The 922746-nt window shown below is 55.6% G+C and carries 846 protein-coding genes, 13 tRNA genes, 13 rRNA genes, 1 other RNA gene, 14 pseudogenes, 2 riboswitches and 1 other annotated feature (2 of these 890 cut by a window edge); of the genes and pseudogenes, 411 read left to right on the plus strand and 476 right to left on the minus strand.

Annotated elements, in window-relative coordinates; all coding sequences use genetic code 11:
• The 5 genes and pseudogenes from DBR02_RS06600 to DBR02_RS06620 all read right to left on the minus strand — a co-directional run.
• Window positions 1-654 (minus strand): annotated as a pseudogene (locus DBR02_RS06600) (IS3 family transposase) (its annotated part extends 35 nt beyond the left edge of the window); the annotation flags it as partial.
• A gap of 90 nt (window positions 655-744) precedes the next feature.
• Entirely contained in the window at window positions 745-1173 is a 429-nt protein-coding gene (locus DBR02_RS06605) for a hypothetical protein (protein WP_017384060.1), read from the minus strand.
• A 3-nt stretch (window positions 1174-1176) separates the two neighbouring features.
• A complete protein-coding gene (locus DBR02_RS06610; protein WP_017384059.1) occupies window positions 1177-3294 on the minus strand; it encodes a hypothetical protein in 2118 nt (705 codons plus the stop codon).
• The gene (locus DBR02_RS06615; protein ID WP_032607906.1) at window positions 3282-5048 is read right to left on the minus strand and encodes a hypothetical protein; all 1767 of its coding nucleotides are present in this window, start codon (window positions 5046-5048) and stop codon (window positions 3282-3284) included. Before DBR02_RS06615 ends, DBR02_RS06610 begins: the two co-directional genes overlap by 13 nt.
• Window positions 5035-6282: a tyrosine-type recombinase/integrase gene (locus DBR02_RS06620; protein ID WP_007897923.1), complete on the minus strand. Its 1248-nt coding sequence runs from the start codon at window positions 6280-6282 to the stop codon at window positions 5035-5037. The genes DBR02_RS06615 and DBR02_RS06620 overlap by 14 nt, the downstream gene beginning before the upstream one ends.
• A gap of 589 nt (window positions 6283-6871) precedes the next feature.
• On the opposite strand from DBR02_RS06620, the gene DBR02_RS06625 reads away from it, so the two are divergent.
• Window positions 6872-7531, plus strand: coding sequence for a hypothetical protein (locus tag DBR02_RS06625; protein WP_223861955.1), 660 nt, complete (start codon window positions 6872-6874; stop codon window positions 7529-7531).
• 135 nt (window positions 7532-7666) lie between these two features.
• On the opposite strand, the pseudogene DBR02_RS06630 reads toward DBR02_RS06625, so the two are convergent.
• From DBR02_RS06630 to parC, 4 genes and pseudogenes are all read right to left on the minus strand, one after another.
• Window positions 7667-8842: pseudogene (locus tag DBR02_RS06630) on the minus strand (YgiQ family radical SAM protein); the annotation flags it as partial.
• A gap of 151 nt (window positions 8843-8993) precedes the next feature.
• Window positions 8994-10406, minus strand: coding sequence for a cell division protein FtsP (gene ftsP, locus DBR02_RS06635; protein ID WP_063867761.1), 1413 nt, complete (start codon window positions 10404-10406; stop codon window positions 8994-8996).
• Between the two features lie 60 nt (window positions 10407-10466).
• A complete protein-coding gene (plsC, locus tag DBR02_RS06640) occupies window positions 10467-11204 on the minus strand; it encodes a 1-acylglycerol-3-phosphate O-acyltransferase (protein WP_063451180.1) in 738 nt (245 codons plus the stop codon).
• 162 nt (window positions 11205-11366) lie between these two features.
• Window positions 11367-13625 carry a DNA topoisomerase IV subunit A gene (gene parC, locus DBR02_RS06645; protein ID WP_063867757.1) on the minus strand — a complete coding sequence of 753 codons (2259 nt, stop codon included), beginning with the start codon at window positions 13623-13625 and terminating at the stop codon, window positions 11367-11369.
• A gap of 277 nt (window positions 13626-13902) precedes the next feature.
• Between parC and tssD the strand changes: the two genes are divergently transcribed.
• Genes tssD through DBR02_RS06660 form a run of 3 tightly spaced genes read left to right on the plus strand, consistent with a single transcriptional unit; the run spans window position 13903 to window position 17252 of the window.
• Window positions 13903-15888 carry a type VI secretion system tube protein TssD gene (gene tssD / locus DBR02_RS06650; protein ID WP_107533801.1) on the plus strand — a complete coding sequence of 662 codons (1986 nt, stop codon included), beginning with the start codon at window positions 13903-13905 and terminating at the stop codon, window positions 15886-15888.
• On the plus strand, window positions 15885-16562 hold the full coding sequence (locus tag DBR02_RS06655; RefSeq protein ID WP_107533803.1) for a DUF2931 family protein: 678 nt from the start codon (window positions 15885-15887) through the stop codon (window positions 16560-16562). Before tssD ends, DBR02_RS06655 begins: the two co-directional genes overlap by 4 nt.
• 12 nt (window positions 16563-16574) lie before the next feature.
• Window positions 16575-17252, plus strand: a complete 678-nt coding sequence (locus DBR02_RS06660; RefSeq protein WP_107533805.1) for a DUF2931 family protein — start codon at window positions 16575-16577, stop codon at window positions 17250-17252.
• 58 nt (window positions 17253-17310) lie between these two features.
• Here DBR02_RS06660 and DBR02_RS06665 read toward each other — a convergent pair whose 3' ends face one another.
• Entirely contained in the window at window positions 17311-17712 is a 402-nt protein-coding gene (locus DBR02_RS06665; protein WP_063867755.1) for a YgiW/YdeI family stress tolerance OB fold protein, read from the minus strand.
• A 139-nt stretch (window positions 17713-17851) separates the two neighbouring features.
• On the opposite strand from DBR02_RS06665, the gene qseB reads away from it, so the two are divergent.
• The 6 genes from qseB to DBR02_RS06695 all read left to right on the plus strand — a co-directional run bounded on the left by qseB (window position 17852) and on the right by DBR02_RS06695 (window position 22047).
• The gene (qseB, locus tag DBR02_RS06670) at window positions 17852-18511 is read left to right on the plus strand and encodes a quorum sensing response regulator transcription factor QseB (RefSeq protein ID WP_063867753.1); all 660 of its coding nucleotides are present in this window, start codon (window positions 17852-17854) and stop codon (window positions 18509-18511) included.
• The gene (gene qseC / locus DBR02_RS06675) at window positions 18508-19857 is read left to right on the plus strand and encodes a quorum sensing histidine kinase QseC (protein ID WP_107533807.1); all 1350 of its coding nucleotides are present in this window, start codon (window positions 18508-18510) and stop codon (window positions 19855-19857) included. Before qseB ends, qseC begins: the two co-directional genes overlap by 4 nt.
• Window positions 19858-19960: 103 nt before the next feature.
• On the plus strand, window positions 19961-20542 hold the full coding sequence (locus tag DBR02_RS06680; RefSeq protein WP_063451173.1) for an NAD(P)H-dependent oxidoreductase: 582 nt from the start codon (window positions 19961-19963) through the stop codon (window positions 20540-20542).
• A gap of 30 nt (window positions 20543-20572) precedes the next feature.
• A complete protein-coding gene (locus tag DBR02_RS06685; RefSeq protein ID WP_008502984.1) occupies window positions 20573-20887 on the plus strand; it encodes a putative quinol monooxygenase in 315 nt (104 codons plus the stop codon).
• Between the two features lie 152 nt (window positions 20888-21039).
• On the plus strand, window positions 21040-21480 hold the full coding sequence (lysM, locus tag DBR02_RS06690; protein ID WP_003862507.1) for a peptidoglycan-binding protein LysM: 441 nt from the start codon (window positions 21040-21042) through the stop codon (window positions 21478-21480).
• 39 nt (window positions 21481-21519) lie between these two features.
• Window positions 21520-22047: a hypothetical protein gene (locus DBR02_RS06695; RefSeq protein ID WP_064909951.1), complete on the plus strand. Its 528-nt coding sequence runs from the start codon at window positions 21520-21522 to the stop codon at window positions 22045-22047.
• 12 nt (window positions 22048-22059) lie between these two features.
• On the opposite strand, the gene DBR02_RS06700 is transcribed toward DBR02_RS06695, so the two are convergent.
• Genes DBR02_RS06700 through DBR02_RS06710 form a run of 3 tightly spaced genes read right to left on the minus strand, consistent with a single transcriptional unit; the run spans window position 22060 to window position 26386 of the window.
• Window positions 22060-23247: a glycoside hydrolase family 88 protein gene (locus DBR02_RS06700; protein WP_107533810.1), complete on the minus strand. Its 1188-nt coding sequence runs from the start codon at window positions 23245-23247 to the stop codon at window positions 22060-22062.
• A 27-nt stretch (window positions 23248-23274) separates the two neighbouring features.
• Window positions 23275-24540, minus strand: coding sequence for an oligosaccharide MFS transporter (locus DBR02_RS06705; RefSeq protein WP_107533812.1), 1266 nt, complete (start codon window positions 24538-24540; stop codon window positions 23275-23277).
• 31 nt (window positions 24541-24571) lie between these two features.
• The gene (locus tag DBR02_RS06710) at window positions 24572-26386 is read right to left on the minus strand and encodes a DUF2264 domain-containing protein (protein ID WP_107533813.1); all 1815 of its coding nucleotides are present in this window, start codon (window positions 26384-26386) and stop codon (window positions 24572-24574) included.
• A gap of 166 nt (window positions 26387-26552) precedes the next feature.
• On the opposite strand from DBR02_RS06710, the gene DBR02_RS06715 reads away from it, so the two are divergent.
• Window positions 26553-27392, plus strand: coding sequence for a helix-turn-helix transcriptional regulator (locus DBR02_RS06715; protein WP_063867740.1), 840 nt, complete (start codon window positions 26553-26555; stop codon window positions 27390-27392).
• A 52-nt stretch (window positions 27393-27444) separates the two neighbouring features.
• Here the strand turns inward: DBR02_RS06715 and DBR02_RS06720 are convergent, their stop codons facing one another.
• The 5 genes from DBR02_RS06720 to DBR02_RS06740 are packed head-to-tail and all read right to left on the minus strand — an operon-like array spanning window position 27445 to window position 32106.
• Window positions 27445-28320, minus strand: coding sequence for a MurR/RpiR family transcriptional regulator (locus DBR02_RS06720; RefSeq protein WP_063451166.1), 876 nt, complete (start codon window positions 28318-28320; stop codon window positions 27445-27447).
• Window positions 28317-29267: an iron-siderophore ABC transporter substrate-binding protein gene (locus tag DBR02_RS06725; RefSeq protein ID WP_107533815.1), complete on the minus strand. Its 951-nt coding sequence runs from the start codon at window positions 29265-29267 to the stop codon at window positions 28317-28319. Before DBR02_RS06725 ends, DBR02_RS06720 begins: the two co-directional genes overlap by 4 nt.
• A 9-nt stretch (window positions 29268-29276) precedes the next feature.
• Window positions 29277-30317 (minus strand): FecCD family ABC transporter permease, encoded by a 1041-nt coding sequence (locus DBR02_RS06730; protein ID WP_107533817.1) that lies wholly within the window; start codon window positions 30315-30317, stop codon window positions 29277-29279.
• A complete protein-coding gene (locus tag DBR02_RS06735; protein WP_107533818.1) occupies window positions 30314-31297 on the minus strand; it encodes a FecCD family ABC transporter permease in 984 nt (327 codons plus the stop codon). The genes DBR02_RS06730 and DBR02_RS06735 overlap by 4 nt, the downstream gene beginning before the upstream one ends.
• Window positions 31294-32106 carry an ABC transporter ATP-binding protein gene (locus DBR02_RS06740; RefSeq protein ID WP_063451162.1) on the minus strand — a complete coding sequence of 271 codons (813 nt, stop codon included), beginning with the start codon at window positions 32104-32106 and terminating at the stop codon, window positions 31294-31296. Before DBR02_RS06740 ends, DBR02_RS06735 begins: the two co-directional genes overlap by 4 nt.
• A gap of 368 nt (window positions 32107-32474) precedes the next feature.
• On the opposite strand from DBR02_RS06740, the gene DBR02_RS06745 reads away from it, so the two are divergent.
• The 5 genes from DBR02_RS06745 to DBR02_RS06765 all read left to right on the plus strand — a co-directional run bounded on the left by DBR02_RS06745 (window position 32475) and on the right by DBR02_RS06765 (window position 41382).
• Window positions 32475-34604 (plus strand): TonB-dependent siderophore receptor, encoded by a 2130-nt coding sequence (locus DBR02_RS06745; RefSeq protein WP_107533820.1) that lies wholly within the window; start codon window positions 32475-32477, stop codon window positions 34602-34604.
• Between the two features lie 265 nt (window positions 34605-34869).
• Window positions 34870-35505, plus strand: coding sequence for a response regulator transcription factor (locus DBR02_RS06750; protein WP_107533822.1), 636 nt, complete (start codon window positions 34870-34872; stop codon window positions 35503-35505).
• The gene (locus DBR02_RS06755) at window positions 35492-38644 is read left to right on the plus strand and encodes an ATP-binding protein (protein ID WP_107533824.1); all 3153 of its coding nucleotides are present in this window, start codon (window positions 35492-35494) and stop codon (window positions 38642-38644) included. The genes DBR02_RS06750 and DBR02_RS06755 overlap by 14 nt, the downstream gene beginning before the upstream one ends.
• Window positions 38645-38770: 126 nt before the next feature.
• A complete protein-coding gene (locus DBR02_RS06760) occupies window positions 38771-39205 on the plus strand; it encodes a DUF1090 domain-containing protein (protein ID WP_063451158.1) in 435 nt (144 codons plus the stop codon).
• A gap of 41 nt (window positions 39206-39246) precedes the next feature.
• On the plus strand, window positions 39247-41382 hold the full coding sequence (locus DBR02_RS06765; RefSeq protein WP_233157761.1) for a fimbria/pilus outer membrane usher protein: 2136 nt from the start codon (window positions 39247-39249) through the stop codon (window positions 41380-41382).
• A 69-nt stretch (window positions 41383-41451) separates the two neighbouring features.
• Here DBR02_RS06765 and parE read toward each other — a convergent pair whose 3' ends face one another.
• From parE to nudF, 5 genes are read right to left on the minus strand one after another with little or no spacing between them, the layout of a single operon-like run.
• Window positions 41452-43344, minus strand: coding sequence for a DNA topoisomerase IV subunit B (gene parE, locus DBR02_RS06770; protein WP_107533826.1), 1893 nt, complete (start codon window positions 43342-43344; stop codon window positions 41452-41454).
• A gap of 28 nt (window positions 43345-43372) precedes the next feature.
• The gene (gene yqiA, locus DBR02_RS06775; protein WP_023306967.1) at window positions 43373-43954 is read right to left on the minus strand and encodes an esterase YqiA; all 582 of its coding nucleotides are present in this window, start codon (window positions 43952-43954) and stop codon (window positions 43373-43375) included.
• Window positions 43954-44781, minus strand: coding sequence for a 3',5'-cyclic-AMP phosphodiesterase (gene cpdA, locus DBR02_RS06780; RefSeq protein WP_063867725.1), 828 nt, complete (start codon window positions 44779-44781; stop codon window positions 43954-43956). Before cpdA ends, yqiA begins: the two co-directional genes overlap by 1 nt.
• Window positions 44782-44808: 27 nt before the next feature.
• Window positions 44809-45231: a DUF1249 family protein gene (locus tag DBR02_RS06785; RefSeq protein WP_063451153.1), complete on the minus strand. Its 423-nt coding sequence runs from the start codon at window positions 45229-45231 to the stop codon at window positions 44809-44811.
• Window positions 45228-45860, minus strand: coding sequence for an ADP-ribose diphosphatase (gene nudF, locus DBR02_RS06790; RefSeq protein WP_102751121.1), 633 nt, complete (start codon window positions 45858-45860; stop codon window positions 45228-45230). Before nudF ends, DBR02_RS06785 begins: the two co-directional genes overlap by 4 nt.
• A gap of 203 nt (window positions 45861-46063) precedes the next feature.
• Here nudF and tolC point away from each other — a divergent pair, with 203 nt between their 5' ends.
• A complete protein-coding gene (gene tolC / locus DBR02_RS06795; RefSeq protein ID WP_063867721.1) occupies window positions 46064-47542 on the plus strand; it encodes an outer membrane channel protein TolC in 1479 nt (492 codons plus the stop codon).
• A gap of 114 nt (window positions 47543-47656) precedes the next feature.
• Here the strand turns inward: tolC and DBR02_RS06800 are convergent, their stop codons facing one another.
• Entirely contained in the window at window positions 47657-48814 is a 1158-nt protein-coding gene (locus tag DBR02_RS06800) for a DDE-type integrase/transposase/recombinase (RefSeq protein WP_107533827.1), read from the minus strand.
• 219 nt (window positions 48815-49033) lie between these two features.
• Between DBR02_RS06800 and DBR02_RS06805 the strand changes: the two genes are divergently transcribed.
• Both DBR02_RS06805 and DBR02_RS06810 read left to right on the plus strand, forming a co-directional pair.
• A complete protein-coding gene (locus DBR02_RS06805) occupies window positions 49034-49699 on the plus strand; it encodes a DUF1190 family protein (RefSeq protein ID WP_063867719.1) in 666 nt (221 codons plus the stop codon).
• A 2-nt stretch (window positions 49700-49701) separates the two neighbouring features.
• Window positions 49702-50862, plus strand: a complete 1161-nt coding sequence (locus tag DBR02_RS06810; RefSeq protein ID WP_107533828.1) for a glutathionylspermidine synthase family protein — start codon at window positions 49702-49704, stop codon at window positions 50860-50862.
• A gap of 82 nt (window positions 50863-50944) precedes the next feature.
• Here the strand turns inward: DBR02_RS06810 and ygiD are convergent, their stop codons facing one another.
• Window positions 50945-51733: a 4,5-DOPA dioxygenase extradiol gene (gene ygiD / locus DBR02_RS06815; RefSeq protein ID WP_107533829.1), complete on the minus strand. Its 789-nt coding sequence runs from the start codon at window positions 51731-51733 to the stop codon at window positions 50945-50947.
• 130 nt (window positions 51734-51863) lie between these two features.
• Between ygiD and zupT the strand changes: the two genes are divergently transcribed.
• The 5 genes from zupT (at window position 51864) to DBR02_RS06840 (ending at window position 57867) form a co-directional block, all read left to right on the plus strand.
• Window positions 51864-52637 (plus strand): zinc transporter ZupT, encoded by a 774-nt coding sequence (zupT, locus tag DBR02_RS06820; RefSeq protein ID WP_063867714.1) that lies wholly within the window; start codon window positions 51864-51866, stop codon window positions 52635-52637.
• 333 nt (window positions 52638-52970) lie between these two features.
• Window positions 52971-53531, plus strand: coding sequence for a fimbrial protein (locus tag DBR02_RS06825; RefSeq protein ID WP_063867712.1), 561 nt, complete (start codon window positions 52971-52973; stop codon window positions 53529-53531).
• 75 nt (window positions 53532-53606) lie between these two features.
• Window positions 53607-56054, plus strand: a complete 2448-nt coding sequence (locus DBR02_RS06830) for a fimbria/pilus outer membrane usher protein (protein WP_173937189.1) — start codon at window positions 53607-53609, stop codon at window positions 56052-56054.
• A gap of 9 nt (window positions 56055-56063) precedes the next feature.
• Window positions 56064-56825 carry a fimbrial biogenesis chaperone gene (locus tag DBR02_RS06835; protein WP_107533831.1) on the plus strand — a complete coding sequence of 254 codons (762 nt, stop codon included), beginning with the start codon at window positions 56064-56066 and terminating at the stop codon, window positions 56823-56825.
• Window positions 56809-57867 (plus strand): hypothetical protein, encoded by a 1059-nt coding sequence (locus DBR02_RS06840; RefSeq protein ID WP_107533832.1) that lies wholly within the window; start codon window positions 56809-56811, stop codon window positions 57865-57867. The genes DBR02_RS06835 and DBR02_RS06840 overlap by 17 nt, the downstream gene beginning before the upstream one ends.
• 44 nt (window positions 57868-57911) lie before the next feature.
• On the opposite strand, the gene ribB is transcribed toward DBR02_RS06840, so the two are convergent.
• Window positions 57912-58565, minus strand: a complete 654-nt coding sequence (ribB, locus tag DBR02_RS06845; RefSeq protein WP_107533833.1) for a 3,4-dihydroxy-2-butanone-4-phosphate synthase — start codon at window positions 58563-58565, stop codon at window positions 57912-57914.
• Window positions 58566-58670: 105 nt separating this feature from the next.
• Window positions 58671-58821: riboswitch (FMN riboswitch) on the minus strand.
• A gap of 120 nt (window positions 58822-58941) precedes the next feature.
• On the opposite strand from ribB, the gene ubiK reads away from it, so the two are divergent.
• Complete coding sequence (ubiK, locus tag DBR02_RS06850) at window positions 58942-59238, plus strand: ubiquinone biosynthesis accessory factor UbiK (RefSeq protein WP_063451141.1); 297 nt, start codon at window positions 58942-58944, stop codon at window positions 59236-59238.
• Window positions 59239-59354: 116 nt separating this feature from the next.
• On the opposite strand, the gene hldE is transcribed toward ubiK, so the two are convergent.
• From hldE to DBR02_RS06865, 3 genes are read right to left on the minus strand one after another with little or no spacing between them, the layout of a single operon-like run.
• Window positions 59355-60785 (minus strand): bifunctional D-glycero-beta-D-manno-heptose-7-phosphate kinase/D-glycero-beta-D-manno-heptose 1-phosphate adenylyltransferase HldE, encoded by a 1431-nt coding sequence (gene hldE, locus DBR02_RS06855; protein ID WP_063867704.1) that lies wholly within the window; start codon window positions 60783-60785, stop codon window positions 59355-59357.
• 40 nt (window positions 60786-60825) lie between these two features.
• Complete coding sequence (gene glnE / locus DBR02_RS06860; RefSeq protein WP_107533834.1) at window positions 60826-63681, minus strand: bifunctional [glutamate--ammonia ligase]-adenylyl-L-tyrosine phosphorylase/[glutamate--ammonia-ligase] adenylyltransferase; 2856 nt, start codon at window positions 63679-63681, stop codon at window positions 60826-60828.
• A gap of 21 nt (window positions 63682-63702) precedes the next feature.
• Window positions 63703-65004 (minus strand): CYTH domain-containing protein, encoded by a 1302-nt coding sequence (locus tag DBR02_RS06865; protein WP_107533836.1) that lies wholly within the window; start codon window positions 65002-65004, stop codon window positions 63703-63705.
• Window positions 65005-65241: 237 nt separating this feature from the next.
• On the opposite strand from DBR02_RS06865, the gene DBR02_RS06870 reads away from it, so the two are divergent.
• Together DBR02_RS06870 and DBR02_RS06875 are read left to right on the plus strand one after the other, a co-directional pair.
• Complete coding sequence (locus DBR02_RS06870; RefSeq protein ID WP_001303390.1) at window positions 65242-65862, plus strand: TIGR04211 family SH3 domain-containing protein; 621 nt, start codon at window positions 65242-65244, stop codon at window positions 65860-65862.
• Between the two features lie 61 nt (window positions 65863-65923).
• Window positions 65924-67165: a multifunctional CCA addition/repair protein gene (locus tag DBR02_RS06875; protein WP_102751127.1), complete on the plus strand. Its 1242-nt coding sequence runs from the start codon at window positions 65924-65926 to the stop codon at window positions 67163-67165.
• 13 nt (window positions 67166-67178) lie between these two features.
• On the opposite strand, the gene bacA is transcribed toward DBR02_RS06875, so the two are convergent.
• The gene (bacA, locus tag DBR02_RS06880) at window positions 67179-68000 is read right to left on the minus strand and encodes an undecaprenyl-diphosphate phosphatase (protein WP_063867696.1); all 822 of its coding nucleotides are present in this window, start codon (window positions 67998-68000) and stop codon (window positions 67179-67181) included.
• A gap of 107 nt (window positions 68001-68107) precedes the next feature.
• A complete protein-coding gene (folB, locus tag DBR02_RS06885; RefSeq protein ID WP_063451134.1) occupies window positions 68108-68476 on the minus strand; it encodes a bifunctional dihydroneopterin aldolase/7,8-dihydroneopterin epimerase in 369 nt (122 codons plus the stop codon).
• A gap of 107 nt (window positions 68477-68583) precedes the next feature.
• Between folB and plsY the strand changes: the two genes are divergently transcribed.
• From plsY to ureG, 10 genes are all read left to right on the plus strand, one after another.
• Complete coding sequence (plsY, locus tag DBR02_RS06890) at window positions 68584-69198, plus strand: glycerol-3-phosphate 1-O-acyltransferase PlsY (RefSeq protein ID WP_022649440.1); 615 nt, start codon at window positions 68584-68586, stop codon at window positions 69196-69198.
• Between the two features lie 92 nt (window positions 69199-69290).
• Window positions 69291-70757, plus strand: a complete 1467-nt coding sequence (locus DBR02_RS06895) for an MFS transporter (RefSeq protein ID WP_107533838.1) — start codon at window positions 69291-69293, stop codon at window positions 70755-70757.
• A gap of 249 nt (window positions 70758-71006) precedes the next feature.
• Entirely contained in the window at window positions 71007-71834 is an 828-nt protein-coding gene (locus tag DBR02_RS06900; protein WP_107533840.1) for an urease accessory protein UreD, read from the plus strand.
• 10 nt (window positions 71835-71844) lie between these two features.
• Window positions 71845-72147: an urease subunit gamma gene (locus tag DBR02_RS06905; protein WP_107533842.1), complete on the plus strand. Its 303-nt coding sequence runs from the start codon at window positions 71845-71847 to the stop codon at window positions 72145-72147.
• 10 nt (window positions 72148-72157) lie between these two features.
• The gene (locus DBR02_RS06910) at window positions 72158-72472 is read left to right on the plus strand and encodes an urease subunit beta (RefSeq protein ID WP_063451131.1); all 315 of its coding nucleotides are present in this window, start codon (window positions 72158-72160) and stop codon (window positions 72470-72472) included.
• Window positions 72465-74168, plus strand: a complete 1704-nt coding sequence (gene ureC, locus DBR02_RS06915) for an urease subunit alpha (protein WP_107533844.1) — start codon at window positions 72465-72467, stop codon at window positions 74166-74168. Before DBR02_RS06910 ends, ureC begins: the two co-directional genes overlap by 8 nt.
• Before the next feature lie 9 nt (window positions 74169-74177).
• Window positions 74178-74642 (plus strand): urease accessory protein UreE, encoded by a 465-nt coding sequence (gene ureE, locus DBR02_RS06920; RefSeq protein ID WP_107533846.1) that lies wholly within the window; start codon window positions 74178-74180, stop codon window positions 74640-74642.
• A gap of 9 nt (window positions 74643-74651) precedes the next feature.
• Window positions 74652-75191, plus strand: coding sequence for a HupE/UreJ family protein (locus DBR02_RS06925; RefSeq protein ID WP_107533847.1), 540 nt, complete (start codon window positions 74652-74654; stop codon window positions 75189-75191).
• On the plus strand, window positions 75191-75865 hold the full coding sequence (locus tag DBR02_RS06930; protein ID WP_107533848.1) for an urease accessory protein UreF: 675 nt from the start codon (window positions 75191-75193) through the stop codon (window positions 75863-75865). The genes DBR02_RS06925 and DBR02_RS06930 overlap by 1 nt, the downstream gene beginning before the upstream one ends.
• Window positions 75866-75874: 9 nt before the next feature.
• On the plus strand, window positions 75875-76492 hold the full coding sequence (gene ureG, locus DBR02_RS06935; RefSeq protein ID WP_063867682.1) for an urease accessory protein UreG: 618 nt from the start codon (window positions 75875-75877) through the stop codon (window positions 76490-76492).
• 85 nt (window positions 76493-76577) lie between these two features.
• Here ureG and tsaD read toward each other — a convergent pair whose 3' ends face one another.
• The gene (gene tsaD / locus DBR02_RS06940; RefSeq protein ID WP_063451126.1) at window positions 76578-77591 is read right to left on the minus strand and encodes a tRNA (adenosine(37)-N6)-threonylcarbamoyltransferase complex transferase subunit TsaD; all 1014 of its coding nucleotides are present in this window, start codon (window positions 77589-77591) and stop codon (window positions 76578-76580) included.
• Window positions 77592-77827: 236 nt separating this feature from the next.
• Between tsaD and rpsU the strand changes: the two genes are divergently transcribed.
• The 3 genes from rpsU to rpoD all read left to right on the plus strand — a co-directional run bounded on the left by rpsU (window position 77828) and on the right by rpoD (window position 81896).
• A complete protein-coding gene (rpsU, locus tag DBR02_RS06945; RefSeq protein ID WP_001144069.1) occupies window positions 77828-78043 on the plus strand; it encodes a 30S ribosomal protein S21 in 216 nt (71 codons plus the stop codon).
• A gap of 115 nt (window positions 78044-78158) precedes the next feature.
• Window positions 78159-79901: a DNA primase gene (gene dnaG, locus DBR02_RS06950; RefSeq protein ID WP_107533849.1), complete on the plus strand. Its 1743-nt coding sequence runs from the start codon at window positions 78159-78161 to the stop codon at window positions 79899-79901.
• A 150-nt stretch (window positions 79902-80051) separates the two neighbouring features.
• Window positions 80052-81896, plus strand: coding sequence for an RNA polymerase sigma factor RpoD (rpoD, locus tag DBR02_RS06960; protein ID WP_006812010.1), 1845 nt, complete (start codon window positions 80052-80054; stop codon window positions 81894-81896).
• 102 nt (window positions 81897-81998) lie between these two features.
• Here the strand turns inward: rpoD and mug are convergent, their stop codons facing one another.
• Window positions 81999-82505 carry a G/U mismatch-specific DNA glycosylase gene (gene mug, locus DBR02_RS06965; RefSeq protein WP_063451124.1) on the minus strand — a complete coding sequence of 169 codons (507 nt, stop codon included), beginning with the start codon at window positions 82503-82505 and terminating at the stop codon, window positions 81999-82001.
• Between the two features lie 124 nt (window positions 82506-82629).
• On the opposite strand from mug, the gene DBR02_RS06970 reads away from it, so the two are divergent.
• The 6 genes from DBR02_RS06970 to DBR02_RS06995 all read left to right on the plus strand — a co-directional run bounded on the left by DBR02_RS06970 (window position 82630) and on the right by DBR02_RS06995 (window position 88738).
• A tRNA-Ile gene (locus DBR02_RS06970) sits at window positions 82630-82705 on the plus strand.
• A gap of 129 nt (window positions 82706-82834) precedes the next feature.
• Window positions 82835-83575, plus strand: a complete 741-nt coding sequence (locus DBR02_RS06975) for a hypothetical protein (protein ID WP_129741607.1) — start codon at window positions 82835-82837, stop codon at window positions 83573-83575.
• A 74-nt stretch (window positions 83576-83649) separates the two neighbouring features.
• The gene (locus DBR02_RS06980) at window positions 83650-83874 is read left to right on the plus strand and encodes a helix-turn-helix transcriptional regulator (protein WP_107533851.1); all 225 of its coding nucleotides are present in this window, start codon (window positions 83650-83652) and stop codon (window positions 83872-83874) included.
• A gap of 34 nt (window positions 83875-83908) precedes the next feature.
• Complete coding sequence (locus DBR02_RS27140; protein WP_371412348.1) at window positions 83909-84076, plus strand: helix-turn-helix transcriptional regulator; 168 nt, start codon at window positions 83909-83911, stop codon at window positions 84074-84076.
• Between the two features lie 145 nt (window positions 84077-84221).
• Window positions 84222-84869 carry a YagK/YfjJ domain-containing protein gene (locus tag DBR02_RS06990; RefSeq protein WP_107533854.1) on the plus strand — a complete coding sequence of 216 codons (648 nt, stop codon included), beginning with the start codon at window positions 84222-84224 and terminating at the stop codon, window positions 84867-84869.
• An 851-nt stretch (window positions 84870-85720) separates the two neighbouring features.
• Window positions 85721-88738, plus strand: coding sequence for a YadA-like family protein (locus tag DBR02_RS06995; protein ID WP_157959551.1), 3018 nt, complete (start codon window positions 85721-85723; stop codon window positions 88736-88738).
• A gap of 274 nt (window positions 88739-89012) precedes the next feature.
• Here DBR02_RS06995 and DBR02_RS07000 read toward each other — a convergent pair whose 3' ends face one another.
• The gene (locus tag DBR02_RS07000) at window positions 89013-89303 is read right to left on the minus strand and encodes a hypothetical protein (protein WP_107533857.1); all 291 of its coding nucleotides are present in this window, start codon (window positions 89301-89303) and stop codon (window positions 89013-89015) included.
• A gap of 521 nt (window positions 89304-89824) precedes the next feature.
• On the opposite strand from DBR02_RS07000, the gene DBR02_RS07010 reads away from it, so the two are divergent.
• A complete protein-coding gene (locus DBR02_RS07010) occupies window positions 89825-90796 on the plus strand; it encodes an AAA family ATPase (protein ID WP_107533861.1) in 972 nt (323 codons plus the stop codon).
• 21 nt (window positions 90797-90817) lie between these two features.
• Window positions 90818-93418 carry a S8 family peptidase gene (locus DBR02_RS07015; protein WP_107533863.1) on the plus strand — a complete coding sequence of 867 codons (2601 nt, stop codon included), beginning with the start codon at window positions 90818-90820 and terminating at the stop codon, window positions 93416-93418.
• Window positions 93419-93732: 314 nt separating this feature from the next.
• Here DBR02_RS07015 and DBR02_RS07020 read toward each other — a convergent pair whose 3' ends face one another.
• Window positions 93733-94527, minus strand: a complete 795-nt coding sequence (locus DBR02_RS07020) for an AraC family transcriptional regulator (protein WP_107533865.1) — start codon at window positions 94525-94527, stop codon at window positions 93733-93735.
• An 85-nt stretch (window positions 94528-94612) separates the two neighbouring features.
• Here DBR02_RS07020 and DBR02_RS07025 point away from each other — a divergent pair, with 85 nt between their 5' ends.
• Both DBR02_RS07025 and DBR02_RS07030 read left to right on the plus strand, forming a co-directional pair.
• Window positions 94613-95803, plus strand: a complete 1191-nt coding sequence (locus tag DBR02_RS07025; RefSeq protein ID WP_107533866.1) for an MFS transporter — start codon at window positions 94613-94615, stop codon at window positions 95801-95803.
• A 73-nt stretch (window positions 95804-95876) separates the two neighbouring features.
• Window positions 95877-96458: an NAD(P)H-dependent oxidoreductase gene (locus tag DBR02_RS07030; protein WP_107533867.1), complete on the plus strand. Its 582-nt coding sequence runs from the start codon at window positions 95877-95879 to the stop codon at window positions 96456-96458.
• A gap of 126 nt (window positions 96459-96584) precedes the next feature.
• Here the strand turns inward: DBR02_RS07030 and DBR02_RS07035 are convergent, their stop codons facing one another.
• A complete protein-coding gene (locus DBR02_RS07035; RefSeq protein WP_107533868.1) occupies window positions 96585-97490 on the minus strand; it encodes a LysR family transcriptional regulator in 906 nt (301 codons plus the stop codon).
• A gap of 133 nt (window positions 97491-97623) precedes the next feature.
• Here DBR02_RS07035 and DBR02_RS07040 point away from each other — a divergent pair, with 133 nt between their 5' ends.
• The 4 genes and pseudogenes from DBR02_RS07040 to DBR02_RS07055 all read left to right on the plus strand — a co-directional run bounded on the left by DBR02_RS07040 (window position 97624) and on the right by DBR02_RS07055 (window position 101351).
• The gene (locus DBR02_RS07040) at window positions 97624-99021 is read left to right on the plus strand and encodes an amidohydrolase family protein (protein WP_107535624.1); all 1398 of its coding nucleotides are present in this window, start codon (window positions 97624-97626) and stop codon (window positions 99019-99021) included.
• A 14-nt stretch (window positions 99022-99035) separates the two neighbouring features.
• Window positions 99036-99509 carry a DMT family transporter gene (locus DBR02_RS07045; RefSeq protein WP_107533869.1) on the plus strand — a complete coding sequence of 158 codons (474 nt, stop codon included), beginning with the start codon at window positions 99036-99038 and terminating at the stop codon, window positions 99507-99509.
• A 77-nt stretch (window positions 99510-99586) separates the two neighbouring features.
• Window positions 99587-100443: pseudogene (locus tag DBR02_RS07050) on the plus strand (SMP-30/gluconolactonase/LRE family protein).
• 398 nt (window positions 100444-100841) lie between these two features.
• The gene (locus tag DBR02_RS07055; protein ID WP_157959552.1) at window positions 100842-101351 is read left to right on the plus strand and encodes a YgjV family protein; all 510 of its coding nucleotides are present in this window, start codon (window positions 100842-100844) and stop codon (window positions 101349-101351) included.
• Between the two features lie 141 nt (window positions 101352-101492).
• On the opposite strand, the gene DBR02_RS07060 is transcribed toward DBR02_RS07055, so the two are convergent.
• The 13 genes and pseudogenes from DBR02_RS07060 to DBR02_RS07110 form a co-directional block, all read right to left on the minus strand.
• Entirely contained in the window at window positions 101493-101966 is a 474-nt protein-coding gene (locus tag DBR02_RS07060) for a hypothetical protein (protein WP_045910008.1), read from the minus strand.
• 2 nt (window positions 101967-101968) lie between these two features.
• Window positions 101969-102241 (minus strand): annotated as a pseudogene (locus DBR02_RS26955) (TonB family protein); the annotation flags it as partial.
• 205 nt (window positions 102242-102446) lie between these two features.
• Window positions 102447-102659: a DUF3955 domain-containing protein gene (locus DBR02_RS07070; protein ID WP_129741625.1), complete on the minus strand. Its 213-nt coding sequence runs from the start codon at window positions 102657-102659 to the stop codon at window positions 102447-102449.
• Between the two features lie 39 nt (window positions 102660-102698).
• On the minus strand, window positions 102699-102833 hold the full coding sequence (locus DBR02_RS27110; RefSeq protein ID WP_256134841.1) for a hypothetical protein: 135 nt from the start codon (window positions 102831-102833) through the stop codon (window positions 102699-102701).
• A gap of 74 nt (window positions 102834-102907) precedes the next feature.
• On the minus strand, window positions 102908-103297 hold the full coding sequence (locus tag DBR02_RS07075; RefSeq protein WP_107533874.1) for a hypothetical protein: 390 nt from the start codon (window positions 103295-103297) through the stop codon (window positions 102908-102910).
• Between the two features lie 453 nt (window positions 103298-103750).
• Window positions 103751-104122 carry a hypothetical protein gene (locus tag DBR02_RS07080; protein ID WP_107533876.1) on the minus strand — a complete coding sequence of 124 codons (372 nt, stop codon included), beginning with the start codon at window positions 104120-104122 and terminating at the stop codon, window positions 103751-103753.
• A 156-nt stretch (window positions 104123-104278) separates the two neighbouring features.
• On the minus strand, window positions 104279-104482 hold the full coding sequence (locus DBR02_RS07085) for a hypothetical protein (protein ID WP_107533878.1): 204 nt from the start codon (window positions 104480-104482) through the stop codon (window positions 104279-104281).
• A 182-nt stretch (window positions 104483-104664) separates the two neighbouring features.
• Window positions 104665-104799: a hypothetical protein gene (locus tag DBR02_RS27115; protein ID WP_256134842.1), complete on the minus strand. Its 135-nt coding sequence runs from the start codon at window positions 104797-104799 to the stop codon at window positions 104665-104667.
• 2 nt (window positions 104800-104801) lie between these two features.
• Window positions 104802-105116, minus strand: coding sequence for a helix-turn-helix transcriptional regulator (locus DBR02_RS07090; RefSeq protein WP_233157704.1), 315 nt, complete (start codon window positions 105114-105116; stop codon window positions 104802-104804).
• On the minus strand, window positions 105116-105379 hold the full coding sequence (locus DBR02_RS07095) for a hypothetical protein (RefSeq protein WP_107533882.1): 264 nt from the start codon (window positions 105377-105379) through the stop codon (window positions 105116-105118). Before DBR02_RS07095 ends, DBR02_RS07090 begins: the two co-directional genes overlap by 1 nt.
• Window positions 105376-105972, minus strand: a complete 597-nt coding sequence (locus DBR02_RS07100; RefSeq protein ID WP_045910015.1) for a hypothetical protein — start codon at window positions 105970-105972, stop codon at window positions 105376-105378. Before DBR02_RS07100 ends, DBR02_RS07095 begins: the two co-directional genes overlap by 4 nt.
• Window positions 105969-107300 carry an HNH endonuclease gene (locus tag DBR02_RS26960; RefSeq protein WP_233157705.1) on the minus strand — a complete coding sequence of 444 codons (1332 nt, stop codon included), beginning with the start codon at window positions 107298-107300 and terminating at the stop codon, window positions 105969-105971. The genes DBR02_RS07100 and DBR02_RS26960 overlap by 4 nt, the downstream gene beginning before the upstream one ends.
• A 31-nt stretch (window positions 107301-107331) precedes the next feature.
• Window positions 107332-107460 (minus strand): annotated as a pseudogene (locus tag DBR02_RS07110) (Fic family protein); the annotation flags it as partial.
• Between the two features lie 135 nt (window positions 107461-107595).
• Between DBR02_RS07110 and DBR02_RS07115 the strand changes: the two are divergent.
• Complete coding sequence (locus tag DBR02_RS07115) at window positions 107596-107982, plus strand: HigA family addiction module antitoxin (RefSeq protein ID WP_107533884.1); 387 nt, start codon at window positions 107596-107598, stop codon at window positions 107980-107982.
• A gap of 913 nt (window positions 107983-108895) precedes the next feature.
• Here DBR02_RS07115 and DBR02_RS07125 read toward each other — a convergent pair.
• Window positions 108896-110212, minus strand: coding sequence for a tyrosine-type recombinase/integrase (locus DBR02_RS07125; protein ID WP_107533888.1), 1317 nt, complete (start codon window positions 110210-110212; stop codon window positions 108896-108898).
• A 456-nt stretch (window positions 110213-110668) separates the two neighbouring features.
• Here DBR02_RS07125 and DBR02_RS07130 point away from each other — a divergent pair, with 456 nt between their 5' ends.
• Both DBR02_RS07130 and DBR02_RS07135 read left to right on the plus strand, forming a co-directional pair.
• Complete coding sequence (locus DBR02_RS07130; protein WP_107533890.1) at window positions 110669-111241, plus strand: serine acetyltransferase; 573 nt, start codon at window positions 110669-110671, stop codon at window positions 111239-111241.
• A 212-nt stretch (window positions 111242-111453) separates the two neighbouring features.
• Window positions 111454-112623, plus strand: a complete 1170-nt coding sequence (locus DBR02_RS07135) for a DNA repair protein (RefSeq protein ID WP_107533891.1) — start codon at window positions 111454-111456, stop codon at window positions 112621-112623.
• Here DBR02_RS07135 and DBR02_RS07140 read toward each other — a convergent pair whose 3' ends face one another.
• Window positions 112624-113388, minus strand: coding sequence for a siderophore-interacting protein (locus DBR02_RS07140; protein ID WP_107533892.1), 765 nt, complete (start codon window positions 113386-113388; stop codon window positions 112624-112626).
• 145 nt (window positions 113389-113533) lie between these two features.
• Between DBR02_RS07140 and DBR02_RS07145 the strand changes: the two genes are divergently transcribed.
• Window positions 113534-114028, plus strand: a complete 495-nt coding sequence (locus tag DBR02_RS07145; RefSeq protein ID WP_107533893.1) for a PadR family transcriptional regulator — start codon at window positions 113534-113536, stop codon at window positions 114026-114028.
• On the opposite strand, the gene DBR02_RS07150 is transcribed toward DBR02_RS07145, so the two are convergent.
• Window positions 114025-115584: a methyl-accepting chemotaxis protein gene (locus DBR02_RS07150; protein ID WP_107533894.1), complete on the minus strand. Its 1560-nt coding sequence runs from the start codon at window positions 115582-115584 to the stop codon at window positions 114025-114027. The two genes, DBR02_RS07145 and DBR02_RS07150, sit on opposite strands and share 4 nt — an antisense overlap.
• Window positions 115585-115825: 241 nt before the next feature.
• Entirely contained in the window at window positions 115826-117346 is a 1521-nt protein-coding gene (locus DBR02_RS07155) for a methyl-accepting chemotaxis protein (protein WP_107533895.1), read from the minus strand.
• A gap of 422 nt (window positions 117347-117768) precedes the next feature.
• On the opposite strand from DBR02_RS07155, the gene ygjG reads away from it, so the two are divergent.
• The 9 genes from ygjG to DBR02_RS07200 all read left to right on the plus strand — a co-directional run bounded on the left by ygjG (window position 117769) and on the right by DBR02_RS07200 (window position 127158).
• Window positions 117769-119148, plus strand: a complete 1380-nt coding sequence (gene ygjG / locus DBR02_RS07160) for a putrescine aminotransferase (protein ID WP_173937190.1) — start codon at window positions 117769-117771, stop codon at window positions 119146-119148.
• A gap of 485 nt (window positions 119149-119633) precedes the next feature.
• Window positions 119634-120176, plus strand: a complete 543-nt coding sequence (locus DBR02_RS07165; protein ID WP_107533897.1) for a fimbrial protein BcfA — start codon at window positions 119634-119636, stop codon at window positions 120174-120176.
• A 153-nt stretch (window positions 120177-120329) separates the two neighbouring features.
• Window positions 120330-121037: a fimbria/pilus periplasmic chaperone gene (locus DBR02_RS07170; RefSeq protein WP_107533898.1), complete on the plus strand. Its 708-nt coding sequence runs from the start codon at window positions 120330-120332 to the stop codon at window positions 121035-121037.
• Between the two features lie 49 nt (window positions 121038-121086).
• Window positions 121087-123705, plus strand: a complete 2619-nt coding sequence (locus DBR02_RS07175; protein ID WP_107533899.1) for a fimbrial biogenesis usher protein — start codon at window positions 121087-121089, stop codon at window positions 123703-123705.
• Window positions 123706-124722, plus strand: coding sequence for a fimbrial protein (locus DBR02_RS07180; RefSeq protein ID WP_162301175.1), 1017 nt, complete (start codon window positions 123706-123708; stop codon window positions 124720-124722).
• Window positions 124723-124731: 9 nt separating this feature from the next.
• The gene (locus DBR02_RS07185; protein WP_107533900.1) at window positions 124732-125268 is read left to right on the plus strand and encodes a fimbrial protein; all 537 of its coding nucleotides are present in this window, start codon (window positions 124732-124734) and stop codon (window positions 125266-125268) included.
• Window positions 125269-125277: 9 nt separating this feature from the next.
• Window positions 125278-125808 carry a fimbrial protein gene (locus tag DBR02_RS07190; RefSeq protein WP_107533901.1) on the plus strand — a complete coding sequence of 177 codons (531 nt, stop codon included), beginning with the start codon at window positions 125278-125280 and terminating at the stop codon, window positions 125806-125808.
• Entirely contained in the window at window positions 125774-126526 is a 753-nt protein-coding gene (locus DBR02_RS07195) for a fimbrial biogenesis chaperone (protein WP_233157706.1), read from the plus strand. Before DBR02_RS07190 ends, DBR02_RS07195 begins: the two co-directional genes overlap by 35 nt.
• Before the next feature lie 5 nt (window positions 126527-126531).
• The gene (locus DBR02_RS07200) at window positions 126532-127158 is read left to right on the plus strand and encodes a hypothetical protein (protein WP_107533903.1); all 627 of its coding nucleotides are present in this window, start codon (window positions 126532-126534) and stop codon (window positions 127156-127158) included.
• A 46-nt stretch (window positions 127159-127204) separates the two neighbouring features.
• Here the strand turns inward: DBR02_RS07200 and lsrG are convergent, their stop codons facing one another.
• Genes lsrG through lsrA form a run of 6 tightly spaced genes read right to left on the minus strand, consistent with a single transcriptional unit; the run spans window position 127205 to window position 132890 of the window.
• Window positions 127205-127498, minus strand: a complete 294-nt coding sequence (lsrG, locus tag DBR02_RS07205; RefSeq protein WP_047355093.1) for a (4S)-4-hydroxy-5-phosphonooxypentane-2,3-dione isomerase — start codon at window positions 127496-127498, stop codon at window positions 127205-127207.
• Window positions 127495-128382, minus strand: coding sequence for a 3-hydroxy-5-phosphonooxypentane-2,4-dione thiolase (gene lsrF / locus DBR02_RS07210; RefSeq protein ID WP_107533904.1), 888 nt, complete (start codon window positions 128380-128382; stop codon window positions 127495-127497). Before lsrF ends, lsrG begins: the two co-directional genes overlap by 4 nt.
• Before the next feature lie 11 nt (window positions 128383-128393).
• Entirely contained in the window at window positions 128394-129395 is a 1002-nt protein-coding gene (gene lsrB, locus DBR02_RS07215) for an autoinducer 2 ABC transporter substrate-binding protein LsrB (RefSeq protein ID WP_107533906.1), read from the minus strand.
• Window position 129396: 1 nt separating this feature from the next.
• Window positions 129397-130374 carry an autoinducer 2 ABC transporter permease LsrD gene (gene lsrD, locus DBR02_RS07220; RefSeq protein ID WP_107533908.1) on the minus strand — a complete coding sequence of 326 codons (978 nt, stop codon included), beginning with the start codon at window positions 130372-130374 and terminating at the stop codon, window positions 129397-129399.
• A complete protein-coding gene (gene lsrC / locus DBR02_RS07225; RefSeq protein WP_048958740.1) occupies window positions 130375-131406 on the minus strand; it encodes an autoinducer 2 ABC transporter permease LsrC in 1032 nt (343 codons plus the stop codon).
• The gene (gene lsrA, locus DBR02_RS07230) at window positions 131403-132890 is read right to left on the minus strand and encodes an autoinducer 2 ABC transporter ATP-binding protein LsrA (RefSeq protein WP_107533910.1); all 1488 of its coding nucleotides are present in this window, start codon (window positions 132888-132890) and stop codon (window positions 131403-131405) included. Before lsrA ends, lsrC begins: the two co-directional genes overlap by 4 nt.
• A 215-nt stretch (window positions 132891-133105) precedes the next feature.
• Here lsrA and lsrR point away from each other — a divergent pair, with 215 nt between their 5' ends.
• The 3 genes from lsrR (at window position 133106) to DBR02_RS07250 (ending at window position 137897) form a co-directional block, all read left to right on the plus strand.
• Window positions 133106-134077: a transcriptional regulator LsrR gene (gene lsrR, locus DBR02_RS07235; RefSeq protein ID WP_063867652.1), complete on the plus strand. Its 972-nt coding sequence runs from the start codon at window positions 133106-133108 to the stop codon at window positions 134075-134077.
• A 32-nt stretch (window positions 134078-134109) separates the two neighbouring features.
• A complete protein-coding gene (gene lsrK / locus DBR02_RS07240) occupies window positions 134110-135690 on the plus strand; it encodes an autoinducer-2 kinase (protein ID WP_107533912.1) in 1581 nt (526 codons plus the stop codon).
• Window positions 135691-135875: 185 nt separating this feature from the next.
• Window positions 135876-137897, plus strand: a complete 2022-nt coding sequence (locus tag DBR02_RS07250) for an oxidoreductase (protein WP_107533914.1) — start codon at window positions 135876-135878, stop codon at window positions 137895-137897.
• Window positions 137898-137979: 82 nt separating this feature from the next.
• Here the strand turns inward: DBR02_RS07250 and rlmG are convergent, their stop codons facing one another.
• Window positions 137980-139116 (minus strand): 23S rRNA (guanine(1835)-N(2))-methyltransferase RlmG, encoded by a 1137-nt coding sequence (gene rlmG / locus DBR02_RS07255; RefSeq protein ID WP_107533916.1) that lies wholly within the window; start codon window positions 139114-139116, stop codon window positions 137980-137982.
• Between the two features lie 83 nt (window positions 139117-139199).
• Between rlmG and DBR02_RS07260 the strand changes: the two genes are divergently transcribed.
• From DBR02_RS07260 to sstT, 4 genes are all read left to right on the plus strand, one after another.
• The gene (locus DBR02_RS07260) at window positions 139200-139703 is read left to right on the plus strand and encodes a YgjP-like metallopeptidase domain-containing protein (protein WP_063451100.1); all 504 of its coding nucleotides are present in this window, start codon (window positions 139200-139202) and stop codon (window positions 139701-139703) included.
• 70 nt (window positions 139704-139773) lie between these two features.
• Window positions 139774-140772: a Gfo/Idh/MocA family protein gene (locus DBR02_RS07265; protein ID WP_107533917.1), complete on the plus strand. Its 999-nt coding sequence runs from the start codon at window positions 139774-139776 to the stop codon at window positions 140770-140772.
• 252 nt (window positions 140773-141024) lie between these two features.
• Window positions 141025-141990, plus strand: coding sequence for a TerC family protein (locus DBR02_RS07270; RefSeq protein WP_107533919.1), 966 nt, complete (start codon window positions 141025-141027; stop codon window positions 141988-141990).
• Between the two features lie 258 nt (window positions 141991-142248).
• Window positions 142249-143490 (plus strand): serine/threonine transporter SstT, encoded by a 1242-nt coding sequence (gene sstT / locus DBR02_RS07275; protein WP_107533921.1) that lies wholly within the window; start codon window positions 142249-142251, stop codon window positions 143488-143490.
• 86 nt (window positions 143491-143576) lie between these two features.
• Here the strand turns inward: sstT and DBR02_RS07280 are convergent, their stop codons facing one another.
• Both DBR02_RS07280 and uxaC read right to left on the minus strand, forming a co-directional pair.
• Window positions 143577-145064, minus strand: a complete 1488-nt coding sequence (locus tag DBR02_RS07280) for a UxaA family hydrolase (RefSeq protein ID WP_107533923.1) — start codon at window positions 145062-145064, stop codon at window positions 143577-143579.
• A gap of 16 nt (window positions 145065-145080) precedes the next feature.
• Complete coding sequence (gene uxaC, locus DBR02_RS07285; protein WP_107533925.1) at window positions 145081-146493, minus strand: glucuronate isomerase; 1413 nt, start codon at window positions 146491-146493, stop codon at window positions 145081-145083.
• Between the two features lie 475 nt (window positions 146494-146968).
• Here uxaC and DBR02_RS07290 point away from each other — a divergent pair, with 475 nt between their 5' ends.
• The 11 genes from DBR02_RS07290 to DBR02_RS07340 all read left to right on the plus strand — a co-directional run bounded on the left by DBR02_RS07290 (window position 146969) and on the right by DBR02_RS07340 (window position 154331).
• A complete protein-coding gene (locus DBR02_RS07290) occupies window positions 146969-148267 on the plus strand; it encodes an MFS transporter (protein WP_107533927.1) in 1299 nt (432 codons plus the stop codon).
• A gap of 180 nt (window positions 148268-148447) precedes the next feature.
• On the plus strand, window positions 148448-149224 hold the full coding sequence (gene exuR, locus DBR02_RS07295; RefSeq protein ID WP_063451093.1) for a transcriptional regulator ExuR: 777 nt from the start codon (window positions 148448-148450) through the stop codon (window positions 149222-149224).
• Between the two features lie 341 nt (window positions 149225-149565).
• Window positions 149566-150228, plus strand: coding sequence for a DedA family general envelope maintenance protein YqjA (gene yqjA, locus DBR02_RS07300; RefSeq protein WP_022649475.1), 663 nt, complete (start codon window positions 149566-149568; stop codon window positions 150226-150228).
• Window positions 150229-150230: 2 nt separating this feature from the next.
• Window positions 150231-150614, plus strand: a complete 384-nt coding sequence (gene mzrA, locus DBR02_RS07305; protein ID WP_063867631.1) for an EnvZ/OmpR regulon moderator MzrA — start codon at window positions 150231-150233, stop codon at window positions 150612-150614.
• A 143-nt stretch (window positions 150615-150757) separates the two neighbouring features.
• Window positions 150758-151126, plus strand: coding sequence for a DUF1090 domain-containing protein (locus DBR02_RS07310; RefSeq protein WP_107533929.1), 369 nt, complete (start codon window positions 150758-150760; stop codon window positions 151124-151126).
• A gap of 29 nt (window positions 151127-151155) precedes the next feature.
• Complete coding sequence (locus DBR02_RS07315) at window positions 151156-151461, plus strand: DUF883 family protein (RefSeq protein WP_003862645.1); 306 nt, start codon at window positions 151156-151158, stop codon at window positions 151459-151461.
• Between the two features lie 2 nt (window positions 151462-151463).
• On the plus strand, window positions 151464-151862 hold the full coding sequence (locus DBR02_RS07320; RefSeq protein WP_003862647.1) for a phage holin family protein: 399 nt from the start codon (window positions 151464-151466) through the stop codon (window positions 151860-151862).
• Window positions 151859-152155 carry a YqjK-like family protein gene (locus DBR02_RS07325; protein WP_003862649.1) on the plus strand — a complete coding sequence of 99 codons (297 nt, stop codon included), beginning with the start codon at window positions 151859-151861 and terminating at the stop codon, window positions 152153-152155. Before DBR02_RS07320 ends, DBR02_RS07325 begins: the two co-directional genes overlap by 4 nt.
• A 253-nt stretch (window positions 152156-152408) precedes the next feature.
• Window positions 152409-152801: a DoxX family protein gene (locus tag DBR02_RS07330; protein ID WP_063867629.1), complete on the plus strand. Its 393-nt coding sequence runs from the start codon at window positions 152409-152411 to the stop codon at window positions 152799-152801.
• 72 nt (window positions 152802-152873) lie between these two features.
• Window positions 152874-153860, plus strand: coding sequence for a glutathione S-transferase family protein (locus DBR02_RS07335; RefSeq protein WP_107533931.1), 987 nt, complete (start codon window positions 152874-152876; stop codon window positions 153858-153860).
• 105 nt (window positions 153861-153965) lie between these two features.
• The gene (locus DBR02_RS07340) at window positions 153966-154331 is read left to right on the plus strand and encodes a DUF805 domain-containing protein (protein ID WP_063451088.1); all 366 of its coding nucleotides are present in this window, start codon (window positions 153966-153968) and stop codon (window positions 154329-154331) included.
• A gap of 40 nt (window positions 154332-154371) precedes the next feature.
• Here the strand turns inward: DBR02_RS07340 and yhaJ are convergent, their stop codons facing one another.
• A complete protein-coding gene (yhaJ, locus tag DBR02_RS07345) occupies window positions 154372-155274 on the minus strand; it encodes a DNA-binding transcriptional regulator YhaJ (protein WP_003862655.1) in 903 nt (300 codons plus the stop codon).
• A gap of 104 nt (window positions 155275-155378) precedes the next feature.
• Between yhaJ and DBR02_RS07350 the strand changes: the two genes are divergently transcribed.
• Window positions 155379-156080, plus strand: coding sequence for a pirin family protein (locus DBR02_RS07350; RefSeq protein ID WP_063451087.1), 702 nt, complete (start codon window positions 155379-155381; stop codon window positions 156078-156080).
• 47 nt (window positions 156081-156127) lie between these two features.
• On the opposite strand, the gene DBR02_RS07355 is transcribed toward DBR02_RS07350, so the two are convergent.
• From DBR02_RS07355 to garL, 11 genes are all read right to left on the minus strand, one after another.
• Window positions 156128-157429: an L-cysteine desulfidase family protein gene (locus tag DBR02_RS07355; protein ID WP_107533933.1), complete on the minus strand. Its 1302-nt coding sequence runs from the start codon at window positions 157427-157429 to the stop codon at window positions 156128-156130.
• 20 nt (window positions 157430-157449) lie between these two features.
• Complete coding sequence (locus DBR02_RS07360) at window positions 157450-158781, minus strand: amino acid permease (RefSeq protein WP_107533935.1); 1332 nt, start codon at window positions 158779-158781, stop codon at window positions 157450-157452.
• A 272-nt stretch (window positions 158782-159053) separates the two neighbouring features.
• Window positions 159054-161348 carry a formate C-acetyltransferase gene (gene pflB / locus DBR02_RS07365; RefSeq protein WP_107533937.1) on the minus strand — a complete coding sequence of 765 codons (2295 nt, stop codon included), beginning with the start codon at window positions 161346-161348 and terminating at the stop codon, window positions 159054-159056.
• Between the two features lie 15 nt (window positions 161349-161363).
• Window positions 161364-162572 (minus strand): propionate kinase, encoded by a 1209-nt coding sequence (gene tdcD / locus DBR02_RS07370; protein ID WP_107533939.1) that lies wholly within the window; start codon window positions 162570-162572, stop codon window positions 161364-161366.
• A gap of 29 nt (window positions 162573-162601) precedes the next feature.
• Window positions 162602-163933, minus strand: a complete 1332-nt coding sequence (gene tdcC / locus DBR02_RS07375; protein WP_063867614.1) for a threonine/serine transporter TdcC — start codon at window positions 163931-163933, stop codon at window positions 162602-162604.
• Window positions 163934-163943: 10 nt separating this feature from the next.
• Window positions 163944-164933 carry a bifunctional threonine ammonia-lyase/L-serine ammonia-lyase TdcB gene (gene tdcB, locus DBR02_RS07380; RefSeq protein WP_063867937.1) on the minus strand — a complete coding sequence of 330 codons (990 nt, stop codon included), beginning with the start codon at window positions 164931-164933 and terminating at the stop codon, window positions 163944-163946.
• Window positions 164934-165029: 96 nt separating this feature from the next.
• Window positions 165030-165950: a transcriptional regulator TdcA gene (tdcA, locus tag DBR02_RS07385; RefSeq protein WP_107535627.1), complete on the minus strand. Its 921-nt coding sequence runs from the start codon at window positions 165948-165950 to the stop codon at window positions 165030-165032.
• 672 nt (window positions 165951-166622) lie between these two features.
• An RNA gene (rnpB, locus tag DBR02_RS07390) (RNase P RNA component class A) lies at window positions 166623-166999 on the minus strand.
• 32 nt (window positions 167000-167031) lie between these two features.
• On the minus strand, window positions 167032-168177 hold the full coding sequence (garK, locus tag DBR02_RS07395; RefSeq protein WP_107533941.1) for a glycerate 2-kinase: 1146 nt from the start codon (window positions 168175-168177) through the stop codon (window positions 167032-167034).
• 56 nt (window positions 168178-168233) lie between these two features.
• Complete coding sequence (gene garR, locus DBR02_RS07400; protein WP_107533943.1) at window positions 168234-169124, minus strand: 2-hydroxy-3-oxopropionate reductase; 891 nt, start codon at window positions 169122-169124, stop codon at window positions 168234-168236.
• 21 nt (window positions 169125-169145) lie between these two features.
• The gene (gene garL, locus DBR02_RS07405) at window positions 169146-169916 is read right to left on the minus strand and encodes a 2-dehydro-3-deoxyglucarate aldolase (protein WP_063867607.1); all 771 of its coding nucleotides are present in this window, start codon (window positions 169914-169916) and stop codon (window positions 169146-169148) included.
• A 365-nt stretch (window positions 169917-170281) separates the two neighbouring features.
• Here garL and garD point away from each other — a divergent pair, with 365 nt between their 5' ends.
• Complete coding sequence (gene garD, locus DBR02_RS07410) at window positions 170282-171853, plus strand: galactarate dehydratase (protein WP_063451078.1); 1572 nt, start codon at window positions 170282-170284, stop codon at window positions 171851-171853.
• A 58-nt stretch (window positions 171854-171911) separates the two neighbouring features.
• Here garD and DBR02_RS07415 read toward each other — a convergent pair whose 3' ends face one another.
• Window positions 171912-172715 (minus strand): DeoR family transcriptional regulator, encoded by an 804-nt coding sequence (locus DBR02_RS07415; RefSeq protein ID WP_063867605.1) that lies wholly within the window; start codon window positions 172713-172715, stop codon window positions 171912-171914.
• A gap of 239 nt (window positions 172716-172954) precedes the next feature.
• Here DBR02_RS07415 and kbaZ point away from each other — a divergent pair, with 239 nt between their 5' ends.
• The 11 genes from kbaZ to DBR02_RS07470 all read left to right on the plus strand — a co-directional run bounded on the left by kbaZ (window position 172955) and on the right by DBR02_RS07470 (window position 185050).
• Window positions 172955-174262, plus strand: a complete 1308-nt coding sequence (kbaZ, locus tag DBR02_RS07420) for a tagatose-bisphosphate aldolase subunit KbaZ (RefSeq protein WP_107533945.1) — start codon at window positions 172955-172957, stop codon at window positions 174260-174262.
• A gap of 19 nt (window positions 174263-174281) precedes the next feature.
• On the plus strand, window positions 174282-174755 hold the full coding sequence (gene agaV, locus DBR02_RS07425) for a PTS N-acetylgalactosamine transporter subunit IIB (protein ID WP_028014524.1): 474 nt from the start codon (window positions 174282-174284) through the stop codon (window positions 174753-174755).
• Window positions 174756-174765: 10 nt separating this feature from the next.
• Entirely contained in the window at window positions 174766-175545 is a 780-nt protein-coding gene (agaW, locus tag DBR02_RS07430) for a PTS N-acetylgalactosamine transporter subunit IIC (RefSeq protein WP_028014525.1), read from the plus strand.
• Window positions 175535-176413 carry a PTS N-acetylgalactosamine transporter subunit IID gene (agaE, locus tag DBR02_RS07435; RefSeq protein ID WP_063451074.1) on the plus strand — a complete coding sequence of 293 codons (879 nt, stop codon included), beginning with the start codon at window positions 175535-175537 and terminating at the stop codon, window positions 176411-176413. The genes agaW and agaE overlap by 11 nt, the downstream gene beginning before the upstream one ends.
• 16 nt (window positions 176414-176429) lie before the next feature.
• A complete protein-coding gene (gene agaF / locus DBR02_RS07440) occupies window positions 176430-176864 on the plus strand; it encodes a PTS galactosamine/N-acetylgalactosamine transporter subunit IIA (protein WP_063867601.1) in 435 nt (144 codons plus the stop codon).
• The gene (gene nagA / locus DBR02_RS07445) at window positions 176861-177994 is read left to right on the plus strand and encodes an N-acetylglucosamine-6-phosphate deacetylase (RefSeq protein WP_107533947.1); all 1134 of its coding nucleotides are present in this window, start codon (window positions 176861-176863) and stop codon (window positions 177992-177994) included. Before agaF ends, nagA begins: the two co-directional genes overlap by 4 nt.
• Before the next feature lie 246 nt (window positions 177995-178240).
• Complete coding sequence (locus DBR02_RS07450; RefSeq protein ID WP_107533949.1) at window positions 178241-179386, plus strand: SIS domain-containing protein; 1146 nt, start codon at window positions 178241-178243, stop codon at window positions 179384-179386.
• A 12-nt stretch (window positions 179387-179398) separates the two neighbouring features.
• Entirely contained in the window at window positions 179399-180271 is an 873-nt protein-coding gene (gene kbaY / locus DBR02_RS07455) for a tagatose-bisphosphate aldolase subunit KbaY (protein ID WP_107533950.1), read from the plus strand.
• Window positions 180272-180388: 117 nt separating this feature from the next.
• On the plus strand, window positions 180389-181960 hold the full coding sequence (malX, locus tag DBR02_RS07460) for a maltose/glucose-specific PTS transporter subunit IIBC (RefSeq protein ID WP_107533952.1): 1572 nt from the start codon (window positions 180389-180391) through the stop codon (window positions 181958-181960).
• Between the two features lie 12 nt (window positions 181961-181972).
• Complete coding sequence (locus tag DBR02_RS07465) at window positions 181973-183145, plus strand: MalY/PatB family protein (protein WP_107533954.1); 1173 nt, start codon at window positions 181973-181975, stop codon at window positions 183143-183145.
• Window positions 183146-183160: 15 nt separating this feature from the next.
• Window positions 183161-185050 (plus strand): enterotoxin, encoded by a 1890-nt coding sequence (locus tag DBR02_RS07470; RefSeq protein ID WP_107533956.1) that lies wholly within the window; start codon window positions 183161-183163, stop codon window positions 185048-185050.
• Between the two features lie 19 nt (window positions 185051-185069).
• Here DBR02_RS07470 and DBR02_RS07475 read toward each other — a convergent pair whose 3' ends face one another.
• Together DBR02_RS07475 and rsmI are read right to left on the minus strand one after the other, a co-directional pair.
• Complete coding sequence (locus tag DBR02_RS07475) at window positions 185070-186050, minus strand: Fic family protein (protein WP_107533958.1); 981 nt, start codon at window positions 186048-186050, stop codon at window positions 185070-185072.
• A gap of 5 nt (window positions 186051-186055) precedes the next feature.
• Window positions 186056-186919: a 16S rRNA (cytidine(1402)-2'-O)-methyltransferase gene (gene rsmI, locus DBR02_RS07480; protein WP_000809144.1), complete on the minus strand. Its 864-nt coding sequence runs from the start codon at window positions 186917-186919 to the stop codon at window positions 186056-186058.
• Between the two features lie 61 nt (window positions 186920-186980).
• On the opposite strand from rsmI, the gene DBR02_RS07485 reads away from it, so the two are divergent.
• The 4 genes from DBR02_RS07485 to dolP are packed head-to-tail and all read left to right on the plus strand — an operon-like array spanning window position 186981 to window position 190654.
• Window positions 186981-189104 carry a penicillin-binding protein activator gene (locus DBR02_RS07485; RefSeq protein WP_107533960.1) on the plus strand — a complete coding sequence of 708 codons (2124 nt, stop codon included), beginning with the start codon at window positions 186981-186983 and terminating at the stop codon, window positions 189102-189104.
• Entirely contained in the window at window positions 189062-189457 is a 396-nt protein-coding gene (locus DBR02_RS07490) for a YraN family protein (protein WP_107533962.1), read from the plus strand. Before DBR02_RS07485 ends, DBR02_RS07490 begins: the two co-directional genes overlap by 43 nt.
• A 21-nt stretch (window positions 189458-189478) precedes the next feature.
• Window positions 189479-190069 carry a DnaA initiator-associating protein DiaA gene (diaA, locus tag DBR02_RS07495; protein ID WP_003861754.1) on the plus strand — a complete coding sequence of 197 codons (591 nt, stop codon included), beginning with the start codon at window positions 189479-189481 and terminating at the stop codon, window positions 190067-190069.
• Between the two features lie 9 nt (window positions 190070-190078).
• Window positions 190079-190654 carry a division/outer membrane stress-associated lipid-binding lipoprotein gene (dolP, locus tag DBR02_RS07500; protein ID WP_006812102.1) on the plus strand — a complete coding sequence of 192 codons (576 nt, stop codon included), beginning with the start codon at window positions 190079-190081 and terminating at the stop codon, window positions 190652-190654.
• Window positions 190655-190704: 50 nt separating this feature from the next.
• Here dolP and DBR02_RS07505 read toward each other — a convergent pair whose 3' ends face one another.
• Both DBR02_RS07505 and DBR02_RS07510 read right to left on the minus strand, forming a co-directional pair.
• Complete coding sequence (locus DBR02_RS07505) at window positions 190705-191742, minus strand: permease (protein WP_107533964.1); 1038 nt, start codon at window positions 191740-191742, stop codon at window positions 190705-190707.
• Window positions 191743-191782: 40 nt separating this feature from the next.
• Window positions 191783-192427, minus strand: coding sequence for an NAD(P)H-binding protein (locus DBR02_RS07510; protein WP_139158020.1), 645 nt, complete (start codon window positions 192425-192427; stop codon window positions 191783-191785).
• A gap of 128 nt (window positions 192428-192555) precedes the next feature.
• Between DBR02_RS07510 and DBR02_RS07515 the strand changes: the two genes are divergently transcribed.
• Window positions 192556-193074, plus strand: a complete 519-nt coding sequence (locus tag DBR02_RS07515; protein WP_028014537.1) for a type 1 glutamine amidotransferase domain-containing protein — start codon at window positions 192556-192558, stop codon at window positions 193072-193074.
• On the opposite strand, the gene DBR02_RS07520 is transcribed toward DBR02_RS07515, so the two are convergent.
• Window positions 193054-193488 carry a YhbP family protein gene (locus DBR02_RS07520; RefSeq protein WP_063451060.1) on the minus strand — a complete coding sequence of 145 codons (435 nt, stop codon included), beginning with the start codon at window positions 193486-193488 and terminating at the stop codon, window positions 193054-193056. The two genes, DBR02_RS07515 and DBR02_RS07520, sit on opposite strands and share 21 nt — an antisense overlap.
• Window positions 193489-193502: 14 nt before the next feature.
• Between DBR02_RS07520 and DBR02_RS07525 the strand changes: the two genes are divergently transcribed.
• Window positions 193503-193832, plus strand: coding sequence for a GIY-YIG nuclease family protein (locus DBR02_RS07525; RefSeq protein ID WP_107533965.1), 330 nt, complete (start codon window positions 193503-193505; stop codon window positions 193830-193832).
• Here DBR02_RS07525 and DBR02_RS07530 read toward each other — a convergent pair.
• Window positions 193819-194322 (minus strand): GNAT family N-acetyltransferase, encoded by a 504-nt coding sequence (locus tag DBR02_RS07530; protein WP_064909991.1) that lies wholly within the window; start codon window positions 194320-194322, stop codon window positions 193819-193821. The two genes, DBR02_RS07525 and DBR02_RS07530, sit on opposite strands and share 14 nt — an antisense overlap.
• Window positions 194316-194840 carry a ubiquinone anaerobic biosynthesis accessory factor UbiT gene (gene ubiT, locus DBR02_RS07535; RefSeq protein WP_107533966.1) on the minus strand — a complete coding sequence of 175 codons (525 nt, stop codon included), beginning with the start codon at window positions 194838-194840 and terminating at the stop codon, window positions 194316-194318. The genes DBR02_RS07530 and ubiT overlap by 7 nt, the downstream gene beginning before the upstream one ends.
• Window positions 194841-195061: 221 nt before the next feature.
• On the opposite strand from ubiT, the gene ubiU reads away from it, so the two are divergent.
• From ubiU to DBR02_RS07550, 3 genes are all read left to right on the plus strand, one after another.
• Complete coding sequence (gene ubiU, locus DBR02_RS07540) at window positions 195062-196057, plus strand: ubiquinone anaerobic biosynthesis protein UbiU (protein WP_063451056.1); 996 nt, start codon at window positions 195062-195064, stop codon at window positions 196055-196057.
• Window positions 196058-196064: 7 nt separating this feature from the next.
• Window positions 196065-196943 (plus strand): U32 family peptidase, encoded by an 879-nt coding sequence (locus DBR02_RS07545; RefSeq protein ID WP_107533967.1) that lies wholly within the window; start codon window positions 196065-196067, stop codon window positions 196941-196943.
• 78 nt (window positions 196944-197021) lie between these two features.
• The gene (locus tag DBR02_RS07550) at window positions 197022-198029 is read left to right on the plus strand and encodes a luciferase-like monooxygenase (RefSeq protein ID WP_107533968.1); all 1008 of its coding nucleotides are present in this window, start codon (window positions 197022-197024) and stop codon (window positions 198027-198029) included.
• An 84-nt stretch (window positions 198030-198113) separates the two neighbouring features.
• On the opposite strand, the gene mtr is transcribed toward DBR02_RS07550, so the two are convergent.
• The 12 genes from mtr to DBR02_RS07610 form a co-directional block, all read right to left on the minus strand.
• Window positions 198114-199358, minus strand: a complete 1245-nt coding sequence (mtr, locus tag DBR02_RS07555; protein ID WP_064909999.1) for a tryptophan permease — start codon at window positions 199356-199358, stop codon at window positions 198114-198116.
• A 142-nt stretch (window positions 199359-199500) separates the two neighbouring features.
• Complete coding sequence (locus DBR02_RS07560) at window positions 199501-201396, minus strand: DEAD/DEAH family ATP-dependent RNA helicase (protein WP_063451052.1); 1896 nt, start codon at window positions 201394-201396, stop codon at window positions 199501-199503.
• Complete coding sequence (yrbN, locus tag DBR02_RS07565) at window positions 201389-201469, minus strand: protein YrbN (protein ID WP_097397692.1); 81 nt, start codon at window positions 201467-201469, stop codon at window positions 201389-201391. Before yrbN ends, DBR02_RS07560 begins: the two co-directional genes overlap by 8 nt.
• 108 nt (window positions 201470-201577) lie before the next feature.
• Window positions 201578-202462 carry a lipoprotein NlpI gene (gene nlpI, locus DBR02_RS07570; RefSeq protein ID WP_063451051.1) on the minus strand — a complete coding sequence of 295 codons (885 nt, stop codon included), beginning with the start codon at window positions 202460-202462 and terminating at the stop codon, window positions 201578-201580.
• Window positions 202463-202572: 110 nt separating this feature from the next.
• On the minus strand, window positions 202573-204711 hold the full coding sequence (pnp, locus tag DBR02_RS07575) for a polyribonucleotide nucleotidyltransferase (protein ID WP_063451050.1): 2139 nt from the start codon (window positions 204709-204711) through the stop codon (window positions 202573-202575).
• A 242-nt stretch (window positions 204712-204953) separates the two neighbouring features.
• Window positions 204954-205223 carry a 30S ribosomal protein S15 gene (gene rpsO, locus DBR02_RS07580; protein WP_003861789.1) on the minus strand — a complete coding sequence of 90 codons (270 nt, stop codon included), beginning with the start codon at window positions 205221-205223 and terminating at the stop codon, window positions 204954-204956.
• Window positions 205224-205377: 154 nt separating this feature from the next.
• The gene (gene truB / locus DBR02_RS07585) at window positions 205378-206328 is read right to left on the minus strand and encodes a tRNA pseudouridine(55) synthase TruB (protein ID WP_107533969.1); all 951 of its coding nucleotides are present in this window, start codon (window positions 206326-206328) and stop codon (window positions 205378-205380) included.
• Complete coding sequence (gene rbfA, locus DBR02_RS07590) at window positions 206328-206732, minus strand: 30S ribosome-binding factor RbfA (protein WP_003861793.1); 405 nt, start codon at window positions 206730-206732, stop codon at window positions 206328-206330. Before rbfA ends, truB begins: the two co-directional genes overlap by 1 nt.
• A gap of 106 nt (window positions 206733-206838) precedes the next feature.
• Entirely contained in the window at window positions 206839-209526 is a 2688-nt protein-coding gene (gene infB, locus DBR02_RS07595) for a translation initiation factor IF-2 (protein WP_063451047.1), read from the minus strand.
• Between the two features lie 24 nt (window positions 209527-209550).
• On the minus strand, window positions 209551-211053 hold the full coding sequence (gene nusA / locus DBR02_RS07600) for a transcription termination factor NusA (RefSeq protein ID WP_014885374.1): 1503 nt from the start codon (window positions 211051-211053) through the stop codon (window positions 209551-209553).
• A 28-nt stretch (window positions 211054-211081) separates the two neighbouring features.
• On the minus strand, window positions 211082-211534 hold the full coding sequence (gene rimP / locus DBR02_RS07605) for a ribosome maturation factor RimP (RefSeq protein WP_014833432.1): 453 nt from the start codon (window positions 211532-211534) through the stop codon (window positions 211082-211084).
• A 207-nt stretch (window positions 211535-211741) separates the two neighbouring features.
• Window positions 211742-211818 (minus strand) — tRNA-Met (locus DBR02_RS07610).
• Between the two features lie 287 nt (window positions 211819-212105).
• Here DBR02_RS07610 and argG point away from each other — a divergent pair.
• Window positions 212106-213452 carry an argininosuccinate synthase gene (gene argG / locus DBR02_RS07615; protein WP_107533970.1) on the plus strand — a complete coding sequence of 449 codons (1347 nt, stop codon included), beginning with the start codon at window positions 212106-212108 and terminating at the stop codon, window positions 213450-213452.
• A gap of 153 nt (window positions 213453-213605) precedes the next feature.
• Here argG and DBR02_RS07620 read toward each other — a convergent pair.
• The 6 genes from DBR02_RS07620 to rlmE form a co-directional block, all read right to left on the minus strand.
• A tRNA-Leu gene (locus DBR02_RS07620) sits at window positions 213606-213692 on the minus strand.
• A gap of 9 nt (window positions 213693-213701) precedes the next feature.
• Window positions 213702-214034 (minus strand): preprotein translocase subunit SecG, encoded by a 333-nt coding sequence (gene secG, locus DBR02_RS07625; protein WP_003861803.1) that lies wholly within the window; start codon window positions 214032-214034, stop codon window positions 213702-213704.
• A 222-nt stretch (window positions 214035-214256) separates the two neighbouring features.
• On the minus strand, window positions 214257-215594 hold the full coding sequence (gene glmM, locus DBR02_RS07630) for a phosphoglucosamine mutase (RefSeq protein ID WP_006812119.1): 1338 nt from the start codon (window positions 215592-215594) through the stop codon (window positions 214257-214259).
• Window positions 215587-216435, minus strand: coding sequence for a dihydropteroate synthase (gene folP / locus DBR02_RS07635; RefSeq protein WP_063451045.1), 849 nt, complete (start codon window positions 216433-216435; stop codon window positions 215587-215589). The genes glmM and folP overlap by 8 nt, the downstream gene beginning before the upstream one ends.
• A 99-nt stretch (window positions 216436-216534) precedes the next feature.
• Window positions 216535-218469: an ATP-dependent zinc metalloprotease FtsH gene (gene ftsH / locus DBR02_RS07640; RefSeq protein ID WP_003861810.1), complete on the minus strand. Its 1935-nt coding sequence runs from the start codon at window positions 218467-218469 to the stop codon at window positions 216535-216537.
• 102 nt (window positions 218470-218571) lie between these two features.
• The gene (gene rlmE / locus DBR02_RS07645; protein WP_003861812.1) at window positions 218572-219198 is read right to left on the minus strand and encodes a 23S rRNA (uridine(2552)-2'-O)-methyltransferase RlmE; all 627 of its coding nucleotides are present in this window, start codon (window positions 219196-219198) and stop codon (window positions 218572-218574) included.
• A gap of 127 nt (window positions 219199-219325) precedes the next feature.
• Between rlmE and yhbY the strand changes: the two genes are divergently transcribed.
• Window positions 219326-219619: a ribosome assembly RNA-binding protein YhbY gene (gene yhbY, locus DBR02_RS07650; protein ID WP_003861814.1), complete on the plus strand. Its 294-nt coding sequence runs from the start codon at window positions 219326-219328 to the stop codon at window positions 219617-219619.
• A gap of 151 nt (window positions 219620-219770) precedes the next feature.
• Here the strand turns inward: yhbY and greA are convergent, their stop codons facing one another.
• Window positions 219771-220247 carry a transcription elongation factor GreA gene (greA, locus tag DBR02_RS07655; protein WP_014171793.1) on the minus strand — a complete coding sequence of 159 codons (477 nt, stop codon included), beginning with the start codon at window positions 220245-220247 and terminating at the stop codon, window positions 219771-219773.
• A gap of 228 nt (window positions 220248-220475) precedes the next feature.
• Here greA and dacB point away from each other — a divergent pair, with 228 nt between their 5' ends.
• The 3 genes from dacB to pmrB are packed head-to-tail and all read left to right on the plus strand — an operon-like array spanning window position 220476 to window position 223614.
• Window positions 220476-221909 (plus strand): serine-type D-Ala-D-Ala carboxypeptidase, encoded by a 1434-nt coding sequence (dacB, locus tag DBR02_RS07660; RefSeq protein WP_107533972.1) that lies wholly within the window; start codon window positions 220476-220478, stop codon window positions 221907-221909.
• A gap of 2 nt (window positions 221910-221911) precedes the next feature.
• Window positions 221912-222574: a two-component system response regulator PmrA gene (pmrA, locus tag DBR02_RS07665; RefSeq protein WP_063451041.1), complete on the plus strand. Its 663-nt coding sequence runs from the start codon at window positions 221912-221914 to the stop codon at window positions 222572-222574.
• On the plus strand, window positions 222571-223614 hold the full coding sequence (gene pmrB, locus DBR02_RS07670) for a two-component system sensor histidine kinase PmrB (protein WP_063867566.1): 1044 nt from the start codon (window positions 222571-222573) through the stop codon (window positions 223612-223614). Before pmrA ends, pmrB begins: the two co-directional genes overlap by 4 nt.
• Window positions 223615-223645: 31 nt before the next feature.
• On the opposite strand, the gene cgtA is transcribed toward pmrB, so the two are convergent.
• The 4 genes from cgtA to rplU all read right to left on the minus strand — a co-directional run bounded on the left by cgtA (window position 223646) and on the right by rplU (window position 226486).
• Complete coding sequence (cgtA, locus tag DBR02_RS07675) at window positions 223646-224821, minus strand: Obg family GTPase CgtA (RefSeq protein ID WP_107533974.1); 1176 nt, start codon at window positions 224819-224821, stop codon at window positions 223646-223648.
• Window positions 224822-224836: 15 nt separating this feature from the next.
• On the minus strand, window positions 224837-225802 hold the full coding sequence (locus DBR02_RS07680; protein WP_107533976.1) for a DMT family transporter: 966 nt from the start codon (window positions 225800-225802) through the stop codon (window positions 224837-224839).
• A gap of 95 nt (window positions 225803-225897) precedes the next feature.
• On the minus strand, window positions 225898-226155 hold the full coding sequence (gene rpmA, locus DBR02_RS07685; RefSeq protein ID WP_003861831.1) for a 50S ribosomal protein L27: 258 nt from the start codon (window positions 226153-226155) through the stop codon (window positions 225898-225900).
• Between the two features lie 19 nt (window positions 226156-226174).
• Window positions 226175-226486, minus strand: a complete 312-nt coding sequence (gene rplU, locus DBR02_RS07690) for a 50S ribosomal protein L21 (RefSeq protein ID WP_003025032.1) — start codon at window positions 226484-226486, stop codon at window positions 226175-226177.
• 257 nt (window positions 226487-226743) lie between these two features.
• On the opposite strand from rplU, the gene ispB reads away from it, so the two are divergent.
• Window positions 226744-227715 (plus strand): octaprenyl diphosphate synthase, encoded by a 972-nt coding sequence (gene ispB, locus DBR02_RS07695; RefSeq protein ID WP_063451038.1) that lies wholly within the window; start codon window positions 226744-226746, stop codon window positions 227713-227715.
• Between the two features lie 228 nt (window positions 227716-227943).
• On the plus strand, window positions 227944-228231 hold the full coding sequence (sfsB, locus tag DBR02_RS07700; RefSeq protein ID WP_063451240.1) for a DNA-binding transcriptional regulator SfsB: 288 nt from the start codon (window positions 227944-227946) through the stop codon (window positions 228229-228231).
• A gap of 63 nt (window positions 228232-228294) precedes the next feature.
• Here the strand turns inward: sfsB and murA are convergent, their stop codons facing one another.
• The 7 genes from murA to mlaF form a co-directional block, all read right to left on the minus strand.
• A complete protein-coding gene (gene murA / locus DBR02_RS07705; RefSeq protein ID WP_107533978.1) occupies window positions 228295-229554 on the minus strand; it encodes a UDP-N-acetylglucosamine 1-carboxyvinyltransferase in 1260 nt (419 codons plus the stop codon).
• A 50-nt stretch (window positions 229555-229604) separates the two neighbouring features.
• Window positions 229605-229859 carry a BolA family iron metabolism protein IbaG gene (gene ibaG, locus DBR02_RS07710; RefSeq protein WP_003861840.1) on the minus strand — a complete coding sequence of 85 codons (255 nt, stop codon included), beginning with the start codon at window positions 229857-229859 and terminating at the stop codon, window positions 229605-229607.
• A 126-nt stretch (window positions 229860-229985) separates the two neighbouring features.
• Window positions 229986-230279, minus strand: coding sequence for a lipid asymmetry maintenance protein MlaB (gene mlaB, locus DBR02_RS07715; RefSeq protein ID WP_063451037.1), 294 nt, complete (start codon window positions 230277-230279; stop codon window positions 229986-229988).
• Window positions 230279-230914 carry a phospholipid-binding protein MlaC gene (gene mlaC, locus DBR02_RS07720; RefSeq protein WP_063451036.1) on the minus strand — a complete coding sequence of 212 codons (636 nt, stop codon included), beginning with the start codon at window positions 230912-230914 and terminating at the stop codon, window positions 230279-230281. Before mlaC ends, mlaB begins: the two co-directional genes overlap by 1 nt.
• Window positions 230915-230932: 18 nt before the next feature.
• Window positions 230933-231481 (minus strand): outer membrane lipid asymmetry maintenance protein MlaD, encoded by a 549-nt coding sequence (gene mlaD, locus DBR02_RS07725; RefSeq protein WP_063451035.1) that lies wholly within the window; start codon window positions 231479-231481, stop codon window positions 230933-230935.
• Between the two features lie 4 nt (window positions 231482-231485).
• Window positions 231486-232268, minus strand: a complete 783-nt coding sequence (gene mlaE, locus DBR02_RS07730; RefSeq protein WP_003861848.1) for a lipid asymmetry maintenance ABC transporter permease subunit MlaE — start codon at window positions 232266-232268, stop codon at window positions 231486-231488.
• A gap of 7 nt (window positions 232269-232275) precedes the next feature.
• Entirely contained in the window at window positions 232276-233088 is an 813-nt protein-coding gene (gene mlaF / locus DBR02_RS07735) for a phospholipid ABC transporter ATP-binding protein MlaF (protein ID WP_063867565.1), read from the minus strand.
• A 227-nt stretch (window positions 233089-233315) separates the two neighbouring features.
• Between mlaF and DBR02_RS07745 the strand changes: the two genes are divergently transcribed.
• The 11 genes from DBR02_RS07745 (at window position 233316) to npr (ending at window position 241235) form a co-directional block, all read left to right on the plus strand.
• Window positions 233316-234293 (plus strand): calcium/sodium antiporter, encoded by a 978-nt coding sequence (locus DBR02_RS07745; protein WP_107533981.1) that lies wholly within the window; start codon window positions 233316-233318, stop codon window positions 234291-234293.
• A gap of 13 nt (window positions 234294-234306) precedes the next feature.
• Window positions 234307-235293: an arabinose-5-phosphate isomerase KdsD gene (gene kdsD / locus DBR02_RS07750; protein ID WP_003861853.1), complete on the plus strand. Its 987-nt coding sequence runs from the start codon at window positions 234307-234309 to the stop codon at window positions 235291-235293.
• Between the two features lie 14 nt (window positions 235294-235307).
• Complete coding sequence (gene kdsC / locus DBR02_RS07755; protein ID WP_063867563.1) at window positions 235308-235874, plus strand: 3-deoxy-manno-octulosonate-8-phosphatase KdsC; 567 nt, start codon at window positions 235308-235310, stop codon at window positions 235872-235874.
• Window positions 235871-236446: an LPS export ABC transporter periplasmic protein LptC gene (gene lptC / locus DBR02_RS07760; protein WP_063451031.1), complete on the plus strand. Its 576-nt coding sequence runs from the start codon at window positions 235871-235873 to the stop codon at window positions 236444-236446. The genes kdsC and lptC overlap by 4 nt, the downstream gene beginning before the upstream one ends.
• Window positions 236415-236969, plus strand: coding sequence for a lipopolysaccharide ABC transporter substrate-binding protein LptA (gene lptA, locus DBR02_RS07765; RefSeq protein ID WP_063451030.1), 555 nt, complete (start codon window positions 236415-236417; stop codon window positions 236967-236969). Before lptC ends, lptA begins: the two co-directional genes overlap by 32 nt.
• A gap of 6 nt (window positions 236970-236975) precedes the next feature.
• Window positions 236976-237701 (plus strand): LPS export ABC transporter ATP-binding protein, encoded by a 726-nt coding sequence (gene lptB, locus DBR02_RS07770; RefSeq protein ID WP_003861862.1) that lies wholly within the window; start codon window positions 236976-236978, stop codon window positions 237699-237701.
• Window positions 237702-237748: 47 nt separating this feature from the next.
• Window positions 237749-239182, plus strand: a complete 1434-nt coding sequence (gene rpoN, locus DBR02_RS07775; protein WP_063451029.1) for an RNA polymerase factor sigma-54 — start codon at window positions 237749-237751, stop codon at window positions 239180-239182.
• Window positions 239183-239204: 22 nt separating this feature from the next.
• Window positions 239205-239492 (plus strand): ribosome hibernation promoting factor, encoded by a 288-nt coding sequence (hpf, locus tag DBR02_RS07780; RefSeq protein WP_003861866.1) that lies wholly within the window; start codon window positions 239205-239207, stop codon window positions 239490-239492.
• Between the two features lie 82 nt (window positions 239493-239574).
• Window positions 239575-240066 carry a PTS IIA-like nitrogen regulatory protein PtsN gene (gene ptsN, locus DBR02_RS07785; RefSeq protein ID WP_003861869.1) on the plus strand — a complete coding sequence of 164 codons (492 nt, stop codon included), beginning with the start codon at window positions 239575-239577 and terminating at the stop codon, window positions 240064-240066.
• Between the two features lie 45 nt (window positions 240067-240111).
• Window positions 240112-240966: an RNase adapter RapZ gene (rapZ, locus tag DBR02_RS07790; protein ID WP_063451028.1), complete on the plus strand. Its 855-nt coding sequence runs from the start codon at window positions 240112-240114 to the stop codon at window positions 240964-240966.
• Complete coding sequence (npr, locus tag DBR02_RS07795; RefSeq protein WP_003861872.1) at window positions 240963-241235, plus strand: PTS phosphocarrier protein NPr; 273 nt, start codon at window positions 240963-240965, stop codon at window positions 241233-241235. Before rapZ ends, npr begins: the two co-directional genes overlap by 4 nt.
• A gap of 39 nt (window positions 241236-241274) precedes the next feature.
• Here npr and mtgA read toward each other — a convergent pair whose 3' ends face one another.
• The 5 genes from mtgA to lptF all read right to left on the minus strand — a co-directional run bounded on the left by mtgA (window position 241275) and on the right by lptF (window position 247536).
• Window positions 241275-242000 (minus strand): monofunctional biosynthetic peptidoglycan transglycosylase, encoded by a 726-nt coding sequence (gene mtgA, locus DBR02_RS07800; protein WP_107533983.1) that lies wholly within the window; start codon window positions 241998-242000, stop codon window positions 241275-241277.
• Window positions 241997-242650 carry an isoprenoid biosynthesis glyoxalase ElbB gene (elbB, locus tag DBR02_RS07805; protein WP_063451026.1) on the minus strand — a complete coding sequence of 218 codons (654 nt, stop codon included), beginning with the start codon at window positions 242648-242650 and terminating at the stop codon, window positions 241997-241999. The genes mtgA and elbB overlap by 4 nt, the downstream gene beginning before the upstream one ends.
• 232 nt (window positions 242651-242882) lie before the next feature.
• Window positions 242883-245216: an aerobic respiration two-component sensor histidine kinase ArcB gene (gene arcB / locus DBR02_RS07810; RefSeq protein WP_063451025.1), complete on the minus strand. Its 2334-nt coding sequence runs from the start codon at window positions 245214-245216 to the stop codon at window positions 242883-242885.
• A 137-nt stretch (window positions 245217-245353) separates the two neighbouring features.
• A complete protein-coding gene (gene lptG, locus DBR02_RS07815) occupies window positions 245354-246436 on the minus strand; it encodes an LPS export ABC transporter permease LptG (protein WP_107533985.1) in 1083 nt (360 codons plus the stop codon).
• Window positions 246436-247536 carry an LPS export ABC transporter permease LptF gene (lptF, locus tag DBR02_RS07820; protein ID WP_063451023.1) on the minus strand — a complete coding sequence of 367 codons (1101 nt, stop codon included), beginning with the start codon at window positions 247534-247536 and terminating at the stop codon, window positions 246436-246438. The genes lptG and lptF overlap by 1 nt, the downstream gene beginning before the upstream one ends.
• Before the next feature lie 265 nt (window positions 247537-247801).
• Here lptF and pepA point away from each other — a divergent pair, with 265 nt between their 5' ends.
• The 3 genes from pepA to DBR02_RS07835 all read left to right on the plus strand — a co-directional run bounded on the left by pepA (window position 247802) and on the right by DBR02_RS07835 (window position 252729).
• Window positions 247802-249313: a leucyl aminopeptidase gene (gene pepA, locus DBR02_RS07825; RefSeq protein ID WP_063451022.1), complete on the plus strand. Its 1512-nt coding sequence runs from the start codon at window positions 247802-247804 to the stop codon at window positions 249311-249313.
• 117 nt (window positions 249314-249430) lie between these two features.
• Window positions 249431-249874 (plus strand): DNA polymerase III subunit chi, encoded by a 444-nt coding sequence (gene holC, locus DBR02_RS07830; RefSeq protein WP_003861884.1) that lies wholly within the window; start codon window positions 249431-249433, stop codon window positions 249872-249874.
• A complete protein-coding gene (locus DBR02_RS07835) occupies window positions 249874-252729 on the plus strand; it encodes a valine--tRNA ligase (protein WP_063867560.1) in 2856 nt (951 codons plus the stop codon). Before holC ends, DBR02_RS07835 begins: the two co-directional genes overlap by 1 nt.
• 39 nt (window positions 252730-252768) lie before the next feature.
• On the opposite strand, the gene DBR02_RS07840 is transcribed toward DBR02_RS07835, so the two are convergent.
• Window positions 252769-253287: a DUF943 family protein gene (locus tag DBR02_RS07840; protein WP_107533987.1), complete on the minus strand. Its 519-nt coding sequence runs from the start codon at window positions 253285-253287 to the stop codon at window positions 252769-252771.
• A complete protein-coding gene (locus DBR02_RS07845) occupies window positions 253284-254135 on the minus strand; it encodes a DUF3289 family protein (RefSeq protein ID WP_107533988.1) in 852 nt (283 codons plus the stop codon). Before DBR02_RS07845 ends, DBR02_RS07840 begins: the two co-directional genes overlap by 4 nt.
• A 205-nt stretch (window positions 254136-254340) precedes the next feature.
• Here DBR02_RS07845 and DBR02_RS07850 point away from each other — a divergent pair, with 205 nt between their 5' ends.
• Both DBR02_RS07850 and ahr read left to right on the plus strand, forming a co-directional pair.
• Entirely contained in the window at window positions 254341-254841 is a 501-nt protein-coding gene (locus DBR02_RS07850) for a GNAT family N-acetyltransferase (protein WP_107533989.1), read from the plus strand.
• 83 nt (window positions 254842-254924) lie between these two features.
• Window positions 254925-255944 carry an NADPH-dependent aldehyde reductase Ahr gene (ahr, locus tag DBR02_RS07855; RefSeq protein WP_063867558.1) on the plus strand — a complete coding sequence of 340 codons (1020 nt, stop codon included), beginning with the start codon at window positions 254925-254927 and terminating at the stop codon, window positions 255942-255944.
• Window positions 255945-255990: 46 nt separating this feature from the next.
• Here ahr and DBR02_RS07860 read toward each other — a convergent pair whose 3' ends face one another.
• Window positions 255991-257628, minus strand: a complete 1638-nt coding sequence (locus tag DBR02_RS07860; protein WP_107533991.1) for a dihydroxyacetone kinase subunit DhaK — start codon at window positions 257626-257628, stop codon at window positions 255991-255993.
• A 137-nt stretch (window positions 257629-257765) separates the two neighbouring features.
• Here DBR02_RS07860 and DBR02_RS07865 point away from each other — a divergent pair, with 137 nt between their 5' ends.
• Window positions 257766-259268: a helicase HerA-like C-terminal domain-containing protein gene (locus tag DBR02_RS07865; RefSeq protein WP_107533993.1), complete on the plus strand. Its 1503-nt coding sequence runs from the start codon at window positions 257766-257768 to the stop codon at window positions 259266-259268.
• Here DBR02_RS07865 and DBR02_RS07870 read toward each other — a convergent pair.
• Window positions 259248-260189, minus strand: a complete 942-nt coding sequence (locus DBR02_RS07870; RefSeq protein ID WP_107535629.1) for a TIGR01212 family radical SAM protein — start codon at window positions 260187-260189, stop codon at window positions 259248-259250. The genes DBR02_RS07865 and DBR02_RS07870 overlap by 21 nt on opposite strands.
• A 687-nt stretch (window positions 260190-260876) precedes the next feature.
• On the opposite strand from DBR02_RS07870, the gene gltB reads away from it, so the two are divergent.
• The 4 genes from gltB (at window position 260877) to codA (ending at window position 269472) form a co-directional block, all read left to right on the plus strand.
• Window positions 260877-265337: a glutamate synthase large subunit gene (gltB, locus tag DBR02_RS07880; protein ID WP_063867554.1), complete on the plus strand. Its 4461-nt coding sequence runs from the start codon at window positions 260877-260879 to the stop codon at window positions 265335-265337.
• A 9-nt stretch (window positions 265338-265346) separates the two neighbouring features.
• Window positions 265347-266765, plus strand: a complete 1419-nt coding sequence (gene gltD, locus DBR02_RS07885; RefSeq protein ID WP_063451012.1) for a glutamate synthase subunit GltD — start codon at window positions 265347-265349, stop codon at window positions 266763-266765.
• Window positions 266766-266951: 186 nt separating this feature from the next.
• Entirely contained in the window at window positions 266952-268202 is a 1251-nt protein-coding gene (codB, locus tag DBR02_RS07890; protein ID WP_107533994.1) for a cytosine permease, read from the plus strand.
• Window positions 268192-269472 carry a cytosine/isoguanine deaminase gene (codA, locus tag DBR02_RS07895; protein WP_107533996.1) on the plus strand — a complete coding sequence of 427 codons (1281 nt, stop codon included), beginning with the start codon at window positions 268192-268194 and terminating at the stop codon, window positions 269470-269472. Before codB ends, codA begins: the two co-directional genes overlap by 11 nt.
• 93 nt (window positions 269473-269565) lie before the next feature.
• On the opposite strand, the pseudogene DBR02_RS07905 reads toward codA, so the two are convergent.
• From DBR02_RS07905 to zapE, 6 genes and pseudogenes are all read right to left on the minus strand, one after another.
• Window positions 269566-269988, minus strand: a pseudogene (locus DBR02_RS07905) (MFS transporter); the annotation flags it as partial.
• A 148-nt stretch (window positions 269989-270136) separates the two neighbouring features.
• Complete coding sequence (gene sspB / locus DBR02_RS07910) at window positions 270137-270637, minus strand: ClpXP protease specificity-enhancing factor (protein ID WP_063867931.1); 501 nt, start codon at window positions 270635-270637, stop codon at window positions 270137-270139.
• Between the two features lie 5 nt (window positions 270638-270642).
• A complete protein-coding gene (gene sspA / locus DBR02_RS07915; protein WP_107533998.1) occupies window positions 270643-271281 on the minus strand; it encodes a stringent starvation protein SspA in 639 nt (212 codons plus the stop codon).
• Between the two features lie 307 nt (window positions 271282-271588).
• On the minus strand, window positions 271589-271981 hold the full coding sequence (gene rpsI / locus DBR02_RS07925; protein ID WP_003860436.1) for a 30S ribosomal protein S9: 393 nt from the start codon (window positions 271979-271981) through the stop codon (window positions 271589-271591).
• A gap of 15 nt (window positions 271982-271996) precedes the next feature.
• A complete protein-coding gene (rplM, locus tag DBR02_RS07930) occupies window positions 271997-272425 on the minus strand; it encodes a 50S ribosomal protein L13 (RefSeq protein WP_006178824.1) in 429 nt (142 codons plus the stop codon).
• Window positions 272426-272724: 299 nt separating this feature from the next.
• Window positions 272725-273849: a cell division protein ZapE gene (gene zapE, locus DBR02_RS07935; RefSeq protein WP_107533999.1), complete on the minus strand. Its 1125-nt coding sequence runs from the start codon at window positions 273847-273849 to the stop codon at window positions 272725-272727.
• 189 nt (window positions 273850-274038) lie between these two features.
• Between zapE and zapG the strand changes: the two genes are divergently transcribed.
• The 3 genes from zapG to degS all read left to right on the plus strand — a co-directional run bounded on the left by zapG (window position 274039) and on the right by degS (window position 277135).
• On the plus strand, window positions 274039-274437 hold the full coding sequence (gene zapG, locus DBR02_RS07940; protein ID WP_003860432.1) for a Z-ring associated protein ZapG: 399 nt from the start codon (window positions 274039-274041) through the stop codon (window positions 274435-274437).
• Between the two features lie 170 nt (window positions 274438-274607).
• Window positions 274608-275975, plus strand: coding sequence for a serine endoprotease DegQ (degQ, locus tag DBR02_RS07945; protein WP_107534001.1), 1368 nt, complete (start codon window positions 274608-274610; stop codon window positions 275973-275975).
• 92 nt (window positions 275976-276067) lie between these two features.
• Window positions 276068-277135 (plus strand): outer membrane-stress sensor serine endopeptidase DegS, encoded by a 1068-nt coding sequence (degS, locus tag DBR02_RS07950; protein ID WP_003860430.1) that lies wholly within the window; start codon window positions 276068-276070, stop codon window positions 277133-277135.
• A gap of 87 nt (window positions 277136-277222) precedes the next feature.
• Here degS and mdh read toward each other — a convergent pair whose 3' ends face one another.
• The gene (gene mdh / locus DBR02_RS07955; protein WP_107534002.1) at window positions 277223-278161 is read right to left on the minus strand and encodes a malate dehydrogenase; all 939 of its coding nucleotides are present in this window, start codon (window positions 278159-278161) and stop codon (window positions 277223-277225) included.
• Window positions 278162-278558: 397 nt separating this feature from the next.
• Here mdh and argR point away from each other — a divergent pair, with 397 nt between their 5' ends.
• The gene (gene argR / locus DBR02_RS07960) at window positions 278559-279029 is read left to right on the plus strand and encodes a transcriptional regulator ArgR (RefSeq protein ID WP_003860428.1); all 471 of its coding nucleotides are present in this window, start codon (window positions 278559-278561) and stop codon (window positions 279027-279029) included.
• Window positions 279030-279407: 378 nt separating this feature from the next.
• The gene (gene yhcN, locus DBR02_RS07965) at window positions 279408-279671 is read left to right on the plus strand and encodes a peroxide/acid stress response protein YhcN (protein WP_063451005.1); all 264 of its coding nucleotides are present in this window, start codon (window positions 279408-279410) and stop codon (window positions 279669-279671) included.
• A gap of 56 nt (window positions 279672-279727) precedes the next feature.
• On the opposite strand, the gene DBR02_RS07970 is transcribed toward yhcN, so the two are convergent.
• The 5 genes from DBR02_RS07970 to aaeX all read right to left on the minus strand — a co-directional run bounded on the left by DBR02_RS07970 (window position 279728) and on the right by aaeX (window position 284706).
• Window positions 279728-280003, minus strand: a complete 276-nt coding sequence (locus DBR02_RS07970; RefSeq protein WP_107534003.1) for a barstar family protein — start codon at window positions 280001-280003, stop codon at window positions 279728-279730.
• A gap of 45 nt (window positions 280004-280048) precedes the next feature.
• Window positions 280049-281503, minus strand: a complete 1455-nt coding sequence (locus tag DBR02_RS07975; RefSeq protein ID WP_107534004.1) for an NAD-dependent succinate-semialdehyde dehydrogenase — start codon at window positions 281501-281503, stop codon at window positions 280049-280051.
• An 86-nt stretch (window positions 281504-281589) separates the two neighbouring features.
• The gene (gene aaeB, locus DBR02_RS07980; RefSeq protein ID WP_102751339.1) at window positions 281590-283557 is read right to left on the minus strand and encodes a p-hydroxybenzoic acid efflux pump subunit AaeB; all 1968 of its coding nucleotides are present in this window, start codon (window positions 283555-283557) and stop codon (window positions 281590-281592) included.
• Window positions 283558-283562: 5 nt separating this feature from the next.
• Window positions 283563-284495, minus strand: a complete 933-nt coding sequence (aaeA, locus tag DBR02_RS07985) for a p-hydroxybenzoic acid efflux pump subunit AaeA (protein WP_107535630.1) — start codon at window positions 284493-284495, stop codon at window positions 283563-283565.
• 7 nt (window positions 284496-284502) lie between these two features.
• Complete coding sequence (aaeX, locus tag DBR02_RS07990; RefSeq protein ID WP_003860416.1) at window positions 284503-284706, minus strand: p-hydroxybenzoic acid efflux pump operon protein AaeX; 204 nt, start codon at window positions 284704-284706, stop codon at window positions 284503-284505.
• A 179-nt stretch (window positions 284707-284885) separates the two neighbouring features.
• On the opposite strand from aaeX, the gene aaeR reads away from it, so the two are divergent.
• Entirely contained in the window at window positions 284886-285812 is a 927-nt protein-coding gene (gene aaeR / locus DBR02_RS07995; protein ID WP_063451001.1) for an HTH-type transcriptional activator AaeR, read from the plus strand.
• A 66-nt stretch (window positions 285813-285878) separates the two neighbouring features.
• Here the strand turns inward: aaeR and tldD are convergent, their stop codons facing one another.
• The 8 genes and pseudogenes from tldD to csrD form a co-directional block, all read right to left on the minus strand.
• Window positions 285879-287324 carry a metalloprotease TldD gene (gene tldD, locus DBR02_RS08000; protein ID WP_063867539.1) on the minus strand — a complete coding sequence of 482 codons (1446 nt, stop codon included), beginning with the start codon at window positions 287322-287324 and terminating at the stop codon, window positions 285879-285881.
• Between the two features lie 84 nt (window positions 287325-287408).
• Complete coding sequence (gene yhdP / locus DBR02_RS08005) at window positions 287409-291206, minus strand: AsmA2 domain-containing protein YhdP (RefSeq protein WP_107534005.1); 3798 nt, start codon at window positions 291204-291206, stop codon at window positions 287409-287411.
• Between the two features lie 42 nt (window positions 291207-291248).
• Window positions 291249-292718 (minus strand): ribonuclease G, encoded by a 1470-nt coding sequence (gene rng, locus DBR02_RS08010; RefSeq protein WP_063450998.1) that lies wholly within the window; start codon window positions 292716-292718, stop codon window positions 291249-291251.
• A complete protein-coding gene (locus tag DBR02_RS08015) occupies window positions 292708-293301 on the minus strand; it encodes a Maf family protein (RefSeq protein ID WP_063450997.1) in 594 nt (197 codons plus the stop codon). Before DBR02_RS08015 ends, rng begins: the two co-directional genes overlap by 11 nt.
• Window positions 293302-293310: 9 nt before the next feature.
• The gene (mreD, locus tag DBR02_RS08020; protein WP_003860402.1) at window positions 293311-293799 is read right to left on the minus strand and encodes a rod shape-determining protein MreD; all 489 of its coding nucleotides are present in this window, start codon (window positions 293797-293799) and stop codon (window positions 293311-293313) included.
• Entirely contained in the window at window positions 293799-294815 is a 1017-nt protein-coding gene (gene mreC / locus DBR02_RS08025) for a rod shape-determining protein MreC (protein WP_003860400.1), read from the minus strand. Before mreC ends, mreD begins: the two co-directional genes overlap by 1 nt.
• Before the next feature lie 62 nt (window positions 294816-294877).
• Window positions 294878-295921, minus strand: a complete 1044-nt coding sequence (gene mreB / locus DBR02_RS08030) for a rod shape-determining protein MreB (RefSeq protein ID WP_000913396.1) — start codon at window positions 295919-295921, stop codon at window positions 294878-294880.
• A gap of 282 nt (window positions 295922-296203) precedes the next feature.
• Window positions 296204-298140 (minus strand): annotated as a pseudogene (gene csrD / locus DBR02_RS08035) (RNase E specificity factor CsrD).
• Window positions 298141-298323: 183 nt separating this feature from the next.
• Here csrD and acuI point away from each other — a divergent pair.
• The 14 genes from acuI to DBR02_RS08115 all read left to right on the plus strand — a co-directional run bounded on the left by acuI (window position 298324) and on the right by DBR02_RS08115 (window position 311253).
• Window positions 298324-299298, plus strand: coding sequence for an acrylyl-CoA reductase (NADPH) (acuI, locus tag DBR02_RS08040; RefSeq protein WP_107534006.1), 975 nt, complete (start codon window positions 298324-298326; stop codon window positions 299296-299298).
• Between the two features lie 77 nt (window positions 299299-299375).
• A complete protein-coding gene (gene msrP, locus DBR02_RS08045) occupies window positions 299376-300377 on the plus strand; it encodes a protein-methionine-sulfoxide reductase catalytic subunit MsrP (protein ID WP_063450993.1) in 1002 nt (333 codons plus the stop codon).
• Window positions 300378-300977, plus strand: coding sequence for a protein-methionine-sulfoxide reductase heme-binding subunit MsrQ (msrQ, locus tag DBR02_RS08050; protein ID WP_107534007.1), 600 nt, complete (start codon window positions 300378-300380; stop codon window positions 300975-300977).
• Between the two features lie 234 nt (window positions 300978-301211).
• Window positions 301212-301664, plus strand: a complete 453-nt coding sequence (gene aroQ, locus DBR02_RS08060; RefSeq protein ID WP_022649568.1) for a type II 3-dehydroquinate dehydratase — start codon at window positions 301212-301214, stop codon at window positions 301662-301664.
• Between the two features lie 21 nt (window positions 301665-301685).
• Complete coding sequence (gene accB, locus DBR02_RS08070) at window positions 301686-302150, plus strand: acetyl-CoA carboxylase biotin carboxyl carrier protein (RefSeq protein WP_063450991.1); 465 nt, start codon at window positions 301686-301688, stop codon at window positions 302148-302150.
• A gap of 10 nt (window positions 302151-302160) precedes the next feature.
• Complete coding sequence (gene accC, locus DBR02_RS08075) at window positions 302161-303510, plus strand: acetyl-CoA carboxylase biotin carboxylase subunit (RefSeq protein ID WP_003860388.1); 1350 nt, start codon at window positions 302161-302163, stop codon at window positions 303508-303510.
• Window positions 303511-303618: 108 nt separating this feature from the next.
• The gene (locus tag DBR02_RS08080) at window positions 303619-303861 is read left to right on the plus strand and encodes a YhdT family protein (RefSeq protein ID WP_022649569.1); all 243 of its coding nucleotides are present in this window, start codon (window positions 303619-303621) and stop codon (window positions 303859-303861) included.
• A complete protein-coding gene (gene panF / locus DBR02_RS08085) occupies window positions 303851-305302 on the plus strand; it encodes a sodium/pantothenate symporter (protein ID WP_063867532.1) in 1452 nt (483 codons plus the stop codon). The genes DBR02_RS08080 and panF overlap by 11 nt, the downstream gene beginning before the upstream one ends.
• An 11-nt stretch (window positions 305303-305313) precedes the next feature.
• Entirely contained in the window at window positions 305314-306195 is an 882-nt protein-coding gene (gene prmA, locus DBR02_RS08090; protein ID WP_017382703.1) for a 50S ribosomal protein L11 methyltransferase, read from the plus strand.
• Window positions 306196-306332: 137 nt separating this feature from the next.
• Window positions 306333-307073, plus strand: coding sequence for a carbonic anhydrase (locus DBR02_RS08095; RefSeq protein WP_063867530.1), 741 nt, complete (start codon window positions 306333-306335; stop codon window positions 307071-307073).
• A 328-nt stretch (window positions 307074-307401) separates the two neighbouring features.
• The gene (gene dusB / locus DBR02_RS08100) at window positions 307402-308367 is read left to right on the plus strand and encodes a tRNA dihydrouridine synthase DusB (RefSeq protein WP_107534009.1); all 966 of its coding nucleotides are present in this window, start codon (window positions 307402-307404) and stop codon (window positions 308365-308367) included.
• A gap of 23 nt (window positions 308368-308390) precedes the next feature.
• The gene (gene fis, locus DBR02_RS08105) at window positions 308391-308687 is read left to right on the plus strand and encodes a DNA-binding transcriptional regulator Fis (RefSeq protein WP_000462905.1); all 297 of its coding nucleotides are present in this window, start codon (window positions 308391-308393) and stop codon (window positions 308685-308687) included.
• Between the two features lie 177 nt (window positions 308688-308864).
• Window positions 308865-309029 (plus strand): DUF2556 family protein, encoded by a 165-nt coding sequence (locus DBR02_RS08110; protein WP_063450987.1) that lies wholly within the window; start codon window positions 308865-308867, stop codon window positions 309027-309029.
• A gap of 139 nt (window positions 309030-309168) precedes the next feature.
• Complete coding sequence (locus DBR02_RS08115; RefSeq protein ID WP_107534011.1) at window positions 309169-311253, plus strand: putative bifunctional diguanylate cyclase/phosphodiesterase; 2085 nt, start codon at window positions 309169-309171, stop codon at window positions 311251-311253.
• Here DBR02_RS08115 and envR read toward each other — a convergent pair.
• Window positions 311248-311895 carry an acrEF/envCD operon transcriptional regulator gene (envR, locus tag DBR02_RS08120; protein ID WP_107534013.1) on the minus strand — a complete coding sequence of 216 codons (648 nt, stop codon included), beginning with the start codon at window positions 311893-311895 and terminating at the stop codon, window positions 311248-311250. The genes DBR02_RS08115 and envR overlap by 6 nt on opposite strands.
• Before the next feature lie 395 nt (window positions 311896-312290).
• On the opposite strand from envR, the gene DBR02_RS08125 reads away from it, so the two are divergent.
• From DBR02_RS08125 to DBR02_RS08135, 3 genes are all read left to right on the plus strand, one after another.
• A complete protein-coding gene (locus DBR02_RS08125; protein ID WP_107534014.1) occupies window positions 312291-313427 on the plus strand; it encodes an efflux RND transporter periplasmic adaptor subunit in 1137 nt (378 codons plus the stop codon).
• Between the two features lie 11 nt (window positions 313428-313438).
• Window positions 313439-316552: an efflux RND transporter permease subunit gene (locus DBR02_RS08130; protein WP_107534015.1), complete on the plus strand. Its 3114-nt coding sequence runs from the start codon at window positions 313439-313441 to the stop codon at window positions 316550-316552.
• A 248-nt stretch (window positions 316553-316800) separates the two neighbouring features.
• Window positions 316801-317022 (plus strand): lipoprotein, encoded by a 222-nt coding sequence (locus tag DBR02_RS08135; protein ID WP_003860364.1) that lies wholly within the window; start codon window positions 316801-316803, stop codon window positions 317020-317022.
• A gap of 319 nt (window positions 317023-317341) precedes the next feature.
• Here DBR02_RS08135 and rrf (DBR02_RS08140) read toward each other — a convergent pair.
• The 6 genes from rrf (DBR02_RS08140) to DBR02_RS08165 all read right to left on the minus strand — a co-directional run bounded on the left by rrf (DBR02_RS08140) (window position 317342) and on the right by DBR02_RS08165 (window position 322559).
• Window positions 317342-317457 (minus strand): 5S ribosomal RNA (gene rrf, locus DBR02_RS08140).
• 43 nt (window positions 317458-317500) lie between these two features.
• Window positions 317501-317576: transfer RNA gene (locus tag DBR02_RS08145), tRNA-Thr, on the minus strand.
• Between the two features lie 14 nt (window positions 317577-317590).
• Window positions 317591-317706 (minus strand): 5S ribosomal RNA (gene rrf / locus DBR02_RS08150).
• 65 nt (window positions 317707-317771) lie between these two features.
• Window positions 317772-320675, minus strand: a 23S ribosomal RNA gene (locus DBR02_RS08155).
• 182 nt (window positions 320676-320857) lie between these two features.
• A tRNA-Glu gene (locus DBR02_RS08160) sits at window positions 320858-320933 on the minus strand.
• Window positions 320934-321017: 84 nt separating this feature from the next.
• Window positions 321018-322559 (minus strand): 16S ribosomal RNA (locus tag DBR02_RS08165).
• The 16S, 23S and 5S rRNA genes sit together here with 2 tRNA genes alongside, the layout of an rRNA operon.
• Before the next feature lie 476 nt (window positions 322560-323035).
• Here DBR02_RS08165 and DBR02_RS08180 point away from each other — a divergent pair.
• Window positions 323036-323590 (plus strand): gamma carbonic anhydrase family protein, encoded by a 555-nt coding sequence (locus DBR02_RS08180; RefSeq protein ID WP_063450574.1) that lies wholly within the window; start codon window positions 323036-323038, stop codon window positions 323588-323590.
• Here the strand turns inward: DBR02_RS08180 and DBR02_RS08185 are convergent.
• The 6 genes from DBR02_RS08185 to dprA are packed head-to-tail and all read right to left on the minus strand — an operon-like array spanning window position 323557 to window position 327349.
• On the minus strand, window positions 323557-323814 hold the full coding sequence (locus DBR02_RS08185; protein ID WP_107534016.1) for a DUF1488 domain-containing protein: 258 nt from the start codon (window positions 323812-323814) through the stop codon (window positions 323557-323559). The genes DBR02_RS08180 and DBR02_RS08185 overlap by 34 nt on opposite strands.
• On the minus strand, window positions 323811-324629 hold the full coding sequence (gene aroE / locus DBR02_RS08190; protein WP_064910970.1) for a shikimate dehydrogenase: 819 nt from the start codon (window positions 324627-324629) through the stop codon (window positions 323811-323813). The genes DBR02_RS08185 and aroE overlap by 4 nt, the downstream gene beginning before the upstream one ends.
• A gap of 10 nt (window positions 324630-324639) precedes the next feature.
• Window positions 324640-325206: an L-threonylcarbamoyladenylate synthase type 1 TsaC gene (tsaC, locus tag DBR02_RS08195; protein ID WP_107534017.1), complete on the minus strand. Its 567-nt coding sequence runs from the start codon at window positions 325204-325206 to the stop codon at window positions 324640-324642.
• Window positions 325196-325753, minus strand: coding sequence for a DNA topoisomerase family protein (locus DBR02_RS08200; RefSeq protein WP_107534018.1), 558 nt, complete (start codon window positions 325751-325753; stop codon window positions 325196-325198). The genes tsaC and DBR02_RS08200 overlap by 11 nt, the downstream gene beginning before the upstream one ends.
• A 26-nt stretch (window positions 325754-325779) precedes the next feature.
• On the minus strand, window positions 325780-326253 hold the full coding sequence (smg, locus tag DBR02_RS08205; RefSeq protein WP_000460665.1) for a DUF494 family protein Smg: 474 nt from the start codon (window positions 326251-326253) through the stop codon (window positions 325780-325782).
• The gene (gene dprA / locus DBR02_RS08210; protein ID WP_107534019.1) at window positions 326225-327349 is read right to left on the minus strand and encodes a DNA-protecting protein DprA; all 1125 of its coding nucleotides are present in this window, start codon (window positions 327347-327349) and stop codon (window positions 326225-326227) included. Before dprA ends, smg begins: the two co-directional genes overlap by 29 nt.
• A 127-nt stretch (window positions 327350-327476) precedes the next feature.
• Here dprA and def point away from each other — a divergent pair, with 127 nt between their 5' ends.
• The 5 genes from def (at window position 327477) to mscL (ending at window position 332256) form a co-directional block, all read left to right on the plus strand.
• Complete coding sequence (gene def, locus DBR02_RS08215) at window positions 327477-327986, plus strand: peptide deformylase (protein WP_006812188.1); 510 nt, start codon at window positions 327477-327479, stop codon at window positions 327984-327986.
• 24 nt (window positions 327987-328010) lie between these two features.
• The gene (gene fmt / locus DBR02_RS08220) at window positions 328011-328958 is read left to right on the plus strand and encodes a methionyl-tRNA formyltransferase (RefSeq protein ID WP_107534020.1); all 948 of its coding nucleotides are present in this window, start codon (window positions 328011-328013) and stop codon (window positions 328956-328958) included.
• A 52-nt stretch (window positions 328959-329010) separates the two neighbouring features.
• Window positions 329011-330297: a 16S rRNA (cytosine(967)-C(5))-methyltransferase RsmB gene (gene rsmB / locus DBR02_RS08225; protein WP_107534022.1), complete on the plus strand. Its 1287-nt coding sequence runs from the start codon at window positions 329011-329013 to the stop codon at window positions 330295-330297.
• A 22-nt stretch (window positions 330298-330319) separates the two neighbouring features.
• On the plus strand, window positions 330320-331696 hold the full coding sequence (trkA, locus tag DBR02_RS08230; RefSeq protein WP_003863337.1) for a Trk system potassium transporter TrkA: 1377 nt from the start codon (window positions 330320-330322) through the stop codon (window positions 331694-331696).
• A 146-nt stretch (window positions 331697-331842) separates the two neighbouring features.
• Window positions 331843-332256: a large-conductance mechanosensitive channel protein MscL gene (gene mscL, locus DBR02_RS08235; protein WP_003863335.1), complete on the plus strand. Its 414-nt coding sequence runs from the start codon at window positions 331843-331845 to the stop codon at window positions 332254-332256.
• Here the strand turns inward: mscL and DBR02_RS08240 are convergent, their stop codons facing one another.
• From DBR02_RS08240 to rpsJ, 31 genes are all read right to left on the minus strand, one after another.
• Window positions 332257-332472 (minus strand): alternative ribosome-rescue factor A, encoded by a 216-nt coding sequence (locus DBR02_RS08240; protein WP_022649585.1) that lies wholly within the window; start codon window positions 332470-332472, stop codon window positions 332257-332259. It abuts the gene before it with no gap.
• Window positions 332473-332529: 57 nt separating this feature from the next.
• Complete coding sequence (zntR, locus tag DBR02_RS08245) at window positions 332530-332955, minus strand: Zn(2+)-responsive transcriptional regulator (protein ID WP_107534024.1); 426 nt, start codon at window positions 332953-332955, stop codon at window positions 332530-332532.
• 2 nt (window positions 332956-332957) lie between these two features.
• On the minus strand, window positions 332958-333326 hold the full coding sequence (locus DBR02_RS08250; RefSeq protein ID WP_107534026.1) for a DUF1992 domain-containing protein: 369 nt from the start codon (window positions 333324-333326) through the stop codon (window positions 332958-332960).
• A 107-nt stretch (window positions 333327-333433) separates the two neighbouring features.
• The gene (gene rplQ, locus DBR02_RS08255; protein WP_001216368.1) at window positions 333434-333817 is read right to left on the minus strand and encodes a 50S ribosomal protein L17; all 384 of its coding nucleotides are present in this window, start codon (window positions 333815-333817) and stop codon (window positions 333434-333436) included.
• A 40-nt stretch (window positions 333818-333857) separates the two neighbouring features.
• Window positions 333858-334847 (minus strand): DNA-directed RNA polymerase subunit alpha, encoded by a 990-nt coding sequence (locus DBR02_RS08260; protein WP_002919219.1) that lies wholly within the window; start codon window positions 334845-334847, stop codon window positions 333858-333860.
• Window positions 334848-334872: 25 nt separating this feature from the next.
• Window positions 334873-335493 (minus strand): 30S ribosomal protein S4, encoded by a 621-nt coding sequence (rpsD, locus tag DBR02_RS08265; protein WP_003863314.1) that lies wholly within the window; start codon window positions 335491-335493, stop codon window positions 334873-334875.
• A gap of 32 nt (window positions 335494-335525) precedes the next feature.
• Complete coding sequence (gene rpsK / locus DBR02_RS08270) at window positions 335526-335915, minus strand: 30S ribosomal protein S11 (protein ID WP_003863312.1); 390 nt, start codon at window positions 335913-335915, stop codon at window positions 335526-335528.
• A 16-nt stretch (window positions 335916-335931) separates the two neighbouring features.
• Window positions 335932-336288 carry a 30S ribosomal protein S13 gene (rpsM, locus tag DBR02_RS08275; RefSeq protein ID WP_003863308.1) on the minus strand — a complete coding sequence of 119 codons (357 nt, stop codon included), beginning with the start codon at window positions 336286-336288 and terminating at the stop codon, window positions 335932-335934.
• A gap of 146 nt (window positions 336289-336434) precedes the next feature.
• Window positions 336435-336551, minus strand: coding sequence for a 50S ribosomal protein L36 (gene rpmJ / locus DBR02_RS08280; RefSeq protein ID WP_000868187.1), 117 nt, complete (start codon window positions 336549-336551; stop codon window positions 336435-336437).
• A gap of 31 nt (window positions 336552-336582) precedes the next feature.
• The gene (gene secY / locus DBR02_RS08285; protein WP_003863305.1) at window positions 336583-337914 is read right to left on the minus strand and encodes a preprotein translocase subunit SecY; all 1332 of its coding nucleotides are present in this window, start codon (window positions 337912-337914) and stop codon (window positions 336583-336585) included.
• A 7-nt stretch (window positions 337915-337921) separates the two neighbouring features.
• Window positions 337922-338356, minus strand: coding sequence for a 50S ribosomal protein L15 (gene rplO, locus DBR02_RS08290; RefSeq protein WP_003863304.1), 435 nt, complete (start codon window positions 338354-338356; stop codon window positions 337922-337924).
• Window positions 338357-338359: 3 nt separating this feature from the next.
• Window positions 338360-338539, minus strand: a complete 180-nt coding sequence (gene rpmD, locus DBR02_RS08295) for a 50S ribosomal protein L30 (RefSeq protein WP_003863301.1) — start codon at window positions 338537-338539, stop codon at window positions 338360-338362.
• 6 nt (window positions 338540-338545) lie between these two features.
• Window positions 338546-339046 (minus strand): 30S ribosomal protein S5, encoded by a 501-nt coding sequence (gene rpsE, locus DBR02_RS08300; RefSeq protein ID WP_003863299.1) that lies wholly within the window; start codon window positions 339044-339046, stop codon window positions 338546-338548.
• A 14-nt stretch (window positions 339047-339060) separates the two neighbouring features.
• Entirely contained in the window at window positions 339061-339414 is a 354-nt protein-coding gene (gene rplR / locus DBR02_RS08305) for a 50S ribosomal protein L18 (protein ID WP_003863297.1), read from the minus strand.
• A gap of 9 nt (window positions 339415-339423) precedes the next feature.
• Window positions 339424-339957: a 50S ribosomal protein L6 gene (gene rplF, locus DBR02_RS08310; protein ID WP_003863296.1), complete on the minus strand. Its 534-nt coding sequence runs from the start codon at window positions 339955-339957 to the stop codon at window positions 339424-339426.
• A 12-nt stretch (window positions 339958-339969) separates the two neighbouring features.
• Window positions 339970-340362, minus strand: coding sequence for a 30S ribosomal protein S8 (gene rpsH / locus DBR02_RS08315; RefSeq protein WP_006178918.1), 393 nt, complete (start codon window positions 340360-340362; stop codon window positions 339970-339972).
• A 30-nt stretch (window positions 340363-340392) separates the two neighbouring features.
• Window positions 340393-340698 (minus strand): 30S ribosomal protein S14, encoded by a 306-nt coding sequence (gene rpsN, locus DBR02_RS08320; protein WP_003863291.1) that lies wholly within the window; start codon window positions 340696-340698, stop codon window positions 340393-340395.
• A 14-nt stretch (window positions 340699-340712) separates the two neighbouring features.
• Entirely contained in the window at window positions 340713-341252 is a 540-nt protein-coding gene (gene rplE / locus DBR02_RS08325) for a 50S ribosomal protein L5 (protein WP_022649589.1), read from the minus strand.
• Between the two features lie 14 nt (window positions 341253-341266).
• The gene (gene rplX / locus DBR02_RS08330; protein WP_003863287.1) at window positions 341267-341581 is read right to left on the minus strand and encodes a 50S ribosomal protein L24; all 315 of its coding nucleotides are present in this window, start codon (window positions 341579-341581) and stop codon (window positions 341267-341269) included.
• Between the two features lie 10 nt (window positions 341582-341591).
• Entirely contained in the window at window positions 341592-341963 is a 372-nt protein-coding gene (gene rplN / locus DBR02_RS08335; protein WP_002919748.1) for a 50S ribosomal protein L14, read from the minus strand.
• Window positions 341964-342129: 166 nt separating this feature from the next.
• Window positions 342130-342384 carry a 30S ribosomal protein S17 gene (gene rpsQ, locus DBR02_RS08340; protein ID WP_002438707.1) on the minus strand — a complete coding sequence of 85 codons (255 nt, stop codon included), beginning with the start codon at window positions 342382-342384 and terminating at the stop codon, window positions 342130-342132.
• Window positions 342384-342575 carry a 50S ribosomal protein L29 gene (gene rpmC, locus DBR02_RS08345; RefSeq protein ID WP_003863282.1) on the minus strand — a complete coding sequence of 64 codons (192 nt, stop codon included), beginning with the start codon at window positions 342573-342575 and terminating at the stop codon, window positions 342384-342386. Before rpmC ends, rpsQ begins: the two co-directional genes overlap by 1 nt.
• Window positions 342575-342985, minus strand: coding sequence for a 50S ribosomal protein L16 (gene rplP, locus DBR02_RS08350; RefSeq protein ID WP_002919759.1), 411 nt, complete (start codon window positions 342983-342985; stop codon window positions 342575-342577). The genes rpmC and rplP overlap by 1 nt, the downstream gene beginning before the upstream one ends.
• Window positions 342986-342997: 12 nt before the next feature.
• The gene (rpsC, locus tag DBR02_RS08355; protein ID WP_000529945.1) at window positions 342998-343699 is read right to left on the minus strand and encodes a 30S ribosomal protein S3; all 702 of its coding nucleotides are present in this window, start codon (window positions 343697-343699) and stop codon (window positions 342998-343000) included.
• A 17-nt stretch (window positions 343700-343716) separates the two neighbouring features.
• Window positions 343717-344049, minus strand: coding sequence for a 50S ribosomal protein L22 (gene rplV / locus DBR02_RS08360; RefSeq protein ID WP_002919773.1), 333 nt, complete (start codon window positions 344047-344049; stop codon window positions 343717-343719).
• A 14-nt stretch (window positions 344050-344063) separates the two neighbouring features.
• On the minus strand, window positions 344064-344342 hold the full coding sequence (rpsS, locus tag DBR02_RS08365) for a 30S ribosomal protein S19 (protein WP_001138117.1): 279 nt from the start codon (window positions 344340-344342) through the stop codon (window positions 344064-344066).
• Window positions 344343-344358: 16 nt separating this feature from the next.
• Window positions 344359-345180: a 50S ribosomal protein L2 gene (rplB, locus tag DBR02_RS08370; RefSeq protein WP_000301859.1), complete on the minus strand. Its 822-nt coding sequence runs from the start codon at window positions 345178-345180 to the stop codon at window positions 344359-344361.
• 17 nt (window positions 345181-345197) lie between these two features.
• A complete protein-coding gene (gene rplW, locus DBR02_RS08375; protein ID WP_000617546.1) occupies window positions 345198-345500 on the minus strand; it encodes a 50S ribosomal protein L23 in 303 nt (100 codons plus the stop codon).
• On the minus strand, window positions 345497-346102 hold the full coding sequence (gene rplD / locus DBR02_RS08380) for a 50S ribosomal protein L4 (protein WP_000424395.1): 606 nt from the start codon (window positions 346100-346102) through the stop codon (window positions 345497-345499). Before rplD ends, rplW begins: the two co-directional genes overlap by 4 nt.
• Window positions 346103-346112: 10 nt before the next feature.
• Window positions 346113-346742, minus strand: a complete 630-nt coding sequence (gene rplC / locus DBR02_RS08385) for a 50S ribosomal protein L3 (RefSeq protein ID WP_003863274.1) — start codon at window positions 346740-346742, stop codon at window positions 346113-346115.
• A gap of 32 nt (window positions 346743-346774) precedes the next feature.
• Window positions 346775-347086, minus strand: a complete 312-nt coding sequence (gene rpsJ, locus DBR02_RS08390) for a 30S ribosomal protein S10 (RefSeq protein WP_001181005.1) — start codon at window positions 347084-347086, stop codon at window positions 346775-346777.
• A gap of 380 nt (window positions 347087-347466) precedes the next feature.
• Between rpsJ and DBR02_RS08395 the strand changes: the two genes are divergently transcribed.
• A complete protein-coding gene (locus DBR02_RS08395) occupies window positions 347467-347940 on the plus strand; it encodes a prepilin peptidase (protein WP_107535631.1) in 474 nt (157 codons plus the stop codon).
• Here DBR02_RS08395 and bfr read toward each other — a convergent pair.
• The 11 genes from bfr to fkpA form a co-directional block, all read right to left on the minus strand.
• Complete coding sequence (gene bfr, locus DBR02_RS08400) at window positions 347924-348400, minus strand: bacterioferritin (RefSeq protein WP_003863270.1); 477 nt, start codon at window positions 348398-348400, stop codon at window positions 347924-347926. The two genes, DBR02_RS08395 and bfr, sit on opposite strands and share 17 nt — an antisense overlap.
• Before the next feature lie 72 nt (window positions 348401-348472).
• The gene (bfd, locus tag DBR02_RS08405) at window positions 348473-348667 is read right to left on the minus strand and encodes a bacterioferritin-associated ferredoxin (protein WP_003863268.1); all 195 of its coding nucleotides are present in this window, start codon (window positions 348665-348667) and stop codon (window positions 348473-348475) included.
• Between the two features lie 176 nt (window positions 348668-348843).
• Window positions 348844-350028 (minus strand): elongation factor Tu, encoded by a 1185-nt coding sequence (gene tuf, locus DBR02_RS08410; RefSeq protein WP_022651945.1) that lies wholly within the window; start codon window positions 350026-350028, stop codon window positions 348844-348846.
• A 69-nt stretch (window positions 350029-350097) separates the two neighbouring features.
• Window positions 350098-352212 carry an elongation factor G gene (fusA, locus tag DBR02_RS08415; protein ID WP_063449470.1) on the minus strand — a complete coding sequence of 705 codons (2115 nt, stop codon included), beginning with the start codon at window positions 352210-352212 and terminating at the stop codon, window positions 350098-350100.
• Window positions 352213-352308: 96 nt separating this feature from the next.
• Entirely contained in the window at window positions 352309-352779 is a 471-nt protein-coding gene (gene rpsG / locus DBR02_RS08420) for a 30S ribosomal protein S7 (RefSeq protein ID WP_003861706.1), read from the minus strand.
• A 96-nt stretch (window positions 352780-352875) separates the two neighbouring features.
• The gene (gene rpsL / locus DBR02_RS08425; protein WP_000246815.1) at window positions 352876-353250 is read right to left on the minus strand and encodes a 30S ribosomal protein S12; all 375 of its coding nucleotides are present in this window, start codon (window positions 353248-353250) and stop codon (window positions 352876-352878) included.
• Between the two features lie 124 nt (window positions 353251-353374).
• Entirely contained in the window at window positions 353375-353662 is a 288-nt protein-coding gene (gene tusB / locus DBR02_RS08430; RefSeq protein ID WP_063449471.1) for a sulfurtransferase complex subunit TusB, read from the minus strand.
• A gap of 7 nt (window positions 353663-353669) precedes the next feature.
• Window positions 353670-354029, minus strand: coding sequence for a sulfurtransferase complex subunit TusC (tusC, locus tag DBR02_RS08435; protein WP_107534028.1), 360 nt, complete (start codon window positions 354027-354029; stop codon window positions 353670-353672).
• Window positions 354029-354415: a sulfurtransferase complex subunit TusD gene (gene tusD / locus DBR02_RS08440; RefSeq protein WP_107534030.1), complete on the minus strand. Its 387-nt coding sequence runs from the start codon at window positions 354413-354415 to the stop codon at window positions 354029-354031. Before tusD ends, tusC begins: the two co-directional genes overlap by 1 nt.
• Complete coding sequence (locus tag DBR02_RS08445) at window positions 354415-355137, minus strand: helix-turn-helix transcriptional regulator (protein ID WP_023333674.1); 723 nt, start codon at window positions 355135-355137, stop codon at window positions 354415-354417. The genes tusD and DBR02_RS08445 overlap by 1 nt, the downstream gene beginning before the upstream one ends.
• A 166-nt stretch (window positions 355138-355303) precedes the next feature.
• Window positions 355304-356122 carry an FKBP-type peptidyl-prolyl cis-trans isomerase gene (gene fkpA / locus DBR02_RS08450; RefSeq protein WP_107534032.1) on the minus strand — a complete coding sequence of 273 codons (819 nt, stop codon included), beginning with the start codon at window positions 356120-356122 and terminating at the stop codon, window positions 355304-355306.
• Between the two features lie 238 nt (window positions 356123-356360).
• Here fkpA and DBR02_RS08455 point away from each other — a divergent pair, with 238 nt between their 5' ends.
• Window positions 356361-356579, plus strand: coding sequence for a protein SlyX (locus DBR02_RS08455; RefSeq protein WP_063449475.1), 219 nt, complete (start codon window positions 356361-356363; stop codon window positions 356577-356579).
• A gap of 51 nt (window positions 356580-356630) precedes the next feature.
• Here the strand turns inward: DBR02_RS08455 and slyD are convergent, their stop codons facing one another.
• The 4 genes from slyD to kefG form a co-directional block, all read right to left on the minus strand.
• Window positions 356631-357221 carry a peptidylprolyl isomerase gene (gene slyD, locus DBR02_RS08460; RefSeq protein WP_014885491.1) on the minus strand — a complete coding sequence of 197 codons (591 nt, stop codon included), beginning with the start codon at window positions 357219-357221 and terminating at the stop codon, window positions 356631-356633.
• A 94-nt stretch (window positions 357222-357315) separates the two neighbouring features.
• Window positions 357316-357516, minus strand: coding sequence for a YheV family putative zinc ribbon protein (locus tag DBR02_RS08465; protein ID WP_003861689.1), 201 nt, complete (start codon window positions 357514-357516; stop codon window positions 357316-357318).
• A gap of 13 nt (window positions 357517-357529) precedes the next feature.
• Window positions 357530-359335, minus strand: a complete 1806-nt coding sequence (gene kefB / locus DBR02_RS08470) for a glutathione-regulated potassium-efflux system protein KefB (RefSeq protein WP_063865786.1) — start codon at window positions 359333-359335, stop codon at window positions 357530-357532.
• The gene (kefG, locus tag DBR02_RS08475; protein ID WP_074160922.1) at window positions 359335-359886 is read right to left on the minus strand and encodes a glutathione-regulated potassium-efflux system ancillary protein KefG; all 552 of its coding nucleotides are present in this window, start codon (window positions 359884-359886) and stop codon (window positions 359335-359337) included. The genes kefB and kefG overlap by 1 nt, the downstream gene beginning before the upstream one ends.
• A gap of 132 nt (window positions 359887-360018) precedes the next feature.
• Here kefG and DBR02_RS08485 point away from each other — a divergent pair, with 132 nt between their 5' ends.
• On the plus strand, window positions 360019-361923 hold the full coding sequence (locus DBR02_RS08485; RefSeq protein WP_107534034.1) for an ABC transporter ATP-binding protein: 1905 nt from the start codon (window positions 360019-360021) through the stop codon (window positions 361921-361923).
• 15 nt (window positions 361924-361938) lie between these two features.
• Window positions 361939-362871, plus strand: coding sequence for a LysR substrate-binding domain-containing protein (locus DBR02_RS08490; RefSeq protein WP_063865781.1), 933 nt, complete (start codon window positions 361939-361941; stop codon window positions 362869-362871).
• A gap of 85 nt (window positions 362872-362956) precedes the next feature.
• Here the strand turns inward: DBR02_RS08490 and mdcH are convergent, their stop codons facing one another.
• The 8 genes from mdcH to mdcA form a co-directional block, all read right to left on the minus strand.
• Entirely contained in the window at window positions 362957-363853 is an 897-nt protein-coding gene (gene mdcH, locus DBR02_RS08495; RefSeq protein ID WP_107534036.1) for a malonate decarboxylase subunit epsilon, read from the minus strand.
• Complete coding sequence (locus DBR02_RS08500) at window positions 363853-364470, minus strand: malonate decarboxylase holo-ACP synthase (protein ID WP_107534038.1); 618 nt, start codon at window positions 364468-364470, stop codon at window positions 363853-363855. The genes mdcH and DBR02_RS08500 overlap by 1 nt, the downstream gene beginning before the upstream one ends.
• Window positions 364471-364472: 2 nt before the next feature.
• A complete protein-coding gene (locus DBR02_RS08505) occupies window positions 364473-365432 on the minus strand; it encodes an AEC family transporter (protein ID WP_063449483.1) in 960 nt (319 codons plus the stop codon).
• Window positions 365433-365555: 123 nt separating this feature from the next.
• On the minus strand, window positions 365556-366356 hold the full coding sequence (mdcE, locus tag DBR02_RS08510) for a biotin-independent malonate decarboxylase subunit gamma (protein ID WP_063449484.1): 801 nt from the start codon (window positions 366354-366356) through the stop codon (window positions 365556-365558).
• Window positions 366356-367189: a biotin-independent malonate decarboxylase subunit beta gene (locus tag DBR02_RS08515; protein ID WP_063865774.1), complete on the minus strand. Its 834-nt coding sequence runs from the start codon at window positions 367187-367189 to the stop codon at window positions 366356-366358. The genes mdcE and DBR02_RS08515 overlap by 1 nt, the downstream gene beginning before the upstream one ends.
• Window positions 367182-367481, minus strand: a complete 300-nt coding sequence (gene mdcC / locus DBR02_RS08520; protein WP_015571419.1) for a malonate decarboxylase acyl carrier protein — start codon at window positions 367479-367481, stop codon at window positions 367182-367184. The genes DBR02_RS08515 and mdcC overlap by 8 nt, the downstream gene beginning before the upstream one ends.
• Before the next feature lie 9 nt (window positions 367482-367490).
• Complete coding sequence (locus DBR02_RS08525; protein WP_107534040.1) at window positions 367491-368348, minus strand: triphosphoribosyl-dephospho-CoA synthase; 858 nt, start codon at window positions 368346-368348, stop codon at window positions 367491-367493.
• Window positions 368348-370003 carry a malonate decarboxylase subunit alpha gene (mdcA, locus tag DBR02_RS08530; RefSeq protein ID WP_063449487.1) on the minus strand — a complete coding sequence of 552 codons (1656 nt, stop codon included), beginning with the start codon at window positions 370001-370003 and terminating at the stop codon, window positions 368348-368350. The genes DBR02_RS08525 and mdcA overlap by 1 nt, the downstream gene beginning before the upstream one ends.
• Before the next feature lie 228 nt (window positions 370004-370231).
• On the opposite strand from mdcA, the gene DBR02_RS08540 reads away from it, so the two are divergent.
• Genes DBR02_RS08540 through DBR02_RS08550 form a run of 3 tightly spaced genes read left to right on the plus strand, consistent with a single transcriptional unit; the run spans window position 370232 to window position 372369 of the window.
• Entirely contained in the window at window positions 370232-371254 is a 1023-nt protein-coding gene (locus tag DBR02_RS08540; RefSeq protein WP_063449488.1) for a hydrolase, read from the plus strand.
• Complete coding sequence (locus DBR02_RS08545) at window positions 371251-371469, plus strand: YheU family protein (protein WP_003861664.1); 219 nt, start codon at window positions 371251-371253, stop codon at window positions 371467-371469. The genes DBR02_RS08540 and DBR02_RS08545 overlap by 4 nt, the downstream gene beginning before the upstream one ends.
• 30 nt (window positions 371470-371499) lie before the next feature.
• Window positions 371500-372369 carry a phosphoribulokinase gene (locus tag DBR02_RS08550; protein WP_063449489.1) on the plus strand — a complete coding sequence of 290 codons (870 nt, stop codon included), beginning with the start codon at window positions 371500-371502 and terminating at the stop codon, window positions 372367-372369.
• Between the two features lie 85 nt (window positions 372370-372454).
• Here the strand turns inward: DBR02_RS08550 and DBR02_RS08555 are convergent, their stop codons facing one another.
• Window positions 372455-372859 (minus strand): OsmC family protein, encoded by a 405-nt coding sequence (locus DBR02_RS08555; protein ID WP_107534042.1) that lies wholly within the window; start codon window positions 372857-372859, stop codon window positions 372455-372457.
• Between the two features lie 311 nt (window positions 372860-373170).
• Between DBR02_RS08555 and crp the strand changes: the two genes are divergently transcribed.
• Together crp and DBR02_RS08565 are read left to right on the plus strand one after the other, a co-directional pair.
• Window positions 373171-373803, plus strand: a complete 633-nt coding sequence (crp, locus tag DBR02_RS08560) for a cAMP-activated global transcriptional regulator CRP (RefSeq protein ID WP_000242758.1) — start codon at window positions 373171-373173, stop codon at window positions 373801-373803.
• Window positions 373804-373860: 57 nt separating this feature from the next.
• Window positions 373861-375948, plus strand: a complete 2088-nt coding sequence (locus tag DBR02_RS08565; protein WP_107534044.1) for a YccS/YhfK family putative transporter — start codon at window positions 373861-373863, stop codon at window positions 375946-375948.
• Here DBR02_RS08565 and argD read toward each other — a convergent pair.
• From argD to ppiA, 4 genes are all read right to left on the minus strand, one after another.
• Entirely contained in the window at window positions 375945-377165 is a 1221-nt protein-coding gene (gene argD, locus DBR02_RS08570) for a bifunctional acetylornithine/succinyldiaminopimelate transaminase (protein ID WP_173937191.1), read from the minus strand. The two genes, DBR02_RS08565 and argD, sit on opposite strands and share 4 nt — an antisense overlap.
• Before the next feature lie 88 nt (window positions 377166-377253).
• The gene (pabA, locus tag DBR02_RS08575; protein ID WP_107534049.1) at window positions 377254-377817 is read right to left on the minus strand and encodes an aminodeoxychorismate synthase component 2; all 564 of its coding nucleotides are present in this window, start codon (window positions 377815-377817) and stop codon (window positions 377254-377256) included.
• A 30-nt stretch (window positions 377818-377847) separates the two neighbouring features.
• Window positions 377848-378432: a putative adenosine monophosphate-protein transferase Fic gene (locus tag DBR02_RS08580; RefSeq protein WP_107534050.1), complete on the minus strand. Its 585-nt coding sequence runs from the start codon at window positions 378430-378432 to the stop codon at window positions 377848-377850.
• A 105-nt stretch (window positions 378433-378537) separates the two neighbouring features.
• Window positions 378538-379110 carry a peptidylprolyl isomerase A gene (gene ppiA / locus DBR02_RS08585; protein ID WP_022649614.1) on the minus strand — a complete coding sequence of 191 codons (573 nt, stop codon included), beginning with the start codon at window positions 379108-379110 and terminating at the stop codon, window positions 378538-378540.
• A gap of 278 nt (window positions 379111-379388) precedes the next feature.
• On the opposite strand from ppiA, the gene tsgA reads away from it, so the two are divergent.
• The 5 genes from tsgA to DBR02_RS08615 all read left to right on the plus strand — a co-directional run bounded on the left by tsgA (window position 379389) and on the right by DBR02_RS08615 (window position 385521).
• Entirely contained in the window at window positions 379389-380573 is a 1185-nt protein-coding gene (tsgA, locus tag DBR02_RS08595) for an MFS transporter TsgA (RefSeq protein WP_063449495.1), read from the plus strand.
• 259 nt (window positions 380574-380832) lie between these two features.
• Complete coding sequence (gene nirB, locus DBR02_RS08600; protein ID WP_107534052.1) at window positions 380833-383376, plus strand: nitrite reductase large subunit NirB; 2544 nt, start codon at window positions 380833-380835, stop codon at window positions 383374-383376.
• The gene (nirD, locus tag DBR02_RS08605) at window positions 383373-383699 is read left to right on the plus strand and encodes a nitrite reductase small subunit NirD (RefSeq protein ID WP_063449497.1); all 327 of its coding nucleotides are present in this window, start codon (window positions 383373-383375) and stop codon (window positions 383697-383699) included. The genes nirB and nirD overlap by 4 nt, the downstream gene beginning before the upstream one ends.
• A 134-nt stretch (window positions 383700-383833) precedes the next feature.
• Complete coding sequence (gene cysG / locus DBR02_RS08610) at window positions 383834-385207, plus strand: siroheme synthase CysG (RefSeq protein WP_107534054.1); 1374 nt, start codon at window positions 383834-383836, stop codon at window positions 385205-385207.
• 143 nt (window positions 385208-385350) lie between these two features.
• Window positions 385351-385521: a YhfL family protein gene (locus tag DBR02_RS08615; protein ID WP_008503029.1), complete on the plus strand. Its 171-nt coding sequence runs from the start codon at window positions 385351-385353 to the stop codon at window positions 385519-385521.
• 72 nt (window positions 385522-385593) lie between these two features.
• Here DBR02_RS08615 and trpS read toward each other — a convergent pair whose 3' ends face one another.
• The 12 genes from trpS to pilM all read right to left on the minus strand — a co-directional run bounded on the left by trpS (window position 385594) and on the right by pilM (window position 395554).
• Window positions 385594-386598 (minus strand): tryptophan--tRNA ligase, encoded by a 1005-nt coding sequence (trpS, locus tag DBR02_RS08620; RefSeq protein WP_107534056.1) that lies wholly within the window; start codon window positions 386596-386598, stop codon window positions 385594-385596.
• A complete protein-coding gene (gene gph / locus DBR02_RS08625) occupies window positions 386591-387352 on the minus strand; it encodes a phosphoglycolate phosphatase (protein ID WP_107534058.1) in 762 nt (253 codons plus the stop codon). Before gph ends, trpS begins: the two co-directional genes overlap by 8 nt.
• Complete coding sequence (gene rpe, locus DBR02_RS08630) at window positions 387345-388022, minus strand: ribulose-phosphate 3-epimerase (protein WP_003861634.1); 678 nt, start codon at window positions 388020-388022, stop codon at window positions 387345-387347. Before rpe ends, gph begins: the two co-directional genes overlap by 8 nt.
• Before the next feature lie 39 nt (window positions 388023-388061).
• Entirely contained in the window at window positions 388062-388874 is an 813-nt protein-coding gene (dam, locus tag DBR02_RS08635; protein WP_063449500.1) for an adenine-specific DNA-methyltransferase, read from the minus strand.
• 67 nt (window positions 388875-388941) lie between these two features.
• Entirely contained in the window at window positions 388942-390240 is a 1299-nt protein-coding gene (gene damX / locus DBR02_RS08640; RefSeq protein WP_107534060.1) for a cell division protein DamX, read from the minus strand.
• 92 nt (window positions 390241-390332) lie between these two features.
• The gene (aroB, locus tag DBR02_RS08645) at window positions 390333-391421 is read right to left on the minus strand and encodes a 3-dehydroquinate synthase (RefSeq protein ID WP_063865743.1); all 1089 of its coding nucleotides are present in this window, start codon (window positions 391419-391421) and stop codon (window positions 390333-390335) included.
• Between the two features lie 57 nt (window positions 391422-391478).
• Window positions 391479-392000, minus strand: coding sequence for a shikimate kinase AroK (gene aroK / locus DBR02_RS08650; RefSeq protein WP_003861630.1), 522 nt, complete (start codon window positions 391998-392000; stop codon window positions 391479-391481).
• Between the two features lie 286 nt (window positions 392001-392286).
• The gene (hofQ, locus tag DBR02_RS08660) at window positions 392287-393525 is read right to left on the minus strand and encodes a DNA uptake porin HofQ (protein ID WP_107534062.1); all 1239 of its coding nucleotides are present in this window, start codon (window positions 393523-393525) and stop codon (window positions 392287-392289) included.
• Window positions 393437-393841, minus strand: coding sequence for a HofP DNA utilization family protein (locus tag DBR02_RS08665; RefSeq protein WP_107534064.1), 405 nt, complete (start codon window positions 393839-393841; stop codon window positions 393437-393439). Before DBR02_RS08665 ends, hofQ begins: the two co-directional genes overlap by 89 nt.
• On the minus strand, window positions 393831-394283 hold the full coding sequence (locus tag DBR02_RS08670) for a HofO family protein (RefSeq protein WP_107534065.1): 453 nt from the start codon (window positions 394281-394283) through the stop codon (window positions 393831-393833). The genes DBR02_RS08665 and DBR02_RS08670 overlap by 11 nt, the downstream gene beginning before the upstream one ends.
• A 3-nt stretch (window positions 394284-394286) precedes the next feature.
• Window positions 394287-394781: a PilN domain-containing protein gene (locus tag DBR02_RS08675; RefSeq protein WP_107534067.1), complete on the minus strand. Its 495-nt coding sequence runs from the start codon at window positions 394779-394781 to the stop codon at window positions 394287-394289.
• Entirely contained in the window at window positions 394781-395554 is a 774-nt protein-coding gene (gene pilM / locus DBR02_RS08680) for a pilus assembly protein PilM (protein ID WP_107534069.1), read from the minus strand. The genes DBR02_RS08675 and pilM overlap by 1 nt, the downstream gene beginning before the upstream one ends.
• 120 nt (window positions 395555-395674) lie before the next feature.
• Here pilM and mrcA point away from each other — a divergent pair, with 120 nt between their 5' ends.
• Complete coding sequence (gene mrcA / locus DBR02_RS08685) at window positions 395675-398227, plus strand: peptidoglycan glycosyltransferase/peptidoglycan DD-transpeptidase MrcA (protein WP_063865728.1); 2553 nt, start codon at window positions 395675-395677, stop codon at window positions 398225-398227.
• A gap of 93 nt (window positions 398228-398320) precedes the next feature.
• Here the strand turns inward: mrcA and nudE are convergent, their stop codons facing one another.
• Window positions 398321-398881, minus strand: coding sequence for an ADP compounds hydrolase NudE (nudE, locus tag DBR02_RS08690; protein ID WP_063449510.1), 561 nt, complete (start codon window positions 398879-398881; stop codon window positions 398321-398323).
• 327 nt (window positions 398882-399208) lie between these two features.
• Here nudE and DBR02_RS08700 point away from each other — a divergent pair, with 327 nt between their 5' ends.
• From DBR02_RS08700 to hslO, 4 genes are all read left to right on the plus strand, one after another.
• Window positions 399209-401347, plus strand: a complete 2139-nt coding sequence (locus DBR02_RS08700; protein ID WP_063865725.1) for an intracellular growth attenuator family protein — start codon at window positions 399209-399211, stop codon at window positions 401345-401347.
• 64 nt (window positions 401348-401411) lie between these two features.
• The gene (yrfG, locus tag DBR02_RS08705; protein ID WP_006812237.1) at window positions 401412-402095 is read left to right on the plus strand and encodes a GMP/IMP nucleotidase; all 684 of its coding nucleotides are present in this window, start codon (window positions 401412-401414) and stop codon (window positions 402093-402095) included.
• The gene (hslR, locus tag DBR02_RS08710; protein WP_063449514.1) at window positions 402092-402493 is read left to right on the plus strand and encodes a ribosome-associated heat shock protein Hsp15; all 402 of its coding nucleotides are present in this window, start codon (window positions 402092-402094) and stop codon (window positions 402491-402493) included. The genes yrfG and hslR overlap by 4 nt, the downstream gene beginning before the upstream one ends.
• Before the next feature lie 18 nt (window positions 402494-402511).
• Window positions 402512-403396 carry an Hsp33 family molecular chaperone HslO gene (gene hslO, locus DBR02_RS08715; protein ID WP_006812239.1) on the plus strand — a complete coding sequence of 295 codons (885 nt, stop codon included), beginning with the start codon at window positions 402512-402514 and terminating at the stop codon, window positions 403394-403396.
• A 122-nt stretch (window positions 403397-403518) separates the two neighbouring features.
• Here hslO and DBR02_RS08720 read toward each other — a convergent pair whose 3' ends face one another.
• Entirely contained in the window at window positions 403519-405276 is a 1758-nt protein-coding gene (locus DBR02_RS08720) for a DUF4153 domain-containing protein (protein ID WP_107534071.1), read from the minus strand.
• A gap of 375 nt (window positions 405277-405651) precedes the next feature.
• Between DBR02_RS08720 and pckA the strand changes: the two genes are divergently transcribed.
• Window positions 405652-407271 carry a phosphoenolpyruvate carboxykinase (ATP) gene (gene pckA, locus DBR02_RS08725; protein WP_107534073.1) on the plus strand — a complete coding sequence of 540 codons (1620 nt, stop codon included), beginning with the start codon at window positions 405652-405654 and terminating at the stop codon, window positions 407269-407271.
• 108 nt (window positions 407272-407379) lie between these two features.
• Here the strand turns inward: pckA and envZ are convergent, their stop codons facing one another.
• Both envZ and ompR read right to left on the minus strand, forming a co-directional pair.
• Window positions 407380-408726 (minus strand): two-component system sensor histidine kinase EnvZ, encoded by a 1347-nt coding sequence (gene envZ, locus DBR02_RS08730; protein WP_003861615.1) that lies wholly within the window; start codon window positions 408724-408726, stop codon window positions 407380-407382.
• Window positions 408723-409442 carry an osmolarity response regulator transcription factor OmpR gene (gene ompR, locus DBR02_RS08735; RefSeq protein WP_001157751.1) on the minus strand — a complete coding sequence of 240 codons (720 nt, stop codon included), beginning with the start codon at window positions 409440-409442 and terminating at the stop codon, window positions 408723-408725. Before ompR ends, envZ begins: the two co-directional genes overlap by 4 nt.
• Before the next feature lie 228 nt (window positions 409443-409670).
• Here ompR and greB point away from each other — a divergent pair, with 228 nt between their 5' ends.
• The 5 genes from greB (at window position 409671) to feoC (ending at window position 415706) form a co-directional block, all read left to right on the plus strand.
• A complete protein-coding gene (gene greB, locus DBR02_RS08740; RefSeq protein ID WP_014072116.1) occupies window positions 409671-410144 on the plus strand; it encodes a transcription elongation factor GreB in 474 nt (157 codons plus the stop codon).
• An 87-nt stretch (window positions 410145-410231) separates the two neighbouring features.
• Window positions 410232-412562, plus strand: a complete 2331-nt coding sequence (locus DBR02_RS08745; RefSeq protein WP_107534075.1) for a Tex family protein — start codon at window positions 410232-410234, stop codon at window positions 412560-412562.
• Window positions 412563-412881: 319 nt separating this feature from the next.
• Window positions 412882-413109, plus strand: coding sequence for a ferrous iron transporter A (feoA, locus tag DBR02_RS08750; protein ID WP_006812243.1), 228 nt, complete (start codon window positions 412882-412884; stop codon window positions 413107-413109).
• Between the two features lie 30 nt (window positions 413110-413139).
• Complete coding sequence (gene feoB / locus DBR02_RS08755) at window positions 413140-415458, plus strand: Fe(2+) transporter permease subunit FeoB (protein ID WP_107534077.1); 2319 nt, start codon at window positions 413140-413142, stop codon at window positions 415456-415458.
• Between the two features lie 11 nt (window positions 415459-415469).
• Entirely contained in the window at window positions 415470-415706 is a 237-nt protein-coding gene (feoC, locus tag DBR02_RS08760; RefSeq protein ID WP_107534079.1) for a [Fe-S]-dependent transcriptional repressor FeoC, read from the plus strand.
• Here feoC and bioH read toward each other — a convergent pair.
• Window positions 415681-416463, minus strand: coding sequence for a pimeloyl-ACP methyl ester esterase BioH (bioH, locus tag DBR02_RS08765; protein ID WP_063865711.1), 783 nt, complete (start codon window positions 416461-416463; stop codon window positions 415681-415683). The two genes, feoC and bioH, sit on opposite strands and share 26 nt — an antisense overlap.
• Before the next feature lie 36 nt (window positions 416464-416499).
• On the opposite strand from bioH, the gene gntX reads away from it, so the two are divergent.
• The 3 genes from gntX (at window position 416500) to gntT (ending at window position 419497) form a co-directional block, all read left to right on the plus strand.
• Window positions 416500-417180 carry a DNA utilization protein GntX gene (gene gntX, locus DBR02_RS08770; protein WP_107534081.1) on the plus strand — a complete coding sequence of 227 codons (681 nt, stop codon included), beginning with the start codon at window positions 416500-416502 and terminating at the stop codon, window positions 417178-417180.
• Between the two features lie 61 nt (window positions 417181-417241).
• Window positions 417242-417817, plus strand: a complete 576-nt coding sequence (gene nfuA / locus DBR02_RS08775; protein ID WP_063449522.1) for a Fe-S biogenesis protein NfuA — start codon at window positions 417242-417244, stop codon at window positions 417815-417817.
• A 363-nt stretch (window positions 417818-418180) separates the two neighbouring features.
• Window positions 418181-419497 carry a gluconate transporter gene (gene gntT, locus DBR02_RS08780; protein WP_063449523.1) on the plus strand — a complete coding sequence of 439 codons (1317 nt, stop codon included), beginning with the start codon at window positions 418181-418183 and terminating at the stop codon, window positions 419495-419497.
• Window positions 419498-419584: 87 nt separating this feature from the next.
• On the opposite strand, the gene malQ is transcribed toward gntT, so the two are convergent.
• Both malQ and malP read right to left on the minus strand, forming a co-directional pair.
• Window positions 419585-421663, minus strand: a complete 2079-nt coding sequence (gene malQ, locus DBR02_RS08785; protein ID WP_063449524.1) for a 4-alpha-glucanotransferase — start codon at window positions 421661-421663, stop codon at window positions 419585-419587.
• 9 nt (window positions 421664-421672) lie between these two features.
• Window positions 421673-424066, minus strand: coding sequence for a maltodextrin phosphorylase (malP, locus tag DBR02_RS08790; protein WP_107534083.1), 2394 nt, complete (start codon window positions 424064-424066; stop codon window positions 421673-421675).
• Window positions 424067-424638: 572 nt separating this feature from the next.
• Between malP and malT the strand changes: the two genes are divergently transcribed.
• The gene (gene malT / locus DBR02_RS08795) at window positions 424639-427344 is read left to right on the plus strand and encodes an HTH-type transcriptional regulator MalT (protein WP_063865394.1); all 2706 of its coding nucleotides are present in this window, start codon (window positions 424639-424641) and stop codon (window positions 427342-427344) included.
• 81 nt (window positions 427345-427425) lie between these two features.
• Here the strand turns inward: malT and DBR02_RS08800 are convergent, their stop codons facing one another.
• The 3 genes from DBR02_RS08800 to glpE are packed head-to-tail and all read right to left on the minus strand — an operon-like array spanning window position 427426 to window position 429411.
• Entirely contained in the window at window positions 427426-428184 is a 759-nt protein-coding gene (locus DBR02_RS08800) for a DeoR/GlpR family transcriptional regulator (protein ID WP_063865393.1), read from the minus strand.
• Between the two features lie 16 nt (window positions 428185-428200).
• Window positions 428201-429031, minus strand: coding sequence for a rhomboid family intramembrane serine protease GlpG (gene glpG / locus DBR02_RS08805; RefSeq protein ID WP_107534085.1), 831 nt, complete (start codon window positions 429029-429031; stop codon window positions 428201-428203).
• A gap of 47 nt (window positions 429032-429078) precedes the next feature.
• A complete protein-coding gene (gene glpE, locus DBR02_RS08810; protein ID WP_107534087.1) occupies window positions 429079-429411 on the minus strand; it encodes a thiosulfate sulfurtransferase GlpE in 333 nt (110 codons plus the stop codon).
• Window positions 429412-429599: 188 nt separating this feature from the next.
• Here glpE and glpD point away from each other — a divergent pair, with 188 nt between their 5' ends.
• Window positions 429600-431108: a glycerol-3-phosphate dehydrogenase gene (gene glpD, locus DBR02_RS08820; protein ID WP_107534091.1), complete on the plus strand. Its 1509-nt coding sequence runs from the start codon at window positions 429600-429602 to the stop codon at window positions 431106-431108.
• A 126-nt stretch (window positions 431109-431234) separates the two neighbouring features.
• Here the strand turns inward: glpD and DBR02_RS08825 are convergent, their stop codons facing one another.
• The 7 genes from DBR02_RS08825 to asd all read right to left on the minus strand — a co-directional run bounded on the left by DBR02_RS08825 (window position 431235) and on the right by asd (window position 443208).
• Entirely contained in the window at window positions 431235-432392 is a 1158-nt protein-coding gene (locus DBR02_RS08825) for a DDE-type integrase/transposase/recombinase (protein ID WP_107533827.1), read from the minus strand.
• A 104-nt stretch (window positions 432393-432496) separates the two neighbouring features.
• The gene (gene glgP / locus DBR02_RS08830) at window positions 432497-434944 is read right to left on the minus strand and encodes a glycogen phosphorylase (RefSeq protein WP_107534093.1); all 2448 of its coding nucleotides are present in this window, start codon (window positions 434942-434944) and stop codon (window positions 432497-432499) included.
• An 18-nt stretch (window positions 434945-434962) separates the two neighbouring features.
• Window positions 434963-436396 carry a glycogen synthase GlgA gene (glgA, locus tag DBR02_RS08835; RefSeq protein ID WP_063865387.1) on the minus strand — a complete coding sequence of 478 codons (1434 nt, stop codon included), beginning with the start codon at window positions 436394-436396 and terminating at the stop codon, window positions 434963-434965.
• Entirely contained in the window at window positions 436396-437691 is a 1296-nt protein-coding gene (glgC, locus tag DBR02_RS08840; protein ID WP_063449532.1) for a glucose-1-phosphate adenylyltransferase, read from the minus strand. Before glgC ends, glgA begins: the two co-directional genes overlap by 1 nt.
• Window positions 437692-437708: 17 nt before the next feature.
• Window positions 437709-439682, minus strand: coding sequence for a glycogen debranching protein GlgX (glgX, locus tag DBR02_RS08845; protein ID WP_107534095.1), 1974 nt, complete (start codon window positions 439680-439682; stop codon window positions 437709-437711).
• The gene (gene glgB / locus DBR02_RS08850) at window positions 439679-441865 is read right to left on the minus strand and encodes a 1,4-alpha-glucan branching enzyme (protein ID WP_063449534.1); all 2187 of its coding nucleotides are present in this window, start codon (window positions 441863-441865) and stop codon (window positions 439679-439681) included. Before glgB ends, glgX begins: the two co-directional genes overlap by 4 nt.
• Window positions 441866-442104: 239 nt before the next feature.
• Window positions 442105-443208: an aspartate-semialdehyde dehydrogenase gene (asd, locus tag DBR02_RS08855; protein ID WP_107534097.1), complete on the minus strand. Its 1104-nt coding sequence runs from the start codon at window positions 443206-443208 to the stop codon at window positions 442105-442107.
• Between the two features lie 178 nt (window positions 443209-443386).
• Between asd and yhgN the strand changes: the two genes are divergently transcribed.
• Window positions 443387-443980 carry an NAAT family transporter YhgN gene (gene yhgN, locus DBR02_RS08860; protein WP_003861574.1) on the plus strand — a complete coding sequence of 198 codons (594 nt, stop codon included), beginning with the start codon at window positions 443387-443389 and terminating at the stop codon, window positions 443978-443980.
• 279 nt (window positions 443981-444259) lie between these two features.
• The gene (locus DBR02_RS08865; RefSeq protein WP_107534099.1) at window positions 444260-444454 is read left to right on the plus strand and encodes a hypothetical protein; all 195 of its coding nucleotides are present in this window, start codon (window positions 444260-444262) and stop codon (window positions 444452-444454) included.
• Window positions 444455-444497: 43 nt separating this feature from the next.
• On the opposite strand, the gene gntU is transcribed toward DBR02_RS08865, so the two are convergent.
• The 5 genes from gntU to DBR02_RS08890 form a co-directional block, all read right to left on the minus strand.
• Window positions 444498-445838 (minus strand): gluconate transporter, encoded by a 1341-nt coding sequence (gene gntU / locus DBR02_RS08870; RefSeq protein WP_023295539.1) that lies wholly within the window; start codon window positions 445836-445838, stop codon window positions 444498-444500.
• Window positions 445839-445841: 3 nt separating this feature from the next.
• A complete protein-coding gene (gene gntK, locus DBR02_RS08875) occupies window positions 445842-446369 on the minus strand; it encodes a gluconokinase (RefSeq protein WP_003861569.1) in 528 nt (175 codons plus the stop codon).
• Between the two features lie 126 nt (window positions 446370-446495).
• Window positions 446496-447491 carry a gluconate operon transcriptional repressor GntR gene (gntR, locus tag DBR02_RS08880; protein WP_063865382.1) on the minus strand — a complete coding sequence of 332 codons (996 nt, stop codon included), beginning with the start codon at window positions 447489-447491 and terminating at the stop codon, window positions 446496-446498.
• 91 nt (window positions 447492-447582) lie between these two features.
• The gene (locus DBR02_RS08885; RefSeq protein WP_000639796.1) at window positions 447583-448278 is read right to left on the minus strand and encodes a pirin family protein; all 696 of its coding nucleotides are present in this window, start codon (window positions 448276-448278) and stop codon (window positions 447583-447585) included.
• Between the two features lie 123 nt (window positions 448279-448401).
• Entirely contained in the window at window positions 448402-449439 is a 1038-nt protein-coding gene (locus tag DBR02_RS08890) for an oxidoreductase (protein ID WP_107534101.1), read from the minus strand.
• Between the two features lie 256 nt (window positions 449440-449695).
• On the opposite strand from DBR02_RS08890, the gene yhhY reads away from it, so the two are divergent.
• The gene (gene yhhY / locus DBR02_RS08900) at window positions 449696-450184 is read left to right on the plus strand and encodes an N-acetyltransferase (protein WP_107534103.1); all 489 of its coding nucleotides are present in this window, start codon (window positions 449696-449698) and stop codon (window positions 450182-450184) included.
• A gap of 40 nt (window positions 450185-450224) precedes the next feature.
• On the opposite strand, the gene ggt is transcribed toward yhhY, so the two are convergent.
• The gene (ggt, locus tag DBR02_RS08905; protein WP_173937192.1) at window positions 450225-451970 is read right to left on the minus strand and encodes a gamma-glutamyltransferase; all 1746 of its coding nucleotides are present in this window, start codon (window positions 451968-451970) and stop codon (window positions 450225-450227) included.
• Between the two features lie 122 nt (window positions 451971-452092).
• On the opposite strand from ggt, the gene DBR02_RS08910 reads away from it, so the two are divergent.
• Window positions 452093-452464 (plus strand): DUF2756 family protein, encoded by a 372-nt coding sequence (locus DBR02_RS08910; protein ID WP_063449537.1) that lies wholly within the window; start codon window positions 452093-452095, stop codon window positions 452462-452464.
• On the opposite strand, the gene ugpQ is transcribed toward DBR02_RS08910, so the two are convergent.
• The 10 genes from ugpQ to livK all read right to left on the minus strand — a co-directional run bounded on the left by ugpQ (window position 452454) and on the right by livK (window position 462496).
• Window positions 452454-453194, minus strand: coding sequence for a glycerophosphodiester phosphodiesterase (gene ugpQ, locus DBR02_RS08915; RefSeq protein ID WP_107534105.1), 741 nt, complete (start codon window positions 453192-453194; stop codon window positions 452454-452456). The two genes, DBR02_RS08910 and ugpQ, sit on opposite strands and share 11 nt — an antisense overlap.
• Window positions 453191-454261, minus strand: a complete 1071-nt coding sequence (locus DBR02_RS08920; protein ID WP_107534107.1) for a sn-glycerol-3-phosphate import ATP-binding protein UgpC — start codon at window positions 454259-454261, stop codon at window positions 453191-453193. Before DBR02_RS08920 ends, ugpQ begins: the two co-directional genes overlap by 4 nt.
• A 1-nt stretch (window position 454262) precedes the next feature.
• A complete protein-coding gene (gene ugpE / locus DBR02_RS08925) occupies window positions 454263-455108 on the minus strand; it encodes a sn-glycerol-3-phosphate ABC transporter permease UgpE (RefSeq protein WP_107534109.1) in 846 nt (281 codons plus the stop codon).
• A complete protein-coding gene (gene ugpA / locus DBR02_RS08930) occupies window positions 455105-455992 on the minus strand; it encodes a sn-glycerol-3-phosphate ABC transporter permease UgpA (RefSeq protein ID WP_107534111.1) in 888 nt (295 codons plus the stop codon). Before ugpA ends, ugpE begins: the two co-directional genes overlap by 4 nt.
• Before the next feature lie 106 nt (window positions 455993-456098).
• The gene (ugpB, locus tag DBR02_RS08935; RefSeq protein WP_063449542.1) at window positions 456099-457415 is read right to left on the minus strand and encodes a sn-glycerol-3-phosphate ABC transporter substrate-binding protein UgpB; all 1317 of its coding nucleotides are present in this window, start codon (window positions 457413-457415) and stop codon (window positions 456099-456101) included.
• Between the two features lie 245 nt (window positions 457416-457660).
• Complete coding sequence (gene livF, locus DBR02_RS08940) at window positions 457661-458374, minus strand: high-affinity branched-chain amino acid ABC transporter ATP-binding protein LivF (protein WP_074177582.1); 714 nt, start codon at window positions 458372-458374, stop codon at window positions 457661-457663.
• A 1-nt stretch (window position 458375) separates the two neighbouring features.
• Window positions 458376-459143: a high-affinity branched-chain amino acid ABC transporter ATP-binding protein LivG gene (gene livG / locus DBR02_RS08945; RefSeq protein ID WP_006812274.1), complete on the minus strand. Its 768-nt coding sequence runs from the start codon at window positions 459141-459143 to the stop codon at window positions 458376-458378.
• Window positions 459140-460417, minus strand: coding sequence for a high-affinity branched-chain amino acid ABC transporter permease LivM (locus tag DBR02_RS08950; protein WP_063865377.1), 1278 nt, complete (start codon window positions 460415-460417; stop codon window positions 459140-459142). The genes livG and DBR02_RS08950 overlap by 4 nt, the downstream gene beginning before the upstream one ends.
• Window positions 460414-461340, minus strand: a complete 927-nt coding sequence (gene livH / locus DBR02_RS08955; RefSeq protein WP_063449544.1) for a high-affinity branched-chain amino acid ABC transporter permease LivH — start codon at window positions 461338-461340, stop codon at window positions 460414-460416. The genes DBR02_RS08950 and livH overlap by 4 nt, the downstream gene beginning before the upstream one ends.
• Before the next feature lie 46 nt (window positions 461341-461386).
• Window positions 461387-462496: a high-affinity branched-chain amino acid ABC transporter substrate-binding protein LivK gene (gene livK, locus DBR02_RS08960; RefSeq protein ID WP_107534113.1), complete on the minus strand. Its 1110-nt coding sequence runs from the start codon at window positions 462494-462496 to the stop codon at window positions 461387-461389.
• Window positions 462497-462920: 424 nt separating this feature from the next.
• On the opposite strand from livK, the gene panM reads away from it, so the two are divergent.
• Window positions 462921-463304: an aspartate 1-decarboxylase autocleavage activator PanM gene (gene panM / locus DBR02_RS08965; protein WP_063449547.1), complete on the plus strand. Its 384-nt coding sequence runs from the start codon at window positions 462921-462923 to the stop codon at window positions 463302-463304.
• Window positions 463305-463342: 38 nt separating this feature from the next.
• On the opposite strand, the gene DBR02_RS08970 is transcribed toward panM, so the two are convergent.
• From DBR02_RS08970 to ftsY, 15 genes are all read right to left on the minus strand, one after another.
• A complete protein-coding gene (locus DBR02_RS08970) occupies window positions 463343-464881 on the minus strand; it encodes a 2-isopropylmalate synthase (protein WP_107534114.1) in 1539 nt (512 codons plus the stop codon).
• Complete coding sequence (locus DBR02_RS08975; RefSeq protein WP_107534115.1) at window positions 464878-466149, minus strand: MFS transporter; 1272 nt, start codon at window positions 466147-466149, stop codon at window positions 464878-464880. Before DBR02_RS08975 ends, DBR02_RS08970 begins: the two co-directional genes overlap by 4 nt.
• Window positions 466149-466763 carry a cysteine hydrolase family protein gene (locus DBR02_RS08980; protein ID WP_107534116.1) on the minus strand — a complete coding sequence of 205 codons (615 nt, stop codon included), beginning with the start codon at window positions 466761-466763 and terminating at the stop codon, window positions 466149-466151. Before DBR02_RS08980 ends, DBR02_RS08975 begins: the two co-directional genes overlap by 1 nt.
• A 5-nt stretch (window positions 466764-466768) precedes the next feature.
• On the minus strand, window positions 466769-468640 hold the full coding sequence (locus DBR02_RS08985; RefSeq protein WP_107534117.1) for an FAD/NAD(P)-binding protein: 1872 nt from the start codon (window positions 468638-468640) through the stop codon (window positions 466769-466771).
• Complete coding sequence (locus DBR02_RS08990) at window positions 468637-469839, minus strand: pyridoxal phosphate-dependent aminotransferase (RefSeq protein ID WP_107534118.1); 1203 nt, start codon at window positions 469837-469839, stop codon at window positions 468637-468639. The genes DBR02_RS08985 and DBR02_RS08990 overlap by 4 nt, the downstream gene beginning before the upstream one ends.
• Before the next feature lie 44 nt (window positions 469840-469883).
• Window positions 469884-470891 carry a TauD/TfdA family dioxygenase gene (locus tag DBR02_RS08995; RefSeq protein ID WP_107534119.1) on the minus strand — a complete coding sequence of 336 codons (1008 nt, stop codon included), beginning with the start codon at window positions 470889-470891 and terminating at the stop codon, window positions 469884-469886.
• 44 nt (window positions 470892-470935) lie between these two features.
• A complete protein-coding gene (locus DBR02_RS09000) occupies window positions 470936-472870 on the minus strand; it encodes an aconitase family protein (protein WP_107534120.1) in 1935 nt (644 codons plus the stop codon).
• Window positions 472867-473244 (minus strand): cupin domain-containing protein, encoded by a 378-nt coding sequence (locus DBR02_RS09005; RefSeq protein ID WP_107534122.1) that lies wholly within the window; start codon window positions 473242-473244, stop codon window positions 472867-472869. The genes DBR02_RS09000 and DBR02_RS09005 overlap by 4 nt, the downstream gene beginning before the upstream one ends.
• Window positions 473245-473273: 29 nt before the next feature.
• Entirely contained in the window at window positions 473274-473825 is a 552-nt protein-coding gene (locus DBR02_RS09010) for a TetR/AcrR family transcriptional regulator (RefSeq protein ID WP_107534124.1), read from the minus strand.
• Window positions 473826-474236: 411 nt separating this feature from the next.
• Window positions 474237-475337: a branched chain amino acid ABC transporter substrate-binding protein LivJ gene (gene livJ, locus DBR02_RS09015; RefSeq protein WP_015571474.1), complete on the minus strand. Its 1101-nt coding sequence runs from the start codon at window positions 475335-475337 to the stop codon at window positions 474237-474239.
• A gap of 197 nt (window positions 475338-475534) precedes the next feature.
• Window positions 475535-476800, minus strand: a complete 1266-nt coding sequence (locus DBR02_RS09020; RefSeq protein ID WP_102750273.1) for a 4-aminobutyrate--2-oxoglutarate transaminase — start codon at window positions 476798-476800, stop codon at window positions 475535-475537.
• Between the two features lie 260 nt (window positions 476801-477060).
• Window positions 477061-477918, minus strand: coding sequence for an RNA polymerase sigma factor RpoH (gene rpoH / locus DBR02_RS09030; RefSeq protein ID WP_000159624.1), 858 nt, complete (start codon window positions 477916-477918; stop codon window positions 477061-477063).
• 250 nt (window positions 477919-478168) lie between these two features.
• Complete coding sequence (ftsX, locus tag DBR02_RS09035) at window positions 478169-479224, minus strand: permease-like cell division protein FtsX (RefSeq protein WP_063449549.1); 1056 nt, start codon at window positions 479222-479224, stop codon at window positions 478169-478171.
• A complete protein-coding gene (gene ftsE, locus DBR02_RS09040; RefSeq protein ID WP_063449550.1) occupies window positions 479217-479882 on the minus strand; it encodes a cell division ATP-binding protein FtsE in 666 nt (221 codons plus the stop codon). Before ftsE ends, ftsX begins: the two co-directional genes overlap by 8 nt.
• A gap of 2 nt (window positions 479883-479884) precedes the next feature.
• Window positions 479885-481345, minus strand: a complete 1461-nt coding sequence (gene ftsY, locus DBR02_RS09045; protein WP_107534128.1) for a signal recognition particle-docking protein FtsY — start codon at window positions 481343-481345, stop codon at window positions 479885-479887.
• Window positions 481346-481471: 126 nt separating this feature from the next.
• Here ftsY and rsmD point away from each other — a divergent pair, with 126 nt between their 5' ends.
• Window positions 481472-482074, plus strand: coding sequence for a 16S rRNA (guanine(966)-N(2))-methyltransferase (gene rsmD / locus DBR02_RS09050; RefSeq protein ID WP_063865372.1), 603 nt, complete (start codon window positions 481472-481474; stop codon window positions 482072-482074).
• Window positions 482058-482339, plus strand: coding sequence for a DUF1145 family protein (locus DBR02_RS09055; protein ID WP_063449553.1), 282 nt, complete (start codon window positions 482058-482060; stop codon window positions 482337-482339). The genes rsmD and DBR02_RS09055 overlap by 17 nt, the downstream gene beginning before the upstream one ends.
• A 52-nt stretch (window positions 482340-482391) precedes the next feature.
• Here the strand turns inward: DBR02_RS09055 and DBR02_RS09060 are convergent, their stop codons facing one another.
• From DBR02_RS09060 to DBR02_RS09090, 9 genes are all read right to left on the minus strand, one after another.
• A complete protein-coding gene (locus tag DBR02_RS09060) occupies window positions 482392-482967 on the minus strand; it encodes a DUF1240 domain-containing protein (protein ID WP_233157698.1) in 576 nt (191 codons plus the stop codon).
• A 171-nt stretch (window positions 482968-483138) separates the two neighbouring features.
• Window positions 483139-483645, minus strand: a complete 507-nt coding sequence (locus DBR02_RS09065) for a DUF1240 domain-containing protein (protein ID WP_254058666.1) — start codon at window positions 483643-483645, stop codon at window positions 483139-483141.
• Window positions 483642-483872 carry a hypothetical protein gene (locus DBR02_RS26575; RefSeq protein WP_129741621.1) on the minus strand — a complete coding sequence of 77 codons (231 nt, stop codon included), beginning with the start codon at window positions 483870-483872 and terminating at the stop codon, window positions 483642-483644. The genes DBR02_RS09065 and DBR02_RS26575 overlap by 4 nt, the downstream gene beginning before the upstream one ends.
• A gap of 14 nt (window positions 483873-483886) precedes the next feature.
• Window positions 483887-484462 (minus strand): DUF1240 domain-containing protein, encoded by a 576-nt coding sequence (locus DBR02_RS09070; protein ID WP_233157700.1) that lies wholly within the window; start codon window positions 484460-484462, stop codon window positions 483887-483889.
• Complete coding sequence (locus DBR02_RS26580) at window positions 484459-484620, minus strand: hypothetical protein (RefSeq protein WP_157959553.1); 162 nt, start codon at window positions 484618-484620, stop codon at window positions 484459-484461. The genes DBR02_RS09070 and DBR02_RS26580 overlap by 4 nt, the downstream gene beginning before the upstream one ends.
• Before the next feature lie 14 nt (window positions 484621-484634).
• Complete coding sequence (locus DBR02_RS09075) at window positions 484635-485141, minus strand: DUF1240 domain-containing protein (protein ID WP_107534130.1); 507 nt, start codon at window positions 485139-485141, stop codon at window positions 484635-484637.
• 1 nt (window position 485142) lies between these two features.
• The gene (locus tag DBR02_RS09080) at window positions 485143-486021 is read right to left on the minus strand and encodes a hypothetical protein (RefSeq protein WP_107534132.1); all 879 of its coding nucleotides are present in this window, start codon (window positions 486019-486021) and stop codon (window positions 485143-485145) included.
• A gap of 9 nt (window positions 486022-486030) precedes the next feature.
• Complete coding sequence (locus tag DBR02_RS09085; protein ID WP_107534134.1) at window positions 486031-486510, minus strand: Hcp family type VI secretion system effector; 480 nt, start codon at window positions 486508-486510, stop codon at window positions 486031-486033.
• 236 nt (window positions 486511-486746) lie between these two features.
• Complete coding sequence (locus tag DBR02_RS09090; RefSeq protein WP_063865367.1) at window positions 486747-487106, minus strand: DUF2500 domain-containing protein; 360 nt, start codon at window positions 487104-487106, stop codon at window positions 486747-486749.
• 129 nt (window positions 487107-487235) lie between these two features.
• On the opposite strand from DBR02_RS09090, the gene DBR02_RS09095 reads away from it, so the two are divergent.
• Both DBR02_RS09095 and zntA read left to right on the plus strand, forming a co-directional pair.
• Complete coding sequence (locus tag DBR02_RS09095; protein ID WP_063865366.1) at window positions 487236-487862, plus strand: lysoplasmalogenase; 627 nt, start codon at window positions 487236-487238, stop codon at window positions 487860-487862.
• A 76-nt stretch (window positions 487863-487938) separates the two neighbouring features.
• A complete protein-coding gene (zntA, locus tag DBR02_RS09100; RefSeq protein ID WP_107534136.1) occupies window positions 487939-490110 on the plus strand; it encodes a Zn(II)/Cd(II)/Pb(II) translocating P-type ATPase ZntA in 2172 nt (723 codons plus the stop codon).
• Window positions 490111-490203: 93 nt separating this feature from the next.
• Here the strand turns inward: zntA and DBR02_RS09105 are convergent, their stop codons facing one another.
• The 4 genes from DBR02_RS09105 to tusA form a co-directional block, all read right to left on the minus strand.
• Window positions 490204-491490 carry a TRAP transporter large permease gene (locus DBR02_RS09105; protein ID WP_063449991.1) on the minus strand — a complete coding sequence of 429 codons (1287 nt, stop codon included), beginning with the start codon at window positions 491488-491490 and terminating at the stop codon, window positions 490204-490206.
• 10 nt (window positions 491491-491500) lie between these two features.
• Window positions 491501-492010 carry a TRAP transporter small permease gene (locus DBR02_RS09110; protein ID WP_063865364.1) on the minus strand — a complete coding sequence of 170 codons (510 nt, stop codon included), beginning with the start codon at window positions 492008-492010 and terminating at the stop codon, window positions 491501-491503.
• A gap of 12 nt (window positions 492011-492022) precedes the next feature.
• Window positions 492023-492994 carry a TRAP transporter substrate-binding protein gene (locus tag DBR02_RS09115; protein ID WP_107534138.1) on the minus strand — a complete coding sequence of 324 codons (972 nt, stop codon included), beginning with the start codon at window positions 492992-492994 and terminating at the stop codon, window positions 492023-492025.
• Between the two features lie 233 nt (window positions 492995-493227).
• Entirely contained in the window at window positions 493228-493470 is a 243-nt protein-coding gene (tusA, locus tag DBR02_RS09120; protein WP_023307136.1) for a sulfurtransferase TusA, read from the minus strand.
• A gap of 169 nt (window positions 493471-493639) precedes the next feature.
• Here tusA and DBR02_RS09125 point away from each other — a divergent pair, with 169 nt between their 5' ends.
• From DBR02_RS09125 to acpT, 5 genes and pseudogenes are all read left to right on the plus strand, one after another.
• Window positions 493640-494305, plus strand: a complete 666-nt coding sequence (locus DBR02_RS09125) for a 7-cyano-7-deazaguanine/7-aminomethyl-7-deazaguanine transporter (RefSeq protein ID WP_063449994.1) — start codon at window positions 493640-493642, stop codon at window positions 494303-494305.
• Between the two features lie 72 nt (window positions 494306-494377).
• Window positions 494378-494935, plus strand: a complete 558-nt coding sequence (locus DBR02_RS09130) for a DcrB family lipoprotein (RefSeq protein ID WP_063865362.1) — start codon at window positions 494378-494380, stop codon at window positions 494933-494935.
• Between the two features lie 135 nt (window positions 494936-495070).
• Window positions 495071-496120: an AI-2E family transporter gene (locus tag DBR02_RS09135; RefSeq protein ID WP_063865361.1), complete on the plus strand. Its 1050-nt coding sequence runs from the start codon at window positions 495071-495073 to the stop codon at window positions 496118-496120.
• A pseudogene (locus DBR02_RS26970) lies at window positions 496121-496252 on the plus strand (beta-ketoacyl-ACP synthase); the annotation flags it as partial. It lies immediately after the preceding gene.
• Between the two features lie 2 nt (window positions 496253-496254).
• Complete coding sequence (gene acpT, locus DBR02_RS09140) at window positions 496255-496848, plus strand: 4'-phosphopantetheinyl transferase AcpT (protein WP_063865360.1); 594 nt, start codon at window positions 496255-496257, stop codon at window positions 496846-496848.
• Between the two features lie 60 nt (window positions 496849-496908).
• Here acpT and DBR02_RS09145 read toward each other — a convergent pair whose 3' ends face one another.
• Window positions 496909-497415 carry a phenolic acid decarboxylase gene (locus tag DBR02_RS09145; RefSeq protein WP_063449998.1) on the minus strand — a complete coding sequence of 169 codons (507 nt, stop codon included), beginning with the start codon at window positions 497413-497415 and terminating at the stop codon, window positions 496909-496911.
• A 99-nt stretch (window positions 497416-497514) separates the two neighbouring features.
• Between DBR02_RS09145 and DBR02_RS09150 the strand changes: the two genes are divergently transcribed.
• The 3 genes from DBR02_RS09150 to DBR02_RS09160 all read left to right on the plus strand — a co-directional run bounded on the left by DBR02_RS09150 (window position 497515) and on the right by DBR02_RS09160 (window position 499989).
• Window positions 497515-498396, plus strand: a complete 882-nt coding sequence (locus DBR02_RS09150) for a LysR family transcriptional regulator (RefSeq protein WP_107534139.1) — start codon at window positions 497515-497517, stop codon at window positions 498394-498396.
• Window positions 498397-498428: 32 nt separating this feature from the next.
• On the plus strand, window positions 498429-499223 hold the full coding sequence (locus DBR02_RS09155; RefSeq protein WP_107534141.1) for an SDR family NAD(P)-dependent oxidoreductase: 795 nt from the start codon (window positions 498429-498431) through the stop codon (window positions 499221-499223).
• 106 nt (window positions 499224-499329) lie between these two features.
• Window positions 499330-499989: an HAD family hydrolase gene (locus DBR02_RS09160; RefSeq protein ID WP_074177577.1), complete on the plus strand. Its 660-nt coding sequence runs from the start codon at window positions 499330-499332 to the stop codon at window positions 499987-499989.
• 83 nt (window positions 499990-500072) lie between these two features.
• On the opposite strand, the gene DBR02_RS09165 is transcribed toward DBR02_RS09160, so the two are convergent.
• Entirely contained in the window at window positions 500073-501098 is a 1026-nt protein-coding gene (locus DBR02_RS09165; RefSeq protein ID WP_023298822.1) for a TerC/Alx family metal homeostasis membrane protein, read from the minus strand.
• A 328-nt stretch (window positions 501099-501426) separates the two neighbouring features.
• Here DBR02_RS09165 and DBR02_RS09170 point away from each other — a divergent pair, with 328 nt between their 5' ends.
• Complete coding sequence (locus tag DBR02_RS09170; RefSeq protein ID WP_107534143.1) at window positions 501427-502761, plus strand: MFS transporter; 1335 nt, start codon at window positions 501427-501429, stop codon at window positions 502759-502761.
• 35 nt (window positions 502762-502796) lie between these two features.
• On the opposite strand, the gene DBR02_RS09175 is transcribed toward DBR02_RS09170, so the two are convergent.
• Complete coding sequence (locus DBR02_RS09175) at window positions 502797-503534, minus strand: IclR family transcriptional regulator (RefSeq protein ID WP_107534145.1); 738 nt, start codon at window positions 503532-503534, stop codon at window positions 502797-502799.
• 169 nt (window positions 503535-503703) lie between these two features.
• Here DBR02_RS09175 and DBR02_RS09180 point away from each other — a divergent pair, with 169 nt between their 5' ends.
• Together DBR02_RS09180 and DBR02_RS09185 are read left to right on the plus strand one after the other, a co-directional pair.
• Window positions 503704-504396 (plus strand): RraA family protein, encoded by a 693-nt coding sequence (locus tag DBR02_RS09180; RefSeq protein ID WP_107534147.1) that lies wholly within the window; start codon window positions 503704-503706, stop codon window positions 504394-504396.
• Complete coding sequence (locus tag DBR02_RS09185; RefSeq protein ID WP_107534149.1) at window positions 504396-505343, plus strand: hydroxyacid dehydrogenase; 948 nt, start codon at window positions 504396-504398, stop codon at window positions 505341-505343. The genes DBR02_RS09180 and DBR02_RS09185 overlap by 1 nt, the downstream gene beginning before the upstream one ends.
• Window positions 505344-505373: 30 nt before the next feature.
• Here DBR02_RS09185 and DBR02_RS09190 read toward each other — a convergent pair whose 3' ends face one another.
• Window positions 505374-506570, minus strand: a complete 1197-nt coding sequence (locus tag DBR02_RS09190) for an NAD(P)/FAD-dependent oxidoreductase (RefSeq protein ID WP_107534150.1) — start codon at window positions 506568-506570, stop codon at window positions 505374-505376.
• Between the two features lie 228 nt (window positions 506571-506798).
• Between DBR02_RS09190 and pitA the strand changes: the two genes are divergently transcribed.
• Window positions 506799-508298 (plus strand): inorganic phosphate transporter PitA, encoded by a 1500-nt coding sequence (gene pitA, locus DBR02_RS09195; RefSeq protein WP_063450006.1) that lies wholly within the window; start codon window positions 506799-506801, stop codon window positions 508296-508298.
• 54 nt (window positions 508299-508352) lie between these two features.
• On the opposite strand, the gene uspB is transcribed toward pitA, so the two are convergent.
• Window positions 508353-508688 (minus strand): universal stress protein UspB, encoded by a 336-nt coding sequence (gene uspB / locus DBR02_RS09200; RefSeq protein WP_003861224.1) that lies wholly within the window; start codon window positions 508686-508688, stop codon window positions 508353-508355.
• Between the two features lie 282 nt (window positions 508689-508970).
• On the opposite strand from uspB, the gene uspA reads away from it, so the two are divergent.
• Window positions 508971-509408 carry a universal stress protein UspA gene (gene uspA / locus DBR02_RS09205; RefSeq protein ID WP_003861223.1) on the plus strand — a complete coding sequence of 146 codons (438 nt, stop codon included), beginning with the start codon at window positions 508971-508973 and terminating at the stop codon, window positions 509406-509408.
• 60 nt (window positions 509409-509468) lie between these two features.
• On the opposite strand, the gene rsmJ is transcribed toward uspA, so the two are convergent.
• Complete coding sequence (gene rsmJ, locus DBR02_RS09210) at window positions 509469-510221, minus strand: 16S rRNA (guanine(1516)-N(2))-methyltransferase RsmJ (RefSeq protein ID WP_107534151.1); 753 nt, start codon at window positions 510219-510221, stop codon at window positions 509469-509471.
• Window positions 510222-510228: 7 nt separating this feature from the next.
• Complete coding sequence (gene prlC / locus DBR02_RS09215; protein WP_063865349.1) at window positions 510229-512271, minus strand: oligopeptidase A; 2043 nt, start codon at window positions 512269-512271, stop codon at window positions 510229-510231.
• A gap of 206 nt (window positions 512272-512477) precedes the next feature.
• Here prlC and DBR02_RS09220 point away from each other — a divergent pair, with 206 nt between their 5' ends.
• The 8 genes from DBR02_RS09220 to DBR02_RS26585 all read left to right on the plus strand — a co-directional run bounded on the left by DBR02_RS09220 (window position 512478) and on the right by DBR02_RS26585 (window position 522495).
• Window positions 512478-513320: a 23S rRNA (adenine(2030)-N(6))-methyltransferase RlmJ gene (locus tag DBR02_RS09220; RefSeq protein WP_006808562.1), complete on the plus strand. Its 843-nt coding sequence runs from the start codon at window positions 512478-512480 to the stop codon at window positions 513318-513320.
• 71 nt (window positions 513321-513391) lie between these two features.
• Window positions 513392-514747, plus strand: a complete 1356-nt coding sequence (gorA, locus tag DBR02_RS09225) for a glutathione-disulfide reductase (protein ID WP_107534152.1) — start codon at window positions 513392-513394, stop codon at window positions 514745-514747.
• Between the two features lie 423 nt (window positions 514748-515170).
• The gene (locus tag DBR02_RS09230) at window positions 515171-515365 is read left to right on the plus strand and encodes an MbcA/ParS/Xre antitoxin family protein (RefSeq protein ID WP_072058704.1); all 195 of its coding nucleotides are present in this window, start codon (window positions 515171-515173) and stop codon (window positions 515363-515365) included.
• 1111 nt (window positions 515366-516476) lie between these two features.
• Window positions 516477-517850 (plus strand): site-specific integrase, encoded by a 1374-nt coding sequence (locus tag DBR02_RS09235; RefSeq protein WP_197711248.1) that lies wholly within the window; start codon window positions 516477-516479, stop codon window positions 517848-517850.
• A 4-nt stretch (window positions 517851-517854) separates the two neighbouring features.
• Window positions 517855-519591, plus strand: coding sequence for a hypothetical protein (locus DBR02_RS09240; RefSeq protein ID WP_047719981.1), 1737 nt, complete (start codon window positions 517855-517857; stop codon window positions 519589-519591).
• Between the two features lie 8 nt (window positions 519592-519599).
• Window positions 519600-521720 carry a hypothetical protein gene (locus DBR02_RS09245; RefSeq protein ID WP_047719980.1) on the plus strand — a complete coding sequence of 707 codons (2121 nt, stop codon included), beginning with the start codon at window positions 519600-519602 and terminating at the stop codon, window positions 521718-521720.
• A complete protein-coding gene (locus tag DBR02_RS09250; RefSeq protein WP_047719979.1) occupies window positions 521717-522157 on the plus strand; it encodes a hypothetical protein in 441 nt (146 codons plus the stop codon). Before DBR02_RS09245 ends, DBR02_RS09250 begins: the two co-directional genes overlap by 4 nt.
• 119 nt (window positions 522158-522276) lie before the next feature.
• A complete protein-coding gene (locus tag DBR02_RS26585) occupies window positions 522277-522495 on the plus strand; it encodes a hypothetical protein (protein ID WP_125387088.1) in 219 nt (72 codons plus the stop codon).
• A 56-nt stretch (window positions 522496-522551) separates the two neighbouring features.
• Here the strand turns inward: DBR02_RS26585 and DBR02_RS09255 are convergent, their stop codons facing one another.
• Window positions 522552-523940: a DEAD/DEAH box helicase gene (locus tag DBR02_RS09255; RefSeq protein ID WP_047719978.1), complete on the minus strand. Its 1389-nt coding sequence runs from the start codon at window positions 523938-523940 to the stop codon at window positions 522552-522554.
• Window positions 523934-524611 (minus strand): hypothetical protein, encoded by a 678-nt coding sequence (locus DBR02_RS09260; RefSeq protein WP_052951195.1) that lies wholly within the window; start codon window positions 524609-524611, stop codon window positions 523934-523936. Before DBR02_RS09260 ends, DBR02_RS09255 begins: the two co-directional genes overlap by 7 nt.
• Between DBR02_RS09260 and DBR02_RS09265 the strand changes: the two genes are divergently transcribed.
• Window positions 524603-524914 (plus strand): helix-turn-helix domain-containing protein, encoded by a 312-nt coding sequence (locus DBR02_RS09265; protein ID WP_032667974.1) that lies wholly within the window; start codon window positions 524603-524605, stop codon window positions 524912-524914. The genes DBR02_RS09260 and DBR02_RS09265 overlap by 9 nt on opposite strands.
• 192 nt (window positions 524915-525106) lie before the next feature.
• Here DBR02_RS09265 and DBR02_RS09270 read toward each other — a convergent pair.
• The 3 genes and pseudogenes from DBR02_RS09270 to DBR02_RS09280 all read right to left on the minus strand — a co-directional run.
• Window positions 525107-525331: pseudogene (locus DBR02_RS09270) on the minus strand (YgiW/YdeI family stress tolerance OB fold protein); the annotation flags it as partial.
• Window positions 525294-525506 carry a hypothetical protein gene (locus DBR02_RS09275; RefSeq protein WP_080344768.1) on the minus strand — a complete coding sequence of 71 codons (213 nt, stop codon included), beginning with the start codon at window positions 525504-525506 and terminating at the stop codon, window positions 525294-525296. The gene DBR02_RS09275 and the pseudogene DBR02_RS09270, both read right to left, overlap by 38 nt.
• Before the next feature lie 82 nt (window positions 525507-525588).
• Complete coding sequence (locus DBR02_RS09280) at window positions 525589-525927, minus strand: hypothetical protein (RefSeq protein ID WP_226867112.1); 339 nt, start codon at window positions 525925-525927, stop codon at window positions 525589-525591.
• A 295-nt stretch (window positions 525928-526222) separates the two neighbouring features.
• Between DBR02_RS09280 and DBR02_RS09285 the strand changes: the two genes are divergently transcribed.
• The 8 genes from DBR02_RS09285 to DBR02_RS09320 all read left to right on the plus strand — a co-directional run bounded on the left by DBR02_RS09285 (window position 526223) and on the right by DBR02_RS09320 (window position 536943).
• Window positions 526223-526519: a helix-turn-helix domain-containing protein gene (locus tag DBR02_RS09285; RefSeq protein ID WP_023309569.1), complete on the plus strand. Its 297-nt coding sequence runs from the start codon at window positions 526223-526225 to the stop codon at window positions 526517-526519.
• Window positions 526520-526969: 450 nt separating this feature from the next.
• Window positions 526970-528040 carry a CBASS cGAMP-activated phospholipase gene (locus tag DBR02_RS09290; protein ID WP_047058653.1) on the plus strand — a complete coding sequence of 357 codons (1071 nt, stop codon included), beginning with the start codon at window positions 526970-526972 and terminating at the stop codon, window positions 528038-528040.
• Entirely contained in the window at window positions 528040-529341 is a 1302-nt protein-coding gene (locus DBR02_RS09295; protein ID WP_047058651.1) for a CBASS cGAMP synthase, read from the plus strand. Before DBR02_RS09290 ends, DBR02_RS09295 begins: the two co-directional genes overlap by 1 nt.
• A gap of 23 nt (window positions 529342-529364) precedes the next feature.
• Complete coding sequence (locus tag DBR02_RS09300; protein WP_233158396.1) at window positions 529365-531110, plus strand: E2/UBC family protein; 1746 nt, start codon at window positions 529365-529367, stop codon at window positions 531108-531110.
• The gene (gene cap3 / locus DBR02_RS09305) at window positions 531097-531567 is read left to right on the plus strand and encodes a CBASS system CD-NTase/cGAS isopeptidase Cap3 (RefSeq protein WP_023309573.1); all 471 of its coding nucleotides are present in this window, start codon (window positions 531097-531099) and stop codon (window positions 531565-531567) included. Before DBR02_RS09300 ends, cap3 begins: the two co-directional genes overlap by 14 nt.
• 335 nt (window positions 531568-531902) lie before the next feature.
• Window positions 531903-533126 (plus strand): nucleotidyltransferase domain-containing protein, encoded by a 1224-nt coding sequence (locus tag DBR02_RS09310; RefSeq protein WP_047719976.1) that lies wholly within the window; start codon window positions 531903-531905, stop codon window positions 533124-533126.
• A gap of 498 nt (window positions 533127-533624) precedes the next feature.
• Window positions 533625-534731 carry a hypothetical protein gene (locus DBR02_RS09315; RefSeq protein ID WP_047058647.1) on the plus strand — a complete coding sequence of 369 codons (1107 nt, stop codon included), beginning with the start codon at window positions 533625-533627 and terminating at the stop codon, window positions 534729-534731.
• 562 nt (window positions 534732-535293) lie between these two features.
• Window positions 535294-536943 carry an alpha,alpha-trehalase gene (locus tag DBR02_RS09320; protein WP_063865347.1) on the plus strand — a complete coding sequence of 550 codons (1650 nt, stop codon included), beginning with the start codon at window positions 535294-535296 and terminating at the stop codon, window positions 536941-536943.
• A gap of 31 nt (window positions 536944-536974) precedes the next feature.
• On the opposite strand, the pseudogene DBR02_RS09325 reads toward DBR02_RS09320, so the two are convergent.
• Window positions 536975-538557 (minus strand): annotated as a pseudogene (locus tag DBR02_RS09325) (STY4199 family HEPN domain-containing protein).
• Between the two features lie 149 nt (window positions 538558-538706).
• On the opposite strand from DBR02_RS09325, the gene DBR02_RS09330 reads away from it, so the two are divergent.
• Window positions 538707-539246 (plus strand): GNAT family N-acetyltransferase, encoded by a 540-nt coding sequence (locus tag DBR02_RS09330; protein WP_107534154.1) that lies wholly within the window; start codon window positions 538707-538709, stop codon window positions 539244-539246.
• A gap of 71 nt (window positions 539247-539317) precedes the next feature.
• Complete coding sequence (locus DBR02_RS09335) at window positions 539318-539656, plus strand: lysozyme (RefSeq protein WP_107534155.1); 339 nt, start codon at window positions 539318-539320, stop codon at window positions 539654-539656.
• On the opposite strand, the gene DBR02_RS09340 is transcribed toward DBR02_RS09335, so the two are convergent.
• Both DBR02_RS09340 and DBR02_RS09345 read right to left on the minus strand, forming a co-directional pair.
• On the minus strand, window positions 539635-540237 hold the full coding sequence (locus DBR02_RS09340; protein WP_107534157.1) for a response regulator transcription factor: 603 nt from the start codon (window positions 540235-540237) through the stop codon (window positions 539635-539637). The genes DBR02_RS09335 and DBR02_RS09340 overlap by 22 nt on opposite strands.
• Window positions 540238-540410: 173 nt before the next feature.
• The gene (locus DBR02_RS09345) at window positions 540411-541169 is read right to left on the minus strand and encodes an SDR family NAD(P)-dependent oxidoreductase (RefSeq protein ID WP_107534159.1); all 759 of its coding nucleotides are present in this window, start codon (window positions 541167-541169) and stop codon (window positions 540411-540413) included.
• A 118-nt stretch (window positions 541170-541287) separates the two neighbouring features.
• Between DBR02_RS09345 and DBR02_RS09350 the strand changes: the two genes are divergently transcribed.
• From DBR02_RS09350 to DBR02_RS09360, 3 genes are all read left to right on the plus strand, one after another.
• On the plus strand, window positions 541288-542187 hold the full coding sequence (locus DBR02_RS09350; protein WP_107534161.1) for a LysR family transcriptional regulator: 900 nt from the start codon (window positions 541288-541290) through the stop codon (window positions 542185-542187).
• 50 nt (window positions 542188-542237) lie between these two features.
• Window positions 542238-543263, plus strand: a complete 1026-nt coding sequence (gene yhjD, locus DBR02_RS09355) for an inner membrane protein YhjD (protein ID WP_107535635.1) — start codon at window positions 542238-542240, stop codon at window positions 543261-543263.
• A gap of 260 nt (window positions 543264-543523) precedes the next feature.
• A complete protein-coding gene (locus tag DBR02_RS09360; RefSeq protein ID WP_107534163.1) occupies window positions 543524-544846 on the plus strand; it encodes an MFS transporter in 1323 nt (440 codons plus the stop codon).
• A 93-nt stretch (window positions 544847-544939) separates the two neighbouring features.
• Here the strand turns inward: DBR02_RS09360 and DBR02_RS09365 are convergent, their stop codons facing one another.
• Both DBR02_RS09365 and pdeH read right to left on the minus strand, forming a co-directional pair.
• Window positions 544940-546982, minus strand: coding sequence for an AsmA family protein (locus DBR02_RS09365; protein ID WP_063450021.1), 2043 nt, complete (start codon window positions 546980-546982; stop codon window positions 544940-544942).
• A 65-nt stretch (window positions 546983-547047) separates the two neighbouring features.
• Window positions 547048-547821, minus strand: coding sequence for a cyclic-guanylate-specific phosphodiesterase (pdeH, locus tag DBR02_RS09370; RefSeq protein WP_063450022.1), 774 nt, complete (start codon window positions 547819-547821; stop codon window positions 547048-547050).
• 230 nt (window positions 547822-548051) lie between these two features.
• Between pdeH and DBR02_RS09375 the strand changes: the two genes are divergently transcribed.
• On the plus strand, window positions 548052-548981 hold the full coding sequence (locus tag DBR02_RS09375; protein WP_107534165.1) for a sugar kinase: 930 nt from the start codon (window positions 548052-548054) through the stop codon (window positions 548979-548981).
• Between the two features lie 62 nt (window positions 548982-549043).
• Here DBR02_RS09375 and DBR02_RS09380 read toward each other — a convergent pair whose 3' ends face one another.
• From DBR02_RS09380 to bcsR, 9 genes are all read right to left on the minus strand, one after another.
• A complete protein-coding gene (locus tag DBR02_RS09380) occupies window positions 549044-550534 on the minus strand; it encodes a M16 family metallopeptidase (protein WP_063450024.1) in 1491 nt (496 codons plus the stop codon).
• 222 nt (window positions 550535-550756) lie between these two features.
• Complete coding sequence (dctA, locus tag DBR02_RS09385; protein ID WP_063450025.1) at window positions 550757-552043, minus strand: C4-dicarboxylate transporter DctC; 1287 nt, start codon at window positions 552041-552043, stop codon at window positions 550757-550759.
• Window positions 552044-552202: 159 nt separating this feature from the next.
• Window positions 552203-554209, minus strand: coding sequence for a biofilm formation regulator HmsP (hmsP, locus tag DBR02_RS09390; RefSeq protein WP_107534167.1), 2007 nt, complete (start codon window positions 554207-554209; stop codon window positions 552203-552205).
• 120 nt (window positions 554210-554329) lie between these two features.
• A complete protein-coding gene (gene bcsC / locus DBR02_RS09395; RefSeq protein WP_107534169.1) occupies window positions 554330-557812 on the minus strand; it encodes a cellulose synthase complex outer membrane protein BcsC in 3483 nt (1160 codons plus the stop codon).
• Window positions 557794-558900: a cellulose synthase complex periplasmic endoglucanase BcsZ gene (gene bcsZ / locus DBR02_RS09400; protein ID WP_063450028.1), complete on the minus strand. Its 1107-nt coding sequence runs from the start codon at window positions 558898-558900 to the stop codon at window positions 557794-557796. Before bcsZ ends, bcsC begins: the two co-directional genes overlap by 19 nt.
• Before the next feature lie 6 nt (window positions 558901-558906).
• Window positions 558907-561330 (minus strand): cellulose biosynthesis cyclic di-GMP-binding regulatory protein BcsB, encoded by a 2424-nt coding sequence (bcsB, locus tag DBR02_RS09405; RefSeq protein ID WP_107534170.1) that lies wholly within the window; start codon window positions 561328-561330, stop codon window positions 558907-558909.
• 10 nt (window positions 561331-561340) lie between these two features.
• The gene (bcsA, locus tag DBR02_RS09410) at window positions 561341-563956 is read right to left on the minus strand and encodes a UDP-forming cellulose synthase catalytic subunit (RefSeq protein ID WP_107534172.1); all 2616 of its coding nucleotides are present in this window, start codon (window positions 563954-563956) and stop codon (window positions 561341-561343) included.
• Window positions 563953-564705 carry a cellulose biosynthesis protein BcsQ gene (gene bcsQ / locus DBR02_RS09415; RefSeq protein ID WP_107534174.1) on the minus strand — a complete coding sequence of 251 codons (753 nt, stop codon included), beginning with the start codon at window positions 564703-564705 and terminating at the stop codon, window positions 563953-563955. The genes bcsA and bcsQ overlap by 4 nt, the downstream gene beginning before the upstream one ends.
• 11 nt (window positions 564706-564716) lie before the next feature.
• Window positions 564717-564905 (minus strand): cellulose biosynthesis protein BcsR, encoded by a 189-nt coding sequence (gene bcsR, locus DBR02_RS09420; protein WP_003861175.1) that lies wholly within the window; start codon window positions 564903-564905, stop codon window positions 564717-564719.
• A gap of 173 nt (window positions 564906-565078) precedes the next feature.
• On the opposite strand from bcsR, the gene bcsE reads away from it, so the two are divergent.
• From bcsE to bcsG, 3 genes are read left to right on the plus strand one after another with little or no spacing between them, the layout of a single operon-like run.
• Window positions 565079-566641, plus strand: a complete 1563-nt coding sequence (bcsE, locus tag DBR02_RS09425) for a cellulose biosynthesis c-di-GMP-binding protein BcsE (protein ID WP_107534176.1) — start codon at window positions 565079-565081, stop codon at window positions 566639-566641.
• Entirely contained in the window at window positions 566638-566832 is a 195-nt protein-coding gene (gene bcsF, locus DBR02_RS09430; RefSeq protein WP_006808586.1) for a cellulose biosynthesis protein BcsF, read from the plus strand. The genes bcsE and bcsF overlap by 4 nt, the downstream gene beginning before the upstream one ends.
• Window positions 566825-568504: a cellulose biosynthesis protein BcsG gene (gene bcsG / locus DBR02_RS09435; RefSeq protein WP_063865332.1), complete on the plus strand. Its 1680-nt coding sequence runs from the start codon at window positions 566825-566827 to the stop codon at window positions 568502-568504. The genes bcsF and bcsG overlap by 8 nt, the downstream gene beginning before the upstream one ends.
• Window positions 568505-568538: 34 nt before the next feature.
• On the opposite strand, the gene birA is transcribed toward bcsG, so the two are convergent.
• The 11 genes from birA to pepQ all read right to left on the minus strand — a co-directional run bounded on the left by birA (window position 568539) and on the right by pepQ (window position 580067).
• Entirely contained in the window at window positions 568539-569501 is a 963-nt protein-coding gene (gene birA / locus DBR02_RS09440) for a bifunctional biotin--[acetyl-CoA-carboxylase] ligase/biotin operon repressor BirA (RefSeq protein ID WP_063865331.1), read from the minus strand.
• Complete coding sequence (gene murB, locus DBR02_RS09445; protein ID WP_107534178.1) at window positions 569498-570526, minus strand: UDP-N-acetylmuramate dehydrogenase; 1029 nt, start codon at window positions 570524-570526, stop codon at window positions 569498-569500. The genes birA and murB overlap by 4 nt, the downstream gene beginning before the upstream one ends.
• 134 nt (window positions 570527-570660) lie before the next feature.
• Window positions 570661-570776, minus strand: a 5S ribosomal RNA gene (rrf, locus tag DBR02_RS09450).
• A 64-nt stretch (window positions 570777-570840) separates the two neighbouring features.
• Window positions 570841-573744, minus strand: a 23S ribosomal RNA gene (locus DBR02_RS09455).
• 170 nt (window positions 573745-573914) lie between these two features.
• Window positions 573915-573990: transfer RNA gene (locus tag DBR02_RS09460), tRNA-Ala, on the minus strand.
• Between the two features lie 38 nt (window positions 573991-574028).
• Window positions 574029-574105, minus strand: a tRNA-Ile gene (locus tag DBR02_RS09465).
• A gap of 70 nt (window positions 574106-574175) precedes the next feature.
• Window positions 574176-575717 (minus strand): 16S ribosomal RNA (locus DBR02_RS09470).
• A 355-nt stretch (window positions 575718-576072) separates the two neighbouring features.
• On the minus strand, window positions 576073-576618 hold the full coding sequence (gene hemG, locus DBR02_RS09475; protein ID WP_063865809.1) for a menaquinone-dependent protoporphyrinogen IX dehydrogenase: 546 nt from the start codon (window positions 576616-576618) through the stop codon (window positions 576073-576075).
• A gap of 10 nt (window positions 576619-576628) precedes the next feature.
• Window positions 576629-578080, minus strand: coding sequence for a Trk system potassium transporter TrkH (trkH, locus tag DBR02_RS09480; RefSeq protein ID WP_063865811.1), 1452 nt, complete (start codon window positions 578078-578080; stop codon window positions 576629-576631).
• A gap of 41 nt (window positions 578081-578121) precedes the next feature.
• Window positions 578122-578736, minus strand: coding sequence for an IMPACT family protein (locus DBR02_RS09485; protein ID WP_064910954.1), 615 nt, complete (start codon window positions 578734-578736; stop codon window positions 578122-578124).
• On the minus strand, window positions 578736-580067 hold the full coding sequence (gene pepQ, locus DBR02_RS09490; RefSeq protein ID WP_107534180.1) for a Xaa-Pro dipeptidase: 1332 nt from the start codon (window positions 580065-580067) through the stop codon (window positions 578736-578738). The genes DBR02_RS09485 and pepQ overlap by 1 nt, the downstream gene beginning before the upstream one ends.
• Before the next feature lie 190 nt (window positions 580068-580257).
• On the opposite strand from pepQ, the gene fadB reads away from it, so the two are divergent.
• Window positions 580258-582447, plus strand: a complete 2190-nt coding sequence (fadB, locus tag DBR02_RS09500) for a fatty acid oxidation complex subunit alpha FadB (protein WP_107534181.1) — start codon at window positions 580258-580260, stop codon at window positions 582445-582447.
• A 9-nt stretch (window positions 582448-582456) separates the two neighbouring features.
• A complete protein-coding gene (gene fadA / locus DBR02_RS09505; RefSeq protein ID WP_063865822.1) occupies window positions 582457-583620 on the plus strand; it encodes an acetyl-CoA C-acyltransferase FadA in 1164 nt (387 codons plus the stop codon).
• 162 nt (window positions 583621-583782) lie between these two features.
• Here the strand turns inward: fadA and glyS are convergent, their stop codons facing one another.
• The 3 genes from glyS to DBR02_RS09520 form a co-directional block, all read right to left on the minus strand.
• Window positions 583783-585852 carry a glycine--tRNA ligase subunit beta gene (gene glyS, locus DBR02_RS09510; RefSeq protein ID WP_063449957.1) on the minus strand — a complete coding sequence of 690 codons (2070 nt, stop codon included), beginning with the start codon at window positions 585850-585852 and terminating at the stop codon, window positions 583783-583785.
• 9 nt (window positions 585853-585861) lie between these two features.
• The gene (gene glyQ / locus DBR02_RS09515; protein ID WP_003860141.1) at window positions 585862-586773 is read right to left on the minus strand and encodes a glycine--tRNA ligase subunit alpha; all 912 of its coding nucleotides are present in this window, start codon (window positions 586771-586773) and stop codon (window positions 585862-585864) included.
• Between the two features lie 160 nt (window positions 586774-586933).
• A complete protein-coding gene (locus tag DBR02_RS09520) occupies window positions 586934-587239 on the minus strand; it encodes a YsaB family lipoprotein (RefSeq protein ID WP_063865825.1) in 306 nt (101 codons plus the stop codon).
• Window positions 587240-587423: 184 nt separating this feature from the next.
• Here DBR02_RS09520 and DBR02_RS09525 point away from each other — a divergent pair, with 184 nt between their 5' ends.
• Window positions 587424-588419 carry an acyltransferase gene (locus DBR02_RS09525; RefSeq protein ID WP_107534183.1) on the plus strand — a complete coding sequence of 332 codons (996 nt, stop codon included), beginning with the start codon at window positions 587424-587426 and terminating at the stop codon, window positions 588417-588419.
• A gap of 54 nt (window positions 588420-588473) precedes the next feature.
• Here the strand turns inward: DBR02_RS09525 and xylB are convergent, their stop codons facing one another.
• Both xylB and xylA read right to left on the minus strand, forming a co-directional pair.
• Window positions 588474-589928: a xylulokinase gene (gene xylB / locus DBR02_RS09530; RefSeq protein ID WP_107534185.1), complete on the minus strand. Its 1455-nt coding sequence runs from the start codon at window positions 589926-589928 to the stop codon at window positions 588474-588476.
• 60 nt (window positions 589929-589988) lie between these two features.
• Window positions 589989-591311 carry a xylose isomerase gene (gene xylA, locus DBR02_RS09535; protein WP_107534187.1) on the minus strand — a complete coding sequence of 441 codons (1323 nt, stop codon included), beginning with the start codon at window positions 591309-591311 and terminating at the stop codon, window positions 589989-589991.
• Window positions 591312-591682: 371 nt separating this feature from the next.
• Here xylA and xylF point away from each other — a divergent pair, with 371 nt between their 5' ends.
• From xylF to xylR, 4 genes are all read left to right on the plus strand, one after another.
• Window positions 591683-592675, plus strand: coding sequence for a D-xylose ABC transporter substrate-binding protein (xylF, locus tag DBR02_RS09545; RefSeq protein WP_063865834.1), 993 nt, complete (start codon window positions 591683-591685; stop codon window positions 592673-592675).
• Between the two features lie 72 nt (window positions 592676-592747).
• Complete coding sequence (locus DBR02_RS09550) at window positions 592748-594289, plus strand: xylose ABC transporter ATP-binding protein (RefSeq protein ID WP_107534189.1); 1542 nt, start codon at window positions 592748-592750, stop codon at window positions 594287-594289.
• Window positions 594267-595448 (plus strand): xylose ABC transporter permease XylH, encoded by a 1182-nt coding sequence (gene xylH, locus DBR02_RS09555; RefSeq protein ID WP_003860151.1) that lies wholly within the window; start codon window positions 594267-594269, stop codon window positions 595446-595448. Before DBR02_RS09550 ends, xylH begins: the two co-directional genes overlap by 23 nt.
• 34 nt (window positions 595449-595482) lie before the next feature.
• Complete coding sequence (gene xylR, locus DBR02_RS09560; protein ID WP_063449964.1) at window positions 595483-596661, plus strand: D-xylose utilization transcriptional activator XylR; 1179 nt, start codon at window positions 595483-595485, stop codon at window positions 596659-596661.
• A 35-nt stretch (window positions 596662-596696) separates the two neighbouring features.
• Here xylR and DBR02_RS09565 read toward each other — a convergent pair whose 3' ends face one another.
• On the minus strand, window positions 596697-597521 hold the full coding sequence (locus tag DBR02_RS09565; RefSeq protein WP_071888809.1) for a protein bax: 825 nt from the start codon (window positions 597519-597521) through the stop codon (window positions 596697-596699).
• Between the two features lie 313 nt (window positions 597522-597834).
• On the opposite strand from DBR02_RS09565, the gene DBR02_RS09570 reads away from it, so the two are divergent.
• Both DBR02_RS09570 and avtA read left to right on the plus strand, forming a co-directional pair.
• Complete coding sequence (locus DBR02_RS09570; protein WP_107534191.1) at window positions 597835-599865, plus strand: alpha-amylase; 2031 nt, start codon at window positions 597835-597837, stop codon at window positions 599863-599865.
• A 130-nt stretch (window positions 599866-599995) separates the two neighbouring features.
• Window positions 599996-601249: a valine--pyruvate transaminase gene (gene avtA, locus DBR02_RS09575; protein ID WP_063865841.1), complete on the plus strand. Its 1254-nt coding sequence runs from the start codon at window positions 599996-599998 to the stop codon at window positions 601247-601249.
• 7 nt (window positions 601250-601256) lie between these two features.
• On the opposite strand, the gene DBR02_RS09580 is transcribed toward avtA, so the two are convergent.
• The 4 genes from DBR02_RS09580 to aldB all read right to left on the minus strand — a co-directional run bounded on the left by DBR02_RS09580 (window position 601257) and on the right by aldB (window position 604309).
• Entirely contained in the window at window positions 601257-601712 is a 456-nt protein-coding gene (locus DBR02_RS09580) for a 4Fe-4S dicluster domain-containing protein (RefSeq protein ID WP_063865843.1), read from the minus strand.
• A 209-nt stretch (window positions 601713-601921) separates the two neighbouring features.
• A complete protein-coding gene (locus DBR02_RS09585) occupies window positions 601922-602326 on the minus strand; it encodes a type II toxin-antitoxin system HicB family antitoxin (RefSeq protein WP_063865844.1) in 405 nt (134 codons plus the stop codon).
• Between the two features lie 14 nt (window positions 602327-602340).
• Window positions 602341-602526 carry a type II toxin-antitoxin system HicA family toxin gene (locus DBR02_RS09590; RefSeq protein ID WP_057979982.1) on the minus strand — a complete coding sequence of 62 codons (186 nt, stop codon included), beginning with the start codon at window positions 602524-602526 and terminating at the stop codon, window positions 602341-602343.
• A gap of 244 nt (window positions 602527-602770) precedes the next feature.
• Window positions 602771-604309 (minus strand): aldehyde dehydrogenase AldB, encoded by a 1539-nt coding sequence (gene aldB, locus DBR02_RS09595; RefSeq protein WP_063865846.1) that lies wholly within the window; start codon window positions 604307-604309, stop codon window positions 602771-602773.
• Between the two features lie 166 nt (window positions 604310-604475).
• Here aldB and DBR02_RS09600 point away from each other — a divergent pair, with 166 nt between their 5' ends.
• Complete coding sequence (locus DBR02_RS09600) at window positions 604476-605360, plus strand: ROK family protein (RefSeq protein ID WP_107534193.1); 885 nt, start codon at window positions 604476-604478, stop codon at window positions 605358-605360.
• Between the two features lie 3 nt (window positions 605361-605363).
• On the opposite strand, the gene selB is transcribed toward DBR02_RS09600, so the two are convergent.
• The 3 genes from selB to DBR02_RS09615 all read right to left on the minus strand — a co-directional run bounded on the left by selB (window position 605364) and on the right by DBR02_RS09615 (window position 609296).
• Complete coding sequence (gene selB, locus DBR02_RS09605; RefSeq protein WP_107534195.1) at window positions 605364-607202, minus strand: selenocysteine-specific translation elongation factor; 1839 nt, start codon at window positions 607200-607202, stop codon at window positions 605364-605366.
• The gene (gene selA / locus DBR02_RS09610) at window positions 607199-608584 is read right to left on the minus strand and encodes an L-seryl-tRNA(Sec) selenium transferase (protein ID WP_107534197.1); all 1386 of its coding nucleotides are present in this window, start codon (window positions 608582-608584) and stop codon (window positions 607199-607201) included. The genes selB and selA overlap by 4 nt, the downstream gene beginning before the upstream one ends.
• Before the next feature lie 103 nt (window positions 608585-608687).
• Window positions 608688-609296 (minus strand): glutathione S-transferase, encoded by a 609-nt coding sequence (locus DBR02_RS09615; RefSeq protein WP_107534198.1) that lies wholly within the window; start codon window positions 609294-609296, stop codon window positions 608688-608690.
• A 436-nt stretch (window positions 609297-609732) separates the two neighbouring features.
• Here DBR02_RS09615 and DBR02_RS09620 point away from each other — a divergent pair, with 436 nt between their 5' ends.
• The 4 genes from DBR02_RS09620 (at window position 609733) to DBR02_RS09635 (ending at window position 613899) form a co-directional block, all read left to right on the plus strand.
• Window positions 609733-611640, plus strand: a complete 1908-nt coding sequence (locus tag DBR02_RS09620) for a PTS mannitol transporter subunit IICBA (RefSeq protein WP_107534199.1) — start codon at window positions 609733-609735, stop codon at window positions 611638-611640.
• A gap of 102 nt (window positions 611641-611742) precedes the next feature.
• Complete coding sequence (mtlD, locus tag DBR02_RS09625) at window positions 611743-612891, plus strand: mannitol-1-phosphate 5-dehydrogenase (protein WP_107534200.1); 1149 nt, start codon at window positions 611743-611745, stop codon at window positions 612889-612891.
• Entirely contained in the window at window positions 612888-613478 is a 591-nt protein-coding gene (gene mtlR / locus DBR02_RS09630; RefSeq protein WP_063865860.1) for a mannitol operon repressor MtlR, read from the plus strand. The genes mtlD and mtlR overlap by 4 nt, the downstream gene beginning before the upstream one ends.
• A gap of 58 nt (window positions 613479-613536) precedes the next feature.
• A complete protein-coding gene (locus DBR02_RS09635) occupies window positions 613537-613899 on the plus strand; it encodes a YibL family ribosome-associated protein (RefSeq protein WP_063449976.1) in 363 nt (120 codons plus the stop codon).
• 32 nt (window positions 613900-613931) lie between these two features.
• Here the strand turns inward: DBR02_RS09635 and DBR02_RS09640 are convergent, their stop codons facing one another.
• From DBR02_RS09640 to DBR02_RS09655, 4 genes are read right to left on the minus strand one after another with little or no spacing between them, the layout of a single operon-like run.
• The gene (locus DBR02_RS09640; RefSeq protein ID WP_063865862.1) at window positions 613932-615026 is read right to left on the minus strand and encodes a fimbrial protein; all 1095 of its coding nucleotides are present in this window, start codon (window positions 615024-615026) and stop codon (window positions 613932-613934) included.
• A 9-nt stretch (window positions 615027-615035) separates the two neighbouring features.
• The gene (locus DBR02_RS09645) at window positions 615036-617555 is read right to left on the minus strand and encodes a fimbria/pilus outer membrane usher protein (RefSeq protein ID WP_254058667.1); all 2520 of its coding nucleotides are present in this window, start codon (window positions 617553-617555) and stop codon (window positions 615036-615038) included.
• Window positions 617521-618195 (minus strand): fimbrial biogenesis chaperone, encoded by a 675-nt coding sequence (locus DBR02_RS09650; protein WP_107534202.1) that lies wholly within the window; start codon window positions 618193-618195, stop codon window positions 617521-617523. The genes DBR02_RS09645 and DBR02_RS09650 overlap by 35 nt, the downstream gene beginning before the upstream one ends.
• Window positions 618196-618225: 30 nt before the next feature.
• Entirely contained in the window at window positions 618226-618807 is a 582-nt protein-coding gene (locus DBR02_RS09655; protein WP_107534203.1) for a fimbrial protein, read from the minus strand.
• A gap of 1097 nt (window positions 618808-619904) precedes the next feature.
• Here DBR02_RS09655 and lldP point away from each other — a divergent pair.
• The 5 genes from lldP (at window position 619905) to trmL (ending at window position 625556) form a co-directional block, all read left to right on the plus strand.
• A complete protein-coding gene (gene lldP, locus DBR02_RS09660; protein ID WP_003860175.1) occupies window positions 619905-621560 on the plus strand; it encodes an L-lactate permease in 1656 nt (551 codons plus the stop codon).
• Window positions 621557-622330, plus strand: coding sequence for a transcriptional regulator LldR (gene lldR / locus DBR02_RS09665; protein ID WP_063865871.1), 774 nt, complete (start codon window positions 621557-621559; stop codon window positions 622328-622330). The genes lldP and lldR overlap by 4 nt, the downstream gene beginning before the upstream one ends.
• Window positions 622327-623514, plus strand: coding sequence for an FMN-dependent L-lactate dehydrogenase LldD (gene lldD / locus DBR02_RS09670; protein ID WP_063865875.1), 1188 nt, complete (start codon window positions 622327-622329; stop codon window positions 623512-623514). The genes lldR and lldD overlap by 4 nt, the downstream gene beginning before the upstream one ends.
• A gap of 181 nt (window positions 623515-623695) precedes the next feature.
• Window positions 623696-625036, plus strand: a complete 1341-nt coding sequence (locus DBR02_RS09675; RefSeq protein WP_063865877.1) for an MFS transporter — start codon at window positions 623696-623698, stop codon at window positions 625034-625036.
• A 46-nt stretch (window positions 625037-625082) separates the two neighbouring features.
• On the plus strand, window positions 625083-625556 hold the full coding sequence (gene trmL, locus DBR02_RS09680; protein WP_022649772.1) for a tRNA (uridine(34)/cytosine(34)/5-carboxymethylaminomethyluridine(34)-2'-O)-methyltransferase TrmL: 474 nt from the start codon (window positions 625083-625085) through the stop codon (window positions 625554-625556).
• A gap of 38 nt (window positions 625557-625594) precedes the next feature.
• Here the strand turns inward: trmL and ilvC are convergent, their stop codons facing one another.
• Window positions 625595-627070, minus strand: a complete 1476-nt coding sequence (ilvC, locus tag DBR02_RS09685; RefSeq protein ID WP_063865878.1) for a ketol-acid reductoisomerase — start codon at window positions 627068-627070, stop codon at window positions 625595-625597.
• 152 nt (window positions 627071-627222) lie between these two features.
• Here ilvC and ilvY point away from each other — a divergent pair, with 152 nt between their 5' ends.
• Complete coding sequence (gene ilvY, locus DBR02_RS09690) at window positions 627223-628113, plus strand: HTH-type transcriptional activator IlvY (protein ID WP_063449990.1); 891 nt, start codon at window positions 627223-627225, stop codon at window positions 628111-628113.
• Here the strand turns inward: ilvY and ilvA are convergent.
• The 7 genes from ilvA to ilvL all read right to left on the minus strand — a co-directional run bounded on the left by ilvA (window position 628110) and on the right by ilvL (window position 634660).
• Entirely contained in the window at window positions 628110-629654 is a 1545-nt protein-coding gene (ilvA, locus tag DBR02_RS09695) for a threonine ammonia-lyase, biosynthetic (protein ID WP_107535636.1), read from the minus strand. The genes ilvY and ilvA overlap by 4 nt on opposite strands.
• A 2-nt stretch (window positions 629655-629656) precedes the next feature.
• Window positions 629657-631507, minus strand: a complete 1851-nt coding sequence (gene ilvD / locus DBR02_RS09700; protein WP_028014820.1) for a dihydroxy-acid dehydratase — start codon at window positions 631505-631507, stop codon at window positions 629657-629659.
• A 60-nt stretch (window positions 631508-631567) separates the two neighbouring features.
• Window positions 631568-632497, minus strand: coding sequence for a branched-chain-amino-acid transaminase (ilvE, locus tag DBR02_RS09705; protein ID WP_003860182.1), 930 nt, complete (start codon window positions 632495-632497; stop codon window positions 631568-631570).
• Window positions 632498-632515: 18 nt separating this feature from the next.
• Complete coding sequence (gene ilvM / locus DBR02_RS09710) at window positions 632516-632779, minus strand: acetolactate synthase 2 small subunit (RefSeq protein ID WP_003860184.1); 264 nt, start codon at window positions 632777-632779, stop codon at window positions 632516-632518.
• Window positions 632776-634422 carry an acetolactate synthase 2 catalytic subunit gene (gene ilvG / locus DBR02_RS09715; RefSeq protein ID WP_107534204.1) on the minus strand — a complete coding sequence of 549 codons (1647 nt, stop codon included), beginning with the start codon at window positions 634420-634422 and terminating at the stop codon, window positions 632776-632778. The genes ilvM and ilvG overlap by 4 nt, the downstream gene beginning before the upstream one ends.
• Window positions 634423-634424: 2 nt before the next feature.
• The gene (gene ilvX, locus DBR02_RS26870; protein ID WP_166792073.1) at window positions 634425-634475 is read right to left on the minus strand and encodes a peptide IlvX; all 51 of its coding nucleotides are present in this window, start codon (window positions 634473-634475) and stop codon (window positions 634425-634427) included.
• Between the two features lie 86 nt (window positions 634476-634561).
• Window positions 634562-634660, minus strand: coding sequence for an ilv operon leader peptide (gene ilvL / locus DBR02_RS09720; protein WP_001311244.1), 99 nt, complete (start codon window positions 634658-634660; stop codon window positions 634562-634564).
• Window positions 634661-634998: 338 nt separating this feature from the next.
• Here ilvL and DBR02_RS09725 point away from each other — a divergent pair, with 338 nt between their 5' ends.
• Window positions 634999-636519 carry a YifB family Mg chelatase-like AAA ATPase gene (locus DBR02_RS09725; RefSeq protein ID WP_107534206.1) on the plus strand — a complete coding sequence of 507 codons (1521 nt, stop codon included), beginning with the start codon at window positions 634999-635001 and terminating at the stop codon, window positions 636517-636519.
• Window positions 636520-636546: 27 nt separating this feature from the next.
• Here the strand turns inward: DBR02_RS09725 and DBR02_RS09730 are convergent, their stop codons facing one another.
• The gene (locus DBR02_RS09730) at window positions 636547-636885 is read right to left on the minus strand and encodes a DUF413 domain-containing protein (protein WP_006808641.1); all 339 of its coding nucleotides are present in this window, start codon (window positions 636883-636885) and stop codon (window positions 636547-636549) included.
• 118 nt (window positions 636886-637003) lie between these two features.
• On the opposite strand from DBR02_RS09730, the gene hdfR reads away from it, so the two are divergent.
• Complete coding sequence (gene hdfR, locus DBR02_RS09735; RefSeq protein ID WP_063449988.1) at window positions 637004-637825, plus strand: HTH-type transcriptional regulator HdfR; 822 nt, start codon at window positions 637004-637006, stop codon at window positions 637823-637825.
• Window positions 637826-637924: 99 nt separating this feature from the next.
• On the opposite strand, the gene DBR02_RS09740 is transcribed toward hdfR, so the two are convergent.
• The 9 genes from DBR02_RS09740 to btuB form a co-directional block, all read right to left on the minus strand.
• Window positions 637925-638000 (minus strand) — tRNA-Trp (locus tag DBR02_RS09740).
• A 53-nt stretch (window positions 638001-638053) separates the two neighbouring features.
• Window positions 638054-638130, minus strand: a tRNA-Asp gene (locus tag DBR02_RS09745).
• A 55-nt stretch (window positions 638131-638185) separates the two neighbouring features.
• A 5S ribosomal RNA gene (gene rrf, locus DBR02_RS09750) occupies window positions 638186-638301 on the minus strand.
• 64 nt (window positions 638302-638365) lie between these two features.
• A 23S ribosomal RNA gene (locus DBR02_RS09755) occupies window positions 638366-641269 on the minus strand.
• Between the two features lie 170 nt (window positions 641270-641439).
• Window positions 641440-641515: transfer RNA gene (locus DBR02_RS09760), tRNA-Ala, on the minus strand.
• Between the two features lie 38 nt (window positions 641516-641553).
• Window positions 641554-641630 (minus strand) — tRNA-Ile (locus tag DBR02_RS09765).
• 70 nt (window positions 641631-641700) lie between these two features.
• Window positions 641701-643242, minus strand: a 16S ribosomal RNA gene (locus DBR02_RS09770).
• A 386-nt stretch (window positions 643243-643628) separates the two neighbouring features.
• A complete protein-coding gene (gene murI, locus DBR02_RS09780; protein WP_107534208.1) occupies window positions 643629-644480 on the minus strand; it encodes a glutamate racemase in 852 nt (283 codons plus the stop codon).
• Window positions 644425-646275 (minus strand): TonB-dependent vitamin B12 receptor BtuB, encoded by a 1851-nt coding sequence (btuB, locus tag DBR02_RS09785; protein WP_107534210.1) that lies wholly within the window; start codon window positions 646273-646275, stop codon window positions 644425-644427. Before btuB ends, murI begins: the two co-directional genes overlap by 56 nt.
• Window positions 646276-646341: 66 nt before the next feature.
• Window positions 646342-646516, minus strand: a riboswitch (cobalamin riboswitch).
• A gap of 104 nt (window positions 646517-646620) precedes the next feature.
• Here btuB and trmA point away from each other — a divergent pair.
• Complete coding sequence (trmA, locus tag DBR02_RS09790; RefSeq protein WP_063865469.1) at window positions 646621-647721, plus strand: tRNA (uridine(54)-C5)-methyltransferase TrmA; 1101 nt, start codon at window positions 646621-646623, stop codon at window positions 647719-647721.
• Between the two features lie 90 nt (window positions 647722-647811).
• Here the strand turns inward: trmA and DBR02_RS09795 are convergent, their stop codons facing one another.
• Window positions 647812-648171, minus strand: coding sequence for a YijD family membrane protein (locus DBR02_RS09795; RefSeq protein ID WP_006808647.1), 360 nt, complete (start codon window positions 648169-648171; stop codon window positions 647812-647814).
• Between the two features lie 9 nt (window positions 648172-648180).
• Complete coding sequence (gene fabR, locus DBR02_RS09800; protein ID WP_003862059.1) at window positions 648181-648819, minus strand: HTH-type transcriptional repressor FabR; 639 nt, start codon at window positions 648817-648819, stop codon at window positions 648181-648183.
• Between the two features lie 196 nt (window positions 648820-649015).
• Between fabR and sthA the strand changes: the two genes are divergently transcribed.
• On the plus strand, window positions 649016-650416 hold the full coding sequence (sthA, locus tag DBR02_RS09805) for a Si-specific NAD(P)(+) transhydrogenase (protein WP_003862057.1): 1401 nt from the start codon (window positions 649016-649018) through the stop codon (window positions 650414-650416).
• Here the strand turns inward: sthA and oxyR are convergent.
• From oxyR to argC, 4 genes are all read right to left on the minus strand, one after another.
• Complete coding sequence (oxyR, locus tag DBR02_RS09810; RefSeq protein WP_003862055.1) at window positions 650399-651316, minus strand: DNA-binding transcriptional regulator OxyR; 918 nt, start codon at window positions 651314-651316, stop codon at window positions 650399-650401. The genes sthA and oxyR overlap by 18 nt on opposite strands.
• A 293-nt stretch (window positions 651317-651609) precedes the next feature.
• Window positions 651610-652983: an argininosuccinate lyase gene (argH, locus tag DBR02_RS09815; protein WP_063865468.1), complete on the minus strand. Its 1374-nt coding sequence runs from the start codon at window positions 652981-652983 to the stop codon at window positions 651610-651612.
• Window positions 652984-653088: 105 nt separating this feature from the next.
• The gene (gene argB, locus DBR02_RS09820; protein ID WP_107534212.1) at window positions 653089-653865 is read right to left on the minus strand and encodes an acetylglutamate kinase; all 777 of its coding nucleotides are present in this window, start codon (window positions 653863-653865) and stop codon (window positions 653089-653091) included.
• A gap of 6 nt (window positions 653866-653871) precedes the next feature.
• Window positions 653872-654876 (minus strand): N-acetyl-gamma-glutamyl-phosphate reductase, encoded by a 1005-nt coding sequence (argC, locus tag DBR02_RS09825; protein ID WP_063865466.1) that lies wholly within the window; start codon window positions 654874-654876, stop codon window positions 653872-653874.
• An 88-nt stretch (window positions 654877-654964) separates the two neighbouring features.
• Between argC and argE the strand changes: the two genes are divergently transcribed.
• The 4 genes and pseudogenes from argE to gldA all read left to right on the plus strand — a co-directional run bounded on the left by argE (window position 654965) and on the right by gldA (window position 660306).
• Window positions 654965-656116: an acetylornithine deacetylase gene (gene argE, locus DBR02_RS09830; RefSeq protein ID WP_023295619.1), complete on the plus strand. Its 1152-nt coding sequence runs from the start codon at window positions 654965-654967 to the stop codon at window positions 656114-656116.
• Between the two features lie 247 nt (window positions 656117-656363).
• Window positions 656364-659015, plus strand: a complete 2652-nt coding sequence (gene ppc, locus DBR02_RS09835) for a phosphoenolpyruvate carboxylase (RefSeq protein ID WP_107534213.1) — start codon at window positions 656364-656366, stop codon at window positions 659013-659015.
• Between the two features lie 67 nt (window positions 659016-659082).
• Window positions 659083-659190: pseudogene (locus tag DBR02_RS26975) on the plus strand (fructose-bisphosphate aldolase); the annotation flags it as partial.
• A gap of 12 nt (window positions 659191-659202) precedes the next feature.
• Window positions 659203-660306 (plus strand): bifunctional L-1,2-propanediol dehydrogenase/glycerol dehydrogenase, encoded by a 1104-nt coding sequence (gene gldA, locus DBR02_RS09845; protein ID WP_063449728.1) that lies wholly within the window; start codon window positions 659203-659205, stop codon window positions 660304-660306.
• 91 nt (window positions 660307-660397) lie between these two features.
• Here the strand turns inward: gldA and katG are convergent, their stop codons facing one another.
• The 4 genes from katG to metB form a co-directional block, all read right to left on the minus strand.
• Window positions 660398-662578, minus strand: a complete 2181-nt coding sequence (gene katG / locus DBR02_RS09850; RefSeq protein ID WP_107534215.1) for a catalase/peroxidase HPI — start codon at window positions 662576-662578, stop codon at window positions 660398-660400.
• A gap of 144 nt (window positions 662579-662722) precedes the next feature.
• Window positions 662723-663613, minus strand: coding sequence for a methylenetetrahydrofolate reductase (gene metF / locus DBR02_RS09855; RefSeq protein WP_063449726.1), 891 nt, complete (start codon window positions 663611-663613; stop codon window positions 662723-662725).
• A 225-nt stretch (window positions 663614-663838) separates the two neighbouring features.
• Window positions 663839-666271, minus strand: a complete 2433-nt coding sequence (locus DBR02_RS09860; RefSeq protein WP_063865463.1) for a bifunctional aspartate kinase/homoserine dehydrogenase II — start codon at window positions 666269-666271, stop codon at window positions 663839-663841.
• 2 nt (window positions 666272-666273) lie between these two features.
• Complete coding sequence (gene metB / locus DBR02_RS09865) at window positions 666274-667434, minus strand: cystathionine gamma-synthase (RefSeq protein ID WP_063449724.1); 1161 nt, start codon at window positions 667432-667434, stop codon at window positions 666274-666276.
• A gap of 277 nt (window positions 667435-667711) precedes the next feature.
• Between metB and metJ the strand changes: the two genes are divergently transcribed.
• Window positions 667712-668029 (plus strand): met regulon transcriptional regulator MetJ, encoded by a 318-nt coding sequence (metJ, locus tag DBR02_RS09870; RefSeq protein WP_015966498.1) that lies wholly within the window; start codon window positions 667712-667714, stop codon window positions 668027-668029.
• A gap of 48 nt (window positions 668030-668077) precedes the next feature.
• On the opposite strand, the gene rpmE is transcribed toward metJ, so the two are convergent.
• Window positions 668078-668290 carry a 50S ribosomal protein L31 gene (gene rpmE, locus DBR02_RS09875; RefSeq protein WP_003862040.1) on the minus strand — a complete coding sequence of 71 codons (213 nt, stop codon included), beginning with the start codon at window positions 668288-668290 and terminating at the stop codon, window positions 668078-668080.
• Window positions 668291-668490: 200 nt separating this feature from the next.
• On the opposite strand from rpmE, the gene priA reads away from it, so the two are divergent.
• From priA to rraA, 7 genes are all read left to right on the plus strand, one after another.
• The gene (gene priA / locus DBR02_RS09880) at window positions 668491-670686 is read left to right on the plus strand and encodes a primosomal protein N' (RefSeq protein ID WP_107534216.1); all 2196 of its coding nucleotides are present in this window, start codon (window positions 668491-668493) and stop codon (window positions 670684-670686) included.
• A 119-nt stretch (window positions 670687-670805) separates the two neighbouring features.
• Entirely contained in the window at window positions 670806-671831 is a 1026-nt protein-coding gene (gene cytR, locus DBR02_RS09885) for a DNA-binding transcriptional regulator CytR (protein WP_107534218.1), read from the plus strand.
• Window positions 671832-671923: 92 nt separating this feature from the next.
• Complete coding sequence (gene ftsN, locus DBR02_RS09890) at window positions 671924-672892, plus strand: cell division protein FtsN (RefSeq protein WP_064910923.1); 969 nt, start codon at window positions 671924-671926, stop codon at window positions 672890-672892.
• Between the two features lie 94 nt (window positions 672893-672986).
• Window positions 672987-673517 carry an ATP-dependent protease subunit HslV gene (gene hslV, locus DBR02_RS09895; protein ID WP_022649795.1) on the plus strand — a complete coding sequence of 177 codons (531 nt, stop codon included), beginning with the start codon at window positions 672987-672989 and terminating at the stop codon, window positions 673515-673517.
• 9 nt (window positions 673518-673526) lie between these two features.
• On the plus strand, window positions 673527-674858 hold the full coding sequence (hslU, locus tag DBR02_RS09900; protein ID WP_063449721.1) for an HslU--HslV peptidase ATPase subunit: 1332 nt from the start codon (window positions 673527-673529) through the stop codon (window positions 674856-674858).
• Between the two features lie 63 nt (window positions 674859-674921).
• Entirely contained in the window at window positions 674922-675848 is a 927-nt protein-coding gene (gene menA / locus DBR02_RS09905; protein WP_107534220.1) for a 1,4-dihydroxy-2-naphthoate polyprenyltransferase, read from the plus strand.
• 92 nt (window positions 675849-675940) lie between these two features.
• Window positions 675941-676426 carry a ribonuclease E activity regulator RraA gene (gene rraA, locus DBR02_RS09910; RefSeq protein ID WP_003862032.1) on the plus strand — a complete coding sequence of 162 codons (486 nt, stop codon included), beginning with the start codon at window positions 675941-675943 and terminating at the stop codon, window positions 676424-676426.
• A gap of 82 nt (window positions 676427-676508) precedes the next feature.
• Here rraA and zapB read toward each other — a convergent pair whose 3' ends face one another.
• The gene (gene zapB, locus DBR02_RS09915) at window positions 676509-676748 is read right to left on the minus strand and encodes a septal ring assembly protein ZapB (RefSeq protein ID WP_022649799.1); all 240 of its coding nucleotides are present in this window, start codon (window positions 676746-676748) and stop codon (window positions 676509-676511) included.
• A gap of 399 nt (window positions 676749-677147) precedes the next feature.
• On the opposite strand from zapB, the gene DBR02_RS09920 reads away from it, so the two are divergent.
• The 4 genes from DBR02_RS09920 (at window position 677148) to fpr (ending at window position 681500) form a co-directional block, all read left to right on the plus strand.
• On the plus strand, window positions 677148-677993 hold the full coding sequence (locus tag DBR02_RS09920) for an MIP/aquaporin family protein (RefSeq protein WP_107534221.1): 846 nt from the start codon (window positions 677148-677150) through the stop codon (window positions 677991-677993).
• A 21-nt stretch (window positions 677994-678014) separates the two neighbouring features.
• Window positions 678015-679523: a glycerol kinase GlpK gene (glpK, locus tag DBR02_RS09925; protein ID WP_063449719.1), complete on the plus strand. Its 1509-nt coding sequence runs from the start codon at window positions 678015-678017 to the stop codon at window positions 679521-679523.
• Between the two features lie 123 nt (window positions 679524-679646).
• Window positions 679647-680657, plus strand: a complete 1011-nt coding sequence (gene glpX, locus DBR02_RS09930) for a class II fructose-bisphosphatase (protein ID WP_107534222.1) — start codon at window positions 679647-679649, stop codon at window positions 680655-680657.
• Between the two features lie 96 nt (window positions 680658-680753).
• Window positions 680754-681500 carry a ferredoxin--NADP(+) reductase gene (fpr, locus tag DBR02_RS09935; protein ID WP_107534223.1) on the plus strand — a complete coding sequence of 249 codons (747 nt, stop codon included), beginning with the start codon at window positions 680754-680756 and terminating at the stop codon, window positions 681498-681500.
• Here fpr and DBR02_RS09940 read toward each other — a convergent pair whose 3' ends face one another.
• Window positions 681501-681920: a DUF805 domain-containing protein gene (locus tag DBR02_RS09940; RefSeq protein ID WP_063865457.1), complete on the minus strand. Its 420-nt coding sequence runs from the start codon at window positions 681918-681920 to the stop codon at window positions 681501-681503. It abuts the gene before it with no gap.
• Window positions 681921-682032: 112 nt separating this feature from the next.
• On the opposite strand from DBR02_RS09940, the gene DBR02_RS09945 reads away from it, so the two are divergent.
• The gene (locus DBR02_RS09945; RefSeq protein WP_107534224.1) at window positions 682033-682629 is read left to right on the plus strand and encodes a DUF1454 family protein; all 597 of its coding nucleotides are present in this window, start codon (window positions 682033-682035) and stop codon (window positions 682627-682629) included.
• A 111-nt stretch (window positions 682630-682740) separates the two neighbouring features.
• Window positions 682741-683508 carry a triose-phosphate isomerase gene (gene tpiA / locus DBR02_RS09950; RefSeq protein WP_006808674.1) on the plus strand — a complete coding sequence of 256 codons (768 nt, stop codon included), beginning with the start codon at window positions 682741-682743 and terminating at the stop codon, window positions 683506-683508.
• An 81-nt stretch (window positions 683509-683589) separates the two neighbouring features.
• Here the strand turns inward: tpiA and DBR02_RS09955 are convergent, their stop codons facing one another.
• The 6 genes from DBR02_RS09955 to cpxP all read right to left on the minus strand — a co-directional run bounded on the left by DBR02_RS09955 (window position 683590) and on the right by cpxP (window position 689717).
• Window positions 683590-684894 (minus strand): SLC13 family permease, encoded by a 1305-nt coding sequence (locus DBR02_RS09955; RefSeq protein ID WP_107534225.1) that lies wholly within the window; start codon window positions 684892-684894, stop codon window positions 683590-683592.
• Between the two features lie 73 nt (window positions 684895-684967).
• Window positions 684968-685711, minus strand: a complete 744-nt coding sequence (locus DBR02_RS09960; RefSeq protein WP_064910929.1) for a CDP-diacylglycerol diphosphatase — start codon at window positions 685709-685711, stop codon at window positions 684968-684970.
• Between the two features lie 111 nt (window positions 685712-685822).
• Window positions 685823-686812, minus strand: a complete 990-nt coding sequence (locus DBR02_RS09965; protein WP_063865454.1) for a sulfate ABC transporter substrate-binding protein — start codon at window positions 686810-686812, stop codon at window positions 685823-685825.
• 213 nt (window positions 686813-687025) lie between these two features.
• Window positions 687026-687988 carry a 6-phosphofructokinase gene (gene pfkA / locus DBR02_RS09970; protein ID WP_003862009.1) on the minus strand — a complete coding sequence of 321 codons (963 nt, stop codon included), beginning with the start codon at window positions 687986-687988 and terminating at the stop codon, window positions 687026-687028.
• Between the two features lie 184 nt (window positions 687989-688172).
• Window positions 688173-689057, minus strand: a complete 885-nt coding sequence (fieF, locus tag DBR02_RS09975; RefSeq protein WP_107534226.1) for a CDF family cation-efflux transporter FieF — start codon at window positions 689055-689057, stop codon at window positions 688173-688175.
• Between the two features lie 153 nt (window positions 689058-689210).
• Window positions 689211-689717, minus strand: coding sequence for a cell-envelope stress modulator CpxP (gene cpxP / locus DBR02_RS09980; RefSeq protein WP_064910931.1), 507 nt, complete (start codon window positions 689715-689717; stop codon window positions 689211-689213).
• Window positions 689718-689867: 150 nt separating this feature from the next.
• On the opposite strand from cpxP, the gene cpxR reads away from it, so the two are divergent.
• Both cpxR and cpxA read left to right on the plus strand, forming a co-directional pair.
• A complete protein-coding gene (cpxR, locus tag DBR02_RS09985; RefSeq protein ID WP_003862004.1) occupies window positions 689868-690566 on the plus strand; it encodes an envelope stress response regulator transcription factor CpxR in 699 nt (232 codons plus the stop codon).
• Complete coding sequence (cpxA, locus tag DBR02_RS09990) at window positions 690563-691936, plus strand: envelope stress sensor histidine kinase CpxA (RefSeq protein ID WP_015569937.1); 1374 nt, start codon at window positions 690563-690565, stop codon at window positions 691934-691936. Before cpxR ends, cpxA begins: the two co-directional genes overlap by 4 nt.
• A 51-nt stretch (window positions 691937-691987) precedes the next feature.
• Here cpxA and yiiM read toward each other — a convergent pair whose 3' ends face one another.
• The gene (yiiM, locus tag DBR02_RS09995) at window positions 691988-692662 is read right to left on the minus strand and encodes a 6-hydroxyaminopurine reductase (protein WP_063865451.1); all 675 of its coding nucleotides are present in this window, start codon (window positions 692660-692662) and stop codon (window positions 691988-691990) included.
• 71 nt (window positions 692663-692733) lie between these two features.
• Window positions 692734-693354 carry a superoxide dismutase [Mn] gene (gene sodA / locus DBR02_RS10000; RefSeq protein WP_003861999.1) on the minus strand — a complete coding sequence of 207 codons (621 nt, stop codon included), beginning with the start codon at window positions 693352-693354 and terminating at the stop codon, window positions 692734-692736.
• A 288-nt stretch (window positions 693355-693642) separates the two neighbouring features.
• On the opposite strand from sodA, the gene rhaT reads away from it, so the two are divergent.
• Complete coding sequence (gene rhaT / locus DBR02_RS10005) at window positions 693643-694677, plus strand: L-rhamnose/proton symporter RhaT (protein WP_107534227.1); 1035 nt, start codon at window positions 693643-693645, stop codon at window positions 694675-694677.
• Here the strand turns inward: rhaT and rhaR are convergent, their stop codons facing one another.
• Together rhaR and rhaS (DBR02_RS10015) are read right to left on the minus strand one after the other, a co-directional pair.
• Window positions 694678-695526 (minus strand): HTH-type transcriptional activator RhaR, encoded by an 849-nt coding sequence (rhaR, locus tag DBR02_RS10010; protein ID WP_107534229.1) that lies wholly within the window; start codon window positions 695524-695526, stop codon window positions 694678-694680.
• A gap of 73 nt (window positions 695527-695599) precedes the next feature.
• The gene (rhaS, locus tag DBR02_RS10015) at window positions 695600-696436 is read right to left on the minus strand and encodes an HTH-type transcriptional activator RhaS (RefSeq protein ID WP_063449704.1); all 837 of its coding nucleotides are present in this window, start codon (window positions 696434-696436) and stop codon (window positions 695600-695602) included.
• 301 nt (window positions 696437-696737) lie between these two features.
• Here rhaS (DBR02_RS10015) and rhaB point away from each other — a divergent pair, with 301 nt between their 5' ends.
• From rhaB to rhaM, 9 genes are all read left to right on the plus strand, one after another.
• Window positions 696738-698207, plus strand: a complete 1470-nt coding sequence (gene rhaB, locus DBR02_RS10025; protein ID WP_107534231.1) for a rhamnulokinase — start codon at window positions 696738-696740, stop codon at window positions 698205-698207.
• Window positions 698204-699463: an L-rhamnose isomerase gene (gene rhaA / locus DBR02_RS10030; protein WP_102750828.1), complete on the plus strand. Its 1260-nt coding sequence runs from the start codon at window positions 698204-698206 to the stop codon at window positions 699461-699463. Before rhaB ends, rhaA begins: the two co-directional genes overlap by 4 nt.
• A 96-nt stretch (window positions 699464-699559) precedes the next feature.
• Window positions 699560-700390 carry a rhamnulose-1-phosphate aldolase gene (rhaD, locus tag DBR02_RS10035; RefSeq protein ID WP_063865445.1) on the plus strand — a complete coding sequence of 277 codons (831 nt, stop codon included), beginning with the start codon at window positions 699560-699562 and terminating at the stop codon, window positions 700388-700390.
• An 82-nt stretch (window positions 700391-700472) separates the two neighbouring features.
• Window positions 700473-701459 (plus strand): rhamnose ABC transporter substrate-binding protein, encoded by a 987-nt coding sequence (gene rhaS / locus DBR02_RS10040; protein ID WP_063865444.1) that lies wholly within the window; start codon window positions 700473-700475, stop codon window positions 701457-701459.
• Window positions 701460-701558: 99 nt separating this feature from the next.
• Window positions 701559-703061, plus strand: a complete 1503-nt coding sequence (locus DBR02_RS10045; RefSeq protein ID WP_107534233.1) for a sugar ABC transporter ATP-binding protein — start codon at window positions 701559-701561, stop codon at window positions 703059-703061.
• Window positions 703062-704066 (plus strand): ABC transporter permease, encoded by a 1005-nt coding sequence (locus DBR02_RS10050; RefSeq protein WP_107534235.1) that lies wholly within the window; start codon window positions 703062-703064, stop codon window positions 704064-704066. It begins immediately after the preceding gene.
• On the plus strand, window positions 704063-705067 hold the full coding sequence (locus DBR02_RS10055) for an ABC transporter permease (RefSeq protein WP_107534237.1): 1005 nt from the start codon (window positions 704063-704065) through the stop codon (window positions 705065-705067). Before DBR02_RS10050 ends, DBR02_RS10055 begins: the two co-directional genes overlap by 4 nt.
• Before the next feature lie 97 nt (window positions 705068-705164).
• The gene (fucO, locus tag DBR02_RS10060) at window positions 705165-706313 is read left to right on the plus strand and encodes a lactaldehyde reductase (protein ID WP_107534238.1); all 1149 of its coding nucleotides are present in this window, start codon (window positions 705165-705167) and stop codon (window positions 706311-706313) included.
• Complete coding sequence (gene rhaM / locus DBR02_RS10065) at window positions 706310-706624, plus strand: L-rhamnose mutarotase (RefSeq protein ID WP_107534240.1); 315 nt, start codon at window positions 706310-706312, stop codon at window positions 706622-706624. Before fucO ends, rhaM begins: the two co-directional genes overlap by 4 nt.
• On the opposite strand, the gene DBR02_RS10070 is transcribed toward rhaM, so the two are convergent.
• The 4 genes from DBR02_RS10070 to DBR02_RS10085 all read right to left on the minus strand — a co-directional run bounded on the left by DBR02_RS10070 (window position 706612) and on the right by DBR02_RS10085 (window position 711723).
• On the minus strand, window positions 706612-707889 hold the full coding sequence (locus DBR02_RS10070) for an MFS transporter (RefSeq protein WP_107534241.1): 1278 nt from the start codon (window positions 707887-707889) through the stop codon (window positions 706612-706614). The two genes, rhaM and DBR02_RS10070, sit on opposite strands and share 13 nt — an antisense overlap.
• 44 nt (window positions 707890-707933) lie before the next feature.
• A complete protein-coding gene (locus DBR02_RS10075) occupies window positions 707934-710057 on the minus strand; it encodes an alpha-galactosidase (protein ID WP_107534243.1) in 2124 nt (707 codons plus the stop codon).
• 104 nt (window positions 710058-710161) lie between these two features.
• Entirely contained in the window at window positions 710162-711157 is a 996-nt protein-coding gene (locus tag DBR02_RS10080; RefSeq protein WP_107534245.1) for a LacI family DNA-binding transcriptional regulator, read from the minus strand.
• 17 nt (window positions 711158-711174) lie between these two features.
• A complete protein-coding gene (locus DBR02_RS10085) occupies window positions 711175-711723 on the minus strand; it encodes a helix-turn-helix domain-containing protein (protein WP_003861973.1) in 549 nt (182 codons plus the stop codon).
• Between the two features lie 103 nt (window positions 711724-711826).
• On the opposite strand from DBR02_RS10085, the gene DBR02_RS10090 reads away from it, so the two are divergent.
• Entirely contained in the window at window positions 711827-712486 is a 660-nt protein-coding gene (locus DBR02_RS10090; protein ID WP_063449690.1) for an AzlC family ABC transporter permease, read from the plus strand.
• Window positions 712486-712809: an AzlD domain-containing protein gene (locus DBR02_RS10095; protein ID WP_006808703.1), complete on the plus strand. Its 324-nt coding sequence runs from the start codon at window positions 712486-712488 to the stop codon at window positions 712807-712809. The genes DBR02_RS10090 and DBR02_RS10095 overlap by 1 nt, the downstream gene beginning before the upstream one ends.
• 43 nt (window positions 712810-712852) lie before the next feature.
• Here DBR02_RS10095 and DBR02_RS10100 read toward each other — a convergent pair whose 3' ends face one another.
• From DBR02_RS10100 to fdhD, 6 genes are all read right to left on the minus strand, one after another.
• Window positions 712853-713452 carry a hypothetical protein gene (locus DBR02_RS10100; protein ID WP_107534247.1) on the minus strand — a complete coding sequence of 200 codons (600 nt, stop codon included), beginning with the start codon at window positions 713450-713452 and terminating at the stop codon, window positions 712853-712855.
• Window positions 713443-715866 (minus strand): fimbrial biogenesis usher protein, encoded by a 2424-nt coding sequence (locus DBR02_RS10105; RefSeq protein WP_107534249.1) that lies wholly within the window; start codon window positions 715864-715866, stop codon window positions 713443-713445. The genes DBR02_RS10100 and DBR02_RS10105 overlap by 10 nt, the downstream gene beginning before the upstream one ends.
• 29 nt (window positions 715867-715895) lie before the next feature.
• Window positions 715896-716579: a fimbria/pilus chaperone family protein gene (locus DBR02_RS10110; protein WP_107534251.1), complete on the minus strand. Its 684-nt coding sequence runs from the start codon at window positions 716577-716579 to the stop codon at window positions 715896-715898.
• 66 nt (window positions 716580-716645) lie between these two features.
• Complete coding sequence (locus DBR02_RS10115; RefSeq protein WP_107534253.1) at window positions 716646-717362, minus strand: DUF1120 domain-containing protein; 717 nt, start codon at window positions 717360-717362, stop codon at window positions 716646-716648.
• A 448-nt stretch (window positions 717363-717810) separates the two neighbouring features.
• Window positions 717811-718023, minus strand: coding sequence for a DUF1471 domain-containing protein (locus DBR02_RS10120; RefSeq protein WP_003861966.1), 213 nt, complete (start codon window positions 718021-718023; stop codon window positions 717811-717813).
• A 114-nt stretch (window positions 718024-718137) separates the two neighbouring features.
• Window positions 718138-718974: a formate dehydrogenase accessory sulfurtransferase FdhD gene (fdhD, locus tag DBR02_RS10125; RefSeq protein WP_107534255.1), complete on the minus strand. Its 837-nt coding sequence runs from the start codon at window positions 718972-718974 to the stop codon at window positions 718138-718140.
• 371 nt (window positions 718975-719345) lie between these two features.
• Here fdhD and fdnG point away from each other — a divergent pair, with 371 nt between their 5' ends.
• From fdnG to fdhE, 4 genes are read left to right on the plus strand one after another with little or no spacing between them, the layout of a single operon-like run.
• Window positions 719346-722396 carry a formate dehydrogenase-N subunit alpha gene (gene fdnG, locus DBR02_RS10135; RefSeq protein WP_139158019.1) on the plus strand — a complete coding sequence of 1017 codons (3051 nt, stop codon included), beginning with the start codon at window positions 719346-719348 and terminating at the stop codon, window positions 722394-722396.
• A gap of 12 nt (window positions 722397-722408) precedes the next feature.
• Window positions 722409-723311 (plus strand): formate dehydrogenase subunit beta, encoded by a 903-nt coding sequence (gene fdxH / locus DBR02_RS10140; protein ID WP_003861960.1) that lies wholly within the window; start codon window positions 722409-722411, stop codon window positions 723309-723311.
• On the plus strand, window positions 723308-723943 hold the full coding sequence (gene fdoI / locus DBR02_RS10145; protein WP_015569914.1) for a formate dehydrogenase cytochrome b556 subunit: 636 nt from the start codon (window positions 723308-723310) through the stop codon (window positions 723941-723943). Before fdxH ends, fdoI begins: the two co-directional genes overlap by 4 nt.
• Window positions 723940-724869, plus strand: coding sequence for a formate dehydrogenase accessory protein FdhE (gene fdhE, locus DBR02_RS10150; protein WP_003861956.1), 930 nt, complete (start codon window positions 723940-723942; stop codon window positions 724867-724869). Before fdoI ends, fdhE begins: the two co-directional genes overlap by 4 nt.
• A gap of 39 nt (window positions 724870-724908) precedes the next feature.
• On the opposite strand, the gene DBR02_RS10155 is transcribed toward fdhE, so the two are convergent.
• Together DBR02_RS10155 and DBR02_RS10160 are read right to left on the minus strand one after the other, a co-directional pair.
• Window positions 724909-725280 (minus strand): type II toxin-antitoxin system VapC family toxin, encoded by a 372-nt coding sequence (locus DBR02_RS10155; RefSeq protein WP_077221056.1) that lies wholly within the window; start codon window positions 725278-725280, stop codon window positions 724909-724911.
• A gap of 2 nt (window positions 725281-725282) precedes the next feature.
• Window positions 725283-725525 (minus strand): CopG family transcriptional regulator, encoded by a 243-nt coding sequence (locus tag DBR02_RS10160; RefSeq protein ID WP_063449683.1) that lies wholly within the window; start codon window positions 725523-725525, stop codon window positions 725283-725285.
• A gap of 198 nt (window positions 725526-725723) precedes the next feature.
• Between DBR02_RS10160 and DBR02_RS10165 the strand changes: the two genes are divergently transcribed.
• Complete coding sequence (locus DBR02_RS10165; protein WP_107534259.1) at window positions 725724-726644, plus strand: alpha/beta hydrolase; 921 nt, start codon at window positions 725724-725726, stop codon at window positions 726642-726644.
• Between the two features lie 8 nt (window positions 726645-726652).
• Here the strand turns inward: DBR02_RS10165 and fabY are convergent, their stop codons facing one another.
• The 6 genes from fabY to DBR02_RS10195 all read right to left on the minus strand — a co-directional run bounded on the left by fabY (window position 726653) and on the right by DBR02_RS10195 (window position 731397).
• Window positions 726653-727594 (minus strand): fatty acid biosynthesis protein FabY, encoded by a 942-nt coding sequence (gene fabY / locus DBR02_RS10170; protein ID WP_063449681.1) that lies wholly within the window; start codon window positions 727592-727594, stop codon window positions 726653-726655.
• Between the two features lie 44 nt (window positions 727595-727638).
• Window positions 727639-728076: a D-aminoacyl-tRNA deacylase gene (gene dtd, locus DBR02_RS10175; protein WP_063449680.1), complete on the minus strand. Its 438-nt coding sequence runs from the start codon at window positions 728074-728076 to the stop codon at window positions 727639-727641.
• Window positions 728073-728954: a virulence factor BrkB family protein gene (locus DBR02_RS10180; RefSeq protein WP_063449679.1), complete on the minus strand. Its 882-nt coding sequence runs from the start codon at window positions 728952-728954 to the stop codon at window positions 728073-728075. Before DBR02_RS10180 ends, dtd begins: the two co-directional genes overlap by 4 nt.
• Window positions 728948-729547 carry a glucose-1-phosphatase gene (gene yihX / locus DBR02_RS10185; protein WP_107534261.1) on the minus strand — a complete coding sequence of 200 codons (600 nt, stop codon included), beginning with the start codon at window positions 729545-729547 and terminating at the stop codon, window positions 728948-728950. Before yihX ends, DBR02_RS10180 begins: the two co-directional genes overlap by 7 nt.
• A gap of 118 nt (window positions 729548-729665) precedes the next feature.
• On the minus strand, window positions 729666-730466 hold the full coding sequence (locus DBR02_RS10190) for a DeoR/GlpR family DNA-binding transcription regulator (RefSeq protein ID WP_107534263.1): 801 nt from the start codon (window positions 730464-730466) through the stop codon (window positions 729666-729668).
• 34 nt (window positions 730467-730500) lie between these two features.
• Window positions 730501-731397, minus strand: coding sequence for a sugar kinase (locus DBR02_RS10195; protein WP_107534264.1), 897 nt, complete (start codon window positions 731395-731397; stop codon window positions 730501-730503).
• A 155-nt stretch (window positions 731398-731552) separates the two neighbouring features.
• Between DBR02_RS10195 and yihU the strand changes: the two genes are divergently transcribed.
• From yihU to ompL, 7 genes are all read left to right on the plus strand, one after another.
• Window positions 731553-732443 (plus strand): sulfolactaldehyde 3-reductase, encoded by an 891-nt coding sequence (gene yihU / locus DBR02_RS10200; RefSeq protein WP_041911769.1) that lies wholly within the window; start codon window positions 731553-731555, stop codon window positions 732441-732443.
• Between the two features lie 17 nt (window positions 732444-732460).
• Entirely contained in the window at window positions 732461-733336 is an 876-nt protein-coding gene (yihT, locus tag DBR02_RS10205; protein WP_045260226.1) for a sulfofructosephosphate aldolase, read from the plus strand.
• A 14-nt stretch (window positions 733337-733350) separates the two neighbouring features.
• Entirely contained in the window at window positions 733351-734592 is a 1242-nt protein-coding gene (gene yihS / locus DBR02_RS10210) for a sulfoquinovose isomerase (RefSeq protein ID WP_107534266.1), read from the plus strand.
• Window positions 734593-734608: 16 nt separating this feature from the next.
• On the plus strand, window positions 734609-736633 hold the full coding sequence (locus DBR02_RS10215) for an alpha-glucosidase (protein ID WP_107534268.1): 2025 nt from the start codon (window positions 734609-734611) through the stop codon (window positions 736631-736633).
• A 45-nt stretch (window positions 736634-736678) separates the two neighbouring features.
• The gene (locus tag DBR02_RS10220; RefSeq protein WP_022649848.1) at window positions 736679-738061 is read left to right on the plus strand and encodes an MFS transporter; all 1383 of its coding nucleotides are present in this window, start codon (window positions 736679-736681) and stop codon (window positions 738059-738061) included.
• A gap of 43 nt (window positions 738062-738104) precedes the next feature.
• On the plus strand, window positions 738105-739529 hold the full coding sequence (locus DBR02_RS10225) for an MFS transporter (protein ID WP_107534270.1): 1425 nt from the start codon (window positions 738105-738107) through the stop codon (window positions 739527-739529).
• 74 nt (window positions 739530-739603) lie between these two features.
• Window positions 739604-740290: a porin OmpL gene (ompL, locus tag DBR02_RS10230; protein ID WP_063865415.1), complete on the plus strand. Its 687-nt coding sequence runs from the start codon at window positions 739604-739606 to the stop codon at window positions 740288-740290.
• A gap of 79 nt (window positions 740291-740369) precedes the next feature.
• Here the strand turns inward: ompL and typA are convergent, their stop codons facing one another.
• Window positions 740370-742193, minus strand: coding sequence for a ribosome-dependent GTPase TypA (typA, locus tag DBR02_RS10235; RefSeq protein WP_107534271.1), 1824 nt, complete (start codon window positions 742191-742193; stop codon window positions 740370-740372).
• Between the two features lie 377 nt (window positions 742194-742570).
• Between typA and glnA the strand changes: the two genes are divergently transcribed.
• The 4 genes from glnA (at window position 742571) to DBR02_RS10260 (ending at window position 746841) form a co-directional block, all read left to right on the plus strand.
• Window positions 742571-743980, plus strand: a complete 1410-nt coding sequence (gene glnA / locus DBR02_RS10245) for a glutamate--ammonia ligase (RefSeq protein WP_003861925.1) — start codon at window positions 742571-742573, stop codon at window positions 743978-743980.
• Window positions 743981-744147: 167 nt separating this feature from the next.
• The gene (gene glnL, locus DBR02_RS10250) at window positions 744148-745197 is read left to right on the plus strand and encodes a nitrogen regulation protein NR(II) (protein WP_003861923.1); all 1050 of its coding nucleotides are present in this window, start codon (window positions 744148-744150) and stop codon (window positions 745195-745197) included.
• Window positions 745198-745208: 11 nt separating this feature from the next.
• Complete coding sequence (glnG, locus tag DBR02_RS10255) at window positions 745209-746621, plus strand: nitrogen regulation protein NR(I) (protein WP_063449670.1); 1413 nt, start codon at window positions 745209-745211, stop codon at window positions 746619-746621.
• Between the two features lie 109 nt (window positions 746622-746730).
• Window positions 746731-746841 (plus strand): YshB family small membrane protein, encoded by a 111-nt coding sequence (locus tag DBR02_RS10260; RefSeq protein ID WP_017382667.1) that lies wholly within the window; start codon window positions 746731-746733, stop codon window positions 746839-746841.
• 100 nt (window positions 746842-746941) lie between these two features.
• Here the strand turns inward: DBR02_RS10260 and hemN are convergent, their stop codons facing one another.
• From hemN to DBR02_RS27145, 3 genes and pseudogenes are all read right to left on the minus strand, one after another.
• Window positions 746942-748315 carry an oxygen-independent coproporphyrinogen III oxidase gene (hemN, locus tag DBR02_RS10265; RefSeq protein ID WP_063865412.1) on the minus strand — a complete coding sequence of 458 codons (1374 nt, stop codon included), beginning with the start codon at window positions 748313-748315 and terminating at the stop codon, window positions 746942-746944.
• Window positions 748316-748503: 188 nt separating this feature from the next.
• On the minus strand, window positions 748504-749019 hold the full coding sequence (yihI, locus tag DBR02_RS10270) for a Der GTPase-activating protein YihI (protein WP_006808729.1): 516 nt from the start codon (window positions 749017-749019) through the stop codon (window positions 748504-748506).
• Window positions 749020-749213: 194 nt separating this feature from the next.
• A pseudogene (locus DBR02_RS27145) lies at window positions 749214-749300 on the minus strand (hypothetical protein); the annotation flags it as partial.
• A gap of 299 nt (window positions 749301-749599) precedes the next feature.
• Between DBR02_RS27145 and yihA the strand changes: the two are divergent.
• The gene (gene yihA / locus DBR02_RS10280; RefSeq protein WP_003861913.1) at window positions 749600-750229 is read left to right on the plus strand and encodes a ribosome biogenesis GTP-binding protein YihA/YsxC; all 630 of its coding nucleotides are present in this window, start codon (window positions 749600-749602) and stop codon (window positions 750227-750229) included.
• Between the two features lie 98 nt (window positions 750230-750327).
• On the opposite strand, the gene DBR02_RS27245 is transcribed toward yihA, so the two are convergent.
• Both DBR02_RS27245 and polA read right to left on the minus strand, forming a co-directional pair.
• Window positions 750328-750375, minus strand: coding sequence for a spot 42 RNA, inhibition of DNA synthesis (locus DBR02_RS27245; RefSeq protein ID WP_071892919.1), 48 nt, complete (start codon window positions 750373-750375; stop codon window positions 750328-750330).
• A gap of 166 nt (window positions 750376-750541) precedes the next feature.
• On the minus strand, window positions 750542-753334 hold the full coding sequence (polA, locus tag DBR02_RS10285; RefSeq protein WP_107534273.1) for a DNA polymerase I: 2793 nt from the start codon (window positions 753332-753334) through the stop codon (window positions 750542-750544).
• 439 nt (window positions 753335-753773) lie between these two features.
• Between polA and DBR02_RS10290 the strand changes: the two genes are divergently transcribed.
• Window positions 753774-754682, plus strand: coding sequence for an acyltransferase (locus tag DBR02_RS10290; protein ID WP_064910942.1), 909 nt, complete (start codon window positions 753774-753776; stop codon window positions 754680-754682).
• A gap of 22 nt (window positions 754683-754704) precedes the next feature.
• Here DBR02_RS10290 and dsbA read toward each other — a convergent pair whose 3' ends face one another.
• The 3 genes from dsbA to DBR02_RS10305 all read right to left on the minus strand — a co-directional run bounded on the left by dsbA (window position 754705) and on the right by DBR02_RS10305 (window position 756687).
• Window positions 754705-755328, minus strand: coding sequence for a thiol:disulfide interchange protein DsbA (gene dsbA, locus DBR02_RS10295; RefSeq protein ID WP_063449666.1), 624 nt, complete (start codon window positions 755326-755328; stop codon window positions 754705-754707).
• A gap of 27 nt (window positions 755329-755355) precedes the next feature.
• Entirely contained in the window at window positions 755356-756342 is a 987-nt protein-coding gene (locus DBR02_RS10300; RefSeq protein ID WP_107534275.1) for a serine/threonine protein kinase, read from the minus strand.
• A 75-nt stretch (window positions 756343-756417) separates the two neighbouring features.
• Complete coding sequence (locus DBR02_RS10305) at window positions 756418-756687, minus strand: YihD family protein (RefSeq protein WP_003861904.1); 270 nt, start codon at window positions 756685-756687, stop codon at window positions 756418-756420.
• Window positions 756688-756755: 68 nt separating this feature from the next.
• Here DBR02_RS10305 and mobA point away from each other — a divergent pair, with 68 nt between their 5' ends.
• Together mobA and mobB are read left to right on the plus strand one after the other, a co-directional pair.
• The gene (gene mobA, locus DBR02_RS10310) at window positions 756756-757340 is read left to right on the plus strand and encodes a molybdenum cofactor guanylyltransferase MobA (protein ID WP_107534277.1); all 585 of its coding nucleotides are present in this window, start codon (window positions 756756-756758) and stop codon (window positions 757338-757340) included.
• Complete coding sequence (mobB, locus tag DBR02_RS10315; protein ID WP_107534279.1) at window positions 757337-757840, plus strand: molybdopterin-guanine dinucleotide biosynthesis protein MobB; 504 nt, start codon at window positions 757337-757339, stop codon at window positions 757838-757840. Before mobA ends, mobB begins: the two co-directional genes overlap by 4 nt.
• A gap of 99 nt (window positions 757841-757939) precedes the next feature.
• Here mobB and rrf (DBR02_RS10320) read toward each other — a convergent pair.
• The 4 genes from rrf (DBR02_RS10320) to DBR02_RS10335 form a co-directional block, all read right to left on the minus strand.
• Window positions 757940-758055: ribosomal RNA gene (gene rrf, locus DBR02_RS10320) — 5S ribosomal RNA — on the minus strand.
• Between the two features lie 64 nt (window positions 758056-758119).
• Window positions 758120-761023: ribosomal RNA gene (locus DBR02_RS10325) — 23S ribosomal RNA — on the minus strand.
• Window positions 761024-761205: 182 nt separating this feature from the next.
• Window positions 761206-761281: transfer RNA gene (locus DBR02_RS10330), tRNA-Glu, on the minus strand.
• Between the two features lie 84 nt (window positions 761282-761365).
• Window positions 761366-762907: ribosomal RNA gene (locus DBR02_RS10335) — 16S ribosomal RNA — on the minus strand.
• A gap of 455 nt (window positions 762908-763362) precedes the next feature.
• Between DBR02_RS10335 and DBR02_RS10340 the strand changes: the two genes are divergently transcribed.
• Together DBR02_RS10340 and mdtD are read left to right on the plus strand one after the other, a co-directional pair.
• A complete protein-coding gene (locus tag DBR02_RS10340; RefSeq protein WP_064910073.1) occupies window positions 763363-764070 on the plus strand; it encodes a FadR/GntR family transcriptional regulator in 708 nt (235 codons plus the stop codon).
• Complete coding sequence (gene mdtD, locus DBR02_RS10345; RefSeq protein WP_063452027.1) at window positions 764067-765500, plus strand: multidrug transporter subunit MdtD; 1434 nt, start codon at window positions 764067-764069, stop codon at window positions 765498-765500. The genes DBR02_RS10340 and mdtD overlap by 4 nt, the downstream gene beginning before the upstream one ends.
• On the opposite strand, the gene rbsR is transcribed toward mdtD, so the two are convergent.
• The 7 genes from rbsR to kup all read right to left on the minus strand — a co-directional run bounded on the left by rbsR (window position 765466) and on the right by kup (window position 773385).
• Entirely contained in the window at window positions 765466-766458 is a 993-nt protein-coding gene (gene rbsR, locus DBR02_RS10350; RefSeq protein WP_107534281.1) for a ribose operon transcriptional repressor RbsR, read from the minus strand. The two genes, mdtD and rbsR, sit on opposite strands and share 35 nt — an antisense overlap.
• A gap of 3 nt (window positions 766459-766461) precedes the next feature.
• Window positions 766462-767391 carry a ribokinase gene (rbsK, locus tag DBR02_RS10355; RefSeq protein WP_107534283.1) on the minus strand — a complete coding sequence of 310 codons (930 nt, stop codon included), beginning with the start codon at window positions 767389-767391 and terminating at the stop codon, window positions 766462-766464.
• Window positions 767392-767499: 108 nt separating this feature from the next.
• Window positions 767500-768390: a ribose ABC transporter substrate-binding protein RbsB gene (gene rbsB / locus DBR02_RS10360; protein ID WP_003862397.1), complete on the minus strand. Its 891-nt coding sequence runs from the start codon at window positions 768388-768390 to the stop codon at window positions 767500-767502.
• A 27-nt stretch (window positions 768391-768417) separates the two neighbouring features.
• Window positions 768418-769383, minus strand: a complete 966-nt coding sequence (gene rbsC / locus DBR02_RS10365; RefSeq protein WP_107534285.1) for a ribose ABC transporter permease — start codon at window positions 769381-769383, stop codon at window positions 768418-768420.
• A gap of 4 nt (window positions 769384-769387) precedes the next feature.
• Window positions 769388-770893 (minus strand): ribose ABC transporter ATP-binding protein RbsA, encoded by a 1506-nt coding sequence (gene rbsA / locus DBR02_RS10370; RefSeq protein ID WP_107534287.1) that lies wholly within the window; start codon window positions 770891-770893, stop codon window positions 769388-769390.
• A gap of 7 nt (window positions 770894-770900) precedes the next feature.
• Window positions 770901-771320, minus strand: a complete 420-nt coding sequence (gene rbsD, locus DBR02_RS10375; RefSeq protein ID WP_107534289.1) for a D-ribose pyranase — start codon at window positions 771318-771320, stop codon at window positions 770901-770903.
• 196 nt (window positions 771321-771516) lie between these two features.
• Complete coding sequence (gene kup, locus DBR02_RS10380; protein ID WP_006808744.1) at window positions 771517-773385, minus strand: low affinity potassium transporter Kup; 1869 nt, start codon at window positions 773383-773385, stop codon at window positions 771517-771519.
• A gap of 222 nt (window positions 773386-773607) precedes the next feature.
• Between kup and ravA the strand changes: the two genes are divergently transcribed.
• Together ravA and viaA are read left to right on the plus strand one after the other, a co-directional pair.
• Window positions 773608-775104, plus strand: a complete 1497-nt coding sequence (gene ravA, locus DBR02_RS10385) for an ATPase RavA (protein ID WP_107534291.1) — start codon at window positions 773608-773610, stop codon at window positions 775102-775104.
• Window positions 775098-776549 (plus strand): ATPase RavA stimulator ViaA, encoded by a 1452-nt coding sequence (gene viaA / locus DBR02_RS10390; protein ID WP_107534293.1) that lies wholly within the window; start codon window positions 775098-775100, stop codon window positions 776547-776549. Before ravA ends, viaA begins: the two co-directional genes overlap by 7 nt.
• Here viaA and asnA read toward each other — a convergent pair whose 3' ends face one another.
• Window positions 776550-777542 (minus strand): aspartate--ammonia ligase, encoded by a 993-nt coding sequence (asnA, locus tag DBR02_RS10395; protein ID WP_107534295.1) that lies wholly within the window; start codon window positions 777540-777542, stop codon window positions 776550-776552.
• Between the two features lie 151 nt (window positions 777543-777693).
• Here asnA and asnC point away from each other — a divergent pair, with 151 nt between their 5' ends.
• From asnC to phoU, 24 genes are all read left to right on the plus strand, one after another.
• Window positions 777694-778152, plus strand: coding sequence for a transcriptional regulator AsnC (asnC, locus tag DBR02_RS10400; protein ID WP_003862383.1), 459 nt, complete (start codon window positions 777694-777696; stop codon window positions 778150-778152).
• 90 nt (window positions 778153-778242) lie between these two features.
• Entirely contained in the window at window positions 778243-778692 is a 450-nt protein-coding gene (mioC, locus tag DBR02_RS10405) for an FMN-binding protein MioC (protein ID WP_063452035.1), read from the plus strand.
• A gap of 374 nt (window positions 778693-779066) precedes the next feature.
• Window positions 779067-780956, plus strand: coding sequence for a tRNA uridine-5-carboxymethylaminomethyl(34) synthesis enzyme MnmG (gene mnmG / locus DBR02_RS10410; RefSeq protein WP_107534297.1), 1890 nt, complete (start codon window positions 779067-779069; stop codon window positions 780954-780956).
• 106 nt (window positions 780957-781062) lie between these two features.
• Window positions 781063-781686, plus strand: coding sequence for a 16S rRNA (guanine(527)-N(7))-methyltransferase RsmG (gene rsmG / locus DBR02_RS10415; RefSeq protein ID WP_063452037.1), 624 nt, complete (start codon window positions 781063-781065; stop codon window positions 781684-781686).
• Window positions 781687-782302: 616 nt separating this feature from the next.
• Window positions 782303-782683, plus strand: a complete 381-nt coding sequence (gene atpI / locus DBR02_RS10420; RefSeq protein ID WP_003862375.1) for a F0F1 ATP synthase subunit I — start codon at window positions 782303-782305, stop codon at window positions 782681-782683.
• Window positions 782684-782691: 8 nt separating this feature from the next.
• Entirely contained in the window at window positions 782692-783507 is an 816-nt protein-coding gene (gene atpB / locus DBR02_RS10425; RefSeq protein ID WP_028014916.1) for a F0F1 ATP synthase subunit A, read from the plus strand.
• 49 nt (window positions 783508-783556) lie between these two features.
• Window positions 783557-783796, plus strand: coding sequence for a F0F1 ATP synthase subunit C (atpE, locus tag DBR02_RS10430; RefSeq protein ID WP_000429386.1), 240 nt, complete (start codon window positions 783557-783559; stop codon window positions 783794-783796).
• 48 nt (window positions 783797-783844) lie between these two features.
• A complete protein-coding gene (gene atpF / locus DBR02_RS10435; protein WP_003862370.1) occupies window positions 783845-784315 on the plus strand; it encodes a F0F1 ATP synthase subunit B in 471 nt (156 codons plus the stop codon).
• Window positions 784316-784329: 14 nt separating this feature from the next.
• A complete protein-coding gene (atpH, locus tag DBR02_RS10440; protein WP_003862369.1) occupies window positions 784330-784863 on the plus strand; it encodes a F0F1 ATP synthase subunit delta in 534 nt (177 codons plus the stop codon).
• A gap of 12 nt (window positions 784864-784875) precedes the next feature.
• Window positions 784876-786417, plus strand: a complete 1542-nt coding sequence (gene atpA, locus DBR02_RS10445) for a F0F1 ATP synthase subunit alpha (RefSeq protein WP_063452038.1) — start codon at window positions 784876-784878, stop codon at window positions 786415-786417.
• Window positions 786418-786468: 51 nt separating this feature from the next.
• Window positions 786469-787332: a F0F1 ATP synthase subunit gamma gene (gene atpG / locus DBR02_RS10450; protein WP_063452039.1), complete on the plus strand. Its 864-nt coding sequence runs from the start codon at window positions 786469-786471 to the stop codon at window positions 787330-787332.
• Between the two features lie 31 nt (window positions 787333-787363).
• A complete protein-coding gene (gene atpD / locus DBR02_RS10455) occupies window positions 787364-788746 on the plus strand; it encodes a F0F1 ATP synthase subunit beta (protein WP_015570150.1) in 1383 nt (460 codons plus the stop codon).
• Window positions 788747-788766: 20 nt separating this feature from the next.
• Entirely contained in the window at window positions 788767-789186 is a 420-nt protein-coding gene (locus DBR02_RS10460) for a F0F1 ATP synthase subunit epsilon (protein WP_003862360.1), read from the plus strand.
• A gap of 138 nt (window positions 789187-789324) precedes the next feature.
• The gene (gene glmU / locus DBR02_RS10465; protein WP_063868585.1) at window positions 789325-790695 is read left to right on the plus strand and encodes a bifunctional UDP-N-acetylglucosamine diphosphorylase/glucosamine-1-phosphate N-acetyltransferase GlmU; all 1371 of its coding nucleotides are present in this window, start codon (window positions 789325-789327) and stop codon (window positions 790693-790695) included.
• A gap of 348 nt (window positions 790696-791043) precedes the next feature.
• A complete protein-coding gene (gene glmS / locus DBR02_RS10475; RefSeq protein WP_063452041.1) occupies window positions 791044-792873 on the plus strand; it encodes a glutamine--fructose-6-phosphate transaminase (isomerizing) in 1830 nt (609 codons plus the stop codon).
• A gap of 443 nt (window positions 792874-793316) precedes the next feature.
• A complete protein-coding gene (locus DBR02_RS10480; RefSeq protein ID WP_107534301.1) occupies window positions 793317-793898 on the plus strand; it encodes a chaperone-usher fimbrial major subunit in 582 nt (193 codons plus the stop codon).
• A gap of 68 nt (window positions 793899-793966) precedes the next feature.
• Window positions 793967-794653, plus strand: coding sequence for a fimbrial chaperone (locus DBR02_RS10485; RefSeq protein WP_107534303.1), 687 nt, complete (start codon window positions 793967-793969; stop codon window positions 794651-794653).
• A gap of 17 nt (window positions 794654-794670) precedes the next feature.
• On the plus strand, window positions 794671-797193 hold the full coding sequence (locus DBR02_RS10490) for a fimbria/pilus outer membrane usher protein (RefSeq protein ID WP_107535637.1): 2523 nt from the start codon (window positions 794671-794673) through the stop codon (window positions 797191-797193).
• 9 nt (window positions 797194-797202) lie between these two features.
• Window positions 797203-798276, plus strand: coding sequence for a fimbrial protein StgD (stgD, locus tag DBR02_RS10495; protein WP_233157737.1), 1074 nt, complete (start codon window positions 797203-797205; stop codon window positions 798274-798276).
• 245 nt (window positions 798277-798521) lie between these two features.
• Complete coding sequence (gene pstS, locus DBR02_RS10500) at window positions 798522-799562, plus strand: phosphate ABC transporter substrate-binding protein PstS (RefSeq protein WP_063452042.1); 1041 nt, start codon at window positions 798522-798524, stop codon at window positions 799560-799562.
• A 127-nt stretch (window positions 799563-799689) separates the two neighbouring features.
• On the plus strand, window positions 799690-800649 hold the full coding sequence (gene pstC / locus DBR02_RS10505; RefSeq protein WP_022649877.1) for a phosphate ABC transporter permease PstC: 960 nt from the start codon (window positions 799690-799692) through the stop codon (window positions 800647-800649).
• On the plus strand, window positions 800649-801539 hold the full coding sequence (gene pstA, locus DBR02_RS10510; protein ID WP_003861156.1) for a phosphate ABC transporter permease PstA: 891 nt from the start codon (window positions 800649-800651) through the stop codon (window positions 801537-801539). The genes pstC and pstA overlap by 1 nt, the downstream gene beginning before the upstream one ends.
• 47 nt (window positions 801540-801586) lie before the next feature.
• Window positions 801587-802360: a phosphate ABC transporter ATP-binding protein PstB gene (gene pstB / locus DBR02_RS10515; protein ID WP_003861154.1), complete on the plus strand. Its 774-nt coding sequence runs from the start codon at window positions 801587-801589 to the stop codon at window positions 802358-802360.
• 26 nt (window positions 802361-802386) lie between these two features.
• Window positions 802387-803112, plus strand: a complete 726-nt coding sequence (gene phoU, locus DBR02_RS10520; protein WP_003861153.1) for a phosphate signaling complex protein PhoU — start codon at window positions 802387-802389, stop codon at window positions 803110-803112.
• Window positions 803113-803156: 44 nt separating this feature from the next.
• Here phoU and yieH read toward each other — a convergent pair whose 3' ends face one another.
• Window positions 803157-803822 (minus strand): 6-phosphogluconate phosphatase, encoded by a 666-nt coding sequence (gene yieH, locus DBR02_RS10525; RefSeq protein WP_102749952.1) that lies wholly within the window; start codon window positions 803820-803822, stop codon window positions 803157-803159.
• A 165-nt stretch (window positions 803823-803987) separates the two neighbouring features.
• On the opposite strand from yieH, the gene adeP reads away from it, so the two are divergent.
• Window positions 803988-805325: an adenine permease AdeP gene (gene adeP / locus DBR02_RS10530; protein ID WP_139158018.1), complete on the plus strand. Its 1338-nt coding sequence runs from the start codon at window positions 803988-803990 to the stop codon at window positions 805323-805325.
• A 91-nt stretch (window positions 805326-805416) separates the two neighbouring features.
• Here the strand turns inward: adeP and DBR02_RS10535 are convergent, their stop codons facing one another.
• The 9 genes from DBR02_RS10535 to rpmH all read right to left on the minus strand — a co-directional run bounded on the left by DBR02_RS10535 (window position 805417) and on the right by rpmH (window position 812937).
• Window positions 805417-805983: an NADPH-dependent FMN reductase gene (locus DBR02_RS10535; RefSeq protein ID WP_003861147.1), complete on the minus strand. Its 567-nt coding sequence runs from the start codon at window positions 805981-805983 to the stop codon at window positions 805417-805419.
• 36 nt (window positions 805984-806019) lie between these two features.
• Complete coding sequence (locus tag DBR02_RS10540) at window positions 806020-806766, minus strand: 4'-phosphopantetheinyl transferase family protein (protein WP_063868604.1); 747 nt, start codon at window positions 806764-806766, stop codon at window positions 806020-806022.
• A 122-nt stretch (window positions 806767-806888) separates the two neighbouring features.
• Entirely contained in the window at window positions 806889-807860 is a 972-nt protein-coding gene (yidZ, locus tag DBR02_RS10545; protein WP_063868605.1) for an HTH-type transcriptional regulator YidZ, read from the minus strand.
• On the minus strand, window positions 807829-809004 hold the full coding sequence (locus DBR02_RS10550; RefSeq protein ID WP_063868608.1) for an MFS transporter: 1176 nt from the start codon (window positions 809002-809004) through the stop codon (window positions 807829-807831). Before DBR02_RS10550 ends, yidZ begins: the two co-directional genes overlap by 32 nt.
• Before the next feature lie 112 nt (window positions 809005-809116).
• A complete protein-coding gene (gene mnmE / locus DBR02_RS10555) occupies window positions 809117-810481 on the minus strand; it encodes a tRNA uridine-5-carboxymethylaminomethyl(34) synthesis GTPase MnmE (RefSeq protein WP_107534309.1) in 1365 nt (454 codons plus the stop codon).
• Window positions 810482-810553: 72 nt separating this feature from the next.
• A complete protein-coding gene (yidC, locus tag DBR02_RS10560; protein ID WP_003861138.1) occupies window positions 810554-812197 on the minus strand; it encodes a membrane protein insertase YidC in 1644 nt (547 codons plus the stop codon).
• Between the two features lie 2 nt (window positions 812198-812199).
• Window positions 812200-812457, minus strand: a complete 258-nt coding sequence (gene yidD / locus DBR02_RS10565; RefSeq protein ID WP_001307474.1) for a membrane protein insertion efficiency factor YidD — start codon at window positions 812455-812457, stop codon at window positions 812200-812202.
• Window positions 812421-812780, minus strand: a complete 360-nt coding sequence (gene rnpA / locus DBR02_RS10570) for a ribonuclease P protein component (RefSeq protein ID WP_006808764.1) — start codon at window positions 812778-812780, stop codon at window positions 812421-812423. Before rnpA ends, yidD begins: the two co-directional genes overlap by 37 nt.
• A 16-nt stretch (window positions 812781-812796) precedes the next feature.
• A complete protein-coding gene (rpmH, locus tag DBR02_RS10575; RefSeq protein WP_000831330.1) occupies window positions 812797-812937 on the minus strand; it encodes a 50S ribosomal protein L34 in 141 nt (46 codons plus the stop codon).
• Window positions 812938-813574: 637 nt separating this feature from the next.
• Here rpmH and dnaA point away from each other — a divergent pair.
• From dnaA to gyrB, 4 genes are read left to right on the plus strand one after another with little or no spacing between them, the layout of a single operon-like run.
• Window positions 813575-814969: a chromosomal replication initiator protein DnaA gene (gene dnaA, locus DBR02_RS10585; protein ID WP_003861124.1), complete on the plus strand. Its 1395-nt coding sequence runs from the start codon at window positions 813575-813577 to the stop codon at window positions 814967-814969.
• A gap of 4 nt (window positions 814970-814973) precedes the next feature.
• Entirely contained in the window at window positions 814974-816074 is a 1101-nt protein-coding gene (dnaN, locus tag DBR02_RS10590; protein ID WP_003861122.1) for a DNA polymerase III subunit beta, read from the plus strand.
• On the plus strand, window positions 816074-817147 hold the full coding sequence (recF, locus tag DBR02_RS10595; protein ID WP_107534311.1) for a DNA replication/repair protein RecF: 1074 nt from the start codon (window positions 816074-816076) through the stop codon (window positions 817145-817147). The genes dnaN and recF overlap by 1 nt, the downstream gene beginning before the upstream one ends.
• A gap of 28 nt (window positions 817148-817175) precedes the next feature.
• Window positions 817176-819587 carry a DNA topoisomerase (ATP-hydrolyzing) subunit B gene (gyrB, locus tag DBR02_RS10600; RefSeq protein ID WP_063452049.1) on the plus strand — a complete coding sequence of 804 codons (2412 nt, stop codon included), beginning with the start codon at window positions 817176-817178 and terminating at the stop codon, window positions 819585-819587.
• A 33-nt stretch (window positions 819588-819620) separates the two neighbouring features.
• On the opposite strand, the gene DBR02_RS10605 is transcribed toward gyrB, so the two are convergent.
• Entirely contained in the window at window positions 819621-820556 is a 936-nt protein-coding gene (locus tag DBR02_RS10605; RefSeq protein ID WP_107534313.1) for a LysR family transcriptional regulator, read from the minus strand.
• 113 nt (window positions 820557-820669) lie between these two features.
• On the opposite strand from DBR02_RS10605, the gene DBR02_RS10610 reads away from it, so the two are divergent.
• From DBR02_RS10610 to DBR02_RS10645, 8 genes are all read left to right on the plus strand, one after another.
• On the plus strand, window positions 820670-821695 hold the full coding sequence (locus DBR02_RS10610) for a zinc-dependent alcohol dehydrogenase family protein (protein WP_107534315.1): 1026 nt from the start codon (window positions 820670-820672) through the stop codon (window positions 821693-821695).
• Window positions 821696-821808: 113 nt separating this feature from the next.
• Window positions 821809-822621 carry a sugar-phosphatase gene (gene yidA, locus DBR02_RS10615; protein WP_045308263.1) on the plus strand — a complete coding sequence of 271 codons (813 nt, stop codon included), beginning with the start codon at window positions 821809-821811 and terminating at the stop codon, window positions 822619-822621.
• 225 nt (window positions 822622-822846) lie between these two features.
• Window positions 822847-823536 carry a D-galactonate utilization transcriptional regulator DgoR gene (dgoR, locus tag DBR02_RS10620; RefSeq protein ID WP_003861109.1) on the plus strand — a complete coding sequence of 230 codons (690 nt, stop codon included), beginning with the start codon at window positions 822847-822849 and terminating at the stop codon, window positions 823534-823536.
• Window positions 823533-824411 carry a 2-dehydro-3-deoxygalactonokinase gene (locus tag DBR02_RS10625; RefSeq protein WP_107534317.1) on the plus strand — a complete coding sequence of 293 codons (879 nt, stop codon included), beginning with the start codon at window positions 823533-823535 and terminating at the stop codon, window positions 824409-824411. Before dgoR ends, DBR02_RS10625 begins: the two co-directional genes overlap by 4 nt.
• The gene (locus tag DBR02_RS10630) at window positions 824395-825012 is read left to right on the plus strand and encodes a 2-dehydro-3-deoxy-6-phosphogalactonate aldolase (RefSeq protein WP_107534319.1); all 618 of its coding nucleotides are present in this window, start codon (window positions 824395-824397) and stop codon (window positions 825010-825012) included. Before DBR02_RS10625 ends, DBR02_RS10630 begins: the two co-directional genes overlap by 17 nt.
• Complete coding sequence (dgoD, locus tag DBR02_RS10635) at window positions 825009-826157, plus strand: galactonate dehydratase (protein WP_063868621.1); 1149 nt, start codon at window positions 825009-825011, stop codon at window positions 826155-826157. Before DBR02_RS10630 ends, dgoD begins: the two co-directional genes overlap by 4 nt.
• 113 nt (window positions 826158-826270) lie before the next feature.
• A complete protein-coding gene (locus DBR02_RS10640) occupies window positions 826271-827608 on the plus strand; it encodes an MFS transporter (RefSeq protein WP_107534320.1) in 1338 nt (445 codons plus the stop codon).
• 51 nt (window positions 827609-827659) lie between these two features.
• Window positions 827660-828889, plus strand: coding sequence for a DUF3748 domain-containing protein (locus tag DBR02_RS10645; protein ID WP_173937193.1), 1230 nt, complete (start codon window positions 827660-827662; stop codon window positions 828887-828889).
• Here DBR02_RS10645 and DBR02_RS10650 read toward each other — a convergent pair.
• Window positions 828886-829218, minus strand: a complete 333-nt coding sequence (locus tag DBR02_RS10650) for a YceK/YidQ family lipoprotein (RefSeq protein ID WP_063868628.1) — start codon at window positions 829216-829218, stop codon at window positions 828886-828888. The two genes, DBR02_RS10645 and DBR02_RS10650, sit on opposite strands and share 4 nt — an antisense overlap.
• Before the next feature lie 248 nt (window positions 829219-829466).
• Window positions 829467-829540: a sequence feature (ROSE (Repression Of Heat Shock gene Expression) occurs in the 5'-region of heat shock genes and acts as an RNA thermometer to modulate expression.), on the plus strand.
• Here DBR02_RS10650 and ibpA point away from each other — a divergent pair.
• The 5 genes from ibpA to DBR02_RS10680 all read left to right on the plus strand — a co-directional run bounded on the left by ibpA (window position 829534) and on the right by DBR02_RS10680 (window position 833148).
• Window positions 829534-829944 (plus strand): small heat shock chaperone IbpA, encoded by a 411-nt coding sequence (ibpA, locus tag DBR02_RS10660; RefSeq protein WP_003861094.1) that lies wholly within the window; start codon window positions 829534-829536, stop codon window positions 829942-829944. Its footprint overlaps the feature before it by 7 nt.
• Window positions 829945-830080: 136 nt before the next feature.
• The gene (gene ibpB, locus DBR02_RS10665) at window positions 830081-830509 is read left to right on the plus strand and encodes a small heat shock chaperone IbpB (RefSeq protein WP_006808781.1); all 429 of its coding nucleotides are present in this window, start codon (window positions 830081-830083) and stop codon (window positions 830507-830509) included.
• Window positions 830510-830709: 200 nt separating this feature from the next.
• A complete protein-coding gene (locus tag DBR02_RS10670) occupies window positions 830710-832371 on the plus strand; it encodes a putative transporter (protein ID WP_032608144.1) in 1662 nt (553 codons plus the stop codon).
• A gap of 92 nt (window positions 832372-832463) precedes the next feature.
• Window positions 832464-832811: a YidH family protein gene (locus DBR02_RS10675; RefSeq protein ID WP_063452060.1), complete on the plus strand. Its 348-nt coding sequence runs from the start codon at window positions 832464-832466 to the stop codon at window positions 832809-832811.
• A complete protein-coding gene (locus DBR02_RS10680; RefSeq protein WP_107534323.1) occupies window positions 832801-833148 on the plus strand; it encodes a DUF202 domain-containing protein in 348 nt (115 codons plus the stop codon). The genes DBR02_RS10675 and DBR02_RS10680 overlap by 11 nt, the downstream gene beginning before the upstream one ends.
• Window positions 833149-833180: 32 nt before the next feature.
• Here DBR02_RS10680 and dsdA read toward each other — a convergent pair whose 3' ends face one another.
• A complete protein-coding gene (gene dsdA / locus DBR02_RS10685; RefSeq protein ID WP_107534324.1) occupies window positions 833181-834467 on the minus strand; it encodes a D-serine ammonia-lyase in 1287 nt (428 codons plus the stop codon).
• A gap of 121 nt (window positions 834468-834588) precedes the next feature.
• On the opposite strand from dsdA, the gene dsdC reads away from it, so the two are divergent.
• The gene (dsdC, locus tag DBR02_RS10690) at window positions 834589-835503 is read left to right on the plus strand and encodes a DNA-binding transcriptional regulator DsdC (RefSeq protein ID WP_233157736.1); all 915 of its coding nucleotides are present in this window, start codon (window positions 834589-834591) and stop codon (window positions 835501-835503) included.
• Between the two features lie 84 nt (window positions 835504-835587).
• On the plus strand, window positions 835588-836676 hold the full coding sequence (locus tag DBR02_RS10695) for a cellulase family glycosylhydrolase (RefSeq protein WP_063868639.1): 1089 nt from the start codon (window positions 835588-835590) through the stop codon (window positions 836674-836676).
• Here the strand turns inward: DBR02_RS10695 and emrD are convergent.
• The 4 genes from emrD to tisB form a co-directional block, all read right to left on the minus strand.
• Window positions 836579-837763, minus strand: a complete 1185-nt coding sequence (gene emrD, locus DBR02_RS10700) for a multidrug efflux MFS transporter EmrD (RefSeq protein WP_107535638.1) — start codon at window positions 837761-837763, stop codon at window positions 836579-836581. The genes DBR02_RS10695 and emrD overlap by 98 nt on opposite strands.
• Window positions 837764-837938: 175 nt before the next feature.
• Complete coding sequence (locus DBR02_RS10705; RefSeq protein ID WP_107534326.1) at window positions 837939-838772, minus strand: DMT family transporter; 834 nt, start codon at window positions 838770-838772, stop codon at window positions 837939-837941.
• A 62-nt stretch (window positions 838773-838834) separates the two neighbouring features.
• Window positions 838835-839281 carry a GNAT family N-acetyltransferase gene (locus DBR02_RS10710; RefSeq protein ID WP_107534328.1) on the minus strand — a complete coding sequence of 149 codons (447 nt, stop codon included), beginning with the start codon at window positions 839279-839281 and terminating at the stop codon, window positions 838835-838837.
• Window positions 839282-839345: 64 nt separating this feature from the next.
• The gene (gene tisB, locus DBR02_RS27150) at window positions 839346-839435 is read right to left on the minus strand and encodes a type I toxin-antitoxin system toxin TisB (RefSeq protein WP_017383683.1); all 90 of its coding nucleotides are present in this window, start codon (window positions 839433-839435) and stop codon (window positions 839346-839348) included.
• A gap of 487 nt (window positions 839436-839922) precedes the next feature.
• Here tisB and DBR02_RS10720 point away from each other — a divergent pair, with 487 nt between their 5' ends.
• The 10 genes from DBR02_RS10720 (at window position 839923) to DBR02_RS10765 (ending at window position 849198) form a co-directional block, all read left to right on the plus strand.
• Window positions 839923-840237: a type II toxin-antitoxin system HigB family toxin gene (locus DBR02_RS10720; RefSeq protein ID WP_107534330.1), complete on the plus strand. Its 315-nt coding sequence runs from the start codon at window positions 839923-839925 to the stop codon at window positions 840235-840237.
• The gene (locus DBR02_RS10725; RefSeq protein WP_063452214.1) at window positions 840237-840653 is read left to right on the plus strand and encodes a helix-turn-helix domain-containing protein; all 417 of its coding nucleotides are present in this window, start codon (window positions 840237-840239) and stop codon (window positions 840651-840653) included. Before DBR02_RS10720 ends, DBR02_RS10725 begins: the two co-directional genes overlap by 1 nt.
• A gap of 146 nt (window positions 840654-840799) precedes the next feature.
• Window positions 840800-840898, plus strand: a complete 99-nt coding sequence (ivbL, locus tag DBR02_RS10730) for an ilvB operon leader peptide IvbL (protein ID WP_057979964.1) — start codon at window positions 840800-840802, stop codon at window positions 840896-840898.
• 106 nt (window positions 840899-841004) lie between these two features.
• Window positions 841005-842693 (plus strand): acetolactate synthase large subunit, encoded by a 1689-nt coding sequence (gene ilvB / locus DBR02_RS10735; RefSeq protein ID WP_107534332.1) that lies wholly within the window; start codon window positions 841005-841007, stop codon window positions 842691-842693.
• Between the two features lie 3 nt (window positions 842694-842696).
• Window positions 842697-842984: an acetolactate synthase small subunit gene (gene ilvN / locus DBR02_RS10740; protein WP_010426528.1), complete on the plus strand. Its 288-nt coding sequence runs from the start codon at window positions 842697-842699 to the stop codon at window positions 842982-842984.
• A 123-nt stretch (window positions 842985-843107) separates the two neighbouring features.
• Window positions 843108-843701, plus strand: coding sequence for a transcriptional regulator UhpA (gene uhpA, locus DBR02_RS10745; protein WP_003861054.1), 594 nt, complete (start codon window positions 843108-843110; stop codon window positions 843699-843701).
• Window positions 843698-845203, plus strand: a complete 1506-nt coding sequence (uhpB, locus tag DBR02_RS10750) for a signal transduction histidine-protein kinase/phosphatase UhpB (protein WP_107534333.1) — start codon at window positions 843698-843700, stop codon at window positions 845201-845203. Before uhpA ends, uhpB begins: the two co-directional genes overlap by 4 nt.
• Window positions 845196-846506, plus strand: coding sequence for an MFS transporter (locus tag DBR02_RS10755; protein WP_107534335.1), 1311 nt, complete (start codon window positions 845196-845198; stop codon window positions 846504-846506). Before uhpB ends, DBR02_RS10755 begins: the two co-directional genes overlap by 8 nt.
• A gap of 132 nt (window positions 846507-846638) precedes the next feature.
• Entirely contained in the window at window positions 846639-848030 is a 1392-nt protein-coding gene (gene uhpT / locus DBR02_RS10760; protein WP_107534337.1) for a hexose-6-phosphate:phosphate antiporter, read from the plus strand.
• A gap of 163 nt (window positions 848031-848193) precedes the next feature.
• Window positions 848194-849198: an alpha/beta fold hydrolase gene (locus DBR02_RS10765; protein ID WP_107534339.1), complete on the plus strand. Its 1005-nt coding sequence runs from the start codon at window positions 848194-848196 to the stop codon at window positions 849196-849198.
• On the opposite strand, the gene DBR02_RS10770 is transcribed toward DBR02_RS10765, so the two are convergent.
• Window positions 849186-850088, minus strand: coding sequence for a LysR family transcriptional regulator (locus DBR02_RS10770; protein WP_107534340.1), 903 nt, complete (start codon window positions 850086-850088; stop codon window positions 849186-849188). The genes DBR02_RS10765 and DBR02_RS10770 overlap by 13 nt on opposite strands.
• A 99-nt stretch (window positions 850089-850187) precedes the next feature.
• Here DBR02_RS10770 and DBR02_RS10775 point away from each other — a divergent pair, with 99 nt between their 5' ends.
• The 5 genes from DBR02_RS10775 to DBR02_RS10795 all read left to right on the plus strand — a co-directional run bounded on the left by DBR02_RS10775 (window position 850188) and on the right by DBR02_RS10795 (window position 853091).
• Complete coding sequence (locus DBR02_RS10775) at window positions 850188-850640, plus strand: DUF1198 domain-containing protein (RefSeq protein ID WP_063452074.1); 453 nt, start codon at window positions 850188-850190, stop codon at window positions 850638-850640.
• A gap of 97 nt (window positions 850641-850737) precedes the next feature.
• Window positions 850738-851265, plus strand: a complete 528-nt coding sequence (locus DBR02_RS10780) for an SRPBCC domain-containing protein (RefSeq protein WP_107534341.1) — start codon at window positions 850738-850740, stop codon at window positions 851263-851265.
• Window positions 851266-851330: 65 nt separating this feature from the next.
• Window positions 851331-852521, plus strand: coding sequence for a purine ribonucleoside efflux pump NepI (gene nepI / locus DBR02_RS10785; protein ID WP_107534342.1), 1191 nt, complete (start codon window positions 851331-851333; stop codon window positions 852519-852521).
• Between the two features lie 56 nt (window positions 852522-852577).
• On the plus strand, window positions 852578-852850 hold the full coding sequence (locus DBR02_RS10790) for a type II toxin-antitoxin system Phd/YefM family antitoxin (protein WP_107534343.1): 273 nt from the start codon (window positions 852578-852580) through the stop codon (window positions 852848-852850).
• Window positions 852825-853091 (plus strand): Txe/YoeB family addiction module toxin, encoded by a 267-nt coding sequence (locus DBR02_RS10795; protein WP_041911701.1) that lies wholly within the window; start codon window positions 852825-852827, stop codon window positions 853089-853091. The genes DBR02_RS10790 and DBR02_RS10795 overlap by 26 nt, the downstream gene beginning before the upstream one ends.
• Before the next feature lies 1 nt (window position 853092).
• Here the strand turns inward: DBR02_RS10795 and DBR02_RS10800 are convergent, their stop codons facing one another.
• The 6 genes from DBR02_RS10800 to DBR02_RS10825 form a co-directional block, all read right to left on the minus strand.
• Entirely contained in the window at window positions 853093-853998 is a 906-nt protein-coding gene (locus DBR02_RS10800; protein ID WP_107534344.1) for an EamA family transporter, read from the minus strand.
• A gap of 135 nt (window positions 853999-854133) precedes the next feature.
• Window positions 854134-855513, minus strand: a complete 1380-nt coding sequence (locus DBR02_RS10805) for a carbohydrate porin (RefSeq protein ID WP_063868667.1) — start codon at window positions 855511-855513, stop codon at window positions 854134-854136.
• Window positions 855514-855649: 136 nt separating this feature from the next.
• Window positions 855650-855952, minus strand: a complete 303-nt coding sequence (locus tag DBR02_RS10810) for a PTS lactose/cellobiose transporter subunit IIA (RefSeq protein WP_014168006.1) — start codon at window positions 855950-855952, stop codon at window positions 855650-855652.
• A gap of 5 nt (window positions 855953-855957) precedes the next feature.
• Window positions 855958-857334 carry a glycoside hydrolase family 1 protein gene (locus DBR02_RS10815; RefSeq protein WP_107534345.1) on the minus strand — a complete coding sequence of 459 codons (1377 nt, stop codon included), beginning with the start codon at window positions 857332-857334 and terminating at the stop codon, window positions 855958-855960.
• A gap of 17 nt (window positions 857335-857351) precedes the next feature.
• A complete protein-coding gene (locus DBR02_RS10820; protein ID WP_003861036.1) occupies window positions 857352-858680 on the minus strand; it encodes a PTS cellobiose transporter subunit IIC in 1329 nt (442 codons plus the stop codon).
• An 11-nt stretch (window positions 858681-858691) separates the two neighbouring features.
• Window positions 858692-859006: a PTS sugar transporter subunit IIB gene (locus DBR02_RS10825; RefSeq protein ID WP_045336018.1), complete on the minus strand. Its 315-nt coding sequence runs from the start codon at window positions 859004-859006 to the stop codon at window positions 858692-858694.
• A 293-nt stretch (window positions 859007-859299) separates the two neighbouring features.
• Between DBR02_RS10825 and DBR02_RS10830 the strand changes: the two genes are divergently transcribed.
• Window positions 859300-860250: a LacI family DNA-binding transcriptional regulator gene (locus DBR02_RS10830; protein ID WP_063452081.1), complete on the plus strand. Its 951-nt coding sequence runs from the start codon at window positions 859300-859302 to the stop codon at window positions 860248-860250.
• Window positions 860251-860359: 109 nt separating this feature from the next.
• Here DBR02_RS10830 and DBR02_RS10835 read toward each other — a convergent pair whose 3' ends face one another.
• From DBR02_RS10835 to DBR02_RS10850, 4 genes are all read right to left on the minus strand, one after another.
• On the minus strand, window positions 860360-861724 hold the full coding sequence (locus DBR02_RS10835; protein ID WP_107534346.1) for an efflux transporter outer membrane subunit: 1365 nt from the start codon (window positions 861722-861724) through the stop codon (window positions 860360-860362).
• Complete coding sequence (locus DBR02_RS10840; RefSeq protein ID WP_107534348.1) at window positions 861724-864834, minus strand: efflux RND transporter permease subunit; 3111 nt, start codon at window positions 864832-864834, stop codon at window positions 861724-861726. Before DBR02_RS10840 ends, DBR02_RS10835 begins: the two co-directional genes overlap by 1 nt.
• Window positions 864834-865955 (minus strand): efflux RND transporter periplasmic adaptor subunit, encoded by a 1122-nt coding sequence (locus DBR02_RS10845; protein WP_107534350.1) that lies wholly within the window; start codon window positions 865953-865955, stop codon window positions 864834-864836. The genes DBR02_RS10840 and DBR02_RS10845 overlap by 1 nt, the downstream gene beginning before the upstream one ends.
• Window positions 865956-866102: 147 nt before the next feature.
• On the minus strand, window positions 866103-866672 hold the full coding sequence (locus DBR02_RS10850) for a TetR/AcrR family transcriptional regulator (RefSeq protein WP_022646570.1): 570 nt from the start codon (window positions 866670-866672) through the stop codon (window positions 866103-866105).
• A gap of 186 nt (window positions 866673-866858) precedes the next feature.
• On the opposite strand from DBR02_RS10850, the gene DBR02_RS10855 reads away from it, so the two are divergent.
• Window positions 866859-867278, plus strand: a complete 420-nt coding sequence (locus DBR02_RS10855; RefSeq protein WP_063452086.1) for a GNAT family N-acetyltransferase — start codon at window positions 866859-866861, stop codon at window positions 867276-867278.
• Here DBR02_RS10855 and DBR02_RS10860 read toward each other — a convergent pair.
• Window positions 867275-867922: a TetR/AcrR family transcriptional regulator gene (locus tag DBR02_RS10860; RefSeq protein ID WP_107534352.1), complete on the minus strand. Its 648-nt coding sequence runs from the start codon at window positions 867920-867922 to the stop codon at window positions 867275-867277. The genes DBR02_RS10855 and DBR02_RS10860 overlap by 4 nt on opposite strands.
• Before the next feature lie 79 nt (window positions 867923-868001).
• On the opposite strand from DBR02_RS10860, the gene DBR02_RS10865 reads away from it, so the two are divergent.
• The 4 genes from DBR02_RS10865 (at window position 868002) to nlpA (ending at window position 871271) form a co-directional block, all read left to right on the plus strand.
• On the plus strand, window positions 868002-869501 hold the full coding sequence (locus DBR02_RS10865; RefSeq protein ID WP_063868676.1) for an MDR family MFS transporter: 1500 nt from the start codon (window positions 868002-868004) through the stop codon (window positions 869499-869501).
• Between the two features lie 117 nt (window positions 869502-869618).
• Window positions 869619-869879, plus strand: coding sequence for an antitoxin (locus DBR02_RS10870; RefSeq protein WP_107534354.1), 261 nt, complete (start codon window positions 869619-869621; stop codon window positions 869877-869879).
• Between the two features lie 3 nt (window positions 869880-869882).
• Window positions 869883-870281 carry a type II toxin-antitoxin system VapC family toxin gene (locus DBR02_RS10875; RefSeq protein ID WP_107534356.1) on the plus strand — a complete coding sequence of 133 codons (399 nt, stop codon included), beginning with the start codon at window positions 869883-869885 and terminating at the stop codon, window positions 870279-870281.
• A gap of 189 nt (window positions 870282-870470) precedes the next feature.
• Complete coding sequence (nlpA, locus tag DBR02_RS10880; RefSeq protein WP_107534357.1) at window positions 870471-871271, plus strand: lipoprotein NlpA; 801 nt, start codon at window positions 870471-870473, stop codon at window positions 871269-871271.
• An 18-nt stretch (window positions 871272-871289) separates the two neighbouring features.
• Here nlpA and DBR02_RS10885 read toward each other — a convergent pair whose 3' ends face one another.
• Both DBR02_RS10885 and DBR02_RS10890 read right to left on the minus strand, forming a co-directional pair.
• A complete protein-coding gene (locus tag DBR02_RS10885) occupies window positions 871290-871970 on the minus strand; it encodes an EAL domain-containing protein (RefSeq protein WP_107534359.1) in 681 nt (226 codons plus the stop codon).
• A 74-nt stretch (window positions 871971-872044) separates the two neighbouring features.
• On the minus strand, window positions 872045-872665 hold the full coding sequence (locus tag DBR02_RS10890) for a LuxR C-terminal-related transcriptional regulator (protein ID WP_063868682.1): 621 nt from the start codon (window positions 872663-872665) through the stop codon (window positions 872045-872047).
• 574 nt (window positions 872666-873239) lie between these two features.
• Here DBR02_RS10890 and DBR02_RS10895 point away from each other — a divergent pair.
• Window positions 873240-873875 (plus strand): LuxR C-terminal-related transcriptional regulator, encoded by a 636-nt coding sequence (locus DBR02_RS10895; RefSeq protein WP_107534361.1) that lies wholly within the window; start codon window positions 873240-873242, stop codon window positions 873873-873875.
• Window positions 873876-873881: 6 nt separating this feature from the next.
• Here DBR02_RS10895 and DBR02_RS10900 read toward each other — a convergent pair whose 3' ends face one another.
• The 4 genes from DBR02_RS10900 to DBR02_RS10915 are packed head-to-tail and all read right to left on the minus strand — an operon-like array spanning window position 873882 to window position 878799.
• A complete protein-coding gene (locus tag DBR02_RS10900; protein ID WP_107534363.1) occupies window positions 873882-874946 on the minus strand; it encodes a fimbrial protein in 1065 nt (354 codons plus the stop codon).
• A 15-nt stretch (window positions 874947-874961) separates the two neighbouring features.
• Window positions 874962-877454, minus strand: a complete 2493-nt coding sequence (locus DBR02_RS10905; protein ID WP_107534365.1) for a fimbria/pilus outer membrane usher protein — start codon at window positions 877452-877454, stop codon at window positions 874962-874964.
• A gap of 15 nt (window positions 877455-877469) precedes the next feature.
• A complete protein-coding gene (locus tag DBR02_RS10910) occupies window positions 877470-878162 on the minus strand; it encodes a fimbrial biogenesis chaperone (RefSeq protein WP_107534367.1) in 693 nt (230 codons plus the stop codon).
• A gap of 52 nt (window positions 878163-878214) precedes the next feature.
• Window positions 878215-878799, minus strand: a complete 585-nt coding sequence (locus DBR02_RS10915; RefSeq protein WP_107534369.1) for a fimbrial protein — start codon at window positions 878797-878799, stop codon at window positions 878215-878217.
• A 374-nt stretch (window positions 878800-879173) separates the two neighbouring features.
• On the opposite strand from DBR02_RS10915, the gene DBR02_RS10920 reads away from it, so the two are divergent.
• The 14 genes and pseudogenes from DBR02_RS10920 to DBR02_RS26855 form a co-directional block, all read left to right on the plus strand.
• Window positions 879174-879986, plus strand: coding sequence for a winged helix-turn-helix domain-containing protein (locus DBR02_RS10920; protein WP_063868696.1), 813 nt, complete (start codon window positions 879174-879176; stop codon window positions 879984-879986).
• Window positions 879987-880004: 18 nt separating this feature from the next.
• On the plus strand, window positions 880005-880475 hold the full coding sequence (locus DBR02_RS10925; RefSeq protein ID WP_063868698.1) for a hypothetical protein: 471 nt from the start codon (window positions 880005-880007) through the stop codon (window positions 880473-880475).
• Window positions 880476-880702: 227 nt separating this feature from the next.
• Window positions 880703-881326: a common pilus major fimbrillin subunit EcpA gene (locus DBR02_RS10930; protein WP_063452098.1), complete on the plus strand. Its 624-nt coding sequence runs from the start codon at window positions 880703-880705 to the stop codon at window positions 881324-881326.
• Between the two features lie 45 nt (window positions 881327-881371).
• Window positions 881372-882049, plus strand: a complete 678-nt coding sequence (locus tag DBR02_RS10935; protein WP_063452099.1) for a fimbria/pilus periplasmic chaperone — start codon at window positions 881372-881374, stop codon at window positions 882047-882049.
• A 6-nt stretch (window positions 882050-882055) separates the two neighbouring features.
• On the plus strand, window positions 882056-884650 hold the full coding sequence (locus tag DBR02_RS10940; protein ID WP_107534371.1) for a CS1-pili formation C-terminal domain-containing protein: 2595 nt from the start codon (window positions 882056-882058) through the stop codon (window positions 884648-884650).
• Complete coding sequence (locus tag DBR02_RS10945) at window positions 884628-886217, plus strand: receptor (protein ID WP_107534373.1); 1590 nt, start codon at window positions 884628-884630, stop codon at window positions 886215-886217. The genes DBR02_RS10940 and DBR02_RS10945 overlap by 23 nt, the downstream gene beginning before the upstream one ends.
• Entirely contained in the window at window positions 886195-886878 is a 684-nt protein-coding gene (locus tag DBR02_RS10950) for a hypothetical protein (RefSeq protein WP_226847971.1), read from the plus strand. Before DBR02_RS10945 ends, DBR02_RS10950 begins: the two co-directional genes overlap by 23 nt.
• Window positions 886879-886951: 73 nt before the next feature.
• On the plus strand, window positions 886952-887149 hold the full coding sequence (locus DBR02_RS10955; protein ID WP_063452103.1) for a hypothetical protein: 198 nt from the start codon (window positions 886952-886954) through the stop codon (window positions 887147-887149).
• Window positions 887150-887173: 24 nt separating this feature from the next.
• Window positions 887174-887359 carry a hypothetical protein gene (locus tag DBR02_RS10960; RefSeq protein WP_063452104.1) on the plus strand — a complete coding sequence of 62 codons (186 nt, stop codon included), beginning with the start codon at window positions 887174-887176 and terminating at the stop codon, window positions 887357-887359.
• 66 nt (window positions 887360-887425) lie between these two features.
• A complete protein-coding gene (locus DBR02_RS10965; RefSeq protein ID WP_063452105.1) occupies window positions 887426-889522 on the plus strand; it encodes a peptidase domain-containing ABC transporter in 2097 nt (698 codons plus the stop codon).
• Window positions 889519-890268 (plus strand): hypothetical protein, encoded by a 750-nt coding sequence (locus DBR02_RS10970; protein WP_107534375.1) that lies wholly within the window; start codon window positions 889519-889521, stop codon window positions 890266-890268. Before DBR02_RS10965 ends, DBR02_RS10970 begins: the two co-directional genes overlap by 4 nt.
• Before the next feature lie 6 nt (window positions 890269-890274).
• Entirely contained in the window at window positions 890275-891525 is a 1251-nt protein-coding gene (locus DBR02_RS10975) for an HlyD family secretion protein (RefSeq protein WP_023298992.1), read from the plus strand.
• An 89-nt stretch (window positions 891526-891614) separates the two neighbouring features.
• Window positions 891615-891803 (plus strand): annotated as a pseudogene (locus DBR02_RS26980) (MBL fold metallo-hydrolase); the annotation flags it as partial.
• A pseudogene (locus tag DBR02_RS26855) lies at window positions 891777-891926 on the plus strand (AraC family transcriptional regulator); the annotation flags it as partial. The pseudogenes DBR02_RS26980 and DBR02_RS26855, both read left to right, overlap by 27 nt.
• Window positions 891927-891954: 28 nt before the next feature.
• Here DBR02_RS26855 and DBR02_RS10985 read toward each other — a convergent pair.
• The 4 genes from DBR02_RS10985 to DBR02_RS11000 form a co-directional block, all read right to left on the minus strand.
• Complete coding sequence (locus DBR02_RS10985; RefSeq protein ID WP_046621824.1) at window positions 891955-893043, minus strand: AAA family ATPase; 1089 nt, start codon at window positions 893041-893043, stop codon at window positions 891955-891957.
• 147 nt (window positions 893044-893190) lie between these two features.
• The gene (locus DBR02_RS10990) at window positions 893191-894150 is read right to left on the minus strand and encodes a YbgA family protein (protein WP_107534379.1); all 960 of its coding nucleotides are present in this window, start codon (window positions 894148-894150) and stop codon (window positions 893191-893193) included.
• Window positions 894151-894252: 102 nt separating this feature from the next.
• Window positions 894253-894663 carry a hydroxyisourate hydrolase gene (gene uraH / locus DBR02_RS10995; RefSeq protein WP_063868718.1) on the minus strand — a complete coding sequence of 137 codons (411 nt, stop codon included), beginning with the start codon at window positions 894661-894663 and terminating at the stop codon, window positions 894253-894255.
• Between the two features lie 99 nt (window positions 894664-894762).
• Complete coding sequence (locus DBR02_RS11000) at window positions 894763-895488, minus strand: MerR family transcriptional regulator (protein ID WP_063868720.1); 726 nt, start codon at window positions 895486-895488, stop codon at window positions 894763-894765.
• 117 nt (window positions 895489-895605) lie between these two features.
• On the opposite strand from DBR02_RS11000, the gene DBR02_RS11005 reads away from it, so the two are divergent.
• Entirely contained in the window at window positions 895606-896130 is a 525-nt protein-coding gene (locus tag DBR02_RS11005) for a lipocalin family protein (protein WP_063452111.1), read from the plus strand.
• Window position 896131: 1 nt separating this feature from the next.
• Here DBR02_RS11005 and DBR02_RS11010 read toward each other — a convergent pair whose 3' ends face one another.
• The 6 genes from DBR02_RS11010 to DBR02_RS11035 are packed head-to-tail and all read right to left on the minus strand — an operon-like array spanning window position 896132 to window position 902167.
• Entirely contained in the window at window positions 896132-897139 is a 1008-nt protein-coding gene (locus DBR02_RS11010; protein ID WP_107534380.1) for a fimbrial protein, read from the minus strand.
• Entirely contained in the window at window positions 897139-897657 is a 519-nt protein-coding gene (locus tag DBR02_RS11015; RefSeq protein ID WP_107534382.1) for a fimbrial protein, read from the minus strand. Before DBR02_RS11015 ends, DBR02_RS11010 begins: the two co-directional genes overlap by 1 nt.
• A complete protein-coding gene (locus tag DBR02_RS11020) occupies window positions 897648-900173 on the minus strand; it encodes a fimbria/pilus outer membrane usher protein (protein WP_107534383.1) in 2526 nt (841 codons plus the stop codon). The genes DBR02_RS11015 and DBR02_RS11020 overlap by 10 nt, the downstream gene beginning before the upstream one ends.
• Window positions 900174-900196: 23 nt before the next feature.
• Window positions 900197-900874: a fimbrial biogenesis chaperone gene (locus tag DBR02_RS11025; RefSeq protein WP_064910046.1), complete on the minus strand. Its 678-nt coding sequence runs from the start codon at window positions 900872-900874 to the stop codon at window positions 900197-900199.
• Window positions 900875-900926: 52 nt separating this feature from the next.
• Window positions 900927-901511: a fimbrial protein gene (locus DBR02_RS11030; RefSeq protein WP_107534384.1), complete on the minus strand. Its 585-nt coding sequence runs from the start codon at window positions 901509-901511 to the stop codon at window positions 900927-900929.
• A 53-nt stretch (window positions 901512-901564) separates the two neighbouring features.
• Window positions 901565-902167, minus strand: coding sequence for a helix-turn-helix transcriptional regulator (locus tag DBR02_RS11035; protein WP_063868730.1), 603 nt, complete (start codon window positions 902165-902167; stop codon window positions 901565-901567).
• Between the two features lie 835 nt (window positions 902168-903002).
• Here DBR02_RS11035 and DBR02_RS11040 point away from each other — a divergent pair.
• From DBR02_RS11040 to DBR02_RS11055, 4 genes are all read left to right on the plus strand, one after another.
• Complete coding sequence (locus tag DBR02_RS11040; RefSeq protein WP_107534385.1) at window positions 903003-903791, plus strand: winged helix-turn-helix domain-containing protein; 789 nt, start codon at window positions 903003-903005, stop codon at window positions 903789-903791.
• A 1-nt stretch (window position 903792) separates the two neighbouring features.
• Window positions 903793-904272, plus strand: a complete 480-nt coding sequence (locus DBR02_RS11045) for a hypothetical protein (protein WP_064910040.1) — start codon at window positions 903793-903795, stop codon at window positions 904270-904272.
• Between the two features lie 353 nt (window positions 904273-904625).
• Entirely contained in the window at window positions 904626-905396 is a 771-nt protein-coding gene (locus DBR02_RS11050; protein WP_226842352.1) for a GlxA family transcriptional regulator, read from the plus strand.
• A 48-nt stretch (window positions 905397-905444) separates the two neighbouring features.
• Window positions 905445-905900, plus strand: coding sequence for an acetyltransferase (locus DBR02_RS11055; protein WP_107534387.1), 456 nt, complete (start codon window positions 905445-905447; stop codon window positions 905898-905900).
• Here the strand turns inward: DBR02_RS11055 and DBR02_RS11060 are convergent.
• Both DBR02_RS11060 and DBR02_RS11065 read right to left on the minus strand, forming a co-directional pair.
• Window positions 905890-906927 (minus strand): virulence RhuM family protein, encoded by a 1038-nt coding sequence (locus tag DBR02_RS11060; RefSeq protein ID WP_107534388.1) that lies wholly within the window; start codon window positions 906925-906927, stop codon window positions 905890-905892. The genes DBR02_RS11055 and DBR02_RS11060 overlap by 11 nt on opposite strands.
• 50 nt (window positions 906928-906977) lie before the next feature.
• A complete protein-coding gene (locus tag DBR02_RS11065) occupies window positions 906978-907319 on the minus strand; it encodes a SymE family type I addiction module toxin (RefSeq protein ID WP_107534389.1) in 342 nt (113 codons plus the stop codon).
• Window positions 907320-907447: 128 nt separating this feature from the next.
• On the opposite strand from DBR02_RS11065, the gene DBR02_RS11070 reads away from it, so the two are divergent.
• Window positions 907448-907609, plus strand: coding sequence for a YlcI/YnfO family protein (locus DBR02_RS11070; protein WP_064720300.1), 162 nt, complete (start codon window positions 907448-907450; stop codon window positions 907607-907609).
• Between the two features lie 111 nt (window positions 907610-907720).
• Here DBR02_RS11070 and DBR02_RS11075 read toward each other — a convergent pair whose 3' ends face one another.
• Together DBR02_RS11075 and DBR02_RS11080 are read right to left on the minus strand one after the other, a co-directional pair.
• On the minus strand, window positions 907721-907927 hold the full coding sequence (locus DBR02_RS11075) for a hypothetical protein (protein WP_107534390.1): 207 nt from the start codon (window positions 907925-907927) through the stop codon (window positions 907721-907723).
• A 146-nt stretch (window positions 907928-908073) separates the two neighbouring features.
• A tRNA-Sec gene (locus DBR02_RS11080) sits at window positions 908074-908168 on the minus strand.
• A gap of 286 nt (window positions 908169-908454) precedes the next feature.
• On the opposite strand from DBR02_RS11080, the gene DBR02_RS11085 reads away from it, so the two are divergent.
• Window positions 908455-909846, plus strand: coding sequence for a glycoside-pentoside-hexuronide family transporter (locus DBR02_RS11085; protein ID WP_107534391.1), 1392 nt, complete (start codon window positions 908455-908457; stop codon window positions 909844-909846).
• Window positions 909847-909858: 12 nt separating this feature from the next.
• Window positions 909859-912177 carry an alpha-xylosidase gene (yicI, locus tag DBR02_RS11090; RefSeq protein WP_107534392.1) on the plus strand — a complete coding sequence of 773 codons (2319 nt, stop codon included), beginning with the start codon at window positions 909859-909861 and terminating at the stop codon, window positions 912175-912177.
• An 84-nt stretch (window positions 912178-912261) separates the two neighbouring features.
• On the opposite strand, the gene DBR02_RS11095 is transcribed toward yicI, so the two are convergent.
• Together DBR02_RS11095 and DBR02_RS11100 are read right to left on the minus strand one after the other, a co-directional pair.
• Window positions 912262-913956, minus strand: a complete 1695-nt coding sequence (locus DBR02_RS11095; protein ID WP_107534393.1) for an AsmA family protein — start codon at window positions 913954-913956, stop codon at window positions 912262-912264.
• Between the two features lie 119 nt (window positions 913957-914075).
• On the minus strand, window positions 914076-915467 hold the full coding sequence (locus DBR02_RS11100; RefSeq protein WP_107534394.1) for a nucleobase:cation symporter-2 family protein: 1392 nt from the start codon (window positions 915465-915467) through the stop codon (window positions 914076-914078).
• A gap of 225 nt (window positions 915468-915692) precedes the next feature.
• Between DBR02_RS11100 and gltS the strand changes: the two genes are divergently transcribed.
• Window positions 915693-916895, plus strand: coding sequence for a sodium/glutamate symporter (gene gltS / locus DBR02_RS11105; RefSeq protein WP_006812438.1), 1203 nt, complete (start codon window positions 915693-915695; stop codon window positions 916893-916895).
• A gap of 3 nt (window positions 916896-916898) precedes the next feature.
• Here the strand turns inward: gltS and recG are convergent, their stop codons facing one another.
• The 5 genes in view from recG to gmk are tightly spaced (at most 54 nt apart) and all read right to left on the minus strand, a layout consistent with a single transcriptional unit that may run on beyond the window.
• Window positions 916899-918980 carry an ATP-dependent DNA helicase RecG gene (gene recG / locus DBR02_RS11110; protein WP_064910024.1) on the minus strand — a complete coding sequence of 694 codons (2082 nt, stop codon included), beginning with the start codon at window positions 918978-918980 and terminating at the stop codon, window positions 916899-916901.
• Between the two features lie 3 nt (window positions 918981-918983).
• On the minus strand, window positions 918984-919673 hold the full coding sequence (gene trmH / locus DBR02_RS26860; RefSeq protein WP_063868761.1) for a tRNA (guanosine(18)-2'-O)-methyltransferase TrmH: 690 nt from the start codon (window positions 919671-919673) through the stop codon (window positions 918984-918986).
• Between the two features lie 4 nt (window positions 919674-919677).
• On the minus strand, window positions 919678-921792 hold the full coding sequence (spoT, locus tag DBR02_RS11115) for a bifunctional GTP diphosphokinase/guanosine-3',5'-bis pyrophosphate 3'-pyrophosphohydrolase (protein ID WP_022646616.1): 2115 nt from the start codon (window positions 921790-921792) through the stop codon (window positions 919678-919680).
• A gap of 19 nt (window positions 921793-921811) precedes the next feature.
• Window positions 921812-922087 carry a DNA-directed RNA polymerase subunit omega gene (rpoZ, locus tag DBR02_RS11120; protein WP_000135058.1) on the minus strand — a complete coding sequence of 92 codons (276 nt, stop codon included), beginning with the start codon at window positions 922085-922087 and terminating at the stop codon, window positions 921812-921814.
• A 54-nt stretch (window positions 922088-922141) separates the two neighbouring features.
• Window positions 922142-922746, minus strand: partial view of a guanylate kinase gene (gene gmk, locus DBR02_RS11125; RefSeq protein ID WP_006177710.1) — the 3' portion only. The gene runs 19 nt beyond the window's last position; 605 of the gene's 624 nt are visible here — the last part of the coding sequence; its start codon lies beyond the right edge, outside the window; it ends in the stop codon at window positions 922142-922144.

Genomic DNA, 922746 nt, shown 5'->3' on the forward strand with positions numbered 1-922746 from the left:
CATCCGGAGCATCCGGATTGAACTGTCGCTGGAGCTTGTTGGGCGACACGATACTGGCCTCGCCTTTACATGCCCTCGGGCTCCGGTATCCGACCTGAGCCTTTATCCCGACACGTTTCATCAGTCGCCAGACTCTGTTCACTCCGCACTGTTGCCCGCTGTCCCGCAGATCCAGATGGATTTTGCGATAACCATAGACGCATCCCGATTCCAGCCAGAACTGTTTAATCTGTCCTGTCAGTCTCAGGTCTGCCTGATGGCGTTGTGAATGCGGCTGCTGAAGCCAGGCGTAAAAACCACTGGGATGTTCATCCAGCACCCGACAGAGCAGGCGAACAGGCCAGCAATAGGTGTTGTCACGAATAAAGGCGTACCTCAGTCGGACAGCTTTGCGAAGTACGCCGCGGCTTTTTTTAATATGTCCCGTTCGTCGGTAACCCGCTTCAGCTCTTTCTGAAGACGGCGGATCTCGGCCTGAGCATCTGACTGTTCTTTATTAGTGGAAGAATCCGGACCGTAGTTCTTTATCCAGGCGTAAAGGCTGTGGGTGGTGATATCGAGACGCGTTGCAACGCTGGCAACAGAATAACCGCGATCAACAACCTGTTTGACTGCTTCAATTTTAAACTCTTCAGGATAACGCTTACCGCTCATGGGCACCTCTCTTTAAGTCATCTTAAATGACTCTGAGGTGTCTGTTAAACCTGTGGCGATTCACCTCGCGTCCTTCCGTTCAGTATAGCCTCAGTCCCTGACACCACCCGAGAACGGAATGACGTCCCCTTTCTCCCTCCCGGTGTTGCGTTCAAGCTCCCTGACATACTGCTGTAAAAGTATAAGGTTATGTAACAGCTCTACATTTTCAGCCATCATCTTTTTGATTTCTTCCCTCAGCTCATTTCTCTGACGGCGATACTTTTCTTTCAGCTTGATCTGCTGCTCAATGCCCTGCTCATCAACCGGCGCGGTGCCCTGGCACGTTTTTTTCAGACTGCGGATAGCCTCCCTGACCTGCCTGTACTCAGGACAGTTATAATTCAGGGTGCCGTTTGCCAGCCCCGCTCGTTTTTCCACAGCATACTGGCTGATACGCTCCCCTGATAACATCAGTTCCCTCAGGGCCTGCTCTGCTCTTGCCTGTGTTTTTTTAACCCCCGACTGTTCGTTCGTCATGCTCTATTCATCCTTTTCAAAAAAACGGACAGCATCTGCATAAAAATCTCTCTCAAGCATCAGAAAATCCCTGTCAGCCTGAGGAGCATTATTTCGCACGGCAATCTCCAGAAGGTTGTCATAATGAGCCATCCTGCGTTTCCACACGGGAACAGAATCAGCTCCGGCCAGCATGTTCTCACATCCCGGATTGCAGGACGCTGACTGAACAACCGCCTTAAACTCGCAGTCATGGCCATTCATGCAATAAAAACCGTTTCCAAGAGATACCAGTTTTTGCCCGCCTCGTTTAGCCATGCTCATCGCTTTTTTCAGTGTAGGAAACGTCATCTGATGTAAGTGCCCACCTCTCTGGGACATCAGTAACTTCCCGCCTTCGCCATAAAGCAGGCCTTCATGCTGATAAGAAACAGCCCTGGAAGCTGAGAGTTCGGTATCAACCCTCTCAATCTCGGCAGCGAATGCCTGAGGGATCGCCCGGCTAAAATGCGAAGCGTTGAGTGCACCGGACATATACCACTCCGTCATGCCTCTGATTAAGTGCTTAAACTGCCGGATAAGATCATTAGTAGAAATCAGATCAAGACGCCTGAGGTGTACAGCAAGTGAACGGCGAAACTGATGGGTTCGCAATGGCCAGAAAGCCCCCTCCCGAATCTCCATCGCAACGCGTTCATCATCACGTATGTTTGGATTTAAAAGCCTGAACTCATCAATATGGTCACGTCGGATGAACAGATGGTGTCTTTTCACAAATTTCTTTGCCCACTCAGTCTGGCGCTGCGTCCCCATAAAAGAGAGTTTTTGCTCCGAGAACCACGACCTGATATTTAAAGACAATGGAACATTGTCCAGCGTCTTCCCGTCCAGGCCTGTCATGATTTGATTAATTCTGCGTAAATGCTGAAAAGGCTTTTCCACATAGCGACAAACAACCCAGTCTTCGTGACTTCCACCTTCCGGGGCGAACTTATGCAACACCGAACGAAGTCCCAGGATATCACCATCATAAATCAGTGAACCGTGCATCACGCCAAGCACTTCGCTGTGTCTCATCCCCGACATGGCCTGTATCACATTCATGACTTTTAACGTCAGCTCAAAATGCCAGGTGTTCAGCTTTATGTGATCAACGCCAATAAAATCAGATCTCCAGCGCTTATTTTTATGTACCGAGAACCAGCCCTGCATCCCGGGGCCAAGTGTCGCGAAAAGCGCCCGAATTTCCCCGGCAACAATATTGTAGTAATACGCGGCCCGGTAATCCGGTATGCTTTTTGCTGTCCCTCTTTTACGGGCTTCCAGCATCGACGTATAGTAAGGCGAATCATAAAAACCGTTTATGATAGCGCACAGCCGGGAAAACCCGTCAAAATCGAAATCACTGATTTCAGCATCCAGTTCAGTAATCAGCCCTTCCCAGACAGACATCATAAGACTGAAAGGCATACAATATGTCTGGTTTGAATCATCCACACTGTTGTAACTGTCGAAGCTAATATCAGGAAAGTAACCGTATTTTCGAAGACGGGTATGACCTGTCAGCGAGATATCCGCCAGGTCCATAAAGTAATTACGTAATGTTCTTTCAGAACGCTTCCTGCCGTGCTCATCCTCCTCCTTCATCTTTACAATGAAAGCATTCCGGACAAGCGGAAAACGAAGCTGAAACAGACTGCGATACCCCATAGACTCAATAATACGGGCTCCCGCCACAATGTTTGCACATTTCCGGATCAGGGACTGCGTCTTCGCGGTCCTGCCGACAATCCAGAGCAGGCTGGCTGAGATGATTTTGGCTTCAAGACGCAGTTCAGGATCCCGTATGCCTGAAAAATTAACGGTTCTTAACGTTTCACCAATATGGGTTCTGACATAGCGATTGGTCCAGACATCATCCCTGAAATAAATATTCAGCGTCTCCTCATTGATAAAACGCATATCATGTTCATCTGAGCTGGCGATAACCAGGCAGTTATTCAGACGTTCAAAGCTTTTGTTTTCTAGTGCCTCACAGATGATATCCTCAGTCGGAAACTCATCCCCTGAACGAAGCGGCGTTCCGGCAGGAAACTCCGCCATTCGACTACGGCTTACCTCTTTTTTCTTCAAATCTGCCATACCGGAGCCACACCTTCTCGCTGAAGTTTAACGCGCGCTTTTTTCAGGATCGCCTCATCTACCAGCCCAAGCCGTAAATCAATCTTCAGGAGTAACGTTTCATAACGCTCCACAGCATTGACCGAACCGATGTACAACGGTTTTCCATACTCGATAGCATGCCTGAATGACAGCAGGAGCCATACAGACTCCAGCGTTTCCACAACGCAACTTTTTGAACATTCGACACAATGAGAAAAATCCGCACAAGCCTTTGGTGTCCGGCCAAATCGTTTTTGCTTTTTTATAAAGCGCAATTCAATATCTGTAGGCGGCTCCTGCGATCGACATCCCAGGCCATTCAATAAAAGATCCACACCCTCATCGCTTCCACGCAGATCGATCCCCAGCTCATCAGCAACTTTTACCCGCTCGGATAACGCACGTGTCGCAATCCCCTGATTCATAAGCGTATCAAGTGCAGCACTGAAGTTTTCCTTCGCCCCCTGTGGGTTACCTGCAGCATAATTCCGCCTGTAAGTGCCCCAGTTATGCTGTGCTTTTTCCGCCGTAATCAGACCATTCTTTAATGTTCTGTCCGTATACTGCTCAGACGTTTTGCGCAAGCCAGAAACGGTAATTGATGGAAGCGAGGGATTAAGCTGCCGCATCGTGGCCCACGCCCCCTCAGAGTTAGAAAATTTAGTCAGATGACTGGGATTAAGAGAATAAAGCTTACGGAATTTCACCTGCGGCTCACTCAGAAACAGCGCCTGTACCGGAGGGAAGTTATCTGCGGAAACCAGATAGTTAACGATGTCGTCCCTGAGCCTGATAAAAGACAGAAACCAGTAATAGCCCGCACGTTTGGTCACATACTCCGATTTACCTATCGTCAGACGTATATACTTATTCGCTCTCCCCTTATAAACATAATCAGTGCTGATACCCTTTTCATCCAGATGTATATCATCCCGCGTCAGACCCAGAACCTGAGAGGTGTTTCCCCATGTGTGGTAACAGAACAGAAAAAAAGAAGTAAGAAAGTAATTTTCCAGAACGTCCCTGATGATGATCTCTGCCCTGCTGACCCCGTTCTCTCCCGGATACCGGAAATACGCTTCATAAACAGGTGCCAGCAAAGACGGTGAGAAATGCCGCACCCCTTTTTCCGATTTAGCGATATGCTCCCGGATACATCCCGCAAGGAACTCATTCATGGATGACAACTGCCTCAGGATCTCGGAAAGTTCATTCCTGGTATAGCTATCCCTTCCCTGCTGCTGATACGTTCCTTTCGGTAAGAATTCATATTCATACCGCCTCTGAATCTGCCCGCCCGTAAGCAAAAACCGGTTGACCACGGACAAGTAGTGTCTTGCCATCCTGACTGAAATTTTTCGCCGACGAATATCGTTCATGAGATGTTTAATATACATTTCAACGCCTTCAGCCGTGCCATAGTCATACTGATTGACTGACTGCCATATAAAAAACATATTGAGATAACGGAAAATGGTTAACCTTCCGGCGGGACGGTAAGACAGAAGAAATCGTTTCAGAGAGGCAATAAAATCGCGTTTTTCAGGGCGGGCAAGATGCGAATGTTCACTAAACCATCCGGGGAGCAACACATAATCTGAAAAATGAGCCTGAAGATAAACGTCAAGTAAATAATATCGGTTCAGATCCCGCTGAGTGATGTGTCCGCTGACCGTCTCCCATGACAGCACATTTTCGGCCATCCACGTTATCTGCGTTTCACTCCGGCTCATATATGGCTCCATCGCGACCTGCAGCACCGTCAATCAATGCGTCCATGACCCCGGCGACTGCATCAGAAATCTGGTTTTGCTGAAGAAAGACGATGTATTTCATCGTCGTATTTTCGCTTTTATGGCCCATCCAGTATTTTACTGTACCCAGCGCATTTGCGGCCTGATCGGGATAGCAACTCAGTGCCGAGCGTAAAAAATGGGTCGCAAACGTTGCCCGCAAATCATGGGGTTTATGTCTGAACACATTTCCCGGAGCAGACCGGGCCAGGCGATGGCGAAAACTGTACCAGCGGGAGTAAAAGGCTTTTTCAGACATCCGTTTCCCGTTTGCCATTAAAAATAAAGGCTCGTGCCGCCCTTCCCCACCCTGTCGTGCACGCCATTTTTGGATCTTCTTTTCATACTCCTCATCCGCCAGATAATCCAGAACCTGCTCGTACAATCGTCTGGTGATGAAGAGTTCTCGCGTCATCCCAAACTTCGTATGAACTCCGCATCTCGGACCAATATGAAGCCCCCTGATGGTCAACTCAGATACAGGGACACTGGCAAGGTACTCTTCAGTAAAGAGTGACGACGGCAGGGTCAGCATTTCATCCAGCCGTAACCCACAATTTTTCATCAGCACAATCATTAAACTGAACAACCCGGACTCAGATTTCAGTGCCTCATCCAGGATATGAACCTCTGCATCATTCAGTGGGTTGATTGTCCTTTTTGTTGTGCTGGTTATCCTGATGGCAAGATCCGAACTTATCACCTTGCGTCGCCCGTCAACGACTTTTTCGACCAACGTAAAAAATGAGCTGGCAGCCAGCTCACCACACTTGCCCAGAAATACGTAAAACCGTCGGATAACGCTGATGTACACCGCCGCGGTGGATGAGGCGATGCGCCCCTGCCTTACGGCCCCCAGAAGATACTCCCTGAAGCCATATGTAGGGCTTTGGTATTTCAACGTTCCCGGGGTGAAAGGGTCAAGTCCGTTATCCTCCAGCCACCTTATCCAGCGTAAAAATGCCCGGGCTAAAGGCTTTAAATCCCTGGCCTGCAGGATAGCTTTATCCATAAGATAAAAGTGTACATATCGGCTCAGTTTTCGATTCTGGATGCCGCTAATATAAGGTATTTCAGCATACAGAAATCCGGGTTCAAATTTCAGTTTCGGCTCTGTTGCATCCAGTTTGCTGACACGCCCATAACGCGCATGAATGTTAGTGATTATCCTCACAGTCTGTCGCCCTGAAACGCCACCTCATGCCTACACTATAAATCCGGAAGAAGAAAAAACAAACAACCAGGTTGCCGGGAGTGAATATGCAAATCAGGAGGAAAGTAAAAGATGTAACGACACCATCACGATGCAATACATTGACCTCAACACGTTACCCGGACCATACGTGATAAACATCACAAATCCTTTGAGTGAAGAACTTAAGATGTGATTTTCATTTCCCGGCACAAACCGTGCCCTTAAAAAACAGGCAACGGATACATCTTAATGCCAGAAGTAAACCTTAATTGATTGAATACAGCCTGAGTCCATTGCAAAAATAACACACAGGGTAAATTCGCATATACAGAACCCAACGAAAAGCAAAAGAAACCTGTAACACATTTCGTTTACCTGTCACTTTCAATTGTAAAAGCCAGCAGAAAAAGCGCATATAACTATATTTATCCCTGCGGGGACTTTTGTTTGTGCTATATATTTTTTACAGAGAACCGCAACGCGTCCAAACACAAGAATATATTTACCTCTGGAAAATGGTCTGACTCCCTTTCACGTGGTTGTAGTGACCTGTTCTGTGATTCATGTAATGTCTTTTCTGGATGAGGAAAATATGTCATCACTGATATTTTATACAGACGAAGCACAAGCACTGATTGTAACAGATACCCTTGCCGTCACCGATAATGGGGAGCCGTTATCTTTTGTTTCCAAAGCAGGTTACATCCCCCAGCTAAGAACCATCATAGCAGGTACGGGGGCAGGTGGATTTTCTAACACCTGGTTGCTTGAAGCATCAACCAGAATGGTCGTATCAGGTATACAAAATCTCAATTATCATACATCGGCCTGTCTAAGGAGGCTGTGGAAACAATACAAGCATGACCATGCAATTCCCTCTTCTTCAACGGTGACAACCAGTGTTTATCAGTTCGCAATTTGCGAGGAAACAGGAAATATCGTTTCGTTCGCCTATCGCTCAGTCCATGATTTCGAATCAGAGCAATTACAATACGGAACAGGAGTAAAACCTGAGTGCCAAATCCTGGATGGGGATTTGTTGCAGACAATTCCTGTAATGATGAATGAACAAAGGGCTATACAGGCGACATACTCACACCCGGAACGGATCCATATTGGCGGTGAGATGATTGCGCATTATCTGACATCATCTATGTATCAATGCTTTAAGATTGGGGAATTTGAGGATTTCAGAACTCAGGGAGAGTATATATTGAGCAGGATTTAGGCAAAACGCGGTTCAGATAAAGTGCTTTTAACAGGCTTGCTGAACATTAAAAGGATATCTCTCAATTACGATGAATAGCTTGAATTCTAAAAATAGAAAAGTAGAGTTTAACTCTAAATACATAAAAACAAGAGTAAAGGAGCACCCGCCAAAGCAGCCGCGCATGATATTGACCGAGAAGCGGATCATCTCGTACGCCGGAATACGACTGTTGCCGTATGACGGATGCGGCACGCGCTTGTACGGCAGGGCAAAGACGCTGTCCATCTCTTCGGTAGAAAGCGGGATCGCCGGCGGGTTAACCCAGATATAGCGCTCACCGTGCTTTTGCATCAGCGCTCGGGCGCAGCCCGGGTTGGTTTCGTGGTGCAGAATACGCGACGCGTGGGCGTAGAGCACCTTATCGCTTTTCACCTTCTCGTAAGACGGCAGCAGCACGTAGGTCTTCTCCCACGGCTTCGGACGCGGCGGCTGCACCACCACGGCCTTTGCTTCCGCTTTCTTCGGTTCAACCGGTTTGTTATCCGCGCACGGCAGATCGTCACCGTACGGATGTGGGATAGGGTCGATTTTGCCCGGCATATCGATAATGCGGGAATCCACCCCGCTCCAGCCCGGCAGCGCCTCTTTCACCATGATCGCGGTGTTGCGCACGTCGCGGATCTCGCTGACCGCTTCGCCCTGCGCCAGACGGTGCGCCACTTCCACCAGCGGACGCTCACCGTTACCGAAGATCAGCATATCGGCTTTCGAATCCACCAGCACCGAGCGGCGCACGGTGTCAGACCAGTAGTCGTAGTGCGCGGTACGGCGCAGGCTCGCCTCGATGCCGCCCAGGATCACCGGCACGTCTTTCCATGCTTCTTTGCATCGCTGGGTGTAAACGAGGGTCGCGCGATCAGGACGTTTACCCGCCACGTTGTCTGCCGTATAAGCATCGTCATGGCGCAGCTTACGATCAGCGGTATAGCGGTTGATCATCGAGTCCATGTTGCCCGCGGTCACGCCGAAGAACAGGTTTGGCTTGCCCAGACGCATGAAGTCGTCTTTGCTGTTCCAGTCAGGCTGGGAGATGATCCCTACGCGGAAGCCCTGGGCTTCAAGCATACGGCCACAGATCGCCATGCCGAAGCTCGGGTGATCGACATACGCATCACCCGTCACCAGAATGATATCGCAGCTGTCCCAGCCCAGTTGATCCATCTCTTCCCGGGACATCGGCAGAAACGGCGCCGGTCCAAAGCAGGCCGCCCAGTACTGGGGCCAGGAGAAGAGGTCGCGATCCGGCTGGATCAGGGAAATAGCGCTCATAATGCTTCCGAAGAAAAAATAGACAAAAGGAGCGGGATTATACGCTGGAACATTGTGGGAAATGAAGGGGTATTTATTGCCCGGTAGCGCTACGCTTACCGGGCCTGCGCGCCTGTAGGTCGGGTAAGGCGAAGCCGCCACCCGACACGTTTTACGGCGCCGGATTGACCAGCATCTGCCCTACCGAGCCCCTGTCCATCATCTCCAGCGTCTGGCTGTGGAACAGGAACGGGAAGTGCGGCCACGACGGTTGACCATAGTAGACCAGCAGTTCTACCTGTCCATCCACCCAGACGGTATCTTTCCAGCCTCTGTCTTCCGGGAACGGCATCGCCCCGTTGACGTTGCGGATCAGGAACGACACCCCTTCAATATGGAACGACTGCGGCATCTCCGAGCGAACGGTCCAGCGCTCCCAGGTTCCCTGCTGGGCGGTGATATCAATGCGGTTAACGTCCCACAGCGCGCCGTTGATGCCCGGGTCATCGCCCAGGCTGATATCGCGACTGCGCACTGCCGGCCCGGTCACGATTTCCTGCGGCAGCAGGCGCATCGGCAGGCTGTCGGTCACCAGCGGCAGCAGGCCGGTCGGGCGCAGCGTCAGCACCAGCGTGGAGACCAGAACGCTCGACGGCTCAAAGAACCCGCGTATGCGGTCAACAATGCTTGCCGCTTCGCCGCAGGTCACGGACACTTCATCCCCGTTGGTCATATCAACGAGGATTTCACGACGTTCGCCCGGCGCCAGCGCCAGCTGTTTCACCGATACCGGTGCGGGTAATAATCCCTGATCGCCTGAAATAACATGCAGCGCACGGCCGTCGCTCATCTGCAACTGGTAACGGCGCGAGTTGGAGGCGTTCAGCAGACGCAGGCGCACCCAGCCACGTGACACTTCCACAAACGGGCTTTGCGCGCCGTTAACCAGCAGCGTATCGCCCACAAAGCCACCGCTGCCCGGCTCGCTGTACTCCGGCGTGCCAAAGTTATCCAGGCGCTTGTCCTGGATGATGACCGGGAAATCGTCCACGCCGTAGTGATTTGGGATCGGCAGCGTTTTACTGACCTCATCCTCAATCAGCCACATCCCGGCCAGGCCGTTGTAGACCTGCTGGGCGGTGCGGTTTGGGGTATTGGCGTGATACCAGAGTGTCGCCGCGCTCTGACGAATCGGGAGCACGGGCGCCCAGTCGGCATTCGGCGACATCATGCGCGCCGCGCCGCCAATCAGCGGCCCCGGCACCTGCAATCCACTGACGGTCATCGCGACATTTTCAGTCGTCCGGTTACTGTAGATGAGCTTAACGTCATCGCCATTCCACACGCGAATGGTCGGCCCAAGGTAGCGTCCATTAATGCCCCATACCTGCGCGCGCGTTCCCTGGGTAAAAGACCAGTGGCTACGCTGAAGCGTGAGGAATAGCGGTTGCCCGCGACGGGATTCAATCAACGGCGGAATGGGCAGCGGCTGTTGCTGCCCGGCGGCGCTGGCTGTCCGCGGCATCGCACCCGCACAAAGGGCGATACCCGAAGCCTGAATAAACTGACGCCGACTGAGTGACATATAAGCTCCATCTGAAACGACTAACAACGCGGGAATTCGTTTTCCCTTAAACGACGCCGATTAAATCTTACCGGCGGCTTCTCGCTCTGCAACTTCTTTATCGAGCTGCGCAATATGCTGAGCCATCAGCTCACGACAGTGCGTGGCCAGCTCGCGCACCTGGTCTTTACCGTATTTGGAGGTATCCACCGGCGGCAGCATTTCGACAATCACCAGTCCGTTATTCAGACGGTTAAGATTAATCTTATTCGATGTATTGGAAACACACACGGGAATAATTGGAACACCTGCCGCAATTGCAGCATGAAACGCGCCGGTCTTGAACGGCAGCAGGCCGCGACCGCGGCTGCGCGTCCCTTCCGGGAACATCCAGATTGAGATCCGGCGCTTTTTAAACTGATCCACCACTTCCGCAATGGTGCCATGCGCCTTGGCGCGGTTGTTACGGTCAATCAGCAAGTTACCGGTGAGCCAGTACAGCTGGCCGAAAAACGGGATCCACAGCAGGCTCTTTTTACCCACGGTTACGGTCGGCGGAAGAACAATATTTGAGGCCGTCACCATATCGAAGTTGTTCTGATGGTTAGCGATATAGATGGCGTTACCGAAATTCTCCGCCCCTTCAGGCAGACGCTTCTCAACCTTCAGGCCAAACAGCGGCGCAAGACGGCCAAACATGTGGCCAAACGTCGCGACATGCTTTGGGTTACGCGGGCTGAACAGGCAGTAAATCGATCCGAAAATACAGACCAGAATGCAGTAAATAACGGTAAGAATGAGACGAACAATGTATAGCATAGCGACCTCTGAAGCCCTGACAGCTGACAATTATACTTCACCTGTGGCCAGGTAAGGACTTTATTACGAGCGCGTATTGTTAATCGCAACGCACGAATTAACAACGTTTTTACGGGAAATTTTACGGTAATACCCCCTCCGGACAGAGGGGGATGAAACAGGTTACTCTTCGCTGTCGTCCGCTTTGCTGCGCACCGGCGAGTCGATCTCCACGCGGTCGATTCGCTGGAGGCCGCGCATCAGTGAGCCGCGACGTCCGCGCTCACCCACCACCTTCTGCAACTCTTCCGGACGCAGTTTGATCTTACGTTTGCCGACGTGAATGGTCAGCGTGCTCTGCGGCGGCAGCAGGAAGAGATGCGCCAGGCCATCTTCGCCTTTTGCCGCTTCCGCTGACGGGATACTGATGATCTTGTTGCCCTTCCCTTTCGACAGCTCCGGCAGATCGCTGACCGGGAACATCAGCATACGTCCGGCAGAGGTGATCGCCAGCAGCATGTCGCTTTCGTTCTCGATGATCAGCGGCGGCATTACGTGTGCGTTATCCGGCAGGCTGATCAGCGCTTTACCGGCACGGTTACGCGACACCAGATCGTTAAAGGTACAGATAAAGCCGTAGCCCGCATCGGAGGCCATCAGCAGCTTCTGGTCGTCGGCTTCCATCAGCATATGGTCAACCGTGGCGCCCGGCGGCAGCGTAAGCTTGCCGGTCAGAGGCTCGCCCTGCCCGCGCGCGGACGGCAGGGTGATGGGGTCAATGGCGTAGCTGCGGCCCGTGGAGTCGATAAACGCCACCGGCTGGTTGCTCTTGCCTTTCACCGCCGCCTTAAAGCTGTCGCCGGACTTGTAGCTCAGGCCCGGCGCGTCGATATCGTGGCCTTTGGCGCTACGCACCCAGCCGCTCTGGGACAGCACGATGGTTACCGGCTCGGACGGCAGCATGTCGTGCTCGTTCATCGCCTTCGCTTCTTCGCGCTCATGCAGCGGAGAACGACGGTCATCGCCAAAGGCGTCGGCGTCGGCCTGCAACTCTTTCTTCAGCAGGGTGTTCATCTTGCGCTCGGACGCCAGAATTGCCTGAAGCTGATCGCGCTCTTTTTCCAGCTCGTCCTGCTCGCCGCGGATCTTCATCTCTTCCAGCTTAGCGAGATGGCGCAGCTTCAGTTCGAGGATCGCTTCGGCCTGGGTTTCACTGATGCCAAAGCGCGACATCAGGGCGGGCTTAGGTTCGTCCTCGGTACGAATGATCTCGATCACGTCGTCAATGTTGAGGAACGCCACCAGCAAACCTTCAAGGATATGCAGGCGCTTAAGCACTTTTTCCAGACGATGGTTAAGACGACGGCGCACCGTATCGCGGCGGAAGGCCAGCCATTCGGTGAGGATCTCCAGCAGGTTTTTCACCGCCGGACGACCGTCCAGACCAATCATGTTCAGGTTGATGCGATAGCTTTTTTCCAGATCGGTAGTGGCGAACAGGTGGTTCATTACCTGCTCCATGTCCACGCGGTTAGAGCGCGGCACAATTACCAGACGGGTCGGGTTTTCGTGATCCGATTCGTCGCGCAGGTCGTCCACCATCGGCAGCTTTTTATTGCGCATCTGGGTGGCGATCTGCTCCAGCACTTTGGCCCCGGAAACCTGGTGCGGCAGCGCGGTGATCACCACGGCGCCATCCTCTTTGGTCCAAACCGCGCGCATGCGCACGGAGCCGCGACCGTTCTGGTAGATTTTGCGGATTTCAGCACGCGAGGTGATGATTTCGGCTTCGGTCGGATAATCCGGCCCCTGCACGATATCCAGCAGATCGTCCAGCGAGGTTTTCGGCTGCTCAATCAGGGTGATGGCGGCTTTCGCCACTTCACGCAGGTTGTGCGGCGGAATGTCCGTCGCCATGCCCACGGCGATACCGGTCGTGCCGTTCAGCAGGATGTTCGGCAGGCGGGCAGGCAGCATTTTCGGCTCCTGCATCGTACCGTCGAAGTTTGGCACCCAGTCAACCGTACCCTGCCCCAGCTCGCCCAGCAGGACTTCGGCATATTTAGACAGACGGGATTCGGTGTAACGCATCGCCGCGAAGGATTTCGGATCGTCCGGTGCCCCCCAGTTCCCCTGGCCATCCACCAGCGGATAGCGATAAGAGAACGGCTGGGCCATCAGCACCATCGCTTCATAGCAGGCGCTGTCGCCGTGCGGATGGTATTTACCCAGCACGTCACCAACGGTACGGGCGGATTTCTTGAACTTGGCGGTGGCATTCAGCCCCAGTTCGGACATCGCATAGACGATGCGGCGCTGAACGGGCTTCAGGCCATCCCCGATAAACGGCAACGCCCTGTCCATGATGACGTACATGGAGTAGTTCAGGTAGGCGTTTTCCGTGAATTCATGTAGCGCGAGGCGCTCTGCCATATCGCTCATTACGTGTGATTCCTCAACTCAGAAACCGATGGGTTTCAGGCAATATTGCCGCAGATACTACCTCATCTGGCGAGTTGAGTCACAAAGAAAAAGGGCCGGATGAGGGTGTGAGACCCCGCTGTTATCGGCGCGTTTTATTGCTCTCTAATTAAATAAGCTTTCCTTTAACACGTCATTATTTTTCCGTGATAACCATTTATTGTGATAAATAGCAGGTTAATTATTTCAACAAGCCACTACATTTGTTTCTGGAAAAAATTACGCTCAGGGAAAAGAGATGAGCCCTATTATTTATTTAACCCTTGAGGGCAATATTCAGGGACAGATTTCCGCTGGCTGTGGGTCAGTGGCCTCTATCGGCAACCTCTACCAGCTGGGGCACGAGGACGAGATTCAGGTATTGAGCCTGAAGCAGACAGCGCGCGACTCACGGGGCTGCACGGGCCATCACAGTCTGGATTTTTGCAAACGCCTGGATAAAAGCTCGCCGCTGCTTAGCAACGCCATTAATAATAATGAATACCTTAAACTTACGTTTGATATCTATCGCATAAATAAATTTGGCCGGCTGGAGAGGTTTTATCTTATCGAACTTCGCGGCGCTACGCTGCAATCCATCCATCAGACGTTTACGGCCAGTCATCCAGACTATGAATATATATCGGTGCGCTACGATTATATTCTTTGCCGTCATCTGATCGCCCAAACCGAATTCGATTACTTGCTGACGCCGGACAATTTCAACCGTCTTTTTCCGGTCGTGCAGAAAACGCTGCTTTCACCGGAGCCACCGCCGCGTAAGGTGACGCTGGTACTGGGCGTATTTTTCGACGGCACGGGCAACAACGCGGTGAACACGCAAAACATGTTAAAGACCCTCACGGCGCAGCACTATGATATTGATAACCCCAACGCTGAAAGCATACTTGCCAGAAATACGTCAGAGAAAATGGGGATCAGCGGCATAGGGGCGGGCAGCTACCTTGGATACTATACGAATATTCATTGGCTGAATGAATTATACGAGCAAAACTTCCCACCAGACGGCAGATACACCCAAGGTTTTGTCTATGTTGAAGGAATCGGCACTCGGGCAGGCGAACCCGATGACCCGATCGGGCTGGGGCTCGGCACCGCAGAAACGGGGATTATTGCCAAAACGGACGACGCGGTGGCGCAGCTGGCTAAAACGATAGATGCCACCTTAGCTTCACTGAAGGGGAAGTTTGTCGTCGATAATCTGCTGTTTGATATCTTCGGTTTCAGCAGGGGCGCAGCGGCGGCCCGGCACTTTGCAAACCGTGTTCAGACAAACGATCACAGCATTCAGGATGCCATAACGACAGGTATGCGAAAATTTACCTATCGCGGCACGCCGACCGGTAATACCCGCTTTCTCGGCATTATGGACACCGTAGCCGCAGTCGGCACGGTGACGAACGGCCTCAACCCGCATAGCGCCGATACGGGCAGCGTCAATATCGCACTGCATCCCGGCGTCGCGCAGAAGGTGTTTCACATCACCGCCGGACACGAATGCCGCTATAACTTTGCCCTCAACAGCGTCGCTCCCGCCTGGCCGGAACTGGAACTTCCCGGCGCCCATTCTGATATCGGCGGCGGTTATCTGCCGCAGCTTCGCGAGGATCTCTACCTTACCCGCCCTCAGGTTGAAACGCTGCCCCAGAGCAAACCCGGAACAGCGTCCCGCGTATACCAGCAGACCCTGGCGCAGCTTGAGGAGCTGGCGCACACGCCGGTCATTATGCCCATCACTCATTCTCACACCATCTCTCCCGAAGTCTGGGAGGACGATTATGCGCCTGCCGATCGCTACAGCCAGCCGCAGAAACGTACCTTTGCGGCCCTGACGCTACGCCATCGCATCGTGAGATATGACTGGTCGAAGGTGGTATTACGGGTGATGGTCGATGCGGCGACAGATGCGGGGGCGGTGTTTATGGATCTGGAGAAGATGAATGAGCATCGTATTCCGGAAGAACTAAAACCGTTTTGTGAACGCGCGCGGAGTATGGGGAAAGCGGTTCGTCAGCATACGACGGCGTCCGGTTTTACACCTGAAGAGGTAGACGCGATTGCAAGCAACTATATCCACTGCTCAGCGCACTGGAACGCGGTGCAACTCAATCTGTCCGGCGAATTACAGGGCGGCGCTTCCGCTTCTGAAACGGTCAGCTTTGTGAACAGGCCGGACACCAACTGGAGGAGAACGATTTACACTATGGACGGAAATAAACGATGAAACTACGCAACCTGTTTGCCGTTGTTCTGCTGCTGACAGCCGCTGGCTGCGGCCCCCAAAAAACCTACCCGTTGCAGTCCAGGCAGGCCGCCAGCGGCGACTGGACACTGCCCTACGGCGAATGGAGCTTTTCCTTCATCACGCCAAAGGATTTGATCGCTGAAACTACCCATGCCCGGGTCATCGATACGGATGGTTATCTTTATACCTTTAACTCGCTCGATCAGACTTCTCAAAGTCCAGATTCTACAGAGAAATGGTCTTCGGCCGTGCATGGCGGAGGAGTATATTTCAACAAAGTCAAAAAACCGCCGCAGTACATCGTCTTCTGCTGGGATTCCTATGCCGATCAGAAAACCTACCAGACCAGCGCTATGTTCGGGCCGGAAACCTGGCAAAGAATGAAAACGCCTGCCGACCATATCTGGAGTAATGGTGATTTAGTCTGGTATGACAGAATGGTGTTTGGCCTGTCACCCGGCGGAAAGGTCAAAATCTGGTTTTCGGATGTTGCCGGACGCCCCAGCATCCCCGTTAAGCCCAGAACGCTGGTGACCCGCTCCGGCAAGGGTCTGACCCTCTGCAAAGACTTCGAGACCCCCGTTGAAAACTACGTTCAGTCTATTGAAGAGATCGGCAAAGGCAGGACCTACCCCTACGGAAACTGGGATTAACAGGGATAAAAAATGAAGATAAAAGACGGCCTTATTCTCGCTGTGTTAGTCGCCCTCGCTGGCTGTGCGACGCAAAAAACCTACCCATTGCAGTCCAGGCAGGCCGCCAGCGGCGACTGGACACTGCCCTACGGCGAATGGAGCTTTTCCTTCATCACGCCAAAGGATTTGATCGCTGAAACTACCCATGCCCGGGTCATCGATACGGATGGTTATCTTTATACCTTTAACTCGCTCGATCAGACTTCTCAAAGTCCAGATTCTACAGAGAAATGGTCTTCGGCCGTGCATGGCGGAGGAGTATATTTCAACAAAGTCAAAAAACCGCCGCAGTACATCGTCTTCTGCTGGGATTCCTATGCCGATCAGAAAACCTACCAGACCAGCGCTATGTTCGGGCCGGAAACCTGGCAAAGAATGAAAACGCCTGCCGACCATATCTGGAGTAATGGTGATTTAGTCTGGTATGACAGAATGGTGTTTGGCCTGTCACCCGGCGGAAAGGTCAAAATCTGGTTTTCGGATGTTGCCGGACGCCCCAGCATCCCCGTTAAGCCCAGAACGCTGGTGACCCGCTCCGGCAAGGATCTGACTCTCTGCAAAGACTTCGAGACCCCCGTTGAAAACTACGTTCAGTCTATTGAGGAGATTGGCAAAGGCAGAATCTACCCCTACGGAAACTGGGATTAACACACATAAAAAATGCCGTTCGTTGACCGAGCGGCATTTTTTTCACATCAATCAGGCATTATTTGTTCAGCTTGATAACCTGCTTCACGTCGATTTCAAACTCGTTCCAGTCTTTATCGATTTTCCCCTGAAGCTCGACTTTATCCTGTGGCGTTACCGTCACGCCGTTCCAGCGCTTGTGATCGATCTCAACCACCACCGTGCCGCTTTCGTCGCGGAAGGTGTAACGGTCATCGGACAGGCGCTCGGTGATATTACCGCGCAGTTTCACCCAGCTGTCGTCCTTCATGTCTTTCACTTTAGCCGCGGTGGTGAGGTTGGCGTTGTTATCGACAAAGCCGCCCTGCTGGGTTTGCGTCTGGGTCTGTGTTGCAGATGGGCCCGTGAAGCCGCCCTGTGCAGCAAAAACAGGGGCAGTGGTCATCATCATGATGGCAGCAATTGCAGCGTATTTTTTCATCTTTATCTCTCCCTTTAATGTCGTTTCACAATCCATTAAACAGGGTAAACCTTAACAACTTCTTAAGGGGAAAATTTATTTATTTTTACTGTACAGCATGCGCGTGCAGAAGGTTTACTGACGGCATCAAGGAGGGACAATGCGCATTTTACTGGTAGAAGACGACAAGCTTATCGGCGATGGCATCAAAGCGGGCTTAAGCAAAATGGGCTTTAACGTGGACTGGTTTACCGACGGTAAAACCGGGCAGGCGGCCCTGTACACCGCGCCGTACGATGCCGTGGTGCTGGACCTGACGCTGCCGGAGATCGACGGCCTTGAGATCCTGCGCGCCTGGCGCGAAAGCGGTAAGAGCGAGCCAGTGCTGATCCTGACGGCGCGGGATGCGCTGAACCAGCGCGTGGAAGGCTTACGCCTGGGGGCGGATGATTACCTGTGTAAACCGTTCGCGCTGATTGAAGTGGCAGCCCGCCTCGAAGCGCTGGTGCGCCGCAGTCACGGGCAGGCGCGCAGCGAGCTGCGTCACGGCAAGGTCACGCTCGACCCGACAAGCCTTGTCGCCACGCTGGACGGCGAAACGCTGGTGCTTAAACCAAAAGAGTTCGCCCTGCTGGAACTGCTGATGCGCAACGCGGGCCGCGTGCTGCCGCGCAAGGCTATCGAAGAGAAACTCTACAACTGGGATGATGACGTCTCCAGCAACGCCGTCGAAGTCCATGTACATCATTTACGCCGCAAGCTCGGCAGCGAATTTATCCGCACCGTGCACGGCATCGGTTATACCCTGGGTGACGCATGAAACTGACCCAACGCCTGAGCCTGAAGCTGCGCCTGACGCTGCTCTTTTTGCTGCTTTCCCTGGCGGCCTGGTTTGCCGCAAGCGTGGTCGCCTGGCACCAGACGACCGACAAGCTCGATAAACTGTTCGATACCCAGCAGATGCTGTTTGCCAAACGGCTGCTGACGATGGACGTGGACGAACTCCGCGCGCCGGAACGCATGCGCGAGGTGCCGAAAAAAGCGAAACACGGCCATCTTGACGACGACGCGCTGGCCTTCGCGATCTTCACCGCCGACGGCAGCATGGTGCTTAACGACGGCGAGAACGGGCGCGACATCCCCTATCACTACCGCCGGGACGGGTTTGATGACGGTCGGTTGCAGGATGACAGCGACGAATGGCGTTTCCTGTGGCTAACCTCCCCGGACGGGAAATACCGCGTGGTGGTCGGTCAGGAGTGGGAGTACCGACAGGATATGGCGCTGGACGTGGTCAGTTCGCAGCTGACGCCGTGGCTGGTGGCCCTGCCCGTGATGCTGCTGTTGCTGATTGTCCTGCTGAGCCGGGAACTGAAGCCGCTGAAAAACCTGGCGCAGACCCTGCGCTCGCGCTCGCCGGATGCGACCGATACGCTGCCCACCCACGGCGTGCCGACGGAGGTTCGCCCCCTGCTTGATGCGCTTAACCATCTGTTTGCCCGTACGCAGGAGATGATGGCCCGCGAGCGCCGCTTCACCTCGGACGCCGCCCACGAGCTGCGCAGCCCGCTGGCCGCGCTGAAGGTGCAAACCGACGTGGCGCAGCTTTCCCACGACGATCCCGAGGCGCAGTCTAAAGCGCTGGGGCAACTGCATGCGGGCATCGACCGCGCCTCCCGGCTGGTGGACCAGCTTCTTACCCTGTCGCGCCTGGATTCACTGGATAACCTTGATGACGTCGAACCCGTGGCGATGGCTGATTTGCTGCAATCCGCGGTGCTGGACATCTGGCATCCGGCGCAGCAGGCGGGCATTGATGTTCGGCTCAACGTTAATGCGCCCGAGGTGATGCGTCATGGGCAGCCGCTGCTGCTGAGCCTGCTGGCGCGTAACCTGCTGGACAACGCCGTTCGTTACAGCCCGCGCGGCAGCGTGGTGGACGTGACGCTGAATACCCAAAGCTTTACCGTGCGCGATAACGGACCGGGCATTTCTCCTGAAGCGCTGGCACGCATCGGCGAGCGTTTTTATCGTCCACCCGGGCAGGACGCCACCGGCAGCGGCCTGGGGCTGTCTATCGTGAAGCGTATCGCAACGCTACACGGGATGCGCGTCTCGCTGGACAATGCGCCCCAAGGGGGCTTTGCGGTGACCGTCAACTGGTAAGATTATTGCGCTTAGCGCAAAAGACTTTGCACATTTTGCTTATTTTTCCGCTCCGTCCTCGCGCGTAGAATACCCGGCATACTCTCAGCAACGAGGACAAATAATGAGCAACATTCTGATTATCAACGGCGCAAAAGAATTTGCGCACTCTAAAGGCCAGCTGAATGACACCCTGACCGAGGTCGCGGATGGTTTTCTGCGCGACGCCGGACATGATGTTAAGGTCGTGCGCGCGGACAGCGATTATGACGTGAAGGCCGAAGTGCAGAACTTCCTCTGGGCCGACGTGGTGATCTGGCAGATGCCGGGCTGGTGGATGGGCGCACCGTGGACCGTGAAAAAATACATGGACGACGTGTTCACCGAAGGTCACGGTTCGCTGTATGCCAGCGACGGTCGTACCCGTTCAGATGCGTCTAAAAAATACGGTTCCGGCGGCCTGATTCAGGGCAAAAAATATATGCTCTCCCTGACCTGGAACGCGCCTCTTGAAGCGTTCACCGAGAACGATCAGTTCTTTGAAGGCGTGGGCGTAGACGGCGCGTATCTGCCGTTCCACAAGGCTAATCAGTTCCTTGGCATGACGCCGCTGCCGACCTTTATCGTCAACGACGTGATTAAAATGCCGGACGTCCCGCGCTATATCGCAGAATATCGCAAGCATCTCGCGGAAATTTTTGCTTAACTGTTAGCCTGGAATTAGAAGGAGTTAACCATGCTTACCGTAATTGCTGAAATCCGTACGCGTCCCGGCCAACATCACCGCCAGGCGGTGCTGGATCAGTTCGCGAAAATCATCCCGACCGTTCTGAAGGAAGAAGGCTGCCACGGCTACGCGCCGATGGTGGATGCCGCTACCGACGCTAGCTTCCAGGCAACCGCGCCAGACTCCATCATCATGGTGGAGCAGTGGGAAACCGTCGCCCACCTTGAAGCGCATTTGCAGACCGCGCATATGAAAGCGTGGAGCGATGCGGTGAAAGGGGATGTTCTTGAAACCCACATCCGTATTCTGGAGCAAGGGGTTTAAGTTCTGTGAAATTTGCCGGGTGGCACTGCGTTTACCCGGCCTACAACTTTCCCCCGCAGGCCCGGTAAGCGTTAACGCCACCGGGCTTTTTTTATCACCTTACCGCTCAACTGCTATGCTTATTCTGACTTCATGTTTAACAGGAGGATGGAATGGGTCTTTTTAACTTCGTGAAAGAAGCAGGCGAAAAGCTGTGGGACAACCTGACCGATCATAAGGGTCAGAGCGACAAAATCACCGAGCACCTCAAGAAACTCAACATTCCCGGTTCCGATAAAGTTCAGGTTAACGTCACCGACGGCAAGGCCAGCGTAACGGGCGACGGACTGACGCAGGAGCAGAAAGAAAAAATCCAGGTCGCCGTCGGCAACATCGCGGGCGTCAGCGAGGTGGAGAACAATATCACCGCAACGGACGCCAAAGATGAAGCAACCTACTATACGGTGAAATCCGGCGACACCCTGAGCGCCATCTCTAAAACCGTGTACGGCGATGCCAACCAGTACAACAAGATCTTTGAGGCGAACCGCCCGATGCTCTCCAGCCCGGATAAAATTTATCCCGGCCAGACGCTGCGTATTCCTAAGGCATAACGTCTGAGGCTATTGGTTCACGTCGCGCAGAGGAACAGCATGAAAATCGCTTGTCTTGGCTGGGGCTCGTTAATCTGGAAAAGCGGCGCGTTACCGGTAGCCGGTGAGTGGCAAACCGACGGGCCATCACTGCCCGTCGAGTTCTGCCGCGTAAGCGATGGCGGCGAACTGGCGACCGCCATCTGCATGAACGCGCCCGCCCTGCCTGTGCTTTGGGTATGGCTGAACGCCACTTCGCTCAGCGTGGCCTCTCAGGCCCTGCGCGAGCGGGAGGGCATTCCTGCCGATCGTTGCGATGGTATCGGCTCGCTGCTGATAACCGGACGCAACGCGGGAGTGATCTCAACATGGGCGAGGGAGAGAGGAATTGAGGCGCTCATCTGGACCGGGCTTCCCCCCAGAAGCGCGTCGCAGGAAGGCAGGGTTCCTGCCGTGGACGAGGCCATCGCCTATCTCGACGGCCTCAGCGGACAGACCCGCAGCCATGCGCGGGACTATATTTGCCGCGTGCCTGCCCAGCTTGATACGCCCTACCGGCGCGCCATAAAAGAGGTGCTTGGGTGGTGATCCCCCTGCCCGTTACCAGTACAGCTTCCAGCTCTGGGTGAAGCGCACCAGCGCCTCAACGTAGAAGTAATCGCCCCAGCTTGCGCACTCATCCACGCCTTTGTTGCTCGCCAGGTGGTATACCGAGTGCTTCAGGATCCCGTTGCCCTTCTCGTCTTTGCCCATCAGATAGTGCTTCGTCAGCGACGACATGATGCCTTTCGCCCACTCCAGATAACCCTCCCGGTCCGGATCCGTCACCGGCAGATGCTTCACCAGTTCCAGCAGCCCGCACACCGCAATTGCTGCCGACGACGAGTCGCGCAGCGCGTCGGTGCCCACCAGCGCCAGATCCCAGTGGCAGACGTAATCCTCCGGCAGGCGGTTGAGGAAGTAGTTCGCCAGCCGTTTCGACAGGGCAATCATCGTTTCATCGCCGGTATAGATATAGCTCAGCAGGAAGCCGTAAATCCCCCATGCCTGCCCGCGCGACCAGCACGAGTCGTCGGCATAGCCCTGCTGCGTGTTGCCGTAGCGCGGCGCGCCGGTTAACACATCCATATAGTAGGTGTGGAAGGTGGACGCATCGTCACGAATAAGGTACGTCGCCGCCTGCATGACGTGCGCTTTGGCCGCGTCGGCAAAACGCGGATCGCCCGTTTGCTCGGTTGCCCAGTAGAGCAGCGGCAGGTTCATGTTGCAGTCGATAATCATCCGTCCGGCCTGATCGGGATCGGAGAGATCGCCCCACGCCTGGATGATCTTCGCCTTCTCATGGAAGCGCTCCAGCAGCGCCTCCGCCGCCAGCAGCGAGAAGCCGCGCGCCTCGCGGTTGCCGGTCAGTCGCCAGGCCGCCACGCAAGAAAGCGTGTACAGGAAGCCTAAATCGTGGGTGTTGGTGTCGTTGCGCCCGGCGATGCGCAGGCCAAACGAGCGCACGTGTTTTTCCGCCATCGCGCGAAATTTCTCCTCGCCGCTCATCTCCCACGCCAGCCACAGCTGGCCGGTCCAGAAGCTGGTGGTCCACTCCACGTTTTCGGTCAGCGGATAAAAGCCCTCTTTACAGGTCTCCGCCGGGAATTTGTCGCCGAACGCCGTTAAATGACGGCTAATCAGGTCGAGAACGTGGCCGCGGGCCGAACTCAGCTCATCGCTGAACGCGCGGGAATCAACGGGCGCAGCGATAGCGGACAGACGTTCCTCTTTGATACGACTTAACATATTTCGGTTCCTTCTTTGACGGCGTAATTAACGTGTTGACGTTTCTGCTACGTTCAGCGCACGGGCCCCGCGCCACTTGCTCTGACAGGCGGATAACGTAAAGGCAGAAATAAGGGTAAAGGTCAGCGCCGTAGCGCCCATGATGATATAGGTGTGCTCAAAGCCGATGCGGTCGTACATATAGCCGGCAGGAGAAGAGACCACCACGTTGCCAACGTACAGCATCGCCTGATAGCCAAGTAAATACATGGTGGCATTGACGCGCTTGTCGAAATGCTCGGCGATATATTTAAAGACCGACACCAGCAGCAGGCATATTTCCAGGCCGTACAGCGGCTTAAGCACGGAAATTAACAGGTGAGAGTCACACATGCCGGAAATAATCAGACGCGCCCCGACAATCAGCCCGACAATTAACAGCCCGCGCTTGGCGCCAATAAAATTCACAAACAGCGGGACCACCATATACATGACAAATTCCATGCCCGACTGCACCGTACCGAGGTAGCCAAATACCGCGTTGCCCTCGTGAATATCGTCGAAGAAGGTGACGAAATAGCGCGAGAACTGCTGCTCGGCGATAAACATCATCCACGCCACGCCCGCCACGTACAGGCAGAAGGCCCAGAATTTTCGGTTTCGCAGCAGGGCGTAAACGTCAGACGGAGAGATTTTCTCTTTCGTCAGCACCTCCCCTGCGTGAGCGGAGTTAGTGTTCACTTTCAGGTTCAGCAGGACGATAAGCATCACCACCGACGCCACGCTGCCGAGAATAAAGTTGTACGCAGGTGAGAGGTTAAACAGCAGGCCGGAGAAGGACGACGCCACCGCCCAGCCGAGCGAGCCCCACATACGAATTTGCCCAAACTCCATGCCGTTCAGGCGGCTAAAGCGGTCGGAATAAGATTCGCACGCCGCCACGCCCGCGTACCAGGCAAAGCTTAAATAGAGCGCGCCGATAATAATCCCCAGCAGGGTGTTGGACATTAACAGCGGCTGGTAAACATAAATAAAGAACGGAGCCATTAGCGCCGACATGATCACCACAAAATAGAGCAGGTATTTGCTCATGCCGATCTTATCGAGAATATAGCCGTAGATCGGTTTGAGAATAACGGAGAAGATCCCGTTAACCGCAAAGACGGTTCCAATCACCGACCCGCTAAGATTGGCTTTCTGGCCAAGCCAGATCGCCAGCAGGCCAATACTGGCGGACCAGGTAAAGAAATAGAGAAAAATAAAGCTGCTGATTTTGTAATATTCCGTTCTGCTGGTTGTCGATGTACTTTTCATATCATCCTCGCCGATGTGTAGGGCCAGATTTTTATAATGTGAACGACAGCTTACGTTCGCTTCCGGGTTCGTGGATCACAACCTGGTGATGGGTAATGTTCAGCTGCGGTACTGCCGCAGCTATCGGTTTTTCGCAGGCCAGGACGGCGCAGCAAAGCCAGCTCTCCCCCGACGGGAGTTCGGTTTGCAATAGCGGAATGGAGGCGCACCCGGCAAACATCACGCTGCTGTTGGGCGGGGTGACGACGCTGCCCGGCGCGCGGGTGATATCGGGCGAGAGATCGACAATCGCGCTGCTGCCGTTTTCTGCCGTCAGGTAACTTCCCCGCTCGCGCAGCTGGTGGTCCGTTTTCAGCACCGCAAAGCCGCCCTCGACGGTTTGCAGGGTACGCGCGCTGTTGATACGGTGCAGGCGCAGGTGCCACTCCCCGAACGGGATCTGCCAGGTCTCTATGTGCACGTCGCGCCACGGCGACCAGCGCGAAAAAATATAGTTTTCATCCACCCGAACCTCGTCGCATTCGCGACGTCCGCGGAAATAGTCGTCTCCGTCCGCCAGCAGCAGCATGGAATCGCAGGCCGCATGCTTCAGGCCAAAACGCCCGCGCTCAATGGTGAAGCCGAAGCGGCTGGAGTAGGCAAATTTGGTGTATTTCGCTTCGGTGTTGACGTAGTTGTTCAGCTCCAGCTGGCCGGCGGTGAGCATGACGACGTGCTGAGAGTCTTTCGAGTGCATCAGGATCTGCTGCGCGTGCGGGATCATGCGCGTCTCAGCCAGCGCGGGCAGCGGCTGCTCGTCGGCCTGCCAGAACGGATGCGTCTCCGGCAGCGCCAGAATCAGGTAGGTTTTCAGCGCCCAGTACGGTGAACCGGGGGAGTTGTAGTCCTCGCACATCGCCAGGTTCGGGCAGGCAAAACCGAGGGTGAGAATGCCGTCGCGGTCAGTAATCGGCTGCTGCTGCCACCAGCGCAGATGCCGCAGCACGATGCCCTTCACGATGCCTGGCGTGAACACGTCCAGCCCGGAAAAGGCCACCGCGCTCCAGAAGGCGACCATCGCAAAGCGGTAGGTCAGGCTGCGGCCAAACGGAACCGAGGCGCCGTCGGCGGCGGACCAGTAGATAAAGTCTTCCGCGAAGAGGCGCGAGCGCTCTCGCAGTACCTCCGCCCTTGCCTCGTCACCGCTCAGGGTGGCATAAATCAGGCCGTAGAAGTGGAAGGCCATGGAGATGTAGTAGTCTTTCGGGCGGCCCGGGCCATCGGAATACCAGCCGTCGCCGAGGTAGTAGGCGTCCATCAGCGTAAAGCGACGGTCAATGGCGGCCTGGTCGTACGGCAGCCCGGCGCGCTTAAAGCCGAGCTGAACCATAATGGCAAAATAGTTCCAGTTGCTGTCCGGCATCTGCGCATCGGTGATTTGGTTGAGCCACGCGTGCAGGTTCATCACCTCGCGTCCGGTAAAGCGCGCGGTGAGCGTCTCCCCCAGCAGAGCAAGTCCCAGACCGTAGGCCGCCATCTCCACCAGACGCTGATCGTACGGGCCGGTTTCGCCCCAGTAGCCTGTGCTTTGCGGGTCGGTACCGATCTTGATGGCGGTAAGGTACTTCTCGCTGAACGGCGTGCTTTCGCCGGACGCCATCAGCGGAAACAGCCCCCACAGCGCGCGGGAAAGGCCCTCCATCTGCGCAATATCCGTTGTGTAATGGGCGCAGGTATCACCCAGCGAGAACCGTGAACGGTTTGCCGGAAATTGCGTGTCCAGCGCTTGTAAAAGCTCATTCAACGACGCCACCACATCCTGGCGTGAAGACAACGGATTTGATTTTTCTTTGTTTGCCGCCCACATCGGTTCGCCCTCGTAATCAACTGCGGCAAAGCATAGTGAATCCGCAAGGGGCAGAAATGTTAGCCGTGTCACAGGCATGAACGATGAATAAACCTCCAGTTGAGAAAATTTAAAAAGGTGGTTTATAAAGACGGTCAGACGGGAAAAAGTTGAGTTTTATTGCACTATGCGCGACACGCCGACATCCGACCTTCTGGAACTGATCGCCCTGAACGATACCGTGGCCTCGTTCAGCCGCCTGTTTGCCAATACCGTGCGCTACCATCACTGGCATCAGTGTCTGGAGATCCTCTACGTGGAAGAGGGCTTTGGCGTAGCGATCGTCGATAATCGTCACTACACCATGCGCCCCGGAAGGCTGTTTTTCTTCCCGCCTTTTACGCTGCATAAGGTGATGGTGGACGAACAGGCAGAGGCGATTTACCGCCGCACCATCATTCACCTCGACCAGCACGCGGTACTGAAGATCCTGCGGGATTTTCCCCAGAGCCGGCAGCGGCTGGAGCGGCTGTCACGCCGCGGGGGCGAAGCGTGGGTCGCCGATTTAGCCCACTGCCATCACTATATCGACCATCTGTTTGGCTGCTACAAACCGCCGATGAACAGCGAGAGCATCGCCAGCCTGCTGATCGGGCTGTTTGCGATGCTTCCCGCCGATCGCGACGGTGAGCCGGGCAACAGCCAGGGGATCGCCAGCCGGGTGATGTTCTGGCTCGACGAGCATTATCAGGAGAAATTTCGCCTGGACGCGCTGGCCAATGAGCTGGGGAAATCCCGCAGCTACGTATCGCGAAAATTTCATGCGGAAACGGGCGAAAAAATTCATGACTATCTGAATACGCTAAGGTTGCGTAAGGCGTGTGAGTGTTTACTCCACACTGATTCAAGCGTGCGTGACATTGCCGCACAGACGGGTTTTTCCGACGTGACGTGGTTTATCAGCGCGTTTAAAAAAGGGATTGGCGAGACGCCGTTGCAGTACCGGAAAAACCATCGTGCGGTGTGATCGAGGGGACTGCTCACGGCTTATCATCCAGCCCACAGGGAGAAAGTGTAAATCAACCGCTCTTCTTGCCCGGCTTTAACCCTCGGTGAAATTCGTTGATGCGCTTCATGGACCTGATGGTGCGCTGCGGCTCGGTGGAGGCGACGGACAAAATAATCATCTCCAGACACAGCAGCACCGTGCCGTGCAGCGGGATTTTGCCCTTCTCGCCACCGCGCGGGACGTGGATCACCACGCTGGCCTCTTTGCTAAAGCGTGAGTCAGTGGCGTTGGTCAGCAATATGGTGGGAATGCCCAGGCGCTTCGCTTCACGCAGCGTCGTCAGCCCTTCCCGGTGCGCGGATTTTTGCGCCATCATCACCAGCACATCACCGCGCTGTAAGGCTATCAGCTGTTCGGCGAGGCCGATACCGGTGCGGTTGAGTGGGATCGCAGGCAGGCCGATGCGGCTAAACAGGCGGGAGGTGTACTCGGCCAGGATGCCGGATGCGCCAATACCAAAAATTGCGACCTGTCTCGCCTGCGCCAGCAGCGACACGGCCTGCGCCATCGCGTAACGGTTACCCGGTTCGGATAACACATTACAGGTATGCTGATGCCCTTCCAGCACAAAATCGATGCTCGCGTTGACGTCACTGGTCAGCGTATTCACCGTGGTGGACATCTTCTCGCTGGAGGTGACCACCGGACCAAACCACTGCTCAAGCGTCTGCTTGAGATCCCGTAGGCCGCCAAACCCCAGCGCCTGAATGGCTCGCACCACGGTGGCGTCCGAGGTTTTTAGCACTGCGGCGATCTCCATGGCCGTCTGTTCCATAACGGCTTCACGGTTTTCATTGATATAGCGCGCCACCTGGAGCAGGCGCGGTGTCAGCTGGTGCGCCCGCGAGCGAAAGCGGTCGCCGTAGACATCTATTTTTCGAATCATCGTGCAGCCTCCGGCAGCGGACGACCCGCTATCTGCGACTGCACCTGCGCGACCATCAGTCCTAGCGAAGCGAACGAATTTGAGATTGCTTCCTCGCGGGAGATCAGCACGTAATGCCCGGTCCGGCAGGCGTTAAGGAACTGGCACCAGCCCGGCATCACCGCGTCCATCGCCGCCAGCTCGTCCTGCGGTTTACCGCCGGTATCACCGCGCCAGGTGGCAAAGACGAAATCAGCATCCAGCTCCGGCAGGCGCTCGGCGCTGACGTCGATGCGCCCGCCCTCCGGGATGCTCTCAATCAACGGCGGAAAGGTAAATCCCGCATCGCGCAGTACGCGCCCAAGTGAATGGTAGCTGTGCATGGCGTTAATCTTTCCCTGGTTAGCCTGAATCACCGAGACGGTGATTTTGCGGGTATCGATGGTCGCCTTTAGGGCCTTGATTTGCTCCTGGTAGCGACGCTCCAGAATCTTCAGCTTCGCCTGCGTGCCGGTCAGCTGTGCCAGCTTGCGGTAGATTTCCGGCGCGCCGCCGTCCAGGTGATCGATACTCACCGTCGGGGCAATTTTTTCCAGCTGTTCCACCGGCGTGTTGCGGGTTGGCTCAGTGACGATCAGGTCCGGCTTCGCGGCGGCGATGGCTTCGATATCGATATCCGCGGTGCCGATGAATGTGATGTCGGCATTATCAAAATCGATGCCCGTCAGCATACCGCTGGAACGCAGAAAATGGCTGCCGTCCGGTCGGGTACGGCCATGGCTGGCAACCGGCGGTACGCCAAGCTCGATCAGCGGAATGGTAATATCCAGGTCGTGCAGGGAAACAATTCGCTTCGGCTTAACCGGCACCACCACTTTGCGGTTCAGGTCGTCAGTAAACGTCTGCGTTGGCTCTGCGGCTCCGACAGCAAAGCCCACCAGCAGCAGCATTGAGAAAAGTACGCGCATCACACACTCCTAAAATCGGTCCCGACGCTGCCAGAGCAGCAGCAGGAAAAATGGTCCGCCAATCAGTGAAATGACAATGCCTGCCGGCAGCTGCAACGGGAGGAATGCCAGCCGCCCGACGTTATCCGCCAGCAGCACCAGCAGCGCGCCCAGCACGGCGCTTCCCGTCAGCAATGCGGTTTGCCCGCCGCGCAGCAGCAGGCGCGCCATATGCGGCGCAATCAGCCCGACAAAACCTATACTCCCCACGCAGGAGACGCAGGCCGCCGTCAGCACCACGGGCGCAAACACGCGCAGCAGCGCGAGACGTGAGGTGCGCACGCCAAGCCCCGTTGCGGCCTGATTGCCGAGCAAGGCCACGTCCGCGGCGCGCCCGGTAAAAAGCAGCAGGGCAAACGCGGGCAGCGCCCAGGCCGCAGCCATGCCGAGCAAGGTCCAGTTAGCGGCATGCAGGCTTCCGGCCAGCCACAGCATCGCGGTCTGCACGTCGCGCACGTCGGCAGTGGTCATAAAGACGCCCATCGCGGCGGCAAACGTCCACGACACGCCTATGCCGATCAGGATGAATCGCGGACGCGAGATATCGCGGGACAGCGCCACCACCAGCAGTGCGGTGAGTAGCCCACCCGCCATGCCGACCAGCGGACGCCACGCCAGCCCCACTGCCGGAAACTGAAAAATCAGCAGCAGCACCGCCGCGCTACAGCCCTCTTTCACGCCGATGAGTCCGGGATCGGCGAGCCCATTACGGGTGATGGACTGCATGGCTGCCCCCGCCATGCCAAGCATCGCCCCGCACAGCACCCCCATCAGCAGGCGCGGCAGACGGATATCCATCACGATGTAATGCGCATCTGTCGTCAGACGTTCAGGGTAAAACAGCGCACGTCCGATGGCGGAAGCAGGAATGGGCAGCGAGCCGTGCGTCAGGCCAAAACTCAGCAGCAGGAGAGCGGCAAGGGTTAAAACGGTCAGATACCACAGCGCCCTCGGGCGAACCAGCGCCGAGAGGGGCCCGAGGCGTAACGCACGCAGCCCGGCCCGATTCATTTGAACATCCTCGAGGCCATGAAGATAAAGATCGGTGCGCCGACCATGGCGGTCATGACGCCCGTTGCCAGCTCATAGGGCGTAAACAGCGTGCGGGCGGCAATATCCGCCAGCAGCAGAACCAGTGCCCCGCACAGGGCCGAAAGCGGAACCATCACCCGCAGGTCCACCGAAACCAGACGACGCACGAGCTGCGGCACCACGAGCCCGATAAACCCGATCGGCCCGGCAATGGAAACGGCCGCGCCGCACAGCAGGGCAATGGCCAGCAGCGCGAACAGGCGGGTTTTTAAGAGCGACACGCCAAGCCCCTGCGCCATGCTGTCGCCCAGCGCCAGCATGTTCATTGCTGGCGACAGCCAGAGCGCCAGCGCAAAACCCACGGCTGCTACCCCAGCAGCGCTGCGGATAGCGTCTGCATTTAACCCCGCCAAATCTCCCGCCAGCCAGGTCCGCATGGCGAGCAGCGTCTGTTCATCCAGAATCAACACGGTGGCGGTAATCGACGAGGCAAACGCCGACATCGCCACGCCGCACAGCGTGACCTTCATCGGCGTGAGCCCGGTACGCCCGGATGAGGAAAACATCAGCACCAGCAGAAACAGCACGGCGGCGCCTGCGCAGGCAATCAGCGGCCGCCCAAACGGCAGTGACAGCCCGAGGGCGCTGGTCAGCACAACCGCCAGCGCTGCCCCGGCATTTAGCCCCAGGATGTGCGGTTCACCGAGCGGATTGCGGATCGCCGACTGCAACAGCACGCCCGCGACGCCGAGCGCGGCGCCCGTCACCATGGCGGCGCACAGGCGTATCAAGCGCAGCCTGACGATCACGTTATGGTCAAAATTGCGCGGATCGAAGTGGAAGAATGCCTCCACCACCGTTCGCGGAGCGATAACGCGCGCGCCAATGCCCAGGTGGGCAATCGCACCGGCCCCCAGCAGCAACGTGAACAGGATGAAAGCCAGAGACGTGCGCATCATGATTTGTCGGCCGCCTGACGAAACGGCATAAAAAAGGGCTTACCGGTCAGCGGATTAACAGACATATGCACATCAACATCAAACACCGATTTAATGAGCGCCGGCGTGCAGGTGTCGCCTTCGTGCAATACGCCCTCGACTTTCCCCTGACGTAAAAAGACCAGCGAATCACCGTAGTTTACGGCGAAGTTGAGATCGTGCAGTACCACTACCACCGTGCGTCCGTGCCGGCGCGTGAGCGTATGCAGCAGTTCGAGGATCTCTACCTGATAGCGAAGATCGAGGTAAGTGGTCGGCTCATCAAGCAGGATATACGGCGTTTGCTGTGCCAGCGCCATCGCGATCCAGCAGCGCTGGCGCTGGCCGCCGGACAGGCTTTCCACGGGCAAATCGGCAAACGCCGCCGTGCCCGTCAAACATAACGCCTCTTCCACGGCCCGCTCATCTTCCTCGCTCCACTGGCGCATAAGGTTCTGCCAGGGAAAACGCCCGCGCGAGACCAGCTCAAATACGGTTAACCCTTCCGGCAGCAGCGGAGACTGCGGCAGGATGCCGAGCTGCCGGGCAACCGCTTTAGTGGGCTGCGCGTGGATGGCTTTGCCGTCCAGCACCGCGCTGCCGCCAAGCGGCTGGAGCAGACGCGCGATGGTGCTCAGCAGCGTGGATTTTCCACAGCCGTTCGCCCCCACCAGAACGGTTATTTTCTGCTGGGGGATCGTGAGGGAGATATCATCAACGATGATTTTTTTCTGGTAACCCGCTGAAAGGTTCTTCAGAACCAGACCCGAGGTTGTCGTGTTGTGAGCCACGTGAATGCCAACGTAATAAAAATAAAACTCATTCTCTTTTAAGAAGTTTGCCGCTGCGCCGTGTAGTAGTCAAGCCATGTAAAGCCCTAAAAAAACCAGGGGTGAATGCATAACACAACACAGTCATCAAGAAGTATTTTTTGTTTTAATTCATAAAGTTAAATATCGTAAGTCGCGCTAAATAGCCGCGATAACTCGCTGTAGTCGATTTTTTCTTTTTTTCATTTACTACTACATTTGCTCATGTTTGAATGATTCTCAATTACAAGTTCGATGCCATTCAGGCTAACGAACAGACCGTAAGGGCAATGACTCACACATTTCTCCGCGAGCCTTCACTCGCCGGATTTTTCGGGATAACAGATTTAATGGCTAAATTCACACCTTCATTCTCTGGGATAAAAGGGCGCGCGCTCTTTTCACTGGTGTTTATGGCTCCCCTGGTACATGCAGCGGCAAAAGACGGCGACACCCTGACCGTTACCGCCGATCCGAATGCTACCCTTGACGCTACCAGCGGCTACCAGCCCCTCAACACCTCCACCGCCACGCTAACCAACATGCCGATGCTGGACATCCCGCAGGTGGTGAACACGGTTAGCGACAAAGTGCTGGAAGATCAACACGCGACGACGCTCGACGAGGCGCTGTATAACGTCAGCAACGTGGTGCAGACCAACACCCTGGGCGGCACGCAGGATGCCTTTGTGCGCCGCGGTTTTGGCGCGAACCGCGACGGGTCGATCATGACCAACGGCCTGCGTACCGTGCTGCCACGCAGCTTTAACGCGTCAACCGAGCGCGTGGAAGTGCTGAAAGGTCCAGCCTCAACGCTGTACGGGATCCTCGACCCCGGCGGGCTGATTAACGTGGTGACCAAACGCCCGGAGACCCACTTTGGCGGCACGCTATCAGCTACCTCCTCGAGCTTTGGCGGCGGCACCGGGCAGTTCGATGTCACCGGCCCGATTGAAGGCACGCGCCTGGCGTATCGCCTGACGGGTGAATATCAGGACGAAGATTACTGGCGCAATTTTGGCACCGAGCGCAGCACTTTTATCGCCCCGTCGCTGACCTGGTTCGGCGATGATGCCACCGTGACGGCGCTCTATTCGCATCGCGACTATAAGACGCCGTTCGATCGCGGGACAATTTTCGATCTCAACACTAAGCAGCCGGTAAACGTGGATCGCAAAACGCGCTTTGACGAGCCGTTTAACGTTACTGACGGGCAGTCCGATCTCGCTCAGCTCAACGCGGAATATCGCCTCAACGGCCAGTGGACCGCGAAGTTCGACTACAGCTTTAGTCAGGACAAATACAGCGATAACCAGGCGCGCGTAATGGCCTACGATTCAAAAACCGGCAACCTGACTCGCCGTGTGGATGCCACGCAGGGATCGACCCAGCGGATGCACACCACCCGCGCGGATCTTCAGGGGAACGTGGATATCGCAGGCTTCTACAATGAGATCCTGACCGGCATCTCGTATGAGAATTACGACCTGCTGCGCACGGATATGATCCGCTGCAAGAACGTTAAAGGTTTCAATATTTACAACCCGACGTATGGCGATATTGGCAAGTGCACCACCGTTTCAGCCTCCGACAGCGACCAGACCATCAGGCAGGAGAGCTACTCCGCCTATGCACAGGACGCGCTGTACCTGACCGATAAATGGATTGCCGTTGCCGGTCTGCGCTACCAGTATTACACCCAGTACGCGGGCAAAGGCCGTCCGTTTAACGTGAACACCGACAGCCGCGACGACCAGTGGACGCCGAAGCTGGGCCTGGTTTACAAGCTCACGCCTGCGGTCTCTTTATTTGCCAACTATTCCCAGACGTTTATGCCGCAATCGTCGATTGCGAGCTACATCGGCAACCTGCCACCAGAGACGTCAAATGCCTATGAAATCGGCGCTAAGTTCGACCTGTTTGACGGAATTACGGCCAATATCGCTCTGTTTGATATTCACAAGCGCAACGTGCTGTATACCGAGAGCGTGGGTGACGAAACCGTGGCTAAAACCGCAGGCCGCGTGCGCTCGCAGGGCGTGGAGGTGGATCTCGCCGGATCGCTTACGGAGAACACCAACATTATCGCGAGCTATGGCTATACCGACGCGAAAGTGCTGGAAGATCCGGACTACGCGGGCAAACCGCTGCCGAACGTGCCTCGCCATACCGGCTCCCTGTTCCTGACGTACGATATTCACAATGCGTTTGCCGGGAATACGCTGACAATTGGCGGCGGCGGGCACGGCGTGAGCCGTCGTTCAGCAACCAACGGTGCGGATTATTATCTGCCGGGCTATTTCGTGGCGGATGCATTTGCGGCGTACAAAATAAAGCTGCAATATCCGGTGACGCTACAGGTGAACGTGAAGAACCTGTTTGATAAGACCTACTACACGTCGTCGATTGCGACCAACAACCTGGGCAATCAGATTGGCGATCCGCGTGAAGTGCGGTTTACGGTGAAGATGGCGTTTTAATAAGAACGGCCCGGTGGCGATACCCTCTACCGGGCCTGGACTTTTAACAGGAAAAATCTTAATTGCCCCAATAGCGAACAACCTCCACATTTCAATTAATTCTTTATTCGGAATAAGCCGCGCTGAAATAGTAAAAGCTTCCTTAATCCTGGCTCCAAATTCTTAAATCCAGCCTTTTGCTATATCGTTCTTATGCGCTGTTGATTACTATATTGCCCCTCAGGTAGAAGGAGTCAGTGAAGCCACCAAAAGGACAAGCGGTAGTATGATTTCGATTTTGCTTGCAGACGATCATCCAGCAATTTGTTTTGCTTTAAAGGTACTGCTGGAGAAACATGGAGATATGGTCGTCAGTACCTCTACAGGTGAAAAACTGCTGTCCCAGCTGCATCAGCAGCGTCCGGACTTATTAATTCTGGATCTCGAACTTAAGCACGCCGATGGCCTCGACCTGTTGCCCCGAATTAAACAACACTTCCCGGAACTTAAAATCCTGATCTTTACCAGCCAGTCAGCAGGGTTATATGCGCTGAGAACGCTCCAGGCCGGGGCGCAGGGCTTTATCAATAAAAATATGCCGCTGGAAAACGTTGAGCCACTGTGCCGGCTTATTATGACGGGCTATCAATGTTTTCCCGAAGGGACGCTGTTCAAAGCCGCCAGCATCAATGAAAAAAGCGATGCGCCTGAATCACTCTCAAGCCGCTTCTCGGATCGTGAAATGGCCGTTCTCAATTACCTGAAACAGGGCAAGAGTAACAAAGAGATTGCCGATCTCCTGATGCTCAGCAATAAAACCATTAGCACCTATAAAACCCGGATGCTGCAAAAATGTGGCTGCGACGATCTCAATCAGCTCATTTCGCTGATCTTCAGAGAGTCTGATAATGAGAATACTTAGCGGACTGCTGCTGTTGCTCGTCGCGTTTATGGCTCAAGGTGCGACGGCGCAAGAACCTCTTAAGCTTCTCTCCCGCAGCATGGAGACGATTGCCGACCCGGGGCTCAGCGCAAGCGAATGGCGCTGGCTGCGTGAACACCGCAAGATCCGCCTGGCCGTCTGGCTGCCGATGTCGCCGCCCTATGACATTACCACCGGCCTGAATGATTACGGTGGCATCAATGCCGATTTCATCGGTCTGGCGGCGGATAACCTGGGCGTCGAAATAGAGGTGATTCGCTACCCAAACTATCAGGCTGCACTGGAAGCGTTACGCGCAGGGGAAGCCGATTTCATCGCGCAGGCCAGCGATAACCAGCATCATCAGGGGCTGATACTGAGCCACCCTTACAGCCCAAATTCTGCCGTTGAAGTGGTCAATAACGAAGCCACACAGGATGATGCGGTCAGAAAGATTGCCATCGCGCCGGGCTACGATCCTCAACGCGTCCTGGAGCGCTACCCGAACGCGGAGATCGTCCCCTTCTATTCACCACGCCACGCGCTGGAAGCACTCGCGTTTCGAAAAATCGACCTTTTCTTTTGCGATGGCGTCACCGCTCGCTATCTGGTGAACCAGTCCAACATCAGCAACTTACTTATTCGCCCTCTCGACACCCCCTTCCCCGTGTCAGGATTTTCCTTTGCGGCAATGCCAAAGATGCACATCTGGATCACGGTGCTGAATAACTTTCTGGCCGCGTTACCGGAAAGTGCGAGCGTAGAGATACACCGTCGGTGGAATGGCGGCATCCCGCTTTCACTCAGCGAGCAGAAACCGGTCTTTACGTCGCTGGAGAAGAAATGGATTGATGAGCACAAACGTATACGGGTGGCAGTGGCCGAGGATAACCCACCGATTGCCTTTTTTGATAAAGGCGGCAAGATGCGTGGCATTATTGCCGATGTCCTGACCGCATTACAGCTTCGCACCGGGTTTACCTTTGTTATCCAGCGTTTTCCTACCCAAAGGGCGGCCCTGGCGTCGGTAAAAGCGGGAAAATCGGATTTGGTTGCAGGCGTGACGCAGGGGGATATCTGGCGCACCGATTTACTGACCACCCGCACCTGGCTCTATAACTCCTGGGTGATGGTCGGACAAGCGCACTCAGTTCCTGGCGCGGTGAGTCCCGGCGTACTCAGCCTGGACGGGCAGTCGCCCGAAGAGTGGTTACGTAAGCAGAGCGGGGGCCAAACGGAAAAGGTCGACACCTGGCGACAGGGGCTTAACCGCATTGTTCACAGTAACGACAAAATGATGGCCATGCCGCTGATCGTCGCCAATACGCTCCTGGCGAATAAAGAGTATGCCGCGCTCCGTATTCTGGGAAGCATCGACATCGACCCAATGCGATTTTCGTTCGGGGCGTCCCGCCAGTCCTGGCCTTTGATCACCATTCTCAATAAAGCGCTCATTAATATTCCGCCGGAGGATCTCCATGCCCTGACCCGTGGCGGAAATGCGGGTAACAGCTTCACGTCGACAGGACCAAAACAGGTCGCGCTGAGCACGGTAATGAGCGTCGGAGTGGCAATCGCGTTCCTTCTCTGCCTCGCCGCCGCGTGGGGTTATCGTCGCCATCTGCACTATCAGCAGCGCATGCTGAAAATCATTTCGGCCCAGCGACAATCCAGGAAACTTGCGCACCGCGCCAGCCGTGCGAAGAGCGTGTTTCTGACAACCATGAGCCACGAGATACGCACACCGATCGGCGCCATCATGGGGATGCTGGAGCTCGTGATGAAACGCCCTGGCGATACCCAGCAAAACCGCCAGTCCGTGCAGGTGGCGTGGGATGCCGCCCAGGCCCTGCTGGATTTGATCGGCAACATACTCGATGTGTCGCGTATCGAATCTGGCCGCCTGGTGCTTCGCCCCGAGCGTTCCTCGCTGCGCAAGCTGATTGAGGAGCCCGCCATGTTGTTCGAAGGCATGGCGGCGCAAAAAGGACTGGCCTTCGTACTGGAACGTGATGCCGAATTGCGGGAGGACGTATTGGTCGATCGCAGCCGTTTCAGGCAGATTCTGGTTAACATCGTCGGAAACGCGATCAAATTCACCGAACGCGGACAGATAACGCTGAGCGTGCAGCTCGACGGACGCGACGAGGGCTATCTGCTGTTGCGTATCACGGTCGTCGATACCGGGGTAGGTATCGACGAGGCCACCCAACAGCGGTTGTTCCAGCCCTTCGCTCAGGGAAACACCCCTAACGTTGCACAGGGGAGCGGGCTGGGCCTTTATATCTGCCGCACGTTAACAATGATGATGGGCGGCAGTTTAGCGATCCACAGCGAGCCTGGACAGGGAACGACGGTCACAGTCTCCCTTAAGCTGCCGATAATGGCAGAACGCCAGGATGTTACTGATATACAGCCTGCGCCCCCGCTTTCTCGCCCCTCCCTGCGCGTTTTGATTGTTGATGATAATCCCGTCGGCAGAATGGTACTCAGCCAGCAGCTGAGCTGGCTTGGTCATCGCGCGATCGACGCCGACAGCTCAGCCTCTGCGCTGGAAGCACTACAGCATGCGCAACCGGATGCGGTGATCACCGATTGCAATATGCCCGGCATGAGTGGGTTTGAGCTGGCTCAGATAATTCATACGAACTACCCCGACATTGTGGTCTTTGGCGCGACCGCTGACGCACGGGAAGTTGTCCGGGAGAGAGCAAGAGAAGCCGGTATGCGCCACTGTCTGTTTAAGCCGATCACCCTCACTATGCTTGCGGAACTGCTGGCCCCCCTGAAGGGATCAGCCCCGATTGCCGAAAGCTCGCAAGGGTCAATAGCGTGCAACCTGCCGCCCGAATTGCTGGAAGGGGATAACCTGCCCCTGTTCCTTTCGCTCCAGATTTCGGTCATTGATGAATCCCTTGCCCACCTGCGCGCCTGGCTCGTGACGCCGGATACCGCTCTGCGTGAGACGCTGCACAAACTGCGCGGCGGGCTGGCGTTACTGGGCGTGCCCGCGTTGATAGCCCGCTGTGAAGCCCAGGAAGCCAACCCGGACCGCGACGGGATCCACCAGCTGTTAGCTGAACTTGAGCAGCTACGCGCCGCGTTACAGCGTTGGTACGATTCAGGACGACAACCTTAATCCACGTCCTACATGCGTTGAGGACGCGTCTGCATCGTTTTGGCTATCCGCGTTGCAGTACTCTTTTGTTCACAGGAGATTGCCGGAGCATCCGTTCAGGCAATACATCAACAAAGGAGAAAGACTATGAAGAAATTAGTTTCCGTTCTGTCTGTCGTTGCAGCTGTTGGTATGTTCGCAACAGCATCAGCACATGCCGCTGAAAGCTGTGCTGCTAAAAGCGCTGCGCTGGAAAAAGAGATTAAAATTGCCCAGCAGTACGGCAATATCTACAAAGTGAATGGCCTGAAAAAAGCTCTGGCAGAAGTCAAAGCCCACTGTACTAATGCAAGCGTTCTGGCTGATGCCCAGAAAGACGTGCGTAAGCTGGAGAAAAAACTGGCTGAAAAACGTGGCGACGTTGCTGAAGTTCAGGCCGATCTGGCAGAAGCTAAAGCGAAGGGTGATGCTAAGAAGATCGCCAAGTACCAGAGAAAACTGGCAGAAAAACAGGCCGATCTGCGTGAAATTCAGCAGGAGCTGAATCAGGCTCGTGCTGAGCTGGCTGCCCTCAATAAATAAGCCATAGCGAGCTTAATCGTGGGCAGCAAAAGCTGCCCACGATGTTAACGCAGATGCAGATCCACCATGCAATTCGAGTGATGGTGCTGTTACTGACAGCAAACGCTGCGTCTGCAAATGAAAAGACATGGGTTATTCTTAATAACGACTATAAAGGCTCAATCTTTCTGGATTTTCACTCCGGTAAACCCTGCCTGACGCGTCCTCTCCTTGAAGAGTGGGGCGTAAAATCCTCCGTGCTTGACAGGCTTCACTGGGACACCAGGGCATGTCTGAGCGCCGACTCGGCGAACGCCTTCGACCTCCAGTCCTGGTATCGTCCGGATGCCAGCCTGCTCACGCTTTTATTTCCCCAGGAGGCGTTTAATCCGCAGCAAAACGGGGTCAGTACCAGCCGCTGGGATGATGGAATTAATGCCCTGTTTGTTAACTACCGGCTGGACGTCAATAACCAACGTGCGCAGTACCGTTGGGATACGCCGGGCACCGATGCAACGCTCGTGCTGGAAAACGGCCTCAACGTCGGACCATGGCGCATGCGCTACCAGAATACATTCTGGCGAGAGGCGGACCGCCAGCACGGCTCTTACAGCAATTCAGCCTCTGTCTGGCGCAGTATCACGTCTATGCGATCCCGGCTTAACCTTGGCGACGGTTACACCTCATCGAACCTGTTCGACAGTATGTCCTATCGGGGGATTTCCCTGGCCAGCGATGAGGCGATGTTCCCGGATAGCTGGCGGCCCTATTCGCCGCTGATTAACGGCTATGCGCGCAGCGAAGCAGAAGTCACGCTTCGCCAGAACGGCGAGCGCGTCTATCGCATTCACGTCCCACCGGGGCCCTTCGTTATCCGTGATTTTTATCCACCAGATTTACAGGGCAACCTTGAGCTGACGATTCAGGAGAGCGACGGGAGCGAGCGTACCCGGTCCATTCCGTACTCGATCATGCCCAATCTGGTGCAGTATAAAATGTTCAGTTACGAGCTGGTCGCCGGGCGTTATAAACCCTTTCACGGCGTGGAGCTGGATAAAGATCGTTTCTGGCAGAGCACGCTCTCCTGGGGCGTCGCCCCGCGCGCTACCGTTTTTGGTGGCATACAGCAGGGCGAAAATTACTTCAGCCATGTTGTGGGTTTGGGCGGCAATATGGGCAAATGGGGAGCGTTGTCTGCGGATGTACGTAACGCCCGTTACCGCCAGCAGGGCAAAGCGCTCAGCGGCAGCGTCGGGCGAATGCGTTATGCCAAAACATTTTTCCAAACCGAAACCAGCCTTAACGCCCAGCTTCAGTGGTACCCACGCGGTAGCCAGTATCGTTCGCTTGAGGAGCGGTTAAACCGCGCCTCGGTGCTGGCCTGGGGTTTCGATGATGACACCACTCAGCGTGCCCTTGAGGGCCAGATTGAGCTGACGCAAAACTTCGATGAAAACTCGAGTCTGAGCCTCTCGTGGCGCTGGCTGAAATCACGCGCTCGCGAGGCGGGCAGTAACAGCCTCACCCTGAGCCTTGACGCCAGCTGGGAGGACGTCGATTTTTCGCTTTATGGCGGCTATGACCGCTACGGCGACACTGCCCCTGAATCAACGCTGGGGTTTAACATCAGCATCCCCTTCAGCATTGGAAGCCATTTTACCAATGTGGGACTGGTTTCTGACCTCGCCAGCCGAAACAAGAATACCCATGGAATCAACGTCAATGGCTCGCTACTGGATGATTATAGCCTGCGTTATGACGTGACGGCGGAGCATAGCGAACACGGGAACGATGCCCTGAAAAGCAGTATCGGCTATCAGTACAACAGCGGGGAGCTGAACGTCAGTATGACCCGCAGCGGCACGCAACGTGATTATCATGGAGACGTCAGCGGCAGCGTGCTGTTATATCAGGAGGGGGTTGTCCTGGGCCAGACGCTGGGAAGTACTGCGGCACTGGTTCAGGTGCCAGGTTCGGCGAAGATTGGATTTTATAACCAGTTCGGTTCGACCACCAACGCAGAGGGCGATCTGCTGGTGAGTTACCTCACTCCCTGGCGAGTAAACCGCATCACGGTTGACAGCCTCAGCCTGCCTGAAGGGACTGATATGGATGTGAATGAGCTGGAGACCGTCCCCACCGACGGCGCAATTGTTAATCTGCGTTTTTTGAAACCGGAAAAGACAGCGTTTCGCTGACGGGATTATGGCGCAATGCCCCGGTGCCCGGCGATCCCTCAGCCACCTGGGAGGCTGAGGGCCAGTACATCAGGCTTCAATATCCGCCATATCGCCTTTCTCCTGTAGCCAGTTACGTCGGTCTTCAGAACGTTTCTTGGCCAGCAGCATGTCCATCACGGCGTTGGTTTGCTGTTCGTCTTCATCGCTGATGGTCAGCTGCACCAGACGGCGGGTGTTCGGATCCAGCGTGGTTTCACGCAGCTGCATCGGGTTCATCTCGCCCAGCCCCTTAAAGCGCTGCACGTTCGGTTTGCCCTTCTTGCGTTTGAGCTGCTCCAGCACGCCCGCTTTCTCTTCTTCCGTCAGCGCATAGTAAACTTCTTTGCCGAGGTCGATACGGTACAGCGGCGGCAGCGCCACGTGGACGTGACCGTTTTTCACCAGCGTGCGGAAGTGCTTAACGAACAGCGCACAGAGCAGCGTGGCGATGTGCAGCCCATCGGAGTCCGCATCCGCGAGAATGCAGATCTTGCCGTAGCGCAGCTGGCTCAGATCTTCGCTGTCCGGATCGATGCCGATCGCCACGGAGATGTCGTGCACTTCCTGCGAGGCCAGCACTTCATCGGACGAGACTTCCCAGGTGTTCAGGATCTTACCCTTGAGCGGCATGATCGCCTGATATTCACGATCGCGCGCCTGCTTGGCCGATCCGCCCGCCGAGTCCCCTTCCACGAGGAACAGCTCGGTGCGGTTGAGATCCTGCGCGGTACAGTCCGCCAGCTTGCCCGGCAGCGCGGGGCCGCTGGTCAGCTTTTTACGCACCACTTTCTTCGCCGCACGCAGACGACGCTGGGCGCTGGAGATGGCCATTTCAGCCAGCATCTCAGCAGCCTGAACGTTCTGGTTCAGCCACAGGGTAAACGCATCTTTCACCACGCCGGAAACGAACGCCGCGCACTGGCGCGACGACAGACGCTCTTTAGTCTGACCGGCAAACTGCGGATCCTGCATCTTCACGGAAAGCACGTAGGCGCAGCGGTCCCAGATATCTTCTGCGGAAAGCTTCACGCCGCGCGGCAGAATGTTGCGGTATTCGCAGAACTCGCGCATCGCATCCAGCAGACCCTGACGCAGGCCGTTGACGTGCGTACCGCCGAGCATGGTTGGGATCAGGTTGACGTAGCTTTCGGTCAGCAGCTCGCCGCCTTCCGGCAGCCACAGCAGCGCCCAGTCCACCGCCTCGGTGTCGCCTTCGAAATTACCGACGAACGGTTTTTCCGGCAGGGTCGGCAGGCCGTTAACCGCTTCGCTCAGGTAGTCGTTGAGACCCTTTTCGTAGCGCCAGCTCTGCTCGGTGTTGTTAACGTGATCCTTAAAGGTAATTTCCACGCCGGGGCACAGCACCGCTTTGGCTTTTAGCAGGTGCGACAGGCGAGAAACGGAAAAACGTGGGCTGTCGAAGAAGCTTTCGTCAGGCCAGAAGTGGACGCTGGTGCCGGTGTTGCGCTTACCGCACGTCCCGACGACCTGCAAATCCTGTACCTTTTCGCCGTTTTCAAACGCGATGTTATAGACCTGACCGTCACGACGGACGTTCACTTCCACGCGCTTCGACAGGGCGTTAACCACGGAGATCCCCACGCCGTGCAAACCGCCGGAGAACTGGTAGTTTTTGTTGGAGAACTTACCGCCCGCGTGCAGACGGCAGAGAATCAGCTCAACGGCAGGGACGCCCTCTTCCGGGTGAATATCCACCGGCATGCCGCGACCGTCGTCGATGACTTCCAGCGACTGATCGGCGTGCAGGATAACGTCCACGCGTTTGGCATGGCCTGCCAGCGCTTCGTCCACACTGTTATCAATTACTTCCTGGCCCAGGTGGTTTGGGCGCGTCGTATCGGTGTACATCCCCGGGCGGCGGCGAACCGGCTCAAGCCCGGTGAGTACCTCAATGGCATCAGCGTTATAGGTTTGCGTCATGATTTAAACTAGCAATTCGCATTGATTGTCAGTGGCTGTGCAGTCCAAGAAAATCGACAATCTGGGTGAAATGATCTTCAAAGCCCGTGAAAGCATGGTTTCCGCCCTCCTCTACAGTCTGGCGGCAGGATGCGTAATACGCCACTGCCTGGCGGTAATCCAGCACTTCATCTCCCGTCTGTTGCAGCAGCCAGATAAGATCGGGCGCTTCAAGCGGGTCGACCTGCATAACTTTGAGATCGTAAATATGGCGTGACTCTAGCACATATTGTTGGCCGGTGTAGGGGTTCTCGTTTTCACCGAGAAAGTCCCTTAACAGCTCAAATGGCCGGACCGCCGGGTTGACGACGACAGCGGGCAACATAAAGCACTGCGACAGCCAGGTGGCGTAGTAGCCGCCGAGCGACGACCCGACAACGCCAAACGATTCGCCGCCGTGTTCAAGCACAATCGATTCCAGCATCTCTGCCGCATCCGCCGGATAGGGGGGCAGCTGTGGAATAATCATCTCCACGTGCGGATGATGTTCGCTCAGCCACTGGCGAAACTGCGTCGCCTTTGCGGAACGCGGTGAACTGTTAAACCCATGGAGGTAAAGGAGCGTTGACATCAGTAGCCTTCTGAAGCGGTATCCGGGCGGAATTCAGCCCCGGCCAGACGGCAAACTTCGGTGGTCAGCGTGCCGTCGGCATGCAGTTCCAGCCAGCGCCAGCCCGGCGCGATGGTATCCAGCGTGAAGTTGGCGCAATGCGGCTTAAACTGCACGCAGGTGGATGGCGTCGCGAGCAGGCGGCGACCGTTCCAGTCGAGATCCTGCTCCTGGTGAATGTGCCCGCACAGCAAATGCTTCACGCGCGGGAATTTCGCCAGCACGCTGTCCAGCGCCGCTGAATTGCGCAAGCTGTGCTGATCGAGCCAGCTACAGCCTGCCGGCAGCGGATGATGATGCAGTAGCAGCAGCGTATTGCGATCCGGCTCGGCGGCCAGTTTTGTCTCCAGCCAGTCAAGCTGATAGTCGCTCAACTCACCGTGCGGAACGCCAAACACCTGGCTGTCGAGGAGCAGAATTTGCCACTGGTCCCCCACAAAGACACATTTTGCCGGTGAAATCCCCGCGTCCTGAAGCGAACTGTACATGGCGGGCTGAAAATCGTGGTTGCCGGGTAGCCAGACGCAAGGCACGCTAAAGCTCGCAATCCCTTCAGCGAAATGCTGATAGGCTGCGGAAGATTGATCCTGCGCCAGATCGCCCGTCGCGACGATCAGATCGCATGGCCGGTTTTCAGCATGAATTGCGCTAAGCACCGCCTGATAACTCTCCCAGGTGTTCACGCCCAGCAGCGTTTCATGCTTTTCGGCAAAAAGGTGGGTGTCGGTGATTTGTAATATCCTGACTGGCGCCCCACCAGCAACAGTCAGGTTCAACAGGCTTTCCAAATGGTGTCCTTAGGTAGGTTTATGACGCTAACAAACCGGAATCGCCATTGCTCCATGTGCTAAACAATATCTTAGCCAGTCGGCTAAAAACTGGTTAATTTGATGCTTTTCGTCGCGTTGATGCAACTTTTTATTCGGGTAATCATACCGCGCTTTAAAGCGAAAGATCTGCTGGCTTGAACACACTTCAGCGACCATCGCATCGTGATAAAGACGTACCGTCATCGACGGCAGGCTCCAGTAGCTGATTTTCGGCGCCGTTTGCTCAATTTCCACCAGCGTAGTGTAGCGCGTTGATTCTGTTATCGTTAACCGATACTGGGCGTTGCTCACCTGATAGCTCACCGTTTCGCCGGGTGCGTCGTTTCGCGGCAGCAGGCGGCGCAGCTGTGCAAAATTGGTTTCGCACAGGCGCATCATTTCTGGGAAGTCAGGCGTATAGCGCTTCATTTTTTCCACTCGTTTCGTAAACTCTGATAGTGCAGTTGCAGCCATTGCAGGGCAATGACAGACGCTGCGTTGTCGATTTTCCCCTCTTCTACCCATTGGTAAGCCTGCTCCCGACTCACCACATGAACCCGAATATCTTCGTTTTCATCTGCCAGACCGTGGATCCCTTCCGCCGTCGTGGCGTCCACTTCGCCCACCATAATAGATGAACGTTCCGTTGTGCCGCCCGGGCTTGCCAGGTAGCTCAACACCGGTTTCGTCCGCCCCACCACCAGGCCCGCTTCTTCCAGCGCCTCGCGGCGAGCGACGTCCTCGACCGACTCACCTTCTTCAATCATCCCGGCCACCATTTCCAGCAGCCACGGGGTTTCGCTGGTATCATAAGCCGCAATGCGAACCTGCTCGACCAGCACAACTTCATCACGCACTGGGTCAAAGGGTAGCAACACAGCCGCATGCCCGCGCTCAAAAATTTCGCGTTTGATCTCACCGCTCATTTCACCGTTAAACAGACGATGCCTGAAACGGTAAAGTTCCATTGAAAAAAAACCGCTATAAAGCGTTTCTCGTGCAATAATTTCTACATCGTTTTTGGCGAAGGTGACAGGCACGTTTTCTGGTTTTTGCATCGGTCAAGTCCTGGTAGCAATGGTGATGAAATTGTGAATTTCAAGGCTGTTTGGCTGCCGTTTGTATGGCTATATGGTAGATTGGAGCAAATTACCGCCAGATGGCACGTTACGCCAACCTTTTGGTGTGGATGATTCTGTTAGAATCGGCAATTATTTTTAATTAGATCAGCGCTAATACTGCTTCACAACAAGGAATGCAAATGAAGAAATTGCTCCCCATCCTTATCGGCCTGAGCCTGACGGGCTTCAGTGCAATGAGCCAGGCAGAGAACCTGTTACAGGTCTACCAGCAGGCACGTCTGGGCAACCCTGATTTACGTAAATCAGCGGCCGATCGTGATGCTGCGTTTGAAAAGATTAACGAAGCACGTAGCCCACTGCTGCCGCAGTTAGGCTTAGGTGCAGATTATACCTACACTAACGGTTTTCGCGATAACAACGGCATCGACTCGAATGCCACCAGCGCCTCTTTACAGCTTACACAGACTCTGTTCGATATGTCCAAATGGCGTGAACTGAGTTTGCAGGAAAAGAGTGCGGGCATTCAGGATGTCACCTATCAGACCGATCAGCAAACGCTGATCCTGAATACCGCGACCGCGTATTTCCAGGTACTGAGCGCGATTGACGCCCTCTCCTACACCGAAGCGCAGAAGCAGGCGATTTACCGTCAGTTAGATCAAACCACCCAGCGTTTCAACGTGGGTCTGGTGGCGATCACTGACGTGCAGAACGCCCGTTCACAGTACGATACCGTACTGGCTAACGAAGTGACCGCACGTAACAACCTCGACAACGCGCTGGAAGCTCTGCGCCAGGTCACCGGTAACTACTATCCTGAGCTGGCCTCTCTGAACGTGGACAGCTTCAAGACGGACAAACCGCAGGCGGTAAACGCCCTGCTGAAAGAAGCGGAAAACCGCAACCTGACCCTGTTGCAGGCACGCCTTAGCCAGGATCTGGCACGCGAGCAGATCCGCCTTGCACAGGACGGCCACCTGCCAACCCTGAGCCTGAGCGCCTCAACCGGCGTATCGGATACCAGCTACAGCGGCTCTAAAACGACGTCTCAGGCCTATGATGACAATAACATTGGTCAGAACAAAGTGGGCCTGAGCTTCTCCCTGCCGCTGTACCAGGGCGGGATGGTTAACTCCCAGGTTAAACAGGCGCAGTACAACTTTGTTGGCGCAAGCGAGCAGCTGGAAAGCGCGCACCGCAACGTGGTGCAAACCGTGCGTTCTTCCTTTAACAACGTGAACGCGTCTATCAGCAGCATCAACGCCTACAAACAGGCCGTTGTCTCTGCGCAAAGCTCTCTTGACGCGATGGAAGCGGGCTACTCCGTCGGTACGCGTACCATTGTTGACGTGTTAGACGCAACGACCACGCTGTATAACGCTAAGCAGCAGCTCTCCAGCGCACGTTACCAGTACCTGATTAACCAGCTGAACATCAAGCAGGCTCTGGGTACGCTGAACGAGCAGGATCTGCAAATGCTGAACAGCACGCTGGGTAAACCGGTTTCCACGTCGCCTGACAGCGTCGCGCCGGAAAACCCAGAGCAGGATGCCGCGGTTGATAACTTCAACGCTAACGGCAGCATGCCAGCAGCGCAGCCAGCGGCAGCGCGTAGCACCGCACCTGCAAGCAGCGGTTCTAACCCGTTCCGTAACTAAGCATTGCCCGATGGCGCTTCGCTTATCGGGCCTACTGAATCGTAGGCCGGGTAAGCGCAGTGTATGACCGGATACATAGGTGACAGATCAGACCGGGAACATAGGTAACACATTTTAGTCTATCCGGAGCACACTCTGGGTTTTCCGGTCATAGTACGCAAGCGTTATTCCGTTAAAGATGATGGCCTCAAGGCCATCATCTTGTTCTTCCAGCATGATGTACTCATCCGTCAGCGCTTCACTCAGGAACACCGTCCCCTTTTTCCCCATATAGAGTGTCCCCCTCGATTTCACCCTGTAGACCTTACCTCCTTCCGGATAAGCATAGTCAGGAACACTGCCATCCCAGTGCCGGTTCGAGGGATGCCATACCGTTCCGGGCGTTGCACCCGCCAGGGCTTCATGCGGCCTTTCGTAGTTAAATTCTTCCCGGTAATCACTGAACCACCGCTGTTGTTCTTCCATCGTCATGAAGGTGTTGCCCTGTTTCACTGCACTTTTCAGGGAACGGTGCATTCGCTCATGGCGGCCATTTTCTTCCGGATGACCCTTTCTGATACGCTCCGGCCTGATGCCCAGCTTGATTAGCCAGACGGCAAGGCGACTTAATCCGGCTATTCCTGTTCCCGCGAAGGGCTGACCGTTATCGGTTCTGAGCACTTCCGGCAGACCGTATTCCAGGAACGCATCTGTCAGGCACTGTCTGACGAAGGGCTCACTCTCCCGGTCCGTTCCCCGGCAGCTCAGAAGATACCGGCTGTGATTGTCGGTCAGGGTGAAGGGATGGCAGTACTCTCTGCTCAGCAGCCTGAACTTACCTTTAAAATCAGCGCTCCAGACCTGATTGTTTTCACTGATGATGGTCAGGGGCTGGCGATTGCCCGGGGTTCTGCGTTTTCGCTTTTTATCCGGAACCAGGCCTTCACGCTTGAGGATATCGCCGACAGTGCTGGCAGCAGGTACGGTAAAATCGACATGATGGTTGAGGAGCCACATCCGCAGTTTTTTGGGGCCCCAGTCAGGGTGTTTTTGACGCAGGGCAGTCAGGTGTCCGACGATATAATCGGGAACCGTCCGGGAGTGGGAGCGTGGCGCACGCGACCGGTCAGAGAGAGATGACAGGTCAGAAGGGTCAAACCGCTGAAGCCATTTATAGCCTGTTTTACGGCTGATGCCAAAAAGACGGCAAAGAGCGGAGAAGGAGTCCGTACCTGCATGGCAGGCACGGATAAAATCAAGGCGTTGCATAGGTCGGGTCTCAGTCCAGGGCATAGCGAGTCTCCTCTTCTATGCCAGTTATAACTGTTACCCATGTATCCGGTCTAAAGTGTTACCCATGTTTCCGGTTCATACCGCAGCGCCACCCGGCGCAAAATCCCCCCGAACGTAAGCCAACGTAAAGATCCCCTGCATTTCGCCCCTCTTCGCTTCATTTTCAACCACTCATCCTCTATCCTGAGCGTTATTACCACTGGGTCCCGGAAGACAAATATGAAACGGACAAAAACGATGAATCACGCGTCGTTCCGCAAAAGCTGGAACGCGCGCCACCTGACACCTGTCGCGCTGGCGGTCACTGCCGTCTTTATGCTGGCAGGCTGTGAGCAGAGCGACGAAACGGTCTCGATGTACCAAAACGCCGACGACTGTTCGGCTGCCACCGGTAAAGCCGCCGAATGTACAACGGCCTATAACAACGCCCTGAAAGAAGCGGAACGTACCGCGCCGAAATATGCCTCACGCGAAGACTGTGTCGCTGAATTCGGTGAAGGCCAGTGCCAGCAGGCGCCGGCTCAGGCGGGTATGGCACCGGAAAACCAGGCACAGGCTCAGTCCAGCGGCAGCTTCTGGATGCCGCTGATGGCGGGCTATATGATGGGCCGTCTGATGAGCGGCGGTGCGGGCTATCAGCAGCAGCCGCTGTTTAGCTCCAAAAACCCGAACAGCCCGGCGTACGGTAAATACACCGATGCTACCGGCAAGGGTTACGGCGCAGCAACGCCGGGCCGTACGATGACCGTACCGAAAACCGCGATGGCACCAAAACCCGCAACCACCAGCACCATCACCCGTGGCGGCTTCGGTGAGTCTGTGGCGAAACAAACCACCATGCAGCGTAGTGCGGCCGGCTCTTCGACTCGCTCAATGGGCGGCTAATCATGGAACGAGTCAGTATTGTCGAGCGCCCGGACTGGCGCGAAAAAGCCACCGAATACGGTTTCAATTTTCACACCATGTACGGCGAGCCGTACTGGTGTGAAGACGCTTACTATAAGCTCACGCTCGCTCAGGTTGAAAAGCTTGAAGAGGTGACCGCTGAGCTGCACCAGATGTGCCTGAAGGTGGTCGAGAAAGTCATCGACAGCGATGCGCTGATGACCAAATTCCGCATTCCAAAGCACACCTGGAGCTTCATCCGTCAGTCCTGGAAAACGAATCAGCCTTCGCTTTATTCTCGCCTCGATCTGGCATGGGACGGCGTCGGTGAGCCGAAGCTGTTAGAAAACAACGCGGATACGCCAACCTCGCTGTACGAAGCCGCGTTCTTCCAGTGGATCTGGCTGGAAGATCAGGCGAATGCCGGAAACCTGCCGGAAGGCAGCGACCAGTTCAACAGCCTACAGGAAAAGCTGATTGAGCGTTTCGCCGAACTGCGTGAACAGCACGGTTTCAACCTGCTGCACCTCGCCTGCTGCCGCGATACCGAAGAAGATCGCGGTACGGTTCAGTATTTGCAGGACTGTGCAGCCGAAGCGGAAGTGGCGACGGAGTTCCTCTATATCGAAGATATCGGTTTAGGTGAAAAAGGTCAGTTTACGGACATGCAGGATCAGGTGATCAGCAACCTGTTCAAGCTCTATCCGTGGGAGTACATGCTGCGCGAGATGTTCTCGACCAAACTGGAAGACGCCGGCGTGCGCTGGCTGGAACCGGCCTGGAAGAGCATTATCTCCAATAAAGCCCTGCTGCCGATGCTGTGGGAGATGTTCCCGAACCACCCGAACCTGCTGCCTGCATACTTTGCCGAAGATGAGTTCCCGCCGATGGAGAAATACGTCGTTAAGCCGATCTTCTCCCGCGAAGGCGCGAACGTCTCCATTATCGAAAACGGTAAAACGCTGGAAGCGGTTGAAGGGCCGTACGGTGAAGAAGGGATGATCGTCCAGGAGTTTTATCAACTGCCGAAGTTTGGCGACAGCTATACGCTGATCGGCAGCTGGCTTATTAACGATCAACCTGCCGGGATTGGCATTCGCGAAGATCGCGCGCTGATTACGCAGGATCTGTCACGGTTCTATCCGCATATTTTTGTTGAATAAGACTTGCCCGGTGGCGCTACGCTTACCGGGCCTACGCTCGACATGCAGGCCGGGTAAGACGAAGCCGCCACCCGGCATGTTTTTACCCTACCTGCACCGACAGCATACTCAAACTCCCCATCTCAATGCCGTCGACCGGGATGGTAATCTCCTCCTGACCATCCCACGTGCCTAACACATACAGCAGCGGCAGGAAGTGATCCGCCGTGGGGTTAGAGAGCGAACCGCCTTCGTGATCCAGATAGTTTACCAGCGGATGCTGTTCAACTGGCCCCTGCCAGGCGAGGTTGTCTTTCACATAGTTGTTAAAAGACGTCGCCCAGGGATACGGGGTATTCTCCCCGTGCCAGCGCGCCGTACGCAGGTTATGCACCACGTTACCGCTCGCTACCAGCATGATGCCTTCATCACGCAGGGTTGCCAGCTTGCGCCCCATCTCCATGTGCCAGGCCGCTGGTTTGGTGCTGTCGACGCTCAACTGCACCATCGGGATATCGGCCTCGGGATACATTTTAATCAGGACGCCCCAGGAGCCATGGTCAAAGCCCCAGGCTTCTTTATCCAGCGTCACCGGAACCGGTGCGAGCAGATCCACCAGCCGCTGCGCCAGCGCAGGGGAGCCGGGCGCAGGATAGTGCGTGTCATACAGGGCCTGCGGAAAGCCGCCAAAATCATGGATAGTTTTCGGCGCTTCCATGGCCGTTACGCCAGTACCACGGGTAAACCAGTGCGCAGACACCACCACAATCGCCTTCGGTCGCGGCAACGTCTCACCCAGGTGACGCCAGGTGCGGGTATAGACGTTATCTTCCAGAACGTTCATTGGGCTGCCATGGCCTAAAAACAGTGCTGGCATACGAGATGAAGACATGGTGATATCCTTACAGGAGGTGTCAATTTGATGGTTCTACATTACGCGCATTCAGGTGAAGATGAACGCAGATAACCGTGAAGATCATCATCAGGAAATTTGAATGTCAGATACAGCTTAAGGAGAGTGCATGTCAGTACCCTTGATTTTGACCGTACTTGCGGGTGCCGCGACCTTTATCGGCGCGTTCCTCGGCGTGCTCGGACAAAAACCGTCTAACCGCCTTCTGGCCTTTTCGCTGGGTTTCGCCGCCGGGATCATGCTGCTTATCTCGCTGATGGAGATGCTGCCCGCAGCCCTTCATACCGAGGGAATGTCGCCAGTGCTGGGCTACGGCATGTTCATCGTCGGCCTGCTGGGCTATTTTGCGCTCGACCGTATGCTGCCTCACGCGCACCCTCAGGATCTGATGCAAAAACGCGCGGCTCCCCTTCCGGGCAACATCAAGCGCACGGCCATCCTGCTGACGCTCGGCATCAGCCTGCATAACTTTCCGGAAGGCGTTGCCACCTACGTCACGGCCAGCAGCAATCTTGAAATGGGGTTTGGCGTGGCGCTGGCGGTAGCCTTACACAATATTCCTGAAGGACTTGCCGTTGCCGGCCCGGTCTACGCGGCCACCGGTTCAAAACGGACTGCCGTGCTCTGGGCAGGCGTTTCCGGCCTGGCTGAAATTCTCGGCGGCGTACTGGCGTGGCTGATCCTCGGCAGCCTCGTTTCGCCAGTGGTGATGGCTGCCATCATGGCGGCGGTGGCCGGGATCATGGTCGCGCTCTCTGTCGATGAGCTGATGCCGCTGGCGAAAGAGATCGACCCTAACAATAATCCCAGCTACGGCGTGCTGTGCGGCATGTCGGTGATGGGGCTCAGCCTGGTTCTGCTGCAAACGGCAGGTATAGGCTGACTCGGATGCCCTCATCAATGAGGGCAATTCTTTGATGCGCCCCGGCGCAGCCGTTGCATTTTACAATGTCTGCGGCTCTGTATTTACAATTGGAAAATCAAGAATTTTTATGGATATTTTTAAGCGCAATATTTCCCAATTAAATTGCGCTTAAAAAGCCGCTGTTACATGAAATATTAACCGGTTACGATAGTAATAAATTATATATTAACCTCCTCTAAAAATATCTTTAAGTCTCATTAATCGCAAACGCCTCCCTCATCCCGTTATACTTTGCGAGTATTCTGAAAATTAATATTCAGATTATGAATTCAATTGAAAAAGGATATTTTCATGTATATGGGTAAAAAAGTACTGTTAGCGGTTGCGATGGCTGCCATTGTTTCGGGTTCTGCTTTTGCTGAAGAACAGGGTTCAGGCAAAATCAAATTCAAAGGTGTGGTCATCGATGCGCCGTGCAGCATTGCACCAGACAGCGTTGATAAAGAAGTTGACCTGGGTGAAGTCACCACCGCCGTTATCAATGCCAACAAAAAATCAACGCCTGTTCCGGTCGATATTAATCTGGAAAACTGCCAGCTTGACGATCCGGCAGACGAGACCGACACGCCAATTACCAAAGTCGATGTCACCTTCACCAGCGCAGCAACGGACGCGACGGATACCAGCCTGATGAGCAACACCTATGCCAGCGGTGCTCAGAACGTGGGTGTGCGTTTGATGGATAACGCGGAGTCTAATATTACGCTGGGACAAGCTAACGAGATTGACCTGCTGCCAGGTTCAACCACGCAGACGCTGCATTTTAAAGCGCTTATGGAAGTCGCGGCAGGTAAAACCGCGACAGCAGGCCAGGTGGAAGCTACCGCTAACTATGTCCTGATGTACAAATAAAAACGTTGCGTCACGGTATAAACCGACTGGCATTTTATGCCAGTCGGCACGAAATATTATTCTTCGAGTAACAGGATGATGACATATAAATTACAATGGTTACTCATCATTACGTCCCTGTTAATGACGAAAGTCGCCTCTGCCACCGAATTCAACATTAATGCCATCGATAAAGATCAGCGCGGCGGCGTTGATTTGTCGCTTTTTAAAGATCAAATATCCGTTATCCCGGGGCGTTATTTCGTCACGGTTTCAATTAATGATATTCCGCTGGCCAACGGCTGGCAGCTAAGCTGGCGGGAAATAAACGATGCGGTTCAGGTCTGTATTCCTCCTGAGCTGGCCGATACGTTTGCGTTGCAGGATAACGTTCGTCAGGCGTTACCGGAAAAAGAGGGATGCGTTGACTTCACCGCCAGGCCAGACATCAAATTCAACTTTGAGCAGGCCAGCCAGACGCTGAAAGTGACGATCCCTCAGGCGTGGTTGCAGTATCGCGCAGCCGACTGGATGCCCCCGGCCACCTGGGATAACGGCGTACCGGGCGTGCTGCTGGATTACAATCTTTTCGCCAGCCATTATCAGCCCGATAGCGGCAGCAGCAATGACAACGCCAATACCTACGGCACCGCCGGTGCGAACATGGGGGCGTGGCGGCTGCGCAGTGATTTCCAGTACACGCAAAGCCATACCGAAGCGGGCTCGGAGCACGACGGCCGTTTTTCTCGCGTCTATATGTTCCGCCCCCTGCCCTCGCTCGGGGCAAAGCTGACGCTCGGGGAAACGGATTTCCAGTCCGCGATTTTCGACGCCTTCACCTATACCGGCGCCTCGCTGATCAGCGACGAGCGCATGCTGCCGTGGTCGTTGCGCGGCTATGCTCCGCAAATTACCGGCATTGCCCAGACCAACGCCACGGTGACCGTTAGCCTTGCCGACCGCGTGATTTACCAGAGTAAAGTGCCGCCCGGCCCCTTTGTTATTCAGGATCTAAACCAGTCGGTTCAGGGTACGCTGGACGTTAAGGTGACGGAAGAGGACGGGCGCGTGAGCACCTTCCAGGTTTCTGCCGAATCCGTCCCCTTCTTAACGCGCAAGGGCCAGCTACGCTACAAGCTCGCGGCCGGGAAGGCGCGCAAGGACGCCTCTCACGATGTTGAAGATAACGGCTTCATGAGCGGCGAGTTTTCCTGGGGCGTACTGTCACAAACTTCCCTGTACGGCGGCACGCTGGCTGATGGCGACCATTATCGCTCCGTTGCCGCCGGGATAGGCCAGAACATGGCGTACCTCGGCGCGCTCTCGTTTGACGTTACGCAGTCCACCAGCCAGCTACCCGGCCAAAGCAGCCAGACAGGCTACAGCTACCGCGTTAACTACAGTAAGCGTTTCGATACGACCGGCAGCCAGCTCACGCTTGCCAGCTATCGCTACTCGGACCCGCAGTTTTTGAGCTACGCCCGTTACCTTGACTATGACGACAGTGACCGCCAGACCGAAAAACAGACGCTCAGCGTCACGGCAAGCCAGTATATTTCGGCACTATCGCTGAATGTGTATGTGAACATGCTGCGCCAGACCTGGTGGAACGACGCGCCCTCCACAACGGGCAGCATCACGGCGGGCTACAACTTTGACGTGGGCCGCTGGAAAAACCTGGGCGTGAGCGTGTCCTGGAGTAAAACGCATTACGAAGATGAAGACGAGAACGACGACACCCAGTTTTACCTCTCGCTCAGCGTACCGCTCGATCCCGACCATCGCCTGAACTATGACCTGCGCAACAGCGACACGCTCAGCCATAACGTGTCGTGGTATGACACCTCGGACCGCAATAATACATGGGGCGTTTCCGCAGGTGCGGAAAGTGAAAAGCCGGACGCCGGGGCGCAGGTCAGCGGAAATTATCAGCATTATTCGACCTTTGGCGATCTGAACCTTTCCGGCAGCTATAAAGCCGATGAATACACATCCCTCAGCGCAAGCTGGAACGGATCGTTCACCTCAACGGCGAAAGGTGCCGCCCTGCACCGACGCAGCTACGGCAATGAGCCGCGCGTGATGGTAAGCACCGACGGCGTGGGCAGTATCCCGCTGAACATGTCGCGGGATGAGACCAACCGGTTTGGCATTGGCGTTTTGCCGTCATTCTCCAGCTATACGCCCTCCAGCGTGCAGGTCAATATGAACAACCTCCCGGATGGCGTGGATGTGGACAACCGCGTCGTCACCTCCACCTGGACCGAGGGCGCCATTGGATACCGTCAGATTGCCACGCGGGCGGGTAAGGACATCGCGGGCATTTTACGAACGCCGTCAGGCACGCCGCCGCTGGGGGCGATCGTTCGACTTAAGGAGAGCGATTTGCAGGTTGGGATGGTCGCCGATGAAGGCCACGTCTGGCTGGGCGCGGTTGAGCCAGAACAACAGTTTCGGGTGACGTGGGGCGACAATCAGCAGTGTCGCTTCTCGCTACCTTCTCACTTAGAAAACAGTATGCAGCTGATACTGCCTTGTCAGTAAGAAATCATGATGAAATTAACCCCGCTTAAAAGCCTGTGCCTGATGCTCTTCAGCGCAGCATTTACCACTCATGCCGCCATTAACCTGGACCGCACGCGCATTGTCTTTCCCGAAAGCGATAAGGCCAGCAGCCTGAAAGTGGACAACCAGAGCAAGGCGCTGCCTTACCTGGCGCTTTCCTGGATTGAAGATGAAAAAGGGCGCAAAGAAGACGCGCACTTTATGGCGCTTCCGCCCATTCAGCGCATTGAGGCGGGCTCCTCATCCCAGGTAAGAATTGTGAAACAAGCCGCGACCGGCCAGCTGCCTAAAGACCGGGAGTCCCTGTTTTACTTCAACCTGCGCGAAGTGCCGCCTAAAAGCAGCAGCGCAAGCGAGGAGCGCAGCGTGATGCAGGTGGCGATGCAGAGCCGAATCAAACTGTTCTGGCGTCCAAAGGCGATCGCCAAAAAGCCGGGGGTGATGACGGAAATGCGGATGGAAATTACCGCCAGCGCGAAAGGCCTGACGGTGCATAACCCGACGCCCTACTACATCACGCTGGCGTGGCTGAGCAAAAACGCCAAAACCATGCTGCCGGGCTTTGACAGCCTGATGATTGCGCCTTTTGCCACGGAAACCACCACCACCGGGGATTATCACGGCAGCTATTACAGCATCGGGTATATCGACGATTACGGCGCGCTCAGGAAAGTGGATGCGCAATGCGCGGGAACGGCTTACTGCAAGCTCACCGAACGGAAGGTCAGCCCTGATGCGCAAGCTCATTAACCTCATGCTGCTTCTGCTGGCCTTTTTACCGCTGAAAGAGGCGCTGGCGCTTAACTGCTATCTGGGCGGCTCGGGCGGGCCCGTCGAGGAGACAAAAACGATCTCGCCTTTTGCTATCCCCAGCAACGCGCAGGTTGGGCAAAAAATCTGGGAATCGAACGACATTAAAATTCCGGTGACGTGCGATCACAACGTCACCAGCGGGTTTGAGCCAGAAGATGTGTATGCCTGGGTCAACCCGTACCCCTCCGCAACCGATCCTTACTATGAGCTCGGCGTCACGTATGAAGGGATGGATTACGATGCGACAGGCCAGTCCAACGGCGTTGATACGCATCAGTGCCTGGATAACAATAACATCACGATCTACACCCCTACACAGATACGGCAGATGGGCTGGGAAAACCGCATCTGCTCCGGTAACCCGGACGATATCCACACTTCGCGCACGTTTATCGCCCGCCTGCGTCTGTTCGTCAAGATTAAGGCCGTCCCGCCCCACGGCTACGTCAGCTCGCTGAGCGATTACATCGTGGTGCAGTTTGACGGCAAGGGCGGGGTGAACCAGATGGTTGACGCGAAGAACCTTAAGTACCACATCAACGGTCTGCAAAACATTACGGTACTGGACTGCGGGGCAACCTTCAGCATTTTCCCGGAAAACCAGGAAATTGATTTCGGCACCTTTAGCGCCCGCGACATTGTGAACCAGCAAACGCGCAAGCGGACCTTTTCGGTCAGGACCACGAAGGTTCAGGACGCCCAGTGCTCCGACGGTTTTAAGATGGATTCGTCGTTTTACACTACCGACACGCTCACCGCGGACGATACCGCGCTGCTGATTGGTAACGGCTTAAAGCTGCGTATTCTGAACGGGACGGAGCCCTATACGTTTAACCAGTATAAAGAGTATGCGGATTTTACGGGCAGCACGTTGCAGTATGAGCAAAACTACACCGCAGAGCTGTCGCCGGTGGAGGGAAAAGCGATCCGGTCCGGGCCGTTTGAAACCGTGGTACTGTTCAAAATTAACTACCACTAGCAACAAAAAAGCCGGGTTTCCCCGGCTTTTTCACGTCAGCGCGTTCAGCTGGCCTTACGCTCGTGCGACTGGCGGTACTCCACCAGATCGTCAATCGTCACCACCGGCATGTTGTGCAGACGGGCAAAGGTGATGCACTCCGGCGCGCGCGCCATGGTGCCGTCATCGTTGGTCAGCTCGCACAGGACGCCCGCAGGCTTGAAGCCAGCCAGCGTCACCAGATCGATGGTCGCTTCGGTATGACCACCACGGGTCAGCACGCCGCCCGGCTGCGCGCGCAGCGGGAAGACGTGGCCAGGACGGTGCAGATCGGAAGGTTTCGCGCCATCGGCAATGGCTGCACGGACGGTAGTCAGGCGGTCAGCCGCCGACACGCCGGTGGTTACGCCATGCGCCGCTTCAATGGTCACGGTAAAACCGGTCCCGAAGGCGCTGGTGTTGTTTTCAACCATCATCGGCAGCTCAAGCTGCTGGCGGCGGTCTTCGGTAATACACAGGCATACGATGCCGCTGCCGTGACGAATGGTCAGCGCCATCTGCTCAACGGTCATGTTTTCGGCGGCGAAAATCATGTCGCCTTCGTTTTCACGATTTTCGTTGTCCAGCACCATCACGCCGCGGCCTTCGCGCAGTGCATCCAGTGCATGTTCAACACGTTGAGTTGAAGTGCCAAAAGAGGAAAGTAGCGTCTGATTCATGGTAAAAAAACCTCATTAACTTTATGGTTACCAGAATCAGGGCAGTCTTAGGAGCGCCGTACAAGCGGCAAAAAAATAACGTGAGCGGGCCTCGCCCGACTTGATCGTTACTCTCTCCCATCCGGACTCTAACCGTCGGCCCCGGAATTACACCGGATCTGCTGACCTTTGAGAATTCACCCAAAGCGCTCGCGGGCTTTCAGCGCTAAGCTGATTTACCGCCGGTGGGGAATTTCGCCCCGCCCTGAGAATAAGCGAGATAACTATAACGCTATTGATTACCCTGGGCAATGCATAAGCTTCAAACAATTTTGTTTAACCCGCGGCATGACGCGCTACAATAGGCACTAACACCTTTTCATCAAGGGAAACGACAATGATTGACCCAAAGAAAATTGAGCAGATCGCGCGTCAGGTTCATGAGTCCATGCCGAAAGGCATTCGTGAGTTTGGTGATGACGTTGAGAAGAAAATCCGCCAGACGTTGCAGGCACAGTTGGTTCGCCTTGATTTAGTCAGCCGCGAAGAGTTTGACGTGCAGACTCAGGTTCTGCTGCGCACCCGCGAGAAGCTGGCGCTGCTGGAACAGCGTCTGAGCGATCTGGAAAACCGTAATGCGCCGGAAGAAGTGAAGCCGGCTCCGGCCATTCCGCCGGTGGATGACCAGGAGTAAGTGCGGCCTGTTGTGCCCGGTGGCGGCTCTGCCTTACCGGGCCTGGATGAACGCGTAGGTCGGGTAAGGCGCAGCCGCCACCCGACATAAAAAAACGGGCCAGCTGGCCCGTTTTTTTACTGACTGTCTTTCTGGATCTTCCTGATGATGTTGGTGGTTGAGCACCCGTCCTCAAAGTTGAGCACCATCACTTCACCGCCATTCGCCCAGACCTCTTCGCTACCCGCGATTTGCTCTGGCTTGTAATCGCCGCCCTTCACCAGCAGGTCAGGCAGGATCCCGGCAATCAGGCGCTGCGGGGTATCTTCTTCAAACGACACCACCCAGTCCACCGCTTCCAGCGCGCCGAGCACGATCATGCGCTGCTCCAGCGGGTTCACCGGGCGCGTTTCGCCTTTCAGACGTTTGGTCGACGCATCGCTGTTGACCGCCACAATCAGGCGATCGCCCAGCTTGCGCGCGTTCGCCAGATACGAAACATGACCCGCATGCAGGATGTCGAACACGCCGTTAGTCATCACCACTTTTTCACCGCGTTTACGCGCGGCGGCAACGGCCACCTTCAGCTCGTCTTCGGTCATGACGCCAAAGCCGGTATCCGCACGCCCGCGCACCGCGTTTTCCAGCTCGATTGGCGAAACGGTGGAGGTCCCGAGTTTACCGACAACCACGCCCGCCGCGGCGTTCGCGAAGTAGCACGCCTCTTCCAGGGAGTTACCCGCCGCCAGCGTCGCCGCCAGCACGCCGATCACCGTATCACCGGCACCGGTCACGTCGTACACTTCCTGCGCCTGGGTTGGCATATGCAGCGGTGCCTTGCCCGGTTGCAGCAGCGTCATGCCCTGTTCAGAACGGGTGACCAGCAGCGCAGACAGCTCGAAATCAGCGATGATTTTCATGCCGCGCTCAACCAGTTCTTCTTCCGTTTTGCACTTGCCCGCCACCGCTTCGAACTCAGAAAGGTTTGGCGTTAGCAGGGTTGCGCCGCGATAGCGCTCAAAATCGGTGCCTTTCGGGTCGATCAGCACCGGTACGCTGGCTTTACGCGCCAGCTGGATCATGGTCTGCACGCTCGCCAGCGCACCTTTGGCATAATCAGACAGCACCAGCGCGCCGATATTGCCCAGCGCCTGGCTGATGCGCTCGTGCAGCGGCTCAGGATCAACGCCTTCGAACCCTTCTTCAAAATCGAGGCGGATCAGCTGCTGGTTACGCGACAGCACGCGCAGCTTGGTGATGGTTGGGTGTGTCGGAACAGAAACGAAGTCGCACTTCACGTTCACGTCCGCCAGCGACTGACTCAGCGCACGCGCCGCATCGTCAATGCCGGTCAGGCCCACCAGACGCGAATGCGCGCCCAGCGAGGCTATGTTCATCGCCACGTTTGCCGCGCCGCCTGGACGCTCTTCAATGGTGTCGACCTTAACCACCGGCACCGGCGCTTCCGGAGAGATACGGCTGGTCGGCCCATACCAGTAGCGATCCAGCATCACATCACCGACAACCATAACTCCAGCACGTTCAAACTCTGGCAGTGTTACTTTCATTCCTGACTCCAGAAAGATTCACAATTTGCGCGCGATAATATCACACTTGTTTTGATACGCACGGTTCCACCAGCCACTTCTGCCAGCTTGTGGTCACCTGCGCGCGTTCATCGGTGAAACAGTCCAGCGCCACATGGCCCGGCTGTTCTTGCAACGCCAGGTGGTGCAGCTCATCACGCAGCGTGGTGTAGGCGCGGGTTAAGGCCTGCGCCTCCTGCTCGTCCATGATGTCGTTCTGTGCGAGCAGTTCCAGAATGCGCACGTTATCGGACCAGCGGGTCAGCTTCGGCTTGTCGTGCGCGTGCAGCAGCACCAGATACTGGGTGATGAACTCAATATCGGTAATTCCGCCCTCGTCGGCTTTGATATCAAAGCGATCGCGATGTTTGTTACCCAAATGCGCGCGCATTTTCTCACGCATTTCGCGCACTTCAGTTTGCAGGTTGCTGCCCTCGCGCGGGGTCGTCATCACTGACTTGCGGATCGCATCGAACTGCGTTTTGAGCTGCGGATCGCCGTACACCACGCGGGCGCGCACCAGCGCCTGATGTTCCCACGTCCAGGCTTCATTCTTCTGATAGTCAGCAAAAGCGTCCGTCGAGGTGACCAGCATGCCTGCCGCGCCGGACGGGCGCAGGCGCGCATCCACCTCGTACAGAATGCCCGACGAAGTGCGGGTGCTGAACAGGTGCATGATGCGCTGGGCCAGGCGCAGATAGAACTGCCGCCCGTCGATTTCACGTTCGCCGTCGGTCATCACGTCAACCGGGCAGTCGTGCAGGAAAATCAGATCCAGATCGGAGCTGTAGCCGAGCTCCCAGCCGCCCAGCTTGCCGTAACCCACCACCGCAAATCCACGGCCTTCGCGGTCGGCAAGGTGCGTCGGCTGGCCGTAGCGGGCCACCATCTGCACCCACGCCTGGTGGACTACCGCGTCGATGATCGCCTCCGCCAGCCAGGTTAAGTGATCGCTCACTTTCATTACCGGCAGCGTACCGGCGATATCCGCCGCCGCCACGCGCAGCATCTGCGCCTGCTTAAACTGACGCAGCGCCTCCAGCTGCTGCTCTTCGTCCTCTTCCGGCACGCGCAGCAGATACTGGCGCAGCTCGTCACGGTAGGCGTCCGTCGCCGTCGGCTGATAGAGCGTATTCGGATCGAGCAGTTCGTCCAGCAGCAGCGGATAACGCGCCAGCTTGTTGGCGACCATCGGCGAGGCGGCGCAGAGGGAAATCAGGTGCTTCAGCGCGCCGGGAAACTCGCTCAGCAGTTCCAGGTAGGTGGTACGCGTGACGATCCCGCTCAGCAGCGGCATCATGCGCGACAGCGGCACCGGCGCATCCTCGCGGGAGCAGACGTCGCTCAGCAGATGCGGCATCAGATGATCCAGCACCTGCCGACCGCGCGGGCCAATGGCGCGCTTGTTCAGCTCAAGGCGGAAATCGGCAATCAACGCCACCACGCGATGGCGGGCGTCGTCGCTGAGGTGGGCCAGCACCGGCGTGGTGTCATCTTCCTGGAGCGCGTCCTGCCACAGTTCGCGCCAGTGCTCGGAGAGCGCATCGTCCTGCGATTCACTTTCGTCGTCGCCGATAAGATCGTTAAAGATGCGGCGCACGCCCGCCATATGGGCTTCCAGCCGTGCCGTCAGCGCCGCCCAGTCATCCACCCGCATGCCCCAGGCCAGACGCGCCCGGTTCAGCTCGTCGCCGGGCAACGTCTGGGTCTGTTCGTCGTTAATGCTTTGCAGCAGATTTTCCAGACGACGCAGGAAGAGATAGGCCTCCCGCAGCGTTTGCGCGTCGCCTTCCGGCAGGAGATGCAGCCGATCGATAGCGCTCAGCGTCGGTAGCAGCGAGCGGGACTGCAACGAGGGCTCACGCCCGCCGCGAATCAGCTGGAAGACCTGCACGATAAATTCGATTTCACGTATACCACCCGCACCGAGCTTGATGTTGTCCTTCAGGCCGCGGCGGCGCACCTCACGGGCGATCATCCCTTTCATATTTCGCAGGGACTGGATCACGCTGAAGTCGATGTAGCGGCGGAAAACGAACGGGCGCAGCATGGCGCGCAGCTCGTTGGCGTAGGCGTCTTCGCCGTCACCCATGATCCGCGCTTTGACCATCGCGTAACGCTCCCAGTCGCGTCCCTGCTCCTGGTAATAATCCTCAAGCGCAGCAAAGCTCAGCACCAGCGGACCGCTGTCGCCAAACGGACGCAGGCGCATGTCCACGCGGTAGACAAAACCGTCCTGCGTGGGCTGATCCAGCGCCTTAATCAGCCGCTGGCCCAGGCGGGTAAAGAACTGGGCGTTATCCAGCTCGCGACGACCGCCGCGCGTGGAGCCGTTCTCCGGCCAGGCAAAAATCAGGTCAATGTCCGAGGAGAAGTTCAGCTCGCAGCCGCCCAGCTTGCCCATCCCCAGAATCAACAGCGGCTGCGGAACCCCGTCTTCGCTGCACGGCGTGCCCCACTCCTTACAGCAGGCGGCGTAGAGCCAGTCCCGCGCGGCAACAATCAGCGTCTGCGCCAGCTCGCTCAGCTGCTGCAAGGTGCTCTCTTCGCTCACCAACGCCAGCGCCTGCGCCCAGGCAATGCGTACCATTACCCGGCGGCGGAACTGGCGCAGAACGCGCATCAGCGTGGCTTCATCCGCTACCCCTTCCAGCGCGGTTTGCAGCCAGCCAGCATAATGCCGCCACTCGTCAGCCTGCGGCGGCGCGCTTTCCAGCTCTGCCAGCCAGTCCGGGTTGGCGCTGATGCTCTCCTGCACAAAATCACTGAACGTGAGCACGCTTTTCGCCTGCTCGCTTAACGATGACGCGGGTAACGACTCGGGCAGACGTTCGCAAACGGTCTGCCAGTGCTGATGTAACTGCGAAGAAAGCGGCATATCAGGGGTTCCTTGCCAGAATTAACGTTTTCCGCTGTGCAGCCAGTACGGATCCTGTGAAATGGCCTCGTTGCGGAAATGCTCGATCTCAATCTGCTGACGGGTCTCGATGGCATGCTGAAGCCCCTGCCAGTTCTCCAGCCAGGCCTGCGCCTTCACGCCCTCATACGCACCGGACAGCAGCAGCATGCAGTCGATGTTACGCGCCAGACGGGGAAGCTGATCGCCATACTGGTCGCCCAGCGGATGCGCGAAGGTGGTTCTCAGTTCGGCGGCGTGACGGGAAAGATGGATATCCGCGAAGCGTTTGAAGTTCTCCGCAATTTTGGTCTGGCCTTTCGCATCCAGGAAGGTGCGCCAGCCGCGGGTCACCAGAAACTCGGTCAGCGCCAGTTTCGCGCTGGCGTTTTGCGGGCTGTAGATTGCCGTTTGCGCCGACACGTCGGAAAGCATCAGCGTTTCGGTTTGAGTGAGCAAATCACGTAAGTGAGCGCTCGCTTTACGCGGGACGATACCGCCGAACAGCGCCAGGGTATGACGCACCAGCCCCATGGCAGCAAGCACCTGTTTTTTGGCGTTTTTCACGTTACGCGCCCACAGCTCTTCGTGGTACTGCCACTGAGAGAGCGCCAGCTCCAGCGCCGCCTCCATGCCCTGCTCAACGCTGGCTTTCGGCACAACGCGCAGAATCGGGGTTTCCCGCAGCACGCGCGGCGCATTCCCGGCGGCCAGGTGATAGCCGCGCGCCGCTTTACTCAGGCTGCCCTGACGCAGGCCTGGCTGGTTCACCAGCTTGCGCGCCAGCTTCAGCACATCGCTCGCCTCGCCTTCCAGCAGTTCAAGTTCCAGCTCGCAGATCGGCTCCTGCTCTTCACCCGCCTTAATCTCACCCCGATCAAACGCGATTTCAATGCGGCTCTTGCCTTCCGTCACCAGCCATTTCTCGCGCCAGAAATCGGTGCTGAACAGCGGTTTTACCTCTGCCGACAGCGTTGCAGGCAGCGTCCCTTCAGGCCAGACTTCCGCCGGAAAACGATCCAGCTCAAGTTCTGGCTTACTGATGTCGATATTGTATTCCGGACGCTGGTGCAAACCGCCGACCACGCGACCGGCGATTTTCATCGTCATCTCGTAACGCCCGTTCGCGCCGCGGATGCGCAGGCCCATATCGTGGTTGCGCAGCCAGTTGTCCGGCGTTTCGTAATAGATGTTGAGCAGCTGTACGGGTTCATGGTGCTCGCCGGACAGCGTGTTCAGATGCTGGCGGAGCGCGTCAGCGCTGTCTTTTTCGACGATAAACTTTAATTCAATCTCTTGTGCCATAGCCTTGTACTTTTGCGTGCGTCACAGACGCGTCGATGAAGGCGAACTTCCTCGCCATTTGTTTGTCAGTACATAGTATTTTGCGCCAAATTGCCACGCAATGAGCAATTTGACGGGCGTAAAAGTTTAAAGCGGTGGAAATCATGACACAGATGATTCCGATTGATGATGAATCCTTTGCGTAGCGACACTGATACCACTACTATCGTTCCACTTTTTATGAAAATAACGACTGATATGCTTAAATTACGCCTGATTGGACTTACTTTACTCGCTTTTAGCGCCGCAACGGCGGTCCACGCTGAAGAGAAACGTTACGTTTCTGATGAACTGAACACCTGGGTACGCAGCGGCCCTGGAGACAATTATCGCCTCGTGGGCACGGTAAATGCCGGCGAGGAAGTGACTCTGCTGCAAACTAACGCAGACACCAATTATGGTCAGGTTCGTGACAGCTCCGGCCGCACCTCGTGGATCCCACTGAAAGAGCTGAGCACGGTGCCAAGCCTGCGCACCCGCGTGCCGGATCTGGAAAATCAGGTGAAAACCCTAACCGATAAGCTGAACAACATTGACGGCACCTGGAACCAGCGCACCGCAGAGATGCAGCAGAAAGTCGCTCAAAGCGACAGCGTGATCGCCGGTCTGAAAGACGAAAACCAGAAGCTGAAAAACGAGCTGATCGTCGCGCAGAAGAAAGTAAACGCCGCTAACCTTCAGCTGGATGATAAACAGCGTACCATCATCATGCAGTGGTTTATGTATGGCGGCGGCGTGCTGGGCGTCGGTCTGGTGCTGGGCCTCGTGCTTCCTCACCTCATTCCAAGCCGCAAGCGTAAAGACCGCTGGATGAACTAACTCGTCTTCTCTGCCACACTTACGTATCATCTTGCGAAAAGAGAAAACGGGAGTGTAAGGCGTGAAGAGTTATCTGGTCGGTGGTGCGGTACGTGATGCGTTGTTAGGTCTGCCGGTCAAAGATAAAGACTGGGTCGTGGTTGGCGCCACGCCCGAAGCGATGATTGACGCGGGCTACCAGCAGGTAGGCCGCGATTTTCCCGTGTTCCTCCATCCGCAAAGCCGGGAAGAGTACGCCCTGGCGCGTACCGAACGGAAATCCGGTTCCGGTTATACCGGCTTCACCTGTTACGCCGCACCGGATGTGACGCTGGAGCAGGATCTGCTGCGCCGCGATCTCACCATTAACGCCCTGGCTCAGGACGAAAACGGCCATATCATCGACGCCTACGGCGGGCAGAACGATCTGCGCGATCGTCTTTTACGCCATATTTCCCCCGCCTTTTCTGAAGATCCGCTTCGCGTGCTGCGCGTGGCGCGTTTTGCCGCCCGTTATGCCCATCTCAGCTTCCGTATCGCCGACGAGACGATGGCGCTGATGACGGCCATGACCGAGGCGGGCGAGCTGGAACACCTGACGCCAGAACGCGTCTGGAAAGAGACCGAAAACGCCCTGACCACCCGCAACCCGCAGGTCTTTTTCCAGGTTCTGCGCGACTGCGGGGCGCTGAAGGTGCTGTTCCCGGAAATAGACGCGCTGTTTGGCGTGCCCGCCCCGGCGAAATGGCACCCGGAAATTGATACCGGCATTCACACCCTGATGACGCTGAGCATGGCTGCCATGCTCAGCCCTGAGGTGGACGTGCGCTTCTCTACCCTGTGTCACGATCTCGGTAAAGGATTAACGCCTAAAGCGCTCTGGCCGCGTCATCACGGGCATGGCCCGGCTGGGGTGAAGCTGGTTGACGGGCTGTGCCAGCGCCTGCGCGTGCCGAATGACATTCGCGACCTGGCTAAGCTGGTCGCTGAATTTCACGACCTGATCCATACCTTCCCGATCCTCAAACCCGCCACTATCGTTAAGCTGTTCGACAATATCGACGCCTGGCGCAAGCCGCAGCGCGTGGAGCAGATTGCGCTGACCAGCGAAGCGGACGTGCGCGGCCGCACCGGGTTTGAAGCATCCGATTACCCGCAGGGGCGTTTGCTGCGCGAAGCGTGGGAAGTGGCAAAAGCGGTGCCAACGAAAGAGGTGGTGGAGGCTGGGTTTAAAGGCCCGGCGATCCGCGAAGAGCTGACGAAACGGCGGATTGATGCGGTAGCGGCGTGGAAGGAAAAACGTTGCCCTCAGCCGAAAGACTGAGGGCGGTTGGTCATCAGAAGAAGACCACGTACACGGCAGCCGCGACGATAAAGCGGTAGATCGCGAACGGAATAAACGAGATACGCTTAATCAGTTGCAGGAAGGTTTTGATGGCAATCAGCGCCACGATAAAGGCGGTGATAAAGCCTACGGCGAACATCGGAATGTCGCCCACGGTCAGGAAGCCGATGCTTTTGTAGAGGTCCAGCGCGGTGGCGCCCATCATCATCGGCACCGCCAGCAGGAATGAGAATTCAGACGCGGCGTAACGGCTCACGCCCATCAGCATCCCGCCGGAAATGGTTGCTCCTGAACGGGAGAAGCCCGGCCACAGCGCCAGACACTGGAAGCAGCCAATGATAAACGCCTGGCGATAGGTCATATCGTCCAGACCTTCCGCACGCGGGGTTTTTGGCTTCAGCACTTCTGCGGCAATCAGCAGGAAGCCGCCGACGACCAGCGCGTACATCACGTTAATCGGGTTGAAGAGCGATTTAATAGTGTCGTGGAACACCAGCCCCAGCACCACTGCCGGGATCATCCCGAGCAGGATATGAATCAGCGTCAGGCGCCCTTTGCCCTCTCCTTCACGCTGCGGCAAACGCCCGAAATGGATGCCGATCAGACCAAACAGACGACGCCAGAACATCACGACCACCGCCAGGATAGAGCCCAGCTGAATCACCACCTCAAACGTCTTTGCGGTATCGCCTTCAAAGCCCAACAGATGGCCAACGATAATCATATGGCCCGTACTGGACACCGGCAAAAATTCCGTCAATCCTTCGACCACACCCAGTATTGCCGCCACCAGCAGCGAGTGCATATCGCTCATCTATAAACCCCTAAAAAGATATAAAAAAAACGGTGTCCCACGCGGACAACCGTGAAAGATACAGCGTTAAGACCGATATAACCTAAAATGGTTTAGCAATTATGACGTTAAATCTTTCCTTTCAGATTTGTGCCACGCTCAATGATGACGCCCACGTTGGCGGCGCGCGCCACCGCGCCCGGCTTGCTCAGCTTGATGCGCACCCACGGGGAGTTAAACTTGCTCAGCAGCAGTTCCGCCACCTCTTCCGCCACGCGTTCCACCAGCGCAAAACGTTGCCCTTCCACGTGGCCGATGACCGCTTCACTGATATCGGCGTAGCTCAGACAGTCATTCACATCGTCGCTTTTTGCTGACTTGCGGTTATCCCAGCCCATTTCGATATCGAACACCAGTTTCTGCTCGATGGTCTGTTCCCAGTCGTAAACACCAATAGTGGTGATTACCGAAAGTTGCTCTATAAATACAATATCCATCACGACCTGCCTGCTTTTTGGCTAAACCGGATACCACTTCCGGCGAATTATGCGTATTATCCACAGATGCTGAGAATACAGATACATTTTCAAAACGGAACAGCGTTATGAGTGCAATCGCGCCTGGAATGATCATCCTCGCCTACCTTTGCGGCTCAATCTCCAGCGCCATTCTGGTCTGCCGCATCGCGGGGTTACCCGACCCACGCGAAAGTGGTTCCGGTAATCCGGGGGCGACCAATGTACTACGAATTGGCGGCAAGGGAGCAGCCGTAGCGGTTTTGATTTTTGATGTCCTGAAAGGAATGCTTCCCGTCTGGGGTGCGTATGCGCTGGGCGTCACGCCCTTCTGGCTGGGGCTGATTGCCATCGCTGCCTGCGTCGGCCATATCTGGCCCGTTTTCTTTGGTTTTAAGGGCGGCAAAGGCGTTGCCACCGCGTTTGGTGCGATTGCGCCTATCGGCTGGGATCTCACCGGCGTGATGGCGGGCACCTGGCTGCTGACCATCCTGCTGAGCGGCTATTCGTCGCTGGGCGCCATCGTCAGCGCGCTGATCGCTCCGTTCTATGTCTGGTGGTTCAAACCGCAATTTACCTTCCCGGTGTCGATGCTCTCGTGCCTGATCCTGCTGCGTCATCATGACAACATTCAGCGCCTGTGGCGTCGTCAGGAAACCAAGATCTGGACGAAGCTCAAGCGTAAGAAGAAAGACGCTCAGTAAACCGTTCGTTATGCCTTATAACCAAATGTGATTTTTGTCACCTTCTGCCTGTGGTAACTGTTAGGTACACAACACCACTACACAAAAAGAAAATGGCAGAAATCACAGACACAACTCCCCTTCCAACGGCAGGAAACACCCCGGATGGCGACATCAGGTGGGTACGCAGCGCCTCGGACGTTTCACGTCTCGTTAACGACGGCTCTCAGGGCCGGGCAAATGCCCGCATCGTGGTCGGTATCGCGCTCGGGGGAATTTTCCTCGATGCCTACGATCTGGGTGCACTGGCTTTTGGTATCAAAGACATCACCCGCGAATTTAACCTGACGCCCGCCGGTACCGGGATGGTGGCCTCGGCGATTACCTTTGGCGCCATTGTCGGGGCGCTGTTCGGCGGTTACCTCACGGATAAAATCGGGCGCTACCGCGTCTTTATGGCCGACATGGTATTCTTTGTCGTCGCCGCTATCGCCTGCGCGCTGGCCCCGAATGAATATGTGCTGGCGGGCGCGCGCTTTGTGATGGGCCTTGGCGTGGGGATCGACCTTCCCGTCGCGATGGCGTTTCTCAGTGAATTTGCCAGGCTGAAAGGCCCGGGGAATAAGGCCTCCAGCGTCGCGATGTGGTGCCCTACCTGGTATGCGGCGATCAGCATCTCTTACCTTCTGGTTCTCTTTTTCTACGCCGTACTGCCGGAAAGCCACAGCGACTGGCTCTGGCGTCTGATACTGGGCTTTGGCGCGGTACCCGCGCTGGTGATTATCGCCATCCGCAGCCGCTACATGAGCGAATCCCCGGTCTGGGCGGCGAATCAGGGCAACCTGAAAGAGGCGGCGTCCATTTTACGGCAGTCGTACAACATTAATGCCCACGTGCCACAGGATGCGCTCGACCAGCCCGCGCCGGTGGTCAATAAGGCTAAATGGTCGAACTACCTGAACCTGTTCCGTGGTATCTATCTGCGGCGCACCACGCTCGCCACGCTGCTGTCGGTTGTCTCCTCGTTCGCCTATAACGCCGTGGCCTTTGGTCTGCCGGTAATCATCTCCAGCTTCTTCGTGCAGTCGATGCTGACCACCATTCTGATCTCCCTCGCGCTTAATCTGCTTTTCGCGTTTGTCGGTGGGCTGCTGGCGGTGCGCTATGTTCCGCGCTTCGGCGCGTGGCGAATGTCACTGGCGGGTTACGCCTGCCAGCTTGTGGCGCTGCTCGGGCTGGGGCTGATTGGCCGCCCTGACGGAGCAACGGAAGGCGTGGTCGCCGTCGCGATGCTGGCGCTGTTTCTGTTTGGTCAGGGTTTTGGACCCGGCGCGCACACCATGACGTTTGCCTCTCTGAGCTATCCAACCTCCCTGCGCGGCGTGGGCGTCGGCTTAAACCAGACGCTGATGCGCAGCAGTTCCACGCTATCGCTGTTCCTGTTCCCGCTGCTGGTCGCCTCGCTGGATACCGCCGTGTTCTGGGTGATTGCGCTGGCGCCGTTTATCGGACTGGCGTCCCTGCTGGCGATCCGCTGGGAGCCGTCGGGGTATGATGTGGATGCAGAGGATTATCGCTAGCCTTTCTTGCCGGGTGGCGCTGCGCTTACCCGGCCTACATTGCACCACCATATCAACAAATTGCGCATCCCCTTGTAGGCCCGTGCAAGCGTAGCGCCGCCGGGCGAAACTTACAAAATGCACTTTATCAACAGTCTGAAACCGGCTCGCATGAGCCGGTTTTTTTATCCATAAGCGACTCATATGACAGCCTTCATTTCTGCCAGGGCATACTGAAACGTATCCCGATAGTGCGGAAATGGAAGCACCATGTTAGCAACCCAGGTCACTGATAATGCATACAAAGGCTGGCAGGCCTCGCTGGCCCTCCAGTTTTGTTATACCCCTGAGAAAACCCTCCTCCGTTCCGCGCGTCACGTCGGGCCGCTCACCGTTCAGCGTCCGTTTTATCCCGAAGGGGAAACCTGCCACCTTTATCTGCTGCACCCGCCAGGCGGGATTGTGGGCGGTGATACGCTGGATATTTCTGTGCGGCTCGACGCCAAAAGCCATGCCCTTATCACCATGCCCGGCGCCAGTAAGTTCTATCGCAGCAGCGGTCCGCAGGCCTCTCTCAATCAGCATTTTTATCTCGATGAAGATGCCACGCTGGAGTGGCTGCCGCAGGACACCATAATTTTCCCCGGTGCGCACGCCGCGCTGCGTTCCGTCTTTCACCTGCACGCCACCAGCACGCTACTGGCGTGGGAGCTGTACTGCCTTGGCCGACCGGTGATAAACGAAACCTTCAGCCACGGCACGCTGGAGAGCCGCGTTGAGGTGTGGGTGGATGGCGAGCCGCGCCTGATTGAACGTCAGCATCTCAGCGGAGGCGATCTCGCGCCCGTCGCGGGCCATCCGTGGGTCGGCACGCTGCTGTTCTATCCGGCCCGGGAAGCACATCTCGACACGGTGCGCGAGTGGCTTGCCCCGTCAGAAGACGTTGCCGGGGCAACGCTCACCGACGACCTGCTGTCGGTGCGTTTTCTCTCCCACGACAACCTGATTTGCCAGCGGATGATGCGCGATATCTGGCAGTCGCTTCGCCCGCTGTTAACCCCCAAAACCGCCTGCTCGCCGCGTATCTGGCAGACATAAGAGAAACGCTATGGAACTGACCCCCAGAGAAAAAGACAAGCTGTTGCTGTTCACCGCCGCGCTGGTTGCCGAACGTCGCCTCGCGCGCGGGGTAAAGCTTAATTACCCGGAATCGGTCGCGCTGATCAGCGCCTTCATCATGGAAGGCGCACGCGACGGCGAAACCGTCCCCACGCTGATGGAGGCGGGCCGCCACGTCCTGACGCGCGATCAGGTGATGGAGGGCGTACCGGAGATGATCCCGGATATACAGGTGGAAGCCACCTTCCCGGACGGATCCAAGCTCGTCACCGTCCACAACCCGATCGTGTAAGGAACGCGTGATGATCCCAGGCGAATACCGGATCCAGTCCGGCAGCATTGCCCTTAACGTCGGGCGAGACACCCAAAGCGTGATTGTGGAAAACCACGGCGACAGGCCGATCCAGGTGGGATCGCACTATCACTTTTACGAGGTCAACCCGGCGCTGAAGTTTGACCGGGAAGCCACCAAGGGCTACCGACTGAACATTCCGGCGGGCACTGCCGTGCGCTTCGAGCCAGGCCAGAAGCGAGAAGTGACGCTGGTTCAGGTGACGGGCGCTCAGCGCATTTTTGGCTTTCGCGGCGAGGTCATGGGAGAGGTGAAACATGGCTGACATTTCACGCCAGGCGTATGCCGATATGTTTGGTCCCACTACCGGGGATAAAGTGCGGCTGGCGGACAGCGAGATGTGGATCGAAGTGGAAGACGATCTCACGATCTACGGCGAAGAAGTTAAATTCGGCGGCGGGAAGGTGATCCGCGACGGCATGGGGCAAGGGCAGATGACCGCCGACGACTGCGTGGATCTGGTGCTCACCAACGCGCTGATCGTCGATCACTGGGGGATCGTCAAGGCCGATATCGGCGTGAAGAACGGGCGGATCTTCGCCGTCGGCAAAGCCGGAAATCCGGATATTCAGCCCGGCGTGACGATCCCGATCGGTGCCGCAACGGAAGTCATCGCCGCCGAAGGGAAGATCGTCACCGCCGGCGGGATCGACACCCACATTCACTGGATCTGTCCGCAGCAGGCGGAAGAGGCGCTGGTTTCCGGCGTCACCACCATGATCGGCGGCGGCACCGGCCCCGCGGCAGGCACGAACGCCACCACCTGCACGCCGGGGCCGTGGTATATCGCCCGCATGTTGCAGGCCGCCGATACGCTGCCGGTGAATATTGGCCTGCTGGGCAAAGGGAACGGATCAAACCCGGACGCCCTGCGCGAGCAGATCGCCGCCGGCGCCATCGGGCTTAAGATCCACGAGGACTGGGGCGCGACGCCCGCAGCGATCGACTGCTCGCTGGAGGTGGCTGAAGAGATGGACATTCAGGTGGCGCTGCACAGCGACACGCTGAACGAGTCCGGGTTTGTCGAAGACACGCTGGCGGCCATCGGCGGGCGCACCATCCACACCTTCCATACCGAAGGCGCGGGCGGCGGCCACGCGCCGGATATCATCACTGCCTGCGCGCACCCGAATATTCTGCCCTCCTCCACCAACCCAACGTTGCCCTATACGGTTAACACCATCGACGAGCACCTCGACATGCTGATGGTTTGCCATCACCTTGACCCGGATATCGCCGAGGACGTGGCGTTTGCCGAATCCCGCATTCGCCGGGAGACCATCGCCGCCGAAGATGTGCTGCACGATATCGGCGCGTTCTCGCTCACCTCGTCAGATTCGCAGGCCATGGGCCGCGTGGGGGAAGTGATTATCCGCACCTGGCAGGTGGCGCACCGCATGAAGGTTCAGCGCGGCGCGCTGCCGGAAGAGACCGGCGATAACGACAACTTCCGGGTGAAGCGCTATGTCGCCAAATACACCATCAACCCGGCGCTGACCCACGGCATCGCCCATGAAGTGGGATCGATTGAGGCGGGCAAACTGGCGGATCTGGTGGTCTGGTCCCCCGCCTTCTTTGGCGTAAAACCGGCCACCATCGTCAAAGGCGGGATGATCGCCTGCGCGCCGATGGGCGATATCAACGCCTCGATCCCCACGCCACAGCCGGTGCATTACCGCCCGATGTTTGGTGCCCTGGGCGCCGCACGCCACGCCACGCGGCTGACGTTTGTCTCGCAGGCGGCTCATGCCAGTGGCGTGCCGCAGCAGCTCAACCTGCAAAGCGCCACCGCGGTGGTGAAAGGCTGCCGGACGGTGAAAAAGGCCGACATGATCCACAACGATTTACAGCCCAATATCACCGTTGACGCACAAACCTACGAGGTACGCGTCGACGGCGAACTGATTACCAGCGAACCGGCAGAGGTTTTGCCGATGGCGCAACGCTATTTCCTGTTCTGAGGAGTGAAGATGATTTACCTAACCCAACGCCTGGACCACGCGCACCCGATCACCGCCAGCGTCACGCTGCCGATTGACGTGCGGGTGAAAAGCCGCGCCCGCGTGGCGCTGAACGACGGTCGCGAAGCCGGGCTGATGCTGCCGCGCGGTTTGCTGCTGCGCGACGGGGATCTGCTGACCACCGACGACGGCAGCGAGGTGATCGAAGTGATCGCCGCCCCGGAGTCGGTTTCCGTGGTGCGCTGCACCGACCCGTTCCTGCTCGCCCGCGCCTGTTACCACCTGGGCAACCGTCACGTGCCGCTGCAAATTATGCCCGGCGAGCTGCGCTACCACCACGACCACGTCCTTGACGACATGCTGCGTCAGTTCGGGCTGGAGGTGACCTTCTCCAGCCTGCCGTTTGAACCGGAAGCGGGCGCTTACGCCAGCGATGCCCACGGCCATAGCCATTCTCACGCCCATTCACATTAAGGATCCATCATGCGTAAGTATTTACCCTTGTTATTGCTGGCCTTTTCCGTTCCGGCGCTTGCCCATCCGGGACACGGCACCGACAGCTTCCAGGCCGGCGTTCTCCATCCGCTTACCGGGCTCGATCACCTGCTGATGCTGACCGGCGCGGGCGTGCTCTCGGCGCTGAGCGGCCGCAAGCTCCTGCTGCCGTTTGCCACCCTCGGCATGATGCTTATTGGCGCGATTGCGGGCAGCCTGCTCGGCGGCTTTAGCGGCATGGAGATGCTGATTATCGCCTCGCTGGCGGTCTGCGGCGTGATGATGTTTAAGACCGAAAACCGCCTGCTGCTGGCGGTGCCTGCCCTGGCGATGTTCCACGGCTGGGCGCACGGCGTGGAGATGTCTGGCCACAGCTTCTGGCTGTTCACCAGCGGTTTTATGCTGGCCAGCGCGACGGTGCTGGGCGCCAGCTTCGCGGCGGGGCTGCTGCTGCGCCGCCACGACGGTCTGCGTAAAACCTTCGGCGGCGGGCTGATTGTCTCCGCCCTGCTGGCGCTGATGAGCTAATGGAGCACGCCCGCCAGTGGCTGCGCCTGATGCAGCTCTCCAGCAGTAGCCTGCCGGTCGGGTCGTTTACCTGGTCGCAGGGGCTGGAGTGGGCCGTCGAGGCCGGGTGGATCACCAGCGCCGACGCGTTCAGACGCTGGCAAATCCAGCAGATGGAGCAGAGCTTTTTCTGCGTCGACCTGCCGCTGTTCATCCGCCTGTACCGTGCCTGCGAGCAGCAGGACGTCGCGGCAGCAAAACGCTGGACGGCATACCTGCTCGCCTGTCGGGAAACGCGCGAACTGCGCGAGGAAGAACGCAACCGCGGCGCGGCCTTTACGCGGCTGGTTAAAAGCTGGGAACCCGCCTGCCCGACAGAGTGGCTGCCGCTGTTGATGCAGAGCCAGCTCGGCGGCATGGCGTGGCTCGGCGTGCGCTGGGGAATTGGCGCGCGCGAGCTGGCGCTGAGCCTCGGCTACAGCTGGATTGAGAGCGCGGTGATGGCGGGCGTCAAGCTGGTGCCGTTCGGGCAGCAGGCCGCACAGCAGCTGATTATCGACCTGAGCGACCATTTTGCCGCCGGGTTTGAACAGGCTTTTTCACGCAGCGACGACGCGCTGGGGGCCGCTACGCCGCTGTCCGCCATCGCCTCTGCGCGCCACGAAACCCAATATTCACGACTATTTCGTTCCTGAGGAGTCAACATGGCTGATTACAAACATCCCCTGCGCGTTGGCGTGGGCGGCCCGGTAGGCTCGGGCAAAACCGCCCTGCTGGAAGCGCTCTGCAAGGCAATGCGCGACACGTACCATCTGGCGGTGGTGACCAATGATATCTACACCAAAGAGGATCAGCGCATCCTGACCGAGGCGGGCGCGCTTGAGCCAGAGCGCATCGTGGGGGTAGAGACTGGCGGCTGCCCGCATACCGCCATCCGCGAGGATGCTTCAATGAACCTGGCAGCGGTAGAAGCGCTCAGCGAAAAGTTCGGCAATCTGGACCTGATCTTCGTCGAAAGTGGCGGCGACAACCTGAGCGCGACCTTCAGCCCGGAGCTGGCGGATCTGACCCTCTACGTGATCGACGTGGCCGAAGGGGAAAAAATCCCGCGCAAGGGCGGACCGGGGATCACCAAATCCGATTTCCTGGTGATCAACAAAACCGATCTTGCGCCCTACGTGGGGGCGTCGCTGGAGGTAATGGAGCGCGATACCAACCGCATGCGCGGCGAGCGCCCGTGGACGTTTACCAACCTGAAGGCGGGTGACGGTCTGGGGACGATTATTGCGTTTCTGGAAGAGAAAGGGATGCTGCGGGTGTAGTGCGGTTATTGCCCGGTGGCGCTGCGCTTACCGGGCCTACAAAACCGTAGGCCGGGCAAACGAAGTGCCGCCCGGCAAAAAAAACTCACGCCTCCGGCAGTTCCGCCAGCGGCCAGCGCGGACGGACGGACACGCTCAGGTCAGCCGTGGCGCCAGCGTTCAGGCGCACCATCCCGGCGTAGGCGATCATCGCCCCGTTATCGGTACAGAATTCCGGACGCGCATAGAACACTTCCCCGCGACGCTTTTGCATCATTTCCGCAAGCTTCGCGCGCAGCGTACGGTTGGCGCTGACGCCGCCCGCCATCACCAGGCGCTTAAACCCGGTCTGATCCAGCGCGCGCTTGCACTTGATCATCAGCGTATCCACCACCGCGTCTTCAAACGCACGGGCGATGTCGGCGCGGGTCTGCTCGCTGTCGTCGTTATTGCGGATGGTGTTCGCCGCGAAGGTTTTCAGCCCGGAGAAGCTGAAATCCAGCCCCGGACGATCGGTCATCGGACGCGGGAAAACAAAGCGCCCTTCCGTTCCCTGCGACGCCATTTTAGAGAGCATCGGGCCGCCCGGGTAATCCAGGCCCAGCAGCTTGGCGGTTTTATCGAAGGCTTCACCGGCGGCGTCGTCGATCGATTCCCCCAGCAGCTCGTACTTGCCAATGCCCGTTACGCTAATTAACTGCGTATGACCGCCGGAGACCAGCAGCGCCACAAACGGGAACTCGGGCGGATTGTCTTCCAGCATCGGCGCCAGAAGATGCCCTTCCATGTGGTGAACCGGAATGGCGGGAACGTCCCACGCGAAGGCCAGCGAACGCCCTACCGTTGCGCCGACCAGCAGCGCACCGACCAGGCCCGGCCCTGCGGTATAGGCTACGGCATCAATATCTTTTGCACTCAACCCGGCCTCTTTCAGCGCCGCCTGAATCAGGGGAACCGTCTTACGCACGTGGTCACGAGAGGCCAGTTCAGGCACGACGCCGCCGTAGTCAGCGTGCAATTTCACCTGACTATACAGCTGGTTGGCCAGAAGCCCTTTTTCGTCGTCGTAAATGGCGATGCCGGTTTCATCGCAGGATGTTTCAATACCCAGTACACGCATGACTTGTTTTACCTCGTTTCAATACCGCGCAGTGTAGAGCCTGGGCGGATTGTTGTAAAACTTTGTTCGCCCCAGGAAGAAGCCTCGTGTATACTCCTCACCCTTATTAAAGTCCCTTTCAAAATCGCATCGGTGCTTTACAAAGCAGCAGCATTTGCAGTAAAATTCCGCACCATTTTGAAATAAGCTGGCGTTGATGCCAGCGGCAAACCGAATTTATTAAAGGTGAGAGTTACATGCCGGTAATTAAAGTACGTGAAAACGAGCCGTTCGACGTAGCACTGCGTCGCTTCAAACGTTCATGCGAGAAAGCAGGTGTTCTGGCTGAAGTTCGTCGTCGTGAGTTTTATGAAAAACCAACGACCGAACGTAAGCGCGCTAAAGCTTCCGCTGTGAAACGTCACGCGAAGAAACTGGCTCGCGAAAACGCACGCCGTACTCGTCTGTACTAATCTGTTGAGGGCCAACGTCCTCAATTGACAGACAGAGTTGTAGTCGTAAGGCCGTGCTTCCGGAAGGAATGCGCGGCTTGTTTTCGTTTATAAGTCGCTTAAATTTTTGGGGCATATGGCCGGAAGAATCCCACGCGTTTTCATCAATGACCTGCTTGCCAGAACCGACATCGTCGATCTCATCGACGCGCGGGTGAAGCTAAAAAAGCAGGGCAAGAACTACCATGCGTGCTGTCCGTTCCATAACGAAAAAACCCCCTCTTTCACCGTAAACGGTGAAAAGCAGTTCTACCATTGCTTCGGCTGTGGCGCACACGGTAATGCCGTCGATTTTTTGATGAACTACGACAAGCTCGAGTTCGTTGAAACCGTCGAAGAGCTGGCGGCGATGCATAACCTTGAAGTGCCGTATGAAGCGGGAACTGGCCTGAGTCAGATAGAACGCCATCAGAGGCAAAATCTCTATCAATTAATGGAAGGGTTAAACGATTTTTATCAGCAATCCTTCACCCAACCCAACGCCGAACCAGCACGTCAGTATCTGAATCAACGAGGTCTAAGTGCCGAGATTGTTCAGCAGTTTGCAATTGGTTTTGCTCCGCCAGGCTGGGATAACGCGTTAAAACGTTTCGGTGGTAATGTCGACAACAGGAAACTACTGCTCGATGCCGGAATGCTGGTCAACAACGACCAGGGAAGAACTTATGACCGTTTCCGCAATCGAGTGATGTTCCCGATTCGCGACAAACGGGGCCGGGTGATTGGTTTCGGTGGACGTGTATTGGGTAATGATACGCCGAAATACCTTAACTCTCCGGAAACAGAGATTTTTCATAAAGGCCGCCAGCTTTATGGCCTTTATGAAGCCCAGCAGCATAATGCTGAGCTACCACGATTGTTGGTTGTCGAAGGATATATGGATGTGGTTGCCTTGGCGCAATACGGTATTCATTATGCCGTTGCTTCGCTGGGAACATCTACTACAGCCGACCATATGCATATGTTATTCCGCGCGACTAACAACGTCATTTGTTGTTACGACGGCGACCGTGCAGGCCGAGATGCCGCATGGCGTGCGCTTGAAACCGCAATGCCTTACATGACAGACGGACGTCAGCTACGCTTTATGTTTCTGCCCGATGGTGAAGACCCGGATACGCTGGTTCGTAAAGAGGGTAAAGAGGCATTTGAAGCAAGGATGGAGCAGGCTCAGCCGCTCTCAATGTTTTTATTTAACAGTCTATTGCCGCGGGTCGATTTGAGTTCACCGGATGGCAGTACGCAACTGGCTGCACTAGCGTTGCCGCTTATCAGTCAGGTCCCTGGCGATGCGCACCGTATTCAGCTGCGCCAGATGCTAGGTCTGAAGTTGGGAATTTTTGACGACGCCCAGCTTGATCGTTTAATGCCAAAACAGGCAGAAAGTGGTGTCGTACGCCCCACTCAGCAGATAAAACAAACTCCTATGCGTATACTTATAGGGCTGCTGGTGCAAAACCCGAATCTGGCTCCGTTGGTTCCACCTTTGCATGGGTTAGTGCAGAGCAAACTACCAGGACTCAGCTTGTTCAACGAGTTAGTAAGTCTTTGTGTTGCACAGCCAGGCCTTAATACGGGGCAGCTTTTAGAGAATTATCGTGGGACAAGTGAATACTCAACACTTGAAAAACTCTCAGCCTGGAACGATATAAAGGATGAGAATGTTGAAAAAATGTTCACCGACACGCTAAACCGAATCTTTGATTCAATGCTTGAACAGCGACAAGAAGAGTTGATAGCTCGCGATCGCACGCATGGTTTAAGCAGTGAAGAACGCAGGGAGTTCTGGGAAATCAGACAAGCCCTGGAAAAAAAATAAATTTAACGGCTTAAGTGCCGAATATCGATCGGGAAGCCCCCGGCAGCCGCACTGAGAGGCAGCGGCAAAAATATAAGTACGCCCTCGCTTTAAAGGTTGGCAGCCTCATCGCCGACACCAATCAAACGAATTAAGTGTGGATACCGTCTTATGGAGCAAAACCCGCAGTCACAGCTGAAACTTCTTGTCCAACGCGGTAAGGAGCAAGGCTATCTGACCTATGCCGAGGTCAATGACCATCTGCCGGAAGATATCGTCGATTCAGATCAGATCGAAGATATCATCCAAATGATCAATGACATGGGCATTCAGGTGATGGAAGAAGCACCGGATGCCGATGATCTGTTGCTGGCTGAAACCTCCAACAACACTGACGAAGATGCGGAAGAAGCTGCTGCACAGGTCCTGTCCAGCGTGGAATCTGAAATCGGGCGTACCACTGACCCGGTCCGCATGTACATGCGCGAAATGGGTACCGTTGAACTGTTGACCCGCGAAGGCGAAATTGACATCGCAAAACGCATCGAAGACGGGATCAACCAGGTTCAGTGCTCTGTTGCCGAATACCCGGAAGCGATTACCTATCTGCTGGAGCAGTACGATCGCGTTGAAGCGGAAGAAGCGCGTCTGTCCGATCTGATCACTGGCTTTGTCGACCCGAACGCTGAAGAAGATATGGCGCCAACCGCCACTCACGTCGGTTCTGAGCTGTCTCAGGAAGAGATGGATGACGACGAAGACGAAGATGAAGAAGAAGACGACGACAGCAGCGACGACGACAACAGCATCGACCCGGAACTGGCGCGCGAGAAGTTTGCCGAGCTGCGTACCCAGTACGAAGTGACGCGTGACACCATCAAAGCGAAAGGCCGCAGCCATGCCGCCGCTCAGGAAGAGATCCTGAAACTGTCTGAAGTGTTCAAACAGTTCCGCCTGGTGCCAAAACAGTTCGACTACCTGGTAAACAGCATGCGCGTGATGATGGATCGCGTACGTACCCAGGAACGCATCATCATGAAGCTGTGCGTTGAACAGTGCAAAATGCCGAAGAAGAACTTCATTACCCTCTTCACCGGCAATGAAACCAGCGAAACCTGGTTCAACGCCGCTATCGCGATGAACAAGCCGTGGTCTGAAAAGCTGCACGACGTGAAAGAAGACGTCCAGCGCGGCCTGCAAAAGCTGCATCAGATTGAAGAAGAGACCGGCCTGACCATCGAGCAGGTGAAAGACATCAACCGTCGTATGTCCATCGGTGAAGCGAAAGCCCGCCGTGCGAAGAAAGAGATGGTTGAAGCGAACTTACGTCTGGTTATCTCTATCGCCAAGAAATACACCAACCGTGGTCTGCAATTCCTGGATCTGATTCAGGAAGGCAACATCGGTCTGATGAAAGCGGTAGACAAGTTTGAATACCGTCGTGGTTACAAGTTCTCCACCTATGCTACCTGGTGGATCCGTCAGGCGATCACCCGCTCTATCGCAGACCAGGCGCGCACCATCCGTATTCCGGTGCATATGATTGAGACCATCAACAAACTCAACCGTATTTCCCGCCAGATGTTGCAGGAGATGGGCCGCGAGCCGACGCCGGAAGAGCTGGCTGAACGCATGCTGATGCCGGAAGACAAGATCCGTAAAGTGCTGAAAATCGCTAAAGAGCCAATCTCCATGGAAACACCAATCGGTGACGATGAAGATTCGCATCTGGGTGATTTCATCGAGGATACCACCCTCGAGTTGCCGCTGGACTCGGCCACCACCGAGAGCCTGCGTGCCGCCACGCACGACGTTCTGGCTGGCCTGACCGCCCGTGAAGCCAAAGTGCTGCGTATGCGTTTCGGTATCGATATGAACACCGACCATACGCTGGAAGAAGTGGGTAAACAGTTCGACGTGACCCGCGAACGTATCCGTCAGATCGAAGCGAAGGCGCTGCGTAAGCTGCGTCACCCAAGCCGCTCTGAAGTACTGCGTAGCTTCCTGGACGACTAACCCAGGTAAACAGCAAAAAGCTCCCAATCGGGAGCTTTTTTTTTGTTTATTCTCTCTCCCTGTGGAAGAGGGCCAGGGTGAGGGTCTCAGGCCGCAGAGGATCTAAAGCCCCCGCACCATCAGCGCCTCATCAAGTTCCCGGTATGCCTCCACCAGCTTATCCAGCGTCGCCCTGTTCAGCCCGCTCGGATTCGGCAGCACCCACACCTGCGTTACGCCAATAGTAATGTTTTGCTTACCCCACTGAGCACCGCGCTGGCTGAACGCCTGCTCGTAGGCCTGCTTGCCGAGGATCGCCAGCGCTGCGGGCTGATAGTCTTCAATCTTCTTCACCAGTTCCCGCCCGCCGGTGCGCAGCTCATGCAGATTCACTTCGCTTGCCTGCACCGTGGGACGCTCGACCAGCATGGTGATACCGCAGCGCGTATCCAGCAGCTGCTGCTCTTCTTCCGGCTTAAGCTGTTTTTCGGTAAAACCGGCCTGATGGATCACCTTCCAGAAGCGATTTCCCGGATGAGCAAAGTGAAAACCGGTGTGCGCCGATGACTTACCCGGATTGATACCGCAGAACACCACCCGCAGGCCAGGGGCCAGAATATCGTTGATCATCTCTACTCCTGTTTATGCATCATAAGATAAGTATAAAGGATTGATTATGCATTGTTTATAAAAACAGCAGGCAGGTGTGAATGGCTGGATTGCTGAGGGGAGTTACTTTATAATTCACCGCCACGGCCCCTTAGCTCAGTGGTTAGAGCAGGCGACTCATAATCGCTTGGTCGCTGGTTCAAGTCCAGCAGGGGCCACCAAATAAAACAAGGGCTTAGATAAGAAATTATCTAAGCCCTTTTTCTTTGCGCCAAATTTGGGTCAGGTAATGGGTCAGGTAACGTTTTGGCTTCGAACCTGAAATGCCAACTTCCAGACTAAAGGTTTACATGAACACTTTTGCTTCGGAAATCCACGCTCTGCTGCAACGACTCGTCAGCGAAGAAACCCCAAACCTGAGTAAGTACGATAAGGATTTGCTATCACACCTTGAGGTGGCGCTATATAACTTACTGGTGGTTGAAAATGGATTGGAGTCAGTTTACAAGGTTCGTTTCGAGGATAGCGGCCATCTGTTAAAGCAGCAAAACGCAGGAATGGGGCCTGATTCAACAACAGATTTAAAGGATGATTTTCAAGCACAAGCAGGTATACACATATTGAGACTCACGAATATATTGTGTCTTGATTACGTACATCGCTACCTATCTGATCGCTTCAAAAAAATCACGCTTGTAGAGTCAGGCCATGTTGTAAACAGCATGAGAAAAGATGAAAACCAGCGAGAAACTAAAAAACGGAAAAATGGTGGTCAAAAGAGCCATCAACGTATGGTGCTTGTAAAGAATCATATCCTCAGTCTCACAATGGCTTTTTTGAACAATCAACCTCCCAAGCCTTCAGGCACTTCCTATACGTTGAAAGAAATAAACACAGCCATTCATAACGATGTCATCAATTTCTTTAAAGAACACCCGGACTTTCCTCAAAGTAAAAAAATTCTCTTAAACTCTGATAACACTCCTAAGCTTGAACCTGATGCCACAGATGCAATCACGAATAAACTAAGCTCACTTAAAAAAGAAGGCTTGCTTAGACCATTTTTTGAGCCGTCAACACCGAACCAGTAAGTGGTTCGGTATACGTCCCCTGTCGTACGAACCAGAATGCCTCCTGTCCATTAAAATCAAGAGAGGCATTATCAATGTTTGAAGTTTCACCAGAACAACGCCTTAGCATTCTCAAAACCTATGGTCTGACTGTCGACAGATTGGTCCGCGAAGATGAGCGCAAATCGATTACCAGCATCTCTCGTTCTCGTGCGTGGGAGCTAGAAAATCAGGGCAAATTTCCCCCTCGCAAAAAACTGGGCACGCACAGCTGCGCATGGCTGCTTTCTGATTTGTTAATCTGGAGCCACCAGCGTTAGGAAGTCCGGTATGGATATTTTCTCTCACAATAATATGGCACCGGTTTCTTTTCGCCGTTACCTCAACAAAGTTGAAGTGTGCTTTTTTCTCCGCATCAGCTTACCGACGCTTAACCGCTGGATACGCAATGGTCGTTTTCCCCCACCCCATAAAGTCGGCCGGTGCATTGTCGGCTGGCCGCCTGAAGTAGTTAAACGTTAAAAAAATCAGCAGGCTCCCGAAGCCTGCGGGTTTTCTTTATCGCAAGCATGAACTTGAACGGCGTAATTTTTTCAGACAATAAGCCATCGGAGCTACAGGCCTCATGACCATCTTGTCAAAACTAACTCAGGATTATTTATAATATATGTCCACCAGCGCACCCATGAATCCGTTTCAGATATCAAGAAAAAAGCTTGGTGCATTTATCTATCAGGGTTATGCCTTACCCGTGTATGAATGGTCACAGCGTGCGGTATACCCTGAGCCTAAAATCATGCGTGCAATGATGGACTGCCTTACTGAGATTTTCAGCCAATCAACTAAAGTACTGGTGGTACGTTTCGACTTGCATGTCAAAGAACATAGCGAGTCTAATCAGGTCATCAGCCAGTTCAGTCAGATACTAACGAGCAAACTTAAGAAACATTATACTGGTACCTGGTTTCATTTGATGTGGGTCCGAGAGCATGGTCGCAGCCCGAAACAACATTATCACTGTGTATTAATGGCTAACGGCCAAAAGATACAGCATCCAGCAAAACTCATCCCAATGATAGACGAGTGCTGGCAGGCCTCCGCCGGGGGAGCTTTCAGCTTGCCATCTAACAGCTATTATTTCTGGAAACGTGGCGATAGCCATTTACTCGGACTGATTATTTATCGGCTCAGCTATCTGGCGAAAAACATTACTAAAAAACGTTTCAACATCAAAACCAGACGCTACGGCGCTCGTTCTATCTCTGCCAGTAGCCAGTTGCCCACACAAACTTTGAGTGTACTTTTAGATCAGTAAGAAAAGCATTGAGGATCTTCACCGGGCACCATAAATACTGCATGGCTGATATCGAACAAATTCGGTTCCATGCAGTTCCGTCTGAGTCTTCCTCAAAAACGGATGTATATAATTGTAAAATTTCAAGATTTCCCCAGAAACAAGGTCCCATCCTTCTTTATCAGGCGTCACATTAGCGCTGCCCATCAAGCCGTGAGGAAGTTTTTTCTCGCCTTTGAACTTAAGTCCTTTTTTGATTCCGGATGAACCGCCATCGTTGCAAGATCAAATTCAAGATCATAAAACTCTGTCGCGCCGTAGAACTGCTCTGCGAGGAGTGTGCTTTATCGACAATAGCCGCGTATTTCGCTGCTTGAGGGTGACGTTGTCTTCGATCGCCTTCAGGACAAACGTGCCGTAATTCTGCCCCCCATAAAACCCTCTATCAATGCTGCAATACTGTTATTAAAACTGACTGATAAGTCTGCAAATTATCAATGTTTACTCTTATTTAAAGAAACAAATTAATTACAACTAAATCAGTGAAAAGTAAGGAAAGTCTTACAAATGTTTGATTTGGAAATGGTAAGGAATTCTAAAACGGATAAAACACGGTTCCAATTCCAAAAAAACCATATGAGATATGAGTTTGTAGGCCTAAAGAGAAATTTATCGGGGGATAATCTGGTATTTCAGGATGTAACAGGATTACATATTTCCATTTAGAAATTATGCGTTTATTTTGCTCTGCGAAAAAACAACGCCTCCGGCTGTAACCGGAGGCGCTAGTCCGGGACTTTCTGTGCTGTAACACCGTTAGCCCCTTTACTCCCTAACGGGAGCCTTTTGACACTCTGATGGTAAATCCTCAAATGAAATTCGCAAAACACTCTCTCGCAGTTCTGTGCTCTGTCGCACTTAATGCTAATGCCTCTAACGTTGACGTTAATCACTTCCTGGAAACTGCGAAGAAAGTTCAGCATCACGACGCAGCAGCGATTAACTCCATCGTTAAGGAATACAAAAGCCTTAACGCCCGTGACCGTCTGTACGTTGACGGTATCGCTGACCTCACTGACGTTGAATCAGTTATCAAAGAAACCAACGCTAAAGCCGAGCAGGAAGGCAATACCCGTGCTGACGCCCCTACCAAGCGCTGGGACGCTGTTAAAACCGAACAACAAGTTCGTGAAGCACACATTGCAGCCAAAAAACCACAGGCTACTCCAGACGCTATCCCTACCGCTTCACCAGCTGGCAAAGCAGCTCCGCAGGTTCAGCCACAAGCTACCCCTGTAGCACACGCCACCCCTTCTGTGCAGGTTGCACCGCAGCTGGTTCCACAGGCAGCGCCTTTTGCTAAACCATCAGTAAAAGCTGTGCCGCAGGAAATCGCGCAAGCTACCCCAGCACTGCAACTGACTCCTGTTACTCATGCCTCCCCTGTTGCACTGCACCAGGAGACTCCAGTAGCACTGTCTGATGTTGATTATCTCGCGAAGACCATCAACGACGTTAAAACACACTCTGAATTAAACGACGGTTCTGTAGCGCACAACATTGAAGCTACCACTCTGGGCAAAGAAGCAAAACGCGCTTCCGATATCGTTAAAGCGAATCACCAGACTCCAGCTATCAAAGCCGTTCCACAGGTTCAGCCACAAGCGACTCCAGAACTGCACGCTACCCCTATTGCTGTTGTCGCCCCGCAGGTTTTACCGCAGGCGACTCCGTTTACTAAACCATCTGTTCAGGCCGTTCCTGCTGTACAGCCACAGGCCACCCCTGCACTGCACGCTACTCCGGTTGCCGTTGTCGCACCTAACGAAGTGCCGCACGCTATCCCTACCGTTCAGCAGCGCACGCCGGATCCGGTTCCTAACGAATCCATCGCGCACCGTGATCGCTACTCTATGCGCCCAGTGCATAACCCTGACTCACTGGCTAATGCTCAGCACCTGGCACACAACCCGCTGTACTCCGGTACTGAAATCGGCCAGAAAGCCTCTGCTATTGATGAAAACGCAGTTGCGCACAAACTGAATCAGGAAGCTCACCACGACGAGCGTGTAGCGCACCAGGCGCGTTACCAGTCCACCCCACTGCTGGCGCAGCAGGAAGCCGCTCAGGCTCGCGCTAATGAAGCGACTGCACACGACAACCGCGCTTATGCAAAAGTCGCTGTAGACGCGGCTAAACGTGAAGACCTGAAAGCCCGTGTGAACGAAGTCAGCGCTCACGATAACCGCGGCTATGCGCAGGCTATTGCCGGGTCAAAACAGACGGCTAAGCTGCTGGCTGATCCTGATTTCAACACCGCTCCGGCTGTCCTGGCTCAATCCCAGAAACAGAAAGCTCCAGTAACAGAGCACGCCCCATATAGCGAAGCTGTTATTGGTACTAACCTGGTCGGCGCTGCTGGCGCTCCTGTTACGCTGCCAGAACTGAACACACACCTACAACCGCTGGTTGACAAAAACACTGCCCAGGACGCAGAGATCGCTAAGAAAGCAGATCTCGTTGACCTGCAAAAAACTCAGCGCGAACTGTCTAACCTCCAGGTAGTTGCTGATGAAGCGCACCAGACTGCGAACGACAACAAAGCCGCTGTCGCTACCCTGAAAACTGACGTTAAAGGCGTGCAGAACGAAGTTGCTAAGAAAGCTGACCAGACTGTACTGGATACCGTCAGATCTCAGCTCAACACTCAGGTTGCAACCGTTGAAAGCAAGCTGAATCTGAAAGCTGACCAGTCAGCGCTGAATGTAGTGAAGACTACTGCTGATAAAAACCAGCAGGACATCGCGAACCAGTCCGGCCAGATCACTGGTAACACAAACGCGGCCAAAACTGCGCAGAATAAAGCAGATCAGAACGGTCAGACCATCGCTCACCAGGCTGGCCTGATTGCTTCCAACACCAGCACGGCTAACACTGCTAAAACCACCGCTGACAACGCTGTTAAGGCTGCTCAGAAGGTGCAGGGTGAAGTTAACTCCCTGGACGGCAAAGTGACCGCCAACACCACCGCCCTGTCCGGTAAAGCGGATACCTCAACCGTTACCGCGCTGAAAGCTACCGTTGATAGCAACACCCAGACGCTGGGCGGCAAAGCTGATGCAACTGCGGTTACTACCCTGAAAGCATCAGTGGACAACAACACCCAGTTGATCCAGTCCACAGCCACCACCATGAAGTCTGACGAGCACTTGATCAGTGCAAACGCCCAGGGTGTGACTGACAACCATGATGCAATCCAGGTCAACAAAACTGCGATTGACAACAACGTTCAGAGCATTCAGGCAAACACCACTGCCCTGACTGCAAAAGCGGATCAGGCTACCGTTGACGCTGTGCAGAAAGTTGCAGCAGCTAACACCACCAGCATTGCAACTGCACAGCAGACCGAAGCTAAACACTTCACCGCCCTGCAAACGGCCGTAAGCCAGAAGGTAGACACCTCGACCTTCACCCAACGCTCTACCGTTGTTGACCAGCGCTTTGCTGATGCGCAGCAGCGTATCGACGAGCAGAAAGCCGAACAACAGAAGACTAACAAGACGCTGGCTAATCATGAAGGCCGCATTCAGAAGCTGGAAGCTAACACTAACCAGAACTTCAAAGACCTGGACAAGAAAATCGACGCGAACCGTAAAAACGCTTCCCGTGGTATCGCTGGTGCGAACGCCCTGGCAGGTCTGCCGCAGCTTGACCATGAGCAGACCTTCGCTGTAGCGGCGGCCGCTGGTGGTTACGATGGTGAGCAAGCAATGGCCGTAGGCTTCTCTGCTCACCCGTTTGAATCCAAACAGGTCGTAATGAAAGCAGGTGTTACCGGCACCAACGGCGGCAACATCGGCTGGAACGTAGGCACTTCGATTGGCTGGTAAGAACGACAAGCCCTGGTGATGGGGCTTAAAGAAATTGCTCCCCTTCGGGGGAGCAATAGAGAGAGTGGACTGATACACACTATCTTGCTGGTACTATCATCATCAACAATTAGGTCTTTACTTTGATTTCCTTGCCCCGCCCGTGCGGGGCTTTTTTATGTTACTTTTTGCCACCCTCTAGCCTCGTCAAACGCGCTGTGATTATTCTGTCCTTAAAGTTTTAACGCCGCTGGCTCGCGATACCATAAGAAAATCCGCCTGAGCGGGTTTGGAATCAGTAACAGTAGATGTAAGGGCGGTTATCGCGGTGCCAGAACAGGCCATCTGGATCCGCTCCCTGCATCACGCGCTTAAGGTTCTGGCGGTCTGACGCTCGGCGCGGCCGTGTGTGGTATAGGCTATTCCAGGCGCTGGAGTTGTGCACGGTGTTCCAGTCCGGCCAGTTGTCAGAGGTAAGATCTGCATAGTGCGCCATCTTTCCATCACAACCAGGGTAGCCAATATGCGCGTTCGGCAGCGGTTTACCGTGGCGATCACGGTCTTTTCGGATAATGAATACAGACATTGGTAACTCCCATTAAGGTTGTTACCAATGCTCCTGTAGTAAACGCATTCTGTCTCCATTCTCTTTCCAGCCCCCTCGCACGTACTTCCTGCATGTTCATGCCGTTAATCCGGCGCTGGTGGCCGTACATATGGTAGGAGTCGCGGCTGGGGGTTCGATAGACCATTCCAATATGTACTGGTGTTCCAACTCCACAGTTGTTATAGGGAGCCGCTTGGAAAACGGAAAATACGCCGCGTTAAGCCTGTTTTTTCAGCGGACATGATGGGCAGCTATGAGCGAAAAGCGGAAGTTGGAGGAGGTAACGCCAGCGATAAAGATGTCCACTTGGCTTATGGCGATTCAGCGTGCCATGATTCAGAAGGTGAGCAGTACTGTAATTTTAAAATCTCAGCGGAGAGCGAGCTTTTTCTAACACTCCGTGGAAGCATGAGAGCCCAGTTTGAAGGGTTGACCAGATATGTGTTTGCCAGGTCTGATCGGCTTGATAAACTAGACTCAGTAGTAATGTGAGGTAAACAATGGCCAGAGCCGACTTAGTGCTGAATTTAGTGGAAACGGGGATAAAGGGTGACCTGCCTCGTTTCAAAATTACCGCAGAAGCGATCGCTGCGGAGGCCACGGCACGCCACCAGTATCAGCTGGCGGACAAGTTAAAAAATATTCTTACTAGTTCAGGTTCGGGTGAGACGCGTCGCTACACCTACGATAATGAGCTACAAAATGCGTTCTATGAAATTCAACCGCGCAAAATTATTGATGACTTGATTATTCCTGAATCAGTTGTCACCCAGTTTATGGAGCTTATTGAAGAGCACGCACGCCGAGATGTTCTGCGGTCTTATAATCTTGAACCCCGACATAAACTTCTTCTTTCGGGCCCCCCAGGCAACGGTAAAACCTCTATTGCCGAGGCTCTTGCGAATCATCTTTCTCTACCGTTCTTCACAGTTAAATATGAAGGCATCATTAATCGTTATCTCGGCGAGACAGCGCAACAGATTGATAAATTATTTGAGTTTGTGAAAACTCAACGCTGCGTTCTCTTCTTTGATGAGTTTGACGCCATCGGAAAAGAGCGCGAAGATGCAAATGACAACGGTGAAATGAAGCGTGTGGTGAACTCACTGCTCAAGCAGATCGATTTATTACCTAGTCATGTTGTGGTCGTGGGGGCTACAAACCATGAATCAATGCTCGATAGAGCCATTTGGCGCAGATTTCAGTTACAGATAACTGTGCCAGCCCCAACACAGCGTATGGCAATGAAATGGTTTGAAGAATTTGAAAAAAGGGTCGGCCATTCTTTGGGGCTAGCTCCTTCAACCCTTGCAAAAAAGCTGTCAGGGCTGAGCTTTGCCGAACTCGAAGAATTTGCTCTCGACGTGCAACGTAAATACGTGCTCGGCCTCCCCGCAAGTAAAAATAAGCTGAAGGATATTTCCGCTCATTGCCTCAAATACTGGACGGATAGATACCGACAGGAAAATTAATTCACTTAAAAGGAACGTGAAGTGGCAAAGAACCCTCTACTGATATTTACCACACCGAAAGCAGTCAATAAGAGGGACGACCTTCAGCCCTTTGTATCATCGATACAATCACCACCCTTTAATATTCAGGCCGATCGGGTAATACCCAAAGTTGAGAGGCTCGAACGTAAATTCGCTGAATACATCGAGTTTGCTGATACTGCCGAGGGGTTTCTGCCAGAAAAAGTCCTCGTTCTAGAAGTTGCGGGTGAAATTCAGGGCGTTGCTAATGCGCTTGCCCGCGTTAAAGGTTTTGAATATCTATCCTCATCCCTGCTCGAAAAATCTTTTGATAGCGAAGATTATTATACGCTAAGCAACAACAGACGGACGCCCACCTCCAAAAATGCTTACCTCACCATGAGTAATCAGGCTGGGTTGAGCCGACTTTTGGCATTGTGGCGTGAATATCAGAGAACCCGTACCGTTGAACGTGGCTATGGTGCCCTGAAAGAGGTATTTAACAGACTAATTGATATTAGGTTCTGGGATACACGCGACAGGCTGGAGGCAACGTCGGTTGTGGAAAATTGGCAGGCTCTCGTAGAAGATGCTGCGGCTGGATATGACGCTCCTGTGCCATTTGAAATCGAACTATGGTACAGGGCTCTACCCTTAGAGCAGGCCAGAGCTGAAACGAGGATAAGACGCCTTATTGCCCAAGCAGGTGGAAGTATCACCGGAGGATGTCTCCATTCGGGGATCAGCTATCACGCACTTGTTGGTCAGTTGCCGATCAGCAGGGTTGAACAGGTACTTGCCGATGGGGCTGGAATTCTGGAGCTCATGCGCTGTGACGATGTTATGTATTTCAGGCCACTCGGGCAATGCGCGATCCCAGTGAACAGCGAGAATACGGTTGCCAATGAGGGGTTGCCGTTCGGTCATCAGTCCATGCCTGATCCTTATGCCAGTCCAGTGATTGCTTTACTTGATGGGCTTCCGCTTGAGAACCATCAGGCACTGAGTGGTAGACTCGAAATTGATGACCCTGATGACTTTGAAACACTTTATGATTTACCTTCCCACCAGAGCCATGGGACTTCAATGGCTTCATTGATTATACACGGTGATTTGTCCGATCCCGAAGAGCCTCCACTTCGACGCCGCATTCACGTCAGGCCCATCATGGCACCTGGTAGCACAGGATTTAACGGGAGCGTTAGGGAGCAGATACCGACTCACTATCTTCCAGCTGATCTTATTCACCGGGCCGTAGTCAGAATGAAAAGAGGGGAAAACGGCCAGCCCCCTACTGCTCCAGATGTGTCGGTCATTAACCTGTCCGTGGGCGATCCAAGCAGAATGTTTGATGCGCATATTAGTCCGTGGGCACGAATGCTTGACTGGCTTTCCGTCGAGTTTCAGGTGCTTTTTGTCGTTAGTGCAGGTAATTCTGGAATGCAGTTAGTTCTGGATAATGTTGCAGGGGACGACTTTAGTGCACTTACGCCTAATGAGCTCGAAGAACATGCCCTTAAAGCCATTGCATTACAGCGTCCGCTGCGACGTTTACTATCCCCGGCAGAGTCAATCAACGCTCTGACCGTTGGTGCAACGCATCACGACGGCTATACCGGTGCAATCCCGGCAAATCAGGTCGATATTTTTAGAACACAGGGAATGTTCTCCCCTATCAACCCGGTCGCGCTCGGCAGGCGTAAATCGGTCAAACCAGAAATTCATATGCCTGGCGGCAGGCAGACCTATATAAATAAAACCATTACGGCTCGTGATCCTGTCAGACTGGTTATCTCCCAGACGCCCCGCTTCGGACCTGGGCTTCAGTCCGCCATGCCTGGAGTTGCAGGGGCAATTAATCAGTATGGATTTTCATCGGGCACAAGTAATGCGGCGGCGCTGGCAACCCGCAGGCTTGCCATGCTTCATGAAACTCTTCAGGAAATGAAAGAACTTGGCTATGGGGAGGCACTCTCTAAAGCCCCAGATGCTTTGATACTTAAGGCCATGCTGATTCATGGCGCTGAACATAATGTGCTTTCAAGACAGCTTATCAGCCGCCATCTTGACGTAAACGGCAGCCGGACATTCAAGTCCGACCTTAACCAGTATTTGGGTTTTGGCCGGGTGAATGAACGCCGTATTCATTTCTGCCATGACAACCAGGCTACTCTGCTGTACACCAACGTCATCGAGGGTGAAAAGGCACAGGATTTCTTCCTGCCACTTCCCCCAAGTCTAGCTGCGGGGACCGTCAATCGTCGACTTATTGTAACGGTGGCTTGGTTCTCACCAGTAAATTATGGTCATAAAGACTACCGTGGTGCTCAGCTGTGGGCTAGTCCTGCTTTTGGCGCTATCGATTTAGATGAGTTCGATAACTACCCCTCCCACCTCAAAAATGGCACCGTTTATCATGAGGTTCGCAGAGGAAATCGTGCATCGGCGTTTACCAGAGGCGATCAGCTTGCCATCCGCATCAACTGCTATGGTCGTGCAGGTATCAAGAAACTCCGGGTGCCTTATGTCGTGATCGCGACGTTGGATACGCCGGGTGTTGCGCTACCCGTATATGAAGAAGTCCGCGCGGCGTTGCAGATTGCAGCGCAGCAGAACGCATAATTTTTGTAATACCGAGAGAATGTCGTAGTTATCACAGGGTGAGTCGGAGGTGAGCGTAAAACCATAACAGCTTCTTTGCGCTCACCTCCGAGCATAAACATTATGGGTCTGACCTGCCCCCTCTAATTAATGCAATGCGGACTTAGCAACGCCCGTTCTTGGTACATAGCGGACAGAAAGCAAGGTCCCAAGGTCCGCTATGAGCGATAAGCAGACACTCGGCATTATTCTCACTTCTTAAGGATTAAGCCTCTATCCATTTGGGTTCATCGTAGTTATTTAGTGATCTTCAAGTTTCAGCCTGCCAATAAAATTCAATTCAGCGAAGCAAAATATTGTGTTGGTGATTTCCCGAATGCTTTCTTAAACATAGTGATGAAGGCACTCACCGAGTCATATCCCAGAGTGCCGGATACCCTCTGAACCGACTGACCTTCGGCGAGATGATTCAGGGCAATCATCAGATGAAGCTGCTGGCGCCAGCGTCCGAAACTCATTCCCGTCGTACCTTGCATCAATCTTGCCAGCGAGCGTTCGCTGGTTGCCAGACGTGCAGCCCACTGCTTAAGCGTCGTCCTGTCACCTGGATCCGCAAAAAGCGCCTCAGCCATATGCCTGATTTTGGGGTGATCGGATATGGGCAGATGAAGTGCTTCCACCGGTGAATCCGGAATTTGCTCCAGGAGAACAGCTGCGAGTCTTGACGTTTTACTTTCAGGGGAATAACAGGGAGCCTCTGCAGCAAGATAAAGAATGAGCTCGCGGACAAGAGGCGTTATGGCAACCGTACAGCATATTTCAGGCATCACAGCCGCGCTAGGCTCGACAAACAGAAAACAGGAGCGGGCATTCTGTGTCACCTGGCAACGGTGAAGCATATTGCCCGGGATCCAGACAGCATGCCGGGGAGGGACAAGCCACAGGGCATTCTGAACTTCGCAGCTCACTGCTCCGTACAGGGACAGGATAAGCTGACCTTTCCTGTGAGAGTGCGGGGTGATGCCGGAATATTCCTGAGCCTGGACCGCCTGCAGAGCGATGGCTGGCTGGGGAAAAGAATCTGCATCAAACTCGTCAGGTGAGGAAACCACTTTTTTATGATTTGGCATAATTTAGCAATATGTTGTCTTAATATCTATATTTTGTAATGCACATGTTCCTTAAAGTCATTCTTTTTCAGAGAACGAGTGAGATATGTCAGATACAAAAAGCAAGTGGCACTCTGTCGCCCTTGTGTCAGGAATTCTTTTTATCGCCATCAACCTGCGGGTGCCTTTTACTTCAATAGCACCGGTTTTAACGCTCATTCAGGAACATTTTCAACTGAGTATAACGTCGGTTGGATGGCTTAACTCATTGCCGTTATTTGCCTTTGCTGTGTTCTCGCCTTTGAGTGCGACCATTGCCCGTCGATTTGGTCTTGAGCGCACCCTTTTCGGCGCACTGATGGTTATTTCGCTGGGAATTTTGCTGCGTTCTGCAGGTAGCATGTGGGCGCTATATGTCGGAACGATCCTTATCGGTACCGGTATCGCACTGGGGAATGTCCTGCTGCCAGGCCTTATCAAGCGTGACTTTGCCGGAAATGTCGCCTCAATGACGGGGGCCTATTCCATCACGATGGGGGCTGCAGGAGCATTGGGTTCGGCCATTATCATTCCTCTTGCGCAACACTTTGGCTGGAATATTGCTCTCGCCCTCCTGGTGGCAGCGCCAGCGCTTGCCCTGATTATCTGGCTTCCGCAACTGAGCAATCATCAGCAGCTCAGGCTCTCAGGTCAGAATCAGACCACGAGTGTTTCAGTCTGGAGCTCTCCCCTGGCATGGCAGGTAACTTTATTTATGGGGCTGAATGCCATGCCATTTTACGTGGCAGTGGGATGGCTGCCGGCCATTCTTACGGATAATGGCATCTCCCCTGAAAGGGCAGGCGCTGTACACGGGATGCTGCAGTTCACCACCGCGATACCCGGGCTGATACTGGCGGCCACGCTGCGCCGTCTTCAGGATCAGAAACTGGCGGCCGTTGTTGTCAGTCTGCTGTCGGGAATCGCCCTTATCGGAATGTTATATACACCAGGCCTGGCGATGCTGTGGGCTGCCATTCTGGGATTTGGCTGCGGTGCCAGCATGATGCTGGGTCTGACTTTCATCGGATTGAGGACAACAAATGCAGGCGACGCTGCGGCACTGTCAGGCATGGCGCAGTGCGTGGGCTATCTGATGGCCGCGATGGGTCCCCTGTTGCTGGGTAAAGTCCACGACTGGTCCGGTGGCTGGACAGTACCGTTGCTGATGACCGCTGCAATAACGGTGGCCGGTGCCTGTACCGGGCTGGCCGCAGGACGCAACGTCTGCCTCGAACCTGCCGCCTCTGCAGGGTAACTGTTGTCGTCGCTAAAACAGAAGATTTTCTTTAAATATTCATCTTCTAATAATATGAAAAGGCATGATTTTTATGAGTAATATTTTGATTATTAATGGCGCTAAAAGTTTTAACTTCGCCAGAGGCGAACTGAACGAACTTTATGTTAATACTGCGCGTGAGGTGCTGAGCAAGCTTGGGCACAACGTCTGCGTAACGAAGGCTGACTGCGAATTTGAACCGCACGACGAGATCACAAAAATTCTGAACAGCGATGTATTGATTTATCAGATGCCTGGATGGTGGATGGGTGAACCCTGGACGGTAAAAAAATGGGTCGATGAGGTATTTACGGCGGGCCAGGGGGCCCTCTATGAAAGTGATGGCCGTACACGTTCTGATGACTCAAAAAAGTACGGATCGGGCGGTCTTCTTCAGAACAAAAAATACATGCTGTCCCTGACCTGGAATGCCCCCCTGGAAGCCTTCACCGATCCGGAACAGTTCTTTGAGGGGCAGGGTGTGGACGGGTTGTATCTTCATTTTCATAAGTTAAACCAGTTCCTTGGTATGGTCCCTTTGCCCACTTTCATCACTAATGATGTGGTCAAATCGCCTAATGTGGAAAATGAAATCCACCGTTTCAGCGAGCACCTGGTTGCGACATATTCCTGAACCATGTCAAAGCCCGATGTTTTCAGAACAGGGCTTTGTCATTTCCCAGGGAAGGGTAAAGGATCAACCCTGCTCAACACTACATGATAATTAAAACTTCAGGATAAGTTTTTCATGCCGGTGATTTCACCCCCGGACGTCACCCTTTTGAAATAGTCCGGCAACCCAGTCAGCAAAAACGCGAACAGCTGGAGAAAGAAACCGCTGATGCGGATAAAGCAATGTGACCGGAACTGATGGCGGTTGCCAGTCATCCAGAACTTCAACAAGCCTGCCTTTCTTAAGATCCTCAGAAACAATACTTTCTGCCAGCTGTGCCAGCCCAAAACCTTCAAGACACATTTTAATGTAGAGTCCCGTTTCGTTAACGGCTGCGTTTCCTGTTACAGGCACGTACAAACTTTCGGTGCCACGCAGGAAATGCAGCTCGTCTGTGCGCCTGCCCGAGCCGGAAAAATAGTGGATGGCCCGATGCTCTGACATATCATCCGGGGTTTGAGGAATACCATATTCCTTGAGATAGTCAGGAGAGGCACAGGTGATCCACCGAAACCGGCCAAGTGGGCGGGCCACAAGCGTAGAGTCATTAAGCTCTCCCGTTCTGATCACGCAGTCAACGCCCTCCTGAACCAGATTCACCTGTCTGTCGCTGACGCCAATCATCAGGTAAATATCCGGATAAAGCCGGTAAAAATCTTTCAGGTTTGGCATGACGATGAAATGGGCTATCCCTCCCGGCATATCAACGCGTAAACGTCCCTGTGGCCGCCCTCCGACATCCTTCAGCCCGGATTCTGCATGTTCGATTAAGGAAAGTATTTCCCTGCACTCACCGAGATACTGCATACCTTCAGGGGTAAGGCTGACCCGCCTTGTTGTCCGGTTAAGCAGGCGAACCTGCAAATACTTCTCAAGACTTTTTATCGAGCTGGTAACCGTCGATGAGGGCAGTGAAAGCGTTTCTGCTGCCCGCACGAAGCTCCCGGCTTCAGCCACGCGTAAAAAGATCTGCATAGCCTGAATGCGATCCATTTCTTCCTCTCAGCCGATGATCAGTGAAGATTATTATTCGTGAATTATGAATTATGAAAACAGTTTAAGCATCTTTTTCACTTTAATCGAGCCACGTATCGTTTCTCAGATTGCTAAGAAAGAGGCTGTTCAGATGAACGATTACATCAGAAATATTGTGAATAACCAGACTGCAAACCCACCGTTGACATTGATTCGGGGCGCAACGATCCTGAGCATGGATGACAACGTGGGCAACATTGAGCACGGCGACATCCTTATTCGTGGTGCAACCATCGCTGCCGTGGGTCAGAATCTGGACGCGCAGGATGCCCACGTGATAGATGCCAGGAACATGATTGCCATGCCGGGAATGGTGGATTCACATCGTCACTCATGGGAAGGCCAACTGCGCCGAATCAACCCTAATGCTACCTGTCTGGATGACTACAGCAACGCCACGCATTTCTCTTTCGCCAAATATTATCGCCCTGCCGATATCTATGTGGGTAACCTGCTTACTGCCCTGGGCGCCATTGATGCGGGCATAACCACCGTTATTGATAATTCGCACAACAGCCGCACCGCTGCACACTCTGATGCCGCCGTAGAGGCGCTGCTGGATTCGGGCATTCGTGCTATTCACGCCTCCGGGGCACCCGTTGCAGGCGAATGGGACAAAGCACACTGGCCGGGCAACTGGCAGCGCCTGCAGGAGAAGTATTTCAAAAACAACCCTGAAGGGCTTGTCTCTCTGGGTGTCATGGCCCAGCTGGAGCCAGAGCTGTGGGCGGAGGCGCGCAGGCTGGGACTACCAATCGTCACAGAATTCTTCGGTGCTGAGATGGCCTCTGAACTTGAATCACTGCATCAGCAGGGGTTGCTGGGGCCGGACAATATTTTCAATCACTGCACGGCGTTGCCTGATGAGGGATGGGAGATCCTGCGCAAAGCCGGTGTACGGGTGAACGTCTGCCCCCGTTCCGATTCGCACTATGGCATTGAAAGCGGGATGTTCGCCATTGAGGCCGCGCAGCGTCATGGTATCAACCCGGGCCTGAGTGTTGATAACGAAACGTCTTACAGTACCGATATGTTTATGGAAATGCGTGTGGCTTTTTACCTGCAAAGGGTAATGGGCATGCACCAGCAGCACTGCTGCGATTCATCCCTCTTGCTGAAAACGCTGCCGGCAGCGCAGCTCCTTAAAGCCGCGACTGTCGATGGCGCAGTCTGTGCAGGGCTGCAGGACAAAATTGGCAGCCTGACACCAGGCAAACAGGCAGACCTTATCCTGATTAACGCCGGCGATATTAACCTCTACCCGAACGGGAATGCGTTTGGCACCGTGGTGCATGCAACGGAGCGAAGCAACATCGATACCGTCATGATCGGCGGACGCATCGTTAAGCAGCATGGCAAAGTCGTGGGCGTGGACAGCGCGCGACTTCACGCAGCGATTGATGAATCCCGGGCGCATCTGTTTGCCGCCGCCGGGTATGAGCCTGACATTTTTGCTGAGACCTTCCTGCCGCCGGCGCAGACACACTGACAGGTATGAAACGTATGAGCATGATTTATTACGTCATCGCTTTTGCCGCAGGTCTTGGTATCACCCTGCAGACAACCCTGAACAGCCAGCTGGCCCGGGGGCTGGGTGGTGACCCTGTTACCGCTGCGTTATTTTCGTTTACGGCTGGCGCATTCAGCCTTGGCGTTTACGCATTGTTGCGTGGGGGACTGTTCACCTCGCTTGTGGCCATTCCTTCTCAACCGCTGTGGAGTCTGGCGGGAGGTCTGATCGGGGCCTGCGCTCTTTTCAGCTATGTCGTGCTCGCGCCCAAAATTGGGTTTTCAGCCCTTCTCGGCCTGGCGATTGTCGGACAGCTACTTTCGTCTCAGATGATTGACCATTTTGGCCTTCTGGGTGCCATAAGGCGACCTGTTTCGTTGCTCAAACTGGCTGGGATGCTGGTCATGCTGGCCGGTCTTGCAGTCATGCTCTTTGGTGATCGCCTGTCACACCGTTTCATGAACTGACAGAGAAAAATCATACGCCGGTAGCGTCAGGAATTAATCCATTAAGGCAGGAAACCCTGCCTCACTGAGGTAACACAATGCTTACGATCGCAGCTCATGTCAGTAATGAACTGGGAGAATGTCCTCTCTGGTGTGAAAGAACACGCCGCCTGTACTGGACAGATATTGAGGGCCGCGAATTACTTGCCATGCAGGAAGACAGTGAAGAAATCAGCCGCTGGTCCTTACCTGAACGCCTCGGCTCATTTGCGCTGACTGAGGAAGAAAACGTACTGCTGATGGGTTTTGAATCCCGCCTCGGCTATTACGATCTGCAGAACGGTATTTTTACCCTGATTGCTGCTTCACCTGGTGCCCAGGGTACACGTATCAACGACGGGCGCTGCGATCGCGCAGGAAATTTTGTATTCAGCTCGATGCACGATGGCAATCCCCTACAGGCTATTGGCAAATTTCACAGGCTGAACGCAGCCACTCTGGAAACAGAGACGCTGAGCCTGCCTGCGGTGGCCATACCGAACAGCATCTGCTTCAGCCCGGATGGCGGCACCATGTATTACAGCGATTCCATGCAGGGACGCATTTTTTGTTGTGATTACCCTTCACTCAGCAATCAGCGAATTTTTACTGAAGTAGAAGGCGGCGCGCCTGATGGATCCTGCATTGATGCGCAGGGCTATCTGTGGAACGCAGAGTGGGGCGGTAGCCGGGTCGTTCGTTACAGCCCTACAGGAGAATTGGACAGCGTTCTGTCTACTCATGCCATACAGACGACCTGTCCGGTACTCGGCGGTTCGTCATTTAAAACGCTTTTTTGTACCAGTGCACGCGTTGGCCTCGCTGAGCCTACCAATTATGACGGTGCGCTTTTCAGTATCCGTTCACTTTTTTTGCCGGATTACCTGAAAGCCGATTTGCAGCGTGCATAATATAACGTCTGGTATTTGATCTGATTCAGGCTGAGCAAAGAGTCCGCTTTTGGCACATAGCAGACCGTCATGTCAGCTCAAAAAACTGGCTTAACGTAGGATATTCTGCCTTTTTCCGGCAGACCCCTTATAGGGTGAGCGTTTGTGTTTCAGACGTACCGCATGATGGGGCGTTCGGCGCGTGTTCATGCCATTTGGCTAGCTCAAGGTACTGCCAGCGGCCTTATCCCGCGCGGCTATGTACCCAGAGTTAAAGAGAAAGCCCCGTAGCCGTTGCCAGCTGTCGGGGTGTCCCTTGCATCTAACAATTAAAGAATAAAGGGATTTAATCCGCACATTCGTCCCATTTAAATTTTAGGAAGAAGTTGATAGGCTATTGAGCAAATTTTCAACGGACATGACCATGACAGCCTTCATGCTTTCGCAGATCATCGCGGCCATTTCTTTTTGTTCTGACCTCATCGCTTTCTATCTGCCAAAACGTGTTTATGTCCTCCGGACGCTCGCGCTGTCCACGTTTCTGCTTTCGGTTCACTTCCTGCTACTGGGTCAGCACAGCTCTGCGGCCATGATGTTTCTGGCGTGCGTTCGCTTCCTGGTGGCTACCCGCAGCACAGACAAGCGCCTGGTCTATTTCTTCCTGCTGGCCGCACTGGCGAGCTGTGCGCTCACCTGGCAGGGCTCTACCGACTTGCTGCCGCTGGGTGGCAGCCTGATGCTCACCTGGGCGGCGTTCCAGACTAACGATATTCGTATGCGCCTTTTCACAATGGGCGGAAGTCTGTTCTGGATAACGAATAATATTGTGGTTCAGTCGCCGGTGGCGATCCTGATGGAAACCACGTTTTTCTTGAGCACGTTCGTTTCGATGGTGCGCCTACAGCGCCGTGAAAAAAAACTGATCGCAGTATAGTCACAACCCCTTTGATTCCAGGGGGGGTTGATAACAAACGGGGATAAAACCCCGTCTTTTTTCTCACCCGCCCGCGCGACCGCAACAATTAGCCTTCATCACGTTCACGCGGGAGGTACTTAACGTTTACTTTGACGGGACTTAACGGGTCAGATAACCGTTGTCACCAGTTGAACTGTTTTCCCAGGTGCCTTTGCCCTTACCCAGAACGACGGTCATCGCATTCATATAGATGTTCAGCTTGCCGTCTGTCACGTTGTAGCCCTGCGCGGTAGAGCCGTTCATCGTCACGCTGTCGCTCTTCACCACCAGATCCGCCGTGTGCTGGCCGTTAGGCTGGTAAACCTTCCACTTACCCAAGAAAGGCTTCATGGAGCGCACGCCGTCGGCATGGGCTTCACTGCGCTGTGCGTCAGCTGCGCGGTGACGCTCGTTTATTTCATGGCGTGAAATACCGTTCTGTGCGGCCGTTTTGTGGATATCGCAGCCGTTGCCGTCGGTTTCCTGCGTGCAGCCGCTGCGCTCCAGCTGTGCGCGGTAGCCAGCGCTGATCGCGTGTGCCGGTGATGCAGCAACAGCAGCAAATACAGCCAGGGTGATCAAAGTCTTTTTCATTTTCATTTATCCAGGGTTGCGCCGCCGTTCAGGCGGAAAGTGATGGTGGAAATAGCGCCGTTAACGGGCTTGTTAGGAACAAATCGCCAGTTTTTCATGGCGTTTTTAACTTCTCGTTCAAAGATATTGGCTGGCTGAGCGCTTAAGATTTCCACGTTGTCCACGCGGCCGTCGGCCATAACGTCGTATTTAACGCGCACACGGCCTTCAATCTTCAACGCCTGCGCCTGGGCTGGGTATAACGGTGCAGCGCGGGAGACTGCAACTGGGGCGGCAGTAACCTTGTTGCTACTCAAATCACCGAGCAGATCGTCCACCTCTTCACCAGCTGGCGTAGCCGCTGCAGCTGCTTCACGGGCTTTAAAATGTGCGTTGGATTCAAACACGCCAGGCTGGGAGCAACCTGCCAGCGCCAGCGCCACAACTAACATTATTTTTTTCATCGTTCCTCTTAAGCGCCACCAGCAGAGGCGCGGGTTGTCACTGGATTTTTTGTTTAAGGGACAGCAGCGCATCAAACACCAGCACCGCGATAGCCAACACGGCCACCAGCGCCCCTAAAGGCATCAAAATTGAGTCTTGCAGCACGCCGTTATCGTCAATGTAGCTTGATGCGTCCCCCAGCAGCAGGGAGGCAATACTGAGGACGAACAGCACGATCCAGAGCAAGCGGCGGCGCGGCATAGTTTTCAAAGGTCACTCCTGTCAAAAAGGTAAAATTTTGCCCTGAGCTCATAGCTCAGACTGGGCGGAGAACTGCACGGCCAGCTCCAGCGGATCTGGAGTTTTCACCAGCGGAGCGACATACAGCCCACGGCGCACTGGCTGTGCTCGGCGGCCAGCTGGTTGAGTTCGTTGTAAACGCACGCCCTACGCTCCATAACCGTGGGCATACACTGGATAACGGCCTTTGGGATGGCACGCTCGTAACGGTATGTGGTTCAAAAGTCCCCCTCACCAGACGTGAGCTGATAGCCGGACAGGAATGATTGCGCTGTCGCCTCGTCGCTCAGCAGATAACGCGCCTCTTCAATGCTCATGTTCGGCTTGTGGGCTTGCTGTTCCACCAGTTCATACAACATGTTGAGCTTGCCCGTGTCGTGAATGCGGCCATGCTTCATTCCGTCCTTGCAGGCCTCCATCATCATGCCGGTCGTTTCAACCGTTCGGATCGGGGTGTAAGCCAGCTTAGGCTTTGCCTTAAATACGGCTTCAATATGTGCGAAGGCCTGTTCTACGGCTTCTTCGCAATTATGTGCGTGGTGTTTTGCGCACGCGGGCAGTGATACCACGGCAATAATTGCCGCAGCGATTAATTTGGATGTAAACATTATCGTTTCGTTAAATTAAATATTATTTAGCCAACCCTGACACTTCGCTTTATCACTAAATAATTTCGTCATGCTTTCGCAATCGGGAATCTTGCCAGGTAATTATCAATAACACGTAATCACAGCGGCACTGATGCGACATAACGCGATTAATTCCCCGTAGTTCATTCCTGACGCGCTTCACATGCTCAATAAATACGGTTTTATGCACGGGTATATGACCTCACAAAGGCGATATAGGCAGTAGGCCACCAGCGCCAACCAACTCCAGCCCCCCCCAGCCGCAGCGCCCAATTGCGCGTTGGTAAAAACGTTGAGTGGAGTAGCCGAGGTAATCGTCAGGCTTATTCATCGCCTTCCGGCTTGCGCTGCTCTTCGCGGCGCGGTGGTTCTGCATCCTGGCAGGGGTGCGGCGGTAACGGGGCTGAGTTTGGTTCTGTCATGGCCATCACCTTAGTTGCAGCGCGTTCCACCGAAACCGTTCGGTGTACAGTGAGTAGACTGGCCGTTTGGGGAGGTAATGCGGGTGCCACCAAAGCCATCAGACTGAATGCGGGTGCCGTCGCTGCCGCGCAGACCACCAAAACCATCGCTGTTGTAGTTCACGCTGTTACCATCAGGCGAGATGACTCGCTGGCCGCCGAAACCGTTGGATTGGATACGCGTGCCGTCATTGCCGCGCATACCGCCGAAACCGTCCGGCGTATAGTGTTGGCCATCACTGCAACGGGTACCACCAAAACCATCGGGGTTGCAATTATTTGCCTGGGCGGCAGAAACGAAAACTAAAGATAATGCTAAAGACAATGCGAGCTTATTCATCATTTGTTATTCCAGAAAAGTGATATTGTTAATAAAACGTTTGTTTGTTTATTTTTGTTATTTCGAATGAAACGAAAATAATAAAAACCTGCCTCTTTGTGCAGTGCGCATAATGTTTACCATAATAGGCACCGCAGAATTATCCATTTTTTAAATATATTACAGAGAATAAATCCGACTATGCCCATGAACGGATCTTGTCTTCCAGCCACCATCTTCAAAGTAGCGCTCATTGCGAGCCTCAGTTGCTTGCTCAGCTTTCTGCTGTGTGTTCCAGTCATGGACGGCCTCACGGTTCGCCAGTTCGGGCAGCGCTTGCTCTTCTGCGGTTGGCTCACGAACGAGAATAGGCCTCGCAGTCATAAACCGCGCTCCTGCGCACGTAGTCAAACGGGATGTGCTTCACCAGCTGCGCTGGTGCCATCATATGCCACCCGTGCGGCCGTCGGGAAGTCGCGAGCCTGTTTACTTGCCCGGTAGATGTCGCGCTGATCGCACGCAAAGGCGTGCATTTCAACCTGGTGAGTGCTGGTATAAAGCGAACTCTACCGCGTGCTGTCAGGCGTATGCAGGCGCAGCAGCACGTTGTCACCAGATCGGACAATTGTGAAATTGTGCCCCTCGTTAACGTGGCGCTTGATGGTTTCACGTATCAGGTCTAAACGTTCTTGTCCTTCCATGCTCAATTGTCCTCCAAGGCTTTAAAAGTGTGTTCGTGGCGAGCGTGCAGGGTGTCAAATTCTGCGTCCAGGCTCGCTTTGCGTTCTTCCCAGCGATCGTGCGCAGCCTGGAGATTAAGCCAGAACTCAGCCCGCATACCAAACAGATCGCCCAAAGCAGCGGCCTCTGCTGCGCTCAGGCGGCGTTTTCCCTGCATCAACTGCTCAACAACTCCCAACGCCTCAGAGAGGCGCTCAGGCGCTATTTGGGGGTGATCGTTAAATTCCTTTGTCAGCATTTCGCCAACGGTGGTCGGCTCGCGGGTAATGGTGTCCATCAGAACGGCTCCCCGCGTGCCAGTCTGGCGATCAGCGCTTCCCCTTCTGGGGTGAGCTTCGGTGGGTTCGCCCAGACCTTCGAATACCAGAACATCTGTTCACCGCCGTCCAGGTGCGCAATGACGCGCCACTCGTCGCCAAACAGGAACCAGCGCCAGCCTTCCGGCAGCGGGTGCAGGTGTGCAACATGGTTTTCGTGCATATCCGGTGTAGGCCAGCGCTCAATCTGGCGCAGGAGCGCTTTTGCTTCTTCAAAGTTCATGATTTGTTACCCCATATGCGGCGCTGTAGCCGCTTGAAAATATTCTGTTCGCTGTACTCTTCTTTCAGCGACTCAAAGGCCGCTTCATCCTGGGTTTCGATGATTTTGGCCGCCTTCTCGTCCAGTTCCGCACTGATAGCCCGTGACTCTTCCAGCATGTTGGACATCGCGTTACCCATGCCGGACATCGCGCGGTTCATGGACTCGTTCTGTCGGCGGGTGCGCTCTTCTTTGGTCGGGGCGCTCCTTATCCACTCGTTTTCCGCCTGGATCCGGTCAAAGATGGCTTTCTTTTCCTCATTGAGCAGCTGGAAGCCGACCAAACCAAACTCCCAGTGACAAGCCAGCGGATACTGGTCAATAAACATCACGGGTTTACCGCCCATCTTATCCAGGGCATCCAGCCGCTTCCGACGTACGCTTTCGGACGGACTAAAGGTCAGTTTGGGGAATAACGGCGTGATCCCCGCGTCCTGTTTCAGGCGTTCGGCAACCTCCTGCATGTCAAAATACAGTCTGTCGATTACCACAATGGCTGGCCGCGTGGCGCTGCGCAGCTCGTTGACCAGATCTGCGTATAGAACGTCTTTCACTTTGAACCTCTCTGATACTCGTCCCAGCGTGCGGCCAGGCGGGCTTTGTCCAGGTTATAAATCAGGGGGGAGATCACGCGGCCTTCATACTCTTCAAACTCAACGCCTGGTTTGAAGTGAACGGTCAGCGTTTCAGGGTTAATGCCCATCAGGTGGCGGTCAAACAGCTTGTGCAGAGTCGGTGACAGCAGGATGCCGTTGCCGACGCTGTAGCAACCCAGATCTGCGCCTTCAATGTGTGCCGCTTCCAGCACGCCCCCCAAGTGTTTACCGGACACGGCGCAACGGTCTGCAAAGTTTGTGCGAACCATTGCCCGAAACTCAGCCTGTACTGCCGCGTCACGCTGGCGCACCAGGCGCTCGGCGGATCCACCTTTCAGCTCGCGGCCATCGCGCAGCGGCAAGGATACCGGCACGACAAACTCCACAACTTCTGGCGTGGCAACTTCAACGGCCGTTACCTCAATCACTTCGGGTTCGGCCAGCTCTACCGCTGCCGTTTCGTTGACAGCTGCCGGAGCAACGGCGGAATCATTTGCCGCAGGCGCGGTGATGGCAGCAGCCAGGAATTGTGCGAGCAGCTGCTCGGCCGTCTGGCCGCTATCACGGTGTTTATGTACGAACATCGCAAACTCGCGACGGCTTGCAACGGGAACCATCTTCATGGCCTTTTCAATCCCCGCCAGCTTGCCGCTAGTGGTGGCCTCTTTCGGCTTTGGCAGCGGCAGATCGTAGGTTTTGATGGTGGCCGCAGGGGTGTTTACCCCCTTTAACGGCTCCATGCTTCCGCTATAGCTAACTGCTTCCGGCTTCGCTACTGGGTTCTGATGCAATACCGCCCCAAAGGTCAGTTTCTTTTTAGGTGCGTTTGGCCCCGCTTTGCCGCGGGCAACCGCCCACGCATCCACCGTGTGGGTTGGCGACCTTTTTTTCAGCAAATGAGTGGTTTTGCTTCTGAGCTTGCCCGACTTCGGACGGCCTTGTACTGGAGGGGTTACGGCAGGCGGGAAGCTCGCGGTTTCAACCTTTTCCTCGCTGGCTTTGCTTCGCTGTCGGTGTTCTTTGGCTCGAAGGCGCTTGACCTCCATCGTACGGGACTGGCCGACCAACGAATCTCGTTCCATTTCGTACGTGACCTCAGCAACGTTTTTTCCGCGTGCCAACTGGATGGTGATGTTCTTCCAGATGGAAACGCCCAAGTGCTGGACTTTCGAAATGTTGAGGTTGTCCATAACCTCGTTGGCTTGCGTAAGACGCAGTTCTTCCTGCTTGCGTGCTGCGATCTGCTCAGCGGTTAAGGGTTTTAATGCCTTGCGTTTCTTCGCCATTGTTGCCTCTTGCCCGGTAGCCGCCGGATGGTTAGTTATTCAACTCTTGCAACAACCGGGTGTTGATATAAAGGCGCTCACGCCCTGTCGTTATTTCCTCCAGCACACCGATTTCTACAAGCTGTTTGAGGTAGGTTGATGCCGTCTGACGCTTAGCTATGACCAGCGTTCAAACTTTGGTGTTTCCCATAGTAACACTCGTCCTCCACTCATCAGTTACAGGTTAGAATGGCGCAAAACCTCATTCCTGGTGACCAGCCTTGGCACCAGACACGCTTTTAAATGGAACAATCGTATGCCAACTGATTATACCTACGAACGTGCACGTCAGGCGAAACGCAGAGCACTTCGCTCCAGCTCTCGCTGGATGCAAGGATATGAAAATCTGCAAAGCCCTGTCCCGGCAGAAAGAATCCGAGGAATTCTTGCCATGAATGAAATCACGCTGACCACTTTCGCGAAGGCGATGAACATGAGCCTTTCAGCCTGTCATTATCTGGTGTACGGCAGCTCGCGGCTCACCCCAGAAACAGCCTTTCGACTCAGCTATGTATTAGGCGGAACGCCCGAGCATTGGCTAAAAATGCAAAATGAATACGAATTGCTGCAGATCAAAGTAGATAAACGCTTACTGACACGCCTGGACCCAATAATATTTAAGCTAAATAAATCATACAGTTGAAAGTAAATTACTGAGCGAAAACATAATGATCATTTTCCAATATGCTCATTAAAAATCGCAAAAAAACCAATATATAAAATGATCCCCACCTGCCAAGTCTTGTTGTGACTGGCTTTAGCCGTAGTGATCACGTTTCACCGGATGTGAAAAACGCGACCGGATACATTTTTTGCGAATGATCTGGGCAATTGTGATAGCCAAACATCTATGCACACTCCTCCTAATTACAACGAACCGTGCCAAAGGAGTCGCTGTGGCACGTTGTAGAACTGCCATCGGTGTGCGTTGTTCGACTGGTTCCGAAGGAGTCCGTACGGGTGACGTCACCATTGCTACCGCGCATCGTTCCGAAACTATCCGTACGCCAACTGTTACCATGGTTATCGCGGGTAGTGCCAAATGAATCAGTTCGATATGTGCTACCGTCACTGCCTCTGGTGGTGCCAAAGGAGTCTGTCCGATAAGTTGTGCCGTTGTCACAACGTGTTGTGTTGAAACTGTCAGTGCGACAGGTTGTCGCCTGCGCGGTACTCCCAACCAAAGCCAGCGCAATTATTAGATATTTCATTTCATCATGCCTTATGTATGTTTTCTGGAGTAAAGTAACTACCGTATCTCAGCTTAAACATTTACTCGGATAACTTTCGTGGGATGTACCACTTCGGCCAATACTCAAATCTGATAACCCTGTGCTTTTTGAAAAGTATAGAACTCACAGCGGGAGCCATTAAAATCGTCGAGCACGGTAGTTGCTGACAGATAAATAACTGCTCGTAAAACATAAGAAACAGCCCTGACTCCAGCGCATCAGTTTCAGCAACATCGATAATGTCCAGCTTGTTCGCTAAACCAAATCTTCTGCACCAGGCTGATAACGCTCTTCCGCTGAATTAAGCTCATATTTTGACAAGCATTACCTCCGTCCGAACAAGTTCACGACATTGTGTTCCTGCTGTCGTTGATAGCTATTGACCCGGTCTTCCCAAACCTCAAGCGCCCTGCGCTTTTCAGTAAGATAATCATAACGGTCATAGTGTTTCGAACTGACATCATTCAAAGCATGATTCTGGATACGGTCACGGATCTCTTTACTGATTCCTGCTTCCCCCATCAAAGTCTTACAGGTGCGGCGCAAATCGCGAGCAGTGAAGACCTTAAACTCCGGATTGAATGCGCGGAAGTACATGATGGACCGCGCCAGGCTATCAGTACGTACTGGCCGCTCTCCGTCTGTTGAGAGTGGGAAGATATAGGGACTACCACTTTCCTTCATTAACTCTTTTACAGAAGCCAGCTCCGCTAGCGCCGATTCCGTAAGTGGGATCAGATGCTCACGCTTATTTTTCGATACATCTGCAATCACCAGCAGTGTCTTCTGCTGCCAGTCAATCGCACTCCACTGACTTGCAATCATTTCAAATGGACGCTGCCCACCCGCATAAACACAGAAGCGAATAAGATGCTGCATCAGTGGCCCAACGTTGGTAGCCTGTGCGAACTGTTCCATAACAAAGCGCAGTTCTTCAAGCGTTAGCCATGTATCACCGACTTTTTCCGCCGAAGATTGTTTCGGTATAGCCGATACCGGATTCACTTCTAGACCGAAAGTAATACCCACGCTGGTGTTCATCGGATCATTATCCGCTTTCAGGCCGTAATTAAACGCCGCCATCAGATATGATCGAATCCGATTAGCATGTACGACTGCATCGCGGTGTATAATGACTGAGAGGATGTTTTTGATCTGAAGAGGTGTTACATCCTTCGCTTTGGTCTCGCGAGGAATGACCGAATAGCACTCTTTTTCAAGACGCTTCAGTACATCGGCCCAAGTCCGCTTGTTGTCGAGTTTCATCTTGTTAACGTAGCCATGCACCAGTTCTTCGAACGATCCCTGTGAACGGTGTAGCTGCATGGTGTGCTGCTCGGCCAGACGTTGTTGCTCAAGCTCTTGCTGCGGATCTTTGCCCTCAATAAGCCAGGCGCCATACTTTTTTGCCAGCTCATTGGCTGTCACCAGCTTCATCTCAGGCCAGATACCAAGCTGGATAAATTTCTCTTTCTTGCCTTTATCAACGTAATAGCGGAAGTAAAAAACCTTACTGCCCGAAGGCTGCACTTTTACACCAAGCCGCCCAGCGCCGCGTTGGCCACTATTACTCCACTCATAGTAGGACGTGCTTTTAGGTTTAAGCCCGCGTATTGCCGTATCCGTTAAATGCGTTGCCACGTTATCACCTGTAATTTTCGCTTACCTGACCCAATCAATATTTGGGTCAGGTAATGGGTCAGGTAACGATATTACTGCCACGGACATTTGCGAACAAACCAAAACAACAACAAAGACACAACGCCATGATTTATAGCAATTTAAAGTGCAAATCAGAACAAATCAGAAAGTTCGAAAAAATAATCACGCTATGACTCATAATCGCTTGGTCGCTGGTTCAAGTCCAGCAGGGGCCACCAAATTTTAGCTTTAGAATCATCCAGTTAAGCCACTCCCGCGAGTGGCTTTTTTGTTACTTAATGCATGGGTGAGGCAAAAGTGTCGCACAAAAGTAAGAGTGCTCCCTCCCCTCAAGATTATGACAAGCCCTCTCCACATAACTACTACGCCAAAAAGTTGCTTTCCGTAGACTTTTGACTTTAAATTCCCGCGACAAATGAAAGGGAAAGATAAGTAATGGATAAACAAGCCAGATCAACTCATTTACGTGAATGCTTACGTCAGGAAGTAATGATGAGTTCTAAGACATTTTCGTGGTTCAGTGTGCTGCATAAAGCTATCAAATGCCCGGATCGCCGCTTCCACTTCTGGTGGCGCATCGCGTCGCACTGGCATCGCTCGGGCAACAAGTTCCTGAAAAAACGAGCCGCTAAATTAAACAGAAACCTCATTTTCAAATATGGAACTGAGATTCAGTTGGGGGCGCACATCGGACCCGGCATGGTGATTACTCATCATCACGGGATTGTAATAAATGGTTCGGCTGTAATAGGTCATTCTCTCCGGATAAGACAAAACATCACGATTGGCATTACCGGCGCGAATGTTAATAAAGGACCAATATCCATTGTAATTGGCAACAACGTCAGTATTGGTGCGGGTTCCTGCATCATCGCAGATAAGATTCGCATCGGTGACAACGTTGTAATCGGCGCTATGTCATTTGTGAACAAAGACATTCCCAGCAACACCACCGTCTATAGCGAAAAGACTTTGCATGTCATGTCTAACAAATTACATGCAGCATGAGCAGACACTGCTACACATTTCAGTCGAATGAAAGCCCCTCGCCTGCCCGTGTAGCTCCCTCAGCCGGCTGACCCCTGAGGTTCCCCTTCACAACCCCTAAAAACTAAAGAAATCCCCCATCGCGCCGATCATCATCCGTGTGTATTATTTCCTGTAGCGTTGACCACAACTACCCTTAACTCAAATACTTAAGCGCCAGAGCGAAAGGCATCATGAGCACACCGATCAAACGGCTAGAAATCATTAAAAATGCCATTGAGCTGGAAGATGACGACATCATCCAGAGCCAGCTGAAACGCCTCAAAGATGAAGCCTTTGACGATGATCTCCTGTCCATCGTCGCGGCGCTTGAGCAGCAAAACTACACCGCTGCCATCCGCGCTATCACCGCCTGGCTGCAAAGCCAGCGTGCCGTTGCCCCGTGGCGCGATCCGCAGCTGGCGGCCAGCAAGCTGGAGCTAAAAGCCCTGGAGGAGCGCCTGCGTGACCTGATTGACCGCCGTAACGCCCGGGTGCAGCAGCTTGATGAGTTCAACGATCTCTATTTTTCGCGCCTCGGGCCGCTGATGCAGCAGATCCTCGCCCTGCGTAAAACGCTGGCGGAGCTAAACCTGCGTCGTCAGCAGGCGGAGTCGCGTCGCCGGGAGGAGGATTACCGCCGCTGCCAGCGCTATATGGCGCAGGCCGTGGAGGTTCTGTCGACGCTCACCCAGCGCTGGCAAGAACTGCCTGCGGATTCCGTTCAGGCGGCAGAGGCGCGCAAGCATCTTCAGCAGCAAAGTCATCTTATTGCCACCCTGCTGGCCGAAGCGCAGGAGCTGGAGACCGGACTAACGCGTGAAGAAGAGCCGGCGCGTCAGGCGCGCGATGAGGCCAACGAAGAGTACAGGAAGTATCGCGAACAGCATCATGATGCCGAAGTGCGCCTGCGTAAAGGCAAGGCTCTTTCTGAAGAGGATCGGAACGAACTGAAGCGGCTCTGGCGCCAGGCGAGCAAGCTATGCCACCCGGATCTGGTTGCCGATGACCTAAAAGAAGAAGCCAACCGGATGATGGTGCAACTCAACCAGGCCAAACAGCGCGGCGACGTGAAGGCCATACGCTCGCTGGTCGCCCGTCTGCAACACGGGTTCGAACCGATGATGGCGAGCGACAGGCTGAACGACCTGGAACGTATTCGTAAAAAGATGGCGCAGGTGCGTGAGCAAATCGACGCCCTGGTGAGCGAACTGGCAGAGCTGGAGAAGGAAGAATCCTGGCTGCTCGTCTCGTCGCTCAGCAATATGGAAGCCTACTTTGCCCAGCAGGAGAAAGCGCTGAAAGAGGTATGCGCCTCGCTCGAACATCAGGTGAGCGAAGCGCAACTGGATCCCGCCGCCTGACTATTTTGCGTGCCAGTACGCGCTGGCACGCACCAGCTGCGGGTCAATCGCATCGGTTTCAAACTGACGGCTCAGGCTTTTCACCACCTTTCCCTCTCCGGTCAGCCAGATAAAGTAATCCTCTTCCGGCACGGTCAGCGCGGCCAGATGCTCCGCCACCGCCTGCTCGCTGTGGCCGATAACCCAGGTGATGTTGAACTCGCTCAGGTGCGCCAGGTAGTCTTTATACGACGCATCGCCCACGGTGACGATGGCGTGGATCGCCGGGCGAACCGGCAGTTTTGCGATGCCTTCCAGACGACGGCGCAGCGCGGGCATGCCCGACTCGTCGCACACGTACAGCTGCCAGGCATAATCTTCCGGCACCACCAGCGAACCGCGCGGACCGCCGATGGTCAGCTTGTCGCCCGCCTTCGCCTCTACCGCCCAGTTGCTGGCAATGCCGCCATCATGAACGAAGAAATCGAGCACCAGCTCATTTTTTTCGTCATTGTACAGCGGAGTGTAGTCACGCGCCTGCGGGCGCACGCCGTCGCCCCAATTAATGCCTTCATCGGTGACGACAGGCGGCACGAAGGTCGTGCCCGGTGCCGGGAAAAAGACTTTGGTATGGTCGTCAAAGCCGCGAGAGCTAAAGCCCTCCAGCGCCTCGCCGCCTAACACAATGCGCTGAAATCCTGGGCTGACGCGCCCGGCGCGGAGCACGTTCAGCTCGCGAAAACGCAGATCGTTGCGGACACGTTGAGGGTAACGGGTAGATGCCATGGTGATGCCCTTCTCAGGTGAATACGATATATCGGAATGAATTTTTAATGATAATGATTGCTATTAACTCAGAAATCAAGATTTTTTAGATTGCATCTGAATATATCTAAGATATAGTTTAGATATATCAAATTGAGGAAAAAACATGCGACACGAACACGACGGGGGTGGACGCAGGCCACGATTTTTTGGCCATGGCGATTTACGGCTGGTGATCCTGGACATCCTGATGCGCAGCGCGAGCCACGGTTACGAGCTGATTAAGGAGATCGAGAACCTGACGCAGGGTCATTACACGCCAAGCCCCGGGGTGATTTACCCGACGCTGGATTATTTGCAGGATCAGGCGCTGATCGCCATTACCGAAGAAGAGAACGGCCGTAAGCGGATCGCGATTAACGCCGCCGGAGAGCAGTGGCTGGAAGCTAACCGGGAACAGCTGGAGCAGATCCAGACGCGTATCAAGGCGCGTTCCGTCGGGTTCCAGCTGCGCAAGAACCCGCAGATGAAGCGGGCTTTAGATAACTTCAAAGCGGTCCTGGATCTGAAGGTGAACCAGGGAGAGCTCAGCGACGCGCAGCTCAAACAGATTATCGGCGTGATTGACCGCGCAGCGCTGGAGATCTCCCAGCTGGATTAAGCCAGCACGCCGTCGCTCACGCGGAACACGCGCACCAGCTCTTTCAGGTGCATCGCCTGTTCGTTCAGGGATGCCGCCGCCGCAACAGACTCCTCCACCAGCGCGGAGTTCTGCTGGGTGGTGGCGTCTATCAGGCCAATCGCGCTGTTGATCTGCGAGATGCCTTCCGTCTGCTCGTGGCTGGCCTGGCGGATTTCACGCAGGATAACGTCCATCTCCTCCACGTTACCGACCATCCCGTTGATAAGCCCGCTGGCTTTCTCCACAAGGTTCATGCCGTCCTGCGTCTGGCTTGTCGAACTTTCGATCAGCTGGCGGATCTCACTTGCGGATGTCGCACTCTTCTGCGCGAGCTGGCGCACCTCGCCCGCCACCACCGCAAAACCACGGCCATGCTCACCCGCCCGGGCCGCTTCGACCGCCGCATTCAGCGCCAGAATGTTCGTCTGGAAGGCAATGGCATCGATCAGGTCGATAATGTCGGACATACGGTTCGATGTTTCGTTAATCAGGCGCATTTTGCTGGTAACCTGCTTCATCATCTCCCCGTTGTTTTTCACCACCGCAGCCGCATCGGCAGACAGGTTGGTCGCTTCCCCGGTGTGCGAGGCGGTGTTCTTCACCGTGGCGGTGATCTGCTCCATCGACGCCGCCGTCTGTTCAACGGAACTGGCCTGTTCCTCCGTGCGCGCGGCCAGATCCTGATTGCCGGCGACAATCTGCGCGGCGGCGCTGGAGATGTTTTCCGACCCGGTCTGCACCTGCTGCACAATCTCCAGCAGGCGCGTTTTCATCTCCATCAGTGCGGTAAGAAGCAGTCCGGTTTCATCTTTACCGTGCGAGGTAATGCTGCGCGTCAGATCGCCATCGGCAATGGCTTGTGCAAAATTCACCGCGTCGTTCAGCGGTCGGGTAATGGATCGCACAATGAGCCAGCCAATCAGGCTGGCTGCCACGACGCTGAACAGCGTAATCACGATCAGCAGGAGACGATTGGTGCGGAAATCGCCTTCCACCTGCACGCCCGCGCTCTGCATTGCCCGGTCCTGGATCGCAATCAGCGCCTGCACTTTCGCTTTGTAGGACTGTTGCAGGTTCAGGGTGTTGGTCATCATTTCGTTTATCGCAGCCGCACGGTCGTTATTCTGCACGGCCTGCAAAATGCGATAGCGTGAGTCGAGATATTGCTGACGTACGCCGCGGATATCCGCCAGCGCCTGTTGAGATTTCTTATCCTTGAGAGCGTTGTCCAGCTCGCTCAGGATTGCGGTGATGCGCTCGCTGATCGCCTTCAGGCGCTGCTCTGACTGCGTCGTGTACGTCCCCTGTTCGTCCAGCAGCATAAGCTGCTGTGTGCTTATAAATTCCTGGAAGTTGTCGATTAGCTGGTTCGCTTTAACCGTGGTTGGATAGTCGCTGGTAAGGATGGTTTGCATTCCATTGTTTGCCCGATTCAGGCTCATCAGAGACAAACTTGCGCTGACGACCATCAGGACAATAAATAATCCAAACGCCAGAAATAATTTCGTGCCGATCTTTACGTCATGTATGAACATATTTACCCCATCGATGTGATTATTTCTCAGACGATCGCTGTTATCGGAAGAAAACTTGCTAACTTTATGACTTTGATCGTTTTTTTTCTTTTTCACTCGTAAGGAAGTCGGGGCACAAGAATTAAAAATCGGCAGGTTTTTTTAGTTACTTAATATTTCATTAACAACATAACTTATACTGAAAAACAAAAAAGCCGTTTACCCCCGGGGGAATAAACGGCTTTTTCGAAGCAGGCATTTCTTAATGCAGCACGGTAACCGCATCTTCAAGGCGTCCGGCCCGGTGCTTAACCATCGCGGAAATCTGTGCGCTCTCTTCGACCAGGTCCGCATTTTTCTGCGTAATGCTGTCCAGCTCCGCCACGGCACGCGTCAGCTCGGTCAATCCCGTGGCCTGCTCGGAGGTGGAATGGCTGATCTGCGCGATAAGCTGCGTGACGTTTTTCACCTGCTCGACAATATCATCCATCGTACGACCCGCAGCGTGTACCTGACTGGCGCCGGACTGCACTTTGCTGGCGCTGGCGTCGATCAGCTTGCGAATATCGTTCGCCGCATTCGCGCTGCGGCTGGCAAGATGGCGCACTTCGCCTGCCACCACCGCAAAGCCTTTCCCCTGCTCGCCCGCGCGGGCCGCCTCAACCGCAGCGTTCAGCGCCAGAATATTGGTCTGGAAGGCGATATCGTTGATAAGAGACGTAATTGAGCCAATGCGCTGGGTACTGTCGGCAATGTCATCCATGGTTTTCACCACGGTCTGCATCACGGTGCCTCCCTGCGTGGCCGCGCTGCTGGCGGCCTTCGACAGCTTGTCGACTTCGGCTGCGGTCTCAGAGTTGCTCTGCACCGACGCCGCCATCTGGTTCATTGTGGCCACGGTCTGCTGCACGTTCGCCACGGTCTGGCGCGTGCGGTCGTTGAGATCTTCATTGCCCTGCGCCAGCCTGTCGCTACCGTCGCGCACGCTCACGACCTGGCTGGACACGTCGTTGATCAGCCAGCGGCACATCAGCCCCAGCTGTCCGACGGCCCGCAGCGTCAGGCCCAGCTCGTCGCTGCGGTTAAGATGCTGAACGCTGTTACGCTCTCCGGTGGCGACCTTCAGCGCCTGGCGCGCCACGTTTTCAACCGGGCGGACGATTTGCTGTTCAAACACCAAAGTGCCAAGCAGCATCACCGTGGCCGCCGCTACCAACGGCGTCCATCCCGCAGCACTGGCAACCAGCGTTGCGGCCATCACCGCAAACAGCACCGCCATTACGCTACGCACGCGCCAGCGCAGCGGCATCGCCGGTAATTTACCGAGCCAGCCTTTGCGCACCACCAGCCCTTTATGAATGCGTTTTTTGCAGCGTCCTTCGTTGAGCGCCTTGTAAAGCGGCTCCACCGCAGCTATCTCCTCCTCCGTGGCGCGAGTACGAATCGACATATAGCCTGTCTTCTGGCCATTACGCACCATCGGTACCGCATTCGCGCGTACCCAATAGTGATCGCCATTTTTACGTCGGTTTTTGACAATCCCGCTCCAGGGCTCGCCTTTTTGCAGCGTGTACCACATGTCGGCAAAAGCCGCTTTCGGCATATCCGGATGGCGCACGATATTGTGCGGCTGCCCAAGCAGCTCCTGGAGCGTAAAGCCGCTCACCTGCACAAAGGTGTCGTTAGTGTGGGTCATGTAGCTGTGGAGGTCGGTGGTCGACATAAGCGTGGTGTCATCGTCCAGCGGATATTCATTCTGGGTGACATAGTCAGGAGAGGACATAGCGAGCATCCCTTGCAGGTTATTTGAATGTTAATTTTGTGGCTTATGTTTTTTCGGCGATAAAAAATTTATCTTTAGTTGTTAAATATGATTGAGATCGCAAATTCGGGTTAAACCGCACTTTTCGTACGTTTTTCTAATTAATTGATTTAAAATACTTTCGCAATGAAACTACCCACAAAGCATGATCCTGTAATGCACCCTTAAGTCGCATTCCCTGCCCTGGAGCAGTGCAATTGCTGAAACCTCATCACCGGCCCGTTATCCCTTATTCCGTGCGGCGCGCAATGGCATGATTAAATATTGCGCAACTTTGATTTAACCTGGCGTTTATCCCGATTTTCGTTAAGCCCTCTGAGGTGGCGTAATCCCTGCAATACTTACCTCAGTATCATGTGATACGCGATCCCCGGGAGCATATTTTGAACAGGTTACCTTCCAGCGCCTCGGCTCTTGCCTGTACCGCGCACGCACTGAATCTCATTGAAAAGCGAACGCTCGATCATGAGGAGATGAAACAACTTAACCGAGAGGTCATTGATTACTTTAAGGAGCACGTCAATCCTGGTTTTCTGGAGTACCGCAAATCTGTTACCGCCGGCGGGGATTACGGAGCCGTAGAGTGGCAAGCGGGCAGTCTGAATACGCTTGTCGACACCCAGGGACAGGAGTTTATTGATTGCCTGGGTGGTTTTGGTATCTTCAACGTGGGGCACCGTAATCCAGTTGTGGTTTCCGCCGTACAGAATCAACTTGCGAAACAACCTCTCCATAGCCAGGAGCTGCTCGACCCGCTTCGCGCCATGCTCGCGAAAACGCTGGCGGCCTTAACGCCCGGCAAGCTGAAGTACAGCTTCTTTAGCAACAGCGGTACGGAATCGGTCGAAGCGGCAATCAAGCTCGCCAAAGCGTACCAGTCGCCGCGCGGGAAATTCACCTTCATTGCCACCAGCGGCGCGTTCCACGGTAAATCCCTGGGTGCGCTGTCTGCGACCGCTAAATCCACCTTCCGCAAGCCGTTTATGCCGCTGCTGCCGGGCTTCCGCCACGTGCCGTTCGGCGACATTAACGCCATGCGTACCGTGCTGAGCGAATGCCGTAAAACCGGTGACGACGTGGCGGCGGTGATCCTGGAACCGATTCAGGGTGAAGGAGGCGTGATTTTGCCTCCGCTGGGTTACCTGCCCGCCGTGCGTCAGCTGTGCGATGAGTTTGGCGCGCTGCTGATCCTCGACGAAGTGCAGACCGGGATGGGGCGCACGGGCAGAATGTTCGCCTGCGAGCACGAGAACGTCCAGCCGGACATTCTGTGTCTGGCAAAAGCGCTCGGCGGCGGCGTGATGCCGATTGGCGCGACGGTTGCTACCGAGGAGGTGTTCTCCGTGCTGTTCGACAATCCGTTCCTGCACACCACCACCTTTGGCGGTAACCCGCTGGCCTGTGCGGCGGCGCTGGCGACCATCAACGTGCTGCTGGAGCAGAACCTGCCCGCGCAGGCGGAGCAGAAAGGCGATATGCTGCTGGACGGCTTCCGTCAGCTGGGCCGGGAATACCCGGACCTGGTGCAGGAGGCGCGCGGCAAAGGCATGCTGATGGCGATTGAGTTCGTTGATAACGAAATCGGCTACAGCTTCGCGAGCGAGATGTTCCGCCAGCGGGTTCTCGTGGCAGGAACGCTCAACAACTCGAAAACCATTCGCATTGAACCGCCGCTGACGCTCACCATTGAGCAGTGCGAGCAGGTGCTGAAGGCGGCGCGCAAGGCGCTGGCGGCACTGCGGGTAAGAGTAGAAGAAGTATGATTAAATCCCTCCTCATAGGGAGGAGGGATTTATATCCACTCTAATTATATTTCAATTTGTAATTAAACATGGCGTATTGAAAATTACGCTTACATCATTCAAAAGCATAATTCCCGTATAAAAATTAATATTTAAATATTATAAAATGACAGAGCTCAATAACAATACAGAAATATAACCCCCATCAATTGCACCTTACAAAATCAGGCTAAACAGTGCATCAAACATACTCTACCATTCTAAAAAACAATAAATTAATAATTAAAATCCATTTAAGATTTTCTAATCAAAAAAACAACCAGTAATGAATTGATATAATATTCTTTGCCTCATAAAATATTCTTCGGAACATCACAAGAATGTGCAAAACACAGCATAATGTATGATTCTGTATATTTAGTCTTTTTAAGCTGAAGAGTATTGTATTACGTCACCTTCAATTTTGTTTCAACTTGACAGAAAACTGTTTATTAAAAAGGATTTGTATGAAAAAGCATGTTTTAGCAATGGTTGTTGCTGCATCTATGGCAAGCGGCGTGATGATGAACGCACAGGCAGAAACTACCTCAGTCAACGGCGGTACCGTTAACTTCGTCGGTCAGGTTGTTAACGCAGCCTGTTCAGTTGCTGCCGATTCGGTCGACCAGACCGTTATCCTGAGCCAGGTACGTACCGTGAAGCTGACTCAGAGCGGAATGCTGGCGAACCAGAAAGAAGATTTCAACATTAAACTGGAAGATTGCGACAGTACTGTTAGCCAGAATGCAGCGGTTATTTTCAACGCGCAGCAGGATGCCACTCAGCCGAGTGCCATGGCGAACACGGCGGGTGCAGGTTCCGCACAGAATGTAGCTTTGCAGCTGTTTGGACCGGACGGTAAAAACCTCGACCTGGGTGCTACCTCTTCTACAATTGGCCTGATCACTGGTGAAAACATTATCCCATTGAGCGTTGACTACATCGCTACAGGTGCAGCAACCCCAGGTAACGTATCATCTACAGCAACCTTCCAGATGGTTTATTCCTAATCGAAGTTAGATGCTGTCATCCCTCCTTCATACGTCTGTATGAAGGAGGGATTTTTAATATAACTGTCCGTTTTAAATAGATTAAATACATAGACTTAAACGGCATGTTTTATTCTATGTATTTGATTATGTATTCAATGAAGTGATATATAAATGAAACGAATTAATACTGTATCTTTGATAACAAAGCTGATTACGCATTCTTTTTTATTCGCGGCTACGGTGCTGACCACGGCTCACGCTGGGGGTATAGGTCTGGGCGCAACGCGTATTATTTACCCTCAGGGAGATAAACAGATTTCGTTACCTATTACGAACTCTTCGCAAAGCAATGCTTTCCTGGTGCAGTCGTGGGTTGCGAATGCCGATCAATCGAAGTCCCCGGATTTTATTGTTACGCCCCCACTTTTTCTTATGCATCCTAAAAAAGAAAACACCATCAGGATAATGTACGCTGGCCCAGATTTGCCGACTGATAGAGAAAGCGTTTTTTATTTCAACAGCAAAGCCATCCCGGCGGTGGATAAAAGTAAGTTACAGGGAAATACGTTGCAGATTGCGACACAGAGCGTCATTAAGCTTTTTATTCGCCCGAAAAAATTGCCTACGCCGTCAATTGACGCGCCAAAGGCGCTGCGCTGCACGGTCAGTAACGGCAAATTGACCATCAAAAACGCGTCGCCCTATTACGTGTCGCTGGTGCAATTCAAAGCGGGAAACGCAAAGTTAACCAATAACATGGTTCCGCCAATGAACAGCCTGGTCGTTGATCTTCCTGCCGGTAGTGGGAGCCAGGTGACGTTCCAGACAGTTAACGATTTCGGTGCTACCACCCCTGTTCAGACATGCCCTGGAGCATAACTTTCCCGGAAAAATACCGAACATAGCGCGTCGAAGCAGGCAGAGAAAAATGAAGTTTCGCAAGTATCAGACAAGGATAGTCAATCATCGTTTGGCCCCTCTCACGCTGGCCATGTTTGGCGCATTCGCATCCGTTAATGCGGATGCGGGCTATTATTTCAACCCTGCCTTTCTTTCCAGCGATCCTGCGGCGGTTGCTGATTTATCACGTTTTAGTAATGCTGGTCAGGCGCCAGGGGTCTATCGCGTGGACGTATGGCTGAATGACAATTTTTTAGCCACGCGCGACGTCACGTTTAACGTGCGCAAAAATTCAACACCTACGGATGACGATACGGGGCTGACGCCCTGCCTCTCACCTAAATCACTTGATGCGATGGGGGTAAATGTCGATGTCTTACCCGGTATTAAGGACGAGAAAGCGGGCAATTGTGTAGATTTGCCGGTAGCCATTCCCGCAGCTACCACGCTTTTTGATTTTGAACACCAGCGCCTGAATATCAGTATTCCGCAAGCGGCGCTGCGTAATAACGCACGTGGGTACATTCCTCCTGAGCAGTGGGACGAAGGCATTAATGCCTTGATGCTGAATTATGACTTTTCGGGTTCGCACAATCACAATAGCGGTAATTATGGTTCGACGGCGGACAACTATTTTCTGGGACTTAACAGTGGAATAAACCTGGGGCCGTGGCGGCTGCGGGATTTCTCTACATGGAGCTATAACAGCAGCGGCTCAGAGACCTACACCAACTGGGAACACATTAAAACCTATATTGAACGTGCCGTTATCCCGCTAAAAAGCAAACTTACCCTCGGCGAAAACTATACCACGTCGGACGTCTTCGACAGCCTGCCATTCCGAGGGGTGCAGATCAATTCTGATGACAACATGCTGCCTGATAGTATGAAAGGTTTTGCACCGACCATTCATGGGATCGCCAAATCTAACGCCCAGGTCACCATCAAACAAAACGGTTACACCATCTATCAAAGCTATGTTCCGCCAGGGGCGTTTGCCATTAACGATCTGTACCCCACCTCCTCCAGCGGTGATCTGAACGTGGAGGTCAAAGAATCTGACGGAACGATCAACAGCTACTCTGTGTCTTATTCCGCGGTTCCGGTTTTACAGCGTGAAGGCACCGTAAAATATGCCGCAACCGCGGCCCGCTATCGCAGCAACAGCGATCAGCAGGAGGACACTAACTTTGTCCAGGGGACGCTTAACTGGGGGTTACCGAAAGGATTTACCGTCTACGGCGGTACGCAGCTGACGGAAAAATATTCTGCCTTTGCGTTGGGTACCGGGGTGAACCTGGGAAATTTTGGCGCCGTATCGGCCGATCTCACCTCCGCACAAAGCGAACTGAGCGACGGTAGCTCACATAACGGGCAGTCAATACGTTTCTTATATGCAAAATCGTTGAATGGCATGGGCACCAATTTCCAGCTGTTAGGCTATCGCTATTCCACATCCGGTTTTTATACCCTGGATGAAACCACCTATAAGCAAATGAAGGGTTATGTCGGCCAGGACGATCCCAACGACCACGCCGACGACAATCAGTCCGTGTGGACCGATTATTACAATCTGTACTACACCAAACGCGGCAAGCTCCAGGCCAATATTTCCCAACAGCTGGGCACTGCCGGGTCGATTTTCCTTAACGGCAGCCAGCAAACGTACTGGCATACCGACGAAAAAAATACGCTTGTTCAGCTGGGTTATAGCGGAACGGCTGCGGGCGTAACCTATAACCTTACCTACAACTACAATAAATCCCCTGGCATGCGCGATAGCGATCGTATTTATTCCTTAACGCTCTCCTTCCCGCTCAATCTGTGGCTCCATCCAGGCGGGGATGTGACCAAACATTTAAACAGCATTTATGCCACATACGGCATGAGCACCGATAACGACGGCAGGGTCAATAATACTGCTGGCGTCAACGGAACGCTGCTTGAAGACAATAACCTCAGCTACAGCGTTCAGCAGGGTTATCAGAACCAACATACCGGTGCCAGCGGAAGCATCAGCACGGAATACGATAGCGCCTACGGTAATGCGAGCCTGGGATACAACTACAGCAACAATGGCGATTATCAACAGATCAATTACGGCCTCAGCGGCGGTATCGTCGCGCATCGCAACGGCATCACCTTAAGCCAGCCGTTGGGGGATACCAATGTCCTGATCGCCGCGCCCGGCGCAAGCAATGTTAAGGTCGAAGAAGGGCCCGGGATCCACACCGACTGGCGAGGTTATGCGGTTGTGCCGTATGCCAGCGCATACCATCGTAACCGCATGGCGCTGAACACCAACTCGCTCAGCGACGATCTGGACATTGACGAGGCCGTTACCCACGTTGTTCCAACCCAGGGTGCCCTGGTACGCGCCACCTTTAAGGCGCGCTCCGGAACGCGCGCAATGATTTCACTCATGCATAACGGGCGCCCTGTGCCCTTTGGCGCGATTGTTACGCGCAGCGATGAAGGTGGGGACACCATCGTAGGCGATAACGGCGAAGCGTATTTGTCTGGGCTGGGTGAAACAGGGAGTCTGACAGCACAATGGGGCGACACAGATGATAAAAAATGTGTTGCCATTTATAAGCTAAGTGAAACAAAGCAATCCCTCGTGCGTTTAAAAGCGGAGTGCCGATAAGTGAAAGTACGCATTATTTTTTTATTGCTCAGCCTTATGGCTTCTACGCAATGTATGGCAGTGGTCTGCTGGAACTATACACACCACACTGCTAATGTGAATTACGATCTGACGACAACGCTGACGAAAGAACAAAACCAGTTGGGGCAGGCCGTTGAACTGGTTAAATCGCAGGATGTGGGTGTGAATGCCATATGTGACGCCCATGTGGATGGCGATGCGACAACTTATCGCTCATACAAGAATACCTACCCGGTGATTTTCACGGAAGACCAGTGGCAGTATATGAGTCTCGACCCGACCTATATTGCAGGGGCGATGCGGATAACCGATTCCGACATTGGTGAATATTATCCTCCCAGAGACTATATCCACATGGGTAAAGATTACAGGGTAGATCAAGAAGAATATGGCGAGCCTTTCCCTGTATACGACTCCAACCTGGTATTTCGGTTAAAAATTATTAAACCTTTTATAGGTACAGTCATTATCCCCAGCAAGGTAATGTTTAATGTATATGTTACCACCAAGAATACCGACCCGTTGAGTTATATTGTTTATCAAATAACGTACAGCGGTGCGGTCACGGTCCCGCAAAACTGCACCATTAATGCGGGGCAACTCATTACGGTTGACCTGGGAAAACTCAACAGTTCTTCATTCACGACCGCGGGTGAAAAGCCCTCTAACGCAGCGGTAAAAACCTTTAATGTTCCCATCGAGTGCAGTGCGGACGTGATTTCGCCTGCGCATCTCACGCTTCGACTGGTCGCGAACGCAGACAGTAACGTCGGCGAGGCGCTCGCCACAGATAATAAAGATGTCGGCGTGGTGGTAACCAAAGAAAATGGCGCCGTCATGATACCTAACGACGCATCCAGCGCCGCTGATTTTATTACCGACGAGTCGGGTCATGCTGATGTCACGTTAAAAACCTACCCCATCAGCACAACTGGGAACGCCCCGGCAGAAGGTCTCTTCACTGCGTTGGCCTGTTTACGTATCGATTTTGCGTAAGGGGGAAAAATGAGAGTCTTGTATTTTGTCGTGATGCTGTTATCTGGGATACCAATAACGTACGCCGATGATGAAGCAATAATTAACCTCCAGGTATTCGGCACGATTATCGGCGAATCTTGTGAAGTTGATGTGAACAGTAAAGAACAAACTGTCGATCTAGGCGAATTCGATACATCGGTATTTCCTGCTTCCGGAGCAACGTCGCCGAAAAAAGCGTTCACGATCGATCTTAAAAATTGTTCACGCGCCATTCAGGGGACAAAAATCTGGTTCAGCGGTATAGCGGATACCAATAATCCTGACCTGCTGGCGCTCAGCGACACGGGTAAAGGAACGGCTGGCGAAATGGCGACGGGCATTGGCGTAGAGCTTCTTAATGCCGGAATGAACCCGATTAAAATAAATAATACGGAATCCGAAATTTATCCCTTAAAGCAGGGAGATAATAGCCTGACGTTTAATTTACGGTACAAATCAACCTTGCCCGAGGTCACGCCAGGGAATGCTACGTCCATCATGTATTTTGATTTGCTCTATCAGTAGGATGCGGAAATGAAAAAGTTTTGCACAATAATATTCACCGCGCTTTTTCTGGTGCCGTTTTTTTCAGCGCGAACACTGGCACACGACGGAACAATTTATATCACTGGCGTTATTCACAAAAAAACGTGCAGTATTGCGCCAGATTCTCAGAGCCTGACCGTCGCAATGGACAGTGTGCAAAGTAAATATTTCACCCAGTCAGGTATGGGCGCTGATTATCATCCGTTTGCTATTAATGTAGAAAACTGTGCCGGAACAGCAGGCTCTGTCAGTATTACCTTTGACGGTACGCCAGATACAGCAAACCCCGATTTACTGACGCTCATCGGCGGTGAAGGTTACGCAACCGGTATTGGCATAGGAATTTACAACCAGGACAAGTCGCTCATCTCTATGGGAAGTAAAAGCCAGAAGACGTTGATTATTCCTAATCAACGCGACGCGACTCTCCAGTTTTACGCCCGCTATGTAGCCACCGCAAATGAGGTCACCACGGGAACGGCAAATGCGACGACAACCTTTATTCTTAATTATGCGTAAGTGTGTTTATCCGGCGAAGATCCTGCTTCTCGTTTTTCTCTCCACCATCATGCTTCAGGCGCAGGCTGGCGTGGTGATCGGCGGAACGCGGTTTGTCTATCCGGAACGCGAGAAATCGATCAGCTTTTCCGTGCGAAACCCTTCTGACGAATCGTATCTGATTTACACCAAAGCCGAGCCGGGTGGCCTGTGGACTGGGGCGGATGCCCCACACGGGCTTCAGTCCGCATTTGTGGCCACGCCGCAGCTGTTCTCATTGCGTCCGCAGCGCGAAAACACGATTCGGCTGATATTTACGGGGGGAACGTTGCCCGAGAACCGTGAAACGCTGTTCACGTTAAACGTTGCGGCGATCCCTTCCGCTAACCCGCACACCACGGGTGTGCAAACCGCGGTACGTTCACGCTTTAAACTTTTTTATCGGCCCACCGGGCTCACCGGCAATCCTGATGATGCTTATCAGGCCCTACGCTGGTCGCGAAACAAAAATAAGGTCGTTGTGAATAATCCGACGTCTTACTACATCACGCTTTATCAGCTCAGCCTCGGCGATAAGCGCATCGCTGATGGCGGCCTTGTCGCCCCTTTTAGCGAGCGAGCGTTTGAGGGTTGTCCAGACCCAGGGGTATGCCAGGTGCGCTGGCAAGCGATTAATGACTATGGACGCATTATGCCTGTTCGTAGCGTCCTGGTCCCGTCTCTCTCTTTTACGGAATAACATCAATGGAAGCTTCAACCTCTCTTCGTCGCCTTTCGCTTCTGCTGGCTGCGACACTGACGTTCTCAGCCGCAGCGCAGGCAGAGCAAGCGACACCACAGCAGATTGAACAAACAGGAAAAGCCGCTGAAGCGTATTTCGCCGCCCATCCTGAAAAAATGGGTGAAATTGTCTCTACCTATCTCGCTGAACATCCTGAGTTTTTAGTAGCGGCAGGGGAAAGCCTTCGCCAGCGTCAGGAGATAGCGCAGCAACAGGCCATGGTGCAAAATGCCATCCTCCATCGCGAGCAGCTGCTTGCTAGCGGCGATCCTGTTGTCGGGCCCGCCAACGCAAAAGTCGCCGTGGTGTCTTTTGTGGATGAGCAATGCGTGAACTGCAACGTCACAGAAGCGCTTATCCATGCCAACCCGGATATCCGTTTTATCTTTAAAAAATTGCCTTCGGCCGGGTCGGCAAACAAAGCGTTACAGGACAATGTGAAGCTCGTGAAGCAGATCGGTTTTGCCAACGCGCCGGCGTTTGTGGTTTTACCCCAGGAAAAAGATCCGGTCATTCAGCGCATTAGCGTGATGTCAGGAAACGTCTCTTCCGATGCATTAATCATGGCGATCCAGAAAGCCAAAGGATAGGCCAGGATGCCCGATGACGTGCATGAGTGCGTCATCGGGCATCGAATTACTCCGGCAACAGCCCGACGAAACAGCGCTTTTTGCGCGGCTCCGACATCAACTCCTCAAGCTTATCCACGCACGCCAGATAGTGCGGGGTTTGCTTGTGCGCCAGCACCGCCGCTTCGTCCTTATAAGCCTCGTAGATAAAGAACCGGGTTTTCACCCGCGGGTCCTGCAACACGTCGAAGCGCAGGTTTCCCGGCTCCCTGATGGCTCCCTCGTGGTTGGCGCGAAACACTTCAAGAAACTCGTCCACCCGCTCGGGCTTGATGTTGATCTCCACTAACGTCACGTTCATTTTGCTTCTCCCTGTTTCTCTTCCTGCCAGAACTGGAACGCCTCCTGGGCGCTCATGTTCTCGTGAACCACTTTCTTCACCGCCTTCAGCATGGCGAGCGGCGCGCTGGACTGGAAGATGTTGCGCCCCATGTCCACGCCCGACGCGCCCTGGTCAATCGCCCGCCAGCACATCTCCAGCGCCTCGAGCTCCGGCAGCTTTTTGCCCCCGGCGATGACGATCGGCACCGGGCAGCTGGCGGTCACTTTTTCAAAGCCCTCGTCCACGTAGTAGGTTTTGACGAACTGCGCCCCCATCTCGGCGGCGATGCGGCTGGCCAGCGAGAAGTAGCGCGCGTCGCGCGCCATCTCCTTGCCGACGCCCGTCACCGCCAACGTCGGCATGCCGTAGCGCGCCCCTGCATCGACAAGCTTGATGATGTTGTTGATAGACTGATGCTCAAACTCGCTTCCGATGTACACCTGCGCCGCCACCGCGCAGACGTTCAGCCGCAGGGCATCCTCCATCGCCACCGCCACGCACTCGTTCGACAGCTCGCCCAGAATCGAGTTACCGCCGGAGGCGCGCAGGACCACCGGTTTGTTCGTCGCGGCGGGCACCTGGCTCCTGAGGATACCGCGCGTGCACATCAGCACGTCGGTTTCGCCAAACAACGGCGCAATGGAGAGATCGATACGCTCGAGACCGGTAGTTGGCCCCTGAAAGTAGCCGTGGTCAAAGGCCAGCATCACCGTGCGGTTGCTCTGCGGATTGAAGATGCGCGAAAGCCGGGACTGCATGCCCCAGTCGAGCGAGCCGCAGCCCTTCAGGGTGTACGGTACGTTGACCTGCGGCGTACCGATGCCAAAATCCTTGCCGTCTTTGATGTCGTCTAAATCAGCCATTTGCTCCCCCGTCAGAAATCGTATTTGCTGATGTTCTCTTTGGTGAACACCACGCGCTCCGGCAGCAGCACGATGCCGTTGCCCTTCGCCTCATACTGATAGCCCTGCACGCTGTTCGGCTCCACCTTCAGCGTCCCGATACCTTTTACGTCTACGCTGTCGCCAGGGTTAAGATCGCCCTTTTTCAGCAGACGATCGGCGACGTTGACCGCAATTTTGCCCTGCTGAACCACGTCCCACAGGCCGAAGGCCTTTACCGTCCCGCGCTCAACGTACGGACGCATGACGTTCGGCGTGCTGAAGCCCACAATCGCCACCCCTTCCCGCTTCAGGTTCTCCGCCGCCTGCGCCGCTGCCGGCAGGGCGTTGGCGTCCGGGGCGATGATCGCATCCAGGTCCGGATACGCTTTTAAGATCCCCTCGGCGGTTTGCAGGGATTTGGTGGCGTCGTTATAGCCAAACTGGGTGGTCACGACCTGCCACTGCGGGTGATCTTTCTCGATTTTCGCCTTCGCCTCTTTCACCCACTGGTTCTGGTCGGTGACGGTGGGGCTGGAGTAGAAGAACGCCACTTTGGCATTCGGTTTGGTGACCTGTTTGCCCGCCATCTCCACCAGCAGGCCGCCCAGCTGTTCCGGCGTTCCCTGGTTGATATAAATGCTGCGGCACTCCGGTTTGGTGTCGGAATCCCAGGTCAGTACCTTTACGCCGCGCTGCATCGCGCGCTTCAGCGCCGGGCAGAGGCCGTCCGGCGACACGGCGGAGACGATAATGGCGTTATAGCCCTGGTTGACGAAGTTGTTGATGAGCTGCACCTGGCCGGAAACGCTCGGCTCTGTCGGGCCGTCGTAGGTCACGTCCACGCCAAGATCTTTCCCCGCCTCTTTCGCGCCGTTGCCGCCGCTGGTGAAGAAACCCACGCCCACCAGCTTGGGGATAAAGGCAATACGGTCCGCCGCCTGCGCCGAAGCGAAGCTGAGGGCCATTGCCAGGACGAGCAGTTTTGTTTTCATCTTACGCTCCGGATAGTTTTCTGAAGAGAGATCGCACCCATTCGCGGTGCAGACTCAGCGAACGTCCCATTACCACCACAACCAGCAGCGCCCCCGACAGCGCGCTCGACACCTGGTTGGGGATGCCGACCATCTGTAAACCCTGCTGGAGATACCCCACCAGCAGCGCCGCCAGCGCCGTACCCAGCACCGACCCTGAACCGCCGTAAATATTGGCCCCGCCGAGCACGGCGGCGGTGAGCGCGGGCATCAGCAAATCGCGCCCCAGATCCGAACGCGCAGAGCCGAAATAGGAGACCATCACCAGCGCGGCCACCGCCGACGCCACGCCCACCAGACCGTACAGCGCGTACGGCATGCCGTTCACCGACAGCGCCGCATAGCGTGCCGCGCGCGGGTTTTGCCCAATCAAAAATAGATGGCGGCCAAAGCGCCCGCGATGGGTAATCAGCCAGAAGAAGGCGGTAATCACCGCGAACAGCACCAGCGGGATCGGCAGCCCCAGCACCGTGAGGTTAGCGAACGCGGTAAAACCGTCCGGGAAGCCGCCGATGCCCTCGTAGCCCGTCGCCCCCGCCATGCCGGAGAGCAGCAGCGCGCCGCCGCCGTAGAGGTAGAGCGTGCCGAGGGTAATGACTAAAGGGCTGATGCCGGTATAGTGGATCAGCGCCGCATTCACCAGTCCGCACAGCAGGCCAAGCAGCAGCGTCAGCGGAACGGCGACCGCCATGGGCCATCCCGCCTGCATCATCACCCCCAGCGCGATGGCGCACAGGCCGATGGTGGAGCCCAGCGAAATGTCGATCCCGCCGCTGATAATCACCAGCGTCAGCGGCAGCGCCACGATGCCGATGCAGATGAAATCACTGGTGCTGAACAGCAGCATGTTAACGTCGAGCATGCGCGGATTAACGGCGCCGAAGAGCAGGATCTCCAGCACCAGCAATATCAGCAGCGCGCTTTCCCAGTTGAGCCTCATTTACGCCACCTCTTTGTTGCGTTTGGGAAACGGGGTGACGTGCTTTCCCCCTCTGTTGCCAGGCTGGAACCGGCCATACTTCAGCGCCCGCTGATGGCGTGACAGCGCCTGGCGCAGCCGCCCGTCGAGCACCAGCACGCCCAGCAGCACCAGCCCGGCGATAAAGTCGTTCCACCATGCCGGCAGCCTGAACAGCACCAGCACGGTGTCGATTTGGGTCAGGAAGAACGCGCCGAGGAACGCACCGACCAGCGTGCCGGTGCCGCCCAGCAGCGAAATGCCGCCGAGCACGCAGGCGGCAATGGCCTTCATCTCCAGCCCGCTGCCGGTCTGGTTGGGCACAAAGCCAATCTGCGCGGCAAAGACAATTCCGGCGCAGGCCGCCAGCATGCCGTTGAGGGTGAAGGCGATCATGCGCGTGCGGTTCACCGCCACGCCCAGCTGGCGCGCGGCGGCGAGGTTATCCCCCACCGCGTAAAAATCACGCCCGAACGCGGTGCGCGATAGCCCCCACGCGCCAACGACAACGAGAATCAACACTCCCACGCCGAGCGGCGAAATGCCGATGGCGGCAGGCTCGGAGAGAGATTTCAGCCCCGGCGGCAGCCCCTCAATCCACTTTCCGCCCGTCCAGAGCAGCATCGCGCCGCGATACAGCCCCAGCGTACCGAGGGTGGCGACAATCGCCGGAATGCGCAGGCCCACCACCAGAAAACCGTTGAACGCCCCCGCCAGCGCGCCAATCGACAGCGCGAAGAGAATGGAAACGGGCAGGCTGTAGCCGCCGTTGAGCGCCACGCCCACGGCAATGGCGGACAGCCCGACGGTGGAACCCACGGAGACGTCGATATTGCGGGTCAGCATCACCAGCGCGGCGCCGATGGCCAGCAGGATCAGGATCTGCGCGCTGGCGAAGATCATCCCCAGCGTTTGCAGGCTGAAGTAGGACGGATTCAGCGCCACCAGCACGGCGAACAGCGCCAGAATGGCGAGAAACGCGCTCAGCTCGCGGTTTTTGAGTAAGATCTTCATGATTGACCTCCAAACGCCAGCGCCATCATCCGGTCGAGGCTGACGGCGTGGCGCGGCAGCTCGCCGCTGAGAACGCCCTGATGCATCACCAGCACGCGGTCTGCGAGGCCGGGAAATTCATCGAGATCGCTTGAGATCATCAGCACCGCAACGTTCTGCGCCGCCACGCTTTTAATGAGCTGGTAGATATCGGCGCGTGCCGACACGTCCACGCCGCGCGTCGGCTCATCGACGATCAGCAATAAAGGATTGGCCTCCAGGCAGCGCGCCAGCAGCACCTTCTGCTGATTGCCGCCTGAGAGTGTGCGCACGGTTTGATCCGCATGGTTGAGCTTGATCCCCAGCGCCCGGTGATAGCGCTCCACCACCGCAGACTCCCGCTTTCGCTGCTGCCAGAGCGACGGCTCGTTCAGCGCCACCGTGTTCCAGCGCACAGGCGCGTCGAGAAACAGGCCAGACACCTGCCTGTCTTCCGGCAGATAAACCAGCCCTTTTTCCAGACGTGAACCCACCGGATCGGTGGTGATCTCCCGGCTCTCCAGCCACACCCGCCCGCCGCGTACGGGACGCAGGCCGTAGAGCGTTTCGGCAAACTCGGTGCGCCCGGAACCCACCAGTCCGGCAAGGCCGACGACCTCCCCGGCGTAAATCTCCAGGCTGAGATCGATAAAGCCCTCTCCGGTGAGATCTTCCACGCGCAGCACCGGAAAATCCTGCGGCTGGGTGCGGCGGTTGCCCGGCAGCGCCAGCCACAGCTTTTGCGCATCGCTTAAGCCTTTCTCGCGGCTGACCGGCGTCATGGCGGCGATCAAAGCGCTATCGTCAAACTGGGCGGTTTCGCCGCTGAGCACTACCGCGCCGTCGCGCATCACCGAAACGTGGCTCGACAGCGTGCGGATTTCCGGCAGCTTATGCGAGATAAAGACAATCCCGACGCCGAGCGCCTGTAAGGCGCGGATCTGGCGAAACAGCCGTTCGGTTTCGCCGGGCGTCAGCGAGGCCGTGGGCTCGTCGAGGATCAGAATTCTGGCGTTGCGCATCAGCCCGCGCAGGATCTCCACCATCTGCTGGTCCGCCACTTCCAGGGTGCTGGCCGTTGCGTCGAGATTAAGCTGACATTGCAGCTGCTGGAGTTTCTCCGCCAGCCGCTTTTCCCGATCGCGCTCTCGCGGCAGGCGGAACAGGATGTTTTCCCGCACGGTCAGGTTGGGGAAAAGCAGAGGCTCCTGCGGCACCAGATAAATGCCTAACCGGTGCGCCTGCGCCGGGGTAAGCCGTGCAAAAGACTCGCCCGCAACCGAAAGTTCACCGCTATCCGGCGTTTCCACCCCAGCGATGATCTTCATTAGCGTCGATTTTCCCGCGCCGTTACCGCCCATCAGCGCGTGCACCTGCCCCGCAAGCAGCGTGAAATCAATGCCTTTTAAGACCGGCACGCCTGAGAACTGCTTGCTGATATTTCGCGCGTTGAGAAGTGGTGTCATCATCGCTCCGCTATTGAACAAATGATTTTTAGATTTAATAATGTTCAAAAGCGTAGACGGTGAACTATATTTACAACCGTGCAGGGATCACAGTTTTATCGATTGAGATTCAGATTAACCAGAAACGATCTAAAAGATCCGTTTTGCCGCGTGGCTCACATTTTCACGCCGCGCCATTACGAACATATGATCTAAATTTTTATAAGAGTTCAACTATGAGCGATAAACGCACTGCGGAAGAAGGACGGTTTGCCGGGCTGGCGCTGGCGGAAGAAGAGCTGGTGGCGCGCGTGGCCTGGTGCTACTACCACGACGGGCTGACCCAGAACGATATCGGCGAACGCCTCGGGCTGCCGCGTCTGAAGATCTCCCGCCTGCTGGAGAAAGGCCGTCAGTCGGGGGTGATCCGCGTGCAGATCAACTCCCGCTACGAGGGCTGCCTGGCGCTGGAAACTGAGCTACAGCAGCGCTTTGGCCTGAAGCTGGTGCGCGTGATGCCTGCCTTAAACACCCCGCCAATGAACGTGCGGCTGGGCATTGGCGCGGCGCAGTCGCTGATGGGCGTGCTGGCGCCCGGCCAGCTGTTAGCGGTGGGCTTCGGTGAAACCACCATGAGCAGTCTGCAACACTTAAGCGGCTTTATCAGCTCGCAGCAGATCCGCCTGGTGACGCTTTCCGGCGGCGTGGGGCCGTATATGACCGGTATCGGCCAGCTGGATGCGGCCTGTAGCGTCAGCATGATCCCCGCCCCGCTTCGCGTGTCATCCGCTGAAGTTGCCGGGATCTTAAAGCGCGAAACCAGCGTGCGGGACGTGATCCTCGCCGCGACCGCCGCTGACGTGGCGGTGGTCGGCATTGGTTCCGTGAACCAGCGCCGTGACGCGACGATACTGCGCTCCGGCTATATCAGCGAAGGTGAACAGCTGATGTACGCCCGTAAAGGGGCGGTGGGCGATATCCTCGGCTATTTCCTTAACGCCGAAGGGGAATGCGTCGAGGAGCTGGAGATCCACAAAGAATTACTGGGCGTCACGCTCGATGAACTGGCGCAGCTGCCCACCATCGTCGGCGTGGCCGGAGGGGAAGAGAAAGCCGATGCGATTTACGCCGCACTGAAAGGTCGCCGTATTAATGGCCTGGTGACGGAAGAGACGACAGCCCGCGCGGTGCTGGCTCTGGCCGAATAAGAGTCGCCCTGCGCTAACAGCGAGGCAAGCTCATGAGTTACCTTTTAGCGTTAGATGCAGGGACAGGCAGCGTTCGCGCCGTGATTTTCGATTTACAGGGCAACCAGATTGCCGTCGGCCAGGCCGAGTGGAAGCACCTGAGCGTGGAGAACGTGCCGGGGTCGATGGAGTTCGACCTCGACACCAACTGGCAGCTGGCCTGCCGGTGCATTCAGCAGGCGCTGGAGCGCGCGCGCCTGAGCGCGGCGGATATTCAGTCCGTCGCCTGCTGTTCGATGCGCGAAGGGATCGTGCTGTACGACCGCAGCGGCGAGGCCATCTGGGCCTGCGCCAACGTTGACGCCCGCGCCAGCCGCGAGGTGGCTGAACTCAAAGAGATCCACGACTATCGTTTTGAATCCGAAGTGTATGACGTTTCCGGGCAGACGCTTGCCCTTAGCGCCATGCCGCGCCTGCTCTGGCTGGCGCATCATCGCCCTGATATTTATCGTAAGGCCGCCACTATCACCATGATCAGCGACTGGCTGGCGGCAAAGCTCTCCGGCGAGCTGGCGGTAGACCCGTCCAATGCAGGCACCACCGGCATGCTGGATCTCTTTTCACGCGACTGGCGTCCGGCGCTGCTCGACATGGCCGGGCTGCGCGCCGATATTCTCTCGCCGGTGAAAGAGACCGGCACCGTGCTGGGCGCTATCACCAAAGAAGCCGAGCAGCAGAGCGGCCTGCGCGAAGGCACCCCGGTCGTGATGGGCGGTGGCGATGTGCAGCTGGGCTGCCTGGGGCTGGGCGTGGTCCGCGCCGGACAAACGGCGGTGCTGGGCGGCACCTTCTGGCAGCAGGTGGTTAACCTGCCGCAGGTGCGCACCGATCCTGAGATGAACATCCGCGTGAACCCGCACGTTATTCCCGGCATGGCGCAGGCGGAGTCGATCAGCTTCTTTACCGGGCTGACCATGCGCTGGTTCCGCGACGCCTTCTGCGCCGAAGAGAAGCTGATTGCCGAGCGGATGGGGATGGACACCTATTCCCTGCTGGAAGAGATGGCGGGCCGCGTGCCCGCTGGCTCCCACGGCGTAATGCCAATCTTCTCCGACGCGATGCATTTTAAGCAGTGGTACCACGCCGCACCGTCGTTTATTAACCTCTCCATCGACCCGGAAAAGTGCAACAAAGCGACGCTGTTCCGCGCGCTGGAGGAGAACGCGGCGATCGTCTCGGCCTGTAACCTGACGCAGATTTCGCGCTTCTCCGGCGTGACGTTTGATAGCCTGGTGTTTGCGGGCGGCGGCGCAAAGGGCACCCTGTGGAGCCAGATTTTAAGCGACGTCACCGGCCTGCCGGTGCGCGTGCCGGAAGTCAAAGAGGCAACGGCGCTCGGCTGCGCCATTGCCGCCGGAACGGGCGCGGGGCTGTTTTCGGATATGGCCTCGACGGGCGAGCGGCTGGTGAAGTGGAGCCGCGAGTTTACGCCAAACCCGCAGCACCGGGAGCTGTACGACGGCTTGATGCAGAAGTGGCAGGCGGTGTACGCCGACCAGCTCGGCCTGGTGGACAGCGGGCTGACCACGTCGATGTGGCAGGCGCCGGGGTTAGCGCGGGCAGCGATGCCGTAAATAACGCCGGATGGCGCTGCGCTTATCCGTCCTGGGGTTTTGTAGCCCCGGTAAGCGTAGCGCCACCGGGGAAGTTCTTTGAGATCTATCACAATCATTCGATCCCGCTTTTACCTTTCTGCTGCCGCTGGCTAAATTAGTAACTCATCCGACCACATAACAATAATTTTACACTGGAAGAGACTATGAGCCGCTATCCGTCGCTATTCGCCCCCCTCGATCTGGGGTTTACCACCCTCAAAAACCGCGTGCTGATGGGCTCGATGCACACCGGGCTGGAGGAGCGTCCGGACGGGGCTGAACGTCTGGCGGCCTTCTACGCCGAGCGCGCGCGCCACGGGGTGGCGCTGATTGTCACCGGCGGCGTAGCCCCTGCCCCTTCCGGCGTGACGATGGAGGGCGGCGCAGTTCTGAATGATGCGACACAGCTGCCGCATCACCGGATTGTCACGGACGCGGTGCATAACGAGGGCGGCAAAATCGCCCTGCAAATTCTGCATACCGGGCGCTACAGTTATCAGCCAAAGCTGGTTGCGCCATCGGCTATTCAGGCGCCGATTAACCGCTTTACCCCTCACGCCCTCAGCCACGACGAGATCCTGGCGCTGATCGACGATTTTGCTCGCTGCGCCGCGCTGGCGCGTGAGGCGGGCTACGACGGCGTGGAGGTGATGGGCTCCGAAGGCTACCTGATTAACGAATTCCTCGCCGCCCGCACCAACCAGCGCGACGACGAATGGGGCGGTGATTATGCCCGCCGGATGCGCTTTGCCGTGGAAGTGGTGCGTGCGGTGCGTGAACGTGCGGGTGCGGATTTTATTATCATCTTCCGGCTGTCGATGCTCGACCTGGTGGAGGGCGGCGGCACCTTCGACGAGACCGTGCAGCTGGCGCAGGCGATCGAGGCCGCAGGCGCCACGATTATCAACACCGGGATTGGCTGGCACGAAGCGCGCATTCCGACCATTGCCACGCCGGTGCCGCGCGCGGCGTTCAGCTGGGTAACGCGCAAGCTGAAGGGCAAAGTCTCCGTTCCGCTGGTCACCACTAACCGCATTAACGACCCGCAGGTGGCGGACGATGTGATCTCACGCGGCGATGCCGACATGGTCTCGATGGCGCGTCCGTTCCTCGCGGATGCCGAACTGCTCTCCAAAGCGCAAAGCGGCCGTGCGGATGAGATCAACACCTGCATCGGCTGTAACCAGGCCTGTCTGGATCAGATCTTCGTTGGTAAAGTCACCTCATGCCTGGTGAACCCCCGCGCCTGCCATGAAACCAAAATGCCGGTCGTCCCGGCGGTCAGTCAAAAACGCCTGGCCGTCGTGGGTGCCGGCCCCGCTGGCCTGGCGTTTGCGGTCAATGCCGCCACGCGCGGGCACCGCGTGACGCTGTTTGATGCCGCCGGTGAAATTGGCGGGCAGTTTAATATCGCCAAACAGATCCCCGGTAAAGAGGAGTTCTATGAAACCCTGCGCTACTACCGCCGGATGATCGCGCTGACGGGCGTTGATCTGCGGCTTAACCAGTTTGTCAACGCGGCGGATCTGATCGACTTCGACGAGGTGATCCTCGCGAGCGGGATCGCCCCGCGCACGCCTGCGATCGAGGGCATCGATCATCCGAAGGTGTTGAGCTATCTGGACGTACTGCGCGATAAAGCGCCCGTTGGTGAAAAGGTGGCGATTATCGGCTGCGGCGGGATCGGATTTGATACCGCGATGTATTTAAGCCAGCCGGGCGAGGCCACCAGCCAGAACATCGCCGAGTTTTGCGTGGAATGGGGCATTGATACCAGCCTCAGTCAGTCCGGGGGCCTGCGCCCGGAAGGTCCACAGCTGCCGAAAAGCCCGCGTCAGATCGTGATGCTCCAGCGTAAGGCCAGCAAGCCGGGCGAAGGGCTGGGCAAAACCACGGGCTGGATCCACCGCGCCACCCTGCTCTCACGCGGGGTGAAGATGATCCCGGGGGTGAGCTACCAGAAGATCGACGACGACGGGCTGCACGTGCTGATCGGCGGTGAACCGCAGCTGCTGCGCGTGGATCATGTGATTTTATGTGCCGGACAGGAGCCGAAGCGCGATCTGGCCGATCCGCTGCGCGAGGCCGGTAAAACGGTGCATTTGATTGGCGGGTGCGACGTGGCGATGGAGCTGGATGCGCGGCGGGCGATTGCGCAGGGGACAACATTGGCATTAGCGATTTGATTTCTTGCCCGGTGGCGCTGCGCTTACCGGGCCTACAAAACCGTAGGCCTGTGCAAGCGCAGCGCCGCCAGGCAAAACCATCTTACCGACGACGCCCCAGCTTCACCGCTTTCAGCACCACAAACTTGTTGTTCGTCGCAATGGTGACGCAGTTACCGAAGATCTTCTTCAGCTTGTGGAAGTAGTCCAGGTGGCGGTTTGCCACGATGTACAGCTCGCCGTTGATTTTCAGGCAGCGGCGCGCGTGGTGGAACATCTCCCACGCGACGTTATCCGTCAGGGCGTGCTTCTGGTGGAACGGCGGGTTGCAGAACACGGCGTTAAAGCGGAAAGGCTCTACGCCGGAGAGCGCGTTGTTAATCATAAACTCGCAGCGATCCAGCGCGTCCGGCATGTTGGTTTCCACGTTCAGACGGCTGGAGGCCACCGCCATCGGCGACTCGTCGCTGAACACCACGCTGGCTTCCGGATTCTTCGCCAGCAGCGTCAGGCCAATCACCCCGTTGCCGCAGCCCAGATCGACAATTTCCCCTTCCAGATTTTCCGGCAGATGTTCCATAAAGAAACGCGCTCCGATGTCCAGACCGGTGCGTGAGAAAACGTTCGCGTGGTTGTGGATGGTCCAGTCGGTGCCTTCCAGCGTCCAGCTCAGGGTCTCCGGCGCGTCGGCCAGTTCCGGCGCGCTAAAGGTACAGTTGATCAGGCGCGCTTTTTTCCAGGCCAGCGTGGTGGTGGTCGGGCCGAGCACTTTCTCGAACAGCTCCAGCGTCGAGGTGTGAATATCGCGCGCCTTCGCACCCGCGATAATACGCGTTTCTGGCGTCACGACCTTACGCAGCGCCCGCAGCTGCTGTTCCAGCAGCGCCATGGTTTTTGGCACCTTGATCAGCACCACACCCGGCGCCTGCGGGTAGTCCGCGGTGCTGTCGAGGAACTTCACGCTGGATTCGTCGATATCGTTGTGACGCAGGTTTTCACGCGTCGCCAGCTCGCTCAGGTAAGAATCGCCGATGCTGTAAGGTGTGTGTTCCGCCAGCGCGCAGCCCAGCGCGCCAAACGCGTCATTCAGGATCAGAACCGGGCCGCGGATTTCAGTCTCATCCAACTGTTGCAGCAGATATTCATCCGCCGCTTCCCACGCCTGAAGCGGGTTTACGTCGTCCGTTTCCGGGAAACGTTTAAGGTTGAGTGAACGGAAACCGTTGTCTAAGTGGCTCATCGGCCCTCCTGAATGGTAAAATTTGGCGTATCCCTGAAAAGGGTGCGTGAGTATACCCGTTTTATTGTCGATTTGGGGCGTTGATGAACCAACTTACTTATCTCCAGGGCTACCCGGAGCATTTACTTTCCCAGGTTCGCAGCCTGATTGCCGAGCAGAAGCTCGGCGCGGTGCTGGAAAAACGCTATCCCGGCACCCACGATTTCGCGACCGATAAGGCGCTCTGGCAGTATACGCAGGATCTGAAAAACCGTTATCTCAGAAGCGCCCCGCCGATCAACAAGGTGATGTACGACAACAAGATCCACGTGCTGAAAAACGCGCTCGGCCTGCACACCGCCATCTCCCGCGTGCAGGGCGGCAAGCTGAAGGCTAAGGCGGAGATCCGCGTGGCGACCGTTTTCCGTAACGCGCCGGAAGCCTTTCTGCGGATGATCGTGGTGCACGAGCTGGCGCACCTGAAAGAGAAAGAGCACGACAAAGCCTTCTATTCCCTGTGCTGCCATATGGAGCCGCAGTACCACCAGCTGGAGTTTGATACCCGGCTGTGGCTGACGCATTTATCGTTAAAGAGTAATGCGCAGTAGCGCACGCGAAATGTCATGATGACGTGCTACAGTGGTTTTAAGTTCCCTGCTACGGAGTACGTAAACGTTTATGATACGTTTCGCAGTCATCGGTACGAACTGGATCACGCGCCAGTTCGTCGACGCCGCCCACGAAACCGGCAAATATAAGCTCACCGCAGTCTATTCCCGCAGCCTTGAGCAGGCGCAGAGTTTTGCGAATGACTACCTGGTTGAACATCTGTTCACCTCGCTCGATGAGATGGCGCAAAGCGACGCCATTGACGCGGTCTATATCGCCAGCCCGAATTCTCTGCATTTCCCGCAAACGAAGCTGTTCCTCAGCCACAAAAAGCACGTGATCTGCGAGAAGCCGCTGGCCTCGAATATTGAGGAAGTGGAAGCCGCCATTCAGCTTGCCCGGGAAAACCAGGTGGTGCTGTTTGAAGCGTTCAAAACCGCCAGCCTGCCGAACTTCCTGCTGTTGCAGCAGTCTCTGCCGAAAATTGGCAAAGTGCGTAAAGCCTTTATCAACTACTGCCAGTATTCCTCGCGCTACCAGCGCTATCTGGACGGCGAAAACCCGAATACCTTTAACCCGGCCTTCTCGAATGGCTCAATTATGGATATCGGTTTTTACTGTCTGGCCTCTGCGGTCGCGCTGTGGGGTGAACCGCACGGCGTGACGGCCACCGCCAGCCTGCTGGAAAGCGGCGTGGATGCCCACGGTATCGTGGTGCTGGGCTACGGTGATTTCAGCGTGACGTTGCAGCACTCGAAGGTCAGCGACTCCGTGCTGCCAAGCGAAATTCAGGGCGAAGACGGCTCGCTGGTGATCGAAAAAATCTCCGAATGCCAGAAGATCAGCATCGTCCCGCGCGGCGGAAAAGCGCAGGAGCTGACGCAGCCTCAGCATATTAACACTATGCTTTATGAGGCAGAGGTCTTCGCCCGTCTGGTAGAAGACAACGAAGTGAACCACCCTGGGCTGGCGATCAGCCGCACCACGGCGAAGCTGCAAACGGAGATCCGCCGACAGACTGGCGTAGTCTTCCCCGCAGACGGCGTGAATGTGGAAGCCGTCGCGTAAAGCTGTGTAATGAAACCGTGCAGAGCATTGACGAAATCGATGTTCTGACATATTTTGTTACCTGCAAAGGGGAGTAACTTCTTCGCCGGTGGATCGTCATTACGATGCGTGCAAAATCGCATCCGGTCGCCGGGCAACCTTCATGGTTGTAAGTGAGACCTTGCCGGAAGGCGAGGTCTATGCATAAAAAGCTAACGGCTATCGTCTTCTGACCATAGCCGTTTTTGTTTTTTTATGTGTAAGGAAAATAGTATGCATTCTGTCGGCACTCCAATGCTGTGGGGCGGATTCGCGGTAGTCGTGCTCATCATGCTGGCAATCGACCTCTTTTTGCAGGGTCGTCGCGGCGAGCATGGCATGAGCGTCAAGCAAGCCGCCATCTGGTCGCTGGTATGGGTATCCCTCTCACTCCTCTTCTGCGCCGTCTTCTGGTGGTACCTGGCCTCAACCGAAGGCCGTGCGGTGGCGGATCCTCAGGCACTCGCCTTCCTCACCGGCTATCTGATTGAAAAAGCGCTGGCGGTTGATAACGTCTTCGTCTGGCTGATGCTGTTCAGCTATTTTGCCGTGCCTGCGGCCCTGCAACGCCGCGTGCTGGTCTACGGCGTGCTGGGTGCCATCATCCTGCGTACCATCATGATCTTCGCCGGCAGCTGGCTGATTACCCAGTTCGAATGGCTGCTGTACGTGTTCGGCGCGTTCCTGCTGTTCACCGGGGTCAAAATGGCGCTGGCGAAGGAAGACGATACCGGTATCGGTGATAAGCCGCTGGTGAAGTGGATCCGTGGTCATCTGCGCATGACGGACAAGATCGAAAGCGAGCACTTCTTCGTGCGTAAGAACGGCCTGCTGTTCGCCACCCCGCTGCTGCTGGTACTGATTCTGGTCGAGCTGAGCGACGTTATCTTTGCGGTGGACAGTATTCCGGCAATCTTCGCGGTCACCACCGACCCGTTCATCGTCCTGACCTCGAACCTGTTTGCGATCCTCGGCCTGCGTGCGATGTACTTCCTGCTGGCAGGTGCGGCAGAGCGCTTCTCCATGCTGAAGTACGGTCTGTCGGTGATTCTGGTCTTCATTGGTATCAAGATGCTGATTGTCGATTTCTACCATATCCCGATCGCCATTTCGCTCGGCGTGGTGTTTGGCATTCTGCTGGTGACGCTGGTTATCAATACCTGGGTTAACCGCCAGCACGATAAAAAGCAGCAGGTTTAGTGCGTTTTGCCCGGTGGCGCTGCGCTTACCGGGCCTACACGGACCCAATTCGTAGGCCGGGTAAGCGTAGCGCCACCCGGCCTTTCCGTTAATCAATAGTTAAAAAACATGACGCAACACGTAAAATCCAGCATTTTACTCTTCCGCCTTTCCCCGCTTTCCTTGATACTCAACCAGGCAAACAAATATTTACATCCTGAAATAAATGTGACTTAGAGCACATCCAGGATGGAACACAATTTCACTTAGGAATTTAGTATGAGCACACAATCTAAGGGCCTGCTTGCGCGTCTGACGCAGGGCAGCCTGGTTAAACAAATCCTGGTAGGGCTGGTTCTGGGTATTCTGCTGGCGCTGGTGTCAAAACCTGCCGCGGAAGCAACAGGGCTTCTCGGAACGCTTTTCGTGGGCGCGCTGAAGGCCGTTGCGCCGGTGCTGGTACTGATGCTGGTGATGGCTTCTATCGCCAATCACCAGCACGGACAAAAAACCAACATTCGCCCGATTCTCTTTTTATATCTGCTGGGCACGTTTTCTGCTGCGCTGACCGCAGTGGTCTTTAGCTTCCTCTTCCCCTCCACGCTGCATCTGACCTCTGCGGCGGGCGACGTTACGCCGCCTTCAGGCATTGTGGAAGTGCTGCGCGGCCTGCTGATGAGCATGGTTTCTAACCCCATTGATGCCCTGCTGAATGCCAACTACATTGGCATCCTGGTGTGGGCGATCGGCCTGGGCTTCGCCCTGCGTCACGGCAACGAAACGACGAAAAATCTGGTCAACGACGTGTCCAACGCCGTGACCTTTATCGTGAAGGTCGTGATTCGCTTTGCGCCTATCGGTATCTTCGGCCTGGTGTCGTCTACCCTGGCCACAACCGGCTTTGACGCGCTGTGGGGCTACGCGCAGCTGCTGATGGTGCTGGTCGGCTGTATGCTGCTGGTGGCGCTGGTGATCAACCCGCTGCTGGTGTTCTGGCAGATCCGCCGTAACCCGTATCCGCTGGTGCTGACCTGCCTGCGCGAGAGCGGCGTATACGCCTTCTTTACCCGCAGCTCGGCGGCAAACATTCCGGTCAACATGGCGCTGGCGGAGAAGCTGAACCTGGATCGCGATACGTATTCGGTTTCAATTCCACTGGGTGCAACCGTGAACATGGCGGGTGCGGCGATCACCATCACCGTGCTGACGCTGGCGGCCGTGCATACGCTGGGTATTCCGGTCGATCTGCCAACTGCCCTGCTGCTGAGCGTGGTGGCATCACTGTGCGCCTGTGGTGCCTCCGGCGTGGCGGGCGGCTCGCTGCTGCTGATCCCGCTGGCGTGCAATATGTTCGGTATCCCGAACGAGATTGCCATGCAGGTCGTCGCGGTCGGCTTTATTATCGGCGTATTGCAGGACTCCTGCGAAACGGCGCTGAACTCCTCTACCGACGTGCTGTTCACCGCTGCGGCCTGTCAGGCGGAAGACGCGCGTTTAGCGAAGAATGCCCTGCGAGGTTAAAAAGAAAAGCCCGGTGGCGGCAACGCCTTACCGGGCCTTCAGAATATCGTAGGTCGGGTAAGCGTTACCGCCACCCGACATAACGCTTACAGCGTCACACCACTCTTAAAGAGCGCCAGCTCGCGGAAATCGTTCTTCTCGTTACAGGTTTGCTTGCCGCTGGCGATTTCCACGATGACATCAACAAATTCATCGAGCAGCTGTGGCATCGCCTTGCCGTGGATCAGCTGGCCCGCGTCAAAGTCGATCCAGTGCTTTTTCTTCGCCGCCAGTTCGCTGTTGGTGGCGATTTTCACCGTCGGCACAAATCCGCCGTACGGCGTACCGCGACCGGTACTGAACAGCACCATGTGGCAACCCGCCCCCGCCAGCGCGCTGGTGGCGACCGCGTCGTTACCCGGCGCGCTCAGCAGGTTCAGACCATGGGTTTTCAGCCGTTCGCCGTAGCGCAGCACGTCCACCACCTGGCTGGCCCCCGCTTTCTGAGTGCAGCCGAGGGATTTCTCTTCCAGCGTGGTGATGCCCCCCGCTTTGTTACCCGGCGACGGATTCTCATAAATCGGCTGGTTATGGGCGATGAAGTACTGCTTGAAGTCGTTGACCATGGTGACAGTCTTCTCAAACGTCTCTTCATCGCGGCAGTGGCTCATCAGAATGCGCTCCGCGCCAAACATCTCCGGCACTTCGGTCAGCACCGTGGTGCCGCCGTTGGCAATCACGTAATCCGAGAAGCGGCCCAGCATTGGGTTAGCCGTAATGCCGGAAAGACCGTCAGATCCGCCGCACTCCAGGCCAAACTTCAGCTCGCTCAGCTTGCCCGGCTCGCGCCTGTCGTGGCGCATCACCTCATACAGCTGATGCAGCTGTTCAACGCCCGCTTCCACTTCGTCGTCCTGGTGCTGACACACCATAAAGTGCACGCGCGCAGGGTCGAATTCCCCCAGCGTTTCGCGGAAGGCATCCACCTGGTTGTTCTCGCAGCCCAGGCCGATCACCAGCACCGCGCCCGCATTCGGGTGGCGCACCATGTTTTGCAGCATGGTGCGGGTGTTGATGTGGTCGTCACCCAGTTGCGAACAGCCGTAGGTGTGGCTGAACAGGTGCACGCCGTCGGTGCCTTCAGCATCGTTGGTCTCTTTCAGGAAGCGCGTCTGGATTTGACGCGCGATCCCGTTCACGCAGCCGACGGTAGGAAGGATCCACAGCTCATTGCGGATCCCCACCTCGCCGCTGGCGCGGCGGTAGATCTGCACCTCACGATCGGCCGCCTGTCCTTCTTCTGGCTGGAAGTCAGGTTGATAGCTGTACTCGTCCAGATCGCTGAGATTGGTGCGGGTATTGTGCGAATGAATATATTCACCCGGCGCAATATCCGCCAGCGCATGACCGATGGGCAAACCGTACTTCACCACGTTCTCCCCTTTCGCGATGGGGATCAGGGCAAACTTATGTCCACGTCCAATGGCCTGGCGTAACGTTACCGACTGGTTGTCGAAGGTAACTTCCGTCCCTTCGGCTAAATCTGCCAGCGCGACGGCAACGTTATCCAGCGAATGGATTTTGATGTATTGCATATCAACCTCAAACGGCCTAGTTCAGTTCAATGGCGAAGTAGTCACGCGCATTGTTAAAGCAGATGTTTTTCACCATTTCGCCCAGCAGCTGGATATCCGCTGGCGCTTCACCCGCGTGCACCCAGCGGCCAATCATCTGGCACAGAATGCGGCGGAAATATTCATGACGGGTATAAGACAGGAAGCTGCGGCTGTCGGTCAGCATACCCACGAAGCGGCTTAACAGACCGAGCTGCGCCAGCTGCGTCATCTGACGCTCCATGCCGTCTTTCTGATCGTTGAACCACCAGCCGGAGCCGAACTGCATCTTGCCCGGCATACCTTCACCCTGGAAGTTGCCGATCATGGTGCCCAGCACTTCGTTATCCCGCGGATTCAGGCAATAAAGAATGGTTTTCGGCAGCAGGTTTTGCTCGTTCTGTTTGCTCAGCAGCTTAGACAGCTCTTCCGCCAGCGGGCGGTCGTTGATGGAGTCGAAGCCCACGTCCGCGCCCAGCAGTTTGAATTGACGCTGGTTGTTATTACGCAGCGCGCCGATGTGGTACTGCTGCACCCAGCCGCGACGGGCATATTCCGCGCCGAGGAACACCAGCACCGCCGTTTTGAACTGGGCGACTTCATGCTCGCTTAACTGTTCGCCGGAGAGACGACGCGCCAGAATGCTGTCCAGTTCGGCTTCGTTGGATTCCGCGAACAGCACCACGTCCAGCGCGTGGTCAGAAACTTTACAGCCGTGTGCGGCGAAGTGATCCAGACGTTTGGTCAGCGCAGATTGCAGATCGGCAAAACGGCGGATGTCGGTATCAGACACTTCCGCCAGTTTCGCCATGTAGTCGTTAAAGGTTGCCAGCTCGATGTTGAAGGCTTTATCCGGGCGCCAGCTTGGCAGCACCTTGATGTCAAACGTGCTGTCCTTCGCGACAACCGCGTGGTGCTCCAGGGAGTCGATCGGATCGTCGGTGGTGCCCACCATTTTCACGTTCATCTGCTTCATGATGCCGCGCGCCGAGAAGCTATCCTGCGCCAGCAGTTCGTTGCACTGGTCCCAGATTTCATCCGCAGTGGCGGGAGACAACAGCTTGCCGGTGATACCAAACGGACGACGCAGTTCGAGATGCGTCCAGTGGTAAAGCGGGTTCCCGATGGTGTGCGGCACGGTAGCGGCCCAGGCGTCGAACTTCTCGCGATCGGTGGCGTCACCGGTACACAGGCGCTCGGCCACGCCGTTGGTGCGCATTGCGCGCCATTTATAGTGGTCACCCTTCAGCCAGATATCATACAGGTTTTTGAAACGGTAATTTTCGGCAACCTGCTGCGGCGGTAAGTGGCAGTGGTAGTCGAAAATCGGCTGGTCTTTCGCGTAGTCGTGGTACAGGCGGCGAGCAAATTCGGTATCTAACAGAAAATCTTCGGTCATAAACGGCGTCATTATCGTCTTCCTCATTACGGGAGCGTCAGAAAGCTTATGTTCAGATGCTGCAAAGTTATCACACCAATTTCCAGAGTCCGACGTTTTTTTCGTGAGTTAGATCAATAAACGTCGACAAATAAATTACCCTCAAAGGGGTAAACCCTCCTGCAAGCCCCGCCATATCTGGCTTTGCGCGCGCTGCTTAATGACCACACAAAGATTCACACTTTTGTGATGTCACTCACCTTTTAAAGTTGTATGACAAGTTATCTTTTCGCCGTCGCAAACTATAAGCCGACGGAATGCATTACCGGTGTTTGATACATCGGATTTAACGGTACGGAAGCCGACTTAGCACGATTATTTATGGCAAGGTTCGGGCCGTTCCGGGACAGGTTCCCGGTTACGCCCCTCCCGTTACAGAACAGCTCCCGGCAACGGTTGAGTTGTTGCCGTGTCCCGACACGGAAATAACATAACGATGAGGTTTTACATGCGTAAAATTAAAGGGTTACGTTGGTACATGATTGCACTGGTGACGCTCGGCACCGTGCTGGGCTACCTGACACGTAACACCGTGGCAGCAGCGGCACCAACGTTGATGGAAGAGTTGCATATCTCCACGCAGCAATACTCTTACATCATTGCGGCCTATTCTGCCGCTTACACCGTAATGCAGCCTGTTGCAGGTTATGTTCTTGATATTCTGGGTACAAAAATTGGTTATGCCTTCTTCGCCGTTGCCTGGGCCGTGTTCTGCGGCGCGACCGCACTGGCAGGCAGCTGGGGCGGTCTGGCGCTGGCGCGTGGCGCGGTAGGTGCCGCCGAAGCGGCGATGATCCCCGCAGGTCTGAAAGCCAGCTCTGAGTGGTTCCCGGCAAAAGAGCGTTCCATCGCGGTGGGTTACTTCTACGTGGGTTCATCCATCGGGGCGATGATTGCGCCGCCGCTCGTGGTGTGGGCTATCGTGATGCACAGCTGGCAGATGGCGTTCATCATCTCCGGGGTGCTGAGCTTCGCCTGGGCCATGGCGTGGCTGATCTTCTACAAGCACCCGCGCGACCAGAAAAAGCTGTCTACCGAAGAACGCGACTACATTATTAACGGCCAGGAATCTCAGCATCAGACCGATAACGGCAAAAAGATGTCCGTCTGGCAGATCCTGGGCACCCGTCAGTTCTGGGGTATCGCTCTGCCACGTTTCCTGGCAGAGCCGGCCTGGGGTACGTTCAACGCCTGGATCCCGCTGTTCATGTTTAAAGTTTACGGCTTTAACCTGAAAGAGATCGCGATGTTCGCCTGGATGCCAATGCTGTTTGCTGACCTGGGCTGTATCGTCGGCGGCTACCTGCCACCGCTGTTCCAGCGCTGGTTTGGCGTGAACCTGATTGTCTCCCGTAAGATGGTGGTCACCATGGGCGCACTGCTGATGATCGGCCCGGGTATGATCGGCCTGTTCACCAGCCCTTACGTGGCTATCGCGCTGCTGTGTATCGGTGGCTTTGCTCACCAGTCCCTGTCTGGCGCGCTGATTACGCTCTCTTCCGACGTGTTTGGCCGTAACGAAGTGGCCACCGCCAACGGCCTGACCGGTATGGCCGCCTGGACAGCGAGCACGATGTTCGCCCTGGTGGTCGGCGCGCTGGCGGATACCATCGGCTTCAGCCCGCTGTTCGCGGTACTGGCTATCTTCGACCTGCTGGGTGCGGTGGTTATCTGGACGGTGCTGAAAAGCAAATCCGCAGAGGAGCTGGCGAAAGAGTCCCTTGGGGGACCAGCGACGCAGAGTTAGCGTTGTTGTTCCGGGTGGCGCTACGCTTACCCGGCCTACAAAACCCGTAGGCCCGTGCAAGCGAAGCGCCGCCGGGCATTTAAAGGCCGCTGAGTAGCGGCTTTTTTAATGGCGAAATCTGGAGACTGGCACGCAAAAGTGGTATAACAAATCAATCGCCGTACCCTGCCTGGAGCGCATATGGAAATCACCGAATCACGTCGTTTATATCAACAACTTGCCGCCGAGCTGAAAGATCGCATCGAGCAAGGTGTCTATCTTGTCGGTGATAAACTGCCCGCCGAGCGTTTCATTGCGGATGAAAAAAGCGTCAGCCGTACCGTGGTGCGCGAAGCTATCATCATGCTGGAAGTGGAAGGCTACGTTGAGGTTCGCAAAGGTTCCGGCATTCACGTGATTTCCAACCAGGCCAAACACTCCCCCGCCCCGGACGAAAGCCTGGAATTTGCCAGCTACGGCCCGTTTGAGCTTCTCCAGGCTCGCCAGCTTATCGAAAGCAACATTGCGGAATTTGCGGCGACGCAGGTGACCAAGCAGGACATCATGAAGCTGATGGAAATTCAGGACCACGCGCGTAAAGAAAAATGCTTCCGTGATTCCGAATGGGACTTGCAATTCCACGTCCAGGTTGCCCTTGCGACTCAGAACACGGCGCTGGCGGCAATCGTTGAAAAAATGTGGACTCAGCGCGTTCACAACCCGTACTGGAAGAAATTGCACGATCACATTGATTCCCGCACGGTAGACAACTGGTGTGACGACCACGACCAGATCCTCAAGGCGCTGATTCGTAAGGATCCGCATGCGGCAAAACTGGCGATGTGGCAGCATCTGGAGAACACCAAACAGATGCTGTTTAATGAAACCAGCGATGACTTCGAATTTAACGCTGACCGCTATCTTTTTGCCGATAATCCGGTGGTTCACCTCGATACTGCGACCAATCTCGCAAAATAAGCCTTCGTACTGCCGGCAGGCGCACCGCCGCGCCTTCCGGTCAGACAGGGTAAGAAAACCTCTATAGTGTCAGCCTTTGTAAAATCTCTCGCTCCCCTCCGTGGCTTACGCCAAAATCGTGTTTCCCCTCAAATTCTGTGACGCAGAACGTCGGGCTTTGTTACAATTGGATTCACTTCGTTATTTTGTAAGTTAGTGCTTGCTAACCAGCCAATTAACAGGGAACAGTGTTGGCCACACCTCAATGTGTCCGCGAGCGACCATAATGAAATCATAACAATGTCGCCGTGCTGTTTTCCCGAATGACAGGCGTGACGTTAACCGATTTCCAGGAACACTGAATGGAACTTTTGACCCAACTACTGAATGCCCTCTGGGCTCAGGATTTCGAAACGCTGGCCAACCCATCCATGATTGGCATGCTCTACTTTGTGTTATTTATGATCCTGTTCCTTGAGAACGGCCTGCTGCCTGCCGCCTTTTTACCGGGCGACAGCCTGCTGGTGCTGGTTGGGGTGCTCTGTGCAAAAGGGGCGATGGCTTTCCCGCAAACGGTCCTGCTTTTGACCATTGCCGCCAGCCTGGGTTGCTGGGTGAGTTATATTCAGGGGCGATGGCTGGGCAACACGCGGATCGTCCAGAACTGGCTTTCGCATCTTCCGGCACATTACCACCAGCGAGCGCACCACCTGTTCCATAAGCACGGGCTTTCCGCCTTACTGATCGGCCGCTTTATCGCCTTTGTACGCACCCTGCTGCCGACCATCGCGGGCCTGTCTGGCCTCAGCAGCGCGCGTTTCCAGTTCTTCAACTGGATGAGCGGCTTGCTGTGGGTTCTGATCCTGACCACGCTCGGCTACGCGCTCGGGAAAACCCCGGTCTTTATGAAGTATGAAGACCAGCTGATGTCTTGCCTGATGCTGCTGCCGGTCGTTCTGCTGGTGTTTGGCCTGGTCGGTTCACTGGTTGTACTGTGGAAGAAGAAATACGGAGCCAGGGGTTAACGATGGTTATCTCCCCGCTCGCCCTGCGTCGTTTCTCTTACGCCATCGTTGCGCTGATGATGTTCAGCGCCCTCATTCTGCTGTGGTCTGCGCTACAGCATCAGGAGTCGACGCTGGCTATCCGTCCTGTGAATCAAGGAACCAGCGTGCCGGATGGTTTTTCCATCTGGCATCATCTGGACGCAAACGGGATCCGCTTTAAGAGCATCACGCCGCAAGACGATGTCCTGCTGATAAAATTTGACTCCAGTGCGCAAAGCGCCGCGGCGAAAGCGGTGCTGGACCGAACGCTGCCGCAGGGTTACATCATCGCGCAACAGGATGATGACAGCCACGTCGCCTCCTGGATGTCACGGCTACGCGACACGTCGCATCGATTTGGTTAACGACTAATATTCCGAATATTTTCACCTACTTTGGTGAAACTCCCGTTTACTTACTATGCTTAAGTACGCGGAGCACCCCTCAGATGTTCTCCGCAAAGTTCTGGAACACGGCTTACGCCGTAACACAATGGAAGGTTTCTATAATGAAATACCGCATCACCCTTGCTCTGGCCCTTTTTTCTTTAAGCACAGCTTCCTTCGCGATGTCTCTTTGTCAGGAGAAAGAAAAGGATATCCAACGCGAAATCAGTTATGCCGAGAAGCATAACAATCAGCACCGGATCGACGGTCTGAAAAAGGCGTTGAGCGAAGTGAAAGATAATTGTACGGACAGCAAGCTGCGTGCCGATCATCAGGAAAAAATCGCTGAACAGAAGGACGAGATAGCCGAGCGCCGTCAAGACCTGCAAGAAGCGAAAGTGAAAGGTGATGCGGAAAAAATTGCCAAGCGCGAGAGGAAGTTGCAAGAGGCGCAGGACGAACTGAAAGCGCTGGAAGCTCGCGATTATTGAGTTAACGGAAATCTCAACAGGAGAGAATCATGTCAAAAGATACAACTTCAGAAAATCTGCGCGCTGAACTGAAATCCCTGGCGGACACCCTGGAAGAGGTGCTGAACTCTTCTGCCGATAAATCGAAAGAAGAAGTGAGCAAACTGCGCAGCAAAGCGGAGCAGGCGCTGAAAGAGAGCCGTTACCGTCTGGGTGAAACCGGCGACGCGCTGGCGAAACAGACCCGCGAAGCGGCTGCGCGCGCAGACGAATATGTACGTGATAATCCATGGACGGGTGTAGGTATTGGCGCCGCAGTGGGTGTGGTGCTGGGTGTCCTGCTGACGCGTCGTTGATTATGGAAGATCCACGTCACGCACAAGGGCCTGCTAAAAACGTCCTCGGCATCGGCCAGCGTATTCTTACGACGCTGGTCGGGATTGCCGAAACGCGCGTCCGGCTTGCGGTAGTGGAGCTGGAAGAGGAGAAAGCCAACCTCTTCCAGATGCTGCTCATGCTCGGGCTTACGATGCTCTTTGCCGCGTTTGGCCTGATGAGCCTGATGGTGTTAATCATCTGGGCTATCGATCCACAGTATCGTCTGAACGCGATGATTGCCACAACCGTGGTTCTGCTGGTTGCAGCGCTGATAGGCGGTATCTGGACCCTGCATAAAGCGCGCACCTCGACCTTCCTGCGCCACACGCGTCAGGAGCTGGCCAACGACCGCGCCCTGCTGGAGGATGATAAGTCGTGAGCGACAAAGCCGAACGTCAGAAGCGTAAAGCGTATCTGCTGAGCCAGATCCAACAGCAGCGGTTGGATCTGTCCGCCAGCCGACGCGACTGGGTTGAGGCCACGCATCGGTTTGACCGGGGCTGGAACACTGTTCTGAGCCTGCGCTCATGGGCGCTGGTCGGCAGCAGCGTGATGGCGATCTGGTCGGTTCGGCATCCTAATATGCTGATCCGCTGGGCACGCCGCGGCTTTGGTGCCTGGAGCGCCTGGCGTCTGGTGAAAACCACGCTGCGTCAGCAGCAGCTGCGCTAGCCTTCTCGCCGGGTGGCGCTGCGCTTACCCGGCCTACGGTAAAAAGTAGGCCGGGTAAGGCGTAGCCGTCACCCGGCAACATCTCTTCATGCTCCCTTACTCAATATCTTTGAAAAAGATTGACAGTTTTCCTTGCTAACAATTGCCACCCGCCCCGTTTACACTCCTCTCCATCGACAGCAAAGACGCGGTATCTACCCGATTTTGCAAGCAAATAACGTTTAGCCGCTGATGTGGTTTCCTGGAGAGTAAAATGAAAAAATTAGAAGATGTTGGTGTACTGGTAGCGCGTATTCTGATGCCAATTCTGTTCATCACCGCGGGCTGGGGCAAAATCACCGGTTATGCGGGTACCCAGCAGTATATGGAAGCCATGGGCGTGCCGGGGTTCCTGCTGCCACTGACTATCCTGCTTGAGTTCGGCGGCGGCCTGGCGGTGTTGTTCGGTTTCCTGACCCGCACCACGGCGCTGTTCACCGCAGGCTTCACCCTGCTGACGGCGTTCCTGTTCCACAGCAACTTTGCCGAAGGCGTGAACTCCCTGATGTTCATGAAAAACCTGACCATTGCAGGCGGCTATCTGCTGCTGGCCATCACGGGCCCTGGCGCTTACAGCATCGACCGTCTTCTGAATAAGAAGTGGTAAGCACGCTATACTGATTAAATTCAAAGCGAGGAGACTTCTCCTCGCTTTTGCTATCTGACGGAGGAGTAAAAAATGGGACAACTCGTAGACGGCGTCTGGCAGGATGTCTGGTATGACACCAAATCCACCGGCGGACGCTTTAAGCGCTCTGTTTCGGCCTTCCGTAACTGGCTGACCGCCGACGGCGCACCCGGCCCGAGCGGCGAAGGGGGCTTTGCGGCGGAGAAAGATCGTTATCATCTGTACGTTTCTCTCGCCTGCCCGTGGGCGCACCGCACGCTGATTGTGCGCAAGCTTAAAGGCCTCGAATCGTTAATTCCGGTTTCGGTGGTGAACCCGCTGATGCTGGAAAACGGCTGGACCTTCGACAGCGATTTCCCTGCCGCGACAGGTGATGAACTTTATCACCACGATTTCCTGTATCAGCTCTATCTGCGCGCCGATCCGCACTACACCGGACGCGTAACCGTACCGGTGCTGTGGGACAAGAAAAACCAGACGATCGTCAGCAATGAATCCGCTGAAATCATTCGCATGTTCAATACTGCGTTTGACGCGCACGGCGCCCGCGCCGGGGATTATTATCCGGCGGAGCTGCGCGAGAAAATTGACGAGCTGAACGGCTGGATCTACGACAACGTGAACAACGGCGTCTATAAGGCCGGTTTCGCCACCAGCCAGGAAGCCTACGACGAAGCGGTCGGAAAAGTTTTTGAATCCCTGGAGCGGCTGGAGCAGATCCTCGGCCAGCAACGTTATTTAACGGGCGATCGTCTGACCGAAGCGGACATCCGCCTGTGGACGACGCTGATCCGCTTTGATCCGGTTTACGTCACCCACTTCAAGTGCGACAAGCATCGCATCAGCGACTACCTGAATCTGCACGGTTTCCTGCGCGACATCTATCAGATGCCCGGGATTGCGGAGACGGTCGATTTTGACCATATTCGCACCCACTATTTCCGCAGCCACAAGACCATCAACCCAACGGGCATCATCTCCATTGGCCCGTGGCAGGATCTGGATGAACCGCACGGGCGCGACGTGCGTTTCGGATAATTATTTAGGGAATCAATTGATTCCCTTTTTTAATTCACAGCATACATCTATCCTTACCTCGATCGCTTAGAAAACAAGTGATTGACTGATTAAGAGGCAAGGAAAATGGACTGGTATTTAAAAGTACTGCGCAACTACGTTGGATTTGGTGGCCGCGCCCGCCGCAAAGAGTACTGGATGTTCGTTCTGGTGAACTTCGTCCTGATTATGGTGCTGGGCATTGTGGACAAAATCCTCGGCTGGGAGCGAGAGGGGGGTGAAGGCATACTCACCACCATTTATGGTGTGTTAGTTCTGCTGCCTTCATGGGCCGTGCTGTTTCGTCGTCTCCACGACACCGATCGTTCGGCGTGGTGGCTGTTGTTGCTGTTGATCCCGCTTATCGGCTGGATCGTGATTTTGATTTTCAACTGTCAGAGCGGAACGCCGGGCGAAAACCGCTTTGGTCCGGATCCTAAGACAAGCGCGTAAATTTTGCCCGGTGGCGCTTACGCTTACCGGGCCTGCACGCTTATTTGTTGTGATGCGCAAAGAGCTTGGGTATCTCTCGCAAACACCACGATTTGGCTTCGCCCATGCTGTCGCGACGCCACGCCATAATGATATCCACTTCACTGGTGTATTCCGGGCTGACCACGCGCAGCCGCCCCTCAGCAATATCCTTTTCGACGAACGGATACGGCATGGTCGCCACGCCCAGCCCGGCGAGCAGCGCCTGGCGCTTATCTTCCAGCGACGTCACCGTCAGACGCGGCTGTTTATCCAGCAGCTGAACCGTCAGCACCGGACGCTCGCGCGCGGTATCCGCCACCGCCACGCCGCGGTACTTCACGCGCGTCACTTCAGAGAGCGGCTCCGGCTCCTGGTGAATCGGGTGATCCGGCGCGGCGACGTAGACGTTCATCACGCTGTAAAGTTTGCGCGAGTTGATTTCTGACGATGAGCGGAAATGCATGTCCGGCGCAATGACGATATCCGCCCTGCCCGTCTCCAGCCGCTCCCACGCTCCGGCCAGCACTTCGGTGATGATCGACAGCTGGGTATTGGCTTTTGCGGCCAGGCGGTCCACCAGCGGGAACAGCGCCTCGGTGGGCACCAGCGCTTCGGTCACTAACGTCAGATGGGTTTCCCAGCCGCGGGCCAGCGCCTCGGCGTCCGTCGTCAGCTTATCCGCCGCTTCCAGCAGCACGCGGCCGCGTTCCAGCAGCATTCGCCCAACGTTGGTGAATTTTGTTCGATGACCGGAGCGATCGAAGAGCACAACATCCAGCTCCTCCTCCAGCTTTTGCATGGTATAGCTCAGCGCAGACGGAACGCGCCCCAGTTCATCTGCCGCGGCGGCAAAACTGCCACGCCTGTCAATTGCGTCCATGACGCGAAGCGCCTCAAGCGTCAATGCTCTCTCTTTAGCCATCTCGTTCTCATTCAGGAAATTTGAACATACCGGGCAGAATATCTGGCTAACAATGCAGCGTCCATACCTTTACCATTGATTTAGTGTAAAGAGAGGTCAAGTTTATGATTACGACAAGAACAGCGAAACAGTGCGGACAAGCCGATTTCGGTTGGTTGCAGGCCCGCTACACCTTTTCCTTTGGACACTACTTTGACCCTAAACTCCTTGGTTACGCTTCACTGCGCGTACTGAATCAGGAGGTGCTCGCTCCGGGCGCGTCCTTCCAGCCGCGCGCGTATCCGAAAGTCGATATCCTGAACCTGATCCTGGAAGGCGAGGCAGAATACCGCGATAGCGAGGGCAATCATGTCCAGGCAAAAGCTGGCGAGGCGCTGTTAATTTCTACGCAGCCCGGTATTAGCTATAGCGAGCATAACCTCAGCAAAGACAAAACGTTGACCCGCATGCAGCTGTGGCTGGATGCCTGTCCGGAGCGGGAAAATCCGCTGGTGCAAAAGATCGACCTGAAGGGCGATAAACAGCAGCTGATTGCCTCGCCAGACGGCAGCAAAGGCAGCTTGCAGTTACGCCAGCAGGTGTGGCTGCACCATATTGAACTGAAAAAAGGTGAACAGGTGAGCTTCCAGCTTCATGGCCCGCGCGCCTATTTACAGTCCATTCACGGTACGGTACATGCGGTAACGCATACGGAAGAGAAAGAAGCGCTCACCTGCGGTGACGGGGCGTTTATTCGTGATGAAGCGAATATCACCCTGGTGGCAGATACGCCGCTGCGCGCGCTGCTGATTGATTTGCCGGTTTAAAGCCCCCCTCACCCTGGCCCTCTCCCCAAAGGGGAGAGGGGAAATTTTTACACCTTACTCGCCATAATCTCAATAATCTGCCGGTCCGTTGCCTGCATTGAGCGACACGCCAGCGCGCACAGGTTAGAGATAGACTGTTCCACGTCGTGGGCCACAATCCCCTCGTTACCCGTCACGGCAGTATCATCCAGCGCCATCATCACGGCTTTCCAGGCGCTGGTGACGCTGGTCGAGACCTTCATGGCGCAGCTGTTAGACGCCCCGTCGCAGATCATCCCGCTGACGTCACCGATCATGCTGCCGATGGCCTTTGCAATCGTCTGATAGCTTCCGCCCATCAGCCACGCCATCCCTGCGGCGGCCCCCATACCGGCCGTTGTCGCCGCACACAGCGCGGACAAACGCGGAAGCTGGTAATGGATGTAGATAGCCGACAGATGCGAGAGCATCAGCGCCCGCGCCAGCCGTTCGTCGTCAGCCTGAACGTGCTCAGCCACCACGACAACCGGCATGGTGGCCGTGATCCCCTGATTCCCGGAGCCCGAGTTGCTCATCGCCGGCAGCGTCGCGCCGCCCATACGGGCATCCGAGGCCGCACTGGTGCGGATAACGATGTCCGAACCCAGATCCTGCGCCATCCAGCCGCGTGCACGCTGCTTATTGAGCGTCGCGCCAACGTGCAACCCCCACTTTCCGCTGAGCCCTTCACGAGAGAGCGCATCGTTCAATTGCCCTGCTTCCAGGATAAAGCGGATCACCTCGAACGGCACCTGCTCCACAAACTCCAGGATCTGCGAGAGCGTGGTGTTTGACAGTACCCCCAGCGAATCGTTATTTACATCGGTCTGCCGATCGTCAAGCCTGAAGCGCGTTTCGCCCTGACAAACCACCTCCACCACCCGGGTATGTCCGCCGGCGATAGTCACCATCGCCGAGGAATCTCCAGCGTACACGCAGGCACGTGAATAGAGGATCTCATCGCACGGCTCCTGCAATTTCACCTGCACCAGGCCTGCTTTGAGCATGGCTTTGGCGCGCGTTAGCGCCTCGGCAGAAGCGTCTTTCAACACCTCCAGCCCGGCGTGGGCATTACCGCCCGTCGCCCCCAGCGCCGCCGCAATGGGTAAACCGACCATGCCGGTGCCGGGCACCGTTACGCCTAGCCCGTTTTTCATCAGGTTTGGCGATACCCACGCCTCAATACGCGTCACCTCACCGGAAAGCTCTCCGGCAGCCATCGCACAGGCCAGCGCCAGCGAGACGGGTTCGGTACACCCCAGCGCAGGCCTTACCTCCTCCTGCACGGCGCGAATAAAATGGTTCCATAAAGCATTAATTTGCTCAGACATCGTTACGACCTTATTTAACCTCATGAGAAGGCGAGGAAAGGAGAAACACAAAGCAGCAGCCCGGTGATCACAATAATCACCAGCGACACGCCTTTATATTTATGAAGGGCGGGCACTTTGTAGACCAGCCACGCCGGAATTAAGCAGCCCACCATCCCGAAAATAGGGCTACAGATGGAGGTGAAGCTCAGCACCGGCGCGTTTAACACAATCGCGCTCCAGGCGAGCAGGATGGCGAACAGCATGATCCCGCGCTGGACGGTGCTTTCATTAATACGTTCAGCCGGCATTTTGCGGCGCAGGATATTCATCACGATGCCCTGCGTCGCTTCACGAAAGCCCAGGTAGACGCCGAAGAAGGCAGTCATGACGGCAAAGATATTGAGAACCACGCTGACGATTTTGACCCAGCCTGCGCCGTCACCGCTGATAAACTGCGCCGCGATTGCCAGGGCGGAAATATTCTGCTCGTAGGCTTTTACCGCCTCGTCGTGCCCCATCGCCAGGGTGAAAGAGACGGCGTAGAAGAAGACCGTCACAAACAGTATGCCAAAGGCGATATTCATCGCCCGCAGCGCCTTATGACGCGCCACCTCAACGGATTTTTCCCGCGAACGATAGGAAATCACCATCGGGCTTAATGTCTGGATAAACAGAATGGAGGTTAAGGTGAAAGGCAGCGTAATAATGGCGTTTTTAATCAGCAGCCCCATCGGCGGCAGCATACCGACGTTGGCTAAATGCCAGAGGCCGATCATCGAAAGCCCCAGCGCCGCCACCACAAATAATTTGGTCAGCACCATCAGACTGGAGACTTTAAACAGCAGCTTCTCACCGCGCGACGAAATGGCGACCAGAATGCAGATCAGGAATAAGCCGTAGAAGGGATTTTCCGACAGCAACCCCTCGGTGACGCCGAAGGTGTGCAAATAAGATGCGCTGTCATTGGTGATAGCCGTGGAATAAACAAACATCCAGATGACCAGCATCACGAAATAAAGTGCACCCAATAAGATGCCCCAGTTTTTACCTAAATAACCGCTAATCACGCTCGGGTAGTCTTTGCATTCCGGGGATTCCGCCAGCGTATTAATAAATAACCGCTGGAAGAGGTACATGGCCGGATAGCCAATTATCGACGAGAGCAAAAAGACCCACAGCCCCATTAATCCAACCTGTACCGGAAGAAAAACGATACCCGCGCCGATAGCCATCCCGATACTCATGATGACCCAGCCCGTATCGGTGCTGTCGAATTTAATCGCCTCTCGCCATTCGCTTTCGCTCATTCCCGCCCGCCTTGCCGCAGGGGAATCACTCACAATCACACTGCTGTTTGTTGCCATATTCATTGGGCACTCGCTTATTTTGTAGGGTAAGTAATTGTTTTTATGTGGTTCCGATCGCCAGCGATTGCGAGTCAGAGAGTGCAGGTGTGTGTTATTGGTATGGGAAGATCATATCCGTAGCGCGGGAGAAAAAAGTCATAACTTTAATGAGGGTTTTCTGTATTGGGAGGAAATTTTTCTGTTGAGAAATTCAACACGGAGGTATTTTTCTAAAAGTGACGGCGTTCACGAAATCAAAAGCCTCCCCAGATGAGGAGGCTTAACGGCAATCTATATCACATCGCCTGCGTAAACGTCCGCGAAATCACGTCCTGCTGCTGCTCGCGCGTCAGGGCGTTAAACCGCACCGCATAGCCCGAAACGCGGATGGTCAGGTTCGGGTAGTTCTCCGGATGGGCAATGGCATCCAGCAGCATCTCCCGGTTCATGACGTTGACGTTCAGGTGCTGCCCGCCTTCGATAGACGCTTCGTGATGGAAATACCCGTCCAGCAGCCCCACAAGGTTAGTTTTGCGCACCTGCTCATCCTTGCCCAGCGCCTGCGGCACGATGGAGAAGGTGTAGGAGATCCCGTCCTTCGCATAGGTGAACGGCAGCTTGGCAACTGAGGTTAACGACGCCACCGCCCCTTTCCTGTCGCGACCGTGCATCGGGTTGGCGCCAGGCGCAAACGGCATGCCGCCGCGGCGTCCGTCCGGCGTGTTGCCCGTTTTCTGGCCGTAGACCACGTTGGAGGTGATAGTCAGGATCGACTGCGTCGGCACCGCGTTGCGATACGTCGGCAGCGCCTGGATCTTCTTCATAAAGCGCTCCACCAGGTCGCAGGCGATGCTGTCCACGCGATCGTCATTATTGCCGTACTGCGGATAGTCGCCTTCAATCACGAAATCGACCGCCAGGCCGGTGTGGTCGCGCACCGGTTTTACCGTGGCGTATTTAATCGCCGACAGGGAATCCGCCGCCACTGACAGCCCGGCGATGCCGCAGGCCATGGTGCGATAGACGTCACGATCGTGGAGCGCCATCAGCGAGGCTTCGTAGCTGTACTTATCATGCATGTAGTGAATGAGATTCAGCGCGCTGATGTACTGCACCGCCAGCCAGTCCATAAAGTGATCCAGGCTCGCCATCACGGTGTCGTAATCCAGCACCTCATCCAGCAGCGGCTCGGTTTTCGGGCCGACCTGGATCTTCAGCTTCTCATCCACCCCGCCGTTAATTGCGTACAGCAGCGTTTTCGCCAGGTTGGCGCGGGCGCCGAAGAACTGCATCTGCTTGCCGATCACCATTGGACTGACGCAGCAGGCAATGGCGTAGTCGTCGCTGTTGAAGTCGGCGCGCATCAGATCGTCGTTCTCATATTGCAGCGAGGAGGTGACGATCGACACCTGCGCGGCGTATTTTTTGAAGGCGATCGGCAGCTGTTCTGACCAGAGGATCGTCAGGTTTGGCTCCGGCGCAGGCCCCATGGTGTGCAGGGTATGCAGGTAGCGGAAGCTGTTTTTGGTCACCAGCGTGCGACCATCCAGCCCCATGCCGCCGATCACTTCCGTGGCCCAGATCGGATCGCCGGAGAAGAGCGTGTCGAACTCCGGCGTGCGCAGGAAGCGCACCATGCGGATCTTCATGATGAAGTGGTCGATCAGCTCCTGGGCCTGCATCTCGTTCAGCCTTCCTGCCTGCATGTCGCGCTCAATGTAGATATCAAGGAACGAGGCCGTGCGCCCCAGCGACATCGCCCCGCCGTTCTGGGATTTCACTGCGGCAAGGTAGGCAAAGTAGACCCACTGCACCGCTTCCTGCGCGTTCATCGCCGGACGTGAAATATCAAAGCCATAGTTCGCCGCCATTTGCTGGATCTGGAGCAACGCACGCTTATGCTCCGCCAGCTCCTCGCGCAGGCGGATCGTTGCCTCCAGATCTTCTCCGCGCTCCAGTTTTCCCTGAAGATCGGCGAACTGGAGTTCACGCTCGCGCACCAGATAGCTGATGCCGTACAGCGCCACGCGGCGGTAGTCGCCGATAATGCGCCCGCGTCCGTAGCCGTCCGGCAGACCGGTCAGCACGCCAGATTTACGGCAGCGCATCATCTCCGGGGAGTAAACGTCAAACACGCCCTGGTTGTGGGTTTTGCGCAGGTCGGTGAACAGGTATTCAAACTGCGGATCCATCTCACGACCGTAGGCGTCGAACGAGCTGCGGATCATGTTGATCCCGCCGTACGGATGCAGGGCGCGCTTGAGCGGCTTGTCGGTTTGCAGGCCGACGATCGTCTCCAGCGCCTGGTCAATATAACCCGGCCCGTGAGCGGTGATGGTGGTAGCGATGTTGGTGTCAAAATCCACCGGAGCGTGGGTGGCATTCTCCTGGCGAATGCCGACCATCACCTTCTGCCACAGCGCCGTCGTTGCAGGCGTCGCCTGCGCGAGGAAAGCTTCATCGCCTTCATAAGGGGTGTAGTTATGCTGAATAAAATCGCGGACGTTAACGGCATTTTTCCATTCTTCACCGCGAAACCCGGCCCATGCGTCGCTGAAGGGCGCGACGCCCGTATCGATTGTTACTTTCATCAGATTCTCGCTTTATCAGGCGTAAGCCGCAGCCGGGGTGACCTTCCCAAGACGGAGGGCGTCCAGCGCGATCATTTTTTCTTCATTGGTAGGGATAACCGCGCAGGCCACGCGGGAGGTATCAGTGGAGATGACGCGCTCACCCGCGCTGCCCGGCAGAGCGTTTTTGGCCTCGTCGAGCGCGATGCCAAATACCTTCAGGTGTTCCGCCACCAGCGCGCGGATCAGCGTGGAGTTTTCACCGATGCCGCCAGTGAAGATCACGCCATCCAGACGGTGCAGGGACGCGGCGTGACCGGCGATATGCCGCGCTATGCGGTGGACAAAAGTGTGTATCGCCAGCTCCGCCCGCTCATTGCCTTCGTGCCAGGCTTTCTCCAGCGCGCGTAAATCAGAGGAGATGCCGGAGATCCCGAGCAACCCGGACTCTTTGTTGACCACGCGCTCCAGATCCTCGAACGACTGGCCGGTCTGCTGGGCAATCCACGCCATCGCGCCGAAATCCACGTCGCCGCAGCGCGTACCCATCACCAGCCCCTCCAGCGGCGTCATGCCCATGGACGTGTCCACGCTCTCGCCGTTACGCACCGCGCAGATGGACGCCCCGTTGCCGAGGTGGGCAATCACCAGGCCGCTGTCCTCGGGGGACAGCCCGAGGAGCACGTGTGCCTGCCCGGACACATAGCGGTGAGAGGTGCCGTGGAAACCGTAGCGGCGCACGCCCAGCTCTTCAAAATAGCGGTACGGCAGACCGTACAGATACGCCTGCGGCGCCATGGTCTGGTGGAAGCTGGTGTCAAATACCGCCACCTGCTGCACGCCGGGGAACAGCCGCTCTGCGGCTTCCACGCCGCTCAGGTTGGCGTAGTTATGCAGCGGCGCCAGCGGGGAAACCAGGCGGATCTGCTCAATGACCTCTTCCGTGATGAGGGTCGACTCGCTGAAGAGATCGCCGCCGTGAGCGATGCGGTGGCCAATCAGGGCCACGCTGCTCATCAGGTCACGCTTCTCCAGCTCGAGGGCAATGGCGGCCAGCGCCCCTTCGTAGTCCTGGTGAGCCAGTCTGACCGGCTCACCCCCGTTCACGGAAATAAAGGCTTTTTCAGTGTTGATGCCGTCCACAATGCCCGTCAGCAGGGCCTCGCAGCCTGCTGCGTCCAGCACCGAAAACTTAACGGAGGACGATCCGCAGTTAATAACCAGTACTACCGGAAATTCAGTCATGTGTTACTCCGCTCTTCCTGAGCTTTGGCTTAAAACAGTTTGTAGACGATGTTCAGAATGGTCAGCAGGCCGACCACGGTCACGAAGATGTTCTCGGTCCGGCCTTTGTATTTCGCCAGCGCGGGCGCCTTGCGGATGGCGTACATCGGTAACAGGCACAGCAGAGAGGCGATAATTGGTGCCCCCATGGCTTCAATAAGGTCGAGAATGTTCGGGTTGGCATAGGCCACAATCCAGGTGGAGCCCATGATGAAAATCATGCTGATGGTGTTCAGTTTGCCGACAGAGACGCTCTTCTTATCGCCTTTGTAGCCGAACTTGAGGATCAGGCCGTTCAGCCCCTCCAGCGTGCCCAGGTAGTGGCCGAAGAAGGATTTAAAGATAGCGACCAGCGCGATGATGGAGGCGCCGTATTCCAGCACCGTGGCGAACGTGGATTTACTGCCCGACATCGAGGCAAAGTGGTTCGCCAGGTAAGAGAGCACCGGAATGTTCTGCGCTTTGGCATCCGCCATGTTCTGCGGAGAGAGCGTAAACAGGCAGCTAAAGGCGAAGAACATCACCACCGCCACCATCAGCAGGCTGGCGCGGCCGATGATTTTGGAACATTTCTGCTCGGTGAATTCTTTTCCGAACTCCGGCTCGTACTCTTCGCGCTTGGAGACCACAAACGAGGAGACGATAGGGGAGAAGTTAAAGGAGAAGACCATGATGGAGATCCCCAGCCACACCGTGACCAGAATGCCGTCATGACCGGTAAAGGCGATATCGCTCAGGTTGACCTGGTCGATTACCGCCGAGTTCCAGTACGGGATCAGCGACAGGGAAATCAGCACCAGGCTGGCGATGAACGGGAACACCAGGTAGCTCATCACCTTCACCATCAGGTCTTTCCCGAACCAGATCACAAAGGCCATCAGCAGCAGCAGGAACAGCGCCACCACGCCGCGGTTCAGGGCTGGCAGCTGGAGCTGGTTTTCCCAGAAGGTCATAAAGGTGTTGGTAATGGTTACACCGTAGATCCACAGCAGCGGGCAAATGGCGAAGAAGTAGAGGAAGGTGATCACCACCCCGCCGGTTTTGCCGAAATGCTCTTCCACCGTTTCGGTGATGTTGCCGGAGACGTTACTGCCGGACAAACAGAGGCGCGCCAGCGCGCGGTGGCAGTAAAACGCAATCGGGAAGGCGAGTACCAGCATCAGCAGGATAGGGATCAGGCCGCCAAACCCTGCGCGAATGGGGAAGAACAGCACGCCTGCACCAATGGCGGTCCCGAACAGGCCCAGCGTCCAGGTGGTATCCGATTTACGCCAGGTGGACGTTTTTGTCTGGCCAACGGTAATGCTTTCAGTGTTGCTCATAAGTCATCCTTTATGCGTCAACGAAGCCGGTAATTTGGGAAACACGGGAGAGATCGATATTGCCGCCGGAAATAATGCAGACGGTTTTACGGCCCTGAATATAGTGGTCCAGTTTGCCGCTTAATAACGCCGCGCAGGCCAGCGCGCCCGCACCTTCCGTCACCACTTTATTTCGCTGAATAAGCGCAATCATGCTGTTGCGAATTTCATCTTCGCTGACCAGCACAATGTCATCGACCAGTTCACGAACAATTTCGAAAGTTAAATTACCCGGACGAGACACGTCGCAACCGTCGGCTAATGTGCCGGTAACGCGATGGCTGGTTATTTCTCCGGCCTGCCAGGAAGCCGCCATGCCGTGAACGTTTTCAGACTGCACGCCGATAATATTGATTGTCGGGTTAATGGATTTAATCGCCGTTGCAATCCCGGCAATTAAACCGCCGCCGCCGATAGGGACAATGACGTTATCCACGTCGTAGAGATCTTCGAGAATTTCGAGGCCGATGGTGCCCTGGCCGGCAATGACTTTCGGATCGTCATAAGGCGGAATAAAAATGCGCCCCTCCATCTCGACGATTTCGCTCACCTTAGCGATGGTGTCGTTGAAGTTCTCGCCGTGCAGCACCACTTCCGCCGAGTAGTCGCGGGTCGCGGCGACCTTGGATTTTGGCGCGCCCATCGGCATCACCACTTTGCCATCGATACCGAGCATGGCGCAGGAGAGTGATACTCCCTGAGCGTGGTTACCTGCGGAGCAGGCCACCACCCCTTTGCGTTTTTCTGCATCCGTCAGCGAACTTAACTTATTAAACGCCCCGCGTATTTTAAACGAACCGGTACGCTGCATATTTTCAAACTTAAGAAATATTTCGCCCTTACAGCGTTCGCTGAGATAATTTGAGCGCGGCATGCCGGTTTTATAAATTTTTCCCGCCAGGCGCTTTCTGGCGTCCTGAATATCTTCAATGGTCACCGGGAGATCGTAGGTAATGTGCATAATATCCTCGTTATAATAATTCATTGTTTTCAGGCAAAGTCAGGGTAACAGAGCGTTAAAAAGCGTCGCTCCGGGTGTTTTAAAGCGTGATTATTTTTATCGTCGTTTATCGATATTCATCGACGAATATTGTTTTGCCAGTTCAACTAATACTGACGCCGATTTTTTAATACTGTAATTTTTCGACCACACGGCGGCATAACGCGCCACGGGTAATTCATCCTCCACCGGCAGGGCGATAAACTGGTCCGAGCCGAACGGCGCAATCATGTCACGGGGGATCACCGTCAGGTAATCGGCATTAAGGACAAGGTTATAGATAGTGACGACGGAATCGGTCTGGACGATGTTTTCAATGCTGATGTGGTTGTCTTGCAGGGTGGTCAGGAGTTCGTTGTAGTAGCCCATATCGGTTTGCGGCATCACCCACTGCTCATGCGTAAGTGATGCCAGTCTGGTCGGGCCGGTGCACGTTCGTGATTTACTCGCCACCAGCACAAACTCGGATTCAAACAGCGGCTCAACGTGAAGATCCTGAAGCAACATTCCGTCGCTCAGCGTGCCGATGGCAAAATCCAGCCGACCGTCGCGAATGGCGGGCAGGAATGAAGAGAGCTGCGCTTCATACATGGAGACGCGCGCTTTCGGAAACACTTCCCTGAATTTTTTAATCATCTCAGACAGGAAGGTGAAGCCAATCAGCGACGGATAGCCAAAGGAAACGTCCATGACGGTACTAAAACTGAGGCTGTTGATTTCGCTCACCATGTTTTTCATTTCGCGGGTGATCGACTCAGCGTATGACAGCAGCACCTGACCGGCGGCAGTGAGTTTTACGCCGGTGTTTTTACGCACCATTACCTCCACCCCGAAGTAGGATTCGATGTCGCTGATGATTTTGCTGACGGCAGGTTGCGTCAGCCCCAGTTGTCTTGCAGCAGAACCTATGGAGCCACTTTTGATGACTTCCTGAAATACCACGAGGTGCTGTGTTTTCGGTAGAATAATAGTATTCATCATATTCTGCGTTTATTTCCCTATGACGCAGCGGATTCTACCTAATAACGTTTCAGGGGGTATGTGCTGTTACTCACAATTCGCCGGAACGCCCTATTCACACCCATCATCAAAACCATTTAAATACTTATAAATCAATAAGATAAAACAATTAAAATACGCAATTACGCTGATATTGATCAACAAATTACGAGGTAATAAATTTATTTTATGGTAATAACCCGCGTGAATTTTTTTGCCTTAGAAATATTAATAAAGGCTATCTTTCAGGCAATTAAAGGTTAATAAATCAACACTGCCGATTTAAAACATTTTTGTGGTTTATCAACTTTACATGGGATATTAATACTATTTCAGAATAAAGAGTGGGATATATCACACATTCACCAGAAGAATGTTTTTAGATTCAATATTTGATTATCAATTAGAAAAACATTTATTCTCAGCAAACCAACAAATGCAACATCTAATCAACACTAAAATTTTCTTATTTTATAGCGTTAAATTTTGTGATTACGATCATCCACGGAGGATGAGAGGAGCGCGTGGCGGAGTAAACAGTGAAATGTGCTTAGCATCGCAAAATTGAGAATTGATGTCGTCTGGCGCAGCGCTTACCCGGTCTGTTCTCTTCAAAAAGCAAAAACCCCGCCGAAGCGGGGTTTCGTAAGAAGTTGAAGCTGACCGATAAGCCGGGTTCTGTCGTGGACAGTCATTCATCTAGGCCAGCAATCGCTCACTGGCTCAAGCAGCCTACCCGGGTTCAGTACGGGCCGTACCATGTGAACCCCTATTTGGCCTTGCTCCGGGTGGAGTTTACCGTGCCACGGACTGTTACCAGCCGCGCGGTGCGCTCTTACCGCACCCTTTCACCCTTACCTGATCCCGCTTGCGCGGGCCATCGGCGGTTTGCTCTCTGTTGCACTGGTCGTGGGTTTCCCCCCCAGGCGTTACCTGGCACCCTGCCCTGTGGAGCCCGGACTTTCCTCCCCTCCGCCCGTCTCCCCCGAAAGGGACGACGACGAAGCGGCGACTGTCTGGTCAGCTTCGGCGCGCAGTATAGAGGGTTTGCGCGCCGCTGTCACCCCTGGCTACGCATGCCTACCTGCAATGTGGCCGCGATATTGCGCGAGGCGCGGTAAATGTTGTCATACGCGCCCCGGAACGCCTCTTCCAGTGAGCCGATGCTGGTCAGTACGCTGAACACCGCGTCGATGCCGTACTGGTGTACCACGCCCACGTCCTGCGTCAGACTTCCGGCAATCCCTATCACCGGCTTATGGTATTTTTTGGCGACGCTCGCCACGCCGACGGGCACTTTACCGTTAATGCTCTGGCTGTCGATGCGCCCTTCGCCCGTCAGTACCCAGGTGCAGTCGTGAATGTGTTCTTCAAGATTGAGCGCCTGAGTGACAATCTCAATGCCGCTTTTCAGCTCAGCCCCCAGAAATGCCATCAGCGCCGCGCCCATGCCGCCCGCCGCTCCTGCCCCCGGAACCGGGTTCACGTCGATGCGCAAAGATTTTTTGATCACCTCGGCATAGTGGCTAAGATTGGCGTCGAGTTCGAGGATCATCTCCTCGGTGGCGCCTTTTTGCGGGCCAAAGATACGCGACGCGCCGCTTTCACCGACCAGCGGATTCGTCACGTCACAGGCGACGCGGATTGCGCATCCCTGAAGACGCGAATCGAGCGCCGAAATATCAATACGGTTAAGCGCCATCAGGCTACCGCCACCGTAGCCGATCTCCGTCCCATTGGCATCCGTAAACCTCGCGCCCAGCGCCTGCATCATGCCGGCGCCCCCGTCGTTGGTTGCGCTCCCGCCGATACCGATGATGATATTGCGCGCGCCTTTATCCAGCGCGCTGAGGATCAGCTCCCCCGTCCCGCGAGACGTTGTGACCAGCGGGTTACGCAGCGCGGGAGGAACAAGCACCAGGCCGCTGGCGGCGGCCATTTCGATAAACGCGGTCGTCCCGTCGCCAGAGATCCCCCAGCGGGCATTCACCTTTTCCCCTAACGGACCGGTGACGACAGCCTGCTGCCAGGTGCCCTGAGTCGCGGCGATCATCGCTTCAACCGTACCTTCCCCACCGTCAGCAACGGGAACCGACACGTAATGAGCGTCGGGGAAAATCTCCCGAAATCCTTTTTCTATCGCCTGCGCCACCTCGGTGGCAGACAGGCTTTCTTTATAAGAGTCTGGCGCGATTATGATTTTCATAGTTGTAAGCCTGGACCGTAGGCCCGGTATGCGTTGCGCCACCGGGCAGGACGTCATTAGCGAGTAATTTCGACCTTCGCCAGTTTTTCGTAGTAGCACGCGAGCGCGCTGTGATCGGCAGTGCCAAGACCGTCCGCACGCAGCGCCTGCATCATCTCCATGACGGCGGCAGTCAGCGGCAGCTGCGCCCCTACGCCGTGTGACGTATCCAGCGCATTCGCCAGATCTTTAATGTGCAGATCGATACGAAAACCCGGCTTAAAGTTACGATCCATCACCATCGGTGCCTTGGCATCCAGCACGGTGCTGCCCGCCAGACCACCGCGAATGGCCTGATAGACCAGATCCGGATTCACCCCCGCTTTGGTGGCCAGCGTCAGCGCCTCCGACATGGCCGCAATGTTCAGCGCCACAATCACCTGGTTTGCCAGCTTGGTGACGTTACCCGCGCCGATGTCACCGGTGTGCACCACGGAGCCAGCCATCGCTTTCATCAGGTCGTAGTATTTGTCGAAGACGGCTTTATCGCCGCCCACCATCACCGACAGGGTGCCGTCAATGGCTTTGGGCTCGCCGCCGCTGACCGGTGCGTCCAGCATATCCACGCCTTTCGCCTTCAGCGCCTCGCTGATTTCGCGGCTCGCCAGCGGTGCGATTGAACTCATGTCGATCACCACCAGGCCCGGCTTCGCGCCGTCGATAATGCCGTTCTCACCCAGCGCCACCTCTTTCACGTGCGGAGAGTTTGGCAGCATGGTGATGATGACATCGCACTGCTCGGCGATCGCTTTTGCGGTTGCCGCCGTTTCCGCGCCGGCCGCAATCACCTCTGCCACCGCGTCTGAATTACGGTCGAGAACCACCAGCGAGTAACCTGCTTTGATGAGGTTCTTGCTCATTGGTTTGCCCATGATACCCAGGCCAATAAAACCCACTTTCAGCGTCATAATCTGTTTCCTCAATGATGGTTATTTTTTAAAAGCGTCTGCTAATCTCTGCGTGGCCGCGCGGAATACGCCGAGGTCGCTGCCGACGGCAACAAACGTTGCGCCCCACTCCAGGTAGCGGCGGGCGTCAGCTTCCACCGGCGCCAGAATGCCGCACGGCTTACCGTGGGCTTTGGCACGGGCAAAAATGTGCTGGATGGCGCGCTGAACGTCCGGGTGGCTGGCGTTGCCCAGATGACCAAAGGCGGCAGCCAGATCGCTCGGGCCAACGAAAATACCGTCTACCCCTTCGGTCGCGGCAATGGCGTCGACGTTATCGACACCCTGCTGGCTCTCGATCTGAACCAGGATGGTGATGTTCCTGTTGGACTGGGCGAAATAGTCCGGCACGGTGCCAAACATGTTGGCGCGGTGCGAAACGGACACGCCGCGGATCCCTTCCGGCGGATAGCGGGTCGCCGCTACGGCCAGCACCGCTTCTTCTTCCGTTTCAACAAACGGGATCAGGAAGTTGTAGAAGCCGATATCCAGTAAACGCTTGATGATAACCGGCTCGTTGGTGGGCACACGCACCACCGGCGCGCTGTGGCTGCCTTTCAGCGCCATCAGCTGCGGAATAAACGTGCTGATATCGTTTGGCGCATGTTCGCCGTCCAGCACCAGCCAGTCGAATCCGGCCAGGCCCAGCACTTCCGTGCTGATGGGGTTTGCCAGCGCAGACCAGCAGCCAATCTGGATCTGGTGCGCCGCGAGGGCTGCTTTAAACTTATTCGGGAAGATATCGTTACTCATCGCTTATACCTTTTTTAATTCCGCAGTTTTAGCCAGCATCATTTTTATTTATTCCGACGCAGCGTCAGGGTTATATTTATTTTCTGACTGAATTTTGGCGTTATAAAATCGTCATTCAGTATAATCGCCGCCCGACGGCAGTACATTGTTTCAATGCTCAGTTATCGAGTGGAATTTGAACGCTATCTTGAGCATATGCACAAAGCAGTGGGCGCTGATGCACAGAATCAACGATTAGTGTTTCGGGAGCGATCGCGATCACATTCTCACCTTTCCTCTCCTGACATTCTTTATTTCTTCAATAAGAAACAATTAACCATCTGGCTATATTTAGTATCAGATATTTTGCTGGAGAAGCGTAAACAATGGCCGATATTCAAATTCGACAGGCGTCGCCGACGGCGTTCTATATAAAAGTGCACGATACCGACAACGTGGCGATTATTGTCAACGACAATGGCTTAAAAGCGGGTACCCGCTTCCCGGACGGGCTGGAGCTGATTGAGCACGTTCCGCAGGGGCACAAGGTCGCGCTGGTCGATATCCCCACGCACGGCGAAATCGTGCGTTACGGCGAAGTCATCGGCTATGCGGTACGCCCTATCCCGCAGGGCAGCTGGGTTGAAGAGTCGCTGGTTGAGCTGCCAGCGGCCCCGCCGCTGGAAACGTTGCCGCTGGCGACCCGCGTCCCTGAGCCGTTGCCGCCGCTGGAGGGCTATACCTTCGAAGGTTACCGCAACGCGGACGGCAGCGTGGGAACCAAAAACCTGCTCGGCATCACTACCAGCGTGCATTGCGTGGCGGGCGTCGTGGATTACGTGGTGAAAATTATTGAGCGCGATCTGCTGCCGAAATACCCCAACGTTGACGGCGTGGTGGGGCTTAACCACCTGTACGGCTGCGGCGTGGCGATCAACGCGCCCGCGGCGGTCGTGCCAATCCGCACAATCCACAATATCGCCCTCAACCCAAACTTTGGCGGCGAGGTGATGGTGATTGGCCTCGGCTGTGAGAAATTGCAGCCTGAACGCCTGTTGCAGGGTACTGAGGATGTGAAAGCCATTCCGGTAGACGATGCCAGCATTGTTCGTCTCCAGGACGAACGTCACGTCGGATTCCGTTCCATGGTCGACGATATTCTTCAGGTGGCGGAGCGCCATCTGGACACGCTGAACAAACGCCAGCGCGAAACCTGCCCGGCCTCTGAGCTGGTAGTGGGGACACAGTGCGGCGGCAGCGATGCGTTTTCCGGCGTCACCGCCAACCCGGCGGTGGGTTACGCGTCGGATTTGTTCGTGCGCTGCGGCGCCACGGTGATGTTCTCCGAGGTCACCGAAGTGCGTGACGCCATCCACCTGCTTACGCCGCGCGCCGTCAACGAGGAGGTGGGCAAACGCCTGCTGGAGGAGATGGCCTGGTACGATAACTATCTTGATATGGGCAAAACCGACCGCAGCGCCAACCCGTCTCCGGGTAACAAGAAAGGCGGCCTGGCGAACGTGGTGGAAAAAGCCCTCGGGTCAATTGCCAAATCTGGCCAGAGTGCGATTGTGGAAGTGCTCTCTCCGGGCCAGCGGCCAACCAAACGCGGCCTTATTTACGCGGCTACGCCTGCCAGTGATTTTGTTTGCGGCACCCAGCAGGTGGCGTCCGGCATTACGGTACAGGTCTTTACCACCGGGCGCGGCACGCCGTACGGCCTGATGGCGGTACCGGTGATCAAAATGGCGACCCGCACCGAGCTGGCAAACCGCTGGTATGACTTAATGGATATCAACGCGGGCACCATCGCCACCGGGGAAGAGAGTATTGAGGATGTGGGCTGGAAGCTGTTCCACTTCATTCTGGACGTGGCGAGCGGGCGGAAGAAAACTTTCTCTGATCAATGGGGACTGCATAACCAGCTGGCGGTGTTTAATCCGGCGCCGGTGACGTGATGGCCTCTCATTCTGCCCTCTCCCCACAGGGGAGAGGACAGGGTGAGGGGACAAAACCCTACACCAGCACCACATCAATCCCGCTTTTCCGCAGCCCGTCTAGGCTCTCCGCCGGAATACCTTCATCAACGATAATCATATCGATCCGCTGGGTATCAATGATTTTATGCAGGCTTGAGCGGTTAAACTTGCTGGAGTCGGTCACAACGATAATGCGCTCTGCCACCTCGCACATTTTTCGATTCAGGCGGGCTTCATCCTCGTTGTGGGTACTCACCCCCCGATCGAGATCGATGGCGTCGACGCCCAGGAACAGCAGGTCAAAATGGTAATTCTGTAACGACTGCTCCGCCTGGTCGCCGTAGAAAGATTGCGACTGACGGCGCAAGTGTCCACCGGTCATCAGCAGCTCCACTCCCTCTGCTTCCAGCAGCGCGTTCGCCACGTTCATCCCGTTGGTCATGGCAATAACGTCGGTGTGCTGGCGCAGCATACGGGCGATTTCACAGGTCGTGGTACCCGAGTCCAGAATAATGCGGTGGCCCGGCTTCACCAGCTCAGCCGCCGCCTGCGCGATGCTGCGCTTCACTGCCGTATTAAGGGAACTTTTGTCCTCAACGGACGGCTCCACGCCGGGCATATTGCCTTCGCAAATCAGCGCGCCGCCGTAAGCGCGAACGGCAATCCCCTGCTTTTCCAGAAAGGCCAGATCGTTACGGATCGTCACCGTCGACACGCCGTATAAAAGAGAAAGATCGTTAACCTGCACGCTTCCCTGCGCCCGCAACCGCTGAATGATCTGCTCTCGCCTTTCGCTGGTGCCGGTGATGCGCTTCTCTGCGGATGGATCGGTGCTGCTCATACGAGCTCCTTAGTAAATAAACTTTCGTTTCATTTCGTTTTGCTTATTAACGCCTTTCTTTTAAGGGAATGCAAGCCCTGTAAGGCGCGCTGACGCACGCTTAACCGCCGCTGAAACCTTTCATTATGTTTCTTTTGTGAAACAGATCGGAAAACTATTATCTTTCGTTTTATTTTTACCGCACCATAATGCAGTATCAAATGAAACAAAACGAAAGATGAATGCCAACACCATCCGAAATGGAGAGGAAAGTGAAACATCTGACAGAAATGGTGGAACAACATAAACGGGGGAATACAAACGGGATTTATGCCGTCTGTTCCGCACATCCACTGGTACTTGAAGCTGCAATTCGTTACGCCCATTCTCAACAGACGCCTCTGCTGATTGAAGCCACCTCAAACCAGGTGGATCAGTTTGGCGGCTATACCGGTATGACGCCCGCCGATTTTCATGGGTTTGTCTGCACGCTGGCGGGATCTCTCGGTTTCCCCACCTCGCAGCTGATCCTTGGCGGCGATCATCTCGGTCCCAACCGCTGGCAAAACCTGCCGGCTTTGCAGGCGATGGCGAACGCCGACGATCTCATCAAAAGCTACGTGGCTGCCGGGTTCAAGAAGATCCATCTCGATTGCAGCATGTCCTGCGAAGACGATCCGGTTCCTTTAACCGATGCGATCGTTGCCGGGCGCGCCGCGCGTCTGGCAAAAATTGCCGAAACAACCTGTCTTGAGCAATTTGGTGTAGCCGATCTGGTCTACGTTATCGGCACGGAAGTTCCGGTTCCCGGCGGCGCGCACGACACGCTGACCGAGCTTGAGGTCACCACGCCAGAGGCGGCACGCGCCACGCTTGAAGCACACCGCCACGCATTTGAGAAGGAAGGGTTAAGCGACATCTGGCCGCGCATTATTGGCCTGGTGGTACAGCCCGGCGTTGAGTTCGATCATGCGCACGTTTGTGACTATCAGCCGCATAAGGCCGTCGCGCTGAGCAAAATGGTTGAAGCCTATGACACGCTGGTATTTGAAGCACATTCTACCGATTACCAGACGCCGCAGGCGCTGCGCCAGCTGGTGAACGATCACTTCGCCATTCTTAAAGTCGGTCCTGCCCTGACCTTTGCCCTGCGCGAAGCGCTGTTCTCACTGGCCGCCATTGAAGAAGAACTGCTCCCGGCGAAAGCCAGCTCGGGCCTGCGTCACGTTCTGGAAAACGTGATGCTCGATCGCCCGGAATACTGGCAAAGCCACTATCACGGTGACGGCAATGCCCGACGCCTGGCCCGCGGCTACAGCTACTCCGACCGCGTGCGCTATTACTGGCCGGACAGCCAGATTGACGATGCCTTTGAACGACTGGTGCGCAATCTGGCAGACGAACCCATTCCGCTGCCGCTTATCAGCCAGTATTTGCCGTTGCAGTACAGCAAAGTTCGCGAGGGCGCTCTCAAGTCAACGCCGCGGGAACTCATCATTGACCACATTCAGGACATACTCCAGCAGTACCATGCCGCCTGCGAAGGCGTAACGACTCCACACGCATAATTAAAAAGAGGAAAACGCTATGCCAAACATTGTCTTATGCCGCATTGATGAACGCCTGATCCACGGACAGGTGGGCGTGCAGTGGGTGGGGTTTGCGGGGGCAAACCTGGTGCTGGTGGCAAATGACGAGGTTGCGGACGATCCGGTTCAACAAAACCTGATGGAAATGGTGCTCGCGGAAGGGATCGCCGTGCGTTTCTGGTCGCTGCAAAAAGTGATCGACAACATTCACCGCGCCGCTGACCGCCAGAAAATTCTGCTGGTCTGCAAATCACCCGCCGATTTTCTGAAGCTGGTTGAAGGCGGCGTGCCCATCACCCGTATCAATGTCGGAAACATGCACTACGCCAGTGGCAAACAGCAAATTGCCAAAACGGTATCTGTAGACGCGAACGATATCGCCGCGTTCAACGGCCTGAAGGCGGCCGGCGTGGAATGCTTCGTTCAGGGCGTTCCAACAGAGACTGCTTTGGATCTCTTTAAACTGCTCTGAGGGATTCACAATGGAAATCAGTCTGTTGCAGGCTTTCGCGCTCGGGCTTCTCGCCTTTATCGCGGGCCTGGATATGTTTAACGGCTTAACACACATGCACCGTCCGGTGGTGCTCGGGCCGCTGGTTGGCCTGATACTGGGCGACCTGCACACCGGTATTCTGACCGGCGGTACCTTAGAGCTGGTCTGGATGGGTCTGGCGCCGCTGGCGGGCGCGCAGCCGCCGAACGTGATTATCGGCACCATCGTTGGCACCACGTTTGCCATCACCACGGGCGTGAAGCCGGATGTCGCCGTTGGGGTCGCGGTGCCGTTTGCCGTGGCGGTTCAGATGGGGATCACCTTCCTCTTCTCCGTGATGTCCGGCGTAATGTCCCGCTGCGATCGCATGGCGGCCAACGCGGACACCGACGGCATAGAGCGAGTCAACTATCTGGCGCTGCTGGCGCTCGGCATTTTTTATTTCCTGTGCGCGTTTCTGCCCATCTACTTTGGCGCTGAACACGCGAAAACCGCCATTGCTATCCTGCCGGAGCGTCTGATTGACGGTCTCGGCGTCGCGGGCGGCATCATGCCAGCGATCGGCTTCGCCGTGCTGCTGAAAATCATGATGAAAAACGTCTACATCCCTTACTTCATTATCGGTTTTGTCGCCGCGGCCTGGCTGAAGCTTCCGGTACTGGCGATTGCCGCAGCGGCACTGGCGATGGCGCTGATCGACCTGCTGCGTAAATCGCCTGAACCGACGGCGCCCGCGGCCCAGAAAGAGGAATTTGAAGATGGCATCTAATCACACCACCCTGCCGGGCGCGTCTGTCAGTGAAGAGACGCTGCTGAGCGGCGTGAATGAAAACGTCTATGAAGACCAGACCATTGGCGCGGAGCTGACCAAAAAAGACATCAACCGCGTGGCCTGGCGCTCCATGCTGCTGCAGGCCTCGTTCAACTACGAGCGTATGCAGGCCTCCGGCTGGCTGTACGGGCTGCTGCCCGCGCTGAAAAAGATCCACACCAATAAGCGGGACCTGGCGCGGGCGATGAAAGGTCATATGGGCTTCTTTAACACCCATCCGTTTCTGGTGACCTTCGTTATCGGCATTATTCTGGCGATGGAACGATCAAAGCAGGACGTGAACAGCATTCAGAGCACGAAAATTGCCGTCGGCGCGCCGCTCGGGGGCATTGGTGACGCCATGTTCTGGCTCACCCTGCTGCCGATTTGCGGGGGGATTGGCGCCAGCCTGGCGCTGCAAGGCTCCATTCTTGGCGCGGTGGTTTTTATCGTGCTGTTCAACGTGGTGCATCTCGGCCTGCGCTTTGGCCTGGCGCACTATGCCTACCGAATGGGTGTCGCCGCGATCCCGCTGATCAAGGCCAACACCAAAAAGGTTGGCCATGCTGCGTCCATTGTCGGGATGACGGTAATTGGTGCCCTGGTGGCAACCTATGTGCGCCTGAATACCACACTCGAGATTAAAGCCGGGGATGCGGTCGTCAAACTGCAAACCGACGTGATCGACAAGCTGATGCCGGCGTTTTTGCCGCTGGTCTACACCCTGACCATGTTCTGGCTGGTACGCCGTGGCTGGAGCCCGCTGCGCCTGATTGGTATCACCGTGGTGCTGGGCGTGGTCGGTAAATTCTGTCACTTCCTGTAAAAGCAAAGAGGTTGCGATGTTAGGCATTATTTTGACGGGTCACGGCGGTTTTGCCAGCGGGCTTGAACAGGCGATGAAGCAGATCCTCGGCGAACAGCCGCAGTTTATCGCCATCGATTTTCCGGAAAGTTCCACCACTGCGCGGCTGACCGCGCAGCTTGAGCAGGCAGTGACTGAACTGGACGCAGAGCACGATATTGTGTTTCTCACCGATCTTCTCGGCGGGACGCCGTTTCGTGTGGCCTCTACCCTCGCGATGCAGCGGCCCGGCAGCGAAGTGATCGCCGGCACTAACCTCCAGCTTTTGCTGGAGATGGTGCTGGATCGCGACGGATTAAGCAGCGAAGCGTTTCGTTTGCAGGCGCTGGAGTGCGGCCATCGCGGCCTGACCAGCCTGGTGGATGAGCTAGCCCGCTGTCGCGAGGACGTGCCCGCCGGGGAAGGGATATGAGCCAGGTGCTGCGCGCGCGTCGTCTGCTTACCGGGCAGGGCTGGCTGGATGACCACCAGCTGCGTATCGAAAGAGGCGTCATCACCGCCATCGAGCCGATACCGGCAGGGGTTAACGTCCGCGAGGCGGACCTGCTTTGCCCGGCATATATCGATATCCACGTTCACGGCGGCGCGGGAGTGGACGTGATGGATGATGCACCCGACGTGCTGGACCGGTTAGCCATGCATAAAGCACGTGAAGGTGTGGGGGCGTTTTTACCCACCACCGTCACCGCTCCGCTGGAGGCGATCCATGGCGCGTTAAGGCGTATTGCCCGACGCTGTCATGCCGGTGGCCCCGGCGCGCAGGTTCTGGGGAGCTATCTGGAAGGCCCGTACTTTACGCCGCAGAACAAAGGGGCGCATCCGCCAGAACTGTTTCGCGAACTGGATCTTGCGGAACTTGATGCGCTGATTGCGGTTTCGCAGGACACGCTGCGGGTTGTGGCGCTGGCCCCGGAAAAAGCGCACGCCCTGAAGGCGATCCATCACCTCAGCCAGAAAGGGATACGCGTCATGCTGGGCCACAGCGCTGCTACATACGCGCAGACCCTTGCCGCATTTGACGCAGGCGCAGCCGGGCTGGTGCACTGCTACAACGGCATGACGGGGTTACACCACCGGGAGCCCGGCATGGTTGGCGCCGGGCTGACGGACCCACGCGCGTGGCTGGAGCTGATTGCCGACGGTCACCACGTTCACCCTGGAGCCATGCGGCTATGTTGTTGCTGTGCGAAGGATCGCACGGTGCTGATCACCGATGCCATGCAGGCGGCGGGGATGCCTGACGGGCGCTATACGCTATGTAGTGAAAATGTCGAGATGCAGGGCGGCGTTGTCCGCACGGCCTCCGGCGGGCTGGCGGGCAGCACGCTCGCGCTGGATGCCGCCGTGCGACATATGGTGGAGCAGACGGGGGTTCCCGCAGAGAACGCTATTCATATGGCCTCGCTGCATCCTGCCCGCCTGCTCGGTATGGACCACCTGCTGGGATCGTTAGCGCCAGGCAAACGCGCCAACATTATTGCGCTGGACGCAGGTTTACACCTCCGGCAGATCTGGCTTCAGGGTCAGGCGCTTTCGCTATAGCCCTTTCACAGTCTGCTCTGTTGGCCTTACGGAATGCGATCGTAAGGCCTTTCTTTTCCTTTCCTTAATTTTTACCTTTCCTTTCGCGATCACACTTTTCGTTTTATTTCTTTTTCGCCATTGAACTTTCGATTTCTTTTCTATAGATTTTCTTTAACTGCTTAAGTGAACAAGTGAAACGAAACGAAAGATAGCGACACGTTTGCCAGCGTCTGATGTGGAATTCACACGACTAAGGACTGAGTTATGCCACAAACCACTACCGCCACCACCGGCACCTGGACCGAAAAAGAGATCCGCCAGCAGCCAGCCAGCTGGCTTCGCTCGCTCAGCAGTATCGATAACCTGCGCGCGTCGATCGACGGTTTTCTGACGCCACTGTTGCGCAAGCCCGATCTGCGGATCGTTCTGACCGGTGCGGGCACGTCCGCTTTTATCGGTGACATCATTGCGCCATGGCTTGCCAGCCGCACAGGGAAAAACATGACCGCGATCCCAACGACCGATCTGGTCACCAATCCGATGGATTATTTCAGCCCTGCGCACCCGCTGCTGCTGGTCTCTTTTGCCCGTTCCGGCAACAGCCCGGAGAGCGTCGCCGCCGTTAAGCTGGCGAACCAGTTTGTGCCGGAGTGCTACCACCTGTCGATCACCTGTAATGAAGCGGGCAGCCTGTACCAGAATGCCGTCGACAGCGATAACGCCTGCGCTCTGCTCATGCCGGCTGAAACGCACGATCGCGGGTTCGCGATGACAAGCAGCATCACCACCATGATGGCGAGCTGCCTGGCGGTATTCGCACCGGAAACGATCAACAGCAAAACGTTCCGCGACGTATCCGATCGCTGTCAGGCGATCCTCACGTCGCTCGGCGATTTCAGCCACGGCGTTTTTGGTAACGAACCGTGGAAGCGCATCGTTTATCTGGGCAGCGGCGGATTACAGGGCGCCGCGCGGGAATCTGCGCTGAAGGTGCTGGAGCTGACCGCCGGCAAGCTGGCGGCATTCTACGATTCGCCAGCGGGTTTTCGTCACGGGCCTAAGTCGCTGGTAGACAACGAAACGCTGGTCGTCGTGTTTGTCTCCAGCCATCCGTATACGCGTCGGTACGATCTGGATCTGCTCGCCGAGCTGCGTCGCGATCGTCAGGCCATGCGCGTGGTAGCCATTGCAGCCGAAACGGATCCGGTCATTGAAGCGGGCCCGCATATCCTGCTGCCGCCTTCCCGCGCGTTTAACGATATGGAGCAGGCGTTCTGCTTCCTGATGTACGCCCAGGTCTTTGCACTCACCCAGTCTCTGCACGTCGGCAATACGCCGGATACGCCGTCCGCCAGCGGTACGGTTAACCGTGTGGTCCAGGGCGTTGTTATTCATCCGTGGCAGGCTTAAGAGGACAGGCTCATGAGCATTATTTCTACCAAATACCTTTTGCAGGACGCGCAGACGAAGGGCTATGCCGTTCCGGCCTTTAACATCCACAACGCCGAGACGATCCAGGCGATCCTCGAAGTCTGTAGCGAAATGCGCTCGCCGGTGATCCTGGCGGGTACGCCGGGTACGTTTAAACATATTGCGCTGGAAGAGATTTACGCCTTGTGCAGCGCCTATTCCCACACTTATGACATGCCGCTGGCGCTCCACCTCGATCACCACGAATCGCTGGACGACATTCGCCGCAAAGTCCATGCCGGCGTACGCAGCGCAATGATCGACGGCAGCCATTACCCGTTCGAACAAAACGTGAAGCTGGTGAAGTCGGTCGTCGATTTCTGCCACCTCAACGACTGTAGCGTCGAGGCCGAGCTGGGACGACTGGGCGGGGTGGAAGATGACATGAGCGTCGACGCCGAAAGCGCGTTTCTGACCGACCCGCAGGAAGCGAAACGCTTTGTCGAGCTGACTGGGGTGGACAGCCTCGCCGTTGCCATCGGTACCGCACACGGCCTCTATACCAAACGGCCAAAAATCGATTTCCAGCGGCTGGCCGAGATCCGCGAGGTGGTGACGGTGCCACTGGTGCTGCACGGCGCGAGCGATGTGCCGGATGAGGACGTGCGCCGCACCATTGAGCTGGGCGTCTGCAAAGTGAACGTTGCAACAGAACTGAAAATCGCCTTCTCCGACGCCGTTAAAGCCTGGTTTGCCGAAAACCCGCAGGGCAACGATCCGCGCTTCTACATGCGCGTCGGCATGGATGCCATGAAGGAGGTGGTCAGAAGCAAAATCACCGTTTGCGGCTCGGCAAACCGACTGCTGCTTCCGGCTGAAGCCTGATCCCATCGCGCATTACATCAATACCTAAAAAATAACTATAAGCCTCGCAAATATGAAGGCGCGTCCTTAAGCCGGACAGCGCCTTCCATTATCCTAAAAAATCCGAGGAGTCCCTACATGACACAGGAAAAGTCGTTTAAATCGAAAGCGTGGGCGTTTTTCCAGAGCCTGGGAAAGACCTTTATGTTCCCGGTGTCCCTGCTTGCCTTTATGGGGCTGCTGCTGGGTATTGGCAGTTCCGTTACCAGCCCCTCCACCATCAAAAGTTTTCCTTTTCTGGGCGGCGAGTTAACGCAGCTCACCTTTGGTTTTATCGCCATGGTCGGCGGGTTTGCCTTTACCTACCTGCCGCTGATGTTTGCCATGGCGATCCCGATGGGCCTTGCCAAACGCAATAAAGCGGTAGGCGCCTTTGCCGGATTCGTTGGCTACATGCTGATGAACATGAGCATCAACTATTACCTGACCGCCACCCACCAGCTTGCCGATGCCGCCACCATGAGACAGGTGGGACAATCCATCGTGCTGGGCATTCAAACGCTGGAGATGGGCGTGCTGGGCGGCATTGTGGTGGGGGTCATCACCTACTTCCTGCACGAACGCTTTCAGGACACGGTGCTGCACGACGCCTTTGCCTTCTTTAGCGGCATTCGTTTTGTCCCGATTATTACCGCCCTCACCCTGTCGCTGGTCGGTTTGTTCATCCCCCTGTTGTGGGAATATGTGGCGATGGGCATTGCCGGGATTGGTCATATTATCCAGAGCACCAGCGTTTTTGGGCCGTTCCTGTATGGCGTGGGCGTGCTGCTGCTCAAGCCGTTTGGCCTGCATCACATTCTGCTGGCGATGGTGCGCTTCACCCCGGCGGGCGGCGTTGAGATGGTCAACGGCCATGAGGTGGCCGGTGCGCTGAATATTTTCTACGCCGAGCTGAAGGCCGGCCTGCCGTTTAGCCCGCACGTTACGGCATTTTTATCGCAAGGTTTTATGCCGACCTTTATCTTCGGCCTGCCTGCCGTGGCCTATGCCATCTACCGCACCGCGCGCCCGGAGAACCGTCCGGTGATTAAAGGGCTGCTGCTTTCCGGCGTGCTGGTTTCGGTGGTCACCGGCATTTCGGAGCCGATTGAGTTCCTGTTCCTGTTTATCGCCCCTGTGCTTTATGCCTTCCATATCGTTATGTCTGGCCTGGCGCTGCTGGTGATGGCGCTGCTTGGCGTCACCATCGGCAACACCGACGGCGGCATTCTGGACCTGCTGATCTTCGGCGTCATGCAGGGAACGTCGACCAAATGGTATCTGCTGTTCCCGGTGGGTATTGCCTGGTTTGCTATCTACTTCTTCGTCTTCCGCCGGTACATCCTCAAACACGATATTAAAACGCCGGGCCGTGAGGTTGACGCGCAGGGTGCGCTCCAGGCGGTGGAAGCCAATACCCGGGCACGTGGAAAATCAAAATACGATCATGGACTTATTCTTCGTGCGCTTGGCGGCAAAGAGAATATTGAGTCGCTCGACAACTGCATTACCCGCTTACGTCTGGTAGTGAAAGATAAGGGGCTTATTGACCAGCAGGCGCTGAAGGCCGCGGGCGCCCTGTCCGTCGTGGTGCTTGATGCCCACAGCGTTCAGGTGATCATCGGCCCGCAGGTGCAGAGCGTCAAAACCGGCATTGAAGCCTTAATTTAACAGGGGGTCGTTGTGTTTGATTTCGACAGGATCATTGAGCGTAAAAGCGATAAGTGCCGTAAATGGGATCATGCGTTTGTGTGCTCGCGTTTCGGTGATGTCCCGGAGGGATTTATCCCGCTGTGGATAGCAGATATGGACTTCACCTCGCCACCCGCCGTGACTGAAGGCTTTCAGCGCATCGTGGAGCATGGCACCTTCGGTTATACCTGGTGCTTCGACGAATTCTACGATGCGGTCATCGCCTTCCAGCGCATCCGTCATCAGGTTGAGGTGGAGAGGTCATGGATCACCCTGACCTACGGCACCGTGTCCACGCTGCACTATACGGTTCAGGCGTTCTGCACACCCGGCGACTGCGTGATGATGAACACCCCGGTGTACGATCCGTTTGCCATGGCGACGCAGCGACAAGGAGTGCAAGTACTCGCTAACCCGCTGCGCGTGGAAGACAACCGCTACCAGCTTGATTTTAACCTGACGGAAGCGCTGCTCAGAACGCACCGGCCCGCGCTGTGGTTCTTCTGCTCGCCGCATAACCCCTCCGGCAGGATCTGGCGCGCGGATGAGATCCGCCAGGTCTCCGAGCTCTGCAAACGCTACGGCACCATTCTGGTGGTAGATGAGGTGCACGCGGAACATATTCTCGACGGCACGTTCGTGAGCTGTTTGACCTCCGGCTGCGCCGCGCTGGATAACCTGATTGTGCTGACCTCCCCGAATAAAGCGTTCAACCTGGGGGGGCTAAAAACATCCTACTCGATGATTCCAGACGATTCGCTGCGCCAGCGCTTCCGTCAGCAGCTTGAGAAGAACTCCATTACCTCGCCAAATATCTTCGGCGTGTGGGGGATTATTCTGGCCTATCAGCACGGCCAGCCGTGGCTCGACGCGCTGAACGGTTATCTGTGCGGCAATGCCCGCTACCTGGCGGATGCCATTCAGACCCACTTCCCGGCGTGGAAGATGATGAACCCGGAGTCGTCGTATCTCGCCTGGGTAGACGTCAGCGCGGACGATCGCAGCGCGACGGCGCTCACCCAACATTTCGCAAAACAGGCTGGCGTGGTCATTGAAGACGGCAGCCACTACGTCCAGAACGGCGAAAACTACCTGCGGATTAACTTCGGCACCCAGCGCTACTGGCTGGAGCAGTCAATCAACCGAATGCTGAAGCATTACTGATAAGGATCTTACCCGATGAAAAAAGTGCTCACACTCTCGCTGCTGGCGCTTTGCGTGTCCCACGGCGCGGCGGCAGCGAACTACGCGCTCAGCAACGACGCTATTGCCCTCTCGTTTGATGATGCAAACGCAGCGGCCGTGGTAAAGGACAGCAGGGCTAACCATCCGCTCGCGCCGCAGGAGCTGTTTTTTCTGACGCTGCCGGATGAAACAAAAATCCATACCGCTGATTTTAAAATCAAGCACGTCGAAAAGCAGGACAACGCGATTGTCGTCGATTTTACGCATCCGGATTTTAACGTGACGGTGAAGCTGAACCTGGTGAAGAAAAAATACGCCAGTATCGATTACACCATCGCTGCGGTCGGCCAGCCGCGGGACGTGGCGAAAATTACCTTCTTCCCGACGAAAAAGCAGTCCCAGGCGCCTTACGTTGACGGGGCGATCAACAGCTCGCCAATCGTGGCCGACTCGTTCTTCATTCTGCCAGACAAACCGATTGTAAATACATACGCTTATGAAGCCACCACGAACCTGAACGTCGAGCTGAAAACGCCCATTCAGCCTGAAGCGCCGGTCAGCTACACCACCTGGTTTGGCACCTTCCCGGAAACCAGCCAACTGCGCCGCAGCGTGAACCAGTTTATTGATGCCGTGCGTCCGCGGCCGTACAAGCCTTATCTGCACTACAACAGCTGGATGGACATCGGCTTCTTTACCCCGTACTCCGAGCAGGATGTGCTGGGGCGGATGGACGAATGGAACAAGGAGTTTATCGCCGGGCGCGGCGTAGCGCTGGACGCGTTCCTGCTGGACGATGGCTGGGACGATCGCACCGGACGGTGGCTGTTTGGCCCGGCATTCAGCAACGGTTTCGGCAAGGTCAGGGAGAAAGCCGACAGCCTGCACAGCTCGGTTGGGCTGTGGCTTTCACCGTGGGGCGGCTACAACAAGCCGCGCGATATTCGCGTCTCGCATGCAAAAGAGTACGGATTTGAAACCGTAGACGGGAAGCTGGCGCTGTCAGGGCCGAACTACTTTAAAAACTTTAACGATCGGATCATCAAGCTGATCGAAAACGAGCACATTACCTCGTTTAAGCTCGACGGCATGGGCAACGCCAACTCGCATATCAAGGGGAGTCCGTTTGCCTCAGATTTCGACGCGTCAATCGCCCTGCTGCATAACATGCGTAGCGCCAACCCAAACCTGTTTATCAACCTGACGACCGGCACCGACGCCAGCCCGTCCTGGCTGTTCTACGCTGACGCGATCTGGCGTCAGGGCGATGATATCAACCTGTACGGCCCCGGCACGCCGGTGCAGCAGTGGATGACCTACCGCGATGCCGAAACCTGGCGATCCATCGTGCGCAAAGGTCCGCTGTTCCCGCTGAACTCGCTGATGTACCACGGGATCGTCAGCGCCGAAAATGCGTATTACGGTCTGGAGAAGGTGCAAACGGACAGCGATTTTGCCGACCAGGTGTGGAGCTACTTCGCAACCGGCACCCAGTTGCAGGAACTGTACATCACGCCATCCATGCTCAACAAGGCGAAGTGGGATACCCTGGCGCAGGCCGCAAAATGGTCGCGTGAGAATGCCAGCGTGCTGGTGGATACTCACTGGATTGGCGGTGACCCGACTGCGCTTCAGGTTTACGGCTGGGCTTCCTGGAGCAAAGACAAAGCGATTTTTGGCTTACGCAACCCGTCGGATAAGCCGCAACGTTACTATCTGGATTTAACGAAAGATTTTGAGATCCCAGCAGGAGAGCGTTCGCAGTTTACCCTCAAAGCCGTGTACGGCAGTAATTCAACCGTACCGGAGGAGTATAAAAACGCCGTGGTGATCACCCTGCAACCGCTGGAAACGCTGGTGTTTGAGGCGATGCCTGGGAAATAAAAAGTGTTCAGCTGGCAGGTTAAGGCATGACCTGCCAGCTTCCCCCTTTCCTTGCCCCCAGGCGTTTTAATTTACCCTTTGTTTGCAAAGAACGGAGATAACGTTCCGCGGTGCGGGAAGTCACCCCCAATACAGAGGCCAACATCACCGCAGTCATTTGCGGTTGAACGGTAAGCAGCTCAAGGATAGTGTTTTCCTTTTCCGACAATTCTTCCGACATTTTTTCCGACATGACGGATGTTATATCGATGCCTTCCCGCAAAGCTTCGGCCAAATTTTGTAACATAAACGCCACGAATGCCGTGCAATCACTGGCCCGATCGCATTGTCCTAAAATCTGGTAATAGCGCGATTGCTGGAAGTGAATGAGTGTTTCAACGGGCAGCCATGCAAGTTCTGCACGCCACTGGCTTAAGATCAACGTTTGCCACAGCCGCCCCATGCGTCCATTTCCATCCGAAAAGGGATGAATAAATTCGAACTCGTAGTGAAATACCGAGCTGGCAATCAACGGGTGAAGATCGGTCTGCTTAAGCCAGGAAAGAAGATCGTCGATAAGGCGGTTCATTTGTGACGCTGGCGGGGCCATGTGGACTAACTGGTTTCCACGGTACACCCCTACGTCCCCCTTTCTGAGCTTTCCGGGGTGATCGACCAGACCCATCATCAATAATCGGTGTGCACTAAGTAAGTCGTTGAGCATCCAGGGCTTCCATTCGATCAATTTCTCATATGCCAGGATAGCATTGCGTACTTCCTGAATATCTTTTTCAGGTGCAAGCACGCGTTTGCCATCCATGATTGCCGTCACCTGTCCGGTCGTTAATGAGTTATGTTCGATGGCCAGGGAAGCCTGAATAGTGCGTATCCTGTTCTCTTTGCGCAGTAAGGGTGATATTCTGCCTGAATGAGCCGCCCAGTGCCCCAATAGTTCACCAATCTCAACAACCTGATTAAGAATAAATGGCGTGATAGTAAATGGCGGCTGATAGCGGCTCATGTCACTTACTCCCCCTGCTGCTCCAGCGCGTATTTATACAGCGCATTTTTCTTCACGCCGTGGATCTCTGCCGCCAGCGCAGCCGCTTTTTTCAGAGGAAGTTCAGCCTGTAGCAGGGCCAGCGTACGCAGCGCATCGGCAGGCAGGGCGTCTTCCTGCGCTTTATGCCCTTCGACAATCAGCACCATTTCGCCCTTGCGGCGGTTTTCATCCTCTTTCACCCACGCCAGCAGCTCGCCAACTGGTGCACCGTGAATGGTTTCCCACGTTTTGGTCAGCTCGCGCGCCAGCACCACGTAGCGCCCTTCGCCCCAGACGGTCACCATATCTTCCAGGCTTTCCAGCAGGCGGTGCGTGGATTCGTAGAAAATCAGGGTACGCGGTTCGGCTTCCAGATCCTTTAACACGTCGCGGCGGCCTTTGGATTTGGCGGGCAGGAAACCTTCGTAGCAGAAACGATCGGACGGCAGACCCGCCGCGCTTAATGCGGCAATAGCAGCACACGGCCCCGGCAGCGGCACCACGCGTATCCCGGCTTCACGGCAGGTGCGCACCAGATGGTAACCCGGATCGTTAATAAGCGGCGTACCCGCATCAGAGACCAGGGCGATGTTCTGCCCTTCCTTAAGCTTCGCCACCAGCGTTTCGGCTTTTTGTTGCTCATTGTGATCGTGCAGGGCAAACAAACGGGCGTTAATGGCAAAGTGTTGCAGCAGTAAACCGGTATGACGGGTGTCTTCAGCAGCAATTAAATCAACAGCTTGCAATACAGTGAGTGCACGTTGGGTAATATCAGACAAATTCCCGATAGGAGTAGGTACAATATAAAGCTGGCCTTGAGAATTATCTGCCGTTTCGTGTTGTTTCATTGTCTCGTCCGTATTGCCGATTTAATATTGAGCATTGCGTAAAAAAATCACTGGATACAGTATGGTACCGTTAACGTTTCTTCGAAAAAAAGCCGCGCACAGCGTGCCCCTCCTGCTGGCAGCCCTGATCTTTACAGGCTGCGGCACCCAGGCACCCGACCAGAGCACTGCTCATATGCAGGGATCCGCTCAGGCTGATTCTGGCTTTTATCTGCAACAAATGTCGCAGAGTACAAATGATACCAGGATCAACTGGCAATTACTCGCCATTCGTGCACTGCTGAAGGAAGGCAAAACCCAGCAGGCCGCCGAGCTTTTCAGCCAGCTGCCGAAGGAGCTTAACGACGAGCAGCGTCGTGAGCAGACCCTGCTGTCGGCTGAACTGAAGGTCGCGCAGAAAGATGACGACGGCGCAAAGAAGATCCTCGGCACCATCGATCTAAGCACCCTGGATAAAAATCAGCAGGCCCGATTCTGGCAGGCCGGTATCACCGCTGAGCAGGGCCGCCCTTCCCTGACGCTACTCCGCGCGCTGATTGCCCAGGAGCCTTTGCTCGCGGGTGCGGACAAGCAGAAAAATATTGACGCCACCTGGCAGGCGCTCGCCTCCATGACCCAGGATCAGGCCAGGGCGCTGGTGATTAATGCCGATGAAAATGTCCTGCAAGGCTGGCTGGATCTGCAACAGATGTGGTTCAACAACCGCAGCGATCCGGACATGCTGAAAGCTGGCATTGCCGACTGGCAAAAGCGCTACCCGCAAAACCCGGGGGCAAAAATGCTGCCAACGCAGCTGGTGAACGTGCAAAACTTTAAGCCCGCTTCCACCAGCAAAATCGCCCTGTTGCTGCCGTTAAACGGCCAGGCAGCGGTGTTTGGACGCGCCATTCAGCAAGGTTTTGAAGCCGCCAAAAACGGCACTACCGCCGTCAACGGCAGCGCGGTTCCGGCACAGGCTGCACAGGCGGCAAACGTGAATGACGTTGTCAGCCCGTCGGCTGCTGAAACCGAAGACCTGACCACCGCGCAACCCCCTGCGCAGGGCACCATGCAGAACCCGGTTACCGCCCCGACGACGCCAGCCGCTGCCCCAGCGCCTGCTGCGACGCAGGCACCGACTGAAACTCAAGCGCCCGTCACGGCAGAACAGCCGCAGCCGGAACAGCAGCCAGCGGCCCAGCAGCAGGCTGTGGCAACCACCAGCGCTAACCCTGGTGCAGAACTGAAAATTTACGACACCAGCGCCCAGCCGCTCGATCAGGTGCTGGCGCAGGTTCAGCAGGACGGGGCCAGCATCGTTGTAGGCCCGCTGTTGAAAAACAACGTGGAAGCGCTGATGAAGAGCAACACCACGCTGAACGTGCTGGCGCTTAACCAGCCTGAGCAGGTACAAAACCGCGCCAACATCTGTTACTTCGCGCTCTCTCCGGAGGATGAGGCCCGCGATGCGGCGCGTCATATTCACGAGCAGGGTAAACAGGCGCCGCTGCTGCTGATCCCGCGCAGCGCGCTGGGCGACCGCGTCGCCAACGCGTTTGCGCAGGAGTGGCAGAGCTTGGGCGGTGGCGTGGTGTTGCAGCAGAAATTTGGCTCCGCGTCCGAACTGAGAGCGGGCGTGAACGGCGGTGCTGGTATTGCTCTTAACGGTAGCCCGGTCTCCGCCAGCCTGCCGCAGCAGCAGAGCGTCACCATCGGCGACCTTACCATCCCGGCGCCACCTACCGACGCGCAGATCAGCGGCGGCGGTAAGGTGGATTCGGCGTACATCGTCGCGACGCCGGAAGAGATCGCCTTTATCAAACCGATGATCGCCATGCGTAACGGCAGCCAGAGCGGCGCAACGCTCTACGCCAGCTCGCGCAGCGCGCAGGGTACCGCAGGCCCGGATTTCCGTCTGGAAATGGATGGGCTGCAATACAGCGAAATCCCTATGCTGGCAGGCAGTAACCCCCAGCTGATGCAACAGGCGCTGGGCGCGGTGCGCAATGATTATTCTCTGGCGCGTCTGTACGCAATGGGCGTCGATGCCTGGGCGCTGGCAAACCACTTTACCCAGATGCGTCAGGTACCGGGCTTTGAGCTTAACGGTAATACCGGCGATCTGACCGCCAATCAGGATTGTGTGATTAACAGGAAGTTATCATGGCTCAAATATCAGCAGGGGCAGATCGTCCCGGCCAGTTAAGCCGTAAGCAGACCGGCGACGCGTGGGAGTTAAAAGCGCGCCGCTGGCTTGAAGGCAAAGGACTGCGTTTTGTCGCCGCCAACGTTCGCGGGCGCGGCGGCGAAATTGACCTGATCATGAAAGACGGTCACACCATCGTGTTTGTTGAAGTACGCTACCGACAGTCGTCCCGTTTTGGCGGTGCTGCCGCCAGCGTGACGCTCGCCAAACAACAAAAATTATTACAGACTGCCCACTTGTGGCTTGCCCGCCATAATGGGAGTTTTGATACTGTGGATTGCCGTTTCGATGTGGTAGCCTTCACTGGAAATGCGATCGACTGGCTTAAAAACGCGTTTGGCGAAGACGCATAAATAAGATTTTAAAGGGATACCGTGCTCGAACGAATTAAAGTGTGCTTCACAGAAAGCATTCAAACGCAGATTGCCGCGGCGGAAGCCCTTCCGGACGCGATCTCTCGTGCAGCGATGACGCTGGTTCAGTCGCTGCTCAACGGCAACAAAATCCTCTGTTGTGGCAATGGCACGTCCGCCGCCAACGCACAGCATTTTGCTGCCAGCATGATTAATCGCTTCGAAACCGAGCGCCCAAGCTTACCTGCCATTGCACTAAACACCGATAACGTGGTCTTAACTGCGATTGCCAACGATCGTCTGCATGACGAAATTTACGCCAAGCAGGTGCGCGCCTTAGGCCACGCCGGAGACGTGCTGCTGGCAATCTCCACGCGCGGTAACAGCCGGGATATCGTTAAGGCGGTTGAAGCGGCAGTCACCCGGGACATGACGATTGTCGCCCTGACCGGCTACGACGGCGGTGAGCTGGCTGGCCTGCTGGGGCCGCAGGATGTGGAGATCCGCATTCCTTCGCACCGTAGCGCCCGCATCCAGGAGATGCACATGCTCACGGTGAACTGCTTATGCGATCTGATCGATAACACGCTTTTCCCTCACCAGGATGATTAAGGAGTTCTCATGAAGGTTTTATCGGCTCTTGCAGTCGTAATGTCTGCATTACTGCTTCAGGGATGCATCGCTGCCGCTGTCGTCGGTACCGCAGCGGTCGGCACCAAAGCAGCGACCGATCCGCGTACCGTTGGGACGCAGGTGGATGACGGTACGCTTGAGCTGCGCGTGAACAGTGCGCTGTCGAAAGACGAACAGATCAAGAAGGAAGCACGCATCAACGTGACGGCCTATCAGGGCAAAGTGCTGCTGGCAGGACAGGCGCCAAACCCTGAACTCGCCTCCCGCGCCAAACAGATCGCGATGGGCGTAGAAGGCACGGCGGAAGTGTTTAACGAGATCCGCCAGGGCCAGCCAATTGGCCTCGGTACCGCGTCATCTGATACCTGGATCACCACCAAGGTGCGTTCCCAGCTGTTGGGTACAGACCAGGTGAAATCCTCAAACGTGAAGGTGACCACGGAGAACGGCGAAGTGTTCCTGCTGGGTCTGGTGACGGAACGTGAAGGGAAAGCGGCAGCGGATATCGCCAGCCGGGTGAGCGGCGTGAAGCACGTCACCACCGCCTTTACCTACATCAAGTAATTCCCGCCTGGCAGTAAGCCCGGTAAGCGCTAGCGCCACCGGGCTTTCTTTCACACAAGCGCCATACTCCCCACAATCACGCCGCTTAACGCCACCAGCCCCGCCGTCAGCCACAGCGCTTTTGCCGGGAATGACTTACGCAGCATGATAAGCGACGGCAGGCTCACCGCCGGCAGCGTGATGAGCAGCGCCAGCGCCGGGGCGGTTCCCATGCCGGCCATCATCATGGTCTGAATGATCGGGATTTCCGCCGCGGTGGGGATCACGAACAGGCATCCGGCCACCGCCATCGCAATCACCCACATCAGCGTGTTGTCGATAGCGCCATCCGCATGCGGGAACAGCCAGACGCGCGCCGCTCCCAGCACCAGCACGGCCAGGATATAGACCGGGATAGTGCTCCAGAAAAGCTGCCACAGCGCTTTGCCCCAGCGAGCCAAAAAATTGCCCTGCGGCTCGCTGACGTCCAGCTCAACGGAAGAAGGCCCGGCCTCGTTGTCTTTCACCAGGTGCTGCACCAGTGTAGCGACAAGCACCACCGTCAGCAGGCCAGCCGCCAGGCGGATAAACGCGAAGTGCCAGCCGAGAACAAAGCCCATAAACACCAGCGTCGCCGGGTTCAGCAAGGGGTTACCCATCCAGAAGGCAAGCGCGCCGCCCATCGACACACGCTGACGGCGCATACCCGCCGTCACGGGTGCAGCACAGCAGGAGCACATCATGCCCGGCAGGGAGAAAATCGTTCCCAGCAGCGTGCCCTGCAAGCGCGGCTGTCCTAAGGTTTTCACCAGCCAGTTGCGCGGGATGAGTACCTGAATCAACGAGCCCAGCAGCACGCCCAATACCGCCGCTTTCCAGACGGCAAGAAAATAGACCATTGCGTAATCCCACGCCGCGCGTAGCGGGCTGGAATCGGCCTGCGCGAGAATCGATTTACCGATGCTATGGGTGTCGGCGGCGGTGAAGGCTTTGCCGTAGTACGGCTGCCATTTCACATACCAGAGGCCAATGATGACCACGAGAAAGAAAAGCGCGGGCTTCCACCACTGAACGGGTGTTGCCGCCTGAGATGAAGACTGACCAGTCATACCATTCCCCGGAAGGTGTTATTTAATAAGCCGGGGAAGTTTACGCCTCGCCCTGCGCGATTTCACGCAGTTTTGCCGAAGGGATAATATTAACCCCCTCCTGCGACGGAGCCAGCGCCTCTTTCAGCATCGCCTGCGCCACGTCCCGCGCTTCGATAGACTTCCAGTTGCCCGGCAGAATGCGAAACAGCGGCGCGAAAAATGACTCGTTAAAACGCCGTTCGTCGCGGTGGCCCATCAGCATGGAAGGCCGGACAATTGTCAGGCGCTCCCACTTCTGCGCAATCAGCGCCTCTTCCATTTTGCCCTTCACCTTGTTGTAGAAAAACGGCGAGCTGGCGTTTGCCCCGTGGGCGCTGACCACGAGGAAATGCTTTGCACCCAGCTTTTTCGCCGTCAGGGCGGTATCCACCACCAGCGTGTAATCCGCATGGACGAACGCTTCCTTTGTGCCCGCTTCCCGCCGGGTGGTGCCAAGGCAGCAAAAAGCGATATCAATGGGATCCTGCACCTGCGCCAGCGCGTCGGTGAGCTGCGGATCGTGCGGGTTATAGACGCCGGTGATATCCAACAGCGGGCGGCGCGTCGGGGCGGCAATATAGTTGATATGCCGGTCCTGGATCAGCAGCCGCAGCAGATGTCCACCCACCAGCCCGGTTGCGCCGGTAATCAGTACCTGACTCATCTTATCCCCTTTACAGAATTGTCCGTTTGCGATCTGGGCCTGCTCTACCACACTTAAAAGTCTGTTACCGGTAAGTATTTACCACAAACGGGAAAAAAACAGTCTGAAGCGAAAACAACGGAGGAAGCATGGGTAAAAAAATCGCAGTCTTGATTACCGACGAGTTTGAAGATTCAGAATTTACGTCGCCAGCAGAGGCATTCCGCAAGGCAGGCCACGAGGTCATCACCATTGAGAAAGAAGCGGGTAAAACCGTGAAGGGCCACAAGGGCGAAGCCAGCGTGACCATCGACGAGTCCATCGATAACGTCAGCCCGTCAGATTTCGACGCCCTGCTGTTACCGGGCGGCCATTCACCGGATTCCCTGCGCGGGGACGAGCGTTTCGTCACCTTTACCCGTGACTTCGTCGGCACCGGCAAGCCGGTCTTTGCCATCTGCCACGGCCCGCAGCTGCTGATCAGCGCAGAGGTGGTGCGCGGGCGTAAGCTCACCGCGGTGAAGCCTATCGTTATCGATCTGAAAAACGCCGGCGCCGAGTTTTACGATCAGGAAGTGGTGAACGACAATGACCAGCTGATCACCAGCCGTACGCCGGACGATCTTCCGGCGTTTAACCGCGAAGCGCTACGCCTGCTCGGCGCGTAGCCAGTGAAGCTTCTTGCCAAAGCCCAGGGTGTTGTCGGTAAATTTCAGCTCATCAAGGCGGATTTCCCACACCGGGGCTTTTAGCGCAGCGGCAACCGGGAAGCGGCGCGTGTAGCGTTTACGCTGCGCGTCGCTTTCTTCACCTTCCAGACGACGAATTTCGCCTTTGAACTGCACCCCGCGGATCAGCGCGACGGTTTTGGGCTGGCCGTTGACCGTGCCCGCCACTTTCGCCTGTTGGCCCGTCATCCGGGCATGCCGCGTTTTGTCTTCACTCATCACGTAAAAGGCCACGCGCTCAGGATCGTAGTAATAGAACGCGTTCGCGCACCACATCTCCTCGTCTTTACAGACGCACCAGGTCACGACGTGCTGCTTTGCCAGCCAGCGGTTAATGACGTCCAGTGTTTCCATTTTCGCTCTCTCTCATGCTATGGTGCGTTCACCTTAACATACTGAATCCGTTTACCGTGTGCTGGTTTCTCTATCTTGTCCGAACCGCTGATAACGCTCTCTACACCGGGATCACTACCGACGTGGCGCGGCGCTTTTTGCAGCATCAAACGGGAAAAGGGGCGAAAGCCCTGCGGGGGAAAGGGGAATTGCAGCTGGCTTTTTCAGCCCCTGTCGGCGAGAGATCCCTCGCGCTCAGGCTGGAGTACCGCATTAAGCAGCTGACGAAGCGCCAGAAAGAGCGCCTCGTTACCGGAGACGGCTCTTTTGAGGCGCTGCGCGCGAGCCTGATTAAAAGCGATTGAAGTGGTCGTGGTATTCCACCAGACCGTTCACGCCGTCCAGCGCATCGTCCGCCAGAGGATGCACCAGGAACGACGTTTCCGTGCCCGGCCAGTGGCAGCGCAGATCGTATTTAGCCGCAGGCTCAAAGCCTAAACGTTCGTAGAAGGCCGGATCGCCCAGAACGACGACGGCGGCATAGCCAAATTCATTCAGTGAATCCAGCCCTTCATAGACCAGCTGGCGCGCCAGACCCTGACCACGGTAGTTTTCGTCCACCGCCAGCGGCGCCATGCCGACCCACTGTAACTCTTCGCCCTGCACAATCACCGGACTGAACGCCACGTAGCCGACCACCTGCCCCTCATCGTCGGTGGCAACCAGACCCAGCGTAATCAGGCCATCTTCGCGGAGATCGTGTACCAGCTGGGCTTCGGCGTCGCCTGCAAAAGAGCGGCGTAACAACGCATCGATACCCGGTGCATCAATCCCAATTTCGACTCGAATCAGCATGGTTCACCTACTGAAGTGTGTTTACCGTCGGGCGGGGTTTTCAGCCCGGCCTCAACGAAATCTGCCATTTGCATCAGCATCATACGCAGCGCTTTCGGCATCTGCTCCAGCTCAATGGCATCCATTAAATTCTTCACGTACAGACCGAGCTCCGTGTCGCCTTCAATCACCAGACGACGCTGGAAGAACAGCGTATCAGGATCCTGCTTGCGCGCGGCGATCATCAGCAGATCGCTGGCATCCGCGCTGAAGCTGACATCCGCCTCGGCGGACTCACGTACGATCAGCCGATCGTTCTCAACGGACGTAAACCAGCGCAACCCGATATCGCGCACTTCAATCTTTAGCCAGCGGCCTTCCAGAAACTCCAGCTCGCCGTCCTGTAGCGCCTGGCGGAACTGCCAGCTCAGCACCTGTTCCAGTAACTGGCGCTTAAGCGCGAATGGCGCCAGCTTGACCGGCACGCTCAGCATTGATGGGCCAAATTGTACGAGACGTGAACGCAGTTTATCCAGCACGAGCTTTACTCCCTGATAGCTATAATCCTGCTATTTTGCCATATCCCGGCAAGAAGATAGCGGCGTAAATCAACAAACCGTTGTCCGGTATACCTCATTATTGGTGCCATCAATACGCCATTAGCTGCCTTAAATCAAAAATTGTCGCGTATGGGTTAATTAAAATCCCAGCTCGTTAACATTTTTTACGATCCCTGCGATCGACAACATCGGGATAAATTATGGAGCTGCTCTGCCCTGCCGGAAACCTTCCGGCGCTTAAGGCGGCCATCGAAAATGGGGCCGATGCGGTCTATATCGGGCTGAAGGATGATACCAACGCCCGCCATTTTGCGGGTCTTAACTTTACGGAGAAAAAGCTTCAGGAAGCCGTCAACTTCGTTCACCAGCACCGCCGTAAGCTGCACATCGCCATCAATACCTTTGCCCATCCTGATGGCTATGCCCGCTGGCAGCGCGCCGTGGATATGGCAGCCCAGCTGGGCGCCGACGCGCTGATCCTGGCCGACCTCGCCATGCTTGAGTATGCGGCAGAACGTTATCCGCATATTGAGCGCCACGTCTCTGTTCAGGCATCGGCCACCAATGAAGAGGCCGTGCGTTTTTATCATCAACACTTTGACGTGGCCCGCGTGGTGCTGCCGCGCGTGCTCTCTATTCATCAGGTTAAGCAGCTGGCGCGCGTCACGCCAGTACCGCTGGAGGTTTTTGCCTTCGGCAGCCTGTGCATCATGGCGGAAGGCCGCTGCTATCTTTCTTCCTATCTCACCGGGGAATCGCCTAATACCGTCGGCGCCTGCTCACCTGCCCGCTTCGTTCGCTGGCAGCAGACGCCGCAGGGTCTGGAGTCGCGCCTGAACGATGTGTTAATCGACCGCTATCAGGACGGTGAAAATGCGGGCTACCCGACGCTGTGTAAAGGCCGCTATCTGGTGGACGGCGAACGCTATCACGCGCTGGAAGAGCCCACCAGCCTGAACACGCTGGAGCTGCTGCCGGAACTGCTGGCCGCCAATATTGCCTCGGTGAAAATCGAAGGCCGCCAGCGTAGCCCGGCCTACGTGAGCCAGGTGGCGAAGGTGTGGCGTCAGGCCATCGACCGCTGCATGGCAGACCCGCAGAACTACGCACCCCAGGCGGCCTGGATGGAGACGCTCGGCGCAATGTCCGAAGGCACGCAAACCACGCTCGGCGCGTATCACCGTAAATGGCAGTGAGATATCCATGAAATATTCATTAGGGCCGGTGCTTTACTACTGGCCAAAAGAGACGCTGGAAGATTTTTACCAGCAGGCGGCTAACAGCAGCGCCGATGTGATTTACCTCGGTGAAGCGGTGTGCAGCAAGCGCCGCGCCACCAAAGTGAGCGACTGGCTGGAGATGGCGAAAAGCCTCGCCGGCAGCGGTAAGCAGGTGGTGCTCTCGACGCTGGCGTTGGTACAGGCGTCCTCTGAACTGGGCGAGCTGAAACGCTACGTGGAGAACGGCGAGTTTCTGCTGGAGGCGAGCGACCTGGGCGTGGTGAACATGTGCGCCGAACGTAAGCTGCCGTTTGTCGCCGGGCATGCGCTGAACTGCTATAACGCGGTGACCCTGCGCCTGCTGCTTAAACAGGGAATGACCCGCTGGTGTATGCCGGTGGAGCTCTCCCGCGACTGGCTGGCTAACCTGCTCACTCAGTGTGAAGAACTGGGCATTCGCAACAAGTTTGAAGTGGAAGTGCTGAGCTACGGCCACCTGCCTCTGGCTTACTCTGCCCGCTGCTTCACCGCGCGCTCGGAAGATCGTCCAAAAGACGAATGCGAAACCTGCTGTACTAAGTACCCGAACGGGCGCAGCATGCTGTCGCAGGAGAACCAGCAGGTGTTTATTCTGAACGGCATTCAGACCATGAGCGGTTACGTCTATAACCTCGGCAACGAGCTGGCGTCGATGGACGGACTGGTGGACGTGGTGCGCCTTTCGCCGCTCGATACCGGCGTGTTCGCGATGCTGGACGCCTTCCGCGCCAATGAAAACGGCGCGTCGCCGCTGCCGCTTGTGGCAAACAGCGACTGTAATGGCTACTGGAAACGCCTCGCCGGCCTGGAGCTTCAGGCGTAAAAAAGGCTCACTTTGTTAACAACGGTTAGTAAACTTTAATGCAGTATTAAAGATTCACCGTCGACAAAGTGAGCTGTTATGACTGATAAAACCCTTCCGTTTTCGGTGCTGGATCTGGCGCCGATCCCACAAGGCTCCTCGGCAAGAGAAGCCTTCACGCACTCTCTCGATCTCGCTCAGCAGGCCGAAAAGCGGGGCTATCACCGCTACTGGCTGGCGGAGCACCACAACATGGTCGGCATCGCCAGCGCCGCCACCTCGGTGCTGATTGGCTATCTGGCAGCGAATACCACCACTCTGCACCTTGGCTCCGGTGGCGTGATGCTGCCGAACCACGCCCCGCTGGTGATTGCCGAGCAGTTCGGGACGCTGAACACCCTCTATCCAGGCCGTATTGATTTAGGCCTTGGCCGCGCGCCGGGCAGCGACCAGCCAACCATGCGCGCCCTGCGTCGCCACATGAGCGGCGATATCGATAACTTCCCGCGCGACGTGGCGGAGCTGGTGGACTGGTTCGACGCACGGGATCCGAACCCGCACGTGCGTCCGGTGCCGGGCTACGGGGAAAAGATCCCCGTGTGGCTGTTAGGTTCAAGCCTGTACAGCGCGCAGCTCGCCGCCCAGCTGGGGCTGCCGTTCGCCTTCGCTTCCCACTTCGCACCGGATATGCTGCATCAGGCGCTACATCTCTACCGTACGAATTTCAAACCGTCTGAACGTCTGGAGAAGCCGTACGCGATGGTGTGTATCAATATCGTTGCCGCCGACAGCAATCGCGACGCGGAATTCCTGTTTACCTCTATGCAGCAGGCGTTTGTGAAGCTGCGCCGCGGCGAGACGGGCCAGTTGCCGCCGCCGGTGGAAAATATGCATCAGCTGTGGTCGGCCTCCGAGCAGTATGGCGTGCAGCAGGCGCTGAGCATGTCGCTGGTGGGTGACAAGGCAAAAGTGCGTCACGGGCTGGAAGCAGTGCTTCGGGAAACGCAGGCGGATGAGATTATGGTTAACGGCCAGATTTTCGATCACCAGGCGCGTTTGCATTCGTTTGACCTGGCGATGCAGGTGAAAGAAGAATTGGTGGGGTAGTTCTTTGCCGGATGGCGGCTTCGCCTTATCCGGCCTACGCCATCCCTGTAGGCCCGGTAAGCGTAGCGCCACCGGGCTTTGTGTTTACTGGTACACAGGCAACAGGTTAAAGCTCGACAGCACGTGCACCACCGCGTTACCCACCCCAAAGACCAGGATCAGCGCAATCATCGGTTTACCGCCCCAGACGCGGAATTTAGGGCTGCCGAAGCGTTTACGTGATTTACGTGCCAGCAGCGCCGGCACAATCGCCGCCCAGATGGTGGCCGCCAGTCCGGCATAGCCGATGGCATACAGGAACCCGTTCGGCCACAGCAGGCCGCCGACAATCGGTGGCAGGAAGGTCAGCAGCGCGGTTTTGAAGCGCCCCATCGCAGAATCATCAAAGCCGAACAGATCCGCCAGGTAGTCAAACAGGCCCAGCGTCACGCCGAGGAATGAGCTCGCCACGGCAAAGTTGGAGAAGACCACCAGCAGCAGATCCAGGCTGCGGCTGTTCAGCACACCGCTCAGGGCCTGCACCAGCACGTCGATGTTACCGCCCTTCTGCGCAATGCCGATAAATTCCGGACGCGGGATGTTGCCCATCGTCCCCAGCAGCCAAATCACGTACAGCCCCAGCGCCAGCAGCGTGCCGTAAATCAGGCATTTCACGATTGTGCGCGGATCTTTGCCGTAGTACTTCATCAGGCTCGGCACGTTGCCGTGGTAGCCGAACGACGCCAGACAGAACGGCAGGGTCATCAGCAGATACGGCGTGTAGGAGGTGTTCACTTCCGCGACGTTAAACAGCGTGGCGGGCGTGACGTGCCCCAGCAGGCTGCCGAAGGTCAGGAAGAAGGTGATGACCTTGGCGCCCAGCACGATCGCCGTCATGCGGCTCACCGCTTTGGTGCTCATCCAGACGATAAACGCCACGCCCAGCGCAAAGCACAGCCCCGCCAGACGCGCCGGAACGTTCAGCGACATCTCCGAAAAGGTGTGATGCAAAATCGACCCGCTCGCCGAAATGTACGCATAGGTCAGAATGTAGAGCACAAACGCGATAGACAGGCCGTTCACCAGGTTCCAGCCTTTGCCCAGCAGATCCCGGGTGATGGTGTCAAAGCTGGAGCCGATGCGGTAGTTGAGGTTGGCCTCAAGGATCATCAGCCCGGAATGGAGCATACAGAACCAGGTGAAGACCAGCGCCGCCAGCGACCAGAAAAACCACGCACCGGACATGACCACAGGCAGGGAAAACATCCCGGCACCAATGATGGTTCCGCCGATGATCACCACGCCGCCAAGCAGCGAAGGTGACGTTTGGGTGGTGGTTAGTGTTGCCATACGGCCTTTTCTCCAGTGAAAAATGTGGTTCTGCATGTTAGCGTGTTGCACTGTACCAGTACAAGAGTACAAAAGAAATAAAAAAAGCCCCGATAGCAACTATCGGGGCTGTATATTTTACTTTACGTCAGAAGCGAAAGGCTTACGCGTCACCGAAACGACGACGGCTGGCGCCTTCTTCACGGCGTGGACCACGGTTCTCACGGCGCTCGCCGGAGAAACGACGGCCTTCACCACCGCGACCTTCGCTGCGACCGCCTTCACGACGCTCGCCACCGAAACCGCGACCACCGCCGCGACGTTCGCCGCCGCGGTCAGGACGTGGCTGTGCATCGCCCAGCAGCTGCATGTTCATCGGCTTGTTCAGGATGCGGGTGCGAGTAAAGTGTTGCAGTACTTCGCCCGGCATGCCTTTTGGCAGCTCGATGGTGGAGTGGGTACCGAACAGCTTGATGTTACCAATGTAACGGCTGCTGATGTCGCCTTCGTTCGCGATTGCGCCAACGATGTGACGAACTTCAACACCATCATCACGGCCCACTTCAATGCGATACAGTTCCATGTCGCCTGCGTCACGACGCTCGCGACGTGGACGGTCTTCACCACCACGCTCTGGACGGTCACCGCGCGGACCACGGTCGTTACGGTCGCCACGACGTTCGAAACGATCGTCACGGTCACGGAACTCACGCTTAGGACGCATCGGTGCATCTGGCGGCACGATCAGGCTACGTTCGCCCTGCGCCATTTTCAGCAGTGCTGCGGCCAGGGTTTCCATATCCAGCTCTTCGCCTTCAGCGACAGGCTGGATCTGCGACAGCAGCGCACGGTACTGATCCAGATCGCTGCTTTCCAGCTGCTGCTGTACTTTGGCGGCGAATTTTTCCAGGCGGCGTTTGCCCAGCAGTTCTGCGTTTGGCAGCTCAGCTTCTGGAATGGTCAGCTTCATGGTGCGTTCGATGTTACGCAGCAGACGACGCTCGCGGTTCTCAACGAACAGCAGCGCACGGCCTGCACGACCCGCACGACCGGTACGACCGATGCGGTGAACGTAAGACTCGGAGTCCATTGGGATATCGTAGTTTACAACCAGGCTGATACGCTCAACGTCCAGACCACGTGCTGCCACGTCGGTTGCAATCAGGATATCCAGACGACCGTCTTTCAGACGCTCCAGGGTCTGCTCGCGCAGGGCCTGGTTCATGTCGCCGTTCAGCGCGGCGCTGTTGTAGCCGCTACGCTCCAGGGCTTCAGCCACTTCCAGGGTCGCGTTTTTGGTACGCACGAAGATAATCGCCGCATCAAAATCTTCCGCTTCCAGGAAACGCACCAGCGCTTCGTTTTTGCGCATGCCGTATACAGACCAGTAGCTCTGGCTGATGTCCGGGCGAGTGGTCACGCTGGACTGAATGCGCACTTCCTGCGGCTCTTTCATGAAGCGGCGGGTAATGCGACGGATCGCTTCTGGCATGGTTGCAGAGAACAGAGCGGTCTGATGACCTTCCGGGATCTGCGCCATGATGGTTTCTACGTCTTCGATGAAGCCCATACGCAGCATTTCATCGGCTTCATCCAGTACCAGACCGCTCAGCTTAGAGAGGTCCAGCGTACCGCGCTTCAGGTGATCCAGCAGACGGCCCGGCGTACCGACAACGATCTGTGGGCCCTGGCGCAGGGCGCGTAACTGCACGTCATAACGCTGGCCGCCGTACAGGGCTACCACGTTTACGCCGCGCATATGTTTAGAGAATTCCGTCATTGCTTCAGCAACCTGAACAGCCAGTTCACGGGTTGGAGCCAGGACGAGGATCTGCGGTGCACGCAGGTCCGGATCAATGTTGTTCAGCAGCGGCAGCGAGAATGCTGCGGTTTTACCGCTACCAGTCTGGGCCATGCCCAGCACGTCACGACCAGAAAGCAGGTGTGGGATACACTCAGCCTGGATCGGAGATGGTTTTTCGTAACCCAGATCGTTAAGGGCTTCAAGGATAGGAGCCTTCAGGCCCAGATCTGCAAAAGTGGTTTCGAATTCAGCCATGTAGTACAAGTGCCTCGATATTAATGGCGGCCAGTCTACTTAGCTCATCGTGAAAATGATTAGCAATTTTCATTGAAAAGTGTGAACCGGCTCAAATTAGGTGTATTGACGAACAACAACGCCCTCACCAGTGAAGGTGATGGCAATCAAAAAGATTACGGGCTGATGTTTATGTCGTCAGCTATTGCTGGTCCGATTCTGCCAGGTCGTCTTGCTCCTGGCCCAAGAGCGATAATTCCAACAATGCATAACGGTGCTCAACGAAGTTATGTACGTTGTTAGCAACCGCTAATTTGAACAGTGCCGTAGCGCTGTCCATATCCCCCAGACTTAGGTAGTACTTACCTAAATAGAAGTTGGTTTCACTGAGATGCTCAGCGAGCGAGGTGTTATCCGTTGCGTCCGCCTTGAGGCGTTCCATCAGCGTTGCTTCGCTAATGTTGCCCAGGTAGAACTCGACAATGTTCCATCCCCACTGTTCCTTATCCGATTTCTCGAAGCGCTGTTGTAGTGCTTCTTTGGCCTGCTTCTCATCAAGCTTCTGCTCAACGATGTAAAGCCACAGGCTGCGGAAAGGATCATTAGGATCGTCTTGATAAAACGCCAGCAGATCATCTTGCGCTAACTTATCACGACCGCCGTAATACAATGCGATACCGCGATTCAAGTGCGCGTAGTTGTAAGTTGGATCAAGCTCAAGTACAGAATCAAACGCTTCATAGGCAGCATCAAAATTGCCTGCCTGCGTTAAATAAATGCCTAAGTAGTTGAATACTTCAGGCATATCAGGTCGAATCGCCAGCGCTTGTGAAAAATCATTTCGCGCCAGTGCCCTCAGACCGAGACTATCATACAACACTCCGCGCTCATATAAAAGCTGTGCGCGTTCGTCATCGGTTAAAGCCCGACTGGCAAGTATTTGTTCCATGCGTGCCAGAATCACTTCCTGCTGCAAAGTCGGTTGCAATGGCACTGCGAGGACTTCGCTCTTACGCCAGGCAGAGTTGCTGCATCCTGCCAGCGTTAAAGCTGTCGCAACGAAACACCAGCGCAAAAAAGGCTTCATTTCCCACTCCCGAAGACAACTATTGGATGAACGTCCTGTCCCCCGGCGGCTTAACAAGGCGTCCTGCCTGATAATAAGCCCTCCGCCAGCGCGGAGGGCAAAGGGCAACCTTACTCGCCTTGCTGTTCAGCAGCCGGAGCTTCCGGCGCCGCAGCAGGCTGAGACTGCTCGGTTGCTTCTTTAATGCTCAGACGGATACGGCCCTGGCGGTCAACTTCCAGAACTTTCACCGGTACTTCCTGACCCATTTGCAGGTAGTCGGTCACTTTCTCAACGCGCTTGTCAGCGATCTGAGAGATGTGAACCAGACCTTCTTTACCGCCGCCGATGGCAACGAATGCGCCAAAGTCAACGATACGGGTCACTTTACCTGCATAGATACGGCCCACTTCGATTTCTGCGGTGATCTCTTCGATGCGACGGATAGCGAATTTCGCTTTCTCGCCGTCGGTTGCTGCGATCTTCACAGTACCGTCATCTTCGATTTCGATGGTGGTGCCGGTCTCTTCGGTCAGCGCGCGGATAACAGAACCGCCCTTACCGATAACGTCTTTGATCTTGTCTGGATTGATCTTGATGGTGTGGATACGTGGCGCGAACTGAGAAATGTCGCCACGCGGCGCGTTAATCGCCTGTTCCATCACGCCCAGGATGTGCAGACGCGCACCTTTAGCCTGGTTCAGAGCAACCTGCATGATCTCTTTGGTGATACCTTCAATTTTGATATCCATCTGCAAGGCAGAGATACCGTCGCGGGAACCCGCCACTTTGAAGTCCATATCGCCCAGGTGGTCTTCGTCACCCAGAATGTCAGACAGAACAACGAAGTTGTCGCCTTCTTTCACCAGACCCATTGCGATACCCGCAACGGCGGCTTTGATTGGCACGCCTGCATCCATCAGCGCCAGAGAAGCACCGCACACGGAAGCCATGGAAGAAGAACCGTTGGATTCGGTGATTTCAGAAACCACGCGAACGGTGTACGGGAATTTGTCTGCTTCTGGCATCACTGCCAGCACGCCGCGCTTCGCCAGACGACCGTGACCAATTTCACGACGCTTCGGTGAGCCAACCATACCGGTCTCGCCCACAGAGTACGGAGGGAAGTTGTAGTGGAACAGGAAGCTGTCAGTGCGCTCGCCCATCAGTTCATCGATGATCTGTGCGTCACGTGCGGTACCCAGGGTCGCGGTTACCAGCGCCTGCGTTTCACCACGGGTGAACAGCGCAGAACCGTGAGTACGCGGCAGTACGCCAGTGCGCACGTCCAGACCACGAATCATGTCTTTTTCACGGCCATCGATACGCGGCTCGCCTGCCAGTACGCGGCTACGAACAACGTTTTTCTCGATAGCGTGCAGGATTTCGCCAATTTCGTTAGCGTCCAGCGTTTCGTCTTCGGCAACCAGGGTCGCGGTTACTTCAGATTTGATCGCGTCAACCTGAGCGTAACGCTCCTGTTTGTCGGTGATGCGGTACGCATCGCTCAGACGAGATTCTGCCAGTGCCGCAACGCGTGCGTTCAGCGCGTCGTTGGCCGCTTCTGGCTGCCAGTCCCAACGTGGTTTACCGGCTTCTTTCACCAGGTCGTTGATGTTCTGGATAACAACCTGCTGCTGCTCGTGACCGAACACCACAGCGCCCAGCATCTGGTCTTCGCTCAGCAGTTCAGCTTCGGATTCAACCATCAGCACCGCGGCTTCAGTACCGGCGACAACCAGGTCTAGCTTACTCTCTTTCAGCTCTTCCTGAGTTGGGTTCAGCACGTACTGGTCGTTAATGTAACCGACACGTGCGGCACCGATTGGGCCATTGAATGGAATACCAGACAGTGACAGGGCCGCAGAGGCACCGATCATCGCAACGATGTCCGGGTTAACCTGTGGGTTAACGGAAACAACGGTGGCGATAACCTGCACTTCGTTAACGAAGCCTTCCGGGAACAGCGGACGAACCGGGCGGTCAATCAGACGCGCAATCAGGGTTTCGCCTTCGCTTGGACGGCCTTCACGACGGAAGAAGCCACCCGGGATTTTACCGGCAGCGTAGGTACGCTCCTGGTAGTTAACGGTCAGCGGGAAGAAATCCTGACCTGGTTTAGCTTTTTTCTGGCCAACTACGGTAACGAATACCGCGGTGTCATCCATGCTTACCATAACGGCAGCAGTCGCCTGACGCGCCATCATGCCGGTTTCCAGCGTGACGGTATGTTGGCCATACTGGAATTTACGTACGATCGGATTCAGCAAAATTCTGTCCTTTCTCAAATGATTGTCAGCACACCTCAGGTGTGCTGACGATTTAACCCGACCTTCTTCGCATCCTCGCGACTAATGACAACCGACACCCCCCTGGGTGAAGCCTCTCATTAGCCGCGCGAACCTCTGCAATGAAGATCATTTATAGCAACAATACAATAGTTTCCATTGAATTGCTGCCGTCTGGTTGAAAAAAGGGGCCATCAGGCCCCCTTTTCTGAAACTCGCAAGAATTAGCGACGCAGACCCAGACGCTCGATCAGCGCGGTGTAGCGTGCAACATCTTTACGCTTCAGGTAGTCGAGCAGTTTACGACGCTGAGAAACCATGCGCAGCAGACCACGACGGCTGTGGTGATCTTTTTTGTGCTCTGCAAAGTGACCTTGCAGGTGGTTAATCTGTGCAGTCAGCAGTGCAACCTGAACTTCGGTAGAACCGCTGTCGTTAGTACCACGACCAAACTCAGAAACGATTTTAGCTTTAGCTTCAACGCTTAGAGACATTTTCAAACTCCAAAGTATAAAGAATGTAAGGATGCCGATCTCTAATTCAGCTATCCCATGTACGCCCCGCAAATTGTTAAACAATTTACCAGGCGTTAAGCGGCGATATTCTACTCGTCTCCCCTGCTTATCGCAAGGTGAGGCGTTATCACCGTCATGCTTCGACCGGATAGTCGACGACCAGACGACGCGGCGCCACGCGCCCTTCACCGTCCATTTCGCCCATTCCGATAAACTTGCCTTCATCACCTTCCGTCACGCGAACCAGGCCCTCAAGCGGCGCCCCCGTTGTGCGGACCGGGTTTCCGTTCTTAAAGTAAACGGACGATGTTAAAGGAAGATTAACAACCGGGAAGTCCACTGCCGGGCTGTCCATTGGCATCAACAGCGGATCCAGCAGATCTGCCGGCGCAATTCCCTGTGCTTCCGCCTGTTCAACCAGCGCGCGCAGATGCTCAAGCGTCACCATGCGTTCGACCGGATATTTGCTGACGGCCAGACGACGCAGATAAATCACGTGCGCGCCGCAGCCCAGCTTTTCACCGAGGTCGTCAATAATGGTGCGAATGTAGGTCCCTTTCGAACAGTGGACCTCCAGCTCCAGCTCGTCACCTTCGTGGCGAATGAACAGCAGCTCATACACGGTAATCGGGCGGGCCTCGCGCGGAACGTCAATGCCCTGGCGCGCATATTCGTAGAGCTTCTTGCCCTGATATTTCAGCGCCGAATACATCGACGGCACCTGCATCGTGTCACCACGGAAGCTCTCCAGCGCGGCTTCCAGCTGCTCTGCGCTGAAGGTTACCGGGCGCTCTTCCACCACCTGACCGTCTGCATCGGAGGTATCCGTGCGCTGGCCCAGTCTGGCAATCACGCGGTAGCGCTTATCGGAATCCAGCAAGTACTGGGAAAACTTTGTCGCTTCCCCCAGGCAGATTGGCAGCATACCGGTGGCCAGCGGATCCAGCGCGCCGGTGTGCCCCGCGCGGTTGGCGTTATAAATACGCTTCACTTTTTGCAGCACGTCGTTGCTGGATGCGCCCTGCGGTTTATCCAGCAACAGCACGCCATGCACGTCACGACCGCGACGACGAGGACGACTCATCAGTCCTCCTTGCTGTCGTCCGCCGGGTTAACACGACGCTCGTCGTCATGTTTCACCACGCTGGTCACCAGGTTGGACATACGCATACCTTCGACCAGCGAGTTGTCGTAGAAGAAGGTCAGCTCCGGCACGATACGCAGGCGCATCGCTTTGCCAAGCAGAGAGCGGATGAAACCAGAGGCTTCCTGCAACGCTTTAATGCCGTTCTTCACGGCGTCTTCATCCTGATCATTCAGGAACGTCACGAACACTTTGGCATACGCCAGGTCGCGGGACATTTCCACGCCAGACACGGTGGTCATCATTCCCACGCGTGGATCTTTGATTTCACGTTGCAGAATGAGAGCGATCTCTTTCTGCATCTCCTGCGCGACGCGCTGAGGGCGACCAAATTCTTTCGCCATAATAAATTCTCCAGACAAAAAAGGGGCTTAAGCCCCTTTTTAAAATTATTGCCGGGTGGCGCTTCGCTTACCCGGCCTACGCTAGTTAATCTTCAGTTGAAGAAGATTACGCGATGGTACGCTGAATTTCGATGATCTCGAACACTTCGATCATATCGCCAACGCGAACGTCGTTGTAGTTCTTCACGCCGATACCACATTCCATGCCGTTACGGACTTCGTTAACGTCATCTTTGAAGCGGCGCAGGGATTCCAGCTCGCCTTCGTAGATAACCACGTTGTCACGCAGTACGCGGATTGGGTTGTGACGCTTGATGGTCCCTTCGGTAACCATACAGCCCGCGATCGCACCGAATTTCGGTGATTTGAACACGTCACGTACTTCAGCCAGACCGATGATCTGCTGTTTCAGCTCAGGAGACAGCATGCCGCTCATCGCTGCTTTCACTTCATCAATCAGGTTATAGATGACGGAGTAGTAACGCAGATCCAGGCTTTCAGCATCAATCACTTTACGCGCAGAAGCATCAGCACGAACGTTGAAGCCAACCAGGATAGCGTTGGACGCGGCTGCCAGGGTTGCGTCGGTTTCGGTGATACCACCTACGCCAGAACCGATGATCTTCACTTTCACTTCGTCGGTAGACAGTTTCAGCAAGGAGTCGGAGATCGCTTCCACAGAGCCCTGAACGTCCGCTTTCAGAACGATGTTCACTTCGTGAACTTCGCCTTCGGTCATGTTGGCGAACATGTTCTCGAGTTTAGATTTCTGCTGACGAGCCAGCTTCACTTCACGGAATTTACCCTGACGATACAGAGCCACTTCACGCGCTTTCTTCTCGTCACGAACGACGGTCACTTCGTCACCGGCAGCAGGTACGCCGGACAGGCCGAGGATTTCCACTGGAATGGACGGACCCGCTTCCAGCACTTCCTGACCCAGTTCGTTACGCATCGCACGAACGCGACCGTATTCGAAGCCACACAGAACGATGTCGCCCTTGTGCAGAGTACCTTCGCGAACCAGAACGGTTGCAACCGGACCACGACCTTTATCCAGGAAGGATTCGATTACCGCGCCGCTCGCCATACCTTTACGAACCGCTTTCAGCTCCAGAACTTCAGCCTGAAGCAGGATGGCGTTCAGCAGGTCGTCGATACCGGTACCCGCTTTTGCAGATACAGGGATGAACTGCGCTTCACCGCCCCACTCTTCCGGCATAACGCCGTACTGGGACAGTTCGTTCTTCACGCGATCCATATCGGCTTCTGGCTTATCGATTTTGTTGACTGCAACAACCAGAGGCACCTGCGCCGCTTTCGCGTGCTGGATAGCTTCAATGGTCTGTGGCATCACGCCATCATCGGCAGCAACAACCAGGACAACGATATCCGTTGCCTGAGCACCACGCGCACGCATTGAGGTAAACGCTGCGTGGCCTGGGGTATCCAGGAAGGTGATCATGCCGTTTTCAGTTTCTACATGGTAAGCACCGATGTGCTGGGTAATACCACCCGCTTCGCCGGAGGCAACCTTAGTAGAACGAATGTAGTCAAGCAGAGAGGTTTTACCGTGGTCAACGTGACCCATAATGGTCACAACCGGTGCGCGCGGTTCAGCCGCTGCGCCAGTGTCACGGTCGCTCATGACGGCTTCTTCCAGCTCGTTTTCACGACGCAGGATAACTTTGTGGCCCATCTCTTCGGCAACCAGCTGTGCGGTTTCCTGGTCGATGACCTGGTTGATGGTGGCCATTGCGCCCAGTTTCATCATCGCTTTGATGACCTGAGAGCCTTTCACCGCCATCTTGTTAGCCAGTTCGCCAACGGTGATGGTTTCACCGATCACAACGTCACGGTTAACGGCCTGAGCAGGCTTCTGGAAGCCCTGCTGGAGAGCGGAACCTTTACGCTTGCCGCCTTTTCCACCGCGAACCGCTGCACGTGCTTCTTCACGGTCAGCTTTAGATTCAGCGTGTTTGTTACCTTTTTTCGCAGGACGCGCCGCTTTTGCACTGCGGGTACGGCTACGACCACCTTCAACCTCACGGTCGTTGTCGTCTTCTGCCTGACGCGCATGCTGAGAGGTAGTGACGTGATAATCGCTGGTGTCTTCAGTTGGTTCAGCGGTATTCACGCCGTTCTTCTCGTTTTCTTCTGCCATGCGACGCGCTTCTTCGGCGACGCGGCGAGCTTCTTCTTCAAGCTTGCGGCGGGCTTCTTCTTCCGCTTTACGCTTCAGCTCGGCAGCTTCATTTTCACGGCGGGCTTTTTCAGCCTGGGCAGTTTTGGTCATTTCGTCGGTCTGTTGATTGCTCACTTTGTCTTTTTCCGCAGCGTCACGCTTCGCTTTTTCACCGGCGTCGCGTTTCGCTTTTTCTGCGGCCTCACGTTCAGCTTTTAATTCTGCTTCACGTTTGGCAGTGGCTTCTGCCTCACGCTGAGCTTGTTCTTCCGCTTCACGCTGTGCCTGCTCTTCCGCGGCAAGGCGTTCTGCCTCTTGCGGATCACGTTTTACAAAGGTGCGCGTCTTGCGGACTTCGATTTGTACCGACTTGCTTTTGCCACCGGTACCAGGGATGTTCAACGTGCTACGCGTTTTACGCTGTAGCGTTAACTTGTCAGGCGTTGAGCCGTGTTCACGGTTCAGGTGCGATAACAAGGTTTGTTTTTCTTGCGCGGTCACCGAGTCATCAGCGGACTTCGGGATCCCTGCATCAGCAAATTGCTGTACCAGGCGGTCCACGGAGGTCTGAATCTCAGCAGCCAGCGATTTTACAGTTACATCAGTCATGCTGTTCCTTCCTGCTACAGTTTATTACGCTTCGTCGCCGAACCAGCAAATATTACGTGCGGCCATGATGAGTTCGCCGGCTTTCTCGTCGGTTAAACCTTCGATATCAGCCAGGTCATCAACGCCTTGCTCAGCGAGATCTTCCAGCGTACAAACACCACGGGCAGCCAGCTTGAACGCAATCGCACGATCAAGACCTTCCAGATTAAGCAGGTCATCAGCCGGCTTCTTATCGCCAAGGCTTTCTTCCTGAGCCAGCGCCAGGGTGGTCAGTGCGTTTTTAGCGCGTTCACGCAGGGCTTCAACGGTTGGTTCATCCAGACCGTCAATTTCCAGCAGCTCTTTCATTGGCACGTAGGCCAGTTCTTCCAGCGTTGAGAAACCTTCTTCAACCAGCACAGTGGCGAAGTCTTCGTCAATGTCCAGGTATTTGGTGAAGGTATCGATCGCCGCGTGGGCTTCAGCCTGATGCTTGGCCTGAAGGTCATCAACGGTCATGACGTTGAGTTCCCAGCCGCTCAGCTGTGACGCCAGACGTACGTTCTGACCGTTACGGCCAATCGCCTGCGCCAGGTTGCCCGCTTCTACAGCGATATCCATGGTGTGTTTGTCTTCGTCAACAACGATAGACGCCACATCAGCCGGAGCCATTGCGTTGATCACGAACTGCGCCGGGTTGTCGTCCCACAGAACGATATCAATGCGCTCGCCGCCCAGTTCGGTAGAAACCGCCTGAACGCGTGCGCCGCGCATACCGACGCAAGCACCGACCGGGTCGATACGCTTGTCGTTGGTTTTCACCGCAATTTTCGCACGGGAACCCGGATCGCGGGCCGCCGCTTTGATTTCGATAACTTCTTCGCCGATTTCCGGCACTTCGATACGGAACAGTTCAACCAGCATTTCTGGTTTAGAACGGGTCACGAACAGCTGTGCACCACGCGCTTCAGGGCGTACGGCATACAGCACACCACGGATACGGTCGCCTGGGCGGAAGTTTTCACGCGGCAGCATGTCTTCACGCAGGATCACGGCTTCAGCGTTACCCGGCATCCCTTCAGATTTGATCTCCAGAGAGATGTTGTCGCGGTTCACTTTCTTCACCACGCCGGTGATGATTTCGCCTTCCTGATCGCGGAACTGATCGACAACCAGCGCGCGCTCGGCTTCGCGCACTTTCTGCACGATAACCTGCTTCGCGGTCTGGGTGGTGATACGGTCGAAGGTAACAGATTCGATCTGATCTTCAACGTAGTCACCCACGTTCAGACTTTCGTCTTCAAAACGTGCCGCTTCCAGGGTGATCTCTTTGGTCGGCTGGGTCACTTCTTCAACGATTACCCAACGACGGAATGTATCGAAGTCACCGCTTTTACGATCGATTTCTACGCGAACATCGATCTCTTGTTCGTATTTTTTCTTGGTTGCTGTAGCCAGTGCACTTTCCAGCGCTTCGAAAATCTTCTCACGCGGCAGTGATTTCTCGTTGGAGACGGCTTCAACAACAGCCAAAATTTCTTTGTTCATCGCGGGCTTTTCACCTCAATCCAGACTGTTAAAAGTGGGGAACCAGGTTCGCCTTCTGGATATTACTCAGCGCGAACACTTCATCTTTGCCTTCGACTGTCACCGTGATCATTTCACCATCAACGGCTTTGATAATTCCCTGCCATTTACGGCGGTTCTGTACGGCCATACGCAGAACCAGAGCCACTTCTTCACCGGTAAAGCGCACATAGTGCTCGGCCGTGAACATCGGGCGATCGAGGCCAGGTGAGGAAACTTCCAGGTTGTACGCAACGGTAATTGGGTCTTCAACGTCAAGAACCGCACTCACCTGGTGGCTAACATCAGCACAATCATCAACATTGATGCCATCTTCACTATCAATATAGATGCGCAGCGTCGATGTGCGGCCGCGAACGAATTCGATGCCGACCAGTTCGTAGCCCAGTGCTTCGACCGGTGCAGTAATCATCTCTGTTAATTTTTGCTCTAATGTGGACAAGCCCACCCCCAAGACATAAAAAAAGGGCGTAAAGCCCAGTTATTCTGTAGTCAGATAACAAAAAACCCCGATAAATCGGGGCTTTAGATAACTGAACCCTATAGCCACAACTGTGGCCTGGAGCACTCTCCGAAAGAATTTTTTCAAATCCAGCTACGAAGGCTCTAAGTCTTCACAGTATATTTGAAAAAGAACTTTATAGGAAAGTGGTTGCGGGGGCCGGATTTGAACCGACGACCTTCGGGTTATGAGCCCGACGAGCTACCAGGCTGCTCCACCCCGCGCCTGAAACGTGGCAAATTCTACGCGTTTTGGACAGAATTTGCAAATAATGCTGGGATTTGGTACCGAAGACGGGACGTAAAATCGGCGTTCAGTATATTGATAGTTGACCCCACCTGTCAACCCGGCTTCCGCCAGATCGTTTAGACCAAAATTTTTACAAAAAACGCACGCATCTCTTCCGGTCTTCGCCAAAAGATGATTAAATGAATACTCACTTATTTTGCATAAAAATGCACAAGAGAACGAAAGCGATCTCTCATCAGTCAATCAAGCAGGGTTTTATTCTATGACGACGATTCTCAAGCATCTCCCGGTAGGACAACGTATTGGCATCGCTTTTTCTGGCGGCCTGGATACCAGCGCTGCACTGCTGTGGATGCGCCAGAAGGGAGCGGTTCCTTATGCATATACAGCGAACCTGGGTCAGCCGGACGAGGAAGATTATGACGCGATCCCTCGTCGTGCCATGGAATATGGCGCAGAGAACGCACGTCTGATTGACTGCCGTAAGCAGTTGGTTGCCGAAGGCATTGCCGCTATCCAGTGCGGTGCATTTCATAACACCACCGGCGGCCTGACCTATTTCAACACCACTCCGCTGGGCCGTGCCGTCACCGGCACCATGCTGGTCGCCGCCATGAAAGAAGACGGCGTGAACATCTGGGGGGACGGTAGCACCTATAAAGGCAACGATATTGAACGTTTCTATCGTTACGGCCTGCTGACCAACGCTGAATTGCAGATTTACAAACCGTGGCTGGATACTGACTTCATCGACGAGCTGGGTGGCCGTCATGAAATGTCCGAGTTTATGATTGCCTGCGGCTTCGACTACAAGATGTCCGTTGAGAAAGCCTACTCAACCGACTCCAACATGCTGGGTGCGACGCACGAAGCGAAAGATCTGGAATTCCTTAACTCCAGCGTAAAAATTGTTAACCCGATTATGGGCGTGAAGTTCTGGGACGAAAGCGTGAAGATCCCGGCAGAAGAAGTGACCGTGCGTTTCGAACGTGGTCATCCGGTTGCCCTGAACGGCAAAACTTTCTCCGACGATGTTGAGCTGATGCTGGAAGCCAACCGCATCGGTGGCCGTCACGGTCTGGGCATGAGCGATCAGATCGAAAACCGTATCATCGAAGCGAAAAGCCGTGGCATTTACGAAGCTCCGGGGATGGCGCTGCTGCACATCGCTTATGAGCGTCTGCTGACCGGTATTCACAACGAAGACACCATTGAGCAGTATCATTCTCATGGTCGCCAGCTGGGCAAACTGCTGTATCAGGGTCGCTGGTTCGATCCGCAGGCCCTGATGCTGCGTGACGCCCTGCAACGTTGGGTGGCGAGTGCTATCACCGGCGAAGTGACGCTGGAACTGCGTCGCGGCAATGATTACTCCATCCTGAATACCGTGTCTGATAACCTGACCTATAAAGCAGAGCGTCTGACCATGGAGAAAGGTGATTCAGTCTTCTCGCCGGACGATCGTATTGGCCAGCTGACCATGCGTAATCTGGACATTACCGATACCCGTGAGAAGCTGTTCAACTACATTGAGAATGGCCTGCTCTCTGCGAATTCAGGTAACGGTCTGCCGCAGGTTGAGAACCTGGAGAATAGCGATAAAAAGTAATCGCTGATGTAACATGCAAAAGGTGCCCAATAGGCGCCTTTTTTATTTGGTATTTGTAGGGCGGGTAAGCGCAGCGCCACCCGCCATTTAGCCCGACACCACAATATACAGACGAAAAAAAAGACGTCTTTCGACGTCTTTCTTCTGGAATATTGGTACCGAGGATGGGACTCGAACCCACAAGCCCGTTAGGGCACTACCACCTCAAGGTAGCGTGTCTACCAATTCCACCACCTCGGTACGGAATACTTACTGCGGGATATCGCTGGTTGGCTTAGCCGGTGCAGCTGGCTGAGTCTGCTCAGTTTTGGCTGGCGCGCTCAGATTTTCCCACTCGCTTCCTTTACTGGTCTTGTTGCTGTTGATATTGCCCAGCACCAGACTGATGATGAAGAACAGCGTAGCCAGAATCGCCGTCGTGCGGGTCATGAAGTTCGCAGAACCACTTGAACCGAACAGCGTACCGGAAGCGCCTGCTCCGAAGGAGGCTCCCATATCAGCGCCTTTACCTTGTTGCAGCATGATCAGCGCTACGAGAGCGATGGCTACAATAAGGAAAATAACTAAAAGAGCTTCGTACATAATCAACCTGTTCCTTGCGGATTTGCCGCATACCAATGCTTCGACCAATTAGCAGGATTTTGTTTCCCACTGAAGCGGGTGTGAATACTAACCAAAGCGAATCACCTTCGCAAGGGCATTTTCGAGGCATTGTATCAACTGCGGAAAAAAACAGCAAAAAGCCATGAATTGCTTAAAACAAAGGCGGCAAACGCCGCCTTTTTAAACACTTATTCTGAAAGATTATGCAGCTTTAACTGCGTCCGCTATGCGGTGCGCAAATTCGGTCACCTGTGCTTCGTCTTCACCTTCCACCATTACGCGGATCAGCGGCTCCGTACCTGACTTACGCAGCAGGACGCGACCGCGGCTGCCAAGCGCAGCTTCAACGTCTGCCATCACCGCTTTCACGTTATCATTTTCCAGCGGATCGCCTTTACCGGCAGTGAAGCGCACGTTCACCAGGATCTGCGGGAACATTTTCATGCCGCTGCAAAGGTCGTGCAGGCTCATGTGGTTACGCGCCATCGCGGCAACCACCTGAAGCGCCGCCACAATACCGTCACCGGTGGTGGTTTTATCGAGCAGGATCACGTGGCCGGAGTTTTCCGCGCCAATACGCCAGCCTTTCTCCTGGAGTTTTTCCAGCACGTAGCGGTCGCCCACTTTCGCGCGCACAAACGGAATACCCAGCTGTTTCAGCGCCAGCTCCAGACCCATATTGCTCATCAGCGTGCCCACCGCACCGCCGCGCAGTTGCCCCTGACGCAGGCCTTCACGGGCAATGATGTAGAGGATCTGATCGCCATCGACCTTATTACCTTCGTGGTCAACCATGATCACGCGGTCGCCGTCGCCGTCCAGTGCGATTCCCAGATCGGCTTTTTCAGCCAGCACGCGCGCCTGCAAGGCACGCACGTCTGTCGCCCCGACTTCCTCGTTGATGTTCAGGCCGTCCGGCTCGCAGCCGATGGTGATCACTTTCGCGCCCAGCTCGCGGAAAACATTCGGCGCAATGTGGTAAGTCGCACCGTTTGCACAGTCCACCACAATTTTGAGGTGTGCCAGACTCAGTTCATTCGGGAAAGTGCCTTTGCAGAATTCAATGTAGCGGCCTGCGGCATCGACGATTCGGTTTGCTTTACCCAGCTCAGCGGAGTCGACACAGGTGATCTCTTTTTCCATTTCCGCTTCAATCGCCTCTTCTACGTCATCCGGCAGCTTGGTGCCGTCTATGGAGAAGAATTTGATACCGTTGTCATAAAACGGGTTATGAGAAGCTGAAATGACGATACCCGCTTCCGCACGGAAGGTACGGGTCAGATAGGCAACAGCAGGGGTCGGCATTGGACCCGTAAAGGAAGCTGAAAGCCCCGCCGCCGCCAGCCCGGCTTCCAGCGCGGACTCCAGCATATAGCCCGAAATACGGGTATCTTTCCCAATTATGATCTTACGGGATCCATGACGCGCCAGTACCTTACCCGCCGCCCAGCCGAGCTTCAGGACAAAGTCTGGGGTAATTGGCGCATCGCCTACGCGCCCACGGATGCCATCGGTACCAAAATATTTACGATTACTCATAGCGTTTGTTTTCCTTCGCTGCCAGTGTGGCTTCCACCACACGCATGGCTTCTACTGTTTCTTTTACGTCATGGACACGAATGATGTGTGCACCTTGCATCGCGGCAATCACCGCGCAGGCCAGACTGCCGCTCAGACGTTCGCTCGGCCCAACATTCAGTAACTGACCAATCATCGATTTTCTCGACATTCCCACCAGTAGTGGCAGGCCGAACTGATGAAATTCTGATAAGCGCGCAAGCAACGCGTAATTGTGGGAGAGATTTTTACCGAAACCGAAGCCCGGGTCGAGCAGCAATTTCTCTTTTGCGATACCCGCACGTTCACAACGTTCGATATGCTCAATAAAGAAGCGGCTGACGTCAGCAAACACATCTTCATACTTTGGCGCTTCCTGCATTGTCTTCGGCTGCCCCTGCATATGCATCAGGCACACCGGTAGCCCGGTCTCCGCGGCGGCTTCAATCGCGCCCGGCTCGGTCAGCGAGCGGATATCATTGATAATGTGAGCGCCCACTCTCGCCACTTCACGGATCACTTCGGGTTTAGAGGTATCCACGGAGATCCACACTTCAAAGCGCTGGGCGATAGCTTCCACCACCGGCACCACGCGCGCCAGCTCTTCTTCCACCGAAACGTCCGCCGCGCCAGGCCGCGTTGATTCCCCGCCAACGTCAATGATAGTGGCACCCGCGTTAATCATTAAATTCGCGTGCTTAACCGCGTCGATGAGCGAGTTATGCGTGCCGCCGTCAGAGAAGGAATCAGGCGTGACGTTCAGGATCCCCATCACATGCGGATGTGAAAGGTCGAGATGCGAGTCCTGGGCGAAGAGTTTCATGGTGAATTCCCTGGAATTAATATGGTTAAACAGATAAGAAAAAACCCCGGAGCAAGCTCCAGGGTTTGAGGTACAGACAAACGCTTCAACAGCAGTGACTTACTTGTCGCCCAACTGCTCTGACATGGTGTTGCCCGGGTTTGGCGTACGCGGTTCATCGACCGGACGCGGCGCACGCGGGGTGCCATTGTTGTCAGAATTGTTAGACGCACCTGGGTCTTCCCAGCCTGCTGGCGGACGCACTTCGCGGCGAGCCATCAGGTCGTCAATCTGCGGAGCATCGATGGTCTCATATTTCATGAGCGCATCTTTCATCGAATGCAGGATGTCCATATTGTCGTTCAGGATCTGACGGGCGCGAGCGTAGTTACGTTCAATCAGCGCTTTCACTTCCTGGTCGATGATACGTGCCGTTTCATCGGACATATGTTTCGCTTTCGCCACAGAGCGGCCCAGGAACACTTCGCCCTCTTCCTCTGCATACAGCAGCGGACCGAGTTTGTCGGAGAAGCCCCACTGCGTCACCATGTTACGCGCCAGGTTTGTCGCCACTTTAATGTCGTTCGACGCACCGGTGGAAACATGTTCCGCACCGTAGATAATCTCTTCCGCCAGACGACCGCCGTACAGGGTTGAAATCTGGCTTTCCAGCTTCTGACGGCTGGCGCTGATCGCGTCGCCTTCAGGCAGGAAGAAGGTCACACCCAGTGCACGGCCGCGCGGAATAATCGTTACCTTGTGTACCGGATCGTGTTCCGGCACCAGGCGGCCAATAATCGCGTGACCTGCTTCGTGGTACGCCGTGGACTCTTTCTGCGCTTCCGTCATCACCATGGAGCGACGTTCCGCACCCATCATGATTTTGTCTTTCGCTTTCTCGAACTCCACCATGGACACCACGCGCTTGTTACCGCGAGCGGCGAACAGTGCAGCTTCGTTGACCAGGTTAGCCAGGTCTGCACCGGAGAAGCCTGGAGTACCGCGCGCAATGATAGCCGCGTCGATATCTGGCGCCAGCGGTACGCGACGCATGTGCACTTTCAGAATCTGTTCACGACCGCGAACATCCGGCAGACCGACCACAACCTGACGGTCGAAACGGCCTGGACGCAGCAGCGCAGGGTCGAGGACGTCCGGACGGTTAGTTGCCGCGATAACGATAATACCTTCGTTACCTTCGAAGCCGTCCATCTCAACCAGCATCTGGTTCAGGGTCTGCTCACGCTCATCGTGTCCACCGCCCAGGCCTGCGCCACGCTGGCGGCCTACGGCGTCGATTTCATCGATGAAGATGATGCACGGTGCTGCTTTCTTGGCCTGTTCGAACATGTCACGCACACGAGATGCACCGACACCCACGAACATTTCAACGAAGTCAGAACCTGAAATAGTAAAGAACGGCACCTTCGCTTCACCCGCGATGGCTTTCGCCAGCAGGGTTTTACCGGTACCCGGAGGGCCGACCATCAGGACGCCTTTCGGGATCTTACCGCCCAGTTTCTGGAAACGGCTCGGCTCGCGCAGGTATTCAACCAGTTCACCGACCTCTTCTTTCGCTTCGTCACAGCCTGCAACGTCAGCAAAGGTGGTCTTGATCTGGTCTTCCGTCAGCATACGCGCCTTGCTCTTACCGAACGACATGGCACCTTTGCCACCGCCGCCCTGCATCTGGCGCATAAAGAAGATCCAGACGCCAATAAGAAGCAGCATCGGGAACCAGGAAATGAAGATAGAAGCCAGCAGGCTTGGTTCTTCTGGCGGCTCGCCTACCACTTTGACGTTTTTGGTCAGAAGGTTATCAAGCAGCTTAGGATCGTTCACCGGGATGTAAGTCGTGTAACGGTTACTATCTTTCTTGGTAACGTTGATCTCACGTCCGTTGATACGCGCTTCGCGAACCTGGTCCTGATTGACCTCTTGCAGGAAGGTAGAATAATCCACCTTGCGGCCATTCGACTCGCTGGGCCCAAAGCTCTGGAATACTGACATCAGCACAACGGCAATGACCAGCCAGAGTATTAGGTTTTTCGCCATGTCACTCAAGGGATTAACCTCACATTACAACTGTGTTAAAAACAGCGTCAGGATACTCTATATCCAGTTTCATTCAAACTTTCGTCTGAAATCTCCCGGTTATCATTTTCGCCCGGTCGCTACAATATACACTTCACGGGAACGGGCCCGGGAAGAGTCCGGCTTACGAACTTTGACCTTCGCAAACAGGGAGCGAATTTCCTTAAGATACTCCTCGAAACCTTCGCCCTGAAACACCTTCACAACAAAACTACCACCAGGCGCTAGTACATCACGACACATTTCTAACGCTAGTTCCACCAGATACATGGCGCGGGGGATATCCACCGCCGGTGTTCCGCACATATTTGGTGCCATATCCGACATGACAACCTGGACCTTGCTGTCACCAACACGATCAAGTAATGCTTTAAGCACTAATTCATCACGAAAGTCGCCCTGAAGGAAGTCGACACCAACGATGGGATCCATTGGTAAAAGATCGCATGCGATGATTCGTCCCGTTCCGCCGATCTGCGTAACCGCATATTGGGACCATCCGCCAGGTGCCGCACCGAGGTCGACTACCGTCATTCCCGGTTTAAAAAGTTTGTCACTTTGCTGTATTTCATCAAGTTTAAACCAGGCGCGGGAACGCAACCCCTTTTTCTGCGCCTGTTGAACATATTTATCGCTAAAGTGTTCCTGAAGCCAGCGGCTGGAGCTGGCAGAACGCTTTTTACCTGTCATTTAACATTTCCGTCCTGGTTCATCGTTGCTTGCCTGTGACGTAAATTTCTACGCAGCTATTTGGCGATATTAGGGAGATGGCGGTAGAATGAACCGTTTTCAATCCCAACGTAAGCAAAAATATACGATGAATCTGAGTACTAAACAAAAACAGCACCTTAAAGGTCTGGCACATCCGCTCAAGCCTGTAGTGATGCTTGGCAACAATGGTTTGACCGAAGGGGTGCTTGCCGAGATTGAACAAGCGCTGGAACACCACGAGCTGATCAAGGTGAAAATCGCCTCTGAAGACAGAGACACTAAAAACCTGATCGTGGAAGCCATCGTGCGCGAAACCGGCGCCTGTAATGTACAGGTCATCGGTAAAACGCTGGTGCTCTATCGCCCATCTAAAGAGCGTAAAATCTCGCTGCCACGTTAAGGATATCCTGAATCAATCACATTTTCTGTGTGAAACGAGGGATTTCTTTCAGCAGGCGAGCAAAATGCCATGCTCCTTGAGTTGATAAAAGGCCGCTATGCGGCCTTTTTCTTTTCTTTACAATGTATCAACATCTTAGAAGAGAAGCGAATTACAGGTATTCAACCTTAATAATTTCGTATTCCACTTCGCCGCCCGGGGTGCGGATCGTCACAACATCGTCCTGCTCTTTGCCAATCAGGCCGCGAGCAATCGGGGAGTTCACCGAAATCAGGTTCTGTTTGAAGTCCGCTTCGTCATCACCCACGATGCGGTAGGTTTGCTCTTCATCGTTGTCCAGATTCAGGACGGTGACGGTAGAGCCGAAGATCACGCGACCGTTGTTGGGCATTTTAGTGATATCGATAACCTGCGCGTTGGACAGTTTCGCTTCGATATCTTTGATGCGCCCCTCGCAGAAGCCCTGCTGCTCACGCGCCGCGTGGTATTCAGCATTCTCTTTCAGGTCGCCATGCTCACGCGCATCCGCGATAGCGGCGATGATTTCAGGGCGACGTACGGATTTCAAAAAATCCAGCTCTTCGCGCAGTTTTTCGGCACCACGTAAGGTCATCGGAATAGCTTGCATTTGTTATACCTCTTAAACATTCCTGTTGGGAGCAGTGTTCCCTGCTCCAGCCCACCTGAACAGGCCAGAAGCAAAAAGAAAACCGACCCGGGAGCAACGCCCCAGGTCAGCAGCAATTTTTCAATTTGATACGCATTTTACCGCGAAGTTCACTATGGGTCATCGTTTACTTTACAGTGCCATGCACCGTAGTATGACGGTTTGTTTTCGGGTTGTTAGCGCGAGATTATGCGATTTTCCAGTTTTATCATCGGATTGACCACCAGTATAACGTTCACCGTTCAGGCCGCGAATGTTGATGAGTACATTAATCAGCTGCCCGCCGGCGCGAACCTTGCCCTGATGGTGCAAAAGGTTGGCGCTCAGGCTCCCGAGATTGACTATCACAGTCAACAGATGGCGCTGCCTGCGAGTACCCAGAAGGTGATCACTGCCCTCGCCGCCCTGCTCCAGCTCGGGCCTGACTTCCGTTTTACCACCACCCTAGAAACTAAAGGTAACGTCACGGGTGGCGAACTAAAAGGCGATCTTATTGCCCGTTTTGGTGGCGATCCCACCTTTAAGCGCCAGGATGTCCGCAACATGGTGGCGGCGCTAAAAAAATCCGGCGTGACAAAAATCGACGGTAACGTGCTGATCGACACCTCCATTTTCGCCAGCCACGATAAAGCGCCCGGCTGGCCGTGGAATGACATGACGCAGTGCTTTAGCGCCCCGCCAGCCGCCGCAATCGTCGACCGTAACTGCTTCTCCGTTTCGCTTTACAGCGCGCCTAAGCCCAATGACTTAGCGTTTATTCGCGTTGCCTCATACTACCCGGTCACGATGTTCAGCCAGGTACGGACGCTGGCGAAAGGCTCCCCGGAGGCGCAGTATTGCGAGCTGGACGTGGTACCGGGCGATCTCAACCGCTATACGCTCACCGGCTGCCTGACCCAGCGGGCTGACCCGCTGCCGCTGGCCTTCGCCATTCAGGACGGCGCGGGCTATGCCGGGGCCATTTTCAAAGACGAACTGAAGCAGGCGGGTATCACCTACACCGGAACGCTGCTGCGCCAGACGCAGGTGAATGAGCCAGGCACGGTGATCGCCAGCAAACAGTCTGCGCCACTGCATGATTTGCTTAAGATTATGCTGAAAAAGTCGGATAACATGATTGCCGATACGGTGTTCCGCATGATCGGTCACGCGCGCTTTGGCGTGCCGGGCACCTGGCGGGCCGGTTCTGATGCCGTACGTCAGATCCTGCGCCAGCAGGCGGGTATCGATCTGGGCAATACGATCGCCGTCGATGGTTCCGGTTTATCGCGCCATAACCTGATCTCGCCGGCAACCATGATGCAGGTATTGCAGTACATCGCTCAGCATGACGCTGAGCTAAACTTTATCACGATGCTGCCGCTGGCCGGACACGACGGTTCACTTCAGTACCGCGCGGGGCTTCACGCTGCGGGCGTGGACGGCAAAGTGTCAGCCAAAACGGGTTCCTTGCAGGGTGTTTACAACCTTGCCGGTTTCATCACGACAGCCAGCGGGCAACGCATGGCATTTGTGCAGTATCTCTCCGGGTATGCCGTCGAACCGGCCGACCAGCGCAATCGTCGTATTCCACTGGTGCGTTTCGAAAGCAGGCTCTATAAGGACATCTACCAGAATAACTAGCGATGAAACTACTCATAGTTGAAGACGATCTGTTATTGCAGGAAGGGTTAGCGCTGGCGCTGGGGAATGAGGGCTACGCTCTGGACTGTGCCGCCACGGCGGCGGAAGCTGACGCGCTGATCCAGAGTGGTGAATACAGCCTGGTGATCCTGGATTTAGGCCTGCCAGATAAAGACGGCGCGGCGCTGCTCTGCCAGTGGCGTCGTCGCGGAGTCGAGAATCCTGTATTGATTCTTACCGCCCGCGATGCCATTGAAGACAGAATTAACGGGCTGGATTCCGGGGCTGACGATTATCTGGTAAAACCCTTCGCCCTTGCCGAGCTACAGGCGCGCGTACGGGCACTGATTCGGCGCTATCAGGGCCACAGCGACAACCTGCTGACGGACGGAGATATCACCCTTAATCTGCAAACCCAGCAGGTGCTTCGCCAGTCTCAGCCTGTGGAAGTGACGCCAAAAGAGTTCGCTCTGCTGACGCGCCTGATCATGCGCAGCGGGCAGACCGTGCACCGTGAGACGCTGCAACAGGACATCTACTCCTGGCAGGACGATCCGGGTTCAAACACGCTTGAAGTGCACATTCATAATCTGCGGCGCAAGCTCGGTAAAGATCGTATCAAAACCGTACGCGGCGTGGGTTACCGTCTGGAGAGCCAGAAATGAACAGTATGCGCCGGCGATTAATGGTGTTGCTGGCGGTGATACTGCTCTTTTTTCAACTGATTAGCGTGGTCTGGCTATGGCATGAGAGCCGCGAGCAAATCGGTTTTCTGGTGAACGAAACGTTGTCTGCAAAAGCGCGCAACAACCATGTTGAAAAAGAGATCCGCGAAGCCATTGCCTCCCTGCTGGTTCCTTCTCTGGTGATGGTCGGATTTACCCTGTTTTTCTCATTCTGGGCAGTCACCTGGATCACCCGGCCACTCAACCAACTTCGCGCCAGCCTTGCGAACCGCTCGGCGGATAATCTGACTCCCCTGCCGATGTATTCGGATATGGAAGAGATAGGCGCAGTAACTGCGTCGCTGAACCAACTGCTCGCCCGGCTGGACCACACTATCCAGCAGGAACGCCTGTTCACCGCCGATGCGGCGCACGAGTTACGAACGCCGCTTGCGGGGATCAGGCTTCATCTGGAGCTGATGGCCCAGTCCGGTTCTCCGCAGGCCACGCCACTCATAAGCCGTATCGACCAGCTGATGCATACGGTAGAACAGCTGCTGATGCTGGCGCGTGCCGGCCAGGCGATGGCCAGCGGCCATTACGATACCGTGAACTGGACAGAAACTATTATTGCCCCGCTCAGACTGGAGCATGAAGCTAAAGAGCATACGGTGATATGGCCTGCTGAAAGCACGCTGACGGTGCAGGGAGATGCCGTTCTGTTACGTCTGATGTTAAGGAACCTTCTGGAGAATGCCGCCCGCTACAGCCCGGCAGGCACAACCATTGAAGTGGCATTAACGGCGACGGAAGGCGGTACCCGGGTCAGCGTTACCGATCAGGGGCCGGGTATAGATGAGGCGCACCGACAGTCGATCACCGAACCTTTCCGCCGTCTCGACCAGCGCTACGGCGGCAGCGGCCTTGGGCTGAGCATTGTACAGCGTATCGTGCAGCTCCATCATGGTCATTTAACGCTGGAAAACGGTGCTGAGGGCGGCTTAATCGCCAGCTGCTGGCTACCCGCGAAGATAGGATAAAAAAAGCCCCGTCAGGGGCTTTATGCAGGGCTTAGTGCTTGTAAATGAACTCGACGCCTTCTTCGTCGTCTTCATCCCAGTCATCGTCCCAGTCTTCATCATCTTCTTCCGCTTCCAGCTCTTCAAGCTGCTGGCGGTGGTAGTCATCCCACATGAATTCGACTTTTTCAGGCTGTTTCGCTTCTTCTGCCTGAACAATCGGATTCTCGATGATAAAGGTCATTACATCCCAGCAGAGTTCTTTCACGCCAACCTGGCTGGCGGCAGAGATCAGATAGTACTTATCTTCCCAACCCATCGCTTCGGCAATCGCTTTTGCCTTCGCTTCAGCTTCCGCTTTGTCCATCAGATCGATCTTGTTGAACACCAGCCAGCGTGGTTTTTCCGCCAGTTTTTCACTGTATTTTTCCAGTTCGCCGATAATGATACGGGCGTTTTCAACCGGATCGGAACCGTCGATCGGATCGATGTCGATGAGATGCAACAGTACGCGGCAACGCTCAAGGTGCTTCAGGAAGCGAATACCCAGACCGGCGCCTTCTGCCGCCCCTTCAATCAGACCCGGAATGTCAGCTACCACGAAGCTCTTTTCGTTATCCATACGGACAACGCCCAGGCTCGGCACCAGCGTAGTAAACGGATAGTCCGCCACTTTTGGTTTCGCCGCAGACACTGCACGGATAAACGTTGATTTACCGGCGTTAGGCATACCCAGCATACCTACGTCTGCCAACAGCATCAGTTCAAGTTGCAGGTCGCGCTTATCGCCCGGAGTACCCATCGTTTTCTGACGCGGGGTACGGTTAACGGACGATTTGAAACGGCTGTTACCCAGACCGTGCCAGCCGCCTTTCGCCACCATCAGGCGCTGACCGTGTTTGGTCATATCACCCATGGTTTCGCCCGTGCCCTGATCGATGACACGCGTACCCACCGGCACTTTGATCGTCACGTCTTTACCGCGTTTACCGGTACAGTCGCGGCTCTGGCCGTTCTGGCCACGCTCGGCGCGGAAAGATTTTTCGAAACGGTAGTCGATCAGCGTGTTGAGGTTTTCATCCGCCTCCAGCCACACGTCACCGCCGTCACCGCCGTCACCGCCGTCAGGACCGCCACGAGGAATATACTTTTCACGGCGGAAGCTTACACAACCGTTACCGCCATCACCTGCCACGACCAGAATCGTCGCTTCATCAACAAACTTCATTTTACTCTCCGTAACTCATTCGCCTGAGCGGGGGACTATTACAACCGCTTCATTTTTGCGCCAACGTCCCCAGAGACGATGACCAATGGCGGAATACATCGCGCCCGCAACCACGACAAACGCACCGAGATAACCCAACAGGTTGAGCATCGGCTTGACGAAGACATCGGGCCAGGCCATTGATAACAAATCTGAAAATAACAGCGTAAACAGCGGGGTAAGCGTGATTAGGGCGCTCACCTGTGCTGCCTGCCAGCGCGCCATGGCTTCCGCCAGCGCGCCATAACCAACCAGCGTATTCAGCCCACAAAAAATGAGGCACGCCAGTTGCCAGTCGCTGAGCTGGGTAATCACACCCGGCTTCGCTAACGGCAATAATGCCAGTGTACACAAAGTGTACAGCAAAAAGAGGATCTGCTGTGAGGCAAGACGGCGCAATAACACCTTTTGCGCGACGCCATAACTCACCCAGACCGTTGCTGCACCCACCCCGAAAATGACACCCCAGGTGTAATCCGTCAGGCGGGTAAAAATCTCGATCAGGCTGGTGTTAAAGAACATCACCAGACCGCAAAGCAGCATGCTTGCCCCGATGATCTGCGTGCCGCGCATCTTCTCCTTGAGGATAAAGACGCTGGCGACCATCATGCCGACCGGTGAAAGTTGCCCAATCACCTGCGACGCTGTAGGGCTAAGATATTGCAGGGAGGAGCTGAACAGAATGAAGTTCCCGAACAGACCGCCCGTCGCGATAGCCAGTAATACCAGCCAGCGCGGTTTTCGGAAGATGCGCAGCGGTGGCAGCTTACCTTTGACGGCCAGAATGACGCCCAGGCCAATGCTTGCCATCAGGAAGCGATAAAACACCACCGTAGGCGGTTCCATCACTTCCAGTACCTGCTTCATTGCAATTGGCAGCGCACCCCAGCACATTGCGGTAGTGAGCGCCAAAAGAATACCAATGCCGGCCTGCTGCTTCATGCCCGTTTTCCCTACAGAAAATTTTCCGGGTTTCCAATGTAAAAAGCCCCGCAACACGTTGCGGGGCTTTAATCCGTTACCGGACCGAGAAAACCTTACTCAGCAACGATGCTGATGTATTTACGGTTGTTCGGGCCTTTAACTTCAAATTTCACTTTACCGTCTGCTTTAGCAAACAGAGTGTGGTCACGACCGCAACCTACGTTGGTACCCGCGTGGAACTTGGTGCCACGCTGACGAACGATGATGCTACCCGCCAGAACGGATTCGCCACCGAAACGCTTAACGCCCAGGCGTTTAGCTTCTGAATCGCGACCGTTACGTGTGGAGCCGCCAGCCTTTTTATGTGCCATTTAAATCTCTCCTCAGGTCTTAGGCGCTGATGCCAGTAATTTTCACATCAGTGAACCACTGACGGTGGCCCTGCTGCTTACGATAGTGTTTACGACGACGAAACTTAACGATTTTAACTTTCTCGCCACGACCGTGAGCAACAACTTCAGCTTTGATAACGCCGCCATCAACGAAAGGAACGCCGATTTTGACTTCTTCACCGTTTGCGATCATCAGAACTTCTGCGAACTCAACAGATTCGCCAGTTGCGATGTCCAGCTTTTCCAGGCGAACGGTCTGACCTTCGCTTACTCGGTGTTGTTTACCACCACTTTGGAAAACCGCGTACATATAAACTCCGCTTCCGCGCACATCCTCGTATGATTCAGAGTGCGCTATAAATATTCACAATAGGGCGCGAATATTACGCAAAACGCGAGCCTTTGACAAGTGCTACCATCAATACATGAAGAAAAAAAACACAACACGTACGGTAACGTTTATCTGAGCCGTTTTTTCAGTACAATCAGCAATACTATTTATAAACCGAAACCCTTTGTGTACCCATCTCGTGTGGGATAAACAGGATAAAAAGCCCGGCTTTTGCGATGAATTTAGAAAAAATCAATGAGTTAACCGCGCAAGATATGGCGGGTGTGAATGCAGCAATCCTGGAGCAACTCAACTCTGACGTTCAGCTGATCAATCAGTTGGGCTATTACATCGTCAGCGGCGGCGGTAAACGTATTCGTCCGATGATTGCCATTCTGGCCGCACGCGCGGTTGGCTATCAGGGGAACGCCCACGTCACAATCGCGGCGCTGATCGAATTTATCCACACCGCCACCCTGCTTCACGACGATGTTGTGGATGAATCAGACATGCGTCGGGGTAAAGCCACCGCCAACGCCGCGTTTGGTAATGCGGCAAGCGTTCTGGTCGGGGATTTTATCTATACCCGCGCTTTCCAGATGATGACCAGCCTTGGCTCGCTGAAGGTGCTGGAAGTGATGTCAGAAGCGGTGAACGTTATTGCTGAAGGTGAAGTCCTACAGTTGATGAACGTTAACGACCCGGACATCACCGAAGAAAACTACATGCGGGTGATTTACAGCAAGACCGCACGTCTGTTTGAAGCCGCCGCGCAGTGTTCCGGGATTCTGGCAGGCTGTAGCGAAGCGCAGGAAAAAGGGCTTCAGGACTATGGCCGCTATCTCGGTACCGCATTCCAGCTGATTGATGATTTGCTGGACTACAGCGCGGATGGCGAAACGCTCGGTAAAAACGTCGGTGATGACCTGAACGAAGGCAAGCCAACGCTGCCGCTGCTCCACGCGATGCACAATGGCACACCGGATCAGGCGAAAATGATCCGTGAAGCTATCGAGCAGGGAAATGGTCGCCATCTTCTGGAACCGGTACTGGAAACAATGGCAGTCTGTGGCTCCCTGGAATGGACGCGTCAGCGTGCAGAAGAAGAAGCAGACAAAGCCATCGCCGCCATTCAGGTCATTCCTGACAGCCCATGGCGCGATGCGCTAATCGGCCTCGCGCACATCGCCGTCCAGCGCGATCGTTAATCCCCTCCTCGTCTCCCTGCGCTCCGCAGGGAGATTCCAGTACGCACCAGTAAATTACATTTCCGTGTAAGCTCATCAGGTTACAGGCCGCATGTATAAAGCCATGCCTTATTCTGAATATTGCTTCTCGTAACATGAACTTTTTAGAACAGATGTTCTAAGTGAGTATAGTAATGCTGTCTTTTCACACGAAAAGGCGTGGACGATAACGAACACAAGGACAGCATTATGGATACAAAATTCATCGACTGGCATTCTGCTGACATTATTGCGGCACTGCGTAAAAAAGGGACATCGCTGGCTGCCGAATCACGTCGCAACGGGTTGAGCTCGTCGACGCTGGCAAATGCACTGACCCGCCCATGGCCGAAGGGAGAGCTGATTATCGCGAGAGCGCTGGATACGCATCCGTGGGTGATATGGCCGTCACGCTACCACGATCCCATTACCCATGAATTTATCGACAGAACGCGCATGATGCGTCAGAGCAAAACGAAGAAAGCACATCAGGACTGATGCACCGGGATTTACAGGAACAGCAATCCCCCGGCCTGTTCTGGCAGGGGGGTGCCGGAACGATTACTCGCCCTTCACACGCTCGATATTCGCACCCAGCGCGCGCAGTTTGTCTTCAATGCGCTCGTAACCACGGTCGATGTGGTAGATACGATCGACAATGGTAGTCCCTTCAGCAATACACCCTGCCAGTACCAGACTCGCAGACGCGCGCAGATCGGTCGCCATCACCTGCGCACCGGACAGTTTTTCAACGCCGTGACAGATGACCGTGTTGCTTTCAATCTCAGCATGCGCTCCCATACGGATCAGCTCCGGGACATGCATGAAACGGTTTTCGAAGATGGTTTCCGTGATGAAGCCCGTGCCTTCGGCCACCAGGTTCAGCAGCGTGAACTGCGCCTGCATATCCGTCGGGAAGGCCGGGTGTGGCGCAGTGCGCACGTTAACGGCTTTAGGACGCTGCCCGTGCATATCCAGGCTTATCCAGTCTTCACCGATTTCAATGTCCGCACCCGCATCGCGCAGCTTCGCCAGCACCGCATCCAGGGTATCCGGCTGTGCGTTACGGCAGACAATCTTACCGCCAGAAATGGCCGCCGCCACCAGGAAGGTCCCGGTTTCGATACGGTCTGGCAGGACGCGGTACACGCCGCCACCCAGACGCTCAACGCCTTCGATGGTAATACGGTCCGTGCCCTGCCCGCTGATCTTCGCACCCAGTGCGACCAGGAAGTTCGCGGTGTCCACGATTTCCGGTTCACGCGCGGCGTTTTCGATGATGGTAGTGCCTTCTGCCAGCGTAGCAGCCGACATGATGGTCACCGTTGCGCCCACGCTCACTTTGTCCATGACAATGTGCGCGCCTTTCAGACGACCATTGACGGACGCTTTCACGTAACCTTCTTCCAGCTTGATCTCCGCGCCCAGCTTTTCCAGGCCAAAGATATGCAGGTCGACGGGACGCGCGCCGATAGCGCATCCGCCCGGCAGTGAAACCTGACCCTGACCGAAACGCGCCACCAGCGGCCCAAGGGCCCAGATGGAAGCACGCATGGTTTTCACCAGCTCATACGGTGCTGAGAAGTTGTTCACGTTGCTGGCATCGATCCAGACGGAACCGTTACGCTCCACTTTGGTGCCCAACTGGCCGAGCAACTTCATGGTCGTGTCGATATCTTTCAGCTTCGGTACGTTCTGGATCTCTACCGGCTCTTCTGCGAGCAGCGCAGCGAAAAGAATAGGCAGCGCGGCGTTTTTAGCGCCAGAAATTGTGACTTCGCCCTGGAGACGCGTGGGTCCCTGTACACGAAATTTATCCATTGTTTGCTCTCTTATAAATTCAACCGTGCTGCGGGCGCTTCGCCCCCAGCTCAAAAACCGTTTAGTTTGCGATCGCGTGCCCACTCCTGTGGGGTGAACGCTTTAATCGACAGGGCGTGAATGCGGTTGTCCGCAATGTATTCCATCAGCGGCGCGTACACAGCCTGCTGTTTTTTCACGCGACTCATTCCGTCGAACATCTCACCCACAGCAATAACCTGGAAGTGACTGCCATCGCCAGAGACGTGGGCTTCCTGAAGGGAGAGTGCATTCATCAGCACAGTCTGGATTTCATTATTTTCCATGGGGTCTACATCATCTGATAGTGAAAACAAGCCCAACATCTTAGAGCAAAGTGGCGCCGTCTTAAACAAGCAAAAAGCCCCGACGCGCAAACTGTCGGGGCTTTAGGAAGTAACGTACTGAAAAAATTAGCGAGGTAATACGTCTTCGGGCAAATTGTAAAGCTGTGCAAGGGTGACGACGTTATCGCTTACCCCCGTCAGGGTGACGCTGCTCCCCTGCTTTTTGCCCGTGGCAACCAGGTGCGCCAGCAGCGCAATACCGGCAGTATCTACCCGCGTGACGCCATGTAGATCAATCCGCGTCACGCCCTGCATCGCGTTATGGCGAGCGTCCCACAGCGGGTTAAGCAGATCCTGATCCAGCTCTCCCGTCAGCGTCAGCGTCTCGCCGTCTCGCGCCCAGCTAAGCTGCTGCGACATTACTTCTTCTCGTCCAGGGTAATTTTCTGACGAGAGATAGACTGAAGCTGAGCCGTCAGGCCATCAATCCCTTTGGTGCGCAGCAGATCGCTCCACTCGTTCTGTTTAGTGGTGATCATGCTTACGCCTTCGGCGATCATGTCATACGCCTGCCAGTTTCCGGTCTGGCTGTTCTTACGCCACTGGAAGTCCAGGCGAACCGGCGGACGGCCGTTTGGATCGATAATTGTCACGCGGATAGGAATGATGGTGGCATCGCCCAGCGGCTGTTCAGGAGCAATCTGATAGGTCTGACCGTGATACATCGCCAGCGCCTGGCCGTAAGCCTGTTTCAGGTATTCACGGAACGCCGCGAAGTAAGCCTCGCGCTGCGCCGGGGTCGCCTCTTTGTAATAACGGCCCAGTACCAGCGCGCCCGCATACTTGATCTGCACATACGGCAGCAGCTCCTGATCCACGACATCACGCAGATAGTCAGGGTTAGAGCGGATTTTGGGCTGTTCATTTTTAAGACGGTCGAAGGTTTTCTTCGCAGCCTCATCCATCAGTTTGTACGGGTTACTCTGATCCGCAGCGTGTACCGCAGTCAGAGGGGCAATGACCAGCATGGCAACCATTAACAGTCGTTTAAACATGAATGACTTCTCCTGAAATTAATTCGTCGCGCCTGGCGTCGGTTCGACGTTGGTGTGGTCTTCACTCTGCGCAGGGGCATCGTCAGACTTTTTATCATCCCCTTTACTGTTGTAAAGGAACTGACCAATCATATCCTCCAGCACCATCGCTGACTTGGTATCCTGGATTACGCTACCGTCTTTAAGGATAGACGTTCCCAGCTCAGGATCTTCAAAACCAACGTTGAGGGCCAGATATTGCTCCCCCAGCAGGCCAGAAGTGCGGATAGAGAGCGAGCTGGTGTCAGGAATGTGGTTATAGCGCTCTTCGATATCCATCGCGACGCGCGGCAGATACGTTTTTTCATCAAGCGTAATGTCCGCTACACGTCCGATGACGACGCCACCAATACGCACCGGCGAGCGCGCCTTCAGGCCGCCGATATTATCGAAGGTCGCGTAGACGCGATACGTCGGCTCGGCGCGAACAGAGGTAATGTCCGCCGCTCGCAGGCAGATGAACAGCGCGGCCAGCAGCGCCAGAAGCAGAAACACGCCAACCCAAATTTCATTTTTTCTCGTTTGCATGAACTCAATTCCCAAACATCAGTGCGGTGAGCACAAAATCCAGACCTAAAACGGCCAGCGACGAATGTACGACAGTACGCGTCGTTGCGCGGCTAATGCCCGCCGACGTCGGAATGGCATCGTAACCATTAAACAACGCAATCCAGGTAACCGTCACAGCGAAAACCACGCTCTTGATCAGACAGTTCACCAAATCCATCCGCAGATCGATGGCGTCCTGCATGGCGGACCAGAAGAACCCGGCATCAATGCCTTTCCAGTTGACGCCGACCAGCGCGCCGCCCCAGATACCGACCGCCACAAAGAGGATAGTCAGTAACGGTAAGGAGATAACCCCGGCCCAGAAGCGCGGTGAGATCACCCGGCGCAGCGGATCGACCGCCATCATCTCCATGCTGGAAAGCTGCTCGGTGGCGCGCATCAGGCCAATTTCCGCCGTCAGTGCTGACCCGGCACGCCCCGCGAACAGCAGCGCGGCAACCACCGGCCCGAGCTCACGCAGCAGCGAGAGCGCCACCAGCATGCCAAGGCTGGTTTCCGCGCTGTAGGTTGTCAGCACCAGATATCCCTGCAACCCCAGCACCATGCCGATAAACAGCCCCGACACGATGATGATAAGCATCGACAGTACGCCGACGTTATAAAGCTGCCGCACCAGTAACGGCGCATGCTTGCGGAACTCCGGTTTGCCAACCAGCGCGTTGAACAACATTAATCCGGCACGCCCGAACGTACTGATGGTTTTTAGGCCACGGTGTCCAAGACCCGCCAACGCATTTAACAGCATGAGTGGCTTAACTCCCTATTCCCAGTAAATCGTCATGATAGTCGCCTGCCGGATAGCGGAAAGGCACCGGCCCATCTGCGATACCGTCCAGGAACTGCCGCACGCGCGGATCGCCATTCTCCTGCAACGCCTGAGCGCTGCCGTGGGCAACGATCTTTTTGTCAGCCACAATATAGGCGTAATCAGCAATGCTCAGCACTTCCGGCACGTCGTGGGAAACCACCACGCAGGTGACGCCAAGGGCGCTGTTCAGTTCTGAAATGAGCTTCACCAGTACGCCCATAGTGATAGGGTCCTGCCCGACGAACGGTTCGTCGAACATGATTAAATCCGGTTCAAGGGCAATAGCACGCGCCAGCGCGGCGCGGCGCGCCATTCCGCCAGAGAGTTCGGACGGCATAAGTTTCGCCGCCCCCCGCAACCCCACGGCTTCGAGCTTCATCATCACCGTGCTGTGCAACAGCGCAGGAGGAAGATGGGTGTGCTCACGCAGCGGATAGGCCACGTTGTCAAATACGTTCATATCGGTGAACAGCGCACCCGACTGAAAGAGCATGCTCATTCGTTTGCGAACCGTGTAGAGGCGCGAGCGAGACATCTCCGGAACGTTTTCACCGTCGAAGAGAATTTCGCCGCTGTCAGGAGGGATTTGCCCGCCGATAAGACGCAGCAACGTCGTTTTACCGATCCCTGACGGCCCCATGATGGCGGTGATTTTACCGCGCGGCACGGTCAGCGAAATATCATCAAATATCACCCGGCTGCCGCGAGAAAAACTGACGCCCCGGACATCGACTATATTCGCCATCGTTTGGCTCATTTATGGTTCCTTACTTACCTTGCTTCACGGCTGGCATGAAGCGTAAATCAGCCCTAAACCCCGCATTTTTACAGAATATTCACTGTTGGGGTTAGCTAAAGCTGGCATTTGTTTTACTTTTCCGGCGCATAAAGTCAAAATTAGGAATTCGTCACGTCTCAGACTTCATCTGGCGCCAGAATCCGTGCGCAGTGGACCAGCGAGTATACCTGAAGAAAGGATTTTTGATGCTTTTAGCAACAGCACTGTTAATAATTGGTTTACTGTTGGTGGTCTACAGTGCTGACCGTTTGGTCTTTGCCGCATCCATTCTTTGTCGACTCATTGGCATGCCGCCCATCATTATCGGGATGACGGTGGTCAGTGTAGGCACATCGCTTCCTGAAATCATTGTTTCTGTTTCAGCCTCGCTGCATGGTCAGGTCGACCTCGCTATCGGCACCGCGATTGGCTCTAACATCGTCAATATATTACTGATTTTAGGCTTAGCCGCATTGCTGCATCCATTTCGCGTCCATTCTGATGTTTTGCGCCGCGAATTGCCGCTAATGTTAGTCGTTAGCCTGCTGGCTGGCTACGTGCTTTACGACGGGGTGCTGAGCATTGATGACGGTATATTCCTGCTCGCCCTGGCCGGGATCTGGTTGCTTTACAGCGTGAAAATCGCGCGTCTGGCGGAAAAACAGGGCAACGATAGCCTCACGCGTGAGCATCTCGCCGAGCTGCCCAGGGAAGGCACCTTACCCGTCGCCCTGCTGTGGCTGGGCGTCGCGCTGATCATCATGCCGATGGCCACGCGGATGGTCGTCGATAACGCGACGGTGCTGGCGAACGCGTTTGCGATGAGCGAACTGACAATCGGTCTGACGGTCATCGTCATCGGCACCAGCCTGCCAGAGCTGGCCACCGCCATTGCCGGGGCGCGTAAAGGGGAAGATGATATCGCCATCGGCAATATCATTGGCTCTAATATTTTCAATATCGCGATCGTGACGGGGCTGCCGGCGCTGATCTCGCCGGGGCCGTTTAACCCCATGGTCTTCACGCGCGATTACGGTGTGATGCTGCTGGTCAGCGTCATTTTCGCCCTGCTCTGCTGGCGGCGAAAAGAGCAGATCGGCAAAGGCGCAGGCGCGCTGCTGACGGGTGGATTTATCGTATGGCTGGCGATGCTGTACTGGCTCTCGCCACTTCTCTCTGGGTAAACGGAAACGCATTATGTCGCAAATAGAATTGCAGCCGGGTTTTGACTTTCAGAAAGCAGGCAAAGACGTTCTGGAGATTGAACGTGAAGGTCTGGCGCAGTTAGATCAGTACATTAATCAGGATTTTAGTCTGGCCTGTGAGAAGATGTTCTACTGTGCCGGTAAAGTCGTAGTGATGGGGATGGGCAAGTCTGGTCATATCGGGCGCAAAATGGCGGCGACCTTTGCCAGCACCGGCACCTCGTCCTTCTTCGTTCATCCGGGTGAAGCCGCGCACGGTGACCTCGGTATGGTTACGCCCCAGGACGTGGTTATTGCGCTGTCTAACTCCGGGGAATCGAATGAAATTCTGGCGTTGATTCCGGTGCTGAAGCGCCTGCACGTCCCGCTGATTTGCATGACCAGCCGCCCGGAAAGCAGCATGGCGCGTGCGGCAGATATTCACTTGTGTGTGAAGGTGCCGAAAGAAGCCTGTCCTCTGGGGCTGGCCCCGACCTCCAGCACCACCGCCGCGCTGGTGATGGGCGATGCCCTTGCCGTTGCGCTGCTGGAAGCCCGCGGTTTTACGCCTGAAGATTTCGCCCTGTCTCACCCCGGCGGCGCGCTCGGGCGCAAACTGCTACTGCGGGTTAACGATATTATGCACACCGGGGATGAAATCCCGCACGTCAGCAAAGAGGCTTCTCTGCGCGACGCGTTGCTGGAAATCACCCGCAAAAACCTGGGCATGACGGTCATCTGTGACGACCTGATGAAGATTCAGGGCATTTTCACCGACGGTGACCTGCGCCGTGTGTTCGATATGGGTGTGGATGTCCGAACGCTGGGCATCGCGGATGTGATGACGCCAGGCGGGATCCGCGTCCGTCCGGGCACGCTGGCGGTCGATGTGCTGAACCTGATGCAGTCCCGTCATATCACCTCAGTGATGGTTGCCGATGGCGACCAACTGCTGGGTGTGGTACATATGCATGATCTGCTGCGCGCAGGCGTAGTGTAATGAAGGATAAGACAATGAGTAATGCGGGTGCATCCCTTGCAACCTGTTATGGCCCGGTGAGCGCCCAGATGATGGCAAAGGCGGAAACTATCCGCCTGCTGATCCTCGATGTAGACGGCGTGCTTTCCGACGGTCTGATTTATATGGGCAATAACGGCGAAGAGCTGAAAGCCTTTAACGTTCGCGACGGTTACGGTATCCGCTGTGCGCTCACGTCCGGTATTGACGTTGCAATCATCACCGGGCGGAAAGCTAAACTGGTAGAAGATCGGTGTGAAACGCTGGGCATTACGCATCTCTATCAGGGACAGTCTGATAAGATGGTAGCCTTCCGGGATTTGCTGGAAAAACTGGCCATTGCGCCAGAGAATGTGGCGTACGTCGGGGATGATTTGATCGACTGGCCAGTGATGGCGGAGGTGGGTCTGAGCATTGCCGTGGCTGACGCACACCCGCTGCTGATCCCGCGTGCTGATTACGTTACCCATATTCACGGTGGCCGCGGTGCCGTGCGTGAAGTCTGCGATCTGCTTCTGCTGGCGCAGGGCAAGCTTGATGAGGCGAAAGGGCAATCGATATGAGTAAAACCAGACGTTGGGTTATCATTCTGCTTTCGCTTGTCGTCCTGATCCTGATTGGCGTGAACCTCGCCGACCGCGATGATACGCAAACGGAAGTGGTCAACACGAGCGACCCGACCTACAAAAGCGATCGCAGCGATACCGTGGTCTATAGCCCGGAAGGCGCACTGAACTATCGCCTGATTGCTCAGCATGTCGAATATTTTTCAGATGACGGTGTTTCGTGGTTTACCCAGCCGGTGCTGACCACCTTTGATACCGACAAAGTGCCGACGTGGTCGATCAAGTCTGACCGGGCAAAACTGACAAATGACCGTATGCTTTATCTGTATGGTCACGTTGAGGTCAACGCCCTGACCGCTGACGCTCAACTGCGCAAAATTACGACCGATAACGCCCAGATCAACCTGGTCACCCAGGATGTCACGTCGCAGGATTTAGTCACCCTGTATGGCACAACATTTAATTCCAGCGGTTTAAGAATGCGCGGGAACTTACGCAGCAAAAACGCCGAGCTGATTGAAAAGGTTAGAACCTCCTATGAAATTCAAAACAAACAAACTCAGCCTTAAAGTTGTTATCGCCAGCGCGCTGCTGGCGGCCAGTCTTCCCGCGCTTGCTGTGACTGGCGACACCGAGCAGCCGATTCATATCGAATCTGATACGCAGTCTCTGGATATGCAGGGTAACGTTGTTACCTTTACCGGCAACGTCGTCGTGACCCAGGGCACCATCAAAATCAATGCCGATAAAGTGGTCGTTACCCGTCCGGGCGGCGAACAGGGCAAAGAGATTATTGATGGTTATGGCAACCCGGCCACGTTCTACCAGATGCAGGACAACGGCAAGCCGGTAAAAGGCCATGCCTCGCATATGCACTACGAACTGGCGAAGGATCTGGTCATCCTGACCGGTAATGCTTACCTGGAACAGCTGGACAGCAACATCAAAGGCGACAAGATCACCTATCTGGTGAAAGAGCAGAAAATGCAGGCCTCCAGCGAAAAAGGTAAACGCGTCACTACCGTGCTCGTGCCTTCGCAGTTGCAGGACAAGAACAACGGTCAGGCTCCGGCACAGAAAAAGAGTAACTAATTCGTTATGGCAACATTAACTGCAAAAAACCTCGCGAAAGCGTACAAGGGCCGCCGCGTCGTCGAAGATGTCAGTCTGACCGTCAACTCCGGCGAAATCGTGGGCTTGCTTGGCCCTAACGGTGCGGGTAAAACCACAACCTTCTACATGGTGGTGGGCATTGTCCCGCGTGACGCTGGCAACATCATCATTGATGATGAAGACATCAGCCTGCTGCCGCTGCATGCCCGCGCGCGTCGTGGCATCGGCTACCTGCCGCAGGAAGCGTCTATCTTCCGCCGCTTAAGCGTGTTCGATAACCTGATGGCCGTGCTCCAGATCCGTGACGATCTGACCAGCGAGCAGCGCACCGACCGCGCGAACGAGCTGATGGAAGAGTTTCATATTGAACATCTTCGCGACAGCCTCGGTCAGGCGCTGTCCGGCGGTGAACGCCGCCGCGTTGAGATTGCGCGCGCGCTGGCAGCAAATCCGAAATTTATCCTGCTGGATGAGCCGTTTGCGGGCGTTGACCCGATTTCGGTTATCGATATCAAACGTATCATTGAGCATCTGCGCGACAGCGGGCTTGGCGTACTGATCACGGACCACAACGTACGCGAAACGCTGGCCGTGTGTGAACGCGCCTACATTGTGAGCCAGGGCCATCTGATTGCCCACGGTACGCCGCAGCAAATCCTCGAAGATGAGCATGTTAAGCGCGTGTACCTTGGGGAAGACTTCAGACTCTGATAGGGTAGAGGTTAAGTCACGCCGAACCGGAGAAAAACGCGCTGAACATGAAGCAAGGTTTGCAATTACGGCTCAGCCAGCAACTGGCCATGACGCCGCAGCTACAACAGGCCATCCGTCTGTTGCAGTTGTCCACGTTAGAACTCCAGCAGGAGCTCCAGCAGGCGCTGGACAGCAATCCGCTGCTGGAGCAAACCGATCTTCATGACGAGGTAGATACCCAGCAAACGCAGGACACGGAAACGCTCGACACCGCCGATGCGCTCGAACAAAAAGAGATGCCGGACGAGCTGCCGCTGGATGCCAGCTGGGATGAAATCTACACCGCAGGAACGCCTTCCGGCACGCGCGCGGACTATCAGGACGACGAACTGCCGGTCTATCAGGGCGAAACCACCCAGTCGCTTCAGGACTACCTGATGTGGCAGGTGGAGCTGACGCCTTTCTCGGATACCGATCGCGCGATTGCCACCTCGATTGTCGATGCCGTTGACGACACGGGCTATTTGACCGTGACGCTGGACGATATTCTGGAAAGCATCGGCGATGACGACATTGAGATGGAAGAGATCGAAGCCGTCCTCAAGCGCGTCCAGCGTTTCGACCCGATTGGCGTCGCCGCGAGAGATCTGCGCGACTGCCTGCTGATCCAGCTTTCGCAGTTTGCCAAAGAGACACCGTGGATTGACGAAGCCCGGCTCATCATCAGCGATCATCTGGATCTGCTGGCGAACCACGATTTCCGCACCCTGATGCGCGTCACGCGTCTCAAAGAAGAGGTGCTGAAGGAAGCGGTGAATCTGATCCAGTCACTCGATCCGCGTCCGGGACAGTCGATCCAGACCAGCGAACCGGAATATGTCATTCCTGATGTGCTGGTGAGAAAGCACAACGGCCGCTGGGTCGTTGAACTGAACGCCGACAGCCTTCCTCGCCTGCAAATCAACCAGCAATATGCCTCCATGTGCACCAGCGCACGTAACGACGCCGATAATCAATACATTCGCAGCAACCTTCAGGAAGCACGATGGTTGATTAAGAGCCTGGAGAGCCGAAATGACACGCTGCTGCGCGTCAGCCGCTGTATTGTCGAACAGCAGCAGGCGTTCTTTGAACAGGGCGAAGAGTTTATGAAACCGATGGTGCTGGCAGACATCGCCCAGGCCGTCGAGATGCATGAATCAACCATTTCCCGCGTGACTACGCAGAAGTACCTGCACAGTCCGCGCGGTATTTTTGAGCTTAAGTATTTCTTCTCCAGCCACGTGAACACTGAAGGCGGCGGCGAAGCCTCGTCAACGGCCATTCGCGCACTGGTGAAGAAGTTGATCGCCGCGGAGAACCCCGCGAAGCCACTCAGTGACAGTAAGTTAACCACCATGCTGTCCGATCAGGGTATTATGGTGGCACGCCGTACTGTTGCGAAGTATCGAGAGTCTTTATCCATTCCGCCGTCTAACCAGCGTAAACAACTGGTTTGACACAACCGATAAGGAAGACACTATGCAGCTCAATATCACCGGACATAACGTCGAGATTACTGAGGCCTTACGCGATTTTGTGAACACTAAGTTCGCAAAACTTGAGCAGTATTTCGAAAGGATCAATCAGGTCTATGTTGTGTTGAAAGTGGAGAAAGTGACGCATATCTCGGATGCGACTCTGCACGTCAACGGAGGGGAACTCCATGCCAGTGCGGAAGGGCAAGACATGTACGCGGCTATCGACGGCTTGATTGATAAGCTTGCGAGACAGCTCAATAAACATAAAGATAAACTGAAACAACACTAATTGTCCGGGCAGTTAACGGGTGCAGGACGGCCTGTTGTGAGACACAACAGGCCATTTGTACGGTTAGCGCTTAGGTGAAATTATGATAAACAACGATTCCGCTCTACAACTGAGCAATGTCCTTAACCAGGATTGTACCCGCAGTGGCGTTCACTGCCAGAGCAAAAAACGTGCGCTGGAAATTATCAGTGAACTGGCCGCAAAACAGCTGGGTCTGCCGCCGCAGATCGTGTTTGAAGCCATTCTGACCCGTGAAAAAATGGGCAGTACCGGCATCGGCAACGGCATTGCGATCCCGCATGGCAAGCTGGAAGAAGATACGCTGCGTGCCGTGGGGGTGTTTGTGCAACTGGAAACGCCTATCGCTTTTGACGCCATCGATAACCAGCCTGTGGATCTGCTCTTTGCGCTGCTGGTGCCTGCCGATCAGACCAAAACCCATCTGCACACGCTGTCGCTGGTGGCCAAACGTCTGGCGGACAAAACCATTTGTCGTCGACTGCGCTCAGCCCAAAGTGATGAAGAGCTTTATCAAATTATCACTGAAGCAGAAGGCAATCAGGATGAGGCATAATCGGGAGAAGGCCTTCAGAACGGCTGCCCTGAGGAGAAACGGAACATGGTGCTGATGATCGTCAGCGGTCGTTCGGGGTCCGGGAAATCCGTGGCCCTGCGCGCGCTGGAAGACATGGGATTTTACTGTGTAGATAACCTGCCGGTAGTGTTGTTACCCGATCTGGCGCGGACGCTTGCGGACCGGCAAATCTCTGCCGCCGTCAGTATTGACGTGCGCAACATGCCGGAATCGCCGGAAATCTTCGAGCAGGCAATGAACAATCTGCCGGAGTGTTTTTCACCGCAGCTCTTGTTCCTTGACGCTGACCGCAACACGCTGATCCGCCGCTACAGCGATACCCGTCGTTTGCATCCGCTCTCCAGTAAAAATCTGTCGCTGGAAAGCGCCATTGATAAAGAAAGCGATCTGCTTGAGCCGCTGCGTTCCCGCGCCGACCTGATTGTCGACACCTCTGAAATGTCCGTCCACGAACTGGCGGAAATGCTGCGTACTCGCTTGCTCGGCAAGCGCGAGCGCGAACTGACGATGGTGTTTGAATCCTTCGGCTTTAAGCACGGCATTCCTATCGATGCGGATTACGTTTTTGATGTGCGTTTCCTGCCGAACCCACACTGGGATCCGAAACTGCGTCCGATGACCGGTCTGGATAAGCCCGTGGCGGCGTTCCTTGACCGACACACAGAAGTACATAATTTTATCTACCAGACGCGAAGCTACCTTGAGCTATGGTTACCTATGCTGGAAACAAACAATCGCAGCTACCTGACGGTGGCGATTGGCTGTACCGGCGGTAAACATCGTTCGGTCTACATTGCCGAACAGCTGGCCGATTACTTCCGCTCACGCGGGAAGAACGTTCAGTCCCGTCATCGCACGCTGGAAAAACGTAAAACATGACCGTAAAACAGACCGTCGAAATCACCAACAAGCTGGGCATGCATGCGCGCCCGGCGATGAAGCTGTTTGAACTGATGCAGGGTTTTGATGCTGAGGTGCTGCTGCGCAACGACGAGGGAACCGAGGCAGAAGCCAACAGCGTGATTGCGCTGCTGATGCTGGATTCTGCCAAAGGACGCCAGATTGAAGTCGAAGCGACCGGCCCGCAGGAAGAAGAAGCGCTGGCCGCGGTGATTGCCCTGTTTAATGCCGGGTTTGACGAAGACTAACGTTCGCTACGTCGGCGGGTGGCGCAACGCTTACCCGCCCTACATAAGATGATTTCGCTCCATAAACCCTTCCCCACCCAGCTGACGCATCTGGCGCATGATCCACGCCTGGCGGCTTCGCACGTAGCCTGACGGCGCGCTGGCCTTGAAACGCAGAGGGTTCGGCAGCACGGCGGCAAGCAGCGCCGCTTCGGACATACTCAGCCTGCTGGCGTGCTTGCCGAAATAACGTTGCGATGCCGCTTCGACGCCAAACACGCCGTCACCAAACTCCGCGATATTCAGATAGACGGTCAGAATGCGTTTTTTGCTCCACACCGTCTCGACGCCCAGCGTCAGCCCGGCCTCCAGACCTTTCCTCACCCAGCTGCGACCGTCCCATAAGAACAGATTTTTTACCGTCTGCTGAGACAGCGTCGACGCGCCGCGCACGCGGTTTTCATGACGCTCATTATGATCCAGCGCCTTCTCGATAGCCGCCACGTCAAAACCCCAGTGTTCGGGGAATTTCTGATCTTCTGCCGCAATGACCGCCAGCCCCATCCACGGGGAAATGTCATCCATGCCGACCCAGTCTGAGTGGGCAACGTAGCCGAAATCACCTGAGAGCCAGGCGCTAATCTGCCGCTCTGCCATCACGGCGGAGAACGGGACGGGCAGGATGCTGAACAGCGCAATGCCTCCGCCCCAGAAAACGGCCAGGACCAGCACAATACGCAGCAGGATCCGTTTTAACCACCCGCCTGGGGATAATTTACGACTCATTCGGTAAGAACCAGCACTCTGTCCACCAGCTTTTCAATGCCGGCGGCAGCCTCAGCGATGTTCTGCGCCAGCATGTACGCCGGCGTGGTGATGATTTTGTTGTCCTCATCCACCACAATGTCGTCGACCGGGCATGGCACGTGCTCGCCGCCCATATCCTCGATAATTTCAGCGGTATCAATGTCGGTTCCGATCGTGAGCCGCAGCGGGAAATCAAAAATTTTCGGCAGCATGGCTGGCGCAATGCAGATAAAGCCCTGCGGCTTACCCGCCGCATGCATCGCCAGCGATAGCGCTTTTAAGTCGGGATCGACCTGACACGCCGCCCCATCAGTGGCAAACGTGCTCAGGTTTTTCGCCGCGCCAAAGCCGCCCGGTACGATGAGCGCATCAAGTTCAGCGGCATCGGCCTGTGCCAGCGGATGAATATCGCCACGCACAATACGTGCCGCTTCAATCAGCACGTTACGGCTTTCTGCCATTGGCTCGCCGGTAAGATGATTCATTACGTCTGCTTGAGTTTTATCCGGCGCGAAGCAGATAACGTCTGCCCCCTGGCGCGATAATGCCAGCAGCGTTAATACGGCTTCATGTATCTCTGAACCATCGTAAACGCCACATCCGCTCAGCACGACACCCACTTTCTTCATTCTGACGATCCTTCTAAGCAACTCGCCGAAGCACATTAAAAATTCTGATTAAAACGCTATGCTTCACACATTTCACTGATTCATGTAACAAACTGTTTAAGATTTGCTATCTTATCTGCGTGCGGCCTCAATTTTCAGGCGGCGTCCATGCGAAAACAACCCATAAAAATCAGGCGCAGCCACGATTTCCCTGGTGTTGGCGCAGTATTCGCGCACCCCGGTATAGCCGGGGTCATTTTTTTCTGGATTCCACCCAGGCTTTCAGCACCGCCACATCGTTCTGCCACTCCTGCTTCATCTCTTCAACCCAGTCACCCACGTTATCTTCCCACGCAGGTAAATCAGGCGACTGAATCTGTTGGCCCAGCTGCTGGAGATGGCGTAACCCGACGGAGCCAGCCGCGCCCTTGATTTTATGTCCCTCTTCGACAATGCCCTTCTGGTCACGCGCCGTCAGGTTAGATTCGAGCACGTTCAGATAGCCCGGCATCATTTTTTCGAACACGGCCAGACCGTCGGTGATCAGTTTTGGTCCCACCAGATCGATATACTGCTCCAGCATGGCGGTATCGAGTATCGTTTGGGCTTTGGCGCTATCAACAGACGTCATGGTGCTCTCCTCTTCATCACAGGTATCCCAGAACTTCTTGATCATCGCCGTCAGGGCGGGTACCGCCAGCGGCTTGCTGAGCACATCGTCCATACCGGCCTCGAGGTACTCTTTTTTATCTTTCAGCACGTTTGCGGTCAGCGCCACCAGCGGCGGCAGCTCGTCAGGGGCGTACTTGCGCGTCAGCTCGCGGGAGATATCCAGCCCGGTCATGTCCGGGAGCTGAATATCAAGCAGCACCAGGTCGTACTCGCCCGGCGTGAACATCTCCAGCGCGGCTTTGCCGGTCATTGCCACATCCACGCTGTTGCCGAGTTTTTCCAGTACCGACCGGGCGACAATAACGTTCAGCTCAATATCTTCTACCAGCAGAACGTGCAGGGCCGGCAGCGGCATATCGTCGTTCTCGAACGTATCTTCCACCTCTTCAGCGACGGCAGGCGCGTGTACGGTAAGGGTAAAGGTTGAGCCTTTACCCGGCTGGCTGGCAACGGTGATATCCCCGCCCATACTTTTCGCCAGGCGTTTCGACACCGCCAGGCCAATGCCCGTACCCGTTGCCGGTTTACCGCCGTGGCTGTCTTTAACCTGATAATACATGGCGAAGATCTTGTCCTGCTCCTCCTGAGGAATGCCGATACCCGAGTCCTCAACTTCAAAGTGCAGCATGTCCCCTTCGTCATAGCGAATGCGCACCGCAACCTGCCCCTTCTGGGTAAACTTCACGGCGTTGCTGATGAGGTTCCACAGGATCTGACGCAGCCGCGTGCCGTCCGTCACCACTTTATGCGGCAGCGGCAGCGTTGGCTCCATCACAAAGCTCAACCCTTTTTGCTGGGCCTGCAAACCTGAAAGGTTCTCCAGGTCCGCAAGGAAGCCGGTAAAATCAACCGGCTGGTTGTCGAGCTGAACCTTACGGCGCTCCATCTTATCCATATCGATAATATCGTTGAAGATATTGCCCAGCGTGACCGCCGAAACGTGGATCGTTTTGAGGTATTTTTCCTGCTCGCTGGTCAGGTCGGTATCCAGCAGAATGCGGCTCAGCCCCACAATGCCATTAAGCGGCGTACGCAGCTCATGGCTGATGGTGGAGATGAAGGTGGTCTTGTCACGGCTGGCGCGCTCCAGCGCATCCTGATAGCGCTTACGCTCGGTGATATCGCGGCCAAAGCCCATCAGACCATGACGTTTACCCACCCGATCGTAATAAGGCACTTTGCGGATCTCAAAGCAGGCTTTGCGCCCGTCAGGGTAGTCCAGCCACTGCTCGTAGGTCAGCGAAACGTTATGGCGGAAGACCTTTTCATCCGTCTCCATCACTTTTGCCGCCGCCTCTTCGGAATAGACGTCCTGCGGCTTCAGGTGGATCAGCTGCTTTTCGCTTTTCCCGGTCAACAGCTCCATGGCCCGGTTACAGCCGGAAAACTCTTTATCTTCGTTACGGTAGAACACCAGATCCGGCGATGCATCGAGGAACGAGCGCAGGAAAGAGGATTGCTGTTCAAGCTGAATCTGCGTGACTTCACGCTCTTTCATCTCAATTTTGAGCTGCTCCAGCGTGGTCTGGCGCTCGGCTTCCGCCTTCTCGCGGTCTGAAATTTCCTGATTCAGCTGGGCAATATTGTCCTTGAGCTGGACGTTGAGCTTGAGATCGCGTTCGCGCATCTCTTCCAGCTTATCCACCAGCTTTGATAAACGCTGTCGGGACTCCTCCAGTTGCTCGACCACCACGGAGAGGAAATAGACCGCCCACGGGGTAATCAGCAGGCCAAAGAAAATAGAGCGGATGACGTCGATGCTCTCGACCTGGCCATGCAGAACCATGGTGACGGCCATTTGCACGACGATGGCCAAAACGACCAGCGCCAGCGCCAGCAGCATGGAAAAACGCACCAGCCCGAGCTTCATCATCAGATCGACGTAGTACTGGGCCAGCATTCGAATTTGCTTCATAGAGGATCCCTTCACGACTTTATCGCTCAATAATACTCAAATTCACGGCGAGGCGTTGCAGGTTGTGAGAAAAAGTGCGGGGTGAAACAGGAGATTAGCCTCGCCCCCGAGCAACCGGGGACGAGGATGAAGGTTTATCAGGAACGTTTTAGCAGCATCCAGAGGCTGATCAGGAAGAAACTGGCGCTCGGCAACAGCGCGCCGATAATTGGCGGAATGCCGTACACCAGCGTCAGCGGACCAAAAATCTGATCGAGGACGTAGAACACGAAACCAAAGCTGATACCGGTCACCACGCGAACCCCCATCGGCACGCTACGCAGTGGGCCAAAGATGAACGACAGCGCCATCAGCATCATCACCGCCACCGACAGCGGCTGGAAGATTTTGCTCCACATGTTGAGCTGGTAACGCCCCGCATCCTGTCCGCTGGACTTCAGATACTTCACGTAATTATGCAGACCGCTGATGGAGAGCGCATCGGGGTCAAGCGCCACGACGCCGAGCTTGTCTGGCGTCAGGTCGGTTTTCCAGGTACCGTTAACGGTCTGCGAGCCGGTGATCTGTTTCGGGTTCGTCAGGTCAGATTCATCAACCTGCGATAACCGCCACAGCTTGTTGTTGGCATCAAATTTGGCAGAGGCGGCATAACGCACGGACTGCAAGCGACGCTGGTCGTTAAAGGCATAAATGCTCACGCCGCCCAGCTCGTCATCCCCCTTCACGCGTTCGATATAGACGAAGTTCTGACCGTCTTTCGCCCATAACCCCTGCTGCGTGGAGAGCAGTGAACCGCCGTACATCGCCTGAGCACGGTAGTTACGCGCCATCTGTTCGCCCTGCGGCGCAACCCATTCGCCGATAGCCATGGTCAGCAGAACCAGCGGGATCGCGGTTTTCATCACCGACAGCGCAACCTGCATACGGGTAAAGCCCGATGCCTGCATCACCACCAGTTCGCTACGCTGAGCCAGCATCCCCAGCCCCAGCAGCGCACCCAGCAGGGCCGCCATCGGGAAGAAGATCTGCACATCTTTTGGCACGCTGAGCAGGGTATACATTCCGGCGCCTAACGCGTCGTAACTCCCCTGCCCGGCTTTTTTCAGCTGGTCGACAAATTTGATAATGCCCGAGAGCGACACCAGCATGAACAGGGTCATCATGATGGTGGTAAAAATTGTTTTACCGATATAGCGGTCAAGTACGCCAAACGCCTGCATTAGATGGCTCCTTTACGCGTAAACCGGGCACGTAGACGACGCACAGGCACCGTGTCCCACAAGTTGAGTCCGACTGCCAGCAGCAGATACAAACCATTCACGACCCAGGTCCAGATCATCGGGTCAATTTTGCCTTTCCCGCCGTTAGACTTGATCGAGGTTTGCAGCAGGAAAAACACCAGATACAGCAGCATCGCCGGCAGCATCGACAGTACGCGGCCCTGACGTGGGTTCACCACGCTAAGCGGCACCACCATCAGCGCCATCATAAATACGGTGAATACCAACGTGATACGCCAGTGCAGCTCAGCACGGGCACGATCGGTATCGGTATTGATTAAGGTGCGCATGTCCATCTGCTCGGTATCCGTAGGATCGAGCGCGACGGCCTGGTGACCAATGATGGCCTGGTAGTTCTGGAAGTCCGTAATGCGGAAGTCGCGCAGCATTGCCGTGCCTTCGAAACGCGTTCCTTTGTTCAGCGTGACGACCTGAGAGCCATCTTTACGCTGCGCCAGCTGGCCGGAATCCGCCACCACCACCGAAGGGCGAGCGTTACCTTTCGGGCGCAACTGAGCAAGAAACACGTCGTTGAAGCGGTTGCCATCAACGCTTTCGATAAACAGAACGGAATTACCGTCGGTCGCCTGCTGGAACTGCCCCTGCGCCAGCGCCGCCAGCCCCGGGTTAGCTTTTGCTTCCGCCAGCACCTCATCCTGATGTCGAGAGGATGTCGGCCCCGCCCACATGACGTTGACCGCGGCAACAATGCCCGTGAACAGCGCCAGCACCATGGCTGCTTTTACCAGTACGGCCTTACTGAGGCCGCAGGCATGCATCACGGTGATTTCACTTTCGGTATAGAGCCTACCCAGCGTCATCAGCAAACCGAGGAAAAGGCTTAACGGCAGGATAAGCTGCGCCATTTCCGGCACGCCAAGCCCGAGCAGGGAAAGCACCAGATTCGTTGGGATTTCGCCATCAACCGCCGCGCCGAGGATCCTGACCAGCTTCTGACAGAAAAAGATCAGAAGGAGGATAAAGAGGATCGCCAGTTGGCTCTTCAGCGTCTCCCGAACCAGATATCTTATGATTATCACTTTAAATACGCCCGTTAAAACTCGTCTTATGCAGGAATTTAGCTTGTTTCATGGCTTAAACGTCATTTATTCTCTTGAGTCGTCGAAATCATCGCTAAGATTAAAAAACCCGGCGGATTCGCGCTTCATGACATTTATTGACGTGTCGAAACCGTAGTAACGTAAGATTAACACGAAGTCACCACAACGGCGGACATGAGTTACGAAAGGTTTCAATTCTATCCGTAGCCGCCGCCGTTGTCTTTAAGATTCAGGAGCGTAGTGCATGGAGTTCAGTGTAAAAAGCGGTAGCCCGGAGAAACAGCGGAGTGCCTGCATCGTTGTGGGCGTCTTTGAACCACGCCGACTCTCCCCGATCGCCGAGCAACTCGATAAAATCAGCGACGGCTATATCAGCGCCCTGCTGCGCCGTGGCGAACTGGAAGGCAAACCAGGGCAGACCCTGTTGCTGCACCATGTTCCGAACGTCCTGTCCGAGCGTATTCTGCTGATTGGCTGCGGTAAAGAACGTGAGCTTGATGAGCGCCAGTACAAACAGGTTATTCAGAAAACCATTAATACACTGAATGATACTGGTTCTATGGAAGCGGTCTGCTTCCTGACCGAGCTGCACGTTAAGGGCCGCAACACCTACTGGAAAGTACGCCAGGCCGTCGAAACCGCAAAAGAGAGCCTCTACAGCTTCGATCAGCTGAAGACCACCAAAAGCGAGCCGCGTCGCCCGCTGCGTAAAATGGTCTTCAACGTGCCAACCCGTCGCGAGCTGACCAGCGGCGAGCGCGCTATTCAGCACGGCCTGGCCATTGCTGCGGGCATTAAAGCCGCTAAAGATCTTGGCAATATGCCGCCAAACATCTGTAACGCCGCGTATCTGGCCTCTCAGGCGCGTCAGCTGGCTGACTCCTACAGCAAGAACGTTATCACCCGCGTCATCGGCGAACAGCAAATGAAAGAGCTGGGGATGCACTCTTATCTGGCGGTCGGTAACGGCTCTCAGAACGAATCCCTGATGTCGGTCATCGAATACAAAGGCAATCCGTCTGAAGACGCGCGTCCGATCGTGCTCGTCGGGAAAGGGCTGACCTTTGACTCCGGCGGTATCTCCATCAAGCCTTCAGAAGGCATGGACGAGATGAAGTACGACATGTGCGGCGCGGCGGCGGTTTACGGTGTGATGCGCATGGTTGCGGAGCTTCAGCTGCCCATCAACGTGATCGGCGTGCTGGCAGGCTGCGAAAACATGCCTGGCGGTCGCGCCTATCGTCCGGGCGACGTGCTGACCACCATGTCTGGCCAAACCGTGGAAGTGCTGAACACCGACGCGGAAGGCCGTCTGGTGCTGTGCGACGTGCTGACCTACGTTGAGCGTTTCGAACCTGAAGCGGTCATCGACGTGGCCACCCTGACCGGTGCCTGCGTGATTGCCCTGGGCCACCACATCACCGGCCTGATGTCGAACCACAATCCGCTGGCGCATGAGCTGATTGGCGCGTCCGAGCAGGCTGGCGACCGCGCATGGCGTCTGCCGCTGGGGGACGAGTTCCAGGAACAGCTGGAGTCAAACTTCGCGGACATGGCTAACATTGGTGGTCGTCCTGGCGGCGCAATTACCGCAGGCTGCTTCCTGGCGCGCTTCACCCGTAAATATAACTGGGCGCACCTGGACATCGCGGGGACCGCATGGCGCTCCGGTAAAGCCAAAGGCGCGACCGGACGTCCGGTTGCCCTGCTGTCGCAGTTCCTGCTTAATCGTGCGGGTTTTAACGGCGACGAGTGATGTAATGTGCCGGGTGGCGGCTTCGCCTTACCCGGCCTACACGCCACTCAACCGTAGGCCGGGTAAGCGAAGCGCCACCCGGCTTTGCATTTAAATCCACGACAAGAAGCCCCATATATGAAGAATGCAACGTTCTACCTTCTGGACAACGACACCCATCAGGATGGCCTCAGCGCCGTTGAACAGCTGGTGTGTGAAATTGCCGCAGAACGTTGGCGCGCAGGTAAACGCGTACTGATTGCCTGTGAAGATGAGCAGCAGGCGATTCGCCTGGATGAAGCGCTATGGGCGCGCCCGCCGGAAAGTTTTGTTCCGCATAACCTGTCGGGCGAAGGTCCACGCGGCGGGGCACCGGTCGAAATAGCCTGGCCGCAAAAACGCAACAGCAGCGCGCGCGACATTCTCATTAGCCTGCGGACAGACTTTGCAGATTTTGCCACCGCTTTCACAGAAGTGGTAGACTTTGTCCCTTACGAAGAATCTTTGAAACAACTGGCGCGCGAACGCTATAAAGCGTACCGCCTGGCCGGTTTTAACCTGAATACGGCAACCTGGAAATAATGGAAAAGACATATAACCCACGCGATATCGAACAGCCGCTTTACGAGCACTGGGAACAGCAGGGCTATTTCAAGCCTAACGGCGACGAAAGCAAAGAGTCCTTCTGCATCATGATCCCGCCGCCGAACGTCACCGGCAGTTTGCATATGGGGCATGCTTTCCAGCAGACCATCATGGACACCATGATCCGCTACCAGCGCATGCAGGGCAAAAACACCCTGTGGCAGGCGGGGACTGACCACGCGGGTATCGCGACCCAGATGGTGGTTGAGCGTAAAATTGCCGCTGAAGAAGGTAAAACCCGCCACGACTACGGTCGCGACGCGTTCATCGACAAAATCTGGCAGTGGAAGGCGGAATCCGGCGGCACCATTACCCGTCAGATGCGCCGTCTCGGCAACTCCGTGGACTGGGAGCGCGAGCGCTTCACCATGGACGAAGGCCTGTCCAACGCCGTGAAAGAAGTTTTTGTCCGTCTGTACAAAGAAGACCTGATTTACCGCGGCAAGCGCCTGGTGAACTGGGACCCGAAACTGCGCACCGCGATTTCTGACCTCGAAGTGGAAAACCGCGAGTCTAAAGGCTCCATGTGGCACATCCGCTATCCGCTGGCCGACGGCGCAAAAACCGCAGACGGTAAAGATTACCTGGTGGTCGCCACGACGCGTCCGGAAACCCTGCTGGGCGATACCGGCGTGGCCGTGAACCCGGAAGATCCGCGCTATAAAGATCTGATCGGCAAATTCGTGGTGCTGCCGCTGGTGAACCGCCGCATTCCGATTGTGGGCGACGAACACGCCGACATGGAAAAAGGCACCGGCTGCGTGAAAATCACCCCGGCGCACGACTTCAACGACTATGAAGTGGGCCGTCGTCACGCCCTGCCGATGATCAACATTCTGACCTTCGACGGTGATATCCGCGAAAGCGCAGAAGTGTACGACACCAAAGGCAACGAATCCGACGTTTACTCCAGCGAGATCCCGGCGGAGTTCCAGAAGCTGGAGCGCTTTGCCGCACGTAAAGCTATCGTAGCCGCCGTTGACGCGCTCGGCCTGCTGGAAGAGATTAAGCCTCACGATCTGACCGTGCCGTACGGCGACCGTGGCGGCGTGGTTATTGAGCCAATGCTGACCGACCAGTGGTACGTCCGTGCCGACGTGCTGGCGAAACCGGCTGTGGAAGCGGTTGAGAACGGCAGCATTCAGTTCGTGCCGAAGCAGTATGAAAACATGTACTTCTCCTGGATGCGCGACATTCAGGACTGGTGCATCTCCCGTCAGCTGTGGTGGGGTCACCGCATCCCGGCGTGGTACGACAACGAAGGCAACGTCTACGTTGGCCGCACGGAAGAGGAAGTGCGTCAGGAAAACAACCTGGGCGCTGACGTGGCGCTGCGCCAGGACGAAGACGTGCTGGATACCTGGTTCTCCTCCGCGCTGTGGACCTTCTCCACCCTCGGCTGGCCGGAAAACACCGACGCGCTGCGTCAGTTCCACCCAACCAGCGTGATGGTCTCCGGCTTCGACATCATCTTCTTCTGGATTGCCCGCATGATCATGATGACCATGCACTTCATCAAAGACGAAGACGGCAAGCCGCAGGTTCCGTTCCATACCGTCTACATGACCGGCCTGATCCGCGACGATGAAGGCCAGAAGATGTCCAAATCCAAGGGTAACGTTATCGACCCGCTGGACATGGTTGACGGGATCTCTCTGGAAGAGTTGCTGGAAAAACGTACCGGTAATATGATGCAGCCGCAGCTGGCTGAGAAAATCCGCAAGCGTACCGAGAAGCAGTTCCCGAACGGGATTGAGTCTCACGGTACCGACGCCCTGCGTTTCACCCTGGCGGCGCTGGCCTCTACCGGTCGCGACATCAACTGGGACATGAAGCGTCTGGAAGGTTACCGTAACTTCTGTAACAAGCTGTGGAACGCCAGCCGCTTCGTGCTGATGAACACCGAAGATCAGGATTGCGGCTTTAACGGCGGCGAGATGACCCTGTCTCTGGCAGACCGCTGGATCCTGGCGGAATTTAACCAGACGGTGAAAGCGTTCCGCGACGCGCTGGACAGCTACCGCTTCGATATCGCAGCGGGCATTCTGTACGAATTCACCTGGAACCAGTTCTGCGACTGGTATCTGGAGCTGGCGAAGCCGGTCATGAACGGCGGTTCTGAAGCGGAGCTGCGCGGCACGCGTAATACGCTGATTACCGTTCTGGAAGGCCTGCTGCGCCTGGCGCACCCGATTATTCCGTTCATCACCGAAACCATCTGGCAGCGCGTGAAGGTCATTGCCGGTATCAACGCCGATACCATCATGCTCCAGCCGTTCCCGGCTTTCGACGCCGCGAAAGTGGATGAAGCCGCGTCTGCGGATACCGAGTGGCTGAAGCAGGCGATCGTTGCGGTACGTAACATCCGTGCAGAAATGAACATCGCGCCGGGTAAACCACTGGAGCTGCTGCTGCGCGGTTGCAGCGACGCTGCCGTTCGTCGCGTCACCGAGAACAACACCTTCCTGAAAACCATGGCGCGTCTGGAAAGCATCACCGTGCTGCCTGCCGATGACAAAGGTCCGGTTTCCGTGACAAAAATCATCGACGGTGCGGAGCTGCTGATCCCGATGGCGGGCCTGATCGACAAAGACGCTGAGCTGGCTCGTCTGGCGAAAGAAGTGGCGAAAGTCGACGTGGAAATTGCAAAAATCGAAGGCAAACTGGCGAACGAGGGCTTTGTGGCCCGCGCGCCGGAAGCGGTCATCGCCAAAGAGCGTGAGCGTCTGGTTGCCTTCGCCGATGCGAAGACAAAACTGATCGAGCAGCAGGCCGTTATCGCAGCCCTGTAATATTATGAAAACGCCGGAGGCCCTCTTCGGCGTTTTCTTTTATAAGGCATTTTTTATTCGTACCAGCTTCCCGTCAGGCATAGTTATCCAGTAATACTCACTCCCGCTGAAAGAAAACCTTTCGTAGGTTGCCGTGTCGAATTCAACATCAAGAAGAATATTTTTTTCGATACAGTGCTTCTCCGTATCATTTTTCGGGGGAAAACAATACAGATCGCCATTGCTGGATGTTTGAATATCAGCAAATCCGCTGCCAATATCCCAAAAAGTAATAGTATAAGAATCGCTCGAAGGAATATTGTATATTTTCTTCAGCTCTTCTTTATGTTCCAGGTACCAGTGAATTCGCCCCCACTCGGTTAATGGAAAGTGATTCACTACAATATCGTATGACTCGAACCTTCTATCTTTGCTCGCGAACTGCTCTAACACAAACGTAGGGTCGTATTCAACCTGACTCCCTGCCCGGATAACAGTGACAGGTCGTTGTGTCCACAGCAGGTAGCTGAATATCAGTAACACCAGACTCCCGATAACGACTTTAGATTTCGAATTCATACTCCACCCTTAACAGGAATATGCGCACTAAAGTTAGTCATAAATGGCTTGAATGCATAATCACGATGTCGTTGCAGGAAAAACCAGATGCGGAAAAAGCGCAAATTTTTATAAAGTTCGTTAGCAATATCTTCTCTGCCGAGGCCAAAATGATCCTGCCCTTTAAAAGAAAGCAATCCCTCCCATGACATGGCATAGCGCTGGAAACGTACCAATTTGATTTGTTGCGCATAAACATCATGTATGCTTATCCCCAAACCATTAAACCTATCAATAAAACGATTGAATTTTGGTAACCTCAAATGATTTATTTTTCCTTTCAAATCCGTAATAAAACGATAATCCAGACTTGCTTGCCGCTTCAAATATAAATGATTATCTATCGCCTCCCAAATTTTCCTCAGCACATCATTTGTTCCAACACCCTTGATGATCTCTTCATACGCGTGATTCAAACGGACACCAGTCCATGGTTGCCCGTTGCCGTAATGAAAATGGTCGATTAGCTCACCAATAAGAGGAGCATACAACCCGCTAGCAAATTGCGTAGATAGCTCTTTCATCTCATCGAACATAATATCTGCGCAGTGCTGCCGGCTAATCGGCCTTCCCTGCTTTTGCTGAAGTCCGAATCCGAAAGCATGGGTGTTAAAACTAGCCATCATATCAAATTTCAAACACCTGAATGGGTCGACACGAGCAGAAATGTCCTCCAGACCCAGTTGCTGAAAGTCCCAATCGTTCAAATCGCCACACTGCATATCATCAGTATAATAATTTTCGAAACGATGGAACGTTGAAAAAATCTCACACGGCAGAGACATTGATAAAAGCGCATCTATATTCATAATTCATCAATCTTATAAATAATATACCCCCCTTTAAACCAGAAGGTAATTTAAGAGAAATTCAAAAAATAAAACTTGAGCAATGCAACGAAAAAACGGGTTAAAGATGAAAAATTTTCGCATGGTAAATATCGGTCTTGCATGAGAGAAAAGAGGGTGGTATCAAATATCACTATGATAAATTGTTTTTCGATTGAGTAACAAAATGAGTTCCACGCAGTCCCTCCCTACACTCCGCCGGATATCCACCAGCGACAACCCGGCTATCGCCGCCGTTATCCGCACGGTCTCTGCCGAATACGGTCTGACCGCCGACAAAGGCTACACCGTGGCCGACCCGAATCTGGACGAACTTTTTCAGCTGTACAGCCAGCCGGGTCATGCGTACTGGGTCATCGAGCAGGACGGTCAGGTCGTGGGCGGCGGCGGCATTGCCCCCCTGCTTTGCAGCGAGCCGGATATCTGTGAACTACAGAAAATGTATTTCCTGCCAGCGATACGCGGCCAAGGCCTGGCGAAAAAGCTGGCGCTGATCGCCCTGGAACATGCACGCTCACAGGGCTTTAAACGTTGCTACCTCGAAACCACCGCGTTCCTTAAAGAGGCCATTGGCCTGTATGAACATCTGGGCTTTGAGCATATCGACGCGCCACTGGGCTGCACGGGCCACGTGGACTGCGAAGTCAGAATGCTGAAAAGTCTGTAAGTTTCGTTCCTGCCGTCTTCTGTTAAGCGACTGTAAACTGAATGCTCTACACTCTCAGTTCACACCAAAACAGGGGAAACGCGATGTCGAAGATAAAAAGCTACGCCGCACCGCAGGCGGGTGCAGAACTTGAGCTGTACGAGTACGATGCGGGCGAACTAAAAGCGGAAGACGTCGAGGTACAGGTTGATTACTGCGGGATCTGCCACTCGGATCTCTCGATGATCGACAACGAATGGGGCTTTTCCAGCTATCCGCTGGTTGCCGGTCACGAAGTGATTGGTCGCGTTGCGGCGCTCGGCAGCGCCGCGCAGGACAAAGGGCTGAAAGTGGGCCAGCGCGTGGGCATCGGCTGGACGGCACGCAGCTGCGGCCACTGCGACGCCTGTATCAGCGGTAATCAGGTTAACTGCACCGAAGGCGCTGTTCCTACCATCCTCAACAAAGGCGGCTTTGCCGATAAGCTTCGCGCCGACTGGCAATGGGTTATCCCGCTGCCGGACAGCATTGATATTGAATCCGCAGGTCCGCTGCTGTGCGGCGGTATCACCGTCTTCAAACCGCTGCTGATGCACCACGTCACCGCCACCAGCCGCGTGGGCGTGATCGGTATTGGCGGTCTGGGGCATATTGCCATCAAACTGCTGCACGCGATGGGCTGTGAAGTGACGGCGTTCAGCTCCAACCCGGCAAAAGAGCAGGAAGTGCTGGCGATGGGTGCAGACAAAGTGGTGAACAGCCGCGATCCTGAAGCGCTGAACGCGCTGGCTGGGCAGTTTGACCTGATCATTAACACCGTCAACGTTGATCTCAACTGGCAGCCGTACTTTGAAGCGCTGGCCTACGGCGGTAACTTCCATACCGTGGGCGCGGTGATGAAGCCGCTGCCGGTTCCGGCGTTTACCCTGATCGGCGGCGATCGCAGCATATCCGGCTCAGCTACCGGCACGCCATATGAGTTACGCAAGCTGATGAAGTTTGCCGGACGCACCAAAGTGGCGCCGACCACCGAGCTGTATCCGATGTCGAAAATCAACGAAGCGATACAGCACGTGCGCGACGGTAAAGCCCGTTACCGCGTGGTGTTGAAAGCGGATTTCTGATGTGAGTTTGCCGGGTGGCGGCTTCGCCTTACCCGGCCTACTTTTGCTACTGCGCCAATATATTAAACACTTCCGCCACCGCAACCGCCCCGGGATCCATCACCCCATCCAGGTTTTCCTTGTTAACATACGACGAGCGTCCCGCTCCCGCTTTCGCCATTTTCGCCGTGGCTTCGGCGCCCTGCTGCGCAGCCTGCGCCGCCGCCTGAACAGTGCCCTTCTGTAACGCTTCCAGCGCCGGTTGCAGGGCGTCGATCAGCGTGCGATCTCCGAGATCGGCCCCGCCGTACTGCTTCATCTGCGCCAGCCCGCTCAACAGCGCATCCGGCAGGGATTGACCGTCATGCAGCTTTTGTCCGGCCGCCGTAAAGAAGATCGACATCAATACGCCGCTCGATCCGCCCATCACCGTAGCCAGCCGCTCCCCCACCAGCAGGAGTAAAGTCGGCACGTCGTTAAGGGGCAGGTTGTTCTCCTCCAGACGCTGCGCAATATCCCGCGCACCTTGCGCAAAGGTTGAGCCGGTATCGCCGTCGCCCACTTTGGCATCCAGCGCGTTCAGGCGATTTTCAAGCTGAATCAATGTATTCGTCATCGAGGAGACGAACCCGCCCACCTGCGGATTGTCCGACGGGGTATATTCCACGCGGTCATGAAGGGCGCTATGTGGGACGGTACGCAGGGGCGCAAACGCGACGGGCTTCTGCCAGCCCAGCGTCTCAACCTCGGCGTGAATCGCCTTCTCAACGTAATCGTTGAGCTTTAACAGCGTCAGCGAAAAGCCTTTCATATCCAGCGCGCTCACCAGCGGCGCGGGGCCAATCAGGTAAGCGATCTCCGCTTTCAGCGCTGAATGTGCCAGCTCTTTGGTGAGCAGAGCCATCTCCAGCGCGGACACGCCGCCGAGGTTGTTGATCAGCACCGCAAAGCGTCCTTCACCCGCCTGGGCTTTCAGCGGCGTCACCAGCGTGTCAATAATCGCCCTGCTGTTTTGCGTATCCACCACCGAGGCCCCCGGCTCGCCGTGAATACCCAGCCCCAGCTCCACGTGGCCCTGTTTGATCCGCCCTTCTTCGTCATCGCTCCCCGGCAGGTTGCAGGTTTGCATCGCAACCCCCAGGCTCCAGAGGTTATCGCAGGTCTGTTGCGCAATGTCCCGCACCTCGGTGAGCGATTTCCCCTGCTCTGCCGCATATCCCGCAACCTTGTGTACCAGCGCGGTTCCTGCGATGCCGCGCGGCTGCTTGTTATCCGGCAGGGCGATGTCATCCGCCACGATAACCATCTCCACCTTCAGACCGTAGCGTTTGGCTTTCTCCGCGGCCAGGCCAAAGTTAAGCCGGTCACCGGTATAGTTTTTTACGATCAGCAGGCAGCCACGATCGCCCGTCACCGCCACAATGGCGTTGAGAACCGCATCCACGCTTGGGGAGGCAAACAGATCGCCACACACCGCGGCGGTGAGCATGCCTTTACCGACAAACCCGGCATGCGCCGGTTCGTGGCCGGAGCCGCCACCGGAGATCACCGCCACGCGGCTTTTATCCCAGTCGCCGCGCGCCACCACCCGGATGGCCGGATCGATATCGAGTTTGACGAGATTACCGTGCGGCGCGGAGAGGAGTATGCCTTCAATGGCGTCGTTGACAAGCTGTTTGCGGTCGTTAAAAAAGAATCTGGACATAGTTTCCCAAAAATTTGTTTATCGTATGCAAAAGCATAGTTCGCACTGGATAATGCGCCGCAAAGTGAGGAATTTACGCAGACATTTTGCCGTCAGGTTGCCTATACTCCACCCAGGACTACGAGAGGACGTGCATCATGAGTACACCATTGTTAATCGCCAGGACGCTGGAAAAAGAGCTGTTTTTACTGCCCGCGATGACGAACCGTCATGGCCTGATCACAGGCGCGACCGGGACGGGGAAAACCGTCACCCTGCAAAAGCTGGCGGAGTCGTTGTCAGACATTGGCGTGCCAGTCTTTATGGCTGACGTGAAGGGCGATTTAACCGGGGTGGCTCAGGAAGGTACGGCGTCAGAAAAACTGCTCGAGCGCCTGAAAAATATCGGCATCACGGACTGGACGCCGCACGGCAATCCTGTCGTGCTATGGGATATCTTCGGCGAAAAAGGGCACCCGGTGCGCGCCACCGTCTCCGATCTCGGTCCTTTGCTGCTGGCCCGTCTGCTTAATCTGAACGACGTGCAGTCCGGGGTGCTGAACATCATCTTCCGTATCGCCGACGATCAGGGGCTGCTGCTGCTTGATTTCAAAGATCTGCGCGCCATCACCCAGTACATCGGCGATAACGCCAAATCCTTCCAGAACCAGTACGGCAATATCAGCAGCGCCTCTGTCGGTGCCATTCAGCGCGGGCTACTGACGCTGGAGCAGCAGGGTGCCGAGCACTTCTTCGGCGAGCCGATGCTGGATATCAAGGACTGGATGCGCACCGACAGCAGCGGCAAAGGCATTATCAACATTCTGAGTTCAGAAAAGCTCTACCAGATGCCGAAGCTCTACGCCGCCAGCCTGCTGTGGATGCTCTCTGAGCTTTACGAACAGCTGCCAGAAGCAGGCGATCTGGAAAAACCCAAACTGGTCTTCTTCTTTGACGAAGCGCACCTGCTGTTCAACGACGCGCCGCAGGTGCTGCTGGATAAAATTGAACAGGTTATCCGCCTGATCCGCTCTAAAGGCGTTGGGGTCTGGTTTGTGTCGCAAAACCCGTCGGATATTCCTGACAACGTGCTGGGACAGCTGGGTAACCGCGTACAGCACGCCCTGCGCGCCTTTACGCCAAAAGATCAGAAAGCCGTCAAAGCCGCCGCGCAAACCATGCGTGCCAATCCGGCCTTTGATACCGAAGCGGCCATTCAGGCGTTAGGCACCGGCGAAGCGCTGATTTCGTTCCTGGACGCAAAAGGCAGCCCGACAGTTGTCGAGCGCGCCATGGTGATCGCGCCCTGCTCGCGCATGGGGCCGGTAACGGACGATGAGCGCAACAGCCTGATTAACCACTCTCCCCTCTACGGGAAGTATGAAGACGAGGTGGATCGCGAATCCGCGTTCGAGATGCTGCAAAAAGGGGTGCAGGCAACCGCCGAATCGCAGGAAGCGCCTGCCGCCAAAGGGCAATCTGTTGCCGTGGATGACGGCATTCTCGGCGGGCTGAAAGATATTTTGTTCGGCAGCACCGGGCCACGCGGCGGCAAGCGCGATGGCGTAGTGCAGACCATGGCAAAAAGCGCGACGCGTCAGATTACCAATCAGATAGTGCGCGGCATGCTGGGAAGTCTGCTAGGCGGCCGTCGCCGGTAGCGGGGGAACCCACGGGCGGCCCAGCGCCGCCCCCTGCACACCGTGTTCACGCAGATAACGGTCAATTTCTACCATCCCCGTCCAGCGGTTCTCGCACCACAGCGGTGCCAGAAGCGTTGGGCGGCGGGCGCTTGCCGAGATACGGTGATAAACAATGTCCGGCGGCGTGTGGCGAATCATCTCCCCCGCCGTCACCGTATAGTCGTCGAGTTCAATACCGCTTAACCGCCCCGCTTCCCAGGCTTTTGCCATTATGCTGCCCTTTACGATGTGCAGGGGATGCAGCTTGATCCCGTCCACGCCGGTCTCAACCACTTTTTCCAGCGTCTCCAGGCCATGCTGCTGCCCTTCTCCGGGCAAGCCGACAATCAGATGCGAACAGACTTTCAGGCCACGCTCGCGGGCGAGACGCGTGGTGCGCTGGTAACAGGCGAAATCATGCCCGCGATTGATACGGTGCAGGGTTTTATCGTGAGCGGTCTGCAAGCCCAGCTCCAGCCAGATCTCGTAGCCCTTCTCTCTGTACTCGCTAAGTAAATCCAGCACCGCCTCCGGTACGCAGTCCGGGCGCGTACCCACGCACAGCCCGACAATATTCGCCTGAGCGACCGCCTGCTGATACATAGAGCGTAATACCTGAACCTCCGCCCACGTGCTGGTGTAGGCCTGAAAATAGGCCAGATATTGCCTGGCACGGTTCACGAGGCTGGCCTGATGCGCGAGCTGTTCTGCGATAGATTTATGCTGCTGGGCTTCGTCAGCAAACGACGCTACGTTGCAGAACGTGCAGCCACCACGCCCGATGGTACCGTCGCGGTTCGGACAGCTAAAGCCGCCGTGCAGCGTCAGCTTATGCACCTTTTGCCCGTAACGCTGCAAAAGATCCCCACCAAACATATTGACTAATTTCTGTAACTGCATAATCTGATAGACCGTCCCGAAGAAAGGGGACAAGCCTGCCATTTTTAGCCTCTGTCGGCGATGACCTGGATCAATCGCCCTGGACGGCCTTTATCTATTTGAATAAATAATCACGATTACCGAGATTTCATTCATCCGCTGCGTAATTACTTTTCCTTATGTTCTGATGGTTTTTTTCATTTATAGCGCCAGGACTGAAAAACAGTGATTTTATGCGGGTTCGAATACTGCACCAGATTATTATTCTGCCATAAATCCGCATTTCAGCATGCTGCATCAATAATACCGCTTTCATATAGTGAGTCAGATCACACTCCCCTGCACCTTCCTGACGCTTTAAGCGGTTGTAAAATTAGTTAAATAGCCAATAAAAACAAATAGATAATCACGCTTTAGCACATTTTTGTATAAATAAGATTGCCATTTGACCTGTGTACTAATTCCCGATAAGTTGGAAATCCGCTGGAAGCTTTCTGGATGAGCGGCCTGCTCATCATATTTATGCAGTAATTGAGATTCCCTCTGAAGCAAGTCCTCAAACTTGTTTACCTGCGCGAAAGGATGAAAAAGAGGGCGAATGCGAGGTCCGCGTATGAAACGCAAACCCCGTCGCCATGCTCTTTCTGCGCCTGTGCGCCACGGTAAAGTTCAGTGGGAAGCCCGACGAGCCTGGGGAGGTTCACTGATATGTTGTACGATAAATCCCTTGAGAAGGATAACTGTGGTTTCGGCCTGATCGCCCACATAGAAGGCGAACCTAGCCACAAGGTAGTGCGTACCGCTATTCACGCACTGGCCCGTATGCAGCACCGTGGCGCCATCCTTGCCGATGGTAAAACCGGCGACGGTTGCGGCCTGCTGCTGCAAAAACCGGATCGTTTCTTCCGCATTGTGGCGGAAGAGCGCGGCTGGCGTTTAGCCAAAAACTACGCCGTCGGCATGCTGTTCCTGAATCAGGATCCTGAAAAAGCGGCCGCCTCACGCCGCATCGTTGAAGAAGAACTTCAGCGCGAAACCCTGTCGATTGTCGGCTGGCGCGATGTGCCAACCAACGAAGGGGTGCTCGGTGAAATCGCCCTCTCCTCGTTGCCTCGTATTGAACAGATTTTCGTTAACGCGCCTGCGGGCTGGCGTCCACGTGATATGGAACGCCGTCTGTTCATCGCCCGCCGCCGCATCGAAAAACGTCTCCAGGACGATAAAGAGTTCTACGTCTGTAGCCTCTCGAACCTGGTGAACATCTATAAAGGTCTGTGTATGCCGGCTGACCTGCCGCGCTTCTACCTGGACCTGGCGGACCTGCGTCTGGAATCGGCCATTTGCCTGTTCCACCAGCGCTTCTCCACCAACACCGTGCCGCGCTGGCCGCTGGCACAGCCGTTCCGCTACCTGGCGCACAACGGCGAGATCAACACCATCACCGGTAACCGCCAGTGGGCGCGCGCCCGTACCTATAAGTTCCAGACCCCGCTGATCCCTGACCTGCACGATGCCGCGCCGTTCGTGAACGAAACCGGCTCGGATTCCAGCTCCATGGATAACATGCTGGAGCTGCTGCTGGCGGGCGGGATGGATATCGTGCGCGCTATGCGTCTGCTCGTGCCACCGGCCTGGCAGAACAACCCGGATATGGATCCGGAGCTGCGCGCGTTCTTCGATTTCAACTCCATGCACATGGAGCCGTGGGACGGCCCGGCGGGCATCGTGATGTCCGACGGTCGCTTCGCTGCCTGTAACCTGGATCGTAACGGTCTGCGTCCGGCGCGCTACGTCATCACCAAAGACAAGCTCATCACCTGCGCCTCTGAAGTCGGCATCTGGGATTATCAGCCTGACGAAGTGGTCGAGAAAGGCCGCGTCGGTCCGGGCGAGCTGATGGTTATTGATACCCGCGGCGGCCGAATTCTGCACTCTGCGGAAACCGATAACGATCTGAAAAGCCGCCATCCGTATAAAGAGTGGATGGCGAAAAACGTCCGTCGCCTGGTGCCGTTCGAAGATCTGTCTGACGACGAAGTGGGCAGCCGCGAGATGGACGACGATACCCTCGCGAGCTTCCAGAAACAGTTTAACTACAGCGCGGAAGAGCTGGACTCGGTTATTCGCGTACTCGGCGAAAACGGCCAGGAAGCGGTCGGCTCAATGGGTGACGACACCCCGTTCGCCGTGCTCTCCAGCCAGCCGCGCATTATTTACGACTATTTCCGTCAGCAGTTTGCGCAGGTAACCAACCCGCCAATCGATCCGCTGCGCGAAGCGCACGTGATGTCGCTGGCCACCAGCATCGGTCGCGAGATGAACGTCTTCTGTGAAGCCGAAGGCCAGGCGCACCGTCTGACCTTTAAATCACCGATCCTGCTGTATTCCGATTTTAAACAGCTCACCACCATGACCGAGGAGCACTACCGCGCCGACACGCTCGACATTACGTTCGACGTGACCGAAACGAGCCTCGAAGAGACGGTGAATGCGCTGTGCGACAAAGCCGAGCAGATGGTGCGTAACGGCACCGTTCTGCTGGTGCTGTCTGACCGCAACATCGCGAAAAACCGTCTGCCGGTGCCTGCGCCAATGGCGGTGGGGGCTATTCAGACGCGTCTGGTCGACAAGAGCCTGCGCTGCGATGCCAACATCATTGTTGAAACCGCGAGCGCCCGCGATCCGCACCACTTTGCCGTGCTGCTAGGCTTCGGTGCGACGGCGATCTACCCGTACCTGGCCTACGAAACGCTGGCCCGCCTGGTAGACACCCGCGCCATCGACAAAGACTACCGTGCGGTGATGCTGAACTACCGTAACGGCATCAACAAAGGCCTGTACAAGATCATGTCCAAAATGGGCATCTCGACCATCGCCTCTTACCGCTGCTCGAAGCTGTTTGAAGCGGTCGGCCTGCACGACGATGTCGCGAACCTCTGCTTCCAGGGCGTCATCAGCCGTATCGGCGGCGCCGGTTTTGCTGACTTCCAGCAGGATCTGGTGAACCTGTCGAAGCGCGCCTGGCTGGCACGTAAGCCGCTGGAACAGGGCGGCCTGCTGAAATATGTCCACGGGGGCGAGTACCACGCGTATAACCCTGACGTGGTGCGCACGCTGCAACAGGCGGTACAGAGCGGCGAGTACAGCGATTATCAGCAGTATGCCGAGCTTGTGAACAACCGTCCGGCAGCGACGCTGCGCGATCTTATTGCCCTGAATCCGGGTGACGAGGCTGTCAGCATCGACGACGTAGAACCGGCATCCGAACTGTTTAAACGCTTCGATACCGCGGCGATGTCCATCGGCGCGCTGAGCCCGGAAGCGCACGAAGCGCTGGCGGAAGCCATGAACAGCATCGGCGGCAACTCCAACTCCGGCGAGGGCGGTGAAGATCCGGCCCGTTACGGCACCAACAAAGTGTCGCGCATCAAGCAGGTGGCGTCCGGCCGCTTTGGCGTGACCCCTGCCTACCTGGTTAACGCCGACGTGATCCAGATTAAGGTCGCTCAGGGTGCAAAACCGGGCGAAGGCGGTCAGCTGCCGGGTGATAAAGTCACGCCGTACATCGCCAAACTGCGCTACTCGGTGCCGGGCGTGACGCTGATTTCCCCGCCGCCGCACCACGATATCTACTCTATCGAGGACTTAGCGCAGCTGATTTTCGACCTGAAGCAGGTCAACCCGAAAGCGATGATCTCCGTGAAGCTGGTCTCCGAGCCGGGCGTCGGCACCATCGCCACCGGCGTGGCGAAAGCCTATGCGGACCTGATCACCATTGCCGGCTACGACGGCGGCACCGGCGCAAGCCCGCTCTCCTCCGTGAAATACGCGGGCTGTCCGTGGGAGCTTGGCCTGGTGGAAACCCAGCAGGCGCTGGTGGCTAACGGCCTGCGCCACAAGATCCGTTTGCAGGTGGACGGCGGTCTGAAAACCGGCCTCGACATCATCAAAGCGGCGATTCTGGGTGCGGAAAGCTTCGGCTTCGGTACCGGCCCGATGGTTGCGCTCGGCTGTAAATACCTGCGTATTTGCCACCTGAACAACTGCGCAACCGGCGTTGCGACCCAGGACGAGAAGCTGCGTAAGAATCACTATCACGGCCTGCCGTTCAAGGTGACCAACTACTTTGACTTCATCGCCCGTGAAACCCGCGAGCTGATGGCGCAGCTGGGCGTGAAGCGTCTGGTGGATCTGATTGGTCGTACCGACCTGCTGAAAGAGCTGGAAGGCTTCACCGCCAAGCAGCAGAAGCTGGAGCTGTCTAAGCTGCTGGAAACGGCTGAGCCGCATCCTGGCAAAGCGGTTTACTGCACCGAGAACAACCCGCCGTTCGACAACGGCGTGCTGAACGCGCAGCTGCTGCAACAGGCGAAGCCGTATGTAGACGAGAAGCAGAGCAAAACGTTCTGGTTTGACATCCGCAACACCGATCGTTCCGTGGGCGCGTCCCTCTCCGGTTACATCGCGCAAACGCACGGTGACCAGGGGCTGGCATCGGATCCGATTACCGCGCACTTCAGCGGTACCGCGGGCCAGAGCTTCGGCGTGTGGAACGCCGGCGGCGTTGAGTTATACCTGACCGGCGATGCCAACGACTACGTCGGCAAAGGCATGGCGGGCGGTCTGCTGGCGGTGCGTCCTCCGGTGGGTTCAGCCTTCCGCAGCCATGAAGCCAGCATCATCGGCAACACCTGTCTGTACGGTGCGACCGGCGGTCGTCTGTTTGCTGCGGGCCGTGCGGGCGAGCGTTTTGCGGTGCGTAACTCCGGTGCCATCACCGTGGTGGAAGGCATCGGCGATAACGGCTGCGAATACATGACGGGCGGAATTGTGTGCGTCCTGGGTAAAACCGGCGTGAACTTTGGCGCCGGCATGACGGGCGGTTTTGCCTACGTGCTGGATGAAGACGGTGAGTTCCGCAAGCGCGTGAACCCGGAACTGGTGGAAGTGCTGGACGTTGATTCGCTGGCCATTCACGAAGAACACCTGCGCGGTTTGATAACCGAACACGTGCAGCATACCGGTTCTTCGCGCGGCGAAGAGATCCTGGCGAACTGGCCAGCGTTCTCTGCGAAATTCGCGCTGGTTAAGCCGAAGTCCAGCGATGTTAAAGCCCTGTTGGGTCACCGTAGTCGTAGCGCAGCAGAGCTGCGCGTGCAGGCGCAGTAAGGAATTCAGATGAGCCAGAACGTTTACCAGTTTATCGACCTTCAGCGTGTTGATCCGCCAAAGAAACCGCTGAAGATCCGTAAAATTGAATTTGTTGAAATCTATGAGCCGTTTTCAGAAGGCCAGGCCAAAGCACAGGCAGACCGCTGCCTGTCCTGCGGTAACCCTTACTGCGAATGGAAATGTCCGGTCCATAACTACATTCCGAACTGGCTGAAGCTGGCCAACGAAGGGCGTATTTTTGAAGCCGCCGAGCTGTCTCACCAGACCAACACCCTGCCGGAAGTGTGCGGGCGCGTGTGTCCTCAGGATCGCCTGTGCGAAGGCTCCTGTACGCTGAACGACGAGTTTGGTGCGGTGACCATCGGCAACATCGAGCGCTATATCAACGATAAAGCCTTCGAGATGGGCTGGCGTCCGGATATGACCGGCGTGCGTCAAACCGACAAGCGCGTGGCGATCGTCGGCGCGGGTCCGGCAGGCCTCGCCTGTGCCGACGTGCTGACACGCAACGGCGTGAAGGCGGTGGTTTTTGACCGTCATCCGGAAATCGGCGGCCTGCTGACCTTCGGCATCCCGGCCTTCAAGCTGGAAAAAGAGGTGATGACCCGCCGCCGTGAAATCTTCACCGGCATGGGCATTGAGTTCAAACTCAACACCGAAGTGGGCCGCGACGTGCAGCTCGACGATCTGCTGAAGGATTACGACGCCGTGTTCCTGGGCGTGGGCACCTATCAGTCCATGCGCGGTGGTCTGGAGAACGAAGATGCGCCAGGCGTGTACGACGCGCTGCCGTTCCTGATTGCTAACACCAAACAGCTGATGGGCTACGGCGAAACCGCCGACGAGCCGTTTGTCAGCATGGAAGGTAAACGCGTTGTCGTGCTGGGCGGCGGTGATACCGCGATGGACTGCGTGCGTACGTCCATTCGTCAAAACGCGGCGCACGTCATCTGCGCCTACCGTCGTGACGAAGAGAACATGCCGGGCTCTAAGCGCGAAGTGAAAAACGCGCGTGAAGAGGGCGTGGAGTTCCAGTTCAACATCCAGCCTCTGGGCATTGAAGTGAACGCCAACGGTAAGGTGAGCGGCGTGAAGATGGCGCGCACGGAGATGGGCGCGCCGGATGCGAAAGGTCGTCGTCGCGCGGAGATCGTGGCAGGCTCTGAGCACGTGATCCCGGCCGACGCCGTGGTGATGGCGTTTGGTTTCCGCCCTCACAGCATGGAGTGGCTGGCGAAGCACAGCGTAGAGCTGGACTCTCAGGGCCGCGTGATTGCGCCGGAAGGCAGCGACAACGCCTTCCAGACCAGCAACCCGAAAATCTTCGCCGGTGGCGATATCGTTCGCGGTTCAGACCTGGTGGTTACCGCGATTGCCGAAGGGCGTAAAGCGGCTGACGGGATCATGAACTTCCTGGAAGTATAAGCCCCTCTGACTCCCCGGCAGAAGCATAACGCGGAACGCCGGGGAGCCTGTTTTCAGTAACCTATCCTTAGTCAACGATACCCTCTACCCCTAAAAAGCAGCGTAAATCCCGACGTAAACGTTTGCATTGTTGAAAAAAATGTATATTATGCGGCGGATTTTTTGGCCAAAATTCAAGGAGGCGTTGTGTCGCAAGATAACAATTATAGCCAGGGCCCCGTTCCTCTGGCGGCGCGGAAAGGCGTGGTTCCACTCACTTTTGTGATGTTAGGGTTAACGTTTTTTTCCGCCAGTATGTGGACCGGAGGCACGCTCGGTACCGGTCTTTCCTATAATGATTTCTTCCTCGCAGTTCTCTTCGGCAATCTCCTCCTCGGTATTTACACTGCTTTTCTTGGTTACATTGGCGCGAAAACCGGCCTCTCAACCCATCTTCTTGCGCGTTACTCGTTCGGTATAAAAGGGTCCTGGCTTCCCTCCATGCTTTTAGGCGGTACGCAGGTAGGATGGTTTGGCGTCGGCGTAGCGATGTTTGCCATCCCGGTGAGTAAAGCCACGGACATCGACGTGAACATCCTGATTGCGGTTTCCGGCCTGTTGATGACGTTGACCATTTTTTTTGGCATCTCGGCACTGACGATTTTATCCATCATCGCCGTACCCGCTATCGTCATCCTGGGTAGCTACTCCGTCTGGCTGGCGGTGGACGGCGTGGGAGGGTTGGACCACCTCAAATCCATTGTGCCGCAGACGCCGCTCAACTTTTCCAGCGCGCTGGCGCTGGTTGTAGGTTCGTTTATCAGCGCAGGCACGCTGACCGCCGACTTCGTCCGCTTTGGCCGCAATGCCAAAGGGGCCGTTCTGGTGGCGATGGTGGCATTTTTCCTTGGCAACTCGCTGATGTTTATCTTCGGTGCGGCAGGCGCTGCCGCCGTAGGACAGGCCGATATTTCTGACGTGATGATCGCCCAGGGACTGCTGCTGCCGGCGATTGTCGTTCTCGGCCTGAATATTTGGACCACCAATGACAACGCGCTGTACGCCTCTGGTCTGGGTTTCGCCAATATTACTGGCCTTTCCAGCCGTACGCTGTCGGTGATGAATGGCATTATCGGTACGCTGTGCGCGCTGTGGCTATACAACAACTTCGTTGGCTGGCTGACCTTTCTGTCGGCAGCGATTCCGCCGATTGGCGGGGTGATTATCGCCGACTATCTGATTAATCGCCGCCGTTATGCCAGCTTCGACCACGCAAAATTTGTGTCCGTTAACTGGATTGCCATTTTCTCGGTCGCCCTGGGTGTTGCTGCCGGGCACTACATTCCGGGAATTGTCCCCGTTAACGCAGTATTGGGTGGCGTCTTCAGCTATTTGGTGTTAAACCCATTCGCCAAACGTACCCTTGCTAATCCTTCGGAGGCTTCCCATGCAGAATAATTCCCTCACTATCCGTCAGGCCCGTTTGCAGGGGCAGGAAGGTTTATGGCAGATCACGATTGAGGACGGACGCTTCAGCCGTATCGATCCTCAGGAAACTGCCCCTGCGCCAGTCGGTCAGGTGCTGGACGCTGAATGCGGGCTGGTTATCCCTCCTTTCATCGAACCGCATATCCATCTGGATACAACGCAAACGGCGGGTGAACCGAACTGGAACCAGTCAGGCACCCTTTTCGAGGGAATCGAGCGCTGGGCCGAACGTAAGGCGATGCTCACCCACGAAGACGTTAAAATCCGCGCGATGCAGACCCTGAAGTGGCAGATCGCCAACGGCATTCAGTACGTACGTACACACGTTGACGTCTCGGACCCCACGCTTACGGCACTGAAAGCCATGCTGGAGGTGAAGCAGGAAGTCGCCCCGTGGGTCGATATCCAAATTGTGGCATTCCCGCAGGAAGGCATTCTTTCTTATCCGAACGGAGAAGCACTGCTTGAGGAAGCTGTACGTTTAGGGGCGGATGTCATCGGCGCAATCCCGCACTTTGAATTTACGCGTGAATATGGCGTGGAGTCGCTGCATAAAACGTTTTCCCTGGCCAGAAAGTACGACCGCCTGATCGATGTCCACTGTGATGAAATTGATGATGAGCAGTCGCGCTTTGTTGAAACCGTTGCCGCCCTGGCACATCGTGACGGAATGGGTTCGCGCGTGACCGCCAGCCATACCACGGCGATGCACTCCTATAATGGCGCGTATACGTCCCGGCTGTTTCGCCTGTTAAAAATGTCAGGCATTAACTTCGTGGCAAACCCGCTGGTTAACACGCATTTGCAGGGCCGTTTCGATACCTATCCCAAACGCCGCGGCATCACGCGCGTCAAAGAAATGCTGGAAGCGGAGATCAACGTCTGCTTTGGTCATGACGACGTTTTCGATCCGTGGTATCCGCTGGGAACCGCGAATATGCTTCAGGTTCTGCATATGGGGCTGCACGTCTGCCAACTGATGGGCTACGGGCAAATAAACGATGGGCTTAACCTGATCACTACCCACAGCGCGAAAACGCTCAATTTGCAGGACTATGGCGTGCGCGTTGGGAATTCAGCAAACCTGGTGATCCTCCCGGCAGAGAATGGGTTTGATGCCGTTCGTCGCCAGACGCCGGCACGATACTCTGTTCGCCACGGCAAGGTGATTGCCGAGACGGTGCCCAGCCAGACAACCGTGCACCTGACGCAGCCGGAAGCGGTGACGTTTACGCGCTAATTCTGGGTTGGAAACCGCGGGGCAAACGTCATCGCGTACATAAAGATATCCTCACGGCGGAGCTCATAACGCCCTGCCGTTTTTTCCAGCGGATTAACTTTTGCTTTTGGCTAACGCGCTTTTATCGCCGCCAAACGGGACGGCTCCGCTGAAAGGTTTACCGTCGATGGCGTCGTGGGTTCGAATCGCCTCCGGCCGCAGCCAGCGCTGAACGCGGGACGGCATATCCAGCCCAATCAGCAGGACCACCACAAAGGTCAGGCCGAAGGAGAGCGATCCCAGGGCTGTGCCCAGCGCCATATTCTGCGACAGCAGCGCGCCAATCACCGGGGCGATCGCCCCGCCCAACGCCCCGACGTTATAGGTAAAGCCCAGACCCGCCGCACGCTGGTCGGTGTCGAAATAACCACCGATGAGTTTCGGTAAGATCCCCGAGATCCCCTGCCCCAGCATCTGCTGGAAAAAGAGCAGCAGGCCCAGCACCCAGACATTTGCACCACCGATCGCAAAGACGGCCAAGGGTTTCATCTGAGTTTTCAGCGTTACGATCGGTCGGTTTCATTGCAGTCCAGTGCCATTGAAGGAAAACGCTGCATCATAACACAGGAAATTAGAGGGGGCGAAAAGGGGCAAAAAGCAAAACAGGCCCGTCGGGCCTGTTTGTTTATTTCACAACGCGCAGTGCGGGACGACCACCGCGCGGTGGCGGTTCATCATCGGGACCCTCGTCGTCGTCCTGACGATCGGGCTTGTCGCCATCAATCACCGACATGACCGGGTCGCTTTCGCGTTCATCGGATGCGTCATCGTCATTCAGGCTGGCAACCTCTTCATCATAAGCCGCTTCCGGCTCGAACATGGTGCCTGCACCGTTTTCACGGGCATAGATAGCCAGAACCGCAGCCAGCGGAACGGAAACCTGACGCGGCACGCCGCCGAAACGCGCATTAAAGCGCACTTCGTCGTTTGCCAGCTCCAGGTTACCCACTGCACGTGGCGCAATATTCAGTACAATCTGTCCGTCGCGTGCGTATTCCATTGGAACCTGCACGCCCGGCAACGTCACATCCACAACCAGGTGCGGCGTGAGCTGGTTATCCAGCAGCCATTCATAGAAGGCGCGCAGCAGATACGGACGGCGTGGGGTAAGTTGTGACATTTCCACAGTCATTAGCCTCGGCCGAGACGCATTTCGCGCTCCGGTTCAGTTAAGGATGCCAGGAAAGAGTCGCGCTCAAAGACGCGCGTCATATAGCCTTTCAGCTCTTTCGCGCCCGGGCCGCTGAATTCCACGCCCAGGGTTGGCAGACGCCACAGCAACGGCGCCAGGTAGCAATCTACCAGGCTGAACTCGTCGCTCAGGAAGAACGGTTTTTGACCAAATACCGGCGCAATCGCCAGCAGCTCTTCACGCAGCTGTTTACGCGCAGCATCCACTTCTGAAGAGGAACCGTTGACGATAACGTTCATCAGCGTGTACCAGTCTTTCTCGATACGCTGCATGTACAGGCGGCTTTCACCACGCGCAACAGGATAAACAGGCATCAGTGGCGGATGCGGGAAACGCTCATCCAGGTATTCCATAATGATACGGGATTCCCACAGGGTCAGCTCGCGATCCACCAGCGTCGGTACGCTTTGGCTCGGGTTGAGATCGATCAGATCCTGAGGCGGGTTATCCTTTTCCACATGCTCGATCTCAAAACTGACACCCTTCTCGGCCAGCACGATACGAACCTGATGGCTATAAATGTCAGTAGGACCAGAAAACAGCGTCATTACCGAACGTTTGTTGGCAGCGACAGCCATGAAAACCTCCAGGTATATTCAGAATTTTTACTGCTACCGGCCCAACGGGGCCAGCCAGATGAAGTATCGCCCATCCCAGAGAAGACACATTGTTCAAGAATCGAACAAAAATCGAGTATTCACCGATATTTGGGCAGAAAATTGGATGATAGTTTACCAGATTTTGATGGCTTTGTGGTGAGGGGATGCCGGAAATGTGGAAAAAGAGAAGATATATGAAATGTTACTGTGGATAACCTGCGCATTATCCATAAAAAAACCCGCCGAAGCGGGTTTTTCGCCAATCGTTCTGCGTAAGCAGAATGGATTAACGTTTGGAGAACTGTGGACGACGACGTGCTTTACGCAGACCCACTTTCTTACGTTCAACCTGACGAGCGTCACGAGTAACGAAGCCAGCTTTACGCAGTTCAGAACGCAGGGATTCGTCGTACTCCATCAGAGCGCGGGTGATACCGTGACGGATCGCACCTGCCTGACCGGAGATACCACCACCTTTAACGGTGATGTACAGATCCAGTTTTTCTACCATATCAACCAGTTCCAGCGGCTGGCGAACTACCATGCGGGCAGTTTCGCGACCGAAGTACTGTTCCAGAGAACGCTGGTTAATTACGATTTTACCACTGCCCGGTTTAATGAAAACGCGAGCTGCGGAACTTTTGCGGCGACCAGTGCCGTAGTATTGATTTTCAGCCATTGCCTATAATCCCGATTAGATGTCAAGAACTTGCGGTTGCTGTGCCGCGTGGTTGTGCTCGTTGCCTGCGTAAACTTTCAGTTTACGGAACATAGCACGACCCAGCGGGCCTTTTGGCAGCATGCCTTTAACCGCGATTTCAATCACACGCTCAGGACGGCGGGCAATCATCTCTTCAAAGGTCGCTTCTTTGATACCACCGATGTGGCCGGTGTGGTGGTAGTACACTTTGTCAGTACGCTTGTTGCCGGTAACAGCAACTTTGTCAGCGTTCAGAACGATGATGTAATCACCGGTATCAACGTGCGGAGTGTATTCCGCTTTATGCTTACCGCGCAGGCGACGAGCCAGTTCAGTAGCCAGACGGCCCAGAGTTTTACCGGTCGCGTCAACAACATACCAGTCGCGCTGTACGGTTTCTGGTTTAGCTGTAAAAGTTTTCATTAAAAGCTTACCCAAATAATAAGTTACACGTTGGTGAACACCCAAACGTTTAGTCAGTTGAGGTTCACACGACAAAGTCCGGCAAACCTACCCCTTCGAATAGCACATGCCGACACATAGAAAGTTTCGGGAAAAAAACCTTCTCGTAACGTGGGGTCGCAAGATTATAGAGAAGTTGAGGTCAAAGATCGACCCTTAAATGTGATTTGGAATGGGTTTTTCGAGACGGTGGAAAATGCCGGGTGGCGGCTGCGCCTAACCCGGCCTACATGGTTCCCGTCTTAAGGAGAGGGTAGCATTTATGGCATATGCTCACGCTTGAGGTACTCTTCGCTCTGCATCTCTTGCAGGCGCGACAGGCAGCGCTGGAACTCAAACTTCAGGCGCTCGCCCTGATAAATCTCATATAAAGGTACTTCGGCGCTGACCACCAGCTTAACGTGGCGCTCGTAAAACTCATCTACCAGCGCAATGAAGCGGCGCGCTTCGCTCTCCATGAGCGGGGTCATGACGGGCACATCCCACAACATAACGGTATGGAACAAACGCGACAGCGCAATGTAGTCATGCTGGCTGCGGGCATCCACGCAGAGCGTTGCAAACGAGACGGCCAGCGTCTGGTTCTCAACGCCCAGCGTCGGCAACGGACGATGGTTAATCTCCAGCGCTGGGGCGTTATCTCGCGGCGCCCCTGCCAGCGCCAGCCACAGTTTATCCATCTCGCGGGAGGTGTCGGCGTTCAGCGGCGAAAGCCACAGGTGCGCCTGCGTCAGCGTGCGCAGACGATAATCAACACCGGCATCGACATTCATGATGTCGCAATGCTGTTTGATAGCATCAATGGCCGGCAGGAAACGCGCCCGCTGGAGACCATTGCGATAAAGCTCATCCGGCGGGATATTTGAGGTTGCCACCAGGGTGATCCCACGCGCAAACAGCGCTTTCATCAGCCCCCCCAGAAGCATGGCGTCCGTAATATCGGAAACAAAGAACTCGTCGAAGCAGAGCACGTCCGTTTCCGCCTTGAAGCGATCGGCCACGATCTCCAGCGGGTCGGTTTCGCCCTGGAGCGCCGTCAGCTCTTCATGAACCCGCAGCATGAAACGGTGAAAGTGCAGACGCTGCTTACGCGTGCCGGGCAGGCTCTGGTAAAACATATCCATCAGCCAGGTTTTACCCCGTCCAACGCCGCCCCACATATATAGGCCGCGAACCGGTGCGTTTACCGGCGGCTCTTTTTTACCCAGCAAACGGCCAAATGCCGCCTTCAGCCCGCTGCTCTGCGCCGTATCGGCGGGTTTCGCCAGAAGTTCCTGGTATATCGTGTTCAGGCGGTTAACCGCTTCACGCTGGACATCATCCGGCTGGTGGGTGCCCTCACTCAGGGCCAGTTGGTAACGCGATGAAGGGGACAGGTTTTGCATGATGTTGTTGTTATTCCTTTAGTTAAACCTCACCAGCGCGCGCGGCTGATGAAAAAAAGGCCGTTCTACACTACGCGATGATACGTCAGGATTCCACTTCTGCGGAAATAGCGGTTATAGTGGCATAATCAGGCACAGGCAGGAGCCGAGCCAACACCCTACGGAACAACAAGACAACGGGAGAAGTTCATGACCTGGGAATATGCGCTAATCGGTTTAGTCGTCGGCATCATCATCGGTGCTGTGGCCATGCGTTTCGGTAACCGCAAATTGCGTCAGCAGCAGTCACTGCAATACGAACTGGAAAAGAACAAAGCCGAGCTGGAAGAATATCGTGAAGAGCTGGTCAGCCACTTTGCCCGTAGCGCCGAGCTGCTGGACAACATGGCGACAGATTATCGCCAGCTCTATCAGCACATGGCGAAAAGCTCCAGCAGCCTGCTGCCGGAAATGACCGCAGAGACCAACCCCTTCCGCAATCGTCTGGCGGACTCTGAAGCCGGTAACGATCAGGCACCGGTTCAGATGCCACGCGACTATTCAGACGGCGCGTCCGGCCTGCTGCGCGGTGGTGTAAAACGCGATTAATCGCAAAACCTGAATAAATTTTACGGGCGCACCTCATGCGCCCGTCCTTTCTTCCCGTCCCCAGCTATTATTTACTCATTCACCTCATTGTTCAGCGGTTGAAAATTCAATAACATCAAGATGTTTTTGGGGCCGTTCTTTTTCATTCCAGGATACGAGAGTCAGCATCGATGAAGAAAAAAAATCAGCTGTTGAGCGCCTTAGCGTTAAGTGTCGGGTTATCTCTCTCGGCCTCCTTCCCTGCCAGTGCGGCTCTGCCTTCGCAGGTGCCCGGACAAGAAGCCATTCCCAGCCTCGCGCCGATGCTTGAAAAAGTCCTGCCTGCGGTGGTCAGCGTGCAGGTGGAAGGGACCGCACGACAAAGCCAGCGCATCCCCGAAGAGCTGAAGAAATATTTTGGCGAAGAGGCGCCGGATCAGCAGGCTCAGCCGTTTGAAGGACTGGGTTCGGGCGTGATTATCGACGCGGCTAAGGGCTATATCCTGACCAATAACCACGTGATCAGCCAGGCCGATAAAATCAGCGTTCAGCTGAACGATGGCCGGGAGTTCGACGCCAAACTGATCGGCGGTGACGATCAGAGCGATATTGCCCTGCTTCAGGTGCAAAACCCCAGCAACCTGACCCAGATCGCCATCGCCGATTCCGATAAGCTGCGCGTCGGTGATTTTGCCGTCGCGGTCGGTAACCCGTTCGGCTTAGGCCAGACCGCTACCTCCGGGATTGTCTCCGCCCTGGGGCGCAGCGGCCTGAATCTCGAAGGACTGGAAAACTTTATCCAGACCGACGCCTCCATCAACCGGGGCAACTCCGGCGGTGCGCTGCTTAACCTGAACGGTGAGCTGATCGGCATCAACACCGCGATACTCGCGCCAGGCGGCGGCAGCATCGGGATTGGTTTTGCCATTCCGAGTAACATGGCCAAAACCCTGTCTCAACAGCTGATTCAGTTTGGCGAGGTTAAGCGCGGACTGCTGGGCATCAAAGGCATGGAGATGAGCGCCGATATCGCCAAAGCCTTTAAGCTCAACGTCCAGCGCGGGGCGTTTGTCAGCGAAGTGCTGCCCAACTCCGGCTCTGCAAAGGCGGGCGTGAAATCCGGCGACGTTATTGTCAGCCTGAACGATAAACCGCTGAGCAGCTTCGCTGAATTACGTTCACGTATTGCCACCACGGAGCCTGGCGCTAAAGTGAAGCTGGGCCTGATCCGCGAGGGCAAACCGCTGACCGTGGAAGTGACGCTGGACAAAAGCACCTCCTCTTCCGCCAGCGCAGAACAGATCTCCCCGGCGCTCCAGGGCGCTACGCTGAGCGACGGTCAGCTTAAAAACGGCACGAAAGGCATTTCTGTCACTAACGTTGAGAAGAGTAGCCCGGCCGCACAGGCAGGTTTACATCAGGACGACGTGATTATTGGCGTGAACCGCACTCGTGTGCAGTCTATTGCGGAAATGCGTAAGGTGCTGGAGAGTAAACCGGCGGTCATTGCCCTGCAAATTATCCGTGGCAACGACACTCTGTACATTTTACTGCGTTAACCATTTGCGACTCCGGGCATCGCCGCTGCGTGTGATGTCCGGATAACTCATGTTATGCTGCAAACCGTTCCTTTTTTAACGACACACGCATCATGCTTTTAAAGCTCTTTCGTTCAATTGTCATTGGTTTGATCGTTGCCGGTCTGCTGCTGGTGGCTATGCCATCTTTACGCCAGTTCAACAAACTGTCGGCTCCCCAGTTCGACAGCACGGATGAAACGCCTGCGACGTACAATCAGGCGGTACGCCGTGCCGCCCCCGCCGTGGTTAACGTTTATAACCGCGGGCTTAACAGCTCCGCGCATAACCAGCTGGAGATCCGCACGCTCGGTTCCGGCGTGATCATGGATGACCGGGGTTATATCATCACCAATAAACACGTCATTAACGATGCCGACCAGATTATCGTCGCCTTGCAGGATGGCCGCGTGTTTGAAGCCCTGCTGGTGGGGTCGGACAGCCTGACCGATCTGGCGGTCCTGAAGATCAACGCCACGGGCGGACTGCCAACTATCCCGATAAACCGCAAACGAACGCCGCACATCGGCGATGTGGTGCTGGCGATCGGTAACCCGTACAACCTGGGCCAGACCATCACGCAGGGGATCATCAGCGCGACCGGTCGAATTGGCCTGAACCCGTCAGGACGACAGAACTTCCTGCAAACCGATGCCTCGATCAACCACGGTAACTCCGGCGGCGCGCTGGTGAACTCCCTGGGTGAACTGATGGGCATTAACACCCTCTCCTTTGACAAGAGCAACGACGGCGAAACACCGGAAGGAATTGGCTTTGCCATTCCGTTCCAGCTGGCAACCAAAATCATGGACAAGCTGATCCGCGATGGCCGCGTGATCCGCGGCTACATTGGTATCGGCGGGCGTGAAATCGCGCCGATGCATACGCAGGGTGGGGGTATCGATCAGATCCAGGGGATTGTGGTCAACGAAGTGGCGCCTGGCGGCCCGGCGGCCAATGCGGGCATCCAGGTGAACGACGTTATCCTTTCCGTCAACGGCACGCCGGCGGTCTCTGCGCTTGAAACCATGGACCAGGTGGCCGAGATTCGACCGGGCTCCATTATTCCTGTTGAAGTCATGCGAAACGATAAGAAGCTGACGATTCAGGTCACCATTCAGGAATATCCGGCCACTAACTGACGGCCATAAAAAAACCGAAGCCTGTGCTTCGGTTTTTTTTGCCGGGTGGCGCTTACGCTTACCCGGCCTGCTATGGGAGAGGACGTTTTACTTGTTAACGAACTCTTCGCCCAGCGTGATATCTTTCTTCAGCGTATCCAGCATGCCTTCCATCGCGTTTTGCTCAAACGCGCTCAGCGTGCCGATAGACTTACGCTCTTCAACACCGTTTTTACCCAGCAGCAGCGGCTGAGAGAAGAAACGCGCGTGTTCACCGTCGCCTTCAACATAGGCACATTCAACAACGTCTTTTTCGCCCTGCAACGCGCGAACCAGAGACAGGCCGAAACGTGCCGCCGCCTGGCCCATAGACAGGGTTGCAGACCCGCCACCCGCCTTCGCTTCCACCACTTCGGTGCCCGCGTTCTGAATACGTTTAGTCAGGTCAGCCACTTCCTGCTCGGTGAAGCTCACGCTCGGGATCTGCGACAGCAGAGGCAGGATGGTCACGCCAGAGTGACCGCCGATAACCGGCACTTCCACTTCCGTTGGCTGCTTGCCTTTCAGCTCAGCCACGAAGGTATTGGAGCGGATGATATCCAGCGTCGTCACGCCGAACAGTTTGTTCTTGTCGTATACGCCCGCTTTCTTCAGCACTTCTGCTGCGATAGCAACGGTGGTGTTCACCGGGTTGGTGATGATACCGATGCACGCTTTCGGGCAGGTTTCAGCGATCTGCTGAACCAGGTTTTTCACGATGCCCGCGTTGACGTTGAACAGGTCTGAACGATCCATACCCGGCTTACGTGCAACACCCGCAGAGATCAGCACCACGTCGGCGCCCTGCAACGCAGGACGCGCATCTTCACCGGAGAAGCCTTTAATTTTCACAGCTGTCGGGATGTGGCTCAGGTCAACCGCCACGCCTGGGGTTACCGGAGCAATATCGTACAGGGAGAGTTCTGAGCCTGAAGGCAGTTGGGTTTTCAGTAGTAGGGCAAGCGCCTGGCCGATACCACCAGCAGCGCCGAGGACTGCGACTTTCATCCTAAACTCCTTATTATGGTTAACTTAAGTATCTGTAAATCCGTTGCGGCGACCATAATTCAGCACGTCATTAATTACAATTTTCATCGCTAAAGAATTTGAGGTCGCACGTCTTTCGCCTTCACCTGAATGCTATCAGGCTGTGGGCAACAACGTATTAAGAGGGGGTTACAATACACCCTGCCACGCCACCAAAACAACATCATTTTGATAACATTTAATTTACTTTTAAGCTTATTTGCGCGGCGTGACCCAGGCATGTTTTCCGATAACGAAATCTGATAAAATCACTCCCTTTCATAACATTATTTCAGCCTGGCCCCAGGTAGATAATTTGCATAAAAATTCATCCACATGCATAATAATGTTGTTTCTTTCGTCATATTCCGGGTGACTTATGCGAAGCTCGTCTAAGCAAGAAGAATTAGTAAAGGCGTTTAAAGCGCTACTCAAAGAAGAGAAATTCAGTTCTCAGGGAGAAATTGTTCAGGCGTTGCAGGAACAAGGCTTCGATAACATCAACCAGTCGAAGGTCTCCCGCATGTTAACCAAGTTTGGTGCGGTGCGTACGCGCAACGCCAAAATGGAAATGGTTTATTGCCTGCCTGCTGAACTTGGCGTCCCAACAACCTCCAGCCCGCTGAAGAACCTGGTTCTGGACATCGACTATAACGATGCCGTGGTTGTGATCCACACCAGCCCAGGAGCCGCACAGCTGATTGCTCGCCTGCTGGATTCGCTGGGTAAAGCTGAGGGGATCCTCGGCACTATCGCCGGTGATGACACCATCTTTACCACCCCGGCAAATGGTTTCTCGGTGAAAGACCTCTACGAAGCGATTCTGGTCCTGTTCGAACAGGAGCTGTAATTGCCTGCCCCGTAGCGCACGGCTACGGGGATCATTCTGCTGTTGCCTCGTTTTACCCTGCTTTCCACTGCCTGCTGCTTTTGCAAATAGTGCTTTTTACCGCCTGTTAACATTCAGCCAGTGGATGATTTGCTGCAAAATCGCACTAAAAATCAAAATCATCTATCAATATGATTTTAAATACAAAAATGGACAAATATCGCCTTGCCAGGTCCTTTTTTATGCACTCCCGTTATAAAAATCGATTTTTTTAATACGTAATAACAAGGGAAACCATTAGTCTGGTATTAATTTTTTGCGTGATTAGTGTATACTTGATTTTGTGATGAGGGTCACAGAACAAAGACCCCAGTAGAATAATTGACGAGGTAACCGATCATGAAAATTAAAAACACTGTTGCTGCCCTGAGCGTACTCTCTGTCCTGTCATTCGGTGCGTTTGCGGCCGACGCCATTAATGCCGAACAGGCACAATCCCGTCAGGCTATCGGGACGGTTTCTGTTGGTGCCATCGGCGCATCTCCAATGGACATGCACGACATGCTGAACAAAAAAGCGGAAGAACAAGGTGCATCATCCTATCGCGTAATTGAAGCACGCAGCGGCGACCACTGGCACGCTACGGCTGAACTGTACAAATAAACCCTCGTCGTATCTCATCATACGACTTGCCCCTGACCTCCCGGTCAGGGGCTTTTTTATGGCTGATGCACATTGAAACGCAGTTGCCCTTCCAGCTCCTCCTCCGCTTCATCAAACAATAAAATCAGTGCGCCAAAGCGTCTGCGCAGCTTTTCAGGCAGATGGGTAAACTCGATTTCCAGCGGTAACGGCAGCGTGTCGCCGGTCACCACATCCCACAGCATATCAAGGTTGCTTACGCTGTCCCGCTCCAGGTCGAACGCCCGAATAAACTCGCGGTAGAAGTCTTCCTGACTATCAATTTCGTCAAAATCAAAGGTATAAATTTTCATTGCCAGCCACCCGGTACAGGCGGGCGGCAGATGCCGCCCTGTCTATTATAATCCCCCGATATGCAGGGTTTTAACTTCCAGAAACTCCTCCAGCCCCAGCACGGACCCCTCGCGTCCCAGCCCGGACTCTTTTACCCCCCCAAACGGGCCCAGTTCGGTCGATACCGCACATTCATTAATCCCGATCATGCCGCTCTCAATGGCCTGTGAGACGCGGAACACGCGCGACAGATTCTGGGTATAGAAGTAGGCTGCCAGCCCGTAAGGCGTATTGTTCGCACGCATCACAACTTCGTCTTCCGACGTGAAGCGGAAGCAGGCGGCAACGGGTCCGAAGGTCTCCTCTTCCGCCAGTTTCATGCCTTCATGGCAGTCACCGAGGACGGTGGGCATCCAGAAGTTACCGCCAAGCTCATGCGGGTTACCGCCAGCCAGCACCGTGGCGCCCTTCGCTACCGCATCTTCGACGTGCTCACGGACTTTATCGACAGCCGAAGGCTCAATCAGCGGGCCGACAACGACGCCCTCGTCCAGGCCATTACCCACCTTCAGCGCCTTCACCGCATCAGCAAGCTGATTAACAAACTTGTCGTAGACCGTCTCCTGAATATAGAAACGGTTTACGCTGACGCAGACCTGCCCGGCGTTACGGAACTTATTGGCGATGGCGCCTTTAACGGCGGCCTCAATGTCCGCGTCCTCAAAAACGATATACGGCGCATTGCCGCCCAGCTCCATCGACACCTTTTTCATGGTGTCTGCGGAATTGCGGACCAGCGTTTTCCCGACGGCAGTTGAACCGGTAAACGAGATTTTGCGCACGTCATGGCTGGCCATAATGGCGTCGCTAATTTCAGAGGTGCTCCCCGCGACCGCATTCAGCACACCATCCGGCACGCCGGCCTGCTTCGCCAGCGTCAGCAGCGCAAAGGCGCTCAGCGGCGTGTTGTTTGCAGGTTTGATCACGCCGGTACACCCAGCTGCCAGCGCCGGGCCGAGCTTACGGGTGAGCATGGCCATCGGGAAGTTCCATGGTGTGATAGCGGCAACCACCCCGACAGGCTCCCGGGTGGCCAGAATACGGGAGCCGGGTTTAACCGGAGGAATAATTTCGCCGTTGGCACGCTTGGCCTGCTCGGCAAACCACTGAATGAAGCTGGCGGCATACTCTACTTCGCCCTCAGCTTCTTTCAGCGGCTTGCCCTGCTCGGTGGTCATCAGCCTTCCGAGCCAGCTTTTATTCTCAATAATCAGTTCATACCAGCGATAGAGGATCGCAGAACGCTCTTTTGCCGTTTTTGCGCGCCATGCAGGAAAGGCTTTCGTCGCGGCCGCAATAGCCTCTTCGGTTTCGGCTTTACCTGCTTTCGCTACTTTTGCAATGACCTCGCCCGTGGCCGGGTTTAGCACATCAAACGTGGTGTCGAGTGTTTTCCAGATACCATTAACCAGATACCCGGTCTGAAAAAGCGTACTGTCCTGAAGAGCCTGGGTTGTCATGTGTCCTCCCTTCCTGAATGTTTGAACCTACAGGATTAAGTATAGCCACAAAAAAACCGACGCTTTTGGCGTCGGTTTTCTCTTCATCAGCTGTCCGTCAGCGCGTTCTGGTAGCGGTGCAGCATAAATACCAGCCGCTCAACCGGCTCGGTAACCTGCGGCGGCGCTTCCCAGATCCGCAGTTTTTCCTGGTATATATCCAGTTCTTCCAGCAGTTGCTTAAAGTAGCGGCGACGTTTGTCATCGCTGGATGCCGATATCACGTGGTCCGCCGTGCGCCGTAGCTGGCGGTGGAAGGCGGACAAATCGTCGTTAATCGGCACCGGTGCGTTCCGCAGGCGCTGGTGCGCGATAATCATGGTCAATGCCAGGCGGAAACGGGCGACATCGCCCGGGAATTTGTTCAGCAACAGGAACAGCTGCTGATAAAGAGCCGGCAGGTGGTTCTCCTTGCGTCGTGCGGTATTGGTGGTCAGGGACGAAACGGCGGCCGACACAAACTGATTCAGCAGCACACGCCCTGTCCGCGCCCGGGAGTTATCCCGCACCAGCAGGATGACCATCATCGCCAGGAAACAGCCCACCAGCTGGCCTAATGCGCTGTCCAGGAACTGGCTAAAATGGAAGGTCATCGGGTTATCCAGCACAATGATGTTAATCGTACTCGCCAGAGCGCCTAACGATCCCAGTCGGCGTTTTTGTACCTCTATCCCGATAAAGAACGCCATTACCGCCAGGCTGATGCAGAGCAAAAGCATGCTTTGCTGTGTCGAGGGGATAATCACCAGGAAATAGAGCGCGCCAATCGGTAACGCCGCAATGGTACCGTACAGGAAATCGATAGCGACCATGCGCGGGTTGGGCAGACGCATTGCCAGCGCGGTCACGACGGCAATCATCACCATCGCGCCGCTACCGGACGTCCAGCCGGTCCACAGCCAGAACAGCGTGCCGAGTATACAGGCCAGCGTGGTACGCCAGAAGTTGACCATCGCATGATGACGCTCGGCGGATTCCGGTTTAATGACCACTTCGCCCTGTAACACCTCTTCTTCCGCCGCACTGATTTTGGTGTTGCCAATCACGCCGCGTTTCAGAAGCAGGTAGCGCGTTGCGGCGCCAACCCAGGTATAAATGGTGACTGGCGTATCACGCTCTCCCGTCCAGGCAATCACGCGGCGCATGCGTTTAAGCTGTCGATGCACGTCCTGCACCGTCTCCACAGGCTCATCAAACAGTTCGCGGAAGGTATCCGTTACCGCTTCGGGGCGAGTGTTCTGAATCAGGTAGGTTTCACACGCCTGGGTGATCAGCGTTAACGAGACGGTATTGATCGCTTTCAGACGACGATTGGCACGCTCCCAACGGGAAGACTCCATGTTGAGGTTACTGCGCATCCCTTCCAGCGCCTGCGTGCGGCGCACCAGCCCGCTCCAGGCCTTGTCGACCTCTTCGCTGTCGCCGTGCTTAATGCACAGCTGCATGAGCTGGTACTGGGCAACGATCAGCGCGTCCAGCTCACGATCCACTTCCTGCTTAATAGAACGCGGAGAGAAAAGCAGATCGGCGACAATCGCGCAGACGATACCAATCACAATCTCGCTGCAACGTTCCACGGCGAACTGCGGGGCGAGCAGCGGATCGGTCTGGATGGTGATGATAATAATCAGCGCGGTATAACCCGCCAGACCCCAGGCGTACGAGTTCTCAACCTTCACCAGGGAGGAGACCCAGGTACAAAAACCCGCCCAGATACAGCACACGATCAGCATCAGCAGCGGCGTGCGGATCATCAGAATGATAATGGTCAGGGCGGCGATACAGCCGATAAAGGTCCCGATAATACGCAGCATCCCGCGATAGCGGATGGCCCCGGAATAGGGTTCGCCACCCGCCGCGAAGGCGGGACCGGCGGCAACAATCGCGGCGGTCAGAACGGCCCAGCGCGGCGTTTCAAGCTGGAAATGGAAGCCAATAAACAGCGCCAGCACAATGGCGCATGCCAGCTTCACGGCGAAGCGGATGTGCTGGCTGGCGATGGAAAAAATGCCCATAGCGATCAACCAAACTCGCGCAGGCGATGGGCGATTTGACGGAAGATGGAGTCCTGGCTGGCATCACGGTCTTTTTCACCGGTGATCACCACCGTCGCCGTGGTGCCTGCGGGCCAGAGGTTGCTCTGCTGCTCGTCCAGACGAATGCGCACCGGTACGCGCTGCGCCAGGCGAACCCACTCAAGGTTGGAATCGACGGTCGCCATCCCTTTGTTATCAACCGTACTGCTGGAGTTGGTCACCCCCGCGGCAACGCTGTCCACGGTCCCTTTCAGGACACGGTTGCTGCCGAGCGGCGTGATTTCAGCGCGATAGCCCGGACGCACGCCTTCCAGCTTGGTCTCTTCCATATAGGCGAGGACGTAGAAGGAGTTTTGTTTCACCAGCGCCACGGCGGTTGAGCCGCGCGTGATAAACTCACCGGCATAGACGTTAAGGTTAGTCACCCAGCCATCGGACGGGGCGCGGATCACGGTACGTTCCAGGTCGAGCTTCGCCAGATCGCGCGTCGCCTGAGCTTTTGCCAGCTGGTGCAGCACGGTTTGCAGCACGTTATTGGACTGGTCAATCTCTTCCCTGGACATGGCCTGGATGCCCAGCTTGTTACGGCGTCCTGCTTCACGGCGTTTTTCAGAGGCCAGCGCGTTGTAATACGCCACGTCGGCTTCTGCTTCTTCAAGGGCTTTTTGATAGCGCGGCTGGTCGATGGTGAACAGCACCTGATCTTTCTTCACCAGCTGGTTATCGTGAACGTTGACCGCCGTAATAAGACCGGCAACATCGGGCGCTATCGCAACCACCTCCGCGCTGAAACGCGCGTCGCGCGTCCACGGCGATTCGGTGTAATAGACCCAGGCGCGAAAAATAGCGATGAACGCCAGGATGACCAGCACCATAGTGATGGCAGTGCGGGAGATTTTTCTTGTTAGCGTTTTCACATCAACCTCAGACAAACATGCGCGATATTAAATAGAACAGGCAGCAATACAGCGCGGTATTAAACAATGCAGGATGCCAGACGAAATCATAAATCCCGGTAGGGACCAGCACCTTGCGCACCAGCCAGAAGATCGCCAGTGATAAAAGAAGCTCGAAAAATATCGGTGGGAACGACAGACCGAACACCACGATAACGGGAAACAGACTCATGTTGACCTTGATTATAGAGAGTGCAGGCTACTGGATTGTTAAGCTCGCGCCGCCGCAGGAGGGCAAGAAATGCCGGGCGAGAGTGGCGCAGCCGTTATGTAATTAATAGTATATTAACGTAACTGTTATGCTGTTATCTATCATATGTGATCTAAATCACTTTTAAGCCAGAGTGAATAATGGAACGACTAAAACGCATGTCGGTGTTTGCCAAAGTTGTCGAACAAGGCTCTTTTACCGCCGCAGCACGTCAGCTACAAATGAGCGTCTCATCCATTAGCCAGACGGTGTCAAAACTGGAAGACGAGCTTCAGGTGAAGCTGCTCAACCGCAGTACCCGCAGCATCGGGCTGACGGAAGCGGGTAAAATTTACTATCAGGGCTGCCGTCGAATGCTGCATGAAGTGCAGGATGTTCACGAGCAGCTTTATGCCTTTAATAACACCCCTATCGGCACGCTGCGCATCGGGTGTTCTTCAACTATGGCACAAAATGTTCTCGCTGCCATGACGGCGGAAATGCTGAAAGAGTATCCAGGCTTAACCGTCAATCTGGTGACGGGTATTCCCGCACCGGACCTGATTGCCGATGGGTTAGACGTGGTGATCCGCGTTGGCGCCTTGCAGGACTCGAGCCTGTTCTCGCGTCGGCTGGGCAGCATGCCGATGGTTGTCTGCGCCTCAAAGAGCTACCTGGCACAGTATGGCGTACCGGAAAAACCCGCCGACCTGAGCAACCACTCGTGGCTGGAATACAGCGTGCGCCCGGATAACGAATTTGAGCTGATCGCGCCGGAAGGGCTTTCCACCCGGCTGCTGCCTGAAGGCCGCTTCGTGACCAACGATCCGATGACCATCTCGCGCTGGCTGGTGGCCGGGGCCGGTATCGCCTACGTGCCGCTGATGTGGGTGATCAACGAGATCAACAGCGGCGAGCTGGAGATCCTGTTCCCGCGCTACCAGTCGGATCCGCGCCCGGTGTACGCGCTGTATACCGAAAAGGACAAGCTGCCGCTGAAGGTGCAGGTCTGTATTAACTATCTGACGGACTATTTTGTGGAAGTGGCGGAGCTGTTTCAGGGCATGCGGGGAAGAAGGAAAGAGTAGGCCTTCCCCCTCACTCCGGCCCTCTCCCCGTTGGGAAGAGGGTTAGGGTGAGGGGAAAATGAAAAATTACGCCGTACCGCCCACGGTCAGGTTATCAACCTTCAGCGTCGGCTGGCCGACGCCTACCGGCAGGCTCTGGCCCTCTTTGCCGCAAACGCCCACGCCGTTATCCAGCTTCAGGTCGTTACCGACCATGGAAATCTGCTGCATGGCCTCAATGCCGGAACCAATCAGGGTTGCGCCCTTCACTGCTTTAGTCACTTTGCCCTTCTCAATCAGGTACGCCTCTGAAGTCGAGAAGACAAATTTGCCGGAGGTGATATCCACCTGGCCGCCGCCAAAGTTCGGCGCGAAGATACCGTAATCAACGGATTCGATAATCTCCTGCGGCGTGGATTTACCCGGCAGCATGTAGGTGTTAGTCATGCGCGGCATCGGCAGGTGCGCGTAAGATTCGCGACGACCGTTGCCCGTTGGCGCAACGCCCATCAGACGCGCGTTGAGCTTGTCCTGCATGTAGCCTTTCAGGACGCCGTTTTCGATCAGCACGTTGTACTGGCCCGGCGTGCCTTCATCGTCGATAGAAATCGAGCCGCGACGGTCAGGCATGGTGCCATCATCGACCACGGTACACAGCTCAGAGGAGACAAGCTGCCCCATCTGACCGCTGAATACAGACGTACCACGGCGGTTGAAATCGCCTTCCAGCCCGTGGCCGACCGCTTCGTGCAGCAGCACGCCGGGCCAGCCAGCACCCAGCACAACCGGCAGCGTACCGGCGGGTGCCGCCACGGCAGAAAGATTAACCAGCGCCATGCGCACGGCTTCTTTTGCCCACGCATCCGCGCGCGCTTCGCCGTCAACGTCGCCGAGGAACCAGTCATAGCCAAAACGACCGCCGCCGCCGCTTGAGCCGCGCTCGCGCTTGCCGTCGTCTTCCACCTGCACGCTGATGGAGAGGCGCACCAGCGGACGCACGTCGGCGGCCAGCGTACCGTCCGTCGCTGCCACCAGGATCAGCTCATAGACGCCGCTCAGGCTGGCGGACACTTCCTGCACGCGTTTGTCGGCGGCGCGGGCCACTTTGTCCACGCGACGCAGGATGTCCAGCTTCTCTTCGCGGCTCATGCTTTGCAGCGGGTCGATGCTGGTATAGAGCGCCGAATGCTGCACTTCGCCCAGGGTTTTTACGCGGCCATCGCCCGCGTCGCGCACGATGGTGCGTGCGGCCTGCGCGCTCTGCTCCAGCGCGGCCAGGCTTATCTGGTCGGCATAGGCAAAACCGGTTTTCTCGCCGCTCACGGCGCGCACGCCGACGCCCTGGTCGATGTTATAGGAGCCATCTTTAATGATGCTGTCTTCTAAAACCCAGGATTCGTGATAGCTCGACTGGAAATAGAGATCGCCGTAGTCGAGACGGCGTTCGGTCAGTTGACCAAGAATGGAGAACAGGTCCTGATGGCTCAGGCCGTTCGCTGCGAGCAAATGTTCACTTACCAGGTTCAGACTCATCGTATTGCTACTCGTTCGTTGCCGCCCGTGGCGGTGTAAAAATCGTATTTATTGAGAGTGAGGCAATTACCTGCCCACGTCAAATCATTGCTGTGCTTCTTTGCGCGGCTGGCGCAGCACCTCATTAATCTGCGGTTTATCGATTGGGCCCGTAATGCGGTAGCGCAGAATCGAGACCTTACTCCAGAGCGGCCCCAGCACTTTGCTGGCGGCAAATACCGCCGCACCGACAATCGGGTTAACCACAAACGCCGTCGCCACGCCCACGGTAGCGGAAATTTCCGGGGCGACGACCGCTTCCATATCCAGTTCACGACGCACAAGATCCACCGAGCCTTTCATGGCGATATCCGCCTCCAGGCCGTCCAGCAGCGTATCGTCGGTATGCATCACGCCGTCCTTGATCCAGGCCGTTCCGCGAATGGAGTCATAATAGAAACCGTCGTTGAAGGTATCGCTGAAATCGAAGCGCAGCTTGCGCAGCAGCGCGTCAAAGCTCAGCAGGCGCAGTATTTGCCCCGCATGGCCGGTGCTGACATCGGCAATTTGTCCCTTACCAAAACGGGTTCTGAGAATGCCGTTCAGCGTGGCGACGTCCGGCTGCCACGGCGCCGCACGCCAGTGCAGATCGTAATTCACATCGAATGACGATCCCCGAAGCGGCGTACTGATGCCGAAGAAGTTAGCCGCCGCATCCAGCTTGCTGCCTTTGATATCGCCTTTCAGGGAGGTGCGCTGCGCGCCCGGCTTATTCACCCATTCCCCGGCGGCGGTCAAACGGCCAAAACCGGTATCCACCAGACCACCGGTAAGGCTCAGCGTCGTGCCCTTGATGGCGACATCTCCGTCGATACGGCCATATTTTTGCCCCCACAGCCAGCACTCCGCACAGCGCAGCTGGAGATCGGGCCAGCCGCTGAAATCAATGCGCGATGTGCTGAGGGGCGAAGCGGCCATCGGCTGTTTTTCAGCCACGGCAAAGGTCGGGTTGTAATAGAGGTAGCGGATCGCCGCCTGCCACGGCGCGTTATCGCGCATCGTCAACGTGCCGTTAATTTCACGGCCCTGAGCCTCAACCTTTGAGCCGTTAGCCGTCGGCCGGGAAACGATGCTCAGGTTGTTCCACCGCTGTCCACCCAGCGTCAGCGCAGGCGTACGTAAGGTAATGGCCTGCGGGAACTGCGCCGTTTGATCGACGTTTTGCCCGACACCTTTCTGGAACAGTGCCAGCCACTCTGCGCCATCCATCGCCGGCAGATTCAGCTCAATGCCCGCCTGCTCCGGCAGCGGTGGCGTGGTACGGCTGTCCGTCGTCCAGATCGCCCTGTCCAGCGTAAGCTTGCGGTTAAGCAGCCAGCGGCTGTTAAAGTGGTTTGTTCCGCCAGCGTTACCGGTTACGTCAAAGCCGTTGAGGTTACCGTCTACGTTAACGTTGACAGGCAGCGGCTCGCCGCTTTTCTTATTCAGAGGGGCGGGCAGCTGGCTGCTGAGATTTTTAAGATCGGCCGTGATGTCGACCTTATACCGCGCGCCGGAGTGATAAGGCAGGTCGATGGCCACCTTGCCATTCCACGACACCGCGCCGTCCACCGCGTTCTCAACCGGCTTCGGCAGAACATTCATGCGTGACGGCTGCCAGTTCGCGTCCATATGTACCGCCACCTGGTAGGCTTTATCACCCTCGGTGGTGGAGAAATCGATATTGACGGGTTGATTGAACCAGGTCGCTTTCAGCGGCTCACTTTTCAGATTGCCGTTAACAAAGCTGAACTGACCGCTGAGGTTTTTCAGCGTACTGTCCAGCGGCTTGATATAGAGGCTGTTGTTGTTAAGACGAACGTCGCCTTTGGCGGTAGTCATTTCCCCGTCGAGCGGGATATCCAGATGTAAGCGAGCATTCACATCGCCATCTAGCTGCAACTGCTGAAGGGTGGCCGCCAGGGAGTCATTCAGCGGCGTATCTTCAAAATACGGACCAACCGCATTACCCGGCCCCTTAATATCCGCATCAATCAGCAATTTCTCTTTCGAGTAATCCGGGATGTTTGCGGTCAGGTTGCTCGCCGTCACGCCGCCCAGCGCCACGCTGTCCGTCTTCATCCACAAGCCGTCATTCAGGAAGTTGAGTTCGATATCGAGATTTTTCAGCGCGGGCCAGCCCGGCTGGAAGGCATAGGTTGCGTTGCGCAGCGGCACCAGAACCTGGAACTGACCTTCGTTATGCTTATACGGGAACAGGTGCGGGTTGCCGCCGTAGACCAGCGTGGCGTTATCCGCCTGACCGCCCTGAATGGCGCCGCTGAGATAGTCCACCAGCGCTTTCCCCATCAGGTTTTCCGGGAAGTAGCGCCACGCCTGCGAGCCGTCATCCGTGCTGATGCCTGCCAGGATACCCAGCCACGGCTCATCGCCTTCAGGCTGTAGGTAACGGAAATTGCCGCGGGCATGCACCGCCCTGGCTTTTACATCGATATCGCGGCCATCAAGCTGAAAACCTTTGTCATTCTTCAGCCAGTTGAGGGTGACATTACCCTGCGCGATCTCCAGCGGCGCACGAAAGACCGTTTCGTACGGCATTTTGGCATCCTGCATTTCTGCCGTCAGCCTGCCGTTTTCCACGCTTCCTTCCAGCTTGCCGCTGAAGTGCTCAGCGCCCGGCAGCAGTTTCCACTGTTTCCAGGCGAGATTTTTCCATGCCGCCTGGAAGCGCGTTTTTTCCGTGGCCTGAAGCGGAATATCCAGCGCCAGACGGTTTATCTGCCCGCTCGGCTGCGTCGCCAGCCAGATGTCACCCAGCTCCGGGGAGAGTTTTGCGGCCATTGAACGCAGGCCCTCGATCGCCGTCAGGTCCAGGTTACTGGCGCGGATACGCAACTCGTCGCTGCGTTTACCGTTTACCCCGCCGACGTCCTGCTCCGGCATCCACGCCAGCGTCAGCGCGCCGCTTGGCCAGGGTTTGTTGTCCATGGAGATGCGCGTATCCGGAATAGCGAACTGCCATCCACCTTTTTCCTGGGTTACGTGGGCGGTGAGGTTATCGACCGAAAGCTGATGCTGATGGTTTTCGCCCTTCCAGCTCGCGCCCCCCTGCTTGAGCCAGATATCACCGCTGGCGAACGCCCCATTCGTCAGGGTCATCCAGCCTTCGAGACTGAAACGCGCGGTTTCCAGCTGCATGTTCTGCTGGATCCACTCGCCAAGCCACGGCTTCACGTCCACGTCGTCCGCCTGCAACCACACGCGGCCGTTGTTCAGCAGGCCATTGTCGTCGCGCAGATCCATCCTCACCTGCATCACGCCGTGCTGCCCGTTCAGGCTGGAGAGATTTACTTGCCCCTCGGCGCGGTGGCGATCTTTTCCGTTTAGCCAGGTCAGCTGTGGGATCGCCAGCTCGGCGCGCTGCCCGGAGAGGGTAATAAAGCTGATTTCACTGTCGCGCAGATCGAAATGATCGAACTGACGCAGGAAGAGATCGCTGATACGGCTGGTTTCCAGCCCACGATCGCCTTCGCCGCTTTGCAGCGGCGTATTGGTCTTTAGCTGAAGTTGCCAGAAGGTGAGATCGCGAAACTGCCAGCGCAGATGCAGCAGGCTTTGCCAGACATCCAGCGCCAGGGTAACGCGTTTGATTTTAAGGTGGCCGCCATCTTTCAGGCTGGCGCTGATATCCCGCGCATCAAGCGTCGGGCCAAAGGTCTGCCAGCTTGCCTCGATATGGCTCACGTCTAACGGCAGGCCGGTGGTGGACTCGATTTTCGCCAGGATCTGCGGACGCCAGCTGTCAAGATGCGGCAAGACGAGACGCAGCCCGCTCACGAGCAACGCGACAATCACGACCAGCGTTGCCCCTGTAAGCAGTAAAATCCCCGGCAATCGCCTCACGCGTCTCTCCTTGTCAGCCTTTAATCTCGCAGCGAACTGCGTTTACATCATTACGACGTCAAACTGCTCCTGGTTATAGAGCGGCTCAATCTGCACTTTTACCTGTTTGCCGACAAAGATTTCCACTTCCGCCAGCGCGTGCGACTCTTCCCCTTTCAGGGCCTCCGCCACCGCAGGGGAAGCATAGACCAGAAAACGGTCGGAGTCGTAGGCATGATGGACGCGGACAATCTCACGCATGATCTCGTAGCAGACCGTCTCCACCGTCTTTACCGTTCCGCGTCCATGGCAGGTTGGACACTCGTTGCAGAGCACGTGTTCCACGCTTTCGCGGGTCCGTTTCCGGGTCATTTCTACCAGACCCAGCTGGGAGAAGCCGTTGATGCTGGTTTTCACGCGATCTTTACTCAGCGCCTGCTCCAGCGAGTGCAGCACGCGACGGCGGTGATCTTCATTATTCATATCGATAAAGTCGATGATGATAATCCCGCCCAGATTGCGCAGACGAAGCTGGCGCGCGATGGCCTGCGTCGCTTCGATGTTGGTGTTGAAGATGGTGTCATCGAGGTTGCGATGGCCGACAAACGCGCCGGTGTTGATATCCACGGTGGTCATCGCTTCGGTCTGGTCGATAATCAGGTAACCGCCCGATTTCAGCTCAACCTTACGCTCCAGCGCGCGCTGGATTTCGTTTTCAACGTCATAGAGGTCAAATATCGGCTGGCGTCCGGTGTAATGCTCCAGCAGACCCGGCATTTCCGGAATGTACTCGGCGGTAAACTCCAGCAGGGCTTCATACGTCAGGCGGGAGTCCACGCGGATGCGGTCAAGCTGCGCATCGGCGAAATCACGCAGTACGCGCTGAGCAAGCGCCAGCTCGCCGTACAGACGGTAGCGGGTCTGGTTGCGTTTTTTACGCTCCATCACCTTGGTCCAGACGCGCTTCAGGTAGGCCGCATCCGAGGCCAGATCGTCTTCGCTGATCCCTTCCGCCGCGGTACGAATAATAAAGCCGCCCTGCTCGTCGCAGTAGGCGCTCACAACTTTTTTCAGGCGCTCGCGCTCGCTTTCGCTTTCAATACGCTGTGAAACGCCAACGTGCGACGCGCCCGGCATAAACACCAGATAGCGTGAAGGCAGGGTGATATCGGTGGTCAGACGCGCGCCTTTGGTGCCCAGCGGATCTTTCACCACCTGCACCATCAGATCCTGGCCCTGACGCACCAGCTCAGAGATGTCGCGCACGGCAAACTGCTTTTGCTCTTCGCCAGCCACGCATTCGGTGTGCGGCATGATATCGGAGGCATGTAAAAACGCCGCCTTATCGAGCCCAATATCTACAAAAGCCGCCTGCATACCCGGTAGTACACGACTGACACGACCTTTGTAGATATTGCCTACGATTCCGCGTCGCGCTTCACGCTCAATATGAATTTCCTGAAGAATGCCACCATCAATGTAGGCCACACGGGTTTCCGAGGGCGTTACGTTTACCAACAATTCAGCCGTCATAATTATCCCTTCCCTCACGCAGTGAGTTAAAATTACTCAGCAACTCATACGTTTCCACCAGCGGTAAGCCGACTACGGCGTGATAGCTGCCATTTATCTTCCTGACAAAACAGCCACCCAACCCTTGAATACCGTATGCACCTGCTTTATCCATCGGTTCACCGCTGGCGATATAGCCGGCGATCTCCTCGTCGGTGAGGACTCTGAACGTCACTTCCGTTACCACCAGGCAATCCAGAACGTACTGGCTGTCCGCCAGCGCCACCGCCGTCATCACCTGATGCGTTTGTCCGGACAGGTTGCGCAGCATCTGCGCCGCATGGTCTGCGTCACGGGGTTTCTCAAGCACTTCACCCTTGAGAATGACGATGGTGTCCGCACCCAGCACCGGTAAGTCACGCGGCACGCATGCGACGCCCGCCTGCGCTTTTTCACGCGCCAGACGAGAGACGTACTGCTGAGCGCTTTCGCCCTCAGCACGTTTTTCTTCAATGCCGGTAACGATGCGTTCGAAGGAGACACCCAGCTGCGCGAGCAGTTCCTGGCGACGCGGAGAACCGGAGGCAAGATACAGAGACGTCATAGAAACCTTTTATTGCACGGCAAACTGCTGGCGAATTTTACGCATCAGCAGGAACAGCCACGGCCAGAGCACACCGTTTACTACACTACTCCAGAACACTTCCGGTCGGAAAGAGACGTTGATCACTAAAAACTCTGCCCAGAAAACAACGATATCCGCAGCGAGCGACAACAACATCACCACCAGCGCCTGTTGCCAGAGCGCAAGGTTACGAAAGAGCTGGAATTTGAGTGCGACGAGGTACGCAATAATGCTCATGGATAAGGCGCGCACGCCAAGCGTAGAGCCGCTGATGAGATCCAGTATGGCACCCATCACAAAACCTGTGCCGACATTTACGCGGTGCGGCAGGGCAAGGATCCAGTAGAGCAAAATGAGCAAAACCCAGTTTGGCCGGAAAACAAGAATGTCGTCCGGCCAAGGCATAATTTGCAGCAACAGTGCAACGAGGAATGAGAGCCAGATTACCCAGCGTCCCTGGCTACGATAACTGGCCACTACTGCCCTCCACCCGAGACTTGCGGCGGCGGTGGCGCATCCGGTAGCGGCTGCGTTAACCCTGTCGCCGGAGCCGGTACGGGCGCAGGTGGCCCCATCGCATCCGGCGCAGGCAGCACCTGCGGCATCATCTGCATCAGGCGTTCGTTCGCGACGCGATGCACATCTTCCGGCGTCATCGGGTTCGCACCGTTACGATCGGCTCCCCACAGCAGCAGCAGGTAACGTAAACGCTGCAAGCCCGCCGTTGGACGCGCCTGGATTACGGTGTAAGCACGCTGAGTGTCGAGCTTCACGGAAGAGACCACTGCAACCGGGTAGCCTTCAGGGAAACGACCGCCCAGACCGGACGTCACCAGCACGTCGCCCACGCGGATGTCCGTGTTGGCTGGCAGATGTTCAAGCTGAAGATCGTCCGTACAGCCATTGCCGGCGGCAATCACGCGAATGTCGTTACGCAGCACCTGAATCGGCAGCGCATGGGTAGCATCGCAAATCAGCAGCACGCGGCTGGTCAGTTTGGCAACCGCCACGACCTGGCCCACAACGCCTTTATCGCTGATCACAGGCTGACCTTCGTATACGCCGTTCACGCTGCCTTTATCAATCACCACCTGATCGCTGTAGGGATCGTTTACGGTGGAGATCACCTGGGTGACCATTTTCTGTTCATCCTGGCGCAGCGGCGAGCCAAGCAGTTCACGCAGGCGCGCGTTTTCCTGCTTATATTGCCCCAGCATCAGCAGCTCGCTGTTTTTCAGCAGCAGTTCCTGGCGTAACGCACGATTTTCAAGTTCGAGCTGGTCACGCGATGAAAGCGTTTGCGACACGGAGTCGAGCAGTTCACGGGGACCATTTGAAATAAAGTAGAAAGGACTGACGGCGGTATCCATGTACGTTCGGATCTGGCTGAACGTACCGAGGCGGCTATCGGCGATAATGACCCCGAGCGCCACCAGAACCGCCAGGATCAGGCGAAACTGTAGCGACGGGCCACGGCTAAAAATTGGCTTCATAGGCTATGCGTATTCTCGCGTCAGAGAGAAAGGGTAGCAAATTGCTACCCTCTCACACCCGACTACTCTTCGCTAAACAAGTCGCCGCCGTGCATGTCGATCATTTCCAGCGCCTTGCCACCACCACGGGCGACGCAAGTCAGTGGATCTTCTGCAACTACGACAGGAATACCTGTCTCTTCCATTAACAGGCGGTCAAGGTTACGCAGCAGCGCACCACCACCGGTCAGCACCATACCGCGCTCGGAGATATCGGAAGCCAGCTCTGGCGGGCACTGTTCCAGCGCAACCATCACCGCGCTCACGATGCCGGTCAGCGGCTCCTGCAACGCTTCCAGGATTTCGTTAGAGTTCAGGGTGAATCCGCGCGGCACGCCTTCAGCCAGGTTACGACCGCGAACTTCGATCTCGCGGACTTCGTCACCCGGATAAGCAGAACCGATTTCGTGCTTGATACGCTCTGCGGTTGCTTCACCGATCAGAGAGCCGTAGTTACGGCGAACGTAGTTGATGATGGCTTCGTCGAAGCGGTCACCGCCGATACGTACGGAAGAGGAGTACACCACGCCGTTCAGGGAGATGACGGCCACTTCGGTAGTACCGCCACCAATATCCACCACCATAGAACCGGTTGCTTCAGAAACCGGCAGACCCGCACCAATTGCCGCAGCCATCGGCTCTTCTATCAGGAACACTTCACGCGCACCGGCACCCTGAGCGGATTCACGGATCGCGCGGCGTTCAACCTGGGTTGCGCCAACCGGCACACACACCAGCACGCGCGGGCTTGGGCGCATGAAGCTGTTGCTGTGAACCTGCTTGATGAAGTGCTGAAGCATTTTTTCGGTCACGAAGAAGTCAGCAATAACGCCGTCTTTCATTGGGCGGATCGCGGCGATGTTGCCCGGCGTACGGCCCAGCATCTGCTTCGCATCATGACCTACTGCGGCCACGCTTTTTGGCGAGCCGGCACGATCCTGACGAATGGCCACAACGGAAGGCTCATTCAATACGATGCCTTGTCCTTTTACATAAATAAGGGTATTCGCGGTACCCAGGTCAATGGACAGGTCATTGGAAAACATGCCACGAAATTTTTTCAACATACTAAGGGATAATCCTGAAAGCTGGGGCGGAAAACAAAATCCGCTTACTTTACCAACCACACGCAGCAGCGACAAGGCGCAAAAATCGTCTGCTACGGTGAAAATTAGTGCAGCACGTTTCCTTTGTTACAAATTCATCCCCTGAATCCGTCAGGGCTGAGTAAACAGCAGCGTCCCTCACTTTCACTTGTAACCCATTAAAGGTCGTTCACTGGCTTTTATGCTCGTCTTACTCAAAGCTACAGGCGCGATATTCTACGTGAAAACAAAGTAAACGGCAGGTCAAACAGAGTATCTTTGCAAATATTTTTTCACATTGGTGTCAAGGGGCTGTGAGGCCGCAAAAAAATCCCCCTGACCGCCCGCTACACCGCGCTCTTTCAACATCTGCCATTCACTGCGTGAACGTACGCCTGTGGCAAATACCTGCGTTTGCGTTCCTTTGCACGCTTCCACCAGGCTCTGTACCAGCAGCTGGTTTTCCGTGCGTTTTTCAATCGTTCTGACCAGACCAGGATGCAGCTTCAATAATTCAACATCCAGCTCTTTGATCCAGCTGGTGCTCACCAGCGTCAAACCCGCCTGGGTGACGGCCACACGAGCCCCAAGCGCATTGATTAAACGTACCACCGGACGTAACCGGCTGATGTGTTGACCTACATCTGCCTCTGCAAGTTCAAAAATAATGCGTTTGCGTTGCGATTTTTCGCACTGCATTAACGTGTCGCGTAACCAGCGCTGGAAGCGCGGACGAATCAGCGACTCGACGGTCACCTGTAAAGCCAGATTTTCCTCAGGCCAGTACGATAAAAACGGGATGAGGCGGGTGATTTGCTGGCGGTCATACTCTTCGGATAAGCCAAATTGCAGCACCATCGGCAGATATTCCGCCGAGATGACCTCTTCGGTCCCATCAAAAATACGGCACATCAGCTCACGGTGATGAACATGGCCATTCTTCATGACCGCCGGTTTTTGATAGATACGCGGTCCACCGCGGCTCAGCATCTGTTCAATCAGGGTTCGCCAGCGCACGTTGCCGCGCCCTTTCTCCGGCAGCGTATCATCATAGACCGCCCAGCCGTTCGCGCCCTGTAATACGGCGTTACGCGTAGCCGCGCATGTTCCATCACCTGCTCCGTCGACTGGCCGCCGCGCCAGGCACAGATACCCATATGCACCATGTCGTCTCTGTCAAGCATTTTGCTCTGCGGCAGCGCATCAACGGCTTTCAGCAGCTGGCTGGCGATACTCTCGGACTCCTTTAAGGTGCGATGCGGCAGCAAGACGGCAAAGTCACTGCGGTGGTAGCGCGCCAGAAGCGCGCCGGGGTAGCGCATAATAAAGGTGGACAGCAGGTTAATCAGGGTGAAGAGATTCTCTTCCGCCACGCGCTGTCCCCAGGTATCACGGAGCAGATCGAAGTCCGGCAGGCGAATCATCATCACCACACCGTGCGTGCCTACCTTTTCGGGGTCATCAAGCAGCGTAGCCAGCTGATTATCAAAGAAGAGACGGTTGTTAAGGCCCGTTTTGTTATCCTGCGCGGCGTAGGAGCGGATCAGCGTGTCCATACGGCTACGCTGGTCGCTGGCAAACTGGATTTCGGAGAGCAGCACGTCCAGGGCGCTACTGGTGCGCGACGGCCATTCATAAACCGATCCCCGCACCTGCGGCCCCCGCTCGCCATTGAGTATCCGCACGGAGCGTGTTTCCAGCAGTTCCTGGCCGGAAAGCTGACGACGCTGCCAGCGAACGGCGAGGAAAATGAGCAGCACGATAAAGGCAACGGCGATGGTCAACGGTGCGGTGGTCATGAGCGAGCGTAAATAGTTGCTCATCGGATCCTGGTACATCATATGGATCGTCATACCAGGGTGTTTAAGCGAATGGACCGTTACGTCCCGATACTGATCTACCGTGCCGGCAGGACGATAGCTCCCCTGGCGGGTATGGCTGAAAACGGTCTGCTTCCCCTGTTTAATCTCGATCCGCACAATATCCACAGGTACCATTAACTCATCGAGCTCACGCGAAAGCGCCGGGAAGGGAGTGGTGATCAGGCGGGTGTCGATAACCGATGCAACCGATTCAACACGGTTAACCAGCTTATCCTGGATGGCATTATAAAAACTCAGCGAGCAGCCGATCAGCGTGACAATGATGGTCAGCCCCGTCAGCAAAGTGATAAAAGCTGAGAACTTCGTCGTTAATCGCATCCTTGAGATTACTCCGTGGGTTGAAGGGGTCGCAAGTGAGCGCTAACTTGCATTTCAAATGCGGCATACTACCAAACCTGGTGTATCTGGCAATTTATTGCGTTACATCGGCACGGTGTTTCACTGAGCGAGTATAGTCTTCAGAACATATTTTCCCATTACTAAACCTGGTGAGGACCCCCTATGCAGGCTTTGATTTTAGAACAGCAGGACGGCAAAACCGTTGCCTCGGTGCAAACCATTGAGGAGAGCCGCCTGCCGGAAGGCGACGTGACCGTGGATATCGACTGGTCCAGCCTGAACTATAAAGACGCACTGGCCATTACGGGGAAAGGTAAAATCATCCGAAATTTCCCGATGGTGCCCGGAATCGACTTTGCAGGCCGCGTGCATACCAGTGAAGATCCGCGCTTCCACGCCGGACAGCAGGTCCTGCTCACCGGCTGGGGCGTGGGTGAAAACCACTGGGGCGGGCTGGCAGCACAGGCGCGCGTAAAAGGTGACTGGCTGGTCCCGATGCCGAAGGGCATGGACGGCCGCAAAGCGATGATCGTCGGCACGGCGGGCTTCACCGCCATGCTGTGCGTCATGGCGCTGGAAGAGGCCGGGATCCGTCCTGACTCCGGTGAAATCGTCGTCACCGGCGCAAGCGGCGGCGTGGGCAGCACGGCCGTCACGCTGCTGCACAAGCTGGGATATCAGGTCGCCGCCGTCTCTGGCCGCGAAAGTACGCATGATTATCTGCGTCAGCTGGGCGCAAACCGTATTTTGAGCCGCGACGAGTTTGCCGAAACCCGCCCGCTGGAAAAACAGGTCTGGGCTGGCGCGGTCGATACCGTCGGCGACAAAGTGCTGGCGAAAGTGCTGGCGCAAATGAACTACGGCGGCTGCGTGGCGGCCTGTGGGCTGGCGGGTGGTTTTGGCCTGCCGACGACGGTGATGCCGTTTATTCTGCGCAACGTGCGTCTTCAGGGCGTCGATTCGGTTATGGCTCCAGCCGAGCGGCGTGCCGAGGCCTGGGAACGTCTGGTCCGCGATCTGCCGGCCTCGTTCTATGAACAGAGCGCCACGGAGATTACCCTGAGCCAGGCGCCAGAGTTCGCGAATAAAATCATGGACAACCAGTTCCACGGTCGTGCGCTGGTCAAAATTGCCTAATCTTCAAATTTTCGTGACATATTCGCGCTAACCCGCCTCCTCCGTCATGCTTAGAAAAACGCCTGACGGAGGATGCCATGAAAACCCGAAAACTGACGGAAGCCGACGTAACGTCTGAGTCTGTCTTTATGCTACAGCGCCGCCAGATCCTGAAGATGCTTGGCATCAGCGCCACCGCCCTGACGCTCACGCCTGCCGCCCACGCTGACCTGCTCGACTGGTTTAAGGGTAACGATCGCCCGAAAGCCCCCTCCGGTGCCCCCCTTAACTTCACCAAACCGGCGCAATGGCAAAATAAGCTGGCGCTGACCCCGGAAGAGAAAGTCACCGGCTATAACAACTTTTACGAGTTTGGTCTTGATAAGGCCGATCCTGCCGCCAACGCGGGCAGCATGAAAACCGATCCCTGGACCCTGAAAATTGATGGCGAAGTGGCAAAACCGCTGACGCTGGATCATCACGACCTCACCACCCGCTTCCCCCTTGAAGAACGCATTTACCGCATGCGCTGCGTGGAAGCCTGGTCGATGGTCGTGCCGTGGGTGGGCTTCCCTTTGCACAAGCTCCTGGCCCTGGCTGAGCCCACCAGCAACGCGAAGTATGTCTCCTTCCAGACGCGCTATGCGCCGGACGAGATGCCGGGCCAGAAGGATCGGTTTATCGGCGGCGGGCTGGAATATCCGTACGTTGAAGGGTTACGCCTCGACGAAGCCATGCATCCCCTTACGCTGCTGACCGTGGGCGTTTACGGCAAAGCGCTGCCGCCGCAAAACGGGGCCCCCATTCGCTTAACCGTACCGTGGAAATACGGCTTCAAAAACATTAAATCCATCGTCAGCATCAAGCTCACCCGCGAGCGCCCGCCGACCACCTGGAACCTGGCGGCGCCCGACGAGTACGGGTTTTACGCCAACGTTAACCCACACGTTGACCATCCTCGCTGGTCCCAGGCGACGGAACGTTTTATCGGTTCCGGCGGCGCGCTGGACGTTAAACGCCAGCCAACGCTGCTGTTTAACGGCTATGCGGATGAAGTGGCATCCCTGTACCGTGGGCTGAATTTACGGGAGAACTTCTGAGTGCGTTTAACGGCAAAGCAGATAACCGGGCTGAAGGTTCTCCTGCACTTAGCCGGATTACTCCCCTTTATCTGGCTCTTTTGGGCAGTCAGTCAGGGGCAGTTTAGTGCCGATCCGGCTAAAGATATTCAGCATTTTACGGGTCGGATGGCTCTGAAATTTTTGCTGGCGACCTTGCTCGTCTCACCGCTGGCGCGCTACGCTAAACAGCCCTTATTGATACGCACGCGACGGCTTTTGGGGCTATGGTGTTTTGCCTGGGCGACGCTGCATCTCACCAGCTACGCCCTGCTGGAGCTGGGCATTAACAACCTGGCACTACTTGGCAGCGAACTGGTGACGCGCCCTTATCTGACGCTGGGTATCGTAAGCTGGCTGGTTTTACTGGCGCTGACGCTGACATCCACGCAGTACGCGCAGCGAAAACTGGGCCGACGCTGGCAACGGCTGCACAACTTCGTCTATCTTGTCGCGATCCTCGCCCCCCTTCATTACCTGTGGTCGGTGAAGATTTTATCCCCTCAGCCGGTCATCTACGCCCTGCTGGCATTGGCCCTTTTAGCATGGCGTTACAAGAAGTTCCGCCAGTGGTGGCGATAGTTAACGAAACTGTGCGTTTTCCCGCAGAATATTTATCAACCGCGAATCTTTTTCGGATAGCGGTTGATAATCTTCCCTGATAAGACCAGTATTTAGCTGCCAAATGCTACGAAATCGTTATAATGTGCGACTTCGGTTTTCCGGACAGGGGTTTTAGGCCTCTGAAAGGGTGACAATTGCGCGTTGAGGGTATATGTTGTTTTTTACCCGAAAATCGCAGGAGATAGCGGCACAATGGCTGACAAATTCCAAATTTTAGTTTTGAACGGACCGAACCTGAACATGCTCGGCACCCGTGAGCCAGAGAAGTACGGCACGCTGACATTGAGCGAAATTGTTAACCGTCTGGGTACGGAAGCAGCCTCGCTGAATGTGGATTTGGACCATTTTCAGTCAAATGCGGAGTACGCAATCATCGACCGTATTCATCAGGCTAAAGACACTGTGGACTATATCCTGATCAATCCGGCCGCGTTTACGCACACCAGTGTTGCTATACGCGACGCACTGCTCGCGGTGAGTATCCCGTTTATCGAGATCCACCTGAGTAACGTGCACGCTCGAGAGCCGTTCCGCCACCATTCCTACCTGTCAGATATCGCCGCTGGCGTGATTTGTGGGCTGGGTGCAGACGGCTATTCATACGCTTTACAGACAGCGGTAAAACGCTTGTCACAATCACACTAAACAAGAGTACGGAACCCACTCATGGATATTCGTAAGATTAAAAAACTGATCGAGCTGGTTGAAGAATCAGGCATCTCCGAACTGGAAATTTCTGAAGGCGAAGAGTCTGTACGCATCAGCCGTGCAGCCCCAGCCGCTAGCTTCCCGGTAATGCAGCAAGCTTACGCTGCGCCAGTGCAACAGCCTGCGCTCGCCGCAGCCGTTGCGCCAGCGGCAGCAGAAGCAGCACCTGCGGCTGCAACAGAAATCAGTGGTCACATCGTACGTTCCCCAATGGTTGGTACTTTCTACCGCACCCCGAGCCCGGATGCGAAAGCGTTCATCGAAGTGGGTCAGAAAGTCAACGTAGGCGATACCCTGTGCATCGTTGAAGCCATGAAAATGATGAACCAGATCGAAGCAGACAAATCAGGTACTGTGAAAGCGATTCTGGTCGAAAGTGGTCAGCCGGTAGAATTTGACGAGCCGCTGGTCGTCATCGAGTAACGAGGCGAACATGCTGGATAAAATTGTTATCGCCAACCGTGGCGAGATTGCACTGCGTATTCTTCGTGCCTGTAAAGAACTGGGCATCAAGACCGTGGCCGTGCACTCAAGCGCGGATCGCGATTTAAAACACGTATTGCTGGCGGATGAGACGGTCTGTATCGGTCCGGCTCCGTCCGTAAAAAGCTATCTGAACATTCCGGCGATCATCAGCGCCGCCGAAATCACCGGCGCGGTCGCGATCCACCCGGGCTACGGCTTCCTCTCTGAGAACGCCAACTTTGCTGAGCAGGTTGAACGCTCTGGCTTTATCTTCATCGGCCCGAAAGCCGACACCATTCGCCTGATGGGCGACAAAGTGTCTGCCATCACCGCGATGAAAAAAGCCGGTGTTCCAACCGTACCAGGCTCTGACGGCCCGTTGACCGACGACATGGATGCTAACCGTGCTCATGCTAAACGCATTGGCTACCCGGTTATCATCAAGGCGTCCGGCGGCGGCGGCGGTCGCGGTATGCGCGTTGTGCGCAGCGATGCCGAACTGGCGCAGTCCATCTCCATGACCAAAGCGGAAGCGAAAGCGGCTTTCAGCAATGACATGGTGTACATGGAAAAATACCTGGAAAACCCACGCCACATCGAAATTCAGGTGCTGGCCGACGGTCAGGGTAACGCGATTTATCTGGCAGAACGTGACTGCTCCATGCAGCGTCGTCACCAGAAAGTCGTTGAAGAAGCGCCAGCGCCGGGCATTACCCCGGAACTGCGTCGCTACATCGGCGAGCGTTGCGCTAAAGCCTGTGTTGATATCGGCTATCGCGGGGCGGGTACCTTTGAGTTCCTGTTCGAAAACGGCGAGTTCTACTTCATTGAGATGAACACCCGTATTCAGGTTGAACACCCGGTTACCGAAATGATCACCGGCGTTGACCTGATCAAAGAGCAGCTGCGTATCGCAGCCGGTCAGCCGCTGTCCATCAAGCAGGAAGAAGTTGTGGTGAAAGGCCATGCGGTAGAGTGCCGTATCAACGCCGAAGACCCGAACACCTTCCTGCCAAGCCCGGGTAAAATCACGCGTTTCCACGCGCCGGGTGGCTTTGGTGTGCGCTGGGAGTCCCATATCTACGCCGGTTACACCGTACCGCCGTACTATGACTCAATGATCGGTAAGCTCATCTGCTACGGCGAAAACCGTGACGTGGCGATTGCCCGCATGAAGAACGCCCTACAGGAGCTGATCATCGATGGGATCAAAACCAACGTTGATCTCCAGATGCGCATCATGAGCGACGAGCACTTCCAGAATGGTGGAACTAACATCCACTACCTGGAGAAAAAACTCGGTCTGAACGAGAAGTAACAGACCAGCGTTGCTAAAAGGCCGGATAATCCGGCCTTTTTTATTTCTGGGGATCGCAAAGCCCCATCATGTACAATCCCCGCTTTCTTCATCCACAAGGGACAAAAAATGGACAAGCGTTTTGTTCAGGCCCATAAAGAAGCGCGCTGGGCGCTGTGGCTGACCCTTCTCTATCTTGCTGCTTGGTTAGTAACTGCTTACTTACCTGATTCAGCTATCGGCATAACCGGCCTTCCGCACTGGTTTGAAATGGCCTGCCTGCTGCTGCCGCTGGTGTTTATTGTGCTGTGCTGGGCGATGGTGAAATTCATCTATCGCGATATTTCTCTGGAGGACGATGATGCAGCTTGAAGTCATTCTGCCCCTTATCGCTTACCTGTTCCTGGTGTTTGGCCTGTCGGTTTATGCGATGCGTAAACGTTCGACCGGCACCTTTCTGAACGAGTATTTCCTCGGGAGCCGCTCAATGGGTGGCGTCGTGCTGGCGATGACGCTGACCGCCACCTACATCAGCGCCAGCTCGTTTATCGGTGGCCCCGGCGCGGCCTATAAGTACGGACTGGGCTGGGTACTGCTGGCCATGATCCAGCTTCCTGCCATCTGGCTCTCGCTTGGCATACTGGGTAAAAAATTTGCCATCCTGGCTCGCCGCTACAATGCCGTGACGCTGAACGATATGCTGTTTGCCCGCTATCAGAGCCGCCTGCTGGTATGGCTGGCAAGCCTGAGCCTGCTGGTGGCGTTCATCGGGGCGATGACCGTGCAGTTCATCGGCGGCGCGCGCCTGCTGGAAACGGCGGCCGGGATCCCCTACGAGACGGGTCTGGTCATCTTCGGCGTCAGCATCGCGCTGTATACCGCGTTTGGCGGGTTCCGCGCCAGCGTGCTGAACGACACGATGCAGGGGCTGGTGATGCTCGTAGGCACCCTCGTTCTTCTGGTCGGCATCGTGCATGCCGCGGGTGGCCTGGGCCATGCGGTTGAAACCCTGGAAGCGATCGATCCGAAGCTGGTCTCGCCGCAGGGGGCGGATGATATTCTCTCTCCAACCTTCATGACTTCGTTCTGGGTGCTGGTGTGCTTTGGGGTCATTGGCCTGCCGCATACCGCCGTGCGCTGCATCTCTTATAAAGACAGCAAAGCCGTGCACCGGGGGATCATCATCGGGACGATTGTGGTGGCGATCCTGATGTTTGGCATGCACCTGGCGGGCGCGCTGGGACGCGCGGTGATCCCTGACCTTACCGTGCCGGATCTGGTCATCCCGACCCTGATGGTAAAAGTGCTGCCGCCGTTTGCCGCCGGGATTTTCCTCGCCGCGCCCATGGCGGCCATTATGTCGACCATCAACGCCCAGTTACTGCAAAGTTCCGCTACGATCATTAAAGATCTCTACCTGAACCTGCGCCCTGAACAGGTTGAAAATGAGCGTCGCCTGAAGCGTATGTCGGCCGCGATCACCCTGGTACTGGGTGCGCTGCTGCTGCTGGCCGCGTGGCGTCCACCGGAGATGATCATCTGGTTGAACCTGCTCGCCTTTGGCGGGCTGGAGGCCGTTTTCCTGTGGCCGCTGGTGCTGGGCCTGTACTGGGAACGCGCTAATGCCGCGGGTGCGTTAAGCGGCATGATTGTCGGGGGCGTTCTGTATGCCGTTCTCGCAACGTTTAAAATTCAGTATCTGGGCTTTCACCCGATTGTGCCCTCGCTGCTGTTAAGTTTACTGGCGTTTGTGGTGGGTAACCGTTTCGGCCGCCCCGTACCACCCGCCACCCTGATGTCTACTGATAAATAAAGAGTTTTGCCATGCCGTGGATCCAATTAAAACTGAACACAACCGGTGCGAACGCCGAAGAACTGAGTGATGCGCTGATGGAAGCCGGTTCGGTCTCTATCACTTTCCAGGATACCCATGACACGCCGGTCTTTGAGCCGCTGCCGGGCGAAACGCGCCTGTGGGGCGATACCGACGTTATCGGCCTGTTTGATGCAGAAACCGACATGAAAGAGGTGGTGGCGATTCTGGAAAACCATCCGCTGCTGGGCGCAGGCTTCGCGCATAAAATCGAACAGCTGGAAGACAAAGACTGGGAACGCGAGTGGATGGACAACTTCCATCCGATGCAGTTTGGTCAGCGTCTGTGGATCTGCCCAAGCTGGCGCGAGGTTCCCGATGAAAACGCGGTGAACGTGATGCTCGATCCGGGACTGGCGTTTGGAACCGGTACTCACCCGACAACCTCCCTGTGCCTGCAATGGCTGGATGGTCTGGATCTGGAAGGCAAAACCGTGATCGACTTCGGCTGCGGATCCGGGATCCTCGCTATCGCGGCGCTGAAGCTGGGCGCGGCCAAAGCCATCGGGATCGACATCGATCCGCAGGCGATTCAGGCCAGCCGTGATAACGCCGAGCGTAACGGCGTTTCCGATCGCCTTGAACTGTATCTGCCCGATGCACAGCCAGAGGCCATGAAAGCCGATGTGGTGGTCGCGAATATCCTGGCTGGCCCGTTACGCGAGCTGGCGCCGTTAATCAGCGTCCTGCCGGTTGAGGGCGGCCTGCTGGGTCTGTCCGGCATTCTGGCAAGCCAGGCAGACAGCGTCTGCGAAGCCTACGCCGATCTCTTTGCGCTCGACCCGGTCGTCGAGAAAGAAGAGTGGTGCCGCATCACCGGTCGTAAAAAATAAGCATTTGGCGTGGTCCTCTGACCACGCCTTTCCCCTTCGGTTTTCCCTCCCGCCTTCATCCTTTCTCCGATAAAATAACCCTGCAAACAATAATGTTAATTATTGATTTGGATAATAAAATTCACAGGAAGAATACGATGAAACATATTGCAGGCAAGGCAGCGCTGCTGGCGCTGAGCATGATGTCGGCTTCGGCTTACGCATCACACTGGAGCTATCAGGGAGAAGGCGCACCGGAGCACTGGGGCGAACTGGACGAGGCGTATAAAACGTGTAAAAGCGGGATGTATCAGTCGCCGATTAACATTGATAGCACGGTTAAAGCCCATATCTCTCCGCTGGAAACACACTACATCGACGGCCCGGTCACCCTGACAAACAACGGCCATACTATCCAGGCGAGTGAAAACGCCGATACACGCGACAGCATCACGCTTGATAAACAGACCTGGACGTTACAACAGTTCCATTTCCATGCGCCATCCGAAAACACGGTGCACGGTAAAAAATACGCGATGGAAATGCATCTGGTGCACAAAAATGCTGACGGCGAACTGACGGTCGTTGCCGTTATGTTCGACCAGGGTGCGGCAAACGCTGAGCTGGATAAACTCTGGAGCGTGATGCCGGGACAGGTTGACCAGAACGTCACGATCAAGCCAACCCTCGATATCAATAAACTCCTGCCCGCGGATAAAACCTACTGGCGCTTCAGCGGCTCTCTGACCACGCCGCCGTGCTCAGAAGGGGTAACGTGGCTGGTGCTTAAGCAGCCGCTGACCGTCTCTGCTGAACAGCTGCAAAAATTCACTCACACAATGCATCACGATAACAACCGCCCGGTCCAGCCGCTTCATGGCCGCCTGGTGGTTGAATAAGTCGATTTTTTGCGCTGATATCCTGTGCTGAAAGGCGACACAGATCGCAAGAAGCACCCTAATCTGCTGCATATAGCAGCAGATTATCCCGGACAATTGATTCATTTATTCAGAAATGATGAGAAGTTACGGGAAATTGTAAGAGTCCACAAAACGTTCATTTATTCATAACCCAATGATTTAAATAGCGAATAATCTTATCCCAAAAGTATGACTGGCGATTCATTGATCTACAGCAGTGGATTGTTCAAAGTTTGGCCTTTCATCTCGTGCAAAAAATGCGTAATATACGCCGCCTTGCAGTCACAGTATGGTCATTTCTTAACTCATGCGCATCGGACACCACCAGCTCAGAAATCGCCTGATCGCAGCACCCATGGCAGGTATTACCGACCGGCCGTTCAGGACGCTGTGCTACGAGATGGGAGCAGGACTGACCGTTTCCGAGATGATGTCGTCTAACCCGCAGGTTTGGGAAAGCGATAAGTCCCGCCTACGGATGGTGCACGTTGATGAGCCAGGTATTCGCACCGTGCAAATTGCCGGAAGCGTGCCTGAAGAAATGGCAGATGCCGCGCGTATTAACGTGGTAAGTGGCGCCCAGATTATTGATATCAATATGGGTTGCCCGGCCAAAAAGGTGAATCGCAAGCTTGCAGGTTCAGCCCTTCTGCAATACCCCGACCAGGTGAAGTCAATCCTGACGGCGGTTGTCAGCGCAGTGGACGTTCCTGTTACGTTAAAGATTCGCACGGGTTGGTCGCCGGAACACCGTAACTGCGTAGAGATTGCCCAACTGGCCGAAGACTGTGGCATTCAGGCCCTGACCATTCATGGACGCACTCGCGCCTGTTTGTTCAACGGTGAAGCTGAATACGACAGCATTCGGGCAGTTAAGCAGAAAGTTTCCATTCCGATTATCGCGAATGGCGACATTACTGACCCGCTTAAAGCCAGAGCTGTGCTCGACTATACGGGAGCTGATGCTCTGATGATAGGACGTGCCGCTCAGGGAAGACCCTGGATCTTTCGGGAAATCCAGCATTATCTGGACACTGGGGAGCTGCTTGCCCCGCTGCCTCTGGCAGAGGTTAAGCGCTTGCTTTGTTCGCATGTTCGGGAACTGCATGACCACTACGGCCAGGCAAAAGGGTACCGAATTGCGCGTAAACACGTCTCCTGGTATCTCCAGGAGCACGCTCCAAATGACCAGTTTCGGCGCACATTCAACGCCATTGAGGATGCCAGCGAACAGCTGGAGGCGTTGGAGGCATACTTCGAAAATCTTGCGTAATGAAATAAAGAGCTGACAGAACTATGTTCGAACAACGCGTAAATTCTGACGTACTGACCGTATCTACCGTTAACTCTCAGGATCAGGTGACTCAAAAGCCCCTGCGTGACTCGGTTAAACAGGCACTGAAGAACTATTTTGCTCAACTGAACGGTCAGGATGTTAATGACCTGTATGAGCTGGTACTGGCTGAAGTTGAACAGCCACTGTTGGACATGGTGATGCAATACACCCGTGGTAATCAAACCCGCGCTGCCCTGATGATGGGCATCAACCGTGGTACCCTGCGTAAGAAATTGAAAAAATACGGCATGAACTAATTTCAATTAGCTAACTGCTTGTTTAAAAAGGCGCTCTTCGGCATGGGGAAGCGCCTTTTTTATCGCCCAAATGGGCGACCGTCAACCTTTGTAAACCTTCTCGTTCCCCACTTTTCAACGCCCGCTTTTCGTGTATATTTCCAGCACCTTACAGGTTCTCTTTTCGCGGAATGACACATGATTCGTAAATACTGGTGGCTGGTCGTTTTTGCTGTCTCTGTTTTCCTTTTCGATGCGCTGCTGATGCAGTGGATTGAACTGATGAGCACTGAAACCGATAAATGTCGCAATATGAATTCCGTAAATCCGCTAAAACTGGTGAACTGTTCAGAGCTGGACTAACCGCTCCCCCCTGCGCCACCCCTGCTATCACCTAATAAAAACAGGGATTTAAATCACTTTTCGTCATTTCCTGACGATGATAATGTCTGTGCCCTTTCCAACCGCTCTTGCTTAACATCCCCCAACGAGTGAACAGACCATGCTGGTTAGCCAATACAACCAAATCCTCGTCGTCATCTCCTTTGTTGTCGCCATTCTTGCCGCCTATACCGCACTGAATATGGCTGCGCGCGTTGCCGGTAGCCAGGGCGTCGCTGCGCGCGTCTGGTTGGCAGGCGGCGGAGTGTCGATGGGGATTGGCGTGTGGGCGATGCATTTCATCGGTATGCTGGCGATGGATCTTTCCATGAGCATGAGCTACAACGCGGCCCTGACCGTGCTTTCGATGGTTATCGCCATCAGCTCGTCGATGTTCGCCCTGTGGCTCGTTAGCGGTGAGCAGTTGCGTCTGCACCGGCTGCTCCCCGGCGCAGCCGTGATGGGAACGGGCATTGTTGCCATGCACTACACCGGAATGGCTGCACTGGAAGTCACACCGGGTATTGTCTGGGATAACACGTGGGTGGCCGTCTCTGTGGTCATTGCCCTGGCCGCGTCACTGGCCGCTCTTTGGCTGACGTTCCGTTTACGACAGGAAGCCGCACAAATGGCGCTGATGCGGCTGGGGGCGGCGATCACCATGGGCATCGCTATCGCTGGTATGCATTACGCCGGCATGGAAGCCGCCCAGTTTCCGGTGTCGACGATGGTCCACCATCATGGCATTAACGGTAGCTGGCTGGCGGTACTGGTAAGCGTGGTCGCGCTTGCTATTTTGGGGATCACATTACTGGTGTCGATGTTCGATGCCCGCCTTCAGGCTCGTACCTCGCTGCTGGCCTCATCGCTGGCAGAAGCTAACCGCGAGCTCGCACAGCTGGCATTACATGACACGCTGACGCGTTTGCCCAATCGCATTCTGCTGGAGGATCGTCTCGATCAGGCTATCAGCAAGGCCGATCGCGAGGGGAACGCCTTCGCGCTGATGTTTATGGATCTCGATGGTTTTAAAACCGTAAATGATTCCTACGGTCATGACATCGGTGACAAGCTTCTGGTTGCCGTGACTCAGCGCCTGCTGTTGCAGTTGAAAGGTCAGTACACGCTGGCGCGTATCGGTGGGGATGAATTCGTCCTGCTGGCCGAAACTGACAGCCCGGATGATGCAGCCTCACTGGCCAATTCACTGGTGCGCGTTATTGATAGCCCGTTCCATCTCGATCCTTACGAGCTGATGGTCACCCTGAGCATTGGCATCGCGCTCTATCCGCACGACGGCAACACCGATCGTGAACTGATGTTTAACGCTGATGCGGCGATGTATCACACAAAACATATGGGTCGCAACGGTTATCACTTCTTCCAGCCGTCAATGAATTCGCTGGCGCAGACGCATCTTCAGTTGATGAACGATCTGTGGCAGGCCATCGACCGTAATGAGCTACGCCTGCTATATCAACCTAAATTCCACGCCCCTGCCGGGCCAGTACTCGGGTTTGAAGCGCTGTTACGCTGGCAGCATCCAAAACAAGGATTATTGTCTCCCGAGCTGTTTCTCCCGCTGGCAGAGAAAACCGGGTTAATTATTCCCATTGGAAACTGGGTCATCGACGAGGCCTGCCGTCAGCTGCGTGAATGGCATCTTCAGGGTCACACGGACTGGTCAATGGCGGTGAATCTTTCTACGTTGCAGTTCGAACAGCCGACGCTGGTTAAAACGGTTCTTGATTGTCTGACGTGCCATAGCGTACCGCCCGGTATGTTGATCCTGGAGGTGACTGAAACTACGGCGATGAGCAATCCAGACGAAAGCGTTCGCGTCCTGACAGCGCTGACGGATGCGGGCGTAAAAGCCTCGATAGACGATTTTGGTACAGGTTACTCAAGCCTGCTCTATCTTAAGCGGCTCCCCGCCTGTGAGTTAAAAATCGATCGCGCTTTCGTGAAAGAGTTAAGTGGAGAGAGCGAAGATGCAACGATTGTCTCGGCGATTGTCGCTCTGGCAAAAACGCTGAATCTGAAGGTTGTGGCGGAAGGGGTGGAAACCGCAGCGCAGCAGGCGTTTTTGACAGAACTGGGATGTAATACGCTACAGGGTTATCTGCTGGGCAAACCGATTACCGCGAAAGCGATTACGGAACAGTGCCAGCACGGGGAGATGTCGCCACCCCGGACGCCGTCATGAGGCCGTATCGTAAACCACTGGCGTCACTCGGGTGATATGCAGCGTCGCCAGAATATTATCCACCAGCGCCGGCGCCTGTTGGTACAGGTTGAAACTGTTGCTGTTCATGAGCCAGTTTTTGATGACTCCGCTAAAAAAGGCGTGGAAAACTATTACCGCCAGTTCAATATTCGTTTGTGACGAGATGATGTTACGAGCAATGCATTGCCTCAGCGTCCTGCGAAGATAATCATCGTTTAAACCAATCCGCTTTCGTATTTCACATTCTGAAATCACATCGTCATGAAATTCACACTTATGATACAAAATCTGTAGAAGAGCATACTGCCGGGGATTGCTTGCAATATATTGCAAGCCGACAATAAATTGTTCACGAAGCATTAACAGCGGGTCATCTTTTTCAGAAAGCATTAACCTGTCACGAATCATCTCACGCAGCGGTAATTGCTGTTCCCAGATGGCGTTAAATATTTCCGCTTTACTCGAAAAATGCCAGTAAACTGCCCCGCGAGTGAGTTGCGCAGCATCGGCGATGTCGGTGAGCGTGGTGTTAGCCACGCCCCGCGTCGCGAATAGCCCGATAGCGGCTTCAATCAACTGCTGACGGGTCTTTTGAGCCTCTTCTTTCTTTTTACGCGCCATAGCCTGCTACTCATTGCTCATACGATTAATACACTACCAAACGTAATGATGGGGTCAGATAAATAAAGTATTCATCATAACCGATTTTCATTTTGCACAAAAAAAGTCAATTTGCTTAATTTATAATTCAGCCAAATAAGTTCAATGCATTGCATTCACAAAATATATGAATAAAGCGCCCCCAAAACATTTGCACTGGTTATCCTGACAGAAATTGCATATTGAAAGCACTGGGCCAGATTCTGATTTTTACTTTTTAATGCCCCTCCAGCACGTATAAATTAAAAAACATTAAATACCCTCATTATTATACGCAGCTACATTTTTATTTTTGCCTCATACCCTCTCACCGATTCACGGCAATTATCGGTTTAGGGGTAGTTTAAGGAACAGTAATGACGACTCATTTCAGACGCTTACCCTTATCCGGTTTCATTGTCTGTGCCGCACTGCTCGCCGGGTGCGATGGGCAGGAAAATTCACAGCAGCATGCGCAAGCCCCCCAGGTGAATGTTCATATTGTCAAAAGCGCGCCGCTGGCCGTAACGACGGAATTACCAGGCAGAACAGATGCGTATCGTGTTGCGGAGGTTCGTCCCCAGGTCAGTGGTATCATTCTGCACCGTAATTTTACCGAAGGCAGCGATGTCAAAGCGGGTGAATCCCTTTATCAGATCGATCCTGCCACCTATCAGGCAGCCTACGACAATGCGAAAGGTGAACTGGTAAAAGCGCAGGCGGCGGCAAACATTGCCCATCTGACGGTGAAACGTTACGTTCCGCTGGTCGGTACGCAATATGTGAGCAAGCAGGAGTACGATCAGGCGGTGGCAACTGCTCAGCAGGCGGATGCGAGCGTCGTTGCCGCGAAGGCTGGCGTTGAAAGCGCGCGGATCAACCTCGCCTACACGAAAGTCACATCGCCAATCAGCGGGCGCATTGGTAAATCCAGCGTTACTGAAGGGGCGCTCGTCACGAATGGTCAGTCGACTGCGCTGGCGACGGTTCAGCAGCTCGATCCAATTTATGTCGACGTGACCCAGTCCAGCAGCGATTTTATGCGTCTGAAGCAGACGAGCCTGCAAAAGGGCGACACCAGCAGCGTCGAGCTGCTGATGGAAAACGGCCAGCCTTATCCGTTAAAAGGAACGTTACAGTTTTCTGACGTCACGGTAGATGAAAGTACCGGCTCAATCACCCTTCGCGCCCTCTTCCCTAACCCTCAGCATATGCTGTTACCGGGTATGTTTGTCCGTGCGCGCATCGATGAAGGTACGCAGCCGGATGCCATTCTTGTTCCCCAGCAGGGGTTAACCCGTACACCGCGCGGGGATGCCACCGTGCTTGTGGTAAACGATAAAAATCAGGTGGAATCTCGCACTGTCGTTGCACCGCAGGCGATTGGCGATCGGTGGCTGGTCACGGACGGCCTTAAAAACGGTGACCGCGTCATCACCAGCGGCCTGCAAAAAGTTCGCCCTGGCGCCACCGTCGTGGCTATTCCTGATACCGCCGCTACTCCAGCCAGTTAAGGGATATCGACATGGCTAATTTCTTTATTCAACGGCCTGTTTTCGCCTGGGTACTCGCCATCATTCTGATGATTGCGGGCGGGCTGGCCATTTTAAAACTGCCGGTCGCGCAATATCCTACCATTGCGCCACCCGCGGTTGCGGTGACAGCAACCTACCCTGGCGCGGATGCCCAGACGGTACAGGACACGGTGACGCAGGTTATCGAACAGAACATGAACGGAATCGACAATCTGATGTACATGTCGTCCACCAGTGATTCTGCCGGTAACGTCACCATCACTCTGACGTTCGAGTCGGGTACGGATCCTGATATCGCGCAGGTTCAGGTTCAGAACAAGCTTCAGCTCGCCATGCCGCTGCTGCCGCAGGAAGTGCAGCAACAGGGGATCGGCGTGGAAAAATCCAGCAGCAGCTTCCTGCTGGTTGCGGGCTTCGTGTCGGATAATAAAAACCTTACCCAGGATGATATCTCCGACTATGTTGCTTCTAACGTAAAAGATGCGATCAGCCGTACTTCCGGCGTCGGTGACGTGCAACTGTTCGGTGCGCAGTATGCCATGCGCATCTGGCTGGACAGCAACGCAATGAATAAGTACCAGCTCACGCCGCTGGACGTCATTAACCAGCTGAAAACACAGAACGACCAGATTGCGGCGGGCCAGTTGGGGGGGACGCCATCTGTACCGGGTCAGCAGCTGAACGCCTCAATTATTGCTCAAACGCGCCTGAAATCGCCGGAGGAGTTTGGCCGTGTGACGCTGAAGGTGAACCAGGACGGTTCAATGGTCCACCTGAAAGACGTGGCCCGCATTGAGCTGGGTGGTGAAAACTACAACATGGTCACCAAAATCAACGGGCAGGCCGCGACGGGGCTCGGGATCAAGCTGGCGACTGGCGCAAACGCGCTGGATACCGCTGCCGCCATCAAGAGCAAACTGGCGCAGTTACAGCCCTTCTTCCCGCAGGGCCTGAGAGTTGTCTATCCATACGACACCACACCTTTCGTGAAGATCTCAATACATGAAGTGGTGAAGACGCTGTTTGAAGCGATCGTTCTCGTGTTCCTGGTGATGTACCTGTTCCTGCAAAACCTGCGGGCAACCCTTATACCGACTATCGCGGTGCCCGTGGTGTTGCTGGGTACTTTTGCGGTACTGGCTGCGTTCGGTTTCTCCATTAACACTCTGACGATGTTCGGGATGGTATTGGCGATAGGTTTGCTCGTCGATGATGCCATCGTGGTGGTCGAGAACGTAGAACGCGTGATGGTGGAGGACAAGCTGCCGCCAAAAGAGGCGACGCAGAAGTCGATGGAACAAATCCAGGGCGCTCTGGTGGGCATTGCCATGGTGCTTTCGGCGGTGTTTATACCGATGGCATTTTTTGGAGGCTCTACCGGGGCTATCTATCGTCAGTTCTCGCTAACCATCGTCTCCGCGATGGCCCTGTCGGTGCTGGTCGCGCTGATATTAACGCCAGCGCTTTGTGCAACCCTGCTCAAACCCGTTGCCAGCGAGCATCATGAAAAGAAAGGTGGCTTCTTTGGCTGGTTTAACGCGCTTTTTGATAAGAGCGTGGAGCACTACAGCAACAGCGTAAGCGGTATTTTACGTAAGACCGGGCGCTATCTGCTGGTATACGTCATCATCGTCGGCGGCATGGCAGTCCTGTTCCTGCGCCTGCCTTCCTCCTTCCTGCCGGAAGAGGATCAGGGGGTGTTTATGACGATGGTTCAGCTGCCGGCAGGGGCGACGCAGATGCGCACTCAACAGGTGCTCGATCAGGTTCAGGATTATTATCTGACGAAAGAGAAAGCGAACGTTGAATCGGTCTTCACCGTAAACGGCTTTAGCTTTAGCGGCCAGGGCCAAAACGCCGGTATCGCGTTCGTCAGCCTGAAGCCCTGGGAAGAACGCCCGGGCGATGAAAACAGCGTTAGCGCCATTGTCAGCCGTGCGACGAAAGCGTTCAGCCAGATCAAAGATGGCCTTGTATTTCCGTTTAACCTGCCCGCGATTATTGAGCTGGGCACGGCGACAGGCTTCGACTTCGAACTGATTGACCAGGCAAACCTGGGGCATACGCAACTAACGCAGGCGCGTAACCAGCTGCTTGGCATGGTGAGAGAACATCCAGATTTACTGGTCCGCGTACGTCCTAACGGCCTGGAGGATACGCCTCAATTCAAGCTGGATGTCGATCAGGAGAAAGCACAGGCGTTAGGTGTGAGCGTATCTGATGTTAATCAGACCATCTCAACAGCATTGGGTGGCACCTATGTGAATGACTTTATCGATCATGGACGCGTGAAAAAAGTTTACGTACAGGCTGACGCTCGCTTCCGTATGCTGCCAGGAGACATTAACGGCCTGTATGTGCGTAGCGCCAACGGCGAAATGGTGCCTTTCTCTGCCTTTAGCAGCTCTCACTGGGTGTACGGTTCCCCCCGTCTGGAACGTTACAATGGGATGCCGTCAATGGAGATCCTCGGTGAGTCTGCGCCAGGCAAAAGTACCGGTGAGGCAATGGCGTTGATGGAAAGCCTTGCGTCGAAACTGCCTTCCGGCATCGGCTACGACTGGACGGGGATGTCTTACCAGGAACGTCTTTCCGGTAATCAGGCTCCAGCACTGTACGCCATTTCGCTGATAGTGGTGTTCCTGTGTCTGGCTGCCCTCTATGAAAGCTGGTCAATTCCATTCTCGGTCATGCTGGTCGTGCCCCTGGGGGTGATCGGCGCGCTTCTGGCTGCATCGGTGCGCGGGCTGAACAATGACGTTTACTTCCAGGTTGGACTGCTTACGACAATTGGTTTATCCGCCAAAAACGCCATACTGATTGTTGAGTTCGCCAAGGATCTCATGGATAAAGAAGGCAAAGGGATTATCGAAGCCACGCTGGAAGCCTCACGTATGCGTCTGCGTCCTATCCTGATGACTTCCCTGGCATTCATCCTTGGCGTTATGCCTCTGGTAATCAGTAGTGGTGCAGGAAGTGGGGCACAAAACGCTGTCGGTACGGGCGTGATGGGCGGGATGCTGTCAGCTACGCTGCTGGCCATTTTCTTCGTTCCTGTTTTCTTTGTGGTTGTCCGAAGACGGTTTACAAAGCACAAGGATTAATGAAAAATTAAAAGGCACCTCGGGTGCCTTTTTTATTTACGGAAAACAACAGAATAAATATATCGGTCCTTCACATTTTCTCCATTAATTATCTCCACCCGCTCCTTTTCTCCATGATTTTTACAATCCACACAAATTGAGATTATTCACTGTTCTGCATGGTATTAGCACGGTGGTAAAATAATCATCAATTCGTTAATTGCCGCATCGGCTCTGTAGCGAATAAGCGATTATTTTGAGGTAACATCATGAAAAGATTCCTTTCCGTTGCACTCCTCGCTGCGCTGCTTGCTGGCTGTGCGCACGACTCTCCATGTGTACCGGTATACGACGATCAGGGCCGACTGGTTCACACCAATACCTGCATGAAGGGCACCACCCAGGATAACTGGGAAACAGCAGGTGCGATAGCCGGTGGCGCCGCGGCAATAGCGGGCCTGACGCTGGGTATTGTTGCCCTGACTAAATAAGGCTTTCAAAAGCGCGGCGATGTCCGCGCTTTTATTTTGTTGTGATGTAAGCGCTTATATTTTCCATTCTGGCTTTACCCGCTATTAACTCTATTTAATACCCTACTACGCTTCCTGCTTTACACAGTTAACCCTGCCAGTAACCTCACTCCTGCTGCGTTTCGATTACTTTATGTATACGCACTATTTTGCCAGTTAAACGCATAGGTATACGCCGATATGTGCGAATTTCGCGAGAGGGATTAACGAAGTGAGGGATTTAACAGTACGCATAACGCAAAAAGGCCATCCTTTCGGATGGCCTTTCTACTTGTTTGATGCCTGGCAGTTCCCTACTCTCACATGGGGAGACCCCACACTACCATCGGCGCTACGGCGTTTCACTTCTGAGTTCGGCATGGGGTCAGGTGGGACCACCGCGCTAAAGCCGCCAGACAAATTCTTTTACTTCTTGCCGAACTTTAACCTAAGTATAAAGTGGTGCTGATACCCAGAGTCGAACTGGGGACCTCACCCTTACCAAGGGTGCGCTCTACCAACTGAGCCATATCAGCACGCTAAATTTGATGCCTGGCAGTTCCCTACTCTCACATGGGGAGACCCCACACTACCATCGGCGCTACGGCGTTTCACTTCTGAGTTCGGCATGGGGTCAGGTGGGACCACCGCGCTAAAGCCGCCAGGCAAATTCTTTTACTTCTGTATCAGGCTGAAAATCTGTCTCTTCGCCAAAACATCTTCGGCGTTGTAAGGTTAAGCCTCACGGTTCATTAGTATCGGTTAGCTCAACGCATCGCTGCGCTTACACACCCGACCTATCAACGTCGTCGTCTTCAACGTTCCTTCAGGAGACTTAAAGTCTCAGGGAGAACTCATCTCGGGGCAAGTTTCGTGCTTAGATGCTTTCAGCACTTATCTCTTCCGCATTTAGCTACCGGGCAGTGCCATTGGCATGACAACCCGAACACCAGTGATGCGTCCACTCCGGTCCTCTCGTACTAGGAGCAGCCCCCCTCAATTCTCCAGCGCCCACGGCAGATAGGGACCGAACTGTCTCACGACGTTCTAAACCCAGCTCGCGTACCACTTTAAATGGCGAACAGCCATACCCTTGGGACCTACTTCAGCCCCAGGATGTGATGAGCCGACATCGAGGTGCCAAACACCGCCGTCGATATGAACTCTTGGGCGGTATCAGCCTGTTATCCCCGGAGTACCTTTTATCCGTTGAGCGATGGCCCTTCCATTCAGAACCACCGGATCACTATGACCTGCTTTCGCACCTGCTCGCGCCGTCACGCTCGCAGTCAAGCTGGCTTATGCCATTGCACTAACCTCCTGATGTCCGACCAGGATTAGCCAACCTTCGTGCTCCTCCGTTACTCTTTGGGAGGAGACCGCCCCAGTCAAACTACCCACCAGACACTGTCCGCAACCCGGATTACGGGTCTACGTTAGAACACCAGCCATTAAAGGGTGGTATTTCAAGGTTGGCTCCACGCAGACTGGCGTCCACGCTTCAAAGCCTCCCACCTATCCTACACATCAAGGACCAGTGTTCAGTGTCAAGCTATAGTAAAGGTTCACGGGGTCTTTCCGTCTTGCCGCGGGTACACTGCATCTTCACAGCGAGTTCAATTTCACTGAGTCTCGGGTGGAGACAGCCTGGCCATCATTACGCCATTCGTGCAGGTCGGAACTTACCCGACAAGGAATTTCGCTACCTTAGGACCGTTATAGTTACGGCCGCCGTTTACCGGGGCTTCGATCAAGAGCTTCGCGTTGCCGCTAACCCCATCAATTAACCTTCCGGCACCGGGCAGGCGTCACACCGTATACGTCCACTTTCGTGTTTGCACAGTGCTGTGTTTTTAATAAACAGTTGCAGCCAGCTGGTATCTTCGACTGATTTCAGCTCCGTCCGCAGGGACTTCACCTACATATCAGCGTGCCTTCTCCCGAAGTTACGGCACCATTTTGCCTAGTTCCTTCACCCGAGTTCTCTCAAGCGCCTTGGTATTCTCTACCTGACCACCTGTGTCGGTTTGGGGTACGATTTCGTGTTACCTGATGCTTAGAGGCTTTTCCTGGAAGCAGGGCATTTATCACTTCAGCACCGTAGTGCCTCGTCATCACACCTCAGCGTTAAAAGGTACCGGATTTACCTGGAACCTCCGCCTACATGCTTAAACCGGGACAACCGTCGCCCGGCTGACATAGCCTTCTCCGTCCCCCCTTCGCAGTAACACCAAGTACAGGAATATTAACCTGTTTCCCATCGACTACGCCTTTCGGCCTCGCCTTAGGGGTCGACTCACCCTGCCCCGATTAACGTTGGACAGGAACCCTTGGTCTTCCGGCGAGCGGGCTTTTCACCCGCTTTATCGTTACTTATGTCAGCATTCGCACTTCTGATACCTCCAGCAACCCTCACAGGCCACCTTCAACGGCTTACAGAACGCTCCCCTACCCAACAACACATAGTGTCGCTGCCGCAGCTTCGGTGCATGGTTTAGCCCCGTTACATCTTCCGCGCAGGCCGACTCGACCAGTGAGCTATTACGCTTTCTTTAAATGATGGCTGCTTCTAAGCCAACATCCTGGCTGTCTGTGCCTTCCCACATCGTTTCCCACTTAACCATGACTTTGGGACCTTAGCTGGCGGTCTGGGTTGTTTCCCTCTTCACGACGGACGTTAGCACCCGCCGTGTGTCTCCCGTGATAACATTCTTCGGTATTCGTAGTTTGCATCGGGTTGGTAAGCCGGGATGGCCCCCTAGCCGAAACAGTGCTCTACCCCCGAAGATGAATTCACGAGGCGCTACCTAAATAGCTTTCGGGGAGAACCAGCTATCTCCCGGTTTGATTGGCCTTTCACCCCCAGCCACAGGTCATCCGCTAATTTTTCAACATTAGTCGGTTCGGTCCTCCAGTTAGTGTTACCCAACCTTCAACCTGCCCATGGCTAGATCACCGGGTTTCGGGTCTATACCCTGCAACTTAACGCCCAGTTAAGACTCGGTTTCCCTTCGGCTCCCCTATACGGTTAACCTTGCTACAGAATATAAGTCGCTGACCCATTATACAAAAGGTACGCAGTCACCCCATAAAGAGGCTCCCACTGCTTGTACGTACACGGTTTCAGGTTCTTTTTCACTCCCCTCGCCGGGGTTCTTTTCGCCTTTCCCTCACGGTACTGGTTCACTATCGGTCAGTCAGGAGTATTTAGCCTTGGAGGATGGTCCCCCCATATTCAGACAGGATACCACGTGTCCCGCCCTACTCTTCGAGTTCACAACAAGTGTGTTTTCGTGTACGGGACTATCACCCTGTACCGTCGGACTTTCCAGACCGTTCCACTAACACACAAGCTGATTCAGACTCCGGGCTGCTCCCCGTTCGCTCGCCGCTACTGGGGGAATCTCGGTTGATTTCTTTTCCTCGGGGTACTTAGATGTTTCAGTTCCCCCGGTTCGCCTCGTTAACCTATGTATTCAGTTAACGATAGTGCAACGGATTGCACTGGGTTTCCCCATTCGGACATCGACGGGTCAGGGGTTCATATCACCTCGCCGTCGCTTTTCGCAGATTAGCACGTCCTTCATCGCCTCTGACTGCCAGGGCATCCACCGTGTACGCTTAGTCGCTTAACCTCACAACCCGAAGATGTTTCACTTCTGATTGCGAAAATTTGAGAGACTCGAACACACATGAGCTGTGTGTCGTTTCAATTTTCAGCTTGATCCAGATTTTTAAAGAGCAAATATCTCAAACATGACTCGCAAGTCAGTTTTGAGATATGACGGCAGGTGACTTTCACTCACGAACCAGCAAGTGGCGTCCCCTAGGGGATTCGAACCCCTGTTACCGCCGTGAAAGGGCGGTGTCCTGGGCCTCTAGACGAAGGGGACGTACAGTCTCAATCGCAAGACGCCTTGCTATTTACTTTTCATCAGACAATCTGTGTGAGCACTACAAAGGCAGGTTCTTTAAGGTAAGGAGGTGATCCAACCGCAGGTTCCCCTACGGTTACCTTGTTACGACTTCACCCCAGTCATGAATCACAAAGTGGTAAGCGCCCTCCCGAAGGTTAAGCTACCTACTTCTTTTGCAACCCACTCCCATGGTGTGACGGGCGGTGTGTACAAGGCCCGGGAACGTATTCACCGTGGCATTCTGATCCACGATTACTAGCGATTCCGACTTCATGGAGTCGAGTTGCAGACTCCAATCCGGACTACGACGCACTTTATGAGGTCCGCTTGCTCTCGCGAGGTCGCTTCTCTTTGTATGCGCCATTGTAGCACGTGTGTAGCCCTACTCGTAAGGGCCATGATGACTTGACGTCATCCCCACCTTCCTCCAGTTTATCACTGGCAGTCTCCTTTGAGTTCCCGGCCTAACCGCTGGCAACAAAGGATAAGGGTTGCGCTCGTTGCGGGACTTAACCCAACATTTCACAACACGAGCTGACGACAGCCATGCAGCACCTGTCTCAGAGTTCCCGAAGGCACCAAAGCATCTCTGCTAAGTTCTCTGGATGTCAAGAGTAGGTAAGGTTCTTCGCGTTGCATCGAATTAAACCACATGCTCCACCGCTTGTGCGGGCCCCCGTCAATTCATTTGAGTTTTAACCTTGCGGCCGTACTCCCCAGGCGGTCGACTTAACGCGTTAGCTCCGGAAGCCACGCCTCAAGGGCACAACCTCCAAGTCGACATCGTTTACGGCGTGGACTACCAGGGTATCTAATCCTGTTTGCTCCCCACGCTTTCGCACCTGAGCGTCAGTCTTTGTCCAGGGGGCCGCCTTCGCCACCGGTATTCCTCCAGATCTCTACGCATTTCACCGCTACACCTGGAATTCTACCCCCCTCTACAAGACTCTAGCCTGCCAGTTTCGAATGCAGTTCCCAGGTTGAGCCCGGGGATTTCACATCCGACTTGACAGACCGCCTGCGTGCGCTTTACGCCCAGTAATTCCGATTAACGCTTGCACCCTCCGTATTACCGCGGCTGCTGGCACGGAGTTAGCCGGTGCTTCTTCTGCGGGTAACGTCAATTGCTGAGGTTATTAACCTCAACACCTTCCTCCCCGCTGAAAGTACTTTACAACCCGAAGGCCTTCTTCATACACGCGGCATGGCTGCATCAGGCTTGCGCCCATTGTGCAATATTCCCCACTGCTGCCTCCCGTAGGAGTCTGGACCGTGTCTCAGTTCCAGTGTGGCTGGTCATCCTCTCAGACCAGCTAGGGATCGTCGCCTAGGTGAGCCGTTACCCCACCTACTAGCTAATCCCATCTGGGCACATCCGATGGCAAGAGGCCCGAAGGTCCCCCTCTTTGGTCTTGCGACGTTATGCGGTATTAGCTACCGTTTCCAGTAGTTATCCCCCTCCATCAGGCAGTTTCCCAGACATTACTCACCCGTCCGCCACTCGTCAGCGAAGCAGCAAGCTGCTTCCTGTTACCGTTCGACTTGCATGTGTTAGGCCTGCCGCCAGCGTTCAATCTGAGCCATGATCAAACTCTTCAATTTAAAAGTTTGATGCTCAATGAATTAAACTTCGTAATGAATTACGTGTTCACTCGTTGAGACTTGGTATTCATTTATCGTCTTGCGACGTTAAGAATCCATGTCACTTTGAGTGCCCACACAGATTGTCTGATAAATTGTTAAAGAGCAGTTGCGACGCGCTTCAGCGCTCTGTCGCGAGGTGGCGTATATTACGCTTTCCTCTTTCAGAGTCAACCCGTTATTTCAGGATTTTTTCTCTTCAACCGACCGCGTTGTCTGTGAAGTGATTCACATCCGCCGTGTCGATGGAGGCGCATTATAGGGATCCCAGTTTTTAGCACAAGTATTTTTTAGATCTTTTTTTCCAACTGCTGATTTTCCGTGCTTTTCGCTGAAAACCCACCCGATCCGCTTAAAAATTGACGCATTTTGCCTTGCCTCGATCCCCAATTACGATCAAAGTCTTCTTTATAACGCTCATTTATATCGAGGTAGATATGTTTGCAGTATTACGCCCTTATAAAGATCTGTACCCCCAACAAGGCGATCGCGTGATGATCGATGCCAGCAGCGTGGTTGTGGGTGATGTCCGCATGGCCGATGATGTCAGCATCTGGCCACTTGTCGCGATTCGGGGCGATGTTAACTACGTTGCAATCGGTGCACGCACCAATATTCAGGACGGCAGCGTGCTGCATGTGACGCATAAATCATCTTACAACCCAGAAGGCAATCCGCTCATCATTGGGGAAGATGTTACCGTCGGTCATAAGGTGATGCTCCACGGCTGCACGATCGGTAACAGGGTTCTCGTTGGGATGGGATCGATTTTGCTGGATGGCGTCATAGTAGAAGATGACGTAATGATCGGCGCAGGGAGCCTTGTTCCACAAAACAAACGCCTGGAAAGTGGCTATCTCTATTTAGGTAGCCCGGTTAAGCAGATCCGCCCCTTAAAAGAGGCGGAAATCGAAGGGTTAAAATACTCCGCGAACAATTACGTTAAATGGAAGAATGACTATCTGGACCAGGATAACCAGACCCAGCCCTGATCGTCTTCCTGCTGATCGCGGATCAAATCGCTGGCTTCCTCTTCCACATCCCAGCGATTTTCGCAAAAGACCGCTAACGGCTCTGAACCCCCAAAGCGCTGGAGCAGCGTTTCCCCTTTAATCGCACAGGTTAACTGCATTCCATGCACCAGCACCGGGAAGCAAACCGCTTGCCTGTTCTCATCCCAGATTTCTCTATCGGGAAAATGAATCGCCTGATTCACGCCATCAGTTCCTGTTTCAGTTTTTCAATCACCGGCTCTACAGAAGGTAACACGCCATGCCAGAGTAACACCGCATGAGCCGCCTGCCCCACCAGCATGCCCAGACCATCAGCCAAATGTTTTGCTCCCTGTTGTTCGCACCAGTTCAGAAAAGGCGTCTTCCCTTTTTGATAAAACATGTCATAGGCATAGATATGGGAATGAATCAGGGACGTGGGAATTGCGGGGATCTCTCCATTAATACCGCTGGAGGTGGCATTAATAACAAGGTCAAATTCGTGACCCGCGAGCTCATCAAGCGCTAGCGCAGTGACGCTGCCAGTATGTGCGAACAACGCCGCCAGCTCTTCTGCTCTGGAGAAAGTCCGGTTGGTAATCGTCACTGCACAATCCAGAGAAAGGAGAGGAAGCAATACGCCGCGCGAGGCGCCACCCGCACCGATCAGCAGGATCCGAAAGCCTGGTTTAATAAACGACAGTCGCTCCAGATCGCTGAGCAAACCAATGCCGTCGGTGTTATCGCCCAGAAGGCGGCCATCTTCGAGCCGCTTAAGCGTATTAACGGCACCGGCGAGCGACGCACGCTCGGTCAGCTCATCCGCACGCCCGAAAGCCTCTTCTTTAAAAGGCACAGTCACATTCGCACCTTTACCACCCGCATCAAAAAAGCCATTCAGCGTCGGTATAAATGCATCAACAGGCGCAAGGACCCGACCATACGGATGATCTATCTGCAATTGCTCCGCAAACAGCTGATGGATCAGAGGCGACTTGCTGTGCGCGATCGGGTTACCAAATACAGCGTAGGTTTCCATCACATTATCCCTAGCGAAAACGTTCGCCGGTCAAGGCATCGCGAATTTCTGACGGGTTAAGACGACCACCGGTTTCACCGACGGCTACCGGGAAATCATTCCCGAATTGCGCCAGAACTTCTTCGGTTGTCCGACAAGGGGGAAGCCCGGTCAGGTTGGCGCTGGTAGAAACCAAAGGTTTACCAAATGCCTGGCATAGCTCCACCACCAGCGGATGGTCGGTGACACGTACCGCAAGTGAATCGAAACGCCCGGTCAACCAGCGCGGCGTTGTCGGCGGTGCAGGAAAAACAAACGTTACGGGACCAGGCCACGCAGAAAAAATGGTTTCCCGCTGTGCTGGTGTCAGCATGGAATCATCAATATAGGGTTTAAGCTGCTCGTAACTCGCAGCGATCAGAATCAATCCTTTTTCGACAGGCCGCTGTTTAAGCGCCAGCAGCCGGCTAACGGCAACCTCGCTGTCAGGATCGCACCCGACCCCAAAAACGGCTTCTGTTGGATAGGCGATGACTTCTTCTTTTTTCAGGGTTTCCACCGCCTGAGCGATGGAGCCTGATGGCAGGTTATTGTTCACTGATTTGATCCGCCGAAACCGGCTTTCCACATTGTTTACTGGCGCAAAAGCGTTTCACGCCTTGCGCGGTTTTCTTCTCTATAAGTAACGGATAATCGCAATGAGAGCAGACGCCCGCTACTGGTTTGAAATTGATAACGAACTGGCATTCAGGATAGCGATCGCATGAATGGAAGGTTTTGCCATAACGAGAGCGGCGCTGCACCAGTTGACCACGCTGGCACTGAGGGCAGGCAATTGCCGTTTCATCTGGCTTATCAATTTGTTCCGTATGCTCACATTCCGGGTAGCGACTGCATCCGATAAACATCCCGAATCGCCCCTGCCGCAGCGCCAGCTCACCGCCACAGAGAGGGCAAAGCTGCCCCTCCAGAATTTTGACGATATGTCCGTCCGCCTGGCTTTTCAGGGGACGGACATAATCACATTCCGGATAGTGTGAACAACCGAGAAACGGACCGTGTTTCCCGGACCGAATAACAAGTTCAGCCCCGCACTGTGGGCAGGGCTCGTTTTTATGCACCGTAAAGAGTGCTGATTTGGCCATAACAACTCTTGTTGCTGCACGTAGAATTAATGCAGCATACCTTCATTCACTTCAAAGAGTAATTCTTCCATTTGCTGATAGGCGTTTTCACAACCCGGTATGTTGAACAGAACCATCAGGATCACCCATTTCAGATCTTCCAGTTCAAACTCAGCAGTATCCAGCGCCATGACGCGCTCTATCACCATCTCTCTCGTTTCGAGGTTTAGCACCTGAATCTGCTCGAGGAATAAGATGAATCCCCGGCAGCTGGCATCCAGCCTTTCACACTCTTCAGCTGTATAGATGCGCACAGACAATGGGTCAGAAGCAAGCTGCATCGGTTCGGCGAGGCCGTCCTGATAATCAGCCAACTTATCCAGCCACATCAACGCATTATAGATATCTTCCCGCTCAAAACCTGCGTCGGTCAGATCCCGTGTTAATTTGTCCTGATCCACCTGCATTTCTGCTTCGTTGTGGATGTAAGTCTCAAACAAATACATCAGTACGTCGAACATGGCATGCCCTCCTTATTCGGACATAGCCGCCGGGTACAGCTGCGATCCACCCTGCTAACTCCAGTTCGAGTAGCTGTGCTACCGTTACTGGCACAGGTTGGCCGGCACGTTCAGCGACAACGTCAACAGGTGTTACCTCATCTCCTACGTTAGCCAGGAGCTTGGGAAATGGCAATGCTACGGCCTCCTGATCCGATGAAATATGTCGCTTTTGGCGATTATCCTGCAACCAATGCAATCCATACTGCAAATTTTCCAGGATATCCTCTTTACAGGTCACCAGCGTTGCCCCCTGTTTTATCAGCCAGTGAGGGCCTTCGCAGCCGGGGTTCCCCAACGGGCCGGGCAGCGCAAAAACTTCACGCCCCTGCTCCAGCGCGCACCTGGCGGTCACCAGCGATCCACTTCGAATCGCAGCTTCGACCACCAGCACGCCCTGGCTTAACCCGCTGATGATCCGGTTACGCCGTGGAAAGTTACCCGGCCTGGGCGATGTTGAGAGTGAAAACTCAGACACTATCGCCCCCTCTGAAGCGATAAGTTGCTCAGCCAGAACGTGATGACGACGCGGGTAGAGGCTAAAAAGACCGTTGCCAAGCACGGCGACACTTCGTCCTTTTGCTGTCAACGCCGCATGATGTGCGACACCGTCGATGCCGCAAGCCAGTCCACTGGTGATCGTAAAGCCACATTGAGAGAGCTGTTCACTGAGAATTTTTCCCCACCGCACGCCATACCATGAGGGCGCACGGCTGCCCACAACCGCAAGCTGCATGCTGTTAAGCACGTCAACGCGGCCTCGCACAAATAGCGCCCCAGGAAAATCAGGGATCGAACGCAACAATGGCGGGAAGCGAGGATCGTCAGCCGTGAGAAGATGGTTGTCTGCGTGCTCCAGCCATTCCAGGCTACGTTCAAGTTCACTCTCACTGAATGAAAAAAACTTTGCGACATGTTTGGCCGAAAGCCCTGCCTCTTTGACAGCGTCAGCATCAACGATAGCCTTGCGAAGCAACCGCTGCGCGGTTTCCAGCATCGCATCACCGTATAACGATCCGATGTTTATAAGCCGTAACCATATCTCTGTGGACGTCATCCTTTTCCCTGCCATAAGCAGCCTCAGCAATCTTTGCGATTGGTCACTGATGCTGTCAATCGACCGGGGATTTGTCTAGAATAGAAGTAATATTCTTTTCAACTCCTGAACACGACTCTGGAAATTTATGGCAGTTTTGCAAGTGTTACATATTCCTGACGAGCGCCTTCGCATCGTCGCGGAACCGGTTAAAGAAGTGAATGCAGAAATTCAGCGTATCGTCGATGATATGTTCGATACCATGTACGCTGAAGAAGGCATTGGCCTGGCGGCGACCCAGGTAGACATTCACAAGCGTATTATCGTGATCGACGTTTCTGAAAATCGCGATGAGCGCCTGGTGCTGATCAACCCTGAACTACTTGAAAAAAGCGGCGAAACAGGTATTGAGGAAGGCTGTCTGTCCATCCCTGAACAGCGCGCTTTGGTGCCTCGTGCCGAAAAAGTTAAAATTCGCGCACTGGATCGTGACGGCAATCCGTTTGAACTGGAAGCCGACGATCTGCTGGCGATTTGCATTCAGCATGAGATGGATCACCTGGTCGGTAAACTGTTTATCGATTACCTCTCACCATTGAAACAACAGCGTATTCGTCAGAAAGTTGAGAAACTGGATCGTTTGCGTTCTCGCGCATAACGCCCCCCGGATACAAGGAATAACGTGTCTACTTCACTACGTATAATCTTCGCGGGTACCCCTGATTTTGCAGCGCGTCATCTCGACGCGCTGTTATCGTCTGGTCATCAGATCGTTGGCGTATTCACTCAGCCGGACCGTCCGGCTGGCCGCGGTAAAAAACTGATGCCTGGCCCGGTTAAAGTACTGGCAGAAACGCATGGTTTACCGGTATTCCAGCCAGCGTCATTACGACCTCAGGAAAACCAGCAGTTAGTGGCAGACCTGAATGCCGACGTGATGGTGGTTGTGGCTTATGGCCTCATTCTGCCGAAAGCGGTTCTCGATATGCCCCGTCTGGGCTGTATTAACGTCCATGGTTCCTTGCTCCCACGCTGGCGTGGTGCGGCCCCAATTCAGCGCGCTCTGTGGGCAGGCGATGCTGAAACAGGCGTTACAATCATGAAGATGGACGTAGGTTTAGACACTGGCGACATGCTGTATAAACTGGCGTGCCCCATTACCGCAGAAGATACCAGCGCCACGCTGTATGACAAGCTGGCGGATCTCGGCCCGCAGGGGCTGATTGAGACGTTGCAACAGCTTGCTGACAATACGGCGAAACCTGACGTTCAGGATGAGGCGCAGGTGACCTATGCTGAAAAGCTGAGTAAAGAAGAAGCCCGGATCGACTGGTCCCTGTCAGCAGCTCAACTCGAACGCTGCATCCGCGCCTTTAATCCGTGGCCGATGAGCTGGTTAATGATTGATGAGCAGCCAGTTAAAGTCTGGAAAGCTTCCGTTATTAACGGCAATACCTCGGCAGAGCCCGGTACGATTATCGACGCCAGTAAAAACGGTATTCAGGTTGCGACCGGAGAAGGGATCCTGAATCTTGAATCGCTGCAACCGGCCGGTAAAAAGGCGATGAGCGCGCAGGACCTGTTAAATTCCCGTCGTGAATGGTTCATCCCTGGCAATCGCCTTGCCTGAACGCATTTACTCTTAAAGCCCGGTGTGTCCGGGCATTTTTATTTTTACGGTTATGAAAAGACAAAATCTACGCACCATGGCGGCTCAGGCCGTTGAGCAGGTTATCGAGCAGGGCCAGTCACTGAGTAATGTCCTGCCTCCACTGCAACAAAAGGTTTCCGATAAAGACAAAGCCCTGCTCCAGGAGCTTTGCTTTGGCGTTCTGCGCACCCTTTCTCAGCTTGAATGGTTAATCAACAAGCTGATGTCACGCCCGATGAGCGGCAAGCAGCGCACCGTGCATTATTTAATCATGGTCGGTTTCTATCAGCTTCTGCATACCCGCATTCCTCCTCATGCTGCGCTGGCTGAGACAGTGGAGGGTGCCGTTGCGATTAAACGTCCTCAGTTGAAAGGACTGATCAACGGCGTGCTGCGTCAGTTCCAGCGTCAGCAGGACGAGCTGCTGGCAGAATTTGCGCAAAGCGAAGCGCGCTTCCTGCACCCTGAATGGCTGCTGAATCGCCTTAAAAAAGCCTACCCACAGCAATGGCAAGAGATCGCTGATGCCAATAATCAACGTCCGCCGATGTGGTTACGCGTCAATCGTAACCATCACACGCGCGACGCATGGCTGGCCCTGCTGGAAGACGCCGGGATGAGTGGCTTCACTCACGCTGCTTATCCTGATGCGGTTCGTTTAGCCTCCCCTGCTCCGGTACACGCATTACCCGGCTTTGACGAAGGCTGGGTAACGGTACAGGATGCATCCGCTCAGGGCTGCATGACCTGGCTTGAACCGAAGGACGGGGAGCACATCCTCGATCTCTGTGCAGCACCAGGGGGTAAAACAACGCACATTCTGGAAGTGGCGCCGCAGGCCAGCGTGATGGCCGTAGATGTTGACGAGCAGCGCCTGTCACGCGTCTACGACAACCTCAAACGTTTGGGTATGAAAGCGCAGGTTAAGCAAGGCGATGGACGCAAACCCGCAGACTGGTGTGGCGATACCCGGTTCGATCGCATTTTGCTCGACGCCCCCTGCTCGGCAACCGGCGTTATTCGTCGTCATCCCGATATCAAATGGCTGCGTCGCGATCGTGATATCAAGGAGCTTGCCCAGCTGCAATCCGATATTCTGGATGCCATCTGGCCGCATCTCAAACCCGGCGGAACCCTGGTGTATGCAACTTGCTCCGTTCTGCCGGAAGAGAACAGTCAGCAAATTGCGGCTTTCCTGAAACGCACCCCGGACGCCGCGCTGCACGCTACAGGTACGCCTGAGCAACCGGGTCTGCAAAACCTGCCTGGCGCAGAAGAGGGTGATGGCTTCTTTTACGCTAAGCTAATCAAAGAGTGATGTTGAGAACAGGTCACGAACGATGAAAATTATCATTCTGGGCGCAGGGCAAGTTGGCGGAACGCTGGCGGAAAACCTCGTGGGTGAAAACAACGATATCACCATTGTGGATACCAATGGCGATCGTCTGCGCGTTTTGCAGGACAAGTTTGACCTCCGCGTTGTTCAGGGGCACGGCTCTCATCCACGCGTACTCCGGGAAGCGGGCGCGGACGATGCCGACATGCTGGTTGCAGTAACCAGTTCTGATGAAACCAACATGGTTGCTTGTCAGGTGGCCTACTCGCTTTTCAACACCCCGAACCGCATCGCCCGCATTCGTTCCCCGGACTATGTCCGGGATGCGGAGAAGCTGTTTAATTCCGAAGCGGTACCCATCGACCATCTTATTGCGCCAGAACAGCTGGTTATCGACAGTATTTATCGTCTGATTGAGTATCCGGGCGCGTTGCAGGTTGTGAACTTCGCTGAAGGAAAAGTAAGCCTGGCGGTCGTGAAGGCCTATTACGGTGGCCCGCTGATTGGTAATGCCCTGTCGACAATGCGCGAGCATATGCCCCATATCGATACGCGTGTTGCGGCTATTTTCCGTCACGACAGGCCTATCCGTCCGCAAGGTTCCACCATTGTCGAAGCCGGAGATGAAGTCTTCTTTATTGCGGCGTCTCAGCATATCCGCGCGGTGATGAGTGAGCTACAGCGTCTCGAAAAACCGTATAAACGTATTATGCTGGTCGGCGGCGGTAATATTGGCGCAGGCCTGGCGAGACGACTGGAAAAAGACTATAGCGTGAAGCTGATCGAACGAGATCAGCAGCGCGCGTCGGAGCTGGCTGAAAAACTCCAGAATACCATCGTGTTTTATGGCGATGCTTCGGATCAGGAATTGCTGGCCGAAGAGCATATCGATCAGGTCGATCTTTTTATTGCCGTCACCAACGACGACGAAGCGAATATTATGTCCGCCATGCTCGCCAAGCGTATGGGAGCAAAAAAAGTGATGGTGCTTATTCAGCGTAAGGCTTATGTCGATCTGGTACAGGGAAGCGTGATTGATATTGCTATTTCACCTCAGCAAGCCACCATTTCTGCCCTGTTAAGCCACGTGCGTAAAGCGGATATCGTCGGCGTTTCGTCCCTTCGTCGTGGTGTTGCAGAAGCCATTGAAGCCGTTGCTCACGGAGATGAAACAACGTCGCGCGTTGTCGGTCGTGCGATCGACGAAATTAAACTTCCACCAGGCACCATTATCGGCGCCGTAGTGCGAGGTAACGATGTCATGATCGCCAATGATAATTTACGTATCGAGCAGGGGGACCACGTTATTATGTTCCTAACCGATAAAAAGTTTATTACCGACGTCGAGCGTTTATTCCAGCCAAGTCCATTCTTCCTGTAAGGATCCGGGTGCTCCATCAAGAGCACCCGAATATTAACCTTTTAATTTTCATGCCTTTTATTTTGCATAACGATTATTTATCCCCAATGGCAATTAGCTAATCATTTGTTAAACTTATAGGCGTCAGCTGGCACAAGGAGAACATAATGAGTTTTATTAAAGAATTTCGCGAATTTGCGATGCGCGGGAATGTGGTGGATTTGGCTGTGGGTGTCATTATTGGTGCGGCGTTCGGTAAGATCGTTTCATCGTTAGTCGCCGACATTATTATGCCGCCGTTAGGGCTGTTGATTGGAGGCATTGATTTCAAACAATTCGCCTTCACCCTGCGGGAAGCTCAGGGCGATATCCCTGCGGTTGTAATGCACTATGGCGTTTTCATTCAGAACGTTTTTGATTTCGTGATTGTGGCATTTGCCATTTTCATGGCCATCAAACTTATCAACAGACTTAACCGTAAAAAAGAAGAACCGGCTGCTGCCCCGCCAGCACCCACTAAAGAAGAAGTCTTGCTGACTGAAATTCGCGATCTGTTAAAAGAACAGAATAATCGCGTTTAATCAGGCGAGAGAAACAGAAAGGCCAGTGGTAAAAAAGCGATTCGCTTGCTTGCCACTGGCCTCCCAGTTACCCCGTTGTGCATGTTTACCTTTACGCAAATAACTGCCTTTCCCTTTTTTGTTCTTCTCAACACGCTGTCTGAAAAGCGGGTCGTGAAGCAATGCCTCAATGGCGTTATCCTTAATTTGTCCCTTAGTATGCTGATAGCGGCTCATCATTTCTCCTGAGCATAGTTAATGTCGGCTGGAGTCTAGACCCTGCCTGATAAAAAATCAACAACCCTGAGTTTCACTACTCGCCCCCTGCTCAAGTGCTTCCAGAATTGAGCAATAAACGCTGCTGTGAGCAGTACCGCAGCACGCGTCGTTCAGCCTTTGCAGAGACCGCTGCATGGCTTGCAGCTCCTGAATTCGTGCTTCAACTTCATCCAGCCTGGCCTTCACGATGCTTTTCGATTCCTGACACGTGTGATGTTCAGGATCGATACGGATCGACAGCAGTTCACGGATCGACTCCAGCGTGAAGCCGAGCTGCCGTGCATAGCGGATAAAACGCAGGCGTTGCAGGTCGTTATCCGTATAAAGGCGAAATCCACCTTCCGTTCTGACCTCATGATCGATCATCTGCTGCTTTTCGTAGTAGCGGATAGTATCCGGCGTTACGTTAGCAAGTTTCGCAAGTTCACCTATGCGGTACATGGCTACTCCTCGTTTATTTTTTGCCTTAATCTTTCACTGTATTCGCCATGCAAAAAGTCGGTGTTCATTCCCGCCTGGCGAAGCTTTAGCTCAATAAGCGCTAAACGACGACTGATTTCGGAGTACCGGGGGTCGTCCTTATGAATGCCTTTAAGCAGATCGGCAAGCTCGACGGCTTCATTACGTTGCTGAAGTTCAGGAGGTAAACAGCCTGCATTTTTCAGTAAGCGATAGCCGGCGCGTAAGTCGGTTGGAATATGTGAATCATCATCCAGCATCAGCGGTTCACCGCTACCGGGAAGATTGTCGAACTCGCCTTTGTTTTGGGCATCGGAAATATGGCGTTCAGCCCACTGATCGAGCAACCACATAATGAACTCCAGGGGATGAGCAGAAAAGATACAGACATTGTAGATAAGTGGTGATTCTGCGGATATAAAAAAACCCGCCGAGGCGGGTTTTTTTACGTTACTACAGATTACTCTGCAGCAGCTTCTGCTTTCTCTGAACGATCAACCAGCTCGATGTAAGCCATCGGCGCGTTGTCGCCTGCACGGAAGCCACACTTCAGAATGCGAGTGTAACCACCGGCACGGCTCGCGAAACGCGGGCCCAGTTCGTTAAACAGTTTTGCCACGATCTCGTTATCACGAGTACGGGCGAATGCCAGACGACGATTAGCAACGCTGTCAGTCTTGGCAAGAGTAATCAGCGGCTCAACTACGCGACGCAGCTCTTTCGCTTTAGGCAGGGTCGTCTTGATGATTTCATGACGAACCAGTGAACCTGCCATGTTGCGGAACATAGCCTGGCGATGGCTGCTGTTGCGGTTCAGTTGACGACCACTCTTACGATGGCGCATGACCTTATCCTTCTCAGTAAAACCTTAACCTGTGATCCGGTTACTCGTCAGCAATGCTTGCCGGTGGCCAGTTTTCCAGGCGCATGCCCAGAGACAGACCACGTGAAGCCAGCACGTCTTTAATCTCGGTAAGAGATTTTTTACCCAGGTTCGGCGTTTTCAGCAACTCAACCTCGGTACGCTGTACCAGATCACCGATATAGTGGATAGCTTCTGCCTTGAGGCAGTTAGCAGAGCGGACAGTCAATTCCAGATCGTCAACAGGGCGCAGCAGGATCGGATCGAATTCTGGTTTCTCTTCTTTCACTTCCGGCTGACGTACATCACGTAAGTCAACGAAAGCTTCCAGTTGTTCTGCCAGGATGGTTGCCGCACGACGAATCGCCTCTTCAGGATCGATTGTGCCATTGGTTTCCATTTCGATGACCAGCTTGTCCAGGTCGGTACGCTGTTCTACACGCGCTGCTTCAACATTGTAGGCAATACGCTCTACAGGGCTGTAGCATGCGTCGACCAGCAGACGGCCGATTGGGCGCTCATCTTCTTCCGAATGAATTCGGGCAGAAGCCGGCACATAACCACGACCGCGCTGAACTTTGATACGCATGCTAATCGCTGCGTTCTCATCGGTCAGGTGGCAGATCACGTGCTGCGGCTTGACGATTTCAACATCACCGTCGTGGGTGATGTCGGCTGCAGTCACAGGGCCAATGCCAGATTTATTCAGAGTAAGAATAACTTCATCTTTACCCTGAACTCTCACCGCCAGCCCTTTCAGGTTGAGCAGGATTTCAAGGATATCTTCCTGAACGCCTTCTTTGGTGCTGTACTCATGAAGTACACCATCAATCTCAACCTCGGTCACCGCGCAACCCGGCATCGATGAGAGCAGAATACGGCGCAGTGCGTTACCCAGAGTATGGCCAAAGCCACGCTCTAAAGGCTCAAGGGTCACCTTGGCGTGCGTCGAACTCACTTGCTCGATATCTACCAGGCGCGGTTTTAGAAACTCTGTCACAGAACCCTGCATTGTGTCCTCTCTTTGGTACTAAGCTTTACTTGGAGTAAAGCTCGACGATCAGGTGTTCGTTAATGTCCGCAGACAGATCAGAACGTTCTGGCTGACGCTTGAACGTACCTTCCATCTTGCCAGCATCAACTTCCAGCCAGGTTGGCTTTTCACGCTGCTCAGCCAGCTCCAGAGCGGCTTTCACGCGAGATTGCTTTTTCGCTTTCTCACGAATGCTAACAACGTCATTCGCTTTAACCTGATAAGAAGCGATGTTAACAACACGACCGTTTACCATGATTGCTTTATGGCTAACCAGCTGGCGTGATTCAGCACGAGTCGCGCCGAAGCCCATACGGTATACAACGTTGTCCAGACGACCTTCCAGCAGAGCCAGCAGGTTTTCACCTGTGTTGCCTTTCAGACGTGCTGCTTCTTTATAGTAGTTACGGAACTGACGCTCCAGCACACCGTAGATACGGCGAACTTTTTGCTTTTCACGCAACTGCACACCATAGTCAGACAGACGCGGTTTACGCGCACCGTGCTGGCCAGGAGCTTGTTCAATTTTACACTTGGTATCGATCGCGCGAACGCCAGACTTAAGGAATAAGTCGGTGCCCTCACGACGGCTCAGCTTGAGCTTAGGACCCAAATATCTTGCCATTTTCTATCTCCAACTAACCTAAAAAACGAGCGTTATACGCGACGTTTTTTCGGCGGACGACAACCGTTATGAGGGATCGGAGTCACATCAGTAATATTCGTGATGCGGAAACCAGCGGCGTTCAGAGCGCGAACAGTAGATTCACGACCCGGACCCGGACCTTTAACCATAACTTCCAGATTCTTGATGCCGTATTCTTTTACGGCTTCAGCGCAACGCTCTGCTGCAACCTGAGCTGCGAACGGAGTGGATTTGCGAGAACCACGGAAACCGGAACCACCGGCTGTTGCCCAACCCAATGCGTTACCCTGACGATCAGTAATAGTAACGATGGTGTTGTTGAAAGAAGCATGGATATGAGCCACGCCGTCAGAGACTTGTTTTCTTACACGTTTACGTGCACGAACTGGTGCCTTTGCCATTATTCAATCACCCCGATTATTTCTTGATCGGTTTGCGCGGACCCTTACGGGTACGTGCGTTGGTCTTAGTACGCTGACCGCGTACTGGCAGACCACGACGATGACGCAAACCGCGATAGCAACCAAGATCCATCAGGCGCTTGATGCTCATGCTGATTTCACGGCGCAGATCACCTTCAACGACAAATTTGGCAACTTCGTCACGCAGCGTGTCGATTTGTTCTTCAGACAGCTCACTGATCTTAACATCTTCAGCGATACCCGCTGCAGCCAGAATGGCTTTAGAACGGGTCTTGCCGACGCCGTAGATCGAAGTTAATGCGATCACAGCATGTTTCTGATCAGGAATGTTAATGCCTGCTATACGGGCCACTATGCACTCCTACTATTTAATATGTACGCACCATGCTGAAAAGCCCGTTTTCAGGATACTCAAATGGAAACGTACAGACATACAAAAGATTGGCTGGCTAATCTAGCCAGCTCAACCCAACTTTGCAAGAAAAATATGCGAAATAATCAGCCTTGGCGCTGTTTATGCTTCGGCTCGGCACTGCAAATCACACGGATGACACCATCACGCTTAACGATTTTGCAGTTACGGCATAATTTCTTGACGGAAGCACGAACTTTCATTTTTACTCTCCGTAACTTCTCAGGCGACCAGTTAGCGGCCGTAGCCTTTCAGGTTCGCCTTCTTCAATGCAGACTCATACTGACTGGACATCATCAGAGTTTGCACTTGAGCCATAAAGTCCATAATCACGACAACAACGATAAGCAGTGAGGTCCCACCGAAGTAGAACGGTACTTTCATTGCATCACGCATGAACTCCGGGATCAGGCAGATAAAAGTAATATAAAGCGCACCAACCAAAGTCAGGCGAGTCATTACTTTATCGATATACTTCGCCGTTTGCTCTCCCGGACGAATTCCTGGTACAAATGCACCGGACTTCTTCAGGTTATCTGCTGTTTCACGCGGGTTGAAGACCAACGCCGTGTAGAAGAAACAGAAGAAGATGATCGCAGACGCATAGAGTAACACATAAAGTGGTTGCCCAGGCTGCAAATACAGCGAAATTGTTGTCAGCCAGTTCCAACCAGTACCGCCCCCGAACCATGACGCGATGGTTGCCGGGAACAGAATAATACTGGAAGCGAAGATAGCCGGGATAACCCCCGCCATATTCACTTTCAGCGGTAAATGTGTGCTCTGTGCAGCATAGACACGACGACCCTGTTGACGCTTAGCGTAGTTCACCACAATGCGGCGTTGACCACGTTCAACGAAGACAACAAAGAACGTCACTGCAAATACTAATACTGCAACCAACAGCAACAGGAGGAAGTGCAGGTCGCCTTGACGCGCTTGCTCGATAGTATGGGCGATGGCCGGCGGGAGACCCGCAACGATACCGGCGAAGATAATGATTGAGATACCGTTACCGATACCTCGTTCAGTAATCTGTTCGCCGAGCCACATCAGGAACATGGTCCCTGTGACCAGACTAACAACAGCGGTGAAATAGAATGCAAAGCCTGGGTTTAATACCAGGCCCTGCATACCAGGCATATTCGGAAGACCGGTAGCAATACCGATCGACTGGAATATTGCCAGCACCAGAGTGCCGTAACGGGTGTACTGGCTAATCTTACGACGTCCAGACTCCCCTTCTTTCTTCAGCTCTGCCAGGGCCGGATGAACGACCGTCAGCAGCTGGATAATAATCGATGCCGAAATGTACGGCATAATACCCAGCGCGAAAATAGAAGCACGGCTGAGAGCACCACCAGAGAACATGTTGAACATTTCAATGATGGTGCCTCGCTGTTGCTCAAGCAGTTTGGCAAGTACAGCGGCATCAATACCAGGGATCGGAATAAAAGAGCCAATACGGAACACAATCAGCGCGCCGATTACAAACAGCAGTCTGCGTTTCAGCTCGCCAAATCCACCTTTGGCACTTTGAAAATCTAATCCCGGTTGCTTAGCCATCTGCTACTTATTCCTCAATTTTACCGCCAGCAGCTTCGATAGCAGCACGAGCACCTTTAGTAACACGCAGGCCACGAACAGTTACCGGAGTAGAAACTTCACCAGCCAGGATCACTTTCGCGAACTCGATCTGGATACCGATAATGTTAGCCGCTTTCAGCGTGTTCAGGTCTACAACGCCGCCTTCAACTTTCGCCAGGTCAGACAGACGGATTTCCGCTGTGATCGCTGCTTTGCGAGAGGTGAAGCCGAACTTCGGCAGACGACGGTACAGTGGCATCTGGCCACCCTCGAAACCGCGACGTACGCCACCGCCAGAACGAGAGTTCTGACCTTTGTGACCACGACCACCGGTTTTGCCGAGGCCAGAACCGATACCACGACCCAGGCGTTTACCCGCCTTTTTAGAGCCTTCGGCCGGAGACAGAGTATTTAAACGCATCTCTTACTCCTCAACTTTAACCATGAAGTAAACCGCGTTGACCATACCACGAACAGCAGGAGTATCCTCGCGCTCAACGGTATGACCAATACGACGCAGACCCAGGCCAAGCAGCGTTGCCTTGTGTTTCGGCAGACGACCGATTGCACTGCGGGTTTGAGTGATTTTAATAGTCTTTGCCATGGTCAATTACCCCAGAATTTCTTCAACGGATTTACCACGCTTGGCAGCGACCATTTCTGGAGAATTCATATTTTCCAGGCCATCAATAGTTGCACGAACCACGTTGATCGGGTTGGTGGAACCATATGCTTTAGCCAGAACGTTATGAACTCCAGCAACTTCCAGAACGGCGCGCATTGCACCACCGGCAATGATACCGGTACCTTCGGAAGCTGGCTGCATGAATACACGAGAACCCGTGTGAACACCTTTAACTGGGTGTTGCAGGGTACCGTTGTTCAGCGCGACGTTAATCATATTGCGACGGGCTTTTTCCATCGCTTTCTGGATCGCTGCTGGAACTTCACGCGCTTTACCGTAACCAAAACCAACGCGACCGTTACCATCACCAACTACAGTCAGAGCTGTGAAGGAGAAAATACGACCACCTTTAACGGTTTTAGATACGCGGTTTACCGCGATCAGCTTTTCCTGCAGTTCGCCAGCCTGTTTTTCGATGTGAGCCATCTTACACCTCTACCTTAGAACTGAAGGCCAGCTTCACGGGCAGCATCTGCCAGTGCCTGGACACGACCATGATATTGGAACCCGGAACGGTCAAAGGAAACATTGCTGATGCCTTTTTCCAGAGCGCGTTCTGCAACAGCTTTACCTACAGCTGCAGCGGCGTCTTTGTTACCGGTATACTTCAATTGTTCTGAGATAGCTTTTTCTACAGTAGAAGCAGCTACCAGAACTTCAGAACCGTTCGGTGCAATTACCTGTGCGTAAATATGACGCGGGGTACGATGTACCACCAGGCGAGTTGCACCCAGCTCTTTGAGCTTGCGGCGTGCGCGGGTCGCACGACGGATACGAGCAGATTTCTTATCCATAGTGTTACCTTACTTCTTCTTAGCCTCTTTGGTACGCACGACTTCGTCGGCGTAACGAACACCCTTGCCTTTATAAGGCTCAGGACGACGGTAGGCGCGCAGATCTGCTGCAACCTGACCGATCAGCTGTTTATCAGCGCCTTTCAGCACGATTTCAGTCTGAGTCGGACATTCTGCAGTGATACCGGCCGGCAGCGGATGCTCAACAGGGTGTGAGAAGCCCAGAGACAGGCCTACTGCATTCCCTTTGATAGCTGCACGATAACCTACACCAACCAGCTGAAGCTTTTTAGTGAAGCCTTCGGTAACACCAACAACCATTGAGTTCAGCAGGGCACGCGCGGTACCAGCCTGAGCCCATCCATCCACGAAACCATCACGTGGACCGAAGGTCAGAGCGTTATCTGCATGTTTAACTTCAACAGCTTTGTTGAGGGTACGAGTCAGCTCGCCGTTTTTACCTTTGATCGTAATAACCTGACCGTCGATTTTTACATCAACGCCGGCAGGAATAACGACCGGTGCTTTAGCAACACGAGACATTCTTTCCTCCGATTAGGCTACGTAGCAGATAATTTCGCCACCAAGACCAGCCTGGCGCGCTGCACGATCAGTCATAACACCTTTAGAGGTAGAAACAACTGCGATACCAAGACCAGCCATTACTTTTGGCAGCTCATCTTTTTTCTTATAGATGCGCAGGCCTGGGCGGCTGACACGCTGAATGCTTTCTACAACAGCTTTACCCTGGAAATACTTGAGAGTAAGTTCCAGTTCCGGCTTGGTGTCGCCTTCAACTTTAAAATCTTCGATAAAACCTTCTTCCTTCAGCACGTTGGCAATTGCCACTTTCAGCTTGGCGGAAGGCATGGTGACCGCAACTTTGTTCGCGGCCTGACCGTTACGGATACGGGTCAGCATATCCGCGATCGGATCTTGCATGCTCATCTGTCTTTACTCCCGTGATTCAATTGGTAATTACCAGCTAGCCTTTTTCAAGCCTGGTACTTCACCGCGCATGGCGGCTTCACGCAGTTTGATACGGCTCAACCCAAACTTGCCCACATAACCATGTGGACGACCTGTTTGACGACAGCGGTTACGCTGACGAGACGGGCTGGAATCACGCGGCAGAGACTGCAGCTTGAGAACCGCATTCCAACGATCTTCGTCGGAAGCGTTCACATCAGAAATGATCGCTTTCAGTTCAGCGCGTTTAGCGAAGAATTTATCAGCTAAAGCTACGCGCTTTACTTCGCGTGCTTTCATTGATTGCTTAGCCATTCAGTAACCCTACCTTACTTGCGGAACGGGAAGTCAAAGGCAGCCAGCAGAGCACGGCCTTCTTCGTCAGATTTCGCAGTAGTGGTAATGGTAATATCCAAACCACGCACGCGGTCGACTTTATCGTAGTCGATTTCTGGGAAGATGATCTGCTCACGGACACCCATGCTGTAGTTACCACGACCGTCGAAAGACTTAGCGGACAAGCCACGGAAGTCACGGATACGTGGAACAGCAATAGTGATCAGGCGCTCAAGGAACTCCCACATGCGTTCGCCACGCAGAGTTACTTTACAGCCGATCGGATAGCCCTGACGGATTTTGAAGCCTGCAACAGATTTGCGTGCTTTGGTGATCAGCGGTTTTTGACCGGAGATTGCTGTCAGGTCAGCTGCTGCGTTATCCAGCAGTTTCTTGTCAGCGATCGCTTCACCAACACCCATGTTCAGGGTGATCTTCTCGACCCGAGGGACTTGCATGACAGAATTGTAGCTAAACTCAGTCATGAGTTTGTTAACTACTTCGTCTTTGTAGTAATCATGCAGTTTCGCCATCGTACTACTCCAAATTACTTGATAGTTTCGCTGTTAGACTTGAAGAAACGGACTTTTTTGCCGTCTTCGAATCTAAAGCCTACACGGTCAGCCTTACCGGTAGCCGCATTGAAGATTGCAACGTTAGAAACCTGAATAGCAGCTTCTTTTTCAACGATGCCGCCTGGTTGGTTCAGGGCCGGAACCGGCTTCTGATGTTTCTTAACCAGGTTGATACCTTCAACGACAAGTTTGCCGGAAGACAGAACATTTTTTACTTTACCGCGTTTACCTTTATCTTTACCGGTTAACACGATAACTTCGTCATCACGACGGATTTTCGCTGCCATGATTCGCTCCTTAGAGTACTTCTGGTGCCAGAGAGATAATTTTCATGAACTTCTCAGTACGAAGTTCACGAGTTACCGGCCCAAAGATACGCGTGCCGATAGGCTGCTCGCTGTTATTGTTTAAAATAACGCATGCATTACCATCGAAGCGAATGACAGAACCGTCAGGGCGACGAACACCCTTCTTGGTGCGCACCACTACCGCCTTCAGCACATCACCTTTTTTGACCTTACCACGTGGAATTGCTTCCTTGATGGTGATCTTGATGATGTCGCCTACGCCTGCGTAGCGACGGTGCGAGCCACCCAGAACCTTGATACACATTACGCGACGTGCACCGGAGTTGTCGGCGACGTTCAGCATAGTCTGTTCTTGGATCATTTTAGTGCTCCGCTAATGTCAACTACTACCTGAGACTCTAAAATCAGAGCCGTTAAAAAGCCCCATATCGAGGGCGCGGCATTATAACACCGCTTCTGCAATATGGGTAGAAAAAATAAACGGCTCATCGCTGAGCCGTTTATTCGTATTGAGAATGCGTACTCTATTACAGAACCGCTTTCTCTACAACGCGAACCAGCGTCCAGGACTTAGTCTTGGACAGTGGACGGCATTCACGGATTTCAACCTTGTCGCCGATACCACATTCGTTGTTCTCGTCATGTACGTGCAGTTTGGTCGTACGCTTGATGAATTTACCGTAGATCGGGTGTTTCACAAAACGTTCGATAGCTACAACAATGGATTTCTCCATTTTATCGCTAACAACACGACCTTGCAGAGTACGGATTTTATCGGTCATTACGCACCCGCCTTCTGAGTCAGTAAAGTCTTAACGCGCGCAACATTGCGACGCACTTGCTTCAGCAGGTGAGTCTGTTGCAGCTGGCCACTTGCAGCCTGCATACGCAGGTTGAACTGCTCACGCAGCAGGTTCAGCAGCTCAGCGTTCAGCTCTTCAACGCTTTTTTCACGCAGCTCTTTTGCTTTCATTACATCACCGTCTTAGTTACAAAGGTGGTTTTGATAGGCAGTTTCGCTGCTGCCAGGCCGAAGGCTTCACGGGCCAGCTCTTCCGGAACACCGTCCATTTCATAAAGGACTTTGCCCGGTTGGATCAAGGCAACCCAGTACTCCACGTTACCTTTACCTTTACCCATACGAACTTCCAGTGGCTTCTCGGTGATCGGTTTGTCCGGGAAAACACGGATCCAGATCTTACCTTGACGCTTAACTGCACGGGTCATTGCACGACGTGCTGCTTCGATCTGACGTGCAGTCAGACGACCACGGCCAACAGCTTTCAGACCGAAAGTGCCGAAGCTAACATCCGTACCCTGCGCCAGACCACGGTTGCGGCCTTTGTGCACTTTACGGAATTTTGTACGCTTTGGTTGTAACATCAGCGACGCTCCTTATTTACGGCCTTTACGCTGCTGCTTTTTAGGTTGAGCAGCCGGTTTTTCCGGTTGTTCAACAGCAGCCATACCACCCAGGATCTCACCTTTGAAGATCCATACCTTAACGCCGATTACACCGTAAGTGGTGTGCGCTTCAGAGGTGTTGTAGTCGATGTCAGCACGCAGAGTGTGCAGCGGTACGCGACCTTCGCGGTACCATTCGGTACGTGCGATTTCCGCGCCGCCCAGACGGCCGCTAACTTCAACTTTGATACCTTTAGCGCCCAGACGCATTGCGTTCTGTACAGCACGCTTCATAGCACGACGGAACATAACGCGACGTTCCAGCTGAGAAGTGATGCTGTCAGCAACCAATTTAGCGTCCAGTTCAGGCTTACGAACTTCAGCGATATTGATCTGTGCAGGAACGCCAGCGATATCCGCTACGACCTTGCGCAGTTTTTCTACGTCTTCGCCTTTCTTACCGATAACGATGCCAGGGCGAGCAGTGTGAATAGTCACACGGATGCTCTTAGCTGGACGCTCGATAACGATACGAGATACAGACGCTTTAGCCAGTTCCTTAGTCAGGTACTGACGTACTTTAAAATCGCTGTCCAGGTTGTCAGCGAATTCTTTGGTGTTCGCAAACCAGGTAGAGTTCCATGGTTTTACAATACCCAGGCGAATACCATTAGGATGTACTTTCTGACCCATTGCTAGTCTCCAGAGTCTCAGCGATCGGACACAACCACAGTAATGTGGCTGGTGCGCTTCAGGATGCGATCTGCACGACCTTTCGCACGCGGCATAATGCGCTTCATGCTTGGGCCTTCATCTACGAAAATTTTCGCGACTTTCAGATCGTCGATGTCAGCGCCATCGTTGTGTTCAGCGTTAGCAATGGCAGATTCCAGTACTTTCTTGACCAATACCGCAGCTTTCTTGTTGGTATAGGTCAGGATGTCCAGGGCCTGCGACACTTTCTTACCGCGAATCAGGTCAGCAACAAGGCGAACCTTCTGTGCAGAAGAACGAGCATGGCGATGTTGAGCTAAAGTTTCCATCTCTTCCTCCTACCTTATTTCTTCTTCGCTTTTTTATCAGCAGCGTGGCCGCGATAAGTACGAGTCGGTGCGAATTCACCCAGTTTGTGACCAACCATTTCGTCGGTAACAAAGACTGGAACGTGCTGACGACCATTATGGACAGCGATGGTCAAACCGATCATGTTAGGAAAGATCGTTGAACGACGGGACCAAGTGCGCAGGGGCTTCTTGTCTCCGCTTTCCACCGCTTTCTCTACCTTCTTCAGCAAGTGCAGGTCAATAAAAGGACCTTTCTTGAGAGAACGTGGCATGGCTTATCCTCTAAAATTATTTGCTACGGCGACGTACGATAAATTTATCAGTACGCTTGTTGCTGCGGGTCTTCTTACCTTTGGTCTGAACGCCCCACGGAGTTACCGGGTGCTTACCAAAGTTACGACCTTCACCACCACCATGTGGGTGATCGACTGGGTTCATCGCAGTACCGCGAACGGTAGGACGAACACCACGCCAGCGTGCAGCACCAGCTTTACCCAGAACGCGCAGCATATGCTCAGCATTGCCAACTTCGCCCAGAGTAGCGCGGCAGTCTGCTTCGACTTTACGCATTTCACCAGAACGCAGACGCAGGGTGACATAAGCACCGTCACGCGCAACGATCTGAACGTAAGTACCCGCGGAACGCGCCAGCTGACCGCCTTTACCTGGTTTCATTTCTACGTTATGAACGGTAGAACCAACCGGGATATTGCGCATCGGCAGGGTGTTGCCTGCTTTGATTGCAGCATCAACGCCAGACTGAATCTGGTCGCCAGCTTTCAGGCCTTTAGGGGCCAGGATGTAACGGCGTTCGCCATCTTTGTACAGAACCAGCGCGATGTTCGCGGAACGGTTCGGATCGTACTCAAGACGCTCAACAACTGCTGGGATACCGTCTTTGTTGCGTTTGAAGTCAACAATACGATAAGCCTGCTTGTGGCCACCACCGATGTGACGAGTGGTGATACGGCCATTGTTGTTACGACCACCGGATTTGCTGTTTTTTTCCAGCAACGGAGCAAAAGGTTTGCCCTTGTGCAGCTCAGGGTTAACCACTTTAACTACGTGGCGACGACCCGGAGATGTCGGTTTACATTTAACAACTGCCATTGTATTACTCCTCCGACTTACTCAGCGCCGCCAACGAAGTCCAGGTTCTGGCCTTCTTTCAGGGTGACGTAAGCTTTTTTCCAGTCGCTACGACGACCGATACGCTGTCCGTGACGTTTAACTTTCCCTTTAACTACCAGGGTGTTAACGACTTCGACTTCGACTTCAAACAGTTTCTGCACAGCAGCTTTGATTTCTGCTTTGGTCGCGTCTTTAGCAACTTTGAGAACGATGGTGTTTGTTTTTTCCATCGCAGTAGACGCTTTTTCAGAAACGTGCGGTGCGCGCAGCACCTTCAGCAGACGTTCTTCACGAATCATGCCAGCATCTCCTCAACTTGCTTAACAGCATCAGCAGTCATTACGACTTTGTCGAAGGCGATCAGGCTAACCGGGTCGATACCAGTCGCGTCGCGTACGTCAACCTTGTGCAGGTTACGCGCGGCCAGGAACAGGTTCTCGTCCAGCTCACCGGTGATGATCAGCACATCTTCCAGAGCCATGTCTTTCAGTTTCTGTGCCAGCAGCTTAGTTTTAGGCGCTTCAACAGAGAACTTCTCGACAACGATCAGACGATCCTGACGTACCAGTTCGGACAGAATGCTTTTCAGCGCGCCGCGGTACATCTTTTTGTTAACTTTTTGACTGTGGTCCTGTGGACGCGCAGCGAAGGTCACGCCACCTGAACGCCAGATCGGGCTCTTGATAGAACCTGAACGCGCACGGCCGGTACCTTTCTGGCGCCATGGCTTTTTGCCAGAACCAGTTACTTCAGCACGAGTCTTCTGAGCACGAGTACCCTGACGAGCACCAGCTGCATAAGCAACAACAACCTGGTGAACCAGCGCTTCGTTGAAATCACGACCGAAGGTAGTTTCGGAAACAGTCAGCGCGCTCTGCGCGTCTTTCAATACTAATTCCATTGCTATCCCCTTACGCCTTCACAGCTGGTTTAACGATCAGGTCGCTACCGGTTGCACCCGGGACCGCACCTTTAACCAGCAGCAGGTTGCGCTCAGCGTCAACACGTACTACGTCCAGGCTCTGAACGGTTACACGTTCGTTACCCAGCTGACCTGCCATTTTCTTGCCTTTGAACACTTTGCCCGGAGTCTGGTTCTGACCGATAGAACCCGGAACGCGGTGAGACAAGGAGTTACCGTGGGTAGCGTCCTGGGTACGGAAGTTCCAGCGCTTAACGGTACCAGCAAAACCTTTACCTTTAGAGGTACCGGTTACGTCAACTTTTTTAACGTCAGCAAACAGCTCAACGCTAATGTCCTGACCTACGGTGAACTCTTCGCCTTCAGCAAGACGGAATTCCCACAGACCACGGCCAGCTTCAACGCCAGCTTTAGCGAAGTGACCCGCTTCTGGTTTGGTTACACGGTTAGCTTTTTTAGCACCAGTGGTAACCTGAATAGCGCGGTAGCCATCGTTAGCCAGATCTTTAACCTGAGTAACGCGGTTTGCTTCAACTTCGATTACGGTTACTGGGATAGAAACGCCATCTTCAGTGAAGATGCGGGTCATACCCACTTTTTTACCGACTAAACCAATCATTGTTTCAACCTCTCAATCGCTCGATGACCTGATTAACCCAGGCTGATCTGCACGTCTACACCGGCAGCCAGATCCAGACGCATCAGAGCATCAACGGTTTTCTCAGTTGGCTCAACGATGTCAACCAGACGCTTGTGAGTGCGGATTTCGTACTGATCACGCGCATCTTTGTTAACGTGCGGAGAGATCAGAACGGTAAAGCGCTCTTTGCGGGTCGGCAGCGGGATCGGACCACGGACTTGCGCACCAGTGCGCTTAGCAGTCTCGACGATTTCCGCGGTTGATTGATCGATCAGACGATGATCAAACGCTTTAAGGCGGATACGGATTCTTTGGTTCTGCATGAGACCAGAGCTCCAATTATTTTATAAACGAAAATGATTACTCCTCAAACCCATTACGATTGATGGGAGAGTGTAACCGTTCTTACGTAGCTCCCCAATTGGGAGCATTGTTGAGTAACAAAGTGAGCTACTCTGGTTCAGATTGAACCCGCCGTCAATTACGACAAGCCCGCGCATTATACGTAAATCTGGGCAAGACGCAAGTGCCGTTTAGAAATTAAGCGCTAAAGGCATAGTGTGCGTGTGGCCACGCAACTTTTTCTGCAATAGCTCTTGTCTCATCGCTTTTCCTGAAGCGGCTACGCAACTGCGGATTTTGCACATTGCCGGGCACAGGGATTAGAAAGAATATGCGCTCAAATCCTTTTGAGGCCTGTGCCATGTTAATGACCCTCCCCTTTCTCCTAATCTATTTTTCGCTGTCGGCCTTGCTGGTACGCGCAGATATTCGCGATGGGCTCCTTCCCGACCGCTTGCTCTGCCCGCTGCTCTGGACGGGCCTGCTTTACCAGCTTTGTCTCCATCCTGATTTTTTACCGAGCGCGGTGGTGGGTGCGATGACAGGCTATGTTGGATTCGCCGCCATCTATTGGGGCTATCGGCTTGTCTGCCAACGTGAAGGGATGGGGTATGGCGATGTAAAATATCTGGCGGCGCTGGGGGCATGGCACGGCTGGTGTGCGCTCCCAATACTGGCGTTAGTGGCCGCATTGATGGCGCTGCTATACCTGACGGGTTTCTCGTTAATCAACCCAGATAAAGGGGCATTAAAAAACCCACTGCCTTTTGGGCCATTTCTGGCAGCAGCGGGTTTATGCGTTGGCTGGGAAAGCCTGATTAACTTTCCACTTTAATCTGAGACTGGAGATAGTTCTGTAGGCCAATTTTGCTGATGAGATCCAGTTCGGTTTCCAGCCAGTCGATATGCCCTTCTTCATCGGCCAGGATCTGGATCATCATATCGCGGCTGACGTAGTCATGTACGCTATCTGCATAGGCAATGGCTTCACGCAGGTCTTTTGCGCCCTCCAGCTCCAGCCGGAGATCGGAACGCAGCATCTCTTCGACATCCTCACCGATGCCCAGTTTTCCCAGATCCTGTAGGTTAGGGATGCCTTCAAGGAATAAAATACGCTCAATGTATTTATCGGCGTGTTTCATTTCATCAATGGACTCATGGTATTCCACATCGTTGAGGCGAGTCAGTCCCCAGTTCTTGAACATTCTTGCATGGAGAAAATACTGATTGATTGCGACCAGCTCATTTCCCAATAATTTATTGAGATAACTTATGATTTTAACATCACCTTTCATTATATAGTCCCTCCGCTTCCACTCATTGAAGCGTAGAACGGGCTACGGGGATGTCAAAAAAAAGATAGAGGCTTACGCGATCTCTTTGAATTCCGGGATCTGCATCAGTTCGTCCTGCATGATCTCACGCGCTGCGCGAACGCATTTACCGCATTGATTTCCCACCGGAACAAACTTGCGAAGCTGCTGGAATGATTGTGGCTGAAACTGGCGAACGGCCTGACGAATTTTTTTGTCGCTTACACCATTACATAAACAAACGTACATAAAGACTCCCGTTCAAAATATGCGCAAAGTGTAAGTGAGAATGGTTATGATTACAATAGCACATACGCCAGGATACGGGCCGGGAGCGGTTAAAAAATGCGAAAGTTTGTGACAGGGAAAGGGTCAGAAAATAAAAAAGGACGCCGAAGCGTCCTTTTTATTTCAGGGATAATTAATTAGCCCAGAACTTTAGCAACAACGCCCGCGCCAACGGTACGGCCGCCTTCACGGATTGCGAAACGCAGACCGTCGTCCATCGCGATTGGGTGGATCAGAGTCACAACCATCTTGATGTTGTCGCCTGGCATTACCATCTCTACGCCTTCTGGCAGTTCGATGGTACCGGTCACGTCAGTTGTACGGAAGTAGAACTGTGGACGGTAGCCTTTGAAGAACGGAGTATGACGGCCGCCTTCGTCTTTGGACAGAATGTACACTTCAGATTCGAACTTGGTGTGTGGCTTGATTGAGCCTGGCTTCGCCAGAACCTGACCACGTTCGATTTCTTCACGTTTGATACCACGCAGCAGAACACCAACGTTCTCACCAGCACGGCCTTCGTCCAGCAGTTTGCGGAACATTTCAACGCCAGTACAGGTAGACTTCGCAGTCTCTTTGATACCAACGATTTCAACTTCTTCACCCACTTTGATGATACCGCGCTCTACACGACCGGTAACAACGGTACCACGACCGGAGATGGAGAATACGTCTTCGATTGGCAGCAGGAATGGCTTGTCAATCGCACGCTCTGGTTCTGGGATGTAAGAATCCAGGTAGCCAGCCAGTTCGATGATTTTCTCTTCCCACTCTGCTTCGCCTTCCAGCGCTTTCAGCGCGGAACCACGAACGATTGGAGTGTCGTCGCCTGGGAAATCGTACTGAGACAGCAGTTCACGAACTTCCATCTCTACCAGTTCCAGCAGCTCTTCGTCATCAACCATGTCGCACTTGTTCAGGAACACGATGATGTAAGGAACGCCTACCTGACGACCCAGCAGGATGTGCTCGCGAGTCTGAGGCATAGGGCCGTCAGTTGCAGCAACAACCAGGATCGCGCCGTCCATCTGCGCAGCACCGGTGATCATGTTTTTAACATAGTCGGCGTGGCCTGGGCAGTCTACGTGTGCGTAGTGGCGAGTCGGGGTGTCATACTCAACGTGAGAGGTGTTGATGGTGATACCACGAGCTTTTTCTTCTGGTGCGTTATCGATCTGGTCGAAAGCACGAGCAGCACCGCCGTAGGTTTTAGCCAGTACGGTAGTGATTGCAGCAGTCAGGGTAGTTTTACCATGGTCAACGTGGCCGATAGTACCAACGTTGACGTGCGGTTTTGTACGTTCAAATTTTTCTTTAGACACGGCTATATTCCTTACTATAGTGCTCTCCCCTTCGGAGAGAGCACGGGACTTAGGTTTTAATCCTGTGGATTACTTACCACGGGCTTCGATAACGGCCTGAGCAACGTTGTTCGGCGCATCATCATACTTCAGGAATTCCATAGTATATGATGCACGACCTTTGGTCAGAGAACGCAGCTGAGTTGCATATCCGAACATTTCAGACAGCGGAACTTCAGCGTGGATCTTAACGCCAGTTACTTCGGATTCCTGACCACGCAGCATACCGCGACGACGGCTCAAGTCACCGATAACGTCACCGGTGTTCTCTTCCGGAGTTTCTACTTCAACCTTCATGATTGGCTCAAGCAGAACTGGTTTTGCTTTCTTAAAGCCTTCTTTAAAGGCAATAGACGCAGCCAGTTTAAACGCCAGTTCAGAGGAGTCAACGTCGTGGTAAGAACCGAAGTGCAGACGAACACCCATGTCTACAACCGGGTAACCAGCCAGAGGACCAGCTTTCAGCTGCTCCTGGATGCCTTTATCAACGGCAGGGATGTATTCGCCAGGAATTACACCACCTTTGATGTCGTTGATGAACTCGTAACCTTTAGGGTTAGAGCCCGGCTCCAGTGGGTACATGTCGATCACAACGTGACCGTACTGACCGCGACCACCAGACTGCTTAGCGTGTTTACCTTCAACATCGGTAACTTTCGCGCGAATCGCTTCGCGGTAAGCAACCTGAGGTTTACCCACGTTCGCTTCAACGTTGAATTCACGTTTCATACGGTCAACGATGATGTCCAGGTGCAGTTCACCCATACCAGCGATGATGGTCTGGTTAGATTCTTCATCAGTCCATACGCGGAATGATGGGTCTTCTTTCGCCAGACGGCCCAGAGCCAGACCCATTTTTTCCTGGTCAGCTTTGGTTTTTGGTTCAACCGCGATGGAGATTACCGGCTCTGGGAATTCCATACGCTCCAGAATGATCGGGTGATCCGGGTCACACAGGGTGTCACCAGTAGTCACGTCTTTCAGACCGATAGCAGCAGCGATGTCGCCCGCACGAACTTCTTTGATCTCTTCACGTTTGTTAGCGTGCATCTGTACGATACGGCCAAAACGTTCACGCGCCGCTTTCACGGAGTTCAGGATGGTGTCACCGGAGTTAACCACACCAGAGTAAACGCGGAAGAAGGTCAGGTTACCCACGAATGGGTCGGTAGCAATTTTGAACGCCAGTGCAGAGAACGGCTCGTCATCACTTGCGTGACGCTCAGCCGGAGTATCTTTACCGTCGTCCAGGATGCCGTTGATCGCAGGAACGTCAACCGGGGATGGCAGGTAGTCAACTACCGCATCCAGCATTGCCTGAACACCTTTGTTCTTGAATGCAGAACCACAGGTTACCAGGATGATTTCGTTGTTCAGAACGCGCTGACGCAGAGCAGATTTGATTTCTTGCTCAGTCAGTTCTTCACCACCCAGGTATTTCTCCATCAGCTCTTCAGAAGCTTCTGCTGCGGATTCGATCAGGTTCTGGTGCCATTCGTCAGCCAGGTCCTGCATCTCTGCCGGGATATCTTCGTATTCGAAGGTAACGCCCGCATCTGCTTCGTTCCAGTTGATCGCTTTCATTTTCACCAGGTCGATAACGCCGGTGAAACCTTCTTCAGCACCAATTGCCAGCTGAAGCGGAACAGGGTTCGCGCCCAGACGGGTTTTGATCTGGCCAACAACTTTCAGGAAGTTAGCACCCATACGGTCCATTTTGTTAACGAACGCGATGCGTGGAACTTTATATTTGTTCGCCTGACGCCATACGGTTTCAGACTGTGGCTGAACACCACCAACTGCGCAATAAACCATTACCGCGCCGTCAAGAACACGCATGGAACGTTCTACTTCGATGGTGAAGTCAACGTGCCCTGGGGTGTCGATGATGTTTACGCGATGCGGTTCGTACTGCTTAGCCATACCTGACCAGAAAGCAGTAGTCGCTGCGGAGGTGATAGTAATACCACGCTCCTGCTCCTGTTCCATCCAGTCCATGGTGGCAGCGCCGTCATGAACTTCACCGATTTTATGGTTTACACCGGTGTAGAACAGAATACGTTCGGTAGTAGTGGTTTTACCGGCGTCGATGTGCGCACTGATACCGATGTTACGGTAGCGTGCGATGGGTGTTGTACGAGCCATTTGATTCCTCGTTTATATCTTTAGGCGTTCAGTTAAGTTACCCAGAGCGGGCGGCTTCTCTGAAGCGCCCGCCTGGTGACTACGACTCCGAAGGGATTACCAACGGTAGTGTGCGAACGCCTTGTTGGCTTCTGCCATACGGTGAACGTCTTCACGTTTCTTAACTGCGGTACCTTTGTTTTCCGCAGCATCAGAAAGTTCGTTCGCCAGACGCAGAGCCATGGATTTATCACCGCGTTTACGAGCAGCTTCAACGATCCAACGCATTGCCAGAGCATTACGACGAACCGGACGAACTTCAACTGGAACCTGATAAGTAGAACCACCAACGCGGCGAGACTTAACTTCTACAGTCGGGCGCACGTTGTCGAGAGCGACTTCGAAAGCTTCCAGTTCATTTTTACCAGAACGCTGAGCCAGGGTCTCCAGCGCGCTGTATACGATTGCTTCTGCGGTAGATTTCTTACCATCTACCATCAGGATATTTACAAATTTTGCCAGCAGTTCTGATCCGAATTTCGGATCTGGAAGAATTTTACGCTGACCAATGACGCGACGACGTGGCATGGGATTACTCCGTTGTTAATTCAGGATTGTCCAAAACTCTACGAGTTTAGTTTGACATTAAGATAAATCAGTTTGGCCTTACTTAACGGAGAACCATTAAGCCTTAGGACGCTTCACGCCGTACTTGGAGCGAGCCTGCTTACGGTCTTTAACACCTGAGCAGTCCAGCGCACCACGAACGGTGTGGTAACGAACACCCGGAAGGTCTTTAACACGACCGCCACGGATCAGGATCACGGAGTGCTCCTGAAGGTTGTGACCTTCACCACCGATGTAGGAAGTCACTTCGAAACCGTTAGTCAAACGCACACGGCATACTTTACGCAGTGCGGAGTTTGGTTTTTTAGGAGTGGTGGTATATACACGAGTACATACACCACGTTTCTGCGGGCAGGCTTCCAGCGCAGGCACGTTGCTTTTTGCAACTTTGCGTGCACGTGGTTTGCGTACCAGCTGGTTAACTGTTGCCATTAAATAGCTCCTGGTTTTAGCTTTTGCTTCGTAAACACGTAATAAAACGACCTCATACAATATGAGGACGCGAAATTTTAGGGCTACGTCGAAAAGGTGTCAAGAAATATACAGCGATCTCAAATCACCAGTTCATTTGACTGGCGTGCGTCACAGTAAGATTGACGAAATCAGTATAGCCAACCACGTCAATTTTGGCTGAAATTTGACCAGAAAGACCCCGCGCATCCAGATCGTCCTTCAGCGCAGAGACAGTTATGGGGGCATTACTGAGGATTTCAACAAAACGGCTGCCTTCAAGCGCCGCCAGCACGCCATCCTGAATCAGCAGCAGATCGTCGCCTTCGCGCAGCATGCTCAGTAACGTGTCGATATCGCATTGCCACGGTGAACGGCTCAGGGTATGGAGCATGACGGCCTCAGAAAGTCAGAACGGTATCGTAGTGAGAGAGATGTTCGCGCAGCGCCGCAGAGGCGAGGATCGTCACATCCAGCACGAACGATGTATTCTCGTTTAACCCACGAGCGGCCAGCGAGTCGGCACATACATAGAAGGTTTCAATGTCATAGAGCGGCAGGACCTTAAAGGTCGCAATGTAATCGCGCGCAAGAATAGCCTGCGGCTGTTGGCCGGCCAGAAGCTGGAATACGCCATCGCCTATAAAGAACACGCCGATATCTTCGGTTAATGCCGATGTCGCGAGCAATGCATCCAGCCCTTCGCGACCTGAAGCGCTGCCGTGCGGCGCAGAAGTAAAAACAAACGCTACGCGCTTCATCAAAATTGCACCACTCTGTCGCAGGTCAATGCAGCCTGTGCCAATGCACCTAATCCGTTGAGCGAAAAGCCCGGTTGCAGGTTGGCCCCCGCCAGACCGAGGCGTTCGGCTTCGGTCGCATCCGCCACACCGCGACGCAGTGCCGCGGCGACGCAGATATGCAGCTCAACGCCCTGCGTTTCGTTTAATTTTTGCCAGGCGCGCACAAGGTCAAACTCATCGCTTGCCGGAGAGGTAAACTGGTTCGCGTTATACACCCCTTCACGGTAGAAGAAGACGCTTGCCAGTTCATGTCCGGCATCAAGCAGCGCATGAGCAAATTGTAGCGCGCTGCTGGCCTGCTGGGTTCCGTACGCCGGGCCCGTCACCATTAACGCAAAGCGCATTACTTGTCTTGCCCCAGGAAATCGCCGCTTTTGAACTGGCGAATATAAAGGTAAACCGTGTGCTTAGAGATATTCAGGCGATCGGCTACCTGGTTGATTGCATCTTTGATATCAAAAATCCCTTTCTCATAGAGGTTCAGGACGATCTGACGATTCTTGGCGTTGTTGGATACGTTGCGATCGGCATTCACCTCTTCAATGGTGAACTCCAGCGTCTGGGTCACGAGATCCTCAACGGAGGAAGCAAAGTTCACGGACGAGCCCACGTCCGGCGTTTCTGGCGGAATGAAGGTGCTCATGATTTGAGAGAAGGGCACATCAAGGTTCATGTTGATGCACAGCAACCCGATAACCCGGTGGTCGCGGTTTCGAATCGCGATAGTTTCTGATTTCATCAGCACGCCGCTTTTGGCGCGGGTGAAATAGCATTTTGAGACGCTGCTGTCCGCGCCGGTCATGTCATGCAACATACGCAATGCAAGGTCGGTGATTGGCGAACCAATTTTACGGCCAGTGTGCTCACCGTTCGCAATGCGGATAGCGGAACACTTAAGATCTTGCAGGGAATGCAATACGATTTCGCAGTGGGAACCAATGAGCATCGCTAACCCGTCCACTACCGCTTCGTAGGATTTCAGAATATCGAAGTCGGTCTGGTCAAATGGACGTTGATCCAGCAAATCAAGTTCACTGGTTTCGTTGGTTAAAAGCGACCTGGACATGAAAAAAACACTCCTTTTCAGGAGCCTGTCGTTAGGTTTTCAGGGCAGGCTCATTATCTACACGGACAACTAAATTAATACAGCGTGTATAACGCTTTCCAGTGTTAATTATATCTGCCCCACATAAAAAAAACCGCCGCCTGGCAGGCGGCGGTTTTTCTCAGCATTACTTCTTGGCTGCTGCGGCTTTATCGTCAGCCGGTGCGTCTGCTTTCGCATCCGCTTTCGGAGCCGGTTTGATGTCCAGCAGTTCTACGTCAAATACCAGCGTAGAGTTAGCCGGGATGCCCGGAACGCCAGTTTTGCCGTAAGCCAGGTCTGGTGGAATGACCAGCTTGATCTTACCGCCTTTCTTGATGTTCTTCAGGCCTTCGGTCCAGCCCGGGATCACACCGTCCAGACGGAAGGAGAGAGGCTCACCGCGGGTGTAAGAGTTATCGAACTCTTTACCGTCGATCAGCGTACCTTTGTAGTTCACCACAACGGTGTCGCTGTCTTTAGGCGCGTCGCCGGTCCCTTCTTTCTCAACTTTATAGATCAGGCCGGTAGAAGACGTTTTAACGCCTTTCTCTTTAGCAAACTTGTCGCGGTAGGCTTTGCCTTTCGCTTCGTTATCTTTAGCGTCTGCTTCCATCTTGGTTTGAGCGGCGCCTTTCACACGCGCTTCAAACGCTTGCAGAGTCTGCTCGATTTCCTGATCAGAGAGCTTGCTCTTGTCGGCGAACGCATCCTGAACACCGGCGATCAGCTGGTTTTTGTCCAGTTTGATGCCCAGCTTCTCTTGTTCTTTCAGAGAGTTTTCCATGTAACGACCCAGAGACGCGCCAAGTGCGTAGGCAGATTTCTGGTCGTCATTTTTGAATGCCGCTTTGCTGTCTGTAGTCGCAGCAGGCTTCGCAGCAGTATCAGCAGCGAAAGACAGCGGCGCGTTGAGCGCAACGGCCATCGTGGTCGCCAGCAGCGTAACTTTAAACAGTGATTTCATCCATATCTCCAGGACCTGAGGTCTCTCACCCCAGTGTTAAACGTAAATGAGTGACGTACTATAAAACGTTGTGGAAGAAATCTACAGACAGACTCCCCCTATTGTCGCCTCTTTTCAGACTATTTTTGTTTAAATAAGTTTCTTGTCAGGGAGATGGATACTGTACTTAAGGTAAAAGTCAGCTAAACTTCGCCGCCGCTGGCCCATTATGGCGTATGAGATATAAACGAGGTGAATGATGAAGGATACAATGATCGAAGCGAGACTGGCTGAGCTGGAAAGCCGCCTGGCTTTTCAGGACATCACCATCGAAGAACTGAACCAGACCGTAACGGCCCATGAGCTTGAAATGGCAAAACTGCGCGATCATATGCGCCTGCTGACGGAAAAACTGAAGGCCACGCAGCCGTCGAATATTGCCTCTCAGTCGGAAGAGACGCCACCACCTCATTATTGAGGCGTAAAAAAAGCGGGATTATCCCGCTTTTTTATTTTCCGCAGTACGGAATCAGTGGCAACCGCAGCCGCCGTTACCGCAACCACCTTTACCGTGGTCGTGACCATGGTCGTGGTCGTGGCCGTGACCACCGCAGCAGCCGTCATGGCCGTGATCGTGGTCATGGTCGTGACCGTGCGCACCGTGAACGTGACCATGAGCCAGCTCTTCTTCGGTTGCTTCACGGATAGCAACAACTTCTACGTTGAACTTCAGGTTCTGGCCAGCCAGCATGTGGTTGCCGTCAACCACAACGTGGTCGTCTTCAACTTCAGTGATTTCAACAGGAACCGGACCCTGGTCAGTTTCAGCCAGGAAGCGCATGCCAACCTGCAACTCGTCAACGCCCATGAACACGTCTTTAGGAACGCGCTGAACCAGGTTGTCGTCATACTGACCGTAAGCGTCGTTTGCGCCTACAGCAACGTCGAATTTGTCGCCAACTTCATGGCCTTCCAGCGCAGTTTCCAGGCCGGAAATCAGGGAACCGTGACCATGCAGGTAGTCCAGCGGCGCACTCACCGGAGACTCATCAACCAACACACCGTCTTCTGTACGTACCTGATAGGCCAGGCTGACCACCAGGTCTTTTGCTACTTTCATGATATCTCCTGAGCGTGGGAAAATTACTGGCGCAGATTGTAGCGGAAATCTGCACCCGTGTACCCTTAAGCTTAAAAAAACTCAGAGCATATCGCTAGTCTGGATGAAAAATGCCGATCACTTGCTCTTCTTTGCGAACGTGATCGCGGGCTTCTTTGTCGGCCTCACGCATCTGGTGGCCGCACTTAACACATTCAACGATATCGATATTATTTTCGCGCCACATGGCCAGCGTATCTTGCGCCTGGCAGGACGGGCACTTTGCGCCCGCGATAAAGCGTTTACGTACAGCCATCTTTCGTTACCCTTTATTCAAATTCATCCCAGCCGTCGAGCTGGCGTCGTTCCTGCTGCATTTCGCGCTGGAAGATCTCCTCCAGCTCGCGACGCGCTTCCCGCACGCGGGAGATCTGCGCCGTGTCGCTGTGCACGGGCATGAGCTCGCGCAGCATGCGCATATCCAGCCGGCGGAAATGCATCTGGGCCCGCTGGGCCTGGTGAGGATGCATCCCAAGCGAGATCAGCGCCTTACGCCCCAGCTCCAGCGCACTGGAAAACGTTTCACGGGAGAAGTGTTTCACACCCGCCTGCAAAAGTTCGTGAGCTTCAACACGTCCGCGGGCACGCGCCAGAATATGCAGATGCGGGAAATGCTGTTGGCACAGCTCCACCAGCTTCATGGTGTCTTCCGGATCGTTGCAGGTGATAATGATGGACTCCGCGGCCTCCGCTCCCGCCGAGCGCAACAGCTCAAGCTGCGTCGCATCGCCGTAATAGACTTTATAACCGTATTTGCGCATAAGATTGACCGCGCTGATATCGCGCTCCAGCACCGTGATGCGCATTTTGTTCGCCATCAACAGACGGCCAATCACCTGTCCGAAGCGGCCAAAGCCCACGACGATCACCTGCGGCTTATCGTCCTCCACCCACGGCGTTTCATCTTCATCGGTTGCCGGGTTCAGGCGGCGCGACAGCAGTTTATCCACCAGCTTCATCAGCAGCGGCGTGGTCATCATCGACAGCGTTACCGTCACCAGCAGCAGCGCCATCTGGTCATCTTTGAACAGCTTCTGAGACGACGCCGTGGAAAACAGCACAAACGCAAACTCTCCACCCTGGCTTAACACGCTGGAAAACTGCATTCTTTCCGAGCTGCGCAGCCCGTAAATTCTCGCCAGAACATACAGCACCAGCGTTTTCACCGCGACCAGCACCGCCACGCTCATCACGACCCACAGCAGATGGGTATAGAGCACGCCGAGGTTGAGCGCCATGCCCACCGAAATAAAGAATAGCCCTAATAGCAGCCCCTTAAACGGATCGATGGCGGTCTCCAGCTCGTGGCGGTATTCACTTTCCGCAAGCAGCACCCCGGCGATAAACGTCCCGAGCGCCATCGACAGCCCGAGGGCATCCATGAACAGCGCCGAGCCGAGCACCAGCAGCAGCGTTGCGGCGGTAAATACCTCGCGCACGCCGGATGCAGCAATGAACCGGAATACCGGGCGCAGTAAAAACCGTCCGCCAATCAGCATGCCCGCGAAGGCCAGCACCTTCATGGCGATTTTCATCCAGTCGAAATGATCGTCTCCGGAGCCTGCCAGCAGCGGCACCAGCGCCAGCGCCGGGATCACCGCTAAATCCTGGAACAACAGCACCGAAAAGCCCAGCTGCCCCGCCTCGTTGCGGTTCATCCCCTTGTCGCGCATCAGCTGTAGCGCCATCGCCGTCGACGACATCGCAAGACCGATGCCGCCAATCACCGCCGCCTGCCAGGAAAACTGCGTCAGCATCAGCAGGCCCGCCAGAATGGCGGCGCTGAGCAACACCTGCGCCGCCCCGACGCCAAAAATAGATTGCCGCAATTGCCATAGTTTGGAGGGGTTCAGCTCAAGGCCGATGATGAACATCAGGAACACCACGCCCAGCTCGGAGAAGTGGAGAATTTCATCCACATCGCTGATGAACCCCAGCCCCCAGGGGCCAATGGCGATCCCCGCCAGCAAATAGCCCAGCACCGCGCCGATGCCGAGACGCGCGGCAAGCGGCACGGCGACCACGGCGGCAAACAAAAACAGCACCCCGGCAAGGAGTAAATTCGAACCGTCCATTAGCGTCCTCCCGCCGGTATCGGTGATGCCAGCCATTCTCCGTAGGCTCTGGCATGGCTCGCCAGCGCCTTTGGTTCCTGCCGCCGCGCCCAGTAAACAATAATCGGGCTCATCCAGTGCATGCGGCACATCGCCGCCGTCAGCTCGAACGGCCTCAGGATGTCGCTCATGGGATAACGGTTCAGCCCGTCATGACGGTAAGCACTTTCCGGCTCACCGGTGGTAATGACGCTCCGCCAGTACTTTCCCGCCAGCTGGTTGCCTCCCACCCCGCTGGAAAAGCCCCGGCTCAGCACGCGGTCCAGCCACTCTTTGAGCAGCGCCGGACAGCTATAGGTATAAAGCGGATGCTGGAACACAATCACGTCATGCTGACGCAGCAGTTCCTGCTCGTAAGGAATATCGATAAAAAAATCAGGATAGTGCGCGTAGAGATCGTGCACCGTGACGTTACTGAGCTGTGTGGCCGGCTTAAGCAGCACCCGGTTCGCCACCGAGTCCTGAGATTCCGGATGGGCATACAGCAGCAGCACTTTCGCTGTCTGAGACATCACTCCCCTCCCGGTTCTGTTTTTGTGTATTGTTGTCGTTTTGGGCTACCATGGCGGCCCGGTGGGGAAAATGGCCCACACCTTACATTATCATAATGACAAATTAACATAGTCGGAACATACGGCGCTTCTATGATTGTTTTCTCCTCGTTACAAATTCGTCGCGGCGTGCGCGTCCTTCTGGATAACGCGACTGCTACCATCAACCCGGGCCAGAAGGTGGGGCTGGTCGGCAAAAACGGCTGCGGTAAATCCACCCTGCTGGCGCTGCTGAAAAACGAGATAAGCGCGGACGGCGGGAACTTTACCTTCCCGGGCAACTGGCAGCTTGCCTGGGTGAACCAGGAGACGCCTGCGCTGAGCGAACCCGCACTCGACTATGTTATCGACGGCGACCGCGAATACCGCAGGCTCGAAGCGGAGCTCAATGCCGCCAACGAGCGCAACGACGGCCACGCCATCGCCACCGTTCATGGCAAGCTGGACGCCATCGACGCCTGGACCATTCGCTCCCGCGCCTCCAGCCTGCTGCACGGTCTGGGCTTCAGCAACGAACAGCTTGAACGCCCGGTCAGCGACTTCTCGGGCGGCTGGCGTATGCGCCTCAACCTGGCGCAGGCGCTGATCTGCCGCTCCGACCTCCTGCTGCTCGATGAACCAACCAACCACCTCGATCTCGATGCGGTTATTTGGCTGGAGAAGTGGCTTAAGAGCTATCAGGGCACTCTGATTCTGATCTCCCACGACCGCGACTTCCTCGATCCGGTAGTAGATAAAATCATTCATATCGAACAGCAAAGCATGTTCGAGTACACCGGCAACTACAGCTCCTTCGAACGCCAGCGCGCGACGCGCCTTGCCCAGCAGCAGGCGATGTATGAAAGCCAGCAGCAGCGCGTAGCGCACCTGCAAAGCTTTGTGGATCGCTTCAAGGCCAAGGCGTCAAAAGCCAAGCAGGCGCAGAGCCGCATCAAGATGCTGGAACGCATGGAGATGATCGCCCCCGCGCACGTGGATAACCCGTTCCACTTCAGTTTTCGCGAGCCGGAGAGCCTGCCGAACCCGCTGCTGAAAATGGAAAAAGTAAGCGCAGGCTATGGCGATCGCATTATTCTCGACTCTATTAAGCTTAACCTGGTGCCGGGTTCACGCATCGGTCTGCTGGGGCGTAACGGCGCCGGTAAATCCACGCTGATCAAGTTGCTGGCGGGCGAGCTTAAGCCGGTCAGCGGCGAAATCGGCCTGGCGAAGGGCATTAAGCTTGGCTACTTCGCCCAGCATCAGCTGGAATTTTTACGCGCGGATGAATCGCCAATTCAGCACCTGGCTCGCCTGGCCCCGCAGGAGATGGAGCAAAAGCTGCGCGACTACCTCGGCGGCTTCGGCTTCCAGGGCGATAAGGTCACTGAAAACACCGCGCGTTTCTCGGGCGGTGAAAAAGCCCGCCTGGTGCTGGCGCTGATCGTCTGGCAGCGTCCAAACCTGCTGCTGCTCGATGAACCGACCAACCACCTGGATCTCGACATGCGTCAGGCGCTGACCGAAGCGCTGATTGAGTTCGAAGGGGCGCTGGTTGTCGTGTCGCACGATCGCCACCTGATCCGCTCCACCACCGACGATCTTTACCTGGTGCACGGCGGCAAAGTCGAACCGTTCGACGGCGATCTGGAAGATTATCAGCAGTGGCTGACGGACGTGCAGAAACAGGAAAACCAGCCGGAAGAGTCAGCGAAAGACAATGCCAACAGCGCGCAGGCGCGCAAAGACCAGAAGCGCCGTGAAGCGGAGCTGCGCACCCAGACTCAGCCGCTGCGTAAAGAGATTGCCCGTCTCGAAAAAGAGATGGAAAAGCTCAACGCCACGCTTGCCGCCGTTGAAGAGAAGCTGGGCGACAGCGATCTGTACGATCAGCGCCGTAAAGCGGAGCTGACGGACTGCCTGCAAACGCAGGCGAAGGCCAAATCCAGCCTCGAAGAGTGCGAAATGGCATGGCTGGACGCGCAGGAACAGCTGGAAGCGATGCTGCAAGCCGACTAACACGCCGGGAGGGTTATGGGTTTCGATACCACGAGCGAGATTACGTTCCGTAAGCTCAGCATCTTCATGACGTTCATGGAGAAGGGCAATATCGCGCGTACCGCCGAAACGCTCGGCCTGAGCGGCGTCAGCGTGCACCGGGCGCTGCATACTCTGGAAGAGAACGTCCGCTGCCCGCTCTTTACCCACAAAGGGCGCAACCTGATTGCCCTCCCCTCGGCGTGGACGCTGCTGGAGTATTGCCAGGAGGTGATGCAGGTGATGGAGCGCGGGCTGGAAGAGTCGCGCAAGGTCGCCGGCATTGGTCAGGGGCGGTTACGCGTCGGCACGCTCTACTCGCTGACGCTGGAAACCGTGCCGCGCCTGATCATGGGCATGAAGCTGCGCCGTCCGGATCTGGAGATGGATCTCACGATGGGATCTAACGAAACCTTGCTGCACATGCTGGATGAAGGGTCGCTGGACGCGATTTTAATCTCTATCTCCGAAAGCGATATCGACCGTAACAGCCTCGAAGTGCTGCCGCTGTTCCACGACGATATTTTCCTTGCCGCGCCGGCCTCTGCCACGCTCAATACCAGCGGCCCCGCCGATCTGCGCGACTATAAAGATCGGAAGTTCGTCGCCCTCGCGGAAGGGTTCGCCACGTATGCGGGGTTTCAGGAAGCGTTTCATATCGCTGGCTTCGAGCCGGATATTGTGACGCGGGTGAACGATATCTTCTCGATGCTGAGCCTGGTGCAGGCAGGAGTCGGGTTTACGCTAATGCCGGGCAGGATGAAGAAAGTGTACGAAAATTCGGTGCAGCTGTTAAAGCTGGCGCAGCCGTACCAGATGCAGCAGCTGATTGCGATCGTCTTTGCGCGCAACCGCGAGCAGGATCCCAGCCTGCGGGCGCTGGCCGCTGAAGGGCGAATGTATGCCCGCAGTTTGCAGGATGGTGCCTGATGTTATTGCCCGGTGGCGCTACGCTTACCGGACCTACTCCCGGATTGTAGGCCCGGTAAGGCGCAGCCGCCACCGGGCATCAAACTCACCGCTGAAGCCGCCCTGCCAGATGCACCGCCACGTCCACCCCGCTGCGCTCCAGCGAAATGGATTCCCCTTCCCAGGCCGCCTGACGCGTCAGGCAGGTCAATATGCCCCCTGGCGGCATCTCAATCGCCAGCCGCGCTTCGCGTTCATTGGCAGAAATGACTGCCTCCTGCCAGCGCACGGTGCGCGCCATGTTCATCGCCAGGTCATCGGCAATTCTCTCTGGCTGCCAGAGCACGCGCCCGGTACTGCCGCTCAGGTACGCGCAGCGGGGGCGTGAAAGCGTGACCGATTCAAACGCCGCCACCAGCTTCTGCGCGGGTTCTGCCAGCAGCTCGCAGTGCGACGGCACGCTTACCGCCAGCCGTTTGGCCTTGCTCGCGCCCTTCGCCAGCGCGCGTTCGGCTACCTGCGCCATGCCGTCATCGGTTCCGGCTATAACGATCTGCGTTTCGGCATTCAGGTTAGCGATATAGGTTCCTGTCCCCTGGATAAGGTTTTCCACCTGCGGCAGGGTCAACCCCATTATCGCCGTCAGGCCGTAGCCGTGCGGATACGCCTGCTCCATCAGATCGCCACGCAGCGCCACCAGCTTCAGCGCGTCCGTAAACGCCAGCGCGCCCGCCACCACCGCCGCGGGATAAGCGCCAATCGATAAACCGCTGACGATATCCGGCGACACGCCGCGACGTTCCAGCTCGCGCGCCCAGGACACGCCGGCAATTAACAGTGAAAGCTGAACCGCGCGGGTATGGGTCAGCGAGGCTGCGCTGTCCAGGGTATCGACTTCCGCCCCCAGCACAGCACGGGCCTGCTCCAGCTCCGTTCCCGGCAGGTTTTGCAGCATACCTTCATGCTGGGTGCCCTGCCCCGGAAAGGTAAACAGTATTTTCATTACTCCTCCCTGTGCCATGGATCCGCCACCAGGCGCGGTCCACGGCGGGTTTTCAGCAGCGTTTTGCCGTCGCGTAACCATTCCGCCAGCGCGAATCCGCCCTCGGGCGTATCCACCTGCGTATCCGCCCGGCACAGCGCGCGGCCAAGCTGAGCCTGCCAGCCGGTAAACGCGTCAGGTGACACGGCGTGCGGAGCGCGGATGAGCAGATCGAGATCGCTGTCGGCGTGGATCACCGGAATACCGGTCGCCAGCGCGTAACCCGTACTGCCGGTTATCCCCCACGTCCACGGCCACGACTGCTGAGCAAGCTGAAGCGCCACCTGAACCGGCGGCTGAGTGACAAACGGCGAACGCAGCAGATCGGCGGTGACGCACAAATCTTCAGGCGAAACCACGCGCAGCACGTTCCCGGGCTTCACCCATCCGGCCGCACGCTGGTCGCGACGCAAACCGCGCACGCCAACGGGAATACGGCCTTCACTATCAACATCACGCCGTACCACTACCGGCAGCCCGGTATGCCAGGCCGCGTCCACCCAGGAGTCGGTGACGCCTTCCAGCGCGTCACGCGCGGTAAGCCAGATAAGGTCGTGGGGGCGTAATGTTGTGGTCATGATTACATTCCTGAAGTCAGCGAAATAAACAGCGGCAGCGACAGGATACACAGTACGGAGCTCAACAGCAGCACGGCTTCTGCATCCGGCGACTGCACGCCAAAGCGGTTACCGAACACGACGCCAAAGAAGCCCGCGGACAGCGCAATCATCAGGATGGCGGTGATCGCCACGGAGCCGTGCAGACCGAAGATCAAGACGATACCCCAGGCAATAGCGGGCTGGATCAGCAGTTTAGCGATGGTGGAGGTGATCACCATGGTGTTGATCTGAAGCTTACGCGCGGAGAGGATCACCCCGGTCAGGAACAGCGCCGCAGCGGTCGCGGACAGTCCCAGCGGTTTAATCGCCGCCAGTACCAGCTCCGGCATTGTGATGCCGATAGCGGACAGGATCACACCCAGCAGCGGGCCCATCACGATCGGTTTTTTAATGGAACGCCACATCAGCACCGGCAGCATGGAAAGTGTTGAACCGGAGTTATTGCCTTCGGCGCGGGCTTTCTCACGCTCCAGAATCAGCAGGCAGAACGGAGTCATCAGCACCGAACCACAGGCGATGGAGACCGCCACGGAGAGTGAAGTAGAAGAACTTTCACCCAGCACGCTGCCCAGAATCGGCAGGCCGAGCGCCGCATAGTTTGGCAGGGCGACGGTCAGCGTCAGCACGGCCGCATCCTGCGGGGATTTTTTAAAGACTTTGGTGGCGAGGAAGTAGATGGCCGCATAGGTGATCCACATCGCCAGAGTGAGAACCAGGATCAGCGGCGACTGCGCCACAATGCCGGTCCACGGGGTTTGCACGGTGGCGCTGAACAGCGCGGCAGGGAGTGCAAAATCCATAACGAAGATATTCAGCAGGGAAACATTTTTGTTATCGACCATCTTTGCCTTACCGGCCCAGAATCCCAGCAGCATGATGACGAAAATCGGTGCAAGAGCATGAACAATTACGTAAGTCATAAATCACCTGTAGTAAAAAAGTTTAAGCACTGGCGCGATGTTTATTATTTTCAGGATGCAGCTCCCCACGTGGACGCAGCGGGTGCGCCCACGGGGTGATGCATCTGGCAGGTCTCTTGTTACTTACCAGCTGGCTCGCATGCGTTCACGTACGAGCGCCGAGCTGCGGCGGTTGTCAGCACCCAGACGGTTTTTCAACGTGGTGTCCTGGCGAGCGTCACTGATGGCCTGTTGCAGGGTGGTTTTCACCAGCGTCAGATCGTTATCGGAAGGGGCATCCGGATTGCTGATGTCCAGCAGGTCAGAAAGCAGCCCCAGCGTGGCGTAGTTGCTGATGTCGTACGCCATTGGCGGAATGGTTGCCGCCAGTTTTTCCAGCGCCTCTACGGTGCGCAGCGTAATGCGCGCCGCAGACTCTTTGCCCATCGCGTGGATCAGCACGCCTTTATCGTTAAAGGCAATCAGGCGGTTAGCCTGGTAGCCGTGCGCCAGAAACGCGCCGGACATGGCCTTACCGACGATAAGACCAATCACCGGATGCCCCGCTAAACGCGCGTTGGCGTAGGCGGCAGCGGCTCCGGCCAGCGCCTGGTGGATACCAAACGCCTCTTCGCGACGGCCATAGGCCTGGCTTGGGACGTCGATCACCGCCACAATCGGGCGCTTCACGGCTTTATCAGCGTCAGCGGCTACGGTTTCGCTGACCACTTTTGCCAGCGTCCAGCCTTCCAGCAGGCCGACTTCCCCTTGCGCCGCGCGCGGGAAGTGGTTGTTGGCGTCCGGCACCACGGCGACAAAGCGCACCGTTTCACCGTTCAGCTCGCCGTCTGCCGCCTGCACGGACGGGCATAACCCTTCCAGACGTTTGGCGTTAGGGGCGAGGGTTTCCAGCCAGAGTTCGCCACGGCTTATTGAAGTACTCATCATTTCACCTCCCGGGCAAAAAGCGCTTTAATCTGTTCGGCATCGGCCTGTTTGCGGGTGTCGAAATTCGTCAGACGGTTCAGGTAATCGTCGTAGTTATCGGTGCGATGTTTCGCCGGTACGCCTTTGGCGATGGCCTCGTTCATCGCGGCTTTCACCGCGTTCACACCGTCGCCGACGAGCGCGTCCACCAGCCCGCTTTCATAGCGCACTTCGCCGCCGGTCATGCTCCAGATAAACGGACGGTCGCGGGAGTCGTACTCTTCAATGCCCGCTTCCTGCTCAATAACCTGCGGGCCGTTGAGGCCAAGACGCGCTTCGCGGGTCACAATCAGGTAGCTGCACAGCGCCGCGGCGATAGACATCCCGCCGAAGCAGCCTACGGTCCCGGCGACAATCCCGACGACCGGGGTATAGCGACGCAGGTCAACGATCGCGGCGTGGATATCGGCAATCGCCGCCAGGCCAAGGTTGGCTTCCTGCAAACGTACGCCACCGGTTTCGAGGCACAGTACCGCCTGAGTCGGAATGCCGTTGCGGTTATCTTCCGCCGCCAGCTCCAGCGCCGCCGCCATTTTGGCGCCGGACACTTCGCCCATGCTGCCGCCCTGGAAGGTGCCTTCAATCGCCACGACTACCGCAGGCTGGCCGTTGATGGTCCCTTTCGCGACCACCATGCCGTCATCGGACTGAGGAACAATCCCCTGTGGCCCAAGCCATGGAGAGATAATGCCTTCAAACGGATCCAGCAGTTCGCGGTAGCTGCCGTCGTCAAGCAATGCCTGCGCACGCTGGCGCGCTTTTAGTTCGATAAAGCTGCTGTCATCACGCATGATTCACCCCTTCAAAGACCTGTTCGATACGAATGCGCGCCACGCCCGGCGTCGCGCCGAAATCGTGGATGGTCAGTTTGCCTGCGGGCAGGCTGCTGACGGTTTGCAGGCGGTTGAACAACGCCTCCCAGCGTCCGCGGCTGTTGTCGACGGAGGTGGTGATATCAATGGTTAAGGTCTGGCCCGGTTCGGCGGTGAAAAGCGCCTCCATATCCCCGGAACCGACTACCCCTGCCAGCGCCCTGCCGCTTACTTCGCGGCTGGCGGGCACGGTCAATGTAATTTTTTCCATAACATCCTCTTAATGCTTTGAATAGGGCGTTTCGATGCGGTCAAGAAACAGCGTGGCGGCAAGCAGGTCTGCGGCACCGCCCGGCGAGGCGTTGAGCGTCAGCATCTGACGGTCTAACCGCGCCAGCGCCTGCTGCCCGGCAAGCGTTGCGCATCCTCCGGCGTTCAGCACCGCACGGGCACCGTTCTGCATGGCGTCCAGCCCCTCCATGCCGGCGTGCGACAGCACGCAGGTGTCGGTGAGCGAGGTCATGATCGCCATCAGCGCGTCAAGCCTGGCGTGCGTTTCGCTGCTGCCGTTGAAACGGCTGAGGCGAAGCTGCGGCAGCGCGCGCTGCATAACGTGCGGAAACGCCTGCTTAGCCTCTTCACGCGCGCCCGGCACGCGATAGCGGTGCGTGGCGCGTAACCCTTTGCTGAACACTTTTGGTGCCGCGTCGTCCGGCAGTTTCGCCAGCTGCGCGGCGGTGTTCGCGACGGCCTGCGCGCTGGCATCACCGCCCAGCATCGCCACCGCGCTCACCAGCAGTCCTAAAGCCCAGATCGCGCCACGGTGCGTATTCACGCCGTCGGTAGCGGCCATCATCTGCCGTTCACCTTCGCGACCCAGGCGGCCAACGGTTTGCCTGAGGGCAATATCCGCCGGACGCTGCCAGCTCTGCTGCGCCAGCGCCTGAAACGTGGGGGTCAGGCTGTGGGCGGAACGCTCCATCAGCGCAAGCGATAAATCGTGGTGCGCGCCGTTCCCCCGGCTGTCCACCAGACCGGGTTTCGGGCTTAAGCGTGCTTCGTCAATCAGACACTGCGTGGCGGTTCGCGCCAGCCATTCGGCACCGCCTTCAACCTGAATCTGGGGCAGAAGTTTCATTACCAGCTCCGGAATTTCGCAGGTGGGTTATACAGACCGCCGGACCACTCAACGAGGTCGGACACGCTGCCTGCGGCCAGCAGAGAGCGGGTGGCGTCGGTGCGGCGAATACCCATATCTTCGGGATAAACCACCTTCCCGCTCTGGCGAAGTTCCGCCACGCGTTTGGCATCCACGCCCAGACCGATATCGGTAATACCCGCCACGGCGGCGACCATCGCGCGACGCTCTTCCAGATCTTTCGCCCGGTAGAGGTACGCAATCCCCTCTTCCGTCAGCACGTGGGTGACGTCATCACCGTAAATCATGACCGGCGCCAGCGGCATACCGGAGGCTTTCGCCACGTCTACGGCGTCGAGTTTTTCCACGAAGGTTGGCTTCACGCCCGCCTGGAAAGTTTCCACCATCTGCACAACCAGCTTTTTACCGCGCTGCATTGGGTCCGGCTCGGTGATCATGTTCAGCCAGGCCGGCGTGGCGTGGCGACGACCGTGCGGATCGTGGCCCATGTTTGGCGCGCCACCGAAGCCGGAGAGACGACCGCGGGTCACGGTTGAGGAGTTCGCGTAACCATCAACCTGTAGCGTAGAGCCGATAAACATATCCACCGCGTACTGACCTGCCAACTGACAGAAGGCGCGGTTAGAGCGCATAGAGCCGTCTGCACCGGTAAAGAACACGTCCGGACGAGCGCGGATGTACTCTTCCATCCCCAGCTCGCCGCCGAAGCAGTGGACGCTCTCCACCCAGCCGCTTTCGATGGCGGGGATCAGCGTTGGATGCGGGTTCAGGGTCCAGTGTTTACAGATTTTGCCTTTGAGCCCGAGCTGTTCGCCGTAGGTTGGCAGCAGCAGCTCAATCGCCGCGGTGTTAAAGCCGATCCCGTGGTTCAGGGACTGCACCTGGTGCTCCGCGTAGATGCCTTTAATTGCCATCATCGCCATCAGGATATGTTCCTGTTTGATGAGGCGCGGGTCGCGGGTGAAGAGCGGTTCAATAAAGAACGGCTTGTCCGCCACCACCACGTAATCGATCCACGAGCCCGGGATATCGACGCGCGGCAGATCGCACTCGTCGTCTACCAGTTCGTTCACCTGTGCGATGACGATACCGTCGTGGAACGCGGCGGCTTCCACCAGCGCCGGGGTATCTTCGGTACTCGCCCCGGTATAGAGGTTGCCTTTGCGGTCCGCTTTAAAACCGGCAATCAGCGCCACGTTTGGCGACAGGTCAACGTAGAGACGTGAATAAAGTTCGATGTAGGTGTGGATCGCCCCGATTTCGAGCTGACCATCTTCCAGCAGCTGCGAAATGCGCAGGCTTTGCGTACCGGAGAAGGAGAAGTCCAGCTTGCGGGCGATGCCTTTCTCAAAGATGTCCAGATGTTCGCTGCGGCCCACGCTCGGCATGATCATATGCAGGTCATGTACGATTTGCGGGTTCACTTCCGCCAGTGAACGGGAAAGGAAATCCGCCTGCTTCTGGTTATTACCTTCCAGAACGACTTTGTCGCCTGGTGCGATCAGTTTTTCCAGCATGGCGACAAGATCGCCCGTTGGCAGTACCTTGCCCTGTACCGGTACGGATGCCAGACGACGCGCTTTCTCAGTGCGTCGGGTGTTCCATTGCCGGGTGGGAGTTTGCCCAGATAACATTATTAACCTCCTGATTCAGCACATCATTCTGATTTGCCTGACGTTGAGTAAAGTGTGCGCTCTGGTGAGAAAGGCATCAATTAAGCGTAGGACGGAATCATTAGCCTGAGAGTAATAAACAAGGTAAGGAAATGTGATCGGGATCAGTTCATATTTCGGAAAAACGGGCTAAACGGGGTACAATCCGGAAGGTATAGTTAATTACTGACAAGAATCAGCATCGCCCTTATGACCCAAATCATTCCCTCAGACTTCGACATTGCAGCCGAAGAGAGCGCAGAGTTTGTGCCCATGCGCGGGGTGGCTAACCCCCACCTGCAAACCATGCTGCCGCGCCTGATCCGGCGCAAGGTACGGTTCGCCCCTCACTGGCAACGCCTGGATTTGCCGGATGGCGACTTTTTGGATCTTGCCTGGAGCGAAGATCCGGAGCGGGCCAAACATAAACCTCGTCTGGTAGTGTTTCACGGTCTGGAAGGTAGCCTGCACAGCCCTTACGCCCACGGCCTCATCGAGGCGGCGAAAGCCCGCGGCTGGCTTGGGGTCGTGATGCACTTTCGCGGATGCAGCGGCGAGCCGAATCGCCAGAAACGCATCTATCACTCCGGTGAAACCGAGGATGGCACCTGGTTTCTGCGCTGGCTGAGAGACCGTTTTGGCGCCGCGCCAACGGCAGCGGTGGGATACTCGCTGGGCGGCAATATGCTGGCCTGCCTGCTGGCGAAAGAGAGCGACGCCGTACCGCTGGACGCGGCGGTTATTGTCTCTGCGCCATTTATGCTTGAGCAGTGCAGCTATCATATGGAAAAGGGGTTTTCGCGAGTCTACCAGCGTTACCTGCTCAACCTGCTGAAAGCCAACGCCGCGCGCAAGCTAAAGGCCTACCCGGATACGCTGCCTGTGACGCTGCAACAGCTTAAACGCGTGAAGCGCCTGCGCGAGTTTGATGATTTGATCACCTCGAAAATTCACGGCTTTGCCGATGCAATCGACTATTACCGTCAGTGCAGCGCCATGCCTTTACTGAATCAAATCACGAAACCCACGCTGATTATCCACGCCAAAGACGATCCGTTTATGGATCATCACTCGATCCCCGCGCCCGATTATCTGCCGGCCAACGTGCAGTATCAGCTTACCGAGTTCGGCGGACACGTCGGCTTTGTTGGCGGCACGCTGCGTCGGCCTAAAATGTGGCTTGAGACGCGTATTCCCGACTGGTTAACGGCTTATCTGGACGGTAAAAAATGATTATTCCCTGGCAGGATCTCTCTCCCGAAACGCTCGATAATCTGATTGAAAGCTTTGTCTTGCGCGAAGGCACCGATTATGGTGAACATGAACGTTCGCTTGAACAAAAGGTCAACGATGTTAAGCGCCAGCTTAAAAGCGGCGACGTGGTGCTGGTATGGTCCGAACTGCATGAGACGGTCAATATCATGCCCCGCAACGCGTTTCATGGCTGATCTTAAAACTTTTCCAGTCAGGGAGTTGCTATGTCTGCCAGACATCCGGTTATTGCCGTTACGGGTTCGAGCGGGGCGGGAACCACCACCACCAGCCTCGCCTTCCGCAAGATCTTCGCACAGCTGAATTTACGGGCGGCAGAGGTAGAGGGCGACAGCTTTCACCGCTACACGCGCCCGGAGATGGACATGGCCATCCGCAAGGCGCGGGATCTGGGTAAACACATCAGCTACTTTGGTCCAGAGGCGAATGACTTCGGCCTGCTGGAGCAAACCTTCCGCGAATACGGGCAAAGCGGCACCGGACAGTCCCGCAAGTATCTGCACACCTACGATGAAGCCGTTCCCTGGAACCAGGTACCCGGCACGTTCACGCCTTGGCAGCCGCTGCCGGAACCGACTGACGTGCTGTTTTACGAAGGGTTGCACGGCGGCGTGGTGACGCCTCAGCACGACGTGGCGCGCCACGTGGATTTGCTGGTGGGGGTGGTGCCGATTGTTAACCTTGAGTGGATCCAGAAGCTGACGCGCGACATCAGCGAGCGCGGCCACTCGCGTGAAGCGGTGATGGACTCGGTGGTGCGCTCCATGGAAGACTACATCAACTTCCTGACGCCACAGTTCTCCCGCACCCACATTAACTTCCAGCGCGTGCCCACCGTGGATACCTCTAACCCGTTCGCCGCGAAAAGCATTCCCTCGCTGGACGAAAGCTTTGTGGTGATCCACTTCCGCAACCTGGAAGGCATCGATTACCCCTGGCTGCTGGCGATGCTGCAAGGCTCGTTTATTTCGCACATGAATACGTTAGTGGTGCCGGGCGGAAAAATGGGGCTGGCGATGGAGCTGATCATGACGCCGCTGGTGCAGCGGCTGATGGAAGGGAAGCAGATCGCGTGATTTTTTTGCCCGGTGGCGCTGCGCTTACCGGGCCTACGTTCATGCTTTTGTAGGGCGGGTCAGCGAAGCGCCACCCGCCAAAAAATTAAGCCTCGACCACTTCATACGAATGGGTGATGTTTACCGCTTTCTCCAGCATCAACGCCACGGAGCAGTACTTCTCCGCTGAGAGATCCACCGCGCGTGACACCGCCGCGTCTTTCAGCGCTTTCCCGGTGACAACAAAATGCAGATTGATGTGCGTGAACAGGCGTGGCGCCTCTTCGCGACGTTCTGACGTCAGCTTCACTTCACAATCGGTCACGTCATGACGGCCTTTTTGCAGGATCGACACCACGTCGATCGCGCTGCATCCCCCTGCCGCCATCAGCACCATTTCCATCGGGCTTGGGGCTTTATCACCGGAGTTACCGTCCATCAAAACCTGGTGCCCGGAGGCCGACTCGCCCAGGAACGTTAACCCTTCAACCCATTTCACACGCGCTTGCATATTCACTCACTCCAACGTTGCATTTTTTATGACAGATTACGTGTACGTTACATTTCTCGCAACGGAAGGCGACCTGCGTCATGCTGAAGCGAGACACCAGGAGACACGCGGCGAAAGCTATGCTAAAACACTCTGGATGCTACAGTAATACATTGACGTTACACATGTATGCAGAGGACATCAAACTTTACTGGCTGCGAAACGTTACGACAGCCGACTTCCCAGGGTATGGGTAAGAATTCGATTGCAACCCCAGAGTCCGGATGCATCTTATGACTCTGGTGACAGCTTATAACAGAGGATAACAGCGCATGGTGCTTGGCAAACCGCAAACAGACCCGACTCTCGAATGGTTCTTGTCTCATTGCCACATTCATAAGTACCCATCAAAGAGCACGCTGATTCACCAGGGTGAAAAAGCGGAAACGTTGTATTACATCGTTAAAGGCTCGGTGGCCGTGCTGATCAAAGATGAAGAAGGGAAAGAGATGATCCTTTCTTATCTGAACCAGGGCGATTTTATCGGTGAACTGGGCCTGTTTGAAGAAGGCCAGGAACGTAGCGCCTGGGTTCGTGCTAAAACAGCATGTGAAGTGGCTGAAATTTCTTACAAGAAATTCCGTCAGCTGATTCAGGTCAACCCTGACATCCTGATGCGTCTTTCTTCCCAGATGGCACGCCGTCTGCAAGTGACCTCTGAGAAGGTGGGTAACCTTGCTTTCCTGGACGTAACCGGTCGTATCGCGCAGACGCTGCTGAACCTGGCGAAACAGCCGGACGCCATGACCCACCCTGACGGTATGCAAATTAAAATTACCCGCCAGGAAATCGGTCAGATCGTCGGCTGCTCCCGTGAAACAGTGGGCCGTATCCTGAAGATGCTGGAAGACCAGAACCTGATCTCCGCCCACGGTAAAACCATCGTGGTTTACGGGACCCGTTAATTCCGGTCAGACGGCGTGCCGCCGCAGGGTGGCACGCCGTTTTTGTCTCTACTCCTCATGTGGCGCAGGCTGATCTATCACCCGGAAGTTAACTACGCACTGCGACAAACGCTGGTGTTGTGTCTCCCCGTGGCCGTGGGCCTGCTCCTCGGACATCTTCAGCAGGGGTTGCTGTTTTCTCTCGTGCCCGCCTGCTGCAACATTGCCGGTCTGGACACGCCGCATAAACGCTTTTTCAAACGCCTGATTATTGGCGGCTGCCTGTTTGCCGGCTGTAGCCTTGCCGTGCAGCTTTTACTGGCCCGCGACATACCGCTGCCGCTGATCCTGACCGTGCTGGCGATGACGCTCGGCGTAACCGCCGAAATCAGCTCGCTGCACGCCCGACTGCTTCCCGCGTCGCTGATAGCCGCCATCTTCACCTTAAGCCTTGCGGGCAATATGCCGGTGTGGGAGCCATTGCTGATCTACGCCCTCGGCACGCTGTGGTACGGGCTGTTTAACTGGTTCTGGTTCTGGCTGTGGCGGGAACAGCCGCTGCGTGAATCCCTGAGCCTGCTCTACGTGCAGCTTGCTGAATACTGCGAAGCAAAATACACCCTTCTCACCCAGCATACCGACCCGGAAAAATCCCTGCCGCCGCTGCTGGAGCGGCAGCAAAAAGTGGTGGATCTGATCAGCCAGTGCTACCAGCAGCTGCACATGCTTGCCGCCAATAAAAATCATGAATATAAGCGGCTGCTGCGTACCTTCCAGGTCGGGCTGGATTTGCAGGAGCATATCTCCGTCAGCCTGCATAATCCGGAAGAGGTGCAAAAGCTGGTGGAGCGCAGCCATGCGGAAGCGGTGATCCGCTGGAACGCGCAGACCGTCGCGGCGCGCCTGCGGGTGTTGGCTGATGATATTCTCTATCACCGCTACCCGACGCGCTTTAACATGGATAAACAGCTCGGCGCGCTGGAGAAGATTGCGCGTCAGCACGCGGATAACCCGGTCGGACAATTTGCCGCCTGGCATTTCAGCCGCATCGCCCGCGTGCTGCGCACCCAGCGCCCACTTTATGCCCGCGACCTGATGGCCGATAAGCAAAAACGGCTCCCGCTGCTGCCCGCGCTGAAAAGCTACCTGTCACTGAAGTCTTCCGCCCTGCGCAACGCCGCGCGGATCAGCGTGATGCTGAGCATCGCCAGCCTGATGGGAATGGCCCTGCACCTGCCGAAACCCTACTGGATCTTAATGACCGTGCTGTTTGTTACCCAGAACGGCTATGGCGCCACGCGGGTCCGGATTCTGCATCGTGCGGGCGGCACGATGGCGGGGCTGATTATCGCGGGCGTGACGCTGCACTTTCACGTGCCGGAGGGCTATACCCTGGCCGGTATGTTGGCGATTACCCTGGTGAGTTATCTGATCATCCGCAAAAACTACGGCTGGGCGATGGTGGGCTTTACGGTGACGGCGGTGTATACCCTGCAACTGCTCACGCTTAACGGGGAACAGTTTATTATTGCCCGGCTGGTCGATACGCTGATTGGCTGTCTGATCGCCTTTGGCGGCATGGTCTGGCTGTGGCCGCAGTGGCAGAGCGGGCTGCTGAGGCAGAACGCCCACGACGCGCTGGAGGCCGATCAGCAGGCCATTCGTCTGATCCTGAGCGACGACCCGCAGCCTTCCCCGCTGGCCTACGAGCGCATGAAGGTCAACCAGGCGCACAACGCCCTGTTCAACTCCCTGAACCAGGCCATGCAGGAGCCGGGCTTTAACGCGCACTACCTGGCGGACATGAAGCTGTGGGTGACGCACAGCCAGTTTATCGTCGAGCACATCAACGCCATGACCACGCTGGCGCGCGAGCACACCATGCTGACGCCAGACCTGGCGCAGCGCTATTTGCAGTCGTGTGAAATTGCGTTGCAGCGCTGCCAGCAGCGTCTGGAGTATGACGCGCCGGGCGAGTCGGGAGAGTCAAATATTATGGAAGCGCCGGAAACACTTACCCACGGCCCGATGAGCACCCTGGAGCAGCATTTGCAGCGTGTTCTCGGGCACCTGAACACCATGCACACCATTTCGTCGGTGGCATGGCGTCAGCGTCCGCATCACGGGATTTGGTTAACCCGCAGGTTAAAGCGGACGGCGTATTAGCCTTTTACAATCTTCGCGACCGCCGCGGCAAAGCGGGTTAACCCGTCTTCAATGTCGTTCTCTTCCACCACCAGCGACGGCGCAAAGCGCATCACGTCCGGCCCGGCGTTGAGCACCATGACGCCTTCATGGGCGGCGGCGTGCAGGAAATCGCGCGCGCGACCTTTGTACTGCGGCTTCAGCTCGGCGCCGATCAGCAGCCCCATGCCGCGGATCTCGCTGAACACGTCGTACTGTTCATCAATCTTTTTCAGGTCTTTCACAAACAGGTCGCGTTTCGCATTCACGCCGTTCAGAACGTCCGGCGTGTTGATGATGTCGAACGCCGCGCCCGCCACGGCGCACGCCAGCGGATTACCGCCGTAGGTGGAGCCGTGTGAGCCGACGTGGAACGCGGAAGCGATATCCTGGGTGGTGAACACCGCGCTGACCGGGAAGCCGCCGCCGAGCGCTTTCGCGCTGGTCAGAATATCCGGCGTGACGCCGTAGTGCATGTAAGCGAACAGATCTCCGGTACGCCCCATTCCACACTGCACTTCATCAAACACCAGCAGCGCCTGATGCGCATCGCACAGCTCGCGCAGTCCTTGCAGAAATTCCGGGGTAGCCGCCGTGACGCCGCCTTCCCCCTGAATCGGCTCGACCACCACCGCGCAGGTGTGGTCGTCCATCACCGCCTTCACCGCGTGCAGATCGTTAAACGGCACGTGGATGATGTCCGCTGGTTTCGGGCCAAAGCCGTCGGAATACTTCGGCTGGCCGCCCACGGAAACGGTAAAGAACGAGCGACCGTGGAAAGCGTTATGGAAGGCGATGATTTTGGTTTTATACGGACTGTGGCGCGTGGTTGCGTAATAGCGCGCCAGCTTAAAGGCGGTTTCGTTGGCTTCGGTGCCGGAGTTCATAAACAGCACGCGTTCGGCGAAGGTTGCATCGATGATCTTACGGCCCAGGCGCAGCGCCGGTTCGTTGGTGAAAACGTTGCTGGTGTGCCACAGGGTTTCGCCCTGGGTTTTCAGCGCGTCCACCAGCGCAGGATGGCAATGGCCCAGCGCCGTCACCGCAATACCGCCCGCGAAATCTACGTACTCTCTGCCCTGCTGATCCCACACGCGGCTGCCTTTCCCTTTTACCGGAATAAACTCAGCCGGTGCATAAATCGGCAGGATCACTTCATCGAATGTCGCGCGGGTAATTGCTGGTTGTTCAGTTGCCATGTCATGACCATCCATTTTTTATGTCACAGTGCTTGTGAAAATATAATCACAAAATATGCATAAAAAATCACAGCAAGGCAACAGATATTCAGCGGTTGAGGAAATTCGCCAGCAGCGCGTGCCCCTGCTCGCTCAGGATGCTTTCCGGGTGAAACTGCACGCCTTCAAGATCCCAGTCCCGGTGACGAATGCCCATGATCTCCTGCGTCTCGCTCCAGGCGGTAACCTCAAAGCAGGCCGGGAGCGTCGGCGGATCGATCACCAGCGAATGGTAGCGCGTCACGGTTAGCGGATTGTTGAGTCCTGAGAAAACGCCCGAACCGGTGTGCGTGACCGGCGAGGTTTTACCGTGCATGACTTTCGCGGCACGGACAATGGTCGCGCCAAAAACCTGCGCAATGGCCTGATGGCCAAGGCAGACGCCCAGAATCGGCAGCCTGCCCGCGGTGTGGCGGATCGCCTCCAGGGAGATACCGGACTCCGACGGGGTACACGGCCCCGGCGAAATCACGATTTTCCGGGGAGCCAGCGTGTCAATGTCTGCCAGCGCGATCTCGTCGTTACGGCGGACAACCACCTCTGCCCCCAGCTCACAAAAATACTGGTAAAGGTTCCAGGTAAAGGAATCGTAGTTATCAATCAGCAGAATCATGGCGGCTCCCGAAAAAATTGCCGCCCTATTCTACTCAGATCCCCGCGCTTCGCTCACTACTTTAGCAAAGATGGCGTTCAGGGCGGCCAGATCCCCCGTCGCCCCGCTCTGGTTGGCGGCGGCCCAGTCGTCCGGGTCGATATCTTGCCAGTTCAGCACGTAGCCCGCATGGATCGCCAGCTGTTCAAAGAAGATCCGCTGGGCCACGCCATTGCCGCTCATAAAAGGATGTAGCATGTTGATTTCACAGTAGTAGTGACTCATTTTGTCTGTGAAATCCTCTTTCGGAAGGCCGACCAGATATTTATCGTTTTCCAGCGAAGCCATCAGCTCATTCCCCACCTTCTCGATGTACTCGAAATGGCAAAAAGGAATGTCGCCTTTGGAAATATCGGCGGTGCGCAGCTCACCAGCCCCTTTCATTTCGTTGCGGAATAAATGGCGGTGAATAAGGCACAGATGGGGTAAACCCGGTGCAGGAGGCCCCAGTTCCAGCGTCTCAATATCGGGGTCAGCTGGACCCTTGCCTTTTTCAAGAAGGCGACTGGCCTGAAGATTGACGCTACGCTGTTGCTCCCAGAGTCGGGATTTTTGCTTGTCGGTGAGTTTTTTCACTACGCCTCCCTGAATAGTCCGTTTGCCACAAGTATAAGCAGCAAAACGCGCTTTCGCTGGGAGGAGGGAAAGACACGGGCAGGATATGCCCGTGTGGAAGAACGATTACGGCAGCACTTTCGCGGAGAGGATCACCACTGGCTTAGACGGCACATTCTGGTATGGACCGACATCGTGGGTCTGAACCTGAGAGATCTTGTCCGCCACGTCCATGCCTTTCACCACTTTACCGAAGACCGCATAGCCAAAGTCGCGCTGGCCGTGATCCAGGAAAGCGTTGTCCGCCACGTTGAGGAAGAACTGGCTGGTGGCGCTGTCTTTATCCGCCGTACGCGCCATGGAAATGGTGCCGCGCTTGTTCAGCAGGCCGTTATCCGCTTCATTTTTGATTGGCGGGTTAGGCTTTTTCTGCTGCATCTGCTCGTTGAAACCGCCGCCCTGAATCATAAAGCCCGGGATCACGCGGTGGAACGTGGTGTTGTTATAAAAACCACTGTTCACGTAGTCGAGGAAGTTTTTCACGGAAACGGGGGCTTTCTGGCTATCCAGCTCCAGCTCAATATTCCCCGCAGAGGTAGTCAGCAGGACGTGAGGGTCTCCTTTGGCTGCCAGCGCAGCAGGGGAAACGGCAGAAAGAGCAAACACAGCTGCGACAGCCGCCAGTGTTGATTTGAGCATGAGAATTCCTTAACAAAGCGCAGTATAAAAAGCGAATGGCTTGATTCTAAAGAGCAGTATGAACCCAGACCAGTCTTTTACCTAATTTTACGAAATTGAAACAATTATTACCGCGCAAACGATTGTTCAACACGCGATAGAATGTGATCTTTATCACGTTAAAGCCTGCAATTGTGCTCAAAATTTTCTGAAAAGATTTAATTAGATCACTTTCGCGACTAAAATCTGCCCGCTCAAACGCAGTCCATGCGTTTTTCTTTACTTTTAACAGGCCAGACATGACTAACAGCAATCGCATCAAGCTCACATGGATCAGCTTCTTCTCTTACGCCCTGACCGGCGCGTTGGTGATCGTCACCGGGATGGTGATGGGTAATATCGCAGAGTATTTCCAGTTGCCCGTTTCCAGCATGAGTAACACCTTCACCTTCCTGAACGCGGGGATCCTGATCTCTATTTTCCTGAATGCCTGGCTGATGGAAATCGTGCCGCTGAAAACCCAGCTGCGCTTCGGCTTCGTGCTGATGGTTGCCGCCGTGGCGGGCCTGATGTTGAGCCACAGCATCGCCCTGTTCTCCGCCGCCATGTTCGTGCTGGGCCTGGTGAGCGGGATCACCATGTCGATCGGTACGTTCCTGATCACCCATATGTATGAAGGCCGCCAGCGCGGCGCGCGTCTGCTGTTTACCGACTCCTTCTTCAGCATGGCCGGGATGATTTTCCCGATGGTCGCCGCGTATCTTCTCGCGCGCAGCATTGAATGGTACTGGGTATACGCCTGTATCGGTCTGGTCTATGTCGCGATCTTCATCTTGACCTTCGGCTGTGACTTCCCGGTACTCGGCAAAAAAGCGCAGACCACCTCAGAGCCGGTGGCGAAGGAAAAATGGGGTATCGGCGTGCTGTTCCTCTCCATTGCCGCCCTGTGCTACATCCTCGGTCAGCTGGGCTTTATCTCGTGGGTACCGGAATACGCCAAAGGTCTGGGCATGAGCCTGAACGACGCGGGCAAGCTGGTGAGCGATTTCTGGATGTCTTACATGTTCGGCATGTGGGCCTTTAGCTTCATCCTGCGCTTCTTCGACCTGCAACGTATTCTGACCGTTCTGGCGGGTCTGGCGACCGTGCTGATGTATCTGTTCATCAACGGTTCCCCGGAGCATATGCCGTGGTTCATTCTGACCCTGGGCTTCTTCTCCAGCGCGATTTATACCTCAATCATCACCCTTGGCTCACTCCAGACCAAAGTGGCCTCGCCAAAGCTGGTGAACTTCGTGCTGACCTGCGGCACCATCGGCACCATGCTGACCTTCGTGGTCACGGGCCCGATCGTAGCGCACAGCGGCCCGCTGGCGGCGCTGCATACCGCTAATGGTCTGTACGCCGTGGTGTTTATCATGTGCTTCGTGCTGGGCTTTGTGACCCGTCACCGCCAGCACAATACGGCAACCGCTACCCATTAATCGCCATCACCCCTTTGCGTTCTGCAAAGGGGTTTTACCCCGCTTACCCGCTCTGACTGCCGATTCGTAAAAACCCCACTAAATTTGTGCAAAAAACAAGCAAGCACAAAAAACGAACAATATCCGCCACTTATAAAAATCCTGACAAATCATAGATATACCCACTAAGGGGTAGGTGCAGGCGTATTTGATTTGCATCAATAAGTGCCTCTGCTGAATCGTTAAGGTAGGCAGTAATAGAAAAGAAATCGAGGCAAAAATGAGCAAAGTCAGACTCGCTATCATCGGTAACGGCATGGTCGGCCACCGCTTTATTGAGGATCTTCTCGATAAAGCCGATGCTGACCAGTTCGATATTACCGTGTTCTGTGAAGAACCCCGCAAGGCGTACGACCGTGTGCACCTGTCTTCCTACTTCTCCCACCATACCGCCGAAGAGCTCTCTCTGGTGCGCGACGGGTTCTACGAGAAGCATGGCGTAAAAGTGCTGGTGGGCGAACGCGCTATCACCATCAACCGTCAGGAGAAAGTGATCCACTCCAGCGCCGGGCGTACGGTTTTTTACGATAAGCTGATCATGGCGACTGGCTCGTATCCGTGGATCCCGCCGATTAAAGGGTCGGAAACCCAGGATTGCTTCGTTTACCGTACCATTGAAGACCTCAACGCCATTGAATCCTGCGCACGTCGAAGCAAACGCGGTGCGGTTGTCGGCGGTGGTCTGCTGGGCCTGGAAGCGGCAGGCGCGCTGAAAAACCTCGGCGTTGAAACCCACGTCATCGAATTTGCCCCGATGCTGATGGCGGAACAGCTGGACCACATGGGTGGCGATCAGCTACGCCGTAAAATCGAAAGCATGGGCGTGAAGGTTCACACCAGCAAAAACACCAAAGAGATCGTGCAGGAAGGTACCGAAGCGCGTAAAACCATGCGCTTTGCCGACGGCAGCGAGCTGGAAGTGGACTTCATCGTCTTCTCCACCGGTATTCGTCCACGCGACAAGCTCGCCACGCAGTGCGGCCTGGCCGTCGCCCAGCGCGGCGGGATCATGATCAACGATACCTGCCAGACCTCCGATCCGGATATCTACGCCATCGGCGAATGTGCCAGCTGGAATAACCGCGTGTACGGTCTGGTGGCGCCAGGGTACAAAATGGCGCAGGTTGCCGTTGACCATATCCTCGGCAACGAAAACGCCTTTACCGGCGCAGACATGAGCGCCAAGCTGAAGCTGCTGGGCGTGGACGTAGGCGGCATTGGCGATGCGCATGGCCGCACTCCGAACTCCCGCAGCTACGTCTATCTGGACGAAAGCAAAGAGGTCTACAAACGCCTTATCGTCAGCCAGGACAACAAAACCCTGCTCGGTGCGGTGCTGGTGGGCGACACCAGCGACTTCGGTAACCTGCTCCAGCTGGTGCTGAACGCCATTGAACTGCCGGAAAACCCGGACGCGCTGATCCTGCCGGCACATGCCTCCAGCGGTAAACCGTCGATCGGCGTAGATAAACTGCCGGACAGCGCGCAGATTTGCTCCTGCTTCGACGTCACTAAAGGCATGCTGATCTCCGCCATCAACAAAGGCTGCCACACCGTTGCGGCGCTGAAGGCCGAAACCAAAGCCGGTACCGGCTGCGGCGGCTGTATTCCGCTGGTCACGCAGGTGCTGAACGCTGAACTGGCGAAACAGGGCATCGAAGTGAACAACAACCTGTGCGAGCACTTCGCTTACTCTCGCCAGGAGCTGTATCACCTGATCCGTGTGGAAGGCATCAAATCCTTCGACGAGCTGCTGGAGAAACATGGCCAGGGCTACGGCTGTGAAGTGTGTAAGCCGACCGTCGGTTCCCTGCTGGCGTCCTGCTGGAACGAGTATGTGCTCAAACCAGAGCACACCCCGCTTCAGGACACTAACGACAACTTCCTGGCCAACATTCAGAAAGACGGGACTTACTCGGTGATCCCGCGTTCTGCCGGAGGGGAAATCACTCCGGAAGGGCTGGTCGCCGTGGGCCGTATCGCTCGTGAGTTTAACCTGTACACCAAAATCACCGGTTCTCAGCGTATCGGCCTGTTTGGTGCGCAAAAAGATGATCTGCCGGAAATCTGGCGTCAGCTGATTGAGGCGGGCTTCGAAACCGGTCACGCGTATGCCAAAGCGCTGCGCATGGCGAAAACCTGCGTGGGCAGCACCTGGTGCCGCTACGGCGTAGGCGACAGCGTGGGCTTCGGCGTCGAGCTGGAAAACCGCTACAAAGGCATCCGTACTCCACACAAAATGAAGTTCGGCGTCTCAGGCTGTACCCGTGAATGTGCCGAAGCGCAGGGTAAAGACGTGGGTATCATCGCCACCGAGAAAGGCTGGAACCTGTACGTGTGCGGCAACGGCGGGATGAAACCTCGCCACGCGGATCTGCTGGCGGCGGATCTCGATCGCGATACGCTGATCAAGTATCTCGACCGCTTCATGATGTTCTACATTCGTACTGCCGATAAGCTGACCCGTACCGCGTCCTGGCTGGATAACCTCGAAGGCGGTATCGACTACCTGAAGTCGGTCATCATTGACGACAAGCTGGGTCTGAACGAACAGCTTGAGTCCGAGATGGCTCGCCTGCGCGAGGCGGTGATATGCGAGTGGACCGAAACCGTGAACACGCCTGCGGCGCAGACGCGCTTCAAACACTTTATCAACAGCACCCAGCGCGATCCGAACGTGCAGGTGGTGCCGGAGCGCGAACAGCATCGTCCTGCAACCCCGTATGAACGCATTCCGGTGATGCTGGTGGAGGAAAACGCATGAGCCAGTGGGTAAACATCTGCAACATTAACGACATTCTGCCAGCAACCGGCGTCTGTGCTTTGCTGGGTAACGAGCAGGTGGCGATTTTCCGCCCTCGCCACGATGAACAGGTCTTTGCCATCAGCAATATCGACCCGTTCTTTGAGGCCAGCGTGCTCTCCCGCGGACTGATTGCCGAGCACCAGGGCGACCTGTGGGTCGCCAGCCCGCTGAAAAAGCAGCGCTTCCGCTTAACCGACGGGCGCTGCATGGAAGACGAAAGCTTCTCTGTGAAGCACTACGACGTCCGCGTGAAGGACGGCGAGGTGCAGCTGAAAGCGTAACCCTCCGCCTTTCCAATAGGAAAGGCTTATGACCTCTTGTGGGTAGCAGCAGGAAAAACCGTATGTTCTGTACGATCCCTGCTGTTATCCTGACGTCAATTCTTCCCCCGCCATGAATGCTGTGAGGTAACGTCGTGGATCACCTGCCGATTTTTTGTCAATTACGCAACCGCGACTGCCTGCTCGTGGGCGGCGGCGATGTGGCTGAACGCAAAGCCCGCCTGCTTCTGGAGGCTGGCGCCCGCCTGACCGTTAACGCCCTCACCTTCGCCCCACAGTTTGACGTCTGGGCGCAGGAAGGGATGCTCACGCTGGTGCAGGGCGAATTTGATGAATCCCTGCTGGAAACCTGCTGGCTGACCATCGCCGCAACGGATAACGATGACGTTAACCAGCGCGTCAGCGACGCCTGCGAAGCGCGCCGCATCTTCTGTAACGTGGTGGATGCGCCGAAAGAGGCGAGCTTTATCATGCCGTCGATTATCGACCGTTCACCGCTGATGATTGCGGTGTCGTCCGGCGGCCGCTCGCCCGTACTTGCCCGCCTGCTGCGGGAAAAACTGGAAGCTATTTTGCCGCAGCACCTTGGTCAGATTGCGCATTACGCAGGGCAGCTTCGCTCCCGCGTGAAGCAAACCTTCTCAACAGTGGGCGAACGCCGTCGCTTCTGGGAGAAGTTCTTTGTCAACGACCGGCTGGCGCAGTCGCTGGCCAATCAGGACGCAAAGGCAGTTGAAGAGACCACCGAGCAGCTTCTCTCTGAACCGCTGGATCACCGCGGTGAAGTGGTGCTGGTGGGCGCAGGACCCGGCGATGCAGGCCTGCTGACGCTGAAAGGCCTACAGCAGATCCAGCAGGCCGATATCGTGGTGTATGACCGTCTGGTCTCTGATGACATCATGAACCTGGTACGCCGGGATGCTGACCGCGTGTTCGTCGGCAAACGGGCAGGCTATCACTGCGTGCCGCAGGAGGAGATCAACCAGATCCTGCTGCGGGAAGCGCAAAAAGGTAAGCGCGTGGTGCGCCTGAAGGGTGGCGATCCGTTTATCTTTGGTCGCGGCGGCGAAGAGCTAGAAACCCTGTGCAACGCGGGTATTCCGTTCTCCGTAGTGCCGGGCATTACCGCGGCATCCGGCTGTTCTGCCTATTCCGGTATCCCGTTGACCCACCGCGATTATGCCCAGAGCGTGCGCCTGGTAACGGGGCACCTGAAAACCGGCAGCGAGCTGGACTGGCATAATCTGGCCGCTGAAAAGCAGACGCTGGTCTTCTATATGGGGCTAAATCAGGCCGCCACTATTCAGGCGAAACTGCTGGAGCACGGCATGGAAGCAGATATGCCGGTCGCGCTGATAGAAAACGGTACCACCATTACGCAGCGCGTGGTTGATGGCGTGCTGACGCAGTTGGGCGAGCTGGCGCAGCAGGTTCAAAGCCCGGCGCTGATCGTTGTTGGACGCGTGGTTGAGCTGCGCGAAAAGCTGAACTGGTTCTCAAACCACTAACCATAGTCTCTCTTCCTGGAGTAGTCCTTATGCGGACTACTCCCTTCATACCTCAGTCGATAACATACCGCCCGCATAATGGAACTTTTCCATTTATTCCCTCGTGTTACATCCAATTTTAGATTTTTAGACAAGGAATGCGTATGTTCAAACTGGCAAAAGCTGCCGTTCTGGTCGGCCTGTTATCAACTCTGACGGCCTGCACCGGTCACGTTCAAAATACTAAAAATAATTGCAGCTATGATTACCTGCTGCACCCGGCGATCTCCATTTCGAAGATCATTGGCGGTTGCGGCCCGGCGGCACAGCAGTAAGCGTTTTTCAGGCGTAAAAAAACCGGGAATTTCCCGGTTTTTTTATTGAGTCCGTATTTGTCGGGTGGCGGCTTAAGGTTTCGCCACAAACCCAATCGCCTCGTACACCGCTTTCAGGGTTTCCGACGCGCGCGCGCTGGCTTTTTCCGCGCCCTCTTTCATCACTTTTTGCAGGAATGCTTCGTCGTTACGGTAACGATGATAACGCTCCTGCAACTCGGTCAGCATACCGGAAACGGCGTCAGCCACTTCGCCTTTTAGGTGGCCGTACATCTTGCCTTCGAAGTGTTTTTCCAGCTCAGGGATGCTCTGTCCGGTTACGCCGGAGAGAATGTCCAACAGGTTGGATACGCCCGCTTTATTCTGCACGTCGTAGCGCACTACCGGCGGCTCGTCGGAGTCGGTTACCGCACGCTTGAGCTTTTTCACGACCGATTTCGGATCTTCCAGCAGGCCAATAACGTTGTTGCGGTTATCGTCAGACTTGGACATCTTTTTGGTCGGCTCCAGCAGCGACATCACGCGCGCGCCGGATTTTGGAATAAACGGCTCCGGCACCTTGAACACGTCGCCGTACAGCGCGTTGAAGCGCTGGGCGATATCGCGGCTCAGCTCCAGATGCTGCTTCTGGTCTTCACCCACCGGCACCTGGTTGGTCTGGTACAGCAGAATGTCGGCCGCCATCAGGACCGGATAGTCAAACAGACCGGCGTTGATGTTTTCAGAGTAACGGGCAGATTTATCCTTGAACTGGGTCATGCGGCTCAACTCACCGAAGTAGGTGTAGCAGTTCAGCGCCCAGCCCAGCTGCGCGTGCTCCGGCACGTGAGACTGAACGAAAATGGTGCTCTTCCCGGGATCGATACCGCAGGCCAGATACAGCGCCAGCGTATCCAGCGTCGCTTTACGCAGCTTCTCGGGATCCTGACGCGCGGTGATAGCATGCAAATCCACGATGCAATAAATGCAGTGGTAGTCATCCTGCATGCTCACCCACTGACGTAACGCACCCATATAGTTACCAATGGTCAGTTCACCTGAAGGCTGTGCGCCACTAAAAACGATGGGCTTAGTCATTATTCAATTCCTGATGTTCACTGTGCGAGAGCCCGAGTGCGGGCAACAAATCTTTGAAGTGGTCGAACACAACGTCCGGCTCACTCAGCGTAATGGCCTCACCGTAGTTGTAGCCGTAGGTCAACCCAACAGACGGGCAACCTGCCGCTCTGGCAGCCAGAATATCATTGCGGGAATCTCCGACAAAGAGCAGCTCCGCCGGTGCTAAGGATAATTTTCCTGCCACCAGCAACAGCGGTTCCGGATGCGGCTTTTTATTCTGCACGTCATCGCCGCCCACAATCACGGAGAAGTATTTCGCGATATCCAGCGCTTCGAGCAGAGGCGCAACAAACGGTGTTGGCTTGTTGGTCACCAGCCCCAGCGGGATGCCTTTCGCGTGCAGCGCGCTCAGGGTTTCCTGGACATCCGGGAACAGGAAACTGCCCTCTTCGACGGTCTCTTCATAGAAACGGTCGAACAGTTTACGCAGAATACGCTGCTGTTCGTCCTGGGGGATATCCGCGAGATCAACGCTCGGTTTTCCCTGTGCGGAACGCTGAGAGGCGCGCTCCTGACGCGCCCAGGTCAGCGCGCGCTCCATCAGCACGTCCGCACCGTTACCAATCCACGTCACGACGCGCTCTTCGCCCGCAACGGGGAGTTCAAGCGCATACAGCGCCCGATCGACGGCGCTGGTTAATCCTGGCGCGCTGTCGACCAGCGTGCCGTCGAGGTCAAATGCTACACCCCGAATAGCCTGCAATTTATCCATGACTTACCTTCGCCAGTTCACGGCGCATTTCATCAATAACTTTTTTGTAATCCGGCTGATCGAAGATGGCGGAGCCCGCGACGAACATATCCGCACCCGCAGCCGCAATCTCACCGATATTATTCACCTTCACGCCGCCGTCCACTTCCAGGCGAATATCATAGCCAGACTCATCGATACGGCGGCGCACTTCACGCAGTTTGTCGAGGGTCTGTGGGATAAACGACTGGCCGCCAAAGCCCGGGTTAACGGACATCAGCAGGATCACGTCCAGCTTGTCCATCACGTAGTCGAGATAGCTCAGCGGGGTCGCTGGGTTAAAGACCAGCCCCGCCTTACAGCCGTTCTCTTTGATCAGTTGCAGCGTGCGGTCAACGTGCTCGGAGGCTTCCGGGTGGAAAGTGATGATGCTGGCACCCGCTGCGGCAAAATCAGGCACGATGCGGTCAACCGGCTTCACCATCAGATGCACGTCAATGGGCGCGGTGATCCCGTAATTACGCAGCGCTTTAAGCACCATCGGACCGATGGTCAGGTTGGGAACGTAGTGGTTATCCATCACGTCGAAATGGACGACGTCCGCGCCAGCCGCGAGAGCTTTGGCAGTGTCTTCACCCAGGCGGGCAAAATCGGCCGACAGAATTGAGGGAGCAATCAAAAACTGTTTCATCCGCATCTCCTTGAAATGTGTTTACCGGCGGGCAAAGGCTCAGGGTCGATAAAGCGCCAGAAGTTCGTCCACCTTTTTACGTGTGCCGCCGTTGCTGCTAATGCTACGCCGCACTTTTACCTGAAAATGCTTCGCGGCTTTGTACCATTCGCGCGTATCAGGCGTGTCGTGATTCGAAATTAACACCGGAATTCTTTTGCTGACCAGCTTTTCCGCCAACTCCGCCAGACGCGCCTGCTCGGCAGGGCTAAAGCTGTTAGTATGGTAGGCGGTGAAGTTTGCCGTGGCAGACAGCGGCGCGTAAGGCGGGTCGCAGTAAACCACCGAGTTTACGCCCGCCAGCTCCATGCACTCTTCATAGGAAAGACAGTAGAATTCGGCATTCTGCGCTTTTTCAGCAAAGTGATACAGTTCGTCCTGCGGGAAGTAGGGGCGCTTATAGCGGCCAAACGGCACGTTAAACTCGCCACGCAGATTATACCGGCACAGGCCGTTGTAGCCATGGCGGTTGAGATAAAGAAACAACAGCGCGCGACGGAACGGATCCTGGCTCTGATTAAACTCAGCGCGGAACTGATAGTAGACGTCCGGGTTGTTGTTCTCTGGGGTAAACAGCTTCCGCGCCTCTTCCACGTACTCATCGGTACGCAGTTTGACGATGTTATAGAGGCTGATAAGGTCGCTGTTGATATCCGCCAGGATATAACGAGAAAAATCGGTATTCAGGAACACCGATCCAGCACCCACGAAGGGCTCGATAAGACACTCGCCTTTCGGCAGGTGCTTTTTAATATCATCGAGCAGGGGGTATTTCCCCCCTGCCCATTTCAGAAAAGCGCGATTTTTTTTCATGCTGACTAACTGATTACACCTTCTCCGGCTGTGGAGAAAGCTCCGACAGCATCCTGCGCTTTAAACATTACTTCAGATCGGCCTGCACCTGATGAATCGGCTTCGCCCACGGATTTTTCGCCTGCACATCGGCTGGCAGCGTGGAGACGGCACGTTTTGCTTCATCTTTAGAAGCATAAACACCGCTTACCAGCACGTACCACGGCTGTCCGTTACGGGTCGTCTGATAAACCACGTAGTTTTTCAGATTCGTTTTCTTCGCCCACGCGTTGAGGTTGTCGTAGTTAGACGAACTGCTCAGCTGCAACGTGTAGTTGCTGGATGACGCAGCTTTAAGAGAACCCACGTTACCCGTCGTTTTCCCTGCCGTGGTGCCGGATGCACTAGCGGCTGGCGTTGCAGCCGGTGCCGCAGTTGCCGCAGGCGCGGTTGTGGTCGCCGTTGCTTTCGGTGCAGCGGTTGCCGCAGGCGTTGGCGCTTTAACCGGCTGGCTCACCGCAGGTTTCGTCTGCGCTGGCGCTTTCGTTTCTGGCGCTTTTGCCACAGCCTGTGGTTTCGTCTCACGCTTCGGCTCAATCACGGCCTGCTTACGTTCCTGACGCGGCGCAGTCTGCGTCTGGCGCGGTTTGGTTTCCGTTGCCGCAGTTTGCTGCTGGGCATTGCTGCCATGCACTGGCGCAACGGTGGCGGGTTCAGTTGGCAGCGTGGAGTTCACCACGGCGTTGTTAACCTGCTCCTGATTCTGCGGCTGCATCAGCGCGTTGTTCAGATCGCCCTGAACTTCAACACGCTGCTGGCCTTCAGGCGTAGCGGGCGCCTGGCCCTGAGTCGGGGTAGCAGAGACAGGCGGCAGAGAGATATCCTGACCGGCGCTGGTGTTGCCTGCGGTCTGCTCTGCGGAGGTGGTGCCCGGCGCAGGCTGCGCGCCATTCGCCTGGTTGCTCGCATCGTTACCAGACAGGTCGATGCTCTTCTCGGCAGACGCGGTCTGCTCGGTAGAATGGGTAGAAGGGGCTTTTAGCGCGGAACCAATGCCGACAATCAGCAGTACCAGCACCAGAACGCCAAGGCCCATCATGATGTACTGACGGGAGGCCGGTTTTGCCGCTACCGCTTTTTTACGCTTGCGCGGACGACGTTCAACAGGCTGTTCATCCATTAACTCTTCTTCGGATTCAAACGCCTCGTCTTCACGCTCATTGCGCGCGTTGCGGCTACGCGAAGGGCGACGATCGTCTGCATCCAGATCGACATCGTCAAAGTTGATCTGCGGCTCGTTATCACGTTCTGAAGATTGACGAGAACGACCAGTACGACGATCGCTGGGATCGGGTTTCAGCTCGTCTTCTGGTTTGAATTCATCCATTTAACACCCCACTCAAAGGCTTCTGCCAACGATTCTGCATTTACCTGAAGCTAAAACGACCACCTGTTACAGCGGTCTGACCTTTCTAGTTGTTACGCCTGCTGACAATCAGCAATAGCGCCAAGTACGACTTCGTGCGGCACTCCGCCGCGCACTTCACTTTTCCCTATTGCAAGCGGGAGCACCAGACGCATCTCACCTGCCAATACTTTTTTATCGCGCATCATGTGGGGAAGGTACGCCTGCGCAGACATTTCCTGCGGACCACTCACCGGCAAGCCAGCGCGCTTAAGCAACGCGATGATACGCGCTGTCTCTTCCGGCCTGAACTGCCCCAGACGTTCAGAGGCACGGGCCGCCATAACCATCCCGGCAGCGACAGCTTCACCGTGAAGCCAGTTACCGTAGCCCATTTCGGCTTCGATCGCGTGACCAAACGTATGCCCCAGATTCAGTAAAGCACGTAAGCCGGTTTCACGCTCATCTGCGGCAACGACTTCTGCTTTCAGCTCACAGCAACGGCGAATACAGTAGGCCATTGCCTGCCCATCGAGGCGCAGCAGCGCATCCATATTCTCTTCCAGCCAGTTGAAGAACTCACCGTCAAGAATAATGCCGTATTTGATCACTTCTGCAAGGCCAGACGCCAGTTCGCGTGCTGGCAACGTTTTCAGACAGTCGAGATCCACCACCACCGATGCAGGCTGGTAGAACGCGCCAATCATGTTTTTGCCGAGCGGATGGTTAACCGCCGTTTTACCGCCTACAGAAGAATCGACCTGTGACAGCAACGTGGTTGGAATTTGAATAAAGCGCACACCGCGCTGATAGCTGGCGGCTGCAAAACCGGTCAGATCGCCCACAACGCCGCCGCCAAGGGCAAGCAGTGTTGTATCACGACCGTGCGGTTTTTGCAGAAGTGCGGTAAAGACGGTATCCAGTACCGTCAGGCTTTTGTACTGCTCGCCATCGGGCAGAATCACACTGTCGACCTTCACGCCCGCCTGCTCAAGCAGGTGACGTACACGGTCGAGATAAAGCGGAGCCAGCGTCTCGTTGGTGACCAGCATCGCCTGATCACCCGCTTTCAGTGGTAAGAAGGAAGCTGGATCGTTAAACAAACCAGCCGCGATGGTGATAGGGTAACTACGTTCCCCGAGAGTAACTGTAATCCTCTCCATGACGCGACATCCACCTTAAATGCTTTTACCCGCAGGCGAGTGTATATAAAGCCAGAATCAGTTGCTTTCCAGCATATGAATAATCTGGTTTGCAACCACTTTAGCGCTTTGATCGTCAGTACGAATGGTCACATCAGCAATCTCTTCGTACAGAGGATTGCGTTCATCGGCCAAAGCTTCCAGAACTTCACGTGGCGGTGTTTCAACCTGCAACAACGGGCGCTTTTTATCACGCTGCGTGCGTGCCAGCTGTTTTTCGATGGTCGTCTCAAGATAGACCACTACGCCACGGGCGGAGAGACGGTTGCGGGTTTCGCGAGATTTTACAGAGCCGCCGCCTGTTGCCAGCACAATGCCCTGTTTTTCCGTGAGTTCGTTGATCACTTTTTCTTCTCGGTCACGGAAACCTTCTTCGCCTTCTACGTCGAAGACCCAGCCCACATCCGCTCCGGTTCGTTTCTCAATCTCTTGATCAGAATCGTAAAATTCCATATTGAGTTGTTGAGCTAACTGACGCCCAATAGTGCTTTTGCCGGCACCCATAGGCCCAACCAGAAAGATATTGCGTTTCTCTGCCATTTTTTCGGTACTACTAAGACTATTCGTTAATGGTAATCCCCGCTGCGCAGACACCTGGCGTAGCAGGACATGAACTGAAACCTCATTTGCAATAGAGCGAGAGTCAGACGAAAAATTATCTCAATACTCCGGCTTGTTTGGCAACTGATTAAATCACCGTTCCCGGCGCATAAGGAAATAAGACGTAAGTCCAACTCAAATCGGTACTCCTTGTATGCTAATTCATGCCCCACGTCAAACATCTGCAACAAACTGAATGCAAAATCATTGCGGGGATCGTTACCCATTAATGAATACTGACCAGACGTGGCGTGATAAACACCACCAGCTCGCGCCGTTCGTTATCTTTTCCGTCATGGCGAAACAACTGACCCAGCCACGGTATGTTACCCAGCACAGGCACGCTATCGCGTCCGGTTTTATTCTTTTGCGAAAAGATCCCGCCCAGCGCGATCGTTTCCCCACTTTTTACTTCTACCTGCGTTTCGATCTCCTGTTTATCAATCGCCAGCGTTTCGCCGTCTGCCTGTTGCAGTACCTGTCCGGGCATATTTTCACTGATATGCAGCTTCAGACGTACGCGGCCGCCTGGCAGCACCACCGGTGTGACCTCCATCCCTAATACCGCCTCTTTAAATTCAACGGATGTCGCCCCGCTCTCGCCGCTGGAAACCTGATACGGAATTTCACTGCCTTGCTTGATGCTGGCCGGTTGCATATGCGACGCCAGCAGCCGCGGGCTGGCAATAATGTCCACCTGCTGCTTTTGCTCAAGCGCAGACAGCTCAAGATCCAGCATCCTGCCGTTGATGCGCCCGATGTTGAACCCCACGTGGGTGGTTGCGCTGGCGACCGACAGATCGGCACCAAGCGTCGTCACCTGCCCCACTTTTCCCGCCTCCGACGCCTCGGCGAGACTCCACTTCACGCCCAGCTCGCGCAGGCTTTTTTCATTGATGGTCACGATTTGCGCCGCCAGCTCCACCTGCTCGATGGGCAGATCCATCTGCGCCGCCCAGCGCGTGAGCGTGTCCACAACCGTCTGGTTATCCCTTATCAGGAGACGATTGGTGCGCTTGTCGACGGACAGACTGCCTTTCGGGCTTAAGAGCTTCTCCGCCGCTTTTTGCAATTCGGCTGCATCCGCCCAGGCAAACGGAATGCTGTGAGAGAGAAGCGGGGCATCGAGCAGACGCTGGGCCCGCTCCTGCTCTTTACGCGTCTGTTGTTCCCGTTGCCAGGCCGCCGTATGCACATAAAAAATGCCGCCCTCTTCCCGCAATACCAGCCCGGCGCTGTTCGCTACCGTCTGGAGCGCCTGCCTCCAGGGCACCCGTGTTAAATTTAGCGAAAGCGAACCGCTGACGTCCGGCGAGACCACCAGATTGCGGTCCGCCTGCGCTATCAATGCCTGTAAAACCTGCACCACCGGGACATCATCCACCAGCAGGGTGACCGGTTTTGGCGTGGCGGCCCACAGGGGTTGGCTGAGTGCCGTCAGCAACAGCAATATCCTTATCTTCACTTTTTTTCGTTCCTTCTCGTTGCCATGTCCATCGCTTCGGCTCGCACATGTCGCCGACATCAACGGTCAGTTGTTGTTTATCTATCGCACTTACCCGCCAGCCTGGCGGTAACCGCATCTGCGTTTTTACCCGGTGCCAGCGTTTCTGCCCGTCCTGCATAAGGCCGATATCCATGCCGCCACTGACTATCCCCTGATAACGCCACTGGCTCAGTTGCCCTGCTGCGCAGCTCTCGTGTGGCACTGAGAAGGGATCCCGCATCCCGGTCAGGAAAAGCGGAGAAAGCAGGATCAGCAAACGGGCTTTACCGCGCATGACCGACCTCCAGTTGCAGGCTGAGGCGTAGCTGTTTACCCTGAGGCGTAAGATCAAACGCGCTCACCCGCACGTTCTTAAGCGCCAGCCGGGAAAAGAGCGCCGGAACGGCACTCCATGAGACATCCAGCGCCAGCTCTCCCCCACTCTTTTGCGGCTTCCAGTACACCAGCCTTGCGTCCTCACGCTGAAATGCCAGCGGAGAAAAGGGCTGCGAGAGCTTCCCTTGCGTCACCCCCGGTCGCCGTCTGGCTTCTGGCCACAACGAGGCATTAATCCGCTGTGTACTGATGGCCTGCGCCTGAATATCGGCGTGGCGAAGAGCTGCGGGTCTGAGCAGCAGCCCCCACATCACAAACGCGATGACCCCCGATGCCATCAACCAGCAAAGTACGCGTCGGGAAGGGCGTGCATCAGCCCAGCGTTGATACCAGATCCCCACTGGCTACCTCCGGCTATGCAGCTGAAAAGAGAACATCCATCGCCCCTGGCTATCCTGTTGCAGTTCGCCTGCCGGCCCGGGGTTAAAACCCGCCACCCTTTTCAGCGCATCGGTCATGGCGGAGAGCGCCGGAAGAGAGGAGGTATACCCCGTCAGGATCAGCGAGGGTGGCTGGTAACGCAGTGCCGTCAGCCAGGCCTGCTGGGGCATGGCGCCAGCGAGAGACTCCAGCGCAGGTTGCCAGGCCACCGGCTCGGGCGGCTGCGAAGGGGCATTCAGCGCCGCAGGCTGCGGCTGACGGGCTTTCAATACCTTCTGCACCGCACGCGTGCCCGCCAGATCGCTTTGCAACGCCTGTGACGATAGAGACTGAGCCGCCCGCAGGCTGACACCGCCCGCCAGCATCACCAGCAACGAGGCGACGTACAGCAGGCCCCAGAAGCGCAGACGCTGAATATGCTGTTGCCGACGCCACGGTAAAAGATTGGGCATGCTCATCAACGTGCCTCGCTCATGGCCAGCGCCAGGGCGACGGTGTACTCAGCACCGCATTCAGGCAGCGGCGGCTGACACAGCGTCACCGCTTCCCAGGGATCGCGAGCAGCATCAAAAACGGCGATTTCAGAAGCAGACAGCGCAAGCAGCGCCGCCAGCTCATTCACCGTCGCCGCTTCTGTGGTATAGCGCCGCCCCCACTGATGACGCATCGCCCATAACCACTGGTCTTCATCCCTCCAGGCCACGCACCGGGCGGGTTCAACAGCAGAGAGAAGATTAGCCAGCGCGCCGGCATCCGGGGCGATGGCGGCCAGGCGCAAACGCAGCGCTTTCGCCAGCGACAGCAGGGTATCGACCTCTCTGTTTTGCGCCGCGGTGACATGAAATGTGTTGCTGAACGTATCCTGCGCGTAGTCAAAGCAGAGCGTATCGGCGGGCATCTCCAGCTCACGTGCTAATGTGGCCCCTACCCAGGTGAGCTGTTCGCTGTCGCGCAAGGCTACGGTGGGCCTAGGCAACGCGCGTTGCAGCACGCGCGTCGCCGGAAATGAGAGAAAAACCCGATGCGCGTGCGGCAACGTTTTCCGCCAGCCGCGTAATGCATTAACCAGTTGATCGGGCTTGAGTATTTTCCCCTCCCCAATAATGCCGTCCGACAGCGGCACGGCCCACCAGCGGCGTAAACGCCAGCCGGCCCGCTCCCGGGTCAGCGCCACCGCGACCACCTTATCCTGTTGAATATGAACGCCTGTTTGCCACGTTTTAAAAGCCATGCTTCACGATCTCCTTATCGCCCGTCGGAGTGACGGCTATATCAATGAATCAGGCTTGCCTTTATACTACCGCGCGATTGTTTAGAAACTGCCCAGGCTAAACCAAATGGGAAATCTCCGGTGAAGTTCGTAAAGTATTTATTGATCCTTGCAGTCTGTTGCATTCTGCTGGGAGCAGGCTCGATTATTGGTTTGTACAAATATGTCGAGCCGCAACTACCTGATGTCGCCACGCTTCGTGATGTGCGGCTCCAGATCCCTATGCAGGTCTATAGCGCCGACGGTGAACTGATGGCGCAATACGGCGAGAAACGTCGTATCCCGTTGACCTTAAATGAAATTCCGCCCGTTATGGTGAAGGCCTTTATCGCCACCGAGGACAGCCGTTTTTACGAGCACCACGGTGTGGATCCGGTCGGTATTTTCCGTGCGGCAAGCGTGGCGCTGTTCTCTGGTCATGCCTCTCAGGGGGCAAGTACCATTACCCAGCAGCTGGCGCGTAACTTCTTCCTCAGCCCGGAAAAGACGCTAATGCGTAAGATCAAAGAGGTGTTCCTCGCGATCCGCATTGAGCAACTGCTGAGCAAAGACGAGATCCTTGAGCTTTACCTCAACAAGATCTATCTGGGCTACCGCGCCTATGGCGTAGGGGCAGCGGCGCAGGTCTATTTTGGTAAGCCGATCGATCAGCTCACGCTGAGCGAAATGGCGACCATTGCCGGCCTGCCAAAAGCGCCGTCCACATTTAACCCGCTCTACTCGCTGGACCGCGCCACCGCGCGTCGCAACGTGGTGCTGTCGCGTATGCTGAGCGAAGGCTACATCAGCCAGGATGACTACAATCGGGCGCGCGGCGAGGTTATCGACGCCAATTACCATGCGCCGGAAATTGCATTCTCATCGCCGTATCTGACGGAAATGGTTCGCCAGGAGATGGTGCGCCGCTACGGCGACAAAGCGTATGAAGACGGCTATCGCGTTTACACCACTGTGACCCGCAAGGTGCAACAGGCTGCCCAGCAGGCGGTGCGTAATAACGTGATGGATTACGATATGCGCCACGGCTATCGCGGCCCGTCTAACGTGCTGTGGAGAGTGGGTGAAGGCGCATGGGACAGCAAAAAAATCACTGATTCCCTGAAGGCGCTGCCGACCTATGGCCCGCTGCGTCCGGCGGTGGTAACCCAGGCCGATCCGCAGGAAGCGGTGGCAATGATGGCCGATGGCACCTCTGTGTCGCTGCGCATGGAGGGTGTCCGCTGGGCGCGTCCGTACCGCTCTGACACTCTTCAGGGCCCGACGCCGCGTAAAGTGACCGATGTCGTACAAACCGGACAACAAATCTGGGTACGTCAGGTCGGTGATGCCTGGTGGCTGGCGCAGGTGCCGGACGTCAACTCTGCCCTGGTCTCCATCAATCCGCAAAACGGTGCCGTGATGGCGCTGGTGGGCGGGTTCGATTTCAACCAGAGCAAATTTAACCGCGCAACCCAGGCGCTGCGTCAGGTCGGTTCGAACATCAAACCGTTCCTGTATACCGCGGCGATGGACAAGGGGCTGACGCTCGCCAGTATTCTCAACGACGTGCCCATTTCCCGCTGGGATGCCGGTGCGGGCTCTGACTGGCAGCCGAAGAACTCTCCGGCGCAATACGCTGGCCCTATCCGTCTTCGTCAGGGGCTTGGCCAGTCGAAGAACGTGGTCATGGTTCGCGCGATGCGTGCGATGGGCGTTGATTATGCGGCAGAGTATCTGCAACGCTTCGGCTTCCCGGCGCAAAACATCGTCCATACCGAATCTCTGGCGCTCGGCTCCGCGTCCTTTACGCCGCTTCAGGTCGCGCGTGGATACTCGGTGATGGCGAACGGCGGCTTCCTGGTCGATCCTTATTTCATCAGCAAAATCGAGAACGATCAGGGCGGTGTGCTGTTTGAAGCGAAGCCGAAAATTGCCTGCCCTGAATGCGATATCCCGGTGATTTACGGCGACACGCCAAAATCAAATGTCCTTGAAAACAAGGATATGGAAGATGTGGCGATCTCTCAGGAACGTCAGAATCTGACGGTGCCGCAGCCTCAGCTGGAACAGGCTAATCAGGCGCTGGTCGCCCAGAGCGGCGCGCAGGAGTATGCCCCGCACGTCATCAGCACCCCGCTGTCGTTCCTGATTAAGAGCGCGCTGAACACCAACATCTTTGGCGAACCGGGCTGGCAAGGCACCGGCTGGCGAGCGGGCCGCGATTTGCAGCGCCGCGACATTGGCGGCAAAACCGGCACCACCAACAGTTCAAAAGATGCCTGGTTCTCGGGTTATGGCCCGGGCGTTGTCACCTCGGTCTGGATTGGTTTTGACGATCACCGCCGTACTCTGGGGCGCACAACCGCTTCTGGCGCGATTAAAGATCAGATTTCCGGTTACGAGGGCGGGGCGAAGAGTGCGCAGCCGGCCTGGGATGCTTACATGAAGGCCGCTCTCGACGGCGTGCCGGAGCAGCCGCTAACGCCTCCGCCGGGCATTGTCACGGTCAATATTGACCGCAGCACTGGGCAGCTGGCGAATGGCGGCAACAGCCGCGCAGAGTATTTCATCGAGGGCACGCAGCCAACCACGCAGGCGGTGCACGAGGTGGGTACCGAAATCATTGATAACGGCGAAACGCACGAGCTCTTCTGACGCCGACAAAAAAGCCGGGTGGCGACGACGCCTGACCCGGCCTACAGCGTAATGCAAAACGGCAACCATCGGTTGCCGTTTTTACGGGTGGCGCTACAAACGCCCCTGCCCCTTCAGCCACTCCCGCACCAGGAACAGTGCGCTCACGTTGCGCGCCTCGTTAAAGTCAGGATCTTCCAGCAAATCCATCAGGTGGGCCAGCGGCCAGCGAACCTGCGGCAGCGGTTCCGGCTCGTCTCCTTCCAGCGATTCAGGATAGAGATCTTCCGCGACAACAATGTTCATTTTGCTGGAAAAATAGGATGGCGCCATGCTCAGCTTTTTCAGGAACGTCAGCTCCTTCGCGCCAAAACCGACCTCTTCTTTCAGCTCGCGGTTTGCCGCTTCAAAAACCGTTTCGCCCGGGTCGATCAGTCCTTTGGAAAAGCCCAGCTCGTAGGATTCAATGCCCACGGCGTATTCACGAATGAGGATCAGGTGCTCGTCGACAATGGGCACAATCATCACCGCTTCGCGCGTGGAGGGGCGCATACGTTCATAAACACGACGCACGCCGTTGCTGAATTCCAGATCCACGCTTTCAACATTAAACAGACGCGATTTCGCGACGGTTTCAACATTCAGAATGGTGGGCTTTTGTAAGGGTTTGGTCATCTTGACGGGTCTTTGCTGGGTGAACTGGCTTTATTGTGCGATACGCCGCACGGTTTCGGCAATGTCAATTGCTCTTTATTTACATTTATGCAACGTAACTGAATGCGATTCTCATTTCAAAACAAATGTCAAGAGGTTGAAATGTTTCCAGGAATTTGCTGATATCGCGCCGGAACAGGCTTTGGTATCATTACCGGTCACTGGGATGCGCGTCAACATGCTCAAGTTAGACTCCATACTTGCCGATAGCCGACCACAGAATCTCATTCATTGTACAAAAGGTGCGACTGACAACACCTGTAAGAAGATAAGTAAGATGGGGAAAGCATGAGCACCATTTTGATTTTTCTCGCTGCTGTGCTGGCCTGCGCGTCGATTGCGGTGTGGGTATTCAGGCGCCGCGTACATCGCCGTTATCGGCTGCCCTTTTTAAACGCGTTCGCCGGGGCAAACACGCGCAAGCTCTCGCCAGAGGAACGCAGCACCGTTGAGCAGTATCTCGACACGCTGAACCGATCCCGGCTTTCACCTGGCCCTACCGGCGCCAGCACCGCCCCCGTATCGCTTAACCTGAACGCACAAAGCGACACCGTTCTGTGCGTAACGCGCTCCATTACCCGCTACGGCATCACTACCGACGATCCCAACAAGTGGCGTTACTACCTCGATTCTGTTGAAGTCCACCTGCCGCCCTTCTGGGAGCAGTATATTAACGATGAAAACAGCGTCGAGCTCATCCATACCGATACGTTGCCGCTGGTTATTTCCCTTAATGGTCACACCCTGAGCGAATATGTTCAGGAAGCGCCACGCTTTGCGCTGGAGCGCGCGAGCGGAACGCAGGCCTCTATTCGCGGTGAAGAGACAGAGCAGATTGAACTGCTGAACATCCGTCAGGAGACGCATGAAGAGTACGTCCTGAGCCGCCCGGATGGCATTCGCGAAGCGGTGCTGATTGTCGTCTCGTTCCTGCTCTTTTTCATCTGCCTGCTGACGCCGGACGTGTTTGTTCCGTGGCTCGCGGGTGGCGCGGTACTGCTTCTGGCCGCCGGACTGTGGGGCATATTTGCCCCGCCGGCAAAAACGTCGTTACGTGAAATTCACTGCCTGCGCGGAACCCCAAAACGCTGGGGACTGTTCGGCGAGAACGATCAGGAACATATCAACAATATCTCGCTCGGGATCATCGATCTTATCTATCCACGCCACTGGCAGCCGTGGATTGCGCAGGACCTTGGCCAAAAAACGGATATTGATATCTATCTCGACCGCCACGTTGTACGCCAGGGACGTTATTTGTCCCTGCACGATGAAGTGAAAAACTTCCCGCTTCAGCACTGGCTTCGCAGCGCGGTGATTGCCGGTGGCGCCGCGCTCGTCTTCGTTATGTTGCTGCTCTTCGTGCCGCTGGATATGCCGATTAAGTTTACCCTGTCGTGGATCAAAGGGGCGCAAACCGTGGAAGCCACCAGCGTCCAGCAGCTTGAAGAAGCGGGTGTCCGCGTGGGAGATACGTTGCGGCTGAAAGGTACCGGGATGTGTAATATCCACACGCCGGGCGCCTGGAACACGCGCCAGAATTCGCCGTTCGCGCCGTTCGACTGCTCTCAGATCATCTGGAATGATGCCTCTCCGCTGCCGCTGCCGGAATCGGATGTGGTCAATAAGGCCACCGCGCTCACCCAGACGATTAATCGCCAGCTCCATCCAAAACCGGATGATGATTCTCGCGTGAGCCCTGCCCTGCGCTCGGCCATTCAGAAGTCGGGCATGGTGCTGCTGGATGACTTTGGCGAAATCGTCCTGAAAACTGAAGATCTCTGTTCGGCTCAGGATGACTGTATCCGGCTTAAGAACGCGCTGGTCAACCTCGGCAACAGCAAGGACTGGGATGCGCTGGTGAAACGCGCCGAAGCGGGACGCCTCGACGGCGTGAACGTGCTTCTGCGTCCGGTCAGCGCCGAGTCGCTGGATAACCTGGTGGCGACGTCTACCGCCCCCTTCGTGCTGCGAGAAACCACCCGTGCGGCCCAGGCGCTTAACAGCCCGGCGCCAGGCGGATTTGTGATTGCCAGCGATGAAGGCAGCGACCTGGTGGATCAACCCTATCCGCAGGTTTCGCTGTATGACTATCCTGCTCAGGAACAGTGGAGCGAATTTCAGCGCCTGGCGCAGATGCTGATGCGAACGCCGTTCAGCGCAGAAGGGATCGTCACTACCCTGTTTACCGACGCCAACGGCACGCGTCATATTGGCCTGCACCGCATGCCGGACAGCGCTGGCCTGTGGCGCTACGTAGGAACATCTCTGCTGCTGATTGCGATGCTGGCGTGCATTGTCTGGAACGGTTATCAGGCCGTACGCCGCTACCAGCGCTCCCGCACGCGACTGGCAGACATCCAGGCCTACTACGAAAATTGCCTTAATCCGAAACTGATCTCCTCCTCTGAGAGCCTGATCGGATAACGTCCCTGCGCGACAAGTTGTGCTACCCTGTCGCGCACGTTTCTTCTGGCTGGAGTTCCCCCTTATGCATCTTGATATCGACTGGCAGGCGGTCGATACCGTCCTGCTTGATATGGACGGCACGCTGCTCGATCTCGCCTTTGATAACTATTTCTGGCAAAAGCTGGTCCCGGAAACATACGGTGAACAGCAGGGGATCTCCCCGGCGGAAGCGCAGGAATTCATTCGCTCGCAATATAGCGCGGTGCAGCATACGCTAAACTGGTACTGTCTTGACTACTGGAGCGAGCGACTCGGTCTGGATATTTGTGCCATGACCACCGCCCAGGGCGCACGCGCCGTACTGCGTGACGATACGGTCCCGTTTCTGGACGCGCTGAAAGCCTGCGGTAAGCGCCGCATTTTGCTGACGAATGCGCATCCCCATAACCTGGCCGTGAAGCTGGAACATACCGGTCTTGCTTCACACCTTGATTTATTGCTTTCCACCCACACATTTGGTTATCCGAAAGAGGATCAGCGGTTGTGGCATGCCGTGGTGGAAGAGACCGGTTTACAGCCGGAACGGACGCTGTTCATTGACGACAGCGAGCCCATTCTGGATTCTGCGGCCGCATTTGGCATTCGCTATTGCCTGGGCGTGACCAATCCTGATTCCGGCCTGGCTGAAAAAAGCTATCTGCGACATCCGGGGCTGAACGACTATCGCCGGATGATCCCCTCACTTACCGTGAAGGAGACGCCATGAAAGAAAAACCCTCTGATGGGGTAAGACTGGATAAATGGCTGTGGGCCGCCCGTTTTTATAAAACGCGCGCCCTTGCCCGTGAAATGGTTGATGGCGGAAAGGTGCATTACAACGGCCAGCGCAGCAAACCGAGCAAGCTGGTTGAACTGAATGCCACGTTGACGCTTCGCCAGGGCAACGATGAAAAAACGGTCGTGGTGAAAGCCATTACCGAACAGCGGCGGCCCGCAACCGAAGCCGTTTTGCTTTATGAAGAGACGGCCCAGAGCATAGAGAAGCGTGAGAAAACCGCGCTGGCGCGCAAAATGAATGCGCTGACCATGCCTCACCCGGACCGGCGACCGGATAAAAAAGAGCGCCGCGATCTGATGAAATTTAAACACGGTGAGAACGAGTAACCCTCACCTGCACGAGAGATGAAAATGGCCCAACACGACCAATTACACCGCTATCTGTTTGAACAATTCGCCGTGCGCGGCGAGCTGGTCACCGTATCCGAAACCTGGAAACAGATTCTGGAAAACCACAACTACCCGCTGCCGGTGAAAACCCTGTTGGGCGAACTGCTGGTTGCCACCAGCCTGCTGACCGCCACGCTGAAATTCGCAGGCGATATTACCGTACAGTTGCAGGGTGATGGCCCAATGTCGCTGGCGGTGATCAACGGCAATAACCAGCAGCAAATGCGCGGCGTGGCGCGCGTTCAGGGCGATATCCCTGAAAATGCCGATCTGAAAACGCTGGTCGGTAACGGCTACCTGGTCATCACCATCTCGCCTGAAGAAGGTGAGCGCTATCAGGGCGTGGTCGGTCTGGAAGGCGATACGCTTGCCGCCTGCCTGGAAGATTACTTCATGCGTTCCGAACAGCTGCCAACCCGCCTGTTCATCCGTACCGGTGAAGTTGACGGCCAGCCTGCCGCCGGCGGTATGCTGCTTCAGGTTCTGCCTGCGCAGGATGCGCAGACCAATGATTTCGAGCATCTGGCAACGCTGACGGAAACCATCAAAGCGGAAGAGCTGTTCACCCTGTCGGCGACCGACGTGCTGTGGCGTCTGTACCACGAAGAAGAAGTGACGGTTTACGATCCGCAGGCGGTGGAATTTAAGTGCACCTGCTCTCGCGAGCGTTGTGCTGGCGCACTGAAAACCCTGCCGGATGAAGAGATCGACAGCATCATGGCGGAAGACGGTGAAATCGATATGCACTGTGACTACTGCGGTACGCACTACGTGTTCAATTCGATGGATATCGCGGAGATCCGCAATAACGCCTCTCCGGCGGATCCGCAGGTTCACTAAGCTCTGAGCCAGTTGCCCGGCGGCGCTATGCTTGCACGGGCCTACAATGAATGGTGCAATTTTTTCATATGATTGCTAATTGTAGGCCGGGTAAGCGTAGCGCTACCCGGCAAGAAAGAGCGCTAACGCCACTGCGCATTATTGTAACTGTCGTAGCTCATATCGACACGCTCCCCAAAAATCTCAATATCCGCCCAGGGCTTCACGACAGATTTCACTTTCCTCTGCCTTAATGCGCGGTCAAGTTCTTCTCTGGTCAACGCCTCCGGCATTTTCCACGCGTCCCCGGCGAGCCTCCAGCCCGTGTCGGTTTGTGTGTAAGCCACAATCGTGCGATCGGTAAATTGAAATAGCACGGCTTCCGGCTTGCCGTCGCCGTTAAGATCCAGCGGCATGAGTAAACAGTTACTCTGGGCGCTATCGCAGCTCTCAAAGCGATACTGATTGCTGAGCATGGCTTGCCACAATGCCTTATCAGGACGAGCCATTCCCGGTGCGAGCTGAACCTGTTTTTCCAGCATCGCGGCGGTCATCTTACCTGCTCCGCCAGCGTTCCCGGAGAGAAGACCATTTATTTCACGCTGGCGTTTTGGGTTAGAGATAAACTGCGGATCGTTTTGCAGCGTGAGCATCGCCTCCCGCCCCTTTCGTCCAGCGTTACTGAGCATATACAGGCTGACTTGATCCGCAGTTATCCTGCCGTCCTGATAGCGGGCCATATGGCTTGCGACGCTTATTCGCCACGGATCCAGCACGGGGGTATGGATCAACGCCAGGAAGACGAGGGAAAGCAGCCCGGTCGCCGGAATGACGTACGCATGGATTTTCTGCGGTTCACGTCGCTGAATCAGGACGCTGGCGCAAAAACCGACCGCCCAGACCAGCGCCACGATGGTTGTTAATACACCGTACAAACGCTCGGGTGACCAGCCGTATTGCGAAATGCGTAGCCACAGCGCCCATCCCGCCAGAACCGGATACGCGGGTACGATAGCCACGGCAAGGCGAATCATCCCTCGCAGCGGGGCATAGTAAGGCAGCGTTTGACGCTGTGGATGCCACACTATCGTCACCAGGAATAACAGCAGCAGCGCTAAGGTGGTCAGCAAGCCCGCGGCGGATATTCTGGCTGAAATGGATTCAAAGCCGACAAAAGGCAACGCGCCAATAAAGAGCAGCGCCAGCGCCGCCATCAGGGGAAGCAGACCGGTGGCGATGAGGGTCAGCAGATTTTGCAGGGCAAGGATTAACCTTACCTGCATGCGCGTGAGCACGGCCGCACTGGCTGATACCACGCCAATCGCCACTGAAATAAACCCGTCAGAATGGAAGAAAAGCCGATCAAAAAAGCCGATGCCGATAAGTTCGAAAAGCTCGGCCCAGAGAAAAAGCACCAGCCAGAAGAGACCATTCGAAACAAAAATAATGAGCAGCGTCAGCGCGTTATGCCAGTTGCGTTGATAAAAGTCGCTGTAAAACGAGGTAGTCAGGACAGGATCCAGACGCCGCTGAAGCCATGGCAACACCAACAGCGTCATCAGCAGCAGATGAAAGCCGAAAACGAGCATCTCATCTCTGAGACTCCAGCTTTCGAGTCCTGCAACGCTCCACTTAAGCCAGCCGCCCATACCCGCGACTGCCGCGCCGATCAACCCGAGCGCCAGCCACAAAAAAGGCTTTCTGAACGATGTCACAGCAAGCGACATCGTGGTCGTCATTACCACGGTGGCAGGAATAACGCACATCAACCACAGCGTATCAGACGGCAATTTCGCATGCCCGATGTACCAGGTTATGGCATAGCAGAGCACTCCCTGTAAAGCGCCCGCCAGCACGACGGCCAGGCGCGTGGAAGGGGATAACGTTTCACTGTTGTCCATCTTTCATCCCTTGCTTACGAAAAATACAGTGTCCCATTAAAGCGATATCAGGGTGTCAACGGCAATATCTGAAATCATAGTTGCAGGAGACATGAATCGTTTTCCCAATGTAACCCTTACGTAATTTTCTTTCATGTATGCGATTACATTCACATTCTTCCGGATAAATTCACCAGATATTAACCTTTTAAGAACATTTTCCCCAACCAAAAAGCGATTCCTGCGATAATCTGCCCGCCCTGTGACTGGAGTCGCAGCGTTTTCCGTTAGTAAGGGTTTTGACCAGATACGTAAATCTATGAGCCCCGTCGCGGTTAACATCCCCAGAAAAACCCTACAATTTCAGGCAGTACATATTGGCTAAGGAGCAGTGATATGCGTGTTAATGGTTTAACCCCGCAAGATCTCAAGGCTTATGGTATTCACGACGTCCAGGAAGTGGTCTACAACCCCGATTACGATACGCTGTATCAGGAAGAGCTTAATCCCGCGCTGGAAGGGTACGAGCGAGGTGTGTTGACGAATCTTGGTGCTATCGCCGTCGATACCGGTATTTTTACCGGCCGTTCGCCGAAAGATAAATACATCGTCCGAGATGATACCACCCGCGATACGCTGTGGTGGGCCGATAAAGGCAAAGGGAAGAACGATAACAAACCGCTCTCTCCTGAAACCTGGCAGCATCTCAAAGGGCTCGTTACCCATCAGCTTTCCGGCAAGCGTCTGTTCATCGTCGATGCTTTCTGCGGCGCTAACGCCGACACCCGTCTCTCCGTTCGGTTTATCACTGAAGTGGCCTGGCAGGCGCATTTCGTGAAGAACATGTTCATTCGTCCGACCGATGAAGAACTGCAAAACTTCACCCCTGACTTTATCGTGATGAACGGCGCGAAATGCACCAACCCGCAGTGGAAAGAGCAGGGTCTGAACTCCGAAAACTTCATCGCCTTCAACCTGACCGAGCGTATCCAGCTGATCGGCGGTACCTGGTACGGCGGCGAAATGAAGAAAGGGATGTTCTCGGTCATGAACTACCTGCTGCCGCTGCGCGGTATCGCCTCCATGCACTGCTCGGCGAACGTCGGTGAAAAAGGTGACGTGGCGGTGTTCTTCGGCCTTTCCGGCACCGGTAAAACGACGCTGTCCACCGATCCAAAACGTCGTCTGATTGGCGACGACGAGCACGGCTGGGACGACGACGGCGTGTTTAACTTTGAAGGCGGCTGCTACGCGAAGACCATTCGCCTGTCTGAAGAGGCAGAGCCGGATATCTACCACGCGATTCGTCGCGATGCGCTGCTGGAAAACGTCACCGTGCGTGCCGATGGCTCTGTCGACTTCGACGATGCGTCCAAAACCGAAAACACCCGCGTGTCTTATCCGATCTACCACATCGACAACATCGTGAAGCCGGTGTCGAAGGCGGGCCACGCCACGAAGGTGATTTTCCTGACCGCGGACGCGTTCGGCGTGTTGCCGCCAGTTTCCCGCCTGACCGCCAGCCAGACGCAGTACCACTTCCTCTCTGGCTTTACCGCTAAGCTGGCGGGTACCGAGCGCGGCGTGACCGAGCCAACCCCAACCTTCTCCGCCTGCTTCGGCGCGGCGTTCCTGTCGCTGCACCCGACGCAGTACGCGGAAGTGCTGGTGAAACGCATGCAGGCGTCCGGCGCGCAGGCCTATCTGGTAAACACCGGCTGGAACGGTACTGGCAAGCGTATCTCCATCAAAGATACCCGCGCCATCATCGACGCCATCCTGGACGGTTCGCTGGACAACGCCGAAACTTTTACGCTGCCGATGTTCAATCTGGCGATCCCAACCGAGCTGCCGGGCGTGGATACGCGTATCCTTGACCCGCGCAACACCTACGGTTCACCGGAACAGTGGCGCGAGAAGGCAGAATCGCTGGCGAAACTGTTTATCGAAAACTTTGAGAAGTATACCGATACCCCGGCAGGTGAAGCGCTGGTGAGTGCGGGTCCGAAGCTGTAGCCCTTGAGAGAGTCGGGGTGAGGGCATCAGGCCGCAGAGACTGAACCTTGTCGGGTGGCGGCTTCGTCTTACCCGACCTACAAAAAGGGTGGCTAAAGCCACCCTTTTTTAACTCTCTTTTACCTGCCCCCGTAAAACCGGCACCGGTAACCATGCGCGAATACTCAATCCACCCCGTTCGCTGGTGCCAATTTCCAGCAGTCCGTTATGGTTATCAACAATACGCTGCACAATCGCCAGGCCTAAGCCCGTGCCGCTGGTGCTGCGCGCGCTGTCGCCGCGCACGAAAGGCTGGAACAGGTGCTTACGCTGCTCAGGCTTGATGCCCGGACCATCGTCTTCCACCTGGAACCAGGCGCGGTTGAGTTCCGTACCGCTGCTGACTTTGATCCAGCCGTTGCCGTAGCGCGCCGCGTTGACCACCATATTCGCCACCGCGCGTTTGATGGAAAGCGGGTGCATACGTACCTGAATCTCACCCGCCTGAAGGTCGGTCGCAATTTCACGTTCATAGCCGCTTTCCGCGGCGACCACTTCCCCCAGCACCGCGTTCAGATCCGCCATCTCCATCGGCATTTCCTGCCCGGTGCGCAGATAATCGATAAACTGCTCGATGATGGCGTTACACTCTTCTATATCTTTATTAATAGATTCAGCGAGATAACCGTCCTGCTCGCCCATCATCTCTGTCGCCAGCCGGATGCGCGTCAGCGGGGTGCGAAGGTCATGGCTAACCCCTGCCATCAGCAGCGTACGGTCGTCCGCCAACTGTTTAACGCCTGCCGCCATGTGGTTAAACGCACGCGTCACCGAGCGCACTTCCGACGCGCCATACTCGCGCAGCGGCGGTGGGATAATCCCTTTACCTACCTGCAATGCCGCATGCTCCAGGTCGACCAGCGGTCGGTTCTGGATACGAATAAACAGCCACGCGCCGCCGATGGCCAGCAGCATGATCGCCAGGGTGTAACGGAACAGCGGCGAGAAGTCGCCCTGATGGATTTCGGTGAGCGGAACACGCACCCAGATGTTGGGTGACAGCCAGGTTTTCAGCCAGACAACCGGCGAGCTTTTATTGACCTCAACGCGCACTTCCGTCGGGCCGCCAAGCTGCTGCGCCATCTGCTGGCTGAGGAATTCATAATGCTGCGCCCAGCGCAGGCCAGCATCTTCCGCCGCTTCGTTGGAGTAGAGCGAAATACCCAGCTCACGGTAGATTTCCCGACGGAACGCCGGGGGAACAACCAACTGCGTGCCGTCCTCCAGTTGCAGTTTGTCGGTCATCAGCATACGCACTTCGTATGCCAGCACCTTATTAAACTGCTGAAGGCTCGGCAGGATCGCAAAGTTCAGCACCACCAGGTAGGTCGTCACCAGGCTGACAAACAGCAGGGTGACGATCAATAACAGCGTGCGGGCAAACGAACTTCGCGGCGAGAAGCGCATTCGCCTCATGCTTTAGAGCCGTCCGGGACAAACACGTAGCCCAGACCCCACACGGTCTGAATGTAACGAGGATGCGCCGGATCTTCTTCCACCATGCGGCGCAGACGAGAGATCTGCACGTCGATGGAACGCTCCATCGCCGAGTATTCACGACCACGCGCCAGATTCATCAGCTTGTCACGTGAGAGCGGCTCACGCGGGTGGCTGACCAGCGCTTTCAGCACCGCGAACTCGCCGCTGGTGAGCGGCATTGGCTCATCTTCACGGAACATCTCACGGGTGCCGAGGTTCAGCTTGAACTTACCGAATGCAATGACTGCCTCTTCCTGAGACGGCGCGCCCGGCAGCTCGTTCGCCTGACGACGCAGCACGGCGCGAATACGCGCCAGCAGTTCACGCGGGTTGAACGGCTTAGGAATGTAGTCATCAGCGCCAATCTCAAGGCCGACGATACGGTCAACTTCTTCACCCTTCGCCGTCACCATGATGATCGGCATCGGGTTACTCTGGCTGCGCAGACGACGGCAGATAGAGAGCCCGTCTTCGCCAGGCAGCATCAGGTCCAACACCATCAGGTGGAAGGATTCACGCGTCAGCAGACGATCCATCTGTTCCGCGTTCGCGACGCTACGAACCTGGAAGCCCTGCTCTGTCAGATAACGTTCCAGCAGCGCACGCAGGCGCATGTCGTCATCCACGACCAGAATTTTGTAGTTCTCTTGCATTGTGTGTACTCCCAAAGGTTCGGATAGGCCTGGAACAGCGTATTCTAAAAAAGTGCACGTGTTCGACCAGCAAATTCTGGTATAAATTCTAGACGAAATTGTTACAAAGCATATTTAACAGCAGCTTATCTGTTCATTTCATCACATAAATCATTATTAATCTTGTCTGTTACACTGTGCGCTACGTATTGTGCGCAAAGACAGTTAACCGGCATTAAAGGCTGCACCATGAAAACGCCTCTGATCACCCGTGAAGGGTACGAAAAACTCAAAAAAGAGATGGATTACCTGTGGCGCGAAGAGCGTCCGGAAGTGACCAAAAAAGTCACCTGGGCGGCAAGCCTGGGCGATCGCAGCGAGAATGCGGACTACCAGTACAATAAAAAGCGGCTGCGCGAAATCGATCGCCGGGTACGCTACCTGACGAAGTGCCTCGAAAATCTCAAAATCGTCGATTACTCCCCGCAGCAGGAAGGCAAAGTCTTCTTCGGCGCCTGGGTGGAGATCGAAAACGACGATGGCAACACCCTGCGTTTTCGCATCGTCGGTTACGATGAAATTTTCGGTCGTAAGGATTACATCTCTATCGACTCACCGATGGCCCGCGCCCTGCTGAAAAAAGAGGTGGGCGATTTAGCCGTTGTCCAGACGCCCGCGGGTGAAGCAAGCTGGTACGTCAACGAAATCGAGTATGTTAAATAGTCCGAGAGCGCCCTCCCCGGCTGGCATTTTTTGGTGTCAGCCCGTATAACTATCCCCCTGATTTTCGATCCACAAGATGAACTGACCATGATGAAAGAGTCGCTCTGCCGCATTATTGCGGGTGATATTCAGGCCAGAGCCGAACAGGTAGAAGCTGCCGTTCGCCTGCTTGATGAAGGGAACACCGTGCCGTTTATTGCACGTTATCGTAAGGAAGTCACCGGCGGTCTGGATGACACGCAGCTGCGTAACCTGGAGACGCGTCTGGGCTATCTGCGCGAACTGGAAGACCGACGTCAGGCGATCCTCAAATCTATCGGCGAGCAGGGCAAGCTGACCAGTGAACTGGAAAAAGCCATTAACGGCACCCTGAGCAAAACCGAACTTGAAGATCTCTATCTGCCGTACAAACCAAAGCGCCGCACGCGCGGGCAGATCGCGATCGAGGCCGGCCTTGAGCCGCTGGCCGACCTGCTGTGGAACGAGCCGTCTCACGACCCGGAAACCGAAGCCGCGAAATTTATCGACGCCGACAAAGGCGTAGCGGACACCAAAGCCGCACTGGACGGCGCTCGCTACATTCTGATGGAGCGTTTTGCCGAAGACGCGGCGCTGCTCGCCAAAGTGCGTGATTACCTGTGGAAGGATGCGCATATCGTCTCCACCGTGGTGACCGGCAAAGAGGAAGAAGGCGCGAAATTCCGCGACTATTTCGATCACCACGAACCGATTTCTACCGCGCCGTCCCACCGCGCGCTGGCGATGTTCCGCGGCCGTAACGAAGGCGTGCTGCAACTCTCCCTGAATGCCGATCCGCAGTTTGACGAGCCGCCAAAAGAGAGCCACTGCGAGCAGATCATTATCGATCATCTCGGCCTGCGCCTGAACAACGCCCCGGCGGACAGCTGGCGCAAAGGCGTGGTGAGCTGGACCTGGCGCATTAAGGTGCTGATGCACCTCGAAACCGAGCTGATGGGCACCGTGCGCGAGCGCGCCGAAGACGAAGCGATCAACGTCTTCGCCCGTAACCTGCACGACCTGCTGATGGCCGCCCCCGCTGGCCTGCGCGCTACCATGGGGCTCGATCCGGGTCTGCGTACCGGCGTGAAGGTGGCGGTCGTTGACGGCACCGGCAAGCTGGTCGCCACCGACACCATTTACCCGCACACCGGCCAGGCGGCTAAGGCGGCGACGGTCGTGGCGGCGCTGTGTGAAAAATATAACGTCGAGCTGGTCGCCATCGGTAACGGTACGGCGTCCCGCGAAACCGAGCGTTTCTATCTTGACGTGCAGAAGCAGTTCCCGAAAGTGACGGCGCAGAAGGTGATCGTCAGCGAGGCGGGGGCATCGGTCTATTCCGCCTCAGAGCTGGCGGCGCAGGAGTTCCCTGACCTGGACGTTTCCCTGCGCGGCGCGGTCTCTATCGCCCGTCGTTTACAGGATCCGCTGGCGGAGCTGGTGAAGATCGACCCGAAATCCATTGGCGTGGGCCAGTATCAGCACGACGTGAGCCAGACGCAGCTGGCGCGCAAGCTGGATGCGGTGGTGGAAGACTGCGTTAACGCCGTCGGCGTGGACCTGAACACCGCTTCCGTGCCCCTGCTGACCCGCGTGGCAGGCCTGACCCGCATGATGGCGCAGAATATCGTCGCCTGGCGCGATGAGAACGGTCAGTTCCAGAACCGCCAGCAACTGCTGAAGGTGAGCCGCCTCGGGCCGAAAGCGTTTGAGCAGTGCGCGGGCTTCCTGCGCATCAACCACGGCGATAACCCGCTGGATGCCTCCACCGTTCACCCGGAAGCGTACCCGGTCGTTGAGCGTATTCTGGCCGCCACCCAGCAGGCGCTGAAAGACCTGATGGGCGACAGCAGCGCGCTGCGTAACCTGAAGGCGATGGATTTCACCGACGAACAGTTCGGCGTGCCGACGGTGACCGACATCATCAAAGAGCTGGAAAAACCGGGCCGCGATCCGCGTCCTGAGTTCAAAACCGCGACCTTTGCTGACGGCGTGGAAACCATGAATGACCTGCTCCCGGGCATGGTGCTGGAAGGTGCGGTGACCAACGTGACCAACTTCGGCGCGTTTGTGGATATCGGCGTGCATCAGGATGGTCTGGTGCATATCTCTTCCCTCGCCGATAAGTTCGTTGAAGATCCGCACACCGTGGTCAAAGCGGGCGACATCGTGAAGGTGAAAGTGCTGGAAGTGGATCTCCAGCGCAAGCGTATCGCCCTGACCATGCGTCTGGACGAGCAGCCGGGCGACACTAGCGCGCGCCGTGGCGGTAATGGCGGTGGCCGTGAACAGCAGCGCCCTACAGCGAAAGCCGCGAAGCCACGCGGACGCGACGCACAGCCGACGGGCAACAGCGCGATGATGGATGCGCTGGCAGCGGCAATGGGTAAGAAACGCTAAATCTGTAAATGCCCGGTGGCGCTACGCTTACCGGGCCAACGATTTTGTAGGCCGGGCAAATGCAGTGCCGCCCGGCAAGCAGGCCGCAGGAAATTAAAATAAATATGGTGTATCCATATTTAAACCACTATTTATCACTCCGTTAACAAAATACATTTATTCTTCCCTTTCGGTACTTCCGCAAATATTGAGCAAGGTCAATCCGACCGCAAAATAATACGCTTAACAACATCCCGTCACATTTTTATTATTGCTGATAAAAACTATTCTCATTATCATCGCAGTGTAGATTATTTAACCTCTCGTGGAATCAGGCGCTATGCAATTCACTCCAGACAGTGCGTGGAAAATTATCGGTTTTACCCGTGAGATAAGCCCGGCCTATCGGCAGAAGCTGCTGTCACTGGGTATGCTACCCGGCTCATCATTCCAGGTGGTGCGCGTCGCGCCGTTGGGCGACCCCATTCATATCGAAACCCGACGCGTTAATCTGGTTCTGCGAAAAAAAGATCTCGCATTAATTGAAGTTGAATCTTTATCCCGTTAACAAGCCAGCGGTTTCAGTGAGTCTACTACAATGAAAAAATTAACTATTGGCTTAATTGGCAATCCTAATTCCGGCAAGACAACCTTATTTAATCAGCTAACCGGCGCGCGCCAGCGCGTGGGAAATTGGGCAGGCGTAACGGTTGAACGCAAAGAAGGCCAGTTCACCACGACGGATAACCAGGTCACGCTGGTTGATTTACCGGGAACTTATTCCCTCACTACGATTTCCTCCCAGACCTCTCTCGATGAGCAAATTGCCTGCCACTATATTCTGAGCGGCGACGCGGATATGCTCATCAACGTGGTGGATGCTTCCAACCTCGAGCGCAATCTGTATCTCACGTTACAGCTGCTGGAGCTGGGTATTCCCTGCATCGTGGCACTCAACATGCTCGACATCGCGGAAAAGCAAAAGCTGCGCATCGACGTTGACGCCCTCTCCGCCCGTCTGGGCTGCCCGGTGGTTCCGCTGGTTTCTACCCGCGCGCGCGGCATTGACGCCCTGAAGCTGGCGATTGACCGCCACGCGGGCAATGCCGACGTCGAGCTGGTGCACTACGCCCAGCCGCTGCTGCGCGAAGCCAGACAACTGGCGCAGGAGATGGACAACACCATGCCCGCCAGACAGCGTCTGTGGCTTGGCCTGCAAATGCTGGAAGGCGATATCTATAGCCGCGCCTACGCAGGCGATGCGGCGGATAAGCTGGACGTTGCGCTGGCTCGCCTGAGCGACGAGCTGGATGACCCGGCCCTGCACATTGCCGATGCGCGCTATCAGGCCATCGCCGCGATCTGTGACGTGGTCAGTAATGCCTTAACCGCTGAACCGAGCCGCTTCACCGCCGCCGTGGATAAGATTGTGCTCAACCGCTTCCTCGGTTTGCCGATCTTTTTACTGGTGATGTACGTGATGTTCCTGCTCGCCATTAACATCGGCGGCGCATTACAACCTATCTTTGATGGCGGCTCTGTTGCTATCTTCGTGCACGGCATTCAGTGGCTGGGCTATACCCTCCACTTCCCGGAATGGCTGACTATCTTCCTTGCGCAGGGGATCGGCGGCGGGATCAACACCGTCCTCCCGCTGGTGCCGCAAATCGGCATGATGTACCTGTTCCTCTCCTTCCTTGAGGATTCCGGCTACATGGCGCGCGCGGCCTTCGTGATGGACCGCCTGATGCAGGCGCTGGGGCTGCCGGGTAAATCGTTCGTGCCGCTGATTGTCGGCTTCGGCTGTAACGTGCCGTCCGTGATGGGCGCGCGTACGCTGGATGCACCGCGCGAACGCCTGATGACCATCATGATGGCGCCGTTCATGTCCTGCGGCGCGCGTCTGGCGATCTTCGCGGTCTTTGCCGCGGCGTTCTTTGGTCAGGAAGGGGCGCTGGCCGTCTTCTCCCTGTATGTGCTGGGTATTGTGATGGCGATCCTCACCGGCCTGATGCTGAAGCACACCATCATGCGCGGCGAAGCGTCGCCGTTCGTGATGGAGCTGCCGGTGTATCACGTTCCGCACCTGAAAAGTCTGGTCATACAGACATGGCAGCGCCTGAAGGGCTTCGTTCTGCGCGCCGGTAAGGTGATTGTTATCGTCAGCATTTTCCTGAGTGCCCTGAACAGCTTCACCCTGAGCGGCCAGGCGGCGGACAACATTAACGATTCCGCCCTCGCCTCCGTCAGCCGGATCATTACGCCGGTCTTCAAACCGATTGGCGTTCAGGAAGACAACTGGCAGGCAACCGTGGGCCTGTTCACCGGCGCGATGGCGAAAGAGGTGGTGGTCGGCACCCTGAACACGCTCTACACCGCTGAGAATATCCAGGAAGAGGAGTTTAATCCGGCGGCGTTCCACCTCGGCGATGAACTGCTCGGCGCGGTGGAAGAGACCTGGCAGAGCCTGAAAGATACCTTCAGCCTGAGCGTGCTGGCGAACCCGATTGAAGCCAGCAAAGGCGACGGCGAAATGGCGACCGGGGCAATGGGCGTGATGGGCCAGAAATTTGGCAGCGCGTCAGCGGCCTACAGCTACCTGATCTTCGTCCTGCTCTATATTCCGTGCATCTCGGTGATGGGCGCCATTGCCCGCGAGTCCAGCCGCGGCTGGATGGGCTTCTCCATCCTCTGGGGGCTAAACATTGCCTACTCGCTGGCGACCGTGTTTTATCAGACCGTCAATTACAGCCAGCATCCGCGCTACAGCCTGGTCTGCATTCTGGCGGTGATCCTGTTCAACGTGTTGGTGATTGGCCTGCTGCGCCGGGCGCGTAGCCGCGTTGACATTAATCTGCTGGCGACGCGCAAAACCCCAACCACCTGCTGTAGCAGCCCTGCGGGCGACTGTCACTGAGGAGGAAAGCGATGGCATCGTTGATTCAGGTCCGGGACTTACTGGCGTTGCAGGGGCGAATGGAGGCGAAGCAGCTCAGCCTCAGCCTGCATACGCCGCAGCCGATGATCGATGCCATGCTGGAAAGGCTGGAGGCCATGGGAAAAGTCGTGCGCATTCAGGAAGAGCCGGACGGTTGTCTGTCCGGCAGCTGTAAACATTGCCCGGAAGGTAAAGCCTGCCTCAGGGAGTGGTGGACGCTTCGCTAATAAAACCGGACAGCGCCGAACAAAACTCAGCAGGATGAGAGATGAAAGGCGCATGTGCCGCTTTGGCAACCACCCGTGACTGACTCTCCGGCCACAGCGCATCCAGCAGCGGAACCACCTTGCGCGGAACCAGCCCATCCAGGTAGCCATAAATACGCAGATGCGGCACCGCCAGCGACGCCAGCGGCTCGCGCAGATCGACCGTTTTCAGGATTTCCAGCCCACCGTTCAGTACCTCAACGTCCGGCATCGGCAGGGAAAGCACCGTCTGCTTCAGCGTCCGTGCGTCCTGACGGGCGGTTTCTGTCCCCATGGTTTGTAGCGCCAGAAAACGCTCCACCGTCCGCTGGAAGTCTTCGCTCAGCTGGTGCTGGAAACCGGCGAGCACCTCGGGTTTAATGCCCGGCCACGCCTCGCGGGCGCTGAAGCAGGGTGATGAGGCCACGGTCACCAGCGCCTGCACCCGCTCAGGATGGCTCAGCGCAATCTGGCTTGCCACCAGCCCGCCCAGGCTCCAGCCGAGCCAGACGGCTTTTTGCGGCGCGGCATCCAGAACCTGCTTCGCCATGTCGTCGAGCGTCATCGCTCCATAGCCGCGGCTGCGGCCATACCCCGGCAGATCGACCAGGTGCACCGTAAATTGCGAGGCCAGTTCCTCACTTATGCAACGCCACACTTCGGCGTTCAGTCCCCATCCGTGCAGCAGCACAAGATGACAATTTCCCGTTCCAACGGTCTGCCACCACAGCGTCTTCATCAGCTATCGTTCTCTTTTTTTACATGGAGGTTGCGTATGCTAACAGTGCCCGGCTTGTGCTGGCTATGCCGAATGCCGCTTGCGCTGAGTAAGTGGGGCGTCTGTTCCGTTTGTACGCGCGCGCTGGGCTGGCTGAAGGGCTGCCCGCAATGCGGCTTGCCTGCCGTCAGCCAGACGCTCCCCTGCGGGCGATGCCTGAAAAAAGCGCCGCCGTGGCACGCGCTGGTGGCGGTGGATGATTACGTTTTGCCGCTGAGCCGTCTGGTTCATCAGTTTAAGTTTTCCAGCCAGACCCGCCTGGCGAAGCCGCTGGCGCGCCTGCTATTACTGGCGGTCTTACAGGCGCGGCGAACACGGGGGCTGCCGAAGATCGACCTGATTATGAACGTACCCCTCTTCCGGCGTCGCCACTGGCGGCGGGGCTATAATCAGAGCGACCTGCTGTGCCGTCCGCTCGCCCGCTGGCTGGGCTGTCGGTACGCTGCCTGCGCGCTGAAGCGCGTACATGCCACTGCGGTTCAGCACCGCCTTAATGCCCGGCTGCGCAAAAGGAACCTGAAAAACGCCTTTCGCCTTGAATTGCCGGTCTACGGTCTCCATATCGCGATTGTGGATGATGTCGTCACCACGGGCAGTACCGTCGCTGAACTTTCCCGACTGCTTTTGCAAAGCGGCGCCGCGTCAGTTCAGGTATGGTGTCTGTGCCGTACCTTGTAGCCCTTCTCCAATGGGCGTATGATTATACCCAGGTAATTTAGTCAACTATTAGGCCAAAGCTATGATCCGTATTTCCGATTCTGCACAAGCGCACTTTGCCAAACTGCTGGCAAATCAGGAAGAAGGGACGCAGATCCGCGTGTTTGTGATCAATCCAGGCACTCCGAATGCAGAATGTGGTGTCTCTTATTGTCCTCCGGATGCCGTGGAAGCAACTGACACTGCCCTTAAATTTGAACAGCTCACCGCGTACGTTGATGAGCTGAGCGCGCCGTATCTTGAAGATGCGGAGATTGATTTCGTTACCGACCAGCTGGGCTCTCAGCTGACGCTGAAAGCGCCAAACGCGAAGATGCGTAAAGTCTCTGACGATGCCCCGCTGATGGAGCGCGTGGAATATCTGCTGCAATCGCAGATCAACCCACAGCTGGCCGGCCACGGTGGACGTGTTTCCCTGATGGAAATCACCGAAGAGGGTCTGGCGATCCTGCAATTTGGCGGCGGCTGTAACGGCTGCTCCATGGTCGATGTAACCCTGAAAGAAGGGATCGAGAAGCAGCTGCTGAACGAATTCCCTGAACTGAAAGGCGTGCGCGATCTGACCGAGCACCAGCGCGGCGAGCACTCTTACTACTAATTCAGTACCCGTCTGTATTGCCCGGTGGCGCTGCGCTTACCGGGCCTACAAATACAGTGTGCAAGGATCGTAGGCCGGGTAAGGCGAAGCCGCCACCCGGCTTTTGATTTACCGCCGATCTCACTCCATATGTTGACCTGCGTCTCATAATTCACATTTTGCCTCCCTGGGTGATTCTCAATCACAGCATGTTACCCGTATCATTCCCATGGGCACTCAACACCCCTATAACAGCCGACTAAACTTAACGTTTTCGCAGGCATCAGTATGAGTGCCGTTAACGCTCTGTTCCCAGTTGGGACAACCGGAATTTGTCGTTGAAACAATGACGTTACCCATAACAATTCAAAGGCCAGGTCAATCATGCCATTAGTCATCGTCGCTATCGGTGTTGTGTTATTACTGCTCTTGATGATCCGCTTCAAAATGAACGGATTTATCGCTCTGGTTCTGGTGGCACTTGCAGTCGGTCTGATGCAGGGAATGCCGCTGGTTAAAGTTATCAGCTCCATCAAAGCCGGTGTCGGCGGTACGCTCGGCAGCCTGGCGCTGATCATGGGCTTCGGCGCCATGCTGGGTAAAATGCTCGCGGACTGCGGTGGCGCGCAGCGTATTGCCACCACGCTTATCGATAAATTTGGCAAGCAGCACATCCAGTGGGCGGTGGTCTTAACCGGTTTTACCGTCGGTTTCGCGCTGTTCTATGAAGTGGGCTTCGTGCTGATGCTGCCGCTGGTGTTCACCATCGCCGCTGCCGCCAACATCCCGCTGCTGTTCGTGGGCGTGCCGATGGCTGCGGCGCTGTCCGTCACCCACGGCTTCCTGCCGCCGCACCCGGGCCCAACCGCTATCGCCACCATCTTCCACGCCGATATGGGTAAAACCCTGTTGTTCGGTACGATTCTGGCGATCCCAACGGTTATCCTGGCGGGCCCTGTTTATGCGCGCTTCCTGAAAGGCATTGATAAGCCCATCCCGGAAGGCCTGTACAGCGCCAAAACCTTCTCAGAAGAAGAGATGCCGGGCTTTGGCGTCAGCGTCTGGACCTCACTGGTGCCGGTGATCCTGATGGCGATGCGTGCCGTAGCAGAGATGGTTCTGCCGAAAGGTCACGCGTTCCTGTCCGTTGCAGAGTTCCTGGGCGACCCGGTAATGGCAACGCTGATTGCGGTATTGATTGCGATGTTCACCTTCGGTCTTAACCGCGGCCGCTCCATGGATCAGATCAACGACACGCTGACCTCTTCCATCAAAATCATCGCCATGATGCTGCTGATCATCGGCGGCGGCGGCGCGTTCAAGCAGGTGCTGGTCGACAGCGGCGTGGATAAATACATCGCTGCCATGATGCACGAAACCAACGTCTCCCCGCTGCTGATGGCGTGGTCTATCGCCGCCGTTCTGCGTATTGCGCTGGGTTCTGCGACCGTTGCGGCGATCACCGCAGGCGGTATCGTTGCACCGCTGATTGCCACGACGGGCGTCAGCCCTGAGCTGATGGTTATCGCGGTCGGTTCCGGTAGCGTGATTTTCTCCCACGTGAACGATCCGGGCTTCTGGCTGTTCAAGGAGTACTTCAACCTGACCATCGGTGAAACCATCAAGTCCTGGTCCGCGCTGGAGACCATTATTTCGGTGTGTGGCCTGGTCGGGGTGCTGCTGTTGAATATGGTGGTTTAATGCCATAAGTCGGGTGGCGGCTACGCCTTACCCGACCTACATGAGCACGACCTGATAACAAAAAACCCGCCACTGGCGGGTTTTTTATCACTTCTTCCCGGCTGCTTTTCGCCGCTTATCCAAATCCTTAATAAGCCTGTTCACGCCGTCATCCGCAAACATCTTCTCAAGCGTAGTGGAGAGCTTGCGACGCCAGTTTTTGTACTGATAGCTGGTGCCGGGGACGTTCACCGGCTCCGCCATATCAATCCAGTCTTCGGGTTGCAGGCCGAGCAACGCGCTGTTGCTGTCGGCAATATAGCGCTGTAAGCCACGGTTAAGCGTTGGCGTCATCGACATCAGCGACGCCTTATGCCCGGCGCGCTTCGGCAGACAGCCATGCTTATGCAGCGCGTCCAGCAGCCCCTGCTTCGCCAGCTCGCGATCCTGATACAGCCCGCGCAGAACCTCTTCATCAGGATAGAGACCCAGCGTTTTGCCGAGCGTCAGGTCACCGCTTTCCCAGTAGCCTCTGAGCGTAGGAAGATCGTGCGTCGTCGCGACTGCCATTGACTGTTCAGGGTACGCTTTCGGCGCGCGGAAGGTTTTCTCATGGTCGTTTTCAAAATAGAGCACTTTGTAGGAGTAAACCCCGCTGTCGCGGAGCTTGCTGACAATCTCAACCGGCACCGTACCGAGATCTTCACCAATCACCATGCACTGATGACGTTGACTCTCCAGCGCGAGGATCGACAGCAGATCGTCCACCGGATACTGCACGTACGCCCCGTGATCGGCCGTTTCACCGTATGGGATCCACCACAGACGCAGCACGGACATCACGTGATCGATACGCAGCGCCCCGCAGTTCTGCATGTTCGCGCGCAGCAGGTCGATAAACGGCTCGTAGGCACGCGCCGCCATCACGTGCGGATCCATCGGCGGCAGACCCCAGTTCTGGCCGAGCGGGCCCAGGATATCCGGCGGCGCGCCGACGGAGGCTTTCAGGCAATAAAGCTCACGGTCACACCAGGTTTCCGCGCCGCCTTCCGCCACGCCGACGGCCAGATCGCGATACAGCCCGATCGGCATGTTATAGCCCTGGCTCACCTGCCAGCAGGCGGCAAACTGGCTGTACGCCAGCCACTGCAACCAGAGATAGAAATCCACCTCGTCGGCATGCGTCTTACAGAACGCTTTCACTTCCGGGGTATCCACGGACTGATACGCTTCCGGCCACACCGGCCAGCCCCAGCGCATCTCGTCCTCTTGCACCTGATACGCGTGCAGCGCATCAAACGCCGCCTGCCAATACAGGCTCTCACCTTCCTGCATCACAAACTGGCGGAAGGCTGCCATCTGCGCGTCGTCACGCTTCGCAAAGCCCTTCCATGCCAGACGCAGCGCCGCGATTTTCAGCGCGGTCACGGTGGCATAGTCCACCCACTCCGCATCGCGAGCCTGTTTCAGCATCTGCTGCGTGGTGTCCAGCTTCCACCAGGCCTGCGCCTCTTTGCTGTTTTTGAAATCGTCTAACGCGTTAACGTCGATGTAAATCACGTTCAGCCAGCGGCGGGAAGACGGGCTGTACGGGCTCGCGCTTTCCGGGTTGGCCGGATAGAGGGCGTGGATCGGGTTGAGGCCGATAAACGCCCCGCCGCGCTCCCCCACGGATACCAGCATATTCTTCAGGTCACCAAAATCGCCGATGCCCCAGTTGCTGTCGGAACGCAGCGTATAGAGCTGCACGCAGGCGCCCCACAGTTTTTTGCCTTCGAGCAGCGCCTGCGGCTCATAGCAGCGCTTCGGCGCGACGATCACCCGACAGTGGAAGCGGCTGTCATTCTGGGTGAGCGTCAGGCTGTGGTAGCCCTCCGGCAGCTTCGCCGGAAGGTTGAACGTTTTGCCGCCGGTGGCGTGGCCTTTGTGCTGGTGCCCCTCTTCGGTAGTGAGCAGCCAGCTGAATTCGCCGCGCCCTTCCACCATCAGCGGCATCTTTTTGCCTGCGGTAAAGACCTTCACGTTCGGCACTGGCATACCCGACGCTTTCGCGTCGGTTTTATGCATGGCATCCAGCAAACGTCTTTTGGTGTCCGCACCAATAGACTGCGGTTTGCCGTGCGCATTGATGTAACTGAGGCTAATTCCCGCCGCCTGCGCGGCACTGTCCAGACGTTTACTCTCCATCGCGCTTCCTTAGCGTTTTGCCTGCCAGATACGGGCCTGATAATCACGGATTGAGCGGTCAGAGCTGAACATGCCGCAGCGCGCGGTGTTCAGGATACACGCGCGGGTCCAGGCGTCCTGGTCGCGGTACAGCACGTCGACCTGCTTCTGCGCTTCAACATAAGCCGTGAAGTCAGCCATCACCAGATACGGATCGCCGCCCTGTTTGTCCATGCTGTGCAGCATCTGGTCAAACGCGTGCTTGTCGCCGTCGCTGTACTTACCGCTTTCCAGCTCTTTCAGCACCGCATCCAGCACTTTGTCTTTTTTACGCCATTTCACCGGGTCGTACCCTTTGGCTTTGATGGCTTTCACTTCTTCAACAGTATGGCCGAAGATAAAGATGTTCTCTTCACCGACCTTCTCCGCAATTTCGACGTTCGCGCCGTCCAGCGTGCCGACGGTCAGCGCGCCGTTCAGGGCCAGCTTCATGTTGCCGGTACCGGACGCTTCTTTACCGGCGGTCGAGATCTGCTCGGAGATATCCGCCGCCGGGATCAGCATTTCAGCCGCAGAGACGCAGTAGTCCGGCAGGAACACCACCTTCAGCTTGTCGCCCACTTTCGGATCGCTGTTGATCGCCGCCGCTACTTTATTAATGGCGAGGATAATGTTTTTCGCCAGGTAGTAGCCCGGCGCCGCTTTCGCACCGAACAGGAACACGCGCGGCACGCGGTCGGCCTGCGGGTTCTCGCGGATCTCTTTGTACAGCGCCAGAATATGCAGCAGATTCAGGTGCTGACGCTTGTACTCGTGCAGACGTTTGATCTGAATATCGAAAATCGCGTTCGGGTTGATTTCAATCCCGGTGCGCATTTTCACGAACGCCGCCAGGCGAACTTTGTTCTCCAGCTTGATCGCGCGGTACTGCTCGCGGAACTTCGCGTCGTCGGCATATTTTTCCAGGTTAATGAGCTGGTCCAGGTCGTTGGCCCACTCTTTCTTCAGGGTCTTGTCCAGCAGGCCGGCCAGCAGCGGGTTGCACTGCTTGATCCAGCGGCGCGGCGTGATGCCGTTGGTCACGTTGTGGAATTTGGTCGGCCACAGCTGGTGGTATTCCGGGAACAGGTCTTTCACCACCAGGTCAGAGTGCAGCGCCGCCACGCCGTTGACCGCAAAACCGCTGACTACGCACATGTTCGCCATGCGCACCTGCTTGTCGTGCACCACGGCCAGCTTCGCCCAGACGGCCTTATCGCCCGGCCAGGTTTTCTCCACCAGCGTTTTGAACTGGTCGTTAATCTTATTGATGATCTGCATATGGCGCGGCAGCAGCGTTTTCACCAGCTTCTCATCCCAGCACTCCAGCGCTTCCGGCATCAGGGTGTGGTTGGTGTAGGCGAAGGTGCGGCTGGTGATGGCCCAGGCGTCGTCCCAGCTCAGCTGATGCTCGTCAATCAGCACGCGCAGCAGTTCCGGGATGGCAATGGTCGGGTGCGTGTCGTTGAGCTGAATGACTTCGAAGTCCGGCAGCTGCGCCAGCTTGCGGCCCGCCAGGTGATGGCGACGCAGAATGTCCGCCACGGAGCAGGCGCACTGGAAGTACTGCTGCATCAGGCGCAGCTTTTTACCCGCCAGATGGTTGTCGTTCGGGTAGAGCACTTTCGTCAGCTTCTCGGCGTCGATACCCTGCTGCTCGGCGCGCAGGAAATCGCCGTCGTTGAATTTGGTCAGGTTGAACGGATGCGCGTGCTTCGCCTGCCACAGGCGCAGCGGCTGCGCCACGCCGTTACGGTAGCCGAGCACCGGCAGGTCCCAGGCTTCACCGGTAATGGTGAACGCCGGCTCCCAGAGCCCTTGCTTCGTCACTTTCCCGCCAATCCCGACCTGCACGTCCAGCTGCGCGTTGTGGCGGAACCACGGATAGGTATTACGGTGCCAGTCGTCCGGCGCTTCCATCTGGTGGCCGTCAGCGAACGACTGACGGAACAGGCCGTACTGGTAGTTCAGACCATAGCCAATCGCCGACTGGCCAACCGTTGCCATGGAATCCAGGAAGCAGGCTGCCAGACGTCCCAGTCCGCCGTTACCCAGCGCCGGGTCCGTCTCTTCTTCCAGCAAATCGGTCAGGTTGATGTCGTGTTCTTTCAGCACGTCACCCACTTCCTGATACCAGCCAAGGTTCAGCAGATTGTTGCCTGTCAGACGGCCAATCAGGAACTCCATCGAAATGTAGTTGACGTGACGCTGGCCCTTAACAGGCTTCGTCACGGGCTGAGCGTCCAGCTGCTCCGCGAGCGCCCCGCTCACCGCCTGCCACCACTGGTGAGGCGTCATCTTGTTTGCAGCATGAAGGCCAAAACGCTGCCACTGACGCGTCAGGGCAGCCTGAAATTGAGCTTTGTTGAAAGTAGGCTGTGACATAGGGAATCGGCATCCTGTAGAGAGAAAACACATTTGGCGCTAGTGTGCCTGGCTCACTGCGCCTCTTCCTCCTCCTGTCGGGGATTAGGCAGGGAGGAGTAGCGGGGATGAGCATAAAAGTGTGATCGAGGCCACTGTGTGAGTGTGCGCTTCGCAAAAAAAGATATACCGGAAGCGTGTCAAAGAAGTGAAATACCGTTTCGGAGGAAATTAATCATCGGTGAAATGATTACTTACGAAGAATATGATTTCCGGGCGCCTGGATTATTCGGCACCACTATTAAGCCCACGCAACCTTTGCCAAAGTTTATTAACTTCAGCGTCATTATCTCCTCCTGAAACCAGTTTCAGCGCAACCGCACGCCATGCAGACAAGCCAGCAGCAGCGCGGCATCCAGCCATTTAACAAAAGTTCCAACATAGATGAGAATGTTTTGTGACAGAGTGCAAATTCAGAGCCTCCAAACCCAGACATAACTTGCAATAGTTCCTGTATTGGCCGAACTTATAGGTATTAATTACGAAGCGCAAAAAAAATAAATTTTCTCGTTCCCCACAGTGAAGTGAAAACTATGTTGATTCCGTCCAAATTAAGTCGCCCGGTTCGTCTTGACCATACTGTGGTCCGCGAGCGCCTGCTGGCTAAACTTTCCGGTGCGCATAATTTCCGACTGGCGCTGGTTACGAGTCCTGCGGGTTATGGAAAAACAACGCTCATTTCACAGTGGGCGGCAGGCAAAAGCGATCTTGGCTGGTACTCCCTGGATGAAGGGGATAACCAGCAGGAGCGTTTTGCGAGCTATTTAATTGCCGCTATTCAGCAGGCAACCAACGGGCACTGCGTCACCAGCGAGGTGATGGTGCAGAAGCGCCAGTACGCCAGCCTGTCCTCTCTTTTCTCACAGCTGTTTATTGAACTGGCCGAATGGCATCGCCCGCTGTACGTGGTGATTGATGATTATCATCTGATCACGAACCCGGTCATTCACGAGTCGATGCGTTTCTTCCTGCGCCATCAGCCGGAAAACCTGACGCTGGTGGTCCTGTCGCGCAACCTTCCGCAGCTGGGCATTGCTAACCTGCGCGTGCGCGATCAGCTGCTGGAAATCGGCAGCCAGCAGCTGGCCTTTACCCATCAGGAAGCGAAACAGTTCTTTGACTGCCGTCTGACGTCTCCGATCGAGGCGTCTGAAAGCAGCCGCCTGTGTGATGACGTTGCAGGCTGGGCCACGGCGCTTCAGCTGATTGCCCTTTCCGCGCGGCAAAACAACAGCCCGACGCACCAGTCGGCACGCCGCCTGGCGGGCATCAACGCCAGCCACCTGTCGGATTATCTGGTGGATGAGGTACTCGACAGCGTTGACCTCTCCACCCGCCATTTCCTGCTGAAAAGCTCCCTGCTGCGTTCGATGAACGATGCGCTGATCGTGCGCGTCACTGGCATCGAAAACGGGCAGCTTCAGCTCGAAGAGATTGAACGTCAGGGTCTGTTCCTGACGCGCATGGACGATCCCGGCGAATGGTTTAGCTACCATCCGCTGTTTGGCAGCTTCCTGCGCCAGCGCTGTCAGTGGGAGCTGGCCGCAGAGCTGCCTGACATTCACCGCGCCGCCGCCGAAAGCTGGATGGCGCAAGGTTTCCCGAGCGAGGCTATCCACCACGCGCTGGCCGCCGGGGATGCCGGTATGCTGCGCGATATTCTGCTCAATCACGCGTGGGGACTGTTCAACCACAGCGAACTGTCGCTGCTGGAAGAGTCGTTAAAAGCGCTGCCGTGGGAGAGCCTGCTGGAGAATCCGCGTCTGGTGCTGCTCCAGGCCTGGCTGATGCAGAGCCAGCATCGCTACAGCGAAGTGAACACCCTGCTGGCGCGCGCCGAGCAGGAGATGGAAAGCGAGATGGATACCATCCTGCACGGCGAGTTTAACGCCCTGCGCGCGCAGGTGGCGATTAACGACGGCGACCCGGATGAGGCCGAACGGCTGGCGATGGTCGCGCTGGATGAGCTGCCGCTGGCGAATTTTTACAGCCGCATTGTGGCCACCTCAGTGCACGGCGAAGTGCTGCACTGCAAGGGCGACCTCACGCGTTCGCTTTCCCTCATGCAGCAAACCGAACAGATGGCGCGCCGCCACGATGTCTGGCATTACGCCCTGTGGAGCCTGATCCAGCAAAGCGAGATTTTATTTGCTCAGGGGTTCCTGCAAGCCGCCTGGGAAAACCAGGAGAAAGCGTTCCAGCTTATCCGTGAACAGCATCTGGAACAGCTGCCGATGCACGAGTTCCTGTTGCGTATTCGCGCTCAGCTGCTGTGGGCATGGTCGCGTCTGGATGAAGCAGAAAGCTGCGCCCGCCAGGGGCTGAACGTGCTTTCGAGCTTCCAGCCTCAACAGCAACTCCAGTGTCTGGCCCTGCTGGTACAGTGCTCGCTGGCGCGCGGTGACCTGGATAATGCCCGCAACCACCTTAATCGCCTGGAAAACCTGCTCGGCAACGGGCAGTACCATAGCGACTGGGTGTCCAACGCCGATAAGGTTCGGGTAATTTACTGGCAGATGACCGGCGATAAAAAGTCTGCCGCCCACTGGCTGCGTCAGACGCCTAAGCCAGAATTTGCCAATAACCACTTCCTGCAAAGCCAGTGGCGCAATATTGCCCGCGTGCAGATCCTGCTGGGTGACTTCGAGCCTGCCGAGATCGTGCTGGAAGAGTTAAATGAAAACGCCCGCAGCCTGCGTCTGATGAGCGATTTGAACCGCAACCTGCTGCTGTTAAACCAGCTTTACTGGCAGGCGGGACGTAAAAACGATGCCCAGCGCGTGCTGCTGGAAGCGTTGCAGCTGGCGAACCGCACCGGGTTTATCAGCCACTTTGTGATTGAAGGTGAAGTGATGGCCCAGCAGCTGCGCCAGCTGATTCAGCTCAACACGCTGCCGGAACTCGACCAGCATCGCGCCCAGCGCATTCTGCGCGAGATCAACCAGCATCACCGCCACAAGTTTGCGCACTTCGATGAGAACTTCGTGGAGCGTCTGCTGAACCATCCGGAAGTGCCGGAACTTATCCGCACCAGCCCGCTCACCCAGCGTGAATGGCAGGTGCTGGGGCTGATCTACTCCGGTTACAGCAATGACCAGATAGCCGGTGAGCTGGCCGTCGCGGCGACCACCATCAAAACGCACATTCGTAATCTGTATCAGAAGCTGGGCGTGGCGCACCGTCAGGACGCGGTACAGCATGCGCAGCAGCTATTGAAGATGATGGGGTACGGTGTGTAATTTATTGCCCGGCGGCGCTACGCTTGCACGGGCCTACGGGTTTTGTAGGTCGGGTAAGCGCCGCGCCACCCGACAAAACGGCTAGCACAGCTCTAACTGCACATTATTATCCTTAATCACCTGCATCACGCCCGCCGGCGGCATTACGTCGGTATAGACCGCATTCACCAGGCCAATGCTGCCCATGTTCACCATCGCGTTACGGCCAAACTTCGAATGGTCCACCACCAGCATCACGTGGCGCGAGTTCTCAATAATCGCGCGCTTGGTGCGTACCTCGTGATAATCAAACTCCAGCAGCGAGCCGTCAGTGTCGATGCCGCTGATCCCCAGAATGCCGAAATCGAGGCGGAACTGGGAGATAAAATCGAGCGTCGCTTCACCGATAATGCCCCCGTCGCGGCTGCGTAGCTCGCCGCCCGCGAGAATGATGCGGAAATCATCTTTCTGCATCAGGGTGTTGGCCACGTTCAGGTTGTTAGTGACCACGCGCAGGTTCTCGTGATCCAGCAGCGCGTGGGCGACCGCTTCCGGCGTGGTGCCGATATCAATAAACAGCGTCGCGCCGTTCGGGATCTGGCTCGCTACCTTACGGGCGATACGCTCTTTCTCTGCCGTTTGCGTCGCCTTACGGTCATGCCACGAGGTGTTCACCGAGCTGGACGGCAGGGCGGCGCCGCCGTGATGCCGCAGAATACGGTTCTGATCGGCAAGGTCGTTCAGGTCACGACGGATGGTTTGCGGGCTGACGGCAAACTGCTCCACCAGCTCTTCCGTACTGACGTATCCCTGTTTTTTGACCAGTTCGATAATGGCGTCATGACGTTGTGTTTGTTTCATCAATTATCCCTGAGAATTATGTTCGTTTTCGCGCATGGAGCGTATCGGCAAGCGCCATCGCCAGCCCGACCGCCAGGCCGGTAACGTGCGCACCATTGGCGATAGACATACCAAACAGATCAAACCATCCGGCAATAAGCCATATTAACGCAAAGGTTATTAATCCACGTTGTAAATAGATGCCGCTTTCCGGGTCGCGCTCGCCTCTGAGCCAGGCGTAGCCCATCAGGGCGTAAACCACGCCGGATAACCCGCCAAACCACGGGCCGCTGAATTTATGCTGCACATAGCCGCTCAACAGGGCGCTGATCACCGTGATGACAATCAGCTTGCCGCTGCCGAGCCGCTTCTCCACCGCCCCGCCGAGATACCACCACCACAGCAGGTTAAAGAGGATATGCATCACCGAGAAGTGCATCAGCGCATGCGTGAAGTAGCGCCAGACGTCAAATTGCAGGGAGGGATCGTACGGCCATGCCAGGGCAATCATCACGCTCTGGTCGCCCACCACGCTCATAATGATAAAGACGATGATACAGGCCGCCATCAGCAGCAGGGTAAACGGCCCTGCGCGCTCGCGGAGGGTGGCGAGAAAAGGAAAACGTTGATAGTGCAGGCCACTGCCCGTCTGGCCGGACTGCCAGCTTGCCGCCAGATAGCGCGGGTCGCCCGGGTTTTCCAGAAAACGCGCCAGCTCGGCGTTCACGCGCTCGGCCTGGCTTTCGTCCGCCAGCCAGACGTCCGTCTGCGTATGCTGCTGAATAGTCAGGATTATGCCCTGCGTCGCCATATAGTCGACAAACGCCTGGGCGACGCGTGGGTTGCTAAAAGAGGTGATCATCAACATGGGCAGCGGTCGCTTATTTCCACACAAAAGGGGACAGTATAGCGGGATCAGCGCTCAAACGCGTATTCAACTTCTGCCGGGAAATGACGGTGCCAGGCATCAAAGCCGCCGTCGACGCTGTACACCGCATCGTAGCCCTGCTGGATCAGATACTGCGCTGCGCCTTTACTGCTGTTGCCGTGGTAACACATCACCATCACCGGGGTTTCGAAGTCGTTATCGCGCATAAACGCGCCCAGCGTGTCGTTGGCCAAATGGAACGCGCCCGGCGTGTGGCCCATGGCAAAGCTCTGCGGATCGCGGATGTCCACCAGCACCGCGGTTTTCTGGTGCATCTTCTGATGGGCTTCTTCTACGTTAATACATTCAAACTGATCCATGGTGCTCTCTTTAAAGTGGTCAACGACAAGATTTTACCCCGTAGTGTACGTCCTGGCGGCGGGTAAACGCCATTATGTTATCCATATCACTCTAAATTGTTTTTTTGATGTTACCAAAAGCGCGTTCCTTTGCTATTATGAGCGATATCGAACATTTCTGAGCTTTAACGAAAGTGCATGAGGGTGTTATGGAAACCAAAGATCTGATTGTGATAGGCGGTGGCATCAACGGTGCCGGTATTGCGGTTGATGCCGCAGGACGCGGTTTATCCGTGCTGATGCTGGAAGCTAACGATCTCGCCTGCGCGACGTCGTCCGCCAGCTCCAAGCTGATCCACGGTGGCCTGCGCTACCTGGAACACTACGAATTCCGCCTGGTCAGCGAAGCGCTGGCCGAACGCGAAGTGCTGCTGAAAATGGCCCCGCATCTGGCGATCCCAATGCGCTTCCGCCTGCCTCACCGCCCGCACCTGCGCCCGGCGTGGATGATCCGCATCGGCCTGTTTATGTACGATCATCTCGGCAAACGCACCAGCCTGCCGGGTTCGAACGGTTTGCGTTTTGGCTCAGAATCGGTCCTTAAGCCTGAAATCGTGCGCGGTTTCGAATATTCCGACTGCTGGGTGGACGATGCGCGTCTGGTGCTGGCTAACGCCCAGATGGTCGAGAAGAAAGGCGGCGAGGTGAAAACCCGCACCCGCGCGACCGCCGCCCGCCGCGAAAACGGCCTGTGGATTGTGGAAGCAGAAGACGTGGATACCGGCGAGAAGTTCAGCTGGAAAGCACGCGGCCTGGTGAACGCCACCGGCCCGTGGGTGAAGCAGTTCTTCGACGATGGAATGCATCTGCCTTCACCGTACGGCATTCGCCTGATCAAGGGCAGCCACATTGTGGTGCCGCGCGTACATACTCAGAAGCAGGCCTACATCCTGCAAAACGAAGACAAGCGCATCGTGTTTGTGATCCCGTGGATGGACGAGTTCTCCATCATCGGCACCACCGACGTGGAGTACAAAGGCGATCCGAAAAACGTTGAGATCGACGAGAGTGAAGTCAGCTACCTGCTGAAGGTGTACAACGCGCACTTTAAGAAACAGCTGGTGCGCGATGACGTGGTCTGGACCTACTCCGGCGTGCGTCCGCTGTGCGATGACGAATCTGACTCACCGCAGGCCATCACCCGCGACTATACGCTCGATATTCATGACGTAGACGGTCAGGCACCGCTGCTGTCGGTGTTTGGCGGCAAGCTTACCACCTACCGCAAGCTGGCCGAGCACGCGCTGGAAAAACTGGCGCCGTACTATAAAGGCATCGGCCCCGCGTGGACCAAAGAGGCGGTACTGCCGGGCGGGGATATCGGCGACAACCGCGACGATTACGCCGCGAAGCTGCGTCGCCGCTTCCCGTTCATCACCGAAGGGATGGCGCGCCACTATGCCCGCACCTACGGCAGCAATACCGAGCTGTTCCTCGGCGACGCGAAAGAGATTGGCGACCTGGGCGAACATTTCGGTCATGAGCTGTATGAAGCGGAGCTGCGTTACCTGGTTGAACACGAGTGGGTGCGTCGCCTGGACGATGCCATCTGGCGTCGTACTAAAGAAGGGATGTGGCTGAATGCCGAACAGCAGTCTCGCGTCGCGCAGTGGCTGGCGCAACATGCGGGAAAGCGTGAATTGTCGCTGGCGTCCTGAGGGTGAAAAAAAAGCCGGGTGGCGGCTCCGCCTTACCCGGCCTACTCGATCCTGTAGGCCCGGTAAGCGCAGTGTATGACCGGATACATAGGTGACAGATCAGACCGGGAACATAGGTAACACATTTTAGTCTATCCGGAGCACACTCTGGGTTTTCCGGTCATAGTACGCAAGCGTTATTCCGTTAAAGATGATGGCCTCAAGGCCATCATCTTGTTCTTCCAGCATGATGTACTCATCCGTCAGCGCTTCACTCAGGAACACCGTCCCCTTTTTCCCCATATAGAGTGTCCCCCTCGATTTCACCCTGTAGACCTTACCTCCTTCCGGATAAGCATAGTCAGGAACACTGCCATCCCAGTGCCGGTTCGAGGGATGCCATACCGTTCCGGGCGTTGCACCCGCCAGGGCTTCATGCGGCCTTTCGTAGTTAAATTCTTCCCGGTAATCACTGAACCACCGCTGTTGTTCTTCCATCGTCATGAAGGTGTTGCCCTGTTTCACTGCACTTTTCAGGGAACGGTGCATTCGCTCATGGCGGCCATTTTCTTCCGGATGACCCTTTCTGATACGCTCCGGCCTGATGCCCAGCTTGATTAGCCAGACGGCAAGGCGACTTAATCCGGCTATTCCTGTTCCCGCGAAGGGCTGACCGTTATCGGTTCTGAGCACTTCCGGCAGACCGTATTCCAGGAACGCATCTGTCAGGCACTGTCTGACGAAGGGCTCACTCTCCCGGTCCGTTCCCCGGCAGCTCAGAAGATACCGGCTGTGATTGTCGGTCAGGGTGAAGGGATGGCAGTACTCTCTGCTCAGCAGCCTGAACTTACCTTTAAAATCAGCGCTCCAGACCTGATTGTTTTCACTGATGATGGTCAGGGGCTGGCGATTGCCCGGGGTTCTGCGTTTTCGCTTTTTATCCGGAACCAGGCCTTCACGCTTGAGGATATCGCCGACAGTGCTGGCAGCAGGTACGGTAAAATCGACATGATGGTTGAGGAGCCACATCCGCAGTTTTTTGGGGCCCCAGTCAGGGTGTTTTTGACGCAGGGCAGTCAGGTGTCCGACGATATAATCGGGAACCGTCCGGGAGTGGGAGCGTGGCGCACGCGACCGGTCAGAGAGAGATGACAGGTCAGAAGGGTCAAACCGCTGAAGCCATTTATAGCCTGTTTTACGGCTGATGCCAAAAAGACGGCAAAGAGCGGAGAAGGAGTCCGTACCTGCATGGCAGGCACGGATAAAATCAAGGCGTTGCATAGGTCGGGTCTCAGTCCAGGGCATAGCGAGTCTCCTCTTCTATGCCAGTTATAACTGTTACCCATGTATCCGGTCTAAAGTGTTACCCATGTTTCCGGTTCATACCGCAGCGCCACCGGGCTAAATTTTTACAACCGCACCGGATCAATATGCCAGATAGTCTCGGCATACTCCTTGATGGTTCTGTCTGACGAGAAGTACCCCATGTTGGCGATGTTGTGCATCGCGGCGCTGGTCCACTTCTCCTGCTGACGGTACAGCTCGTCTACCCTGTCCTGACAGTCCACGTAGCTGCGGTAATCCGCCAGCACCTGATAGTGATCGCCGAAGTTAATCAGCGAATCCACCAGGTCACGATAGCGTCCAGGCTCCTCAGGATTGAACACCCCGGTGGCAATTTGCGTCAGCACCTGGCGTAGCTCTTCATCCTCTTCGTAATATTCGCGCGGCGAGTAGCCCTGCTTGCGAAGCGACTCCACTTCTTCCGCCGTATTGCCGAAGATAAAGATGTTCTCCTCCCCTACATGCTCAAGCATCTCGACGTTTGCGCCGTCCAGCGTGCCGATGGTCAGCGCGCCGTTCAGGGCAAACTTCATGTTGCTGGTGCCGGACGCTTCCGTCCCCGCCGTGGAAATCTGCTCGGAGAGATCCGCCGCCGGAATGATAAGCTGCGCCAGGCTCACGCTGTAGTTCGGGATGAATACCACCTTCAGCTTGTCGCCAATGTCCGGATCGTGGTTGACCACCTTCGCCACATCGTTGATGAGGTGAATAATGTGCTTCGCCATGTAGTACGCGGACGCCGCCTTGCCGGCAAAGATTTTCACGCGCGGCACCCATTCCGCCGTCGGGTCAGCCTTAATGCGGTTGTAGTGGGTGATCACGTGCAGCACGTTCATCAGCTGACGCTTGTACTCGTGGATACGCTTGATCTGCACGTCAAACAACGCTTTCGGGTTCGCCACCACGTTGAGGTGCATCGCCAGCCACACCGCCAGACGTTTCTTGTTCAGCAGCTTGGCTTCCCGCACGGCTTTGTTCACCGTCGGGAAATCAATGTGCTGCTCAAGCTCGCTCAGCTGGCTCAAATCGGTGCGCCAGGTGCGGCCAATGTTCTCATCCAGCACGTCGGAGAGCGGCTGGTTCGCCAGCGCCAGCCAGCGGCGCGGCGTGACGCCGTTGGTCACGTTGCAGAAACGCGTCGGGAAGATCTTCGCGAAGTCCGCAAACAGCGACTGCACCATCAGGTTCGAGTGCAGCTCTGACACGCCGTTCACCTTGTGGCTGATCACCACCGCCAGCCAGGCCATGCGTACGCGGCGACCGTTGGATTCATCAATGATCGACGCGCGGCTCAGCAGGCCGGTATCGTTCGGGTACTGCTCCTGCAAGGTCTTGAGGAAGTAGTCGTTGATCTCGAAGATGATTTGCAGATGGCGCGGCAGAATTTTGCCGAGCATGTCCACCGGCCACGTCTCCAGCGCTTCACTCATCAGCGTATGGTTGGTGTACGAGAACACCTGACAGGTCACCTCAAACGCGTCGTCCCAGCTGAACTTATGCTCGTCAATCAGCAGGCGCATCAGCTCGGGGATCGACAGCACCGGATGGGTGTCGTTGAGGTGAATCGCGGTTTTCTCCGCCAGGTTGGCGTAGGTTTTGTGCAGCTGATAGTGACGGCTGAGAATATCCTGAATCGTTGCCGAGACGAGGAAATACTCCTGACGCAGGCGCAGCTCGCGGCCCGAATAGGTGGAGTCATCCGGATAAAGCACGCGGGAGACGTTCTCGGAGTGGTTTTTATCTTCCACCGCCGCGAAGTAGTCGCCCTGGTTGAATTTACCCAGGTTGATCTCGCTGCTGGCCTGCGCGTTCCACAGGCGCAGCGTGTTGGTCGCATCGGTGTCGTAGCCGGGGATGATCTGGTCATAGGCCACGGCGAGGATCTCCTCGGTTTCCACCCAGCGGGATTTTTTCCCTTCCTGCTGAATACGCCCGCCAAAACGCACCTTGTAGCGCGTGTTGTGGCGCTTGAACTCCCACGGATTACCGTATTCCAGCCAGTAGTCCGGGGACTCTTTCTGACGGCCATCGACGATGTTCTGCTTGAACATGCCATAGTCGTAGCGAATACCGTAGCCGCGTCCCGGCAGCGCCAGCGTTGCCAGCGAGTCAAGGAAGCACGCGGCAAGACGCCCCAGACCACCGTTACCCAGCCCCGGGTCGTTCTCTTCGTCAATCAGCTCTTCTAAATCCAGACCCATCTCTTCCAGCGCGTTTTTGACGTCGTCATAAATCCCGAGCGACAGCAGCGCGTTGGAGAGGGTGCGACCAATCAAAAACTCCATCGACAGGTAATACACCTGTCGCGTCTCCTGCGAAAGCTGGGCGCGGTTGGAGCGCAGCCAGCGTTCGACCATACGGTCACGCACCGCAAACAGCGTGGCGTTCAGCCATTCGTGCTTGTTGGCAATAACGGGGTCTTTCCCAATGGTAAACATCAGCTTATAGGCGATGGAGTGCTTTAACGCCTCAACGCTGAGCGTGGGGGAAGAGTAGCTAAATGGAGCGTTCATATCTGTCACTTCGCCTCGTTACATCAAGCGTTGATAAAGGTCGCGGTAGGACTGCGCCGCAACGTGCCAGCCAAAGTCCATGGACATCGCCTGACGTTGGACGTAACGCCACAGGGATGGACGGGACCACAAGACGAACGCACGCCGGATCGCCCGAAGCAGCGACCAGGCATTACTGTCCTCAAAGACAAACCCGCTGGCGATACCGTCCGCCAGGTTTTCCAGAGAGCTGTCAGACACCGTATCCGCCAGCCCGCCCGTGCGCCGCACCAGCGGCAACGTGCCGTATTTCAGGCCATAGAGCTGCGTCAGGCCGCAGGGCTCGAAACGGCTCGGCACCAGAATCACGTCCGCGCCGCCCATAATGCGGTGCGAGAACGCTTCGTGATAACCGATCTGCACGCCCACCTGCCCCGGGTGTTCCGCCGCGGCCGCCAGGAAACCTTCCTGTAAAACCGGGTCGCCCGCGCCGAGCAGCGCCAGCTGGCCGCCCTGCTCCAGTAATCCCGGCAGCGCCTCCAGCACCAGATCCAGCCCTTTCTGGCTGGTCAGGCGGCTGACCACCGCAAACAGCGGCACCTTGTCGTTGACCTTCAGCCCCATCGCAATCTGTAGCTGGCGCTTGTTTTCCGCTTTGTCTTCCACCGAGTCGCGACCATAGCGCGCCGCCAGCAGGAGGTCCGTTTCCGGATTCCAGATCTGTTCATCCACGCCGTTCAGAATGCCCGACAGACGGCCTTCACGGTGGCGCTGTTGCAGCAGCCCTTCCATACCGTAACCGAACTCCGGCTGGGTAATTTCACGCGCGTAGGTTGGGCTGACCGCCGTAATGTGGTCGGCGTAGTACAGCCCCGCCTTCAGGAACGAAATCTGTCCGTTAAACTCCAGCCCGTGCATGTTAAAGAACGACCATGGCAGATCGATGTCATTCATGTGATGGGCGTAATACATGCCCTGATACGCCAGGTTGTGCACGGTAAACACCGATTTGGCCGGATGCCCCTTCGCCGCCAGATACGCGGGTGCCAGCCCCGCATGCCAGTCGTGCGCGTGCACCACATTCGGACGCCAGAACGGATCCAGCCCGACGGCCATCTCCGCCCCCACCCAGCCGAGCAGGGCAAAGCGCAGCACGTTATCGGTATAGGCGTACAGGTTGGTATCGTGATACGGGCTGCCGGGACGGTCGTATAAATGCGGCGCATCAATCAGGTAAATGCCTACCCCATTGTAATGTCCAAACAGCAGGGTGATACGTCCAGCGAAGGTCTCGCGACGGGAAACAACCTTTGCATCAGGAATACCGCGCCGGATATCCGGAAAAGCGGGCAACAACACGCGGGTATCTACCCCTCCGGCAATTTGCGCCGCCGGTAGTGCACCAAGAACATCCGCCAGTCCGCCCGTTTTTAACAACGGGAACATCTCAGAACATACGTGTAAAACCTGCATCATCGCTCCTGTTTGATTTGCAGCTTCCGCAACATTTCCCGTGTTACTAACACGATCCCCTCTTCCGAACGGTAGAAACGACGCGCATCTTCTTCCGCGTTTTCCCCAATCACCATCCCTTCGGGAATGACGCAGGCGCGGTCAATGACGCAGCGACGCAGACGACATGAGCGCCCTACCCAGACGTCCGGCAGCAGGACTGCCGAATCGATATTACAGAATGAGTTTATACGCACGCGCGGGAACAGCACGGACTGCACCACCACCGAACCGGAGATAATGCACCCGCCAGAGACCAGCGAATTCAACGTCATACCGTGGCTGCCGGAGCGGTCCTGCACGAACTTCGCCGGCGGCAGCGATTCCATATGGGTGCGTATTGGCCAGTTCTGGTCGTACATATCCAGCTCAGGCGTCACGGACGCCAGATCGAGGTTGGCTTTCCAGTACGCTTCCAGGGTTCCCACATCGCGCCAGTAGGGTTCCGCATTCGGATCGGACTGTACGCAGGACAGCGGGAACGGATGTGCATACGCCATGCCAGCTTTGGTAATTTTCGGGATAATGTCTTTGCCGAAATCGTGGCTGGAGTTTTCGTCTGTGTCGTCTTCTTCCAGCAGCTCATAAAGATAGTCAGCATCAAAGACATAGATCCCCATGCTGGCGAGCGATTTGGTGTCATCCCCCGGCATGGTTGGCGGGTTCGCCGGCTTTTCAACAAAATCGATAATTTTGTCGTCCGCATCCACGTGCATCACGCCGAACGCGGTTGCTTCCGCAACGGGCACCGGCAGACACGCCACGGTGCAGCGCGCCCCTTTTTCGACATGGTCGATCAGCATGTGGGAGTAATCTTGCTTATAGATGTGGTCCCCCGCGAGGATCACGACGTATTCCGCGTTGTAGCGGCGAATGATGTCGAGGTTTTGGGTCACCGCATCCGCCGTGCCGCGGTACCAGTTTTCCCCGTGTACGCGCTGCTGCGCGGGAAGCAGATCGACAAACTCGTTCATCTCTTCGCTGAAGAATGACCAGCCGCGCTGAATGTGCTGCACCAGCGTGTGCGACTGATACTGCGTAATGACGCCAATGCGGCGAATGCCTGAGTTCAGGCAGTTGGAGAGTGCAAAATCGATAATACGGAACTTACCACCAAAGTGAACCGCCGGCTTGGCGCGCTTGATGGTCAAATCTTTCAGACGGGTACCACGCCCGCCCGCAAGTATCAGGGCAACTGTTTTTAATGGTAGCTGGCGCGCCAACATTAACGGATCGTTCTTCTCTAATCTAACCATGACTAACTCCTTTTTTATCATCTTTGGAATACGCACACTCCGTGCGCAGGCCCGTGCCAGACAGCCATAACAACCGGATTATCCGCTCCGGCAAAGGGAGGAATGGCTCGCCATTCCCCGTCAGGTAAAACAATCTCTGCGACGTCATCCGTCGCGTTCAGCGTCACCAGCCACGCATCCGAAAGCAGGATTTGCAGACAGGGTATGCCGTGTTGCCACTCTTGCGCGCTTAACGGTTGCGCGTCTTTATTCAGCCAGCGAACGTTGCCGTCGCCCTCTTCCCACCAGCTGTCGGCGGTGAGCGCGGGGATGCGCTGGCGAAGATGGATCAGCGCCGCGGTGAAATGAGCCAACCCGCTGTTCGCTTCTCCCCAGTCGAGCCAGGTCAGGGTGTTGTCCTGGCAATAGGCGTTGTTGTTGCCGTGCTGGCTGTGACCGTGCTCATCGCCTGCCAGCAGCATTGGCGTGCCCTGCGATAACAAAAGCGTCGTCAGCAGCGCATGAACGCTGGCGCGTCGCCGCTCGATCACGTCCAGACTTCCGCCTAACCCTTCTATACCATGGTTAAAGCTATGGTTATTGTTAGTCCCATCGCGATTCTCCTCGCCGTTTGCCTCATTGTGTTTCTGATTGAAACAAACGCAGTCGCGCAGCGTGAAACCGTCGTGTGCCGTCACCAGGTTAATGGTGGCCGACGGACGTTTTCCGTCGCGCTTAAAGAGATCGCTCGAGCCGGCAAAGCGTCCGGCGAACTCTCCGAGCGACAGATCGCGCGCCAGCCAGAAGCGACGGACGGCGTCGCGGAAGTGATCGTTCCACTCGGCAAACAGCGGCGGGAAGTTCCCCACCTGATAACCGCCTTCACCAATGTCCCAGGGTTCCGCAATCAGCTTCACCGTTGAGAGCACCGGGCAGTTTTTTATCGCCTCAAACAGCGGCGCCTGCTGGCTAAATGCCGGAGTGCGCCCCATCACCGGCGCCAGGTCGAAACGAAAACCGTCCACGTGGAACGTCTCAACCCAGTATTTCAGGCATTCGTACGCGTAATGCGTAACGGCCGGATGGCTGAGGTTGAGGGTGTTACCGCACCCGGTCCAGTTTTCATAATCGCCGTCGTCCCTGATCCAATAATAGCTACGGTTATCGATTCCGCGCTGTGAGAGCGTCGGACCGTCAAGATCGCTTTCCGCACTGTGGTTCAGCACCACGTCCAGAATGACCTCAATGCCCGCCGCGTGAAGCGCCTTCACCGCATCACGAAACTCGTCCCGCGCTTTCTCCGGATGTACCGCGTAGCGCGGGTCGAGCGCGAACATCGCCAGCGGGTTGTAGCCCCAGTAGTTGCTTAACCCAAGACGCTGAAGACGCGGCTCGCTGGCGAAATGCGCCACCGGCAGCAGCTCCAGCGCGGTGATCCCTAACTGCTTCAGGTAAGCGACCATCGTCGGATGCCCCAGCGCTTTGTAGGTGCCGCGCATCTCTTTGGGGATCGACGGGTGCAGATACGTCAGCCCTTTGACGTGGGCTTCATAGATGACGGTATTACCCCACGGCGTGCGCGGCGGGGCATCATCTTCCCAGTCGTAGAGATCGTGCACCACCACGCTTTTGGGCGCGACGGGCGCGCTGTCGCGGTGGTCAGGTTCGCCGTAGCCGACGTGGAACAGCGGGTCGTCTTTAAACTCGCCGTCCACGCGGTGCGCGCACGGGTCAATCAGCAGCTTTGCCGGGTTAAACCAGTGCCCCTGAGATGGCTCCCACGGGCCGTGTACGCGAAAACCGTAGTGCATTCCCGGACGCCCGCCGGACAGGTAACCGTGCCAGATGTCTCCCGTGCGGGACGGTAAATCGTAACGGTGCTCGTTACCTTCCCCGTCAAACACACAGAGTTCCACCCGCTCCGCATGGGCAGAAAAGAGCGTGAAGTTCACCCCCTTTCCGTCAAAACTCGCCCCGAGCGGTTCGGGTTTACCTGCCGAGAGCTGCGTCATTCGCCCTCCCGCACCAGCCAGATGGTGCTCAGCGGCGGCAGCGTCAGGCTCAGGGAGTTCGGACGACCGTGGCTTTCAATCGCATCGCTCTGCACCAGCCCGCCGTTACCGGCGTTACTGCCGTGGTAATGCATGGAGTCGGTGTTCAGAATTTCGCGCCATTTACCCGGCTGGTTAATGCCGAAGCGGTAGTGTTCGCGCGGCACTGGCGTGAAGTTGCTGGCGACGATGATCTCGTTACCCGCTTTGTCACGACGGACAAAGACAAACACCGAGCGCGCGTGGTCGTCCACCACCAGCCACTCAAAGCCGTACGGATCGAAGTCCAGCTCGTGCAGCGCTTTGTGGTGGCGGTAGGTCAGGTTCAGGTCGCGCACCAGACGCTGTACGCCGTGGTGCCAGTTGTCCGCGCCTTCCAGCAGGTGCCAGTCAAGGCTGGTGTCGTGGTTCCATTCGCGCCCCTGCGCAAATTCGTTGCCCATAAACAGCAGCTTTTTGCCGGGGAAGGCAAACATCCAGCCGTAATAGGCGCGCAGGTTGGCAAACTTCTGCCACGGGTCCCCCGGCATGCGGTCGAGAATAGATTTCTTGCCGTGCACCACTTCATCGTGCGACAGCGGCAGCATGAAGTTTTCGGTGTAGTTGTAAAGCAGCCCAAAGGTGAGCTTATCGTGGTGATACTGACGATAAACCGGGTCGAGCTTCATGTAGTCGAGCGTGTCGTGCATCCAGCCGAGGTTCCACTTGTACCAGAAGCCCAGGCCGCCCATTGACGGTGGACGGGAAACGCCCGGAAAGTCCGTGGACTCTTCCGCCATGGTCACGGCACCTTCCACCTGCTCACCGATGATGCGGTTGGTGTTGCGCAGAAACTCAATCGCTTCGAGGTTTTCACGTCCGCCAAACTCGTTCGGGATCCACTCGCCCTCTTTGCGGCTGTAGTCGCGGTAGATCATCGACGCCACCGCATCGACGCGCAGGGCATCAATGCCGAAGCGTTCGATCCAGTACAGCGCATTCCCCACCAGGTAATTCGACACTTCACGGCGACCGTAGTTGTAGATCAGCGTGTTCCAGTCCTGGTGATAGCCTTCGCGCGGGTCGCTGTGCTCGTACAGCTTCGTGCCGTCGAACTCTGCCAGCGCAAAATCGTCCGACGGGAAGTGGCCCGGTACCCAGTCGAGGATGACGTTCAGCCCGGCGGCGTGCGCGGCATCAATGAAATAGCGGAAGTCATCGCGGGTGCCGAAGCGGCGCGTAGGCGCATACAGCCCGGTTGGCTGGTAGCCCCAGCTGCCGTCGAACGGGTGTTCGTTGATCGGCAGCAGCTCCAGATGGGTAAAGCCCATCCATTTGGCGTACGGTACCAGCTGGTCCGCCAGCTCGCGGTAGCTCAGCCAGAAGTTGTTGTCCGTGTGGCGACGCCAGGAGCCGAGATGCACCTCATAGACGGAGATCGGCGCATCAAAGCGGTTGGCCTGCTTGCGCTCCTCGCTCTGGACGACCTTTTCCGGCAGGCCGCAAATCAGCGAGGCGGTATTCGGGCGCAGTTCAGCCTCAAAGGCGTACGGGTCAGATTTAATGCGCAGCTTACCGCTGGCATCGATCATCTCGAATTTGTAGAGCTGGCCGTTATGCGCCCCGGGGATAAACAGCTCCCAGATGCCGGTTTCCCGGCGCAGGCGCATGGGGTGACGACGACCGTCCCAGTAGTTGAACTGCCCAACGACGGAGACGCGCTGGGCGTTTGGCGCCCATACGGCAAAGCGCGTGCCGGTGATACCGTCCATGGTATCCGCGTGGGCACCCAGCGTTTCGTAGGGGCGTAAATGGGTTCCTTCGGACAGCAGCCAGGCATCCATCTCTTTTAAGAGCGGCCCAAAGCTGTAGGGATCGTCAATCAGGTTTTGCTGACCGTGCCAGATAACGGCAAGCTGATAGCGAAAGGGGTTTTTACGGCGGGGCATGACGCCCGAGAAGAAGCCACGCGAGTCGAGGCATTCCAGATTACCCACCTTGCGGCCGGTTTTGGGTTCGATAACCCACACTTCTGTCGCATCCGGTAACAGCGCCCGAACTTCCAGTCCGGCCTCTGTACGGTGCATCCCTAGCACAGAAAAGGGGTCGGCAAAATGACCCGCAATAAGCGCATTAATCACGTCTCTCGAAATACGATCGGACATGGTATTCATCCTGTTTTTTTATGTCGCCCTTTTTACGCGCTCCGGGACGACTTTTAATGTGACCTAAACGGTGCAGTTAATCCTCTCTGCTCCGCCCTACCCTCAGGTGAGAAATAAATCTTCCTTAAAGCATAGCCAACGTCGTGGTTCCTCCTGATAAAAAATAAGACATCTGCGTTTTACTCCATGTAGTACGCAAAAAAAGGGGGTGACAATCACCCCCCGTGTTTAACAAATTATTACGCCAGCTGGCGCAGCATGCGGCGCAGCGGCTCGGCGGCACCCCACAGCAGCTGGTCGCCAACGGTGAAGGCGGAGAGATACTCCGGCCCCATGTTCAGCTTGCGCAGGCGGCCAACCGGCGTGGTCAGCGTGCCGGTAACGGCAGCCGGGGTGAGCTCGCGCATGGTGATATCGCGATCGTTTGGCACCACTTTCGCCCACGGGTTGTGCGCGGCCAGCAGCTCTTCCACGGTCGGAATAGACACATCTTTTTTCAGTTTAATGGTGAAGGCCTGGCTGTGGCAGCGCAGCGCGCCGATACGCACGCACAGACCGTCAACCGGAATGGTGTTCGCGGTGGCGAGGATTTTGTTGGTCTCCGCCTGGCCCTTCCACTCTTCGCGGGTCTGGCCGTTATCCAGCTGTTTGTCGATCCACGGGATCAGGCCACCGGCCAGCGGTACGCCAAAGTTATCCACCGGCAGCTCGCCGCTGCGGGTCAGCTGAGTGACTTTGCGCTCGATGTCAAGGATGGCGGATGCCGGGTCTGCCAGCTCGGCCGCGACGCTGTGGTGCAGCTGGCCCATCTGGGTCAGCAGCTCGCGCATGTGGCGTGCGCCGCCGCCGGACGCGGCCTGGTACGTTGCCACGGAGACCCACTCCACCAGGTCCTGCGCGAACAGGCCGCCGAGGGACATCAGCATCAGGCTGACGGTGCAGTTGCCGCCAACAAAGGTTTTCACGCCGTTGTTCAGGCCGTCGGTGATGACGTCCTGGTTAACCGGGTCGAGAATAATGATGGCATCGTCTTTCATGCGCAGCGACGAGGCCGCGTCAATCCAGTAGCCCTGCCAGCCGCTTTCACGCAGCTTCGGATAGATTTCGTTGGTATAATCGCCGCCCTGGCAGGTCACAATAATGTCGAGTGCCTTCAGCGCTTCCAGATCGTAAGCGTCCTGCAACGTGCCTGTGGTACCCCCAAAGGACGGTGCAGCCTGGCCGAGCTGGGAAGTGGAGAAGAAGACCGGGCGGATGGCGTCGAAATCGCGCTCTTCAACCATGCGTTGCATGAGTACAGAGCCGACCATACCGCGCCAGCCGATAAAACCAACGTTTTTCATAGCATTTTTTTCCTGCAAGGGGTGTGTGCTGATTGTGCAAGCCAGTATTGAACTGGGATATGCTTCACATTACAAAATGCTGCCAAAGTCGCAAGCGAAATTAATCGATGATTGCCCGGCAATCAGAAAAAGTGCTAATCATCGCAATGACCACAATAAGTATCAGGGATAATTTAAGATGAGTGAAATCATTTCCGCAGCGGTTTTATTGATCCTGATTATGGATCCGCTCGGTAATCTGCCGATCTTCATGTCGGTGCTGAAGCACACCGAGCCGAAGCGCCGCCGGGCGATCATGATCCGCGAGTTGCTCATCGCCCTGCTGGTGATGTTTATCTTCCTGTTCGCCGGGGAAAAAATCCTCGCTTTCCTGAACTTACGCGCCGAAACGGTCTCCATTTCCGGCGGGATAATTTTGTTCCTGATCGCCATTAAGATGATTTTCCCGAGCGCGGAAGGCAGCAGCAGCGGCCTGCCCGCGGGCGAAGAGCCGTTTATCGTGCCGCTGGCGATCCCGCTGGTCGCGGGACCAACGATTCTGGCAACGCTGATGCTGCTGTCGCATCAGTATCCGAATCAGATGAGCCATCTGGTGATTGCCCTGCTCATCGCCTGGGGCGGGACGTTTATTATCCTGTTGCAGTCGTCGCTGTTCCTGCGCCTGCTGGGTGAGAAAGGGGTGAACGCGCTGGAGCGTCTGATGGGGCTGATTCTGGTGATGATGGCGACGCAGATGTTCCTGGACGGAATACGGGCGTGGATGAAGGGATGAGGATGTAAAAAAGCCGGGTGGCGCTCACGCTTACCCGGCCTACGGGACCTGAGGTTTTTTGTAGGTCGGGTAAGGCGAAGCCGCCACCCGACACACATACGGTCACTGAGGTCTGGTGCCTCAATAATTCAAAATATTCATTCGTTTTGCGAGCCGCCTTCCAGAGCCTCTCTTGCCACCCCGCCCCCAACGCAGTATCTCCTTGCCGCGCCTGCTAAATCAGGCGTCAGGATTAGCCTCTCCAGTGGTGGATACACATTACTCATCAGAGGCGGTCATATGACTACTACCCCTAACTTTTCTCACGCTTTATTTACTACCCCGTTCGATCACACCACCGATTTCACCGAACTGGCAGACAACTGCGCGCAGTTTGTTGACGTGCTGGTTGCGCACAAAGGAAGGCATCGTGCCGCTGTAAAAAAGCCGGGTGGCGCTCACGCTTACCCGGCCTACGGGAGAGGTTTTTTGTAGGTCGGGTAAGGCGAAGCCGCCACCCGACACACATACAGCCTCGTTAGCTCAGGAGCGTAAACGCAATCATCCCGACAATCGCACCCGTGGTGCCGAGGATGGTTTCCATCAGCGTCCAGGTTTTCAGGGTTTGCGCTTCGGTGGCGCCGGTAAATTTACCGAACAGCCAGAAGCCGGCGTCGTTTACGTGTGAAACCACAATCGAGCCGCCCGCGATACAGATAGAGAGCGCCGCCATCTGCGCGCCGGAGTAGTTCAGCTGTTCAATCACCGGCATCACCAGGCCCACGGCGGTCAAGCATGCCACGGTTGCGGAGCCCTGAATGATACGCACCGCCGCAGCCAGCACGAAGCAGGTGACCGCAATCGGCAGTCCCATTCCGGTCAGCGCTTCGCCCAGTGCCGGACCCACACCGGAGTCCACCAGTACCTGTTTGAACACGCCACCGGCACCGATCACCAGCAGAATGATACCCGCCGGTTGCAGCGCAGCGCCGCAAATCTCCATCACGCGGTCTTTCGGCATGCCCTGACGCATCGCCAGGCCGTAAATCGCCACCAGACACGCCACCAGGATCGCCGTGAACGGGTGACCAATAAACTCGAACCATTCGTACGCGGTTGAACCCACCGGCACAAAGCGCGCCGCGATGGTTTTCAGACCCACCAGCACCAGCGGGAGCAGGATCAAAGAAAGACTAAAGCCGAAGGACGGCATTTTGCCTTCGCCCAGGTGCGGCTCGGAGATGTCGTCCGGGATGTGCAGCTCAACGTAGCGGCTGATGAAGTTGCCCCACAGCGGACCGGCGATAATCATGCCCGGGATCGCAGCGCACAGGCCAATCAGGATCATCCAGCCAAAGTCCGCGTGCATCTGGGAGGCCAGCAGCATCGGGGCAGGCCCGGGCAGCAGAAACGCCGCGGCCGCCGCCACGCCCGCAAACAGCGGAATGACCAGCTTCACGAGGTTCGTACCGGTATGACGCGCCATTGAAAACGCCACGCTAATCAGCAGCACAACCGCCACTTCAAAGAACAGCGGCAGCGCGCAAATCAGACCGGCCAGACCAATCGCGTAGTGCGCTCGGCTGTGACCGAAGGATTTCAGCATCTTGACGGCAATCTGGTCGACCGCGCCCGTCTCGTGCAGGATCTTGCCAAACATCGCGCCCAGCGCCACCACAATGGCCAGGAAGCCCAGCGTGCCGCCCATCCCTTTTTCCATCGTCGCCGCGATTTTGTCGAGCGGCATACCGGAAAAGAGACCGGCACCAATAGAAACCACCATCAAAGCAACGAAGGCATGCATACGCGCCTTCATCACTAAAAACAGCAGCAGCAATACGGAACCCACTGCTGTCAGAACTAGCGTTAATGTACTCAAAACTTACTGCCTTTTATTAATAACCTCGATGGTGCTGGCTACAACACCTTCCAGCGGCTGATCGATATCAACCACTAAGACATCCTGCTCGTCAGCACCCGGCTCCTGCAACGCCTCGAACTGCGTGACCAGCATCTGGGTTTTGAAGAAGTGGCCTTTACGCGCCTTCAGACGGCTTTCAATCACCCCGAAATCGCCTTTCAGGTAGATGAAAGAGAGGTTCGGATTGCCGTCGCGCAGCAGGTCGCGATAGGTTTTTTTCAGCGCGGAGCAGACGATCAGGGAGACTTTGTTGGTGCGCTGCATCGCGAACGCGGCGTCATTCAGCGCCTGCAACCACGGTTTGCGGTCGTCGTCGTTCAGCGGCTCGCCGGAAGCCATTTTCATGATGTTGCTGCGCGGATGGAGGAAGTCACCATCAAGAAACGCAGCCTGGAGTTGATGCGCCACTTCGCTCGCCACGGCAGATTTACCGCTACCGGACACGCCCATCAGGACGTAAACGTGGTGATCGTGATTAGTCGTGCTCAAAGGGTGTCCCTCAGTCAATTGTTACGGGTAACAGTTATCGGTAACATTGTCCTGCCGGGGCAAAAGAGAAGCAATATCCAAACGTGTGCGATGTGAATAAGTGTGAGCTACTTCAAATTTGTCGGATTAAATAGATCCACCCGGTGACAAGGTGAAACCTAAATCTAACATTTTAGGGGTAACTGCCTCACCACGAATGCGCGCCAGCAGGCGTTCTGCACCAATGCGCCCCATGCGTTCGCGCGGGGTCAGGACGCTTGCCAGCCGCGGCTCCATCACCTGGCCGATGTCGTGACCGTGGAAGCCGGCAATCGCCATGTCATCAGGGATCTTCAGCCCCAGACGCTGGCATTCAAACGCCGCACCCACCGCAAGGTCATCGTTGGTACAGAAAATACCGTCCAGTTGCGGATACTCGCGTCGCGCCTGACGCATCAGCTCAATACCCGACGTATAAGATGAAGATTGCTCCACCATTACGCTGTACGGGGTTAAACCGGCGTCGAGCATCGCCTGCTCGTATCCCTTCTGTTTGATGATAGTACGTTCATCCAGTCGTGCACCCAGGTATGCGATATGGCGATGACCGCGGGCAATGATCGCCGCCGTCATCTGACGCGCCGCTTCAAAGTTATCGAACCCAACGGCAATGTCGAGGCACGGCGACTGGCTGTCCATCAGCTCCACCACCGGAATGCCCGCCACCTGAATCATTTTCAGCGTGCGCGGCGTGTGGGTTCGTTCCGTTAAAATCAGCCCGTCGATGTTCCAGGAAAGCATCGATTCAAGACGTTCCTCTTCCAGTTCCGGCTTGTACCCGTAGTGAGCGAGCATGGTCTGATAGCCAAACGCATCGGTAACGCTTTCGATACCGCGCAGCACTTCGGCGAAAACCTGGTTGGTTAAGGAAGGAAGCAGGACGCCCACCGCACGGCTGGTCGCATTGGAGAGAATATCGGGTGCGCGGTTGGGGATATAACCCAGTTCATCAAGGGCGGCGGCAATCTTGCCACGCAACGCCACGGAAACCTGTTCCGGGTTACGTAAAAAACGGCTGACCGTCATTTTGGTCACACCGACGCGATCGGCGACATCCTGAAGTACGGGGCGTTTCTTTTTCATCGTCCTGAGAAATCTTGAAGTGAGAGATTTGCTCAGTTTATCACGGACAAAGCTCAACCTTCCCCGTTTAAAGGGAAGGTTGAGAAATTATTTAGACCGGCGGCAGGTCAAACAGCAGGATTTCGCTTTCGCTGTCGGCGTGCACGGAGAGCGCCTGCTCGTCCCAGATAGCCAGGCCATCGGCGGTTGTGGCTTTCGTGCCGTTAATAGACACTTCCCCTTTCACCACCTGGATCCAGACGCGGCGGTTGGCGGCAATCTGATGGACAGACTGTTCGTCTTTCGCCAGCGCCCAGCGGTACAGTTCCATATCCTGGTGCACCTTCAGAGAACCTTCACGCGCATCTGGGGACAGCACCAGCTGTTTGCCCTGTTTCGCGTCGAAGCGGCGCTGCTCGTAGCGTGGCGTGATGCCGGTCTCTTCCGGAATGATCCAGATTTGATACAGGTGCAGTTTTTCCGTTTTGCTCGGGTTGTACTCAGAGTGACGCACCCCGGTGCCCGCGCTCATAATCTGGAACTCACCCGCCGGCACCTGCTCTTTGTTGCCCATGCTGTCCTGGTGCTCAACCGCCCCTTCCAGCACATAGGTCAGGATTTCCATGTCCTTGTGCGGGTGGGTACCGAAGCCCTGGCCTGCGTCAATCACGTCGTCGTTAATGACGCGGAGCGCGGAGAAGCCCATGAAGTTCGGATCGTAATAGTCGGCAAACGAGAATGAATGCCATGAGTCCAGCCAGCCATGATTTGCGTGACCGCGTTCGTTTGCTTTGCGTAAGTAGATCATTGTTTTCACCCTCAGTTCGTTTCGATGGAGTAAGTGTGGACGCAAACCGTCCGGGATCATAGAGGGTGAAAATTGACTCCTCTGTTCAAAAATTATGAACAACCGCAGAGGAGCCGTTTTTGCTTATCTGACGAGGGTTACCGTGGCAGGAGAAGCCTGTTCGAAGGCCCGTTCAAGGATTTCCAGGTTGGTGAGAACGTCAGATTCCTTGACGTAATTCGGCGTGCCGTTGGTGAGGGTTTCATACAGCGCGTCGTAGACGCGGCCATAGTCGCCGGTTTCCGGTTTGAGCTCTTCTCTGACCGTCACGCCCTCATCGTTCACGTACTCCAGCACGCCCACGGCATCGTCCGCCGCAAAGCCCGGTTCGCCCGGCATGATGTTGGCCTTCAGGCTGGTCTCCTGCTGGTCAATACCGTACCGGATGAACGAGCCCTTCGTGCCGTGAACGATAAATTTCGGGTAGTCGATTTTCACCAGATGGCTGGTTTTAACGATGGCCTTAAGGTCGCCGTAAAACAGCTGCGCCTCGAAGGTATCGTCCGGGTTGGCTTTATTGCGCAGGCTGCGGATGTCGTACGCCACGTGGTCTGGGCGGCCAAACAGGGAGATGATCTGGTCCATGGTGTGTACGCCCAGACCGTAGAACGAGCCGTCCTGCGGCAGGCCGGGTTTGGTTTCTGCCACCGGACGGTAGTAATCGAAGTGGCTTTCGATCTCTACAATATCGCCAAGCTTGCCGCTCTCGATCGCCTTTTTCGCCGTCAGGAAGCAGCTGTCAAAGCGACGGTTCTGGTACGGGGTGACGGTCAGACCTTTGCTTTTCGCCAGCGCGAACAGCGCCTTGGCTTCGGCAAGCGTTGGGGTGAACGGTTTTTCCACCAGTACGTTCTTGCCCGCTTCGAGCGCGCGTTTCGCGTAGTCGAAGTGACTGTCGGCGTGAGTGCAGACGATCACCAGCTTTACCTGCGGATCGTTAAGCACTTCATCGAGATCGCTGGTGAAGTGAATGTGGGAATACTGCGGAGACTGCTCTTCCGGCTTCGCGCTGCGACGGTAGATATGGGCTACATGCCAGGTGTCTTTACGGTTGAGAACATACGGAAGGTGGTAACGCGTGGTGCTTTTGCCAAATCCAATGAATGCGCAATGTAGTGTCATGGCTCAGTCCTTTTTAAGGTTACTGGGTTTAACCATAACAAAAAAAAAGCCAGCGAGAAGCTGGCTAAAGTAATACTGGAAGCAATGTGAGCAATGTCGTGCTTTCAGGTTCCCGTAGGAGGTCTTCCTGAATGCAGAGCAATAATAATCATTCTCATTCGCACTTGTCCAACACTTTTTGCAAAAAATAGCGATTGACTCAGATTTTAAAGTCAATGATGTTGGAAGGGACTTTTAACCGACTGAGGAACAAGGAATGAGTGAGATAGTGATACGCCACGCGGAACCGAAAGATTACGACGTCATTCGTCAGATCCACGCCCAGCCGGAGGTGTACCACAACACGCTACAGGTTCCTCATCCCTCAGAGCAGATGTGGCAGGAGCGGCTAACCGATCAGCCCGGCATTAAACAGCTGGTCGCCTGCATCGACGGGACTGTCGCCGGGCACCTGTGCATTGCCGTAGCCCAGCGCCCACGTCGCAGCCACGTTGCCGATTTCGGAATTTGTGTGGGTGCGCAGTGGCAAAACCGGGGCGTCGCCAGCGCCCTGATGCGTACCATGATCGATATGTGCGACAACTGGCTGCGCGTCGACCGCATTGAGTTAACGGTGTTTGTGGATAACGAACCGGCAATCGCGGTGTACAAAAAGCACGGATTCGAAATTGAAGGCACCGGCAAGCGCTACGGCCTGCGCAACGGTGAGTACGTGGATGCGTATTATATGGCGCGAATGAAGTAGTTTGTTGCCGGGTAAGGCGAAGCCGCCACCCGGCTAAACATCAATACCCCGCCGTTAAATCATCTACCGAACGCGGGTCCGACGCGCCAAACAGCGCCCCGTCCGGCCCGACCATAATGCTCTGGGTGCTGCCCATCGCCTCTTTCACCGCCACCTTTTGTCCGCGCTGCTCAAGCAGTTTTATCGTGTCCGGGCTAAAGCCCTTCTCGACGCGCAGTTCATCCGGCAGCCACTGATGATGGAAACGCGGCGCATTGGTCGCCTCGGCGACGTTCATGCCAAAATCGATGCTGTTCACCACCATCTGTAGCACGGTGGTAATGATGCGGCTCCCGCCAGGGCTGCCGGTCACCAGCCAGGTTTTACCGTCTTTCACCACGATGGTTGGCGACATGGACGACAGCGGGCGCTTCTTCGGCCCCACGGCGTTAGCATCCCCGCCGACCAGCCCGTACACGTTCGGCACGCCCGGCTTGGCCGAGAAATCATCCATCTCGTTATTCAGCAAAATGCCGCTGTTGCCCGCTACGATCCCGGTGCCGAAAGTGGTGTTCAGCGTATAGGTCACCGCCACCGCGTTACCGTCTTTATCCACCACCGAGAAATGCGTGGTCTGGTTACTTTCATACGGTGCCAGCTTGCCGGGGCGGATCTCGCTCGACGGCTTCGCCTTGTTGATGTCGATCTCGTCGGCAATCGATTTGGCATACGCTTTGTTGGTCAGCGCCTGCCACGGCACCTTCACGAAATCCGGATCGCCAAGGTATTCCGAGCGGTCGGCGTAGGCACGCTTTTCCGCTTCCGCCATCACCTGCATGGCGTCCGCGCTGCCGAAGCCGAACTTGTGCATATCAAAGTTTTCAAGAATGTTGAGGATCTGCACGATGTGAATGCCACCGGAGGACGGCGGCGGCATGGAGAAGACGTCGTACCCGCGATAGGTGCCGCTAATCGGCTCGCGCTCCACCGCCTTGTATTCTGCCAGGTCCGCTTTGGTAATGAGCCCGCCGTTCTTCTGCATCTCGTCGGCAATCTGATCGGCAATCGCCCCTTTATAGAAGGCGTCAGGACCGTTTTCCGCAATCAGCTCCAGGCTTCTGGCGAGGTTTTTCTGCACCAGCTTATCGCCCTTCTTCAGCGGCTCACCATCTTTCCAGAAAATCGCCTTGCTGTTTTCGTGATTCGGAATCACTTCACTGCCGTAGGTTTTGAGGTCGTCCGCCAGCGCGTCGTTCACCACAAAGCCGTCACGCGCCAGCTTGATAGCAGGCTGCACCACCTTGTTCAGCGGCAGCGTGCCGTATTTTTCCAGCGCCAGCGAGAAGCCCGCAACGGTGCCAGGCGTGCCGGACGCAAGGTGCGAGGTCAGGGATTTTTTGCTGTCCGGGTTGCCCTGATCGTCGAGGAACATATCGCGGGAGGCCTGATTCGGCGCCATCTCACGGAAGTCGATGGCCGTGGTTTTACCGTCTTTGGTGCGCAGCATCATAAACCCGCCGCCGCCCAGGTTCCCCGCCTGCGGGTGCGTTACCGCCAGCGCGTACCCGACCGCGACCGCCGCGTCCACCGCGTTACCGCCCTGCTTAAGAATATCGACGCCCACCTGGGTTGCCAGCGCGTCAACCGAGGCCACCATGCCGTGCGTGGCCCGCACGGGGTGAAAAACATCCTCCTCCACGCCGTAAGAGACCGGAGGAGCGGCGGGCGGGTTGGCCGCCACGGTAAATGTGCCGCCTGCCATCAGCGCAGCGAGGGCGACCCAGCGCAAAAAGGTTGGTTTCATCATTATTGTTCTCCAGGTGAAGGGGTCCATATTCCCCGCTTAAGCCTGGTTCACAACTCTTAAAAAATCATCGTTATGCTGGTTTAGGGGTAAACTTAAGAGAAGCCTCAAAGGAGGAGATAACCATGAAACGATTCCTGATCCTGACCGCGCTGCTCCCGTTCGCCGCGCTCGCACAGCCCATTAACACCCTGAACAACCCGAACCAGCCGGGCTACGTCATTCCGAGCCAGCAGCGTATGCAGACGGAGATGATGAGCCAGCAACAACAGCAGAAAGGGATGCTCAACCAGCAGCTAAAGACGCAGACCCAGGTGCAGCAGCAGCACCTGCAAAACCAGATGAACGCTAACACCCAGCGCGTGCAACAGGGCCAGATGCGCGAGCAGCCGCTGCAAAACCCAAACGGTGGGATGTTAGGGGGCGGGATGTCGCAAAGCAGCGGTCAGCAGCATATGCTGCCGACCCAGCAGAACGGCAGCATGCTTAATAAATAAAGTCTGGCCCGATCTTGTCAATCGCATCGGTACAGATGCTGTCTACGCCCCAGCGCAGCAGCTCGGCTGCACGCTGGGGTTTGTTGACGGTGTAGACCAGGATATGCAGACCTGCGTCTTTCAGCATTTTGACCCGCGCCGCATCCAGCAGCTTATGGTTGAGGTGGATCGACACGCAGCCTAAGCGGCCCGTCAGTTCGCGCCAGTCCTCACGCCACTCGTCCAGCAAGAGTCCGCGCGACAGCGCCGGTACGGCCGCCTGTGCGGCTTCCAGCGCGTCGATGTCAAACGAGGAGAGCAGCGGCGGCGTCATGCCTTCCCACAGCTCACGCGCGGCCAGCGCAATCACTTTGCCCGTCAGCGGCCCGGTGCCGGTGGTCGGTTTGATTTCGATGTTAGCCATCATGCCGTGTTGACGACACCGGTCCGCCACCTCCGCCAGCAGCGGCAGCGGCTCGCCTTTGAAATCCCCGCTGAACCAGCTTCCGGCGTCCACCTTCAGCAGATCGCGCCACGGCAGTTCGCCCGCCACGCCCCAGCCGTTGCTGGTGCGTTCGAGGTTGTCGTCATGCAGCAGGAAAATTTCGCCGTCCTTCGACAGCTTGGCGTCGAACTCGACCATCGTGTGGCCGTAGCGTGCGCCAGCGTCAATCGCCGCCAGGGTGTTCTCCGGCGCCAGTTTACCGCCGCCACGGTGGGCGACGATGTGGGGGTAAGGCCAGTTGCTCATACTCGTTGTCCTGTTTCACCGTCAAATAAGTGCAGGTGATTTTCCGGCATATGCAGCCACAGCGTGCTGCCTGCCTTCGGGCGCTCCTGATGCGGCAGGCGCACCACCAGCTTTTGCTCGCCCCAGCGCCCGTGCGCCAGGTTATCGGCGCCCAGCATCTCCAGCGTGTCCATCACCAGCGGCACGCCGCCGTCCGCCTGAGACGTTAAGCCAATATGCTCTGGGCGGATGCCGAGCGTCATCTTACGCCCAGCGTACCCACGATAGTACCAGTTGATCGGTAACGCCATCCCGCTTTCCAGTTCAAAGTGGGTTCCCGCAGCATTGATCCGCCCGTCCAGCAGGTTCATCGCCGGGCTGCCGATAAAGCTCGCCACAAAACGGCTGGCCGGTTTTTCGTAGACCTCCACCGGCGTGCCAATCTGCTCGGCAATGCCTTTGTTCATCACCATCACGCGCTGGGCGAGGGTCATGGCTTCGACCTGATCGTGGGTGACATAGAGGGACGTGGTTTTCAGACGGCGATGCAGCTGCTGTAGCTCAAGGCGCATCTGCACGCGCAGCTTGGCGTCGAGATTCGAGAGCGGTTCGTCGAACAGGAATACCGCAGGGTCGCGCACGATGGCGCGCCCCATCGCCACGCGCTGGCGCTGGCCGCCGGAGAGCTCGCGCGGGCGGCGCTTAAGCAGGCCGTCAAGTTCCAGAATGCGCGCGACTTCTTTTACGCGCTCGGCGATATGGCCTTTGCCCATCCCGCGAATTTTCAGCCCCCAGGCCATGTTCTCCTCCACGCTCATGTGCGGATAGAGGGCATAGTTCTGGAACACCATCGCGATGCCGCGATCTTTTGGCTCCATCTCGGTGACGCGCTGGCGGTCAATCCAGATATCTCCGGACGTGACGCGCTCCAGCCCCGCCACCATGCGCAGCAGCGTGGACTTCCCGCAGCCGGATGGGCCGACCATCACGATAAATTCACCGTCCGCCACGTCGAGCGTCAGCGGCTGAATGACCTGGGTTTTACCGTCCCAGCTTTTGGTAACTGCCTGAAGTTTTAAACCTGCCATCTTATTTCTCGCTATCGACCAGGCCGCGGACAAACGCGCGCTGCATGGCTAAAACAATGACTACGGGTGGGATTAGGGTAAGCAGCATCGCCGCCATCACCTGGTTCCAGAGGGTGGTGCCTTCGCCGGTGGCGATCATGCCTTTGATGCCCGCCACGGCGGTGCCGAGGTTAACGTCCTGAACGATCAGCAGCGGCCACAGGTACTGGTTCCAGCCGTAGATAAAGGTGATCACAAACAGCGCCGCGAGGTTGGTTTTCGACAGCGGCAGCACGATGTCGCGGAAGAAGCGCATCGGGGAGGCACCGTCGATGCGCGCGGCCTCAATCAGCTCGTCCGGCAGGGTCATAAAGAACTGGCGGAACAGGAAGGTGGCGGTCGCCGAGGCCATCAGCGGCAGGGTTAAGCCCGCGTAGCTGTCCAGCATCTTCAGGTTGGCGATCACCTCCACGGTCGGGAAGATACGCACCTCCACCGGCAGCATCAGGGTGATGAAAATCATCCAGAAGAACAGGTTACGCAGCGGAAAGCGAAACCAGACGATGGCGAAGGCCGAGAGCATCGACACCGTGATTTTGCCCACCGTAATGCCGAACGCCATGATGAAGCTGTTGAGCATCATCAGCCAGAACGGCGCGCTGTTGGCGCCCACGCCCTTGGTCCAGATGGTCTTCATGTTTTCGAAAAGGTGCCCGCCCGGGATCAGCGTCATCGGCGTGTCGAACACCGCTTTGGTGTCCAGCGTGGCGGCGACAAAGGCCACGTACAGCGGGAACAGGATAACGAGGATACCCAGGATCAGCAGGGTATGGCTGAAAATCGTCAGCCCGCGACGGTTCTCAATCATTGGTAGCGCACCTTACTTTCGACATAGCGGAACTGCACTACCGTGAGGATGATGACGAGGAACATCAGCACGACGGACTGCGCGGCAGAGGCCGAGAGATCGAGTCCGGCAAACCCTTCGCGGTAGATCTTGTAGATAAGCGTGGTGGTCGCCTGCACCGGACCGCCCGCAGTGGCGGCGTCGATCACCGGGAAGGTATCGAAGAAGGCGTACACGAGGTTTACCACCAGCAGGAAGAAGCTGACCGGGGCGATCAGCGGCAGCGACAGCCTGAAGAAGCGGCGCACCGGCCCTGCGCCGTCGATGGCGGCGGCCTCCACCAGCGAACGCGGAATGGATTGCAGCGCGGCGAAGAAGAACAGGAAGTTATAGCTGATCTGCTTCCACACCGAGGCGAACACCACGAGGAACATCGCCTGACCGCTGTTCTGGGCGTGGTTCCAGTCATAGCCGAATTCCGCCAGAAAATGGGTAATCAGCCCGCGGCCGGGGTTAAACAGGAAGATCCACAGCACGGCACCCACGGCGGGGGCCACGGCGTAAGGCAGCAGCATCAGGGTCTGATACAGGCGGCTGCCGCGCACCACGTAATCCACCAGCGCGGCGAAAAACAGCGACACGACAAGGCCGCTCACGGTCACCAGCGCGCTGAACCTGATCGTCGTCCAGAAGGAGTCCAGGTAATAGCTGTCGTGGAACAGCGCCGTAAAGTTGTCCAGCCCAACGAACTGGCTGGACAGCCCGAACGGATCGACGCTTTGTACCGAGTACCACAGCGCTTCGCCCGCAGGCCAGATGAAGAAGATAACGGTGATGATCAGCTGAGGCGCGACCAGCAGGTACGGCAGCCAGCGGGAACGAAACACCGGACGGGATGAGGACATGGAGATTTGATTCCTGAACAATGCCGGGTGGCGGCTACGCCTTACCCGGCCTGGATGGGGCACATCGTAGGCCCGGTAAGCGAAGCGCCACCGGGCGTTTCAGCGATTACGATTTCGTCGACTGCTCAAAGCGGCGCAGCAGCTGATTGCCGCGCTCTACCGCAGAGTCCAGCGCCTGCTGCGGGGTTTTCTTCCCGGTCCACACGCTTTCCAGCTCTTCATCCACGATGGTGCGGATCTGCGGCATGTTGCCCAGGCGCAGGCCTTTGGTGAACGGCAACGGCGGCTTGTTCAGCATCTGACGCGTCGCGATGTCCGCGCCCGGGTTTTTGCTGTAGAAGCCCTGCTCGCGGGTCAGGTCGTAGGCGGCCTTGGTGATCGGCAGATAGCCGGTTTTCTGGTGCCATTCGGCCGCGTTTTCCGGCTTCGCCAGGAAGTCGAGGAACTCGGCTACGCCTTTGTAGGTGCCGCTGTCTTTACCCTGCATCACCCACAGGCTGGCCCCGCCGATGATGGCGTTCTGCGGCGCGCCTTTTACGTCGGCGTCGTACGGCATCATGCCCACGCCGTAGTTGAATTTGGCGTAGTGACGGATATCCGCCAGCGAGCCGGAAGACGCGGTGGTAATGGCGCAGTCGCCGTTGTAGAACTTCTCGGTGGATTCGTCTTTACGCCCGAAGTAGCTGAAGTCGCCCTTCTTGTTCAGATCCGCCAGCAGCGCGATGTGCTTCACCTGCTCCGGCTTGTTGAACTCCAGAACCGCGTCGGTGCCGTCGAAGCCGTTGTTTTTGGTGGCAACCGGCAGGCCGTGCCAGGCGCTGAAGTTCTCAATCTGGATCCAGCCCTGCCAGCCGCTGGCGTAGCCGCACTTCATGCCCGCCGCTTTCAGCTTCGCGGTGTATTCGGCCAGATCCTGCCAGGTTTTTGGCGGCTGCTCCGGATCCAGGCCCGCTTTTTTGAAGGCATCTTTGTTGTAGTACAGCACCGGCGTGGAGCTGTTAAACGGCTGGGACAGCAGGTGGCCGGTTTTGGAATCGGTGTAGTAACCGGAGACGGTCGGCACGAACTGGGATTCGTCAAAGTTGATGCCCGCGTCTTTGAACACTTCGTAGACCGGTTTGATGGCTTTCGAGGCCATCATGGTTGCGGTGCCGACTTCATACACCTGCAACAGCGCAGGTGCGTTGCCGGTACGGAAGGCGGCGATGCCCGCGCTCAGGCTCTGCTCGTAGTTGCCTTTGTACACCGGCACAATTTTGTAATCCGGGTGGGTGTCGTTGAAACGCTGCGCCAGGGAGTCAACCTCTTTACCCAACTCCCCTTCCATGGAATGCCAGAATGGAATGGTGGTCACGGCCATTGCGTTCGTCGCAAAAGCCAGACCGATTGCCAGACCCAAAGCCGTGTGTCGTAACGATGTCATTGTCATCTCTCTTATTATGCCGGATGCGCGATATCACGCGTTTTGTGCTCGCGAGGTAACATGACATGCTCGAATGACAGAAAAATAACTGTTTGTTTACAGATAAGTGACGGCCAGGCGTCAGGGGGATGATGGTTGTGTGAAGGGGTTAATATGAAAAAAGCCGGGTGGCGGCTGCGCCTTACCCGGCCTGGAGGGTATCCGTAGGCCCGGTAAGCGTAGCGCCACCGGGCACTACAGACGGCTCAGCCGCCCAGGTACGCGCTCCGCACCGCTTCGTTCGCCAGCAGCGCGTCGCCGGTATCCTCGAGCACCACGCGACCATTCTCCAGCACGTAGCCGCGATCGGCGAGCTTCAGCGCCTGGTTGGCGTTCTGCTCGACGAGGAAGATGGTCATCCCCTCTTTGCGCAGCTGCTCAATGGTGTCGAAAATCTGCTGGATGATGATCGGCGCAAGACCGAGCGACGGTTCGTCCAGCAGCAGCAGGCGCGGCTGGCTCATCAACGCGCGGCCAATCGCCAGCATCTGCTGTTCACCGCCGGACATGGTGCCCGCACGCTGGATGCGGCGTTCCCACAGGCGCGGGAAGAGTTCGTACACCCATTTGATACGGGTGTGATACTGGTCGCGGTCAGCAAAAAAGCCGCCCATCGCCAGGTTCTCTTCCACCGTCATACGTGAGAAGACGCGGCGCCCTTCCGGGACAATCGCCACCGCTTCACGCATAATTCTGGCAGTCTGCCAGTCGGTAATGTCTTTGCCATCAAACACAATCCGCCCGCTGGTGGCGCGCGGGTCGCCGCACAGGGTGCCGAGCAGCGTGGTTTTGCCCGCGCCGTTGGCGCCAATCAGGGTGACGATTTCCCCCTGATTGATGTGCAGGCTGACGTCGTGCAGCGCCTGGATCTTGCCGTAGTGCGCATTGACCTTGTCGAACGTTAACATCGCTTTTTCCATCTTATGCCTCACCAAGGTATGCGCGGATCACGTCCGGGTTGTTGCGGATCTCTTCCGGCGTGCCGTTTGCCAGCGGCGTGCCCTGGTTTACCACGTAGATACGGTCCGAAATGCCCATCACCAGCTTCATGTCGTGCTCAATCAACAGGATGGTGGTGTCGTGATGATCGCGCAGCTCGGCAATCAGCTCGTCCAGCTCTTTGGTCTCTTTCGGGTTGAGGCCCGCCGCCGGTTCGTCGAGCATCAGGATCTCCGGCTGGGTCACCATGCAGCGCACGATCTCCAGCCGACGCTGGTCGCCATAGGCCAGGTTGCTCGCCTGCCGGTTGGCGTGCTGGAGCAGGCCGATACGGTCGAGCCAGGTGGCGGCGCGATCGAGCGCCTCCTCCTGCGTGCGGCGGAAGGCCGGGGTTTTCAGCAGGCCGGAGAACAGGCCGGTTTTCAGCTGCTGATGTTGCGCCACCAGCAGGTTCTCAATCACCGTCATCTCGCGGAACAGCCGCACGTGCTGGAAAGTACGCACCACGCCCATGCGGGCAATCTGCTGGCCCGGCAGCCCTTCCAGGTGCTGGTCGCGCAGCATGATGGTGCCGCCCGTCGGCTTGTAGAAACCGGTCAGGCAGTTGAAGACCGTGGTTTTCCCCGCGCCGTTCGGGCCAATCAGGGAGACGATCTCTTTTTTATGCAGATCCAGGTTCACGTTGTTGACCGCCAGCAGGCCGCCAAAACGCATCATCAGACCGTTAACGGATAATAATGGCTGACTCATGCCTGCTCTCCTTTCGCTTCCGCACGCTTAAGCTTCAGCTGTGGACGCGTCATCGGCAGGAGGCCCTGCGGACGCCAGATCATCATCAGCACCATCAAACCACCCAGCATCAGCATGCTGTATTCGTTAAAGTCGCGCATCAGCTCGCGGGAGACCACCAGCAGGATGGCCGCGAGGATCACGGCAAACTGCGAGCCCATCCCGCCGAGCACCACGATCGCCAGCACAAAGGCCGATTCGGCAAAGGTGAACGACTCGGGGCTGACGAAGCCCTGGCGCGCGGCGAACAGCGTGCCGGCGAAACCGGCAAACGCGGCGCTGATGGTGAACGCGGTCAGCTTGATGCGGGTCGGGTTCAGGCCCAGAGAGCGGCAGGCGATCTCATCTTCGCGCAGCGCTTCCCACGCGCGGCCCAGCGGCATGCGCAGCAGGCGGTTGATCACGAACAGGGTAATGACCACCAGCAGCAGCGCCACCAGGTAGAGCCAGATCACGCGGTCGGACGGGTCATATTTGATGCCGAAGAAGTTGCTGAAGGTATCCCAGCCGCCTTCGCGGGCGGTACGGCTGAACTCCAGGCCGAAGAAGGTCGGCTTCGGGATCTGGCTGATGCCGTTCGGCCCGCCGGTCACTTCGGTGTTGTTGAGCAGCAGGATACGGACGATTTCGCCGAAGCCTAAGGTCACAATCGCCAGGTAGTCACCGCGCAGGCGCAGCACCGGGAAGCCGAGCAGGAAGCCTGCGGCGGCAGAGACCAGCCCCGCCAGCGGCAGACAGGTCCAGAAGCCGAGGCCGTAATAGTGGTTCAGCAGCGCGAAGGTGTACGCGCCGATAGCGTAGAAACCGCCGTAGCCCAGCACCAGCAGGCCGGACAGCCCCACCACCACGTTCAGACCGAGGCCGAGGATCACGTAAATCATGGTCAGGGTGGCGATGTCCACCGTACCGCGCGACACCATAAACGGCCACGCCACGGCAGCCACCAGCAGCGCCACGAGGAACAGCTTCTGCTTTACCGTGGTACCGTCGATTGCCGGCAGGACGAACTTCGGTCCGGAGACGTTTTTCAGCGTCTTCTGGAACAGCGGACGCAACAGCTGGAACAGAAACACCACGGCGGTGCCGATAAACACCCACTGCCAGCGGATGTCGGGGGCGGTATCGACCACCAGTTTCGTGCCGTCCAGCCCTAACTGGACGCCCATAAAGACGCCCGCCAGAACGAAGAACATGGCGGCAGAGAGCAACGCCATAGCAAAATGCATCGGTTTCATACTTTCTCTACCTCCGGACGGCCCAGAATACCGGTAGGCATCACCAGCAGAACCAGAATCAGCAGGGCAAACGACACCACGTCTTTATATTCGGTGCTCAGGTACGCCGAGGAGAGCGCCTCCGCCACGCCCAGGATCAGGCCGCCGATCATCGCGCCTGGAATGCTGCCGATACCGCCCAGTACCGCCGCGGTGAAGGCTTTCATCCCGGCCATAAAGCCGATGTACGGGTTAATTACGCCGTAGAACTGGCCGAGCAGAACCCCCGCCACCGCCGCCATTGCGGCACCAATCACGAAGGTCAGAGCGATGACGCGGTCGGTGTTGATGCCGAGCAGACTCGCCATCTTCAGATCTTCCGCACAGGCGCGGCAGGCGCGTCCCATGCGGGAGTAGCGGATGAAAACGGTCAGGGCCAGCATCGCCAGGAAGGTGACAACCCAGATAACCAGCTGCATGGTAGTGACAGAGGCAGAGAAGTTTTCGCTGGCTCCCACAATCCACTGGCCGTTAAACAGGCTTGGCAGCGCCACGTCGCGCGAGCCTTCGGTCAGGCTGACGTAGTTTTGCAGGAAGATCGACATACCAATCGCGGAAATTAGCGCAATCAGGCGCTTGGAGCTGCGCACCGGCCGGTAGGCCACGCGCTCAATGCTCCAGCCGTAAGCACTGGCGATCACAATCGCGCCGACAAACCCGGCGGCCACCAGCAGCCAGCTGCTGTCGATGCCCATCATCATCAGCGCGGCGATGATCATAAAGGAGACGTAGCTACCGATCATGTACACCTCGCCGTGGGCGAAGTTGATCATGCCGATAATGCCGTAAACCATCGTATAGCCGATGGCGATCAGCGCGTAGGTGCTTCCCAGCGTGACGCCGTTAAACATCTGCTGCAAAAAGTAGAGAAACTGCTCGGACATATGCAAACCTTTTTATACCCGCCCGGAGAGCCGGGCGGTGGGATAATTATTTGGCGACCGAGGAAGACCCGTCGGCGTGCCACTTAAAGACACCAAATTCAAATCCCTTCAGATCGCCTTTCTCATCCCAGTTCAGCGGCCCAATCACGGTATTCGCCCCGTGTGCTTTTAAATCTTTCACCAGATCCAGCGGTTCTTTGCTGCCGGTACGGTCCATTGCCGTTGCCAGAGACTGCACGGCCGCGTAGGTGATCCAGACGTACGGACCGCTCGGATCTTTCTTCTGCGCCTTGAGCGCATCCACGATAGCCTTGTTGGCCGGATCCTGGTCATAGCGTTTTGGCATGGTGACCAGCATGCCTTCGGCAGAATCCCCCGCGATGTTGGACAGTGAGGCATTGCCCACCCCCTCTGGCCCCATAAACTGGGTTTTCAGGCCGGTGGCGCGCGCCTGGCGCAGCATCTGGCCCATTTCCGGGTAGTAGCCGCCGTAGTAGACGAAGTCGATATTCTCTTTTTGCAGGCGGGCGATCAGCGCGGAGAAGTCTTTCTCACCGGCGGTAATGCCGTCGAAGAAGACGATGTTCGCGCCGCCTTTTTTCAGGCCGTCCTGCACGGAGCGCGCCAGACCTTCGCCGTACTGCTGCTTGTCATGAATGATGGCGATACGCTGTGGCTTAACGGTCTCAAGGATGTATTTGGCGGCGGTCGGTCCCTGAGAAGAGTCCAGGCCGGCGGTACGCATGATGTGCTGATAGCCGCGCTGGGTCAGCTCCGGGTTGGTGGCGCCCGGGGTGATCATCAGAATGCCTTCGTCCTCGTAGATGTCGGACGCGGGCTGCGTGGAGGACGAGCAGAGGTGGCCAATGACATACTGGATGCCATCGTTAACGATTTTGTTGGCGACCGCGACGGCCTGTTTCGGATCGCAGGCGTCGTCATATTCCACGCCCACCAGCTTGTCGCCTTTGATGCCGCCCTTAGCGTTGATGTCTTTTATGGCCTGGCGCGCACCGTTGAACTCCATGTCACCCCACTGGGCAACAGGACCGGACATCGCACCCACTACCGCAACTTTAATGTCCTCCGCCGTAGCGGTATGCGAGATCGACAGTGCGACCATCCCCGCGATTAACGTCTTCGCGTTCCTTTTCATCTCAGAATCCCCATTCGTGAAGTGATGTTTATATTTTGTTTTATTATGGTTAAAAAGCATTCTGTACTTTTAATGAACAACGCTATTTTTACCAGTGCCTTTAAGGGTTTAGCGCGGTTTTTTATCAAAAACCAGACTAATATCTCTATTTTTCAGGAGATTAAGGAAAGATAATATTCTGAATTCAGGCAGAGATAAACAAATAAAAGCGCGTTTTGCAGCATAAAATAACGGTACAATGCGAGGAATAAATCACTGCCCTTCAGGTTAAAATCCTGCTTATTTTTCAATCCATGTGTTTTCGAACTGCCCATGTCGCCGCTAAAAAACGAATCACCTGGCAAACGGGAATAAAAAGAGAACGCGCCTGAGCATATAAATTGAGTACACTGGCCGTACTTTTTTTGATTTGGACAAGCAGCTAATGAAACTGACTATCGTTCGTCTGGTGACCTTTAGCGAACAGGATCATATCGACCTGGGCAAGATCTGGCCGGAATATTCCCCTTCGTCGTTGGCCGTCGATGAGAACCACCGCATTTATGCCGCGCGCTTTAACGAGCGCCTGCTGGCCGCCGTTCGCGTAACGCTGAGCGGTACGGAAGGCGCGCTGGACTCGCTTCGCGTGCGCGACGTGACCCGCCGCCGGGGGGTCGGGCAGTATTTAATTGAAGAGGTGATCCGCGAAAACCCGAGCGTGACCTCCTGGTGGATGGCCGACGTGGGCGTAGAGGATCGCGGCGTGATGGCGGCGTTTATGCAGGCGCTAGGGTTTACGGCGCAGGCGAACGGGTGGGAGAAGCGCTAAAAACTCGCGCCGCATGAAGCTTGTGCGGCGCAAGTGTGTTACAGCGGCACGCTGATCACGCTCACCGGCAGCGAGCGCAACAGCTGCCCCCAGGCACGGTGGCGGCTTTTCTCTTCACTAATATCCAGCCCGATACCGTATACCAGTTCGCCCTGCCACGTTCCCCAGACATAGCTCATCACCTGTGATGCTCCCAGCCGATGGCTATCCCACTGGGGGTGAAATTCTGCGGGCGTACCGCCGGGATGCGCTTCGCTGATACTGTCACAGGTCGCAAAAAACGCGTGAAATTGCTGGTGCAGAAACGCGTGCTCCAGCTCCTGGTTACTGGCGTCCGCCAGCGTCTGTATGTGCTGCTGAAAGCGAATAAGCAGCGGGCGCGGCGGGCGAATGCCGTAGTAATAATCCAGCAGGTAGCCTAGTCCTCCTTTGCCCGACTGACCATTGATGCGGATGATCCCTTCGTAGCTACGGCCAATATCGTGCGGGTCGAGGGGTAAATAGGGCACATCCCAACGGGTGCGGTATTTTTGCAGCTCCATTGATTTGCGGATCGCATCCTGATGCGAACCGGAAAAGGCGGTGAATACCAGGCTTCCGGCGTAGGGATGGCGCGGCGGCACCGTCATTCCCGTCGCCGACTCATAGACATTCACCACCTGCGGAAGCTGGCTGAAATCAATCAGCGGATCGACGCCCTGCACCAACAGGTTTAACCCCAGCGTGACCAGATCGACATTGCCGGTACGTTCGCCGTTGCCAAACAGAGTACCTTCTACACGTTCAGCGCCCGCAAGCAACGCCATTTCCGCTGCCGCCACCGCGCAACCGCGATCGTTATGAGGATGCACGCAAAGCGTCACCTTCTGGCGGTGGCGAAGCTTACCTGAGATCCATTCAATCTGGTCGGCATAGACGTTTGGCGAAGCCAGCTCGACGGTAGCAGGCAGGTTGATGATCACCTCCCGCCCCGTCTTCCCCACCCACAGGTCGATAACCGCGTTGCAAATCTCCAGCGCAAAATCCATCTCGGTGGCAGTAAAACTCTCCGGGGAGTACTCCAGCACCCAATTTTGCTCCACCTTTGCCATCTCCTCCAGCAGCCAGCGCACGCCCTGTAGCGCCAGTTCGATCACCCCAGCGCGGCTGAGATTAAAGACCTGCTCGCGCTGCTGTAACGACGTAGAGTTATAGAGATGCACCACCGCCTCTTTTACCCCACTCAGGGCGGCAACGGTGTCGGCGATAAGGTTTTCTCGCGCCTGCGTCAGCACCTGGATGCGTACGTCATCGGGGATCAACCCGTCGTCTATCAGGGTTCGTACAAACTGGTAGTCGGTTTCCGAGGCGGCGGGAAAACCTACTTCAATCTCTTTGTAGCCCATCGCTACCAACTGCTGATAAAGTGCCCGCTTTTGCTGAGGGTTCATTGGCTCCGGCAGCGCCTGGTTGCCGTCGCGCAGATCAACGCTACACCAGCGTGGTGCGTGGAGCAGCGCGCGTGTCGGCCACTGTCGGTTCGGCAGTTCAGGCTGCGGCATCGGGCAATATTTACCACTGGTCACATGCGCGCTCATGCTGCGTTCTCCTGCTTTTTCTCCACCTTCGGGAAAAACCAGAGCGCAATAACCGCACACGCCGCTGAGGCGAGCCAGACGCTGCTCCAGCTAAAGTGCGTTTGCATCCAAGGGATAGCGATCGGAGTGATAAACATCACCACGAACACGCTGGTGTTGCCCATTGCCAGCGCTGTTCCGGCGCGTTTTGCCCCCGCCATTGACGCCAGCTCGGTATAGGCCACGCCATGCCAGGCTGAGACCACCACGCCGGAGAGGATAAATAGCGCCGCCAGTAAGGCAAGGGTTGCTCCCTGATGCGGCAGAGTCGGCCAGATGCCTACCAGCACGCTCAGCAGCACAAAAGCCAGAATGCTTATCAGCGTGCAGCTTTTGAGATAACGCTTACGGTTTTTATTTTTGTCCGTCCAGCGTCCGCTCCAGATGCGCGACACCATCGCCCCAACCTGGATAACCGCCAGGCACACGGACACTACGGCCACGTCGATATGGGCGAAGTCGTGCAGGAAGACCGATCCGAAAGTGAGCAGCGCGAACTGCGGCCCGCAGAGAATGCCGATTGCCAGCACGATTTTCCAGATGGCAGGATCGTACAGCGGCCCTTTGCCCGGTACGGCAGACGCAGTAGCAGCCTGAGCCGTATTGCCCCCGACGCGATCCGGCTCGTGCAACCACAGCCAGGCATAAAAACCCACCACGGCGCACAGCAGCGCAGAGACGATAAACATCGTTACAAACCCCCATGTAGCCGCCAGCCAGGGGAGAAGTAACGCGCCAATCCCATAGCCCATCGGTACCGCGGTCTGACGGATACTCATCGCCAGACCGCGCTCCCCCTCCTGAAACCAGGCCATGATCGCCCTGCCGCTGGAGCCGTTTACGCTGCTGCCAAGCAGTCCGATAAACAACACTCCGGTAATAAGCAGGCCGTATGCGGGAATAAAACCGTTATGCGGCGCGGCAAAGGCCGCCATCAGCAGCAACATCGCGCCGGTACTTAACAAGCCGGTCAGCAGGATCGGGCGGTCGCCCCAGCGGTCGGTCAAAAGCCCCCAGGGCAGCTCGCTAATCGCGATCCCCAATCCCAGCATCCCAAGCACGAACCCCAGCTCGGCATTGCTGATGTTGTAATCGGCACGCATAAAGACCGCCGTCGCCGGCAAGCCTCCTACCACCATTGAGAAACAGGCGTTGGCCGCTACGCCAATACCCAACACTTTCCAGCGGTGGCGCGCGCCGCGCAGCAGAGTCGTTGCAACTTCTGTCATCAGAGGGCCTCCTGAGTGGCATTAAACGTCCGGCGAGCCGGGAAAAGATCGGCGGTTTTTCGCCGTTCAGCGGTACTGCCAATCACCTCCAGAGCCGCCAGATGTTTCACGTTATTCACCGCCGCAACGGCATCTTCCAGCACTACGACGTGAAAACCGCGATCGTGGGCGCTCATCGCCGTCGCCAGCACCACAAACTCGGTAGAAACACCGGCCAGCACCAGCGTGTCCACGCCCATGCTTCGCAGCGTCAATTCAAGGCTGGTCTGGTAAAACGGATCAACCCGATGCTTGCGGACAATGCTCTCCTCCGGCAGCGGTGCCAGCGCTTCGACGATATCCGTCGACCAGGTGTCAAAACGCAAAAGCCGGTTGCGACGTGCGATATCAAAAACCTCGGAGCCGGTTGGGCATTCAACGTAGTTTTCAGAAAAACCAACTACCACATGCACCACCGGAGTATGAGCGGCACGCGCCCCTGCCAGCGCCTGAGCAGCCTGTTTAATCACCCCTTTTTCCCGCACCTGCTGGTAGTAACCCATCTGCGCGTATACGCCATCGGGATGGACTATCTCATTGAGAAAATCCAACATCAGTAACGCCATTTTTTTCATCGTCTTTATTCCTGCTTAAGATCGGCAGCGGGTAGCGCCGTTAAGATGTGTTCTGCAATGGCATCCGCATCGCAGATAAAATCAGTCCAATAGCCCGGGCGGCTGCTGCCAGCGGACATAAACCAGCGCGTGTGTTCGCTGGGAATACCAATAACGTAAAGCTGGGGAACCGCCTTCCCCTGCTGGTTAAGGGGATGATATGGCGCGCGGGTAACCGCCACGCCGCCGGTCTGAAAGCGGGTATCGGCATCTTCCACGGTGAAGTTTTGCCAGAGACCACGCTGGCGCAGCGCCTGAGTCAGCGGCGATAGATCCCGCGTCAGATCCTGCCCCGGCACCCTGGCGTCCAGCAGCGTCTCTACGCGCCACACGGCCCCTTCTACCTGTGGGGAAGAGAGCTCAAAAGCAGCGCTTTCCACGCCGCAGGTGATCTGCATACGCGGCCCGACGACCGCCAGAATGCCGGCGTCAATCAGAGCGAGCATTTGTCGGGTTCGGTAGCGCGGCGGCCCGGCGGAAAGCAGCGCACTCACCGGGGAGTAGCGGGAGAGAAACGCATCGCGAAACGAGGCCGGAGCCAGACCGCCGAAATCCACCACTCTGCGCACCAGCCCGCGAGTATCGCGCAGCGTATCCAGCGCTGCCTTAAGCGGGTTATCCACGTTACCTCCCTCCGCGTGTTCACTATCGCGAACCAGCTCTTCGCGCAGCGCGGCGTGGAAATGGCTCGCGGAGATGAACCGGCGCTCACGAAAGGGATCGCCGAGCTGATAAATATCCAGTGCAGGCACATCGGTGAGGCCAAAGCGCGCGGCGATGTCCGGCAGGCTATCAAACGCCTCAACCTCCAGCGCCTGCGCGCAGGCACGAAATTCCAGTTCGGCGGAAAGGCCAAAACGCTGGCGCAGCGTGGTGGCGTACCAGGTCAGGTTGACCTCTGCCATCAGCAGCGGCAGCACGTCGCGATCAAAATCGAGTTGTCCGCGGGCGGCCAGGGCCTCGGCACGCTCCTGGGTAAAAAGCACGCTTTGATAGCGGAAGTTAGGGGCCTTCTGGTTACGCCCACGGCCGGGGATGGGCAGACTACTGCGTGAACCGGCCACCAGACGCGGCTCGCGCCCGGAGGGTTGATAGCGCAGTGAGCCATCGGCCTGCTCAATAAACTGGCCGCCGCGCCCGGTGGTTAACGCCGCCATGACATCCAGAAACGACAGCCCCAGTCCTAAAATGCCGACGGCGCTGCCGGGGGCGATCTCCTCCAGCGGCATATCGGCGGCTGAATCGCCAGGCACCCAGCGCAGCGACGGATGAGTGTCTGCATAGGCCTGCCAGCGCTGCTCCTGTTCGCTCAGGCTGTTACGGGGATGGCCGCTGGCAATAACCACGCGGTCTACCGTGAGGGTTTCACCATCGCGAAATAACAGCACCGCCCGGCTATTATTCAACGGCACTATGTCTGTTACCTCCGCCTGTCGAGGGCAAAAGCGCTGCGCCGGGCTAAACGAGGCTTTGATGCAGTTCAGAACGAAGTGCATATATTCGCCATACAGCGCACGCGGCGCCCAGGCATTCTCGCCAGGGAAGTCGTCCCGCGTGGCACGCCACCAGGCGGCGAGCGAAGGGCCGCAGCCTGGACGAGCCGTTGCCACGTCGCCTTCGCCGGAAAAGGCGGAGACTTCTTCCGCTACGGTATTCATGACGAAAGCGGCATCCTGTTCCTGGCGCCAGATACGGCCCGTTCCGGGGTGCTGTTTATCGATATAGTGGATTTCCACCCCGGCGTCCGGCTGGTCCTGTAAACGCGCGGCGAGGCGTTCAAGTACCGAAAGCGCCCGAGGGCCATTGCCAATAATGGCGATTCGAAGCGCTTCGCTCATGACGCCACCTGCTTTAGCGGATACGGGCAGTCAGCGAGCGCCTGGCTGATGCTATCCAGCGCGGCGATAAGCGTGTCAGTCGCCCCGGCAAACGACAGGCGAATCGCGCTGGATTCCTCCTTGCCGAATGCGGTACCCGGCGTGACGGCAACATGGGCGTGAGTCAGCAGCCAGTGTGTTACAGCCCGGGCGTCCCCCATACCCAGGCCGCTGATGTCGGCGTAAACATACAGTCCTCCCTCCGGCGCCCGGCAGGCGATCCCCGGAATGGCGTTTAGCCGGTTTACCACCAGATCCCTGCGCTGACGGTAGTGCGCCACCATATCCAGCATCGGCTGACGGTCACCAATCAGCGCGGCCAACCCGCCCTGCTGCACGAAGGAGCCGGCGCATCCCACGCTGTGCTGCTGAACTTTAAGAATTTCATTGAGCAGAGTTTCCGGCGCGCTGAGGTAGCCGAGCCGCCAGCCGGTCATCGCCCAGGCTTTGGAGAAACCGCTGATAGTGACGGTACGCTCAAACATGCCGGGTTCCGCCGCGAGGCTACGATGGCGTCCCGGCAGATAGCGGATATGTTCGTAAATTTCATCCATCACCACGAACAGGTCATGCTTCTGCGCGACCTGGCAGACCGCGTCGATCTCCTCTGTTGTTAACACCCGCCCGGTGGGGTTGTTCGGGTTATTAAGCAACAGCACGCGGGTTTTCGCGGTGATGCAACTTTCTAGCGCCTGACGGGTGAGGAAGAACTGATTCTCTTTTGCCAGCGGCAGGGTCACCGGCTTCGCCCCGGCCATTTCCGCCATCGCGATATAGCTCACCCAGCAGGGGGTGGGGATCACGATTTCATCGCCAGGATTCAGCAGCGTCATCAGCGTAATAAACAGCGCGTGTTTCGCCGAAGGCGTCACAATAATATTTTTATTCCACTGAACCGGCAGCTGATTTTCTTCAAAGAGCTGGCTGGCGATGGCTTTTAATAATCCAGGCGTACCTTTACTGGCGGTGTAATGGGTCATGCCATTTTTCATCGCCGTTATAGTGTAATTAGTAATATGATTTGGCGTGGCGAAATCAGGCTCGCCGCCGCCTAAATCATAAATAACTTTCCCTTCCGCCTGCATGGTTTTAACTTTATCGAGAATGGCATAGGTTTCTGATAACCCTATACGCTTTACGCGATCGGCGACGTTTCTCATCGTACATGTTCCGTTAAATAAAGAAATAAATTTTGCGAAGCGGTCTAATCTTCAACCCGGCCAAAAATACCGTTATGCCAGTGTTCCTGATATTTCTCGGCAGTTTGCCGATCGCGGAATGCATAGGTTTTTAATAGCCAGCGGCGCGCGGCATTCTCTTTATCCTTAATTTCAATTTTTTCCCGGTTGTGCAATCCATCCTGGTTGGCGAAGGTTAAAAGGTCGCCCTGCAAAATCCGGTGGCGCTGTTTATCCGCTTTGGTCATCGCCTGCATAAAAGCAATCAGGGCGTCTTTTGCCTCATTGGGCGCCTCTGGCGCAACGTGAGTCAACGTATCCAGGTAACGAATGCTATGGTGATTTTTCAAAATGGCGTGATCCGGCGAGCTCACCTGACGGCGGTTGGTTTCACGGGAGTAAACGTCAAACTGGGTGCGATACCACGGCTGGCGAAGCGCCGCCTGCTGGTCGTCCGTCAGGTGCGCCAGAATGGCTTTGCCGTCAATATAGCCGGTAAAAATCAGCTCCTCGTCCGGGCTGCGTAGACCCAAAAGCGTGACGAAATCAGCGCGTACCGCGTGAGCGGTACGGTCGTTATGGTAGACCAGTTCACTATCGCTAAAACCCGTTAATTGCCCGCTGTATTTGCGAATAGCAATAACATCGGTAAAGAAATCTCCATTATTACGGCTGCCGTAGGCTAATAACGGTGTATCGGTTAGCAGCGAAAAACATTCCAGCAGTACCTCGCCGATAAATGTTTTTTTCTTTTTATATTTATCGCTAATGGGATTTTCCGGATCCAACTCCGGCAAGTCGATATCCCGTGGGCAATTGCGTAATACATGAATATCACTTACGCCCGACTCGCGTTCATTTTTAATTGCGGTACAAATATCGACAAAAAAGCCTGGCACCCCTCTAAAATAACAAACCTCAGCAACCGCAAGCTTAAATGCCTGATAATCCGTATAAGGATTAACAACAATTTGCTGGAAGAAGCGGGTTAATTCTTTGTTTTCTTCATCCGAAAAATGATAAAACGGTTTCATGATGTCTTGCACCCTGTTAATGAGCTGATTGTAAGTAAGTAGAATTAACGGTACTGACGTTTTAAATCATTAAATGAGGTTATTTCACCCTTTATTGCGCTGGCGACCACCGTCGAAGGGCTGCCTAGCCAGACTTTCCCCGGACCTGAGCGGCCAGGAAAATTTCGATTAATGGCGCTGATAGTGACCTGTCCAGCATCCACCGACGATCCGGGGCCGCAGTTTGCGCAGGCACCGCAGGCAGGTTTGAGCAGTATCGCCCCAGCCTGATGGAACGTCTCCAGATACCCTTGCTCGCGACAGTAGTCGTAGACATCCATGGTGCCAAACTGTAGGTAGAGCGTCACATCCGGCGGCAGTTGTTTACCCCTGGATAAAGCCCAATCCAGCACCGCATGATATTCATCAAAATCATCCCGCTTGCCCGCAGTACATGAACCGCCGTAGGCAATATCAATTTTAACCGGCTCGCTCAAAGACGACAGCGCCAGCCCATTACCCGGATCGCCCGGCAGTGCAATCATTGGCGCAAGATCGATGCAGTCAATCACCATTGTTGAGGCGTAATGCGCGCCCTCATCGCTACGCATCCACGCTTCAATGGTGAAATCGATTCCGCGACGGGCCTTCAGGAAGGCAACAGTCTGCGCATCGGGCGCCACCAGTCCTGAAACGCCACCCAACTCTGCCACCATATTGGTGAGCGTGGCGCGTTCGTCCACCGATAATCCCTCGACGGCCTCACCACAAAATTCAAAGATTTTGCCAATACCACCTCCCTGACGGATCCACTCCGTTGCCAGCAGGTGCAGTACCATATCTTTCGCGCCAGTGCCTTCCGGCAGCGTACCGGTGAACACTACTTTCACCGTTTCCGGCGGCGTCATACGAAAAGCGCCGGTAACCATGCTGCCTGCCATATCGGTGCTGCCGACGCCCACAGCCAAACAGCCCAGCGCACCACAGTGTGGGGTGTGGGAATCGGTGCCGATGATAAGCTGCCCAGGCAGGGCGTGGCGCTCCGCCATCAGCGCATGGGAGATACCTTCTGCACCCTCGCCGTCCGGGTTGTATCGGTGTGCCGTCAATCCCCACGTTTGGGTAAACGCCCGGTGAGCCGCCAGCAGGTGTTCCAGGTCGCCGGTAAGCTGCCCGTCAATATGCACTTTGCTTTGATGCATGTACGGCAGGTGATCTTCAAAGGTGATGATCGAATCCGGCTGCCACAGGGTCAGCTCGCGGCCAAAAGTCCGTTTCAGCATATGGCCACACATGGCGGTGTAATACTCATGGATAAAGCGCCAGTCCGGGCGCAGCAGTAGCGCGGTGCCGGGGAAATCGCCCTGCTCCAGACGATGGCGGACAATGATTTTCTCCCCCAGCGTCATCGGTTTCGGCTCGCTCGTGGCGGCTAAAGGCGGCAGACCGCTTTTCTCCATCTGTCCTTTCCACCAGGCCAGCAGCCCGCCGGACTGGATAACGCGTCGGGCGCTCTCTTCCCGGTCAGCAACAATCTCTTCAAGGGTGAGCGCTTCTCCGCGCGCCAGTTTGTCCACCAGCGCCATGTTAGTGGAGGTGAGCAAACCTATGTTATCGGCGTTTTGCCGGTAGATACGTTCAAAACTTTCGGCGATGACCAGCTGTACGCCGGCTGCCTTCTCCGCAACCGGGCTATGCTCGCGGGATGAGCCTTTACCGTAGCGCAGTCCGCCAACCACGACGTTTATCCCTGCCTCAACGATGGCATTTTTTCCTATCGGATTTTCAGCGCCGCACTTCAGGCCCGTCCAGGCGAATGCTCCCAGTCGTTCGTCGTAGTAGGCTAGCGCCGGGATAGGGGTGATTTCATCGGTGGAAATGTTATCGCGCAGCGGCCTGGCCTGCGCCAGCGAAAGAGATTCGCCACGAAGCTGAGCCGTAATTTTGTTCGGGTCTGCCGCCAGGAATAATATTCTGGCCTGAGTTAGCATCAGTTTCATGCGGCGACATCCGTAAGAGCGGCTTCAACGCGGCCGCCCCAGACTGCATAGATGAGCGCGCCTTGCGGCGTTCGCCAGGCGTGCTCGCTGCCTGGTGCGTAGCAGATTAGCTCACCGGGGTGGTAAACACCGTTATCGTCTTCAAAGGTGCCATCCAGAATCAGAAACGTTTCATGCCCCGTATGGAGATGAGATTTTGCAGATGCCCCCGGCGCGCAATGCACTAGCGCGATGCGCTGCCCTGAATCATCCTGAAAAAGTTCAAAAATGCGCGCATCCTTGCGATCAAGCGTGCTGTGGGCTTCCCAGGCGACGCTATCTATATTCTTCAACACCGAAAACAAGTTCAGGGTAACGGGCAGACCGTTATTCATTCTCTCTTCTCCCAAAAGCCAGGCGGTATTTATTTGAGCATTGCGATCACTCCAGCAATAGCTTGTTTGTAATACGCTTCGGACTGGGTTGCCCTGGCGATAACAAACGCCCCCTGCATGACTGAAATGAGCGTTAATGCCGTTTGTTTTACATCCAGATCGGCAGAAAATTCACCGGAGGTTTTTCCCTCTTCCAGCACTTTTTCCAGCTCGCCGATCAGCCATTCAAAATTGTTCGCAATGGGTTCACGTAGCGTGTCGTCGCGAATCACTTCGCTATCCTGCGCTAATCCGCCCATCCTGCACCCAGCCAGTACTTCACGTTCACGCAGCAGATAGTCCTTAATTCGCTCACGTGCATTTTTCTCAGCATGCAAAATGGTGGAAATCTCTTTTTGTAGCTCCTCGGCGTTAAGCAGGATCGTCTGTCGGGCCAGATCCGCCTTGCCTTTGAAGTGGTGATACATGCTTCCTTGCCCAACGCCAGAAACCTGTTGTATCTCTTTCGGGCTAGTGTTGGAGTAACCACGGGTCCATAAAAGTTCCTGCATGGTTTTAATCAGTGCGTCTTTGGTTTTCATTTTTGTACCTATTAGTATGTAAAATGGCAATCACTAAATTAGCAAAAAGTTGTTAATATCGACCCCCTCAAATGTTACAGATGTTAATTTTATGTATATGCAATATTCCGATATAAAAATTCCATCACCCCTTTTTGCTCTGCAATAACCACAATAAATGTAGTAAATTCGTTGGGTTACGCTAAAAGTGCATAAGAAAAGCACAGACGAGGCGGTAGTAAAAGCCCTGAAACATGTTGTTTGATCAATATCACCTTCTGGTTTGCCCGATTGTTCTTAATCATCAGGCAAAAGCATAGTGCGATGGCGCTAAATAATATTGTAGTGATAGTAAACAAAACCGGAGGCGGGAAAGAAAAAAGCGAGGAGAGGAGAGACGGCGAGCGGTAAATCCCGCCCGCCGCAGGAAAATTATTTTGCGTCGGTGGCAGTACCGTTAGCATGCCAGTCAAACACGCCGAACTCGAAGCCCTTCAGGTCGCCCTTCTCATCCCAGGAGAGCGGCCCCATCACGGTTTCTACCGAATTCGCTTTCAGCCAGGTGGCAATCTCCGCCGGATCGGCTGACTGGTTCAGGCCCGCTTGCAGAGACTGCAACGCTGCGTAGGTGGTCCACACGAACGCACCGCTTGGATCCTGTTTCTTCGCCTTGATGGCATCCACCACTGGTTTGTTCGCAGGTACCTGGTCGTAGTTCTTCGGCTTGGTCACCAGCAGGCCTTCGGCAGATTCACCTGCGATGTTAGACAGGGAAACGTTCGCCACGCCTTCTGGCCCCATGAACTGAGTCTTCAGACCCGCCGCACGCGCCTGACGCAGGATCTGCCCCATTTCCGGGTGATAGCCGCCGTAGTAAACGAAGTCGATATTCTCTTTCTTCAGACGCGCCACCAGGGTAGAGAAATCTTTCTCGCCGGCGGTGATACCGTCAAAGAACACCACGTTGGCGTTCGCTTTTTTCAGGTTGTCCTGCACCGCGCGCGCCAGGCCTTCACCGTACTGCTGTTTATCATGAACAATCGCGATGCGCTGCGGCTTCACTTTCTCCACGATGTATTTCGCGGCGGTTGGGCCCTGATCGGAATCCAGACCGGTGGTGCGCAGGATCAGCTTATAGCCGCGCGCGGTCAGCTCGGGTGCCGTCGCTGCCGGGGTGATCATCAGAATGCCTTCGTCTTCGTAGATATCAGACGCAGGCTGCGTGGAGGAGGAGCACAGGTGACCGATAACGTATTTGATGCCGTCGTTCACTACTTTGTTCGCCACCGCGACCGCCTGTTTCGGGTCACAGGCATCGTCATATTTTACGATTTGCAGCTTTTCGCCTTTGATACCGCCCTTAGCATTAATGTCTGCAACCGCCTGTTCTGCGCCCGTAAATTCCTGGTCGCCGTACTGTGCTACCGGACCGGACATCGCGCCCACCACGGCCACTTTAATATCGGCCTGCGCCATGGTGCTGAATGCCAACGCGATACATCCTGCCAGTAACGCTTTACCCTTCATATTCATCCTGAGATTCCCCATTATTATGGTTATAACGATTGTTGTGATGTTGTTGTGTAGCGCTTTATTTCAGTTATAGGCCTGCTGTTCGCGCTTTTTCAGCATACTCTGCTAAAACATACCCCATTTTTATGATTTTGGAATAGCTAATTTGAAATGAAAATATGATAGGCCCAACCGTTATTTCAGCCGGGCGTTTGGCTTTATCGTGTCAGCGAGGCGGAAATAATATCCAGCGCTTTACGGAACTGTGCTTCGGGGATGGTGAGCGGATAGAGAAAACGGATCACGTTGCCGTAAACGCCGCAGCTCAGGAGCAGCAGCCCTTCGTTCAGCGCGCGCTCCTGAACCTGGCGGGTAAATTCCGGCGACGGCTGCCCGGTTTGCGGATCGGTAAATTCCACCGCCACCATTGAGCCCTGCGCGCGGATATCGGCGATATACGGACAGCCATCCTTCGCTTTGTTCAGCACCTCGACCAGATGATGGCCGAGATGAGACGCGCGCGTGCAGAGGTTGTCTTCGTCAATCACGTCCAGCACCGCATGGGCCGCGGCGATCGCCAGCGGGTTGCCTGCGTAGGTGCCGCCCAGCCCGCCCGGAGCGGGGGCGTCCATCACCTCCGCCCGCCCAGAGACCGCAGAGAGCGGCATTCCGCCCGCCAGGCTTTTCGCCATGGTGATGAGGTCCGGCTTCACGCAGTGGTTTTCCATGGAGAACAGCTTGCCGGTGCGGGCGAAGCCGGTTTGTACTTCATCGGCAATCAGCAAAATACCGTGCGTGTCGCACAGGGCACGCAGCGCCTGCATAAAATCAGCGGGCGCGACGTTGAACCCGCCTTCCCCCTGAACCGGTTCAATAATGATGGCCGCCACCTGATCGGGCGCGATGTCGGCTTTGAAAATGCGCTCCAGGCTTTTTAGCGCTTCGGCGGTACTGACCCCGTGCAGGTCGTTGGGGAATTGCGCGTGGTATACCGAGCCGGGGAATGGGCCGAAGCCGAGCTTATAGGGCGCCACTTTGCCGGTCAGCGCCATGGTCATAAAGGTACGACCATGGAACGCGCCGCCGAAGGTGATGAGGCCGGGACGTCTGGTGTACGCGCGGGCAATTTTCACCGCGTTTTCGACCGCTTCTGCACCGGTTGAGAAAAAGGCAGTTTTGGCCGGCCCCTCTATCGGTACGCGCTGGTTGATGCGCTCGGCAAGCGCCACATAGCCTTCGTAGGGGACGATTTGATAAGCGGTATGGGTAAAGGCGTGAAGCTGTTTTTCGATGGCAGCGATAACTTTTGGATGGCGATGGCCGGTATTCAGCACGGCGATCCCGGCGGCAAAATCAATATACTCGTTACCTTCCACGTCCCACACCGTGGCGTTTTCGGCTTTATCGGCATAGAAGTGACACATGACGCCGATACCGCGCGGCGTTGCCTGGATACGTCGGTCATTCAGTTCGTTATTTTTCACCCTGACCCCCTGAGAATGTCGCCTGCTTAGCGCATCAGTAAGTGTTTGCCAGGGGGGAGAAATTCGCCAGAGCGGGCGCTAAAAAAACAGAACCCCCGAATTTGCATTCGAGGGTTTTTATCCTTCATATTTCACGCCGCAGGTGCGTTGGCTGCTCTCGTTCACCCGAATCACTTACTGATGTAAGCTCATCGGGATTCACTCGTTTGCCGCCTTCCCGCAGCCTGAACTATTTCGGCTAAAGGTGTTCTTCGCGAAAATTACGCTTCGATAGCGGCGCGAAGTTTTTTCATGGCGTTCTTCTCAAGCTGACGCACACGTTCAGCGGAGACGCCGTAGCGGTCGGCCAGCTCCTGCAAGGTGGACTTGTTATCTTCGTCCAGCCAGCGGGCACGGATGATATCCTGGCTACGCTCGTCGAGGCCTTCCATCGCGAAGGTCAGCTTGTTTGCCGCCTGGTCTTCCCAGTTATCCTCTTCAATGCCATCAGCAAAGTTAGAGGTTTTATCCTGAAGATACAGGACCGGGGCCATCGGCTGGCTGTCGGACGCATCGTCGTCGGCAGACATATCAAACGTCATGTCCTGCGCGGCCATACGGGATTCCATCTCGCGGACGTCTTTGCTGGAAACGCCCAGCTCGCGCGCGACCATTTCCACTTCATCCTGATTGAACCAGCCCAGACGCTGCTTGGTTTTACGCAGGTTGAAGAACAGTTTGCGCTGCGCTTTCGTCGTGGCGACCTTCACAATACGCCAGTTACGCAGAACGTATTCGTGAATTTCCGCTTTGATCCAGTGCACGGCGAAGGAGACCAGTCGCACACCCACTTCCGGGTTAAAGCGACGCACCGCTTTCATCAGGCCAATGTTACCTTCCTGAATCAAGTCCGCCTGCGGCAGGCCGTAGCCCGCGTAATTACGAGCAACGTGAACAACAAAGCGCAGGTGAGACAGGATCAGCGTTTTAGCTGCTTCCAGATCGCCCTGGTAATGCAGCTTTTCAGCAAGCTCCTTTTCTTCCTCAGCCGTTAACATCGGCCAGGTGTTCGCAGCCCGGATGTAAGATTCCAGGTTACCAACAGGGGCTAAAGCTAAAGTTTGCATTTCTTTGGTCATTCATTCCTCTCAATGTTTCTTCTGGTCCAGGTTGTCCCCGTCAGGCAACAACCATGCCAAAGCGTTTGAGCAACGAGATTAGCATTCACTCTTTTATCAGACAGTGATTTTATCCACAAGTTCCAGGTGCAACCGTGAATAAATTACGCACAAAATGTGACATGAAGATGATTACAGGGGAAGAGACGACAGGGACGCTTTCCCTGCAAGCGAACATCTCGGTGCAGGGAAAGATTATATCACGCTTTTATTAGTCGGGAGTAAAGTGGCGTAAATGTTGAACCGTTGCCAGCCATGCCGCTATCCAGCCGATCATGGAGCAGACCAGCAGCAAAAGCAGGCACTCATCGAAGCCTAAACCACTGATATCAAACTTCGTTCCAAAAACCTGCGCCACTTCGGTGACGGCAGACGAAAGCCGCATCACCAAAATTTCTGACAATATCAGTGAAAGAAATGCGCCGGAAAAACCGAGCAGCGCGCCACCGTAAAGGAACGGACGCAGGATGAAACCGTCCGTTGCGCCAATCAGCTTCTGCACGTTGATGGTATCGCGACGGGCGAAGATGCTCAGGCGAACGCTGTTACCGATGACGAGGAAGACCGCCGCCACCATCAGCACGCCAATCATCGCCGACACGCGTCCTACCAGCCCGGTCAGGGCGGCAAGACGGGCAAACCAGCTGTCGTCCATGCGCACTTCATCAATCCCGTTGATGCGGGTAATGCGGTCGCGCAGGGTGTTGAGCGAATCCGTGCCCTGGAAATCCAGCTTCGGGATCACCACCGCCACCGCAGGCAGCGGGTTCTCTTCGAGCATATCCAGCGCCCCGCCGAACCCGGACCAGTTGCGGAACTCACCCAGCGCTTCATCGCGAGAAAGATAGTTCACCTTCTCCACGCCCTGTTCGGCCTGAATCTGCCCGACCACCTGCGCCGCCGCGTTATCGTCGAGCGCTTTATCCAGATAAACGGTGATCTGCGGCGACGGATAATACTGTGACGCCGCCTGGTTAACGTTTTTGTAAACCATGTAGCAGACGCTCGGCAGCGTCAGGGAGATGGCGATCACCATCACCGTCAGGAACGTCGCCAGCGGTTTGCTTTTCAGATCCTGCAACGCGCCCTGGAAGGCGTAGCGCACCTGTTCGTTAAAGACGTTGGTTTTGCGGGAGTTCGGCTTCGGTGTCGCTTTGGCACGCTTAGGCGCATGGCGGTTGCCGTCCCCGCCGCCCTGAGGCTTGCGGAAACGGTCAAACCGGTTGCTGAACTGCCGAATCTGGTTCATTGCATCACGCTTATTCACCGTGGCCTCCGTGCAAATGTCCGTCGCTCAGGGTCAGCATGCGGTACGAACGGCGGGAGATCAGCCCCATATCGTGCGTCGCCATCAGTACCGTTACCCCCACGCGGTTAAATTCCTCAAACAGACGCAGGATGCCTTCGGAGAGGGCATCGTCCAGGTTACCGGTCGGTTCATCCGCCAGCAAAACGGCTGGCTTGTTCACCACCGCACGGGCAATGCCCACGCGCTGCTGCTCACCGCCGGACAGCTGGATAGGGAAGTTCTTCGCTTTGTCCAGCAGCCCGACCTTATCCAGCGCCGCAGAGACGCGACGGCGGATATCATCGTAACTGGCGCCAGCAATAATCAGCGGGATCGCGACGTTATCGAAAACCGTGCGATCCATCAGCAGGTGGTGATCCTGGAAAATCATGCCGATCTGACGACGCAGAAACGGCACTTCACGGTTCTTAAGACGGCTAATGTCATGGCCGCTGAACCAGATTTTCCCGGCGCTTGGCCGCTCGATCCCACAGATCAGCTTGAGCAGGGTACTTTTCCCCGCGCCGGAATGGCCGGTCAGGAATGCCATCTCGCCTGGCTGGAGGTGAAATGTTACCCCCTGTAGCGCTTGTCTCCCACCGAGATAGGCCTTGCTGACGTGTTCAAAGCGAATCATTGTTAGTCCTCTCGGGCAAAAAGTGCCTCAATAAAGTCGTCCGCTTTAAACGGACGTAAATCCTCAATACGCTCGCCCACACCGATGTAACGGATAGGAATGCCGAACTGGTCGGCCACGGAGAAGATCACCCCGCCTTTCGCGGTGCCGTCCAGCTTGGTCAGCGTGATCCCGGTCAGTCCTACCGCTTCATGGAACAGCTTCGCCTGGCTAATGGCGTTCTGTCCGGTGCTGGCGTCGATAGTCAGCATAATTTCATGCGGTGCCTCTTCGTCCAGCTTCTTCATGACGCGAACGATTTTCTTCAGTTCTTCCATCAGGTGCGATTTGTTCTGCAAACGCCCTGCGGTATCCGCAATCAGCACGTCCACGTTACGCGACTTCGCCGCCTGGATGGCATCGAAAATCACGGACGCAGAATCCGCGCCGGTGTGCTGGGCAATCACCGGAATGTTGTTGCGCTGGCCCCACACCTGGAGCTGCTCCACCGCTGCCGCACGGAAGGTATCGCCCGCCGCCAGCATCACCGATTTGCCCTGCTGCTCAAACTGGCGCGCCAGCTTGCCGATGGTGGTGGTTTTACCCACGCCGTTGACGCCAACCATCAGAATAACAAAGGGCATTTTGCCTTCAATATTAAGCGGTTCGTCAACTTTTGCGAGAATTTCGCCCATCTCGTCTTTCAGCAGGCCGTACAGCGCCTCGGCGTCACGCAGCTGCTTGCGGCTCGCCCCTTCGGTCAGGTTGGTGATGATCTTCCGGGTGGTTTCCACGCCCACGTCCGCGATCAGCAGCTGCTCTTCCAGCTCCTCAAACAGATCGTCGTCGATTTTTTTGCCGCGGAACAGACTGATAAATCCGGAACCTAAGTTTTCTTTGGTTTTTAACAGGCTGCGCTTCAGGCGCGCGAAGAAACCTTCTTTGGTTGGTTTTTCCTGCTCCTGAGCGATCTCGTCTTCGGCCTGCTCTTCTACCGGCACAACAATGACCGCTTCTTCAGCGGCTTCCGCCGCCAGCGCCTGGGCTTCCAGCTCTTCGTCGGTCAGTTCAGGCTCAAGGGCCGCCTCTTCTTCCACCGCCTCAACAATTTCAACGGTTTCCGCTTCGGCCTGCAACTCTTCGGCAGAAACCTCTTCGGTGTTCACCTCTTCCGGCAGCGGCAGCGCTTCGTGTTCGATAGCGGCCTGCGGCGCTTCGGTAAGGGTTTCTACGATAACCGGCTCTGGTTTTTCGCTCTCCTGAACCTGTTCAGTAACCTCAACCACCTCTTCAGCAAAGGATTCAATCTCTTCTTTGCTGTGCGCTGGTTCTTCCGCTTCGACAATCGCAGCGGTTTCGACAGGCGTTTCAGGCTGTGACTGCTCTTCTACAACCTGTTGTTCTTCGGTTTTCTGTTCTGTTTCTTGCTCTTTTTCACCGAAACCCAACCAGGAAAAGAAGCCACGTTTTTTTTGTTTTGCCATCTGCGACTACACTCCTCGCGGCGCTATATACAGGGAAGCTAAAAAAATGATGAAATAGTCTAACACTTTACTTAATTGACATCACCGCCCGCAATCGCAGGGCATTGTTAACAGAGCTTTCCTGAGATGAAGAAACCCACCCGCGCCCCGGCCGGTCAAATTCGAATTATCGGCGGTCAGTGGCGAGGCCGGAAATTACCGGTGCCGGACAGCCCCGGTTTACGCCCTACCACGGACCGCGTACGCGAGACGCTGTTTAACTGGCTTGCCCCGTCAATGGTAGACGCCAACTGCCTGGACTGCTTCGCCGGAAGCGGCGCACTGGGGCTGGAAGCGCTGTCTCGCTATGCCGCCAGCGCCACGCTGCTGGAGATGGAACGCGGCGTTGCGCAGACGTTGCAGCAAAATTTGGCTACGCTGAAGGCAACCAACGCGAAGGTAGTGAACACCAACACGCTGAGCTTCCTCGCGCAAGAGGGGACGCCGTTCAACGTGGTGTTTGTCGATCCGCCGTTCCGTAAAGGGCTGCTTGAAGAGACGTTATCGTTGCTGGAAAAAAATGGCTGGCTGGCAGACGACGCGCTGATTTACGTTGAAAGCGAAGTGGAAAATGGCCTGCCGCCCGTTCCCGTTCACTGGGACCTGCACCGCGAAAAGGTCGCCGGTCAGGTGGCTTATCGTCTGTATCACCGTCAGGCACAAGGAGGATCCGATGCCAGTACTGATTAACGTAGGGCGCTTGCTGATGCTGGGCGTCTGGGCATTTTTGATTTTGAATCTGGTGCACCCGTTCCCGCGCCCGCTGAATATCTTTGTTAACGTGGCGCTGATTTTCACCGCTTTCATGCATGCCTTACAGATGGTGATGCTGAAAAACGGTCTGCCGAAAGATGGCCCACCGATGACCGGCTGGCAGCAGCTGCGGGTGTTTATTTTCGGCGTGTTTGAGCTGCTGGTGTGGATGAAGAAGTTTAAGGCGCAGGTGAAGAAGTAAGGTGCGGTGTGATGCCCGGTGGCGCGCAGCGATCCGGGCCTTCAGATAACCCTTACTGCGACGATACGCCGTCCAGTTTGTCATTGAGTTTTTCGATATCTCTGGCTCTCGTTTTGAGCAGGTGTTTTACCTGTGTGCAAATCTCTTCGGTCCGGGTGTAATACGTTCCAGAAAACGGCCCTGAACGTTCGCATAAGACATAGTTGGTTCCAAGGGGATAAAATATGACGATAAAAGAGAGGATGTTGCCAATGACAAATCCTGCCCCCATAAAGTGAAAAGCGACGGTAATTCCTTTAGCGAAAAACTTGGGTGGCTCCATGTTCTTCGAAAATGTCATATAGACAATAACTAAAACAAAGCAACAAGCTACCGGGAAAACAAACAACATAAAAAAAGAACCCCAGAAAAAATAAATAATGCTTCTGGATTCAATAATATCGGTTATATCGGGCACACTAGCCCAATAAAAACCCCAGGCAAAAGCACCATAAAAGAAGATACAAAAAAACAAAAAGCATCTTCTTTTAATTTTATTAAGATTGATACTAAGATTCATATCAGTAATTCCCGAGCTGAAATGCGCCTTCATATAGCGAGCATCGATCGTTCCACTCTGCCGTTTCATACTGCTGTTTCATGCTATTTCTCATGCAATTTATAATGGTTATTTGATAAATCGTTCTGTTGCCCAAACATTCAGCTAATAAATTATCAATACCCCAAATGCAATCACACGTATTATCTCGCCCCCAAACAGGAACATCCTCACGCCATACATCCATCGTCACATTCCCCATCACTGCGTCGATACGCCGTCCAGTTTGTCATTGAGTTTTTCGATATCTCTGGCTCTTGTTTTGAGCAGGTATTTAACCTGCGTGCAAATCTCTTCGGTCCGGGTGTAATACGTTCCAGAAAACGGCCCTGGGCGCTCACATAAGACATAGTTGGTCCCAAGGGGATAAAATATGACAATAAGGGAGAGGATGTTGCCAATAATAAATCCTGCACCCATAACGTGAAAACCAACGGAAATACCTTTAGCGAAGAACCTGGGTGGCTGCATGTTTTTCGTAAAGGTCATATATGCAATAACCAAAACAAAACAACAGGCAAGCGGAAAAGAAAATAACACAGGAAACGCCCCCCAGGAAAAATAAACAATGCTTCTTGATTCAGTGAGATCAGTGATATCTGGTACACTCGCATCATAAAAACACCAGGTAACAACGCTAAAAAAGATCATGCAAAAAAATAAAACACATCTTCTTTTAATGTTATCCATATTAATGCTAATGCTCATATCAGTAGTTCCCGAGGTAAAATGAACTTCCATATACCGAATGTTGAAATTTCCACTCTGCGATTTCTTGCTGCTGTTTCATGATATCTCTCAAGCAATTTATAATGATTATTTGATAAATCGTTCTGTTGTCCAAAACATTCAGCTAATAAATTATCAATACCCCAAATGTAATCACACGTATTATCTCCCCCCCAAACAGGAACATCCTCACGCCATACATCCATCGTCACATTCCCCATCACTGCGGTGATACGCCGTCCAGTTTGTCATTGAGTTTTTCGATATCTCTGGCTCTCGTTTTGAGCAGGTGTTTTACCTGTGTGCAAATCTCTTCGGTCCGGGTGTAATACGTTCCAGAAAACGGCCCTGGGCACTCACATAAGACATAGTTGGTTCCAAGGGGATAAAATATGACGATAAAAGAGAGGATGTTGCCAATGACAAATACCGCACCGAAATAGTGATATGCAAGGGTAACACCTTTCGCCAGGAGTTTATGTGCCTGAAGGTTTCTTGTAAAGAATACAAAAATAAATACAAATGCAAAATAACAAAGAGCCGGGGTGGAGAGCATACTAATGAAAGCCCCCCAGAAATAATAAAAAATACTCCTTGATTCAATCAAATCAGTGAGAGCTTGTATACTTACGTAATACGCCAACCAGGCTAACCCACAATAAAAAACAATAACCAGCAGTAAAAAGCATCTTTTTTTTAAGTTATCAATATTAATTGTCACCCCCATATCAGTAATACCCCCAGTAAAATACACCTTCATATAGCGAGCATCGATCGTTCCACTCTGCCGTTTCATACTGCTGTTTCATGATATTTCTCATGCAATTTATAATGGTTATTTGATAAATCGTTCTGTTGCCCAAAACATTCAGCTAATAAATTATCAATACCCCAAATGCAATCACACGTATTATCTGCCCCCCAAACAGGAACATCCTCACGCCATACATCCATCGTCACATTCCCCATCACTGCGGCGATACGCCGTCCAGTTTGTCATTGAGTTTTTCGATATCTCTGGCTCTTGTTTTGAGCAGGTATTTAACCTGCGTGCAAATCTCTTCGGTCCGGGTGTAATACGTTCCAGAAAACGGCCCTGGGCGCTCACATAAGACATAGTTGGTTCCAAGGGGATAAAATATGACGATAAGGGAGAGGATGTTGCCAATAATAAATCCTGCACCCATAACGTGAAAACCAACGGAAATACCTTTAGCGAAGAACCTGGGTGGCTGCATGTTTTTCGTAAAGGTCATATATGCAATCACGAAAACAAAACAACAACAAACCGGGAAAACAAACAACAAAAAAAATGAACCCCATAAAAAACAGACAATGCTTCTTGATTGAATGAGATCGGTTACAGTTGGCACGCTCGCTTCATAACAACCCCAAGTGATAACACTAAATAATATCAAGCAAAAAAAACAACCACATCTTGTCTTTATTTTATCGAGATTCATGTTAACACTCATATCAGTAAATCCTCTGGTAAAATGAACTACCATATACTGAATTTTTAGTGTTCCTCTCTGCAATTTTTTGCTGTTCTTTCAGCCCCTGTCTAAGGCAATCTATAAGATCATTTGATAATCTGTGCTGTTTGTCGATAACATTTAAAGTAGAAGCAACAATTATACCTAATGCGACTATACAAACTATTTGCCCCCAAACAGGAACAGCCGCACTCGCTACAAATGATGATACGAACCACACAGCCCCCCTTCCAGCCAATCTCGAAATAAAAACCCCCACAATGACTTTAGCCACGTCCATCGTGACATTCCCCAGAAATGCGGCGACGTCATGCTCGGATTTAAAGATCAACTCCACCAGCCGCCAGCAAGCTGAAAACCAGATGCAGAATCTGGCTCCCGACATAATACCGTTTCGAAACCCGGCACTACCTATACCCACCTCGAGCACTTTGGGATGATTAATCCGGTAACGCGTTCCGTTAAGAATGCGTCGTAGAGAAGGGTAGCCCGTAATCTTTACATACAGCTTTCCCCGATAAACATACTGTGTGGCTTTGATCCCAAAGCCTTTTAGCGTGAAAACAATCTTTCCAGCCTGCTGATAAGAAAAGAGTTTTGACAGACTTTTAGCCGCAGAAACCGTCTCTTTGATGTTACCGGCATAGGTTGTGGAAAAGCTGACAGGCTGACTACCTAACAAATCGTCAACCACCCCCTGCGCCTCGTCAGGCGTGAGCAGCATAATGTGATGAGCATTGTTGACCAGACTATTTTTCAGCTGCCTGATTTCATTTTCGAAACGCTGATTACGCTGCCAGTTATTTCCTTTGAGAATATCTTCACGATGATCCCTTATCCAGTCCGAATACCCTTTCATCTTAAGTCCTTAAAAAACTCGTGCATCCCAGATACTGTAGGCGCTGGTTCCAGCAATACGATGCTCCCAGGCAATAGATTCGTATGACAGCTCTATGATTTCCTCTGGCTGCCCCTCGCTATCATTTATGGTATGCGGCACTTGCAAATGGATGCTGGATATTCTGGCATTAATCAGTTTTAACACATAATAACACTCGTTTAATCCCGTCTGGCTGGTACGATAGAAGTGAAATTCACAGCTTAACGTTTCATTATCAGTAATCGCTTTTCCTAATAAAGGGGAAGACTTGTCCACGGGCTTAATAAATGTCAGGCACTGGTGGTTCACATTTTTTGCACGGCTCATGCCGTGATGAACAGCCATGACCATTATTTGATCCTGGTGAGCAGGCTGTGCTTTATTGCCTATGGAATTCACAGAAGCACATCCAGCAGAAATCATGCCCTGAGACGTTCCCTTTAAAGTCAACCACATTATATTCGCCATATGAATCTCTCAACCTCTTTCAAAATAAATGCTTATGCTTGAAATGGCATAACATTATTAGAGTATTGAAATACACATGGAAGAATAGTGATGCAAGCGAAACTTTCACCAACTAAAAAAATTATGGCTACGACATAATTACAAAAATATTAATCAGGAATATATTTGCTGGCTATTATATATGCCAGTTTGATTTATTGTTGGCACTGACGTAAAGAACGCAGTGCCGCCCGGCGTCACAGCTCCGGTTCAAACCCTTCAAACCGCGACCCTTTGTAGCTCAACGTACCTTTCTCTCCCACGGTCAGTTGATGGTACTGCTGCGCCTCCAGGCGGAAGGTCATCTCCAGCCCGCCGGTTTCCGGCTTAAAGCTTGCTTCATAGCGCATCGTTGTCCCCGCAGGCGTCACCTGCTGCTGGCGAGAGCGGCGGTCGTTAAGCGGTTTCTCGCGTTTGTTCGCCACCACCACGCGCTTATGCAACAGCGGCGCGGCATCGTTGTCGGCCTTCTCACGGCGCTGCTGCACGAAGCGAAACGAGGCGGCAATGACGATAATCGCCACCACGATAATGAAAAACAGCGGCATCTTGCTCATTGAAAAATCCCATCAGATTATGCGGAATTCAGGATACCTCGCCTGCCCCGGCATTGCCAAACGCCCGCTCGCGTCACTACACTGGATCAGAAACTGATTATTCAGCCTCAACAGTTACAGGGAGTTAATATGCTTTGGTCATTTATCGCTGTCTGTTTTTCCGCATGGCTTTATGTCGATGCGTCCTACCGTGGCCCAGCCTGGCAGCGCTGGTTGTTTAAACCCGTCACGCTATTGCTCCTGCTGTTGCTTGCCTGGCAGGCCCCCATGTTCAATGCCATCAGCTATCTGGTCCTCGCCGGGCTGTGTGCCTCCCTGATTGGCGATGCCTTAACCCTGCTGCCGCGCCAGCGCCTGCTGTACGCCGTAGGGGCGTTCTTCCTGTCGCATCTGCTTTACACCATCTATTTTGCCAGCCAGATGACGCTCTCCATCTTCTGGCCGCTGCCGCTGGTGCTGCTGGTGATTGGCGCCTTGCTGATCGCGGTGATCTGGTCGCGTCTGGAGGAGATGCGTCTGCCGGTGTGTACCTTTATCGCCATGACGCTGGTGATGGTGTGGCTGGCCGGTGAGCTGTGGTTCTTCCGCCCAACCTCACAGGCAATGTCTGCTTTCTTCGGGGCCGCGCTGCTGCTGCTCGGCAATATCGTCTGGCTGGGTAGCCACTATCGCCGCCGCTTCCGCGCGGATAATGCGATTTCCGCTGCCTGTTACTTCGCCGGACACTTCCTGATCGTGCGTTCGCTGTATATCTAAATAACGCTTGACTCTGGAGTCGACTCCAGAGTGTATGCTGCGGTTAATGAGAAAATTATCATTACCGGAGACTGCCATGTCGACTCCAGAAACACCTAAAAAAGTTCCACAGTTCTCGGCACTTAAGCTCAGCCCGGTTCCGGCAAAAGACGACTGCTGCTGCGAAGGGACGTGCGAAACACCAATCCAAACGCTTCCTGAAAGCGGCAACCGCTACAGTTGGGTAGTCAACGGTATGGACTGCGCGGCCTGCGCCCGCAAGGTAGAAAACGCGGTGAAGCAGGTACCGGGCGTGAACCACGTTCAGGTCCTGTTCGCCACCGAAAAGCTGCTGGTCAGCGCCGAAATAGACGTCAGCAAGCAGGTTGAAGCCGCCGTCAGCAAGGCGGGCTATACCCTGCGCAGCGAAACGGCGCCTGCCGAAAAAACCTCTCCCCTGAAAGAAAACCTGCCGCTCATTACCCTCATCATCATGATGGCCCTGAGCTGGGGGCTGGAACAGGTTAACCACCCGTTCGGCAACCTGGCGTTTATCGCCACCACGCTGGTCGGCCTGTTCCCCATTGCCCGACAGGCGCTACGCCTGATGCGGAGCGGAAGCTGGTTTGCCATCGAAACGCTGATGAGCGTGGCGGCCATCGGCGCGCTGTTCATTGGCGCGACGGCGGAAGCGGCGATGGTGCTGCTGCTGTTCTTAATCGGCGAACGCCTTGAAGGCTGGGCGGCGAGTCGGGCGCGTAAGGGGGTGAGCGCGCTGATGGCGCTGAAGCCGGAAACCGCCACGCGCGTGATAGACGGTACTCGTGAAACGGTCGCCATTAACGCCCTGCGCCCGGGCGACGTGATTGAAGTGCCCGCAGGTGGACGTCTGCCAGCCGATGGGGCGCTCGTTACCGCCACCGCGAGCTTTGACGAAAGCGCCCTGACCGGGGAATCCATTCCTGTAGAGCGTGCGGCGGGTGAAAAGGTACCTGCGGGCGCCACCAGCGTTGACCGTCTGGTGCAGCTTACGGTGCTTTCTGAACCGGGCGACAGCGCCATTGACCGCATCCTGAAGCTGATTGAAGAAGCCGAGGAGCGCCGCGCGCCGGTCGAACGCTTTATCGACCGCTTCAGCCGGATTTACACGCCCGCCATCATGCTGGTGGCGCTGCTGGTCACCATCGTTCCACCGCTGTTCTTCGGCGCGCCGTGGGAGGGCTGGATTTATAAAGGGCTGACCCTGCTGCTGATCGGCTGCCCGTGCGCACTGGTGATCTCCACCCCGGCAGCGATTACCTCCGGGCTGGCAGCGGCGACACGCCGCGGGGCGCTGATTAAGGGCGGCGCGGCGCTGGAACAGCTGAGCCAGATCCAGCACATCGCCTTTGATAAAACCGGTACGCTCACCGTCGGCAAACCGCAGGTGACCGGGGTGTATCCGCAGGATATCAGCGAAAATGAACTGCTTACTCTGGCCGCCGCCGTGGAGCAGGGCTCCACCCACCCGCTTGCGCAGGCGATCGTGCGTGAAGCGCAGGCACGCGGGCTGGCTATTCCTTCAGCAACCGCTCAGCGAGCGCTGGTCGGGTCAGGGATTGAAGCCGTGGTCGAGGACAAAAAAGTGCTGATTGTCGCGGCGGGCACGCGCTCTACGCCACAGGTTGAGGCGCTGGAGCAGGCCGGTCAGACGGTCGTTGCCGTGATGCAGGACGGCGTACCGATGGGCATGCTGGCCCTGCGCGACACCCTGCGTGACGATGCGAGAGACGCCGTCGAGGCGCTGCACAGGCTGGGCGTGCAGGGCGTGATCCTGACCGGCGATAACCCGCGCGCGGCGGCCGCAATTGCCGACGAGCTGGGGCTGGCGTTTAAGGCCGGATTACTGCCTGCGGACAAGGTCAGCGCGGTAACTGAACTGAACAGCCACGCCCCGCTGGCGATGGTCGGTGACGGGATAAACGATGCCCCGGCGATGAAGGCCTCAACCATTGGCATTGCTATGGGCAGCGGCACCGACGTGGCGCTGGAGACCGCCGACGCGGCGCTAACGCACAACCGCCTGACCGGGCTGGCGCAGATGATAGATCTTGCGCGGGCGACGCGGACCAACATTCGCCAGAACATCGGCATTGCGCTGGGGCTGAAGGGCATTTTCCTGGTCACTACGCTGCTCGGCATGACCGGGCTGTGGCTGGCGGTGCTGGCGGATACCGGGGCGACGGTGCTGGTCACGGCGAACGCATTGAGGTTATTACGACGCCAATAAAAACGCCCGGTGGCGGCTGCCCCTTACCGGGCCTACAACGGCTCTGAACCGTAGGCCGGGTAAGGCGCAGCCGCCACCTGGCAAACAACGGCGTCACTGCATCCCTAACATCCTCGGCAGCCACAATGATATCGCCGGGATATACGTCACCATCCCCAGCACCACCAGCAGGATGCCGTAGAACGGCAGCATCGCCCGCACCACGGTTTCAATCTTCTGCTTGCTTACCGCGCTCGCCACAAACAGCACCGACCCGACCGGCGGGGTGATCAGCCCGATCCCCAGGTTAACCATCATGATCATCCCGAAGTGCACCGGGTCGATCCCCAGCGCGTTGGTCACCGGCAGCAGCACCGGCGTCAGGATCAGAATGATCGGCGCCATGTCCATCAGCGTGCCAATCAGCAGCAGCATGACGTTGAGATACATCAGGATCACGTACTTGTTATCGGACAGCGACGTGAAGAACTCGGTGATGCGCATCGGCAGCTGCATGTAGGTCATTACCGCACCAAACGCTGCGGCAAAGCCGATTAAAATCATCACGATGGTGACGGTTTTCACCGTGCGGCACATCAGCTTCGGCAGTTCGCTCCATTTGTAGTCGCGGTAGATAAACATGGTGACGAAAAACGCCCACAGGCAGGCCACGGCGGCAGATTCGGTGGCGGTAAAAATCCCGGACAAGATCCCGCCGAGGATAATCACCACCGTCATCAGCCCCCACAGGGCATCGAGCATGATTTTCAGCGCCTGCCTGAACGGGATTTTGTCCCCCTTCGGGTAGCCGCGCTTGCGGGCGAAGCACAGGCAGAGCACCATCAGGCTCACGCCCAGCAGCAGGCCCGGCAATACGCCCGCGATAAACAGCGTGGCGATGGAGACCGTGCCCCCCGCCGCCAGGGAGTAAATCACCGAGTTGTGGCTGGGCGGGATTAAAATCGCCTGTACCGACCCGCTGGCCGTTACCGCCGCCGCGTATTCGCGCGGGTAGCCCTTCTTCTCCATCTCCGGGATCATCACGCTGCCGATGGACGCCGTATCCGCCACCGACGAGCCGGAAATCGCGCCGAAGAACGTTGAAGCCACGATGTTCACCAGCGACAGCCCGCCGCGAATAAAGCCGACAAACACGTAGGCGAAATTCACAAGACGCCGTGCAATGCCCCCTTCCGCCATGATCGCCCCGGCAAGAATGAAGAACGGGATCGCCAGCAGCGTGAATTTGTTCACCCCGCTGGTGATCTGGATCATCAGCGCCTCCAGCGGCAGGTCAATCCACAGCGCGCCCGCGACGGCGCTCAGGCCCACGGCGAAGGCCACCGGCATCCCCAGCGCCAGCAAAATGGCGAGGGTGAATAACAAAATAAAAGCATCCATTGTTCACCCCTTAACTGTGGTTGCCGATCAGCACGACCGGACGGTTTTCCTGCGAGCCAAACAGCAGGCGTTCAAGCACAAACAGGATCAAAATCGCCGATCCGACAGGCAGCGGCAGATAGCTCTCGCCGGAGGTCAGGAGCGGAAACTCCGCCACCGGTTGCTCCCACAGCTCGACGCACAGCCAGTAGCTGTACCAGCACATCAGGCCAGAGATCAGCAGCATCAGCAGGTCCACCGTCCGCGCGCACAGCCTTTGCAGCGATACGGGCAGACGGTCGGTGAGCATGTTGACCGCAATATGCGATCCGGCGCGGTAGCTCACCGCCGCGCCGATAAAGGTAAACGTCACCATGCAGATAATGGCGACGGGCTCCGGCCAGGATTCGCCGCGGTTGAGCACGTAGCGTGAGAAGATACCGATGGGGATGACAATCGTCATCACCAGCAGCGAGACACCCGCCACCGCCATGGCGAGCAGGTACAGACGGTCCATCCACTTCAGGTAGAGTTCGGACATACGTACTCCGGATCACTGAACGTCGGCGATGGCTTTCATCAGATCCTGATGCTTGTCGCCATACTGCGCGCGCACCGGCTCTGTCGCCTTGATAAACACCGTTTTATCAATATCGTGGAACTGCACGCCGCCGGCCTTCATTTTCGCCAGCGCCTGGTCGTTATAGGCATTCCACAGCTTGCGCTGCTCTAACTGCGTTTCACGGGCCAGGGTCAGGATCTTCTGCTGCTCGTCAGCGCTCAGTTTGTCCCATTTCACTTTGGAGTAGAGCAGCATTTCCGGGGTGATGAAGTGGCCGCTCAGCGTGTAGTTTTTCGCAACCGGCATATAGTTGTGGGCGACAAAGGTTGGCGGGTTGTTCTCCGCACCGTCAATCACCCCGGTCTGCATGCCGCTGTACACCTCGCTGACGCCCATCGCGATTGCGTTCGCCCCCATCGCTTTCAGCGTGGCCAGCGCCACCGGGCTACCCTGCACGCGGATTTTCTTCCCTTTCAGATCGTCCGGCTTGACGATCGGCTCTTTGGTGATCAGGTTGCGGGTGCCGGAGTCCATCCAGCCGAGGAACACCAGACGCGATTTCGGGTTGGCGGTGAGCTTGTCGCCGATCTGCTTGCCGATATCCCCGTCGATCACCTTGTGCATGTGGTCCTCATCGCGGAACACGTAGGGCAGCGTAAACACTTCGATATCCGGCAGGATGGCGGCAACCGGCGCCATGGAGACGCGGATCATATCAATCGCCCCCATCTGCGCCTGCTCAATCATCTGCTTTTCATCCCCCAGCACGCCGCCGGGAAAGACCTTAATCTCCAGCTTGCCGTCGGTTTGTTGTTTGAGTTTTTCACCCATCTGCTGAACCGCCACCACGTTCGGGTAGCCTTCAGGATGCACATCGGCGGCTTTAATGGTTTGCGCGGAAACGGTGCAGGCAAAAGCAGACAGGCACAGAGCGGCCAGTAACGGCTTGAGGGTCGTTTTCATTCAGTCAACTCCAGGGTAGTGAGATAAGCGTTAAAACGGTGTTTTAGTTTTTGACGTTTAAAAATTAGACTACGGCTGGAAAAGGGAGGGTGAAGCGCCTCACAAAAGCGCGAAATTTTGAAACGATGGTTCGAAATTGTGATGGGTGCTTGTCGGGTGGCGGCTGCGCCTTACCCGACCTACTACACCCGTAGGCCCGTGCAAGCGAAGCGCCGCCGGGCATCAGGCCGCACCTACCCCTTACGAATCACATACCGGTACGGCAGGGTTTCCGTTTGCTGCGCCACCAGTTCGTGTTCCATAAAGGTACAAAAGCCGGGGATATCGCGGGTGGTGGCCGGATCGTCAGCGACGATCAGCAGCGTTTCGCCGCTCTGCATGTTACGTACGGTTTTACGCACCATCATTACCGGCTCCGGGCAACGGAGGCCCTGGGCGTCAAGCGTGTGGTCTGGGCTGGAAAACAGATCGGTCATTTTCTTCTCGTTCAGGTAAAAACGGCTGTAGTTTACGCCCCGCTATCGTCAATGCAAACCAGGTTAACGATTGCGTGAAAATTAGCCATTGCAAAGTGCGGTCAAAGCAGTATCATGCGGCGGCTTTATTGGGTTCCCTCACCCCAAATATTAATCAAAAAGGTACAATATGAACTCCTTTACACAATCGCAGCGCGTCAAAGCGTTGTTCTGGCTTTCGCTATTTCATTTGCTGGTGATCATCTCCAGTAACTATCTGGTACAGCTCCCTATCTCCATTTTTGGTTTCCATACCACCTGGGGCGCATTCAGTTTTCCGTTTATTTTCCTCGCGACCGATTTAACCGTGCGTATCTTTGGCGCACCGCTGGCGCGGCGGATTATTTTTGCGGTGATGATCCCGGCGCTGTTCGTCTCCTACGCCATCTCCTCCCTGTTTTACATGGGTAGCTGGCAGGGCGTTGAAGCGCTAACGCATTTCAACCTGTTCGTCGCGCGTATTGCCGCCGCCAGCTTTATGGCCTATGCCCTGGGGCAGATCCTCGATGTTCACGTCTTTAACCGCCTGCGTCAGAATCATCGCTGGTGGATGGCACCGACGGCGTCGACGCTGTTCGGTAACGTGAGCGATACGCTGGCCTTCTTCTTCATTGCCTTCTGGCGCAGCCCGGACGCCTTCATGGCAGAACACTGGATGGAAATTGCCCTTGTGGACTACGCCTTTAAGGTGCTTATCAGCCTGGTTTTCTTCCTGCCGATGTACGGCGTGCTGTTGAATATGCTGCTGAAAAGGCTGGCAGATAAATCTGAAATCGCCGCATTACAGGCAGGTTAAGGGTTCGCTTTATCAGTTGTGATAAGATGAACGAATGAGCCGCTATGGCCGTTTATCGAAAGGAAGAAGTCAATGCGCAATCTGGTTAAATATGTCGGGATTGGCCTGCTGGTTGTTGGCCTTGCAGCCTGTGATAACAGCGACACCAAAACGCCTGCTCAGGGCGCGTCAGCAGAAAGCAACGCCACCGGTCAGCCGGTGAGCCTGATGGATGGCAAACTCAGTTTCTCTCTGCCTGCGGATATGACCGATCAGAGCGGTAAGCTGGGCACCCAGGCGAACAACATGCACGTCTATTCCGATGCCACCGGCCAAAAAGCGGTCATTGTGATTGTCGGTGACGATACCAGCGAAGATCTGGGCGTGCTGGCCAAACGTCTGGAAGACCAGCAGCGCAGCCGCGACCCGCAGCTTCAGGTGGTCACCAATAAGTCGATTGAACTGAAAGGCCACACGCTGCAACAGCTGGACAGCATCATCTCCGCCAAAGGCCAGACCGCGTACTCCTCCGTGGTGCTCGGCAAGGTGGATAACAAACTGCTGACCATGCAGATCACCCTGCCGGCAGACAATCAGCAGAAAGCGCAGAGCGCCGCTGAAAACATCATTAACACTCTCGTGATCCAGTAATCGTTCACCGGGATACCGTGGCCTCCGTCGCTTGCGCCGGGGGCCATTTTTTTGGCACGACTTTCAGACTAACGCTCCAGACGAAGCACTTCCGGCGCACTACAATTAACGAGCCCCCCGGAAAAAGGAATTCTTATGACTGCCAGCCCGCCCGATAAAGCCGGACTTCATATTTTACTCAAACTCGCCTGCCTGGTGGTTATCCTTGCGGGTATCCACGCGGCAGCGGATATCATTGTTCAGCTTCTGCTGGCGCTGTTTTTCGCCATCGTCCTCAACCCGCTGGTGACATGGTTTTTACGCCGGGGCATCAGCCGCCCGGTCGCCATCACCATTGTGGTTATCGTAATGCTGATTGTGCTGACGGCGCTGTTCGGCGTGCTCGCCGCCTCGCTGAGTGAATTTTCCACTATGCTGCCGCAGTACAATAAAGAGCTGACGCGCAAGCTGGTCGATCTCCAGCGAATGATGCCGTTCGTTAATCTGCATATTTCACCGGAGCGAATGCTGCGCCGGATGGATTCCGAGAAGGTCATGACCTACGCCACCACGTTAATGACCGGGCTTTCCGGGGCGATGGCCAGCATTCTGCTGCTGGTGATGACGGTGGTGTTTATGCTGTTCGAAGTGCGCCACGTGCCGTATAAGCTGCGTTTTGCCCTGAACAATCCGCAGATCCACATTGCCGGCTTGCACCGCGCGCTGAAGGGCGTGTCCAAATATCTGGCGCTGAAAACCCTGCTTAGCCTGTGGACCGGCGTGATTGTCTGGCTGGGGCTGGTACTGCTGGACGTGCAGTTCGCGCTGATGTGGGGCGTGCTGGCGTTTTTACTGAACTACGTGCCCAATATCGGCGCGGTGCTTTCTGCCGTCCCGCCGATGATCCAGGCGTTCCTGTTTAACGGTTTTTATGAGTGCATGCTGGTGGGGGCGCTGTTCCTTGTCGTGCATATGGTACTGGGCAATATTCTCGAACCGCGCATGATGGGCCACCGCCTGGGCATGTCGACGATGGTGGTGTTTTTATCATTACTGATCTGGGGATGGCTCCTGGGACCGGTGGGCATGTTGCTCTCCGTACCGCTCACCAGCGTCTGTAAAATCTGGATGGAAACCACCAAAGGAGGCAGTAAACTCGCCATTCTGCTGGGGCCGGGTCGGCCAAAAAGCCGTTTGCCGGGATAACCGGGTGAGCAATGTGGCGCTTTAGATTATATTATGGGGGAAGCCCGCCCGATTGATTGCGAATTTATACAGAGCAATAACTTTGCCTTTGGCGGCATCAATACCTCGATAATCATTAAACGCTGGGCGTAACTATGTACCAGTTTGTACTGGGAAAGATCTCCACCCTTAGCGCGGACCCGCTGGCGTCAACGCTCGCAGACATGGCACCTCAGGGTGCGCGACACGCTTCCTGGCTTGCAGGCCGGACGCTGCTCGCCAGAACCTTATCCCCTTCTCCGCTTCCCGAGATAATCTACGGCGAGCAGGGGAAACCGGCCTTCGCTAACGGTCATCCGCTGTGGTTTAACCTGAGCCACTGCGGGGACGACATTGCCCTGCTGCTGAGCGATGAAGGTGAAGTTGGCTGCGATATTGAAGCGATTCGGCCGCGTTCGAACTGGCAGGCGCTGGCGAATGCCGTCTTCAGCCTTACCGAACATGCCGAGCTGGAACGAGAAGCGCCGGAAGAGCAACTTTCCGCCTTCTGGCGCATCTGGACGCGCAAAGAGGCCATCGTCAAGCAGCGTGGCGGCAGCGCGTGGCAGATTGTCAGCATTGACAGCACCGCCCAGTCGCTTCCGGTCAGCCAGCTACGCTTCGGCTCGCTGAGCCTGGCGGTCTGTACCCCTACGCCCTTCACCCTGACGGCAGAATCAATCGCTTATTGCGGTACCTCTGCGGCATAAAAAAACGGCCATTCCGGTTAATTCCGAAATGGCCGATGTGCATTTAACGCGTTGCGAAGCTTATTTCAAATTTTCAGGGAAGTTTGCTGGCAGCTCGCTGGCCGCACATGCAATCACGGTGTCATCGTTAGCACCACAATCGCGAACGAAGGTGATGGTGGCAAATTCATCAATTACTTCAGTCGGATAGGCCGGTCCGGCATCACGGTAGCTGTTCATCAGCGGAATGTGATCGTTCTGGAAGCAGACGGTTTTTTCCGGATTGTTCATGACCCAGCGCGGGAAGAAAATGGTGCCGTGGAACAGGCTGTCGCCCAGGTTCACAATCAGGCTAACGTCGGTACCGGTTGGCTCGGTCCAGGAAATTTTATAGATGCTCTCCCCGACGCGGACGATGTACGCCTGCTGATCTTTCACCCAACGATTACCCACCAGACCGCTGTGAATACGGTAGTCGAGCGTGTTCTCGTTTTTGACGTAAATTTCGTAGTTCCAGCCGTTATCGTAGGTATAAACCAGATGTTTGCCGACGAAGCCGCTTAAGTCATGTTTGTCGAAGGTGTTCATAAGATGTCTCCTTTGTTTTGATGAAACTATCGTACCCCTTCAAAAAATGAATGAATAACGCTATGTTTGAATCAAATTCATCCAAAATTTAGATTGATCATGCATAAGACGACGCTAGAACAATGGGCCCTGCTGGAGAGAGTAGTCGAGGCTGGCAGCTTTGCCAGAGCAGCAGAAGAGACGCACCGCAGCCAGTCATCGGTTAGCTATAACCTGTCGCTGTTGCAGGAACGGCTTGGCGTGGCACTCTTAATGACGGAAGGCAGGCGGGCCGTGCTGACCCCGGCGGGTGAGCTGTTGCTGAATCAGGTGAAGCCGCTGCTGAAAGCCTTCGCCTATGTTGAAACCCGCGCTGCGACCCTGCGCAGCGGGATGCGAACCCGTATTGATTTGATGGTAGACAGTATTTTTCCGCGCAGCCGGCTGTTCGCTATTTTGCGGCAGTTTCAGCAGCGGTATCCGCAAACGCAGGTGCGGCTCACCGAGGTGCTGGAAAACAGCCGCGCGGACGCGCTCAATGATGAAGCCGACGTGATGGTCTTAACCCGCCGCCAGGACGTCACCGGGCTGGGCGAATGGCTGATGAATATCGATTTTGTTGCCGTTGCGCATCACGCGCACCCGCTGTTCGCGCTGGATACACCGCTTAATGACGAGACGTTACGCCCGTGGCCGCGCATTCAGATCGCAGACAGCCAGCCCACCGTTCGCCCCGCCGGGGAGTCGTGGACCTTCTCAACCATTGATGCCGCGATCGAAGCGGTGATGTATCAGGTTGGATACGGCTGGCTACCGGAAGAACGTATTCAGGCCCCGCTCCAGCAAGGCATCCTCAAAACCCTGCCGCTCAGCCACGGCGTACGTCGCGCTACGCCGCTGCACCTCATCGTCAAACGCTCCCTCAGCCCGCTGGACGAGCAGGTTGAGACGTTGTTGCGCCTTTTTAAGCAGGATCCGTCATCGTCACCTGCTACGCTTTAAGTTTTGAACCAGAAGACGACAAGGAGCGAACGATGAAAATCGACTTAACGGGAAAAGTGGCGCTGGTGACCGCGTCCACCGGCGGTATAGGGTTTGCCATCGCCCGCGGGCTGGCGGAGAGCGGTGCGGAAGTGATCGTGAACGGGCGCAGCATCGACTCGGTGAACAAAGGCATTCAGGCCTTACAGCAGGTGGTGCCTGGCGTGCAGGTCCGTGCCGCCATCGCCGATATGAGCTCGCAGGAGGGCGTTGACGAACTGCTCAGGATTGCCACGCACGTCGATATTCTGGTGAATAACGCCGGGATTTATGGTCAGCAGGATTTTTATTCCACCGACGACGAGACCTGGGAACGCTACTGGCAAACCAACGTGATGTCCGGCGTGCGCCTCTCCCGCGCCCTGCTGCCTGGCATGGTGCAAAAAGGCTGGGGTCGGGTGGTGTTTATCTCGTCAGAATCGGCCTGCAATATTCCGGCGGATATGATCCACTATGGCGTAACGAAAACAGCCCAGCTTTCGCTGGCGCGCGGTCTGGCGAAGTTTGTGGCGGGCAGCGGCGTCACGGTGAACAGCGTGCTGCCGGGCCCGACGATGTCGGACGGCTTTGCCGCGATGATGAAAGACGAGATCGAGAGAACCGGCAAATCGCTGGAGCAGCTGGCGAAAGCGTTCGTGATGGAGAATCGCCCCAGCTCGGTGATTCAGCGCGCCGCCACGGTGGAAGAAGTGGCCAACATGGTCGTTTACGTTTGTTCGATGCAGGCCTCCGCGACTTCCGGCGCGGCGCTGCGCGTTGACGGTGGCGTAGTGGATGACATCGTTTGACCCGTCAGGCCACAGGTTCGAGAAAAAATGAGATCGGATAGAAGGACTGCGAAGGTAAAGCAGGTAAACTAGTGAACAGAATGTGTATTTCAGCTAAGACGTATTTATGACCAATATGATTGCCGACGAAGCCGTGGCAAAGTCCAGCGTGCTCTCTGTCTTTGACTTTGATGGTACGTTGACGCACCACGACAGCTTTATTCCTTTCCTGCGCTTTGCCTTTGGCAAGCGCTACTTTGCTGGCCGACTGGTGCGCATGGCCCTGCCTACGCTGCACTGCGTGCGCCGCAAGCTGACGCGTGATGAACTGAAAGAGGTGCTGATCAAAACCTTCCTGACGGGCGTGGATGAACACTGGTTACGTCAGCAGGCGGAAGCCTTCTGTGAAAAATACTGGAGCAAGCTGATGCGCCCGGAAGGGGTCATGGCCGTCGCCAACGAAGTCAATTCTGGTGCGGAAGTGACGATTTGCTCCGCCTCCCCGGCGCTGGTATTGCAGCCGTGGGCCGATAAGCTCGGCATTAAGCTGATTGGCACGCAGCTGGAAGTGAAGGACGGCAAGCTGACCGGGCGGATCACCGGCCATAACTGCCGTTGTGCGCAGAAGGTGGCGAGGCTGGAGAAGGTGTATGGGGATTTGAACGCATATCACCTGCGCGCCTGGGGCGACACCCGTGGCGACCACGAGCTGCTGGCGGCGGCGCAGGATCCGCACTGGCGCCATTTCCATCATCCGAGCAAGCGCCGAAATTCACCAATAAGGTAGCCTTTTGCCGGGTGGCGGCTGCGCCTTACCCGGCCTACAACCCAATCGTAGGCCCGGTAAGCGAAGCGCCACCGGGCGGTACATCAGGCCTCACGTTTTCCCGGGAACATCACGCTCGCAATAATCCCCAGCGCCAGTACCCCCAGCACCACAAACAGGCTTGCCGTGGCACCGATGTTATAACCGTGATGCCAGAAGTGGTCGGTCGCATTAAGCCCCAGCTTGAACGCCACGAAGAACAGCAGCAGCACGACCGCTTTCTCCAGATGCACCAGATACTGCTTCAGCGCCTCCAGCACGAAGTAGAGGGTACGCAGGCCGAGGATCGCGAACATCATTGCGCTGTAGATAATCAGCGGCTCGCGGCTGACGGCAATGATGGCGGGAACGGAGTCGAACGCGAACATCACGTCGGACAGCTCTACCACCGCCACGCAGAGCAGCAGCGGCGTCGCGTAGCGCTTCGCCTTCTTCACGCGGCCTACCATCACATCCTTGTTTTCAGGCTTCTCCAGCTCGGCATCCACCTCTTTCTGGGTCAGGATAAACGCGTGGCTGCTGATTTTTGGCCAGACCGGATAGAAGCGTTTTACCAGGCGGTACGCCAGGTGGTTAGAGTAATCTTCGACTTCATCGCTCTCTTCATTGCGTTTCAGCATCATCACCGCCGTCCAGCCGACGACCAGCGCAAAAATGACCTCAACGTACGGCCCGAGGCTCAGGAGGCTGGTGCCGATGGCCACAAAAATCCCGCGGAACACAATCGCCCCCAGCACGCCCCAGTAAAGCACGCGGTGGCGATACTTATCCGGTACGCCGAACCAGGCGAAAATCGCCATCATCACGAACAGGTTGTCGACGGAGAGCACCTCTTCCAGCGCATAGCCGGTAAGGAACAGACTCGCCATCTCTGCGCCGTGGTGCACGTATAAGAAGCCGGCAAACGCCATGGCCATCATGACCCAGAAGATGGACCACATAGCCGCGCTTTTCAGCGAGATAGGTTTATCGTGACGGTGCATGAAGAGGTCGATAAACATCGCCCCAACGGCCATCACCACAAAGACAACAACGGTTTCCGTCGGGAAACCGAGATGAGCAGCAGACATAGACAACCCTTTTAAGAAGACAAAACATAACACCATGCAGGCTGGCGTAGACCAGAAGTGAGAATGGGGGAACGTGTTATCCGCATCTACCCCACTAAACCGCAGCTCTGTGGCTGCGCAAGGTGTGTACTTTACCTCACAACGTAGGGTGGTGCATCTGTCGTTTAGGCGCATTTAGCAGAGCGCGTTATCTGTGAGTCACGTCTTATTTACATCATTTAAACCTTCCATTAACTGGATAAAAAGAACGCGCCGACGCTATAGTGGTTTTGTTTAATAAAACTGAGTTGTACCTGATAAAACCAAGAACAGACCCTGCGAGGAACTCATGACAGAACATATTCGTAATGGCGTTGCCGCCACTGAGGACATAGAACGAAAGACTATGCGCAAGGTGATCTGGCGCATTCTCCCGTTTCTGATAGTCAGTTATCTGGTCTCTATTATCGATCGCGGCAATATTGGCATGGCTTCGCTACAGATGAATGAGGATCTCGGCCTCAGCAAAGCGGCGTTTGGCTTCGCCAGCAGTCTCTATTTCGTGGCGTATTTTCTGTTTGAAGTTCCAAGCAATCTGGCGATGCAGAAGGTGGGCGCACGTCTGTGGATCCCCCGCATTATGATCAGCTGGGGGGTGGTATCCATGTGCATGGCACTGGTACAAAACACCACGTCGCTTTATATCGTGCGTTTTCTGCTGGGAGCCGCTGAAGCGGGCTTTTTCCCCGGCGTCGTACTCTTTTTGACCTGGTGGATCCCTGCCCGCTACCGTGCGCGAATTATCGCGTCCTTTATGGTCGCGATCCCGCTGGCCAATTTTATCGGCTCGCCGCTGTCGGGGTTGATTCTCTCACTGGACGGCTGGTTAGGTCTGCGCGGCTGGCATCTGCTGTTTATCATTGAAGGCTTACCCGCGGTTCTGCTGGGTATTGCCGCCTGGTTTGTTCTTCGCGATCGCCCGCACCAGGCTAACTGGCTTAACGCGGAGCAGAAAAAATGGCTGGAAACAACGCTTGAAAGCGAGCGTCAGCAGCAAAAAAATATCGGCCACCAGACAACGTGGCAGCTGCTCCGGCATCGTCAAATCTGGCTGCTGGCGCTGATTTACGCAGGCGCGTCCTCAGCAGGCACCACCATCAGCGTCTGGTCACCGCAGCTGCTGAAATCGTTCCATCTTGATAATCTGGAGACGGGTCTGCTCAACGCCATTCCTTACGGCCTGGCATCCGTACTGATGATTGTCTGGGGACGGAGTTCTGACCGAACCAATGAACGCCGCTGGCATACCGCGCTGACGCTATTCATGATTGCCGCAGGCGTAGTTGCCGCATTTGTCAGCGTCTCTCTTTCTGCCACCCTTATTATTTTGAGCATCATGCTGATAGGCGCGTATTCAATGAAGGGGCCGTTCTGGGCGCTGGCGTCAGGCTGGATGAGCAGCACGTCGGCTGCTGCGGGGCTGGCCGCAATTGGCGCCATCGCTAACCTTATCGGCGGCGCGGTGATGGTCAACGCTTACGGCATCATTAACGAGCGGACGGGTAGCCACACGCTGGCCATGCTTCCTCTGGCTGCGCTGTGCGTCGCGGGGGGTGTCGCAGTGTTGGTGATGGGACGCCAGGCCCGCAATGCGCATCTGCATGAAAAACAGGTCACTCATTAGACATAAAACAGCGGGACGCCCGTCCCGCTTTATGCTCAGAGGCTCTCTTCCGCAGCGTCTTGCGTTTCCCCATAAAACTGCTGGCAGAAAGCCTTACTCGCCCCCATTTTCTGCGACAGGCGACTGGCAGTGGCGTGCATCAGCTGGCTGATCCCCTGTTCACGGCGATCTTCAGTCAGTCTGGAGATGGGCCCGGTCAGCGCCAGCGCCGCAATCAGCTTGTCATTGACGCCGAAGACGGGCATCGCAAACGCCGCGGTATGCGGGTCTCGGGCACCTGCGGTATAGAGCGGAACAGCGGGCTCCCCCTCTGGTAGCGCATCATTAAGGCCCCAGTGGCGAAGCACTTTACTGATGGCAGAATCGTCCAGCGGAAACTGAGTACCCGGCAGATTACTGTGGCGTAGCCCGTGGGAGGCTTCCGCACGGAACAGGCACAAACGTTGCCCGCCTTCTAACACATACCAGCTAGCGCTCTCCTGAGAGGCCTGAGATAACGCCTGAAGCTCAGGCTGCACCACCCGGGAAAGATGAAAAGATTGCTCATAAAGCTTACCGAGGTAAAGCAGACGTGGGCCAAGCGCGTAATTGCCGTCATCGTGCCTGACGACATAGTTCATTCGTTCAAGCGAATTCATTAACCGGTAAACCGTGGTTTTGTGATAACCCGATAGCTGCGCCAGCGCGGTCAGCGTCAGGCTCTCATCGCCGGGACGGAAGCAATCCAGTAAAGCCAGCGCTTTTTCGACCGCCACAACGCCTTCATTACCCATCATCATCTCCTTTTCTGCTCGGCAGTGAGTGTACCTCAATTTTTGTGAGTCACTTCGTGTTTACATCACAAACGCCGTTGCAGATCTGGCTAAAGGAAAAGCTACACCGCTATAGTTGTTTTGTATTGTACACATGCATTGTACACAGTAAAACAATATGGAGGCATTCATGTCCGTTTCAGAAAAACCATTCATTAACCGACAGTTCGAACGCGTGTCGACCGAAGAGGTTCACCAGGCCGCTGAGTATCAGGCCGCTATCCTCGCGGATGTTGCCGGCCGCCGCGGTACGCTGCACGGTCGTATCAAACCGCTCGCACCTCAGATGGCCGTTGCGGGCCCGGCTGTCACCGTGGAGGTGCGCCCGGGAGATAATCTGGCCATCCATGCCGCAATGGCCGTCGCCCAGCCTGGCGATGTGCTGGTTATTGACGGCAAAGGCGACCTGACCTGTGCGCTGCTCGGCGAGATTATGGCGACTCAGGCCCAGGCAAGTGGGATCGCGGGCATCATCATTGACGGAGCGGTACGTGATGCCGATACCCTGAGTAAAGGGCATTACCCCGTCTTCGCCGCCGGTCTAAACCCCTGTGGCCCGACAAAATCCATTCCTGGCCGGGTTAATCACCCCATCTCTATCGCTGGAGCGACGGTTCGGGCCGGGGATCTGATTGTTGCGGATATCGACGGCGTGGTGGCGATCCCGCGTGATGAAGTGCAGGCCGTTATCGCCATGGCCAAAGGGAAACTCGAAACAGAGACCCGACGTCTTGCCGCTATTCGTGAGGGCGATTTGCGTCCACACTGGCTTAACGACGCGCTGCGCAAGGCGGGCATGTTATCTGACGGGGAGACGCTGTAATGGCAGGCAAACGCGTTGTACTGGTTACCGGATGCGACCTGGCAGACCAGGCTGTAAACATGCTGCGAGACTTTGACGTGGTGTATGCAGGACGTCAGCCCACAGAAAATGAGCTGGTTACGCTGTGCGAGCGGCACAATCCTGTGGCCATCCTGGTGCGTTACGGCAGGATAACCGCACGGATTATGGATGCTGCCCCCGCATTACAGGTTATATCGAAACACGGAAGCGGCATTGACGTGATAGACCAGCCAGCGGCAGCGGCGCGTAATATCGCCGTACGTTCCGCCCCCGGTGCCAATGCGGCAGCGGTTGCGGAACATACCTGGGCATTAATTCTTGCCTGTGCCAAATCCGTGGTTGTCCTTGATAAGCGCCTGCGCGACGGGCACTGGGATAAAGCCACGCACAAATCGATCGAGCTGGAAGGCATGACGCTGGGGCTTATCGGCCTGGGGGCGATTGGCTCGCGGGTGGCGAACGTGGGGCTGGCATTCGGCATGCAGGTTGTGGCGTACGATCCTTACGCTAAAACGATGCCTTCAGGCTGTGATCGGGCAAACACCTTAGCCGACCTGCTTTCCCGTGCCGATGTTATCTCCCTGCATTGCCCGCTCACTGACGACAACAGAGGAATGATTAACGCAGACACGCTCGCCCACTGTAAGCCGAACGCTATTCTGGTGAACACGGCGCGCGGCGGGTTGATTAACGATGACGCCTTGCTCAGGGCGCTAAAGGATGGAACCTTGCACAGCGCGGCACTCGACAGCTTTACCAGCGAGCCTCTGACCGCCCCGCACAGGTGGCAGACCGTCGATAACGTCATCATCTCGCCGCATATTGGCGGCGTCAGCGAGGCGTCATACGTCAGGATGGGAACCGTGGCCGCCAGCAATATTCTGGACGTTGTGTGCGTGGCTGACGATGCCACCGTCAGCCCGTGAAGCGCATTGATAAATGACAGCGCCCGCTTGTCACTTATCCTCAGCGAGTGCCTGCGCGCATGCCCAGGCACTGGCCCACGCCCACTGGAAGTTATACCCGCCGAGCCAGCCGGTCACGTCCATCACTTCGCCAATGAAGTAGAGACCCGGCACGTTGCGGGCTTCCATTGTGCGGGATGAGAGTTCGTTTGTATCCACGCCGCCCAGCGTCACTTCCGCCGTGCGGTAGCCCTCGGTGCCGTTTGGCTGTACGCGCCAGTTCGTCAGCGTTTCCACCAGCGTTTCCTGCTCGCGGCTGTTCAGCTGCTTAAGCGACACGTCCGGGATCTGCCCCAGCGCCTGCAAACATTCCACCAGACGCTTCGGCAGCTGCATTGCCAGGGTATTTTTCAGGCTTTGATTCGGGTGCGCAGCGCGCTGTTCGTTCAGGAACGCGTCCAGATCGCAGTCCGGTACCAGGTTTACGGAGACAAACTCTCCCGGTTGCCAGTAGCTGGAGATCTGCAACACCGCCGGCCCCGAGAGGCCGCGATGGGTAAAGAGCAGGTTTTCGCGAAATACCGTGCCGTCTTCGGCCGTAATAACCGACGGCACAGACACGCCGGAGAGCGTCTGAAGCTGTTCCAGCAGCGGCTTATGCAGCGTGAACGGTACCAGCCCGGCGCGGGTGGGCAGCACCTTCAGGCCAAACTGCTCGGCGATTTTGTAGCCGAACGGTGAGGCGCCAAGACCCGGCATTGAAAGGCCGCCGCTGGCGATCACCAGATTATCGGCGCTGACGGTTTCACCGTTGAGTTGCAGCGTGTAGCCCTGCTCGACGCGGGCGACCTCGAGCACTTCCGTCCGCAGGCGCATGACCACGCCGCCTTTCTCGCACTCGGCCACCAGCATATCAACGATTTGCTGGGCGGAGTCGTCGCAGAACAGCTGTCCCAGCGTCTTCTCATGCCACGCGATACCGTATTTACCCACCAGTTCGATAAAGTCCCACTGGGTGTAGCGCGCCAGCGCAGATTTACAAAAATGACGGTTCTGGCTCAGATAGGCCGCCGGTTCGACATAGAGATTGGTAAAATTGCAGCGCCCGCCGCCGGACATCAGGATCTTGCGGCCAGGCTTTTTTCCGTTATCCAGCAGCAGCACGCGACGACCCGCTTGTCCGGCCATTGCCGCACAAAACATACCCGCCGCACCGGCGCCAATTACTACGGCATCAAACCTTTCCACGTCAAAATCCTCTTCGTTAACTGCCGCGGATTGTAAAGTTTCCTCAGTGGTCGCACCAGCGTAAAAAGATATTACAAAGCCATTTCATTGATATTTAAAGATTATCCTTTCAGGCACATTTCTCAAATCAGGTGGTATGTCAAAAAAAGTCTATATTTCACTTTGCCCGTTGCGCATTTGTCCTGGATAATGCGCCGCGTTCATGTCCTCAAAATGGCGTAACGTCCTATGCTACATTTGTTTGCCGGCCTGGATTTACATACCGGGCTTTTATTATTGCTTGCTCTGGTTTTTGTGCTGTTTTACGAAGCGATCAACGGCTTCCACGACACTGCAAACGCAGTTGCAACGGTTATCTACACTCGCGCAATGCGATCGCAGCTTGCGGTCGTTATGGCGGCGGTATTTAACTTTTTTGGTGTCCTCCTGGGCGGACTGAGCGTTGCGTATGCCATTGTGCATATGCTGCCAACGGATCTGCTTCTTAACGTGAGTTCCGGTCATGGCCTGGCCATGGTGTTCTCAATGCTGCTTGCTGCCATTATCTGGAACCTCGGTACCTGGTATTTCGGCCTGCCGGCATCCAGCTCTCACACCCTTATCGGCGCGATTATCGGTATTGGGTTAACTAACGCCCTGATGACCGGTACCTCGGTTGTTGATGCGCTGAACCTGCCTAAAGTACTGGGCATTTTCGGCTCTCTGATCATCTCTCCTATCGTCGGTCTGGTGGTGGCGGGTGGCTTGATCTTCATCCTGCGTCGCTACTGGAGCAACACGAAGAAACGTGCGCGTATCCACCTGACGCCAGCAGAGCGTGAAAAGAAAGACGGCAAGAAAAAGCCGCCGTTCTGGACGCGTATCGCGCTGATCGTTTCCGCTATCGGCGTGGCCTTCTCTCATGGCGCGAACGATGGTCAGAAAGGCATTGGTCTGGTGATGCTGGTTCTGATTGGCGTCGCACCGGCGGGCTTCGTGGTTAACATGAACGCCTCTGGCTACGAGATCACCCGTACCCGTGATGCGGTAAACAACGTTGAAACGTACTTCCAGCAGCATCCTCAGCTGCTGAAGAAAGCGACCGGCGTAGACCAGCTGATCCCTTCTCCTGACTCTGGCGCACTGACAGCACCGGGCGAGTTCCATTGCCACCCGGCAAACGCGATTAACGCGCTGGAACGTGCGAAAGGCATGCTGGCCGATATCGAAAGCTACGACAAACTGGCTGTTGAACAGCGTGGTCAGCTGCGTCGCATCATGCTCTGCATCTCCGACGTGACCGATAAAGTCGCGAAGCTGCCAGAGGTGACTGCCGACGACAAACGTCTGCTGAAGAAACTGAAAGGCGATATGCTTAACACCATTGAGTACGCGCCAATCTGGATCATCATGGCGGTCGCGCTGGCGCTGGGTATCGGTACGATGATTGGCTGGCGTCGTGTGGCGACCACCATCGGCGAGAAGATAGGTAAGAAAGGCATGACCTATGCGCAGGGTATGTCCGCGCAGATGACGGCGGCGGTGTCTATCGGTCTGGCGAGCTACACCGGTATGCCAGTATCAACCACCCACGTACTCTCTTCGTCCGTGGCAGGTACCATGATTGTTGACGGCGGCGGTTTACAGCGTAAAACCGTGACCAACATTCTGATGGCCTGGGTGTTCACCCTCCCGGCGTCCATCCTGCTGTCCGGCGGTCTGTACTGGATTTCGCTGAAGCTGATTTAACCGGCTGAAGGCGACAAAAAAGCGGGTCAGGAAACTGGCCCGCTTTTTTTATGCTCAGTGCCAAATCATCAGTGCAATCATACTCACCACAACCAGGCCACACAGGGCGCTGGTCAAAATGAACTGACGACGCAGGCGCTCGCAGCGACGGATAAACTCTTCATCGTGGTGATCGCGGTAGCGCTGGTAATAGATGTACCCCACCAGACGCATCTGTTTGCTGGGCTGTCCATGCGAGGTGAAGAACCCTCCACCGTCCACGTACTGATAAAGCAGCGGATCGCAACCACGAAGTACCACTAACAGCGCACGTAACGATGAGAAGTAGCGCGCCATATTCACTATGCAAACTACGCATAACGCCCAAAACAATGCGACGGTGCTAATCATACATCCTCCCCGGCGTCCGCCCATGAAGCAAGGCTCCTGAGCTACCGCACCCCAATGCCCTGACAGACAGTTCAGTGAAAGAATGACTAAAAGTCGATCCGGTTCGCGTTTTAATATCCGAACGGCTCATTAAATAGTGTAGGAGATCCGTTAATTTTTTTGCCACAAGGTTAATCGTTATCAACACCAAAGCTTGAAAAATATGTTTAACTGGGCCGTAATGAAAGCATCAGACGACGCTTTCCCATTTAGTCATCGATAACTTAAGGAAGGAGTAACACTATGGCTTACAAACACATTCTTATCGCGGTAGACCTCTCCCCGGAGAGTAAAGTGCTGGTCGACAAAGCAGTATCCATGGCACGTCCCTACAACGCGAAAGTTTCGCTGATTCACGTTGATGTGAATTACTCCGACCTCTACACCGGTCTGATCGACGTGAATCTCGGCGATATGCAGAAACGCATCTCCGAAGAGACTCACCACGCGCTGAGCGAGCTCTCTACCAATGCGGGCTATCCGATCACTGAAACCCTGAGCGGTAGCGGCGATCTGGGTCAGGTGCTGGTTGATGCGATTAAGAAATACGATATGGATCTGGTGGTCTGCGGTCATCACCAGGACTTCTGGAGCAAGCTGATGTCCTCAGCGCGCCAGCTGATTAATACCGTTCACGTGGATATGCTGATTGTTCCACTGCGTGACGAAGAAGACGAGTAAGTGCAAAAAAAGCGGCACTGAATGTAGGCCGGGTAAGGCGAAGCCGCCACCCGGCTTTTTTTATTCCGGCGTCCCCGCATAAATATCAAACCGGTGCCCTTTGGTGGTCACCGCGTTGGTCGTGGCAACGTCCGCCAGCGGCGGCGCGTAGTCCGGACGCTTTACCACCACCCGCTTCGTCGCGAGCTGACGAGCAGGCTCCAGCAGGCCATCTGCATCCAGATCCGGCCCCACCAGCGACTGAAACACCCGCATCTCTTTCTTCACCAGCGCGCTTTTCTGCTTGTGCGGGAACATCGGGTCGAGGTAGACCACCTGCGGGCGCGGAGTGATATCCGTCAGCGCCGTCAGGCTTGACGCGTGGATCAGCTGCAAACGTTCCTGCAACCACGGGCCGATTTCCGGGTCCGCATAGCCTCGCGTCAGCCCGTCGTCGAGTAGCGCGGCGACAACCGGATTACGCTCAAGCATCCGCACCCGGCAGCCCACCGACGCCAGCACAAACGCATCGCGCCCCAGCCCCGCCGTGGCATCCACCACGTCAGGCAGATAGCTTCCCTTAATGCCGACCGCTTTGGCCACCGCTTCGCCGCGACCGCCGCCGAACTTACGCCGGTGCGCCATCGCGCCGCCGACAAAATCGACAAAAATCCCGCCGAGCTTCGGCTCGTCGCGCTTGCGAAGCTCCAGATGTTCCGGCGTCATCACCAGCGCCATCAGGTTGTCTTCATCATGTTCCAGCCCCCAGCGGGCCGCCAGAACAGATAAGGCGCCGTTCCCGGCGCCCGTTTCATCCACTAAGCAGATCTTCACGTAGCAATCAGCCTTTGATTCCGTAATGCTCCAGCATCGCATCCAGCTGAGGCTCCCGGCCACGGAAGCGTTTGAACAGCTCCATAGGCTCTTCTGAACCCCCGCGCGTCAGGATGTTATCGAGGAACGACTGACCGGTTTCGCGGTTGAAAATACCCTCTTCTTCGAAGCGAGAGAAGGCGTCCGCCGCCAGCACGTCGGCCCACAGGTAGCTGTAGTAGCCCGCCGCGTAGCCGCCCGCGAAGATATGGCTGAACGCGTGCGGGAAGCGTCCCCAGGTTGGGCCTGGAATAACGGCGACCTGCTTTTTAATCTCGGCCAGCGTTTCGAGGATTTTCGCCCCCTGCTCCGGGCTGAACTCGGCGTGCAGGCGGAAATCGAACAGGCCGAACTCCAGCTGACGCAGGATAAACATCGCCGCCTGGTAGTTTTTCGCCGCCAGCATTTTATCCAGCAACTCTTTAGGCAGCGGTTCGCCGGTCTCATAGTGGCCGGAGATAAACGCCAGCGCGTCCGGCTCCCAGCACCAGTTTTCCATAAACTGGCTTGGCAGCTCGACCGCATCCCATGGCACCCCGCTGATACCGGCGACGCCGGCGGTTTCAATGCGGGTCAGCATGTGGTGCAGGCCGTGACCGAACTCGTGGAACAGGGTGATCACTTCATCGTGGGTAAAGAGCGCAGGCTTGCCGCTTACCGGACGGTTGAAGTTACAGGTCAGATAGGCGACCGGTTTTTGCAGGGAACCATCCGCTTTACGCATCTGGCCCACGCAGTCGTCCATCCACGCCCCGCCGCGTTTGTTTTCACGCGCGTAAAGATCCAGATAGAAGCTGCCGCGCAGCTCATTTTTCTCGTCATACAGCTCAAAGAAGCGCACGTCCGGATGCCAGACGTCGATATCGGTACGCTCTTTAGCGGTAATGCCGTAAATGCGTTTCACCACTTCAAACAGACCGTTGACGGCTTTGTTTTCCGGGAAGTACGGACGCAGCTGTTCGTCGCTGATGCTGTAGAGGTGCTGCTTCTGTTTTTCGCTGTAGTACGCGATATCCCACGGCTGAAGCTCGTCCACGCCAAACTCGGCTTTCGCAAAGGCACGCAGCTGGGCCAGCTCTTTCTCCCCCTGAGGACGGGCGCGTTTCGCCAGATCGGTCAGGAAGTCGAGCACCTGCTGCGGGTTCTCGGCCATTTTGGTGGCGAGGGATTTATCCGCGTAGCTGTCGAAGCCCAGCAGCTGTGCCAGCTCGTGGCGCAGGGCGAGGATCTCCGCCATCACCGGGCTGTTATCCCATTTGCCCGCATTCGGCCCCTGATCGGAGGCGCGGGTGCTGTAGGCGCGGTACATCTCTTCACGCAGGGCCTGGTTGTCGCAGTAGGTCATCACCGGCAGATAGCTCGGGATATCCAGCGTTAACAGGAAGCCTTCCTGCTCTTTCGCTTCGGCCTGGGCTTTCGCTGCCGCCAGCGCGCTTTCCGGCATACCCGCCAGCTCGGCTTCGTCGGTAATCAGCTTCGTCCAGCCCATGGTGGCGTCGAGGACGTTGTTGCTGTACTGGTTGCCCAGCTCAGACAGGCGCGCAGCGATTTCGCCGTAGCGAACCTGCTTCTCTTTTGGCAGACCGATACCGGACAGCTCAAAGTCACGCAGGGCGTTATCAACCGATTTTTTCTGCGCCGTGTTCAGTTCGGCATAATGGTCGCCGTCGCGCAGGTCGCGGTAGGCTTTGTACAGCCCTTCGTGCTGGCCGACCCAGGTGCTGTACTCAGAGAGCAGCGGCAGGGTTTGTTCGTAGGCTTCACGCAGTTCCGGGCTGTTTTTCACCGAGTTCAGGTGGCTCACCGGGGAGAAGATACGCCCCAGCACGTCGTCCACTTCGGCCAGCGGCTGACACAGATTCTCCCAGGTGTACGGCGCGCCCTGCGCAACCACGCTTTCTACCGCCGCGCGGCAGTTGTCCAGCGACTGGGTAACGGCTGGAACCACATGCTCAGGGAGGATTTTAGAAAACGGTGGCAACGAAAAAGGCGTCAGTAATGGATTGGTCATAAACGCTGTCCTGTTGAAAGAGATGAATGAAGCGCGCATCCGGCGCTGTGCATATTGTTCAGTAATGGGGTTAAGTGTAGAGGATTTCAATGCCGGACGTTGTCGAAAAGAGCCCGATGGCGCTGCGCTTACCGGGCCTGCGGGTAATCTTTGCCGTTCTGCTGTAAACTGTGGCAAATCGTCAATTCAGCGGAATATCATTACCCATGCTCAGTTATCGCCACAGCTTCCACGCTGGCAACCATGCCGACGTCCTTAAACACACCGTTCAGAGCCTGATCATCGAATCGCTCAAAGAGAAGGATAAACCGTTTCTCTATCTGGACACCCACGCGGGCGCGGGCCGTTATCAGCTGAGCGGCGAGCATGCCGAGCGTACCGGTGAATATCTGGAAGGGATTGCGCGTATCTGGCAGCAGGACGATCTGCCTGCCGAGCTGGAGCCGTACATCGGCGTGGTGAATCACTTCAACCGCAACGGCCAGCTGCGTTACTACCCGGGCTCTCCGCTGATTGCCCGCCAGCTGCTGCGCGAGCAGGACAGCCTCCAGCTGACCGAACTGCACCCGAGCGATTTCCCGCTGCTGCGCTCTGAGTTTCAGAAAGATAACCGCGCCCGCGTGGACAAAGCCGACGGTTACCAGCAGCTGAAAGCCAAGCTGCCGCCGGTTTCCCGTCGCGGCCTGGTGCTGATCGACCCGCCGTACGAAATCAAAACCGACTATCAGGCGGTGGTGACCGGCATCAACGAAGGTTACAAACGCTTTGCGACCGGAACCTATGCCCTGTGGTATCCGGTGGTGCTGCGCGCGCAGATTAAACGCATGATTAAGGATCTGGAAGCGACCGGCATTCGTAAAATCCTGCAAATTGAGCTGGCGGTGCGCCCCGACAGCGACCAGCGCGGCATGACCGCTTCCGGCATGATTGTGATTAACCCGCCGTGGAAGCTGGAAGCGCAGATGAACAACGTGCTGCCGTGGCTGCACAAAACGCTGGTGCCTGCCGGAACAGGACACGCCACCGTAAGCTGGATCGTGCCGGAGTAATTGCAGCCATCGGTGGAAACTATTGATTTCAGGTATACAATCGCGGCAATTCACGATTAAGGACAAAAACTATGACCAGGCATTATGACTACATCGCAATCGGCGGCGGCAGCGGCGGCATCGCCTCCATTAACCGTGCGGCCATGTACGGCCAGAAATGTGCGCTGATTGAAGCCAAAGCGCTCGGCGGCACCTGCGTGAACGTCGGTTGTGTACCGAAGAAAGTGATGTGGCATGCCGCGCAAATCCGTGAAGCTATTCATATGTATGGCCCGGACTACGGTTTTGACACCACCATCAACCACTTCGACTGGGACAAGCTGATCGCCAGCCGTACCGCCTACATCGACCGTATTCATACCTCGTACGACAACGTGCTGGGCAAGAATAACGTTGACGTGATCCGCGGCTTCGCCCGTTTCGTGGATGCGAAAACGATCGAAGTGAACGGCGAGACGATCACTGCCGATCACATCCTGATCGCCACCGGCGGCCGTCCGAGCCACCCGAACATTCCGGGCGCGGAATACGGTATCGACTCCGACGGGTTCTTCGAGCTGCCAGCTCTGCCTGAGCGCGTGGCCATTGTGGGCGCAGGTTACATCGCGGTTGAGCTGGCTGGCGTGATTAACGGCCTGGGCGCAGAGGCGCACCTGTTCGTGCGTAAACACGCGCCGCTGCGCAGCTTCGACCCGCTGATCGTCGAGACGCTGGTTGAGGTGATGAACGCCGAAGGCCCAACGCTGCACACTAACGCCGTGCCAAAAGCGGTCGTTAAAAATGCAGACGGCAGCCTGACGCTGGAGCTGGAAGATGGCCGCAGCCAGACCGTTGACTGCCTGATCTGGGCGATTGGTCGTGAACCGGAAACCGACAACTTCAACCTGGCCGCAACTGGCGTGAAAACCAATGAAAAAGGGTATATCGTCGTTGATAAGTTCCAGAACACCAGCGTACCGGGAATTTATGCCGTCGGGGATAACACCGGTGCCGTCGAACTGACGCCGGTTGCCGTTGCCGCAGGCCGTCGCCTCTCCGAGCGCCTGTTTAACAACAAGCCGGACGAGCACCTGGATTACAGCAACATCCCGACCGTGGTCTTCAGCCACCCGCCCATCGGCACCGTCGGCTTAACCGAGCCGCAGGCGCGCGAGCAGTACGGCGATGACCAGGTGAAAGTGTACAAATCGGCGTTTACCGCAATGTATACCGCAGTTACCTCACACCGTCAGCCGTGCCGCATGAAGCTGGTCTGCGTGGGCCCGGACGAGAAGATCGTCGGTATCCACGGCATTGGCTTTGGCATGGACGAGATCCTGCAAGGCTTCGCGGTGGCGCTGAAGATGGGCGCAACCAAGAAAGACTTCGATAACACCGTCGCGATCCACCCGACGGCGGCAGAAGAATTTGTTACCATGACACGTTAGTGTAGAAAAACTATACCTACACCTTTGCAACTCTGTAAAACTGGCCTAAAAAGCCAGTTTTTTTATGCTATCAGGTCAGAGTGCAGAGCATGTCGGCCTCATTCCTCACTGAATTTTCTGACGCCAGCGGAGTTTGCAATAGACTGGCAAAATGGGAAAAAGAAAGAAAACTGATATTACTAACTGACTATGGTGTTTAATACCGGGGACTGGTCACAACCACACTGGTTTAGGTTGCTATAGAAAAGTAACTTTTTGGGATAGCGTATGGAATAGTATCTTTGCTGGCATTATCTGTGCCCCGACAGGTAGGTTCGGAAATCATGACAAGCAAGGTTGCCACAGTTCAGTTTGTAACGACCCGAAACAATGACTCTACGAAGCAACCTTTTTGAAGTACTAAAAAGTCATTCAGGATCACAGATGATGACCAAAAGTGTTCTACATCTAAAAGCGTTAGCGTTTTTTGAGGGGAACAGAGATTCTGCTTTGAAATGGTGCAATACCTCTAACAGAGCATTAGCCTGGAAAACACCCACTGAAGCCATTGACCCTGAAGAGGGAGGTTTAATGGTCGTATCATTAATTTTGCATTTAGAGCATGGCGTATACTCATAAGTCCGGATTCTTTCCAAGCATCTCAATATATAAGAACTAATTTGTAGGAAGATTAATTTTTACCCTACTGAAGAATGCCACCCCTCAGTAAAACGCATCACTTTCCCATAAAAACTATAAATTATCACGTAGTTGTATCGAACTTAAAAATCAAAAAACGTGAATTAACATCACTACTAGTCAGTTAGTGATCACCATCTTTTCTCATCAGGGTTTATCTGCTTTTCACGGAAGCGTCTTTTTCTGGGCAGAAAGTACTCCGCATATTTTAATTTCATGAGGATAGCGAATACAACTTTTCAGCCAAAATAAGTTACGTCTGTCAAAAATAAAATCTCAATCAAAGTTGTTGTATACAAATCAGAAGATGATTAAATTAAAAGGGATCTAGCATACAGTAGTACGCCCTAGTGGTTTATTTCCATCAGCATATCAGCGGCTGATGAGAGGGTGAAAGCGATGCCTCACCCTCTCATTTTCTCTCCGGGCACGCAGTATCAATGTATACAACCTTCATAAGGCTGTTACTGCTCAATCATCCTTCCTTCAAAACCTTTGATTAACCTTATAAAACCAGCGCTAAACAGCCAGGCACTGAGGTTGTACTATCTTTTGTATCAGACTGTTGAACCTGCTAAAGTATGTAGACCCCACTTATTTCTGAAGGAACAATTCATCCAAAACATCTATCCAGTTATATTGATTCTTGGTTCTTTCAATGGGTTAGCCCAATTTTACATAAGCATTAAATTACTATCACACATTATCTCATTGAGAAAATATGTTAGCATCGATATCCTCCCTATACTTTTTGTCTCTGTATTCCGCAAACCAGATGAAACGCTGATTCATACCTTCCTCTTCCATTTTTCCAGCTAGTTTCTCGTTCCAGGAAATATTGTCTAAACTTAACAGATGTTCACCTCTTCCAGATGATTAATCTGGTACTGGCTTTTCGCTGAAGATGAGCTAAACATAACTAAGTTATGTCACTGAAATATAATGTCCGCGGACATGCTCTTCAAGTTATACAGGATCTTCTTCATAGCCACACACCCGGTCTTTTCTTGTTATCTTCCGGGAAAACAGCATCAGGCTTTGGAGAATGAGCATGGCAGAAGTTTACAACCATGGGAGGTCTGCATTCTTGGCTTATTTACTCAACTCAGCAGATGTATTTATTGGTGGTGATATCATTACTACAGATGAATCGATTGAATTCAGGGGGGGACGAAATGTGGGTCCACTTCCCACATTGTATGGTTATGATGGTAATTATATAGAACCTGTAAATCAATGGCTTATACATCTCAAAGCTGAAAAAAGACTGGAAAACCTTAGCTCTTATGCAAGAGCGTTAAAATTTTACTGGTGCTTTTTGGAGTCTGAAGAACTTGCATGGGATAACTTTCCTGCAGTAAAAGCATTAAAACCTGCCTATCGCTACCGTAATGATGGGCTGCTAAAAAAGGTCAAAACTGGAGAAATCGCTTTTTCCACGGCTAATACCTATATATGTCATCTTGTACAGTTCTATCTCTGGGCAGCGTATGAGCACTACTTTCCGGTAACTGAAACAAACAAACCCTTTGACATAGAATTTGTCAGATTCAGAAATAACGACATACTGGCACATATGAAGCCAAAATTTTTCGTACAGACAACGGATTTACGTATCAGGGTCCCTAAAGACTCTAACAGTCTGAATATTCGCAGATTATCACCACTTTCGCAAACAATGCTTACAGAATTTGCAATCCATCTTAGCCAGACCTCAGTTGAAATGCAGCTTATTTGTCTGCTGGCAGCACAATGTGGGCTCAGAATTGAAGAAGCCACAGGATTTACCTTAACTGCGTTAAATCAGGCTGTACAAAGAACCGAATCACGTACCCACTACGAAATCACTATTGGACCTAGTAACGGTGTACCCACTAAATATAATAAAACAAGAACGATTGAAATAACTAATACTCTTTTAGATAAATTACAGCACTATGCCATTAGCGAAAGAAGAATGACCCGCTTTGATAAATTACAGAGGCGTATTAAAGCGATGTTAAAAATGGGTCAGCAAGAAATAAAAACCGTACCCGGAACACTCTTTTCAGACAAAATCAGATCTGAATCTTTAGTTTCTGCCATTCAAAATGAACCCTTATTTATTAGTCAGCAGGGCTCCCCCTGTACCCCACAGAGCACGGGTGCCCGATTTGGTGAATTGCGAAAAAAAATTATTAATTCAGGGATCGCATTTGACCATAAGTTTCATGACCTGAGGTGCAGTTATGCAACGTATCGCCTGTACAGTCTACTTACTGCGGGCATAGAGCCTGCCGATGCACTCAGCCTGCTGATGCAATGGATGGGGCATAAAAATGAATCAACAACATGGAAGTATTTACGCTATCTAAAAACTAAAGAAGCCCTGAAAGAAAAAATCTCTATGCTTGATGAAATTATGCACAGAGCACTACTGGAGTGAAAGTATGAGCAGCAAATTAAAACTCACAACGCCCTGGGTTGAACACCTCTGTATACCAATACGCAATGGCGCCAATGCTCATACCCTGTTAGATTTTAACCGCTTTCGCTATAAGGGCATACCCAAAACCAACCTGATAAAACAGGGGGGTGAGCAATTACTGGCACGGGATGACATTGTACAGTCACTGTTTATTGCAATTACTGGCCATGAAGATGTCACACCTGCAACAAAGTATAATATTTTTAATGCTGCAAGAAAGCATTTTACTTTCTGTGACAGTCAGGTGCCAGCACTTATCCCCCTGTCTGAGAGCACGTTCATCAGAGAGTTGAAATGTCATTTACTTCGTCAAAGGAGGGGCGAAATCAAAGACAGCACAGCCTCCAGGATAAAGGCAGACCTGACAACCTTATACAACTGGATGGGGCGGAGTACAAAGTTTACGTCAGGGTTTAAAAACCCGGGAAATACACAATCAGAGCCCACACGAGGATATAGCGATGGTGACCTGAAAAAATTACTCCCTTTACTAAGAGGACTGTTCAGGCAACTTTACTCCCAGTTTATTCTTGACCCAGATTCACATATCAAAGCCAGCGGTATCACAGCAACAATGACTTTTTGCTGGAAAGGGAAAACGTATCCTGTACGCAGCGGTGTATCAAAATTATTTTATGCAGCCGCATACCTGCTCAGTTATTACACATGGAGCAACAGCTCCATCCTGTACACATTAAAAAGACCGACACTCAGCAGCCATACACCATCAGATAACTGGCATCAGATGCCAGCCTTTAAGCGCCGGGCATTTAAAACAATCTCTGTTGAGATAGGTGACAACAATCGGCTGGAAATACCCAAATACGCAACACAGTTTTTTGACCAGCTCATTACTGCGTCAACGTTGTTAGACCCCGGCCCGGATGGCCTGCTCTTACCGACCTATAGTCATCGGAAAAAAAGCGTCCAGATGATGAGTTCCTGCCTGCTGAATGACTTCAAAAGTAGCTGGCTCTCTGTACACTTCCCCATGACAGACGACCTAGGGCAAAGGCTGTGGCCGGTCACCAGGCGCTTTCGGGCCACCGGCAGTCATCTGACACTGGCGCTGAAGGGCCCGGTCGAGGCTGCACTACTGCTTGATAATACCCCCGAAACTATCCGTCAGGCATATTCTGATGGGAACCCCTACGAGAACAATCAAATGAACCGGGATACCAGCCAGACACTGGAACAGGTTGTCCGGGACAGGCAGAGTATTGAATCTGCAAAACAGAAAGTACGTGAAGCACAAAAGGTCAGCGTTCTGGCATATGAGGCCTATGTCAGAAGAGCATCGCCTCCCGTACGAAACTCCCATGGAAGTTATTGTAACGACACGGCTGGTATAATGGCCACGATGTTCACTTCCCGGGCCAGGAGAAACGGGCTGATCCCCCCGGAAGAAACGCTGGCTTGTGCTGACCTGTTAAACTGCTGGAGTTGCAAACATCAGGTTCTGGTCGAATCAGTAACGGATTTATGGTGCGTGTTAAGCTTCCGTGAATATCTGGAAGAATCACAATACCTTCACCTGGATAAAGCCCATTACACAAAAAACTTTGGCCAGACCATCGTAAACATCGATAGCAGGCTGAAATTACTGAATCAAAAAACACTACAACATGCCCGTCGAAAACTTGCTGATGAAGGACGACATCCCCTGTGGTCAGATGTGCAAAGCACAGATATGACATAAGGATCACTATGGCTATTCTGTTGAACTCATTTCATAAAGACGCTCTGACGTATGGAGCCACAGAAGATATTTTACTTCTGATAAAAAACAAAAACTGGTCTGCGCTCGATAAGCTCCCAATATGTATCGATAAACATAACATCACGCGAGCATATTTTGGTCAAAATTGCTGGGACTGTAGCCCCTTTGCTTCAGATAAGGGAACGGATAAAAACCAGCGTGAATTTAACTTTACCTATTTGGAGTCCGCTCCGGCGCTTCTCCTTCAGGCGAAGCTTATCGTATATGGATGGATATTTGAGCAAAATTATCACTCCGGAAAAGACTGCAAGCTGTCAACACTGACCTCCCGATTCAATTTAGGGTTAAAAAAGAGTTTATTAACGCTTTTACATAGTGGCAGCACGTGCATGTCTGACTTCAATAAACCCGAGATATGGCAAAAGCTACAAAACGATATCGAACGTGAAGCCTTTAGTAAGCGAACTGTTGAATTGATTTTCTCTGCACTACAGTCAGTCGAAAGACTAAATTCATGGCTTCCTTTCCAGCTTGACCTGCCACAGCTGAACTACAAACAGACAGCCAAAAAACTGTCAGCTAAAAATAAAGCAGAACACAGGCAAACCCTGGCCATCCCCCAGGCAATAGCAAATATACTCTATGGAGAAGCCGTTAGACTTGTCGAGCTTGCATGGCCCCACAGAGAAACACTAGCCCAGCTAGAACGTGAACTGCAGTCTAATTATGATATCGGGCGTGCCGTTGTTGACTATAAAATACTTACAGGTAAGTGGACATGGCTGACTAACGGACAGGGGAAATTATGTTCAAAAGAATATGTAGAAGAAATTAATAAAGCGACACCCCGGTCGCAAAATACCCTAATCAAAAACCATCTCACCGGAACAGGACTCCTGCCCAGTAGCGCAGCAGACGGTAACTGGCTCGTCAGTTTTCGTGCTCAACTTCAGGCAGCCTGTTTTATTTGTTGTGGTGCTTTCACAGGAATGAGAGTCAGCGAAATATTTGAATTGCATGTGGACAGTTTTCACACCTACACCATTAATGGACAGGATTTTCACTCGGTAAGCGCAGCAACCCACAAACTGGCTGCCGGGAAAAAAAATGAAGAATGGCTGGCAAGCCCTATTGTTGAAAAAGCCATATCGCTTGCGACGGCTCTCAGCGCGTGTGCTCGTGAACAGCTGTTAAAAATAGCGGTTCACAGCAACGACCCAGGGCAGTCTGATACGCTTACTGAGACAGCAGGAAATCTGTGGCTCAGCCAGTACCAAAGAAAAAACCTGCCTGTCCTCATTTCACGAAGCAAGTGGAACGACCGTTTAAAAAATTTTTCCAGACATGTGGGTGCTATTGTTGATAAACAGGCACTCGCAGAGTGCCGTCAGCTTAACCCTCGGGACAGGGGGGCTATAGAAGATAAGATAAGAACAGGAGAGGCCTGGCCCCTTTTAACCCATCAGTTTCGAAGAACTTTCGCCTGCTTTGCCGTACGTAACCAGCTCGGACACCCCATCGCAATCAAACAACAGTTTAAACACCTCAGCCTGCGAATGAGTGAATGGTATGGGAACGGTGCTGTTGATGCACGGCTACAATCAATACAGGTGGACAGCGAACTGATTAAATTACTGAATGAAGCAAGGCTCGAACAGACAACTAGTCTTTTTGACAGCTGGTTTAACGGGGATAGTCAACTCAGCGGAAGTTTTGGCAAAGCCATTCTAGCTATGCGTAATGATAAGCCTGTGATCTACAGTAGCTGGGATAATCTCTATCGACTGGTCAGGGAAAAACGACTTACTTTGCATGGAACGCTACATAGTTACTGCAAAAACGGCTATGACTGCGATATGGATGGTGTGGTCAACCCTGCATTCTGCGTGGATTGTCGTAGCGGTGGAAGCATTATCGATACGGATAAGGCCATGTGGTGGCAGCAACGTCATAATGCTTTGATAATGTATCTTCAGCAACAGACGGATCTAAGCATCAGTGAGTATGCCCACTGTATCACTCAAATCCGGGCTGCGGAACGGGTTATGCAGGATCATGGGATTGGCTATGACACATATGAACATCCCATTAAGGTGACAGGCGTATGAGCAAATCAGAAAATACACTTCTTAAACTTGAAGCTGCACTACAACGGATCCTTGATGGTCAGACAAAACGTATCCCTGACAACCGAAAGTTGTCGGTGCGTGCTGTTGAAGAGGAGGCCGGGCTGGGAAACGGAACCTGTTACTACTACGGGGCATTTAAGTCACGCGTCCAGGAGGAGATTCTGCGGTTAAAAATATCCCCTCAGGGCAGGCTGACTCATCAGTCACAGGAAGCCCTGCGACATAAATTTAACCAAGAGCGTAAAGTGAAAATTCAGTACCGTGTAAAAGCATCTGATATGAAACGTCGTCTGGAAGTGATGGCGGCTGAACATCATCAGCTCTCCCATGCGCTGAGGGCTGCACGTTCACGTATTGAAGCGCTGGAACAAGAGATAAAAGCTTTAAAACAAGGCCAGATAGTAAGAATAAAATAAGCATCCACTTCTTTTCATTGAGGAATTACCACACAACAGGAATACAGTCGCGGGCATATTTTATACCACTAACAGTGCCTGCAGAACGCTTTCAGCCCCCTCGAAAAAGACTCCGTCAAATGGCTTCAGAACATCACCAGCTCAATGACTTATTAAGGGCATCACTAGTAAAAATATCATTTCTTGAAGAGGAAAATAAATCATTAAAAGACAAGCTTGAGGAGTTAAAAATAAAATTAGTTACAAAAAAGGCAATCATTCACTCTTCTTTAGCTTCACGTTGCATAGATAAAAACTATAGTTCCCTAGGGAAACTGGCCGTAACTAGCCAGTTTTAACTTGAATCAATGCCGTTAATTCACTCTTCAAACCGTTTACGGTATACGATAAAAAATTAAATAATTGAAAATAAAAATGCATCTATCACTTGTTGATGCATTGAGCCCATTTTTAGTTGTTTTGTTTGACTTGAAATCGTAGGTGACGATTTAGTTATTTCACCAATATCCATTTCTAAATCAATCTCTTTTATTTTAGATATACCATTTTTCCGCATAAACTCTGGAGGCATAGACTGAGAATCAATTGTAGGGAATGACCAATCATCAGATTGTTGTTGCATAACTTTATAATCTTCAGGTAGATCTTCGGCCAATCTGTTTGAGAATAATGTCAGTTCATTTGTAGCCATTGTAAATAACCAGGCTTCCTGATTTTCACTCTGATTCACCCGTAATATCCTGCCCAATACTTGTCTGAAGTAAAGTTCTGTTTTGACAGAACTCAAATGGCAGCAGACCTGTAGCCTGGGGATATCTGTGCCCTCACTAATCATACCAACGCTAACAATCCATTCTGTAGTTGATTGCCGATAATATCCAATCTTAGCCAAAGCATCTCGATCGTGGTACGTCACAATTATCGCTGTTTGGTCAAACTCTTTTTCCAAAATATTCAGTAGCTTATATGCATGCTCGACTGAAGAAGCAACAACTAAACCACCCGCATCAGAATTAACTTTGCGTATTTCGTTAAGTTTTTTACATCCAGCTTCTAGTACATACTTCATTGCTTCTGGATGCCAAATTATTGATTGATACGAAGCAACGGTTTCACTCAGGAAATCTGTGATGGAACCAAAAAACTGAACATTATCCTTTGATGAATAAACTAAATTATTGCTGTTTATCAAGGCGATTTTAGGTTTACGACAAACACCATCGACAATAGCCTCATGTAGTCCATATACATAGTCACAACAGATCTCCCCATCCGGATCGGTGTAATTTGAGAGCACTATAGGAGTACTATCAGTTCGCCATGGAGTCCCTGTTAGTGCCAAAGAGTAACTGGCACATTGCTGAACTTGAGAAAGGATTTCCCCGCCCCACACATTAGCATTATCCAGCGAATCGCCAGAACAATGATGGATTTCGTCGAAAATAACTAATACCCGATGCATCTGCAAAGACTTCCAGAAGCTTTTATCGAAATACATCAAGCTATGATAAGTATACGCAGCACCTACTGCACCAAGACCACCATTAAAGTTCCTTTGAAGAATATGGGAGAAAGTACTTTCAATGGATGCAACCACCACAGATGAAGGTGCAAAGCATAGGATGAGATCTACTAGTTTCAGCTCCAGCATTTTCCTGGCAACTTCAGCAGCCATCACGGTTTTTCCTGCACCAGGACTGGCAAGACATAGAAAGTGCGGCGATCCAGATTGATATTTTTCTAGCGCTGCTTCAGAGCATTCTTTCTGCCACTCCCTCAGCATGCGCAATCCCCATCGCTAAGCTGACCTAGCACTTTCGATAAAGCAGTAACCCTGCCAAGCAAAGCGGCGGACTGATTTTTTGCGTGCTGATGGAGTTCAATAAAGCAGCTCCGTCTACTGGGAAAACGCTCCATAAGAGACTGGTACTCTTCAATTTCACTCAGAATCACGGCAAGTTTGGCCTCATGGACAGTTTTTTCTTTTGTCAGGTCCATTAAGAACAGATCGACATCCAAAACGTGTAGTTTCACATTTTCGGGCACAGCAGCCAGGCGCGAGTTACTTGGCAATTTTCTTGGTATGAAAGTCGTTGAATAGAAGCTTTCCGTTTTCTTGTACAGGATCTTCGGACGCCCACTGCTATTTTCAATTTTAAAAATGAAGCCCAATGCCTCCAGCCGGATAAGTTGTCGGCGGATGAATTTTCTGGCTTCAGTTACATCAGCATATGAATCTGTAATCTTCAGCAAAGCGTCCCTGAGATGGATAGCACCGAACTCATCAAAATCTCTTTCTATCAACAAATTATAAATATAAGGGTGCAACTTCACTGCAGACTTCATTGTTAAAACTTCCAAATCAGTAAACTTAGAATTGCTAAGTATACAGAAACCAACGAAACTTAGACAATCTAAGTACTCTAAGGCAATGATGATGACTTCGTGGCTCACCCAAATCCGATACCTGACAGGCTCAAGGCTGCCAGAACGTATGCCGGGATCACTCAGAAAGAATTGGGTATCCGAATTGGCATGGAACCAAGTTCAGCGAGTGGCCGCATGAACCACTACGAGAAGGGGAGACATACTCCTGACATTGATACTCTTAAGCGTATGGCTGATGAACTTGGGGTACCGATCAACTACTTCTTTTGCGAGAACGAAACGACTGCAGAGTTAGCTCGCCTGATCGCTAACATGTCTGAACAACAGCAAATCGAACTCATCAAAATCTTGAAGAAGGATCAGCCTTAGAAGGCTCATTTCTGCCGTAGTCCACAAAGCAATCTCATACTCAGATCGATACATTGCCCTCATTAGTTGGACTCTCATAATGGAGAGTCCTATGCCCAGACGTATATATTCCTTGAAGAAAGTCTCGAAGTTGTGATGCGCTATCACGCTCGGGTTGAAGGTTATTATAAGTACCGCTTGTTTTGATGGAATTCAGGGCTTGCTAATCATACCTACATCAAGGCTCGTAGCACCATTCTCATGAATTACCTGCCCACTCACCCGCACCAAATCCTGAGCATCGAAGTGCTGCCCGTTCCAGACCTTCTGAGGAATGCGCACTTTGATGGTGCCGGTTGGATCGCGGAAGGTGTACCACTCATCCTGCTGGCTGATAACATTACCTTCCAGCGTTACCCACGCTCCTTTGTGCATTGACGATAATCCCGGTGATTTCCTGGATGTACCCTTTGTCGCCCTCCGCCACGCCGTGCGCATACGCGCCCTGGCTGTAGAAAAGCAGTAACAACAGGGAAAACAGACAAGCCGAACGCGCCTGAGCTGAAAGCAGGCCACCGTTCAACCGGCCCTGTATATCGAGGCTGGTATTCATAAAAACCTTTACAAATTGAATAATAACGAATTAACGGAAGTTATTACGCAATCAGGGATCTCGGAGGGCGTTCGGGGGTCGCCTAGGGGACCCGCAGGATTTGTTCTGAACTTAGCGCGAACGTCGCCCGCATGCCTGCGTTCCAGGCCTGCAAAGCAGTCAGCGTGAAGAGTTTGTTCAGATCGTGGGAATGATCGGCATTGAGGTGATGCACATTACCGTGCGAGTGGAACTGTAACGGATCGTGCTCATTCAGCGGTTCATCGCTGTCGTGCTGATGGTCACTGATGGATGTTGTATCCTGGAGATTGTAGACAGCCTGTGGTTTTACCATAAGCGAACTGCTCAGCACGGCAACAGCCATGATGATAAGCACGATTCTGGAAATGACTTCACGGCTGATAAACACAGTCAACGGCATCCTGATGATACAAGGTAACAACGTGCGTAATGTATCCGCTATGCCGGTTCTATTTCAATAGTTGAACTGGAATTAGGTTAGACGGATTCAACAATAAACAGCAGTGGCCGTTATCAATCCAAGTCTGGTTTGCGTCTGCCAGTGCTACGTATTCTTCCTGTCCATATTAATAGCAACAGGCTGTTATGACTTTTGAACAGCTTTTAAGCTGTAATCTTGATTTAACAGCTTTTAAGGTGTAATTATGTAAATACAGCTTACAGGGTGTATCAAACCATATAGAGGCCTACCCACGATGAAAAATGTTTATCCGATAAAAATACTTACCCAATTGCGTCCAATGCTACTTGGCTTTCGTAAAGCGAATGGGCTGACGCAAAAAGACGTCTCTGAAAGGTTAGGTGTGACCCAGCAAACCTATGCTCGTCTGGAGGCCAATCCAGCCAGTGCGAGTATTGAACGCCTGTTCAAAGTGTTTACCGTGCTGGGAGTAGAAATCAGCCTTTCATCGATGGCAAATTCATCAGAAATGATGCCGTCGGGAGAGAATAAATCTTTGGAAAATTTGCCCGCCAGACAGGAGAAATGGTGACGAGATGGCCCGGCGACAGCAACGTTTAGCGGCCTGGATGAACAACATTCAAGTCGGATCTGGAAAAGAGTAAAGGGCGATAATTCGTTACGATTGAACAGGGAGATTAGGATCCATCATTTTTTCCGCTGACTTTCCCACATATGCCTCTGTTTCAAGGCTTAGCTCTCAATTCCTTGCTCACCGGTGATAACACCAAGATTGTTTCATGTAGCCAAGACTGAGTGAGGTGATGGCTGCATGTGCCATGGATTTTCCTTTCGTCAAATTAGCCAGAAAATGACATATTTAGATTTTAATTCCATCAATAAAACAAAAATAAGAATTAATATTCAATTAATTTCCATAACACAGTTATTTTAACCATATTTCAAATATGCTGGTTATTTGTGCATTGAAAACTACAAAAGCGGACATATCTTATAGCTATCTTTCCGAGGGGAGCTGGCTATGTCTGACTTAAGTGCAGGAAATCACTATGGCGTGCGGATACTAAGTCTTAATGGCGGGGGGGCCAGGGGAATGTTTACGATCAGTGTCCTTTCTGAGATTGAGAGGATACTTGCCAGCAAACACCCTAATCAGGATATTAAAATTGGCGATTATTTTGACCTCATTACAGGGACATCAATAGGCGGCATATTAGCTCTCGGCCTTGCTACAGGAAAAAGTGCCCGTGAGCTGGAACGAGTGTTCTTCGATAGGGCGAATGACATTTTTCCCAAAAGATGGTCCCTGACCAACTTGCTTAGATCACTTTGTGCTCCTATCTACCGCAGCCATCCTCTTCGCGAAACAATTCAAGAAATGATTGGGGCTGAAACCACATTCAATGACCTAACCCGGCGAGTAATGATCCCGGCAGTAAACCTTTCAACAGGAAAACCGCAGTTTTTCAAGACACCACACAACCCAGATTTTACTCGTGATGGGCCTCTTAAATTGATAGATGCCGCACTGGCAACCTCAGCCGCGCCAACGTATTTTTCCCCACACTATTGTGAGGATCTCCGCGCATATTTTGCCGATGGTGGTCTGGTCGCAAACAACCCCAGCTACATAGGACTTCTGGAAGTTTTCAGGGATATGAATTCTGACTTCAGCGTCACCCATAAAGACATACATATACTTAATATCGGTACTGTTGGTGAAGAGTATTCACTTAGTCCAAAGTTGTTGAGCAAAACATGGTGGAATGGCTACTGTCGTCTCTGGGGTATGGGAAAACGGCTGGTGCTTACAACCATGACAGCTAACCAGCATCTTCATAAAAATATGCTACAGCGTGAGCTTATGCTCCATGACGCGGTGGATAACTACATCTACCTGGATGAAATTATCCCCAATGAAGCAGCCAGTGATATCACCCTGGATAATGCCACGAAGAGTTCCCTTGAAAATTTAAGCGCAAGGGGAAGGCAGCTCGCCAATGTTAAGTTCGCTCAAGATCAGAAGCTTAAGAATTTTTTCACTACTCCCGCAAAACCCTTTAAGCGCATGAATGCGCAGGAGATCCACTGATGCGTTGGGATTTTAACAATTACTACAGCCATAGTGTGGATGGCTTAATCAGTAAACTAAAATTGGGTAAGACTGAATCCGACAAACTGAAAGCACTTCGCCAGAAAGTCCGTGAAAGAACGAGGGATGTTTTTAAAGAAGCTCGTCAAATTGCTACAGACGTCAGAAAGCAAACTCTGACGCTTGAAAGCGTTAGATTTAAACTGGAGCAAACTAATGTTCGCTACCTCTCTCCCTCAGACCGTGAGACTCTCGCTCGACTCATTTTTGAAATGGAAGATGTAGCTCGTGATGACTTCATCAAATTTCAACCTCGCTTCTGGACCCAAGGGAGTTTTCAATACGATACGTTAAACAGACCTTTTCACCCGGGTCAGGAAATGGATATCGATGACGGCACCTACATGCCAATGACGGTCTTTGAATCCGAACCCAGTATTGGGCACACCTTACTTCTTCTGCTCGTTGATACGTCACTGAAATCGTTAGAGGCTGAAAACGATGGATGGGTATATGAAGAAAAAAACACCTGCGGACGCATCAAAATTCCTCACGAGAAAACACACATCGACGTACCGATGTATGCGATCCCCAAAGAGCAATTTCAGACCAAACAAACTGCAGCCGATTCAGCACACATCATAAAAAGTGCCGACTCCATGTTCGAGTCTTTATCAGCAAACATGGATATGCGCGAGGCATATCTAGTAGAACCTGACAAAGTTAATTTAGCGCTGCGTCAGGGTGCAAGAAGGTGGTCGATCAGCGACCCCAAAATTGTTGAAGATTGGTTTAATGATAGTTGCCAGCGTATTGGCGGTCATCTCCGTTCGATTTGCCGCTTTATGAAGGCCTGGAGAGATGCCCAATGGGAAGTGGGAGGTCCTTCATCTATTAGCCTGATGGCTGCAGTTGTAAACATCCTCGACAGAGAAGCACATAATGGTTCAGACCTCACAGGGACGATGAAACTAGTTGCAAGATTACTACCTAATGAATTCTGTCGCGGTCTGGAAAGTCCCGACGATACTGATGAAAAGTTACTTTTCCCTGCCGAATGCGATCATAACGTACATCAGAGAACCATCGTTGAAACCATGAGAAATTTAGAGGGGATTTTGCTTGATGCAGAGAGTTCAAGTAGCAGGGAAGAAGCATTACGTAAGATAAACAATGCGTTTGGAAAACGAGTAACTAATGCCTCGTTAATAACTTCAATTGCTGCGGCTCCTGCATTTCAAATCTCCCCGTCTAAGGAGCAGGCGCCTGTAAAAATTAACACCACGATGGTAAGCGGCTGATGGAGGAAGGAAGGCTCCATAAAATGATGATAGAGTGCGGGTATCGCTATACGCTAGCCCGCAAACTTCCTGAAAAGGCGTTCCTACACAGTCAGGAGCGCCTGAAAGGCTATTATACGAAAGAATATGAAACCGAAGCCGGAAATTTCAATGTAGCACTAGTTATTCGGCCAGATCCTTTTACGGAACTGCCATTAGCTTGCATAGTTGATCTGCCTGAAAAGTTCAGAGATCGCCTTATGCCTCACATAAGCCAAGAAGGAATTCTCTGTTATGTAGAGCAGTTGGAAGCTGATTGGGATCCAAACAACCTTGAGGGTACGTACAAAGAAGTCGATGCCCAGATTCACCGAACACTGATTAATTCAGTTTTAGCCGCTACTAATGGCCTGAATGATAAGAGAGAACTCGAAGGTGAATTTGCAACTTACTGGCGACCTAGTGATAGTTTATATATTTTATCAAAAGCAAGCCGCGGGATCAGACTTAAAACACTGTTTTCAGAGTCAACATTTCCTGATGGTTCTCCCAGGCTAGAATATATAACTGTCCAAGAATCCTCTCCCGAGGACTCTGAAACCATTTTAAAAAAATGGCTTAATCAAAGATACCTTCGTCAAGTATCTTTGAAAAATTATTCTATCAACACTCATTATATTTCTGTAAACCCTAATCGTCTTGCTGGGATGAAATGGCCACCGACTTCATTCCGCGAATTACTGGACTGGCTAGAAAATGCGGACCATAATGCCAGGGACAGAGTGGTTCACTACATCACAACAGAGGGGAAGAAAAGATATATTTTTTTATTCGACATTTTCAATCAAGATATATTTGCCATCTATATTGAGTTAAATACTAACGCTGTTGATTTCAGAAGGCACAAGAGATCAGCTAAAAAATCAACGTCCAAACTTGCCACATTGTTAGCTGGTAAAAATGTATGCGCCTCATATAAACGATTGGGTGTGGTTCGCGCTGATATGGCAACCCTCCTTAGCCGAAATGCCCAAAGGAGAAGCAAAGAATGCTTATCCGATAAGCGTATAGCTTTAGTTGGTTGCGGAACCATTGGTGGGTATATTGCAGAATTGTTACTCCGAAACGGTGCCGGTTGTGGGAAAGGTTTACTGCATTTATTTGATGATGATATCTACCGTCCTAGTAATTTTGGTCGTCACATTTTACCTTCACATGATTTTGGGTGGTCCAAAGCGCTCTCACTCGCAACAAAACTTCAAGACTCTGTGCATTTACAGACCAGAGTTGAAGGATTTTATAAGCAATTCCCCATCAGTATTGATGTTATGAAAAAATATGACATTATTATCGATGCAACAGGTCGACCTCCTGTTTCCAAGCGTATTGCGGCTATCGTAAGACAGATTCCCTGTGAGCAAAGACCTATTATTATCCACGCCTTCAATGATGGTAATGGACGAGCATCCAAAGTTTTAATCGATGATGGCCGAAGCTGCTATGGATGTATGGTTACTAATCCAGCAAAATACCATAATGGTATCGATTCCCGATTTTACAACCTCGATATCTCAAGTGAAAAAAATAAAAGTTGTGGTAGCACATACACATCTTATGATGCGGCGGTGAGTAATATAACGGCATCTTTGGCTCAACAGGCAGTCTTGAGTACTCTTGAGCCTGACCTCAAATGGACTTACAACGAGCATATGTTAGAAGGTGGACGTTCACTGAAACCTCAGTTTTTGCCACATCAGCCTAACTGTCCTATCTGCAATGAACATAACTGAGTTAGTTTTTATCGATGATGATTACAATCATGTCGTCATCATGAGTGATGTTGTGCAGCGGTTGTATTTATATCGTCAATTACATCATGCCAGTACCGAGGCAGGAGGAATCCTTATTGGAGAACGTCGTGGGAAACACATTGTCATCACCCACATATCAGAACCAGGCGCAGGTGATATAAGATCGCGATTACGAATAGAAAGAAAAAGCAAACATCACCAGCAAAAAGTGGATGACTTATTTCAGCAATCAGACGGTTTTCTAGTCTATTTGGGCGAATGGCATACGCATCCCGAAGATTTCCCACAGCCATCAAGTACTGATCTAAGGTCTTGGCGAACCGGACTGAAAGCGACCGAGCCAATGGTTTTGCTTATTATGGGTAGGAAACAAGCATGGTGTGGTAAAAAGCATGGGAATGTCATAAAAAAATTAGAAGAAAAAAATAATCATTGAACTCATTGAATTTTCCAGATAATTCAATGACTTGCACATCCGTTAGCACCTGTAAGGTAGGTGGTTATTTTACAAAATTAGCTTTCTCAGTAACGACTGAGCCATAACAATTAAAGTATTAAAAGTTTAAGCACGAGTTTACGAGACAAGCATCCGAACTAATGTCTGAGATTATTATGCCTTGTAGTTGACACCACGTTATGTGGAAAATCATGACATGATTGGTTCATAGGAACTATTTACTCCCCATGCGTTATGAACAAATTATTCCCCCTACATCTTGACATTGTCAATTCGTATGTAAAAATACAAAAAAAAGTGAGCAAAATAGAGAAATGGAATCAAAAAACAGTAGTTTTTATTTTGATAGAGTTGACTTTTTATCTAAGTCTATCAGTTATTCAACATTAATGATTTCCTGCTTATCGATCGTCGGGATTTTCTTGAATTCTCATTGGCTCTACGGTATTGCAACCCTCACGTTTATAATACAACTCCTCACTTGGTTTGCAATGCATTTTAAAACTTCGTATGCAGCTAAGGCTATAGAAACAAAAAGATTAGAAATGCTGAGAGGTATTATAGGCGAGGAAAATTTTTACCGAGAGCGACTCTACATTGATGGTAATGCGGAAAATAAAAATGGCTTTCGTGCAGAGAGGTTAATAACACTCATACAAGAGAATGCATACTGGAACTCTATCTTATATATTAAAGCTTTCCAGCAGAAGTTATTCTATTTATTACTAACAATACTACTACTAGTTAGTATAATTATTATTATGTATACCACGCTGACTGATAATTTAGATTTTCAGTATAGCCGCGCCATATTTGGGATGCTAGTCATAAATAATTTCTATAATTTATTCTCAGAAGTGTCAGGTTTTTTCAAGGCCCACAATGAGATGAAAAAAATAGATGGATTCATAGAGATTAATAATCGCAAAGCACCAGAATATCTATCTTACATATATTCTAAATACGAACATGAGATATTTACAGCCCCAAGCATTAATAATGCAATTTATTTAAAACACAGTATACAAATAAAACAAACCTGGGCTCAACGGCTTTATAATAAAAATAACTTTCAAAGCAAACAATTGATCGACGCAATTACAGAATTAACATTATTACTCCAACCGATTGAGGAGGATTGGAGTATAACTGGTGGGGCTAATAGGTACTTACAAGGCGTTCAAATTTATGCAAATGATATTGATATCATAACAACGGAGAAAGGGGCTAATGAAATATGCAAGTTAATCAACCCTGGTATCAAAGGGGAGTTGTTTAAAACCACATCAGAAAACATCAAATCATTTTATTGTACATTTACGTTAAAAGGTATCAAAATTGAAGTAATGGGAGACCCCGAGAACAAAAGTGAATTAGCATGGAATGAAAACAAAAAATGGAAGAAAAATCAAGAGTCTCTTTTATTAAATGGTGTTGAAATACCTATTGTCAGCTTAGATTATGAAATTGAAATAAACCAAGAAATTGGCAATTATAATGCATTCAAAGACACTTGCTATCTGGAAAATTATAGATAGATTTCACCTCAACGAATATGATGTAAGAATATATTCGTAATCCTTCTCAGCTGAGATAGTCGCCATCACGCTAACAGGAGATTTCTGAAAATATATCTGATGTTTCAAATGGTCCTATACAGATAGTTGATGAGAGGACAGCAGTTCTGGTAGGCGAGTAGACACGTACTACGATCAAGTCATTCGGTAACAGCGCTTTCTGCTGACCAAAATGGCTATGCACTATTCCGACAATCAACCACTCAAGCAGCTACTATGGAGGATTACTTTGCCAATCTTATGTTGAAATGTATTTATACAAGAGGCAGAGTACAGTATTAGTGGGTCATCAACCATTTCAACGCAGGTAACAGAGCAAAAGGTAAATGGGGATAGAGAAGAAAGATTGTGTAAGCCTGATCAAATAATTCAGCTCCAAAATGTCGTGGGATGTGACAAAATATTGCCTCTAAAGATATAATGTTCAACATTCGAAGGGCAATATAATCAAGAGGCATTATGGCACGTACATACATTAAGCAAACAGTACAGAGCAATGAACAACTTTTTGATTCTTTAGTGATAAATGCTATAGATTTTCTTGAGTCGTCAATTGATGATTTAAATATAAGACCCAAAAATTCGATTGTTGATTTCTATACAGCCATTGAACTTTTCTTAAAAGCAAGGTTAATGCTCGAACACTGGACTTTAATATTAGATGATCCTGGCAAAGCTAATAAACAAAAATTTAGCGTTGGTGACTTTAATTCTGTGTATTTTAGTGACGCTGTTCAACGTCTTAAAACTGTTATTGGCATTAAACTTGATGACAGTATCCTTGATGAGTTCAGAACGTTAGGTGCGCATAGGAACCAAATTGTTCACTTTGCACACACTGGATATTCAAGCGCTCAAGCTAATAAAGCAGGGGTTGTAGCTCAACAATGGTCTTCATGGCACCATTTATATAATTTACTCACTATTGAATGGAAAGATGAATTTATTAAATTTAAGGAAGAGTTTGAGCGTGTGCATAAGAGAATGCTGCAACAAAAAGAGTTCCTCAGCACCCGATTCAATGAGCTTTCAAAGGAAATTGACGTCTTAAGATTAAAAAAAATTAAAATAGTTAAGTGCCGTCAATGTGGCCTTGAAGCCGGTAAAGTTAATGATACTCATAAATGGGGAGATGATTATGAATGTCTTGTTTGCGAATCGCAGGGCGTTGCGGTAGAGCAAGTCACTGATACTTTGCCTTGCCCAAACTGTAAAGTACCATTCGAATTTTTCAGTCCTGACATCAATAAATGTCCACAATGTGCTCATGAGATCACCACAAATATCTTAATAAAATTGTGTCGCGACGTATATGTAACGGGTGATGATTGGTGGGAGGAAGGTGGCGAATGTGTCGCTGGTTGTCACGTATGTCAGCACGCTCCAAATTCAGTTTTCTATATTGAAGGTCAGTGGAGTTGTGTTTCATGCTTTGATAGAGGATGGTCAGCAGTTAACTGTCCACATTGTGATGAGTATGTGACTGGTGATATGGAAACAATCAAATATTTCGCATGTTATAAATGCGAAGATGAGCAACGGAAGTTTATTCTAGCTGAAGCTTGAATTTCAGAGTCAATTTTCAAGTAAGTTTGCTATTTCTCGCCCTTAGAACTATCAGGAATCTAAGGCTTGGTACATAGGCATAAGGTACGTTCACCTCTGGAGGGCGGCCATGTTGCCCTTTTGAAGAACCCACCGATGGGGAAGCAACTCGGTGAAGTGGACTGACTTCACCCTGGGAGACGATCCTCCCCATAGACAGACTTTATCGATCTTCTAAGAGAAAGTGATTCTGGAAAACATCAGTGGTTTGTCACTCAAAATCTCTTTTCTCTGAAAACTCTGGAAAAATTGTTAACATTATCCTAAACCAACACTGGCACCGCCTTCCAGAATTTCTACACTGTAACAGTGTGGTAGTATCAACCGACCATGCGTTAAGCCTGATGCCCCTCCCCGGAGGGGCATTTTTCATTAACATTCACAAATCGTTGCAAAACGAATGCTCCGAAAATAGTGATCTACCGCACATATCCCCCCACATCTACCGAAGCGAATGTCTACGCTTATAGGACGCCCGGAAAAACCAGTCTTTGAGAACACATAACCGGAGGTCTTTATCACCATGTTCAACCAGAAATTACAGACTGCCGAGGAAATCGAGTTCGAAATTGCAGAAGAGCTGCGCTACGAAACCGATCCCTGTGAGTTAAAACTGGATGAGATGATCGAGGCAGAGCCGGAACCGGAAATGATTGAAGGGCTGCCGGCGTCCGATGCCCTCACGCCCGCAGACCGCTACCTTGAACTGTTTGAACACGTCCAGTCGTCGCGGCTGTTTGCGGACAGCAAAACCTTCCCCGACTGTGCGCCGAAGATGGATCCGCTGGATATCCTGATTCGCTACCGCAAGGTGCGTCGTCACCGTGATTTCGACCTGGCGCGCTTTGTGGAGAATCACTTCTGGCTGCCGGAGGATTACAGCAAAGAGTACGTCTCCGATCCCGGCTTCTCCCTGAAAGAACACATTGATAACCTGTGGCCGGTGCTGACGCGCGAGCCGCAGGATCACATCCCGTGGTCGTCGCTGCTGGCGCTGCCGCAGGCCTATATTGTGCCCGGCGGTCGCTTCAGCGAGACCTACTACTGGGACTCCTACTTCTCCATGCTGGGGCTGGCGGAAAGCGGTCGTAACGACCTGCTGAAATGCATGGCCGATAACTTCGCCTGGCTGATTGAGCGCTATGGCCATATCCCGAACGGCAACCGCACCTACTACCTCAGCCGCTCCCAGCCGCCGGTTTTTGCGCTGATGGTGGAGTTGTTTGAAGAGGACGGCGTGCGCGGGGCAAAGCGCTATCTTGAACACCTCAAGATGGAGTACGCCTTCTGGATGGACGGGGCAGAATCGCTGCTGCTCAATCAGGCCTATCGCAGTGCGGTCCGTATGCCGGACGGCTCCCTGCTTAACCGTTACTGGGACGATCGCGATACGCCGCGGGATGAATCCTGGATTGAGGACGTTGAAACCGCCCGTCATTCGGGTCGTCCGCCGAACGAGGTGTATCGCGACCTGCGCGCCGGGGCAGCCTCCGGATGGGATTACTCGTCCCGCTGGCTGCGCGATCCGGCGCGGCTGGCCAGCATCCGCACGACACAATTTATCCCCATCGATTTGAACGCGTTCCTGTTCAAGCTGGAGAGCGCTATTGCCAATATCTCAGCATCGAAAGGGGATAAAGAGACCGCCGATCTGTTCCGTCAGAAAGCCAGCGACCGCCGCGCGGCGGTGAACCGCTACCTGTGGGACGACGAGAACGGCTGTTATCGCGATTACGACTGGCGACGTGAAGCGCTGGCGCTCTTCTCCGCGGCCAGCATTGTGCCGCTGTACGTGGGCATGGCGACGCATGAGCAGGCGGAGCGGCTGTCCGATGCCGTTAAAGCCCGTCTGCTCACACCGGGCGGCATTCTCGCTACCGAATATGAAACAGGCGAACAGTGGGATAAGCCGAACGGCTGGGCGCCGCTGCAATGGATGGCCATTCAGGGGTTCAAACAGTACGGCAACGACTCGCTGGGAGATGAGATCGCCTGGAGCTGGCTGCACACGGTGAACCATTACTATAAAACCCATCATAAGCTGATTGAGAAGTACCACATCGCCAGCAGCACGCCACGCGAAGGTGGCGGGGGGGAGTATCCGTTGCAGGATGGCTTCGGCTGGACCAATGGCGTGGTGCGGCGGTTGATTGGGTTGTATGGGGAGCCCTGAGCCTCTCCCCTGAGGGGAGAGGGGAAAATAATCAGCGGATCACCTCATAAATGGCAGTCTGGATGGACTGCCATTTTTTTGTGGTGGCATCCGGCTGAGATTTAGCGCGGCGCGTGGCCATATCCGCATCATGCTGTTGGCGTTTCACCACTGCCGGGACGGTACAGAACGCTATCAGGTACTGCTTGCGCATAGACGTCAGCGATTCGCCGTTCGCCATCGCATGGCTAAGCGTGTTAATAAAGCGTCGGCAGGGCTTTTGCTCTGTCATTTGCAGGCGGTAGCGCAGCATCACTTCCAGCACGTCGTCGTAACCTGCCGATAACGCCTCTTCTGTCCATGACACTTTCCAGTCCATCCCGCCCTGCAAGAACAGGAGCGCCACGCGGGTATCGTTGCGGCTGATAGCTGAACGGAAGTTGTTTTCATCCCAGGTCACACCCATACGCGTCAGCGTTTCTCGCGAGGAAGGCGTTTCGCGCATCTCCTGCACCGGCGCGGGAGATGCCGAACTGGCCACAGCCGGCTGGGGTTTACTGCTGGTCACCAGCCAGGCTCCCCCACGATAATCGCGATAACCATCACGCCAACCGCTCCCCACAGCACGCCGGAAATCAGCTGTTCGCGCTGCTCGGGCGTTCGCGCGGCGCGCTGGGTGGGTTTCTCTATGCTGTCGCGCACTTCAAAAAGATCGCCACCCGTGGTGCGATCCCTTTTCTGCGCCTTTTCCCAGAACGCGTGCAGCTCGCTTTCCTCCACCGCCATGAGCGCTGCCGGGTTAATGCGTGTCCGCCCTTCCTCAAACGCGCGCTGAACGGAGCGGGTTATCTGCGTGTAATAGCTGTCGAGCAGCTGGATTTGCGCCCCGCTTAACGGCTGCTGTACGGTGATGCTGTTGCGGATTTGACGGATATCCTCGAGGAAGGTTTGCAGTGTTTTGCGAGGCTCTACCAGCAGCGTCAGCATGTCCGGGTCGTTAAACAGCGACGCGTAGTAGCGGCTAAATTCTTTTTTATCCACCAGCATCTGGGCCAGCTCGCTGAACAACATGCCGCTCAGCACATCGTTAATTTCACCGTTTTTCAGCCAGCGACGCACGCGATCGGCGTTAAACAAGGTCTTAAGATGATTATTCAGCCGCGTCGGATCGGGCCACGCCTGCTGTATCAGGCCTTTTATCATTAGCTCGATGGCTCGCACCTGTTTCTGCGCCTGAAGCTGGCTCTCTTGCTCTGGCGCCACCCCGGTATCGTAGGTCAGGAGGGGCTGTTGCAAACGCAGATATTCAAGGGCGGTTACAAAGCGCATCGCCGCAATCAGCTGGTTTTCGCTGACGTCCTGCCCGCTTTCATACTGGGGGACGCGCTGCTGAAGCAAGCGTAATTGCAGCGTAAAGGCCGTCATTTCCGCATCATTCAGGTTCAGCTTCCTGGCAACGGCGCCCCACCCACCCAGCCCCAGGCGGGCGCTGTCCAGCTGTTCCAGAAACCAGCGTGGATCTTTGCCTTCACTAACAGGTACATTCAACAGAAGTAAGATTTCGACAGACGCCTGACGGATCGCCGCCAGGCAGTGTTCAAACTGCTCGCGGGTATGATGCGATGAGCTCATCATCTTTGTTTTCCTTGAGAGACAACGAATACCGCTAAAGCGGCATTAAAGGTGATTTTTCTTTTTATTTATACGAGGTTAAACATACCTGACTTTCTGTTGAAATAAAGTGACAACCCTATAATCATTTACAATGCCTCAGGAGAATCTGAATGCCCGCCTTTACGACCGCACGCCTCACCTGCTCGTCGCTTCAGGAGCAAGACTGGCCCTTTTTTCTGTCGCTTCAGCAACATCCTGACGTGATGCGTTTTGTCGCCGAGGCGCGTAGCGAGGCGGACATTCGGGAAGCCTTTGAGTCTCGACTGTTGCCGTGGACGCCGGGCAGCGCACACTGGCTCTGCCTTGTGGTGCGTGATACGGCCAGCCAGACGCCGCTGGGCGTAACCGGCTATGTACACCGGGAAGCAGATTGTGCCGAAGTTGGTTTTCTCTTTGCGCCCTCTGCGCAGGGGAAAGGTTACGGCTTTGAATCGCTGCGGGCCGTGTGTGATTTCGCGTTGACTCAGGGCAATATTCGTCGGCTCACCGCCACCGTTACCGCGGGAAATATCGCCTCAAGGCGGCTGCTGGAAAAAACAGGTTTTCAGCTGGAAGGTGAGTTGCGCGAGAGTTATTTCCTTTCAGGGCAATGGCATAACGACTGGCTGTTCGGTTTATTGAAAAAGGAATACCCGTTCAGTAAAACCTGATCAACAGCCATTTGGCGGATATTCCCCGGACGTCGTTTCCTCTATAGTCGCGCCATTAAGAGGAAACGCTTATGACGGGTTATGCAATGCAGATAACGTCTGCTGCAATCGCATTAATTAAAAAGCAGCAGGGACTTTCCCTGGAAAAATACCGTGACGAAAAGGGAATATGGGTTATAGGTTACGGTCACGTGATTCGCCAGTGGGAGAAATTTAACGGCCTCATTACGCCGGCTGAGGCGGAGTATTTGCTTTTCAATGATATTCAATTATGTGAGACGCTGCTGCGGGAAACGAACCGACGCCCATTAACCCAACAGCAGCATGATGCTCTGGTATTAACTCTCTTTAGTTTTGGGGAAGACTCCCCTCTGCCAGAGAAGATCCTTCAGGCCATTGCCCGGGTGTAGTACATCGCGGCCTGCGTCCGGTTTTTGACGTCAAGACGGCGGAAAAGCGTCTCAAGATGCGCTTTTACCGTTGCCGCACTGATGTTGAGATTACGCCCAATCTCTTTATTCGACTCTCCGGCCGCCAGTAACTTCAACACCTCACGCTGGCGCTCGCTTAACAATGACAGCTCATCATGAGAGGAGTGCTGCTTCAGCCACTCGCCGGGAAAACAGACCATTCCTCGCGATACCGAATCCAGCACTGCGGAAAAGCGTTCGGGATTCGCATTGCGGGGGATTATCGCCACCACGTTGCGCTGTAGCATTTGCTCAACCCAGCGAGGCTCTTTTTTCGTTAATACCAACACCACGCGCGCCGCTGGAAAACGTTCCGTAATCTCTTCCAGTAAAGCCACGCCATTATCATGAATTAAATATCCATCTATCATGACGATAGCGGAGGGTGACGCGGATAATTGCGCCCATAATTCATCAGTCTGACGAGTCCCTGTCAAATCTATTTCCGGAATTAACTTCTGCAAACTGCACATCGCTCCATGAATAAATAATGACTGCCTGTCAAACATGATTACTCGCATCGTTTTACTCCTCTGAGAATAGCGAAGGGGGATTCTACAGAGGCATTTTTTAAGAAAAAACTCAATGAACGGAGAGGTTACAATTCATCCAGCTATCTTTATATTTTCCCGCATTTAGACATACCTGAATTAAGGATTTCCTTAAAAGGGTTCCCTCCCCTTAAGATCGAACATTACAGGAACATACCGCCTGAGACTTCAATACGTTGCGCATTCATCCAGCCCAGTTTGTCGCTGAGCAGGGCCGCAATGGCGTCACCAATATCATCGGGCAGGCCCACGCGTCCCAGCGCAGTTTGCGACGCCAGCAGCTGGTTAAGCTCCGCATTATCCCGCACGCGTCCGCCACCAAAGTCGGTTTCAATGGCGCCGGGCGCGATGATATTGACGGAAATACCGCGCGCGCCCAGCTCTTTTGCCTGATAGCGGGTCAGCACTTCCATCGCCCCTTTCATGGCCGCGTAGGTGCCTGAGCCTGGCTGAGTAAAACGGGCCAGTCCGCTGGAGACGTTCAGGATCCGTCCCCCGTCTTTTATTAACGGCAGCAGCTGCTGCGTGAGGAAAAACGGGCCTTTGAAATGAATGTTCACCGCATCGTCAAACTGCGCCTCCGTCGTCTCGGTATAGGGGGCGTATAAGCCTGTGCCGGCGTTGTTCACTAAATAGTCAAAGGTGTCACGTTGCCAGACGTGCTGAAGAGTGTCCTTCACCTGTTGAGCAAAATGCGGAAAACTTGCCGTATCGCCGACGTTAAGCTGCAATGCGGCCGCTTTTCCGCCTTTTTCCTCTATTTCGCGCACAACGTCATGCGCCTCCTGCTGGCTGCTGTTCCAGGTCAGGATGATGCCTGTCCCTTCCGCAGCCAGCTTCAGAACGGCGTTTTTACCCAGGCCGCGGCTACCGCCGGTCACTAATGCAATACGTTCACGCATAATTCACCTCGTTTCGTCTGTGATGAAGATTGAGAAAGAGCTTATTAGATGGTAGAAATCAATAAATACTCCTGCTAACGCTTCACTGTTTCATTCATAACAACAATGAATAACATCTATGGATAAAATACACGCAATGCAGCTTTTCCTTCGCGTCGCGGAACTGGAGAGTTTTTCCCGCGCCGCGGAGACGTTAAGCCTGCCGAAAGGGAGCGTATCGCGGCAGATCCAGGCCCTGGAAAACGCGCTGGGTACGCAGCTGCTGCACCGCACTACCCGCCGCGTCAGCCTGACGCAGGACGGCATGGTTTATTACGAACGTGCAAAAGATCTGCTGATGAATCTGGACGAGCTGGACGGCATGTTCCTGCACGACCCCTCCTCCATCAGCGGTCGGCTACGCGTGGATATGCCCGTTGCCATTGCGCGAAATGTGGTCATCCCAAAACTGCCTGCCTTTTTACAGCAGTACCCCGGCATTGAGCTGGAGCTGAGCAGCAGCGACCGCCTGGTGGACGTCATCCGCGAAGGATTTGACTGCGTGGTGCGCGTGGGTAACCTGAAGGACTCCGGGCTTATCGCCCGTCCGCTTGGGAAACTTTCGGTGATTAACTGCGCCAGCCCGGACTATCTGACGCGATTCGGCTACCCTGAGACGCTGGACGATTTGGCCTCACACGCCCTCATTCACTACTCCGCCACGCTGGGCACCCGCCCGCTGGGTTTTGAGTATTTCAACGGCAGCGCAACCCAGTGGGTGAAAACGGGAGGCGTACTAACGGTCAACAGCACGGAAACCTACCAGGCCGCCTGTATCGCCGGGCTTGGCATTATTCAGGTCCCACGCGTCGGGGTGCGTGATGCCCTGCGCACGAAAAAACTCGTGGAGATCCTGCCGCAGTACCGGGCTGAACCGATGCCCGTCTCCCTCATTTATCCCCACCGCCGTAACCTCTCCCGCCGGGTGAATGTGTTTATGGCGTGGCTTACCGAACTCACAAAAAGTTACGTGGACTAGTCGCAAGCTATAATTCAGTAACATCCAGCTCAACGAAAAGGAAAATGCGCGTGACGCCGGAAAATAACCCGCAACGACCGACTCAACATTTAGATTATGAACCCATCAAAAAGATGGATAACGAACCTGAAGCGCCGAAAGAGCCTGGAACGGCCAGCAAAGCGCTGGGCACCGTAACCGGTATAGCTGAAAAAATTCAGCATATACCCGCGATTGCCCACCTGATACGCGCCGCTGAGCGCTTCAATGACCGCATGGGAAATCAGTTCGGCGCGGCGATCACCTACTTCTCTTTCCTGTCGATGATCCCCATCCTGATGGTGTCGTTTGCCGCCGCCGGTTTTGTGCTGGCGTCTCACCCGACGCTATTGCAGGACATCTTCAATAAGATCCTGAACAACGTTAGCGACCAGACGCTCGCCACGACGCTTAAAAGCACCATCAATACCGCAGTGCAGCAGCGTACCACCGTGGGTATCGTCGGGTTGCTCATTGCGCTCTACTCCGGGGTGAACTGGATGGGCAACCTGCGTGAGGCCATTCGCGCCCAGTCGCGTGACGTCTGGGAGCGTACGCCGCAGGACCAGGAGAAGATATGGGTGAAGTATCTGCGCGACTTTATTTCGCTGATTGGGCTGCTGGTGGCGCTGGTCATCACGCTCTCTATCACCTCGGTCGCCGGTTCCGCGCAGCAGATGATTATCTCCGCGCTGTATCTGGATTACATTGAATGGCTTAAGCCGGCCTGGCGCGGTATAGGGCTTGCCATCTCCATCTTTGCTAACTACCTGCTGTTCTTCTGGATCTTCTGGCGTTTGCCCCGCCATCGCCCGCGCAAGAAGGCGCTGATCCGCGGGACGTTGATTGCCGCTATTGGTTTTGAGGTGATCAAAATTGTGATGACCTATACGCTGCCGTCGCTGGTCAAGTCTCCCTCCGGCGCGGCCTTTGGTTCAGTGCTGGGGCTGATGGCCTTCTTCTATTTCTTCGCGCGCCTGACGCTGTTCTGCGCCGCGTGGATCGCTACCGCAGAGTATAAAGACGACCCGCGCATGCCGGGAAAAACCCACCACTGATGTTCTGTCGGGCTGATATTTCAGCCCGATTCATCATTTCAGCATATAAATCCAGACCGTAACTTTTATTTAACTCAAAACCAGTTTTAATGACTGATATTTAAAATGTGTGAAGCATTTCATGGAAGTGTTTTCGCTGGCCTGAAAATTATCCGCTTTTTGTTGCTTTTATGACCACGCCACGCCTTTGTTACAGATTGAAATGTCGCTTTTGCTGTGCCTAATATGGCCCTTCGTTCGTCCAAAAATAAGAAAATATTATGCAAGCAACAGCCACCACACTTAACGAAGGGGCGGAACACGTTCCGGTCAACTCCCGCAATAAAGTCGTCGTCGCATCGCTGATTGGCACCGCCATTGAGTTCTTCGACTTTTACATTTATGCCACCGCTGCGGTCATTGTCTTTCCGCATATTTTCTTCCCACAGGGCGACCCGACGGCAGCCACGCTACAGTCTTTAGCCACCTTTGCTATCGCCTTCGTTGCGCGTCCGATTGGTTCAGCGGTCTTTGGGCATTTTGGCGATCGCGTTGGCCGTAAAGTGACGCTGGTTGCCTCGCTGCTGACCATGGGGATCTCTACGGTTGCCATCGGCCTGCTGCCGACCTATGAGACTATTGGCATTCTGGCGCCCGTGCTGCTGGCGCTGGCGCGCTTTGGTCAGGGTTTAGGCCTGGGCGGGGAATGGGGCGGCGCGGCGCTGCTGGCGACCGAAAACGCCCCGGCGCGCAAGCGTGCCCTGTATGGCTCTTTCCCGCAGCTGGGCGCACCGATTGGCTTCTTCTTCGCTAACGGCACCTTCCTGCTCCTCTCCTGGCTGCTGACCGATGAACAGTTCATGAGCTGGGGCTGGCGTATTCCGTTCGTCTTCTCAGCCGTGCTGGTGCTGATTGGCCTGTACGTGCGCGTGTCCCTGCACGAAACGCCGGTCTTCGTGAAAGTCGCCGCGGCGAAAAAACAGGTTAAAGTTCCGCTGGGCACGCTGCTGACCAAACACCTTCGCGTAACCGTGCTGGGCACGTTCATTATGCTGGCGACCTATACGCTGTTCTACATCATGACCGTTTACTCCATGACCTACAGCACCGCCGCCGTACCGGTCGGGCTGGGCCTGCCGCGTAACGAAGTGCTGTGGATGCTGATGATGGCGGTTATTGGATTTGGCGTGATGGTGCCCATCGCGGGCCTGCTGGCGGATAAATTTGGCCGTCGTTCAAGCATGATCGTCATCACCTCGCTGATCATCCTGTTCGCGCTGTTTGTCTTCCCGCCGCTGCTGGGTTCAGGTAGCCCTGCGCTGGTGATGGCGTATCTGCTGATTGGCCTGAGCCTGATGGGACTGACCTTTGGCCCGATGGGCGCGCTGCTGCCGGAGCTGTTTCCGACTGAAGTGCGTTATACCGGCGCGTCGTTCTCCTATAACGTTTCGTCTATTCTGGGCGCCTCGGTCGCCCCGTATATCGCCACCTGGCTTCAGGCAAACTATGGCCTGTTCTATGTGGGCGTCTATCTGGCGGCAATGGCAGCGCTGACGCTGATTGCGCTGCTGCTGACGCACGAAACTAAACATCAGTCGCTGTAAGATGATGCCGGGTGGCGGCTACGCCTTACCCGGCCTACGATTCACATGTAGGCCGGGTAAGCGCAGCGCCACCCGGCAAGAACGGGCCACACCTTACTTCTTCATTTGCGACAAAATCGTCCGACACTGATTCGCTTCGCCTTCTGACGGCGAAATCAACGCCAGCAGCGCCGCCGCAGGGGTGACCAGCGTGGCGAGTGCGGCGGCAACTGCACCGCGCGCAATCAGCGGCCCGGCCTTAACGCCCGCCTGCGGCTCTTTGAAGGTCCCGCGCACGTAGAGCGGCGAACGCAGGGTAATGATACGAATACCTTTACTTTCCGGATCGATGGTTAAATCCAGCTGCTCGGACGCCATGCTGGCGGTACCGGTGATGTTGATAACCGCGTTTTCCGTGTCGAAGGCGAAAATCTGCGGACGCGCCACGCCGTTGACCAGATCCACGTTTGCCGCCGCGCAGTTCACGCGCACTTCGTCGTCACCGAAGATTTGCCCGATGATAAAGTTCCCGACGTTCAGCCCCAGGATCTCCATCAGGTTACGGCTCACCAGACCGTCGTTCATCAGCAGCTTCAGGTTGCCGTTTCCGCTGCCCAGCAGCGCCGCCACGGAGTTGCCCGTGCCGCGAATGTCCGCGTCGCCGTTCATCTCACCGAGGGTCTTCTGCATCAGCTCCACGTCCGGCATCAGCTCTTTCAGCTTCAGCCGGCGCGCCTGGATCTCCGCCCGTCCCTGCATCGGCTTTTTATCCCCCTCCAGGTGGATATTCGATGAAATGGTTCCTCCCGCCATGCCAAACTTCAGCGGTTGCAGGCGCAGGTCGGCGTTTTTCAGGATGATATGGGTTGAGAGATTGCTCAACGGCAGCGTGCTGCCATGCTCAATTTTACGTCCTTTGAAGCGCACGTCCGCATCCATCACGTCCCACTTGTCGGTTTCGAAGCGGTCATAGGGCAGTACTTTGCCCGCAGGCTGGACGTCCTTTTTGACCTCTTTTGACTTCGTGCCTTTACCCGAATCTACGCCAATCAGCGGCCCGAGATCGGCCAGACGCAGCTGGCGGGATTCAACGTCACCCTCCAGTTTCGGGCGTGGTTTTCCGGTGGTGTAGGTCAGCGTACCGTGAATATCGCTGTCGCCGATGCGGCCGTTGAACCCACGGTAGTCAAAGACGGACGATTTTTCAGCGTCGATTTTTGCGACCAGGCGCCCGTCCGTTTCGAACGGCGGGGTATCCGGCAGCAGCACGCCGGTGAGATCGTACAGTTCACCCAGCGAATCGCCGGCAAACTTAAGCTGGAGGTCGACGCCGCCCATGTTCATCGGGTCGTTAACCGTGCCCACGAACGCCACGCGGGTATTGCCCGAGCGGAAATCCGCCTGCACCGGGAACGGCGTGCCCTCGCTTCTGAGCGCCAGCATGCCGCCGATTTTGCCTTTGCCGGTGAGCGGCTGGCCGTTGTAGCGCCCCTTCGCCGTCAGGCCGAAGACGTAATCGCCCGCTTTGCTGTCATCGCCTTTGGCTTTACTGCCCGTCACTTCGCTAAACGGCAGCGGCTTGCCCAGCGGATCGACGAGGATCTCTACGTCGGCCTTGCTCACCTTATCGTCAATGGCGATCCGCCCGCGATCAAACAGAATATTGTCGAGGCGGAAAGACCACGAAGAGGGCTGCGCATTCGGATCTTTATCGTCGCTGCCGGCGAGATCGAACGTCCAGTTGTTGTTTTTCTCAGACAGGCGAATCAGCCGCGCGTCGGGCTGCTGAAGTTTGATCCACGGCAGATAGACCGTTTTCGTTAACAGGGCTAACGGCGCGAGCGTGGCTTCCACGCGCGGCAGGTGGATCATGGTCACTTCGGGGATATCGGGCGGGTTGCCAAGCATAATGTCGTCGGCATGGACGTGCGGCCAGGGCACCCAGCTTCGCCAGCCGGTTTCCTCTTTCTGGCGCTCCCACACGACGCCCAAATCGCCACGTATTGCGAAGGGGCGGTTTAGCTCGGCTGAGACTTTCTGGTTGATGGTCGGTTTGAGGCGGTTCCAGTCAAACGTGGCGATAATGATGATTAAGACCACGATCAGCAACACGAAAATCCCTGCTGTCCAGGAAATCACCCTGGTTGTTTTTGTCATTGTTGTCCCCTTTCCTGATGAACTTGCCTATAAAACTATAGTTCAGACAAAGGGAAGCGGGCATATCAGAGCGTGGTTATCACCTTTTCCAGGGTATCCATAGGGACAGGACGAGAAAGGAAATAACCCTGTGCCGCGGCTGCCGGGGAATTTTGCACGTCGCGCCACTCTTCCAGCGTTTCCACGCCTTCCACAATGACGCCCTGACAATAGCGGTTCATCAGTTGCAGGAGCATAGTAAACAGGTTCCGTCCCTCCGACGTCTGGCGCAGCATAATAAACAGATCGCGGGCCACTTTGATGTAGTCATAACGCACTTCGCTCAGGGCGGAGAAGTTCGCCATGCCGGTACCGAAATCATCCAACCACAGCGGGCCAAATTCACACATCGAGGCAAACGACGAGTCCTGCGGCAGACGCACGTGCTCCACCAGTTCGAAGCGCATCCACGGCAGGGTGGCAATCAGCGCCTGCAACGTCGCATTCTGACGTAACGCCATCAGAGTTGGGCCATCCACGTTCACCGACGCCAGAATACCGTGCTGCTCGAAGAAGGCCTGCTTCGTCGCCAGCATTCTCAGCTGCTCTTCCAGCACGTCGATGCGCTGACGCACGGCAACCTCCGCAAAATAGCGGTCCGGCGCGATACGCTGTGAAGGATTCGACGGATGAGTGACGATCGTTAATACCTCAATCGCCATTAACCGACCGTCGGTACGGTAGATGGGCTGATAGGTATACGCTCGCTCGCATTGCAGCCAGTAGCGATGCTCCTGCAAGTTCTCAATACTTGCCTCAGGCGTAGTGCTCAGCCGCTGGATAACCTGCTCTGACTTCATTTCGGATGTCCTGTTGTATGGGATAGCCTTTCTGGACTCGTCACTGAGTTATCGGCCCGCCAGGTGAGAACTTTATGTTCAATTCACCGGGAAAATGAAATTAAGATGACAGAAATATGCCGGAACACGCGCTGGCTCAAAAAAAATAATGGAACGTCGTTTTAATATGGTTGACCGTAAAAAACACACAGCGCACACTACCTTTAATTACTCTGTTCAGGTTCACGACTATGTCTAAGAAAATTGCCGTGATTGGCGAATGCATGATTGAGCTGTCCCAGAAAGGCGCGGAAGTGAGCCGCGGTTTTGGCGGCGATACATTGAACACCTCCGTTTACATTGCCCGTCAGGTCGCCCCCGACGCGCTGAGCGTGGATTACGTTACTGCGCTCGGCACGGACAGCTTCAGCCAGCAGATGCTGGAAGCCTGGCAGGGTGAAAATGTTGGGACGTCGCTGATCCAGCGAATGGAAAACCGTCTGCCGGGTCTGTACTACATCGAAACCGACAGCACCGGCGAGCGCACCTTCTACTACTGGCGTAATGAAGCGGCTGCCAAATTCTGGCTGGAAAGCGATGCCGCCGCCGCGATTTGTGAAGAGCTGGCCACCTTTGATTACCTCTACCTGAGCGGGATTAGCCTGGCGATCCTGAGCCAGCAGAGCCGTGAAAAGCTGCTGTCACTGCTGCGCGAATGCCGCGCCAACGGCGGCAAAGTGATTTTCGATAACAACTACCGTCCGCGCCTCTGGGCCAGCCGTGAAGAGACGCAGCAGGTGTACCAGCAGATGCTGGAATGCACCGATATCGCCTTCCTGACGCTGGATGATGAAGATGCCCTGTGGGGTGAAAAACCGGTTGATGAGGTTATCGCCCGGACGCAGGCCGCTGGGGTCAGTGAAGTGGTGATTAAGCGCGGGGCGGAGTCTTGCCTGGTGGCGGTGACGGGTGAAGCCGTGACAGAGGTTCCGGCGGTGAAGCTGGCGAAAGAGAAAGTGATTGATACCACTGCGGCGGGCGATTCTTTCAGCGCGGGCTATCTGGCGGTACGTCTGACCGGCGGTACACCGGAAGCGGCAGCGCAGCGCGGTCACCTGACGGCCAGCACGGTGATTCAGTATCGCGGAGCGATTATTCCGCGCGAGGCGATGCCTGCTTAAGAACGGTGCGGGCTGATGCCCTCCCCCTAGCCCTCTCCCACAGGGAGAGGGCACTCAGGACCTTACTGACCCTGAGGAATATCGCTCGCATCCTGATGCAAATCATCGGCCGCCGCCTGTACTGGCTGCGGCGCCGTTGCCATGATGGCGTTCCAGGTGGCCTTCAACTCTTTCATGTCATATTCCGGCTCACCTTTCGGCTGTAACAGAATCAACGCCATATCCTGCGACAGCTGCTGACGCAGATCCTGATTCAGCATTTCAACGGTCAGGCCGTTCAGGAAATCCTGACGCAGCTTCTGATACTGCTCCGGCGCGATGTCCACGACCTGATTCTGCAAGGATCGAATGCGCTGGCTGATTAAGATATCGGTATCGGCGCGGGCATAGGTGGCGAACAGTTTCTGCAATTCGAGGGATTTCTGCGCGACCAGCGCGTTAAACTCCTCTTCAGACAGGCCCTCTTTGCGCACTTTAGCCAGCTCTTTTGCCACCACGCCGAGATTCGCGTTCAGCTTATCGCTGGGCGATTCCACGTTAATGGCGCACTGCGCGCGCTGGAACAGCACGCGGCAGTCAAAGCCCAGGCCAATGTCTTTAACGTTGTTCTTGCTGAGCGTCTGCTGAACGTGCCAGAACAGCGCTTCACGCGCGAGATCCGCACGCCAGTAACGCAACAGCGCCGAAGACTCGCGAATCGGCTGCCAGGCGGTATCCCACATCATTGAAAGACGATCCTGACGCACGGTATCCGTCATGATGCTGACCGTCTCAGGACGCAGCGGAGAAAGCGTAGGAACCGGGGCTGGCGTTTCACGCTTCCCTTTCAGATCGCCAAAGGCTTTGTTGATTTGCTCTATCACCGCACGGCTGTCCACGTTGCCCACCACAATGAGGGTCATGGCGTCCGGGGTGTACCACTGCTGGTAGAAAGATTTCACCTGCTGTGCGTCAACCGGCTGTTTCAGCGGCTCTGCCGGGTCATGACCAAGCAGCGTTGACCCTTTCAGGCGGTAGCGCCACCAGCCTTCTTTGGTATCCGTCGGCCAGGTCGCCACCATGTCGCTGTTGCTCAACGCATAGTTTACGGTCTCCGGCGTAATCGCCAGTTTGCCGGTCGCATCGGAAAGATAGGTAAGCGCTTCTTTAAGCAGATCGTTACGGTTGTTGGGCAGGCTCAGGTTAAACATGGTGTAGTCATAGGAGACCACAGCCGGGGGAAGCGGGCGTTTTGGATCGATGGCCTGTTGCCATAAAGAACGCACCTGAACCGCCTGCAAACTGCCGCTCTGGGTGAGCGCCAGTCGAGGAATAAAATGGCTTAAGCCGGTCTGCTGGGTGCTTTCTGTGAGGGAGCCGGTATTCACAGCCAGACGAATTTCAATGCGATCGCTCGGACGTTGCGGAGTGGATAATACCTGCCACTGGAAACCGTTCGCCAGTGTTCCTTGTTGCCAGGCCGGGTCTGGCTGGAGCGCATCTGCCTGCACATAACTGGCTGCTGCCATCATCAGCAAACCGCCGGTTAAGAGTCGAATTTTTGTGCCCTGCATGTGAACCCCTGATCAACATTCCTGGTTAAAGAGAGTGTCTCGCGACGTGAGCACTCAAAGATGACGATGAAAACCTTCCGATTAGACAGCGTGTTCGGCTAAACGTCACGGGCGGAAGTGAAATATACCTCAAAAAAATCTTGTCGAATTATGACAGGTATGAGCGGTTATTATGCGCAGGTGCCCGCATCCCCACAAGGGAATACGGGCATTTATGAGGGATTAAGAGGATAAACCGGGGGTTTTGTCCTCAGATGGGCGGTTATTCAGCGTATCGTTAAGTTTCTTGTGGTCCAGCTCTTTCACCCACTTCGCTACAACGACCGTCGCCACGCCATTGCCGATCAGGTTGGTTAACGCACGGGCTTCAGACATAAAGCGGTCGATACCGAGGATCAGGGCCAGGCCCGCCACCGGCAGATGACCAACCGCTGAAATGGTCGCCGCCAGCACGATAAATCCGCTGCCCGTGACGCCCGCCGCCCCTTTTGAGGAGAGCAGGAGCACCACCAGCAGCGTAATCTGATGGAAGATATCCATGTGGCTGTTGGTGGCCTGGGCAATAAAGACCGCCGCCATCGTCAGGTATATCGAGGTGCCGTCGAGGTTAAAGGAGTAGCCCGTCGGAATAACGAGCCCCACCACGGACTTACGGCAGCCCAGCTTTTCCATTTTATCGAGCATGCGCGGCAGCGCGGATTCAGAAGAGGACGTGCCGAGCACGATCAGCAGCTCTTCGCGGATGTAACGGATAAATTTGAAGATGCTGAAGCCGGTCGCACGGGCGATGGAGCCGAGCACCACCACCACAAACAGAATACAGGTGATGTAGAAGCAGATAATCAGCTGGCCGAGCTGTACCAGCGTGCCGACGCCGTATTTACCGATGGTAAACGCCATCGCGCCGAAGGCACCAATCGGGGCCAGACGCATGATCATGTTGATGATGCCGAAGATAACCTGCGAGAAGCTTTCAATGACGTTGAAAATCAGCTGGCCTTTGCTGCCCAGGCGGTGCAGGGCAAAGCCAAACAGCACGGCAAACAGCAGCACCTGAAGGATGTTACCGCTGGCGAACGCGCCAATTACGCTGCTCGGGATCACGTCCAGCAGGAAGGCCACAATCCCCTGATCTTTCGCCTGTTCAGCGTAAACCGCCACCGCTTTCGCATCCAGCGTGGCCGGGTCAACGTTCATGCCCGCGCCAGGCTGCACCACGTTGACGATAATCAGGCCGATAATCAGTGCGATGGTACTGACAATCTCAAAGTACAGCAGGGCAACCGCCCCCGTACGGCCGACCGCCTTCATGCTTTCCATGCCGGCGATACCGGTCACCACGGTACAGAAGATGACCGGCGCGATGATCATTTTGATGAGCTTAACGAACGCGTCGCCGAGCGGCTTCATTTGCGCGCCCAGTTCCGGGTAGTAGTGACCGAGCAGAATACCGATGGCGATGGCTGTCAGGACCTGGAAATAAAGACTTTTGAAGAGTGAGGTTTTCATAGGGTGTCCCTGGGAAGAAAAACTACAGGCTTTGTAAGGTTATGGTTAACCTGCGGCTTTAAAATAACACCCACATAACAGGACAGAAATAAACGAGGTTCAAATTTGAAACGCAAATGTTAAGAACTTTGAGCTGGCTCGCACAAGCCAGCAACAAAATTACACTTTTGCGTTATTGCCAGCAGCGGCGAGATAGCGTTGCTCAAAAATATCCGACGGCACGGCACGATCAAAAAGGAAGCCCTGACCGCTCTCCACGCCTGCCGCAGCCAGCCACTCGCGCTGGGCGTCGTTTTCAATTCCCTCGGCAATCACGTGCAGATTCAGGCTGTGCGCCATCTGAATAATGGCCTGTACCATACTGCAATCCTCCGGCAGCCCCTCAACAAAGGTTTTGTCGATTTTCAGGACGTCCACCGGCAGGGTTTTCATGTGATGAAGCTGGCGCAGGCCGGAATACCCCATGCCAAAATCGTCCAGCGCAATGCGGACCCCGGCGTTACGCAGCGGTTTCAGAATGGCGACAGCGTCGTCAGGATTGTCGATACAACGGCTCTCGGTGACTTCCAGTATCAGCGTGTCGGGCTGGATGCGGTAGCGGTGGATCAGCGCGAGCGTCTCCGGCACCATGGTCGGGTGCATCAGCTGTAGCGCTGAGAGATTCACCGACAGCGGCAGCGTAATGCCCCGCTGCTGCCAGGCCGCAAGCTGGCGGCACGACTCTTCCAGCACCCAGTACCCCACGGTGACCATCAGGCCGCAGGACTCAATACGTTCGATCATCCCCTCAGGCAGCTCCCACGTGCCGTCCGGCTGCTGCATGCGCAACAACGCTTCGGCGCTGGTCACTTCACCCGTACGCAAATTCACCTGCGGCTGTAGCCAGAGCGCAAACTGGCGATTGTCCATCGCCGTCAGAATGTCACTCTCTTCCGTCAGGCGCTGCTGGGCTTTTTCCATCTGCTCCGGGTCAAAGAACTGGATCTGATTTTTCCCTTTCCGGCGCGCGGTGAACGCTGCCGAGAAAGCACGTCGGTAAAGCTGCTCGGCGGTCAGGCCACCGTAGTACATCGCAATCCCGATGCTCGCGCTCGGACGAAGCTGGATACCCTGAATGGGCAGCCGTTCATTAATGACAGTGAGCACTTGCTGACCTAGCGTAATGGCCTGCCACGGCTCTTTTACGCCGTGCGCGATCACCACCAGGTCATAGCCGCTGACCTGGGTGAGCACCATGCGCGGCGCCAGAACAGATTTCACCTTTTCCACCAGCGTCAGAAGTAGCATCTCGCGCTGGCTCTCTTTCAGCACGCCCGTCGTGTCCTGCAAGGTTTCGCAGGCGATCACCATCAGCGCGGTGGGCTGCTGGCGGGCGACGGTCTGCTCCAGCAGGGCCATTAAAAACGCTTTGTTAGGCAGATCGGAAACCGGAAAACGGGTGGCATTGTTACTGAGCTCTTCCTGCTGACGCAGGACACGCTGCTGGTTGATATTGTAACTCCGGACCAGCATGCCGATTTCATCGTCGTGATGAAGGCGCGGCAACGGTAGCTGATGCCCCATTTGCTCCTGCGGAGAGAGGTCGTTCAGCTCCCGCGCGATGCGGCGCAACGGATGCACAATTAACCGGTTGATGCACCACGTCAGCGCCACGCTCAACATTAAGGTCAAGAGTAAGTAAGTGGTTACCAACGTAGCAACCCAGCTCATGACGAATTTATACATGCGGTACGAGTCCGCCTGTAGCACCAGGTAAGCCAGCGGCTGCGGGTTAGCCGGTCTTTCCAGGGAATAGAGAGGCAGCGAAATCTGCACCGGCAGTTCAAACAGGCGCATCACCATCATCGGGACGGGACGCTCCGGGATAAAGCTCATCCGCAGCGCCTGAAACTGGTTCGGCAGTACGACGTCGGCGCGGCTCACGATACCGGCAGGCTGGATGCGCTTCAGAATGGATTCCGCCTCGGGGATATCCCCTTTCAGGATCGAGGCCGACAGAGGTTCCCGCACCGAGCGGGCAATACTTTCCAGTTGCGAAGCCGTGTTATAGCGGTTCTGCTGTACGGAATGAAACAGCAAAATGACGCAGAAGATGAAGACAAACAGCATTGTGACGGCAGACACCATCGCCATCTGTTTGATCGTTAAGGAACGGCTGACACGCAAAATGACTCTCCACAAAACTCGAAGCGCAGGGCGCACCAGGGTGTAAACCTGGTGCGCCCGAGTATACCCGATAGCTGCACTTTTAAGAGAGACTTACAATTAGATTAAGCAAAAATCCGATCACCAGTCTGCATAAGGCACCAGCGGTTCCGGCGGTAAGTCCATATCACCCTGCCAGCCTGCGGCAGAATACCGAACATAGAGCAGCGCATGACTCGGGGTATAGTCTTTCGCTTCCTGAATATCAACGCCCAGACCGACAAACCAGTTGGACGTCACGCGGCGTTCAACAATCGCCCTTGCGGTATAACCCGTCCCTGACGAGCTGCTTCCGGTTTCCATCACACCTTTATCGGTATAACGGCCTGGCTCATTGTCCGGGATCAGCCCCTGCAACGGATAACGCATCACATCTTTTGTTTTTGAATGGGACCAGGAGACGGAGCCACCCAGCTCCCATGACCAGTTCTCGGTGCGTTTACGCCAGTTCACCGGTAAAGCGAACGACACATACTCCTGCGGGCTGTAGTAACCGCCCTGGCCCAGCGAATAACCGCTTAAATCCTTATCGTAATGCCAGAGCATATTGGACACACCGACCGTCAGGCGCTCGTTGTTCTGATTGATAAGCTTGTAGTAATAGCCGGTCATCCAGCGGACGCGCCAGTTATCTTCGACATTCTTCCCGCTGAGGCTGTCGGCACTCAGGCTTGACCATATACCGTTAGCTTCGCCTTTGTCGTAGCTCACGCTCACGCCGCCACCGGTGGCACGCACGCCGCCCCAGGTGGTGTCGGTATTGGGATCTTTTTGCCCGCCGAAGGCCAGCACGGAGCTGGAAATCGGACGGCGATGGGCGTTCAGGGTGTAGCCAATCGGCCCTAAGTCGTTGCTGTAGCTCAGACTGCCCACTACATCGACCACGTCGAAGCCCATCGGCGTTGTACCGATGTCCCACGCCCAGGTCTGGTTCTGCCAGCCGACGGCGACGCTGGCGCCGTTGGCCGACTGATTCGTGCTGCCGCGACATGGCGTTTCGGCGCAGGTGCCCCACGTTGGATCGTAAGTGCCATTGTCCGTATCAAAGGAACCGGCGTTCATATTGACCAGATCGCTACGGAAGAACATGCGACCATCCGACAGCGGCGCATCAACCTGGAGCATGGTGGTGTGGGCTTTCAGGTCGGAATAGCCCCCCGTGCCGCTGGAGCCCCAGTAGTCGTGTTGCAGCGTGACGTTAAGATCCTGCTGACGATAAAGATCGCCTGCATCGCTGCGTACGCCGCGCTTCAGCCAGTCATCTTTCTCATCGTTACGCGTGAGACGCGTAAAACTGTCGTTATCGGTCGGACGGGTCGTCGTGATGCCCGATGAGACCATCGCATCTTTCCAGGTTTCCAGCGCCTGCTGAGGCTGGCCGTTTTGTGCCTGGAAACGGGCGGCATCACGCATCACCAGCGCGCTTTCCATAGAAGGCGGCTGCGATTTTGCCTGAGGAACAATGGCGTTGAAGGTCTTTTCTGCCGTGGCAGAATCACCCAGACCGGCCTGCGCCATGGCGATCCGGCGCTGCATATTGAGGGAGAGCGGTTCGCCGTTTTGAGCCGCGGGCAGTTTCGCCAGCTCAGCGCGAGCGGCGTCCCTGTTGCCCTGAGCAAGATTGACTTCGGTCAGGCCGAGAATCGCGTCTTCGTTCTGCGGTTCCCGTTGCAGGACGGTGTTGTAGGCGGTTTTCGCGGCCTCATGATCGCCACGCTGTTCAGCCCAGTCCGCCAGCGTTAAGTCGATACGGGTGGACGGGGGCTGCTGGCGAAGCAGCGCTTCCGCCTCCTGCTCTTTTCCACCGTCGCGCAGGCGGTTGGCGTTTTCCAGCACCTGGTTACTTTGCAGGCGGCTCGCCAGCTCCTGAATGTTGCTGTTCCACCTGTCGCGCGGCAGCGTGTTCAGATGCGCCAGCGCGGCGCGGTCCCGATCGTTGCCGGACAGGTACAGCCCGCTGGCGTAAACCTGCTCCAGATCGTCCGGTTTCTGGCTTGCCAGCTGACGCATCAGGTTATCGGCCTGGCTGCGCTGACCCGCGCTATACAGATCGCGCGACAGCCGGTAGGTGATCCACACGTCGCCCGGGGAAAGCGCAAGGCGTCGGCGCTGGATTTCTGCGGCCTGGGCATATTTCCCCTCGCTTTCCAGCCGTTCGGCCTGGGCTGACAGCTGCTCGTTCGTCAGGCTACGTTCAATATCATCAATGCTGCGGCGCTGGCTGGCAGAGAGCGACTGAATAAACTGCGTCGCCTTCTCCGGAGACTGTGCGCGATAAATATTGGCAAGACCGCGCACCGCGTTGGTGTTGCCGCTGTCCATACGCAACGCCTGGCGGTAATAGCGTTCGGCCGCGTCGTTATCTTTACGCGCCGCCGCCGCATCACCCAGCCCCAGCACCGCGTAGCTGTCGGTATTATCGACGCTGCGCGCCTGCTGGTAATAGCGTTCTGCCTGGGCCGTATTGTTGGCTTTCAGGGCGTTATCCCCCTGCTGGATCAGCAGCCAGTATCGGTTGACCTTCAGCAGGCTGTCCCATTTGCCCCGGTTATCGCTCTGCGGATCGAGGGCGATCGCCTTTTCAAACTGCGCCACCGCGCGGGCGCGATCGCCTTTCTGGGAATAGGCCTGCCCCAGCGCGCCTACGGCTTCGCTGTCGGCGTGGTTGGCGCTGACCGCTTTCTGCAACTCCGTCACCGCTTTGTTGCCCTGCCCGGCTTCCACCGCGGCTAACCCTTCGGCTTTGGCGCGAAACGCCGGATCGGCGAGCTGTTTTTGCTGCGCTTCAAGCTGCGCGCGCGCCGCCGTCACGTTATCGCCATCGCTGAACACGCTCAGGTACTGTTGCAGCGCGGTGACGCTGGTGCTGCTGGCCGGCAGATCTTTGATCTGCTGGTACCACATATCCGACGCCTGACTGCGGCCCTTGTTCGATTTGGCCATCTCCTGCAACACCGCAAACCCTTCTTCACGGCGTCCGCTCTCGAACAGAAGCTGGGCCAGCGAGGCCTGTAGCGGGGCGTTGCCCGGGCTGGTGGCGTTAAGGTTTTTAAGCTGGCCTATGGCTGAGTTCCGGCGGGCGGGATCTTTTGCCACCACGTTCCAGTACTCCGTCGCGATGTCGCCCGAGGGCGGATTCCCGTCAAACAGTTTGTCATACGCGGCAATGGCTTCCTGCGTATGGCCGGTAGTGGCAAGCAGGCGAGCCTGCTGGAGGGCCTGGCGACCGTCCGGCGTGGAGAGCAGCATGGTCGTACGGGAGGACTGGTACGCGCTGGAATCGGGTGCTATTCCTTTCAGGCGATCCAGCTCTTTTTGCGCGCCCGCCGTATCGCCCTGTCGTAACAGATAGCGGAAGCGTGCGGCAATCACGTCCGGGTTGTCGGGGTCGATCAGCTCAAGGCGGTAGAGCGACTGACGCACCAAATCCTCACGCTGCGTGGATTCGCCCAGACGAACCTGTTCCAGCAGCTGTCTCTGCTGCGGGGAGTTGGCGGCCTGGGCCAGGGGCATTAGCGCCAGGCCAAGCGATAACGTGAGGAGATTTAGTGTGAACGTGCGCATTCCTGGCCCCAATCCGGTAGTAATTCACCTTGCGCGGTGAAGCGAAAACGATGCTGATCCCACCCTTGTCCAAAGAGGGTCAGAACGTAGCTGTAATAAGCATTATTATCGGGAAAACGATCGGCGACGCGCTGACGTTGCACCGCCTGCGCGTCCCGGTTTTGTAAAAACGGAAGCAGGGAGGCAGAGAACCCAACCGGCCCATCTCCGGTACGTTTCCCGGTCGCTACGTCCACTTTTTCCGGCGGCAAGCCTTGTTTGGTTGTGGTGGTCGCCATGGGCTTGAAACGCGCCAGTAGCCGGGCTTTCTGTGGATCGCTATCGTTCATCATCCCTACCCAGAGATAGACGCGAATCGCATCGTAGCTGCCGATAAGGGACGCATCCTGCTTCAGCTGCCAGCCGCCCTTCTTCTGATATTTCACCCAGTTCGGGGAAAATCCTTTAGGCGCGGTCTCCAGCAGCAGACGCAGGTTGGTTTCTCGGAGCGTCGTCCACGGTGCACCAAAACGGGTAAAATAACTCGCAAGCTGCGGCGGCAGGTAGCTGGGGTTGAAGCGCCAGGCACTCTCTTCGGCAAAACCGACTTTACCCGGCAGCAGCATAGAGCCCAGACCCGGCACCTTCACCACTTCCTCGGTGGCAATGCGCGTCAACAGCGCCTTACCCGTGCGCGTATAATCGGGATTTTTCCATAGCCGCCCGGCTTCCAGCAGCGACCAGGCAATCCAGATATCGGCATCCGACGCCGAGTTCGAGTCGATAACGGCCCAGGTTTCGTCGTCCTTTTTCCCCCACAGCCAGGCTGGGAGATGCTGGGCTAAATCCCCCTCGGCAAGGTTATCGCGTGTCCATGCCAGCAGCAGATCGAACGCCTTGCGATCGTTTGCTGCCAGCGCAAAGAACAGCCCATAGCTTTGCCCTTCCGAGGTGGTGATCTTGCGCGCGTCGCTGGGATCGATAACGCGCCCACCTTCGCTCATATAATCCTGCTTGAACGTCTCCCAGGCGGGCCAGCGGCAGGCGGCATGAAGATTCGCCGCCGCCAGCATCAACGCTGCGACTACACACCCACGAAAGATTTTCATCACCGCTTACTCATGGTCCGGATTAAGACGACGACGGCTAATGATTCGCAGCAGACGCCACAGCACCCAGGCCAGCAATACGACGCTGAGCGCAGCCAGCACGGCCAGCAGCACCGGGTGGTTAGACAGGGCGTACCACAGGCGCTCGAACCACGGCAGATGGCCCACATAGTAGACATCCCCCACGCGCAGGCTGTTGACCCCCGACTCACGAATAACCGAGACGGAACCGTACATTGCCGCCCGTTTACCGCTGTCGTTCATGGCCGTATTGAGCAGCTCATAGCCGCGCGGGCTGTCCGCCAGCAGGGCGATAACGCTGCGCTGGTCGTTATACGGCGACTGGAAGCCGACAATCGCGGCCATCGGGCCCGTTGAGCTTACGGTCGTCCTGATATTGGCCTGACGATCGCCGCTGTCCGGCATGATGCTCGGGAACTCGGTCTGACGCAGCGGCGTGTTGACCCATGACTGCGCCGCCTGCACCAGCAGATCGACGCGCTTCTCGTCTTTCAGCTTGTCCGGGATGTTGCCGATGACCATGATATCGGCGTCTTTGTTCTGGATCTGGCTACCGTCGTTCGTCACCGTCACGTTGACCGCCGGCAAGCCGGTTTGCGCCCCGATGGTGCCCATGGTATCCAGCAGCGTGGCAACCTGACCTTCGTTAGCCGCTTTTGGCATCACGACAATTGATTCAGAGAGATCTGCCATGCGGCTGAACGGGAAGCTGGCATTTGCAAACGCACGCAGGTCCGGCATCGCGATAAAGTGGTAATACTTCGAGAAGTCGATCGTGGAATCATCACCAATCACCACGTGGTTTTGCACCGGCTGGAAGGTAATACAGTTTTCCACCGTTCCACCCGGCATCGGGTTCATATACTGGAAGTTAAACCGCAGCTGGTTCACCGCACCCAGCTTCAGCGCCGGGATCGACACATCGGTTTTACCGTCCAGCAGCCCCTGCAATACTGGCAGACGAAGCATCAGCCGGTTTGTCTCCTGGCTGCTTGTCAGGCTGAACGATTGCAGGAACTGGTTGTTGAGGCTGATATCCATGCGCGAGCTGTCTTTGGTTGCCGGCGCGGTGTAACGGTAGTTCAGGTTGATATCAATCCCGTTGGTGCGCAGCAGATACAGATCCGGCGGCAGGTTCAGCGACAGGCTGACGGGAGAAGGCTCCAGCCCGGTGGACTGCAATTGCTCTTCATAGGTTTTCAGCTCACCGAAGGTGATCGCGCGGTCGGTGCGCACCCAGTTTGGGGCATCATAAGGCTTACGCGCCAGCAGCGGTTTCACTTCATCCACCACGACGCTGTTGCCGCGGAACAGGATATTCCCCTGCGCAATGCCCTTCGCCGCCTGCACCAGATCTTTTTCATCACGCCCGAAGACCACCAGCAGCTTCACGTACGGGTTGTCCGGATGGGTGATCATCTCGATGGTGGGCGCTTTCACAGCCGGATGGTCACGCAGGAATGACGGACGTTTGGCGTTGGTGGCAAACACGATCGCGTTTTTATCCGGCATTTTGTCGTACATGACCGGGAAACTCTGACCGCGCCAGCCGGAGCGGGAACCAAACCAGGATGCCACGATGGAGGCCGCCAGCTGTTCGGTCACATCCGGAGAGCCCGCAAACACCATCGGCAGGTTCAGAGGACGGTTATCGCGCGGGTCGAAGAACGGCACCGGGAAGGCCGAGAGATCGTTTTTCAGCGCCAGTGGCTGATACGTCATCTGTAGCGAGGAGTTGCGGCCCACATCCAGCCACAGGGTGCTGCTGGCCGGGTTTTCACAGACATCGCGATAGTGACCGACAAATTCCAGACGTACGCGGTTAAAGTCTGTAATAAACAACGGGTTAATCGGCACCTGGGCCAGGGTTTTCTTACCCAGCTGCTCTTTGGTGACGGGCAGGACGTCCATCAGCTCGTCATTCAGATAGACCTTAAGCTGGGACTGCACCGGCAGCAGCGACGGCGATGGCGTGTATTCCAGGTTGAGCATCGCTTTCGACACGACTTCATCGCTGCGCATACCGAATTCGATACCGCCATTGGGGTTAATGCCGCGCAGGACCATGCTGCCCGGAGGAGGCGCGATCTGGGCGAACGTCAGCTTAACGTCACGCGACGGCGTATTTTCCGCAACCACGGGTGCGTTGGCCCCGGGCACGCCAGGCATGACCTGCCCCACCACCGGATTACCGGCAGGCAGCGTATTTCCCGTCGTCGGCTGATTTGGGACGACGTTTTCCGTCTGCCCCGGCGCCGCCGTCACAACCGGATCGGTCGCTTGCGCGACGACAGGCACCGTTGGAGCGGGCGTGGCCGCTGCGTTATCAGGCGCCGCGTTAGCCACTGTTGCAGGGAGCGCACTCATCCCCATTGCCACTGCACATAACCAGGAAAGTTTTGTTTTCATCGCGTTATCATCATTGTTGAGCCATAACCGGGTCCGCCTGCTTCGCTTCATCTCGCTCAGGCCGACGCGGAATGAACGACACGACCCAGGAAACCAGCGAAGTAAGTGACCGGAAAATTAATTTCACCGACGACGGGGCAAATTCTGCAAGGTGACGATAGCCACGGAACCCCAGCTTAAGAATATCCAGCAGGCTTTCCAGAGGCTTATCCTCAGGGAAGCTGTCCTGCCAGAGAGCCCACGTATCCGCGCGGGCAAACGTACACTGCACAAAATCAATGTGTTGCTTTTTGGTCAGCGGCATCAGTTGCAGACCCACCTCATTTCCTCTCACGCGTACAACCTGCGTCGGGAAGACATACTCCTGCTGGCCGCGCTTAAGCAGTAAGTTAACCTTCTGCCCCTCCAGCACCTTAGCCTGACCGTTGATCTTGATACCCAGACCGCCATCCGAGAAGTCATGTACGGTACAGGAGAAGAGATGGCCATCGTCGCGGGCAATGGCCGCAGGCATGCTGATTTCGACGCGATGCGCGCGGCGGACCTGTTTACTCTCCACCGATACCGCCACCGCGCCACCGAGGATAATCAGGTTATAAAACACCCACGCCATACTCACGAAGACCGTCAGGACTTCGTTTTCCGGGCCGTAGAAGTAGCGCCAGATCCCAACAATGACGCCCACAATATTCAGCAGCACCAGGAAGATATAGGGCCGGGAGATCACCCAGTCGACATACTCCTCTTCCACCAGCCCGCCCTTCGCGGTGACGTTAAATTTCCCTTTATGCGGGTTAATCAGCGCCACCATGGTTGGCGGCGCGATGTACCAGGCCAGCACCGTTTCGTAAATTTCGCTCCAGAAGGAGTGGCGATATTTCCCCTGAATCTTCGAGTTCGTCAGGCTGGCGTGGATCATGTGCGGCAGCACGAACAGGGCAATCATCAGCGCGGGAGCGTAGATGATGTAAGCGTGAAGGAGCAGGAACGCCAGCGGTGCGGTGAGGAAGATAAGCCGTGGAATACCCGACAGGAAGTGGAACATGGCGTTGACGTAGCACAGGCGCTGCGCCAGCTTCAGCCCTTTGCCCATCAGCGGGTTATCGAGACGGAAGATTTGCACCATGCCGCGCGCCCAGCGAATACGCTGGCCGATGTGTGCCGACAGGGATTCCGTTGCCAGCCCCGCCGCCTGGGGAATGCGCATATAGGCCGAGGTATAGCCAAGGCGGTGCAGACGCAGGGAGGTGTGAGCATCTTCCGTGACCGTTTCCACGGCGATGCCGCCAATTTCATCCAGCGGCTTGCGGCGGATAACCGCGCAGGAGCCGCAGAAGAACGTGGCGTCCCACATATCATTCCCGTCCTGCACCAGGCCATAGAACAGCGTGCCCTCGTTCGGGGTTTTGCGGAAACGACCGAGGTTACGTTCAAACGGATCCGGCGAGAAGAAGTGGTGCGGCGTCTGCATCATCGCCAGCTCTTTCTCCTTCAGGAACCAGCCCATCGTCATTTGCAGGAACGAGCGCGTTGGCACGTGATCGCAGTCAAAAATAGAGACGAACTCCCCTTTGGCATATTTCAGCGCATTGTTGATGTTACCGGCCTTCGCGTGTTCGTGAGTGGTACGGGCGATGTACTCTACCCCCACTTCGTCTGCGAACTGGCGGAACTCGGCGCGGCCACCGTCATCGAGGATCCAGATTTTGATTTTGTCCTTCGGCCAGTCGATACCCAGCGCGGCGTAGATGGTATTTTTCACCACCGACAGATCTTCGTTGTAGGTCGGCACGAAGAGGTCCACCGTTGGCCACTGGGTCGTGTCTTTTGGCAGCGGCACCGGCTGACGATTCAGCGGCCAGATAACCTGGAAGTAACCCAGCACCAGCACGATCCAGGCGTAGGTTTCCGCAAACAGCAGCACTAGCCCGCACACCAGGCTGACCGGATCGTCCCAGTTCAGCGTTGAGGTATAACGCCACCAGATGTAGCGGCAGGAAACGGTCAGCGACAGCACAATCAGCATCAGGGCGGAAAAACGCCCCGGAATGCGCCGTACCAGCAGCGCCACGCCCCACAGCAGGATCAGGAAGGTAAACTGCGCCAGCGGGTTGAACGGCTGGGTAATACAGACCAGCGCCAGAATGAGCGAGAACGCCACCACCACGCCGAGAATAAAACGCCGCAAGCCCGGGTGGAGGTGCCCGAGCTCTTTGTGGTTATCTAAATGTCCCGTTCTGTCGCCAACCCGGTCGGGTAGCCGGTCAAGCCACTGGTGATAGCGTTCACGCAGGTTCTGCACCCGATCGAAGCTACGCCAGCGGGACGTTTTTTTCTCCGCGCCCGTTGAGGTCGCCAGCAGCCAGATGGACTGAATAGCGTAGCGCGCGGGATCGAGCGGACGCGGCTTGTCAGGGTTGATATGCGGATAGAGTTCACCGTGGCGCGCACGAATACGTTGCCAGCACGGATGTTCAAGGGGGATGAACATCCACGCCAGAACCATCCAGAAACAGCCCAGCGCAGCGCTCAGCGATGAAGCGCCGTGATGACGGTAATGGCGATAGCGTTCACTTAAGCGCGAACTGACCGGCGGGATAAGCAGCCAGCTGGTCAGGCGACTCATGCCGTACTCCCGGCAGACTCAGGCCTTTTCGCATAGTGCAGCAGACACCAGTTGGCCAGCGTCAGGATCTCTTCCGCCGCCAGTGAATCGCTACGGTACTCCCCAAGGGGTTGTTTCGACGCGAGGCACTCCGCCATCGCTTCGTCACGATGGATCACCATCGGCAACAGGCGGCGCTGACTCTGTAGCCAGACCTGGTACAGATCGTCCTGGATCTGGCTGCCAATGCGCAGATCGTTGATCAGAATATGGGCATTGGCAGGCAACGCCTGCTGATGCAGACGGATATGGCAATTCGCATCTACGTTCGCGATGGAGAGCACATGGTCACACTGCGCCAGCAGCTGGCGGGTCAGCGACGCGGCCCCGTGCGGCAGGTCCAGCAGGATCCACCGATAGTGCCCTTTCTCTTTCAGGCTCTGCAACGCGGTGGTGAAGCGAGAGAACAGGCGCTGAAACGCGGCTTCATTCCCGCGTTCGGTTTCCGTCAGCTGACCAAAAGGAAGCAAATCGAGCTGGGAGGTATAGCGCAAACCCGCATCCCGCCAGTCTTTATCGTCCAGAAGCGCGCGCCCCCAGCCGTTTAAATACGTAAAGTCGACATTGAATGACATGCGCAGCAAATTATCGGAGCAGGCATCAATAACCAGTACCGATTCACCTAAAACCTGCAATGACCACGCCAGCGCCGCGGTTACGGAAGTTGTACCTACCCCACCACGGACGCCCTGTAATCCTAGTACGGCCATCAATGGCTTCCTTATTGTTGTTGGGCAAACTCAGCTAATAACGGCCAACGTTTAATAGCCGCAGCCAACTGTTCCCGCTGGGAAATATCGGTGTAATCTATTTCAGGCAACGAAAAAGCCTGCGTGAGCGCCAGAAAATCGTTTTGGAATGTGTAACCCAGGCTTGAGTCGACTGGCGTTGCGGGTTCGTTATTTTGCATTCTTATTTCATCCCTTTGAGTAAAATCATAAGATTCAGATGCAGCGAGGCGTCCTGCCCACGAAATTCATTTACATGCTAAATCTGATGTTCTTTAATTTCAATGTTAGGTTTATTTCTACGCTTTCGCTAGTAAACTGAGAGGCATAGAAATTCGACGAAAAGAGGGACACCGTGGACTCCATATTTTCTATTGGCATCCAGTCATTATGGGACGAATTGCGCCACATGCCAGTCGGAGGAGTCTGGTGGGTTAATACGGATCGTAATGCTGATGCCATCAGTCTGGTAAACCAGACGATAGCGGCGCAGGGTAAGGATTCCCGCGTTGCCGTCATTACGATGGGCGATGAGCCAAAGTCAATCATCAGGCTCGAAACTGACCGTGGACCCCAGACAGTACGATTATTTTCCATGTCAGCAGAGGCCGACAGTTTATACTTTTTACCCCGCGATATTCAGTGCTCTATTGTTCCTGAACACTATTTACTGATTCTTAAATGTTCTCAAAACGGTCTACAAAATATTCCGTCAGAAAAACTGCTGAAATGGCTGGAAAGAATCAACAGATGGACGAAAAATCAAAATTGCACCTTATTGGTGGTTAACCCAGGCAGTAATAACGACAAGCTTTTTTCACTTTTAATGAGTGAATACCGCTCCCTCTATGGCCTGGCCAGTATTCGTGTCCAGACTGACAGCCATCTATACGACGTGGCATTCTGGTGCAATGAAAAAGGGGTGAGCTCCCGACAGCAGCTTACCCTCAAACATGTCGGGGATGAGTGGCATCTTGCTCAACAGGAAGAGACGGTGGTTCAGCCACGCAGTGATGAAAAACGCGTTCTGAGTCATATTGCGGTACTGGAAGGCGCACCTGCTCTTTCTGAACACTGGTCACTGTTCGAAACCAATGAAGCCTTATTTGATGAAGCGCGCACCACACAGGCGGCGACCATTATCTTCTCGTTGATTCAGAATAACCAAATCGAAACGCTGGCAAGGCATATTCACACGCTACGTCGACAGCGCGGCAGCGCGTTAAAAATCGTGGTGCGTGAAAATAATACCAGCCTGCGCGCCACCGATGAGCGCCTGTTATTGGGCTGTGGCGCTAATATGGTCATCCCCTGGAATGCGCCCCTCTCGCGCTGTCTGACGCTGATCGAAAGCATCCAGGGCCAGCAGTTTAACCGCCACGTTCCGGAAGATATCAGCACCCTGCTTTCCATGACGCAGCCGATGAAGCTGCGCGGCTACCAGAAGTGGGACACCTTCTGCGACGCGGTGGGCAACATGATAAGCAATACGCTGTTACCGGCAGACGGAAAAGGGGTGATGGTTGCCCTGCGTCCCGTGCCGGGCATTCGTGTTGAACAGGCGCTTACCTTGTGCCGCCCTAATCGTACAGGGGATATCATGACCATTGGCGATAATCGCCTGGTGCTGTTCCTCTCCTTCTGCCGGGTGAACGATCTGGATACCGCGCTGAACCATATCTTCCCGCTGCCTACCGGAGATATTTTCTCGAACCGCATGGTCTGGTTCGAAGATAACCTGATTGCTGCTGAGCTTGTCCAGATGCGTACCCTGGCACCCGAAAAGTGGGCCAAACCGTTGCCTGTAACAAGCGGTGCCGTACCGGTTCTCAACGCGAAGCATGACGGGCATGTCTGGCGTCGGGTACCTGAGCCGCTACGTTTACTGGATGAGAACAAGGAGAGCGCGCCATTATGAATATCAGCGATATCATTCAACTGGTTGTTCTGTGTGCGCTAATTTTTTTGCCGCTGGGCTACTATGCGCGCCATTCCCTGCGCCGTATTCGCGATACGGTCAGATTACTGTTCGTCAAACCTCGCTATATTAAACCCGCCGGAACACTGACTCGCGCTCCGAACGTCAAGGCAAACCGAAAACATGACTAATTCTACCTATACCTCTTCGGCGCCATCGCCACTCTGGCAATACTGGCGCGGCCTGTCCGGCTGGAATTTCTACTTTCTGGTGAAGTTTGGTCTGCTGTGGGCAGGCTACCTTAATTTCCACCCTCTGCTTAACCTGGTGTTTATGGCATTCCTGCTGATGCCAATCCCGAACCTCAGGCTGCACCGTATACGTCACTGGGTCGCTATCCCCATCGGTTTCGCCCTGTTCTGGCATGATACCTGGCTGCCTGGCCCCGAAAGCATCATGAGCCAGGGCTCCCAGGTCGCAGGTTTCAGTACGGACTATATGCTCGATCTGGTTGAGCGCTTTATTAACTGGCAGATGATTGGCGCGGTATTTGTCCTGCTGGTCGCCTGGCTGTTCCTGTCTCAGTGGATCCGCGTGACGGTGTTTGTCGTCGCGATTATGGTCTGGCTAAACGTCCTGACGCTGACGGGCCCGAGCTTCTCGCTGTGGCCAGCCGGTCAGCCGACAACAACCGTGACCACCACGGGCGGTTCCGCCGCCGCTACCGTCGCGACAGCAGGGGATAAGCCTGTGGTAGGGGATATTCCCGCGCAGACCGCACCGCCGACATCCGCTAACCTGAACGCGTGGCTCTCCAGTTTTTACGCTGCGGAAGATAAGCGCCAGACGAAATTCCCGGATGCGCTGCCTGCCGATGCTCAGCCGTTTGAACTGCTGGTGATTAACATCTGTTCTCTGTCCTGGGCGGATGTCGATGCGGCCGGGTTGATGTCGCATCCGCTGTGGTCGCATTTCGATATACAGTTTAAAGACTTCAACTCCGCCACCTCCTACAGCGGCCCGGCGGCTATCCGCCTGCTGCGCGCGAGCTGTGGGCAGCCTTCGCATAAGAATCTCTACCAGCCCGCAGCTAACCAGTGCTATCTGTTCGATAACCTGGCAAAACTCGGCTTTACGCAGCACCTGATGATGGGCCACAACGGCCAGTTCGGTAACTTCCTGAAGGAAGTGCGTGAACAGGGTGGAATGCAGGCGCCACTGATGGACCAGAAAGGGCTGCCGGTGACGTTACTGGGCTTCGATGGTTCGCCGGTGTATGACGATACCGCCGTGCTTCAGCGCTGGTTCGATACCGTCGGCAAAGAAGAAGGGACGCGAAGCGCGACGTTCTATAACACGCTGCCGCTGCACGACGGGAATCACTATCCTGGCGTAAGCAAAACGGCCGATTATAAAGCCCGTGCCCAGAAGTTCTTTGACGAGCTGGATGCGTTCTTTACCGAGCTGGAAAAATCAGGGCGTAAAGTGATGGTGGTGGTGGTACCGGAACATGGTGGAGCGCTGAAAGGCGACAGGATGCAGGTGTCTGGCCTGCGTGATATCCCAAGCCCGTCCATCACTAACGTTCCGGCCGGGATTAAGTTCTTTGGCATGAAGGCGCCGCGTCAGGGTGCGCCTGTTGAGATCACCCAGCCAAGCAGCTATCTGGCCATCTCGGAACTGGTTGCTCGCGCAGTAGACGGTAAGCTGTTTGTGGAGGATAGCGTGAACTGGGATCAGCTCACCAGCGGGCTGCCGCAGACGGCAGAGGTATCGGAAAACGCTAACGCGGTGGTGATCCAGTATCAGAACAAGCCTTATGTCCGACTGAATGCCGGGGATTGGGTGCCGTATCCGCAGTGATAGCCGCTACACCCTCTCCCCTGTGGGGAGAGGGTTATTCTGCACTTCGTAACGAAATTTCACCGCCCACCCAGGGCTTAATCACGCCATCCTGCTCAAGAAGCAACGCGCCCTGAGCGTCAATGCCGCGTGAAGTGCCGTAAATCTCTTTATCCCCAATCAGCAGCTTCACCGGTCGGTTAATAAAGTTATCCAGCTTTTCCCAGCGGGAGAGGAACGGGGCTAACCCCTCCTGTTCAAAGAGCGTCAGCGAACTTCGCAATTCATTGATCATCCGGACTGCAAGCGTATTGCGATCGATGGCGATCCCCGCTTCCTGGAGGTTGGTCCAGGCCTGGTTCACAACATCGTTTTGCACGTTTCGCATTACCATGTTTAGCCCGGCTCCAATGACGATCTGCGCGGCATCGCCCGTTTTTCCCGTCAGTTCAACCAGGATACCCGCCAGTTTGCGATCGTTGAGATAGAGATCGTTCGGCCATTTCACCCGAACTTTATCCGCGCCCAGATCGTGCAGCACCTCTGCCATCACGATACCGATGACCAGGCTCAGCCCGATGGCCGCAGCCGGCCCCTGCTCAAGCCGCCAGTACATGGAGAGATAGAGGTTGGCGCCAAATGGCGAGAACCACTTGCGACCCCGACGGCCACGTCCTGCCTGTTGATACTCGGCAACGCAGGCATCGCCGGATGTCAGCTCGCTCAGGCGGTCCAGCAGATACTGGTTCGTCGAATCAATGACCGGCAATACCGCAACGTTGCCGTGCCCAATCTGGCTGCGAATGATCTCTTCATTCAGTAACTGGATCGGTTCCGGCAGGCTATAACCTTTACCAGGCACCGTAAACACATCCACGCCCCAGTCGCGGAGCGTTTGTATATGCTTGTTGATAGCAGCGCGGCTCATGCCCAGCTGCTCGCCCAGCTGCTCACCAGAATGAAACTCGCCATCTGCCAGAATGCCGATGAGAGTTAACGGAATCGTATTGTCCTTCACGCAATGGTCTCCACGGCATTCACTTCGCCTGTTCGGCCAATAAAGCGAACTTCAGGCTCCAGCCAGACGTTAAATTTTTCGCCCACGCGCTGGCGAACATGGTGCGCCAGGTTGACGACATCTTCACTCGTCGCGCTGGACTGGTTGATCAGTACCAGTGCCTGCTGACGGTGAACAGCAGCGCCACCAACAGTGGTACCTTTTAAATCACATTGATCGATAAGCCAGCCTGCGGCCAGCTTCACGCTGCCATCCGCCTGAGGATAATGCGGAGCCGTTGGCCAGCCGGTGAGAAATGCTTTGGCATTTTCGCTGCCGATCACCGGGTTTTTGAAGAAACTGCCCGCATTTCCGTTCACTTTCGGGTCCGGAAGCTTGGTCATTCGCATATGGCAAACGGAATCAAATACCTCACGCGGTGTGACGGTAGCCGGATCGAGGCGAGTCAGATCGCCGTAAGTCAGCACCGGTTTCCAGTCCTTTGCCAGACGCAGACCAACGGCCACAATGACGAACCGATCCTGATACTCGTGCTTGAAAATGCTGTCGCGATAGCCAAAGCGGCACTGCTCTGCGGTTAAGCGCTGCGCATTACCCGTGGCCAGCTCAATGCAGTCGACGTATTCGCAGACGTGTTTCAGTTCGATGCCGTAGGCACCGATGTTTTGAATAGGAGACGATCCTGCGCAGCCCGGGATCAGGGCCAGGTTTTCCAGCCCGGGCATCCCTTTTTCAAGGGTATATTGCACCAGACGGTGCCAGTTTTCGCCAGCACCCACGCGTAAATGCCAGCTGTCAGCGCGCTCTTCAACGTCAATTCCCATGATGCGGTTGACGATCACCGTTCCCGCAAAATCATCGAGAAACAGGACATTACTTCCTTCGCCCAGAATCAGTACGGGTTCACCGTTTTCTGTTGCGCTCTGCCACGCGTTCAGCAGCTGCTGAGCATTTTCGGCACGTACAATTTGATTAGCATTTCGTTGAATACCAAAGGTATTCCAGGGCTTAAGGGAGTGGTTCATAGACGCTATCCTGATGCAAAAACCGGGGTAGTTTACCGTATATACGCAGGGATAGGTGATTAGTTTATGGAAATGAAGGATCTGCAAAAACGCAAAAAGGCCATCCTTACGGATGGCCTCTTCACTTGTTTGATGCCTGGCAGTTCCCTACTCTCACATGGGGAGACCCCACACTACCATCGGCGCTACGGCGTTTCACTTCTGAGTTCGGCATGGGGTCAGGTGGGACCACCGCGCTAAAGCCGCCAGGCAAATTCTGTTCATCTGTATCAGGCTGAAAATCTGTCTCTTCGCCAAAACATCTTCGGCGTTGTAAGGTTAAGCCTCACGGTTCATTAGTATCGGTTAGCTCAACGCATCGCTGCGCTTACACACCCGACCTATCAACGTCGTCGTCTTCAACGTTCCTTCAGGAGACTTAAAGTCTCAGGGAGAACTCATCTCGGGGCAAGTTTCGTGCTTAGATGCTTTCAGCACTTATCTCTTCCGCATTTAGCTACCGGGCAGTGCCATTGGCATGACAACCCGAACACCAGTGATGCGTCCACTCCGGTCCTCTCGTACTAGGAGCAGCCCCCCTCAATTCTCCAGCGCCCACGGCAGATAGGGACCGAACTGTCTCACGACGTTCTAAACCCAGCTCGCGTACCACTTTAAATGGCGAACAGCCATACCCTTGGGACCTACTTCAGCCCCAGGATGTGATGAGCCGACATCGAGGTGCCAAACACCGCCGTCGATATGAACTCTTGGGCGGTATCAGCCTGTTATCCCCGGAGTACCTTTTATCCGTTGAGCGATGGCCCTTCCATTCAGAACCACCGGATCACTATGACCTGCTTTCGCACCTGCTCGCGCCGTCACGCTCGCAGTCAAGCTGGCTTATGCCATTGCACTAACCTCCTGATGTCCGACCAGGATTAGCCAACCTTCGTGCTCCTCCGTTACTCTTTGGGAGGAGACCGCCCCAGTCAAACTACCCACCAGACACTGTCCGCAACCCGGATTACGGGTCTACGTTAGAACACCAGCCATTAAAGGGTGGTATTTCAAGGTTGGCTCCACGCAGACTGGCGTCCACGCTTCAAAGCCTCCCACCTATCCTACACATCAAGGACCAGTGTTCAGTGTCAAGCTATAGTAAAGGTTCACGGGGTCTTTCCGTCTTGCCGCGGGTACACTGCATCTTCACAGCGAGTTCAATTTCACTGAGTCTCGGGTGGAGACAGCCTGGCCATCATTACGCCATTCGTGCAGGTCGGAACTTACCCGACAAGGAATTTCGCTACCTTAGGACCGTTATAGTTACGGCCGCCGTTTACCGGGGCTTCGATCAAGAGCTTCGCGTTGCCGCTAACCCCATCAATTAACCTTCCGGCACCGGGCAGGCGTCACACCGTATACGTCCACTTTCGTGTTTGCACAGTGCTGTGTTTTTAATAAACAGTTGCAGCCAGCTGGTATCTTCGACTGATTTCAGCTCCGTCCGCAGGGACTTCACCTACATATCAGCGTGCCTTCTCCCGAAGTTACGGCACCATTTTGCCTAGTTCCTTCACCCGAGTTCTCTCAAGCGCCTTGGTATTCTCTACCTGACCACCTGTGTCGGTTTGGGGTACGATTTCGTGTTACCTGATGCTTAGAGGCTTTTCCTGGAAGCAGGGCATTTATCACTTCAGCACCGTAGTGCCTCGTCATCACACCTCAGCGTTAAAAGGTACCGGATTTACCTGGAACCTCCGCCTACATGCTTAAACCGGGACAACCGTCGCCCGGCTGACATAGCCTTCTCCGTCCCCCCTTCGCAGTAACACCAAGTACAGGAATATTAACCTGTTTCCCATCGACTACGCCTTTCGGCCTCGCCTTAGGGGTCGACTCACCCTGCCCCGATTAACGTTGGACAGGAACCCTTGGTCTTCCGGCGAGCGGGCTTTTCACCCGCTTTATCGTTACTTATGTCAGCATTCGCACTTCTGATACCTCCAGCAACCCTCACAGGCCACCTTCAACGGCTTACAGAACGCTCCCCTACCCAACAACACATAGTGTCGCTGCCGCAGCTTCGGTGCATGGTTTAGCCCCGTTACATCTTCCGCGCAGGCCGACTCGACCAGTGAGCTATTACGCTTTCTTTAAATGATGGCTGCTTCTAAGCCAACATCCTGGCTGTCTGTGCCTTCCCACATCGTTTCCCACTTAACCATGACTTTGGGACCTTAGCTGGCGGTCTGGGTTGTTTCCCTCTTCACGACGGACGTTAGCACCCGCCGTGTGTCTCCCGTGATAACATTCTTCGGTATTCGTAGTTTGCATCGGGTTGGTAAGCCGGGATGGCCCCCTAGCCGAAACAGTGCTCTACCCCCGAAGATGAATTCACGAGGCGCTACCTAAATAGCTTTCGGGGAGAACCAGCTATCTCCCGGTTTGATTGGCCTTTCACCCCCAGCCACAGGTCATCCGCTAATTTTTCAACATTAGTCGGTTCGGTCCTCCAGTTAGTGTTACCCAACCTTCAACCTGCCCATGGCTAGATCACCGGGTTTCGGGTCTATACCCTGCAACTTAACGCCCAGTTAAGACTCGGTTTCCCTTCGGCTCCCCTATACGGTTAACCTTGCTACAGAATATAAGTCGCTGACCCATTATACAAAAGGTACGCAGTCACCCCATAAAGAGGCTCCCACTGCTTGTACGTACACGGTTTCAGGTTCTTTTTCACTCCCCTCGCCGGGGTTCTTTTCGCCTTTCCCTCACGGTACTGGTTCACTATCGGTCAGTCAGGAGTATTTAGCCTTGGAGGATGGTCCCCCCATATTCAGACAGGATACCACGTGTCCCGCCCTACTCTTCGAGTTCACAACAAGTGTGTTTTCGTGTACGGGACTATCACCCTGTACCGTCGGACTTTCCAGACCGTTCCACTAACACACAAGCTGATTCAGACTCCGGGCTGCTCCCCGTTCGCTCGCCGCTACTGGGGGAATCTCGGTTGATTTCTTTTCCTCGGGGTACTTAGATGTTTCAGTTCCCCCGGTTCGCCTCGTTAACCTATGTATTCAGTTAACGATAGTGCAACGGATTGCACTGGGTTTCCCCATTCGGACATCGACGGGTCAAAGGTTCATATCACCTCGCCGTCGCTTTTCGCAGATTAGCACGTCCTTCATCGCCTCTGACTGCCAGGGCATCCACCGTGTACGCTTAGTCGCTTAACCTCACAACCCGAAGATGTTTCACTTCTGATTGCGAAAATTTGAGAGACTCGAACACACATGAGCTGTGTGTCGTTTCAATTTTCAGCTTGATCCAGATTTTTAAAGAGCAAAACTTCGCAGTGCACCTTTTCAGGTTCACTCTGAAGTTTTCTTGTGTTCGCAGTAAAAGATGGTGGAGCTATGCGGGATCGAACCGCAGACCTCCTGCGTGCAAGGCAGGCGCTCTCCCAGCTGAGCTATAGCCCCATCGTATAAACAACCTCTTCAAATTTGCGTTGCAAATTTGGTAGGCCTGAGTGGACTTGAACCACCGACCTCACCCTTATCAGGGGTGCGCTCTAACCACCTGAGCTACAAGCCTGTAGAGGTTTTTTACTGCTGTTTTTCATCAGACAATCTGTGTGAGCACTACAAAGGCAGGTTCTTTAAGGTAAGGAGGTGATCCAACCGCAGGTTCCCCTACGGTTACCTTGTTACGACTTCACCCCAGTCATGAATCACAAAGTGGTAAGCGCCCTCCCGAAGGTTAAGCTACCTACTTCTTTTGCAACCCACTCCCATGGTGTGACGGGCGGTGTGTACAAGGCCCGGGAACGTATTCACCGTGGCATTCTGATCCACGATTACTAGCGATTCCGACTTCATGGAGTCGAGTTGCAGACTCCAATCCGGACTACGACGCACTTTATGAGGTCCGCTTGCTCTCGCGAGGTCGCTTCTCTTTGTATGCGCCATTGTAGCACGTGTGTAGCCCTACTCGTAAGGGCCATGATGACTTGACGTCATCCCCACCTTCCTCCAGTTTATCACTGGCAGTCTCCTTTGAGTTCCCGGCCTAACCGCTGGCAACAAAGGATAAGGGTTGCGCTCGTTGCGGGACTTAACCCAACATTTCACAACACGAGCTGACGACAGCCATGCAGCACCTGTCTCAGAGTTCCCGAAGGCACCAAAGCATCTCTGCTAAGTTCTCTGGATGTCAAGAGTAGGTAAGGTTCTTCGCGTTGCATCGAATTAAACCACATGCTCCACCGCTTGTGCGGGCCCCCGTCAATTCATTTGAGTTTTAACCTTGCGGCCGTACTCCCCAGGCGGTCGACTTAACGCGTTAGCTCCGGAAGCCACGCCTCAAGGGCACAACCTCCAAGTCGACATCGTTTACGGCGTGGACTACCAGGGTATCTAATCCTGTTTGCTCCCCACGCTTTCGCACCTGAGCGTCAGTCTTTGTCCAGGGGGCCGCCTTCGCCACCGGTATTCCTCCAGATCTCTACGCATTTCACCGCTACACCTGGAATTCTACCCCCCTCTACAAGACTCTAGCCTGCCAGTTTCGAATGCAGTTCCCAGGTTGAGCCCGGGGATTTCACATCCGACTTGACAGACCGCCTGCGTGCGCTTTACGCCCAGTAATTCCGATTAACGCTTGCACCCTCCGTATTACCGCGGCTGCTGGCACGGAGTTAGCCGGTGCTTCTTCTGCGGGTAACGTCAATTGCTGAGGTTATTAACCTCAACACCTTCCTCCCCGCTGAAAGTACTTTACAACCCGAAGGCCTTCTTCATACACGCGGCATGGCTGCATCAGGCTTGCGCCCATTGTGCAATATTCCCCACTGCTGCCTCCCGTAGGAGTCTGGACCGTGTCTCAGTTCCAGTGTGGCTGGTCATCCTCTCAGACCAGCTAGGGATCGTCGCCTAGGTGAGCCGTTACCCCACCTACTAGCTAATCCCATCTGGGCACATCCGATGGCAAGAGGCCCGAAGGTCCCCCTCTTTGGTCTTGCGACGTTATGCGGTATTAGCTACCGTTTCCAGTAGTTATCCCCCTCCATCAGGCAGTTTCCCAGACATTACTCACCCGTCCGCCACTCGTCAGCGAAGCAGCAAGCTGCTTCCTGTTACCGTTCGACTTGCATGTGTTAGGCCTGCCGCCAGCGTTCAATCTGAGCCATGATCAAACTCTTCAATTTAAAAGTTTGATGCTCAATGAATTAAACTTCGTAATGAATTACGTGTTCACTCGTTGAGACTTGGTATTCATTTATCGTCTTGCGACGTTAAGAATCCATGTCACTTTGAGTGCCCACACAGATTGTCTGATAAATTGTTAAAGAGCAGTGCCGCTACGTTTTCGCTGCGGCGCGGGGTGTGCATATTACGCTTTCCCGCTTCAGAGTCAAGCGTTTATTTTGCTTTTCTCTGCTGACCCGGCGGCTTGCGTGCCGTTGTTCCGTGTCAGTGGAGGCGCATTATAGGGAGTTCTTCCGAAGTGACAAGCACTAAATACAAAAAACTTTTCGTTCGCTCACTTTTCAAACTCAACGCTTATTTAACCCGCGGATCGTCCGTTAAACGCGCAATTTCACGGGCAAAACTGGCGACCTGAGCCCAGTCGGTGTAGACCACTTCTTTACGCGTATCCGTTTCACCACCTGTCATCTTCATGATCAGGCGGATCATAAAGCGGTCATACCAGCTATAGCGTGGATAACGCAGCGCGCCCGCAAAGACAGAACAGATATCGGGCTGCCATGGCGAATTCAGCAAAAACTTGCGCGTATAGCTGTTGGTCTGCGGCGTACGCTTCTCCGCTTTACGGGCAACCAGGTTGACCGAGTAAAACGCGCCAGGCCGCTTCGCGAGTTCCGCCGTATGCTTTTTCACAAAACGATCCAGCGCAGGGTGGAAATGACCGTAACGAATTGAAGCACCAATGACCACACGGTCGTAATCCTGCCAGGCAATCTGTTCTGTGCGATTCAGGTTCACCACATCAGAATGAATGCCCAGCTCTGTGAGTTCAGAAGCCAGATAAGAAGCAATCTCACGCGTTTGACCGTCACGCGTTGAGAAAAGAATTAACGTTTTCACTTATGTCTCCTTACTCACGCCAGAATGTTGGGGTAAACAGCACCAGCAACGTAAAGACCTCAAGACGCCCAAACAGCATATTGGCAATTAAGATCCACTTCGCCACCGGGTTCATACTGGCGAAGTTATCCGCCACAACGCCCAGCCCCGGCCCCAGATTGTTTAACGTTGCCACCACAGAGGCGAAGGCAGAGAAATCATCCACACCCGTGGCGATAATCGCCAGCATACTGACAATAAAGACCAGCGCATAAGCGGAGAAGAATCCCCACACCGCTTCGAGGATACGCTCCGGCAGCGCGCGGTTCCCCAGCTTAATGCTGTAAACCGCATTCGGATGCACCAGACGTTTCAGCTCACGGTTCCCCTGCTTGAACAGCAGCAGAATACGGATCACCTTCAGACCACCGCCCGTCGAACCGGCGCAACCGCCGATAAACGCAGAGCACAGCAGCAGCACCGGCAGGAACAGCGGCCAACGCGCAATACTGTCCGTGGTGAAACCGGCGGTTGTCGCCATCGATACCACCTGGAAGAAGGCCTGGTTCAGGGTCGTGACCGCCGAGTTATAGACATCATGGAACCACAGTACCAGGGTACAGATGATCACCAGGGTCAGCTGGACGCCAATAAACATCCGGAATTCCGGGTCGCGCCAGTACACCTTCAGGCTACGTCCGCTGAGCAACGAGAAGTGTAGACCGTAGTTACAGCCTGAGATCAGCAGAAAGATGGCAATGATGGTATTGATTGTCGGGCTGTCGAAGTAACCGACGCTGGCATCATGGGTAGAAAACCCGCCGATGGCGATAGTCGCGAAGCTGTGCCCGATGGCGTCGAACGCGGGCATTCCGGCGAACCACAGCGCCAGCGCGCAGGCCACCGTCAACAGGACATATATAAGCCACAGGGTTTTCGCCGTCTCCGCAATACGCGGGCGCATCTTGTTATCTTTCAGCGGGCCAGGCATTTCTGCCCGGTAAAGCTGCATCCCCCCGACGCCCAGAATCGGCAGGATAGCCACCGCCAGGACGATGATCCCCATACCGCCAAACCACTGGAGCATCTGCCGGTAAAAGAGAATCGCATGCGGGAGCGAATCCAGCCCCACAAGCGTGGTGGCGCCGGTGGTCGTTAAACCTGAGAACGATTCAAAAAACGCATCCGTGATGGTGAGATTCGGTTGTTCAGAGAAGATAAACGGCAGCGCACCCACGCTTCCCAGTACCGTCCAGAACAGGACCACAATCAAAAAACCCTCACGGGATTTCAGCTCACCCTTCTCACGACGGTTTGGCCACCACAGCAGCGAGCCAATCGTCAGCGCGACAAAAAAGGTTTGCGTGAATGCACGCCCCGCACCGTCCCGGTAGATGAGCGCCACCAGTCCGGGGATGATCATCGTCCCGGAGAAAAGTATGACCAGCAATCCAACGATTCGGGTAATGGCACGAAAATGCATCTCTGCCGCTTCCTTAGGTATTCAAAATGATGAGGTGGGGATTATTCTTCAATCGGCAGTAATTGCAATGAACCGCGACTAAAATCAGCGAGTTTTGCTGAAAAAGCAGCCAGTTCCGCCTGAGGAAGCGCCACGCGTAGTTGCACCATTGCCTGATAATCACTGTGTGCGATGACGCCGTTAAACTGTTTAAGCAGTGCTTCGATACCCGATAGCTGGGCGTAATCGCATAACAAAGTATATTCTGTCAGCGGCGTTTTGCGGGTCGTTATCAGAAGATTAAGCGCCTGCTGAACACCACCGCCGTAGGCTTTAACCAGGCCGCCTGTGCCTAACAAAATGCCACCGTAGTAGCGCACAACGACGGCGGTGATTTCACCCACACCGCTGCCCATTAGCTGGGAGAGCATCGGTTTTCCGGCCGTGCCCGCCGGTTCACCGTCATCAGAAAACCCGAGCTGCTGTGAGTCATTCGGCGGCCCTGCGACCCACGCCACACAGTGGTGGCGGGCATCGGGGTGCTGCGCGCGAACGGACTCGACGAACGCCTTCGCCGCCTCCACGCCGTCGGTATGCGCCAACAGCGTGATAAAGCGGCTTTTTTTGATTTCCTCAACAAAGGTGACCGGCTCAGCCGGTATCAGCCAGCTTTCCATCAGGCCAGCTTCAGATCTCGCGTCATGTTCTCAATGCTGTTCTCGTGAATAACCACGTTATCCTCGATACGAATGCCGCCAAACGGCTTCAGCGCGTCAATTTTTTCCCAGTTGAAGTGCTTGCTGAATTGGCCTTCACGCCACGGCGCCAGCAGGGATTCAATAAAGTAGATGCCCGGCTCGATGGTCAATACCATACGCGGCGCCAGAACGCGGGTGCAGCGCAGATAAGGATATTTAGACGGTGCCGCCAGGTGCGTACCGGTATCATCCTGCATAAAGCCTGCGACGTCATGAACCTGCAAACCCAGCGGGTGGCCGATACCGTGCGGCATAAATGGCCCGGTCAGATCGTTCTCAACCATCGCCTCTTCGCTCATGTCTTTGACGATCTGATGCTTACGCAGCAGTTTCGCGATGCGCTGATGGAACTGGATGTGGTAATCCACATAGCTGGTTCCCGCTTTCATGGTGCCAATCAGCGCCAGCTGTTCATCGTTCACGTCTTTAATCAGCTGCGCGAAATCGGTATCCGCATTCGCCGCCCAGGTACGGGTCAGGTCTGCCGCATAGCCATTGTACTCTGCGCCGGCATCCAGCAGGAAGCTGCGCATCTCAGCCGGAACCTGATGATCCAGTTTGGTGTAGTGCAGAACAGAGGCATGCTCATTCAGCGCCACGATGTTGCTGTAAGGCACATCGGTATCGCGATGGCCGGTCGCGGTCAGGTAGGCCTGATTGATATCGAACTCGCTCATGCCGGACTGGAACGCTTCATGCGCCGCACGGTGGCCATTCACCGCCGTTTTTTGCGCTTCACGCATGCAGTAAAGTTCATAGTCAGTCTTGTAGGCGCGATAGTAGTGCAGATAATCCAGCACGCCTTTCGGGTTAAGTTTATCTGCCGGAATATCCAGACCCAGCGCACGCTCGGGAACCGGGCCAATGTAGCCGATGTTGCCGCGCGCCGCTGGCAGTTGGCTGCCAATGCCGTCCGCTTTTGGCAGCGCAATCACGTCAATTTCTTCGGTCCAGAATGAGGTCGGCAGCGGTTCCACGTTGTGCCAGTAATCGACCGGCAGGTAGAACCACAGTTTCGGCTTGTTCACGCCATCCACCAGCAGCCAGCAATTTGGAACCTGTGTCACCGGCACCCAGGCTTTAAACTGCGGGTTAACCTTGAACGGATAAGCATGGTCATCAAGAAACGTATTCATCAGCTCGCCGGAGTGGATCAGCAGAGCATCCAGCTTGAAGCGGGCCAGTACATCGCGGGTACGTTCCTGTAGGGTAACGATATGATTTTTATAGAGCGAAGCCAGTGAGTCCATCATTCTTCCTTTCGTTTTTTTGACCTCAAGTCATCGCATCTTAGCACACCTCACTCCGGCTGCGTGATTTCCACCGACCGTGATCAGTGCAGCAATTTCTTAATGAGTAATTTGCATTTTATTAACATAAATTCCACACTCCGTCTCATCTGGTATGACCAGATCCAATTGCTGGATTCAGGAGACCGACATGCTCTACAAAGGCGACACCCTGTACGTAGACTGGCTGGAAGATGGCATTGCCGAACTGGTGTTCGATGCCCCCGGCTCAGTGAACAAGCTTGATACCGCGACGGTGGCCAGTCTTGGCCAGGCGCTGGATGTACTTGAAAAGCAATCAGATTTAAAAGGGCTGCTGCTGCGCTCCAACAAAGCGGCCTTTATCGTTGGTGCGGATATCACCGAATTCCTGTCGTTGTTCCAGGTTCCTGAGGAGCAGCTGAGCCAGTGGCTGCACTTTGCCAACAGCGTCTTTAATCGTCTGGAAGATTTACCTGTGCCAACGATTTCCGCCGTTAACGGCTACGCGCTGGGCGGCGGCTGCGAATGCGTGCTGGCGACCGATTACCGTCTGGCAACGCCGGACCTGCGCATCGGCCTGCCGGAAACCAAGCTGGGCATCATGCCGGGCTTTGGCGGTTCCGTGCGTATGCCACGCATGCTGGGTGCGGACAGCGCCCTGGAAATCATCGCTGCCGGTAAAGACGTGGGTGCAGAACAGGCGCAGAAAATCGGCCTGGTCGACGGCGTCGTGAAACCAGAGAAGCTGGTTGAAGGAGCACTCGCCATTCTGCGTCAGGCGATTAATGGCGATCTCGACTGGAAAGCCAAACGCCAGCCGAAGCTGGAGCCGTTAAAGCTCAGCAAGATTGAAGCCACCATGAGCTTCACTATCGCCAAAGGCATGGTGATGCAGACGGCGGGTAAACATTACCCGGCGCCAATCACGGCGGTGAAAACCATTGAAGCGGCAGCCCGTCTGGGCCGTGATGAAGCCCTGAAGCTTGAAAACCAGAGCTTTGTCCCGCTGGCGCATACCAATGAAGCCCGCGCGCTGGTTGGCATCTTCCTGAACGATCAGTTCGTGAAGGGCAAGGCTAAGCAGCTGACCAAAAACGTTGAAACGCCAAAACACGCGGCGGTGCTCGGCGCCGGCATTATGGGTGGCGGTATTGCTTACCAGTCGGCCTGGAAAGGCGTGCCGGTGGTGATGAAAGACATCAACGAAAAATCCCTGACGCTGGGCATGACCGAAGCCGCCAAGCTGCTGAATAAACAGCTTGAGCGCGGCAAAATTGACGGCATGAAACTCTCCGGCGTGATCTCCACCATCCAGCCAACGCTGGAATACAGCGGCTTTGACCGCGTGGACGTGGTGGTTGAAGCGGTCGTTGAGAATCCGAAAGTCAAAAAAGCGGTGCTGGCCGAAACGGAAGAGAAGGTGCGTCCTGAGACCGTGCTGGCCTCCAACACCTCCACCATTCCTATCAGCGAGCTCGCAAGCGTGCTGAAGCGTCCGGAAAACTTCTGCGGAATGCACTTCTTTAACCCGGTGCACCGCATGCCGCTGGTCGAAGTGATCCGCGGGGAAAAAACCTCCGACGACACCATCGCCAAAGTGGTGGCGTGGGCCAGCAAAATGGGCAAAACGCCAATCGTCGTTAACGACTGCCCGGGCTTCTTCGTTAACCGCGTGCTGTTCCCCTACTTTGCCGGCTTCAGCCAGCTGCTGCGCGACGGCGCGGACTTCCGCAAGATCGACAAAGTGATGGAAAAACAGTTCGGCTGGCCGATGGGCCCGGCCTATCTGCTGGACGTGGTCGGGATCGACACCGCGCATCACGCTCAGGCGGTGATGGCAGCGGGCTTCCCGCAGCGCATGCAGAAAGATTATCGCGACGCGATTGACGCCCTGTTCGACGCCAACCGCTTCGGGCAAAAAAACGGCATGGGCTTCTGGCGTTATAAAGAAGACAGCAAAGGCAAGCCGAAGAAAGAGGAAGATCCGGCGGTGGATGGCCTGCTGGCCGACGTATGCCAGCCGAAACGCGACTTCACCGACGACGAAATTATTGCCCGCATGATGATTCCGATGATCAACGAAGTGGTGCGCTGCCTCGAAGAAGGCATTATCGCCAGCCCGGCAGAAGCGGATATGGCGCTGGTGTACGGCCTGGGCTTCCCTCCGTTCCACGGCGGCGCGTTCCGCTGGCTGGATACGCTCGGCAGTGCCCGCTACCTCGATATGGCGCAGCAGTATCAGCACCTCGGCCCGCTGTACGACGTGCCGGAAGGCCTGCGTAACAAAGCGCGCCATAACGAACCCTACTACCCAGCAGTTGAGCCCGCCCGTCCGGTTGGCGCACTGAAAACGGCTTAAGGAGTCACAATGGAAAAGGTTGTCATTGTTGATGCGATTCGCACCCCGATGGGCCGTTCAAAAGGCGGCGCGTTCCGTAACGTGCGCGCGGAAGATCTTTCCGCGCACCTGATGCGTAGCCTGCTGGCGCGTAATCCGGCGCTGGACCCGGCAGCGCTCGACGATATCTACTGGGGCTGCGTGCAGCAAACGCTTGAGCAGGGCTTCAACATCGCCCGCAACGCGTCGCTGCTGGCGGAGATCCCGCATTCGGTTCCGGCGGTCACCGTCAACCGTCTGTGCGGTTCGTCAATGCAGGCGCTGCATGATGCGGCGCGCATGATCATGACCGGCGATGCGCAGGCCTGCCTGGTCGGCGGCGTCGAGCACATGGGCCACGTGCCGATGAGCCACGGGGTTGATTTCCACCCTGGCATGAGCCGCAACGTGGCGAAAGCCGCAGGCATGATGGGCCTGACCGCCGAAATGCTCTCCCGCCTGCACGGTATCAGCCGCGAAATGCAGGATGCTTTTGCCGCGCGCTCTCACGCCCGCGCCTGGGCCGCCACGCAGTCTGGCGCTTTTAAGAATGAGATTATCCCAACCGGCGGACACGACGCGGACGGCGTACTGAAGCAGTTCAGCTACGACGAAGTTATCCGTCCTGAGACCACGGTCGACGCGCTTTCTACCCTGCGTCCGGCTTTTGATCCGGTCACCGGCACGGTAACGGCGGGCACCTCTTCTGCCCTGTCCGACGGCGCCGCCGCGATGCTGGTGATGAGCGAAAGCCGCGCCCGCGAATTAGGCCTGACGCCACGCGCCCGCGTGCGTTCGATGGCGGTCGTAGGTTGCGACCCGTCGATCATGGGCTACGGTCCGGTTCCGGCGTCAAAACTGGCGCTGAAAAAAGCGGGGCTGAGCGCAAGTGATATCGACCTGTTCGAGATGAACGAAGCCTTCGCCGCACAGATCCTGCCGTGCATTAAAGATCTGGGCCTGATGGATCAGATCGACGAGAAGATTAACCTCAACGGCGGCGCGATCGCCCTCGGTCACCCGCTGGGCTGCTCCGGAGCGCGTATCAGCACCACGCTGATCAACCTGATGGAACGCAAAGATGCCCAGTTCGGGCTGGCAACGATGTGTATCGGGTTGGGTCAGGGGATCGCGACGGTATTTGAGAGAGTGTAAGGCTATAACGTAGGCCCGATAAGCTTCGCGCCATCGGGCTTTTGCCGGGAGGCGCTGCGCTTTCCCGGCCTACGAGAGGTATCTCACCGCCACTATCGCCATTGGCGAAGAGAGACAGTTTAGTTGCCGTTCTTCCCGCCTGTCAGGGGCGGGTTTTTTACATCATTGCAGCAGCGAAATATCCGCCACGCGCAGGAACAGCTCACGCAGTTTCTCGAGCATAGAGAGACGGTTAATACGCAGCTCTTTATCTTCCACGTTTACCATCACTTTCTCGAAGAAGGCGTCGATGATGTCACGCAGCTCCGCCAGCTCCACCAGCGCTTCCTGGTAGCGGCCTTCCGCGAAGTACGGCTCAAGCTTGTCGCGCAGCACCACAACCTGCATCGCCAGAGCAATCTCTTCCGGCTCTTTCAGCGTCGCGGCGTTTACACGCTCGTTCAGCGTCTCGTCGGATTTTGCGAGGATGTTAGATACACGCTTATTGGCCGCAGCCAGAGCAGACGCCGCTTCCAGCGTACGGAAGTGGGATACCGCTTTCATACGCGCATCGAAATCTGCCGGACGGGTCGGACGACGCGCCAGCACCGCCTGAATGGTATCAACGGAGTAACCTTCGTCCTGATACCACGCGCGGAAACGACCGAGCATAAAGTCGATAACATCATCCACAACCTTCGCGTTGGTCAGCTTATCGCCGTACAGACGCACCGCTTCTTCCGTCAGCGTTTGCAGATCGAGGTTCAGGTTCTTCTCGACGATGATACGCAGCACGCCCAGCGCGGCGCGACGCAGCGCAAACGGGTCTTTATCGCCTTTCGGATGCTGACCGATACCGAAGATACCCGCCAGGGTGTCCATCTTATCGGCAATCGCCACGGCGCAGGCAACCGGGTTGGACGGCAGATCGTCACCGGCAAAGCGCGGCTGATACTGCTCGTTCAGGGCCACCGCCACGTCTTCCGCTTCGCCATCGTGACGCGCGTAATGCATGCCCATGACGCCCTGGGTGTCGGTGAATTCGAACACCATGTTGGTCATCAGGTCGCACTTGGAGAGCAGGCCCGCACGGGTAGCGTGGTTCACGTCCGCGCCAATCTCACGGGCAATCCAGCCGGACAGCTCCGCGATACGGTCGGTCTTGTCGCGCAGCGTACCCAGTTGCTGCTGGAACAGCACGGTTTGCAGACGCGGCAGGTTATCTTCCAGACGTTTTTTACGGTCGGTGTTGAAGAAGAACTCGGCATCCGCCAGACGTGGGCGCACCACTTTCTCGTTACCGGAGATAATCTGGATCGGATCTTTCGATTCGATGTTCGCCACGAAGATGAAGTTTGGCAGCAGCTTGCCGTCGTTGGCGTAAACCGGGAAGTACTTCTGGTCACCCTTCATGGTGTAAACCAGCGCTTCTGCCGGAACGGCCAGGAATTTCTCTTCGAATTTCGCGGTCAGCACAACCGGCCATTCCACCAGAGAAGTTACCTCTTCCAGCAGGCTGTCGCTCAGATCGGCATTACCGCCAATCTTACGCGCCGCTTCTTCTGCGTCCGCTTTAATTTTGGCTTTACGCTGTTCGTAGTCAGCAATAACTTTACCGCGCTCCAGCAGGATCTGCGGGTACTGGTCGGCATTGTCGATGGTGAACTCTGGCTCGCCCATAAAGCGATGGCCGCGGATCACGCGATCGGACGCCACGCCCAGAATGGTTGCTGGAATAACGGTATCGCCCAGCAGCAGGGTCACGGTGTGCACCGGACGCACGAAGTGTACGTCGGACGCGCCCCAGCGCATCAGCTTAGGAATCGGCAGCTTAGCCAGCGAAGTCGCGATCATATCTGGCAGCAGCGCTTCCGCGCTTTCGCCTTTCACGTGGGCACGATACAGCAGCCATTCACCTTTATCGGTGGTCAGACGCTCGGCCTGGTCAACGGTGATACCGCAACCGCGCGCCCAGCCTTCTGCCGCTTTGCTCGGCTTGCCTTCCGCGTCGAACGCCTGAGCAATGGCCGGGCCACGTTTCTCAACTTCACGATCCGGCTGAGACGCCGCCAGGTTTGCCACCTTCAGCGCCAGACGACGCGGCGCAGCAAACCACTCAATTTTACCGTGCGCCAGGCCAGCGTTATCCAGCTCGGCAGTAACGTTCGCAGCGAAAGATTCAGCCAGGCTGCGCAGGGCTTTTGGTGGCAGCTCTTCAGTGCCGATTTCCACCAGGAAAGTTTTCTCAGACATGGCCGCCTCTTATTTGTTTCGGTTGCACATCGGGAAGCCAAGGGCTTCACGGGACGCGTAGTAAGCTTCTGCAACGGCTTTGGTCAGGGTACGAATTCGCAGAATGTAGCGCTGACGTTCAGTCACGGAGATGGCTTTGCGGGCGTCCAGCAGGTTGAAGCTGTGGGCAGCCTTCAGAATACGCTCGTAAGCAGGCAGCGGCAGCGGAGTTTCCAGCGCCAGCAGCTGCTGGGCTTCTTTCTCGTACTGCTCGAAGCAGGTGAACAGGAAGTCCACGTCCGCGTATTCGAAGTTATAGGTGGATTGCTCCACTTCGTTCTGATGGAACACGTCGCCGTAGGTGGTTTTACCCAGCGGGCCGTCGCTCCAGACCAGGTCGTAAACGCTGTCTACGCCCTGAATGTACATTGCCAGACGTTCCAGACCGTAGGTGATTTCACCGGTGATCGGCTTACATTCGAGACCGCCAACCTGCTGGAAGTAAGTGAACTGGGTCACTTCCATGCCGTTCAGCCACACTTCCCAACCCAGACCCCAGGCACCCAGCGTTGGGTTTTCCCAGTTATCTTCCACGAAGCGAATGTCGTGAATGGTTGGATCCATACCCAGCTCTTTCAGTGACCCGAGGTACAGTTCCTGAATATTGTCAGGTGATGGCTTAATCACCACCTGGAACTGATAGTAGTGCTGCAAGCGGTTCGGGTTCTCGCCGTAACGGCCATCGGTCGGACGACGGGATGGCTGCACGTAGGCGGTTGCCATTGGCTCTGGCCCTAACGCGCGCAGGCTGGTCATCGGGTGTGAGGTGCCTGCGCCAACTTCCATGTCCAAAGGTTGAACAATGGTGCAGCCCTGACGAGCCCAGTAATCCTGTAAGGTCAGGATCAGGCCCTGGAAGGTCTTGGTATCAAACTTTTGCATAGTATTTCGTGCTGGATACGTGTGGTTTTAAATGGAAGGGATCAGTATACCCGCTGGCTGCAAGATATACAGTACGAAACGGGGTTGTTTAGGGAAAATTGGGGAATAAGGTCTACCGCCAGAACCGGTGAGGGCTCTGGTTGCTGATTATCCGAGCAATTTAGCGCATCGAGAGATGTAAAAACTGGCCGTCTGCATCAAAAGAGCAGACAAAGCCCTCTTTACGCGCAGTATAGCCTTTCAGTTCATAGCTGCCCTGAAAGCGCTCGAAGCCGTTTATATGAATTTTCTGTGCCTCGGAATTATAGCGATGAGCCGCCTCACCTATGCACAGCTGTTCCATATTCAGGGAACGCTCCGGGCTCATTTTCCCCTGCTGCGCTTTCTGGACAGGGGCCTCCTGAGAAGCACTGCACCCTGCTAATAAAAGCAGCAGAAAGAGTGACGCCCCACGCTTCATCATCATTTTTATTACCGCCCCGGTCAGTGGCTGTTATTTTTAGTAGCAACACGTTTATAGATTAATGTTCAACATTCTGCGAATCTCGCCAGCTCGCGACAAGACAGCCTGGCTAAACTCAGAATTTTCCAAGGGAAAAGTTTTACGCTACCGCAGTCACACTTTCTTTATCAGGAATACAGAGGAACTGATGCAGTCAAAAATTAACTGGATTGATAACCTGCGGGGAATAGCTTGTCTGATGGTGGTGATGATCCACACAACGACCTGGTATGTCACGAACGCGCACAGTATCAGCCCCGTTAACTGGGATGTCGCCAATATTCTGAACTCGGCCTCCCGCGTGAGCGTCCCGCTGTTCTTTATGATTTCCGGTTTTCTCTTTTTTGGTGAGCGTAGCGCGCAGCCGAGACATTTCATCCGTATTGTCTCTTGTCTGCTGTTTTACAGCGCCATTTCGCTGCTCTATATCATCCTGTGCACGTCCATTAACGCCGAACGTTCCCTGCTCAATGTGCTGCAAAAACCGGTGTTCTATCACCTGTGGTTTTTCTTCGCGATAATCGTTATTTACCTGGTTTCTCCGTTAATTCAGGTAAAAAACGTCAGCGGTAAAAGGCTGCTGGCCTTGATGGCGATCATCGGGATTGTGGCAAACCCGAATACCCTCTCACAAAAAGTTGATGGCTTCGAATGGCTTCCCGTCAACCTCTATATCAACGGCGACACGTTTTATTATGTGGTGTATGGCATGCTGGGGCGCGCCATCGGCATGATGGAGACGCAAAAGCGAGGAATGAACTGGCTTTGCGCGGCTGCGTTTATCGCCGGTGTGTTTATTATCTCTCGCGGGACGCTGTACGAACTGCAATGGCGCGGCAACTTTGCCGATACCTGGTATCTGTATTGCGGCCCGATGGTCTTTATCTGCGCGATTTCTCTGCTGACCCTGGTGAAAAACACCCTCAACGAACGTCCGCTTCCGGTGCTGGGGTTTATCTCTCGCCACTCGCTGGGTATTTACGGTTTTCACGCGCTGGTGATCCACGCCCTGCGCACCCGCGGCGTTGAGCTGAAAAGCTGGCCGGTGCTGGATATTATCTGGATATTTACCGCTACGCTGGCTGTCAGCCTGCTGCTGTCCATGTTGCTGCAAAGAATCGATACGCGCAGGTTTGTAAGCTAGCCAGATGGATGGGGAGTTGCAGGCCGGGTCAGCGCAGCGCCACCCGGCGGATGTTCAGGACATCAGCGGTAAAAGCTGCTGATAGATTTTGCGGAACACGACTCGTCGTTCAGCATAGCGAGCATGGTTTTTCGCATCAGGACGATGCTGCTGTTCAAGCGGAAGCTGGGGCAAAAGCGAGTTCAGTGGTTTATCCGGGTTCACCGCGATTTGCGCCAGCCGTGCCGCACCGAGCGCCGGACCAACCTCTCCCCCCGTACGATAGTCCAGCGGCAACCCGCTGATGTCAGAAAGCATTTGCCGCCAGTAGCTGCTTCGCGCCCCGCCGCCAATTAAGGTAATGCTGGATGGCGTCAGGCCACAGTCATGCACGACATCCATGCCGTCCGCCAGCGCATAGCCGACCCCTTCAAGCACCGCGCGCGCCAGCTCTGCCGGGCCGTGCTGATGGGTAAGCCCGAAGAACACCCCTTTCGCTTCCGGGTTGTTATGCGGCGTGCGCTCGCCGGACAGGTACGGTAAAAACCAGACCGCACCGGCATTATCATCCGCCTGCTGTGCCGCTGCGATAAGCGCCGGTACGTCCGCCATTCCGGTCAGCCTTGCCGCCCAGTCGAGGCAGGAAGCGGCACTCAGCATCACCGACATGAGATGCCATTTGCCCGGCAACGCGTGGCAGAAGCTGTGTACGGCGTTTTCAGGGTTACTGCGATAGCCGTCACTGACGGCAAAATAGACGCCGGAGGTGCCGAGCGAGAGCATTGCCTGCCCTGCTTCCACCATCCCCACGCCAACAGCGCCCGCCGCGTTATCGCCGCCGCCGGCGACAACCGGTACGGCCGGCATATTCCAGCGTTCAGCAATGGAGGATTGCAGCGTGCCCGCGATCTCACTGCCTTCAAACAGCGCGGGCATATGGTCGCGCGTCAGCTGGCAGGCATCCAGCATCGCCTCGCTCCAGTCCCGTTTCGCCACGTCGAGCCACATCGTGCCCGCGGCGTCAGACATGTCGCTGGCAAAATCTCCCGTCATGCGAAAACGCAGGTAGTCTTTAGGCAGCAGAATCTTCGCCACCTGACGGAAAATATCGGGTTCATGGCGCTGCACCCACAGGAGTTTTGGCGCGGTAAAACCGGGCATCATCAGGTTGCCCGTAATCTCGCGGGACGTGGGCACACGCGCTTCAAGAAGCGCACACTCTTCCGCACAGCGGCCATCGTTCCAGAGAATAGCCGGGCGCAGAACGCGATGCTGGCTATCCAGCAACGTTGCACCATGCATTTGCCCGGCAATGCCCAGCGCTTTCACGTCGCGCAGGCTGTGCTGCTCGCCTAAGGCTTTCATCGCGCGGTCCGTCGCCTGCCACCACTGCTCCGGATCTTGCTCAGACCACAGCGGATGCGGGCGTGAAACCTGCAACTTTTCAGTCTGGGTTGCTAACACATCGCCCTGCTCGCTTAACAGAATGGCTTTCACACCCGACGTGCCAAGATCGATCCCGATATACATTGTGGTGACTCCTTTGACAGAAATGCCCGGTTGCGATGCGCTTACCGGGCCTGCATACTGTTATTTATCGAAGAGGTAATGATTGACCAGGTTTTCCAGCAGCTCCTGATGCCCGCTCTGATGCTGCGGGGCCAGCTGATGCAGTTCAGCGTACTTCGCGATTTCCGCAAGCGATAACTGACCTTTCAGAATTTGCTGGCCCAGCTCACTGTTCCAGCCGCCGTAACGCTTCGCCACGCGTTTATCCAGCTCGCCGTCTTCAATCATACGGGCCGCCACCTTCAGCGCCAGCGCCATGGTGTCCATCGCGCCAATATGCCCGTAAAACAGATCGTATTTGTCAGTGCTCTGGCGACGGACTTTGGCGTCGAAGTTCAGGCCGCCGGTGGTGAAACCGCCCGCTTTGATGATTTCGTACATTACCAGCGCATTTTCTTCCACGCTGTTCGGGAACTGGTCGGTATCCCAGCCCAGCTGCGGATCGCCGCGGTTCGCATCCACCGATCCGAAGATGCCCAGCGCAATCGCAGAGGCAATTTCGTGATGGAAGGAGTGGCCCGCCAGGGTAGCGTGGTTAGCCTCGATATTCACTTTGATCTCTTTTTCCAGACCAAACTGCTTCAGGAAGCCATACACGGTGGCAACATCGTAGTCGTACTGATGCTTGGTTGGCTCCTGCGGTTTAGGCTCAATCAGCAGCGTGCCGCGGAAGCCGATTTTGTGTTTGTGGTCCACAACCATCTGCATAAAGCGACCAATCTGCTCGCGCTCCTGACGCAGGTCGGTATTCAGCAGCGTTTCATAGCCTTCACGACCGCCCCAGAGAACATAGTTCTCGCCGCCCAGCTGATGCGTGGCGTTCATTGCCGTCACCACCTGCGTGGCCGCCCAGCTGAAGACTTCCGGATCGGGGTTGGTTGCCGCACCCGCGCCATAGCGAGGGTTGGTAAAGCAGTTAGCCGTCCCCCAGAGCAGCTTCACGCCGCTCTGCTGCTGTTTTTCGGCCATTACATCGACCATCTGCGCGAAATTGTTCAGATACTCTTTCAGCGATGCCCCTTCAGGCGACACGTCCACATCGTGGAAACAGTAGTACGGCACGTTCAGCTTATGGAAGAACTCGAACGCGACGTCGGCTTTACGCTTCGCCAGCTCAATGGCCTCGCCCGGCTGCTGCCATGGACGGTCAAAAGCGCCCACGCCGAACATATCGGCACCATTCCAGCAGAAGGTGTGCCAGTAGCAGGCGGCAAAGCGCAAGTGATCTTCCATGCGCTTACCCAGCACCAGCTCATCCGGGTTGTAGTGACGAAATGCTAAAGGATTGGTCGTTTTCGTGCCTTCGAAACGAACGCGATCGAGTTGGTCGAAATAAGCTTGCATATTGAGCTCCATAATCAGGGTATGCGGCGTGGTCTTGCTTCTGGAGTAATAGTGAATAGACATTGGGGGTTGCTCAATTACGTTATTTCACACTGCTATTGAGAGAATGCACAATTGTGCGCTGGCTCGCAAAATAATGTGCAGACAAACTATTTTTCGGCGCATATTCCAGAATCAAATGTAATTAATAGGTTACGCTTTTTAAAATCCGATCGCGGTCATAAATTCAGAAATAAACCAAATATCGTAATGAGAAGATAAAAATCTGTAATTGCCAGCAGGCCTTTCCACGTTAAAAATTTGCTGCGTCTCAGCAGTGAACGTTTCTTTTATCTCAGCGACACATACCCCTACAAAAAGGCCTAATAATTATGAAGATAAAGAACCTGACCCTAACGCTCTGCACTACTCTCCTGCTTGCAAGCTTTGCCGGCCACGCCAAAGAGGTCAAAATCGGCATGGCGATTGATGACTTACGTCTTGAACGCTGGCAAAAAGATCGCGATATCTTTGTTAAAAAAGCGGAATCCCTCGGCGCGGAGGTGTTCGTTCAGTCCGCTAACGGCAACGAAGAGACGCAAATGTCGCAAATTGAGAATATGATCAACCGTGGCGTCGATGTGCTGGTCATTATCCCGTATAACGGCCAGGTATTAAGCAACGTGGTGAAAGAGGCTAAACAGGAAGGCATAAAAGTCCTGGCCTATGACCGCATGATTAATAATGCGGATATTGATTATTATATTTCGTTCGACAATGAAAAAGTGGGTGAGTTACAGGCTAAAAGCCTGGTCGCTAAGGTGCCGCAAGGGAATTATTTCCTGATGGGCGGTTCGCCTGTGGATAACAACGCCAAGCTGTTCCGCCAGGGACAAATGAAGGTGCTTAAGCCATATATCGACGAGGGCAAAATTAAGGTCGTCGGCGACCAGTGGGTTGACGGTTGGTTACCGGAAAATGCGCTGAAAATTATGGAAAACGCGTTGACCGCAAATAACAACAAAATCGATGCGGTCGTGGCCTCTAACGATGCCACCGCGGGTGGCGCCATTCAGGCGCTGAGCGCGCAGGGTCTGGCCGGAAAAGTCGCTATCTCCGGTCAGGATGCCGATCTTGCGGGTGTTAAACGCATTATCGCGGGCACCCAAACCATGACGGTGTATAAACCCATTACCGAGCTTGCCAATACGGCTGCTGAAATTGCCGTTGAGCTGGGCAATGACCAACAGCCTAAAGCAGACGCAACGTTAAATAACGGTCTGAAAGACGTACCGGCACGCCTGCTTACCCCTATCGAAGTCAACAAAGAGAACATTGACGCCACGGTGGTGAAAGACGGTTTCCATAAGAAGAGTGAACTGTAATCCAGCGCAGCCCCTGCCCGGCGGGGGCGCATCGACCTGCCCTGTTCATCTGTCGGGCTATGCGGAGCAGTTATGTCTTATTTACTTGAAATGAAAAGCATCACCAAAGCCTTCGGGACGGTGAAAGCGGTCGACAACGTCAGCCTGCGGCTGAATCCCGGCGAAGTGATGTCGCTGTGCGGCGAAAACGGCTCGGGGAAATCCACGCTGATGAAGGTGCTGTGTGGGATCTACCCGCACGGCAGCTACGAGGGCGAAATCGTCTTCGCCGGAGAGGTGCTCCAGGCCACGCACATTCGCGATACCGAGCGTAAAGGCATCGCTATCATTCACCAGGAGCTGGCGCTGGTGAAGCACCTAAGCGTGCTGGAAAATATCTTTCTTGGGGCCGAACTCTCGCGCCACGGTGTGCTGGATTACGACACCATGACGCTGCGCTGCGAGAAATTGCTGGCTCAGGTGAGCCTGGCTATCTCACCGGATACGCGCGTGGGCGACTTAGGTTTGGGCCAGCAGCAGCTGGTGGAGATCGCCAAGGCGCTGAACAAACAGGTACGCCTGCTGATCCTCGACGAGCCGACCGCCTCGCTCACCGAACAGGAAACGGCCGTTCTGCTCAATATTATCCGCGACCTGCAAAACCACGGTATCGCCTGCATCTATATTTCGCACAAGCTTAACGAGGTGAAAGCCATTTCCGACACCATCTGCGTCATCCGCGACGGGCAGCACATCGGCACGCGTGAGGCAGAAGGCATGAGTGAAGATAACATCATCACCATGATGGTGGGCCGCGAACTCACCGCGCTGTATCCCAACGAGCCGCACGCGATTGGCGAAGAGATCCTGCGCGTGGAAAACCTGACGGCGTGGCACCCCGTTAACCGCCATATCAAGCGCGTGAATAACCTCTCCTTCTCGCTGCACCGAGGCGAAATTCTCGGCATTGCGGGCCTGGTGGGTGCCGGAAGAACCGAGGCCGTACAGTGTCTGTTTGGCGTCTGGCCGGGGCGCTGGGAAGGCAAAATTTATGTCGACGGTCAGCCGGTAAAAATCGACAACTGCCAGCAGGCCATTGCCAGAGGCATTGCCATGGTGCCCGAAGACCGCAAAAAAGACGGCATCGTGCCGGTTATGGCGGTGGGGAAAAATATCACGCTGGCGGCGCTCAGCCAGTTTTCCGGCGCGCTGAGCAGCCTGGACGATGCCGCAGAACAGCAGTGCATTCTTCAGTCGCTCGCAAGACTTAAGGTGAAAACGTCCTCGCCGGAGCTGGCGATAGGACGCCTGAGCGGCGGCAACCAGCAAAAGGCGATTCTGGCGCGCTGCCTGCTGCTTAATCCGCGCATTTTAATTCTGGACGAACCCACGCGGGGAATCGATATCGGCGCGAAGTACGAAATCTACAAGCTGATTAATCAACTGGTGCAGCAAGGGATTGCCGTCATTGTTATCTCGTCCGAACTGCCTGAAGTGCTGGGCCTGAGCGACCGCGTGCTGGTCATGCATGAAGGGAAACTCAAAGCCAACCTGAACAACCAGAACCTGACGCAAGAGCAGGTGATGGAAGCTGCCCTAAGGAGCGAACGCCATGTCGAAAAGCAACCCGTCTGATATCAAAGTCGCTGTTCCGACGCCCGGTGCGTTCGCAGGACTTAAATCGCTGAATCTACAAGTATTCGTGATGATTGCGGCCATCATCGTCATCATGCTGTTCTTTACCTGGATGACCGACGGCTCCTATCTGAGCGCACGTAACGTCTCTAACCTGCTGCGTCAGACCGCCATCACCGGCATTCTGGCGGTGGGGATGGTCTTCGTGATCATCTCAGCGGAAATTGACCTGTCGGTAGGGTCGATGATGGGCCTGCTCGGCGGCGTGGCGGCGATTTTTGACGTCTGGCTCGGCTGGCCGCTGCCGCTGACGATTGCGGTCACGCTGGTACTGGGTCTGCTGCTGGGGGCGTGGAACGGCTGGTGGGTGGCCTACCGGAAAGTTCCGTCGTTTATCGTCACCCTGGCGGGAATGCTGGCCTTTCGCGGCATTTTAATTGGTATCACCAACGGCACCACCGTCTCCCCCACCAGCGCCTCTATGTCCCAGATTGGCCAAAGCTACCTCTCTGATGGCGTCGGTTTTACGATCGGCGTGGTTGGGCTGATGGCGTTTGTCGCGTGGCAATGGCGGGGGCGCATGCGTCGCCAGGCGCTGGGTCTGGCCTCGCCTGCTTCTACCTCGGTGGTGGGCCGTCAGGCGCTTACCGCCGTGATTGTGCTGGGTGCCATCTGGCTGCTTAACGATTATCGCGGCGTCCCGACGCCCGTTCTGCTGCTGGCGCTGCTGCTGTTAGGTGGGATGTTTATGGCCACACGTACCGCTTTCGGCCGCCGCATTTATGCCATCGGCGGCAACCTGGAAGCCGCGCGTTTGTCCGGCATTAACGTGGAGCGCACCAAACTCGCCGTCTTTGCCATTAACGGTCTGATGGTAGCCATCGCGGGGCTGATCCTCAGCTCGCGACTGGGTGCGGGTTCTCCGTCTGCCGGTAATATTGCCGAGCTGGACGCCATCGCCGCCTGCGTAATTGGCGGAACCAGCCTCGCCGGGGGCATTGGCAGCGTGGCGGGTGCGGTGATGGGCGCATTTATTATGGCTTCGCTGGATAACGGGATGAGTATGATGGACGTGCCGACGTTTTGGCAGTATATCGTCAAGGGAGCCATTCTTTTGCTGGCAGTCTGGATGGACTCTGCCACCAAGCGGCGCGCCTGAGAACCGTATCGTGACTAATTTGGGAAAGTGAGCCATGTTTGAAAAGCGTCACCGCATTACGTTGTTATTCAATGCCAACAAAGCCTATGACCGTCAGGTGGTTGAAGGGGTTGGTGAATATTTGCAGGCGTCGCAATCCGAATGGGATATTTTCATCGAAGAAGATTTCCGTACCCGTCTGGAGAACATTAAGGACTGGCTGGGAGACGGGGTCATCGCTGACTTTGACGACCCCGTGATTGAACAGCTGCTGAGTGGCGTCGACGTTCCTATCGTGGGCGTTGGCGGCTCATACCATTCACCGGAACATTATCCCCCTGTTCACTACATCGCCACCGATAACCATGCCCTGGTCGAGACCGCCTTCCTCCATTTAAAGGAGAAAGGCGTACACCGTTTTGCGTTTTACGGTTTGCCCGCCACCAGCGGCAAGCGCTGGGCAATGGAGCGTGAGTATGCGTTCTGCCAGCTGGTTGCCCAGGAGAAGTATCGCGGCGTCGTTTATCAGGGACTGGAAACCGCGCCAGAAAACTGGCAGCACGCGCAAAACCGGCTGGCTGACTGGCTGCAAACGCTGCCGCCCCAGACAGGCATTATCGCCGTGACGGACGCCCGCGCTCGCCACGTATTGCAGGTGTGCGAGCATTTGCATATTCCGGTGCCTGAAAAGCTGTGCGTGATTGGTATCGATAACGAAGAGCTTACGCGCTATCTGTCGCGCGTGGCGCTGTCATCCGTGGCGCAGGGTACGCGGCAGATGGGCTATCAGGCTGCGAAGCTGCTGCACAGACTGTTAGACAACGAATCCCTGCCGCTCCAGCGTCTGCTGGTTCCGCCCGTTCGCGTGGTCGAGCGCCGCTCTACCGACTACCGTTCCTTAAACGATCCGGCCGTGATTCAGGCGATGCACTACATTCGCAATCATGCCTGCAAAGGTATTAAGGTCGATCAGGTGCTGGATTCGGTCGGGATTTCACGTTCGAATCTGGAGAAGCGCTTCAAAGAGGAAGTGGGTGAGACGATACATGCCGTGATCCATGCGGAAAAGCTGGAGAAAGCGCGCAGTCTGCTGATCTCCACCTCGCTGTCGATCAACGAGATTTCACAGATGTGCGGCTACCCGTCGCTACAGTATTTCTATTCGGTGTTCAGGAAAGAGTATGACACCACGCCGAAGGAGTACCGGGAACGGTACAGTGAAGTCCTGCTCTAGAAAAGAGAACGCCTTCCAGTGGAAGGCGTTTTTCATTACATGTGCGCGGCAATCAGACGCTGGTTATCCTGGTACATCGAGAACAGATAGTTGTTATAACGCTGTCCCTGAGTGGAATACCCTTTCAGCTTGTGGATCATCGCCGTAGCCGTCACTTCCTGATCCGCTTTACGCAGCTGGGCGCGTGACTTACGGAACGAGGAGTAGGCCGGGTGGGTGTTCAGGTTCACCACGTAGGCATTCACGGAATCTTTCACCGATTCAAACTGTGAATAACCCTTCACCTTGCCAGGTGCATTGGTACAACGACCTTTGGCGCACTTCATGCCAAACAGATTGTTGTTGTTGCGGGCCAGCTTCGAGGTCCCCCAACCGCTTTCGGCGGCGGCCATTGTCGCCACCATGCTGCCTGGAATGATGTCCACACGTTCTAACAGTGAGTTCCACGGCACGCGACGCGTGTTTCCGCTCCACTTCACTTTATAGCGTTTGGCGATGTCTTTCAGGCGCGTGCGCTCAGACGGCGACCAGCGGCTATCGTACTGTTTGGAGATCAGCCAGTTACGATCCGCAGTAATCGCGGCATTTTGACTTTTAATGTAAGGCATGACCGTCCGGAGAAACGCTTTTTTTCGTGGTGTCCCGGAAGGGTATTTTCGCAAATCAGGAAGTGAACTACTCTTTGCACTATTGCGAGAATACTCTTGTTTACTGCTAACCTTACTGCTTGTCGTCTTTATTACGTGGGCTTTCTTACTCGTTGTATCCGCGTGCGTCTTTGCAAGCACCTCACCTGAAAATGCCATGGTGAGTAACATGAGTATCGCGGCCCCATATCGTCGAATGGGAGTCGATATCATTAGGTCTCCTGGTCGGATATAAGCATTCCAACACCTTATTTTCTTCAAAATTTGAGAGCGGAATCTCAAATCGTACCAAAAATAGTCTTCAAGAGCACGTATATAAATAGTCCAATTCCGAAACTATGTCATTCGAAACGTGCTCATTAAAGCATCAACACTGGAAAAATGTGTGCGATATCGCAGATAACAGCCTAATTTTGCGCGGGATCACTCATCCCTTCGCGTCCTCCTGGCAGAAAGCCTAAGAGGAGGAGTTTTTCCCCTGAGCCGAATGGCACACTGGTCAAAAATGCCGCGACAGGAAAATGGAATGAAACGCACTGCATTAGCTGTTCTGATGTTACCCGCACTCGCGCATGCCGACTGGTCATCGCCGGGATTTGACGCGTTTAACGCTGAAGGTACCGGCGTCTTTACCAGCCAGGCAAAGCTTGCGAAGGGTACCCGTCCACTGACGTTGAGTCTTGACAACGCGTGCTGGCAGCCGACAGAGGCCATTAAGCTCAACGAGATGCTGTCGCTCAAACCGTGCGAAGGCACTCCGCCGCAGTGGCGGTTATTCCGTGACGGCGTTTATCAGATGCGTATTGATACGCGCTCGGGAACGCCAACCCTGATGCTGACGGTACAAAGCGCGGCGCCACAGCCTGTCGCTGACGTCACCCGCCAGTGCCCGAAGTGGGACGGTAAACCGCTTACGCTCGACGTAGCAAACACCTTCCCGGAAGGAACGGTGGTGCGTGATTTTTACAGCAAACAGACCGCGACCGTTGAAAATGGCAACGTCACGCTTCAGCCAGCCGCTAACAGCAATGGCCTGCTGCTGCTTGAGCGCGCCGAGACGGACAAACCCGCGCCGTTCAGCTGGCAAAACGCCACCGTCTATTTCGTGCTGACCGATCGCTTCGTGAATGGCGACCCTGCCAACGATAACAGCTATGGCCGCCATAAAGACGGTATGCAGGAGATAGGGACGTTCCACGGCGGCGATCTTAAAGGGCTTACCAGCAAACTGGATTACCTCCAGCAACTGGGCGTGAATGCGCTCTGGATAAGTTCTCCGCTGGAGCAGATCCACGGCTGGGTGGGCGGCGGCACCAAGGGGGATTTCCCTCACTACGCCTATCACGGCTATTACACTCAGGACTGGACGAAGCTCGACGCCAACATGGGCAGCGAAGAGAATTTGCGCCAGCTTGTCGACGAAGCGCACCGGCGCGGTATCCGCGTCCTGTTTGACGTTGTCATGAACCACGCGGGCTATGCGACGCTTGCCGATATGCAGGAGTATCAGTTTGGCGCGTTGTATTTGCAGGGGGATGAGCTGAAGAAAACGCTCGGCGAACGCTGGACTGACTGGAAGCCAGGCGCGGGTCAAAGCTGGCACAGCTTCAACGATTACATCAACTTCAGTGATAAAGCCGCATGGGAAAAATGGTGGGGAAAAAAATGGATCCGCACCGATATCGGCGATTATGACAACCCCGGCTTTGACGATTTAACGATGTCCCTGGCGTTTCTACCGGATCTGAAAACGGAATCTAAGATTCCGTCAGGTTTGCCGAACTTTTATCAACACAAACCCGACACCAACGCGAAAGTGATGACGAACTTCACGCCGCGAGATTACCTGACCCACTGGCTCAGCCAGTGGGTACGTGACTACGGCATCGACGGTTTCCGGGTCGATACCGCTAAACACGTTGAGCCTGAAGCCTGGCAGCAGCTGAAGGAGCAGGCCAGCCAGGCGCTGGTCGCGTGGAAAGCCGCCAACCCGGACAAAAAACTCGACGATGCGCCATTCTGGATGACCGGTGAATCCTGGGGTCACGGCGTGATGCAGAGCGATTATTATCGCCACGGCTTTGATGCGATGATCAATTTTGACTATCAGGAGCAGGCGGCGAAAGCGGTGGACTGTCTGGCGGATATGGATCTGACCTGGCAGCAAATGGCCGAAAAACTGCAAAGCTTTAATGTGCTGAGCTATCTCTCCTCCCACGATACGCGACTGTTCCGTGAAGGAGGCCAGCGCGCCGCTGAGCTACTGCTGCTGGCGCCGGGAAGCGTGCAAATCTATTACGGCGATGAATCAGAGCGTCCATTTGGTCCGACGGGGTCCGATCCGCTACAGGGAACCCGTTCGGATATGAACTGGCAGGACGTAACGGGTAAACAGGCGTTAACTGTCGCCCACTGGCAGCTTCTGGGGCAGTTCCGCGCCCGTCATCCGGCAATGGGTGAAGGCAAGCAAACCACGCTGTCGCTGAAAGAGGGGTACGGATTTGTACGCGAGCATAAGGGCGATAAGGTGATGGTGGTGTGGGCGGGTAATCAGTAGAACAATTCACTACATGAATCCTGCTCCGCCATACAAAACAACAAATCCGACCACATCCGCCGATTTGCACCAACACGGTGCTGGCGTTATGGTTACTGCCTTTCATATTAAGCCCGACAGATCACCTGCTATGACGTTTTCACAATTCGGCGATAAATTTACCCGCCATTCAGGCATTACCCGCCTGATGGAGGACCTCAACGACGGGCTGCGCACCCCCGGTGCTATCATGCTCGGCGGCGGAAACCCGGCTCAGATTCCGGAGATGAACACCTACTTCCAGGCGCTACTGGCAGACATGCTGGAAAACGGTAAAGCAACCGATGCGCTGTGTAATTACGACGGCCCTCAGGGTAAAACAGAACTGCTGACGCTTCTGGCATCGATGCTGCGGGAAGCGCTGGGCTGGGATATCGAACCACAGAATATTGCACTGACAAATGGCAGTCAGAGCGCGTTTTTCTACTTGTTTAATCTGTTCGCCGGACGCCGCGCCGACGGCAGCACGAAAAAAGTGCTGTTCCCGCTGGCACCGGAGTATATCGGCTATGCCGATGCCGGCCTCGAAGAAGACCTGTTTGTTTCCGCACGCCCGAATATCGAGTTGCTGCCAGAGGGCCAGTTCAAATATCACGTTGATTTTGAACATCTGCATATCGGTGAAGAGACGGGCATGATCTGCGTGTCACGCCCTACTAACCCGACGGGCAACGTGATCACCGACGACGAGCTGATGAAGCTGGATGCGCTGGCGAATCAGCATGGTATCCCGCTGGTGATCGATAACGCCTATGGCGTCCCGTTCCCGGGGATTATCTTTAGTGAAGCGCGTCCGCTGTGGAACCCGAACATCATCCTCTGCATGAGCCTTTCCAAGCTGGGCCTGCCGGGCAGCCGCTGCGGTATCATTATCGCCAACGAAAAGATCATTACCGCCATTACTAACATGAACGGCATTATCAGCCTTTCGCCTGGCGGGATCGGCCCGGCGATGATGTGCGAGATGATCAGACGCAACGACCTGCTGCGCCTGTCGAATGAGGTGATCAAGCCGTTTTACGCTCAGCGCGTTCAGGAAACCATCGCCATTCTTCGCCGCTACTTACCGGAAGAACGCTGCCTGATCCATAAACCGGAAGGGGCAATTTTCCTGTGGCTGTGGTTTAAGGATCTACCCATTACGACAGAACTGCTTTATCAGCGCCTGAAAAAGCGTGGCGTGCTGATGGTGCCGGGAGATTACTTCTTCCCGGGGCTGGATAAGCCGTGGCCGCACACGCACCAGTGCATGCGCATGAACTACGTCCCGGACCCGGAAAAAATCGAAGCGGGAGTGAAAATTCTCGCCGAAGAGATCGAGAACGCCTGGCACGAGGCGGGTTAATAAGACCTCAGGCCAGATTACGCACCCGTTCCGCGCGTAATCTGGCGGGATCGATGCAGCGCAGCGCGTGGGTAGGACAGGCTTCAACGCAGGCTGGCCCACCCTCGCGATGCGCGCACAAATCACATTTCAGCGCCTGAACGCGACCTTCCACGACCCGAACCTGCATTGCCCCGAACGGGCACGCCACCATACAGCTTTTGCAGCCGATACAGCGCGATTGCTCAACGAGCCAGGCTCCCGCAGCGCGGCGAATGGCCTGCGTCGGGCAGACATTGGCGCAGGGCGCATCTTCACACTGATGGCAACCTACAGCCGTGGTGAAAGCGTTCCCCTTAACCACCCGGATCCGCGACGTAAACGCGTCTGGCGCGGCGGTGCTTTCATGCGACATCATGCACGCCACCTCGCAGGTGCGGCATCCGATGCATTTTTCAGGATCCGCCATGATAAATCGGTTCATGGATAACGCCTCGCGCAGGTTAAAAGTCAGTCCGTTAAATTATCGTTAGCGCATCATACCTTGCGTGCGAAGCGTTAAGGATGCTGTGGGTCAAAGAGCGGGCGCGGATACTTTTAGCTTAGGGTAAATGCGGATATGTGTGGATGAAGGCTGATTAACTGTGGCCTGTTGCCCTCACCCCAACCCTCTCCCACGGGAGAGGGAGAACGTTAAGGCAGTACACGCCGTGCTGCCTCTGCAAGAAAAGCACTTCGGTTAGTAAATTGTGGATGCTCGCTGACAAAGGAATCAATCTTCACCAGCAAACGGCGAGGTATCGTAATATTGATGCGCTCTACTTTGCCTTCAAACTGTTTCATATTGATATCCACCAGCAACCATTGTCCGCCAATGAAATCCTCCGGATGACTTGCCAGATGCGCTTCAACCATACCCGGAAATGGCAACATTTCATCCATTTCAAACAACGCTTCAAAATGGGCAGTTAATGCATCACGTGCGTCCTGAAAAGCATCATCCAGTGAATCCCCCGCAAAAAAACACCCCGGAACGTCAGGAAAGAAACCACTGGCGCTACCGTCGGAATCAGAATGAATGTAAGCCGGATAAAACATAACTACTCCTGATATCAGTGTTTAATTCCCGCCTGTCGCCAGATTTGTGCGAGAGTGCCTGGTTTAATGTCCTTTTTAGGATGTGGGACGGTAACCAATCCTTTTTGCACTGGATGGCGAAACTGATGATGGCTTCCCTTCGTTCTTACACATTTCCAGCCATGGCTAACCAGAACAGTAATGATATCCGCACTTTTCACATCCCAATCCTTCCCTGATTATACACATGATACACACCATCGCTACTGGGTTGAATGAGACTACCGCATTAAAAACGGCAGCGCAGCCAGACTTTAGCGAAACAGGAAGAGGCATCGAGAAAAGAAGAGGGAAGATTGTCATGTTGCAAATAAAAATGCGGCCACTATCGTAGGCCGGGTAAGGCGAAGCCGCCACCCGGCTTTAACCCGGCTCAGGCCGCTCGGGACGGCCTGAGCCGGAAGTTTAAAACAGCCCCAGCGGTTTTTCGGAGTAGCTGACCAACAGACATTTCGTTTGCTGGTAGTGCTCCAGCATCATCTTATGGGTTTCACGCCCGATGCCCGACTGCTTGTAGCCGCCAAACGCCGCATGAGCTGGATAGGCGTGATAGCAGTTGGTCCACACGCGACCGGCCTGAATGCCGCGGCCCATTTTGTAGGCCAGATTACCGTTACGGCTCCAGACGCCCGCCCCCAGGCCATACTGCGTGTCGTTGGCGAGCTCCAGCGCCTCGTCCATGGTTTTAAACGTCGTGACCGCCAGCACCGGCCCAAAAATTTCCTCCTGGAATACACGCATGTTGTTCTGACCGAACAGGATGGTCGGCTCAAGGTAGTAGCCCTCCTGTAAATCGCCGCCCAGTACCTTACGGCGTCCGCCGGTCAGCACATCGGCCCCCTCTTTTTTACCGATATCGATATAGTTGAGGATGGTTTCCAGCTGGCCATGCGATACCTGTGCCCCCATCTGGGTGACGTTATCCAGCGGGTTACCGCTGCGGATCGACTCCACGCGCCGGATCGCCCGCTCCATAAAGCGCTCATAAATGGATTCCTGCACCAGCGCGCGGCTCGGGCAGGTACAGACTTCACCCTGGTTGAACGCGAACAGCGCAAACCCTTCCAGCGCTTTGTCGAAGAAGGCATCCTCTTCATCCATTACGTCGGCAAAGAAGATGTTCGGCGATTTGCCGCCCAGCTCGAGCGTGACCGGAATGATGTTCTGGGTCGCGTACTGCATAATCTGCTGACCCACTTCCGTTGAGCCGGTGAACGCCACTTTGGCGATACGTTTTGAGGTGGCAAGATACTCCCCAATCTCGCCCCCGGCCCCGTTGACCACGTTAATGACGCCCGGCGGCAACAGATCGCCAATCACCTCCATCAGCAGCAGCACCGAAAGCGGGGTTAAGCGCGCAGGTTTCAGCACAACGCAGTTGCCCGCCGCCAGCGCGGGGGCCATTTTCCAGCTCGCCATCAGCAGCGGAAAGTTCCAGGGAATGATTTGCCCCACCACGCCCAGCGGCTCGTGGAAGTGATACGCCACGGTGTCGCTGTCGACCTCGCTGATCCCACCCTCCTGAGCACGAATGCAGGAGGCAAAATAGCGGAAATGGTCAATCGCCAGCGGGACGTCTGCCGCCATGGTTTCGCGGATCGGCTTGCCGTTGTCCCACGTTTCTGCCGTTGCCAGCAGCTCCAGATTCTGCTCCATCCGGTCAGCGATTTTGAACAAAATGGCCGCCCTGTCCTGCACGGAGGTCTGTCCCCATTTATCCTTCACCTTATGTGCCGCATCCAGCGCTAAATCAATATCCCGCTTGCCCGAACTGGCAATTTCACATAACGGCTGGCCGGTGACGGGCGTCAGGTTGGAATAGTATTCACCGTCGACGGGCGCCACCCAGTCACCACCGATAAAGTTGTCATAGCGGGGCTTGAGCTTAAGGGGAAAACCATACTCGCCAGGCTGGATACGCGATGAGGGAGGATTGTTTGTCATGACCGTCTCCTTGCAGTAGGTGTACAACAAGGGTAGTTCCGGCTGGTGATTTTCTCGCCAGCGGGTAGCAGGTTTACGAGCCGCATCACGGATTACCGTACTTTACGTTTCGTTTCTGCCGCCGGAGCCATAATTAATAGTTCAGGGGCACATGAGGAACGATGCAATGCAGCTATTTATCGGCTTTGACGTGGGTGGAACCCACATCAAACACGGCGTAATTAACGAAAACGGCGAAGAACTGACATCCGATGAATATGATACGCCGGACGATGAAAGCACCTTCAAAGAGAAGTGGAAAGCGGTGGTGGATAAGTACTGCCAGGAGCACGAGATCGCCGGCATTGGCGTGAGTTTTCCGGGACACATCAATCACCACACCGGCGAAGCGGCCAAAGCCGGGGCGCTGGACTATCTTGACGGCGAAAACCTGTGCGGACTGTTCGCACAGCTGACCGATCTCCCCGTGACAATCGAAAATGATGCCAACTGCGCGGCGCTGGGCGAGCGCTGGCAGGGCGCGGGCAAGGACTATGAGCATTTCGTCTGCATCACCATCGGTACCGGCATCGGCGGCGGTATCGTCATGGAGGGCGATCTCTACCGCGGATCGCACTACCGGGCGGGTGAATTTGGCGTGCTGCCCGTGGGCAATGAGGGCGAACCGATGCATGAAGTGGCGTCTGCCAGCGGCCTGATGAAAGCCTGCCGCCGCGCGCTGGCCGTGTCGGAAGATGAAATGCCTGACGGCGAGGAGCTGTTTAAACGCATGGACAGCGACGTGCATCTGCGCGAAGCCATTGAAGAGTGGGCACACTGTCTGTCGCGCGGTATCTACAGCGTGATCTCTATGTTCGATCCGCAGGCGGTGCTGATTGGCGGGGGCATTAGCGAGCAGGAGAAAATTTATCTCCTGCTGGATAAATACTTACAGCGATTCGAGGAGTGGGAGGCGCTCCGGGTGCCCATCCTTCCCTGCGAGCTGGGCAACCAGGCGGGAAGGCTGGGCGCGGTCTGGCTGGCTAAGCAGAAGCAGGCGCGCAGCGCTTAACGCTTACGGAAATAACTGCGCGTAGCGGAGCACATGGTCATTGCCGCGACGACGCGTAAACCCGATGCGGTTGAAGTACTCCAGGATCTGAATCGCCAGCTTGCGTCCCACGTTCAGCCGATCGCGGAAGTCGGCGGCGCAGGTCGATCCGCGCGCATGATCCAGCTCGCGGATCAGGTTCGCAAACGCCACGATCCGATCGTTGCGGTAATAACGATCTTTCACGATCGCCACAATCATGCCCTGCTGGGCCGCATGGCGCAGTACCTGTCGCATTAGCTGCTCATCGGTATGGGTTTCACGCGCCAGATCGCGTACCCACCACGGTTCATCGCCAAACAGCGCCGCCACCTTTTGCCACACCGCGTCCTGCTCGGCGGTAAAACCCGCCTTGTGTTCCGGCAGGTGCAGCCAGCCGTGATGGCTTGCGATCGCGCCGCTGGCGCGCATGTTTTCAATCAGCAGCAGCACCAGCGCGTCGTCTTCCATCGGCAACGCCATGCGCCGCAGACGCTCACGGCCCGGGCCTGGCTCATCCTGATGCTGTTCATGGTAGGTGGCCAGCGTGCTCAGCACCTTGCGCTGCCAGCGCGCCGCCACCGGCGCGTTCAGCAGGCTGTTACCGGCCTGAATAAAACCTGGCTCCTGCGTCAGAAGCCGCAATCCTTCGCCGCTGAGCTGGCGCGCCCAGGCGAACGCAGCCAGATCCACCGCACCACGTTCAAGGTGGATATCTAACGCAGACTTATCATCGCGGGCCTTCGCCAGCGCGCCCAGCCACTGTAAATACTCGGGCTTACGCTTGCCGCGACGGGGCGGATTAAGCATGACCACGCGCGCGCCCGCCAGCGTTTCTCGCGCCGAAATATCGCGCAGGACCAGGCGGTCGTTATCCGCCAGCCAGAGCGGGGAGTCGAACACCAGCTCGGCGAGATCGTTTTCCAGCAGCGACACGCGTCCGGTGATGTGGCTGGCCGCGTGGTGGATATGCAGCGGCTGCCACTGGGTCAGCGGCGTGTGGGTCTGGAGAGAGACGATCGCCCGCCCGCAAGGTTCTGGCGGCGCGTCAGCCATCAGCCAGTCGCCACGGTTAAGCTGCTCTTTCCCGGCATCCCCGGCAACGTTCAGGGCGATACGCTGCCCGGCATGGGCCCGTTCCACCGGCTGGTTTTGCGCGTGAAGTCCGCGCACGCGCATCGGTTTATTTACGCCCGTTAGCCACAGGGTATCGCCCACGTTCACTTCGCCGCTCAGCGCGGTGCCGGTCACCACCAGCCCAGCACCTTTTACGGTGAACGCCCTGTCGATCGCCAAACGGAAACGGTGATGGCTGGCATGCTCACGAGACGGGATCTGCTGCAAATGGTCGCGAAGGGCGTCGATACCGCTGCCTTCTGTCGCCACGGTGACAAACAGTGACGCATCCTTAAAACCGTATTCATCGAGCGTCGCCAGTACCTCTTTACGCACCTCATCGATACGCGCCTCATCCACACGGTCCGCTTTGGTGAGGGCGACGGTCAGCTGCGGGCTGCCCGTCAGTTGCAGGATCGCCAGATGCTCGCGCGTTTGCGCCATCACCCCGTCATCGCACGCGACCACCAGCAGAGCGTGATCGATACCGCCCACGCCCGCGAGCATATTGGACAAAAACTTCTCGTGGCCGGGCACGTCGATAAAGCCCAGCACGCGACCATCGGGCAGCGGCCAGTAGGCGTATCCCAGGTCAATGGTCATGCCGCGCTTTTTCTCTTCCGGCAGGCGATCGGCATTTACGCCCGTAATGGCCTGCAATAACGTGGTTTTGCCGTGGTCAACGTGACCGGCGGTGGCAATAATCATTTCAACATCATCTCCAGAAACCGCACTTCATCTTCCAGACAGCGTAAATCCAGCCACATGCGGCCATCACCGATACGGCCAATCACCGGCGTCGGTAATGTACGCCAGCGCGCCGACAGCGCCTCAAGCTGGCTTCCGCGTCCGTCGCGCGGGGTGAACGTCAGCGCCTCGCTCGGTAATCTGTCCACGGGCAGCGAGCCGCTGCCAATTTGCGACAAACAGGGCTCGATACGAACATCAAATTCAGGGTAGTGAGGAGCAACCTGCGGCAGTAGCGTTTCCGCGCGCGCGCGGATGGAGGCTGCATTACGGCTTAGCAAACGCAACGTGGGCAGGCGGTCAGCCAGTTTCTCCGGGTGAAGATAGAGCCGCAGCGTGGCTTCCAGCGCGGCCAGCGTCATTTTATCAGCACGCAGGGCGCGCTTCAGCGGATGTTGCTGTAGCTGCGCAATCAGCTCGCGCCTGCCGACGATGATCCCCGCCTGTGGTCCGCCCAGCAGTTTATCGCCAGAGAAACTGACCAGGCTTACGCCCACGGCAACCATTTCCTGCACCATCGGCTCTTTCGGCAGACCGTACTGGCGCATATCCACCAGCGACCCGCTGCCGAGATCGGCGATCACCGGCACGTTAAGCTCGCGCCCAATGGCAGCCAGCTCGGCTTCATCCACCGTTTTGGTGAACCCCTCGATATGGTAATTGCTGGTATGCACTTTCATCAGCAGCGCGGTGTTTTCATTCACCGCCGCGCGATAATCTTTCGCATGGGTACGGTTGGTTGTGCCCACTTCATGCAGCGAGCACCCCGCCTGGCGCATGACATCCGGAATTCGAAATGCCCCGCCGATTTCCACCAGCTCGCCGCGAGAGACGACAACCTCTTTCCCGCTCGCGGTAGCCGCCAGCATCAACAGCACCGCCGCCGCGTTGTTATTCACAATGCAGGCATCTTCCGCGCCGGTGATCTGGCAGAGCAGATCGGCCAGCGCGCGATCGCGATGCCCGCGCCCGGCGCCGTCCAGATCGTACTCCAGCGTCACCGGCGAGCGCATGGCCCGGGTGACGGCCTGTATCGCCTCTTCCGCCTGTTGTGCACGGCCCAGATTGGTGTGCAGAACCGTGCCCGTCAGGTTAATGACCGGGCGCAACGCGCTTTGCGCGCGCTCATTCAGCCTCCGTTCAACTTCCTGCTCCCACGCCATGCACCAGCCAGGAAGCGCGTTCTCAGCCTGAATATGACGGCGCGCGTCATCCTGAAGCTGGCGTAGCATGTCGACCGTTGCAGTATGGCCAAACTGCGCCAGCACCACGGCTATGCGCGGGTCACGAAGCAGACGATCGGTTGCGGGGATCTGGCTGTAGAGGGAATGATGAGTAGTCATGAATGCGCCTGGCGAGTAAATATCTTCCCCCCTCCCGACGGGAGAGGGAGTTAACATGTGGGGGGATTGTACCGCCTCCTGCCGGGAAGTGTTATAACCCGCATCAAGCCTTTGGTGGTTCGGTACGGGCAAAACTTTCGCGCTGGAAGAGCGTCTCCGCCAGCTTAACCAGCAGCGGGCGATCCACACACCACCCAGGCGAGACCCGGCGGAAATTGAGGTAGCCAATGGCGCAGGCGATGGCGATCGTCGCCAGATTCAGGCTATCGCTTAGGATTTTACCGTCGCGGATCAGCTGTTCACACCTATCCAGGCTGCGGCTGATTTTTTCTCGCTGACGCAGCAGTTCATCCTCTGACTGCTGTGCGGCGGGCCTCGCCTGCTCGCGCACGGACGTTAACGCTGCGTCCATAATGCCATCGGCCAGCGCTTCAATTTGCTTCACCGCCAGCGCCGCTTTTGGATCCGCCGGCAGCATGGCTGGCGCAACGCCAAGCAGCTCGATGTATTCCGCAATGATCGGGGAATCAAACCAGTAGTCACCCTCGTCCGTGACCAGCGCCGGAACTTTACCCAGCGGGTTGTACTGCGCAACGCCGTTCTCAGCGTTGTAGGGCTGTTCATTCACGAATTCAAATTCAATCCCTTTCTCCAGCAGGAGAATCGAAATCTTACGCACGAAAGGACTGGTATAACTGCCGATGAGTTTCATTGCTTATCCTTAATGCCCACAAAGAGGTCAGTATGGATCACGTCGTGAAAAAAGGCAGGTATGCGTATCGCATTCCTGACCTCAGGCGATACGGGAGGAATCCGTATAAAAATATTTTGTGAATCAAGTCACAATCCAGAAACAAACCGCCAACTTAGAAATGTGATTATTATCACAAAAAGCACGCCAATATGGCGCAATTTTGCGCGATGTATTTTTTTTACACACTCATTATGTGATCACCGTCACTTCATTAATCACCACACCCCCTACATTTACGTGACTGCGATCACACAAAATTTCGCTGTCTGGACAGTTGAACGATTCAGTGCCAGATTTCACAGCATCAGAACAGGGCCCGGCTACCTCTGCCGCCGCACATTAACGATAAACCTCGGGCCATAAGCCTAAGCGTAAACATAAGAAGGGGTGTTTTATGTCATCCGATTTCAAGATCAAAGTGCAAAGCTTTGGTCGTTTCCTCAGCAACATGGTGATGCCAAATATCGGCGCGTTTATCGCGTGGGGTATTATCACCGCATTGTTTATTCCGACAGGGTGGTTGCCTAACGAAACGCTGGCGAAACTTGTTGGCCCAATGATCACATACCTGCTGCCGCTGCTCATCGGTTATACCGGTGGTCGTCTGGTGGGCGGTGACCGCGGTGGCGTCGTGGGTGCCATCACAACCATGGGCGTGATCGTCGGTGCGGATATGCCGATGTTCCTCGGTGCGATGATTGCCGGTCCTCTGGGCGGCTGGGCGATTAAGAAATTCGACGTCTGGGTTGATGGCAAGATCAAGTCCGGCTTCGAAATGCTGGTGAACAACTTCTCCGCGGGCATCATCGGGATGATCCTCGCGATTCTGGCGTTCCTCGGCATTGGTCCGGCGGTTGAAGTGCTGTCCAAACTGCTGGCGGCGGGCGTTAACTTCATGGTGGCGCACGACATGCTGCCGCTGGCGTCTATCTTCGTTGAACCGGCGAAAATCCTGTTCCTTAACAACGCCATCAACCACGGCATCTTCTCCCCGTTGGGTATTCAGCAGTCTCACGATCTCGGCAAGTCCATCTTCTTCCTGATTGAAGCCAACCCGGGTCCGGGCATGGGCGTTCTGCTGGCGTACATGTTCTTCGGTCGCGGCAGCGCGAAACAGTCTGCTGGCGGCGCGGCTATCATCCACTTCCTGGGCGGTATCCACGAAATTTACTTCCCGTACGTGCTGATGAACCCGCGTCTTATCCTGGCCGTTATCCTCGGCGGTATGACTGGCGTGTTCACCCTGAGCGTGCTGGGCGGCGGTCTGGTCTCCCCTGCTTCTCCGGGCTCTATCCTGGCGGTGCTGGCGATGACGCCGAAAGGCGCGTACTTCGCGAACATCGCGGCAATCTGTGCGGCCATGGCGGTCTCCTTCGTGGCATCCGCTATCCTGCTGAAAACCAGCAAGGTGAAGGAAGACGACGATATCGAAGCGGCAACCCGCCGTATGCACGACATGAAGGCTGAATCCAAAGGCGCTACGCCGCTGGCGGCTGGCGATGTCTCTAACGACCTGAGCCACGTGCGTAAAATCATCGTTGCCTGCGACGCCGGTATGGGTTCCAGCGCAATGGGTGCCGGCGTGCTGCGTAAGAAAGTGCAGGATGCGGGTCTGACCAACATCTCCGTGACCAACAGCGCGATTAACAACCTGCCGCCGGACGTTGACCTGGTCATCACGCACCGCGATCTGACCGAGCGCGCCATGCGTCAGGTGCCTCAGGCGCAGCACATTTCCCTGACCAACTTCCTGGACAGCGGCCTGTACACCAGCCTGACCGAACGTCTGGTTGCGGCCCAGCGCCATGAAGATAACGAAGTGAAGGTGCGCTCCAGCCTGCAAGACAGCTTTGACGAGAGCAACGCGCATCTGTTCAGACTGGGCGCGGAAAACGTCTTCCTCGGCCGCACCGCGACCAATAAAGAAGAGGCGATTCGCTTCGCCGGTGAGCAACTGGTGAAAGGTGGCTACGTTCAGCCTGAATACGTTGACGCGATGCTGGATCGTGAAAAGCTGACGCCAACCTACCTGGGTGAATCCATCGCGGTTCCGCACGGTACGGTTGAAGCGAAAGACCGCGTGCTGAAAACCGGCGTGGTGTTCTGTCAGTATCCTGACGGCGTGCGCTTCGGTGAAGAAGAAGACGACATCGCCCGTCTGGTGATTGGTATCGCCGCTCGCAACAACGAGCACATTCAGGTGATTACCAGCCTGACCAACGCCCTTGATGATGAAACGGTCATCGAGCGTCTGGCTAATACCACCAGCGTTGAAGAAGTGCTGGCGCTGCTCAACAAATAACAGCGTCTCTTCCCTCTCCCCGACGGGGAGAGGGCTAGGGTGAGGGGAAAACGTTTCTCACCCCAGCCCTCTCGGGTAAAAACATTGATGAAGGTTAATACTATGAAAGCATTACATTTTGGCGCAGGTAATATTGGTCGTGGCTTTATCGGTAAACTGCTGGCAGACGCGGGCATTACCCTGACATTCGCCGATGTGAATCAGGTGGTTCTGGATGCCCTGAACGCCCGTCATAGCTATCAGGTACATGTAGTCGGTGAAAACGAGCAGGTTGAAACGGTTTCTGGCGTGAACGCGGTGAGCAGCATTGGCGACGACGTGATTGACCTCATCGCAAACGTTGACCTGGTCACCACAGCCGTAGGGCCGGTAGTGCTCGAACGCATCGCCCCGGCGGTCGCAAAAGGCCTGGCGAAGCGTAAAGCACAGGGCATTGAAAAACCGCTGAACATCATCGCCTGTGAAAACATGGTGCGCGGCACCACGCAGCTGAAAGGCCACGTTCTTGCCGCCGTTGCAGAGGAAGATAAAGCCTGGGTTGAAGCGCACGTCGGGTTTGTGGATTCCGCCGTAGACCGCATCGTTCCGCCGTCCGAATCCGCCACCAACGATCCGCTGGAAGTGACCGTGGAAACCTTCAGCGAGTGGATCGTCGATAAAACCCAGTTCAAGGGCGCGCTGCCGACCATTCCGGGAATGGAACTCACTGATAACCTGATGGCATTTGTCGAACGTAAACTCTTCACGCTGAACACCGGGCATGCTATAACCGCGTACCTCGGAAAATTGGCCGGTCATCAGACCATTCGCGACGCGATCCTCGATGAGAACATCCGTGCGGTGGTCAAAGGCGCAATGGAAGAGAGCGGCGCGGTGCTGATCAAACGCTACGGTTTTGATGCTGATAAACACGCAGCATACATCCAGAAAATCCTCGGTCGTTTTGAAAACCCGTATTTGAAAGATGACGTTGAGCGCGTTGGCCGTCAGCCGCTGCGTAAGCTGAGCGCGGGCGACCGCCTGATTAAACCGCTGCTGGGCACGCTGGAATACGGCCTGCCGCACGCCAACCTGGTGAAAGGGATTGCTGCCGCGATGCACTACCGCAGCGAGCAGGACCCGCAGGCGATTGAGCTGGCTCAGCTGATTGATGACAAAGGCGCGCAGGCTGCGCTGGCGCAGATCTCCGGTCTGGACGCCAGCAGCGACGTGGTTGCGGAGGCGGTTAACGCATACAACGCAACCAAATGATGCAGAATCCGGCGCAGGTGAGCCTGCGCCCGAATAACAGATTGTCAGATATGCAGGCAACAATGGAACAAACCCAGGCCTTTGAAAATCGTGTGCTTGAGCGTCTGAATGCTGGCAAAACCGTACGAAGCTTTCTGATTGCCGCCGTCGAGCTGTTAACCGAGGCGGTGAACATTCTGGTGCTTCAGGTGTTTCGCAAAGACGACTACGCGGTAAAGTATGCTGTTGAACCGTTGCTGGACGGAGACGGACCGCTGGGCGATTTATCGGTACGGCTGAAGCTGATCTACGGTCTTGGTGTGCTCAACCGCCAGGAGTATGAAGACGCCGAGCTGTTAATGGCGCTGCGCGAAGAGCTCAATCATGACGGTAACGAGTATACCTTTACCGATGATGAGATCCTCGGTCCCTTCGGCGAGCTGCACTGCGTATCCGCGCTGCCTCCTGCACCTCCGTTTGATAACAGCGACCCTGAGCTGTACGCGATGCAAAAGCTGCGTTATCAACAGGTTGTCCGCTCCACCATGGTGCTTTCCCTGACTGAGCTGATTTCTAAAATCAGCTTAAAAAAAGCGTTTCAGAAGTAAGCCCGCACACATTGGTGTATCCTTCCCTGTAAATTCCCCGTTTTCAGAGTTATTTGTCATGAAAGAAGTCGAAAAGAACGAAATTAAACGCCTGAGCGACCGTCTGGATCTGGTCCGCCATCAAATGGCCGGTCTCTCCCTGGTCGATTCCGCCGAGAAATACGCCGAGCTGGAAAAAGAGTCCGTGAAGCTGGAAGCGGAAATCGAGCGCCTGCGCGAAGTGAAAGGCCAGAAGCTGAGTAAAGAAGCACAGAAGCTGATGAACATGCCGCATCGCCGCGCGATCACCAAAAAAGAGCAGGCCGACATGGGCAAGCTGAAGAAAAGCGTCCGTGGCCTGGTGGTGGTGCACCCGATGACCGAGCTTGGCCGCGAAATGGGCCTGAAAGAGATGACGGGCTTTTGTAAGACTGAATTCTGATCGCTCTCCCCTGCCCCTGCGGCAGGGGAATCTCAGTTGTAGATCAGGTTAAACGTCGCCATCGCATCCGCTTTTCCCGCCGAGACGTTCTCTTCTGTCTGAATGTAATGCGCGTCAAACCAGAAGGTCTGCGTCTGGTTATCCCCCACCTGGCCAAGCGCTGACACCTGCGGGGTGTTCCACTGCACCACCTGCCCCTGAACCGAACCGGTATTGTCACCGTAAAGCAGTTCGATTCCGACCCCGCTGGCGCTATCCTCCTGCTTCGTCAGTGCCAGTGCCCGATCGTTGGCCGGTGTGGTATCGCCAAAGAAACCCATCTTCACCGCCGTATTATTTTCGCAGGTCACCGGAATGCTGAAGCGCCCGCCTCCGGCCCGTGAGCCTGGGCCGTGAAATTCACGCTGGCTCACGCTTCCCATGGGAACAAGAATGCTGCGAGAGCCTACCGAACAGCTGGTACGCCTGACGGTGAAGCTGGCGAGATGGATCTGTACCGGTGTCGCCACGTTGGTGGCGCTGGCTTTATTTTCTCCCGCCTGCAAGATCAGCGATCCGACATTTTGCTCCTGGGAGTTGGCGTTATCATCAGGCATGGCGCTGGTCGTCGGGATTTTGTAAAACACCACCCAGAACTGCATCTTGTACGTTGAGGCGCTGGCAAAGGCGGGGTTTTGCGACGCGTCGCAAATGCGCCGGGACTCATTGCCCTCCACCGGGCTGGTGCCGTCAATATAGCGTACCGCATCGGCGCCGCAGTACTGCTGCTCACGGAACCCCAGCGCGTAGCCGATACCGTCGATCTGGGTTTTGTAAACGTGGCGCGCCGCGCCGTCTTCACCCACCACGGTACCGACGGGGTTATCCATGTCGACAAAGCCGATGCTACGCCAGGCGTCATTCCCGCCATCACAGCTGTAGAAATCCGCCCCGGTAGACTGTATCGGCGCGGAAACTGGCGTCCAGTCTGCCGTGCCGGGCGCATACCCTATAGCGTAGGGCACCTGAACGACCCATTGATCGCGAGTGGTGCGACAAGGTGAGGTCTGAGCATGGGCATGAAAACTCAGCATGCCAAAAAGCGAAAGCAGGCTCAGATAGAAAAACCAGTGAATAAAACGACGCATGATAATCCTCTAATGACACGCAAGAGACAGCGTGGCGATGCCGGGGGCCATGTGAGCCTCGCCCAGCCTGAAAGGTGTCTGGCACTGATGCTGTTCCCCGCCCTCATACCAGGTGACGCGCAGGGTGCCGCGCTCCGGTACCCCGCTCAGGTAGGCCTGACCGCCGTCAGCGACCATGCTTCGGTTTGCAGAACGGCGGTTCTGCTCCACCACTTCAGCCTGCGCGCCAAACGGCAGCGGTTCGCCGTGATAGCGCAGGGAAAACAGAACGCGATACCCAATGTGAGTTGTGTAATTGGCCAGCACCACCGCGCCGCTGGTGGGAATGAGCGTCAGACCGCTCTGCTCGACGTCGACGTTCTCGCCAAGCGTCGCCGTATCCAGATTGACGGTATTCTTGCGGTAGGCCGAGAGCGTTGGCATGACCGCGTAGCCGCGGCTGTCGGTATGGATCCCGTTGTAGCCCTCCGGCTCAACGTTCGCCGCGCCGGGCACGCGCAGCAGGGCGACGGTATCGCCCAGCGGCTGGCTGAGCGTGACGCCATACTGCGTGGCGATGACGCCTCCGGCGAGTCCAAGACTGGCGTTGCTACCGTTTCGGCTGTGGTCATAACCGAGGCTGACGTTGCCGTAGCCACCATTGTATTGCAGCGCCAGGCTGGTGCTGTCGGCCTCTCCCTCACTGGTCTTACTCTGCTGAACGCTGTAATTCAGGTTGCGGTTCGCCAGCGCGCTGCCGTTGAGTGACACCTGCTGCGTGGTCATCCCACGATTGTTGTGGTTGGCGTAGTAACTGACCGAACTGCCCGGTAGCCAGTTGCCAAGCGGAACATTGACGTTAAACGACACGGTGCGATCGGGATGCTGCTCAAGCGCTGAGTCGGTGTAGTCATATCCCGCGCCCCAGGAAATACCCCGCCAGCTGGTGTACCAGCCGATGTGGATGGTTTTATCCTGGCCGGACGTATGCCAGTAATCCTGCATCCACGCCGAGACGTTGAGGCTGCCGAACTGACCCAGCGTCTGTGAAAAAGTGACCTGCGAGCGGCTACGGCGATTATTAAGTTGCAGCTGCTGGCTGTCGGACTGATTCAGTTCGTTAAATTCGTAGTAATTGCGCGAGGCATAGCGATAGCTCGCCAGGTTGAAGGCGGTGCCGGTAGCGCTGAAATCTTTCTGGTACTGAATGCGCCACGCCTGCCCCATCGCGCTTTTGCCGTTGGGTAAACGGCTTTTTGCCAGCGTATCGTCAATGCCCAGCGAGCCGAATGCGCCAAACCCTCTGCCTATGCCGATCGCACCGGCCTGATAGTTGTTTGCCGTACGAAAGCCGCCATACACCGTCATCCTGGAGAGCAGACCGTAAAAGAAAGCGCCCTCAACAAATTCGGGGGAACGCGCATCGCTGGAGCCGGAATGAAACCGTCCGGCGTTGAGGCTGTATTTCAGGCTGCCCTGGCGTCGCATAAACGGCACCGCAGAATAGGGTTGGGTAAAAACGCGCGTCGAGCCGTCACTTTCCGTGACGGTAACCTGTAGATCGCCACTTTGCGCACCGGGGAACAGATCGTTAATGATGAATGGCCCGGCGGCCACCCAGGTTTCATAGATCACATAGCCATTTTGCGAAACGGAGACTTTAGCGAAGCTGTGTGCGACGCCGCGGATGGTGGGGGCAAATCCGCGCTGGCTGTCGGGCAACATGCTCTCGCTTGAGGAGAGCTGCACCCCGCGAAACGCCACGCTATCGAACACGTCGCCTGCGGTCCACGCATCACCTATCCGCAGCTGGCTGTTGAGGCTGCGAATATCCCGGGTCAGCCAGCTGCTCTGTGACTGGAAACGATCCCCACCCGAGTCGCTGTGGCTCCAGGCCGAGGTGTTGCGCAATCGCCACGCTCCCAGATTGACGCCATTTCGCAGGCTCAGATAGCTGGACGTCGTGACACCGCTCTGATGGCGGGCCTGGCCGCCCGACAGGCTGTAATCAACAAATGCCGCCGGGATACCATCATCCCACTGCGACTGCGGCACGTAGCCGCGGCTGCGGTGTTTCATCGCCGCCTGCGGCAGGCTGAGAAAGAGGCGCTGATGGTTGAAATCATAAGAGGTTCGCGCTGCCGGTATAAAATCGTCGAGGTGCGTGAAGGTCTCTCCCTCGTGCAACCGGGAGAATGCCGGAATCGCACTCACGTTTACCCCAAGCGCTTCCAGCAGCGATAGGCTAAAAACGGGTTGCAGGTGGCCTTTCTCATTGACGAAGGTGATCTCCTGATGCCGCTCCTCGCGTCCATTAATCTCCAGCGTTACGAGCCAGGTGCCGGGCATTTGCCCGCCCTTTTCAGAGAAATAGTGCAAATCCGCCGTTTTCTGTTCGGAAGAAGAAAGCTCCAGCGCGGCGGGATCAAAATAATCCTCGGCCATCCCGGCGCGGCTGAAGCTGAGCAGCAGCACCGAAAGGGGCGCGTAACGAAACAGGCGAAAAGGCATGGTGTTAAAGCGGCTGAGAGCGGGTGGCGGTAATGGCACCGAAATCATTAATAGCCGACCAGCTTACGCCACCGGAAGCAGCCACAGGCCATTCGCGGGTTTGACCTGGACCGATCATGCCTGGCTGCTCAATTTTATGCCCGCCGACGGTCAGCCGATAAAAAGAGACGTAATATGGCGTCGGGTTGGAGGCCTTAAGCCCATTTTCCGTCCGCGAAAATGTTATTTTCTGCCAGGCCGTGGCGGCGTCCGCTTTCAGGTTGTCCGGGCGGTAGAAAATTTTAAATTTCGATTTGACGTTAACCTGTAATTCGTTATTGCTCTCTTTAGGCTTTGGCGCAATCGCTTTAATATCCAGCCAAAATACGGATTCACGATCGGTGGGCAGCGGTGCGCCGGTATATTGAATACGCAGCGTGTTGGTCTGCTCCGGATCAAGCCTGAACAGCGGTGGCGTGACGATAAAGGGCGCGGCGTTATTTTTATCCTGCACATCGCCTTCAACCCACGACTGAATAAGGTAAGGAACCGCACTTTCCATATTAGAAACAGAAAATGCCACCTCCTTGCTGTTTTGCGGGTATACGATCCGTGTCCCACCCATTACAACGCCAGCGGAAACTGACGCAGAGCTAATCATTAATGCAGTGAGCATAATATACGATAAACGTTTCATCATTATTATCTCTGGAGGTGGCTGAAAGTGAAATCAGTTATAAACCATCAGGAAATTAGACACGGCGTTCACATCGCCCGCATTGATTTCCGTTCCATCTTTATTGAGAGCAGCATAGAAAGTTAATTCAGCATTACCTTCCTTATCCGGTGCGGTTGTTTCTGATACCGTACCCGGCTTAATGGCGGTGCTGCGATCGCTGTTATACAGCTTCACGCCGACGCCCGTCGCCATCCCCTGGCCTGGGGTAACCTGTAGCAACGTGTCATTCACCGTATCTTTGGTTCCGTCAAACAGAACCGCAACCGATTCAACCGTCTCCGGGCAGTTCTCCACGTTAATTTTGAACTCACGCGGCGTCGTTTCAGTGTGATCGTCGAAGTAGCTTTTCGCCCACGCGCCGAGATCTACCGTTTTGCTTTTTGAGGCAGGCGTAATATCACAGGAAATAAGGGTAATTTTTCCAGTAAAATTAATCACCCCGCCTGTACTCTGCGTACCTGCGCCGGTATCAAGGGAAGTATCAACGCCTGAATCCCCGCTTGCCAGTACCGTCTGAGACGAAATAAGCAGCCCCGCCGCAGCAATCGCCAGCGCCACATTTTTGATTTTCATTTGAAAGCAAACCCCTCTGTACATTAAACAGATTTAGAATTGTCATGCCAAATACGGTCATTGCTATAAGGAATTAAAACGTCACTAAAGGGTACAAATAGAGGTGGTGACGCGACCTCATAGAATAACGTGGGGTCCATCCCGGTGTGGTAATCCATTTATTTTCTTTGAGCCATACGCATTTATTCCCCAACAGAGGAATAGCTTCAGGCAGAAAATAACAATGAATACATTAAGGTTAAAAAAGAACGTCATTTCTTTTGTAACGCAGCATCTTCATAAATAGTAAATCAAATGCTTTATAACGTCTACGCACCAAAAGGCGTGCAGCATCGCTTATAACTCATTTAAAGTTAACATTAAAACAACAAATTTAACCTGTTTTCCTCACGCCCCGCACTATTAGTGCCCTTCTAATCCCCTTTCTAAATTAAAAAAAGAGTTGACTGATCAATGTTTGATCAATTTATTTCGGATTATTATTAGAAGGAAACGTTGAACCGGGATGCCATGCGTAGACATTATTCTGCGAAATCAGCCAAACGCAGGATATTTCCTTATTGATCAGCAATTGATCGTTTGTAATACGCTGTTAAAATCTGTATGTGAAATTTATCTTAATTAAAATTTTTTGCTACATATTGGATTTCGCATTTTTACCTAAAAAAAATTTATAATTCTCTGAAATACGCCATTTTATCTACACGTTAAACATCAATTACACACTTAATATAAACAAAAATATATCTCGCCGTTAACCTAAGTTCCGCATTGATGCTTTTTTATTATCGTCTGCAACACGCCCCATCCGCTCCGATTGATGAAAAGATGTTCAGCCCGCTGCTACGGCCCGCGCCGCAAACGGACGGACGGCGCAGGCCTTTTGGTCCTACCAATGCGCTTTAAAGCGAACCACCGTTCACAGTTTTACTGCTCCACTTCACAAAATCATTGCTGAAAAGCAACACTTGATTAACCATTTATTGCCATAACCCCTACAACACAAAATTGGATGGACCACTTTTACGCAGACTGTGACGCAGAGTTGAGCGGAGACTCACCCGCAACCCAGGCTGTGTGGTCCTCAGGAGACCTGCATGAGCCTCTGGCAACAAAACTATGACCCAGCCGGGAATATCTGGCTGTCGAGCCTGATCGCATCGCTACCGATCCTGTTCTTCTTCTTTGCGCTGATTAAGCTCAAGCTGAAGGGCTACCTTGCGGCGACGTATACCGTTGCCATCGCCCTGCTGGTGGCGCTGTTCTTCTACAAAATGCCGGTCGATCGCGCGCTGGCCTCCGTGGTGTATGGTTTCTTCTACGGCCTGTGGCCGATTGCGTGGATCATCATCGCCGCGGTCTTTGTCTACAAAATCTCGGTCAAAACCGGGCAGTTCGACATTATTCGTTCGTCGATCCTCTCTATTACCCCGGACCAGCGTTTGCAGATGCTGATAGTCGGCTTCTCCTTCGGGGCGTTCCTTGAAGGCGCGGCAGGATTCGGCGCGCCGGTAGCGATTACCGCCGCGCTGCTGGTCGGGTTGGGCTTTAACCCGCTGTATGCCGCTGGCCTGTGCCTGATTGTGAACACTGCGCCGGTGGCGTTTGGCGCGATGGGCATTCCGATTCTGGTGGCAGGTCAGGTGACCGGGCTGGACAGCTTCGAGATTGGCCAGATGGTGGGCCGTCAGCTGCCGTTCCTGACCATTATCGTACTGTTCTGGATCATGGCGATTATGGACGGCTGGCGCGGCGTGAAGGAGACCTGGCCTGCGGTGATGGTGGCGGGCGGTTCGTTCGCGATTGCCCAGTACCTCAGCTCAAACTTCCTCGGCCCGGAACTGCCGGACATCATCTCTTCCCTGGTGTCGCTGGTCTGTCTGACGCTGTTCCTGAAGCGCTGGCAGCCGGTACGTATCTTCCGCTTTGCGGACATGGGCGCATCGCACGTGGATCAGACCCTCGCCCGCACCGGCTATACCGCCGGGCAGATTGTACGCGCGTGGTCGCCGTTCCTGTTCCTGACCGCCACCGTGACGCTGTGGAGCATACCGCCGTTTAAGGCACTGTTCGCCCCGGGTGGCGCGCTGTACGACATGGTGATTAACATCTCCGTGCCGTTCCTCGACAAGATGGTCGCCCGTATGCCGCCGGTGGTGCACGACGCCACGCCGTATGCGGCCGTGTTTAAGTTTGACTGGTTCTCCGCCACCGGCACGGCCATCCTGTTTGCGGCTATCCTTTCCGTGGTGTGGCTGCGCATGAAGCCTGCCGCCGCGGTGCAGACTTTTGCGGCAACGATTAAAGAGCTGATGCTGCCGATCTACTCCATCGGCATGGTGCTGGCGTTCGCGTTTATCTCGAACTACTCCGGCCTGTCGTCGACGCTGGCGTTAGCGCTGGCGCACACCGGGCACGCATTCACCTTCTTCTCGCCGTTCCTCGGCTGGCTGGGAGTGTTCCTGACCGGTTCCGATACGTCGTCTAACGCCCTGTTTGCCGCCTTACAGGCCACGGCCGCACAGCAGATTGGCGTTTCTGACGTCCTGCTTGTGGCAGCCAACACGACGGGCGGCGTAACCGGAAAGATGATCTCGCCGCAGTCCATCGCCATTGCCTGTGCCGCGGTGGGACTGGTAGGCAAAGAGTCAGATCTGTTCCGCTTTACCGTTAAACACAGCCTGATATTTACCTGCATGGTGGGCGTGATCACCACATTGCAGGCCTATGTCTTAACCTGGATGATTCCATGATAGTGATGCCCAGACGCCTGTCCGACGAGATTGCCACTCGCGTGCGGGCGCTGATTGAAGAACAACAGCTGGAGGCGGGCATGAGATTGCCCGCCGAACGCCAGCTTGCCGCCCAGCTTGGCGTGTCGCGCAATTCACTGCGCGAGGCGCTGGCAACGCTGGTCAGCGAAGGTGTGCTGCTGAGCCGTCGCGGCGGCGGCACTTTCGTGCGCTGGCAGCATGATGACTGGTCCGAACAAAACATCGTTCAGCCGCTGAAAACGCTGATGGAAAACGACCCGGACTACAGCTTTGACATCCTCGAAGCGCGTCACGCCATCGAGACCAGCACCGCGTGGCACGCGGCGATGCGGGCGACCGACGCCGACAAAGAGAAGCTCAAAGCCTGTTTTGACGCCACGCAAAGCAGCGACCCGGATATCGCCTCGCAGGCCGACGTGCGTTTTCATCTGGCGATTGCCGAGGCGTCCCATAACGTCGTGCTGCTGCAAACCATGCGCGGGTTCTTTGACCTGCTGCAATCCTCCGTGAAGCAGAGCCGCCAGCGCATGTATCTGGTCCCGCCGGTCTTCGCTCAGCTGACCGAACAGCATGAAGCCGTGCTCAACGCCATTCTTGCCGGCGATGCCGAGGCCGCGCGTAAAGCGATGATGGCGCATCTCGGGTTCGTGCACACCACCATTAAACGATTCGATGAAGATCAGGCCCGACAGGCGCGTATTACCCGTCTGCCTGGCGAGAGTGATATTTCCAGGGAGAACAAAGCATGATTATTTCAGCAGCCAGTGACTATCGCGCCGCGGCGCAGCGCATTTTGCCGCCGTTCCTGTTCCACTACATTGACGGCGGGGCTTACGCCGAATATACCCTGCGCCGCAACGTGGAGGATCTCTCTGAGGTGGCCCTGCGCCAGCGCGTGCTGAAGAATATGTCTGACCTGAGCCTTGAGACAAAGCTGTTTAACGAAACGCTCTCCATGCCGGTGGCGCTTGCGCCCGTTGGCTTATGCGGCATGTACGCCCGCCGGGGCGAAGTGCAGGCTGCCGCCGCAGCGGATGCCAAAGGCATTCCGTTTACGCTTTCTACCGTCTCAGTCTGCCCGATTGAAGAGGTCGCGCCGACCCTCAAGCGCCCGATGTGGTTCCAGCTGTACGTCCTGCGCGATCGCGGCTTTATGCGTAACGCGCTGGAGCGCGCCAAAGCGGCGGGCTGCTCAACGCTGGTCTTTACCGTCGATATGCCCACGCCCGGCGCCCGCTACCGCGACGCCCACTCCGGCATGAGCGGTCCGAACGCCGCGATGCGCCGCTACTGGCAAGCGGTGACGCATCCGCAGTGGGCGTGGGATGTGGGGCTGAACGGCCGTCCGCACGATCTGGGCAATATTTCGGCCTACCTGGGTAAACCGACCGGGCTGGAAGATTACATCGGCTGGCTGGCGAATAACTTCGATCCGTCGATCTCGTGGAAGGACCTGGAGTGGATCCGCGAATTCTGGGATGGCCCGATGGTGATCAAAGGGATCCTCGATCCGGAAGATGCCCGCGACGCGGTGCGTTTCGGCGCCGACGGGATCGTCGTTTCTAACCACGGCGGACGCCAGCTCGACGGGGTGCTCTCTTCCGCCCGCGCGCTGCCCGCCATTGCCGATGCGGTGAAGGGCGATATTGCGATCCTGGCCGACAGCGGTATTCGTAACGGGCTGGACGTGGTGCGCATGATTGCGCTGGGCGCAGACAGCGTGCTGCTGGGCCGCGCGTACCTCTATGCCCTGGCCACCAGCGGTCAGGCGGGCGTGGCGAACCTGCTGAACCTGATCGAGAAAGAGATGAAGGTGGCGATGACCCTGACCGGTGCGAAGTCGATTAGCGAAATCAGTAAGGATTCGCTGGTGCAGGAGCTGAGTAAACTACCGGCGGCGCTGGCTCCGCTGTCACATGGCGACGCGGCCTGATCTTCTCCCATTACCCCACCTTTCCCCTGCGCCCGGTTTCCCCCTCGGGCGCTTTTTTTTGTCGAAAATAACACCTACGTAACATTCTTGATAAGAAAATTTGACACACCCTGCCCCTCCGCAATTGTATAGACAAGCAAATACAAGAACACAAAAACAACATCACATCGGAGAGGCGCATATGACGTATTCAGGTCGGGTGGATATTCAGCAGGTGATCGATGAAAGTCCCTTTTCAGGGTTTCACTGGCTTCTTATTGTGCTGGGCTTTCTCGTGCTGGCGATCGATGGGTTCGATACCGCAGCGATGGGTTACATTGCGCCTACGCTGTCGGCGGAGTGGGGAATAGATAAACAGGATCTGGGGCCGGTGCTGAGCGCAGCGCTGCTGGGGCTGTCGCTGGGAGCCCTGATTGCAGGTCCGGTATCGGACCGCATGGGACGCAAACGCGTGCTGGTCTTCTCGTGCCTGTTCTTCGGCCTGGCGAGCCTGGGTACGGCCTGGGCGCAAAGCCTGAATACGCTGACGCTATGGCGATTTCTGACGGGTCTCGGGCTGGGTGCCGCAATGCCTAACGCCATCACGCTGATCTCGGAGTTTGCTCCTCAGCGCTGCCGCGCCATGGCGATCAATACCATGTACTGCGGCTTTCCGCTGGGTGCGGCGGGCGGCGGGGCGATCTCTTCCTGGCTTATCCCTCACCACGGCTGGCGAAGCGTACTGCTCACCGGCGCGATTGCGCCGCTGATTTTAACCGTGCTGCTGGCGCTGCTGCTGCCGGAATCAGTGAAGTTTCTGGTGCAGCGCGGGAAAGACGTCGCGCAGGTTCGCCGCATCGCCAGCCGGTTCGCCCGCAGCACGCTCGATAGCGTCACGGGCTTTTTCCTGGCGGAAGAAAAGGTAGCGTCTAAAAAAGGGAGCGTGGCGCAGCTTTTTTCCATGCCCTGGCTACCCGGCACCCTGATGCTGTGGGTCACCTACTTTATGGGGCTGGTCATTTACTACGTCCTGCTTAGCTGGATGCCGACGCTGATGCAGGGGATGGGCTATGCGCTGGCGGAGTCCGCCTGGCTGACCTCCCTGTTTACCTTCGGCGGTACCGCAGGCATTCTGCTCGCCGGCTGGATGATGGACCGCTGGGAAGCGCATAAGGTGGTCGCGGGTGGTTTCGTATTGACGATGGGCCTTATTCTTTTACTGGGCATTGAGCATAACCATATCGTCATGTTTGGCGGGCTGATATTCCTGATGGGGATCGCGATGAACGGCGCGCAGTCGGGCATGCAAACTTTGGCCGCTACCTTTTACCCTACCGAGTGCCGCGCGACGGGTATCGCCTGGATGCAGGGGATCGGCCGCTTCGGTGGCGTGGCGGGTACCATGACCAGCGCCCAGCTTCTTTCCATGCAGTGGCAGGCAGACAGTATTTTAATGATCCTCAGCGTGCCCGCCCTGGTGGCTGCGGCGGCGACCTGCTACAAAATGCTGCGTTGCCGTATACAGGAACCGGGCGTCGCGTAGTCCCTCTCTTTTCTGCTATTCTGCCCCCCGCAATTAAGGGGGCAGCATGCTTAACATCGTCTTATTCGAACCAGAAATCCCACCCAATACCGGCAATATCATCCGCCTGTGCGCCAACACCGGTTTTCGTCTGCACATCATTGAGCCGATGGGCTTCACGTGGGACGACAAACGCCTGCGCCGCGCCGGGCTGGACTACCATGAGTTTACTGCCGTCGTTCGTCATCACGATTACGCCGCGTTTCTGGACGCCGAGAAGCCGCAGCGCATGTTCGCCCTGACCACCAAAGGTACGCCAGCGCACAGCGCCGTAAGCTATCAGGACGGGGATTATCTGATGTTTGGTCCGGAAACCCGCGGCCTGCCGGCCACCATTCTGGATGCCCTGCCAGCCGAGCAAAAAATTCGTATTCCGATGATGCCGGACAGCCGCAGCATGAACCTGTCGAATGCGGTGTCGGTGGTGGTGTATGAGGCGTGGCGCCAGCTGGGATATCCCGGCGCGATACTGCGTAGCTGAAACACTTCGGGTGGCTTGCGCCACCCGATTCGTCGTATTTAGCCTGCTACCGCGATGCGTTTCATATCGGTCATGTAGCCGCGCAGTTTCTGGCCCACTTTCTCGATTTCATGGCTGCGAATCGCTTCGTTTACGTCACGCAGCTGCGCGTTATCAACCGCACCTTCCGCAATCGCTTTGCCCAGATCGCCTGCTTGCAGGGTGGTCATGAACTCTTTCAGCAGCGGCACGCATGCGTAAGAGAACAGGTAGTTACCGTACTCGGCGGTATCGGAGATCACCACGTTCATTTCGTACAGACGCTTACGGGCGATAGTGTTCGCAATCAGCGGCAGTTCGTGCAGTGATTCATAGTACGCCGACTCTTCGATGATGCCGGAATCCACCATGGTTTCGAACGCCAGCTCAACGCCTGCTTTCACCATCGCGATCATCAGTACGCCTTTGTCGAAGTACTCCTGCTCGGTGATTTTGCCATCGTACTGCGGTGCGGTTTCGAACGCGGTTTTACCGGTCTCTTCGCGCCAGGTCAGCAGTTTTTTGTCGTCATTCGCCCAGTCCGCCATCATGCCGGAAGAGAACTCGCCGGAGATGATGTCGTCCATGTGTTTCTGGAACAGCGGCGCCATGATGGTTTTCAGCTGTTCAGAGAGTGCGAACGCGCGCAGTTTTGCCGGGTTGGACAGACGGTCCATCATCAGCGTAATGCCGCCCTGCTTCAGCGCTTCGGTGATGGTTTCCCAGCCGAACTGAATCAGTTTTTCTGCGTAGGCCGGATCGGTACCTTCTTCCACCAGCTTGTCGAAGCACAGCAGAGAGCCGGCCTGGAGCATGCCGCACAGAATGGTCTGCTCGCCCATCAGGTCAGATTTCACTTCCGCAACGAAGGAAGATTCCAGCACGCCCGCACGGTGGCCGCCGGTGGCCGCAGCCCAGGCTTTGGCAATCGCCATGCCTTCGCCTTTCGGATCGTTTTCCGGGTGAACTGCGATAAGCGTCGGTACGCCGAAGCCACGCTTGTACTCTTCACGCACTTCCGTACCCGGGCACTTCGGCGCCACCATCACTACGGTGATGTCTTTACGGATCTGCTCGCCCACTTCAACGATGTTAAAGCCGTGGGAGTAACCCAGCGCGGCGCCGTCTTTCATCAGCGGCTGTACAGAACGCACAACGTCAGAGTGCTGCTTGTCCGGCGTCAGGTTCACCACCAGATCCGCCTGCGGGATCAGCTCTTCGTAGGTACCCACCTTAAAGCCGTTTTCGGTCGCTTTACGCCATGAAGCACGCTTCTCGGCAATCGCTTCTTTACGCAGGGCGTAGGAGATATCCAGCCCGGAGTCACGCATGTTCAGGCCCTGGTTCAGGCCCTGTGCGCCACAGCCGACGATGACCACTTTTTTACCCTGAAGGTAGCTCGCGCCATCGGCAAATTCATCGCGCGCCATGAAGCGGCATTTGCCCAGCTGCGCCAGCTGCTGGCGCAAGTTCAGTGTATTAAAGTAGTTAGCCATGGGTGATACCTCGTGATGTTGTGTGTCTTATTGTTCGGTTCGCGTTTCTGCGAGAATGTACCCACATTACAACAGGAAATTTATTGCGGAAATTGATATATTCACAACGTCACATTGCAGTTTTTGCAATGAAAAAAGAGGGAGTGGAATCGGTGGATTTACGCGATCTAAAAATGTTCCTGCACCTGGCGGAAAGCCGTCACTTTGGCCGCAGCGCCCGGGCGATGCACGTCAGCCCCTCCACGCTTTCGCGCCAGATCCAGCGCCTTGAGGAAGACCTCGGCCAGCCGCTTTTCGTGCGCGATAACCGTACCGTTACCCTTACGGAAGCGGGCGACGAGCTGCGGGTTTTTGCCCAACAAACCTTGTTGCAGTACCAGCAGCTGCGGCACACCATCGACCAGAAGGGGCCGTCGCTCTCTGGTGAGCTCCATATTTTCTGCTCCGTAACAGCAGCCTATAGCCATCTTCCTCCCATTCTTGACCGCTTCCGCGCGGAGCATCCGTCGGTTGAAATTAAACTCACTACCGGCGATGCCGCCGACGCCATGGAAAAAGTGGTGACGGGCGAAGCGGATCTGGCCATTGCCGGGAAGCCCGAAACGCTGCCGGGCGCGGTGGCGTTCTCGATGCTGGAGAATCTGGCGGTGGTGCTGATTGCTCCGGCGCTGCCCTGCCCGGTGCGTAATCAGATATCTGTTGAGAAACCAGACTGGTCCACGGTGCCGTTTATCATGGCCGATCAGGGCCCGGTGCGCCGCCGCATTGAGCTGTGGTTCCGCCGCCAGAAGATCAGCAACCCGTCTATTTACGCCACGGTGGGCGGACATGAGGCGATGGTCTCAATGGTAGCGCTCGGCTGCGGCGTGGCGCTGCTGCCGGAAGTGGTGCTGGAAAACAGCCCGGAGCCGGTGCGCAACCGCGTGATGATTCTGGAGCGCAGCGACGAGAAAACGCCGTTTGAGCTTGGCGTATGTGCGCAAAAAAAGCGGCTGCATGAGCCGCTTATTGATGCGTTCTGGAAGATATTGCCAAACCACTAGCCTGCCAGAAAGAACCTGAACGCCGGGTTGTGGGTTTCGTCATGGCACTCATAGCCCAGTTCGTTCAGGCGCGTTTCGAAATCCGGCTCGTGCTCGCCCAGCTCGAACGCCGCCAGCACGCGGCCATAGTCGGTGCCGTGGCTACGGTAGTGGAACAGGGAGATGTTCCAGTGCGTGCCCAGCGTGTGCAGGAACTTGAGCAGCGCGCCCGGTGATTCCGGGAACTCGAAGCTGAACAGGCGTTCCTGGAGCGGTTTCGAGGGACGCCCGCCGACCATATAGCGCACGTGCAGCTTCGCCATTTCATCGTCGGAGAGATCGACCACGCTGTAGCCGCCTTCATGCAGCAGGCTGAGGATCTCTTTACGCTCCTCCACGCCCCGGCTCAGACGCACGCCGACAAAAATGCAGGCATCTTTGGCATCGGCAAAGCGGTAGTTGAACTCCGTTACCGAGCGTCCCCCCAGCAGCTGGCAGAACTTCAGGAAACTGCCCTTCTCTTCCGGAATGGTCACCGCCAGCAGCGCTTCACGCTGTTCGCCCAGCTCGCAGCGCTCGGAAACGTAGCGCAGGCCATGGAAGTTGACGTTGGCACCCGACAGCACGTGCGCCAGACGCTCGCCGCGAACGTGGTGCTGGGCGATGTATTTTTTCATCCCCGCCAGCGCCAGCGCGCCGGACGGCTCCGCCACCGCACGTACATCTTCGAACAGATCTTTCATTGCCGCGCAGATGGCGTCGCTGTCGACGGTGACGATATCGTCCAGATACTCCTGGCACAGACGGAACGTTTCATCGCCAATGCGCTTCACCGCCACGCCCTCGGCAAACAGCCCGACGCGCGGCAGATCCACCGGATGTCCGGCGTCCAGCGCCGCCTTCAGGCAGGCAGAGTCTTCCGCTTCAACTGCAATCACCTTGATCTGCGGCATTAGCTGTTTGATCAGCACCGCCACGCCTGCCGCCAGCCCGCCGCCGCCCACCGGGACGAAGACGCGGTCGAGATGGGCATCCTGCTGCAACAGCTCAAGCGCCAGCGTGCCCTGCCCGGCAATCACCATCGGGTGGTCGAACGGCGGCACCCAGGTGAAACCCTGCTGCTGCGCCAGCTCAATCGCTTTGGCTTTGGCTTCGTCAAAGTTCGCGCCGTGGAGCAGCACTTCCCCGCCAAAACCGCGCACCGCGTCGACTTTGATATCCGCGGTGGCAACCGGCATCACGATCAGCGCCTTCAGCCCTAAACGGGCCGAGGAGAACGCCACGCCCTGCGCGTGGTTGCCCGCCGACGCGGTAATGACGCCGCGTGCTTTCTGCTCATCCGTCAGCCCCGCCATCATCGCGTAGGCACCGCGCAGCTTAAAGCTGTGCACCGGCTGGCGGTCTTCGCGCTTCACCAGAATGACGTTGTCGAGGCGCGAGGAGAGTTTTTCCATTTTTTGCAGGGGCGTGACCTGCACGGCTTCATAGACCGGTGCGCGTAGCACCGCTCTCAGGTATTCCGCCCCCTCAGGGGCGGCGGATAAGGGTTGTGACTCGGCCATCATTAGCCCCCAAGTTTAGATTTATCGCGCACCGCGCCTTTATCTGCACTGGTTGCAAGGCTCGCGTAGGCGCGCAGGGCGAAGGAGACTTCACGCTGGCGATCTTTCGGCGTCCAGGCTTTGTCGCCGCGCGCTTCCTGCGCTTCACGACGGGCCGCAATCTCCTGGTCGCTCAGCTTCAGCTGAATGCCGCGATTCGGAATGTCGATTTCGATCAGGTCGCCATCTTCGATGATCGCGATGTTGCCGCCGCTTGCCGCTTCCGGGGAGACGTGGCCGATGGAGAGTCCAGACGTGCCGCCGGAGAAACGGCCGTCGGTGATCAGCGCGCAGGCTTTACCGAGGCCCATCGATTTCAGGAAGGTGGTCGGGTAGAGCATCTCCTGCATGCCCGGACCGCCTTTCGGCCCTTCGTAGCGAATGACAACCACGTCGCCTTCCACCACTTTGCCGCCGAGGATAGCTTCTACCGCCTCGTCCTGGCTTTCGTACACTTTCGCCGGACCGGTGAATTTCAGGATACTGTCGTCCACGCCTGCGGTTTTCACGATGCAGCCGTTTTCCGCAAAGTTACCGTACAGCACGGCCAGACCACCGTCTTTACTGTAGGCGTGCTCCAGCGAGCGGATGCAGCCTTCAGCGCGGTCGTCATCCAGCGTGTCCCAGCGGCAATCCTGCGAGAACGCCTGGGTGGTGCGAATACCCGCCGGACCGGCGCGGAACATCTTTTTCACCGCGTCGTCTTTGGTCAGCATTACATCGTATTGATCCAGCGATTCCGGCAGCGTCAGGCCGAGGACGTTTTTCACGTCGCGGTTCAGCAGCCCGGCGCGATCCAGCTCGCCCAGGATACCGATGACGCCACCGGCACGGTGCACGTCTTCCATGTGGTACTTCTGGGTACTCGGCGCGACTTTACACAGCTGCGGCACTTTGCGGGAGAGCTTGTCGATGTCGCTCATGGTGAAGTCGATTTCGGCTTCCTGCGCGGCGGCCAGCAGATGCAGAACGGTGTTGGTGGAGCCGCCCATGGCGATATCCAGCGTCATGGCGTTTTCGAACGCCGCTTTACTGGCGATATTGCGCGGCAGCGCGCTGGCATCGTCCTGCTCGTAGTAGCGTTTGGTCAGCTCAACGATACGTTTACCGGCGTTGAGGAACAGCTGCTTACGGTCGGCGTGGGTCGCCAGCAGCGAGCCGTTGCCCGGCTGAGAAAGTCCCAGCGCTTCGGTCAGGCAGTTCATGGAGTTGGCCGTGAACATGCCGGAACAGGAGCCGCAGGTCGGGCACGCGGAGCGTTCCACCTGATCGCTCTGCTCGTCAGAGACTTTCGGGTCTGCGCCCTGGATCATCGCATCGACCAGGTCGAGCTTGATGATTTTGTCGGAGAGCTTGGTTTTACCCGCCTCCATCGGACCGCCGGAGACGAAGATCACCGGAATGTTCAGACGCAGGGAGGCCATCAGCATCCCCGGGGTGATTTTGTCGCAGTTGGAGATACAGACCATCGCATCGGCGCAATGGGCATTGACCATATACTCCACCGAGTCGGCGATCAGCTCGCGCGACGGCAGTGAATAGAGCATTCCCCCGTGGCCCATTGCGATACCGTCATCCACCGCAATGGTGTTGAACTCTTTCGCCACGCCGCCGGAGGCTTCGATTTGCTCGGCAACCAGCTTACCGAGATCGCGCAGATGCACGTGGCCCGGTACAAACTGGGTGAAGGAGTTCACCACGGCGATAATTGGCTTGCCGAAATCGGCGTCGGTCATTCCGGTGGCGCGCCACAATGCGCGGGCACCCGCCATGTTACGGCCGTGGGTGGTGGTGGCTGAACGATACTTAGGCATGCTTTATTGACTCCCGTCTGACTATTTAATGGGACGGTGCGTGCCGTCCCACATTTATATTTAGTGATTAACCTGATCCAACCAGCCGTATTTGTCTTCTGTTTCGCCGGTGAAGAGGCCGAAGAAGGCTTGCTGGATGCGTTTGGTCACCGGACCACAGCGGCCTTCACCCACCTGAATACCGTCGACGCTGCGAACCGGCGTGATTTCAGCCGCGGTACCGGACATGAACACTTCGTCTGCCAGGTAGAGGGATTCGCGGGAGAGCACCTGCTCGCGCACTTCGATACCCAGATCTTTCGCCAGCTTGATGATGGCGTCGCGGGTGATGCCCGGCAGCGCGGAAGAGGTGAACGGCGGGGTAAACAGAATGCCGTCTTTTACTTCAAACAGGTTTTCGCCCGCGCCTTCAGAAATGTAGCCGTTCACGTCGAGTGCGATGCCTTCCTGATAGCCGTGGCGGCGCGCTTCGCTGCCGACCAGCAGTGAGGAGAGGTAGTTACCGCCCGCTTTAGCGGCGGTTGGGATGGTGTTTGGCGCCACGCGGTTCCAGGAAGAAACCATTGCGTCGATCCCCTGATCCAGTGCTTCTGCGCCCAGGTAGGCGCCCCACGGGAACGCAGCAATGATCACATCGGTGTTGTAACCGGCCGGCGGGTTCACGCCCATGCCCACGTCACCCACGAAGACCAGCGGGCGAATATAGGCGCTGGTCAGTTTGTTCTGGCGAATCACTTCGCGGCAGGCTTCCATCAGCTCATCAACGCTTTGAGAGACCGGGAAACGATAAATTTTGGCTGAGTCATGCAGACGCTGCATGTGTTCGCGATGGCGGAACACCACTGGCCCTTTGTGAGAATCGTAGCAACGGATGCCTTCAAACACGGAGGTACCGTAGTGCAGCGCATGGGACATCACGTGAACTTTCGCGTCTTCCCAGCGAACCATCTCACCATTGAACCAAATGTAATCAGCTTTTTTTGTCGTCATTTTTTCGTCCTGTCACGCTCAAGCGCGGATTTGTTGTGATGTGGTTGTGCTCTGGCAGATGGCAACATGGGCAACGTCTACCAGCTTTGATAACTGACTAAACAGTAAGTCGACCGGCCGCGGGCTGGCAACGGTTAATTCGATACTGATGTTCTGCGCGTCGGTGGCCGTTTCCATATTCATAGAGCAAATCTGAAAGCCACGGTGACGGACCACGCGCAATACGCGTTCTAACGTTTCCGGGTTGAAGCGAGCCTGCACGGCGACCTGATGTTGCATCATGATAATTTCTCCAGCATTTGTGAGTTACTGGCACCGGGCGGTACCAACGGCCAGACGTTCTCAAGCTCGTCGATTGAGACATGAAGCAGGTATGGCCCTTCGCTTGACAGCATGGTGTCGAGTGCCGCTTCAACCTGGTCTTTACGGGTGATGTGCTGGCCAGGAATGCCGAAGGCGCTGGCCAGGGTGAGGAAATCGGGGTTATCGGTCAGGGTTGTCTCGCTGTAACGCTCCTGGAAGAACAGCTGCTGCCACTGGCGAACCATCCCTAAACGCTGGTTATCGAGCAACACGATCTTCAGCGGTAACTGCTTGCGCTTCACGGTGCCGAGCTCCTGAACGTTCATCATGAAGGAGCCGTCACCGGAGATACAGATCACGGTATCGTTCGGGCGGGCCACCTGTGCGCCTACGGCTGCCGGCAGGCCAAAGCCCATTGTGCCTAAGCCGCTGGAGGTGATGAAGTTCTCCGGGCGGGTATAGGTCATGTGCTGGGCTGACCACATTTGATGCTGGCCCACATCCGTCGTCACCACGCTGTCGGCGGGTTTACGGTCGGACAACTGCTTCAACAGCAGCGGCGCGTAGATGGCATCGCCTGGGTGATCGTAACGCCAGGCATGCTCAGCGCGCATATCTGCGGTGTGCTGACGCCATGCGTTGATATCCAGCGGCTGCTCCAGCGTCGGTAACAGCGCGTTAAGATCGCCCTGCAACGCCACGTGCGCCTGACGCAGTTTGTTCATCTCCGCCGGATCGATATCCATATGGATCACTTTGGCATTCGGCGCGAAGGTATTCAGCTTGCCGGTGACGCGGTCGTCGAAACGGGCGCCTGCGACGATGAGCAAGTCGCACTCCTGCACCGCCAGGTTTGCCGCTTTAGTACCGTGCATTCCCAGCATACCCAGGTAATACGGGTAGTCCGCGTCGACTGCGCCCAGGCCTTTCAGGGTACAGGTGGCGGGCATTTGCGTGGTCGCAATGAACGCGCGAAGCGCCGGAACAGCCTGCGCCATACCCACCCCGCCGCCGACGTACAGCATCGGCTGCTTCGCCTGCGCCATCATCTGACGCGCCTCTTCAACGTCTGCATGCGGAAACGCATCGTCGCTTTTCACGGTAGAGAAATGCGGCTCCAGATCGCCAGGTGCAACCTGGATATCTTTCGGGATATCCACCAGAACCGGGCCAGGACGGCCAGAGCTGGCAACCTCGAACGCTTCGGCCATCACGCGCGGCAGCTCTTCGAGGGACTGAACGAGGAAGCTGTGCTTAGTACAGGCCAGCGATAAACCGAGCACGTCCACTTCCTGGAAGGCATCGGTGCCGATGAACGGTGAGGCCACCTGGCCGGTGATCGCCACCACGGGAACGGAATCGAGCAGTGCGTCAGCCAGGCCGGTAATCAGGTTCGTTGCGCCAGGGCCCGAGGTTGCCATACAGACGCCGGTTTTACCGGTGGCACGGGCATAGCCGATGGCGGCCATCGCTGCGCCCTGCTCGTGCCGGCACAACAGGTGTTCCACGCCGCCGTCATACAGTGCATCGTAAATCGGCATAATTGCGCCACCCGGATAACCGAATACGGTTTCAACTCCCTGCGCGCGCAACGCATGTACTACCCATTGTGCCCCATTCATAGTCAGTTCCCCGTCATAAACCTGGAGAAACAGAATTTTGTGCTAGTCGTCATTCTCTGCTCCTCATTTAAGTTTTTTAGTCATAAAAAAACCCCCGGACCTTTCGGTGCGGGGGTCTTAGTTCGTTAAGGCTTGATTCTTAAGCCTTTCCTCGTCCAAGTGCAGCCCCGCACGGTGGGATAATAATCACCACCACGCTAATCACGACCAGGCTAATCACTCGTAGAAGGGCTGTCATTTTCAGTTCTTTTTGCATCTTGTTCGAAGGAATACCTAAAGAGTTACCACAGATATTTCATCTGACACAAGATTTTTTTATGACCCATTTCTTTAGCATGCGAACTATTTCTTTGAAAAGCGTTGTTTTATATAGGGAAAAAATAGAAATGAAGATTTTTCATTTTTTTCCTGATTCTTCAGGCAGGGCGAGCATGATTTCTTTTTTGCGAGGCGGCTTCCGCTAGCATGTAACGTTTACATTTTGCTGCTAAAAAGCATGAACGCGCGTCGTAAATCAGCGATTTAACGCTAAACAGAAAAACGCGAGACTGGCATAGTCACCGCCAAGGAGGGCTTATGTCACTGTCAGTTGTTTATACACGCGCGGCTATCGGAGTGAAGGCCCCGCTCATCTCTGTAGAGGTTCATTTAAGCAATGGCCTGCCCGGATTGACGCTGGTCGGCTTACCGGAAACCACCGTTAAAGAGGCGAGGGATCGCGTGCGCAGCGCCATTATCAATAGCGGTTATGCTTTTCCCGCGAAGAAGATCACCATTAACCTGGCACCCGCTGATTTGCCAAAGGAGGGTGGGCGATATGATTTACCTATTGCTATAGCGCTTCTCGCGGCTTCTGAACAGCTCAACACGACAGGGCTAAGCTCGTGCGAGTTCGTGGGTGAATTAGCGCTTACAGGCGCGTTAAGGGGCGTTCCCGGTGCAATATCGAGTGCGCTTGAAGCCATACGTGCGGGAAGACAAATCATTGTAGCCAATGAAAACGCCTCTGAAGTAAGCCTTATCGCCGAAAAGGGATGCCTGATTGCGGGACATTTGCAGGAGGTTTGCGCCTGGCTGGAAGGTCGACACGAACTTGCCGAACCGCAGGAGAAGGAGGAGGTGGCGCCAGATTCAACTGAGGATCTCAGCGATATTATGGGTCAGGACCAGGGTAAGCGGGCGTTAGAGATTACTGCCGCGGGCGGGCATAACCTGTTACTGATAGGACCGCCGGGCACGGGGAAAACGATGCTGGCGAGCAGGTTGAACGGCCTGCTGCCCCCCCTCAATAATCACGAAGCGCTGGAAAGCGCCGCGATATTTAGCCTGGTCAGTTCTACGTCGTTGCATAAACAGTGGCGCCGCCGCCCTTTCCGCTCGCCGCACCACAGTGCGTCTCTTACCGCGATGGTGGGCGGAGGGTCGATTCCCGGACCGGGTGAAATCTCTCTGGCACACAACGGCATTCTGTTCCTGGATGAACTGCCTGAGTTTGAACGCCGCGTGCTGGATGCATTGCGGGAACCGATTGAATCCGGCGAGATCCATCTCTCTCGTACACGCGCCAAAATAAGCTACCCTGCGCAGTTTCAGCTGGTCGCCGCGATGAACCCTAGCCCAACGGGCCATTATCAGGGAAACCATAACCGCTGTACGCCGGAGCAGACGCTGCGCTATCTGAGTAAGCTGTCCGGGCCCTTTCTCGACCGTTTTGATTTATCTCTGGAGATCCCCCTGCCACCGCCCGGTCTGTTGAGGCAAAGCGGTATTAGAGGCGAAAGCTCAGCAGCGGTACGCGAACGGGTCATTGCGGCACAGGCGCGGCAGTATGCTCGACAAAACAGGCTGAATGCCCGCCTGGATAACGCCGGGATCCGACAGTTTTGTTCTCTTAATGCCGAAGATGCAGGCTGGCTGGAGGAGACGCTGACGCGGTTTGGACTATCCATTCGCGCGTGGCAGCGTTTGTTGAAAGTCGCGCGCACCGTCGCGGACGTAGAAGGCTGCCCCGGAATTGAGAGGCGGCATTTGCAGGAGGCATTAAGCTACCGTGCGATCGATCGGCTGCTGCTGCATCTGCAAAAAATGCTGGCGTAAAAAAAGGGGCCGTAGCCCCTTCTCTTCTTAATCGTCAGACTCGGTGTAGTCTTCTGCACCTTCCATCTGCGGCTTACCGCCAGACAGCGTATGGAAACGCTTAGGACGCTTGATGCGAGCCATATACTTGATCCATACACGTTCTGCATCAGACTGCGGCTCACGCTCACCACGGCAAACAGAGACAAACTGTTTTTCATCTTCGGTTGCCGGTTCACGTTTACCCAGATCCAGCTCGTTGAAGGCATAACCATGGCGCTCAAGAAGTTGAGCTTCTTTGATAGTGAAATCGCCGTGACGAGAGAACCCGCGCGGATAATGTTTATTGTCGAAAAAACGATTAGTCGTCGTAAAGCTTTCCGCCATCCTACACGCTCCTAATTCTTTGGCCGAGCTATTTATGGCGCGGAGTATTAGTTACGCTTGACAGAGTGTAAAACAAAACATTTAAATCATAACGACAAATAATTTTGTGGAGAAAGATGTGGATACGGAATTGCTAAAAACTTTCCTCGAAGTGAGCAGAACGCGACACTTTGGGCGAGCAGCTGAAGCCCTCTACCTGACGCAGTCAGCAGTCAGTTTTCGTATTCGACAACTGGAAAATCAACTGGGTGTGAACCTTTTTACCCGTCATCGCAACAATATCCGCTTAACGCCAGCCGGTGAAAAACTGCTGCCGTATGCAGAAACCTTGATGAATACCTGGCAGGCGGCGCGAAAGGAGGTTGCGCACACCTCCCGGCACAATGAATTCTCTATCGGTGCCAGCGCATCACTGTGGGAATGCATGCTCAGCCAGTGGCTTATGCGGCTATATCGTACACATAATCATCTGCAATTTGAGGCGAGGATTGCGCAACGTCAGTCGCTGGTTAAGCAACTCCACGAACGTCAGCTGGATCTGCTGATCACCACAGAAGCCCCCAAGATGGACGAATTTAGCAGCCAGATTGTTGGACAGTTTAGTCTGGCGCTCTATGCATCGGAGCCTGCAATGATGAAGGCTGACCTTAATTATTTACGCCTGGAATGGGGACCTGACTTTCAGCAGCATGAGACGGGGTTAATTGCCAGCGATGATATCCCGCAGCTCACGACAAGCTCTGCGGAGATCGCCTGCCAGCAACTTCCCGCACTGAAGGGTTGCACGTGGCTACCTGTTCGCTGGGCGGATAATAAATCTGCACTCCACGTTGTTACCGATTCGACGACGCTCTCCAGGCCGCTGTATGCCATTTGGCTGCAAAACAGCGACAAGCAATCGCAGATAAAAGATCTGTTAAAAACCAGCATACTGGATTAACGCAAAAGCCTGCGGAGACGCAGGCTGCTTAGTCTTCAGAAGGGATTTCAGCCGTTTTGCAGGCAAAAAAAATCCTTTGCCGAAGCAAAGGATTCTATATGGCAGGGGCGGAGAGACTCGAACTCGCGACACCCGGTTTTGGAGACCGGTGCTCTACCAACTGAGCTACGCCCCTAAAGTTTTTTGCCATTAAGCCTGCCGGGAGGGCAGGCTTAATGTCTTAATAAGTGGCGGAACGGACGGGACTCGAACCCGCGACCCCCTGCGTGACAGGCAGGTATTCTAACCGACTGAACTACCGCTCCACCGAATACTTCTGTAACCACCGGATTAATGCACCGGCTCACTACTTAATTTGATGCCTGGCAGTTCCCTACTCTCACATGGGGAGACCCCACACTACCATCGGCGCTACGGCGTTTCACTTCTGAGTTCGGCATGGGGTCAGGTGGGACCACCGCGCTAAAGCCGCCAGGCAAATTCTGTTCATCTGTATCAGGCTGAAAATCTGTCTCTTCGCCAAAACATCTTCGGCGTTGTAAGGTTAAGCCTCACGGTTCATTAGTATCGGTTAGCTCAACGCATCGCTGCGCTTACACACCCGACCTATCAACGTCGTCGTCTTCAACGTTCCTTCAGGAGACTTAAAGTCTCAGGGAGAACTCATCTCGGGGCAAGTTTCGTGCTTAGATGCTTTCAGCACTTATCTCTTCCGCATTTAGCTACCGGGCAGTGCCATTGGCATGACAACCCGAACACCAGTGATGCGTCCACTCCGGTCCTCTCGTACTAGGAGCAGCCCCCCTCAATTCTCCAGCGCCCACGGCAGATAGGGACCGAACTGTCTCACGACGTTCTAAACCCAGCTCGCGTACCACTTTAAATGGCGAACAGCCATACCCTTGGGACCTACTTCAGCCCCAGGATGTGATGAGCCGACATCGAGGTGCCAAACACCGCCGTCGATATGAACTCTTGGGCGGTATCAGCCTGTTATCCCCGGAGTACCTTTTATCCGTTGAGCGATGGCCCTTCCATTCAGAACCACCGGATCACTATGACCTGCTTTCGCACCTGCTCGCGCCGTCACGCTCGCAGTCAAGCTGGCTTATGCCATTGCACTAACCTCCTGATGTCCGACCAGGATTAGCCAACCTTCGTGCTCCTCCGTTACTCTTTGGGAGGAGACCGCCCCAGTCAAACTACCCACCAGACACTGTCCGCAACCCGGATTACGGGTCTACGTTAGAACACCAGCCATTAAAGGGTGGTATTTCAAGGTTGGCTCCACGCAGACTGGCGTCCACGCTTCAAAGCCTCCCACCTATCCTACACATCAAGGACCAGTGTTCAGTGTCAAGCTATAGTAAAGGTTCACGGGGTCTTTCCGTCTTGCCGCGGGTACACTGCATCTTCACAGCGAGTTCAATTTCACTGAGTCTCGGGTGGAGACAGCCTGGCCATCATTACGCCATTCGTGCAGGTCGGAACTTACCCGACAAGGAATTTCGCTACCTTAGGACCGTTATAGTTACGGCCGCCGTTTACCGGGGCTTCGATCAAGAGCTTCGCGTTGCCGCTAACCCCATCAATTAACCTTCCGGCACCGGGCAGGCGTCACACCGTATACGTCCACTTTCGTGTTTGCACAGTGCTGTGTTTTTAATAAACAGTTGCAGCCAGCTGGTATCTTCGACTGATTTCAGCTCCGTCCGCAGGGACTTCACCTACATATCAGCGTGCCTTCTCCCGAAGTTACGGCACCATTTTGCCTAGTTCCTTCACCCGAGTTCTCTCAAGCGCCTTGGTATTCTCTACCTGACCACCTGTGTCGGTTTGGGGTACGATTTCGTGTTACCTGATGCTTAGAGGCTTTTCCTGGAAGCAGGGCATTTATCACTTCAGCACCGTAGTGCCTCGTCATCACACCTCAGCGTTAAAAGGTACCGGATTTACCTGGAACCTCCGCCTACATGCTTAAACCGGGACAACCGTCGCCCGGCTGACATAGCCTTCTCCGTCCCCCCTTCGCAGTAACACCAAGTACAGGAATATTAACCTGTTTCCCATCGACTACGCCTTTCGGCCTCGCCTTAGGGGTCGACTCACCCTGCCCCGATTAACGTTGGACAGGAACCCTTGGTCTTCCGGCGAGCGGGCTTTTCACCCGCTTTATCGTTACTTATGTCAGCATTCGCACTTCTGATACCTCCAGCAACCCTCACAGGCCACCTTCAACGGCTTACAGAACGCTCCCCTACCCAACAACACATAGTGTCGCTGCCGCAGCTTCGGTGCATGGTTTAGCCCCGTTACATCTTCCGCGCAGGCCGACTCGACCAGTGAGCTATTACGCTTTCTTTAAATGATGGCTGCTTCTAAGCCAACATCCTGGCTGTCTGTGCCTTCCCACATCGTTTCCCACTTAACCATGACTTTGGGACCTTAGCTGGCGGTCTGGGTTGTTTCCCTCTTCACGACGGACGTTAGCACCCGCCGTGTGTCTCCCGTGATAACATTCTTCGGTATTCGTAGTTTGCATCGGGTTGGTAAGCCGGGATGGCCCCCTAGCCGAAACAGTGCTCTACCCCCGAAGATGAATTCACGAGGCGCTACCTAAATAGCTTTCGGGGAGAACCAGCTATCTCCCGGTTTGATTGGCCTTTCACCCCCAGCCACAGGTCATCCGCTAATTTTTCAACATTAGTCGGTTCGGTCCTCCAGTTAGTGTTACCCAACCTTCAACCTGCCCATGGCTAGATCACCGGGTTTCGGGTCTATACCCTGCAACTTAACGCCCAGTTAAGACTCGGTTTCCCTTCGGCTCCCCTATACGGTTAACCTTGCTACAGAATATAAGTCGCTGACCCATTATACAAAAGGTACGCAGTCACCCCATAAAGAGGCTCCCACTGCTTGTACGTACACGGTTTCAGGTTCTTTTTCACTCCCCTCGCCGGGGTTCTTTTCGCCTTTCCCTCACGGTACTGGTTCACTATCGGTCAGTCAGGAGTATTTAGCCTTGGAGGATGGTCCCCCCATATTCAGACAGGATACCACGTGTCCCGCCCTACTCTTCGAGTTCACAACAAGTGTGTTTTCGTGTACGGGACTATCACCCTGTACCGTCGGACTTTCCAGACCGTTCCACTAACACACAAGCTGATTCAGACTCCGGGCTGCTCCCCGTTCGCTCGCCGCTACTGGGGGAATCTCGGTTGATTTCTTTTCCTCGGGGTACTTAGATGTTTCAGTTCCCCCGGTTCGCCTCGTTAACCTATGTATTCAGTTAACGATAGTGCAACGGATTGCACTGGGTTTCCCCATTCGGACATCGACGGGTCAAAGGTTCATATCACCTCGCCGTCGCTTTTCGCAGATTAGCACGTCCTTCATCGCCTCTGACTGCCAGGGCATCCACCGTGTACGCTTAGTCGCTTAACCTCACAACCCGAAGATGTTTCACTTCTGATTGCGAAAATTTGAGAGACTCGGACACACATGAGCTGTGTGTCGTTTCAATTTTCAGCTTGATCCAGATTTTTAAAGAGCAAAACTTCGCAGTGCACCTTTTCAGGTTCACTCTGAAGTTTTCTTGTGTTCGCAGTAAAAGATGGTGGAGCTATGCGGGATCGAACCGCAGACCTCCTGCGTGCAAGGCAGGCGCTCTCCCAGCTGAGCTATAGCCCCATCGTATAAACAACCTCTTCAAATTTGCGTTGCAAATTTGGTAGGCCTGAGTGGACTTGAACCACCGACCTCACCCTTATCAGGGGTGCGCTCTAACCACCTGAGCTACAAGCCTGTAGAGGTTTTTTACTGCTGTTTTTCATCAGACAATCTGTGTGAGCACTACAAAGGCAGGTTCTTTAAGGTAAGGAGGTGATCCAACCGCAGGTTCCCCTACGGTTACCTTGTTACGACTTCACCCCAGTCATGAATCACAAAGTGGTAAGCGCCCTCCCGAAGGTTAAGCTACCTACTTCTTTTGCAACCCACTCCCATGGTGTGACGGGCGGTGTGTACAAGGCCCGGGAACGTATTCACCGTGGCATTCTGATCCACGATTACTAGCGATTCCGACTTCATGGAGTCGAGTTGCAGACTCCAATCCGGACTACGACGCACTTTATGAGGTCCGCTTGCTCTCGCGAGGTCGCTTCTCTTTGTATGCGCCATTGTAGCACGTGTGTAGCCCTACTCGTAAGGGCCATGATGACTTGACGTCATCCCCACCTTCCTCCAGTTTATCACTGGCAGTCTCCTTTGAGTTCCCGGCCTAACCGCTGGCAACAAAGGATAAGGGTTGCGCTCGTTGCGGGACTTAACCCAACATTTCACAACACGAGCTGACGACAGCCATGCAGCACCTGTCTCAGAGTTCCCGAAGGCACCAAAGCATCTCTGCTAAGTTCTCTGGATGTCAAGAGTAGGTAAGGTTCTTCGCGTTGCATCGAATTAAACCACATGCTCCACCGCTTGTGCGGGCCCCCGTCAATTCATTTGAGTTTTAACCTTGCGGCCGTACTCCCCAGGCGGTCGACTTAACGCGTTAGCTCCGGAAGCCACGCCTCAAGGGCACAACCTCCAAGTCGACATCGTTTACGGCGTGGACTACCAGGGTATCTAATCCTGTTTGCTCCCCACGCTTTCGCACCTGAGCGTCAGTCTTTGTCCAGGGGGCCGCCTTCGCCACCGGTATTCCTCCAGATCTCTACGCATTTCACCGCTACACCTGGAATTCTACCCCCCTCTACAAGACTCTAGCCTGCCAGTTTCGAATGCAGTTCCCAGGTTGAGCCCGGGGATTTCACATCCGACTTGACAGACCGCCTGCGTGCGCTTTACGCCCAGTAATTCCGATTAACGCTTGCACCCTCCGTATTACCGCGGCTGCTGGCACGGAGTTAGCCGGTGCTTCTTCTGCGGGTAACGTCAATTGCTGAGGTTATTAACCTCAACACCTTCCTCCCCGCTGAAAGTACTTTACAACCCGAAGGCCTTCTTCATACACGCGGCATGGCTGCATCAGGCTTGCGCCCATTGTGCAATATTCCCCACTGCTGCCTCCCGTAGGAGTCTGGACCGTGTCTCAGTTCCAGTGTGGCTGGTCATCCTCTCAGACCAGCTAGGGATCGTCGCCTAGGTGAGCCGTTACCCCACCTACTAGCTAATCCCATCTGGGCACATCCGATGGCAAGAGGCCCGAAGGTCCCCCTCTTTGGTCTTGCGACGTTATGCGGTATTAGCTACCGTTTCCAGTAGTTATCCCCCTCCATCAGGCAGTTTCCCAGACATTACTCACCCGTCCGCCACTCGTCAGCGAAGCAGCAAGCTGCTTCCTGTTACCGTTCGACTTGCATGTGTTAGGCCTGCCGCCAGCGTTCAATCTGAGCCATGATCAAACTCTTCAATTTAAAAGTTTGATGCTCAATGAATTAAACTTCGTAATGAATTACGTGTTCACTCGTTGAGACTTGGTATTCATTTAGTGTCCGAAGACATTAAGAATCCATGTCACTTTGAGTGCCCACACAGATTGTCTGATAAATTGTTAAAGAGCAGTTGCAACGCGGCTTTCAGCTCACCGTTGCGAGGTCCCGTATATTACGTTTTCCTCATTCAGAGTCAAGCAATTATTTTTACTTTTCTCTGTTGGCGTTCATCTCTGAACCCCGCTGTCCCGGCGGCCTGTAAGCCGTTGTTCCGTGTCAGTGGAGGCGCATTATAGGGAGTTCTCAGACGTTGACAACCCCTCTTTGAAAAAAAACGTTCAACCGTCTCTTTTTTGCTCAAAACCGTGCTATAGCGCCAGTTTTTCGAGCGTTTCGAAGCCGTAACGCTGTAAAACGGGTAAAAGTTGTTCAGTTTCTTTTGTTATCGCCATACAGAAAGCGATGTTCGCTTCCGCTGATTTCGCATCCGGCGCCTCGTGTTCCAGCAGCCAGGCCGTCCGACGCGCAATCGCCGCACCGGAATCTACCAGCCGGGTTCCTTCAGGCAAGACCTTTAATAGCTCTTCCTGTAACAGCGGGAAATGGGTACATCCAAGAACAACCGTATCCGGGGGTTCCTGCATCCGCAGCCATGGACGCAGAATGCGGCGCAGCTCTTCAAGCGAGACCGTCTCGCCGTGCAGCTTCGCTTCCGCCATTTCCACCAGCTCCGCGGAACCGAGCATGGCGATCTGGCATTCATTGGCAAAGCGCTCAATAAGCTCGCGCGTATAAGGACGTTTTACAGTACCGCGCGTCGCCAGCAAACCCACGATGCCGTTCGCCGTCAGACGCGCAGCAGGTTTAATTGCCGGCACAACGCCCACAACCGGGAACGGGAATTTTTCGCGCAGGGCAGGAAGAGAGACCGTGCTTGCCGTATTGCAGGCAATGACCGCCAGCGCCAGGGGGTAGCGCTTTTGAACCGCGGTAACGATTTCAACCACGCGCTCAACGATAAAGTCTTCACTCTTTTCCCCATACGGGAACGCGACGTTATCGAAGGCGTAGATGTAATGGAGATCCGGCAGGAGCTGCCGAATCTCATTATAGACTGAAAGCCCACCGACGCCGGAATCAAACACCAGCACGGTGGGACGCGGATCAGAAGGTGTAGCTGCCAGACAAGGTGTATTCCCGTCCTGCAGTTTCGTAGCCATAAACTGTCTCGTAATCTTTATCGAACAGGTTGGCTATTTTACCACGAACTGTGAGATGAGAGGTGACAGGATATGAAACCGCGACATCCCACAGGCTGACGCCGCCCATTTTTACGCGTTCTGTTGCATAGGTATTGGGATCAACGGCAACGTCATAGCGGGTGCCCAGATAACGGTACGCCAGATTCCAGTCAAGGTCCCACGCCTGCCAGTCAAGCTGATACTTAACCTGCTGCTTTGAGCGACGCGCCAGGACTTCGTTGGTTTTCGCATTGCGCGGGTCAACGTAGTCATAAGAAATTTGGTGCCCTACCGGTCCGGTATCGAACTGCGCCGTCGCCTCAATCCCTTTGATGCGAGCCTCATCCACGTTGTAATAACGGTAAGTCCGCGGGTCGCTGTTAATCAGGTTATCAATATCATTACGATAGCCCGTCACGCGCCAGTTTACTGGCCCCGTCAGGCCTTCAAAACCGCCTTCCCACTGCTTACTCTCTTCTGGCTTCAGGTCCGGATTGCCGTAATCCTTACTGTGGATCTGGCTCATGGTCGGCGCTTTATACGCTGTGCCGTAAGAACCGATGATGCGATACCCGTCGATGAACTCCCACGCGGCGCTGGTCTGCCAGGTGGCATGATTGCCAAAGTTAGAGTTATCGTCATTACGCGCCGCCGCTTCCAGCGTCACGCTGTTGAACTGCTGCATCGCTGAAAGGAACACGCCGGTGTTACGCTGTTCGTAACCTTTTTCCAGATAGCCCGTTCCCGCCTGGGTTTTCTGCTTCTGCCAGTCCAGACCCGCGCCGATATTGCCGTGCCCCACTTCAACCGTATTCAGCCACTGGGTGGTGTACTGCTTCACGTCATCCATGGTTGCGGAGTCAGCGTAGCGGCCTTTTTTCGGATCATAGTTCTGGTCTTTGCTGCGGCCATAGCCTGCCACCAGCTGTGACTGGAAAATACCCTGGTTGTAACGCAACCCGGTGTCCCAGTTCTGGCTGTAGACCTGACGCGTGTCCGGACGCCCGTCAATGCCGGTCGCGCCATAGTGATCGTAACCGTCGTACGCAGAGCGGTTATCGTAGCCAAAGCCACGGAAGAACCCGCTGACGCTGTCGGTAAACTGCTGTTCCACCGAGCCAAACAGAGATTTACTCATAAAACCATCGCGGTCTGGCTGGCGCGGGGCATCTTTTGCGGCAATATCAAAACCACGGGTATAGGTGTAATCCCCGGCCATGGTGATTTTCGTTTTATCGAACACCTGCTGGAAGGCACCGTTATAGTTTTGATACCCCTTTGAACCAACGCCCGCAGAAATTTCCGCGCCCGGCTTATCGCGCCCGGTAATGATGTTAATCACGCCGCCAATCGCGTCGGAGCCGTACAGCGCCGAACGCGGGCCGCGAATGTACTCAATACGCTGAATCAGCGAGGTCGGGATCTGACTTAAGTCGGGAACGTTGCTGATCCCGGCATTGTTCAGGGGGATGCCATCAATCAGCACCAGAACATGACGGGATTCCGTACCGCGAATAAACGTAGAAGAGGTCGACCCCATCCCACCGCTTTGTGCGATGTCCACGCCCGGCAGGCGTGACATGATTTCCACAACGCTCGTTGCCTGCCAGCGTTCAATATCCTCACGCGTCACGACGGATGTCGGAGCCAGAACAGTTTTTGCCGGTTGTTCGAAACGGTTTGCTGTCACCACCAACGAGTCAGCGCTTTCCTGCGCCCAGCCCGAAAATGCCGTGACGGAAAAAGCCGTCAACAGCGATACTTTTTTAATCATTGTTAAAGCATCCATAATATAAGAAGGATGCCGCAGGCCCCATCGATAGCACGCGATGATGAAACCAAATGCGACGTGGTTCCGGCAGGTCTTCGGGCTGGGTGGCGTTTATGGATGAAGACTTCCCGTATTCACAGTGTCTACAACGTTCATCCCGCCAGTCTTTACCGCTGCGCGTCAGCTCCAGATTTGCACTGGATTCCCTTTTCACTCTCAGGAGACCGGAAACAGAATGCTACAATTAGACACGTATAGATGTCCAGATAGCTATTAGCCATTAAATCTGGACATCCCCTGCACAATCCCTACAATCCCCGCGTAATTCTTTCTCACTCAGGATGCATCATGACCCCAGAACACCTCCCGACAGAACAGTACGACGCACAGCTGGCAGAAAAAGTTGTCCGCCTGCAAAGTATGATGACGCCATTCAACGCGCCCGTTCCTGAGGTGTTTCGTTCTCCGGTCAGCCACTACCGTATGCGCGCCGAGTTTCGCATCTGGCACGATGGCGATGACCTGTACCACATCATTTTCGATCAGCAGACGAAATCCCGCATTCGCGTAGACAGTTTTCCGGCGGCAAGTGAACTGATAAACCAGCTGATGACGCTGATGATTGACGGCGTGCGTAACAATCCAGTGCTGCGCAACAAGCTGTTCCAGATAGACTACCTGACCACCCAAAGCAATCAGGCCATTGTCTCTCTGCTGTACCACAAAGCGCTGACCGACGAATGGCGCGAGCAGGCCGAAGCCCTGCGCGATGCGCTGCGCGCGCAGAACATCAACGTGCACCTGATTGGCCGCGCGACCAAAACCAAAATCATGCTGGACCAGGATTACGTCGATGAGCGTCTGCCGGTAGCGGGTAAAGAGATGGTTTACCGTCAGGTGGAGAACAGCTTCACCCAGCCGAACGCCGCCATGAACGTGCAGATGCTGGAATGGGCGCTGAACGCGACGGAAGGGTCGACGGGCGATCTGCTGGAACTGTACTGCGGTAACGGTAACTTCTCGCTGGCGCTGGCGCGTAACTTCGATCGCGTGCTGGCGACGGAAATTGCCAAACCGTCGGTGGCGGCCGCGCAGTACAACATTGCCGCTAACCACATCGATAACGTGCAAATCATTCGTATGGCGGCAGAAGAGTTCACCCAGGCGATGAATGGCGTACGTGAGTTTAACCGCCTGCAAGGCATTGATTTGAAGAGCTACCAGTGCGAGACGATTTTTGTCGATCCGCCACGCAGCGGGCTGGACAGCGAAACCGAGAAGATGGTGCAGGCGTACCCGCGTATTTTGTACATCTCCTGTAACCCGGAGACGCTGTGCAAGAATCTGGAAACATTGAGCCAGACGCACAAGGTTGAACGTCTGGCGCTGTTCGATCAGTTCCCGTATACGCACCATATGGAGTGCGGCGTACTGCTTACTGCAAAGTGATGTGAATCTTGTAGGGCAGGTAAGCGAAGCGCCACCTGCCAAAAAAGCCGGATGGCGCTTCGCTTATCCGGCCTACAATGACAAAACCCTTTATTCTGGCAACTGGCTCTTGCGGCTACGCATACGAGAGCCAATCCAGAACACCAGCGCCACGGACAGTACCGCAGGCAGGAAGTTAGAGCCAATATCCGGGTATTCCGCACGCACCACGGTGCTGTACAGCAGCACACCCAGGATAAAACTGGCTGCGGCCAGCCCCGGTAACCCGACAGGCATGGTGCGGTTCAGATAACGTTGATGCAGGCAGTACACCGTCAGCACCAGCGCGATAATCGGGAAAATCGAGAACGGTACAATTGAGCTGAAAACCGCCGCAAACGTACCATTAATGGATAAGCCAGCGATCAATGCCAGCAACAGCGTTCCTTTATCCTGACCTGACTGTTTCATTACTCACCTTCACTCATCGTTTTGATGTGCCAACTTCTCTTGTTCACGGCGATACCAGTAGTACGCACCTTTAGAAATCATCCGCAGCTGCAATACCAGTCGCTCTTCGAGTTGCTTACGTTGTTCAATGCTGACGTCCAGCGCTTCGGCACCCGCGCTGAACACAATCGTCACCATCGCCTCAGCCTGTGCTTCGGTAAACGCACGCGGCATATGGTTTTCGAGTTCCAGATAGTCGGCAAGTTCCGCGATGAAATGCTGAATTTCACGCGCGACGGCGGCACGAAACGCGGCTGACGTCCCGGAACGCTCACGCAATAGCAGGCGAAACGCGTTAGGGTTATTGCCGATAAATTCCATAAATGTCGATACGGAGGTGCGGATCACGCTGCCGCCTTTGGCGATACGCTGACGCGCCTGACGCATAAGCTGGCGCAGCATTAAACCGCTCTCGTCGACCATGGTCAGGCCCAGTTCATCCACATCACGGAAATGACGATAGAAGGACGTTGGCGCAATCCCGGCCTCGCGCGCCACTTCACGCAGGCTCAAACTGGCAAAACTCCGCTCAGCACTCAGTTGACTGAATGCGGCTTCCACCAGCGAACGCCGGGTTTTCTCTTTTTGTTGTGCTCTTACGCCCATCACGATAGTTGAATCCTTCCAAAGGCCCGTTGGCACTATACCAGAGAATAAAATTAATCTGTTTACCTGGCTTTGTGAATGATTGTTTACGCGCGGTTTGTGCCCCACTGCCCGAAAAAAGCACAACGATAATTGGGTTACCCAGGCAATGATGTTATGATTCTGTTGCTTTTATGTATAAGAACAGGTAAGCCTTGCCATGCCACATTCCTACGATTACGACGCAATAGTTATTGGTTCCGGCCCGGGCGGCGAAGGTGCTGCTATGGGTCTGGTAAAACAGGGAGCCAGAGTAGCGGTGATTGAGCGCTACCATAATGTTGGCGGCGGTTGCACCCACTGGGGCACCATCCCTTCGAAAGCCCTCCGCCACGCCGTTAGCCGCATTATCGAATTTAACCAGAATCCTCTTTACAGCGACCACTCCCGACTTCTTCGTTCCTCCTTTGCCGATATCCTGAATCACGCAGACACGGTCATTAACCAGCAGACGCGCATGCGTCAGGGTTTTTATGAGCGCAACCACTGTGAAATTCTGCAAGGCAACGCCCATTTTGTGGATGAACACACCCTGGCGCTGGAGTGCCACGATGGTTCGGTTGAGACGCTCACCGCTGAAAAATTTGTGATCGCCTGCGGTTCCCGTCCGTACCATCCGGCAGACGTGGACTTCTCGCACCCGCGCATTTACGACAGCGACTCCATCCTCAGCCTGCATCACGAGCCACGCCATGTGATCATCTATGGTGCGGGGGTGATTGGCTGTGAATATGCGTCAATCTTCCGCGGAATGGAGGTCAAAGTTGACCTGATTAACACCCGCGACCGCCTGCTGGCGTTCCTCGATCAGGAGATGTCGGACTCTCTCTCCTACCACTTCTGGAACAGCGGCGTGGTGATTCGCCACAACGAAGAGTACGAGAAGATTGAGGGCTGCGACGACGGTGTGATCATGCACCTGAAGTCAGGTAAGAAGCTGAAGGCGGACTGCCTGCTGTACGCCAACGGCCGTACCGGCAACACGGATTCGTTGCAGCTGGAGAATATCGGGCTCGAAACCGACAGCCGCGGTCAGCTGAAGGTCAACAGCATGTATCAGACCGCGCTGCCGCACGTATACGCGGTGGGCGACGTGATTGGTTACCCAAGCCTGGCCTCCGCTGCGTACGATCAGGGCCGCATCGCCGCACAGGCGCTGGTGAAAGGTGAAGCGACGGCGCATCTGATCGAAGATATCCCGACGGGTATCTACACCATTCCGGAAATCAGTTCTGTCGGGAAAACCGAGCAGCAGCTGACGGCCATGAAGGTGCCTTACGAGGTGGGTCGTGCCCAGTTTAAACATCTGGCGCGGGCGCAAATCGTGGGGATGAGCGTGGGTACGCTGAAGATCCTGTTCCATCGCGAGACGAAAGAGATCCTCGGGATTCACTGCTTCGGTGAACGCGCGGCGGAAATCATTCACATCGGCCAGGCGATCATGGAGCAAAAAGGTGGTGGCAACACCATTGAGTACTTCGTTAACACCACCTTTAACTACCCGACCATGGCGGAAGCCTATCGGGTAGCCGCGCTGAACGGCTTAAACCGCCTGTTTTAACGCGCTGTCGAAATGGCCATCCATCGCACCGCGGATGGCCTCTGCCAGCTGCTCATAGCGGCTGCGCAGCGGTGACCCCGGACGATAAACCAGACCAATGGTGCGACGCGGCTCCGGCTTGATGCATGGCAGATAGACCACGCCATCGCGTTTACGCTCGTGCGGCACCGCCAGCGCCGGCAGCAGCGTAATACCGCTTCCCGCCGCCACCATATTACGCAGCGTTTCCAGACTGGTTGCGCGGAAATGGGTATCTTCGTCAGCGCCCGCTTCGAAGCAGAAGCCCATCGCCTGATCGCGCAGGCAGTGGCCGTCTTCCAGCATCAACAGCTTTTCACCCGCCAGATCGGCCATCGGCACGCGATCGCGGTTCGCCCATGGGTGATCTTCATAGATCGCCAGCATCATCGGTTCGTCGAACAGCGGCACTTCAATAAACGCTTCACTCTCTTTGACCAGCGCCAGAATCGCACAGTCGAGCTTGCCGCTGTCCAGCTGCGCCAGCAGCTGATGGGTTTGCGCTTCGTGCAGGTACATTTCGAGTTTCGGGAACGTCTGGTGCAGCATTGGAATGATTTGCGGCAACAGGTACGGGCCAACGGTTGGGATCAGGCCAATATGCAGCGGGCCGGACATCGCCTCCCCCTGCTGGCTTGCCATTTCCTTGAGCACTTTGACCTCGCGCAGCACGGTGCGCGCCTGATCCACCAGCAGCAGACCTGCCTGGGTGAACAGTACCTTACGACTGGTGCGCTCCAGCAGCATTACGCCCAGCTCATCTTCCAGCTTGCGGATCTGGCCGCTCAGGGTAGGCTGGCTGACGTGGCAGGAATCTGCCGCGCGGCGAAAATGGCGGTGCTCGGCTAACGCTACCAGGTATTCAAGATCACGAATATTCATTATTCATCCTCCGTCGCCACGATAGTTCATGGCGATAGATAGCATAGCAATGAACGATTATCCCTATCAAGCATTCTGTTGAATAATACGCCACATAGACGAGGCGGCCGTGTTTGACCCTTGACGTCCCCGCACCGTCAGCGAGTTTCTCTCAAAACTCGAAAAACTAAAGCCAACGTGAACTTTTGCGGACCCCGTGGTCCGCTTTTTTTTGCAAAAAAAAGCCCAACTCAGGGTTGGGCTGGGGTTTTGTAGATCGGGTCAGGCGAAGCCGCCACCCGACGTTTCAGGCATCAAATCAGGCGGTTTTTCGCATCCGCAATCGCCTGCGCCACCTGCTTCGGCGATACGCCGCCTTTCGCTGCACGCTTATCCAGGCAGGATTGCAGGGCCAGAATCGGATAGACGTCATCCCCGATAACCGCGCTGAATTTTTGCAGGTCGGCCAGCGCCAGCGCTTCAAGGGCTTTACCCTGACGAATCGCTTCTACTACCGCTTCGCCCACAATATGGTGCGCCTCGCGGAACGGTACGCCTTTCGCCACCAGGTAGTCCGCCAGCTCGGTGGAGTTAGCATAGCCCTGCTGCGCCGCTTCCTGACAGCGCGGACGTTTCACCTGAATGCCGTCCAGCACCAGCGCGCCCATGTGCAGACAGTCCAGCCAGGTGTCGAGCGCGTCGAACAGCCCTTCTTTGTCTTCCTGCATATCTTTGTTATACGCCAGCGGCAGCCCTTTCAGGGTCATCATCATGCCGGTAAGCGCGCCCTGCACGCGACCGCACTTGCCGCGGATAAGCTCCAGCGCGTCCGGGTTTTTCTTCTGCGGCATCAGGGATGAGCCTGAGGTCACGCGGTCGGACAGCTCCACGAAGCCCGCTTCGCCAGAGTTAAAGAAGATCAGGTCTTCGGCAAAGCGCGACAGGTGCACCATCCCGATAGAGGCATTCGACAGCAGCTCCAGCACGTGGTCACGATCAGAGACGCTGTCCAGGCTGTTGCGGGTGGCGGAAGCAAAGCCCAGCCAGCCTGCCAGCTGCTCGCGGTCGATTTCATATGCGGTACCGGCCAGCGCGCCGCTGCCCAGCGGGCTCACGTCCAGACGCGTTAGGGTATCCTGCAACCGGCTTTCATCACGCGCCAGCATCTCAACGTAGGCCAGACACCAGTGCGCGAACGTCACCGGCTGCGCGCGTTGCAGGTGGGTATAACCCGGCATCACCGCGTCCTGGTTGTTCTGCGCGGTTTCCACCAGCGCGCCCTGCAACTGACGATTTGCCGCCAGCAGTTCGCCTATGGTCTCTTTGCACCACAGCTTCAGGTCGGTCGCAACCTGGTCATTACGGCTACGGCCGGTATGCAGTTTTTTACCCAGCTGGCCGACTTTGTCGATGAGTTTACCTTCCACCCAGCTGTGAATATCTTCGGCATCGCTCTGGAGGATTTGCTGCGGATCCAGACGCACCTCTTCCAGCAGGTTGTTCAGCGCCTCTTCCAGCTGCTGCTGTTCGTCTGCGGTCAGCACGCCAACGGTCACCAGCGCTTTGGACCAGGCCACAGAGCCGACGATATCCTGTTCGGCCAGGCGGTAGTCGAAGCGCAAAGAGTCGTTGAACTGTTTGAACCGCTGATCCGCTGCCTGTGTAAAACGCCCACCCCAAAGTGCCATAACGAATTTCCTTAATGATGATATTTTTGCCCGGTGGCGCTGCGCTTACCGGGCCTACAAAATTCACGTAGGCCGGATAAGCGAAGCGCCATCCGGCACAGAATCTTAAGCCAGAATACGCGTACCAATCGGCGTGCCGTTGAACAGCGCCGGAAGCTGCTCCGCGTGGCGCCAGGAGGCGATATCCACCGGGCGACCCAGCGTGCGCGCCGCATCCAGCGCCGCATTCACCTTAACGATCATGCCGTCGGTGATAATGCCCTGATCGATCAGCTGCTCGGCTTTTGCGGCGGTCATTTCCGCAATACGCTGGCCTTTGCCGTCCAGAATGCCGCTCACGTCGGAGAGCAAGATCAGGTCAGCGCCCAGCGTGGCCGCCAGGGCGGTTGCCGCCTGGTCCGCGTTGACGTTCATCAGCTCGCCCGCTTCGGTCACGCCGATAGAGCTCACTACCGGCAGAAAACCGCCTTCCAGCAGGGTGTTAATCAGCTTAGGCGAACCTGGCTGCGCCAGTCCAACATGGCCGAGCTCTTCGTCAAGCTGGGTCACTTTTACGCTGTCACCGTCGCCCAGGTAGAGGCCAACGGAGGCGATATGGTGTTTCTTCGCCCATGCCAGCAGCGTTTTGTTCGCCGTGCCCGCCAGCGCGCCGGTAATGATGTCAATCTGGTCAGCAGGGGTGACGCGCAGGCCATTTTTCTTTTTCACCGGCAGATTCAGCCCTTTCATCAGCTCATCCACCACGCAGCCGCCGCCGTGCACAATCACCAGCGGGCGCTGGTGCGATTCGCGATAGTTCACCAGCGCGGTAAACAGGCGCTCCAGCGCTTCTTCGCTGTCCAGCAGTACACCACCGAGTTTGATAATTAATGGGTTCATCATCACACCTTAAATAAGAGCCTGCGTTTCAGGGAAGCCGAAACGAATATTTGCACACTGCATTGCCTGTGCGGCAGCGCCTTTCAGTAAGTTATCTTCTGCGGCAACCACAATCAGATGTTCGCCCTGTACGGCAAAGCCGATGTCGCAGAACGGCAGGCCAACCACGTTTTTCAATGCCGGCACGCCTTTGTCGTACAGACGCACCAGCGGTTTATCCGCGTATGCCTGCGTGAAGGCCTCGCTCACCTGCGCCTGGGTCACGCCCGGCTTCAGGCGGCAGGTAATGGTTTCGAGGATCCCGCGCGGGAAGCTGCCGAGGTGCGGGGTGAAGATCACCTCCGCGCCCAGATGCGTGGTGATTTCAGGGTGATGACGGTGATTGAACACGCCATACGGCTGAAGGCTCACTTCGCAGAAGCTGTTGGAGATAGCGGCCTTGCGCCCTGCTCCGCTCACGCCGCTGGTGGCGTTGATCACCGGCCACTGGTGCAGATCCAGCAGACCGGCGTCGATCAATGGCTTCAGCGAGAGCTGCGCCGCCGTCGGGTAGCAGCCCGGCACGGCAATCAGGTTCGCTTCTTTCAGTTTATCGGCGCTCCACTCCGCCAGGCCGTAGACCGCTTTTTCAAGCAGATCCGGATGCTGATGGGAGAAACCGTAATATTTTTCGTAGAACGCGCTGTCGTTTACGCGAAACGCGCCGGAGAGGTCAAAGACCACGCAGCCGGCCGCTAAAAATTGCGGTGCCAGGTCGTGGCTGACTTCATGCGCCGTGGCTAAAAACACCACGTCAACGCCATCGGTGAACTCGCTGATGTCGGACATCGGCTGCAACGGCAGATCGACAATGCCTTTAAGCTGCGGATGCAAATCAGAAATTAACTTTCCGGCATCATTGCTTTGCGCTGACACGGTCAAAGCGGTTATGGTCATATGAGGGTGGCGATTTACGTAGCTTACAAGCTCTGCGCCCGCATAACCGCTAGCGCCTACAATCAGCGTATTCAACATCGGGTTCCTTTATGCTCAACGTTAATGTATTTTTATTCACATTTATTGCATGAATATTGATACTATCACGACCTAAGGTGTGTCAACAATGAAAATGAACTTACCGCCATTTATCGAGATTTACCGCGCCCTGATTGCCACACCCTCCATCAGCGCGACGGAAGAAGCGCTGGATCAGAGCAATGAGTCTTTAATCAATCTGCTGGCGGGTTGGTTTAGCGATCTTGGGTTTAACGTTGAGGTTCAGCCCGTCCCCGGAACACGCCACAAATTTAACCTGCTCGCCAGTACCGGAACCGGTGCGGGCGGCCTGCTGCTGGCCGGTCATACCGACACCGTGCCGTTTGACGATGGCCGCTGGACGCGCGATCCGTTCACGCTGACCGAACACGACAACAAGCTCTACGGTCTCGGCACGGCGGACATGAAAGGCTTCTTCGCCTTTATCCTCGACGCGCTGCGTGACGTGGACGTGACAACCCTGAAAAAGCCGCTCTACATTCTGGCGACCGCCGATGAAGAGACCAGCATGGCGGGTGCACGTTATTTCTCTGAAAACACGTCGATTCGCCCGGACTGCGCGATCATCGGCGAGCCCACCTCTCTGCAACCGATTCGTGCGCACAAAGGCCATATTTCTACCGCGGTGCGCGTGCTGGGCCAGTCCGGTCACTCCAGCGATCCGGCGCGCGGCGTGAACGCCATTGAGCTGATGCACGACGCCATTGGCCGCATCATGACCCTGCGCGACGATTTGAAAGAGCGTTATCACTACGAGGCGTTTACCGTGCCTTATCCAACGCTGAACCTCGGTAGCCTGCACGGCGGCGATGCGTCCAACCGTATCTGCGCCTGCTGCGAACTGCATATGGATATTCGTCCGCTGCCGGGCATGACGCTGAGCGATCTGGATGGCCTGTTGAACGAAGCGCTGGCTCCGGTCAGCGAGCGCTGGCCGGGACGCCTGACGGTCTCTGAACTGCATCCGCCGATTCCAGGCTACGAATGCCCGCCAGACCATCAGCTGGTTCAGGTCGTGGAAAAACTGCTCGGCGAGAAAACCGACGTGGTGAACTACTGCACCGAAGCACCGTTTATTCAGACCCTGTGCCCGACGCTGGTTCTTGGTCCTGGCTCCATTAACCAGGCCCATCAGCCGGATGAGTATCTGGAAACCCGCTTCATCAAGCCCACCCGCGAACTGATTACCCAGGTTGTGCATCATTTCTGCTGGCATTAATGACGCTTCCCCTCTCCCTGGAGAGGGGGAAAATCCCGCGATCTCCGTCACATTCCCATAAGCATCTCTTATCTGACGCGAAGCGAATTAAATTTCGTAAATTGCCCGCATTTATTCGTTTGCTGAACCGTTTTCGCAGCAATTGACGACGGGGGTTTTACGTGGCTTTATAAAGGGAGATGACAAAATAATGTCCAGAAGATTTTCGCCTGGGCATAAACAAAAATGATGGGGTGACTGGGTTTTTATGAACGAACAATATTCCGCGTTGCGTAGTAATGTCAGCATGCTCGGCAAAGTGCTTGGAGATACCATCAAAGACGCATTAGGGGAGAACATTCTCGACCGCGTTGAAACCATCCGCAAGCTGTCCAAATCTTCCCGTGCCGGTAACGAGGCAAATCGTCAGGAGCTGCTCACCACCTTGCAGAACCTTTCTAACGATGAGCTGCTGCCCGTTGCCCGCGCCTTTAGCCAGTTCCTGAACCTGGCAAACACCGCTGAGCAATACCACAGCATTTCGCCAAAAGGCGAAGCGGCCAGCAACCCGGAAGTCATTGCCCGCACCCTTCGTAAACTCAAAGACCAGCCCGACCTCAACGAAGCGACCATCAAAAACGCGGTGGAATCCCTTTCGCTGGAGCTGGTTCTGACCGCACACCCAACCGAAATAACCCGTCGTACGCTGATCCACAAAATGGTGGAAGTGAACAACTGCCTGAAGCAACTGGATAACAAAGACATTGCCGACTACGAACGTAACCAGCTGATGCGCCGTCTGCGCCAGCTGATTGCCCAGTCCTGGCACACCGATGAAATTCGTAAGCATCGCCCAAGCCCGGTCGACGAAGCCAAATGGGGCTTTGCGGTGGTGGAAAACAGCCTGTGGGAAGGGGTGCCTAACTACCTGCGCGAGCTGAACGAACAGCTGGAAGAGAACCTCGGCTATCGCCTGCCGGTAGACTTTGTGCCGGTGCGCTTTACCTCCTGGATGGGCGGTGACCGCGACGGCAACCCGAACGTGACGGCGGAAATCACCCGTCACGTCCTGCTGCTGAGCCGCTGGAAAGCGACCGACCTGTTCCTGAAAGATATTCAGGTGCTGATCTCCGAGCTGTCGATGGTAGAAGCGACGCCGGAACTGCGTGCGCTGGCCGGTGAAGAAGGTGCCAGCGAGCCGTACCGTTTCCTGATGAAAAAACTGCGCGGTCAGCTGCTTGCAACTCAGGCCTGGCTGGAAGCGCGCCTGAAAGGCCAGCGCCTGCCAAAGCCAGAAGGTCTGCTGAGCCAGAACGAACAGCTCTGGGAACCGCTGTATGCCTGTTATAAATCGCTCCAGGCCTGCGGAATGGGCATCATTGCGAATGGCGAACTGCTCGATACCCTGCGTCGCGTGAAGTGTTTCGGCGTACCGCTGGTGCGTATCGACGTCCGTCAGGAAAGTACCCGCCATACCGAAGCGCTGGGCGAACTGACCCGCTATCTCGGCATCGGCGACTATGAAAGCTGGTCAGAAGCCGACAAGCAGGCGTTCCTGATCCGCGAGCTGAACTCCAAGCGCCCTCTGCTGCCGCGCAACTGGGAGCCAAGCAATGATACCCGCGAAGTGCTCAACACCTGTAAAGCGATCGTGGATGCGCCGAAAGGATCGGTGGCCGCCTATGTGATCTCCATGGCGAAAACCCCGTCCGACGTGCTGGGCGTTCACCTTCTGCTGAAAGAAGCGGGCATCGACTACGCTCTGCCTGTCGCGCCGCTGTTTGAGACCCTCGACGACCTGAACAACGCCAACGACGTGATGACCCAGCTGCTTAACATCGACTGGTATCGCGGCTTTATTCAGGGCAAACAGATGGTGATGATTGGCTATTCCGACTCCGCGAAAGATGCGGGCGTGATGGCGGCGTCCTGGGCGCAGTATCAGGCGCAGGATGCATTGATCAAAACCTGCGAGAAAGCCGGTATTGAGCTGACCCTGTTCCACGGTCGCGGCGGCTCCATTGGCCGCGGTGGCGCACCTGCTCACGCGGCGCTGCTCTCTCAACCACCGGGAAGCCTGAAAGGCGGCCTGCGCGTGACCGAGCAGGGCGAGATGATCCGCTTCAAATACGGTCTGCCGGAAGTGACCATCAGCAGCCTGTCGCTCTATACCAGTGCGATCCTGGAAGCGAACCTGCTGCCGCCGCCAGAGCCAAAAGAGTCCTGGTGTCGCATCATGGACGAGCTGTCAGACATCTCCTGCGACCTGTACCGTGGCTACGTGCGTGAAAACAAAGACTTCGTGCCTTACTTCCGTTCAGCAACGCCTGAGCAGGAGCTGGGTAAACTGCCGCTGGGTTCGCGTCCGGCCAAGCGTCGCCCGACCGGCGGCGTCGAGTCCCTGCGCGCCATTCCGTGGATCTTCGCCTGGACGCAAAACCGCTTAATGCTGCCCGCCTGGCTGGGTGCCGGTGCGGCGCTGCAAAAAGTGGTGGAAGACGGTAAGCAGAGCGAGCTGGAAACCATGTGCCGCGACTGGCCGTTCTTCTCCACCCGTCTGGGCATGCTGGAGATGGTCTTCTCGAAAGCCGACCTGTGGCTGGCGGAATACTACGATCAGCGCCTGGTGAAACCAGAGCTGTGGACGCTGGGTAAAGAGCTGCGCGAGCTGCTGGAAGGCGACATCAAGGTAGTGCTGGATATCGCCAACGATTCCCACCTGATGGAAGACCTGCCGTGGATCGCCGAATCAATCCAGTTGCGTAACATCTACACCGACCCGCTGAACGTTTTACAGGCTGAACTGCTGCACCGTTCCCGCCTGGCGGAAGAGGAAGGTAAAGAGCCGGATCCGCGCGTTGAACAGGCGCTGATGGTGACGATTGCCGGCGTTGCGGCGGGTATGCGTAACACCGGTTAATGCTTAATGCCCGGCAGCGCTAAGCCTGCCGGGCACATCTCGATCTTCCCTCTTCCCTACCGCCCGTAAGGCAATCACGCTTCCCTTAGACATAGCGCAACAAATGTCCGGCACGCCGGGAGTAGAGTCACTCTCAGAGCCGTTCGAACAGGACAGGATTTACCTCAAACACTAAGGGAGTAATGTTATGGACCGTATTATTCAATCCCCGGGAAAATACATCCAGGGTGCTGATGTGCTCACCCGTCTCGGCGACTATCTGAAGCCGCTGGCAGCCCGCTGGCTGGTGGTGGGCGATAAGTTTGTGCTGGGTTTTGCTGAAGAAACCCTGCGCCAGAGCTTCAGACAAGCCGATCTCCACGCCGAAATTGCGCCGTTTGGCGGCGAATGTTCGCAAAATGAAATCGATCGTCTGAAAAAACTGGCCGACAGCGCCGACTGTCTGGCAGTGCTGGGTATCGGCGGCGGTAAAACGCTGGATACTGCCAAAGCGCTTGCGCACTTTATGAACGTTCCGGTTGCCGTTGCCCCGACCATCGCCTCCACCGATGCGCCGTGCAGCGCCCTGTCCGTGATTTACACCGACAGCGGTGAGTTCGAGCGTTATCTGATGCTGCCGCACAACCCGAACATGGTGATTGTCGACACCAAAGTAGTGGCGGGTGCACCGGCTCGCCTGCTCGCCGCCGGGATTGGCGATGCGCTGGCTACCTGGTTTGAAGCGCGCGCCTGCTCGCGCAGCGGCGCCACGACCATGGCGGGCGGCAAATGCACGCAGGCGGCGCTAGCGCTGGCAGAGCTGTGCTACAACACGCTGGTTGAAGAGGGTGAGAAAGCGATGCTGGCGGCAGAGCAGCACGTGGTGACGCCCGCGCTGGAACGCATTATCGAAGCCAACACCTATCTCAGCGGCGTGGGTTTTGAAAGCGGCGGTCTGGCGGCGGCGCACGCCATTCACAACGGCATGACGGCGGTACCGGATGCACATCATTTCTACCACGGTGAAAAGGTCGCGTTCGGCACGCTGACGCAGCTAGTTCTGGAGAACGCGCCGGTTGAAGAAATAGAGACCGTCGCCGCGCTTTGCCACAGCGTTGGACTGCCGATCACCCTGGCGCAGCTAAACATCAAAGAGGATATCCCGGCCAAAATGCGGCTGATCGCGGAAGCGTCCTGTGCCGAAGGGGAAACCATTCATAACATGCCTGGCGGCGTAACGGCGGATCAGGTGTATGCGGCGCTGCTGGTTGCGGACCAGTACGGACAGCGTTTCCTCCAGGAGTGGGAGTAATAAAAAAGCCGGGTGGCGCTGCGCTTACCCGGCTTACATGGCACTTTAATTTGTAGGCCGGGTAAGGCGTAGCCGCCACCCGGCACAAGGGTTACTTCACGTCAAAGCGGTCCAAATCCATCACTCGCGCCCACGCGGCAACGAAATCACGAACGAACTTTTCGTGCGCATCGCTGCTGGCGTAAACCTCGGCCAGCGCGCGCAGTACGGCGTTTGAACCGAAGACCAGGTCAGCGCGGGTGGCGGTGTATTTCACCTCGCCGCTGGCGCGATCGCTCCCGGCAAACAGTTCGTTTGAGTCGTCGGTCGCTTTCCACTGGGTGTTCATATCCAGCAGGTTCACGAAGAAATCGTTGCTCAGCACGCCCTCGCGGTTAGTGAACACGCCATTCTTGCTGCCGTCGAAATTTGCACCCAGTACGCGCAGGCCGCCGATCAGTACCGTCAGCTCCGGCGCGGTCAGGGTCAGCTGCTGGGCTTTGTCGATCAGCAGCGACTCGGTGGTAGACACATCCACCTGTGCGCGATAGTTACGGAAACCGTCGGCAATCGGCTCGAGCAGGTTAAACATCTCGATATCCGTCTGGTCCTGACGCGCGTCCACGCGGCCCGGGGTGAACGGCACATTGACGTAAACGCCTGCCGCTTTCGCTGCCTGCTCAACGCCCACCACACCCGCCAGCACGATGATATCCGCAAGTGACGCTTTGTTGGTGGTGCGCTGGATCGCTTCCAGCGCCGGCAGCGCGCGAACCGCCGCGGCGTTAACGTCCCAGTCGCGCTGAGGAGCCAGCGCCAGACGTGCACCGTTGGCGCCGCCACGCTTGTCGCCGCCGCGGAAGGTGGATGCCGACGCCCAAGCCACAGAAACCAGCTCGCTCACGGAGAGTCCCGAGGCCGCGATTTCCGCTTTCAGGCTTTCGATATCTTCCTGAGTCGGATGGAACACCGGCTGAGGCAGCGGATCCTGCCAAATCAGATCTTCCTTCGGCACTTCCGGACCAATGTACCGCGCTTTTGGCCCCATATCGCGGTGGGTCAGCTTGAACCACGCGCGCGCAAAGGCTTCATTGAAGGCCTGCGGATCGTTCAGGAAGCGACGGGAAATTTTCTCGAATTCCGGGTCAAAGCGCAGCGTCAGGTCGGTGACCAGCATGGTTGGCTTACGTTTTTTCGACGGGTCGAACGGGTCAGGCATGATCTCTGGCGCATCCACGGCTTCAAACTGAATCGCGCCCGCCGGGCTGCGGGTCTGCACCCATTCGTACTTGAACAGGTTCTCGAAGAAGTAGTTGCTCCACTGGGTCGGGGTTTGCGACCAGATGACTTCCAGCCCGGAGGTAATGGCGTCAGCGCCAATTCCGGTGCCGTGGGTACTGGTCCAGCCTAAGCCCTGCGCTTCAATCGGCGACGCTTCCGGGTCGGTGCCCACGTGCGTGGCTTCCCCTGCGCCGTGCGTTTTACCGAGCGTATGACCGCCGGCAATCAGCGCGACGGTCTCTTCGTCGTTCATGCCCATGTTGCCAAAGGTGGCGCGGATTGCCGCCGCCGCAGACAACGGTTCACCGCTGGCGTTTGGCCCTTCCGGGTTAACGTAAATCAGGCCCATTTCAGTGGCCGCCAGCGGGCGCTTCGCCAGCGCTTCCGGGTCACGGTGGGTCAGCCAGGCTTTTTCATCGCCCCAGTTCACGTCCAGATCCGGTTCCCAGACGTCTTCACGCCCGGCACCAAAACCAAAGGTGCGGAAGCCGGAGTTCTCCAGCGCCACGTTACCCGCGAGGATAAACAGGTCGGCCCAGGAGATTTTTTGTCCGTATTTTTGCTTGACTGGCCACAGCAGGCGGCGCGCCTTGTCCAGGCTGACGTTATCCGGCCAGGAGTTCAGGGGCGCGAAGCGCTGCTGACCGCGACCTGCGCCACCGCGACCGTCCACGGAGCGATAGGTGCCCGCGCCGTGCCAGGCCATACGGATAAACAGGCCCGCATAGCTGCCCCAGTCGGCAGGCCACCACGGCTGAGAATCGGTTAACAATGCCTTGAGGTCGCCCTTGAGGGCAGAATAGTCGAGCTTGCTGAATTCTTTGTGGTAGTCGAAGTCTTCACCCAGTGGGTTTGAACGGCTGGAGTGTTGATTAAGTAGATCGATGCGGAGTTGTTTAGGCCACCACTCTTTGCTGCTGGTACCTGCACCCGCGCTATGATCGACGCCGCCCTGATGGAACGGACATTTGCCGGCGGATGCCGCGTTATTGGTCTCGTCTGACATGCTCATCGCTATGCTCCCTTTACAGTGTTACCGTTACGATATACACCACTAGCGATAAGAGATAGTTGAATTAATCCACAGATTCGATAGTTAATACCTTTTAACTATCGGTTCGATTAAAAATCCCTCATCTTTGTGAGGGATTTTGCTTTACAGGGCAGGACGAACGCCCAGCGTGTGGCAAATGGCGTAACTCATTTCCGCGCGGTTCAGCGTGTAGAAGTGGAAATCCTTCACCCCTTCGCGGCTCAAGATCTTCACCATGTCCATGGCGATATTGGCGCCCACCAGCTTGCGGGTTTCCGGATCGTCGTCCAGCCCTTCGTACATTTTGGACATCCACAGCGGAATGCGAACGTTAGTCATATCGGCGAACTTCTTCGCCTGTTTGAAGTTCGAGACCGGCAAAATGCCCGGAATGATTTCAACATCAATACCCGCCGAGACGCAGCGGTCGCGAAAGCGCAGGTAGCTTTCCACGTCAAAGAAGAACTGAGTAATCGCGCGGTTGGCACCGGCCTCCACTTTACGCTTCAGGTTGAGCAGGTCTGCCTGGGCGCTTTTCGCTTCCGGGTGTACTTCAGGATACGCCGCAACGGAAATATCGAAGTCCGCCACCTCTTTCAGCAGCCCGACCAGATCGGCGGCAAACATCTCTGGCTTACCGCTGCCCGGCGGAAGGTCGCCGCGCAGGGCCACAATGTGGCGAATGCCGTTATTCCAGTAGTCCTGAGCGATGGCGCGCAGCTCGTCGCGGGTGGCGTCGATACAGGTCAGGTGCGGCGCCGCTTCCAGGCCGGTTCGGTCTTTAATGCCCTTAATGATGCTGTGCGTGCGGTCACGCTCGCCGGAGTTGGCACCGTAGGTTACGGAAACAAACTTCGGTTTAAGACTGCTCAGGCGATCGATAGAGCTCCACAGGGTTTGCTCCATTTCACTGGTGCGTGGCGGGAAAAATTCAAAAGAGACGTTAATCTGGCCGTTAACTTCTGCCAGGCTCTGATTCAGGGCTTCCCGCTGGTTGGCGTGAAAAAAGCTCATACCTTACCTCTACCTTTCGCGTGTCGTTGTTTATTGTGCTGTGAACTTCTATACGTTTAGACGTCCAGATGTAAAAATGACGGAAAAGCGGAGTGGCGTCAACTGAAATAATCAACAATAACGGTGAGGATTGCTCAGGGAAGATGAGGGGCGTTCATGATGGGGGTGAGTGCGGTCTGCCGCCCTCACCCTAACCCTCTCCACGGGGAGAGGGAACAAGCGAAATTACAGCAGCTTAGCCAGACGGTTGATGTCAGACTGGATTGCCCCGGCGGTGACATCGCGTCCCGCGCCCGGGCCACGGATCACCAGCGGGTTATCGCGGTACCAGCGGCTTTCGATGGCGAAGACGTTATCGCACGGCAGCAGAGCGGCCAGCGGATGCTCAGGACGCACCGCCTCCACGCCCACGCGCGCTTTACCGTTCGCCTCGAAGCGTGCCACGTAGCGCAGTACCAGACCCATCTCGTTTGCCGCTTCCAGACGCTGCACCATCTGCTCGTTCAGCTCGTCGCCGTTCTCAAAGAAATGATCAACGGACCCTTCCTCGCAGCCCGCAGGCACCAGCGACTCAACGCGCACCTGACCCGGCTCAATGTCGTAGCCCGCTTCACGCGCCAGGATCACCAGCTTGCGCATCACGTCTTTACCGGCAAGGTCAACGCGCGGATCCGGCTCGGTTAAGCCCTGCTGCCACGCCTGATCCACCAGGTCGGTGAACGGAACGGTGCCATCAAACTGCAAAAACAGCCAGGAGAGCGTGCCGGAGAAAATGCCGCTCAGCGCCAGAATGCTGTCGCCGCTTTCAATCAGGTCACGCACGGTATGGTTAACCGGCAGACCTGCGCCAACGGTGGCGTTGTAAAGCCAGTGACGACCCGTTTTTTCAAACGCGTCGTGGATCTGGCGATATTTATCGGTACTGCTCGCTCCCGCCAGCTTGTTGGCGCTGATGACGTGGAAACCGTGGCTGGCGAAATCCAGATACTGATCGGCCAGCTGTTCGCTGGCGGTAACGTCCAGCACCACCAGATCGTCATACGGGTGCGCGCGCATCCACAGGAACAGCGACTCTTCATCCTGCTCAACGGCTTCATCGTTAAAGAAGGCCAGCGCCCGGCTGGCGTCCAGCCCTTCGTAGTTCAGCAGGCTGCGGCGGCTGTCCACCACGCCCGCAAGAATAAATTCGAATCCGGTACGCGCCGAAAGCGTGACCTGCTCACGGGCGAACAGCTCCAGCCAGCGGGAACCGATATTCCCTTTCCCGAACAGCACCAGGCCGATGCGTTTTTCCGCGCGGAACAGAGAGGTGTGCAGACCCTGAATCAGACTTTCAGTTGGCCCTTTACGCAGCACGGCAACCAGGCTGATGCCCTCTTCCGACTGCCAGGTAAATTCAACCGGCTGGCCCTTCAGCTGCTGCCAGAAGCGGTGGCAGTGCAACGGGTTACGGGTGACGCCCGCGCCCACCATCGCCACCAGCGCCAGCCCCTGACGCAGGCGAAGCTCGCCCGGCAGGCCCGCTTCATCAAGAATTTTTAATGCGCTGTCCACCACTTCGGCGGTATAGCAGAACTGCAACAGCTGGCGGTCATTATGCACGCCAACGGCCAGCGGACGCACCTGCGCACGTTTCAGGATCGTGTCGATATCTTTATGCGCCAGCCTGAAGTCCTGGCCCGCAGGCACCTGGAACTCAATCAGGCAGATGTCATCATGACTGGTGACAATACGCGCCCCCGTGCCGGATGCCAGCACGCGCTCAATGCGGGTGGAACCCTGATCCGGCGTGTAGCTACAGCGTAGTTGCAGGTCAATGTCGCTGCCGGAAACCGGCTGTAGCGTGCGCGCATGCAGCACCGGGGCCGCCAGACGCGCCAGCTCGCTCGCTTCGTCGAGACGCAGCAGCGGCAGCAGGCAGGCGTCTTTTACTTTGCGCGGATCCGCGCTGTACACGCCCGCGACATCGCTCCAGATGGTGACGCGGGATACGCCCGCCAGGGCACCGATCTGCGTTGCCGAGTAGTCAGAGCCGTTACGGCCCAGCAGTACGGTTTCGCCCGCGTTGCTGCGGCTGATAAAGCCGGTGACGACAATACGTTTCCCGGGATGTTGCACCAGCAGCTGTTGCAGCAGCGGATAGGACAGCCCTTCGTCCACCTGCGGCTGTGCAGCGCGTTCCGCACGCAGGAAATCACGCGCGTCGAGCCAGGCGGCTTCTACGCCAAGATGTTGCAGCACGGCGGCCATCAGGCGCGCAGACCACACTTCACCGTGACCCACCACTTCGGCATACACCGCATCGGTGATCCCGCTGTCCAGCAGGGCCGCCAGACGCTCAAGGTCGTGCGTGAAGGCGCTAATCAGCCCGTCCGCCACGTCCGCAGGCAGCAGGCCGGCAATCAGCTCGCTCTGGTAACGACGTAAAGACTGTTGCACCTGATGCGCAGAGAGGCGATCGGTCTGGCTCAGTTTCAGCCAGCTGATCAACTGGTTGGTGGTGCTGCCCGCCGCTGAGACAACCATCATGTCCCCCGGCTGTGAATACTCGGTCATGATCCCTGCGACACGCAGGTAACATTTCACATCAGCAAGACTACTACCACCAAACTTGTGCAGCTGACGACCCTTCGCCCCTGCCTGCGCTATCACACTCATGATTACCCCTTGGCTGCAACCCGGAAGCCATTTTCCAGGTCGGCAATTAAATCTTCAGAATCTTCAATACCGGTCGAGATACGCAGCAGCGTCTCGGAAATCCCGGCGGCGGCACGTGCTTCCGGTGCCATACCTGCGTGCGTCATGGTTGCGGCGTGGGAGATCAAGCTCTCAACTCCCCCTAAGGATTCCGCCAGCGTAAACAATGACAGCCCGCTCAGGAAGCGACGCAGCGTTTGCTCGTCACCATCCAGTTCAAAACTTAACATCGCGCCAAATCCCTTCTGCTGGCGCGCGGCAATCTCGTGCCCCTGGTTTTCCGGCAGCGACGGGTGATAAAGCTTCTTCACCAGCGGCTGGGTTTGCAGGAAATCCACGATCGCCTGGGCATTACGCTGCGCCACGTCCATACGCGGCGACAGCGTGCGGATGCCGCGCAACAGCAGGTAGCTGTCGAACGCGCCCGCGGTGACGCCGATGTTATTGGCCCACCATGCCAGTTCCGTGACAACGTCGGGATCTTTTGCAATCACCACGCCCGCCACCACGTCAGAATGGCCGTTCAGATATTTAGTGCATGAATGCAACACCAGATCGGCACCCAGTGCCAGTGGGTTCTGAAGGGCCGGACTGAGGAACGTATTATCCACTACACTTATCGCTCCCGCATCCCTTGCAAGCTGACAAATTTTCGCAATGTCGACAACGCGCAACAATGGATTGCTTGGACTTTCCACCAGAACCAGCTTCGGCTGCTCGGCAAGCGCCTGTTTCAGCGCCTGTTCGTCGTTTTGATCGACAAACAGCACGCGGTAGCAGCCACGCTTTGCCAGGCTGTCAAACAGACGATAGCTGCCGCCGTAACAGTCGTGCGGTGCTACAAGCAGATCGCCAGGCTTCAGGAACACCGTGGTCACCAGGTGAATAGCAGACATGCCGGTATTGGTTAATACCGCACCCGCGCCGCCTTCCAGTTCCGCCAGCGCGCGCTGAGTGACGTCACGCGTAGGATTGCCGCGACGCGAGTAATCATGCGCGCGGGGTTCATTAAATCCGGTGAAATTGTAGGTACTGGAGAGATGAATCGGCGGGACAACGCAGCCGTACTGCTCGTCATCATTCAATCCGCTACGCACTGCGATGGTGGCCTGTTTACGCGTCATGGTGAGGGCTTCCTGGCGAATGAGGTGAAAAGTCAGGCACCAGAGTAAACATTGAAAGTATGGACGTCAATACATCTGGACATCTAAACTTCTTTGCGTATAGATTGAGCAATGCGCAAATAGCCGTTAAAATTATATGCTTTAGGACACGCTACAGCGGCAATATCCGTGCCTCGGTATCGTCTCTACGGTAAACTACGCAAGATTACGGTTCAAAACCCGTCAGTTACCGGTTTTGCACCTTTAGATTAATGACTGAGAGGATTAAAGGTATCTCATGGCTGAATGGAGCGGCGAATATATCAGCCCATACGCTGAGCACGGTAAGAAGAGTGAGCAAGTCAAGAAAATCACGGTTTCCATTCCTCTGAAGGTGTTGAAGATCCTCACCGATGAACGCACGCGTCGTCAGGTGAACAACCTGCGTCACGCCACCAACAGCGAACTGCTGTGCGAAGCGTTCCTGCATGCGTTTACCGGTCAACCGTTGCCAAACGATGAAGATCTGCGCAAAGAGCGCAGTGACGAAATCCCGGAAGAGGCGAAGGTGATCATGCGTGAGCTGGGCATCGACCCGGAGACGTGGGAATACTGAGAAGCGGATACAAAAAAGGCACCTTGCGGTGCCTTTTTTTCGGGAAACTTATTTAGCGCCCGGGATGCTGAAACGCTTGTTGAAGCGGTCAACACGGCCACCGGTTGCAACATCACGCTGCTTACCAGTGTAGAACGGGTGGCATTTGCCGCACACGTCCAGGTTCAGATCGTGACCCACGGTGGAGCGGATCTGGATAGAGTTACCGCAAGAGCAGTTTGCAGTAATCATTTCGTATTTCGGGTGAATATCTTTTTTCATGGGAGAACCTCAGTTAAGGCCGCGTCGCTCTTCCAGCCCTAACGCCAGACACCACGCGATGTTGAATGTAAGTTCTTTGGCGTAAAATACACCAAAGGCGGCGAATCATACAGAATTTGACCAACGTATGCAAACTGATCCGCACGCCGCTTTCACTAATGTGTATACTAACGCGCCACTTTTCAAGTCAGGAAGATTCGATGCCCGTCGCTCACGTTGCCCTGCCCGTTCCGCTTCCCCGTACCTTTGACTACCTGCTGCCCGACAGCATGAGCGCCAAAGCGGGCTGTCGCGTGACCGTGCCGTTTGGCAAACAGCAGCGCGTCGGGATCGTAGTGTCCATCAGCGATAAAAGCGAACTGCCCCTTAACGAGCTGAAATCGGTCGTTGAGGTGCTGGACGATGAACCGGTTTACTCTTCCAGTACCTGGCGGCTGCTGCTGTGGGCAGCGGATTACTATCATCATCCGGTTGGCGACGTCCTGTTCCACGCCCTGCCCATCATGCTGCGCCAGGGCAAGCGCGCCAGCCATGCGCCCATGTGGTACTGGTTTGCCACCGAACAGGGTCAGGCGGTCGACATTAATAGCCTGAAGCGCTCGCAGAAACAGCAGCAGGCGCTGGCCGCGCTGCGTCAGGGAAAAATCTGGCGCCATCAGGTCGACGAGCTTGAGGTGAGCGAAACCGCGTTACAGGCATTAAGGAAGAAAGGGCTGAGCGAGCTGGCCAGCGAAGCACCTGCCCTGCACGACTGGCGCGACGGCTTTTCCGTGTCGGGCGATCGCCTGCGTCTGAATACCGAGCAGGCCACCGCCGTGGGCGCGATTCACAGCGCCGCCGATCGTTTCTCCGCCTGGCTGCTGGCGGGCGTCACCGGCTCCGGTAAAACCGAAGTTTATCTGAGCGTGCTGGAAAACGTGCTCGCGCAGGGGAAACAGGCGCTGGTGATGGTGCCGGAAATCGGCCTGACGCCGCAAACCATCGCCCGCTTCCGTGAACGCTTTCACGCGCCCGTTGAGGTGCTGCACTCCGGCCTGAACGACAGCGAGCGCCTCAGTGCCTGGCTGAAGGCGAAAAATGGCGAAGCGGCGATTGTTATCGGCACCCGTTCCTCGCTGTTTACGCCGTTTAAAAACCTCGGCGTTATCGTGATCGATGAAGAGCACGACAGCTCCTATAAACAGCAGGAAGGCTGGCGCTATCACGCCCGCGATCTGGCGGTCTACCGCGCGCACAGCGAGCAAATCCCCATTATTCTCGGGTCCGCTACGCCTGCGCTCGAAACGCTGCACAACGTGCGCCAGCGTAAATACCATATGCTGCGCCTGACGCGCCGCGCGGGGAATGCCCGCCCGGCCATCCAGCACGTGCTGGATCTGAAAGGCCAGCAGGTACAGGCCGGGCTAGCACCTGCATTGATTAGCCGCATGCGCCAGCATTTGCAGGCGGGCAACCAGGTGATCCTGTTTCTGAACCGCCGCGGCTTCGCGCCTGCGCTGCTGTGCCACGACTGCGGCTGGATTGCAGAGTGCCCGCGCTGCGATCACTACTACACCTTCCACCAGGCCCAGCGCCACCTGCGCTGCCACCACTGCGACAGCCAGCGTCCGGTGCCGCGCCAGTGCCCGTCGTGCGGCTCAACGCACATCGTACCGGTCGGTCTGGGCACGGAACAGCTTGAACAGGCGCTCGCGCCCTTCTTCCCGGACGTGCCTATTTCCCGTATCGACCGGGACACCACCAGCCGTAAAGGGGCGCTGGAGCAGCAGCTGGCGGAAGTGCATCGCGGCGGGGCGCGCATCCTGATTGGCACCCAGATGCTGGCGAAAGGGCACCACTTCCCGGACGTGACGCTGGTTGCCCTGCTGGACGTCGACGGCGCGCTGTTCTCGGCAGATTTCCGCTCCGCCGAGCGTTTCGCCCAGCTTTATACTCAGGTTGCCGGGCGCGCCGGACGCGCGGGTAAACAGGGCGAGGTCGTACTGCAAACGCACCATCCTGAACATCCGCTGCTGCAAACCCTGCTGCATAAAGGCTATGACGCCTTCGCGGACCAGGCGCTGGCTGAACGTCAGACGATGCAGCTTCCCCCGTGGACCAGCCACGTCATCATCCGTGCGGAAGATCATAACAACCAGCAGGCGCCGCTGTTCCTGCAACAGCTGAGAAACCTTCTGCAAGCCAGCCCGCTGGTGGATAATCAGCTGTGGATTTTAGGCCCGGTCCCCGCGCTTGCCCCGAAACGCGGTGGCCGTTTCCGCTGGCAACTCTTGCTTCAGCACCCTTCGCGTATCCGTTTACAGCAGATCGTCAGCGGCACGCTGGCGCTGATCAATACCCTGCCGGAAGCGCGAAAAGTGAAGTGGGTTCTGGACGTCGATCCGATTGAAGGCTGAATGCGGATCGAAAAATTTAACTCGCCTCACACTTTTTATGAAAATTCTGTAACCGATTCCATTAACTATCTGTAAAAATGGTGCTGTACGCAGTTCGGTGTTCAGGCGAGGAGAAGACGTTGAAGTCCAGGAAAGAGGTTGCCTCGGCGACCATGAAAGACGTTGCCGAGAAAGCACAAGTCTCAACAGCAACCGTGTCCCGCGCATTGATGAACCCTGACAAAGTCTCCCAGGCAACCCGAAACCGGGTTGAAAAGGCGGCGCTTGAGGTGGGTTATTTCCCGCAAGCCATGGGGCGCAACGTTAAACGCAATGAATCCCGCACCATCCTGGTGATCGTGCCGGACATCTGCGATCCCTTCTTCAGCGAAATCATTCGCGGCATTGAGGTTACCGCCGCCGCCCAGGGCTATCTGGTGCTGATTGGTGACTGTGCCCACCAGAACCAGCAGGAAAAAACGTTCATCGACCTGATCATCACCAAGCAAATTGATGGCATGCTGCTGCTTGGCTCGCGCCTGCCGTTTGATGCCAGCATCGAAGAACAGCGCAATCTACCGCCGATGGTCATGGCGAACGAGTTTGCGCCGGAGCTGGAGCTGCCGACCGTACATATCGACAACCTCACCGCCGCGTTCAACGCCGTGAACTATCTTCAGGAGCTGGGGCATAAGCGTATCGGGTGTATTGCCGGGCCAGAAGAGATGCCGCTGTGTCATTACCGGTTGCAGGGCTACGTTCAGGCGCTGCGCCGTACCGGGGCCATCGTCGATCCGCACTACATTGCGCGCGGTGATTTCACCTTTGAAGCGGGCGGGCAGGCGCTGGAAAAATTGCTGGCCTTGCCAGAACCGCCTACCGCGGTGTTCTGCCACAGCGACGTGATGGCGCTGGGCGCATTATCTTACGCCAAACGTCACGGTCTGCGCGTGCCGCAGGACCTGTCGATTATCGGCTTTGATAATATTTCGCTTTCGGAATTTTGCGATCCGCCGCTTTCAACCGTTGCACAACCGCGGTATGAGATTGGCCGGGAAGCGATGCTGCTTTTGCTGGATCAGCTGCACGGTCAAACAGTTAGCAGCGGGTCACGGCTACTGGATTGTGAGCTGATTGTGCGCGGCTCTACCCAGGCATTAACTTAAAGTAAATACCTTTCTACACCCTTATCTGGTCAAAGCCCCGTCGCTTAAGTAACATGGCGGGCTGACGAACGAATAAATACAGCGAAACGATAGTGGCACAACGAGATTATGTACGTCGCGGCCAGCCGGCACCTTCGCGACGCAAAAAGAGTAGTTCAAAAAGCAAGCAACGTAGCCTGTCTGCTGTCTCTCCAGCCATGGTCGCCATTGCTGCGGCCGTGCTGGTGGCCTTTATTGGCGGCCTCTACTTCATTACGCACCATAAAAAAGAAGAGTCTGAAGCCCTTCAGGGCAACAAGGTCGTCGGTAACGGCCTGCCTCCGAAGCCTGAAGAGCGCTGGCGCTACATTAAAGAGCTGGAAAGCCGCCAGCCTGGCGTACGTGCGCCTACCGAACCTTCTGCCGGGGGTGAAGTGAAGAATGCCGATCAGCTAACGGATGAACAGCGTCAGTTGCTGGCACAGATGCAGGCAGACATGCGCCAGCAGCCTACGCAGTTGAACGAAGTGCCGTGGAACGAACAAACCCCGGCGCAGCGTCAGCAAACGTTGCAGCGTCAGCGTCAGGCTCAGCAGCAAACGCAGCAGCAGCAGTGGACGCAAACGCAGCCGGTACAGCAGCCGCGCACCCAACCGCAGCAACAGACGCGTACCGTGCAAACGCAGCCTGTCCAGCAGCAGCCGAAAACGCAGCCGCAGAAGCAGACGGCACAGCCGTATCAGGATCTGTTGCAGACGCCTGCGCATACCACTGCGCAACAGCCAAAAACGCAGCAGGCTGCGCCGGTCACCAAAGAGACCGAGGCGCCGAAGCAGACGGCGGAGAAAAAAGATGAACGCCGCTGGATGGTTCAGTGCGGCTCGTTTAAAGGCGCCGAGCAGGCCGAAACGGTGCGTGCTCAGCTGGCATTTGAAGGATTTGACTCACGCATTACCACCAATAACGGCTGGAATCGCGTGGTGATCGGCCCGGTCAAAGGCAAAGAAAACGCAGACGGCACCATTTCCCGTTTGAAAGTGGCTGGCCACACAAACTGCATTCGACTCGCCTCCGGGGGTTGAAACCCCCAAAATCCCCCCCATCTATCATTTAATTCAGCCCTGAGCACAGGCTCAGGGCTTCTGTTTCCCGAATCTGTAACCAGGGGGTCTGCTCGTGACAACAATAGTAAGTGTACGCCGTAACGGCCAGGTGGTAATTGCCGGTGATGGCCAGGCCACGCTGGGTAATACCGTCATGAAAGGCAACGTGAAGAAAGTCCGTCGTCTTTATAACGACAAAGTGATCGCCGGTTTCGCGGGCGGCACGGCGGATGCCTTCACGCTGTTTGAACTGTTTGAACGCAAACTGGAAATGCATCAGGGTCATCTGGTGAAAGCCGCCGTTGAGCTGGCAAAAGACTGGCGTACCGACCGCATGCTGCGCAAGCTCGAAGCGCTGCTGGCCGTGGCCGACGAAAACGCCTCGCTGATCATCACCGGTAACGGTGACGTGGTTCAGCCTGAAAACGACCTGATTGCCATCGGCTCTGGCGGCCCGTACGCCCAGGCCGCAGCCCGTGCGCTGTTGGAAAACACCGACATGAACGCGCGCGATATCGCGGTGAAAGCGTTGGATATTGCAGGTGATATCTGCATCTATACCAACCACAATCACACCATCGAAGAATTGACCTCCAAAGCGTAAGGATCGCCCATGTCTGAAATGACCCCACGCGAAATTGTCAGCGAACTGAACAAACACATCATCGGCCAGGACAACGCCAAGCGCTCCGTGGCTATCGCACTGCGTAACCGCTGGCGTCGCATGCAGCTCGACGAAGAGCTGCGCCACGAAGTGACGCCGAAAAACATTCTGATGATCGGCCCGACCGGGGTGGGTAAAACCGAAATCGCCCGTCGTCTGGCCAAGCTGGCTAACGCGCCGTTCATCAAAGTGGAAGCCACCAAGTTCACCGAAGTGGGCTATGTGGGTAAAGAAGTGGACTCCATCATCCGCGATTTGACCGATTCGGCAATTAAGATGGTGCGCGTCCAGGCGATCGAGAAAAACCGCTATCGCGCCGAAGAGATGGCCGAAGAGCGCATTCTCGACGTGCTGATCCCACCGGCAAAAAACAACTGGGGACAGGCTGAACAGCAGGCTGAACCTTCTGCTGCGCGTCAGGCATTCCGCAAAAAGCTGCGCGAAGGTGAACTGGACGATAAAGAGATTGAGATCGATCTCGCTGCCGCGCCGATGGGCGTAGAAATCATGGCACCTCCGGGCATGGAAGAGATGACCAGCCAGTTGCAGTCCATGTTCCAGAACCTGGGCGGCCAGAAGCAGAAAGCGCGTAAGCTGAAAATCAAAGACGCGATGAAGCTGCTGATTGAAGAAGAAGCCGCGAAGCTGGTTAACCCGGAAGAGCTGAAACAGGACGCTATCGACGCCGTTGAGCAGCACGGTATCGTCTTTATCGACGAAATCGACAAAATCTGTAAGCGCGGCAACGCGTCCGGCCCGGATGTTTCCCGCGAAGGCGTTCAGCGCGACCTGCTGCCGCTGGTAGAAGGTTGCACCGTTTCCACCAAGCACGGCATGGTGAAAACTGACCACATTCTGTTTATCGCCTCCGGCGCGTTCCAGATTGCCAGTCCGTCTGACCTGATTCCGGAACTCCAGGGTCGTCTGCCTATCCGCGTTGAGTTGCAGGCGCTGACCACCGAAGATTTCGAACGTATCCTGACCGAGCCAAACGCTTCTGTGACCGTACAGTACAAAGCGCTGATGGCGACCGAAGGCGTGAACATTGAATTTACCGATGACGGTATCAAGCGCATCGCCCAGGCCGCGTGGCAGGTCAACGAGACCACCGAGAACATCGGTGCGCGTCGTCTGCACACCGTGCTGGAACGCCTGATGGAAGACATCTCTTATGATGCGAGCGACCTTAACGGTCAAAGCATTACCATTGACGCAGACTATGTGAGCAAACACCTGGATGCGTTAGTGGCAGATGAAGATCTGAGCCGTTTTATTCTATAATCGCGTTCAATGCATTTTCATCACTGTTGATGGGGGCTATTGCCCCCATTTTTTATTGGCTAAATAACTATGACTGATATCAGCCGTACGCAGGCGTGGCTCGAAAGTCTGCGCCCTAAAACGCTTCCTCTGGCTTTTGCCGCTATTATTGTCGGCACCGCGCTTGCCTGGTGGCAGGGGCATTTCGATCCGCTGGTGGCAGGTCTGGCGCTCATTACCGCCGGGCTGCTGCAAATCCTCTCTAACCTCGCGAATGATTATGGCGATGCGGTAAAAGGCAGCGACAAGCCTGACCGTATCGGGCCGCTGCGCGGGATGCAAAAAGGGGTGATCACCCAGGCACAGATGAAGCGGGCGTTGATTATCACCGTGGTGTTAATTTGCCTGTCCGGGCTGGCGCTGGTGACGGTCGCCTCGAAAACCACCAGCGACTTCATTGGCTTCCTGGTGCTGGGCCTGCTCGCCATTATTGCGGCCATTACCTATACCGTCGGCACGCGCCCTTACGGGTATATTGGCCTGGGCGATATCTCCGTGCTGGTTTTCTTCGGCTGGCTAAGCGTGATGGGAAGCTGGTACTTGCAGGCACATACGGTGATCCCTGCCCTGTTCCTGCCCGCGACCGCCTGTGGCCTGCTGGCGACAGCGGTGCTAAATATCAATAACCTGCGCGACATCGACAGCGACCGCGAGAACGGTAAAAACACCCTTGCGGTGCGTCTGGGGCCGTTGAATGCACGCCGCTATCACGCCTGCCTGCTCATCGGCGCGCTGGTCTGCCTGGCGCTGTTCAACCTGATTTCTCTGCACAGCCTGTGGGGCTGGCTGTTTGTGCTCGCCGCACCGCTGTTGATTAAGCAGGCCCGTTACGTGATGCGTGAACTTAGCCCGGCCGCCATGCCGCCGATGCTGGAACGCACGGTAAAAGGCGCATTGCTGACTAACCTGCTGTTCGTCATCGGGATTGTCTTAAGCCAGACGCTGAGTTAGCTGACAAATATCAATTAACAATTGATGATTTTGCCAACAACGCATTTCGCACGATATACTGAACACATTCGCAGCAACAGAGCGTTAAACCTATGAAATACGATACCTCCGAGCTTTGCGACATCTACCAGGAAGATGTCAACGTCGTTGAACCCCTGTTTTCCAACTTTGGCGGACGGTCGTCATTTGGCGGGCAAATCATCACGGTGAAATGTTTCGAGGACAACGGGTTGCTGTACGATCTGCTCGAAGAGAACGGCCGTGGCCGCGTCCTGCTGGTGGACGGTGGCGGTTCAGTACGCCGCGCACTGATCGATGCAGACCTTGCCCGCCTTGCCGTGCAAAACGAGTGGGAAGGGATTGTGGTCTACGGCTCCGTGCGCCAGGTGGACGATCTGGAAGACCTGGATATCGGAATTCAGGCCATTGCCGCCATTCCGGTTGGCGCAGCGGGTGAAGGCATCGGCGAAAGCGACGTGCGCGTCAATTTCGGCGGCGTAACCTTCTTCTCCGGCGACCATCTTTATGCCGACAATACCGGGATTATCCTTTCCGAGGATGCGCTGGACATTGAGTAGTTAATCGGTAAGCGAGCTATATAAAAAAAGCCGGGTGGCGGCTTCGCCTTACCCGGCCTACTTAATTCATTCCCAAAGGAAATCAGACTTCTTCCATACGTCCCAGCAGCGCCTGCAAGCGATCCTGCCAGCCGTTCTGCTGTTCGCGCAGCTGGTTGTTTTCGCGCTCCAGTTCTTCGCGGCTGTGCTGAGCGTTCTGAACTTCCTGAGACAGGGAGTTGTTCTTCTCTTTCAGCTCTTCAATTTCCATTTGCAGCAGCGTGATGGTGTCAATCGCCTGCTGTACTTTCGATTCCAGTTTCTCAAACACTTCTAAAGACATGATCCTACCTCTCCTGAATTGCAAGGCGACGCTTTAAGATAAACGCGCACAACATATGTTCCGATTGTATGGAGCGCCGTCGCCCCTGTCCAGCGGCATGCCACGCAGATCGCGGTTTGCAACACTTTTCGGCCTCGTCCTGGTGCGTTCGCCGCATATACCCCTAAGTTGTTAACCCATAAGTTAAAGAAATGATTCAGCCCATAATCATTATCTGATGCAAAAACGCGCTTTATGGCGCGAAAACGCTCATTTTATTGACACAGACCACACATTTCGATTTCGATATTTCTCGTTTGTGCTCGTTAACGATAAATTAACACTGTGTCTACAGGACACCGTGACTGTCACGGGCGGTCACGCAAACAATAAACATTACTCTTTTGCAGGATTCCGATTATGAGTCAGACATCAACCTTAAAAGGCCAGTGCATTGCCGAGTTTCTGGGTACCGGGTTGTTGATATTCTTCGGAGTAGGCTGTGTCGCTGCACTGAAAGTGGCGGGTGCCAGTTTTGGTCAGTGGGAAATCAGTATTATCTGGGGTCTGGGCGTGGCGATGGCCATCTACCTGACCGCAGGCGTTTCCGGCGCACATCTTAACCCGGCGGTGACCATCGCATTGTGGCTGTTCGCGTGCTTTGACGGACGCAAAGTTGTCCCTTTCATCATTTCACAATTTGCCGGCGCCTTTTGCGCAGCGGCGTTAGTTTACGGGCTTTATTACAATCTTTTCAGCGACTTCGAGCAGACGCACCACATGGTGCGTGGTAGTGTCGAAAGTCTGGATCTGGCGGGCATTTTCTCAACGTATCCGAATCCGCATATTAATTTTGTGCAGGCGTTCGCAGTTGAAATGGTGATTACCGCTATTCTGATGGGCGTCATTATGGCGCTGGGCGACGACGGAAACGGCATTCCGCGCGGCCCGCTGGCGCCGCTGCTGATTGGCCTGCTGATTGCGGTTATCGGCGCGTCGATGGGGCCGCTGACCGGCTTTGCAATGAACCCGGCGCGCGACCTGGGCCCAAAAACCTTCGCCTTCTTTGCCGGATGGGGCGACGTCGCCTTCACTGGCGGCAAGGACATTCCTTACTTCCTGGTTCCGCTGCTCGGGCCAATCGTAGGGGCGGCGCTGGGCGCATTTGGCTATCGCAAATTAATTGGTCGCCACTTACCGTGCGACACCTGTGTGGAAGAGGAAAAAGAGACGACTTCCACCGCACAACAAAAAGCTTCGCTGTAATCTGACTACGGGACACATACCATGACCGAAAAAAAATATATCGTTGCGCTCGACCAGGGCACTACCAGCTCCCGCGCTGTCGTAATGGATCACGACGCGAACATTGTCAGCGTGTCTCAACGCGAATTTGAGCAAATTTATCCGCGTCCAGGCTGGGTAGAACACGACCCAATGGAGATCTGGGCGTCACAAAGCTCCACGCTGGTGGAAGTGCTGGCAAAAGCCGACATCAGTTCTGACGAGATTGCCGCTATCGGTATCACCAACCAGCGTGAAACCACCGTTGTCTGGGAGCGCGAAACCGGTAAGCCAATCTACAACGCCATTGTCTGGCAGTGCCGCCGCACGTCAGAGATCTGCGAAAAGCTGAAGCGCGACGGGATGGAAGAGTACATCCGCAGCGCAACCGGTCTGGTCATTGACCCCTATTTCTCCGGCACCAAAGTGAAGTGGATCCTCGACCATGTGGAAGGTTCACGCGAGCGTGCACGACGCGGCGAGTTGCTGTTCGGCACCGTCGATACCTGGCTTATCTGGAAGATGACTCAGGGACGCGTTCACGTCACCGACTACACCAACGCCTCGCGCACCATGCTGTTCAACATCAACACCCTGGAGTGGGATGACAAGATGCTGGACGCGCTGGACATTCCGCGCGCCATGCTGCCACAGGTGCGTAAATCTTCAGAAGTGTACGGCCAGACCAACATCGGCGGTAAAGGCGGCACGCGTATTCCTATCGCCGGTATCGCCGGTGACCAGCAGGCGGCACTGTTCGGCCAGCTGTGCGTTAAGGAAGGGATGGCGAAGAACACGTACGGTACCGGCTGCTTTATGCTGATGAACACCGGTGAGAAAGCGGTGAAATCAGAAAACGGTCTGCTGACCACCATCGCCTGCGGCCCACGCGGTGAGGTGAACTATGCCCTGGAAGGGGCGGTATTCATGGCGGGCGCGTCCATTCAGTGGCTGCGCGACGAGATGAAGCTGATCAGCGATGCGTTTGACTCCGAATACTTTGCGACTAAGGTGAAAGACACCAACGGCGTATATGTGGTGCCCGCGTTTACCGGTCTGGGCGCACCGTACTGGGATCCGTACGCCCGCGGCGCGATTTTCGGCCTGACGCGTGGTGTAAACTCAAACCACATCATCCGTGCGACCCTGGAATCCATCGCCTACCAGACGCGCGACGTGCTGGAAGCGATGCAGGCCGACTCCGGCATTCGTCTGCACGCCCTGCGCGTGGACGGCGGCGCGGTAGCCAACAACTTCCTGATGCAGTTCCAGTCCGACATTCTGGGCACCCGCGTTGAGCGTCCTGAGGTGCGAGAAGTGACGGCGCTTGGCGCGGCGTATCTGGCAGGCCTGGCGGTTGGCTTCTGGCAAAACCTCGATGAGCTTCAGGAAAAAGCAGTAATCGAACGCGAATTCCGTCCTGGGATCGAAACCACCGAGCGCAACTACCGCTACAGCGGATGGAAGAAAGCGGTGAAACGTGCCCTGGCATGGGAAGAACACGACGAGTGAGCCTATATTCCCTCTCCTCTGGGGAGAGGGTTAAGGTGAGGGGCATCGACCGCACCGGTCCCCTCGCCCCTCTCCACTCTGTGATAAACTTCGTGCAATTCCTTTTGATTGTACGAGTACCTCATGAAACGTGAACTTGCTATCGAGTTTTCCCGCGTCACCGAAGCTGCCGCCCTTGCAGGCTATAAGTGGCTGGGGCGTGGCGACAAAAATACCGCAGACGGCGCAGCCGTCCACGCCATGCGCATTGTGCTTAATCAGGTCAATATCGACGGCACTATCGTCATTGGCGAAGGCGAAATCGACGAAGCGCCGATGCTCTACATCGGTGAAAAAGTCGGAACCGGCAAAGGCGATGCGGTAGATATTGCGGTCGACCCGATTGAAGGCACGCGCATGACGGCGATGGGCCAGGCCAATGCGCTGGCGGTGCTGGCCGTGGGCGATAAAGGCTGCTTCCTCAACGCGCCGGACATGTACATGGAAAAGCTGATTGTCGGCCCTGGCGCAAAAGGCGCAATCGACCTCAGCCTGCCGCTGGACGCCAACCTGCGCAATATCGCAGCAGCGCTGGGTAAACCGCTCAACGAACTCACCGTGACCATTCTGGCGAAACCGCGCCACGACGCCACCATCTCTTATCTGCAAGCACTCGGCGTGCGCGTGTTTGCCATTCCGGATGGCGACGTTGCCGCCTCTATTCTGACCTGCATGCCGGACAGCGAAGTCGACGTGCTTTACGGCATCGGCGGCGCGCCGGAAGGCGTGGTCTCTGCGGCAGTGATCCGCGCGCTGGACGGTGATATGCAGGCGCGCCTGCTGCCACGCCATGAGGTTAAAGGCGACAGCGACGAGAACCGCCGCATCGGTGAAGACGAGCTGGCGCGCTGTGCCGCGATGGGCATCGAAGCCAATAAAGTGCTCGCCCTGAGCGATATGGCCCGCAGCGACAATGTGGTCTTCTCCGCCACCGGCATCACCAAAGGCGATCTGCTGGACGGCATCACCCGCAAGGGCAACATGGCCACCACCGAAACCCTGCTGATCCGCGGTAAATCCCGCACCATTCGCCGCATTCAGTCCATTCATTATCTCGATCTCAAAGACCCGGACGTGCAGACGCACATTCTGTAAAACCGTTTGATCGATAGAGCTTTCCGGCCCGAATGGGCTGGAAATGTTTCCCACAAGTACGGAAGATAGAAGAGAGACACAGCACAGGAGAAGATCATGGCGGACTGGGTAACAGGTAAAGTCACAAAGGTACAGTTCTGGACCGATGCGCTATTTAGCCTCACGCTGCACGCGCCCGTTCATCCGTTTACCGCCGGGCAGTTTGCCAAGCTCGGGCTGGATATCGACGGTGAACGCGTACAGCGCGCCTACTCTTACGTTAACGCGCCTGATAACCCGGATCTCGAGTTCTACCTGGTCACCGTTCCGGACGGCAAGCTCAGCCCGCGCCTTGCTGCGCTGAAACCGGGCGATGAGGTGCAGATTGTCAGCGACGCGGCAGGCTTCTTTGTGCTGGATGAAATTCCGGATTGTGAAACGCTCTGGATGCTGGCGACCGGTACGGCCATCGGCCCTTATCTCTCTATCCTGGAGTACGGCAAAGATCTGGAGCGCTTTAAGAACATCGTGCTGGTCCACGCCGCGCGTTACGCCGCCGACCTGAGCTATTTGCCGCAGATGCAGGCGCTGGAACAGCGTTACGGCGGGAAATTAAAGATTCAGACGGTGGTCAGCCGCGAAACCGCAGCCGGCTCGTTAACCGGCCGCGTTCCGGCGCTGATTGAAAGCGGCGCGCTGGAAGAGGCAGTGGGTTTACCGATGAATACCGACACCAGCCACGTGATGCTGTGCGGTAACCCGCAGATGGTGCGCGATACGCAGCAGCTGCTGAAGGATACCCGGCAGATGACGAAGCACCTTCGCCGCCGGCCGGGCCACATGACCGCTGAACACTACTGGTGATCAGCGGTACTTCACCTCAAGGGTATCTTTTCCGTATTTGTTCTCGCTCTGGGTGCCGATAAACGCGCCCAGTTCGACAACCATCATCACAAAGATAACCGTCGGCAGCAGTCTGCCCACCACCCACGGGAGGATGGAGGGCAGCATCGCCCAGTTTCCCGCCACCAGCATCCACGCCAGAATAATCAGGAAAGCCCATGCGCCGGAGCGGCCACGATCGTGCAGACGCTTCACCACCACGGCGGCGGTTGGCCACAGCAAACAGACCAGCGCAAATGCCGCGGTTTGCGTGCTCAGCCAGGCGTTGTAGGCAACGAAAAACAGAAGCAGCATGGCGATAACCCACGCTGCCATCCAGATCCAGAAGTCACGGCGTCCAATACGCCCTTTGAATGAAAACAGCCACTGCTGTATGGTCATGTAAGGTTCCTTATTATTGTTTAGCCCGCATTTTACCCTGGAGTTGTGACCTTTTGACAAGCCAACCAGATATCGTTTTAATCATGGGCAATGACGGCCAGGGGCAATGTTGATGAAAAGTTCGGCACACTCTCTTTATTTGTGTTTAGCGATGCTGAGCGCCAGTTTCTCTCTGTTCGCTGCGGAAACGGCCTCCCCGGTCACCGCGCCCTATCTCCTGGCGGGCGCCCCCTCTTTCGATCAATCTATCAGCCAGTTCCGCGAGGCCTTCAACAAAGAAAACCCCTCGCTTGCGCTGGGGGAGTTTCGTGCGATTGACGGTGCCCGCGATACGCCGACCCTGACCCGCGCCGCCAGCAAAATTAACGAGAACCTGTATGCTTCCACTGCCCTTGAGCGCGGAACGTTAAAAATCAAAAGTATGCAGATCACCTGGCTGCCGATTCAGGGGCCAGAACAGAAAGCGGCGAAAGCGAAAGCGCTGGAGTACATGAGCGCCATCCTGCGCGCCTTTACCCCCACCGTCACCAAAGCGCAAAGCCAGCAAAAGCTGCAAAAACTGCTTACCGCCGGGAAAAACAAACGCTATTACGCCGATACGGAAGGCGCCGTTCGCTACGTCGTCGCAGACAACGGCGAAAAGGGGCTGACCTTCGCGGTTGAACCGATTAAGCTGGCGTTATCAGACGCACTCGAGGGGGCGAATTAATGACAAAAAGCAAAGCCTTTCGAGGGAAAATCTCTATACTGATTCACAGACCATGCTGCCCTTAAGGGTGGCCATATTCCTTAATTCGCTTATTGAGCGTGGAGAATTGAAATGCGACATCCTTTAGTGATGGGTAACTGGAAACTGAACGGCAGCCGCCACATGGTAAACGAACTGGTTGCTAACCTGCGTAAAGAGCTGGCTGGCGTGACCGGCTGCGCGGTTGCTATCGCTCCGCCGGATATGTACCTGGATCTGGCTAAACGTGCCGCTGACGGCAGCCACATCGTGCTGGGCGCGCAGAACGTTGACGTTAACCTGTCCGGCGCATTCACCGGTGAAACCTCCGCTGAAATGCTGAAAGACATCGGCGCGAAATACATCATCATCGGCCACTCCGAGCGTCGCACCTACCACAAAGAATCTGACGAGTTCATCGCGAAGAAATTCGCCGTGCTGAAAGAGCAGGGTCTGATCCCAGTTCTGTGCATCGGTGAAACCGAAGCAGAAAACGAAGCGGGCAAAACCGAAGAAGTGTGCGCGCGTCAGATCGACGCCGTGCTGAAAACGCAGGGCGCGGCAGCGTTCGAAGGCGCGGTTATCGCTTACGAGCCAGTCTGGGCGATCGGTACCGGCAAATCTGCAACTCCTGCGCAGGCTCAGGCGGTGCACAAGTTCATCCGTGACCACATTGCGAAAGCAGACGCGAAAGTGGCTGAGCAAGTGATCATCCAGTACGGCGGTTCCGTTAACGCATCCAACGCTGCTGAGCTGTTCACCCAGCCAGACATCGACGGCGCGCTGGTTGGCGGCGCATCCCTGAAGGCTGACGCTTTCGCGGTGATCGTTAAAGCAGCAGAAGCGGCTAAGCAGGCGTAATTGCCTTTGTGGCGGGTGGCACTTCGCTAACCCGCCCTACGGTTCTGTAGGCCCGGTAAGCGTCAGCGCCACCGGGCTTTTTTACAGCCGTCCCAGCAGGCTAAACCACAGATAATCCAGCGGCAGCAGCACCAGATAGGTTGCCACCGCCAGCGCCAGGCAGAGCACCATCCCCGCCTTCGCAGGCACTTTCCCTAAGCCCATCGCCACCACAATCGGCGACGCCTGATACGGCAGCAGCGGCGTGGAATACCCCAGCACCTGAATCATGATCACCGACAGCAGCGGGAAGCCGGTCGCGTCCGAGAAGCTCTGCGCCAGCGTGGTGTACAGCGCCGGAACGCCGTTGGCGGTCATAATGAAGTTGAGCGCCGTGGTGATCCCCGTCAGCGCCAGGAAGCTGGTAAACGGTTTGTCTGCATCCAGCGGCATGATATGCAGCAACGCCTCACCCACTGCCGCTCCAATACCGGTTTGCGTCACCGTAATCGCCAGCCCGAGAATACCCGCGACGTAGATACAGGTACGCATATTCACCCCGGCGGAGAACTCCTCGCCGGTGATAAAACCAATGCGCGGCAGCATAACGATGACCGAGGCTGCCAGCCCCGTCCACGCCGGTCCCACGCCGTGCCAGCTCTCCGTCACCCACATCACCAGCACCGCCGCCAACAGCCAGGCAAGCCGTTTTTCGTCATGCCCCATCGGTTCCGATGGCGCCAAATCCTTCGCCGGTTTCGGGCTGCCGGGGAACAGCCAGCAGATCAGGCCAATCAGAATCAGGCCTTTGAGAATGCCCAGCACCGGCGTGTGCAGCAGCAAATAAGGGACATAATTGAGGTGGATACCGTATGAGCCTTCCGCCGCGCCGCTCATCACCAGGTTGGGAACGTTGGCGGGCAGGATGGTGGCCGAAAGCTGAAAGGTGCCAAAGCCTACGGCAAGCGCCAGGCCAAACCACGCCCGCGAGCCATCAGGAATGCCGGCCCGCTTCGCCATTGCGGCAACAATTGGCATCAGCAGTGCAATACGCCCCATGTTCGAGGGCATGACGAACGCCAGGGCATAGCTCAGGAGCACAACGCTTGCCACCATCAGCACCCAGGAGTCGGTAAGCTTTGCCGACAGCGCCCGGGCCGCCCTGTCCGCCAGGCCGGTTTTCCGGATCGCCACGCCGAGCACAAAACCGCTGAACACCAGCCAGAAAGCCGACGAGCCAAAGCCGCCGAAGATCGCCTCCGGCGGGGCGATTCTGGCGGTCATCGCCGCCGTGAAGAACAGCAGCGCGGTAATAAATTCTGGCAACAGCGACGTCGCCCACAGCACGATGGTGACGCCGACGATCAGCGAGGGAAGCAGCAGAGGATGCGTTAACCAGAGCGACATGCCTGTCTCCTGTAGAATTTTTCAGCAAGTCTACGGCGACAGGCAGGGCGAGTAAACGCTATTTATGGTGGGGTCACTTCAGGATATCGCATTGATGATCCTGTAATTCCTCAGCCGACGCGCGGTTAAAGGTCAGCAGGTTACGCTCCGTCGCCAGCAGTACAAACGAGCCGTCCGACTGCTGCGCCATCGCCAGCGCGAAGCGTCCCATATGGTCGCGGGCTTCCGGCAGCTCTTCCGCCAGCATCATAAACGGGCTGCGCTGCACCAGTTCGTTCTCCGTCACCCGACGGGCAAGGTACTCATGCCCCTCCAGCCCGCCCGGAAGCGGTAGCCACTGGGTGCTGATTTGCCCCTGAGCCGCGTTCAGCTTCTCGCGCACGTCCGGGCGCAGGCAGGAGATGTGGATATGGAAATGGTTCTGCGTGCGCCCGGTGGGGGAGTTGATGGTCAGCGAAATGGCGCTGTCAGGTACGTCGGCGCCCCGCTTCATGCTCATAAAGTTACGCGACTGCCACGCCAGCCAGAAGAAATTCGGCGTCTGAGGTTCAGTCAGCAGCGGGCTTTCGGTGCCGTTAATACGGTACGTGGGCATCAGGAGGTATTGCAGCGGCCCGTTGCGGTCTTTAAACACCACGTAGCCAGCGTCCGGCTTCACCTGCGCACACGGCGCCGGGTTACGGTTTTGCAGCTGGTTGGGCACACACTGGTCGAGCACGATATGGCGCAACGCATTCGGATTACCCGCTTTCATCCAGTACACGCCGCCTGCGGCAAGGGCGATAACGATCAGAATCAGTAAGATAATTTTTTTCACAACGCGTTCCCTGTTTTCAGTAAAGGCAAAAGAGTAACGCAAAATGATGACCAAATAAAAAACCCGGCGGATTTCTCACACCGGGTTACCGTGTCGTGCTTTATGAAACGCCTAGCGCTTGCTGATTTGGTCGAAGGTGCCGCCGCTGGAGAAGTGCTCTTTCTGCGCTTTGGTCCAGCCGCCAAAAACATCGTCGATCGTAAACAGCTTCAGTTTCGGGAAGGCGTTCTCGTATTGCTTCGCGATGGCCTCATCGCGCGGGCGATAGAAGTTTTTCGCCGCAATTTCCTGACCTTCCGGCGAGTAAAGGTACTTCAGGTAGGCTTCCGCCACCGCTTTGGTCCCTTTCTTATCAACAACCTTATCGACTACGGAGACGGTCGGTTCAGCGAGGATGGATTCGCTCGGGGTCACGATTTCAAACTTGTCTTTACCCAGCTCGTGGGTTGCCAGCAGGGCTTCGTTTTCCCAGGCGATCAGCACGTCGCCGATGCCGCGCTCAACGAAGGTATTGGTTGCGCCGCGCGCGCCGGAGTCCAGCACCTCGACGTTTTTGAACAGCGCTTTCACGAATTCCTGTGCTTTCGCCTGGTCACCGTTGTTGTGGTGCAGCGCGTAGCCCCAGGCCGCCAGGTAGTTCCAGCGTGCGCCGCCGGAGCTTTTCGGGTTCGGCGTGATGACCGACACGCCCGGTTTCACCAGGTCGTTCCAGTCCTTAATCTGTTTCGGGTTGCCTTTACGCACCAGGAAGACGATGGTCGAGGTGTAGGGTGCAGAGTTGTCCGGCAGGCGTTTAATCCAGTTTTTGTCGATACGGCCGCGCTCCGCAATGGCGTCCACGTCGTAAGCCAGCGCCAGGGTAACCACATCAGCTTCAATGCCGTTGATCACCGATGTCGCCTGCTTACCGGAGCCGCCGTGAGACTGGCGAACCACCACGTTATCGCCGGTTTCCTGTTTCCAGTGCGCCGCAAAAGCTTTGTTGTACTGGTCGTACAGCTCACGCGTCGGGTCGTACGACACGTTCAGTAACTGAATGTCCTTTGCCAGAACGCTGGTCGATGCCAGCAATAATGTTAACCCCACGCCCCATTTCTTCATCGCCCAGCTCTCTTATGCAGTGTTTTGATGAATGCAGCGTGCCAGAAAGCTAACCGATGATTAAAGAATAAAAAAAGATTGGCTATAACGTAGAGGAATAAAAATTGAAGGGGAACAAAAAAGCCGGGTGGCGGCTTCGCCTTACCCGGCCTACATTCGTCGCTACGCAGGCCCGGTAAGCGCAGCGCCACCGGGCATAACAAACACAACGAATCAGTACAGTTTTTTCGCGCAGTCCAGCCAGTCACCTTTGAACGGACGCTTCATGTTTTCAATGGCGTCAATGATGTCATGGTGAACCAGTTTCTCGTTCTGAATACCGACGCAGCGGCCGCCGTGGCCCTGAAGCAGCAGCTCAATCGCGTACGCACCCATGCGGGACGCCAGGATACGGTCGTATGGGCCCGGGGAACCGCCGCGCTGAATGTGACCCAGTACGGTCGCGCGGGTTTCGCGTTTGGTTTCGGTTTCGATGTACTTCGCCAGCTCGTCAACGTCACAAATGTGCTCGGTGATGGCAACGATCGCGTGTTTCTTACCTTTCGCGATACCGGCTTTGATCTCAGCGACCAGATCTTCACGGCTGAATTCCACTTCCGGAACCACCACGAACTCACAGCCACCGGCAATTGCCGCCGCCAGGGTCAGGTCACCGCAGTAACGGCCCATCACTTCAACGATGGAAATGCGCTGGTGAGAGGAAGAGGTGTCACGCAGGCGGTCAATCGCTTCCACAACGGTACCCAGCGCGGTGAAGTAACCGATGGTGTAGTCGGTGCCTTTAATGTCGTTGTCGATGGTGCCAGGCAGGCCGATGCACGGGAAACCCATTTCCGTCAGACGTTTTGCACCCATATACGAGCCGTCGCCGCCGATAACCACCAGCGCGTCCAGGCCGCGTTTTTTCATGTTTTCGATAGCCACTTCGCGGATGTGTTCGTCACGGAATTCCGGGAAGCGCGCAGAACCGAGGAAAGTACCGCCACGGTTGATCATGTCAGACACGCTGTAGCGGTCCAGCTGAACCATGCGGTCTTCATACAGGCCCAGGTAACCGTCATAGATACCAAAAACTTCCAGACCTTCCGTCAGCGCTGCACGGACAACCCCACGGATTGCCGCGTTCATGCCCGGCGCATCACCGCCGCTTGTCAACACACCGATTTTCTTAATCATGACTACCTCTGAACTTAGGAATGCAAAATTGAAATCTGCTGCCGGAAGAAACTGTTCAACCGTCGAATACTGCAAATAGTATATCAATCCCTTCCAGCTGAATTGATTCAGGTCAGGCCATATGGTGGTAATTTATCCACAAAATGCTGGTCTGGCTCTCTTTTTTACAACGAATTACGAAAGCTCAAAACGCCCTGGGTACGACAGAGCACGGATCCTGGTGAATAATGACGTCTGACCCAGGGAAACGCTGCAAAATCGCCTGCTCCACCTGTTCAGCGACCATATGCGCCTGAACCAGTGGCAGGTTGTCTTCCATTTCCAAATGAATCTGAATAAAGCGGGTCGGCCCTGACTGCCGCGTACGAAGATCGTGAGCGCCACTGACGCCAGGCCAGTTGGTCACGATGGCATAAATTTCATTACGTTCTGCGTCCGGAAGCGCACGGTCAAGAAGCGACTGTACCGCGTCATACCCCATCCGCAACGCGCTGTATAAAATATAGATCCCTATCCCTAACGCAAACAACGCATCGGCCCGATGCCAGCCATACCAGGCCAGACCAAGCGCAATAAGAATAGCCCCATTCATCATAACATCAGACTGATAATGAAGCATATCGGCCCGTACAGCCTGACTTTGAGTTTTGCGTACGACCCAGCGCTGGAACGTTACAAGAACAAGTGTGCTTATAAGTGCAACTACCGTTACGACCACGCCAACGCCCGGATCGTTCATAGGGGAAGGCGAAATAAGGTGCTGAATGCCGGTCAAAAACAGGAAAAGCGCGGAGCCCGAAATAAACATGCTTTGCGCCAGCGCGGCCAGCGATTCCGCCTTGCCGTGCCCAAACGTATGCTCTTCATCCGCCGGTTGCAGCGAGTAGCGCACCACCAGCAGGTTGGTCAGCGAGGCGGCAATATCCACCAGCGAATCCACCAGCGCCGCCAGAATACTGACCGAGCCGGTGTACCACCACGCGAAGATTTTAATGATCAGCAAACACGACGCCGTCACCGTCGCGGCTATTGCGGCCCGGCTTACCAGCCGTCCATAGGATTGATTCATAAACACTCCTGTCATGCCATGGCGCTAGTATAACGGATGGTGGTGGAGTGAAAGGATGAATAAAGCGTTAACAAACCTGAACGACGGGCAAAAAAAACCCCCACATCATGTGGGGGAAGACAGGGATGGTGTCTATGGCAAGGAAAACAGGGTTTACTGGTTACTACGGGTACTGCTATTGCTACTGAAAAGCGTCATATCTGAGCTTCGCTGCATCCGTGCAACCTCACGCAACTGGTTCATACGTTGCTGATGTTTGGTGTTCAAAACCGCTTGCTGCTCGGGCGTTAGCAGGTGGAACATCTGGTTGCGAACCTTCGCCATTTCTACCTGGCGGGCAACCTGTTCCTGCGCCATTTTTTCGGCCTGAGCGCGTACAGCGTTTTCGTCAAAATTTTCTGCGGTGACAAGGCGATGCATTGTCTCCATTTCGCTAACATTAACAGGGGGCTGGTCGTGTCGAGCCCTCTGCATCAGATCTCGCATCTGTTGACGCTGATGTTCGGTTAAACTTATGCCGTCAAACATATGGTTTTGGCTGCTGTGCTGCGTTGCGCCCTCAACCGAGGAGCCGTTATCGCTGATGTTAGCTACAGCAGCCTGGCTAAACGCACTGAAGGCCAGCGTTGAGGCCATGACGGCAGCGGTAACTTTGCGCATCACTTGCTCCCAAAATCTTTCGTGTCGCGATTCAACGAGAGACAGTCTACGATTCAGGCTGCAAACATGCGTCAGGGGGTGTAAAACAACGTAAAGTCATGGATTAGATAGCCTTGATGTCGTAATTTCTGCCTCGGAGGTATTTAAACAATGAATAAAATCCTGTTAGTTGATGATGACCGAGAGCTCACATCTCTTTTAAAGGAGTTGCTCGACATGGAAGGTTTCAACGTCCTGGTTGCCCATGATGGGGAACAGGCGCTGAGTCTCCTTGACGACAGCATCGATTTACTTTTGCTCGACGTCATGATGCCGAAGAAAAACGGCATTGATACGTTGAAAGAGCTTCGCCAGACACACCAGACCCCCGTTATTATGCTGACCGCACGCGGCAGCGAGCTTGACCGCGTTCTCGGCCTTGAGCTGGGTGCGGATGACTACTTACCTAAGCCGTTCAACGACCGTGAACTGGTGGCCCGTATTCGTGCGATCCTGCGCCGTTCTCACTGGAGCGAGCAGCAGCAGAATACCGACAACAGTTCACCTACGCTGGAAGTGGACTCCCTGAGCCTGAACCCGGGCCGCCAGGAAGCGAGCTTCGACGGTGAAACGCTGGAGCTAACCGGCACCGAGTTCACCCTGCTGTATCTGCTGGCGCAGCATCTCGGCCAGGTGGTGTCACGTGAACACTTAAGCCAGGAAGTGCTGGGCAAACGCCTTACCCCGTTTGACCGCGCCATCGATATGCATATATCGAACCTGCGCCGTAAGCTGCCGGAGCGTAAAGACGGTCACCCATGGTTTAAAACCCTGCGTGGTCGCGGTTATCTGATGGTTTCCGCTTCATGATAGGCAGCTTAACCGCCCGCATCTTCGCCATCTTCTGGCTGACGCTGGCACTGGTTTTAATGCTCGTTTTGATGTTGCCAAAACTCGACTCACGCCAGATGACGGAGCTTCTCGACAGCGAGCAACGTCAGGGCGTGATGATCGAGCAGCACGTGGAAGCGGAGCTGGCAAACGATCCGCCGAACGATTTAATGTGGTGGCGCAGACTGTTTCGCGCTATCGACAAGTGGGCGCCCCCCGGACAACGTCTTTTGCTGGTTACCAGCGAAGGTCGCGTGATTGGGGCCGATCGCAATGAGATGCAGATCATCCGCAACTTTATTGGCCAGGCGGATAACGCCGATCACCCACAGAAAAAGAAATATGGTCGGGTAGAGATGGTCGGCCCTTTCTCGGTACGGGATGGGGAAGATAACTATCAGCTCTACCTGATTCGCCCTGCGAGCAGTTCCCAGTCCGACTTCATCAACCTGCTGTTTGACCGTCCGCTTCTGCTGCTGATCGTCACGATGCTGGTCAGTTCCCCGCTGCTGTTATGGCTGGCGTGGAGCCTGGCGAAACCGGCGCGTAAGCTGAAAAACGCGGCGGACGAAGTGGCACAAGGCAACCTCAGGCAGCATCCGGAGCTGGAATCCGGGCCGCAGGAGTTCCTGGCCGCCGGCACCAGTTTTAACCAGATGGTCAGCGCGCTTGATCGGATGATGACTGCCCAGCAACGCCTACTTTCGGACATCTCACACGAACTGCGTACGCCGCTCACGCGCTTACAGCTGGGCACCGCCCTGCTGCGCCGCCGCAGCGGTGAGAGCAAAGAGCTGGAGCGTATTGAGACGGAAGCGCATCGTCTGGACAGCATGATTAACGATCTGCTGGTGATGTCGCGTAACCAGCAGAAAAACGCGCTGGTGAGCGAAACGGTGAAAGCTAATCACCTGTGGCACGAGGTGCTGGACAACGCGGCGTTCGAAGCGGAGCAGATGGGGAAATCGTTCACCGTCAACTTCCCGCCGGGCCCGTGGCCGCTCTACGGTAACCCCAACACGCTGGAAAGCGCGCTGGAGAATATCGTGCGTAACGCCCTGCGCTATTCGCACACGAAGATTGAAGTGGCGTTTTCGGTGGATAAAGACGGGATTACCGTCATTGTCGATGACGATGGTCCAGGCGTCAGCCCGGAAGATCGCGAACAGATTTTCCGTCCGTTCTACCGCACCGACGAGGCGCGCGACCGCGAGTCCGGCGGTACGGGGCTGGGTCTGGCGATTGTTGAAACCGCCATGCAGCAGCACCGTGGCTGGGTGAAAGCCGATGACAGCCCCCTGGGCGGGCTGCGGTTAACGCTGTGGCTACCGCTGTATAAGCGTTCGTAACGGTATGTGCCGGGTGGCGGCTTCGCTTACCCGGCCTACTTTTTACGGAGCCTATTTCCCCCACAATCTCCGCGAACTACTCTCGATCTTCCCGCTTATACGCCGCTTCTGCATCGTTCTTGTCCAGCTGGTAGACAACCCCGCCGCCGACAGCAGGCGATGATACTGTTCATCGTCGAAAGGCATATGCCAGGCAATCGCGCAGGCCTCGTACACCGACACCTCACTCAGGCGCGACGCGAGCTCAAGCGGCGCATCCGCAGAAACCTGTCCCGCCTGCACAACGCGATACAGCCAGCCGGTTTTGCCCGCGTTTTGCAGCTGAGCCGACATATCCTGAATACCAAAATGGTAGTTGAGCTTAAAGCACGGCGAGCGCGGCTGGGTGACCTGAATCAGGGCATCGCCCCAGCGGTAAATATCGCCAATAAAGACGTTCTTTTCCGTCAGCCCTTCCGTTGAGAGATTTTCGCCAAACGCGGGCGCGACGAAGAGGTCCGCCTGTTCAGGAAATTCGGTTTTCCAGTGCTGATAATGCTCGCGCGGATAGTGGCACAGCGCGCGATCGGGCCCGCCGTGGATTTTCTTTTCGGCCTGCTGGTCGCCCACCAGCCCGAGCTCGGTCAGCGACAGCTCACCGTCGACCTGCACTTTGGCGATGGCGCTCGGGCGGCTGCCGTCGTACTCCCTTACCTTGCCTGTAAACACGTTCACCGGGTAATGCATCGCTGCCTCCATTACGCAGATACAAAAAAAGCGAGTCATCAGACTCGCTTCTCACAGGCGTCAATGCAACCTTATTTTTTAGCGGCGAAACGCGCTGCGGCTTCGTCCCAGTTCACGACATCCCAGAACGCTTTGATGTAGTCAGGGCGACGGTTCTGGAACTTCAGGTAGTAAGCGTGTTCCCACACGTCCAGGCCCAGAATTGGGAAGCCGGATGCGCCAGAGATGGCTTCACCCATCAGCGGGGAGTCCTGGTTTGCAGTGGAAACGACCGCCAGTTTGTCACCTTTCAGAACCAGCCACGCCCAGCCAGAGCCGAAGCGGGTTGCAGCGGCTTTTTCGAATTCCGCTTTGAAGTTGTCAACGGAGCCGAAGTCGCGCTCGATTGCCGCTTTCAGGTCGCCCTGAAGGGTGGTGCCGGTTTTCAGGCCTTTCCAGAACAGGCTGTGGTTAGCGTGACCGCCCGCGTTGTTACGCAGTACGGTTTTCTTGTCTGCTGGCAGCTGGTCCAGCTTGGTGATTAGCTCTTCAACAGGCAGATTAGCGAACTCTGGCAGGCTTTCCAGCGCAGCATTCGCGTTGTTCACGTAGGTCTGGTGGTGTTTAGTGTGATGGATTTCCATCGTCTGCTTGTCGAAATGCGGTTCCAGTGCGTCGTAGGCATACGGCAGGGATGGCAGTGTATAACTCATAATCCTCTCCATTATTGTCGGGCGGCACAGCTGTTAATGCCGCGTAAGCAGTTGGTTCATTATAGTTAATTAAATGATATTGAAAATGATTATCAATGCCGTAGTTTTTATAGGGTTATTACAATTTCGATGAATCACAAAATTGTGAGTCTGCTCACGCGCTTAACGTGCTGATTGCCACCCTCCACAAAAGTGCGGCAACCTTCTGAAGGTTCCCAAACCGCCTAATTTTTACACTCATCAAGTCGGCGGGAAGCCACCGACAATAAAAACGATGAGGATAAAAAAATGAATCATGCGATTACGATGGGTATTTTCTGGCATTTGATAGGCGCGGCCAGTGCTGCCTGTTTCTATGCCCCGTTTAAAAAGGTGAAAGGCTGGTCATGGGAAACCATGTGGTCCGTTGGCGGTACGGTCTCCTGGCTGATTTTGCCGTGGACCATCAGCGCCGTGCTGCTGCCCGATTTCTGGGGCTACTTCTCCTCCTTCAACGCCTCTACGTTACTGCCGGTGTTTCTGTTCGGCGCAATGTGGGGCATCGGTAATATCAACTACGGCCTTACCATGCGCTACCTCGGCATGTCGATGGGCATCGGCATCGCCATTGGCATTACGCTGATAGTGGGCACCCTGATGACGCCCATCCTTAACGGCCATTTCGACGTGCTGATCAACACCCAGGGCGGCCGGATGACGCTGCTGGGCGTGCTGGTGGCGGTGATCGGCGTGGGGATCGTCACCCGCGCAGGCCAGCTAAAAGAACGCAAGATGGGCATCAGGGCCGAAGAGTTCAACCTGAAGAAAGGGCTGCTGCTGGCGGTGATGTGCGGCGTCTTCTCGGCGGGCATGTCGTTTGCCATGAACGCCGCCAAACCGATGCACGAGGCCGCTGCGGCGCTGGGCGTCGACCCGCTGTATGTTGCCCTGCCAAGCTACGTGGTGATCATGGGCGGCGGCGCGCTGGTAAACCTCGGCTTCTGCTTCATTCGGCTGGCAAAAGTGAAGAACCTGTCGGTAAAAGCCGACTTCTCGCTGGCAAAACCCCTGATCATTACCAACGTTCTGCTCTCCGCGCTCGGCGGCCTGATGTGGTATCTGCAATTCTTCTTCTACGCCTGGGGCCACGCCAGCATTCCGGCGCAGTATGACTATATGAGCTGGATGCTGCACATGAGCTTCTACGTGCTGTGCGGCGGGCTGGTTGGGCTGGTGCTGAAGGAGTGGAACAACGCCGGGCGCCGTCCGGTTGGCGTGCTGAGCCTGGGCTGCGTGGTGATTATTATCGCCGCCAACATTGTCGGCCTCGGCATGGCGAACTGATTACGCCGCCTTTCGACTGCGATGACGCCACTGAACCGGCGTCATCCCCACCTCGCGGTTAAACACCACCGAAAAGTAATTACTGTCCTCAAATCCGCAGCGCATCGCCACTTCGCTGACCATCAGCTCCGTATGCTGTAACAGATACTGGGCGTGGCAGATGCGCAGCTGGCGCAGGTAATGGTTTATCGTCATACCCGTCTGGGTGCGGAACTGCTGGCGCAGCGCGCGCTCGCTGCACTGCTCCTGCTCGCAGAATTTTTCCAGCACGAAACTCTTGTTCAGACTGCCCGCAAGCAGTGCGATCAGCTTATCCAGCAGCGCTTCCTGCATGGTGGCGGAGGGATTATCCGTGGCGTAACGATGGCGCTTCAGGGTCATCACCAGCTGGGCGAAAAGCAGCTCCGACATCTGGTTCGCCACCGGGTCGCCCTTCTGGCTCTCCTGCTCCAGCTGGGAAATCGTCTGGCGCACCTGAGCCATGCCGCTGCTGCTTAAGCGCCAGTGCGGTTCGCCTCCGGCATTCAGAAATCCCGGAATGTTGCCCGCCCAGTCGACATTAAGTTTAAGCCTGTCAGGGCAGTAGATGACGTTCTGCAACACCAGATCGTTAACCGAGGCGTAGGCGTGTTTGTCTTCGGCGCGTATGTAAAACAGATCCCCGCGCGTAATGCGGTAGGGCCGGTCGTTGAGAACGTGTAAGCCATTGCCACGCCACACCATCACCAGCTCGCAGAACTCGTGGGTGTGCTCGGCAAAGACATTTTGCGGGTAGCGGTCCGCCACCGCGACAGCCTGACTCGCGGAGGCAAAAAAATCATCTTTGCGAAGAATTAACTGAGCAGCCACACCACAACCTCTACGGCGAATAACCGGACATTATTAGCCTTTTTGCGGCAAAAAAACGGTGACTGCCCTCGCGTTACTGAAGCAACGCGTCCTTCCCCTGACGAATATCGCGCGGCGACCAGCTAAACTCCCGGCGAAACAGCGTCGAGAAGTGGTTACTGTCGCCGAAACCGCAGCGATAAGCGATATCCGTGACGCTTTCGTCGGTATGGCGTAAAAGATGGCGCGCTTTGATCAGGCGCAGACGGTTAAGGTAACGCTGCGGCGTGAGCCCGGTATGCTGCTTGAGCTGACGATGCAGCGTGCGCAGCGAGAGCGAAAAGTCGTCTGCCAGCGTTTCCCAGCAGACATCTTCAGCGAAATGATCTTCCAGCCAGGCCATGAGCTGGTTCAGCCGCGCGTCGTTATTTTCCATCCCTTCCACCAGGCTGCTGCGGCGCAGCAGCACCAGCAGCTGCATAAACAGCAGCTCGCGGGTGGCAATCGCGTGCGTCTCCTCTGCGTCCTCGCTCTGCTCCATCTGGCTCACCAGCTGACGCACCTGCTGCAACGTGGACTGATTCACCCGCCAGTGCGACGGATAGTGGCCATCCTTCTCTTGCGGCAACAGCTGATTCAGCCCGGAGAGAAACTGGAACGCGTCCGGAGAACGATAGAGCACGTTGGTCAGGCACAGGTTGTCGGTATGTTCATACAGGTGCCTGTCGTGGTCGCGCACGAAGCACACCGTACCGCCGCTGATGGTATACGGCTGACCGTTGAACACGTGGATGCCCGTTCCGTGCTCAACAATCACAATCTCATGAAAATCATGATGATGCTCAGGAAATGCAGCCTGAGGAAGCCGTGGCTCAATCGCGACCGGAGAAGCTCCCGAAGGAAAAAAATCGACGCTGTGCAGTACGGTCATAACGGCCCCCACCAATGAGAAAAGTTCTCAAAATAGTAATTAAGGCCTTCCACGCTCACCTTAAATTTTTGACAGTAAACCGCGCAAAAGCTGCCGGTTTTTCAAGAAACAGGCGGAAAGATCGGGAAATGCGGTCAGCGTCACACTGCCTGCAAACCCCGTCATTACTGGAAACTGTGAACTCCCTCACGTTCACCTTTGCTTTCTTGCCAGCGCGAGATTTGGGTTGTCAGTGGCGAGAAGGTGGCTATTTCTTCCCTTTCTTACACTCATCGCTAATGACTTAAGAAAGGACCCGACCATGACTTTTCGCCATTGTGTGGCTGTCGATTTAGGCGCATCCAGCGGCCGTGTAATGCTCGCCACCTGGGACTGTGACCAGCACACCCTTACGCTTCGCGAAATGCACCGTTTCGCCAATTGTCTGCAAAAACAGGACGGTTTTGTGACCTGGGATATCGATGCGCTGGAAGCGGAGATCCGCACCGGACTTCACCACGTCTGCGAAGACGGTATCCGCATCGACAGTATCGGCATTGATACCTGGGGCGTGGATTACGTGCTGCTGGACAGTCACGGCGAACGCGTCGGCCTGCCCGTCTCTTACCGCGACAGCCGCACCGATGGGCTGATGGCGCACGCCATCGCGCAGCTTGGCAAGGAGAACATCTATGGTCGCAGCGGCATCCAGTTCCTGCCGTTTAACACGCTGTATCAGCTGCGGGCGCTGGTTGAGCAACAGCCAGAGCTGGTTGAAAAGGTGGCGCATGCGCTGCTGATCCCGGACTACTTAAGCTATCGTCTGACCGGCAACATGAACTGGGAATACACCAACGCCACCACCACGCAGCTGGTCAATATCAACACCGATAACTGGGATGAACACCTGCTGGCATGGACGGGCGCCTCGCCGTCCTGGTTCGGCACGCCAACCCATCCGGGCAACGTGATCGGCCAGTGGATTTGCCCGCAGGGGAATGAAATTCCCGTTGTCGCCGTCGCCAGTCACGACACCGCAAGCGCGGTCATTGCCTCGCCGCTCGCCAGCAAAGACGCGGCCTATCTCTCCTCCGGCACCTGGTCGCTGATGGGTTTTGAGAGCAAAACGCCCTACACCAGCGACGCCGCGCTGGCCGCCAATATCACCAACGAAGGCGGTGCCGAAGGACGCTACCGCGTGCTGAAGAACATCATGGGCCTGTGGCTGCTCCAGCGGGTGCTGAAAGAGCAGAACGTCACCGACCTGCCCGCGCTTATCGCGGAAACCGAAAAGCTGAAGGCCTGCACCTTCCTGATTAACCCGAACGACGACCGCTTTATTAACCCGGTGCACATGAGCGCTGAGATCCAGGCCGCCTGTTTTGACGCGGGGCAGCCGGTACCTTCCCGCCCCGCCGAGCTGGCGCGCTGTATTTTTGACAGCCTCGCCCTGCTCTATGCCGACATCCTGAGCGAGCTGGCTGACCTTCGCGGTAAACCGTTCACCCAGCTGCACATCGTGGGCGGCGGCTGCCAGAACCAGCTGCTGAACCAGCTCTGCGCCGATGCCTGCGGCATTACCGTGGTGGCAGGCCCCGTAGAGGCTTCCACGCTCGGCAACATCGGCATTCAGCTAATGACGCTGGACGAACTATTAAACGTTGACGATTTCCGTTCGGTGGTGACGGCGAATAACAGCCTGACCACCTTCACCCCCAATCCCTGCCATGACATTGCCCGCTACCGGGCGCAGTTTCAGCAAAAACGACTGACTAAGGAGCTTTGCGCATGACCACTCAACTTGAACAAGCCTGGGACCTGGCTAAACAGCGTTTCGCCGCCGTCGGCGTGGATGTCGAAGAGGCGCTGCGCCAGCTCGACCGTCTGCCCGTCTCCATGCACTGCTGGCAGGGTGATGACGTTGCCGGCTTCGAGAACCCGGGCGGTTCCCTGACGGGTGGCATTCAGGCAACGGGTAACTACCCGGGCAAAGCGCGCAACGCCACCGAACTGCGTGCGGATCTTGAACTGGCGCTGAGCCTGATCCCGGGGCCAAAACGCCTGAACCTGCACGCGATTTATCTCGAATCCGACGCGCCGGTCGCGCGTAACGAAATCAAACCGGAACACTTTAAGAACTGGGTGGAGTGGGCAAAGGCCAACCGGCTGGGACTGGATTTTAACCCGTCCTGCTTCTCGCACCCGCTGAGCGCGGACGGGTTTACCCTTGCACACGCCAACGACGAAATCCGGCAGTTCTGGATCGACCACGTGAAGGCCAGCCGCCGCGTCTCCGCGTATTTCGGCGAGCAGCTCGGCACGCCGTCAGTGATGAATATCTGGATCCCGGACGGCATGAAGGACATCACCGTTGACCGTCTGGCGCCGCGCCAGCGCCTGCTGGCCGCGCTGGATGAAGCCATCAGCGAAAAGCTGGACCCGTCGCACCATATCGACGCGGTGGAGAGCAAGCTGTTCGGCATTGGCGCAGAAAGCTACACCGTGGGCTCAAACGAGTTCTACATGGGCTACGCCACCAGCCGCCAGACCGCGCTGTGCCTGGATGCTGGCCACTTCCATCCGACCGAGGTGATCTCCGACAAAATCTCCGCCGCCATGCTCTACGTGCCGCGCCTGCTGCTGCACGTCAGCCGTCCGGTGCGCTGGGACAGCGACCACGTGGTCCTGCTGGACGACGAAACCCAGGCGATTGCCAGCGAAATCATCCGCCACGATCTGTTTGACCGCGTGCACATCGGGCTCGACTTCTTCGACGCCTCCATCAACCGCATCGCGGCATGGGTTATCGGCACCCGTAATATGAAAAAAGCCCTGCTGCGCGCCCTGCTGGAGCCAACCGCCGCGCTGAAACAGCTGGAAGAGAGCGGCGATTACACCGCGCGCCTGGCCCTGCTGGAAGAGCAGAAATCCCTGCCGTGGCAGGCGGTGTGGGAGATGTACTGCCAGCGTCACGACGCCCCGGCGGGCAGCCAGTGGCTGGACAACGTGCGGGCGTATGAGAAGGACGTTCTCGCCGCTCGTCAGTAAAAAATATCGCCCGGCAGCGCATTGCATGCCGGGCCTACAGGTAAAAGCAGGCCGGGTAAGCGTAACGCCACCCGGCATTTTCAAAGGAAACACTGTATGCAGACCATCACCACCTCCTGGTTCGTCCAGGGCATGATCAAAGCCACCTCCGACGCCTGGCTGAAGGGCTGGGACGAGCGCAACGGCGGCAACCTCACGCTGCGCCTGGACGACGCGGATATCGAGCCCTTTGCCGCCGATTTCCACCAGAAGCCGCGCTATATCGCCCTGAGCCAGCCGATGCCGCTGCTCGCCAACACGCCGTTTATCGTTACCGGTTCCGGCAAGTTCTTCCGCAACGTTCAGCTGGACCCGGAAGCCAACCTCGGCGTGGTGAAGGTGGACAGCGACGGCGCGGGCTACCACATCCTTTGGGGGCTAACGGACGACGCGGTGCCGACCTCTGAGCTGCCGGCGCACTTCCTCTCTCACTGCGAGCGCATCAAGGCGACCAACGGCAAAGACCGCGTGATCATGCACTGCCACGCCACCAACCTGATCGCCCTGACCTACGTGCTGGAAAATAATTCTGATTTCTTTACCCGCAAGCTGTGGGAAGGCAGCACCGAGTGTCTGGTGGTGTTCCCGGACGGCGTCGGCATTCTGCCGTGGATGGTGCCGGGTACCGACGAAATCGGCCAGGCGACCGCGACGGATATGCAAAAGCACGCCCTGGTGCTGTGGCCGTTCCACGGTGTCTTCGGCAGCGGCCCGACGCTGGATGAAACCTTCGGCCTGATCGACACCGCCGAGAAATCCGCGGAGGTGCTGGTGAAGGTCTACTCCATGGGCGGCATGAAGCAGACCATCACCCGGGAAGAGCTGATCGCCCTGGGCAAACGCTTTGGCGTCACCCCAATGCAGTCCGCATTAGATCTGTACAACTAACAACATCGCGCCCCGCTTACCGAGACGGGGCGAAAACCACCTGCAATCCCTACAACTAACTCAAGTCAGTGGAGTAAAAGCAATGAAAATAAAAGCAAGCTTGATCCTCACCGTTGCCGCTCTGGCGTTGTCCGGTTCCGCTTTAGCAGAAGTGAAAATCGCCCTGGTGGCGAAGTCCTTAGGAAATGGATTCTTCGAAGCAGCGAACGTCGGCGCGCAGGAGGCGGCCAAAGAGTTAGGCGATGTAAAAGTGATTTATACCGGCCCGACCACCACCACGGCAGAAGCGCAGATCGAGGTGCTGAACGGGCTGATCGCTCAGGGCGTGGATGCGATCGCGATCTCCGCGAACGATCCGGACGCCGTCGTGCCGGTGCTGAAAAAAGCGATGCAGCGCGGCATCAAGGTTGTGTCGTGGGATTCCGGCGTGGCGAAAGCCGGACGTCAAATCCATCTCAATCCCTCCAATAACGCCCTGATTGGCGAAACCAACGTCAAGCTCGCCGCCGATGCCCTGAAAGCGCTGAACGTGGAAAAGGGCGACGTCGCCGTGCTGAGCGCCACGCCAACCTCCACCAACCAGAACACCTGGATTGCGGAGATGAAAAAGGTGCTGCCGAAGTACCCTTCCGTCAACCTGGTGACGGTGGCCTACGGGGACGATCTCTCTGACAAAAGCTACCGTGAGGCGGTCGGTCTGCTGAAAACCTATCCGGACCTGAAGGTTATCGTCTCGCCTTCATCCGTGGGCATCGTGGCCGCCGCGCAGGCGGTAAAAGACCAGGGCAAGATTGGCAAAGTGTACGTCACCGGCTTAGGTCTGCCGTCTGAGATGGCGGGCGCGGTGAAATCCGGCGCGAGCAAGAGCTTTGCCATCTGGAACCCGATCGACCTCGGCTATGCGGCAACCTACCTGGCGGATGATCTGGTGAAAGGCACGGCCACGAAAGGCGAGGCCAGCATGGGCAGACTGGGCAAAGTGAAGCTGGATGCTGACGGCAACGGCGCGATGGCCGAGCCGTTCGTCTACGATGCCAGCAATATTGATAAGTTCTCAAAAATCTTTTGATGCGATTTGTAGGCCGGATCAGCGTAGCGCCATCCGGCAAAAGGCGGGTGGCGCTGCCGCTTACCCGCCCTACACATTCCCCTGTCCAGGAGAACTATCATGACCCCATTGCTACAGCTTTCTGGCATCACGAAGGTGTTCCCCGGCGTGCGTGCCCTTGAGAACGTGCAGCTTGCGCTGTGGCCCGGCAAAGTGACGGCGCTTATCGGCGAAAACGGCGCGGGCAAGTCGACGCTGGTCAAAGTGATGACCGGCATTTATCAGCCCGACGAGGGCGAGATCCTCTACAAAGCGATCCCCGTGCACCTCCCGACGCCGGAGTCGGCGCATAAAATCGGCATCACCGCCATTCACCAGGAAACCGTACTGTTCGATGAGCTATCGGTCACCGAAAATATCTTTGTCGGTCAGTACCTTCACAAGGGCTTCCTGAAAAAGCTCGACTGGCCGGAAATGCACCGCCGGGCGCAGGCCATCCTCACGCGGCTGGAAGTGCAAATCGACCCGCGCGCGACGCTGAAAACCCTGAGCATCGCCCAGCGTCACATGGTAGCGATTGCCCGCGCGCTCTCCTTTGAGGCGCAGGTGGTTATTCTTGATGAACCCACGGCGGCGCTGTCGCAGCATGAAATCCTCGAGTTTTACCAGATTGTGGAGCGCTTAAAGCAGGAGGGAAAAGCCATCCTGTTTATCTCCCACAAGTTCGACGAGATTTTTGAGCTGGCGGATCATTACACCATTTTGCGCGACGGCGCGTTCGTCGGCGCAGGTGCAATAAATGAGATCACCGAGGAGCGCATGGTGTCGATGATGGTCGGGCGCGCTATTACGCAAACCTTCCCGAAAATCGACTGCGAGAAGGGCGAAACGGTGCTGGAAGTGAAAAACCTCTGCCACACGACCGAGTTCGCAAACATCTCCTTCTCCCTGCGTAAAGGCGAAATCCTTGGCTTCTACGGGCTGGTCGGTGCCGGGCGTACCGAACTGATGCAGGCGCTTTCCGGCGTTACGCGGCCAGCGTCCGGGGAAATTATCCTCAACGGCCAGCCCCGGCGCTTTCGCCAGCCTGCGGATGCCATCAAAGCCGGTATCGTCTGCGTGCCGGAAGAAAGGCAAAAACAGGGGGCGATTATCGCGCTGCCGATTGCCCAGAACATCAGCCTGCCTCAGCTCAGCACGCTCAATCCGAGCGGCGTACTGCACGACGACCGCGAATGGAAGCTGGCAGACGAATATGCCAAACGTCTGCACGTGAAGGCCTTCAGCTGGAAGCAGGCGGTGGAGACCCTCTCCGGCGGCAACCAGCAAAAGGTCGTTATCGGCAAATGGCTGGCAACGCACCCTGATGTGATCATCCTTGATGAGCCGACAAAAGGCATCGATATCGGCTCAAAGGCAGCCGTTCATCAGTTTATGTCCGAGCTGGTCAGTCAGGGGCTGGCGGTGATTATGGTTTCGTCCGAACTCCCCGAAGTGATGGGCATGGCGGACCGCATCATCGTAATGCACGAGGGGCTGATGGTCGCCGAATACCAGGCGGGGGATGCGACGGCGGAAACCATCGTCAGCGCCGCCAGCGGTGCAAAACAGGAGGCGGCATAAATGCTGAGCTCACTCTTAAAACACCGTGAAGCGCTGCTTGGCGCGGTGATTGTACTGTTGGTCGTCGCCATCGGCAGCCGCGTGCCGTCGTTTGTCGCGCCGGGCAACCTGGTGGAAATGTTTAACGACACCGCCATTCTGATCGTCCTCGCGCTCGGGCAGATGATGGTGCTGCTCACCAAAGGCATCGACCTGTCGATGGCGGCCAATCTTGCCCTGACCGGGATGATTGTCGCCCTGATTAACTTCCATCACCCGGACGTGCCCGTCTGGGCGCTGCTTATTCTGGCAAGCGCGCTTGGGCTGCTGATGGGCGCGATGAACGGCCTGCTGGTGTGGAAGCTGGGCATTCCGGCGATTGTGGTGACGCTCGGCACCATGAGCATCTACCGCGGAATTATCTTCTTGCTCTCCGGCGGCGGCTGGGTGAACGCCAACCAGATGAGCGCCGACTTCCTCGGGCTGCCGCGTGCCTCTTTGCTGGGCTTGCCGGTACTGAGCTGGTGCGCCATCGCCGCGCTGCTGCTGGTGGGCTACTTCCTGCGCTACAGCCGCACCGGACGGGCGCTCTATACCGCAGGCGGCAACGCGACGGCGGCGTACTATACCGGGATCAACGCCGGGAAAATGCAGTTCATCAGCTTTTGCCTCTCCGGACTGCTGGCCGGGTTCTGCGGCTACCTGTGGATCTCGCGCTTTGCCGTTGCGTATGTCGACGTCGCTAACGGTTTTGAATTGCAGGTGGTGGCCGCCTGCGTGATTGGCGGGATCAGCACCATGGGCGGCACCGGGCGCGTGCTCGGCTGTCTGTTTGGCGCCCTGTTCCTCGGGGTGATTAACAACGCCCTGCCGGTGATCGGCGTCTCCCCGTTCTGGCAGATGGCCATTTCCGGCACGGTAATTATCGTTGCAGTGCTGCTGAACGAGCGCGGCAACAGGCGCAAAGGCAGGCTGATCCTGCGCGACGCCGCGCTGGCGCGTCAGAAACTGGCGGTGAAATCATGAGCAAAATGATGACATCTGAAGCGATCGAACCGACCTCTGCGACGGGCATCTTCCGGCGCCTGCTGTGCTGGGAAGGTTTCCTGCTGGCGGTGACGCTGGCGGTATTCATAGTGAACGCGCTCGCCTCGCCTTACTTCCTCAATGTCTGGAACCTCTCCGATGCGACGTTCAACTTCACCGAAAAGGCGATCATCGTGCTGCCGATGGCGATGCTGATTATCGCCCGGGAAATTGACCTGTCGGTGGCCTCCACCATCGCGCTCAGCTCCACGGTGATGGGCTTTTGCGCGGCGGCGGGCGTCGATACGCCGCTGCTGGTCTGCGTGGGACTTGGCGTCGGGCTGCTGTGCGGACTGTTTAACGGCATCCTGGTGACGCGCTTTAATCTGTCGTCCATCGTCATCACCATCGGCACCATGAGCCTGTACCGCGGGATCGCCTACATCCTGCTCGGGGACCAGGCGCTGAACAGCTATCCGGAAAGCTTCGCCTGGTTCGGCCAGGGCTACGTCTGGGGCGCGCTGTCGTTTGAGTTCGCGCTGTTTATCGTGCTGGCCGCTCTGTTTGCCTTTGTGCTGCACCGCACCAACTTTGGCCGCCGCACCTACGCCATCGGCAATAACCCGACCGGCGCGTGGTATTCCGGCATCAACATTAAACGCCACAATCTGATGCTGTTCGCGCTAGTGGGGCTAATGTCCGGCCTGGCGTCAGTGCTGCTCACCTCGCGTCTGGGCAGCACTCGCCCGACGATTGCGATGGGCTGGGAGCTGGCGGTGGTGACGATGGCGGTGCTCGGCGGCGTCAATATTCTCGGCGGGTCCGGCAGCATGGTGGGCGTGATTATCGCCGCCTTCCTGATGGGGCTGGTGACCTTTGGCCTGAGCCTGCTCAACGTGCCCGGCATTGTGATGTCGGTGATTATCGGCGCGATGCTGATTGTGGTGATTTCACTGCCGATTATTACCCGTCGGGTGATGCAGCGAAGACGGATCTCATAGCCGGGTGGAGCTGCGTTTACCCGGCCTGCTTAACCGTAGGCCCGCGCAAGCGCAGCGCCGCCGGGCATAAAATTCACAGTAATTAAGGAGAATTATCATGAGCTTTATGTTGGCACTTCCAAAAATCAGCCTGCACGGCGCGGGTGCAATCGGCGATATGGTCAATCTGGTGGCGAACAAGCAGTGGGGAAAAGCGCTGGTTGTCACCGACGGCCAGCTGGTGAAGCTCGGCCTGCTCGACAGCCTGTTTACCGCGCTGGACGCCCATCAGATGTCGTATCACCTGTTCGATGAGGTATTCCCGAACCCAACGGAGGCGCTGGTGCAGAAAGGCTTTGCCGCTTACCGGGACGCGGAATGCGATTACATCATCGCCTTTGGCGGTGGCAGCCCAATTGATACCGCCAAAGCGATAAAAATCCTCACCGCCAACCCGGGTCCGTCAACCGATTATTCCGGCGTCGGCAAGGTGAAAAACGCGGGCGTGCCGCTGGTGGCCATCAACACCACCGCGGGCACGGCGGCGGAGATGACCAGCAACGCGGTGATCATCGATTCCGCGCGTCAGGTGAAAGAAGTCATCATCGACCCGAACATCATCCCGGATATCGCGGTGGACGATGCCAGCGTCATGCTCGATATTCCGGCCTCCGTGACCGCCGCAACCGGCATGGACGCATTAACCCACGCCATTGAAGCCTACGTGTCCGTTGGCGCGCACCCGCTGACCGATGCCAATGCGCTGGAGGCGATTCGCCTGATCAACCTCTGGCTGCCGAAAGCGGTCGACGACGGTCATAACCTGGAAGCGCGCGAGCAGATGGCCTTCGGTCAGTACCTGGCGGGTATGGCGTTTAACAGCGCCGGGCTGGGGCTGGTACACGCTCTGGCGCACCAGCCGGGCGCGACGCACAACCTGCCTCATGGCGTATGTAATGCCATCCTGCTGCCGATCATCGAAAACTTTAACCGCCCGAACGCGGTCGCGCGTTTTGCCCGCGTGGCGCAGGCAATGGGCGTTGACACGCGCGAAATGAGCGACGAGGCCGCCAGCATGGCAGCGATTCAGGCGATTCGTGACCTGAGCGCCCGCGTCGGCATTCCGTCCGGCTTCAGCCAGCTCGGCGTCACCAAAGCCGACATTGAAGGCTGGCTGGATAAAGCCCTCGCCGATCCGTGCGCGCCCTGCAACCCGCGCACCGCCAGCCGCGACGAGGTCCGCGAGCTGTATCTGGAGGCATTATGATCCGCAAAGCGTTTGTGATGCAGGTAAACCCGGACGCACACGAAGAGTACGCCCGACGCCACAATCCGATCTGGCCCGAACTGGAAGCGGTGCTGAAAGCCCACGGCGCGCACCACTACGCCATTTATCTCGACAGAGAACGGAACCTGCTGTTTGCGACGGTGGAGATTGAGTCGGAGGAGCGCTGGAACGCGGTGGCGAATACCGACGTCTGCCAGCGCTGGTGGAAACATATGGCTGACGTCATGCCGTCGAACCCGGATAACAGCCCGGTGAGCGCCGGGCTGAAAGAGGTGTTTTATCTGGAGTGATGCGTTAACGCTGCCGCCCCTGTGGTGGCAGCAATCTCCCGCCTGCTGCTCAGCGTAAACGCCGACACCACCGTGATCGCCAGCACGAAACAGCCCAGCATCAGGTACGTCTCCTGGAAGCCGATCCGGTCATACATATTTCCGGCAAAGGCGGAGAGGAAAATCGCTGCCGACTGTTTGGCAAACTGGAAGCCAATCAGGTAGATGGTGGCCGACAGGCGCGTATCAAACACTCCGGTAATGTATTTGAATGCCCCCACCAGCAGGAACGGGACCTCCAGCGCGTGCAGCATCTTCAGGGCGATCACCTCCACGGCGGTGGTGGCAAACGACGAACCGATGATGCGCGTCGCCATAATTACTCCGGCAATCAGCAGCGTGTTTTTCGCGCCGATGCGGTTAATGATCCACGGCGAGCAGAACATGATAATGGCGTTACAAATCTCCCCCGCCGTGGTGGCAAAACCGAACGCCCGGGTGCCCGCTTCCGGCGTGGCGAAGAAGGTTTTAAAGAAGGTGGCAAACTGCTGGTCGAAAACGTCATACACGCAGGCCACGCCAATCACGTACAGAATGAACATCCACATTCTGCGCTGGCGGAACAGGTTGAACACGGTTTTAGCGGTGATCTGCGGCTGGTTCGCGCCCAGGGCGTTCATCACCTGCGCCGTCTGGTTGGGCTTCGGTTTCGCGACCACCAGCAGCAGCATCAGCAAAAGCGCTGCCGCGGATCCCATCCAGAAAACATACGAAGGATCGATGCCAAACAGGATGCCGCCCGTTGAGGCGCACAGCCCCCAGCCGAGGCAGCCAAACATGCGCGCCTTACCGTACTCAAAGAGGCTGTTGCGGCTCACGCGTTCAATGTAGGCCTCAATCGCCCCGGATCCGGCTGAAAAAACAAAGCCGATATACAACCCGCCGCTCAGCGCGCCCAGCCAGATATTGGTTTTCAACAGTGGCGCGAAGACGTACAGGAAAAACGGCGCGAACAGAAACAGCAGCACCGAGATTATCCACAGCAGGTGTTTTTTCAGCCCCAGCTTGTCCGAAATGACGCCCAGCACCGGCTGGAAGGCAATGGCCGACAGCGAGATGCAGGAGAAGACAATCCCGGTATGGGTTTTGTTCAGACCGATGATGTCCGACAGCCAGATCGGCAGGAACGGAAAGCAGGTGGCCATGATGAAGAAGTAGAGAAAGAAGAACAGCCCGAAGATCCAGAAGTTAGGGTTGTCTTTGTGGGTACAGGTTGTTGTGTTCATTATTTTTATCCTCAACGGAGGACCGGCTGCCCGGCCCGTCACCTTTACACGCGTTCCACGCCAATCAGAATGGCGGTTTCCGGATCCAGAATCGGCAGCGTAATACCCGCCCGCATCAGCCATTCGCCGCTTGCCGTTTGCGGGGCTTCCATCCACGCCGGCAGCTTGCGCATGGTGTGCCCACCCTCGCCCGTGATCTGAATGTTCGGATGATCCAGCAGCGTGATGCGGTACTGCGCGCTGGCGTCTAACCCCGGCATGCGCAGCGGCATCATCAGGGTGTAATCCGGCATCGCGAGCTGGCTGACCATAAACAGCCCCTGCGTTTTGTCTTCACTCACTATACCCTGCGCCAGCGTGGTGGCATCCGGCATGTCCACGCGCCACTGGGTACCGTGATGAATCACCTCGCGCCACCGCTTATACAGCGCGGCGTAATGGCGATAACCCTCACGCTCCTGCGCATCCACGGTGAGCGGATCCAGCTCCAGCCCCATATGCCCAAACAGCGCCGTCAGCCCACGGAAAGCGATGCTGTGCTGGCGGAAGGTGGCGTGACATTTATGATGACCGATATGCGCCCCCATCACCTCCGGCGGGAAGAAGTAGCTCATGCCGCGCTGGATCGTGTTGCGCTCCAGCGCGTCGTTGTTATCAGACGCCCAGAAGCGGTGGCTGCGGGTCAGCACTTCATAATCGATTCGCCCTCCGCCAGAGGAGCAGGATTCAAACTCAATGTGCGGGAAACGCTCGCCCAGCACGTCCAGCAGGCGGTAAAACTGGCGGGTCTGCGCGTCGGCGGCGGCTTTACCGTTATGCCCGGGCTGCACCAGCTCGCGGTTCATGTCCCATTTCACGTAGTCGACAGCATGTTCGCCAAGCAGCCAGCTCATGCGCTCCACGAGATAATCAAAGGCCTGCGGGATGTTCAGGTTGAGCACCAGCTGGTGCCGCCCGGTCGCCTGCGCGTAGCCCGGCAGCGCCAGCACCCAGTCAGGATGCGCGCGATACAGATCGGAATCCGGGTTAATCATCTCCGGCTCGATCCAGATGCCAAACTCCATGCCGAGCCGTTTAACGTGACTGATGACCGGCGTCAGGCCGTTCGGGTATTTTTTCTCATCCAGGTACCAGTCGCCCAGTGCGGCGCGATCGTCGTTGCGGCCTTTGAACCAGCCGTCGTCAATAATAAAGCGCTCCACGCCCAGCGCGGCGGCCTCATCGGCCATGCGCATGATGTAGTCCGGATCGTGATTAAAGTAGATGCCTTCCCAGGTATTGAGGTGGACCGGGCGCGGTTTGTTTTCCGGGAAGCGGATGATGTTGTCGCGCAGGTAGCGGTGGAATTGCTGGCTCATGCCGTTCAGCCCGTGCGGGGAGTAGCTGGCATACAGGCGCGGCGTCCAGAGCGTTTCGCCCTCTTCAATCGCCATTTCACCCGGCAGGTAAAGCGCTTCGGCCTGTATATAACGGCGACCATCGGTTTTCGCTTCGGCGCGCAGGCGGTGGTTGCCGCTCCAGCCCAGATGCACGCCCCAGACGTCGCCCTGCATTTCGCTGAACGATGGCGTACCGGCGATCAGCGCCGGGAAATGTTCGTGGGACGTTTTACCCCGACGGTTTTCAATGACAACGCTGTCGTGTTCAAGCGTGACGCGGTGCGGCTGAAATTCCCTGATCCAGCGTCCGTGAAAGGCCATTACCTCCTGCGCGCGCTCGGCCACCGGCAGCGTGACGGCGAATCGGTCCACCTGCCACGCCTGTGCTTTCAGGTTGGTTAACCCGTGGCGCACCACCAGCACGCCGCTGGCCTCCAGCACCAGCTCGCTGGTCAGGCGCAGGCCCGCCTGTTTATCCTCCGCCGTTACCGTCAGGGTGTGTCCCTGCTGCTGCATGTCTGTAGTGGTAAAGACGGGGGAACCGTCCAGCCCCTCGCGATGCCCCTCAATACCGGGCGAGCCAAACAGCCCGTGCCCCAGCTCGGCCATCAGCGTCACCGGGGAGTCCACGTCCAGCCTGCCGTTTGCCACCGGCCGCGCCAGCGTAGCGACATCCTGCGGCGAAAAGTGCTGAAGGTGCGGTCCCCAGTAGAGAATTTCGGCGAACGGATGGGTTTTTAGCACCACGTCAACCGTGGTGCTTTCGAGTCGTAAAATGGCCTCTTGCATCAGACATCTCCTGTCGTCGGGATGCCTTGAGTGTTGATCCGAAACGTTTCGGATACAAACCAAAACGTTTCGGATCTGTGATCGGGTTTGGAAATTTGCCCGGTTTAGGCCGTCTGGCCCGGGAAGAATTCCGGCTGCCAGAGCACCTGGAGCCGTTCGACGTCATCGCCGTTGATCAGCTGGCGCACCATGTCCGCAATCTGCTTTCCAACGCCCTGGCGGGTGGACTGGATCACCGCCGCCACGTCAATATCGACAATGCTGTCCTGCGGTAAACCGTCGTAAACCACCAGCGAGATGGCCTCGTCGCCGGACAGGCGCCCCATCTGCGCCAGCGCCATCGCCGCGCCGTCGCCGTGGGTGTTGCAGTCGGTAATGATGGCCGTGGGGGGCTGCGGCAGGGAAAGAAGTTCTTGCGTGGTCGCATAGCCTACGCGGCGCGAAGGGGGCATAGCGCGCAGCCATTCGCTGGAGAGCCCGGCTTCCCGCAGCGCGTCCAGGTAGCCCTGCCGCCGCTGGGTGATGAATGCCTGATTGTTGCTTTCGCCCAGCAGGGCGATGCGGTGATGGCCTTTCTCGATCAGCCAGCGGGTGGCCTGGTACGTGCCGGCATAGTTGTCGAAATCGAACCACGCGTACGGCTGCGGTAGCTGGCTGCGGCCAAGCGCCAGGAACGGGAATCCGGCGGCCTGAAGCTGCTCAAGACGCGGATCGCGATCCAGCGTATGGGCCACAATCAGCGCATCCACGCGCCGGCTTTGCACCATGCGCATATAGCTGTGTTTGTCCGCCAGATCGTCGTCAGCGATGAGCAGCAGATCGATCTCATGTCGCGCCAGTTCGTGGCTAATTTCGCCGACCATGTCCATAAAAACGCTGTTATTGAGCGGAACAGGATGCACGGGAAAAACGAGGCCGACGGCATCAATTTTGCCCATCTTCAGGCGGCGCGCAAACGTATTAGGTCGGTAGCCACGGCGCTGGGCCTCCGCCTCCACGCGGGCGCGCGTCTCAGCAGAAACGTCGTCATACCCGTTGAGGGCGCGGCTGACGGTAGTGACGGACAGCCCCAGTTCTTTAGCAATGGCTTTGAGCGACATGATTTTCCGTATCTTCGTTAATTTTGTTCCGCCACCAGAAGGGCGTGCGTATCCGGCTCCAGCGCCTTAAAAATATGCGGCTGGTCGGCGGGGTAGCAAATGTAATCGCCCGGGCCGAGTTCTTCCGCCGCGTCGATCAGGCCGACCATCGCCCGCCCCTGGGTCACGATAATGTGCTCAACCGACCCCGGCGGATGCGGCTGGGAAATACGGTCTGCGCCCGGCTGCGTCAGCAGCAGATAGATATCACGACGCGCCCCCGGCGGACACGCCGCCAGCAAAATCGCCTCGTAGTTCGCCTGCCCGGCAACCACCTTTGTGCCCTCGCCGCGGCGGATCACCTGCGTGACGGGTTGCTGCGGCTCCAGTAGCCGGGCAAACGGAATATCCAGCGCCACGCAAAGCGACCAGAGCGTTTCCAGGCTAGGATTGCCGTTGCCAGACTCCAGCTGGGAAAGCGTGGATTTGGCGATCCCGGCACGGCGGGCAATTTCCGCCAGCGATAGCCCGGTTCGCAGGCGTTCCCGCACCAGGCTTTTGGCGATCACGCTGATTGGCTGCGTCATAAAAACGGCCTCTGTCTCTCTATAACGAACGATTCGTTCATCTTGTAAAACGATTTTGATGCGTTCATTATAATGGAAATACGTTCGATATGGCTAAAAGGGTATGAAGAATCACCTCTCTTGTCTGAAAGGCGACACAATAAAAGCGATAATTTTGGTCTGCCTCGCGGTAGGCGTGGTCGGCATGTCTTACGGCTCGCTGGCGATGGCCTACGGCTTCCCGCTGTGGGTGCCGTTTGTGCTTTCCCTCACGGTGCTGGCGGGCGCATCCGAGTTTATGTTCATCGGCATCGTGGCGAGCGGCGGCAATCCGCTGGCAGCGGCGGCGGCCGGTTTGCTGGTTAACGCCCGCCATGTGCCGTTCGGCGTGACGGTACGTGAGCTGGTGGGCAAGCGCGGCCTGAGCTTTCTGGGCTGTCATATCATGAACGATGAAAGCGTGGTGTTCGGCCTGTCGCAAAAAACCGCCGAGCAGCGTAAGGCGGCCTACTGGCTGTGCGGGCTAGGCGTGGCAATCATCTGGCCGTTGGGGGCGGTGCTGGGGGCAATGGTCGGCAAACTGCTGCCGGACCCGGAGACCATCGGGCTGGACGCGGTGTTTCCGGCGATCCTGCTGGCGTTAGTCGTGCCGGCATTTAAAAACCGCACCACGCTGATCCGCGCCTGTAGCGGCGCGGTGTTGTCGCTGGCCGCGGTGCCGTTTGCGCCGGTGGGCCTGCCGGTGCTGCTCTCTTTGCTCGGTCTCGCCGCGAGGAAAAAATAATGGAAAACATGACGGTCTTTATTCTCGGCATCGCCATTCTTTCTGCCGGAACCTATCTGATGCGTCTTGGCGGGGCAAAGCTCGGCAACCGGCTGGCGCTTTCTGAACGATCGCAGGCGCTGCTTTCCGATGCGGCTACCGTTTTGCTGTTCTCCGTCGCGCTGGCAACAACGTTTTATGAAGGGGAACATTTTGCGGGGATGGCGCGCGTGCTGGGCGTGGGTTTCGCGGTGTTTCTGGCCTGGCGAAAAATGCCGTTAATTGTGGTGATCGTCGCGGCGGCGGTGGTAACGGCGCTGCTGCGTCTGGCGGGGATCCACTAAAAGAAATGCCCGGCATAGTCGGTCTGCCGGGCATCAGCGGGGATTACTGCGCCGGAAGGGTGTCGGCGCTCAGCGTCAGCGTCTCGGTAAAATCGGTCTCGTTGGTTGTGCTAAAAGCTTTATCTGACAGGTAGGTTGTCACCATCATCGTTGCGGTGAACTGCTCCCCCGCGACTTCCGTTCCGTTAACGGCAGCCAGCGTTTTTTCCGGCGGTAACGTCACCTCTGACGCTCCACCCTGAACGGCCACCGCGCCGGTATCAACAGCGGCCAGTTGCACCGTATTCCCGTCCACGCGGCCATCCCTGAACGCAATCTTCATTGCGCCGTTATCTGAATATCGCCAGGCCCTGTTTTGTCGGGCCGCACCGGTGATGGAGATGCGCATTTTACGCGCATCCGGGCATATCACCGACACCTGGAGCTCCCGCGTGACCGAGGCATAACCGTTATAGACCTGGCCCACATGCTCAGCAGAACCCTTTCGCATATCCTCTTTACGGTAACGACCATAGTCGACGGTCTTTACGGCGGACATCATTTCACACTCGCCCTCATCGGCCTGCGCGGCTGTCGGCAACCCCGCCCCGCCGCAAAGCAGCGCGACCATCATCACGTACTTATGAACGTTATTTAGAGACATGTCCCTGTCACCTCTTCATAGAATTTATTCGGTTCTGCCTCCGGCAGGGTATACGTCAGCCTGCAACGCCCCTCATCCAGCTTCGCGTAGAGCTGCTGGTTGGCGGAGATATCGTTGAGGAAGATCACGCCGTCTTCTGGTGCTGTCGTGACGTACTCACCCGCTCCGTCCACGATGGAGACGCCTTCCGGCAGCGGCGTACCGTCCGCGCGGCTGATAGCCAACAGCACGCGGCGCTGGCTTAACGTCGCAAACTCCCACTTCGCCACGGCACCGTGAGAAGCCTTGATCGCCGTTCTGCCGTTTCGCACATCCAGGTTGCCAGGCAGTTTTTGGGTATTGACCTCAATCGTGCTTTCGCGGAACGGTGACAGCGCAGGGATCACCGCCTGGCCCCATTTATCCGTCCATACCGGACCACGTGCGGTGCCAATCTCGACGCCTGACACCGGTTTATCCAGCTTAGCGATGGCATAGGTGTCAGCCACGCGGTAAGGCGAGAAGGTCACGCCATCGCCGTGCGCCACAATCCCACCGCTCAGCGCCGCGGAGTAGTTGGTATTGCTGTCGTTATCGCCTCCTGCTGCCAGCGCCAGGCTGGTGTAATGCAGGTTGCTGCTCAGCGAGCTGTCCCAGCTGGTGGTGTTATTGTCCTGATCCTGAGAAACGCCAACCGTGTACTGGTTCGCCTCGTTAAGCGATCCCATTGCGCGCGTGCCGTACGAGCTCTTACCTTCACTCTCACGATACCAGGAGCTGGTATTTACGCCCGTACGTCCAAGAGGGATCGACACGTTCACGTAAAACAGATCGTTATCGCTGTCATCGTTACGGCTGACGTCCGATTCCCAGTTCACGCTTACGTTGAAATACTTAAAGGACTGCGACCATGAAGAGATGAAGCGGCGGCTGTCGTACTCGCTGTTCCAGCTCTCGTTGCGGTAGTAGCTGAGGGAGAAACGGCCGAGTAAGCTGCTAGACCAGTTGATACCCACGTTGGTGTCATATTTGGTTTGCGACATATCGTCGTCACCGTACAGCTCCGTCATCTCGCGATAATCCGGCGTGCCGTAGCTGCCGCCCATCGAGAGGCCGATGCCCCACGGCAGAGAATATCCCAGGTCGAGCGTGGTTTTGTTGCCGTCCGTTTGCGACTGGTTGTCTATCGACGCCAGAAAACCGAGCGAGGCATACAGGTTCTGCATCGGTACGGTGTCCAGATTGCCGGAGAAACCGTAATAGTGATTATCCGCCATCACCATTCCGGCGAGGAAATTGACGCGCTTGTTGATGGACCAGCCGTTATTGGCAGAGACCACCCACGGTTTTTCGTAGCGCGAATCCATGTCGTCTTCAACACGGCCTACCGCCATGGTAAAGCCCGGTGCGCGGCCCACGTGGTTGCTGCGGAACGTACTCGCCGACACGGTAAAACGGTTTTCGCTGCCGTCTGTCTCGGTCACCGTCACGTTCAGGTCGGTGTTGAGGTTAGCCAGCGGTACGTCATCCAGGTTAAACGGCCCGGCAGGCACCAGCGTCGAGTAAATCAACTGTCCGCCCTGGCGGATATCTACACGCGCCTGAGGGTTGCGGGCGATGCCGCTGACTTCCACGCCCGTACCGCCCTGAGGCAGGAGAGCGGTATCCGGCATCATCTGTACCCCATAGATAGACGGAATACTGAAGCGGCTGTTGGCCACGTTAATCTGGCCGCCCTGCACCATCACGCCATAGTCGGTGAAGGTACGCTGGGCGTAAGTATAAAGGGATTCAACGTCAAAGCTTTGATCGCTACCGTCGCTGACGAACTGCGTGCTGCGCACAATCCAGTCCCCGGCGTTAAAGCCCATTTCAAAGGTGGACTGAAAACGGTCGGCTTTTTCATCGTCATACTGGTTATGGGTGCCGAACATGGAATAATTCAGCATTGCCGCACGGCCACCCTGAACTTCCGCGAACTGGCGTCCGAAATCCGGATCCAACGCTTCCGGTGGAACCACGACCGATATCTCTTCAATATCCGGTGAAGACTGAATAGTCGATCCGGACCAGTACTGATGAATTTTAGGGCAGGTACCGCGTCTGTTTTTTTTAATCAGACCCGCATTTTCCAGAAACTCGTCATCAATACAGGGCGTACCGTCCTCATCAAACTTCACCGGCATCAGCGTTCGCTTATTCCCGTTAATATTCACGGTTACGTTATGGTAGCCGGGAGAAAAACGAGGAGCCATGGAGTAGTATTCAGCAATCGCAGGATCCAGCCCCTGATTTTTTAATGCATCGGTGTCGAATATCGCTCTCGCCAACTCCATTGATTCATTTGCGGTGGGGTTTATTTCCGCCCGAATGCTGAAAGCCAGCGCCGTAAGGCAAAACGCCAGCATTCCCTTTTTACAGGAAACCGTTAACATAACCACTCCATGTGCTGTTAAATTAATTGTTATTTTAAATCGGCAATATAACTATTCGTTTTGTAGCCATAACGGGTAGCGGGATAAATTTCAATCTGCTTTTCTGAGGGCGTTATATTCCCTTTTACGCTTACCGTCATTTTTTCGCCAGGCAATATATAGGGCTTCGAGAATTGTGCAGCCGTACCTGATGGCAATAATTTTGCTTTTTGTTCCATACGCACAACGTAAGGGGTTTTATTCTCGACGGTGACGCTGCCGTTGTTAACCTGCCATTTTAAGTCTTTCCATGGCTCCAGGTTTACCGCCAGCCCGGCCGGACGAATAATAACGGGCAGATTCTGGCTAAGGGTGACCTTCACCTTGTTTTTCTCACGCTGCGGAATAGCGGTAAAAATAACGCGCTTTAAATGTTCCACCTTCAGCGGCTCGGCGCTGTTTTTCAGCACAAAACGCACGCGCTGGGTTTTGCCCGCGTCCACGCGCACCACCGGCTGCGTCACAATCAGGCCGGGTTTAGGATCATCGGGTAAATCAACCAGTTTCGTGTACAACAACTGGGCGTCGGCATCCGTGTTTTTGACGTCCATGCTGGCACCCTGCTCGTCTTCTTTCACAATCAGCAGTGAGGTTTCCGGCACCATTCCGGCTGCCAGCGTGTTAAAAGAGGCGAACAGGCAGGCACAAATCAGCGTTCTTTTTAAAAGCGGCATAATATTAGTCCATTAATATTGAAATAACACTCCACTGACGTGGAGTGTTTTTAGTCTGTGATGTTATTACAGATAAACCAGCTCTACGTTGGTTAAACCGTCCAGCGTGGCTTCGTCGACAATATTGAGATCGTTGGTTGGGTTGATCTGCGCCCTGATGCCAACGTTGAAGTTAATCTGTTTCTGTGCAACAGGTGCATCACCACTCTCACTGTCGGTGAAAGAGTACGTCTCACTTTTATCCGTAGCAATTTGCAGATAATGCATGCCGGATTTTGTACCCCAACCAGACGTTGCGCCTGCAACCTTCGTGTAAATTGGATACAGATTATCACCCGTATCATTTGTCACTGTACCCTCATCCTTCTGAATACCCATTGCATAAGCACCAATCTTCTGGCCGTTATACATACCCAACCCTGCTGTATTTTCAATGCTTGTTGCAAAATCCAGATCGCCAAAATTGACAGGCAGTGTTGCGGTTGGCGCTGAGTCAGCATGCGCATCGTTAAACGTCACGCCAATACGTGTAGGGGATTCGCAGGAGATGGAAATAGGGATAATTTTAGTATCCGCCAGCGCTGTTGCCGTGGTGTCATTCAAAGAGGCAGCTTTTATCGTACCATAATCAGCAATACCGCCCCCGCTCACAAAAGAAGGCGTACAGGAAGCTGGCACAATTTTACCTGTAACCTGAATATCAATGCTGGATGCCGCCATGGCAGAAGACGCTGCTACAGCCAGCACGGACGCCAGCATTCCTTTTTTAAACATCGCGTTCATTTAATTTCCTTATATAAGTGAAATACAAAATAAACCAGATAATAAATATCTGGCCTGGGGTTATTACCTAAAACAGTTTGTTTTGGGAAAATAGCATCACAGATAAACTCGATCAATGCTTCAAAATCCTTTTAGGATTTACACCTGAGGAATTCCTTAAAACTCAAGATCAATCATATTTGCACTGAATGTGAAACCGGTAATACAGCATCAAAAAAACACAATTCATTCTTTTGATAAATATATGCAGAAAGCTGGTCTGACCTTATATTTGAAATGTGTATGGAACTGCTCTATTTCAAACAAAAGTAACTAAAGAAGGGAAACTTTTACAGTTATTGTTTCGTTAATCAGGATTATCTTGAAAGAAAGGCGGGAGATTCGGGGAAGGAACAGCAGAAAGTAAACCTGTCCCGGCTCCGAAGAGCAGGGACAGCGGCAGCATACCTTATTTGTTCAGTTCAGCGGTCATGTGTACGCGGTTACCGGTGAACGCCTGGGTAATTTTATAGGATGACGCGCCTGCTTCCTGAGCCTGTGCGGCGATTTTAGCTTCAGCACCGTCCAGAGTAGAGGCGGATGCGGTCACTGTCTGCGCAGCGAAAGAACCAAAAGAAGTAGCCAGAGCGATTACTGCGACAAAAGTTTTGATGCTTTTCATGAGATAAACCCTTTCGTTAAGTTGTTTTGGTAAGGCACCGTGCCTTGATGAGATAAATAGTAGTCCTCATCCCGATCAACTAAAAGCGGAAGGATTTGCCTATATTATTCAAAATTACTGATCAACAATTAACCGCTGAGGATGGGTGTAAATGGTTGCCCTACCCGGCTTGCAGAACCCCACCAGCGTCAGGTTACAGCGCTCCGCCACGTCCACCGCCAGCGTGGTTGCCGCCGACACCGCAAACAGGATTTCCACGCCGCACATGGCGGACTTTTGCACCATTTCATAGCTGGCACGGCTGGAAACGAGCGCCGCGCCCTGCTGCCAGACGTTGTTTTCCCGTGCGCGGCGGCCCAGCAGCTTGTCCAGCGCCACGTGGCGGCCAACGTCTTCATGCCCGCCTGCAATACTTCCCGACGGCAATACCCACGCCGCCGCGTGGGTACAGCCGCTGAGCTGGCCGATGGGCTGAACGTCGTTCAGATGCTCAAGCGCCCGGTCAAGATGCGCCAGATTAAACGTCTGGGTGAACGGCAGGGGAACAATCGGTTTACCAATATCGTTAAGCTGTTCAACGCCGCACACGCCGCATCCGGTACGTCCGGCCAGCGCCCGTCGACGCTCTTTAAGCCCCATAAAGCGGCGGCTGGAGAGTTCGATTTGCACTTCGAGACCGTTGCAGGCCGGCACGACGTCCATGCCGTAGATCTCCTGCGGATGGGCAATAATGCCTTCCGAGAGGGAGAAACCGATGGCGAACAGCTCGAGATCTTTCGGCGAGGCCATCATCACCACATGCGAAATACCGTTGTAAACCAGCGCAACGGGGACTTCTTCCGCCAGAAAATCTGGCGTGGCATCTGAGATATGGGGCGGTCTGTGTACCGACAGTTCCACAATGCCCGCAGGCAGTGTCGACGCGTGGGCAGCACGGTTTTGTTTAGACACAACGGTATTCCTGAACAACCACGGAAGTGAGCCTGCTATTGCAACACAAACAGCAGACCTTACGCATAGTATGGATCAACTTTTCAGCAACCATTCTCCTACTCAATTCGGAGGGGTGCAACCGGTCGCCTGCTACACCCCCTTAACATCCTCAGAGAAAAATGTGACTAATATCACATTTTATAATCAATGCCGTGATAATACGTTCACTTTGTTTTAACGCCGTTGGAACAGGCGTACCGACATTGTGGTATTCTGCGCTTATCCCTCGGAGAAATGGGGGTTTAATGCAAATTTTTCTCCTTTGCGGTTAATTCTCAACCGCAAAGTAAAACTACATAGCAATGTCGTAATGAACCAAGGAGTGACCCATGCAGGTCAGCAGAAGGCAGTTCTTTAAGATCTGCGCTGGCGGTATGGCAGGCACCACGGCGGCGGCACTGGGCTTTGCGCCCGGCGTAGCGCTGGCGGAAACGCGGCAGTATAAACTGCTGCGCACCCGCGAAACCCGTAACACCTGTACGTACTGCTCCGTCGGCTGTGGGCTGTTAATGTATAGCCTCGGCGACGGTGCGAAAAACGCCAAAGCATCTATTTTCCACATTGAAGGCGATCCGGATCATCCGGTCAACCGTGGTGCGCTGTGTCCGAAAGGGGCCGGTCTGGTAGATTTTATCCACTCCGAGAGCCGCCTGAAGTTTCCTGAGTATCGCGCGCCAGGCTCTGATAAATGGCAGCAAATCAGCTGGGAAGAGGCGTTCGATCGCATCGCTAAGCTGATGAAAGAAGACCGCGATGCCAACTTTATCGCGAAGAATGCCGAAGGCACCACCGTTAACCGCTGGCTCTCCACCGGGATGCTGTGTGCTTCAGCCTCCAGTAACGAAACCGGCTATTTAACCCAGAAATTTACGCGCGCACTCGGTATGCTCGCGGTCGACAACCAGGCGCGTGTCTGACACGGACCAACGGTAGCAAGTCTTGCTCCAACATTTGGTCGCGGTGCGATGACCAACCACTGGGTCGACATCAAGAACGCCAACCTCATTGTGGTGATGGGCGGTAACGCCGCTGAAGCGCACCCTGTCGGGTTCCGCTGGGCGATGGAAGCCAAAATCCACAACGGTGCGAAACTGATTGTGATCGATCCCCGCTTTACGCGTACGGCGTCAGTGGCGGATTTCTACACCCCTATTCGTTCAGGTACTGACATCACTTTCCTGTCAGGCGTATTGCTGTACCTGATGACCAACGAAAAATATAACCGCGAATACACCGAAGCCTATACCAACGCCAGCCTGATCGTGCGTGAGGATTACAGCTTCGACGATGGCCTGTTCAGCGGTTATGACGTCGAAAAACGTAAATACGACAAAACCAGCTGGAACTACGAGCTGGACGAAAACGGCTTTGCGAAGCGCGACACCACCCTGCAACACCCGCGCTGCGTGTGGAACCTGCTGAAAGAGCACGTTTCCCGCTACACGCCGGACGTTGTCGAGAACATCTGCGGGACGCCGAAGGCAGACTTCCTGAAGGTGTGCGAGCTGATTGCGGAAACCAGCGCGAAAGATAAAACCGCGTCGTTCCTGTATGCGCTCGGCTGGACGCAGCACTCCATCGGCGCGCAGAACATCCGCACCATGGCGATGGTTCAGCTGCTGCTCGGCAACATGGGGATGGCTGGCGGCGGCGTGAACGCCCTGCGCGGTCACTCTAACATCCAGGGTCTGACCGACCTCGGCCTGCTGTCGCAGAGCCTGACGGGCTACATGAACCTGCCAAGCGAAAAACAGACTGACCTGCAAACTTACCTGACGGCCAGCACGCCAAAACCGCTGCTCGAAGGCCAGGTGAACTACTGGGGCAACTATCCGAAGTTCTTCGTCTCGCTGATGAAAGCCTTCTACGGCGACAAGGCGACGGCGGACAACAGCTGGGGCTTTGACTGGCTGCCGAAGTGGGACAAAGGTTACGACGTCCTCCAGTACTTCGAGATGATGCATCAGGGCCAGGTCAACGGCTATATCTGCCAGGGCTTTAACCCGGTCGCATCGTTCCCGAACAAGAACAAGGTTGTCGAATCTCTGTCGAAGCTGAAATTCCTGGTGACGATTGACCCGCTCAATACCGAAACCTCGACCTTCTGGCAGAACCACGGTGAGTCGAACGACGTTGATCCGTCGAAGATTCAGACCGAAGTGTTCCGTCTGCCGTCTACCTGTTTCGCGGAAGAGAACGGTTCTATCGTCAACTCTGGCCGCTGGTTGCAGTGGCACTGGAAAGGCGCGGACGCCCCGGGCATTGCCCTGAACGACGGCGAGATCCTGGCCGGCATCTTCTTACGCCTGCGTAAGATGTACGCCTCTGAGGGCGGCGCAACGCCTGAGCCGGTGCTGAACATGACCTGGAACTACTCGACGCCGGAAAACCCTGCGCCGGAAGAAGTGGCCATGGAGAGCAACGGTAAGGCGCTGGCGGACGTTATCGACCCGGCGACCGGTGCGGTTCTGGCGAAAAAAGGCGACCAGCTCAGCACCTTCGCGCACCTGCGTGATGACGGTACGACGTCAAGCGGCTGCTGGATCTTTGCCGGTAGCTGGACGCCGAAAGGCAACCAGATGGCCAACCGCGACAACGCCGACCCGTCGGGCCTCGGTAATACGCTGGGCTGGGCATGGGCGTGGCCGCTTAACCGCCGCATCCTCTATAACCGTGCCTCCGCTGACCCGCAGGGCAACCCGTGGGATCCGAAGCGTCAGCTTCTGAAGTGGGACGGCGCGAAATGGGGCGGCGTGGATATTCCGGACTACAGCACTGCCGCACCGGGCAGCGACGTAGGGCCGTTTATCATGCAGCCTGAAGGGATGGGGCGCCTGTTTGCTATCGACAAGATGGCGGAAGGGCCGTTCCCGGAACACTACGAGCCGTTTGAGACGCCGCTGGGCACCAACCCGCTGCACCCGAACGTGGTCTCTAACCCGGCAGCGCGTATCTTCAAGGGCGACTTTGAAGCGCTGGGTAAAAAGGACAAGTTCCCGTACGTGGGCACCACTTACCGTCTGACCGAACACTTCCACTACTGGACCAAGCACGCGCTGCTTAACGCTATCGCGCAGCCGGAACAGTTTGTGGAGATCGGCGAGAAGCTGGCGAACAAGCTCGGCATTGCCCATGGCGATACCGTGAAGGTCTCCTCCAACCGTGGCTACATCAAGGCCAAGGCGGTAGTGACCAAGCGTATTCGCACGCTGAACGTTCACGGTCAGCAGGTGGATACCATCGGTATTCCGATTCACTGGGGCTATGAGGGCGTGGCGAAGAAAGGGTTCATTGCGAACACCCTGACGCCGTTCGTCGGCGATGCGAACACGCAGACGCCGGAGTTTAAGGCCTTCCTCGTGAACGTGGAAAAGGTGTAACGGAGACGACTTATGGCTTATCAATCTCAAGACATTATCCGTCGTTCCGCGACTAACGGTTTCACGCCCGCGCCTCAGGCGCGGGACCACCAGCAGGAAGTGGCGAAGCTTATCGACGTGACCACCTGTATCGGCTGTAAAGCCTGTCAGGTGGCCTGTTCAGAGTGGAACGACATCCGTGACGAAGTGGGTCACAACGTCGGGGTGTACGACAACCCGGCAGACCTGACCGCCAAGTCCTGGACGGTAATGCGTTTCTCGGAAGTGGAGCAGAACGACAAACTGGAATGGCTTATCCGCAAAGACGGCTGTATGCACTGTGCGGATCCGGGCTGCCTGAAGGCGTGTCCGTCAGAAGGGGCTATCATTCAGTATGCCAACGGCATCGTCGACTTCCAGTCCGAGCAGTGCATTGGCTGCGGCTACTGCATCGCGGGTTGTCCGTTCGACGTGCCGCGCATGAACCCGGAAGACAACCGCGTCTACAAATGTACCCTGTGCGTAGACCGCGTAAACGTCGGCCAGGAGCCAGCGTGCGTGAAGACCTGCCCAACCGGCGCTATTCACTTTGGCTCCAAAGAGGATATGAAAACGCTGGCGGCAGAGCGCGTGGGCGAGCTGAAAACCCGTGGTTACGATAATGCTGGTCTGTACGATCCGGCCGGAGTTGGCGGGACGCACGTGATGTACGTGCTGCACCACGCCGACAAGCCGAACCTGTATCACGGCCTGCCGGAGAACCCGGAAATCAGCGCCACCGTGAAGTTCTGGAAAGGCATCTGGAAACCGCTGGCCGCGGTCGGTTTTGCGGCCACCTTCGCAGCGAGCATCTTCCACTACGTCGGCGTTGGTCCGAACCGCGCGGAAGAGGAAGACGACAACCTGCATGAAGAGAAAGACGAGGTGCGCAAATGAGAAAACGTGACACCATCGTGCGCTACACCGCGCCGGAACGCATCAACCACTGGGTCACCGCCTTCTGCTTCATGCTGGCGGCGATAAGCGGGCTGGGGTTCTTTTTCCCCTCCTTCAACTGGCTGATGCAGATCCTGGGCACGCCGCAGCTGGCGCGCATCCTTCACCCGTTCGTGGGTGTGGTGATGTTTGCCTCGTTTATCATCATGTTTTTCCGCTACTGGCACCATAACCTAATCAATCGGGATGATATCTTTTGGGCGAAGAATATTCGTAAGATCGTCGTCAACGAGGAAGTGGGTGATACCGGGCGTTATAACTTCGGTCAGAAATGCGTATTCTGGGCGGCGATTATCTTCCTGGTCCTGTTGCTGGTGAGCGGCGTGATCATCTGGCGTCCGTACTTTGCGCCTGCTTTCTCAATCCCGGTGATCCGATTTGCGTTAATGCTGCATTCATTTGCCGCAGTGGCGTTAATTGTGGTTATCATGGTGCATATTTACGCCGCCCTCTGGGTGAAAGGCACCATTACCGCGATGGTGGAAGGATGGGTAACCAAAACGTGGGCGAAGAAACATCACCCGCGCTGGTACCGTGAAGTCCGCCAGAAACAGGAAAAGTCATCTGAATGAGTATTCGCATAATCCCGCAAGATGAGCTGGGGTCGAGCGAGAAACGTACGGCGGAGTATATTCCGCCGTTGTTATTCCCCAGACTCAAGAACCTCTACAACCGCCGCGCAGAGCGTCTGCGCGAGCTGGCAGAGAACAACCCGCTGGGCGATTTTCTGCGTTTTGCCGCGCTGGTCGCCCATGCGCAGGAGGTGGTGCTGTACGATCACCCGCTGCAAATGGACCTGACCGCGCGCATCAAAGAAGCTAACGAGCAGGGCAAGCCGCCGCTGGATATTCACGTCCTGCCGCGCGACAAGCACTGGCATAAGCTGCTGCATTCGCTGATTGCCGAGCTGAAGCCGGAGATGAGCGGCACGGCGCTGGCGGTCATTGAGAACCTTGAAAAAGCCTCCGATCAGGAGCTGGAAGAGATGGCGAGCGCGCTGTTCGCCTCCGACTTCTCGCTGGTCAGCAGCGATAAAGCGCCGTTTATCTGGGCTGCGCTGTCGCTCTACTGGGCGCAAATGGCAAGCCTGATCCCCGGCAAAGCCCGCGCCGAATACGGCGAAGCGCGCCAGTTCTGCCCGGTGTGCGGCTCCATGCCGGTCTCCAGCATGGTGCAGATTGGGACCACGCAGGGGCTGCGCTATCTGCACTGCAACCTGTGTGAAACCGAGTGGCACGTGGTGCGCATCAAGTGCAGCAACTGCGAGCAGACTCGCGATCTCAACTACTGGTCGCTGGAAAATGAAGACGCGGCGGTGAAAGCCGAAAGCTGCGGCGACTGCGGAACTTACCTGAAGATCCTGTATCAGGAAAAGGACCCGAAAGTCGAAGCGGTGGCCGACGATCTCGCCTCGTTGATTCTGGACGCCAAAATGGAGCAGGAGGGCTTTGCCCGTAGCTCGATTAACCCGTTCCTGTTCCCGGGTGAAGGGGAGTAATCTCCTGTAAGCGTGCCGGGCGGCGCGAGCTTGCCCGGCCTACAGCTGGTAAGGGGAAACAACCCCGGCTATTCCGGCAAAGTCTTTGGTATTGCGGGACACCAGGGGACAATTTCTGCTCTGGGCTGTGGCCAAAATGATGGCATCAGGTAGTTTCATCCCGTGTTTCTCACGGAGCACAACGCTTCTTTCAGCGATATCCCGCGAAACGTCGATAATTTCAAAAGCGCCCATGACAGCAGCCGTTTTCGCTTCATGACCATGCCTGCGCGCGCCGACCATGACCTCCATCCACGTGATAAGGCTAATCGCCCGATGCGAGGCCGTACGATCGATCGTATCGGCAGCTTCTACGTGATTGTTAAAGAGATCGATGAGAATATTGGTATCAAACACTGCCATGTGTTCCATGATTACCACTCCTCACGCAGCTTGCGTTCGTACTCCAGCCCATCTTCTTGCTGATTTCCCCACAAACCAAGCGCATCACGAATTACCGAAGAACTCTGCTGATCGAGATATTGTTCAATGGCTTCACGAAGCAATTCGGCGCGGGGCTGGTTACGCAGCTGCTTCAGGTTATCCAGCCGTTGAATTACGTCATCAGACAAATCAATCAGTATTCTGCCCATCTCAAAATCCGCCAAAAGACTCATATATCACCTTAGTATATCATCTGCGGTTAATTTTCAGGCAAAATACGCTTAAATACTTTAGGGTTAAAGTGCATTTTTTTGGGAAAAATGAATTTTGCGAGCCGCTTTCCAGAACGTTCACCTTTTCACACTTCTTTGTTTTCATCTGTTGTAAAGCAGGTTATAAACTGTATAAAAACACAGTAAAAGGACGTAACCATGGCGCTGGAAAAGGGTATTGATAAGCTTGTACAAGAGTTTATTGCAGCAGGACGGCCTTCCTCTCGGAAACAGAATATTGATGAACGGAGAGCCGGGTATGTAGCCAGCACAGCGCTGGCTGGGGAGACAGAAACGCGCGTCCAGATTGAAACGCTTGTTCTTGAGGATCTGACCTTTCGGGTATTTTCCCCTCTCAATGCTCCAGAAACGTTACCGTCTGCCCTTTACTATCATGGAGGATGTTTTGTCAGCGGTGGGTTTGAAACCCATGATAATCAGCTTCGCCAGCTGACGTTTTACGGTAATTGCCGGGTCATTGCGGTTCAGTACAGACTCGCTCCCGAACATACGTTCCCCGCTGCGCATGACGATGCAGAGAGAGCGGCAGAACTTGTCTGGCAAAACGCAGAGAAATTAGGCGTGGATAAAAACCGGATTACGCTTTGTGGAGACAGTGCGGGAGGACATCTTGCGCTGGTAACCGCGCTTCGGCTCAAGGCCAAAGGTCTCTGGGATCCGGCGCAGCTCATTCTTATCTACCCCATGCTTGACGCCACGGCCAGTTTTGAAAGCTATACCCTCAATGGCATAGATTATGTGATTACTCGCGATACCCTTCTGAGCGGCTATGAAATGTATCTGGCCGGAGCCGACCGCCAGCATCCTGAGGTCAGCCCACTTTGGCGCAAGGACTTTAGCGGCCTGCCGAATGTCCATATTGTTATTGCTGAGTATGATCCGTTATGCGACGAAGGCGAGGCGCTTTATCAGCGCCTCACGGAGCAAGGCGTGAAATGTACCGCTCAGCAATGGCAGGGTGTAATACACGGTTTCTTCCAGTTGGGTGGAATTAGCCAGTCAGCACGAGACGTAATGCGGGATATTGCCTGGCGCATTCAGCATGCCGGGCGAGAGTAAAGAGGAGGCTACTCCTCCTCGTTCCCACCCTCTTCATACGCGCCATACGGCTTCGCAGGAAGAACGATATAGGTGCCTTCAAACACAGCGCCTGGCGTATCATCGCCAAACAGCTCAACCTGCATCTGCACGCGTGCTTTACGTCCGCGCGCCAGGCGGTCGAGATCGCCACCCAGTGCGCCCAGGTCGGCCACCGCGCTCGGCTTGCCGCTGATCGGCGCGCTGTAACGAATATGGGCATCGGCAAGAATAATAGTACCGCCGAGATGACGCTCGCGCAGCATCAGCCAGATCAGCCCCCAGCCGGTGAGCGTGGCGAGAGAAAACAGGCTCCCGGCAAACAGGGTATGGTGCGGGTTCTGGTTGCCGGTTTCCGGCATGGTGGTGATAAATTTTTGCCCGGTATACTGCTGAATACGCACGCCCATTTTTTCACTGAGCGGTATGTGCTGATACCACGCCTGCTGGAGCTGTCCGCACCAGTCGGCGCGATGAAGAATATCATCCAGGGTGGCGATAGGTTTGATCATCAAAAAGTGACGAATCGGCGTGGTTTGCGGGGCGCTGATTTCACCCTGATTCACAAAACCGAGCTTGGCAAAGAACTCAACGGCATCTTCGCGGGCGCTACAGGTGACGCGCTTAACCCCTTCCTGACGGGCGACGGATTCCAGCGTCATCGCCATCAGCGTTCCGAGGCCTTTGTCCTGCACGGAGGGGTGAACGGCCATAAAGCGAATAGAGGCTTCGTTATCGGCATTGATATACAGACGCCCCACGGCGACGAGGTTGCCCTCTTCATCCACCACCATCTGATGATGCGCCATCGCATCCCAGGCGTCGCGTTCAGATCCTTTCGGCTGATGTAATGGCTTGCGCAGCATTTCCCAGCGGAAATGGTAATAAACCTCTAACTCTTCTTCCGTTTGCGGTACTCGAAGGTGATACATAGCTGTACTCTCTCTTGTTACCCGCGGCCAGGCCGCCAGCTGGCTCAAACCTGGAGCCAGAATGTGACGGGGCCATCGTTCACCAGCGAAACCTGCATATCCGCAGCGAATCGTCCGGTTTGTGTATTCATGTCCTGTTGGCGACAGCGCTCAACAAAATACGCGTAAAGGGCTTCTGCGCGATCCGGTGCCGCGCCCTTCGAAAAACTCGGGCGCATGCCGCGCTCGGTATCGGCGGCCAGCGTAAACTGGGAGACCACCAGCACGCTGCCGCCAGCCTGCTGAACGTTCAGGTTCATCTTGCCTTCCGCATCGCTGAAAATCCGGTAGCCCAACACGCGCTCGCACAGGCGGTTGGCTTTTTGTTCGTCATCATCCTTTTCGACACCCAGGAGCACCAAAAGTCCTGGGCCAATTTCACCCGTCACTTCATCCTCCACGGTGACGCTGGCACGGGTTACGCGCTGAATCAATGCAATCATGGTTGGTCTGCTTCTTGTTGTTTTTCAGCTTCTGCTGCTTTTTTGAGTTCGCGGTAGACCCCGAGAGTGACAGTTATTTCGGCGCCAAGCAAGACGATACACCACGTCCAGTAGACCCAGACAAACAAAATGGGGATCACCGCCAGCACGCCGTAAATCAGCTGATAAGAGGGGAACATGGTGATATAAAGCGCGAATCCCTTCTTGCCCAGCTCAAAGAGCAACGCCGCGACCAGCGCGCCAACCACAGCATCCCGGTTAGGTACACGCGTGGTTGGCACCACGCTATAAAGCAGCCAGAACGAGAGCCACGATAAAATCAGCGGGAAGATGCGCAGCATGTTATCGATCACGCTGTTTAAGTCACTCGCCCAGCGCAGCGAAAGAAGGTAGGAACTGATCGCCAGGCTCGCCCCCGCCAGCAAGGGGCCGAGGGTTAAAATCATCCAGTAGACGGCAAAGGAATAGACCTTCGGGCGAACTTTTTTGCTCCGCCAGATGGTGTTGAGCGCGCTGTCGATGGAGTACATCAGCAGCAGCGCGGTGACAATCAGCCCACACGCCCCCACCGCCGTCATTTTGCTGGAGTTAGCGACAAACTGTTCGATGTAGTTCTGGATCACGTCGCCGGTGGCAGGAATGAAGTTCGCAAAGACGAAATGACGAAGCTGCATGCTCACATCGGCAAACATCGGAAACGCCGAAAAAAGCGCAAAAATCACCGCCACCAGCGGAACCAGCGAGAGCAATGACACGTAGGCGAGATTGCCTGCCAGCGTGGTCATGTTGTCCTCGTCGATGCGGTGCCAGAGGAGTTTCAGCCACGCCCTGAGCGGGCGCGTGTGATGGTTGGCTTTTTGATGAACGGTTTTTAGCATAACTGCTTCGCAAAGTAGTTCGGTATCGTCTCTTTTCCGGTCACCAGAACGGAGGTGATGCCTAACTGGTTAGCCCCTTCTATATTATCGGCGTTGTCGTCAAAAAAGACCGCATCCGCCGCCGTGAATCCTTCTTCCTGCAACACCGCCTGGTAGATGCGCGCCTCCGGTTTACGCATCCCCATCTCCTGGGAGAGATACACTTTATCAGCCGCCGCGTGGATCTCCGGGTATTCATCCGGCCAGAAGGTGGTATGCAGGCGGTTGGTATTAGACAGCACAACAACGCGATGCCCCTGCTCGCGCAGTTTGTGCATGATGTCGATCACTTCGGGGCGGATCGCGACAAATATGGCCTGCCAGCCGTGGGAAAACTGCTCGTAACTTAACGAGAGACCCATTTCCTGACAGAAACGCTCTGCGAACGTTTCATCGCTGATCTCATCGCGCTCGTGCAGATGGAAAGTCTCGCCCATCGCGAAATTCTGCTTTAACGTCGCCAGCGGAACACGGCTAAAATCGCTCCATGCGCCCAGCACCCGGTTAAAATCGATATCGACGATTACATTTCCTAAGTCAAAGATATAAAGCATGTTTATCTCCTTTCGCCGTGGAAAAGTAACTGTAGCGGGAAAGAGAAACTTTAGCTATGCGCCAGATTCAGCTTAGAGAAAGGAAAGGCCCGGATCGATATATCGGGCCATCAGAAGGTCAGCCAGCCTGCTGCTCTTCTCCGGAATTGACTTCGACAACTTCAACCTTGCTGGATTTGAGGTGGTTTTGCAGCGCCGAGCCGGGCAGCTCATCGGTGAACAGCGCCGTCGCCTGCGCCACGTTGCCGATTTCAACCGCCGCGGAGGCGTGGTATTTCGTATGATCGGCCGCCAGTAAAATGTGGCGGGAGTGGGCAATCATGGTTTTCACCACGCTGGCTTCGTTGACGTCAAACTCCATCATCGCGCCGTCGTGTTCAATCGCCCCGACGCTGGTCACGAGATAGTCCGCCCGAAAGCCCGACACAAACGCCGTCGCCGCCGGGCCGATAATGCCGCCGTTGTGCGCGCGCAGCGTGCCGCCCGGCACCATCACTTCAAAGCGCGGGTTCTTATACAGAATATGCGCCACCCGCAGGCTGTTGGTGATGATGCGCAGATGATTATGGTTAAGCAGCGCCCGGGCAACGTGCTCCACGGTGGTCCCGATGGTGATGAAGATGGTCGAGCCATCGGGAATATAGTCCGCAATGGCTTCGGCAATCGCCCGCTTCTCTTCGGTCAGCGAGACTTCGCGCTGCTCGAACGCCGTGTTTACCACGCTGGACGCCCTGCCCGCGCCGCCATGATGACGCGTAATCAGCCCCTGCTCGCTGAGCTTACGGATATCCCGGCGCACCGTTTGCGTCGACACGTCCAGCAGCTGCGCCAGTTCATCAATGTTCATATAGCCACGATCGGCAATCAGCGTCAGCAGCTGATCGTGACGCGGGTTGCCGGTCAGTTCGGTAAGGCTCATGGGCTGTCCTCTGAAAACCATCACGCCCCGCATTTTATACAAAAAGTGACAAAAAAGAGCGGGTTTGATCACAGTCGGGTATACCTGCGCGCCCGCCGGGCTTTGTGCATTTCAGCGCTGCGACGGCGCTGGCAAAACGCACGGCGTCTGCGGCGGTGGATTGCTGTCCCAGGCTGAACGCCAGCGCACCGTGGAAAACGTCGCCCGCCCCGGTGGTATCAATGACGTTCACCTCAAAGCCAGGCTGATGACATAGCGTGTCATTTTCCAGCCAGAAGCAGCCCTCTCGCCCCTGCGTGACATACACATGTCCATTTGTGAGCGTTTGTGCTTTTCTGAGGGCATTTTCTGTTTCGTCCCGCTGCGTAAGGCGGCGCAGCCCCGGCGCGGAGAAGGCCGCGTGGTCGCTTAAGGCGATCAGCTCCGCGATATCCTGCGGGGTGACATCCGCATCAAGTACCGTCGGTACGCCCTGCTGACGGGCCAGAGTAAATGCCTGTTTTGCCCCGTCATGCCAGCGCACGTCTGCTAAGACAATATCCCACTGGGAGAAGTCGATTTCATGCAGCCAGTCTGCCTCGGCGGGCAGATCGGGGCTGGGGTAGTTGGCAATCACTCGCTCTCCGCCTGCGTCCACCAGCACCGCCGATTGTGACGATCGGGCACCGTTAAACACGCGCGTATAGCGGGTGTTCACCCCCAGGGATTCCAGCTCCGCGAGCAGCCGTCTGCCGGTATCGTCGTCCCCCACCCGGCCAATAAAATCCACTTCAGCACCCAGCTTTGCCGCTGCCACCGCCGCCGTGGCCGCCGGGCCGCCGCCCACTTCCGTGTAGTCTTTTGCGACATATTTCCCACCTTCTTTCGGTAAATCATCGAGATACCAGATGCGATCCAGCACGGTAATGCCGACACAAACGATGCGAGTCATGGTGATTCCTTCTGCGATTTCTGATGCCTTCATTTTAATTTCACCAAATGTTTAAAAAGTGACCCGTGTCAATTTTTTGACTATAAATTACAAATACGATCAAAAACAGACAACACAAACGCGCAGAAATTGACACGATGTGACAGGAGAGAGGCATGTCAGCAATCGCATTTATCGGTTTAGGGCAGATGGGCGCGCCAATGGCGAAGAATCTGTTGAAGCAAGGTCACCAGCTTAACGTCTTTGATGTGAACCCGCAGGCGGTTCAGGCGCTGGTGGAGAGCGGTGCACGGGCGGCGGCTACGCCCGCTCAGGCCGCAACGGACGCCGAATTCGTCATTACCATGCTGCCAAACGGCGACCTGGTGCGCAGCGTACTGTTCGGCGAGCACGGCGTGTGCGAAGGGTTATCCCGCGACGCGCTGGTGATTGATATGTCCACCATCCACCCGCTGCAAACCGACGCGCTGATCCGCGACATGGCTGAGCGGGGCTTCAGCCTGATGGACGTACCCGTGGGACGCACGTCTGACCATGCCATCGCCGGCACGCTGCTCCTGCTGGCAGGCGGCACCGCGCAGCAGGTGGAACGCGCCACCCCCGTCTTAATGGCGATGGGCAATGAGCTGATTAACGCCGGCGGGCCGGGCATGGGCATCCGCGTGAAGCTCATCAATAACTACATGAGCATCGCCCTGAACGCGCTTTCCGCCGAGGCGGCGGTACTGTGTGAAGCGCTTGGCCTCTCCTTTGACGTGGCGCTGAAGGTGATGAGCGGCACGCCGGCGGGTAAAGGCCACTTCACCACTTCATGGCCGAACAAGGTGCTGAAAGGGGATCTTTCACCCGCCTTCATGATCGACCTTGCGCATAAAGATCTGGGGATCGCCCTGGACGTGGCTAACCAGCTCCACGTTCCGATGCCGCTGGGCGCGGCGTCCCGCGAAGTTTACAACCAGGCTCGCGCCGCCGGGCGCGGGCGCGAAGACTGGACGGCCATTCTTGAACAGGTTCGCGCATCTGCCGGGCTGAAAAAATCACACTGATACGAAAGGACTGAGGAATGACGATGTACACCCTGAAAGATATCACCCGACCTTCCGGCGGTTTTGCAATGCTGGCCGTGGATCAGCGCGAAGCGATGCGCCTGATGTTTGCCGCCGCAGGCGCGCCGGTGCCGGTAACCGACCAGCACCTGACGGATTTTAAGGTCAACGCGGCGAAAATTCTGTCGCCGTACGCCTCTGCGATCCTCGTCGACCAGCAGTTCTGCTATCGCCAGATTGTCGAGCAGCAGGCCGTAGCCAACAGCTGCGCGATGATTGTGGCCGCCGACGAGTTTATTCCGGGGAACGGTATTCCGGTCGACAGCGTGGTGATCGACAAAAGCATCGACGCCCAGGCGGTCAAACGCGATGGCGGCAAGGCGCTGAAGCTGCTGGTGCTGTGGCGCAGCGATGAAGATCCGCAGCAGCGCCTGGAGATGGTGAAAGCGTTCAATACGCTGTGCCACGACAACGGGCTGCTGAGCATTATCGAGCCGGTGGTACGTCCGCCGCGTCGCGGAGCCGAATTTAACCGCGAACAGGCGATTATTGATGCGGCGAAAGAGCTGGGCGACAGCGGTGCCGACCTCTACAAGGTGGAGATGCCGCTGTTTGGCAAGGGCACGCAGCAGGAACTGCTGGCGGCCTCGCAGAAGCTGAACGAGAACATCGCCATGCCGTGGGTGATCCTCTCGTCCGGCGTGGACGATAAGCTGTTCCCGCGCGCCGTGAGCGTGGCGATGCAGGCAGGGGCATCGGGCTTTTTAGCCGGTCGCGCCGTCTGGTCCTCGGTGATTGGCCTGCCGGATACCGAGCTGATGCTGCGTGATATTTCCGTACCAAAACTTCAGCGTCTGGGTGAGATCGTCGACGAAATGATGGCTCGCCGTTAAGAAAGGACCCGAACATGAAATGGTTTAACACCCTGAGCCACAACCGCTGGCTCGAACAAGAGACCGACCGCATTCTTGATTTCGGCAAAAACGCCGCCGTACCGACCGGCTTTGGCTGGCTGGGCAATAACGGGCAGGTTCGCAGCGATATGGGTACCCATCTGTGGATCACCGCCCGTATGCTGCACGTGTACGCGGTGGCGGCGAACATGGGCCGTCCCGGCGCGTATGCCCTGGTTGAGCACGGTATTAATGCCCTCAACGGCCCGCTGCGCGACAAACAGCACGGCGGCTGGTACGCCTGCGTAAACGATGAAGGCGTCATTGATGCCTCCAAGCAGGGCTATCAGCACTTCTTCGTCCTGCTGGGCGCGGCGAGCGCCGTCACCACCGGTCACCCGCAGGCACGCAAGCTGCTGGACGATGCCATCGAGGTGATTGAGCGCTACTTCTGGAGCGAACAGGAGCAAATGTGCCTTGAGTCCTGGGATGAAGCCTTCAGCAAAACGGAAGATTACCGCGGCGGTAACGCCAACATGCACGCCGTGGAAGCCTTCCTGATTGTCTATGACGTAACTCACGACCGTAAGTGGCTCGACCGCGCCCTGCGCATCGCCTCGGTGATTATTCACGACGTGGCGCGCAAGGGCGAGTATCGCGTTAACGAGCATTTCGACACCGACTGGAACCCGATCCGCGATTACAACATCGATAACCCTGCTCACCGCTTCCGCGCTTACGGCGGCACGCCGGGACACTGGATTGAGTGGGGCCGCCTGATGCTGCACCTGCGCGCCGCGCTGGAAGCGCGCTTTGAAACCCCGCCGGAGTGGCTGCTGGAAGATGCGAAAGGCCTGTTCCACGCCACCATCCGCGACGCCTGGGCACCCGACGGCGCCGACGGGTTTGTCTACTCCGTGGGCTGGGACGGCAAGCCTATCGTTCGCGAACGCGTGCGCTGGCCCATCGTCGAGGCGATGGGCACGGCCTATGCCCTCTATACCGTGACCGGCGAAGCGCAGTACGAAGCCTGGTATCAGAAGTGGTGGGATTACTGCATCACGTACCTGATGGATTACGAAAACGGTTCCTGGTGGCAGGAGCTGGACACCAATAACGAAGTGACCACCAAAGTCTGGGACGGTAAGCAGGATATTTACCATCTGCTGCACTGCCTGGTGATCCCCCGCCTGCCGCTGGCGCCGGGCTTAGCGCCTGCCGTCGCCGCCGGATTGCTGGATAGCCAGGCCAAATAATAAAGACGGAGTTTTTATGCGTACCCTACACAATATTGACCTGAAGAATAACGAACGTGGCTTCACCCTGCGCTGGCAGGATCGCCTGATTTTGTCCCACTCCGAAGAAGCGCCTTGCCTGTGGATCGGAGCAGGCGAGGCCGATATCGAGATGTTTCGCGGCAATTTCAGCATTAAAGACAAGCTCAACGAAAAGATTGCCCTGACGGACGCGACCGTCACGCAGCAAAGCGCAGGCTGGGCCATCCGCTTTACCCGCGGCGATGCGGTGAGCGCCACGCTGCTGGTGGGCGTGGACGCGGAAGGCCGTCTGGAGCTGAAGCTGAAAAATGATGCTCCCGGCCATAACCGCATCTGGCTGCGGCTGGCGGCGCAGCCAGAAGATCATATCTACGGCTGCGGCGAGCAGTTCTCGTACTTCGATCTGCGCGGCAAGCCGTTCCCGCTGTGGACCAGCGAGCAGGGCGTGGGCCGCAACAAGCAGACCTACGTCACCTGGCAGGCCGACTGCAAAGAGAACGCGGGCGGCGATTACTACTGGACCTTCTTCCCGCAGCCTACCTTCGTGAGCACCCAGAAGTATTACTGCCACGTGGATAACAGCTGCTACATGAACTTTGACTTCAGCGCGCCGGACTTCCACGAGCTGGCGTTCTGGGAAGATAACGCCACGCTACGCTTCGAATGTGCACAAACCTACGTCGATCTGCTGGAAAAACTGACCGGCCTGCTGGGGCGCCAGCCTGAGCTGCCGGACTGGGTTTACGACGGCGTGACGCTGGGCATTCAGGGCGGCACCGAGGTGTGCCAGCAGAAGCTCGACGCCATGCGCGAGGGTGGCGTGAAGGTGAACGGCATCTGGGCGCAGGACTGGTCCGGCATCCGCATGACCTCCTTCGGCAAACGCGTGATGTGGAACTGGAAGTGGAACAGCGAGCTTTATCCGCAGCTTGACGAGCGGATCGGGCAGTGGAAGCAGGAGGGCGTACAGTTCCTCTCCTATATCAACCCGTACGTCGCCAGCGATAAAGATCTCTGCGAAGAGGCGGCGAAACGCGGCTATCTGACCAAAAACGCCGACGGCGAGGATTACCACGTTGAATTCGGCGAGTTCTACGCGGGCGTTATCGACCTGACCAACCCGGAAGCCTACGGCTGGTACAAAGAGGTCATTAAAAAGAACCTGATCGAGCTGGGCTGCGGCGGCTGGATGGCCGATTTCGGGGAATATCTGCCGACCGATACCTTCCTGCACAACGGCGTCAGCGCAGAAATCATGCATAACGCCTGGCCTGCCCTGTGGGCGAAATGTAACTACGAGGCGCTCCAGGAAACCGGCAAACTCGGGGAGATCCTGTTCTTCATGCGCGCGGGCTACACCGGCAGCCAGAAGCACTCGGTGATGATGTGGGCGGGGGATCAGAACGTTGACTGGAGCCTGGACGACGGTCTGGCGTCCGTCGTGCCTGCGGCTCTGTCGCTGGCGATGACCGGGCACGGCCTGCACCACAGCGACATTGGCGGCTATACCACCCTGTTCGAGATGAAGCGCAGCAAGGAGCTGCTCCTGCGCTGGTGCGACTTCAGCGCCTTTACGCCGATGATGCGCACCCACGAGGGCAACCGCCCTGGCGACAACTGGCAGTTCGACGGCGATGCGGAAACCATCGCGCACTTTGCGCGCATGACCACCGTGTTCACCACCCTGAAGCCGTACATCAAAGCTGCGGTTGCGCAGAACGCGAAAAGCGGCCTGCCGGTGATGCGTCCGCTGTTCCTGCACTACGAGGACGACGCGCGCGCCTACACGCTGAAATACCAGTATCTGTTTGGCCGCGATCTGCTGGTGGCGCCGGTTCATGAAGAGGGCCGCCGGGACTGGTCGCTCTATCTGCCGCAGGACAGCTGGGTCAATGCGTGGACGGGGGAAATCTGCCAGGGCGGTGACGTGACCGTTGATGCCCCGATCGGCAAGCCGCCGGTCTTCTATCGCCAGCACAGCGAATGGGCAGATCTGTTTAGCACCTTACGTGATATCTGATAAGGCTCGCCCGCAGGGAAACCTGCGGGCAGACGGAGAACAATAATGAGTCAACATACTTCCGATCCGGCAACCCTACGCCTGCCGTTTAAAGAAAAACTCGCCTACGGGATGGGCGATCTCGGCTCTAACATCCTGCTGGATATCGGCACGCTCTATTTGCTGAAGTTTTACACCGACGTGCTGGGGCTGCCCGGCACCTACGGCGGGATCATCTTCCTGATTGCCAAATTCTTTACCGCCTTCACCGATATGGGCACCGGGATCATGCTCGACTCCCGGCGCAAGATTGGCCCGAAAGGGAAATTCCGCCCGTTCGTGCTGTATGCCGCCTTCCCGGTGACCTTACTGGCGATTGCCAACTTCGTCGGTACGCCATTTGAGATGACCGGCAAAACGGTGATGGCGACGGTGCTGTTCATGCTGTACGGCCTGTTCTTCAGCATGATGAACTGCTCTTACGGCGCGATGGTGCCCGCCATCACCAAAAACCCGGACGAGCGCGCCTCGCTGGCGGCCTGGCGTCAGGGCGGCGCCACGCTCGGCCTGCTGCTCTGTACGGTGGGCTTTGTCCCGGTAATGAACCTGATTGAGGGTAACGACCAGCTTGGCTACATCTTTGCCGCTACCCTCTTCTCGCTGTTCGGGCTGTTCTTTATGTGGTGGTGCTATAAGGGCGTCACCGAGCGTTACGTCGAGACGCAGCCTGCTAACCCGGCGCAAAAGCCGGGGCTGTTGCAGTCGTTTCGCGCCATTGCCGGAAACCGTCCGCTGTTTATCCTGTGCATCGCGAACCTGTGCACGCTGGGCGCGTTTAACGTTAAGCTCGCCATTCAGGTCTACTACACGCAGTACGTGCTGAACGACCCGATCCTGCTGTCGTACATGGGCTTCTTCAGCATGGGCTGTATTTTTATCGGCGTCTTTATGATGCCCGGCGCGGTGCGGCGCTTCGGCAAGAAAAAGGTCTACATCAGCGGGCTGGCAATTTGGGTGGCGGGCGATCTGCTCAACTACTTCTTCGGCGGCGGCTCGGTGAGCTTTGTGGCGTTTTCCTGCCTGGCGTTCTTCGGCTCCGCGTTCGTGAACAGTCTGAACTGGGCGCTGGTATCCGATACCGTGGAATACGGCGAGTGGCGCACCGGCGTACGCTCCGAGGGGACGGTCTATACCGGCTTTACCTTCTTCCGTAAGGTCTCGCAGGCGCTGGCGGGCTTCTTCCCGGGGATCATGCTCACGCAGATCGGCTATGTGCCCAACGTGGTGCAGTCCGCCGGGACGGTTGAAGGGCTGCGGCAGCTGATATTTATCTATCCGAGCCTGCTGGCGGTCATCACCATCGTGGCGATGGGCTGCTTCTACAACCTCAACGAGAAGATGTATGTGCGCATCGTGGAAGAGATCGAACTGCGCAAACGTACGGCATAAATGACGTGATAGAGCGCCCTGCGGGGCGCTCTGAGGATCGACCATGACACACAATACTGATCCGTTAACCCTGAAATTGAGCCTGCGAGAGAAGTGCGCCTACGGGATGGGCGATTTTGGCTCGAATCTGATGTTGTGTATTGGCACGCTGTACCTGCTGAAGTTTTACACCGATGAACTGGGGATGCCCGCGTTCTACGGCGGCATTATTTTCCTGGTGGCAAAGTTTTTTACCGCCTTTACCGACATGCTTACCGGGGTGCTGCTGGATTCCCGGCGAAACATCGGCGCGCGGGGAAAATTCCGGCCATTCATTTTGTATGCCTCCGTGCCGGTGGCGCTGGTCGCGACGGCGCAGTTTATGGCCAACGACTTTAGCCTGACGGTCAAAACGGCTATCGCCACCGTGCTCTTCATGATGTTTGGGCTCTGCTACAGCCTGATGAACTGTGCCTACGGTGCGATGGTGCCAGCTATCACCAAAAACCCGAACGAGCGCGCGCAGCTTGCCGCGTGGCGTCAGGGCGGTGCAACGGTGGGGCTGTTGCTCTGCACCGTCGGCTTTATGCCCATTCAGGCGCTGTTCGTCAGCCAGCCTTCTCTCGGCTATCTGGTAGCCGCGCTGGTGTTCGTCACCGGCGGCCTGTTCTGCATGTGGTGGTGCTACAGCGGGGTGAAAGAGCGCTACGTGGAGCTTACGCCCGATCACCATAAGCCCGGCATTCTGAAATCGTTCTGTGCGATTTTCCGCAATCCGCCGCTGCTGGTGCTGTGCATCGCCAACCTCTGCACCCTCGCCGCGTTTAACATCAAGCTGGCGATTCAGGTCTATTACACCCAGTACGTGCTAAACGATCTGCATTTACTGTCGTGGATGGGCTTTTTCAGCATGGGCTGCATTCTGATTGGCGTGTTTCTGGTGCCCGGCGCGGTGAAGCGCTTTGGCAAGAAGCCGGTCTATCTGGGCGGGCTGGCGCTGTGGGCGGTGGGCGACGTGCTGAACTTCTTCTGGGGAACCAGCTCCCTGCTGTTCGTGCTCTTTTCCTGCATGGCCTTTTTCGGCACCGCGTTTGTGAACAGCCTGAACTGGGCGCTGGTGCCGGATACCGTTGATTACGGCGAGTGGAAAACCGGCATCCGCGCCGAGGGATCGGTTTATACCGGCTACACCTTCTCACGCAAAATCTCCGCCGCCCTCGCCGGCTTCCTGCCTGGCATCATGCTGACCCAGATCGGCTACGTTCCCCACGCCGTACAGAGCGCGGGCACGCTGCTGGGTTTGCGTCAGCTTATTTTCCTCTGGCCGTGCGGCCTGGCAATCGTCGCCGCCGTGACCATGGGGCTGTTTTATAAACTCAACGAAGCGCGCTTCGCCTTTATCATCGAGGAGATTGGAAAACGGAAAAAACAGTCAGCGAATACCCCTGAGATAACATCCAACAATAAAGCGTCAGCAGTCACTTTATAACAATAAATTCGGCCCGTATTTCCTTCCTGTTCATCAGGAGGGAGGCCTTTCTGTACCTGATACATGGACAAATTATGAAAAGAATCATCACTGTACTGATCGTGTCGTCTGTGTCCTGCCCGGTATTCGCCGGGGCCTATGTTGAAACCCGTGAAGCCTACAATACGGCCTCTGAGCTGCACGAAGTGATCCTGCGTGCCGGCTATAACTTCGATATGGGCGCGGGGCTGATGTTCACCAACGCCTACAACGTGGGGAGATGGGATGAGCTCAAGCACAGCTATAACGAAATAGAGGGGTGGTATCCGCTCTTTAAACCGACGGATAAACTCACCTTTCAGCCCGGCGGGTTGATCAACGACAGCAGCGCCGGTTCGGGTGGCGCGGTGTATTTAGATACCAACTATAAATTCACGGACGGGTTTAATCTGACGTTCCGCTATCGCTATAACCGTAACAATTACGATACGCCGGACTATAACGGGCAGATGGATAAGAACGACACGCACGAATTCGCCAACTACTGGAATTTCAAAGTGACGGATGCGTTTTTCTACACCTTTGAGCCGCACTTTTTCCAGCGGATAAATGATTACCACAGCAAAAATGGCAAAGACCATCACTGGGAAATAACCAACAAGTTCAGCTATAAGATCGACAGAAACTGGCTGCCGTACCTCGAACTTCAGTGGCTGGACCGATGGAATGATTACAACCGCGAGCAGTACCGGATTCGGTTAGGGTTGCGGTATTCGTTCTAATAAAAAAGCCGCTGATCGCTCAGCGGCTTTTTCGTTGCCGGGTGGCGCTTGCGCTTACCCGGCCTACGGCATAACCGAATTACTCTTCTTTCGCACCGCGCATAGCACGTTTACGATCGTTCTCGGTCAGGTGACGTTTACGGATACGAATTGACTGCGGCGTCACTTCGACCAGTTCGTCATCATCGATGAATTCCAGAGCCTGCTCCAGGGTCATCTTGATCGGTGGAACCAGAACCGTTGCTTCGTCAGTACCGGACGCACGCATGTTGGTCAGTTTCTTACCGGTCAGGCAGTTTACCGTCAGGTCGTTAGAACGGCTGTGAATACCGATGATCTGGCCTTCGTAAACTTCAGCACCGTGACCCAGGAACAGCTTACCGCGATCCTGCAAACCGAACAGCGCAAACGCAACCGCTTTACCCTGACCGTTGGAGATCAGCACGCCGTTGTTACGCTGGCCCACTTCGCCCGGACGCACGTCGTCGTAGTGGCTGAAGGTGGAGTACAGCAGACCCGTACCGGAGGTCATGGTCATGAACTCAGAACGGAAGCCGATCAGGCCACGGCTTGGGATCACGTAGTCGAGACGTACGCGGCCTTTGCCATCTGGATTCATGTTTTTCAGGTCGCCTTTGCGCTCGCCCAGCGCCTGCATCACAGAACCCTGGTGCTGCTCTTCAACGTCCAGCGTTACGTTTTCGAACGGCTCTTGTTTACGGCCATCGATTTCGCGGAAGATAACTTTCGGACGGGAAACCGCCATCTCGAAACCTTCACGACGCATGTTTTCAATCAGAACGGACAGGTGCAGCTCACCACGACCGGAAACGCGGAATGCATCAGCGTCTTCGGTTTCTTCAACGCGCAGCGCAACGTTATGCACCAGCTCTTTGTTCAGGCGGTCAAGGATCTGACGAGAGGTAACGAACTTACCTTCTTTACCACAGAACGGAGAGGTGTTGACGTTGAAGAACATAGATACGGTTGGTTCATCAACGGACAGGGCTGGCAGCGCTTCAACATTCTGCGGATCGCAGATGGTGTCGGAGATGTTCAGCTCACCCAGACCGGTGATGGCGATGATGTCGCCCGCTTCAGCGATGTCGCTCTCGATACGCTCAAGACCCAGGTGAGTCAGGACTTTACCGACTTTACCGTTACGGGTTTTGCCTTCGCTATCGATGATAGTGACCTGCTGGTTAGGCTTCACTTTACCGCGCTTGATACGACCAATGCCGATTACGCCAACGTAGTTGTTGTAGTCGAGCTGGGAGATCTGCATTTGCAGGGTGCCTTCCAGGTCAACGTTTGGCGCAGGAACGCGGTCAACAATCGTCTGGTACAGCGGAGTCATGTCTTCAGCCATGGCTTCGTGATCCAGACCCGCGATACCGTTCAGCGCAGAGGCGTAAACGATAGGGAAGTCCAGCTGCTCGTCGGTCGCGTCGAGGTTAACGAACAGGTCGAATACCTGGTCAACAACCCAGTCAGGACGCGCGCCAGGACGGTCAACCTTGTTGATCACAACGATAGGTTTCAGGCCGTGGGCAAATGCTTTTTTGGTCACGAAGCGCGTTTGCGGCATAGGGCCATCAAATGCGTCAACCACCAGCAGCACGGAATCCACCATGGACATCACGCGCTCAACTTCACCACCGAAGTCGGCGTGCCCTGGGGTATCAACGATGTTGATACGGTAGTCATTCCATTTGATAGCGGTGTTTTTGGCGAGGATGGTAATCCCACGCTCTTTCTCCAAATCGTTGGAGTCCATCACACGCTCTTGAGTTTCGGCACGAGCATCAAACGTACCAGACTGCTGTAGCAGCTTATCAACCAGGGTAGTTTTACCATGGTCGACGTGCGCGATGATGGCGATATTACGCAATTTTTCGATCACAACTTTGCCTCAGGCATTTAGAAATAGCGCGTTATTGTACACGGATTAATCGCACTACAAAACAGGATCACAAACATCCCCCGCAAACAAGTATTGCAGAGATGCTTTGTGATCGCTTTCACGGAGCGGTAAAAGGGCACTTTAACGTAAACTGCACCAATATGGTGCTCAATGTTCACATTGAAGCACTATAATGGTGCAACGAATCCAATGTGGTGCAGCCCTTCTGCACTATGGTGCGCATGATAACGCCTTTTGGGGGTGTTTTAAAAGTTGGCACAGATTTCGCTTTACAGAAATACAGTAAAAATATGGCAGCCCAGCCGATTTGAAGACCTCGTTACCACGACGACAATGACCAATCTGGAGAGTTAAGTATGTCCGCTGAACACGTTTTGACGATGCTGAACGAACATGAAGTGAAGTTTGTTGATCTGCGCTTCACCGATACCAAAGGTAAAGAACAGCACGTCACGATCCCTGCTCATCAGGTGAACGCCGAATTCTTTGAAGAAGGCAAAATGTTTGACGGCTCCTCCATTGGCGGCTGGAAAGGCATCAACGAATCCGACATGGTTCTGATGCCAGATGCAACCACTGCGCTCATTGACCCGTTCTACGAAGAACCTACGCTGATCATCCGCTGCGATATCCTGGAACCCGGCACGCTGCAAGGCTATGACCGTGACCCACGCTCCATCGCAAAACGCGCTGAAGAGTACCTGCGCTCTACCGGCATCGCAGACACCGTTCTGTTCGGGCCAGAGCCAGAGTTCTTCCTGTTCGACGACATCCGTTTCGGTGCTTCCATTTCTGGCTCCCACGTGGCTATCGATGACATCGAAGGCGCATGGAACTCTTCCACCAAATACGAAGGCGGTAACAAAGGTCACCGTCCTGGCGTGAAAGGCGGTTACTTCCCGGTTCCTCCGGTCGATTCTTCACAGGACATCCGTTCTACCATGTGTCTGATCATGGAAGAGATGGGCCTGGTTGTTGAAGCGCACCACCACGAAGTGGCGACGGCTGGCCAGAACGAAATCGCTACCCGCTTCAACACCATGACCAAAAAAGCGGATGAGATTCAGATCTACAAATACGTTGTGCACAACGTTGCGCACCGTTTCGGTAAAACCGCGACCTTCATGCCAAAACCAATGTTCGGCGATAACGGTTCCGGTATGCACTGCCACATGTCCCTGTCCAAGAACGGCACCAACCTGTTCTCTGGCGACAAGTACGCGGGTCTGTCTGAGCAGGCGCTGCACTACATCGGCGGTGTTATCAAGCACGCTAAAGCGATCAACGCCCTGGCGAACCCGACCACCAACTCCTACAAGCGTCTGGTCCCAGGCTACGAAGCACCGGTGATGCTGGCTTACTCTGCCCGTAACCGTTCTGCGTCTATCCGTATCCCTGTGGTGGCGTCTCCGAAAGCGCGTCGTATCGAAGTGCGCTTCCCGGACCCGGCGGCTAACCCATACCTGTGCTTCGCAGCACTGCTGATGGCCGGTCTGGACGGTATCAAGAACAAGATCCACCCAGGCGAAGCAATGGACAAAAACCTGTACGACCTGCCGCCAGAAGAAGCGAAAGAGATCCCACAGGTTGCCGGCTCTCTGGAAGAAGCCCTGCAAGCGCTGGACGCAGACCGCGAGTTCCTGACCGCTGGCGGCGTGTTCACCGATGAAGCGATCGACGCTTACATCGCGCTGCGTACCGAAGAAAACGACCGCGTTCGCATGACGCCGCACCCGGTTGAGTTCGAGCTGTACTACAGCGTTTAATTGATTTGTTTTGCCCGGCGCTTTCGCGTCGGGAGTAGTTGCCGTGGAAACTTTAGCCCATCTTCGGATGGGCTTTTTTCTCCACCAACAACCTGATCTCACGCGCTTTTTACCTTTAAAACGCTATACTGCACTAAAATAGTGCAACTACTCCAGGAGACTGCTGAATGGCAACTGGCACGCTGCCCGATGCTGGGCAGATCCTCAATTCTTTGATTAACAGTATTTTGCTGGTCGACGACGAGCTGGCGGTGCATTACGCCAACCCGGCGGCGCAGCAGTTGCTCGCCCAAAGCGCCCGTAAGCTGTTTGGCACGCCGCTGCCGGAACTGCTGAGCTATTTCTCGCTGAATATTGGCCTGATGCAGGAGAGTTTGCAGGCGGGCCAGGGCTTCACCGATAACGAAGTGACGCTGGTAATTGACGGACGCTCGCATATTTTGTCCCTCACCGCCCAGCGCCTGCCGGATGGCATGATTCTGCTGGAAATGGCGCCGATGGATAACCAGCGTCGTCTCAGCCAGGAGCAGCTTCAGCATGCGCAGCAGATTGCGGCGCGCGACCTGGTGCGCGGGCTGGCTCATGAGATTAAAAACCCGCTGGGCGGCTTACGCGGTGCGGCACAGCTCCTGACCAAAGCGCTGCCTGACCCTGCCCTGGCGGAGTATACCAACGTCATTATTGAGCAGGCGGACCGTCTGCGTAATCTGGTCGATCGTCTGCTCGGGCCACAGCAGCCGGGGATGCACGTTTCAGAAAGCATTCACAAAGTTGCGGAGCGAGTGGTGAAACTCGTCTCTATGGAGCTGCCGGATAACGTCACGCTGGTGCGTGATTACGACCCAAGCCTGCCGGAGCTGGCGCACGATCCGGACCAGATTGAACAGGTGCTGTTGAACATTGTGCGTAACGCGTTGCAGGCGCTGGGCCCGGAGGGTGGCGAAATTATTCTGCGTACCCGCACCGCGTTCCAGCTGACGCTGCACGGCGTGCGTTATCGTCTGGCGGCACGTATTGATGTGGAAGATAACGGGCCGGGGATCCCGCCGCATCTCCAGGACACCCTGTTCTACCCGATGGTCAGCGGTCGCGAAGGTGGCACCGGGCTGGGGTTATCCATAGCCCGTAATTTGATTGACCAACACTCCGGCAAAATTGAATTTACCAGTTGGCCGGGACATACCGAGTTTTCGGTTTTCCTGCCGATTAAAAAATAAAGGTGACGTTTATGCAACGAGGGATAGTCTGGGTAGTCGATGACGATAGCTCCATCCGTTGGGTGCTTGAACGCGCGCTCACGGGAGCGGGATTAAGCTGCACGACGTTTGAGAGCGGCAGCGAGGTGCTCGATGCGCTTACCACCAAAACGCCGGACGTGCTGCTCTCGGATATTCGCATGCCGGGAATGGACGGACTGGCGCTATTAAAGCAGATCAAACAGCGCCACCCTATGCTTCCGGTCATCATAATGACCGCCCACTCCGACCTGGATGCCGCCGTCAGCGCATACCAGCAGGGGGCGTTTGATTACCTGCCAAAACCGTTTGATATCGACGAAGCCGTTGCTCTGGTCGAACGCGCCATCAGCCACTATCAGGAGCAACAGCAGCCCCGCCACGCGCCGGATTTCGGGCCTACGACGGACATCATCGGTGAAGCGCCGGCCATGCAGGACGTGTTCCGCATCATCGGGCGTTTGTCCCGGTCGTCCATCAGCGTATTGATTAACGGTGAATCGGGCACCGGTAAAGAGCTGGTCGCGCACGCCCTGCATCGCCACAGCCCGCGGGCGAAAGCACCCTTTATCGCCCTCAACATGGCGGCGATCCCCAAGGATTTGATTGAATCTGAACTGTTTGGCCACGAAAAAGGGGCGTTTACCGGCGCGAACACCATTCGTCAGGGACGCTTTGAACAGGCTGACGGTGGAACGCTTTTCCTGGATGAAATCGGCGATATGCCGCTGGATGTACAGACCCGTCTGCTGCGCGTACTGGCAGATGGTCAGTTTTACCGCGTGGGCGGATATGCGCCGGTGAAGGTGGACGTGCGTATTATCGCCGCGACGCACCAGAACCTGGAGCTGCGCGTGCAGGAGGGCAAGTTCCGTGAGGATTTATTCCATCGCCTGAACGTGATCCGCGTGCACCTGCCGCCGCTGCGCGAGCGTCGGGAAGATATCCCGCGCCTGGCGCGTCATTTCCTGCAAGTGGCGGCCCGCGAGCTGGGCGTGGAAGCCAAGCAGCTTCACCCCGAAACGGATGCCGCCCTCACCCGTCTGGCGTGGCCGGGCAACGTGCGTCAGCTGGAAAACACCTGCCGCTGGCTGACCGTGATGGCCGCCGGACAGGAGGTGTTGATTCAGGATCTCCCTGCCGAACTGTTTGAAGCCACCGTGCCCGAAAGCAGCACCGGACATGCGCTGCCGGACAGCTGGGCGACGCTGCTGGCGCAGTGGGCCGATCGCGCGCTGCGTTCCGGTCATCAAAATCTGCTCTCCGAAGCGCAGCCTGAAATGGAGCGCACGCTGTTGACTACCGCGCTTCGTCATACTCAGGGCCACAAACAGGAAGCGGCTCGCCTGCTGGGATGGGGTCGGAATACCCTGACGCGCAAGCTGAAAGAGCTGGGAATGGAGTGATCTCTACCGCAGTGTAAAGATGATTAATTGAGCGCAAATTGCCGTTATTTTGCGCTTTACTGTTCCGATGAGTTTTGTATGATCGTGCCCGAAAATTGGGGGGAGCATCATGCTGGAATCATTAGTGACTTTGCTTTCGAGCGGAGCAGCGGAAAGCCATACGCCACAAACTGCCGTTGCAGCGGTGCTGTGTGCGGCGCTGGTTGGGCTGTTTAGCTAGCGAGCTGTTGAGGAAAAGCCGGGTGGCGGCTTTGCCTTACCCGGCCTACATAAGTGCGAGATGTAGGCCGGGTAAGCGAAGCGCCACCCGGCATTGCAGCTCAAATCACCCGCGAGAACTGCTGCATACGCGCTTTCTGGCGCAGATAGGCGTCGAAGCACATGCAGATATTACGAATCAACAGACGCCCTTTCGGCGTGACCTCAATCGCGCTCTCCGACACATCCACCAGCCCGTCTTTCGCCAGCGGCGCCAGAAGCTTCAGGTCTTCGGCAAAGTAATCGCTGAAGTGCAGATCCCATTGCGACGCCACCTCGCTGAAATCGAGGCGGAAGTTGCAGATCAGCGCCTTAATCACATCACGACGGATGCAGTCGTCGCGCGTTAACGCGATGCCGCGCCACAGCGCGTTGCCGGTTTCGTCTACCTGCTGATAGTACAGCTTCAGCTCTTTCTGGTTCTGGGCGTAGCAGTCGCCAATCATGCTAATGGCGGAGACGCCCATTCCGAGCAGATCGGTATCGCCCTGAGTGGTGTATCCCTGGAAGTTACGGTGGAGAACACCTTCGCGCTGGGCAATCGCCAGCTCGTCGTCCGGACGGGCAAAGTGATCCATACCGATAAACTGATAGCCGGTTTCGGTCAGCGAGGCGATGGTCTCCTGCAAAATGTCCAGCTTCTGCTGGGCGGAAGGCAGATCCGCATCTTTGATTTTGCGCTGAGCGGCGAATAACGTCGGCAGGTGCGCATAGTTAAAGACGCTCAGGCGGTCCGGGTTGAGCTCAGCCACGCGTTTAAGCGTGAAGGCAAAGCTTTCCGGCGTCTGCTTCGGCAGGCCGTATATCAGGTCGATGTTCGTTGAGGTAAAGCCGATTTCACGCGCATGGTTGAGTAAGGCAAAGATAAACGCTTCGTCCTGCTCGCGGTTGACCAGGCGCTGTACTTCTTTGTTGAAGTCCTGCACGCCCATGCTCAGGCGGTTGAAGCCCTCGGCGCGTAAATGATCGAGCACATCCAGCTCGATTTCACGCGGATCGACCTCGATCGAGATTTCAGCGTCGTTGATGAAGCTGAAGTTCTCGCGCAGCAGCGTCATCAGGCGGCTAATTTGCGCTTTATTCAGGTAGGTTGGCGTACCGCCGCCCCAGTGAAGCTGGCTGACGTGGCGCCCGGAAAACAGCGGTGCGCGGTGCAGGATTTCCTGCTCTAGCGCATCGAGGTATTGGTCTGCTTTGTGCTGCTGGCGGGTAACGATTTTATTGCAGCCGCAGAAGTAGCAGAGCTTGTGGCAGAACGGAATATGGACGTAGAGCGACAGCGGGCGCTCGGGGTAGCGAGCGACAGCCTGCTGAAAATCCGCCTCGCCGAAAGCGTCAGAGAACTCCAGCGCGGTGGGGTATGAAGTATAACGCGGCCCGGAATAGTTATATTTCTGGATCAGGGCCAAATCCCAGTCGATAGATGGTACAGACATGCTCACTCCTTCCGTTGGTGTCGCGTTCGTATACGGCGGCCCGTTCTGGTCCCGTTGCGGGCCATCATTCGGGTGCGCAGCCACTTCTGTCGCCGCGACAACCGCCGTAGTTTAACGAATAACCACACCAGATAACATATAACCGGAAGGGTTATAAGCAGGACGAGTGTACCTGCCGGGTGCAAATGTTAGTTTCCACCTTTCAGCAAACGCATCATATCTTCCTGCTTTTCGTCTTCCTCTTCGTCTTCTTCATCATCGTAGGACAGACCCAGCTTTTGCATCAGTTCATCAATGCGGTCCAGTTTGGCGTCCACCCAGGACTGCTCTTCGGCGGTCAGGGTTTCACCCTCTTCAAGACGTTCCAGCAGCGCGTCCAGGCGCTCATCGTTCTCCAGCATATCCAGCTCAGCCTGCGGTGAAAGCATAGGTTTCTCGCTCTTTGGTTTGTGCTGCTTAGTGACCGGCGTGTCTGTCACGCCCAGTGGAATGGGAGTTTTACTGCCGATACGAGGATCTTTCTGCTGTTTGCCTTTTGCAGAAGCGCCTGCGGCACCGCCACCGTTAGCACGGCTACCCGAAGCATGGCCACGGTGTTTTTTATCGCGTTTGCGATCGCGCGCTTCCTGATTCAGTTCTTCGCGCGTTTTGCGTCGTGCTTTTGCAGGGCGTTTCGCGCCCGCAGCGGAGGTCGGTTTTTTCATGATGTTTTATCTTTAAGTCGTTTTCTTCAGTATAGAATTGCGGCGAAATCTAGCAGAAAGCAAGAAAAGAAAAAAGGCGACAGAGCAATCTGTCGCCTTTTTTCCTGACTCACAACCCTTAACGGGTCAGACATTCCGTGTTTGCCTACAACAAACCCTGTTTATCCCTTAGCTACTACCGTCCGTGATACGGTTCCGTTTCCTGTTAAAAACGCCTCCAGGCGCCGGTCGTCCTGACAATCCTGAGTCTTCGCCTCCTGGCGCTCCTGACCCTTATCCTTAAGTCGTTATCCTGCTGGCATCCTCGCCTTGACGCACACTTTACCTTGTTCTCTTAAACTAACAAGCAACGAAAAGGTACTAAACCGGATTTTCAGATAATTACTCATTATTAACTCTTTGAATATTAATGTTTTGATTCTTTTAGCGCCTGCGATTTCTCTTAAATTTCTCATACGCATAAAGGCAGATCTCTCACACGCCGCAGGGTCTTTACTTACAGCTCAATGACGATGGGAAAAGCCTTTTGCCCGCATTCAGGTATAATCCCCCGCAGATTACGATTTTTGGAGACGACCACGTGACTACCTGGAACTACCAACAGACGCATTTTGTCACCAGTGCGCCCGATATTCGCCACCTGCCCTCAGACACAGGGATTGAAGTGGCATTTGCTGGCCGCTCCAATGCGGGAAAATCCAGCGCCCTGAATACGCTGACCAATCAGAAAAACCTGGCGCGTACCTCAAAAACACCTGGCCGTACTCAGCTGATTAACCTGTTTGAAGTGGCTGAAGGCAAACGCCTGGTCGACTTACCGGGCTACGGTTACGCGCAGGTACCGGAAGAGATGAAGATCAAATGGCAGCGTGCGCTGGGTGAATACCTGGAAAAACGCATGTGTCTGAAAGGTCTGGTGGTGCTGATGGATATTCGACACCCGCTAAAAGATCTCGACCAGCAGATGATTGACTGGGCGGTGGCAAGCGATATTGCGGTGCTGGTGCTGCTGACAAAAGCGGATAAGCTGGCGAGCGGCGCGCGCAAGGCGCAGGTGAACAAGGTTCGTGAGGCGGTGCTGGCATTCAACGGTGATGTGCAGGTTGAACCGTTCTCCTCGCTGAAAAAGCAGGGCGTGGACAAACTGCGGCAGAAGCTCGACAGCTGGTTTAACGACCTGGAACCGGCGACAGAAGCGGAAGCAGAGTAACAACAGGCGCGGCGATGACCGCGTTTTTTTTCGCCCGAAACTTTCCTTGCCGCAATAAAAAACGCCCCAGTCATTACTGACTGGGGCGGCTAAAATATTCAGCCAAATCCGATTACGTGAAGTAAAAGGTCTGAAAGATAGAACATCTTACCTCTGTACCCTACATCGCTAACTCTACTCTTTTTTTATCGCTGGAAAAAGCACTTTTTGTAGTTTTTTTTCATTCTTTACATAGGGAATTCTAATGATCGTCACAAAATGCGCGTTCTTATGTTGCTTACTTACATAAAACGCGCGTTGTTCCGTGAACCTTTAGTGAGCCTGATCCCAGTTTTCGCCGCTGCCTACTTCCACCAGCAACGGAACATCCAGCTTCATGCTGTTTTCCATCAGTTCATGGATTTTCTGTGAGACCGTATCCAGGTCGTCTTTATGAACTTCAAATACCAGTTCATCGTGTACCTGCATGATCATTTTTACGCGCGGTTTCTCTTTTTCCAGCCAGGCATCAACGGCGATCATCGCACGTTTAATGATGTCTGCGGCCGTGCCCTGCATCGGGGCGTTGATCGCAGCACGTTCAGCACCCGCGCGGCGCGCGGCGTTGCTTGATTTGATGTCCGGAAGGTAGAGACGACGACCGTCCAGCGTTTCAACGTAGCCTTTCTCTTTCGCCTGCGCGCGGGTGCGCTCCATATATTCCAGCACGCCCGGATACCGCTCGAAGTAGAGATCCATATACTTCTGCGACTCTTTACGCGGAATGTTGAGCTGACGCGAAAGGCCAAAGGCGCTCATGCCGTAAATCAGACCAAAGTTGATCGCTTTTGCGCTACGACGCTGTTCGTTCGTCACGCTCTCCAGCGGCAGCCCAAACACTTCGGCAGCGGTTGCCCGGTGGATGTCTTTCCCTTCGGCAAACGCCGTCAGCAGGCCTTTGTCACGCGACAGGTGCGCCATAATACGCAGTTCGATTTGCGAGTAGTCTGCGGAAACAATCAGATAATCCTCTGGCGCAATGAAAGCCTGGCGAATACGGCGGCCCTCTTCATTACGCACCGGAATGTTCTGGAGGTTAGGATCGGTTGATGAAAGGCGCCCGGTCGCCGCCACGGCCTGATGATAAGAGGTGTGTACGCGGCCCGTTTTCGGATTGATCATCAGCGGCAGTTTGTCGGTATAGGTCGATTTCAGCTTCGCCAGACCACGGTATTGCAGAATAACTTTTGGCAGCGGATAGTCCAGCGCCAGCTCTTCCAGCACCTCTTCAGAGGTTGAAGGAGCGCCACCCGGGGTTTTCTTCAGCGGCTTAATACCCTGTTTTTCAAACAGGATGGTTTGCAGCTGTTTCGGGGACGACAGGTTGAACGCCTCGCCCGCCAGCTCATGCGCTTTCTGTTCCAGCTCGGTCAGTCGCTGCGCCAGCTCGCCAGAGTGGTTATGCAACACAGTTGGGTCGATTTTAACGCCGTTACGCTCAATGCGGGACAGCACCGGCACCAGCGGCATCTCAATGTTCTGAAACACATTCAGCGGCCCTTCGTGCTTCTGCAATTTTGGCCACATTTTAAGGTGCAGCTGTAGCGTGACGTCAGCGTCTTCCGCGGCGTAGCGGCCAGCTTCTTCCAGCGCAATCTGGTTAAAGGTCAGCTGATTTTTACCCTTACCGGCAATTTCTTCAAAAGTGATGGTTTTGTGCTTCAGCCAACGGTCAGATAAGGAGTCCATATCGTGGCGGCCCGCCACGCTGTCCAGAATGTAGGATTCCAGCATCGTGTCAAAAGCGATACCACGCAGCTCAATGCCGTAGTTTTGCAGAATACCGCGGTCGTACTTCAGGTTTTGCCCCACCTTCAGCGCGTTCTCGTCTTCCAGAATCGGCTTCAGCAGTTCTAAGGCACGCTCGCGGGAGATTTGCTCCGGCGCATCCAGATAGTCATGCGCTACCGGAACATAGGCTGCAATACCCGGCTCCGTTGCGAAGGACAGGCCCACCATATTGGCAGAAATGTTATCGAGGCTGTCCGTTTCGGTATCGAAAGCAAACACGGGTGCTTTTTTCAGCTTTTCAATCCAGGCGACGAGCTGTGATTCCTCAAGGAGGGTTTCATAGTTGTCGAAGGAGAGCGCTGCCGCCTCTTCTTCTTCCTGCTCTTCAGCATCAACGACGAGGGTCTCTTTCGGCTTCGCCGCAGGTTTTGCCCCTTTCGCCTGAAGCCATTTCCCGGCTTCGACATCCGTGATCCAGCGTTTGAATTCGTATTTTCTGAACAGGCCAAGCAGTTCGTCTGCGGCGGGTTCCTGCACTTCAAGCTGCTCGCAGGTAAGCTCCAGCTCTACGTCGGTTTTGATGGTGGCCAGCTGATAGGAGAGATAAGCCACCTCTTTGTTATCGGCGAGCTTTCCGGCCATGGTTTTGGCGCCACGGAAGGTAAGCCCGGCAATTTTGTCGGACTCTGCGTACAGCGTATCCAGCCCACCCAGCCCTTGCAGCAACGCCTGAGCCGTTTTTTCGCCCACGCCCGGCACGCCAGGAATGTTATCTGAGGAATCCCCCATCAGGGCGAGGAAATCAATAATGAGTTCTGGCGGCACGCCATATTTGGCGACAACTTCTTCCGGGCCAAGAATGGTATTGGTCATAGTGTTGATCAGCGTGATCCCCGGCGTTACCAACTGCGCCATATCTTTATCACCGGTGCTGATCAGGACCGGGCGGCCGGCTTTTTCCGCTTCGCGCGCCAGAGTACCTATTACGTCATCAGCTTCAACACCTGAGACCGCCAGTAATGGCAGCCCCATCGCTTTCACCATAGCGTGCAGCGGTTCAATCTGCGCACGCAGATCGTCAGGCATGGGAGGACGGTGAGATTTGTAATGCTCAAATAATTCATCGCGGAAGGTTTTACCCTTCGCATCAAACACCACGGCCGCATGCGTTGGGTGATATTGCAGAATGAGGCTGCGCAGCATATTCAGCACGCCGTACATTGCGCCGGTAGGTTCCCCTGCGCTGTTGGTCAGAGGAGGAAACGCATGATACGCCCGATACAGGTAAGAAGAGCCATCGACGAGTATAAGTGGGTTTTCTGGGATCTGAACCATAATGTCCGTGCCTGTTATGAATTTATGGGTAAAGGATGCCACAGAAGGATGAAAACATCAGGTTTTAGCGCTTTATACAGAAAAAGATTTTGCGATCGTGAAGATCGCTCGCAAAATCAAACTGTGGATAAGTTTGTGCATATTTTTAATACAGGTGAATAACAGTTCAATAAAGCTGATGAGGCAAACTTATTTATTCAAGAAAAACAATTGGTTGGATTGAGATCGCTTAAGATCCCTTCCCACTGGTGGTTATTTAGTCTATGTGGATATAAGCCTTAAGCACCGTGTCTATATAGAAAATTTTGCTGCATGACAGGAAAAGCAGCAGCCTCTTCGTGTGAAAGCGCCCTGGTCTGGGCGTATTTCTGATAAGATCGGCGCCCAGCACCGGATAGCCGGCTGCTAAATTACAGCTAACTATCTGAAAATATTCATTATGTCGAGACTACTCGCTGCGATAACATTATTGCTAAGCGTCATTTTAACTATTCTGGTTACCATCGCCTGTTCTGTGCCAATCATCGTTGCCGGAATAATTAAGCTCCTGCTGCCCGTCCCTCCGGTATGGCGCGCAGTGTCTGCTTTTTGTAATTTTATGATGTACTGCTGGTGTGAAGGGCTGGCGATCCTGTTGTGTCTGAACCCCTGGCTGAAGTGGGATGTTCAGGGCCTGGAGAAGCTGAACAAAAAGCACTGGTATCTGCTGATCTGCAATCACCACAGCTGGGCCGATATCGTTGTATTGTGTGTGCTGTTTCGCAAACACATTCCGATGAATAAGTACTTCCTGAAGCAGCAGCTGGCCTGGGTGCCCTTCATTGGTTTGGCCTGCTGGGCGCTGGATATGCCGTTTATGAAACGCTATTCACGCAGCTATTTAATTCGTCATCCGGAACGCCGCGGTAAGGATGTGGAAACCACACGCCGTTCTTGCGAGAAGTTTCGCGCGCATCCCACCACCATCGTTAACTTCGTCGAAGGGTCACGCTTTACCGAAGAGAAGCGACAGCAGACGCGCTCTCCCTATCAAAATCTATTGCCGCCAAAGGCCGCGGGTATCGCGATGGCGCTCAACGTGCTGGGTGAGCAGTTTGATAAGTTGCTGAACGTAACGCTCTGCTATCCGGAAAACGACAGGACGCCGTTCTACGATATGCTCAGCGGCAGGCTGACACGTATCGTAGTCCGCGTTGATCTGGTGCCCGTAGATGCGGCGCTGCACGGTGATTACGTAAACGATAAGAACTTCAAACGTCGTTTCCAGCTTTGGCTTAATACACTCTGGAAAGAGAAAGACGAACAGATAGCGAAGATTAAATCTTCATACAAAAACGCCGGTCAATGACCGGCGTTTTTCTTTATGTTTGTTACTTTTTCTCAACCAGGTGTTTCACGGTATCAGCGTACTGTTGTACGAAGATATCCATGCTGGTCGTGTCCATACCACGCATATTCACCTGGTATTTGCCGTTAACATACATCGCCGGCACGCCCTGCAACTGGAAGTCCGCGGCAGCTTTTTCCTGCTGTGCCACGAGAGATTTCACTACAAAGCTGTTCCAGGCTGCATCGTAGTCTTCACCTTTCACGCCGGCATCCACGAACACTTTACGGATATCTGCCGTGGTCTGTACGGTCTGGGTTTTCTGTACCGCTTCAAACATAGGCGCGGTGATCTTATCTTCCACACCCAGCGCGATCGCTACCGCCCACGCCTGCGTCAGGTCTTTACCCAATGGGCCAAGAAACTCAACGTGGTATTTCGTCATTTTGGTGCCTTCCGGCAGCTTTTTCTTCACATTGTCAGAAACATGAAGCACCTGCTCAAACTCGTAGCAGTGGGGGCAGTAGAAGGAGAAGAACTCCAGCACCTGAGGCTCGCCAGCAACAGGCTTGTCCAGCGTAATGTACTGCTTGCCATCGGTAAACTGCGCAGCAGTTGCGCTAAATGCCAGAATCATACCAGCCAGCGCCAGCCAAATTTTTTTCATGATTAACTCTCTCCTGAGTGTGTCCAATTAATACATCGGCGTTAATTGCAAAGGGGGTTCCTGAAGAACCTTAACCTGCTCGGTAAATGTGGATATCTGGCTGCGCCAGTAATCCTCCCCGGTAAGCCAGGGGAAATTTCGGGGAAAAGCCGGGTCTTCCCAACGCCTGATTAACCACGCGAGATAATAAACAAATCGCATCGCACGTAAAGGCTCTATCAAGGCAATTTCGTCTGAATTAAAGGGGCTAAATTCTTCATAAGCTTCAATTATGGTCTCAAGCTGCATGCGCTGCTCGGCTTTATCACCGTTGAGCAGCATCCACAGATCCTGAACCGCAGGCCCCATACGTGCGTCATCGAGATCGACAAACAGGGGGCCATCACGCCAGAGAATATTCCCGGCGTGGCAATCACCGTGCAGGCGCAGAGCGGTAATATCATCCCGCCAGCAGGTTTTTACCGCATCAATAAGCTTATCGGTCGCCGTAAGAAATTTATCCTTAAGCGCCTTCGGGATCAGCGCCGATGTTTCGAATACCTGTCGCGGCTCAATAAGGTATTCCTGAACACCAATCGTCGGACGGGCAACAAACGGTTTTTTGCGTCCCGTCTGATGAATGCGCCCCAGATAGCGGGCGACCCATTCCATCTGATCGATATTATCCGCCTCAAACTGTCTTCCGCCCAGGCTCGGAAATATCGCGTAGTAAAAGCCCTGATGGCTCAGCAGCGTTTGGTTATTGAATTTGATCGGTGCCGCAACGGGAACATCGTCAGCCAGCAGATCGTGGGCAAACTGATGCTCTTCCTGAATTTGTTCTGCGGACCAGCGCTGCGGACGGTAGAACTTTACGACAAAGCGCTGGCGCTCTTCGTCCTGGAATTGATAGACGCGGTTTTCGTAGCTGTTTAAAGGGGTTAACCCGGAATCCACCCGAATACCCTGCTCGAACAGTGCATCCACAATGGTATCCGGGTGTAAAGTCTGGAAAGTAAAAGCCTGGTCGTTCATCCGATCATCCGGAAATTATACGAATGATTCAGGATATCATCTTGTGGCGATTTCGGTGGCTCCGCTTACAAGCTTTTACTCTTTAATTACGCCTCGGGCGCGCAGTAATGCGGTTTTAAAATCCTCTTCATAATCTTTCTGAATGCCAGGGATTACAGCATCTTTAGCCGAGTCACGCATTTTGAGGTGGTAGATCAGGATGTCGTCAGAAAGGTCTGCCAGTTCACCATCAAAACCTGACTCTTTCGCCAGTTTCTGTAAAAATTGCATCAGATTCAGCTCTGGCTCTTTTTGCCAGGCCGGCTGGAGAAGCTCAATGACTTCATTAAGACGTTTACATTTCATGGTAGTGCTCCTTTCATTTAGAGAGACACGTTAGCAGGGTCAATCCCACAATAAAAGAGGCGATATTCGTGAATCAATGCCAGCAAATCATCGGGGTCGTTCTGGCCGGGGGCCGGGCAACGCGAATGGGCGGAAAAGATAAGGGTCTTCAGCTCCTGAACAATACCCCCTTGTGGCAGCATGTTGCTGATACGCTGGCAAATCAGGTGTCGTCGATGGCGATCAGCGCTAACCGGCATATCGATATTTATCAGCGCAGTGGATATCCGGTTTATCAGGATAACCTGGTGGACTACCCCGGCCCGCTGGCGGGAATGCTTTCCGTTATGCAGCAGTCACGCGGAGAGTGGTTTCTCTTTTGTTCATGTGATACGCCCTTCATCCCGCCCTGTCTGGCTGAACGTCTGGTGCAGCGGCGCGATGGTGCTCCCGTCGTCTGGGTGCACGACGGTGAACGCGACCATCCAACGATCGCATTGATTCATCGCGCGTTAATCCCCACGCTGGAGGCTTATCTGGCTTCAGGAGAGCGACGCGTAATGGTATTTATGCGCCAGTCAGGGGGGCACGCCGTTGATTTTAGCGACATGAAATCGGCGTTTGTTAATGTAAACACGACGGAAGATTTGCAGATGATGCAGGAGAAGAAATGATACCCGTTTTAGCGATCTCTGCCTGGAGCGGCACCGGGAAAACTACGCTGCTAAAAAAACTGATACCTGCACTTTGCGCTAAAGGCATTCGTCCCGGACTGATTAAGCACACGCACCATAACATGGACGTCGATAAGCCGGGGAAAGATAGCTATGAACTGCGTAAGGCTGGCGCTGCGCAAACGATGGTGGCGAGTCACCAGCGCTGGGCGTTGATGACAGAAACCCCGGATGAAGCAACGCTGGATCTCGCTTATCTTGTCAGCCGAATGGATCACTCCACGCTGGATCTGGTGCTGGTTGAGGGGTTCAAGCATGAGGCTGTTGCGAAGATCTTGCTGTTCAGAAGCGATGCGGGGCATAACGTAAGTGAGTTAACGCTGGATGAGCATGTTATTGCCGTAGCCAGTGATGTTGCGTTGTCGCTGGACGTACCGGTTCTGGATTTGAATAACGTGGATGTGATTGCAGAGTTTATTGTGGAGTGGTGTGCAGTCTGAGATCTGCCAGGTGACGGCTTCGCCTTACCTGGCCTACATTTTTTCGACGTAGAAACGCAAAAAGGCCATCCTTGCGGATGGCCTCTTCACTTGTTTGATGCCTGGCAGTTCCCTACTCTCACATGGGGAGACCCCACACTACCATCGGCGCTACGGCGTTTCACTTCTGAGTTCGGCATGGGGTCAGGTGGGACCACCGCGCTAAAGCCGCCAGGCAAATTCTGTTATCTGTATCAGGCTGAAAATCGTGTCTCTTCGCCAAAACATCTTCGGCGTTGTAAGGTTAAGCCTCACGGTTCATTAGTATCGGTTAGCTCAACGCATCGCTGCGCTTACACACCCGACCTATCAACGTCGTCGTCTTCAACGTTCCTTCAGGAGACTTAAAGTCTCAGGGAGAACTCATCTCGGGGCAAGTTTCGTGCTTAGATGCTTTCAGCACTTATCTCTTCCGCATTTAGCTACCGGGCAGTGCCATTGGCATGACAACCCGAACACCAGTGATGCGTCCACTCCGGTCCTCTCGTACTAGGAGCAGCCCCCCTCAATTCTCCAGCGCCCACGGCAGATAGGGACCGAACTGTCTCACGACGTTCTAAACCCAGCTCGCGTACCACTTTAAATGGCGAACAGCCATACCCTTGGGACCTACTTCAGCCCCAGGATGTGATGAGCCGACATCGAGGTGCCAAACACCGCCGTCGATATGAACTCTTGGGCGGTATCAGCCTGTTATCCCCGGAGTACCTTTTATCCGTTGAGCGATGGCCCTTCCATTCAGAACCACCGGATCACTATGACCTGCTTTCGCACCTGCTCGCGCCGTCACGCTCGCAGTCAAGCTGGCTTATGCCATTGCACTAACCTCCTGATGTCCGACCAGGATTAGCCAACCTTCGTGCTCCTCCGTTACTCTTTGGGAGGAGACCGCCCCAGTCAAACTACCCACCAGACACTGTCCGCAACCCGGATTACGGGTCTACGTTAGAACACCAGCCATTAAAGGGTGGTATTTCAAGGTTGGCTCCACGCAGACTGGCGTCCACGCTTCAAAGCCTCCCACCTATCCTACACATCAAGGACCAGTGTTCAGTGTCAAGCTATAGTAAAGGTTCACGGGGTCTTTCCGTCTTGCCGCGGGTACACTGCATCTTCACAGCGAGTTCAATTTCACTGAGTCTCGGGTGGAGACAGCCTGGCCATCATTACGCCATTCGTGCAGGTCGGAACTTACCCGACAAGGAATTTCGCTACCTTAGGACCGTTATAGTTACGGCCGCCGTTTACCGGGGCTTCGATCAAGAGCTTCGCGTTGCCGCTAACCCCATCAATTAACCTTCCGGCACCGGGCAGGCGTCACACCGTATACGTCCACTTTCGTGTTTGCACAGTGCTGTGTTTTTAATAAACAGTTGCAGCCAGCTGGTATCTTCGACTGATTTCAGCTCCGTCCGCAGGGACTTCACCTACATATCAGCGTGCCTTCTCCCGAAGTTACGGCACCATTTTGCCTAGTTCCTTCACCCGAGTTCTCTCAAGCGCCTTGGTATTCTCTACCTGACCACCTGTGTCGGTTTGGGGTACGATTTCGTGTTACCTGATGCTTAGAGGCTTTTCCTGGAAGCAGGGCATTTATCACTTCAGCACCGTAGTGCCTCGTCATCACACCTCAGCGTTAAAAGGTACCGGATTTACCTGGAACCTCCGCCTACATGCTTAAACCGGGACAACCGTCGCCCGGCTGACATAGCCTTCTCCGTCCCCCCTTCGCAGTAACACCAAGTACAGGAATATTAACCTGTTTCCCATCGACTACGCCTTTCGGCCTCGCCTTAGGGGTCGACTCACCCTGCCCCGATTAACGTTGGACAGGAACCCTTGGTCTTCCGGCGAGCGGGCTTTTCACCCGCTTTATCGTTACTTATGTCAGCATTCGCACTTCTGATACCTCCAGCAACCCTCACAGGCCACCTTCAACGGCTTACAGAACGCTCCCCTACCCAACAACACATAGTGTCGCTGCCGCAGCTTCGGTGCATGGTTTAGCCCCGTTACATCTTCCGCGCAGGCCGACTCGACCAGTGAGCTATTACGCTTTCTTTAAATGATGGCTGCTTCTAAGCCAACATCCTGGCTGTCTGTGCCTTCCCACATCGTTTCCCACTTAACCATGACTTTGGGACCTTAGCTGGCGGTCTGGGTTGTTTCCCTCTTCACGACGGACGTTAGCACCCGCCGTGTGTCTCCCGTGATAACATTCTTCGGTATTCGTAGTTTGCATCGGGTTGGTAAGCCGGGATGGCCCCCTAGCCGAAACAGTGCTCTACCCCCGAAGATGAATTCACGAGGCGCTACCTAAATAGCTTTCGGGGAGAACCAGCTATCTCCCGGTTTGATTGGCCTTTCACCCCCAGCCACAGGTCATCCGCTAATTTTTCAACATTAGTCGGTTCGGTCCTCCAGTTAGTGTTACCCAACCTTCAACCTGCCCATGGCTAGATCACCGGGTTTCGGGTCTATACCCTGCAACTTAACGCCCAGTTAAGACTCGGTTTCCCTTCGGCTCCCCTATACGGTTAACCTTGCTACAGAATATAAGTCGCTGACCCATTATACAAAAGGTACGCAGTCACCCCATAAAGAGGCTCCCACTGCTTGTACGTACACGGTTTCAGGTTCTTTTTCACTCCCCTCGCCGGGGTTCTTTTCGCCTTTCCCTCACGGTACTGGTTCACTATCGGTCAGTCAGGAGTATTTAGCCTTGGAGGATGGTCCCCCCATATTCAGACAGGATACCACGTGTCCCGCCCTACTCTTCGAGTTCACAACAAGTGTGTTTTCGTGTACGGGACTATCACCCTGTACCGTCGGACTTTCCAGACCGTTCCACTAACACACAAGCTGATTCAGACTCCGGGCTGCTCCCCGTTCGCTCGCCGCTACTGGGGGAATCTCGGTTGATTTCTTTTCCTCGGGGTACTTAGATGTTTCAGTTCCCCCGGTTCGCCTCGTTAACCTATGTATTCAGTTAACGATAGTGCAACGGATTGCACTGGGTTTCCCCATTCGGACATCGACGGGTCAAAGGTTCATATCACCTCGCCGTCGCTTTTCGCAGATTAGCACGTCCTTCATCGCCTCTGACTGCCAGGGCATCCACCGTGTACGCTTAGTCGCTTAACCTCACAACCCGAAGATGTTTCACTTCTGATTGCGAAAATTTGAGAGACTCGGACACACATGAGCTGTGTGTCGTTTCAATTTTCAGCTTGATCCAGATTTTTAAAGAGCAAATATCTCAAACATGACTCGTAAGTCAGTTTTGAGATATGACGGCAGGTGACTTTCACTCACGAACCAGCAAGTGGCGTCCCCTAGGGGATTCGAACCCCTGTTACCGCCGTGAAAGGGCGGTGTCCTGGGCCTCTAGACGAAGGGGACGTACAGTCTCAATCGCAAGACGCCTTGCTATTTACTTTTCATCAGACAATCTGTGTGAGCACTACAAAGGCAGGTTCTTTAAGGTAAGGAGGTGATCCAACCGCAGGTTCCCCTACGGTTACCTTGTTACGACTTCACCCCAGTCATGAATCACAAAGTGGTAAGCGCCCTCCCGAAGGTTAAGCTACCTACTTCTTTTGCAACCCACTCCCATGGTGTGACGGGCGGTGTGTACAAGGCCCGGGAACGTATTCACCGTGGCATTCTGATCCACGATTACTAGCGATTCCGACTTCATGGAGTCGAGTTGCAGACTCCAATCCGGACTACGACGCACTTTATGAGGTCCGCTTGCTCTCGCGAGGTCGCTTCTCTTTGTATGCGCCATTGTAGCACGTGTGTAGCCCTACTCGTAAGGGCCATGATGACTTGACGTCATCCCCACCTTCCTCCAGTTTATCACTGGCAGTCTCCTTTGAGTTCCCGGCCTAACCGCTGGCAACAAAGGATAAGGGTTGCGCTCGTTGCGGGACTTAACCCAACATTTCACAACACGAGCTGACGACAGCCATGCAGCACCTGTCTCAGAGTTCCCGAAGGCACCAAAGCATCTCTGCTAAGTTCTCTGGATGTCAAGAGTAGGTAAGGTTCTTCGCGTTGCATCGAATTAAACCACATGCTCCACCGCTTGTGCGGGCCCCCGTCAATTCATTTGAGTTTTAACCTTGCGGCCGTACTCCCCAGGCGGTCGACTTAACGCGTTAGCTCCGGAAGCCACGCCTCAAGGGCACAACCTCCAAGTCGACATCGTTTACGGCGTGGACTACCAGGGTATCTAATCCTGTTTGCTCCCCACGCTTTCGCACCTGAGCGTCAGTCTTTGTCCAGGGGGCCGCCTTCGCCACCGGTATTCCTCCAGATCTCTACGCATTTCACCGCTACACCTGGAATTCTACCCCCCTCTACAAGACTCTAGCCTGCCAGTTTCGAATGCAGTTCCCAGGTTGAGCCCGGGGATTTCACATCCGACTTGACAGACCGCCTGCGTGCGCTTTACGCCCAGTAATTCCGATTAACGCTTGCACCCTCCGTATTACCGCGGCTGCTGGCACGGAGTTAGCCGGTGCTTCTTCTGCGGGTAACGTCAATTGCTGAGGTTATTAACCTCAACACCTTCCTCCCCGCTGAAAGTACTTTACAACCCGAAGGCCTTCTTCATACACGCGGCATGGCTGCATCAGGCTTGCGCCCATTGTGCAATATTCCCCACTGCTGCCTCCCGTAGGAGTCTGGACCGTGTCTCAGTTCCAGTGTGGCTGGTCATCCTCTCAGACCAGCTAGGGATCGTCGCCTAGGTGAGCCGTTACCCCACCTACTAGCTAATCCCATCTGGGCACATCCGATGGCAAGAGGCCCGAAGGTCCCCCTCTTTGGTCTTGCGACGTTATGCGGTATTAGCTACCGTTTCCAGTAGTTATCCCCCTCCATCAGGCAGTTTCCCAGACATTACTCACCCGTCCGCCACTCGTCAGCAAAGCAGCAAGCTGCTTCCTGTTACCGTTCGACTTGCATGTGTTAGGCCTGCCGCCAGCGTTCAATCTGAGCCATGATCAAACTCTTCAATTTAAAAGTTTGATGCTCAATGAATTAAACTTCGTAATGAATTACGTGTTCACTCGTTGAGACTTGGTATTCATTTATCGTCTTGCGACGTTAAGAATCCATGTCACTTTGAGTGCCCACACAGATTGTCTGATAAATTGTTAAAGAGCAGTGCCGCTACGTTTTCGCTGCGGCGCGGGGTGTGCATATTACGCTTTCCCGCTTCAGAGTCAAGCGTTTATTTTGCTTTTCTCTGCTGACCCGGCGGCTTGCGTGCCGTTGTTCCGTGTCAGTGGAGGCGCATTATAGGGAGTTCTTCTCAAGTGACAAGAGGAAATTAAAAAAAAGTTTCTGACCGTGTTTTTTTTCACCAAAAGCGATGAGATCAAGCTACAAATTGTTCTATTTGATGTATCTGCAACCACAATCACACCTGAGATGGCATAATTAGCCGCATCAATATTTAAGGAATAAAAGCGATGCCATTAAGCGCACAACAGTTGGCAGCTCAAAAAAACCTGTCGTACGTGCTGGCAGAAAAGCTGGCCCAGCTGATCTTAGCGGGTAAATATGCCCCAGGAAGCATCCTGCCCAGCGAGATGGAACTGGGGGATCGGTTTGGCGTAAGCCGTACCGCCGTTCGCGAAGCGGTAAAAACATTAACGGCGAAAGGAATGGTGCTTCCACGCCCGCGCATTGGCACCCGCGTTATGCCTCAGGGGAACTGGAACTTTCTCGATCAGGAATTACTCACCTGGTGGATGACCGAAGATAACTTTAATCAGGTCGTTGATCACTTTCTGGTCATGCGCAGCAGTCTTGAGCCTCAGGCCTGCCTGCTTGCCGCCACGCTCGGCACGGCAGAACAAAAAGCGCAGCTCAATACATTAATGGAAGAGATGGTGTTTCTGAAAAAGCACTTTAACCGCGAACGCTGGATAGAGGTCGATATGGCCTGGCACGAACATATCTATAATATGAGCGGAAATCCTTTCCTGACCTCCTTTGCTTCTTTATTCCATTCTGTGTACCACACTTACTTTACCTCTATCACACAAGATGAGGTGGTGAAGCTGGATCTGCATCAGGCGATAGTCGATGCCATTCAGGAGAGCGACGGGCAGCGAGCCCTGAGTGCGTGCCAGGCGTTGCTGGCCGCGCCAACCCACCAGCAGGTAAATAAATGACTGAGAAAAAAGCACGCAGTATGGCCGGATTGCCGTGGATTGCAGCCATGGCGTTCTTTATGCAGGCACTGGATGCCACTATCCTCAATACCGCCCTTCCCGCCATAGCCCAAAGCCTTAACCGCTCCCCGCTGGCGATGCAATCTGCCATCATCAGCTATACCCTGACGGTGGCGATGCTTATTCCGGTCAGCGGCTGGCTGGCCGATCGTTTCGGCACGCGTAAAGTGTTCATGCTGGCGGTGACGCTGTTCACCCTCGGTTCTCTGGCGTGCGCCCTTTCCACTTCTCTGACGGAACTGGTTATCTTCCGCGTCCTACAGGGAATAGGCGGCGCGATGATGATGCCCGTCGCGCGTCTGGCGCTCTTGCGCGCCTATCCGCGCAGCGAACTGCTCCCGGTGCTCAACTTTGTGACCATGCCGGGGCTGGTCGGGCCGATACTTGGCCCGGTACTCGGCGGGGTACTGGTGACCTGGGCAAGCTGGCACTGGATCTTCCTGATTAACATTCCGATTGGTGTGGCAGGGCTGATTTACGCCCGCAAATATATGCCAAACTTCACCACGCCACGGCGCAGCTTCGATATGGGTGGCTTCTTCCTGTTTGGCCTGAGCCTGGTCCTGTTCTCCAGCGGGATGGAGCTGTTTGGCGAGAAAATCGTAGCGACGTGGCTGGCGCTGGCCGTCATCCTCAGCGGTATTCTGCTGTTCCTTCTTTATATACGCCATGCGCGTCGCCACCCGACGCCGCTTATCTCTTTATCTCTCTTTAACACCCGAACGTTCTCCGTCGGGATCGCGGGCAATATAGCATCACGTCTCGGCACGGGCTGTGTGCCTTTCCTGATGCCGCTGATGCTTCAGGTCGGTTTTGGCTATCCGGCGCTGATTGCCGGCTGCATGATGGCCCCCACGGCGATGGGCTCGATTCTTGCAAAATCAACGGTCACGCAGGTGCTGCGCTGGTTTGGCTATCGTAAGACGCTGGTTGGCGTGACGGTATTTATCGGATTGATGATTGCGCAGTTCTCCCTTCAATCTGCGGCGTTACCGATATGGATGCTGATCCTGCCGCTGTTTGTGCTGGGGATGGCTATGTCAACGCAGTTCACGTCGATGAACACGATTACGCTTGCGGATCTCACCGATGAGAACGCCAGCAGCGGCAACAGCGTACTGGCGGTGACCCAACAGCTGTCGATCAGCCTCGGCGTAGCCGTGAGCGCGGCGGTGCTGCGGTTTTATGAAGGGTTTGACGGTACGAATACCGTTGAGCAGTTCCACTATACCTTTATCACCATGGGCGCACTTACCGTGGTATCGGCGGTGGTCTTTATGTTGTTAAAGCCGAAAGACGGCCGGAACCTGATTAAAGAGCGTCACAAAGAAAAGGCTAAACCGAACCGCGTTCCATCAGAACAGGAGTAAGCTGCAAACGTTGCTGTTGCAGCGTGGGCTGCGCCATACGGTGGATCAACACGTCTATGGCCAGCTCACCCAGTTCATCCTTCGGCTGATGGATTGTGGTCAGCGGCGGCGTCATGTAGCGCGCCAGTTCGATATCATCGTAGCCCACGATCGCCATATCGTCCGGAACACGTAACCCCGCCTGATACAGCGCCTGGTAAGCTCCGAATGCCATCGCATCGTTACCAATAAACACGGCCTGCGGGCGCGGCTCTTGCGCCAGCAGTTTCTGCATTGCTTCAAATCCACCGTTAAATTCGAAATCGCCGGTGATGCGATAGCCATCAGGAATGGCAAGCCCTGCCCGCTCCATTGCTGAAAGATAACCTTCCAGACGCAGGCGCGCCGGGGTTTTATCCAGCGGGCCGGTAATACAGGCAATGCGGGTATGGCCTTTATCAATCAGGTACTGCGTCGCCATATCGCCGCCCAGCAGCGAGTTATCCTGAATCAGATCGCTGGTTCCGTCGAACGGCGCCCAGTCCATCATTACCGTGGGAATAGAAGGGTAGCGCTGAATAATCTCTTTTGAGGGCTGATGCGTTTCGGTACAGAGCAGCAGCAATCCGTCGACGCGTTTTTGCATGAGCGTCTCCAGGTTACGGTTCATGCGCTGCTCGTCCCCTTCGGTATTGCACAGCACCAGGCTATAGCCGCGCTCGAAGCAGCTGCGCTCCACGCCGCGCACCAGTTCAGAATAGAAAGGATTGGTACTGGCAGTGATCAGCATGCCGATGGTGCGCGTCTGGTTAAGCTTCAGGCTGCGCGCCAGCGCGGACGGCGCATAGTTGAGCTCTTTAATTGCAGCGTCAACTTTCTCCCGAATCGCCTCGCTGACGAAGCGATCGTTATTGATAACGTGGGAGACGGTCGAGGTAGAAACGCCCGCCATACGGGCGACATCTTTCATTGTGGCCAAGCATTACCCCTGCTGACTTAAGAATTCATCAATCTCTTTACGCCATGGAACAGAAGGCTGAGCGCCTTTACGCGTCACTGCAATCGCGGCGGCGGCATGCGCAAAGCGGATCGCGTCATCCATTGCTTTTCCTTCCAGCAATGCCGTTACCAGCGCACCGTTGAAGGTATCTCCAGCGGCGATGGTATCAATGGCTTTGACCTTAAAGCCCGGTACGCGACGGCCTTCGCCATTGACGCTAGCCCACACCCCACGGCTGCCGAGGGTGATTATCACGGTTCCAATGCCTTTTCCGTGCAGCGCACGCGCTGCACGCGCTGCATCGTCATCATTTTCGACACGGATACCCGTCAGCTTTTCCGCTTCGGTTTCGTTCGGGGTGATGATATCCACCAGCGCCAGCAGTTCGTCTGATAATACACGGGCAGGCGCAGGGTTAAGTACGACAGTGGTATGATTTTCATGCGCAATTTTCGCGGCGGCCAGCACGCTTTCAACCGGAGACTCCAGCTGCATCAGCAGGGCTTCCGCTCCGGCGATGATCCCACGCTGCGCTTCGACGCGCTCAGTCGTTAACGCGGCGTTAGCCCCCGCATGAATACCGATGACATTCTCACCTTCCGCATTGACGAAGATCAGCGCCACGCCAGTAGATTCTCCTTCAACAACGCTGACGGGTGCAGTATCGATGTTGTCGCTTGCCAGCTGTTTACGTACGCGCTCGCCGGTATCGTCATCACCCGTACAGGCGATAAACGCGATATTCGCCCCGCTGCGCCCGGCAGCAACCGCCTGGTTTGCGCCCTTACCGCCGAACGCGACCTGATACTGATTGCCGGTGACGGTTTCGCCCGGCGTGGGGAACGTTTCAAGGTTAAGAATGTGATCGGCATTGATACTGCCAAGGACGACGAGGTTGCCTGCGGTTTTCATGTATTGAGGTGTCCATCTGAGAGCGCCACCGGTATTACCCGGTGGCGTATGCCACACTTTTCTTTTATTTGGTGTCCCTCAGGCAGCCAGCGACTGCCTGAATCGCCTTTACTGCTTAATGACCAGCTTCAGGTCAACAGGGTATTTGGCCTGAACTTTTTCGCCCTTCAGCACTTTATCGGCAGTTTGCACGCCAGTCGCGCCAATCTGCTCAGGCAGCTGAGCGATGGTCGCAGCCAGTTTGCCATCATTTACTGCTTTTTCACCATCCGGCGTGCCGTCAAATCCGACAACCATCACATCTGATTTACCCGCAGTCTGGAGCGCACGCAGCGCACCGAGCGCCATTTCGTCGTTCTGTGCAAATACCGCCTGCACATCAGGATGCGCGGTCAGCAGGTTCTGCATAACGTTCAGACCCTTAGTACGGTCGAAGTCTGCCGGCTGGCTCGCCAGTACGTTAAATTTATGCGCCGCGACAGCCTGCTGGAAGCCTTCACCACGTTCACGGGCCGCGGAAGTACCGGCGATACCCTGCAACTCGATCACTTTCGCGCCTTCACCGGCTTTCTTCGCGATGTAGTCACCGGCAATTTTTCCGCCCAGTACGTTATCAGACGCAATGTGGCTGACCACGTCGCCTTTCGTCGCCTGACGGTCCAGGGTGATCACCGGGATCTTCGCCTGGTTTGCCATCTTCACGGCGTTACCGACCGCGTCGGAATCCGTTGGGTTGATCAGCAGAATTTTCGTACCGCGTACGGTTAAGTCCTGAACGTTAGCCAGCTCTTTCGCCGGGTTGTTCTGTGAATCCAGCACCACCAGGTTGTAGCCCAGTTTGTCTGCTTCTTTCTGCGCACCGTCCTTCAGAGAGACGAAGAACGGATTGTTCAGGGTAGAGACAACCAGCGCGATGGTATCTTTCGCCATGGCGTTAGCACTTACGGTTGCGCTCAGCGCGACAGCAGAAACCAGGGTAGCCAGTTTTTTCATGTTCATATCTAAGATGTCCTGTAGTGTCGTCAGTTACTGTTTTTTGTTGTCTACCAGTACCGCCAGCAAAATCACCACTGCCTTAACGATCATCTGGTAATAGGAGGAAACACCTAACAAATTCAAACCATTATTCAGGAAACCGAGGATCAGTGCGCCGATCAATGTCCCAATAATGCGACCTTTACCGCCCGCAAGGCTCGTACCGCCCAGAACCACCGCCGCGATGGCATCCAGCTCGTACCCCGTTCCCGCTGTTGGCTGTGCGGAAGAGAGGCGCGCCACTTCGATGATGCCCGCCAGAGAGGCCAGCAGGCCGCACAGGGAGTAAACGATAATTTTGACTTTATTGACGCTGATGCCGGACAGACGCGTGGCCGCTTCATTACCGCCCAGCGCATAGATATACCGGCCCAGGCGGGTATGGTGCAGCATGTACCACGCCGCCAGGAAAACGATAGCCATGATCCAGACCGGCGTCGGGATGCCCAGCGGGCGTCCAATACCGAACCAGCCAAACAGATCGGCGTTATCCGTAAACCCGGTATTCACCGGGCTACCGTTGGTGTACACCATGGTCACGCCGCGCAGCAGCAACATCATCACCAGCGTGGCGATAAACGCCTGAACGCGGCCTTTTGCCACAATCACACCGGTGACGGCGCCAATCGCCGCGCCTGCCGCCAGGGCAGCGGCAACGGCCACCAGCGCGTTAACTTCAATGCCGACAATCGACGCGGCAATCGCACCGGTGAGCGCCAGCAGGGAACCGACGGACAGATCGATACCCGAGGTCAGAATCACCAGCGTCATCCCCACCGCCATAATGGCGTTGACGGAAGTCTGCTGAAGAATATTGAACAGGTTATTGACGGTAAAAAAGTTCGGGCTCATGGTCGAGACAATCGCGATCAGCACCAGCAGGGCAATCAGCGATTTTTGTTCCATCAGCCATGCCTTTGTGAAATAGCGGCGACCAGAAACAGCCTGGGTAGTCATCTTCTTACTCCTGATTCACGCGATTAAGCTTGCCCACAGCGGCAGCCATCAGAACTTCCTGGGTGGCCTGCTCGCGAGTGAATTCACCGCCGAGATGCCCTTCATGCATGACGATAATGCGATCGCTCATGCCTAATACTTCTGGCATCTCGGAAGAGACCAGAATGATGCTCAGACCGTCGGCCTTGAACTGGTTAATCAGCTGATAGATCTCTTTTTTCGCGCCCACGTCCACGCCGCGGGTTGGCTCGTCGAGGATCAGCACTTTCGGGCGCGTCATCAGACCGCGGGCAATCGCCACTTTCTGCTGATTCCCGCCGGACAGCAGGCCAATCGCCTGCTCCATCGACGGCGTTTTAACGTTGAAGAGACGGATAAAATCGCTGACCGCCTGCTGTTCGTCTTTGTGCTTCAGGCTGCCGCCGCTGCGGCTGAAATAGCGCAGCGCGGTAAGCGACATGTTCTCTTTCACCGACATGCCCAGCACTAAGCCGTCGCGCTTGCGGTCTTCGGAGATATAGACGATGCCGTTCGCCAGCCCGTCCTGCGGCGAGCGGGTGACCACTTCATGACCGTCAAGGGTAACGTAACCGCTGGTGCGCGGCAGTGCGCCATACAGCACTTTCATCAGTTCGGTACGGCCCGCGCCCATCAGACCCGCGACGCCCAGGATCTCGCCCTGGCGCAGGGTAAAGGTCACATCGTTAACGCCCGGACCGCAGAGGTTATCTACCTTCAGGCGGATCTCGCCCGGCGCTTTGTCCAGATGCGGATATTGGTCCTCGAGCTTACGTCCCACCATCATTTCGATCAGCGTATCTTCGGTCAGCGTCGCCACTTCGCGCTCGGCGATAAACTGCCCGTCGCGGAAGACGGTCACGTCGTCGCAAATTTCGAAGATCTCTTTCATGCGGTGAGAGATATAGACAATGCCGCGCCCCTGGGCTTTCAGCTCGCGGATCACGCGGAACAGGGATTCGGTTTCGGTATCGGTCAGGGCGTCGGTCGGTTCATCCATAATGATGACCTTCGACTCAAAGCTCAGCACCTTCGCGATTTCCACCATCTGCTGATCGCCGATGGAGAGGTCGCCCACCAGGCGGTCGCTCTTGAAGCGCAGGTTCAGCTTCGCCAGCAGTTTGTCCGCTTCGGCATACATGGTTTTCCAGTCGATTTTGCCAAACCGGTTCACGAACTCGCGGCCCAGGAAGATGTTCTCCGCAATGGTCAACTGCGGGATCAGGTTTAACTCCTGGTGAATAATGCCGATGCCCGCTTCCTGAGAGGATTTCGGGCCGCTGAAGGTGGTCTCTTTACCCAGCCATAAGAGCGAACCGGCATCGCGTTGGTAGATACCGGTCAGCACTTTCATCATGGTGGATTTGCCGGCGCCGTTTTCGCCCACCAGCGCCATTACGCGCCCGGAATAGACGTTCAGCGCCGCGCCGGAGAGGGCTTTAACGCCCGGGAACGACTTATCGATCCCTTTGAGTTGGAGTAATGCGTCCATGATGGCCTCAGAAGGTGACGCCAGCACAGAGAATGATATTCGCATAAGGGGAACACTCCCCGCTGCGAATCACCGCCTGACTGTCTGCGGTTTGTTGTTTGAACTGCTCGTGCGTTGTGTAACGAATTTCTATGGTGTTTCCCTGGCGTTGTTGCAGCTGCTCAATGTGGCTGAGCAACGTTTCGTGGAGTTGCGGATTATGTTGTTTGATTTCCGCGGCGAGAATGGCCGTCTCAACCTGCATTTCCGCGGTCACCACCTCCAGTACCTGCATGAACGAGGGCACGCCCTGCATTAACGCCATATCGATACGGGTTGTGCTGCGCGGAACCGGTAAGCCTGCATCGCAAACCACCAGCGTATCGGTATGCCCAAGACGGGAAATAACCGACGAGATTTCTGAGTTGAGTACCGTGCCTTTCTTCATTTTTTGCTCCACTAGCGAAACGTTTCGCTAAAAACAGTGTAGCCGCAAAAATGTTCAGAAAACCATCATGACGTAACGGATTTGTGATCAACGTCGAAACGTTTCGCTAAGTGAAATATTGAGGTGATTTTGGCGGGTATGTTGAGGATCTGGTAGGCCGGGTAAGCGCAGCGCCACCCGGCATTTTTAGAAGGACTTAAATCTCGACCTGCGTCCCCAGCTCAATCACGCGATTAGGCGGGATCTCAAACTGGTCAGGCGCACGCAGGGCGTTACGTTGCAGGATGAGATACAACTTACCGCGCAGACGCAGATACCATGGGCGCTTGCCGATGATCAGCGACTCGTGGGACATAAAGAACGACGTCTCCATCATGCGGCAGCTCAGCCCTTCCAGACCGCAGCGGTGGAATACTTCTTCTACGTTCGGCGTTTCGCGCCAGCCGTAGCTCGCCACCACGCGCCAGAAGGTCGGCGACAGCTGCTCAATCTGTACGCGGCGCACGTTGTGAACGTACGGCGCATCTTCGGTGCGCAGCGTCAGCAGGATCACGCGCTCGTGCAGCACTTTGTTGTGCTTAAGATTATGCATCAGCGCAAACGGGATCACGTTCAGCGCACGAGACATATACACCGCCGTGCCAGGCACGCGCACCGGCGGGGATTTCTCCAGCGAGGCGATCATCGCCTCCAGAGAATTACCGTGCTCATGCATACGACGCAGCAGGCGGAAACGTTCGCTCTTCCACGTCGTCATCACGATGAACATCACCAGACCCAGCGTCAGCGGCAGCCAGCCACCGGAGACAATCTTGTCGAGGTTCGCAGAGAACAGCGGCACGTCGATGCAGAGGAAGCCAACCAGGATCAGCCCCACGAGGAACTTATTCCAGTGCCAGTTACGGTACGCCACGGTGGTGGAGAGAATAGAGGTCAACACCATCGTTCCGGTCACCGCGATACCGTACGCCGCCGCCAGGTTACTGGAGTGTTCGAAGCTGACGATAACAATCACAACCGCGAAATAGAGCAGCCAGTTGACGAACGGAATGTAGATCTGGCCTGACTCCATCTCAGAGGTATGAATAATGCGCATTGGCGAGAGATACCCCAGACGCACGGCCTGACGCGTCAGGGAGAAGACGCCGGAAATAACGGCCTGAGAAGCAATGACCGTCGCCAGCGTCGCCAGGATCAGCATTGGAACCAGCGCCCAGTCCGGCGCCAGCAGGAAGAACGGGTTTTTAATCGCTTCAGGATGGGCAAGCAGCAGCGCGCCCTGGCCGAAGTAATTCAGCACCAGTGAAGGCAGGACAACGCTAAACCAGGCGACGCGAATAGGGAGTTTCCCGAAGTGGCCCATATCCGCATACAGCGCTTCAACACCGGTAATGGAAAGCACCACCGCGCCCAGCGCTACGAACGACACCACTTTATATTCAAGGAAGAAATGAACTGCCCACATCGGGTTCAGCGCGTGCAGGACGTCGGGGTTGGCAATAATGCTGCGCAAGCCCAGCGCCGCCAGGATCAGGAACCAGGCCAGCATGATAGGCGCAAACAGCTTACCCACCAGCCCGGTACCGTGTTTTTGTATGGCAAACAGCAATGTCAGCACGATAATAGCGAGTGGCACGACCCACGTATCAAGCTGCGGCGCGACAATCTCCAGCCCCTCTATGGCCGACATCACCGAAATCGCCGGCGTAATCACCACTTCCCCATAGAAGAAGCTGCCGCCAATCAGGCCGATAATGACAAGCACGGAGGTCATTCTTGCAGAGGTATTGCGCCCGGCAAGGGACATCAGGGTCAGTATACCGCCCTCGCCCGCGTTATCAGCCCGCATAACGAAGGAGAGATACTTCAGGGAGACCACCAGGATCAGCAGCCAGAAGATGAGCGAGAGAAAACCAAATACGGCGTCACGCTCTACACCAAAACCAAACTGACCGGACAGACATTCGCGAAGCGTATAAAGCGGGCTGGTGCCGATATCACCGTAGACAACCCCGATCGCCGCAAGCGTTACTGCGGGTAATGATTGCTTATTATCAGTGCTCATAGACTAGTCTTTTCGTTTGAATAACAAATGTGTGCTTAGTCCCTTGGCCCACAAAAAGCGCACAGTATGCACGATTCAATGCAAAATCGTACCCCTAAATGCAGCCGCATTAATGTAGCGCAAAGAAAATAGCGCCGCACTTCAGCCTATTACCAGGCCAGACCGAAACGTCTATACTCGCTTCAATTAGCCGCCACCACGGTGAAAGGATGCAAAACTATTATGGCTCACTCACATTTATTAGCAGAAAGAATTTCCCGCCTCAGCAGCGCGCTGGAGAAAGGCCTTTACGAGCGTAGCCACGCCATTCGCCTCTGTTTACTGGCGGCGTTGAGCGGGGAAAGCGTGTTTCTGCTGGGCCCGCCGGGCATTGCCAAAAGTCTGATCGCACGCCGCCTCAAGTTCGCTTTCCAGAATGCTCGCGCGTTTGAGTATTTGATGACGCGCTTCTCCACGCCGGAAGAAGTTTTCGGCCCGCTCTCCATTCAGGCGTTAAAAGACGAGGGACGCTACGAGCGTCTGACGGCGGGCTATCTCCCGGAAGCGGAAATCGTCTTTCTTGATGAGATCTGGAAAGCCGGCCCGGCCATTCTGAACACCCTGCTGACGGCAATCAACGAACGCCGCTTCCGCAACGGCGCGAGCGAAGAGAAGATTCCCATGCGCCTGCTGGTGGCCGCGTCTAACGAATTGCCCGAAGCCGACAGCAGCCTTGAAGCGCTGTACGACCGCATGCTGATCCGCCTGTGGCTGGATAAGGTCCAGGATAAATCGAACTTTCGTTCAATGCTGGTGAGCCAGCAGGACGAAAACGAAAACCCGGTGGCAGCATCGTTACAGGTCACGGACGAGGAATATCACCAGTGGCAGGAGGATATCGGCAAGATAAAACTGCCTGATACCGTATTTGAGCTGATCTTCATGCTGCGCCAGCAGCTTGATTTACTGCCCTCCGCGCCGTACGTCTCCGACCGTCGCTGGAAAAAAGCCATTCGCCTGCTCCAGGCAAGCGCCCTGTTCAGCGGCCGCGATGCTGTTGCCCCTGTCGATCTGATCCTGCTGAAAGACTGTCTGTGGCACGACGCAGAAGGGATGAATCTGATGCAGCAGCAGCTGGACGTTTTGATGACCGGACACGCGTGGGGCCAGCAGTCGATGCTCAATCAGCTGGGAGCGATTGCCCAACGTCGCCTTCAGCTCCAGCAGCAGCAAAGTGACAAAACCGCGCTGAAGGTGAACCGTCTCGGCGGGATGTTTGCCCGTAAGCCACACTACGAACTGCCCGCCGGGCTGACTGACGCCTCGCTCACGCTCCTCCTCCAGCAGCCGCTTAAGCTTCATGATATGCAGGTGGTGCACGTGACGATCGAACGCGTTGCGCTGGTTCAGTGGCTGGATAAGGGCGGTGAGATCCGCGGTAAACTCAACGGTATCGGCTTTGCACAGCCGCTGTCGCTGGAAGTCGATAGCAGCCAGCATCTGGTGATCCGCGACGTCAGCCTTCAGGGATCGCGCCTGGCGCTGCCGGGAACGGCCTCGGACAGCCTTCCGGAAGAGATCAAACAGCAGCTCGACGCGCTGGATAACGAATGGCATCAGCAGCACACGCGCTTTAGCGAGCAGCAGAAATGCCTCTTTATTCATAGCGACTGGTTAGGCCGCATTGAAGCCAGCTTGCAGGATGTCAGCGCGCAGATCAAACAGGCGCGTCAATGCTAACGCTGGATACGCTCAACGTCATGCTGGCGGTTAGCGAGGACGGTTTAATCGAAGAGGTCGTCATTACCCTGCTCGCTTCACCGCAGCTGGCGGCCTTTTTTGAAAAATTCCCGAAGCTCAGAAAGGCAATGACGGACGATCTTCCCCGCTGGCGCGATAGCCTGCGACAGCGGTTTAAGGAGACGGAAGTCCCGCCGGAACTGACAGAGGAAGTGGCTGGTTACCAGCAGTGCCAGCGGCTTTCAACGCCGCAGTTTATTGCCCAGCTTCCGCAAACCCTGACATTGCTTGATAACGTTCATTCCCCGTTTGCCAGCCAGGCCAGAGCGCTGGTCACGGACAACCCGAGCTTTACTCCCGCCCTGCACACCCTGTTTTTACAGCGCTGGCGGCTCAGCCTTGTCGTTCAGGCCACCTCGCTCAACCAGCAATTGCTGGACGAAGAGCGCGAACAGCTGTTGAGCGAGGTTCAGGAGCGGATGACGTTAAGCGGCCAGCTAGAACAGGTGCTGGTGGAGAATGAAAACGCTGCCGGACGCCTCTGGGATATGAGTGCCGGACAGCTAAAGCGCGGCGACTATCAGCTGATCGTCAGGTACGGCGACTTTCTGGCGCAACAGCCGGAGCTGATGAAGCTCGCGGAACAGCTTGGGCGCTCCCGGGAGGCAAAATCGGTCCCAAAGAACGATGCGCCGATGGAAACCTTCCGCACCCTGGTGCGTGAACCCTCCACCGTGCCGGAGCAGGTTGACGGGCTACAGCAAAGCGATGACATCCTGCGCCTGCTGCCCACGGAACTCAGCACGCTGGGAATGACCGAGCTGGAGTATGAGTTTTATCGTCGGCTGGTGGAAAAACAGCTGCTCACCTATCGGCTGCACGGCGAAGCCTGGCGTGAGAAGATCAGTCAGCGTCCGGTGGTGCATCAGGACTTTGATGAGCAACCGCGCGGCCCGTTCATTGTTTGCGTCGATACGTCCGGCTCAATGGGGGGGTTTAATGAACAGTGCGCAAAAGCGTTCTGCCTGGCCCTGATGCGCGTGGCGCTCGCCGATCGTCGTCGCTGCTACATCATGTTATTTTCCAGCGAAGTGGTCGGATATGAACTGACTGGCTCACAGGGGCTGGAGCAGGCGATCCGCTTTTTAAGCCAACGCTTTCGCGGCGGCACCGATCTGGCCAGCTGTTTTCGCAGCATCATTGAGCGTATGCAGGGCGGCGACTGGTACGACGCGGATGCAGTGGTGATTTCCGATTTTATTGCCCAGCGGCTGCCGGACGACGTGGTGAGTAAAGTGAAGGAGATGCAGCGCGTACACCAGCACCGTTTTCATGCCGTGGCGATGTCCGCACATGGAAAACCCGGCATCATGCGCATCTTCGATCACATCTGGCGCTTTGATACCGGGTTGCGTAGCCGCCTGCTCAGACGCTGGCGACGTTAATTAAAGAAGAGAACCGACGCTTTCACGTACCTGCTGCGGCCAGACCCCACACTGCACCTGACCAATGTGGGACAGTTGCAGCAGCAGCATGGTCAGACGAGACTGGCCAATACCGCCGCCGATGGTCTGCGGCATTTCACCGCGCAGCAGCGCCTGGTGCCACTCCAGTTGCAGACGATCTTCATCACCGGTCACGGCCAGCTGACGCTTCAGTGCTTCAGCATCCACGCGGATCCCCATAGAAGAGAGTTCAAACGCATCTTCCAGAACCGGGTTCCAGACCAGAATATCGCCGTTCAGTCCGGCATATTCGCTTTCGCCCACGGTGCTCCAGTCATCGTAATCCGGCGCACGGACGTCGTGACGTTTACCGTCAGACAGTTTTCCGCCGATGCCGATCAGGAATACCGCGCCCAGCGCTTTGGCGATCGCGCGTTCACGGCCTTTGGCATCCAGATCCGGATAACGGCTCAGCAATTCCTGACTGTGAACAAAGTGGATCGTTTCCGGCAGGAACGGTGCCAGACCAAACTCTTTGCTCACGGCTGCTTCGGTTGCTTTGATCCCCGCGTAGATCGCCTCTACGGTGGATTTCAGCGTACCGACATGACGCTCGCCGTCACCCATTACGCGCTCCCAGTCCCACTGGTCAACGTAGACAGAGTGAATTGGGGAGAGACGGTCTTCATCGGGGCGAAGGGCTTTCATGTGCGTGTAAAGCCCTTCGCCCGCGCTGAAGTCGTGTTGTCCCAGGGTTTGACGCTTCCACTTCGCCAGGGAATGCACCACTTCGAACTGGGCGTCTGGCAGTGTTTTCACTTTTACCTGTACCGCTTTTTCGCAACCAGACAGGTTATCCTGCGTCCCGTCACCCACGCGGCTCAGAATCGGCGCCTGAACTTCAATAAGGCCAAGCTTCTCTTCCAGCTGGCGGGAAAAATGGGATTTTACGAAACTGATCTGGCGTTGTTTTGCGATGTAAGCGGTTTTCATTATTTATACTCCTGCGTCCTGTTGGTATTGATTAAGCAACAAAAATGGCACCTTATTCAATAACCCATCAACAAAAAGCCACCTTCACTTTTGATTCGATAAAATTAGCCGCTAGAATAGAGGGATTCATCAATCTTCATAAGAAAAAGCTATGGAAAATTATCAGATCGACAATCTGGACCGCGGCATCCTGGAGGCGCTGATGGCCAATGCGCGCACCGCGTATGCCGAACTGGCGAAACAGTTTGGCGTTAGCCCGGGGACAATTCACGTCCGCGTAGAGAAAATGAAGCAGGCGGGGATCATCACCGGCGCACGCATTGACGTCAGTCCGAAGCAGCTCGGCTACGACGTCTGCTGCTTCATTGGCATCATTCTTAAAAGTGCAAAAGATTACCCCTCCGCGCTGGAGAAGCTGAACGCGCTGGATGAAGTCACCGAGGCGTACTACACCACCGGGCACTACAGCATCTTTATTAAGGTAATGTGCCGATCCATCGATGCCCTCCAGCAGGTACTTATCAACAAGATCCAAACAATCGATGAAATTCAGTCCACCGAAACCCTGATCTCCCTGCAAAACCCGATCATGCGTACCATCCGCCCGTGATCGGGCAATTTCATTCCCACATTTTCCACAGGTAGATCCCAGCTCGTTCACAGCGTACAATGGCCGCCTCTTTATCTGAGCGAGCGATCAATGGCGGACATTACTCTTATCAGCGGCAGCACCCTGGGCGGTGCGGAATACGTAGCGGAACATCTGGCTGAGAAGCTGGAAGACGCGGGCTTTTCAACAGAAACCCTGCACGGCCCGCTGCTGGAAGATCTCCCGACTGATGGGGTCTGGCTGCTGATCACCTCCACGCACGGCGCGGGCGATCTGCCGGATAACCTGCAACCTTTATATGACGAACTGCTGGAACAGCAGCCCAGTCTGTCAAACGTCCGGTTTGGTGCGATCGGGATCGGCAGCCGTGAATATGACACCTTCTGCGGTGCAATAGAGAAAGTAGAAGCCGCTGTAACCGCCTGCGGAGCAAAACAGCTGGGTGAAACCCTGAAGATCAACATCCTCGATCATGATATTCCGGAAGATCCAGCCGAGATCTGGCTCGCAGAATGGAAAAATTTACTCAAAAACGATTAAAGATCGTGCGATCAGATGTGGATAACTCTGGTTAAAAGCTCGTATTAACCCGTAGTTATCCAAAGAACAACGTTGGTTTAGTTTTTGACCTGTGGATAAAGCGGCGATCTGATCCCAGCTTATACTGTCCAGGATCACCGATCATTCACAGCAAACGATCCTTCCTAACTGCATGATCTTATTTATGGGATCGGACTTATCCACAAAGGTCTGCGATCCTAATAAGAGATCACAATAGAACAGATCTCTAAATAAAAAGATCTTCTTTTTAATAGCCCAGGATCCCAATGCTTTCTCGAAAGACTAAAGTTGAGTAGAATCCACGGCCCGGGCTTCAATCCATTTTCATACCGCTTTACGCGAGGCAGACCACCATGTTTTATCAGGATCCTTTTGACGTCATCATCATTGGCGGGGGTCATGCAGGCACTGAGGCCGCAATGGCCGCAGCGCGAATGGGTCAGCAGACCCTGCTTTTGACACACAATATCGACACGCTGGGACAAATGTCCTGTAATCCGGCGATTGGCGGCATTGGGAAAGGACACCTGGTAAAAGAAGTGGATGCACTTGGCGGCCTGATGGCGAAAGCGATCGATCATGCGGGTATTCAGTTTAGGATACTAAACGCGAGTAAAGGCCCAGCTGTCCGCGCCACTCGTGCGCAGGCAGACCGCGTGCTTTACCGTCAGGCTGTCCGCACCGCGCTGGAGAATCAGCCGAACCTGATGATCTTCCAGCAGGCGGTAGAAGATCTTATCGTGGAGAACGATCGTGTTGTCGGCGCTGTGACCCAGATGGGCCTCAAGTTCCGCGCAAAAGCGGTTGTGCTGACGGTCGGGACATTCCTGGACGGCAAAATCCATATCGGTCTGGACAACTACAGCGGTGGCCGCGCTGGCGATCCGCCGTCCATTCCGCTGTCTCGTCGTCTGCGTGAGCTGCCGCTGCGCGTAAGCCGCCTGAAAACCGGTACACCCCCGCGCATTGATGCGCGCACCATTGACTTCAGCGTGCTGGCACAGCAGCACGGCGATAACCCAATGCCGGTTTTCTCGTTCATGGGCAATGCGGCACAACATCCGCAGCAGGTGCCGTGCTACATCACGCACACCAATGAGAAAACGCACGACGTGATCCGCAATAACCTCGATCGCAGCCCAATGTACGCGGGCGTGATCGAAGGGATCGGCCCGCGCTACTGCCCGTCGATCGAAGACAAGGTGATGCGCTTTGCCGATCGTAACCAGCACCAGATCTTCCTGGAGCCGGAAGGACTGACCTCTAACGAAATTTACCCGAACGGCATCTCCACCAGCCTGCCGTTCGACGTGCAGATGCAAATTGTTCGCTCAATGCAGGGCATGGAGAACGCGAGAATCGTTCGTCCTGGCTACGCCATTGAGTACGATTTCTTCGATCCGCGTGACCTGAAGCCAACCCTGGAGAGCAAATTCATCCACGGTCTGTTCTTCGCGGGCCAGATTAACGGCACCACCGGGTATGAAGAAGCCGCTGCGCAAGGTCTGCTGGCCGGTCTGAACGCCGCCCGCTTCTCCGCCGAGAAAGAGGGCTGGGCGCCGGCGCGCTCTCAGGCGTACCTGGGCGTGCTGGTCGACGACCTCTGCACGCTGGGGACCAAAGAACCGTACCGCATGTTTACCTCCCGCGCGGAATATCGCCTGATGCTGCGCGAAGACAACGCCGATCTGCGTCTGACCGAAATGGGTCGAGAGCTGGGTCTGGTGGATGACGAACGTTGGGCGCGCTTCAACGAGAAGCTGGAACGCATTGAACAGGAACGTCAGCGCCTGAAAACCACCTGGGTAAACCCGCAGGCGGAAACCGCTGCCGAAGTGAACGCTCACTTAACAGCGCCGCTTTCGCGCGAAGCCAGCGGCGAAGATCTGCTGCGCCGCCCTGAAGTCACCTACGAGAATCTGGTCAAACTGACCGCGTTCGCACCGGGCCTTGAAGACGCTGAAGCGGCTGAGCAGGTCGAGATTCAGGTGAAATACGAAGGCTACATTGCGCGTCAGCAGGATGAGATCGAAAAACAGCAGCGTAATGAAAATACGCTGCTGCCGGAAATGCTGGACTATCGTCAGGTGACGGGCCTTTCCAACGAAGTGATCGCTAAGCTGAACGATCATAAACCGGTGTCGATTGGCCAGGCCTCACGGATCTCCGGCGTCACGCCTGCCGCGATTTCAATTCTGCTGGTGTGGCTGAAAAAGCAGGGTATGCTGCGCCGCAGCGCGTAACGTTTGAACATTGCCCGGTGGCGCTGCGCTTACCGGGCCTACAGAACCCCGTAGGGCGGGTAAGCGAAGCGCCACCCGCCAGTAAGTATCTCAACAGGTATCCACCGTGCTCAATAAACTCTCTCGTCTGCTGGATGAAGCAGGTATTTCGCTCACCGATCACCAGAAAAACCAGCTGGTGGCCTATGTCGATATGCTGAACAAATGGAACAAAGCGTACAACCTGACCTCGGTGCGCGATCCCAACGAGATGCTGGTTCGCCATATTCTCGATAGCATCGTGGTGGCGCCGTACCTGAAAGGTGAACGTTTTATCGACGTTGGCACCGGTCCGGGGCTGCCGGGGATCCCGTTGTCTATTGTCCGCCCGGAGAGCCATTTCACGCTGTTGGACAGCCTGGGCAAGCGCGTGCGCTTTTTACGCCAGGTACAGCATGAGCTGAAGCTGGAAAACATCACTCCGGTGCAGAGCAGGGTAGAGGCGTTCCCGGCAGAGCCGCCGTTTGACGGCGTTATCAGCCGTGCCTTTGCATCGCTCAACGACATGGTGAGCTGGTGTAAACACCTGCCGGCGGAAAATGGCCGCTTTTATGCCCTGAAAGGGCTGGTGCCTGAAGATGAGATTCAACAGCTGCCAGCGGATTTTGCTGTTGAATCAATCGAGAAGTTACAGGTTCCTCATCTCGACGGTGAACGGCATTTGGTGATTCTTAAGCCAAACAAATTTTAAAATTTAAATAAAAAATGGGGAATTTGTGCTGTTCTTATTGTGTTAAAAAACAGCACACCCATGAGGATAATTCTGAAGTCATTTTAACCTTGTGTTCACCATGGTTTTTCTTGCGGTTAACCTGAGCTGATTCATTCACCTTAATGATAATCAACTATGAAAATATCAGTCTGCTAAAAGTGGGCTGTAGCAACCAGAATGCAATGTTAAATATTTATTAAAAATGTCAATAAAAGGTTTTTGTTGTATATAGGGCTGTTTTAGAAATAGTTGCGATTTTTTGGCTTTAAATTCATGAAGATGAAATAAAACGTTTTACGTGTTTGATAATTACCGCTTTATCGCAAATGTGCATTTTGTGATCTCGTGCACGCTTTATCGCCAACGTTTTCGCGCTGTTTGCAGTTTCGCCTGAAGGTCGACGCATTGGTCAAAAGTTGAAAAATAGCGCTGGGGAAAAATATTTAAACATTTATTCACCTTTTCGCTACTTAATGTTTGAAATCACGGGTACGCACCGTATAATTTGACCGCTTTTTGATGCTTGACTCTGAGCCTTAAAGGACGTTTTATACGACACGCGGCATACCTCGAAGGGAGCAGGAGTAAAAACGTGATGTCTGTGTCGCTCTTGAGTAGAAACGTTGCTCGTAAGCTTCTGTTCATTCAGTTTCTGGCGGTAATAGCAAGTGGACTGCTGTTTAGCCTCAAAGACCCCTTCTGGGGCATCTCCGCCGCGTGCGGAGGTTTGGCGGTTGTGCTGCCAAACGTGTTGTTTATGATTTTTGCCTGGCGTCATCAGGCGCATACACCCGCCAAAGGCCGCGTGGCCTGGTCCTTCGCTCTCGGCGAAGTGTGTAAGGTGTTGCTGACCTTTGCTCTACTGGTGATGGCGCTGGCGGTTTTGAAAGTGGTATTCATGCCGCTGATAGCAACGTGGGTTTTGGTGCTGGTGGTACAAGTTCTGGCTCCAGCTGTAATCAATAACAAAGGGTAAAAGGCATCATGGCTTCAGAAAATATGACGCCGCAGGATTACATAGGTCACCATCTGAATAACCTTCAGCTGGACCTGCGTACATTCTCGCTGGTGGATCCACATAACCCCCCGGCCACCTTCTGGACGATCAACATCGACTCCATGTTCTTCTCGGTGGTTTTGGGTCTTCTGTTCCTGGCCATGTTCCGCAGCGTTGCTAAAAAAGCGACCAGCGGTGTTCCAGGGAAATTCCAGACGTTCGTTGAGATGATCATCGGCTTCGTCCATGGCAGCGTGAAAGACATGTACCATGGTAAGAGCAAGCTGATTGCTCCGCTGGCCCTGACCGTGTTCGTTTGGGTCTTCCTGATGAACCTGATGGACCTGCTGCCAATTGACCTGCTGCCGTTCATCGGCGAGCACATCTTCGGCCTGCCTGCGCTGCGTGTTGTACCGTCTGCGGACGTGAACATCACCCTGTCGATGGCGCTGGGCGTGTTTATCCTGATTCTTTTCTACAGCATCAAAATGAAAGGCGTAAGCGGCTTTGTGAAAGAGCTTACCTTGCAGCCGTTCAACCACTGGGCGTTTATTCCGGTCAACCTGATCCTGGAAGGCGTTAGCCTGCTGTCCAAACCTGTTTCACTGGGTCTGCGACTGTTCGGCAACATGTATGCGGGTGAGCTGATTTTCATTCTGATCGCGGGTCTTCTGCCGTGGTGGTCACAGTGGGTTCTGAATGTGCCATGGGCCATTTTCCATATCCTGATCATTACGCTGCAAGCCTTTATCTTCATGGTTCTGACGATCGTCTATCTGTCGATGGCGTCTGAAGAGCACTGATTTTTTACCAACACTACTACGTTTTAATTGAAACAAACTGGAGACTGTCATGGAAAACCTGAATATGGATCTGCTGTACATGGCTGCCGCTGTGATGATGGGTCTGGCGGCTATCGGTGCTGCGATCGGTATCGGCATCCTCGGGGGCAAATTCCTGGAAGGCGCTGCGCGTCAACCTGATCTGATTCCTCTGCTGCGTACTCAGTTCTTTATCGTTATGGGTCTGGTGGATGCAATCCCAATGATCGCTGTAGGTCTGGGTCTGTACGTGATGTTTGCTGTCGCGTAGTAGTTGTTTTAAAACCCCAAGCCACAGAAATTTAAGAGGTATTGTGCTGTGAACATGAACGCAACAATCCTCGGCCAGGCCATCGCGTTTATTCTCTTTGTCTGGTTCTGCATGAAGTATGTATGGCCGCCTTTAATGGCTGCCATCGAAAAACGTCAGAAAGAAATTGCTGACGGTCTGGCTTCCGCAGAACGCGCTAAGAAAGATTTGGACCTTGCACAGGCCAACGCGACAGACCAGCTGAAAAAAGCGAAAGCTGAAGCTCAGGTAATCATTGAACAGGCTAACAAACGCCGTTCTCAGATCCTGGACGAAGCCAAAGCTGAAGCAGAACAGGAACGTACTAAGATCGTGACACAGGCTCAGGCTGAAATTGAAGCTGAGCGTAAACGTGCTCGTGAAGAACTGCGTAAGCAGGTTGCGATTCTGGCTGTTGCTGGCGCCGAGAAGATCATCGAACGTTCCGTGGATGAAGCTGCTAACAGCGACATCGTGGACAAACTTGTCGCTGAACTGTAAGGAGGGAGGGGCTGATGTCTGAATTTGTTACGGTAGCTCGCCCCTACGCCAAAGCAGCTTTTGACTTTGCTGTCGAACACCAAAATGTCGATCGCTGGCAGAATATGCTGGCGTTTGCCGCTGAGGTGACGAAAAACGAACAAATGGCCGAGTTGCTTTCCGGTGCGTTAGCGCCTGAAACCCTCGCCGCGTCGTTTATCGCCGTGTGCGGAGAGCAACTGGATGCCAACGGCCAGAACCTGATTAAGGTCATGGCAGAAAATGGTCGTCTCCGTGTGCTCCCGGATGTTCTCGAGCAGTTTGAGCACTTACGTGCCCTCAGTGAAGCTACCGCTGAAGTTGAAGTAACTTCCGCAACTGAACTGAGTGACGAACAGCTTGCGAAAATCACCGCCGCGATGGAAAAACGTCTGTCACGCAAAGTTAAGCTGAATTGCAAAATCGATAAGTCTGTAATGGCAGGCGTAATCATCCGCTCGGGTGATATGGTCATTGATGGCAGCGTACGCGGCCGTCTTGAGCGCCTTGCAGACGTCTTGCAGTCTTAAGGGGACTGGAGCATGCAACTGAATTCCACCGAAATCAGCGAACTGATCAAGCAGCGCATTGCTCAGTTCAGTGTTGTGAGTGAAGCTCACAACGAAGGTACTATTGTTTCTGTAAGTGACGGTGTTATCCGCATCCACGGCCTGGCCGATTGTATGCAGGGTGAGATGATTTCCCTGCCGGGTAACCGTTACGCTATCGCACTGAACCTGGAGCGCGACTCCGTAGGTGCCGTTGTGATGGGTCCATACGCTGACCTCGCCGAAGGCATGAAGGTTAAGTGTACTGGCCGTATTCTGGAAGTGCCGGTTGGCCGTGGCCTGCTGGGTCGCGTTGTTAACACCCTGGGTGCGCCAATCGACGGTAAAGGTCCGGTTGATAACGATGGCTTCTCGCCAATCGAAGTTATCGCACCGGGCGTTATCGACCGTCAGTCCGTTGATCAGCCTGTGCAGACGGGTTATAAGTCCGTTGATGCCATGATCCCAATCGGTCGTGGTCAGCGTGAACTGATCATCGGTGACCGTCAGACCGGTAAAACCGCGATGGCAATCGACGCCATCATCAACCAGCGTGACTCCGGCATCAAATGTGTGTACGTGGCTATCGGCCAGAAAGCGTCCACCATTTCCAACGTGGTTCGTAAACTGGAAGAACACGGCGCACTGTCTAACACCATCGTTGTGGTCGCAACCGCGTCTGAATCTGCTGCACTGCAATACCTGGCGCCATACGCCGGTTGCGCAATGGGCGAATACTTCCGTGACCGCGGTGAAGATGCGCTGATCGTATACGATGACCTGTCTAAACAGGCTGTTGCGTATCGTCAGGTTTCCCTGCTGCTCCGTCGTCCACCAGGACGTGAAGCATTCCCGGGCGACGTATTCTACCTCCACTCTCGTCTGCTGGAGCGTGCTTCCCGCGTTAACGCGGAATACGTCGAGAACTTCACCAAAGGTGAAGTGAAGGGTAAAACAGGTTCTCTGACCGCGCTGCCGATCATTGAAACCCAGGCGGGTGACGTTTCTGCGTTCGTTCCGACCAACGTAATCTCCATTACCGATGGTCAGATCTTCCTGGAAACCAACCTGTTTAACTCCGGTATTCGTCCGGCAGTTAACCCGGGTATCTCCGTATCCCGTGTGGGTGGTGCTGCTCAGACCAAGATCATCAAGAAACTGTCCGGTGGTATCCGTACCGCGCTGGCACAGTATCGTGAACTGGCTGCGTTCTCTCAGTTCGCATCCGATCTGGACGAAGCAACCCGTAAACAGCTGAGCCACGGTCAGAAAGTGACCGAGCTGCTGAAGCAGAAACAGTACGCGCCAATGTCTGTTGCTCAGCAGGGCCTGGTACTGTTCGCGGCTGAACGCGGTTACCTCGAAGATGTGGAACTGGCGAAAATCGGTAGCTTCGAAGCCGCTCTGCTGGCTTACGCTGACCGTGATCACGCTCCGCTGATGCAAGAGATCAACCAGACCGGTGGCTATAACGACGAAATCGAAGGCAAGCTGAAAGCTATCCTCGATTCCTTCAAAGCAACCCAATCCTGGTAATCGTCCGGCGGCTTGTCTCAGGACAAGCCGTCTGGCATTGAGGAGAAGCTCATGGCCGGCGCAAAAGAGATACGTAGTAAGATCGCAAGCGTCCAGAACACGCAAAAGATCACTAAAGCGATGGAGATGGTCGCCGCTTCCAAAATGCGTAAATCGCAGGATCGCATGGCGGCCAGCCGTCCTTATGCAGAGACCATGCGCAAAGTGATTGGTCACCTTGCAAACGGTAATCTGGAATATAAGCACCCTTACCTGGAAGAACGCGACGTTAAGCGCGTGGGCTACCTGGTGGTGTCGACTGACCGTGGTCTGTGTGGCGGCTTGAACATTAACCTGTTCAAAAAACTGCTGGCGGATATGAAAGTCTGGTCCGATAAAGGCGTTCAGTGCGATCTGGCACTGATTGGCTCTAAAGGCGTCTCTTTCTTTAACTCCGTTGGCGGCAACATTGTCGCTCAGGTGACCGGTATGGGTGATAACCCGTCCCTGTCCGAACTGATCGGCCCGGTTAAAGTGATGTTGCAGGCCTACGATGAAGGCCGTCTGGACAGACTGTACGTTGTCAGCAACAAATTTATTAACACCATGTCTCAGGTGCCTACGCTCACTCAGATGCTGCCGTTACCGGCATCAGAAGATGACGAGCTGAAACAGAAAGCCTGGGATTACCTGTATGAACCCGATCCGAAACCGCTGCTGGATACCCTGCTGCGTCGTTACGTTGAATCTCAGGTTTATCAGGGCGTTGTAGAAAACCTGGCCAGCGAGCAGGCCGCACGAATGGTGGCGATGAAAGCCGCGACCGATAATGGCGGCAGCCTGATTAAAGAGCTGCAGTTGGTTTACAACAAAGCTCGTCAGGCCAGCATTACTCAGGAACTCACCGAGATCGTCTCGGGGGCCGCCGCGGTTTAACCAGGTTTACGAATTACGTAGAGGATTCAAGATGGCTACTGGAAAGATTGTCCAGGTAATCGGCGCCGTGGTGGACGTCGAGTTCCCTCAGGACGCCGTACCACGCGTGTACGACGCGCTTGAGGTACAGAATGGTAACGAGAGCCTGGTGCTGGAAGTTCAGCAGCAGCTCGGCGGCGGTATCGTGCGTACCATCGCCATGGGTTCTTCCGACGGTCTGCGTCGTGGTCTGGAAGTTAAAGACCTTGAGCACCCGATCGAAGTCCCGGTAGGTAAAGCAACGCTGGGTCGTATCATGAACGTATTGGGTCAGCCAATCGACATGAAAGGCGACATCGGTGAAGAAGAGCGTTGGGCTATCCACCGCGCGGCACCTTCCTACGAAGAGCTGTCCAGCTCTCAGGAACTGCTGGAAACCGGCATCAAAGTTATCGACCTGATGTGTCCGTTCGCGAAGGGCGGTAAAGTTGGTCTGTTCGGCGGTGCGGGTGTAGGTAAAACCGTAAACATGATGGAGCTGATCCGTAACATCGCGATCGAGCACTCCGGTTACTCCGTGTTTGCGGGCGTAGGTGAACGTACTCGTGAGGGTAACGACTTCTACCACGAAATGACCGACTCCAACGTTCTGGATAAAGTATCCCTGGTTTACGGCCAGATGAACGAGCCACCAGGAAACCGTCTGCGCGTTGCGCTGACTGGCCTGACAATGGCTGAGAAATTCCGTGACGAAGGCCGTGACGTTCTGCTGTTTGTTGATAACATCTATCGTTACACCCTGGCCGGTACCGAAGTATCTGCACTGCTGGGTCGTATGCCTTCAGCGGTAGGTTATCAGCCTACGCTGGCGGAAGAGATGGGTGTTCTTCAGGAACGTATCACCTCGACCAAAACCGGTTCTATCACCTCCGTTCAGGCGGTATACGTACCTGCGGATGACTTGACTGACCCATCTCCAGCCACCACCTTTGCGCACTTAGACGCAACCGTGGTACTGAGCCGTCAGATCGCGTCTCTGGGTATCTACCCGGCCGTTGACCCGCTGGACTCCACCAGCCGTCAGCTGGATCCACTGGTTGTTGGCCAGGAACACTACGACACCGCGCGTGGCGTACAGTCCCTGCTGCAACGTTACCAGGAACTGAAAGACATCATCGCCATCCTGGGTATGGATGAACTGTCTGAAGAAGACAAACTGGTGGTAGCTCGTGCGCGTAAGATCCAGCGCTTCCTGTCCCAGCCGTTCTTCGTTGCGGAAGTATTCACCGGTGCGCCGGGTAAATACGTTTCCCTGAAAGACACCATCCGTGGCTTTAAAGGCATCATGGAAGGCGAATACGATCACCTGCCAGAGCAGGCGTTCTACATGGTTGGTTCCATCGAAGAAGCCGTGGAAAAAGCCAAAAAACTTTAACGCCTTAATCGGAGGGTGATATGGCAATGACTTACCACCTGGACGTCGTCAGCGCAGAGCAACAAATGTTCTCTGGTCTGGTCGAGAAAATCCAGGTAACGGGTAGTGAAGGTGAACTGGGTATTTTCCCGGGTCACGCACCGCTGCTCACCGCCATTAAGCCTGGTATGATCCGCATCGTTAAACAGTTCGGTCACGAAGAGTTTATCTATCTGTCCGGCGGCATTCTTGAAGTGCAGCCTGGCAGTGTGACCGTTCTGGCCGATACCGCTATTCGTGGCCAGGATCTCGACGAAGCGCGAGCCCTGGAATCGAAGCGTAAGGCTGAAGAGCACATTAACAGCTCTCATGGTGACGTGGATTACGCTCAGGCGTCTGCGGAGCTGGCCAAAGCGATCGCGAAACTGCGCGTTATCGAGTTGACCAAAAAAGCGATGTAACACCGGCTTGAAAAGCACAAAAGCCAGTCTGGATCCCAGGCTGGCTTTTTTTTTCGGCCTTAATTCATGATGAAAAAGATGTAGAATTTTAAGCATCAAACGTTTTTACTTCTCACACAAACTACCGTCAGGATGCGTATGTTAAACAGTGCGATGAGCGTGGTGATCCTTGCCGCAGGCAAAGGTACCCGCATGTATTCCGATCTGCCTAAAGTGCTCCACACGCTGGCAGGAAAGCCAATGGTGCAGCATGTTATTGATGCAGCTAATGAATTAGGCGCCCGCCAGGTGCATCTGGTTTATGGACACGGCGGCGATCTGCTGAAAAAAACGCTGCGTGACGACAATCTCAACTGGGTGCTACAGGCAGAACAGCTGGGTACCGGTCATGCAATGCAGCAGGCTGCACCTTTCTTCTCTGATGATGAAGACATCCTGATGCTCTACGGCGACGTCCCGCTGATCTCCGTTGAAACCCTCACTCGTCTGCGTGAGGCCAAACCGCAGGGCGGCATTGGGCTGTTAACCGTCGTGCTGGACGATCCGAGTGGCTATGGCCGCATTACCCGTGAAAACGGCAACGTGACGGGGATTGTTGAGCATAAAGATGCCAGCGAAGCGCAGCGTCAGATTCAGGAGATCAACACCGGTATCCTGATTGCGAACGGTGCTGATATGAAGCGCTGGCTGTCTAAGCTGAATAACAACAACGCACAGGGTGAATATTACATCACCGATATTATTGCGATGGCGTATCAGGAAGGGCGTGAGATTGCCGCCGTTCACCCGGCACGCATCAGCGAAACGGACGGGGTAAACAACCGTCTTCAGCTTTCCCGCCTGGAGCGCATTTACCAGTCCGAGCAGGCAGAGAAGCTGCTGCTCGCAGGCGTCATGCTGCGCGATCCGGCGCGTTTCGATCTGCGCGGTACGCTGTCCCACGGGCGCGACGTTGAAATTGATACTAACGTTATCCTGGAAGGTAACGTCACGCTGGGTAACCGCGTCAAAATCGGCGCTGGCTGCGTGATTAAAAACAGCGTTATCGGCGACGACTGCGAAATCAGCCCGTACAGCGTGGTGGAAGACGCGCGTCTTGATGCGGCATGTACCATCGGCCCATTTGCGCGTCTACGCCCGGGCGCTGAGCTGCTGGAAGGCGCACATGTTGGTAACTTCGTTGAAATGAAAAAAGCCCGTCTGGGTAAAGGCTCCAAAGCGGGTCATTTAACCTATCTGGGCGATGCAGAAATTGGCGACAACGTGAATATTGGTGCAGGTACCATCACCTGTAACTATGACGGTGCCAATAAGTTTAAAACCATCATCGGTGATGATGTGTTTGTGGGTTCTGACACGCAGCTGGTGGCGCCCGTCACCGTGGGTAACGGTGTGACCATTGCCGCCGGAACGACCGTCACGCGCGACGTAGCGGATAACGAGCTGGTGTTAAGCCGCGTGCCGCAGGTCAGCAAGCAGGGCTGGAAACGCCCGGTGAAGAAAAAGTAACCCTAAGGCGGGTGGCGCTGCGCTTACCCGCCCTACGATTGAGTAGGCCTGATAAGGCGTAGCCGTCATCAGGCAAACCCGGGAGAGGAGATAAAGATATATCTCCCCCCACAAGCAGTACCCATAAAAATAACCCCACTCTCTACAAGGCTCGGGGTGCCCGGAAAGGGCGTTACCCAAAGGATTTCGCGTTGTGGCAAGGCGGCAAGCGTATGAGTCCATGGGAGCTTACTTAAGTAAGTGACCGTGGCGAGTACGAGAAGCCAACGCAGCCGCAGCGTGAAAGACGCAGGGGAAATACAGGTCAGCGACAACGCAGGCATAATGCCTAAATTCGGAATCTAAATTATGTGTGGAATTGTTGGCGCAGTTGCGCAGCGTGATATTGCTGAAATCCTTCTCGAAGGTTTACGTCGTCTGGAATACCGTGGTTATGACTCTGCCGGTCTGGCTGTCGTTGATGCAGAAGGTCATATGACCCGTCTGCGCCGTCTCGGTAAAGTGCAGATGCTGGCCCAGGCCGCGGAAGAACATCCGCTGCACGGGGGAACCGGTATTGCGCACACCCGCTGGGCGACGCACGGCGAACCGTCTGAAGGTAACGCGCACCCGCATGTGTCTGAACACATCGTGGTGGTGCATAACGGCATTATCGAAAACCACGAACCGCTGCGCGAAGAACTGAAAGCGCGCGGCTATACCTTCGTCTCTGAAACCGACACCGAAGTGATTGCTCACCTCGTACACTGGGAACTGGCACAGGGCGGTACGCTGCGTGAGGCAGTGCTGCGTGCTATTCCTCAGCTGCGCGGCGCCTACGGTACGGTGATCATGGATTCCCGCGATCCGTCCACGCTGCTGGCCGCGCGTTCCGGTAGCCCGATGGTTATCGGTCTGGGCATGGGCGAAAACTTTATCGCTTCCGATCAGCTGGCGCTCCTGCCGGTTACCCGTCGCTTTATCTTCCTGGAAGAGGGCGATATCGCGGAAGTGACGCGCCGCAGCGTGACCGTCTTCGATACCAAAGGCGAGCAGGTGAAGCGTCAGGAGATCGAATCTAACCTGCAATACGACGCGGGCGACAAAGGCGCTTACCGTCACTACATGCAGAAAGAGATCTACGAGCAGCCGAACGCCATTAAAAATACCCTGACCGGTCGCATTAGCCATGGCGAGGTGGATCTGAGCGAGCTGGGGGCGAACGCCAACGAGCTGCTCGGCAAGGTTGAGCATATTCAGATTGTGGCCTGCGGGACCTCATACAACTCCGGTATGGTCTCTCGCTACTGGTTTGAATCCCTGGCGGGCGTGCCGTGCGATGTCGAAATCGCGTCTGAGTTCCGCTATCGTAAATCCGCTGTGCGCCGTAACAGCCTGATGATCACCCTTTCTCAGTCTGGCGAAACGGCGGATACCCTGGCGGCGCTGCGTCTGTCTAAAGAGTTGGGTTACCTGGGCTCTCTGGCCATCTGTAACGTACCGGGCTCCTCGCTGGTGCGTGAATCCGATCTGGCGCTGATGACCAAAGCGGGCACCGAAATCGGCGTGGCCTCCACCAAAGCGTTTACCACGCAGCTGACCGTTCTGCTGATGCTGGTGGCGAAGCTGGCGCGTCTGAAAGGTGAAGATGCTTCCGTTGAGCATGACATCGTTCACGGTCTCCAGGCGCTGCCGAGCCGTATCGAGCAGATGCTGTCTCAGGACAAACGCATTGAGGCGCTGGCTGAAGATTTCTCTGATAAGCACCACGCTCTGTTCCTGGGCCGTGGCGATCAGTACCCTATCGCGCTGGAAGGCGCGCTGAAGCTGAAAGAGATCTCCTACATCCACGCGGAAGCCTACGCGGCAGGCGAGCTGAAGCACGGCCCGCTGGCGCTGATTGACGCGGATATGCCGGTGATCGTTGTTGCACCAAACAACGAACTGCTGGAAAAACTGAAGTCTAACATCGAAGAAGTCCGCGCCCGCGGAGGCGTGCTGTACGTCTTCGCGGATAAAGACGCCGGTTTCGTCAGCAGCGACAACATGCACATCATCGAGATGCCGCATGTGGAAGAGGTGATTGCGCCGATCTTCTACACCGTTCCGCTGCAACTCCTGGCTTATCACGTGGCGCTGATCAAAGGCACCGACGTTGACCAGCCGCGTAACCTGGCGAAGTCCGTTACCGTAGAATAACCCTCCTGTTAATGGCTACACGTTGTGTAGCCATTATTCCCTTACTCTTTTTCAAATAATCTCTCCGTTTGCTATCAATTATCTTATTTTGACGTATTTCGTTACTTTATTGTATGAATAACGTTCGAAATGACGTTTGTGCATAAATGATCTTTATTTTGATCACTAAACGATCAGCTTTTATTAACGGAATCCTAAAAATAGCCCGTTGATAAAAGCTGACTTCTTTTTATGTGTATACTGAAAAGAAATATTGATGGTTTAACTAAAATAATATTGTATTTAACTTTCTCTATTATTATTCCATACAGGCTTTTTCATTATTCCATTAATTTAAAATCTCCCCTTGAAGAACTTTATCCCCGGAGAATATGATTTCCCCGCATTTGGGATGGCGTTGTCTTTATGATAAGCGCAATATTTATTTAATTAATGGAGTTAACATGAAAAACACTGGAATTACGGTGGCGATTGCACTCGCTTCGGCGTTAATGGCAGGGCAATCATTGGCTGCGGATGGTACGGTTCATTTCCGCGGAGAGGTTATTGATTCAACGTGTGAAGTTACGTCTGATACCGTCGACCAGACGGTGAATATTGGCCGCGTTGCGAAAACGGCGTTCACCGGCGTTGACTCAACGGCGTCAGTAAAAGATTTCCATATTAAACTGGAAAAATGCCCTGCAACCTATACTCAGGCAGCGGTTCGCTTTGACGGAACAGAAGATAAAGACACCATCGGCAAAGGGTATTTGTCTATTGGCACGCCTGTTAACGGCGAAACGGGTACTGACGGTATTTACACCGGCGAAGGTGAAGCCGTTACGGCTACCGGCGTTGCCATCAAGCTCTTCAACCTGAATGATGATACGGCGATCCCGCTGTACAACAATTCAAACTATGTCGCTATTACCGACGGCAAAGCGGACATGGGCTTCAAAGCGAAGTTTGTGCAGACGCTGGCTACGGTTACGCCGGGTACTGCAAACGCGGATTCCCAGTTCACCATTGAATACCTGAAATAATCTCAGCTGTTCGCCGGGAGCCTGTTTTATCATTTTGCAGGCTCCTCCACAGGATGTGAGGATAACTGATGTATTCAAGGCGTTTATTGACCCCGTTAATCATGATCTTTTTTTCATTTTTGACACCCTTATCGACCGCTGGCGTCATTATTGGTGGAACCCGCGTTATTTATAGTAGTGATAAATCCGATGCGACAATAAGCATAAAAAATAATGAATCAACCACGCCTTATCTCATACAGACGTGGGTCGATCCTTTCAAGAAAGATACATCGGCGCATAAGCCTCCTTTTACCGTTATTCCGCCCGTTTCAAGGCTAGAGGCAGGGCAGGAAAAAATATTACGCATCATGAAGGTGAAGGGCGAACTGCCTGACGATCGGGAATCGCTGTTTTGGCTCAACATCAAAAATATTCCGCCGTCCAGTTCAAACCCTAATTCGCTCGAAATTGCGATTAAGACGCGGATAAAACTTTTTTGGCGTCCGGCGAAACTGAATATGACGACTGAACGGGCTGCGGCAAAGGTTAAATGGAGCATTCAAAACAGACAGCTCGTTATTGAAAATCCGAGCCCGCTACATATTAACGTTATGAATGTTACCGTCGACAGCAAAGACGTTACGTTAAATATTATTCCCCCTTTTGACACCGTGCGTTTGCCGCTCCCGGAAGGGATTAACGGTCGCGCGCTGATTTGGCGCTTCGTTAACGATTTTGGTGCAATCAGTCAGGAAATTCACGTCACGCTGTAAATATAGGGATGTTTTATATGGGGTATTTCCGTTTTTTCATTGCGCTGGCATCGGGGGTATCTCTCGGCTTTTCAGGCGTGACGCTGGCAAAAGATATCTTTAACCCTGCGCTTCTCGAAATTGACCATCCGGTGGATGTCGATATCCACCAGTTTAACCGCGTCAATATGTTACCTGCCGGGTCTTATAAAGTTGATATTCATGTTAACGATGAATTTATCGATAGCCGGGACGTCGCCTTCGTTAAAAATAAGGCTGGCGATGGGCTGCATCCCTGTTTTACACACGTCAGGACGGTGCTTGCAGAATTCGGGGCTAAGGTGGCGGCGATCGCCTCGCTGGATCGCCTGGACGAGAATGCCTGTGTGGATCCCACACCGCTGATCCCTGGCGCCACATGGACGTTTGATACCGATAAGCTGCTGCTCAACGTCACGTTGCCGCAGATTTACATTGATACCACCGCCCGCGGCACCATCAATCCTGCGCGCTGGGATGAGGGCATTAATGCGCTGATGATGAACTATGACTTTTCCGGCTCCAGCACGTTGCAGTCTGATGACGACGACAACAGCGAGTTCTACTATCTGAACCTGCGAAACGGAGCCAACGTCGGCGCGTGGCGTTTACGCAACTACAGCACGCTAAATATCGTTGACGGTCATTCGGATTACCATTCCATCAGCACCTATGCGCAGCGTAACCTCGCGGCGTTACGCAGCCAGATCATGCTGGGTGATACCTGGACCGCAAGCGATGTCTTCGACAGTACCCAGGTGCGGGGCGTGCGCCTGTATACCGATAATGAAATGCTTCCTTCCAGCCTGACGGGCTTTGCGCCGGTCGTTCGGGGCGTGGCGAAAAGCAATGCGACGGTGATTATTCGGCAGAACGGCTACATCATTTACCAATCTGCCGTGCCGCAGGGACCGTTTGCGCTAAAAGATTTAAACACCACCAGCTCCGGCGGCGACCTGGACGTGACCATCAAAGAAGAAGACGGCAGTGAGCAACACTTCACGCAGCCCTACGCCTCGCTGGCTATCCTCAGGCGTGAAGATCAGACCGACGTCGATATCAGCGCGGGCGAACTGCGCGATCAAAGCGATTTCCAGCCTAACGTTTTTCAGGCGCAGGTGCTACACGGCTTTCCTGCCGGGATAACGGTATACAGTGGCGTGCAGGCCGCGGAAGACTATCGCTCGGCAGCGGTGGGGATCGGCAAAGATGTGGGCGCAGCGGGCGCGTTTTCCGTCGATATCACCCAGGCTCGCGCGCAGTTTACGGACGAGGGCTCAGAGGAGTCTGGCCAGTCCTGGCGTTTTCTCTATTCGAAACGGTTTGATGAAACGGATACCACGCTGCGGCTGGTGGGGTATCGCTATTCAACGCAGGGCTACTACACCCTCAATGAATGGGCATCACGCCAGAACAATCAGCGCGATTTCTGGGTAACGGGCAACCGGCGCAGCCGGCTTGAAGGAACCTGGACGCAGAATTTCGGCGATGGCATGGGGAACATTTATTTCACGCTGAGCCGTCAGCAGTACTGGCAAACCGACGAAGTTGAACGCCTGGTTCAGCTTGGCTACAGCAATGTCTGGCGGGCGCTTTCCTGGAACCTCTCCTGGAACTATAGCGATTCCATCACGACGGCGCAGAGCGCGGAGTATTCAGATAGCGACGAACGAGAAAGCGAGCAGGTATTTATGCTGTCGTTATCGGTGCCGCTGTCTGAACTGCTGCCGGACAGCTATGTGAGCTACGGCCTTACGCAGAACAACAGGGGAAAAGGGATGCACCAGCTTGGCTTTAACGGTACGGCGCTTGATAACCGAAATCTCTCCTGGAACCTCCAGCAGTCCTGGGATGCGGATGACAGGGTGTACAGCAGCAGCGCAGGAGTGGGATATGACGGAACCTATGGTTCGGTTAACGGCAGCTATGACTACAACCAGGAGAGTCAGCGGCTCAACTACGGCGCGCGCGGTGGGGTTCTGCTGCACGGCGATGGGGTGACGTTCTCGCAGGAGATGGGAGAAACCGTGGCGCTGATAAAAGCACCCGGCGCAGCCGGTCTGGCAATGGAAAACGGCACCGGTACGGCAACGGACTGGCGAGGCTACACCGTTCAAACGCAGCTAAACGCTTACGATGAAAATCGTGTGGAAATTGAGAGCGGCTATTTTGAAAAAGCAAACGTCGAGCTGGAGAACAGCGTGCTTAACGTCATCCCCACGCGAGGTGCGGTAGTGCGGGCCGAATTTATCACCCACGTGGGCTATCGCGTGCTCTTTGAGGTCACACAGTCTAACGGCAAACCGGTTCCCTTTGGCGCAGTGGCGTCTGCCGAACTGGCGACGGGCAGCGTGTCGGGCATCACCGGCGAGGATGGCGAGCTGTATCTTTCGGGCATGCCGGAAGAGGGAACGTTCACGCTGAAGTGGGGGAGTGAAAAGACAAAACCTTGCGAGGTCCATTATCAGTTCCCCAAACCAACGGGCGTTGAACTGGTTCAAACAGCGGTAGTGTGCCAATAGGGAAATGAGATGAATCGACGTATCACTTTTTTAGCAGTCGCCATGCTGTTTTTGACCCCTTTTACCTACGCTGCGACCACAGAAGGCGGGGTGTGCTTCGCCATCGGCGGCACCTATATTTTCAACCTGAATCTTAACGGGGCAGAAATACCGGCAGATAAAAACCAGGCGGGAACGGAGGTGCGCGATCTGAAGACTCTGCAATCGCCTTCCCGGTATAAACTGGGATGTAACTGCCTGACTCATTTCACCACCACGTTTCGCAGCGTCTATTTCACCGCACGTTCGCCCTTAAGCGTGAATACCGTTAAAAACGGCTATACCTACTACACGCTGAACGATCACCTCAGTATTGCGTCCTCTATTCACGTGCTGGGACGTGACTATCTGCCCGTTCCCTTTGAGTCGGAGCCCAACCGGGTGACGTCCGGTATGTACTGTTATGCCTCCAGTGTAGAAGGCTCAGATGCAACGCTTGATACCGGCTCTCAGGTAAAAATATCGTTTTTGATCGACAAGCCCTTTATTGGAAAAGTTACCATTCCGGGGACGACGATTGCCACGCTCTATGGCGGTATCGATGAAGCGTCCTCTCTGGCAAGTACCGAGAAGCTCGCCGAAATAAAAATTGTCGGGGACATCGTGGTACCGCAAAACTGCGAGATCGCGCCGGGCCAGTCGCTGGAGATTGATTTTGGAGACATTCCCGCCAGCGCGTTTTCTGCCACCAAAGGCGAGGCGGTCGGTAGCCATAAAATCCGCAAGATGATTCAGGTGAAATGTACCGGCATGCTGGATGAGAACATCGTCCGATCCGTTTTCCATGCCGATCCCGTTGACGCCGATGCCGCGATGATGAAAGTGAACGGCAATGATGACGTAGGGATCGTTATTTATGATAAATGGGATCGCGTCGTCAACGTTAACGGGGGAAACATGGAGATGGATATGGGAACCAACCAGGGGGGCGCCGAGGTTAACTCGCTCACCTTCTCTGCCGCCCCGGCCAGCGCGACGGGGAGTATCCCGAAGCCCGGCGCGTTTGAAGCCTGGGCAACCCTTACCCTCGAAATTCTGAATTAATGACAACGGCTGTTTATGACAGCCGTTGTCATATTCCCGTCTTTGAACCAGGCTTAACGCATCTCAGTGTGACATTATCATGACAAGAATGTGATTTTATTTATATTTAAATCATGCACTTAACGCAAATGCGTTGATTGTCATAAAACTGTCATAATTCGTACATTTATCTGTCACCTGTTTGTCCTATTTTGCTCATCGTAGCCACTTAAACAATGATTTACGAAATCCTTGCAGGAGACATTATGAAAGTTATGCGTACCACTGTCGCAACTGTTGTCGCCGCGACCTTATCTCTGAGCGCTTTCTCTGCCTTCGCAGCAGCAAGCCTGACTGGCGCTGGTGCAACCTTCCCTGCGCCGGTGTATGCCAAATGGGCGGATACCTACCAGAAAGAAACCGGCAACAAGGTTAACTATCAGGGTATCGGCTCCTCCGGTGGCGTAAAACAAATTACCGCGAATACCGTTGATTTCGGCGCATCCGACGCTCCGCTGTCTGATGAAAAACTGAATCAGGAAGGCCTGTTCCAGTTCCCGACCGTGATCGGCGGCGTTGTGCTGGCCGTTAACATCCCTGGCCTGAAATCAGGCGAGCTGGTGCTGGACGGCAAAACCCTGGGCGACATCTACCTGGGCAAAATCAAAAAATGGGACGACGAAGCCATCACTAAGCTGAACCCGGGCGTTAAGCTGCCTTCGCAGAACATCGCTGTGGTTCGCCGCGCTGACGGTTCCGGTACCTCCTTCGTGTTCACCAGCTACCTGGCAAAAGTGAACGAAGAGTGGAAATCCAAAGTCGGTTCCGGCTCTACCGTTAACTGGCCAACCGGTCTGGGCGGTAAAGGTAACGACGGCATCGCTGCCTTCGTACAGCGTCTGCCGGGCTCTATCGGTTACGTAGAATACGCTTACGCGAAGCAGAACAACCTGGCTTATACCAAACTGGTTTCTGCTGACGGCAAACCGGTTAGCCCGACCGAAGAGAACTTCGCTAACGCCGCAAAAGGCGCAGACTGGAGTAAATCCTTCGCGCAGGACCTGACTAACCAGAAAGGCGACGATGCGTGGCCAATCACTTCTACCACCTTCATTCTGGTCCACAAAGATCAGAAGAAACCTGAGCAGGGTGCAGAAGTGCTGAAATTCTTCGACTGGGCATACAAAAACGGCGGCAAACAGGCTAACGACCTGGACTACGCCAGCCTGCCGGACAGCGTGGTTGAGCAGATTCGCGCTGCATGGAAAACCAACGTGAAAGACAGCAGCGGTAAAGCGCTGTACTAACAGGATATTTTTGACGAAGATGGCGGGTGGCGCGCAGCGATCCCGCCCTACGGTTCATCCTGTAGGCCCGGTAAGCGTCAGCGCCACCGGGCATATTCGTAAGACGTCTCAAAAAGAAGAGTAATTTATGGCTGCAACCAAGCCTGCATTTAACCCTCCGGGTAAAAAAGGTGACATGATTTTCAGCGCCCTGGTGAAACTGGCTGCGCTGATTGTGCTATTGCTGCTGGGCGGCATTATCGTGTCCCTGATCTTTTCCTCCTGGCCGAGCATTCAGAAATTTGGTTTCGCCTTCCTGTGGACCAAAGAGTGGGATGCGCCGAACGATATCTACGGTGCGCTGGTGCCGATTTACGGCACGCTGGTAACCTCCTTTATCGCCCTGCTGATTGCGGTGCCGGTAAGCTTCGGTATTGCTCTGTTCCTGACGGAGCTGGCGCCGGGCTGGCTGCGACGCCCGCTGGGTATCGCCATCGAACTGCTGGCGGCCATTCCAAGTATCGTTTACGGCATGTGGGGCCTGTTTATCTTTGCTCCGCTGTTTGCAACGTACTTCCAGGAGCCGGTCGGTAACGTGCTTTCTGCCGTTCCGTTTGTGGGCGCCCTGTTCTCCGGTCCGGCATTCGGTATCGGTATTCTGGCGGCTGGCGTGATCCTCGCCATCATGATTATTCCGTACATTGCGGCGGTTATGCGCGATGTCTTCGAACAAACCCCGGTGATGATGAAAGAGTCGGCCTACGGCATCGGCTGCACCACCTGGGAGGTTATCTGGCGCATCGTCCTTCCGTTCACCAAAAATGGGGTGATCGGCGGCATCATGCTGGGCTTAGGCCGCGCGCTGGGTGAAACCATGGCGGTGACCTTTATCATCGGCAACACCTACCAGCTCGACAGCGTCTCTCTGTACATGCCGGGCAACAGCATTACCTCTGCGCTGGCGAACGAATTCGCCGAAGCGGAATCCGGGCTGCACGTTGCCGCGCTGATGGAGCTGGGCCTGATCCTGTTTGTTATCACCTTTATCGTACTGGCTATCTCCAAGCTGATGATTATGCGTCTGGCTAAAAACGAGGGGGCACGCTAATGGCGACTCTCGACATGCAAAACACCGCTCAGCTTGCGGAATCCCGTCGCAAAATGCAGTCAAAGCGCCGGATTAAAAACCGCATTGCGCTGACGCTTTCCATGGCCACGATGGCGTTCGGCCTGTTCTGGCTGATCTGGATCCTGATGTCCACCATCACCCGCGGCATCGATGGAATGTCCCTGGCGCTGTTCACCGAGATGACGCCGCCGCCGAACACGGCGGGCGGTGGTCTGGCAAACGCCCTGGCGGGTAGCGGCCTGCTGATCCTGTGGGCGACCGTTTTCGGTACGCCGCTGGGCATCATGGCGGGTATCTATCTGGCGGAGTATGGCCGTAAATCCTGGATCGCTGAAGTCATCCGCTTTATTAACGACATTCTGCTGTCTGCCCCATCGATTGTTGTGGGTCTGTTTGTTTACACCATCGTGGTGGCTCAAATGGAACACTTCTCCGGCTGGGCGGGCGTGATTGCGCTGGCGCTGTTGCAGGTGCCTATCGTTATTCGTACCACTGAAAACATGCTGAAACTGGTGCCGGACAGCCTGCGTGAAGCGGCTTACGCGCTGGGCACGCCGAAATGGAAGATGATTTCGGCGATCACCCTGAAAGCGTCCGTCTCGGGGATCATGACCGGTATCCTGCTGGCTATCGCCCGTATTGCCGGTGAAACCGCACCGCTGCTGTTTACCGCGCTCTCCAACCAGTTCTGGAGCACGGACATGATGCAGCCGATCGCCAACCTGCCGGTGACGATCTTTAAATTTGCGATGAGCCCATTCGCGGAATGGCAGCAGCTGGCCTGGGCCGGGGTGCTGATCATCACCCTTTGCGTACTGTTGCTGAACATTCTGGCGCGCGTCATTTTCGCGAAGAAGAAACACGGTTAAATTTTTACGGCGCGGCACATCGCGGCGCCGAATGAGGAAATGAGTCAATGAGTATGGTTGATACTGCCCCGGGTAAGATTCAGGTTCGTGATTTGAACTTCTACTACGGCAAATTCCATGCCCTGAAGAATATCAACCTGGATATCGCGAAGAACCAGGTCACGGCATTTATCGGTCCGTCTGGCTGTGGTAAATCCACGCTGTTGCGCACCTTCAACAAAATGTATTCGCTCTATCCGGAGCAGCGTGCAGAAGGTGAAATTCTGCTGGACGGTGACAACATCCTGACCAATACCCAGGATATCGCCCTGCTGCGCGCGAAGGTGGGGATGGTGTTCCAGAAACCCACGCCGTTCCCGATGTCGATCTATGACAACATCGCCTTTGGCGTGCGTCTGTTTGAAAAGCTCTCACGTGCGGACATGGACGAGCGCGTGCAGTGGGCATTGACCAAGGCCGCATTATGGAACGAAACCAAAGATAAACTTCACCAGAGCGGGTACTCTCTCTCCGGTGGTCAGCAGCAGCGTCTGTGCATTGCGCGCGGTATCGCCATTCGCCCGGAAGTATTGCTGCTGGATGAGCCGTGCTCAGCGCTGGACCCGATCTCAACCGGGCGTATTGAAGAGCTGATCACCGAGCTGAAGCAGGATTACACCGTAGTGATCGTCACCCACAACATGCAGCAGGCTGCCCGTTGTTCTGACCACACGGCGTTTATGTACCTGGGCGAGTTGATTGAGTTCAGCGATACGGACGCGCTGTTCACCCGGCCCGCGAAGAAACAAACCGAAGATTACATTACTGGCCGCTACGGTTGATTTGCCTTAGTGCATGTGGAGAAACCATGGACAACCTCAATCTTAATAAACACATTTCCGGCCAGTTTAACGCAGAGCTGGAAAGCATTCGCACCCAGGTGATGACCATGGGCGGCATGGTCGAGCAGCAGCTTTCTGATGCGATCACGGCGATGCACAACCAGGACAGCGAGCTGGCGAAGCGCGTTATCGAAGGCGATCACAACGTCAATATGATGGAAGTCGCCATCGACGAAGCGTGCGTGCGCATCATTGCCAAGCGTCAGCCGACCGCGAGCGACCTGCGTCTGGTCATGGCGATCATCAAAACTATCGCCGAGCTGGAGCGTATTGGCGACGTCGCGGATAAAATCTGCCGCACCGCGCTGGAGAAATTCTCTCAGCAGCACCAGCCGCTGCTGGTCAGCCTGGAGTCTCTCGGTCGCCACACCGTGCAGATGCTGCACGACGTGCTGGACGCTTTCGCGCGCATGGATCTGGACGAAGCGGTGCGTATCTATCGTGAAGACAAGAAAGTCGACCAGGAATACGAAGGCATTGTGCGTCAGCTGATGACCTACATGATGGAAGATTCCCGTACCATTCCAAGCGTGCTGACCGCGCTGTTCTGCGCGCGCTCAATCGAGCGTATTGGCGACCGCTGCCAGAACATTTGTGAATACATCTTCTACTTCGTGAAAGGGCAGGACTTCCGTCACGTGGGCGGCGACGAGCTGGACAAGCTGCTGGCGGGTAAAGATCCGAAAGAGTGATGTTTGTGGCGGGTGGCGCTAGCGCTTACCCGCCCTACGTTAGCTTAACGCGTAATATCCCACCCGCGCGCCTTCCACAACTCTGGCAATTGTGCCAGGTCGGTAAAGGTCGTCACTTTTGGATGATCGATCGGCTTGTTGTGCGAATCGGCACAGAAGTAAAACACTTCCATTCCTGCATCAATCCCCGACTGCGCGCCCGCAGACGAGTCATCCACCAGAATGCAGTTCTCCACGTTGACGTTCATCGCCTTCGCCGCGTGGAACATCAATGCCGGATCGGGCTTCCAGCGCTGGATATCGTAGCCGCTGAACAGTTTTTCCGGGAAGTGGTGCAGCATGTCCAGCTTGCCGAGCGAATGCTGCATTTTGCTGACCGGGCCGTTAGAGACCACGCAGATCGGCACCGTCATCGCATCCAGCAGCGCGTTAGCGCCGGCGATAACCTCCAGCTCGGCGTCGAAGAGGCGTGCGACCTCGGCGCGGTACACCGGTTCCAGATCCGCTTTCGCCAGATCCACCCCGTGCTCTTCGTTAATGATGTCGATGATCTCGTACAGCTTCACGCCCTTAAAGCGTTTGAACACCTCTTCGAGATCGAGCGTAATGCCAAATTCCTGGAACATGGCGACATACGCGCGGGAACAAATGACCTCACTGTCGACCAGCGTACCGTCACAGTCGAAAAATACCGCTTCAATTCCGGACATGCCCTTCCCTTTTAACAAGTTTAACGTTTACGTACGACAGATTTACGAGACGCAATCGTTGCCGTATAAGCAAAATCAATGAAAAAAGTATCCCGTAACCGCCACTATTGTCGCATTTTGGTATAGGATAGCGACGAATTTTCCCTCCTTGTTCGGAAATTGATGATGAGTCAACAACACACAACCCAGACATCTGGTCAGGGTCTGCTTGAGCGCGTATTCAAACTGCGCGAGCACGGCACAACGGCACGCACCGAAGTGATCGCCGGTTTTACTACCTTCCTGACGATGGTCTACATCGTTTTTGTGAACCCGCAAATTCTGGGCGTGGCTGGCATGGACACCAGCGCCGTCTTTGTTACCACCTGTCTGATCGCGGCCCTTGGCAGCATTCTGATGGGCGTTTTCGCTAACCTGCCCGTGGCGCTGGCCCCGGCGATGGGTCTGAACGCGTTCTTCGCGTTCGTGGTAGTTCAGGCGATGGGCCTGCCGTGGCAGGTTGGTATGGGCGCTATCTTCTGGGGTGCGGTCGGCCTGCTGCTGCTGACCATCTTCCGCGTCCGCTACTGGATGATTGCCAATATCCCGGTGAGCCTGCGCGTGGGTATCACCAGCGGTATCGGTCTGTTCATCGGTATGATGGGGCTAAAAAACGCCGGTGTGATCGTGGCGAACCCGGAAACGCTGGTGAGCATCGGTAACCTGACCTCGCACAGCGTGCTGCTGGGCGTGCTGGGCTTCTTCATCATCGCGATCCTGGCGTCGCGCAACATCCACGCTGCGGTGCTGGTCTCTATCATCGTGACCACGCTGCTGGGCTGGATGATGGGTGACGTGCATTACAGCGGTATTGTCTCTGCGCCGCCGAGCGTCTCTACCGTGATTGGTCACGTTGATCTGGCGGGCTCTCTGAACCTGGGCCTGGCGGGGGTGATCTTCTCCTTCATGCTGGTCAACCTGTTTGACTCCTCCGGTACGCTGATTGGCGTGACGGACAAAGCGGGTCTGGCGGACGAGAAAGGCAAATTCCCGCGCATGAAGCAGGCGCTGTATGTGGATAGCATCTCTTCCGTTGCGGGTTCTTTCATCGGCACCTCGTCTGTTACCGCTTACATTGAATCCTCTTCCGGCGTCTCCGTGGGCGGCCGTACCGGCCTGACGGCGGTGGTGGTGGGTCTGCTGTTCCTGCTGGTGATCTTCCTCTCTCCACTCGCCGGGATGGTGCCACCGTACGCGGCGGCGGGTGCGCTGATTTATGTCGGCGTGCTGATGACCTCGAGCCTGGCGCGCGTGAAGTGGGAAGATTTAACCGAAGCGGTGCCAGCCTTTATTACAGCCGTAATGATGCCGTTCAGCTTCTCGATCACCGAAGGGATCGCGCTGGGCTTTATCTCTTACTGTGTGATGAAGATCGGTACCGGTCGCTTCCGCGAACTCAGCCCGTGCGTGATGATTGTGGCGCTGCTGTTTGTGCTGAAGATTGTGTTTATTGACGCGCACTAAGGTGCGGTTTGTGGTGTCAGGTGGCGCTTCGCTTACCTGACCTACTGACGCGTGTAGGCCCGGTAAGCGCTAGCGCCACCGGGCTTTTTTATCAGGCTTTAACCCGCTTAATATAATCCCCAAACGCGGTCAGCTGGCCAGACAGATGGTCACGCGTGCTCTGATCCACCACTTCACCCGTCTGCGGGTCGACCTTGTTCTGAATCACACCGCCCATAAATTCCGGCTTGTTCATGACCATCGCATCCAGGAATACCAGGATCTGACGCAGGTGATACTGGCAGCGCGCGCCGCCGATGGCGCCCATTGAGCTGGTCTGGATCAGCACCGGTTTGCCTGACAGCGGCTGCTCCGGTAAACGGGATAACCAGTCAATCGCGTTCTTCAGGCCACCCGGCACCGAGTAGTTATACTCTGGCGTTACAATCACCACGCCGTCAGCCTGGCGGATCTGCTCGGCTATCGCTTCCACGCTCTGCGGGAACCCTTCTTCCTGCTGAACGTCAGCATCATAAAGCGGGATGTCGCCAATAGACGGCAGGGCACTGATTTCCATTCCCGCAGGCGCCAGTTGCGGCAGCGTGCGGGCAACCATCCCGTTAAAAGAACCTTTGCGCAGGCTTCCCAGTAACGTAACAACTTTCAACGTATCAGACATGATTACTCCTGTTTCATCATGATGATCCTGGACGGATCAGCTATGGGTGTATGCTTTTTCTGCCGGTAAGCTGGTTAATCGCATCAGGCGCGCGGCGGGCTCGTTGGCGCGCTCGGGGACATCCGGAAGACTACGCCAACCGCGAATACTGTCAAATTCCCAGATTTTCAGCCGTTCGATGGCGGGACTCACCGCAACAGACCAGATCAACACGTCCTCAGCGTCGCTGAGCGCCTCTACCAGCGAGGCTTTTGTGGCCCGCAGGCGTCCGGAGCCAGGCAGCAGCTGCAACAGGCTGGCGTCGTCTGACGCCGCACCGCTCAGTTTGCGGATGCTCTGGCGAAGGGTAATGAGCTGCGCTCTGGCTTCAACGGGGTCGTTCTGGTTACGTATCCACAGCATTTCATTGCTTGAAAGCGGGTATTCATCAAGCGCGTTAGCCCCGTGGAAGCTGCGCGTGACGCGTTGCAGCTCCATATCCAGCCCGCAATCGCCTTCGGTGGTCAGCGCGACGCCAACAATGTTGCCGGTGTACGCAATGGAAAAATGGGGGAGTGCCGGGTCCGCAAAAACCGGGCGACCTTCTGGCTGGGTGAGTATGTCCGGTAATTCGCTGGTGCCGTACAGCATAAAAAGCAGTTCTGCGAGAAGTGCTCTGGAGGCTAAAAACCGCGTCCTGCGGTGTTCAGGTAGCTTGAGCGCCTCACTGTGGCAGGCTGAAGACATTCTGGCCGATACGAGATGCCCTTCTGCTAATGTTCCTCGTGCAAAGTGCGTAGCCATTTTTCGCTCCTTGATAATGGTCGTAGTCGGTTAAACGGTTACATGATTATCGCTTAACTCAGCTTCTGTTTTAATCAGTAAATAGAAATAAGAGAAGCCTGAGGACCGAACTTTACATTATCTTAGGCAAAAACCTGACCTGGCGCGGTATACAGGGCTTTTATGGTTTCGCGCAGCCAGATAATTTTCGGATTATGGCTGTTCCGCTTATGCCAGATGAGCGTGAAGGGGACAGTCAACTTTTCTGCTTGTGCCTCATCGATAGGAATGGGAAGGCAGACCAGTTTACGCTGGTGGAGTTGATTATAGTGATGGCAGTAGTAAGGCGCAGTGGCAATGCAGTTGTGGTCCGGCTGGGCCGCCACAAACATCGACTGTTCAAAGCCGGGCAGGCACATGGCGACGTTGCGCTCGCGGCCCATCTCCTTTAGCACCTCATCAAGCGCCCAGGTGTCGCTGCGCTCCCAGAAGATGCTGATGTGCGGGTAGCGCAGAAACGTCTCGAGGTTCCACGCTTCGCGAAGTGCCGGATGGTCTTCTCGCAGATAGACGCACGGACGGTCGCTGAACAGGATTTCGTAGTCAATAAACCACGGCATCAGCTTCAGCAGCTCGCGGGAGCGCGGGTGCGTTTCGCGGCCGGTAAAACCGAGGTCGACCTCCCCGCGCGTAATGGCGTCCAGCGAATCGTAATCCCACTGGCGCAACTTCACCGTCGCCTGCGGGTAGCGCTGATTCACCTGCTCCAGCAGGGTGTTAAAGCGAATCAGCATCAGCGGCGTTTCGGCGGCAAGCACAAACTTGAGCCCGCCAGGAGAGCTATGGTGAGATTTATCGACGATCTGATTGCCAATCTGCATCCAGTCGGCCAGGTCCTGCTCCAGGCTCACCGTCAGCGGCGTGGGCAGTAGTCCTAAAGGCGTTTTCACAAACAGCGGATCGTCGAACCAGTCGCGCAGCTTCGCCAGCGATTTACTCACCGCGGACGGCGTCACGTTCATCCGCTTCGCGGCTTTGGTGACGCTGCGCTCCTGCAACAACAGTTGCAGGCAAAGTAAAAGATTAAGATCGAGACTGCTGATGGGCTTCTTCATAGTGCGCCGCGGGCTGGATGACCATAAGTAAGATAATGCTAAGTATGCTACAGCCAATCAGCACCCCGATCAGCATATTCAGCGCGTGAAGGCCGATCACTGCCGCCAGCCAAATCCACAGCGACGAACCGCAGACCTGCGCAATGCCCAACACCGAGCTTGCCACGCCAGCCCGCAGTGAGAACGGGCCAAGCGCCTGACTCATTGCCACGCCGAAGCCGCCGGAGAATCCGGCGCAGATCAGGGTCATACTCACCAGCATCAGCGCGTGTGAGGTGGCGGTCGCCAGAATCACGCCGGCGGCGAGAAACAGCGTCTGTGAAGTGAGCATCATCGTGCGCTGGCGGAAAATATTGAGTGCAAAGGGCATCGAGAATGAAACCACCATGCTGACCATCGCATTGAGCGCCATCATCGTCGAATACTCACCGCGATCGAAGCCCATCGTTTCCATCAATAACACCGGGGAAACGTTTACATAGGTGAGGATCACCGCCACGCTGAGCGTGATGATGGTCAGGCGGCTCAGGAAAAAGCGATTCAGAAGCTTTTCAGCCGGATGAAAGGTAGCAGCGTGGTGCATCTGCTGCGAACCAGGATGGGTCTCTTTCAGCACCGTCACGGACAGAATAAAGACGATAGTGCCCATGGTGGCCATGGTCCAGAAAAGGCTCTGCCATGGAAATTTCAGCATGATCAGGTAGCCCACGACCGGCGCCAGCACCGGGATGATGCAGGTAATGCCGTTCAGCATCGACAGCACCCTGGCGCGGCGCTGGGCGCTTAAGGTATCGCGAAGAATGGCAAACGCCACCACGTAGCATCCACCCGCGCCAATGCCCTGAATAAAGCGCCCTGCCAGGAACATTGTGCTTTCCTGAGCCATTGAACACAGGACCGATGCCAGCGCAAAGATAACCGCACCCGTAATGGCGACGGGCTGACGACCGGCTTTATCCGCGATTTTCCCGGCAAACACCATCGACGACGCCATCCCCCCAAGGTAAGCCGAAAACGCGATGTGCAGCTGCGCCTCGCTGGCCCCCAGATCGCGGGCAATATGCGGTAGCCCTACCAGATACATATCAATGCCGGATGGATAAAGCAGAACGAGTGCAAAACTACAGAACAGAAAACGAGCCATAAATCCCCCATGGATGCAGGCATGCAGGATAGGGGGCATGGAGGGGATAAAGCGAGTTGCCATTTGGACAATGGTGATTTCCCGGGAGGAAATCACCCTGTACTAACGGGAATTACTTACCAATACAGAAGCTTGAGAAAATCCGTCCCAGCAGATCGTCTGACGTAAACTCCCCGGTGATCTCGCTCAGATTCTGCTGCGCCAGACGCAGTTCCTCGGCCAGCAGCTCACCAGCCCACGCGCCGATCAGCTGGGCTTTGCCCTGCTCAAGGTGGCGAGCCGCCTCTTCCAGCGCCTGCAAGTGACGACGACGCGCCAGGAAGCCACCCTCCATGCTGGTGTCGAAGCCCATGCTCTGTTTTAGATGGTTACGCAGGTCTTCCACGCCTTCCCCGGTACGGGCCGACAGGCGAATAAGTGAGTGACCATTCACATCGCTGAGGCCAAGCGTTTCGCCGGTCACGTCTGCCTTGTTGCGCACTACGGTGATCGGCAGTTTGGCAGGTAGACGGGCAATAAAGTCCGGCCAAATCTCTGCCGGGTCTACGGCGTCGGTCGTGGTGCCGTCTACCATAAACAGCACGCGATCGGCCTGCTCAATCTCCTGCCAGGCGCGTTCGATGCCGATACGCTCGACTTCATCGCTCGCATCGCGCAGGCCGGCGGTATCGATAATGTGCAGCGGCATGCCGTCGATATGGATATGCTCGCGCAGCACGTCGCGGGTGGTGCCGGCGATGTCGGTGACGATCGCCGCTTCACGGCCCGCCAGGGCGTTCAGCAGGCTCGATTTCCCGGCGTTGGGGCGTCCGGCAATGACCACCTTCATGCCTTCACGCAGCAGGCTGCCCTGGCGCGCTTCGGCGCGGACGGCATCCATATCGTTCATCACCTGGTTCAGCTGGGCTTCGATTTTGCCGTCAGAAAGGAAGTCGATCTCCTCGTCCGGGAAGTCGATAGCCGCTTCGACATAGATTCGCAGGTGAGTAAGTGCTTCCACAAGATGATTTACGCGTGCGGAAAACGCGCCCTGCAACGAGTTCAGCGCGGAGCGGGCCGCCTGTTCGGAGCTGGCGTCGATCAGGTCAGCAATCGCTTCGGCCTGCGCCAGGTCGAGCTTGTCGTTCAGGAACGCACGCTCGGAGAATTCGCCCGGCTTTGCAATGCGCAGGCCAGGCAGGGTCAGAATACGTTTTAACAGCAGGTCGAGGATCACCGGACCGCCGTGGCCCTGAAGTTCCAGCACGTCTTCGCCGGTAAAGGAGTTCGGGCCGGGGAACCACAGCGCGATGCCCTGGTCCAGCGGGGTGCCGTCGGCATCTTTAAACGGCAGATAATCAGCGTAGCGCGGCTTTGGCAGTTTACCCAGCACCGCTTCGGCCACCTCACGCGCCTTCAGGCCGGAGATACGCAGAATGCCTACACCACCGCGTCCCGGTGGGGTTGCCTGGGCGACGATAGTGTCGTTATGGCTCATGGTTGCTCTCGTTCAATACAAATAAAAAAGGCGGTCAATCGACCGCCCTTATTTTAGCGTTAACTTACCGAATCAGGACTTTTTCTTTTCGCGGCTATGCAGGCCACGTTTTTCCAGACCACGGTAAATCAGCTGCTGCTGGATGATGGTCACCAGGTTGCTGACGATATAGTACAGCACCAGACCTGACGGGAACCACAGGAAGAACACGGTGAAGATGACCGGCATAAAGGTCATGATCTTCTGCTGCATCGGGTCGGTCACGGTGGTCGGAGACATCTTCTGGATGAAGAACATCGTCACGCCCATCAGGATCGGCAGGATGTAGTACGGGTCCTGTGCGGACAGGTCATGGATCCACAGGGCGAACGGCGCGTGGCGCAGCTCAACGGAACCCATCAGCATGTAGTACAGCGCAAGGAAGATTGGCATCTGAATCAGCAGCGGGAAGCAACCACCCAGTGGGTTTACTTTCTCTGCTTTATACAGGGCCATCATCTCCTGGCTCTGACGCTGTTTATCATCGCCCAGACGCTCACGCATAGCCTGAATCTTCGGCTGTAGCATACGCATCTTCGCCATGGAGGTGTACTGCGCTTTCGTCAGCGGGTACATGATGCCACGAACGATAAAGGTGATAACGATGATGGAGAAGCCCCAGTTACCCAGGAAGCTGTGGATGAACTTCAGCAGCTTAAACAGCGGCTGAGAGATGAACCACAACCAACCGTAATCAACGGTCAGATCCAGGTGCGGCGCAACGGCAGCCATTTTGTCCTGGATTTCCGGACCGACCCACAGGGTGCTTGCCAGCTTACCGGTTTGACCCGGCTGTACCAGAACCGGCTGAGATTTGTAGCCGATGGCTGCAATACCGTTGCCGAGGTTCGCGGTGTAGAAGTTATTCGTACCGTCGTTGTTCGGTACCCACGCCGTCGCGAAATACTGTTGCAGCATTGCGACCCAGCCGCCTTTAGAACTGACGTTCAGGTTTTCGTTATCGGCAATGGTGTCGAATTTGTATTTCTCGTACTTGGTATCTGGCGTGGAGTATGCCGCGCCACGGAAGGTATGCAGCGCAAAGTTGCTGCTTCCGGTGTCACGGTGAGACGGCAGATTGATGGACTGCTTCAGCTGACCAAAGGTAGAGATTTCCAGCGGTTTCGCACCGGCGTTCTGCACGCTGTAGCCCACGTTCACCGCATACTCACCGCGTTTCAGGGTGAAGGTTTTGGTGAAGGTGTTGCCTGCCGCGTCGGTGTAGGTCATCGGAATAACCAGTTCGTTCTGACCATCAGCCAGCACAAACGTGTCGTTTTCGACGTTATACAGTGGACGCGCACCGTTAGCCGGGTTATCCGGGCCATCACGACCGGTCAGGCCGCTCTGTGCCTGGTAGATAAATTCAGGCGTGGTTTCCAGTAACTGGAACGGTTCGGTAGACTTCAGCTCTTTCGGGTAGGTCAACAGCAGCGCCTGCTCAACATCACCACCACGGGTGTTGATAGTCAGCTCAAGCACATCGGTCTTAACCGTAATCTGTTTCCCCTGGCCACTGGCCGGTACGCCCTGGTCGGCGGCGCTACCCGCTGCGGTGGTCGTGGTCTGCGTGGTCTGCTGCTGGGGTTGAGGATTTTTATCCTGCTCCCATGCCTGCCAGATCATGAAAGACACGAACAACAAAGCGATGATAAGAAGATTGCGTTGCGAATCCATCGTTAGTGTTCTCTGGTATCAAAGGGTCCTGGAGGGACGGGGTCGTCTCCACCTGGGTGTAAAGGGTGGCATTTTAATACGCGTTTCACCGTCAACCAACTGCCTTTTATCACTCCAAACCTGCGCAATGCCTCAATTCCGTAGCTTGAGCACGTAGGGGTGAAACGACAATGTGGCCCGAGTAGCGGACTAATCAGGCGTTGATAGACCCTGATAAGGGCTATCAGGACCCGCGAGCCAGGCGACAGTGGCGGCGCCATAATTTTTCCAACGCTTCCGAGAGAGCACGGTTATCGAGGTCGGCAACCCCTTTTTTAGCCACCACCACGAAATCCATAGAAGGCAGTTCGTGCTGACGTAAACGGAAGCTTTCACGCGTCAGACGTTTAATCCGGTTGCGTTCATGCGCACGCTTAACGTTTTTCTTGGCGACTGTGAGACCGATACGGGGATGCCCCAGCGAATTTTGGCGGCCGAGGATGGTGATTTGCGGCGTGCCAGCCCGTAATGGCTGCTGGAAGACGAAAGTGAAATGAGTGGGAGTTAACAAACGTAACTCCCTGGGAAATGCGAGCTTAACCACTCAGGGGTTAGCTTTATTACTTGGAAACGGTCAGACGAGCGCGGCCTTTAGCACGACGACGTGCCAGAACCTGACGACCATTTTTAGTAGCCATACGAGCACGGAAGCCGTGAGAACGGTTGCGCTTCAGTACAGACGGTTGAAAAGTGCGTTTCATGGCGATTTCTACCTAAACTTGAAAAAATTCATGACTTTTGCGGATGCCCGACCGAGTTTCGAATGACGGACGCCGAAGCCGTGGGTGATTAAAGAGGCCGGATTGTAATAATTGTACACTCCGGAGTCAATTCTCTTTCCTTATTTCCCGCGTATTTCCGCACGATTTCGCGTGGAAAATGAGCAACGGACGACGCAGGAAGATGAGCATCACGCGCCGGGTCGAGGATTATACGGAGTCATCCACAAAGCGCAAGGATCGTCCCGGATCTTCGTTAGATCATTTAAGCCAAAAATCGTCTGTGCTCATTAAATTTTCCAATATGCGGGCTAAATCGCGGGGCACTCGCGTCAGGATCGTTTACACTTACCCGATTCCGGATCATCCTGTGGATAAATCGGGAAGAATCTGTGAGAAACAGAAGATCTCTGGCTCAGTTTAGGCTATGATCCGCGGTCCCGATCGGGATCCAGCGATCCTGGTCGGGCATAAACACAACATCGTTCAGGTTGTATCAACGATAGCGTGTATAACCGCAGATAGCGGTTCGCACATCACCCTGATGGGGTCATGTCGATGTGCGCCAACAATCATGAATATTCAATAGTTTTCTTTTATTGTTCGAGTGGAGTCCGCCGTGTCACTTTCGCTTTGGCAGCAGTGTCTTGCCCGATTGCAGGATGAGTTACCAGCCACAGAATTCAGTATGTGGATCCGCCCGTTGCAGGCGGAACTGAGCGATAACACGCTGGCTTTGTATGCGCCAAACCGTTTCGTGCTCGATTGGGTAAGGGATAAATACCTTAATAACATCAATGGATTGCTGAACGATTTTTGCGGGTCAGATGCCCCACAGCTGCGTTTTGAAGTGGGCACAAAGCCGGTCACCCAAACCGTTCGTGAAGTTGTCAATGTGGCAGCCCCTGCACAGGCGGCGCCCGCTCCAGCGCCTCGCGTTGCTCCTGCTCGTCAGGGCTGGGATAACGTTCCGGCCCCCGCTGAGCCCACCTACCGCTCTAACGTGAACGTGAAGCACACGTTCGATAACTTCGTTGAAGGTAAGTCGAACCAGCTGGCGCGCGCGGCGGCTCGCCAGGTTGCTGATAACCCCGGTGGCGCGTATAACCCGCTGTTTCTTTATGGCGGCACGGGTCTCGGTAAAACGCACCTTCTGCACGCGGTGGGTAACGGCATTATGGCGCGTAAGCCGAATGCGAAAGTGGTGTATATGCACTCCGAGCGCTTCGTTCAGGACATGGTAAAAGCCCTGCAAAACAATGCGATCGAAGAGTTTAAACGCTACTACCGTTCCGTTGATGCGCTGCTGATCGATGACATTCAGTTCTTTGCCAATAAAGAACGATCGCAGGAAGAGTTTTTCCACACCTTTAACGCCCTGCTGGAAGGCAATCAGCAGATTATTTTGACCTCGGATCGTTATCCTAAAGAGATCAACGGCGTTGAAGATCGTCTGAAATCCCGCTTCGGCTGGGGCCTGACCGTGGCGATCGAGCCACCGGAGCTGGAAACCCGCGTCGCGATCCTGATGAAAAAAGCCGACGAGAACGACATTCGCCTGCCGGGCGAAGTGGCGTTCTTTATTGCCAAGCGCCTGCGCTCCAACGTTCGTGAACTGGAGGGGGCGCTGAACCGCGTTATCGCTAACGCCAATTTCACTGGTCGTGCGATCACCATCGATTTTGTGCGTGAAGCGCTGCGCGATTTGTTGGCATTGCAGGAAAAACTGGTCACTATCGACAATATTCAAAAGACGGTGGCTGAGTACTACAAGATCAAAGTGGCAGATTTACTGTCTAAACGTCGTTCCCGCTCGGTGGCGCGTCCGCGTCAGATGGCGATGGCGCTGGCAAAAGAGCTAACCAACCACAGCCTGCCGGAAATCGGCGATGCGTTTGGTGGCCGTGACCATACGACCGTGCTGCACGCTTGTCGCAAGATTGAGCAGTTACGCGAAGAAAGCCACGACATAAAAGAAGATTTTTCCAATTTAATCAGAACATTATCATCGTGACGCTATGAAATTTACCGTTGAACGTGAACATTTATTAAAGCCGCTGCAACAGGTGAGTGGCCCGTTAGGCGGCCGCCCAACGCTGCCTATTCTTGGAAACCTGCTGCTTCAGGTCGCGGACGGTACGCTGTCGCTGACCGGCACAGATCTGGAAATGGAAATGATCGCGCGCGTTACGCTGACTCAGCCGCACGACGCGGGCGCGACCACGGTTCCGGCACGTAAATTCTTTGATATCTGCCGTGGGTTGCCGGAAGGCGCTGAAATCGCCGTGCAGCTGGAGGGCGACCGCATGCTGGTGCGCTCTGGCCGAAGCCGTTTCTCCCTTTCCACGCTGCCCGCTGCGGATTTCCCGAACCTGGACGACTGGCAGAGCGAAGTTGAATTTACCCTGCCGCAGGCGACGATGAAGCGTCTGATTGAAGCCACGCAGTTCTCCATGGCGCATCAGGACGTTCGTTACTACTTAAACGGCATGCTGTTCGAAACCGAAGGTGAAGAGCTGCGTACCGTGGCCACCGACGGCCACCGTCTGGCGGTCTGTTCCATGCCGATTGGCGACTCGCTGCCGAACCATTCGGTGATCGTGCCGCGTAAAGGCGTGATTGAACTGATGCGTATGCTCGACGGCGGTGACACGCCGCTGCGGGTGCAGATTGGCAGCAATAACATCCGTGCCCACGTGGGTGATTTTGTCTTTACGTCGAAGCTGGTTGACGGTCGTTTCCCGGATTATCGCCGCGTATTGCCGAAGAACCCGGACAAAACGCTGGAAGCGGGCTGCGATATCCTCAAGCAGGCGTTTGCCCGCGCGGCCATTCTCTCGAACGAGAAATTCCGCGGCGTACGTCTGTACGTGAGTGAAAACCAGATCAAAATCACCGCCAACAACCCGGAGCAGGAAGAGGCAGAAGAGATTCTGGACGTCACCTACGCCGGGGCTGAGATGGAAATCGGCTTCAACGTCAGCTACGTGCTGGATGTGCTCAATGCACTGAAATGCGAGAATGTGCGCATTCTGCTGACCGACTCCGTTTCGAGCGTACAGATTGAAGATGCGGCCAGCCAAAGCGCGGCTTATGTTGTCATGCCAATGAGACTGTAATGTCGCTCACCCGTCTGTTGATCCGCGACTTTCGCAATATCGAAAGCGCGGATCTCGCTTTATCCCCCGGCTTTAACTTCCTGGTTGGCGCGAACGGCAGCGGCAAAACCAGCGTGCTGGAAGCCATCTATACGCTCGGCCATGGCCGGGCGTTTCGCAGTTTGCAGATTGGTCGCGTGATTCGCCACGAGCAGGACTCTTTTGTTCTGCACGGGCGTTTGCAGGGCGCAGAGCGGGAAACTGCCATCGGCCTGACCAAAGACAAGCAGGGCGACAGCAAGGTGCGCATCGACGGCACCGATGGCCACAAGGTGGCGGAGCTGGCGCTACTGATGCCAATGCAGCTGATTACGCCCGAGGGGTTTACTTTACTCAACGGCGGCCCCAAATACAGAAGAGCGTTCCTCGACTGGGGATGCTTTCACAATGAAGCCGGTTTCTTTAACGCCTGGAGCAACCTGAAGCGTCTGCTTAAACAGCGTAACGCCGCGTTGCGCCAGGTCACGCGCTACGTCCAGTTGCGTCCGTGGGACATGGAACTCATCCCTCTCGCGGAACAGATCAGCCGCTGGCGTGCCGAATACAGCGCAGGTATCGCCGAAGACATGGCCGATACCTGCAAACAGTTTTTACCCGAGTTCTCTCTCACCTTCTCCTTCCAGCGCGGCTGGGAGAAAGAGACGGATTATGCCGAGGTGTTAGAGAGAAGCTTCGAGCGCGACCGCATGTTGACCTACACCGCGCACGGCCCGCACAAGGCGGATTTCCGCATTCGTGCTGACGGTGCGCCGGTGGAAGATACGCTGTCGCGCGGGCAGCTGAAGCTCCTGATGTGCGCGCTACGCCTGGCGCAGGGTGAGTTCCTCACCCGCGAAAGCGGGCGACGCTGCCTGTACCTGATAGATGATTTTGCCTCGGAACTTGACGACGCGCGGCGCGGGCTGCTTGCCAGCCGCTTAAAAGCTACGCAGTCGCAGGTTTTCGTCAGCGCCATTAGCGCTGAACACGTTATGGACATGTCGGACGAAAATTCGAAGATGTTTACCGTGGAAAAGGGTAAAATAACGGATTAACCCAAGTTGAAATGAGCGAGAAACGTTGATGTCGAATTCTTATGACTCCTCCAGTATCAAAGTCCTGAAAGGGCTGGATGCGGTGCGTAAGCGCCCGGGTATGTATATCGGCGACACGGATGACGGCACCGGTCTGCACCACATGGTATTCGAGGTGGTAGATAACGCTATCGACGAAGCGCTCGCGGGTCACTGTAAAGACATCGTGGTCACGATCCATGCGGACAACTCCGTCTCCGTTACCGATGACGGTCGTGGCATCCCAACCGGTATTCACCCGGAAGAGGGCGTATCGGCTGCGGAAGTGATCATGACCGTGCTGCACGCAGGCGGTAAGTTCGATGATAACTCCTATAAGGTTTCCGGCGGTCTGCACGGCGTAGGCGTTTCCGTGGTAAACGCCCTGTCGCAGAAGCTGGAGCTGGTTATCCAGCGCGAAGGCAAAATTCACCGTCAGATCTACCAGCACGGCGTGCCTGACGCTCCGCTGGCCGTGACGGGTGATACCGATAAAACCGGTACCATGGTGCGTTTCTGGCCGAGCCTCGAAACTTTCACCAACGTTACCGAGTTTGAGTACGACATCCTGGCGAAACGCCTGCGCGAACTGTCGTTCCTGAACTCCGGCGTGTCGATTCGTCTGCGCGACAAACGCGACAACAAAGAAGATCACTTCCACTACGAAGGCGGTATCAAGGCGTTCGTTGAGTATCTGAACAAGAACAAAACGCCAATTCACCCGAATATCTTCTACTTCTCCACCGAAAAAGACGGTATCGGCGTTGAAGTGGCATTGCAGTGGAACGACGGTTTCCAGGAAAACATCTACTGCTTTACCAACAATATTCCGCAGCGCGACGGCGGTACTCACCTTGCGGGCTTCCGCGCGGCGATGACCCGTACCCTGAACGCCTACATGGACAAAGAAGGCTACAGCAAAAAAGCGAAAGTCAGCGCCACCGGTGACGACGCCCGTGAAGGCCTGATTGCCGTGGTCTCCGTGAAGGTGCCGGATCCGAAGTTCTCCTCTCAGACCAAAGACAAGCTGGTCTCTTCTGAGGTGAAATCGGCGGTTGAGCAGCAGATGAACGAACTGCTGAGCGAATACCTGCTGGAAAACCCGTCCGACGCGAAAATCGTGGTGGGCAAAATTATTGATGCGGCACGTGCCCGTGAAGCAGCGCGTAAAGCCCGTGAAATGACCCGTCGTAAAGGCGCGCTGGACCTGGCAGGCCTGCCGGGCAAGCTGGCTGACTGCCAGGAACGTGACCCGGCGCTGTCTGAACTGTACCTTGTGGAAGGGGACTCCGCGGGCGGTTCTGCGAAGCAGGGCCGTAACCGCAAGAACCAGGCGATCCTGCCGCTGAAGGGTAAAATCCTTAACGTTGAGAAAGCGCGCTTCGACAAGATGCTCTCTTCTCAGGAAGTGGCGACGCTCATCACCGCGCTAGGCTGCGGCATTGGGCGCGACGAGTACAACCCGGACAAGCTGCGCTATCACAGCATCATCATCATGACCGATGCGGACGTCGACGGCTCGCACATTCGTACGCTGCTGTTGACCTTCTTCTATCGTCAGATGCCGGAAATCGTTGAGCGCGGCCACGTCTACATTGCGCAGCCACCGCTGTACAAGGTGAAAAAAGGCAAGCAGGAACAGTACATTAAGGATGACGAGGCGATGGATCAGTACCAAATCGCGATCGCCCTTGACGGTGCGACCCTGCACGCGAACTCCAGCGCGCCAGCGCTGGCCGGCGAGCCGCTGGAGCGTCTGGTCTCCGAGTTCAACGCCACGCAGAAAATGATTGGCCGCATGGAGCGCCGCTATCCGAAAGCGCTGCTGAAAGAGCTGATTTACCAGCCTACCCTGACCGAAGCCGATCTGAGCAGCGAGCAGGCCGTAACCCGCTGGGTAAATACCCTTGTAAGCGAGCTGAACGAGAAAGAGCAGCACGGCAGCCAGTGGAAGTTCGACGTTCAGCAGAACGCTGAACAGCAGTTCGAGCCGATTGTGCGCGTGCGTACCCACGGCGTCGATACCGACTACCCGCTGGAGCACGAATTTGTGACCGGTCCGGAATACCGCCGTATCTGCACCCTCGGCGAGAAGCTGCGTGGTCTGATCGAAGAAGATGCGTTTATCGAACGTGGCGAGCGTCGTCAGCCGGTAGCCAGCTTCGAGCAGGCGCTGGAGTGGCTGGTGAAAGAGTCCCGTCGTGGCCTCTCTATTCAGCGTTATAAAGGTCTGGGCGAAATGAACCCGGATCAGCTGTGGGAAACCACCATGGATCCGGAAAGCCGTCGCATGCTGCGCGTCACCGTTAAAGATGCGATTGCAGCGGATCAGCTGTTCACCACCCTGATGGGCGATGCGGTTGAACCACGTCGTGCGTTCATCGAAGAGAACGCCCTGAAGGCGGCGAATATCGATATTTAATCGTCGCTTTACGGCAACATAACTGGCCGCGCTTTAGCGCGGCTTTTTTATGGACGCAGGAAGGTCCAGCGACATCACTGCCGGTAAACGGCTCGCCAGCTTATCTATGGCAATTCTTACCCTTAGCGGCAGGTGCGGCGTCTGCTGCCAGACGGCATGAACGTCGAAGCGTACATCCGGGGCCTGATTTAAGAGCGGGACAAGGTTCCCCTGCTGAATTTCTTTGATGACCATCCAGCAGGGTAACCACGCAAGGCCGTGGCCGGCCAGTGCCGCGTCGCAGATCGCCTGTAAATCATCCATATTGAGAGATGAGCGGGGAATAAACGTGCGCGACGTGCCATCGTAATCCATCAGCTGCCAGGGTAAGACTCTGCCCGCACGTGTGTAGTTAATGGCCGTATGCTGGCGTAAATCATCAACGGCCTGCGGCTGGCCATTCTTAAGCAGATAATCCGGCGCGGCAAACAGAACCATTCGGTGCTCACCCAGCCTTCTGGCGACCAGCACGGCGCTGTCAGCCAGGGTGCCATTGCGCACCGCCATATCAAACCCTTCTTCCACGAGATCCACAATGCGGTCGCTGAAGGACATTTCAAGCTCAAGTCCGGGGTGTTCCTGCGTCAGCTCTGTGAGCAGCGGGGCGATACACTGACGACCAAACAGCACCGGCATGGCAACCCGCAGCCGTCCGCTGACCTGATGTTTTCCGGTTTCAAGCAGCGATTCAGCGCCACGAATCTCCTCCAGCGCGCGCAGGCAGCGTTCATAAAAAAGCGCGCCGTTATCGGTCAGCCTCTGACTGCGCGTGGTCCGATGAAACAGACGAACCCCCAGCCTTTCTTCAAGACGAGCAATACTTTTTCCTACCGCCGAGCGCGACAAATGCAGACGAACGGCGGCCTGCGCAAAACTTCCTGCTTCTACGGAGGCAACGAAAACGGGAATATCTTTCAGCGTATCGGTCATGAACTGATTGTATCTTTTTGGTCATCAATAGTGGGAAAACTTATCGCCACTGGCGACGCAGAGTCAACGGTAGACTGTCAGAACTGAAAATCATCTGATGACAGGAGAAAAAAATGACAGAAACAATGCAGCGCTGGTCAATGAACGCCCTTGGGCGCGAGAGCCTTCAGCTTGTTCAGGAGCCTGTTCCACAGCCAGGCCCGGGTGAGGTTCGCGTACGGGTAAATGCCGTTGCGCTCAACTACCGGGATAAAATGGTTATCGAAGGCACGATGCCGATTCCGCTTTCCTTCCCGTTTACCCCGGCGTCTGACATGGCGGGCGTGGTGGACAGCATTGGCGACGGGGTGACACGCTTCAAACCCGGCGCACGCGTCATCTCAACCTTTTTCCCCGAGTGGATCGACGGCAAGCCGCAGGCAGACGCGCGCGATTTGCCCTACAAAACGTCCGGTGGATACTTCCAGGGCATGCTGGCTGAATATGTGATTGTGAGTGAAAACGCGCTGGTGGCCTCCCCGGAAAGCCTGGATGACGCTGAGGCCAGCACGCTTCCTTGCGCAGGGCTTACCGCATGGTTCGCGCTGGTGGAGCGCGGACATTTACGCGCCGGGCAATCGGTACTGGTACAGGGGACGGGCGGCGTGGCGCTATTCGCTTTGCAGATAGCAAAAGCGCACGGCGCCGAGGTGATTGTCACGTCGGGGAGTGATGAAAAACTGGCGCTGGCCAAAAAACTGGGCGCCAGCCAGGGCATTAATCGGCTGAAAGGCGACTGGGCTGAAAATGCGTTGGTACTCACGCAGGATCGCGGCATTGACCATATCATTGAAACCGTGGGAGGCGAGAACCTGAAGCATTCCCTGCGCGCCGTTGCCGTTCACGGGCGTATCTCAGTGATTGGCGTGCTGGCCGGGACAGACATTTCGCTGCCCGCGAGCGAACTGTTGCTGAAATCCCCTGTCATTCAGGGGATTGGGGTTGGACACCGTCGGGCGCTGGAAGATTTTGTCCGTGCGGTTGACGTCACTGGCTTAAAACCGGTGATTGAGCATCGCTACCGCTTTGACGAGCTGGAACAGGCGTTTGAACATCTTGATCGCGGCGCGTTTGGCAAAATTGTTCTCACCCGCGAGTAAGTTCCCGTTCCCGGGATAAACGTAAAAGGGGCTTTTTGTTGCGCAAAGTAGCTCTATTTTTGTGGGCTTAATCGCGTTAGCATGAGGTAGCACTCATTTATCCCGGGGACCTCATGGCCATCAAACTCATTGCAATCGATATGGACGGCACGCTGCTGCTGCCGGACCACACCATCTCTCCAGCCGTTAAAAACGCGATCGCCGCTGCACGCGAAAAAGGCGTGAACGTCGTGCTCACCACCGGACGCCCGTATGCCGGGGTGCACAGCTACCTGAAAGAGCTGCACATGAACCAGCCTGGCGATTACTGCATCACCTATAACGGCGCGCTGGTGCAAAAGGCAGCCGATGGCAGCACGGTGGCGCAAACTGCACTGAGCTATGATGACTACCTGTTCCTGGAAAAACTGTCCCGCGAAGTAGGCTCCCACTTCCACGCGCTCGATCGTAATACGCTTTACACCGCCAACCGCGATATCAGCTACTACACGGTGCACGAGTCCTACGTTGCAACCATTCCACTGGTGTTCTGCGAAGCGGAAAACATGGATCCGGCAACCCAGTTTCTGAAAGTAATGATGATCGACGAACCCGCGATCCTCGACAAAGCCATCTCACGCATTCCGGCTGAGGTAAAAGAGAAATACACCGTGCTGAAAAGCGCGCCGTACTTCCTCGAAATCCTTGATAAACGCGTCAATAAAGGCACGGGCGTGAAATCGCTTGCCGATGCGCTGGGCATTAAGCCTGAGGAGATCATGGCGCTGGGCGATCAGGAAAACGATATTGCGATGATCGAGTATGCGGGCATGGGCGTGGCGATGGATAACGCGATCCCATCGGTAAAAGACGTGGCGAACTTCGTTACCAAATCTAACCTGGAAGACGGCGTTGCCTGGGCGATCGAGAAATTCGTTCTGTCGTAACAAACGCTTAAATCATCAGCCCCGGTTATCAACCGGGGCTTTTTTTTGCCCTGAATTTATCGAATTGTTCTTTTTGTGATCTGGATTGTAGTACAACATTAACTGATTGTACTACATTGTCACCACGACAAAGACGAATGGCCTCACGTTTGTACTGCAAAAGTGAGGCGAAATTCAGCGGTCGCGGTAAAGTAGTGATGGACTTACAGAGCACAAGGACTCTCCATGACACTCAATAAAACCGATCGCATTGTCATCACGCTGGGCACCCAGATTGTGGGTGGCAAATACGTTCCCGGTTCGCCGCTGCCAGCAGAGGCCGAACTGTGCGAAGAGTTTGAAACCTCGCGCAACATCATCCGGGAAGTGTTCCGCTCGCTAATGGCGAAGCGTCTGATTGAAATGAAGCGCTATCGCGGGGCGTTTGTTGCGCCGCGTAACCAGTGGAACTACCTCGATACCGATGTTCTGCAATGGGTACTGGAAAACGACTACGACCCACGGCTTATCGGCGCGATGAGCGAAGTCCGAAATCTGGTGGAACCGGCCATCGCCCGCTGGGCAGCAGAGCGCGCAACGTCTGGTGACCTGGCACAGATTGAGTCAGCGTTGAACGACATGATCGCCAATAACCAGAATCGAGAGGCGTTCAACGAAGCGGATATTCGCTATCACGAGGCGGTATTGCAGTCGGTGCATAACCCGGTTTTACAGCAGCTTAGCGTGGCGATCAGCTCGCTACAGCGAGCAGTATTTGAACGTACCTGGATGGGCGATGAGGCCAACATGCCGAAAACGCTTCAGGAACATAAAGCGCTGTTCGATGCGATACGGCATCAGGACGGCGATGCGGCAGAGCAGGCGGCGCTAACCATGATCGCCAGCTCGACACGAAGGTTGAAGGAAATCACATGACATCACGCTACATCGCAATTGACTGGGGATCGACCAATCTGCGCGCCTGGCTCTACCAGGGCGAGCAGTGCCTGGAAAGCAGGCAATCGGAAGCAGGCGTCACGCGTCTGAACGGTAAATCCCCTGAAGCGGTGTTAGCAGAGGTGACACAAAGCTGGCGCGACGGTAATACGCCAGTGGTGATGGCCGGAATGGTTGGCAGTAACGTGGGCTGGAAGGTGGCACCTTACCTGTCGGTTCCGGTTCATTTCGCCTCCGTTGGTGAGCAGTTAACGTCCGTTGGCGACAATGTCTGGATTATTCCCGGTTTATGCGTCTCTCGCGACGATAACCAAAACGTGATGCGCGGCGAAGAGACGCAGCTGCTCGGGGCGCGCACCCTTTCTGCTTCTTCTGTCTACGTCATGCCCGGGACGCACTGCAAATGGGTCCAGGCGGATGCTGAGCAAATTCATGATTTTCGCACCGTGATGACCGGCGAATTGCATCATTTGCTGCTTACGCATTCGCTGGTAGGGGCCGGTTTGCCGGAGCAGAACCCTTCGCCGGAGGCGTTTGCCGCCGGGCTTGAGCGCGGGATCGCATCTCCTGCCGTTTTGCCGCAACTTTTTGAGGTTCGCGCCTCGCACGTGCTGGGAAATCTTCCGCGCGAGCAGGTTAGCGAATTTCTGTCCGGCCTGCTGATTGGCGCCGAAGTCGCCACCCTGAGCGACGCGTTCGCCGGGCAGCAGACCATCACGCTCGTCGCGGGTTCATCGCTGACGTCTCGTTACCGCCAGGCGTTCCACGCTATCGGACGGGATGTTGCCGCGGTGGAGGGCGACACGGCATTTCAGGCAGGCATAAGGAGCATCGCTCATGCAGTGGCAAACTGATCTTCCCCTTATCGCGATTTTGCGCGGCATCACACCCGACGAGGCGTTAGCGCACGTTGGCGCGGTTATCGACGCCGGGTTCGACGCGGTGGAAATCCCGCTCAACTCACCGGCGTGGGAAAAAAGTATTCCGGCAGTGGTGGCGGCGTTTGGTGATAAGGCGCTGATTGGCGCAGGAACCGTGTTGCAGCCGGAGCAGGTGGATGACCTGGCGAAAATGGGCTGCAAGCTTATCGTCACACCCAATATCAATCCCGAGGTTATCCGCCGAGCGGTGGATTACGGCATGACCGTTTGCCCGGGGTGCGCCACGGCCACAGAAGCCTTTGCCGCTCTCGATGCGGGCGCACAGTCGCTCAAAATTTTCCCGTCGTCGGCTTTTGGTCCGGATTACATCAAAGCGCTGAAGGCGGTCTTACCCGCCAGCGTGCCGGTCTTTGCCGTGGGCGGCGTCACGCCGGAAAACCTGGTGCAGTGGATAAACGCGGGCTGTGTGGGCGCGGGGCTGGGCAGCGATCTCTATCGTGCAGGCCAGTCCGTTGAGCGTACCGCCCGGCAGGCGACAGCATTTGTGAAAGCGTATCGAGAGGCAGTGCAATGAAAATAACCAAACTCACCACGTACCGTTTACCCCCGCGCTGGATGTTCCTGAAAATCGAAACCGACGAAGGCGTGGTCGGCTGGGGCGAGCCGGTGATTGAAGGCCGTGCGCGTACGGTTGAAGCCGCGGTTCACGAGCTGGGTGAATACCTGATTGGCCAGGATCCGGCGCGCATCAACGACCTGTGGCAGGTCATGTATCGGGCGGGATTTTACCGTGGCGGTCCGATCCTGATGAGCGCCATCGCCGGTATCGACCAGGCGCTGTGGGATATCAAGGGCAAAGTGCTGAATGCCCCGGTCTGGCAATTAATGGGCGGCCTGGTGCGTGACAAAATCAAAGCCTACAGCTGGGTGGGCGGCGACCGCCCTGCGGAAGTCATTGACGGTATCCGCCAGCTGCGCAACATTGGTTTTGACACCTTCAAACTCAACGGCTGCGAAGAGATGGGCGTTATCGACAACTCGCGCGCAGTAGACCGGGCGGTGAACACCGTGGCGCAAATCCGTGAGGCTTTCGGCAACGAGATTGAGTTTGGCCTGGACTTCCACGGCCGCGTCAGCGCGCCGATGGCCAAAGTGCTGATTAAAGAGCTGGAGCCGTATCGCCCGCTGTTTATCGAAGAGCCTGTACTGGCCGAGCAGGCGGAATACTATCCAAAACTGGCAGAACAGACGCACATTCCCATCGCGGCGGGTGAACGCATGTTCTCGCGCTTCGAGTTTAAACGCGTGCTGGAAGCGGGCGGCATTGCGATCCTGCAACCGGACCTCTCCCACGCGGGCGGCATCACCGAATGCTACAAAATTGCCGGCATGGCAGAAGCCTACGATGTGGCGCTGGCGCCGCACTGTCCGCTTGGGCCGATTGCGCTGGCAGCCTGTCTGCACGTGGACTTCGTCTCCCGCAATGCGGTGTTCCAGGAACAAAGCATGGGCATTCACTATAACAAGGGCGCGGAGCTGCTCGACTTTGTGAAAAACAAAGAAGACTTCAGCATGGAAGGCGGTTTCTTTAAACCGTTAACGAAGCCGGGCCTTGGCGTGGAAATTGACGAAGCCAAAGTCATTGAGCTGAGTAAAAATACGCCGGACTGGCGTAACCCACTGTGGCGTCATGAGGACGGTTCCGTAGCCGAGTGGTAAAGCCGGATGGCGCTACGCTTATCCGGCCTACTCTCCCGTAGGCCCGGTAAGCGAAGCGCCACCGGGCAAAAAAACATACATACAAAAATATAACCCTCTGTAAATTACAGGGCATGGTGAGCGGCTTCGCTATGCCCAAAATCTGGAGACAGATTGCGATGGATATTCCAGTTACTGCTGCAAAAACCGGGCGTCGCCGTTACCTGACGCTGATGATGATCTTTATTACCGTGGTCATTTGCTATGTCGACCGCGCCAACCTCGCCGTGGCATCGGCTCATATCCAGGAAGAGTTCGGCATCACCAAAGCGGAAATGGGCTATGTCTTCTCGGCGTTTGCCTGGCTGTATACGCTCTGTCAGATCCCCGGCGGCTGGTTCCTTGACCGCGTGGGATCGCGTCTGACCTACTTTATCGCTATTTTGGGCTGGTCCGTGGCGACCCTGTTCCAGGGCTTCGCCACCGGGCTGATGTCGCTGATTGGCCTGCGCGCCATCACCGGGGTGTTTGAAGCACCCGCGTTCCCAACCAACAACCGCATGGTGACCAGCTGGTTCCCGGAACATGAGCGTGCCTCTGCCGTAGGCTTTTACACCTCCGGGCAGTTTGTGGGCCTGGCATTTCTGACGCCGCTGTTAATCTGGATCCAGGAGCTGCTGAGCTGGCACTGGGTGTTTATCGTCACCGGCGGGATCGGCATTATCTGGTCGCTCATCTGGTTCAAGGTGTATCAGCCGCCGCGTCTGACCAAAAGCATCACCAAAGCCGAGCTGGACTACATCCGCGACGGTGGCGGTCTGGTAGATGGCGATGCCCCGATGAAAAAAGAGGCGCGTCAGCCTTTAACCAAAGCGGACTGGAAGCTGGTCTTCCACCGTAAGCTGGTGGGCGTGTATCTGGGACAGTTCGCGGTGACCTCCACGCTGTGGTTCTTCCTCACCTGGTTCCCGAACTACCTGACGCAGGAAAAAGGGATCACCGCGCTGAAGGCGGGCTTTATGACCACCGTGCCGTTCCTGGCGGCCTTCTTCGGCGTACTGCTCTCGGGCTGGCTGGCGGACAAGCTGGTGAAAAAAGGCTTCTCGCTGGGCGTGGCGCGTAAAACACCGATTATCTGCGGGCTGCTGATCTCTACCTGCATCATGGGGGCGAACTACACCAACGATCCGGTGTGGATCATGACCCTTATGGCGGTGGCATTCTTCGGGAACGGCTTTGCCTCCATCACCTGGTCTCTGGTGTCGTCCCTGGCGCCGATGCGTCTTATCGGCCTGACCGGTGGCGTGTTTAACTTCGTTGGCGGGCTGGGCGGGATCACCGTGCCGCTGGTCATCGGCTACCTTGCGCAGGACTACGGCTTTGGTCCGGCTCTGGTGTATATCTCTGCCGTGGCGCTGATCGGCGCGCTCTCCTACATCCTGCTGGTGGGCGACGTGAAACGAGTAGGCTAACGCCTTAGGATGTTTTACCCTGATGCGATAACCGCGCATCAGGGTATCCTTATGAAACAAATCACCTTCGCTTCCCGCCACCACCAACTCACCAATATCAACACCTGGACCCCAGACAGCCAGTGGCTTGTCTATGACGTGCGGCCATCCGGCGCGTCGTTTACCGGTAAAACCATTGAGCGGGTCAATGTCAGTACGGGTGAGGTTGAGGTGATCTACCGTGCCGCTGACGGCGCGCATGTCGGCGTGGTAACCGTTCATCCTGCTGAGGATAAATATGTATTTATCCACGGCCCGAAAAACCCCGATGCAGACTGGCAGTATGATTTTCACCATCGTCAGGGAGTGATTGCGCACAACGGCGAGGTGAGCAATCTCGATGCGATGGATATCACCGCGCCTTACACGGCTGGTGCGCTGCGTGGCGGCAGCCACGTCCACGTTTTTAGCCCGAACGGGCAGTTCGTCAGCTTTACCTACAACGACCATGTGCTGCACGAGCGCGATCCAAAGCTGGATTTGCGTAACGTCGGGGTAGCTGCGCCTTTCGGCCCGGTAAACCCACAGGGGAACCATCCGCGGGAATATGCTGGCACCTTCTGGAGCGTGCTGGTAAGCCGTACAACGCCGAACCCGCAACCGGGCAGCGATGAGATTAACCGCGCCTATGAAGAGGGCTGGGTGGGCAACGACAGGCTGGCGTTTATCGGCGATACGGTGTCTGCGAAAGGCGAAAAGGTGCCTGAACTGTTTATTGTGGAACTCCCCAAAGATGAGCAGGGCTGGAAACGGGCGGGCGAGGCGCCGTTGCAGGGAACGCCTGAGACGATGCCCGCGCCTCCTGCGGGCATCACGCAACGCCGCTTAACCTTCACCCATCAGAAGGCGTATCCGGGGCTGGTGAACGTGCCGCGCCACTGGGTGCGCAGCAATCCGCAGGGGACGCAGATTGCGTTTTTAATGCGGGACGATAACGGCGTTGTGCAACTGTGGCTTATCTCACCTGAGGGCGGCGAGCCGCGCCAGTTGACCCGCAGTGAGAGTGATATCCAGTCGGCCTTTAACTGGCATCCTTCTGGCCGCACACTTGGGTTTGTGCTCGAAAGCCGCATTGCCTGCTGCGATGCGCAGACCGGAGAGGTGACGTTTTTGACGTCCGATCATGGCAATCCGCCGTCTGCTGACGCAGTGGTTTTTTCCCCGGACGGGCGTTTTATCGCGTGGATGGAAGAGAAGGACGGTTTCCGCCAGCTGTGGCTAACGGAAACCGCACGGAATTAGCGCGGGGGCATCTCTGCGGGCGGGATGACGGAGTTGGTTGCCAGCGTCTCCTGCTCGCTTTTCTCAACGCGCGAGCGCACTGAGCTATCGGTGCGGAACATATCCCACGGCAGCAGAAGCGTATCGGCAACCGCCGTAAACGGCATATCAAGAATCGCCAGAGATTTGGTACCCCAGTTTGTCTCATCATCAGAGATCATGGCGGCACTGGCGCGCGTCCCCGGATATGTTCCTTCTTTACCGCCGGTGTGCGACATCACGCTCGAACACCCGCAAAGTAAAACAACCCCGCTGAACGTCGCCAGCTTAATCAGAACATTTCTCATCATCACTCAGTCATCTTTAGTAGCACGGCATTGACCTGCAACTCAGGGTTATAGCGAGGCGCGTCCAAAATGGACAGTCCAAAACATCTGCACTGTGGTCGCCATCGCAATTTAACCCTTTGTGCTGTGCCCCTGAGTCTATGCGACATCCAGCAAAGTGCAAAAAAATCTCGCATTAATACGCTTGAAAAGCCCGTTTCCAGACCCATTTTAAGGATGTACCCCGATAACGGACACGCCTGATGGGTGTTCGGGGGAACGGAAGCCTGTCCATGGTGGAAGGCTACATTTTCTCGCTGATTTCAGGAGCTTTTATCTATGCGTAACTTCGATCTCTCTCCGCTATACCGTTCTGCCATTGGTTTTGATCGTCTGTTCAACCACTTAGAAAACAACCAGAGCCAGAGCAACGGCTATCCTCCTTACAACGTTGAACTGGTTGACGAAAACCACTACCGCATTGCGATTGCTGTCGCCGGTTTCGCAGAGAGCGAACTGGAGATCACCGCCCAGGACAATCTGCTGGTGGTGAAAGGCTCCCATGCGGGCGAGCAGAAAGAACGAACCTACCTCTACCAGGGCATCGCAGAGCGCAACTTTGAGCGCAAGTTCCAGCTGGCTGAGAACATCCACGTCAAGGGCGCGAACCTGGTGAACGGCCTGCTGTTTATCGAACTGGAACGTGTGATTCCGGAAGAGAAAAAACCACGCCGTATCGAAATCAACTAATTATGCGGGTCGCTAACGCGGCCCACCTGAAATTGCTTGCCGTAAAGGGAGCATATGCGAATCCGTAAGGGTTTGCAGGTACAACTGCGCACAAAATTAAACTGTGCCGAACTCGCTTCTCAGAAGGAGATTTAGTATGCGTAACTATGATTTTTCCCCTCTGCTGCGTCAGTGGATCGGTTTTGACAAACTGGCTAACGCGCTGCAAAGCGCGACCGAACAGCAGACGTTTCCGCCGTACAACATCGAAAAAAGCGATGATAATCACTACCGCATCACGCTCGCGCTGGCCGGGTTCCGTCAGGAAGATCTCGACATCCAGCTTGAGGGCACGCGCCTGACCGTGAAAGGGTCGCCGGAAAAACCAGACACCGAGACCAAATGGCTGCATCAGGGGCTTGTCACTCAGCCGTTCAGCCTGAGCTTTACGCTGGCAGACCATATGGAAGTGTCTGGCGCGACGTTCACCAACGGGCTGCTGAATATTGACCTCACCCGTAACGTGCCCGAAGCCATTGCGCCGCAGCGCATCGCCATTAGCGAACGTCCGGCGTTGAATAGCTAATACATTTTTTGTCGGGTAGAGGCTGCGCAAAACCTGCCGAACCTGTAGGTCGGGTAAGGCGCAGCCGCCAACCGACACTACCCACAGACTGCACCAAGCCCTGCCCCGGCAGGGCTTTTTTGTGCGCCATCCCCCATACAGCCGCCGCTGGCTCTGAGAGAATCCTTAGTATAACTATGGTTATACACAGGATGTGGATCATGAGTGATATCGCGTTAACCGTGAGCGTGTTGGCCCTTGTCGCGGTAGTCGGGTTGTGGCTGGGGAATATCAAAATCCGCGGCGTCGGGTTTGGTATCGGCGGGGTGCTGTTCGGCGGGATTTTTGTTGGTCATTTTGCCGACCAGCTTGGGTGGGTGCTCAGCGCCGATATGCTGCATTTCATTCAGGAATTTGGCCTGATCCTCTTTGTGTATACCATCGGTATTCAGGTGGGTCCGGGTTTCTTCGCTTCGCTGCGCGTCTCCGGTTTACGCCTTAATCTCTTTGCTTTCGGCATTGTTGTGATGGGTGGGCTGGTCACCGCGATCCTGCATAAACTCTTCGCTATTCCGTTGCCCGTCGTGCTGGGTATTTTCTCCGGAGCCGTCACTAACACGCCTGCGCTCGGGGCGGGTCAGCAAATTCTGCGCGATTTGGGTATCCCGGCTGATGTCGTCGATCAGATGGGGATGAGCTACGCCATGGCCTATCCGTTTGGTATTTGCGGTATTTTGCTCTCGATGTGGCTGGTGCGCGTGCTGTTCCGCGTTAACGTTGAACAGGAGGCGAAGGAGCATGAAAGCACCCTGACCAACGGCCATGCGCTCATTAAAACCATCAACATTCGCGTCGAAAACCCCAACCTGAACAATATGGCGATACAGGATGTTCCCATTCTGAACAGCGCGACCATTATCTGTTCACGCCTGAAACGCGATGACACGCTGATGGTGCCTTCGCCCGATACCCTTATTCAACACGGCGATCTTCTGCATCTGGTAGGGCAACCGGCGGATTTAAACAATGCCCGGCTGGTGATTGGTCAGGAAGTAGATACCTCGCTCTCGACCCGTGGAACGGATATGCGCGTGGAGCGCGTGGTGGTGACCAATGAGAAGGTGCTGGGCAAGAAAATACGTGATTTACAGGTTAAAGAGCGCTATGACGTGGTGATCTCCCGTCTTAATCGCGCCGGCGTGGAGCTGGTGGCCAGCCAGGATGCGAGCCTGCAATTCGGTGATATTCTCAACCTGGTCGGGCGTCCGTCATCCATTGATGCCGTAGCGGACATGGTGGGAAACGCGCAGCAAAAACTCCAGCAGGTGCAGATGCTGCCGGTCTTTATCGGTGTCGGGCTTGGGGTGATGCTTGGCTCCATCCCCCTGTACGTGCCCGGCTTCCCGGTAGCGCTGAAGCTGGGTCTGGCTGGCGGGCCGCTCATTATGGCGCTGATCCTCGGGCGTATCGGCTCCATCGGTAAGCTCTACTGGTTTATGCCCCCGAGCGCTAACCTGGCGCTGCGGGAGTTAGGCATTGTGCTGTTTCTGGCGGTGGTGGGGCTGAAATCCGGCGGCGATTTTGTCGATACCCTGGTGAACGGCGAAGGGATGAGCTGGGTAGGATACGGCATATTTATTACCGCCATCCCGCTGATAACGGTCGGATTACTGGCGCGTATGTTCGCTAAAATGAACTATCTCACGCTGTGCGGCATGCTGGCTGGCTCTATGACCGATCCGCCCGCGCTGGCGTTCGCTAATAACCTGCACGCCACCAGCGGCGCGGCGGCGCTGTCTTACGCCACGGTTTATCCGCTGGTGATGTTTCTGCGCATCATTACCCCACAGCTACTGGCGGTGCTGTTCTGGGGAATGGGCTAGCCTCGCTGACCGGCATTACCCGATGCCGGTCTCCTTGTCTCCGTTAATTTACGCTATGCTGAAGCCTGCTTCTGGCACGACAAGGAACCTTCATGAACATTTCCCGCCTCGGTGAAGCACCGGATTACCGCTTCTCACTGGCTAACGAGCGTACATTTTTAGCGTGGATCCGTACTGCCCTGGGCTTTCTGGCCGCAGGCGTTGGCCTTGATCAGCTCGCCCCTGATTTTGCCACCCCGCTGATCCGCGAAGCGCTGTCCCTGCTGCTGTGTCTGTTAGCCGGCGTGCTGGCGATCTACGGCTACCTGCGGTGGCTGCGCAACGAAAAGGCGATGCGTCTGAAGCAGGATCTCCCTTACACGCGCGGTTTGCTTATCATCAGTACGATTTTGCTGCTGGTGGCTGGCATCGTGATGTTACTGGTGTTCTATGCCGGATAGCCGCAAAGCGCGGCGGGAAGCAGACCCCGGGCTTCAGCCGGAGCGTACCTCGCTGGCCTGGCTACGCACGCTGCTGGGGTATGGCGCGCTGATTGCGCTTGCCATTAAGCACAACTGGCACCGCACGGGGATGCCATTCTGGATCTCCATCGTTGTGCTGGCGCTGGTAGCCATTATTTTATGGCGCTATACCCGCAGCCGTAACCTGATGGACGTCGCGCGCAGTGATTTCGCACAGCCAGGGGCGGTGCGGGATAAGTTCCTGATCGCGCTGGCCGTGTTGTCCCTGTCGCTGCTGTTTGCGGTAACCCATATTCGACAAATTTTGCACCTGTAGGCCGGGTAAGGCGCAGCCGCCGCCCGGCATAATTACTTCCCTTTCGCCAGATAATTCGCCATCTCGTCATCCGGCACCATGCCGCCGCCGGTTGCCCAGACCAGGTGCGTCGTGTTGGCATCTGACTTTATCCGTACCGGCCCCACCATCCCCGCCAGCGCCGACGGCTCCAGGCGAATGCCTTCCTCCTGTGCCAGCCAGCCGAGCAGGTTATACATGCTCTGATCGGAGAGGGTAAAGAACCCGTCAAGCAGACGCTCCATCGCGCGACCCACGAAGCCGGACGCGCGGCCTACCGCCAGCCCGTCCGCCGCCGTCACGTTATCAATACCCAGATCCTGTACGGCGATCTCATCGTGCAGACCGGTGTGGACACCCAGCAGCATGCATGGCGAGTGCGTAGGCTCGGCGAAGAAACAGTGCACGCTGTCGCCAAAGGCCAGCTTCAGGCCAAACGCCACGCCGCCGGGCCCGCCGCCGACGCCGCACGGCAGATAGACGTTTAGGGGATGTTCAGCGTCCACCACGCGCCCCTGTGCGGCAAACTGCGCTTTCAGGCGCTCGCCCGCCACCGCATAGCCCAGGAACAGCGTGCGGGAGTTCTCATCGTCAATAAAGAAGCAGTTCGGATCGCTTTCCGCTGCTTTGCGCCCTTGCTCCACCGCCACACCGTAATCCTGCTCGTATTCCACGACGGTCACGCCGTGGCTGCGCAGCCTGGCTTTTTTCCATTCACGGGCGTCGGCAGACATATGCACCGTGACCTTAAAGCCGATGCGCGCGCTCATGATGCCGATGGACAGCCCGAGGTTGCCGGTTGAGCCCACGGCGATGCTGTACTGGCTGAAGAAGTCCTTGAAGCGCGGCTCCAGCAGAATGCTGTAATTGTCATCCAGCTTGAGCAAGCCTGAGGCCAGCGCCAGTTTTTCCGCGTGAGCCAGCACTTCATAAATGCCGCCGCGCGCTTTAATGGAGCCGGAAATCGGCAGATGGCTGTCTTTTTTCAGCAGCAGCGTGCCGGGGATCGTTACGCCATATTCCTGCTCCAGACGCGTTTTCATTGCCGGAATGGCGACCAGTTCAGATTCGATAATTCCGCCCGCAGCCGCCGTTTCCGGGAAGGCTTTCGCCAGATACGGCGCGAAGCGTTGCAGGCGCGCGTGGGCGTCGTCAACGTCGGCTTTGGTCAGCCCGACATAGGGCAACCCTTCAGCCAGCGTCGTGGTACGCGGGTTGAGCCAGGTGGTTTCTTTCAGGGCAATCAGATCCTCAACCAGAGGAAACCGTGCGGTTAACGCGTTGATCGTTGCGCTTTTCATCGTCCATCTCTTCGCAAGGGGGTTCATCCGGTATTAAGCATAAAAAAGAGGCATACTGACAAATGATATAAATTGCGTTTCAGGTGAACCAGATTGAACCAACCACGAAGAGATGAGGGCGATGGTGGAAGATAAGCGACGGCTAAACGGCTGGCAGCTGTCCAAAATGCATACCTTTGAAGCGGCTGCCCGGTATGAATCTTTTGCGCTGGCAGCCGCTGAGCTGTCCCTGACCCCCAGCGCGGTAAGCCACCGCATCAGCCTGCTGGAAGACGAGCTGGGCATTCAGCTGTTTACACGCTCGCACCGCAAAGTTGAGCTGACGCAGGAGGGGAAGCGCGTGTACTGGACGCTAAAATCCTCGCTCGACGCGCTGAACCAGGAGGTACTGGACATTAAAAACCAGGCGCTGTCGGGCACGCTGACGGTTTATTCCCGTCCATCGATCGCCCAGTGCTGGCTGGTGCCGATGCTTGGCGACTTTACCCAACGCTATCCGTCTATTTCGCTGAACGTGCTGACGGGCAATGAAGACGTGAATATGCAGCGAACGGGCGTCGATCTGGCGCTCTATTTCGATGATTCACCGCCGAAGCGGCTCGGTTATCACTTCCTGATGGATGAAGCGATCCTGCCGGTCTGCTCACCGGAATATGCCAGGGAGCACGCGCTGGCGCAAAATCCCGATAACCTTCACCGCTGCACGCTGCTCCATGACCGTCAGGCCTGGAGCCACGATTCCGCCACGGATGAATGGTCAAGCTGGGCGACGCATTTTGGCGTGAATATGCCGCCCTCATCCGGGATTGGGTTCGACCGTGCGGATCTGGCGATTATTGCTGCGACGCACCACGCCGGCGTTGCGATGGGGCGAAAAAGGCTGGTGCAAAAGCATCTCGCGTGCGGCGAGCTGATTGCCCCTTTCGGCGAAAAGACGCTTAAATGTCATCAGCACTACTACGTCTCAACGCTTTCGGGCCGGCAATGGCCAAAAATTGACGCCTTTATCGGCTGGCTGAAAGAGCGGGCGAACTGAAGAATTATTACGCTTTGGCTCTACACCAAATGCGAAAAAGCGTGCTAAATACAGGCTAACGATTTGATTTTCGCAAGGTGCGACGTGCTGAAGCCTTTCATTGTCACCGTGTTAGCGATCGCTTCCGGCTGGGCCTGTGCCGCTGAGCCGCCGCTGACGGCTGCCCGTTACGCGCAGATGCTGGGTGTCGGGATGGACGTCGACTGGGCCCGCACCGAGCGCGGTATCCGCGAGTTTGATCCGCTGGTGGTCCGTGATTTTCGGGCGAAAGGCATACGTCATGTCCGCATTCGTGTGGCGGGCGAACCTACGGAAGCACGACTGATTCACCTGCGCAAGCTGGTGGAGGCCTGCGAGCAATACGGTATCATCCCTATCGTCGCTTATCAGGCAGATGAATATAAAAACGACCCGAAAGCGGATACCGAAAAAGCGGTGATTGATTGGTGGATTGCCGTGGCGCATTATTTTGGTCAGCGTTCGCCGTTGCTGGGGTTTGACCTGATCTACGAACCGGCGGACAAGCTCAACCACAACATGGTTTCCCTCAACCGGGTGTATGAGAAAGCGATCAAAGGCATTCACGCCATTGATGCCAGCCGCATGATTTTTATCGCACCTCGCCTGCGCGCCGCGCCGGAGGATTTATCCAGCCTGAAGCTGCCCGCGCACAGCCAGAATTACCTGCTGGCAGAGTGGCATATATTCCCGTGGGGGCCGCTGAAAACGAACGGCAAATACCCGTGGACGTCCGGAACCGCGGCGGAGAAAACGGCTATTCGCAACCGAATCAACGCCGCCCTGCGCTGGCAACAAAAAACCGGGCACGTGAGTTGGGTAGGTGGCTGGGGTGTGGGCGAGTCGAAAACCCTGACGCCAACCGCCTCGCAGATGGCGTTTGCCACGTTTATGGCGTGCGAGCTGCAAAAGGCTGCTATTCCGTATGCGATAAACGCCGATGTTCAGTTTTATGACGGGGAAGAGGGGGCGTGGCGTCCTGCGCCAGAGCGGCTATTGCAGGCGATGATTGCGCCCGGGTGTGAAAAGCCCGGCGAGAAGCCGGGCCATCATGCGGTTAAACAGGCTGTTCGTGATGCGAGACACGCGACGCCAGCGGCAGCCAGCACAGCAAAATCAGCAGCCCCATCAGGGTCATCAGCAAGCCTAAACTAGCCTGCCCGGTCTGCGGCATCATCGCGGAGAGCCAGGCGAGCGCGCCGGAACCGATATTCTGCAAACCGCCCACCAGGGCACCAGCGGTACCCGCGAGGAACGGGAACGGCTCCATTGCGCCGCTGGTGGCGAGCGGGAACAGCATGCCCGCGCCGAAGAAGAACAGCGCAGCCGGAACGAGCAACGTCCAGACCGACATCACGTCAAACAGCCCCGGGATCCACATCATCAGCCCGGCCAGCAGGCAGCTGATCACGGCCTGCCACATCAGCGTGGAGAAGCGTTTGTTCGGACGTCCGGCGAACCATGCGCCGAAGAACGCCGCCGGGATCGGCAGAATAAACAGGATACTCACCACCATGCTGCTCAGGCCAAGGCCTGCGCCCAGCAGCACGCCGGAACAGGCTTCGAACACGGCAATGCCCGCCAGGCCGCCGATCAGCATCAATAAATAACAGGTAAACGACCCGTTGCCGAACAGCGTTTTATAGCTGGCGATAAGCTTCGTGCGCGGCGCGTCCTGCGGACGTGTTTCCGGCATCCAGCGCGCCATGCTGAAGGTGACGATCGCGCACAGCACCAGCAGGAAGGCGTAACAGGCGCGCCAGGACCACACGGTGTCCAGCAGGCCACCGATCAGCGGCGCGAGCAGCGGGCTCACCAGAATACCCATGTTTAACAGGCTGTTGGCGTGACGAAGCTGGGTGCCTTGATACATATCTCGCGGCAGGGTACGCGCCATAACCCCGCCGACGCCGGTGCCAACACCCTGGAGAGCGCTGGCGGCAATCAGTACGGTCAGGCTATGGGTGGTAATGGCAATGACCGTCGCCACCATGAAAATGCTCATGCCCACCAGAATGACCGGGCGACGCCCGACGCGATCGGACAGGGGACCATAAACCAGCTGTGAAACGCCATAGGTCAGCAGGTAGGCTGCCATCACGCTCTGTACCGCCCCTTCGCGGACGTTTAGATCTTTTGCCATATCGGCAATCGCCGGAATATAGATGGTTTGCGCCATCTGCCCGACGGCTACCAGTAACACCAGCATCAACAATAAGTTCACGTTCCGTTGCTTTTTCATGTCGCTGAATACTTTTGCCAAAAGAGAGAAATAAAGAATAAGTGACTACGCATTCCCATAAATGCGCGAGGAATCTACCACAGTGAGATGACAATTTAAGCATTACTGTGATGAATGACAGAGGGCGTGAAGGCAGGATTTGTAAACAAGATCGGCAACTAATGTTGCCAGCGAATTACGCCAGACGCAGCAGGACCGCACCGGCGGCTATACCCAGCGCCGCCGCGATGCGCAGGCCAGCAACTTTCTCTTTTAAAAGCACAAATGCGATTAATGCGCCGAAGAGAATCGAGGTTTCACGCAGCGCCGCGACCACCGCCAGCGGCGCCTGCGTCATCGCCCAAAGCGCCAGACCGTAAGATCCCATCGTCCCGACGCCGCCGAGTAGCCCCTTTTTCCAGTGCAGGCGCAGATAGGCTGACGCTTCACGGCGGCGGGCTACCATCGCCCAGCTCAGCAGGCAGAAGCCGTTCATGAAGAAGGTCCAGAGCGTGTAGCCCAGCGCCGAGTCTGATAACCGCACGCCGGTGCCGTCCACCAGCGTATACCCGGCGATAAAACAGGCGTTCAGCAGCGCCAGCCAGATCCCCTTGCGCGACTGCATGCGGCCATTCATCGCCATCGCCAGAATTGACAGGCAAATGACGCCGATACCGGACCAGGCAAGCCAGGCGAGGTGGTCGCCAAGCGCCAGCACGCTGATCAGCGCCACCAGCAGCGGGGCGGTACCGCGCATCAGCGGATAGGTCTGGCTCATGTCGGAGACCTGATAGGTTTTTGCCACCAGTACCGTATACACCACCTGTAACGCGCAGGAGACGAACAAATAGGGCCAGCTTGCAGCCGTCGGCTGGGGAGAGAAAGGCAGTAAAATCAGGGCAATAAGCGCGGCTGAACCGCTGACGCCGATCGCAGAGTAGAGCTTGTCCGTTCCGGCCTTAACGATGGCGTTCCAGCTGGCATGCAGCAGTGCGGCGAACAGTAAAATGCAAAAAACGGTGATGGTCATGGCGTTTCAAATGGTGAAATGTCATCCAACTGTAACATTCACCCTTGGATGCTGCCAGACGCTTACACTGCGCAAAAAAGGCGGTGCGTGACCCGGGGTTCGTCTGACACCAGCCTGAAGCCCGCCCGATGATAAAATCCGTACGCAGTTTCCGGCGCATGGGTATTAAGAAAATCAAACCAGATGCTGGCATCCGCCATCACCACGGTCAAAAGCTGCTTTCCAATGCCCAGCCCGCGGCACTTTTCGCTGACATAGAGATGACGAATACGTCCGGCGCGCGGCTGCTGGCTGAACGGATCGCGATTAAGACCGCACACGCCCACCAGCTTGCCGTTAAGAAACGCCCCCAGCAGCTTTTCACCCGGGGCATTAAAGCGGTTTTCACCCCGCAGCCAGTTCTCTTCCAGCCGGCGCAGCATGTTGAAATTCAACGCGATACTCTCGGCCTTCAGGGCGATATAGCCCGGCTCATCAGGCGTAACAGGCTCAATTAACAGACGCGACATAGCATTCCCTCGTTATTAAAGAGGGGCGGTTGCCCGCCCCTCTCAGGTGCGACTTGAACCTGAATCACCGAACGTATTTCAGGACAGCATCAAGCAGTTGCAATACAGCAACAATGAGTTTGAGGACAAGTATGACCATATCCACGACGCTCATACGCGTCTCCTTTTGGTTAAAAGGAGCACGATGCTGGCGTACCTTTCCGCCGCCTGTGGCCAGCACCTGGATTGACGTAACACAGTGTGCTCACTTCAGGGGTTAAGGCACTGACGGCACCACCCGTTTCAGCCAGGACTTCGTTGCGCCGGTAAACTGCGGCCCCCTCGCTCACTGCGAACACCCTCAGTATAGATAAATACTGTATGCATGAACAGTATTTTATGGACAAAATTTGGAAGGCGATCCATACTCAAAAACGTCAAAATCCGTGCCGGAATTGCGCGTTCGTCTTCGATCGCGTATACTTTTCGCGTTGACGTAACACAGTGTGTTCTGCGGCGACCAACCGCAAAACCCTGAAAAAAACCTCGCTTAGGCGGGGTTTTTTGTTTTCTGAGGTTAGACAAAAAATTGACGGGCGTTGACATATTGGCAATGCATGTTATTGTTGCCATTATGGCAACGGACGCGGCAGGCATGCAGTATGCATTTAATCTCAATGAAGGCAATTTGTGAGGCGGTAAGCCAGTTTCCACAATACAGGGATGAACTTCTCTTTTTGGGAAGAGTTATCGAAAAAAGCCATTGCCCGACGCCTGCTGCGCTAAGAAAACTGTTTCCAACGCTGGATAACTTCAAGTATCTCGATAAGCATTATGTTATTGATATTGCAAATAACAATCTCAGAGTAGTGGCTCTCATTTTCTTTGAAAGCCAAAAGTTTTATGTGCGCCATGTTTTTACTCAAAAGGAATATGACCGTTTTACGGAGAAACATCGCACTAAGGGGAAGAAATGATGATCGTTGCTGATGCACTAAAAGCTACGCATGACCTTGTTGCGGCTGTTCCTCTGCTGGGTGAACATCCTAACGAGAAGGATTACCAGGACGCACTTGAGCTGGTTGAGTATCTGCTCATGCATGAACCTGGCAGCCCTTTACTGGATATTGTATGTGCGAGAATCAGCCGCTACGAAGCAAACCGGCCTGAAATTGTCGCGCTACGCCAGGAGATGGAATCTGTTCCCGTGGGGATTGCGGTGTTAAGAACGCTTATGGATCAGCACAAACTCACTATTTCGGATTTTCAGGACGAAATAGGTAGTAAATCAATGGTTTCAAGGGTACTCAATGGGCAGCGTCAGCTCACACTGAACCATATAAAAAAACTGGCGGCCCGCTTTGGCGTTTCGCCTGCGCTGTTTATTGAGTGAGATAAAAGCCTTTATATGGTTTCATCACCCAACAAACGAAACGTGATCCCTGACGCATTTTTGCGCAGATGAAAATATTTCCATTGTCACGCCCGAAAACCTGTGTTTGTATAAATTCAATCAATGATTCCAAACACAGGTCCCCAATGACTTCATCCATCTTCACTTCGACCCTACTAAAAACTGCGCAACCAGCCGCAGTGGTCGTCGTGCGTGTGGTGGTGGTCGTCGGCAATGCGCCGTAGGGACTGGATCAACACACGAATCCAAAACCCCGCCGGCGCAAACCGGGCGGGGTTTTTCGTTTAGGACCCTCCCCGGAAGGCTGGCTCAGAAGAAAAGGACTGGAGCATGGCAAGTTCGGGCACAACATCCACAAAGACGCGTTTTACAGGCGCGCAGCTGATTGTTCATTTACTGGAACGACAGGGCATCACCACGGTTGCGGGTATCCCGGGTGGAACCGTGCTGCCGCTGTATGATGCGTTAAGTCAAAGCACACAGATCCGCCACGTGCTGGCGCGTCACGAGCAGGGAGCCGGTTTTATCGCTCAGGGCATGGCGCGTACCCATGGCAAACCTGCGGTGTGTATGGCCTGTAGCGGGCCGGGCGCCACTAACCTGGTGACCGCCATCGCCGACGCGCGTCTCGACTCCATTCCGCTGATCTGCATTACCGGCCAGGTACCGTCCTCGATGATCGGCACCGATGCGTTCCAGGAAGTGGATACCTACGGCATCTCTATCCCCATCACCAAACATAACTATTTAGTTCGCGATATCAGCGAGCTGCCTCAGGTGATCAGCGATGCGTTCCGCATTGCGCAGTCTGGCCGCCCGGGTCCGGTGTGGATAGACATTCCTAAGGACGTACAGACCGCAGAGATCGAGATCGACGTGCTGCCTGCGCCGGGCGAGCGTGCCCCCGCGCCGGAATTCAGCGCTGAGAGCGTGCGCGACGCCGCCGCCATGATTAACGCCGCCAGACGTCCGGTGCTCTATCTGGGCGGCGGGGCGATTAACGCCGCGGATGAAATCCGTGCGTTCGCGGAAAAAGCCAGCCTGCCGACCACGATGACCCTGATGGCGCTGGGCATGCTGCCTAAAGCGCACCCATTGTCTTTAGGCATGCTGGGCATGCACGGCGCGCGCAGCACCAACTACATCCTGCAAGAGGCGGATTTGCTGATTGTTATGGGTGCACGTTTTGATGACCGGGCGATTGGCAAAACCGAGGAGTTCTGCCCGAACGCCAAAATTATTCATGTGGATATCGACCGCGCCGAGCTGGGTAAAATCAAGCAGCCGCACGTGGCGATTCAGGGCGACGTGGCCGACGTGCTGGCGCAGCTGATCCCGCAGACGGACGCAGCTGACCGCACCGACTGGCGTAAACTGGTGGCCGATCTGCAACGCGAGTTCCCGGGCGCCATCCCAACCGAGGGCGACCCGCTGAGCCACTACGGGCTGATCAACGCCGTAGCCGCCTGCGTGGACGACAGCGCGATCATCACCACCGACGTCGGCCAGCACCAGATGTGGACCGCGCAGGCCTATCCGCTGAACCGCCCGCGCCAGTGGCTGACCTCCGGCGGCCTCGGCACCATGGGCTTCGGCCTGCCGGCGGCGGTTGGCGCGGCGCTCGCCAACCCGGACCGCAAGGTCATCTGCTTCTCCGGCGACGGCAGCCTGATGATGAACATTCAGGAAATGGCGACCGCGGCCGAAAACCAGCTGGACGTCAAAATCATCCTGATGAACAACGAGGCGCTGGGCCTGGTGCACCAGCAGCAGAGCCTGTTCTACAAGCAGGGCGTGTTTGCCGCGACCTATCCGGGGACGATCAACTTCATGCAGATTGCCGCCGGTTTTGGCCTGCACACCTGCGATCTGAACGCCGAAGACGATGCCCACGCGGCGTTGCAGGAGGCGATTGCTCGTCCGGGCCCGGCGCTGATCCACGTGCGTATCGACGCGCAGCAAAAAGTGTATCCGATGGTGCCGCCGGGTGCGGCCAATACTGAGATGGTGGGGGAATAAGCCATGCAGAAACAACATGATAACGTCATTCTGGAACTCACCGTCCGCAACCACCCTGGCGTAATGACGCACGTCTGCGGGCTGTTTGCCCGCCGGGCGTTTAACGTCGAAGGTATTTTGTGTCTGCCGATTCAGGGCAGCGAGCACAGCCGCATCTGGCTACTGGTGAACGACGACCAGCGTCTGGAGCAGATGATGGCGCAGATCGACAAGCTGGAGGACGTCACCAAAGTGGCGCGCAACCAGTCCGATCCCACCATGTTTAACAAAATTGCGGTGTTTTTCGAGTAAATCACTTAAGGTAAGAGGCTTTTGCCGGATGACGCTGCGCTTATCCGGCCTACAAGGACGTTACACGTAGGCCGGATAAGGCGTTTACGCCGCCATCCGGCATTTCAGACCGCAGGAACACACATGACCACCATCGCTCTCATCGACGACCACCTTATCGTCCGCTCCGGCTTTGCCCAGCTCCTCAACCTCGAACCGGATTTTCAGGTTGTGGCCGAGTTTGGCTCCGGGCGCGAGGCGCTGGCGGGCCTGCCGGGGCGCGGGGTGCAGGTCTGTATCTGCGACATCTCGATGCCGGATCTCTCCGGGCTGGAGCTGTTGAGCCAGCTGCCGAAAGGGATGGCGACGATCATGCTATCGGTCCACGACAGCCCGGCGCTGGTCGAGCAGGCGCTCAACGCGGGCGCGCGCGGCTTCCTCTCTAAACGCTGTAGCCCGGACGAGCTGATTGCCGCCGTGCGCACTGTCTCTACCGGCGGCTGCTACCTGACGCCGGATATCGCCATCAAGCTGGCGGCCGGACGGCAGGATCCGCTCACCAGACGCGAACGCCAGGTGGCGGAGAAGCTTGCCCAGGGCATGTCGGTAAAAGAGATTGCCGTAGAACTGGGCCTGTCGCCCAAAACCGTACACGTTCATCGCGCCAACCTGATGGAAAAACTCAACGTCAGCAACGACGTTGAGCTGGCGCGCCGCATGTTCGACAGCTGGCAATGAACTCCCTGTTTTCAAGGCTGATCGCCGTCGCTGCCAGCTTTTTTATCTTCTCCGCCGCGTGGTTTTGCCTGTGGAGCATCAGCCTGCACCTGGTGGAACGCCCGGAGCTGGCGGTGCTGCTGTTTCCCTTTGGCCTGCGTCTGGGATTAATGCTCCAGTGCCCGCGCGGATACTGGCCCGTTTTGCTGGGCGCGGAGTGGCTGATGCTGGTCTGGCTGGCGCAGGAGGTGGCCCTCGCGCATCTTCCCTTATTGATGACCGGAAGCCTGCTCACGCTTCTCCCCGTTGCCCTGATTTCCCGCTACCGCCACCAGCGCGACTGGCGCACGCTGCTGCGTCAGGGGGCGGCGCTGATTGCCGCCGCGCTGTTGCAGTCTCTGCCGTGGATGGGCGAAAAGGAGGTGCTCAACGCCCTGCTGCTGACCCTGACCGGCGGACTGACGCTGGCCCCGACCTGCCTTGTGATCTGGCACTACCTTACCAGCACCGTCTGGCAGCCCCTCGGCCCGGCGCTGGTCTCCCAGCCGGTGAACTGGCGCGCCCGGCACCTGATCTGGTATCTGCTGCTGTTTGTCGTGAGCCTGTGGCTACAGCTGGGTCTGCCCGCTGAATTATCGCGCTTCACGCCGTTTTGTCTGGCGCTGCCGATTATCGCTCTGGCCTGGCACTACGGCTGGCAGGGCGCTTTGATCGCCACGCTGATGAACGCCATCGCGCTGATCGCCAGCCAGACCTGGCACGATCATCCGGTGGATCTGCTGCTCTCGCTGCTGGCCCAGAGCCTGACCGGGCTGCTGCTCGGGGCGGGCATTCAGCGTCTGCGTGAGCTGAACCAGTCCCTGCAAGCCGAGCTGGCGCGCAACCGTCGTCTGGCGGAGCGTCTGCTGGAAACCGAGGAGAGCGTGCGTCAGGAAGTGGCTCGCGAGCTGCACGACGATATCGGCCAGACCATTACCGCCATCCGCACGCAGGCGGGCATCGTCCAGCGTCTGGCGGCGGATAACGCGGGCGTGAAGCAGGGCGGGGCGCATATCGAACAGCTTTCGCTGGGCGTCTATGATGCCGTTCGCCGCTTGCTGGGACGGCTGCGTCCGCGCCAGCTTGATGACCTGTCGCTGGAGCAGGCGATACGCTCCCTGATGCGTGAGATGGAGCTCGAAAGCCGCGGCATTGTCAGCCATCTCGACTGGCGTATTAACGAGCCTGCGCTGAGCGAAGGCCAGCGCGTGACGCTGTTCCGCGTCTGTCAGGAAGGGCTGAACAACATCGTCAAACACGCCAATGCCAGCGCGGTGACGATCCAGGGCTGGCAGCAGGACGAGCGACTGATGCTGGTGATAGACGACGACGGCTGCGGCCTGCCGCCGGGCTCCGGCCAGCAGGGGTTTGGCCTGGCGGGGATGCGCGAGCGCGTCAAGGCGCTGGGCGGCACGCTGAACCTTTCCTGCACCCACGGGACGCGCGTCAGCGTCAGCCTGCCGTTAAGGACGCATCATGTTTAAAACGCCCGCCAGCGTAGCCCCGTTAAGCAACAAAGCGGAAATCGACGCCCGCTACCGCTACTGGCGTCGCCATATCCTGATCACCATCTGGCTCGGCTACGCGCTGTTCTACTTCACCCGCAAAAGCTTCAACGCCGCCGCGCCGGAAATCCTCGCCAGCGGCGTGATGACGCGCACCGATATCGGCCTGCTGGCGACGCTGTTTTACATCACCTACGGCCTGTCGAAGTTTTTCTCCGGCATCGTCAGCGACCGCTCCAACGCGCGCTACTTTATGGGCGTTGGGCTGATCGCCACCGGCGTGGTGAACATCCTGTTCGGCTTTTCCACCTCGCTGTGGGCCTTTGCTCTGCTGTGGGCGCTGAACGCCTTTTTCCAGGGCTGGGGCGCGCCGGTTTGCGCCCGCCTGCTCACCGCCTGGTACTCGCGCAACGAGCGCGGCGGCTGGTGGGCGATCTGGAACACCGCGCATAACGTCGGCGGGGCGCTGATCCCGATGGTGGTGGGCGCCGCCGCGCTGCACTACGGCTGGCGCACGGGGATGATGATTGCCGGTGCCCTCGCGATTGTCGCCGGGCTGTTCCTCTGCTGGCGCCTGCGCGACAGGCCGCAAACCGTCGGCCTGCCTGCGGTGGGCGACTGGCGGCACGACGAGATGGAGATCGCCCAGCAGCAGGAGGGCGCCGGGCTGTCCCGCCAGGAAATCCTCACCAAGTACGTGCTGAAAAATCCGTACATCTGGCTGCTGTCCCTCTGCTACGTGCTGGTCTACGTGGTGCGCGCGGCCATCAACGACTGGGGCAACCTGTACATGTCCGAGACGCTGGGTGTGGATCTGGTCACCGCTAATTCGGCGGTGACGATGTTCGAGCTGGGCGGGTTTATCGGCGCACTGGTAGCGGGCTGGGGATCGGACAAGCTGTTCAACGGCAACCGCGGCCCGATGAACCTGATTTTTGCCGCCGGGATTTTACTCTCCGTGGGCTCGCTGTGGCTGATGCCGTTCGCCAGCTACGTCATGCAGGCGGCGTGCTTCTTCACCATCGGCTTTTTCGTCTTTGGCCCGCAGATGCTGATCGGCATGGCGGCGGCGGAGTGCTCGCACAAAGAGGCGGCAGGCGCGGCGACGGGCTTTGTCGGGCTGTTTGCCTACCTCGGCGCGTCGCTCTCCGGCTGGCCGCTGGCGCGGGTGATCGACATCTGGCACTGGAGCGGTTTCTTCGCGGCGATCGCCATCGCGGCGGGCATCTCGGCCCTGCTGCTGCTGCCGTTTTTGCACGCCCAGGCGCCGCGCGAAGCGTGACGCGCTTCACCTTTTGTTGCCGAATGGCGCAAAACTAAGAAATTTTCCCGGTTTCACCTGGACGCTGTCTCAGGCATCTCTCCCGGCTGATTTTTACAATGCTGCAAAAATCAGCTCAGGAGTAAACCAACCATGCTGGCCTTCTTAAACCAGGTGCGCAAGCCGACCCTGGATCTGCCGCTCGACGTGCGGCGCAAGATGTGGTTCAAACCGTTCATGCAGTCTTATCTGGTGGTCTTCATCGGCTACCTGACCATGTACCTGATCCGCAAAAACTTTAACATCGCGCAGAACGACATGATCTCCACCTACGGGCTGAGCATGACGCAGCTGGGGATGATTGGCCTGGGCTTCTCCATCACTTACGGGGTGGGGAAAACGGTGGTGTCCTACTACGCGGACGGCAAAAACACCAAGCAGTTCCTGCCGTTTATGCTGATCCTCTCCGCCATCTGTATGCTCGGCTTCAGCGCCAGCATGGGCGCGGGCTCCGTCAGCCTGTTCCTGATGATTACTTTCTACGCCCTGAGCGGTTTCTTCCAGAGCACCGGCGGGTCGTGCAGCTACTCCACCATTACCAAATGGACGCCGCGCCGCAAGCGGGGTTCGTACCTCGGCATGTGGAACATCTCCCACAACCTCGGCGGGGCGGGTGCGGCAGGCGTGGCGCTGTTTGGCGCGAACTACCTGTTCGACGGCCACGTGATCGGCATGTTTATCTTCCCGTCGATTATCGCCCTGATCGTCGGCTTTATCGGCCTGCGCTTCGGCAGCGACTCCCCGGAATCGTACGGCCTCGGCAAAGCTGAAGAGCTGTTCGGCGAGGAGATCAGTGAAGAGGACAAAGAGACCGAAGAGAACGAAATGTCCAAATGGCAGATCTTTGTTGAGTACGTGCTGAAAAACAAAGTGATCTGGCTGCTGTGCTTCTCGAACATCTTCCTGTACGTGGTGCGCATCGGCATCGACCAGTGGTCAACGGTATACGCCTTCCAGGAGCTGAAGCTCTCGAAAGAGGTGGCGATTCAGGGCTTCACCCTGTTCGAAGTGGGCGCGCTGGTCGGCACGCTGCTGTGGGGCTGGCTTTCGGATCTCGCCAACGGCCGCCGTGCGCTGGTAGCCTGCGTCGCGCTGGCGCTGATTATCGCCACGCTGGGCGTCTACCAGCACGCCAGCAACCAGTACGTTTATCTGGCGTCCCTGTTTGCGCTCGGCTTCCTGGTGTTTGGCCCTCAGCTGCTGATTGGCGTGGCGGCCGTAGGTTTCGTGCCGAAAAAAGCGATCGGCGCCGCCGATGGGATTAAAGGCACCTTCGCCTACCTGATCGGCGACAGCTTCGCCAAGCTTGGCCTGGGGATGATCGCCGACGGTACGCCGATTTTCGGCCTCACCGGCTGGGCGGGCACCTTCGCGGCGCTGGATGCGGCAGCGATTGGCTGTATCGTCCTGATGGCGATGGTCGCGGTGCTGGAAGAACGTAAAATTCGCCGCGAGAACCGCGCGCAGAAATTAAAAGCGGCCTGAGTGTGCAGGTAACGTCTTTGCCCGGTGTGTGATGCCGGGCTTTTTTTATTTGCGCGTCCTACCTTTACTCCGCTTTACACATTCGCTCCTCTCCATGCTCTACAGTGTTTTTTGCTGCCGCCTTTCGTGCAGCCTTAGCCCCTTTTGCTAACGGAGAGCTTGCATGTTAACCCGACGATTGTCCTGCCTGGCGCTGCTGATGGCGCTGGCGTCCCCCGCAATGGCCGCGGATGCCCCCACCTACGGCGAGAAGCTGGAAGGTTTCGACTACGGCTGGCCGGTAAAACACTTTACCTTTACCTCGCAAAACCAGTCTCTGGATATGGCTTACCTTGACGTAAAGCCGGAAAAACCCAACGGACGTACCGTGGTGCTGATGCACGGCAAAAATTTCTGCGCCGGCACCTGGGACGGCACGATCCGTGCGCTGTCGGCCAGCGGGTATCGCGTGATCGCACCCGACCAGATCGGCTTCTGTAAATCCACCAAGCCGGACCATTATCAGTACACCTTCCAGCAGCTGGCGGACAACACCCACGCGCTGCTCGCATCGCTTGGCGTCGATCGCGCGACGGTTATCGGCCACTCAACCGGCGGCATGCTGGCAACCCGCTACGCGCTGATGTGGCCGCAGCAGGTAGAGCAGCTGGTGATGGTGAATCCGATAGGCCTGGAAGACTGGAAAGCCCGCGGCGTGCCACATATCACGGTTGACCAGTGGTACCAGCGCGAGCTGAAGGTCAGCGCCGACGGCATTCGTCAGTACGAGAAAAATACCTATTACGCCGGGGAGTGGAAGCCGGAATACGAGCGCTGGGTCACCATGCTTGCCGGGCTGAACAACGGGCCGGGTAAAGCGCGCGTGGCGTGGAACTCGGCGCTGCTCTACGACATGATCTACACCCAGCCGGTTATCTACGAATTTAGCGACCTGAAGATGCCGGTATTATTGATGATCGGCACGAAGGACAACACCGCCATCGGGAAAGACCTCGCCCCGCCGGAGATCCGCAAGACGCTCGGCAACTATGCGGTGCTGGGGAAAGAGACGGCGAAGCGCATTCCGCACGCGACGCTGGTCGAGTTTAACGACATGGGCCACGCGCCGCAGATGCAGGACCCCGCACGCTTCCACGAGGCGCTGCTGAAAGGGCTTCAGGCGCGCTGACTGGTTTCCAGCAATAGCCCGCGCAGCCACGCCTGCGCGGGGTTGCGGTGCGTTCTGCCGTGCCAGGCCATGCTTTTGGTAAAGCCGGGTACGGGAATCGGTGTCTCGCAGACGAACATCCCCGTCTGGTTTTCCGCGATGCGTGACGGCACGACGGCAATCATATCGCTGAGGGCCAGCACGTCCGGCAGCACCAAAAAGTTGCTCACCGATAACCCCACGTGCCGCATGCGGCCAATTTTCTCCAGCGCGCTATCCGTTACGCCACGAAAACCATCGCCCTCGTAAGAGACCAGCACATGCTCCAGGGCGCAAAAACGGTCTAACGTGATTGGTTTTCCGGCATCCGGATGGTCGGCACGCATCATGCAAACATACCGTTCATCATAAAGCGCACGGCTGTGAAGCTCATCTGGCGTGGTGTGCGGAGTGATCAGCGCCACGTCAACGCTGCCCTGTTCAAGCTGGCTGACCAGGCGACCCGGTTCCACGGGCACGACGCGCACGCGGACAGAGGGAGCCTGCACCTTAAGGGCGGCGATAAAGGGTACGACGACCGCACGCAGGGCGTAGTCAGTCGCGGCGAGGGTGAAGGTGAGCGCTGCGGTGATAGGGTCAAACGCCACGGGCTGAAGCAGCATGTCGATATCAGCGAGAATGCGCTTTACCGGAGCGGCTAACGCTTCGGCGCGCGTGGTTGGCACCATCCCGTGCGGCGCACGAATAAACAGCGGATCGTCAAAGTAATCCCGCAGGCGGTTGAGCATGCCGCTCACCGCAGGCTGGGTCAGGGCAAGACGCCCCGCCGCGCGGGTGACGCTGCGCTCGTCCAGCAGGGCATCCAGCGTTTTCAGCAGGTTAAGATCCAGCGTGCGCAGATCCGCTTTCATGACGTTTTTCCACCTCTTTTCCGTTCACTATTATGGCGCTGCCCGCTGTCGACGCGCTGCGTTTCCCGCTATGATGAGCGGCTAGTCTAAGGAGAACGCATGGTCTGGATAATGCTGGCAACGCTTGCCGTGGTGTTTGTGGTTGGATTTCGTGTCCTGACTTCAGACTCCCGCCGCGCCATCAAACGTTTAAGCGAGCGGCTGGGGATCACCCCGATGCCGGTCGAGTCGATGATTGACCAGTTCGGTAAAACGCCGGGCAATGAGTTTATCCGCTACCTTGAACGCCCCGACGAGGCGCATCTGCAAAATGCCGCGCAGGTGCTACTGATCTGGCAGGTCTGCATCGTCGATGGCAGCGAAGAAAATCTGCATACCTGGCACCGTATGCTGCGGAAAGCCCGTCTGGCCGCACCTATAACTGATGCGCAGATTCGCCTCGCGCTCGGCTTTATGCGCGAAATAGAGCCCGATCCGCAGGAGCTTAACGCCTTCCAGCTGCGCTACAACCAGCTCTTCCTGCCGGAAGAGGGAGTATTCTATCTGCACTGATATCACGAATCGTGATGAAGAGTATAAAGCATCGTCATTAGATTTATACCACTCGCGGGGGCACCATCATCTCATCAACTAACTGATGAGGTGAACCATGAAACAATCCGCCATTATCTGGCCGAACGACTACCTGCCGGGTACCACCGATAACTTTGCATCTAACGAAATCATTGTTGCCGGGCTGAGCGCGAAAGAAGTCTGGGCGCAGCTCAACGACACCTCCCTCTGGCCGGGCTACTACAGCAATGCCGAAGACATTCGTTTTCACGACGGCAGCGGCCCGGCGCTGAGCGCTAACGCCCGCTTTCGCTTCACCACCTTCGGCTTCCCGGTTGAAGCGCAGGTGACGGAGTATGTTCCGCCGGCGGACGGTGAAGCTGCGCGTATTGCCTGGCACGGCTGGGTGGAGGGGGATGCGAATTCTCGTCTGGACGTGATCCACGCCTGGCTGTTTGAAGATCTTCCGGGAAACCGCGTGCGCATTCTGACGCAGGAATCGCAGAAAGGCGTGCCTGCACAGGAGCTTGCTCGCACCGTGCCGAACCCGATGATTAACGGGCATCAGGAGTGGATCGTCGGGCTGGCAAATGCGGCGATGCAAGAAAAGTTGTCAAATCGTTAAATCCGTCACACTTTTGATGATAAACTGCGCGACTTTTCCGCACGTTTTTATCTTCAGGTGATGCCATGACAGAACATATCCAGCCCTCGACCAGACCGCAGACCAGCGAGGTTTCACGCCCCAACTGGTCGGCGGTTTTCTCCGTGGCGTTCTGCGTCGCCTGTCTGATCACCGTTGAGTTTCTGCCGGTGAGCCTGCTGACGCCGATGGCGCAGGATCTGGGCATTTCCGAAGGCGTGGCGGGGCAATCCGTTACCGTTACCGCCTTTGTGGCGATGTTCGCCAGCCTGTTTATCACCCAGGCGATTGGCACTATTGACCGTCGTAAAGTGGTCATCCTGTTCAGCGTGCTGCTGACGCTCTCCTGCCTGCTGGTCTCTTTCGCTGAAAGCTTCACCCTGCTGCTGCTGGGTCGCGCCTGCCTGGGGCTGGGATTAGGCGGCTTCTGGGCGATGTCGGCCTCGCTGACCATGCGCCTGGTGCCCGCGCGCACCGTGCCAAAAGCGCTGTCCGTTATCTTCGGCGCGGTCTCCATCGCGCTGGTGATCGCCGCGCCGCTGGGCAGCTTCCTCGGCGGGATTATCGGCTGGCGTAACGTGTTCAACGCGGCGGCGGTGATGGGCGTGCTGTGCATTATCTGGGTGTGGAAAGCGCTGCCGTCCCTGCCGGGCGAAGCGGCACACCACAAACAGAACATGTTCGCGCTGCTCAAGCGTCCGGGCGTGCTGGCGGGGATGACCGCCATCTTCATGGCCTTTGCCGGGCAGTTTGCCTTCTTCACCTATATTCGCCCGGTCTATATGACCATGGCGGGCTTTGACGTGGACGGCCTGACGCTGGTGCTGCTGAGCTTTGGTATCGCCAGCTTTGTCGGCACCTCGCTGTCGTCCCAATTCCTGAAGCGCTCCCTGAAGGTGGCGCTGGCGGGTGCGCCGTTGGTGCTGGCGATCAGCGCCGCGGTGCTGGTGCTGTGGGGCAGCGATAAGTGGGTTGCGTCGGCGATTGCGATCGTCTGGGGCTTTGCGTTTGCGCTGGTGCCGGTGGGCTGGTCGACGTGGATCACCCGCTCGCTTGCCGATCAGGCGGAAAAAGCCGGGTCGATTCAGGTGGCGGTGATCCAGCTGGCGAACACCTGCGGCGCAGCGGTGGGTGGCGTGGCGCTCGACCATCTGGGGCTGACGTCACCGCTGGTGATTTCCGGCACGCTGATGCTGCTGACCGCGCTGCTGGTGGCGGGGAAGGTTAAGGCGCGCTGATTGATTAATAGTCACCCTATCGATATACTTGTACCGTAACTTGTACAGGAGGAAATATGCAGGTTGTGACGTTTACCGAAGCACGAAGCCGACTCAAAGATGTGTTGGACGACGTGAATGACAACGTGGAGACCACCATCATCAGCCGCCGAAACGGGGGGGATGCGGTGGTGATGTCTTTACAGCACTACAACTCGATGATGGAAACCATCCATCTGATGGGTTCGCCTGCCAACGCCAGTCGACTGATGGAGTCAATCGCACAGGTCAACACCGGAAAAACCACGCAGAGGGATTTGATAGATGACCAGGCTACTGATTTGGACTGATAACGGCTGGGATGATTACCTGTGGTGGCAGGAGCAGGATAAGAAAACGCTTCGCAGAATCAATAAATTGATTGAAGATGCGAAGCGTCAACCCTTCGATGGCCTGGGTAAGCCGGAACCGCTTAAAGGTAACCTTTCCGGATACTGGTCCCGCCGAATCAATGATACTGACCGTCTGGTTTACGGGGTGTCGGATAGCGCTCTCACTATTTTAATGTGCCGCTATCATTATTATTCGTAGATTATGCCGATGCCTTCACCCGTCTTCTCGAATCCATCGAAATCAGCACTACCGACGACACAATCAGCAGCGTCCCCAGCCAGTCTGGCAGGGTGAACGCCACGCCCAGCAACACCACCGACAGCAGCGCGCTGCTCAGCGGCTCGGCGCAGCTCAGAATGCTCGCCTTCGGCCCGCCGATCATCTGCGCGCCCTTCAGATACAGGCTGAACGTCAGCGCCGTGCCGATCACCACCAGGTAGAAAAACGCCAGCAGCAGGCCGCCGTCGATGGCGAAGGTTGTTCCGCGTCCGGCGTAGAACGGCGTCAGCATCAGGCCCGCAATCAACATGCTCCAGCCGACAATCGGCAGCGTGCCGTAGCGGGCGATCAGCGTTGACGGATAGGTGGTGTAAAACGCGGCGGCAAACGCCGAGGCGATGCCGAAGAACAGCGCGGCAGGGGAAATGGAGAGCGAGGTCGGATCGCCGTGGGTCACCAGCAGGAAGGTGCCGATCAACGACGTGAAAATCGCGGACAGAACAAACACGCCGGGACGCGTTTTCCGCGCCAGGGCGAACCACGCCACGATAATGGTCGGCGACAGGAACTGGAGCACGGTCGCCGTAGCAGCGTTAGATTTTTCAATCGTCAGCAGGAAGGTAAGCTGCACGGTAAGCGCGCCGACCAGCGAGAAAAACAGCAGGCTGAGGGCGTCCTTACGGTTTTTGATGACTGAGAAAATTTTGTCGCCGTGAACGAAGGAGAGCGTCAGCAGGATCACGCCGGTAAACAGCAGGCGAACCATGGTCAGGTAAGGCGAAGAAATGTGGCTTTTCTCCATGATGTACTGCGCACAAACGCCGGAACTGCCCCATAAAACGGCGGCGATCAGGACGTTCAGCATCCCTTTGCGTGTGGAACCCATGTTCTCCCCTGTTATGTTGGTTTTTTTTGTAGCATAACATGGGATCTTGCCGGATGGCGCTACGCTTACCCGGCCTACAAAACCTTGTAGGCCCGTGCAAGCGCAGCGCCGCTGGGTGAAACAAACGGCACTGTATTAGAACCACGCCTCCCACATCGCGCCGACGTTGAAGTCGTCGAGCGTCTCGTCTTTGGTGTTGTTCACGCGCGCGGTGCGTTCGTTATCCACCTTGCCGCCGGTCACGTAGAAGCGCAGCATCGGACGGAACTCCGGCCCCATGGCGATAGACATGTTCTGCGACAGGGTCAGCTTCCAGCCCTTGTTGTCGCCGCCGTTGTCGTAGTCAACGTGCTGCCAGCCCGCTTCCAGCCAGGTGGAGTGAACGTCGTTCCACCAGTGCATCGGGCGCACGATGGCGTTGTAGTTCTTGCGGTTGTCGGCGTCATCGCGGCTGTTGTCATAGTCGTGGAAGGCGAGGATGTACTCCACCTGCGTGGCCTGGGTGAATTTATACAGCCCTTCGAAGCTGGCGTAGACCGTGGTCAGGTCTTCGGTTTTGTTGAACACGCTGTTGTCCGCGTTATCGGAGTAGCGGGCGATCACCTTGTTCACGCCGCTGTCGTTGGTGTGGCTCAGCACCACGCCGCCCTGCCAGGCGTTCAGACGCTCGTCGCTCTCAACGGCTTTAGAGTCGAAGCCGTAGTTGGCGTACAGCTCCATGTCGATCGGGCCGAGCTTCATGCCGTGGATTTTGGAGGTCGCGGCGTAGTTGCCCTTGTCGCCCGTGCCGGAACCGCCGGTACAGGTGATGCGCGACGGGTTCGCTTCGTCTTCCATCACTTCCGGGCTACAGGATTCGACCGCCGCCACGGCAGCCACGTCAAACTGCACGCCGCCAATGTCGAAGTTCTTCACCCCGGCGCCCTGGCCGTCGTGGTTCATCCAGAAGTAATCGTTAATGCCCTGCTGCGGACGCTGGTGAAAGTCACGACCGGCCCAGAAGTAGGCGTTCGGGTTGGAGGCCATAATGTTGGTCACGCCCGCGTAGGCTTTCTTCAGGTTAACTTCGTCGCCCCAGTGGTCGATCATCACGTTGATGTCCCAGATGGCGCCGTTGTCCCCTTTGAAGGCCTTGGAGAGCTGGAATTCACCGCCGTTGCCTTCGTTACCCAGACGACCAATCGCGGACGCGCCGTTGTAGGAGCCGTCCACCGCCACGTATTTCTGATCGGCGGCCTGGAAGTGCGCGCCGTAGCGGGCATAGCCGGTAAATTTCACCCCGAACGGGATCGCCATATCCGGAGACTGCGCCGCGCTCTGCGGCTCGGTGATGACGTCCGCTTTTTTCGCGACCGCCGCATCCATTTTGGCCTGACGCTCGGCCAGGGCTTTATCCACCGCTTTCGCCACAATGGCGTCGATTTGCTCCTGGGTAAATTCTTGTGCGAGGACGGAAATTGGGCACAGCGCGGCGATAACCGCCATGGTTAATGGAAGTTTTTTAATCGTATTCATGGTTATCTCAATATAGTTTAATTTTATTCAGACAATAACCATCCCGCTCCGATCTGACAGAGTATGTCGCTATCATCAGAACAAGTGGATCTCTATTTAGGGTACAGAGGTATTACAGTAATTAATTCGCCATAGACTATCTCTGATATAAATGAATAATTTCTTCAGATAATTCACGCGCTAATAAGGAATTCATTAAATGATCCTGGGCGTGCACCATAATTAACGTCATCGGCTGGCGGGCTTCGCCCGCATCCTGCTCGATCAGTTTGGTCTGCATCTTGTGCGCCTGGCGCGCGTAGCCGTCGGCTTCGCGCAGCAGGCTTTTGGCTTCGTCAAGGTTGCCCTGACGCGCCGCGTGCAGCGCTTCAAAGCACAGGCTGCGGGACTGTCCGGCGTTGACGATAATTTCCATTACGGCTTCTTCTAATGCGATCATCATTATTACTCTTTATCAAAGCGATTATTTAAGGCGGTGGCGGCAAACCACTCGCCGCTTTTCTTCATGGTGCGCTGCTGCGTCTCTAAATCAAGCTGAATAAAACCGTAGCGGTTTTTATATGCATTACACCACGACCAGTTATCAATAAACGTCCACATATGGTAGCCAAGGCAATTGCACCCTTCGCTAATCCCTTTGTGCAGCCACGATAAATGCTCTGAAATAAACTCGATGCGGTATTGATCGTTAATCTGACCATTTTCTATAAAGCGCTGTTCATTTTCGACGCCCATACCGTTTTCCGAAATAAAGCAGCGAGGGTTGCCGTAATTGTCGCGCAGGTTAACCAGAATATCGTAAATACCCGGCGCGTAGATTTCCCAGCCGCGGTACGGGTTCATCTTGCGGCCCGGCATCTCGTAGCTGTCAAAGAACCACTCCGGCATAAACGGCGCCTGCGGGTTCACCGCGCTGTCGCGACACTTCACGCGACGCGGCTGATAGTAGTTCACGCCGAGCAGGTCGATTTTTCCTTCCGCAATCAGCGCGCTGTCTTCCGGCTTGCAGGCAGGCAGCTGGTCGTACGCCTTCAGCAGCGCCACCAGGTCCGCCGGATATTCCCCGCGCAGGACCGGGTCAAGGAAGCTGCGGTTAAACATCAGGTCTGCGATGTGCGCGGCCTTCACGTCCGCCGGGTTCTGCGAGCGCGGGTAGGACGGCGTCAGGTTCAGCACGATGCCGATCTCCCCCGCGTAATGCCCGGCGCGGTAGGCCTGAACCGCCTTCGCGTGGGCCAGTACGGTGTGATAGGCCACGGTCGCTGCCCGACGAAAATCCACCACGTTCGGGTAGTGGAAGTCGTACAGATAACCGCCCTCAACCGGCACAATCGGCTCGTTGAAGGTAAACCAGTGCAGCACGCGATCGCCAAACAGCTCGAAGCAAATCTGCGCATAGCGGGCGTAAGCGTTCACCACGTCGCGGTTTTCCCAGCCGCCGATCTCCTGCATCGCCATCGGCATGTCGAAATGGAACAGGGTCATAAACGGCGTGATGCCCTGTTCATTCAGCTCATCAATGACCTGATTGTAAAAATCGACCGCTTCCGGGTTCACTTCACCGATACCGTCGGGGATCAGGCGCGCCCAGCTAATCGAGGTGCGAAAGCTGTTGTGGTTCAGCTGCTTTAACAGCTGAATATCCGTTTTCCAGTGCTGATAAAACGTGGAGGTCTGCTGCGGCCCCACGCCGTTGTGAAAACGGTTCGGCTCGCGGGCAAACCAGTAATCCCACGTGGTTTCCCCCTCTCTTGCCCCTTCAGTCTGGAGAGCGGAGCTGGCGCTGCCCCACCAGAAGTTATCGGGAAATGCGTATTTCATGACTCTTCCTCTTTGACTTAATTGCTTGTGGCTTCAGCGGCACCCACGGTTGCAGCCTGCGCTTTCTGCTCTTCGTTTTTGATGAGCGTACGCTCGTAGGCGCGCAGGAACGGCAGGTACATCAGCGCCGACATCACCATGCAGACGAGGCACATCACCACCGGGCTGAGCGCCCAGTTCGCCGCCCACGAGGCGCCAATCGGCGCGGGCGTGGTCCACGGGGTTAACGACACCACCTGCGCCAGCCAGCCGAGCTTCGTCGCGCCGTACGCCAGGCAGGCGTTGACCAGCGGAACAAACACAAACGGGATAAACAGCATCGGGTTCATGATGATCGGCGCGCCGAACAGAATCGGTTCGTTGATGTTAAAGAAGCTTGGCACAACGCCCATTTTGCCGATGGTGCGCAGGTGCGTAACGCGGCTGCGCAGCAGCAGGAACGCCAGCGGTAGGGTTGAGCCTACGCCGCCAATCAGCAGGTAGTGGTCCCAGAAGCCTTGCAGATAAACGTGCGGCAGCGCAGCGCCCGCCGCCAGTGCCGCCTGGTTTGCCGAGAGGTTCGCCATCCAGAACGGGTTCATGATGCCGGTGACAATCAGCGAGCCGTGAATACCGGCAAACCAGAAGATCTGGCACAGCAGCACGGAGAGCAGAATGGCGGGCAGGGAGTCGGACGCCGAGACCAGCGGCTCCAGCAGGTGCATGATCGCCTGCGGGATAATCATGCCGGTCTGCGCTTCAATGAACAGGTTCAGCGGGTGCAGGGTACCGATCACCACCATCACCGGGATCAGGATCTCAAACGAACGCGCCACGCCGGTCGGCACTTCCTTCGGCAGGCGGATGGTGACGTTGTTCTGCTTCAGCCACGCATAGACGCGGGTAGAGTAAATCGCAGTGATCAGCGCGGTGAAAATGCCCTGACCAGAGAGGTACTGCGTGGAGATCTTGCCGTCGGCATACGGCGCGGCGACCAGCAGGAAAGCCATAAAGGCCAGCAGACCGGACATCACCGGGTCGAGGTTAAACTGACGTCCCAGGCTCGCGCCAATTCCCACCGAGATAAAGAACGTCATCACCCCCATGCTGAGGTTAAACGGCAGCATCAGCTGTTCGCGGTAGGTCTCGGAAAAGTCCAGCCAGCCGCGGGCGAAGCTGTTGGTGGTGTCCGCTGAGAACGGCGGGAAGATAAACACCAGCATAAACGAGCCGATGATCATGAACGGCAGCGCGGCGGTAAAGCCGTCGCGGATGGCAATCACATACTTTTGCTGACCCAGCTTCGCGGCCAGCGGGGTAATTGATTGCTCAATGACCGCGACCATAGATTGATATAACGAACTCATGTGAACACCTTTTAGTGTGCCGCTTCGATGAGCGACAGAGCATAGTCCAGTACTTTATCGCCACGCTGCATGCCATAGTCCATCATGTCGATGGGCTGCACCGGAATGCCTTGCGTCGCTGCCTTGTCTGAAAGCGTCTTTAACATGTATTTCACTTGCGGTCCGAGAAGTACCACCTGATAGTGCGGAAACTGCGTATCAAATTCGGATACGCCGTACGCATCTATCTTCACGGGCAAGCCCCGTTCTTTTGCAACATCGACCATTTTGCTGACCAGCAGGCTGGTGGACATCCCGGCAGAGCAGCACAGCATAATCTTGAACATCGACAACCATCCTCAAAATGTAAAAAGTTATTGCGAGGATGATTGGACATGATACGGAAACCGGTTTCCATTTATAAAAGACAGAAGTGTGACAACCATCAATATCCCCTGCTTATGGGGCTTATTAACTGGATGTGGGTCACATAATTTGGCTGTTTTGACATCAATTTGAGTGGAAACGGAAAATCGGTTTCCATGGAAAACGGAAACGGATATACTCCGTTCTGGCTATAATGTGAGCCGTAGCGGTGATGGAAATTACAGGCGCCAGTTGCGTCTGACAGGGGAGAAAGATGTCTACAATCAACGATGTATCACGTCTGGCCGGGGTGTCCAAAGCCACGGTATCACGGGTGTTGAGCGGGTCGCGTGGCGTTAAGGAAGCCAGCCGTCAGGCTGTGCTGAAAGCGGTGGATGAGCTGAACTATCGTCCTAACGTGATTGCCCAGTCGCTGCTCAGCCAGTCGACGGGCTGCATTGGGGTGATTTGCGCGCAGGAGAACATTAACCAGACCACCGGTTACCTTTACGCGCTGGAAAAGCACCTCAGCCAGCATCAGAAACACCTGCTGCTGCGTTTCGCGCACACCAAAACAGAAGTGATGAACGCCCTTGAAGAACTATCCTGCGGCTTATGTGATGACATTCTGGTGATTGGCGCGCGTTTCCCGCTGGATGTCGACATGGACAATGTGATTCTGGTCGACTGCATGGAGGCCGATAACGCCAACAGCATTCAGTTCGATCACGCGTTCGCGGCTGAAACGGCGTGTAACTACCTCACCAGCCAGGGGCGTCGCCAGATTGCCCTGATCCACCCGCACGGCAGCGGATTCGCTGACCAGGTGCTGCTGGGCTACAAGCACGCGCTGGAGAAAAACTTTCTGCCCTTTAATCGCAACCTCGTGTTTATGGACGCGACCTCGTCGTCCGTTGCGCTTCAGGAATTACTCAACAATGCGTCCACGCTGAACTTCAACGCGCTGCTGGTGGCAGACGAGCAGGAAGCCCAGCGGGTGATCCCGCAGCTTCAGGCGTTTAATAAATCGGTACCGGAAGACATCATGGTCTTTAGCCTGGCCGGTTCGCTGCATCTGCCGGGTATCCCGGTGATCCCGGCTATTGAGTATTCCATGGACGCCATGGCGGCGCGCATCGTGACCTGGCTGAATGAAAAAACGCAGATGCTGGGGTCGTACGTGCTGCGTGGGGATTTAATTATTCCGGATGTACGCAAGCGTTAAAAAGCGAACCCTCTTTCATGTCATACCCGGCCAGCTAAATATACAGGCCGGGTAAGCATGCTGAAGCGTGCTGCGCACCAGACCCGATCAATCCCTCCGATTCAGAAGGTTACTGAATCCCACCGCCCAGCGATTGCCACAGCGTGATGCGGTTTTCCAGGTCGGTTTGCTGCAAGGCAATCAGTGATTCCTGCGCCGACCACAGCGACCGCTGCGCGGTAAGCACCGTCAGATAATCTCCCGCGCCGGCCCTGTAGCTGCGCGTCGCCACATCCAGCGTTTTTTGCTCCGCCGCCACGTATTCACGCTGGGCATCGAGCTGCTCGCTCAGCGTTTCGCGCCGCGCCAGCGCGTCGGCCACGTCCTTAAACGCGCTCTGGATGGTTTTCTCGTAGGTCGCAATTAACCCTTTTTTCTCCGCTTCCGCATAGCGCAGCTGCGCCATATTGTTGCCCCCGCTGAACAGCGGCAGGGTGATGGACGGCGCGAACGACCAGACCTTCATGCCGTGACTGAACAGGGATGAGAGCGAATCGCTGCCGACCCCCGCGCTGGCGGTCAGCGAAATGGTCGGGAAGAAATTGGCGCGCGCTGCGCCGATACTGGCGTTGGCGCTCAGCAGATTATGTTCCGCCTCCTGAATGTCCGGGCGGCGCAGCAACGCGCTGGAGCTGACGCCCGCCGGAACCAGCGTGATGGCGTTGTCGCTCAGGCTCTCCAGCGTGCCGGGCAGCAGGTTATCGGGCACCGTATCGCCCGCCAGCAGGTTAAGGGCGTTTTTGTCCTGCATGACCAGCGTCCGGTAGCTCGCCACGCTGGCGCGCGCCTGCTGGTATACCGCCATCGCCTCACTGACGTCCGTGGCGGCGGCCACGCCCACTTCCTGCTGACGTTTGACGATCTTGAGCGAGTTCGCGGCGCTCTCGAGAGTGGATTTTGCCAGCGCCAGATTGCTGTTATCCGCTGCCAGCGTCACCCAGGCCGTGGTCAGCTCGCTGACCATCGTCAGGCGCGTGTTCTGCGCGGTGAATTCGCTGGCAAGCCAGGTTTCACGCGCGGCGCGGGACAGGCTCTGATTGCGGCCAAACAGATCCAGCTCGAAGCTGGAGACCGCGCCGCGGGCTTCGTCGCTCGTCGCCACGCCGCTCGCCAGCGTGCGGCTGCGGGTGTGGCTCAGTTCTGCATCCACCGTCGGGAACAGGGACGAACGCGTTTCGCCATACTGGGCGCGAGCGGCGTCGATATCCGCAATCGCTTTTTGCACGTCGCGGTTGCTGTTGAGCGCCATCGTCACCACGCTTTTCAGCCGCGCATCGTTCATCACCTGCTGCCACTGGCTCACCACGGCGTTGGCCTCGCCGTGCGCGCCGGGTAAGGTTGCTGGGACGGGGGCGTCCGGGCGTTGGTAGGTTGGGTCTAACGACACACAGCCTGCGCTCAGCAGGGCTAACGCTAAAACAGTGACACGAAACATTATGACCTCCGGTTTGCGTGCTTACCGGAGAACAGACGTTTCACCAGTACAAAGAATAAGGGAACAAAGAAGATTGCCAGCAGCGTCGCGGCCAGCGTCCCGCCGATGATGCCGGTACCGATCGCCACGCGGCTGTTGGCCCCGGCGCCGGTAGCGATGGCCAGCGGCGTCACGCCGGCGATGAACGCCAGCGAGGTCATGATGATCGGACGCAGACGCGTCTGGGCGGCCCGCAGGGCGGCACGCGTCAGGGAGTAGCCTTCGGCAACTTTGGCTTCGGCAAATTCGACAATCAGAATGGCGTTCTTCGACGACAGACCGATGGTGGTCAGCAGCGCCACCTGGAAATAGACGTCGTTGTTCAGGCCGCGCAGAGAGGCGGCAACGGCCGCGCCCAGCACCCCAAGCGGGATCACCAGAATGACCGAAATCGGCACCGACCAGCTCTCATACAGCGCCGCCAGGCACAGGAAAACCACGAGGATGGAAAGGGCATACAGGCTCATCGCCTGGCCGCTCGCCAGTTTTTCCTGCAAGGATAAACCGCTCCACGCCCAGGTGCTGCCGGACGGCAGGCTGTTCGCCAGCTGCTCCATTTTGCTCATCGCCGTACCGGAGCTGGCGCCACTGGCGTTTTCACCCTGAATTTCATATGCCGCCGAGCCGTTGTAGCGCACCAGGCTTTCCGGGCCATACTCCCAGCGCGTGGTGGCGAAGGCGGAGAAGGGGGTCATGGTGCTGTCGCTGCCGCGCACATACCATTTGTTAAGGTCCGACGGTACCGCGCGGGTGTCGCTGTCGCCCTGAATGTAGACCTTTTTCACGCGACCGCGATCGATGAAGTCGTTCACGTAGGTGCCGCCCCAGGCGCTGGAGAGGGTGTCGGTAACGTCGCTCAGGGACAGCCCCAGCGACACGGCTTTGTTGTTATCGATATCCACCTGAAGCTGCGGCATCTGCGGCAGATCGTTGGCGCGCACGGCGTGCAGCGAGCTGTCCTGATTCGCTTCGCCAATCAGCTGGTTACGCAGTTTCAGCAGCGCGTCGCGGTCGGTGCCGCCGCTTGCCATCAGCTCAAAGGTAAAGCCGTTGCTCTGGCCCAGACCGTCCACCGCCGGCGGCGTCATCGCAAAGATGGTCGCATCGCGAATGGTGCTCAGCTCCTGCGTGGCGCGCAGAGCAATGGCCTGCGCGGTGTTTTCCTCGCCTTTACGCTCTGACCAGTTCTTCAGGGAGACGAACGCCATCCCGGCGTTCTGGCCGCTGCCGCTGAAGCTGAAGCCCTCAACGGTAAAGATGACGTCGGTATTGGCTTTCTCTTTGGTGAGGAACCACTCGCGTACCTGGCGGCTAACCTCGGCGGTACGCACCGCGGTTGCGCCGGCAGGCAGGGTGTACTGCACCATGATTTCTCCCTGGTCTTCCGTTGGCAGGAAGCTGCCCGGCAGTTTCAGCATGGCGAAGCCCATCGCGCCACAGAGCAGGGCGTAGATCGCCAGCATGCCGCCGGAGCGTCGCAGGGCGCGCAGTACCTTGTTCTGATAGCCGTGCTCGGTCCTGCTGTAGAAGCGGTTAAACGCGCCGAAGAAACCTTTCTTGTGCGGCGTCGTGTGGTTCAGAATCGAGCCGCACAGCGCGGGCGTCAGGGTCAACGCCACCACCACGGAAAGGAACATCGCCGAAATAATGGTGACCGAGAACTGACGGTAAATCACCCCGGTCGAGCCGCCGAAAAAGGCCATCGGCAGGAATACCGCAGAGAGCACCAGCGCAATGGCGATCAGCGCGCCGGAAATTTCGCCCATTGATTTTTCGGTCGCTTCCCGGGCGGGCAACCCTTCGTCGCGCATAATACGCTCGACGTTTTCCACCACCACGATGGCGTCATCCACCAAAAGCCCTATCGCCAGCACCATGGCAAACAGCGTCAGGGTGTTGATGGAGTAACCGAACAGCGCCAGCACGCCGAAGGTGCCCAGCAGCACCACAGGTACCGCCAGCGCGGGGATCAGCGTTGCGCGGATGTTTTGCAGGAACAGGTACATCACCACCACCACGAGGATAATGGCTTCGAACAGGGTCTGTATCACGTCCTCAACGGAGATCTTGATGAACTCGGTGCTGTCTTTCGGGTAGGCCACGTCGTAGCCTTCCGGCATCGACTTTTTGAACTCGGCGATCTTGTCTTTTACCGCCGTGGCGGTGTTAAGCGCGTTCGCGCCCGGCGAGAGCATCACCGCCATACCCGCTGCCGGGTGGCCGTTCAGCTTCGCGGTGGCGGTGTAATCTTCGCTGCCCATCTCCACGCGCGCGACGTCGCTGATGCGCACCACCGCGCCGTTAGACTGGCTCTTGACGATGATCTTTTTGAACTCGTCGACCGTTTGCAGGCGCGACTGAGCGCGGACGGTCGCGGTCAGCTGTTGAGCGTTCGACGACGGCAGCGCGCCGATTTTACCGGCAGAGACCTGCACGTTTTGCGCTTCAATCGCGCTCTGTACGTCGGAGGGCATCAGCGAGTACGACGCCAGCTTCGCCGGATCGAGCCAGATGCGCATGGCGTATTCCGCACCGAAAACCTGTAGGCTACCGACGCCATCCACGCGCGCCAGCGGATCCTGCATATTACTCACCAGCCAGTCGGCGATATCCGAGCTGCTGGCGGTATCCGTTTTGTCATACACGCCCATGATCAGCAGGAAGTTGCTTTGGGATTTTTCGACGGTGATCCCGGACTGCTGCACCTCGGTCGGCAGGCGCGATTCCGCTTGCTGGACTTTGTTCTGCACCTGCACCTGAGCGGTGTCCGGGTCAGTGCCCTGCTCGAAGGTGACGGTAATGCTCACCGATCCGTCCGAGCTGCTGGTGGAGGTGAAGTAGAGCAGGTTATCCAGCCCGGTCAGCTGCTGCTCGATCACCTGCGTCACGCTGTTTTCCAGCGTCTGCGCGGAGGCACCGGTATAGGTGGCGGAGATTTTGATCGACGGCGGCGCAACGTCCGGGTACTGCGCGACCGGCAGCGTGCGGATGGCCAGCATCCCGGCGAGCATGATAAGAATAGCGATAACCCAGGCAAAGACCGGGCGGCGCACGAAGAAACGGGAAAACATCAGGCGTTTCCTCCGCTGGCTTTCATCGCTTCAGCCTTCACTTCCTGCCCGGCGGTGACTTTGTCGGTACCTTCCACTATCAGCTTATCGCCCGCCTTCAGGCCGCTCAGCACCAGCCATTTGTCGCCGTAGGTGTCGCCCGTCTCCAGCTGTCGCTGTTCGACCCTGTTGCTGGCGTTCACCACCAGCGCGGTGGCGGTACCTTTGGCGTCGCGGGTGATGCCCTGCTGCGGCGCGAGGATCGCGTCATTCATGATGCCCTCATCCACTCTGGCGCGGACGAACATGCCCGGCAGAAGCTGATGCTGCGGGTTCGGGAAGACGGCGCGCAGGGTAACAGAGCCGGTAGACTCATCCACTGCCACTTCGGTCAGCGCCAGGCGGCCTTTTTCGCTGTAGGTGCTGCCGTCTTCGAGCGTCAACGACACGCTCAACGTATCGCTGTTGCTGGCGAGGGTTTGCTTGCGCAATCGCAGCAGATCGGCGCTGGAACGGGTTAAATCGACGTACATACTGTCCAGCCCGCGAATGGTAGCCAGTGCCGTATCCTGCTGGGCGGTGACCAGCGCGCCGGGGGTCACCGAGGAGATACCGATACGTCCGGCAATCGGCGCGGTGACGGTGGTCCAGTTAAGGTTAATGCGGGCGCTCTCCAGCGCGGCCTTCTTTGACTCGACGCTGGCCTTGTCCTGCGCGCAGGTCGATTTCGCGTCTTCCGCATCCTGTCGAGATACGCCGTCGTCTTTCACCAGCTGCGCATAGCGCCGGGCTTTCTGGCAGTCGGCCTGCACCAGCGCCTGCGCCTGTTTTAGTGCGGCGGCAGCTTCATTGTACGCGGCGCGGTAGCTGGAAGGATCGATCTGATACAGCGCCTGCCCGGCCTTGACCGTATCGCCTTCGGTAAAGAGCCGTTTCTGGATAATGCCGCCCACCTGGGGGCGCACTTCGGCGCTCATCGCGGCGGTGGTGCGACCGGTCAGCTCGCTGACGACGGACACCGGCTGGCTCATGAGTGTGACAATCCCCACTTCCGGAAGAGGACGCTGGGGAGCAGATGTTTGCGCATTATCGCACCCTGTCAGGAGGAGTAATGCCGCGATGGAGGTTGTTATGGTTTTCATAATCTTTTTCCAGGGTGAGCGAAGCCTGCCCTGTTAATCGCTTAACAGGGAGGAGGACTAATTAAAAGCACAGCGATACCACATCTCTGGCAGAGCCAGAAATGAAAAAAAGGAAATTACTTATTTCCGCTAATTATTCACATGCGATTACTTCGCAGAGAAAAGCATATTTAAAATATTCTGATAAATGGGCTCTAATTGTTCTGACGGCACTTTTAATGGCGTGAGTCGACGGTAAATCGTGCCTTCGATCATCACGGCGGTAATCTCCACGCAGCAGCGAATATGCTCATCGCTCAGGTGGGGGAACTGCTTTTTCAGGTGCTCACAGGCGTTGGCGAACATGCGGGCTTCGGCTTCGATCAGCATGTTTGCCACCAGCGGATTGCGCGTGGCCTCTGCGGACATTTCAAGCATGAGCGCGTCATCATCTTCGTTAAGCGTCTGGCGCCAGGCAAGCGCCTGCGGCATCCCTTCAACCAGGGTTTTGCCCTGCATCTCCTCGATACGTGAGTCGATAATGCGACGGATCATCTCTTCAATAATCGCGTCTTTGTTGCTGAAATAGCGATAGATTTGTCCGACGCTGAGCCTGGCTTCGCTGGCAATCTGCGACATGCTGGCAGCGTGAAATCCACTGGCGCGAAAGCAGCGGCGCGCGGCGGTGATGATTTCGTCCTGTCGCAGTTTTTGTCGTTCTTCCAGCTTTGTACTCATCGTTGGCTACCGTAAAAAAATGAGAATGATCGTTCTCATTATACGTTTTCGGAGCCTATTGGAAAGGCTTTTTTTATTTACATATTGAATGAATATTTCCTTGTTTAAACAATGGAGGAAATAAGGAGTTTTTATGAAGGTTAAGCTGTGAGATATTCAGATTGCGCTGAAAATAAGGAGAAAATTATGCACCTGAGCATTACAGATAATGTCACGGCTGAAGAAAAAGAAGAATTATTAACGGGGCTAAGAGCCTATAACGCGCAGTATTTAGATCTTGCGACGTTTAGCGGCGATATTGGCGTATATGTGCGAGACGACAACGGCGTCATGCTGGGCGGGTTAATCGGCGTACGTAAAGGCGACTGGCTGAACATCGACTATCTGTGGGTTAGCGACAGCGTGCGCGGAACGGGCGTTGGCAGCCAGCTCATCAAAACGGCCGAAGAAGAGGCCCGCCGCAAAGGCTGTCGTCACGCGCTGGTGGATACGGTCAGCTTCCAGGCGCGTCCGTTCTATGAAAAGCAGGGTTATCAGGTGCAGATGTCCTTGCAGGATTACCCTTATCAGGGAATGCAGAGACACTATCTGACCAAACATCTTTAACCGCCGATCCCGTTGCCGATCACGGCTAACACGTGGCGCACAACTTTCTCCGGCGAGAGGGAGCTAAGCCTCTCGTCGTTGCGCATGCGTGAGAACGGCACCAGCACCAGGCTCAGTAGCGTCGTGAACAGCAGTTCGGGGGCCAGGGCCGGATTCAGCTTTCCTTCCTGCTGCCAGCCTTTAATGGTTGCCAGCGTGGTCTGATATTTCTCATCGCCAAAACGTTCCTGCAAATGCGTACGCAGTACTGGCATCTCGCCAATTACCTCCTGCATCCACAGCGGTGCAAACCAGTGGTGCTCTTCCGCCAGTTCGGCCAGCACCTTAACCATTTCCGTAAGGGCGTTGACCGGAGATTCCCGGTTGTCGGCGAAAATGGTCCCGATCCGCTCGCGTAACGGCAGAAAGCGCTCCTCGATCATCGCATCCAGCAACTGCTCTCTGGAGTTGAAGTAATAGTGCAGCATGGCGGGCGTCACGCCAGCTTCGCGGGCGATGGCGTTCAGCGAGGTATTGGCAATCCCCTGGCGGGAGAAGAGGTTCAGGGCGATATCCAGCAGCTGCTCGCGGCTGGCGGTAACGCGTTTGCCGCCGCGCGGACGACCGGGACGGCGGGGTTCAGAATTGTCTTTTAGTGCTGGCACGGTCGCGCTGTCTCTTGATCTTATCCATAACTTACCTGAATATTAATTATTCGATTAATTAATTTCAAGCGATTCTCTTATGGAGTCTGACGTCATGACTCAACCTGCGAAAAACGCGCCGTCGATCAAGCTGCTGTTCAGCGCACTTCTGCTGGTGATGCTGCTCTCGGCGCTGGATCAGACCATTGTCTCCACCGCGTTGCCGACCATCGTCGGCGAGCTGGGCGGGCTGGATAAGCTCTCCTGGGTGGTGACGGCCTATATCCTCAGTTCGACCATCGTGGTACCGCTGTACGGCAAATTCGGCGATCTGTTTGGGCGTAAAATCGTCCTGCAAATCGCGATTGTGCTTTTCCTTGTGGGGTCGGCACTGTGCGGTCTGGCGCAGAACATGACCCAGCTGGTGCTGATGCGCGCTCTGCAAGGGCTGGGGGGCGGCGGACTGATGGTGATCAGCATGGCGGCCGTGGCGGATGTGATCCCGCCTGCCGAGCGTGGTCGCTATCAGGGGCTGTTTGGCGGCGTGTTTGGCCTGGCGACGGTGATAGGCCCGCTTATCGGCGGGTTTCTCGTTCAGCACGCCTCCTGGCGTTGGATTTTTTACATCAACCTGCCGCTGGGGCTGTTTGCGCTGCTCGTTATTGGCGCGGTCTTCCACGGCAGCGCACGGCGCAGCAAGCATGAGATTGATTACCTGGGGGCGATTTACCTCAGCATGGCATTGCTGTGCATCATTCTGTTTACCACCGAAGGGGGGACGCTTCGCCAGTGGAGCGACCCGCAGCTGTGGTGCATTCTGGCCTTCGGCCTGACGGGGATCGCCGGGTTTATTTACGAAGAGCGGCTGGCGTGGGAGCCGATTATCCCGCTGTCGCTGTTCCGCGACCGCAGCTTTCTGCTCTGTAGCCTGATCGGTTTTATTATCGGCATGTCGCTGTTTGGCTCCGTCACTTTCCTGCCGCTCTATTTACAGGTGGTAAAAGACGCCACGCCGACGCAGGCCGGTTTGCAGCTGATCCCCCTGATGGGCGGGCTGTTGCTCACCTCCATCATCAGCGGGCGCATCATCAGCCGCACCGGGAAATACCGCCTGTTTCCGATCCTCGGCACGCTGCTCGGCGTGGTGGGAATGGTTTTACTGACGCGCATTTCAGTCACGTCCCCCACCTGGCAGCTGTATCTGTTTACCAGCGTGCTCGGCATGGGGCTTGGGCTGGTGATGCAGGTGCTGGTGCTGGCGGTGCAGAACAGCGTGTCTGCCGATCAATACGGCGTAGCGACCTCTGGGGTGACGCTGTTCCGCTCCATCGGCGGGGCTATTGGCGTTGCGCTGTTTGGCGCGGTGTTCACCCATATTCTGCAATCAGGCCTGACAGAAAGACTGCCGGAAGGGGCTGAACTGCCGCGTGAACTCAATCCCGTTGCCATTCACCATCTGCCTGATGCACTGCGTCTGGACTATCTGGATGCGTTCGGCTCGGCTATCCATGCGGTATTTATGCTTGCGGCAGGGATTATGGTGCTGGCGTTTGTGCTGTCGTGGTTTTTGCGCGAAGCGCCGCTGCGTCGGCAGGCGTGAGGTTAGCGGTTCTGTTATTTATTGCGAGTCGCTTTCTGAATTTTAAATGTCTCTCTTGTCGCTTTCCGGGACGCGAGCGCATGCTGTGGGCTGGTCAATAAACCGACAGAGGTTGCCATGGAGCGCACAGCGATATTATTCAAAAAAGGACGACACCAGGCCGTGGTCTTGCCTGAGGAATTTGCGTTTGAAACGGAGAGTGTTTATATCCGCCGGGATGAGGAGGGGAATGTGGTTTTGACGGCAAGGTCTGAGAAAGAACGGCACAGGGATAACTTTTTGCGCATGCTCAAACAAACGCATGTGCCTGATTCTTTTCTAAGTAAAGAGGAGCGCAATCAAAGCTATACGACAAGAGATCCTCTGGAAGGGCTGTAGACGATGCTGCATATGCTGGACACTAACATAGTAAGCCATCTGGTGAGGCAGCATCCTGAGGTTGTAAACCGATATTCGCAAATCACGCCTGAAAAGATGTGTATTTCAAGCGTAACGGAGGCGGAGTTGCTTTACGGCGTAGCCAAAAAGCAAAACAACAAGCTGCACGAGACCATAATGGAATTTCTTAAGACCATAACCATCTGCGCCTGGGATAGCGAAGCCGCAGCCACCTACGGTGAACTGCGTGCGGCAATGGAAAAGAAAGGGAAGGTGATGGGCGATCTCGATCAGTTGATTGCCGCACACGCCATCAGCCGGGGAACGACGATTGTCACGAACGATCGTGCCTTCGGGATGGTGCAGGATCTTACTGTTGAGGACTGGACTACCGCAGCCTGATCCCCATCGCCCGGTGGCGCTACGCTTACCGGGCCTACACGTCCCCCGTCACGTAGGCCGGGTAAGCGCAGCGCCACCCGGCAACAGGCCGCATATAACCTATCCGTCTTACTGATGCCTTTTCGTTTTTTAGCCTGCCGTCTCGTTGTCGATATAGTCTTCAAAACCACTGTCGAAAGGAACTGTCTCGTGAAATTTCAGTTGAGTGCTCTGGTGCTCGCGGCCCTGCTGCTGGCAGGTTGCGATCAAGGCGGCAATGATGCCAAACACATTAAAGTCGGCGTGATTAATGGCGCTGAGCAGGACGTGGCGGAAGTCGCCAAAAAGGTGGCAAAGGAGAAATACGGTCTGGACGTGGAGCTGGTGGGCTTTAGCGGCTCGCTGCTACCCAACGATGCCACCAACCAGGGCGAGCTGGATGCTAACGTTTTCCAGCACCGCCCGTTTCTCGCGGAAGATAACAAGGCGCACAATTACACGCTGGTCGCCGTCGCCAATACCTTCGTCTTTCCGATGGCGGGCTACTCCCGAAAGATAAAATCGATTGCTGAGCTGAAGGACGGCGCCACCATTGCGATTCCAAACGATCCGACCAACCTGGGACGCGCGCTGTTGCTGCTGCAAAAAGAGAAGCTGATTACCCTTAAGCCGGATGTTGGCCTGCTGCCGACGGCACTGGATATTACCGCGAATCCCAAACACGTACAGATTATGGAGTTGGAAGGGGCGCAGCTGCCGCGCGTGCTGGACGATCCGAAAGTCGATGTGGCCATCATCAGTACCACTTATCTTCAGCAAACGGGGCTGTCGCCGGTACATGACAGCGTCTTTATTGAGGACAAAAACTCGCCTTACGTGAATATAGTGGTCACGCGGGAAGACAACAAAGACGCCGAAAACGTGAAGGAATTTATTCAGTCCTATCAGTCGCCGGAAGTGGCGAAAGCGGCAGAGACCCTTTTTAACGGTGGCGCGGTGCCGGGCTGGTAGGTCACGGTAAGCTGGCCCTCACAGCGTAACGCGGGCATCGGTGCGGCTTTCGGGCCACAGAAAACCCTGACCAGACTGTGCGCCGGACGCGCGGGCCCGCTCCAGATCCCGCGAATTCTCAATGCCTTCGATAAGAATTGATTGCGCGATGCCTGCCCTGACCTCCTGCACAAACGGGGCAAGCGGCGCGCGCTCCCGCAGCGCTGAGCGATCGATTTTTACCCCGTCCAGCGGCAGCGCCAGCCGCGCATACGCCTCAGCCAGCTCCCGGGTTAAATCGTCCAGCCAGATTTGCCATCCCGCCTCTTTAAGCCGAACAAGCGTGGTATGAAGACGGCCTTGCTCAGCATCACTCAGCCGTGTAATGGTGAGGGGATCCTGAATTTCAATCGTTAGACGGTGCTGATGGCGCAACGCCAGCAACAGCCGGATAGCGTGTTCATTAAGAAGGTGTTCTGCGGGAAGGTTTAGCCAGTAAGCGTCCCGGGCAGGTATCTGTAAAAGGGTGTTGGCCTGCCAGAAGAAGATTTGCAGCGCGCTGCGCGAAGGCAGAGAGGCAAACAATATCTCCAGATTGACGTTATGGATCTCCACGAGAACTTCATGCGCGAAAACCTGGCCCGAATGAAGATCGACAAGCGGCTGAAATCGCAGCCCTGAGATACGTTGCAGCAGGGGAGAGGGAAGAACGGTATACATGCTACAGCCTTAAGAAAATGAAAAAGGTTCCCGCGGACACGGGAACAAAAGGCAAACGACACACGGTCAAATTCTTAATTCAGGATCCAGCGAATGCTCTGGTAAAACGAGGGGCCACGCACGGCTTTCAGCTTGTTCATGGCGTTGTTTTTATAGAAATACACCAGCCTGACGTTACACCCCAGCTGGCGGGCGATTTGCTTGGTTTTGAGGTTACAGGAATAGCCGCGCAGTACGCTGGCCTCCTCGCTGGACAGCCTTGCCGGGGTGCGTAAGCGGGTGGTCATGCCCACGTTGTAACGGCCAGATCCTTGCGGCGTCTGGCTCATCAGTATTTGCCATAGCGCTTTGATATCCCCCAGTGAGACTCTTTTACTGATTACCCCATCAACATGTTTGAATTTCAAATAGCCTGCGGATAACGAATAGATATAGATCTTCGCCGTCACTTGCTTCTGTTTAATACAAAGGATGTCGTCATTTGTTGTCACCCGGAAATGACGCGTATTCAATGGATCATAAATGATGATATCAAAGAGTTGTTCACTCTTAGCGAGTTCTTCGATATGGGTAAATCCATGGAAAATAACATCCTGTTTTTCGTCAGGCTCACGCTTTCCAAGCGATTGCAGGCCAATCATCGTGAATTCGCAGCTGTCAACAACGGCAACGTGAATTGTTTTTTTATTTTGCATTGGCATTCTCCTTTCGCTGAGTAAACAGTCCATATAAGAGATACTGGTGGACTCGCACTCTCTTATTTCACAAAGAATAGCGAACACTTTTTTAAATAACGCGATGCGATGACATCAATGTAAGCCAATACAATCTGTCGAGTAAAGCTGCTGCTAATTATTAGCGGAAGATAAAATTGAAAAATGGTTTTAATGATAAATGCAATCTTTTTAATCTTCTAATAATATTCATGCCAGATTTTTATTCTGCAAAAGCGTGGATAATAAGCATTTGGCGGTTGTTTAATGGGGTTTATGCCCCGTTTTTTCAGTGGCTTACTGGTGTTTATGTCAGAAAGGTTACGATCGTTTCAGGATTATCTACAGACCTTTCTCTGCAAGAGAAAAGCGTTTACAGAATAAAATAGAAATTTTTCTATAAATTTAATGTCCTTGTTCAGAATTTTAAGTCTGAGGAGGATAAAATCCTGGCGCGAAGAGGTTGTGAGTGGTGAATACATAAACTATTATCATTTTCCTCCGGTCACGAGAATTTAGAAAAGATATGGATAATACTGAGCGTGTCGTAAGGGTAATGGTGTTTTACAAAATAAATATATTTAAAGAGATAATATACCGGGCACTCCAGGACCTTTTACCCGATTACGTACTGAAGATTACTCAGGTCGATTCCATAGAACAGGTTCTGGCGGCGGTGGCAGATAATGATGTGGATGTTTTCTTCACTGAATTTAATTATCTGCTTAATCATAAAGAGTGGAGTGCAGAGATCAGCAGCCGTTTCACATCTTTATGTAAATCACATCACGTCAGCCGCGTGCTTTTGGTACCCGAACTGCCGTACGGGCTGTTAAAAAAAGTTCTGGAGATGAAATTTGAATTAACCATCAGCCAGCAGGATGAGTTAACTGAACTGAAAAAAGAATTACCCGCGTTGCTCATGACGGATGAACAAAAACCGTCGCTCTCTTCGTGGCTCAGGCGGGTAGTGCGGTCAGGTTCCCGATCGCGATCTATCCTCTCGGCCAGAGAGTGGGAGGTGCTTCATCTTATCGTGGAAGGATTTTCAACGACCGAGATTGCCCGTCATCGAAACCGCTCGGTAAGCACCATTGCCACGCAGAAACACAATGCGATGAAAAAGCTGAACCTTTCCAACCATAGCGAACTGATTAAGTATGTGCAAATGGTTGGAAAGATGGAGGAATAGTTCACATCAGGGATAGATAATATTCAGCGTAGCCGAGGTATTGATCTTGCCCTGGCTTAACCGGGCGGGTGCCCACACGTAATAGTACGCGGCCATAGGAACGGTGAAATGGTCGTTCAGCGCCGCGCCAGCCGCCACACTGAAAATCATCGTGGCGTTGCCGCGGCTGGTGGTCGAGGTCGAAAAGGTTACCGGCGTCTGCGGGGCATCGCGCTTTATCAGCCGTAGCCCCACGCCCTGCGCCGCGCTGCTGCTGCCGTCGATCAGCACCGAGCTGTCGGTTGACAGCAGCTGCGTGCTGGAAAGAAACATCTCGATTGTTCGATCGGAATTTCCGTTAACCCCGACGTTCTGACAGCTCATGTTCAGTGAAAAAGGCGTCAGCCCCGGCTGTGAGGACGCGCTGAGCTGGGGAATGCCGAGCGTCGGAAGCGCCACGGTCAGCCCCGCGTTGTCAAAGGAGCAGGTAGTCAGCTTCGGCGCGTATTTGATGATCATCGGCTGACCAAACATATCGCGGTTGTCGTAAGGCCACTTGAACCCGCTGAATAACCACTGGGCGATTTTGATGACCTGATTGATTGGCCAGAGGATGATTTCCAAAAACGACAATCCGCTCATGTCGCTGACGAACAGAACGTCGCTCATGTTCGCCGTATCACCCGTCAGCGTGGTGCCGCTCTGGCTAACGAGGGTGAAGCGAACCGTAAACGGCGTGTTTAGTTCAGCCGCCGTATGGTTTCCGCTGGCGGGCAGCGTTTTGTTGGCCGGGGGATTGGTGATCTCCGCCCGCACCATATACTTATTGTTGCTGAACCCGAGGATGGTGGCGTATTTACTGTCGGTCGACAGGATCGGCGTGTATGAAAACTCGCTGTTGCCCGTCGTGCAGTTGAACGAGCCGCTGTACTGGGTGGAGAAGCTGCCTGTCCAGGTCGGCGTGGCGGGGCTCAGCTTATCCGATAAATCAACGGTAATGGGCGTGCCATAAACGATGCTGCTGCCGGAGCAGGTGGCATAGCTCATCCCGCTAATGCTGGTGAGGAGCAGGAACATGAATGATCGTAACATAATGATAATCCGTAATTAATGGCAAACCGATGAGGGGCTGTTCAGCCCCCAGGCCGGGGCAGAGATTTCGCACTTCCCGCCGCGGAGATGCACGTTGAGCGCGCGTGGCGGCTGTTCAGCGCGGATATACAGTACGCTGGCCTGGCCGACATACCCGACAGACTCACCGTTTTCATCAAGTACTTCGGTCCCGAAGGGCAGCGGTTTGCCGTCGGCACGCGTCGCATGCAGCACCCACGACTGGCGTTTGTCGGTTTCAAAGCGGATATAGCTCACCGCCCCGTCGTAAGGGGCCACGTTAGCCATGTTGCCGATCACTTCCGCCCCCGCGCTGTTTTCCGTTTGCGATAACGTAATGGCGTTTTTGCGGTACGGGGTAGCGTAAGGCACCAGCGCTACGCCATCGCGGTTAGTCACAATGCTTTCATCGCCGTTCACCATCAGCCCCTCCGCCTCAGGCGCATCGACGATAGTCATGGTGCTGCCGGTTTCGTTTGAGGCGAGAACGTGCCACGGGTAGGCCACCAGGCTTCCCCGTCCGCTGAGCCCGGTCTGGCGGTAGTCAGAGGATTCGCTGTAAGAGCCGCCAAGTGTCGCAAAGTTCGAACGGTACGCCGTGTTAACGCTTGCCGCATTTTTACCCCCACGCGCATTACTGCCGGAGAGGGTGTAGCTCAGTCGGTTCGACGCCAGCGCATTTCCGCTCATGCTGATGTTGCTCTGCTCATAATGTGAATCGCTGGCCGTCAGGCTGGAGGTGATCCAGGCATTATTATCAAACAGCGAGAACGGCAGGCTGAGGGAGAGATAAAGGCGCGTCTCTTCTTCGCTGTCTTTATTACGCACCCGGCTGGCCGACAGGGTATAGCTGGCGCGGCCAATGGCATTGGAATAGCCCATCTGATACTCGCGCGTGGTTTGCTGCGAATTCCAGTAATCGCGCTGTGTGCCGGAGATAAATACCGTGCCCCAGTTATCGAGCAGGCGCTGATTAAGGTTAAGCGTGAAGGTGTTTTTGGGCTGTGCGGCGCGCAGGGCATCCCAGGTGCTGAGGGACATGTCGGGCGCCACGCCAAACCGATCTTCGTATTCGTCGTATTGCGCTCTGAGGCGCTGATACCCTTCACGTGAATAGAGTGCGTCGCTAAAGCTGTAATAGCCTTTAGTGGAATAGCGATAGGCCGCCAGGGTGAAGTTGGTGGCGGTGGTATCGATAAATTTGCTGTACGACACGCGGTAGCTCTGACCGCTGCTGGTGCGATCCTGTAGGGTGGTTTTAGCGTGGGTGACATCAAACGAGACCGCGCCAAAGGGAAGGTTCCACCCGGTACCGACAAGCCCGGCCTGGTAGTCATCGCTAATAATCGTCCCGGTATACCCGGTGATAAGGTTGTTGAACCCGTAGCGTAGCGTAGCCTGCATAAATGCGGGTTCGGCGTCGAGCGTGTTCTGGTGCACTTTACCCGCCACCACGCTGTACTGGCTTACTCCCTCTTTTAACATGCCGGGCACGGCGGAAAACGGCACCGTGAAGGACTGCTGCGATCCGTCTGCCTCACGCACAACGACCAGCAGATCGCCCGCAGACCCGGTAGGCTGAATGCTGTCGAGCGTAAACTGGCCTGGCGGCACGTTCTCCTGGTAGATAACGTTACCGTTCTGGATAACTTTCACCAGGGCGTTCGTCCGCGCCACGCCGTGAACCACCGGTGAAAAACCCTGCTGCGAATTTGGGCGCATTTTCATGTCCGACGCCAGCGACACGCCGCGCACGCGCATCGAATCAAACAGATCGCCCGGCATATAAAAGTCACCGAGCGTCAGGTTGGAGGTCAGCGAGGCCAGGGGGCGGCGCAGGTAACGGGTATTATTCTGCCACTGGCTCTCCCCGCTGGCCGATTTCCGCCAGGCGCTGCTGTCGCGAAACTGCCAGCCGAACAGGTTAAGGCCGGAATCCAGCCCGGCATAAAAATCATCGTTCGTGTCTTTCGCCGTGCCCTTAGTACGGGTGTTATACCAGGTCGTGTTCCACGAGAGCATCAGCGCCGGGATCCCTTCGCTCCAGAACTGGGGGGCAATGTAACCTTCTTCTGTACGCAGCACGGCCGCCTGCGGAACGGTGAGCGCCAGGCTCAGGGTACTGGTATCGGTTTTGACTTCACCGCCCTGAACCAGATCGCGCAGCTGGACCTGCCCATGCGCAATGGCAGGCGCAGGAACGGACGCGGTATTAATGCCAAGCGACTGGGCATCTTTCCAGGCAAGACGGATGTCGTCACGCTGCTCGCCGTAGATGACGGTATAACGCCCCCTCCAGCTGCCGTTTACGTAGATATCCATCTCCTGACTGCCGGCAGGCATGACGTTGTTTTCGGAAAAGCGAGACAGATCGGACTCACCGGATGCGCCAGCAAGCAGGGAGGGATCAAACGAGACGGCCCCTGATTTATGCGAAAGCAGAAGCGTGCAGACTGCCAGCAGACAGAGTCTGTTTTGTTTCATTTTCATGGTGAGTCTTTCCGATCACTGACTGGTGAAAGTCCGGGTTTTATACGCGCCAAGATCGTCCACATACATCAGCTCGAGGGTCTGTCCGCGCTTAACCGTATTTTTTGTGGTAACCGTCAGTTGCCCAAACGGGGAAACCATCGGGGATTCCTGGAGTAATTTCGTTTTACCCAGCGAAATATTGGCCACAGTAATATGGAACGGGCTGTTATTGGTGATGCGAAGGCGATCGCCGTCGGCGGCGAGCGTCAGTTTCGCCACCGCGTCATCCAGCGTGCCTTTAAGTGCAGCGGGCCGATAAAAAAGCTTGATACGAGATTTTATCGCCAGCTGAACGGTATTCTGGTTTTGCAAATTTTCAGGCTTGGGCGGAATGTCGAGGACATTCAGGAAAAAGACGGATTCGCGATCCGCAGGTAAACTGGACGGCAGCTTTTTAATACGAAGCTGTTGGCCATTATGTTCATCGACCTTAATCACCGGTGGCGACAGCAGAAACGGCACATTTGCGGTTTCCGGCGTGGAATTAATATCACCGTCATCTATCCAGGATTGCACCAGAGCGGGCGCATCGCCCGTATTCATTAACTGGACGATCACCTCTTTGTTATTTTCAGGATAAAGGACACGGGTGCCATTAATGACAATATTGGCCCATGAGTGACCCGTGCTTAGCAGTAAGCCTGCCAGCAAAATTGCCTTGCGCATGATTGCAACCTTAAATGCAGGCTCTGCGAAAGCAGAGCCTGAATAATCATTATTACAGGTAGGAAATGGTATACGTTACGTTGGAGCTTAACTCGCCCACCGTTGCGGCAGCGGCGTTTGTTTTATAGTAATAAACATCCAGCGTCAGCGTTTCGGAATCTGGCTTGGTCGATGTGCCCATAATCTTGGTTGTGTAAGCCTGGTTCAGCGTAATAGGCGTAGACGAGCCTGTCTCTACCAGCGCAAAGCCAACATTTCGCGCCACGCTGGCATCGTTTTCATTCACGCTGTTATTCAGCAGGTATTTACCGTCAGTGGAGATATTATCCGCGCTGGAGAAATAAATTTTCAGCGGAGTACCGGTCGTTCCTGCTGCCGGCGTACAGCCTGAGAAGGTCAGCGAAATAGATTTTTTATTCTTGGTGATCAGGCCAACCGTGGTGCCTGCATCTTTTACCGTAATAGGGGAAAGCGCAACGGTAAAGTCCGCGCTTTTACCACCGTTAATGGTACAGGTTGTATCGGTAATTGCGCCGGTAAAGTTAATGATACCACCCGCCGAATTGTCTGCGGCCATAGCGCTGGTAGAAGCCACAGCGGCAGCCAGAAGTGAAACGGTCATGATCGATTTGAACATGATAAACTCCATAAAGATTTGTGTAATTTAGAATGAATGTTAATCGGCTACACATGTCCCTGATGTACCGGCTAGACGCATGGCGACGCGGGAAAGTGCTTTGACGATATTATGTTGCACTAAAAATGTACACAACAAAACATTATTCCAACAACTTCGAAAGTTTAAGATTATAATCTTGTCTGGACGTTTTTTTTAATGTTTTAACCTAAATGCGTAAGTTCGAAGATTTTTATTAATGAATTAATAATCGTTAATTAATGAAGCTTTATGAATTCCTCTCTTAATTAATATCACGCGACTTGACCACATAAACTTTAGACTTATTATTGCCTGGCAAATGCACAAAATTTTAACAATGGCGTAATAATTATATGAAGTATCTCATTGATCTTACAATGCTTTATGAAGTGGATGCCGGTATGATCATGATTAATGGAGAGGAAGAGTCATCCATTAAGTTATCTAACCAGGCGGGACGTCTGCTTTATGAACTTATCATCAACAATGGTAAAACACTCGACAGAGATGACCTGATAAAGAAGGTCTGGGAGGACCATGGCTTCTCCGGCTCCTCGGTGAGTCTGAACGTTGCCGTCAGTGAAATCAGAAAAGCGTTTCGAACGTTAGGGTGCGACCCGTTGCTGATAAAAACCATACGCGGCAAGGGCTTCAGCCTTGCCGCGCATATTGAGCATCACACGGTCAGGCCGCCGGTTGTGTCAGCGCTTAGCGAACAATCTGCTTCTGAAGAGGCTGATACATTACTGCATAAGAAAGACGCCGATCCGCCTAAACGAATAATATCGATGCATACGCTCTTTCTTTCACTGTGCACGTTGTTACTGGTTATCGTTATTGGCACCGTTATTTTACTGTTGCACCAGAGAGTGTCCTATGCCGAGAGCCTGAAAGATTCTGATATGCATCTGCTCGGTAAAGTGGACAGGTGTACGGTATACCTTATCGATAAGAATATGTTTCAACCGCGGCAACACTACTTTAATCACGTAAAAGAGGTCCTTGCAAAACAACATATCGACTGTCAACACCAGGTTGCCGACGCTTACTATTCCAGGTTTAAAAAGTCACAGATAGAAAATTATTTTTTGGCTATCTGTTATCAGCAGGACAGTATCGACGATTATAAGAACTGCATTTCTTACAGAAGCCTGACCGGGAGTTAAAATATGTCAAGGACTAAAATGAGTGTCATGTTCGGTATCGTACTGGTACTTTCTGTCATCGCCTTAGTGTGGGTCTATTTTACCAGAACGCAGGATGAGGGGTTTGGCTGCCAGTCAGATACCATTTCCTGGAAAACCTATTCCACGGGTGATTTAACCGATATGTCGTTAACCACGCTATTCCTGTTTAACAACAAAGATGTTGTGACGGTTATTCACAAAGGCGTGCTAAAGAAAGAGGGCAAAAGCTACCTGATTGACAGGAATTACACGCTCAGCGTAGAAAAAGTCGACGGAAGCAATATCTTTTATATTAAGGATAAAAAGCTGAATAAATCTGAAGATGATGTAGCGCCGGATGGTGTTGTAAACGAAATGTTACTTGATAATATCAACTTCTTCTATATTACCAGCGTTAAACCGCACGCCTGGTTAATTAAGGGGCTGGTTTTACCTGTAATGATGTGTGTGGCTGTTCCAACGTCCTGATATTTCTCTTTACTGAAAAATCGATATTTATCTATCGCTCGAGAAGTTGAGTAATTTACTCAATACGTAACAATAAGATACGGGAGATTTATTTATGTTTTTATTGTTGCGCACCGCCGAGTGAATTTTTCTGTATTGCCTCGTTATTTTGCGGCTGTCTATACTCCGCCTCGAAAAAGGGGCTCCCCTTTTTATACACGTGGATTCTTTTTTGAAGGACTAAATAAATGAACAAACTGAACGCTATCGTTCTGGGCTCCCTGCTGTCTGTTTCTGCGCTGAGCGCAGTTAATGCCGCAGAAACTACGGCGTCTGCTACCTGGCAGGCAACTGCGACCAAAGACAGCGAATCTGACCTGGTTGTAACGCCAACGCGTGCTCTGAACTTCGTTTACAGCGCCAACACGAAATCTTTCAACACCGATACCGGTCTGTTTGATGTGGCTATCCGTGGCGATCACTCGACGGCGACCAGCTTCAAGCTTGAAGCCATCCTCGACGATTCCAACAACACGCTGTTCAGCGTGGGCGGTGAAGCGACCAAACTGAAGGTAGGCGCGCGCTGGGGCGGTAACGATCTGGGCTCTATCGGTGGCACCGTAGGTGCAAAATCTACCGCATGGACCACGCTGGTTGATTCTTCTTCTAACACCGGCGTTTCTTCTGGCCTGTGGAACCTGACCACCAGCGCTGGCGCGGTGGCTGATACCGAAATTACCGGCCAGGACAAATTCGTCTTCTACGTTGACTCCGCTCAGGACAACGCAGGCGCGACGAAAGAGTTCAAAGACCTGACCAACAGCCTGTGGGAAGGTACCGTTGCCGTTGCGTTCCGCGCAACCTGGGGCTAAGGCCTGATCGATCCAGGGGCGCAAGCCCCTGTTTAGGGAAATAGCATGTTTAACCTCAAATCCGCCTTCTTATTTTTATTATTTATTTCTTCCTCCGCGCTGGCCATTAATGTGGGAAAAGTCACCACCATTATTCCAGCGGACGCTGATTCCACCGCCAAGGAAATAAAAAACGAAGCAGACAGCGTGCGTATTGTTTCTGTTCGCGCACAGCGGATCAGCAGCCCGATGGATGAAGGGATCGTCATTAATCCGGAGAAAGTGGACGAGCTGTTGCTGACGCCCACGCGCATGGTGATGCCCGCCGGCACCAGCAATATTGTCAAATTCTACTATCACGGTAATGCCGATAACAAAGAGCGTTACTACCGCATTACCTTCACGGACGAAGGGGTGAGCGAAGAGGTGGACAGCGGTTCGCCAAAAAACGGCACCGGGATGACGCGCGCGGTGGTGAGTACCATTCTGGTGGTTCAGCCTCGTGATAAGAAGATCGACTTCGTCTATGTGGCGGGAAAAATAACCAATAAAGGGAACACCTCGTTTCGCGTCAATGCGACCGGGACCTGCCTGAAGCCGAATCCGGAATCACCGACTACGCCGTGTACCAAAAACTTCTACCTGATGCCGGATACCTCGCGCGCTATCGAGGATATCAACGTTACGGATAACCATTTTCATCTTGGAATATGGGACCTGAAACAGTTCATACCTGTTAAGTAAGGATGCATGGTGAAAAATAAATTAGTGTTGCCGGTGATGATGGCTTGCGCATCCGGCACGCTGCCCGCGCTTGCGCATGCAGCCTCAAGCTCCGTGGTTATCGCTAATTACCGTTTTCCCGACTCGCTTTATGCACTGCTGGAGCAGGGGATCAAAATTCCCGTCTATCTGGTCAATACGCGGCCACATTCAGCACAACAAGGGAACCACGAAGGCACGGCGAGCGAATATGTTCGTCTGGGTGACGTGACGCTCTTTGCGAAGGATATGAAGCTGGGGCTGAGGGATGTTCAGGTCCAGGAGTCTGATAACGGCATTCGTCTGTCAAAAGAGATGCGAACGTTATTGAAGAGCATTAACGACAAGCAGTTCGACGATAAGATGCGCATTCCGGTCAGTGCGGGGTCCGCGTTCGAGCTGGATCAGAAAAAAATGCGCCTGTTGTTGAATCTGTCGCAGAGCGATTACGGGGTGAATATTCGCCCGCGTGAGGTGGACATTGATGCGCCGGAGTCTGACGACCTGAGCGGCACCTTTTCCTACAACCTCGGGGCGTATCACACCGAGAGCGGCTACGGCGACAGTTGGTCGTCGGGTTATCTGAACGCGAGAAACTGGATCTCAATGGGCGTTGATCATGTGCTGATCGACGGCTCTGGCTACGTCAATGAGAGCAGCAGCGACACCCAGATGAACGCGGTCATGTGGGAGCGCGACTATCAGGGTATGCGCTACGCCGCAGGCATGCTGAACGGCTGGGCAATGCAGTCTCTGGCGAGCGTCAGCGGCATTTCCGGCGGTGAAGTCTACGGCGTTTCCATGGGCAACCAGGCCAACTCGCGCAAGCGCGATAACACGCTCTCCCTGACGCCGGTGGTGGTCTATTTCCCGACGGCGGGCGAGGCCCGTATTCGTCGTGACGGTCAGCTTATTGGCATTCAGCGCTTTGACGTCGGTAACCATGAAATTGACACCAGCGGCCTGCCCTACGGGATCTACAGCATCGAAGTCGAAGTGGTAAGCGGAAGCCGCACCGTGTCGCGCAGCATGTACACCGTCAATAAGCCGTTCTCCAGCAACGTGTCGGAAACGCTGCGCTGGCAGATGTGGGGCGGGATGTATAGCCGCGATAAGTCCGTCGTCAATTATAAAAAATACGCGAAGCGCAAAAACGAGCAGGACGACACGTACTACTACGATTACGACACCAAACATAAAGACACCATGTCGCTGGTGGGGGCCTCGTTCAGCAAGCGCAGCGGGATGGTCGACTGGAATGCTTCCACCTACATGATGCGGGAACACATCGTCAGCGAGCTGTGGGCCTCCCTGAACCTGACGGGCTATTTCTCGGTGAATACCCAGACCATGGCGGCCTCCGACGGAACGTACCGTGCCAACTATGGCATGAATCTTAGCCTGCCGTGGCAGATCGGTTCGGTCTGGTACTCCCATGAACAGCTCTCCAGCGGCAAGTTCCTGGACATCTATGAGAGCAAGGGCAACACCTGGGGCGCCTCGTTTAGCCTGCCGTCGTTCGGCCTGCCCTCGGCGGGCAACCTGAGCCTGATGCGCCAGGAGGACGACCTTTACCGCTATAAACGCTATCAGCTGGACTACTCGCAGGGATTGTACGCTGGCCGCTACGGCACGGCGCGCCTGCGCGTGGGGATGTCGCGCAACAAATACGACGGGTATTACGAAGAGAAAGATCGTTACGTGATGCTCGATTTCGCCATACCGCTCGGCAATACCGTGTCGGTTGGCGTTTCCCACAACCGCGATACCGGCACGGCATTGAACGTCAGCGCCAGCCGCCAGTTTGAGGGCGATTACCTGAAATCGGCCACCGCCAACGTGTCGAAAGCCTTTAACAGCCGCCAGGATCGCAGCGTAAGCGGCGGCGGCAGCGTGAACTTCGATACGCCGTGGAACAGCAACATCCTTAGCGTTCAGAGCGGCATGAGCAAAGGCTGGAACTCCACGCTGACCAGCGACGGGAGCGTGGGCTGGTCCAAAGAGGCCATCGCCGCCGGGAAAGGCACCGAAAGCGCAGGGGTGATTGTCAGCACCGGTCTCAAACCTGATGAAGCACTGACCCTGAAGCTTAACGGCCGGGCGGAACGCATCAAAGGGGATAAAACCTGGCTGTCGCTGCCGGCATACCAGGCTTACGACCTGGAGGTGATGAACAGTGAAACCGGTACGGAAAGCTATGAGATTGGCGCGAACGCGCGTCGCCATATCACCGTTTATCCGGGCAACACCGTGGTGATGAAGCCGCAGGTGAAGAAAATCGTCACCCTGTTTGGCCGTCTTGTGGATGCAAACGGCAATCCGATTGGCGCCACGCAGATCAAAAACCACGTCGGGCTGACCCGGACGGAAAACGACGGACGCTTCGTGATCGACGTTGATAAGAACAACCCTGTCCTGAGCATCGCCACGCCGGACGACAGCGTCTGCGAAGTGCGTCTGGACATTGAGTCTAACCGCGGTGCGCTGTGGCTCGGGGACATCTCCTGCGGAAAAGGCGATTACGTCTGGCAGGAAGCAAAAGGAACGCAGGAACGTGACGATGAAAAAGATATTCGCTCTTAATCTGTTATTGATAAGCGCCGCAGCGCAGGCGGATCAGTTGCCTTATTTCGCCATCAATAACCCGGACAGTAACGGGACGGGTAACAGTGCGGCGTTGTTTAGCCTCAACGCCAGCTCGGCCTCGTTTTTACATGGGTCGCGGGAATGGCCAAGCCTGAGTAACAAGGTGAATAACGGGATTGCCACCTATATTCCGGACAACGGCTTTAGCGGACCTCCGGGCAGCGCGCTAACCATCAATTTTAGCGTAACGGGCTCCAGCGCTTCGCCATTCTTCAAGGGTACCTCGTGTTCATCTAGCTGCGGTACGGTGGGCTACACCCCGACGACCAGCTATACCGATACGTCGATGGTGGTGAAGCCACCGATCATGGAACCCGCTACCGCCTATGGCCGCTGGGTTCTGGGCGATCCGTTCTTTGACTATTTGCTCAATGCGGCTCCCGGCAACGAGGTGACCATTACCTCTAAACCGCAAAATTCCACGTCCAGCAAGACCAATACGCTGCATAAAGTGGGCACGCTGACCATGACCAACTCCAGAGCGCTGGATCTGGGGATTGATCCGATCACCGGCGAGGTCACGATTGTGGATGGTTCAACCGGGGATACCTGTACCAAATATACGCGTAATACGGTATCGGGCGTACTGTGCAACCTGCTGGAGTATACCTTCATCGGAGAAGACGTTACCGGTTACAGCCCTGGTCTGGCACTTACCGCATCGCGCATTAACAGCGTGCTTCAGTCGCACATGAATGGCGGAACGGGCCTTGCCGCGGAAATTACCTTCGATGAGAAAACCTGGTACAGCATCTCCGGCGGTATTTTGAGCGACACCCGCGTGCTGGCGAATACCTTTATCAGCGCGCCGCAAAAAAATGGCGGTAAAGCATATCTTAAGATCTTCATTCCTAAAGGGTTAATTCTGAGCGTAGCGCAGGCGGGGGATGGTAGTAACATCGGCAATATCGTCAGTATGTGCCTGTCGCCTGCTAACAGCACGCTGGCGGCGGACTTCTGTTTCCAGCCTGGCAGCGGCCTGGTGATTAATCCTATTCAGCCAGGCCTTGCTATCGTGCCGGATAACCCAGACTACACCGTGGATCCGAACGGCCTTGGCGGCTCCGGAAAAGGGGTAATTGGCGAAGCGCCAATTGAAATTCCCTACACCATTACCTACAGCGGCGCGCAAAAGGATGCCGCAGTGGCAGTGACGGTGAAAGTTACCGGGCCTACCCAGAGTCTGAACGGCACAGACTATTGTGCCTTTAGCGGAAACGGCTTTACCGTGCCCATTCCCGGCAACGTATTGCTGGGTAAGAGTCAGACGCTGAAGGCCCATAACTGTAAAGGCGAGGTGCTCTCCATCCCGGCGCCTGCCACCCATGCGGAAGAGTGGGAGAAGATAAGCTCTGGAGTGACGGACATGTGGCTTTGGAAAACGCCGCTGGTATTGCAGTTTGTGATGAATAACCCGGTCTCGAAAACCACCTATGATGGTAATAGCTGGTTTGGTGAAGTTACTGCTCAGGGGCGAATTGATGTCAGCGCTTCCTGGAATTAAACATGTTATGACTGGAAAATTCCTGGCTATTTTTGCAATAAATTGCTTCATTTCTACAGGAGCAAATGCTTTAATTATCGAAAGTCTGAATATAGATTTTTTGCCAGAAAAAGAAGTCGTTTTTCAGCCCATAAAAAATGATACAAGCGAACGTCAGAATTATACAGTTTCACTCATTCAGGTCGATGTACCAAAAGAGCGTGGGAAAGAGACTGAAATAAAAGATGGCGAAGTCATGTATTCGCCTAAACAATTAACGCTGGAGAGCGGTGAGCGGGCAGGGTTTAAGTTTTTTTATACCGGCCCGCACGATAATAAAGAACGCTACTATCGCGTAAAATTCACCGAAACGCCGCTTCAGGCAAGGGCTGTAGTGAGCAAAGGCCAACGCATTCAGTCGGATGTGGTGGTTTCGCTTGAAGCTATATTAATAGTCCGCCCCTGGAACCGGCAATTTAGTTATACGTTTAATAACGGGGTGGTGAGTAATACCGGGAATACGTATTTTAAATACGTATCCTCACAGGGGTGCAGTACCCAATATAATGACTCAAAATATCTTCCGCCGGGACAACGGCTGGAAATAGATGATTACGCACAGCCTGCAAGACGAATGATTATTTATGGGAATAAGATCATTCCACTTTCTAGCTGTTCGTAACAAGCGCTTTCCTTCATAAAAGGAAATTAACCTTCGGCACAAGCTGAAGATTTACTACTACAGGAGACTAAAAATGAAAGCGATTTCATTCGTAGAAGCGAAAGAAATTATCGGTGGTGCATTGAACCCAATCGATGGCCTGATTAAAGGCGCACAGCTGGGCTGGAACACGGGTGCAAGCGTTGGATTAGGTTCCATCGGTGGCATCGTTGGTGGTGTGCTGGGTGGTGCTATGGGCTTCGTGGGCGCGATTTTCGGCAGCTTTAACTAATTTATTTTTTCAAAGGAATAAACCATGCAAGTTATCGACATCAAAAAAGCACAGGCCATCGTTGGTGGTTGGGATCCTATTGCCTCTGCTATTCAGGGTGCAAGCGCGGGCTATAACGCGGGCAGCCAGATGTTAGGCGTTATTGGCGGTGCCATCGGCGGTGCGTTTGGCCTGGTTGGCGGTCTGATCGGCGGCTTCTTCAGCGCGTAAGTTGTTGACCTTAGCACTCATGGCCCGCATTGCCGGGCCATTTTTTTATTTCAGCCACGGATCACTATGTTTTCGCTCTTTCAGTATAAAAAACAGGGTAAGACCCCTGTTATTCGCCAGCATGAATTTACCGAATGTGGCCTGGCCTGCCTGGCAATGGTGTTGGGGCACTACGAGCACCATGTCTCTGTCAGCCAGCTGCGCCGGGAGATTTCCGTTTCCGCCGATTCGGGAACCTCAATGGCGGAATTGTTGACCCTTGCCAGCGATAAAAATATGTCTGGCCGGGTGCTTAAAGGCGAAATCACTGAAATAGAAACGTCTGAGCTGCCGCTCATCGCCTTCTGGCGCGGTAACCATTTCGTGGTCATCGTGAAGATCGACAGCCGCAGCGTGACCGTCCACGATCCCGCCAGCGGCGTGCGTCGTTACCGCCTGAAAGAGGCGGAAAAACTCTTTTCCGGCTATGTGCTTGAGCTTAAGCCCACGCCGAGCTTCGAAAAGAAATCCCCGGATGAAAAGCTCACGCTTGGCCGGTTAGCCAATAAATCTCCGAGCCTGTTCCAGCGCCAGCTGCTGCTGTTTGTGCTCTGTATTTTTACCCTTATCACCATGCTGGCGAGCCCCACCTACGTGCAGCTGATAATGGATGAGGCCATTTCCCGCAGCGACAGCGATCTGGTGATCCTGCTCACCGCGATCTTCGCTATCGTCTTTATCTTTGAAGTCATCGGTAAATTCCTCAAGCAGCTGCTTGAGATCCTGATGCGCAACATTGCCTATGACGATCTAAGCCAGTCCGTGCGGCACTACATGCTGCGCACCCAGACCAGCTGGTTCCGCTCGCGCCCGCCGGGCATCGTGCTGGCTATTGAAAAATCGCTCCACGCCTGCGCGGAGTTCATCAGCAATGGCTACGTACAAATTCTTTTTTCCAGCCTGATCGCCGTGACCAGCCTGCTGTTTATGCTGCTGTATAACGTCAAAATTGCGGTGCTGACGATGCTGCTGATGGGGGTGTTCTTCCTGATCCGCTTTTCGCTGATCGGCCCCTATCAACGCGCCGTGGATGACTCCATCGAGCGTACCGCCCAGTATGAATCTCTGCTGGTAGAGACGCAGAAAGGGATCATTACGCTCAAGGCGAACAATATGGAGCAGGCCCGGGACGCGGTGATGGACAAATCTCAGCGTGAACACATCGCCGGGCTGATGCGTAAAGAGCGGCTGCTGGCCCGTTTTGACGTGGCTTCGCTGCTGGTGATCAATGCCGAGCAGCTGCTGGTGGTCTGCTTTGGCGCGTGGCTGATCCTGGAAGGGCAGATGAGCATCGGGATGCTGTACGCCTACATCAGCTACAAGCGCTATTTTTCCGATGCCATGGTGCAGGTGGCGCAGAAGCTGCTCGACAAAAATGCCCTTAAGGGGCCGCTGGATCGCGTGGGCGATCTGCTGTATGCCCCCTCTGAAACCAGCCAGTTTGGGAAGCGGATTGTCACCTCGCCGGTCTGTCTGCAATTTGAGGATGTCTCATTTGCTTATCCAGGCCGGGAGGCCACGCTACAGCATATCAACATGACCCTGAAGCAGGGCGAAGAGGCGGTGATCGTTGGCCAGAGCGGGTCCGGAAAAACCACGCTGCTGCGTCTGATCTCCGGCATGCTGCTGGCATCGTCAGGCACGCTGCGGATCAATAAGATCCCCATTGAGGAGTGCGATCTCTCCTCGCTGCGCCAGCACATCCGCATCGTTCATGCGGACGATATTCTCTTCACCGGCTCGATACTGGACAACATCGCCTGCTTTGACAGCGCGCCGGATAAAGAGCAGGTCATCGCCGCGTGTCGGCTGGCGGAAGTGGACCACGTCGTCGCCCGTCTGCCGCACGGTTACGAAACGGAGATGCTGCCGGGGAACACGTTTTTCTCGGCCGGGGAGATGCAGCGCCTGGTCCTGGCGCGCGCCCTGTACAGCCAGCCTAAGCTACTGCTCTGCGACGAAGTGACGGCGAACCTGGATAAGACCACCGCGCAAAAGGTGCTGGCGAACCTGCGTAGCCTGGGGATTGGGCTGGTGTTTGTCACCCACTCGCCGGACGTGGTGGGCTGCCATGGTCGTCTCTATACCATGGAAAACGGAACCCTGCGGGAGAGTGCGCCATGATGTTTTTGCCGCGTCTCTATGCCCGACTCTGCGCGCGCCAGGCCGGACGCACCTTAATGGCAAACCGGATTGCGCAAAACTACAGCCAGTTTATGCCCTGCCCGGAGACCGAGGTGCCGGCTGATTTTCTGCATCAGAACGCCCATGAGCTGAGCGGGTTTAACTTCGTGGAGCAGATTTTCCCGCCCGCGCTGTGGGCGCGCAACGTTCGCTTCGATCTGCATGCGTACGTGGCGCAGTGGACGCAGGAGCAGGGGTTTTACAGTTCGCCTCGCACCCTGCTTCTGGGCATGCGCTGGGCGGGCTTTGGCCTGATTATGGATGCGTTGCTCGCCACCGCGCCAGCCGACGTGCGCTTTCAGTTTATTACCCGTCACCCTGCGCTGCACAAGCTGATGGCCGCGCACGACGGACGGCGCGCCGGCTCGTTTTTCGCCCCTCAGCGCCTGGTGACGGTGCTGCTGATGGACGAACGCCTGCCGGATGCGCCGCTGTTCCCAATTCAGGCAGGCGATCGCAAGGCGTGGTTAACGGACGTCTCCACGCGGTTTTTATCGCGCTATGGCTACAGCGTCCGAACGCTGCTGCCGGTCTGTTCGCTGCACGCGGTAGAGTTTGGGCTGGAGAGCCAGGCGTATGTGCCAGAGGATTACCGTCTGGCCGCCGCCGACACGCTGAACGCGCTGCGCAAAACCCCCACGCTCTGGAGTGGATGGGACGATCTTTCAGTGATTTATCATGGATGACATATCGTGAAATTAAAAAACCGAAGCCGACAGCGTCGGGCGCTAATCCCGCACCACTTCTCAAAAAGCTATCAAATCAACGCGCCGCGGCTGAAAACCGTGCTGACGCTGTTCATCGCCTTTTTTCTCTGCCTGCTGGTCTTTGCGATTGCTTTCAACTTTTCGGAAACCACGCTGGCACGCGGGGTGCTGATCCCGGCGCAGGGCGATGTGGAAGTGCGCGCCAGAGAGTCCGGAACCCTTGTTGATTTTGCCGTCCGGCCCGGCCAGTACGTGAAGGAAAACGATCCGCTGTTCACCGTGTCGCAGGACTATGGCGGCAAGCAGGGGTCGGTGGTGCAGTTTGACCGCCAGCAGATGGAAGCGGAGAAAAAGCGCAGCGAGCAGCGCATTCAGGCCATTGAGGATTCTATTGCGTCGTACCGCAAAAACCTGGCGCAGCAGCTGGCTCTTACCGACAAGCAGATAGCCGTTTCCCGCGATAAGGTGAAGAAGCTGCGCGCGCTGCTTAAAAACAGCACCGACACCTACGAGGCGTGGAAATCCGTCTCCGGGAAGGGCTATGTTTCCAAAGTGGATCTCGATAAAAGCCATAACGATGTGCTCAACGCCCAGCTCAACCTGACGCTGGAGGAGAGCACTATTCTTGAGCTTGAGGCACGCAAAACCAGCCTGACCGACAGCACCCAGTCGCAAATTGACTCGCTGAGCGAAGAGCAGCTGTACGTGAAAAACCGCATCAGCGAAATCGATCGCAACCTGTCCAGCCGGGGAAGTTCCACCATGGCTATGCTCGCCCCTTCGGATGGCTACGTGGTGGCGATTAACTTCCCGCCTGGCCGGGCCATTACGCAAAACAGCGAGGTGGTGGTGGTGATCCGTAAAAATACCGCGGCGACGATGGAGGGGTATCTGTATGTGCCGGCAACGGGGGTGGGGCGCGTGGCGAAAGGCGATAAGGTTAAGCTGCGGTTCGACTCCTGGCCCGTGGACAAATACGGTTCGGTGGAGGCAACGCTGTCCGATTTCTATGAGGTCAATATTGATGCCCATTCGGCGCTGATCCCGCTACAGGAAGGGCAGAACTACTACCTGGCCAAGGTGCGCGTCCCCTCCTGGTTTACCGACCCGGACAAGAAAAAGCGCATGCTGATGGGCGGGATGACGGTGAACGCCGATATCGTTATCGATCGTAAGCCGCTTATCAATCTGCTGATTGCGCCGCTGGAAAGGGTACGCAAGCGGTTTATCGATTGACCCGATTTCATCGATCATCGCCCTTTAGCCCACATTCTTAACGGTGGTCTGTGGCTATTCTCCTTCTCATACCAACCGGAGGATAGCCCATGAACATGACGCAAATTCGCAATGCCACCCAGCTGATTACCTACGCGGGAAAACGCTTATTGATCGACCCGATGCTGGCGCCGAAAGGCGCTTACCCGGGTTTTCCCGGCACGGCGCGGGCTGATATTCGCAACCCGATGGTCGAGCTACCCATTGACGTTCAAACGCTGCTGGACGCCGGCAGCCTGCCCATCGAAAGCGTCGCCGAGCAGGTGGGGTTTTTATCAGCGTTGACGTACCGGCAACAGTTTAAGGCGCGCTTTGGCGTCAGTCCGGCGGAGTGGCGTAAGACGTTTGGTTCTCGCCTGTAGGCCAGGTAAGCGTAGCGCCACCTGGCAATTACCCCAGTCGCTCCATCCTCGTCTCCCCCTCCACCATCGACAGCTGATACAGCGAAAACGAACGGTGCTTCTCAATCAACTGCGCCAGCTCCGGCGAGTGGCTGGTGAGCCAGATCTGCGAGTAGCGGCTGGCCTCGGCAATCAGGCTCGCCAGGGCGGGGAGCATCTGCGGGTGCAGGCTGTTTTCCGGTTCGTTAAGGGCGATAAAGGCTGGTGGGCGCGGGCTGAGCAATGCCACCGCCAGGCACAGAAAACGCAGCGTGCCGTCGGAAAATTCAGCCGGTTCCAGCGGTCGGCTCAGGCCTTCGCGTTGCATCATCATGCGAAAGCGTCCGCCGGTGTTGTCGCTGTAAAACACGCAGCCGGGGAAGGCCTGGTCGAGAATGCGCATCAGCAGCAGCTCGTCGCCGATTTCGACAATGGTCTGAAACGCGGCGGCAAGGTTCGCGCCGTCGCTGGCCAGCACCGGCGAGCGGAAGCCCACCTGCGGCGCACGTATAGCCGAGCCGGACGAAACGGAAAATTCATGATAAAAGCGCCAGTTACGCAGGGACTCGCGCATCTGCGACACTTCGGGGTAGAGGTGCGGCTCGCCGAGCTGCCCGAATACCGACTCGTTCTCATACAGCGTACCGCTGTGGGTCACTTTTTCGTGATGCACGTTGTTCAGGAAGACCGCCTGATTCTTACGCTTCATCAGCTGTGACGACGGACGACGGTGCTGCCCGCTCAGCCAGATGGACTCCTCTTTGATCACCGGGTCGAGCTGAAACTGTGACGGGTAGGGCAGCTTTTCCACGAACCCGACCTGGAGCTCATATTCATACGTTTCCGTTTCCACCGCCAGGTTCATGCGTCGCAGCTGATCGCTCCGGGTTTTTCCCGCCCAGAACACCTTCAAAATGCCGCCCTCGTTCGCCAGCGCCTGAGAGAATTGCCCCTGCGCCGCGCTGTGCATCAGGTAAATCGCTTTATAAATATTGGATTTTCCCGTGCCGTTGGGGCCGAACACGATGTTGAGCTGCTCCAGCTCAAGCGACATATCGCGAATCGAGCGGTAGTTCTGAATATGCAGGTTTTTGATCATCGGGGTACTCCGCTGTGCAATCTTAACCTGTACAGAATTACAGTATTTTGCGCTGAGCGCAAAAAAAAAGACGACAGTGAGGGTGTCGTCTAAACGGGGTACAGCTTTGGGCCTCTGTGGGTCAATGGGGCCTTCGCTTCTTTCTCATCAGGTAACGGCCAGACGCAGACCCAAATCATCAGGATAGGGATCAAAGTAGTTTTGCGTCATCAGATACCGGTCAGGGTATTCAGCCAGGTAATGCTTCAGCAGCGTCAGCGGCGCGAGGATCGGCAGCAGGCCGTCACGGTAATGCAGGATCACATCACGCAGTTCTCCGCGCTGGCGGCTGTTCAGCTGGTTACGGAAATAGCCCTGAATGTGCATCAGCACGTTGGTGTGGTTCTTCCGCGAAGCGGGTTTATTCAGGATCGTCATCAACTTGTCGCGATACGCCACGAAAAACGCGTCCAGATCGTCCCACTCATGCAGCGATGCCACGAACGGGCCAATTTCACGGTAGCCCGCCTGATGGTGCGCCAGAAGCTGAAGCTTATAGCGGCTGTGGAAGTCGAGCAGGGCCCGGCGCGTCACGCCATTTTTACGCAATATGTTCAGTTCATGCAGGGCGAAAACGCGCTCTACAAAGTTTTCCCGCAGCACCGGATCGTGCAGGCGACCATCTTCTTCGACGGGCAGCCAGGGGAAAGTGTCAAGGAGGGCGGCGGTGAACAGCCCGACACCCTCCTTGCGGCCCCGGTTGCCGTTTTCATCATACAGCCGCACGCGCTCCATGCCGCAGCTTGGGGATTTTGCACAGACGATAAAGCCCGACAGATCGCCGATTTTCGGCAGATAATCCGCTGTGAATGCGGCCATCTTCTGCGTGACGTCATCATGCGGCGCTTTGCTAAAACGCATTTCTGTCTCGCCGCGGGTGGTCATCACCAGACGCAGCGCCGGACGAGGCGTTGGCAGGCCAATCGCCATTTCCGGGCATACCGGACGGAAAGTGACCCACTGAGCCAGCTCATCCATCACAAAGCCCATACGCTTATGCCCGCCGTCAAAGCGAACGGCGGAACCGGTCAAACATCCGCTAATACCCAGCACAGGTTTCGTTGTCATGGTGTGCACCTCCCGATCTCATATCTAAAAGTTACACAACAATGCGAGTTTGTCCAAGTATTGGCGAGATTATTTTTTAATCTGCTTTAAAATCAACGGCAATCAGCTGCCCTTGTAGGTCGAGTAACCGTACTGGCTGAGCAGCAGCGGGATGTGCAGTTTTTCGTTGGTGCGGGTGACGGTGAACAGCACTGGCACTTCCGGGAAGAAGGATTCCAGCTTTTTACCGTGGAAGTAATCTGCGGTTTTGAAGGTCACTTTATACACGCCAGGCGCCATATCCTCGTCCTGCGGATAGAGCGATTTGATGCGCCCGTCGTGGTCGGTTTTACCGCTGGCAATCTGGGTCCACTTGTTCTGCTCCTGCTTCTCCAGCGTGACGGTTACATCCGCAGGCGGCATACCGGTTTGCTGGTCCAGAACGTGCACGCTCAGGGTGCCTGCCGGCGCACTGAACGCGGCAGGAGCGAAAGCCATTGAAGCCAGCATCATCAGAGGGAGTGTCTTTTTCATCGTGTTTTCCTGTTAAGTTGTCGTTGACAGGAAAACGTTAGCACTCGCTGCGCGAAAAAATATTCAACTTTTCGTGAAGATTGCCACAGCAGAAAATAATCAGAGGATAATGACCTCAAGGGAAACCTGCTGCTGCCACTGCGCAACCTGCTTTTTCCGTGCGGCGTTAAGCTTGCCGCTGGTGACCAAAAGCCATTTGCGGTCCGGGAAAATTTCCGGGGCCAGTGCGGCAGGGGGAACCGGCAGTATGTCGATGCGGTGGCCCTGGCCGGTGCGCGTTAAGGCTTCAAGCCAGATCTCACATGGGTCGTTCAGATACCAGCCGCTGATGAGAATGTTATCGCCCGGCGCTTTTTTATCGCCTTCAAGGCAAAACGAGGTGTAGGCGATGAGGATGCCGTCGAGGATCTCACGCAGGGTCATGGCGGCGGCAACGTTGGCCGACATCTGGCCGCGTAGCGGACGCAGCACGTTAGCCACCAGCTCTGGCCGCGGGTATTCGCGCCCGGCGTCGTAAACCATCTGACGCAGGGATTCGATTTTTCCCTCCTGCAATTTTTGCAGCATGGCCTGTTGCAGGGTTTGCCAGTTATTGGCGCGGCGCGGAGCAGGGCGTTCCAGCAGAGATTTTACCTGGCCGATGGGTACGCCTTTTTTTACCCAGTCGAGGATCTTCAGCGCCTGCTGAACGTCCTCATCGCTGTACAGGCGGTGGCCGCCGTCCGTACGCTCGGGCTTGAGCAAGCCATAGCGTCGCTGCCACGCCCGGAGCGTGGTGGCGGTAATGCCGCTGAGTCTGGCGAATTCGCCAATGGAGTAAGCCATGTCTGCATCCGAAGAGGAGGAATAATCTCAATATACTACGAATATTTCCCGACGGGATGAAGCGCCGCATTGGTGCACTACACTTAACATCCAACCGCGTAAATGAAAGGAGCTCTCATGAGGCTATGGCCTGTTGTCACTGGTGTCGCCATTGCGCTGACGCTGGTTGCCTGTAAATCTCCCACGCCGCCGAAAGGCGTGCAGCCCATAACCGGCTTTGATGCCAGCCGCTATCTCGGCAAATGGTATGAAGTCGCCCGACTGGAAAACCGCTTCGAGCGCGGTCTGGAACAGGTTACCGCGACCTACGGCACGCGCAGCGACGGCGGGATCAGCGTGCTTAACCGCGGCTACGATCCGGTGAAGAACAAGTGGAATGAGAGCGAAGGTAAGGCGTACTTTACCGGCGAACCCACCACGGCCGCGCTGAAGGTGTCGTTCTTCGGCCCGTTCTACGGCGGCTATAACGTGATCAAGCTGGACGATAAGTACCAGTACGCGCTGGTCAGCGGTCCGAACCGCGACTACCTGTGGATTTTATCGCGTACGCCGACCATCCCGGATGCGGTAAAACAGGACTACCTGAACACCGCACGCGGTCTGGGCTTCCGGGTCGATCAGCTGGTGTGGGTTAAGCACTGACCTACTGATACGAAAACGTAATGCTCGCCAGGGCGTTAGCCGAGCCGGGGACCAGTTCTCCGGTTCGGATGTACTGCGCCTGGAACGGCAGCGACAGCGTTTGTGCTGCGCTGGTGGTCTGGATGAAAAACTGTCCCGTCGTGCCTGCGGCCGAGCTGTCCGGCCCCATCATCAGCGGCCCGGCGCCGTTATAAAAGAACTGCACGCCAATGCCGGAGGCCGTGGAGTCCCCGGTCAGCGTCACGACCGACGAGGTATTTGACGGCGTGGTCTGATCGGTCATCACGGCGTTAACCGCCACGTTCTCATCGCAGGTCAGGCTGACGTTAAACTCGCCCGACGGCGAGGTGCTGCCTACGGTGGGCAGCGTGTGAACGTCAATGGTGCCCAGTTCGACGTTGGCGCTTTTCGTTCCCACCGTGCAGCCGCTTGCCGTCACCGTGATGGTGGTCGGGTTGATGATTACCTGTGCGGTTTTCACTTCGTTGTTATAGGCCGTCAGGATCGCCGCGTTAATGGTTGGGGTCTGGTATACGCCGGATTTCAGCGGAACGCCGGTCTTGATAAACGTCACTTTTGCCGACCAGCCCAGTGCGGTGGCATACCCGCTTGTCCCCTCGGCCGGATAGCTCTGCGTAATGCCCGTCTGCATCGGGACATAGGTCGTCCCGTTATAATCTTTAAGCCCAAGAATGAAGCCGATGCCGGGCACGCCCGTTTCAAATACCATGTAACTGGCGCCATCGAGAATCACCGTGATGCCGGTGGCCGTTACGCTGCTGCTCGGCTCCAGCGTTCCTTTGGAGCAGGTAAATACCAGGCCGCACCAGAACACTTCCGATACGCTCGCGCTTGCACTCCATTCAGAGCCGATCGTCTTTCCGGGCACGATGGAATCTGCCGGGCCTGACCAGGCCATGGGCGTGGGGGAAAGTGTGATATCCGATGTCCATGAGAGGGCAAACGCCTGAGACGTCATGAATAACAGGGCTAAAAACAGTAAACGCATTATTGGTACTCCGTCGTCCAGGTCGCCACTGCCGAAACGTCTCCGGCATTGACCGGCGCACCCGTGGCGGCCAGTCGCGCATAGAAGGTCATTTTTACGCTGTCATCCCCCGCCGCACCGTAGGCGGTGGTCTGCGTGTCCAGCGGGATGAGCTCGCCGTCTTTATCCAGAATCTGCACCGCCACGCCGGTCGCGCCGCCGTCAGCAACTTTCAGAAGCTGCGGATTTTCGTCATCCGGCGTGCCGCTGAAGCGGATTTTCACGCCAGCAAAGGTGGGACCGCACGCTTCCAGGGTGAGCGTGAAGGGCGTTTTAACAGGGCTGACCGCACCCGCCTCGCTAAACTGCTTCATGCCGACGGTTCCGAGCGGCACGTCTTGCTCCTTTGAATCTTCCGCGACAATGCAGGTATTGCCGATCACACTGCCGGTCACGGAAACCAGCACGTCATAGCCGCGCACGGGGACGGTGATGAACAGCAGCAGGATCAACGGGAGGAACCGAAGGGTTACTGACATAGAACCTCCTGGGAATAAAGCCCGGTGCGGGCGTGATAATTCTGCGGGTTCAACGCATAGTGGATCGTGCAGCGCTGGGTGCTGTTGCGCCCCCACACGGCGCGTAACGTTCCCTTCGCGGACAGGCCGGTCAGATACACGCTGCCGCCATCGCCGACGATACCGCTGGCGTTGTCATCCTCTGACGAGACCAGCGTGCCGAAGGGGAGCACATCCCTGGCGTGACGCACGATAAACATCGCTTTTGCCCCCTGACGCGTGGTGAGGGTGGCGCGAACCAGCGCCCCGTCGGTGGGTATTTTATTGGCGATGGCGTTCTCAAGCTCCACGTCATTGCCCACGGTGGTGACATCCAGCGCAACCTGATTGACGCGATACGGCGTGGCGTACGGGATCACCGCATAGCCCCGGCTGTCGGTTTTGATGCCCTTTTGGTTGAGCACAGCGACGTTGCTGGCGCCCGGGGCTTTCACCAGAATATTGGTGTTGCCGAGCGGCTGACTCAGCGTCAGGCCATCCTCATGCAGCACCGCAGCGCCGCTCATCCCGTAGCTGAGGTTGCGGGTGTCGCCGGAATAGCTGTAGCCCAGGTTGTAGTCTCCCCACGCGCCCTCGTATTGCAGCGCGGCATCGCCGCCGTAGTGCTGCTGCGCGCTGTAGCGCTGGTTGACGCTATAGAAAAGATCTTCCTGTCCCGGCAGATAGCCGCTTATGCCCGTACTGGCGGTGGTGCCGGCGGGATCCGCATGGGTGGTGGTAAAACGAAGGCGGGTCGACAGCGCCGGGTTACCCAGCGGTACCGACAGGGATAACGCCAGGATGTTGTCTTTCTTATTGTCGTACAGGCTTGCGCTACGCTGGGCGCTGATGCCAAGCGACAGGTTACGAAACGTTGCGTTCCACGCGAACTGCAAGCTCTGCGTGGTTTTTGACGTATTCCAGTAGGTTTGTTGATCCCATGACAGCGACAGCGCCCCGTATTCGCCCATCGGCTGTGACAGCAGCAGCTGATTTTTTGCCTTACGCGACATATGCAGGTTGTAAACCGTGTCGTAGCGGGTGGTGACGGTGCCATCGTCTTCCACGGTCTGTTCTGGCGCTCCGCCCGTCATGCCTTTGTAAGTGGTATCGCTGAGGGTATAAAACCCTTCCGTTGAATAACGCAGCGAGAAGAAATTAACCCGCGTACCGGTATCGTTCAGCAGCTTGCTGTACCGCAGGCGCACCGAGTCACCGGTGTAGCGCTGATTATCGGCCAGCTGGCTCCGGGCATGGGTCAGGTCGAGGGAGTACGCGCCAAAGCGGCCGAGATTCTGCCCGATGCCGAAGGCCAGGCCGTTGTAGCGATCGGAAAACTGCGCCCCGCCATAAAACGTGAGGCCATATCGCCAGCCGAGGAACAGCTCACCCTGCGCGAAGGAGGTCGACTGCTGATTGCTCGTCGGACGGTATTTCCCCGCCCCCAGGGCATATTTCATCTGGCCGTTACGCACCAGATTCGGCACGCTGGCAAAGGGCAGGGTGTATTGCGTCTGGCTGCCGTCGCTCTCCTGAAGGGTGACCGCAAGATCGCCGCCTGAAGAGGTCGGATAGAGATCTTTCAGTACAAACGCGCCCGGCGGAACGGAGGTTTGATAGATGATGTTACCGTTCTGGCGAACCGTCACCGTGGCGTTGCTGCGCGCGATGCCACGCACTTCAGGCGCGTAACCGCTCAGGCTGGCGGGCAACATGTTGTCATCGGTCTTCAGGGCGATGCCACGCAGGCCAACGGCGTCAAACACCTGAGATGACGTGAACGTTTCACCGGCATAAGCCTGAGCACGCAGGGCGCGAATATCCCGCTGTAGCCAGGTCTGCACGTGGGTAAGCTCGTGACTCCCTTTGGTCCACGTGGTGAAGTCACGCAGCCGCCATGCGCCCAGGTTGGCGCCGCTGTTGAGGCTCACGAACAGCTGTTGTTCCCGCGTGCGCGTCTCGCCCCGATACGCATTATTCGCCCCATTGACCACATAGTTCAGCCACGCGGCAGTGATGCCGGATTCCCAGCTCGCCGGGCTGACGTACCCGCGCGGCAAAGTGCGCATCGCGCTTTGGGGTACGGTGAAGTTGAGGGTAAGCGTCCTCTGGTCAAAATCAAACCGGGTATCGGCGAACGACTGGGTTAAAAAAATGCAGCGCTGCGCAGGCGACAGCTCACCCCCTTTCGCCTGACGGCTATCGATGCCAAGTGCGGCGAATTGCGCAGGCGTCAGGCACGGCAGTGCTTCACCGGAGGTCTTTTCAGCGGCGCGAAACGTGACGTTACCTGTGAACGCGAACTGGGTGTTGATGTACACGTTAAGGTTGTACTCGCCCGGCGGCAACGCGCTCCCGGCGTTGACCCAGGCGAGGTCGGCGCTGTTTGCCTGTTCGCCGTTAAGAAACGCAGGATTAAAGTGCAGCTCGCTTTCGGCAGCCACGGCTTGCCGAATCACCAGGGCGATCGCCGTGGCGCACAGGATTTTTATTTTCATGTGGTCACGCCTTACCGGTTTTATTATTGGGACAACGACGTGCGGGTGACGGGCGTCCAGGCCCCATAATCGTTAATGGTCTGGTAGCTCAGGCTGCTCGCCTGGCTGAAGGTGTCTGCCAGCGTCACGCTGGCTTTCGGCGGCACCATGACGGGCGACACCGGCCTGCCATCAATTTTCAGGTTAATGGTGGTGAGGTAATACGGCGTTGGGTTGGTCAGCGTGACTTTCCCCGCGCGGTATGCGCCAGCAAGGTTTTTCCATGCCTCTCCTGCGCCTTCCCGGAGCGACTCAGGGCGATAAAAGACCTTGATGCGGTTGGCTGAGGCAAATTGCAGTGAATTGCCGGAACCGTTTTTAACCTGCTGTGGGATGGCTTTGACCGTCATCCAGTACAGCGTTTCGCGATCGTCTGGCAGGGTTTTGCCGCTGAACATGATTTTCACCGCGCTTTCGCTGGCGGGCTTCATAACGTACAGCGGCGGCGTGATGACGAAGTCGTGCGTACGGCTCCCTTTCTCGTCTTCCATCCAGGACTGGATCAGGAAAGTGGCATCAGGATGGGTATTTCTTACCTGCATCATCGTCTGCGTCGTCGCGCCTGCGTAGACCAGCCGCGTTGCACCCAACCCCACGCCGCCTGCATACACGGCGGATGAACATAACGTGCCAGCCAGACAAATCCATGTGTTTACGCGCATTGTGCATCTCCTGAAGCTGAGTCAGACCCGACCAACAGGCCGGGCCTGAAGATCACGAATAGGTCACGGTGTAGGTTGCGACCGCGCTGGCATCACCCGCCGTGGCGTTGCCCTGCGGTGAGTAATATTTCGCGCTGAAGTTGAGGGTGTTTTCCCCTTTACGCAGAGGGATCGCTGCTGCCGGTTCACCCAGCCTTACGACGTTGCCCTGTTCGTCATAAAGGCGGATAGCGACATGCTGCGCCGAGCCGGCACCGCCGTTTACGCCCGCGGCCAGGCTATTCACATCGGTGCTGTCCGGCGTACCGGTGAAGGTGATAGCCACGGTCGTTGCGGCAATGGGGTTCTGTTCCGTGGAAGCGGAGGTATCGGCGATTTCGCAATCCTCCAGCGTAATGGCGAAGGTTTTTGCGGTACTGGCTTCACTGCCTGCGGCGGCAAGCGTTGCGGTACGCACTTCACCCATGTCGACGTCAATATTGGCGCTGCCGGCGCTGATGGCGCAGGCGGAGGTCACCACTTTACAGCTGAAGTTGACCGTGCCGCCGCTGGTGGTGGCGGCCAGTGCTGAGCCCGCTGGCAGCAGGGCGGCAATGCTTAATGCCAGCAGAGAATGGCAAGTAAGGCGTGCTTTCATTTCATAGTTCCTTGGTTTTTTTTATTACGAGATTTGCTCTGAAAGCGGCAGGTCTAACTGGTTAAAAAGACCAGCAAATCTGTCTTATTCCTGAGCCCGAGTTTTCTTATTGCTGAGCTTTTTAAGGCGCTCACGCGGCGATAAGAAAGTTTCTCCAGTTCTGCGATGTAACGTATATCCAGTCCGTTCCTGAGTTCCTTTAATACCCTCCTTTCTCCTGGCGTCAGCGATAACGCCGCTGGCTGCTTTTGGGGCCGATAATGGCTATCAACCATTTTTGCTAGCTTCATCCGCCACTGATAAACCGTGTTCTGTAGCGAGATATAGGCATCAATATTTTCCCGGACCCATAACAGACAATGGGCAGAGGTGGAGTACAGGCAGATAATCACCTCGGGATGTGCGGCCTTGATTTTTTTTAAATATTTCAGGGAGTCATACCCTGTATGATATTTCTCTGCGCCTGATATAAATAAGATATCGATACGAATCGACGACAGTACCTTATCCAGTTCGTGATAACCTCCTTCTACGATATTGATCTGAAGGTCATCGCGAATGCTGCTTAATAACGTTTTAATACCATTTCTTGCATAATGATCGCCGCCCATCAGTGCAACTGTAATATGCTGTGTTATTTGGGTAGTGTGCGTCATGTTATCCCCTCGATTTATAATAGTAATCAGGCGAATTATATACAGCGTTATCGCCAGTATTCTCGAAGCAATGACGTATTGCATAGTGTAGGCCTACTATACGTCGGCCAATAAAGAGGTAATCTGAATTAATCTAAAATTGTATTAATTACTAAGATCGAGACCGGTTACGACGTTTCCCTCTGATCGGTCTTATTCCGCTTCGCTTTCTGTAAATTATGATAACCGCAATTTTTCATGAAAATTTAGCTTTGATAAATGTTTTGTAAGGAGTTTGTCTTCTGGTGTCAGTGCGGGTGTGAAGTTGCTGACGGGGAATAACAATTTACGAGTGTTATCATCGATAAAAACTGATGAAAAGGTGGCTGGATAGTATACGAAAAGGTTGAAAGTTATTGATATCACAAAGGTTAAGAAAAGTTAAGCCTTCAGGGTGCTGAATATTTCGGACACAGATGTCCGTGGCGTACAATCTTTTTTTATGTAGGGATTCGTCAATGTCAAGAGGCGAGCCGTGCACCAAAAGGCGAGGTGCTGAATATTGAGATGCTGCCGGTAGTCAGATAATTCTCGTGAGCGAAAATTCACTTCATAAAAGATCATAACGGGAGAGGATGCTGATACGGAGGCTCTGCAAGCCGCATTCTGCAAGGGTTGAGTACTTATGCAGGTTCAGTGAAGCTTAAGAGAAGCAATATAAAATAGGATTTTTCGCCAATTGCTGAGATATACAGCGTGCCGTTAATCAGTCACATTGATCCCGACGCGACTGTCATCACATACATGCGGTGACTCAGGTTCAACATATGTTAACCGGAGAATTCATACTGCCCCTATGCATAAGCATTACATAATAAATAATATCGTCGAATTTCATCCTGCGGCCAGCACGTTACGTGATATCAACAATCCTGACCGCGTGGTTGTGTTAAATTCGCCAGCAGGCCGATGCCTGTTGCTATTAATCGACAGAGCAGGGTCGATTGTCACTCAGCAAGAGTTCCTGGATATTGTCTGGCAAAGCCGTGGCATGCTTGTCTCCTCCAATACCTATTACCAGAACATCTCAATCCTGCGTAAAGGGCTCAAAAAGATTGGTTTTGAAACTGATCCTATCGTTACCATTCCCCGCATTGGGTTGACGCTGGCAAGCGATACGCAAATAACCGTCAGAGAGCCTTCGCCTGCCGCGGCTCAACCCGTTGATGAACAGTGCGTGGAGGCACCGGCGTTCGAGGAGGCGTCAATAACTCCCGCGCCAGCAGCCCCTGTTGCTAAAAAGCACACGCGCTGGATGGCTGTGGTCATAGGGTTATTGCTCGTTCTGGCGGTGGCAGGCGTGACGGCGTATCTGAACGCCAGGGAAAATCGTTTTGTTGAGGACTACCGCTTCGCGGCATCCATCGGCGCCTGTCGCGTTTATCTTGCGAACGACATTCAGACCCACGCTGAACGTGCCTCCGCGCTGACCTATGTGGAGCAATTCAAGGCTGAATGCGCGCAATACCCCTGGGTTTACATCAGCTGGTACGCTCTGCTGCCCCGTGCGTCGGTTATTCGCTGCGATCGGCCGATGAAAGAACCGAACCGCTGTATATCTGATTATTTCCTGAAGGATAGCTAGCATGACTCGTTTTCGGCAGATGCTGTACCTCATTGCGACGTGCCTCGTCACGGCAGGCGTGCTGATGGGCTATTACCTGTGGCACCGTTCCTATGTTCAGCCTTTCTCATGCCAGGCTAATCTGGTACAGCACCATCCGGATGAGACGCTGACGGTCTGGCTGAATTATAACTTTGACGGGAAATTCGGCACCCTGAGCATGAATGCCCGCGCGCAGAGCGATCCGGGTAAAACCATCGACAGAAAAATTTCCTTCCGGGTGGAGCGAAAGGATCACCTGTATTTGCTGACCTCAGAAAAAAACATGACGTTCCCGGACGATAATGTCGAAGACCGCTGGCTGGAAAAATACGAACCGCAATTTTTTGTGTATCCAGGAAAAAGTATTTATATGCGTATCAATGAACAACATAATGGTAACTATATCTTTACGTTAGGAACATTACCGACATATGTGTGTCGGGGAACAAAAAAAGAATGATATAAACGAGAAAAACAGTATATTTTCCTCCCGTCTCATTTATGCTTGATTTAAAATATCAGGATTACCTTAGAAATATAAAGTGCGACATCTCATGTTGCGATAATGTAATTAATTTTAAATTTGGCAAGTAAATGAAAACTGTATTTGACTCTCCCGATGTGGGGAAATCAGTACCGGCAAAGTGTCTGCATATTGGGTTGTTATTATGGCCCCGTTATTCACTTCTGGCGGTATCTGGATTGCTGGAAGCGCTGCGTTATGCAGCGAAAGCGCAGGATAAATTAGCATTTAAAATCAGCCTGATAAGTGAGTTTCCTGATATCCCGATTATCAGCAATGCGGGAATAATCATGAGACCGGATTCCCCCCATGCCCCGCCGGAAAGTTTTAACTACCTTGCGGTTATCGGCGGCGAATTGCAGTATCTGGATTTAGGGTATCGGGGAGATAAAGCATATCTGGCGTATGCCCACCATGTCGGCGTTCCGCTTATTGGCATTGGCACCGGCAGTTTTGTCCTCGCGCAGGAAGGATTGCTGAATGAACGAAGAGCCTCTATACATCCTTTCCACCTGGACGCGTTTCGGCAGGCATTCCCGCTGGTCTACGCTGAGCAAGGGTATGACTTTATTGATGATGGCGATGTGCTGACCTGCCCGGGCGGCATTTCCACCCTGACGCTGGCAACTGAGCTTATCCGCGCCCATGCCGGGGATGATATCGCCAGCACCACCTGCCAGCGTTTGTCGCTCGTCCCGCATGAAATTGCCACCCCCCGTCCGGCGAATCTGGCGCTGATCCCCGACTGCCGGCTGCGTCGCGCCGTCATGCTGATAGAACAATTCCTGACCCGGCCGCTCACAACCGCCGGGCTTGCGCGAGAAGTGGCACTGAGTGAACGCCAGCTTAACCGGCTGTTCACCGCCGAGTTTGGCAAAACGGCCCGCGAGTTTATCCGCAGCGCCAGGCTGCGCTATGCTTGCTGGCTGCTGAAGAACTCACAGCAAAGCGTGACGGATATTGCGCAGCGGATGGGGTTCAGCGACTGCGCGCATTTTATTCGTCATTTTCAGATGGAGTATGGCTGTACGCCTGGCGTGTGGCGCACGTCGCAGAGCTGATTTTTATTGCGTTGCCGCTCCGAAACTCTACTCAACCGGAATTTGAACATGAAAATAGAAGCTGCATACCCCGCACAATTTGAACGCCTCGTCGCCGTCTGGGAGTCGTCCGTTCGCGCCACGCATCACTTTTTGCTGGAAAGCGACATCGCGGCGCTGCGTCCGCTATTGCTTAATGCCTATTTGCCTAATCTCACGGTTGTGGTTGCACGTGATGAAGATGGTGTTATTCACGGCTTTTTAGGCGTAGATGAAAATCGTATTGAAATGCTGTTTGTGGATGATGCAAGCCGGGGGAAGGGCGTCGGGAAAATGCTGCTGCAATATGCCATCGCAGAATTTGGCGTAAATGAAGTGGATGTGAACGAGCAGAATCCGCAGGGCGTCGCGTTTTATAGACATATGGGGTTTGAGCAGGTCGGGCGTTCGGAACGGGACGGACAGGGAAATCCGTTTCCGCTGCTGCATATGAAGTTGAGCAGAGATACCGGGATTAGCGCTTAGCCTGTTTATCCCATTTTAATAAGCCGACGATATCTTTCTCACCTTCGGCTTCTTTCAGCAGGCGCTGCTTTTTTTCAAACTCAATGTATTCTGAGCACGCCTTTTCATCAGCCGCTTTCTTGCTGATTTTTCCTGCGCCTTCTAAAACGTCCCGGTCATTAAATTGCAGGAACTGATCGAGCTTGGTTTGCCAGTCCCGTAAAAATACCTGCTTGCGGCGTTTGGCCTGATCTTCAGCAAAATCGAGCCACATATTAACGACGCGATTGAGTTCGCTCACCTCATCCTGAGACAGATAATTTTTTGCGGTGGTGACATCGCTTTTACGGACCTCTTCGCCTTTATAGCTGGTCAGCCCCATATGCGGTTGAGTGGCGTCCGCACGTTTGTGAATCAACTCAGCAGCGGTGAGTCCCGTGCAGGCAAAATGCAGTTTATTCTGGATGGTCTGAAAGAATTGCGTGGTTTCTTTGAGTGACGGCTGATAATCCGCGGCCAATGCGAAAATCTCCCTCACGCGAAGATAGACCCGGCGTTCGCTGGCTCGTATATCGCGAATGCGTTCCAGCATTTCATCGAAATAGTCAGGGACGGCGGAAGATCCCACAGGCGGATTTTTCAGGCGCTCGTCGTCCATAACGAAGCCTTTAACCAGGTATTCCTGGAGCGTTTGTGTGGCCCACTGGCGGAACTGGATGCCTCGAGACGAGCGCACCCGGTAGCCGACAGCAAGTATTGCTTCAAGATTGTAGTGCTCTATCTCTCTGGAAACCTGACGTTTTCCTTCCTGACGAACTATCCGGAATTTCCGGATAGTTGAATGTTGATCAATTTCGCCATCAGAAAATATATTTATCAGATGCTCGTTGATAGTTCGAACATCTTTACCGTACAGATCGGCCATTGCTGCCTGGGATAACCAGATTGTGTCGGATTCGAAGCGACATTCGACACGCACTCTTCCGTCACCGCTGGCAAACATAACAAATTCGCCTGCCGGGGATTGGATTACGTTTTTATCTGCCATGTCGCCTCCACATCTAATGCACCAGGCAGGTAGTATGCCAGAAACAGCCGCTACGCCAGGTGGTTTGTATTTGATTTTGCGAGGTGCTTTCCAGGAAGCTGCGTTTGAATCGCTGCAAGTGCGTCCTCTATCTCAGTGAGCTTTGCCTTCGTCCTTTTATAGTCATCTAGCAACCTCTGCTCCTGCTCGTTATACGCCACCAGAACGATGCACCCTTTCATGACCTTCACCGTGACCTGCTGTCCAATATCAAACCCCGCCGCGCGCAGCCACTTGCCGGAAAGAATGATTTTCGGCGTGGATTTGTCGTAAACATTCGGGCGGTATCCCACAATTAACGAATGCTCGGTTCCTGATTGGTCGGTGTCTGGGGTAGAATGCGAATCAGCCATAATCAACTCCTTGATAGTTGGTGAGGTTAGACGCCCATTAGTGCTCCAACACTGCTGGGCGTTGTCAGAATTCCGAATCCATGTGGTAGGTACCACATGCAGATAAATTAACCGAAGTGGTACCTACCATGCAAGAGAAAAAGAAACCAAATTTTGACCGCACTAAGAGCACGATGAAGAATATTCGGTTTGAAGATGAGCTCTTAGAACAGATTGAAAAGGCTGCGGGCAAAGGAAACTTTAGTAAGTGGGTCAAAGAGGCTTGTAGGCTTAGGCTTTTGAGTAAGTAGCAATCAAAACTTTTTTGATAGCGGTAAGGAATAATTAAATGATAAGTTTGAAAAGCATTGTCCGAACTTATCATTTGTAAACATTATGAAATAAAACTTATTAATTTATTTTTAACCGAATCTGCTTTTAAATTTTTGCGAACTAACTTTTCGTTGCATTTTACCATTGCAATTAGGACATAAATGTTGTTTCTCTCCATCTATTTTCCATGTGTAGTATTTTCTCTTGAAATAAGTATGGCAGATATCACATTGTCTTGGTTTTAATATGGCAACAAGTATTGTTGTTAAAATTACAGCACCTACAATCCATTCCATAACAGCTTCCCTTGAATATTCTTTTAAAATAAAGGAAAGGATAACACTCAATACTAAAATCAATAAGTGATCATGTTCACATAAGGGAACTGCAAGGTGGGACGATTTAATGTTGGACGTGTTTTTATTAAAAGAGTGGACATTTTTGGCGGAAGATCACAGGAGTCGAACCTGCCCGGGAACGCTGGCGCCCCCAACTGGATTTGAAGTCCAGCCACCTCACCGGAGATGACGATCTTCCGCGCCTGCATTGCTACATGGAGGCGGGCGCATTATAGCTACTTTCAGGCATTTACCACATACCCCACACCACTTTTTTCACCGCTCTTTTGACCTTAACCCCCCTGTTTCAGCTAATTCTTAAGAAAATCCTCAGGTTAGCATTTTGTGCTCACCAACCTTTATCCCGATCACAAAAAACAAGAAACGTAATCTGCTAACCAGAAAACGCAATACCCGCTCCTGAAACAATGGTTTAAAAATCGGTAACCGGTCTCAGCGCCCCCTACAGCGTGAAGGATAAAAAGATGAGCGAAGTCCTGTCAGTAAAAGAGAAGATTGGCTACGGCATGGGAGACGCCGCCAGCCACATCATTTTTGATAACGTCATGCTTTATATGATGTTTTTCTACACCGATATTTTTGGTATTCCCGCCGGGTTTGTCGGCACCATGTTCCTGCTGGCGCGCGCGCTGGATGCGATCTCCGACCCGTGCATGGGGCTGATCGCCGACCGCACCCGCAGCCGCTGGGGCAAGTTCCGCCCGTGGATTTTATTCGGTGCTATCCCGTTCGGCATCGTCTGCGTGCTGGCCTACACCACGCCGGACCTCAGCCTCAACGGCAAAATGGTTTACGCCGCTATCACCTACACGCTGCTGACCCTGCTTTATACCGTCGTCAACATCCCGTACTGCGCGCTGGGCGGGGTGATCACCAACGACCCGACGCAGCGCATCTCCCTTCAGTCCTGGCGCTTTGTGCTGGCGACGGCGGGCGGCATGCTCTCCACGGTGCTGATGATGCCGCTGGTGAACCTGATCGGCGGCGACGATAAGGCGTTCGGCTTTCAGGGCGGGATCGCCGTGCTGTCGGTGGTCGCGTTCCTGATGCTGGCGTTCTGCTTCTTTACTACCAAAGAGCGCATCCAGGTGCCGCCAAGCACCACCTCCATGCGGGAAGATCTGCGCGATATCTGGCAAAACGACCAGTGGCGCATCGTCGGCGTGCTAACCATCCTCAACATTCTCGCCGTCTGCGTGCGCGGCGGCGCGATGATGTACTACTGCACCTGGATCATGGGCTCGCCGGAAGTGTTCGTCGCGTTCCTCACCACCTACTGCGTCGGCAACCTGATTGGCTCCGCGCTGGCGAAACCGCTCACCGACTGGAAGTGCAAGGTCAGCATCTTCTGGTGGACCAACGCCGCGCTGGCGGTGGTCAGCGTGGCGATGTTCTTCGTGCCGATGCATGCCACCGTGCTGATGTTCGCCTTTATCTTTGTCATCGGCGTGCTGCACCAGCTGGTGACGCCAATTCAATGGGTGATGATGTCCGATACCGTTGACTACGGCGAATGGACCAACGGCAAACGCCTGACCGGCATCAGCTTTGCGGGCACGCTGTTCGTGCTGAAGCTCGGCCTGGCGCTGGGCGGAGCGATGATTGGCTGGATGCTGGCAGGCGGCGGCTACGACGCGGCGGCCAAAACCCAGAACAGCGCGACCATCAGCATCATTATCGGCCTGTTTACGCTGGCGCCGGCGATCTGCTACGTGCTGAGCGCCATCATCGCCAAACGCTACTACACGCTGAAAACCCCCTTCCTGACCAAAATCCTGAGCGAGCTGGCGCAGGGCGCGCGCCGCACTCAGCAGGATTTTGAAAACCTGCCGGTCAGTAAAGAAATGCAGAACTAAGAGGACGAAAGCATGAAAATCAGTGATGGAAACTGGCTTATTCAACCGGGCCTGAACGTGACGTATCCGGTTCAGGTGTTCGACGTGGAGCAGCAGGGCAATGACCTTGTGGTGTATGTGGCGCCGCGTGACGTGCGCGAACGCACCTGGCAGCTCGACACGTTGATGTTCACGGTGCGCCTGTTTGCTCCGCAGGAAGGGATTGTCGGGGTGCGCATTGAGCACTTCCAGGGTGCGCTGAATAACGGCCCGCACTATCCGCTGAACGTTCTGAAAGACGTGAAGGTCGAGATTGAAAACAACGCCGACTTTGCCGAGCTGAAAAGCGGCAGCGTCAGCGTGCGCGTCACCAAAGGCGAGTTCTGGGCGCTGGATTTCCTGCGCAACGGCCAGCGCATTACCGGCAGCCAGCTGAAAAACAACGGCTACGTGCAGGACAGCAATACCGACCGCAATTACGTGTTCGAGCGGCTGGATCTCGGCGTAGGGGAAACGGTCTACGGCCTGGGCGAGCGCTTTACCGCCCTGGTGCGCAACGGCCAGACGGTCGAAACCTGGAACCGCGACGGTGGCACCAGCACCGAGCAGTCCTACAAAAATATCCCGTTCTACCTGACCAACCGCGGCTACGGCGTGCTGGTGAATCACCCGGAAAACGTCTCGTTTGAAGTCGGCTCTGAAAAAGTCTCCAAAGTGCAGTTCAGCGTGGAAGGGGAGTATCTGGAGTATTTCGTGATCGACGGCCCGACGCCGAAAGCGGTGCTCAACCGCTATACGCAGTTCACCGGGCGTCCGGCGCTGCCGCCTGCGTGGTCGTTCGGCCTGTGGCTGACCACGTCGTTCACCACCAACTACGATGAAGCGACGGTCAACAGCTTTATCGACGGTATGGCTGAGCGCGACCTGCCGCTGCACGTGTTCCACTTCGACTGCTTCTGGATGAAGGCCTTCCAGTGGTGTGATTTTGAGTGGGACCCGGTAACCTTCCCGGACCCGGAAGGGATGATCCGTCGCCTGAAAGAGAAAGGGCTGAAGGTCTGCGTGTGGATTAACCCGTACATCGGCCAGAAGTCGCCGATCTTCCGGGAGCTGAAAGAGAAGGGCTACCTGCTCAAGCGTCCGGACGGCTCCCTGTGGCAGTGGGACAAATGGCAGCCGGGGCTGGCGATTTATGACTTCACCAATCCGGACGCGTGCCGGTGGTATGCCGACAAGCTGAAAGGCCTGGTGGATATCGGCGTCGACTGCTTCAAGACCGACTTCGGCGAGCGCATCCCGACGGAGGTCCATTGGTTCGACGGGTCCGATCCGCAGAAGATGCACAACCACTACGCCTACATCTATAACGAGCTGGTGTGGAACGTGCTGAAAGAGACGGTGGGTGAAGAGGAAGCGGTGCTGTTTGCCCGCTCGGCGTCCGTCGGGGCGCAGCAGTTCCCGGTACACTGGGGTGGCGACTGCTACGCCAACTACGAATCGATGGCAGAAAGCCTGCGCGGTGGGCTGTCGATTGGCCTGTCCGGCTTCGGGTTCTGGAGCCACGATATCGGCGGGTTCGAAAACACCGCTCCGGCGCACGTCTATAAACGCTGGTGCGCGTTCGGGCTGTTCTCCAGCCACAGCCGCCTGCACGGCAGTAAATCCTATCGCGTGCCGTGGGCGTACGATGACGAGTCCTGCGACGTGGTGCGCCACTTCACGCAGCTGAAATGTCAGCTGATGCCGTACCTGTACCGTCAGGCGGCGCTGGCCCGCGAGTTCGGCACGCCGATGCTGCGCGCGATGATGCTGGAGTTCCCGGACGATCCGGCGTGCGATTACCTCGACCGTCAGTACATGCTGGGGGATGCCCTGATGGTCGCTCCGGTGTTCTCAGAGGCGGGCGACGTACAGTTCTACCTGCCGGAAGGCCGCTGGACCCACCTGTGGCACAACGACGAGATCGCGGGCAGCCGCTGGCATAAGCAGCAGCACGATTTTATGAGCCTGCCGGTCTACGTGCGCGATAACACGCTGCTGGCGCTGGGTAACAATAACCAGAAGCCGGACTACGCATGGCACGCGGGGACGGCCTTCCAGCTGTTTAGCCTGAGCGATGGCGCAACGGCGGTGAGTGAGGTGCCGGCCGCGGACGGCTCGGTGTTGTTTACGCTGAAGGCGTCACGTCAGGGCGACATCGTCACCTTTACGGGCGCAGGCGAGGCGCGTAACTGGTCCGTTTGCTTGCGCAACGTGCAGAAGATCGGCGGCGTGAAGGGCGGCTCGCACGCGGGCAGCGAGTGGGGTGTGGTGGTGAAAGCGGAGGGGGATGAGGTGGTGGTTCACCTCTGAGCCGTAAAAATGCCCGGTGGCGCTTCGCTTACCGGGCCTACGATCCCATGCAGGCCGGGTAAGGCGTAGCCGCCACCCGGCTTTTTACTGTGCCGGAGCCACCGCCGACACCACGCCGCCGGTCATCGTCTGCTGCACCTGCTGTTTATCCATATTTACCGCGCTCAGCTTCCCATTCACCGTCGGCTTCAGTGGCGCATTCGCCTGCACGCTGCCGCTGGCGGTGAGCTGAATATTGCCGTCCCCCGCAATCGGCAGCGCTGGCCAGCCCCACTGCTGCAATACGTTGAGCGGTACGCCGCGCCCGTTCAGGCTCACGGTGGTTTGCCGCTGGGGCAGCTGTGATACGGTGGCGGTCGCTTCCAGGATCCCTTTCTCGGTAAAGGCGCTCAGGTCGGTAATATTTACCGTCGCGGCGTTGGCATTCAGCGCCAGCGACGGGCGTCGCACGTCGACGCGGTTAAAGGTTGCTGCCGCGCCGTTCAGGGTTGCGTTACCGCCCCATATGCCCCATTTGCGATCTTTCGCCAGCCGCAGATTTGCGCCATAGCCGTCAAGGGAGGTGATCTGCCACGGGAAGGCAGGATCGATGTCGATCACCAGGTTGCGGCTCAGGCCAAATTTTTTCAGCGTCACGCTGTTCAGCCATTCCGGGAGCGGCTCCATCCACAGCGTTTTCCAGTTTTCCGGAAGCGTATATTCCAGCCCGGCAATGGCAACGTCATCCAGCACCAGCGCCTGACCCTCGCGCAGCCAGTTGCCGGAGGTGCGCACCATGCCCCCTTCCCAGCGGGAGGTGAACTGACGCAGCGCAATGCCCTGAGTCGAGAATTCCGCGTTCAGGATGGGATCAAACAGATGCAGCGAACCGTAAATAAACTCGCTGGCGTTCATGGATAACCGTCCCTCCTGGCTCTGCCAGTCACCTTTACTCAGGGTGAGGTTACGCAGGCTGAGATCGAGATCGGTTACCGCCCAGTCAGGCCCCTGTAGACGGGCATCGGTCACGTCCAGCCGCCCAATCTGTAACGAAGGCAGGGTGACGATTGGGGCGAAGAAATCCAGCAGCGATTTGTCACTCTGCATGCGGATCTCATTCAGACGCAGGGTATCAATCACCCAGCTGCCATCGGCATTACGCTGGGCAGAGCCCGTCAGGGAGGCGCGCCCCATATCGGCGCCTATGGTGTTAAGCACCACCTCATTGCCGTTCAGCTGCCCCTGAATCAGCACGTTATTCGCCGGTATGCCGTTGAGCGTGAGCGAGCCGGCGCTCATCTGAATGCGCGCGTTTTTCCCCAGCACGTTCCCCGCCTCGGGCTGCCACGGGCTGACGCCGCCCATGACCTTTTGCGCGCTGAGATCCCACGCCGTGTTCGGGCTGTTAAAGGCCATGTTATTCAGTTGCAGACGGTCGGCCTGGAACGGCAGCGGCGCCGTCTGCGGCGATAAGTTCAGCGTGCCGTCGGACAGGGTGATGGCGTCCATGTGCAGAGGGTCGGTGATTTGGCGACTGCTTAAGCCGATATCCACCTTTTTAGCGACCAGCGTGCCCGGTTTGCCATCTCGTCCAAAGGTGACGTTTTCCAGAAGGATGTGAGAAGGGGATGAAAATCGGTGATCCATCAGGTCAAAGTTGAGCTCGTAATCGGTATTCACCGTGATCCAGCTGCTGACCTGCGATGCGCCCCAGCGGGTCTGGAGCAGAAAATAAAAGGCGAGCACTACGATGAGCAGGGCTACCAGAAGATAGATGAGCAGCTTTCCAATAAATTTCATGGTCTTCCTTCCCGCGAAACGTACATAAAGGAGTTATGCACGATTTATGCGCAATGCTCAAGGCGGGAATGGTGCAAAGAGGTGTCACGGCAGGCATTGACAGCCTGCCGTGAGGGGGATCAGTTCTTTTCAGGCGGGAAAACGAGGTTCAGCACGATAGCGGTAATACCGCCCGCGGCGATGCCGGAAGAGAGCAGGTTTTTCACCCAGTCCGGAGCAAACTGCAAAATCATCGGCTGCTGGGAGACGCCCAGACCCACGGCGAGCGACAGCGCGATAATCATGATTGCGCGGCGGTTCAGCGGCTCGCGGGAGACGATACGCACGCCGGAGGCGGCAATGGTGCCAAACATGACCAGCGTCGCGCCGCCCAGTACCGGCTCAGGAATGTGCTGCACAAACCCGCTCACTGCCGGGAACAGCCCGAGGACGACCAGCATCAGCGCCACCACGAAGCCCACGTAGCGGCTGGCCACGCCGGTCAGCTGGATCACGCCGTTGTTCTGGCCAAAGCAGGAGTTCGGGAAAGTGTTGAATACCGCCGAGACAAACGAGTTCAGCCCGTTTGCCAGCACGCCGCCTTTGAGGCGTTTCATGTACAGCGGGCCAGAGACCGGCTGCTCGGAAACGTCGGAGGTGGCGGTGATATCGCCGATGGTTTCCAGCGAGGTAATCATAAAGACCAGCATCAGCGGCAGCAGCAGACTCCAGTCAATGCCCAGGCCGTAGTAGAGCGGCGTTGGCACGGTAATCAGCGCGCTGTTGGTCGGTGCGGTGTTTTCCGGCAGCATACCCAGCGCCCACGCCAGCAGGTAACCGGCCGCCATGGCGATCACCAGTGATGCAACGCGCAGGTACGGGTTACGCTGGCGGTTAAGCAGAATAATGATCGCCAGCACCACGCCTGCCAGCAGCAGGTTTTTCGGGGCGCCAAAGGTATGGTCGCTCATTGCCGCGTAGCCGCCCCCGATGGAGGTCAGGCCTACCTGAATCAGCGACAGGCCGATAATCATCACCACCACGCCGGAGACCAGCGGGGTGATTACCCGGCGCGCCAGGTGCAGAACGCGGGAGATAATCATCTCCGTGCAGCTTGCCAGCATCAGGGTGCCGAAAAGCGCCGCCATCATGGTCGGGACGTCCGCGCCGCCGGTTTTTAGCGCCGTACCGCCCATGATCAGCGGTGCCACAAAGTTAAAGCTTGTGCCCTGAATCGACAGCAAGCCCGATCCCACCGGACCCCAGGCCTTAATTTGAATGATGGAGGCCACGCCGGAGGCGAACAGAGACATACTGATGATGTGCTGCGTATCCTGTGCCGGTAACCCCAGCGCCTGGCAAATCAGCAGCGCCGGCGTAATTACCGCCACGAACATCGCCAGCAGGTGCTGACAGGCGGCAAAGAGGGTTTGAGGCAGCGGGGGACGATCTTCAAGGCGGTAAATCAGTTCGCTGTTTTGCTTCTTCGCAATCGGTTGCGCATCAGAAGACTCCAGAGTGTTAACAGACATCGGCGGCAATCCCACGGTGGAAAAGCGGGCATTTTAGCTGACCACCTGGTAAAAGCAAACGATTGCCAGCAAAAAAAAGAGAGAAAATCTGCCGGTGTGAGCAGGTTTTCTACAACCAACAGGAAAAAAAAATTACACTTTTCGCGCCGGCGGCTCATGACGAGCATCACCCGGCCCAGGATAACGCCGCGTGTGTATGGAACACGCGCATAACAGGAGCCTTCTATGATTCATCTCGATACGTTGTCGACCCTTGTTGCCGCAACGCTGGTTCTTCTGCTTGGTCGCAAGCTGGTACACAGTGTTTCCTTTCTGAAAAAGTACACCATTCCTGAACCCGTCGCCGGTGGATTGCTGGTGGCGCTGGCCCTGCTGGTGCTGAAAAAAAGCATGGGCTGGGAAATCGATTTTGATATGTCCCTGAAAGATCCGCTGATGCTGGCCTTCTTTGCCACTATCGGCCTGAACGCCAACCTCGCAAGCCTGCGTTCGGGCGGCAAGGTGCTGGGCGTTTTTCTGATTGTCGTGGTGGGCCTGCTGCTGATGCAAAACGCCATCGGCATCGGTATGGCGTCGCTGCTGGGGCTGGATCCGCTGATGGGCCTGTTGGCGGGGTCGATTACCCTCTCAGGCGGCCACGGAACGGGCGCGGCGTGGAGCAAGCTGTTTATCGAACGCTATGGCTTTGAAAACGCAACGGAAGTGGCGATGGCCTGCGCGACCTTTGGTCTGGTGCTTGGCGGCCTGATTGGTGGCCCGGTGGCGCGCTATCTGGTGAAGCACTCCACCACGCCGGAAGGCAGACCAGACGATGAAATGGTCCCGACCGCGTTTGAAAAACCGGACGTTGGCCGCAGCATCACCTCGCTGGTGATGATTGAAACCATCGCCATGATTGCCATCTGCCTCACCGTGGGCAAAATCGTTGCGCAATGGCTGGCGGGAACGGCGTTCGAACTGCCAACCTTTGTCTGCGTGCTGTTTATCGGGGTGATCCTGAGTAACGGTCTGGCGCAGATGGGCTTCTACCGCGTCTTTGAACGCGCGGTGTCCGTGCTCGGGAACGTCAGCCTGTCGCTGTTCCTGGCGATGGCGCTGATGAGCCTCAAGCTGTGGGAACTCGCCTCGCTGGCGCTGCCGATGGTGGCGATTCTGGCGGTGCAGGCCGTGTTTATGGCGCTGTATGCCATCTTTGTCACCTGGCGGATGATGGGCAAAAACTACGATGCGGCGGTGCTGGCGGCAGGACACTGCGGGTTTGGACTGGGGGCAACGCCAACGGCCATCGCCAATATGCAGGCGATCACTGAACGATTCGGCCCGTCGCACATGGCGTTCCTGGTGGTGCCGATGGTGGGCGCATTCTTCATTGATATCGTCAACGCGCTGGTCATTAAGCTCTACCTGATGCTGCCGATGTTTGGCTGACCGTCAGGCGTTGGAATACCGCTCGGTTTCCGGCATCCAGCGTTCAATCAACGCTGCCGCCTGTTCGGGGTAGCGTTCATGAATATGGCGCGCAAGGCGTTGTACTTCGGGGATCATGGCCTGATCGCGCAGCAAATCCGCCACTTTAAACTCGGCGTTACCCGTCTGACGCGTGCCCAGCAGTTCGCCCGGGCCGCGGATCTCCAGATCTTTTTGCGCAATGACGAAGCCGTCATTGCTGTCGCGTAAGACCTGCAACCGCATCTGCGCGGTTTTCGACAGCGGGGCTTTGTAGAGCAGTACGCAGTGAGAAGCGATCGCGCCACGGCCCACGCGGCCTCGCAGCTGGTGGAGCTGCGCAAGACCCAGGCGCTCCGGGTTCTCAATAATCATCAGGCTGGAGTTTGGCACGTCCACGCCCACTTCAATGACCGTCGTGGCGACCAACAAATGCAGCTCACCCTGCTTGAACGACTGCATCACCGCCTGCTTCTCGGCGGGCTTCATGCGCCCGTGCACCAGACCAACGTTCAGCTCCGGCAGGGCGAGCTTCAGCTCTTCCCACGTGGCTTCGGCGGCCTGGGCTTCCAGCAGCTCAGACTCTTCAATCAGGGTACAGACCCAGTAAGCCTGGCGGCCTTCCTGCGTGCAGGCGTTGCGCACACGGTCAATAATGTCGCTGCGGCGCGTGTCCGGAATGGCGACCGTGGTCACCGGCGTACGGCCCGGCGGCAGTTCGTCGATAGTGGAGGTATCCAGATCGGCATAGGCCGTCATCGCCAGGGTGCGCGGGATAGGCGTGGCGGTCATGATCAGCTGATGCGGATGGAAGCCCTGTTGCAGGCCTTTCTCCCACAGCGCCAGACGCTGATGCACACCAAAGCGGTGCTGTTCGTCGATAATGACCAGCGCCAGGCCGTTAAACTGCACCTGTTCCTGGAAAATAGCGTGCGTGCCGACAATCATCTGCACCTGCCCGCTGGCAATGGCTTCCTGCTGCGCAAGGCGCGCTTTGCCCTTCTGCTTCCCGGCCAGCCAGCCCACTTCGATGCCCAGCGGGGCGAACCAGTTACGGAAATTGTTGGCATGCTGCTCGGCCAGCAGTTCCGTCGGCGCCATTAGCGCCACCTGCTTGCCGTGGGCGATGGCGCGTAACGCGGCCAGCGCGGCGACCAGCGTTTTACCGGAACCGACATCGCCCTGCACCAGGCGCATCATCGGCACGTCAAGCGCCATATCGCGTTCGATCTCGGCGGTGACCCGCGCCTGTGCGCCGGTGGGTTTAAACGGGAGTGAGGCCAGCAGCTTATCCTTGAGTTCATCGCGCTGGCTTAATGGCTGCGCGTGGAAGCGCTGCGCACCTGCGCGCAGTGCAAGCATGCTCAGGTTATGAGCCAGTAATTCCTCAAGGATAAGACGCCGTTGGGCGGGGTGTTTACCGCTTTCTAAATCAACAAGCTGAAGCGTTGGCGGTGGACGGTGCAGGGTGCGCAACGCCTCCGGCAGGCTCATCATGCCCTGCGCCAGCTCCGGTGGCAGCAGCTCGTTAATGGCGCAGGTATCGAGCAGCTCCAGCGCCTGGTCGGTGAGCTTGCGCAGCGTTGCCTGCTTGATGCCCTCGGTGGTCGGATAGACCGGCGTGAGCGTCTCCTGTAGCTCAGGTGAGCTAAGATCGCCCTGCACGCGGTATTCCGGATGGATCATCTCCGCGCCGTATTTGCCACGTTTCGCTTCGCCGTACGCGAGCACGCGTCGTCCGGTGGCAAGGCTGTTTTTCATCGCCGCGCTGAAGTTGAAAAAGCGCAGGGTAAGAATGCCGGTCCCGTCGCTGATCTGGCAGGTCATCATCCTGCGTCCGCCAAAGGTGATGTTGCAGTTCAGCACTTCCCCTTCAACGGTGGCGTAGATGGCAGGCAGCAGATCGCCAATCTTATAAAGCTGGGTGCGGTCTTCGTAACGCAGGGGGAGGTGGAGCAGGAGATCCTGCACGGTGTGCAGGCCAATTTTGGCCAGTTTACTGCTTTGTGCCGCGCCCACGCCCGTCAGGCTGTTGAGCGGTATGGCGTCCAGCAGGCGGCCTTTCATCTTTTACCCTGCGTACTGCATGGTGGACCACCACTCGGCATCGGCTTCAATTTCGCCCTGCGCGTTGACGTGGGGGTAAGGCAATTTCTTCTGCTTCGCAACGCGAGCCAGCACCGGATAGCCACCTTCAAACAGCAGGCGCTGCTGCTCATCTTCCGGCAGCATGCTGTTGCTGCGCTCGTACATGCCGGCGTTCTGACGCTGGCGCTGCGCTTCGTACAAAATCAGCGCAGAGGCGACCGACACGTTGAGCGACTGGACCATGCCGATCATCGGAATGATGATGTCCCGATCGGCCAGTTCCAGAGCTTCCTGCGTGATCCCCGTTTTCTCCTGGCCCATTAAAATACAGGTTGGACGGGTATAGTCGATCTCACGGAAATCCACGGCTTTAGCAGAGAGGTTGGTTGCCAGAACCTGCATACCACGCCCTTTCAGGTGCGAGACCGCTTCACCAATGCTCTGGTGCGTTTTAACGGAGACCCAGCTGTTGCTGCCTGCGGCGGTGGAGGCCATGGTACGCATACGTGCGCCCGGCCAGACGGCGTGTACTTCATGCACGCCGACGGCATCTGCGGTGCGAACGATAGCAGAGACGTTATGAGGTTTATGGACCTGCTCCATGCAGACCGTCAGATCAGGCTGACGCCTGGCGAGCATTTCGCAGATTCGCTCGTAACGTTTTGAATTCATAATGCTAGTTTCGGTTTCGGGTGACTTTAATGACATCCGGCATCACGCGGATCTTGCGCATAATATTCGCCAGATGCACGCGGTCACGGGCGGTCAGGCGAATAAAGGCGCTGTAAACGCGGCCATCTTTTTCTTCCGTATTCAGGCTCTGAATGTTGGACGAGGCCGTGTTGATCGCTGCCGTCAGGTTCGCCAGTGCACCCTGGTGGTTAAACATATCCACCTTGATTTCAGTAATAAATTCCTGCGCCGTCTCTTTATCCCACTCGACCGCCATGAACTTCTCAGGCTCTTTCTGGTAGCCACGGATGTTACGGCAGGATTCGTGGTGGATCACCAGCCCTTTACCTGGGCTGACGTGCGCAATAATCGGGTCGCCCGGGATAGGACGGCAGCATTTGGCGAAGGTGATGAGCACCCCGTCAGCGCCTTTGATCGGCAGGTGACCATGATTTTGTGCGTTAGCTGGAACGGCTGTCGTTTCGCCCTGTTGCAGGTTCTTCGCCACGACCACGCTCATGGCGTTGCCGAGGCCAATCTCAGCCAGCAGGTCATCCAGCGAGGCGAGCTTCATACGCTCCAGCTCATGCTGAATGTTCTCTGGCGGGATTTCAGCCAGTTTGCGGCTGCCACCCAGCGCGTGATTGAGCAGACGACGCCCCAGGCTGACGGAGTCGTCACGCTTGAGGTTTTTCAGCAGCTGGCGGATTTTTGCGCGCGCTTTTGAGCTCACGACAAAGTTCAGCCAGGCGGCATTAGGCCGTGCGCCCGGCGCGGTAATAATTTCTACCGTCTGTCCGCTAAAGAGCGGCTGGGAGAGCGGGTAAGGCTGTCTGTCGACGCGGGCACCTACGCAGGCATGGCCGATATCGGTATGCACGGCGTACGCGAAGTCGACCGGTGTCGCGCCCGCAGGCAGTTCGACAATGCGCCCTTCCGGCGTGAAAACGTAAATCTCATCCGGGAAGAGATCGGATTTAACGCTCTCGATAAATTCAAACGAGCTACCTGCACTCTGTTGCAGCTCCAGCAGGCTCTGCATCCAGCGCTGGGCGCGGATTTGCGCGGTAGTGCTGCTTTCGCCACCGTGCTCTTTATAGGCCCAGTGCGCCGCGACACCCATCTCTGCCATTTGATCCATGTCTTCAGTACGAATTTGCACCTCAACAGGGACACCGTGCGGGCCAATCATGGAGGTGTGCAAAGATTGATATCCGTTCGCTTTTGGAATGGCAATGTAATCTTTGACGCGCCCCGGACGTGGCTTGTACAGGCTGTGCATCTGCCCCAGCACGCGATAGCAGGTGTCTGAGTCATGGACGATCACGCGAAACGCGTAAATATCCATGATTGAGTGAAAACGCTGCTCTTTGAGCACCATTTTGCAGTAGATAGAGTACAAATGCTTTTCGCGACCGCTCACGCGGCACGGTATACCCGCTTCCTGCAAGCGCCCTTCGATTTCAGAGAGGATCTTTTGAATCATCTCTTTACGGTTGCCGCGAGCGGCTTTCACCACCTCTTTAATCACGCGATAGCGGTTCGGGTACAACGCCTCAAAACCCAGCTCTTCCAGCTCGGTTTTAATATGATGTATCCCTAAACGGTGCGCCAGCGGACTGTAGATTTCGAGGGTTTCACGGGCGATGCGGCGACGTTTATCCGGGCGAAGTGAGCCCAGCGTGCGCATATTGTGGGTGCGGTCAGCAAGTTTGATCAGAATGACGCGGATATCCTGCACCATCGCCATGATCATCTTGCGAAAGTTTTCGGCTTGCGCCTCTTTCTTGTCGCGGAATTTCAGCTTATCAAGCTTAGAAACCCCTTCCACCAGCTCGGCAACGCTTTTGCCAAACAGCTGTTCCATATCCTGGTAGGTGGCAGGGGTATCTTCGATCACGTCATGCAGCAGGGCGGCCATCAGCGTTTCGTAGTCGAGTTTCATCTCGGCCAGAATACAGGCTACCGCTACCGGGTGCGTGATGTAAGGTTCACCGCTTGAACGTGTCTGGCCCTCGTGAGCGTCACGTGCAACGAGATACGCCTGCTGAAGACGCTTAATCTGGTCTTCAGGCAGGTAGGTTTGAATCAGTTGATTCAGGCTTTCAAACAGATACAAGGGCGACCCGCAGGTTTAATTAACGACGACCTTCAGCAATAGCGGTAACAGCTTGTAATTCAGCGGCTTCCTGCTCTTGCTGCTCCTGGCGCTCACGCACGTCGAGGATCTGGTTGTTGATCAGACCTTCTTCGATTTCGCGAAGTGCAATAACGGTGGTTTTATCGTTTTCTTCCGGTACCAGCGGATCTTTACCGCCTACCTGCATCTGACGAGCGCGACGCGCGGCGACCAGCACCAGGTCAAAACGGTTACCAATTTTCTCTACAGCGTCCTGAACAGTTACGCGTGCCATACTTAAAATGCTCCACAGGTGAAGAAATGACTGGGCATGATACTGAAAGTGGGTTCAGTCTGCCAACAGTTTGGTGATTAATGCGTCATGTCGCTGCTTCTGGCGGCTCATACGCAGACGTTCTGCGCGAAGGATAGTTTTGAGATCGCTCAGCGCGGCATCAAAATCATCATTCACAATAAGGTAATCATATTCCGCATAATGGCTCATTTCTGCAACAGCCTGCGCCATACGCTTTGCGATAACTTCTTCGCTGTCCTGGCCGCGGCCACGCAGGCGGCGATCCAGCTCATCTTTCGATGGCGGTAAAATAAAGATACTGCGCGAATCAGGCATTTTCTTGCGAATTTGCTGCGCGCCCTGCCAGTCGATATCCAGGAACACGTTCACGCCGGTCGCCAGAACCTGCTCAATGGTTTCACGCGAGGTTCCGTAGTAGTTACCGAAAACTTCTGCGTGTTCAAGAAACGCGTCTCTGCCAATCATCGCCCTGAATTCATCGTGATTCACAAAGAAATAGTGTTCACCGTGCACTTCACCCGGACGCGGCGCCCGCGTGGTGTGAGAAACAGAAACCTGCGTATCGTACAACGGTTGGGTTTTTAACAGTGCCTGAATAAGGCTGGATTTACCCGCGCCACTAGGGGCAGAAACAATAT

This window comes from Enterobacter cloacae complex sp. (assembly GCF_900322725.1).
Taxonomy (GTDB): domain Bacteria; phylum Pseudomonadota; class Gammaproteobacteria; order Enterobacterales; family Enterobacteriaceae; genus Enterobacter; species Enterobacter quasihormaechei.

Coding starts and splice junctions, on each gene's coding strand:
- DBR02_RS06605 (WP_017384060.1), bottom strand. CDS start 1,173: ATGACGAACGAACAGTCGGGGGTTAAAAAAACACAGGCAAGAGCAGAG.
- DBR02_RS06610 (WP_017384059.1), bottom strand. CDS start 3,294: ATGGCAGATTTGAAGAAAAAAGAGGTAAGCCGTAGTCGAATGGCGGAG.
- DBR02_RS06615 (WP_032607906.1), bottom strand. CDS start 5,048: ATGAGCCGGAGTGAAACGCAGATAACGTGGATGGCCGAAAATGTGCTG.
- DBR02_RS06625 (WP_223861955.1), top strand. CDS start 6,872: ATGTCTTTTCTGGATGAGGAAAATATGTCATCACTGATATTTTATACA.
- ftsP (WP_063867761.1), bottom strand. CDS start 10,406: ATGTCACTCAGTCGGCGTCAGTTTATTCAGGCTTCGGGTATCGCCCTT.
- plsC (WP_063451180.1), bottom strand. CDS start 11,204: ATGCTATACATTGTTCGTCTCATTCTTACCGTTATTTACTGCATTCTG.
- parC (WP_063867757.1), bottom strand. CDS start 13,625: ATGAGCGATATGGCAGAGCGCCTCGCGCTACATGAATTCACGGAAAAC.
- tssD (WP_107533801.1), top strand. CDS start 13,903: ATGAGCCCTATTATTTATTTAACCCTTGAGGGCAATATTCAGGGACAG.
- DBR02_RS06655 (WP_107533803.1), top strand. CDS start 15,885: ATGAAACTACGCAACCTGTTTGCCGTTGTTCTGCTGCTGACAGCCGCT.
- DBR02_RS06660 (WP_107533805.1), top strand. CDS start 16,575: ATGAAGATAAAAGACGGCCTTATTCTCGCTGTGTTAGTCGCCCTCGCT.
- DBR02_RS06665 (WP_063867755.1), bottom strand. CDS start 17,712: ATGAAAAAATACGCTGCAATTGCTGCCATCATGATGATGACCACTGCC.
- qseB (WP_063867753.1), top strand. CDS start 17,852: ATGCGCATTTTACTGGTAGAAGACGACAAGCTTATCGGCGATGGCATC.
- qseC (WP_107533807.1), top strand. CDS start 18,508: ATGAAACTGACCCAACGCCTGAGCCTGAAGCTGCGCCTGACGCTGCTC.
- DBR02_RS06680 (WP_063451173.1), top strand. CDS start 19,961: ATGAGCAACATTCTGATTATCAACGGCGCAAAAGAATTTGCGCACTCT.
- DBR02_RS06685 (WP_008502984.1), top strand. CDS start 20,573: ATGCTTACCGTAATTGCTGAAATCCGTACGCGTCCCGGCCAACATCAC.
- lysM (WP_003862507.1), top strand. CDS start 21,040: ATGGGTCTTTTTAACTTCGTGAAAGAAGCAGGCGAAAAGCTGTGGGAC.
- DBR02_RS06695 (WP_064909951.1), top strand. CDS start 21,520: ATGAAAATCGCTTGTCTTGGCTGGGGCTCGTTAATCTGGAAAAGCGGC.
- DBR02_RS06700 (WP_107533810.1), bottom strand. CDS start 23,247: ATGTTAAGTCGTATCAAAGAGGAACGTCTGTCCGCTATCGCTGCGCCC.
- DBR02_RS06705 (WP_107533812.1), bottom strand. CDS start 24,540: ATGAAAAGTACATCGACAACCAGCAGAACGGAATATTACAAAATCAGC.
- DBR02_RS06710 (WP_107533813.1), bottom strand. CDS start 26,386: ATGTGGGCGGCAAACAAAGAAAAATCAAATCCGTTGTCTTCACGCCAG.
- DBR02_RS06715 (WP_063867740.1), top strand. CDS start 26,553: ATGCGCGACACGCCGACATCCGACCTTCTGGAACTGATCGCCCTGAAC.
- DBR02_RS06720 (WP_063451166.1), bottom strand. CDS start 28,320: ATGATTCGAAAAATAGATGTCTACGGCGACCGCTTTCGCTCGCGGGCG.
- DBR02_RS06725 (WP_107533815.1), bottom strand. CDS start 29,267: ATGCGCGTACTTTTCTCAATGCTGCTGCTGGTGGGCTTTGCTGTCGGA.
- DBR02_RS06730 (WP_107533817.1), bottom strand. CDS start 30,317: ATGAATCGGGCCGGGCTGCGTGCGTTACGCCTCGGGCCCCTCTCGGCG.
- DBR02_RS06735 (WP_107533818.1), bottom strand. CDS start 31,297: ATGATGCGCACGTCTCTGGCTTTCATCCTGTTCACGTTGCTGCTGGGG.
- DBR02_RS06745 (WP_107533820.1), top strand. CDS start 32,475: ATGGCTAAATTCACACCTTCATTCTCTGGGATAAAAGGGCGCGCGCTC.
- DBR02_RS06750 (WP_107533822.1), top strand. CDS start 34,870: ATGATTTCGATTTTGCTTGCAGACGATCATCCAGCAATTTGTTTTGCT.
- DBR02_RS06755 (WP_107533824.1), top strand. CDS start 35,492: ATGAGAATACTTAGCGGACTGCTGCTGTTGCTCGTCGCGTTTATGGCT.
- DBR02_RS06760 (WP_063451158.1), top strand. CDS start 38,771: ATGAAGAAATTAGTTTCCGTTCTGTCTGTCGTTGCAGCTGTTGGTATG.
- DBR02_RS06765 (WP_233157761.1), top strand. CDS start 39,247: ATGTTAACGCAGATGCAGATCCACCATGCAATTCGAGTGATGGTGCTG.
- parE (WP_107533826.1), bottom strand. CDS start 43,344: ATGACGCAAACCTATAACGCTGATGCCATTGAGGTACTCACCGGGCTT.
- yqiA (WP_023306967.1), bottom strand. CDS start 43,954: ATGTCAACGCTCCTTTACCTCCATGGGTTTAACAGTTCACCGCGTTCC.
- DBR02_RS06785 (WP_063451153.1), bottom strand. CDS start 45,231: ATGAAGCGCTATACGCCTGACTTCCCAGAAATGATGCGCCTGTGCGAA.
- nudF (WP_102751121.1), bottom strand. CDS start 45,860: ATGCAAAAACCAGAAAACGTGCCTGTCACCTTCGCCAAAAACGATGTA.
- tolC (WP_063867721.1), top strand. CDS start 46,064: ATGAAGAAATTGCTCCCCATCCTTATCGGCCTGAGCCTGACGGGCTTC.
- DBR02_RS06800 (WP_107533827.1), bottom strand. CDS start 48,814: ATGCCCTGGACTGAGACCCGACCTATGCAACGCCTTGATTTTATCCGT.
- DBR02_RS06805 (WP_063867719.1), top strand. CDS start 49,034: ATGAAACGGACAAAAACGATGAATCACGCGTCGTTCCGCAAAAGCTGG.
- DBR02_RS06810 (WP_107533828.1), top strand. CDS start 49,702: ATGGAACGAGTCAGTATTGTCGAGCGCCCGGACTGGCGCGAAAAAGCC.
- ygiD (WP_107533829.1), bottom strand. CDS start 51,733: ATGTCTTCATCTCGTATGCCAGCACTGTTTTTAGGCCATGGCAGCCCA.
- zupT (WP_063867714.1), top strand. CDS start 51,864: ATGTCAGTACCCTTGATTTTGACCGTACTTGCGGGTGCCGCGACCTTT.
- DBR02_RS06825 (WP_063867712.1), top strand. CDS start 52,971: ATGTATATGGGTAAAAAAGTACTGTTAGCGGTTGCGATGGCTGCCATT.
- DBR02_RS06830 (WP_173937189.1), top strand. CDS start 53,607: ATGATGACATATAAATTACAATGGTTACTCATCATTACGTCCCTGTTA.
- DBR02_RS06835 (WP_107533831.1), top strand. CDS start 56,064: ATGAAATTAACCCCGCTTAAAAGCCTGTGCCTGATGCTCTTCAGCGCA.
- DBR02_RS06840 (WP_107533832.1), top strand. CDS start 56,809: ATGCGCAAGCTCATTAACCTCATGCTGCTTCTGCTGGCCTTTTTACCG.
- ribB (WP_107533833.1), bottom strand. CDS start 58,565: ATGAATCAGACGCTACTTTCCTCTTTTGGCACTTCAACTCAACGTGTT.
- ubiK (WP_063451141.1), top strand. CDS start 58,942: ATGATTGACCCAAAGAAAATTGAGCAGATCGCGCGTCAGGTTCATGAG.
- hldE (WP_063867704.1), bottom strand. CDS start 60,785: ATGAAAGTAACACTGCCAGAGTTTGAACGTGCTGGAGTTATGGTTGTC.
- glnE (WP_107533834.1), bottom strand. CDS start 63,681: ATGCCGCTTTCTTCGCAGTTACATCAGCACTGGCAGACCGTTTGCGAA.
- DBR02_RS06865 (WP_107533836.1), bottom strand. CDS start 65,004: ATGGCACAAGAGATTGAATTAAAGTTTATCGTCGAAAAAGACAGCGCT.
- DBR02_RS06870 (WP_001303390.1), top strand. CDS start 65,242: ATGCTTAAATTACGCCTGATTGGACTTACTTTACTCGCTTTTAGCGCC.
- bacA (WP_063867696.1), bottom strand. CDS start 68,000: ATGAGCGATATGCACTCGCTGCTGGTGGCGGCAATACTGGGTGTGGTC.
- folB (WP_063451134.1), bottom strand. CDS start 68,476: ATGGATATTGTATTTATAGAGCAACTTTCGGTAATCACCACTATTGGT.
- plsY (WP_022649440.1), top strand. CDS start 68,584: ATGAGTGCAATCGCGCCTGGAATGATCATCCTCGCCTACCTTTGCGGC.
- DBR02_RS06895 (WP_107533838.1), top strand. CDS start 69,291: ATGGCAGAAATCACAGACACAACTCCCCTTCCAACGGCAGGAAACACC.
- DBR02_RS06900 (WP_107533840.1), top strand. CDS start 71,007: ATGTTAGCAACCCAGGTCACTGATAATGCATACAAAGGCTGGCAGGCC.
- DBR02_RS06905 (WP_107533842.1), top strand. CDS start 71,845: ATGGAACTGACCCCCAGAGAAAAAGACAAGCTGTTGCTGTTCACCGCC.
- DBR02_RS06910 (WP_063451131.1), top strand. CDS start 72,158: ATGATCCCAGGCGAATACCGGATCCAGTCCGGCAGCATTGCCCTTAAC.
- ureC (WP_107533844.1), top strand. CDS start 72,465: ATGGCTGACATTTCACGCCAGGCGTATGCCGATATGTTTGGTCCCACT.
- ureE (WP_107533846.1), top strand. CDS start 74,178: ATGATTTACCTAACCCAACGCCTGGACCACGCGCACCCGATCACCGCC.
- DBR02_RS06925 (WP_107533847.1), top strand. CDS start 74,652: ATGCGTAAGTATTTACCCTTGTTATTGCTGGCCTTTTCCGTTCCGGCG.
- DBR02_RS06930 (WP_107533848.1), top strand. CDS start 75,191: ATGGAGCACGCCCGCCAGTGGCTGCGCCTGATGCAGCTCTCCAGCAGT.
- ureG (WP_063867682.1), top strand. CDS start 75,875: ATGGCTGATTACAAACATCCCCTGCGCGTTGGCGTGGGCGGCCCGGTA.
- tsaD (WP_063451126.1), bottom strand. CDS start 77,591: ATGCGTGTACTGGGTATTGAAACATCCTGCGATGAAACCGGCATCGCC.
- rpsU (WP_001144069.1), top strand. CDS start 77,828: ATGCCGGTAATTAAAGTACGTGAAAACGAGCCGTTCGACGTAGCACTG.
- dnaG (WP_107533849.1), top strand. CDS start 78,159: ATGGCCGGAAGAATCCCACGCGTTTTCATCAATGACCTGCTTGCCAGA.
- rpoD (WP_006812010.1), top strand. CDS start 80,052: ATGGAGCAAAACCCGCAGTCACAGCTGAAACTTCTTGTCCAACGCGGT.
- mug (WP_063451124.1), bottom strand. CDS start 82,505: ATGATCAACGATATTCTGGCCCCTGGCCTGCGGGTGGTGTTCTGCGGT.
- DBR02_RS06975 (WP_129741607.1), top strand. CDS start 82,835: ATGAACACTTTTGCTTCGGAAATCCACGCTCTGCTGCAACGACTCGTC.
- DBR02_RS06980 (WP_107533851.1), top strand. CDS start 83,650: ATGTTTGAAGTTTCACCAGAACAACGCCTTAGCATTCTCAAAACCTAT.
- DBR02_RS27140 (WP_371412348.1), top strand. CDS start 83,909: ATGGCACCGGTTTCTTTTCGCCGTTACCTCAACAAAGTTGAAGTGTGC.
- DBR02_RS06990 (WP_107533854.1), top strand. CDS start 84,222: ATGTCCACCAGCGCACCCATGAATCCGTTTCAGATATCAAGAAAAAAG.
- DBR02_RS06995 (WP_157959551.1), top strand. CDS start 85,721: ATGAAATTCGCAAAACACTCTCTCGCAGTTCTGTGCTCTGTCGCACTT.
- DBR02_RS07000 (WP_107533857.1), bottom strand. CDS start 89,303: ATGTCTGTATTCATTATCCGAAAAGACCGTGATCGCCACGGTAAACCG.
- DBR02_RS07010 (WP_107533861.1), top strand. CDS start 89,825: ATGGCCAGAGCCGACTTAGTGCTGAATTTAGTGGAAACGGGGATAAAG.
- DBR02_RS07020 (WP_107533865.1), bottom strand. CDS start 94,527: ATGCCAAATCATAAAAAAGTGGTTTCCTCACCTGACGAGTTTGATGCA.
- DBR02_RS07025 (WP_107533866.1), top strand. CDS start 94,613: ATGTCAGATACAAAAAGCAAGTGGCACTCTGTCGCCCTTGTGTCAGGA.
- DBR02_RS07030 (WP_107533867.1), top strand. CDS start 95,877: ATGAGTAATATTTTGATTATTAATGGCGCTAAAAGTTTTAACTTCGCC.
- DBR02_RS07035 (WP_107533868.1), bottom strand. CDS start 97,490: ATGGATCGCATTCAGGCTATGCAGATCTTTTTACGCGTGGCTGAAGCC.
- DBR02_RS07040 (WP_107535624.1), top strand. CDS start 97,624: ATGAACGATTACATCAGAAATATTGTGAATAACCAGACTGCAAACCCA.
- DBR02_RS07045 (WP_107533869.1), top strand. CDS start 99,036: ATGAGCATGATTTATTACGTCATCGCTTTTGCCGCAGGTCTTGGTATC.
- DBR02_RS07055 (WP_157959552.1), top strand. CDS start 100,842: ATGACAGCCTTCATGCTTTCGCAGATCATCGCGGCCATTTCTTTTTGT.
- DBR02_RS07060 (WP_045910008.1), bottom strand. CDS start 101,966: ATGAAAAAGACTTTGATCACCCTGGCTGTATTTGCTGCTGTTGCTGCA.
- DBR02_RS07075 (WP_107533874.1), bottom strand. CDS start 103,297: ATGTTTACATCCAAATTAATCGCTGCGGCAATTATTGCCGTGGTATCA.
- DBR02_RS07080 (WP_107533876.1), bottom strand. CDS start 104,122: ATGATGAATAAGCTCGCATTGTCTTTAGCATTATCTTTAGTTTTCGTT.
- DBR02_RS07085 (WP_107533878.1), bottom strand. CDS start 104,482: ATGACTGCGAGGCCTATTCTCGTTCGTGAGCCAACCGCAGAAGAGCAA.
- DBR02_RS27115 (WP_256134842.1), bottom strand. CDS start 104,799: ATGGAAGGACAAGAACGTTTAGACCTGATACGTGAAACCATCAAGCGC.
- DBR02_RS07090 (WP_233157704.1), bottom strand. CDS start 105,116: ATGGACACCATTACCCGCGAGCCGACCACCGTTGGCGAAATGCTGACA.
- DBR02_RS07095 (WP_107533882.1), bottom strand. CDS start 105,379: ATGAACTTTGAAGAAGCAAAAGCGCTCCTGCGCCAGATTGAGCGCTGG.
- DBR02_RS26960 (WP_233157705.1), bottom strand. CDS start 107,300: ATGGCGAAGAAACGCAAGGCATTAAAACCCTTAACCGCTGAGCAGATC.
- DBR02_RS07115 (WP_107533884.1), top strand. CDS start 107,596: ATGCCAACTGATTATACCTACGAACGTGCACGTCAGGCGAAACGCAGA.
- DBR02_RS07130 (WP_107533890.1), top strand. CDS start 110,669: ATGGATAAACAAGCCAGATCAACTCATTTACGTGAATGCTTACGTCAG.
- DBR02_RS07135 (WP_107533891.1), top strand. CDS start 111,454: ATGAGCACACCGATCAAACGGCTAGAAATCATTAAAAATGCCATTGAG.
- DBR02_RS07140 (WP_107533892.1), bottom strand. CDS start 113,388: ATGGCATCTACCCGTTACCCTCAACGTGTCCGCAACGATCTGCGTTTT.
- DBR02_RS07145 (WP_107533893.1), top strand. CDS start 113,534: ATGCGACACGAACACGACGGGGGTGGACGCAGGCCACGATTTTTTGGC.
- DBR02_RS07150 (WP_107533894.1), bottom strand. CDS start 115,584: ATGTTCATACATGACGTAAAGATCGGCACGAAATTATTTCTGGCGTTT.
- DBR02_RS07155 (WP_107533895.1), bottom strand. CDS start 117,346: ATGTCCTCTCCTGACTATGTCACCCAGAATGAATATCCGCTGGACGAT.
- DBR02_RS07165 (WP_107533897.1), top strand. CDS start 119,634: ATGAAAAAGCATGTTTTAGCAATGGTTGTTGCTGCATCTATGGCAAGC.
- DBR02_RS07170 (WP_107533898.1), top strand. CDS start 120,330: ATGAAACGAATTAATACTGTATCTTTGATAACAAAGCTGATTACGCAT.
- DBR02_RS07175 (WP_107533899.1), top strand. CDS start 121,087: ATGAAGTTTCGCAAGTATCAGACAAGGATAGTCAATCATCGTTTGGCC.
- DBR02_RS07185 (WP_107533900.1), top strand. CDS start 124,732: ATGAGAGTCTTGTATTTTGTCGTGATGCTGTTATCTGGGATACCAATA.
- DBR02_RS07190 (WP_107533901.1), top strand. CDS start 125,278: ATGAAAAAGTTTTGCACAATAATATTCACCGCGCTTTTTCTGGTGCCG.
- DBR02_RS07195 (WP_233157706.1), top strand. CDS start 125,774: ATGCGACGACAACCTTTATTCTTAATTATGCGTAAGTGTGTTTATCCG.
- DBR02_RS07200 (WP_107533903.1), top strand. CDS start 126,532: ATGGAAGCTTCAACCTCTCTTCGTCGCCTTTCGCTTCTGCTGGCTGCG.
- lsrG (WP_047355093.1), bottom strand. CDS start 127,498: ATGAACGTGACGTTAGTGGAGATCAACATCAAGCCCGAGCGGGTGGAC.
- lsrF (WP_107533904.1), bottom strand. CDS start 128,382: ATGGCTGATTTAGACGACATCAAAGACGGCAAGGATTTTGGCATCGGT.
- lsrB (WP_107533906.1), bottom strand. CDS start 129,395: ATGAAAACAAAACTGCTCGTCCTGGCAATGGCCCTCAGCTTCGCTTCG.
- lsrD (WP_107533908.1), bottom strand. CDS start 130,374: ATGAGGCTCAACTGGGAAAGCGCGCTGCTGATATTGCTGGTGCTGGAG.
- lsrC (WP_048958740.1), bottom strand. CDS start 131,406: ATGAAGATCTTACTCAAAAACCGCGAGCTGAGCGCGTTTCTCGCCATT.
- lsrA (WP_107533910.1), bottom strand. CDS start 132,890: ATGACACCACTTCTCAACGCGCGAAATATCAGCAAGCAGTTCTCAGGC.
- lsrR (WP_063867652.1), top strand. CDS start 133,106: ATGAGCGATAAACGCACTGCGGAAGAAGGACGGTTTGCCGGGCTGGCG.
- lsrK (WP_107533912.1), top strand. CDS start 134,110: ATGAGTTACCTTTTAGCGTTAGATGCAGGGACAGGCAGCGTTCGCGCC.
- DBR02_RS07250 (WP_107533914.1), top strand. CDS start 135,876: ATGAGCCGCTATCCGTCGCTATTCGCCCCCCTCGATCTGGGGTTTACC.
- rlmG (WP_107533916.1), bottom strand. CDS start 139,116: ATGAGCCACTTAGACAACGGTTTCCGTTCACTCAACCTTAAACGTTTC.
- DBR02_RS07260 (WP_063451100.1), top strand. CDS start 139,200: ATGAACCAACTTACTTATCTCCAGGGCTACCCGGAGCATTTACTTTCC.
- DBR02_RS07265 (WP_107533917.1), top strand. CDS start 139,774: ATGATACGTTTCGCAGTCATCGGTACGAACTGGATCACGCGCCAGTTC.
- DBR02_RS07270 (WP_107533919.1), top strand. CDS start 141,025: ATGCATTCTGTCGGCACTCCAATGCTGTGGGGCGGATTCGCGGTAGTC.
- sstT (WP_107533921.1), top strand. CDS start 142,249: ATGAGCACACAATCTAAGGGCCTGCTTGCGCGTCTGACGCAGGGCAGC.
- DBR02_RS07280 (WP_107533923.1), bottom strand. CDS start 145,064: ATGCAATACATCAAAATCCATTCGCTGGATAACGTTGCCGTCGCGCTG.
- uxaC (WP_107533925.1), bottom strand. CDS start 146,493: ATGACGCCGTTTATGACCGAAGATTTTCTGTTAGATACCGAATTTGCT.
- DBR02_RS07290 (WP_107533927.1), top strand. CDS start 146,969: ATGCGTAAAATTAAAGGGTTACGTTGGTACATGATTGCACTGGTGACG.
- exuR (WP_063451093.1), top strand. CDS start 148,448: ATGGAAATCACCGAATCACGTCGTTTATATCAACAACTTGCCGCCGAG.
- yqjA (WP_022649475.1), top strand. CDS start 149,566: ATGGAACTTTTGACCCAACTACTGAATGCCCTCTGGGCTCAGGATTTC.
- mzrA (WP_063867631.1), top strand. CDS start 150,231: ATGGTTATCTCCCCGCTCGCCCTGCGTCGTTTCTCTTACGCCATCGTT.
- DBR02_RS07310 (WP_107533929.1), top strand. CDS start 150,758: ATGAAATACCGCATCACCCTTGCTCTGGCCCTTTTTTCTTTAAGCACA.
- DBR02_RS07315 (WP_003862645.1), top strand. CDS start 151,156: ATGTCAAAAGATACAACTTCAGAAAATCTGCGCGCTGAACTGAAATCC.
- DBR02_RS07320 (WP_003862647.1), top strand. CDS start 151,464: ATGGAAGATCCACGTCACGCACAAGGGCCTGCTAAAAACGTCCTCGGC.
- DBR02_RS07330 (WP_063867629.1), top strand. CDS start 152,409: ATGAAAAAATTAGAAGATGTTGGTGTACTGGTAGCGCGTATTCTGATG.
- DBR02_RS07335 (WP_107533931.1), top strand. CDS start 152,874: ATGGGACAACTCGTAGACGGCGTCTGGCAGGATGTCTGGTATGACACC.
- DBR02_RS07340 (WP_063451088.1), top strand. CDS start 153,966: ATGGACTGGTATTTAAAAGTACTGCGCAACTACGTTGGATTTGGTGGC.
- yhaJ (WP_003862655.1), bottom strand. CDS start 155,274: ATGGCTAAAGAGAGAGCATTGACGCTTGAGGCGCTTCGCGTCATGGAC.
- DBR02_RS07350 (WP_063451087.1), top strand. CDS start 155,379: ATGATTACGACAAGAACAGCGAAACAGTGCGGACAAGCCGATTTCGGT.
- DBR02_RS07355 (WP_107533933.1), bottom strand. CDS start 157,429: ATGTCTGAGCAAATTAATGCTTTATGGAACCATTTTATTCGCGCCGTG.
- DBR02_RS07360 (WP_107533935.1), bottom strand. CDS start 158,781: ATGAATATGGCAACAAACAGCAGTGTGATTGTGAGTGATTCCCCTGCG.
- pflB (WP_107533937.1), bottom strand. CDS start 161,348: ATGAAAGTAACAATCGATACGGGCGTCGCGCCCTTCAGCGACGCATGG.
- tdcD (WP_107533939.1), bottom strand. CDS start 162,572: ATGACTGAATTTCCGGTAGTACTGGTTATTAACTGCGGATCGTCCTCC.
- tdcC (WP_063867614.1), bottom strand. CDS start 163,933: ATGAGCAACACTGAAAGCATTACCGTTGGCCAGACAAAAACGTCCACC.
- tdcB (WP_063867937.1), bottom strand. CDS start 164,933: ATGCACATTACCTACGATCTCCCGGTGACCATTGAAGATATTCAGGAC.
- tdcA (WP_107535627.1), bottom strand. CDS start 165,950: ATGAATACTATTATTCTACCGAAAACACAGCACCTCGTGGTATTTCAG.
- garK (WP_107533941.1), bottom strand. CDS start 168,177: ATGAAAATCATAATCGCGCCAGACTCTTATAAAGAAAGCCTGTCTGCC.
- garR (WP_107533943.1), bottom strand. CDS start 169,124: ATGACGCTGAAAGTGGGTTTTATTGGCCTGGGTATCATGGGCAAACCA.
- garL (WP_063867607.1), bottom strand. CDS start 169,916: ATGAGTAACGATATCTTCCCGAATAAGTTTAAAGCAGCCCTCGCGGCG.
- garD (WP_063451078.1), top strand. CDS start 170,282: ATGGCCGATATTCAAATTCGACAGGCGTCGCCGACGGCGTTCTATATA.
- DBR02_RS07415 (WP_063867605.1), bottom strand. CDS start 172,715: ATGAGCAGCACCGATCCATCCGCAGAGAAGCGCATCACCGGCACCAGC.
- kbaZ (WP_107533945.1), top strand. CDS start 172,955: ATGGAGAGGAAAGTGAAACATCTGACAGAAATGGTGGAACAACATAAA.
- agaV (WP_028014524.1), top strand. CDS start 174,282: ATGCCAAACATTGTCTTATGCCGCATTGATGAACGCCTGATCCACGGA.
- agaW (WP_028014525.1), top strand. CDS start 174,766: ATGGAAATCAGTCTGTTGCAGGCTTTCGCGCTCGGGCTTCTCGCCTTT.
- agaE (WP_063451074.1), top strand. CDS start 175,535: ATGGCATCTAATCACACCACCCTGCCGGGCGCGTCTGTCAGTGAAGAG.
- agaF (WP_063867601.1), top strand. CDS start 176,430: ATGTTAGGCATTATTTTGACGGGTCACGGCGGTTTTGCCAGCGGGCTT.
- nagA (WP_107533947.1), top strand. CDS start 176,861: ATGAGCCAGGTGCTGCGCGCGCGTCGTCTGCTTACCGGGCAGGGCTGG.
- DBR02_RS07450 (WP_107533949.1), top strand. CDS start 178,241: ATGCCACAAACCACTACCGCCACCACCGGCACCTGGACCGAAAAAGAG.
- kbaY (WP_107533950.1), top strand. CDS start 179,399: ATGAGCATTATTTCTACCAAATACCTTTTGCAGGACGCGCAGACGAAG.
- malX (WP_107533952.1), top strand. CDS start 180,389: ATGACACAGGAAAAGTCGTTTAAATCGAAAGCGTGGGCGTTTTTCCAG.
- DBR02_RS07470 (WP_107533956.1), top strand. CDS start 183,161: ATGAAAAAAGTGCTCACACTCTCGCTGCTGGCGCTTTGCGTGTCCCAC.
- DBR02_RS07475 (WP_107533958.1), bottom strand. CDS start 186,050: ATGAGCCGCTATCAGCCGCCATTTACTATCACGCCATTTATTCTTAAT.
- rsmI (WP_000809144.1), bottom strand. CDS start 186,919: ATGAAACAACACGAAACGGCAGATAATTCTCAAGGCCAGCTTTATATT.
- DBR02_RS07485 (WP_107533960.1), top strand. CDS start 186,981: ATGGTACCGTTAACGTTTCTTCGAAAAAAAGCCGCGCACAGCGTGCCC.
- DBR02_RS07490 (WP_107533962.1), top strand. CDS start 189,062: ATGGCTCAAATATCAGCAGGGGCAGATCGTCCCGGCCAGTTAAGCCGT.
- dolP (WP_006812102.1), top strand. CDS start 190,079: ATGAAGGTTTTATCGGCTCTTGCAGTCGTAATGTCTGCATTACTGCTT.
- DBR02_RS07505 (WP_107533964.1), bottom strand. CDS start 191,742: ATGACTGGTCAGTCTTCATCTCAGGCGGCAACACCCGTTCAGTGGTGG.
- DBR02_RS07510 (WP_139158020.1), bottom strand. CDS start 192,427: ATGAGTCAGGTACTGATTACCGGCGCAACCGGGCTGGTGGGTGGACAT.
- DBR02_RS07515 (WP_028014537.1), top strand. CDS start 192,556: ATGGGTAAAAAAATCGCAGTCTTGATTACCGACGAGTTTGAAGATTCA.
- DBR02_RS07520 (WP_063451060.1), bottom strand. CDS start 193,488: ATGGAAACACTGGACGTCATTAACCGCTGGCTGGCAAAGCAGCACGTC.
- DBR02_RS07525 (WP_107533965.1), top strand. CDS start 193,503: ATGCTATGGTGCGTTCACCTTAACATACTGAATCCGTTTACCGTGTGC.
- DBR02_RS07530 (WP_064909991.1), bottom strand. CDS start 194,322: ATGCTGATTCGAGTCGAAATTGGGATTGATGCACCGGGTATCGATGCG.
- ubiU (WP_063451056.1), top strand. CDS start 195,062: ATGGAGCTGCTCTGCCCTGCCGGAAACCTTCCGGCGCTTAAGGCGGCC.
- DBR02_RS07545 (WP_107533967.1), top strand. CDS start 196,065: ATGAAATATTCATTAGGGCCGGTGCTTTACTACTGGCCAAAAGAGACG.
- DBR02_RS07550 (WP_107533968.1), top strand. CDS start 197,022: ATGACTGATAAAACCCTTCCGTTTTCGGTGCTGGATCTGGCGCCGATC.
- mtr (WP_064909999.1), bottom strand. CDS start 199,358: ATGGCAACACTAACCACCACCCAAACGTCACCTTCGCTGCTTGGCGGC.
- DBR02_RS07560 (WP_063451052.1), bottom strand. CDS start 201,396: ATGGCTGAATTCGAAACCACTTTTGCAGATCTGGGCCTGAAGGCTCCT.
- yrbN (WP_097397692.1), bottom strand. CDS start 201,469: ATGAAAATTGCTAATCATTTTCACGATGAGCTAAGTAGACTGGCCGCC.
- nlpI (WP_063451051.1), bottom strand. CDS start 202,462: ATGAAGCCTTTTTTGCGCTGGTGTTTCGTTGCGACAGCTTTAACGCTG.
- rpsO (WP_003861789.1), bottom strand. CDS start 205,223: ATGTCTCTAAGCGTTGAAGCTAAAGCTAAAATCGTTTCTGAGTTTGGT.
- truB (WP_107533969.1), bottom strand. CDS start 206,328: ATGAGTCGTCCTCGTCGTCGCGGTCGTGACGTGCATGGCGTGCTGTTG.
- rbfA (WP_003861793.1), bottom strand. CDS start 206,732: ATGGCGAAAGAATTTGGTCGCCCTCAGCGCGTCGCGCAGGAGATGCAG.
- infB (WP_063451047.1), bottom strand. CDS start 209,526: ATGACTGATGTAACTGTAAAATCGCTGGCTGCTGAGATTCAGACCTCC.
- nusA (WP_014885374.1), bottom strand. CDS start 211,053: ATGAACAAAGAAATTTTGGCTGTTGTTGAAGCCGTCTCCAACGAGAAA.
- argG (WP_107533970.1), top strand. CDS start 212,106: ATGACGACGATTCTCAAGCATCTCCCGGTAGGACAACGTATTGGCATC.
- secG (WP_003861803.1), bottom strand. CDS start 214,034: ATGTACGAAGCTCTTTTAGTTATTTTCCTTATTGTAGCCATCGCTCTC.
- glmM (WP_006812119.1), bottom strand. CDS start 215,594: ATGAGTAATCGTAAATATTTTGGTACCGATGGCATCCGTGGGCGCGTA.
- folP (WP_063451045.1), bottom strand. CDS start 216,435: ATGAAACTCTTCGCCCAGGACTCGCATCTCGACCTTTCACATCCGCAT.
- ftsH (WP_003861810.1), bottom strand. CDS start 218,469: ATGGCGAAAAACCTAATACTCTGGCTGGTCATTGCCGTTGTGCTGATG.
- rlmE (WP_003861812.1), bottom strand. CDS start 219,198: ATGACAGGTAAAAAGCGTTCTGCCAGCTCCAGCCGCTGGCTTCAGGAA.
- yhbY (WP_003861814.1), top strand. CDS start 219,326: ATGAATCTGAGTACTAAACAAAAACAGCACCTTAAAGGTCTGGCACAT.
- greA (WP_014171793.1), bottom strand. CDS start 220,247: ATGCAAGCTATTCCGATGACCTTACGTGGTGCCGAAAAACTGCGCGAA.
- dacB (WP_107533972.1), top strand. CDS start 220,476: ATGCGATTTTCCAGTTTTATCATCGGATTGACCACCAGTATAACGTTC.
- pmrA (WP_063451041.1), top strand. CDS start 221,912: ATGAAACTACTCATAGTTGAAGACGATCTGTTATTGCAGGAAGGGTTA.
- pmrB (WP_063867566.1), top strand. CDS start 222,571: ATGAACAGTATGCGCCGGCGATTAATGGTGTTGCTGGCGGTGATACTG.
- cgtA (WP_107533974.1), bottom strand. CDS start 224,821: ATGAAGTTTGTTGATGAAGCGACGATTCTGGTCGTGGCAGGTGATGGC.
- DBR02_RS07680 (WP_107533976.1), bottom strand. CDS start 225,802: ATGAAGCAGCAGGCCGGCATTGGTATTCTTTTGGCGCTCACTACCGCA.
- rpmA (WP_003861831.1), bottom strand. CDS start 226,155: ATGGCACATAAAAAGGCTGGCGGCTCCACACGTAACGGTCGCGATTCA.
- rplU (WP_003025032.1), bottom strand. CDS start 226,486: ATGTACGCGGTTTTCCAAAGTGGTGGTAAACAACACCGAGTAAGCGAA.
- ispB (WP_063451038.1), top strand. CDS start 226,744: ATGAATTTAGAAAAAATCAATGAGTTAACCGCGCAAGATATGGCGGGT.
- sfsB (WP_063451240.1), top strand. CDS start 227,944: ATGGATACAAAATTCATCGACTGGCATTCTGCTGACATTATTGCGGCA.
- murA (WP_107533978.1), bottom strand. CDS start 229,554: ATGGATAAATTTCGTGTACAGGGACCCACGCGTCTCCAGGGCGAAGTC.
- ibaG (WP_003861840.1), bottom strand. CDS start 229,859: ATGGAAAATAATGAAATCCAGACTGTGCTGATGAATGCACTCTCCCTT.
- mlaB (WP_063451037.1), bottom strand. CDS start 230,279: ATGTCGCAGCAGCTTAGCTGGGCGCGAGACGGCGAGACGCTGACGCTG.
- mlaC (WP_063451036.1), bottom strand. CDS start 230,914: ATGTTTAAACGACTGTTAATGGTTGCCATGCTGGTCATTGCCCCTCTG.
- mlaD (WP_063451035.1), bottom strand. CDS start 231,481: ATGCAAACGAGAAAAAATGAAATTTGGGTTGGCGTGTTTCTGCTTCTG.
- mlaE (WP_003861848.1), bottom strand. CDS start 232,268: ATGCTGTTAAATGCGTTGGCGGGTCTTGGACACCGTGGCCTAAAAACC.
- mlaF (WP_063867565.1), bottom strand. CDS start 233,088: ATGAGCCAAACGATGGCGAATATAGTCGATGTCCGGGGCGTCAGTTTT.
- DBR02_RS07745 (WP_107533981.1), top strand. CDS start 233,316: ATGCTTTTAGCAACAGCACTGTTAATAATTGGTTTACTGTTGGTGGTC.
- kdsD (WP_003861853.1), top strand. CDS start 234,307: ATGTCGCAAATAGAATTGCAGCCGGGTTTTGACTTTCAGAAAGCAGGC.
- kdsC (WP_063867563.1), top strand. CDS start 235,308: ATGAGTAATGCGGGTGCATCCCTTGCAACCTGTTATGGCCCGGTGAGC.
- lptC (WP_063451031.1), top strand. CDS start 235,871: ATGAGTAAAACCAGACGTTGGGTTATCATTCTGCTTTCGCTTGTCGTC.
- lptA (WP_063451030.1), top strand. CDS start 236,415: ATGAAATTCAAAACAAACAAACTCAGCCTTAAAGTTGTTATCGCCAGC.
- lptB (WP_003861862.1), top strand. CDS start 236,976: ATGGCAACATTAACTGCAAAAAACCTCGCGAAAGCGTACAAGGGCCGC.
- rpoN (WP_063451029.1), top strand. CDS start 237,749: ATGAAGCAAGGTTTGCAATTACGGCTCAGCCAGCAACTGGCCATGACG.
- hpf (WP_003861866.1), top strand. CDS start 239,205: ATGCAGCTCAATATCACCGGACATAACGTCGAGATTACTGAGGCCTTA.
- ptsN (WP_003861869.1), top strand. CDS start 239,575: ATGATAAACAACGATTCCGCTCTACAACTGAGCAATGTCCTTAACCAG.
- rapZ (WP_063451028.1), top strand. CDS start 240,112: ATGGTGCTGATGATCGTCAGCGGTCGTTCGGGGTCCGGGAAATCCGTG.
- npr (WP_003861872.1), top strand. CDS start 240,963: ATGACCGTAAAACAGACCGTCGAAATCACCAACAAGCTGGGCATGCAT.
- mtgA (WP_107533983.1), bottom strand. CDS start 242,000: ATGAGTCGTAAATTATCCCCAGGCGGGTGGTTAAAACGGATCCTGCTG.
- elbB (WP_063451026.1), bottom strand. CDS start 242,650: ATGAAGAAAGTGGGTGTCGTGCTGAGCGGATGTGGCGTTTACGATGGT.
- arcB (WP_063451025.1), bottom strand. CDS start 245,216: ATGAAGCAAATTCGAATGCTGGCCCAGTACTACGTCGATCTGATGATG.
- lptG (WP_107533985.1), bottom strand. CDS start 246,436: ATGCAGGCGTTTGGCGTACTTGACCGCTATATCGGTAAAACAATTTTT.
- pepA (WP_063451022.1), top strand. CDS start 247,802: ATGGAGTTCAGTGTAAAAAGCGGTAGCCCGGAGAAACAGCGGAGTGCC.
- holC (WP_003861884.1), top strand. CDS start 249,431: ATGAAGAATGCAACGTTCTACCTTCTGGACAACGACACCCATCAGGAT.
- DBR02_RS07835 (WP_063867560.1), top strand. CDS start 249,874: ATGGAAAAGACATATAACCCACGCGATATCGAACAGCCGCTTTACGAG.
- DBR02_RS07840 (WP_107533987.1), bottom strand. CDS start 253,287: ATGAATTCGAAATCTAAAGTCGTTATCGGGAGTCTGGTGTTACTGATA.
- DBR02_RS07845 (WP_107533988.1), bottom strand. CDS start 254,135: ATGAATATAGATGCGCTTTTATCAATGTCTCTGCCGTGTGAGATTTTT.
- DBR02_RS07850 (WP_107533989.1), top strand. CDS start 254,341: ATGAGTTCCACGCAGTCCCTCCCTACACTCCGCCGGATATCCACCAGC.
- ahr (WP_063867558.1), top strand. CDS start 254,925: ATGTCGAAGATAAAAAGCTACGCCGCACCGCAGGCGGGTGCAGAACTT.
- DBR02_RS07860 (WP_107533991.1), bottom strand. CDS start 257,628: ATGTCCAGATTCTTTTTTAACGACCGCAAACAGCTTGTCAACGACGCC.
- DBR02_RS07865 (WP_107533993.1), top strand. CDS start 257,766: ATGAGTACACCATTGTTAATCGCCAGGACGCTGGAAAAAGAGCTGTTT.
- DBR02_RS07870 (WP_107535629.1), bottom strand. CDS start 260,189: ATGCAGTTACAGAAATTAGTCAATATGTTTGGTGGGGATCTTTTGCAG.
- gltB (WP_063867554.1), top strand. CDS start 260,877: ATGTTGTACGATAAATCCCTTGAGAAGGATAACTGTGGTTTCGGCCTG.
- gltD (WP_063451012.1), top strand. CDS start 265,347: ATGAGCCAGAACGTTTACCAGTTTATCGACCTTCAGCGTGTTGATCCG.
- codA (WP_107533996.1), top strand. CDS start 268,192: ATGCAGAATAATTCCCTCACTATCCGTCAGGCCCGTTTGCAGGGGCAG.
- sspA (WP_107533998.1), bottom strand. CDS start 271,281: ATGGCTGTCGCTGCCAACAAACGTTCGGTAATGACGCTGTTTTCTGGT.
- rpsI (WP_003860436.1), bottom strand. CDS start 271,981: ATGGCTGAAAATCAATACTACGGCACTGGTCGCCGCAAAAGTTCCGCA.
- rplM (WP_006178824.1), bottom strand. CDS start 272,425: ATGAAAACTTTTACAGCTAAACCAGAAACCGTACAGCGCGACTGGTAT.
- zapE (WP_107533999.1), bottom strand. CDS start 273,849: ATGCAAAACCTGTCCCCTTCATCGCGTTACCAACTGGCCCTGAGTGAG.
- zapG (WP_003860432.1), top strand. CDS start 274,039: ATGACCTGGGAATATGCGCTAATCGGTTTAGTCGTCGGCATCATCATC.
- degQ (WP_107534001.1), top strand. CDS start 274,608: ATGAAGAAAAAAAATCAGCTGTTGAGCGCCTTAGCGTTAAGTGTCGGG.
- degS (WP_003860430.1), top strand. CDS start 276,068: ATGCTTTTAAAGCTCTTTCGTTCAATTGTCATTGGTTTGATCGTTGCC.
- mdh (WP_107534002.1), bottom strand. CDS start 278,161: ATGAAAGTCGCAGTCCTCGGCGCTGCTGGTGGTATCGGCCAGGCGCTT.
- argR (WP_003860428.1), top strand. CDS start 278,559: ATGCGAAGCTCGTCTAAGCAAGAAGAATTAGTAAAGGCGTTTAAAGCG.
- yhcN (WP_063451005.1), top strand. CDS start 279,408: ATGAAAATTAAAAACACTGTTGCTGCCCTGAGCGTACTCTCTGTCCTG.
- DBR02_RS07970 (WP_107534003.1), bottom strand. CDS start 280,003: ATGAAAATTTATACCTTTGATTTTGACGAAATTGATAGTCAGGAAGAC.
- DBR02_RS07975 (WP_107534004.1), bottom strand. CDS start 281,503: ATGACAACCCAGGCTCTTCAGGACAGTACGCTTTTTCAGACCGGGTAT.
- aaeB (WP_102751339.1), bottom strand. CDS start 283,557: ATGGGCATTTTTTCCATCGCCAGCCAGCACATCCGCTTCGCCGTGAAG.
- aaeX (WP_003860416.1), bottom strand. CDS start 284,706: ATGAGTCTGTTTCCCGTTATCGTGGTGTTCGGTCTGTCGTTCCCACCG.
- aaeR (WP_063451001.1), top strand. CDS start 284,886: ATGGAACGACTAAAACGCATGTCGGTGTTTGCCAAAGTTGTCGAACAA.
- tldD (WP_063867539.1), bottom strand. CDS start 287,324: ATGAGTCTGAACCTGGTAAGTGAACATTTGCTCGCAGCGAACGGCCTG.
- rng (WP_063450998.1), bottom strand. CDS start 292,718: ATGACGGCTGAATTGTTGGTAAACGTAACGCCCTCGGAAACCCGTGTG.
- DBR02_RS08015 (WP_063450997.1), bottom strand. CDS start 293,301: ATGACGTCTCTGTATCTTGCCTCCGGTTCTCCGCGTCGCCAGGAACTG.
- mreC (WP_003860400.1), bottom strand. CDS start 294,815: ATGAAGCCAATTTTTAGCCGTGGCCCGTCGCTACAGTTTCGCCTGATC.
- mreB (WP_000913396.1), bottom strand. CDS start 295,921: ATGTTGAAAAAATTTCGTGGCATGTTTTCCAATGACCTGTCCATTGAC.
- acuI (WP_107534006.1), top strand. CDS start 298,324: ATGCAGGCTTTGATTTTAGAACAGCAGGACGGCAAAACCGTTGCCTCG.
- msrP (WP_063450993.1), top strand. CDS start 299,376: ATGAAAACCCGAAAACTGACGGAAGCCGACGTAACGTCTGAGTCTGTC.
- aroQ (WP_022649568.1), top strand. CDS start 301,212: ATGGCTGACAAATTCCAAATTTTAGTTTTGAACGGACCGAACCTGAAC.
- accB (WP_063450991.1), top strand. CDS start 301,686: ATGGATATTCGTAAGATTAAAAAACTGATCGAGCTGGTTGAAGAATCA.
- accC (WP_003860388.1), top strand. CDS start 302,161: ATGCTGGATAAAATTGTTATCGCCAACCGTGGCGAGATTGCACTGCGT.
- DBR02_RS08080 (WP_022649569.1), top strand. CDS start 303,619: ATGGACAAGCGTTTTGTTCAGGCCCATAAAGAAGCGCGCTGGGCGCTG.
- panF (WP_063867532.1), top strand. CDS start 303,851: ATGCAGCTTGAAGTCATTCTGCCCCTTATCGCTTACCTGTTCCTGGTG.
- prmA (WP_017382703.1), top strand. CDS start 305,314: ATGCCGTGGATCCAATTAAAACTGAACACAACCGGTGCGAACGCCGAA.
- DBR02_RS08095 (WP_063867530.1), top strand. CDS start 306,333: ATGAAACATATTGCAGGCAAGGCAGCGCTGCTGGCGCTGAGCATGATG.
- dusB (WP_107534009.1), top strand. CDS start 307,402: ATGCGCATCGGACACCACCAGCTCAGAAATCGCCTGATCGCAGCACCC.
- fis (WP_000462905.1), top strand. CDS start 308,391: ATGTTCGAACAACGCGTAAATTCTGACGTACTGACCGTATCTACCGTT.
- DBR02_RS08110 (WP_063450987.1), top strand. CDS start 308,865: ATGATTCGTAAATACTGGTGGCTGGTCGTTTTTGCTGTCTCTGTTTTC.
- DBR02_RS08115 (WP_107534011.1), top strand. CDS start 309,169: ATGCTGGTTAGCCAATACAACCAAATCCTCGTCGTCATCTCCTTTGTT.
- envR (WP_107534013.1), bottom strand. CDS start 311,895: ATGGCGCGTAAAAAGAAAGAAGAGGCTCAAAAGACCCGTCAGCAGTTG.
- DBR02_RS08125 (WP_107534014.1), top strand. CDS start 312,291: ATGACGACTCATTTCAGACGCTTACCCTTATCCGGTTTCATTGTCTGT.
- DBR02_RS08130 (WP_107534015.1), top strand. CDS start 313,439: ATGGCTAATTTCTTTATTCAACGGCCTGTTTTCGCCTGGGTACTCGCC.
- DBR02_RS08135 (WP_003860364.1), top strand. CDS start 316,801: ATGAAAAGATTCCTTTCCGTTGCACTCCTCGCTGCGCTGCTTGCTGGC.
- DBR02_RS08180 (WP_063450574.1), top strand. CDS start 323,036: ATGTTTGCAGTATTACGCCCTTATAAAGATCTGTACCCCCAACAAGGC.
- aroE (WP_064910970.1), bottom strand. CDS start 324,629: ATGGAAACCTACGCTGTATTTGGTAACCCGATCGCGCACAGCAAGTCG.
- DBR02_RS08200 (WP_107534018.1), bottom strand. CDS start 325,753: ATGGCCAAATCAGCACTCTTTACGGTGCATAAAAACGAGCCCTGCCCA.
- smg (WP_000460665.1), bottom strand. CDS start 326,253: ATGTTCGACGTACTGATGTATTTGTTTGAGACTTACATCCACAACGAA.
- dprA (WP_107534019.1), bottom strand. CDS start 327,349: ATGACGTCCACAGAGATATGGTTACGGCTTATAAACATCGGATCGTTA.
- def (WP_006812188.1), top strand. CDS start 327,477: ATGGCAGTTTTGCAAGTGTTACATATTCCTGACGAGCGCCTTCGCATC.
- rsmB (WP_107534022.1), top strand. CDS start 329,011: ATGAAAAGACAAAATCTACGCACCATGGCGGCTCAGGCCGTTGAGCAG.
- trkA (WP_003863337.1), top strand. CDS start 330,320: ATGAAAATTATCATTCTGGGCGCAGGGCAAGTTGGCGGAACGCTGGCG.
- mscL (WP_003863335.1), top strand. CDS start 331,843: ATGAGTTTTATTAAAGAATTTCGCGAATTTGCGATGCGCGGGAATGTG.
- DBR02_RS08240 (WP_022649585.1), bottom strand. CDS start 332,472: ATGAGCCGCTATCAGCATACTAAGGGACAAATTAAGGATAACGCCATT.
- zntR (WP_107534024.1), bottom strand. CDS start 332,955: ATGTACCGCATAGGTGAACTTGCGAAACTTGCTAACGTAACGCCGGAT.
- DBR02_RS08250 (WP_107534026.1), bottom strand. CDS start 333,326: ATGTGGTTGCTCGATCAGTGGGCTGAACGCCATATTTCCGATGCCCAA.
- rplQ (WP_001216368.1), bottom strand. CDS start 333,817: ATGCGCCATCGTAAGAGTGGTCGTCAACTGAACCGCAACAGCAGCCAT.
- DBR02_RS08260 (WP_002919219.1), bottom strand. CDS start 334,847: ATGCAGGGTTCTGTGACAGAGTTTCTAAAACCGCGCCTGGTAGATATC.
- rpsD (WP_003863314.1), bottom strand. CDS start 335,493: ATGGCAAGATATTTGGGTCCTAAGCTCAAGCTGAGCCGTCGTGAGGGC.
- rpsK (WP_003863312.1), bottom strand. CDS start 335,915: ATGGCAAAGGCACCAGTTCGTGCACGTAAACGTGTAAGAAAACAAGTC.
- rpmJ (WP_000868187.1), bottom strand. CDS start 336,551: ATGAAAGTTCGTGCTTCCGTCAAGAAATTATGCCGTAACTGCAAAATC.
- secY (WP_003863305.1), bottom strand. CDS start 337,914: ATGGCTAAGCAACCGGGATTAGATTTTCAAAGTGCCAAAGGTGGATTT.
- rplO (WP_003863304.1), bottom strand. CDS start 338,356: ATGCGTTTAAATACTCTGTCTCCGGCCGAAGGCTCTAAAAAGGCGGGT.
- rpmD (WP_003863301.1), bottom strand. CDS start 338,539: ATGGCAAAGACTATTAAAATCACTCAAACCCGCAGTGCAATCGGTCGT.
- rpsE (WP_003863299.1), bottom strand. CDS start 339,046: ATGGCTCACATCGAAAAACAGGCTGGCGAACTGCAGGAAAAGCTGATC.
- rplR (WP_003863297.1), bottom strand. CDS start 339,414: ATGGATAAGAAATCTGCTCGTATCCGTCGTGCGACCCGCGCACGCCGC.
- rplF (WP_003863296.1), bottom strand. CDS start 339,957: ATGTCTCGTGTTGCTAAAGCACCGGTCGTTATTCCTGCCGGCGTTGAT.
- rpsH (WP_006178918.1), bottom strand. CDS start 340,362: ATGAGCATGCAAGATCCGATCGCGGATATGCTGACCCGTATCCGTAAC.
- rpsN (WP_003863291.1), bottom strand. CDS start 340,698: ATGGCTAAGCAATCAATGAAAGCACGCGAAGTAAAGCGCGTAGCTTTA.
- rplE (WP_022649589.1), bottom strand. CDS start 341,252: ATGGCGAAACTGCATGATTACTACAAAGACGAAGTAGTTAACAAACTC.
- rplX (WP_003863287.1), bottom strand. CDS start 341,581: ATGGCAGCGAAAATCCGTCGTGATGACGAAGTTATCGTGTTAACCGGT.
- rplN (WP_002919748.1), bottom strand. CDS start 341,963: ATGATCCAAGAACAGACTATGCTGAACGTCGCCGACAACTCCGGTGCA.
- rpsQ (WP_002438707.1), bottom strand. CDS start 342,384: ATGACCGATAAAATCCGTACTCTGCAAGGTCGTGTTGTTAGCGATAAA.
- rpmC (WP_003863282.1), bottom strand. CDS start 342,575: ATGAAAGCAAAAGAGCTGCGTGAAAAAAGCGTTGAAGAGCTGAACGCT.
- rplP (WP_002919759.1), bottom strand. CDS start 342,985: ATGTTACAACCAAAGCGTACAAAATTCCGTAAAGTGCACAAAGGCCGC.
- rpsC (WP_000529945.1), bottom strand. CDS start 343,699: ATGGGTCAGAAAGTACATCCTAATGGTATTCGCCTGGGTATTGTAAAA.
- rplV (WP_002919773.1), bottom strand. CDS start 344,049: ATGGAAACTTTAGCTCAACATCGCCATGCTCGTTCTTCTGCACAGAAG.
- rpsS (WP_001138117.1), bottom strand. CDS start 344,342: ATGCCACGTTCTCTCAAGAAAGGTCCTTTTATTGACCTGCACTTGCTG.
- rplB (WP_000301859.1), bottom strand. CDS start 345,180: ATGGCAGTTGTTAAATGTAAACCGACATCTCCGGGTCGTCGCCACGTA.
- rplW (WP_000617546.1), bottom strand. CDS start 345,500: ATGATTCGTGAAGAACGTCTGCTGAAGGTGCTGCGCGCACCGCACGTT.
- rplD (WP_000424395.1), bottom strand. CDS start 346,102: ATGGAATTAGTATTGAAAGACGCGCAGAGCGCGCTGACTGTTTCCGAA.
- rplC (WP_003863274.1), bottom strand. CDS start 346,742: ATGATTGGTTTAGTCGGTAAAAAAGTGGGTATGACCCGCATCTTCACT.
- rpsJ (WP_001181005.1), bottom strand. CDS start 347,086: ATGCAGAACCAAAGAATCCGTATCCGCCTTAAAGCGTTTGATCATCGT.
- DBR02_RS08395 (WP_107535631.1), top strand. CDS start 347,467: ATGTTAATGACCCTCCCCTTTCTCCTAATCTATTTTTCGCTGTCGGCC.
- bfr (WP_003863270.1), bottom strand. CDS start 348,400: ATGAAAGGTGATGTTAAAATCATAAGTTATCTCAATAAATTATTGGGA.
- bfd (WP_003863268.1), bottom strand. CDS start 348,667: ATGTACGTTTGTTTATGTAATGGTGTAAGCGACAAAAAAATTCGTCAG.
- fusA (WP_063449470.1), bottom strand. CDS start 352,212: ATGGCTCGTACAACACCCATCGCACGCTACCGTAACATCGGTATCAGT.
- rpsG (WP_003861706.1), bottom strand. CDS start 352,779: ATGCCACGTCGTCGCGTCATTGGTCAGCGTAAAATTCTTCCAGATCCG.
- rpsL (WP_000246815.1), bottom strand. CDS start 353,250: ATGGCAACAGTTAACCAGCTGGTACGCAAACCACGTGCACGCAAAGTT.
- tusB (WP_063449471.1), bottom strand. CDS start 353,662: ATGCTCCATACCCTGAGCCGTTCACCGTGGCAATGCGATATCGACACG.
- tusC (WP_107534028.1), bottom strand. CDS start 354,029: ATGAAGCGCGTAGCGTTTGTTTTTACTTCTGCGCCGCACGGCAGCGCT.
- tusD (WP_107534030.1), bottom strand. CDS start 354,415: ATGCGCTTTGCGTTAATGGTGACGGGCCCGGCGTACGGAACCCAGCAG.
- DBR02_RS08445 (WP_023333674.1), bottom strand. CDS start 355,137: ATGTCCAGGTCGCTTTTAACCAACGAAACCAGTGAACTTGATTTGCTG.
- fkpA (WP_107534032.1), bottom strand. CDS start 356,122: ATGAAATCACTGTTTAAAGTTACGCTGCTGGCGACCACGATGGCCGTT.
- DBR02_RS08455 (WP_063449475.1), top strand. CDS start 356,361: ATGAAGGATACAATGATCGAAGCGAGACTGGCTGAGCTGGAAAGCCGC.
- slyD (WP_014885491.1), bottom strand. CDS start 357,221: ATGAAAGTAGCAAAAGACCTGGTGGTCAGCCTGGCCTATCAGGTACGT.
- DBR02_RS08465 (WP_003861689.1), bottom strand. CDS start 357,516: ATGGCTGTACGTAAACGCTTTATCGCGGGCGCAAAGTGCCCGTCCTGC.
- kefB (WP_063865786.1), bottom strand. CDS start 359,335: ATGGACGGTTCGAATTTACTCCTTGCCGGGGTGCTGTTTTTGTTTGCC.
- kefG (WP_074160922.1), bottom strand. CDS start 359,886: ATGTCTCAGACAGCGAAAGTGCTGCTGCTGTATGCCCATCCGGAATCT.
- DBR02_RS08485 (WP_107534034.1), top strand. CDS start 360,019: ATGATTGTTTTCTCCTCGTTACAAATTCGTCGCGGCGTGCGCGTCCTT.
- DBR02_RS08490 (WP_063865781.1), top strand. CDS start 361,939: ATGGGTTTCGATACCACGAGCGAGATTACGTTCCGTAAGCTCAGCATC.
- mdcH (WP_107534036.1), bottom strand. CDS start 363,853: ATGAAAATACTGTTTACCTTTCCGGGGCAGGGCACCCAGCATGAAGGT.
- DBR02_RS08500 (WP_107534038.1), bottom strand. CDS start 364,470: ATGACCACAACATTACGCCCCCACGACCTTATCTGGCTTACCGCGCGT.
- DBR02_RS08505 (WP_063449483.1), bottom strand. CDS start 365,432: ATGACTTACGTAATTGTTCATGCTCTTGCACCGATTTTCGTCATCATG.
- mdcE (WP_063449484.1), bottom strand. CDS start 366,356: ATGAGTACTTCAATAAGCCGTGGCGAACTCTGGCTGGAAACCCTCGCC.
- DBR02_RS08515 (WP_063865774.1), bottom strand. CDS start 367,189: ATGCGTGATGACAGCAGCTTTATCGAACTAAAAGCGCGCCAGCGTGCG.
- mdcC (WP_015571419.1), bottom strand. CDS start 367,481: ATGGAAAAAATTACATTGACCGTGCCCGCCAGCCGCGAAGTAAGCGGC.
- DBR02_RS08525 (WP_107534040.1), bottom strand. CDS start 368,348: ATGAAACTTCTGCCCCAGATTCAGGTTGAAGGCGGTGCCGAATGGCTG.
- mdcA (WP_063449487.1), bottom strand. CDS start 370,003: ATGTTATCTGGGCAAACTCCCACCCGGCAATGGAACACCCGACGCACT.
- DBR02_RS08540 (WP_063449488.1), top strand. CDS start 370,232: ATGACCCAAATCATTCCCTCAGACTTCGACATTGCAGCCGAAGAGAGC.
- DBR02_RS08545 (WP_003861664.1), top strand. CDS start 371,251: ATGATTATTCCCTGGCAGGATCTCTCTCCCGAAACGCTCGATAATCTG.
- DBR02_RS08550 (WP_063449489.1), top strand. CDS start 371,500: ATGTCTGCCAGACATCCGGTTATTGCCGTTACGGGTTCGAGCGGGGCG.
- DBR02_RS08555 (WP_107534042.1), bottom strand. CDS start 372,859: ATGCAAGCGCGTGTGAAATGGGTTGAAGGGTTAACGTTCCTGGGCGAG.
- crp (WP_000242758.1), top strand. CDS start 373,171: ATGGTGCTTGGCAAACCGCAAACAGACCCGACTCTCGAATGGTTCTTG.
- DBR02_RS08565 (WP_107534044.1), top strand. CDS start 373,861: ATGTGGCGCAGGCTGATCTATCACCCGGAAGTTAACTACGCACTGCGA.
- argD (WP_173937191.1), bottom strand. CDS start 377,165: ATGGCAACTGAACAACCAGCAATTACCCGCGCGACATTCGATGAAGTG.
- pabA (WP_107534049.1), bottom strand. CDS start 377,817: ATGATTCTGCTGATTGATAACTACGATTCCTTTACCTGGAACCTTTAC.
- ppiA (WP_022649614.1), bottom strand. CDS start 379,110: ATGCTCAAATCAACACTGGCGGCTGTCGCAGCTGTGTTTGCTCTTTCT.
- tsgA (WP_063449495.1), top strand. CDS start 379,389: ATGACTAACAGCAATCGCATCAAGCTCACATGGATCAGCTTCTTCTCT.
- nirB (WP_107534052.1), top strand. CDS start 380,833: ATGAGCAAAGTCAGACTCGCTATCATCGGTAACGGCATGGTCGGCCAC.
- nirD (WP_063449497.1), top strand. CDS start 383,373: ATGAGCCAGTGGGTAAACATCTGCAACATTAACGACATTCTGCCAGCA.
- DBR02_RS08615 (WP_008503029.1), top strand. CDS start 385,351: ATGTTCAAACTGGCAAAAGCTGCCGTTCTGGTCGGCCTGTTATCAACT.
- trpS (WP_107534056.1), bottom strand. CDS start 386,598: ATGACTAAGCCCATCGTTTTTAGTGGCGCACAGCCTTCAGGTGAACTG.
- gph (WP_107534058.1), bottom strand. CDS start 387,352: ATGGATAAATTGCAGGCTATTCGGGGTGTAGCATTTGACCTCGACGGC.
- rpe (WP_003861634.1), bottom strand. CDS start 388,022: ATGAAACAGTTTTTGATTGCTCCCTCAATTCTGTCGGCCGATTTTGCC.
- dam (WP_063449500.1), bottom strand. CDS start 388,874: ATGAAAAAAAATCGCGCTTTTCTGAAATGGGCAGGGGGGAAATACCCC.
- damX (WP_107534060.1), bottom strand. CDS start 390,240: ATGGATGAATTCAAACCAGAAGACGAGCTGAAACCCGATCCCAGCGAT.
- aroB (WP_063865743.1), bottom strand. CDS start 391,421: ATGGAGAGGATTACAGTTACTCTCGGGGAACGTAGTTACCCTATCACC.
- aroK (WP_003861630.1), bottom strand. CDS start 392,000: ATGGCAGAGAAACGCAATATCTTTCTGGTTGGGCCTATGGGTGCCGGC.
- DBR02_RS08665 (WP_107534064.1), bottom strand. CDS start 393,841: ATGCGCGGTAAAGCCCGTTTGCTGATCCTGCTTTCTCCGCTTTTCCTG.
- DBR02_RS08675 (WP_107534067.1), bottom strand. CDS start 394,781: ATGAGCATGCCCAATCTTTTACCGTGGCGTCGGCAACAGCATATTCAG.
- pilM (WP_107534069.1), bottom strand. CDS start 395,554: ATGGCTTTTAAAACGTGGCAAACAGGCGTTCATATTCAACAGGATAAG.
- nudE (WP_063449510.1), bottom strand. CDS start 398,881: ATGACCAAACCCTTACAAAAGCCCACCATTCTGAATGTTGAAACCGTC.
- DBR02_RS08700 (WP_063865725.1), top strand. CDS start 399,209: ATGAGCACCATTTTGATTTTTCTCGCTGCTGTGCTGGCCTGCGCGTCG.
- yrfG (WP_006812237.1), top strand. CDS start 401,412: ATGCATCTTGATATCGACTGGCAGGCGGTCGATACCGTCCTGCTTGAT.
- hslR (WP_063449514.1), top strand. CDS start 402,092: ATGAAAGAAAAACCCTCTGATGGGGTAAGACTGGATAAATGGCTGTGG.
- hslO (WP_006812239.1), top strand. CDS start 402,512: ATGAAAATGGCCCAACACGACCAATTACACCGCTATCTGTTTGAACAA.
- DBR02_RS08720 (WP_107534071.1), bottom strand. CDS start 405,276: ATGGACAACAGTGAAACGTTATCCCCTTCCACGCGCCTGGCCGTCGTG.
- pckA (WP_107534073.1), top strand. CDS start 405,652: ATGCGTGTTAATGGTTTAACCCCGCAAGATCTCAAGGCTTATGGTATT.
- envZ (WP_003861615.1), bottom strand. CDS start 408,726: ATGAGGCGAATGCGCTTCTCGCCGCGAAGTTCGTTTGCCCGCACGCTG.
- ompR (WP_001157751.1), bottom strand. CDS start 409,442: ATGCAAGAGAACTACAAAATTCTGGTCGTGGATGACGACATGCGCCTG.
- greB (WP_014072116.1), top strand. CDS start 409,671: ATGAAAACGCCTCTGATCACCCGTGAAGGGTACGAAAAACTCAAAAAA.
- DBR02_RS08745 (WP_107534075.1), top strand. CDS start 410,232: ATGATGAAAGAGTCGCTCTGCCGCATTATTGCGGGTGATATTCAGGCC.
- feoA (WP_006812243.1), top strand. CDS start 412,882: ATGCAATTCACTCCAGACAGTGCGTGGAAAATTATCGGTTTTACCCGT.
- feoB (WP_107534077.1), top strand. CDS start 413,140: ATGAAAAAATTAACTATTGGCTTAATTGGCAATCCTAATTCCGGCAAG.
- feoC (WP_107534079.1), top strand. CDS start 415,470: ATGGCATCGTTGATTCAGGTCCGGGACTTACTGGCGTTGCAGGGGCGA.
- bioH (WP_063865711.1), bottom strand. CDS start 416,463: ATGAAGACGCTGTGGTGGCAGACCGTTGGAACGGGAAATTGTCATCTT.
- gntX (WP_107534081.1), top strand. CDS start 416,500: ATGCTAACAGTGCCCGGCTTGTGCTGGCTATGCCGAATGCCGCTTGCG.
- nfuA (WP_063449522.1), top strand. CDS start 417,242: ATGATCCGTATTTCCGATTCTGCACAAGCGCACTTTGCCAAACTGCTG.
- gntT (WP_063449523.1), top strand. CDS start 418,181: ATGCCATTAGTCATCGTCGCTATCGGTGTTGTGTTATTACTGCTCTTG.
- malQ (WP_063449524.1), bottom strand. CDS start 421,663: ATGGAGAGTAAACGTCTGGACAGTGCCGCGCAGGCGGCGGGAATTAGC.
- malP (WP_107534083.1), bottom strand. CDS start 424,066: ATGTCACAGCCTACTTTCAACAAAGCTCAATTTCAGGCTGCCCTGACG.
- malT (WP_063865394.1), top strand. CDS start 424,639: ATGTTGATTCCGTCCAAATTAAGTCGCCCGGTTCGTCTTGACCATACT.
- DBR02_RS08800 (WP_063865393.1), bottom strand. CDS start 428,184: ATGAAACAAACACAACGTCATGACGCCATTATCGAACTGGTCAAAAAA.
- glpG (WP_107534085.1), bottom strand. CDS start 429,031: ATGTTGATGATCACCTCTTTTAGCAACCCACGCGTCGCCCAGGCGTTT.
- glpE (WP_107534087.1), bottom strand. CDS start 429,411: ATGGATCAGTTTGAATGTATTAACGTAGAAGAAGCCCATCAGAAGATG.
- glpD (WP_107534091.1), top strand. CDS start 429,600: ATGGAAACCAAAGATCTGATTGTGATAGGCGGTGGCATCAACGGTGCC.
- DBR02_RS08825 (WP_107533827.1), bottom strand. CDS start 432,392: ATGCCCTGGACTGAGACCCGACCTATGCAACGCCTTGATTTTATCCGT.
- glgP (WP_107534093.1), bottom strand. CDS start 434,944: ATGAACGCTCCATTTAGCTACTCTTCCCCCACGCTCAGCGTTGAGGCG.
- glgA (WP_063865387.1), bottom strand. CDS start 436,396: ATGCAGGTTTTACACGTATGTTCTGAGATGTTCCCGTTGTTAAAAACG.
- glgC (WP_063449532.1), bottom strand. CDS start 437,691: ATGGTTAGATTAGAGAAGAACGATCCGTTAATGTTGGCGCGCCAGCTA.
- glgX (WP_107534095.1), bottom strand. CDS start 439,682: ATGACGCAGCTCTCGGCAGGTAAACCCGAACCGCTCGGGGCGAGTTTT.
- glgB (WP_063449534.1), bottom strand. CDS start 441,865: ATGTCCGATCGTATTTCGAGAGACGTGATTAATGCGCTTATTGCGGGT.
- asd (WP_107534097.1), bottom strand. CDS start 443,208: ATGAAAAACGTTGGTTTTATCGGCTGGCGCGGTATGGTCGGCTCTGTA.
- yhgN (WP_003861574.1), top strand. CDS start 443,387: ATGAGTGAAATCATTTCCGCAGCGGTTTTATTGATCCTGATTATGGAT.
- DBR02_RS08865 (WP_107534099.1), top strand. CDS start 444,260: ATGACTACTACCCCTAACTTTTCTCACGCTTTATTTACTACCCCGTTC.
- gntR (WP_063865382.1), bottom strand. CDS start 447,491: ATGAAAAAGAAACGCCCCGTACTTCAGGATGTCGCCGATCGCGTCGGT.
- DBR02_RS08885 (WP_000639796.1), bottom strand. CDS start 448,278: ATGATCTACTTACGCAAAGCAAACGAACGCGGTCACGCAAATCATGGC.
- DBR02_RS08890 (WP_107534101.1), bottom strand. CDS start 449,439: ATGACACTACATTGCGCATTCATTGGATTTGGCAAAAGCACCACGCGT.
- yhhY (WP_107534103.1), top strand. CDS start 449,696: ATGAGTGAGATAGTGATACGCCACGCGGAACCGAAAGATTACGACGTC.
- ggt (WP_173937192.1), bottom strand. CDS start 451,970: ATGATGAAACCAACCTTTTTGCGCTGGGTCGCCCTCGCTGCGCTGATG.
- DBR02_RS08910 (WP_063449537.1), top strand. CDS start 452,093: ATGAAACGATTCCTGATCCTGACCGCGCTGCTCCCGTTCGCCGCGCTC.
- ugpQ (WP_107534105.1), bottom strand. CDS start 453,194: ATGAGCAACTGGCCTTACCCCCACATCGTCGCCCACCGTGGCGGCGGT.
- DBR02_RS08920 (WP_107534107.1), bottom strand. CDS start 454,261: ATGGCAGGTTTAAAACTTCAGGCAGTTACCAAAAGCTGGGACGGTAAA.
- ugpE (WP_107534109.1), bottom strand. CDS start 455,108: ATGATTGAGAACCGTCGCGGGCTGACGATTTTCAGCCATACCCTGCTG.
- ugpA (WP_107534111.1), bottom strand. CDS start 455,992: ATGTCCTCATCCCGTCCGGTGTTTCGTTCCCGCTGGCTGCCGTACCTG.
- ugpB (WP_063449542.1), bottom strand. CDS start 457,415: ATGACATCGTTACGACACACGGCTTTGGGTCTGGCAATCGGTCTGGCT.
- livF (WP_074177582.1), bottom strand. CDS start 458,374: ATGGAAAAAGCGATGTTAACGTTCGACAAGGTCAATGCGCACTACGGC.
- livG (WP_006812274.1), bottom strand. CDS start 459,143: ATGAGTCAGCCATTATTATCCGTTAACGGTCTGATGATGCGTTTTGGC.
- DBR02_RS08950 (WP_063865377.1), bottom strand. CDS start 460,417: ATGAAACCGATGCATTTTGCTATGGCGTTGCTCTCTGCCGCCATGTTC.
- livH (WP_063449544.1), bottom strand. CDS start 461,340: ATGTCCGAGCAGTTTCTCTACTTTTTGCAGCAGATGTTTAACGGCGTC.
- livK (WP_107534113.1), bottom strand. CDS start 462,496: ATGAAAAGGAACGCGAAGACGTTAATCGCGGGGATGGTCGCACTGTCG.
- panM (WP_063449547.1), top strand. CDS start 462,921: ATGAAACTGACTATCGTTCGTCTGGTGACCTTTAGCGAACAGGATCAT.
- DBR02_RS08970 (WP_107534114.1), bottom strand. CDS start 464,881: ATGAGCGCGCATGTGACCAGTGGTAAATATTGCCCGATGCCGCAGCCT.
- DBR02_RS08975 (WP_107534115.1), bottom strand. CDS start 466,149: ATGACAGAAGTTGCAACGACTCTGCTGCGCGGCGCGCGCCACCGCTGG.
- DBR02_RS08980 (WP_107534116.1), bottom strand. CDS start 466,763: ATGAAAAAAATGGCGTTACTGATGTTGGATTTTCTCAATGAGATAGTC.
- DBR02_RS08985 (WP_107534117.1), bottom strand. CDS start 468,640: ATGAGCGAAGCGCTTCGAATCGCCATTATTGGCAATGGCCCTCGGGCG.
- DBR02_RS08990 (WP_107534118.1), bottom strand. CDS start 469,839: ATGAGAAACGTCGCCGATCGCGTAAAGCGTATAGGGTTATCAGAAACC.
- DBR02_RS08995 (WP_107534119.1), bottom strand. CDS start 470,891: ATGAAACCGTTTTATCATTTTTCGGATGAAGAAAACAAAGAATTAACC.
- DBR02_RS09000 (WP_107534120.1), bottom strand. CDS start 472,870: ATGAAACTGATGCTAACTCAGGCCAGAATATTATTCCTGGCGGCAGAC.
- DBR02_RS09005 (WP_107534122.1), bottom strand. CDS start 473,244: ATGAATAACGGTCTGCCCGTTACCCTGAACTTGTTTTCGGTGTTGAAG.
- DBR02_RS09010 (WP_107534124.1), bottom strand. CDS start 473,825: ATGAAAACCAAAGACGCACTGATTAAAACCATGCAGGAACTTTTATGG.
- livJ (WP_015571474.1), bottom strand. CDS start 475,337: ATGAATATGAAGGGTAAAGCGTTACTGGCAGGATGTATCGCGTTGGCA.
- rpoH (WP_000159624.1), bottom strand. CDS start 477,918: ATGACCAAAGAAATGCAAACTTTAGCTTTAGCCCCTGTTGGTAACCTG.
- ftsE (WP_063449550.1), bottom strand. CDS start 479,882: ATGATTCGCTTTGAACACGTCAGCAAGGCCTATCTCGGTGGGAGACAA.
- ftsY (WP_107534128.1), bottom strand. CDS start 481,345: ATGGCAAAACAAAAAAAACGTGGCTTCTTTTCCTGGTTGGGTTTCGGT.
- rsmD (WP_063865372.1), top strand. CDS start 481,472: ATGAAGAAACCCACCCGCGCCCCGGCCGGTCAAATTCGAATTATCGGC.
- DBR02_RS09055 (WP_063449553.1), top strand. CDS start 482,058: ATGCCAGTACTGATTAACGTAGGGCGCTTGCTGATGCTGGGCGTCTGG.
- DBR02_RS09060 (WP_233157698.1), bottom strand. CDS start 482,967: ATGAAACGGCAGAGTGGAACGATCGATGCTCGCTATATGAAGGCGCAT.
- DBR02_RS09065 (WP_254058666.1), bottom strand. CDS start 483,645: ATGAGCATTAGCATTAATATGGATAACATTAAAAGAAGATGTGTTTTA.
- DBR02_RS26575 (WP_129741621.1), bottom strand. CDS start 483,872: ATGGATGTATGGCGTGAGGATGTTCCTGTTTGGGGGGGAGATAATACG.
- DBR02_RS09070 (WP_233157700.1), bottom strand. CDS start 484,462: ATGAAACGGCAGAGTGGAACGATCGATGCTCGCTATATGAAGGTGTAT.
- DBR02_RS26580 (WP_157959553.1), bottom strand. CDS start 484,620: ATGGATGTATGGCGTGAGGATGTTCCTGTTTGGGGGGCAGATAATACG.
- DBR02_RS09075 (WP_107534130.1), bottom strand. CDS start 485,141: ATGAGTGTTAACATGAATCTCGATAAAATAAAGACAAGATGTGGTTGT.
- DBR02_RS09080 (WP_107534132.1), bottom strand. CDS start 486,021: ATGAAAGGGTATTCGGACTGGATAAGGGATCATCGTGAAGATATTCTC.
- DBR02_RS09085 (WP_107534134.1), bottom strand. CDS start 486,510: ATGGCGAATATAATGTGGTTGACTTTAAAGGGAACGTCTCAGGGCATG.
- DBR02_RS09090 (WP_063865367.1), bottom strand. CDS start 487,106: ATGAGCAAGATGCCGCTGTTTTTCATTATCGTGGTGGCGATTATCGTC.
- DBR02_RS09095 (WP_063865366.1), top strand. CDS start 487,236: ATGCTTTGGTCATTTATCGCTGTCTGTTTTTCCGCATGGCTTTATGTC.
- zntA (WP_107534136.1), top strand. CDS start 487,939: ATGTCGACTCCAGAAACACCTAAAAAAGTTCCACAGTTCTCGGCACTT.
- DBR02_RS09105 (WP_063449991.1), bottom strand. CDS start 491,490: ATGGATGCTTTTATTTTGTTATTCACCCTCGCCATTTTGCTGGCGCTG.
- DBR02_RS09110 (WP_063865364.1), bottom strand. CDS start 492,010: ATGTCCGAACTCTACCTGAAGTGGATGGACCGTCTGTACCTGCTCGCC.
- DBR02_RS09115 (WP_107534138.1), bottom strand. CDS start 492,994: ATGAAAACGACCCTCAAGCCGTTACTGGCCGCTCTGTGCCTGTCTGCT.
- tusA (WP_023307136.1), bottom strand. CDS start 493,470: ATGACCGATCTGTTTTCCAGCCCAGACCACACGCTTGACGCCCAGGGC.
- DBR02_RS09125 (WP_063449994.1), top strand. CDS start 493,640: ATGAACTCCTTTACACAATCGCAGCGCGTCAAAGCGTTGTTCTGGCTT.
- DBR02_RS09130 (WP_063865362.1), top strand. CDS start 494,378: ATGCGCAATCTGGTTAAATATGTCGGGATTGGCCTGCTGGTTGTTGGC.
- DBR02_RS09135 (WP_063865361.1), top strand. CDS start 495,071: ATGACTGCCAGCCCGCCCGATAAAGCCGGACTTCATATTTTACTCAAA.
- acpT (WP_063865360.1), top strand. CDS start 496,255: ATGTACCAGTTTGTACTGGGAAAGATCTCCACCCTTAGCGCGGACCCG.
- DBR02_RS09145 (WP_063449998.1), bottom strand. CDS start 497,415: ATGAACACCTTCGACAAACATGACTTAAGCGGCTTCGTCGGCAAACAT.
- DBR02_RS09150 (WP_107534139.1), top strand. CDS start 497,515: ATGCATAAGACGACGCTAGAACAATGGGCCCTGCTGGAGAGAGTAGTC.
- DBR02_RS09155 (WP_107534141.1), top strand. CDS start 498,429: ATGAAAATCGACTTAACGGGAAAAGTGGCGCTGGTGACCGCGTCCACC.
- DBR02_RS09160 (WP_074177577.1), top strand. CDS start 499,330: ATGACCAATATGATTGCCGACGAAGCCGTGGCAAAGTCCAGCGTGCTC.
- DBR02_RS09165 (WP_023298822.1), bottom strand. CDS start 501,098: ATGTCTGCTGCTCATCTCGGTTTCCCGACGGAAACCGTTGTTGTCTTT.
- DBR02_RS09170 (WP_107534143.1), top strand. CDS start 501,427: ATGACAGAACATATTCGTAATGGCGTTGCCGCCACTGAGGACATAGAA.
- DBR02_RS09175 (WP_107534145.1), bottom strand. CDS start 503,534: ATGGGTAATGAAGGCGTTGTGGCGGTCGAAAAAGCGCTGGCTTTACTG.
- DBR02_RS09180 (WP_107534147.1), top strand. CDS start 503,704: ATGTCCGTTTCAGAAAAACCATTCATTAACCGACAGTTCGAACGCGTG.
- DBR02_RS09185 (WP_107534149.1), top strand. CDS start 504,396: ATGGCAGGCAAACGCGTTGTACTGGTTACCGGATGCGACCTGGCAGAC.
- pitA (WP_063450006.1), top strand. CDS start 506,799: ATGCTACATTTGTTTGCCGGCCTGGATTTACATACCGGGCTTTTATTA.
- uspB (WP_003861224.1), bottom strand. CDS start 508,688: ATGATTAGCACCGTCGCATTGTTTTGGGCGTTATGCGTAGTTTGCATA.
- uspA (WP_003861223.1), top strand. CDS start 508,971: ATGGCTTACAAACACATTCTTATCGCGGTAGACCTCTCCCCGGAGAGT.
- prlC (WP_063865349.1), bottom strand. CDS start 512,271: ATGACCAATCCATTACTGACGCCTTTTTCGTTGCCACCGTTTTCTAAA.
- DBR02_RS09220 (WP_006808562.1), top strand. CDS start 512,478: ATGCTCAGTTATCGCCACAGCTTCCACGCTGGCAACCATGCCGACGTC.
- gorA (WP_107534152.1), top strand. CDS start 513,392: ATGACCAGGCATTATGACTACATCGCAATCGGCGGCGGCAGCGGCGGC.
- DBR02_RS09230 (WP_072058704.1), top strand. CDS start 515,171: ATGATGACCAAAAGTGTTCTACATCTAAAAGCGTTAGCGTTTTTTGAG.
- DBR02_RS09235 (WP_197711248.1), top strand. CDS start 516,477: ATGGCAGAAGTTTACAACCATGGGAGGTCTGCATTCTTGGCTTATTTA.
- DBR02_RS09240 (WP_047719981.1), top strand. CDS start 517,855: ATGAGCAGCAAATTAAAACTCACAACGCCCTGGGTTGAACACCTCTGT.
- DBR02_RS09245 (WP_047719980.1), top strand. CDS start 519,600: ATGGCTATTCTGTTGAACTCATTTCATAAAGACGCTCTGACGTATGGA.
- DBR02_RS09250 (WP_047719979.1), top strand. CDS start 521,717: ATGAGCAAATCAGAAAATACACTTCTTAAACTTGAAGCTGCACTACAA.
- DBR02_RS26585 (WP_125387088.1), top strand. CDS start 522,277: ATGGCTTCAGAACATCACCAGCTCAATGACTTATTAAGGGCATCACTA.
- DBR02_RS09255 (WP_047719978.1), bottom strand. CDS start 523,940: ATGCTGAGGGAGTGGCAGAAAGAATGCTCTGAAGCAGCGCTAGAAAAA.
- DBR02_RS09275 (WP_080344768.1), bottom strand. CDS start 525,506: ATGAATACCAGCCTCGATATACAGGGCCGGTTGAACGGTGGCCTGCTT.
- DBR02_RS09280 (WP_226867112.1), bottom strand. CDS start 525,927: ATGCCGTTGACTGTGTTTATCAGCCGTGAAGTCATTTCCAGAATCGTG.
- DBR02_RS09285 (WP_023309569.1), top strand. CDS start 526,223: ATGAAAAATGTTTATCCGATAAAAATACTTACCCAATTGCGTCCAATG.
- DBR02_RS09290 (WP_047058653.1), top strand. CDS start 526,970: ATGTCTGACTTAAGTGCAGGAAATCACTATGGCGTGCGGATACTAAGT.
- DBR02_RS09295 (WP_047058651.1), top strand. CDS start 528,040: ATGCGTTGGGATTTTAACAATTACTACAGCCATAGTGTGGATGGCTTA.
- DBR02_RS09300 (WP_233158396.1), top strand. CDS start 529,365: ATGATGATAGAGTGCGGGTATCGCTATACGCTAGCCCGCAAACTTCCT.
- cap3 (WP_023309573.1), top strand. CDS start 531,097: ATGAACATAACTGAGTTAGTTTTTATCGATGATGATTACAATCATGTC.
- DBR02_RS09310 (WP_047719976.1), top strand. CDS start 531,903: ATGGAATCAAAAAACAGTAGTTTTTATTTTGATAGAGTTGACTTTTTA.
- DBR02_RS09315 (WP_047058647.1), top strand. CDS start 533,625: ATGGCACGTACATACATTAAGCAAACAGTACAGAGCAATGAACAACTT.
- DBR02_RS09320 (WP_063865347.1), top strand. CDS start 535,294: ATGTTCAACCAGAAATTACAGACTGCCGAGGAAATCGAGTTCGAAATT.
- DBR02_RS09330 (WP_107534154.1), top strand. CDS start 538,707: ATGCCCGCCTTTACGACCGCACGCCTCACCTGCTCGTCGCTTCAGGAG.
- DBR02_RS09335 (WP_107534155.1), top strand. CDS start 539,318: ATGACGGGTTATGCAATGCAGATAACGTCTGCTGCAATCGCATTAATT.
- DBR02_RS09340 (WP_107534157.1), bottom strand. CDS start 540,237: ATGCGAGTAATCATGTTTGACAGGCAGTCATTATTTATTCATGGAGCG.
- DBR02_RS09345 (WP_107534159.1), bottom strand. CDS start 541,169: ATGCGTGAACGTATTGCATTAGTGACCGGCGGTAGCCGCGGCCTGGGT.
- DBR02_RS09350 (WP_107534161.1), top strand. CDS start 541,288: ATGGATAAAATACACGCAATGCAGCTTTTCCTTCGCGTCGCGGAACTG.
- DBR02_RS09360 (WP_107534163.1), top strand. CDS start 543,524: ATGCAAGCAACAGCCACCACACTTAACGAAGGGGCGGAACACGTTCCG.
- DBR02_RS09365 (WP_063450021.1), bottom strand. CDS start 546,982: ATGACAAAAACAACCAGGGTGATTTCCTGGACAGCAGGGATTTTCGTG.
- pdeH (WP_063450022.1), bottom strand. CDS start 547,821: ATGAAGTCAGAGCAGGTTATCCAGCGGCTGAGCACTACGCCTGAGGCA.
- DBR02_RS09375 (WP_107534165.1), top strand. CDS start 548,052: ATGTCTAAGAAAATTGCCGTGATTGGCGAATGCATGATTGAGCTGTCC.
- DBR02_RS09380 (WP_063450024.1), bottom strand. CDS start 550,534: ATGCAGGGCACAAAAATTCGACTCTTAACCGGCGGTTTGCTGATGATG.
- dctA (WP_063450025.1), bottom strand. CDS start 552,043: ATGAAAACCTCACTCTTCAAAAGTCTTTATTTCCAGGTCCTGACAGCC.
- bcsC (WP_107534169.1), bottom strand. CDS start 557,812: ATGCGCACGTTCACACTAAATCTCCTCACGTTATCGCTTGGCCTGGCG.
- bcsZ (WP_063450028.1), bottom strand. CDS start 558,900: ATGAAAATCTTTCGTGGGTGTGTAGTCGCAGCGTTGATGCTGGCGGCG.
- bcsB (WP_107534170.1), bottom strand. CDS start 561,330: ATGAAAACAAAACTTTCCTGGTTATGTGCAGTGGCAATGGGGATGAGT.
- bcsA (WP_107534172.1), bottom strand. CDS start 563,956: ATGAGTCGCCTGACCAGCTGGCTGCTTATCCCGCCGGTCAGTTCGCGC.
- bcsQ (WP_107534174.1), bottom strand. CDS start 564,705: ATGGCCGTACTAGGATTACAGGGCGTCCGTGGTGGGGTAGGTACAACT.
- bcsR (WP_003861175.1), bottom strand. CDS start 564,905: ATGCAAAATAACGAACCCGCAACGCCAGTCGACTCAAGCCTGGGTTAC.
- bcsF (WP_006808586.1), top strand. CDS start 566,638: ATGAATATCAGCGATATCATTCAACTGGTTGTTCTGTGTGCGCTAATT.
- bcsG (WP_063865332.1), top strand. CDS start 566,825: ATGACTAATTCTACCTATACCTCTTCGGCGCCATCGCCACTCTGGCAA.
- murB (WP_107534178.1), bottom strand. CDS start 570,526: ATGAACCACTCCCTTAAGCCCTGGAATACCTTTGGTATTCAACGAAAT.
- trkH (WP_063865811.1), bottom strand. CDS start 578,080: ATGCATTTTCGTGCCATTACCCGAATCGTTGGATTGCTGGTCATACTT.
- DBR02_RS09485 (WP_064910954.1), bottom strand. CDS start 578,736: ATGGAAAGCTGGCTGATACCGGCTGAGCCGGTCACCTTTGTTGAGGAA.
- pepQ (WP_107534180.1), bottom strand. CDS start 580,067: ATGGACTCACTGGCTTCGCTCTATAAAAATCATATCGTTACCCTACAG.
- fadB (WP_107534181.1), top strand. CDS start 580,258: ATGCTCTACAAAGGCGACACCCTGTACGTAGACTGGCTGGAAGATGGC.
- fadA (WP_063865822.1), top strand. CDS start 582,457: ATGGAAAAGGTTGTCATTGTTGATGCGATTCGCACCCCGATGGGCCGT.
- glyS (WP_063449957.1), bottom strand. CDS start 585,852: ATGTCTGAGAAAACTTTCCTGGTGGAAATCGGCACTGAAGAGCTGCCA.
- glyQ (WP_003860141.1), bottom strand. CDS start 586,773: ATGCAAAAGTTTGATACCAAGACCTTCCAGGGCCTGATCCTGACCTTA.
- DBR02_RS09520 (WP_063865825.1), bottom strand. CDS start 587,239: ATGATGATGAAGCGTGGGGCGTCACTCTTTCTGCTGCTTTTATTAGCA.
- DBR02_RS09525 (WP_107534183.1), top strand. CDS start 587,424: ATGCAGTCAAAAATTAACTGGATTGATAACCTGCGGGGAATAGCTTGT.
- xylB (WP_107534185.1), bottom strand. CDS start 589,928: ATGTATATCGGGATCGATCTTGGCACGTCGGGTGTGAAAGCCATTCTG.
- xylA (WP_107534187.1), bottom strand. CDS start 591,311: ATGCAAGCTTATTTCGACCAACTCGATCGCGTTCGTTTCGAAGGCACG.
- xylF (WP_063865834.1), top strand. CDS start 591,683: ATGAAGATAAAGAACCTGACCCTAACGCTCTGCACTACTCTCCTGCTT.
- DBR02_RS09550 (WP_107534189.1), top strand. CDS start 592,748: ATGTCTTATTTACTTGAAATGAAAAGCATCACCAAAGCCTTCGGGACG.
- xylH (WP_003860151.1), top strand. CDS start 594,267: ATGTCGAAAAGCAACCCGTCTGATATCAAAGTCGCTGTTCCGACGCCC.
- xylR (WP_063449964.1), top strand. CDS start 595,483: ATGTTTGAAAAGCGTCACCGCATTACGTTGTTATTCAATGCCAACAAA.
- DBR02_RS09565 (WP_071888809.1), bottom strand. CDS start 597,521: ATGATATCGACTCCCATTCGACGATATGGGGCCGCGATACTCATGTTA.
- DBR02_RS09570 (WP_107534191.1), top strand. CDS start 597,835: ATGAAACGCACTGCATTAGCTGTTCTGATGTTACCCGCACTCGCGCAT.
- avtA (WP_063865841.1), top strand. CDS start 599,996: ATGACGTTTTCACAATTCGGCGATAAATTTACCCGCCATTCAGGCATT.
- DBR02_RS09580 (WP_063865843.1), bottom strand. CDS start 601,712: ATGAACCGATTTATCATGGCGGATCCTGAAAAATGCATCGGATGCCGC.
- DBR02_RS09585 (WP_063865844.1), bottom strand. CDS start 602,326: ATGTTTTATCCGGCTTACATTCATTCTGATTCCGACGGTAGCGCCAGT.
- aldB (WP_063865846.1), bottom strand. CDS start 604,309: ATGACAAACAATCCTCCCTCATCGCGTATCCAGCCTGGCGAGTATGGT.
- DBR02_RS09600 (WP_107534193.1), top strand. CDS start 604,476: ATGCAGCTATTTATCGGCTTTGACGTGGGTGGAACCCACATCAAACAC.
- selB (WP_107534195.1), bottom strand. CDS start 607,202: ATGATTATTGCCACCGCCGGTCACGTTGACCACGGCAAAACCACGTTA.
- selA (WP_107534197.1), bottom strand. CDS start 608,584: ATGACTACTCATCATTCCCTCTACAGCCAGATCCCCGCAACCGATCGT.
- DBR02_RS09615 (WP_107534198.1), bottom strand. CDS start 609,296: ATGAAACTCATCGGCAGTTATACCAGTCCTTTCGTGCGTAAGATTTCG.
- DBR02_RS09620 (WP_107534199.1), top strand. CDS start 609,733: ATGTCATCCGATTTCAAGATCAAAGTGCAAAGCTTTGGTCGTTTCCTC.
- mtlD (WP_107534200.1), top strand. CDS start 611,743: ATGAAAGCATTACATTTTGGCGCAGGTAATATTGGTCGTGGCTTTATC.
- mtlR (WP_063865860.1), top strand. CDS start 612,888: ATGATGCAGAATCCGGCGCAGGTGAGCCTGCGCCCGAATAACAGATTG.
- DBR02_RS09635 (WP_063449976.1), top strand. CDS start 613,537: ATGAAAGAAGTCGAAAAGAACGAAATTAAACGCCTGAGCGACCGTCTG.
- DBR02_RS09640 (WP_063865862.1), bottom strand. CDS start 615,026: ATGCGTCGTTTTATTCACTGGTTTTTCTATCTGAGCCTGCTTTCGCTT.
- DBR02_RS09650 (WP_107534202.1), bottom strand. CDS start 618,195: ATGATGAAACGTTTATCGTATATTATGCTCACTGCATTAATGATTAGC.
- DBR02_RS09655 (WP_107534203.1), bottom strand. CDS start 618,807: ATGAAAATCAAAAATGTGGCGCTGGCGATTGCTGCGGCGGGGCTGCTT.
- lldP (WP_003860175.1), top strand. CDS start 619,905: ATGAGCCTCTGGCAACAAAACTATGACCCAGCCGGGAATATCTGGCTG.
- lldR (WP_063865871.1), top strand. CDS start 621,557: ATGATAGTGATGCCCAGACGCCTGTCCGACGAGATTGCCACTCGCGTG.
- lldD (WP_063865875.1), top strand. CDS start 622,327: ATGATTATTTCAGCAGCCAGTGACTATCGCGCCGCGGCGCAGCGCATT.
- DBR02_RS09675 (WP_063865877.1), top strand. CDS start 623,696: ATGACGTATTCAGGTCGGGTGGATATTCAGCAGGTGATCGATGAAAGT.
- trmL (WP_022649772.1), top strand. CDS start 625,083: ATGCTTAACATCGTCTTATTCGAACCAGAAATCCCACCCAATACCGGC.
- ilvC (WP_063865878.1), bottom strand. CDS start 627,070: ATGGCTAACTACTTTAATACACTGAACTTGCGCCAGCAGCTGGCGCAG.
- ilvA (WP_107535636.1), bottom strand. CDS start 629,654: ATGGCCGAGTCACAACCCTTATCCGCCGCCCCTGAGGGGGCGGAATAC.
- ilvD (WP_028014820.1), bottom strand. CDS start 631,507: ATGCCTAAGTATCGTTCAGCCACCACCACCCACGGCCGTAACATGGCG.
- ilvE (WP_003860182.1), bottom strand. CDS start 632,497: ATGACGACAAAAAAAGCTGATTACATTTGGTTCAATGGTGAGATGGTT.
- ilvM (WP_003860184.1), bottom strand. CDS start 632,779: ATGATGCAACATCAGGTCGCCGTGCAGGCTCGCTTCAACCCGGAAACG.
- ilvG (WP_107534204.1), bottom strand. CDS start 634,422: ATGAATGGGGCACAATGGGTAGTACATGCGTTGCGCGCGCAGGGAGTT.
- ilvL (WP_001311244.1), bottom strand. CDS start 634,660: ATGACAGCCCTTCTACGAGTGATTAGCCTGGTCGTGATTAGCGTGGTG.
- DBR02_RS09725 (WP_107534206.1), top strand. CDS start 634,999: ATGTCACTGTCAGTTGTTTATACACGCGCGGCTATCGGAGTGAAGGCC.
- DBR02_RS09730 (WP_006808641.1), bottom strand. CDS start 636,885: ATGGCGGAAAGCTTTACGACGACTAATCGTTTTTTCGACAATAAACAT.
- murI (WP_107534208.1), bottom strand. CDS start 644,480: ATGGCTACGAAACTGCAGGACGGGAATACACCTTGTCTGGCAGCTACA.
- btuB (WP_107534210.1), bottom strand. CDS start 646,275: ATGATTAAAAAAGTATCGCTGTTGACGGCTTTTTCCGTCACGGCATTT.
- trmA (WP_063865469.1), top strand. CDS start 646,621: ATGACCCCAGAACACCTCCCGACAGAACAGTACGACGCACAGCTGGCA.
- DBR02_RS09795 (WP_006808647.1), bottom strand. CDS start 648,171: ATGAAACAGTCAGGTCAGGATAAAGGAACGCTGTTGCTGGCATTGATC.
- sthA (WP_003862057.1), top strand. CDS start 649,016: ATGCCACATTCCTACGATTACGACGCAATAGTTATTGGTTCCGGCCCG.
- oxyR (WP_003862055.1), bottom strand. CDS start 651,316: ATGAATATTCGTGATCTTGAATACCTGGTAGCGTTAGCCGAGCACCGC.
- argH (WP_063865468.1), bottom strand. CDS start 652,983: ATGGCACTTTGGGGTGGGCGTTTTACACAGGCAGCGGATCAGCGGTTC.
- argB (WP_107534212.1), bottom strand. CDS start 653,865: ATGATGAACCCATTAATTATCAAACTCGGTGGTGTACTGCTGGACAGC.
- argC (WP_063865466.1), bottom strand. CDS start 654,876: ATGTTGAATACGCTGATTGTAGGCGCTAGCGGTTATGCGGGCGCAGAG.
- argE (WP_023295619.1), top strand. CDS start 654,965: ATGAAAATGAACTTACCGCCATTTATCGAGATTTACCGCGCCCTGATT.
- ppc (WP_107534213.1), top strand. CDS start 656,364: ATGAACGAACAATATTCCGCGTTGCGTAGTAATGTCAGCATGCTCGGC.
- gldA (WP_063449728.1), top strand. CDS start 659,203: ATGGACCGTATTATTCAATCCCCGGGAAAATACATCCAGGGTGCTGAT.
- katG (WP_107534215.1), bottom strand. CDS start 662,578: ATGAGCATGTCAGACGAGACCAATAACGCGGCATCCGCCGGCAAATGT.
- metF (WP_063449726.1), bottom strand. CDS start 663,613: ATGAGCTTTTTTCACGCCAACCAGCGGGAAGCCCTGAATCAGAGCCTG.
- DBR02_RS09860 (WP_063865463.1), bottom strand. CDS start 666,271: ATGAGTGTGATAGCGCAGGCAGGGGCGAAGGGTCGTCAGCTGCACAAG.
- metB (WP_063449724.1), bottom strand. CDS start 667,434: ATGACGCGTAAACAGGCCACCATCGCAGTGCGTAGCGGATTGAATGAT.
- metJ (WP_015966498.1), top strand. CDS start 667,712: ATGGCTGAATGGAGCGGCGAATATATCAGCCCATACGCTGAGCACGGT.
- rpmE (WP_003862040.1), bottom strand. CDS start 668,290: ATGAAAAAAGATATTCACCCGAAATACGAAATGATTACTGCAAACTGC.
- priA (WP_107534216.1), top strand. CDS start 668,491: ATGCCCGTCGCTCACGTTGCCCTGCCCGTTCCGCTTCCCCGTACCTTT.
- hslU (WP_063449721.1), top strand. CDS start 673,527: ATGTCTGAAATGACCCCACGCGAAATTGTCAGCGAACTGAACAAACAC.
- rraA (WP_003862032.1), top strand. CDS start 675,941: ATGAAATACGATACCTCCGAGCTTTGCGACATCTACCAGGAAGATGTC.
- zapB (WP_022649799.1), bottom strand. CDS start 676,748: ATGTCTTTAGAAGTGTTTGAGAAACTGGAATCGAAAGTACAGCAGGCG.
- DBR02_RS09920 (WP_107534221.1), top strand. CDS start 677,148: ATGAGTCAGACATCAACCTTAAAAGGCCAGTGCATTGCCGAGTTTCTG.
- glpK (WP_063449719.1), top strand. CDS start 678,015: ATGACCGAAAAAAAATATATCGTTGCGCTCGACCAGGGCACTACCAGC.
- glpX (WP_107534222.1), top strand. CDS start 679,647: ATGAAACGTGAACTTGCTATCGAGTTTTCCCGCGTCACCGAAGCTGCC.
- fpr (WP_107534223.1), top strand. CDS start 680,754: ATGGCGGACTGGGTAACAGGTAAAGTCACAAAGGTACAGTTCTGGACC.
- DBR02_RS09940 (WP_063865457.1), bottom strand. CDS start 681,920: ATGACCATACAGCAGTGGCTGTTTTCATTCAAAGGGCGTATTGGACGC.
- DBR02_RS09945 (WP_107534224.1), top strand. CDS start 682,033: ATGAAAAGTTCGGCACACTCTCTTTATTTGTGTTTAGCGATGCTGAGC.
- tpiA (WP_006808674.1), top strand. CDS start 682,741: ATGCGACATCCTTTAGTGATGGGTAACTGGAAACTGAACGGCAGCCGC.
- DBR02_RS09955 (WP_107534225.1), bottom strand. CDS start 684,894: ATGTCGCTCTGGTTAACGCATCCTCTGCTGCTTCCCTCGCTGATCGTC.
- DBR02_RS09965 (WP_063865454.1), bottom strand. CDS start 686,812: ATGAAGAAATGGGGCGTGGGGTTAACATTATTGCTGGCATCGACCAGC.
- pfkA (WP_003862009.1), bottom strand. CDS start 687,988: ATGATTAAGAAAATCGGTGTGTTGACAAGCGGCGGTGATGCGCCGGGC.
- fieF (WP_107534226.1), bottom strand. CDS start 689,057: ATGAATCAATCCTATGGACGGCTGGTAAGCCGGGCCGCAATAGCCGCG.
- cpxP (WP_064910931.1), bottom strand. CDS start 689,717: ATGCGCAAAGTTACCGCTGCCGTCATGGCCTCAACGCTGGCCTTCAGT.
- cpxR (WP_003862004.1), top strand. CDS start 689,868: ATGAATAAAATCCTGTTAGTTGATGATGACCGAGAGCTCACATCTCTT.
- cpxA (WP_015569937.1), top strand. CDS start 690,563: ATGATAGGCAGCTTAACCGCCCGCATCTTCGCCATCTTCTGGCTGACG.
- yiiM (WP_063865451.1), bottom strand. CDS start 692,662: ATGCATTACCCGGTGAACGTGTTTACAGGCAAGGTAAGGGAGTACGAC.
- sodA (WP_003861999.1), bottom strand. CDS start 693,354: ATGAGTTATACACTGCCATCCCTGCCGTATGCCTACGACGCACTGGAA.
- rhaT (WP_107534227.1), top strand. CDS start 693,643: ATGAATCATGCGATTACGATGGGTATTTTCTGGCATTTGATAGGCGCG.
- rhaS (WP_063449704.1), bottom strand. CDS start 696,436: ATGACCGTACTGCACAGCGTCGATTTTTTTCCTTCGGGAGCTTCTCCG.
- rhaB (WP_107534231.1), top strand. CDS start 696,738: ATGACTTTTCGCCATTGTGTGGCTGTCGATTTAGGCGCATCCAGCGGC.
- rhaA (WP_102750828.1), top strand. CDS start 698,204: ATGACCACTCAACTTGAACAAGCCTGGGACCTGGCTAAACAGCGTTTC.
- rhaD (WP_063865445.1), top strand. CDS start 699,560: ATGCAGACCATCACCACCTCCTGGTTCGTCCAGGGCATGATCAAAGCC.
- rhaS (WP_063865444.1), top strand. CDS start 700,473: ATGAAAATAAAAGCAAGCTTGATCCTCACCGTTGCCGCTCTGGCGTTG.
- DBR02_RS10045 (WP_107534233.1), top strand. CDS start 701,559: ATGACCCCATTGCTACAGCTTTCTGGCATCACGAAGGTGTTCCCCGGC.
- DBR02_RS10050 (WP_107534235.1), top strand. CDS start 703,062: ATGCTGAGCTCACTCTTAAAACACCGTGAAGCGCTGCTTGGCGCGGTG.
- DBR02_RS10055 (WP_107534237.1), top strand. CDS start 704,063: ATGAGCAAAATGATGACATCTGAAGCGATCGAACCGACCTCTGCGACG.
- fucO (WP_107534238.1), top strand. CDS start 705,165: ATGAGCTTTATGTTGGCACTTCCAAAAATCAGCCTGCACGGCGCGGGT.
- rhaM (WP_107534240.1), top strand. CDS start 706,310: ATGATCCGCAAAGCGTTTGTGATGCAGGTAAACCCGGACGCACACGAA.
- DBR02_RS10070 (WP_107534241.1), bottom strand. CDS start 707,889: ATGAACACAACAACCTGTACCCACAAAGACAACCCTAACTTCTGGATC.
- DBR02_RS10075 (WP_107534243.1), bottom strand. CDS start 710,057: ATGCAAGAGGCCATTTTACGACTCGAAAGCACCACGGTTGACGTGGTG.
- DBR02_RS10080 (WP_107534245.1), bottom strand. CDS start 711,157: ATGTCGCTCAAAGCCATTGCTAAAGAACTGGGGCTGTCCGTCACTACC.
- DBR02_RS10085 (WP_003861973.1), bottom strand. CDS start 711,723: ATGACGCAGCCAATCAGCGTGATCGCCAAAAGCCTGGTGCGGGAACGC.
- DBR02_RS10090 (WP_063449690.1), top strand. CDS start 711,827: ATGAAGAATCACCTCTCTTGTCTGAAAGGCGACACAATAAAAGCGATA.
- DBR02_RS10095 (WP_006808703.1), top strand. CDS start 712,486: ATGGAAAACATGACGGTCTTTATTCTCGGCATCGCCATTCTTTCTGCC.
- DBR02_RS10100 (WP_107534247.1), bottom strand. CDS start 713,452: ATGTCTCTAAATAACGTTCATAAGTACGTGATGATGGTCGCGCTGCTT.
- DBR02_RS10105 (WP_107534249.1), bottom strand. CDS start 715,866: ATGTTAACGGTTTCCTGTAAAAAGGGAATGCTGGCGTTTTGCCTTACG.
- DBR02_RS10110 (WP_107534251.1), bottom strand. CDS start 716,579: ATGCCGCTTTTAAAAAGAACGCTGATTTGTGCCTGCCTGTTCGCCTCT.
- DBR02_RS10115 (WP_107534253.1), bottom strand. CDS start 717,362: ATGAACGCGATGTTTAAAAAAGGAATGCTGGCGTCCGTGCTGGCTGTA.
- DBR02_RS10120 (WP_003861966.1), bottom strand. CDS start 718,023: ATGAAAAGCATCAAAACTTTTGTCGCAGTAATCGCTCTGGCTACTTCT.
- fdxH (WP_003861960.1), top strand. CDS start 722,409: ATGGCTTATCAATCTCAAGACATTATCCGTCGTTCCGCGACTAACGGT.
- fdoI (WP_015569914.1), top strand. CDS start 723,308: ATGAGAAAACGTGACACCATCGTGCGCTACACCGCGCCGGAACGCATC.
- fdhE (WP_003861956.1), top strand. CDS start 723,940: ATGAGTATTCGCATAATCCCGCAAGATGAGCTGGGGTCGAGCGAGAAA.
- DBR02_RS10155 (WP_077221056.1), bottom strand. CDS start 725,280: ATGGAACACATGGCAGTGTTTGATACCAATATTCTCATCGATCTCTTT.
- DBR02_RS10160 (WP_063449683.1), bottom strand. CDS start 725,525: ATGAGTCTTTTGGCGGATTTTGAGATGGGCAGAATACTGATTGATTTG.
- DBR02_RS10165 (WP_107534259.1), top strand. CDS start 725,724: ATGGCGCTGGAAAAGGGTATTGATAAGCTTGTACAAGAGTTTATTGCA.
- fabY (WP_063449681.1), bottom strand. CDS start 727,594: ATGTATCACCTTCGAGTACCGCAAACGGAAGAAGAGTTAGAGGTTTAT.
- dtd (WP_063449680.1), bottom strand. CDS start 728,076: ATGATTGCATTGATTCAGCGCGTAACCCGTGCCAGCGTCACCGTGGAG.
- DBR02_RS10180 (WP_063449679.1), bottom strand. CDS start 728,954: ATGCTAAAAACCGTTCATCAAAAAGCCAACCATCACACGCGCCCGCTC.
- yihX (WP_107534261.1), bottom strand. CDS start 729,547: ATGCTTTATATCTTTGACTTAGGAAATGTAATCGTCGATATCGATTTT.
- DBR02_RS10190 (WP_107534263.1), bottom strand. CDS start 730,466: ATGAGCCTTACCGAACTGACCGGCAACCCGCGTCACGATCAGCTGCTG.
- DBR02_RS10195 (WP_107534264.1), bottom strand. CDS start 731,397: ATGACTCGCATCGTTTGTGTCGGCATTACCGTGCTGGATCGCATCTGG.
- yihU (WP_041911769.1), top strand. CDS start 731,553: ATGTCAGCAATCGCATTTATCGGTTTAGGGCAGATGGGCGCGCCAATG.
- yihT (WP_045260226.1), top strand. CDS start 732,461: ATGACGATGTACACCCTGAAAGATATCACCCGACCTTCCGGCGGTTTT.
- yihS (WP_107534266.1), top strand. CDS start 733,351: ATGAAATGGTTTAACACCCTGAGCCACAACCGCTGGCTCGAACAAGAG.
- DBR02_RS10215 (WP_107534268.1), top strand. CDS start 734,609: ATGCGTACCCTACACAATATTGACCTGAAGAATAACGAACGTGGCTTC.
- DBR02_RS10220 (WP_022649848.1), top strand. CDS start 736,679: ATGAGTCAACATACTTCCGATCCGGCAACCCTACGCCTGCCGTTTAAA.
- DBR02_RS10225 (WP_107534270.1), top strand. CDS start 738,105: ATGACACACAATACTGATCCGTTAACCCTGAAATTGAGCCTGCGAGAG.
- ompL (WP_063865415.1), top strand. CDS start 739,604: ATGAAAAGAATCATCACTGTACTGATCGTGTCGTCTGTGTCCTGCCCG.
- glnA (WP_003861925.1), top strand. CDS start 742,571: ATGTCCGCTGAACACGTTTTGACGATGCTGAACGAACATGAAGTGAAG.
- glnL (WP_003861923.1), top strand. CDS start 744,148: ATGGCAACTGGCACGCTGCCCGATGCTGGGCAGATCCTCAATTCTTTG.
- glnG (WP_063449670.1), top strand. CDS start 745,209: ATGCAACGAGGGATAGTCTGGGTAGTCGATGACGATAGCTCCATCCGT.
- DBR02_RS10260 (WP_017382667.1), top strand. CDS start 746,731: ATGCTGGAATCATTAGTGACTTTGCTTTCGAGCGGAGCAGCGGAAAGC.
- hemN (WP_063865412.1), bottom strand. CDS start 748,315: ATGTCTGTACCATCTATCGACTGGGATTTGGCCCTGATCCAGAAATAT.
- yihI (WP_006808729.1), bottom strand. CDS start 749,019: ATGAAAAAACCGACCTCCGCTGCGGGCGCGAAACGCCCTGCAAAAGCA.
- polA (WP_107534273.1), bottom strand. CDS start 753,334: ATGGTTCAGATCCCAGAAAACCCACTTATACTCGTCGATGGCTCTTCT.
- DBR02_RS10290 (WP_064910942.1), top strand. CDS start 753,774: ATGTCGAGACTACTCGCTGCGATAACATTATTGCTAAGCGTCATTTTA.
- dsbA (WP_063449666.1), bottom strand. CDS start 755,328: ATGAAAAAAATTTGGCTGGCGCTGGCTGGTATGATTCTGGCATTTAGC.
- DBR02_RS10300 (WP_107534275.1), bottom strand. CDS start 756,342: ATGAACGACCAGGCTTTTACTTTCCAGACTTTACACCCGGATACCATT.
- DBR02_RS10305 (WP_003861904.1), bottom strand. CDS start 756,687: ATGAAATGTAAACGTCTTAATGAAGTCATTGAGCTTCTCCAGCCGGCC.
- mobB (WP_107534279.1), top strand. CDS start 757,337: ATGATACCCGTTTTAGCGATCTCTGCCTGGAGCGGCACCGGGAAAACT.
- DBR02_RS10340 (WP_064910073.1), top strand. CDS start 763,363: ATGCCATTAAGCGCACAACAGTTGGCAGCTCAAAAAAACCTGTCGTAC.
- mdtD (WP_063452027.1), top strand. CDS start 764,067: ATGACTGAGAAAAAAGCACGCAGTATGGCCGGATTGCCGTGGATTGCA.
- rbsK (WP_107534283.1), bottom strand. CDS start 767,391: ATGAAAACCGCAGGCAACCTCGTCGTCCTTGGCAGTATCAATGCCGAT.
- rbsB (WP_003862397.1), bottom strand. CDS start 768,390: ATGAACATGAAAAAACTGGCTACCCTGGTTTCTGCTGTCGCGCTGAGC.
- rbsC (WP_107534285.1), bottom strand. CDS start 769,383: ATGACTACCCAGGCTGTTTCTGGTCGCCGCTATTTCACAAAGGCATGG.
- rbsA (WP_107534287.1), bottom strand. CDS start 770,893: ATGGACGCATTACTCCAACTCAAAGGGATCGATAAGTCGTTCCCGGGC.
- rbsD (WP_107534289.1), bottom strand. CDS start 771,320: ATGAAGAAAGGCACGGTACTCAACTCAGAAATCTCGTCGGTTATTTCC.
- kup (WP_006808744.1), bottom strand. CDS start 773,385: ATGAGCACTGATAATAAGCAATCATTACCCGCAGTAACGCTTGCGGCG.
- ravA (WP_107534291.1), top strand. CDS start 773,608: ATGGCTCACTCACATTTATTAGCAGAAAGAATTTCCCGCCTCAGCAGC.
- viaA (WP_107534293.1), top strand. CDS start 775,098: ATGCTAACGCTGGATACGCTCAACGTCATGCTGGCGGTTAGCGAGGAC.
- asnA (WP_107534295.1), bottom strand. CDS start 777,542: ATGAAAACCGCTTACATCGCAAAACAACGCCAGATCAGTTTCGTAAAA.
- asnC (WP_003862383.1), top strand. CDS start 777,694: ATGGAAAATTATCAGATCGACAATCTGGACCGCGGCATCCTGGAGGCG.
- mioC (WP_063452035.1), top strand. CDS start 778,243: ATGGCGGACATTACTCTTATCAGCGGCAGCACCCTGGGCGGTGCGGAA.
- mnmG (WP_107534297.1), top strand. CDS start 779,067: ATGTTTTATCAGGATCCTTTTGACGTCATCATCATTGGCGGGGGTCAT.
- atpI (WP_003862375.1), top strand. CDS start 782,303: ATGTCTGTGTCGCTCTTGAGTAGAAACGTTGCTCGTAAGCTTCTGTTC.
- atpB (WP_028014916.1), top strand. CDS start 782,692: ATGGCTTCAGAAAATATGACGCCGCAGGATTACATAGGTCACCATCTG.
- atpE (WP_000429386.1), top strand. CDS start 783,557: ATGGAAAACCTGAATATGGATCTGCTGTACATGGCTGCCGCTGTGATG.
- atpH (WP_003862369.1), top strand. CDS start 784,330: ATGTCTGAATTTGTTACGGTAGCTCGCCCCTACGCCAAAGCAGCTTTT.
- atpA (WP_063452038.1), top strand. CDS start 784,876: ATGCAACTGAATTCCACCGAAATCAGCGAACTGATCAAGCAGCGCATT.
- atpG (WP_063452039.1), top strand. CDS start 786,469: ATGGCCGGCGCAAAAGAGATACGTAGTAAGATCGCAAGCGTCCAGAAC.
- atpD (WP_015570150.1), top strand. CDS start 787,364: ATGGCTACTGGAAAGATTGTCCAGGTAATCGGCGCCGTGGTGGACGTC.
- DBR02_RS10460 (WP_003862360.1), top strand. CDS start 788,767: ATGGCAATGACTTACCACCTGGACGTCGTCAGCGCAGAGCAACAAATG.
- glmU (WP_063868585.1), top strand. CDS start 789,325: ATGTTAAACAGTGCGATGAGCGTGGTGATCCTTGCCGCAGGCAAAGGT.
- glmS (WP_063452041.1), top strand. CDS start 791,044: ATGTGTGGAATTGTTGGCGCAGTTGCGCAGCGTGATATTGCTGAAATC.
- DBR02_RS10480 (WP_107534301.1), top strand. CDS start 793,317: ATGAAAAACACTGGAATTACGGTGGCGATTGCACTCGCTTCGGCGTTA.
- DBR02_RS10485 (WP_107534303.1), top strand. CDS start 793,967: ATGTATTCAAGGCGTTTATTGACCCCGTTAATCATGATCTTTTTTTCA.
- DBR02_RS10490 (WP_107535637.1), top strand. CDS start 794,671: ATGGGGTATTTCCGTTTTTTCATTGCGCTGGCATCGGGGGTATCTCTC.
- stgD (WP_233157737.1), top strand. CDS start 797,203: ATGAATCGACGTATCACTTTTTTAGCAGTCGCCATGCTGTTTTTGACC.
- pstS (WP_063452042.1), top strand. CDS start 798,522: ATGAAAGTTATGCGTACCACTGTCGCAACTGTTGTCGCCGCGACCTTA.
- pstC (WP_022649877.1), top strand. CDS start 799,690: ATGGCTGCAACCAAGCCTGCATTTAACCCTCCGGGTAAAAAAGGTGAC.
- pstA (WP_003861156.1), top strand. CDS start 800,649: ATGGCGACTCTCGACATGCAAAACACCGCTCAGCTTGCGGAATCCCGT.
- pstB (WP_003861154.1), top strand. CDS start 801,587: ATGAGTATGGTTGATACTGCCCCGGGTAAGATTCAGGTTCGTGATTTG.
- phoU (WP_003861153.1), top strand. CDS start 802,387: ATGGACAACCTCAATCTTAATAAACACATTTCCGGCCAGTTTAACGCA.
- yieH (WP_102749952.1), bottom strand. CDS start 803,822: ATGTCCGGAATTGAAGCGGTATTTTTCGACTGTGACGGTACGCTGGTC.
- adeP (WP_139158018.1), top strand. CDS start 803,988: ATGAGTCAACAACACACAACCCAGACATCTGGTCAGGGTCTGCTTGAG.
- DBR02_RS10535 (WP_003861147.1), bottom strand. CDS start 805,983: ATGTCTGATACGTTGAAAGTTGTTACGTTACTGGGAAGCCTGCGCAAA.
- DBR02_RS10540 (WP_063868604.1), bottom strand. CDS start 806,766: ATGGCTACGCACTTTGCACGAGGAACATTAGCAGAAGGGCATCTCGTA.
- yidZ (WP_063868605.1), bottom strand. CDS start 807,860: ATGAAGAAGCCCATCAGCAGTCTCGATCTTAATCTTTTACTTTGCCTG.
- DBR02_RS10550 (WP_063868608.1), bottom strand. CDS start 809,004: ATGGCTCGTTTTCTGTTCTGTAGTTTTGCACTCGTTCTGCTTTATCCA.
- mnmE (WP_107534309.1), bottom strand. CDS start 810,481: ATGAGCCATAACGACACTATCGTCGCCCAGGCAACCCCACCGGGACGC.
- yidC (WP_003861138.1), bottom strand. CDS start 812,197: ATGGATTCGCAACGCAATCTTCTTATCATCGCTTTGTTGTTCGTGTCT.
- yidD (WP_001307474.1), bottom strand. CDS start 812,457: ATGGCGCCGCCACTGTCGCCTGGCTCGCGGGTCCTGATAGCCCTTATC.
- rpmH (WP_000831330.1), bottom strand. CDS start 812,937: ATGAAACGCACTTTTCAACCGTCTGTACTGAAGCGCAACCGTTCTCAC.
- dnaN (WP_003861122.1), top strand. CDS start 814,974: ATGAAATTTACCGTTGAACGTGAACATTTATTAAAGCCGCTGCAACAG.
- recF (WP_107534311.1), top strand. CDS start 816,074: ATGTCGCTCACCCGTCTGTTGATCCGCGACTTTCGCAATATCGAAAGC.
- gyrB (WP_063452049.1), top strand. CDS start 817,176: ATGTCGAATTCTTATGACTCCTCCAGTATCAAAGTCCTGAAAGGGCTG.
- DBR02_RS10605 (WP_107534313.1), bottom strand. CDS start 820,556: ATGACCGATACGCTGAAAGATATTCCCGTTTTCGTTGCCTCCGTAGAA.
- DBR02_RS10610 (WP_107534315.1), top strand. CDS start 820,670: ATGACAGAAACAATGCAGCGCTGGTCAATGAACGCCCTTGGGCGCGAG.
- yidA (WP_045308263.1), top strand. CDS start 821,809: ATGGCCATCAAACTCATTGCAATCGATATGGACGGCACGCTGCTGCTG.
- dgoR (WP_003861109.1), top strand. CDS start 822,847: ATGACACTCAATAAAACCGATCGCATTGTCATCACGCTGGGCACCCAG.
- DBR02_RS10625 (WP_107534317.1), top strand. CDS start 823,533: ATGACATCACGCTACATCGCAATTGACTGGGGATCGACCAATCTGCGC.
- DBR02_RS10630 (WP_107534319.1), top strand. CDS start 824,395: ATGCAGTGGCAAACTGATCTTCCCCTTATCGCGATTTTGCGCGGCATC.
- dgoD (WP_063868621.1), top strand. CDS start 825,009: ATGAAAATAACCAAACTCACCACGTACCGTTTACCCCCGCGCTGGATG.
- DBR02_RS10640 (WP_107534320.1), top strand. CDS start 826,271: ATGGTGAGCGGCTTCGCTATGCCCAAAATCTGGAGACAGATTGCGATG.
- DBR02_RS10645 (WP_173937193.1), top strand. CDS start 827,660: ATGAAACAAATCACCTTCGCTTCCCGCCACCACCAACTCACCAATATC.
- DBR02_RS10650 (WP_063868628.1), bottom strand. CDS start 829,218: ATGATGAGAAATGTTCTGATTAAGCTGGCGACGTTCAGCGGGGTTGTT.
- ibpA (WP_003861094.1), top strand. CDS start 829,534: ATGCGTAACTTCGATCTCTCTCCGCTATACCGTTCTGCCATTGGTTTT.
- ibpB (WP_006808781.1), top strand. CDS start 830,081: ATGCGTAACTATGATTTTTCCCCTCTGCTGCGTCAGTGGATCGGTTTT.
- DBR02_RS10670 (WP_032608144.1), top strand. CDS start 830,710: ATGAGTGATATCGCGTTAACCGTGAGCGTGTTGGCCCTTGTCGCGGTA.
- DBR02_RS10675 (WP_063452060.1), top strand. CDS start 832,464: ATGAACATTTCCCGCCTCGGTGAAGCACCGGATTACCGCTTCTCACTG.
- DBR02_RS10680 (WP_107534323.1), top strand. CDS start 832,801: ATGCCGGATAGCCGCAAAGCGCGGCGGGAAGCAGACCCCGGGCTTCAG.
- dsdA (WP_107534324.1), bottom strand. CDS start 834,467: ATGAAAAGCGCAACGATCAACGCGTTAACCGCACGGTTTCCTCTGGTT.
- dsdC (WP_233157736.1), top strand. CDS start 834,589: ATGGTGGAAGATAAGCGACGGCTAAACGGCTGGCAGCTGTCCAAAATG.
- emrD (WP_107535638.1), bottom strand. CDS start 837,763: ATGAAAAAGCAACGGAACGTGAACTTATTGTTGATGCTGGTGTTACTG.
- DBR02_RS10705 (WP_107534326.1), bottom strand. CDS start 838,772: ATGACCATCACCGTTTTTTGCATTTTACTGTTCGCCGCACTGCTGCAT.
- DBR02_RS10710 (WP_107534328.1), bottom strand. CDS start 839,281: ATGTCGCGTCTGTTAATTGAGCCTGTTACGCCTGATGAGCCGGGCTAT.
- tisB (WP_017383683.1), bottom strand. CDS start 839,435: ATGAGCGTCGTGGATATGGTCATACTTGTCCTCAAACTCATTGTTGCT.
- DBR02_RS10720 (WP_107534330.1), top strand. CDS start 839,923: ATGCATTTAATCTCAATGAAGGCAATTTGTGAGGCGGTAAGCCAGTTT.
- DBR02_RS10725 (WP_063452214.1), top strand. CDS start 840,237: ATGATCGTTGCTGATGCACTAAAAGCTACGCATGACCTTGTTGCGGCT.
- ivbL (WP_057979964.1), top strand. CDS start 840,800: ATGACTTCATCCATCTTCACTTCGACCCTACTAAAAACTGCGCAACCA.
- ilvB (WP_107534332.1), top strand. CDS start 841,005: ATGGCAAGTTCGGGCACAACATCCACAAAGACGCGTTTTACAGGCGCG.
- ilvN (WP_010426528.1), top strand. CDS start 842,697: ATGCAGAAACAACATGATAACGTCATTCTGGAACTCACCGTCCGCAAC.
- uhpA (WP_003861054.1), top strand. CDS start 843,108: ATGACCACCATCGCTCTCATCGACGACCACCTTATCGTCCGCTCCGGC.
- uhpB (WP_107534333.1), top strand. CDS start 843,698: ATGAACTCCCTGTTTTCAAGGCTGATCGCCGTCGCTGCCAGCTTTTTT.
- DBR02_RS10755 (WP_107534335.1), top strand. CDS start 845,196: ATGTTTAAAACGCCCGCCAGCGTAGCCCCGTTAAGCAACAAAGCGGAA.
- uhpT (WP_107534337.1), top strand. CDS start 846,639: ATGCTGGCCTTCTTAAACCAGGTGCGCAAGCCGACCCTGGATCTGCCG.
- DBR02_RS10765 (WP_107534339.1), top strand. CDS start 848,194: ATGTTAACCCGACGATTGTCCTGCCTGGCGCTGCTGATGGCGCTGGCG.
- DBR02_RS10770 (WP_107534340.1), bottom strand. CDS start 850,088: ATGAAAGCGGATCTGCGCACGCTGGATCTTAACCTGCTGAAAACGCTG.
- DBR02_RS10775 (WP_063452074.1), top strand. CDS start 850,188: ATGGTCTGGATAATGCTGGCAACGCTTGCCGTGGTGTTTGTGGTTGGA.
- DBR02_RS10780 (WP_107534341.1), top strand. CDS start 850,738: ATGAAACAATCCGCCATTATCTGGCCGAACGACTACCTGCCGGGTACC.
- nepI (WP_107534342.1), top strand. CDS start 851,331: ATGACAGAACATATCCAGCCCTCGACCAGACCGCAGACCAGCGAGGTT.
- DBR02_RS10790 (WP_107534343.1), top strand. CDS start 852,578: ATGCAGGTTGTGACGTTTACCGAAGCACGAAGCCGACTCAAAGATGTG.
- DBR02_RS10795 (WP_041911701.1), top strand. CDS start 852,825: ATGACCAGGCTACTGATTTGGACTGATAACGGCTGGGATGATTACCTG.
- DBR02_RS10800 (WP_107534344.1), bottom strand. CDS start 853,998: ATGGGTTCCACACGCAAAGGGATGCTGAACGTCCTGATCGCCGCCGTT.
- DBR02_RS10805 (WP_063868667.1), bottom strand. CDS start 855,513: ATGAATACGATTAAAAAACTTCCATTAACCATGGCGGTTATCGCCGCG.
- DBR02_RS10810 (WP_014168006.1), bottom strand. CDS start 855,952: ATGATCGCATTAGAAGAAGCCGTAATGGAAATTATCGTCAACGCCGGA.
- DBR02_RS10815 (WP_107534345.1), bottom strand. CDS start 857,334: ATGAAATACGCATTTCCCGATAACTTCTGGTGGGGCAGCGCCAGCTCC.
- DBR02_RS10820 (WP_003861036.1), bottom strand. CDS start 858,680: ATGAGTTCGTTATATCAATCTATGGTCGCGGTCATTGAGCAATCAATT.
- DBR02_RS10825 (WP_045336018.1), bottom strand. CDS start 859,006: ATGTTCAAGATTATGCTGTGCTGCTCTGCCGGGATGTCCACCAGCCTG.
- DBR02_RS10830 (WP_063452081.1), top strand. CDS start 859,300: ATGTCTACAATCAACGATGTATCACGTCTGGCCGGGGTGTCCAAAGCC.
- DBR02_RS10835 (WP_107534346.1), bottom strand. CDS start 861,724: ATGTTTCGTGTCACTGTTTTAGCGTTAGCCCTGCTGAGCGCAGGCTGT.
- DBR02_RS10840 (WP_107534348.1), bottom strand. CDS start 864,834: ATGTTTTCCCGTTTCTTCGTGCGCCGCCCGGTCTTTGCCTGGGTTATC.
- DBR02_RS10845 (WP_107534350.1), bottom strand. CDS start 865,955: ATGAAAACCATAACAACCTCCATCGCGGCATTACTCCTCCTGACAGGG.
- DBR02_RS10850 (WP_022646570.1), bottom strand. CDS start 866,672: ATGAGTACAAAGCTGGAAGAACGACAAAAACTGCGACAGGACGAAATC.
- DBR02_RS10855 (WP_063452086.1), top strand. CDS start 866,859: ATGCACCTGAGCATTACAGATAATGTCACGGCTGAAGAAAAAGAAGAA.
- DBR02_RS10865 (WP_063868676.1), top strand. CDS start 868,002: ATGGAGTCTGACGTCATGACTCAACCTGCGAAAAACGCGCCGTCGATC.
- DBR02_RS10870 (WP_107534354.1), top strand. CDS start 869,619: ATGGAGCGCACAGCGATATTATTCAAAAAAGGACGACACCAGGCCGTG.
- DBR02_RS10875 (WP_107534356.1), top strand. CDS start 869,883: ATGCTGCATATGCTGGACACTAACATAGTAAGCCATCTGGTGAGGCAG.
- DBR02_RS10885 (WP_107534359.1), bottom strand. CDS start 871,970: ATGTATACCGTTCTTCCCTCTCCCCTGCTGCAACGTATCTCAGGGCTG.
- DBR02_RS10890 (WP_063868682.1), bottom strand. CDS start 872,665: ATGCAAAATAAAAAAACAATTCACGTTGCCGTTGTTGACAGCTGCGAA.
- DBR02_RS10895 (WP_107534361.1), top strand. CDS start 873,240: ATGGTGTTTTACAAAATAAATATATTTAAAGAGATAATATACCGGGCA.
- DBR02_RS10900 (WP_107534363.1), bottom strand. CDS start 874,946: ATGTTACGATCATTCATGTTCCTGCTCCTCACCAGCATTAGCGGGATG.
- DBR02_RS10905 (WP_107534365.1), bottom strand. CDS start 877,454: ATGAAAATGAAACAAAACAGACTCTGTCTGCTGGCAGTCTGCACGCTT.
- DBR02_RS10910 (WP_107534367.1), bottom strand. CDS start 878,162: ATGCGCAAGGCAATTTTGCTGGCAGGCTTACTGCTAAGCACGGGTCAC.
- DBR02_RS10915 (WP_107534369.1), bottom strand. CDS start 878,799: ATGTTCAAATCGATCATGACCGTTTCACTTCTGGCTGCCGCTGTGGCT.
- DBR02_RS10920 (WP_063868696.1), top strand. CDS start 879,174: ATGAAGTATCTCATTGATCTTACAATGCTTTATGAAGTGGATGCCGGT.
- DBR02_RS10925 (WP_063868698.1), top strand. CDS start 880,005: ATGAGTGTCATGTTCGGTATCGTACTGGTACTTTCTGTCATCGCCTTA.
- DBR02_RS10930 (WP_063452098.1), top strand. CDS start 880,703: ATGAACAAACTGAACGCTATCGTTCTGGGCTCCCTGCTGTCTGTTTCT.
- DBR02_RS10935 (WP_063452099.1), top strand. CDS start 881,372: ATGTTTAACCTCAAATCCGCCTTCTTATTTTTATTATTTATTTCTTCC.
- DBR02_RS10940 (WP_107534371.1), top strand. CDS start 882,056: ATGGTGAAAAATAAATTAGTGTTGCCGGTGATGATGGCTTGCGCATCC.
- DBR02_RS10945 (WP_107534373.1), top strand. CDS start 884,628: ATGAAAAAGATATTCGCTCTTAATCTGTTATTGATAAGCGCCGCAGCG.
- DBR02_RS10950 (WP_226847971.1), top strand. CDS start 886,195: ATGTCAGCGCTTCCTGGAATTAAACATGTTATGACTGGAAAATTCCTG.
- DBR02_RS10955 (WP_063452103.1), top strand. CDS start 886,952: ATGAAAGCGATTTCATTCGTAGAAGCGAAAGAAATTATCGGTGGTGCA.
- DBR02_RS10960 (WP_063452104.1), top strand. CDS start 887,174: ATGCAAGTTATCGACATCAAAAAAGCACAGGCCATCGTTGGTGGTTGG.
- DBR02_RS10965 (WP_063452105.1), top strand. CDS start 887,426: ATGTTTTCGCTCTTTCAGTATAAAAAACAGGGTAAGACCCCTGTTATT.
- DBR02_RS10970 (WP_107534375.1), top strand. CDS start 889,519: ATGATGTTTTTGCCGCGTCTCTATGCCCGACTCTGCGCGCGCCAGGCC.
- DBR02_RS10985 (WP_046621824.1), bottom strand. CDS start 893,043: ATGATCAAAAACCTGCATATTCAGAACTACCGCTCGATTCGCGATATG.
- DBR02_RS10990 (WP_107534379.1), bottom strand. CDS start 894,150: ATGACAACGAAACCTGTGCTGGGTATTAGCGGATGTTTGACCGGTTCC.
- uraH (WP_063868718.1), bottom strand. CDS start 894,663: ATGAAAAAGACACTCCCTCTGATGATGCTGGCTTCAATGGCTTTCGCT.
- DBR02_RS11000 (WP_063868720.1), bottom strand. CDS start 895,488: ATGGCTTACTCCATTGGCGAATTCGCCAGACTCAGCGGCATTACCGCC.
- DBR02_RS11005 (WP_063452111.1), top strand. CDS start 895,606: ATGAGGCTATGGCCTGTTGTCACTGGTGTCGCCATTGCGCTGACGCTG.
- DBR02_RS11010 (WP_107534380.1), bottom strand. CDS start 897,139: ATGCGTTTACTGTTTTTAGCCCTGTTATTCATGACGTCTCAGGCGTTT.
- DBR02_RS11015 (WP_107534382.1), bottom strand. CDS start 897,657: ATGTCAGTAACCCTTCGGTTCCTCCCGTTGATCCTGCTGCTGTTCATC.
- DBR02_RS11020 (WP_107534383.1), bottom strand. CDS start 900,173: ATGAAAATAAAAATCCTGTGCGCCACGGCGATCGCCCTGGTGATTCGG.
- DBR02_RS11025 (WP_064910046.1), bottom strand. CDS start 900,874: ATGCGCGTAAACACATGGATTTGTCTGGCTGGCACGTTATGTTCATCC.
- DBR02_RS11030 (WP_107534384.1), bottom strand. CDS start 901,511: ATGAAAGCACGCCTTACTTGCCATTCTCTGCTGGCATTAAGCATTGCC.
- DBR02_RS11035 (WP_063868730.1), bottom strand. CDS start 902,167: ATGACGCACACTACCCAAATAACACAGCATATTACAGTTGCACTGATG.
- DBR02_RS11040 (WP_107534385.1), top strand. CDS start 903,003: ATGCATAAGCATTACATAATAAATAATATCGTCGAATTTCATCCTGCG.
- DBR02_RS11045 (WP_064910040.1), top strand. CDS start 903,793: ATGACTCGTTTTCGGCAGATGCTGTACCTCATTGCGACGTGCCTCGTC.
- DBR02_RS11050 (WP_226842352.1), top strand. CDS start 904,626: ATGAGACCGGATTCCCCCCATGCCCCGCCGGAAAGTTTTAACTACCTT.
- DBR02_RS11055 (WP_107534387.1), top strand. CDS start 905,445: ATGAAAATAGAAGCTGCATACCCCGCACAATTTGAACGCCTCGTCGCC.
- DBR02_RS11060 (WP_107534388.1), bottom strand. CDS start 906,927: ATGGCAGATAAAAACGTAATCCAATCCCCGGCAGGCGAATTTGTTATG.
- DBR02_RS11065 (WP_107534389.1), bottom strand. CDS start 907,319: ATGGCTGATTCGCATTCTACCCCAGACACCGACCAATCAGGAACCGAG.
- DBR02_RS11070 (WP_064720300.1), top strand. CDS start 907,448: ATGCAAGAGAAAAAGAAACCAAATTTTGACCGCACTAAGAGCACGATG.
- DBR02_RS11075 (WP_107534390.1), bottom strand. CDS start 907,927: ATGGAATGGATTGTAGGTGCTGTAATTTTAACAACAATACTTGTTGCC.
- DBR02_RS11085 (WP_107534391.1), top strand. CDS start 908,455: ATGAGCGAAGTCCTGTCAGTAAAAGAGAAGATTGGCTACGGCATGGGA.
- yicI (WP_107534392.1), top strand. CDS start 909,859: ATGAAAATCAGTGATGGAAACTGGCTTATTCAACCGGGCCTGAACGTG.
- DBR02_RS11095 (WP_107534393.1), bottom strand. CDS start 913,956: ATGAAATTTATTGGAAAGCTGCTCATCTATCTTCTGGTAGCCCTGCTC.
- DBR02_RS11100 (WP_107534394.1), bottom strand. CDS start 915,467: ATGTCTGTTAACACTCTGGAGTCTTCTGATGCGCAACCGATTGCGAAG.
- gltS (WP_006812438.1), top strand. CDS start 915,693: ATGATTCATCTCGATACGTTGTCGACCCTTGTTGCCGCAACGCTGGTT.
- recG (WP_064910024.1), bottom strand. CDS start 918,980: ATGAAAGGCCGCCTGCTGGACGCCATACCGCTCAACAGCCTGACGGGC.
- trmH (WP_063868761.1), bottom strand. CDS start 919,673: ATGAATTCAAAACGTTACGAGCGAATCTGCGAAATGCTCGCCAGGCGT.
- rpoZ (WP_000135058.1), bottom strand. CDS start 922,087: ATGGCACGCGTAACTGTTCAGGACGCTGTAGAGAAAATTGGTAACCGT.